The following is a 919,245-nucleotide window of genomic DNA, read 5'->3' on the forward strand; positions in this document are numbered from 1 at the left end:
AACCGCTACGCGCTCGATGTGCCGGGCGTCGTGGGCGAGTTGGTCGCCGGGGCCGTGCTCAAGCACAGCCGCGACTTCAATCTCGCCCGTGAGACCGTCCTCGGCTCGAAGCTCGACGCCCGCACCCCCGCCTACGACATCCAGCAGGCCTGCGGCACCGGCCTCCAGGCCGTGATCGCCGCCGCCAACAAGATCGCCCTCGGTCAGACCGAGTCCGCGATCGCGGGCGGCGCCGACACCGCGAGCGACGCCCCGCTCGGCGTCAACGACCGTCTGCGCCGGATCCTCCTCGAGGCCCGCCGGGCGAAGTCGACGGGTGACCGCCTCAAGGCCCTCGCGCAGATCCGCCCCTCCCACCTGATTCCCGAGATCCCGCGCAACGCCGAACCGCGCACCGGTCTGTCCATGGGCGAGCACGCGGCGGTCACCGCCCGCGCCTGGGGCGTGGAACGCGAGGCCCAGGACGAACTGGCGGCCACCAGCCACCAGCGGCTCGCGGCCGCCTATGAACGCGGTTTCTTCGGCGACCTGGTGGTCCCCTTCCACGACCTGGCCCGCGATCAGAACCTGCGCCCGGACTCCACGGTCGAGAAACTGGCCGCGCTGAAGCCGGTGTTCGGCACCGACGGGCCCGACCCGACCATGACGGCGGGCAATTCGACGCCGCTGACGGACGGCGCGGCGGTCGTGCTCCTCGCCTCCGAGGAGTGGGCCGAGGCGCGGGGTCTGGAGCCGCTCGCCTATCTGACGGCGTACGAGACGGCGGCCGTGGACTTCGTACGCGGCGATGTCGCGAACGGCGAGGACGGGTTGCTGATGGCGCCCGCGTACGCTGTCCCGCGCATGCTGGCGCGGACCGGTCTGGGCATCGAGGACTTCGACCTGTTCGAGATCCACGAGGCCTTCGCCTCCCAGGTGTTGGCGACGCTCGCGGCCTGGGAGAAGCAGGGGCTGGCGCCGGTCGACCGCGACCGGCTGAACGTCGCCGGCTCCTCCCTCGCCACCGGCCACCCGTTCGCGGCGACCGGCGCCCGCATCGTGGCGACCCTGGCCAAGCTGCTCGCCGAACGGGAGGGTCCCGCAAGGGGGTTGATCTCGATCTGTGCGGCGGGCGGACAGGGGGTCACCGCGATTCTGGAACGAACGTGAAGATTCCTCATATAACCCCCGAGATTGCACATCCCCAGCCCCGGAACATCCCGGAACACGCACAAGCCCCACACGTCAGCGCCGTACGATCCCCTACCTAACTGGCGGTAACCCCTTTCTTAGGGGGCATCCCGGTTGAACGCCTCGGTACGCGAGGCACGTACGTCATGCAGCAAGCAGTTTCGTCGCTGCACGCCCAGGGAGCCGCCCGTGTCCACGCCGTATCCAGCTGTCGGCTCGGCCTACGCCGACCACGACGCTCCCCCCACCCTGGTGGAACCCGAGACGCGACGACTGGACGGCGCCGTACGGGAGGCGTCCGTACCGGCGTTCGCGCGCCCGGTGACGTACGGTTCGCTGGCCGATCTGCCCTACGACAACGCGGCCGCCGCCCCCGAGGCGGTGGTCCTCAGCCGCAAGGGCCAGGACGGCGAGTGGACGGACATCACGGCCGAACGCTTCGCCGCCCAGGTCCACGCGGTGGCCAAAGGGCTGATCGCGGAGGGTCTCGTGCCCGGCGACCGGCTCGCCATCATGGCCCGCACGACCTACGAGTGGACGCTGCTCGACTTCGCGGCCTGGGCGGCCGGCCTGGTCACCGTCCCCATCTACCCGACCTCCTCCGTCTTCCAGACCCGCTGGATCCTCCACGACTCCGGCGCGGTCGCCCTGGTCACCGAGAGCACCGCACAGGCCGCCGCCCTCGGCCCCGAACTCGACCGGCTGCCCGACCTGCACCACCTGTGGGTGATGGAGAAGGGGCATGTGGACCGGCTGATCGAGGCGGGCGAGCACGTACCGGACGCCGAGGTCGAGATCCGCCGGGGCATGCTGGTCCCCGACACCCTCGCCACCCTCATCTACACCTCCGGCACCACGGGCCGCCCCAAAGGCTGCGCGCTCACCCACGGCAACTTCTTCGCCGAGGTCGACAACGCGATCGAGCTCCTCTACCCGGTCTTCAAGTCGAGCGGCGAGGACCTCTCCGTCCTCCTCTTCCTCCCCATGTCCCACGTCTTCGGCCGCATGGTCGCCATCGCCTGCGTCCGCGCCCGGGTCCGCCTCGGCCACGCCCCGAGTCTGAAGGCCGACGAACTCCTCCCGGACCTGGCGGCCTTCAGACCCACCTGTCTGCTGGCCATCCCGTACATGCTGGAGAAGATCTTCAACACCGCCCGCGCGAAGGCCGAGGCCGGCGGCAAGCTGTCCTCCTTCGACCGGGCGGTCAACGTGGCCCGCCGCTACGGCGAGGCGGTCGAGGCACAGAAGACCGGCACCGGATCCGGCCCCGCGGCCACCCTCCGCGCCGCCCGCACCATCTACGACCCGCTCGTCTACCGCCGCATCCGCAACGCCATGGGCGGCCGCGTCCGCCACGCCATCTGCGGCGGCTCACCCCTGGGGCAGCGCCTCTCCGCCTTCTACCTCGGCGCGGGCATCGAGATCTACGAGGGCTACGGCCTGACGGAGACGACCGGCGCGTCCACGGTCACTCCGCCGCTCAAACCCCGCCTGGGCACGGTCGGTTGGCCCCTGCCGGGGACGAAGATCCGCATAGCGGCGGACGGCGAGATCCTGATCGCCGGCGAACACGTCCTGCGGGGCTACTGGGACCCGGCGGCCGGGGGAGTGGTCCCCGCCGCCCCCGACGGCTGGCTGCCCACCGGCGACATCGGCGAACTGGACGACGAGGGCTATCTGACGATCACCGGCCGCAAGAAGGAAATGATCATCACGGCGGGCGGCAAGAGCGTGGCCCCCGCGCCCCTGGAGAACTGGCTGCGCTCCCACCCCCTGATCTCCCAGGCCATGGTCCTCGGCGACGGCCGCCCCTACGTCTCCGTCCTCCTCACCCTCGACCCGGACGGCCTCACCCACTGGCGCCAGATGAACGGCAAGCACCCGGTCCCGGTGGAGCTGCTGGTGGACGACCCGGACCTGCACGCCGTACTCCAGCGAGCGATCGACGAGGCCAACAAGCTGGTCTCCCGCCCCGAGTCGATCCGCCGCTTCGCCATCCTCCCGACCGACTTCTCGGAGCTCGCCGGCCACCTCACCCCCTCGATGAAACTCCGCCGCGAGGCAGTCCTGGCGGACTTCGCGGACCAGGTGGAGGGGCTGTACCAGCACTAGGCAGGGTGCGTGTTCCTACTTGCTCGGCAGCAGCTTGTGCCCTGAGGCGCGGACGAACCTGGTGCCGTCCTCACCGACGCGGCGGAGACTGCCGACGCCGTCGTACCTGCGGGCGTGGATGAGGTAACCCAGGCCGAAGATGGGGAGAAGGACGCAGGCTATGCCGGTGTACGCGAGCCAGGAAGCAACGTCCGTGTCCAGGTCGCTGTCCGGGCCGTCCGGCTGTACGGCGACATCGAAGGTCAGCCAGAGCGGCAAGCCGCCGAGGGCCCGGCTGGTCCATGACGATGCTGCTTCCGAACGCCATCTGACGACCCCCTCTTGACAGTTGCCCCCGAAACGGACGGCAATCATGCCCGCGGGACGTTCCACCGAACCGCCCGGACGAGCACCTGTGCGGCACGAGTCCCCTGGAGGTTCGCGAGAGGGGACCGGTCAAGGAGTGGCGAGAGACTGGGGGTCGCCGTCGTAGGTGGAGGGGTCGGCCGGGACGATGCCGGCGCCGACCGGGGCCGCCACGCCTCCCACGTACATGGCCCGATAGCCGGCGTAGGGGTGCGGTCCCTCGTAGTCCGCGGCGAGCGCGGTCAGCTGGAAGGGCTTTCCATTTTCACTCACCTCCTGCTTCACCGGCTTCTGTCCCGGAACGACCACGGTGAAGCGGAAAGTGAACCCGCAGGAACGCTCGTTGGCAGAGATGAACGCGACGATCGTCTCGCTCTCCCCGTGCTTCAGGGTGATGCTGTGGCGGGCGAAATAGGGTTCGTTGTCCAGCGTGGGCTCAGGAACACGCTCGTCGAGGTTGAAGAACAGGGTCCTCGTCTCGGTCTCGCCGCCGTTGGTGCCTCCGTTGAGGAAAAGCGTGCCCGAGAGCGGCGGTGCGCAGTCCTGTTTCTGGATGTCCATGTTGGTGATGCGGATCTCTTTCTTGCTGCGTCCGCTGACGGTGAGCGAGACCGTCCTGAAATGCGCCGGTACTCCTTTGTTCTGCGTGAACCAGTCGTCGAACGTCATGCCTTTCCCGTAGTCCTCGTTCTTCAGTTTCTCCACCTGAGGGGACGACAACTTGATGGTGGACGGAAAGACGTAGTCTCCCGTGCTCAGTCCGAGGAAGGACACGTCGTCCACGGACAGGGGCGGTTCCGGGTCCGGGTTCGGATCCCAGAGGAAGTACGTCGAGCTCACCGCCAGCACCACAACCGTGGCCGCCGCGCCCAGGGCGTACGGCACACGCTTTCGGCGCGCCGCCGGAGTCTCCACGGACGGGGGCGTGGTCGTGCGCCGGTACTTCGGCCGCGGTAGACCGCCGCAGACGGTGTAGCCGTCCGCCCAGCGGATGACCAAGTCGTCTCGCGTCTCCTCGCCCAGGACGTGGTGCTTGCAGTACGCCACGACCAGGAGCTCCACGTACTTCCAGTCGGGCAGCGCGGCCGCCTTCCGGCCCTTCGTCGTAAGGGCGTTGAGCCACGTGCCCTTGGACGGGCCGTTCTCGATGCCCTCGAAGCCGGGGAACTTCTTGTCCGCGACGATCCCGTCCTTGATGATTTCGTCGGCGATGTCGACCAGACGGTCGTACGAGAACCCGTCGGCGCGCAGACCGTTCAGTGCCGCGCGGAACGCCGGCGGCGTCGGTTTCTCGACGGCGGTGTCCAGGAGTTCCTGCCATGTCGGCGTCCGCTCGGTCATGTCGCGCCCCCTGTTCGTGGTGCAGCAGTATCCCGGAACCGCCGGTCCAGGGGAGGCGCTCGCGCATATCCGGTGCAATGCCGGCCACTTCGGCCCGTCTGCCTGCGTAAACACCGCTGTCCGCAATTGACATGATCTTGTTCTGGAGGTGTCCGGGCGTCCTGCCGCACGGTGTGGAGCACTCCGCACAACGACTACTGAGGACGGACATCATGCCTACGCCGAGCCCCGCTGTCCGGGTCATGGCCCTCGCCATCGCGGCACTGAGCGCCCTCGTCGCCGCCCTGGTCGCCTTCATCGTCCTGCCGTACCTGGGCGCGAACATCCTGACGGCGACGCTGAGTTCCTGCGGTGCCTTTGTGGCCGTCAGCGCGGGCACTCTGCACGTGCTGAGGGAATTCAACCTGTTCTGATGCGCGGCACCGATTCAGCGCGCGACGAGACGGCCCTTCCGGTGGACCCAGGTCTCCGTGGCCTGCCCGGAAGGGCAGCAGTTGGGGTCCTCCGCAAGATAGAAGCTGTCCTTGACCGTGATCCCGCCGGGATTCATCCGTTCGACCCTCAGGAGATTCGGCGGCTCACCGAGCCGTGGCTTACGGCTCGTCAAAGTGCCGAGGAGGGAGAGTTGTCGAGCTCCACCGTCGAAGACGAGAATTCCCATCGCTCTCTGTCCTGCCGCGGTGGAGTCGTGATTTCCGCACAGCACGGGCAGCGCGGCCTCGTCACGGTCGTCGCCCGTGATGTCCCCGTAGAAGATGTCGTCCGTGTGCGCCGACACGTCCTGCGGCATGTTCGGCTCCGGCCCGTCGAAATCCGACGGCACGTTGACGGCTGTTCCGTCATGCAGGCGGATCGCCTTCGGGGATCTGCACAACGTTCCCGGGATCTCGATGCTTCGCCAGTCCACGGCACGCAGGTCGATCGGATCGGAGTGCGTCTCACCGTGGGGAAGAAGCCGATAGGCCACAAGGCAGGCCGCGGCCAGCAGTACGCACACCAACAGGGTCAGCGCCCCCGTCCGCCACATCGAACGGCCCACGGTCCCGCCCCCCGTTCCGTCCCGCAAAAGGTGCTGACAGTGTGCCGTCGCGACCGGTGCCGTGGAAGCGATTCGCCCGATTTCCGTGGCACCTGCTGTGCAGCGGTAAAGGATTCGCGGGGTGCCGCTCGGCCGGGGAGTATGCGGATGGTGAACGGCATCGAGTTCTTCCACTGTCCCTGGGACGATCACCCCGCCGCCCTGGTCTGGGGTGCCCGCGTCGACGGTGTCGATCTGCGGGCGCTGACCGCCTGGGCGACGCGGGAGCTGTGGCGGCCGGAGCTGGCGGGGCAGTTCGAGGACCAGGAGCGGGAGTCGGCCGAGCTGATCTGGCGTCAGCACGGCGGGCTGGGCGTTCTCGACTTCACCGAGAACCCGTTTCTGAGGACGGCCGGCCGGACCCCGCTCCTCGGCTGCCCCTGTGGCATCTGGCAGTGCTGGCCCCTCATGGCCCGCGTCGCCGTGACGCCCACGACGGTCACCTGGTCCGGCTTGCACTACCCGGAGCGCGAGGAGTGGGGCGAGCTGCCGATCGGGCCGTTCGTCTTCGAACGGACGGCGTACGAGGCGTCGCTGAGCGCTCCGGCGGTGCTGGCGGAGGACCCGCTCGGCCCGGTTCCGGAGTCCTTGGGCTGTGTTCCCTGATCCTTCTCGGAGGCGACGGCGACGGCGGACAGGAGCGTCGCACCGGCGAGGCCGCCCCAGAGCGCGGCCGGGCCGTGGGGTGCGAGAGCGGTGATGGCCGCCGGGGAGACGGCGAGGCCGAAGCCCGTGGAGAGCTCGAAGCGGGCGAGGGTGCGTCCCAGGGCGTGGGCCGGGGCGAGGACGGTGACGAGCGCGGTGGCGCTGCCGGCATAGATGATCTCGCCGATGGTGCAGATCACGGACACCGCGGCGACGGCCGGGGCACCCCACCCGTGTCCCAGCGAGGTGGCCACGAGGAAGCCCAGGTAGGACGCGGTCAGGACCACGCCGGCGAGAGCCAGCACGCTCCGCCGCGAGAAGCGGGACATCAGGACCGTGACCGGAACCTGAAGGGTGACCACCAGCACCGTGTTGGCCACGAAGATGGCCGCCGACCACACCGGGGACGCGTGCAACTGGGTCACCAGGATCAGGGGGAGCGCGATCTCCGGCACGTTGAGGCAGAACACGTAGACCACGTTGGCGGCCAGCAGCGCGCGCATCCGAGGGGCGGGAGCGGGAGCTGCACCGGCGGCTCTGTCCTCGGCCGGGTCGGTATCCGGGCCGACGGCCGGATGCGCGCGCAGGTGGACCGACCAGGCCAAGGCCGCCGCCGCGAGATAGGCGAGCCCGGTGACGGCTGCCAGCGCCCGCAGCGCGGTGGTGCCGCCCGCCAGGCACGCGGTGGCGAGGAGCGCGCCCGTGCCCAGGCCGGCGTTGCGCAGGGCGCGGCCCGCCGCGAGAGCGGTGTCGCGTTCCCGGCCGTGGGCGACCGTGGCCACGAGAGCGGCGTGGGCGGCCGGCCAGGCCTGGTTGCCGATGCCGAGGAAGAGCGCCGCTGTCGCGAACGGCCAGGCGTGCCCCGCCGGGGTGGCAAGCAGCAGCGCCACACCCAGCACCCGCACCAGCATCGACGCTGCCACGACGGTGCTGCGTGCGCCCCGGTCCAGCCATCGGCCCACCCCGGGCATGCACACCAGGCCCACGACGACGCCGACCGTCATGGCGATACCGGTGGTCGGCGCGGACAGCCTCAGCACCGTCACCCCGTAGAGCAGCAGAAAGGGCCGCAGCAGGCCGGTGCCGAGCGCGTCCACGGCCAGGGCGACGGCATAGCGGGGTCCCCCGGAGGCCCGGACGAGGGCGCGGGGCCGGATCTTCGCGGTGCTGGTGATTGCCATGGCGGCAACGGTGAGTTCGACCGCCGGGCCGGGCACGTCGGTTGACGGACACCGTCAACCGACGCCGTCGGCGGCCGGCCGGTCGGTGATGATGAGGGATGACGTTGAGGATCGACATCGGCGGACTGCCGGCCGAGCGACTGCGGTTCGCCGCCTCCCCGCTGGCCGAGCTGACCGCGATGCTGCACGTGCTGGCCGAACCCGGGCACCATCCGCAGCTCGCCGACTGGGCCGGGGACGTCTGGACCGCTCTGCGGCCCGAGCTGGCCGAGCGGCTGCGGGAGGCGGAGTTCCTCTGGCGTTCCTCACAGGCCGACTTCCTGATCCCCGCCCGGCCCCGGCCGACCCTCGCCGAGGAACTGGACGACGTCGACCGGATCGACGACGAGAGGTATGTGACCGCCGCGCTCGTCACCACGTGCGGCAGCAACCGCGTCCACTTCGGCACCCGGTCGCCGCTCACCGACGCGACCGCGCGCGAACGGGCCCTGGACCTGGCCCAGTCTCGCGGCGCGCTCCAGGAGGCCTTCGCGGAACGGCTGCTCGCCGACCCGGCCGCCGTACGGGCACGGGTGCGCGACACCCTCGAACAGTGCGGCGAGGCGTTCTTCGACGCCGCCTGGGCGGGCGCCGCCGTGCGCCTCGCCACCGACCTGCGCGTCAAGAACGACCTGCTCAAGCGCCAGGGCATCGGAGCGGCGATCGCGTCGGTCTCCGACGCGGTCACCCTGGCACCGGACGGCGACTGCGTCATCGTGGACAAGCTCCAGGACAAGGCGACCTCCGCCCACGGCATCGGGGTCACCTTCATCCCCAGCGTCTTCGGCCGCCCGCACCTGGTGGCGGTCCACGCGCCCGGCTGGCGGCCGGTGGTGCAGTACCCGGTGGCCGAGCCGAGTTCGGCGGAGCCGGAGCCGGAGCAGGTGTCGCTGGAGACGGTCACCCTGCGACTGGAGGCCCTCGCCCATCCGGTACGGCTACGGCTGCTGCGCACCCTGGCCCGCAGCCCGCAGACCAACCGCGAGCTGGCGTACGCATGGGACCTCACACCCCCGGAGGTCTCCCGTCACCTCGCCGTCCTGCGCCGCGCGGGCCTGCTCACGGCCCGGCGGCACGGTCGCTACGTCCGCTACACGCTCGACCTGCCCGCGCTGACGGCACTGGGGTCCGACCTGCTGGGGGCCGTGCTGCGCTGAGGCGACTACTTCACTGCGTGCGCGAGGAACTCGGCCCAGGCACCGGTCGCGAGGGAGAGGCGGGGGCCGTCGGGGTTCTTGGAATCACGGACGTGGATGGTCCGAGGGCAGACGGCTACTTCCACGCAATCGCCGCCTTCGCCGTCGCTGTACGTCGACTTGCGCCAGGTGTAGGCGACTTCAATGCACTCGCCGCCCCCACCGTCGCTGTAGCTGGACTTGAACCAGTTGAGGTCTTGACTGCTCACAACTCCCCCAGCTTTTTGTCGATCAACGCCCGGGAATCCTTGGGCGAGAAGGCCATGGCCCGGATCATTCCATAGCGGTCCACGATCTTCCGGACCTCCTCGGGGTCGGTGATCAGGCGGGGAAATTCCTGGATCTCCGTGTACGCCACCTGCGGGTGCCGCTGTGGGGTCAGAAGGTTGAACGCACCCCCCATGTTGGGGTGGTCCTCAATGCCGGTTGGGATCACCTGGATTTCCACATTGCGCAAAACGCCGATGCGGAGCAGCTGCTTCAACTGTGCCTCACGCACTGCCCGGCCTCCGATCGGCCGATCCAGGACGACTTCCTCCAGCACGAAACTGCACATAGGGGCGGGCCACTTGTCGAAAACCTGCTGTCGGGAGAGTCGGTCGGCGATGCGCTTCTCGATGGTCTGCTCGTCGAGCAGCGGCCGCCGGTGGGAGAACACCGCCCGTGCGTAGTCCCCACTCTGTAGAAGGCCAGGCACGCCTTGGTTGGCATAGAAGTGCAGCTCAACGGCTTCCGCCTCCAGCGCCGCGTAACTCCGATACCACTCCGGATGCCGCGTCCGCACCCGGCTCATCGCCTCCCGGACCTCGGGAATCGCCTCCTTGAACAGGCCCCCGGCGTCCAGCAGCTCATCCGCCTTCTCCAGCACCTCGGGCCGAATCGTCCGCACCCCCCGCTCCATCGCGGAGATCGCGTCCGGCCCGTACCCGACCAGCTCCCCGAACTCCTTCTGCGTGAGTCCCTTGCGCTCGCGCAGCAGTTTCAGCATCTTGCCCAGGGCCGTGAACAGCCCTGTCGTCCCGTCGGCCTCCGCCGGTGTCTGCGGCCTGCGGTCCTCCGTCACGTACGCCACCACCCTCCCGCCTCCGTGGTCACGGCCGACGACCCGTACGTCTGCCCCACCGCATCCGTACAACTACACAGAGTCGCCATGCCGCTCCTGGTCAGGGTAGGGACAACCGACCACGCTCAGTCAGGTGAACTCCGAAATCTCCACCCAGATCTCCACCCGGGAATCGACCCTGGAATCCACCCGGGACACCCCGCTCGGTGAACTGACCCTGCGCCTCAGTGCGACGCCGCGCGGCGCCCGGCTGGCCCGGCGCCTCACGGGTCACCAGCTCACCGCCTGGGGGCATCCGCACGGCAGCGACGCCAACCACGCCGCGCAGCAGGTGGTCGCGGAGCTCGCCGCCAACGCCGTCACGCACGGACGCGTCCCGGGCCGGGACTTCGAGCTGCGGCTCCGGCTGCTCCCGGAGGACACGCTGCGTGTCGAGGTGAGTGACGCCCGCGGGGACCGGCAACTGCGGATCGTCACGGACCCGGAGGAGGAGGGCGGCCGGGGGCTGATCCTCGTGTGGGTGCTGGCCCGCACGTGGGGTGTCGCGGAGCGGGACATCGGCAAGACGGTCTGGGCGGAACTACCGCTCAGCCCTTGACTTCACAAGACCGTCGCGCGACATTCCGGGCTCCGCACCCGAATCCATCCATTCGTCCCCAACTGGCTGGAGTGGCCATGACCACGAGCGCGGACCCAGTGAGACATGTCGGCCTTCCCTCCCGGAGGGCCGTGCTCGGCGTCTCCGCCGGAGCCGGTGCCGGGCTGGCGCTGGCCGCCGTCGGCCGGGAGGCGGCCGCCGCCGACCTCCCCCTCCTCGGCACCTACGACGTCGTCGTCATCGGCTCCGGCGCGGCCGGGATGACCGCCGCCCTGACGGCCGCCAAGCGTGGGCTCAGCTGTGTGGTCGTCGAGAAGGCACCGACGTTCGGCGGGTCCGCCGCCCGCTCGGGCGCCGGGATCTGGATCCCCAACAACTCCGTCATCCTGTCCGCCGGGGTGCCGGACACGCCCGCGAAGGCGGCCGCCTATCTGGCCGCCGTGGTCGGGGCGGACGTCTCCGCCGACCGTCAGGCCGCCTTCCTCGCGCACGGGCCCGCCATGCTCTCCTTCGTCATGGCCAACAGTCCGCTGCGCTTCCGCTGGATGGAGGGGTACAGCGACTACTACCCGGGGTTGCCGGGCGGGCTGCCCGGCGGCCGCTCCGTCGAGCCCGACCAGCTGGACGGCAATCTCCTCGGAGCCGAACTCGCCCGCCTCAACCCGCCGTACATGGCCGTACCGGCGGGCATGGTCGTGTTCAGCGCGGACTACAAGTGGCTGGCGCTGTCCGCCGTCAGCGTCAAGGGGGCCGCCGTCGCCACCGAGTGTCTGGCGCGCGGGACCAAGGCCGCCCTGCTCGGGCAGAAGCCGCTCACCATGGGACAGTCGCTGGCCGCGGGCCTGCGCGCGGGTCTGCTCGCCGCCCAGGTGCCGGTGTGGCTGGACACCCCGCTCACCGACCTGTACGTCGAGGGGGGAGTGGTGACGGGGGCCGTCGTCACGCGCGACGGCGTGCCCGGGCTCGTACGGGCCCGGCGGGGTGTCGTCGTCGGCTCGGGCGGGTTCGAGCACAACGCGGCGATGCGGGCGCAGTACCAGCGGCAGCCGATCGGTACCGAGTGGACCGTCGGGGCGAAGGAGAACACCGGGGACGGCATACGCGCCGGTCAACGCGCGGGCGGGGCGCTGGCGCTGATGGACGACGCCTGGTGGGGACCCGCGATCCCGCTCCCCGGCGAGCCCTACTTCTGCCTCGCCGAACGCACCCTTCCCGGCGGCCTGTTGGTGAACCAGGCCGGTGTCCGCTTCGTCAACGAGGCCGGCCCCTACAGCGACGTGGTCCACACGATGTACGACCGGGACCCCACCGCCCCCGACATCCCGGCGTGGCTGGTCGTCGACCAGAACTACCGCAACCGGTACCTCTTCAAGGACGTCGCCCCGACCTTCGTGCTCCCCGACGACTGGTACACCTCGGGAGCCGCGCGCAAGGCCTGGAGCCTCGACGCCCTCGCCGCCTCGATCGGCGTCCCGGCCGCCGCGCTCCGCTCCACCGTCGACCGCTTCAACTCCCTCGCCCTCAAGGGCAAGGACACCGACTTCAAACGCGGCGACAGCGCCTACGACCACTACTACACGGACCCCTCCGTCCTCCCCAACTCCTGCCTCGCGCCCCTGTGGCTGCCCCCGTACTACGCCTTCCGGATCGTCCCCGGCGACCTCGGCACCAAGGGCGGCCTGCGCACGGACGCCCGGGCCCGCGTGCTGCGCGCCGACGGATCGACGATTCCCGGCCTGTACGCCGCCGGGAACGCCAGCGCCGCCGTCATGGGGCACAGCTACGCGGGCGCGGGTTCGACGATCGGGCCCGCGATGACCTTCGGATACATCGCGGCCCTCGACCTCGCCGGGGGACTCTAGGGGTGGGACGGGTGCCGATACGGGGTGAGTGCCTCGGCCAGCCGGTCCACGAACTGGGTGACGAGGTCGAGGCGCGGCCCCTCGCGAGCGACCCGGAACCCGTGGTGCCGTCCGTGGAACGCGGCCTGGACGAGGTGGAACTGCGCCCAGCGGCGGGTGCGTTCGCGATCCAGTCCGGCGGCCTCGGCGAAGTGGTCCAGGATGCGGTGGGCGACCCGGCGCAGGTCTCCTTCGCCGTGCCGCACGACGTGTCCGAAGATCAGCGGCTTGAGCAGGGTGCCGCCGTCGTACGCGGGATCCCCGGCCCACCCCTTGGGATCGACGGCGAGCCACGGCTCACGTTCGGCGCGCAGGATGTTACTGGCGTGCAGGTCCCCGTGGACAAGCAGATCGGGCTGGTCGCGCCCGAGTTCTCGTACGGTGTCCACGGCCACGTCGACCGTACGGGTGGGCAGGGCCTGGGCGAACTCCGCCTGGTCGAGGAGCAGTTGCCGCTTCCATCCGTCGGCCATGTCGCTCAGCCGGGGCAGGCCGTTTGGCGCGGGAACGGCGAGCCGCCGGCTGATCCGCCCGGCGACGACGGCGACCTCCTCGGTGTCCTCGACCTCGGCGAGGGACGATGCCCCTACCCGCTCCAGCAGCATCGCGAAGCGCGCGTCGTCCCGCTCGTACAGCCGTACGGCCCCCTGTCCGCTCCAGGCGGCGAAGGCGTCGGGTTCGTGGACGTTGCCCGGGTGCGGGAAGGACACCTTGATGACGGCGGGGATCCGGTCGGGCCGGCGCAGCACGGGTACGACGATCCCGACGCCGCCGTGCACGACGTCACCGTCGGGCACGCAGCCCCAGCGGTCGAGCAACTCGGCGACCAGCGCGGGGAGTCCCTCGACCCAGCCCGCCCCGCGCTGCCCCTCCCGCTGGACGGTGCTGCTCGCGAAGGCCTGCGGTACCTCGATCATGGCCCCATTGTGCCGGGCCCACCGCCTCTCGATCAGCGGCTCGGGCGGGTGCTTCGGGCGGCGGTCTCGCTGTCGGGGTGGAGGGGGAAGATCTGGTCGAGGCCGACGATGCGCAGGACGCGCAGGGTGTTGGCCGGAACGGCGGCCAGCGCGATGTCCGCGTGGGCGGCCTGGGCGTGGGCGTGGGCGGCGATCAGCGCGGTGATGCCGCTGGAGTCGCAGAAGTCCATGCCGGCCAGGTCCAGGACGAGACGCTGGCCCGGCCGGAGGGTGAGCGTGGGGAGCAGGTCACGCAGCCGGCCGGCGTGGACATAGTCGAGGTCGCCGAGGATCTCCAGGACGGGACCGGTCGCGGTGTCTCTGGTGATGATCTTCAGTGGGCTCATCGGGTGCTCTTCGTTGCCGGGTCGTGGTCGTGGTCGGGGTCGGCGTCGGCGTAGCGGGTGGGGGCGGGGACGCCGAGCGCGAGCAGGGCGGTGTCGTCGTCGAGGCCGTCGCCGAAATCGTCCAGCAGGCCGGTCAGGGCCTCGATGACGGCCTGCGGGGGCCGGCCGGCGTGCTCGGCGGCGAAGGCGCGCAGGGCCTCGTCGCCGTACAGGCTGTCCCGGTTTTCGCCGGTACGGGCCTCGGTGAGTCCGTCGGTGTAGAGCAGCAGGGTGTCGCCGGGGGCGAGGACCGTGGTGGCGGCGACGAAGCGCGCGCCGGGCAGAACGCCGACCAGGAGACCGCCCGGGGTGGGCAGGAAGTCGGCCGTGCCGTCGGCACGCAGGACGAGGACCGGCGGATGGCCGCCCGAGGCGATGCGGACGGCGACCTGCCCGGTCGCGGGGTCGGGTTCGAGAACCCCGAAGACGGCGGTGCAGTAGCGCGGATCACCGCCGGCGGAGTACCGCTCGTGCAGCACCTTGTTGAGGGTCGACAGGGCCGCGACCGGGTCGGAGTCGTGCAGCGCCGCCGCCCGCAGCGTGTAGCGGGTCAGCGAGGTGACGGCGGCGGCCTGGGGACCCTTGCCGCACACATCGCCGAGGAAGAACGCGAAGCGTTTGCCGTCGACCGGGAAGACGTCGTAGAAGTCGCCGCCGAGCCGGTCGGGGGAGGCCGTGTAGTAGTGGGCGGCCGTCTCCACCCCGGGCACCGGCGGCAGGGTGGCGGGCAGCAGCGACTGCTGGAGCACCGCGAGGGCCTCCTGCAATCTGGCGCGGTCGGCCTCCGCCTGTCTGCGCGCCTCCTCGGCCGCCTTCCGGCCGCGCAGGAGCTCCTCCTCGTAGGCGCGGCGGTCCCGGGCGTCGAAGACGGTGGTGCGGATCAGCAGCGGCTCGCCGCCACCGCCGTACTTGACCACCGAGGAGACCAGCACCGGTATTCGGGCGCCGTCGGCCTTCTTCATCTCGAGCGCGATGCCGCCGATCTCGCCCTGCATGCGCAGCAGCGGCGCGAAATGGGTCTCGTGGTACAGCTTGCCGCCCACGGTCAGCAGGTCGGTGAACCGCATCCGGCCCACCACCGCCTCCCGCTCCAGACCGAGCCAGCCCAGCAGCGTGGTGTTGATCTTCGCGATGGTGCCGTCCATCAGCATGGACAGGTATCCGCACGGCGCGCTCTCGTACAGGTCCTCGGCGCTGTCCTCCAGCAGCGCGGCGAACGCCGCGTCCGAGGTCTTCCCGTTGTCGGGATCGGCCGGGTCGGGTTGCCGGCCGGTCCGGCACATCACCGCAGCCCGGCCAGGAAGCCGGTGATCGCCTCGTTGGTGGCCTCGGGCGCGGACAGGTGCGGGCAGTGCCCGGTGGCGTCGAGAGTGATCAGCGTCGAGCCGGGGATCGCCCGGTGGACGAAGGCGCCGACCTCCCGGGGCGCGATGGCGTCCTGCGTGCACTCCAGCACCAGCGTCGGCACCCGCACGCTCTTCAGGTCGTCCCGCGAGTCCGACAGGAACGTGGTCCGGGCGAAGACGCGCGCCATGTCCGGGTCGGTGGCGCAGAAACTGTTCTTCAGCTCCTCGCCGAGCTCGGGCCGCTCCGCGTTCCCCATGATCACCGGTGCCATCGCCGCCGACCAGCCCAGATAGTTCGACTCCAGTGAGGTCAGCAGCTCGTCGATGTCCGGCGCGGTGAACCCGCCCCGGTAGTCCTCGTCGTCGATGTAACGCGGAGAGGGGGCGACCATCACCAGCGCGCCGATGCGCTCCGGAGCCAGGTCGGCGGCCAGCACGCCGATCATCGCGCTGACCGAGTGCCCCACGAACACCGCGTCGCGCAGGTCGAGCGCCTCGCACACCTCCACCACGTCGCGCGCGTAACCGTCGAGAGAGCTGTAGCGGGCCTCCGAGAACGCGGACAGATCCGAGCGGCCCGACCCCACGTAGTCGAACATCACCACCCGGTACTTCTCGGCCAGGGCGGGCACGGTGAGTCGCCACATGTTCTGATCACAGCCGAATCCATGCGCCAGCACCACCGTGGGCCCCTGCGGGTTGCCGGTGACCGTGACGTTGTTCCTGCGATCGATGTCCATACCCACCAGTTTCCCAAACTCCGCTCATTGCTGCGGGGCCCGCCCCCCCCCACGCCCGGTGCTGCGCCCGGTGCTCAGGCGTCCGGTGCGGTCGGCCTGCGGGCGATCAGGAAGGCCTGCGGGGTCGATTCGCCGAGGTCTGCGTCCCGCTCACGCACCGTGCGCGACAGCATCGCGAAACCGGCCGCCGTGAGCAGCTCGGCCATCCGTTCGGGGCGGCGGCGTTCGAAGTCGATGGCTACCGGGTGGCCCCACGGCCGGTCGTAGTGGCGCGGTTCGTCGCCGACCTGGAAGGCGAGAAGGAGATGCCCACCGGGGACGAGCACGCGATGGAACTCGGCGAAGAGGGCGGGCAGCTCGTCCACAGGGGTGTGGATGGAGGAGTAGAAGGAGACGACCCCCGCCAGACTCTCGTCGGCGAAGTCCAGCTCCAGCATCGAGCCCTGCTCGAACCGGATCTTCGGGTTCTCGCGCCGCGCGACCGCCAGCATCGACTCCGACAGGTCGAGTCCGGAGATGTCGAGCCCGCGCGAGGCCAGGAACCCCGTCGACCGGCCGGGCCCGCACCCGAGGTCCGCCACCCGGCCACCGGCGCCGACGAGCTCGGCGTACGCGGTGAGCACGGCCCGCTCCAGCGGCCTGGCCACCAGCTCGTCACGGTAGCGCTCGGCGTAGTCCTCGGCGATGGCGTCGTAGAAGGTCCGTGTGGCGGCGACGAAGCCGGGGGTGGCGGAGGCGGAGGCGGAGTCCGGGGCGAGGGCGACGGAGTCCGGCGTGGCGGAGGTGGGGTCCGTGGTGTCGGTCATGGGCGGTGAGCCTAGGAGCGGCCACTGACAACGGGGGCGGTTCTACGCCACCCCCGTCGCCAGGACCAAAGGCAGGAGCCCCGTGCCGCGGCACAGGGCTCCTTGGGTACTGCTCTCAGACTTGCGATCTCAGGGTTCTGAAGATCAGACGGGGGTGACGTTCTCCGCCTGGGGACCCTTCGGGCCCTGCGTCACGTCGAAGGAGACCTGCTGGTTCTCCTCGAGCGAGCGGAAACCCTGCGCGTTGATCGCGGAGTAGTGGACGAAGACGTCGGGGCCGCCGCCTTCTTGGGCGATGAAGCCAAAGCCCTTTTCGGCGTTGAACCACTTCACGGTTCCGGTAGCCATAAGCCCTCCTTGGGCCCAAAGGGTTGCCCTGCTCCAGAACCCTGCAAGCGTGAAAGCAAGTGCCGCACAACTGCATACGTCTGAAAACGACGAGAGCCCGCGGTTACATGCTCCGCAGGCTCTGTACTGCAAGGGAAACCAAACTGCAACTTGCGGCGAGCCTAGCATGCAGGCAGCCGAAAGCAATAGAGGTCAAGATCACGTCACCCGGATGTTTGAAGATCCCCGGAAGAGGTTGACCGAGGGGGTGGAGTGCCCACGGTATCCGATGGGGTCTAGCCTCGCGATGTGGACAATTCTCGCACCCGGCCGCGCGTCGGCCACATCCAGTTCCTCAACTGCCTGCCCCTCTACTGGGGGCTCGCGAGAACCGGCACGCTCCTCGACTTCGAGCTGACGAAGGACACCCCGGAGAAGCTCAGCGAGCGACTGGTGTCGGGGGACCTCGACATCGGGCCCATCACCCTCGTCGAGTTCCTCAAGAACGCCGACGACCTGGTCGCCTTCCCCGACATCGCCGTCGGCTGCGACGGCCCGGTGATGTCCTGCGTCATCGTCTCCCAGGTCCCGTTGGAGGAGCTGGACGGCGCCCGGGTCGCCCTCGGCTCGACCTCCCGCACCTCCGTGCGCCTCGCCCAGCTGCTGCTGGCGGACCGTTTCGGCGTCCGGCCGGACTACTACACCTGCCCGCCCGACCTCAGCCTGATGATGCAGGACGCCGAGGCGGCCGTACTCATCGGAGACGCGGCGCTGCGGGCCAACCTGCTGGACGGACCGAAGTTCGGCCTGGAGGTGCACGACCTCGGGACGCTCTGGAAGGAGTGGACCGGCCTGCCGTTCGTCTTCGCGGTGTGGGCGGCCCGCCGGGAGTACCTGGAGCGCGAGCCGGTCATCACCCGCCAGGTCCACGAGGCCTTCATCGAGTCCCGCAACCTCTCCCTCGACGAGGTCGGCAAGGTCGCCGAGCAGGCGGCCCGCTGGGAGGAGTTCGACGAGCGCGTGCTCGAGCAGTACTTCACCACCCTCGACTTCCGCTTCGGCGGGCCCCAGCTGGAGGCCGTGACCGAGTTCGCCCGCCGGGTCGGCCCGACGACGGGCTTCCCGGCGGACGTGAAGGTCGAGCTGCTCCGGCCGTAGCCACGGCACTACGCTGCTGCCGAGTCCAATGGGGCCCCGCGGGGGCGCCTTTCGGGGGAGAGGTGGACGTCCAATGCAGCCGCTCGGAGCCGACGAACCCACGACCGTGGGTCCCTACCGGCTGCTCGGCCGCCTCGGCTCCGGCGGGATGGGCCGCGTCTACCTGGGCCGCAGCGCCGGCGGCCGCACGGTCGCCGTGAAGATCGTGCACCCGCACCTCGCGCTCGACGAGGAGTTCCGCGCCCGCTTCCGGCGCGAGGTCGAGGCCGCGCGGCGGGTCGGCGGCGCGTGGACCTCGCCGGTCCTGGACGCCGATCCGGAGGCGACGGTGCCATGGGTCGCCACGGGCTACGCGGCCGGCCCGTCCCTCGCCGCGGCGGTCACCTCCGGCGGCGGACCGCTGCCCGAGCACTCCGTACGGGTGCTGGGCGCGGGCCTGGCCGAGGCACTGGCGACCGTGCACGAACTGGGCCTGGTGCACCGGGACGTGAAGCCGTCCAACGTCCTGCTGACGGTGGACGGTCCGCTGCTCATCGACTTCGGCATCGCCCGGGCGACCGACGGCACGGCGTCGCTCACCTCGACCGGCGTCTCGGTCGGCTCGCCCGGCTACATGGCCCCCGAGCAGATCCTCGGCAAGGTCGCGTCCGGCGCGGCCGACGTCTTCTCCCTCGGCGCGGTGTTGGCGTACGCGGCGACCGGGCGGCCCCCGTTCCCCGGGGACTCCTCGGCCGCCCTCCTCTACAAGGTCGTCCACGAGCAGCCCGAGCTGGGCGAGCCGGAGAGCGGGCTGCGGGGCGAACTCCGGGCGGTGGTCGAGGCCTGTCTGTCCAAGGACCCGACCGCCCGGCCGGCCCCCGCCGAGGTGGCCCGGCGGCTCGCCCCCGAGGGCGCCGCCCGGCTGGTGGCGGGCGGGTGGCTGCCGGGTGCGCTGGTGGAGCAGCTGGGGCGGAGCGCGGTACAGCTGCTGAACCTGGAGGGGACGGGGGCCGGGGTGGAACCGGTCGCGTCCGGGCCGGTGGGGTTCAGCAGTCCGGCGGTGACCTCGGGGAAGCCGGCGGTGTCGTTCGGGGAGCCGGCGGTGTCGTTGGGCGAGTTCGGGCCGCCACCGGTGATGGGCGGGGGTGCCGCCACCCCGGCCGACGAGTCGCGTCGCGTCCCCGAGCCGAGGGACGTCGAGCCGGCGGCCGTCGGCACGGACCGGCCGGGCAAGGTCTCCGTCACCGTGGCCGCCACCGCGGCTCCTGGGGAGGGCGGGCGCGGGCGGCGGCTGAGCTGCACCGTCGCGCTGGCGGTCGCGGGGGCGATGGCGGCGGTCACCGTCGGGTCGGTGTTCCTGTTCCGCATGCTGCCGGGCGACGACGACCGCAACGACGCCTCCGGCAGCGACGCCTACTCCTCGGCGCCGGCGGACGGTTCGAGCTCCGGCCCGGCCGCCTCGCAGGCGCCCACCGCGCTCCCGGCCCGCTATGTCGGCACCTGGGAGGGCGAGGGCAGTGGTCTCGGCGGCACGCTGCCGATGGGCACCTTCCGGGTGACGGTCCAACAGGCCGACGTGGGCGACAAGTTGGGGGAGCTGCGGCAGACCGATGTGCTCGGCGGCAGCTGTCTCGACGTCCTGACGCTGAAGCAGGTGACCGACAAGGACGTCGTCGCCACCTCGGTCGGGGCCAAGAGCAACCACAGCGGCTGCAATCCCGAGCCCCACACGATCCGGCTCACCCCGACCGGCGACGACCTGACGTACGCCTCGGACAGCACGGCGGAGGGCAATCCGGTGGCGCGCATGTCGAAGGTCGAGCAGTGAACCGGTCCCGGGCCCGGGCCGGCTGGGGTGTCGCCGCGGGCGTCCTCATTCTCGCGGCCCTCCTCGCCGTCCTGCTGTTCGCCATGGGCCTGTGGAGGTGGTTCGTGCGCGCGACGGCACCGGCCCTGGTGGACCTGCCCGGCGGCGGCTGGACGGCCGGCGCGGTGCTCGGGCTGCTGTCCGTGGCCGGCTGGGTCGGTGGCGCGTGGTTCTCCTCCCCGGAACGGAACCGGAACCCGGACCGGAACCCGGACCGGAACCGCGGTCGCGTCGGCCCGGCGCGGGTCGGGCTCGCGATCGGGGGAGCGGCCTGCTGGACGGTGGCGTTCGGCGCGCTGATGTACGTCCTCGGCGCCCTGCCCGGCCGCAACTGCCGCTCGGGCGCGACGATGTGCGCGTACATCCCGGGCACGGGCAGCGCGTTCCTCGCCTACGCGGCCACGGCCGCACTGCTCGGCGGGCTCTGGTACCGCCGGCGCGGCACGGTGACCGCGGCGCGCCGCGCGGAGGAGCGGGCCCGGATGAGGAGGCTGCGCAAGAAGGGCAAGGGCAGGAGCAGGGCGGCGAGGTCTTCATGAGGCCATGTCACGGTCCCCAGGATCTCTGCCGATGACCACACCTCCCGACGACCTGGCGCTGATCACCGTCGCAGCGCTCTGGGGCGCCATCGCGGGGGCGCTGCTGCCGCGGCCCGTCCACCGGTTCTCCGTGCCGTGGGAGGAGAGGGCCGACGGCTGGCGGACGACCTGCCCGGACGGCCATCCGATCCGGGGGTGGCTCGGACGAGCGAGGTGCGGCCGCTGCGCTGCTTCCTACGCGCCCGGTGCCGTCGGTCTTCCCCTGCTCACCGCTGTCGTCTGTGCCGCGCTCGCCGCCGCGACCGGTGTCCGGCCCGAGCTCGTCGTCTGGCTGCTGCTCGCGCCGGTCGGGGTGCTGCTGGCCGCCGTCGACCTGCGGGTGCGCCGACTGCCCGATCCGCTCACTCTCCCGCTCGCGGCCGCCGCCCTCGTCCTGCTGGGCCCGGCCGCGCTGCTGCCCGAGCACGCCGGCGACTGGACGACGGCCCTGCTGGGCGCGCTCGCCCTCGGCGCCGGATATCTCGCGCTGCATCTCGTCAACCCCGGCGGCATGGCCTACGGCGACGTGAAACTGGCGCTCTCGATGGGTGCCGTCCTCGGCTGGTACGGCTGGGCGACGGTCATGCTGGGCATGTTCGCCGCGTTCCTGCTCGGGGCGCTGTACGGCGGCGCCCTGGCCGTCGTGGGACGGGCCGGCCGCAAGACGACGATCGCCTTCGGGCCGTTCATGCTCGCCGGGACTTTCGCCGGGCTGCTGATCGGTGCGTACGCGGCCTGACGTCCGGCTGCCGGTACCGCTGGCGTAGGCTGGTTCGGTCCGCCCACAACCCTTGACGAAAGGGACGCTCCGGTGCCCGAGAAGGCCGACCTCCAGTCCGTGCTCGACCGTGCCGCGGACGGCGGGCGGATCACCCCGGAAGAGGCCCTCGACCTCTACCGCGACGCCCCCCTGCACGCGCTCGGCGCCGCCGCCGACGCCGTACGCCGCCGTATGTACGCGGGCACCGAGCACATCGCCACGTACATCATCGAGCGGAACATCAACTACACCAACGTGTGCGTCACGGCGTGCAAGTTCTGCGCCTTCTACGCGGCCCCCAAGGACAAGGCCAAGGGCTGGACGCGCGACCTCGACGACATCCTGCGCCGGTGCGCCGAGACCGTCGAGCTCGGCGGCACGCAGATCATGTTCCAGGGCGGGCACCACCCGGACTTCGGGGTGGAGTACTACGAGCAGCATTTCGCCGCCATCAAGGAGGCGTTCCCGCAGCTGGTGATCCACTCGCTGGGAGCGTCCGAGGTCGAGCACATGGCGCGGATCTCGAAGGTGTCCGTCGAGGAGGCCATCACCCGTATCCACGCCGCCGGCCTCGACTCCTTCGCCGGCGCCGGCGCCGAGCTGCTCCCCGCCCGTCCCCGCAAGGCCATCGCCCCGCTCAAGGAGTCCGGCGAGCGCTGGCTGGAGATCATGGAGACCGCGCACGGGCTGGGCGTCGAGTCGACGTCCACCATGCTGATGGGCACCGGCGAGACCAACGCCGAGCGTATCGAGCACCTGCGGATGATCCGTGACGTGCAGGACCGGACGGGCGGCTTCCGGGCCTTCATCCCGTACACGTACCAGCCCGAGAACAACCATCTGAAGGGCCGCACCCAGACGACGCTCTTCGAGTACCTGCGGATGATCGCGATCGCCCGGCTGTTCTTCGACAACGTCCGGCACATCCAGGGCTCGTGGCTGACGACGGGCAAGGAGGTCGGCCAACTCTCCCTGCACTACGGCGCGGACGACCTCGGCTCGATCATGCTGGAGGAGAACGTCGTCTCCTCGGCCGGCGCCAAGCACCGCTCCAACCGCCTCGAGATCATCGACCTGATCCGGAAGGCGGGCCGGGTCCCGGCCCAGCGCGCGACGACGTACGAGCACCTCCTCGTGCACGACGACCCGGCGAACGACCCGGTGGACGAGCGGGTCATGTCCCACATCTCGTCGACCGCGATCGCCGGCGGCACCGCCCACCCCGAACTGAAGCTCCTCGCCTCCAACTAGTCCAACTAGGGCTCCCTTGCTGACGATTCACGCCGACTCCAGGGGCCGGGCCCTCGCCGTCGAGGGCGCCCGGATCGCCGAGACCGGTCCGCTGGAGCAGCTCGTCGCCGCGTATCCGTCGGCGCGGGTGCGCCAGTGGCCCGGCATCCTGACGCCCGGTCTCGTCAACCCGCACGGCACGGAGTTGCTGGAGGGGGCCTACCACCCCGACCCGCGCGAGGCCGAAGAGCTGGGCGCCGAGCCGCTGACCGGGGACGCGCTCACGGCACTGGCCCCGGACGACGCCCGCTGGGGCGCGAGCGCCCGGCGCGGGGTGCAGCGCATGCTGGCCCACGGCACGGTCGCGGTGGCCTGCGGGGAACTGCGCCGACGCGCGGTGCGGGACGCCGTGGCCCGCTCCGGCCTGGCGGTCGTGGGCCGGCCCGCGACGCCGCACCTCGGCGGGGTGCCCTCGCTGGATCCGTACGCCTGCGGCCTGCCGGTGGAGTTCGCTCCGCCCAGGGAACGCGGCTCCGCCGCCCGCTTCGCCGTCTTCGACGTGCCCGACGAGGCGGCCCTGTCGACCCGGGGCGCGGGAACCTGCGTGGCCACGGTGATCGAGGGCCGCCTGGTGTACCGGAGGCGGTGAATCGTCTCCCCCGGGACGGAGCGGCGAGCCGCCCCCCAGGGGCGCGGGGAACTGCGCGACCGGCTACGACGGACCGGCAGCCGACACACGACCGGACCTTCCGGGTCCTGCCGCGGGCCCTACTCCGAGAACGCCTCGGCGAACGCCCCTGAACTCTGTTCGACGCCACTGCAATTGGTCAACGCGTCATCCGTGGCGGAGCCGTCCTCGCACTGCTGGTCGCGGAACGTCGACCACATCGACACCCAGGAGATGCCCTTCTCCTCGGCGAACGTCCGCACCTGTGCCGCGTCCGAGAGCGAGAACGTCTCGTTGTCGACGTCGTTGGTGCCGATCATCGAGGTGAGCGCCATCCCCTTCCACGCGGCGGCGTCCGTCGTCCCGAACACCTCCTTGAGCTGCGCCTGCGCGGCCGTGGCCGAGGTGATCGCGTACCCGCCCATGTCGCCGGCGTACGACTCGCCGTAGTTCATCGTCATGAGGTTGACGGTGGAGACCTGGACGTCGTACTTGTTCGCGGACGCCAGCAGCGCCAGGCTGTCGGCGTCCAGCCCGGAGGGCATCACCGGGAGGGTGAAGGACACCTCGAGGTCCGGGCGCTCCTCCTGGAGGGCCGCGATCGCCTGGGAACGCAGGGCGACCGAGTCGGAGTCGGTCAGCTCGTCGCCCTCGATGTCGAAGTCGGCCTGGGTGGAGCCGGCCGCGTCGAGCGCCTCGCCGTACGCCTCCGCGAGTTCGGACGCGCTGTCACAGGTGGCCGCCAACTCCTTGCCGGAGGCCCCGCCGAAGGAGACGCGTGCCGTGGCGCCCGACTCGGTCAGCGCCGAGATACGGGACTTCACGGCGGAGTCGCCGATGGCGTTCGTACCGTTCCACTTCGGCGTACAGCCGCTGCCGCTCGAGATGACGAACGCCAGGTTGTACGCCGTCGGCGAGCCCGCCGAGTCGTTGTCGTCGGCCTCCACCGCGCTCACGTAGGGCGCGTAGGAGGTGCCGGTACTCGACGATGTGGCGCTGGGCGATGGTGAGGGACTGTTCGCCTGTTCGCTCTCCGCGGGTGGTGTCGCGTCCGACGAGCTGTCGGACCCCGCGGAGCATCCTGTAACGGCCAGGGCAAACAGGCAGGTGACCCCGGCCATCGGCATCAGGAAACTCCTCATTGCGTATGCACCCGCTCTCGTGATTTCTGTCTCAGCACGGAAACAAAGCGTGTTTCCCAAATGGAAATGTCTCACAAGTGGGCGGATCACGCGGGAACAGTGGACACACAGACAGTTCATGGAGGTAACCGCGCAAAAGGTGATATCCACCCGCCCAAAAGGGATAATCAACCCTCCCATGATGAGCAGGTGCCGCGCAGGAGATTCGGGGATCTCTCAGGGAAGAGACAGGTTCACGTGTTTCTCATGGGTCTCTCACAAGCGGCACAGAGTTTGTGCCACATAAAGGCTCTCTAATATCCGTGGAATGCAATCCGAGCCTGCCATCGAAAGCCGTGCCGCCGCTCGCGGCAGCCGTCGCAGCCGCAAACGTGACGACGCCTCCGCCGAGGGGCCCGTGTTCGTTGACAACTCCGGGCGCAGGTCCAAGCTGCTGCGCCGGATCGGTCTCCTCATGGGGGTCGGCTGTCTTGTGTACGCCGTCGTCCTCGGAGCCGCCTTCATGGGCTGGGGCACCTCCCTGGCCCCGTCCTCCCTGCTGCCGTTCGGCAACGGAGGCCCGCGCGGTTCCCAGAACTCCGGCCCCGGCGGCGCCCAGCCGCAGGGCGGTATCGGCACCCCGCCCTCGAGGCCCACCGGCACTCCGCCCACGGGCGTCGCCACCGGCGAGCCGCCGAGCTCCGCCCCGACCGCGACCGCCTCCGCGGCCGCCAACTGACCGGAGTTCAGCCACTCCCATGACGACCACTTCCTCTCGCGGCCGCCGCCGTGCCCCGACCCGCATGTCGCGGGCGGCGGGCAAGGCCTCGGCGCTCCAGAAACCGCGTGTCATCCTCGCCCTGCTGCTTCTGCTCGCGCTGACCAGCGTGATGCTCCTCGACGGCTATCTGCGCGCCGAGGTCGGCGGGGACGAGCGGGTGCGCACCGGGGCCAGCGCCAACAAGGTGCCCGACAAGGTCCTCGACGGCGGCCCGATCCTGACCTTCCAGGGCGGCCAGGCAACCACCGTCTCGGTGCCGGACAAGACGATCGCGCTGACCTTCGACGACGGGCCGAACCCGACCTGGACGCCCCAGGTGCTGAAGATCCTCCAGGAGTACGACGTGCCCGGCACGTTCTTCCTGGTCGGCTCGATGGTCTCGCGCTACCCGAGCATCGTGAAGGACATGGTCGAGGAGGGCAACGAGGTGGGCATCCACACCTTCACCCACGTCGACCTCTCCTACCAGTCCGACGCCCGCGTCGACCGTGAGATGGAGCAGACCCAGCTCGCGCTCGCGGGTGCGGCCGGCATCACGACGACGCTCTTCCGCGCCCCGTACTCCTCCGAGACGGACGCCATCGACAACTACAGCTGGCCCATCTACGAGAAGCTGGGCGAGGACGGCTACACCAGCGTCTTCGTCGACACGGACAGTGACGACTGGAAGAAGCCGGGCGTCTCGAAGATCATCAAGTGGGCCACGCCGGAGGACGGCAAGGGCGCGTCGGTGCTCTTCCACGACGCGGGTGGCGAGCGCTCGCAGACGATCAAGGCGCTGCCGACGTACATCAAGAAGATGAAGGCCGCGGGCTACACCTTCACCACCATCAGCGGTGTGATGCAGGAGCAGAACGCCGCGGCCCGCGAGGCCTCCGGCACGGGTCAGCAGCAGGCCGCGGGTGCGGCCGGGGCCGGCGCGACGACGGCGCCCGAGGGGACGGCGGGAACCGAGGGCGCGACCGGCGAGCAGCCCGGCAACGTGCCCAACGGCGAAGGTGGCATCGGCGGGACCGGTGGCACCGGCGGGACGAGTGGCACCGGCGGGACGAGTGGCACCGGCCAGACCATCAACCGGCTCCAGGCGGCCCACCGCGAGGCCACCGGCGTGACGCTCTACGAGGGCAAGGCCCTCATCGCGGCGGTCACCCTCGCCGAGTGGACCGTCCCGACGCTGTCGGTGGGGCTGATGGTCGTCGGCGTGGCCGTCATGGGCCGGTTCGGGATGATGCTGATCCTGGCCCGCCGGCACTGGAGAAAGCGCAACAAGCGCCGCTTCAGCTGGGGGCCGACCGTCACCCGGCCGGTCAGCGTGATCGTCCCGGCGTACAACGAGAAGGAGTGCATCGCCAACACCCTGAAGTCGCTGGCGAAGAGCACCCATCCGATCGAGATCATCGTCGTGGACGACGGTTCGACGGACGGCACGTCCGAGATCTCGCGCGAGGCCGCGAGGGCCCTCGGCATGACGAACGTCCGCGTCATCCGGCAGGAGAACGCGGGCAAGCCGGCCGCCCTCAACAACGGTGTCCGCAGCGCCAGTTACGACATCGTCGTGATGATGGACGGCGACACGGTCTTCGAGCCGGACGCCGTGCACCAGCTCGTGCAGCCCTTCGCCGACCCCAAGGTCGGCGCGGTCGCCGGCAACGCCAAGGTCGGCAACCGCGACACGATCATCGGCGCCTGGCAGCACATCGAGTACGTGATGGGCTTCAACCTCGACCGCCGCATGTACGACCTGCTGCGCTGCATGCCGACCATCCCCGGCGCGATCGGCGCGTTCCGCCGCGAGGCCGTGCTCGAGGTCGGCGGCATGAGTGAGGACACCCTCGCCGAGGACACCGACATCACCATCGCCATGCACCGCGGGGGCTGGCAGGTCGTCTACCAGGAGCACGCCAAGGCCTGGACGGAGGCGCCCGGCTCCCTGAAGCAGCTGTGGTCCCAGCGCTACCGCTGGTCCTACGGCACCATGCAGGCGCTGTGGAAGCACCGCAAGTCCCTGACGGACAAGGGGCCTTCGGGTCGCTTCGGCCGGGTGGGCATGCCGCTCGTGGTCCTCTTCCAGATCATCACGCCGGTCTTCGCCCCGCTCATCGACGTGTTCACGATCTACTCGATGATCTTCGTCGACTTCCAGGCGGCCCTGCTGGCCTGGCTGGCGGTCCTCGGCGTCCAACTGGGCTGCGCGGCCTACGCGTTCCGCCTGGACCGCGAGAAGTACCGCTACCTGCTGATGATGCCTCTCCAGCAACTGGCCTACCGCCAGATGATGTACCTCGTCCTCATCCACTCCTGCATCACCGCCCTCACCGGCGGCCGCCTGCGCTGGCAGAAGCTGAAGCGCACCGGTGAGGTCGGCACCCCCGCCGGGGTGAGCTGATGAGCTGGGAGCAGCAGGGCTTCGGCCAGGGGCAGCAGTACAGCCACGAGTACGGGCAGCCGTCGTCGTACCCGTACGGGTACGACGGGTACGGGCAGCAGCCGTATCCACAGCAGCCGTATCCACAGCAGCCGTATCCGCAGCAGCCCTATCCACAGCAGTACGGGCAGCAGCCGTATCCGCAACAGCCGCATCCACAGGAGTACGCGGAGTACGCGGAGTACGCGGAGTACGCGGAGTACGCGCAGAACGTGGAGTACGGGCAGGGTGTCGCCGTCGACGAGACGGCGCCCCTGCCGGCGGTGGACGCGGACCCGGGCCTGGGCCTGGACCTGGACCGGGACCGGGACCGGGACCGGGATCCGGAACCCGTTCGGGAGCCCGAGGCTCCGGCGTCCGTTACCGACGAGGTGACGGAGGAGCCCCCGCCCCCGTCCAAGCCCGCCGCTCCCCAACGCGACCGCTACTTCGACACGCTCCGCGCCCTCGCGCTCATCCGTGTCGTCGCCTACCACACCTTCGGCTGGGCCTGGGCGGGCATGGTCTTCCCCTCCATGGGGATCATGTTCGGCCTGGCCGGCACCCTGATGGCGAAGTCCCTGGAGCGTCCGGCGCTGAAGGTGGTGAGGAGCCGCTTCCGCCGGCTCCTTCCCCCCTTCTGGTTCTGGGGCGTCTTCGTCGTTCTGGCGATGCTGATCCACGACTGGATGCCGGGCTGGGAGATCGTCTACTGGGTCGTGCCGCTGGGCGACCCGCCGGGCAACGCCTGGGGCGAGCAGGCCTGGGAGATCCTCTGGTACCTGCGGACGTACCTCTGGTTCGTCCTGCTCTCCCCGCTCCTGCTGCGGCTGTTCCGGCTGGCCCCGGTCCCCGTGCTGGCGCTCTCCCTCGCGCCGATCCTGGTGCTCACCTTCGTGTGGGCGGGCCCGGACAACCGTGTCGGCACCGCGATGTGGGACCTGTCGACGTACCTCTTCTGCTGGATGCTCGGCTTCGCGCACCGCGACGGCGTCCTCCAGCGGATGAAGCCGGCCCTGGTGGTCGTGGTGTCGCTCGCGGCGATCGGGTTCGGCGGCTGGTACGCCTTCACGCACCAGGCCGAGTTCGGCACCTACGACCTCGACGAGGACCCCCTCGCGCAGGCGTTCTGGTCGGCTGGCTTCGTCATGCTGCTGATGTGGGCGAAGGCGCACTTCGGGATCGACTTCGCCTGGCTCACCCGCTTCCGGCGCACGAACCGGATCGTCACCGTCTTCAACGCGCGCGCGGTGACGATCTACCTCTGGCACGAGATCGCCCTGATCCTGGCCGTGCCGCTGATCGACCGGTTCTGGGACATCCCCGCCTTCGAGAAGTACCTGCCGCTGGAGAGCCAGTGGTTCATGTTCGGCGTGGGCTGGCTGCTGATCGCCCTGTTCGTGCTGCTCTGCGGCTGGGTCGAGGACGTCGCGGCACGGAAGAAGCCGAGGCTCCTGCCGTGAGCCGGTGAGGAGGGGGCTGCCACAATGGGCGGGTGACCCGTGCTTCCCTGAACAAGCAGCCCCACGAAGTCGCCTCGATGTTCGACCGCGTGGCGGAACGGTACGACCTGACCAACGACGTCCTGTCGCTCGGCCAGGACCGGAGGTGGCGCAAGGAGGTCGCGAAGGCGGTCGACGCCCGCCCCGCCCAGAAGGTCCTGGACCTCGCCGCGGGTACGGCGACGTCCTCCCTCCCCTTCGCGCGGACCGGCGCCTATGTCGTCCCCTGCGACTTCTCCCTCGGCATGCTCCAGGTCGGCAAGAAGAACCACACCTGGCTGCCGTTCACCGCCGGGGACGCCACGCGACTGCCCTTCAAGGACGACGCCTTCGACGCCGTCACCATCTCCTTCGGCCTGCGCAACGTGCAGGACTTCGACGCGGCCCTGCGCGAGATGTACCGGGTGACCCGGCCCGGCGGACGCGTCGTGATCTGCGAGTTCTCGCACCCGACCTGGGCGCCTTTCCGGACCGTCTACACCGAGTACCTGATGCGCGCGCTGCCCCCGGTCGCCCGCGCGGTCTCCTCCAACCCGGACGCCTACGTCTACCTCGCCGAGTCCATCCGCGCCTGGCCGGACCAGCCCGCCCTCGCCGAGCACCTGCGCAAGGCCGGCTGGTCGAAGGTCGCCTGGCGCAACCTGACGGGCGGCGTGGTGACCCTGCACCGCGGCTTCAAGGAGGCCTGAGGCACGGCTCGGGCTGAGGTACGGCTCGGCCTCCGGTACGGCTCGGCCTCCGGCACGGCTCGGGCCGGTTGCCTCGCCGCTACCTGGTGATCGCCTCGAAGGGATGTCCGGGCCGGTCCAGCTCGCGCTCCAGCCCGCCCCCGCCCGGTCTGGGCACCCGGGGCTCGCGCACGCCCGCGCCTCCGCCGCCCTCTCCTTCGCCGAACTCGAACCACACGGTGACGACGGCGCCGCGCGGCACCCCGACACCGGGTGGCGGGTACTGCCGTACGACGTAGTCCACGACCGCGCGGTGGAACTCGGGCCGGTCCGGTGCGGCCAGCAGCACGCCGTGCGCCGCGGCCGCCTCGCGCGCGTCCACGGCCATCAGACCGACGAGTCTCGGCACGCGCACTTCGGGTGTCTTGGGTGGTATGAGCACAAATGTCACCCCCAGCGGTACTGGAAGAGTAACCGCCCGGGGGTGCCGTCCGGAAGTGCCGGGTGTCTTTCTGTAGCCAACAACTACGAAGGGTGACTTACCGGCGCTCGGTGTCCGAGGTCACCAGGCGAGGCGGTAGCAGCGCCCCTCCCGCTTCGACTCCGGCGTCGTGAAGACCTCCGCGAGCCGCATGCCCAGCCGCTCCGTGACGGCGATGGACCGCGCGTTGCGCGCGTCGACCATGGCCACCACCCCCGGCACCCCGGCCGCCCGCACCCGCTCCAGCGTCATCTGCGCGGCCGCCGTCACGTATCCCTGCCCCCAGTGCTCCCGCCCGAGCCGCCACCCGATCTCGATCTCGCCCTTGGGGCCCCACTCCTGCGGCCACGGCTGGGCGCCCGTGAACCCGATGACCCGGTCGTCCCGGTCCAGCATCGTCCACAGACAGAAGCCGTGCTCGGCGTCGTGCCGGCGCTGGCGGGCGGTGAGCTCCTCGTAGGCGGACAGCTCCGCGGACCTGCCGCCGTGGAACTCCATCACGTCCGGGTCGTCGAAGACCCGGTGCCAGGTGACCGCGTCCTCGTCCGTGGGGACACGCAGCCGTACTACGGGGAGAGCTCGGTTCACGGGGCAGCCCTTCAGCCGGGTGATCAATTCTGCTGAATAGACTGCCCATGTCCAGTGCCGGGCGGCACGAAGATTCCGAACTTGGGGAGATCCCGCCGTGACCGTCGTGAACGAGCCCCTCTCCGAAAACACCGCCGATGTGATCGTCGTCGGCGCGGGGCCGAGCGGCTCCACGACCGCGTACTACCTCGCCAAGGCCGGACTCGACGTACTCCTCCTGGAGAAGACCGAGTTCCCGCGCGAGAAAGTGTGCGGCGACGGCCTCACCCCGCGAGCCACCAAGCAGCTCGTGGCCATGGGCATCGACATCTCCGAGGAGGCCGGCTGGCTGCGCAACAAGGGCCTGCGCATCATCGGCGGGGGGGTCCGCCTCCAGTTGGACTGGCCGGATCTCGCCTCCTTCCCCGACTACGGACTCGTCCGCAAGCGTGACGACTTCGACGAACAGCTCGCCCGCCAGGCCCAGAAGGCGGGCGCCCGCCTCTACGAGCGCTGCAACGTCGGCGCCCCGATCGTCGACGACCGCACCGGCCGCATCACCGGTGTGCACGCCAAGCTGGGCGAGGAGAAACGCGAAGTCACCTTCCGTGCTCCGCTCGTGGTGGCCGCCGACGGCAACTCCAGCCGTATCTCGCTGGCGATGGGGCTGCACCGCCGCGAGGACCGCCCGATGGGTGTCGCGGTCCGCACCTACTTCACCTCTCCGCGCCACGAGGACGACTACCTGGAGTCGTGGCTGGAACTGTGGGACCGCCGGGGGCCGGGCGAGGACCGTCTGCTGCCCGGCTACGGCTGGATCTTCGGCATGGGCGACGGAACCTCGAACGTCGGCCTGGGTGTACTGAACACCTCCAACTCCTTCAAGGAGCTGGACTGGCGCGAGGTCCTGAAGGCCTGGTGCGCGTCCATGCCGGAGGACTGGGGTTACACCCCCGAAAACATGACCGGCCCGATCCGCGGCGCCGCCCTTCCCATGGCCTTCAACCGCAAGCCCCACTACACCAAGGGCCTGCTGCTGGTCGGCGACGCCGGCGGCCTGGTGAACCCCTTCAACGGCGAGGGCATCGCCTACGCCATGGAGTCCGGTCAGATCGTCGCCGACGTCATCGTGCAGGCTCACGCCCGCGCCACCCCTGCCCAGCGCGAACTGGCCCTTCAGCGCTACCCGCAGGTGCTCGCGGACACCTACGGCGGCTACTACACGCTGGGCCGCGCCTTCGTGAAGCTCATCGGCAACCCGAAGGTCATGAAGATCGCGACCCAGCGCGGCCTGACCCATCCCCTGTTGATGAAGTTCACCCTGAAGATGCTCGCCAACCTGACGGACCCCACGGGCGGCGACGCGATGGACCGCATCATCAACGGCCTGAGCAAGGTGGCCCCGAAGGCCTGACCACGGCTGGGCCCTCCGGAACCGGAGCACGGCGGTCCGGCGCGAAGACCTCTTCCCGCCGGACCGCCCACCTCGGGCCGCCCACCTCGGCGTGTCCTCCCGGCCCCTGCCGAGCCTCGATCCGGAGCCACTCCAGACCCGGTCCCGAGCTGCTCCGGACCCAGTCCCGAGTCGGTCCAGAACCGCTCGAGACTCACTCGAGAGTCGCTCGAGTTCCGCGCTCGTGTCGAACAGCCACAGCCACAGCCACTGCCGCAGCCAGCGCGCCAGGCGCAGCCAGCGCGCCAGGCGCAGCCACTGCCCCAGCCGGACCGGACCGGACCGAGCCGATCCGGCGCTGGATTGACGGTGTGTCCGACATGTCGGGACATCGCGCTCGATGCATCGCCGACCCGGCCCCGCCGGCGACGCGGAGAGCGACAGGCATGACCCACGAGCCCGACCGACGCACCAGTGAGCGTCCCGAAGCCGGCGGGTGCGCCCAGGCGCCCTGGAGCCGGCCCGGGGCCTCTACGCGCCCCTGGAGGCGACTGGGGGCCTCTACGCGCGTCCCGGCGGCGGATGGTGAGCCCGCGGGCGCGTCAGGAGAGCGGTGCGCGGAGCCGTGCGTTCGGGCCGCGCGCGTCGGCAGTGCCCGAAGGGCCGCTGCCCCCGAGCGGCTGCGGCCCTTGCGTGCGTGAGGTGCCCTGAGGGGCACCCGGGAGGTGTCAGAGCACCCGTACCGCGCCGGTCGGCGGGTCGTACGAGAGCGGCTTCTCGGCCACACCGGTGGACGGGTTCTGCGCGCCGACGAACATGCCGTCGCCGACGTACACCGCCACGTGGTACGCGCTGCCCGCGCTTCCCCAGTAGAGGATGTCGCCCGGCAGCAGGTTGTCCAGCGACACCTGGGTGCCGAAGGTCGACTGGTCCTGAGAGACGCGCGGAAGGTCGACGCCGACCTGCTTGAAGGCGGTCTGCATGAGACCCGAGCAGTCCCAGGAGTTCGGGCCGGTGCCGCCGGAGACGTAGGCGTCGCCGATCTGCGCCTTCACGAAGGCGATGACGGCCGCGGCCGAACCGGTCGCCGTGGAGCTGCTCGTGCTGCTGTCGGAGCTGCTGCTCGCCGTCGTGCTGAGCGTGGTCCGCTCGGCGGCGCGCGTGGCTCGCTCGGCGGCGGCCTTGCGGGCGGCCTCGGACTTCTTCTTCGCCTCGGCCTTGGCGTCGGCGAGGTCCTTCTTGGCCTCCTTGGCGGCTGCGGTGGCGGCCGCGTCGCGCTCGGCCTGAAGCTGGTAGTTCGCCGCGGCCTGCTGCGTGGCCTGAGCGGACTGCGCGACCTGGGCGGCCAGGTCTCCCGTGAGAACGGGCAGTTCGAGCGTCTGCGTCACCGGCTCGGCGGCGTTGGCCGAGCCAGCTGCTGTGGCGACGGCCAGCGTGCCGAGGACACCACTGGCGACTCCGGCCCGCATCGCGATCGTCGACGCGCTGCGGCGGGGTTTCCGGTGGCTGCGTATGTGAGCGGTGAGGGACATGGGTACAACCGGTATCAGGGGCTCCTCCATACCTTCAAGAAACGTGTGCTGCGCCACAGTTGTTCAATGGGCGCCCCAAATTCCCTGTCCTGGGTTCTTTATTGACGCCGTAACGGACATTGCGGACGCAGGTGATCAAGCCTGTGATCATGGACTTTCATCGTTACGTCCGGATTGCCCGCCACCTACCACCGGTTGAGACCGTTGGCCAAGCCCGGTTCTTAGGCGCCTCTCACGGATGTGGCGGAGGTCACGGAACGGTTACCGCAACGGCCGCGTCTCGCGCGTCCGGCACGTCCGCCTCCGCTTGTGAACGCGTGCACGCGTCCACACCCCGGCTCCGTCTCCCCCTGATGTGTGAATGCGCGCCTCTATCAGGGCACCGCGTCCATCACCAATTTGCATGCAAGGGAAGCCTCTTGATATGGAGACGACCCTCGATTCCTGCGGTGACGAGCGTAAATGTCACTTCTTGTGATCACTCTGACGCTTCACGTATGAAGATCACTGTCGATATGACTTCATGATCCTTCGTCAGGTGGTGGAGATCACAAAGCTTGTGTAATACCCCGTGTCGCAGATCACAGAGCGGCGGGCATAGGATGCGAGGCAGTTGGGCTTGTGACCTGCTTCACATGTTCGCGATCTTCGCCGGGACGGGCGGGGTTCACAGAACGTGCGGGGCTGGTCAGCCCCACGTCATCGCCAGCAGTCAGTGCCGACTGAGAGGAGCGAGGAGCGGTGAACGCGTATGCGCCCATCCTCGTACTGGGAGCCCTCGGGGCAGGCTTTGCGATCTTCTCCGTGGTCATGGCCACGCTGATCGGGCCGAAGCGGTACAACCGCGCCAAGCTCGAGGCCTACGAGTGCGGTATCGAGCCGACCCCCACGCCGGCCGGCGGCGGGCGCTTCCCCATCAAGTACTACCTGACGGCGATGCTCTTCATCGTCTTCGACATCGAGATCGTCTTCCTCTACCCCTGGGCCGTCACCTTCGACGCCCTGGGTGTTTTCGGGCTCGTGGAGATGTTGCTCTTCGTGCTCACCGTCTTCGTCGCGTACGCGTACGTATGGCGGCGCGGCGGCCTGGAATGGGACTGAGGGGCCTTTAGCCATGGGACTCGAAGAAAAGCTGCCGAGCGGATTCCTGCTGACCACCGTCGAGCAGGCCGCGGGCTGGGTGCGCAAGGCGTCCGTCTTCCCCGCCACGTTCGGCCTCGCCTGCTGTGCCATCGAGATGATGACCACCGGCGCCGGCCGCTACGACCTGGCGCGCTTCGGTATGGAGGTCTTCCGGGGTTCGCCCCGCCAGGCGGACCTCATGATCGTCGCCGGCCGGGTGAGCCAGAAGATGGCGCCGGTGCTCCGGCAGGTCTACGACCAGATGCCGAACCCCAAGTGGGTCATCTCCATGGGCGTGTGCGCCTCCTCCGGCGGCATGTTCAACAACTACGCGATCGTCCAGGGCGTCGACCACATCGTGCCCGTCGACATCTACCTCCCGGGCTGCCCGCCGCGCCCCGAGATGCTGATGGACGCGATCCTCAAGCTCCACCACAAGATCCAGAACACCAAGCTCGGTGTGAACGCCGAGGAGGCGGCCCGCGAGGCGGAAGAAGCGGCGCTCAAGGCCCTGCCCATGATCGAGATGAAGGGGCTGCTGCGGTGAGCGACGCGAACGGCACCCAAGGCGCGAACGGCCCCGCGGACGGGGTGAGCGGGTCGAACGGGGCGGACGGAGTGAACCCCGAGAAGGACCTCTCCGCCTCCAACCTCCCCGGTCAGCGCGGCCAGGGCGGCGAGGAGGTCCGCGTCCAGCGCGGCATGTTCGGAGCCAACAACGGCGGCGACACCTCCGGCTACGGCGGCCTGGTCCGCTCCGTCCGGCTCCCGGGAGCGGCCAGCCGGCCCTACGGCGGCTGGTTCGACGAGGTCGCCGACGAACTCGAGGGCGCACTCGAGGAGCAGGGGCTGCTCCCCGCCAACGCGATCGAGAAGACGATCGTCGACCGCGACGAGCTCACGTTCCACATCGAGCGCGAGCACCTGCTCCGTGTGGCCCGCACCCTGCGCGACGACCCGGCCCTGCGCTTCGAGCTCTGTACCGGCGTCAGCGCCGTGCACTACCCGAACGACAAGGGGCGTGAGCTGCACGCCGTCTACCACCTGCGCTCGATCACCCACAACCGGTTGATCCGCCTGGAGGTCAGCGCCCCGGACGCCGACCCGCACATCCCGTCCCTGGTCTCCGTGTATCCCACGAACGACTGGCACGAACGCGAGACCTACGACTTCTTCGGGATCGTCTTCGACGGTCACCCGGCCCTGACGCGGATCATGATGCCGGACGACTGGCAGGGCCATCCGCAGCGCAAGGACTACCCCCTCGGCGGCATCCCCGTCGAATACAAGGGCGCCCAGATCCCGGCTCCGGACCAGCGGAGGTCGTACTCATGAGCACGCAGTCAGCATCCGCCCGTGAGACCACCGAGGGCACTGTATATACGGTCACCGGTGGCGACTGGGACGAGGTCGTCCAGTCCGCGACCCGCGCCGACGACGAGCGCATCATCGTCAACATGGGTCCCCAGCACCCCTCGACCCACGGGGTGCTCCGCCTGATCCTGGAGATCGAGGGCGAGACGGTCACCGAGGCCCGCTGCGGCATCGGCTACCTCCACACCGGCATCGAGAAGAACCTCGAGTACCGCACGTGGACGCAGGGCACCACGTTCGTGACGCGCATGGACTACCTGACGTCCTTCTTCAACGAGACCGCCTACTGTCTCGCCGTCGAGAAGCTGCTCGGTATCGAGGACCAGATCACCGAGCGAGCCAAGATCATCCGGGTGCTCCTGATGGAGCTGAACCGGCTGTCCTCCCACCTGGTGTGCATCGCCACCGGCGGCATGGAACTCGGCGCCACCACGATCATGATCTACGGATTCCGTGATCGTGAAATGATTCTCGACATCTACGAGCTCATCACGGGCCTGCGGATGAACCACGCGTACATCCGCCCCGGCGGACTCGCCCAGGACCTGCCGCCCGGCGCGGTGGACCAGATCCGCGAGTTCGTGAAGAAGATGAAGAAGAACCTCCCCGAGTACGACAAGCTCGCCACCGGGAACCCCATCTTCAAGGCCCGTATGCAGGACGTCGGGTATCTCGACCTGGCCGGCTGCATGGCCCTCGGCGCCACCGGCCCGATCCTGCGGTCCACCGGCCTCCCGCACGACCTGCGCAAGGCACAGCCGTACTGCGACTACGAGACATACGACTTCGATGTCCCGACCGCCGACTCCTGCGACTCCTACGGCCGCTTCCTGGTCCGCCTGGAGGAGATGCGCCAGTCGCTCCGGATCGTCGAGCAGTGCCTGGACCGGCTACAGCCCGGCCCCGTCATGGTCGCCGACCGGAAGATCGCCTGGCCCGCCCAGCTCGCCCTGGGCCCCGACGGTCTCGGCAACTCCCTGGACCACATCAAGAAGATCATGGGCACCTCCATGGAGGCCCTGATCCACCACTTCAAGCTGGTGACCGAGGGCTTCCGCGTCCCGCCGGGACAGGCGTACGCGGCCGTCGAGTCACCCAAGGGCGAACTCGGGGTGCACGCCGTTTCCGACGGAGGCACCCGGCCCTACCGGGTCCACTTCCGGGACCCGTCCTTCACCAACCTTCAGGCCATGGCAGCGATGTGCGAGGGCGGCCAGGTCGCCGACGTCATCGTCGCCGTCGCCTCCATCGACCCCGTAATGGGAGGCGTCGACCGGTGACCACCTCTTCTTCCGAGCGGGGCGTCAGCCTGGGTATGCCCGAACTGCCCGCGCCCGCCTACCCGGACGACGTCCGGGCCCGGCTGGAAGCGGATGCGCGCGAGATCATCGCCCGCTATCCCGACTCCCGGTCCGCGCTCCTGCCGTTGCTGCATCTCGTGCAGTCGGAGGAGGGACACGTCACGCGCACCGGGATGCAGTTCTGCGCGGACGTGCTGAAACTGACCACGGCCGAGGTCACCGCGGTCGCCACCTTCTACACCATGTACCGGCGCCGCCCCAGCGGCGACTACCAGGTGGGCGTCTGCACCAACACGCTGTGCGCGGTGATGGGCGGCGACGCGATCTTCGAACAGCTCCAGGAGCACCTGGGCATCGGCAACGGCGAGACCACCGACGACGGCAAGATCACCCTGGAGCACATCGAGTGCAACGCGGCCTGTGACTTCGCGCCGGTCGTGATGGTCAACTGGGAGTTCTTCGACAACCAGACCGTGCAGAGCGCGAAGCGCCTGGTGGACGACCTGCGGATCGGTCACACCGTCTCGCCGACGCGCGGTGCGCCGCTGTGCACCTTCAAGGAGACCGCCCGGATCCTGGCGGGCTTCCCCGACGAGCGGGACGGGGCCGTCGAGGCGAGCGGCAGTGCGGGACCGGCGTCGCTGGTGGGTCTTCGCCTGGCAAGGGGAGAGACCGCACCCGCGCGCGTGGTCCACCCGCGGGACGGCGGGCCGCACGACGAGCCGCAGGACCGCGCGGTGCACGAGCCGTCGCCCGCGGAGCACCAGAGTTCGCACGACGCGCCGCAGGACACGTCGGCCTCCGACCCAGCTCACCCGGCAGGGCCTACCGCCGAGGAGGGGGAGTGATGACCTTGGCACCCGAGTTGAAAGGCAGTAGCCCGGAGAAGCTGCTCGCACCCGTGCTGTCGGCCTTCTGGGACGAGGACCGGTCCTGGAGTCTGGACGTCTACCGAAGGCACGAAGGGTACGAGGGACTCCGCAAGGCACTCGCCATGTCGCCGGACGACCTGATCGCGTATGTCAAGGACTCCGGTCTGCGAGGGCGGGGCGGCGCGGGATTCCCGACGGGAATGAAATGGCAGTTCATTCCCCAAGGTGATGGAAAGCCGCACTATCTAGTTGTCAACGCCGACGAATCGGAGCCCGGGACCTGCAAGGACATCCCGCTCCTCTTCGCGAACCCGCATAGCCTCATCGAGGGCATTGTGATCGCGTGTTATGCCATCAGGTCGTCTCATGCCTTCATCTATCTGCGTGGTGAAGTCGTCCCTGTTCTGCGGCGGTTGCACGAGGCCGTGCGCGAGGCCTACGCGGCGGGCTACCTCGGCGAGAACATCCTGGGCAGCGGACTCGACCTCGAACTCACCGTGCACGCCGGCGCCGGCGCGTACATCTGCGGTGAGGAGACCGCGCTGCTCGACTCGCTCGAAGGCCGCCGTGGTCAACCGCGGCTGCGCCCTCCTTTCCCTGCTGTCGCGGGCCTCTATGCGTGCCCGACTGTGGTGAATAACGTCGAATCGATCGCGTCAGTTCCCGCGATTCTGCAAAACGGCAAAGAATGGTTCAGGTCGATGGGAAGCGAGAAGTCCCCGGGCTTCACGCTCTACTCGCTCAGCGGCCATGTCGCCGGTCCCGGCCAGTACGAGGCCCCGCTCGGCATCACCCTCCGCCAGCTCCTCGAGATGAGCGGCGGCATGCGACCCGGGCACCGGCTCAAGTTCTGGACACCGGGCGGCTCCTCGACGCCGATGTTCACCGAGGAGCACCTCGACGTCCCTCTTGACTACGAAGGAGTGGGTGCCGCGGGTTCCATGCTCGGCACCAAAGCTCTCCAGTGCTTCGACGAGACGACCTGCGTCGTGCGGGCCGTCACCCGGTGGACCGAGTTCTACGCCCACGAGTCCTGCGGCAAGTGCACCCCGTGCCGTGAAGGAACGTACTGGCTCGTGCAGTTGCTGCGGGACATCGAGGCCGGCAAGGGAGTCCTCTCCGACCTCGACAAGCTCAACGACATCGCCGACAACATCAACGGCAAGTCCTTCTGCGCCCTCGGCGACGGCGCGGCCTCGCCGATCTTCTCCTCGCTCAAGTACTTCCGCGAGGAGTACGAGCAGCACATCACGGGCCGCGGCTGCCCCTTCGACCCGGCCAAGTCGACGGTCTGGGCGGACAAGCACACGGAGGTGAACGCATGACGGTGACCACCAGCGCTCCCTCCGGAGGCGGCGAGGCGGCGGTCCCGCCGGAAGATCTCGTGACGCTGACGATCGACGGCGCCGAGATCAGCGTGCCCAAGGGCACCCTGGTCATCCGGGCCGCCGAGCAACTCGGCATCGAGATCCCGCGCTTCTGCGACCATCCCCTCCTCGACCCGGTCGGCGCGTGCCGGCAGTGCATCGTCGAGGTCGAGGGCCAGCGCAAGCCGATGGCGTCCTGCACGATCACGTGTACGGACGGCATGGTGGTGAAGACCCAGCTCAGCTCACCGGTCGCCGAGAAGGCGCAGCACGGTGTGATGGAGCTGCTCCTCATCAACCACCCGCTGGACTGCCCGGTCTGCGACAAGGGCGGCGAGTGCCCCCTCCAGAACCAGGCCGTGTCGCACGGCCAGGCCGAGTCCCGCTTCGAGGGCAGGAAACGGACGTACGAGAAGCCCCTGCCGATCTCCACGCAGGTGCTGCTCGACCGTGAGCGGTGCGTGCTGTGCGCGCGCTGCACCCGGTTCTCCAACCAGGTGGCGGGCGACCCGATGATCGAGCTGATCGAGCGGGGCGCGCTCCAGCAGGTGGGGACCGGTGAGGGCGACCCCTTCGAGTCGTACTTCTCCGGCAACACCATCCAGATCTGCCCGGTCGGCGCGCTGACCTCGGCGGCGTACCGATTCCGCTCCCGGCCCTTCGACCTGGTCTCCTCGCCGTCGGTCTGCGAGCACTGCTCCGGCGGCTGCGCCACGCGCACCGACCACCGGCGCGGCAAGGTCATGCGGCGCCTGGCCGCCAACGACCCCGAGGTCAACGAGGAGTGGATCTGCGACAAGGGGCGGTTCGCGTTCCGGTACCCCCAGCAGCGGGACCGGCTCGAGACGCCTCTGGTGCGCGACGCCGAGGGGGACCTCGTACCGGCTTCCTGGCCGGAGGCGTTGCAGATCGCGGCTCAGGGCCTGCTGGCGTCGCGTGGCAGAACCGGTGTCCTGACCGGCGGCCGCCTCACGATCGAGGACGCCTACGCGTACAGCAAGTTCACGCGCGTGGCGCTCGGCACCAACGACATCGACTTCCGCGCGCGCGTGCACAGCAGCGAGGAGGCCGACTTCCTGGCCGCCCACATCGCCGGTCGCGGCCGTGACCTCGACGGTACGGGCGTCACGTACACCTTCCTGGAGAAGGCGCCCGCCGTCCTGCTGGTCGGGTTCGAGTCGGAGGAGGAGGCGCCCGGCGTCTTCCTGAGGCTGCGCAAGGCCTGGCGCAAGCACGGACAGCGGGTCTTCTCGCTGGCCACGCACGTCACCCGGGGCCTGGAGAAGGCGGGCGGCACGCTGCTGTCGGCCGCCCCGGGTACCGAGACCGAGTGGCTGGACGCGCTCGCCGGCGGCGTCGGCCTGGAGGACGCGGGCGGCAAGGCCGCCGAGGCGCTGCGGGCCGAAGGCGCGGTGATCGTCGTCGGCGAGCGGCTGGCCGGTGTGGCCGGCGGTCTCACCGCCGCCGTGCGGGCCGCCGCGGCGACCGGCGCCCGACTGGTGTGGATTCCACGCCGGGCGGGCGAGCGGGGCGCGATCGAGGCGGGCGCGCTGCCGTCGCTGCTGCCGGGCGGTCGTCCGGCCACCGACCCACGCGCGCGTGAGGAGGTCGCCGCGGCCTGGGGTCTGGCCGAACTTCCGCACCGCTACGGCCGGGACACCGGCCAGATCGTCGAGGCCGCCGCGTCCGGCGAACTTCAGGCGCTGCTCGTCGCGGGCGTCGAGGTCGCGGACCTGCCCGACCCGGCACGCGCGCGTGCGGCGCTTGCCGAGGCCGGCTTCGTCGTGTCGCTGGAGCTGCGGCCCGGTGAGGTCACCGAGCACGCCGATGTCGTCCTCCCGGTGGCCGCGGTCGCCGAGAAGGCCGGCGCCTTCCTCAACTGGGAGGGCCGGGTCCGTTCCTTCGAGGCGGCACTGAAGCCCGACCAGATGACACGCCGCCCGGCGCCCGCCGACGCGCGCGTGCTCCAGATGCTCGCCGACGCCATGGACGTCCACCTCGGCCTGCCGGACCTGCGCACCGCGCGCGCGGAGCTCGACCGGCTCGGCGCATGGGACGGGCCGCGGGCCTCCGAGTCCCTGGAGACCGCCGCCCAGCTGCCGCGTCCCGCCGCGGGGGAGGCCGTTCTCGCCGGGCACCGCCTGCTGCTCGACCAGGGTGTCCTCCAGCAGGGTGACGAGGCGCTCGCCGGGACACGGCACGCCGCACACGCGCGTGTGTCGCCCGCCACGGCCGCCGAGGTGGGCGTCAAGGACGGCGACGTCCTCGCCGTGACCGGGCCCGCCGGGGCGGTCGAACTCCCGCTGCTGATCACGCAGATGCCCGATCGGGTGGTCTGGCTCCCGCTGAACTCCACGGGCGGAGGCGTCGCCTCCGACTCCGGGGCGACGCCCGGCGCCCTTGTCCGCATCGGCCCGGCGACGCTCATCGCCGACGCCCCCAAGGAGGTGGAGGGATGAGCCCGTACTTCGCCGCTGAAGACCTCTCGATGTTCGGCCGCGACCCCTGGTGGCTGGTCGTCGTCAAGGCGGTCTTCTGCTTCGCCTTCCTGCTGCTGTCCGTGCTGTTCGCCATCGTCTGGGAGCGGAAAGTCGTCGCCTGGATGCAGCTGCGCGTCGGCCCCAACCGGCACGGCCCCTGGGGCATGCTCCAGTCGCTCGCCGACGGCATCAAGCTGATGCTGAAGGAAGACCTCATCGTCAAGCGCGCGGACAAGGTGGTGTACATCCTCGCGCCGATCATCGCGGCCATCCCGGCCTTCATGGCGATCGCGGTGATCCCCTTCGGCCCGGCCGGCAACGAGGTCTCGATCTTCGGCCAGCGCACCACGATGCAGCTGACCGACCTGCCGATCGCGATGCTCTACATCCTCGCGTGCGCCTCGATCGGCATCTACGGCATCGTGCTGGCGGGCTGGAGTTCCGGCTCCACCTATCCGCTGCTGGGCGGACTGCGGTCCTGCGCACAGATGATCTCCTACGAGATCGCCATGGGCGCCTCGTTCGCCTCGGTGTTCCTCTACTCGGGGTCGATGTCGACGTCGACGATCGTCGAGCAGCAGCAGGACCGCTGGTACATCCTCCTGTTGCCGGTCTCCTTCATCCTCTACATCGTCACGATGGTCGGCGAGACCAACCGCGCCCCCTTCGACATGCCGGAGTCCGAGGGCGACCTGGTCGGCGGCTTCAACACCGAGTACTCGTCGATCAAGTTCGCGATCTTCATGCTCGCCGAGTACGCGAACATGATCACGGTCTCCGCCGTGTCGACCACGCTCTTCCTCGGCGGCTGGCGGGCTCCCTGGCCGATCAGCACCTTCTGGGAGGGCGCGAACCACGGCTGGTGGCCGATGCTCTGGTTCATCGCCAAGGTGCAGCTGCTGCTGTTCCTCTTCATCTGGCTGCGCGGCACGCTGCCCCGCGTCCGCTACGACCAGTTGATGAAGCTCGGCTGGAAGGTCCTGATCCCGGTCTCGGTGACGTGGCTGATGCTCGTCGCGACCGTACGGACCCTGCGCAACGAGAACTACGACTTCGCCCAGATCGCTCTCTACGTCTGCGGCGGCGTCCTGGTCCTGTTGCTGCTGTCCTTCATCGCGGACATGTTCCGCAACGCAGGCAAGGAAGCACAGGCCCCCGCCGAGCCGGCCGACTTCGACCCGATGGCGGGCGGATTCCCCGTACCGCCACTGCCGGGACAGGAGTTGCCGCCGGTGCCTCGGCGCCGCCCGCACCAGGAGCGAGAGCTCATTGTCAGTGGCGGAGTGGACACTGTGAGTGACGGATCGCTGGATGGAAAGGAGGCGTCCGATGGCTGAGGAGCCCAAGGAGACCAAGCCCGGTTTCCAGAACCCCGTGGCCGGCTTCGCCGTGACCTTCAAGGCCATGTTCAAGAAGCGGCTGACCGAGCAGTACCCGGAGCAGCAGAAGACCACAGCTCCCCGGTTCCACGGACGGCACCAGCTCAACCGCCATCCGGACGGCCTGGAGAAGTGCGTCGGCTGCGAGCTGTGCGCCTGGGCCTGCCCCGCCGACGCCATCTACGTCGAGGGCGCGGACAACACCGACGAGGAGCGCTACTCCCCGGGCGAGCGGTACGGGCGGGTGTATCAGATCAACTACGCCCGCTGCATCCTGTGCGGCCTGTGCATCGAGGCATGCCCCACGCGCGCGTTGACGATGACCAACGAGTTCGAGCTCGCCGACTCCAGCCGCGCCAACCTGATCTACACCAAGGAACAACTGCTCGCCGGCCTCGAAGAGGGCATGGTCGACTCGCCCCACGCGATCTACCCGGGTACGGACGAGCAGGACTACTACCGGGGTCTGGTGACGGAGGCGGCGCCCGGCACGGAACAGCAGCCGGCCGTCTCCAAGGGCGAGGACCCGCAGGAGGCCGCCACCACGTCCGGCACGGACGAGCCGACGTCACGGAAGGTGGTCGGCCGATGAGCGCGCAACTCGCCGCCTACTCCACCTCGACCGGCGAGGCCTTCCAGTTCTGGGTGCTCGGCACCGTCGCGGTGATCGGCGCCCTGTGCACCGTCTTCATGAAGAGGGCCGTGCACAGCGCGCTCTGCCTCGCCGGCACCATGATCGTCCTGGCGGTGTTCTACCTCGCCAACGGCGCCTACTTCCTGGGCATCGTGCAGATCGTCGTCTACACCGGCGCGATCATGATGCTGTTCCTGTTCGTGGTGATGCTCGTCGGCGTCACCGCGGCGGACTCCCTGAAGGAGACCATCAAGGGCCAGCGCTGGCTGGCCCTCGTCAGCGGCCTCGGCTTCGGCATCCTGCTGATCGCCGGCATCGGCAACGCCTCCCTGACGGAGTTCAACGGTCTCGCCGAGGCGAACGCGAACGGCAACGTGGAGGGCCTCGCCACCCTCATCTTCACCAAGTACGTCTTCGCCTTCGAAATCACCGGCGCCCTGCTCATCACGGCCACCGTCGGCGCCATGGTGCTCACCCACCGCGAGCGCACCGAGCGGGCCAAGACCCAGCGGGAGCTGGCCGAACAGCGTGTCCGTGAGGGCAAGCACGTGCCGCCGCTGCCCGCGCCGGGCGTGTACGCGCGGCACAACGCCGTGGACATCCAGGGTCTGCTGCCCGACGGCACCCCGTCGGAGCTCACGGTCAGCAAGACGCTGCGTGAGCGCGGTCAGGTCCGGGACGTGTCCACCGAGGCGCTGAACGACCTCAAGGCTCTGGAGCAGCACGCCGAGGAGCGCCTGGGGCGGTCCGCGATCGAGCCGCCACACCTGAAGCGGACCGAGGAGGCATCGAAGTGAACCCGGTCAACTACCTCTACCTCGCGGCCCTGTTGTTCACGATCGGTGCGACGGGCGTGCTGATCAGGCGCAACGCGATCGTCGTCTTCATGTGCATCGAGCTCATGCTCAACGCCTGCAACCTCGCGTTCGTCACCTTCTCCCGGATGCACGGCAATCTCGACGGCCAGATCATCGCCTTCTTCACGATGGTCGTCGCCGCCGCGGAGGTCGTGGTCGGACTCGCGATCATCGTGTCGCTGTTCCGTTCCCGCCACTCGGCCTCGGTCGACGACGCCAGCCTGATGAAGCTGTAAGGGGTCGGAAGAATCGTGGAGAACCTGATTGCGCTGCTGATCGCGGCGCCCCTGCTCGGAGCGGCCGTCCTTCTGGTCGGCGGCCGCCGGCTCGACGCCGTCGGCCACTGGATCGGCACGCTCCTGTCGTCCGTCTCCTTCGTGTTCGGCGTCATCCTCTTCAGCGACCTGCTGAGCAAGGACGCCGAGGACCGGACGCTGACGCAGCACCTGTTCAGCTGGATCCCGGTCGAGGGCTTCCAGGCGGACGTCGCCTTCCGCCTCGACCAGCTGTCGATGACGTTCGTGCTGCTGATCACGGGCGTCGGTTCGCTGATCCACCTGTACTCGGTCGGGTACATGGAGCACGACGAGCGGCGCCGCCGCTTCTTCGGCTATCTGAACCTGTTCCTGGCGGCGATGCTGCTGCTCGTCCTCGCCGACAACTACCTGCTGCTGTACGTCGGCTGGGAGGGCGTCGGGCTCGCGTCCTACCTGCTCATCGGCTTCTGGCAGCACAAGCCCAGCGCCGCCACCGCCGCGAAGAAGGCCTTCCTGGTCAACCGCGTCGGAGACATCGGCCTGTCGATCGCCATCATGCTGATGTTCACCACCTTCGGGACCTTCGCCTTCGGCCCGCTGCTCGGGGCGGAGGGCGAGCCCGGCATCGCGGGTGACGCGAGCGAGGGCAAGCTGACCGCCATCGCCCTGATGCTGCTGCTCGCCGCCTGCGGCAAGTCCGCCCAGGTGCCGCTCCAGTCCTGGCTCGGGGACGCGATGGAGGGCCCGACCCCGGTCTCGGCCCTCATCCACGCGGCGACGATGGTGACGGCGGGCGTGTACCTGATCGTCCGCTCGGCGGCCATCTTCAACGGCGCACCCGACGCACAACTCGTCGTCACCGTCGTCGGTGCCGTCACGCTGCTGTTCGGTGCGATCGTCGGTTGCGCGAAGGACGACATCAAGAAGGCGTTGGCCGGCTCGACCATGTCGCAGATCGGCTACATGGTGCTGGCCGCGGGCCTCGGCCCCATCGGCTACGTCTTCGCGATCATGCACCTGGTGACGCACGGCTTCTTCAAGGCCGGGCTGTTCCTCGGCGCGGGCTCGGTCATGCACGGCATGAACGACGAGGTCGACATGCGCAAGTACGGCGGCCTGCGCTCCTACATGCCGATCACCTTCGTCACCTTCGGACTCGGCTACCTCGCCATCATCGGCTTCCCGGGTCTGTCCGGCTTCTTCTCCAAGGACAAGATCATCGAGGCGGCGTTCGCCAAGGGCGGCACCGAGGGCTGGATCCTCGGCGGGTGTGCCCTGCTCGGCGCGGCCATCACCGCGTACTACATGACGCGCGTGATGCTGATGACGTTCTTCGGCGAGAAGCGCTGGCAGCCCGACGCGGACGGCCACGAGCCGCACCCGCACGAGTCCCCGAAGTCCATGACGATCCCGATGATCGTGCTGGCGTTCGGATCGGTCTTCGCCGGTGGGTTCTTGAGCATCGGTGACCGCTTCCTGCACTGGCTGGAGCCTGTCACGGGCCACAGCCACGGCGACTCCCCGGTCAGCGCCCTGACGGTCACCCTCGCCACCATGGTGGTGCTCGTCATCGGTGTGGCGATCGCCTACGCCCAGTACGGCCGCCGCCCCGTCCCGGTCGTCGCCCCGCGCGGGTCGCTGCTCACCCGGGCCGCCCGGCGTGACCTCCTCCAGGACGACTTCAACCACGTCGTCCTGGTCCGCGGCGGCGAGCACCTCACGCGCTCCCTGGTCTACGTCGACCACACCCTGGTCGACGGCGTCGTCAACGGCACGGCGGCCTCGGTCGGCGGCCTCTCCGGGCGGCTGCGCCGGCTCCAGAACGGCTTCGCGCGGTCGTACGCGGTCTCGATGTTCGGCGGTGCGGCGGTCCTCATCGCCGCGACCCTGCTGATGAGGGCGGTCTGATACCGATGTCCTTTCCTCTGCTGACAGCGACGGCGGCGCTCCCGGCGATCGGGGCGGTCGTCACGGCCGCCGTACCGGCCGCCCGGCGCAACGCCGCCAAATCGCTGGCCCTGGTGTTCTCCCTCGCGACACTCGCCCTGGCGATCGTCGTCCTGGTCCGCTTCGACCCGGACGGCGGCCGCTACCAGCTCACCGAATCCCACTCCTGGATCCAGGACTTCGGGGTCAGGTACGAGCTGGGCGTGGACGGCATCGGCGTCGCGCTCGTCGCGCTGACCGCGCTGCTGATCCCGTTCATCATCCTCGCGGGCTGGCACGACGCCGACCCGCTGGAGACGGGCGACGCATCTCTCAGCAGCTTCGCTGCGGGGCGCTGGCGGCCGACGCAGGGCTTCTTCGCCCTGATCCTGGCCGTCGAGGCGATGGTGATCATCTCCTTCGAGGCGACCGACGTCTTCCTCTTCTACATCTTCTTCGAAGCCATGCTGATCCCGATGTACTTCCTCATCGGCGGCTTCGGGGACCGTGCCCACGAGCACGGTGAGGAGGCGGCGTCCACGCAACGGTCGTACGCGGCCGTGAAGTTCCTCCTGTACAACCTGGTCGGCGGTCTGATCATGCTGGCCGCGGTGATCGGCCTCTATGTGGTCGCCGGGAACTTCTCGCTCACGGAGATCGCCGAGGCCCGCGCCAACGGAACGCTCGACATGGCGACGAACACCGAACGCTGGCTGTTCCTGGGCTTCTTCTTCGCCTTCGCCGTGAAGGCGCCCCTGTGGCCGCTGCACACCTGGCTGCCCAACGCCATGGGTGAGGCGACCACCCCGGTCGCCGTGCTCATCACGGCGGTCGTCGACAAGGTGGGCACCTTCGCGATGCTCCGGTTCTGCCTCCAGCTGTTCCCGGAGGCGAGCAAGTGGGCGACGCCCGCCATCCTCGTCCTCGCGGTGATCAGCATCATCTACGGGGCACTGCTCGCCGTGGGCCAGCGGGACATCAAGCGGCTGGTGGCGTACGCGTCGATCTCGCACTTCGGCTTCATCATCCTGGGCATCTTCGCGATGACCAGCCAGGGCCAGTCCGGCGCGACGCTCTACATGGTCAACCACGGCATCTCGACGGCCGCCCTGATGCTGGTGGCGGGCTTCCTGATCTCCCGGCGCGGCTCGCGGCTCATCGCCGACTACGGCGGGGTGCAGAAGGTCGCCCCGGTGCTCGCCGGCACTTTCCTGATCGGCGGTCTGGCGACGCTCTCGCTGCCGGGACTCGCGCCCTTCGTGAGTGAGTTCCTGGTCCTGGTCGGCACGTTCGCGCGCTACCCGGCGATCGGCATCATCGCCACCTTCGGCATCGTTCTTGCCGCGCTCTACACCCTCGTCCTCTACCAGCGGACGATGACGGGTCCGGTGAAGCCCGAGGTCGCGGCGATGCCCGACCTGCGCGCGCGTGAGCTCGTGGTCGTCGCCCCGCTGATCGTGCTGTTGATCTTCCTGGGCGTCTACCCGAAGCCCGTCACGGACATCGTGAATCCGGCGGTCAAGCAGACCTTGTCCGACGTACACAAGAAGGACCCCCAGCCCGAGGTGGAGGCGGCCAAGTGAGCGCATCAGCCGTCCACAGCCTGTGGACAACGGCGGCAACCGCGGCCGAACCGATCTCGAAGATCGACTCGCCGAAGATCGAGTACGGGCAATTGTCGCCCACCTTGATCGTCGTGGGTGCGGCGATCATCGGAGTGCTGGTCGAGGCGTTCGTGCCGCGCAAGCACCGCTACTACGCACAGTTGTTCGTATCCGTCGTGGCGCTGGCCGCCGCCTTCGCCGCGGTGGTCGCGCTGGCGGAGGGCGGATACGGCACCACGAAGGCACGCATCGCGGCCATGGGCGCGATCGCGGTCGACGGACCGGCCCTCTTCCTCCAGGGCACGATCCTGCTGGCCTCCCTGGTCGGCCTGTTCACCTTCGCCGAACGGCGCCTCGACCCCGAGGTGCACGGCAACCGGGTCGACTCGTTCGCCGCCCAGGCGGCCTCCGTGCCCGGCAGTGACAGTGAACAGGCCGCGGTCAAGGCCGGGTTCACGACGACCGAGGTCTTCCCGCTGCTGCTGTTCGCGGTCGCCGGCATGCTGGTCTTCCCGTCGGCCAACGACCTGCTGACCCTGTTCATCGCCCTGGAAGTCTTCTCGCTGCCGCTGTACCTCCTGTGCGCACTGGCCCGCCGTAAGCGGCTCATGTCGCAGGAGGCCGCGGTCAAGTACTTCCTCCTCGGCGCGTTCGCCTCCGCGTTCACCCTCTTCGGCATCGCACTGCTGTACGGGTACGCGGGCTCGGTGTCGTACGGCACGATCGCGCAGGTCGTCGACGGCACCGTCCAGAACGTGAACCCGGCGCTCGCCGACACCATGGGCAACGACGCGCTGCTTCTCGTCGGCGCCGCGATGATCGTCATGGGGCTGCTGTTCAAGGTGGGCGCGGTGCCGTTCCACATGTGGACGCCCGACGTCTACCAGGGCGCGCCGACCCCGGTCACCGGTTTCATGGCCGCGGCGACCAAGGTGGCCGCCTTCGGCGCGCTGCTGCGCCTCCTCTATGTCGTCCTGCCCGGCCTGCGCTGGGACTGGCGGCCGGTCATGTGGGGCGTCGCGATCGTCACCATGCTGGGCGGCGCGATCGTCGCGATCACGCAGACGGACATCAAGCGGCTGCTGGCGTACTCGTCCATCGCGCACGCCGGATTCATCCTTGCGGGTGTCATCGCGACCACCCCGGACGGCGTCTCGTCGGTTCTCTTCTACCTGGCCGCGTACTCGTTCGTGACGATCGGCGCGTTCGCCGTGGTCACCCTCGTGCGCGACGCCGGTGGCGAGGCGACCCACCTGTCCAAGTGGGCCGGGCTCGGGCGCAGGTCCCCCCTGGTGGCGGCCGTGTTCGCGGTGTTCCTGCTGGCCTTCGCCGGTATCCCGCTGACCTCCGGGTTCGCCGGTAAGTTCGCCGTGTTCAAGGCGGCGGCGGAGGGCGGCGCGGCCCCACTGGTCGTGGTCGGTGTGATCTCGTCGGCGATCGCGGCGTTCTTCTACATCCGCGTGATCGTGCTGATGTTCTTCAGCGAGCCGCGGCCCGAGGGCCCGACCGTCGCCGTCCCGTCACCGCTGACGATGACGGCGATCGCGGTGGGCGTGGCGGTCACGCTGGTGCTCGGCGTGGCGCCGCAGTACTTCCTTGACCTGGCGAACCAGGCGGGAGTGTTCGTGCGCTGAGCGGCTCCGCCGAGCCGCGTTGACCTGCGTGTGCCTGCACGACGGGCCCGGTTCCCCAGGCGGGGGCCGGGCCCGTCGGCGTCGTACGGGTGATCGAGTCCGGGGGCTTTTCCACGCCCGTCACCCGGAGTCACCGGAACGAGCCTGTGGATAACTCCGGCGCTGTCAGTCCGGACCCCTATCGTGGAGGCAGTGGTCGAGGGACGACGTACGGGGGACCAGACGATGGGCGGGACGGGTGGGATCAGCGCGATGACAGCGATCACCGGGACACCGGAGCGGACCGAGAGCGAGGCGCTGGCCACGCTGCACCGGGTCTTCGGATACGACGCCTTCCGCGGCGAGCAGGAAGCGGTCATCGAGCACGTGGTGGCCGGCGGGGACGCGGTCGTCCTCATGCCGACCGGCGGCGGCAAGTCACTGTGCTACCAGATCCCTGCCCTGGTCAGGCCCGGTACGGGCATCGTCGTCTCGCCACTGATCGCGTTGATGCAGGACCAGGTGGACGCGCTGCGGGCACTCGGCGTGAACGCCGGGTTCATGAACTCCACGCAGGACTTCGACGAGCGGCGTGTGGTCGAGGCCGAGTTTCTCGCCGGCGAGCTGGACCTGCTGTATCTGGCGCCGGAGCGACTGCGCCTGGACTCCACCCTGAACCTCCTCTCCCGCGGCAAGATCGCGGTCTTCGCGATCGACGAGGCGCACTGTGTCTCCCAGTGGGGTCACGACTTCCGCCCCGACTACCTGTCCCTCTCGCTGCTCGGCGAGCGCTGGCCGGACGTCCCGCGGCTCGCGCTCACGGCGACGGCCACCCGCGCGACGCACGAGGAGATCACCCAGCGGCTGAACATGCCGTCGGCCCGGCACTTCGTGGCGAGCTTCGACCGGCCCAACATCCAGTACCGGATCGTGCCGAAGGCCGACCCCAAGAAGCAGCTGCTGAGCTTCCTGCGCGAGGAGCACGCGGGCGACGCCGGCATCGTGTATTGCCTCTCACGCAACTCCGTCGAGAAGACAGCCGAGTTCCTCTCCCGCAACGGCGTCGAGGCGGTGCCCTACCACGCGGGTCTGGACGCGGGCACGCGCGCGGCGCACCAGTCCCGGTTCCTGCGGGAGGACGGCCTGGTCGTGTGCGCGACCATCGCCTTCGGCATGGGCATCGACAAGCCGGACGTACGGTTCGTCGCCCACCTCGACCTGCCCAAGTCGATCGAGGGCTACTACCAGGAGACCGGGCGTGGCGGTCGCGACGGACTGCCCTCCACCGCATGGATGGCGTACGGCCTGAACGACGTCATACAGCAGCGCAAGCTGATCCAGTCCGGTGACGGTGACGAAGCCTTCCGTCGGCGGGCCGCCGCCCACCTGGACTCGATGCTGGGGCTGTGCGAGACCGCCCGGTGCCGCCGCGGCCAGCTCCTCGCCTACTTCGGCCAGGAACCCGAGCCGGCGGGCTGCGGCAACTGCGACACCTGCCTCACACCACCGGAGACCTGGGACGGCACCGTCGCGGCCCAGAAGGTGCTGTCGACGGTGGTGCGGCTCCAGCGGGAGCGCGGGCAGAAGTTCGGCGCGGTGCAGATCATCGACATCCTGACGGGCAAGCGCTCGGCCAAGGTGATCCAGTTCGACCATGACCAGCTGTCCGTTTTCGGCATCGGTGAGGACCTCTCCGAGGGCGAATGGCGCGGCGTCGTGCGGCAGTTGCTGGCGCAGGGGCTGCTCGCGGTCGAGGGCGAGTACGGCACGCTGGTACTGACGGAGGCCAGCGGGTCGGTGCTCCGCCGCGAACGGGACGTGCCGCTGCGCAAGGAGCCGAAGAAGCCGGCGACATCGAAGGCGTCGGGCTCTTCCTCCTCCGGCAGGAGCAAGCCCAAGGCCGCCGCGGCCGAGCTGCCCGAGGAACTGCTGCCGGCCTTTGAGGCCCTGCGTGCCTGGCGTGCCGAGCAGGCCCGTGAGCAGGGCGTCCCGGCGTACGTCATCTTCCACGACGCCACGCTCCGGGAGATCGCCACGGCCTGGCCGACCTCGGTGCAGCAGCTCGGCGGCATCAGCGGGGTCGGCGAGAAGAAGCTGGTGACGTACGGGGAGGGCGTGCTCGCGGTGCTGGCCTCACTGGGCGGGACACCGGGCACCGCAGCTCCGGGGCCTGCTGAGAGCCCGGCTCCTGGCACCGCTCGGGGCGCCGAAACGGATCCGGGTGCCTCGGACTACTGGCCCGAGATGGACGCGGAGCCGGAGCCCGAGGACTGGATGTAGGGGACGGGGAACCGGGGGACTGGGGATCGGGCGCGGGGGCCCGGAAGGCGGCGAGGGGCGGAAGCGGTGAATGAGCTGGTCATAGAGCGCGCGTCGCATACGCCCTGACGTCCGCGTCGGAGTCCGTCGTCGCCGTGGCGAGGGCCGCGCGGGCGGCTTCCGAGGCACGGTGCCGGGTCAGGGCGAGGACGGCGGCCTTGCGGACGTCGGCATTCGGGTCGGCCAGGGTCTTGGCGAGGACGGGGAGGGCCGTATCCGGGTGGGCCACCGACAGCGCGGTGGCGGCACCGGCGCGGACCTGCCAGGCGGGGTCGGCCAGGGCACTCACGGCCCGCGCGGCGAGTGGCACCGGGCAGCCGGTGGTGCCCAACGCCCCGTAGGCAGCGGCACGCACCAGGGCGTCGGGGTCGTCGACGAGCCCGACGAGGGCCGCGTGGACGGCGTCGCGCTCGACGGCGATACCCGCATCGGAGCCGGTGCTGACGCCGGAGCCGGGGCCGTCGCCGGGGCCGTCGCCGGAGTCGGCGTCGGCCGGTGAGGTGTCGCTCAGGCGTCCGGCCGCCACCGTGGCCAGGGACTTGGCGATCGTGACGCGGACCTCGCGGGACGGGTCGGCGGTCGCCGCGCGGGCCAGTTCCTCGGCGGCGTCGACGGAGACCAGGGCGCGGACGGCCTCGATACGGACGGCGATGTCGGCGTCGGTGAGAGAGTCCGCGAACAGGGCGGCGTCACCGAGGCGCAGGGCACGCAGCACATCCAGGGCCGCGGCGCGGACGACGGGGTCGGGCTCGGCCAGGGCGGCGGCGAGGCCGTCGCGCAGGGCCGGTTCCGCCGGCAGGGTCTCGACGAGTTCGCGCAGCGAGGCCGCCGCGGCGGCACGCACCTCCGCGGAGGGGTCGCGCAGCGCCTCGGCGAGGGCCGGACCGGTGCCCGACGGCACGGTCTCGGTGAGGACGGCGACGGCCTCGCGCCGGACAGCGGCCACCGGGTCGGCCAAGTAGGGCAGCAGGGAGTCGAGTTCGGGCTCGTCCTCGGCGAGGGCGACGAGTTCGAGGAGGCGAACGGACGACTGAGGGGAGGACTGATCGAGGGCGGGTTCGGGCGCCGGAAGCGCCGAGCCGTCCGTGACCTGCGGGGCTGCCGCCTCGGCCCCGGTGGCGAGGGGCGCCACGTCCCGTGAACCGGCCGTGGCCACGTCCTCGGGGTGGACTTCGCCGAGTGGCCGGGACGGGCCGCCGACGGGGGTGAACTCGTCGACCGGAACCAGATACGGAGCCACGGGCCGGGCCGTGAACTCCATCGCACCAGAGGGGGACTTGTGCAGATCAAGGTGATGGAACCAGGAGGCGTCGTCACGGCGAGGGTGGTCGAGGCGGTCGTGGTAGAGGCCCCAGCGGGACTCGGTACGAGCCAGGGAGGCGCGCGCGGCCATCTCCGCGCAGTCACGGATGAAGGAGACCTCGGCGCACCGCATCAGCTCGTGCGGGGTGCGGGCACCCATCTCGGCGATGTCGTCGCGCATCCGCTCGAAGGACTCCAGGGCCAGCGACAGCCGCGCGCCCGACTTCGGCGGGGCCACGTAGTCGTTCACGAAACGGCGCAGCTTGTACTCGACCTGGGGCTGCGGCGGGCCCTCCGGGTTGCGCAACGGGCGGTAGATCAGCTCGTGCGCCTCACGCAGCTGGTCGGCGGGAAGCTCACCGTCGTACGCCTTGTACCGGGCCGCGTCCGAGCCGGCCAGGTCGCCGAAGACGAACGCGCCGATCATGTAGTTGTGCGGGACGCAGGCCAGGTCGCCGGCGGCGTACAGGCGGGGGACGGTCGTGCGGGCGTGCTCGTCCACCCGTACGCCCGAGGCCGAATGACCGCCGCACAGGCCGATTTCCGAGATGTGCATCTCGATGTCGTGCGTGCGGTAGTCGTGACCGCGTCCGGAGTGGAAGGTGCCCCGGGTCGGACGCTCGGTGGAGTGCAGGATCGACTCCAGGGCCGAGATCGACTCCTCGGGGAGGTGGCTCAGCTTCAGGTACACCGGGCCCCGGTCGCTGGCGACCTCCGCCGCGAACTCGGCCATCATCTGGCCCGACCAGTAGTCGGAGTCGACGAAGCGTTCGCCGTGCCGGTTGACCTGGTAGCCACCGAAGGGGTTGGCGACATAGGCGCAGGCGGGACCGTTGTAGTCCTTGATCAGCGGGTTGATCTGGAAGCACTCGATGCCGGTCAGCTCCGCGCCCGCGTGGTAGGCCATGGCGTAGCCGTCGCCCGCGTTGGTCGGGTTCTCGTACGTGCCGTACAGGTAGCCGGAGGCGGGCAGGCCGAGGCGGCCGCAGGCGCCGGTCGCGAGGACGACCCCGCCCGCGCGGACGGTGACGAACTGTCCCGTGCGGGTGTTGAAGCCGACCGCCCCGATGGCGCGCCCGTCCTCGGGCGAGGTCAGCACACGCACCGGCATCACCCGGTTCTCGATGCGGATCCGCTCCCGCATCTCGCGCCGCCGCAGCTGCCGGTACAGCACCTTCTTGACGTCCTTGCCCTCCGGCATGGGCAGCACATAGGAGCCGGAACGGTGGACCTGGCGGACCGCGTAGTCGCCGTGCTCGTCCTTCTCGAACTTCACGCCGTACGACTCCAGGCGCTGCACCATGGCGAAGCCGCGGGTGGCGGTCTGGCGGACGGTGGACTGGTCGACGATGCCGTCGTTGGCGCGGGTGATCTCGGCGACGTAGTCGTCGGGCTCCGCGCGGCCGGGGATGACCGCGTTGTTGACGCCGTCCATGCCCATCGCGAGGGCCCCGGAGTGGCGGACATGGGCCTTCTCCAGGAGCAGGACGTCCGCGCCGCGCTCGGCGGCGGTCAGGGCCGCCATGGTGCCGGCGGTACCGCCACCGATGACGAGGACGTCGCAGGTCAGCTCCTCGGCGTCGCCGAGCGCGGGGATCTGGAGGAGGGTGTCCACCGGGGTGCCTTTCAGATGCTCAGGGAGGTCAGGACATCGCGCCGCAGGGCCACGCGCGCGGGGTCGTCATGGGCGGCCCGGTCGCGTGGACGCGGCACGTCCCGTACGGCGACGAGGCGGCCCGCGCCGAGGAGGGCCACGCGGTCGCCGAGGAACAGGGCCTCGTCCACGTCGTGGGTGACGAAGACGACGGTCGCGCCCGTGCCGTGCAGCACCTCCACCAGCAGGTCCTGCATCCCGGCGCGGGTCTGGGCGTCGAGGGCGCCGAAGGGTTCGTCCATGAGGACGGCGCGCGGGCCCGCGGCGAGGGCCCGGGCCAGTTGCGCCCGCTGGCGCTGGCCTCCGGAGACCCGGTGCGGCAACTGCCGGGCGCGGTCGGCGAGTCCGACCCGCTCGAGCCAGGCCACGGCCTGCTTCCTGCGCTCCGCGCGCGGTGAGCCCTGGATGGCGAGGGGCAGTTCGACGTTGGCCAGCAGGGTGCGCCACGGGAGCAGGGCGTCCTCCTGGAAGACCAGCGCGCGGTCCGCCGCCGGCCCGCCGATCGGCCGGCCGTCCTGCTCCACGGCCCCGGACAGCGCGGGCAGCAGCCCGGCCAGCGTGCGCAGCAGCGTCGACTTGCCGCAGCCCGAGGGGCCGACGACGGTGAGGATCCCGCCCGGCCGGACGTCCAGGTCGACATCGGCCAGAGCGGCGGCGTCGGGGCGGCCGAGGGTGGCCGCGCGGAGGGTGAGCCGGGTACCGCGTACGGCCGTACCGGTGGCCGTGGTGGTGCCCGCGTCGGCGGTGTCCGTACGGGTGGTCTCGCGGGTCTCAGACGAGGTGCTCATCGCGCGCCTCCTCGGGGTCGGGTCCGGTGCGGACGGCGGGGGAGGCCGCCGGTGCCGGAACGGCCGGCAGGGGGCTCTTCGGCCGGGTCCGGCCGGTGGGGACGTACGACGTGCGGGGCAGCCAGCGGGTGAGGCGGCGACCGAGGAGTTCCACGGCCGTGGACGTGGCCCAGCCGAGCACGCCGATCGTGACCATGCCGACGAACACCCCCGGGTAGTCGACGACCGTGTAGTCCTGCCAGGTGCGGTAGCCGACGCCGTACTGACCGGAGATCATCTCGGCGGAGATCACACAGATCCACGACACCCCGATGCCGACCGACAGGCCGCCGAAGATGCCCGGCAGCGCCCCGGGCAGGACGACCGAGCCGAGGATCCGCCACCGGCCACCGCCCATGGTGCGGACCGCCTCCTCCCACCCGGGGGGCAGCGCGCGGACCGCGTGCCGGGTGGAGACCAGGACCGGGAAGAAGGCGGCGGTGAAGGTGATGAAGACGATGCCCTGTTCGTTGGAGGGGAAGAGCAGGATCGCGACGGGCACCAGGGCGATCGCGGGGATCGGGCGGACGACTTCGAGGATCGGTCCGAGCAGGTCCTCGGCGAGCCGCGAGCGCGCCACGAGCACGCCCGTGGCCACGCCCAGGACGGCGGCCAGGAGGAATCCGGTGACGATGCGGGTGAGGCTGTCGGTGAGGTCGGTCCAGTAGTCGTCGCCGGTCAGGCGGTCGGCGAAGGCGCGGGCCACGTCGGCGACCGTGGGGAACTGCGAGAAACGCAACCACAGGTCGATGTTCAGGCTGGTCAGCAGCTGCCACAGGCCGAGGGCGGCCGCCACCGAGGCCACCCGCAGCGCATACCGGGTCACGACACCCGCCCCAGCGCGTCGGCGTACGTGACGACGCGGGCGCCGCCATGGGAGTCGACGTAGGCCTGCGCGGTCGCCGGGGCGACGAACGGCAGGAGCGTCGCGCCGTCGGCCACCCAGACGGCCTTGTCGGCGAACCACAGGGTGCCGGTGGTGGCGTCGGGGACGTAGGCGGCGCGGATGCCCTCCTTGTGCTGCGCGACGTAGGTCAGCAGCTCGGCGGGCGTCTCGAAGGTACGGGTCTCCGTGGCGTCCTTGGGCCAGACCTCGCTCGCGGCCGGTGCGGGCGTGGCGGCGAGCTGCTTCGCGTAGGACGGGCCGAGCGCCTTCTTCACGTACTGGTCGTCGACGAAGGAGTCCACGTCGATGTCTCCGGTCAGCTTGGCCGCCTTCAGGATCGAGACGTCCTCCTTGAGCGCGGCGACGAGCTGCGGCTTTACGGCCGGGTCGAAGGTGGAGATGCCGTGGGCGCCGTTGTAGAGGTAGACGACCTCGGCGGGCAGGCCGGTGGCCTTGGCGACCTTCTCGGCGGCGGCCACCGGGTGCGTGTCGAGGTAGTCGGTGGCTTCCGACTGCGCCTTCAGGAACGCCTCCAGCACGGCCGGGCGCTTCTTCGCGAAGTCCTCGCGGGCGGTGACCCCGTGGAAGGTGGGCAGGTCCAACTGGGCGCCGTCGTACAGGGCCTTCGCTTTGCCCTGGTAGGCGAGCAGGCCGGGCCAGGCGACGAACTGCGAGAGCGCGTCGGCGCTGCCCGCGGAGAGGGCCGACGCGCCGACGGCCGGCTGCTGGTTGAGCTTCTCGATGCCCTTGGCCGGGTCGATGCCGGCGCGCTGCAAGGCCCGTACGAGGGTGCCGTCGGCGGCGGAACCGATGCTGGTGGAGACCTTCTTGCCCTTGAGGTCCTCGATGGAGGCGAGCTTGGAGTCGGGCGCCGTGACGATGGTGTTGAGGCCGCCGCGGAGGTTGTAGCCGGTGACCGAGACCAGGTGGGTGGGCTTGCCGAGCTGTTTGCCCCGGGCCGCGTTGATGAGGAGCGGGAAGTCGCCCATCGAGCCGATGTCGATCTTCCCGGCGGTCATCTGCGCGGTGATGGGGGCGCCGGTGGCGTAGTCCTGCCAGTCCACCTTGTAGGTAGTGCCGTCGCCGAGGGCGTTCAGCTCCTTCTCGAAGTAGCCGAGTGAGCGCAGGAGGGTGCCGGCCGTGACGGTGTTGATGGTCTTGGACTGGTAGCCGACGGTGACGGTGACCGTGGAGCCGCTACCGGCCTCGGCGCTGCCGCATCCGGTGAGGGGGAGCAGGAGAAGGGCGGCGGACGCGGCTGTCGCTTTGGGTTTCATGGAGGTTCGGGCCTTTCACCGGAGCAGGTAGGGCATGTTGACCGTGACGGCACCGGTGGGACAGCGAGCCGCGCACGGGCCGCAGTACCAGCACTCGTCGACGTGCATGTAGGCCTTGCCGTTGCTCTCGTCGATGGCGAGGGAGTCCAGCGGGCACATGTCCACACAGAGCGTGCAGCCGTCGATGCACTTCGACTCGTCGATGGTCACGGGCACGTCGGCCCGCTGGGGTGCCAAGGTCATGGCTGTCTCCAGAAAAGTCCCGAGAAATTCTGAGAAATCCCGCCCGGCGGTGAACCGATGAGGCCGTGCCGAGCGATGAAGGGTTGAGGGCGGAGCGGAGGACGAGCAAGAGGGCGGAGAAGGGGGCGGAAGCGATGCCGGTGGGAGAGATCAGAGGGAGCGGTGCAGCAGGCCGCTCATCGAGATGCGGTCTCCGCGGAAGCGGATGAACTCCAGGTCCACCGGGCGGCCGTCGGCGAGGTGGGTGAGGCGTTCGAGCATCAGGACGGCCGCGCCACGCGGTGCCTCCAGTACGGCGGCGGAGTGGGCGTCCGCGGTCACCGCCTCCAGGGTGATCTCGGCGTGGCCGAGGCGCTGCCCGGTGACTGCCTCCAGGAGCCGGAAGACGTCGGTGTTCTCCAGGTCGGCGCCGAGCAGGGCGGTGCCGATGTCGAGCGGGATGTAGGTGAGATCGAGAGAGAGGGGGAGGCCACCCAGACGGCGCAGGCGCTCGATGTAGAGCACGTCGGTGCCGGGCGGGACATGGAGGCGGTCGGCCACCGGGGCGGGCGCGGCGACGGGGCCCATCGTGCGGACCTCGTTGGTGACGTGGCCGTGCTCGTGCAGGGTCTCCGCGAGGCCCATCAGACGGTCCAGGCCGTGCGGGTACTTCTGCGCCACGACGACCGTGCCGACGCCCGGCAGGCGCTCCACCAGCCCCTCCGCCCGGAGCAGGTCGAGAGCCTGGCGGACGGTGTTGCGCGAGGCGCGGTAGTCGCCGGCGAGGGTCGACTCGTGGGGGAGCGTGCCGTCCGGGAAGCCGTCGGTGAGCAGCTGGCGGCGCAGGAGGTCCGCGAGCTGTCGGGCCTGGTCCGCGCGCAGCCGACGACGCGCACGGTGGGCGGCGACGGTGGTCGCGCCTTGGCCGGCGTGCTCTCGGATGCGGTCGGTGGGTGGCATGTTTCGAACCATAGCGAGCCAGTAGGAAAAGCGGTGTTGCCGGAGTGTTGCGCCACCTGCGGGAGCGTCAGACAAGGCGTTGACCTGGGAAAACAGGACCGGCTTACACAAGATCTGCCAGGTCGGGACAACGCCGTCAGGACAACGCCGTCAGGACAACGCCGTCAGTCCCGGGGCGAAGGTGATCAGCAGGGGCAGCAGCGGCACCAGCGTGGCCACCGTCGTCGTCAGCGCCCGCTGTCTGAGGAGCAGGCGCGGGGGCGGCTGGAGCAGGCGGTCGACCCGCTCGCCCAGGAGACGGTGGCTGGAGGCGCAGGACAGGACGCCCCGGTGCTGGTTCAGCTCGATCAGGGCCAGCGCCGTGGTCAGGTGACCGCAGCGGCGCGACGCCGTGTCGTCGGCGGCGAGTTCGACCAGGCGGTGGGTCTGGTCGCAGAAGTGGGAGAAGAGCGGAATGCGGGGGAAGCCGGTGGCAAGGGCGGTCGAGAGGTGGAGCAGCCAGTCATGGTGGGCGCGGGCATGGCCACGCTCATGGGTGAGGACGGCGTCCAGCTGGTGGGAGGTGAGGCGGTGCAGGGCGCCGGTCGTCACGATCAACTGGGGCGGGTTGCCCGGCATCCACCAGGCGTCCGGGTACTCGTCCTCCAGCACCAGGAGCGGGCCCCGGGCGGACGGCAGGCCGGCGGGCAGGTCGGGCGCGCGTTCACGCAGGTGGGCCCTGGCCCGGTTGCGGCGCCGACGCGCCTCGACAAGCTCGCGGGCCAGCATCGCGGTGGTCCAGGCGGCCCCGCAGGCCAGCAGCAGGGTCAGGGCCGCGGCCCACAAGGGGGCGGCGGAGAGGTCGTACGCCTCGGAGACCCCAGGCGGCGCGGGAGCGAAGACCCGGGCGCGGACCGTGTGGAACACGGCGGCGGCGCCCAGGGTCAGGGCGGTCAGGCAGCACAGCAGGACCGTGGCGACCAGGCACTGCCACACCCACAGTCCGATCACCGGCTCCCGCTCGGGCCAGGCGGACCGGGTGAGCGCGCGCGGGGCCGGCACGGCGGCGGACAGGGCGACGACGCTCAGCAGGAGCAGGCAGAGGGCCATGCCATGGGCTCCGGATCCTGGTCGGGAAGGGTGCGTGGGCCACGTGCGCGCGGGGTCCGTAGGGCGTACCCGCGTGCGTGCGGCCTGCCACGGGCGGCGGGCTCGGCACGAGGACCGTGCCCGCCGCCAGTATGACGGCGGTTACCCCGGGAGTCAGCCCACGACGACACCCCGATTCAGCCCCGACCGCCCCGGCTCGCCGGCCTCGCCACTGTCAGCCACCCCACCACCGGCTCGGTCACCGACACCGCTACCGCCACCGGCACCGCTACCGCCACCGGCACCGCTACCGCTACCGCCACCAGCACCGCCACCAGCACCGGCACCGGCACCGGCACCGCCACCGCCACCAGCACCGGCACAGGCACCGACACCGGCACAGGCACCGATGTCGGCACCGGCACGAGCTGTGGCCCTGTCACCGGTGCCAGATCCGACCCCGGGCGCTTCACCCGGCGATCACCTGTCCGCTCACCTCTCCCAGGCCGACTCGCGTTCCGTCGGGGCCGGGAGCCCAGGCCGACAGGGTCACCACGTCGCCGTCCTCCAGGAACGTGCGCTTGCCGTCGGGGAGCTCCAGCGGGTCACGGCCGTTCCAGGTCAGTTCCAGCAGGGAGCCGCGCTCGTGCGGCTGGGGGCCGCTCACCGTGCCCGAGCCGTACAGGTCGCCCGTGCGCAGGGAGGCGCCGTTGACCGTGAGGTGGGCGAGTTGCTGGGCGGCCGTCCAGTACATGGTGGAGAAGGGCGGATCGGAGATCACCTGACCGTTGAGCGCGACGGAGATGCGCAGGTCGTAGCCGCCGGGTTCGGCCGCCGCGTCGTCCAGGTAGGGGAGGAGGGGGTGGGTCCGCTCCGGGGGCGTCACCCGCGCGTTCTCCAGGGCCTCCAGCGGGGTGATCCACGCCGACACCGATGTGGCGAACGACTTGGCGAGGAACGGGCCGAGAGGGACGTACTCCCAGGCCTGGAGGTCGCGGGCGGACCAGTCGTTGAGCAGGCACAGACCGAAGACGTGCTCGCGGAAGTCGGTCAGCGCGACCGGGCTGCCCTGCCGCGAGGGCACGCCGACCACGAAGCCGACCTCGGCCTCGATGTCGAGCCGCACGGAAGGGCCGAAGACGGGCGCCGGGGCGTCGGGCGCCTTGCGCTGGCCCGACGGGCGGACGACGTCCGTGCCGGAGACCACGACCGTGCCGGCCCGGCCGTGGTAGCCGATCGGCAGGTGCTTCCAGTTGGGCAGGAGGACGTCCCCGGCGTCCGGGCGGAAGATCGCTCCCGCGTTCCGGGCGTGGTGCTCGGACGAGTAGAAGTCCACGTAGTCGGCGACCTGGAAGGGAAGGTGCAGGGTCACGCCGGAAAGGGGATGGAAGAGCGGCTCGACGGTGGGCCGGTGGGCGGGGTCGGTCACCCACTCCGTCAGGGCGCGGCGCACCTGCGACCAGGTCGTGCGTCCCGCCGCCAGCAGCGGGTCGAGCGTCGGCGAGGCGAGCAGGCCGACGTGGGGCGAGCCGAGCGCGCGGGCTGCCGCGCCCGCGTCGAGGACATGGTCGCCGAGCCGGACGCCGACGGTCCGCTCCGTGGAGCCCGGGAGGGAGAAGACGCCGTACGGGAGGTTGTGCGGACCGAAGGGGTCGCCCTCGGGAAGATCGAAGGGGGGCATCGGGTACTGCCTCTCTTTCGTGCGCTCTTTGGTGCTCGCCATGTAGGGCTCGCCGGACCTCGAACGGGTGTCGCGCGGGTGCGCCGAGCCGCGCCACACGTTACGGCTGACGTCGCGGAAGTGACATGGGGGCCGGACCGGCGAGGCCCGTCGGCCGGAAGCTCTCCGCTTCCGGTCGCTCACCCCGAGTCGTCCACCGGCCGGTCCGCAATCTTGACGGAGCGGCGCGAAAGGGGAGACTCTGGGCGGGTGCTGGAAGGCCTCGGGGAGGGGGCCTTCCCCTGGCACAACTGGGGGGCGGATGGCCATAGGGGAGGCCGGCCTCGGGTCGGCGCGGCGTGGCTCACGGCCGAAACGGCTGGAAGCGACCATGCGCGACAGACTCGGCCGGGAATGCGTGTACGTACCGTCGTGCAGATTCGGGCTGTACGTGGCCTTGCGCCACTGGTGTCCGCCCGGCGGACGGGTACTGATGTCGCCGGTCAACGACGACGTGATCTTCTTCGTCCTGCTCGCGGCCGGACTGCGGCCCGTGCAGGCGCCGTTGAACCCGCTGGACGCGTCGATCGACGTCGATGCCGTGCCCGACGAGGTGTGGGGCTCGCTCTCCGGCGTCCTCACGACGAATCTGTACGGCAACCCGGACGACACACCGCGCCTGCGGAAGAAGTGCGACGCGCTGGGCATCCCGTTGTTCGAGGACGGGGCGCACGCCATCGGCAGCGAAGTGGGTGGCAGACCGGTAGGGGCCTGGGGGGACGCCTCCGTCTTCAGCCTTTCCAAGCATGTCGGTGTCAAGGCCGGCGGCTTCCTGGCCTGCGCCGACCCGGGACTGCGCGAGGCTCTGGAGAAGACCTGCGAGGACCTGCTGCTGCCGGGACGGTTCACGGCGGAACTCGCCTACACCGTCCGGCCGTACGCGGAGGCGACCGTGCGGGGGCTGCGGCTGCGGCGGGCCGCCTGGGCCACGATGCGGCTGCTCGGGCTGATGGAGCGGGAGGAGATCCGGATGCCGCTGCGGCCGGCCGAGTTGGCCCGCGCCGTCGACGCGGCGCCGGACCTCACCGCGCACGACTCCTGGGTCCGCGTCGACATGCACGACTACCGGCTGCGTTCAGGACCGCTGAGAGCGGGCCGTATCGGCCGCAGGCTCGACCACCTGGACGAGGTGCTGGCGGCCTGCCGGGCGGGCACGGAGCTGCTCCTGTCCACACCGTGGGCGCGGCCCGGCACAGCCCGCGCCGACCGGGTCCAACCCCTCTTCCGAGTGCCCCTGTTCGTCGCCGACCGGGACGCCGCGAGGGCGGCGCTCGCACGGCGGGGCATCGTCGTCGGGTACCTCTATGACCCGCCTCTGGACGACTACGCGGGTGCCGCCTTCACCGACCCGTCGCCCGATCCCGCCGGGGCCCGCTGGTTCGCCCGGCACGCGTTGCCCGTGGATCCGCTGCGGGCCCGGCAGGTCGTCGAGGTGCTCCAGGAGTCCGGCGTACGGCCGGCCGAGGCGCCGGGAGGGCTGGAGCCGACCCGTGGCTGAGACGCAGGCCGAGATCCAGGTACCCGAGCCCTCGGCGCCGCCCGCCGGAAAGGAAACGGCCGGCGCGCCGCCGGGCGACAGGACCAGCGGCTCCGAATCCCTGTTCAAGAACGCCTACTTCCTGATGCTCAGCACGGGCGTGTCCGCCGTGCTGGGCCTGGGCTTCTGGCTGGTGGCCGCGCGCTACTACTCGGAGGAGGCCGTCGGCCAGGGCTCGGCCGCGATCGCGGCGATGCGGCTGCTGGCCAGCATCACGGCGACGACGATGATCGGCGCCGTCGTCCGCTTCGTGCCGCGTGCGGGGCGGGCCACGGGCTCGCTGGTGTGGCGGGCGTACGCGGCCAGTTCGGTGGTCGTGGCCGTCGCCGCCTTCGTCTTCCTGCTCACCCTGGACCTGTGGGGGGCGACGTACGCGCCGCTCGGCACGGCCGCCGCGGGGACGGCGTTCGTCATCGCGTGCGTGGCGTGGGCGCTGCTCACGCTCCAGGACGGGGTGCTCACCGGCCTGCGCAGATCGGGCTGGGTGCCCATCGGCAACGCCGTGTTCTCCGTCGGCAAGCTGATCCTCCTGGCCGTGTGCGCGACCGCGCTGCCGGTGCTCGGGATCTTCGTGTCCTGGGCCGTCGCGATCGCGTTCTCGACGCTGCCGCTGGGCTGGTTGATCTTCCGTCGGCTGATCCCGCGCCAGGCCGCCGCCGACCGCGACCTGGAGCCTCCCCGACTGCGCGAGATGGGCCGCTTCCTGGCCGGGGACTCGCTGGGTGCGCTGTTCAGCCTGGCGATGATCAACCTGCTGCCGGTGATGGTCGCGGTCCGCTTCAGCGCGGCGGAGAACGGCTACTTCTACGTGGCGTACACCGTCGGCGGCACGATGGAGTTCATGGCCATCAACATGGCCTCCTCCCTCACCGCGCACGCCTCGCACGATCCGCGCCAGCTCGCCGAGGGCGTGCGCGGGGCGCTGCGCCGGATGACGCTGCTGCTGGTCCCGGTGGTACTGGTCCTGGTGGTGTTCGCCCCGCAGATCCTGCTGCCGTTCCACGAGGACTACGCCGAGCACGGCACCACCGTGCTGCGGCTGCTGGCCGCCGGGGCGCTGCCCCGGGTCGTGGTCGAGCTGTACATCGGGGTGCTGCGGGTGCAGGGCCGAACCGGGGTGCTCGCCGCGCTCCAGGGCGCCATGTGCACGCTGGTGCTGGGCAGTGCCGCCCTGCTGTTCGCCCCGGCCGGGATCGCGGGCGCGGGCTGGGCGGTGCTGATCAGCATGACGCTGATCGCCGCCGTCTCCGCGGTCGGTCTGCGGTCCGCGCTGCGCCGCAACGACCGTCCCCCCGTCGGCCGGTCCTCCGCCACCCCGGCCTACGGCACCCATTGGGCACGGCTGAACGCCACCGCCGGGTACGGCACGAACTGGGCGCGCCGGGCGGCCCACGAACGCGACGGCGTCGACGAGGACACGGTCACCCTGTTCATAGGACGCCCCGGGTACGAACGTGAGGCGCTGCAAGCGGACACGCTGGCGCTGATAAAGCGGCCCCCGCACGAGTCCGAGGCCGTCAAGGGAAGCAAGGAAAGCAAGGAAAGCAAGGGAAGCAAGGGGACCGAGGAGGCCGAGGGGCGGGACGAGTCGGCACGGGAGGCCGCGAGGGACCGGTCCGCCCCGGCCGGGAGCCGGGAGCGGTGGGTCACGGGCGGACTGTGGGGCCTGCTGGGCATGGCCACCGTGGCCTTCTGGACGGCGCTGCGCGATCTGCCGTGGCTCGACGGCCCGTCCGAGAACCTACTGACCGGACGTCAGCTGCTGGCGGCGCTGCCGCTCACGGCGCTCGTCGCGGGGGGCCTGCTGCTCGTGGTGTTCGTCGGCGCGGTGACGCTGCGCGCGGCACGTGGGGCGCTGCTGCCGGGGGCGGCGCTCGGTTCGGTGCTGCTCGCCCTGTACGCCGTACCCCCCGCCTTCGGCCGGGAGCCGTCACCGGTCGCTGGGGCCTGGTGCGCGAAGGCGGCGCGTTTCCTCGCGGAGGGGATGGGGCTCGACGGGCCCGAGCCGCTGCTGCGCTGGGCACCGCCGGCCGTGCAGCTGCTGTGTCTCGTACCGCTGTGGCTGCTGCTCGCCCGGACGGACCGGTGGTTGACGTGGCCGGGGCGCTGGGGCGTCCTGTATCTCGTCGCGGTGGGGGGCTGGGTGTGGCGGCAGGAACTCGCGCCGGCGGCCCTGCCCCTGTTCGTCGTCCTCGTCCTCGCCGCCGCGGTCCTGTCGCTCGCCACCCGTGGCCGTGCGCAGGCCGGACAGTCGCGGGGCGCGGTCAGCGGGACGGCACCTGCTGGTGGAAGTAGCCGTTCTTACCCGCCTCCCGGTAGCCCTCGAGGCCCGGGCCCTCGTTGACGGTCAGATCGCACACGGGTTCCTCGGAGGTCGGCCGGTTCCAGTGCACCAGCGCCTTCACCTCCGGGAGCTTCTTCACGGCGGCGGGGATCTGGGTGTACCAGTCGCGCTGACGCTGCGGGGCGTCGGCGTCCGGTGCCGTGGCGAACTCCGCGAGCATCACCGGCTTTTCGTCGCTGATGTTCTCGCGCAGCCACTCGTAGCTGGGCCGTTGGCTGCGCAGGAAGTCCTTCCAGTCCGTGGTGCCGTGGCACTGGTAGTAGTTGTACTGGTCCATGGCGATCCAGTCGACGTACTCGTCCCCGGGGTAGAGCGCCTTCATGTCGGCCGCGCTGCCGAGGTAGCCGGAGACGGTCCACACCCACACCACGTTGTCGGCGCCCAGTTCACGGAACCGGTCGCGAACATGGCGGTACGCGGCGACGAACTCCTCCGGGGTGCCCGCGCCTTCCTTGATGCGGGCGTCGGTTTCCTGGTCGAAGGAGAGGAAGACGCGTTTGCCGTAGGCCTTGATACGCCGGATCTGCGGATCGAGGATCTTCTTGTCGAGCTTGCCGGCGGCGATGTTCTTCCAGCCGAGCTGGGTCTCCGTCCAGTTCTCGTGGTGCGGCTCGGTCCAGACGGTGGACTCCCAGGCCAGCATGAGCAGCCTGTCCTTGCCGAGTTCCTGTTCGTCGGGGGTGAGCAGTTCCCCGTCGAGCTCGGTGCCCGACATGTCGTGGTAGTTGTAGACGAGGTCCAGCTTGCGGCCGATCCGCTTCTCGAAGCCGTGCACGGCGTCCTTGAGCGAGCCGTCCTCGGCGTACGGCACGGCGGCGCCCCACCAGGCGCCGCAGGGCGGGATCAGCGTGTCGGTGGGGGCGCAGGAGCCGGTGGGCAGCTCACCCGAGGCCGCGTTGTCGGGCAGGGCGTCCGCGGCGGAATCCGGGTCCTCGGAGCGGCTGGCCCAGATGCCGAGCCCGGCGAGCAGCGCAGCCACCGCCACCAGCGCGACAGCCGTGTAGGTACGCCTCGCGCTTCTCAGGTCGCTCCCCGGACCGCCGACCGGGTCGCCCCCCGAACCGTTCCGCAATCCGTCCCCCGAGCTGCGACCCGACCCGTCCCCCGAACCGTCCCCGGAGCCGTCCCCCGAGCTCTGGCCCAACCCGTCCCCCAAGTCGTCCCCCATGTGGTTCTCCACGTCCCTCACCTCGTGCGGTTCGGCCGGCTTGCGTGGCCCGCGCAGCCGATGCCGCCCCGTCATGTGTCACTGGCGCCGGAAGGCCTGCGCCTGACCTTGGCGCGCTCGACCGCGCCGCGCCGAGCGGCGGGCAGCGGCAGCCCCGGCAGGGCCGCGGTGACCGTGGTGAAGCAGGCGAGCGAGATCAGGAAGGCGGTCATCGAGAAGGTCTCCACCAGGAACAGCGAGGTGGCGGCGAGCACACCGAGCGAGAGGCTGATGGGCGCGGCGAGCGCGACCGCCTCCAGCCTGGCGCCGGAGGCCAGGCGACCCGGCTGCGGATACAGCGCCGCGCAGCCCGGACCGAACAGGACGAACAGCAGCACCGGGATCCAGCGCAGCGGAGAGGGGCCGGGCACGGCGGTGGCGGCCAGCGCCGACCAGCCCGAAGCCGCGACGAGGACTCTCAGATGCGTCGAGGTGAACCTGCCGCCCTTGGCCTCTTCGGCCTCGCCCATGACGCCGGTGCCCAAGTCCCCGGTGCCTGGTTCCCCGTGGCCGTGGCCCGGACCCCGATGGCCGAGGTCTGCGTGGCCGGGGTCTGCGTGGCCCGGTTCCCCGGGGCCGAGGTCCCCGAGGCCCCTGTCGGCGGTGTTCTCGTTGTCGATGTCCTCGGAGTCTGTGGTCGTCACTTCGATCACCTTGTGGTCATTCATCGGGTGGCCGGGCGGTACTCCAGGACAACGCCGTACGGATGGTTCTCGACGGTCCGGAAGAGGGGCGAGGCGGACAGCTTCGAACGCAGGGTCTCGAAGCCCCCGGGCGGCAGCAGGCCCTCGCCGGCGGTGTAGATGTCCTGGGTGCGGGTGAGGACGACGTACGCCTTCGCGCCCGGTGGGATCCCGTCCGCGAGGTATCCGGCCGGGTCCTTCAGCATCTTCTCGTTCTCGGGCAGCGCCTGTTCGGCGAAGAACCAGTGCTCGAGACGGTCGTAGCGGTGGAGTGCCTGCGGGAAGGAGCCGCTGGTGGCGAGGATCAGCGAGCCGTCGGGGGCGTTGTCGAGGGCCCTGGTGACCAGCGCGGTCTCCTCCGGCGGCGTGTAGAACATCTTCTCCTTGCCGTAGTACGACGGCAGGAAGCCGGCCAGCAGCACCAGCAGGACGGCCGGCAGGGCGAAGGCCGCCGTCCTGCGCCGCAGTGCCCTCGCCCTGCTGCGGTGGGTTCCCGCGACGGCCGGCACGAGCGCGGCGGCGGCGAAGAAGGCCGCGCCGGGCAGGGCGAACAGATAGACGCGGAAGAGCATTTCGCCGCCGTAGTCGTTGACGGCGAACAGCGGTACCGGGGCGACGGACACCAGCAGCAGGGGCAGCGCGCTGCGGGTCAGCCGGCGCCGCAGTACGACGGCGGTCCCGGCGAGGACGGCGACCGCGAGCACCATCACCACGTTGGCGGTGCCCGCGAGTTCCGGCCCGGGCCCGGTGAGCTGACCCGCGTAGCCCGCGCGGGAGTTCTCCGTCAGCTCGCCGATCGACTTCCTGATGGTGGAGAGCGTCTCGACGAACAGCGGCCGCCCCATGGTCAGGTCCCAGGTGAGCATCAGCAGCGCGGCGACGACCAGCAGCCCGTAGTTGCGGTAGCGGCGGGTGAGGCTGAGCGCGACCAGACAGATGGTGAGCATCACCGGGGTGAGCTGGTGCGTGGCGTTGACGGCGGCGATCAGCGGGGCCAGGATCACCACGCACACCGCGCGCTGCCTTCTCCCCGTCGGCGGCGGGACGGGCGCGGCCACCGGGTCGAGGAAGGTGCGGTCGCGCAGCCGTCCGGCGGACCCGGGCCGCACGAAGTGCCGCAGCACCACCGCGAGGACCGTCAGATGCAGCAGGTAGGCGAGCGCCTGCGGGGCGAAGTAGTCCTGGCCCACCCAGTTGGCGAGCTGGAAGATCCACACGGCGGTCCAGATCAGCCGCCAGTCCTCGCAGAAGGTGCGGTAGATCAGGACCAGCACCGGCATCATGAGCAGGCCGACGACGATCGGCGCCCAGTTGGCGTACACGGCGGCGCTCTCCACGCCGAAGGCGCGCACCAGGCCCGCGTTGAGGGTGAAGAAGCCCGGCCACTGGTCGTACGCGGACATGTTGCCCGACAGCGCCGCGCCCGGTCGCAGCTCACCGTTGGCGAGCAGCGTGTCGACGATGGCGTCGTGCTTGGAGGCCCACGGGTAGCGCACCGCGTCGTACAGCACGGCCGGTGGCGCCTTCAGCGCGAGGAGCAGTGCGGCACAGTGCGCGGCCGGCCACCAGGGCGCGGTGCCCGCGCGCCGCAGACTGAGGACGAAGCCCGCGGTGAGGACCAGCAACGAGAGGTAGTAGGCGACCGGCAGCCGGTCCAGCAGGCCGTAGTCGCCCATCTCGCGGAAGCCGATGCGGGGCAGCGCGTACACCCACAGCCCGGCGGCGAGCAGCAGCGTCAGCAGGGCGGCGTCCGGGGGACGGCGCGGGACCCGCCAGGGTCTGCGGTCACCGCCGGTGGTCGGGCTCGGACTGCCCGGACTACCCGGACCACCGGGTCCGGTGGAGAGCTCAGGGGTGGGCAGCTCGCTGCTCTCGGTGCTCGGTACGGGCACGTGTTGTTGCACGTCGAGGCTCCCCTCCCTCAAGCCAACTATAGGAATTTTCTCTTCTTTTCACACCAAAATCGTCGAACTCGGCTCAACCCGCGAACACCGGCCCCCGCACGGCGGCGCGGGCGCGGCGGTACCAGCGCCAGCCGACCGTCTTCGGTCCGTCGCGGTACGGGGCGACCCGGGCGCCGGATCCCGCCAGCCAGCCCCGGACGTCGGCGACGGTGTGACCGCGGCGCACGATGAGCCGGGCGATGCGGTAGTGCTCGTCGCGGTCCGAACTGAGCGCGTGCCGCACGGCGGTGGCCGTCTCGTAGCCCGTGGCCGCCGCCGTCCGCCGTACCCGCCCGCTGTTGTAGCCGTGCGGGTAGGCGAGATGCCGGACCTGGTGGCCGAGGGCGTCCTCCAACACCGAGCGGGACACCCGCAGTTCGTGCGCGAGTGCCCGGGGCGCGAGGGTGTCCAGCTGGGCGTGGGTGACCGTGTGGCTGCCGATCTCCATGCCGTACCGCTCGAGTTGCGCCGCCTGCTCCAGCGTCATCATCGGCGCGGGCGGCAGCAGGCTGCGTCCGCCGCGGGTGATCGCTCCGGTGGTGAGGTAGGCGGTCGCGGACAGTCCGCGCCCGGCCAGCGCCTCGGCGGTCGCACCGGGCAGATCGGCGAAGCCGTCGTCGAAGGTGAGCAGCACCGGCCGGGGCGGCAGCGGCGCCCGCCCCGCGAGATGGTCGGCGAGCGCGCTGATGGTGACGGGCGTACGGCCGCTGTCCACGACGGCGTCCAGATGCTCGCCGAACTGCTTCGGGCTGACCGTGAACTCGGCGATCCAGCCGGGCGGTTCCTCCATCACGGCGTGGTACAGGAACACCGGGATACTGCCGTCGCCGCCGCTGTCGCCGACGTTGTCGCCACCCTTGTCTCCGTCGGCTCTGTGCGCGGACGCCGTCATCGGGCAGCACCTCGCAGCGCGCGCCGGGCCCGCAGATAGCCCACCGGCCCGTAGAGCATGCCGCGCCGCTGGAGCCGGGAGAGCCGGGCGGGCCAGGCGTGGGTCCGGGCGTCGTGACCGCCGGGCGCGCCGTCCGCCGCGGGCTCCGCCTCCCGGCTCGCCGTCAGCGTCCGCGCGTGGGCGAGCCCCCTGGGCAGCCGGGCCAGGAACGCGGGCAGCAGGCCGGGCCGGTTGACGAGGATCGCCGTGAGGTAGGCGGTGAGGCCGGCGCCGTAGCCGTACGCCTGGGTCTCCAGGTCCCGCCAGGTCTCCCGGTGGTGGTGCCAGACCAGGGCCAGCGGCGTGTAGTGCAGCCGGTGGCCGCCGGCGAGGACCCGGACGAACCCGTAGAGGTCGTCGCCGCCTCGTGCGAGCGTCCCCGCCCCGGTCGCCGGGTCGAAGCCGCCGACCGCCCGCAGCACCTCCGTACGGAAGGCCATGTTGGCGCCGGAGCCGAAGCGGCCCGCGGTGAACGGGAACAGCGGTTCGTCGGCGGGCGGGTCCTGCGGGTCGTACGTGCGGGCCGTGAAGCCCTTGGCGAAGCCGCCGTGGCTCTCCAGGAGGACCTGGGCAGGGGTCCGCAGCCGGGCCGGCAGGATCAGGCCGGTGGCGCAGCCGAGGCCCGGGTCGGCGGTGAAGGGCGCGGTGAGTTCCGTGAGCCAGCGTGGGTCCGCCACGACGTCGTCGTCGGTGAAGGCGATCACCTCGCCGTGGGCGGTCTCGACGCCCTTGTTGTGTGCGACGGCGAGACCGGGCGCCGGTTCGGTGACGTACCGCACGCGCTCGGCGTACTTGCGTTCGACCAGGTCCCGGGTCGCGTCCGTCGCGGGCGCGTTGTCGACGACGACGATCTCGAAGTCCGGGTGATCCTGGGCGAGCAGCGAGTCGAGAGCGTGGGCGAGCTTCTCGGCGCGCTCACGGGTGGCGACGACGACGGTGGTGAACGGGACGGCGCGGGTCGGGACGGCGGCGGTCGGGACGGTGGCCGTCAGGGCCGTGGCGCTCGAGGCCGTGGCGCTCGGGGCGGCCCCGTGCGCGGGCCCCGCGGAAGACGGACCGGGTGGTGCCTGCTCGTGCGTGGCCAGGCCCATGAGGACGGTCTTCGGGTCCGTGCCCTCCGGCACCGACCCGAGCAGCGTCCCGATCGGCCGCCCACCCCTCCTGACCAGCACGAACACCTCGCCGTGCGTGACCGGCGGACTTCCCGGCCCCGGTCTGAGGACACCCCCGTCGTCCAGTTCCAGCTCGGCGACCTGCACCGGCTCGATGTCCAGGAACCTCTGTATCTCCTGCTGTGCACGTGCAGCGCGGTACATGAACCCCCCTTGTCTCACGCCCATCACGCCCATCACGCCCGTCACGCCGGACGGCCGTCACGCCCGGCGCCCGGCGTCGCTCGTCACGATCGGCGCAGTCGGCCCGCGCCCTTCAAGGTCCGTGCGGCCGCCGCGGCGAGCCTCGGCCGGTTGCGCACGAAGTGATGCGCCCGGCGGGACGGCTCACGGCTGAGCCAGTAGAGCGCGGCGCCCACCCCCGGACGCGACCACGCCCCCTCGTACACGGGGAGCTCCCCGGTCTTCAGTGAGTCCTTGTACTCGGCCGCGCCCCGCCCCAGGTCGAGCAGGCCGATGCCCTCGGCGGCGGCCGACTCGGCCATCCGCAGATGCAGCACCAGGCCGGGCGAGAACTTCGCGAACTCCGTTTCGTACGAAGGGAACCAGCAGGCCAGGACGGTCGACGAACGCAGTCCGAAGTGCGCGGCGATCGGTTGGTCACCGGCGTAGAGGACGGAGAGCGTGCCGGAGCACTCCGGCGCGCGGGTCTCGGAGAGCGCGTCCACGAGCCGGGTGATCCACTCCTGCGCGAACCGGTCCCGGCGGCCGGTCCTGCGGTACTGCGCGGACTTCCACGCCATGAGCGTGCGCAGCGCGGCCGGATCGCGTTCGTCGAACACGAACCGCAGCTCCCCGACCTGGCGGCCGAGCCTGCGCTCCTTGGCCAGGGTCGTCTTCAGGAACTTCGGCGACTGGGCGCGCAGCACGGACTCATAGGTGTCGTAACCCTTTTCGACGTCGATGACATAGGAGGCGTACTCCTCGGCCGCGTGCGGGGTGAACAGCCCCTGCTCCGCCTCCAGGTTGTCGAAGGCGAAGCTCGACAGGCCACACGCCCGCATCAGTTCGTCGGCGTTCAGCCCGAGACCCGGGGCCAGCACCGCGCCCTGCGCGTCCGAGACGCCGTACGCGAGTGCCCGGCCCTGTCCGAGCCGGCCCCGCTCGTGGGGCAGGAAGCCGACCGGCTCACGCCCCTCGTACACCACCGCCACCTGCGAGTGTGGCCTCACCAGGCCCACGGCATCGGTGAACTCCGGTTCCATGAAGGGGTTTCGCGGAAGCGTCGACGCGGCACGCAACGCGCGCCACCGCTCCCTCTCCCCCTCGCCGAGGTCCTGCGGCCTCAGCACACGAATGCGCCCACTGCTCAACCTGACCCCCCGATCAAGTCCCCCCTGGACACCTGGACGGTACCGCTCCACCTGGGCGTCGCGGTAGGTAGCGTCGCATGTTGTTGCCAACCGGTGCAGAGGCCTTTAACCGTCCGCTACCCGGCGATGTGCCAGAAAGCCGTTTCATTGAGTCAGTCGGCAGCCAGTCGTGAGCCAGGCGCACAAGGGGAGTTGGCAGAACAGGACAGGACATGGACGTCGTCCGGTTCGCGTCGAACCCGGGAGGCCTGGGATCCGTATTCTCTGATCATGGCCGCACCCATCGCATATGCCGAGCGCACCGCGTACTCCCTCATCGCCACCGACCTGGACGGGACGCTGCTCCGCGGCGACGACACCTTCTCCGACCGGTCGCTCGACGCGCTCGCGCGGGTGGCGGCCGCCGGCGCACGCCACCTGGTGGTGACGGGACGGCCCGCGCCCCGGGTGCGCCCGCTGCTCGACCGGCTGCACAGCAGGGGGCTCGCGGTGTGCGGGCAGGGCGCGCAGTTGTACGACGCCGACGCGGACCGTCTGCTGTGGTCGGTCACCCTGGACCGGGAGCTGGCCGAGACCGCGCTCGGCAAGATCGAGGCGGAGGTCGGGCAGCTGTACGCGGCCGTCGACCAGGACGGTGTCGACGGGCTGACGCTCATCGAGCCGGGCTACCGGATGCCGCACCCGACGCTGCCCGCCCTGCGCGTAGGCCGGCGCGACGACCTGTGGTGCGAGCCGATCAGCAAGGTGCTGCTGCGCCATCCCACGCTGTCCGACGACGAGTTGGCGTCGACGGCCCGCTCGGTGGTCGGCTCGCTGGCCACCGTCACCATGTCGGGGCCGGGCACGGTCGAACTCCAGCCCTGCGGGATCACGAAGGCGACGGGTCTGGCCCTGGCCGCCGAACACCTGGGGCTGCGGCCCGAGGACACCGTCGCCTTCGGGGACATGCCCAACGACATCCCGATGTTCGACTGGGCGGCTCGTGGTGTCGCGATGGCCAACGCCCATCCGGAGCTCAAGGCGGTGGCCGACGAGGTGACGACGTCGAACGAGGACGACGGCGTGGCCGTCGTCCTCGAACGACTGTTTCCGTAACCGGCTACCGGCTACCGGCTACCGGCTGTCGGCTACCGACACCGGCGACCGGCCGGCGGGACGGTCAGTACGCGCCGAACACGTTGTCGATCGAGCCGTAGCGTGCGGCCGCGTAGTTGCAGGCGGCGGTGATGTTCGCGACCGGGTCGTAGGAGTCCCACGACGTGCCGTTGACGTGGTAGGCGCGGAAGGTCGGGTCGATGACCTGGAGCAGTCCCTTGGACGGGATGCCCGCGGCCGCGTTGGAGTCCCAGAGGTTGATGGCGTTGGGGTTGCCGGAGGACTCGCGGATGACGTTGCGGTAGATGCCGTTGTACGTCCCCGGGATGCCGTGCTGGCCCATGACCTGGAGGGAGGCACGGATCCAGCCGTCGAGGTTGTTGGCGTAGCCGAGGCTGGTGGCCGTGGAGACGGTCGGGGTCGCCGCGGAGGCGGTGGTCGCCCCGAGGACGGGGAGAGCGAGCACGGCCGCGCCGGTGGCGGCGACGGCGATCGTGCGGATGAAACGGTTGCGGCGCGGCTGAGCGGCAGCGGGCATGTCGTATTTCCTCTCCGGCGCCTGCGAGGTGAGCTGTCGGGTTCGGGCGGGAGCTGCCCGGTCGCGTCCTGACGGTCGCGGCTTGACCCCAAGCCGTACCGGACTGTCCTGAACGTCTTGTGTGTCCAAGACATCTGGAAAGTCCGTTTCGGCGACTTACCTGGTTCCCCCGCTCCTGCCGAGCGGTATCGATGGGTGTTCGGGCGGCGGCAGGATTCGGCGTTCCGCCCGACAGGCCGGGAACGTATGCGAGAGCACATGTCCGAAACAAGTACCGGATTCACAGATCACCCCTATTGACCTTGGTCTGTGACCTATGGGGTGCTTGATCCTTTGTGGGTGCAAACCTTCAACTTGCTTAAGGGGTGCGGAGAATCGGTGAATGGTGAGGTCGGATCGGATCTCCGTGGGGAGTGAGCCAACTCACCGGCGTTCACAAGAGTGGCGAATCGGGCATTAGGCCCAACTCATTGTTAAAGCACCAGCGATGGACCGTGGAGGGGAATCGCCCGCCGTCGCGCCCGACACGTCGCGGGGGAGGGTGAGGAGATTGCGTGATCGTCGTCACGTGGAGAGGGGGCGGGCGAGCTCGTCGGTCCGACGGGAGCCCCGGTCCGGGACATGAATCCGCGCTTCCCGGAAACTCTCTCCATGTCCGCTCATATGAGCTGATCAAAAACATATCGGGCGTGATCCGATAGCGCCTGGCCTGCGGGGCGCCTCCCGGGCGAGTCCATTCGAGCCCGCGGGACGTGGGGGCTATCGGTGATCGAAACGTGACCGGATACGCTGACTTGAGTGATGGCAGAGACCTATCGACAAACCGCGTAATCGCCAGTAGACACCAGCAGACAGGAGACCCCTCGTGACCGTCGTCGGGCCGTTCGGGCTGAGCGTGCGGGACCAGGCTCTGGAAGCCGATGTCCAGGCCGGATTGGCGGCTGTCGAGGAAGGCTTGCTCGAGGCCACCAAGAGTGCGGTCCCGTTCATCACGGAGGCCGCCCAGCACCTCGTACGCGCGGGCGGGAAGCGGTTCCGTCCGCTGCTCGTGGTGCTCGCGTCGCAGTTCGGGGACCCGTACGCGCCGGGTGTCGTGCCCTCGGCCGTCGTGGTGGAGCTGACCCACCTGGCCACGCTGTACCACGACGACGTGATGGACGAGGCGGCCGTGCGGCGCGGGGTGTCCAGCGCGAACACCCGCTGGGGGAACTCCGTCGCCGTCCTCACGGGTGACTTCCTCTTCGCGCGTGCCTCCCACATCCTGGCCGACCTCGGGCCGGAGGCGGTGCGGGTGCAGGCGGAGGCGTTCGAGCGGCTGGTCACCGGTCAGATCCTGGAGACCGCGGGGCCGACGGACGGGCGGGACCCGGTCGACCACTACCTCGACGTGCTCGGCGGCAAGACGGGCTCGCTGGTGGCGGTGGCCTGCCGGTTCGGGGCGATGATGTCCGGCGCCGACGAGACGGTCGTCGACGTGCTCACGCAGTACGGCGAGCGGCTCGGTGTCGCCTTCCAGCTGGCGGACGACGTCCTGGACATCGCCTCCGACTCGCACGAGTCGGGCAAGACACCGGGGACCGACCTGCGCGAGGGCGTTCCCACGCTGCCCGTGCTGCGGCTGCGGGAGCGGGCGGCGCGGCTGTCGCTGCCCGAGGACATCGCCCTGTGCGAGCTGCTGGACTCCGACCTGACCGACGACGCCCGGCACACCGAGGCGCTGGAGGCGCTCCGGGCCCACCCGGCGCTGGAGCAGGCCCGCCGGGACACCGTGCGGTACGCGAAGGAAGCGCGGTCCGCGCTGGCGCCGCTGCGGGAGTGCGACGCGAAGGCGGCGCTGATGGAACTCTGCGACGCGGTGGTCCACCGGGCGGGCTGACCCCAGGGACCGGACCCCAGGGACCGGACCCCAGGGACCGGACCCCAGGGACCGGACCCCAGGGACCGGACCCCAGGGACCGGACCCCAGGGACCGGACCCCTACGGGTCGGATGCCGCCTCGTCATCTTGGTGTCATACCGCAGGCGTACGTGGAGTTGAGCCCTCGGGCTGACGCTTCCCCGTGGCTGATTTGGTCAGATGGGAACCACGGAAAACACCACTCCTCACCGATTCGGGTGAGAATGGCGGCTCGGGGTGGGGACGTTCAGGCGTGAGATGACCAGCCGCCGCCGACGACGGAGGTAAGGCACACATGGCACCGAAGGCATCCGACGACACCACGACCGGCGCGGAGTCGACCGGCGCGGAAGCCGACGACCTGCGCCTCGGACGGCGCAAGGCCGCACGGTACATCGTCCCGGTCACCGTGATCGGTGTCGCGGCGGCGACGATCGGGCTGGTCCCGGCGCTCGCCGACTCCGGCGACCCCGACCTGCCGAAGATCACCGCACAGCAGCTCCTCGACAAGATCGCCGCCTCGGACGTGCAGCAGCTGTCCGGGACGGTGAAGATCAGCACCGATCTCGGGTTGCCCGACCTCGGCGGACTGGAGAGCGGGCTCCTCTCGGGGGCCACCCAGGGCGGCGACGGTTCGTCCGCCGACCCGTCCACCAAGCTCACCGAGCTCGCCGCCGGCACGCACACCCTGCGCGTCGCCGCCGACGGCCCGGACCGGCAGAAGCTCTCGCTGCTGGAGAACGCCGCCGAGTACAGCGTCATCCACAACGGCAAGGACGTGTGGGGGTACGACAGCGCCTCCAACGAGGTCTACCACTCGACCGCCGACGAGAGCTCCGGCAAGGGCTCCGGCAAGGCGGAGACCCCCGTCCCCGCCACGCCCAAGGAGCTCACCGAGGACGCTCTGAAGGCGGTCGACGACACGACCTCCGTGACCGTCGACGGCACCGTCCAGGTCGCCGGCCGTGACGCCTACAAGCTGCTGGTCAAGCCGAAGCAGTCCGGTTCCACGGTCGGCGCGATCAGTGTGGCCGTGGACGCGAAGACGGGCCTGCCGCTGAAGTTCACGCTGACCCCGGCGAGCGGTGGCGCCGCCGTCGTGGACGCGGGCTTCACCCAGGTCAGCTTCGCCAAACCCGCCGCGTCCACCTTCGACTTCACCGCCCCCAAGGGTGCGAAGGTCACCGAGGGCGACGAGGCCGGGGAGACCGCCCCCGGGCACTCGGACAAGTCCGACCTCGCGAAGGACCTCGAAGGCATCGAAGGAGCCGCGGGCACGGACGGCCTCGACGGACTCGACGTCCTCGGCGAGGGCTGGACGTCCGTCGCCGTCTTCGACACCGGCGGCGAGGGCGTGCCCTCGGGCGCGGAGGCGGGCGGCGACCTCGGTGGCTTCCTCGACTCCTTCGGCGACAAGGTGACCGGCAAGTTCGGCTCCGGCACCGTCTTCTCCACCCGCCTGATCAACGCCCTGATGACGGACGACGGCAAGGTCTACGTCGGCGCGGTCACCAAGGACGCCCTGGTGAAGGCGGCGAACGCGGCGAAGTAGGCCAAGCGGTCGAAGCGTGCGGCGTGGTCGAAGCGTGCGGAGTGGTCGAGTGGTGAAGTGATGAAGTGGTGGCGCGGGTGACGTAGGGCAGAGACCGGCCGCCACGGACACCGGAGGCCGGGAAGCCGGAGGGGGAAAGCCGATGGGGGAGTCAGTACGGCAGCCCGTGCGGGAGCCCGTGCAGGTGCCCGTGCGAGTGCCTGTGGACGACGACGCAGTCATCCACACCCGCGGCCTCACCAAGCGCTATCGCGGCGGACAGCTCGCCGTGGACGGCCTCGACCTGACCGTCCCGGCGGGCAGCGTCTTCGGCTTCCTCGGCCCCAACGGCTCCGGCAAGACCACCACCATCCGCATGCTGATGGGGCTCATCGATCCCACGGCCGGCTCGGCCCGCGTCCTGGGGCAACCCATGCCGCGGGCCGCGCGCGCCGTACTGCCCCACGTCGGGACCCTCATCGAGGGTCCCGCCCTCTACGGCTTCCTCTCCGGCCGCGACAACCTGCTCCGCTACGACGCCGCCGACCCGACCGCCGATCCGCGCACCCGGCGTGCGCGGGTCTCGGCGACGCTGGAGCGGGTGGGCCTCACGGCCGCCGCCGGCAAGAAGGCGAAGGCGTACTCCCTCGGCATGAAGCAGCGGCTGGGCCTCGCCGCCGCCCTTCTCCAGCCCCGTCGGCTGCTCGTCCTCGACGAGCCGACCAACGGCCTGGATCCGCAGGGCATGCGGGAGATCCGCTCGCTGATCCGGGAGCTGGCCGCGGAGGGCACGACCGTCTTCCTCTCCTCGCACCTGCTCGACGAGATCGAGCAGGTGTGCACGCACGCGGCGGTGATGGCACAGGGCCGGCTGCTCGTCCAGGGCCCGGTGGCCGACCTCGCCGCGGGGACACGCGGCCGACTGGTCGTGACGACGCCGGACCCGGCGGACGCGGCCCGGGTGCTGAAGGAGCAGGGGGCGGACGACGTGGTCCTCGGCGAGGACCGGGTGAGCGCCGAGGCCCCGCCCCCGGACCGTGATCTCGCCGACCTGAACGTCGCGCTGGTGACGGCGGGCGTCCGCGTCCGCGGTTTCGCCGTCGAGCGGGCCTCCCTGGAGGACGCGTTCGTGGCTCTCACGGGGGAGGGATTCGATGTCGCGGGCTGACACGGTGGACGACCGGAACCGGACGCCGGCACCGGCACCCGCACCGACGCAGGCACCGGCGCGGACGGCGAACTGGACCTGGACCTGGACCTTCGGGCTGCTCCGCAGCGAACTGCTGACCACCTTCCGGCGCTGGCGCACCCTCGCGCTGCTGGGCGTGCTGGCGGCCGTGCCGGTCCTGGTCGGGATCGCCGTGAAGATCGAGACGAGCGACGGCTCGTCCGGCGGACCCGGCGGGGGAGGGGGCGGTGGTGAGGGTCCGGCGTTCATCTCGCAGGTGACCAACAACGGCCTGTTCCTGGTCTTCACCGCGCTGGCCGTGACCCTGCCGTTCTTCCTGCCGATGGCGATCGGGGTCATCGCGGGCGACTCGATCGCCGGAGAGTCGAACGCGGGCACGCTCCGCTATCTGCTGGTCGCCCCGGCCGGCCGCACCCGCCTGCTGCTGGCCAAGTACGCGACCGTCATGATCTTCTGCCTGGTGGCCACGCTGGTGGTCGCGGTCTCGGCGCTGACGGTCGGGGCGCTGCTCTTCCCGCTGGGCGAGCTGACGACGATCTCCGGCACCCGGATCGGCTTCGGCGACGGGTTGCTGCGGGCACTGCTGATCGCCCTGGTCGTTGCCGCCTCCCTGACCGGCTTGGCGGCGCTCGGGCTGTTCGTCTCCACCCTCACCAGCAGCGGCATCGCGGCGATGGCGACGACTGTGGGCCTGCTGATCACGGTCCAGATCCTCGACCAGATCCCCCAACTGCACGCCCTGCACCCGTACTTCTTCTCACACCACTGGCTGTCCTTCGCCGACCTGATGCGCGAGCCGGTCTACTGGGACGACCTGGAGAAGAACCTCGGTCTCCAGGCCCTGTACGCGGCCGTCTTCGGCTCGGCGGCCTGGGCGCGCTTCACGACGAAGGACATCACGGCGTAGGCCGTATCGCTCAGTGGGTTTCGTACAGGAAGCGCGCCGCCGGCGTCTCCCCCGCGAAGAACGTCTTCGCGCGGGTCAGCGCCTCCGTGTCCCTGAGGACGTCACCGGGCTTGCTGCCGTTGCCGAGCAGTACCCCGCCGAAGAACATCCCCATGTACGCGGCCGAGTTGTTGAGCGTCCCGACGAGCGGATCGGCGACCACGGGCTGGTCGTCCGCGAGCGCGGTGACGCCCCAGAGGGTGCGCCCGGCGAGCGTCGCCTTGAAGTCGAGGCCGGGGGTGCGCAGCCAGCCCGACCAGTGGTCCAGGTAGCGCTTGGTCTGGGCGGAGACCGAGTACCAGTACAGCGGGGACGCGATCACGATGTCCGTCGCGGCGAGCGTGGCGTCGAGCAGCAGTGCCGTGTTGCCCTCGGTGGGACGGACGTGGTCGCTGTCGTGCCGCTGGTCCTCGAAGTCGGGCAGCGGGTGCCGGGCCAGGCTGATCCACGTCTGCTCGACGTCGGAGGGCAACTGCTCGGCGGCCGCGCGGGCCAGCGACTCGGTGTTGCCGTCCGGACGGCTGCTGCCCAGCACGAACAGGAAACTGCGGCGGGTCATGATCCATCCCCCAGGTAGTCGGCGTACGACGATAGTCTGCACCTGCATTATATGTGTGCGCAAGTATCAGGTAGGGGGAGAACGCGGCCGAGGGGTCGAGGGGCGAGGGGGCGAGGGCTAGGGGTCGAGGGGCGAGGGCCGGGGAGGCGTCGAGGCTTGAGCGGCTCGGGCGGCTGCCAGGAGCGCCGTCTCCCCGCCGTGTGCCGCGACCATGTGCAGCCCCACGGGACAGCCGTCCGCGCCGAGCCCCGCCGGGATGCTGATCGCCGGGTGCCCGCTCAGGTTGAACGCCCAGGTGAGCGCGGTCGAGTACCGGTCGCCCGGGCCCTCGTGACCGTGCGCGGGGTTCGGGGTCGTCGGGGTCAGCAGCAGGTCGGCGTGGGAGAAGAGGTCGGCCAGCAGACGGTCGTTGACCTGCCGGACGCGTTCGGCGGCGCGGAGGTCCGAGCCCGGGGTGCGCAGCGCGAGCCAGGCCGGTGCGGGGTCCGCCAGCCGCAGAGGCGCGTCGGAGGGCGGCAGCAGCCGTACGACACCCGCCTCGCCCAGGCGTCCGGCGGCGGCGCGGGCCAGGGCGAGCGGCTCCGGGTCGGGATCGGCGAAACCGAGGTCGGCGGAGAAGACGGCGACAGGCTGGGCGGGACCGGGACCGGGGGCGGGACCGGGGGCGGGGACGAGATCCGCCCCCGATGCCATGACCTGCCAGTACGCCTCGGCGTCCGCCGCGTGGTGTACGAGTACGCCGGGCGCCGCCAGCCCCGTACGGTCCCGGGAGGCCGGTGCCGCTCCCTGCTCGGGCGGCGTTCGGTGGTTCGTGGTCTTCAGGCCGATCACGCCGCACCACGCGGCCGGGATCCGCACCGAGCCCGCGCCGTCGCTGCCGGTCGCCAGAGGGACCAGGCCGGCGGCCACCGCCGCCGCGGACCCGGCCGAGGAGCCGCCCGGCGTGCGGTCGGCGCGCCAGGGGTTGACGGTCCGGCCATGGGCGCCGAGGCCCCAGGTCTGCCAGGGAGTGCCGGGTCCCGGTACGGCCGTCGCCCCGACCGGCACGCATCCGGCGGCGACCAGCGGGCCCGCCGCACGCAGCCCGTGACGCCCCTTCACGCCGATCGGCACCCCCGCCAGCGGCAGCCGTTCGCCCGCGGCCACCCGGGCGTCGACCTCACGCGCCCCCGCCCGCGCCCTCTCCTCCCACACCTCGGCGAAGGCGCACAGCGAACGGTCGACCCGCGCGATCCGTGCGAGCGCCTCGCCGACCACGTCCACGGCCGAGACCCGCCCCGCCCGCACGGCCGCGGCGATCTCCCCGGCCGGCGGCCACGCCAGGGGCCCGGACCTCACCCCGTCCTCCCGCGCCTGCTCAGCGTGCCCCGGTGAGCCGGGAGAGTGATTCCGTCTCGCGTGGCGGGGTCCCGCCCAGTTCGCCGAGGCGCCAGTTCGTCACCCACGGGACGCGGTACACGTCGACGACCGATTCGATCACCTTCACCCGCTGGACGAGCGGCCGGGGCAGCCGGCCCGGCGCGTCCGCGACGAGCACCACCGCGTCCAGGTCGAGCCCTCGCGGAGCCTCGCCGCGCCGGAAGACCTCCAGGGTCCGCAGGACGGAGTCCAGCCCGGCAGCATGCGTGCGGGCGACCAGCAACACGGACGAGGGATCGCCGGCGCCGGGCCACGCGCGTCCGCAGTCGTGGCCGCCGTAGACCGCGGCGAGCGTGGAGCCGCCGGCCCCGCCGTGCGTGGCGACCCAGGAGAAGCGCCGGGGCGCGGCGGTGGAGGCGTACGGCATCGGTACCGGATCCGGTGCGGCCACCGGCCCGCGGATCCAGATCTCCGGCCCTCGCTGCCCGTCCGTCGTCCCCATGACCCGTGTTCCTCCCAGTCGTCGCCGGCCCTCCGGGGCGCCCTGATCATGGTGGTCCCGGAGCTGCCCCGGGAGTGGGGCGTGGGTTCCTGGAACGAGGCTGTGACGTCGCGGTGACGCGCGGACCGGGAGCGCTCGGAGAGACTCAACACTACGTGTCCACGTACACGTACCTGGACGACCGGATCGTGACGACGCATCCGAGTGAGGAACCGATGTCTCGACTCAGCCGCGAGAAGAAGCGGGAACAGAAGTACGCCGGCCCCACGGCCGTCGTGGTGGCCCCGCTCGATGTCCATGTCCGCGGGGGTGGGACGGCGACGATAGGCGGCGTCCCGGTCGTGGCGGCCGACGGCGAGGAGATCCAGCGCGCCGTCCTGAGCCACCTCCACCGCATCGCCCTCGCCACCGGACATCCGGTCCTCGCCACGGTCCACGACGAACGCATCGGTTACGTCGTCGCCCTGCGCGTGGACCCGGACGGTTCCAGCCACTTCACGGCGGATCCCCTGCGGACGGCCGCGGCCGCGGCCCCGTCGGCGACGGCACGGAAGGAGGCGGCACCGGACACCCGGAGCACCGAGCCCACCGGCCCGCCCGCGCCCGTCGCCGCCCCGGCCGACCCGCCCGCGCCCGTCGCCGCCCCGGCCGACCCGCCCGCGCCCATCGACCCGCCCGCGCCCGTCGCATTCCCCGCGCCGGCCGACGCGCCGGTGTGCGCCGCCGTCCCCGCGCCCGCCGACGCGCCCGTGTCCGTCGACGACGAACCGTCCGTTCAGCCGCGACGAGACAAGGCCACGCACTTCCTGCGCCCGGTGTCCGAGCCGGTGCGGGACGCGACCCCGACGTTCCCGTTGCGCGCGGTGCCCGAGCCGGAAGCGGAGCGGGAAGCCCGGTCCGCGCCGGAGTCGGCACCCACGTACGCGGCGGGGGAGACCCCGGCTCCCGGCACGGTCACCGCCCCGACGGGTGTGTTCGGCCCGCCCCCGACGATGGACGAGCAGCCGAACCCGGACGCGACCCCGATCTCGACCCCGACCGCAGCCCGCACCTCGACCCTGACCCCGGTCCCCACCTCGGCCCCGATCCCGCTGCCGCTGCCGACGCCCGCCTCCGCCCCCACGCCCACCACCAAGTCAGGTTCCACTCCCACCCCGTTCCTCCCCGACGACCTCATCTCCGACTCGGCCGTCGACCTGAACCCGGACCCCAAGCCCACCCCCGCCCGGGGCTTCGACGCCGTCGCGGAGGCGGTGCTCGGGGACGACCCCCGTACCCTCCACGGCGACGGTGGCACCCCGGCCCTCCTCGCGGAACCGCTCGCGCGGATCAACGAGGCTGTGCGGGCGGGCCGTACGGACACCGCGGCCGCACTCGCGGAGCGGACCGTGCTGGAGGCGTCCGGAACGCTGGGACCGGAGCACCCCGAGGTGCTCCGGCTGCGTGAACTCACCGCCTACATCGCCTACTTGGCAGGCGACCCGGTGCGCTCCTTCCACACCTCCCTCGACCTGGCCCGCATCCACCGCCGGACCCGGGACGCGGAGGCCGCGTACGGCAACGTCCAGAGCGCGAAGACGGCCTGGCGTGCCGTACGCGACCCCTTGCAGGGATTGAACCTGGGGACCGAACTCCTCGGTCTGTGGACGGAGCTCACCACCGAGGAGGGGCCGGCCGCGGACGACGTCGAGGAACTGGAGTCGGCCCGCGCGCGCATGCTCCGGCTGGCCGAACGCGCCCGGAAGTCGGGCGCGTAGCGGCCACCCGGCCGATCAGGAGGACAGGGTCCAGACCGCGTACGCCAGCGCGTCCGCGTTGCGGTCCAGGGCCGTGTCGTTGATGTTGGCGGTGGTGTCGCAGGAGGAGTGGTAGCAGCGGTCGAAGGCCCGCCCGGCCGTGCCGCCCCACTTGGCCGCCTGCGCCGCCGTCTTGAGGTAGTCGGCGCCGCTGAACAGGCCGCCCACCGGTACGCCCGCGCTCTTGAAGGGGGCGTGGTCGGAGCGGCCGTCGCCCTCGGTCTCGATCTCCGTCGGGACGCCGAGGCCGGTGAAGTAGTCCTTGAAGGTCTTCTCGATGGCCGGGTCGTCGTCGTAGACGAAGTAGCCGGGGTTCGGCGAGCCGATCATGTCGAAGTTCAGGTAGCCGCTGATGCGGGCCCGGTTCGTTGCGGAGAGGTTGTTGACGTAGTACCGGGACCCGACCATGCCCAGCTCCTCCGCGCCCCACCAGGCGAACCGCAGGTGCTTGGTGGGCTGGTAACCGGCTCTGGACACGGCCAGTGCCGTCTCCAGGACGGCCGCCGAGCCGGAGCCGTTGTCGTTGATGCCGGCCCCCGCGGTCACGGAGTCCAGATGGGACCCGGCCATCAGCACCTGGCCGGTGTCGCCGCCGGGCCAGTCGGCGACGAGGTTGTAGCCGGTACGGCCGGAGGAGGTGAACTGCTGGATGGTGGTGGTGTATCCGGCGGCGTCCAGCTTGGCCTTCACGTAGTCGAGCGACGCCTTGTAGCCGGTGCGGCCGTGCGCCCGGTTGCCGCCGTTGGCGGTGGCGATGGACTGGAGCTGGGTCAGGTGGGCCTTGACGTTGGCCACCGGGATGTCGGGCGCGGCGGCGATCGCCCCGGGCTCGGGGGCGGGCGCCGCCCCGGCTATGGATCCGGTGGCGAGCAGGGTGACGGCCGCGACGACGGCGGTGACCGTCGCCCGCCCGGAAACGGGGAGCTTCATGGTGGGGGGCTCCGAATTCCAGCGGGACACCCGTGAGCGACCGTCGAGCACCTGGACGCCCACAGGTAATCCACAGTGAATGGGGTGACTGGATGGTGAAGCCGAGGCCAACACTCCGTCAAGAGCGCTATCCGGACAGCGGGTTCACATAGCGAAGCCCCTGGTGTCCCTCAGTGCACGCAGAACTCGTTGCCCTCCGGATCCGCCATGACCACCCACTGCCCGGACGGCTCCTTCACCTCTCCCAGCACGCTCGCCCCCAGCGCCGTCAGCCGTTCGACCTCCCCGGCGCGCAGCCCCGCACCGGGATGCAGATCGAGGTGGAGCCGGTTCTTCACGGTCTTCGCCTCCGGGACCCGCTGGAACAACAGCCGCCGCCCGAGCCCGGTCCCGCTGTCGGGGTCGTACGGGTCGTCGGGGTGGCGTACGGCGATCAGGTCCCGGAAGGCCGGGCGGCCGTGGAACTCCAGCGTCGCCGCCCCCGGCAGCGCGCCGAGCTCCAGCAGCCGCTCGATGAGCGCGCTGTTGTCCTCGACCTCGTAGTGCAGTGCGCCGGCCCAGAAATCGGCCTGCGCGTGCGGGTCGGCTGAGTCGACTACGAGCTTCCAGTGCACGGGCGTGGGCCCTGCCTCGGGTACTCCAGATGTCTCGGTCATGCAGCCACTTCTAGCAGGCCCGCACCGGGTCGGCCTCCCACGCGCCGAACTCCGTCGGGACGGTGTCGGCGGTCTACGGTTTGGCGAGGGGAGAGACCCCCGCCTCCGGAGCGGGGGCGCCGGAGACGGCGGGGACGCCAGAGGCGGCCGCGCCATCGGAGACGCCGGACGCGGCGGTGACGCCGGAGACTGCCGCGCTGCCGGGGACGCCGGATGCCACGCTCTCCGCCTCCCGAACGGCGCCGGTCGCGCCCGTCGCCCCGGTTGCCCCCGTCGCGCCAGGCACCGTGGACTTGCTCTCGGTGATCGCGGGGCCGAGCGTGCGGGCCGCCCGGCGTGAGGTGCGCAGCGCGTCGCCGGTGAGCAGCACCAGCGCCAGCCACACCAGCGCGAACCCGGCCCAGCGCTCGAGGGGCATGGCCTCGCCGAAGTAGAGGACGCCGAGCAGGAACTGGAAGACCGGCGCCAGGTACTGGAGCAGCCCCAGCGTGGACAGCGGCACGCGGATCGCCGCCGCGCCGAAGCAGACGAGGGGGAGCGCGGTGACGAGGCCGGTGGAGGCGAGCAGGACCGCGTGTCCGGTGCCCTCGGTCGCGAAGGTGAGGCCGCCGTGCGCGGACAGCCACAGCAGGTAGCCCAGCGCGGGCAGGAACTGGATGGCGGTCTCGGCGGCCAGCGACTCGACCCCGCCGAGGTTGACCTTCTTCTTCACCAGCCCGTAGGTGGCGAAGGAGAAGGCGAGGGTGAGGGAGATCCACGGCGGGCGGCCGTAGCCGATGGTCAGGACCAGCACCGCCGAGAAGCCGACGCCGACCGCCGCCCACTGCACGGGCCGCAGCCGTTCCTTGAGGATCAGTACCCCCATGGCGATGGTGACCAGCGGGTTGATGAAGTACCCGAGGGACGCCTCGACGACGTGGCCGCTGTTCACGGCCCAGATGTAGACGCCCCAGTTCACGGTGATGACGGCCGCGGCGATCACGACGAGCCCGAGCCGGCGCGGCTGCCGCAGCAGCTCACCGGCCCACGCCCAACGCCGTACGACGAGCAGCGCGACGGCGACGAAGGCGAGGGACCACACCATGCGATGGGCGAGGATCTCGGTCGCCCCGGCCGGCTTGAGCAGGGGCCAGAAGAGGGGGACCAGCCCCCACATCCCGTACGCCGCGAGACCGTTCAGCAGGCCTGTCCGGCCTTCACTCTTCGACGTCCCGGCCACGGGGCCCCTCCTTCTCACGTCAGGCATGCGTGGACGAAGGTAACGCCGAGCACCCCTGTCTGTCATGTCCGTATCGCCATACGGTCATGACAGGCAGGGGTGGCGTGGTGCGGGGCGGCGCGAGGGCCCTCGGGGGAGTGTCAGCCCTTGAGCGCGGCCGTGATCGCCTCGGCGAGCGGAGTGGTCGGGCGGCCCGCCAGCCGGGACAGGTCGCCGCTGGAGACGACCAGCTCGCCCTTCTCGATCGACGCGTCCACGCCGACCAGGATCGTCGCGAACATCTCGGGCAGGCCGGCGCCGGTCAGGATGCCGGTGAGCACCTCGCCGGGCACGGAGTTGTAGGCGATCTCCTTGCCGGTCTGCCTGCTCAGCTCGGCCGCGTACTCGGCGAAGCTCCACGCCTCGTCGCCGCCCAGCTCGTACGTCTTGTTCTCGTGGCCCTCGCCGGTCAGCACGGCGACGGCGGCGGCCGCGTAGTCGGCGCGGGAGGCGGAGGAGACCCGGCCCTCACCGGCGGCGGCGACGACGGCGTTGTGCTCCAGCACCGGGGCGAGCTGCTCGGTGTAGTTCTCGTGGTACCAGCCGTTGCGCAGCAGCGTGTACGGCAGGCCGGACGCGAGCAGCGCCTTCTCGGTGGCGCGGTGGTCGTCCGCCAGCGCCGCGCTCAGGCTGCCCGGCGCGCTGGTGTACGCGAGGAGCGCGACCCCGGCCGCCTTCGCGGCGTCGATCACGACCTGGTGCTGTGCCGGGCGGCCCTTGTCGAACTCGTTGCCCGATATCAGCAGCACCTTGTCGCCGGAGGCGAACAGGCTGCCGAAGGTCTCGGGGGCGTTGTAGTCGGCGACGGCGAGCCGTACGCCGCGGGCCGCGAAGTCGGCGGCCTTGGCCTCGTCGCGCACGACGGCCGTGATCTGCTCCGCCGGAACCTTCTCCAGCAACTGCTCCACGACGTGACGGCCGAGGTGTCCGGTGGCTCCGGTGACGACGATGCTCATGGCTCAGAACTCCTAGTGGGGGCTGCGGGTCTGCCACCGACCCTAGGAGAAGCACTAACCAAGCGAAAGTACCCACTTTGAAGTAAGGTACTGGCATGGCAGTAAGCATGCAGGTGGGAACGGCCGAAGCAGAAGGCATGTGTCCTCACCGACTCGTCCTCGAACATGTCACCAGCCGCTGGGGTGTCCTGGTGCTGATCGAGCTGCTCGACCGCTCGCACCGGTTCAGCGAGCTGCGCCGGGCGATCGGCGGGGTGGGCCGGCCGGTCAGCGAGAAGATGCTCACCCAGACCCTCCAGACCCTCGAACGCGACGGCCTGGTGCACCGCGACGCCAAGCCGGTCATCCCGCCGCGCGTCGACTACTCCCTGACCGACCTCGGCAGGGAGGCGGCCGAGCAGGTGCGCGCGCTCGCCCTGTGGACGCACACCCGGATGCCGGACGTGGAGCAGGCCCGCCGGACATACGACGAGGCCCGGGAACTCCGCTCCCGGGCCTCGTGAACCACTCCGCGCCTCAGCCGACGACCGTCCAGGTGTCCCCGCCCGCCAGCAGCGCCCCCAGATCGCCCTTGCCGTGCTGCTCGATCGCCGCGTCCAGCTGATCCGCCAGCTGAGTGTCGTAGACCTGCCGTTCGACCGAGCGCAGTACGCCGATCGGCGTGTGGTGCAGGGTGTCCGGGTCGGCCAGCCGGGACAGCGCGAAGGCGGTGGTCGGGGACGCGGCGTGCGCGTCGTGGACCAGGACGTCCGCCTCGTTCTCCGGGGTCACCGTGACGACCCGGAGATCGCCGCTCGCCGGGTCGCGCACGACGCCCCGCGCGCGTTCCGCCCCGAACCGGATCGGCTGCCCGTGCTCGAGCCGGATCAGCGCCTCCTCGGCCGACTGCCGGTCCTTCAACGCCTCGAACGCGCCGTCGTTGAAGATGTTGCAGTTCTGGTAGATCTCGACCAGCGCCGTGCCGGGGTGGGCGGCGGCCTGGCGCAGCACCTCCGTCAGATGCTTGCGGTCGGAGTCGATGGTGCGCGCCACGAACGACGCCTCCGCGCCGAGCGCCAGCGACACCGGGTTGAAGGGCGCGTCCAGCGAGCCCATCGGCGTCGACTTGGTGATCTTGCCGATTTCCGAGGTGGGCGAGTACTGGCCCTTGGTGAGCCCGTAGATCCGGTTGTTGAACAGCAGGATCTTCAGGTTCACGTTCCGCCGCAGCGCGTGGATCAGATGGTTGCCGCCGATGGACAGCGCGTCGCCGTCGCCCGTGACCACCCACACGCTCAGGTCCCGCCGGGAGGCGGCGAGGCCGGTCGCGATGGCCGGCGCCCGACCGTGGATGGAGTGCATGCCGTACGTGTTCATGTAGTACGGGAAGCGCGACGAGCAGCCGATGCCCGACACGAAGACGATGTTCTCCTTGGCCAGCCCCAGCTCCGGCATGAAGCCCTGAACGGCCGCCAGGATCGCGTAGTCACCGCAGCCGGGGCACCAGCGCACTTCCTGATCGGACTTGAAGTCCTTCATGGACTGGCGGGCCACGGCCTTGGGGACGAGCGAGAGCGCCTCGATCGTGCCCGTGCCTTCCGTCGAGGTCTCAGCCATCGATGGCCTCCTTGAGCGTCGTGGCAAGCTGCTCCGCCTTGAACGGCATGCCGTTGACCTGGTTGTACGAGCGGGCGTCGACCAGGTACTTCGCCCGTACGAGGGTGGCGAGCTGGCCGAGGTTCATCTCGGGGATGACGACCTTGTCGTAGCGCTCCAGCACCGCGCCCAGGTTCCGCGGGAACGGGTTCAGATGCCGCAGATGGGCCTGCGCGACGGCCTCCCCGGCGGTGCGCAGCCGCCGTACCGCGGCGGTGATCGGCCCGTAGGTGGACCCCCAGCCCAGCACCAGGGTGTTCGCCTCGTGCGGGTCGTCGACCTCGAGGTCGGGGACCTCGATGCCGTCGATCTTGGCCTGCCGGACGCGGACCATGAGCTCGTGGTTGGCCGGGGCGTAGGAGATGTTCCCGGTCCCGTCCTCCTTCTCGATCCCGCCGATGCGGTGCTCGAGCCCCGGCGTGCCCGGGACGGCCCACGGCCGGGCCAGGGTCTGCGGGTCGCGCTTGTACGGCCAGAAGACCTCGCTGCCGTCGTCCAGGGTGTGGTTGGGCCCCTGGGCGAACTGCACGGTCAGGTCCGGGAGCTCGTCCAGCTCCGGGATCCGCCAGGGCTCGGAGCCGTTGGCCAGGTAGCCGTCGGACAGGAGCATCACCGGCGTGCGGTAGGTGAGCGCGATCCGGGCCGCCTCCAGGGCCGCGTCGAAACAGTCGGCGGGTGTGCGGGGCGCGACGATCGGCACCGGCGCCTCGCCGTTGCGCCCGAACATCGCCTGCAAGAGGTCGGCCTGCTCGGTCTTGGTCGGCAGGCCGGTCGACGGCCCGCCCCGCTGGATGTCCACGATCAGCAGCGGCAGCTCCATCGAGACCGCGAGCCCGATGGTCTCGCTCTTGAGCGCCACCCCGGGCCCGGAGGTGGTGGTGACGCCGAGGGACCCGCCGAAGGCCGCCCCCAGCGCCGCGCCGATCCCCGCGATCTCGTCCTCGGCCTGGAACGTACGCACACCGAAGTTCTTGTGCCTGCTGAGCTCGTGCAGGATGTCGGAGGCCGGCGTGATCGGGTACGACCCCAGGAACAGCGGCAGATCGGCCTGCCGGGACGCGCTGATCAGCCCGTACGCCAGAGCGAGATTCCCGGAGATGTTCCGGTAGGTACCGACGGGAAACGCTTTCGCGGCCGGGGCGACCTCATAACTGACGGCGAAGTCCTCGGTCGTCTCGCCGAAGTTCCACCCGGCACGGAAAGCGGTGAGGTTGGCGGCCGCGATGTCGGGCTTCTTCGCGAACTTCGACTTCAGGAACTTCTCGGTGCCCTCGGTGGGCCGGTGGTACATCCATGACAAGAGGCCGAGCGCGAACATGTTCTTGCTGCGCTCGGCCTCTTTACGGGTGAGGTCGAATTCCTTGAGTGCCTCGACGGTCAGGGTGGTCAGCGGGACCGGATGGAGCTGGTAACCGTCGAGGGATCCATCCTCCAGCGGCGAGGCCGCGTACCCCACCTTCTGCATCGCCCGTTTGGTGAACTCGTCCGTGTTGACGATGATCTCCGCGCCCCGCGGCACATCGCCGATGTTGGCCTTCAGCGCCGCCGGATTCATGGCGACCAGCACATTGGGCGCGTCACCCGGAGTGAGGATGTCGTGGTCGGCGAAGTGCAGCTGGAACGAGGAGACGCCGGGGAGGGTGCCCGCGGGCGCGCGGATCTCGGCGGGGAAGTTCGGCAGGGTGGAGAGGTCGTTGCCGAACGACGCGGTCTCCGAGGTGAAGCGGTCGCCGGTGAGCTGCATACCGTCACCCGAGTCGCCCGCGAACCTGATGATCACCCGGTCGAGACGACGGACGTCCTTCGTCCCACCCGGTTTGCGCTGTTCTCCCACGACGGTCCCGTCGGTTCCGTCGTCCTGTTCCGCTGGGCTGCTGACCTGACTGGTCACTGAACTGGACCTCCCTCGAGGTGGCTGTCCCGGAGGGCCTTCCCAAAGACCGTCCACGGATCAACCCTACGTCTGTAAGGGTCGCCTTACCTCGGCCATTCGTATGACGGTCGCTGTCCCGAGACGGCCCGGCACCCCCGCTTTTCATGATTTCCCGCCGCCCGGCGTGATTCCGGTAGACGCTCCGGATCACACCACGGTTCTCCACCACCTGTTCGCCGCCTCCACCGAGACTCGACGAAAGGCACAGTGCCAGCTCGCTACGAATTGAGATAGGTGAGGACCGCCAGTACCCGGCGGTGATCCCCGTCACTCGGCGACAGGCCCAGTTTCAGGAAGATGTTGCTGACGTGCTTCTCCACGGCCCCGTCGCTGACGACCAGCTGCCGGGCGATCGCGGAGTTCGTCCGCCCCTCGGCCATCAGCCCCAGGACCTCCCGCTCCCGCGGGGTGAGCCCGGCCAGCACATCCTGCTTCCGGCTCCGCCCGAGCAGCTGCGCGACGACCTCCGGATCGAGGGCGGTACCGCCCTGCGCGACCCGCACCACGGCGTCCACGAACTCCCGCACCTCTGCCACACGATCCTTGAGCAGATACCCGACCCCGCGACTGGAACCGGCCAACAGTTCGGTGGCGTACCTCTCCTCCACGTACTGCGACAACACCAGCACCCCGAGCCCGGGATACGCCTTGCGCAGCTGTACGGCGGCCCGCACCCCCTCGTCCGTGTGGGTCGGCGGCATACGCACGTCCGCCACGACGACATCGGGCAGCGCGCCCTCGTCGCCGAGCTCCGTAATGGTCTTGACCAGAGCGTCCGCATCCCCGACCCCGGCCACCACCTCATGCCCCCGGTCGGTCAGCAACCGGGTCAGCCCCTCCCTCAACAGCACCGAATCCTCGGCGATGACCACCCGCACCCTGTCCTCCACGATCCTCGGCCCCCCAGCCGTCCACCCGTTGGTAGAACCAGTCAAGCATTCCAGCAACAGGCCCGTCTGCACCCGCCAAGCAGCCCGACCACGACAAGGACGGCGCGAATGAGGCCTTGACCCACCCGGTTTCGGCCTCGGGAGGAATCACGGGCGGACACGGCGCGACGACAACCAGCCCGCCCGGGCCCAACCCCGGACGGGCGAGTGCGAAGACGAGACCCGTTCAGGGCCGGTATCGGAAGCCGGGGCTGGGGCCCGGGGGCCGGGAGGGGGGCTGGGAGGGGGGCTGGGGGCGGTAGCCCCCAGGTATGGGAAGGGTAGGGGCGGCGGGGGCGAGAACGCTCCCGCTCAGACCCCGCCCCCGCGCCAGGGCAACTCCGCGGTGACCCGGGTGGGCCCGCCCGGCGGCGAATCCACCACCAGAATCCCGTCCACCGCGTCCAACCGCCCCGCGAGCCCGGCCAACCCCGACCCCCCGCCGGAGGCACCCGCTCCGCCCACCCCGTCATCCACCACTTGCAGCATCAACCGATCGTCCACCCGCCACACATCGACCGAAGCCGACCGCGCCCCACTGTGCTTGCTGATGTTCTGAAGCAACTCCGAGACGGTGAAGTACGCGATCCCCTCGATCGCAGGCGCCGGCCGCTCCGCCAGATCCACATCCACCCGTACCGGCACCGTGCAGCGCGAGGCCACGGAGGACAGCGCCGCGTCCAGCCCCCGGTCGGTCAGGACGGCCGGATGGATCCCGCGCGCCAGGTCCCGCAGTTCCTGCAACGCCGTCTTCACCTCACCGTGCGCCGCGCCCACCATCCGCGCCGCCTCCCGCGGATCCTCCCGCAGCTTCTCCTTCGCCAGACCCAGATCCATCGCCAGCGCCACCAGCCGCGCCTGCGCCCCGTCGTGCAGATCACGCTCGATGCGCCGCAGATCGGCGGACGCCGTGTCCACCACGACCCCCCGGTCGGACTCCAGCTCCACCACCCGCGCCCCCAGCGACGACGGCCCGAGCAGCCCGTGCACCAGCAGCCGGTCCACCGTCGTCAGCGCCCGCACGATCCACGGCGTGGCCAGCGTGATCAACAGGCCCACCAGCGCCGTCACGGTGATCTCGAAGGGGTTGTCGAGGTAGACGCTGTGCTGCTCGTCGCCGTACAGCTGAAGCCCGCCCTGACCGCCGTACATCGGGAAGACCCAGAACCACAGCGGATACGTCAGCATGGTCCAGCCGAACGACCACACGGTCACGGCGACGCCGAAGGAGAACACCGCCCACGGAAACTGCACCACCGCGTACAGCGCCTGCCGCCACGACGTTCCGCTCTTGAGGACGGCGGCCATCCAGGCCATCGCGCCCTTGCCCCGCGGCCGCAGCGGCTCGGGATCGGCGACCTCCAGGCCGAGCAGCCCACGCGCCCGGGCCCGTTCCAGCGCCCCGAAGCCCCGGCCCGCGGCCAGTCCCGCCGCCAGCACCGGAATGCCGAGGAAGGTCACCAGCAGGCCGGCCCCCAGCGACAGCATCGTGATCATGAAGGTGAACAGCACGATGCCGATCGGCAGGCCGAGCAGGACATAGACGAGTTCCCGCCAGTGGCGCGCCGTGAGCGGCTCACGCAGCCCCGTCGGCAACAGATGGCGTCGCCCACCGTCCCGGTGCCCGTACTCAGGCCCGTACTGGTCATGCCGCCCGTACTGCCCGTACTGGTCATGCCGCCCGTACTGCCCGTACTGCGTGGCCATCGGCGTCGTCCGTTCTACTCGTCCTGCTCGTCGCGCAGCTGTCGATCCGTACCTCCAACCCTCCTCGGCGGCGAGCCCGTGGACCATGGAGTCCGTCGGTGTCTTGGAAGGGGGGTTTTCCCTACCTCCCACGCCCGCCACCCTCCACGCCCTCTATCCGCCCTTACCGCCCTGGCCGCCTGTCCGCTCTATCCGCGGTTTCGCCAGGGCAACTCCGCGGTCACCGTCGTAGGACCCCCCACCGGCGACTCCACGATGAACAGCCCGTCGACGGCGTCCAGCCGCTCCGCCAGCCCCCGCATCCCCGACCCGCCGTCGAGCCGCGCCCCGCCCCGGCCGTCGTCCCACACCTGGATGAGCAGCCGGTCGTCGGTCCGCCACACGTCGACCGAGGCCGACCGGGCCGCGCTGTGCTTGCTGACGTTCTGGAGCAGCTCGGAGACGGTGAAGTAGGCGATGCCCTCGATGGCCTGCGCCGGCCGGGACGTCAGGTCGGCGGTCACCTTCACCGGCACCGTGCAGCGCGAGGCCACGGAGGACAGTGCCGCGTCCAGCCCCCGGTCGGTCAGGACGGCCGGATGGATCCCGCGTGCCAGGTCCCGCAGCTCCTGGAGCGCGAGCTTCACCTCGCCGTGCGCCTCCTCCACCATCGCCGCCACGACGTCGTCGGCCTGCCCCTCCAGCAGCTTCTCCTTCGCCAGGCCCAGCCCCATCGCCAGGTTGACCAGCCGGGCCTGCGCCCCGTCGTGCAGATCGCGCTCGATGCGCCGCAGATCGGCGGCCGCCGTGTCGACCACGACCCCCCGGTCCGACTCCAGCTCCGCGATCCGCCGCTCCAACTCGTCGGAGGGGGACAGCAGGGCCCGCACCATCGCCCGGTCCGCGTTGGTCAGCCCGCGCGCCAGGAACGGCAGCACCGGCCACAGCACGAACAGCGAGGGAACGACCACGCTGAACGTCAGGACTCCCCAGGGCAGCCGGATGAGGTCGTACAGCACCGTGCGCCAGGCCACCGGGTCCTTCAACGCCAGCCACAGCCGCTGGAAGAGACCGCCCGCCCTGCGCAGCGGCAGCGGGCTCGGCTCGTCGATGCGCACCCCGAGCAGCAGACGCGCCCGCCCCCGCTCGAACCGGCCCATCAGCCGCGCCCCGGCCAGCCCGAGCGCGAGCAGCGGGAACCCGACCACGGTGACGGTCATCGCGGCGCCGGTGACGATCACCGTCATCACATAGGTGAACCCGATCAACGACATCGGCAGGTTCGTCAGAAGGTGCGTGATCTCCTTCCACGTCTGCGGGTCGTAGGCGAGACGGGCCGGAGGCAGCCGGTCGTCGTCCCGCCCGGCCGTGCCCGGCCCAGCGGTCGTGAGGGGGGCGGCTCTCGGGTGGGAGCCGCCCGGCTGAAAGCCGTCCGGGTGGGTACCCCCCTTGTCGGAGTTGTTCGGGTCGGAGGCGGATCGGCTGGCGGAAGCGGTCATATGGGCTAGCCTGCCGCGCCGCACGGCGCCGCGCCATGAGGTCTGCTGCCTTCCTCGACCGGGGGAAAACCCCCGCCCCGCAAGACGAGGCGTGACGGGCTGCTTACCGTCCCTTTATCAGGGCCTAGACTCCCGTGCGTACAGATCGTCGAACGGGCCTGTCGTCGAAGAGACTGAGGTCAGGGAGCGAGGGACGGGCGTGCGGGAACGGACCGTCGATGTCGCGGCGGATTTCGCGGCGGACTACTTCCAGTCCTACTCCGTCGTCGGGCTGCTCGCCGTCGTCGGCGTGCTGTTCGTCGCGGTGGCCTTCGGCGCCGGGCGCCTGCTGCGCCCGGTGGTCCCCACCCCGGAGAAGCTCCTGACGTACGAGTGCGGCGTCGACCCCGTGGGCGAGGGCTGGGCCCACACCCAGGTCCGCTACTACGTCTACGCCTTCCTCTACGTGATCTTCGCGGTCGACTCGATCTTCCTCTTCCCCTGGGCGACGGTCTTCGCGGCCCCCGGCTACGGCGCGACCACGCTCGTGGAGATGTTCATCTTCCTCGGCTTCCTGGCCGTGGGCCTGCTGTACGCCTATAAGAAGGGCGTCCTGACATGGATGTGACGCCGAAAGTGAATGCGCCGGAACAGCCGCAACAGCCGGACCAGGTGCCCTCGGTGCCTTCGGAACCCGTTCCGCTGCCGGAGCCGAAGCGCCTGGGCACCCTGGCTCGCCTTGCCCCGGAGCCGATGAAGGTGATCCTGAACTGGGGCCGCCGCTATTCGCTCTGGGTCTTCAACTTCGGCCTCGCCTGCTGCGCGATCGAGTTCATCGCCGCGTCGATGGCCCGCCACGACTTCATCCGCCTCGGTGTCATCCCCTTCGCGCCGGGCCCTCGCCAGGCCGACCTGATGGTCGTCTCCGGCACGGTCACGGACAAGATGGCGCCGGCCGTGAAGCGCCTCTACGAGCAGATGCCCGAGCCGAAGTACGTCATCTCCTTCGGCGCGTGCAGCAACTGCGGCGGCCCCTACTGGGACTCGTACTCGGTGACGAAGGGCGTCGACCAGATCATCCCGGTGGACGTGTACGTGCCGGGCTGCCCGCCGCGCCCGGAGGCGCTTCTCCAGGGCATCCTCAAGCTCCAGGAGAAGATCGCCCGGGAGTCCCTGCACGAGCGCTACGGCCCGACCCCGTCCCGCCCGGCCGTCTCCCGCCCCTCGCCGGCGGCCCTTCAGAGCGACCTGGTGCGGCCCCCGGCCGCCGAGTCCCCCACGGCGCCGGCGCCATCGGGGGAGGGCCGATGACCACGATCGGCTGGCTCCCCGCCCCCGCCGACGAGCTCTTCGGCCCGCAGGCCACGGCCGAGGAGTCGTACGACGTCCTGACGGTCGACGTTCCGCCGACGTCCTGGACCGACGCCCTGCGCGTAGCCCGCGACCGCCTGACCTGCACCTATTTCGACTGGCTGAGCGCGGTCGACGAACCGGGCACGGGTTTCCGCGTCTCGGCGCACGTGGTGGCCCTGTCCCCGGTGCGTCGCCTGCTGCTGCGCACGACGATCCCGCACGAGGCACCGACCCTCGCCTCCGCCGTCGGCGTCTACGCCGGCGCGGCCTGGCACGAACGCGAGACGCACGAGATGTTCGGCGTCACCTTCGAGGGCCACCCCGCTCTGAACCACCTCCTCCTCCCGGAGACCTTCGAAGGCCACCCCCTGCGCAAGGACTTCGTCCTCGCCGCCCGCGTCGCCAAGGCCTGGCCCGGCGCGAAGGAGCCCGGAGAGTCCGAGCACGGCGGCCCCAAGCGCCGTCAGATGCTCCCCCCAGGCGTGCCCGACCCCAACGAATGGGGCCCCCTGAAGGGCCAACTCCCTCCCGCCCCGGCCCGCCCGGCCCGAGCGGCGGCGGGACGCGCAGCAGGCGACCGCCCGGTCCGCCGCGCCCGCACGGCATCGGAGGGCTCAGCCGGCCAACCGACCCCCCCAACCACAGAGACCTCACCAACCCCACCAACCTCACCCGCTTCTCCGGTTTCCTCGGCCCCCTCGACCCCCTCCGCTCCGGCGGCGCCTGCCGGACCCCGCCGCGCGCGCAGCGCGAGCGCGGGCTCGGCGTCACAACGGGCGGGTGCCACGGAGTCCGTCAGTCCCGCAGGAACCGGGCCCGCCGCGCCGACGGAACCGACGGCCCCCGAGCCGACCCCGCAACCCCCGGCAGGACCGCGCCGCGCACGCAGCGCCTCCCAAGGCTCGGCCTCCCAGCGCACCCAGCCCCCGACGACACCCCCCGACACCCCCGCCCGCCCCTCCACGGCCCCGCGCAGCTCCGACGCCCCGTGGCACCACGCCCGCCCAGCGTTCGACGAGCCACAGCAGACCCCAGAGCCAAGCGAGCAAGGGGAACCGAAGAGGGAGCCGAGCCCGGCACCGGACCAGGCGCCGGCACCGGACCGGGCGCCGGCACCGGACCGGGATCAGGTACCGGACCGGGATCAGGCACCGGGCAGGGCGCCGGAACCGGAGCGGGAGCGGGAGTCGGACCAGAAGACGGAGCCGGACCCGGACCGGGAGCCGGAACCGGAGCCGGACCAAAAACCGGAGCCGGACCAGAAGCCGGAACCGCACCAGAAGCCGGAGTCGGACCAGGCGCCGGAGTCGGCCGGCCCTGAGCGGGTCACCCCTGGGCCGGCCACGCCCGAGCAGTCGGATCCCGTCGAGAAGCCCTCGCCCACCCGCGGCGCGCCCGCCCGTACCGACGGCACGGAACCCCCCGCCCCCGAGGACCCCACAGGAGGCCCGCAGTGAACGACGCTCTCGACGTCGCCCTGCGACTCCTGGTCGTCTTCGTCGTCTTCCTCACCTTCCCCCTGATCGTCGGTCAGACCGAGCACAAGGTGATGGCCCATATGCAGGGCCGCCTGGGGCCGATGTACGCGGGCGGCTTCCACGGCTGGGCCCAGCTCGTCGCGGACGGCGTCAAGTTCGTACAGAAGGAGGACATCGTCCCCGCGGGCGCGGACCGCCGTATCTTCCAGCTCGCGCCGGCCGTAGCCCTCCTCCCGTACCTCCTGGTCCTCCTCGCCATCCCCATCGGCCCGGGCGAAGGCGCCGTCGGCCAGGTCGTGGACGCGGGCATCTTCTTCGTGCTCGCGGTGATGGGCGTCGGCGTGCTCGGCTCCCTCATGGCCGGCTGGGCCAGTGCCAACAAGTTCTCCCTTCTCGGCGGCCTGCGCACCGCCGCCCAGCTCCTCGCCTACGAACTCCCGATGCTGCTCACCGCCGCCTCGGTGGCCATGGCGGCCGGCACGGTCTCCCTGCCCGGCATCGTCGACGCCTTCGAGTGGTGGTGGCTGCCTTGGCAGATCACGGGCGCGATCGTCTTCTTCGTCGCCGGTCTCGCCGAACTACAGCGGCCCCCCTTCGACATGCCCGTCGCCGACTCGGAGATCATCTTCGGGGCGTACACCGAGTACACCGGCCTGCGCTTCGCCCTCTTCCTCCTCGCCGAGTACGCCGGAATCGTCGTCCTGTGCGGCCTGACCACCGTCCTCTTCCTGGGTGGCTGGCACGGTCCCTGGGGCGCCGACGGCCTCGGCTGGGTCTGGACCCTGCTCAAGGCGGCCGTCCTCGCCTTCGTCGTGATCTGGCTCCGCGTCACCTACCCCCGCCTGCGCGAGGACCAGCTTCAGAAGCTCTCCTGGACCCTCCTCGTCCCCCTCTCCCTCGCCCAGATCGCCCTCACCGGCATCGTCAAGGTGGTGATCCGGTAATGGCCCCCATCCCCGGTAGTGGCCTCGCCAAGGGCCTGGCCGTCACCCTCCGCACGATGACGCGGAAGACCGTCACCGAGCAGTACCCGGACGCCCAGCCCGAACTCCCGCCCCGCACCCGTGGCGTCATCGGCCTGTTCGAGGAGAACTGCACGGTCTGCATGCTCTGCGCCCGTGAGTGCCCCGACTGGTGCATCTACATCGACTCGCACAAGGAGACGGTCCCGCCCTCCGCCCCGGGCGGACGCGAGCGCAGCCGCAACGTCCTCGACCGCTTCGCCATCGATTTCTCCCTGTGTATGTACTGCGGTATCTGCATCGAGGTCTGTCCTTTCGACGCCCTGTTCTGGTCCCCGGAGTTCGAGTACGCCGAGACCGACATCCACGAACTCACCCACGAACGCGACAAGCTCCGCGAGTGGATGTGGACCGTCCCGGCCCCACCCGCCCTCGACCCCGCCGCCGAGGAGCCGAAGGAGATCGCGGCCGCCCGCAAGACGGCCGAGAAGCTGGCGGCAGCCCAGGCCGAGTCGAACGCACCCCAGGCATCCGAGCCGAACGCACCCCAGGGAGGAGAATCGTGACCCTCGCTCAGGCACACCACGGCTTTCTCTCCCCGACCGGCGTCGAGATCGCCTTCCTGCTAGTCGGGCTGGTCACCTTCGGCGCCGCCCTGGTCACCGTGACCACCAAGCAGCTGGTGCACGCCGCCCTGTGGCTCGTGGTCGCCCTCGGAGGCCTCGCCGTCGAATACCTCCTGCTCACCGCCGAGTTCATCGCCTGGGTGCAGGTCCTCATCTATGTCGGTTCCGTCGTCGTGCTCCTCCTCTTCGGTCTGATGCTCACCAAGGCCCCCATCGGCCGCTCCCCGGACGCGGACTCCGGAAACCGCTGGGCCGCTCTCATGGTGGCCGTCGCCGCGGCCGCCGCGCTCGTCTGGGTGGTCGTCGACGCCTTCCGCGCCACCTGGATCGACCTGGACGGTCCGGCCGCCGGCTCCACCGAGGTCACCGGCGCGAGCCTCTTCCAGAACTGGGTCCTTCCCTTCGAGGCCCTCTCCGTCCTTCTCCTCGCGGCGCTGGTCGGCGCGATCGTCCTGTCCCGCAGGGCCAAGGCGGAGTCGAGCTCTCCCCCTGTGAACTCCCGAGTCGCCACCAAGAGTTCCCGATCCGTCACAGAGAGTTCCCTTTCTGTTCCGGACGCCCGCGAAAACCCGGCCGAGCAGGAAGGCACCCGCTGATGCACCTCGCCTATCCCGCCGTCCTGTCCGCCCTCCTCTTCTGCACCGGCCTGTACGGCGTCCTCGCCCGCCGCAACGCGATCCTCGTCCTGATGTCCGTCGAGCTGATGCTCAACGCCGTCAACCTCAACCTGGTCGCCTTCGACGTCTGGCTCAGCAGGACCGCCGAGGAGACCCTGCACTCCGGTCAGGCCCTGACCCTGTTCACCATCGCCATCGCCGCCGCCGAGATCGGCATCGGCCTGGCGATCGTCCTCGCCGTCCACCGCAACCGAGGCACCGCGGACATCGACCGTCTCCGCGACACCGCCGAAGGCCACGAGAGCCCCGCGGCCGGCGGCCCCGACAGCGACACCCCCGCGACCGGAACGGCCGCCGAGAAGGCTGAGGCCACCGCGTGACCACGACCACCCTCGCCGTCCTCGTCCCCCTCCTCCCGTTCCTGGGCGCGGCCGCCGGACTGCTCCTCGGCCGCACCGCCCCCGGCTTCGTGCGTCCGCTCGCCGTCCTGCCGACCCTCGCCGCGCTCGTACTGGCCGCGATCGTCGCCGTACGCCAGGGCGGAGACGCCTCCGTCACCGCGGCCACCGAACTGACGCCCACCGGCTCGATCCCGATCGAACTGGCGCTGTACATCGACGGCTTCGCCGCCCTCGTCGCCGTGGTGGTCGGCCTCGTCGCCACCTGTGTGCAGATCTATTCGACCGGCTACCTGCGCGAGGACCCGCGCTACCCCTCGTACGCCGCGCTCGTCTCCCTCTTCACCTCCGCGATGTTCCTGGTCGTCTACTCCGGCGACCTGATCGTGCTGCTGGTCGGCTGGGAAGTCATGGGCATCTGCTCCTACTTCCTGGTCGGCCACTACTGGGAGACCCCGGAGGCCCGGGCCGCCTCCATCAAGGCCTTCCTCGTCACCAAACTCGGCGACGTCCCCTTCCTCATCGGTCTGTTCGCCCTCGCCACCGACGCCGGGTCCTTCCGGATCACGAAGGTCCTCGCCACCGTCGCCCACGGCGGACTCGACCACCCGACGCCCATCGCCCTGCTGCTCCTCGCGGGCGTGGCCGGCAAGTCCGCGCAGTTCCCCCTGCACACCTGGCTCCCGGACGCCATGGCGGGCCCCACACCCGTCTCCGCGCTGATCCACGCCGCCACGATGGTCGCCGCCGGCGTCTACTTCATCGCCCGTCTCCTCCCGGTCTTCGAGGCGTCCTCGGCCGCGATGGTGACCCTCGCCGCGATGGCCGCCGTCACCATGGTCGGCTCGGGCCTGGCGGCCCTCGCCCAGGACGACATCAAGCGCGTCCTCGCCTACTCGACGATCGGCCAGCTCGGCTACATGACCGGCGCCCTCGCCGTCGGCGACCGCGGCGCCGCCGTCTTCCACCTCCTCTCGCACGGCGCGTTCAAGGCGCTGCTGTTCCTCGCGGCCGGCGTGATCATCCACGCCGCCGGCACCAACTCGCTGGCCGCCATGTCCCGCATGAGCCACCTGCGCGACCGCATCCCCGACGCCTACTGGACGATGACCGTGGCGCTCCTCGCGCTCGCCGCGATCCCGCCGTTCAGCGGCTTCTTCTCCAAGGAGTCGGTGCTCGGCGCCGCAGAGCACATCACCGCGGGCCACACCGAACACGCGCCCGGCGCCGCGGGCTGGCTCGTCCTCGTCGCCGGCCTGCTCACCGCCCTCCTCACGGCCGCCTACGCGACCCGCCTGTGGCTGCTGACCTTCTACGGCCGGGGCGCCGAGGCCCCCGACCACGGCCGCCAGCCCCTGACCATGACCGTGGTGCTGTGGGTCCTGGCCGTCCCGTCCCTGGCCCTCGGCGGGCTCGCCTACCGCACCCTCCCCGACTGGTTCGACGGCAACGACCTCGCCCCGACCCTCACCACGTCCGTCCTCGGCACGGGTGTGGCCCTGGCCGGCGGACTCGTCACGTACGCCGCCTGGCGCCATCTCGCCGGGCTCGCCGCCCGCGTACCCCTGGGCGCGGTCGCCGCCCACCCCGAGGGCGACGCGGGACTCGTCGAGGCCGAGGCGATCGCGACGCACGCGCCGGCCTACGGAGACGTGGCCTCCGCCCCCGACCCGGCTGACCCCGGACGGCTGCTGCTCGGCCCGCTGCACCGCCACGCGGCCGTCGGCTTCCACCTCGACGCCGTGTACCAGGCGCTTTTCGTCCGCCCGGTCCAGGCCGGCGCGAGTCTCGTCCGGTTCCTCGACCGCGAGGTCGTCGACACCTACGTACGCGGCGCGGGCGCCCTGCCCCGCTGGCTGGGGGCCGCCGTACGGCGCGCCCAGACCGGCAACGTCCAGACCTATGTGAGCGCGCTGCTCGCCGGCACCGTCGTCCTGGCGGTCGCCGCCCTTCTCGTCGCTTCGGGAGCGTGAGCGGGCGTGATCGATATCAACGAGTCCGTGATGCAGTTCCTTCTGGCATTCATCGTGGTCGGCCCGCTCCTCGGCGCCGCCGCCGCTCTGCTGCCGGCTCCGCCCGGGCTGAAGGGGAAGTCACCCGAGCAGGCCGTGCTGCGCCACGGCATGACCGTGACCGGCGCGATCCTCATCGCCGCGATCGTCCTCGCGCTCGGCTTCGACCACGACCATCCGTCGAAGATGCAGGCCACCACGGACATCAGCTGGATCCCCGCACTCGACGTGCGCATCCACCTCGGCATCGACGGCATCTCCCTCCCCCTGCTGGTCCTGACCGCGCTGCTGACCTTCCTCTGCGCGGTGTACTCCTACTTCAAGCGGCAACAGCAGCCGCCGACGACGCAGACCGCGGACCCGTCCCCGAAAGCGTTCGTCGCGCTCGTGCTCGTCCTGGAGTCCGGCACCCTCGCGGCCTTCGCCGTCCTCGACCTGCTGCTGTTCTTCCTCGCCTTCGAGATGGTCCTCGTCCCGATGTACTTCCTCATCGCCCGCTGGGGCGGCGCGGGCCGGACCCAGGCCGCCTGGAAGTTCATCCTGTTCACGCTGCTCGGATCCGTGGTCATGCTGCTCGGCCTGCTCCTGATCGGAATCAAGGCGGGCACATTCGACATGGTGGCACTCGCCACTGACAACGGCCGATCGCTGACCACATCCGTGCAGGTCATCGCCGTTCTCGCGATCGGGATCGGGCTCGCCGTCAAGACCCCGATGTGGCCGCTGCACAGCTGGCTGCCCGACGCCCACACCGCCGCCCCGACCGTCGGTTCGGTCCTGCTGGCCGGAGTGCTGCTGAAGATGGGCACGTACGGGTTCGTCCGGATCCTGCTGCCCGTCGCGCCGGACGGCTTCCGCACCTTCGCGCCCTACCTCGCGGCCTTCGCCGTCGTGGGGATCATCTACGGATCCCTGGCCTGTCTGGCCCTCGCCAAACGGGGCGCGAAGGGCGACCTCAAGCGCCTCATCGCCTACTCCTCCGTCGGTCACATGGGTTTCGTCCTGCTCGGCATCGCGACCATGACCCCGACCGGTGTGAACGGCGCCCTGTTCGCCAACATCGCCCACGGGCTCATCACCGGCCTCCTCTTCTTCCTGGTCGGAGCGCTGAAGGACCGCACCGGCACCACCGATCTGGACACCCTCGCCGAGCAGACCGGCGCCGCGCTGTACGGCAGGACGCCCCGCCTCGGCGGCCTCCTCGCCTTCGCAGCCGTCGCCTCGCTCGGTCTGCCGGGCCTCGCCGGCTTCTGGGGCGAAATGCTGGCCCTGTTCGGCGCGTTCAACCCCGCCGACGACCTCAGCCGCCCCGCCTTCCTCACCTTCACGGCGATCGCCGCGTTCGGCACCCTGCTGACGGCCGCATACCTGCTGGTCGTGGTCCGCCGCGTCTGCATGGGCGTCGTCCCGCAGGACGCCCCGCGCCTCGCCGACGTGCAGACCTACGAGTTCGCGGCCTGGGCCCCGCTCGTCGCCCTCACCGTCGTCGCCGGCCTGTGGCCGAAGGCCCTCCTCGGGCTGACCGACCCGGCCGTGCAACAGCTCCTCGCAGGAGGCACCCGATGAGCGCCCTGGCCCAGCCCGTGTTCCAGCCCCTGGCCGAGTCGGTGGTCCAGTCCGTCGACTGGCCGGCCATCGCACCGCCCACCCTCGCGGCGGTCGTCGCCCTCGTGGTCCTCGTCGCCGACCTCTTCGTCGGCGACGCCCGCAAGCCACTCCTCGGCTGGCTGTCGGTCGCGGGACTCGCCGCCGCCACGGCCCTCCTCCTGCCCCTCCTGGACGGCGACCGCTCCACCTTCTGCCTGACCGGCGACACACGCGTGTGCAGCTACACGGCAGACCGCTTCACCCTCGTCATCCAGTTCCTGGTGCTCGGGGGAGCGCTTCTGGCGGCCCTGCTGTCGGTCACCGCCCTGAAGGACGCGCGCGGGCGACTCCCCGAAGGCGAGTTCTGGTTCCTGCTGCTGTCCTCCGCCGCCGGTGCCGCCCTGCTGCCCGCCTCCCGCGACCTCGCCACCCTCGTCGTCGCCCTGGAGGTCGCCTCCCTGCCCGCCTTCGCTCTCGTCGGCATCCGGCACGGCGACCGCAGGTCCTCCGAGGCGGCCCTGAAGTTCTTCCTGTCGTCCGTCACCGCGACCACCGTCAGCCTCCTGGGCATCAGCTTCGTGTACGCGACGACCGGAACCCTCTACCTCACCCAGGTCGCCGACCGCATCCAGCACGTCGACGGCCGGCTGGACACCCTGGCCCAGACCGGCGTGGTCCTCACCCTCATCGGCTTCGCCTTCAAGACGGCCGCCGTCCCCTTCCACTTCTGGGTCCCCGACACCTACGTCGGCGCCCCCCTGCCCATCGCCGCCTACCTGTCGGTCGTCGGCAAGGCGGTCGGCTTCTCCGGCCTCATCCTCGTCACCGTCATCGCCTTCCCCTCGTACGCCGACGTCTGGGGCCCCGCACTGGCCGTGCTGGCCGCCCTCACCATGACCGTCGGAAACGTCGGCGCCCTCCGCCAGCAAGCCACCCGCGCGTACAGCGCCGTACGCCTGCTCGCATGGTCCTCCGTGGGCCAGGCCGGCTACCTCCTCGTACCGATCGCCGCCGCCGCGTACTCCGACGACGCCGAGCACGCCATCGGCTCCACCGTCGCCTACGCCCTCATGTACGCCGCCGTGAACCTGGGCGCCTTCGCGGTGGCCGCCCTGGTGGGCCGCACCAGCGCGACGAACCGGATCACGGACTACCGGGGCCTCTACGCGAAGCACCCGGCGGCAGCCCTCCTCCTGGCCTTCTTCCTGCTCTGCCTCGCCGGACTGCCCCCGGGCATCATCGGTCTCTTCGCGAAGGTCACCGTCTTCTCGGCAGCCGTCGACGCGGGCCTCGGCTGGCTAGCGGTCGTCATGGCCGTCAACGTGGTGATCGCCCTGTACTACTACCTCCAGTGGACGGCCCTGCTCTTCCGCGCCCCCGAAGGCGAGCCCGAGAAGCACCGCGTCCCCGCCCCGCTCACCGCCGCGATCGCCCTCACCGCGGCCCTCGGCATCGCCCTCTCCGGAGCACCCCAGCTGGTCCTGCGCTTCACCGACACCGGCCTCTTCTGAGGCCGCACGCGCGCGCATGTCCCCGTCCTCACCCGGACGGCCCACACCCATGCCCGCAGGCACAAGGGAACTAGTGCCTCCCGCCTGGCGTTGACCAGTACGGGAAGGTGCACTGGATGTGACACCACGGCACAGTGCCACCGGACAAGAACAAGATTCGCAAGCAAAGGGTTCCCCTGCTGCACGACTTGGAGGGCGTACCGTGCACCGCCGGCACAACGGGCTCAGGACCGCAGTACTCCTCGGGGGACTGTCCGCACTCATCATCGTCATCGGCAGCTTCTTCGGCCGCATGGGGCTGATCGTCGCGGTCCTGATCGCACTCGGCACCAACGCGTACGCGTACTGGAACAGCGACAAGCTGGCGCTACGCGCGATGCGTGCCCGCCCGGTGAGCGAGTTCGAGGCTCCCACCCTGTACCGGATGGTCCGCGAACTCTCCACCCAGGCCCGTCAGCCCATGCCCCGCCTGTACATCTCCCCGACCGAGGCGCCCAACGCCTTCGCCACCGGCCGCAACCCGCGCAACGCCGCCGTGTGCTGCACGGAAGGCATCCTGCGCCTCCTCGACGAGCGCGAACTGCGCGGCGTCATCGGCCACGAGCTCAGCCACGTCTACAACCGGGACATCCTCATCTCCTCGGTCGCGGGCGCGCTCGCCTCCGTGATCATGTTCCTGGTCAACTTCGCCTGGCTGATCCCGATCGGCCGCTCGGACGACGACGACGGTCCCGGCATCCTCGGCATGCTCCTGATCATGATTCTCGGCCCACTCGCCGCCAGCGTCATCCAACTCGCCATCAGCCGCTCCCGGGAGTACGAGGCGGACGCCTCGGGCGCGCAGCTCACCGGCGACCCGCTGGCCCTCGCGAGCGCGCTGCGCAAACTGGAGACGGGCACCAAGCAGCTCCCGCTGCCCCCGGAGCCCCGCATCGAGACCGCGAGCCACATGATGATCGCGAATCCCTTCCGCCCGGGCCAGGGACTCTCCAAAATGTTCTCGACGCACCCGCCGATGGCGGACCGTATCGCCCGGCTCGAGAAAATGGCAGGTCGCCACCAGTGAAGACCATCCTGAACGTCATCTGGCTGATCCTGAGCGGATTCTGGCTGTTCCTCGCCTACCTGGCCGCGGGAGCGCTGCTCTGCATCACGATTATCGGCATTCCCTTCGGCATTGCCGCTTTCCGAATCGGCGTCTACGCCCTCTGGCCCTTCGGCTACACGACGATCGAGCGTCGGGACGCGGGCGCGCCCTCCTGCCTCGGCAACGTGCTCTGGCTGGTCCTCGCCGGGTGGTGGCTGGCCATCGGGCACATCGTCACCGGCCTTCTTCTCTGCCTGACCATCATCGGCATCCCGTTCGGCATCGCGAACTTCAAGCTGATTCCGGTCTCGCTGTTCCCGCTGGGCCGCGAAATCGTGCCCACGGACCAGCCGTTCGCGTCGCGCTGACGGGCCGAGTCCGTTCCGCTCGTTGTCCACAGGCGGCGGGTTGTCCACAGGCCGCCCCGGTTGTCAGTGGCGGCTTGCATCATGAACGCATGACCGAGAACGAGCAGTTGCAGGCAAGGGTGGCGGCCAAGGCGGCCACCACCCGCCCCTGGGGTTGGCCTTCGCTCCCCGACCCCGTGGACGCGGCCACCGTGGCCCGCGCCGAGGCCGTCCTCGGCTTCCGCCTGCCGCCGCTGCTCGCCGACCTCTACCTGCGTATAGGGGACGGCGGATTCGGCCCGGAGTACGGCCTGCTGCCCCTGCTCGACAGCTCCCCGTCTAGTGAACCCGCCGCCGTCACCCAGTACCTCGCCAACCGCGAAAGCGGTCGCAAAGACCCCGACTGGCCCTGGCCCGAGGGCGTCCTGCCGATATCCCACTGGGGCTGCGCGATGTACGCGTGCGTGGACTGCCGCTCCCCGCAGGCGACGGTCCTGCTCTTCGAGCCGAACCCCGGCGACCCCGACCACGCCTGGTTCGTCGACGCCCCCAGTCTCACTGCCTGGCTGCACGCCTGGCTCGACGGCACGGGCTGGTACGACACCCTGGGCGATGACCTGGAACTGACCCCCTGGACCGAGTTCCGCATACGCACGGCGGCGACTGGGGCGACGAGGCCGTAGCGGCCTGCTGTCGCGCACCCGTTGCCAGGGCACCCGACCGCCGCCGTCGGTCGTCGCCGTCGTACGGCTACCGCGCGCCCGCCCAGCGCCGCCGTACCCCGTAAGCGAGCATGCCCACCGCCAGCACCCCCGCCCCCACGACCACCGAGGTCCTCGGCAGCGCGAACGCGAGCACCACGCAGCCCAGGAGCCCCACCGCGGGCAGCGCCCGCTTCGCCGGGGCCGGATCGAGCGTCCAGGCCGACGCGTTGGCCACCGCGTAGTACGTCAGTACACCGAAGGAGGAGAACCCGATCGCGCCCCGGACGTCCACCGTGGCGGCCAGGACGGCGACCACCGCGCCCACGGTGAGCTCGGCGCGGTGCGGTACCTGGAAGCGCGGGTGCACGGCGGCCAGGGCGCCAGGCAGATGCCGGTCGCGGGCCATGGCCAGCGTCGTGCGCGAGACGCCCAGGATGAGGGCGAGGAGCGAGCCCAGCGCCGCCACCGCTGCCCCGATCCGTACCACCGGCACCAGCCCGGGCACCCCCGCCGCCCGCACCGCGTCGGCCAACGGGGCTCCCGCCCGTCCGAGATCGCCCGACCCCAGCACGGAAAGGACAGCGACCGTCACGCACGCGTACACGACCAGAGTGATCCCCAGCGCCAGGGGGATCGCGCGGGGGATGGTGCGGGCCGGGTCACGCACCTCCTCGCCCAGGGTCGCGATGCGGGCGTACCCGGCGAAGGCGAAGAACAGCAGACCGGCGGACGTCAGGACCCCGCCGACACCCCCGGAGATCCCGACGTCCAGCCGCCCGGCGTCGGAGGCACCGGACCCCAGACACACGACCACCACGGAAGCGAGGACCGCCAGGACCACCGCCACGATCGCCCGCGTCAGCCAGGCCGACTTCTGGACGCCGCCGTAGTTCACCGCGGTCAGCGCCACCACGGCCGCGACCGCCACCGCGTGCGTCTGCGCCGGCCAGACGTACGCACCGACCGTCAGAGCCATCGCCGCACAGGAGGCCGTCTTCCCGACCACGAACGACCAGCCCGCCAGATACCCCCAGAACGCGGCGAGCCGCTCGCGCCCGTACACGTACGTGCCGCCCGAGGCCGGATACAGGGCGGCGAGTCGCGCCGACGACATGGCATTGCAGTAGGCGACCAGCGCGGCGAGCGCGAGTCCGAGCAGCAGCCCGGAGCCCGCGGCCTGCGCGGCGGGAGCGAGCGCCGCGAAGACGCCGGCACCGATCATCGAGCCGAGTCCGATGACCACGGCGTCGCCGAGGCCGAGCGTCCGCCGTAGCTCGGCGCGCGATCCGGGCTGTGTCATGGCCCGCACCCTACTGATCGACGGAACCACCGTGTGCCCTGGTGGCGTCGTCCTCATCGACATGACCCGAACCCGCGTGCGACGCAGGACGCGGGGCGCGACGGAAACGAGCACAGCCCGTCCGGAGCGAGCGACATCACAGTGTCCGGACAGCGCGGGCACAGCACGGAAGGGCAGGTTCAGGACATGAGCATCATCAGCTGGATCATCCTGGGGTTGTTGGCCGGAGTCATTGCCAAGGTCCTGCTGCCGGGCCGCGACCCGGGCGGCTTCATCGGCACGACCCTCATCGGCGTCGCGGGCGCGTTCATCGGCGGCTGGATATCGGCCCGCTGGCTGGACCACCCCATCACCAAGGACTTCTACGACGGCGCGACCTGGGCCGCGGCGATCGGCGGTTCGCTGGTGCTGCTGATCGTCTATCGCCTGCTGTTCGGCAACTCACGCGACTGAGCGCCTCGGCGGCGGGCCGGACGAAAAGGGTGGGTACCCGACGGGCGCCCACCCTTGCTCGTAGCTGTCCGGCTCATGTCTGACCGGCTCGTGTCTGTCCGGCTCGTGTCTGTCCGGCCGACTACCGGTAGTTCACGAACTGAAGAGCGAAGTCGAAGTCCTGGCCCTTGAGCAGGTTGATGACGGTCTGGAGGTCGTCGCGGCTCTTGGAGCTGACGCGCAGTTCCTCGCCCTGCACCTGGGCCTTCACGCCCTTGGGGCCCTCGTCGCGGATGAGCTTCGCGACCTTCTTCGCGTTCTCCTGGGAGATGCCTTCCTTGATCTCCGCGAAGAGCTTGTACTCCTTGCCGGACAGCTGGGGCTCGCCCGCGTCCAGCGCCTTGAGGGAGATCCCGCGCTTGATCAGCTTGGACTGGAAGACGTCGAGGACGGCGTTCACCCGGTCCTCGGAGTTCGCCTCCATCAGGATCTTGTCACCGGACCACGAGATCGAGGCGCCGACGCCCTTGAAGTCGTAGCGCTGCGAGATCTCCTTGCCGGCCTGGTTGAGGGCGTTGTCGACCTCCTGCCGCTCGACCTTCGAGACGATGTCGAAACTGGAGTCGGCCATGTCCTGTGGCTCCTTGTATCGGGGTGCGTGTCGGGTGCGTATCGGCGTACGTGGGGGCGACCGCCGAGCCCGGCGTGATGCCGGGCCGCATCCGCACAAGCCTAGTCACCCGGCTCCCTCCGGGCGGCGAGGAATCAGGTGGCGAAGCACCCCTGGGCATCGGGTATCGTTTACGTCGTTGCCAGGGAGCACCGCCGAAAAGCGGTTCGAACAGGTGGCAAACCCGGCGGTGTGCCCGAGCGGCCAAAGGGAGCAGACTGTAAATCTGCCGGCTCAGCCTTCCCAGGTTCGAATCCTGGCGCCGCCACGCTGAGAACGAAGGGCCCGTGACCTGCTTACACAGCAGGTCACGGGCCCTTCGTCATGCTCCCTGGCGAGCAGCGGACAGTCTCACGCTTTCCCGCGTTCGAACGCCCTGTCCCGACGTGAGTGGACGGTGCGTATCCGTCACTTGGGGCGGTCCCCGCACGGTGCGGATGTGCATCCGTGTCGACGTTGGCGCGGACTGACCGATCTGGTTGATGTTGATGGCATATTTAGCCGTCAACTATCAGCCGCCGTGTACGGGCGGTGATCACACATGATGTCCTGTGGGGGGATCATTTTGGGAGGATCGGCCAGATCGGCCAGATCGGCCAGGTCATCCGGTGACGAGGGACTTGGTTGCGCGGTCTTGCTTGGGCTCGCCCTGTTAGCACTACTCGCATGGCTGGTCTGGCTGGCCGTGCTGTGGTTCGTCGCCGACTGGCGATGGGCCTGGATCACGGGGACAGGTCTAGGTGTACCGCTCGCCGCCTACGGAGTAGTTGTTGCGTGGCGAGAACCTCAACCCTTCGCGCCAAGCCGTTTCCGAGAGGCGTGGTTCACCGCCACGGGCGTCGCTGTTTTCCTGCACGCTCCCGTGCTCGTCCTCGTGAAGGGGTGGGGCACCGCCATCGTCGCCCTGCTGGCTGGAGGCGTCGCAGCCGTCGTTCTGGGGCTCGTACCACGGGGCTCTTTCGCGCTGCCGCGGTTCTGGCCTCCGCCGATGCGGAACGAAGCGGAGCCTGTCGAGCCGTCCCCCGGTCTCCCGGACGGGACGGCATAGGTCCCTTCCGGCCCGGCCTCCCCCTCCTCGCCGGCCGAACATCCTCCGTCAGTTCCACGAAGTTTCGAGGCCTTAAGAGTGATGTACATCTCGCAATCGAGAAGTCGTGCACGCCGCGTGGTCACGTTGGTGGCAGCGGCGGTCGTGGGGGTCAGCGTGATCGCTCTGGGGCGCTCCGCAGGACACACCACAGCCGAGACCGCAACTCACGCCACTCCCGCTCCCGCGGTGACCGTCAAGGCAACTGTCGCTGCGACTGTTGAGGCGACTACGACTACGACTACGACCACGCAGGCCGGCGCCGCCGCTGAGCAGAGCGCGGCCGTCAACGCGAGCGCGGCGGCCGTTGCGCCGACGACGCGGCCGCCGTCAGGGCGGATGAGCTCCAGCCCGGCGGACACGCCTACGGATTCGCCGGGTCGCCACGATGGAAGCAATTACGACAACCTCTCCCCAGAGGGACAGCAGGCGCATGACACGCTGAACTGCGCCGATGTTCCCGGTCACAAGAAGGGGAGCTGTAACGAACCCAACCGGAAATGCAACCTGGCCGGCGCCGAAGTGGTCTCGTCCGGAGGCGTTCGGCTTACCTGCCGAACGGCAACTGATGGACGGTTGCGTTGGATTGCTTGATGGCGCGACGACGCGAACAACCCTTTGCAGCGAGAAGAGCCGAGCGTCCGCTTGACCTGAGGGGCAGTCACCCTGCGGAGTAGCCGACCTGCGGCGTTGTTTGAATCCGTCGTTCGAGTGGTTGGCCTGTGCCCGTGGGTGCCGTCGGCGCCCTTCCCGGCCGTCCCCGTGCGAGTTTGGGCTATCCCCAACTGAGCGGAAGCGGAGGTGCGGACGCCATGACGTCAGCGATTGCCCGGAGGCTTGCTGCGGCAGCGGCGCTGGCCGCGCTGATGGCGACTGCGGCCTGTGCGGGCGGCGAGACCACCGCGCAGTTGCCTTCCAGGGCTGCCGGGACCGCGAAGGCCGACGGGGGCGAATCGGCGCCCGCCGCGGAGGATGGGCACGGCGAGCTCTTCCCCGGCAGTGAGACTGAGGAGCCCTCCGCGTCGGCGATCAAGCTGCCGAGGACGGAGGTGGGCGAGACGACCACCGGGAGCCTGGAGATTTCGGGTGAGAAGCCAGGCCAACCGGTTCAGAACCTCGTCTTCAAGATCGAGGGGACGGAGGTCCCTTCCGGTGGTCAGTGTTTGGGCGAGGTAGGGCCGGAGGGTTGCAGCGAAACCTTCGACTACACGCCCACGCGGCCGGGGCCGTACACCGGAGAGGCGACCGCCACGATGGCCGACGGCTCCATGGTCACCGTCCCCATCTACGGGGAAGCGGTCGACTCGGCTGCTTCGACGCCGCCCACCCGGATCACGAGCGCCCCGCCGCAGACACCCGACGAGACCGAGACCGAGGAATGGTCACCGGAGGTGTCCTCGGATGTTCCCTCTCCCGAGGACTCCGACCTTCCTTGAAGACGGCCCCTCTCAGGCGCCGCGGATCTCCAGCCAGGCGATGCCGTTGTCGGGCAGCACCACCACGTGGCGGTCGAACCACTTCGAGTCGTACGAGACGAGATAGAAGCGGGTCGGCGACTTCGCGAGCAGGCGGAAGCCCCGGTACTCGTATCGGTACGGGGCGCCTTGGCCGCCGTAGTCCGTGAACTCGATACTCCTCGCGTGATGGCGGAGCGGCACGCGCGAATGGATCATCACCCACGGGGTGCCTCTGTAGCCTCCCATCGCATGGAGTTGTGCATCGCCACGGCCAAGACCGGTCACATACTGCGCGATGTCGTAGAACAGGCTCAGCGTCAGCAGTCCCATGAGCAGCGTGCCGACCGCCAGCCATGTTCGGTCGGAGGGGGAGGCCTGCCGGAGGCGGACTCCCGTGCTCTTGCTGAGGCGCAGGTGGACGGCGAAGACCGCGAGTGTGGCCCCCACCGCCACCATCAGGCCTGGCAGGAACCGGCGTGGCCAGCCTGCCGGAAAGAGGCTGAGCAGGTCTGAGAAGAACACCGGCAGGCCGAGGAGCATCAAGGTCACGCCGACGGCGAGCAGCCAGATGATCGCCGTACGGCGGCGGGCGGTGTTCGCCGGGTCGGCCAGCCTCCGTCCCAGCCCCCCGAGCGCCAGGAGCACGATCAGGCCACCGACCAGCAGTGCGCACAGGGGGAGGAAGACCGCGTTCGTGCTGTTGGCCACGGTGCCCTGGATGGAGAACCCGAGGTCCTCCGCCGGGACGCCGAGTGCGGAGTAGTAGGCCTTGATGTAGAGGCTGCCGAAGTAATAGAGCAGAGCGAAGGTGATGGTTCCGGGTGCCGCGATGATCGCCGCCTTTTCCGCGAAGGTGGACGCGGGCGAGCGCCGGGGCGCGGGATCGGCCTGCGGCGGTGGCGGCGGTTGCGACGTGGACATAGCCATCAGTCTGTTCGCCCGTGAACGGGCCCGCACCCGGGCCGTTCCGCTCGGTTGACCGGCTTCGGTGTCGTACCCGTATGGCAGACGTGGACCGAGCAGGACACCCGTCGTTACTCGCCTCCACCGATCGAGAGCCTGCGGTGGACGTTCTCCGGGCCGGGACTGTAAATCTGCCGGCTCAGCCTTCCCAGGTTCGAATCCTGGCGCCGCCACGCTGAGAGAGGGAACCCCTCCGAACTGCGGAAACGCAGAGCGGAGGGGTTTCTTCGTGGGCGGGGGAAGCCTGGGCGGCGGCGACCCGCTTCACTTCCCTTCGGCGGGGTCTTCCGGAGCCTCTGTTGCTTCCGGCGAGGGTGTCTTTGCCGCTCTTTTCACCTCTGCCTCGATGTCGTTGCGTGGTCTGTTCTCGTCCTTGGCGTGCTCGGTCACCGCGGCCTGTACGTCGCGGGCGAGGTCGCGCCAGGCGCGCCAGGCGGTTTCGTAGGTGTCGGTCTGGATCTCCGGCCAGGGGGTGGCCGTGGGTGCGCCGTATGTGTCCCGCAGCGCTTCGACCCTCGCGTGTGCCTCGTCGGCCGCGCGTTGCTTCTCCACGAGTTCCTCGAAGGTATGTGCCACGTGTACGGATGCTAAGGAGGTGATCGCACTTCCGCGCGGCGAGCGGGGCGCGTCCCGCCGTGGGGTACCCGCGTGGCCCACTGGGGCAGACTGACCACATGTCCAGCGCGTCCAGCCGTCGTAGAACCTGCCCCGTATGCCGTCGCGAGATCGCCGTCGTCGCCGGACGGTTCGCCCGGCACGACCCGCCGGGGGCGCGCGGGACCGGGGACCTCGTCTCCTGCCCCGGCTCGCGCAGTACGGCACAACTGGGCGCGGCCCAGCCGTCGTTGGACGGGTATGTGGTCCCGGAGTTCCCGGGACAGCTGCCCCTCTTCTAGCGCGTCTTCCGTCACGCGGCCTTTCTCAGTTCCCCGCCACCGCCTTGACCGCGACGGGCACCGGCGCCGAACCGCTGATGAGCTCCAGGGTGAGGCCGGACGTCGCCGGGGTGTCCAGGAGTTCCGCCAGCACGGTGGCCACGTCGTCGCGTGGGACGGGGCCGCGGCCCGTACGGGCCTCCAGGCGGACCAGGCCGGTGCCGGGGTCGTCCGTCAGCGCGCCGGGGCGCAGGATCGTCCAGTCGAGGGAGTCCAGGCCCTGTACGTGCGCGTCCGCTTCGCCCTTGGCGCGCAGGTAGACGTCGAAGACCTCGTTGCCCCGGTGGCCGGGGTCGGCGCCCATGGACGACACGACCACGAAGCGCCGTACGCCCGCCCGGACCGCCGCGTCCGCGAACAGGATCGCCGCGCCCTTGTCCACGGTGTCCTTGCGGCCCACCCCGCTGCCCGGGCCGGCGCCCGCCGCGAACACCGCCGCGTCCGCGCCCCGCAGCCGCTCGGCCACCGCCTCGACGGACGCCGACTCCAGGTCCAGGACGACCGGTTCGGCGCCGGCCGCCCGCAGGTCGTCGCCCTGTTCCGCCTTGCGGATGATCCCCGCGACCTCGTCCCCGCGCGCGGCGAGCAGGCGCTCCAGCCGCAGCGCGATCTGACCATGACCACCAGCGATGACAATGCGCATGCTTCCGACCGTACGCCCGGACAACCGCATCCGCCGCATGGCTTCACCCAGGACCCGGCCGGGCCTGCGTAAACCCTTCGGCAACCCGTCTCGGTCAGGAGACGATCCGCGGTTTCGAGCCGTACCGCACACGCGTGCAGTCCGTTGCCGTCCGGCCCAACTCCCCGTCCCGTCCCCGCTGTCCTACGACAGCTCTCCCCGTCCCTGCCTCGGCAGGCCCCACTCCGGGGCGGCCGTCGAGTTGCGGTACTCGCGGACCGCGCTCGTGCGGGCCACCACGCGGCCCTGGTGGATCACGATCCTGCTGTACGCCAGGGACAGGGCGCCCGCCAGTCGGTCGCCGCGGACGGCCAGGAGGTCGGCCGGGAAGCCCGCCTCCACGCGGACCTCGGGGAGGCCCAGCGCGGCCCGCGCGGACGTGCTCACGGCGTCGTAGGCGTCCTCGGCGCGCAGACCGTGGCGGGAGGCGAGCAGGTAGGCCGCCTCCAGGGGGTCGCCGCGGCCGACCGGGTTGGAGACGTCCCGCAACGCACCGCTGCCCGCCGCGACCCGGACGCCGGCCGCGCGCAACAGCCGTACGGGCGCCGCGTCCCGGTGTTCGACGGTGCCGCAGCCGCCCTGGGGGAGGCAGACCACCGTCACGCCGGCAGCGGCGAGTTGGTCGGCGGTGCGGCCGGCGGCTTCGGAGGGAAGGCCGTCGAGGCCGCCGCAGGGGCTCAGGGTGACACCGGGGCGCAGGCCGCCGGCCATCGCGGCGAGGCGGGCGAGGCGGGCCGGGTCGGCGGCGTCGGTGTGCAGGTCGACGGGGCAGCCGTGCTCGGAGGCGACCTCCAGGACGGTCTCCACGTAGCCCGTCGGATCGGGGTCCAGGTCCGGGCAGCCGCCCACCACCGAGGCGCCCATCTTCACCGCGTCCCGCAGTATCGCGAGCCCGTCCGCCCCGGCCGCCCCGGTCAGTACCCGGGGCATCGCCACCGCCGTCAGTTCGGCGAGCCCGCGCAGCGAACGCCGGGCCCGCAGTACGGCGGCCAGTGCGCCGAGGCCCTGGACGTCACCCACGTGCACATGCGCGCGCAGCGCCGTCGCGCCGTGGCCCAGCTGGAGCAGCGCGGCCTCCGTGGCACGGCGCTGGACGTCCTCGGGGGCGTACGAGACCGGGCCGCCGGCGTCGGCCGTGAGCGCGGTGTCGGCGTGCGCGTGCGGCTCGGCTGGGGCGGGGAGCAGGAGGTAGCCGCCGAGATCCACGCGCGTGCCGCCGCGGGCGGGGCCGGTCGTCAGGCTGCCCGCCGTGCCGACCGCCTCGATGCGCCCGCGGCCCAGCCGTACGTCCACGGTCCGGCCGTCCGTCAGGCGCGCCCCGCACAGCAGGAGGGCGGCCGGGTCCGGCGAACCTCCCGAGGCGCCGGACCAGGACGACGGCCAAGGGGGCGGCTGCGGCTGGCTGTCGGGCATCGCGCTCCAGGGGCTCGGCTCGGGACTGCGCGGGGACGCGGGTGACGCGCGGTCGCGGGGGACGCAAGATCACGCAGAGTGAGTCGAGCCTAGGACGGCGTTTCGGCGCGAGCGGGGAGGAGCGCAATAGTCGTACCGGTGTGGTCCGGCGGGCGGGAGGGGGTCGGGAGGCCGCCGGGACCTTGGGGAATCGGCCTCCGGGCGGTCCCGGAAGGCCTCGCGAAACGGATTTGGGTGAACGGCTGCGGACCGTGTAATGTCTTCATCGCTCGCCCCAATAGCTCAGTCGGTAGAGCGTCTCCATGGTAAGGAGAAGGTCTACGGTTCGATTCCGTATTGGGGCTCTGGTGGGTGAGGTTCCCGTCGCAAGGCGGGACCTGATCCCATCAAAGCGGTGTAGCTCAGTCGGTAGAGCAAGCGGCTCATAATCGCTGTGTCACCGGTTCAAGTCCGGTCACCGCTACTGATAGTAGCCGATTGCGGGGTCGGTCCTTCGATCGGCTACTCTTTCATGCGTTATATGTCCCATCCGTTCGTCAAGGAGCACTCCTGTGGCTGCCACCGACGTCCGCCCGAAGATCACGCTGGCCTGCGTGGAGTGCAAGGAGCGGAACTACATCACCAAGAAGAACCGGCGTAACAACCCGGACCGACTGGAGATGAAGAAGCACTGCCCGCGTTGCAATGCGCACACCGCGCACCGCGAAACGCGATAAATCAGGCTCGTATGCGAGGCCGTCCCCGAGTGATCGGGGGCGGCCTCGTGTCGTTGAGCGACCCGTACCGGTCGGTAGAGCAACGCTGACCAGGACGGCGACAGAGCAGCAGAGCAACCAGGAGGTGCCGAGGCCATGGCGCTCGACCAGTCCTTCGTCGGGCGGACCTACCCGCCCACCGATCCCTATGAGGTCGGTCGGGAGAAGATCCGCGAGTTCGCCGAGGCCGTGGGCGACGCCAATCCGGCATACACCGACCCGGACGCCGCCAAGGCGCTCGGGTACGCCGATGTGATCGCGCCGCCGACGTTCGTGTTCTCGATCACCTTCAAGGCGGCGGGACAGGTCGTCCAGGACCCTCAGCTGGGCCTCGACTACAGCCGGGTGGTGCACGGCGACCAGAAGTTCGCCTACCGGCGCCCGGTGCGCGCCGGGGACCGGCTCACGGTCACCTCGACCATCGAGGCGGTCAGGTCCATGGCCGGCAACGACATCCTGGACATCCGTGGCGAGGTCCACGACGAGAGCGGCGAGCACGTCGTGACCGCCTGGACCAAGCTCGTCGCCCGCGCGGCGGAGCCGGTGGAATCCGTGGAAGCCACGGACGGGAAGGCGTGAGGAACCGATGACGGCGAAGATCGCTTACGACGACGTCGAGGTCGGCACCGAACTGCCGGCCCGATCCTTCCCTGTGAACCGCGCCACGCTGGTGCAGTACGCGGGTGCCTCCGGGGACTTCAACCCCATCCACTGGAACGAGAAGTTCGCCAAGGAGGTGGGCCTGCCGGACGTCATCGCGCACGGCATGTTCACCATGGCCGAGGCGATCCGCGTCGTCACCGACTGGACCGGCGACCCGGGCGCGGTCGTCGACTACGGCGTCCGTTTCACGAAGCCCGTCGTCGTACCGAACGACGACCAGGGGGCCGTGATCGAGGTCACCGGCAAGGTGGGCGCCAAGCTCGACGACAACACCGTGCGGGTCGACCTGACGGTGACCAGTGGCGGGCTGAAGGTCCTCGGGATGTCCCGGGCGGTCGTACGACTGGCCTGATCTCGTGGCGTACGCGACGTAAGGGGTGCCCTCCATGGGGAGGCGCCCCTTACGCGTTGACGGGCCTTGACTTAGTTAGTGATTGAGCACTAACTTACTCGCATGGTCAGGATGAGCGCAGACGAGAGGCGCGAGAGCGTCATCCGCGCGGCGACGAGCGAGTTCGCCCGGGGTGGCTATCACGGCACCTCCACCGAGGCGATCGCCCGGCGGGTGGGTGTCTCGCAGCCGTATCTCTTCCGGCTCTTCGCGGGCAAGAAAGCGATCTTCCTCGCGGCCTCCGAGCGCTGCATGGACGACACCATCCGCACGTTCGCGGAGGCCGCCAGGGGGCTGGAGGGCGAAGAGGCCCTGCATGCCATGGCGAACGCATACACCAAGGTCCTCGCGGAGCAGCCCGAACGGCTGATGATGCAGATGCAGACGTATGTCGCGGTGGCCGCCGCGGAGGCAGAGGGCGACCACGGGTTCGGCGAGGCCGTGCGCGCCGGGTGGATGCGGCTCTGGGACACCGTCCATGTGCCGCTCGGTGCCGACGTGAACGAGACGACGACCTTCATGGCGTACGGCATGCTCGTCAACTGCCTGGTGGCCATGGGGTTCGCGCCCGGAGACCGGGTCTGGGAAGGGATGTATCCCTCGGCTCGGATCAAGGGGCGACTGGAGAAGTAGCGCGGGCGGCTGGGTTCGCTGCCGCCATCGAAGGGCGCCTTTTCATGGGCGTGAAAGTTAGTCATCAATTACTAACCGAAGTTCGACCACCCGCTGGGGGAGCGATGTCAGAACAGACCGCACGTCGCGGGGGAGCCGTCTGGGCCCTCGTCATCACCAGCGTCGCCGGGTTCATGGCGGCCCTCGACAATCTCGTCGTCACCACCGCCCTGCCGTCCATCCGCGAGGATCTCGGCGGCGGGCTGGGCGACCTCGAATGGACCGTGAGCGCCTACACGCTCACCTTCGCCGTGCTGCTCATGTTCGGCGCGGCGCTCGGCGACCGGTTCGGCCGCCGGCGGATGTTCCTCGCCGGGCTCGCCGTCTTCACCGCCGCCTCCGCCGCCGCGGCCATGGCTCCCGGCATCGGCTCCCTCATCGCCGCCCGCGCGGTCCAGGGTGTCGGCGCGGCCGTCATGATGCCGCTGACGCTCACCCTCCTCACGGCCGCCGTGCCCGCCGCCAAGCGCGGAATGGCCTACGGCATCTGGGGCGCGGTCAACGGACTCGCGGTCGCCTCAGGGCCGCTCATCGGCGGCAGCCTCACCGAACACGTGTCCTGGCACTGGATCTTCTGGCTGAACGTTCCGCTGGGCCTCGCCCTGCTGCCGCTCGCCCGGCTGCGCCTCGCCGAGTCCTACGGCACCGGCGCCCCGCTCGACTTCCCCGGCACCCTGCTCGCCAGCGGCGGCCTCTTCGGGCTCGTCTACGGCCTGGTGCGCGGGCCGGCCGACGGCTGGACCAGCTCGCTCGTGCTGACCGGACTGTTCGCGGGCGCCGTCCTGCTCGTCGGGTTCGTCCTGCACGGGCTGCGGGCCAAGAACCCCATGCTGCCGATGCGCCTCTTCCGGTCCCGCGCCTTCGCCGGGATCAACGCCGCGAGCCTGCTGATGTTCCTCGGGATGTTCGGCTCGATCTTCCTGCTCAGCCAGTACATGCAGGGCGTCCTCGGCTACTCGCCCACCGAGGCGGGCCTCAGGATGCTGCCGTGGACCGGTATGCCGATGCTCGTCGCGCCGATCGCCGGCATCCTCTCCGACCGCGTCGGAGGCCGGCCCGTCGTCGCCACCGGGCTCTTCCTCCAGGCCGTGGGTCTCGGCTGGATGGCCGCCGTGGCGACCGTCGACGCCTCGTACGCCGTCCAGCTGCCCGGTCTGATCGTCAGCGGCATCGGCATGGCGCTGTTCTTCGCCCCGGCCTCCAACCTGGTGATGTCCAGCGTCCGACCGCAGGAGCAGGGGGTCGCCTCCGGCGCCAACAACGCGCTGCGGGAGGTCGGCGGGGCCCTCGGCATCGCGGTCATGTCGTCGATCTTCGCGGCGCAGGGCGGCTACGAGTCCGGCCAGACCTTCGTCGACGGACTGCGGCCCGCGCTGGTCACGGGCGCGGCCGTGGTGGCCCTCGCCGGGTTCGCCACCCTGCTGATACCGGCCCGGCGGCGAGCGGACCTCGTGGCGACCGACTCCGAGGCGGGCCCTGAGGCGGACTCCGAGGCGGCGCCCGTGCCGGAGCCCGCCGCCCGCTGAGACACACGGCACATGAAGTGCCCGGATACGTCCGGCACGCGCGCGTACGGCCCCGTCCACATCGGCGGGGCCGTACGCGCGCGTGCCGTGACCGGGAGGGGCGGGTGGATCGGGCTGTCGAGGGCCGGGGAGGGCGGGGCTGTCGGTGGTGTCTCGTAGGCTTGGGCGCGTGCAGGAACTCCACGATGCCCCGCTCGCCCCGCTGACCACCTTCCGGCTGGGCGGTCCCGCCACCAGGCTGGTGACCGCGACGACCGACGCCGAGGTGATCGCCGCCGTGCGCGAGGCCGACGCCGACGGCACGCCACTGCTGATCGTCGGTGGTGGCTCGAACCTCGTCATCGGCGACAAGGGCTTCGAGGGCACCGCCCTGCGCATCGCCACGCGCGGCTGCGAACTCGTCGGGACACGACTGGAGCTGGCCGCGGGCGAGATCTGGACCGACGCCGTCGCCCGCACCGTGGAGGCCGGGCTGGCCGGCGTCGAGTGCCTGGCCGGCATCCCCGGCTCGGCGGGCGCGACCCCGATCCAGAACGTCGGGGCGTACGGCCAGGAGGTCTCCACGACGATCACCGAGGTGATCGCCTACGACCGCCGGGCGGGCGAGACGGTCACGCTCACCAACGAGGAGTGCGCCTTCTCCTACCGGCACAGCCGCTTCAAGGCCGACCCCGAGCGGTATGTCGTCCTGCGCGTCCGGTTCGAACTCGAGGACGCGGACGGGCTGTCGGCGCCCCTGAAGTACGCCGAGACGGCGCGCGCGCTGGGCGTCGAGCCCGGGGACCGGGTGCCGCTCGCCGAGGCCCGCGAGACCGTGCTGAAGCTGCGCGCCGGGAAGGGCATGGTCCTCGACCCCGAGGACCACGACACCTGGTCGGCCGGCTCCTTCTTCACCAACCCGATCCTCACCGACGCCGACTTCGCCGTGTTCCACGCGCGCGTGCGGGAGCGGCTGGGCGACGGCGCGGTGCCGCCCGCCTACCCGGCGGGGGAGGGACACACCAAGACCTCCGCGGCCTGGCTGATCGACAAGGCGGGCTTCACCAAGGGGTACGGCAGCGGGCCCGCCCGTATCTCCACCAAGCACACCCTCGCCCTCACCAACCGCGGCGCGGCCACCACGGAGGACCTGCTGGCGCTCGCCCGCGAGGTCGTGGCCGGGGTGCGCGAGGCCTTCGGGATCACGCTGGTCAACGAGCCGGTGATGGTGGGCGCCGGGCTCTAGCCGGCCGACGGCTCGCTACGCCAGCCAGTCGTCCACGCCCGCCAGCAGCTTCGCCCTGACGTCCTCCGGCGCCGCCGAGCCCCGTACCGACTGCCGGGCCAGTTCCGCCAACTCCTCGTCCGTGAAGTCGTGGTGGCGGCGGGCGATGTCGTACTGGGCCGCCAGGCGTGAGCCGAACAGCAGCGGGTCGTCGGCGCCCAGGGCCATCGGCACCCCGGCCTCGAAGAGCGTCCGCAGCGGAACGTCCTCCGGCTTCTCGTACACCCCCAGCGCAACGTTCGACGCCGGGCACACCTCGCAGGTCACGCCACGCTCGGCGAGCCTCTTCAGCAGCCGTGGATCCTCGGCGGCCCGCACCCCGTGCCCCAGCCGGTTCGCGTCCAGGTCGTCCAGGCAGTCGCGGACGGAGAAGGGGCCGGTCAACTCGCCGCCGTGCGGGGCGGACAGCAGCCCGCCCTCCCGCGCGATCGCGAAGGCCCGGTCGAAGTCCCTCGCCATGCCCCGGCGTTCGTCGTTCGACAGCCCGAAACCGACCACACCCCGGTCCGCGTACCGCACGGCCAGCCGGGCCAGCGTGCGGGCGTCCAGCGGGTGCTTCATCCGGTTCGCCGCGACCAGGACCCGCATGCCGAGCCCGGTGTCGCGCGAGGCGGTCTCCACCGCGTCCAGGATGATCTCCAGCGCCGGGATCAGCCCGCCCAGCCGGGGCGCGTACGACGTCGGGTCCACCTGGATCTCCAGCCAGCCCGAGCCGTCCTTCAGGTCCTCCTCGGCGGCCTCCCGCACCAGCCGCTGGATGTCCTCCGGCTCCCGCAGGCACGACCGCGCCGCGTCGTACAGGCGCTGGAAGCGGAACCAGCCCCGTTCGTCCGTGGCCCGTAGCTTCGGCGGTTCCCCGCTGGTCAGCGCCTCGGTCAGCGCCTCCGGCAGGCGCACGCCGTACTTGTCGGCCAGTTCCAGCACGGTGGTGGCCCGCATCGACCCGGTGAAGTGCAGGTGCAGATGGGCTTTCGGCAGCTCAGAGACATCACGTACACGCTCCATTCCAGGATCCTGCCGTACCTTCCGGTCGTCCCGGTAGCGCTTTCCCCGATCGTGGTCTTGCTCGCACAAAGCAACGGGCCGTCTCCCGAGGGAAGACGGCCCGCAGACTGCTCACGTGAGTGGTCCGAACTCAGTCCCTGGCCTCCGCCAGCAGCTTCTGGATGCGGCTCACGCCCTCGACGAGGTCCTCGTCGCCCAGCGCGTACGACAGCCGCAGGTAGCCCGGGGTGCCGAAGGCCTCACCCGGGACCACCGCGACCTCGGCCTCCTCCAGGATGAGCGCGGCCAGCTCTACCGAGTCCTGCGGACGCTTGCCGCGGATCTCCTTGCCGAGCAGCGCCTTCACGGAGGGGTACGCGTAGAACGCGCCCTCGGGCTCCGGGCAGAGCACGCCGTCGATCTCGTTCAGCATCCGCACGATCGTCTTGCGGCGCCGGTCGAAGGCCTCACGCATCTTCTCGACGGCCGACAGGTCGCCGGAGACGGCGGCCAGCGCGGCGATCTGCGCCACGTTGGAGACGTTCGAGGTGGCGTGCGACTGGAGGTTCGTGGCGGCCTTGACGACGTCCTTCGGGCCGATGATCCAGCCCACCCGCCAGCCGGTCATCGCGTACGTCTTCGCGACGCCGTTGACCACGATGCACTTGTCGCGCAGCTCGGGCAGGATCCCCGGCAGCGAGGTGAACTTGGCGTCGCCGTAGACGAGGTGCTCGTAGATCTCGTCCGTCATCACCCACAGGCCGTGCTCGACGGCCCAGCGGCCGATCGCCTCGGCGTCCTCGGCGTTGTAGACAGCGCCGGTCGGGTTGGAGGGGGAGACGAAGAGCACGACCTTCGTGTTCTCCGTGCGGGCCGCCTCCAGCTGCTCGACCGAGACCCGGTAGCCGGTCGTCTCGTCGGCCACGACCTCCACCGGGACACCGCCCGCCAGCCGGATGGACTCCGGGTAGGTCGTCCAGTACGGCGCCGGGACGATGACCTCGTCGCCCGGGTCGAGGATCGCGGCGAAGGCGTTGTAGATCGCCTGCTTGCCGCCGTTGGTGATCAGGATCTGCGAGGCGTCCACCTCGTAGCCCGAATCACGCAGCGTCTTCGCGGCGACCGCGGCCTTCAGCTCGGGGAGACCACCGGCCGGCGTGTAGCGGTGGTACTTGGGGTTCTTGCAGGCCTCGACGGCCGCCTCGACGACGTAGTCCGGGGTCGGGAAGTCGGGCTCGCCCGCGCCGAAGCCGATCACCGGACGCCCGGCGGCCTTCAGGGCCTTGGCCTTGGCGTCCACGGCAAGGGTGGCGGACTCGGAGATCGCGCCGACGCGGGCGGAGACCCGGCGCTCGGTGGGAGGGATTGCAGCGCTCATGGCACCCATGGTTTCAGACCGGAAACCGCCCCGGCACACGGGTTTCACGGACTGGTCAGCCGACTGAACATCAGAGTGATTCCGATCAAGGCCGCTTTCCGTTCGACGAGGCGCTCAAGACCACGTACACTCACACGTCGTTGGCCTTCGACAGCCGCGCCCCAACAGGTGCACACCGAGCACCCGGTCGGATGCGGTACGTTGGGGAACACACAAAGGGTCGTAGCTCAATTGGTAGAGCACTGGTCTCCAAAACCAGCGGTTGGGGGTTCAAGTCCCTCCGGCCCTGCTACACACTCCGTCACCAGGATGTGTGCGCAGCGCATGTACGTCCAGCAATGCATCGCCGTGCGGCTCAGACCGGGCGCGGCACGGCCACGACCCGGGAACAGGTGAGGACGAATGGCGGATGCCGTGGGCTCCATCGACACGCCTGATGCCCAGGACGAGGTGCCTGAGGCGCAGAAGAAGACCCGCAAGGGCGGCAAGCGCGCCAAGAAGGGCCCGCTGAAGCGTCTCGCGCTCTTCTATCGCCAGATCGTCGCAGAGCTCCGCAAGGTCGTATGGCCCACGCGGAGTCAGCTGACGACGTACACGACCGTGGTGATCGTCTTCGTGGTCATCATGATCGGCCTGGTGACCGTGATTGACTATGGACTCAGCCACGCCGCCAAGTACGTTTTTGGCTGAGCCTAGAGCGAAGGGCGCCGAGGTATCCGGCGCCCCTTTCGCATGTTCCACCCCTATGTATCCAGGAAGAAGCAGCCACCGTGTCTGACCAGAACCTGAACGACGCCATCGAGCCGGACGAGTCCGTGGACGACGAGCTCGACATCGTCGAGGGCGCGGACGAGGTGGACGAGTTCGAGGCTGCCGAGGCCGAAGCGGGCGAACCCGCGGAGGAAGCCGCACTCCACGTCGAGGACGAGGAAGCAGTCGCGGACGAGGGAGCCGACGAGGACGTCGAGGCCGAGGACGTCGTCGACGAGGCCGAGGAAGAAGAGCCGGCCGAGCCCGTCGACCCCGTGGTCGCCCTGCGCGAGGAGCTGCGCACCCTCCCCGGCGAGTGGTACGTCATCCACACGTACGCCGGCTACGAGAACCGCGTGAAGACCAACCTGGAGCAGCGCGCCGTCTCGCTGAACGTCGAGGACTACATCTTCGCGGCCGAGGTGCCGCAGGAAGAGGTCGTCCAGATCAAGAACGGCGACCGCAAGACCATCCGTCAGAACAAGCTCCCCGGCTACGTGCTGGTGCGCATGGACCTGACGAACGAGTCCTGGGGCGTCGTCCGCAACACCCCCGGCGTCACCGGCTTCGTGGGCAACGCGTACGACCCGTACCCGCTGACCCTGGACGAGATCGTCAAGATGCTCGCCCCGGAGGCCGAGGAGAAGGCCGCCCGTGAGGCCGCCGAGGCCGAGGGCAAGCCGGCTCCGGCCCGCAAGGTCGAGGTCCAGGTGCTGGACTTCGAGGTGGGCGACTCGGTCACCGTCACCGACGGCCCGTTCGCCACGCTCCAGGCCACGATCAACGAGATCAACGCCGACTCGAAGAAGGTCAAGGGCCTCGTCGAGATCTTCGGCCGCGAGACCCCGGTCGAGCTGAGCTTCGACCAGATCCAGAAGAACTAGCCTCCTCTGGAGCACAAGCCTCCGATCAGGTCAGACGGGCTCTCGTAGCCGGTCTGACCTGCTCGGTTTTTGGCCGCGCATGGATACCCGTTATCGTTGTGCGGTATGCCTCCATCCGGATCATCCGGACCGGACGGCTGAAAACTCTCACTAGGACCCGGAGAGAGCAATGCCTCCCAAGAAGAAGAAGGTCACGGGGCTCATCAAGCTCCAGATCAACGCTGGTGCGGCCAACCCGGCCCCGCCGGTCGGCCCCGCGCTCGGCCAGCACGGCGTCAACATCATGGAGTTCTGCAAGGCCTACAACGCCGCGACCGAGTCGCAGCGTGGCTGGGTGATCCCGGTGGAGATCACGGTCTACGAGGACCGCTCCTTCACCTTCATCACCAAGACGCCGCCGGCCGCGAAGATGATCCTCAAGGCCGCAGGTGTCGAGAAGGGCTCTGGCGAGCCGCACAAGACCAAGGTCGCCAAGATCACCGAGGCGCAGGTCCGCGAGATCGCCACGACCAAGCTTCCCGACCTGAACGCCAACGACCTGGACGCCGCGTCGAAGATCATCGCCGGCACCGCCCGCTCCATGGGCATCACGGTCGAGGGCTGATCCCCAGCCTCGTAGCACCTTCGTAGCACCGTGGCAGGGCCTGCTCGGCCCGTACCACGACTCCTCAGAACACATCAGGAGCAGTAGTGAGCAAGCGCAGCAAGTCCCTCCGCGCTGCGGACGCCAAGGTCGACCGGGAGAAGCTCTACGCCCCGCTCGAGGCCGTCCGTCTCGCCAAGGAGACCTCCACGAGCAAGTACGACGGCACCGTCGAGGTCGCCTTCCGCCTGGGTGTCGACCCGCGCAAGGCCGACCAGATGGTCCGTGGCACCGTGAACCTGCCGCACGGCACCGGCAAGACCGCCCGGGTCCTGGTCTTCGCGACCGGTGACCGTGCTGCGGCCGCGGAGGCCGCGGGCGCCGACATCGTCGGCTCCGACGAACTGATCGACGAGGTCGCGAAGGGCCGTCTGGACTTCGACGCCGTCGTCGCCACCCCGGACCTCATGGGCAAGGTCGGCCGCCTCGGCCGCGTGCTCGGTCCGCGTGGTCTGATGCCGAACCCGAAGACCGGCACGGTCACCCCCGACGTGGCCAAGGCCGTCACGGAGATCAAGGGCGGCAAGATCGAGTTCCGCGTCGACAAGCACTCGAACCTGCACTTCATCATCGGCAAGGTGTCCTTCGACGACACCAAGCTGGTGGAGAACTACGGCGCGGCCCTGGAGGAGATCCTCCGCCTGAAGCCGTCCGCCGCCAAGGGTCGCTACATCAAGAAGGCCGCGATCAGCTCCACGATCGGCCCCGGCATCCTGGTGGACCCGAACCGCACCCGCAACCTTCTCGTCGAGGAGGACCCGGCCGCGGTCTGAGCCCCACAGCTCACCCTCAGTCGGTGACGAGCCCCGCAACCTTTCGAGGTGCGGGGCTCGTCCCTTTTGCCGTACGTATCTTTTTTCGTACGACTGTCAGTGCTGTGCGTTAGCGTTCAGTGACAGGAATCCATGGGGGTGGGACGAATGAAGTGCACGACCCTGCGCCGCGCGGGCCTCTCGATCGTCGCGGCGGCTCTGCTGACGGGGGTGACGGCCTGCGGCGGCTCCGGCGGCTCTGACGATTCCGGCGGCTCCGGTGGCTCCGGGAAGGGCGGGGACGGCAGTCCCCCGCTCAGCCCCGTCGCGGCCCTGCTCACCGCCGAGAAGTCCACCGACGGCGCCGACTCCGCGAAGGTCGAGTCGACCACGACCATGGGCTCGGTGATGTCGATGACCGCCGACGGCGCTCTCGGCTGGGGGGACGGCCTCACCGGCACGCTCACCATCACGTACACCGGCGGCACCATGGCCGACACCATGCGTCAGATGGGCACCACGTCGATGGAGGCCCGCTACCTGCCCGACGCCTACTACGCCAGGATGGGCGACACCTTCGCCGAGCAGGCCGGAGGCAGGCACTGGATCAGATACGCGTACGACGACCTGGAGAGCCTCGGCGGCAGCTCCGGCGCGTATCTGAAGGACCAGATGCAGAACACCACCCCGAACCAGTCGGTGAAGCTGCTGCTGGCCTCCGGGGACGTGCGGGAGGTCGGCGAGGAGAAGGTGCGGGGACAGCGGACCACGCACTACTCGGGGACGGTCGAGGTGGCGGACCTCGCCGAGAAGAACTCCAACCTCAGCCAGAGCCAGCTCGACGACCTGAGGAAGACCCTGGAGCAGGCCGGCGTCACCACCGAGACGGTCGACATCTGGGTCGACGACCGGGATCTGCTGGTGAAGAAGGTCGAGAAGGGCGAGACCACGGCGGGCGCCTACGCCCAGACCGCGTACTACACCGACTACGGCACCGAGGTCTCCGCCGAGGTGCCTCCGGCGAGCGACACCGCGGACTTCGCGGAGCTGGTGAAGCAGCAGGGGGCCGGTACCGGCTCGTAAATCACGGGACCTCTCCCGATCCTCTGGGATACCTTCACGGTCTTGCTGTGAATCGGCCGTGTGTTCGCTGTATCGGGTTCTGGGGGAAGTTGGATGAGGTCTTCCGTGGGTGTCCTCGGGCTGTCCGCGCTGCTCGTCGCCGGGTGTGCGGCGGCGGGCGGCACGGAGAGCGAGGGTGACTCGGCCGCCGCGGCCGCCGTCACCCGCGCCGCGGAGAAGGCGGAGGAGGCCGTGTCCCTGCGTTACCGCATGACCGGCCGGACGCCGGAGGAGGGCCGTATCAAGGCCGAGGCGGCGATCGGCGTCAAGCCGCCGGCCATGAGCCTGAAGTCCACCGTGCTCAGCGGGCCCGACCGGGGCACGGGTGAGTTCCGGCTGGTCGGCGGGGTGCTGTACGTGGGCACCGACGAAGCCGACGAGGACGGCAGGCACTGGATCAAGTTCGGGGCGCCGGGCAGCTCCGACACCCCCAGCGGGATCAAGGTCGACACCGGCACGATGGTGGACCGGGTCCGGGACAACCCCTCCCACGAGGGCGGCTTCCTCGCCGCGGCCGACGACCTGAAGAAGGCCGGTTCCGAGACCGTCGACGGCGTCCGCACCACCCACTACACGGGCACGGCCACCGTCGACGACATCCGCGCCTCCTACAAGGACGAAGACAAGAGCGTCCGGCAGCGGACCGAGAAGAGCCTCGCCCAGTACGAGAAGCAGGGTGTGGACGAACTCACCATGGACCTGTGGGTCGACGCCGAGGACCGTACCCGGCAGCTGCGGGTGCAGGGCTTCGGGCGGCACGGCGAGCTCGACCTCACCCTCACGTTCCTCGACTTCGGCAAGCCCGTGACCGTGAAGGTGCCGCCCGCCTCGGACACCGTGGACATGGCCGAGGAGCTGAGGAAGGCCCGGGACTGAGGGCCGTACAGGCCCCGTACGGGCGGATTTGCTTGACGGCGCCCCGTTCACGTACGCTCCTCGAGAAGCCAAAGACCGCTGGTCGTTGCCGTGCTCTCGTAAGGGGGGGCGGTGGCCGAAGGATCCGCTGCAATGCGGACGACCCGCGCAGGTGTCAGTGGATACGCTCCCGGACCGAAATCCTTCCACGGAATTCGTTCGGTCGAGCAACGCCCCGTGCGCCTGCGCCGGGGCGTTTCGTTGTCCCAGCCCCTTCTGAGCGGTCCTCATCACCCGGAAGGAGGCCGACGCTCTATGGCAAGGCCCGACAAGGCTGCCGCGGTAGCCGAGCTCGCGGAGCAGTTCCGCAGCTCGAACGCCGCTGTGCTGACCGAGTACCGGGGTCTCACCGTGGCGCAGCTCAAGACGCTGCGTCGTTCGCTCGGTGAAGACGCCCAGTACGCCGTGGTGAAGAACACGCTGACCAAGATCGCGGCCAACGAGGCCGGGATCTCGACGCTCGACGACCTGTTCAACGGTCCGACGGCGGTTGCCTTCATCACCGGTGACCCGGTGACGTCGGCGAAGGGTCTTCGTGACTTCGCCAAGGACAACCCGAACCTCGTCATCAAGGGCGGTGTCCTTGACGGTAAGGCGCTGTCCGCCGATGAGATCAAGAAGCTTGCGGACCTCGAGTCCCGCGAGGTTCTGCTCGCCAAGCTGGCGGGCGCCATGAAGGGCAAGCAGTCTCAGGCTGCCTCGCTCTTCCAGGCGCTTCCGTCGAAGTTCGTCCGCACCGCGGAGGCGCTTCGCGTCAAGCTGGCCGAGCAGGGCGGTGCCGAGTAACTCGGCTCGCACTTTGACCGCTGCCTGACGTAGCGGTCGACGCGGGCCGAACGTACGCCCGCCGACATGTACATCCGGCACCTGCCGAATTGAATGGAAGGATCGCCCACCATGGCGACGAAGCTGTCCCAGGAAGAGCTGCTCGCGCAGTTCGAGACCCTCACCCTCATCGAGCTCTCCGAGTTCGTGAAGGCGTTCGAGGAGAAGTTCGACGTCACCGCCGCCGCCGCGGTTGCCGCTGCCCCCGTCGGCCCGACGGCCGCCGTCGAGGCCGCTGAGGAGCAGGACGAGTTCGACGTCATCCTCACCGGTGCCGGCGAGAAGAAGATCCAGGTCATCAAGGTCGTGCGTGAGCTGACCTCCCTGGGTCTGAAGGAGGCCAAGGACCTCGTCGACGGCGCTCCGAAGCCCGTCCTCGAGAAGGTCGCCAAGGAGGCCGCTGAGAAGGCCGCCGAGTCCCTCAAGGGCGCCGGCGCCTCCGTCGAGGTCAAGTAACACCTCCCGGTCGGCGACGACCGGACGCGAAGGCTGAATCAGTCCCTCCGGGGCTGTAACGCTCACGCACCGAAGAGCGATCATCCATCTGGGTGGTCGCTCTTCGGCGTTCCTGGGAGCGCGGCCACGGTTGCCTTGCACCTGCGTGACCGGGGGGTATGGTGATCTTCATCGTGTCTCCGAGCGCCCGAGTTCGCGCAGGGGGGCCTTGACGAACCGCACGCAGCGCGCAATTCTCAGGACGCGTCGTCACAAGGATCCGAATCCGAGGCATGGATCGACGGCAAAGAGGGCAGTATCACCGTGCGTTGAGGGCTAGCAGACCGAGGGCGTTGAGAACTACGAGGGTCTCCAGAAACCCGCACTGGACATCAGTGTGCCAAGTGGCTACACTGACCCTTTGCGCTGCCTGTTAGCTGTTCCCTGCCCGTCACCAGGGGCATGCCCTCGCTTGAGCCAGACGACCAGACAATCCCCCACCTGGGATTTCTGTCTCTGTGCGCAGGATGAGGAGCCGGTACGCGCGTAGTGAGTCCGAGCCCTCGGAAGGACCCCCTCTTGGCCGCCTCGCGCAACGCCTCGATCGCGAATACGAACAACGCCGCCAGCACCGCCCCGCTGCGCATCTCCTTTGCAAAGATCAGGGAGCCCCTCGAGGTTCCGAACCTTCTCGCGCTGCAAACCGAGAGCTTTGACTGGCTGCTCGGCAACGACGCCTGGAAGGGTCGCGTCGAGGCCGCCCTGGAGTCCGGTCAGGACGTCCCCACCAAGTCCGGTCTGGAGGAGATCTTCGAGGAGATCTCTCCGATCGAGGACTTCTCCGGGTCGATGTCGCTGACCTTCCGCGACCACCGTTTCGAGCCTCCGAAGAACAGCATCGACGAGTGCAAGGACCGCGACTTCACGTACGCGGCCCCGCTCTTCGTGACGGCCGAGTTCACCAACAACGAGACCGGCGAGATCAAGTCCCAGACGGTCTTCATGGGCGACTTCCCGCTCATGACCAACAAGGGCACCTTCGTCATCAACGGCACCGAGCGTGTCGTCGTGTCGCAGCTGGTCCGTTCGCCGGGTGTCTACTTCGACTCCTCCATCGACAAGACGTCCGACAAGGACATCTTCTCCGCCAAGGTCATCCCGTCCCGGGGTGCCTGGCTGGAGCTCGAGATCGACAAGCGCGACATGGTCGGTGTGCGTATCGACCGCAAGCGCAAGCAGTCCGTCACCGTCCTTCTGAAGGCTCTCGGCTGGACCACCGAGCAGATCCTCGAGGAGTTCGGCGAGTACGAGTCCATGCGCGCCACCCTGGAGAAGGACCACACCCAGGGCCAGGACGACGCGCTGCTGGACATCTACCGCAAGCTGCGTCCGGGCGAGCCGCCCACGCGTGAGGCCGCGCAGACGCTGCTCGAGAACCTCTACTTCAATCCCAAGCGCTATGACCTGGCCAAGGTCGGCCGCTACAAGGTCAACAAGAAGCTCGGTGGCGAGGCCCCGCTCAACGCGGGTGTCCTGACCGTCGAGGACGTCATCGCGACCATCAAGTACCTGGTGAAGCTGCACGCCGGGGAGACCGAGACGGTCGGCGAGTCCGGCCGCTCGATCATGGTCGAGACCGACGACATCGACCACTTCGGCAACCGTCGTATCCGCAGCGTCGGCGAGCTCATCCAGAACCAGGTCCGTACGGGTCTGGCTCGTATGGAGCGCGTCGTGCGCGAGCGCATGACGACCCAGGACGTCGAGGCGATCACGCCGCAGACCCTGATCAACATCCGGCCGGTCGTCGCCTCCATCAAGGAGTTCTTCGGCACCAGCCAGCTGTCCCAGTTCATGGACCAGAACAACCCGCTGTCGGGTCTGACGCACAAGCGTCGTCTCAACGCCCTCGGCCCGGGTGGTCTGTCCCGTGAGCGGGCCGGCTTCGAGGTCCGTGACGTGCACCCGTCCCACTACGGACGCATGTGCCCGATCGAGACCCCCGAAGGCCCGAACATCGGTCTGATCGGTTCGCTCGCCTCCTACGGCCGCGTCAACGCGTTCGGTTTCGTGGAGACGCCGTACCGCCGGGTCACCGACGGTGTCGTCACCGACGAGGTCGACTACCTGACGGCCGACGAAGAGGACCGGTTCGTCATCGCGCAGGCCAACGCCACGCTCGACGACGACCTGCGCTTCACCGAGAACCGCGTCCTGGTCCGCCGCCGTGGCGGTGAGGTCGACTACGTCCCCGGTGACGACGTGGACTACATGGACGTCTCGCCGCGCCAGATGGTGTCGGTCGCGACCGCCATGATCCCGTTCCTCGAGCACGACGACGCCAACCGTGCCCTCATGGGCGCGAACATGATGCGTCAGGCCGTGCCGCTCATCAAGAGCGAGGCCCCGCTCGTCGGCACCGGCATGGAGTACCGCTCCGCCGTCGACGCCGGCGACGTGGTCAAGGCCGAGAAGGACGGTGTGGTCCAGGAGGTCTCCGCGGACTACATCACCACGACCAACGACGACGGCACGTACATCACGTACCGCCTGGCCAAGTTCTCCCGCTCCAACCAGGGCACCTCGGTCAACCAGAAGGTCATCGTCAACGAGGGCGACCGGATCATCACCGGTCAGGTCCTCGCCGACGGCCCGGCCACCGAGAACGGCGAGATGGCCCTGGGCAAGAACCTGCTCGTGGCGTTCATGCCGTGGGAGGGTCACAACTACGAGGACGCGATCATCCTGTCGCAGCGCCTCGTGCAGGACGACGTCCTCTCCTCGATCCACATCGAGGAGCACGAGGTCGACGCCCGTGACACCAAGCTCGGCCCCGAGGAGATCACCCGGGACATCCCGAACGTCTCCGAGGAGGTCCTCGCCGACCTCGACGAGCGCGGCATCATCCGTATCGGTGCCGAGGTCGTCGCCGGTGACATCCTCGTCGGCAAGGTCACGCCCAAGGGTGAGACCGAGCTGACGCCGGAGGAGCGCCTGCTGCGCGCGATCTTCGGTGAGAAGGCCCGTGAGGTCCGTGACACCTCGCTGAAGGTGCCGCACGGCGAGATCGGCAAGGTCATCGGCGTCCGCGTCTTCGACCGTGAAGAGGGCGACGAGCTGCCGCCGGGCGTGAACCAGCTGGTTCGGGTCTACGTGGCGCAGAAGCGCAAGATCACGGACGGTGACAAGCTCGCCGGCCGTCACGGCAACAAGGGTGTCATCTCCAAGATCCTGCCCATCGAGGACATGCCGTTCCTCGAGGACGGGACCCCGGTCGACATCATCCTCAACCCGCTGGGTGTGCCGTCCCGAATGAACCCGGGACAGGTGCTGGAGATCCACCTCGGCTGGCTCGCCAGCCGCGGCTGGGACGTCTCCGGTCTCGGCGAGGACTGGGCGCAGCGGCTCCAGGGCATCGGCGCCGACCAGGTCGCCCCGGGTACCAACGTGGCCACCCCGGTCTTCGACGGTGCGCGTGAGGACGAGCTCGCGGGCCTGCTGAACCACACCATCCCGAACCGCGACGGCGAGCGCATGGTGCTCCCGACCGGTAAGGCGCGGATGTTCGACGGCCGTAGCGGTGAGCCGTTCCCGGACCCGATCTCGGTCGGCTACATGTACATCCTGAAGCTGCACCACCTGGTCGACGACAAGCTGCACGCCCGCTCGACCGGTCCGTACTCGATGATCACCCAGCAGCCGCTGGGTGGTAAGGCCCAGTTCGGCGGTCAGCGCTTCGGTGAGATGGAGGTGTGGGCGCTGGAGGCTTATGGCGCCGCTTACGCCCTCCAGGAGCTGCTGACGATCAAGTCCGACGACGTCACCGGCCGCGTGAAGGTCTACGAGGCCATCGTCAAGGGCGAGAACATCCCCGAGCCTGGCATCCCCGAGTCCTTCAAGGTGCTCATCAAGGAGATGCAGTCTCTCTGCCTGAACGTGGAGGTGCTGTCCAGTGACGGTATGTCCATCGAGATGCGCGACACCGACGAGGATGTCTTCCGCGCTGCGGAGGAGCTCGGTATCGACCTGTCCCGGCGTGAGCCGAGCAGCGTCGAAGAGGTCTGACGGGAGTTCGGCAGGGCTCACGACGTTGAGCCCTGCCGGCCCCGGGACCCCCGTATCAGACCCCAAGACTTACAACCCTGAGAGGGATTGACGCATAGTGCTCGACGTCAACTTCTTCGACGAGCTCCGGATCGGTCTGGCTACCGCTGACGACATCCGTCAGTGGAGCCACGGCGAGGTCAAGAAGCCCGAGACGATCAACTACCGCACGCTCAAGCCCGAAAAGGACGGACTCTTCTGCGAGAAGATCTTCGGTCCGACCCGGGACTGGGAGTGCTACTGCGGCAAGTACAAGCGTGTCCGCTTCAAGGGCATCATCTGTGAGCGCTGCGGCGTCGAGGTGACCCGCGCCAAGGTGCGTCGTGAGCGGATGGGCCACATCGAGCTCGCCGCTCCCGTCACGCACATCTGGTACTTCAAGGGTGTCCCGAGCCGTCTGGGCTACTTGCTCGACCTGGCTCCCAAGGACCTCGAGAAGGTCATCTACTTCGCGGCGTACATGATCACGTACGTCGACGACGAGCGCCGTACGCGTGACCTGCCCTCGCTGGAGGCGCATGTCTCCGTCGAGCGTCAGCAGATCGAGAACCGTCGCGACTCCGACCTCGAGGCCCGCGCCAAGAAGCTCGAGACCGACCTGGCCGAGCTCGAGGCCGAGGGTGCCAAGGCCGATGTGCGCCGCAAGGTGCGCGAAGGCGCCGAGCGTGAGATGAAGCAGCTGCGCGACCGTGCCCAGCGCGAGATCGACCGCCTCGACGAGGTGTGGGCCCGCTTCAAGAACCTCAAGGTCCAGGACCTCGAGGGCGACGAGCTGCTCTACCGCGAGCTGCGTGACCGCTTCGGCACGTACTTCGACGGTTCGATGGGTGCCGCGGCGCTTCAGAAGCGCCTGGAGTCCTTCGACCTCGACGAGGAGGCCGAGCGTCTCCGCGAGATCATCCGTACCGGCAAGGGCCAGAAGAAGACCCGTGCGCTCAAGCGCCTGAAGGTCGTCTCCGCGTTCCTCCAGACCAGCAACAGCCCCAAGGGCATGGTGCTGGACTGCGTGCCGGTCATCCCGCCGGACCTTCGCCCGATGGTGCAGCTGGACGGTGGCCGCTTCGCGACCTCCGACCTGAACGACCTGTACCGCCGTGTGATCAACCGGAACAACCGCCTGAAGCGCCTTCTCGACCTCGGTGCGCCCGAGATCATCGTGAACAACGAGAAGCGCATGCTCCAGGAGGCCGTCGACGCCCTCTTCGACAACGGTCGTCGTGGTCGCCCGGTCACCGGTCCCGGTAACCGCCCGCTGAAGTCCCTCAGCGACATGCTGAAGGGCAAGCAGGGTCGATTCCGTCAGAACCTGCTCGGCAAGCGTGTGGACTACTCCGCGCGTTCCGTGATCGTCGTCGGTCCGCAGCTGAAGCTGCACCAGTGCGGTCTGCCGAAGGCGATGGCGCTGGAGCTCTTCAAGCCGTTCGTGATGAAGCGCCTGGTCGACCTGAACCACGCGCAGAACATCAAGAGCGCGAAGCGCATGGTGGAGCGCGGCCGCACGGTCGTGTACGACGTCCTCGAAGAGGTCATCGCCGAGCACCCGGTTCTGCTGAACCGTGCGCCCACCCTGCACCGCCTCGGCATCCAGGCCTTCGAGCCGCAGCTGGTCGAGGGCAAGGCCATCCAGATCCACCCGCTCGTCTGCACCGCGTTCAACGCGGACTTCGACGGTGACCAGATGGCCGTCCACCTGCCGCTCTCCGCGGAGGCGCAGGCCGAGGCCCGCATCCTGATGCTGTCCTCGAACAACATCCTCAAGCCCGCCGACGGCCGTCCGGTGACGATGCCGACCCAGGACATGGTCCTCGGTCTGTTCTTCCTCACCACCGACGGCGAGCTGCGTGACACCAAGGGCGAGGGCCGCGCGTTCGGCTCCACGGCCGAGGCGATCATGGCGTTCGACGCCGGCGAGCTCGCGCTCCAGTCGGCGATCGACATCCGCTTCCCGGTGGGCACCATCCCGCCGCGCGGCTGGACCCCGCCGGCCCGCGAAGAGGGCGAGCCGGAGTGGCAGCAGGGTGACACCTTCCGCCTGCGGACGACCCTGGGCCGCGCGCTCTTCAACGAGCTGCTGCCCGAGGACTACCCGTTCGTCGACTACTCGGTGGGCAAGAAGCAGCTCGGCGAGATCGTCAACGACCTCGCGGAGCGCTACCCCAAGGTCATCGTGGCGGCGACGCTCGACAACCTGAAGGCGGCCGGCTTCTACTGGGGCACCCGCTCCGGTGTCACCGTGGCCATCTCCGACGTCGTCGTGCCCGAGGCCAAGAAGGCCATCGTCAAGGGCTACGAGGAGCTGGACGAGAAGGTCCAGAAGCAGTACGAGCGCGGTCTGATCACCAAGGAAGAGCGCACGCAGGAGCTCATCGCGATCTGGACCAAGGCGACCAACGAGGTCGCCGAGGCGATGAACGCGAACTTCCCCAAGACGAACCCCATCTTCATGATGGTTGACTCGGGTGCCCGAGGAAACATGATGCAGATGCGGCAGATCGCCGGTATGCGTGGTCTGGTGTCGAACGCGAAGAACGAGACCATCCCGCGTCCGATCAAGGCCTCGTTCCGTGAGGGCCTGTCCGTCCTCGAGTACTTCATCTCGACGCACGGTGCCCGTAAGGGTCTGGCCGACACCGCCCTGCGTACCGCCGACTCGGGTTACCTGACCCGTCGTCTGGTGGACGTCTCGCAGGACGTCATCATCCGCGAGGAGGACTGTGGCACCGAGCGCGGTCTGAAGCTGCGGATCGCCTCGCACGACGAGGCCGGCGTGCTGCGCAAGGCCGAGGACGTCGAGACCAGCGTCTACGCCCGCATGCTCGCCGAGGACGTCGTCATCGACGGCAAGGTGATCGCGCCGGCCAACGTGGACCTGGGCGACGTGCTCATCGACCAGCTGGTGCGCCACGGTGTCGAGGAGGTCAAGACCCGTTCGATCCTGACCTGTGAGTCCCAGGTCGGCACCTGCGCCATGTGCTACGGCCGCTCGCTGGCCACCGGCAAGCTGGTCGACATCGGTGAGGCGGTCGGCATCATCGCCGCCCAGTCCATCGGTGAGCCCGGTACCCAGCTGACGATGCGTACCTTCCACACCGGTGGTGTGGCCGGTGACGACATCACCCAGGGTCTGCCGCGTGTCGTCGAGCTCTTCGAGGCCCGTACCCCGAAGGGTGTCGCCCCGATCTCCGAGGCCCAGGGCCGCGTGCGGATCGAGGAGACCGAGAAGACCAAGAAGATCGTCATCACGCCGGACGACGGCAGCGACGAGACGGCGTTCCCGATCTCGAAGCGCGCCCGTCTCCTGGTCAGCGAGGGCGAGCACGTCGAGGTGGGCCAGAAGCTCACCGTGGGTGCCACCAACCCGCACGACGTGCTGCGCATTCTGGGTCAGCGTGCCGTCCAGGTCCACCTGGTCGGCGAGGTCCAGAAGGTCTACAACTCGCAGGGTGTGTCGATCCACGACAAGCACATCGAGATCATCATCCGGCAGATGCTGCGCCGGGTGACGATCATCGAGTCCGGCGACGCCGAGCTGCTGCCCGGCGAGCTCGTCGAGCGCTCGAAGTTCGAGGTCGAGAACCGTCGTGTGGTGCAGGAGGGCGGTCACCCGGCCTCCGGTCGTCCGCAGCTCATGGGTATCACCAAGGCCTCGCTGGCCACGGAGTCCTGGCTGTCGGCGGCGTCCTTCCAGGAGACGACCAGGGTTCTGACGGACGCGGCGATCAACGCCAAGTCCGACTCCCTGATCGGCCTCAAGGAGAACGTCATCATCGGTAAGCTCATCCCGGCCGGTACGGGTCTGTCCCGCTACCGCAACATCCGGGTCGAGCCGACCGAGGAGGCCAAGGCCGCGATGTACTCGGCCGTCGGCTACGACGACATCGACTACTCGCCGTTCGGCACGGGCTCCGGCCAGGCCGTTCCGCTGGAGGACTACGACTACGGTCCGTACAACCAGTAAGGCGTACGTCTGAAGTACCGAAGGGCGGTCACCCCGTTGCGTGCGGGGTGGCCGCCCTTCGGCGTGTCCTGGGGCAGGCACTGTCCGGGGGCAGGGCCTAGCGGCCGGTCAGTTCCCAGGCGGTGACGGCGACCGTCGCGAGGGCGGCCAGGGCGCCGATGCTGGCGAGCGGCCAGCGGGAGCGTTCCAGGGCGTCGAGGCGCTGTTCGTGGTCGGCGATCTGTTTGTCGGTCTGGTCGCTGCGCTGGACCAGCAGGGCGAGCGAGCCGTCGACGCGGGCGAAGCCGGCCTCGACGGTGCCGCGCAGCCGCTCCAGTTCCAGGGCCACGGCGGCCGGGTCGGAGAAGGGTTCGTTCACGCGGCGCTCTTTTCGCTGGGCTTTTCGCCGTCTCCTGCGTCGGCTGTGGTGTCCGTGCGCAGCCACGAGGGCAGCAGGGTCTGCACGGCGGGCAGGGCCATGACCCTGGTCACGCCGGCGGCGGCGGTGAGCGCCGCGGCGACCCAGGGCAGGGTGCCGGGGATGCCGGCGGCGTCGACGACCGTCGGCAGCAGGACGCACAGGCCGACAGCGGTCTGGAGAACGGTACGGAGGGTGCGCTTGGCGGCCTCTGACATCGGGAGCCTCGATTCTCAGGAGCTGTACGGGACCTTCAGCGCCGCCCAGGACTTGGCGCCCGGCCAGCCGTCGGCGGAGGAGCCGGTGTAGCCGAGCTTGCGCTGCCACTTGGCGTAGGAGAGCCGGTCGGCCTCGGTCCACTGCGGGCCGGGGCCGGAGGTGTAGGCGGAGCAGCCGACGGCGACCAGGCGCTTGCCCAGCGCGGTGACGATCGCCGACTTCGGGTTCTTGCGGAACCAGGCGGCGCCGGGGAAGGGCTGGTACTGCGGCTTGCCGGTGCCGGTGCCGGTGCCGGTGCCGGTGCCGGTGCTCGGAGTGGTCGGCTTGCCCAGCCGGGTCGCGACCCTGGCGCGGAAGTCGGCCATCGCGAAGCCACGCGGGTCGATCTTCGTGCTGGTCCACTCCTTGTGGCCGATCACGGAGGCGGCCGACCAGCCGTGCGCCCGGCACAGGGCGGCGGAGGCGCGGACCATGGCTTCCAGCTGGACGTCCGGCCAGGGGTCCTTGCCGTCGCCGAGGTTGACGCACTCGAAGCCGTAGAAGTGGACGTTGCCGTCCGTGTCGTTCTCGTTCGGCGCGGGCAGCGCCTTCTCGGCGACGACGGCCCTCAGGACGTCGCCGTCGCCGCTTCCCGCGTGGTTGGCGCGGCCGTTGCCGACGAGGTGGACCGTGCCGTCCTTGGCGATCACGCCGTGGCAGAGGGGGCCCGGCAGGGCGGAGTGGCCGTTGAAGCACAGGCTCACGCTGTTGCTGGTGCCCGAGGTGACGGTGTGGTGGACGATCACGCCGTTGACCGGGCCCCAACTGCCCTTCTGGTTTCGGTTGTTGGTGCGCCAGCCGGAGTGCTCGACGACGGTGACGCCCTCGGCCCGCAGTGCGGACACGAGGGCGTCGGCGGAGAGGGGGTTGGCCATGGTGATGCCTCCCTGGGGAGTGTTCGGGCATGAGAAAACCCCGGCCGGCGGGGGAGCGGCTCGGGGTGGCGGGGGTGGTTCTCGTGTCGGTGCGGTGGCCTCAGACCATGGTGGGGTCGCCGTCGGTGCTGGTGCTGGTGCTGGTGCTGGTGCTGGTGCCGGCGTCGGCTTCGGCTTCGGTGGGGGTGCCGGTGCCTGTCTCGGCGGCCGTGTCGACGGCGGTCTCGGGATCGGCCTCGGTGTCCGGGTCCGGCGCGGTCCCGGGGTCCGGGGTGGTGCCGTCGCCGTCCTCGGCGCCGTCGTCCGGCTGCCAGCGGGCGCACAGGGCGACGTAGGCCGCCGCGTTGGTCGCGAAGTCGGTCAGGGCCTCGGCGACCGCTCGCTGGACGGCCGTCGGGTCGGGGACGACCGGGTCCGTGCCGACGGGCATGATCGTGATGCGGCCGGTGCCGCGCAGGACCGCGCCGCCGTCGCCGGTCTCGGTGAACTGGGCGGTGACGTTGACCGCCGAGTAGGTCCCGCTGATCGAGTCGGGGCCGATGACCGAGCTGAGGCTGGTGTCGGAGACGTTGACGTGGATCGTGTGGCCGCTCTCGGTGAGGGTGGCCCGGCCCGCGTAGTCGATCGCGAGGCCCCAGGGCTGGGTGGGGTCGATGTCCATGGACGCGCTGCCTTCCTGTGGTGTCGGGGTCAGCTCTGGCGGCCGTGCATGAGGACCGGGGTGGCGTAGACGGTGCCGGAGGTGCTGGTGACGATGGCCTGGATCTCCACCTTGAGCGTGGTGGTGTACACGGAGGAGAAGGTGGTGCTGATCAGGTCCGTGTAGTCGAACTCGGTGCCCGCGGCGACCGCGGGGCCCCACTGGGCGCTGTTCACCAGCACCCGGACCTGGCCGGCCGCGCCGGAACTGGCCGCGGTGCTCAGCCGCAGCCGCATCTTCGGCTGCCAGACCGGGTTGTACGACATCGCGATCGTGGCCCAGGACGTCGAGGTGGTCTGCGGCCAGCGCGTCTGCGTCGAGTCCTGCGGGGGCAGCATGGCCAGCCAGGGCCGGGCCAGGCCGCCGCTGTTGACGTCGTCGGAGAAGATCTCCCGGTTGCCGTTGTCGTAGATCCGCAGCGGCTGGAGCGAGCCCGCGCTGCCGTCCCCGTTGAACAGGGTCATGGCGAGGCTGCCGGTCTGACGGTGGATCTCCAGGCCGTACTCGGCGTCCTTCCAGGAGCCGACCCGGAACATCGTGTCGGTGCTGCCGGGGCGCTGGACCAGGAGGGTGCCGCCGTCGGTGACCTTCAGGGTGCCGTCCTTGATCTCCACCTCGCCACCGGTGATCGTGTTGAGGGCGGGGCGGGTGTTGACGGCGGTGGACAGCTGCTGGATGCGGCGTTCCATCTGGGTGAGCCGGTCGATGATGTCTTCGGGGAGCTGGGGCATCAGGCCTCCTCCAGGTAGAGCTCGGCGGTGTCGGGGCGGCCGCGCTGGGCCGGGCTGACCTTGACGCCGATGATCCGGTAGCGGGCGTCCAGGCCCTCGGTCCACCACTCGTCGGTGATCCGGAGGCGGACGGAGCGGCCCAGCAGCGCGGACGGCACCAGGTCGTCGAGGCGGACGCTGATCTCGGGGATCACCACGGCGCCGGTGCCCTCGGCGAGTTCGGCGTTGGCCAGGGAACGCAGGATCGTCGTGCTCGCGATGTCGTTGTGGTCCGAGGCGAGGTCGATACGCGGGTAGCCGACCTTGATCAGGGCTTCACCGTCGGGGATGTCGGCGTCGGCGAACAGCGGTCGGGACTCGACGGCCTGGTTGGTGTTGTCCGTGGCGCCGCGGGCCCGGGCGGTGGTCCCGCCGCGGGTGGCGTCGCGCGGGAAGGTGTACGACAGGATCGTGCCGGGCCGGTCCATCACCAGGTCGGTGCTGCCGGTGGTGATCTTCGGGCTGCCCAGCCGCAGCCGGCGGACCCGGGTGCCGCTGACCGGGTCGCGGTAGACGGCGATGTAGTGCTCGAAGCCGTTCTCGAGGGCGGCCAGGGCGTCGATCGCCTCCAGGTAGACGGTCTCGTCGCCGTCGCGGTACGACACCGAGCGCGTCACCCCGGAGAGATCCTCCCCGAAGGTGACGCCGATGTCGCCGCCGGTCGGCGCGGGCGGCGTGCCGTCGTCGACGAGCTCGCCGGTCTGGAGGTGCCGCCACAGTCGCCGCGCCACCTCCAGTTGGTCGTCGCTCCCGGAGAACGTGAGGTCCTGGCGGATACGGCGACGGCCCGCGTACGACTCGAAGGTGGCCGCCTGGATGCCGAGGGTGAGCACGCCCCGGTCGTCGCTCTGAAGGGTGGACGTCCAGATGATGCCGCCCCACCACAGGTCGTTGCCGCGCTGGAGGTAGACCGAGGTGCGGCCCTCCTCGATGCGGCGGACGCGGGCGGCCATCTCCGCGTTCGGGACGGGGACGGTGCCGGAGAGGGATCCGGCCTTGCCGATGTAGTCGTCGACGGTGACGTCCCGCAGGGGCAGGATGTCGATGGTGTCGTCGGTGCGCAGATCGCAGAAGATCGCGCGGTAGGGGGTGGTGGTCGTGGTCATACGGCGGTCAGCTCCCAGGGCCGTGTCGGTCCGCGCTCACAGCACGAAGCAGGCGGAGAAGCGCAGGACGTTGCCGACCTGGATGACACCGCTGGTCGACCAGCTGATCAGCTGGACCGAGCCGTCGGCGGCGATCCGGACGGCGCCGTCGGCAAAGCCGTCGCTCGCGGACGCGTAGGTCTCGACGACCGGCCGCCAGCCGGCCGGGAGGGCACAGATCAGCTCGTCGCCGACGTTGCCCGGGTTGGTGGTGCCGGCGGCCGTCGCGGTGAGGGCGCTGGTGATGCGGGTGAGCCCGACGGTGAACGAGCACACGCCGCGCGTGCGGCGGGCGCCGAACCACGAAAGCGACCAGTTGCCCTGGGCGGTGATCCCGGTGTTGGTCGTCTCCACGACGAGCGGCGGCTGGTAGTCGGCCCAGGCGGTGCCGGACCAGCGCTGGATCACGCCGTTCAGGTCCCGGTACTGGCCGGGGTAGGCGCCGTTGGAGGTGTCCGTGGTCACCGGGAGGATGCCGCCGACGCCGACCGTGGCGGTGCGGCGGCCGACCAGCGCCGAGGCCCAGGCGATGCCGCCGGTGCCCGCGCTCGCGTTGGCCGGCACGGTGACCTCGTACAGCGGGAGCGACAGGCCGGGCGCCGCCGGTACCGTCGGGGCGGCGGCCGCGGTGCCCGGGACGATCTCGACGACGGCCTCGGTGCGGCCGGAGCCGTCGTAGGCGTCGTCGTAGATCCGCAGGACGAGCAGGTCGATGCGGTTGTACTGGGCGTTGCCGTCCGCGAACGTCACGGGCAGGTACTCGGTGAGGGCGATCGGGTAGGCGCCTCTGACGTCGGTGCTCTGGAGCACGGCACGGCCGGGGCTGACCGTGCCGGACATGCTGTTCGCCGTGCCGGTGAGCGTGAAGCCGGAGATGCGGGAGGCGCCGTCGGAGGAGCCCGGCAGGACACCGGAGCGGGTGGCGACGGGCGAGGTGGGGGTCAGGGCGCCGAGCGAGACGAGGCGGGTGTCCTCACGGGACTGGCCGTCGGGGGAGAGCCAGCCGGAACGCACGGGCATGGTCGACTCCTTTCGGGAGAGCGCGCGGGAGCGCGACGGTGGATCAGGCGATCGGGTCGACGCGCAGGAAGATGTTGTCGAACGCGCAGGTGTAGCTCGCGTTGCTCGACCGGTGCATCGCGGTGACGGTGTAGGTCGAGCCGGCGGTGAGGGAGTTCAGGCGCAGTTGGGTCGACGTCGACTTGGACACGGCGCCCGAACCGGAGGCGGCCCGCTCGTCGTCCGCCGCCCAGATCACCGTGGAGCCCAGCGTGACCTGCGGGGACATGTGCGCCTGTGCGGTCTCGCCGCCCGAGGACATCCGGGCGCCCAGGCCGATGATCACGGCGCCGGACGGCGGAGCGGTGAAGTTGAGTGTCAGCGCCGTGACGGTGGTGGAGGCCAGCGCGGCCGTGTACGTCGTCGAGGCGGTGGTGCCGGCGTCCAGCGACTGCACGAAGGCGGGCCCCGGCACGGCCGGCTGCCAGGCGCTGCCGTTCCAGCGCTGGAGCTGGCCGAGCGAGGAGTCGCGGTACTGGCCGACATAGCCGCCGGTGGCCAGCACCCCGGCCGGGACGACTCCGCCGACACCCTTGGGGTAGGGCACCCAGGCCGTGGAACTCCAGCGCTGGAGTGTGTCGTTGACGTCCCGGTAGTGGCCGGGGTAGCCGCCGGGAGCGGTGTCGTCGGAGCGGGTCGGCAGGATGCCGCCGAGCGGGACGGTGGTGGGGCGCAGATCGACGCGGGCGTTGTCCCAGTCGATGCCACCGCTGCCGGCGCCGGCGTTCTTGGCCACGGCGACGGTGAACAGGACGAGCGAGGCGTCCGGGGCGGCGGGGGCGACCGGGGTGGCGGCCGCGGTGCCCTTGACGATCTCGACGGCGGCCTCGGTGCGGTCGGAGCCGTCGTAGTCGTCGTCGTAGATCCGCAGGACGACGAGGTCGACGCGGCCGAACTGGGGGTCGCCGGCATCGAAGGTGAGCGGGACCGGTTCGGTGACGGCGACCGGGTAGGCGCCGCGGGCGACGGACGTCTGGATGACGGCCCGGCCCACCCCGACGGTGGCGGTCATGCCGCCGGTGGTGCCGTTCAGCCAGAGTCCGGTGACCCGGTACAGGCCGTTCTCGGAGCCGGGCAGGACACCGGAGCGCCCCTTGATGTCGGTGACCGGGGTGACCGCCCCGATCTGGGTGACCCGGGTGTCCTCCCGGCTCTGGCCGTCGGGCGACAGCCAGGCGGAACGTACGGTCATGGAGTGTCCCTTCGTCCGGAGACCGATTAGGAGGCCGACTCGTAGGTGCCGTGGATGGAGAGGATGTCGTTGACGGCCCAGGCGAACGGGGCCGACTTGTCCCACGGGCTGGTGCCGGTCTTGAGGGTGTCGCGCAGCGAGCGGACGACTCCGCCGTTGGCCACCGCGAGGAGCCCGCTGCCCTGGTACATCAGGACGGCGGAGTCGTCGAAGGCCTCCGCGTTCAGCACGCGTCCGTCCAGCTTCCAGGCGGTGGAGACCGGGGTGGCCGGCAGTGAGAAGGTCCAGTCGCCGTTGGTGTCCTGGGCGGACAGGTTGGTCGTCGAACCGATCTTGAGGTAGATCCGGAAGGTGACGACGGTGCCCGTCTTCACGTACGCCCCGGCCAGCGTGCCGTTGCCGAGGGTGGGCGCCGCGCCGGTCTCGCAGCGCCAGACCGGCGTGTAGTTCGTCCAGGTCGGGACCGGCTGGTACGTCACCCAGGCGGTGCCGTTCCAGCGCTGGAGCCCGGCGGGGCTGTCGCGGTACTGGCCCGTGTAACTGGCCGTGGTGACGGTGCCGGAGGGGGCGATGCCGCCCAGGGCGCTGGGGTAGGACACCCAGGCGGAGCCGTCCCAGCGCTGGAGGGCGCCGCCGGAGTCGCGGTACTGGCCCGGGTAGGCGCCGTTGCCGGTGTCGCCGTAGACGGGCAGGATGCCGCCGACCGCGACGGTGGGCGTGCGCAGGTCGGTCACGTCGGTGCTCCAGTTGATCCCGCCCTTGCCGGCGCTGATGCCGGCCCGGACGGCCACCTGGTAGACCGGCAGCGCGATCTCCGGGAGGGCGGGCACGACGGGGGTGGCCGCCGGGGTGCCCCGGACGATCTCCACGGCGGCCTTGGTGAAGCCGGAGTCGTCGTACAGGTCGTCGTAGACGCGCAGGACGACGACGTCGATCCGGCCGTAGGAGGCGTCGCCGTCGGCGAAGGTGAGGGAGATCGGCTCGGCCAGCGTGACCGGGTAGGCGCCCTGGTTGCTGTCGGCCTGGACGACGGCCCGGCCCTCGTGGACGGTGGCGGTCATGGTGCCCGCGCCGCCCTCCATCCAGAAGCCCGAGAGGCGGTACTGGCCGTCGTAGGAGCCGGGCAGGATGCCGGAGCGGACGTCCAGCGGGTTGGCGGGGGTGGTCGCGCCGAGCTGGGTCAGGCGGGTGTCCTCGCGGGTCTGGCCGGTCTCGGCCACCCATGAGCTGCGCAGGTTCATCTGCTGTCTCCAGTGGTCTCCGGAGGAGAACTCCGGGAGGAAGGCGGGTGAGGTGAGGGTCCGTCAGGACGCGTCAGGACTTGATCCATTCGGCCGTGAGGTTGGTGGAGTAGCCGGAGCCGCCGAGCGTGCTGACGGCGGAGCCGGAATTCTGGAACGCGTAGAGCGCGAGCTTGTCGCCCGCCGCGCACCTGAACAGGGCGGTGCCGCCGACCGAGGTGATGGCCGGGCCCGCGCCGACCAGCCAGGTGGCGCGCGGGACGCCGGTGCCGTTGAGATGGAGGCGCGCGCCGCGCGAACCCGAGGTGGACTCGGTGGACCAGCTGACGTTGGCCGCCACCCGCCACCAGCCGGCCCTCGGCACCGTGTACGTGTTGGACCCCGACCAGCCGGCCGCGTCGTCCACGTCGGTGCTCGGCATGCTCACCTGTGTCCACGTGCCGTGGGCCATGGACTGCATGCTGATCTGCGAGACGCTGAGCAGCAGGGTCGTGCGGCCCTCCGCGTAGCTCCAGGCCGAGCCGTTCCAGCGCTGGAGCAGACCGGCCGAGTCCTCGCGGTACTGGCCGGGGTAGCCGCCGGTGGCGACGGTGCCGGAGGGGGCGATGCCGCCGACGGACTTCGGGTACGCGACCCAGGCGCTGCCGTTCCAGCGCTGGAGCGGACCGGTGGGGTCCTCCTGGTACTGGCCGGCGTAGCTGCCCGCGGTCAGGGTGCCGGCCGGCGGGATCCCGCCGACGCCCTTGGGGTACGCGACCCAGGCGGTGCCGTCCCAGCGCTCCAGGACGCCGGCGTTGTCGCGGTACTGGCCGGCGTACGCGCCGCTGAAGCCGGCGGCGGGGACGATGCCGCCCAGGGCCACCGTGGCGTAGCGCAGGTTGGTGACGGCGGAGTCCCAGGCCAGTCCGCCGGAGCCGGCCGACGCCCCGGCGGGCACCAGGATCCGGTAGAGCGGCAGGGTGCTGCCGTCGGGGCCGACCGGCTGCTGGGGCGTGGCCGCGGGGGTGCCCTTGACCAGCCGGACGCGTGCCACGGTGTCCGCGGTGCCGTCGTAGGTGCTGTCCTGGACGACGAGTTCGACCAGGTCGATCCGCTGGTGCGTGGGGTCGCCGTCGTCGATCGTCAGGCTCTCGGGTTCGGTCACCGCCACGGGGTAGGTGCCCTGGTTGGTCCGGCCGCCCTGGACGAAGGCGCGGCCGGTGCCGATCGTGAGGGTCATGCCCCCGGTGGCGCCGCTGAGCGCGAAGCCGCCGGGGACGATACCGCCGCGGGCCTTGAGCGGGATGTTCTCCGCGACCAGGGCGTTCGGGGTGAGAAGTCCGGAGAGGGTGACCCGGGTGTCCTCCCGGGTCTGGCCGGTCTCCGTGAGCCAGGCGGCTCGCACGGTCATGGGGTCACCACTCCGCTTCTCGCCAGCGCACCGTCATCTGGGCGCCGGTGCCGTAGGTGTCGGGTCGGAAGGCCAGCTGGGCGCGGCCGGGGGCGAACGCGAAGAGTTCCTCGGGGCTGCTGTCCGCGGCCGCGGTGTGCCGGCGGGAGGCCGTGCTGTTGAGCGTGACCGTGCCGGCGGAGGTGTCGACGACGAGCTCGTCGCCCGAGGCCAGCGCGATCTCGTAGCGCAGCCGCTGCGCCGAAGTCCGGTCGGTCACCGTCGGGTTGGCACACGGGCCGGTGAAGGTGATCACCGGGTGGGTGGGCGCGGAGCCGCCGTTGTCGGCGTTGACGTCCCCGGTGGAGGCCGCCTGTCCCCAGTACAGCGGCCAGGTCAGCGGCCAGGTCAGACCGCTCTCCGGCTGCGGGGCGCCGGTGACGGCGGTCTGCTCGGTGACCGAGTAGCGGCGCGGGTCGGTGGCGTACCACTGCACGGACGCCCGGGAGACGCCCTGTGTGGTGTACGTCCGGTCGGCGGCCAGCACTCGCTGGCTGACCCGGGCCCGTACGGCCAGTGTCTCGCCGTGCAGCCGCACCGCGAGCCAGCGCTCCGCGTCGCCGAGCAGCAGGGCCTGGCGCAGGACGCGGGTGGCGGCGAGCGAGGAGGCGGTGTCGTCCTGCGCCGGGACGGTCCACACCGTGCCGCCGACCTTGCGCGGCTTGGCGTAGCGGGCGCCCGGCCAGGCGCCGTGCGCGGTGGGGTGGTCGGCGTCGGAGGAGTCGTACTCCGGCAGGTCCTCCCAGCCGCTCAGGCCGCCGCGGTCGATCTCGTAGGGGGTGCCGGGGCCCATCAGCAGTCCGGCCCACTGCATCTGCCCGTCGCGGGTGATGAGTGAGCCGGGGGCCACATCGTCGGTGTATGCGGTTGTCGTGATCTCGGCCATCGGGCCGTCACCTCACTCCTTGTGTGCGGGCTCGTTGCGGCTCAGGTGCGGGCGCGTGTGAGGGCTTGTGCGCGGGTTTGCGCGCGGGCACCTGAGCAGGCGCGGCTGCGGGCTCGCGTGCCGGCGCGGCTGCGCGGCTGCGCGGCTCCGCGGCTGCGGGCACCTGCGCAGGCGAACCTGCGGGGCACCTGCGCGGGCAGACCTGCGGGCTCGTGTGCGGGCAGGCCTGCGGGCTCGTGTGCCGGCGCGGCTGCGGGTTCCTGGGTGGGCGGGCCTGCGGGCGCCTGCGCGGGCGGGCCTGCGGGCTCGTGTGCCGGCGCGGCTGCGGGTTCCTGGGTGGGCGGGCCTGCGGGCTCGCGTGCTGGCGCGCGGCTGCGGGTTCCTGGGTGGGTGGGCCTGCGGGCGCCTGGGTGGGCGGGCCTGCGGGCGTGTGCCGGCGGGGCTGCGGGCTCGCGTGCTGGCGCGCGGCTGCGGGTTCCTGGGTGGGCGGGCCTGCGGGCGCCTGCGCGGGCAGACCTGCGGGCGTGTGCCGGCGGGGCTGCTGGTTCGTGTGCCGGCGGGGTTGAGGGCGCCTGGGTGGGCGGGCCTGCGGGCGTGTGCCGGCGGGGCTGCGGGTTCATCGGCGGGTCCGGCTGCCGGTCCGTGTGCGGGTTCAGGCGCATGCGTGGGCCGCGGCCAGGAAGAGCAGGTCCTCCGCGGTGCCCCGGGCGCCCGTGCCCGCGCTCTCGTGGAACTCCTTGACCCGGTAGGGCGATGGAGGCGTCGGTGTCCGGTGTCGCCGGGCGAGAGCCCGCTGCCGCTCCAGGGCGGTCAGCGGCAGCACCCGGCCCGCGCCCCGGGAGGCGCCGGGGACGGCGATGCCGCCCTCCGCGAGCATCGGGATCTTGTCCAGGTGGATGCCGAACTTCTTGCCGAGGATCGAGAAGCTCAGGGAGTTGAGCCCGTCGATGACCCAGTTGGCGAAGGCGATGAGTCCCTGGATCGGCCCCTTGACCACACCGGCGACGGTCTGGGTGCCGGTCGTCACGAACTTGCCCATCGCGTCCAGGGTGCGGGAGGTGGCCTCCTTGATCCGGGTGAACATCCGGGGGACGTCCCTGGTGATCCACTCCAGCGCCGGCCGCACCGCGTCCTTGAACCCCCGCCAGACCGACGACACCCTGCCGCTGAGCGCCCGGGTGTCCCCGGTGGTCAGCGCCTTCAGGACGGCGAAGCCGGTACCGACGATCGCGGTGAGCGCGGTGGTGATGACACCGAGGTAGCCGGTGACGTAGGTGTTCACGGCGCTCGCGATGCCCTTGAGCAGCGGCGTCATGACGGTCAGATAGCCCTCGACGTACTTCAGTACGAGGGTGGCGAGCTGTTCCATCAGCCGTTGCCCGGTCTCGGAGTTCAGCGCGAGATCGATCAGCCAGCCGGCGACGGGCAGGAGGAGACCGGTGACGAACCCGATGGGGTTGGCGCGGGTGAGGGCGTTGATGATCAGCATCACGCCGGAGCCGATGGTCATGGCGGTGCCGAAGGCTCCCATGAGGTCGCCGAGCACGCCGGAGGCCTCGATCAGCGCGCCGACGATGGCGAGGACACCGCCGAACGCGGAGTTCAGGGCGCCGAGGGGCTTGCCGGCGCCCTTGGCGCGGGTGCCGGCCGACTTGATGCCGGAGGCGGCTTCGGTGGCGGTCCGGCCGGTCTTCGCGACGGAGCGGCTCGCGGCGTCGGCGCCGGCCTTGACCTGACGTACGGCGGTGGCGCCCTGGGAAGCGGCGGAACGGACGGCGTCGACGCCGGTGGCGGCGCTCCTGATCCGGCCGACCAGAGAACGCGCCGTGGCGGTGTTCTGTCCGAGCCGGGACCGGAAGGCCTGGAGTGCCGGTGCCACCCCGGCGAACAGGTCGGCCACCCCGCCTCCCGCAGGCAGCGCGGCGGTACTCATCCGCGTGCCTTCGCCAGGAACATCAAGGCGTCGGCGGTCCGCTGCGGGCTGCTGCTCTCGGCCGCGTAGTAGTGCTCGATGTGCAGCGCGCCTCCCGAACCGCTCGTCCCGGCGTACGCCGAACCCTGTGCCGCCGCCCGCCGCAGCAGCCGGTCCAGCTTGCTCAGCGGCAGGACGGCCTCGGCCTCACCGGCCTCGGCGAGGATCGCGGGGACACCGCCGGAGCGGGGCATGACGACACCGCCGGTGGCCAGCATGGGGATCCTGGGCAGGCTGACGCCGAAGGTCTTGCCGCCGACGCCCGGGACCCAGCCCGGGATCGACACCTTGATGCCGTTGAGGGCTCCGATCGCGCGGTTGATGATGCCGATGACGGCGTTGATCGGGCCCTTCACCGCGCTCTTGATGCCGTCGAAGGCGCGGCCCGCGATGCCTTTGAGGCCGCCCCAGATGCTGGACAGCTTGTCCTTGACGGCCTTGAAGGCGTTCGGGATCGCGGACTTGACCCAGTTGACGACCGGCGAGATGACGGCCTTGATGCCCTTCCACACGCTGGAGACGACCGTCTTGATCGCGTTCAGCGCGGTGGTGATGACCTTCTTCCAGATGGCGACGTAGGTCTTGATCACCGTGGCGACGGCCTTGACGACGGCCGAGATCGCCTTCTTGATGCCGTCCCAGACCGACTTGATCAGCTTGGCGGCGTTCTTCATGATCGGCCCGATGGCCTTCATGACCGTGCTGATCACGGACTTGATGACGTCGAAGGCGGTCTTGAGGACCTTCTGCATGGTCTTCGACTTGGTCGCCATTTCGACGACCTTCTCGATGAGCGGTGCGAGCAGGTCCATGAGCATGCCGAAGAAGTTGCCCTTCATCGACTTGTTCATCTTGTCCTGGCCCTTGGCCGCCTTGCCCGCCCCGGTTTCGTACTTGCCGAGGTTCGTGCCGGCGCTGGACCCGGTCTTCCCGGCCTTGCCGAGCGACTTCTCGGCTTGGTCGGAGGCGGTCCTGAGGTCTTTCAGCTGCTTGGTCGTCTCCTGGGACGCGGAGCGGAGCTTGCCGATCTCGCCCTTTCCGCTCTGTGCCGCGCGACTCAGGTTCTGGGTCGCCGTCGCGACTCCGGTGGCCTGTGCCTTGAACTGTTGCAGTGAGTTGGCGGCCCGGCTCGCCGCTGAGGACAACGACATGGATGTCTCCTTAGAGTGCTGCGGTGAGTTCGCGGAGAGCCCTGCGTAGAACGGTCACCTCGCTGGCGACACCGCGGACCAGGGGAACCGGGTCGTCGATTCCCCGGTCGGTCCGCATCCTGGGATTTGCCTCCAGCCGTCGGCGTTCCGCGTCCGCGGCGTCTCGCACAACCAAGAGTCGCTGCTTCAGTTTCTCGACCGTCTGCTCGGTCTCTTTGAGTTTTTCGATGTGCTGGAAGTTGTCGTCTACGACCTTTTCGCGCCGTTCTTTCTTCTCGCGGCTCTCCTTCTGTGTCTGTGACTCCATCAACCTCCATTTCTGCAGCTCGTCGATGTGTTTCTTCCAGGGGAATTCCCGGGTTGCGCCGAGGAATGTGATCCCCTTCTCGTCGATCTTGAAGATCGAGAGTCCGACGGTCAGCAGGGTGAGGCTGGCGGCAAGGCCGGTGAGGCCGTTGGTGTGCGCGGCGATGGAGTTGCTCATCCACGAGAGGGACGTGGAGATTCCGCTGTGGGTGGTGCGGAGTCCTTTGTAGGACTGCTGGAGCTTGGTGATATCCGTCGAGTGAGTGCCGAGTTTGGTATTAATCCCGGCGATGTCCGTGGTGTGTACGCCGAGTCTGGTGTTTATCCCGGCGATACTGGTGGTGGTGTTGTCCTCAAGGTTTTTGAGATCCTCGTCGATTTTCTTGAGATCTCGTCCCATGATTGCCCTCCTGTGCTAGCGTTCCCGCATGCCTTCTGACGATGTGCGCGTTGTCCTCGCCGTCCCCACCAGTTGGAATTGGTATTTCGAGCCGAAAAGGAAAGGCTCGATCGCCTGGTTTGCGGAACGGGCCCTTCGGATCGCGGATGGATTCCATCCGGGGCGAGGTGTGGATGTCTTCCTCTACGGTGAGTCGAAAGATCCGGAGGAATCGACGGATTCGAATTACGGAGATGCCGGCACCGAGGTGATCCGTACGCGGCTGGAGCGGGGTTCCCTGTCCGAGTGGATCGGTGACTGGGCGGTCAGGCCGAACATGGATCGGGGGCTCTTCGAGGATTCAGGCCCGGCCAGCAAGGTGGAGGAACGCCTTGGCGTCGGCGACGCACCCTGGTACGGCCGGCCGTTGCCGGCGGTACGGGCGATCGGTGAATGGAATGCCGGGCACGAGGGCACGACCCTCGTGCTCTTCTGGCTCGACCGGATGACCCAGGCCGAGGAGATGGCGCAATTCATCGGCCGGTACGACGACGACGCCACGTTCTGGCAGCTCTTCGGGGATGCCGATGACATCCACTACTCGTTCTGGACCAGGCAGGGGATGCATCAGGGCAAGGTGCTGCCCCAGCTCAATTTCCACATCGGCCGGCGGTGGAGCAGGCGGGCCATCCTTCGGGGGTTCTCGCGCTGGACGAAGAACGGCTGACCGTGCGGCGGACGCCTGGTGCGGGACCGCGCGGGCGGGGGTGTCGCGGTCCATGGGCGGGGCGGGGCGGGGCGGCGCGAGCTTCGGGTGGGGCGGGCGACGGGCAGGGCCGCGCGGGCTACGGGCGGCGCCCGCCGCGCGCCCGCCGCGCCTCCGTCAGGGCGTCCGACCAGCCGGCCGCGTAGGCACGGGACTCCCGGGCGAGCAGTTCCTCGTACACCCGGTCGAGCAGGGCCTCGCGGTCGGGGGGTGTGGTGTGCAGGAGGTGGGCGAGGCGGGTGTAGGTGTCGATCGGCTGCTTCGGGGAGTTGCTCGTGCCAGTCACCATGTCGGCCTGCTTTCCTGTCTGTCCGCTGGGCTGTGGTACAGGTGGCGCCTCTGGGGCGTTCGAAACGCGTGTTCGAACTAGTGTACGAGTAATCCTGTGGTGTCGTTCTGTGTTTGGCGAGGAGTCCCCGTAGTCCAGCGGTCGGGACCTGCGGTGATGCCGGGTGCGGCCGAAGTGTCGCCCAGGTTCGTGGAGTAGGATCCGGCCGTTCTCCCGTCGGATACGAGAAGGTGAACAGCGGTGCTCCGCAAGGGAACTGAGTGAGCGCCAGACGACGGTGGACGGCGACGGGCAGCCGTCCTCGCGCGGGGGCGCGATGGGGCCAGGGGACGAGAGCAAGGCCTACGGGGTGGACGGGGACGCGAGCAACGTGCGGCGCGAGCATGTGATCGACTGGCTCGAACAGGCCCCCGATCTGCCGCATCTCATCGCCCGTGTCTCGGAGCTGGTCCTCCGGCTCGGCCATGAACCGGACGACCTGGTGGTCCTTCCCCGCAGCGAACTCGACCGGCGGGAACTGGCCGCGTACAGCGCGGGCTGGGCCGACGTGGTCGACGAACAGCTGCCCGCGATCCGCCGCGCGTACGAGGAGCGGATCACCGCCGCCTATCTCCAGGGCCAGGAGGACGCCCGCACCGGCCACCGTCCCCGCCGGGCCCGACGGGCCGAGGGGGAGCACGAGCACGAGCGCGGCGGCGAGGTCATTCCGCTTCCCTATGTCGAACTGCTGCGCCCTCCGTCCGCGTGGACGCGCGTGGAGGAGCGCGGCGAACGGGAACGGTCGGTGGCGGACGGAACCCCGGTGCCGACACCTCCCCCGGCAGGGGAGACGGACGGGGGCGAGGAGGCTCCGTACGGCGACCCGGGCACGGCCAACGTTGTCGGGACGACGAGCCCGACCGGCCCGACGGGCGCGAGCAGCCCGGCCAGGGGGTCGCACGAGGGGGACCGGGACGTCGATGACGAGGTCGGAGGTGCCGGTGGGGCCGAGGCCGGCTCCGGTGCAGAAGGGGACATCCTGCTCTCCGCCCGTGAGGTGCGGGGCAAGCGCGTCACGCCCTCCGACCGGCGGCCGGTGGTCATGCGCAACGGCCGGCCGAGCGTGCCCCCGCTGGCCCTGCCCGGCGAGATCGGAGCCACCGGACGGGAGAGGGCGCGCAGGCCGGACGGCTCCGGGACCGCGGAACGGCCACCGCAGGAGCAGCCGGAGCGGGCTGACGTCGAGCGGACTGACGACGTCGAGCAGCCGGAGCCGGTCGAGCCGGTCGAGCCGGCCGATCCGCAGGGCGCCCGCGACGAACCCCGGCGCCGGCTGCTTTCGGACAAGGCCCGGGCCCTCGCGGACGAACTGGAGGGCCGGGCCGGTGGCCGCCGCCGGGACGAGCAGAACGGCCCGCCGGGCTCCCGCTGAGCGGATCCGACGGGCACGACATGACCGGCCGTCCGACGGGCGCCCGGGCGACCGGGAGGATCAGCCGAAGAAGCGGGCCAGTTGGAACGCCGACGGCGCCCCGTCCGGCGCGGGTGCCGGTGAGCCGTCCGTCGCGGTGTCCGGCCCCGGGGCCGACCGCCCGATGTCCCCGGCCCGCTCACCGGACTTCGCTTGCTCCTCGTACTCCTCGTACTCCTCGTACGCGTCGGCGTCGCCGTAGGTGCCGTTCTCGGCCAGGTCCACCGGACGCGGCACCGGAGCCGGGGCGTCCGGCTGGTCCCCCTCCTCCGAGTTGACGCAGGCGAACATCCAGTTGGCGGCCGCCAGATGGTCCACGGCGGCGGCCAGCAGATGGTCGGTCACCGACCACTCGGCGGCCTCGCCGCGCAGTTCCCGGTTCAGCGCACTGTCGCGCGGCAACTGCTTGATGAGCACCGCGAGTCGCCGCGCGGAGAGGCGCTCGCGGTGCCAGTCGAGCAGATCGATCCCGTAATAGCGGAGCAGGTCCGCTTCGAGGGCCTCGGCGTGTTCGTCGACGAACCCGACGAGGCTCAGCCTTCCCCCAGGCCGAGCCCGGTCTCCTTGCCGTAGGCCTCCAGGATCGCTGCGATGTCCTGCATGGTGACCTCGTGCCGCTCGAAGCGGGCGAACTGCTGCTCGCCCATGAGCAGCCCGAGCAGCCCGTCCACGTCGTTGTCGTCGAGCTCGCGCAGCGCCTTCGCGGTGGCGCGGGTCAGCTCCGTGGGCAGGGTGAAGCTCTCGTCGTCGAGCTCGAACGACCAGGTACGGCCGAGGGCTTCGAGGCGCTGGGCGCGGGCGGCGTTGACGTCGAAACGGGCCATGGCGATGGGTGCTCCTTGGGTTGCGGAAGAGAGGTGTGGGCCCGGGGCGGGGCGTACGCGGCGTCCTTCATCACGAAGCTGGCCAGCGCCGAACCGTCGGCGGCGGCCATCGCCGTGTAGGTGATGCCGAGCTGGGCCGCCGACTTGCGGGCCAGCTTGATGTCGTCCGCCGCCGTGACCTGGCCGCGCGGAACACCGAAGCGGTAGGTCACCGTGGCGCCGTCGGAGGCGCGGACATCCGTGAACTCCAGGCCGAGGGCGCGCACGTCGGCGTACGGGCGGTCGGCGATCTCGTACTTGTAGACGCCGGTCGAGCCGGTGACCGCCTCGACCGCGCCGCCGCCCATGAAGAACGGCAGCGTGTCCTCGTTGAACTGCATCAGCGAGAACTTCAGGGTCAGGTCGCGGTCCGAGTACACGAAGTGCACCGGGCTCACGGCCTGCCACACGTCGACCGGCTCCAGCTTGTCCTTCTTGCTGAAGGTGACGCCCTCACCGGAGGTGAAGCCGAGGTTCTTCCAACCGGTGGCCCAGTCGGTGGACGGGTCGGTGGAGAAGGTCGTCGGAACCTTGGTGTCGGCGGCGGCGACGTAGAGCCGGCCGACGCCTGCGATGCGGATCTCGGAGGAGTTGGTTCCTGCCATGGGTGGGTCTCCTTATAGAGGGGTGTGCCGGGGTGGAGTGGTGCGGTGGTGCTGGGTGCCGTCGCCCGGTGGACAAGCGCTCCGGGTACGGCGAAGGCCCCGCCGTGCGGACGGCGGGGCCTTCGGTCGGTGGGGCGCGGAACGGGAACGCCCGCGCGGGGTGCGTCGGGGGATGTCTCGGCAGAGGTCTCGGCTGATGTCTCGGCGGAGGTCTCAGTAGACGTCCAGGAACACCTTGAGCACGCCGACGTAGCGGTTGGCCGCGGAGTAGAGGTAGTCGGGCAGCCAGCGCGGGCCGTCCTGCTCCTCCACCTCGGTGATGAGGTTCGTGCCGTACCGGTTGCCGGCCGCGGCCAGCAGCGCGCGGCGGGCGGAGTTGGCCAGGACGTGCGCGGCCTGCTTGGTCGGGCCGTACACCTCCAACTCGATCAGCGGCTGGTCGACGTGCAGCTCGCCGATCCACGCGCCGCCGCGCCGGTTGACGAGGACGGCGGCGGTCGTGCCGTCGAAGTTCGCGGGCGGTTCGACGGCGACGAGCGCCGTGGAGAGCGCCGAGTCGGCCTCCAGGATGTCGACGACCAGGGCCTCGACGTCCGGGAAGGCGCTCGGTGGGGTGGGTGTGGTCATGCCGGGTCACCTCGCCGGGAAGAAGGGGAAGTCGCCGGGCGGGCGCCGCGCGGGGGCGGGGAAGGGGAGGCGCGCGGCGCCTCGGCCCGGCGTACGGCGGCGGGTGCGGCCCGCTCGGGGCTCGCGGGCACAGCTCCGCCGCTGCACCAACTGTGACAGACGAGCGTGCGCGCACGCAACTAAAACGGCGAGAGAGATGTGCGCAGAGGTACGGGAGGGGCGGGAGCGCAGGTCAGGAAGGGGGAGGCGGTGGGGGAGTGGGAGGGGGAGCGGAGGTGCAGGGGAGGGGAGAGCTGAGGGGAGAGCTGAGGGGGGAGGGTGAGTGCAGGCGCAAGCCTTGGTGCGGGTCGTAGTCGTGGTGCGGGTCGTGGCCGTAGTGCCGTCGATCGGAGCCCCCGTCGGCCCACGGGCGCCCTTCGATCAGAACCGGCACGGCATCACAACCGGCACGGCATGCGACCGGTGGTTCGGCTCGGTCAGTCGGCGGTGGGTGCGGCCGCGGCCGTCTCCACCAGGACCCGCCGGTCCTCACGCACCTCACGCACGTGCGCCACCTCGGCCTCGGCCTCGCTCGGCAGGAACTGCTCCACCACCCTGACGAACATCTCCCGGCGCTCGGCGGGCACGCCCAGCAGGTCGGCGACCTCCTCCAGCGTGGGGCGGCGGCCGAAGTCCGCGCCGGGCGCGGGCGAGGCCAGGTAGTCGTGCGGGTCGGCCAGTTCCTCCGCGGTCAGCCGGCCGGAGCGGATGAGCATGTCGCGGACCGGCACACCGAGCACGCGGGCGAGCCTGCGGGTGGTCTCGAGGTCCGGCATGCTCTGCCGCTGGAGCAGACGGGTGACCGCGGCGCGATGAACACCGGCCTCGTCCGCGATTCTCGACTTGCCGCCGCCGCGTGGACTGTCGATGTCGTAGCCGCGTTCGCGCATGAGGTCTTCGACCCACGCGGCGAATGCGTCCAAGCCCTGGTTGGTCATGTCTTTCTCTCTTCCTTCGGGGGTGGGCAAGAGTTTAGCTTGCTTGCGCGCGCGGAATTACGTGCTCTCGAGCAAGCACTGAGGAAAGTTCGTGCCGTTCGTGGAGATTCGGGGGATGTCGCGAGCCCCTGCCCGTCTGAATTTCGTTGCGGGCGCGCACGCAATCTGTAAGTCTGGGGGCGTTCACCCAGCACGGCTCGTTCACGAACCCAGGGGGGTCCCATGTCCATGCCCGAAACGAGTTCCTGCCCATCAGCCCCCGGTTGGCAGTCCGCGGCCGCCTGTACCGGGCTCTCCCCGCGGGTCGTCTTCTCCAAGAAGGCCAAGGTCGCCGCCCCCGCGCTGCGGGCCTGCGCCGGCTGCCGCGTGCGGCGGGCCTGCGAGGAGGCGGTGGCACCGGCCGACAACTGGTTCGACGGCGTCTGCGGCGGCCGTCTCTGGCGCTCCGGCCGCCCGGTCCCCGTGCCCGCGCATCTCCTCCCGCCGGCCCCGGCCGTCGGCCTCGCCCACCTGCCGGCCCAGGGAGACACCCGTGGCTGAAGCCTGCGAGGACCGCCCCACCGCCCAGGCCGCCCTCTGGATCGGCACCCTTCTCCAGCAGTTCCCCGAGCTGTCCACGGAACTGGTCCCCGGCCGCACCACCCCCGCGCACCGCCCCGCCGCACCGCGGCCCCCCGCCGATCTCGGCACCCGCCTGCGCGAGGAGCGCGAGGAGCAGCTGCTGCTCCGGCAGCGGCACGGGCTGGTGGCGCCCGGCCACGGCGCGGCCCCGCTCCGCCTGCATGTCTCCGACGCCATCCGCGACATCACCGACGGCGTGCTCGAACTGGAGGAGGCGGTACGCGACCGGCTCGGCCTGCCCCGCCCGCGCCGCGCCTCCGTGCCCGAGCGGCTGCGCCGGATCGCCTCGCTCCTCGACCGCGTGGCCGCCGACACCGTCCTGGCCGCGCATGTGCGCGACGAGACCCGGCGGATGGCCCGCCGCTGCGCCCGCGCGCTGGGCGACACCGAGACCGTCGTACGGGTCGCCGGCCGCTGCCCCTGGTGCGACTCCGTCTCCCTGCGGGCCTTCCCCGACCGGGCGGCCGTCCTCTGCGTCAATCCGGCCTGCCGCTGCCCGGAACCGGACTGCGGCTGCCACGACGACCCGGCCTACCGGCACACCTGGGACGAGGGGGAGTGGACGCGCGCATGAGCACCCCCGACCGACGCACCCCCGACCGACGCGCCACCGGGCAACCGACCCTGATTCCCGGCCCTCTCGCGGCCCAGGAGGTCGGTGTGGCCCCCGCCACGATTCGCAAGTGGGTCCAGCTGGGGCATCTCGAGCCGGCCGGCAAGGCGGGACGGGCCCAGCTCTTCCGCCTGGAGGACGTGTTCGCCGCCGAACGCGCCACCCGCCGGGCCCGGTGACCTCCGGCCCCTGCGCCGAACCGGCTCACCGCACCGGATGAACGCACAGGGTCTACGGAATGCCCAACTCGAAGATCACGTAGTGCGCGTACCACCCCGACGCGATGGCCGCCGTCCCGAAGAACACCGCCAGACTCGGCCACTTCAGCCGGCTCAGCGCCGCAGCGGGGGCCAGCAGCAGCGGGAAGACCGGCAGCAGGTACCGCCCCGTGTTGCCGAACATCTGCTGGGTGCCCAGCACGGTGATCACGCTCGCCAGGGTGTACGCGACCAGCACCAGCGGCGGCTTCTTGCGGAGCATCAGCGCGATCAGGAAGGGCAGCGCCAGCACCAGCTGTACGCCGAGGAGGTCGGGGACCGAGAACGCGAACAGGTAGTTGTGGCGACCGACCGCCGTGTTGCCGAGCACGTCGAGGGTGTAGGAGCCGAAGTCGAAGTAGTGCGCCCACCCCTCGCGCTGGAGCGTGAAGTACGCGGTGAGGTCGCCCATGCTGAGGCCGACCCAGGTGATGTAGGTGAGCAGGCCGAGCGGCGCGGCGAACATGGCGTACAGGGGACCCGAGACCCCGTGCTCGCGCCTGCTCTCCCGCCGGGCCAGCGTGACGATCGCGGCCAGCCCGACCGCGCCGATCAGTGCGGCGGAGGTCGGCCGGTTGAGCCCGGCCACGAAGGCGAGCAGCCCCGCCGCGACCCACCGCCGCTTCATCACGCAGTAGCAGCACCAGGAGGCGATGGCGACGAAGACCGACTCCGAGTAGACCGCCCATTCGACGCCCGCGCCGGGTGCCACCGCCCACAGCCCGGCCGCGATCGTGCCCGCCCGCACCCCGGCGAGCGTCGAGACCACGGCGTAGATGCCGGCGGCCGCGACGAAGGAGGCGAGCACCGAGACCAGGATCCCGGAGCCGTACAGCCCCAGCCCGGTGATCTCGGAGACGCCCCGGATCAGGCCCGGGTAGAGCGGGAAGAAGGCGACCGAGTTCTGCTTGACGGTGAAAAGTCCGCCCGGGGCGAGCTGCTCCAGGGGGCGGGGGTCGTACCCCTTCTCGGCGACCTGGAGGTACCACCAGCCGTCCCAGGTGGACAGGACGTCCCACCAGTGGGCGCCGCCGCCGAAGCGCGGGTTCTTCTTCTGGTATTCGTCGGCCGACTCCAGGAGCCAGGCGAACACGATCAGGCCCACGAGCTTCGTGACGCCGTAGAGGAGCAGCGGGGCGAGGTACGGTCGTACACCGTCCGGCAGGGTGAGGCGGCGCAGTCTCCGCGAGCGCTCCTGTGGCCCGTCGGGCACGGCGGAGTCCGTCGCCGTGTCGCTGGAAGCCGTGCTCATGGCTGGGGTCCCCCCTCGGCCGATCGCCGGACACCCAGGGGCGGCACCGTTGTCCGGATGATCGTGAAGTGTGGTCATAAGAGTGTGGTCATAAGATCGCAACAGAGTCGCACATGTGCGCCACAGGTTGGGGGAGGACGGGTGACCGAAGCGCCGAACACCACGGCCGCGGCGACCGTCTTGTCGGTCGTCATACCCATGTACAACGAGGAAGAGGTACTTCCCGCGCTGGTCAGCCGGTTGCGCCCGGTCCTGGCGGACCTCGGCGTCGGCTACGAGGTCGTCGCCGTCGACGACGGAAGCACCGACCGCACGGCCGAGCTGCTGGCCGCCTTCCGGCTCGGCTGGCCTGAGCTGCGGATCATCGGCCTGCGCCGCAACTCCGGCCACCAGGCCGCCCTCACCGCGGGCCTGGACCGGGCGCACGGCGCTTACGTCGTCAGCATCGACGCCGACCTCCAGGACCCGCCCGAGAAGATTACCGAGATGCTCGCGCTGGCCCGCGCCAAGGACCTCGACATCGTCTACGGCATCCGCGCCGACCGGGCCAGCGACACCGGCTTCAAGCGGTGGACGGCGGGCCTGTACTACCGGCTCGTCCGCCGTCTCGCCGGACCGTCGGTGCCGGCCCAGGCCGGTGACTTCCGGCTGTTGAGCCGGGCCGCCGTGGACGCCCTGAAGGCCCTGCCGGACCAGCAGCGGGTCTACCGCCTTCTCGTGCCCTGGCTGGGCTTCCCCAGCGGCGAGGTCCGCTACGAGCGCGCCCCGCGGCCGGCGGGCCAGAGCAAGTACCCGCTCGGCCGGATGATCCGGCTGGCCGTCGACAGCGTCACGGGCTTCTCGGCGGCGCCCCTGCGCATCGCCACCTGGCTGGGCGGCTTCGCGTTCCTGGTCTGCCTGGCCCTGATGATCTACACCCTGAGCGCCCACGCCTTCCAGCACACCGTCCCAGGCTGGACGTCCCTCTTCATCGGCGTGCTGTTCATCGGCGCGGTCCAGCTGGTCTGCGTGGGCCTGCTCGGCGAGTACGTCGGTCGCATCTATACGGCCGTACAGAACCGTCCGACGTACTTCATCGGTCACGACACGGCGGCAGGCGCGGCGGCGGACGCCGCGAAGCGGCCGTCGCGGGCCGGCAACCCGGCCGTGCCGTCCCCGGCACCGCCCCCGGGAGGCTCCGCGGACGCTGCGGCGCCGGTATCACAGGGGCTGAGGCAGCGCTCGTAAACCTTCGGCGTGTCGTGAGCGGGGCTTCTGTTTTGACCGGAGTGAATGCGCTAGGTACGCTCAGACCTTGTGCCTGGGGTGTGCCCTGGCCCTCGTGCGTGTCTTCAACCGCACACGGGGCCTAGCTAGCGGCCACCGTGATCTGCGCCTCTTCCTGCCTCGCGGCGGAAGTCCGCCGGATTCGACACACCCGACCGCGTGGGTCGGCGAAGTTCCAGGTTAGCTTCACCATTCGGCACACAGAAACCGGAGAAGTAGTGCCTACGATCCAGCAGCTGGTCCGGAAGGGCCGGCAGGACAAGGTCGAGAAGAACAAGACGCCCGCACTCGAGGGTTCGCCCCAGCGTCGCGGCGTCTGCACGCGTGTGTTCACGACCACCCCGAAGAAGCCGAACTCGGCCCTGCGTAAGGTCGCGCGTGTGCGTCTGACCAGCGGTATCGAGGTCACTGCTTACATTCCGGGTGAGGGACACAACCTGCAGGAGCACTCGATCGTGCTCGTGCGTGGTGGCCGTGTGAAGGACCTGCCCGGTGTTCGCTACAAGATCATCCGCGGTTCGCTCGACACCCAGGGTGTCAAGAACCGCAAGCAGGCCCGCAGCCGCTACGGCGCCAAGAAGGAGAAGTAAACAATGCCTCGTAAGGGCCCTGCCCCGAAGCGCCCGGTCATCATCGACCCGGTCTACGGTTCTCCTCTTGTCACGTCGCTCATCAACAAGGTGCTGCTGAACGGCAAGCGCTCCACCGCCGAGCGCATCGTCTACGGCGCCATGGAGGGCCTGCGCGAGAAGACCGGCAACGACCCGGTCATCACGCTGAAGCGCGCTCTCGAGAACATCAAGCCGACCATCGAGGTCAAGTCCCGCCGTGTCGGTGGCGCGACCTACCAGGTCCCGATCGAGGTCAAGCCGGGTCGCGCGAGCACCCTGGCGCTGCGCTGGCTCGTCGGTTACTCCCGCGCCCGTCGCGAGAAGACCATGACCGAGCGCCTCCTCAACGAGCTTCTCGACGCGTCCAACGGCCTCGGCGCCGCTGTGAAGAAGCGCGAGGACACCCACAAGATGGCCGAGTCCAACAAGGCCTTCGCGCACTACCGCTGGTAGTCGCTACCCACATCGAGACCGAGAGAAGACGAAAGCCTTATGGCTACCACTTCACTTGACCTGGCCAAGGTCCGCAACATCGGGATCATGGCCCACATCGACGCGGGCAAGACGACCACCACCGAGCGGATCCTGTTCTACACCGGCGTCTCCTACAAGATCGGTGAGGTCCACGACGGCGCCGCCACGATGGACTGGATGGAGCAGGAGCAGGAGCGTGGCATCACGATCACCTCTGCTGCCACCACCTGTCACTGGCCGCTTGCCGATGTCGACCACACCATCAACATCATCGACACCCCGGGCCACGTCGACTTCACCGTCGAGGTGGAGCGTTCGCTGCGCGTGCTCGACGGTGCCGTGACGGTGTTCGACGGCGTCGCGGGTGTCGAGCCCCAGTCCGAGACCGTTTGGCGTCAGGCGGACCGCTACGGCGTTCCGCGTATCTGCTTCGTCAACAAGCTCGACCGGACCGGTGCGGAGTTCCACCGCTGCGTCGACATGATCAGCAGCCGCCTCGGCGCGCAGCCGATCGTCATGCAGCTGCCGATCGGTGCCGAGGCCGACTTCAAGGGCGTCGTCGACCTGGTCACGATGAAGGCCTTCGTGTGGTCCGCCGAGGCGGAGAAGGGCGAGATGTACGACGTCGTCGACATCCCGGCCACCCACACCGAGGCTGCCGAGGAGTACCGCGGCAAGCTCGTCGAGACCGTCGCCGAGAACGACGACGAGATCATGGAGCTGTACCTGGAGGGCCAGGAGCCTTCCGTGGAGCAGCTGTACGCCGCGATCCGTCGCATCACCATCGCGTCCGGCAAGTCCAACGACACCACGGTCACCCCGGTGTTCTGTGGCACCGCGTTCAAGAACAAGGGCGTCCAGCCCCTGCTCGACGCGGTCGTGCGCTACCTCCCCTCCCCCCTGGACGTCGAGGCCATCGAGGGCCACGACGTCAAGGACCCGGAGGAGATCGTCAAGCGCAAGCCGTCCGACGACGAGCCGCTGTCGGCGCTGGCGTTCAAGATCATGAGCGACCCGCACCTCGGCAAGCTCACCTTCGTCCGGGTCTACTCGGGCCGCCTGGAGTCCGGCACTGCGGTGCTGAACTCCGTCAAGGGCAAGAAGGAGCGCATCGGCAAGATCTACCGCATGCACGCGAACAAGCGTGAGGAGATCGCGTCGGTCGGCGCCGGCGACATCGTCGCCGTCATGGGTCTGAAGCAGACCACGACCGGCGAGACGCTGTGCGACGACAAGCAGCCCGTGATCCTGGAGTCCATGGACTTCCCGGCTCCGGTCATCCAGGTCGCCATCGAGCCCAAGTCGAAGGGCGACCAGGAGAAGCTGGGCATCGCGATCCAGCGCCTGGCCGAAGAGGACCCGTCGTTCCAGGTCCACTCGGACGAGGAGACCGGCCAGACCATCATCGGTGGCATGGGCGAGCTGCACCTCGAGGTGCTGGTCGACCGTATGCGCCGTGAGTTCAAGGTCGAGGCCAACGTCGGCAAGCCGCAGGTCGCCTACCGCGAGACCATCCGCAAGGCGGTCGACCGGGTCGACTACACGCACAAGAAGCAGACTGGTGGTACCGGCCAGTTCGCGAAGGTGCAGATCGCGATCGAGCCGATCGAGGGCGGCGACGCCTCGTACGAGTTCGTGAACAAGGTGACCGGTGGTCGTATCCCGAAGGAGTACATCCCTTCGGTCGACGCCGGTGCGCAGGAGGCCATGCAGTTCGGCATCCTCGCCGGTTACGAGATGACCGGCGTGCGCGTCATCCTGCTCGACGGTGGCTACCACGAGGTGGACTCCTCCGAGCTCGCGTTCAAGATCGCCGGTTCGCAGGCCTTCAAGGAGGCCGCGCGCAAGGCCAGCCCCGTGCTGCTCGAGCCGATGATGGCCGTCGAGGTCACCACGCCCGAGGACTACATGGGCGAGGTCATCGGCGACATCAACTCCCGCCGTGGTCAGATCCAGGCCATGGAGGAGCGGGCCGGTGCCCGCGTCGTCAAGGGCCTGGTGCCCCTGTCGGAGATGTTCGGCTACGTCGGCGACCTCCGCAGCAAGACGTCGGGTCGCGCAAGCTACTCGATGCAGTTCGACTCCTACGCCGAGGTTCCGCGGAACGTCGCCGAGGAGATCATCGCGAAGGCCAAGGGCGAGTAACACACTCGGTTTACACGCCGTAGGCTTGACTCCGGAGCCTCAAGGGGCAAACAACCGCATCCCCGGATGTTTGCCCCCTGGACCCGGGCTTTCCAGCAAAGATCACCTGGCGCCGATGAAGCAAGGCGTTCCAGAACCACTCCCAGGAGGACCCCCGTGGCGAAGGCGAAGTTCGAGCGGACTAAGCCGCACGTCAACATCGGCACCATCGGTCACATCGACCACGGTAAGACGACCCTCACGGCCGCCATTACCAAGGTGCTGCACGACGCGTACCCCGACCTGAACGAGGCCTCGGCCTTCGACCAGATCGACAAGGCTCCCGAGGAGCGTCAGCGCGGTATCACGATCTCGATCGCGCACGTCGAGTACCAGACGGAGACGCGTCACTACGCGCACGTCGACTGCCCGGGTCACGCGGACTACATCAAGAACATGATCACCGGTGCCGCGCAGATGGACGGCGCCATCCTCGTGGTCGCCGCCACCGACGGCCCGATGCCGCAGACCAAGGAGCACGTGCTCCTGGCCCGCCAGGTCGGCGTTCCGTACATCGTCGTCGCCCTGAACAAGGCCGACATGGTGGACGACGAGGAGATCCTGGAGCTCGTCGAGCTCGAGGTCCGTGAGCTCCTCTCCGAGTACGAGTTCCCGGGCGACGACCTGCCGGTCGTCAAGGTCTCGGCGCTCAAGGCGCTCGAGGGCGACGCCGAGTGGGGTCAGTCGGTTCTCGACCTCATGGCCGCCGTCGACGAGGCGATCCCGACCCCCGAGCGTGACGTCGACAAGCCGTTCCTCATGCCCGTCGAGGACGTCTTCACGATCACCGGTCGCGGTACGGTCGTCACCGGCCGTATCGAGCGTGGTGTCCTGAAGGTCAACGAGACCGTTGACATCATCGGCATCAAGCAGGAGAAGACCACCACCACGGTCACCGGCATCGAGATGTTCCGCAAGCTGCTCGACGAGGGCCAGGCGGGCGAGAACGTCGGTCTGCTCCTCCGTGGCATCAAGCGCGAGGACGTCGAGCGCGGCCAGGTCATCATCAAGCCGGGTTCGGTCACGCCGCACACCGACTTCGAGGCCCAGGCCTACATCCTGTCCAAGGACGAGGGTGGCCGCCACACGCCGTTCTTCAACAACTACCGTCCGCAGTTCTACTTCCGTACGACGGACGTGACGGGCGTTGTGACCCTCCCCGAGGGCACCGAGATGGTGATGCCGGGTGACAACACCGAGATGAAGGTGGAGCTCATCCAGCCCATCGCCATGGAAGAGGGCCTGAAGTTCGCCATCCGTGAGGGTGGTCGTACGGTGGGCGCCGGCCAGGTCACCAAGATCACCAAGTAGTTCTTGCTGATCGATCTGGTAGCTCCAGCCTGAGCTGAGCACCTGAGAGGGCCCGTACGACTTCGGTCGTACGGGCCCTTTCGCATGGTGTCACCGCCTGAGCAGGCTCAGTTCCGGTCGCCGGCCTTGTCGACGACGACCGTGGCGACACGGGTGGCCGTGGCGATGACCGTCCCCTTCGTCACGAGCGGGCCTCCGGAGGCCTTGCCGCCCACGTAGTAGTCCATTCCGGCCACCCAGCGGACACCTCGGTAGGCGAAGGTCTCCGGGTCGAGGAGCACCTGCATGCTGTTGCGCTCCCACGCATAGTCGCGGAAGTTGCCGTCGACGCCGATCGCCAGGACCTTCCGCCCCGCGCCGTCGGTCGCCCCGGCTGCCTCGGTGGCTTCGGCGAGGCTCATGATGACGCGGTGGATCACGCGGGCCTTGTCGGACGGGACGGCCGTGGCTCCGGAGAGGACCTCGACCACCTCGTCGAAGTCGCGCTGGGCCTGGGTGAGCCTGACCTTGTAGGTGGCGCGGTCGGGGACGGACCGCTCAAGGATCAGCCGCAGCGCCGCGTCGGGGTCGTCGGGGAGGTCCGCCACCAGCGCGTCGGTGGCTTGGGGCGAGAGGTAGTTCGCGTTGGTGCCGCCCCACTCGTGTACGGCGTCTGTGCCACTCGCGTTCCCGTCGGCCTGCCTCCCGCCGTCGTACCGGGTCCATCCCTCGTCGTCCGTGGACCTTGCCGGTTCCTCGGTGCACGGCTCCGGTCCGGGATCCATATAGAACGCGCCGACTTCGCCGTATCCCTGCGGGCCCAGGTTCGTCCGGCAGTGCCATGTGTCGTAACGGCTCTCCAGGTACACCCACTGGTGCGCCCCGGGCGGCGCGGCCGGTTTCGTCGGCGTCGCGTGGTGGTCCCCCCACAGCGTCAGCGTGGAGAGCAGCGCAGCGGCCAGCACCGCGGCGACCGCGCCGAGCGCCCTGAGCTGCCAGCCGCCGTACCCGCGCCGAGGGCGCCCCTCGATCTCGTCCAGCAGCCGCCTGCGGGCCGGGGTGAGCCGGGCGTGGTCGGGCACGGGGGCGTCGGCACGCAGCTGCCGGACCGCTGTCATCTCGTCCATCGCCGGTTCAGCCATGGCCGATCACCTCCGGGGAGTCGCGTACGAACGTGGGGTCCACGTCACCGAGTGCGAGGCGGACCTTCCTGCGGGCCCGGTTGAGGCGGGAGCGCACCGTGCCCACCGGGATGGACAGCGCCTCGGCGACCTCCTGGTAGCCGAGGTCCGCCCAGGCGACCAGCAGCAGGACGTCCCGGTCGCCGCGAGAGAGACCGGCGAGCGCGCCCGCCAGGCGGCCCTGAGCGGCCTGGGCGGTGACCCGGCTGTCGCTGCGGTCGGTCCAGGAGTCGGCCACGGGGTCGTGGCCCGTGCGGGCCAGGGCTCGGAGCGCCCGCACCTCGGCACGGCGCTGCTTGCCGATGAGGTTGGCGGCGATTCCGTACAGCCAGGGGCGGGCGGCGGCGCGTGAGAGGTCGTAGCGCCCGCGCATGCGGAACGCGGCCAGGAAGGTCTCGGCGGTGATGTCCTCGGCCGCGTCCTCACCCAGCCGGCGGGCCGCGTACCGGTGGATCACCGGCGCGTACCGGTGGTAGATCTCCCCGAACGACTCGGGTCGGGTCAGGGAGTCGGCGATGACGGAGGCGTCCTCGTCCCGTCTGCCAGGGGGGCTGTTCACGCGGTCTCCGTGTCTGCCGTCGGTCGGATGCACCCGTTGTCACCCGCAGCCCTCGAACGGGTTCACGGTGACCGACTTCACGCCCGGGCCCCGAAAGGCCCGTGCTCAACGGGATCGGCGTTTGACCTACGTCACGTCCGGGGTATTGTCTCCGGCTCGATTGGCCAGGGCTGTGCCCCATATGGCAGACTGTCGGAGTTGCTCGGTCGAGTGTTGATGTTGCGCGCCTCCCGCCGGGAGGACCGAAAGCGAGTCCCACAGTACTCGTCGCCCTAACTGCCTGTTGGCAGCGCTGGGGCGGACGTACGGGAATCTTTCGGGAAGTGTCAATAGAGCGCCGACCAGGCACCCGGTGGGCCTTTCGTCCCCGGCTTGCGGTTCCGGAAGGGCCGTGCTTTCCCAGCAGGGATGTTCGAACAAGGGGCATCTGTGTCGGCGAGAGCGCGACACACCCGACCGCGTGGGTCGGAGAAACGAAGTAAACGGACCATCTGGTTCCAGAGCGTTAGAAGAGACAGGACTACTGAGTAGCCATGGCGGGACAGAAGATCCGCATCCGGCTCAAGGCCTACGACCACGAGGTCATCGACTCCTCGGCGAAGAAGATCGTCGAGACGGTGACCCGCACTGGTGCGTCGGTCGCGGGCCCGGTGCCGCTGCCCACTGAGAAGAACGTGTACTGCGTCATCAAGTCGCCGCACAAGTACAAGGACTCGCGCGAGCACTTCGAGATGCGCACGCACAAGCGCCTGATCGACATTCTCGACCCGACTCCCAAGACCGTTGACTCTCTGATGCGACTCGACCTCCCGGCCGGTGTCGACATCGAGATCAAGCTTTAGGGGCCGGTGATCTGAAGAATGGCTAAGCAGATCAAGGGCATCCTGGGCGAGAAGCTCGGCATGACGCAGGTGTGGGACGAGAACAACCGTGTTGTTCCGGTCACCGTCGTCAAGGCCAGCCCCAACGTCGTGACCCAGGTCCGTACGAACGACAGTGACGGCTACGAGTCCGTCCAGATCGCCTTCGGCGAGATCGACCCGCGCAAGGTGAACAAGCCCCTCAAGGGCCACTTCGCCAAGGCCGACGTCACCCCCCGTCGCCACCTCGTCGAGATCCGCACCGCGGACGCCTCCGAGTACACGCTGGGCCAGGAGATCACCGCTGAGGTGTTCGAGGCCGGCGTGAAGGTCGACGTGACCGGCAAGAGCAAGGGCAAGGGCTTCGCCGGTGTCATGAAGCGTCACAACTTCAAGGGCCTCGGCGCCGGTCACGGCACCCAGCGCAAGCACCGCTCGCCCGGTTCCATCGGTGGCTGCGCCACCCCGGGCCGCGTGTTCAAGGGCCTCCGCATGGCGGGTCGCATGGGCAACGAGCGTGTCACCACCCAGAACCTGACCGTCCACGCCGTTGACGCGGAGAAGGGTCTGCTGCTCATCAAGGGCGCTGTCCCCGGTCCGAACGGCGGCCTCGTCCTGGTCCGCACTGCGGCCAAGGGGGCCTGAGGTACCGATGAGCACTGTTGACATCCTTTCGCCTGCCGGCGAGAAGACCGGAAGCGTCGACCTCCCCGCGGAGATCTTCGGCGTGGAGAAGGTCAGCATCCCGCTGATCCACCAGGTCGTCGTCGCGCAGAACGCGGCTGCCCGTCAGGGCACGCACAAGACCAAGCGCCGCGGTGAAGTCCGCGGTGGCGGTAAGAAGCCTTACCGTCAGAAGGGCACCGGCCGCGCGCGCCAGGGCTCGACCCGCGCGCCGCAGTTCGCCGGCGGTGGCGTCGTCCACGGCCCGCAGCCGCGTGACTACTCGCAGCGGACCCCGAAGAAGATGAAGGCTGCCGCTCTGCGTCACGCCCTCACCGACCGGGCCCGCCACAACCGCATTCACGTCGTCACCGGCGTGATCGAGGGCGAGGCTCCCTCCACGAAGGCCGCTCGCACGCTGTTCGGCAAGATCTCGGAGCGCAAGAACCTGCTCCTGGTCGTCGACCGCGCCGACGAGGCCGCGTGGCTGTCCGCCCGCAACCTGCCCCAGGTGCACATCCTGGAGCCGGGCCAGCTGAACACGTACGACGTGATCGTCTCGGACGACGTGGTCTTCACCCAGGCCGCTCTCGAGTCCTTCGTCGCCGGCCCGCAGGCCAACGACACCGAAGGGAGTGACGCCTGATGGCTACGCGTCACCCGAGCATCGCCTCCAAGGCGGCCAAGGTCGCCAAGGCCGCGCGCGTCGCCAAGGCGAAGCGCCACGCCACCGAAGGCAAGAACACCGTCGTCACCGCGCCCAGCAAGGCGTTCACGGACCTCCGTGACGTGCTGCTGAAGCCGGTCGTGTCGGAGAAGAGCTACGCGCTCCTCGACGAGAACAAGTACACGTTCATCGTCGCCCCGAACGCCAACAAGACCCAGATCAAGCAGGCCGTCCAGGCGGTCTTCTCGGTCAAGGTCACCGGGGTCAACACGATCAACCGCATCGGCAAGCGCAAGCGCACGAAGACCGGTTTCGGTCAGCGTGCCGGCACGAAGCGCGCGATCGTGACCCTTGCCGAGGGCGACCGTATCGACATCTTCGGCGGTCCGACCGCCTGAGGGCGGTCCGGATCGTCCGATATCGGACGAGGACTGAATAATGGGAATCCGCAAGTACAAGCCGACTACGCCGGGCCGTCGTGGCTCCAGCGTCGCCGACTTCGTCGAGGTCACGCGGTCCACGCCGGAGAAGTCGCTGGTCCGCCCGCTGCACAGCAAGGGCGGCCGTAACAACGCCGGTCGTGTGACCGTTCGCCACCAGGGTGGCGGACACAAGCGCGCCTACCGAGTGATCGACTTCCGTCGTCACGACAAGGACGGCGTGCCGGCGAAGGTCGCGCACATCGAGTACGACCCCAACCGCACCGCGCGCATCGCGCTGCTGCACTATGCCGACGGCGAGAAGCGCTACATCCTCGCCCCGCGCAACCTGTCGCAGGGTGACCGCGTCGAGAACGGTCCCGGGGCCGACATCAAGCCGGGCAACAACCTGGCGCTCCGCAACATCCCGGTCGGTACCACGATCCACGCGATCGAGATCCGTCCCGGTGGCGGCGCCAAGTTCGCCCGCTCCGCCGGTGCCTCGGTGCAGCTGCTCGCGAAGGAGGGCACGATGGCCCACCTTCGTATGCCGTCCGGTGAGATCCGTCTGGTCGACCAGCGCTGCCGCGCCACGGTCGGCGAGGTCGGCAACGCCGAGCAGAGCAACATCAACTGGGGCAAGGCCGGCCGTAAGCGCTGGCTGGGCGTCCGCCCGACCGTTCGCGGTGTGGCGATGAACCCGGTTGACCACCCCCACGGTGGTGGTGAGGGCAAGACCTCCGGTGGTCGCCACCCGGTCAGCCCCTGGGGTCAGAAGGAGGGTCGTACTCGTTCGCCGAAGAAGGCTTCGAACAAGTACATCGTCCGCCGCCGCAAGACGAACAAGAAGCGCTAGGAGCGGGTTTAGATGCCGCGCAGTCTCAAGAAGGGGCCCTTCGTCGACGGACACCTCGTAAAGAAGGTGGACGCCCAGAACGAAGCCGGTTCCAAGAACGTCATCAAGACCTGGTCCCGTCGCTCGATGATCATCCCGGCCATGCTGGGTCACACGATCGCGGTGCACAACGGCAAGACCCACATTCCGGTGTTTGTCACCGAGTCGATGGTCGGCCACAAGCTCGGCGAGTTCTCGCCGACGCGCACCTTCCGGGGTCACGTCAAGGACGACCGGAAGTCGAAGCGCCGCTAATCGCGGGGTGGAATGACCATGACAGACACTGGAAGGACAACCATGGAAGCCAGGGCCCAGGCGCGGTACATCCGCGTCACGCCCATGAAGGCCCGCCGGGTGGTGGACCTTATCCGTGGCATGGACGCCACGGAGGCTCAGGCGGTCCTGCGTTTCGCCCCGCAGGCCGCGAGCGTGCCGGTCGGCAAGGTGCTTGACAGCGCCATCGCCAACGCCGCGCACAACTACGACCACACTGACGCCGACAGCCTCTTCATCTCCGAGGCGTACGTCGACGAGGGTCCGACCCTGAAGCGGTTCCGTCCGCGTGCCCAGGGCCGCGCATACCGGATCCGCAAGCGGACCAGCCACATCACCGTGGTCCTCAGCAGCAAGGAAGGATCCCGGTAATGGGCCAGAAGGTTAACCCGCATGGGTTCCGGCTCGGCATCACCACGGACTTCAAGTCCCGTTGGTACGCCGACAAGTCGTACAAGGAATACGTCGGAGAAGACGTCGCCATCCGTCGGATGATGACGTCCGGCATGGAGCGCGCCGGCATCTCGAAGGTGGAGATCGAGCGCACCCGTGACCGCGTGCGTGTGGACATCCACACCGCTCGCCCGGGCATCGTCATCGGCCGCCGCGGCGCCGAGGCCGACCGTATCCGCGGCGACCTGGAGAAGCTGACCAAGAAGCAGGTCCAGCTGAACATCCTCGAGGTCAAGAACCCCGAGGTCGACGCTCAGCTGGTGGCTCAGGCCGTCGCCGAGCAGCTCTCCTCCCGCGTCTCCTTCCGTCGCGCCATGCGTAAGAGCATGCAGTCGGCGATGAAGGCCGGCGCCAAGGGCATCAAGATCCAGTGCGGTGGCCGCCTCGGTGGCGCCGAGATGTCCCGCTCGGAGTTCTACCGCGAGGGCCGTGTGCCCCTGCACACGCTCCGCGCGAACGTGGACTACGGCTTCTTCGAGGCCAAGACGACCTTCGGCCGCATCGGTGTGAAGGTCTGGATCTACAAGGGCGATGTCAAGAACATCGCCGAGGTCCGCGCCGAGAACGCTGCTGCCCGCGCCGGCAACCGCCCGGCCCGTGGTGGCGGCGGCGCCGACCGCCCGGCCCGTGGTGGTCGTGGTGGCGAGCGTGGCGGTCGCGGTCGCAAGCCGCAGCAGGCTCCCGCTGCCGAGGCCCCCAAGGCCGAGGCTCCGGCGGCCGCTCCGGCTGAGAGCACCGGAACGGAGGCCTGACCGACATGCTGATCCCCCGTAGGGTCAAGCACCGCAAGCAGCACCACCCGAAGCGCCGTGGTCAGGCCAAGGGCGGTACGACGGTCTCGTTCGGCGAGTACGGCATTCAGGCCCTCACGCCGGCATACGTGACCAACCGCCAGATCGAGGCGGCCCGTATCGCGATGACCCGCCACATCAAGCGTGGCGGCAAGGTCTGGATCAACATCTACCCGGACCGCCCGCTCACGAAGAAGCCTGCCGAGACCCGCATGGGTTCCGGTAAGGGTTCTCCGGAGTGGTGGATCGCGAACGTGCACCCGGGACGGGTCATGTTCGAGCTGTCCTACCCCAACGAGAAGATCGCCCGTGAGGCCCTCACTCGCGCAGCCCACAAGCTGCCGATGAAGTGCCGGATCGTCAAGCGCGAGGCAGGTGAAGCGTGATGTCGGCCGGTACCAAGGCGTCCGAGCTGCGCGAACTGGGTGACGAGGAGCTTCTCAACAAGCTCCGCGAAGCCAAGGAAGAGCTGTTCAACCTCCGCTTCCAGGCGGCGACGGGTCAGCTCGAGAACCACGGTCGGCTGAAGGCCGTCCGTAAGGACATCGCGCGGATCTACACCCTGATGCGTGAGCGCGAGCTGGGCATCGAGACGGTGGAGAGCGCCTGATGAGCGAGAGCAACGTGACTGAGAACACCCCCGAGGCGCGCGGTTTCCGCAAGACCCGCGAGGGTCTCGTCGTCAGCGACAAGATGGACAAGACCGTCGTCGTCGCCGTCGAGGACCGTGTGAAGCACGCGCTGTACGGCAAGGTCATCCGCCGTACGAACAAGCTCAAGGCTCACGACGAGCAGAACGCCGCGGGCGTCGGCGACCGTGTCCTCCTCGCGGAGACCCGGCCGCTGTCCGCGACGAAGCGCTGGCGCGTCGTCGAGATCCTCGAGAAGGCCAAGTAGGTAATTCCCGCAAGGGAATTCCAGTAAGTCGGCCTGCGGGGCATCCCTCGCAGGACAGTTCCGCCAGGCTCCGCAGGGGTCCTCGTAAGAGGCCCCTGCGGGGAACCGGCAGACACACAGGAGATAGACGTGATCCAGCAGGAGTCGCGACTGCGCGTCGCCGACAACACTGGTGCGAAGGAAATCCTTTGCATCCGTGTGCTCGGTGGCTCCGGTCGCCGCTACGCGGGCATCGGTGACGTCATCGTCGCCACCGTCAAGGACGCGATCCCCGGCGGCAACGTGAAGAAGGGTGACGTCATCAAGGCGGTCATCGTTCGCACCGTCAAGGAGCGCCGCCGTCCGGACGGCTCGTACATCCGCTTCGACGAGAACGCCGCTGTCATTCTGAAGAACGACGGCGACCCTCGTGGCACCCGTATCTTCGGCCCGGTCGGCCGGGAGCTGCGCGAGAAGAAGTTCATGAAGATCATCTCGCTGGCTCCGGAGGTGCTGTAAGCATGAAGATCAAGAAGGGCGACCTGGTTCAGGTCATCACCGGTAAGGACAAGGGCAAGCAGGGCAAGGTCATCGCGGCCTTCCCCCGTGAGGACCGCGTCCTGGTCGAGGGTGTCAACCGGGTCAAGAAGCACACCAAGGCCGGCCCGACCGCAAAGGGTTCGCAGGCCGGCGGCATCGTCACGACCGAGGCGCCTGTCCACGTCTCCAACGTCCAGCTGGTCGTTGAGAAGGACGGCAACAAGGTCGTCACGCGTGTCGGTTACCGCTTCGACGACGAGGGCAACAAGATCCGCGTTGCCAAGCGGACGGGTGAGGACATCTGATGGCTACCACCACCACTCCGCGTCTCAAGACGAAGTACCGCGAGGAGATCGCGGGCAAGCTGCGTGAGGAGTTCTCCTACGAGAACGTCATGCAGATCCCCGGCCTCGTCAAGATCGTGGTCAACATGGGTGTCGGTGACGCCGCCCGTGACTCGAAGCTCATGGACGGTGCCGTCCGTGACCTGACCACCATCACCGGTCAGAAGCCGGCCATCACCAAGGCCCGCAAGTCCATCGCGCAGTTCAAGCTGCGTGAGGGTCAGCCGATCGGTGCCCACGTCACGCTTCGTGGCGACCGCATGTGGGAGTTCCTGGACCGCACCCTGTCGCTCGCGCTTCCGCGCATCCGCGACTTCCGTGGTCTGTCCCCCAAGCAGTTCGACGGCCGTGGCAACTACACCTTCGGTCTCACGGAGCAGGTCATGTTCCACGAGATCGACCAGGACAAGATCGACCGTGTCCGGGGTATGGACATCACCGTGGTCACCACGGCGACCAACGACGCTGAGGGCCGTGCGCTCCTTCGTCACCTCGGCTTCCCCTTCAAGGAGGCGTGAGCGAGATGGCGAAGAAGGCTCTGATCGCAAAGGCTGCTCGTAAGCCCAAGTTCGCTGTGCGGGCGTACAACCGCTGCCAGCGTTGCGGTCGTCCCCACTCCGTGTACCGCAAGTTCGGCCTCTGCCGTGTGTGCCTTCGTGAGATGGCTCACCGTGGAGAGCTGCCGGGCGTGACCAAGAGCTCCTGGTAAACCCCCTTTTTAGGGGTTCCAGAGGCTCTCGGTAAGCAATGGGCGTGTCAGGTGCCCACCTCTTCATGGCTTAGGCTTGGAGGGTTGGGCACCTGATGGTCGCCCGTACGACTTACTACGCCGTAGGTCCACCGCGCCGCACCCGCCCCGTCTCGGATCGGGGAGAGGGATGGCGCACCAGGAAACCCCGGCGAGAGAGGCCACAGGCCAATTCATGACCATGACTGATCCGATCGCAGACATGCTGACGCGTCTGCGGAACGCGAACTCGGCGTACCACGATTCCGTGACGATGCCCGCGTCCAAGATCAAGTCCCACATCGCGGAGATCCTCCAGCAGGAGGGCTTCATCACGGGCTGGAAGGTCGAGGACGCCGAGGTCGGCAAGGACCTCACCCTCGAGCTCAAGTTCGGCCCGAACCGTGAGCGCTCCATCGCGGGCATCAAGCGGATCTCCAAGCCCGGTCTCCGGGTTTACGCGAAGTCCACCTCCCTGCCCAAGGTGCTGGGCGGCCTCGGCGTGGCGATCATCTCCACGTCGCACGGTCTCCTCACCGACAAGCAGGCCGGCAAGAAGGGCGTAGGCGGAGAAGTTCTCGCCTACGTCTGGTAGCGGAAGGGAACGGAGGAAACAGCTATGTCGCGTATTGGCAAGCTCCCTATCACGGTTCCCGCCGGTGTGGACGTCACCATCGACGGCCAGACGGTTGCGGTCAAGGGCCCCAAGGGCACGCTGACCCACACCGTCGTTGCGCCGATCGAGATCGCCAAGGGTGAGGACGGCGTTCTGAACGTCACCCGCCCCAACGACGAGCGTCAGAGCAAGGCCCTGCACGGCCTGTCCCGCACGCTGGTGGCGAACATGATCACCGGCGTGACCCAGGGTTACGTGAAGAAGCTCGAGATCAGTGGTGTCGGTTACCGCGTGACCGCGAAGGGCTCGAACCTCGAGTTCGCGCTCGGTTACAGCCACCCGATCACCGTCGAGGCCCCCGAGGGAATCTCCTTCAAGGTCGAGAACCCCACCCGGTTCTCGGTCGAGGGCATCGACAAGCAGAAGGTCGGCGAGGTTGCGGCCAACATCCGCAAGCTGCGCAAGCCCGACCCGTACAAGGCCAAGGGCGTCAAGTACGAGGGCGAAGTCATCCGCCGCAAGGTCGGAAAGGCGGGTAAGTAAGCCATGGCATACGGACAGAAGATCCTCAAGGGCGACGCTTACAAGCGTGCCGCGATCAAGCGTCGCCACATCCGGATCCGTAAGCACATCTCGGGTACGGCTGAGCGTCCGCGTCTCGTCGTGACGCGCTCCAACCGCCACATCGTGGCCCAGGTCATCGACGACATCAAGGGTCACACCCTGGCGTCGGCGTCGACCCTGGACACGACGATCCGCGGCGGCGAGGGCGACAAGTCCGCGCAGGCCAAGTCGGTCGGCGCCCTGGTCGCCGAGCGCGCCAAGGCCGCCGGAGTCGAGGCTGTCGTGTTCGACCGTGGTGGCAATCAGTACGCCGGGCGCATCGCCGCCCTGGCGGACGCCGCCCGCGAAGCCGGACTCAAGTTCTGAGTCGCCCGTCGCGCTAGCGACCTAGGTCGCTGCGTAGCTAGCGGAAAAAGAGAGAGGTAATCCAATGGCTGGACCCCAGCGCCGCGGGAGCGGTGCCGGTGGCGGCGAGCGGCGGGACCGGAAGGGCCGTGACGGTGGCGCCAGCGCTGCCGAGAAGACCGCGTACGTTGAGCGCGTCGTCGCGATCAACCGCGTCGCCAAGGTTGTGAAGGGTGGTCGTCGCTTCAGCTTCACCGCGCTGGTCGTGGTGGGCGATGGTGACGGCACCGTCGGTGTCGGTTACGGCAAGGCCAAGGAGGTGCCGGCCGCGATCGCCAAGGGTGTTGAAGAGGCCAAGAAGCACTTCTTCAAGGTCCCGCGTATCCAGGGCACCATCCCGCACCCGATCACGGGCGAGAAGGCCGCGGGCGTCGTCCTGCTCAAGCCTGCTTCCCCCGGTACCGGCGTTATCGCCGGTGGCCCGGTGCGTGCAGTGCTCGAGTGCGCCGGCGTTCACGACATCCTGTCGAAGTCGCTCGGTTCGTCGAACGCGATCAACATCGTGCACGCGACCGTGGAGGCCCTGAAGGGCTTGCAGCGTCCCGAGGAGATCGCGGCTCGCCGTGGTCTGCCCCTCGAGGACGTCGCTCCCGCGGCTCTGCTTCGTGCGCGTGCCGGGGCTGGTGCGTAATGGCCCGCCTCAAGATCACGCAGACGAAGTCGTACATCGGCAGCAAGCAGAACCACCGCGACACGCTGCGTTCGCTCGGGCTCAAGCGCCTGAACGACGTGGTCGTCAAGGAGGACCGCCCCGAGTTCCGCGGAATGGTGCACACCGTCCGCCACCTCGTGACGGTTGAGGAGGTCGACTGATCATGGCGGAGAACAACCCGCTCAAGATCCACAACCTCCGTCCCGCCCCGGGCGCCAAGACCGCGAAGACCCGTGTCGGTCGTGGTGAGGCGTCGAAGGGTAAGACGGCCGGTCGTGGTACCAAGGGCACGAAGGCCCGTTACCAGGTTCCGGAGCGCTTCGAGGGTGGGCAGATGCCCCTCCACATGCGTCTTCCGAAGCTCAAGGGCTTCAAGAACCCGTTCAAGACCGAGTTCCAGGTCGTGAACCTCGACAAGCTGGCGGCGCTGTACCCGGAGGGTGGCGAGGTCACCGTCGAGGGCCTCATCGCCAAGGGTGCCGTTCGCAAGAACAGCCTCGTCAAGGTCCTCGGCCAGGGCGAGATCTCCGTGGCGCTCCAGGTGACGGTCGACGCCGTCTCCGGCTCCGCCAAGGAGAAGATCACCGCCGCCGGCGGTACCGTCACCGAGCTCGTCTGAACACCACAGGCGTCTCGATGACTTGAGCGATCCCGACCGGGGATACCCCACATATGGGGTATCCCCGGTTGGTCGTTCCTAGGCGGTACTCTCGCCGGTAAGGTGACCTGCACTGCCCACTTTCACAAGATGCTTCCCATGGGGCACCTTGTGCGGCAGTCGACCGTTACACATGTCGTTGTCGTTGTCGTTGTTCTTATTGGACCCTCAAGACCGTCACCCTTGACGCAGATGCGCGGGGGTCGCAGGAGGCACCGTGCTCACCGCGTTCGCCCGGGCGTTCAGGACGCCCGACCTGCGCAAGAAGCTGCTCTTCACGCTCGCCATCATCGTGATCTACCGGCTCGGAACGCATATTCCGATCCCCGGTGTCGACTACACGTCCGTTCAGCGGTGCGTGGACGAGGCGTCCGGCAACCAGGGCCTCTTCGGTCTGGTGAACATGTTCAGCGGCGGCGCGCTGCTCCAGATCACCATCTTCGCGCTGGGCATCATGCCGTACATCACCGCGAGCATCATTCTTCAGCTGCTGACCGTGGTGATCCCGCGTCTGGAAGCCCTCAAGAAGGAGGGCCAGGCCGGCACCGCGAAGATCACGCAGTACACCCGCTACCTCACCGTGGCGCTCGCCATCCTTCAGGGCACCGGCCTGGTGGCCACCGCCCGCAGCGGCGCCCTGTTCTCCGGTTGCACGGTCGCCTCGAGCATCGTCCCGGACCGCGCGATCTTCACCACCATCGTCATGGTCATCTGCATGACCGCCGGTACGGCCATGGTCATGTGGCTCGGTGAGCTCATCACCGACCGCGGTATCGGCAACGGCATGTCGATCCTGATGTTCATCTCGATCGCCGCGACCTTCCCCTCGGCCCTGTGGGCCATCAAGAAGCAGGGCACGCTCGCGGGCGGCTGGATCGAGTTCGGCACCGTCATCCTGGTCGGCCTGGTCATGGTCGGTCTGGTGGTCTTCGTCGAGCAGGCCCAGCGCCGTATCCCCGTGCAGTACGCGAAGCGCATGATCGGCCGCCGGTCCTACGGCGGTACCTCGACGTACATCCCGCTGAAGGTGAACCAGGCCGGTGTGATCCCGGTCATCTTCGCCTCGTCGCTGCTCTACATCCCGGCTCTCGTCGCCCAGTTCTCCAGCGGAACCTCCAGCTGGAAGACCTGGATCGAGACCAACCTGACCAAGGGTGACCACCCGATCTACATCAGCATGTACTTCCTGCTGATCGTTTTCTTCGCGTTCTTCTACGTGGCTATCTCCTTCAACCCCGAGGAAGTAGCCGACAACATGAAGAAGTATGGTGGCTTCATCCCGGGCATCCGGGCTGGCCGACCGACCGCTGAGTACCTCTCCTACGTGCTCAACCGGATCACCTGGCCGGGTTCGCTGTATCTGGGTCTGATCGCTCTTGTACCGACGATGGCGTTGGTTGGCTTCGGGGCAAGCCAGAACTTCCCGTTCGGTGGTACCAGCATCCTGATCATCGTGGGTGTCGGTCTCGAGACGGTGAAGCAAATTGAGAGCCAGCTCCAGCAGCGCAATTACGAAGGGTTCCTCCGCTGATGCGTATCGTCCTCGTCGGGCCGCCGGGCGCCGGAAAGGGAACGCAGGCCACACGTCTGGCCGAGAAGCTGCGCGTTCCGCACATCTCCACGGGCGACCTGTTCCGCGCCAACATCAGCCAGCAGACGGAACTCGGGAAACTCGCGAAGTCCTACATGGACGCCGGCAACCTCGTCCCCGACGAGGTCACCATCGCCATGGCCAAGGACCGCATGGAGCAGCCGGACGCCGAGCGCGGCTTCCTGCTGGACGGTTTCCCGCGCAACGTCTCGCAGGCCGAGGCGCTGGACGAGCTCCTCACCATCGAGGGCATCAAGCTGGACGCGGTACTGGACCTGGAGGCCCCGGAGGAGGAGGTCGTCAAGCGGATCGCCGGTCGGCGCATCTGCCGTAACGACTCCTCGCACGTCTTCCACGTGACGTACAAGAAGGCCGCCAAGGAAGGCGTCTGTGACGTCTGCGGCGGCGAGCTGTACCAGCGGGACGACGACTCCGAGGAGACGGTCCGCACGCGGCTCGAGGTCTACCACACGCAGACCGAGCCGATCATCGACTACTACAAGTCGCAGGGCCTGGTCGTGACCATCGAGGCCATGGGCCCGGTGGAAGAGGTCACCGCCCGTGCGCTGGCCGCACTGAAGCGTGAGGGCGACGACCAGTAGTCGTCGCTCCCCGTACGGCCGTGGAGTCCTTCCGGACACCACGGCCGTACTGTTGTGTGCATACGTAACCCGACCGACCTGAGTGACGGAGAGCGCAGGCCCCCCATGGTGCAGATCAAGAGCCCCGAGCAGATCGCCAAGATGCGTGAGGCGGGACTGGTCGTCGCCGCCATCCACGCGGCCACGCGCGAAGCGGCGGTGCCGGGGGCGACGACGAAGGACCTGGACGACGTCGCCCGTAAGGTCCTGGCGGAGAACGGCGCGAAGTCGAACTTCCTCGGCTACGGCGGTTTCCCCGCGACGATCTGCACCTCGGTGAACGACGTGGTGGTGCACGGCATCCCCTCCGACGAGGTCGTCCTCAAGGACGGCGACGTCATCTCCATCGACTGCGGCGCGATCGTCGACGGCTGGCACGGCGACGCGGCGTACACGGCGTTCGTCGGCTCAGGTCACGCTCCGGAGCTGGTCGAGCTCTCCCGGGTCACCGAGGAGTCGATGTGGGCCGGCATCGCCGCCATGAAGGTGGGCAGCCGGCTGGTCGACGTCTCGCGCGCGATCGAGACGTACATCCGCCGTCAGCCCAAGCCGGGCGGCGGGCGCTACGGCATCATCGAGGACTACGGCGGCCATGGCATCGGCACCGAGATGCACATGGACCCGCACCTCCTGAACTACGTCGACCGCAGGCGGGGCAAGGGGCCGAAGCTGGTTCCCGGCTTCTGCCTGGCCATCGAGCCGATGGTGTCCCTGGGGACCCCGCGTACCGAGGTCCTCGAGGACGACTGGACGGTCATCACCACCGACGGCACGTGGTCCTCGCACTGGGAGCACTCGGTCGCGTTGACGGAGGCGGGTCCGCTGGTGCTGACGGCTGTCGACGGTGGTAAGGCGAAGCTCGCGGAGCACGGGATCGTGGCGGCACCGGACCCGCTGGCCTGAGGGTTTCCCTCCCGGGGCGTGCTGTGGGGTTTCTCGCCCCCGCCGCCCCTTCCCTTCCCGTCCCTGGGGGCTCTGCCCCCAGACCCCCCTTTCGGCCTGGACAGCCTCGTCCTCAAACGCCGGACGGGCTGAGATGCCGGACGGGCTGAGATGCCGGGTCGGGTGGGTGGTTCGCTTAAGGATCTCCTCTGTGGGGCAGACTTCCGGATTCGTGTTTCGGCGGGGCCTGACGTAGACTGACTCGTCGGCTCTCGTGCACCCGCATGTCTGCATGCGCCCTTCGGGGAAACGCAAGGGAGTCGATCAAGGTAGTCGATTCGAAGGGCGAAGCGTGGCCAAGAAGCAAGGTGCCATCGAGATCGAGGGCACTGTCGTCGAGTCTCTTCCGAACGCCATGTTCAAGGTCGAGCTCCAGAACGGCCACCAGGTCCTGGCACACATCAGCGGCAAGATGCGTATGCACTACATCCGCATCCTCCCTGACGACCGGGTCGTGGTGGAGTTGTCTCCGTACGACCTGACGCGTGGCCGGATCGTCTACCGCTACAAGTAGATCTTGCCCAGGTCTTCGTGCGCCCTTCGGGCGTTCGGGGCTGTCGGCAACTGACCCGGAGAACCTCACCCAATGAAGGTCAAGCCGAGCGTCAAGAAGATCTGCGACAAGTGCAGGGTGATCCGCCGTCACGGTCGGGTCATGGTCATTTGCGAGAACCCGCGCCACAAGCAGCGCCAGGGCTGATCGCTTACAGATCACACCCTCTGCATCGATATCGCAGAGACTTCGCGCGACGCGAGCTGAATTTGTTCATACGCAGATCCCAGGCGGGTTCTCCCTCCTGATACCCCCGGCTCGGAGGCCGGGGACCCATTCGTACCTAATCCTCGACTGTGCTCTTTGAGCGGCAGGAGGAGGCCGGCGGATGGGATTCGGTTCTGCGGAAGACCTCCGAAGATCAACTGGAGCCATTGAATGGCACGCGTTTCCGGTGTCGACATCCCGCGCGAAAAGCGTGTGGAGGTCGCCCTCACCTACGTGTTCGGCATCGGCCGGACCCTCTCCCAGGAGACGCTGGCAGCGACCGGCGTCGACCCGAACACCCGCGTTCGCGACCTCTCCGAGGAGCAGCTCGTCGCGATCCGCGAGTACGTGGACGCCAACATCAAGACCGAGGGTGACCTTCGTCGCGAGATCCAGGCCGACATCCGCCGCAAGGTCGAGATCGGTTGCTACCAGGGTCTCCGTCACCGTCGTGGTCTGCCTGTCCGCGGTCAGCGCACCAGCACGAACGCTCGTACCCGCAAGGGCCCGCGTCGCGCCATCGCCGGCAAGAAGAAGCCGGGCAAGAAGTAGTCCTCAGCGGGACAACGCTTCATCAGCGGTCTTCGCTGTAGGACCGACCACCTCCCCGTAGGAGTTTGTAGATGCCCCCCAAGGGTCGTCAGGGCGCTGCCAAGAAGGTGCGCCGCAAGGAAAAGAAGAACGTCGCGCACGGCCAGGCGCACATCAAGAGCACGTTCAACAACACGATCGTGTCCATCACGGACCCGGCCGGAAACGTGATCTCGTGGGCCTCCGCCGGCCACGTCGGTTTCAAGGGCTCGCGCAAGTCCACGCCGTTCGCCGCGCAGATGGCCGCCGAGTCGGCTGCCCGTCGCGCGCAGGAGCACGGCATGCGCAAGGTCGACGTCTTCGTCAAGGGCCCGGGCGCCGGTCGTGAGACCGCCATCCGCTCCCTCCAGGCGACGGGCCTCGAGGTCGGCTCCATCCAGGACGTCACCCCGACCCCGCACAACGGCTGCCGTCCGCCGAAGCGTCGTCGCGTCTGACGCACCGGCCTACGGTGTCTCGGCCTCCGGCTGGGGGTGTGGGGGTTACCCCCCACATGCCGCAGTACGGCTGCCGTCCGCCGAAGCGTCGTCGCGTCTGACGCACCGGCCTACGGTGTCTCGGCCTCCGGCTGGGGGTGTGGGGGTTACCCCCCACATGTCGCGGTACGGCTGCCGTCCGCCGAAGGGTCGTCGCGTCTGACGTACGGCCACGTGTCGGTCTGAAGGCTTTCGGGCGGTACGGCTCTGTAAAGGGCCGTATCGCCCGTACCCTTGCAGTACCCGTGCGGTGAAAACGCACGGTTCCGTCGGGCGTCAAATAGCGGGCGTCCACGAAAGAAGGATCTGATCGCCACATGCTGATCGCTCAGCGTCCCTCGTTGACCGAAGAGGTCGTCGACGAGTTCCGCTCCCGGTTCGTGATCGAGCCGCTGGAGCCGGGCTTCGGTTACACCCTCGGTAACTCCCTCCGCCGGACCCTCCTGTCCTCGATCCCGGGTGCGGCGGTCACGTCCATCCGTATCGACGGCGTGCTGCACGAGTTCACCACCGTGCCGGGCGTCAAGGAGGACGTCACCGACCTGATCCTCAACATCAAGCAGCTGGTCGTCTCCTCGGAGCACGACGAGCCGGTCGTGATGTACCTGCGCAAGCAGGGGCCGGGTCTGGTCACCGCCGCCGACATCGCGCCCCCGGCCGGTGTCGAGGTGCACAACCCCGACCTCGTCCTCGCCACGCTCAACGGCAAGGGCAAGCTGGAGATGGAGCTGACGGTCGAGCGTGGCCGCGGTTACGTCTCCGCCGTGCAGAACAAGCAGGTCGGTCAGGAGATCGGGCGCGTCCCGGTCGACTCGATCTACTCGCCGGTTCTCAAGGTCACGTACAAGGTCGAGGCCACGCGTGTCGAGCAGCGCACCGACTTCGACAAGCTGATCGTCGACGTCGAGACCAAGCAGGCGATGCGTCCCCGTGACGCCATGGCCTCCGCCGGTAAGACGCTGGTCGAGCTGTTCGGTCTCGCCCGCGAGCTGAACATCGACGCCGAGGGCATCGACATGGGCCCGTCCCCCACGGACGCCGCTCTTGCCGCTGATCTCGCCCTGCCGATCGAGGAGCTCGAGCTCACCGTTCGGTCGTACAACTGCCTCAAGCGTGAGGGCATCCACTCCGTGGGTGAGCTCGTCGCTCGTTCCGAGGCCGACCTGCTGGACATCCGCAACTTCGGTGCGAAGTCCATCGACGAGGTCAAGGCGAAGCTGGCCGGCATGGGCCTCGCGCTCAAGGACAGCCCGCCCGGATTCGACCCGACCGCCGCCGCCGACGCCTTTGGCGCCGACGACGACGCGGACGCGGGTTTTGTGGAGACCGAGCAGTACTAGTCGCTCCGCGAATCGGCCGGATTTCGGCTGCGGGACCGTCGTGGCTGGTCGCGCAGTTCCCCGCGCCCCTTCCAGACCCCTTCGGGGGTCTGGATCTCCGACGGGCAATCGCCCGCTCGGACACTGACCCCGGTACCTGATACGGCCGGGGCAGACACCTAGGAGAAACACCATGCCGAAGCCCACCAAGGGTGCCCGTCTGGGCGGCAGCGCCGCGCACGAGAAGCTGCTCCTCGCGAACCTCGCGAAGTCGCTGTTCGAGCACGGCCGCATCACCACCACCGAGGCGAAGGCGCGCAAGCTGCGTCCGTACGCCGAGCGTCTGGTCACCAAGGCGAAGAAGGGCGACCTTCACAACCGCCGTCAGGTGCTCCAGGTGATCACGGACAAGAGCATCGTGCACACGCTCTTCACCGAGATCGGCCCGCGCTACGAGAACCGCCCGGGTGGCTACACCCGCATCACCAAGATCGGTAACCGCCGTGGCGACAACGCGCCCATGGCTGTCATCGAGCTGGTCGAGGCGCTGACCGTCGCGCAGCAGGCCACTGGTGAGGCCGAGGCCGCCACCAAGCGTGCGGTCAAGGAAGACGACCTCAAGAAGGACGAGGTCGTCGAGGACGCCAAGCCCGAGGCTGCGGCCGACGAGGCTCCGGCCGAGGAGTCCAAGGACGCCTGAGGCACCGCCTCGCAGTGGACGGGTCCGCCCTTCGGGGCGGGCCCGTTCCGCGTTTCCGAAGGCGTTTGCGGAGGCGTTTTCCGAAGGTCGCAGGCTTGAGAGGATCCAGGAGTGAGTGACGAAGTACAGCCCGGTTTCGTACGGGTGCGGATGGATCTCTCGTACGACGGGAGCGGGTTCTCCGGGTGGGCCAAGCAGGCCGGCGGGCGGCGGACCGTGCAGGGGGAGATCGAGGACGCCCTGCGGACCGTGACCCGGTCGCGGGAGACCACGTACGAGCTGACCGTGGCCGGGCGGACGGACGCCGGTGTGCACGCGCGCGGACAGGTGGCGCACGTCGACCTGCCGGAGGACCTCTGGGCCGAGCACCGGGAGAAGCTGCTCAAGCGGCTCGCCGGGCGGCTCGCCAAGGATGTGCGGATCTGGTCCCTCGACGAGGCGCCCGCCGGGTTCAACGCGCGGTTCTCGGCGATCTGGCGGCGCTACGCGTACCGGGTCACCGACAACCCGGGGGGCGTCGACCCGCTGCTGCGCAGCCACGTCCTCTGGCACGACTGGCCGCTCGACGTCGACGCCATGAACGAGGCCGCCCGGCGGCTGCTCGGTGAGCACGACTTCGCGGCCTACTGCAAGCGGCGGGAGGGGGCGACGACCATTCGTACGCTCCAGGAGCTGAGCCTGGTGCGCGGCGAGGACGGGGTCGTCACCGCGACCGTCCGGGCCGACGCCTTCTGCCACAACATGGTGCGTTCGCTGATCGGGGCGCTGCTGTTCGTCGGCGACGGGCACCGGGGTGCGGAGTGGCCCGGGAAGGTGCTGGCCGCGGGTGTGCGGGACTCGGCCGTGCATGTCGTACGGCCGCACGGGCTGACGCTGGAGGAGGTCGGCTACCCGGCCGACGAGCTGCTCGCCGCACGCAACAAGGAGGCGCGCAACAGGCGGACGCTGCCCGGGGCCGGGTGCTGCTGACCTTCCGGCCCCGCGTCGGCGTCCGCGGTCAGTTCGCGGCCGCCGCCGACGCCTGGGCCTCGCCGCGCTGGCGGATCCGCTGGAAGGTGAACTCCGCGAGGTCGTCGCCCGCGGCGAAGACGGCCGTGTCCTTCGTGGTCACGTCCTTGCCGTCCGTGAAGCCCGTGATGGTGAAGTAGGCGTACCGGCCGTAGGAGTTGGTCGTGGAGCGGCAGATCGCGCCGTCGCAGAAGGCCTTGGCGTCCCCGCCGGTGAGGGCCTTGACGATGCTCTGCTTGTCGGCCTGGCTCTTGACCTTGAGGGCCTGTGCCTCGGTGTCGAAGACCGCCACACCGACCGTGACCGCGATAGTGCCCTTGGTGTAGGTGATGCGCATGAGGCGGGTGCAGCCATTGGCGGTGAGCACCTTGGGCAGGGTCCCCTGGACACCGGTGGTGCAGGTGGTGCTGTCGGCCTTGGGGCCCTTCTTGTACACGGCCGAGCCCATGGTCAGCTGCGTGCCGGGGAAGAGCAGGTCCGGCCCGTTGGGGGCGGTGTCCTTGGCCTTGCTGGCGACGAACTCCTTCGGGTCCAGCGGGGGCGGGGCGCTGGTCGGCGCGAAGGAGGGGGTGGTGGACGCGCTCGGCAGGTCGGCGGACGCGGGCAGTGAGGAGGTCGGCTTGTTCGCCTCGTCGCTGCCGTTCGCCGACACCACGGCCATGGCCACGGCGGTGCCGATGGCGAGCGTGGCGAGCGCGCCGCCGCCTATGAAGAACAGTCGACGGCGTTTGTTGCGCGTCTCGGACGCCTCCGCGAGCGCGGCCCAGTCCGGGGTCCGGCCGTCATCGCCGCTGGTCCACGGCTGCTGGGAGTTCGGTTTCCACGGATCCCACTGGGACTGAGGTCCCCCCTGCCCATAGCTCATGGGCCGCATCTTAGACGGGGAGCGGGGGATGCTGTTCCGCCCCGACCTGCGCTGAAGTCCCCGGCCTTCCCGGCGCGACTGCGGGCAAACGTGACATCTCCGGGTGGTTGGTGCGGCATATTCGCAGGCCGGCGCGCGCAGTGTGGCGCAGGCCACTCCGGAAGGGGGTTTCCGGCGACGGGTTCCGGTGAGGCTGACATGCTCACGTGTGATCGGGTGACAGGCCCCGTTTTGACCCGGCCCCCGAGACGCGGGTATCCTGCATCTTCGTTGTGTATTGGCTTGCTCTTCTCACGGGACGGGCCCTTACACCGGTCCACCGGGCCGATGACCAGCGACCTGCACGCGGCTTGCGTCACCGCAGTGCGGTCTGGGCTGTCGTGATCGTCTTCGGTGACCTTGTCAGGACCAATTCACTGAAGAAGCGAAGGCTACGAACCGTGCGTACGTACAGCCCCAAGCCCGGCGATGTGACGCGCCAGTGGCACGTCATCGACGCTCAGGACATCGTCCTGGGCCGTCTCGCCACCACTGCCGCGTCCCTCCTCCGGGGCAAGCACAAGCCGATCTACGCGCCTCACGTCGACACCGGTGACTTCGTCATCATCATCAACGCCGACAAGGTGCACCTCTCCGGCAACAAGCGGACCCAGAAGATGGCGTACCGCCACTCTGGCTACCCGGGTGGTCTGCGCTCCGTGCGCTACGACGACCTGCTGGCGAACAACCCCGAGAAGGCCGTCGAGAAGGCCGTCAAGGGCATGCTCCCCAAGAACACGCTGGGCCGTCAGATGCTCTCGAAGCTGAAGGTCTACAAGGGTGACGTGCACCCGCACGCGGCGCAGCAGCCCGTGCCGTTCGAGATCACCCAGGTCGCGCAGTAATTCCGGCCACACCCCTAGCTGAAAAGAACTGAGGAGAACCGTGGCCGAGACCACTGCCGAGCAGCCGCTCGAAGAGACCGAGCTCGTCGACATCGACAGCTACACCACCGAGTCCGAGGTCCCCGTCGAGGGTGAGTACACCTCGGAGTCCCTCGCGTCCCGCTTCGGCGAGCCCCAGCCGGCCGCCGGCCTGGGCCGTCGCAAGAACGCCATCGCCCGCGTCCGGATCGTTCCGGGCACCGGCAAGTGGAAGATCAACGGTCGCACCCTCGAGGACTACTTCCCGAACAAGGTGCACCAGCAGGAAGTCAACGAGCCCTTCAAGGTGCTCGAGCTCGAAGGCCGCTACGACGTCATCGCCCGTATCTCGGGTGGCGGTGTCTCCGGTCAGGCCGGTGCGCTCCGTCTCGGTGTCGCCCGTGCGCTGAACGAGGCCGACGTCGACAACAACCGTGGCGCCCTCAAGAAGGCCGGCTTCCTCACGCGTGACGACCGTGCGGTCGAGCGCAAGAAGGCCGGTCTCAAGAAGGCCCGCAAGGCCCCGCAGTACAGCAAGCGCTAAGCTTCGCTGCCTGCTCGTACGTATTCCGGGTCGAACCCGTGCGGTTCGCTCGTACGTACTCCGAACGCCCCGGCGGCACGCCACAGTGTCGCCGGGGCGTTCGTTTTCTCGCAGCCGTGGGCGTATAACGGCACAAGGTGCTCAAAGGCTTGTGTGATCGGATGTTCAGGGCATCCAATGCCTGGATGCGGAGCCGCCGCAGACCGACTGGCCGGTCGATCGTCCGACGCACCCGCACGGCTTTTGAAACTGACGCTTCCTCAGGAGGACAAGTGGGACGACTCTTCGGCACGGACGGCGTGCGCGGTGTCGCCAACGCGGATCTGACGGCGGAGATGGCGCTCGGCCTGTCCGTCGCGGCGGCGCATGTGCTGGCCGAGGCGGGCACGTTCGAGGGCCACCGGCCGGTGGCAGTCGTCGGACGGGACCCGCGCGCGTCCGGGGAGTTTCTGGAGGCCGCCGTGGTGGCCGGTCTGGCGAGCGCCGGCGTGGACGTGCTGAAGGTCGGCGTGCTGCCGACGCCCGCCGTCGCCTATCTCACCGGTGTGCTGGGCGCCGACCTCGGCGTGATGCTCTCCGCCAGCCACAACGCCATGCCCGACAACGGCGTCAAGTTCTTCGCCCGCGGCGGCCACAAGCTCGCCGACGAGCTCGAGGACAGGATCGAGTCCGTCTACGAGGAGCACCGCACCGGCGCGCCCTGGAGCCGGCCGACCGGCAGTGGCGTCGGACGCGTGCGGTCGTACGACGAGGGCTTCGACCGCTACGTCGCGCATCTCATCGCCGTGCTCCCCAACCGGCTGGACGGGCTGCGGATCGTCCTCGACGAGGCGCACGGCGCCGCCGCCCGGGTGTCGCCGGAGGCGTTCACGCGGGCCGGCGCGGAGATCGTGACCATCGGGGCCGAGCCGGACGGGCTCAACATCAACGACGGGTGCGGGTCCACGCACCTGGACAAGCTGAAGGCCGCGGTCATCGAGCACGGGGCCGCCTTCGGCATCGCGCACGACGGGGACGCCGACCGGTGCCTGGCCGTGGACCACATGGGTGACGAGATCGACGGGGACCAGATTCTCGCCGTGCTCGCGCTGGCCATGCGGGAGCACGGCGCGCTGCGGTCCGACACCGTTGTCGCCACCGTCATGTCCAACCTCGGCTTCAAGTTGGCCATGGAGCGGGAGGGGATCCAGCTCGTGCAGGCCGCCGTCGGCGACCGGTATGTGCTGGAGGAGATGAAGGAGCACGGGTACGCGCTCGGGGGCGAGCAGTCCGGGCACGTGATCATCCTCGACCATGCGACGACCGGTGACGGGACGCTGACGGGGCTGATGCTGGCGGCTCGCGTCGTCGAGAGCGGGCGTTCGCTGCGGGAGCTGGCCTCTGTGATGGAGCGGTTGCCGCAGGTGCTGATCAATGTGCCCGACGTCGACAGGTCGCGGGTCGCGGAATCGGCCGAGCTGGCGACTGCCGTCGGGGAGGCGGAGCGGGAACTCGGGGCCACCGGGCGGGTGTTGCTTCGGCCTTCCGGGACCGAGCCGCTCGTGCGCGTGATGGTCGAGGCCGCGGATATCGACCAGGCTCGGTCTGTTGCCGGGCGGCTGGCGGATGTCGTGAAGTCGGCGCTGGGTTAAGCGGCGGGGCCGGTTTTCGAGGCGGGTTCGGGGTGGGGGTTCTGTGTGTTGCGGGCTACGGCTGCGTCGTGGCTTGTCGCGCAGTTCCCCGCGCCCCTGAAGGCTCTGTGGCTGGGCGGGGTTGGCCCGTTCCGTCGTGGCCCTGAAGGCTCTGTGGGCCGGGCGGGGTTGGCTCGTTCCGTTGTGCCCCTGAAGGCTCTGTGGGCCGGGCGGGGTTGGCTCGTTCCGTCGTGCCCCTGAAGGCTCTGTGGGCCGGGCGGGGTTGGCTCGTTCCGTCGTGCCCCTGAAGGTCCTGTGGGCTGGGCGGGGTTGGTTCGTTCCGTTGTGCCCCTGAAAGCAGGGTTCTCGCGCTAGCCCGCGTTGGCTCGTTCGCGTTGCCTTGCCCAGAGTGCCTTCTGGGCCAGCAGGGTCAGGGTGCCCGCCAGGATGATGCCCAGGAGGTTCAGCAGGAGTTGTTCTGTTGAGCCCCGGGTTTGTGCCATGTCGCCGTAGCTGAGGGCCACGGCGGCGTTGGCGGCTGCCGGGACCGTCGTGACCGAGATGGCCACGCCCACCAGGGCGCCGGACTTCGCCGAGGTCAGGGAGAGGGTGCCGGCGGCGCCCGCCAGGACGGCCACGATGAAGGAGAAGGCGTCGGGGGCGTAGACGAAGCCGGTCTGGGGGCGGTCGGCCTCCAGTTGCTCCTTGCTGAACAGGTCGATCGCGTCCATGAAGAGGCTGAAGCCCACCGTCGCCGCCATCGCCACCGCGAAGCCGACCAGCAGGGCGATCAGCGAGCGCAGGGCCAGGCGGGGAGCGCGCTGCACGATCGACGTGCAGACGCCGGCCAGGGGGCCGAACTCCGGGCCCACGGCCATCGCGCCCACGATCAGGACCGCGTTGTCGAGCACCACACCGCAGGCCGCGATCACCGTGGCGAGCGTGATGAACGCGAGGTAGGTGACCGAGAGCGTCGACTCCTCGTGGGTGGCGTCCGTGAGGTGCTCCCACAGGACCGCGTCGGCACCCTCGCCCGGTGCCTCCGCCTCGGCCTTGTCGGCGCGCAGCGAGAGCGACAGGTCGATGTTCTCCACGGCGATCGAGCCGGTCTCGTCGAGGCCCAACTCCTGGAGTCCGGTGAGGAGTTCGTCGCCCGCCTCGCGTGCCACGTCGCACATCACGACATCGCCGGCGGGGTTGCGGGCCGCCCCCGGCACCACCACGAGGTGGGTGGTGCCGACGGTGTTCTCGATCAGGGCGACCACGTCGTCGGTGCTGCCCGACGGGGTGATCAGGCGCAGGTGCAGCATGGAGGCAGGGTAGCCGTCAGAGTTTGCGCAGGCTCAGCCGCTGCACCTTGTGGTCCTGGCCCTTGCGGACCACCAGGGTTGCCCGGCCCCGGGTGGGTGCGATGTTCTCCACCAGGTTGGGCTTGTTGATGGTGCGCCAGAGGGTGCGGGCGTAGTCGACGGCCTCGTCCTCGGAGACCTGGGTGTACTTCCTGAAGTACGAGTCCGGGTTCTGGAAGGCCGTATGACGGAGTTTCCGGAACCGGTTGAGGTACCAACGCTCGATGTCCTCGGCGCTCGCGTCGACGTACACGCTGAAGTCGAAGTAGTCGGCGAGGCCGACGCGGGTGCGGCCGTCCTTGCCGGGGAGGGCGGGCTGGAGGACGTTCAGGCCCTCGACGATGAGGATGTCGGGGCGCCGGACGGTGAGCTTGCGGTCCGGGACGATGTCGTAGATCAGGTGGGAGTAGACGGGCGCGGTGACCTCGCCCTTGCCCGCCTTGATGTCGGCCACGAAGCGGGTCAGCGCACGGCGGTCGTAGGACTCGGGGAAGCCCTTGCGGGACATCAGGCCGCGGGCCTCCAGTTCCCTGGTGGGGAGCAGGAAGCCGTCCGTGGTGACCAGCTCCACGCGGGGGTGTTCCGGCCAGCGGGACAGCAGGGCCTGGAGGAGCCGGGCGACCGTCGACTTGCCGACCGCCACCGAGCCCGCGACGCCTATCACGAACGGGGTGCCGGACTGGGAGCCCTGTTCGCCGAGGAAGGTGTTCAGGGCGCCGCGCAGGCCGTCGGTGGCGCCCACGTAGAGGTTGAGGAGGCGCGACAGCGGGAGGTAGATGTCACGTACCTCGTCGAGGTCGATGACGTCACCGAGGCCGCGCAGCTTCTCGACCTCCTCGGCGGTCAGCGGCAGCGGAGTCTTCTCGCGCAGCGCGCTCCACTCGGATCGGGTGAGGTCGACGTAGGGAGTCGCCTCCGGCCTGTGCCGGTGGGCGCTCCGGGGCATCGGGGAGACCGGAGAGATCACAGTCCATTGTTAACGGAGTTTGAACAGGATGGTGGGTGGGGTCCGTCACGCTCGCCCGAGGCGGCGTACAGCCGTGGGAATTTCCGAAATCGGGCACGCGGAGGCTCTTTCCGGGCGTGATTCGGTCGTAGGCTGCCGCGCATGTGCGGAATCGTGGGATACGTGGGGTCTCAGTCGGCGCTAGAGGTCGTCATGGCCGGGCTGAGGCGGCTGGAGTACCGGGGCTACGACTCGGCGGGGGTCGCCGTCCTGGCGGACGGAGGGCTCGCCGCCGCGAGAAAGGCGGGCAAGCTCGTCAATCTGGAGAAGGAGCTCGCGGCCCGACCACTGCCGACCGGGACGACGGGCATCGGGCACACCCGGTGGGCCACACACGGCGGGCCGACGGACGCCAACGCGCATCCGCATCTCGACAACGCCGGTCGGGTCGCCGTCGTGCACAACGGGATCATCGAGAACTTCGCCGCGCTGCGGGCCGAACTGGCCGAGCGGGGGCACGAGCTGCTCTCCGAGACCGACACCGAGGTCGTGGCCCATCTGCTCGCCGAGGAGTTCTCGGTGACGGCCGACCTCGCCGAGGCCATGCGGCTGGTGTGCCGGCGGCTGGAGGGGGCGTTCACGCTGGTCGCGGCGCATGCCGACGAGCCGGACGTGGTGGTCGGCGCGCGGCGGAACTCGCCGCTCGTGGTGGGTGTCGGGGAGGGCGAGGCCTTTCTCGCCTCGGACGTCGCCGCGTTCATCGCGCACACCCGGTCGGCGATCGAGCTGGGGCAGGACCAGGTCGTCGAGCTGCGGCGGGACGGTGTCACGGTGACGGGCTTCGACGGGCGCCCGGCGGACGTGCGGTCGTACCACGTCGACTGGGACGCGTCGGCCGCGGAGAAGGGGGGCTACGACTACTTCATGCTCAAGGAGATCGCCGAGCAGCCCAAGGCCGTCGCCGACACCCTGCTCGGCCGCATCGACGCCTCCGGTGCGCTGACGCTCGACGAGGTGCGGATCCCGGCCGCCGAGCTGCGGGAGGTCGACAAGGTCGTCATCGTCGCGTGCGGTACGGCCTTCCACGCGGGCCTCATCGCCAAGTACGCCATCGAGCACTGGACGCGGATCCCGTGCGAGGTGGAGCTGGCCAGCGAGTTCCGCTACCGGGACCCGATCCTCGACTCGCGGTCACTGGTCATCGCCATCTCCCAGTCCGGGGAGACGATGGACACGCTCATGGCGCTGCGGCACGCGCGGGAGCAGGGGTCCAAGGTGCTGGCGATCTGCAACACCAACGGGTCGACGATCCCCCGGGAGTCGGACGCGGTGCTGTACACGCATGCCGGGCCGGAGGTGGCCGTCGCCTCGACCAAGGCGTTCCTGACGCAGTTGGTGGCCTGCTATCTCGTCGCCCTGTATCTCGGCCAGGTGCGCGGCACCAAGTGGGGCGACGAGATCCGGGCTGTCATCCGGGACCTCGCGCAGATCTCCGGTGCGGTCGAGCGGGTGCTGGAGACCATGGGGCCGGTGCGGGAGCTGGCGCGGTCCCTCGCCGACAAGGACACCGTGCTGTTCCTCGGGCGGCACGTCGGGTATCCCGTCGCGCTGGAGGGCGCGCTGAAGCTGAAGGAGCTCGCCTACATGCACGCGGAGGGGTTCGCCGCGGGTGAGCTGAAGCATGGGCCGATCGCGCTCATCGAGGAGGATCTGCCGGTCGTCGTGGTGGTGCCCTCGCCTCGGGGGCGGTCCGTCCTGCACGACAAGATCGTGTCCAACATCCAGGAGATCCGGGCCCGGGGGGCGCGGACGATCGTGATCGCGGAGGAGGGGGACGAGACGGTGGTGCCGTACGCCGACCATCTCGTGCGGATCCCGGTCACGCCGGTGCTGCTGTCGCCGTTGGTCGCCACGGTTCCGTTGCAGGTGTTCGCGTGTGAGCTGGCGACGGCGCGGGGCAACGAGGTGGATCAGCCGCGGAATCTGGCGAAGTCGGTGACAGTGGAGTGAGAGGGGTTGTCGGCCAGGGCGCCTGAGGGGGAGTGGGTTCTGTGCGTGGGCGGGGTGCGGGTGCCTCGTGGCTGGTCGCGCAGTTCCCCGCGCCCCTGGGGGATGGCCGGGACCGCCACAGGCGGTCCCGGCCATCCCCCAGGGGCGACCCGTCAGATTCGTCGGCGTTGCCTTCTTGCCGCGAACACCTTCCAGGTCGCGAAGGCGAGGGGGAGTTCCAGGATCCAGATGCCTACCACCGCGTCCCACTCCGGGGCGGTGGCCGAGGCCTCGTCGGCGGTGATGATCCCGCACAGCAGGCCCCACACCGCCGCGAGCAGGCCGACGAGCCAGAGCGCGATCGTCCAGCCCACGGTGGAGCGGCCGTTGCCGGAGGACCGCGGGCCGGAGGTCCGCTTGCGCGGCTGCGGGATGCGATCGGGCTCGCGGGCCGGCATCCGTACCGCCGCCTGTGCGGGCACGGCCGCGTCCAGCGCGGCGATGCGTTCCGGCGTCACCCCTCGGTACAGGGTGGGCTCCACGGTGACCGAGAAGCCGTCGTGTCCGGTCAGGGTGCGGGCGCCGTCGGGGCGGGTGGTCATCGCCGCGCAGGCGTCGTAGCGGACGGTGACCGGGCCCCTCGGGGTCAGCAGGCTCACCCCCTCGGCGCCGATGACCAGGGTGACCTCGTCGTCCTCCAGGGACTGGTGGCGGGTGCCGGTCAGGGCGGCCTGCGAGTGCTGCGGGGCGAGGGTGAGGCCCGCCCAGTCGAGGCCCCGGCCCGGTACCTGGAGGAGCGCGTTGTCCCATGTCTCCCGGGCGACCTCGCGCAGGTCGTCCGTCGTCACCGCGTTCAGCTCGGCCCGGTGCTGCTCGGGGGTGAGGATCCGGTGCCCGAGCAGCAGGCTCAGCGCGTACGAGGGGAGCGCGGCCGCCGCGAGGTCGGGGGTGTCGTACACCTTGAGGAGCTTGGTGCGGACGGAGTCCAGCTCGGACTGCTCGATGCGGCCCGCGCGCAGCCGCGCGAGGGTGTCGACGAAGCCGCCGACGACCGCGTCCTGCTTCTGCGGGAGGGAGTCCGCGTACGCGGTGAGGGTGGCGAAGTCGGCGTCGCGCTGGGCGTAGTCGGCCTCCGCGGAGTAGGAGTAGCCGCCCTCCTGACGCAGGTCCTGGAAGAGGGCCCGGCCGAGGACGTCCGCGAAGACGCTGGCCGCGGTGGAGCGGCGGAGCACCGAGGTGAGGACGACATGGCCGTCGTCGCCGCTGATGAACGCGGGGGTGGTGGGCAGTGCGCTGGTCGCGGCCGGGGCGGGGAAGCGGGTGCCCTGGGGGAGAGTGAGGTCCAAGCCGTCGGGGACCTGGTCGCTGGTGATCCACAGCACCGCGTTGTCCCTGGTGAAGCGGGTCTCGGCCCAGTGGCGCACCTGGTCCGGGGTCAGGCTCCAGGTGCCGAGCTCGTTGTAGCTGGACAGGCCGTAGCCCTGGGCGCCGTACCGCCACAGCGGCATCTGGTGCTGGGGGCCGCCGGCGCGGCCGGCCGCCTCCGTGCGCAGGATCTCCTTCTCGGTCTCCAGCCGCTCCATCGGCAGGTCCCGCAGCCCCGCGCACACGCTGTTGAGGTACTTGACGACCTCGTCCTCGCTGCCGGTGACGTGGAAGAGGGTGTACGCGTTCGCCGTCGCGCCGTTGTAGTGCAGGTCGGACAGGCCGAGGCGGTGCAGGGCGAGGTGTTCGACGAGGTGGGTGAGGCCGGCGGTGGCCAGGGTCTCGTCGGCGCGGCCCACCCGGAAGAAGAGACCGGCGGTGATCTCGTTGCCGGAGGCGGGGGCGTACAGGGTGGGGATGTGCTGCGTGGTGGTGTGCGAGACGAGGCCGGCGAGCGCGGCGAGGTCGGCCCGGTCGTCGTGCTCGTGCAGGTCGGTGGTCATCGGTTGCCGCCTCCTCGGGATTCCAGCGCGGCCTTGCGGGACTTGAGGAACGAGGACTTCTTGTCGGGCACGTAGTGCCACGGGGACTCGGACGCGCGGTCGCCGAGGAAGGCGAAGTGCGGGGCCGCGTACTCCCAGTGGTTGCCGAGCGAGAAGGCGAACGCGAACGCGTTGTGCGCGCCGATCGAGTTCCAGTCGGGCCGGTGGGCCGGGTGCAGCACGGAGACCTGGGCGGCGTTGCGCAGGTCGTCGCGGACCGGCAGGCCCCGCATGTAGGCCGCGTCCTCGCCGCTGTCCAGGTCCAGCCAGCGCTCGATGTGCGCGAGGGCGACCAGGGCGCCGGAGTTCGAGCCGTCGGGGGCCGCGGTCGCGCATTCGCGGGCGAAGCCGTGCGCCGCCTCCCAGGAGCCGCTCCACTTCGGGCACAGCTGCTGGAGCAGCTGGACCTGCGCGCGGTAGTGGTGCGGATGGTGGGCGGAGAGACGGTCGTAGCGGCGGCGCGCCTCGGCCTGCCCCAGCTGGAGACCGCGCGCGGTCATCAGCCGGGCGGTCCAGGCGGGGGCGTACGAGGGGTGCTCGGCGCAGATCTCGATCAGCAGCTGCTCGGCCCTGCGCAGCCAGTCGTGGAACTGGGTGAACTGGTCCCGCGAGACGTCCTGGGCGCGGGCGCCGCTGCGGATGTCCCAGCCGATGTAGACGTACCGCTCGGCGAGCAGCGTGCGCGGCAGCGGGTCGCCGGGCGATTCCGCGGCCGCCCGCTCCAGGAAGTTCTCCACGCCGGGGATGTCGGCGAGGAGACTGGAGGCGGAGGAGAGCTTGTCGACCGAGTCGAGGCCCGCGAAGTAGGCCCGCACGGTCGGCCAGTGCCCGGCCTGCGCGGCGGTGCGCATCGGGATCAGCTCGGGTGTGTTGTCGTACGGGTCGAAGGTCGGTCCCCAGGTGTTCGTGGGTCCGCCGCCGGCCATGCCGTTGGTGGTGCTGGTCATTCCTCCGCCCCCTGGCGTAGCTGTCCGCGGCGCGCGGGCTGGCCCCCCAGGGCGCGCGGCGGGTTCCTCACCGAAGTGACCGGATGCCCGTCCGATGTGATGCGGCGTCATCCGGTGTGATCCGGCTTGATCAAGTCGCCGCAGGCTAGCAGCAGGCTGTGACAGTCCGGCCGTAGGGTGCTCGGCATGAGCATCATCGGGGTCGGTATCGACGTGGCCGAGATCGAGCGGTTCGCGGCGTCCATGGAACGGACGCCCGGGCTGGCCCAGCGGCTCTTCCTGGAGAGCGAGCTGTTGCTGCCGAGCGGGGAGCGGCGGGGTGCCGCCTCGCTGGCGGCCCGGTTCGCCGCGAAGGAGGCTCTCGCCAAGGCGCTGGGGGCGCCGCCCGGGCTGCTGTGGACGGACGCGGAGGTGTACGTCGAGGAGAGCGGGCGGCCTCGGCTGCGGGTGCAGGGGAGTGTCGCGGCGCGGGCGGCCGAACTGGGGGTGCAGAGCTGGCATGTGTCGTTGAGTCACGACGCGGGGGTCGCCTCGGCGGTGGTGGTGGCCGAAGGATGAGCGGCAGGGTGAGCCGCGGGGTGAGCCGCGGGGCGGGCTGACGGCGTGCGGTGGCGGGGGAGTCCGGGGGAGACTCGACCGTATGCGTACTGCCTACCGCGTTGAGACCGTCCGTCGTGCCGAGCGGGAGCTGATGGCCCGGGTTCCGGAAGGGGCCCTCATGCAGCGGGCCGCCGCCGGGCTCGCCGCCGCCTGCGCCGACCTGCTGGGGCGGGTGTACGGGCGGCGGGTCGTGCTGCTGGTCGGCAGCGGCGACAACGGGGGTGACGCCCTGTACGCCGGCGCCCGGCTCGCCCGGCGCGGGGCGGGGGTGACCGCGGTGCTGCTCGCGCCCGAGCGGACCCACGCCGGAGGGCTGGCGGCCCTGCGGCGGGCGGGCGGGCACACGGTCGCGCCGGCCGGCGCCGAAGCCGTCGTCCGGCGGGCCGACCTCGTGCTCGACGGCATCGTCGGGATCGGCGGGAAGGGCGGGCTGCGGCCGGACGCGGCCTCGCTGGCCGCGATCGTCGCCGAGGCCCGGGCCGCCGTCGTCGCCGTCGATCTGCCCAGCGGTGTCGACGCCGACACCGGTGAGGTGCACGGGAGCGCGATCCGCGCCGACCTCACCGTCACCTTCGGTACGCACAAGCCGGGGCTGCTCGTCGATCCGGCGCGGGAGTACGCCGGGTCGGTGCGGCTCGTCGACATCGGGCTCGGGGGCGAGCTGCCCGCCGAGCCCGAGCTGGCGGCCCTCCAGCACGCGGACGTGGCCGCCCTGCTGCCCGTGCCGGGCGGAGAGAGCGACAAGTACCGGAGGGGTGTCGTCGGGATCGCCGCCGGGTCCGCCCGGTATCCGGGGGCCGCCGTGCTGGCCGTCGCGGGGGCGCTGCGGGGCGGGGCGGGGGCCGTGCGGTACGTGGGGCCGGCCGGGGACGCGGTCGTCGCGCGGTTCCCCGAGACGCTCGTGTCCGACCAGGGGCCCCGGCAGGCCGGGCGGGTGCAGGCGTGGGTCGTCGGGCCGGGCGCCGGGGAAGACGCGCAGACGGTGGCGGAGGTGCTGGCCGCCGAGGTGCCGGTGCTGATCGACGCCGACGGGCTGCGGCTCGCGGACGCCGACGCGGTGCGGGGGCGGACCGCGCCGACGCTGATGACGCCGCACGCGGGGGAGGCGGCCGCGCTGTTGGGGGTGGCGCGGGAGGAGGTGGAGGGGGCCCGGCTGCGCTCCGCGCGGGAGCTGGCGGCCCGCTACCGGGCGACCGTGCTGCTGAAGGGGTCGACGACGTTGGTCGCGGACGCGGGTGGTGCGGGGGTGGTGCGGGTGAACGCGACGGGGACGGCGTGGCTGGCCACGGCCGGGAGCGGGGATGTGCTGTCCGGGCTTGCGGGGTCGTTGCTGGCGGCGGGGCTGAGTGCGTTGGACGCGGGGAGTGTGGGGGCTTATCTGCATGGGCTGGCAGGGCGGTTCGCCGCGGACGGGGCGCCGGTGGGGGCGCATGATGTGGCTGCGGCGGTTGCGGGGGCCTGGCGGGATGTGCGGCGGTAGGGGGCAGGGGTTTCTCGCCCCCGCCGCCCCTTCCCTTCCCCTCCCTGGGGGGCTGCGTCCCCACCCCCCTTTCGGCCCTGAACGGACCTCGTCCTCAAACGCCGGACGGGCTGGGAATCCCACCTCCGCTGAAAGGGTGAAGGCGCCGCGCGGCAGCGCTGCGTGCCATAGGTTGCGCGCTTGTCTGATCGGATGTTCAGCACACGAACCGTGGCCCTGCTGCTTGCCGGCGTCGCTCTGCTTCCCCTGGGGACCCCTGCTCGCGCCGCTCCTCCTCCGTCGCCCCCGTCCTGGGAGATCGACACGCCCGACCAGGTGCTCGCGCCGCGGGTGTACACGCCCACCGGCGCCGAGGACGCCGTCGAGCCGCGGGACGCGGTGGAGGGGACCTACGCGCTCGTCGAGTACGTGCCGCTGGACGAGGTGATGACCCGGGTGGGCTGCACCAAGCTGGCCGGGCCGTATCAGCGGGCGGTCGAGCGGTGGCTGAAGCTGACGGTGGACGGGAAGCAGTCCGCCGCCGACTGCAAGGCGATCCGGGCGTTCCAGCGGCAGCAGAAGATCGAGCCCGCGATCGGGTTCGCCGGGCCCGTCACCTGGGCGCGGATGCAGCTCATCGCCGCGAAGAAGAATCCCAACGCCCGGAAGAAGTGTCCGGTGCGGACCCACCGGGTCGCCTGCGTCGATCTCGACCGGCAGCTGACCTGGGTGCAGAAGGGGACGAAGGTCGTCTTCGGACCCGTGTCGATGCGCAGCGGGCGGGTCGTGCACCCGACCCGCAAGGGGTGGCACACCATTTACTGGCGGCACAAGAACCATGTCTCCACGCTCTACAACGCCCCCATGCCCTATGCGCAGTTCTTCGACGGCGGCCAGGCCTTCCACGCCGTCTACGGCAGCATCCACACCACCATCGGCTCCATGGGCTGCGTCAATCTCACGGTCGGTGACGCGCGTCGGCTGTGGGGTGTGCTGAAGAAGGGCGACCGGGTCTACGTGTGGGGGCACCGGCCCGGTACCTAGGGGGCTGTCCAGGCCCTCTGAGACACTGGGCGCGATGAGTGAGACTGCCAAGCCGCCCGCCACCCCGCCGCGCGCCCGTGCCGAGATCGACCTGGCCGCGCTGCGGGCCAACGTGCGTACGTTGCGCGCCAAGGCGCCGGGCGCGGAGTTCATGGCCGTGGTGAAGGCCGACGGGTACGGGCACGGGGCCGTCCCCTGCGCCCGCGCCGCGGTCGCGGCCGGCGCCGGCTGGGTGGGCACCGCCACGCCCGAGGAGGCGCTGGCGCTGCGCGCGGACGGCGGGCTGCCGGCGGACGTCAGGATCATGTGCTGGCTGTGGACGCCTGGCGGGCCCTGGCGGGAGGCGGTCGAGGCCGACATCGATGTGTCGGTGAGCGGGCTCTGGGCCCTGCGGGAGGTCGTCGAGGGGGCACGGGCCGCCGGGCGGGCCGCCCGCGTGCAGCTCAAGGCCGACACCGGGCTCGGGCGCAACGGCTGCCAGCCCGCCGACTGGCCCGAGCTGGTGGGCGAGGCCCTGCGGGCCGAGGGCGAGGGGCTGCTCCGGATCACCGGGCTGTGGTCGCACTTCGCCTGCGCCGACGAGCCCGGGCATCCCTCCATCGCGCCCCAGCTCGACCGCTTCCACGAGATGGTGGCGTACGCCGAGCGGCAGGGCGTGCGGCCCGAGGTGCGGCACATCGCCAACTCCCCGGCCACGCTCACGCTCCCGGAGACCCACTTCGACCTGGTCCGCCCGGGCATCGCGATGTACGGCCTCTCGCCCAGCCCCGAGCTGGGCTCCGCCGCCGACTTCGGGCTGCGCCCGGTGATGACCCTCGCAGCCTCGCTGGCCCTGGTGAAGCACGTCCCGGGCGGCCACGGGGTGAGCTACGGCCATCACTACGTCACCCCGGGCGAGACCACCCTGGGGCTGGTCCCCCTCGGCTATGCGGACGGCGTCCCCCGGCACGCCTCCGGGAGCGGACCGGTGCTGGTCGCCGGCAAGTGGCGGACGGCGGCCGGCCGGATCGCCATGGACCAGTTCGTCGTCGACCTCGGCGGCGACGAGCCCGGCCCCGGCGCGGAGGCGGTCCTCTTCGGACCCGGCGACCGAGGGGAGCCCACGGCGCAGGACTGGGCCCAGGCGGCCGGAACCATCGGGTACGAGATCGTCACGCGCATCGGATCGCGGGTTCCTCGCGTCTATGTGAATGAGTGACCAAGACGGGTAACCCGCAGTCAGTACACGGGCATCGGCCAAAGAGGAGCGGTACGTGAGCGAGAGCAGCGCGGAGGCGGTGGCGAGTGCCGCCTCGGCGGTCGTTGCCGCCTCCGCCACGGGGGCGGGCGGGGGGTGGCGCCGGGCGACCGGCATCGCCGGCGCCGCGATAGGCGTGATCGCCGCGGGCGCCGCGGCGGGTGTCGCCCTGGAGCGGATGACCGTCGGGCGCGGCATGCGGGCGAAGGCCCGGCTCGCCCTCGACTCGACGGGGCCGTACGGCGGGCTGCGCGGCACCCCCGGCAAGGCGTTCGCCGACGACGGCACCGAGCTGTACTACGAGGTCGACGACGTCGAGCCGCAGGGCGGGCCGCCGAACCGGCGGCGCAGGCTCTTCGGACGCAAGGCCCCGCTCCCCGTCACCGTGGTCTTCAGCCACGGCTACTGCCTCAACCAGGACTCCTGGCACTTCCAGCGGGCGGCCCTGCGGGGTGTCGTACGGACCGTGCACTGGGACCAGCGCAGTCATGGCCGGTCCGGGCGCGGCAACGCCCAGATACGGGACGGCGAGCCGGTCACCATCGATCAGCTGGGGCGCGACCTGAGGGCCGTGATCGACGCGGCCGTGCCGGAGGGGCCGATCGTGCTCGTCGGGCATTCCATGGGTGGGATGACGGTGATGGCCCTGGCCGCGCTGTACCCCGAGCTGATCGCCGAGCGGGTCGTCGCCACCGCCTTCGTCGGTACGTCGTCGGGGCGGCTCGGCGAGGTCAACTTCGGGCTGCCGGTCGCTGGCGTGAACGCGGTGCGGCGGGTGCTGCCGGGGGTGCTGAAGGCACTGGGACAGCAGGCGGCCCTGGTGGAGAAGGGGCGACGGGCCACCGCCGATCTCTTCGCCGGGATCATCAAGCGGTACTCGTTCGCGTCACGGGACGTGGATCCGGCGGTGGCGCGGTTCGCCGAGCGGATGATCGAGGGCACGCCGATCGACGTGGTCGCCGAGTTCTACCCGGCGTTCACGGATCACGACAAGACCGAGGCGCTGGCCTGTTTCACCGACATGCCGGTGCTGGTGCTCGCCGGGATCGGGGACCTGGTCACGCCGAGCGAGCACAGCGAGGCGATCGCCGACCTGCTGCCGGAAGCCGAGCTGGTCCTCGTGCCCGACGCCGGGCACCTCGTGATGCTGGAACACCCGGAAGTGGTCACCGACCGCCTCGCCGACCTGCTCACCCGCGCGGGTGCCGTGCCCGCAGGGGCTACCGTGAACGGCTATGGAAGCACCAGCAGCAGCGCACAGCCCGGCTGAGCCCGGACCTCTCGGAAACCGCGTCGAGATCGTCGTCAACTCCCCCGAGCAGATGGGTGAGCTGGGCCGCCGGCTCGCCAAGCTGTTGCGCGCGGGCGATCTCGTGATGCTCAGCGGGGAACTCGGCGCGGGCAAGACGACGCTCACCCGCGGGCTCGGCGCGGGGCTCGGGGTCCGGGGTGCCGTCACCTCCCCGACGTTCGTGATCGCCCGCGTGCACCCCTCCCTCGGGGACGGTCCGCCGCTCGTCCACGTCGACGCGTACCGCCTGGGCGGCGGGCTCGACGAGATGGAGGACCTCGACCTCGACGTGTCGCTGCCCGCGTCGGTGATCGTCGTGGAGTGGGGCGAGGGCAAGGTCGAGGAGCTGACCGACGACCGGCTCCAGGTCCTCATCCACCGCGCTGTCGGCGACACCACGGACGAGGTGCGGCATGTGACGGTGACGGGGCTCGGAGAGCGCTGGGCCTCGGTGGACCTCGGCGTGCTGTCGGCCTGATCGGCGTGCGGTCGGCCGGACGGGTGTTTGCGGCCGGTCACCGGTGGGGCCGTCAGGCCGCCTTGGGACGCTCCACCGGCTGCTCGGTGAGTGCCGGGTCGGGCAGCCGCGGAGGAGTCGAGACGGCTTCTGCGGCCGCGCACGAGGCCAGCAGATCGCGCATGGACACACCGGCGAGCGTGAACGGCCGCGACGGCTGCGCCTTGGGCTCGGTGACCGACATGGACGCCTCCTGAGTTTCGGGGGCGGGCGTAGTTAGGTAGACCTAACTACGAAGTTGATACCATGTGACCACGCACAAGACGCCCGACGCAACATTTTGCCGACGTCTCGTCGGAACGTTCACGAGATACTCAGGGGTGGCACCCCGGGCCCGAGCCACGCCTACGGGACCACGACGACGGCCTGTCCGATCGTCGCGAAGTCCCACATCGCGTCGCCGTCCGCGACGGTCTGCCGGATGCCGCCCGTCTTCACCGTCGGGTCGGGCTCGGGCAGCGAGCCGTCCAGCGCCGCGCTGAAGCCGATCGTCACGTCGTTCGCGGTGGTGAAGCGCACGACGTGCTCGATGGGGGTGCCGTCGGTGCCGGTGATGGCAGCCGCGCGGGAGGTGACGGCGTAGTTGCCCGGGAGTGGGTCCACACTGCCGGGGGCGACCTTGAACGTGCGCTTGACCCCGCCGTCCGCCCTGACCAGCCACACCCGGTCGTCGTCCAGCGAGTACACGACCCGCGCGCCGAAGCCGGAGCCGGCCGGCAGCGCGGCGGGGTGGTCCTTGTCCCGGGGCGCCTTCGCCACCTTCGCGGGGGCGCCGCTGCGCTGCGGCCGGGCCAGGTCGGCGGGCGCGCTCGCCGACGCCTGGAAGGTGAGGAACGCGACCGTCGCCAGGGCCGCCGAGGTGAGCCCGGCCACGAAAGTCGCGCTGTTGCTTGGCATCGACGACCACCCAGTCTGTCCCGTACGTCACGTTTCGTGGTGACGCTAGCAGTCCTCACGCCTCCGACCGGCGCGGCCATGTCCGGGGCACGGGAGCCGTAGGCTGTTTGCGTGCTCTTGCTCGCTCTGGATACCGCCACCCCCGCCGTCACCGTCGCGCTGCACGACGGCACGGACGTCATCGCCTCCTCGAGTCAGGTGGACGCGCGCCGGCACGGCGAGCTGCTGCTGCCGGCCGTCGACCGGCTGCTCGCCGGGGCCGGGCGCAGTCTCGACGCCGTCACCGGGATCGTCGTCGGCGTCGGCCCCGGCCCGTACACGGGGCTGAGAGTCGGCCTGATGACCGCCGACACCTTCGGGCTCGCGCTCGGCGTCCCGGTGCACGGTCTGTGCACGCTCGACGGCCTCGCCTACGCGTCCGACCTCGAAGGCCCCTTCGTCGTGGCGACCGACGCCCGCCGCAAGGAGGTCTACTGGGCGCGGTACACCGACTCCCGGACCCGGATCTCGGGTCCCGCGGTGGACCGGCCCGCCGACATCGCCGACGAGGTGGCCGGACTGCCTTCCGTCGGCGCGGGTGCGCTGCTGTACCCGGACACCTTCCCCGAAGCGCACGAGCCCGAGCACGTCTCCGCCGCCGCCCTCGCCTCGCTCGCCGCCGAGCGGCTCGCCCGGGGCGAGGAGCTGCCGGCCCCGCGCCCGCTGTACCTGCGCCGGCCGGACGCCCAGGTGCCGAAGAACTACAAGGTGGTCACCCCCAAGTGACCGAAGCCGCCAACCCGACCGGCCGGCCCGTGCTGCGTGAGATGCGCTGGTGGGACATCGAGCCCGTGCTGGAGCTCGAGAAGGACCTCTTCCCCGAGGACGCCTGGTCCCGGGGCATGTTCTGGTCAGACCTGGCCCATGCCCGTGGCCCCGACGCGACCCGGCGCTATCTCGTCGCGGTGGAGACCACGGCCGACGGCGAACGGATCGTCGGGTACGCGGGCCTGGCCGCGGCCGGCACGGGGTCCGACAGCGGCTTCGCCGCGGTCGCCGACGTCCAGACCATCGCCGTCGCCCGGGGCCACTGGGGCACCGGGCTCGGCGGCCGCCTGCTGACGGAGCTGCTGCGCGCGGCGACCGCCTTCGAGTGCGCCGAGGTCATGCTGGAGTGCCGGATCGACAACGTGCGCGCCCAGAAGCTCTACGAACGCTTCGGCTTCGAGGCCATCGGCTTCCGCCGCGGCTACTACCAGCCGGGGAACGTGGACGCCCTGGTGATGCGGCTGACCGATCCATCGACATCCGTACCGACACCGGTACAAGGGACACAGGAAACCGAGAACAATGGCTGACGAACCCCTGGTTCTGGGGATCGAGACCTCCTGCGACGAGACCGGCGTCGGCGTCGTGCGCGGCACGACCCTGCTGGCGGACGCGATCGCCTCCAGCGTCGACGAGCACGCCCGTTTCGGCGGGGTCGTGCCGGAGGTGGCGTCCCGGGCCCACCTCGAGGCGATGGTCCCGACCATCGAGCGGGCACTGAAGGAAGCGGGGGTGAGCCCGAAGGACCTCGACGGCATAGCGGTCACGGCCGGTCCCGGTCTCGCCGGTGCCCTGCTGGTCGGCGTCTCGGCGGCGAAGGCGTACGCCTACGCCCTCGGCAAGCCCCTCTACGGCGTGAACCACCTCGCCTCCCACATCTGCGTGGACCAGCTGGAGCACGGCGCGCTGCCCGAGCCGACGATGGCCCTGCTGGTGTCCGGCGGCCACTCGTCCCTGCTGCTGTCCAGCGACATCACCTCCGACGTCCGTCCGATGGGCGCGACCATCGACGACGCGGCGGGCGAGGCCTTCGACAAGATCGCCCGGGTGCTGAACCTGGGCTTCCCGGGCGGCCCGGTCATCGACCGTTACGCACGCGAGGGCGACCCCTCGGCGATCGCGTTCCCGCGCGGCCTGACCGGCCCGCGCGACCCGGTGTACGACTTCTCCTTCTCCGGGCTGAAGACGGCGGTCGCCCGCTGGATCGAGGCGAAGCGGGCGGCGGGCGAGGAGGTCCCGGTCCGTGACGTGGCGGCCTCCTTCCAGGAGGCGGTCGTGGACGTCCTGACCCGCAAGGCCGTACGGGCGTGCAGGGACGAGGGCGTCGACCACCTGATGATCGGCGGCGGCGTGGCCGCGAACACCCGGCTGCGGGCCCTCGCCAAGGAGCGCTGCGAGGCCGCCGGCATCCGGCTGCGCGTCCCGCGGCCCAAGCTCTGCACGGACAACGGCGCGATGGTGGCGGCCCTGGGCGCGGAGATGGTGGCCCGGGGACGCGCCGCGTCCGACTGGGACCTGTCGGCGGACTCCTCGCTGCCGGTGACCGACCCGCATGTGCCGGGCCACTCCCACGACCATGTCCACGAGGTCGCCAAGGGCAACCTCTACTCATGACGGTCGCGCTGATGTGGGAGGCCCGGGCGGTCACCGGCCGGGGCGAGGAACTGCTGGCCTGGGCGCGGGCGCAGGAGCTCACGCCCGGGCCCATGCGCCGGGAGACCTTCCGCGCCCCGCAGGACCGGGTATTGGTCATCACCTGGTGGGACGCCGACTACGACGCCGTCCTCCCCGAACTTCCCGATCCCGGCGGGGAGTTGGTGAGCCGGGCCGCGCACCGGTGGCGGTTCGAGCCGGTGCCGGACCCGACGTGAGCGGTCCAAGCCCGTCCGTAAGGCGCGGGTGCGCAGGCCCCACCCCGGGCGAACCGACCCACGAACTGACCGACGAACCGACCGACGAACCGTCCTGGTACGGCGTCCGGTGCGTCTTCCGGCACGGCCCCCTGGGCGTCTACGAGGAGCGCATCACCCTGTGGACGGCCCGGTCGGCGGACGAGGCGATCGAGCGGGCGGAGGCCGAGGCCGCCGAGTACTGCGAGGACCTTGACGGCGTCGAGTACGCGCGGCTCGCCCAGGCCTTCACGCTGTTCGGGACGCCCGGCGACGGCGCCGAGGTGTTCTCCCTCATGCGCGGGAGCACGCTGCCGCCGGCGGAGTACGTGGACCGGTACTTCGCGACGGGGGAGGAACGAACGGTGTGAGGCGAACGGGGTGGGACGAGCACCGTGAGGTGGGCTCGCCCTGCTCGTCGCCCGCTACGGCTGCGGAGCCGACAGTGCCCACGCCGACGTCGCCAGTGTTCCCGCGCACAGGGCGAAGGTCACCGTCCGGACCAGGCTCCCGTCGGTCAGGACGAAGCCCGCGACGACACCGAGGGCGGTGCTCGACGCGGCCGTCACGGCGCCTCGCCGCAAGGGCCCGGTGGGGCGTACGACGGTGTCGGCGGGGAGGACGAACGCGTCCCGCAGATCCGCGCGGACGGCCTCCTGGTCGGCGAAGAACATGCTCGGCGGACGGCGGTCGCGCAGCCTTCCGAGAGGGACCAGGCGGGTTCCGTCGGGGAGGGCGACCACCGTCGGGCGGCCGGGCGAGCCGTGGACGGTCACCGGGGCCCCGGCGGGTACGCCGTCCAGGGCCGGGTGCCACATGACCCGCTGCCAGTGGTCCGTGCCCTCGGGGGAGGTGAGCCGGAGCCAGCTCGCCGTCCGGCTCGGCCGGATCGCCGGGCGGCGGCTGCCCAAGCGGACCCGGGCCGTCATCGGGCGGCCCCGGCGGCGGGCCGTGAGGCGGAAGCGCAGGCCGCGCCAGAGCCAGATCCCGGCCAGGGGGAGGGCGACCGCCGCGCCCAGGAAGACGGGGGCGAGGAGGTCGTCCTCCCGCGCCGTCTCGTCCGGGTCGGCCGGGAAGCCCTCGGCGGTGGCGGGGTCGTAGGCGACGGGGAAGTCCTCGCCCTCGGTGTAGCGGTCGGTGTCGTGGACGGCGAACCGCTGGAGGTGCGACCGGCCCTGGTCGTCCGTCCAGCGCACGCGGATGTCCCGGTCGTCGCCGATGCCGTCCGCGACGACCACGCCGACCGTCCGCGCGGTGGCCCGGTCGCGGGCGTCCGCGTAGCGCTCGGCGTGCCGGCACACCCAGGCGGCGAGCAGGGCGTACCCGGTGAGGACGACGGCCAGGCCGAGGAGGCCGGTGCGCAGGGCGGGGCCGGGGCGGTTCATACGGTCCTCTCCCTCGGCCCCGCGGACGTCGGCAGCGCGCGCAGCGGCCCCGGGTCCCCGCTGTCCAGCGCCTCGCCCACCAACTGATGGACGTCGACGACGACATCGCCGTCGTCGGGCGAGGTGAGGACGGTGTCGAGCCAGGGGCCCGCGGGTGTCCAGTCGGCCGCGCGCAGCGGCCCGACGAGCGTCCGGCTCACGGCGGCCGTGAGGACGTTCCGCGCGAGCCGGTCGCGCAGGGCGGCGGGCGCCCGTCGCAGGGACGGTTCGAGCCGGCGGGCCAGCCGGGGCCAGGTACCGTCGGCGACCGCGTCCAGGGCGACCGACACCGCCTCCTCCGGGGCCTCCCGGCGGGTGGCGAGGCACAACAGGAGGGGGCCCGTGTCGTCCTCCAGCTGCCGGCGTCGGTTCGCTTCCATGCCGAGGAGGCGCACGGGGGTGCTGTCGGCGGCCGTCTCGTCGTCCTCGTGCCCGGTGACCTGGCGGAGGCACCACGCCTCCACCGTCGCCGCCGTACGCAGAACGAGCGGCGCGGCGCCGTAGGGCGTCCCGGGGTGGGTGGGCAGCGCGGCCAGCCGCTGCTCCAGGGGCGGGTGGTCGGCCGTGGCGTACGGGTCGAGGGCGTCGTCCTCGGCGACGGCGCGGGCCGCGCGGCGGGCCACGTGCGGGTCGGTGAGGGCGGCGTCGAGGGCGTCGTAGAAGTCCTTGGGACAGGACTCCTCCTCGGCCAGCTGGGACAGCCAGGTCTCGCCGAGGCCCTCGAACACCGATCCGACGAGGGCCGTCCGGCGCAGCGCCTCGGCCGTCGCCGCGGTGCCGGCGATCCTGGCCGCGTCGGCGTCGGCGGCCGTCTCCGCGCGCCACAGCACGGGCTGGGAGGCGCGCAGCAGGGCGCCCGCGAGGGGCGCCAGGGGGCGGAAGTGGCCGTCCAGACGCTCCGCCGCCTGGGCTCGGGAGTAGCGCAGCAGGGTGGCGCGCGGGCTGGACACCTGCTGCTCATGGGCGAGTTCGTGGGCGATCACCGACGCCAGCTGGGCCTCGGTCAGGGTGCGCAGCAGGGGCAGGCCCAGGAGAAGGACGTGGGTGCGCACCCCGGAGACCCGGGCGCGGCCCAGCGACGCCCGGACGCCCGGCACGATCCGCACGAGCAGTGGCCGGCGGAAGCCGAGCCGTTCGGCGACGTCCTGGACCAACGCGGCCAGCTCCGGTTCGTCCGCGGGGCGTACGGCGCGGCCGGGGAGGGGCCCCGGCGCCCCCGGCACGCCCCTCGTGACGATGCCGACGAAGAGGATCAGGAGCGTCAGGGCGGGCGAGTCCCTCCAGAGCACGAAGAGGACGAGCAGCCCCGCCCCGAAGCCGACCGGCGGGAGCCAGGAGAGGGCCAGCATCAGCCCGCCGAGCAGCCACTGACGGGCCTCGCGCTCCACGTACCCGGCGTGCTCGGGGGAGTTCACCGCGTCAGTGTCACAGACGGACACCGCCAGTGGACACGTCAATTTCGCAGGACGTCCGCCTCGCACCGCAGCCGCCGCTCCGCCCCCACCTCGCGCACCGGCCCGGCGAGCCGTACCCGGGCCACCTCCCGCGCCTGTCCGCTGGACGCCCCCAACCGCAGCTCCAGATCCCCGGGTTCGACCACCCGGCGCCCCGCGCGGTCGGTGAACGCCGACAGGTCGGCGTGGAAGCGGAAGGTCACCCGTGCCGACCCGCCCGCCGCCAGCTCCAGCCGCTGATAACCGATCAGCCGTACGTCGGGACGGGTCACGCTCGCCACCGGGTCGTGCAGATACAGCTGCACGACCTCCGCGCCGTCCCGCCCACCGGTGTTGCGGACCGTGACGGACAGGTCGTACGAGCCGTCCGTGCCGATCTCCGCGTCCGGGCCGGAGAAGTCCTCCCACGCGAACTCCGTGTACGAGCGCCCGTGGCCGAACGGGTACAACGGGGTCGGGTCCAGGTTGCTGACCTCGCCCGCCAGGCCCAGCGGCGGCTGGAGGTAGGTCCAGGGCTGGCCGCCCGGCACGCGCGGCACGCTCACCGGGAGGCGGCCCGAGGGGTTCACCCGGCCCGACAGCACGCCCGCCACCGCCGGGCCGCCCTCCTCGCCCGGGAAGAACGCCTGGACGACCGCCCCCAGCCGCCCGTGCCAGCGGCCGAGCGCGTACGGGCGGCCGGTGAGCAGGACGAGGACGACCGGGACGCCCGTCGCGACCAGCGCGTCCAGCAGTTCGCCCTGGACGCCGGGCAGGCTCAGATCGGCCACGTCGCAGCCCTCGCCCGAGGTGCCACGGCCGAACAGGCCCGCCCGGTCGCCCAGGACGGCCACGCAGACGTCCGCCTCCGAGGTGCGGGCGATGGCCTCGGTGAAGCCGGACGGGTCCGGGTCCGAGACCCCGCACCCTTCCGTGAACGTGACCTTCGCGTCGGGGAGTTCGCCCCGCAGGGACTCCAGCACGGTGGGGATCTCGATGCCCAGGTCCACCTCGGGGTGATGGGTGAGGACATGGGACGGGAAGGAGTAGCAGCCCAGCATCGCCAGCGCGTCGGCAGCCCGCGGGCCGACCACGGCGACGCGGGTGTCGGGGGCGAGGGGCAGCAGGCCGTCGGGGTTGTCCAGCAGGACCACCGACTCCTCCGCCAGCCGGCGGGCCAGGGCGCGGTTCGCCGCCGGGTCGAGGTCGACCGACTCGGGGCTCGGCGGCTGCCAGTCCTCGTCCAGCAGGCCCAGTTCGCACTTCTGGAGCAGGACGCGGTGGGCGGCCCGGTCGACCAGCTCCTCGGGGAGCTCGCCGGCGCGCACGGCCGCGATCAGTGCCTCGCCGTAGTACTTCACGGTGGGCAGCTCGACATCGATGCCGGCCGCCAGGGCGAGGTGGGCCGCCTCCGCGGGGGTACCGGCGACCCGGTGCAGGGTCTGGAGGAAGCCGATGCCGAAGTAGTCGGCGACGACCGTGCCGGTGAAGCCCCACTCCTCCCGCAGGAGGCGGGTCAGCAGCTCGGGGTCGGCGGAGGCCGGGACGCCGTCGCGTTCCGTGTAGGCGGCCATCACCGAGCGGGCGCCGCCCTCGCGCAGCGCCATCTCGAAGGGGGGCAGGGTCACATCGGCGAACTCCCGGGTGCCCGCCCGCACCGGGGCCAGGTTGCGGGCGCCCGCCGAGGAGGCGTACCCGGCGAAGTGCTTGAGCGTGGCGACGATCCCGGCGGACTCGAGCCCGCGGACATAGGCGGTGCCGACCGTGCCGACCAGGTACGGGTCCTCGCCGATCGTCTCCTCGACCCGTCCCCAGCGCGGGTCGCGGACGACGTCCAGGACGGGGGCCAGGCCCTGGTGGACGCCGACCGCGCGCAGGTCGCGGCCGATCGCCCGGCCCATCTCCTCCACCAGTGGCGGGTCGAAGGCGGCGCCCCAGGCCAGCGGGACCGGGTAGGCGGTGGCCCGCCAGGCGGTGAAGCCGGCCAGGCACTCCTCGTGGGCGACCGCCGGGATGCCGAAGCGGCCGGCCGCGGCGATCCGCCGCTGGGCCAGGGCCAGGGCGCGGGCGCCGAGCGCGGGGTCCACGGGTGCGGTGCCGAAGGACCGGGTCAGCTGGCCGAGCCCCCGGGTGATCAGCTCGTTCCAGTCGTAGTCGGCGGTCATGTCGTGCTGGTGCGGGGCGACTCCGTCGCCGTCCGTCGCGGCGCCGACCCACACGCCGTACAGCTGGGCGGTCTTCTCCTCCAGGGTCATCCGGGAGAGGAGGTCGTCGACACGGGCGGCGGCGGGCAGGGCGGGGTCACGCCAGGGGGCGGTGGTCATGAAACTCCTGTCAGAGGTCGGTGAGCCACCAGGTGGACAGTCGGTGCGGAGAGCAAGTGGTACGAATGTTTCGAGCTGTACTTCGAATGTTCCGGGAACCTATGGCGTCGCAATAGGTTCGTCAAGAGGTCGCGTGGCGATACGATCGCCGCCATGACACCCCCGGAGCCCGCGGAAACGCGGACAGAAGCGCGGCCGACGCAGACCGCGACGCTCGCGGAGATCGCCCGCGAGGCAGGCGTATCGGCACCGACTGTTTCGAAGGTCCTCAACGGCCGCGCCGATGTCGCCCCCGCGACCCGCACCCGCGTCGAGGAACTGCTGCGCGCCCACGGTTACCGCCGCCGCCGCGCCGAGGCGACCCGCTCCCCTCTGATCGACCTGGTCTTCCACGAGCTGGAGAGCGCCTGGGCGATGGAGGTCATCCGGGGCGTGGAGAACGTGGCGCGGGACGCCGGGCTGAGTGTGGTGCTGAGCGAGAGCGCCGGACGGCTCACGCCCGGCCGGACCTGGGCCGACCAGGTCGCGGCCCGCCGCCCGCATGGTGTCGTGCTGGTCCTGTCCGGGCTCGACGAGTCCCAGCGGGCGCTGCTGACCAGCCGGTCCATCCCGTTCGTGGTGATGGACCCGGCCGGCGACCCGGGCGCCGACGTGCCGTCCATCGGGGCCACCAACTGGCAGGGCGGCCTGGCCGCGACCCGGCACCTGGTCGAGCTGGGGCACCGGCGGATCGGGGCGATCAGCGGGCCGCCGCAGATGATGTGCAGCCGCGCCCGGATCGACGGCTACCGTGCCGCGCTGGAGACGGCCGGGCTGCCGGTCGACCACCAGCTGATCAAGACCGGCGACTTCCACCACGAGACCGGCTACCGGCTCGGCCGCGAGCTCCTCGACCGCCCGGACCGGCCCACCGCCGTCTTCGCGGGCAACGACCTCCAGGCGCTCGGCTTCTACGAGGCCGCCCGTGAGCTGGGACTGCGCATCCCGGAGGACGTGAGCGTGGTCGGCTTCGACGACCTGCCGGTGGCACGCTGGGTGGGCCCGCCGCTGACGACCGTACGGCAGCCGCTCACGGAGATGGCCGAGGCGGCGGCCCGACTGGTGCTGGAGCTGGGGCGCTCGACGTCCCAGGAGGCGCCGACGGCGACCCGGGTGGAGCTGGCGACGAGTCTGGTGGTGCGGACGAGCACCGGGGCGCCGCCCACCCGGTAGTGACGCGCGTGGCCGGAAGTTGACGTATTGACGGGTGTGGGGGACGCCTCCACACTCCTCCGAAGTCAATCGGTTGCACGACCGAAACTTTCGGAGGCACCCGCAATGAGATCCTCCAGTTCATCGATACGTGCACGTCTCGCCGCCCTGCTCGCCGGGGCGGCCACCGTCGGCGCCCTCCTGAGCGGAGTGGCGCACGCCGCCGACACCCCGCTGCGCGAGCTCGGCGCGGCCAAGGGCAAGGTCGTCGGCACGGCGGTCACCGGCTCCAAGCTCACCGGGACCTACGGCGACATCGCCGGGGCGCAGTTCGGCTCGCTGACCCCCGGCAACGCCATGAAGTGGGGCTCGGTGGAGCCGACCCAGGGCTCCTTCAACTGGGCGGAGGCCGACCAGATCGTGGCCTTCGCGCAGGCCCACAACCAGCAGGTGCGCGGCCACACCCTGGTCTGGCACAGCCAGAACCCGGGCTGGCTCACCAACGGCACCTGGACGTCGGCCCAGCTGAACACCCTGCTCCAGAACCACATCAACACCGAGGTCGGCCGCTACCAGGGGAAGATCGCCGCCTGGGACGTCGTCAACGAGCCCTTCAACGAGGACGGCACCTACCGCTCGACCCTCTGGTACAACGGCCTCGGCGCGGACTACATCGCCAATGCCCTCACCTGGGCGCGGGCCGCCGACCCGGCCGCCAAGCTGTACGTCAACGACTACAACGTGGAAGGCGTCAACGCGAAGTCGACCGCCCTCTACAACCTGGTCAAGTCGCTGAAGGAGCGGGGAGTCCCGATCGACGGGGTCGGCCTCCAGGCCCACCTGATCCTCGGTCAGGTCCCGTCCACCTTCCAGCAGAACATCCAGCGCTTCGCCGACCTCGGCGTCGACGTGGCCATCACCGAGCTGGACATCCGGATGACGCTCCCGTCCGACAGCGCCGAACTGGCCCAGCAGAAGGCCGACTACAAGGCGGTGACCGCGGCCTGTGTGGCGGTGGCGCGCTGCGTGAACCTCACCGTGTGGGGCTTCACCGACTCCGACTCCTGGGTGGAGAGCACCTTCCCGGGACAGGGGGCGGCGACGCCGTACGACGCGAACTACGCGCCGAAACCGGCGTACTACGGCATCGCGGAGGCGCTGGGCGGCACGACGACGCCTCCGCCGACCGGCGTGTGCACGGCGGCGTACAGCGTGGGCAGCCAGTGGAACACCGGGTTCACCGGGAACGTGACGATCTCCTGCTCGGGCGCCGCGCTGTCCTCCTGGAAGGTGACCTGGACGTACGGCGCCGGCCAGCAGATCACCCAGGCCTGGAACGCCGGCTGCACCCAGTCGGGGGCGGCCGTGACGTGTGTGAACGCCTCGTACAACGGGTCGGTTCCGGACGGGGGTTCGGTGAGCTTCGGGTTCAACGCGAACTGGAGCGGCAGCAATCCGGTGCCGACGGTGACACTGGGCTGACTTTGACGCCGGGCTGACGGTGACGCGGGGCTGGCTTTGACGCCGGGCTGACGGTGACGCGGGGCTGACGGTGACGCCGGGCTGAGGATCGTGAGATTTTCACAAGAAATCCGCGGTGGGGCAGCGGTCCTAACGGTCCGCTCATAATTCGGACTTACGTTCTTGTCCGTGACGCGACACGAGGAGCAGGGCGACGGGGGCAGACAGGCCGGCCGGCGGTCGAGAGTGCTGAAGGCCGCCGGTCTCACCCTGGCCGCCGCCCTGGTGGTGGGCATCGGGACGGCGGGCTGGGCCTACTGGCACCTCAACGACAACATCAAGAGCGTCGACATCGACAACGCGCTCGGCGACAACCGCCCCGCGAAGGCGGTCACGACCCCGTCCCCGTCCGGCTCGGCGTCCGCCTCCCCGCTGCCCACCGAGGCCGTGAACATCCTGGTGCTGGGCTCGGACTCGCGCAGCGGCGAGGAGAACCAGGCGCTCGGCGGCGGCGACAGCTCCGGCGCCCGTTCCGACACCGCGATGGTCGTGCACATCGACGCGGGCCGGACGACGGCCACCGTCGTCAGCATCCCGCGCGACACCCTCGTCACCCGCCCCTCCTGCCCGCTGTCCGACGGCGGCTCGACGGCGGTGGCGTACGGCGCGATGTTCAACACCGCCTACTCGGTCGGCGGTCCCGTCTGCGCCGTCAAGACGGTCGAGTCGATCACCGACGTCCGCATGGACCACTACATCGAGGTCGACTTCTCGGGCTTCGCGAAGCTCGTGGACGCGCTCGGCGGGGTCACCGTCACCACCGACGAGGACATCGACGACGACGACAGCCATCTGCACCTCGCGGCCGGCACCCACCATCTGGACGGCACCCATGCGCTCGCCCTGGCCCGCACCCGGCACGGCATAGGCGACGGCAGCGACCTCGGCCGCATAGGCCTCCAGCAGACGCTGGTGAAGGCCCTGCTGGAGCAGATCGCCTCGACCGACCTGCTGGCCGGCCCCACCAAGCTGTACAAGGTCGCCGACGCGGTCACCGGCAGCCTCACCACGGACACCGGCCTCGACTCCCTCGCCGAGCTGATGGAGCTCGGCCAGAGCCTGAAGGGCCTCTCGGCCGCCCATCTCAAGACGGTGACCATGCCCGTGGTGACGGCCCCCTCCGACCCCAACCGGGTGGTGGCACAGGAGCCGGCGGCGAGCGAGCTGTGGGCGTCGCTGAGGTGAACTAGCCCTGCTGGGCGCGGGTAGGGCCGAGCAGGCCGTCCACCACCGCCGCCAGCTGCGCGGCCACGTCGTAGTCGCCCGTCACTTCCTCCCATCGCCCCGCCAGCGCGGACAGCCGGGGGAGTTCACCGGCGTCGTCGGGGGTGATGAGGGCGGGGAAGAACGGCTTGCGGGCGGGGTCGGCGGCGCGGCGGGCGTCGGCGCGCCGGAAGACGAGGGCGCCGTGGACGACGTACCAGATCGTGCGGTAGGCGTGGATCGCCGCCTCGGGGGACAGCCCGCAGGCGATGGCCGAGTCGATGATCTCCTCGGGCATCCACAGCGCGCCCTTGTCGGTCAGATCGCCCAGGCTCAGTACGTCGACGACCCAGTCCACCTCGCTCAGGATCGCGTGCATGTGGACGGCGGTGGCGAGCACGCGGTCGCGCGGATGCTCGGGAAGCGGCGGCCGCTCGAACGTCTCCGCCATGCCCGACAGCGTGAGCATCAGCAGCTCGTCCTTGTCGCGCACGTGGTGGTAGAGCGCCATCGGGGTCGCGCCGACCTCCTTGGCGACCCGGCGCATGGAGAGCGCGCCGACCCCTTCCGCCTGGATGATCCGCCGGGCCACGTCCACGATCTGGCGCTTCTCGATGCGCGGGGGGCGGCCCACCGCACGCTTCTCCTCAGTCACCCGGGCATTGTCCCTCGCCGGTTTCCGTACGCGTACAGCGAGTTTCCGTACGCATTTTCCGTACGCGTATAGCTAGTTTGTGTACGCGTATATTAATCTCCGGTCATGGCCAACTACCCGATGCATACCTCTCGCTGGTTGCTGCCGGTGCTGCTCACCGTGCAGTTCCTGGTCTCCCTGGACGTGTCCGTCGTCAACGTCGCCCTGCCCGACATCGGCCGCGGCCTCGGCTTCCGCGCCGAGTCACTGGCCTGGGTCGTCAACGCCTACGCCCTGACCTTCGGCGGGCTGCTCATGCTCGGCGGCCGGCTCGCCGACGTCGTCGGCCGGCGCCGGATCCTGATGGCCGGCTTCGCCGTGTTCGGCGTCGCGAGCCTGGCCGGCGGGCTCGCCCAGACACCCGGGCAGCTGATCGCCGCCCGGGCCGTACAGGGCGTCGGAGCGGCCGCGCTCGCGCCGGTCGCGCTCGTCCTGATCACCGTCAACCACCCGGCGGGGGCGGCCCGTGCCCGCGCCCTGGGGCTGTGGGGCGCGGCCGGTGCGGCGGGCGGGGCGGTGGGCGTGCTGGCCGGCGGCCTGCTCACCGACTGGGCGGGCTGGCGCTCGGTGATGCTGGTCAACGTGCCCGTGGTGGCGGCGGCGCTGCTCCTCGCCCGGCCCGCCGTACCGGCCGACACCGGCGGGGGCTCGCGGGCCCGCCTCGACGTCGTCGGCGCCTTCCTCGTCACCGCCGGGACCGCGCTGCTGGTGCTCGGTCTGGTGCGTACCCAGACGTACGGCTGGACGGCCTGGCAGTCGGCGGGGCTGTTGGCCGCGGCGGTGGTCCTGCTGGCCGCGTTCGCCGTGACCGAGACACGGGTGCGGCAGCCGCTGCTGCGGCTCGGGCTGCTGGGCAACGGTCCGGTGCTCGCGGCGAACGTCTTCGCCCTGCTGATGTCGGCGGGCCAGTTCGCCGCGTTCTACTTCACCTCCCTCTACCTCCAGCAGGTGCTCGGCTACGGACCGACGGCCGCCGGAAGCGCGTTCCTGCCGTTCTGCGCGGGCGTCGTGGTGGGCACGGTGATCGCGACCCGCACGATCGCCCGGCTCGGCTCCGGACGGCTGCTGCTGGTCGGCGGGCTGATCGGCGCCGCCGGCATCGCACTGTTCGCGGCCACCGTGGCGGTGGACGGCGGCTTCCTCCTCTCCGTGCTGCTGCCGCAGGCGGTCGCGAGCGTCGGCATCGGCATGTGCTTCGTCCCGCTGGGCACGGCGGCCACCGAGGGGGTCGTGCCGGAGGAGACCGGCATGGCCTCGGGACTGCTCAACAGCTCGCGCCAGGTGGGCGGGGCGGTGGGGCTGGGCGTGCTGACGACGGTCGCGGCGGGGCAGGACGGCGCGGGCGGCCGACAGGGGCTGGTCGACGGCTACTCCGCCGCCTTCTGGGTGGCGGCGGCGCTGCTCGCGGTCGGCGCGATGACGGCCGGGCTGACGTACGGGAAGGGGGCGCGGAAAGAGGCGCGGAAGGGGCTGCGAGCTGCGGAAACGCCGGCCGGAAAAGTTTCCGCGAAAAAGTCCGGCGAGGGTGTCGATCCGGTCGTCCCCCGTTCGACGAAGGGATGAGAGGCCGGGAAGGACCCGGCTCACCGCACCCGAGGAGTCACCATGCCCCGCTACCTGTCGCTCGTGAAGATCGACGAGGCCACCGCCCCCGCCGAGGGCCCCAGCGACGAGCTGATGCAGCGGATGGGCGAGCTGATCGAGGAGGTCACCAAGGCCGGCGTCATGCTCGACACCGCCGGGCTCACGCCGTCCGCGCAGGGCGTCCGCGCGCACTGGGAGGGCGGGAAGATCTCCCTCACCGACGGACCCTTCACCGAGTCCAAGGAGGTCGTCGGCGGCTACGCGCTCATGCAGTGCAAGGACATGGCCGAGGCCATCGAGTGGACGAAGCGGTTCCTGAAGGTGCACGAGGAGTACTGGACGGTGACCTGTGAGGTGCGGGAGATCGCGGAGGGCTGAGCCTTCCTTGGACTGAACGACTGCCAGGGTGTTCGATGGTGGGCTGTGGAACAACAGCCCACCCCGGACCCCCGCACGGCCTCGGACCCTGGCACCGCCCCGGCCCCCGGCACGGCCTCGGGTCCTGGCACCGTCTCGGGTCCTGGCACGGCCTCGGATTCCGGCACGGCCTCGGGTCCTGGCACGGCCTCGGATTCCGGCACCGTCTCGGGTCCTGGCACCGTCTCGGGTCCTGGCACGGCCTCGGATTCCGGCACGGCCTCGGGTCCTGGCACGGCCTCGGGTCCCGGCACCGCCCCGGCCCCCGGCACCGTCTCGGATTCCGGCACCGTCTCGGGTCCTGGCACCGCCCCGGACCCCCGTGCCGCCATCGAGACCGTCTTCCGCCTCGAGTCCCCGCGCGTCATCGCCGCCGTCGCCCGTGTCGTCCGGGACGTCGGCATCGCGGAGGAGCTGGCGCAGGACGCGCTGGTCGCCGCACTGGAGCAGTGGCCGCGCGACGGGGTGCCGGACAACCCCGGCGCCTGGCTGACGGCCACCGCCCGGCACCGCGCCGTCGACCTGGTCCGTCGCCGGGAGAACTACGCCCGCAAGCTCCAGGAGATCGGCCGCAGCCTGGACCCGGCGACCCCGCCGGAGGAGCCCGCCGACCCCGACGCCATCGACGACGACCTGCTCCGGCTCGTCTTCACCGCCTGCCACCCGGTGCTGTCCGCCGAGGCCCGCATCGCCCTCACCCTGCGCCTGCTCGGCGGCCTGAGCACACCCGAGATCGCCCGCGCCTTCCTGGTCCCCGAACCGACCGTCGCCCAGCGCATCGTCCGCGCCAAGAGGACCCTGGCCACCAGGAACATCGCCTTCGAGGTGCCGTACGGACCCGACCGCGAGGCCCGGCTCGGCTCGGTCCTCGACGTCATCTACCTCATCTTCAACGAGGGGTACGCGGCCACCGCGGGCGACGACTGGCTGCGCCCGGCACTGTGCGAGGACGCGCTGCGGCTGGCCCGACAGCTGGCCGCGCTGATGCCGAAGGAGCCCGAGGTCCACGGCCTGGTCTCGCTGTTGGAGTTCCAGGCGTCCCGCACGGCCGCCCGTACCGCCCCCGACGGCAGGCCCGTCCTCCTCAAGGACCAGGACCGGCGCCGTTGGAACCGCATGCTCGTCGCCCGTGGCATCGCCGCCCTCGACCGGGCCGGCGCCGCAGCCGTGGGCGCTCCCGGCCCGTACGCCCTCCAGGCCGCCGTGGCCGCCTGCCACGCGCACGCCCGCTCCTACGAGGACACCGACTGGACGGCCATCGCCACCCTGTACGGACTGCTGGCCGCCCGGGCGCCCTCCCCGGTCGTGGAACTGAACCGTGCGGTCGCCGTGTCGATGGCGGACGGCCCGGGGCCTGCGCTGGAGATCGTCGATCGCCTCGTCGCCGAACCGACCCTGCGCGACTACCACCTCCTCCCCAGCGTCCGCGGCGACCTGCTGCTGCGGCTGGGCCGGACGGCGGAGGCGAGGGCCGAGTTCGAACGGGCGGCGGAGCTGACGGGCAACGAGCGGGAACGGGAGCTGCTGCGGGCACGGGCCGACGAGTGCCGACCGAGCTGAGGCACGCGAGACCCGGCTGACCGGCGCGGACCGCTACGCGACCTCGGTGATGGTGAAGAAGAGCATCACCTCCGCACCCAAGTACGTCTTCCTGGCCGGCGGCACACCGCCGTGCAGCGTCCCGGCCCGGTCGGTGCCCGGCCGAACCCGGCACCGCTCAAGACGCTCCACCGGCAGTGACGGACGGCCCGGCGGGGGCGCCGACGAGCATTGTCGGCGCCCCCGCCACCCGCGTCAGGAACACGGTCGCCGAGTTCGGCCCCTGACCCTTGGGAAGCACCTTCTTCCGCAGTTCCTCCGGCTCCACCGCCGACCCCCGCTTCTTCACGGTCAGGATCCCGACCCCCCGCTCCCGCAGCAGCGCCTTCAACTTCTTCACGTTGAAGGGGAGCCGGTCGGTGATCTCGTAGGCGGTGGCGTACGGGGTGGGGCGCAGGGCGTCGGCGGTGATGTAGGCGATGGTCTCGTCGATCAGCCCGCCGTCGAGCTCCCGGGCCACGTCGGCGACCAGATGGGCCCGGATGACGGCGCCGTCGGGTTCGTACAGATACCGCCCGACCGGCCGGACGTCCGGGTCGGGCAGCCCGGCGCCGAACAGGGTCCGCGGCCCCGGGAGCAGGGTGGCCCGCACGGCTCCCGGCTCGGTGCCGAACCACAGCACCGCCTCCTTCACGTCCCCGCCGTCCGAGATCCACTCGGCCTCGGCCTCGGCCGGGATCGCCTCGTGCGGGACGCCGGGTGCGATCTTCAGGGCGGCGCGCGGGGCGGCGAGGGCGGCGCCGACCGCCCACGACAGGGGAGGCGAGTACGCCTCGGGATCGAAGATGCGCCCGCGTCCTCCCCTGCGCGCCGGATCGACGAAGACGGCGTCGTAGCCGGCGGTGTCCACCTCGGTGACGTCCGCCTCCCGCACCTCGATCAGCCCGCTCAGTCCCAGCGCGTCGGCGTTCGCACGCGCCACCTCCGCCGTGACCGGGTCCCGGTCCACGGCCAGCACCCGGATCCCGGCCCGGGCGAGCGCGATCGCGTCGCCGCCGATCCCGCAGCACAGGTCGGCGACCGACGTCACGCCGAGCGCCTTCATCCGCTCGGCCCGGTGCCCGGCGACACTCGCCCGCGTCGACTGCTCGACCCCGTTCGGCGTGAAGAACATCCGCTCCGCGTCCTCGGCCCCGAACTTCGCCGCCGCCCGCTGCCGCAGCCGGGCCTGGCCGAGCGCCGCGGACACCAGCTCGGCGGGGTGCTCGCGGCGCAGCCGGGTGGCGACGGCGAGCTCGTCGGCGGGAGCGGTGCCACGCACCAGGTCGAGGAGGGCACGGCCCTCGGCGGTGAGGAGGGGAGCGAGGTCGTTCACCACCTCATTGTCGACCAGCCGCCCGCCGCACAGGTCACCGCCCACCGGCGGCGGTCCCTTTGGGCCAGTCGGTGGATGGTGTGTCTCCGGCGGCGGTGTCGGAGGGGGTTCCGGGGCGGTGACTGCGAGGATCCGGCGCCATGGGACCTGTCGTACAAAATGATGAGAAGCGCGGCTGTTCTCGAGTGCCGCGTCGGCGCGGGCCCGCGCGCGGGCGGGCGGGCGTCCGGAGCCTGATCGCCGTCCTCGCGCTGGCCACCATCGCCTCGGGCTGCGCGGGAGGCGGCGAGGGCGCCGGCCGCCCGGCCCGCCCCGCGCCGGGCCAGCAGCCCGAGAAGGCGGGGCCGCCCCCCGGGGCGGCGCCCGCCCGCGCCCTGCACTCGTACGCCGCGAGGCTCCGCGCCGCGCACCAGGCCCGGGTCGCCGCGGCGAAGCGCTGGGGCCTGAAGAAGGTCCCGTTGACACCCCCGGCGCCGCCCGTGAACAAGCCGGAGATCACCACCCGCAAGGGCTTCGAGGTCGGCGATCACAAGGAACTGGGCCTCCCGCCGGTCTTCACCGCGATCCCGACGAAGGACCGGGTCGTCTTCCTCACCATCGACGACGGCTCCGAGAAGGACCCGGCGTTCCTGCGCATGATGAGCGAGCTGAAGATCCCGTACACCGCCTTCCTCAGCGACTACCTGGTCAAGGACGACTACGGCTACTTCAAGAAGATGCAGGACCGGGGCGTGGGACTGAACAACCACACCCTGCACCACCCCTACCTGCCCGCCCTCTCCTACGCCCGCCAGCAGCGCGAGATCTGTGGCATGCAGGACGTGATCGAGAAGCGCTACGGCAGGCGCCCCACCCTCTTCCGGCCACCTTTCGGCAACTACGACCAGGACACCCTGCGCGCCGCGAAGACCTGCGGCGTGCGCTACGCCCCGCTCTGGGCCGAGGAGGTCTTCGTCGATCACTGGGAGTACCGCGAGTGGGACCAGGACCTCCACCCCGGCGACATCGTCCTGAGCCACTTCCGCGGCCGGGGCGACTGGAAGGGCACGATGCCCGACATGGTCCGCCGGTTCCTGAACAAGGTCACGGCGAAGGGGTACGCGGTGGCACGACTGGAGGACTACCTGTGAGGACACGGGGGCTGCCGGCCGTACTGCTGATCCTGACGACCCTCACGACACTGGCGACCCTGGCGGGCTGCGCCCAGTCCGTCGACCCGATCGAACGGCTCGGCAAGAAGGCCGCCGCCCGGGTCCGCCCGCACGGCCCGGCCGGGCAGGACGCGTACCGCCGCTGGGGCCTGACGGCCCCCCTTGCCCCCGCGCCGCGCCACCCCGCCCGCTCCCTGGCGGGCAGTCCGGGAGCGGCCTTCCCGCCGGTCGTCGACCACGTCCCGACCACCGACGGGGTCGTCTTCCTCACCTACGACGACGGCGCCGAACGCGACCCCCGTTTCGTCGACATGGTCCGCGAACTGCGCCTCCCGGTGAGCATGTTCCTCACGGACAGCGTGGTGGGCCCGGGCTACGCCCACTTCGCCCGTCTCCGGTCCGTCGGCGCGAACATCCAGAACCACACCCTGGACCATCCGGCCCTGCGCGGCCTGCCCTACGCCGGCCAGCGCGCCGAGATCTGCGGCCAGCAGGACAAGCTCCGCTCCCGCTTCGGCCTGCGCCCCCGCCTCTTCCGGCCGCCCTACGGCACCTACGACACCACCACCCGACGCGCCGCCGCCGACTGCGGCATCGCGGCCATCGTCCTCTGGCGCGCCTCGATGGGCCCCACCGACCTCACCTACACCCACGGCCCCCACCGTCTCCACCCCGGCGACATCATCGCCGTGGCCCCGGACGAGTCGACGGGCCCGGGCCTGCGGGAACGCACGACGCGACTGCTCCGGCGAGTACAGGAGCAGGGCCTGACGGTGGGCCGGTTGGAGGACTACGTCTGAGAGTTCTTCCCGGCCCCGGGCAGGTGGCCGCCTTTCGGCCCATCCGGCCGTGGTCTGTCTTTCGGTCCGGTCGGCCTGGCCTGCCTTTCGGTCCGGCCGGCGGGCGTCTGCCTTTCGGTCCGGTCGGCCTGGCCTGCCTTTCGGTCCGGCCGGCGGGCGTCTGCCTTTCGGTCCGGCCGGGGGGGCGGCCTCTCAGGGCCGACCGGGTGTCTGTCTTTCAGCCCGTCCGGCGATTGAGGACGAGGCCCGTCCAGGGCCGAAGCGGGGGCCCGGGGGGGCGGCAGCCCCCCGGTGACGTCCACACCGACACCGGGCGACCAAGGCCACTCACGCCCACTGAAAACCGGCCGACGCGCCGCAGGCATTGGCACTCCGCTTGACCGAGTGCTAATCACAGTCATAGTCTCGGTTCTGGCACTCCCCCCTGGAGAGTGCCAACACGCGACGGGCAGGTCCGGCACCCGCGACGACGGATCCACCTGGTCGCCACCTCAGACAGTTAGCCCCGTGAGATCTCCGAAGGGGGAGGTCGGATCGTGACGACCACCAGCTCCAAGGTTGCCATCAAGCCGCTCGAGGACCGCATTGTGGTCCAGCCGCTCGACGCCGAGCAGACCACCGCCTCTGGCCTGGTCATCCCGGACACCGCGAAGGAGAAGCCCCAGGAGGGCGCAGTCCTCGCGGTGGGCCCGGGTCGCTTCGAGAACGGCGAGCGCCTGCCGCTCGACGTCAAGGTCGGCGACGTAGTCCTGTACAGCAAGTACGGCGGCACCGAGGTGAAGTACAACGGCGAGGAGTACCTCGTCCTCTCGGCTCGCGACGTGCTCGCGATCATCGAGAAGTAATTCACCCAGTTTTGCAGTGAACTGCGCTCCTGGCCCCGCGACTTTGTGAAGCCGGGTGCTGGGGGCGCAGTTCGTTTCTCCCACGCTTTCCGAGAGGGCTGAACCGCTCCCATGGCGAAGATCCTGAAGTTCGACGAGGACGCCCGTCGCGCCCTCGAGCGCGGCGTCAACAAGCTTGCCGACACGGTCAAGGTGACGATCGGCCCCAAGGGCCGCAACGTCGTCATCGACAAGAAGTTCGGCGCCCCCACCATCACCAACGACGGTGTCACGATCGCCCGCGAGGTCGAGCTCGACGACCCGTACGAGAACCTCGGTGCGCAGCTGGTGAAGGAGGTGGCGACCAAGACCAACGACATCGCGGGTGACGGTACGACCACCGCCACCGTGCTCGCCCAGGCGCTGGTGCGCGAGGGTCTGAAGAACGTTGCCGCGGGTGCCTCCCCGGCCGCCCTGAAGAAGGGCATCGACGCCGCCGTCAAGGCCGTGTCCGAGGAGCTCCTCGCGACCGCCCGCCCGATCGACGACAAGGCCGACATCGCCGCCGTCGCCGCGCTGTCCGCCCAGGACCAGCAGGTCGGCGAGCTCATCGCCGAGGCGATGGACAAGGTCGGCAAGGACGGTGTCATCACCGTCGAGGAGTCCAACACCTTCGGTCTGGAGCTGGACTTCACCGAGGGCATGGCCTTCGACAAGGGCTACCTGTCGCCGTACTTCGTGACGGACCAGGAGCGCATGGAGGCCGTCCTCGAGGACCCCTACATCCTCATCAACCAGGGCAAGATCTCCTCGATCGCCGACCTGCTGCCGCTGCTGGAGAAGGTCATCCAGACCAACTCCTCCCGCCCGCTGCTGATCATCGCCGAGGACCTCGAGGGCGAGGCCCTGTCGACCCTGGTCGTGAACAAGATCCGCGGCACCTTCAACGCGGTGGCCGTGAAGGCCCCCGGCTTCGGTGACCGTCGCAAGGCGATGCTCCAGGACCTGGCGGTCCTCACCGGCGCCACCGTCATCTCCGAAGAGGTCGGCCTCAAGCTCGACCAGGTCGGCATCGACGTGCTCGGCTCCGCCCGCCGCGTCACCGTCACCAAGGACGACACCACGGTCGTCGACGGTGCCGGCGACTCCGCCGAGGTCCAGGGCCGGGTCGGCCAGATCAAGGCCGAGATCGAGAACACCGACTCCGACTGGGACCGCGAGAAGCTCCAGGAGCGCCTCGCGAAGCTGGCCGGCGGCGTGTGCGTGATCAAGGTCGGCGCCGCCACCGAGGTGGAGCTGAAGGAGAAGAAGCACCGTCTGGAGGACGCCATCTCCGCGACCCGCGCCGCGGTCGAGGAGGGCATCGTCTCCGGTGGTGGCTCCGCGCTCGTCCACGCCGCCAAGGTGCTGGAGGGTGGCCTCGGCAAGACCGGCGACGAGGCGACCGGTGTCGCCGTCGTCCGCCGCGCCGTAGTCGAGCCGCTGCGCTGGATCGCCGAGAACGCGGGCCTCGAGGGTTACGTCATCACCTCCAAGGTCGCCGAGCTCGACAAGGGCCAGGGCTTCAACGCCGCGACCGGCGAGTACGGCGACCTGGTCAAGGCCGGCGTCATCGACCCGGTCAAGGTCACCCGCTCCGCCCTGGAGAACGCCGCCTCCATCGCCTCCCTCCTCCTGACGACCGAGACCCTCGTCGTCGAGAAGAAGGAAGAGGAAGAGCCGGCCGCCGCGGGCCACGGCCACGGCCACTCCCACTGACGCAGCGCGTCGGTACACCGACCCGGGCCGGTAGGCACTGACCCAGGTCGCGAGCACGGCAGAGGCCCGGCACCCACGAACAAGGGGTGTCGGGCCTCGGCGTCTCTACCGCTCCAGCCCGTCCAGCGCCCCCAGCTGCTCCATCAGCCCCAGCCGGTCGTACTGCCACCAGGCCTCGGCGATCTTTCCGTCCTCCCGGCACCGGAAGACGGTCGTGCCGGTCATGGTGACCCGCTTCCCGGTGGCCGGGATCCCCATGAAGTCGCCCTTGTGGGTGCCGCTCCAGCTCCAGCGGTTGCACACGCGGTCACCCTGCTCGATCTGGTCGTCGAGGGAGAAGGCGAAGTCGAATCCGCCCCGCCACATCTCGACCTCCCGGCGCATGGCGTCCATCCCCATGGTGTCCTGCTCGTTGGCGGGATCGTGGTCGTGATAGTCCTCGGCCAGCAGACCGTCGAGCGGCGGCAGTTCGCCCCGCGTGCCGATCGTCTCGAAGAACCGCCGTGCCGTCCCGGCGTACAACTGCTCGTCCCGTACGACGTCGAGATCCGTGAAGGTCGGCATCTCGTCGCACAGGGCCACCAGCTCCCGGAAGACCTTGTCGGTCTCCGGAAGGTTCGAGTTCCGCATCGCCTCCTCGTACGAAGGGAACTCCACGATCTCGATGAAGTGCGAGGCGTCCGAGCGGTCCTTGCCGACCACCGCGTGCGACGCGGTCCGCTTGCCCCTGGTCTGTTCGACCCAGGTGTCCATCAGCCGGTCCATCTCGTCGAACCGGCTGGTCTTGCAGTCGATGAGCTGTACGAACGTCATGACGCCGCCTCCGGCCCCCCTGGGTCCGGTCCCTGTCACGCCCATTTTCCCACCGGAGCGCCGACGCCACCCGTCCACCGCCGGGCCCTCTACTGCGGCCCGTATTTCCGGCCCGTCCTCGAGCTGATCCCGCCCAGCAGCGAGCGGGGCGTCACCTTCACCAGGCCCATCAGCGCCTTGTAGCGCGGGTCGGGGATCGACAGCGACTTCCCGCGCGCCAGGTCGTGCAGCGCCGCCGCGACCAGCTTGTCCGCGTCCAGCCACATCCAGCCCGGGATGTTGTCCGTGCCCATTCCGGCCCGCTCGTGGAACTCCGTGCGCACGAAGCCCGGGCACAGCGCCATCAGCCGCACCCCGCTGCCCGCCAGGTCCTTGGCCGCGCCCTGGGTGAACTGCACGACCCACGCCTTGGACGCCCCGTACGTCCCGCGCGGCACGAAGGCCGCCACCGAGGCCACGTTGACGACACCCCCGCGCCCGCGCTCGCGCATCGCCGCCGTCGCCGCGGACGTCAGCCGCAGCACCGCCTCGCAGTGCACCTTGAGCATCTTCAGCTCGTCGGCCATGGACACGTCGAGGTAGCGGCCCTTGTTGCCGAAGCCGGCGTTGTTGATCAGCAGGTCGACGGGGTTCTTGCGGTCACCGAGCCGGGCGGCCACCGCCTCGATGCCCTTGTCCGTGGCTAGGTCGGCCGTCAGCACCTCCGCCTCGATGCCGTGCCGGTCGTGCAACTCGGTCGCCTGCTCGCGCAGCCGCTTGATGTCCCGTGCCACGAGGACGAGATCATGCCCGTCCGCCGCCAGTCTGCGCGCGAACGCGGCACCGATGCCCGCGGTCGAACCCGTAATCAGAGCCGTTGTCATGGCAGAAGATTAGTGACCCGGAGTACGGGCGTCCGTTCTCTGCACGTGGCCTCCCGAAGGTGAAGACCACGTGCGCACGCCCGCGTACGCCGTGCTGCGTCCCTCCCGTGACGTCGGCTCAGCCCCCGGACGTCTCCGTGTGCTTCGCCCCGGACCCGTCCCCGTACTTCGCCACGTACTCCCGGGCCGCCGCCAGCGACTCCGAGTGCAGCGCCTCGCCCGCCGCGAGCAGCCGGGGCAGCAGCTCGCGGTGCGTGGTGGCGGCCTGGAACTGCATCCTGGCCGTCACCTCGTGCTCCGGCAGGTGGACGATCCGCACCGGATCCCCCGCGCGGATCTCACCGGGCACGACGACCCGCAGATACGCGCCCGTGGCCGCCTTCTCGGTGAACCGCCGCACCCACCGCTTCTCGCCCACATGGCCCTGGAAGGTGCGGCACGGTATCCGCCCGGCGGTCACCTCCAGCACCAGGTCAGGACCGATCTGCCAGCGCTCGCCGATCCGCGCGCCGGAGACGTCGAGGCCCGTGGTGGTGAGGTTCTCGCCGAACGCGCCGTTGGCCAGCGTGCGCCCCAGCTCGCGCTCCCAGTCGTCGAGGTCCTCGCGCGCGACGGCGTACACCGCCTGGTCGTCGCCGCCGTGGTGGCGCAGGTGGCACACGGTGTCCCCGGCCAGCCCGCTCGCCCCGACCCCCTTGGGGCCGGGCGCCGCGACCCGCACGGGCCCCTCGACCGGCCGCTTGTCGATCCCCGTCAGGCCCTGCGGCTGGTCGGTGTACGGCACGGCCTTCGGGCGGCCCAGATTGACTGACAGAAGCCTCATGGCGGCACGATACGAGCCCGGGGGTCAAAGTGTCGACGCATTATTCGCGCAGCTGTCCAAGGCTCGCTTATGCTCGGTGGATGATCGAGGCCCGTCATCTCCGCGTCCTGCGTGCCGTGGCCGCCACCGGCTCCTTCTCGGCGGCCGGGCGCGAACTGGGCTGCACCCAGCCGGCCGTCAGCCAGCAGATGAAGGCCCTGGAGGCGTCCGTCGGCACGCCCCTGCTGATCCGCAGCGGACGCGAGATGCGCCTGACCCAGGCGGGCGAGGCCCTCGTCCGGCACGCGGCCGGCATCCTGTCCGGACTGACGGCCGCCGAGGAGGAGGTCGCCGCCATCGCCGGGCTGCGCGCCGGCCGGGTCCGTCTGGTGTCCTTCCCCAGCGGCAGCTCCACCCTCGTCCCCACCGCGCTCGCCGCCCTGCGCGCGGCCCACCCCGGCACCCGGGTCTCCCTGGAGGAGGCCGAGCCGCCGAAGTCGGTCGAGCTGCTCCGCGAAGGCGACTGCGACATCGCTCTCGCCTTCCGCTACGAACGAGCGACGGGCACCGGCGGTGCCGAACAGGCCGGCGAAGGCGAATGGGACGACCTGGTCGTACGGCCGCTGCTGACGGACCGGCTGGTCGCCCTCGTCCCCGAACGGCACCGCCTCGCACGCACGGGACCCTCGGGGTCCGTCGCCATCGGCGACCTCGCCGCCGAGCCCTGGATCGCCGGCTGTCCGCGCTGCCGCGGCCAGCTGATCCAGGTGTGCGAGAGCGCGGGCTTCACACCCCGCATCGACTTCGCGACCGACGACTATCCGGCGGTGGTCGGTCTGGTGGGCGCCGGCCTGGGCGTCGCCGTGCTGCCCCAGCTCGCGATCGAGTCCGTCCGGCCGCGTGGTGCTCGCGCGGTGACCCTGGAACCGGCGGTGCGGCGGGAGATCGTCGCGCTCACCCTGCCCGACCTGGCCCAGGTGCCGGCGGTGTCGGCCACGCTGGAGCAGCTGGGGCGGGCGGCGGCGCGCGTCGGCTGAGAACAGCGAAAACGGCGGGCACACAGGTGTGCCCGCCGTTTTCGGGACCGCGGCTTCAGAGCGCTTTTGCAGAAACGTTCCTTCATGTGTTCGAGGAAGCGTCTCTCGCGCCCGACGACGCCGACACCAGGCGATTGCGCGCCCGGCCCATCAGCTCCTCGCGCTCGTCCTCGGTCAACCCGCCCCACACGCCGTACGGCTCGCGTACCGCCAGCGCGTGCGCCGCACACTGCGCGCGGACCGGGCACCTCATGCAGACCTCCTTGGCCGAGTTCTCTCGAGCGCTCCGAGCCGCCCCGCGCTCACCCTCCGGATGGAAGAAGAGCGAACTGTCCACCCCGCGGCAGGCGGCCAGAAGCTGCCAGTCCCACAGGTCCGCGTTCGGTCCGGGAAGGCGGGAGAAATCTGCCATTGCGTGACCCCTTGTAGCCGTTCAGAGCGGATACGGTGCCCACGACCGTACAACTACGATCTAAGGAGATGAAAATATGACTCATTGCGAATCTAGCCTCAGACACCAGTAAAAGGGAAGAAATGGGGCCGAATGGGGCATGGCTTGTGATGAAAGCTTGAGGGTCCGTGTGGTTGCCTCCTCCGTATCCGCTCCCTCACGTAGAGTGCCGAAGAATGCATGCAGCCCCGTAACTCTTTCGAGTGACCGTCGTTGAGAGTGCGGTGGCGGTTGAAAACACAAACGCTCGGGCAGGCGTCCGAGACGGTCGACCGCACAGGTGACGATTCGTAACAGCCTGGAGGCACAAGGTGACGCGCATCAGCTGCGGAGGGCGGCCATGACTTCCGTCCTCGTCTGCGACGACTCCCCGCTTGCCCGAGAGGCGCTCCGCCGCGCGGTCGCGACCGTGCCCGGTGTCGAGCGCGTGACGACGGCGGCCAACGGCGAGGAAGTCCTCCGCCGCTGGGGTGCCGACCGCTCGGACCTGATTCTGATGGACGTACGCATGCCCGGACTGGGCGGCGTCGAGACCGTGCGGCGGCTGCTGTCCGCCGACCCCGGAGCCCGCATCATCATGCTGACCGTGGCCGAGGACCTCGACGGTGTCGCCCTCGCGGTGGCCGCCGGCGCCCGCGGCTATCTGCACAAGGACGCCTCGCGCGCGGAACTGCGGGCGACCGTCACGCAGGCGCTCGCCGACCCGACCTGGCGGCTCGCCCCGCGCCGGCTGCGGTCGGCCGAGATGGGTGCGGCGCCCACGCTCACCGCGCGTGAGATCCAGGTCCTCGAGGGCATGAGTCACGGCCGCTCCAACGCGGAGATCGGCCGTGAGCTGTTCCTCTCCGAGGACACCGTCAAGACGCACGCGCGTCGGCTCTTCAAGAAGCTCGGCGCCTCGGACCGCGCGCATGCGGTGGCGCTCGGCTTCCGGTGGGGACTGGTCCGTTAGGCCCCGTCCCCGCCTGCCCGTCCCCGCCGCCCGTCCGTGCGGGCCCGGAGCAGTCCGGAGCGGGACGGGTCCGGGCCGGTTCGTCCGCAGCGGGACGGGCCTCGTCCGTCCGGCGGATCCGACCGGGTTCGGGTGACATCCGTCATTCAGTGAGGAGAGCGGGGTCATGGGCGAACCTCCCTGCTCAGACGTGGTGCGGAGGTCGGGCGAGGACCCCTCCCACCACGCGGCGGACCGGAGCGTCACGGGCTCTCGCAGGGTGCCCGCTGCTCGTTTCGCCGCGGATGCCGCATCCTTGAGGTGTGGAGTTCCTCGGGGACGAGTCGGTCGAGCGGGAGGGGAGGGCGCAGGGGATGAGTTCCGGCGCACCTGCTCATAACGCTTCGGTGCACAACGACGGGCACGGTGCCGCGGCCGGTCCGGCCGCAGTGCACCATGGACCGATGCGCGATGACGAGGCGGTCACTGCCGTGGGGACGATCGGGTCACTCGTCCATCGCGCCGTGGACGGCGACGAGCAGGCCACCCACGACCTGCTGGCCCATGTCCACCCCTTGGCGCTGCGGTACTGCCGCACCCGGCTGTCCCGGCTGCCCGGCGACGCACGCCACTTCGTGGAGGACCTCGCCCAGGAGGTCTGTGTCGCGGTTCTCCTCGCCCTGCCCCGCTACCGGGACACCGGCAGGCCCTTCGAGGCCTTCGTCTTCGCCATCGCCGCGCACAAGGTCGCCGACCTCCAGCGCGCCGCGATGCGCCACCCGGGCTCGACGGCGGTTCCCTCCGACGAGATGCCCGAACGGCCGGACGACTCACTCGGCCCCGAGGAGCGCGCCCTGCTCAGCAGCGACGCCGAGTGGGCCAAGAAACTCATGGCCAACCTGCCCGAGAACCAGCGGGAACTGCTCCTGCTGCGGATTGCGGTGGGCCTCACCGCCGAGGAGACCGGCCAGATGTTGGGAATGTCACCCGGGGCGGTCCGTGTGGCCCAGCACCGGGCGCTGAGCAGGCTGCGGGCGCTCGCCGAGCAGTAGCGGCCCCTTCGGAACAGGCATCGCTGAACAGGGCGCCGACTGTTTCCGTACGAACATACGAAGCCCGGAGTCACGTCCTACCGTGGAATTCGGGAGGTGCGCTTCCCGTTAGCATGGACATCCGCACCGATCAAGGCCATTTGGGGAAGGTGTCATGACTGCCAACGTCGACGGAGTGCCCGGAAAATTCGCGACCCTCGGGCTGACCTACGACGACGTGCTGCTGCTGCCGGGCGCGTCGGACATGGCTCCTGACGAGATCGACACCGCCTCGTACGTCTCCAAGAACGTGCGGGTGAACATCCCGCTCCTGTCCGCCGCCATGGACAAGGTCACCGAATCGCGCATGGCGATCGCGATGGCCCGCCAGGGCGGCGTCGGTGTTCTGCACCGCAACCTCTCCATCGAGGACCAGGCCAACCAGGTCGACCTCGTCAAGCGCTCCGAGTCCGGCATGGTGACCGACCCGATCACCATCCACCCGGAGGCCACGCTCGCCGAGGCCGACGCGCTGTGCGGCAAGTTCCGCATCAGCGGCGTCCCGGTCACCGACGGCAACAAGCGGCTGCTCGGCATCGTCACCAACCGCGACATCGCCTTCGAGACCGACCGTACGCGCCGTGTGCACGAGGTCATGACGCCGATGCCGCTGGTCACCGGCAAGGTCGGCATCTCCGGCGTCGAGGCCATGGAGCTGCTGCGCAAGCACAAGATCGAGAAGCTTCCGCTGGTCGACGACGAGGGCGTCCTCAAGGGCCTCATCACGGTCAAGGACTTCGTCAAGGCGGAGAAGTACCCGCACGCCGCGAAGGACTCCGAAGGCCGTCTGCTGGTCGGCGCGGCCGTCGGCGTCGCCGGTGACTCCTTCGAGCGGGCCCAGGCCCTGATCGAGCGCGGTGTCGACTTCATCGTCGTGGACACCGCCCACGGCCACTCGCGGCTCGTCGGCGACATGATCGCCAAGATCAAGTCGAACCACACGCGGGTGGACGTCATCGGCGGCAACATCGCCACCCGCGACGGCGCCAAGTCCCTGGTGGACGCAGGCGCCGACGCCATCAAGGTCGGCGTCGGTCCGGGCTCCATCTGTACCACCCGCGTGGTCGCCGGCATCGGCGTCCCGCAGGTCACCGCCATCTACGAGGCCGCGCTCGCCGCCAAGGAGGCCGGTGTCCCGGTCATCGGCGACGGCGGCCTCCAGTACTCCGGCGACATCGCCAAGGCCCTGGTCGCGGGCGCCGACACGGTGATGCTGGGTTCGCTGCTCGCGGGCTGCGAGGAGTCGCCGGGCGAGCTGCTGTTCATCAACGGCAAGCAGTTCAAGTCGTACCGCGGCATGGGTTCCCTGGGCGCCATGCAGACCCGCGGCGAGCGCAAGTCGTTCTCCAAGGACCGCTACTTCCAGGAGGGCGTCGCCTCCGACGAGCAGCTGATCCCCGAGGGCATCGAGGGCCAGGTGCCCTACCGCGGCCCGCTGTCCTCCGTCGTCCACCAGCTGGTCGGCGGTCTGCGCCAGTCGATGTTCTACGTCGGCGGCCGGACCGTGCCGGAGCTCCAGGACAACGGCCGCTTCGTCCGGATCACGTCCGCGGGCCTCAAGGAGAGCCACCCGCACGACATCCAGATGACGGTCGAGGCGCCGAACTACAGCCGTAAGTGACCCCCACGCGCGCGTGAAGCGTTCGTAGGACGTACCAAGGGCGGCCCCGGAGACTCCGGGGCCGCCCTTGTCGTACCCGTCGGCGATACTGGAAGACGCTGCAACGCATCAGGGAAAGGCCACACACGTGACTGAGATCGAGATCGGGCGCGGCAAGCGCGGCCGCCGGGCGTACGCCTTCGACGACATCGCCGTCGTCCCCAGCCGCCGTACGCGGGACCCGAAGGAGGTCTCGATCGCCTGGCAGATCGACGCCTACCGGTTCGAGCTGCCCTTCCTGGCCGCCCCCATGGACTCGGTCGTCTCCCCGGCCACCGCCATCCGCATCGGCGAGCTGGGCGGCCTCGGCGTCCTCAACCTCGAGGGCCTGTGGACCCGGCACGAGGACCCGCAGCCGCTGCTCGACGAGATCGTCGAGCTGGACGCGGAGACCGCGACCCGCCGCCTCCAGGAGATCTACGCGGCCCCCATCAAGGAGGAGCTGATCGGGCAGCGCATCAAGGAGGTGCGCGACTCGGGCGTGGTCACCGCTGCCGCGCTCTCCCCGCAGCGCACGGCCCAGTTCTCCAAGGCCGTCGTGGACGCGGGCGTGGACATCTTCGTCATCCGCGGCACGACCGTCTCGGCGGAGCACGTCTCCGGCTCGCACGAGCCGCTGAACCTGAAGCAGTTCATCTACGAGCTCGACGTCCCGGTGATCGTCGGCGGCTGCGCCACCTACACGGCGGCCCTGCACCTGATGCGCACGGGCGCGGCGGGCGTCCTGGTCGGCTTCGGCGGCGGCGCGGCGCACACCACGCGCAACGTGCTGGGCATCCAGGTCCCGATGGCGACGGCGGTCGCCGACGTGGCGGCGGCCCGTCGTGACTACATGGACGAGTCCGGCGGCCGGTACGTGCACGTGATCGCGGACGGCGGCGTCGGCTGGTCCGGCGACCTGGCCAAGGCGATCGCCTGTGGCGCCGACTCGGTGATGATGGGCTCGCCGCTCGCGCGCGCGACCGACGCGCCGGGCCGTGGCCACCACTGGGGCATGGAGGCGGTCAACGAGGAGCTGCCGCGCGGGCAGAAGGTCGACCTCGGCACGGTCGGCACCATCGAGGAGGTCCTCACGGGCCCGTCGCACACGCCCGACGGCTCGATGAACCTCTTCGGCGCCCTGCGTCGCGCCATGGCCACGACCGGCTACAGCGAGCTCAAGGAGTTCCAGCGCGTCGAGGTGACGGTGGCGGACTCGGTGCACCGGCGGTAGTCCCGCAGGACGTCAGACGTCGGCAGGGGCCGGCCACCTCACTCGGGTGAGGTGGCCGGCCCCTTTCGCATGCCCGGGCGGGCCGGGGGGTGTGGCGCGGAGCGGGGGCGTGCGGTTGCGTTCGGGGCGGAAGTGGGCTGGTCAAGGGGGTCGCGGACGGTAGCGTCCGGGTCGGCGCCCCAGTTGTGTGGGGTGCCCCCTTCCAAGGACATGGTTCCGGACCCCGGCCCTCGGGGCCCGGCCCGAGTTCCTGAACGTGCCGTTCCCCGGGTCATGGGCGGTGTCGTGGAAGGGGGCGCCCATGGGGCGTCACCGCAAGCCCACCCGCTGGGACCGACTCCGTCTTCGGACGGTGCAGTGCCGGAGGAGGTGGATCTTGCGTCTTTTCGGATGGTGAGCGGCCGCCCCCACACACATTAGGGGCGGACACTCCGTGATCCATCCTGGAGCCTTCCGCAGTGGCCACTGTGGTGGGCTCCACCTGTTTCGGATGGTGAGCGGCCGCCCCCAACCACATTAGGGGCGGACATTCCGTGATCCATCCTGGAGCCTGCCGCAGTAGCCCCTGCGGTGGGCTCCACCTGTTTCGTACGCTACCGGCGGGCTGTGCCGTACGCCACCAGCTCCCGGAGCCCGGGGCAGCCGGGTGCGCCCCGTTTCACAACCGGTGCGCCGCCCCCGTAGGGGTGGCCCCCCGCGTGTCGAGCAGCAGCTGTGCCTTCACCGACAGGCCCTGGAGGTCGTACGTCCGGTGCTGCTGGAGGAGGATCGTCAGGTCGGCGTCGGCCGCGGCCTCGTAGAGGGAGTCGGCGCGCGGCACCGGGCGGTCCAGGACGCTCCAGGACGGGACGTGCGGGTCGTTGTAGCTGACGGCGGCGCCGAGCTCCATCAGGCGGATCGCGATCTCGCGCGCGGGCGTGTTCTGCTGGTCGGCGAGGTCGGGCTTGTAGGTGACGCCGAGCAGCAGCACGCGCGCGCCCCGTGCCGACTTGCCGTGCTCGTTGAGGAGGGCGGCGGCGCGCTGGACGACGTAGCGGGGCATGCGGCTGTTGACCTGCTGGGCCAGTTCGACCAGGCGCAGCGGGCTGCCGGGGTGGCCGGTGCGGTCCAGGGGGACGGAGTGGCCGCCGACCCCGGGGCCGGGGCGGAAGGCCTCGAAGCCGAAGGGCTTGGTCTCCGCGCAGCGGACGACGTCCCACAGATCGACGCCCAGGTCGTGGCAGAGGACGGCCATCTCGTTGACGAGGGCGATGTTGACGTGCCGGAAGTTCGTCTCCAGGAGCTGCACGGTCTCGGCTTCCCGCAGGCCACGCGCGCGTACCACCTTGTCGGTGAGACGGCCGTAGAAGGCGGCGGCGGACTCGGTGCAGGCGGGGGTGAGGCCGCCGATGACCTTCGGGGTGTTGGCCGGGTTGAAGGCGCGGCTGCCGGGGTCGACCCGGCTGGGGGAGTAGGCGAGGTGGAAGTCACGGCCCGCGCGGAGGCCGGAGGTCTCCTCCAGCAGCGGCCGCAGGAATTCCTCCGTGGCCCCGGGGTACACGGGCGACTCGAGGATCACGGTGGTGTGCGGGCGCAGGTGTCCGGCGAGGGTGCGGGCGGCCGTCTCCAGCTGGCTCAGGTCGAGTCCGCCGTCCGCGTCGCGCGGGGTGGGGGCGCAGATGACGGCGGTGCGCACCCGACCCAGCTCGGCGGGGTTGGTGGCGGCCCGGAAGCCCCCCGAGAGCATCCGGCGCAGTTCGGCGGGGCTGAGGGAGCCGGCCTCGGGGCCGGTGCGGTAGCCGATGGTGGGGATTCCGGCGGCCACGGCGGCCTGGGCCAGGGGCAGGCCGAACGGGCCGAGTCCGATGACGGCGAGATCTGCGGGCATGGCGTATGCCGTCCTTCCCAGTAACCGAGGTGGGACAGGTGCGCAAGCCCGGTGGACAGAGTGGGCGAGTGCAATGTCAGACTAGGAGTAAATATGACCGTTATGCGGGATTGATCGACTGTGTTGGCCGGTTGTGTCGACCGGTCGGCCCGGGCGGTGTGTCGACCGGCAGTGACCGGCCGTGTCTTCCGCTGCGTTTTCCGGAAGGACGGTTCAGGTTCCGTGAGAGTTGTCCACAGGCTGGGGGCGAGTGGTGGCTGAAGTCGGGCATCGCGGTCAGAATTTGGGCATGGGGGATACGAACCGGATCTCGCCCTGAGGGTGCGGCCGGCGCGACCTACAGCGGGAGGCAGTGGTGAGGACAGCGACACTGGGGCCGGCACAGCGAGCCGAGTCACTGGCAGCCATGGCCGAGCGAGAGCTGGACGTGCTGGTGGTGGGAGCCGGTGTGGTCGGCGCGGGCACCGCCCTGGACGCCGTGACGCGCGGCCTGTCCACCGGACTGGTCGAGGCGCGCGACTGGGCGTCGGGCACGTCGAGCCGGTCCAGCAAACTGATCCACGGTGGCTTGCGCTATCTGGAGATGCTCGACTTCGCGCTCGTACGGGAGGCGCTGAAGGAGCGCGGGCTGCTGCTGGAGCGACTCGCTCCGCACCTCGTGAAGCCCGTGCCCTTCCTGTACCCGCTCCAGCACAAGGGCTGGGAACGGCTGTACGCCGGTTCGGGCGTCGCGCTCTACGACGCGATGTCCATGGCCCGCGGGCACGGCCGGGGCCTGCCGACGCACCGCCATCTGACCCGCGGTCATGCCCTGCGGGTAGCCCCCGCCTTGAAGAAGGACGCGCTGGTCGGCGCGTTGCAGTACTACGACGCCCAGATGGACGACGCCCGTTTCGTCGCCACCCTCGTGCGCACGGCCGTGGCCTACGGGGCCAAGGCGGCCAACCGCGCGCGGGTGACGGGTTTCCTGCGCGAGGGCGAACGCGTCGTGGGCGCGCGGGTGCAGGACGCCGAGGGGGGCGGGGAGTACGAGATCCGCGCCCGGCAGGTCGTCAACGCCACGGGTGTGTGGACCGACGACACCCAGGCGATGGTGGGCGAGCGCGGGCAGTTCCACGTCCGCGCGTCCAAGGGCATCCACCTTGTCGTGCCGAGGGACCGGATCAGCTCCTCCTCCGGTCTGATCCTGCGCACCGAGAAGTCCGTGCTGTTCGTCATCCCGTGGGGCCGGCACTGGATCATCGGCACCACCGACACCGACTGGGACCTGGACAAGGCCCACCCGGCCGCCTCCAGCGCGGACATCGACTATCTGCTGGAGCATGTGAACTCGGTCCTGCGGGTGCCGCTGAGCCGCGACGACGTCGAGGGCGTGTACGCCGGGCTGCGACCGCTGCTGGCCGGCGAGTCCGACGCCACCAGCAAGCTGTCGCGGGAGCACACCGTCGCGCATCCGGTGCCGGGACTGGTGGTCGTGGCGGGCGGCAAGTACACGACGTACCGGGTGATGGCGAAGGACGCGGTCGACGAGGCGGTGCGCGGGCTCGACCAGCGGGTCGCCGACTGCGTCACGGAGGACGTGCCGCTGATGGGCGCGGAGGGCTACCGGGCGCTGTGGAACGCGCGGGCGCGGATCGCCGCGCGAACCGGCCTGCACGTGGTGCGGGTGGAGCATCTTCTGAACCGTTTCGGGGCGATGGCGGAGGAGGTGCTGGACCTCATCGCCACCGACCCGACGCTGGGCGAGCCGCTCCAGGCCGCCGACGACTACCTGCGCGCCGAGATCGTCTATGCCGCCTCTCACGAGGGAGCACGGCACCTGGACGACGTCCTGACGCGCCGCACCCGGATCTCCATCGAGACCTTCGACCGCGGCACGCGCAGCGCCCGCGAGGCCGCCGAGCTGATGGCGCCGGTCCTCGGCTGGGACAAGGACCAGATCGAGCGCGAGGTCCAGCACTACGAGAAGCGGGTGGAGGCCGAGCGGGAGTCCCAGCGCCAGCCCGACGACCTGACGGCGGACGCGGCACGCCTGGGAGCGCCGGACATCGTGCCCCTCTGACTTCCCCCTTCCCCTGCCCCTTTCCGGCTTCCCCTTCCCCTTCCCCTTCCCCTTCCTCTTCCTGTCCGGCCGGGTTCGGCTCTCGCGTGGCCGTTTCACTCGAACGGGTGTCGTGATCCGGGATCTCCGTTCGGCACCGGCTCGTTCTACGGATTGCGAGGGCAGAACTCGGCGGCGAGCAGGGCCGGTTCGAGGGCGGGGTCTGCGATCGCCGTCGTGTTCACCCGAAACGTGAGGACACGCCGACCGTCGACGGTGGCCGCGGTGCGCACGTAGCTTCCGGAGATCCGGCCGTTGTGCCCCCACACCGTGACGCCGCACGGGAGCTTCGCGGGGAACAGGCCCATGCCGTACGAGCCGTGTGCGGTACGGGTGTCGAGCATCTCGCGCAGCCGGCGCGGGGGCAGCAGTTCGCCGCCGAGCAGCGCCGCGTAGAAGCGGTCCAGGTCGGTGAGCGTGGTCACCAGCTCGCCCGCGGCCCCGGCCACCCGCGGGTCGAGTTCGGTGACGTCGGTCCCGTCCGGGTCGTAGGCACGGCCGTGCGGGGAGGGCAGAGAGGTCCGGGAGCCGGGGAAGGAGGTGCCCGTCAGACGCAGGGGAGAGATGATCCGCCGCTCCGCCTCCGTGGCGTACGAGCGGCCGGTGACCTGCTCGACCACCAGGCCGAGCAGGACGTAGTTGGTGTTGGAGTAGGCGAAGCGGCCGCGGTCGGCCGGAGGGTGGGTGACAGCGATACGGACGGCTTGAAGCGGGAGGACGGGGACGGTGCCCTCGGTGTCCCGGGTGAAGTCGTACAGGCCACTGGTGTGGGTGAGCAGGGAACGCAGGGTCAGCGCGCGCCCGTCGTTGCCCGCCCCGCGCACCAGGCCCGGCAGGTGCGACTCCACCGTGTCGGACAGCGACAGCCTGTGCTCGGCGGCCAGTTGGAGCACGACGGTCGCGAGGAAGGTCTTCGTGACACTTCCGGCCCGGAAGTGGTCGGACCGGGAGATGCCCGGGCCCGCCTCCGCGTAGCGGGTGCCGCTCTCCTCACGGGCCAGCAGGGCGGCGGCGGGCGCCTTGCCCCGGGTGAGGAGCAGCGGGAGGAGGGAGTCCGTGGGCGGTACGGGGGCCGCCTGTGATCCGGTCGCGAACAGGCCGAGGAGCGCGAGGGCCACGGGTATGGCCACCATGCTCCGAAGCGGTCGCATCACGGCTCCTCCTTTCTTCTCTCCTCCCCCGGCAGGCTCATCATCCAGGGCCCGTCGTGCCTCACTTCATCCGGTCCCGGCCCCACGAAAGGGGCTCGTGGGGCTCCGTGGCCGGAGCGTGCTGCACCTTCTGGCCGGAATGCACCGCTCCTGAGTGCGGTCGGGAGGGGGTGAGGGGCACCCTGGGCGTCGGGCACTTGTCGGGTGAGGGACAATGGAGGCTCTGTCAGGGCGGGTTGCATGAGGGGACGCATGTCGGAGGCGGAGCGGGCGGGAGCATCCCGTCAGGACAAGAGCGCACGTCTCCTCGCCGGGCGGTACCGGCTGGGAGACGTACTCGGCCGCGGCGGCATGGGGACGGTGTGGCGCGCCGAGGACGAGACCCTCGGACGCACGGTCGCCGTCAAGGAGCTGCGGTTCCCGGGGAACATCGACGAGGACGAGAAGCGCCGGCTGATCACGCGGACGCTGCGCGAGGCCAAGGCCATCGCGCGGATCCGCAACAACAGCGCGGTGACGGTCTTCGACGTGGTCGAGGAGGACGACCGGCCGTGGATCGTGATGGAACTCGTCGAGGGCAAGTCGCTCGCCGAGGTCATCCGTGAGGACGGCGTGCTGGAGCCCAAGCGTGCGGCGGAGGTCGGGCTGGCCATTCTCGACGTGCTGCGGTCGGCGCACCGCGAGGGCATCCTGCACCGTGACGTGAAGCCGTCGAACGTGCTGATCGCCGAGGACGGCCGGGTGGTGCTCACCGACTTCGGCATCGCGCAGGTCGAGGGCGATCCGTCGATCACCTCCACCGGCATGCTCGTCGGCGCGCCCTCGTACATCTCCCCGGAGCGGGCCCGCGGTCACAAGCCGGGGCCGGCGGCCGACCTGTGGTCGCTCGGCGGTCTGCTGTACGCGGCGGTCGAGGGCTCGCCCCCGTACGACAAGGGCTCGGCGATCGCCACGCTCACCGCGGTGATGACCGAGCAGTTGGAGGAGCCGAAGAACGCGGGTCCGCTGAGGGACGTCATCTACGGCCTGCTCACGAAGGATCCCGCACGGCGGCTCGACGACGCCGGTGCGCGGGCGATGTTCAACGCGGTGCTGCACGCGCCCGAGCCGCGGCACGCCGAGCCGGCGGACGCGACGAAGGTCGTGCCGTTGCCGGCGCTGCCGGACGCCGCCGGAGGCAGGGGTGGTTCGGCGGGCGCGGAGGCGGGCGAGAAGCTGCGCGGCGCGTTCCGGTCCGTGCGCAAGGCCGCCGTCGCGGCGGGCGCCGCGACCTCGGCGGCCGCGGCCCGCGCCAAGTCGGCGAACGGCACGAGCGCTTCCGGTTCCGTGGGCGCGCCCGAGGCGCAGAAGAGCGAGGCGTACAAGGGCGAGGCGCGGAAGGGTGGTGCGGCCCGGGGTACCGGGGCCGCCGCTTCCGCCGCCGCGCCGTCCGCCGCCCCGCCCGCGGCCCCGGCCTCCCGGGCTACGACGGGGTCGGCGTCGACCTCGGCGCCCGGGCCGACGTCCAGGCCGACGTCCAGGCCGGTGTCCGGTGCGGCGCGGCCGTCCGCGTCCGTACCGGCGGCTCGTTCCGGTTCCGGTTCCGGTTCGGGCACAGGTGCAGGCGTCGGCGCGGGTGCTGGTGCCGGTGCTGGTTCCGGGGGCAATGGCGGGGGTGCCGGGCGGAGTTCCGGGTGGCCCGTGATGACGCCGCCGGATCTGCCGCCGCGGTCCGTGCCCAGGGCTCCGCTGACCGATGTGGTGCCCAAGCGGACGCTGGTGATCATTGCCGTGGTCGTGGCGCTCGCGGTGCTCGGTACCGTGCTGGCCCTCACCCTCGGCGGCGGCGACGACACCGCCGGCGGTGCCAAGGGCGGCGCCGGTTCCGGGGCGGTGGCCGGCGGGAGCGCGAGCGCGAGCGCCGACACCAAGGAGGACGAGGACAGCGGGACCCGTACGGACGGGTCGTCGTCCTCACAGCCCGCCGCGTCCTCCGCTTCCGCGTCGGGCGACACCTCCGCGGCCGGGGGCGCCGGATCCGGCGTCACCGCGTCCGGGGACAGCAAGGCGGTGACGACGCACAAGGGCGGTCAGGGGTACTCGATCGGGCTGCCCACGGGGTGGAAGTACCAGTCCGCGGGCTCCGCGGGGGACCGTTTCACCGGGCCCGACGGACAGAAGCTGCTCGTCGCCTGGACGACCACGCCCAAGGACGACCCCGTCGCCGACTGGAACAACCAGGAGCGTGGCATGAAGCGCTCGCAGTACAAGAAGATCCGAATAGAGAAGGCGGACTACCGCGGTTGGAACACCGCCGACTGGGAGTTCACCTATACGGACGGCGGGACGGCGTACCGCACCATCGACCGCGGGTTCGTCGTGAACGACAGTCTCGGGTACGCGCTGATGTACACGGCCAAGTCCGCCGCATGGGGTACCGACCTGCGGCAGACCACCTGGACGACGCTGACGGACACGTTCACGCCCAAGAAGTAGCGGGCCGCCGAGTAGCCGTGTTCGGGCGTGAGATCTGGCATCCCCTCTTTGCGGGTTGCCTCCGGCACGTATCGTGAGTGCTTGCGGACCGTACGCATCCAGCTATACGGCCGGATACGGCTGTAACGGCACGCAACGCGAACGGAATTGACCGACCGGGCGGCCGGGGGAGGCAACGTGGACGACTACGCGGGTCGAGTACTCGTCGACCGCTACCGCCTGCCGTTGCCGCCCTCCGACGAGTACGAACTCACCGAGACGCGCGCCTTCGACACCTATAGCGGGCAGGAAGTCCTGGTCCGCCAGGTGCCGTTGCCGGAGGTGGTCGAGGCCGAGGTGCTCGACGCGGAGGGGTTGCCCGAGGGCTTCACGGCGCGCGAACGCGGGGCACGGCGACCGAGGCCCCGGGGCGTGGGCGTGGGTGAGGGGACGCGACGGCCCGCCGACCCCGTCGTCCGGCGTGCCCTGGAGGCGGCGCAGGCGACGGCGAGCATTCCCGACCATCCGCGGCTCGACCAGGTCTTCGACGTGTTCGCCGAGGGCGGCTCGCTGTGGATAGTGAGTGAACTGGTGGCCGCGCGGCCGCTGGCGGCACTGCTCGCCGAGAAGCCCCTGACGCCGTACCGGGCGGCCGAGGTCGCCTCCGACGTGCTCATGGCACTGCGGGTGCTGCACGGTCACGGCTGGGTGCACCGGAACATCACGGCGCGCACGGTCCTCGTCTGCGACGACGGGCGGGTCATGCTGACCGGCCTGGCGGTCGGCGCGGCGGAAGAGGCGCTGTGCGGGTACGACCCGGTGCCGGCCCCGGACGCGGCGGAGCGTGAGCAGGGCGCGGCGGGCCGGGAGAACGGAGGCGCGGGCCATGGCGGGAGCGTCGTCGGGCCCCGGGCTTCCGCGAGTCCGCCTCGACAGGACGGCCCGGGCGCTCTCGCCGGCCCCGCCGGTCCCGCCGGCCCCGGTGGTTCTGGTGGCTTCGCTGGTTCTGGGGGTTCCGTCGAGGCCGGCTCCGGCTCAAGTGGGGGTGGGCTCGGTGCCGGTGCGGTCGATCCCGAGGCCGCGCGGCGGGCCGCGATAGAGGCGCGGGCGTCCGGGGCGTTGCCGGTGCCGGCGGGTGAGCCGTCCGGTGGCGGCGGGGCGTCCGGGGCGGTGGCCCGCAGGGCGCCGATCGAGACCGGCGGAGACATCAGGGCCGCGCGCGCCGGGGCGATCGCCGCGTACCGCGCGGGAGCGCGGGCGGCGGCCCGGGTGCAGGAGGCCCAGGAGGCCCAGCAGAACGGACGCGCGGCCCTGCCCGGCGCGCGTACCCCGGCCGATGACGGCCACGGCATCCCGGGAGGCAATCCCCCCGGGCAGATCGCCGACCCCTACGGCGTCTCGGGCGCGCCCGTGCCCGGCCCTGCCGGGTACGGCCAGGGACAGCCCGCTCACGTCCACACCGCCGGTTCCGGTCCCGGCGGCGCACCGTATGCCGCCCCTCCGGCGTCGCACCCGCCGCTCATGCCCGTCCCCGGCACTCAGGTCCCCGTGCAGGGGCAGGGCCAGGGGCCGTCGGGTGAGGTGCGGGGCGGGGCCCGGTGGGACGAGCTGGTCGCCGGGGCGCCCGGGAGCGTCGCGCGGCGCGGGCCCGCCACCGCGTTGGCCGCCGAGCGGGCGCGTCAGGCGCGGATGGCCGTGGTCGGTCCGGTCACCGAGCGGTGGGCGCCCGAGCAGGCCGGGCCGGTGCACGAGAACTGGCAGCTGGCCGCGCCGATCGGTCCCGCGACCGACCTGTGGGCGCTGGGCGCGCTGCTTTTCCGGGCCGTACAGGGGCATGCGCCCTACCCGGAGGAGTCGACGGCCGAGCTGGTGCAGATGGTGTGCGCCGAGCCGCCGGCCTTCGCCGAGGAGTGCGGACCGCTCAGGCCGGTCGTGGAGTCGCTGCTGCGCCAGGACCCGACCGAGCGCCTCGGCTACGAGGAACTGCGGGGCTGGTTGCGCTCGCTGGTGCGGTCCGCGCCGGAGCCGGAGGCGGGCACGTATGTCGTCGCCGCGCCGCCGACCGATCCGCGTCGGCTGCCGATCGTCCGCCGCCGGGGCGAACTGGTGCGCAGACGGCGTGCCGGTCTGCCCGCCACCCACGGGCGGCACAAACGCGGCCGGCCGGAGACGAGCGGTTCGCCCCGCAGCCTGGGCCGCACCCTGCTGGTGCTGATATTGCTCCTGCTGGCCGGGGCGATCGCGTACGCCCTGCTGTTCATGCCCAAGGCGGACGAGGAGGGCGCGGCCGGTACGGACGGCTCCCAGCGGACCGGGGCCACCGGGACACCGGGCGGCCAGGCCCCCGAGGCGAGCAGCGAACCCCGGCCCGACCAGACCTCGCCGGGCACCGGCGCCTCCCCGTCCTCCGCGTCCTCGGGAGCGGAGGCCACCCAGACGCAGACCGGCGGGGCCGGGACGGACGTCGCCGACGGGTTCACCGTTCGCGCGGACGACGCCGGCTTCCGGGTCGCCGTGGCCAACGGCTGGGACCGCACCCCGAAGAACGGGCGCGGCCAGGTCGTGTACGCGCACGGCGACTTCGAGCTGATCGTCGTACCCGGCCGCGACAGCGCGTCGTCGAACGGCAGCGACCCGATGGTCTACCAGCGGGAGAAGGAGAGCGAGCTCCAGCCGTACCGTGACTCCAGCTGGGCGACGGCCTCCGGGCTGCGCACGACGACGGTGGGCACGCGGACCATGGCCGAGGGGCAGTTCACCTGGACCGACGGCGACGGGCGGGCGCTGTACGTCCGCAATGTCGCGATCCTCATCTCGGGGCGGTACCACATCGTGCAGGTCAGGGGGCCGGAGGCTGAGCGGGACGAGGTCACCCGGCTGTTCGAGCAGGCGTCGGCCACCTACCAGTACACCGGCTGAGCGCCCGTCCGGCCCCTCCCGGTCCCGCCCCGGTTCCGTTTGGTTCACTCCTGGCCGTGGAAGCGACAACCGTCACAGTGCTGTCACCTTGGCACCCCGCCGGTTCCCCGGGAGCTGCCCGGTCTTTAGGCTGGCGAGGTCAAGAGCATTGCGGGGCAACGTGAATCAGATGCAGGGCCTGCTCCTGGCGGGTCGCTACCGGCTCGCCGACGCCATCGGGAGCGGCGGTATGGGCCGGGTGTGGCGTGCGCACGACGAGCTGCTCCACCGGGCCGTCGCCATCAAGGAGTTGACGGCGGCGCTCTATGTCGCGGAGGGCGACCAGGCCGTTTTGCTGGCGCGGACCAGGGCGGAGGCCCGTGCGGCCGCGCGGATCAACCACTCCGCCGTGGTCACCGTGCACGACGTGCTCGAGCACGACGGCCGCCCGTGGATCGTGATGGAGCTCGTCGAGGGCCGCTCGCTGGCCGACGCCGTCAAGGAGGACGGGCGGGTCGAGCCCACCGAGGCGGCCCGGATCGGTCTGTGGGTGCTGCGTGCCCTGCGCGCCGCGCACTCCGCCGGAGTCCTGCACCGTGACGTCAAACCCGGCAACGTGCTGCTCTCGCACGACGGCCGGGTCCTCCTCACCGACTTCGGCATCGCCCAGATCGAGGGCGACAGCACCATCACCCGGACCGGGGAGGTCGTCGGCTCGGTCGACTACCTGGCCCCCGAGCGGGTGCGCGGCCAGGACCCCGGCCCGTCCTCCGACCTGTGGGCGCTGGGCGCGACGCTGTACACGGCGGTCGAGGGACGGTCGCCGTTCCGGCGCACCTCGCCGCTGACCACCCTTCAGGCCGTCGTCGAGGAGGAGGCCGCCGACCCCGGGTACGCCGGCCCGCTCGGCCCCGTCATCACCGCCCTGCTGCGCAAGGACCCGGCCACCCGTCCCGACACCGCCGAGACCGAGCAGCTCCTCGCGGAGGCGGCAGAGGGCCGGCGCCCCGACGGGGCGCAGGCGTACGTGCCGACGCAGTACGGAGGGCCCGACCGGGCCTCGGGCGATCGCCACCCCGCGGGGCACCCGCTGTCCCACCCGACGGCCGGCACCGCGTACGTTCCGGTGGCGCCGGAGGCGGCGACGCCCGTACCCGGTCACCCCGTGACCGCGGCGACCGCCGTGGGGCCGACGCACATCGGTGGGGGCCCGGACACGCGGCCGTCCCGGCAGTCCCAGCCGCCTCGGCGCCGTCGTCGGGTGCTGGCGCTCGTGGTCGTCCTCGCCGCGCTGGTCGGCGGGGGTACGGCGGTGGCGTGGCAGAAGTGGGACGAGGGGCGGCAGGACACCGGCGGGTCCGCGTCCACCTCGCCGAGCCCGAGCACCCCCGCAGGGACGAGCACCCCCGGCGAGCAGGGCGCCGACTCCTGGCAGGAGATCAACGACCCGCTGGGCTTCGGGCTCTCGCTCCCCAAGGGCTGGGAGCGGGAGGTGTACCAGGACGACGGCGACCTCAAGCAGATCGACTACACCCCCGACGGCGGCGAGCACTTCATCCGTATCGCCCTCGACAAGTCCCCCGACTTCAGCGACCCGTACGCGCACCAGGTCGACCTCGAGCAGCAGCTCAAGCGGCTGGTCGCCTACAACCGGGTCACCCTGGAGAGGAACGTCTACCGGGACCGGGACGGCTCCGAGTGGGAGTACACCTGGACCGCGCTGGCGAAGGACACGGACTTCCCCGGGCCGCGCCGCGCGATCGAGGAGACGTACGTGGCCCGTGACGGATCCGAGTACGTGATCTACATGTCCTCGCCCGCCGAGGACTGGACCGAGGCGGCCAAGCAGTTCAAGTCCGTACTACAGAGCTGGCGGGAGCCGACTTCGTAGAGTTCCGCCCGTCCCGGTAGTTGGCCGGACGGCGCCCCGGAGGCGTGACGTCCGGTGGGGCATGATGAGCCCATGGGGACCGAGGGGACCGAGGGGAGCGGGGACGGCGTACGGGTCATCGCGGGCCGTTACCGGCTGGACGCGAGGCTCGGGCGCGGGGGCATGGGGGTCGTGTGGGGCGCCACCGACCAGCTGCTGGGACGGCGTGTCGCCGTCAAGGAGCTGACCCGGGACGACACGCTCTCCGACGAGGAGGCGCGAGGCCGCCGTGACCGGACACTGCGCGAGGCCCGCGCGGTGGCCCAGTTGAGCCACCCGCACATCATCGTCGTGCACGACGTCGTCGAGGACGGCGAACGCCCGTACATCGTGATGGAGTTGATCGACGGCGGCTCGCTCGCCGACCGGATCGCCGCGCGGGGTCCGATCGAGCCGGCCGAGGCGGCCCGGATCGGCATCGCCCTGCTCGGGGCCCTGCGCGCCGCGCACGCGGCCGGGGTCCTGCACCGGGACATCAAGCCCGCCAACGTCCTGCTCGAAGGCGACAGCGACCGCGTCGTCCTCACCGACTTCGGCATCGCGCAGGTCGCGGGCGCCACCACGCTCACCGAGACCGGGTCGTTCGTCGGCTCGCCCGAGTACACCGCGCCGGAGCGGATGTCCGGGACGCGGACCGGCGCGGAGGCCGACCTGTGGTCGCTGGGCGCGCTGCTGTGCACGGCGCTGAGCGGCGAATCCCCCTTCCGGCGCGACTCGTTGGGCGGCATCCTGCACGCCGTCGTCTTCGCCGAGATCCGGACACCCGCGCAGGCCGAGCCGCTGCTGCCCGTCGTGCGGGGGCTGTTGGAGCGCGATCCGGACCGGCGGCTGGGCGCCGCGGAGGCGGAGCGGCTGCTGCGCGCCTACCTGGACACCGGGTGTACGCCCACGCCGGTGTCGTCGGGGTACACGCCGACCCAGGCGGACCTGCCCCGGCCGCGGTGGGAGCCACCGGCCCGGGAGCGCTCCACGCGGGGTGTGCTCGTGGCCGCGCTGCTGGTCGCCGCGATGGCGGGGGCGGGCGTGTCGGCGGCGGCGCTGCTGCTGAACGGTGACGGCGACGGCGGGCGCACACCCACGAGTTCGGCGCCGGGGTTCTCCGCGAGCGGCTCGACGAGCCCCACGCCCACCGGGACCCCCTCGGCCACCCGTTCCCCGTCCGGTTCCAGCACGTCACCCACGTCGTCCCGGCCCTCCCCGTCCGCTTCCCCCGCCTCGGACGACCGTCCCGGTACGCCCACCGCCCCCTCCGGCTACCGCGTGGCGGTGGATCCCGCCGGGTTCTCGCTCGCCGTGCCGGAGGACTTCACGCGCCTGCCGCAGGGCGAGCGGGTCTTCTACATGTCCCCGGGGCAGGTCTTCCGGCTCGGCATCAAGGTCGCCGCCGCACCACCCGGCGGCCCGCTCGCCGTGATGGAGTCCGCCGCCGCCAAGGGCCCGGACACCAACCCGGGTTACCACGACGGCCGGGTCACCGAGACCGGTCACGGCGGGCGCCCCGCCGCCCTCTGGGAGTTCACCTGGAACGGTTTCACCGCGGCGGAGGGGCCCCGGCACACGTATGACCTGTGCTGGGAGGAGGGCGGGCTGCTGTACGACGTGTGGGTGTCGGCGCCGGTCGGGAAGGTGCGGGAGGCGCGGGAGTACTTCGACGTCGCGGTCGACACGTTCGCCGTATCGACCTAAACGGGAGATAAGGAACGTTGCGCGTCACGGGTCTGTGACCGGTGGGCGGCGCCGGTGGATACCGGCCTGCCTGGCGCGATATGGATGGACCCATGAGTTTCGACGGGGGCGCCGGCCACGAGGCCGACGAGACGACGAGTTTTGTTCTCCAGCCGCCCAGGCCGGCGCCGCAGCAGGCCGCGGTGCCCGTCCAGGTCGCCCCGCCGCAGGAGCCGGGCGTCGGGCGGCTCATCGCGGGACGCTACCGGCTGCTCGCCAAGCTCGGGCACGGCGGCATGGGCACGGTGTGGCGCGCCAAGGACGAGACGGTGGACCGCGAGGTCGCCGTCAAGGAACCCCGCGTACCGGACCACCTTCCCGAACGTGAACGGGCCAACGCGTTCGAGCGGATGCGCCGCGAGGCGCGGGCCGCCGCCAGGCTGGACCACCCGGCCGTGGTGAACGTGCACGACGTGGCGGTCGTCGACGGCCGGCCGTGGATCGTGATGGAGCTGGTCCACGGACGCTCGCTCGGCGACGCCCTCCAGGAGGGCACGCTCAGCGCTCGCGAGGCGGCCAGGGTCGGCCTGGAGGTGCTCGGCGCGCTGGAGGCCGCGCACGCGGCGGGCATCCTGCACCGGGACGTGAAGCCGGACAACATCCTCCTCGGCCGCCACGACCGGATCGTCCTCACGGACTTCGGCATCGCCCAGATCGAGGGCGAGACGAACCTGACCGACACCGGCGGCATCGTCGGCTCGCCCGAGTACATCGCCCCCGAGCGGGTGCTGGGCCAGCGACCCGGCCCGGCCGCCGACCTGTGGTCCCTGGGCGTGGTGCTGTACGCGGCGACGGAGGGCGTCTCGCCGTTCCGCCGCAGCAACACCCCGGCCACGCTCCAGTCCGTACTCAACGCGGTGCCCGCGCCGCCCGCCGCCGCCCAGGGTCCGCTCGCCGAGGCCGTCAACGGACTGCTGGAGAAGGACCCGGCGCGCCGCCCGGCCGCCGCACGGGTACGGGCCCTGCTGGAGGCCGCCGCGAACCCGCCCGCGCCTCAGCCCACCCAGGTCGTGCGGCAGGTCGAAGTCCCGCGCGCCCGGCGCAGGTTCGGCCGCGCGGTGTGGACCGGGCTCGGCGCGGCGGTCGTCGCGGCGGCGGTGACGGCGTACCTGGTGGTCGCCGACCCGTTCGCCGGGCCGCTGCCCGACGACTGGAAGACGCCCCACGTGAAGGACGTCACCGCGAAGGTGGCGGTCCCCGACAGCTACAAGCAGGGCCTCCCCGACCGGGAGTCGGACGACAGCCACTGGGTCAGCTACACCGACCCGAGCGGCGCCATCTCGGTGGTGCTGTCGGTGGCCCGCAAGGCGGAGGACACCGGCAAGGAGATCAAGGCGTCCGCCGCAGCCGAGATGTACGCCGACGACGGCGACTTCAAGGAGAACGGCAGCTACAACCTCGACATGCCGAAGTCCCCGAAGACCCAGCCCGACGACAACACCACGTTCCACGAGCAGAAGGCCGCCGGGAACACCGTCAGCTACACCACCGACGACACCCAGGACCCCCGCCCGCGCGAGCTGCGGATCCTCTACTACAAGTCCGCCGCCGGCGACATGTACCGGCTCACCATCGCCTACCCGGGCGCGGGCGACTTCACGGCGCGGGGCCGCGAGGTGGCCCGCACCGCGATCGCCAACCTGGACCTCGACAAGCTCTAGGCCGGTACCTGAGGGCGTGCGAGACGGCGGCCCGAGTGCAGCAGCTGCTTCTGCCTCGACCCCGGACTCGCGACGACTCAGCGTGCCGGGATCCTTGAACGGGCAGTGGAAGGCAGGGAGTCGGTGATACCTGCGCGCTTCGCCGGGCAGGGCGCGGTGGAGGTGCGACGGCTGGAAACGGGACGGTTCGCCCTGGGCAGGTGAGGGCGCCGGAGATCGTGGTAGTCATGGAGGCATGAGCAACGACGGGGGCCCCGGCGGCGCCGAAAGCCGGACGGTGGGCGGGCGCTACCGGCTGCTGGAACGTATCGGCTCCGGCGGGATGGGCACCGTCTGGCGGGCCCGCGACGAACTCATGGAACGCGAGGTCGCCGTCAAGCAGCCCCGGTTGCCCGGTGATCCCGAGGACGACTTCCACCGCCGGGCCGCCCACCGCCTCCACCGCGAGGCCAGGGCCGCCGCCCGCGTCGACCACCCCTCCGCCGTCGCCATCCACGACGTCGTGGTGGAGGAGGGGACGGGCGCCGACGCCGAGGGCGGCCTCCCCTGGATCGTCATGGAGTTGGTCCGCGGCGAGTCCCTGCACGAGGTGCTGAAGCGCGGCCCCCTCGAGCCGGCCGAGGCCGCCCGGATCGGCCTCGCCGTCCTGGGCGCCCTGCGTGCCGCGCACGCCGTCGGCATCGTCCACCGGGACGTGAAGCCCGCCAACGTCCTGGTCGGCCCTCACGGCCGGGTCGTCCTCACCGACTTCGGCATCGCCCATATCCAGGGCGAGGAATCCCTCACCGTCAGCGGCGAGTTCGTCGGCTCGCTGGAGTTCGTCGCGCCCGAGCGGATGTCCGGACGGGGCGGCGGCCCCGCCTCCGACCTCTGGTCCCTGGGCGTCCTGCTGTACGCGGCCGTCGAGGGCTGGTCCCCGTTCCGCCGTACGACGGTGGAGTCCACGCTCGCCGCGATCATCGCCGCGGACCCCCCGGAGCCCAAACAGGCCGGCCCGCTCGGCCCGCTCGTCGTACGGCTCCTGGTACGCGACCCGGTACAGCGGCCCGACCCGGCGGAGGTCGCCGAGATCCTCGCGGCGGTCACAGAGGGCCGACCGGTCCCGGCCCCGGCCGGGGAGCGCGGGGAGGACACGGAGGCCGTGGAGCGCGGGGAGCGCGGGGAGCACGGGGAGTACAGGACAGGAGAAGCGGAGAAGGCGGAGAGGGCGGAAGAAGCGGCTAAGGCGCCAGAAGAGGAGAAGACGGAGGACGAGGAGAAGGCGGAGGAGGCCGAGCCTCAGGACGTTCGGGCCTTACAGGAGTTCGGCGAGGACGCGGGAACGGTGCGAGTGGGGGCGGCGCGGCGGGACCCGGCGCAACCGAGCGCACCGCCGACGGCGACCGACCGCCCCGGACCACAGCCCGACCCGGCCTCGGCCTCGGCCTCGGCTCCCGCCTCGGCCCCGGCCCCGGCCACCGAGCCCGGGTCGGTCGGCGCGGGCCGCGTCCGGCGGTCACTGAGGCGTCGCTCGCCGGTTCTGGCCGTGCTCGGCGGGCTGCTCGTCGGCGGTACCTGGTGGGGCAGCGCCTGGCTCGGCGGGGCCGACAGCGGAGCGGGGGAGCGGCCGGTGACCTACGCCGGCTCGGCGTCGACGGAACCGTCCGCCTCCGCCGTCACGGGGGCGCGGTGGGTCGCTCACCGCGAGGCCGGACTGGACGCCGTCCTCTCCCTCCCGAGCCGGTACCGGCAGTCGGCCCGGCAGGGTGGCGCGGACCAGCAGCCGCGCCTGGTGGTCTACTCGGCGGGCTCGGTCGACGTACGCCTCACCCTGTGGGACCAGGCGCCCGCCGCCCCGATGGCCAGGGCGGCCCAGGCGCACGAGACCTGGAACGGCTACGCCCTGGACGCGCGCACCCAGACCACCCGCAGCAGCTTCCACGGCGACGAGGCCGCCCTCGCCGACACCACCTACGGTCTGGACGCCACCCCGACCCGTGTCATGGAACTGTTCGTCCTCACCGCCGACGCCCGCATGTACGAGCTGCGCGTCGACATGCCCAAGGGGACGCCGGAGGAGAAGCAGGGCACGGCGGTGTTCAAGGAGGCGCGCGACCGCCTGGAGATCGGTAAATGACCGGGCACAACGTCCTGATCAGCAGGTTTGTTGCCAGTGAACGCTGGCGCCATGTGTGCGGTCGGTGAAACCGTATTACCGGCGGGTACCCAAAGTCTTCCCCACGTCATACCCTGCGCCTCATGACGGACTCGCAGGCCCCGGAAAAGACCGGCACCGAGATCAGTGGGAAGACCACGACCGGTACCAACCCCCTCGCCCCCGCCCCCACCGGCGTCCGTACCGCCGAAGACGTGGTCACGCCGGAGCTGGTCGCCCAGCTCACCAAGGGGGTGACCGGCTCCGGCCGTACCGCCAACCACACGCCCTTCACCGGCGGGAAGCTGGCCGACCTGCCCGAGTCCACGCCCGACGACGTACTGAAGGCCTTCGAGGCGGCTCGCAAGGCGCAGGCGGTCTGGGAGCGGACGCCCGTGCGGGAACGCGCCGCCGTCCTGCTCCGCTTCCACGACCTGGTGCTGGAGCGCCAGGCCGAGGTGCTCGACCTCATCCAGCTGGAGACCGGCAAGGCCCGGCTGCACGCCCACGAAGAGGTGCAGGCGGTGGCCGTCGCCGCCCGGCACTACGGCCGCAAGGCCCCCGCCTACCTCCGCCCCAAGCGGCACGCGGGCGCCATGCCGACGCTGACGAAGGTCACCGAACTGCGCCACCCGCGCGGTGTCGTGGGCCAGATCGCCCCCTGGAACTACCCGCTGGAGCTGTCGGTCGGCGACGCGCTGCCGGCGTTCGTCGCGGGCAACGCGGTCGTGATGAAGCCGGACACGGAGACCTGCCTGACCGCTCTCTGGGCCCGTGACCTGCTCGTCGAGGCGGGTCTGCCCGCCGAGGTCTTCCAGGTCGTCCTCGGCGAGGGTCCCGTCGTCGGCCCGGAGGTCGTCCGGCACGCCGACTACGTCTCCTTCACCGGCTCCACCCGCACCGGCCGCGAGGTCGCCCAGGGCGCCGCCGCCCGTCTCGTCGGTGTCTCCCTCGAACTCGGTGGCAAGAACGCCATGCTGGTCCTCGAGGACGCCGACATCGAGAAGGCCGCGGCCGGCGCCGTCCGCGCCTGCTTCTCCTCGGCGGGCCAGCTCTGCATCTCCATCGAGCGGCTGTACGTCCACGAGTCGATCGCGGACGCCTTCGTGGAGCGCTTCGCCGCCCGCACCAAGGCCATGCGGCTGGGCACCTCCCTGGCGTACGGCGCCGACATGGGCTCCCTGGTGGGCGAGCGCCAGCTGGAGACGGTGACCCGGCACGTGGAGGAAGCCGTCGCCAAGGGCGCCAAGGTCGTCGCCGGTGGGGTCGCCCGCCCGGACATCGGCCCGTACTTCTTCGAGCCGACGATCCTCGACGGAGTGACGGAACCCATGTCCGTCTGCACCGAGGAGACCTTCGGCCCGGTCGTCTCGATCTACCGCTTCAAGACCGACGACGAGGCCGTCGAGCAGGCCAACTCCACGCCGTACGGCCTGAACTCGTCGGTGTGGACGAAGGACGGCCGCCGCGGCCGGGAGGTCGCCTCCCGCCTGCGCACCGGCACGGTGAACGTCAACGAGGGCTACGCCCCGGCCTACGGCAGCGTCCAGTCCCCGATGGGTGGCATGAAGGACTCCGGTCTCGGCCGCCGCCACGGCTCCGAGGGCATCCTCAAGTACACCGAGGCCCAGACGGTGGCCCAGCAGCGCCTCCTCCCGATGGCTCCGGCCTTGGGCATGAACGACGAGAAGTACGCGGAGTTCATGAGCCGGAGTCTGAGGCTGATGAAGGCGTTCCGGTTCAGGTAAGGGCTTTTGGGCGCGCGGGGCTGTATCGCATACGGCTCCGCGCGCCTGAGCGCGAGCAACCACGTACCACCCGCACGGACACTCAAAGAGGAGCAAACGTGCCCCAGGACACCTACGACTACGACGTCCTCGTCGTCGGCTCCGGCTTCGGCGGCTCGGTGACCGCCCTGCGCCTGACGGAGAAGGGCTACCGAGTCGGTGTCCTGGAGGCGGGCCGCCGTTTCACCCGGGAGTCGCTGCCCAGGAACTCCTGGGATCTGAAGAACTACCTCTGGGCTCCCAGGCTCGGCATGTACGGCATCCAGCGCATCCATCTGCTGGGCAACGTCATGGTGCTGGCCGGCGCGGGCGTGGGCGGTGGCTCCCTCAACTACGCCAACACCCTCTACGTACCGCCGAAGCCCTTCTTCGACGACCCCCAGTGGCGTGACATCACCGACTGGCAGGAGGAGCTGAAGCCGTACTACGACCAGGCGCGCCGCATGCTGGGCGTACGGCTCAACCCGACGACGACCCCCTCCGACGTGCATCTGAAGGCGGCCGCGGAGCGGATGGGCGTCGGCGACACCTTCCACATGGCGCCGGTCGGGGTGTTCTTCGGCGACGGCGAGGACGCCGACGGGACGGCGAAGGCCGAGCCGGGGGAGCAGGTCGCCGACCCTTACTTCGGGGGCGTCGGCCCGGCCCGCAAGGCCTGTACCGAGTGCGGCGAGTGCATGACCGGCTGCCGGCACGGCGCGAAGAACACCCTGAACGAGAACTACCTCCACCTGGCCGAGAAGGCCGGCGCGGTCGTGCACCCGCTGACGACGGTCGTGTCGGTCACGGACGACTCGCAGGGCGGCTACGCGGTCGCCACGCTCCCCACCGACGGCCGCCGCAAGGCGAAGGGCAGGGTCTTCAAGGCCCGCCGCGTGGTGCTCGCCGCGGGCACCTACGGCACCCAGACGCTGCTGCACCGCATGAAGGCGAACGGTCAACTCCCCTACCTCTCCGACCGGTTGGGCGAGCTGACCCGCACCAACTCGGAGGCGCTGGTCGGCGCGCAGACCGACGACCGCCGCTATCGCAAGGTGACGGGCGCGGCGAAGGTGGACTTCACCCGCGGAGTCGCCATCACCTCCTCCGTCCACCCGGACGACAGCACCCACATCGAGCCGGTCCGCTACGGCAAGGGCTCCAACTCGATGGGCGGTCTGTCGATCTTGCAAGTGCCGTACGCGGAGGGTTCGTCGAGGGTCGCCGGCTGGCTGGCGAACGCGGCCCGCCACCCGCTCCTCGTCCTGCGCTCGCTCTCCAACCGCCGCTGGTCGGAGCGGACCATCATCGGCCTGGTGATGCAGTCCCTGGACAACTCGCTGACGACGTATCTGAAGCCGACGGGTGTGGGCCGGGGCCTGCTGACGGCACGCCAGGGTCATGGCGCCCCCAACCCCAAGCAGATCAGGGCCGCTTCCGAGGCCGCCTCCGCGATCGCCGCCGACATCAACGGCTTCGCCGGCTCCAACGTGGGCGAGCTGATGGGCACCCCGCTCACCGCGCACTTCCTCGGCGGCTGTCCGATCGGCGACTCGCGCGAGACGGGTGTCATCGACCCGTACCACCGCCTCTACGGCCACCCCGGCATCTCGGTCGTCGACGGTGCCGCGGTCTCGGCGAACCTGGGCGTGAACCCGTCGCTCACCATCACCGCCCAGGCCGAGCGCGCGATGTCGTACTGGCCGAACAAGGACGAGACGGACCCGCGTCCGACGCAGGGCGCGGCATACGAGCGGCTGAAGCCGGTGGAGCCGGTCAGCCCGGCGGTGCCGGCGGACGCGTTCGGCGCACTGCGCCTGCCGTTCCTGGGAATGCCGACCGTCCCGCCCAAGCAGTAGGCGATCCGCCCGGGCGGAAGCAGTAGGCCATCCGACCGGGCAATAGGCGAAGGGACCTGCGCCCCCCTCCGAGCGCAGGTCCCTTCGCTGGTCTCGATACGCGTTACGCGTGCGTGCCGACCTTGCGGCGACGGACCGCGAACACCGCACCGGCGCCGGCCACCACGGCGACCCCGCCGACGAGTCCGATCATCGGCAGCGCGGAGTTCGAACCGGTCGAGGCGAGGCTGCCGCTGATCGGCTTGGCGCTGCCCTGGGGCTTGGCGCCGTCGGTGGGCTTGTCGCCGTTCGGCTTGGCGTCGTCGACACCGTCCGCGGAGCTGCCGGCGGCGAGGATCTCGATGTCGTACAGGTCACCGTTGCCGTAGCAGGCGGAGTCCTTGCCCGCGTAGACGGCCTCGCTGAAGGCGAGCGAGGAGCCCGCGGGCGCGGAGGACTTGACCTTCAGTCGCAGGTCGAGGGTGGCGGAGGAACCCTTCTCCAGGGAGTCGAGCAGACCCACGAAGGAACTCGTGAGGTTGACCGGCTTGCCGTTCTCGTCCTCGTAGTAGTCCTGGAAGCTGTCGGTCCACTTGCCGTCCTCCTTGACCTGGATGACGGCGAGGCCCTCGGACAGCCACTCGTCCGTGTTGTCGCCGTACTCCATGAAGGAGTCGATGTACACGTTCTTCAGGTCCTTGTCGGAGTCGTTCTCGACGACGAACTTGAAGTCGTGCCAGCCGGAACCGGCGACGATCTTGCTCGGCAGACCCTTGATCTGGGCGGTGAGCTTCTCGTCCAGGTCGAAGGACTTGCAGTCCGTGTACGGGTCGAACCCGTCCTCGCTCTCGCTCGCCGACGGGCTCGCGGAGGCCTTGCCCGAGCCGGACGCCGAAGGCGACGAGCTGCCGGACGGGGAGCTGGAGGCGCTCCCGCTCTGCGACCCGGAGGCCGACGGGGACGAGGTGTCGGACTCGGAGGCCGACGCGCTCGCGTCGCTCGAACCGGACGGCGAGGCGGAGGTGTCGTCCGACGCGGACGCGCTCGCGGACGGCGAACCGCTCTCCTCCGCGAAGGCGGCGGGCGCGGACAGCAGGGCGAGCGGCGCGAGGACGGCCGTCGCGGCTGCGAGGACGAGTGTGCGGCGAAGCTTCATGGAGACCTCGGTGGATCTGGTGGGGAGGCCTTCCGCATGGGGGTGTGGGAGTGGGCCTTGGTTCGGTAGGTGTGACAGGCGACGGCTGTGAACAGTTGTATTCAGCTCACAGGATCTTTATATGGCGCGCGTCACACCTGCCGAAGCCGAGACCTCCGCTCAGCCCTCCGAGCCCCCGTCGGCGCCCGCGTCCCCCTCTGTGTCCGTCGCGAGAAGGTCTCCCACGTCGGTCCCGCACTCCTGCTCGATCCTGGTGACCGAGGCCTTGCGGGCGGTGTCGTCGACCGACGCGGAGGTGCCGGCACCGGCTTCGAGCGACGTCGCGTACGCGCGCAGCACCGAGGCGTCCTTCCCGGCCAGTCCGGCGAGGTCGGTGAGGACGGAGGCGAGCTCGTCCGGCGTGTGACGGCTGTCCTCGGACACCGCGAGCGGCGCGGCGACGGAGCAGAAGGTGTCGGCCGGCTCACCGACTCCAGCGACCTTCTGGTGAGGCGGCATTCCGCATCGGGCGGCGCAGTCTCGCGTGGGCATGACGAAGGGCCCCGCGGGACGGATCCGCGAGGCCCTTCTTTATCGTCAGCACCGGCGTCAGGGCAGCGCCGGTGCCTGGGAGCGGCGCCGGGGGGTCGCGCCGCTGGCCTGGACCTTTGGCAGTGCGGGCAACGCACGGAAGGTGGTTGCCGGAGGGGGACTTGGGGCTGTTCGGGGTCTTTCTACGCATCGTGCTGGATGAGCGCGGCGCCCGCAACCGTTTGACCCAGCCCTTGTGCATTTTTGCATTTTTCGCCGGTCGGCTCGGCCTCGGGCGTCCCCGAGGCCGGCCGTTCTCTTGGGTGACCGGGCTGCTGTCCCCTGCCGTCCGGTCACTTGTCCGGAGCGAGGTCCCACGGCGCACGGCGTGATCCGTACGCCTCATCGCTCCAGCGAGCCACGCGTGGTTATTCCGGGCCCGCCCCTGGCTGGAACGGACACCGGGACCAACGAAGGCGCCGGGGAGGCGGTCACGCGCCCGTACGGGTGAGAAGAGGGCCGAAGGGGGGCGAACTGACGCCCGACCTCAGACGCGACCCCGGCACAGTTCGAGCAGCGTCATCGCCAGGGACGTACCGGGCTTGCCGAGGGCGTCCCTGTAGTGGCCGAGGATCTCCATCTCACGGGAGAGATTCACGCGCCGGCCGCCGGAGGTGATCCGCGCTTCCTGGATGACGGCGGAGACGGCCATCCGTTCCTGGATCAGACCGATGATCCGGTCGTCGAGCGAGTCGATGCGCTCACGGGCGCCGGTGATCACGTCGGCGGCCTCGGGGGTGCGGGCGCCGGTCACGTCGATGGTGGTCATGGGGGCTCCTGTGGTGGATACGGGTGCCCCGGAGCGGCAGGACCCGGGAAAAACGACAGGCGCCCCGGGCCTTGTCGGCCCGGGGCGCCTGGGAAGTCGCTTGTCAGTTGCTCAAGCAGCACGACCATGGCAGCCGGTGGGCCGGTTGCCATAGGTAAAGACGAAGGTCGGGTGCGTGAGCATGGGGTCAGTATGCAGGGTCGTCGGGTGAGGTCCAAGGCGGTTCGCGAGGCGGTTCGCATCCTGAGACGCCGGGGGTGGGTCCGGTGCCGGGACCGGTCCCACGTCCACCTCGGTAGAATCGGGTTACACAGAGACCCCGCCCCACCGCCGGAAGGCCCCCGTGTCATCAGCGACTCCTACTGCCGCCGCCCCCGACACCGTCCTGGTCGTCGACTTCGGCGCGCAGTACGCCCAGCTCATCGCCCGTCGAGTCCGCGAGGCGCGGGTCTACAGCGAGATCGTGCCGAGCACCATGCCGGTCCAGGAGATGCTCGCCAAGAACCCGGCGGCCATCATCCTCTCCGGCGGCCCCTCGTCCGTGTACGAGGAGGGAGCCCCCCGCCTCGACCGCGAGCTCTTCGAGGCCGGCGTCCCCGTCTTCGGCATGTGCTACGGCTTCCAGCTGATGGCGCAGACCCTCGGCGGCACGGTCGACAACACCGGCGCCCGTGAGTACGGCCGCACCGAGCTGCACGTCTCCCGCTCGTCCTCCACCCTCTTCGAGGGCACCCCGGCCGAGCAGGCCGTGTGGATGTCGCACGGCGACGCCTGCTCCGCCGCCCCCGAGGGCTTCAGCGTCAGCGCCTCCACGGACGTCGTCCCGGTCGCCGCCTTCGAGAACGACGAGAAGAAGCTGTACGGCGTCCAGTACCACCCCGAGGTCATGCACTCCACGCACGGCCAGCAGGTGCTGGAGCACTTCCTGTACCGCGGCGCGGGCCTCACCCCGGACTGGACCACCGGCAACGTCATCGACGAGCAGGTCGCGGCCATCCGTGAGCAGGTCGGCGACAAGCGCGCCATCTGCGGCCTCTCCGGCGGCGTGGACTCGGCGGTCGCCGCGGCCCTCGTCCAGAAGGCCATCGGCTCCCAGCTGACCTGCGTGTACGTCGACCACGGTCTGATGCGCAAGGGCGAGACCGAGCAGGTCGAGAAGGACTTCGTGGCCGCGACCGGCGTTCAGCTGAAGGTCGTGGACGCGGAGGAGCGCTTCCTCACCGCCCTCAAGGGCGTCTCGGACCCCGAGGAGAAGCGGAAGATCATCGGCCGCGAGTTCATCCGGGTCTTCGAGCAGGCCCAGGCGGAGATCATCGCGGACGCGGGTCCGGCGGTGGAGTTCCTGGTCCAGGGCACGCTGTACCCGGACGTCGTCGAGTCCGGCGGCGGCACCGGCACCGCGAACATCAAGTCCCACCACAACGTGGGCGGTCTGCCGGAGGACCTCGAGTTCCAGCTGATCGAGCCGCTGCGCAAGCTGTTCAAGGACGAGGTCCGCATGGTCGGCCAGGAGCTCGGCCTGCCGGAGGAGATCGTCCAGCGCCAGCCGTTCCCGGGGCCCGGCCTCGGTATCCGGATCGTCGGCGAGGTCACCAAGGACCGTCTCGACCTGCTCCGCGACGCCGACGCGATCGCCCGCGAGGAGCTGACGGCCGCCGGTCTCGACCGTGAGATCTGGCAGTGCCCGGTGGTCCTCCTCGCGGACGTCCGCAGCGTCGGCGTGCAGGGCGACGGCCGCACCTACGGCCACCCGATCGTCCTGCGCCCGGTCTCCTCCGAGGACGCGATGACCGCCGACTGGTCGCGCCTCCCGTACGACGTCCTGGCGAAGATCTCCACCCGGATCACCAACGAGGTGCGCGACGTCAACCGTGTCGTCGTCGACGTGACCTCGAAGCCGCCGGGCACCATCGAGTGGGAGTAGTCCTTCCGGTTTCGACGGTCATGTCCGTTTGAGAGTGCGTACCGGCTCTCCGGGCTGCCAGACCTGGGCGACCAGATACGTGTCGTCCTCGACGTAGGTCCGTACGACCTCCGTCAGCTCGGTGCGGAAGAGGTGGAACGGCTGCGGCGGTTCCACCTCTTTCACATACGCCGCCCTCGCCTCCCCGTCCGCCACCTCGACGGCCCGGCCCGCGACCCGTACGTCGCCCCCGCCCATCCCGGTGCCCTCGCCGGGGTTGGCCTGGAGGCAGAAGCGTGCGTCACGGCGCAGATCGAGGGCCTTGAGCGAGCCCGGCATCATGCCGAGCCACAGCTCACCGCCGAGGAAACGCACCTCGATGCCGCTGGTGCGGGGGGAACCGTCCCTGCGGAGCGTCGCGAGAACGTGATGCGTGAAGGCTCCGAAGCGCGCCTCGGTGATCTTCGCGAGTGCGGGTTCGGCTGCGGCGAAGGCCGCCCAGTTCGCTGTCATACGGCGAGTGTGGCCCCGATACCCGACATCCGCTGTCCGGTATTGCCGGGCTGGGGGTCAGGAGCCCTGAGGCACCGGCCGTACGTACCGCTCCAGCCCCGCCGCGTCCCGTACCGGTGTGCACCCGGCCGCCATGAGCCTCTGGGCCAGCTTCGCGCGCCGGTTCGTGTTCACCTTGAGGGAGCCCAGCATGAACAGCGGCATCAGCACGGCGAGCGGGAGCAGCACGGCGTACTTGCCGGTCAGTACGGCCATCAGCAGGAACAGCACCGCCGAGCCCCAGCCGATGGCCAGCAGCTGCTTGCGGTTGGCGGCCGCGCCGAGGGCGTCGTGGCGGATGAGCGCCGTGATCACGTCGACTTCCGCCTGCACCTCGGGGACCGGGGTGAGCGAGCCCAGGTACATGCCCGGCACCGGGCGGCCGGGGCCCGGGTCGGGGAAGGCCGCCGAGTTCGCCGCGGCCCGCTGCCGCGCCCAGGTGCTGGGGTCGCGGACCAGCTGGACGTGCATGATGCGGTGCTTGCCGACGAGGCGCACGCTCTCGTACCGGAAGCCGTAGCACTCGGCTACGTAGACCAGCGCGCCGAACGTGTCCAGCTCCGCGAAGGGGTGGACGAGCTCGATGTCGTTGCGCGTCGTGATCTGACGCATGAGGGCGGTGACGTGCCGCTCGGCAAGGCTCAAGGTGTGCTCCGAAGGTGACGGAAATCGTCATCTTTACATAACGGCTCTGCCCTTTTGCACTGACCGACGGTAACTTCCGCGTCGTAAAGCAACCCAGTGCTGGAGGACCGATGCACGGGCCCACGCCGCCTGCCCCCCTGCCCACCGACCGGCTTCAGTTCGCGATGCCGCCGATGCACGACTCGGTGGAGGACGAGCGCCGACACCGTAAGGAACGGCTGGCGGGCGCGGTACGCATCTTCGGGCGGCTCGGCTTCGAGGACGGTGTCTCGGGGCACATCACCGCCCGCGACCCGGAGTTCGACGACTGCTTCTGGGTCAACCCGTTCGGGATGCCCTTCAAGCACGTCACCGTCGGCGACCTGGTGCTGGCCAACGCCGACGGACAGGTCGTCGAGGGCCGCTACCACGTCAACCAGGCCGCCTTCACCGTGCACGCCCAGGTGCACGCCGCCCGCCCGGACGTCGTCGCGGTCGCCCACTGCCATTCGGTGCACGGCCGTGCCCTCGCCGCGCTCGGCGAGCTGCTCGACCCCATCACCCAGGAGAGCTGCGCGTTCTACGAGGACCACGCGCTCTACGACGCCTACACCGGCGTGGCCGTCGACGCGGAGGAGGGACGGCGTATCGCGTCCGCGCTCGGCTCCCGCAAGGCGCTCGTGCTGCGCAACCACGGGCTGCTGACGGTCGGCGACTCGGTGGACGCGGCCGCCTGGTGGTTCCTGTCGATGGAACGCTCCAGCCAGGTCCAGCTGACCGCGCGGGCGGCGGGCCGGCCCGTCCTGATCGACCACCGGGCGGCGGTCGCCACCCGGGAACAGCTCGGCGGCGACCTCGTGGCGTGGATCAACTACCAGCCGCTGTGGCAGGACATCAGCCGCAGCGAGCCGGACCTGCTGAGCTGAGACCCCCGCCCTGGCGGTCGCGCCCCGGAGGCCGTGTCCCGGAGGCCGTGTCCCGGAGGCCGTGTCCTGGGGGCCGTGTCCTGGAGGCCGGGTGTGCAGGAGGCCGTGTGCCGGTGGTCGCGTCCTAGAAGCCGCGCAGGACGACGGCCTTCGTCCGCGCGAACTCCTCGTCGGTCAGCACCCCGTCCCGGTGCAGCTCGCCCAACTCGCGCAGTCGGCGCAGCAGTACGTCGTGGTGGTCGGCAGGGGGCGGGACGGACGCCGTGAGCCCGCGCCTGCGGGCCACGTCCCCGTACTCGCCTTCCCGCTCGCGCTCGTGCTCCCGCTGCGCACCAGCGTGTGCGGAGGGGTGCGGGAGACGCGCGGTGACCGCGGTCGCGACCAGGGCCGTCAACAGGTCACGGTTCACGTTCCCCCACAGGTCCAGGGCGTACGGGTCCTTCTCGGCCGGCAGTTTCGAGAACACCGTCTCGCGGGTCACGAAGCGCAGGAAGCCGTCCTCGTAGCCGGAGTTGGGCAGCCACTCGACCCGCACGACATCGCCGACGTTGATCACACGCGGGCCCGTCGCCCGCTTCACCCGGTCCGAGGTGTCCGCCCAGTCGACCCGCACCTGGGTGCCGTCGAAGGAGACCGTGCCGTCGGAGGAACGCACGGAGACCGGAACCGGCGGACCCGGCAGGAGGTAGGCCTTGGTCGGCTCGCCCGGGATCTGGTCGAGCAGCAGCGCGTGCCGGATCTCCTCGGCGAGGTACTCGGCGACCCCGGAACGGTCCACGTCCACGGTGAGCCGGTAGGGATCGGCCGGATCGGGCAGCCGCCCGCCGGTCGCGTGCAGCAGCGGATCCGCCCCCTCGCGCAGCCGCATCCGCAGCCGCCCGCGCTTGCGTTCGGGCTCGTAGACGATCCCGGCGACCGCCTCCAGGGGCACGGTGATCTCCCCGTACGTCTGCCGGAACAGCGGTACGGAGCGGTGGAGTCCCGGGGTGATCCTGACCGATGTGCCGTCGAAGGCCCAGGTCCCGTCACGCTGGATGATCTCGGCCATACGGAAATTCTCGCAGCCGGGTCAACACGGCCCTGCCCGCTTCACCCGCGCTGACCCGGCCTGCCGGGAACGAGGGGTGTGCCGTAGGGCACAATTCGCTGTCATTGCGGGGGAGTTGTTCACAGTGCGGCGGCCGGGATCCACAGAGGGTCCTTCGAGGGTCGCCATCCGATCGGGTCGTGGGGAAGGCGGGCGTCGGACATGGCGGTGCAGGAGGCGAGACAGAGCACGGAGTCGAGCAGGGGGCCGGGCACCCACGAGGGTGGCTGTACCTGCGGGGACTGCCCCCACGGGGCCCGCGCGGGACACCGGCGAGCGGTGGCCGAGTTCCTGGTGCAGCGGGACGGGTTCGCGGCCGGGCACGGCCTGCCGGCCGCCGTCGCCCACTCCGTCTCGGCCTCCCGCCAGTGGGTCTCCGAGGAGCTCACCCAGTCCGCGGAACTCGTCGCGGAACGCGGCCGCGCCGAGGGCGAGGCCTGGCTGTCCCGTCTGTGGCTCCGCACAGCGGTCACCGTGTGGGTGTCGGTCGTGGCGCTGTTGCTGGTGCAGTCCCTGACCGCCATCGGCGCGGGCTGGACCGACGCCCGCACCGCCGGACTCCTCGCCGCGCTGGTCGTCGCCGGCGCGCTGACCGCCGCCTCCTGGTTCCACCGGGCGCGCGGCGGGGCGCTCGCCCCGGTGATCGGCGAGGACAACCGCCTCTCCACCTCCCGCGCGGTCGCCGTCGGCTGGGTGCTGCTCGTGGCCTACGCGGTGCTGGTCCTGGTGGGCCGGCTCGCCGCCGCCTCCGGCCACGCCGAACGCGACGCGCTGCTCGCCGGGCTCGACCTCTCCCGCGGGGCCGGCGTGGTGACCGTCCTCGCCGTCGTCTGCGGGATCGCCGTGCTGGTGCGCCGGGTGGTCGGGCTGCGGGTCCTCGGCCAGCGGCTCCAGAAGGTCCGCGCCCACCGCCCCCGGGCCGCCGACCTGCTGACCGACGACGCCGGCCGCGGTACCTTCGCCGACATCCAGTACGTCGTGATCGGCGCCGTCGCCCTGGCCTTCGCCGCGGTCCGGCTGGCCCGCCGCCCCGACCAGTTGCCCGACCTCCCCTGGGGCCTGGCGGTCGTGGTCCTGGTCTCGGCCGCGACCTACCTCGCCGGCAAGTACGCGGAGGGCGGCCGCCCCGTCATCCTCTCCGTCGTCCGCTCCCGCGAGGCCGGCGACCTCGACGCCCCGATCCGCACCGGCGACGACATCGAGATCCGCGGCGCCGGATTCGTCCCGCCCGGCGCCCAGACCGCCGACTGGCTCTCCCGCATGGTCGTCCGTATCGGTCCGGTCCATGTCCACGTCCCCCTCGTGCCGGTCACCGGTGGCTTCAGCAACCCCACCGACGCCGTCCTCACCGTCCCCGTCCCGGCGGACGTGGAACCGGGCCGGGTGGACGTGCAGGTCGTCACGGCCGCGGGTGTGGAGACGAACCGGTACGCGATCGACGTCACGGACTGAACCGGCGGGCTGGAGCGGACCCCGGGTGGAGTGGACCCCTCGGGCCCAGGGGGGTCGACGGGCCGGAGTGAATCGATCGGGCGAAGTGAACCAGTGGTGCCGGGAGCTCGTGCAAACAGTTGAGCGCACCCCCCATTTCGTACGTATGGTCTGTTGAGGGGTGGTCCCACCACTCCGGGCGAGAGGCGGCTACGGGCGATGACTCATGGCATGCGGACGGATACCTACCCCCCCTATCTCGACGGCGGCGGCCGCGACTGGCGGGACACCGCCACCCGGTACGCCCTCCTTCCCCTGCGCATCTTCCTCGGCGTCACCTTCATCTACGCAGGCCTCGACAAACTCACCGACGGTGCCTTTCTGAAGGACAGCGGCGCCGGCTCGATCGGCGACACCATGCGCGCCGTCCGTGACTCCTCGGCCATCCCGGCTCTGGTCGACATGGCCCTGAAGAGCCCCGTCGGCTTCGGCTACGCGATGGCCTTCGGTGAACTCGCCGTCGGTATCGGCACCCTGCTGGGCGTCCTCACCCGGCTCGCCGCGCTAGGCGGCGCGCTGATCTCGCTCAGCCTGTGGCTGACCGTGAGCTGGGCCTCGGACCCTTACTACTACGGCAACGACCTCGCCTACCTCATGGCCTGGCTGCCCCTGGTTCTCGCCGGTGCCCCCGTCCTCTCCCTCGACGCCGCCTGGCGCTCCAGGCGGCGACAGCGGGCGGGGACCCGGGCCAGGTAGGCCCCACGACCGGCCGGCCCCTCCGACGCGTGGACCGCGCGGTCAGCCGGTCAGCCCATCTCGGTCGACTGGGCGATCAGGCGGCCGGGTTCGGGCCGGTCCCGGCCGGGGTGGTCCGGCGGGACGGGCCTCGTCGTCTGCGTATGCTCCTCGCCACGAGGCCCGTCGCGCCCGCCAGGCAGAGGCCGGCCGTGACGACAGGGATCACCACGAACCACGGCGTTTCCCAGAGGCCGCCCGCGTCACCTGCGTAGATGACGCCCGCGAGGGTGAAGAAGGCGCCGGCGACCAGCCTGCCGGGCCGGAACTCATGACGCAGCACGGGCCACCTCCGCCTGTCCCACTCCGACCTGGAGGTCGAGGTCGATGGTCCCGGCGTCCTTGCCGCCCGAGACCGGCGACAGGGTCACCTCCTTGTGCTTGCCCGGCTGCACGTCCACATCCTTCTCGTCGTCGCCCGGCAGCTGGATGTCTCCCAGCCCCACGTCGATCCTCACCTTCACGGTCACATCCGGCGGGACGATCACCCGCAGTCGGCCCGCCCCCACCTCGGCGTTGGTGCTCACCGTCTGTCCCTTCGCGAGTTCCAGCCGGGACAGGTCCAGGGTGCCGTCCCCGGTGCCCAGGTCGTAGGCCGTCCGTACGTCCGCCACCGCGGCGGGCTGCCACACCGTGTCGATCCAGTGCGTCCCGATGTCCTTGGGCAGGACGGTCGTACCGGCCAGCAGGCCCGCCGTGACGATCGCCAGGAACACCGACCCCGCTCCGGTCCGCCCCAGGAACGAGCTGACCGAGATTCCCACGCCGAGCACGATGAGCGCGGCCGCGAGCCCCGCCTGAAGGCTGGTGCCGAGCGGGTGGTCGTCCCAGGTGAGCCGGGTGACGAGGCCGCCCGCGAGCGCGGCGAGCAGGAAGAGCCAGCCGCCGATCCAGCGCGGGCCGCGCGGTCCGGCGTACGGCTTGTGCGGGGCCCGTATGTCCTCGGGGCGGCGCGTGTGGCCGACGAGGTCGACGTTGATGGTCGCTGTGATGTCCCGGGCGCGGGCGTCCCACGGGCCCCACAGATAGCCGGTGCCGCCGTCGTGCGTGCCGTCCTTGACTATGGGGTCGCGCCACCACGAGGGGTAGGCGGAGGGGACGGGAGGCGCCTGGGCCTCCGGCGGGGCGTCGGCCGCGGCCTGCGCGGCCAGCGGGTCGGGGTCCGAGGAGTCCCGGTGCCGTGACCAGTAGCCGGCGCCCGCCAGGAGAAAGGAGACGACGACGGCGAAGGTCAGCACGCTGCCGTTGTTCAGCATCGACAGAAACACCCCGCAGCCGACCAGCGCGAACAGCACGGCCGCCAGGGCCTGGCCGTCGACCCGTCCGGTCAGGAGCTTGCGCACCTCGTTCTGCTCGTCGTCGGCGTAGGGGACGAAGAGCCAGGCGAAGCCGTAGAAGATGAGGCCGATGCCGCCGGTCGCGGAGAGCACGGCGAGCGTGATCCGGAAGATCACCGGGTCCATGTCGCACTGCCGCCCGAGGCCCGCGCACACCCCGGCGAGCACCTTGTGCTCGCGGTCCCGCCGGAACCTGGGCGGAGGCCCGACCGCTTCGGCCCCGTGCGGTGCCCGGGGGCCTCCCGGACCCTGGCTTCCGCCCGGCCTCTGGCTTGCTCCCGGTCCTCGGATTCCCTCCGGCGAACCGTCGTCGGGTCCCGTGCCGCCGTTGCTTCCCGCGCCGGTGCGGGCCGCCGCGGCGGCGGCTGTCGCGGCCTCCGTGGCCGCCTCGACCACTGTCCTGTCGTCCGCATCCGCGTCCGGGCCGGCGCCCTCCGACGGGCCGCGTCCCGCGCCCTCTCCCTGTTTCTCGTGCGCGCCCGCCCGCTCGTGCGCGCGAGTTTCCTCACCCGCGGCACCCCGGGCGCCGGAGGACGGGGCGGCCGCGTCGGACGCGGTGCCCCCGTCGGGCACGGCGTCCGCGGCGTGCTGGTGATCTGTCATGAGTCCATGGTGGCGGGCGAGCCGCCCTCGCGGCAGTCGGAATGACCCTGGTCGGACCCTGATATCGGCCCTGATCCGGGGCGGGGGAGGCGTTCGACGGGCGAGGACCTCGGAGATCAGGGGCGTCTCGGGGGCGAACCCTGATGCCCGGGACCGGCGCCCGTGTGACCATCGTTGGCATGCCGGAAGCCGCAGCAGTCCCACTCGTCGAACCGCGGCCGCCGCGCAAGCTCTACCGCAGCAGTGACGGACGCTGGCTCGGTGGCGTGGCGCGGGGGCTCGCCGGGCATCTCGGGCTGCCCGTGGTGTGGGTGCGGCTCGTCTTCGCCGGCCTGTTCATGGCGGATGGCCTCGGCGCCCTGCTCTACGCGGCCTTCTGGTTCTTCGTGCCGCTCGGGGTCGGCGGGGTCGGCGGCCAGAAGCCCCCGGCGCTCGTCGGCACCGAGACCGCGCCCGACGGCCGTCGCAGGCTCGTCGCCCGCAAACCGGACAAGGGGCAGATCGTCGCGCTGCTCCTCATGGTCGTCGTCGCCATGGTCTTCGTGGGCAATGTGAATCTGGGCAGTGGCGCCAAGGCGTATCTGCTGCCCGCCGTTCTCGTCGGCGCGGGCGTCGCCCTCGTCTGGCGCCAGGCGGACAACGCGCGCCGGGCCCGCTGGGTCGAGGTCGGCCGCAGACGCCGTACGCTCACGCTCCTGCGCGCGGGCGCCGGCGTCCTGCTCGTCACGGCCGGTGTCTCCGGCATCTTCGTCCTCCAGGGCTCCGCCGCCCACCTCGGCTCCGTGCTCCAGGCGGCCCTCGCCGTCCTCGTCGGCATCACGCTCCTCGCCGGTCCCTACCTGGTCCGCATGACCCAGGACCTCTCCGAGGAGCGCCTGATGCGCATCCGGGCCCAGGAGCGCGCGGAGGTCGCCGCCCATGTCCACGACTCGGTGCTGCACACCCTGACCCTGATCCAGCGCAACGCCGAGAACGCCGGGGAGGTGCGTCGCCTCGCCCGCGCCCAGGAGCGTGACCTGCGCACCTGGCTGTACAAACCCGAGGGCACCGGCAAGGAGGAGGCCGACGAGCCGACCACGGTCGCCGACGCGGTGCGGCGCAACGCCGCCGAGGTCGAGGACAAGCACGGCGTCCCCATCGAGGTCGTGGTCGTCGGCGACTGCCCGCTCGACGAACGGGTCGGGGCACAGATGCAGGCCGCGCGTGAGGCGATGGTGAACGCGGCCAAGTACGGTGGCGAGGGCGGCGCCGTGCAGGTCTACGCCGAAGTCGAGGGCAGGACGGTCTTCGTGTCCGTCCGGGACCGCGGGCCCGGCTTCGACCTCGACTCGATACCCGCCGACCGCATGGGCGTCAGAGAATCGATCATCGGCCGTATGGAGCGCCACGGCGGAACGGCGCGGCTGCGGGCCGTCCCGGACGGCGGCACGGAGGTCGAACTGGAGATGGAGAGGGCGGAGAAGACGTCATGAGCGACCCGACCGACACGAACGGCACAGGCGGAGCGGCGGAGGCGGCCGAGCCGGCGAAGTCCTCCGGCGGCGGCACGGGCGGGCGCCATGTGCGCGTGGTCCTCGTCGACGACCACCGTATGTTCCGTACGGGAGTGCAGGCCGAGATCGGCCAGACCGAGCAGACCGGCGTCGAGGTCGTCGGTGAGGCGGCGGACGTCGACCAGGCGGTCACGGTCATCACCGCGACCCGGCCCGAGGTGGTCCTCCTCGACGTCCACCTGCCGGGCGGCGGCGGGGTCGAAGTGCTGCGCCGCTGCGCTCCGTTGATGGCCGACGCCGAGCAGCCGGTGCGCTTCCTCGCCCTGTCCGTGTCGGACGCGGCGGAGGATGTGATCGGGGTGATCAGGGGCGGCGCCCGCGGCTATGTCACCAAGACGATCACTGGCACCGACCTGGTGAACTCCATCTTCCGGGTGCAGGAGGGGGACGCCGTGTTCTCGCCGCGGCTCGCCGGGTTCGTCCTCGACGCCTTCGCCTCGACGGACGCCCCGCCGGTCGACGAGGACCTGGACCGGCTCACCCAGCGCGAGCGCGAGGTGCTGCGGCTCATCGCCCGGGGCTATGCCTACAAGGAGATCGCCAAGCAGCTCTTCATCTCCGTCAAGACGGTCGAGTCGCATGTCTCGGCGGTGCTGCGCAAGCTCCAGCTGTCCAACCGGCACGAGCTGACCCGTTGGGCCACGGCACGACGGCTGGTGTGAGGGACGGGCGGTCTCACACCACCCGCGTCGCGCCCGCGAACGGCATCTCGTCGATGGGCGCCACGCGCACCGGAGCCGACGGGTTCGGGGCGTGGATCATCTGGCCGTCGCCGATGTAGAGGCCGACGTGGGTGATGCCGGAGTAGAAGAACACCAGGTCGCCCGGGAGGAGTTCGGAGCGGGAGACGCGCTGTCCGGCGCCGATCTGGGCGTAGGTGGTGCGGGGCAGGGAGACGCCCGCGGAGCGGTACGACGCGAGGACGAGGCCTGAGCAGTCGAAGGCGTTCGGCCCGGTCGCGCCCCACACATAGGGGCTGCCGAGCTTGGAGTATGCGTAGGAAACAGCCTCCGCGGCACGGGAGTTGGGGGCTTGGCCGGTGGCGGAGCCGGGGGCCTGGAGGCCGTCGCGTCCGTCTGTCGAGGAGCGTGAGGCGCGGCCGCTCGCGGTGCCGGTGCCGCTGCTCGATCCTTCGCCGATCCGGGACCGCTCCGCCGTCGTCATCTGGTTCAGCAGGCGGCGCGCCGCGTCGAGTTTGCCGGTGATCGTCTTCTTGTGGGTCTTCAACTCGGCCTGGCGCGTCTTGAGCGAGGTCAGTTCGACACGCGCGGCGCCGCGCAGCTGCTCGATCTCCCGCAGCTGTCTGCGTACTTGGGTGACGGCGGCCGACTGGCGGTCCCCGGCCCGTTCGGCGAAGGCGGCGCCGTCGAGATACCGGTCGGGGTCGTCGGAGAGCGCCAGTTGTACGGCCGGGTCGAGCCCGGTGCTGCGGTACTGCGCCGCCGCCATCGAACCCAGCGTCTCCCGCGACGCGTTGAGCTTCTCCTCCTTGCGCGCCGCCTCGTCCCGCAGGCTCTCCAGCCGTTGCTCGGCCGCCGTCGCCTTCTCCCGGGCGCCGTTGTACTTCTCGGTGGCTTCTTCCGCTTCCTGGTAGAGCTTCGCCACCTTCGCCTTGACCTGGGCCGGAGTCAGGTTCGGTTCGGCCTGTCCGGTCCCGTCGAAGGCCGTCGCCGTCGCGGCGCCCGCGAGAGCGAGGGTGAACGCCGTGCGGGCCGTCTGGCCGCCGAGCGAGCGCTGTCGGGGCTTGCGGTGCGCTGCCACGTGGGACTGCACGTCCTTTCGTACGACCGCCTCGTCCGTCCGTACCGCTACCGGAGAGCCGTCGGGGGAGCGGACGGACGGCCCCGGAGGGCGGCTGACGCGTCCGGCGACGGCCCGCACAGGGGGAGCGGGACGCCGCCGGACCTTCTCGGCGGTGGTGGCCGACTGCCGCCCCTGGCCCGGGCGGCGGTGGGGAGCCGGTCACCTGGGGGAGGACGCTAGGCCCGGCTGTGACAGTCCGGTAACGCGAAGTGCGGAAGTGACACGAGCGGACCGCGTCATGATCACAAATGCTCGAAAACCCGGACCCGGGCCGTCGGATTCGCGCGGCGCGCTGACCGAAACGGCGATTTCGGGACACGTTGGAGGGGCGGGGTGCTATGGGACGCATATATGCATGTGCGGCCGAAGGGGAGGGCCGGTGGTGAGTGGCCCCGCACGGCTCGTTAGCATCCGGCTCCATGGACGTACTCATCCATCTTTTCGTCGGCCTGCACATCATCGGCATCGCCGCGCTCCTCGGCGGCTTCCTCACGCAGATGAAGGCGATGGGCCAGGGCACGGCCCGCTTCGTTCCCGCGATGCTCCACGGCGCGGCGACGATGCTGGTCACCGGCGTGATCCTGGTCGGCCTCAACCAGGCGGACGACCAGCACGTCAACAACATCAAGATCGGCGTGAAGCTGGCCCTGTTGATCGTGATCCTCGGCCTCGTCTATGTGAAGCGGGACGACGAGACGGTGGAGAAGCCCCTGTTCGGCCTGGTCGGGCTGCTGACCGTGGCGAACATCTTCATCGCGGTGCTCTGGACCTGACGGACGCCAGGGCCGTGGCCAGGGCCGCCGCGGCGACCGCCAGCCACGCCGCCACCGCGACCCACAGCAGCACCTGCCCGGGCCCCTTCAGCGACGGCACGTCGACGGCGGCGGCGACGGACAGGGTCGCCGCCGCCGTCATCCCCATCGGGAACACGGTCGCCCAGCGGCGCAGGTCGTAGCGCGGCCGCGGCCACCGCACCTCGGCGACGAGCAGGACGATGTACCAGGCCAGGGAGAGCACCAGCAGGGCCACGGTCACCGTGCGCAGGACGCCGGTGTCGTCGACGTTCCACAGATACAGGCCCCCGTCGTCGGCCGCGAGGAGACCCGCCCCCGCCAGCGCCGAGATGGCGAGCGCGCCGCCCGCCACCCACTGGTCCCCGGCGCCCTCGGCCACCTGCCGCAGGTCGAAGAGGGCCAGGGCGACGCCGTAAAACACGAGCCCGAGCCAGAACAGCACGAGCGCGGTGTGCGCGAGCCAGGCCACCGCCTCCGCCTCGGCGAGCACCGCTCCCTGCACGGCGAGCCCCTGGGTGGCCACACAGCACAGGAACACCACCCCCGGCATGCCCCGCTTCCACTGCCGTACGACGGTCACGAGCAGCACGGGCCACAGCACCGCCGCCGGCGCCAGCAGGGCCTCGGCGAGGGTGTGCCGGCCGAACGCGGTGACGCCCGTGCCGAGTACGGTCGTCGCCGCCACCGCGGTCAGCGCCCCGGGCGTGCCCGCCTCCGTCAGCCACCGCTCGCGCGTGCGCAACAGCCGTACGACGAAGTCCGCGGCCAGCGCCACCCATGCGGCGCCCGCCATCGCCAGGGTGACGCGGGACAGGACGTCGTACCCCGTCAGGCGCAGTCCGATCGACACGATGCCGGTCGCCATGACCGCGGCCCCCGCCGCCGGTGGCCGCTGCGCCCACCAGGCGCGGAGCGGGGAGCCGGGGGAGGGCGCCGGCGACGGGAGGGCGGGGGAGCCTGGCATGCGGCCGATGCTAAGGAGCACGGCGCGCTGCGGAAGCGGGGCACGCGCGCGGGCGCGCAGAAATACGCGCGGGTGCAGGGCGCGGGGTGGGGGCGCAGGCGGGGGTGGTGCAGACGTGGGTGGTGCAGGCGTGGGTGGTGCGGCTCGCGGTGGATCATGTCGCTCGAGAACGAAGCCCCACGCGCGCGTGCCCGGCGTGCCCCCACGCGCGCGTGCACCATGTGTCCCACGCGGGGGCCCGTGTGTCCCACGCGCGCGTGGGACAGCCGCGCGTGCCCTCGTCGTCAGGCCGGGCGTACCAGGCTGTGGATGCCCGACTCGCCGTCGTAGAAGACGGACTCCTCGCGGACGTACGCGCCCGGCTTCGGGGCGTGGATCATCATGCCGTTGCCGATGTAGACGCCGACATGGCTGACGTCGTCGTAGAAGAAGATCAGGTCGCCGGGCCGGGCGTCGGCGAGGGAGACCGTGGTGCCCGCGTTCACCTGGTCGTAGGTGGTGCGCGGGAGGGTGACGCCGGCGGCCTTCCAGGCGGCCTGGGTGAGGCCGGAGCAGTCGTAGGAGTCGGGGCCCGTAGCACCCCAGACGTACGGCTTGCCGATCTGCGCGCGGGCGAAGGCGAGCGCCTTCTCGGCCTTGGTGGCGTACGAGGGGTCCTCGGAGGCGGAGGCGGAGGTGGAGGGGGCGGTCGAGGACGAACCCGTGCCCGGCGACGTGCCGCCGCTCTCCTGCTGGGCCGCGGCCTGCTCCGCCGCCTGCTGCCGGGCGAGCTCCGCCGCCTTGCGCGCGGCCTCCTCCTGCCGCTGCTTCTCGATCGCCGCGAGGCGCGCCTTCTCCTGGGCCGTCAGTCGGGACAGCAGCTCGCGCGCGTCACCGAGCTTCTTCTGGACGGTGGCCTTGGCGGTCTTCAGGTCCTTCTGCGTGTCGGTGAGCGTCGCGAGGCTCTCGGTGGCCTCCTGGCGCTGCTTCATCGTCGCGGACTGCTCGGTGACGTAGTCGTCGACCGCACCCTTCTGGCGGTCGGTCAGCCGGCTCATCAGATGGTTCTGGTCGAAGTAGTCCTGCGGGGTGTCCGCGAGCAGGAAGGCGGCCGTGTCGGGCGCCGAGGCGCCGGTTCGGTACTGGGCCGCGGCGTAGGAACCCAGCTCCTCCCGCGCCTCGTTGAGCTTCTGGGTGCGCTGGGCGACGTCGTCCAGGAGGCCGTCGGCGCGCTTGCGCTGCTTGGTCGTCTTCTCCTTGGCGGCGTTGTACTTCTCGGTCGCCGACTCCGCCTGGCGGTAGAGGTCGTCGACCTTCTTCTCGACCTCCTCCAGACTCGGCTTGCCGTCGTCCGACGGAGCGGCGTTCGCCGTCTGGGAGAGCAGGGCCACGGAGGTGAGGGCGGCGGTGGCGAGGGCGGGGGTGCGTATACCCGCCACGCGCGTGCCCGCGGAGCGCGGCTTGCGGTGCTGCGACGCCAAGGGAGGCGACTCCTTCCAGTGCTCCGCCTACCGGGTCAGCGGTGGGGGTCCCTCCCAGGCTGGTCGGGCACTGGGGGAGGGTTCGGGCAGGTACGTCGGAAGGGTTGCCCTACGGCCCGCCCCCGGAGGGGCGTCGGGCCGATTCACCCAAGGTCTCGGTGGGTCCCCGGTTCCGTCGGCGTGAGCGGACGCGTCGGACTCGGCGGAGGCCGTGCGGTCCGACGGGGTTCGCCGGTGGGGGTCGTACGGCCTGTTCGGCACGGTAGCCAACTCGTGTGGTCCGTGTGAAGGTTGATGGGCGATATGCCCGATACATTTTCGTGACCTTCGGCCGGGAGTCCGCGCCGCGACCGTGCGGATCGCGGATCGTGACAACGGGGCCCCGGAGGGTGAGGGTGGGGGATGTTCCCGGGACGGCGGCCGGTTGTCAGTGGCGCCCCCTAGACTCGTAGAGCGATGAGCAGCCTCTTTGACGACAGCTTCCTGGCGAACCTCCAGGGCCCCCGTGCCCACGAGGAGGAACCCCCGCCACCGCCCGAGGACGATCACGGACCGGAGTCGGTTCCGGACGATCTGTTCGGCGGGAAGTTCGACGTGCCCCCGGACCGGGACACCCACTACCGCGACGGCGCCCCGCGCCCTGTGCTGGACGCGGCAGCGCTCCTGGAGGGGCTGAACGACAACCAGCGCGCGGCCGTCGCCCACGCGGGCTCCCCGCTGCTCATCGTGGCCGGCGCCGGCTCCGGCAAGACGCGCGTGCTCACCCACCGCATCGCCCACCTCCTCGCCGAGCGGCACGTGCACCCGGGGCAGATCCTCGCGATCACCTTCACCAACAAGGCCGCGGGCGAGATGAAGGAGCGCGTCGAAGCGCTCGTCGGCCCGCGCGCGCACGCGATGTGGGTGATGACCTTCCACAGCTCGTGCGTGCGCATCCTGCGCCGCGAGAGCAAGAGGCTCGGCTTCACGTCGTCGTTCTCGATCTACGATGCCGCCGACTCCAAGCGGCTGATGGCCCTGGTCTGCCGCGACCTGGACCTCGACCCCAAGCGCTACCCGCCCAAGTCCTTCAGTGCCAAGATCAGCAACCTGAAGAACGAGCTGATCGACGAGGAGGACTTCGCGGCTCAGGCCGCCGACGGTTTCGAGAAGACCCTCGCCCAGGCCTACGCCATGTACCAGTCCCGGCTGCGCGAGGCGAACGCCCTCGACTTCGACGACCTGATCATGACGACGGTCAATCTGCTGCGCGCCTTCCCGGACGTCGCCGAGCACTACCGCCGCCGGTTCCGTCATGTCCTGGTCGACGAGTACCAGGACACCAACCACGCCCAGTACGCCCTCGTACGCGAGCTGGTCGGCACCTCCGAGCACCCCGTCGACGTACCCCCGGGCGAGTACGACGTGCCGCCGGCCGAGCTCTGCGTCGTCGGTGACGCCGACCAGTCCATCTACGCCTTCCGCGGCGCGACGATCCGCAACATCCTCCAGTTCGAGGAGGACTACCCGGACGCGACGACGATCCTGCTGGAGCAGAACTACCGCTCCACGCAGACGATCCTGTCCGCCGCCAACGCCGTCATCGAGCGCAACGAGTCCCGCCGCCCCAAGAACCTGTGGACCAACGCGGGCGCGGGCGCGCGCATCACCGGCTACGTCGCCGACACCGAGCACGACGAGGCGCAGTTCGTCGCCGACGAGATAGACCGACTGACGGACGCGGGCGACGCGAAGGCGGGCGATGTCGCCGTCTTCTACCGAACCAACGCCCAGTCCCGTGTCTTCGAAGAGATCTTCATCCGAGTCGGCCTGCCCTACAAGGTCGTCGGCGGGGTCCGCTTCTACGAGCGCAAGGAGGTCCGGGACGTCCTGGCCTACCTGCGCGTGCTGGCCAACCCGGAGGACTCGGTGCCGCTGCGCCGGATCCTCAACGTGCCGAAGCGGGGCATCGGCGACCGCGCCGAGGCGATGATCGACGCCCTCTCCCAGCGGGAGAAGATCAGCTTCCCGCAGGCCCTGAAGCGCGTCGACGAGGCGTACGGCATGGCCTCGCGGTCGACCAATGCCGTGAAGCGGTTCAACGCGCTGATGGAGGAGCTGCGCACGATCGTCGAGTCGGGCGCCGGTCCGGCGACGGTCCTGGAGGCCGTGCTCGAACGCACCGGCTACCTAGCCGAGTTGCAGGCCTCCACCGACCCGCAGGACGAGACGCGGATCGAGAACCTCCAGGAACTCGCCGCCGTCGCCCTGGAGTTCGAGCAGGAGACCGGCGAGGCGGAGGGGGACGGTACGGCGCCGGTCGGGCTCTCCGCATTCCTGGAGCGGGTCGCCCTGGTCGCCGACTCCGACCAGATCCCCGACGAGGACGACGGCTCGGGCGTCATCACCCTGATGACCCTGCACACCGCCAAGGGCCTCGAGTTCCCGGTCGTCTTCCTCACCGGCATGGAGGACGGCGTCTTCCCGCACATGCGCGCCCTCGGCCAGACCAAGGAGCTCGAGGAGGAGCGCCGCCTGGCCTACGTCGGGATCACGCGCGCGCGGGAGCGGCTCTACCTGACGCGGTCCGCGCTGCGCAGCGCCTGGGGGCAGCCGTCGTACAACCCGCCCTCCCGGTTCCTGGAGGAGATCCCGCCGACGCATGTGGACTGGAAGCGGACGGGGGCGACCGCGCCCGTGTCCTCCGGTCCCGTCTCCGGTGTGGCGGCCTCGCTGTCCTCGTCCCGCTCACGCTCCTCGGCCGCGGGCGCGTCCGGCTTCGCGACCCGCCGGTCCGCCGACAAGCCGGTGGTCACGCTGGCCGTCGGCGACCGCGTCACCCACGACCAGTTCGGTCTCGGCACGGTCGTCGGCGTGAAGGGCACGGGCGCGAACGCGGAGGCGACGGTCGACTTCGGCGACATCAAGCCGAAGCGTCTGCTGCTGCGGTACGCGCCGGTGGAGAAGCTGTAGCGGCTGGGCCTGGGACTGGGCCTGGGCCTGGGCCTTGGCCTGTGTCTGTGCCTTCAGCTGTGTCTGTGCCTGCCAGCTGTGCGCATGAAGTGAGCCCCCGCTTCGACGGCGGGGGCTCACTTCATGCGGACACAGCGAGCGGAAGCGGTCGTGCTCGGGCTTACGTCGGGTCGAGCGCTTACGTCGGGCTGAGTCCGTGGCTGCGCAGCCACGGCAGCGGGTCGATCGCGGAGCCTCCCGCGGGCCGGACCTCGAAGTGCAGGTGCGGGCCGGTGGAGTTGCCGGAGTTGCCGGAGTACGCGACCGGGTCGCCGGCCTTGACCGTCGTACCGGAGGAGACGCGGTAGCTGGAGAGGTGGCAGTACCAGGTCTCCGTGCCGTCCTTCGCCGTCACGATCAGCATGTTGCCGTAGGCGCTGTTCCACTGCGTCCGTACGGTGCCGTCAGTCGCCGCCATCACGGTCGTGCCGTAGGAGACGGGGAAGTCGATACCGGTGTGCTGGGACATCCAGTTGATGCCGGCCTGGCCGAAGTAGGCGCTGAGGCCGTGCTGTGCGACCGGGAGGGCGTACTTGGGGCGCAGCCGCTCCTTGCGGGCCGCCTCGGCCGCCGCCTTCTTCTTCTCGGCTTCCTGCTGCGTCTTGAGGTCGATACGTTCCTGCGTCCGGCTGGCCCGGTCGGCGAAGTCGTCGGCCTCGGCGCTGAGGGTCTCGAGCTGGGCGTCCAGCTTGTTGTTGGCGGCGGACGGTTTCACCGGCTGCGCGTCCGAGGCGGAGGCCGTGGTGTCCTTGTCGTCGCCGCCGGTCAGCGTGCCGACCGAGGCCGCGGCGATCCCGGCGACCCCCATCACACAGACCGAGGGGACGGCCACGGTCAGCAGCGCGGAGCGCTTCGCGGGCATCCGGCGCCGGGAACGGTTCGCGTTGCGGGCGGCCGCCCGTCCGCCCGGCGCGGGGGCCGGGGCCGCCTCTTCCTGGTCGTCGAGGAGGGATAGCGGGGCACCGTCGGGCAACTCACCCTCGGCCGGGGCGTGTTCGTCGAGCCCGACCTGTTCGAAGGTGGCGGTGGCCTGCTGGTCGAACGGGACCTCGGCCTGCTGCTCGTGCTCGTCGGAGGCCTGCTGGGCGCCCTCGCCGCCGTCCGAGTTCCACTGCGTGGCGTCGTAGGCGCCGGTGTCGAAGGCCTGCGTGCCCCATTCCCACTGCTGGGTCTGGTCGGCGGGGCTCACGGACTGGTCGGGCTGGAGCCAGGCGCTCGCATCCCACTGTCCGCTGGCATCCGGTGCCGTGCCCTGCTGCGGAACGGCGTTCAGCTGCTGGTGGTGGTCGGTGGACCAAGCGGTGGCGTCGTACGCGCCCGTGTCGTAGGCGGCATGGTGCTGGGCCGCGTACCCGTCGTAATTCAGGGTCTGGTGACTGCCCGTGTCCGGGGCCTGGTGGCCGCCGGTGCCCCACTGGGTGTTGTCGTACGTGCCGGTGGCGGCGACCGTGGCGTCGCCCGGAAGCTCGCCGAAGAGCGGGTCGGCCTGCGGGAAGTGGCCGGTGGCGTGGGCGCCGGCGTCGAAGGCGCCGGTCTCGTAGCCGTGGTACGTGGTGAAGCCGTCGTGCTGGGCTTCCTGGGTGCCGTACGACGCGTAGTGCGCCGAAGCGGCGTCGGAAGCCGGGGTCGGGGTGGTCATGATCCCCGACGGGTGACGGTCGTTCACCAACTTCTCTTTCGCCGACAACAGGGGCTGCCAGAGCAGTGCGGCGACTGTACCCGGCAGTACGCGGGCACGACAATCTTCCGCAGGTTTCGTGCCTGCGGGAAAGGGGCATTCGGCCGTGTTTCGGGGGACGGCGGGCGCGGGTTTGGCCCTACGTTCGAATGACGTTCGATATCGGACGGCGGTCGGACCGCGGTCGGACCGCGGCCGGACGGCGGTCGGATGGTCGTGAAGGGTGTCGGCAGGGGCGTTGTCAGGCCACGGTGAGGCCGTCGGTCTGGGTGCCTGTGCGGGTGCCGGCTCGGCCGCCGGTCCGAGCGCCTGCGGACGCTCCCGTACGCGCCGTGTCGAGGGCCTGCCGTATGCCGGTGGCGACGGCCGGGTGGACAGGCAGGGCGAGGTGGCCGATCCCGGTCACCCGGACGTTCTGTACCAACAGGTCGGGATGGTCGACGCAGGCGGTCTCCAGTGGGTCCATGAGGTGGTCGAGGTCGCTCCAGAAGCTGACGAACTGCGTACGGCAGCCCGGCGCCGGCCGGGAGAGTTCCTCGATCAGCGCGGAGCCCGGGCGCATCTGGCGCACGATCGGGTGCGCGTTCGCCAGCGGCGCCACCCGGGTGCCGGAGTGCGGGGTGCCCAGCGTGACGAGTGTCCTGACCCGGCCGTCACCGCCCAGCCGCTGCACGTAGTAGCGGGCGATGAGGCCGCCCAGGCTGTGGCCGACCACGTCGACCTGCGAGCTGCCGGTGCGCTCGCAGATCTCCTCTATGTGCCGGCCGAGCAGCTCGGCGGCTGTCCGGATGTCGCAGGTCAGGGGGGAGTAGTTGAGCGACTCCACCCGGTGCCTGCCGTGCTGGGCGAGGCTGCGGCGCAGCAGGACGAACACGGAACGGTTGTCGATGAACCCGTGCAGCAGGACGACCGGGAGCGGGGCCTTGGTCGGCAGCAGTGCCGGGTCCTCGGCGCCGGCCACCCTGGGCAGCGCGGGGCGGGCCGTGGCGCGGCGCTCCTGGGCGATGCCGGAGGGGTAGAGGAGCAGGTGGCCCGCGAGGATCGCGAGATCCAGGGCGGTCGCCTTGAGGAGGGTCAAGGAGAGTCCGGCCAGTCTGCTCGGCAGGCCGGGGAGGCCGGGGAGTCCTGGGAGGTTCGGCAGGGTCGGGAAGCTTGAGAGGTTCAGGATGCCCGGAAGGGTCCGCATGTCCGGCAGCAGACGCTGGCACAGCGGAAGAAAGGGCTGAAGTGCCCGGGTGACCTTCATGGCCGACCTCCTGTCGGCACGCTGAGGACTTCTCTGTCCCCCGTGTGCCCTCGTGGAAGTCGCGGTGGAGGAGGTCGATCGGGCACGGCAGGGAGTGGGGCGGGTGCGGCCTGGCGTGCGGGGCGTGTACGGCTTGTGTGACACCCGTTGCACCGATGACGTGACAAGGAACCCTGCCGGTCTGGCGACGAGGCTCCCCGCTGTCGTGCCTTACCTGTCCTACGTGCCCATCGTGCCTTCCGATGCGCCGTACCGCCACGCCAGCGGCCTGTGGCGTGACGGTACGGCGACCTCTTTGCGGCTCCCGGTGCGACCGATCCCCCGTGGCGCGGGGGATCGGTGCGCGGTGAAAGTTTCCCTTCGTGTGATTTCCCCCTCGGTCCACACCGTGAAACTGCCGGTTGCGGGATGCTGGGGATAACGTTCGTTCACTTCCCCGGGCGGTCTGGCACGGGGTGTCCGTGCCGTTGAGGATGGACGTAGTCGCTTCATGGAGGCAGTGATGGGTGTGGCAGCCGGTCCGATCCGCGTGGTGGTCGCCAAGCCGGGGCTCGACGGCCACGATCGCGGGGCCAAGGTGATCGCGCGGGCGCTGCGCGACGCCGGCATGGAGGTCATCTACACCGGGCTCCACCAGACGCCCGAGCAGATCGTCGGCACGGCGATCCAGGAGGACGCCGACGCGATCGGTCTGTCCATCCTGTCCGGGGCCCACAACACGCTCTTCGCCGCGGTGATCGAGCTGCTGAAGGAGCGGGACGCGGCGGACATCCTGGTGTTCGGCGGGGGCATCATTCCGGAGGCGGACATCGCGCCGTTGAAGGAGAAGGGCGTCGCGGAGATCTTCACGCCGGGGGCGACCACCGCTTCGATCGTCGACTGGGTTCGGGCGAACGTGCGGCAGCCAGCCGGCGCCTGAGCGGGTTGTTGTGCGGGTGGCACGGGTGGGCGTTCTCCTGGGGGCTGCCGCCCCCTGACCCCCGCTTCGGCCCTGAAGGGGCCTCGTCCTCAAACGCCGGACGGGCTGGTGGATGCCGGCCGGTGCGGTGAAGGCGTCCCCAGTTCCTGCGTCATCACCGCCCGCAGTCGCAGCGTCCTGCCCAGTCGTTGGAATGCCTCCGCCCAGTAGCCGCCGGCGCCCGGGGAGGCGTCTTCCGGTTCGTCCGGTACTGCCAGGAGGGCGTCGAGGCGGGTGGCCTCCCCGGGGTCGAGGCAGCGTTCTGCCAGGCCCATGACGCCGCTGAAGCTCCAGGGGTAACTGCCCGCGTCCCGTGCGATGTTGAGCGCGTCGACGACGGAACGGCCGAGCGGCGTGGCCCACGGCACGGGGCATACGCCGAGCAGTTGGAAGGCCTCCGAGAGTCCGTGGGCGGCGATGAAACCGGCGACCCACTCGGCCCGTTCGGCCACCGGAAGCGTGCCCAGCAGCTTGGCCCGTTCGGCGAGCGAGACCGCGCCCGGCCCGCCCGCGCCGGGCGCCGACGGCACCCCGAGCAGCGCACGCGACCAGTCGGCGTCGCGCTGCCGGACGGCGGCCCGGCACCAGGCCGCGTGCAGTTCGCCCAGCCAGTCGTCGGCCACCGGCAACGCCACGATCTGCTCCGGCGTACGGCCGCCCAGGCGCGCCGGCCAGGTGGCGAGCGGGGCCGCCTCCACGAGTTGGCCGAACCACCAGGACCGCTCACCCCGGCCGGGCGGCGCCTTGGCCGACACGCCGTCGCGTTCCATGGCCGCGTCGCACTCGTGCGGGGCCTCCACGAGGAGCGTCGGTGTGTCCAGGGTGTGGTCGACGGCCACGCACGCGCCGGCCCTGACCGCCATCCGCGCGGCGAGCGCCGAACCCGGCAGCGCCGAGAGCAGCTCCGCGGCGGTGGCCCGCACGTTGCGGCTCCGGTCCGTCAGGGCCTGCTCCAGGAAGGGCTCGTCCCGCGGGCCGAGGCCGGTGCGCAGCGAGTCGAGGAACATCAGCCGGTCCTCGGCACGTTCTGTCGACCAGGACGCGGCCAGCAGTTCGCGGGCCGCGTCGGGGTCGCGGAAGCGGATCGACGCCAGGAGGGCGACCCGCTCGGCGAACAGGCCCTCCCGCCAGAGCGTTTCGGCGCGTTCGGTCTCCGCGGGACCCGGCAGCGAGGTGCCGCCGCCCGGGGTCGCGCGCAGGGCGAACCGCCAGTCGGGGTTCAGCCGGGCCAGCCACAGGGCGCGCGGTCCGGCGAACTCCAGCGCCGCCGGGCGCAGGTCCGTACGCCCGCGTGCCGCGTCGAGCAGCGCGGGGAGGGACTCGGCGGGCGCGGCGAACCCGCGGGCGTTCACCGCCGTCAGCCACTGGGGCAGCAGCTCCATGAGATCCGGTGCCGTGCCTCTGCGGCCGCCCGCGCCGGTGCCGGGGCGGTCGGCCAGCAGGAAGGCGAGCCGACGGGCCGCCGCGACGGGCAGTGCCGGACGGGGGTCCTCGGCGGTCGGCGCCGGCAGGGGGGCCGCCCGGCCCGGGCGCAGACCGGCCCGTCGGCGTACGGTCTCCGCGGCCGCCGCGTCCAACAGCGCGGCCGGCGCGGCCCGGCCGGGGGTCGCGCCCGGGGGCGTACGGCGATCCGTGCCGAGCAGGGCGGTGGTGACCAGGTCCTCCCAGGCGGGCAGCGGGGAGCGGGGTGGGGTCGGGGTGGCGTTCATGAGACTCCCTTCTGTTGCCGTCGTCGTTGTCGTGTCGGCTGTTGTGGCTGTTGTGGCTGACGTCGCTGTTGCGGGGGGTCGTTCAGCACAGGCGTACCGCCTCTCCCGGGCCCGTCGGCCAGGCCGTCAGCGGGGTGAAGCCACGGTGGCCGCACTCGCCGAAGACCCGGACGGGGGCGCCGCCCGAGAGGGCGACCAGGCGCCACAGGCCAGGGCGGGAGACCGCCGCGAGCGTGAGCGGCAGCGCCGTGTCGCCCTCGGCGTCCGCCAGTTGCCAGAAGTCGCCGTCCGGGGTCGGTATGACGTTGTCCAGCGTCACCGGGACGGAGTCCTGCCAGGGGTCGTGGCGCAGGGTTTCGCCGTAGCGGGCGGTCGCCTCGGTCGTCGTCATGCCCGGGGGACGGGTCCCGGTGAGGACGGGTGGGGCGAACTGCTCGCCGAGGGAGACCCGTTGTTGTCCCGCGCCCGGGTGGCCGGACAGCTCGGCGTCCAGGGCGAGGCCGACGGGCAGGGTGAGCTCCGGTGCGCGGCCCGCGGCGCCGTAGGAGAGGAGGAGCGCCGTGCGGCCCGAGGCGGTGCCGTACAGCCAGATGCGGCGGGTCGTCAGTTTCGGGTCCGGCGTGTCGTACTGGGCGAGCACCAGCCAGTGGTCGCGAACCGGCGGACCCGTCGGCGAGGTCGGCAGACCCACGCGGGCGCGGACCGTCGCCGCCAGGGCGTCCGGCAGTCGCTCACGGTGCAGCCAGCCCTGGTCGAGGAGGTGGAGCAGCGCGCACTCCTCCAGCAATCGCACCGGCCAGTCCGGCCCGGACCCCGGGACCGCCCCCAACTCCCGGACACGGGAGGCCAGTCCGGGTGCCTGCGCGTCGACCATGCGGGCCGCCGTCTCCTCCCACAGCGCATACCCCGACTGCTCGGCCGTGGCCAGGCCTGAGCGCAGGAGGTCGGCGAGCCGCTCCTCCAGTTCCGTCGCCCCCGCGGTGATCCGCTCGGCGCGCCGCTCGGCCCGGCGGCGCGCCCCCTCCGGATCGGCGGAGCCGGACCCGGAACCCGTGGCGCCCGCCTCCCGTTTCTCCTGTGCGCGCCTGCGTCCCGCGATCCACTGCTCGGCCCAGTCCGGCGCCCGCTCCGCCGGCGTGGCCCCCTCGCCGCCCGACCAGAGCAGCAGCAGCCCGAGCGCGTGCTTGCAGGGGAACTTACGGCTCGGACAGCTGCACGTGTACGCCGGGCCTGTCCCGTCCGCGGTGTCGACGACCGTCCGGTACGGCGTGCCGCCGCTGCCCTCGCACAAGCCCCATACCGCCCCCTCCCGCGAACTGCCCGTGCCCGACCACGGATCGGCCGTGCCGAGTTTGCTTCCCGCTTTGCGTGACGTGGAGTCAGGCGCCAGTGCCAGCACCTGGTCCGCCGTCCAGCGCACCCCCTGCTGAGTCATGCCATCGAAGGTAGATCCCCCCACTGACAATCGGTCCGGCGAGCGCCCGCCGGGCTGTCCGGCGGCCGCCCTGCGCGGGTGGCCGGAAGGACGTTTTCGCAGGTCGGATCGCATTGTCAGTGGCGTGGTGCACGGTGGACACCAGATGCCGAACCGGCCGAGCTGGAGGGGGCCTCAGCCATGTCCGTGTCCGTAGATCCGACGGCAGATCCAACGTCCGTGGAACCGAGTGGGAACGAGTCGGCGGAAGCATTGCGTCCGCACGCCGAGGACGCCTTCGCCGACGAACTCGCCGCGCTGGCCGCGCAGGACGACCGCCCGCGCCCGGCCCGCTGGAAGCTGTCGCCGTGGGCCGTTGCCACCTATCTCCTCGGCGGTGTCCTCGCCGACGGCACGGTGATCTCGCCGAAGTACGTGGGCCCGCGCCGCATCGTCGAGGTCGCCGTGTCCACCCTCGCCACCGACCGCGCCCTACTGCTGCTCGGCGTCCCGGGCACCGCCAAGACCTGGGTCTCCGAACACCTGGCCGCGGCGGTCAGCGGTGACTCGACGCTGCTGGTGCAGGGCACCGCGGGCACACCGGAGGAGGCGATCCGCTACGGCTGGAACTACGCGCAGCTGCTCGCGCACGGGCCGAGCCGGGACGCGCTGGTGCCCAGCCCCGTCATGCGGGCCATGGCGGAGGGGGCGACGGTGCGGGTGGAGGAGCTGACCCGGATGCCGGCCGACGTGCAGGACACCCTCATCACCATTCTGTCCGAGAAGACACTGCCGATACCGGAGTTGGGGCAGGAGGTGCTGGCGGTCCGCGGGTTCAGTCTCATCGCCACGGCCAACGACCGCGACCGCGGGGTCAACGAACTGTCCAGCGCCCTGCGCCGCCGCTTCAACACGGTCGTGCTGCCGTTGCCCGAGAGCGTCGAGGCCGAGGTGGACATCGTCGCCCGGCGCGTCGACCAGATCGGCCGCTCCCTCGACCTGCCGGCCGCTCCCGACGGTATCGACGAGATCCGCCGGGTGGTGACGGTCTTCCGCGAACTGCGCGCAGGCGTCACCTCCGACGGCCGTACGAAGGTGAAGTCGCCGAGCGGCACGCTGTCCACCGCCGAGGCCATCTCCGTCGTCACCGGAGGTCTCGCACTGGCCGCGCACTTCGGCGACGGCGTGCTGCGGGCGGGGGACGTGGCCGCGGGCATCCTCGGCGCCGTCGTCCGCGATCCGGCGGCCGACCGGGTCGTCTGGCAGGAGTACCTGGAGGCGGTCGTCCGGGAACGGGCCGGCTGGACGGACTTCTACCGGGCCTGCCGGGAGGTGAGCGCGTGAACGGGAGCGACGCAAGCAAGGGGAACGAGGAGATTCGGGCGTGGGCCCGCGGAGCGTGGAGGGTGGCTGTGGACGACGACACGAGGTGGCCCCGCAGGCGTGAGGCCAGGGGATGACGGGCGTCGCGGAGGGCGGCGGCCAGGGCGCGGGGGCGGGCCGGCCGTTGCTGCTCGGGGTGCGTCACCACGGGCCGGGGTCGGCGCGGGCGGTACGGGCGGCGCTGGACGCCGCCCGGCCCCGGACCGTACTGGTCGAGGGGCCGCCCGAGGCCGACGCGCTGATCCCGCTCGCCGCCGACGAGGACATGCGGCCGCCGGTCGCGCTGCTCGCCCACGCCGTCGACGAACCCGGCCGTTCGGCCTTCTGGCCGCTGGCCGAGTTCTCCCCGGAATGGGTCGCCCTCCGGTGGGCCCTGGAGCACGGCGTCCCCGCCCGCTTCATCGACCTCCCGGCCACGCACACACTGGCCTGGGAGAAGGAGGGCCAGAAGGAGGGGCCGCGACCCGAGGGACAGAACGAGGGCGAGAGCGGGGGCGGGAACGGGGGCGGGAACGGGGGCGGGAACGGGGGCACGAGCGGGGAGGACGCGCCCGGCTTCGGGGAGGGGGTGCGGGGAGACCCGCTCGGGCGGCTCGCCGCGGTCGCCGGGTACGACGATCCCGAGCGCTGGTGGGAGGACGTCGTCGAGCACCGGTCGACGGGGGCGAAGGACCCGTTCGCGCCGTTCGCCGCGCTCGAGGAGGCCATGGGGGCACTGCGGGAGGCGGGCGCAACCGAAGCGGGAGGGAACGGCGACGACCGGGAACTCGCGCGGGAGGCGTACATGCGCATCCAAGTGCGGGCGGCGCAAAGGGAGTTCGGATCGGACGGGGTGGCCGTGGTGTGCGGGGCGTGGCATGTGCCCGCGCTGCGCCGGAAGGTCGCCGTCGCCGCCGACCGCGCGTTGCTCAAGGGGCTGCCCAAGGTCAGGGTCGACCTGACCTGGGTGCCGTGGACCCACCGCAGACTGGCCCGCGCCGGGGGGTACGGCGCCGGTATCGACTCGCCGGGCTGGTACGCCCACCTGTTCGGTGCGCCGGACCGGCCGGTCGAGCGCTGGCTGACGAAGGTGGCGGTCCTGCTGCGCGCGGAGGACCGGGTCGTGTCCTCGGCGCATGTCATCGAGGCGGTCCGGCTGGCCGAGACGCTCGCCGCGCTGCGCGGGCGGCCGCTGCCCGGTCTGAGCGAGACGACCGACGCCGTGCGCGCGGTGCTGTGCGAGGGCTCGGACGTTCCGTTGGCGCTGGTCCGCGACCGGCTGGTGGTCGGGGACGTCCTGGGGGAGGTGCCGGCCGGCGCGCCCGCCGTGCCGCTGGAGCGGGACCTCGACCGAGTTCAGCGCCGACTGCGGCTCAAGCCGGAGGCGGACGCACGCGAGTTGGCGCTCGACCTGCGCAAGGAGAACGACGCCGAGCGCAGCAGGCTCCTGCACCGGCTGCGGCTGCTGCGTATCGAGTGGGGCGATCCGGTCGCCTCGCCCGGCAGCACGGGGACGTTCCGGGAGACGTGGCGGCTGCGGTGGGAGCCGGAGCTGTCGGTGCGGACCGCCGAGGCCGGGGTGTGGGGGACGACCGTGCTCGCCGCGGCCACCGCCAAGGCGGAAGCGGACGCCGTCGCCGCGCGGGGCCTCGCCGAGGTGACCGGGCTCGCCGAGCGCTGCCTCCTGGCCGGGTTGCCGGACGCGCTTCCGACGGTGATGCGGGTCCTCGCCGACCGGGCGGCCCTCGACGCGGATGTCGGCCACCTCGCCCAGGCCCTGCCCGCGCTGGTCCGTTCGCTCCGCTACGGCGACGTACGCGGCACCGACACCGGTGCGCTGGCGGAGGTGGCCGCGGGCCTCGCCGAACGGGTCTTCGTCGGCCTCCCCCCGGCCTGCGCCTCGCTGGACGCGGACGCGGCGGACGAGATGCGGCGCCATGTGGACGCGGTGCACGGAGCGGTGGGGATGCTGGAGGAGACGGCGACGGCCCCGGGGCGGACCGGCGCACCGGCCGGGCCGGCGGCGGGGCCGGCGGCCGGGGCAGGGGCCGGGCCGGCAGCCGGGCCGGCGGAGGGGACGCCGGCCGGGGCGGCGGGGGGCCGCGCCGGGGCCGTGGAGACGGGCGGGGGCGGGGAACCGGCGGGTGCCTCCACAGCGGACGGCCGGGGCCTCGGCGGTGAGCTCCGCTCGGGCCACGGCGGTCTGCGGGCGCGCTGGCGGAGGGTGCTGCGGGTGCTCTCCGGGCGGGACACCGTGCCGGGGGTGATCAGAGGGCGGGCCGTGCGGCTGCTCCTGGACGAGGGGGAGTTGGACCAGGACGAGGCGGCGCGGCTCATGGGGCTCGCCCTGTCACCGGGGACACCGCCGGCGGACGCGGCCGCCTGGATCGAGGGCTTCGTCGGGGGCGGCTCCGGGGGCGGACTGCTCCTCCTGCACGACGAACGGCTGCTCGGGCTGGTCGACGGATGGCTCACGGCGGTGCCGGCGGACGCGTTCACGGACGTACTGCCGTTGCTGCGGCGGACGTTCTCGGCGTACGAACCGGGCGTGCGCAGAACGCTCGGCGAGCTGGTCCGGCGCGGCCTGGGGAAACGGGCCGGCGGACCGGGCACGGACTTCGGGACACCCGGGTTCGCGGCAGCGCTCGACGAGGTGCGCGCGGACGCCGTCCTGCCGGTGGTGCGGTTGCTGCTGGGCCTGGGCCTGGGCCTGGGACCGGAACCGGGGCCGGGGCCGGATCCTGGCATGGCCGACGACAACGAGTTTGCGGGGGTGGGTACATGACGACGGCCGACGCGGCGACGACCGAGGCCGGGCAGGAGCGGCTGCGGCGCTGGCGGCTGGTGCTCGGGGGCGACACGGCCGACGGCACCGGCCACGGGCTCTCCGGGCGGGACGCCGAGATGGACGGGGCGCTCGCCGCGCTCTACGGGAAGGAGAGCGGGGCGCGGACGGGGCGGGACCGCTCGGCGGGGCTCGGGGCCTCGGCGCCGTCGGTGGCCCGCTGGCTCGGGGACATCCGCACGTACTTCCCCTCCTCCGTCGTACAGGTCATGCAGCGCGACGCGATCGACCGGCTGGGGCTGTCCGCGCTGCTGCTGGAACCGGAGATGCTGGAGGCGGTGGAGGCCGACGTGCATCTCGTCGGCACGCTGCTCTCGCTGAACAAGGCGATGCCGGAGACGACGAGGGAGACGGCACGGGGCGTGGTCCGCAAGGTCGTCGAGGACCTGGAGAAACGGCTCGCCACCCGCACCCGGGCCGCCCTCACCGGCGCCCTCGACCGCGGCACGCGCGTCCACCGTCCGCGCCATCACGACATCGACTGGAACCGCACGATCGCCGTCAACCTCAAGCACTACCTGCCCGAGTACGGGACGGTCGTGCCGGAGCGGCTCGTCGGGTACGGGCGGGCGTCGCGGTCCGTCAAGAAGGAGGTGATCCTCTGCATCGACCAGTCGGGATCGATGGCGTCGTCGGTGGTGTACGCGTCGGTCTTCGGGGCGGTACTGGCGTCGATGCGGTCGATCAGCACACGGCTCGTCGTCTTCGACACGGCGGTCGCCGATCTCACCGACCTGCTCGACGACCCGGTGGACGTCCTGTTCGGCACCCGGCTCGGCGGCGGCACGGACATCAACCGGGCGCTCGCGTACTGCCAGACGCAGATCACCCGGCCCGCCGAGACGGTGGTGGTGCTCATCAGCGACCTGTACGAGGGAGGTATACGGGACGAGATGCTCAAGCGCGTCGCGGCGATGAAGGCGTCCGGCGTGCAGTTCGTCGCGCTGCTCGCGCTGTCGGACGAGGGGGCGCCCGCCTACGACCGGGAGCACGCGGCGGCGCTCGCGGCGCTGGGCGCACCGGCGTTCGCCTGCACGCCCGATCTGTTCCCGGACGTCATGGCGGCGGCGATCGAGAAGCGTCCGCTGCCCGTGCCGGACACCGCCTGACGCGACGCGGGACGCACATGCAAGGATCGGGGCACGTCGTCGCCGCACGGAGGAACCTCCCCCCTTGACCTGGCCCACCGCCCTGCCTGGTGCCGCTCTGCGCGTCCTGCGCGTCCTGCGTGGCGCGGCCGGGCGGCGTGTGCTGCAACTGGCGCTCCTGGTGGGCGGGTTGTTCGCGCTCGGGTTTCTCTGCGGGGAACAGGCACACGCGGCGGAGGGCCTGTCTGCACCGGCCCTGTCTGCACCGGCCCTGTCTGCACCGGCCCTGTCTGCACCGGCCCTGTCTGCGCCGGCCCTGTCCGCACCGGCCCTGTCCGCACCGGCCGCGGTGACCGACCAGGTCGAGGGACTGACTTCGGTTCCGGCGGTCGGTGATGTCGTGGTGGCGGCCGTGGGCGAGCAGCGTGAGCGGCTCTCGGCGCAGGTGCCGCTGCCCGCCTCGTCGTCGCCGAGACTGCCCATCGTGCCGGCCCTCCCCGAACTGCCCGACCTTCCGGCGCTTCCCGAGCTTGCAGACCTTCCCAAGCTCCCCGACATCACCGGTCTGCCCGACCTCCCGAGTCTTCCCGCCCTCCCTGCCCTCCCTGCCCTCCCTGCCCTCCCTGCCCTCCCTGCCCTTTCCGACCTTCCGGCTCTCCCCAGCCTTCCGGCCCTTCCTGCGGCGGACATGACGGAGGCTGCGGATGCGGCGTCGTACGGCCCGGTGAGTACCGGCGTCGGCGGTTCGGTCGGCGTCATTCACCGCGTCGCGGCGGCCCGCACCGGTCAAGCTCCTGTCAACGCTCCTGCGCATGCTCCCGGGCCCGTGCGCCGTGGGCCCGCCGGTGACCGTGACGGCGTGCTGTGCGGCGGTGCGTCGGTGCTCGACGGCGGTGCGTCCCGGCACGGCGTCACACATGCCGTCACGCCGTGTCACCGGGTACCGCTGCGACTGGTGGCCCTCAGCGCCGTGCGCTCCGAGGCGGCCGGTACCCGGGACAGGCACCGGAACATCCCGGTCTTCCCCGGCTAGGGGCAGTCGCTCCTCCCATCGCTCCTCCCATCGCTCCTCTCCTCGCGCCTGCGCCTTCTCCCTGGCCGACGGCTCTTCCGGCATTCGGGGCTGCGCGTGGATCGCGCGGGAAAACCACGTACTACGGCAGCGCGTCACGCGTCTGACCGGTTGACTCCGTGAGGTGGCAGGCCCCCGGACGGCCGAAAGCCACCGGCTTGTCCGACCAAAACCTCACGGATGGGGTCGAGTGGTCCTCATTGGGGTGAGGACCGACCGCCCTGTGCCCTCAAGGGGCTGCTCAAGGGGCCTCACCGGGTCAACCCCAACCCGGTGAGGCCCTTCCCGTCTCCTCCTGATCTCCTCACATCCGGCACCGGGTGCCAGTGATCCCGGCATCATGTGACAGGTATCACCGCTCAGGTGTGACCCTCGATTTAGGGGCCTCCTGCAAGCAGGGATAACCTGCGAGACGGACATGCCGCGCGCTCGGACACCGTGTGCGCCTCCCTTGTGACTGACAGACGGCGGACGTCACGTTGCCCTCGCGGCACGCCCACGCAGACAACGAACCGCGAGATCACTGATAGGGACGGAAGCGCGTGGACCTGTTCGAGTACCAGGCGAGGGACCTCTTCGCCAAGCACGATGTACCGGTGCTGGCCGGTGAAGTCATCGACACGCCTGAGGCGGCCCGCGCAGCCACCGAGCGTCTCGGTGGCAAGTCCGTCGTCAAGGCCCAGGTGAAGGTCGGCGGGCGTGGCAAGGCCGGCGGCGTGAAGCTGGCCGCGACCGCCGACGAGGCGGTCGAGCACGCGACCAACATCCTCGGCATGGACATCAAGGGCCACACGGTCCACAAGGTGATGATCGCCGAGACGGCCCCGGAGATCCTGGAGGAGTACTACGTCTCCTTCCTCCTCGACCGTGCCAACCGCACCTTCCTCTCCATCGCGTCCGTCGAGGGCGGCATGGAGATCGAGGAGGTGGCGGAGACCCGCCCCGAGGCCGTCGCCAAGACGCCGATCGACGCCAACGTGGGTGTGACCCCCGAGGTCGCGCGCCAGATCGTCGAGGCCGCGAACTTCCCGGCCGAGGTCGCCGACAAGGTCGCCAATGTCCTCGTGACGCTGTGGAAGACCTTCATCGAGGAGGACGCCCTCCTCGTCGAGGTCAACCCGCTGGCGAAGGTCGCCTCCGGCGACGTCATCGCCCTCGACGGCAAGGTCTCGCTGGACGAGAACGCCGAGTTCCGTCAGCCGGGACACGAGGAGTTCGTCGACCACGCGTCGGCCAACCCGCTCGAGGCCGCCGCGAAGGCGAAGAACCTCAACTACGTCAAGCTCGACGGCGAGGTCGGCATCATCGGCAACGGCGCGGGTCTCGTCATGAGCACCCTGGACGTCGTCGCGTACGCCGGTGAGGCGCACGGTGGGGTCAAGCCCGCCAACTTCCTCGACATCGGTGGTGGCGCCTCCGCCGCCGTCATGGCGAACGGCCTGGAGATCATCCTCGGCGACCCGGACGTCAAGTCCGTCTTCGTCAACGTCTTCGGTGGCATCACCGCCTGTGACGAGGTCGCCAACGGCATCGTCCAGGCGCTCCAGCTGCTCGCGGACAAGGGTGAGGAAGTCACCAAGCCGCTGGTCGTCCGTCTCGACGGCAACAACGCCGAGCTGGGTCGCAAGATCCTCTCCGACGCCAACCACCCGCTGGTCCAGCGTGTGGACACCATGGACGGCGCGGCCGACAAGGCCGCCGAGCTCGCGGCTGCGAAGTAAGGGAAGAGGGACAGAACAGCCATGGCTATCTTCCTGAACAAGGACAGCAAGGTCATCGTCCAGGGCATGACCGGTGCCACGGGCATGAAGCACACCAAGCTCATGCTGGCGGACGGCACCAACATCGTCGGTGGCGTGAACCCCCGTAAGGCGGGCACGTCCGTCGACATCGACGGCACCGAGATCCCGGTCTTCGGCACGGTCGCCGAGGCGATCGAGAAGACGGGCGCCAACGTGTCCGTCCTCTTCGTGCCGCCGGCCTTCGCGAAGGCCGCCGTCGTCGAGGCGATCGACGCGGAGATCCCGCTGGCCGTCGTCATCACCGAGGGCATCGCCGTCCACGACTCGGCCGCGTTCTACGCGTACGCCGTGTCGCAGGGCAACAAGACCCGGATCATCGGCCCGAACTGCCCCGGTCTCATCACCCCGGGCCAGTCGAACGCCGGCATCATCCCGGGCGACATCACGAAGCCGGGCCGCATCGGTCTGGTCTCGAAGTCCGGCACGCTGACCTACCAGATGATGTACGAGCTGCGTGACATCGGCTTCTCGTCCGCCGTCGGCATCGGTGGCGACCCGATCATCGGTACGACGCACATCGACGCGCTCGCCGCGTTCGAGGCCGACCCCGACACCGACCTGATCGTCATGATCGGTGAGATCGGCGGCGACGCCGAGGAGCGGGCAGCGGCCTTCATCAAGGACAACGTGAAGAAGCCGGTCGTCGGCTACGTCGCGGGCTTCACGGCGCCCGAGGGCAAGACCATGGGCCACGCCGGCGCCATCGTCTCCGGCTCCTCCGGCACCGCCCAGGCGAAGCAGGAGGCCCTCGAGGCCGCCGGCGTCAAGGTCGGCAAGACGCCGACCGAGACGGCGAAGCTGGCCCGCGAGATCCTCGCGGCCGGCTGAGTTCCAGGCTGAGTGCCGGTGGGCCCGTTCCCCTTGGGGGAGCGGGCCCACCGGCGTTTCCCGGCCGCGCGGGGGCCGGTCCTGGCCGGGTTCACTCGGGCAGCGGGATCAGCCGTTGCGGGCCGTGCTGGATCTCGGACCTCAGCTTGGCGCGCAGGTCCAGTTCCGCGTCCGAGAGCGTGCCGGGGGCCGACCGCGGGGGGACGCCCTGCACCGTCTCGCCGGGGGGTACCGCGGGCTCGTACCGGGCGGGGGCCGTACGTACGGTCAGTGCGGTCGCGCTGATGATCGCGACCGTGAACGCGATCGCCGCCCTGGTCCAGAAGCGGGCTCGCTGTTCGCTGCCCGCCCGCACGGTGGTCGGCTCTGCCGCGCGCAGCCGTTCGGCGGACGCCACCTCCGCCAGCCGCCGGTGCAGTGCGGCGGGGCTCGCCAGCTCGGGCAGCCGCGCGGCCACCGCCTCACGGGCGTGCAGCAGCCGGTTCGCCGCCGCGGGGGTGCTCGCCTCCGTCTCCGCCGCCGTCTCCGGGAGGTCGAGGCCGACACCGTCGTAGAGGAGAAGCGTGCGGCGGTAGGGCGCGGGGAGGGTCAGCAGGACGTCCAGCAGCACGCCGTCGGCGGCGTCGGCCGGAGGCGGCTCCGGGTGGCGGTAGCGGGGGCGGAACCGGTGCCAGGGGGAGAGCGCGTGTTCGTACGCCGTCGCCCGCACCCAGCCCGCCGGGTCGCGGTCCACGGCCACCTCGGGCCAGCGCTGCCAAGCCAGTTGGAACGCCCGCTCCACCGATTCGCGAGCGAGTTCGCGGCGGCCGGAGAGCAGGTATGCCTGCCGTACGAGGGCGGGGGCGCAGAAGGCGTAGAGGGCGTCGAAGGCCTGAGCGGGCGTCAGGGGGGCGGGCTCGGTCTCGGGGGACGGGACGGAGACCGCGACCGGGGTGGGGGTGGGGGTGGGTGCCGATACCGCTCGGAGGGGGTCCGGCTTCCTGTTCAGGCACGCCGTCACCTGGGGTGGGGGCGCTGCTTCCTGGGTGTTCGTCACCATGTCCGCCTTGGTCAGCGATGCCAGCAGTGTCGCGTACGCCTCCCGCCTGCGGCCGCGCGGTGTCGTGCGCCCGGACTCCCACGCGCACACCGTCTCCCGGGCGACGCCCACCCGCTCGGCGACCTGAGCCTGCGTCAGCGAGGCCGCCTCACGCAGGTGTCGGCGCAGCTCGGGAGGGGGGAGTGGGGCAGGGCTCTGTGTCACAGGGGAACCCTTCGCACGGAAATGTACATAAACGTATATTGAGCGACACAACGGAACTTCGCCTGTTACGACGGGAAAGCGCGTGTCGTTGGGAGCATGACGGGCGTGACCCAGATGACCGCTCGCCGACTGTCGTTGTCGCCCCTGCTCAGCCGGATGCGTGACCGATCTTCCGGGCTGGCCGCCGGCCTCCTGAGTGGTGCGCTCGCGGCCGGGCTCGGACTCGGTTCGTTCGTCGTGCTCGTGATGGTGCTGTGGATCAGCTCGCCGTACCCCGACAGCGGGCCGGACGGCGCGCTGCATGTCGCCGCCGCGCTGTGGCTGCTGGCCCATGGCGCGGAACTGGTGCGCGTCGACACGCTGTCCGGGGTCCCGGCGCCGGTCGGTGTCACCCCGCTGCTGCTGCTCGTACTGCCGGTGTGGCTGGTGCGGCGCGCCGCGCGGGACGCGGTGGACGGGGGCGGCGGTGACGACGAGGGCGCGGTGCTCGTGAGTGCCCGGACGGCCTGGGCGGGCGTCGTGCTCGGCTACCTCGCCGTCGGGACGGGCGTCGCCTGCTACGCCGCCACCGGTGGCGCGCTGCGGCCCTCGTGGGCGTGGACGGTGGTGTGCGTGCCGGCGGTCGCCGTGCTGGCCGCCGGGGCGGGCGTGTGGTCGGCCTACGGCTGTCCCCGCGGGCCTGTCGACAGCGCGCTGCTGGTGCTGCCCCGCGGGGTGCGGCGGCTGCTGCTCGGGGCGGACGGGCGGGAGCGGCTCGGGGTCGCCGGGCGGGCGGCGGGGGCCGGGGCGGCGGTGCTCTTCGGGGGTGGGGCGGCGCTGGTGGCGGTGTCCTCGGTGTGGCACCTCGGCGCGGCCCGTGAGGCGTTTCTCCAGCTGACGGAGGGCTGGTCGGGGCGGTTCGCGGTGCTGTTGCTGTGTGTGGCGCTGGTTCCGAACGCGGCGGTGTGGGGAGCGGCGTACGCCCTCGGGCCGGGGTACGTCCTCGGCGCCGGACATGTGGTGGCGCCGTTGTCCTCCGACCCGGCGCCGATGATGCCGCCGTTTCCGCTGCTGGCGGCGGTGCCGGAGGCGGGGGGCGGGACGCCGTGGAACTGGGCGGCGGGGGTGGTGCCGGTGGTCGCCGGAGTGACGGTGGGGGTGTTCGTGGCGCGGGGGGCAGGGGCCGGGGGCGTGTCCGGGGGTGCCTGGTCGCGCGGGCGGACCGCGGGGGGTGTGGTGCTGGCGGGGGTGTTGTGCGGGGTGCTGATGGGAGGGCTTGCGGGGTTGTCCGGCGGCCCGCTGGGGGTGTCCGCGTTGGCTCGGTTCGGGCCGGTGTGGTGGCAGGTGGGGGGCGCGGTGGTGTTGTGGATCGTGGGGGTGGGGGTGCCGGTGGCTCTGGTGGTGCGGGCGTGGCGGTGCTGGGGGCCCAGGGCGGGGAAGGCGGGCGCTGCCGTCGGCTCGGTGGTGGGGTCCGAGCTGTATGACTTCTCGCCGGTGGGGCACGTCGACGCCGTGGCGCGGGCCGAATTCGTCGCGGCGGTACCGCCAGTACCGCCGGCGCCATCGGTACCGCCGGTGCCTTCTGTGCCGCCCCTGGCGCCGCCGGTGGAGCTGGTCGAGCCTTTCGACTCGGTGGGCCACCCGATGGAGCTCCTGGACTTCCTGGATCCCATCGACACCTTGGACCACGTGGAGCCGGTGTGGCATGCGGATGTGACTCTGGAGGATCGTTGGACGGTCTTGCGGGAGATGCGGGAGATGAGGGAGGACGAGGGGGCGGAAGGTTCGGAGGGGAGTGAGGGGGGCGGGGCGGGTCGGTGACCGTCGAAGGGATCACGCCCCGGCCGCCCCTACCCGAAAGCTCAGGCGTTGGCGCCCAGGATGTTTTTCAGTTCCTTGGGGAGCAGGTCGTCGCACGACTGTTTGGCCTCGTTGGTGAGGGCGTCGTTCGTGCAGGTGTAGTAGTCGCTGTAGACCAGCTGCGCGGTGAAGCTCGCGGCGACCAGGGCCAGGGCCAGGGATGCGGTGACCAGGCCGCTGACGGCGGCGGTCTTCTGGGGGCGGCCGGTGGGCTCCGGGGCGGGCGGGGCGTCGGGGTCGGGGGTGCGGGGCTTGGCGCGCAGGGCGCTGATTCCCCAGTTCAGGGCCAGCGCGCCGAGCAGCAGGGCCACGTACGGCCAGCCGAAGAGCGCGAAGAAGAAGGCCCACATGCCGCAGAGCAGCGCGTAGCGCGCGTGGCGCTGGGCGGGGTCGGTGGGATCCCAGCGCTTGGCGGGGTCGGTGCCGGGGCCGCCGCCCTCGGGGGTGCCGCCGGGGCGCTCGCCGAAGCCGCCGGGGGAGCGGCCGGGCTGCTGGTCGCTCCACTGGCCGCCCCACGGTGTGCGCCCGCCCTCGGGGGCGCCGCCCGCCGGGCGTCGGGGCTGCCAGGGCCGGTCCGGGGAGCCCTCGGGGGGCGGGGCGAAGGGATTGTCGTCCTCGGGGGGCGTGTTGTCGCCCGAGTTGTCGCCCGAGGGGGCGTCGGGGGGAGAGGTTGGGCGCTCTCGCAGCAGCACGGCGCCGCGCTCCCCTCCCTGCCGTGACTGCGGGGGGAGCGTGAGGAGTCGCAGACTGCGGTCCGGCATCAAGTGGGCGTCTTCCCCTAGTGATCGGCTAGTGATCGGCTTTGGCTGGTAATGAACGGTTTTGGGCTGGTACTGCCTAGCTGGGCCGTCACTTGCAGAACGCACCGCATGGCCACCGCGTTCCCGAGCCCGCTCGCCCCAGACGCTACCTTCCGGCCACGCCCCCGTCCCGTGGGGGCCGTCCGGTGTGCCGGTATCGTTGCTGACGGTCGGCCGCTTCGTAGACTTCCCCGTATCCCGGGGCGCGAAGCATTCGTACGAATGTATAAACCGGCCGTGCAAACGCTTCCCCGAGAAAGGGCCCCCACCGTGGCCGCCAAGCCCGTGGCCAAGCGCCTCGTCGTGCTGGTCTCCGGATCCGGTACGAACCTCCAGGCTCTCCTCGACGCCATCGCGGCCACCGGCGTCGATGCCTACGGCGCCGAGATCGTCGCCGTCGGAGCCGACCGGGAGGGCGTCGAGGGGCTCGCCCGGGCCGAGCGCGCCGGAATTCCCACCTTCGTGCGGAAGGTCAAGGACTTCGGGAGCCGCGAGGAGTGGGACGCCGCGCTCGCCGAGGCGGTGACCGCCCACGAGCCGGACCTCGTCGTCTCCGCCGGGTTCATGAAGATCGTGGGGAAGGAATTCCTGGCGCGGTTCGGGGGGCGGTTCGTCAATACGCACCCGGCCCTGCTGCCCAGCTTTCCCGGGGCCCACGGCGTGCGGGACGCGCTCGCGTACGGCGCCCGGGTCACCGGCTGCACCGTCCACTTCGTCGACGACGGCGTCGACACCGGACCGATCATCGCCCAGGGCGTGGTCGAGATCCGGGACGAGGACGACGAGAGCGCTCTGCACGAGCGCATCAAGGAAGTCGAGCGAAGGCTGCTCGTCGAGGTCGTGGGGCGGCTCGCCCGCAACGGCTATCGCATTGAGGGACGAAAGGTAGTTATCCAGTGACCGCCGACAGCACTGTCACGGCAGAGAGCAGCAAGCGGGGCATCCGTCGCGCGCTCGTCAGCGTCTACGACAAGACCGGGCTCGAGGAGCTGGCCCGCGGGCTGCACGAGGCCGGTGTCGAGCTCGTCTCCACCGGCTCCACCGCCTCCCGTATCGCCGCCGCCGGCGTCCCCGTCACCAAGGTCGAGGAGCTCACCGGCTTCCCCGAGTGCCTGGACGGCCGGGTCAAGACCCTGCACCCCAAGGTCCACGCCGGCATCCTCGCCGACCTGCGACTCGACAGCCACCGGCAGCAGCTGGACGAGCTGGGCGTCGCGCCGTTCGACCTCGTCGTCGTCAACCTCTACCCCTTCCGGGAGACCGTCGCCTCGGGCGCCTCCGAGGACGAGTGCGTCGAGCAGATCGACATCGGCGGGCCGTCCATGGTGCGCGCCGCCGCGAAGAACCACCCGTCGGTGGCCGTGGTCACCAGCCCGGCGCGGTACGCCGACGTCCTCGCGGCCGTGCAGGCCGGCGGCTTCGACCTGGCCGCCCGCAAGCGGCTCGCCGCCGAGGCCTTCCAGCACACCGCCGCCTACGACGTGGCCGTGGCCTCCTGGTTCGCGTCCAGCTACGCGCCCGTGGACGAGTCGCGGTTCCCCGACTTCCTCGGCGCCACCTGGGAGCGCAAGAGCACCCTGCGCTACGGCGAGAACCCGCACCAGCCCGCCGCGCTCTACGTGGACGGCAGCGGTGGCGGTCTCGCCGAGGCCGAGCAGCTGCACGGCAAGGAGATGTCGTACAACAACTACACGGACACGGACGCCGCGCACCGTGCCGCGTACGACCACACCGAGCCGGCCGTCGCGATCATCAAGCACGCCAACCCGTGCGGGATCGCCTTCGGCGCGGACGTGGCCGAGGCGCACCGCAAGGCGCACGCCTGTGACCCGCTGTCGGCGTTCGGCGGTGTGATCGCCGTGAACCGGCCGGTCAGCAAGGAGATGGCGGAGCAGGTCGCCGAGATCTTCACCGAGGTCATCGTCGCGCCCGACTACGAGGAGGGGGCGCTCGAGGCCCTCACCAAGAAGAAGAACATCCGGGTGCTCAGGGCGCCGCAGGGCCCCGCGGGCGTAGTCGAGCTCAAGCCCGTCGGCGGCGGCGCGCTGCTCCAGGTCACCGACCGGCTCCAGGCCGACGGCGACGACCCGGCGAACTGGACCCTGGCGACCGGCGAGGCGCTCGGCGCGTCCGAGCTCGCCGAGCTGGCGTTCGCCTGGCGGGCCTGTCGGGCCGTCAAGTCCAACGCCATCCTGCTCGCCAAGGACGGCGCCTCGGTCGGCGTCGGCATGGGGCAGGTCAACCGGGTCGACTCGGCGAAGCTGGCCGTCGAGCGGGCCGGTGAGGAGCGGGCGCGCGGTTCGTACGCCGCCTCCGACGCCTTCTTCCCCTTCCCGGACGGGCTGGAGGTTTTGGTCGAGGCGGGCGTCAAGGCCGTGGTGCAGCCCGGCGGTTCGGTCCGTGACGAGCTGGTCGTCGAGGCCGCGAAGAAGGCGGGCGTGACGATGTACTTCACGGGGACGCGTCACTTCTTCCACTGATCTTCCCTGATCAACGCCGCGGCCCCGGTCGCCTCTCCTGGAGCCAGGAGGGGGGACCGGGGCCGACGTGCGTTCATCCGCGGCGCAACGAGTGCGTCAGTGCGTGCGTCAGTGCGTGCGGATCACGATCGAGCTGCACACCTTGTCGGCGAACGTCTGCTTCTTGGCGTCCCAGGCCGGCCACAGCCAGCCCAGGTAGCACGCCAGGCTGTCCAGGAAGTGGGCCAGTCGGCGGACGAACGCCATGCCGACACCGAGCGGCTGCCCGTCGATCTCCCGCACCAGGCGGATGCCCAGCGCCTTCTTGCCGACCGTCTGGCCGGTGCGGCCCTCCTGGATCAGCTGCCAGATCGCGAGGCCGAGCAGGGCGGCGGCGCCGATGGCCATGAGCGCCGGAGTGTCCTTGCCGATGATGACGAGGGCGTAGGGCACCGCGAACACCAGCATGTCGACCAGGGTGCCCAGGAACCGCTGGCCCCAGTTCGCGTACGGCGGCTGACCGCCGTAGCCGGGCTGCTGCGGGTAGCCGTAACCCTGCTGCGGATAACCGGGCTGCTGCGGGTAGCCGGGCTGCTGGGGGTAGCCGGGCTGCTGCGGCTGGCCGTACCCCTGCGGGGGGACGCCCTGCGGCGCCTGCTGGCCGTAACCGGGCTGGCCCTGCTGGGGGTAGCCGTAACCGGGCTGCCCCTGCTGGGGGTTCTGCGGCTGACCGTAGGGGTCGTTGGGCGGGCCGAAGCTCATGGTGATTTTCCTCCGTTGCACAAGCGGGGACGACGCGGAGTGCGCGGAGGAACATCTTCAGATGAGCGGTTTGCCCCCCAACACCGACCGCATACTGCGGAGCCCCATCGTTCTTGGACAGGTGTGCTCCTGTCCAGCCGCATTCCGCAGGCTTTGTGCAAGTGCAACCTTCCCGATCATGGCCGAATCGGTACCGGGCGGAACCGCCGAGGGACGTGGCCGGAGCCGGGTTCGCCGGTGCCCGGGTTCATCCGGATTGGAACCGGGGGGCCGTCATCCGGGAGGATGGGTCCATGACCGCCCAGATTCTCGATGGCAAGGCCACCGCAGCCGCGATCAAGTCCGATCTGACCGCCCGGGTGGCGGCGCTGAGGGAGAAGGGCGTGACGCCCGGACTCGGCACGATCCTCGTCGGCACCGACCCCGGCAGCCAGAAATACGTCGCCGGCAAGCACCGTGACTGCGCCGAGGTCGGCATCGCCTCCATCCAGCGCGAGCTGCCCGGCACGGCCACCCAGGAGGAGATCGAGGCGGTCGTCCGTGAGCTGAACGACGACCCCGCGTGCACCGGCTACATCGTCCAGCTCCCGCTGCCCAAGGGCATCGACGAGAACCGGATCCTGGAACTCATGGACCCGGACAAGGACGCCGACGGCCTGCACCCGATGAACCTCGGCCGGCTGGTCCTGGGCGAGCCCGCCCCGCTGCCCTGCACCCCCAACGGCGTGCTCACGCTGCTGCGCCGGTACGGCGTCGAGATCAAGGGCGCCGAGGTCGTGGTCGTCGGCCGCGGGGTCACGATCGGCCGCTCGATGCCGCTGCTGCTGACGCGGCGCAGCGAGAACGCGACGGTGACCCAGTGCCACACCGGCACCCGGGATCTCTCGGCGCACCTGAAGCAGGCCGACATCATCGTCGCCGCGGCCGGTTCCGCGCACCTGATCCGGGCCGAGGACGTCAAGCCGGGCGCGGCCGTCCTGGACGTCGGCGTCTCCCGCAACGCGGAGGGGAAGATCGTGGGCGACGTCCACCCGGACGTCCGTGAGGTGGCCGGCTGGGTCTCCCCGAACCCCGGCGGCGTGGGCCCGATGACCCGTGCCCAGCTGCTGGTCAACGTGGTGGAGGCGGCGGAGCGCAGTGCCCACTGACGGAACCACCGGCAAGGCCGGGAACATCGACGAGACCGACAGCGCCGACAGCGCCGACAGCGCCGACACCATCGACGTCACCGACGCCGGCGGCACCGACGGCACCGGCGGCGCCGACGTCACCGACGGCATCGACGGCATAGAGGTGCGGGACCCGGTCAGCGCGCCCGACGCCGACGGCGTACCGCGCCGCACCACCCGCCGCTTCCCGCTGTTCACCCGGGACACCGCGCGCCCCGAGGGCGGCGGCCGGGCCGCGCCCGGCGACGCGCTGGCCGCCCGGCAGTGGCCGATCATCGTCGTCCTGGGCATCGTCGCGCTCGGTCTGCTGGTGACCGCGCTCGACGTGTTCCGGATCGGCACGATCCTGATCGGCGTCGGGCTGCTGGTCGGCGCGGTGCTGCGCTGGCTGCTGCCCGGGGTCGGCATGCTCGCCGTACGCTCCCGCTTCACCGACATCGTGACGTACACCGTGCTGGGCACCGCGATCGTCCTGCTGTCGCTGATGGCGCAGCCCGAGCCGTGGCTTCAGATCCCCTTCCTGAAGGACACCCTGCACTTCACGGTCAGCAGCTGAGCCGAACCGAACCGAACCGAGCTGAGCCAGGCCGAGTCGAGCCAGGCCGAGCTGAGCGCAGCGCAACGCGTCGACGGCCCGTCCTCATCCCCCGAGGAGGACGGGCCGCCGACGCGTTCCACGTTCCACCCTCCTGAACTGCCTGTTCAACAGTCGGCGGGGCGCTGTGGCACGGAGGTGACCGTTCCGCCACGGTGTGCGCGCCCCGCCACAGCCGTCCCCACCCCGGGAACCGTCCGGCCGTCCCGAGTCGTCCCCTCAACGGATCGAAGGAAAGGTGGGCGGGATGGGCGCCTGGCAGCCGCTGCCGGACGGGCTGCCGTCGGAGGTACGGCACTTCGTGGAGCAGTTGCGGCAGCTCAAGGACGGTACGGGCCTCAGCCTGGCCTCGCTCGGCGCGCGCACCGCGTACAGCAAGTCCTCCTGGCAGCGCTATCTCAACGCCGTCCAGCCGCCGCCCCGGCAGGCCGTCGCCGCGCTGTGCCGGGTGGCGGGCCTGGTCGGCGCGGACGCCGAACGGCATGTCGTGCGCTGGGAACTGGCCGTCGAGGCCTGGCCGCGGCCGGCGCCGGCGAACCCGGCCGAGGAGTACCGGGACGACCCGACGGTCCCCTGGTGGGACCGCCCGGAGGAGCCCGCTCCACCGGCCTCGCCACGGCCCGCCGGACGTCTGCTGCTGTATGCGGCCCTGCTTCTGCTGGCCCTGCTGTGCACCGCCGTCGGGGGAGCGGTCGTCTTCGGCTGATGTGCGTTCGTCGTGCGGATGTGCGCTCGTCGTGTCGATACGTTGACAGTTCGGGTATGTGTCCCGAATCGTCTGGGCATCGGGTCTAACGTGGCCAATGGGGGACTTGGTGGAGGGAGGGGGGTTCGATGCCTCGCTGGAGGGCTTTGCCCGATGAACTCGACCCGCAGGTAAGGGAGTTCGCCGAGCAGTTGCGCCGGGTCGTGGACCGCACGGGACTGAGTGTCGCGGCGGTGGCCGACCGTACGGGCTACAGCAAGACGTCCTGGGAGCGGTATCTCAACGGCCGGCTGCTCGCCCCCAAGGGCGCGATCGTCGCGCTGGCCGAGGTCACCGGCACGCCTCCCATCCATCTCACCACCATGTGGGAACTGGCCGAGCGGGCCTGGAGCCGCTCGGAGATGCGGCACGACCGGACCGTGGAGGCCGTCCGGATCTCCCAGGCGCGGGCCGCGCTGGGGGAGTTCGGGCCGCCGCCCGATGTGCGCGAGAGCGGTGCGGGCGAGAGCGATGTGGGCCGGATCGCGGTGACCCCGGGCATCGCGGGACCGGCGGGCGTGTCGCCGACGATGCCGGCGTCGCGGGACGCGCGCACCACGGCCGACGGCGCCCCGGGTGGTTCCGGCCCGCGGCGGACGACGCTGTTCCTCGCGGGGGTCGTGGGGGTGGTGACGATCGTCGTGGGCGCGTTCCTGCTGACCGACGGAGGGGACCCGCAGCAGGCGGTGGGCACCACCGGCCCGTCCTCGCCCGCCTCGGCCGGGCCGAGCACCGCCCTGCCCTCCGGGGTGCTGTGCGGTGGCGCCGACTGCACGGGCCGGGACGCGGAGGAGATGGGGTGCAGCGGCGACCTCGTGACGACGGCGAAGACCGCGACGGTCGGCGCGACCCTGGTCGAGGTCCGTTACAGCAGGACGTGCGGGGCGGCCTGGGGCCGGATCACCCAGGCCGCGCAGGGCGACGGGGTGCGGGTGACCGTGGGTTCGGTGCGGCAGACCGGCGCCATCACGGTGGCCGGCGACACGATCGCGTACACCCCGATGGTGGCGGTGAAGAACGCCGCGGACGCGACGGCGTGCGCGGTACTGGCGTCGGGACAGCAGGGGTGCACCCCCTGAGACGGCCGGACGCCGGGCCCGGCGCTGGGCCGAACGGGTGAGGTGAGCGGCGTCGGCGGAACCGCGACAGCCCTGGCGCAAAAAAGTCGGAGCGGACAGGAATACCCGCCTCCGCCCCGGGCACGCGAACCGTACCCCCACGGGAGTCCGGCGCGACCCGGTACCCCCACCACGGCGGCCGCTCGGTTCCACCTCTCCCGGACCGGCGGCCGCCGCTTCCTGTACGGCCGGGGGCGCTCCGTCCGTACGGCCGGGGGCGCTCCGTCCGTACAGTCGGGGCCACTCTGTGGGACGGGCCACACAACCCCGGCCGCCCGGGATCCCGCGGGCGCGATAGCCTGACCGCTGGTTGGATCTCTTGATACCAAGAGATCGATCATTTGTACGTCCCACCAGGGGCAGGGACGCCCCACCGACAGCTGTCATACGGAGAACGCCATGACCCGCACTCCCGTGAACGTCACCGTCACCGGCGCGGCCGGCCAGATCGGTTACGCCCTGCTCTTCCGCATCGCCTCCGGCCAGCTGCTCGGCGCGGACGTGCCGGTCAAGCTGCGCCTGCTGGAGATCACCCCCGCCCTGAAGGCCGCCGAGGGCACCGCCATGGAGCTCGACGACTGCGCGTTCCCGCTGCTCCAGGGCATCGACATCAGCGACGACCCGAACGTCGCCTTCGACGGCGCCAACGTCGCCCTCCTCGTCGGCGCCCGCCCGCGCACCAAGGGCATGGAGCGCGGTGACCTCCTCGAGGCCAACGGCGGCATCTTCAAGCCGCAGGGCAAGGCCATCAACGACCACGCCGCGGACGACATCAAGGTCCTGGTCGTCGGCAACCCGGCCAACACCAACGCCCTGATCGCCCAGGCCGCCGCCCCGGACGTACCGGCCGAGCGCTTCACCGCGATGACCCGCCTCGACCACAACCGCGCGCTGACCCAGCTCGCGAAGAAGACGGGCTCTACGGTCGCCGACATCAAGCGGCTGACCATCTGGGGCAACCACTCCGCGACCCAGTACCCGGACATCTTCCACGCCACGATCGCCGGCAAGAACGCGGCCGAGACCGTGAACGACGAGAAGTGGCTGGCCGAGGACTTCATCCCGACCGTCGCCAAGCGCGGCGCGGCCATCATCGAGGCGCGTGGCGCGTCCTCCGCCGCCTCCGCCGCCAACGCGGCCATCGACCACGTGTACACCTGGGTCAACGGCACGGCGGACGGCGACTGGGCCTCCATGGGCATCCCGTCGGACGGCTCCTACGGCGTCCCGGAGGGCCTGATCTCCTCCTTCCCGGTCACCACCAAGGACGGCTCGTACGAGATCGTCCAGGGCCTGGACATCAACGAGTTCTCCCGCGCCCGCATCGACGCGTCGGTGCAGGAGCTGGCGGAGGAGCGCGAGGCGGTCCGCGGCCTCGGCCTCATCTGAGCCTCGCTCACCGCTTCACCGGTCCCCGGACGGCTTCGGCCGCCCGGGGACCGGTGCGTTCAGCTCCGCTTGACGGCCCCTACGAACGCGGCCCAGGCACTCGCCCCGAACAAGAGGGCCCCCTGGGAGGGGGCCTTGCTGTCCCGCACGGGGACGAGAGCGGGGATGCCTTCGGCGACTTCGAGGCACTCACCGCCGGTGGTGTTGCTGTAGCTGCTCTTGCGCCAGTTGGCGGTGCTCAGGAAGTCGTCGGAGACTTCGAGGCATTCGCCGGCATCCGAGTTGCTGTAGCTGGACTTGCGCCAGGTCACGTTGCTCAGGTCGAGGGCTCGCACGGCAATTCCTCCAAGAGCTGCATGATGAACTTTCGTGACTCGGCAGGGGAAAGCGCCTGGTCACGCATTGCATCGTAGCGCTGCAGAAGCAGCTCAACTGAGGAGGATTCCTGGATGAGTTGGCCTCTGTGAGCGTTCTCCGCGTGGGCGACAGTGGTTCCGTCGGGCATCCGGAGGAACATCAAGCTGGTGCTGGCCAGTCCATGGAGCCCGGCGTCGAACGGAAGCACCTGCACGGTGATGTTGGGGCGGTCGGCAGCTTCCAGCAGGCACTCCAACTGCTCCTGCCACGCCTTCGTGCAGCGCAAAGGCGTCCGTAGCACTGCCTCGGAGACGATGGTGCGGAACGGGGGTGCGTCGTTCCCCTCCAACAGCTTCTGCCGTCCGAGCCGGGCATTCACATGGTGCTCGAGTTCCGAGCCGCTGGAGCCATGCAGCGAGATGACCTCGCTCGCGTAGGCCGACGTTTGCAGCAGGCCGGGCAGCAAGCTGACGCTGAAGTGCCAGAGGGCGCGCGCTTCCGCCTCCCGGGCCATGTACTGCCGGTACCGCTCTTTGAACTGGCTGTTGTCCGCCAACGCCAGTTCCCACAGCGTCAGCAGCAACCCCGGCGTCCCGTAGTGCTGGTCGAGCGCCTCGACGATCTCGGGGCTGCCCAGTGACTCCCCGCTCTCCATCTTGCCGAACGTGGACGGGTCCCAGCCCAGCCGCTCGCCGACCTGGCGCAGACTCTCCCCGCGCCCGCTGCGCAGCAGCCGCAGCTCCTCGGCGAACCGGCGGCGCGGTTCCTGGCTCCGTCCGGTGACCACTCGTCGCGATGGCATCGCACGCTCCTCGGTGTAACCCCTGGAACACGCAGAGTAATTCAACGCCGTTCCGGGATCAGGTGATTCGCCGGTACTGCCTGGTCGGCAGCCGCCGCCCCCCGGTCGCGCAGGCCGGTCACGACCACGGCGGTCGCGGCCAGGACGACCACGGCGACCGTGCGCAGGGCCGGGCCCATGCCGTCCATGAAGTCGGTGTGACCGGCCAGGACCGTGCCGGTGACCGCGACGCCCAGGGCCGCGCCGATCTCGCGGGCCGAGGTGCTGAGGCCGGAGCCGAGGCCCGCCTGGTGGTGGGGGAGCGAGGTGACGACGCCCAGGGTGAGGGCGGGCATCGACAGGCCCGTGCCCGCGGAGATGACCAGCAGCCAGCAGGCGTACACCGCGTAGGGCGTGCCGGCGTCCGCGGTGGACGCGCCGAGCAGGCCCAGGCCGATCAGGGCGAGTCCGGTGCCGATGACCGGGCGCGGGTGCGCCGACCAGCGGGCGGCGAGCTTCGGGACGAGGGCCATGCCGGTGATCAGGGGGACGATCGCGAGCCCGGTGACGGCGGGCCCGTAGCCCTTCACCTCCTGGAGGTACTGGGAGTTGACGAAGAACAGCGCGAACAGGCCGAAGAAGCCCGTCGTCAGGCCGAGGCCGGTCGCGCGCAGGGCGGGGGAGCGGAACACGCGGGGGTCGAAGAGGGGTGCGCGGGAGCGCAGGGACTGGAGGGCGAAGGCGGCGATCAGGACGGCCCCCGCGCCGAACGAGCCCAGGATGCGCGGCGAGGTCCAGCCGTGGTCCGGTCCCTCGATGATGCCGAAGAGGACGGCGACCAGCCCGGCGGTGAGCAGCAGGGTGCCCAGCGGGTCGAGGTTGCTGTGCGCGGAGCGGTCGGTGCGCGGGGTGGTCAGTGCCACGGCGAGCGCCAGCAGGGCCGCCAGCGGGACCATCGCGCCGAACAGGGCCCGCCAGGTCAGGAACTGGCCGACCAGGCCGCCGCCCAGGTTGCCCGCCAGGCCGCCGAGGCCGATGGCGAGGGTCCAGGACGCCATCGCCTGGGCCCTGCGCCGCGGTCCGGCGAGGTGGACGAGGATCGACATCGTCGCCGGGGTGATCAGTGCCGCGCCCGCTCCCGAGATGCCCCGGCCCGCGATCAGTACCGCCGGGTCGGGTGCGAACGCGCTGGTGGCGGCGCCCGCGGCGAACAGGCCGAGCCCGGCGAGCAGGGCGCCCTTGCGGCCGTAGCGGTCGCCGAGCGCACCGGCCGGGATGAGCAGACCGGCGAACGCGATGACGTAGGCGTCGACGGTCCACAGGATCTCGGTGTGCGAGGGGTGCAGGGTCGACGAACCCAGCTGCGGGATGAGGAGGTTGATCGCGGCGACCATGCTCTGCGCGACCAGCACACAGGCGCACAGCGCGAGAAGGGTGGACCGTTTCAGGGCGTGCGAGGGCACGGCTCCTCCCGGGGAGCTCGTTGGAGTGGGATGCCCTTTCAGGCCCTGTCACCGTAGGCTCGCTCCCGACCTGCTTTCCAGTGCAACCTTTGCAAGGGACGAATGCGTATGACGCAATCCGTGAAGGGGGCCGTGGGTGGCTCCTCGGCGCTGGACCTGAATCTGCTGGTCGCGCTGGATGTGCTGCTGGAGGAGCAGAGCGTGCAGGGCGCGGCCCGGCGCCTGCATCTGTCGGAACCGGCCATGAGCCGCACCCTCGGGCGGATCCGCAAGGCGCTCGGCGATCCGGTGCTGGTGCGGGCCGGGCGGCGGATGGTGCCGACGCCCCGCGCGCTCGCCGTACGGGCCGAGGTGAGCGCGGTCGTGGAGCGGGCACGGGCGCTGTTCGCGCCGGTCGAGGGCACCGACCTCAGGACGGTGACCCGCACCTTCACGATCCTCGGCCACGACGCCATCGCGGCCGCCCACGGCCCGGCCCTCTACGCCCGCGTCGCCGCCGAGGCCCCCGGTATCCGTCTCCGCTTCCTGAGCGAGAGCCACATCGACGCGCCGTTCCTGCGCGAGGGCACCGCCGACCTGGAGGTGGGCGTCCTCGACACGACCGCCCCCGAGGTGCACCGCGAACAGCTCCATGAGGAACGGATGTTGGGCGTCGCGCGGGTCGGACACCCGCTGCTGGAGGGCGAGTTGACGCCCGAACGGTATGCGCGGGAGGCCGACCACATCCTGGTGTCCCGGCGCGGCAAGCTGCACGGGCCGGTCGACGCCGCGCTCGCCGAACTCGGCCTGGAGCGGCGGGTGGTGGGAACCGTCGGTTCCCTGCCCTCCTCCCTGTTCGTCATCCGCGACACCGACCTGGTGGGCCTCAACACCGCCTGGGGACTGCCGCTGGCGGAGAGCCTCGGCCTGGTCTCCTTCGAGGTGCCGCTGCCCCTGCCCCCGCTCCGGCTGGGCATGGCCTGGCACCCGCGCCACGACGCCGACCCGGCGCACTCCTGGCTGCGCGGCGCGGTGCGGGACCTGGTCGCCCGGTGGTCAGTCGGCGGTCGTCGACGTGGAGAGCCGCTTCTCGAACCAGTGGTCGGCGTAGACGTGGTCGACGTAGGCCGGGATCTCCCGGTATCCGCACGCCCGGTACATCGCCCGCGCCTCGGTGAGTGACGCGTTCGTGTCCAGGCGCAGCAGGTACAGGCCGCGTTCGGCCGCCGCGCGCTCCAGATGCCCGAGGATCCGCCGGGCCAGGCCGAGGCGGCGGGCGTCCGGGTGCACCCAGACGTGCTTGAGCTCGCCGACGCCGGGTTCCAGCGTGCGCAGCCCTCCGCAGCCCACCGCCCGCCCCTCCTCGTACGCGACGAAGAAGGCGCCGGTCGCGCCGGAGACCTCCGCCGGGCCGACCAGGTCGGACGCCGTGAAGCTGCCGAAGCGGGCGGTGAGGTCGGCGGCGTAGGCCTCCAGGCAGGCGCGGGCGTCCGGCGCGGCGCCGTCGACCTGCTCGACGGTGATGGCCGCCAGGCGCAGCAGCCGGCGCGCCGTGGCCATCGCCTCGGTCAGTTCCGCGCGCTGCTGCGCGCCGAGTCCGGTCAGCAGGTCCGCCGTGCGCACGTCGGCGCGGCGGTTCTGTTCCTCGAGCTCGACGTGTCCGGCCGGGGTCAGTTCGACCATCCGTAGCCGGTTGTCGTCGGGGTGCACGCTGATGCGGACCATGCCCTGCGCCTCCAGGGCTTTCGCCATCCGGCTCAGATACCCGGCGTCGAGGCCGAGCCGGGTGCGCAGCGTGCGCAGGGACACGCCGGTCTCGGCGTCGGCGACCTCGAACAGCAGCCGGGCCTCGCCCAGCGGGCGGCCCTGGCCGAGGTAGTGGTCGTCCAGGGCGCCGATCCGGCGCGTGATGTAGCGGTTGAAGCGGCGGAAGGCCGCCACCTGCTCCGCCTGCACCTGCTCCGCCTGCATCTGCTCTGCCTGCACCTGCTCAGCCGGCACCGGCTCCGTCTGCACTGGCTCCATGGTTCTTTGACTTTAGTCAAAGGTTTCGGCCGCGTCCATGGTCCGTCCAGACCGGCCGGTCATGATCGGACGTACGGTTTGTCACTTTATGTCCAGAACTTCAGTGATGCAGCGCACTTTCGGCCAAACATTGCGCATGCAATGAGAGGTTGGGGGCATGTGGACGCCGTCGCCGAGACCGACCCATAGGTGACGCAGGGGGACTGAACAGGAACGGAAGGCGACACCGATCATGGCCGACAGGACGGAACAGCCGGAACAGCGAGACCACCGGACGATCCACGCGGGCGGAGAGTGGCTGGAAGCCGTCTCCGGCGCGACCCGCGAGATTCTCGACCCCGCGGACGGCCGCCCGTTCGCCGTGGTCGCGGAGGGCGACGAGAAGGACACCGACCTCGCGGTCGCGGCCGCCCGCACCGCTTTCGACGAGGGCGACTGGCCGCACACCCCCGTCGTCGAACGCGCCGCCCTGCTGTACCGCGTCGCCGATCTTCTCGTGCGCGATCGCGAACGGCTCGGCCTGCTGGAGAGCCGGGACGCGGGCAAGACGCTCGAGGAGGGGCGCGTCGACATCGACTGCGTCGCCGACGCCTTCCGCTACTTCGCCGGACTTGTCGCAGCCGAGGCCTCGGGCCGGGTGGTGGACGCGGGCTCGCCCGACATCCACAGCGTCGTCGTACACGAGCCGGTCGGCGTGTGCGCGCTCATCACCCCCTGGAACTACCCGCTGCTCCAGGCGAGTTGGAAGATCGCCCCGGCGCTCGCCGCGGGCAACACCTTTGTCGTCAAGCCGAGCGAGATCACCCCGATGACGACGATCGCGCTCATCGACCTGCTCCTCGAGGCCGGGCTGCCCGCCGGGGTCGCCGGCATCGTCACCGGCCCCGGGCACACGGTCGGCGCCCGGCTCGCCGAGCACCCCGACGTCGACCTCGTCTCCTTCACCGGCGGCCTGGTCAGCGGCACGAAGGTCGCCCAGGCGGCCGCCCCGACCGTCAAGAAGGTCGCCCTCGAACTCGGCGGCAAGAACCCCAACGTGGTCTTCGCCGACGCCTGCGCCACCGACGAGGGCTTCGACACCGCCGTCGACCAGGCCCTCAACGCCGCCTTCATCCACAGCGGCCAGGTCTGCTCGGCGGGCTCCCGGCTCATCGTCGAGGAGTCGGTCCGGGACCGTTTCGTCGGCGAACTCGCCCGCAGGGCCGAGCGGATCCGGCTCGGCCGCGGCACGGAGGACGGCGTCGAGTGCGGTCCGCTCGTCTCCGAGCAGCAGCGCGCCAAGACCGAGGCCTACGTCGCCTCCGCGCTCGCGGAGGGCGCGGTGCTGCGGTCCGGCGGCCGGCGCCCGGAACCCGCCCCGCAGCGACCGGAGTCCGGCTACTTCTACGAGCCCACCGTCCTCGACCGCTGCCACCGCGAGATGAAGGTCGTGCGGGAGGAGGTCTTCGGACCGGTCCTCACCGTCGAGACCTTCCGCACCGAGGACGAGGCCGTCGCCCTCGCCAACGACACCGAGTACGGCCTCGCGGGCGCCGTCTGGACCGCCGACGCGGGCCGGGCGCGCCGGGTCGCCGGCCGGCTGCGGCACGGCACCGTCTGGATCAACGACTTCCACCCCTATCTGCCGCAGGCGGAGTGGGGCGGCTTCGGAAAGAGCGGGGTGGGCCGCGAACTCGGCCCCGCCGGGCTCGCCGAGTACCGCGAGTCCAAGCACATCTACCAGAACCTCGCGCCGCGCCCCGTCCGCTGGTTCGCCGGCTGACACCCCGCCCCGAGCCTGCCCGGAAGACTTCGCACGCCCCTGGAGTACCCCCCATGCCAGAGAACGCACATGTCTACGACTATGTCGTCATCGGAGGCGGAACCGCCGGTTCCGTCATCGCCTCCCGGCTGACCGAGAACCCCGACACCACCGTCGCCGTCATCGAGGGCGGCCCCAGCGACGTCGGCCGCGACGACGTCCTCACCCTGCGCCGCTGGATGGGCCTGCTCGGTGGTGAGCTCGACTACGACTACCCGACCACCGAGCAGCCGCGCGGCAACTCCCACATCCGGCACAGCCGCGCCCGCGTCCTCGGCGGATGCTCCTCCCACAACACGCTCATCGCCTTCAAGCCGCTGCCGTCCGACTTCGACGAGTGGGAGGCGGCCGGGGCCCGGGGCTGGGGCGCGGTCCCGATGGAGGCGTACTACGCGCGCCTGCTGAACAACATCGTCCCGGTCGACGAGAAGGACCGGAACGCCATCGCCCGCGACTTCGTCGACGCCGCCCAGCAGGCGACCGGAGTGCCGCGGATCGAGGGCTTCAACCAGAAACCCTTCGACGACGGCGTCGGCTTCTTCGACCTCGCCTACCACCCGGAGACCAACAAGCGGTCGAGCGCCTCGGTGGCCTATCTGCACCCGGTGATGGACGAGCGGCCCAACCTGACGATCCTGCTGGAGAGCTGGGCCCACCGGCTGGAGCTCGACGGCACGCGCGCGGAAGGCGTGCACGTCCGCACCAAGGACGGCGAGGAGATCCTCGTACGGGCCCGCCGCGAGGTCGTGCTGTGCGCGGGCGCCGTCGACTCGCCCCGCCTCCTCCTGCACTCCGGCATCGGCCCGAAGGCCGACCTCGACGCGCTCGGCATACCCGTCGTGCTCGACCTGCCCGGCGTCGGCGAGAACCTCCTCGACCACCCCGAGTCGGTGATCGTCTGGGAGACCCACGGGCCGCTCCCGGAGAACTCCGCGATGGACTCCGACGCCGGTCTCTTCGTGCGCCGCGACCCCGGCCACCAGGGCCCCGACCTGATGTTCCACTTCTACCAGGTCCCCTTCACGGACAACCCGGAGCGCCTGGGCTACGAACGCCCGCCGTACGGCGTCTCGATGACCCCGAACATCCCCAAGCCGAAGTCCCGCGGCCGGCTCTACCTGGAGAGCGCGGACCCGTCCGTGAAGCCCGCTCTCGACTTCCGCTACTTCACCGACGAGGACGATCACGACGGCCGCACCCTCGTCGACGGGATCAAGATCGCCCGCGAGATCGCGAAGACCGAGCCGCTGGCCGGCTGGCTCAAGCGCGAGGTGGCGCCCGGCCCGGACATCACGGGCGACGAGGAACTGAGCGAGTACGCCCGCAAGGTCGCGCACACCGTCTACCACCCGGCGGGCACCTGCCGCATGGGCGCCGAGGACGACGAACTGGCCGTGGTGGACCCACGGTTGCGCATCCGAGGCCTGGAGGGCATCCGCATCGCGGACGCCTCCGTGTTCCCCACCATGACCGCCGTGAACCCCATGATCGGGGTGCTCATGGTCGGCGAGAAAGCCGTCGACCTGATCGGAGACGATGCGCGATGACGATCATGCCCGCCACCCGTAAGCCGCCCACCGCGGACACCGACGCCCCCGTCTTCTCGGTGGACGGCCTCTGGAAGGTCTTCGGACCCAAGTCCGAGAGCGTCCCCGCCGACCCGGAGCTCGCCGCGCTCCCGCCCGCCGAACTCCGCTCCCGCACCGGCTGTACCGCCGCCGTCCGCAACGTCTCCTTCGACGTGCGCAAGGGCGAGGTCTTCGTCGTCATGGGCCTGTCCGGCTCCGGCAAGTCCACCCTGGTGCGCTGTCTGACCCGGCTGATAGAGCCGACGGCCGGCACCATCGTCGTCGACGGCGAGGACGTCCGCGCGATGGACCGCACCCGGCTGCGCGAACTGCGCCGGCACCGCGCCGCGATGGTCTTCCAGCACTTCGGCCTCCTCCCGCACCGCACGGTCCTCGACAACGTGGCCTACGGCCTGGAGATCCAGGGCATGGGCCGCGCCGAGCGACGCACCCGCGCCAAGGAGGTCGTCGACAAGGTCGGCCTGGACGGCATGGAACAGCGCAGGCCCGCCCAGCTCTCCGGCGGCCAGCGGCAACGCGTCGGCCTGGCCCGCGCGTTGGCCGTCGACCCGGAGGTGCTCCTCTTCGACGAGCCGTTCAGCGCCCTAGACCCGCTCATCCGGCGCGACATGCAGGAGGAGGTCGTCCGGCTGCACCGCGAGGAGGGCCGCACGATGGTCTTCATCACCCACGACCTCAGCGAGGCGCTGAAGCTGGGCGACCGTATCGCCCTGATGCGCGACGGTGAGGTCGTGCAGCTGGGCACGCCCGAGGAGATCGTGGGCTCCCCCGCCGACGACTACGTCCGCGAGTTCGTCCGGGACGTGCCGCGCGAACAGGTCCTGACGGTGCGTACGGCCATGCGGCCCGCGTCCCTGGAGGAGGCGGGCGGCGGCCCGGCCGTGTCCCCGGGCGCCACGGTGTCCCAGGCGATCGAGGCGGTCGCCCGGGCGGGCGTCCCGGTACGGGTCATGGACTCGGGCCGGTGCCTGGGCGTCGTCGACCACGAGGGACTGCTCGGCGTGGTGGCCGGCACGGGTCCCACAGCCGTCCCGGCCGGACGGGAGCCCGGATCCGTCGCGGTCGGAACGGAGCCCCGTAAGGAGGCGGTCTGATGGCCACGCTGACCACACCCGCCCCCCGGGTCGCCCTCCCGGGCGTCCTCAAACACCAGGCCGTCCGCAAGCTCCTGATGCTCGCGCTCGCGGCCGCGATCCTCGTCCCCCTGGCCAACGCCCAGTGGGCCAGCGGCACCTGGCCGCACGCGCTCACCGTCGACCTGACCAAGCCGCTCACCAGTGCCAGCGACTGGATCATCGACAACCGCGACAGCCACCCCCTGTTCCTCTACTTCTTCGGCTACCTCAGCAACGGCGTGGTCCTCTCGGTGCGCGCCGTGTACCTGGTGCTCCTCGGCGCGGGCTGGGCCGGGGTCACCGCGGCGGGTGCGCTGGTCGCCTGGCGGGTGGCCGGGGTGCGGCTCGCGCTCGGTACGGCGGCCGCTTTCCTGGCCTGCGGCCTGCTCGGCATGTGGGTGCCGACGATGCAGACGCTGGCCCTGATGATCGTCGCCGTCCTGGTGTCGGTCGTCGTGGGCGTGCTGCTCGGCCTGGCCGGCGGACTCTCCGAGCGCCTGGACCGCGGCCTGCGCCCGGTCCTCGACACCATGCAGGTACTGCCCGCCTTCGCCTACCTGCTCCCGGTCGTGCTCGTCTTCGGCATCGGCGTCCCGGCGGCCGTCCTGGCCACCGTCGTCTACGCCGCCCCGCCCATGGCCCGGCTCACCGCGCTCGGACTGCGCGGCGCCGACAAGGAGGTCCTGGAGGCGGTCGATTCGCTGGGCGCGACCGCCCGGCAACGCCTGCTGACCGCCCGGATCCCGCTGGCCCGCAAGGAACTCCTCCTCGGCCTCAACCAGACGATCATGATGGCGCTGGGCATGGCGGTCATCGCGTCGGTGATCGGCGCGGGCGGCCTCGGTGACCGCGTCTACCAGGCACTGGCCTCGGTCGACGTGGGCGCGGCCCTCGCCGCCGGCATCCCGATCGTGCTCCTCGCGGTCGTCCTGGACCGGGTCACGGCCGCCGCCGGTCGCGCCGGCGACGGCGAACCGGGCAGCCACCGGGCCGCCTGGGCCTACGCCGCTGTCGCCGCCGTGGCCGTGGCGCTCGCCGGGCGCGCGGTCGGCCGGCTCGACTGGCCCGACGCCTGGACGGTGAACATCGCCGCCACGGTCAACGACGCCGTCGACTGGATGACCGACCACCTCTACTCCGGGGTGCCCGTGATCGGCGGCACCGCCGACTGGGCCGGCCACTTCACCACCTGGATCCTCGACCCCCTCCGGGCCGGCCTCCAGGGCCTGCCGTGGTGGGCCGTGCTGCTGCTGGTCGCCGCGATCGCCTGGCCGATCGGCACCTGGCGCACCGCGCTGACCGCGGTCCTCGCGCTGGCCGCGACCGGCGTGCTCGGCGTGTGGGAACCGTCCCTGGACACCCTCTCCCAGGTACTGGCCGCCGTCGCCGTCACCCTCGTCATCGGCTTCGCGACCGGCATCGCCGCCGCCCGCAGCGACCGCGTCGAACAGTTGCTGCGCCCGGTCCTGGACGTGTTCCAGACGATGCCGCAGTTCGTGTACCTGATCCCGGTCGTCGCCCTGTTCGGCGTCGGCCGCGCCCCCGCCGTCGCGGCGGCCGTCGTCTACGCACTGCCCGCCGTCGTCCGCATCACCACCCAGGGCCTGCGCCAGGTCGACCCGGCGGCGATGGAGTCCGCCCGGTCCCTCGGCGCGACCGGCGCGCAGCAACTGCGCCAGGTCCAGCTCCCGCTCGCCCGGCCCGCGCTGCTGCTGGCCGTGAACCAGGGCGTGGTGCTCGTCCTCGCCGTCGTCATCATCGGCGGCCTGGTCGGCGGTGGCGCGCTCGGCTACGACGCCGTGTTCGGGCTCGCCCAGGGCGACCTCGCGACCGGTCTGGTGGCCGGCGCCGCGATCGTCTGCCTCGGCCTGATGCTCGACCGGGTGACCCAGCCGGCCGACCGCCGCGTGAAGAAGGGAGCGTGACATGCGACTTCGTGACCTGCGGCTTCGTACGACTGCCATGACCGCCGGGGCGTCCGCGCTGCTGCTGCTCACCGGCTGCGGTGCCGCCGACATGACCAAGCAGGCGTCGCCCTTCGCCAACGCGCAGGGCGCCAGGACGGTGACCCTCTCGGTCCAGTCCTGGGTGGGCGCGCAGGCCAACGTGGCCGTCGCCCAGTACCTGCTCGAGCACAAGCTCGGCTACCGCGTCGACACCGTGCAGGTCGACGAGGTGCCCGCCTGGGACGCGCTCAGCCAGGGCCGGGTCGACGCGATCATGGAGGACTGGGGCCACCCCGACCAGGAGCAGCGCTACGTCGACGACAAGAAGACGATCGCGCGCGGCGGCGACCTCGGCGTCACCGGACACATCGGCTGGTACGTCCCGACGTACTTCGCCAAGCAGCACCCGGACGTCACCAACTGGAAGAACCTGAACAAGTACGTGTCCCGGTTCCGCACCGCGGAGAGCGGCGGCAAGGGCCAGCTCATGGACGGCTCCCCGTCCTACGTCACCAACGACAAGGCCCTGGTGCAGAACCTGAAGCTCGACTACCAGGTCGTCTTCGCCGGTTCCGAGGCCGCCCAGATCACCCAGATGCGGCAGTTCGCCAAGGAGAAGAAGCCCTTCCTCACCTACTGGTACGCCCCGCAGTGGCTCTTCAAGAAGGTCCCGATGACCGAGGTGAAGCTGCCCGCCTACAAGGAGGGCTGCGACGCGGAGCCGGACAAGGTGGCCTGCGGCTACCCGCACACCCCGCTCCAGAAGTACCTCAACGCGGACTTCTCGAAGGACGGCGGCAAGGCGGCCGCCTTCCTGAAGAAGTTCAAGTGGACGACGGAGGACCAGAACGAGGTGTCCCTGATGATCGCGGACCAGAAGCTCACTCCGGAGGCGGCCGCCAAGAAGTGGGTGGACAGCCACGCGTCGACCTGGAAGGCGTGGCTGTCCTGAGCGCCGCTACACCAGCTCCGCGCTGATCTCCCGCAGGGCGGCCGTCGCCCGCCGCTGGAGTCCCGGTCCGAACGTGACGCGGGTGGCCCCGAGTTCGCCGAGTCCGGCGGGCGAGGGGCCCTCGCCGTCCACCCGGCCGCCCGCGTTGAGCGGCCCCAGGATCCCCGACCGCAGCAACGGCAGGACGGCAGCCGGGGCGCCGATCGGATAGACGCAGTCGGCGCCCGCGGCGACGTACGCCGCCGCCCGCTCGATGGCCTGCCCGGGGTCGCCGTCGCCGTGCGCGAAGGTGTCGATGCGCGCGTTGACGAAGAGCCGGTCGCCCGCCGCCCGGCGCACCTCGGCGAGCCACTCGGCGTGCTCGCGCGGGTCCTTGAGGACGCCGTCGACCGAGTCCTCCAGATTGCAGCCGACGGCGCCCGTCTCCAGCAGCCGCTCCACCAGCTCCTGCGGCGCCAGCCCGTACCCGCCCTCGACGTCCGCCGACACCGGCACGTCCACCGCCCGGACGATCCGGGCGACCGCCGCGAACATCTCCCCGGCCGGGGTCCGCCCGTCCGCGTACCCGAGCGAGGCGGCGACGCCCGCGCTGGGCGTGGCGAGCGCCGGGAACCCGGCCTCGGCGAACACCCGGGCGCTGGCCGCGTCCCAGGGGCCGGGCAGCACGAGGGGGTCGCCCGGCAGCCGGCCGTGGTGCAGCCGGCGGAAGTCGTCCACCTTGCTCATGGTGTCCACCTCGCTCATGGCGTGTAACCCCCCGGCGGGATACGGCGGGCGACCATCACCCGGTTCCAGCTGTTGATGGCGGTGATCAGCGCGACGAGATGGGCGAGCCGCGGGGCGTCGAAGTGCCGGGCGGCCCGCTCGTACACCTCGTCGGGCACGAAGCCCCCGGTCAGCACGGTCACCGCCTCGGTGAGCGCGAGCGCGGCCCGCTCCCGCTCGTCGTAGACGTCCCCCGCCTCCTCCCACACGCTCAGCAGATCGAGCTGCCTCGCGCTCACCCCGTGCTCGCGGGCGATCGTGAGGTGCATGTCGAGGCAGAACGCGCAGTGGTTGAGCTGCGAGGCGCGGATCACCACGAGCTCGGCGAGCGCGGGGTCGCCGAGCCCCTGCTTCGCGGCCGCGCTGAGCGTGGACATGGCCCGGCCGACCTCGCGGTCGAGGAGATTCGTACGGCTCATGCGTGCTGCCCCGGCCGGTAGTGGCCCGGCACCAGCCGGCAGGTCACGCCGAACCGGTTCCACGCGTTGATCACCGTGATCGCGGCGATCAGCTGCGCCAGCTCGGCCTCCTCGAAGTGCGCGGCGGCCCGCTCGTACACCGCGTCTGGCACGAAACCTTCCGTCAGCACGGTCACCGCCTCCGTCAGGGCCAGCGCCGCGAGCTCCTTCTCGGTGTAGAAGTGCGCCGACTCCTCCCACGCGCTGAGCTGGATGATCCGCTCGACGCTCTCGCCCGCCGCGAGAGCGTCCTTGCTGTGCATGTCGACGCAGAGCGCGCAGTGGTTGATCTGCGAGGCGCGGACCTTCACCAGCTCGACCAGCTTGGGGTCGAGGCCCTTACGGGCGGCCGCGTCGAGCCGGAGCATCGCCTTGAGGACCTCGGGCGCGTGCGCGGACCAGTTCAGCCGGGGGGTGTGCTCGGGGGCGTAGAGAACCTGTTCGTCGGTGGTCGTGATGTCTGCGTGCGTCGTCATGCCCTCGACCCTAGGAGCGGGGCAGCCCAGGAGTATGGTCCATTTCCATGGCGAGATCCTGGGCCACTTTCGGCGTCGACCTGCATCTGGAGCCGACCGGGCCGCACCTGCGCCGGGGCCTGACCGACGCCCTGCGCGAGGCCGTCCGCAGCGGCCGTCTGCCCTCCGGCACCAGGCTCCCCTCCTCGCGCTCGCTCGCCGTCGACCTGGGCATCGCCCGCAACACGGTCGCCGACGCCTACGCCGACCTCGTCGCCGAGGGCTGGCTGACCGCCCGCCAGGGCTCCGGCACGCGGGTGGCCGAGCGGAGGGTCGTCCCGCCGTCGGGTGCGGCGCCCCCTCGCCCCGAGCGCCGCCGGCCCGCGTACGACCTGCGTCCCGGCACGCCCGACCTCGGGTCCTTCCCGCGCGCCGAGTGGCTCAGGGCGGCCCGCCGCGCCCTCACCGCCGCCCCCTCCGACGCCCTCGGCTACGGCGATCCCCGCGGCCGGGTCGAACTGCGCACCGCCCTCGCCGGCTACCTCTCCCGCGCCCGCGGCGTGCGCGCCGACCCCGAACGCATCGTGGTGTGCGCCGGGTTCGCGCACGGCCTGAGACTGCTCACCACCGTCCTGCGGGCCCGCGGGGTGCGCACGATCGCCGTCGACTCGTACGGCCTGGACGAGCACTGGAGGCTGCTGGCGGCGGCCGGGCTGGCCATGACCGCGCTGCCCGTCGACGAACGCGGCACGGAAACAGGGCTGTTGAAGGGCGCCGGCGCGGCCCTGCTCACCCCCGCCCACCAGTTCCCGATGGGCGTGCCCCTGCACCACGACCGGCGGGCGGCCGTCGTGGACTGGGCGCGGCACACCGGCGGGCTGGTCCTGGAGGACGACTACGACGGCGAGTTCCGCTACGACCGGCAACCCGTCGGCGCTCTCCAGGGCCTGGATCCCGAGCACGTGGTGTACCTGGGCACCGCGAGCAAGTCGCTGGCTCCCGGCCTGCGCCTGGGCTGGATGGCACTGCCGCCGGATGTCGCGGAGGAGGTGGTGGCGGCCAAGGGCGGGGTGGACACCTCCGGGGTCCTGGACCAGTTGACGCTGGCGGAGTTCATCACGTCGGGCGCGTACGACCGCCATGTCCGGGCGGCGCGCACCCGCTACCGCCGACGCCGTGACGCGCTGGTCGCGGCCCTCACCGCGCACGCCCCCGCGATCCGCGTCACCGGCATCGCGGCGGGCCTGCACGCCGTCCTGCGGCTCCCGCCCGGCACGGAGGAGGCGGTGGTACGGGCGGCGGCCTACCAGGGGCTGGCGGTCGACGGCCTCACTCCCCGCTACCGCCACCCCGACGCCGTCACCGAGTCCTTCGACGCCCTCGTCGTCGGCTACGGCACCCCGCCGGACCACGCCTGGTCCGGCGCGCTGGACGCGTTGTGCGCGGCACTTCCTTTCGGTGAGAACGGCTCCGGAATTCCTTTTCCCGGATAGATTTCCCGGATACAGTCTCCCCATGACGAACAACAATTCCGTGTCCCGCGTGGCCCTCAAGAAGATAACCCCCGATGTTTCCGCCGCGATGGGATCCCTGCACGGCGCCGCCGTTTCCGCCGCCCAGGACGCCAAGGTCGAACCCGAGATCCTGGAACTGATCAGGATCCGCGCCTCACAGCTCAACGGCTGCGCGTTCTGCCTCGACATGCACACCAAGGACGCCCGCGCCCAGGGCGAGGCCGAGCAGCGGATCTACGCGCTGAACGCCTGGCGGGAGACCCCCTTCTTCAGCGACCGGGAGCGCGCCGCACTGGCGTTGGCCGAGGCGGTGACCCTGGTGCACGACGGGCAGGTGCCGGACGCGGTGTACGCCGAGGCCGCGGAGGTCTTCGACGAGGCCCAGGTGGCGGCGCTGATCTGGGCGACCACGGTCATCAACGCGTACAACCGGATCGCCATTGCGACGCGGATGGTGCCGGGGGCTTATCAGCCGGCCAAGAAGTAATTCGGAACAACGCAGAATTCGGGCATCGGTCTTAATCGCCGGTGCCCGTTCTTCTGCTCTTTCCGTGCCGTGCTTTATCCGTGCTGTCTGCCTATTTCTCCGGCAGTGGCTCCATCAACGTTTCCAGCCACTGCCGCCATTCGGCCGCGCGCGCCGGGAGCCCGGGGGTGATCGACCCTCCCGTCCAGCCCGTCACCGGTCGGATCCCGTGCAGCGCGTTCACCAGCCACACCTCCCGGCCGTCCAGCTCGGCGACGGTCCGTTCGCGGTGGTCGGTCCGGATCCCGGCTCGCTCAGCGCGCTCCCGGACGAGCCCGACGGTCACTCCGGGCAGGACGGGCAGCCGGGGCGGCGGCAGGCACAGGGTGTCGTCCTCCCACCACAGCACGCTCGCGGTGGCCGACTCCAGCACCACCCCGGACGGAGCTACCAGCACCCCTTCCTGAGCCCCTTCGTCGACCGCCCGCCCCCGCACCCGGGCCAGGACGTCCAGGTCCGGGCCCTTGCGGCGGGGCGCGGTCCGCCGGTCCGGCTGGCCGACGGACCAGAGGCGCACCTCCGTGCCGAGCGGCGGGGCGTGCCGCAGCCGCAGCCGCAACTCCAGTGAACCGGCGGTCAGTTCCACCCGGGGAAACCAGTCGCCGGTGCGCGGCAGCGCCGCGGTCATGTCCTGCCAGAACTCGACGAGCCGACGCGGCCCCGGGCCGCCGCACTCCGCGCAGGCCCGCAGAAACCGCTCCCGGTGCCGGCCGTACCCGCGCACCCGGCCCTCGCGGACCAGCCACGAGTCCGCGACCAGCAGCGGTCCGTCCGCCACGGATGCCACGGCGACGGTCAGCCCACGGCCGGGCGTCCACGTCGACAACCCCTCACCGACGGTCAGTCGTACACCCACTCGGTCCTCCTCAGTACTTCCCGCCCGCCACCGCCGGTGCCCCGCCCCGGGGCCCGTACGGCGCGTGCTCCAGCCATGAGCCGCACGAGGGCAGCACGGGCGCGAGGGCCGCCGCCGCGCGCTGCCTGAGACGTACGGTCCGGCGCCGTGGCCGCAGATGCTCCAGGGCCAGTCCGGCCGCCTCGCTGTTGAACAGCCCCGCGGCCCGCCGTACGTCCGCGAACGCGGCCACCGCCTCCGGCGTTCCGGCGGCCACGGCCTGCGCGGCCGCCGCCGCGTCGGCGATCCCGCTGTTCATGCCGCGCGCCCCGAACGGCGGGAACAGATGCGCGGCCTCGCCGACGAGCAGCACCCGCCCGTGCGGGTCCGTGAAGGAGGCCGCGACCTTGCGCAGGAAGCGGTACGTCGACACCCACAGGATCCGGTCGGCGTACCCGTCGCCCACCACCCCGGGCAGCCACTCCCGCACGGCGTCCTCGGTGCCGAAGGCCTCCTCCGGGTCGTCGTCGCGGCACTGGAGGTCCACCTGGAAGCCGCCGGTGAACGGCACCCGCATCACACTGCGGCCCCCGACGCCCGGATGCTCGTAGTGGAAGACCCGCTCCAGCGGCAGCTCGGCGTCCGGCACGTCCGCCACGTCGACGACGACATGGAAGCCCTCGCCGCGCACGCCCTCCATGGGGATGCCCAGCTCGCCCCGGACGGTCGAGCGGGCGCCGTCGGCGGCGACGACGTACCCGGCGTCCCACTCCCGGCCGTCCTCGCCGACAAGCGTGACACCCGACCCGGACGTGCGGACGCCCCTGATCCGCGCGGCCCACACGAAGTCCACCCCCGCCCGCTCGCACGCGGCGCGCAGGAAGCGCTCGGTGTCCAGCTGGCGCAGGCTCGTGAACGGCGGCAGCCCGGACGGGGGCGGGAAGGTGCGCGCATACACCTCGCGGCCCCGGTAGAGGGTGCGCCGGGTGTGCCAGGTCCGGCCGTACGCCGTGATCTCGGCGGCCAGGCCCGGCGACATCCCGTCGAGCAGCCGCAGGGTCTCCCGGTGCACGAACAGGGCCCGGCTGCCCGGCCGTTCACGGCCGGCGGGGTCCGCCTCCAGGAGCACGACCGGCAGCCCGTGCGCGCGCAGGGCCAGCGCGGCCGACAGGCCGACCGGACCCGCGCCCACCACGATCACGGGGTTCACGCGCGCACGCTCGCTCGCGTCTCCGTCAGCATCCGGGTGATCTCCACCCGCTTCACCTTCCAGGTCGCCGTCATCGGCAGCTCCTCGAACCGCCACTGGCGCGGCTCGGCCATCGCGGGCAGATCGGCGGTCGCCTCCCGCCAGCGCTCCGGGTCGAGCGGCTGTTCGTCCCGTACGCACACCACCGGCACCGGCTCACGGTCCGCGCCGGCCACGATCACCACCTCGCGGAGCTCCTCCAGCCGCTCCATCAGCGCGTCCTCGACCGCCAGGTTGCTGTGCACGGCGTCGATCCGGTCGACCTCCCGGTCGATCAGATGCAGCGCGCCCAGGCGGCTCATGTATCCCATGTCGCCCATCTGCCACCAACCGCCGTCGAGTTGACGCTCGTACTGCGCCGGCGCGCCGAGGTAGGTGAGGATGCGCCCTCTGGTGCGGGCCTCGATCCGCCCGGGAGTGCCGGGCGCGACCGGCCTGCCGTCGGGGTCCGCGACCCGGACCCGGGTGAAGCCGGGGATCCCGATCCCCACCCGCCGCCCGTCCGCCCGCTCCACGCTGCGCCGGGTGAACCACTGGAACGCGACGGGCCCGGTCTCGCTCTGCCCGTACAGCTGGATCAGCCACGGCGCACGCCGACGCGAGGCGCCCAGCAGCCGCCGTACGGTGCGCGGATGGATCGCGTCGAAGGTGGAGCCGTACGACTTCACCCGGGACAGCGGAGCTCCGGGCGCGTCCGCCAACTCCTCCCACAGCACGAAGGTGTTGGGGTGGGTCTCGACGATGCCGGGGCGGTGCCGGGCCAGCAGCGGTCCCACACTCGCCGGCTCCGGGTCGGTGATCAGCACCAGCGGGCTGCCGAAGTGCAGCAGGACGCCGAGCAGATGGTAGAAGCGCGAGTGCACGAACGACATGTGCAGCGCGGCGGTCTCGCCCCGGGTGGGCCAGCCCATCGCCTTCTGCGGCACCAGCCGGTTCCACATGGTGTTCGGGCAGTGCACGGCCAGCTTGGGGACGCCGGTGGTGCCCGAGCTGTGGGTGATCAGGGCGGGCTCCCGGGGGTGCAGCCGTACGGGAGCGGGCGGCTCGGCGCCGGCGTACTCGGCCAGGGGTTCGGCGCCGGGCGCGTCGTCGACGGAGAGGGTCCGGCGCACCCGCGCGGCGATGCCGGCGTCCTTCAGCGGCCCGTCCAGCTTGGCCCGGTCGGTGATCAGCCAGGGCTGCCGCAGCCGTTCGAGCAGCTGCCCGACGACCGGGGCGGCCAGACCGGGGGAGAGCAGCACGGGGACCGCGCCGATCCGGGAGACCGCGCAGGTCAGCAGCACGATGTCGACGTTGTCCGTCTTGTGTACGACCACCTGCTCCGAGGGCCGTACCCCGGCCGCCCACAGCCGGCCCGACAACTCCTCGACCACGTCGGCCAGGACCCGGTAGTCGAGGTCGACCCCGAGGGAGGGGTGCGTGTCCAGCGGCCGGTCCAGCGTGACGAAGACGGCTCCGTGCCGGTCGGCCGCCCGCCGGAACAACGGACCCAGGTAGAACCCGCGGTCGGCGAGCAGGGGTTGCTGCGACATGTGGCTGTTCCTCTCAGACACGGACTTCGGACACGGACACGGACACGGTCACGGTCACGGACGCGGTCACGGACAGGGACGGGGACGGGGAGACGGCCACGGTCACCACGCCCCCTGGCGCACCAGATGCCGACGGAGCTTTCCGGTGGAAGTACGGGGCAGCGACGCGACGAAGCTGACACTCCGCGGCACCTTGAACGCGGCGAGCCGCTCCCGCGCGAGCGCGACGAGCTCGGCCTCCAGCCGGGCGAGCCCGGCGGAGGAGGCGGGGGTGGTCGGGACGACGAAGGCGCGCAGGCGGGTGCGGCCCTGCCCGTCCGGGACGGCGGCGACCGCGACCTCGCGGACCGCCGGGTGGGTGCGCAGAGCGGCCTCCACCTCCAGCGGGGAGACGGTGATCCCGCCGACCATCTCCATGTCGTCGGTGCGGCCCAGGTGCCGATAGGCGCCGTCCGGTTCGCGGCGCGCCCGGTCGTGGGTGGCCAGCCAGCCGCCGACCAGCGTGCGCCGCGTCTCCTCGGGACGGTTCAGGTAACCGGGCGTCACCGTCGGCCCGCGCACCCACAACTCACCTTCCGTACCGTCCGGAACGGGCCGCCCGGCACGGTCGCGCAGCTCCACCTCGAACCCCGGCACGGGACGCCCGACGGTGCCCGGATGGTCGTGGCCGAGGCTGTTGGCGCAGAAGGCGTGACCGGCCTCGGTCGAGCCGATCTGCTCCAGCACGGGCGCGCCGAGCAGCTCGGTGATCTGCCCGCCGAGCCCGTCCGGCAGGCCCTCGCCGGCCGACACCGCGGCGCGCACCGAGGCGAAACAGGCCGCGTGGCCGCTGCCCCGGTCGGCGACCAGCGCCGCGTACGCCGAGGGCACGGAGTAGAGCAGGCTCACCCGGTGCCGCGCGACGAGTTCGTCGACGGCTGCGGGCGTCGGACGCCGGTCCACCAGGACGGCGCTGGAGCCGGAGAAGAGCGGGAAGACGAACGCGTTGCCGAAGCCGTACGCGAAGTACAGCTTCGACACCGAGAGGGTGACGTCCTCCTCGGTGATCCCGAGCAGCCGCCGGCCGATGAGGTCGTGGTACGTCCCCGGGTCGCCGTGCGTGTGCACGACGCCCTTCGGGCGGCCCGTGGTGCCGGAGGTGTACTGCACGTACAGCGGCGTCCGCGCGTCCACCAGGTGGGCGGTGGCCGGCTCGGTGGCGGTGGCGAGCGCGAGGAACTGGTCGGCGCCGAGGCGCGCCCGGTCCGGGAAACGGTCCTCGAGACCCGGCCCGGTCACACACAGCGCGGCGTCGACGTCCTCGGCCATGAACGCGTGCTCGGACGCGGGCAGTTCGGGATTGACCAGAACGGCCACGGCCCCGAGCCGGGCGACGCCGAGGAAGGCCGCGACCCACGCGATCCCGTCGGGCAGCGCCAGCAGCACCCGGTCGCCGGCCCGCACCCCGCGCTCCGCGAGCACCCCGGCCGCGCGCGCCCCCAGCGCGTGCACCTCACCGTGGGTCCACACCTGGTGCCCCTGATGAAACGCGGCCCGCCCGCCCCACCCACTCCGCTCGGCGAGCGCGGCGAGATCCGCCGCGAGATTCCCGACACCGACGGCCACCCCCCGGCCACCGGAGCCACCGGAGCCACCGGAGCCACCGGAGCCACCGGAGCCACCGGACGACCATGTCGCGGGCTGCGAAGTCGTCGTCGACGGCGGGGGCGTCATCGGGTGGCCCCCTTCGCGGTGGCCGGGCCGGGGTCGGGGGTGGTGACCCGGGAGCGGCCCGCGCCCGCCCGCGCCTCGGCCGATTCCGGCTCCCGCTCCCCGGGCGCCCGGGTCAGCGCCGCGCCGTGCTCCCGCAGTGCCCGCATCTGCGCGGCCGTCTTCAGCAGCATCTCGTCGTACTCCGCGACCGGATCGGAGTCCAGGACGATCGCGCCCCCGGCCCCCATCCGCATCAGGCCGTCGGCCAGGACCGCCGTGCGGATGACGATGTTGAGGTCCGCGCCGCCGCTGCACCCCAGATAGCCGAGGGCGCCCGCGTACACGCCCCGCGCCTCGGTCTCGAGACCGTCGATGATCTCCAGCGTGCGCTGCTTCGGTGCCCCCGTCATCGAACCGCCGGGGAAGCAGGCGCGCACGCAGTCCACCGCGTCGGTGTCCTCGCGCAGCCGGCCCTCGACGGTGGAGACGAGCTGGTGCACGGTGGCGTACGTCTCGGTGGCCATGAGCCGGGAGACCCGCACGGTCCCGGTCCGGCAGACCCGCCCCAGGTCGTTGCGGAGCAGGTCGACGATCATCAGGTTCTCGGCGCGGGTCTTGGCGTCCGCCGCCAGCGCGTCCCTGAGCCGGGCGTCCTCCAGCGGACCGGCGCCGCGCGGCGCGGTCCCCTTGATGGGCTTGGCCTCGGCGACGCCGTCCCGGGTGATCCGCAGGAACCGTTCGGGCGAGGAGCCGACCACGTCGAGGTCGCCGAATCTCAGGAAGGCCGCGTACGGCGCGGGGTTGACCCGGCGCAGCGCCCGGTAGAAGCCGTACGCGTCGTCCGGAGCGGGTAACACGGCGGCGTCGGTCAGGCAGATCTCGTAACTGGTGCCCGCGGCGAGCTCGCGCCGGCAGGCCGCGATGTCCGCGAGGTACGTCGCCCGGTCCCGCACCAGCCAGGGCTCGACGTCACCGACACCCGGATCACCGCTCCCGAGCCCCGCGCCGCTCACCCCGACGGCACCGACCGCACCGTCCGCCGGGCCGTCCGTCTCGGCGGGCAGGGAGGTGAGCCGGGCCAGCGTGGTCTCGAGCCAGTCGCTGGCCTCGCGGGTGGCCTGAGGGGTGTCCTCCGCCAGACAGACCGCGTAGGTGAAGCCCTTCTCGTGGTCCACCGCGATCAGCCGGTCGGCGAACAGCCAGCAGGCGTCCGGGGTGGTGGAGCGATGCCGGTTCGGGGAGCCGCAGTCGGCCTTCGTCTCGTAGCCGAAGTAGCCGACATAGCCGCCGGTGAAGTCGAAGGGGAGCCCGGTGGCGTCCACCCGACGGTTCGCCAGCTGCCGCTTGAGATAGTCGAAGACGCTCGCCCGGACCTTGCGCGTCGGCCGCCCCGCCCGCTCGATCTCGCAGCGGCCGGCCTCGACGTCGTACCGGACGAACTCGGCGAGCGGACCGCTGTCGTCGCCGAAGAACGAGAAGCGGGAGAGTCCCCGCTCGACCCGGGAGCTGTCCAGCCAGAACGCCCGCGGCGACTCGGAGTACAGCCGAGTGAAGGCGGCCTCCGCGTCGATCGCCTCGGCGATACGGCGGGTGTGCAGCCGATGGGCGGGGCCGTCGGCCCGGCGCGGGCGGGGGACGGTCACCGCGGGGCGCGGCATCGCCGCCGCGGCCGGCGTGACCGCGGTGTTCTTCGTGCGCGGCTTGCGGGCCCGCTCGGCCGTCAGGTTCCGGAAGTTGACGAGCATCCGGTGGCCGTACTCGGTGAGCACCGACTCCGGGTGGAACTGCACGCCCCACAGGGGCCGTTGGCGGTGCCGCAGCCCCATCAGGACGCCGTCCTCCGCCCAGGCGGTCGGCTCCAGGGAGTCGGGCAGCGGCTCGCGTACGGACAGCGAGTGGTAGCGGACCGCGGTGAAGTTCTGCGGCAGTCCCTGGAACAGGTCCCGTCCGTCGTGGCGGACGGCCGACAGATGCCCGTGCCGCGGCTCCGGGGCGGGCGCCACCCGGCCGCCCTCCCCGTGCGCGATGCCCTGGTGGCCGAGGCAGACCCCGAGCACCGGCACCGGGGACTCGGCGAGCACCCTGGCGCTGATGCCGAAGTCCCGGGCCTTCGACGGATGCCCGGGTCCCGGCGACACCACCACGTTGTCGAAGGCGGAGATATCGGGAACGGCGTCCGCGGGGGCGTCATTGAGGATCACCACCGGCTCCTCGCCGTTGACCTCGGCGATCAGCTGGAACAGGTTGTACGTGTACGAGTCGTAATTGTCGATGAGCAGGGTCTTCACCCGCCCACCTCCTTGGGGTCGTTCTCGCGTGCTACGCGGTCCGTCTTTTATGCCGTCCGCGAAGCGCCTGGAGCGGTGGATACAGCCATTTCTTGAAGAAACGCTGAAGGCGAGGCATGAGAATCCAGGTGACAAGGGCCGTCACGCACAGGCAGAGCAGTAGCGTACGAATGAACGGATTGAGGTCACCGAGATAGGGAAGCACGATCAGATTGAAGAGGAGCACGGGCGGGAAAACCGCGCTCATATTCACGAACCATAACTTCCATTTCGACGGCGGGGCCGGCGCCTTGGGTGCGGCGGTCTGGGAGTCGAACCAGGCCTTGGAGCCCCGCACGCTTCTGCGGTCCGTCTGCCGGGCGATGCCCAGCGCCCGGTCGTCCCACTCCACCCGGGCGGCCGAGTCTTCCCAGGCCCGGGCCGTGCTTTCGGTCGCGAAGCGATAGACCACATGCCACTCCGCCTCTCCATCGACAAGTACACCGCCCCCCAGGAAGCCGGGTTGCCGTGCGCTCGCGCCCAGCATGGCCCACCCCCAGGAGTGGAAGTCGGCCTCGCGGCCCGGCACCACGCGATATGCGGCGGTGACGGTGACGGGATTACTGGTCACACCGTCGAGTACGCAGGGGAGAGCGCTTGCGTTCACAGGTTCTTCAAACATCTACAACTGTCTACCACTGTCCGGAACGCGGCTTTTAATCGCCTTTTCGGCGGTCTTGACTCCTTCTGTCGAGCGGTACTGCCGGTAACTTTTCCGGGATTCCTGGAAGCGCTTGCCGGTAAGTCGAGAGAAGTGCACGATCGATTTTCCGGAACGAAGGAGAACCATGTCCAGGTACGACTGGAATCTGACTCACGAGGGAATCGAGCGGGCCCGGTCCGCAATAGAGCCGGTCCGAAAAGAAGTGACCGCCCATCCGATCTACCAGCGGATAAGCAGCCGGGAACACATGGCGACGTTCATGGCGCACCACGTGTTCGCGGTATGGGATTTCATGTCCCTGCTCAAGTCGCTCCAGCGCGACCTCACCTGCGTCGACGTCCCCTGGGTGCCGCGCGGCTCGGAGGTGAGCCGACGGCTCATCAACGACATCGTGCTGGTCGAGGAGAGCGACGAGCTGAACGGCGGCTTCACCAGCCACTTCGAGCTGTACCGGGCCGGCATGGCCGAGGCGGACGCCGACACCAGCCGGATCGACACCTTCCTCGCGCTGGTCGGCGAGGGCCACGACGTGCCGTCGGCGCTGCGGGCCGCCCAGGTCCCCGCCCCCGCCGCCGAGTTCGTGCGCACGACCTTCCAGATCATCGCCGACCGGCCCCTGCACTGCCGGGCCGCCGCCTTCGCCTTCTCCCGGGAGGACCTCATCCCGGACATGTTCGACCAGGTGATCAAGAAGGAGGGCACCGACCGGTTCCCGCTCTTCTGCGACTACCTGGCCCGCCACATCGAGGTGGACGGCGAGGAGCACACCCCCATGGCCATGCAGATGGTCGCCGACCTGTGCGGCACGGACGACACGCGCTGGCAGGAGGCCGTCGAGACGGCCACCCTCGCGCTGGAGGCGAGGACCCGCCTGTGGGACGGCATCACGGAGGCGATGGCCTGACCGGCGGCTCCGGTGCCGGTTCCGCCGCGGGTACCGCTTCGGGCGCCTCGCCGAACCGGGCGAGTGCCAGCGCTCCCGCCACGGCGACGGCGAAGCCGAGCACGGCCAGCCAGCCGAGCCCCTCCCGGGTGCGGTCGCCCAGCCACACCACGCCCACCAGCGCCGGCCCGATCGTCTCCCCGATCACCATCCCGGCCGTGGCGGTCGTCACCGACCCCCGCTGGAGAGCCGACGTCAGCAGCAGGAACGCGGCACCGCCACCCAGCAGCAGGGCGTACACCGCCGGGTCGGTGAGCAGCTCCGACGGGGCGAGGGAGTCGATCAACCGCACCGCCACCTCCACCACCCCGAACCCGAAACCGGCCCCGAGGCCCAGCACCAGCGCCCGTCCGCGCCCGGTCAGCCGCGTTCCGGCCAGCCCCAGCAGCAGCACCCCGCCCGCCACGCCGAGCATCACCCACGGCAACGCCTGCGGCCCGCTCTCCTCGCCCTCCGTCCCCGCCGCCAGTCCCAGCATCGCCAGCCCCGCGCACACCACCCCCACCGCCGCCCACTCGGTCCGGCTCAGCCGTACCCGCAACAGCCGCGCCGCGACCACCGCCGTCACCGCCAGGCTCGACGCGAGGGCCGCCCCCACGGCGTAGATCGGCACCGACCGCAGCGCGGCGATCTGGAACAGGAACCCCAGCCCGTCCAGCGCGAGCCCCGCCAGATACCGCCACTCCCGTACCGCCCGCAGCAGCAGCGCCGCCTCCCCGCCGCTCCCGCCGGCGGCCGCCCGCGCCGCCATCGCCTGAAGCACCGTCGCCGTACCGAAGCAGACCGCCGCGCCGAGGGCGCACACCATTCCGAAGAGCACGAAAGGAGCGTAGGGGAGCGGCTCGTGGGCGGGCCGCCTTCGGCCGCGCTCGGCACGGTGTCTAGGCTGACGGCCGGAAATCGTCGTAGGGGCGATGCGACAACGGGGAGACGGAACATGGCGGACGCGCGTCGAAGGCTTCGTTCGGGCACGGTCGTACTCGGCGGCATGGGAGTGCTCGCGGCTGCCCTGTCCGCCTGCTCCTCCGACCCCGACAAGCGCTGTGTCGACCGCGACAGCTACAACCTCACCAAGGGCTACAAGGTCGTCGCCGACAAGAACTGCAAGTCCACCCAGTCCGCCAAGACCTCCAAGACCTCCAAGGTCTCCGTCGACAGCGCCTGGTACTACGGCGGCGACAAGAAGGGCTCCTGGGTCGACGGCGGCTCCTTCACCAAGCCGGGCAAGGGGTCCGGCGGCTCGACCGGCTCGAGCAGCACCAGCGGAGGCAGCAGCAGTGGCGGCAGCAGCGGCAGCAGTGGCGGCAGCGGAGTCGACCGGAACGGGTTCGGCAGCGGCAGCGACAGCGACAGCGGCGTCGGCAAGGGCAGCTCGGGAGGCTGAGCGCCCGAGCGGCTGAACAGGACACCGGCACCATGCGACGTCACAGCATCGAACCCCGCCCCGACTGGCAGCGGACCGTCGAGGACCAGGGCCTCGTCTACCCCCTCACCCGCCACCCCGACGGCCGCCTGCGCCCGTACTGGGACGAGAGCGCGTACTACGTCTTCACCCTCGACGAGGTCGAGGCGCTGGAGGAGACCGTCGAGGAACTGCACACCATGTGCCTGGCGGCGGCCGCCCACCTCGTCGAGTCCGACCGCCTCGCCGACCTCGGCATCACCGACCCGCGGATCGCGGCGGCGGTCGTCGAGGCCTGGCACCGGCGTGCCGAACTCCCGTCCGTCTACGGCCGTTTCGACCTCCGCTACGACGGCACCGGCCCGGCGAAACTCCTGGAGTACAACGCCGACACCCCCACCTCGCTGGTGGAGGCGGCCTCCCCCCAGTGGTTCTGGATGGAGGAACGATTCCCCGGCGCCGACCAGTGGAACTCCCTCCACGAACGCCTGATCGCCGCCTGGAAGAAGCAGGGCCCTCTCCTCCCGCCCGGCAGCCCGCTCTACTTCGCGCACTCCTCGGAGGACGAGCTGGGCGAGGACCTCATGACGGTCGCCTACCTCAAGGAGACCGCCGAGCAGGCCGGCCTGGACACCGACTGGATCTCCATGGAGGAGATCGGCTGGGACCCGCTGTCCGGCCGCTTCGTCGACCGGCAACTCCGCTTCATCCGCAGCTGCTTCAAGCTCTACCCCTGGGAGTGGCTGACGACCGACCGCTTCGCGGGCCATGTCCTCGACACCCTCGACAACGGCGGCGGCACCGGCACGACCCTGTGGATCGAACCGGCCTGGAAGATGCTCCTCAGCAACAAGGCCCTGCTGGCCGTCCTGTGGGAGCTGTACCCCGGACACCCCAACCTCCTCCCCGCCTACCTCGACGGCCCCCGCGAACTGGCGGCCACCACCGGCTATGTGGCCAAGCCGCTGCTGGGCCGCGAGGGCGCCGGCGTCACCCTGCACGAACCGGGCGGCGATCCCGCCCCGCGCACCGACGAAGCCTGCTGCTACCAGCAGTTGGCGCCCCTCCCCGCGTTCGACGGCAACCACGTCGTCCTCGGCGCGTGGATGGTGGAGGACGAGTCGGCCGGCCTCGGCATCCGCGAGTCCTCCGGCCTGATCACGGACGAGTACGCCCGCTTCCTGCCCCACGTGATCCTCTAGACCCCGGATCCTCCAGACCCCGGATCCGCAGGTCCGCGGGCCGCTCCGGATCCACTGGAGGCGTGGTCCTGCGCGGGTCCGACGTCGCTCGCATGGTGGACGCCGGACCTTGGGATTCGGGCGTGACCGGTAGGCTGGCGAGCGGGCCGTGACTGGCGCGCTGGGATGGGACGGACCATCGGGGAGCGGCCTGTGAGCGACAAGAGTGCCGTGCGCCTGGGCCAGACCGAGAACCGTGACCGCACGCCACGCCCCCGGAGGCCGACATGTCCGAGCAGCAGTCCCTCTCCACCGAGTCCACCGCCTTCCGTGCCGCACTCGACGTGATCCGCGCCGTCGAGCCGCGTGTCGCCGACGCCATCGGCCAGGAGGTCCACGACCAGCGCGAGATGCTCAAGCTGATCGCCTCCGAGAACTACGCCTCGCCGGCCACCCTCCTCGCGATGGGCAACTGGTTCAGCGACAAGTACGCCGAGGGAACCGTCGGCCGCCGCTTCTACGCCGGCTGCCGCAACGTGGACACCGTCGAGGCGCTGGCCGCCGAGCACGCCCGCGAGCTCTTCGGCGCCCGCCACGCGTACGTCCAGCCGCACTCCGGCATCGACGCCAACCTGGTCGCCTTCTGGTCGATCCTCGCCGACCGCGTCGAGGTCCCGGCCCTCGCCAAGGCGGGCGTCCGCCAGGTCAACGACCTCTCCGACGCCGACTGGGCCGAGCTGCGCCAGGCCTTCGGCAACCAGCGCATGCTCGGCATGTCCCTGGACGCCGGCGGCCACCTCACCCACGGCTTCAGGCCCAACATCAGCGGCAAAATGTTCAATCAGCGCTCCTACGGCACCGACCCGGCCACCGGCCTGATCGACTACGAGGCCCTGCGCGCCTCGGCCCGCGACTTCAAGCCGCTGATCATCGTCGCGGGCTACTCCGCGTACCCCCGTCTGGTGAACTTCCGGATCATGCGCGAGATCGCCGACGAGGTCGGCGCGACCCTCATGGTCGACATGGCGCACTTCGCAGGACTGGTCGCGGGCAAGGTCCTGACCGGCGACTTCGACCCGGTCCCGCACGCCCAGATCGTGACGACCACCACCCACAAGTCCCTGCGCGGCCCCCGCGGCGGCATGGTCCTGTGCGACGACTCGCTCAAGGACCAGGTGGACCGCGGCTGCCCGATGGTCCTCGGCGGCCCGCTCCCGCACGTCATGGCCGCCAAGGCCGTCGCCCTGGCGGAGGCCCGTCGGCCGTCCTTCCAGGACTACGCCCAGCGCATCGTCGACAACTCCCGCGCGCTCGCCGAGGGCCTGATGCGGCGCGGCGCGACCCTGGTCACCGGCGGCACGGACAACCACCTGAACCTGATCGACGTGGCCTCCTCCTACGGTCTCACCGGCCGCCAGGCCGAGGCGGCGCTGCTCGACTCGGGCATCGTCACCAACCGCAACGCCATCCCCGCCGACCCGAACGGCGCCTGGTACACCTCCGGCATCCGCATCGGAACGCCGGCGCTGACGACCCGGGGCCTGGGCACGGCCGAGATGGACGAGGTCGCCGCCCTGATCGACCGAGTCCTCACCACGACGGAGCCGGGCACGACCAAGTCGGGCGCCCCCTCGAAGGCCGCCCACGTCCTGGACGCGAAGGTCGCGGACGAGATCTCCCAGCGGGCGACCGACCTGGTGGCGGGCTTCCCGCTGTACCCGGAGATCGACCTCGGCTGACCCGGCGGCACCCCGGGCGGCCCCCGTGGCCGCCCGGGACCCGTTCCGGGCGGTCTCCGCGCTCTGAGACAATGATGAGTATGGCCTCAGACCGACCCCGCGTGCTCTCCGGAATCCAGCCCACCGCAGGCTCGTTCCACCTCGGCAACTACCTCGGCGCCGTCCGCCAGTGGGTGGCGCTCCAGGAGACCCACGACGCGTTCTACATGGTCGTCGACCTGCACGCGATCACGGTCCCGCAGGACCCGAAGGAGCTCAGCGCCAACACGCGGCTGGCCGCCGCCCAGCTCCTCGCGGCCGGTCTCGACCCGGACCGCTGCACGCTCTTCGTCCAGAGCCACGTCCCCGAGCACGCCCAGCTCGCCTGGGTCATGAACTGCCTCACCGGCATGGGCGAGGCCGGCCGGATGACCCAGTTCAAGGACAAGTCCGCCAGGCAGGGCGCCGACCGCGCCTCCGTGGGCCTGTTCACGTACCCGATCCTCCAGGTCGCGGACATCCTGCTGTACCAGGCCGACGAGGTCCCGGTCGGTGAGGACCAGCGCCAGCACATCGAGCTGACCCGCGACCTCGCGGAGCGCTTCAACGGCCGCTTCGGCGAGACCTTCACGATCCCGAAGCCGCACATCCTGAAGGAGACGGGCAAGATCTACGACCTCCAGGACCCGTCGATCAAGATGAGCAAGTCGGCGTCCACGCCGAAGGGCCTCATCAACCTGCTCGACGACCCGAAGGCGACCGCGAAGAAGGTCAAGAGCGCGGTCACGGACACCGACACGGTCGTCCGCTACGACACCGAGAACAAGCCCGGCATCAGCAACCTGCTCGGCATCTACTCGACGCTGACCGGCATCGGCATCCCCGAGCTGGAGCAGCGGTACGAGGGCAAGCTCTACGGCGCGCTCAAGACGGACCTCGCCGACGTCGTCGTCGACTTCGTGACGCCGTTCCGGGACCGCACCCAGCAGTACCTGGACGACCCCGAGACGCTCGACTCGATCCTGGCCAAGGGCGCGGAGAAGGCGCGCGCCGTCGCCGCGGAGACGCTTTCCCAGACGTACGGGCGAGTGGGCTTCCTGCCCGCGAAGCACTGAGCGGCGCTCGGAAGCACGCGGAAGCACTCGGGGCGCACCGCACACCTGTTCCTCTGGGCAGAGCGCTGCACATCACTTTCCCTGCGCCTGCCCAGAGCACAGCTGTGGCCGTACAGTCGATAGCCGTACGACTGAGTACGAACCCGGCAACACACCCCGCCAGGACGACATGACGACAGGAGAAGACGTGGGGACCGTAACGATCGGTGTGTCGATCGCGGTCCCGGAGCCCCACGGCAGCCTGCTCCAGGAGCGGCGCCTGGGCTTCGGCGACGTCGCGGCTCACGGCATCCCCACGCACGTCACGCTGCTGCCGCCGACCGAGGTCGGGGCGAGCGCGCTGGCGGCCGTCGAAGCGCACCTCACCGAGGTCGCCGCGGCCGGCCGCCCCTTCCCGATGAGGCTGTCCGGCACCGGCACCTTCCGGCCCATGTCGCCGGTGGTCTACGTGCGGGTCGTCCAGGGCGCCGACACCTGCGCCTGGCTCCAGCATCGGATCCGGGCCGCCTCCGGGCCGCTGACCCGCGAGCTCCAGTTCCCCTACCATCCGCATGTCACCGTCGCGCACGGCATCGACGACGCGGCGATGGACCGGGCCTTCGAGGAGCTCGCCCACTACGAGGCGGAGTGGTCCTGCACCGGCTTCGCCCTCGCCGAGCAGGGCGCCGACGGCGTCTGGCGCAAACTGCGCGACTACGCCTTCGGGGGCGCGGTCGTCCCCCCGCAGGCGGCCCACGTCGACCGGGGCTCACTGCCGACGCGCTAGCGACCCGCCCCGGCGCCTCCGCTAGATCGGCAGTCTGCGGAACAGTCCGCGGGGTGCGTGGCGCAGGGCCGACATCACCACGCGCAGCACGCCCGGTACCCACACCGTCTCCGAGCGGCGCCGCAGCCCCAGCTCGACGGCCGTGGCGACCGCCTCCGGCGTGGTCGCCAGCGGCGCCTCCGCCAGCCCGGCGGTCATCTTCGTGCGGACGAACCCGGGGCGGACGACCATGACGTGCACGCCCGTGCCGTGCAGCGCGTCGCCCAGCCCCTGGGCGAAGGCGTCGAGGCCCGCCTTGCTGGAGCCGTAGATGAAGTTCGAGCGGCGGGCCCGCTCGCCGGCGACGGAGGAGAGGACGACCAGGGAGCCGTGGCCCTGGGTCTGGAGGGCGCGCGCGGCGACCAGCCCCGCCGACACCGCCCCCGTGTAGTTGGTCTGCGCGACGCGCACCGCGGCCGCCGGGTCGCGCTCGTCGTTCGCCTGGTCGCCGAGGACGCCGAAGGCGAGCAGCACCGTGTCGACGTCGCCCTCGGTGAAGACCTTGCCGAGGACCGTCTCGTGGGACTCGGGGTCGAGCGCGTCGAAGGGGACGGTGTGGACGTCCGCCCCCAGGGTGCGCAGCTCGGCGGCGGCCGACTCCAGGGCGGGCGACGGGCGCCCGGCCAGCCACACCGTGCGGGTGCGGCGGGCGATCAGACGGCGCGCGGTGGCCAGCGCGATCCCGGAGGTGCCGCCGAGGACGAGAAGGGACTGGGGGAGGCCGAAGGCGTCCTTCATGGTGACTCCTGGAAGTTGAGCCGGCGGGCGAGGTCCGACACGAACACCCCACGCGGGTCCAGCTCCGCGCGCAGCGCGCGGAAGTCGTCGAGGCGTGGGTACATCGCGGTGAGCAGTTCGGGGCGCAGCCGGGAGTCCTTGGCGAGGTAGACGCGGCCGCCCGCGGTGGCCACCTGCTCGTCCAGCTCGTCGAGGAAGGCGCCGAGGCCGGGCAGCCCGGCCGGGATGTCCAGGGCGAGGGTCCAGCCCGGGCGCGGGAAGGACAGCCAGCCGGGGTCGGCGTCCCCGAACCGTTTGAGGACGGCCAGGAAGGACGGGCAGCGGCGGGCGGAGACGCGCCCCACGATCCGGCGCAGGGTGTCCTCCTGGCCGTGCCCGACGACGAACTGGTACTGCACGAAGCCGTCGCGGCCGTAGACGCGGTTCCAGTGCGGGACGCCGTCGAGGGGGTGGAAGAAGGCGGACAGGCTCTGGAGTTCGCCGGTACGCGCGCGTGGCGCGCTGCGGTACCAGAGATCGTTGAACAATGCGACGGTCGTGCGGGTGAGCAGGCCGCTCGGCAGGAACGCGGGAGCGGTCGGCAGCCGGGACGGGCGGAACGCGAGCGGGGCCCTGCGCGCGCGGGCGGGCAGCGCGTCCAGGGGTGCGTGCTCGCCGCGGGTCAGGACCGCGCGTCCGGTGGCCGCACCGCGCGCGAGGAGGTCGATCCACGCGACCGAGTAGCGGTAGCGGTGGTCGCCGGCCGTCAGCCGGGCCATCAGGTCGTCGAGGTCGGCGGCCCGCTCGGTGTCGACCGACATCAGCGACGTCCCGACCGGCTGGAGCCGGATCCTGGCCGTCAGGACGACGCCGGTCAGGCCCAGGCCGCCGGCGGTCGCGTCGAACAGGTCGGTGCCCTGCTCCACCGTGCGGATCGTGCCGTCCGCCGTGAGCAGTTCGAAGGACAGCACATGCCGGGCGAAGGACCCGGAAACATGGTGGTTCTTGCCGTGGATGTCGGCGCCGATCGCGCCGCCCACGGTCACGTACCGGGTGCCGGGGGTCACGGGCACGAACCAGCCGAGCGGCAGCAGGACTTCCATGAGCCGGTGCAGGGAGACTCCCGCGTCGCACAGGACGCTTCCGTCGGCGGCGTCGATGACGTGGATCCGGTCCAGGCCGGTCAGGTCGATCACCGCCCCGCCGGCGTTCTGCGCCGCGTCCCCGTAGGCCCGCCCCAGGCCCCGGGGGATGCCTCCGCGAGGCCCGCAGTCCCGGACCGCCGTCACGGCCTCCGCGTAGGTCCGGGGGCGGACCAGACGCCCGACGGAGGGAGCGGTGCGGCCCCATCCCGTGACGGAGACGTTCTCGGTGGTGGTCTCGGCAAGCATGATGTGGACCGTATCGCCTCTATATGGGCGATTAATTTTGAAACATGCATTACTCCCCGAAATGGGTGATTAATGGGATGTCGCTCAATATTGCCGGAGTTCCGAGGACGCAGGCGTGAACAGTGAGTCCACATGGACGAACTCGACGACCTGGACCACCGGATCCTCTCGGCGCTCCACGCCCGGGGCGCGGACCCACGCGTCGCCCGCGTCGCCCGCGCCCTCTCCTGGACGGGCGAGCACGGCGCCCTGTGGCTCGCGGCAGGCGTCGTGGGAGCCGCCGTCGACGGCTCCCGGCGCGGCGCCTGGCTGCGCGCCACCGCACTCACCGCGGGCGCGCACGCCGCCAGCGTGGGAGTGAAACGTATCGTCCGACGCCCGCGCCCCGCCCACGTCGAACCCCTCGTGCGCACCGCGGGACGGCACTCCTTCCCCAGCTCGCACGCGACCTCCGCCGCGGCCGCCGCCGTCGCCTACGGCGCGCTCGGGGCGTACGCCGCCGCACCGCTCGCCGCCGCGATGTGTCTCTCCCGCCTGGTCGCCGGCGTCCACCACCCCTCCGACGTGGCGGCGGGCGCGGCCCTGGGGGCGGTCACCGCGCGGTTGGGGGCACGCTGGATGAGAGAGGGCCACCATGGCTGAGGCACTGCTCCACCAACAGCGCACGCACCGCCCGCCGGCCCCCCGGCCCCCGAGCCACCGCCCCGGCACCCTCGTCGGCGGCCTCCTGCGGACCACCCGCCCCAAGCAGTGGGTCAAGAACATCCTGGTCGTCGCCGCCCCCGCCGCGGCCGGCCGGCTCTTCTCCCTGCACGCGGTCACCCGACTCGCCCTCGTCTTCGCCCTGTTCACCGCCTGCGCCGCCGCCGTCTACCTGATCAACGACGCCCGTGACGCCGAGGCCGACCGTGCCCACCCCACCAAGCGGCACCGCCCGATCGCCGCCGGACAGGTCCCGGTGCCCGTCGCGTACGGCGTCGCGGGCGCCCTCGCGGTCCTCGCGCCGACCGCCGCCGCCTGGCTGACGACACCCGCCGTCGCGGTGCTCCTCACCGCCTACCTGGGCATGCAACTGGCGTACTGCGTCAGCCTGAAGCACGTCCTGGTCGTCGACCTCGTCGTCGTCACGACCGGCTTTCTGATGCGGGCGATGGCGGGCGGACTCGCCCTGGGGATCCCGCTCTCCCGCTGGTTCCTGATCACCACCGGGTTCGGGGCGCTGTTCATGGTCGCGGCCAAGCGCTACTCCGAGGCCGTCCAGATGGCCGGCACGGCGGGCGCCACACGCGTGCTGCTCACCGAGTACACCACCGGCTACCTGCGCTTCGTCTGGCAGCTGGCGGCCGGGGTCGCCGTGCTCGGCTACTGCCTGTGGGCCCTGGAGGGGGGCGGCGTCCCGCACACGAGCGTGCTGCCCTGGCGCGAGCTGTCCGTGGTCGCGTTCATCCTGGCGGTCCTGCGGTACGCCGTCTTCGCCGACCGGGGCACCGCGGGCGAGCCCGAGGAGGTCGTCCTGGGCGACCGCGCCCTCGCCCTGATCGGCCTGGCCTGGCTGGCCGTGTACGCCCTCGCGGTGGCCGATCGGTGAGCCACGCGCGCGTGCCGCCACCAGGTGGCACGGCACCGGCCACCGTCCGGCCTTTCCGGGGTACCCGAACCGTGGTGTTCCGCGGTATTCGCCTCATTCGCCTCGGCGATATCCGCGTCTTTCCTCCGGACAGGGGCAGAGTCGGATCATGGACTGGCTGAAGAAGCTCCCCGGCATCGGGCCGTGGGTCGCGCGCCTCATGGCCACGCACGCGTGGCGGTCGTACGAGCGACTGGACCGGGTGAAGTGGACGCGGCTGGCCGCCGCCATGACCTTCGTCAGCTTCGTCGCGCTCTTCCCGCTGCTGACCGTGGCCGCCGCCGTCGCCGCCGCCACGCTGAGCGAGTCCCAGCAGCACGAGCTCCAGGACAAGATCGCCGACCAGGTCCCCGGCATCTCCGACCAACTGGACATCAACGGCCTGGTCCAGAACGCGGGCGCCATCGGCCTCATCGCCGGTGCGCTGCTGCTGCTCACCGGAATCGGCTGGGTCGGCCAGATGCGGGACTGTCTGCGCGCCGTCTGGGAGCGGCCCGACGACGACGAGAACCCCGTCCTGCGCAAGGCCAAGGACACCGGCGTCCTCGTCGGCTTCGGCGGCGCCGTCCTGCTCACCCTCGCCATCTCCACCGTCGCCTCGGCGCTGGTCGGCTGGATCACCGAGCAGTCCGGCATCGACAAGGAGGGCTGGGGCAGCGTCCTGCTGCGCGTCGCCGCGTTCTCCGTCGCCGTCCTCGCCGACTTCCTGCTCCTGCTGTACGTCCTCACGCTGCTGCCCGGCGTCGAACCCCCGCGCCGCCGCCTCGTCGTCGCCGCGCTCATCGGCGCCATCGGCTTCGAACTGCTGAAGCTGCTGCTGAGCGGCTATATGCAGGGTGTGGCCGCCAAGAGCATGTACGGCGCGTTCGGCGTGCCCATCGCCCTGCTGCTGTGGATCAACTTCACCTCGAAGCTGGTCCTGTACTGCGCCGCCTGGACGGCGACGGGCAGCGTCCCCGACAACCCGCGCGACATCGACGTCAGCGACGACGTCGTACCAGGTCCGGCAGCGGCCAGCGGCGGTTGACGAGGTACCCGCCGCCCGCGAGCAGCACCAGCAGGCCGCCGGTGATCGCCAGCGCGATCCACATGCCGCCCGAGCCGTTCTCGGTCACCGCGCCCGCCACCGGTTTCGCCGACACGTCACCGGCGCCGCCTGCCTGCCCGGCCTCCTCGGAGGAGGACGGGTTGGCGCCGGGCTGCGCACTGGCCTGCGCGGTGCCCTTCGGCGCGACCAGCTCACCGACCGGCGTCACCTTGCCGGCCGCCTGGAAGCCCCAGTCCAGCAGGGCGGCGGTCTCCTTGTAGACCTCGTTGTGGTCGGTCTTCTCCGGGTTCATGACCGTGACGAGCAGCACCTTGCCGTTGCGCTCGGCCACGCCGGTGAAGGTGGCGCCCGCGTTGGTGGTGTTGCCGTTCTTGACGCCCGCGATGCCCGGGTACTGGGAGATGTCGTAGTCGCCGCTGAGCAGCCGGTTGGTGTTCTGGATCTCGAAGGTCCCGCGGGTCGTCCTGCCCTTCTTCTTCGTCGTCTCGCCGGGGAACTTGGCCGTGACGGTCGAGCAGTACTCCCGGAAGTCCTGCTTCTGGAGTCCCGAGCGGGCGAACAGCGTCAGGTCGTACGCGGAGGAGACCTGACGTGGGGCGTCGTAGCCGTCCGGGGAGACGACGTTCGTGTCGAGGGCCTGGAGCTCCTCGGCGTGCTCGTTCATGTCCTTGACGGTCTCGGCGATGCCGCCGTTCATCTGCGACAGGACATGCACGGCGTCGTTGCCGGAGCGCAGGAAGACGCCGAGCCACAGATCGTGGACCGTATACGTCTCGCCCTCCTTTATGCCGACGAGGCTGGAACCGGCCCCCATGCCGGCCAGGTCCTTCGCCTCGACCTTGTGCACGGTGGTCTTGGGGAACCTCGGCAGCACGGTGTCGGCGAAGAGCATCTTCATCGTGCTCGCCGGGGGCAGCCGCCAGTGCGCGTTGTGCGCGGCGAGCACGTCCCCCGACTCGGCGTCGGCGACGATCCACGACCGCGCGGTGAGGTCCTTCGGCAGCACCGGCGCGCCCCCCGCGATCGCCACCTGCGTCCCGGCCCGGCCGAGCCGCGTGCCGCCCAGGGACGACATGTTCGCCGGGGGAGCGACCGACGGCGAGGCGGACGCGGACGGCGATCCGGACGCCGATCCGGACGGCGAGGCCGACGCGGACGGCGATCCGGACGCCGCCGGGGACGGTGACGGGCTCGGCGCCGCGAGCGAGGCGGGCGCGGTGAGCGCGAGGGACGCGAGGGTCGCGGAGGTGACCAGCAGGGATCGCCTGACGGTCTGCTTCATGGGTGCGGGCACGACGGAGAACGTACCTGGCACACGACGGGAAGTCCCGTCACCCTCCCCACCCCGGTCACGGAACCGGACAACCGCCGGTGATACTGAACCCATGAAGCTCAGCCGCCCCGTCTCCTGGTTCCTGCTCGCCTTCGGGGTGTGGAGCTGGGTCATCTGGGTCACTTTCGTCAAGAACCTGATCAAGGACAGCAGCGGACTCGCGTTCGACGACGGCGATCCCACGGCGTACTTCTGGGTGCACCTGACGCTCGCCGTCGTCTCCTTCGTATTGGGGACGGTCGTCGGGGCCATCGGGTTGCGCGGTCTGCGCGCACTGCGTCAGGCGTCATAGCCATGGTGATCGTCTTCGTGCTGCTCGCCCTGACCGTGCTGGTCACGGCCAACTGGTACCTGTGGCGGCGGCTGTTCCGCGACACCACCCGCGGCCCCGGCCGGGCGCGCCGCGGCGGCGCGGTGCTGGTCGCGGGCGGCTGGGTGCTGGCGATCGGCGCCCTGGTCGCCGAACGCACCGGCGCCCCCTTCTGGCTCCAGCGCGTACTGGCCTGGCCGGGCTTCCTGTGGCTGGCCCTGTCGGTCTACCTGCTGCTGGCCGTGCTCGTGGGCGAGGCCGTACGGCCGCTGCTGCGCCGCTTCCTGGAGAAGCGGGCCCCCGCCGAGACCCCCGCGGCACAGCCCGACCCGAAGCCGGTCCCGATCGGAGCGCCGACGGCCGAGACACCGGAGTCCGAGCGGCCGGAACGCGCCGAGCCGGCGCCCGAGGGTCCGGTGTCCGAACGGCCGGGGTCCGGGAAGCCGGCACCCGAGCGGCCGGAGTCCGGGAAGCCGGCACCCGAGGGTGCGGCGCCTGAGCGCCCGGAGTCCGAGAGTCCGGCGCAGTCTCCCTCGGCTCCCTCCCGTCGGCTCTTCGTGTCCCGGGTCGTGGCCGGTGCGGCGGCCGCGGCCGCCGTCGGGACGGTCGGCTACGGCACCTACGGCGTGCTGCGCGGCCCCAGGGTCAAGCGGGTGACGGTGCCCCTGGCCAAGCTCCCGCGCGGCGCCCACGGCTACCGGATCGCGGTCGTCAGCGACATCCATCTGGGCCCGGTCCTCGGCCGGGGCTTCGCGCAGCAGGTCGTCGACACGATCAACGCGACGCAGCCCGACCTGATCGCGGTCGTGGGCGACCTGGTCGACGGCAGCGTGAAGGACCTGGGCCCGGCGGCGGCCCCGCTCGCCCAGCTGAAGGCCCGGCAGGGCAGCTTCTTCGTCACCGGCAACCACGAATACTTCTCCGGCGCCGAACAGTGGGTCGAGGAGGTGCGCCGGCTCGGCCTGGACCCGCTGGAGAACGCCCGTACGGAACTGCCCTGGTTCGACCTGGCCGGCGTCAACGACATCGCGGGCGAGAGCGAGGGCCAGGGGCCCGACTTCGCCGGCGCGCTCGGCGACCGTGACACCACGCGCGCGTGCGTGCTCCTCGCCCACCAGCCCGTCCAGATCCACGACGCCGTACGCCACGGCGTCGACCTCCAGCTCTCCGGCCACACGCACGGCGGCCAGTTGTGGCCCGGCAACTTCCTCGCGTCCGCCGCGAACCCGACCGTGGCGGGGCTGGAACGCTACGGCGACACCCAGCTGTACGTGTCCCGGGGCGCGGGCGCCTGGGGCCCGCCCACCCGCGTCGGAGCCCCCTCCGACATCACCGTCGTCGAACTGGCCTCGACGCACGCCTGACGGCCGATCAGAAGCCTGTGGAGAGGCTGTGAAACCGGGCCGAAACAAGGCGTCGGTAAGTTCTTTCTCATCTCGCCAGAATCCTCTTCCCCCTGGCGAAACACGTGTGGTTAGGTGAGCCCGCCGCCAAGGGGAGCGGCACTTTTTTCTGTGGACTGGGCCCGTCTGGCGGCCTGGGGAGGCAGGACATCACCATGCGATCTGTTCGCATGCGGATACTCATGACGCTGCTGGTTCTCGCGGTCGTCGGAGTGGGCGGCTGGCAGTTGCTGCCGTCGCAGGACAGCGGTGGCGCGACCATCACGGTCGGCACCACGGACACCGTCACCTCGCTCGATCCGGCGGGCGCCTACGACGCCGGATCCTGGGCGCTGTTCAGCAGTGTCTTCCAGTCACTGCTGACCTACGAGCCGGGCGGCGTCTCGCCCGTGCCGGACGCGGCCAAGAGCTGTTCCTTCGTGAAGGACAGCCTCGTCACGTACACCTGCGAGCTACGTGCCGACCTCAGCTTCGTCAGTGGCTCCAAGGTGACCGCCGAGGACGTGAAGTACTCCTTCGACCGGGTCAAGAAGATCAACTCGGATGTCGGCCCGGCGTCCCTGTTCTCCACCCTGAAGTCGGTGGACGCCAAGGGCCTGAAGGTCACCTTCCACCTGTCGTCGCCGGACGCCACCTTCCCGTTCAAGGTGGCCACCGGAGCCGGCTCGATCGTCGACCCCACCAAGTACCCGGCCGACGGCCTGCGCGTCGGCAGCTCCGTCGACGGCACCGGCCCGTACCGGCTGACCGGGTACACGAAGGGCAAGAAGGTCCTGCTGTCGCCCAACTCGCACTACGAGGGCGCCGTGTCGACCGGCGCCCCGATCGAGTTGCGCTACTACGCGGACCCCGAGGCCCTGGAGAAGGCCTGGAAGGCCAAGGACGTCAAGGTCGCCACCCGTCAGCTGCCGCCCGCGGTGCTGGCCGCCCTCAACACCAGCGACCCCGACCAGCGCGTCTACGAGGCCGACGGTTCCGAGACCCGCAACCTGTACTTCAACACCCGCTCCGGCTCACCGCTGCACGAGACGGACGTCCGCAAGGCGATGGCCTGGCTGATCGACCGCGAGCAGCTGGCGGCGAGCGTGTACGACGGGACCGTCGAGCCGCTGTACTCGCTGATCCCGACCGGCATCACCGGCCACAGCACCTCCTTCTTCGACAGCTACCCGAACCAGAGCGCCGGGAAGGCCCGCAAGCTCCTGGAGTCGGCCGGCGTCAGCATCCCGGTGAAGTTCACCTACGGCTACGGCCTGGGCAGCGGCGCCGCGGCGGCCGAGGCCAAGGAGCTCAAGCGGCAGCTGGAGGCGAGCGGGCTGTTCAAGGTGGACGTCAAGGGTTACGAGTGGACCGACTTCCAGAAGCGGTGGGCCACCGGCAGACTCGACGCGTACGCGGTCGGCTGGGTCGCCGACTACCCCGACCCGGACACCTTCGCGGGCCCGCTCGTCGGCACCGACTCCACCATGAACACCGGCTACAGCGACAAGGCCGTCGACAAGTACATCGCCGGAAGCCGGCAGTTCGCCGACCGCAGCCGGGCCGCCGGCGACTTCCGTGACCTCCAGCAGGTCATCGCCGAGGAGGTGCCGGTCGTCCCGCTGTGGCAGCGCAAGGAGTACATCGTCGCCAGCGCGGACATCGGCGGCGGCCAGTTCCTGGCGGACGGCAACGGCGTGTTCCGCCTCTGGAAACTCGACTGGATCTGAGCCGAAGTCCCACCCGGCTCGCGGACTTGATCCCGTGAGCCGGGTATGCGCCCCCGTCACACCGGGCAGGCACCCGGAGCGGCACCATGTGACGGAGGTGTGTACGGGATGAGGAGCAGACGTGCTGAGACGCAACTCGTTCCGGCTGCCCCGGCATCCGGCGTCCGTCGGTCTCGCCCGGCGCCGGGTACGGGACCATCTCGCGGACTGGGGGCACGGCCCCGACGACCCGGCGCTGGCCGACGCGGTCCTCGTCGTGTCCGAGCTGGCCACCAACGTCGTACGCCACGGACCTTTGCTGGAGCGGGAGTTCGAGGTGGCCGTCACCGCCCTCGGTGACGGTTCCTGCCTCATAGAGGTCTCCGACGAGGGCCGGCTCGAACCCCGGCCGCGGCTGGTCGGGGAGTCGGAGGAACACGGCCGCGGGCTGCACCTGGTGGAACACCTCGCCGCCGCGTGGGGCGTGTGGAGCAGGGGTCGGCACGGCAAGACGGTATGGGCCCTCGTCACGGCCCCCACCTAGCCGAGCCCCACCTGGCCGAGCCCCACCTGGCCGAGCCCCACCTGGCCGAGCCCCATCTGGGCCGAGCCCCATCTGGGCCGAGCCCCACGTGGCAGCCCCTCGGTGGCACGCGCTCAGACGCAGGCCTTCGGCCGGGCCGGCAGCGTCACCGTGACGGCCAGACCCTCGCCCGGCGCCGTCCGCACGCTCACCTCGCCGCCGTGCGCCCGCACGACCCCCTGCACGATCGCCAGGCCGAGACCGCTGCCCGCGCCGCCCCCGGCCCGGAAGAAACGGTCGAAGACCCGCGCCGCGTCCTCCGGCCCCAGCCCCGGCCCCTTGTCCTCGACCGACAGCCGTACGACCCCGTCCACCCGCTCCACCCCGAGCCGCACCGGCACCTCGGCCGACGTGTGCGTGCGCACGTTGGCCACCAGGTTGCCCAGCACCTGACGCAGCCCCGACTCGTCGGCCCGCACCAGCACGGCACCGTCGGCCTCGACCGTGACCGGCCGCCCGGGCTGCTGCGCGCTCAGGTCCTGCGCCGAGTCCCGCACCAGACGGCTCACGTCGACGCCCCGCAGCCGCAGCTCGGGCCGCTGGTCGAGGCGGGCCAGCGTGAGCAGCTCGTCGACGAGCCGGCCCATCCGGTCCACCTCGCCGTTCATCCGGTCCCAGGCCCGCCGGCGCTCCTCCGGCTCGACCAGCATGCCCTGGTCGTACAGCTGGAGATAGCCGCGGATCGCGGAGAGCGGGGTGCGCAGTTCGTGCGAGGCGTCGGCCACGAAGCGGCGGAGCTGGGCCGCGCTGTGCTCGCGCGTGCGGTACGCCGTCTCCACCTGGTGGAGCATGGAGTTCAGGGCGAGCCGCAACTGTTCGACCTCCTGGGTGGGGTGGTGGCTGGAGGGCACGCGCCGGGTCAGGTCCCCCTCGGCGATCGCCGACGACGTCTCCACCATGTCCTCCAGCGGCCGCATCCGCTGCCGCACGCTGAACAGGGTCAGACAGGCGAGCAGGGCCAGCAGCAGTGTGCCGACGGCGAGATCGAGCTTCAGGGCCTTCGCTATGCCCTTGTGGAGGGCTTCGGTGGAGGTGGCCAGCAGGATGTAGGTGCCGTCGGTGAGCCGGGTCGCGGTCGCGCGGTACGTGTCGCCGTGCACGGTGACGTCGTGCGGGTCGGTGTCGGTGGTGAGGGCGAGCGGGTCGGGCACCGCTTCCGCGAGGCCGCGCTGGGCGTCGGTGGGCCGGACGTCGAAGATGGCGAGGGCCGTGCCCCGGCCGTCGACGGCGGTGAAGATCGAGTCCGGTGCCGGCCGGGTGTCCGTGCCATGCGTGTCCGTGTTCTGGGGCATGAGCCGGTCGCTGACGACGCTCAGCACGGACAGCGAGTCGATCTGGCGCAGGGTGAGCTGCGAACTGCCCAGCGAGTCACGCATCTTGGTCAGCTCGGCGTCCACCTGGTCGAGCAGGTAGTGCCGCATCCCCATCAGGCTGACGGCGGTCGCGACGACGATGCCGAGCGCGAGCAGCCCCACGTTCGCCGCCGTCAGCTTGGCACGCAGCGAGTGGATGCCGTGCCGGTGGATCCGCCTCACGCCAGCCCGTATCCGACGCCCCGCCGGGTGGTGATCACCGGCGGTCCCAGGACGTCCAGCTTGCGCCGCAGATAGCTGATGTAGGTCTCGACGACCGTCGACTCGGGCGGGGTGTGCTCGTACTGCCAGACATGGCGCAGGAGTTGCTCCTTGGGCACGATCCGGCCGCCGTTGCGCACCAGGAACCGCAGCAGCGCGTACTCGGTGGGGGTGAGCTCGACCGAGCGGCCCGCGCGGTGCACGCTGTACGTCGTCTCGTCGAGCTCCAGGTCGCCGTACCGCAGCGGCGGCCGCTGCGGAAGGACGTCGGCCGGCCGGGTACGGCGCAGCACGGCGGTGATGCGGGCGACGACCACATCGATGTCGAACGGCTTGGTGATGTAGTCGTCGCCGAAGCCGAGCGCGCCGACGATCTCGGTCGGCGCGTCCCGCGCGGTGAGGAACACCAGCGCCAGGTCCGGCCTGCGCGCCCGCAGTTCACGCCCCAGCGCCCGGCCGTCGCCGTCCGGCAGCATCACGTCCAGCAGTGCCACGTCCGGCCGGGTGCGGTCGGCGAGGGCGAGGGCCTCGCGGACGGTGCCCGCGGTCATGACCTCGAAGCGGTGGTAGCGCAGGGCGATGGCCAGGACGTCCGCGATGCTCGGTTCGTCCTCCACGACCAGCACGGTGCCGGAAGCCGTCGTCATGCCCCAAGTATCGGCGGACCCACCGACGATCGGGCCGGTTCACGCTTTGGAGTTCCTTGAGAGTCATGGTCGTCACATGTCCACGCACGCGTGGCGCCGCCGATCCTGTTGCCCAGGACCCGGGGGACCGACCGACGATCTGTTGAAGGAGACTGAGCGTGGCGGCATTGGCACGCTGGTGCTATCGGCACCGGCTGGTGGTCCTGTTGCTCTGGGTGGGGGCGCTGTTCGGCCTGGGATTCTCGGCCTCGACGGCGGGCACGGACTACGCGAACGTCTTCTCCCTCCCCGACACGGACTCCAAGAAGGCGTACGACCTGATGGAGAAGGCGTTCCCGGCAAGCGCCGGCGACACCGACACGGTCGTGTGGAAGGTCGACGAGGGTTCGGTGCGGGACCAGGACGTACGGTCCCGGATCCAGCCCGCGCTCGACGAGATCGCGGGCATGAAGGGCGTCGGCGGGGTCACCGGCCCCTACGCGGCGGACGCGGCGGACGCGGCGCAGATCAGCGGTGACGGGCGGATCGCCTACGCCCAGATCACCTTCACCGAGCAGGCGAACGCCGTACCGAAGGAACTCGTCCAGGACGTCGTCGACACCGCGCGGGGCGTCGAGCAGGACGGCCTGGAGGTCGAGGTGGGCGGCCAGGCCATCCAGCGGGTGCAGGAACCGCCCACCGGCCTCGCCGAGATGGTCGGCCTCGCGGCCGCGGCGGTGGTCCTGTTCCTGGCCTTCGGCTCGCTGTACGCGATGCTGCTGCCGCTCGCCGTGGCGGTCTTCGGCGTCGGCATGGGCCTGTTCTCGACCCAGTTGCTGAGCCATGTCACCGACATCCCGGACCTGGCCCCGCTGCTGTCCTCGCTGATCGGCCTCGGCGTCGGCATCGACTACGCCCTGTTCATCGTCACCCGGCACCGCAAGGGCGTTCTGCGCGGCCTGGACCCGGAGGAGTCGGCGGTCGTCGCCCTCAACACCTCCGGCCGGGCCGTGCTGTTCGCCGGCGGCACGGTGTGCATCGCCCTCGCCGGGATGCTGGTGACGAACCTGCGCTTCCTGGACGGCGTCGTCATCGGCACCTCCCTGACGGTGGTGCTGAGCGTCCTCGCCGCGACGACCCTGCTGCCCGCGCTGCTCGGCTTCCTCGGCGCACGCGTGCTGAGCCGCAAGCAGCGGCGCGTGCTGGCCGCGACCGGCCCCGAGCCGGAGAAGTCGAGTGGTCCCGCGGCCCGCTGGTCGACGGGCGTGCAGCGGCGGCCGCGGACGATCGCCGCGCTCGCGCTGGTCGTCATGGCCGTCCTGGCGCTCCCCGTGCTGTCGCTCCGCCTCGGCGCCACCGACCAGGGCAACGACGACGCCTCGACGACCACCCGGAAGGCCTACGACCTGCTCGCCGAGGGCTTCGGGCCGGGCTTCAACGGCCCCCTCCAGGTGGTCGTGGACGGCGGTGACGCCACCGCCCTGACCCAGGGCATCAAGGACACGCCCGGCGTCGCCCAGGTGGCCGCGCTGCCGCCCGCGAGCGGGGTCACGGTCATCCAGGTGGTGCCCACGACCTCGCCGCAGTCCGCGGAGACGGACACCCTGATCGACCGGCTGCGCGACGACGTCATCCCGGAGGCCGGGGCCCAGGCGCACGTGGGTGGCGTCACGGCGGTCTCCAAGGACTTCGCCACGGTCACCGGCGACCGTCTGCCGCTCTTCGTCGCCACCATCATCGGCCTGGGCTTCCTGCTGCTCCTGGTCGCCTTCCGCTCCCTGGTGGTGCCGCTGACGGCCGCCGTGATGAACCTGGTCGCGGCCGCGGCCTCCTTCGGTGTCCTCGTCGCGGTCTTCCAGTGGGGCTGGGGCCTGGACCTGCTCGGCCTCGGCAAGGAAGGGCCGATCAACGCCTTCCTGCCCGTCATCATGCTGTCCCTGCTCTTCGGCCTGTCGATGGACTACCAGGTCTTCCTGGTCAGCCGGATGCACGAGGAGTGGGTGCACACCAGGGACAACGCGCGAGCGGTCCGGGTGGGCCTCGCGGAGACCAGCCGGGTCATCAACTCCGCCGCGCTGATCATGGTCTGTGTCTTCCTCGCCTTCGTGCTCAGCGGCGACGCGGGCGCGGCGATGGCGGGCGTCGGCCTCGCGGCCGCGGTCGCGCTGGACGCGTTCATCCTGCGTACGGCACTGGTCCCGGCCGCGATGCATCTGCTCGGCGACTCCAACTGGTGGCTGCCCGGGTGGCTGGAGAAGCGGCTGCCGCATCTCGCGGTCGAGCCCAAGGAGGAGGCGGCGCCGGCGACGGTCGCGGCGGGCGAAGGACCGGCCTCGGTCGTGCACGGCTTCGTGCGGAACACGGCCGGTGAACCGGTCGAGGACGCGACGGTCACCCTGATGTCGCAGGGCGGACGGGAACTGGACCGCGTGACCTCCCTCGCCGACGGCTCGTACATCCTCTCCGTCCCGGCCCCGGGAACGTATCTGCTGGCGACGACGGCCGCGCCGCCCCTGCTGAAGCGCGCCCGGCAGCTGACGGTCGCGGGGGAGCCCCTGGTCCACGACGTGGAGCTGGAGGAGGGCGCGGAGGTGAGCTGACTCAACCCGAAGAAGAGCCCGTGGAGTCCGCCGGGCCGGGCGGGCTCTTCTTCGCGGGGTCCGGCAGGGCGTTGGTCATGCCGGGCAGGAAGTCCGTGAACAGGTCGTGGACCTCGAGGACGAGCGGCCGCAGCACCCGGAACCGGGCCAGCGCCACGCCCCGCGCGGTGAGGCGCGCGCCCCGGCCGGCCAGCCGGTAGCTGCGCTCGCGCCCCTCCGTACGGTCGTAGATCCAGTACATGACGAGGCCCATCTGGGAGAGCCACATCAACTCGGGCAGCACCTCCCGCAGCTCCTCCGGGACCTTCGCCTTCGACCCCGCGAGCACCTCCTTGTGGACGGCGATGGCCTCCACGCGCGCGTGCTCCGACTCGGCGGAGAAGGGGCTGAGCGGGCTGTCCGGGTCGGCGGCGTTCTTGAAGAACTGGACCGCGAACTCGTGGTACGGCTCGGCCACCTCCAGCCAGACCCGCAGCACCCCCGCCAGCCGGGCCTCCAGGCTGCTCTCCCGCGCCAGGATGTCCCGGACGGCCTCCCGGTGCTCGGCGGCGAGCCGGTCGTAGAAGCCCTGGATCAGGTGTTCCTTGCCGGCGAAGTAGTAGTACGCGTTGCCGACCGAGACGCCGGCCTCCTGGGCGATGGCCCGCATCGTCGTCTTGTCGTAGCCGCGCTCCTGGAACAGCCGCATCGCCGTCTCCAGGATCAGAGCGCGGGTCTGCTCGGACTTGGACGTGGGGGCGGCCTCATGACGTTCGGTCGCGGGAGCGGCCTCATGGGGCTCGGACGGGGAAGCGGCCTCGGCGGGACCGTCGTTGTTCGCGGGCACATGCACGAGCCTAGCCAGTGGAGCAGGTGCCGTCGGCACAGGTGGGCGGGTGGTAGCTCCAGCCCAGCTGCGGGTCGTACGACCAGCCGTCGCCACGGCGGTAGACGCCCCCGCCCCAGCCCGCGGTCTGCCCGCGCCCGTCACGCCACTTGGCGGCGGCGAGAACGGCGCCCCGCGCCAGTTTCGCCCCGGCGGGGGTGCTCAGCCGGTGGGACATCGGACGGTACTCGCGCAGTGCCCACAGGGTGACGATCCAGGCGGCGCTGCCCCGGTAGACCTGGCCGGAGTCGCCGACAACGGTGATCTCGTCGAGGGTCGCGCGGTGGTCGAGGCCGGGGAAGCGGGCGGCCGCCTGCGCGGACCCCGCCGGGACGAACTCCAGCGGCACCAGCTGCGGCTGCCGGCCCAGCCAGTCGCGCAGGAAGCCGCACAGGGAGCATCCGGCGTCGTGGAGCACGGTGAGCCGGCGGACCGGGACGCGCTGGGCGTCCCGGCCGGCGGCCATCGTGCTCACGCCCCGGCGGTGGGCGCCGAGGGGGCGGCCCAGGCCTGCGGGGCGACCGGCGGGACCTGCTCCCGCTCCATGACCCCGCGCCGCCGGATCCGGTTGAGGACGTACACGTTGGCCAGGTGCATCGCGCCGAGCACCAGCAGCACCACACCCACCTTGGTCGACAGGGCCTCGAAGATGCCGCGCGTGTCCTCGATGGTGTCGTCGCCGCTCAGGTAGAGGGCGACGAAGCCGAGGTTGACGAGGTAGAAGCCGACCACCAGGAGGTGGTTGACGGCGTCGGCGAGCTTCTCGTTCCCCTGGAGCACATCGGCGAGGAAGATCCGTCCGTTGCTGCTGAGGGTCCTGGCCACCCAGACGGTCAGGCCGATGCTGACGACCAGGTAGACGACGTAGGCGATGACCGTGCGATCCATGTTCCCCACCTATTCTTGAACGCGTTCAAAACGCTGTCGAGGATGACTCTAGCGCTTGTTTTGAACACGTTCAACTGAAGAGGTGCGGGCAGGGTCGCCGCCGCCTCGCCGCCCTAACGCCTCGCCAGCTCGGGCCGCTTGAGGTAGTCCGTGAACCCGAGGACGTTCCCCCAGGGGTCGGCGATCTCGACGGTCCAGCCGGTGGACGTGGAGAACGGCCGGTCCAGGGGGGTGATGCCGGCCTCGGCCAGCCGTCGCGCCGCTGCCCGCGCGTCCGGCACCTCCAGCCAGACGCGCGGGGACGGCCACGGCGGTGGCCGGTGCCCCAGGGCCTCCTCGTGCCGCAGAAGGACCCCCGGCGTCTCGACTCCGACCTTCAGCAGCGCGATCCCGGCCTCGTCGAACCGCAGCCCCACCGTGAACCCGGCCCGCTCGTAGAAGTCGACCGCCTCGTCGAGGTCCCCGACGGGCAGCAGGAGGTTGTCGAAACCGAGCAGCTCGCACGACTGGTCATCTGACATGCCGTCAGATTAGGTGTGGGGGGCCCGAAAACCGGTCAAGAGCACCCCGGTCTCCGCGTGGCGGGATTTCTGCTGCAAGATGTTCTGCACCCATCCGCACTCGTCTCATCTGCGGATGATCCGATCACCTGACCTCGGGGGAACTCGCCTTGTCCGAAACGCCACAACAGCCCCAAGAGCCCCAGCAGCCGCCGCAGCCGCCCCCGCCCGGCTACGGGTACCCCGGCGGCCCCGGCGGCCCCGGCGGCCCCGGCGGCCCCGGCGGCCCCGGCGGCCCGCAGGACGCGGGCCCGGGGCAGCCCGGCCCCGGCCCCTACGGCTATCCCCAGCCCGGCCAGCCGTACCCGGGCTACGCCCACCCCGGGTACCCGGGCCCCGGCTACCCCGCGCCGGGCTACATACCTCCCGGCACCTTCACCGGTGACCCCCAGGCCCCTTACGGGTACGACCTCATGGGCCGTCCCTACTCCGAGAAGTCGAAGATCATCGCGGGCGTGCTCCAGCTCACCCTGGGCAGCTTCGGCGTCGGCCGGTTCTACATGGGCGACGTCGGCATCGGCCTCGCCCAGCTGTTCACCTGCGGCGGCCTCGGCATCTGGGCGCTGATCGACGGCATCATCCTGCTGGTCAGCGACGACAAGACCGACTCCAACGGGCGAATCCTGCGTGGCTGACGCGGAGCGCCTCTCCGCGAGGTGTTCGGCCGCGCTGCGGCACCCGGCGGCGGCGCCTCTCACGGTGCTCGCCGCCGGCGCGGCCGGCTCCGCGTATCTCTACGTCACCGACCCTCACCAGCCCGGCCACTGGCTCCCGCGGTGCCCGTTCCGGCTCGTCACCGGCCTGCTCTGCCCCGCCTGCGGCGGCACCCGCATGGTGTACGACCTGATGCACGGTCACTTCGCCCAGGCCTGGCTCGACAACCGTGTCCTGCTGCTCGCCTCGCCGTACGCACTCGCGTTGTTGGTCCGCTGGATGTGGGCGGGCCTGCACGGCCGCACCTGGCATCCGCGGCTGAGCCCGAGGGCCTTGACGGTCGTCCTCGGGGTCGCGGTGGCGTGGACGGTGCTCCGGAACGTAGTTGACTGATTTTGATCACGGATCAGGAACGATGGATCATTTGTACTCCCTTTTTACCCTCTGTTTTCTCTAGGCTCACCAGTCACAGGGGGGACGTCCTGGCATGGCGGAGCCGTGCGGGGACGTGGGTCGAGATCGGTCGACGTCGGTCGACGCGTGTGTTCGTCGCGTCGCAACCCTCCTGAACTCCCCATTTCGGAGCAGGCCGCACCGGCCTCCCGCAGGCATTTCAGGAGCAGTTCTCATGACCGTCCCCACCCCGCAGGCCCCCTACGGGGTCGACCCGCTGGGTCGTCCGTACTCCGACAAGTCCAAGATCGTCGCCGGTATCCTCCAGCTCTTCCTGGGCACCCTCGGTATCGGACGCTTCTACGTCGGCTCCGTCGGCGTGGGCATCGCCCAGCTCTTCACCTGCGGCGGCCTCGGCATCTGGGCGCTGATCGACGGCATCCTGTTCCTCACCAGCAACGACCGCACCGACAAGCAGGGTCGCGTCCTGCGCGGCTGACACCGGCGCGGCAACACGGCGAGGGCCCCGCTCCTTCAAGGAGCGGGGCCCTCGCCGTGTGCGGAACTCAGCGAGCCGGGAGGCTCAGAAGCGGCGCGTGATCAGCGCTCGCTTCACCTCCTGGATCGCCTTCGTGACCTCGATACCACGCGGGCAGGCGTCCGTGCAGTTGAACGTCGTACGGCAGCGCCAGACGCCGTCCTTGTCGTTCAGGATCTCCAGACGCTGCTCACCCGCCTCGTCACGCGAGTCGAAGATGAAGCGGTGGGCGTTCACGATCGCGGCCGGACCGAAGTACTGGCCGTCGTTCCAGAACACCGGGCAGGACGACGTGCAGGCCGCGCAGAGGATGCACTTCGTCGTGTCGTCGAACCGCTCGCGGTCCTCGGCGGTCTGGAAGCGCTCGCGCGTGGGCTCGTTCGTGTCCTTCGTGATGAGGAAGGGCATGACGTCCCGGTACGCCTGGAAGAACGGCTCCATGTCGACGACCAGGTCCTTCAGGACCGTCAGGCCCTTTATGGGCTCGACCGTGATCGGCTTCTCGGGGTTGATGTCCTTGATCAGCGTCTTGCACGCGAGGCGGTTCTTGCCGTTGATCCGCATCGCGTCCGAGCCGCAGATGCCGTGGGCGCAGGAACGCCGGAAGGTCAGCGTGCCGTCGACGTCCCACTTGATCTTGTGGAGACCGTCGAGCACGCGCTCCTTCGGGTCGATCTCCAGCGTGAAGTCCTGCCAGACGGCCTCCGCAGAGACCTCCGGGTTGAACCGGCGGACCCGGAAGGTGACCGTGATGTACGGGGAGGCCGCGGACTCCGCCTCGACCTTGTCCAGAACGGGAGTTGCCATCAGTACTTACGCTCCATCGGCTGGTAGCGGGTCTGGACGACCGGCTTGTAGTCGAGACGGATGGACTCGGTGCCGTCGTCGCCGACCTCGCGGTACGCCATGGTGTGGCGCATGAAGTTGACGTCGTCGCGGTTCGGGTAGTCCTCGCGGTAGTGACCGCCGCGGGACTCCTTGCGGGCCAGCGCCGACACCGCCATGACCTCGGCCAGGTCGAGTAGGTTGCCCAGCTCGATGGCCTCCAGCAGGTCCGTGTTGAACCGTCGGCCCTTGTCCTGGATCGAGATGTTCCGGTAGCGCTCGCGCAGCTCGGCGAGCTTCTCGACCGCCGTCTTGATCGTCTGCTCGGTGCGGAACACCATGACGTTCGCGTCCATGGTCTCCTGGAGCTCGCGGCGCAGCTCCGCCACCCGCTCGGTGCCGGTGGACGAGCGCAGGTGCTCCACCTGGTCGATCACCTGCTGCGCGGGGTTCTCCGGCAGCTCGACGTACTCCGCCTTCTGCGAGTACTCGGCGGCGGCGATGCCGGCCCGCTTGCCGAACACGTTGATGTCCAGCAGCGAGTTGGTGCCCAGGCGGTTCGCGCCGTGCACCGACACACAGGCGACCTCGCCGGCCGCGTACAGGCCCGGGACGACCGTCGTGTTGTCGCTCAGGACCTCGCCCGCGACGTTCGTCGGGATGCCGCCCATCGCGTAGTGCGCGGTGGGCTGGATCGGGATCGGGTCCGTGTACGGCTCGATGCCGAGGTACGTGCGCGCGAACTCCGTGATGTCCGGGAGCTTCGCGTCCAGCTGCTCCGGCGGGAGGTGGGTGAGGTCCAGGTAGACGTGGTCGCCCTCGGGGCCGCAGCCGCGGCCTTCCCGGATCTCCGTGTAGATCGAGCGGGACACGACGTCACGCGACGCCAGGTCCTTCATGACCGGCGCGTACTTCTCCATGAAGCGCTCGCCGTCCTTGTTGCGGAGGATGCCGCCCTCACCGCGGGCGCCCTCCGTCAGCAGGATGCCCATGCGCCAGATGCCGGTCGGGTGGAACTGGAAGAACTCCATGTCCTCCAGCGGCAGCCCGCGCCGGTACACGGCGGCCTGGCCGTCGCCCGTCAGCGTGTGCGCGTTCGAGGTCACCTTGAAGAACTTGCCGGTGCCACCGGAGGCGTAGATGACGGCCTTCGCCTGGAAGACGTGGATCTCGCCGGTCGCCAGCTCGTACGCGACCACACCCGCGGACCGCTTCACACCGTCGACCTCGGTGATCAGCTGGTCGAGGACGTAGAACTCGTTGTAGAACTCCACGCCCTCCTTCACGCAGTTCTGGTACAGCGTCTGGAGGATCATGTGACCGGTGCGGTCGGCCGCGTAGCAGGACCGGCGGACCGGGGCCTCGCCGTGGTTGCGGCTGTGACCGCCGAAGCGCCGCTGGTCGATCGTGCCGTTGGGCGTCCGGTTGAACGGCAGGCCCATCTTCTCCAGGTCGAGGACGGAGTCGATGGCCTCCTTCGCCAGGATCTCGGCGGCGTCCTGGTCGACCAGGTAGTCACCGCCCTTGACCGTGTCGAAGGTGTGCCACTCCCAGTTGTCCTCCTCCACGTTGGCCAGCGCGGCGGCCATGCCGCCCTGCGCGGCGCCCGTGTGGGAGCGGGTGGGGTAGAGCTTGGTCAGCACGGCGGTGCGGCTGCGCTTCGTCGACTCGATCGCGGCGCGCATACCGGCGCCGCCGGCGCCGACGATGACTGTGTCGTACTTATGGATCTTCATGAGTGGTTCTCTCAGTCCCTCGGTCCCGTGCGCCTAGCGGATGTTCGGGTCGAAGGTGAAGATCACCAGCGTGCCCAGCAGGATGGTGAACACCGCGGCGGTGTAGAGCAGGCCCTTCAGCCACAGCCGGGTGTTCGCGCGCTCCGCGTAGTCGTTGATGACCGTGCGCAGGCCGTTCGTCCCGTGCAGCATGGCGAGCCACAGCATCAGCAGGTCCCAGACCTGCCAGAACGGGGAGGCCCAGCGGCCGGCCACGAAGGCGAAGCCGATCTTGGAGACACCGCCGTCCAGGACGAGCTGGATCAGCAGGTGGCCCAGGACCAGGACGACCAGCACGACGCCGGACAGGCGCATGAACAGCCAGGCGCCCATCTCGAAGTTGCCCCGGGTGGACCGGGGGGTCTTCTTGGTGCGCCGGCGCGGGGCCTCGATGAAGGGCGCGGGGTTGTCCACGTCGTAGACGGAGCCGCCCTCGACGGGGCCGATCCCGGCCGCGGTGGTTTCAGTGGTGGCCATCGGTCTCAGCTCCCGAACAGTTCACGAGCGGCGTGGCCGAGCACGGGGTAGATCGCCCCGAGCATCAGCAGCAGCCACAGGCCCACGACACTCCAGAGCATCTGCTTCTGGTAGCGCGGGCCCTTCGACCAGAAGTCGACGGCGATGACGCGCAGGCCGTTGAGCGCGTGGAAGAGGATGGCGGCGACGAGGCCGTACTCCAGCAGCGCCACGACCGGCGTCTTGTAGGTGGCTACGACCTTGTCGTAGTCCTCGGGGGAGACACGCACGAGCGCGGTGTCCAGCACGTGAACGAACAGGAAGAAGAAGATGAGGACGCCGGTGACTCGATGAGCCACCCAGGACCACATTCCTTCCCGGCCGCGGTACAGCGTTCCAGCCGGCACGGAAGAACCCTCCGGGAGCGGGGATTGGGGCCTGCCGGCTTGGGGTGTCGGACGGGCCCGGCCGGGTACGGTCCACCGGCCCCCAGCATCGTAGCGAGGCGCTGGCGCTGGGCTAACGTCGGGCCTACCTGTGTGATCAAAGTGGCACGCATATGGGTGAGCGTTGCGGCATCTGGGGCGTTGTGTCCTGTTCGGGTGCCGGGTGCGGCGCCGTCGTGGCTGGTTCACGCCCCGCGGCGGAGCCGCGTATGTCACCGTCCCGCGCCCCTCAGGCGAGCTGCGCCAGCCGTTGCCTCGCCAGTCTCCGGAGTTCCTCCGCCGCCACTACCCGCTCGTCCTCGGGATCGTTTGTCAATCGTGACCGGATGCCCTCCAGGACGTAGTCCAGGGACTCCTGCCGGGGGACACCGTCGAGGCAGATGACGAACGCGTGTCCGAATCGGGCCTCGTAGGCCGCGTGGGCCGCGTTCAACGCCATGTGCGCCGCTCCGTACGCGTCCTCCGGCAGGCCGGGCAGGGACTCCGTCGCCAGGGCCTCCGCCAGATCGCCCGGGCTGAGGTCGTACGCGGCCTCGTCGGAGGCGGCCAGCAGGGCGTCGAGCGTCGGATACGGGCGGTGGTCGGCGATCCGGTGGGCCCAGCGGAGGCTGCGGAGGCAGGCGAGGAGGGTGCGGTGCGCCTCGTCGGCGGGGGCGGTGTTGAAACCGTCCAGCACAGGTGCGGGTGAGGTCCGGGTCTGCGCCGGTATGGCGAGGTAGCCGGAGAGAGGGGGAAGACGGTGCGCAGGCAGCGTGGATCCTCGCGTCACGTGTGATGTGGCAGGGGATGCAGTGAAAGGTGTGTCGACACGTTATCGAGAGCGGTCAGGACGTGTCTGACCGATGCCTGAATTTCACCCGAACGAGAGAGTTTCGGAACGTGTCGTGGACTCCGTCACGCCGGGCTCGACGCGCTTCGGACGGCCGGGAGTCGTACGGTTGGCGGAGTGAGCAGGCACAGGCATCGGCGCCGGGCGCCGCAGAGGAAGCCGCACCAGCAGGTCGTGGCGCGGTCACTGCTGGCAGGTGGCCTGGTCGCCGCGCTCGGCGTCGGGCTCGGCGTGTGGGCCTCGACGGACGACGACGGCACGACACCGGCCGGATCGGCCGCCTCCCGGCAGGCCGCCGCGAGGACGCCCGGCGCCGGTGACACCGGTGCCGCCGCCGCGCAAGCCCCGACCCCGACGCCCAGCCGCTCCTACGCCCTCTCCACCACCCCCCGCACCATCCCCGCCGTCAGCGCCCACACCCCGGCGCGCGGCCCGGGGTGGAAGCCGCAGTCCACCCGCCGGGTGGTGGTGAGCGACGCGGGCCTCGCCGACGAGGGGCGGCTGGTCGCCGGTGAACTGGGGCTGACGTACGCCGGGGAGAAGGACGACGTACGCGCCGGGGACCTGCGGCTGGCGCTCAACGACGACGAGGGCGCGAACCCGGAGTCGTACACCATGACCGTGCGCGGCGGGCGGGTCACCATCAGCGCGCCCTCCGACGCGGGCGTCTTCTACGGCACCCGCACCCTCAAGCAGGAGGTGCACGCCGGCGGTACGGCGCCGGAGGGCGTCGTACGGGACCAGCCGGCCAAGCCGCAGCGCGGGTTCACGCTGGACATCGCGCGCAAGCACTTCACCGCCGCCTGGATCGAGGACCGGGTGCGCGAGCTCGGCGACCTGAAGTACAACCAGCTCGGCCTGCACTTCTCCGACGACCAGGCCTTCCGGATCGAGTCCGACACCCACCCGGAGATCGTCTCGAGCCAACACCTCACCAAGGCCGAGGTGAAGAAGATCGTCGACCTCGCGGCGAGCCGTCACATCACCGTGGTGCCCGAGATCGACTCACCCGGGCACCTGGGCGCCGTCCTCGCCGCCCACCCCGAGCTCCAGCTGCGCAACGCGAGCGGGGTGGCGACCCGCGGGGCGATCGACATCTCCAAGGACGAGTCCGCGAACCTCCTCGACGACCTGCTGGACGAGTACGCCGACGTCTTCCCAGGCGGCTACTGGCACCTCGGCGGCGACGAGTACCAGGCCCTGACGGTCTCCAGCCCGGCGGCCTCCTACCCCCAGCTCGCCGCCGCCGCGACGGCCCGGTACGGCTCCGGCGCGGGCGTCGCCGACCTCACCACCGGCTGGCTCAACGACCGCGCCGACACCGTCCGCGCCCACGACCGCACCATGCGGGTGTGGAACGACGGCTTCTTCCGCGGTACGTCGGTCAAGCCGGCCTCCGACCTCGTGGTCGCCTACTGGACGGGCAAGGAGATCGGGGCGCGGCCGCCGGTCGAGTATCTGAGCGCGGGGCGCAAGATGCTCAACTACAACGACGAGTACCTGTACTACGTCCTCGGCGAGCCGAACGACTTCGCCTACCCGACCGGGCAGCGGATATACGAGCAGTGGACCCCGCGGGTGCTGCGCGGCACGACCCCGGTCGCCGCGAAGTACGACGCCCAGATCCTCGGCGGCTCCTTCTCGGTGTGGTGCGACCTCGCGAACTCGCAGACCCAGGACCAGGTCGCGGCCGGGATCCGGATGCCGCTGCGGGCCACCTCGCAGAAGCTGTGGGACGCCGGGACACCACCGCTGACCTGGACGCAGTTCACGGCACTGGCGAACAAGCTCGGTTGATCCTCGTTGGACTCACGGCATCGGTGATGCCGCGTGTTCCGCGTGCTGCCGCGCGTGAGACTCAGGGAGAGCCGCGCGCGGCCCTCAACGGGACGCCGGCAGCCCCGGCACCCCCTGGAGTCGGTCCCGGTCGCACGGGCCGGTCAACGCCCGGTGACGATGTGGATCTCGCGGCCCCCCTCGCGATCGCCTTCGCCCTGCGGCTGACCGGGATGCAGAACGAGAGGGCGCTCCCGGGCCCGGGCGCGGTACCGCCGCCGGTCGGAGCCGTCGGCGGGATCGGGGGAGCCGACGGAGCGGGTGGAGTCGGTGGCCTCGGCGGAGTTGGCTGAAAACCCCTTCCTGTGACACTCCTGGCCCGTCGCACGCAGTAAGGGGAAGTGTGGGCTCCGTAAGGTAGGTGCCCTGGCGAGGGAGGCGTGGATGAGCCTGGTGGAACTGATCGCTCAGGCCGACGAACGCGGACTGGCTGCCAGCGGGCTGGCTTGTTTGGATCGGTGCATACCCCTGCTCGGCGGTGACGACGAGATCCTGCGACCGCTGTGGGGGAACCTCACGGAGGACTCCGACGCCGCCGACTGGGGCGAGCTGCTGGAACAGGCGCGCGGCAAGCTGGCGTCGGCTGCGGAGGAGGGCGACGAGGCGGAGCTCCTGGCCCGCCGGATGCTGGCCGCCGCCCCCGACGACCGCTCCGCCGCCGGGATACGGCTCTGGGCCGACGCCTGCTCCGTCGCCTCGCTCCAGATCCACCGCCTCCTCGACCCGGCCGAGGACGCCTCCTCGGTCGACTCCCGCCGAGCAGGCCGTACGGAGGGCATGCCGCCCCTCGCCGCCGCCGAGCTGCGCCGCCAGGTCGCCGTCCTGGAGGTGCTCGCCGGCCACGGCGCGGGCGGACTGCGCCGGGCCCTCGAGGTGTCGACGGAGGGCCGCCGGGTGCTGCGCGCGGTGGTGTCACGGCGGGCGCGTGGACGTAAGTGAGCGGAGTGCGGGGGAGGTGGGTCGGTCCTGCACCGGTCTCGGGAAGGCCCCGGATATGAGTGACGCAATCCGCGCCGACCTCGCTCTTCCTGATGTGACGCGTAGGACGACCGACCAGACCGACCAGCCGCCCCGCCCCTCCGCCGCCGCGAAACCCGTGCGATGGGCGGCGGAGGCGGTGGCCGCCGTGCCCGACGGCATCCGGCCCCATCTCGACCACTCCGCGCAGAGTCTGTGGCGCGTCGACCGCATGATCGAGGAGCTGCGGCGCGAGGGCTCGCCGTACACCGCCGTGGCCGATGTGCTGCGCGGGCTCGGCGCCTACGCCGGCGAGGTGATCGTCCGGCAGACCGGCGCCGAGTGGTGGGGCTCCGCCGGCGACCACTGGGTCCGCACCCCCGACGGGCGCCTCTGGGAACCCCTCGACGAGTCCCGCCGCTGCTTCGGCGGCCACGGTTCGCTGCGCCTGCTGTGCCGGGACGCGATGAGCGGGGGCGCAGCCGGCTCCCGGTTCCGATCACGCGGTTGACGGACGGGGCCCGGCCTTTCTCGGCGTCGGCCTGACCGCGCGCTGTGACACTTCCGTGTGGTCCGGCGCTGATGACCGTGGGGGGCGTGGCCGCGTTCGGACCCGGGGTCCGGCGGGGGAGTCGCGCGCCGGACCGAACTCCGTACGAACGAGGACAGTCTTGGGCCAGGGAGGGGAACCCCGGCGCGCACAGGCGAACGACGGGGAACTGGGCGCGGCCGTGACGCGGGCCCAGGACGGTGACGAGGCCGCGTTCGCCGTGGCGTACCGGATCGTGCAGCCCGGACTGCTCGGCTATCTGCGGGGGATCGTCGGCGACGACGCCGAGGACGTGGCCTCCGACGCCTGGCTGGAGATCGCCCGGGACCTGGGGCGGTTCAAGGGCGACGGCGCGGGATTCCGCGGCTGGACCGCGACCATCGCCCGGCACCGGGCCCTCGACCATCTGCGCCGGCTGCGGGTCCGGCCCCGGTCGGCGGTGCTGGACCAGGACGTCGTCCTCGACCTGGCCGGCCCGCACAGCACCCACGACGAGGCACTGGAGTCGCTCTCCACCGGGCACGCCCTGGAGCTGGTCCGCGGGCTGCCGCGCGACCAGGCCGAGGCGGTGCTGCTGCGGGTGGTCGTCGGGTTGGACGGCCCCGCCGCGGCCCGCGTCCTCGGCAAGCGCCCCGGCGCCGTCCGTACGGCCGCGCACCGGGGCCTGAAGCGGCTGGCCCGCCAACTCGGCGCCGCGGGCACGGGCGAAGGTGTGACGGATGGCGGCCCCCGAACGCTGGGGGAGTCGACATGAACGGCGAGGGCCGCGGACCGTATGGATCTGTGGCGGGCCCGGCCACCAGGTCGAACGGCCTGATCGGACGGACGGGACAGAGGCGGAAACGGACATGGGTGAACGGCTGAACGACGGCGCGGGCCACAGCCGTCGGCGCGCACACCCCGCGGACCCCGCCGCCGAGGACGAAGTCGCCGCCGACGCACCAGGCGCTGCGGCACCCCCGCTGGAGGCGCTGCTCGTCCAAGCCCTGCGCACTCGGGGCCTGCCCGGGCCCGGCGACGGCGAGCGGAGGGCCGTCGACGCCTTTCGGGCCGCCCGGGACGCGGGTGCGCACAAGGCCCGTACCCGGCGTCGGGACGACTGGCGGCCCAGGGCCCGGCGGTACCCGGCCCGCTCGCTGCGGGCCACGCTCTCCGTACTGGTCGCCGGCCTCGCGCTGGGCGGCGTCGCGTTCGCCGCCGTCGGCTCCTCCACGCACGGCGTCGCCGGCGGCGCGGGGCACCCCGAAACGTCCGTGACCGAGTCCGGGGCCCGGTCCACCGCGACCGCTTCCGCGAACCCGCGGCCGGCCGCCCCCGCCGACCGGGACGGTCCCGTGAGCGCCGAGGACACCGACGCGCACTGCCGTGCCTACGAGAAGGCCCGGGGACGGGGCAGGGCGATGGACTCCACCGCCTGGCAACGGCTCGTGACGGCGGCGGGCGGAGAGGAGAACGTCGTGGCGTACTGCCAGGCGGCGGCAGCCGCATCGGCCTCGGCAGCGGGCGGACCGAAGGCCGCCAAGAGCCCGAAGGCCGACAAGCGCCCGAAGGCCGACAAGAGCCCGAAGGCCGACAAGACTCCGAAGGCCGAGACGACCCCGAAGGCCGGGAAGACGCAGAAGGCCGATACGACCCCGAAGGTCGGGACGACACCCGAGGCCGGGAAGACACCCAAGGTCGGGAAGAGCGCCGAGGCCACCAAGAGCGCGCAAGCTGCCAAGAGCGGGGCCGAGGGCCAGTAACCGGTTGCCGCCAAAGCAACGGCCGAGGCCGCCACCCCCCACAGGAGAGGCCCCGGCCGTCGCGCGGCACGGGCCGCGCGGCGGCCCGTATTTTCTACAGCGCCATGAGTGCGTTTTCTGTCACACCTCGCGCACGCCCGCTCGCGTCACGAGTTAGTTGCATGTTCTACGGACATGGACGTGCGGCGGTTTCAGGTCGTAACGTGCCTTTCGCGCCGGACGGCCAATCGGCAGACCACCGCAACGACCTGCGGTCCAGAAAACCGCGAACCATCGACCGAGGAACCACGACGTGGGGGACGACGCGGAGCTGACAGCCGCGGTGCTCGCGGCACAGGACGGGGACGAGACCGCGTTCCGGACTGTGTACCGCACGGTGCACCCGCGGCTGCTCGGGTACGTACGCACGCTCGTCGGCGACCTCGACGCCGAGGACGTGTCCTCCGAGGCCTGGCTCCAGATAGCCCGGGACCTCGAGCGGTTCAGCGGCGACGCGGACCGCTTCCGCGGCTGGGCCGCCCGGATCGCCCGCAACCGCGCGCTTGACCACATACGCATGCGCGGCCGGCGCCCGGCGACGGTCGCCGACGAGACCGAACTGACCGGCCGGCCCGCCGAGTCCGACACCGCGGGCGAGGCCATGGAGGCGCTGGCCACCGGCCGCACCCTGGACCTCATAGCCCGGCTGCCGCAGGACCAGGCCGAGGCCGTCGTGCTGCGGGTCGTGATGGGCCTGGACGCCAAGACGGCCGCTGAGACGCTCGGCAAACGGCCCGGTGCGGTGCGTACGGCCGCGCACCGCGGTCTGAAGAAACTCGCCGAACTGCTCGGCGAGGATCCGGAGACGGCCGGCGCGCTCGACGCACTGCCGTCTCAGCGAGAACCGCGCTCGCGCGCGGTGACGTCCGCCGGTGTGACGCATACGTGCGCGCGGACGCAGAAGGACATGTGATGGCCGACAAGCAGGACAGGTGGCTCGACCGCGAAACGGCGGAGCGTCTGCTGCGCGGTGAGTCACCCGACAACGCTGTCGACGCCACGGCCCGGGAAGAGGCCGAGCGGCTCGCCCGGACCCTCGGCGCGCTCTCCGCGCTGGCCGCCGAGCCCCTGCCCGCCGACGAGGAACTCCCCGGTGAGGCCGCGGCCCTGGCCGCCTTCCGCAAGGCCCACGCGGACCGCGCCGACCTCGCGGGACGTGCCGGTCCCGCCGGTCTCGCCACGGGTCCCGCCGGGCTCGACGGTGGGACGACGGCCGCCGCCACCGGTCGGCTCCGTGTCGCGCACGCGGCCGACGCGGGACTGGTGCGCATCGGCGGTCGCGTCCCGGAGGCCGGGCGTCCGGCCCGGTGGAGCCGGCCCGGACGGCTGGGGCTGGCCGCCGCGCTCGCCGCCGGGATGGTGGGCGGGATCGCGGCCGGGACCGGTGTCCTGCCGACCCCGTTCGACGGCGCCGAACCCGCCCGTCCCGTGGCATCCGTCTCGGCCCCCGTGGCCCCGGACGAGCACCCGCTCGTCCCACCCACGCCGGAGGCCTCGGGCGGCGACGAGGACCCGGCGACCCCGGACGGCGGCACGGGCGCCACCGGCCGCGAGGACACCGGGAACGGGAAGACGGACGGCGCCCCCTCGGCCACCCCGGACCCCCGCGGCACCTGGCCGACCGGCGTGACCTCGTCCTGCCGCGACCTGAGCGCCGGCCGCACCCTGGACACCGAGCGCCGCCGGACCCTGGAGCACCTCGCGGGCGGCCCGACGCGCGTGCCGAAGTACTGCGCGGGCGTCCTCGACGGCACCGCCGCCGGAAACTCCCGGGGCGACGACCGCGCCCCGAACGCCACCACCGGCCGGGACACCGGAACGAACCAGAGCGACCGCGGAGGCCGCGGCGGCGCCACGGGCGACAAGTCGGGTTCGGGCGGTTCGGGCGACAAGGGCGGTTCCGACGACGACGACGGCGACGGTGGTCGTGATCGCGATCGCGACCATGACCGTGATCGAGGTCGTGGTCATGGTGGCCGAGGTGGGGGCCACGGCGGCGGCTCCGGCCACTCGGGCGGCTCCGGCCACTTGGGCGGCTCCAGCGGAAACTCGTCCTCGCACCATCACTGACCTGCTGTTTCTCTGATCGTCGGAGTTTTTTCGCGAGGGGTGTGACGTTTTCGGCGGCCGGAGCGCAGTAAGAAGTGAGCCGACTGGTCATCGGCCCTTGCACAGAGCCGGGGTTCCCCCCGTACTTCCGGCTCGTGCGCTCGGCGCGGGCGGGACACGTTCCCCCGGTCCCGCTCGCGCCCCAAACACCTCACTGCTCTCGCGCCACCGCGCTCACCAGGACACGACGACCTTGTCGCCGTTCCTCACCTGGGCGAAGAGACTCGCGATCGCCGTCTCGTCCCGGACGTTGACGCACCCGTGCGAGGCCCCCGCGTAGCCGCGGGCGGCGAAGTCGGCCGAGTAGTGCACCGCCTGCCCGCCGCTGAAGAACATCGCGTACGGCATCGGTGAGTGGTAGAGCGTGGACACATGGTCGCGGGACTTCCAGTAGACGTGGAACACGCCCTCCCGGGTGGGCGTGTACTGCGAGCCGAAGCGGACCGACACCGTCGTCAGGGTCCGGCCGTCGACCATCCAGCGCAGGGTCCTGGTCGTCTTGTCGATGCACAGCACCCGTCCGGACAGGCACCGGGGATCGGGCGCGGCGGCCGGTTGGCCGCCCATCGGATACAGCTCCCACTCCCCGGGTTCATGGGTCATCCCCAGCAGCCGCCGCCAGGTGACGGTGTCGGTCCTCCCGGTCGTCGGCAGCCCGCGCTTGCCCTGGAAGCCCTTCACGGCCTGCTCGGTGACCTCGCCGTACGTTCCCGTGGGCCCCACGAAGAGCCAGGCGATCTGGCGCAGCCGGGCCTGGAGCTCACGGACGTCACGCCCCTTGTCGCCGCGCGACCACAGGACCGCGGGAGGCGGGGCGCCGGTGGCCGGAGCACTCGGCCTGTCGTCGGTGGTGGTCCGCGCCGGGGCTGACGCCGACGCCGACGCCGACGCCGAGGCCGTCCGGCCGACGTCGGCGGGCACGGGCGAGCGCTCCGCTCCGTCCGCGTCGGGGGCCTGCACGCTACAGCCGCACACCGTCATCAGAGCCGCCGTGCCGGCCAGGACGGCGATCGATCTCCGCATCCGCATGCCTGAGATGTTCCCCCCGGATGACGCTTCGCGAACGGAGCGGCATTGTGGTGACCGGCACCGCGAACAGTCTGTGAGGAAGGTCCCAGCGTGGTCCTCTGCACCGGGTGCACGCGCGCCGATACAGTCCGTCGGACGGTCGGACCGTACTGACGGGTAACCGACCCGAGTGGTCGAAGCAGCGGGTATTGCTCAGCGGGAGGCATCACACCCATGGCGCGTGAGTCGGAGTCCGGACTGCCCATCGAGCCGGTGTACGGGCCGGAGGACCTGGCGGGCTGGGACCCGGCCGGGCAACTGGGCGAGCCGGGCAAGTACCCCTTCACCCGGGGCGTCTACCCGTCGATGTACACCGGCCGCCCCTGGACCATGCGCCAGTACGCGGGCTTCGGCACGGCGGTGGAGTCCAACGCCCGCTACCAGCAGCTGATCGCCAACGGCACGATGGGCCTGTCGGTCGCCTTCGACCTGCCCACCCAGATGGGCCACGACTCGGACGCCCCGATCGCGAGCGGCGAGGTCGGCAAGGTGGGCGTGGCCATCGACTCGGTCGAGGACATGCGGGTGCTGTTCGGCGGGATCCCGCTGGACAAGGTGTCGACGTCGATGACGATCAACGCCCCGGCGGCCCTGCTGCTGCTCATGTACCAGCTGGTCGGCGAGGAACAGGGCGTCCCGGCCGACCGGCTCACCGGCACGATCCAGAACGACGTGCTGAAGGAGTACATCGCGCGCGGCACGTACATCTTCCCGCCGAAGCCCTCGCTCCGGCTGATCGCCGACATCTTCAAGTACTGCAAGGCCGAGATCCCGAAGTGGAACACGATCTCGATCTCCGGCTACCACATGGCGGAGGCGGGCGCGTCCCCGGCGCAGGAGATCGCCTTCACCCTGGCGGACGGCATCGAGTACGTCCGTACGGCGGTGGCGGCGGGGATGGACGTGGACGACTTCGCGCCCCGGCTGTCCTTCTTCTTCGTGGCCCGTACGACGATCCTCGAAGAGGTCGCGAAGTTCCGCGCCGCGCGCCGGATCTGGGCACGGGTGATGCGGGAGGAGTTCGGCGCGAAGAACCCCAAGTCGCTGATGCTCCGCTTCCACACGCAGACGGCCGGCGTCCAGCTGACGGCCCAGCAGCCGGAGGTGAACCTGGTCCGGGTCGCCGTCCAGGGCCTGGCCGCGGTGCTCGGCGGCACCCAGTCCCTGCACACGAACTCCTTCGACGAGGCGATCGCGCTCCCCACGGACAAGAGCGCGCGCCTCGCCCTGCGCACCCAGCAGGTGCTGGCCTACGAGACGGACGTGACCGCCACCGTCGACCCCTTCGCGGGCTCCTACGTCGTCGAGAAGATGACCGACGACGTCGAGGCGGCGGCCGTCGAGCTCATGCGGAAGGTCGAGGACCTCGGTGGCGCGGTGTCGGCCATCGAGCACGGCTTCCAGAAGAGCGAGATCGAGCGCAGCGCGTACCGGATCGCCCAGGAGACCGACTCCGGCGAGCGGGTCGTCGTCGGCGTCAACCGCTACCAGCTCGACACGGAGGAGCCCTATGAGCCGCTCCGCGTCGACCCGGCCATCGAGGCCCAGCAGGCCGAACGCCTGGCGAAGCTGCGGGCCGGGCGCGACCAGGCGGCGGTGGACGCGGCCCTGGACGCCCTGAAGAAGGCGGCCGAGGGCGAGGACAACGTCCTCTACCCGATGAAGGACGCGCTGCGGGCCCGGGCGACGGTGGGCGAGGTGTGCAACGCCCTCCGGGGGGTTTGGGGGACGTACGTGCCGTCGGATGCGTTCTGAGCTGGGCGATTCCCTCGAATGGGTGATCGGGGGCGGAAACCGCCCGTTCCTGGTTAGGCTCGTGGAGGGTGGTCCCGATAAGGAGGGTGCCGTGGCTGTGATGCTGCACGAGTCGTCGCTCGCTGATGCTGCCGACCGGCTGTGGGAGGAGCTGCCCGGGCACCGGGTGGAGATCCTCAACGGGAGCATTGTCGTGACGCCGCCGCCGGATGGGCCGCACCAAGTGACACTGTCCTGGCTGATCGTGGCGTGCCACGAAGCCGGGGATCGGCAGGCCGGGCTGAAAACGGTCGGGGGAATCGGCTTGTGGTTGCCGACCGGGCCGGATGATTACGCCGTGCCGGACCTGTCCGTGGTGGATGCCGACTTCCACGACGCACTGGTCGAGAAGAACTGCTATGCCCCGCATGTCTTCCGCATGGTGTTGGAAGTGACGTCCTCCAACTGGACGAACGACACAGCCACCAAGGTCGACATCTACGCCAGGGCCAACATCCCGGTCTACGTCATCGCCGACCGCAGGCATGACGTGGTGCTCCTGTATCGAGACCCCGTCGACGGCAAGTACCCCGACCCCCTCCGCTACCAGCGAGGCCAGGCCGTCCCCGTTCCCGAGTCCGTCGGTGTCGCTCTCGAGCTCTGCGTCGACACCCTCCTCGACGGCGACGACTAGCCGAGGCCGACCCGTGCGCGGTAGGACGCGAGGCCTTCCTCCGTGGCGCCCGCCCAGCCCACATAGCCGTCCGGGCGGACCAGGAACACGCCGTCCGGCAGGGTCACCAGGGTCCAGTCCGGGCCCCTGAGCCGGTCGAAGAGGCGGACGCCGTCGACCGTCAGGTCCGGGACGCGGTCGCCGGCGGACAGCGGACCGGGGTTCTCCCGGGTCTCCTCGCTCAGTGACGAGTGCCGGTAGTTGAGGCCCAGTTGGCGGGTCGACGCACCCCGCTTCGCCTCCTCGCGGTGGATCGCGGTGGAGAGGCCGAGCACGTGCTCGGCGATGGGGCGGCGCTCCTCCTCGTAGGTGTCCAGCAGGGCTTCCGGTGCCCGCCCGCCCAGTACGGCGCCCAGTTTCCAGCCCAGGTTGTATGCGTCCTGGACGCTGGTGTTCAGGCCCTGGCCGCCGGCCGGGGAGTGGACGTGCGCCGCGTCGCCCGCCAGGAAGATCCGTCCCTCGCGGAAGCGGTCCGCCAGGGCTGCGCGCGGGCGGAAGTCGGACACCCAGAAGAGCTCCGTCACCGCCCCGGGGGCGAGGTGGGTGCGCTCCGAGACCAGCTTGCGGACGCCCTCCAGGGAGAGATCCGGATCCGTTCCGCCGGGGAGCCGTGCCACCAGCTGGAACCGGTCCGTCCCGGCCAGGGGGCACAGCGCCAGGAAGCCCGCGTCCGGCCCGCTCGGCGGGAACAGATGCCACCACGTGCGGTCCAGGTCGGGGATCCGTACGTCCGCCACCAGGGTCGGGTCCGGGTCGAGCGTCTCGCCCCGCATCTCGATGCCCAGCGCGCGGCGCACCGCCGAGCGGCCGCCGTCCGCGGCGACGGCGTACCGGGCGCGGACCGGCTCGCCGGAGGCGAAGTGCGCCGTCACACCCTCCGTGTCCTGCTCGAGCCGCGTCACCTCACGGCCGAAGGCCACGGTCCCGCCCAGCTCCGTCAGCCGTGCCAGCAGGATCTCCTGGTTGCGCCACTGCGGGATCATCCAGGGGCCGGTGAAGCGGGAGCCCTCCTCGCCGTCCTCCGCCGGGTCGAACATCGGGTGCTCGCCGGCCTGCTCGCCGTCCGCCCAGACCATGCCCACCGGGTACGCGCCACCGGCGGCGAGGACCTCGTCGAGGACGCCGAGATCCTCGTAGACCTCCATCGTGCGCGGCTGGAGGCCCTTGCCGCGTGAGCCGGGGGCGAGGGTCTCGCCGCGTTCCACCACCAGCGCGTCCACTCCGCGCCGGGCCAGGTCGATGCCGAGGGCGAGGCCGGTGGGGCCCGCGCCGACGATCAGGACGTCCACGTTCATATCCATGCAACTCTCCTTAACGCTGTTAAGTGCCGTCGTTCACGAGGATGGCCTTAACGGCGTTAAGCTGTCAAGTGTGAGTACCGAACGACGCGCCCCCCTCGACCGCAAGCGGGTGGCGGACACCGCGCTCAGGCTGCTCGACGAGGCTGGTCTCGACGGGCTGACCCTGCGTGCCATCGCCAGGGAACTGGACGTCAAGGCGCCCGCCCTGTACTGGCACTTCAAGGACAAACAGGCCCTGCTGGACGAGATGGCGACCGAGATGTACCGGCGGATGGTCGCGGGCATCGCGCTCGACCCCGCCGACACCTGGCAGGACCGGACGCGCAAGGCCAACCACGGGCTGCGCGCGGCGCTGCTCGCCTACCGCGACGGCGCGAAGGTCTTCAGCGGCTCCCGCTTCACCGGCACCGACCACGCCGTGCAGATGGAGGAGAACCTGCGCCTGTTCACCGCCGCCGGCTTCACCCTCGCCGACGCCGTACGCGCCTCGTCGACCGCGTACGCGTACACCATCGGGTTCGTCACCGAGGAGCAGGGCGTGCACCCGCGGCCGGACGAGCGGCGCGAGGGGTTCGACGTGGCGGAACGTGCCCGGCTGCTCGCCGAGTTCCCGCTGTCGGCGAAGGCGGGCGCGGAGATCTTCGAGGATTACGACCGGCAGTTCGGGGAAGGTCTGGAGATCATCGTGGCCGGAATCGCCGCGCGGTACGGGGTGCGGTAGACCCATACCTACGGCAGGCCGGCCGGGGCGCGATCCGGAGTCGTCTGTCGATTCACCGCATTCGATTCACCGCATTGCGCAACTCATCGCGCGTTCTTATCGCGTTCACATCGCGCCCCTAGTTTCGCCGAATGCCTGACATATCCAGCCGGGTGCAGGAGTCCCGCGTGCCCCGTCAGCGGGGTGGCGCCGCGCTCGTCTCTTATGTACTGCCCGTCTTCAACGAACAGGACGGGATCCGCCACTTCCACGAGGAGCTCGTGGCGGCACTGCGCGAACGCCCCGAGTACGCCTTCGAGTTGGTGTACGTCGACGACGGCTCCGCCGACGGCACGTCGCTCATCCTGGAAGACATCGCGAAGAACGACCGGCGCGTCCGGGTCGTCGACTTCGCGCGCAACTTCGGCCACCAGATGGCCATCACGGCCGGTATCGACGAGGCGCGCGGCGACGCCGTGATCGTCATGGACACCGACCTCCAGGATCCGCCGAAGGTCAGCCTCCAGCTGATCGACGCCTGGCGGGACGGCGCGGAGGTCGTGCACGCCCGTCGGCGCAGCCGTCAGGACACACTCTTCAAGCGGGCCACCGCGCACGCCTACTACCGTCTGCTGCGGTCCTCCACCGATGTGGACATCCCGCTGGACACCGGCGACTTCCGGCTCATGGACCGACGCGCCGCCGACGAGCTGCGGCGCTTCAGGGAGCGCAGCCGGTTCGTGCGCGGCATGGTCGCCTCGATGGGCTTCCGGCAGAGCGAGGTGCACTTCGACCGCGACGAGCGGTTCGCCGGCGAGACCAAGTACCCGCTGCGCAAGATGGCGCGCCTCGCCATCGACGGCCTGACCGGCTTCTCCACCGCACCCCTGCGGATGATCACCAAACTGGGTTTCGCGGTGCTCGCGTTCTCCCTCGTCGGCATCTGCTACGCGCTCGGCATGAAGGTGCTGCGGCCCGAGATCACGGTCTCCGGCTGGACGATGCTGATGGTCGTCGTCCTGTTCATGGGCGGTGTGCAGATGCTGTCGCTCGGCGTGCTGGGCAGCTACATCGGACGTACGTACAACGAGGTGCAGGGGCGGCCCCTGTACACCGTGCGGCAGGTCATCTCGCACGACTCGGAGGCCGGCGGTGACGGCACCGGCCATGGCCACTGAGGACATGGTGCGGGCCGGCACCCGTACGGGCACCGACGCCCCGGCAGGTGGCGACACCCCGCAGGGCACCGGCACCCGCACCCGCGACCTCCGGCAGCTGATCACCTACGCGCTGGTCGGCGGCAGTGGCGTCCTCCTCGACCTGGGCGCGTTCCTGCTGCTCTACAACGTGGCCGGTCTGCACGAGCAGGTGGCCAACGTGCTCTCCACCAGCCTCGGCATCACCAACAACTTCGTCCTGAACGCCCTGTTCACCTTCGGCAAGCGCGACCGTCTGCTGCGGCGCTATCTGCGCTTCTACGCCGTCGGCCTGACCGGTATCGCCCTGACGTTCGTCCTGCTCGCGGTGTTCTCCCGAGGGCTCGGCATCGATCCGAACCTGGTGAAGGCCGGCTCGCTGCCGTTGGTGCTGGTCTTCCAGTTCGCGCTCAACAGAAAGTGGAGTTTCGCATGAACCTCGGCGTCATCGGCGCGGGAGCGACCGGCCTCACCGCCGCGTACGACGCGGTCAAGCAGGGCCACGCGGTCACCGTCCTGGAGGCCGCCGACGAACTCGGCGGGCTCGCCGCGTCGATCCCCGTCGGGGGAGTGCCGCTGGAGCGCTACTACCACCACATCTTCCGCAGCGACCGTCAGATGATCGAGCTCATCGAGGAACTGGGCTTGGGCGGCGACCTGCGTTTCCACAAGACCACCACCGGTGTGTTCCGGGGCGGGCGGATGCACCCCTTCAGCACGCCGCTGGAGATGCTGACCTCCCCGCTGTACGGCCTGCCCGCCGGTGTCCGCTTCGGTCTGTCGTCGGCCTGGTTGAAGGTCGTGCGTGACGGGGAGCGGTTCACCGACCGCACCGCCCTGAGCTGGCTGCGCAAGTGGGCCGGGCGGCGCGCCACCGAGGCCGTCTGGGAGCCGCTGCTGCGCGGCAAGTTCGGCGACCGCGCCGACCAGGTGTCCATGGCCTGGCTGTGGGCGCGGGTCCACTGCCGCACCTTCGAACTCGGCTACATGGACGGCGGGTTCGAGCGGGTCTACGCGACGCTCGCCGACCGGATCGCCGAGCGCGGCGGCAAGGTCGAGTTCGGCAAGCGGATGGAGACGATACGTCAGGACGGTGGCGACGGGCAGGTCGCCGTGCGCACCGCCGACGGCGCCTCGTACACCTTCGACCATCTGATCGTCACCACTCCGCAGCCCGCCTTCGCCAAGGCCGCCGACGCGCCCGCCGACGACGCCGTCTGGCGCAACCAGTATCTGGGCGCGACCTGCTTCGTCCTGGAGCTGGACCGCAGCGCCATCCCGTACTACTGGCTCAACATCAACGAGCCCGACTTCCCCTTCCTGGCGGTCGTCGAGCACACGCAGATGATCGACCCGGCGCAGTACGGGGGCCGTCACATCCTCTACGTGGGCAACTACGTCGAGCGGGACGACCGGCGCTTCACCACCGAGCCGGCCGAGCTGCTGGAGCGGTTCCTGCCGTGGCTCCAGCGGGTGAACCCGGAGTTCGACCGCTCCTGGATCCAGGCCTGGCACTTCTCGCGGGCGCCCTTCGCCCAGCCCGTGGTCACGCCCGAGTACAAGGCGCTGATCCCCGGCCACGAGACCCATCTCAGCGGGGTGACGCTCGCGACGATGGCGCAGATCTACCCGCAGGACCGGGGGCAGAGCTACTCGGTGGAGCTGGGTCACAAGGCGGCGCGCATCGCGGGCGTCGCCTGACCTGCCCGCGTCGCCCGACCTGCCCGCGTCGCCTGACCTGCCTCAGAGCGCCTGCGTCACAGAAGAACGGCCCCGGCGGGGAGTTCACCGCCGGGGCCTTTCGTGTGAGCCGTATGTGTCTCAGCGGCGCGCGGTGCACACCACGAGCTGCCGCCCCTCGGGCTTGGGGCACTCGTACGCCCTGCGGATGTCGGCGGCGATCCGCGGGTCGATGATGCCCAGCGACAGCCAGCTGGGCTGGTAGACGGCGTAGGCGGCCGGGTGCTCCTGCGTGATGCAGCGCACGTTCTCCCGGGTCGACTCCAGCGAGGGCACCTCGGTGAGCTGCTTGGGCACGTTGAAGAAGGTGGGGAAGGGGTACCGGCAGGCGGTGGGGTGGGCGATGTAGTAGGCCTGCTGACCGAAGGTCAGATACAGCACGGGTGCGCCGTCCGGGAGTTCGGCGTCCACCTGCTGGGCCGCCGCCTCCGCCGACCGCGCCTGCGTTTTGAGCTCCGCGTTGGTCGTGACGATCCGCCCCTCGATCACGCGGACCCCGGACAGGGGCCACACGGTCGCGGCCAGGCACATGACGAGCGCGAGGACCGGCAGGGCCACCGGAACACGCAGGGCGCCCGCCCGCGGTGCCCGCACCCACAGCAGGTCCACCACCCCGGCGAGCAGGGCCGCGGCCGAGGCGAGCCACGCGACGACCGCGGTGTCGACGTCCGCACGGACGAGGGCGAGCAGCGGTGCCAGCGCCCCGTACAGGAGGGCGAGCACGGTGAGGCACAGCGGAGGCCGGCCGTGTGCGCCGTACCAGCGGCCGATCGCGAGAGCGGTCAGGGCCGCGGCCACCACCGGCAGGCTCTCGCCGTGGTAGGCGAACCAGTTGCCCTGGTAGACCACGACGGCCAGACCGACGACGAGGAGCAGCAGCGTGACGAGCACGGCCTCGACGCGCTGCCGGCGCGACGGGAGGGTGGCGGCGAACAGCAGCAGCGCGCCGGGCAGCAGCGCGAGCACCGGCGTCAGCGCGATCCGGTCGCCCAGGTAGTCGGCGGTCCGCAGCAGCAGGTCCGAGACGACGACCGGATCCTTGCCCAGCGCATGCGCGTTGATGTACGGCATGTCGCGCAGCCACTGGAGCTCGCGCGAGCCCGACCAGGCGCTGACCGCGAACAGCAGGCCGGTGCCGACGGCGGTCGCGGCGGCGAGCAGCAGGCCCCGTACCCGGTCCACGGCGAAGACCACGAGGAGCGCCATCGCGGCGGTGCCCGCGGTGGAGTACTTCATCAGTACGGCGAGACCGAGCGGCAGCGCGCCGAGCGCGGCGGCCTGCCAGCGGCCGCGGACGCCCAGCGCGGCGGCGACGCCGACCGTCGCGAAGACGATCGCGAACCACTCCGGCTGCAAGTAGTCGATGACGGGCGCGAAGGCCAGGGTGAGGGCGATCAGGCCCGAGACGAGCAGCGCGTCCCGCTCGGGCAGACGGCGGCGCAGAGCCCCGTACAGAAGGAGACCGGCGGCCGCGCACAGGGCGATGCCGATGAGCCGCAGGAGGGCCTCGCGCACCGCGTTCGAGCCGCCGGTGACGGAGTCCAGACCGTCGAGCAACCAGCGGTAGAAGAAAGGCCGGTGGGCGAATATCTCGGAGGGGGAGAGCCCGCCCGCCCCCGTCGTCCGCAGCGCGGCGAGTACATAGCGGATGTCGAGAAAGACACCGGCGGTGAGGGTCGTGTAGATCAGCAGCGCGGCGGTGGTGATGGCGGTGGTCCACCCCGCGGGAGAGGTGAGGCGCAGCCGACGCGATGCCGGTCCGTGCGGGCTCTGCCCGCGCTGCGCGGCGGGCGGAGGTGAGGTGGATATGTCGGTCACGTGCGCGAACGTAGCATCGAATTCCGCGAGAATACGGGGTGATGAAAAGGGGGAGGGGTCGGCTCACCCGTTCTTCATCTGCCATTTCCCGACCCGATCCGGATGTCACGCCGAATTCACCTGAGTGTCGGCGACGGGACATGCGGAAGCTGATCCTACTTTCTTAGGATCACTTGACTTTCCGCTGAGAATCCAGGTGCGCACACGTGGCCAACACACCGACCCTGTCCGTCGTCGTTCCCTGCTACAACATCGAGTCGTACCTACCCGAGACCGTGACCAGCCTGGTCAACAATGCACGGGACGACTTCGAGTTCATCTTCGTCGAGGACAGATCCACCAAGGACAGGACCTACGAAGCGCTCCTCGCCCTGACGGAGCGGCTCGGGCACAGCCGGGTGATCCGGCACGAGCGGAACGGCGGACTGGCAACCGCGCGCAACACCGGCATCGACGTCGCGGAAGGCCGTTACCTCACCTTCCTCGACGGCGACGACTGGCTGGCGCCGGGCTATCTGGCCCAACTGGTGGACGTCATCGAGCGGTTCGACGTCGACTTCGTCCGCACCGACCATGTACAGGTCACCGGTCTCGAGCGGGCCGTTCACCGGGCGCCCGAGGGCCGCCGCCACACCCCGCTCGACCCGCGCACCTCGATCCTCCCCGTCGACGACACCACGATGGTCGACTATCCGTACGCCTGGGCCGGCGTCTACCACCGCCGCCTCCTCGACCGGGGCATGCTCCGCTTCCACGACGGGCTGCGTACCGCCGAGGACCGGCCGTGGATCTGGGACCTGCACCGCAGGGCGGAGTCCTACGTCGTCGCCAGCCTGCACGGTGTCTTCTACCGCCGGGGCATCGCCAGTTCGCTCACCCAGATCGGGGACGTGCGCCAGCTGGACTTCTTCCGCTCCTTCGACCTCGTCCTCGCCGAGCTCGCCGACGATCCCGAGGCGGACCGGCTGCGCGGGAAGGCGCTGCGCAACTTCTGCGTCGTCATCGCCCACCAGCTGATCGACCGGCGCCGGTTCGAGCGCAGTGTGGCCGCGAAGCTGAAGCGGCTGGCCGCCGAGGCGCTGGGCGCGATGAGCGAGGAGGAACTGAGCGAGGCCGTGGTGGGGATGGGTGAGGAACGTGTCCATGTGCTGCGCCGGGTCCGCGGCGGTATGAAGGGTGTGGCGGCATGATCCAGATATTCTGCTCGGCCACCCAGTACGCGGCCGCGACCGTCACCGCCGCGATCCGCGCCGGCCGGTTCGGCCCGCGCGAGGGCGTCCGCCGCATCCTCGTCGTCAGCAACACCGCCGCCGCGCCGGAGGTCGGCACCCCGTTGGACCGGATGGCCGGCTTCGAGAAGCTGCGCCCCGAGTTCGACCAGGTGTACTCCTGGAACGAGTTCATCTCCCCGCACCACCCGGCCGGTTGGTCGCCGCGCGTCCAGGACACCCGGCTCTGGGAGAAGGCCGTACGCCTCGCCTGGGACCTGGGCGACGAACCGGTCGAGATCGCCTGCGAGTCCATCCAGGCCAACCCCTCCCGCGCGATCGCCGACATCTTCGCGGACAGTCCGATCCACGTGTACGCGGACGGTCTGATGAGCTACGGCCCGACCCGCAACCGCATCCCGCACGGCATGAGCAGCCGCATCACGCGCGTGCTCCACCTCGACCTGGTGCCCGGGCTGCAACCGATGCTCCTGTCCGAGTACGGCGTCCGGCCCGAGGCCGTGCCGGGCCAGGCGATGGTCGACGTCCTCGCGCAGATCGGCGAGTCCGGCGCCGGCCTCCTCGCCGAGCGGCTCCCGGCCGACCACCCCGCCACCGCCGTACTCCTCGGCCAGTACCTCTCCGCGATCGACCTGATCACCCAGGACGAGGAGGAGCGGCTGCATGTGCGCATGCTGCGCGCCGCCGCCCGCGCGGGTCACGAGAACGTGCTGTTCAAGCCGCACCCGAGCGCGCCCGCCGTCTACAGCGAGTCCCTGGAGGCGGCCGCCGGGGAACTCGGCGTGCGGCTCACCGTGCTGAACGAACCGATCCTCGCCGAGACGGTCTTCGCCTTCCTGAAGCCGAAGCTCGTCATCGGCTGCTTCTCCACGGCACTGATGACCGCCGCCGCCTTCTACGGCATTCCCGTCGCCCGGGTCGGCACGGAGCTGCTCCTGGAACGCATCACGCCGTACGAGAACAGCAACCGCGTCCCGCTCACCATCATCGACGTGGCGCTGCCCGACGCGGAGCACGCGGAGCTCGGCGCCCCTCTCGAACTCGCGGGGGCGGCCGAGGAGCTGACGCCCCTGATCCGGGCCGTGGGGTACTGCATGCAGTCCCGCAAGTACCACGGCCTGCGCGACGAGGCGGCCGCCTGGCTCACCGCGAATCTCGCCGAATCGTCCCCGTACCAGCGCTACTTCAAGCGCCGCCGCCTCACGAGCCTCCGCCTCCCCGGCGGCGGCCCGATCCGCGCCGAGGCACTCCGTCGCCACCCGGCGGTACGGCGGGCCGTACGCCGGATCCGCTCGACGGCACGTTAGCGGCTGAGCGGGTGAGCGGGGACGCGCAGCGCCCCGCTCACCCGCTCAGGGGCGCGGGGAACTGCGCGACCGGCCCCCACCGGCCCGCGGATTACTCCGGCGCCCTCCGCGGAGCGGCGAGCGCCCGCTTCAGCCGTGGCCCGATCGGCTTCTCCACGAACCGGTGCAGGAGCCAGGCGATACAGAGCATGGACACTATGGTCGTGCCGAACGTCAGCCACGCGTTCAGGCCGAACTCGCGGTACAGCACCCGGATGAAGAACCACCCCAGGTGCTCGTGGATCAGATAGAAGGGGTACGTCAGCGCCCCGGCCACCGTCAGCCAGCGCCAGTTCGCCCGGCTCGTCCAGCCCAGGGCCACCGCGGCGACGGCGACGAAGGCGACGAGGACGATCAGCTGGATGACGTACGGGCTGCGGTGGAACTGGCCCTGCGGGCCGGGGTGCCACAGGGCCGTGACCGAGTAGCGCTGGCCGAGCAGGAAGCTGAAGCCGACGATGCCCCACAACAGCAGGTCGTTGCCGAAGCGGTGGATCAGGTAGAAGGCCAGACCGCCGATGAAGTACGGGGCGTGGTCACGCATCACCAGCTCGTCGGTCAGCGGGTTGTCGGCGACCCGGGCGAAGACGCCGGCCAGCGTCCACAGGCAGCAGAACATCACCACCCTGCGGTAGGTGACGCCCCGCCAGACCACGAACAGCGCGAACAGGGCGTAGAAGCGCACCTCCACCCAGAGCGTCCAGTCCACCCCCAGCACCCGGGGCACGCCCATCGGCTGCTGGAGCATGGTGAGGTTGGTGAGGATCTCGTCCGAGCGCAGCGGCCCGGCCACCACCGGCAGGATCAGGCCCGCGGCGGTGACCAGGACGATCGCCGCCCAGTAGGCCGGGTACAGCCGGGCGACCCGGGAGCGGAAGAAGTCCCCCATGCTCCGGCCCCAGCTGCTCATGCAGATCACGAACCCGCTGATCAGGAAGAAGAACTGCACGCCAAGGCTGCCGTAGGTGGCGAACTGCGACAGTGTCGGGAACTTCTGGCCGGGGGACTGGTGCCAGGACTGCGCGACCTCGCCGTTCTTGCCGGCGTAGTGGTAGAAGCAGACCATCAGGGCCGCCAGCAGGCGCAGCCCGTCCAGGGCGCGCAGCCGGCTCTCCGCCCGGGGCCGGACCGGAGCCCGGTCGGGGATGAGAAGGTTCAGCCGGAGTGCCGGTGTCGGGGCCGGGGCCGCCGCCTGGTCAGCCGCGCTCATCCTGGGACCTTCCGTGGGAGTCGTGAGAGGTGTTCGGTCGTGTCCGACGGCCATGGCCGTTGTCTCGACGACGGAACGCTATGCATCTCCGACAAGTCGGGGATGAGTGACGGCTGACTCACCGGCGGCGCAAGAATGACGATCGGATGAACAGCTGTCCCGGTATGTCGTGTTTCCGGTCGTCGAGTGACCGCCACACCGGAGACCGGCTGCCGCTACCGCTTGCCGCTACCGCTTGCCGGTCACCCGCTTCAGAGCGCGGGCCCGGCGCGCCAGGCGGCGGACGGTCGCGTTGCGCGGGATGAAGGCGAGCTGGCCCGGGACGGCACCGGGGAGGGCCAGCGCCGCCAGGCGCCGGCGCTTGAAGTAGCGCCAGGTGTGCGGGTCGAGGTGCGTGGAGAGGTAGCGCTCCGCCTCACCCAGCAGCCCCGGGTAGATCTTGGGCTGCATCGCGAAGCCGACGGCCCTGAGCAGCGCGGCCAGTTCGTCCACCCGCTCCGCCGACGGCATGGCCCACGCCTCCACCGCCGGCCCGTCCGCCAGGTCCGGCAGCAGCACGTCGACGATGGTGAGCGGCACCCGGTTGCTGTTCTGGTACGGCGCGAGCCTGGCCAGCACGGTGCCGGTGCCGACCCGGGCGACCGGGAGGCCGTACAGACCGGCGGCGGTGAGCAGCGCGGTGGAGAAACAGCCGACGACGAGGGCGGGGCGCAGCCGCTGGTAGGCCACCTCCGCGAGGACGGGCCGGTCGAGAAGCGTGAGTTCGGCGCCCAGCTTCCTCGCCTCGTCCTCCAGCAGCCGGGACCAGCGGGCGGGTGCCACGGGGTGCGGCTTGAAGACGAGCTTGCGGTGCCCGAGAGCCACGGCGCCGCGCACCATGCCCAGATGCAGCTCCTCCTCCTCGGCGTCGTCGAGGATGCCGAGCGCCGAGAGGTACTGCCCGAGTAGCAGGGCCGGTTGCTCCTCGGGATCGGGCAACTCGGCCTCTTCCTCGGCGAGTTCGCCCAGCACCTTCAGGAACGCCTCGGACGGCACCAGTACCGGCGGCACGCCGAACTCGGTGAGCAGCAGGGGGGTGAGGCCCGGCACCAGATCGAGGTGCAGCAGCCGGTCGACCCGGGTGCCGACCAGCGGGTCGATCTTGTCGCGCGTGGGGCCGTAGCTCATCAGACCGTCGGCGTAGGCGTCGACGGGCGCGCCGGTGAACAACTGGCACAGCGCCAGTGCCGGATTCACCTGGATGGATTCCACGGCCAGGTGGACCTCGTCGTCACCGAGGTCCCACAGCAGCCGTACGTACCGCTCCCACATCGGGATGTCGTCCCCGCGCGGGCCCCAGCCGCCGGGGTGGAAGGGGGCGATGGTCTCGTTCCAGGACAGCACCTCGTCGAAGCGCTCACGGATCCGGGCGAAGCCCGGCATGGCGTCGACGGACGGCGTGATCTCCGGATTGACCGCGTTGTTGGTGACGAGCAGCAGCCGGCGGTCGGTCGGTTCGAAGAGCCCGGCGTCGAGGGCCGCGGCCAGCGTCGCGGCGCCGTACAGGGTCGAGACGCAGAAGATCCGGGTCGTGCGAGGCATCAGACGGCCACCGTCCGTGCCGCCACCGTCCGTGCCGCCACCGGCCTGCGCCTTACCCGCCGCAGCGCGCTCGCCCGCTGTACGTCCATTGAGTCCATGACCTCCGCGAGCACGTCCTGCGGCATTCGCCTCAGGGCGGCGGCGCACAGGGAGCGCAGTTTCCGTGCCACGGCGGGTTCGAACCTCTCGATCGAGCCGAGGTGATGCGTCATGATCGCGCAATAGGTGCGCACCGCCTTGGGCAGCAGCTTCTCGCCCTCGGCGTCCCGCGCCGTCTCCTCGATCACCTGGTCGAAGGCGCGGATGAAGTCCAGTTGCCGTACGTCGCCGATCTGGGTGAGGGAAGAGGCCACCCCGCGCCGGTAGTAGACGCCCAGCAGCCCCACCACGGCGAAGGTGTCCGCCTCGCGGTGGAGCTTCCAGATCCAGGGCCGGTCCTCGGCCGTCCGCAGTCCGTCGGTGAAGTGCAGCAGTCCTCGGTCGACGAGCCGGCGGTGGTAGACGCCGGCCCAGGCGTAGGCGTAGTCCACCGAAGTGGACCGGTCGGCGGGCAGGATCGCCTCCCGCGGGTTCATCACCGTCCCGCGCCGGCCGTGCGGCACGCGGTGAATGCTCCGGGCCCTCGCGGTGCACTGCACATGGTCGGTGCGGACGAAGTCGCAACCCAACTGCTCGATGGCGGCGAGGAGCCGGGGGAAGTATCCGGGCGCCAGCCAGTCGTCGCCGTCCAGGAAAGTCAGATAATCGCCCCGCGCCTTGTCGATGCCGGTATTTCTCGCGGTTGCCAGCCCTCCGTTCTTTTCGTGTCTGACCAACACCGCGCCCGGCAGTTCTCGCTCCGCACGCGTGAGGATGTCCGAGGTCGCATCGGTCGAGCAGTCGTCGACCAGAATGAACTCGAAGTCCTCGCGTGCGTTCGAACGCAGGCTCGTAAGGGTGTCGGGCGCGTATTGCTGAACGTTGTAGAACGGCACGATCACGGAAAGCTTGGGCACCTGCGAAACCCTAGAAGGGCCCCCGGCGGCAAAACTTGCCGGTGTGGATACGGGGGGTGAACTCGATGTGTCGGAATGGTGCACCCCCCGCGCTTTCGCGCAATTGGCGGGCCGGTTCGGCGTTCGGTGGTCCGCTGTTAACTTTTTGTTGAGGGGTGATTGGGCAAATCCTGGGTTTTGCTTTCTAGCGTCTTGGCTGTGCCAGCAAGTACTGCCAACCCCCCACGGATTGCCGTCCTCGCGGACTCCGACACCCGATGGAAATGGGGTGCGCTGACCGCGACGCGGATCGCGCCCTCCATGGAAGCCGGATCCGGGAGCGGGGCGCAAGTCGCCCCCGTCCTGGACGGATTCCTGCTGCGCGGCCGGGCCACCCCCACCCCCCGCCAGCTGGCCGAGGTCGGCGTGCACGCCGACTCGCTGAGCGAGGTCACCGCGCTCGAGTTCCTGCGCGCCATGAAGAGGACGTCGTACGACATCCTCGTCCTCGCCCTGGTCGGCGGCGGCGTCCAGGCGATCCTGCACGGACTGAAGCGGATCTGGGAGGGGCGGACCGAACGTCCCGTCGTCGTCACCGGCTATGTCGGCGTCGTCTACGAGAAGCTCGCCGACGGCCTGCTGCTGCGGCACGGCGCCGACCTCGTCCTCGCCAACTCCCGCCAGGACGCGGAGCGTTTCCGCGCCGTGTACGAGGGGGTGGGCGCCGACGCCTCGTCGGTGACCGAAGTGGCCCTGCCGTTCCTGGGCGGTGCCCCGTACACGGGTGAACACGACCCGTACACCGTCGTCTTCGCCGCGCAGCCCTCCGTGCCGGAGAACCGCAGGGACCGTACGTACCTGCTCGACCGGCTGGTGCGGCACGCGCGACTGCACCCGGAGCGGGAGGTGCTGCTGAAGCTCCGCTCCAAGCCGGGCGAGCACACCACCCACATCGAGGAGCTGCCCTACCAGAAGCTGGTGCAGAAGCTCGATCCGCCGCCCAACTTCCGTCTGGTGTACGGGAACATGGGCGAAGTCCTCGACCGCACCGACCTCATGGTCACGGTCAGTTCGACGGCCGCCCTGGAGTCCCTGCACCGTCGGGTGCCCACGGTCGTCCTCACCGACCTCGGGGTGCGCGAGGCGCTCGGCAACCACCACTTCGTCGGCTCCGGCTGCCTCGCCTCCTGGGACCAGCTCGACGCCGGGCACCGGCCCGCCCCCGACGAGGCGTGGGTGGCCCGCCAGGGCGTCGCCGTCGCGGGTCCCCCCTCCGGGGGCGGCTCGTACGCGACGGCCTTCGACGCGGCGCGTGAGCGGATCGGTAAAGCGCTCAACGGCCCCGGCGGCCTTCCGCCCCTCACCCCCTACTACACACCCGCCACCGCGCCCGGCTATCTGCCCGGCATCCTCGCCCGCCACCACCTCGGCCCCGACGGCAGCCCGCTGCCCGGCGCGCCCGCCGCCGACCGGGACCCGGGCCCGGTCCGGCAGATCGTGCGCCGGGCGGCGCGCGGCGCCTACCGGCACGGCGTGCAGCGGGTGGCCCCGGTCATCCGGCGGATGGGGGAGCTGTGACCCGTCAAGGAGAGAAACCCATGTCCGACTCACCAGCCGGGGTGCGCCGTGTGCTCGCGGTGATCCCCGCGCGCGGCGGCTCCAAGGGCGTGCCCGCGAAGAACCTCGCACCGGTGGGCGGCGTACCGCTCGTCACCCGCGCGGTCCGCGAGTGCCGGGCGACCCGCCTCGTGACGGACGTCGTCGTCTCCACCGACGACCACGCCATCGCGGCGGCGGCGCGCGAGGCGGGCGCGGAGGTCGTGCTCCGGCCGGCCGCCATCGCCGGCGACACCGCGACCTCCGAGGCGGCCGTCCTGCACGCCCTGGACGCCCACGAGGCACTGCATGGCTCCCCGGTCGACGCCGTCCTGCTCGTGCAGTGCACCAGCCCCTTCCTCGTCCGCGACGACATCGACGGGGTCGCCGCGGCCGTCGTCGAGCAGGGCGCCGACACCGCGGTGACGGTCGCCCCGTTCCACGGCTTCGTCTGGCGCGACGCGGACGCCGGAGAGGGCGCGGACGCCGACGGGGGCCCCGGCCCGGCCGGCGGCTTCGGCGTCAACCACGACAAGGCCTTCCGCCCCCGCCGCCAGGACCGCCCCCAGGACCTCCTGGAGACCGGCGCCGCCTACGCCATGGAGACCGACGGCTTCCGCGCGCACGGCCACCGCTTCTTCGGCCGCACGGAACTCGTCCGTACCGACCCCGCCCGGGTCCTGGAGATCGACGACCCGCACGACCTGGCCAGGGCAAGGTCGCTGGCGCCCCTCTTCGACACGGATCGCCCCGGCTCCCTCCCGACGGCCGCCGACATCGACGCGGTCGTCCTCGACTTCGACGGCACCCAGACCGACGACCGGGTGCTGATCGACTCCGACGGACGGGAGCTCGTCTCCGTGCACCGCGGCGACGGCCTCGGCATCGCCGCCCTGCGCAGGTCGGGCCTGCGGATGCTGATCCTCTCGACCGAACAGAACCCGGTCGTCGCCGCCCGGGCCCGGAAGCTGAGGCTCCCGGTCCTGCACGGCATCGACCGCAAGGACCTCGCGCTCAAGCAGTGGTGCGAGGAACAGGGCATCGCGCCGGAGCGCGTGCTCTACGTCGGCAACGACGTCAACGACCTCCCCTGCTTCGCCCTCGTGGGCTGGCCGGTGGCGGTCGCGAGCGCCCACGACGTCGTACGCGGCGCCGCACGCGCGGTCACCACCCTCCCCGGCGGCGACGGCGCGATCCGGGAGATCGCCGGCTGGATCCTCGGACCCTCTCTCGACACCCTCACCACGTAAGGACATCTCCCCCATGAGCACCAACTCCCGTCTGCGTACCTTCGGTTCCCGCGAGGTCGGTCCCGGCAGGCCCGTCTACATCTGCGGCGAGATCGGCATCAACCACAACGGCGAGCTGGACAACGCCTTCAAGCTGATCGACGTGGCCGCCGAGGCCGGCTGCGACGCCGTGAAGTTCCAGAAGCGCACCCCCGAGATCTGCACCCCGCGCGACCAGTGGGACATCGAGCGCGACACCCCCTGGGGCCGGATGACCTACATCGACTACCGCCACCGCGTCGAGTTCGGCGAGGACGAGTACCGGCAGATCGACGAGTACTGCAAGGAGAAGGGCATCGCCTGGTTCGCGTCCCCGTGGGACACCGAGGCGGTCGCCTTCCTGGAGAAGTTCGACGTCCCCGCGCACAAGGTGGCGTCCGCCTCGCTGACGGACGACGAGCTGCTGCGCGCCCTGCGCTCCACCAACCGCGCCGTCATCCTCTCCACCGGCATGTCGACGCCGCGGCAGATCCGCCACGCCGTCGAGGTCCTCGGCAGCGACAACATCCTCATGTGCCACGCCACCTCGACCTACCCGGCGAAGGCCGAGGAGCTCAACCTCCGCGTGATCAACACGCTGGAGAAGGAGTACCCGAACGTCCCGATCGGCTACTCCGGCCACGAGACCGGCCTCCAGACCACCCTCGCCGCGGTCGCCCTCGGCGCCGCCTTCGTCGAGCGCCACATCACCCTCGACCGCGCGATGTGGGGCTCCGACCAGGCCGCCTCCGTCGAGCCGGGCGGCCTCACCCGCCTCGTCCGCGACATCCGCACCATCGAGGCCTCCCTCGGCGACGGCGTCAAGAAGGTCTACGACTCCGAGCTCGGCCCCATGAAGAAGCTGCGCCGCGTGTCGGGCGTCGTCGCGGAGGCGGAGATCGCGGCGGCGGCGGGCGAACCGGTCGCTGTGTGACCTGAATACCCCTCCGAGTGCCTTACGGGATGGTCGTCCGACGATGAGTCCTCGCGCCGGGAAGAACACCGGCCACACCCCCCACACCCTCGCCTTCGTCGAGAGTCCGGTGCAGCTCCTGAACGTCCTGGAGTGGGCGCACGCCCGGGAACTCCACCCGCGAGAGGAGCCCGGCGCGGGGTTGACCCTCGTCGTCCTGTCCCCGACCGATCCGATGACCCGGGGCCAGCTGCGCCGCATGGCCGAGCTGGCCCGCCGGGAAGGGCACACGGTCCGCTGGGAGGAGGCCCGCGGCGGCACCACGGCGCCCTTCCGCACGATCGGCGGCCTCACCCCGCTGCTGCGGCGCGCGGAGCGGATGGTGATGGGCGACCCGTTCTCCCGTTACGTCCAGCTGCTGCTGACCATCACCAGGGCGAGCGAGCTGGTCGTGGTGGACGACGGGACGGCGACGATGGAGTTCGTGGGCCAGCTGGCCCGCGGCGAACGCCTCGTCCGCTGGCACCGCAAGGGCGGCCGCTCGGGCCCCCGCGACGTGCTCTTCGCCCCGGTGTCCGCCGCGGCCCGCCGCCGTCTGACCCCCGGCCCGGACCGCGGGGTCGAGGTCTTCTCCTCCATGCCCATGAAGGACGCCCCCGACGGCGTCACGATCACGTCCAACGTCTTCGCCTGGACCCGTGAGCGCTTCGGCCCGCCGCGCGTGACGAAGAGCGCGGACATGGTCGGCACCTCGCTGGTGGAGACCGGCGTGGTGGACGTCGACCGCTATCTGGAGGCGGTCCGGACGCTGGCCGAGGCGCACGGCGCGACCCGCTACTTCGCCCACCGCCGGGAGAGCACGGAGAAACTCCACCGGCTGGCCGTCGAGACGGGACTGGAGGTGGTCCGCCCGGACCTCCCGCTGGAACTGATCGCCCGCCGCGGCCCCATCGGCCGGACCGTCCTCAGCTTCCCTTCCACGGTCGTCCACACCCTGCCGCTGGCTCTGTCCGGCACCGACGTCCGCGTCGCGGTCTGCGACATCGACCCGGCCTGGCTGACGGAACACGCCTCGCCCAGAGCCCAGGGGTTCCTGTCCGGGGTGACGGGCACGGCGAAGGACGTACACCGGCTGGCAGCGGTGAGCGTGGTCTGAGGAGGGCCGGGACCAGGGCGACCACGAGCCGCCGCTGCCGGGTCGGCCCCGCGTCGTCGCCCAGCGTGGCACCACCGCTGCACGGAGGTGATGATTTCGGGATCGGTCCCGGTACGTGGACAAACCCAGCGTGGCTCGAGCGGTCCGTGGTATCCGTGAAAGGAAGGAAGAAGTGTGGGTGCCGACCGAGAAACCGGCGAGTTTACCCATCCATCACAGCAGCCATGCGCCGCGCGGCCAACTTTTCTTCGCCTAACGGGTTGAACTTTTGTTGATCGGGTCAGTTGACCGCCCCGGCGTCCTACCCTTCAGAGGGTGAAGCAACTGATGTCCCGAGAGTCCGAGGCCGATCCGTCAGGGGAAGACGTGCTCCCCGGTGCACTTCCGGGTGCGCTCCCCGGCGCCCTTCCCGGCACCTTGCCGGAGGCGCTGCGCGCAGAGCTCGTGGCCTTCCGCCGCGACATGCACATGCACCCCGAGCTCGGCAACCAGGAGTTCCGTACGACGGCCGCGATCAAGGCCCGCCTCGAGCAGGCGGGTCTCAAGCCGCGCGTACTCGCCGTAGGGACCGGCCTCATCTGTGACATCGGGACCGTGGGCGGAGGGGGAGCGGCGGGCGCCGGGGCCGACGGGGTTCCCGTCCTCGCGATGCGCGCCGACATCGACGCGCTGCCCATCCCGGACACGAAGACCGAGTGCGCGTACCGCTCGACGGTGCCGGACCGCGCGCACGCCTGCGGGCACGACGTGCACACCACCGTCGTCCTCGGCGCCGGACTCGTCCTCGCCGAGCTGCACCGGCAGGGCCGGCTCCCGCGGCCCGTGCGGCTGATCTTCCAGCCCGCCGAGGAGGTACTGCCCGGCGGTGCCGCCGACGCCATCGAGGGCGGGGCGCTGGACGGGGTCGGGCGGATCATCGCCGTGCACTGCGACCCGCGGGTCGACGCGGGCAGGGTCGGGCTGCGCGAGGGTGCCATCACCTCCGCCTGCGACCGGCTGGAGATCTCGCTGGACGGGCCCGGCGGCCACACCGCCCGCCCGCACCTCACCACCGACCTCGTGACCGCCGTCGCCCGGGTCGTCACCGACGTGCCCGCGCTGGTCGGCCGCCGCGTCGACACCCGGGCCGGGCTGGCCGTCACCTGGGGCCGGATCGAGAGCGGCCACGCACCGAACGTGATCCCGCAGCACGCCGAGCTCTCCGGGACCGTCCGCTGCCTGGACATCGAGGCGTGGCGGCAGGCGCCGGACATCGTCGTCGCGGCGATCGACGAGGTCGCCAACCTGCACCGGGCCAAGTCGGAGATCAACTACGTGCGGGGCGTCCCGCCCGTCGTCAACGACGGCGAGGTCGCCGGGCTGCTGCGGGACGCCATGGTCGCCCGACGCGGTGAGACGGCCGTGGAGAGCACCGAACAGAGCCTCGGCGGCGAGGACTTCTCCTGGTACCTCGAGCGGGTGCCCGGCGCGATGGCCCGGCTCGGGGTCCGCCCGCCCGGCGAGCGCACCGTGCGCGATCTGCACCAGGGCGACTTCGACGCGGACGAGTCGGCGATCACCGTCGGCGTGGAGCTCTTCACGGCTGCCGCGCTGCTGGACGCGGCGACTCGCGTCCACTGAGGGAACCCCTGGCGGAGGAACCCCGAGGAGCCCGGGCGAGGGGGTGCCGGAAAGGCGCCCCTTCGTCCCCTTGTGTCACCCACCCGTAACCCCGGGGACGCGCTTGTAACCCCGCGTCGGCACGAATCGATAACGGCCCGGAGAAACCCCGTTCCCCTCCGCTTCTACGCGCGTTACTGTGCGCCGGAATCGCCACCGGGAAAGGCTTGTTGGGGAGCCCCTCCTGAACGGCGCCACCAAGGGGAAAGCGGGCCGGTCACGGCGCCGTGGGGATGAAGGGGTGCTTGCTATGCGTCTGATATCTCGGAGGACGAGATTTTCCCGGGCCGCGGTGACCGTCGCGGTCGTCGCGCTCGCCGCCGCCGGCTGCGGCAAGTCCAGCACCGACTCCAAGTCGAGCGACTCGGAATCCAGCAGCGGCACGTACTCGGGCAAGGGCATCGGCCTCGCGTACGACATCGGTGGCAAGGGCGACCAGTCCTTCAACGACGCCGCCTACGCCGGTTTCCAGAAGGCCGAGAAGGAATTCAAGATCGGCGGCCAGGACATCGAGCCGCAGGACGGCGAGTCCGACGCGGACAAGGTGCAGCGCCTGACCCAGCTCGCCCAGGCCGGCTACAACCCGGTGATCGGCGTCGGCTTCGCCTACGCGCCGGCCGTCAAGGAGGTCGCCGCCAAGTTCCCGAAGATCACCTTCGGGATCATCGACGACGAGCAGATCCAGGCGAAGAACGTCGCCGACATGGTCTTCCACGAGGAGCAGGCCTCGTACCTGGCCGGTGTCGCCGCCGCCAAGGCCACCAAGAAGGCGCACATCGGCTTCATCGGCGGCGTGGACATCCCGCTGATCCACAAGTTCGAGGCCGGTTATGTCCAGGGCGCCAAGTCGGTCGACCCGAACATCAAGATCGAGTCGCAGTACCTGACCGAGACCGCCCAGGAAGGCGGCTTCTCCAGCCCCGACAAGGGCAAGGACGCGGCGAGCGGTCAGATCGAGGCGGGCGCCGACGTCATCTACCACGCGGCCGGCCTCTCCGGTCAGGGCGTCATCACCGAGGCCGCGGCCAAGAAGGTGTGGGCCATCGGCGTCGACTCCGACCAGTACAGCCAGAGCGCGCTGGCGGCGTACAAGGACTACATCCTCGGCTCGGCGCTGAAGAACGTCGGCGGCGCCGTCTACGACCTCGTGAAGTCCGTCCACGCGGGCAAGCCGCTGTCCGGTGTGGTCCGCGGCAGCCTCTCCAACGACGGGGTCGGATTCGCCGACACCAACCCGAAGTACAAGGCGATGACGGACGTCGTCGCGGCCGTCGACAAGGCCAAGCAGGACATCATCGACGGCAAGATCACGGTAAACACCAAGTAACGGCCCGAAACCCGTTCCGCCGGGCCCTTGCTACGCCCTTACGGGCGTCCTTGCAGCCCATGCGCCCCTTGCCTCCCGCAAGGGGCGCACTGCTGTCCGTAACCTGGACCGCAACTGTGGCCACAGCTCGGTAACGGACCGGACAGAAGGGTTTTTCCGTCTGGTCTACGCGCGTTACGCTGCGGCGGAACCAGCGCCTGGTTTGGGCGCTTGCACAAAGGAGTCAAGTTCCATGCGCCGGGTGTCCCGAATCGCGGTTGCGGGTGTTGCCACCGCAGCTCTCGCCGTGACCGTTTCCGCTTGCGGAAGCTCCTCCACGTCGTCGTCGTCCTCCTCCAACAGCAGTGACAAGAACCTGGGCCTCGCGCTCGCGTACGACGTCGGTGGCAAGGGCGACCAGTCCTTCAACGACGCCGCCACGGCCGGCCTGGACAAGGCCGACAAGGAGTTCGGCTACAAGTCCACCGCTGTCGAGCCGCAGGACGGCGAGTCCGACGCGGACAAGGTGCAGCGCCTGGAGAGCCTCGCCAAGCAGGGCTACAACCCGGTGATCGGCGTCGGCTTCGCCTACGCGCCGGCCGTCAAGGAGGTCGCGGCCAAGTACCCGAAGACCACCTTCGGCATCGTCGACGACGAGCAGATCAAGGCCGACAACGTCGCCGACCTCGTCTTCCACGAGGAGCAGGCCTCCTACCTCGCCGGTGTCGCCGCCGCCAAGGCCACCAAGACCAACACCGTCGGCTTCGTCGGTGGCGTGGACGTTCCGCTGATCCACAAGTTCGAGGCCGGCTTCAAGCAGGGCGTCGAGGACACCAAGAAGGGCGTCACGGTCAAGTCGCAGTACCTGACCGAGACCGCCGCCGAGGGTGGCTTCTCCAGCCCCGACAAGGGCGAGAGCGCCGCCGAGGGCCAGATCGACGCCGGTGCGGACGTCGTCTACGCCGCCGCCGGTCTGTCCGGTCAGGGTGTCATCAAGGCCGCCAACGCCCACAAGATCTGGGCCATCGGCGTCGACTCCGACCAGTACAAGCAGGACGCGCTGAAGGCGTACAAGGACTCGATCCTCACCTCGGCCATGAAGAACGTCGAGGGCGCGGTCTACACGCTGGCCAAGTCCGTCAAGGACGGCAAGCCCGCGACCGGCGTCGTCCGCGGCAGCCTCGAGAACGGCGGCGTGAGCGTGTCGGACTCGAACCCGTCCTTCGCGGGCAACACCGCGATCCAGGACGCGATCAAGAAGGCCGAAGAGGGCATCAAGAACGGCACCATCACGGTCAAGACCTCCTGACCTTCTGTCAGAGGCCTTGGCCAATGAAGCGCTGTAATGGCAGCGTTACGGCCACGGAACCGGGCGCGGGAAGGATGTCCTCCCCGCGCCCCGTTCGCGCGGCAGAATGCTCGGAACGGATCGAGACTTGATCGGGATCTCCCTCAAGATCATTCAAGATCGACCTGATCCGGGCACTATTTAAAGCAGGGGCGCTACGCGCGTAGAGCGACCCCTTTTCCAAGGAGAGTGCGCCATCGACGCGTCCAGCAGCCCTCCGCTCACCGCACAGTCGACGATCGCGGTAGAGCTGGCGGGGATCACCAAGCGCTTCCCCGGTGTCGTCGCCAACCACGACATCCACCTCGCCGTCCGCAAAGGCACCGTGCACGCCCTCGTCGGCGAGAACGGCGCCGGCAAGTCGACGCTGATGAAGATCCTCTACGGCATGCAGAAGCCGGACGAGGGCACCATCGCGATCGACGGCGAGCAGGTCGGCTTCTCCAGCCCCGCCGACGCCATCGCGCGCGGCATCGGCATGGTCCACCAGCACTTCATGCTGGCCGACAACCTGACCGTCCTGGAGAACGTGGTGCTGGGCAGCGAGAAGCTGTACGGCATCGGTGGCAACGCCCGTAAGAAGATCAGGGAGATCTCCGACCGCTACGGGCTCGGTGTGCGCCCCGACTCCCTGGTCGAGGACCTCGGTGTCGCCGACCGGCAGCGCGTGGAGATCCTCAAGGTCCTCTTCCGCGGCGCCAAGACCCTCATCCTCGACGAGCCGACCGCCGTGCTCGTCCCGCAGGAGGTCGACGCGCTCTTCGACAACCTGCGCGAGCTGAAGTCCGAGGGCCTGTCCGTCATCTTCATCTCCCACAAGCTGGGCGAGGTGCTGTCCGTCGCCGACGAGATCACGGTCATCCGGCGCGGTACCACCGTCGGCACGGCCGTCCCCGCCGAGACGACCCCGCGCCAGCTCGCCGAGATGATGGTCGGCAGCGAGCTGCCCACCCCGGAGACCGCCGAGTCCACGGTCACCGACAAGCCCGTCATCGAGGTCCGCAACCTCACCGTCTACGCCAGCGGCGGCGCCTCCCTGGGCATCGAGGCCGAGCCCACGGCCGGCGGGGTCAGCGGCATGATCTCGCCCGAGGTCGCTGTCGGCGGCGAGGTCAAGAAGGCCCTCGACGACGTCAGCTTCACCATCCACGCCGGTGAGGTCATGGGCATCGCCGGCGTCGAGGGCAACGGCCAGACCGAGCTCATCGACGCGTTGATCGGCACCAAGAACGCCGACTCCGGCAGCATCGCCTTCCTCGGCGAGGACATCACCCCCTGGACCACCCGCAAGCGGCGCGAGTCCGGCGTCGGCTACATCCCCGAGGACCGCCACCGCCAGGGCCTGCTCCTGGAGGCGCCCCTCTGGGAGAACCGCATCCTCGGCCATGTCACCGAGGCGCCCAACGCCAAGGGCTTCTGGCTGAACATCAAGGGCGCCCAGGCCGACACCCGCCGGATCGTCGAGGAGTTCGACGTCCGCACCCCGGGCATCGACGTCACCGCCGCCTCGCTCTCCGGCGGCAACCAGCAGAAGCTGATCGTCGGCCGCGAGATGAGCCACAACCCGAAGTTCCTGATCGCCGCCCACCCCACCCGGGGTGTGGACGTCGGCGCGCAGGCCCAGATCTGGGACCGCATCCGCGAGGCCCGCCGCGAGGGCCTGGCCGTGCTGCTGATCTCCGCCGACCTCGACGAGCTCATCGGCCTGTCGGACACCCTGCGCGTGATCTACAACGGCACGCTGGTCGCGGACGCCGACCCCGCCACCATCACCCCGGAGGAGCTCGGCTCCGCCATGACCGGCGCCGCGTCCGGTCACCTGGAACACGTGGACGACGCGGAAACCACCGAGGAAGCTGCCGGTCCGGAGGACGAGGCCCGATGAAGAAGTTCGACAAGGAGCGCGTGCTCCTCGCGGTGGCCGGCCCGGTCATCGCGCTCGTCGCGGCGATCCTGCTGACCTCGGTCGTGCTGATCGCCTCGGGCAAGAGCCCGATCGAGCCGTACACGCTCATGCTGGAGCAGGCCGGCTACTCCGACGTCCAGGTCCTGATCGTCAACCAGGCCTCGATGTACTACGTCGCCGCCCTCGCGGTCGCCATCGGCTTCCGCATGAACCTGTTCAACATCGGCGTCGACGGCCAGTACCGCCTCGCCGCGATGATGACCGCCGTGGTCGGCGCGAACATCGCCCTGCCGTCCTTCCTCCAGATCCCGCTGCTGCTCCTGGTCGGCGTCCTCACCGGCGCCTTCTGGGCCGGCATCGCGGGCGTCCTGAAGGTCACCCGCGGGGTCAGCGAGGTGGTGGCGACGATCATGCTGAACGCGATCGCCACCAGCGTCATCGGCTACCTCACCCTCGACAACATGTGGGGCGTGCAGGTCGGCAACAACAACACCACCGGCATCATGAAGGACTCCGGCTGGGTCCCCGGCATCGACCTCGGCGCCGACGTCGGCGAGATCTACGGCCTGGTCTTCCTCGCCATCGCCCTGGGCATCGTCTACTGGGTCGTCCTCAACCGCACCCGCTTCGGCTTCGACCTGCGCGCCACCGGCGAGTCCGAGACCGCCGCCGCGGCCTCCGGCGTCGACGCCAAGAAGATGGTCCTCACCGCGATGCTCATCTCCGGCGGCATCGCGGGCCTCTCCGGCCTGCCCCTGCTGCTCGGCGACGCCCACACCTACAGCCTGAGCTTCCCCACGGGTCTCGGCTTCACCGGCATCACCATCGCCCTGCTCGGCCGCAACAACCCGGTCGGCATCGCGTTCGCCGCGCTCCTGATCGCCTTCCTCGACAAGGCCTCTCCCGCCCTCGACTACGCGACCCCGGTGGCGTACGAGAAGGAGATCGCCACGATCATGCAGGGCCTCATCGTCTTCGCGGTCGTCATCTCGTACGAGGCCGTACGCCAGTGGGGTCTGCGCCGTCAGCAGAAGCGCGTCGGCGCCGAGCTCGCCGCCGCCGCCCAGAACACCAAGAAGGAGGTGACGGTCTGATGAGCACCACGACCATCGCCAAGCCGCAGGCGAAGCAGCCCGGCAAGGGCGGCCGCAAACTCTCGCTCCCGGTCCTCCTGCTGATCATCGCGGGCGTCCTGGTGCTGACCTCGATCGTCCGCCTCATCACCGGCGCGGACGGCATCACCTCCACCGGCCAGATGTCCACGGCCCTGCGCCTCGCCGTCCCGATCGGCCTCGCGGGCCTCGGCGGCCTGTGGGCCGAACGCGCGGGCGTCGTCAACATCGGCCTCGAGGGCATGATGATCCTCGGCACCTGGTTCGGCGCCTGGGCCGGTTACCAGTGGGGCCCGTGGACGGGCGTCGTCTTCGGCATCATCGGCGGCGCGCTCGGCGCCGTCCTGCACGCCGTCGCGACCGTCACCTTCAACGTGAACCACATCGTCTCCGGTGTGGCCGTCAACATCCTGGCCCTCGGCACCACCCGCTACCTGTCGAAGTTCGCCTTCGAGGGCGTCGAGCAGGGCTCCTCCAAGCAGTCCCCGCCGATCGACTCGCTGGGCACCTTCGACATCCCAGGGCTCTCCGGCTGGCTGGACACGCTCAACGAGAAGCACTGGTTCCTGATCTCGGACATCGCCGGCCTGGTCGGCGGTCTGATCACCGACCTGTCGCCCCTCACCGTCGTCGCCGTCGCCCTCGTCCCGGCCACCTGGTGGGTGCTGTGGCGGACGGCCTTCGGCCTGCGGCTGCGGTCCTGCGGCGAGAACCCGGTGGCCGCCGAGTCCCTCGGCGTCAACGTCTACAAGTACAAGTACATCGCCGTGATCATCAGCGGTGGCTTCGCGGGCCTCGGCGGCGCGTTCCTGTCCATCGTGGCCTCGAACGTCTACCTCGACGGCCAGACCGCGGGCCGCGGCTACATCGGCCTCGCGGCGATGATCTTCGGCAACTGGATGCCGGGCGGCCTCGCCCTCGGCGCGGGCCTGTTCGGCTACACCGACAGCCTCAACCTGCGCGGCGGCACCACCAACGTGCACGCGCTGATCCTGCTCCTTGCGATCGTGCTGGTCTTCGGCGCGGCCTACCTGGCGTGGAAGAAGAAGTACGTCCCCGCCGTCGTCACCGCGCTGATCTCGGCCCTGATGTTCGTCTGGTACCTCGGCACGGACGAGGTCCCGCGCCAGGTCGTGACGGCCGCGCCGTACGTCGTCACCCTGCTGGTGCTCTCGCTGTCCGCCCAGTCCCTCAGGATGCCCAAGGCGGACGGCATGCCGTACCGGAAGGGGCAGGGCAAGTGACCCCGCCCGCCGCCGCGGTCGACTGGGAGAAGCTGCGCACGGTGGCCCGGGACGCCATGTCCCGGGCGTACGCCCCGTACTCCGGCTTCCCGGTCGGCGTGGCGGCCCTCGTCGACGACGGCCGGATCGTGTCGGGCTGCAACGTCGAGAACGCCTCCTACGGCATCGGCCTGTGCGCCGAGTGCGGGCTGGTCTCCGAGCTCCAGAACACCGGAGGCGGCCGGCTCACGCACTTCACCTGCGTAGACGGCAGGGGCGAGATCCTCGTCCCGTGCGGCCGCTGCCGCCAGCTGCTCTACGAGTTCGGCGGCCCCGAGCTGCTGCTGGAGACGCCGGCGGGGATCCTGCCGCTGGCCGAGATGCTCCCGCAGGCCTTCGGCCCGGGCCACCTCACCAAGTAAGTCCCGCGCGGCCCCTCTGACTGGCGCAGAGGGGCCGCGCGGTTTCTGGAACGTCTTGCCGCACCACCTTGCACCCGCACTACGGTGCACCACCGGAAGGAAAGCCATGGCGCAGTTGTCGATGGATGCCGTCTCCGTCATCCGCACCAAGCGGGACCGCGGTGAGCTCAGCGACGAGCAGATCGACTGGGTCATCGACGCGTACACCGGCGGTCAGGTCGCCGACTACCAGATGGCCGCCCTCAACATGGCCATCCTGCTCAACGGCATGAACCGCCGCGAGATCGCCCGCTGGACGGCCGCGATGATCGCTTCCGGCGAGCGCATGGACTTCTCGGCGCTGTCCCTCCCGACGGCCGACAAGCACTCCACGGGCGGCGTCGGCGACAAGATCACGCTCCCGCTGGCCCCGCTGGTGGCGGCCTGCGGCGCGGCGGTCCCCCAGCTCTCCGGCCGGGGTCTCGGCCACACCGGCGGCACCCTGGACAAGCTGGAGTCGATCCCGGGCTGGCGCGCGCTGCTGTCGAACGAGGAGATGCTGCACGTCCTGGACACGACCGGCGCGGTGATCTGCGCGGCGGGCGACGGACTGGCCCCGGCCGACAAGAAGCTGTACGCGCTGCGGGACGTCACGGGCACGGTGGAGGCGATCCCGCTGATCGCCTCGTCGATCATGTCGAAGAAGATCGCGGAGGGCACCGGCTCGCTGGTCCTGGACGTGAAGGTCGGCACCGGCGCCTTCATGAAGACCATCGAGGACGCGCGTGAGCTGGCCTCGACGATGGTCGGCCTGGGCACCGACCACGGCGTGAAGACGGTCGCGCTGCTGACCGACATGTCCACCCCCCTCGGTCTCACGGCCGGCAACGCCCTCGAGGTCCGCGAGTCGGTCGAGGTGCTGGCCGGCGGCGGCCCGGCGGACGTGGTGGAACTGACGATCGCGCTCGCCCGCGAGATGCTCGACGCGGCCGGCGTGAAGGACGCCGACCCGGCGAAGGCGCTGGCCGACGGCTCGGCGATGGACGTCTGGCGCCGCATGATCGCGGCCCAGGGCGGCGACCCGGACGCCCCGCTGCCCACGGCGAAGGAGCAGCACGTGGTGAAGGCGGGCGCCTCGGGCGTCCTGACCCGCCTCGACGCCTACGACATCGGCATCGCCGCCTGGCGCCTCGGCGCGGGCCGTGCCCGCAAGGAGGACCCGGTGCAGGCGGGCGCGGGCGTCGAACTCCACGCCAAGCCCGGCGACACGGTCAAGGAGGGCCAGCCCCTGCTGACCCTGCACACGGACACCCCGGAGCGCTTCGAGTACGCGCTCCAGGCGGTGACGGGCTCGTACGACATCGGCGCGGCCGGCACCGAGTTCACCGCGTCCCCCGTGGTGCTGGAACGCATCGCCTGAACAGATCGCCCGAACGGTCGCCCGACGGCGGCTCTCCCGCTCCGATGAGTTGGGCGCCCCGCGCCGGTCTACCGATCGTGGAATCGACGACACCGCCTGTACTCACCCTGACCGGTCCTGTCACCCGCCCCCGGGTGACAGGGCTCGTCGACGCCGTACGGGCGCTGATGGAGACCACCGGCGCGGCGGTCGTCGTCTGTGACGTCGCCGGGATCGGGCCGCCGGGGCTCATCGCCGTCGACCTGCTGGCGCGGCTCCAGCTGGCCGCCCGGCGGGCCGGGGGACACATACGGCTGCGCGCCCCCGACCCGGCCCTACGCGCCCTGCTCGACCTCGTCGGTCTCCGCTTCGAGATGGAGGGGGAGGCCGAAGAGGGGGAACCAGCGCTGGGTGTCGAGATAGAAGTGGAACCCGGTGAGGCGGCCGTCTGAGATCTCCAGGACCTGGATCGCCCACGGGGTGAACCCGCCCTTGTCGGGGTCCGGCTTGTACTGGGCGAAGCCCGGCAGGCCGTTGACCTGGACCGGCAGCAGGCGCGAGCCCTCGCACGCGGAGCCGAGCGTGGTCATGAAGCCGGTGATGTCGTCGTGCCCGGTCAGCCACAGGTCGAACGGCGGCATCGTCATGATGGCGTCCTCGTGGAGGAGGGCCGTCAGCGCCGTCATGTCATAGCCCTCGAAGGCCGCCACATAGCGGTCGAGCAGTTTCTGCTGCTCCTCGTCCAACGGGTCGGACACCGCCGCGTCCGCGCCGGAGGCCTCCCGCTCGGACAGGGTCGCCCGCGCCCGCTGGAGCGCGCTGTTGACCGAGGCGACCGAGGTGTCGAGCAGCTCGGCGACCTCGCTCGCCTTCCACGCCAGCACCTCGCGCAGGATCAGCACCGCCCGCTGCTTCGGCGGGAGCTGCTGCAACGCGGCCATGAACGCGAGGCGCACCGATTCCTTGGCGACCGCCGCCTCGGCCGGGTCCTCCACCGTCGGCAGCACACGGGCGTCCGGCATCGGCTCCAGCCAGGTGTTGTCGGGGCGGGGGGAGAGGGCCGCGCGGGCGAGCGGGGTGGCCTCGGAGAGGTCCATCGGCCGGGCCCGCTTGTTGCCGGCCGTCAGCATGTCCAGACAGACGTTCGTCGCGATCCGGTACAGCCACGAGCGCAGACTGGAGCGGCCCTCGAACTTCTCGTAGCTCCGCCAGGCGCGGACCAGGGTGTCCTGCACCGCGTCCTCGGCCTCGAAGGAGGAGCCGAGCATGCGGTAGCAGTAGCCGGTCAGTTCCGTCCGGTGCTTCTCCAGTGCGACGTCGATGTCGGTCGTCGTCGCCGTGCTGTTGCCCATCGTCCACCCACCCCTGTGGCCGTTCTGTCACGCGCCTTTGCGCCCAGCACTTCGGAAGCTACCGCAGCCCACTGACAATGGCCCGCCGAGTCGACGAAAGCGCAGGTCAGAGTCGTTGCCCAGGCCATGATCAGCCCACCGGGCCCAAACCACAGCGCTCAGACCACAGCGCTCAGCCCACAGCGCTCAGCCCACCGTGCTCAGACCAGCTGCTTCACGGACATCAGCAGGTGCCGGTGGGCCTCGGGCGCGTCCGCCGCGCCCAGCAGCGCCCGCTGTCCCGTCCCCAGCAGCTCCACCCGCAGCCTCGGCGCCTCGAAGGAGGCCAGCGCGTCCAGCAGGTAGGCGGGGTTGAAGGCCACGGTGACCTCCTCGGCGCCGGTCAGTCCGGCGGGCAGCCGCTGCGTGGCCACGTCGTCGCCGTACCCGGCGCGCAGCAGGACGGACCCGGCCGAGAAGTCCAGCCGTACCGGGCTGTTCGCCTCCGCCACCACCGCGACTCTCCGCACGGCCTCCGTCAGCGCCCCGCTCTCCACCTCGGCGACCGCGGCCCCCGCCATGTCGAACAGCTTCCCGTAGGAGGGCAGCCGTCCGTCCAGCCGCCGGACCACCGTCCGCGTCCGCCCGCCCTCGAACCCGATCGGGCCGGTCCCCGAGGCTCCGTCGAGCCCGACCCGGACGGTCCCGCACCGGGCCAGCGACCGGGTCACGTCCAGCAGCCGCCGGGCCGGCACGAGCGCCTCCGCCACCCCTTCGGCGGCCGCCTCCGGCTTCCACTCCAGCCGCCGTACCGCGTACCGGTAGCGGTCCGACGCCGACAGTGTCATCTCCTCGCCGTCAAGGCGCAGTTGGACGCCCGTCAGCACCGGGAGCGTGTCGTCGCGGCCGGCGGCCACCGCGACCTGGGCGACGGCGGTCGCGAACGCGGCCGCGTCCACGGTGCCGTACGCCCGCGGCGGTTCGGGCGGGGTGGGGTACTCCTCGCGCGGGAGTGTCGACAGGCCGAAGCTGGTGCCGCCCGCCTCGACCGTGAACCGGGTGCCGGCCACGGCGCAGCTCACCGGCCCGTCCGGCAGCACCTTGCAGATGTCGAGGAGCCGGCGGCCGAGCACGAGCACCCGGCCCGCCGTGCCGACCTCGGCGTCGGTCTCGATCCGTGCCGCCGTCTCGAAGTCGAACCCCGACACGGTCAGCCGGCCCGCCGCCGCGTCCAGCAGCAGCCCGCCCAGCACGGGTACCGGCGTACGGGCGGGCAGCGCGCGGGCCGCCCAGGCCACCGCCTCGGCGAGGTCACCGCGGTCGATCCGGAACTCCATCAAAAACCCCCTGCTCGCACCGGTCGTCGCGCGGAGGCTATGCGCCACCACTGACAACCGGCCCCGAGCAGGGGGAGGACCGCGGGAAGCCGCGGGACGTTCAGTGCGCGGCGACCAGCGTCTCCCGGCGGGCCGCCCGCGTTCCGAACACCGTGATCGTCACGACGCCGAGCACCGCCAGGACGCCCACGCCGACCGTGCCGGCCCAGCCGCCCGAGTGGAAGGCCAGCGCGCCGACCGTGGAGCCGGTGCTGGAACCGATGTAGTACGCGGACTGGTAGAGGGCGGAGGCCTGGGCGCGGCCGGTCGTCGCCGTCTTGCTGACCGCCGAGGAGGCCACCGCGTGCCCCGCGAAGAAGCCCGCCGTGATCAGGACCAGGCCCAGCAGGACCAGGACCAGCGAGTCCGCCAGCGACAGCAGCAGTCCGGTGGCCGTGGTGCCGCCCGCCAGGTACAGCGCGCCGCGCCGGCCGAGACGGCCGACCAGCCGGCCCGCCGTCGACGCCGACACCGTGCCCACCAGGTACACCAGGAAGATCGAGCCGACGATGCCCTGGGGGAGGGAGAACGGCGCCTCCGTCAGCCGGTAGCCGATCACCGTGTACACGCCGCCGAAGACCGTCATGAACAGCGCGCCGATCGCGTACAGGCGGCACAGCAGCGGGTTGGCGAGGTGCTCGCGGACCGTGCCGATCAGCACGCGGGGCGCCAGTGAACCCGCCTTGAAGTGCCGGGGCGCCGGCAGCAGCAGGCGGAAGGCGATCGCGCAGGCCACCGCGAGGGCGCCGATCACCCCGACGGCCACCCGCCAGCCCCACTCCTGGGCGACCCAGCCGGTGATGACCCGGCCGCTCATCCCGCCGACGCTGTTGCCCGCCACGAACAGGCCGATCGCCGTGACGAGCGCCTTCGGCCGGACCTCCTCGGCGAGATACGCGGTCGCCGACGCCGGGAGACCGGCCAGCGCCGCGCCCTGCACCGCCCGCAGCACGACCAGCGTGCCCAGGGAGGGGGCGAACGGGACCAGCATGCCCACGCCGACCGCGACGCCCAGCGAGGCCGTCATGACCGTACGGCGGCCGTAGCGCTCCGACAGGGCGCTCATCGGGAGCACGAACAGCGCCAGTCCACCGGTCGCCGCCGCCACCGTCCAGCTCGCCTGACTCGCCGCCACCCCGAAGTCACCGGAGATCAGCGGCAGGAGCGCCTGCGTGGAGTACAGCAGGGCGAAGGTCGCCACACCGGCGAGGAAGAGCGCGAAGCTCATCCGGCGATAGCCGGGGCCGCCGGGGGCCAGACGGGAGTCGGAGGAGAAGGAAACGGAGGACGCGGCGCCCACGATCGTGGACGCCCCGGTACTGGCGGGAGACATGCTTCGAAGTTACGTACACCCCGGCTCATCCGTCCAATGCATGGAATCGTCATAATCGTTCCCATGGTGCATCAGCAGAGGTCAGAGGCTCGCCTGTCACCGTCCAGTGACACAGAAGACATGGCGGACGGGGCGGAGATGTCCAGGGTGCTGGCCCCTCGGCTCGCCTACTTCGCCGGAGTCGCCCGTACCGAGCACGTCACGCGCGCCGCGCAGGAGATGCAGGTCCCGCAGTCGACGCTCTCCCGGGCCATGGTCCGCCTCGAACAGGACCTGGGCGTCGACCTGTTCGCCCGGCACGGCCGCACGGTCTCCCTCACCCCCGCCGGGCGCACCTTCCTCGCCTCCGTCGAGCGCGCCCTCGGCGAGATCGAGCGGGCCGCCGACGAGGTCCGGGCGGACGCCGACGCGGCCACCGGCAAGGTCGCCTTCGGCTTCCTGCACACCATGGGCGCGGAGACCGTCCCCGGGCTGATCCACGCCTTCCGCGTCGATCACCCGCGCGTCCGCTTCAGCCTGGTCCAGAACTACGGCGAGGCGATGCTCGAGCGGCTGCGGGCGGGGGAGCTGGACCTCTGTCTGACCTCCCCGGTCCCGGACGCACCCGACCTGGTGGCCCGGCGCCTCGACGAGCAGAAGCTGCGCCTGGTCGTCCCCGCCGACCACCGTCTCGCCGCCCGCAGACGGGTCCGCCTCGCCGAGGCCGCCGACGAGACCTTCGTGACCCTGGAACCGGGCTACGGCCTGCGCCGCATCACCGACGACCTCTGCAAGGAGGCCGGTTTCCGGCCCCGGATCGCCTTCGAGGGCGAGGAGGCGGAGACCCTGCGCGGACTGGTGGCGGCGGGGCTGGGGGTGGCGCTGCTGCCGCCGCCCGCCGTGGCCCGCCCGGGGGTGGTGGAGCTGACGGTCACGGCCCCGAGAGCCGCCCGCGAGATCGGCGTGGCCTGGCTGGACGGCCACCCGGACACCCCGCCCGTGGCGGCCTTCAAGAAGTTCCTGCTGTCGAGGAGGGGCAACCTGCTGCCGAACTGAGGGCCGTGCCTCAGGGGCGGCCCGGGCGCCGTAACGAGGTGCCGAACCCCACGGCCAACGGCATCCGCAGCCCCAGCGGCGGCGGGGCGGCCAGCGCGTCCTCCACCGGCCGGGAGAGCGCCCGGCCGAACAGCGCGCCCATGACGAAGTCCTCGGCCAGCGCGAGGACTTCACCGCGGTACTGGTGCAGCCCGTGGCCGTCGGAGTGCACCTCGAACCGGCACACGTCCCGGTTCGCCTTCTTCGCCCGTGCCGCGAGCCGGAACGACAGCTCGGGGTCGCAGCGCTCGTCGTTCGTGCCGTGCACGATCAGCACCCGCCGCCCCGCCAGCTGCTTCACCGGTTCGGGTGGAGCGGCCATGTCCTCCTCCGGCAGCCAGGGAGCGATCGCCAGCACGGAGTTGACGGCCTCGTGACCGCCTGCCCGCAGTGCGGCCCGCGCGCCCATGTCGACGCCGGTCAGGCACACGGCGACGTCTCCGTATCGCCGTACCGCCTCGTCGGCCGCCCAGGCCGCGTCGGCCGCGAGATGCGCCTCGCTGCCGTTCCAGCCGCGGTAGCGGTAGTGCACGGCGTGCACGGCGAGGCCCTCCTCGCGTCCCGCCCGGGCCAGCCTGCGCCCCAACCCCCGCACGGAGGCGGCCGCCCACACGGCGGACGGTCTCCGGCTGGACACCTCCTCGCCGCCCGGGAGCAGCAGCACCACCCCGCTCACCGCCGTCGGCGCGGGGCCGAGCGCCTTCCCCAGCCGGACCGTCCGAACCGGCGTCACATCCTGTGCCATGACAGAACAGTGTCAGAAGCGCCGTTGTACTCCACCTGTCCGGGCGGTCACCGTTACGTATCGGCGGAGTTGTACAGCGCGCCGTCTACGCGCGTAGGAGTTAGAGTGCGGAAATGACGAGCCAGAGCACCCAGGCGGGCATCACCCCGAGCTCGGACCAGATCCGGCGGGCACCCAAGGTTCTGCTGCACGACCATCTCGACGGCGGGCTGCGTCCCGGCACGATCGTCGACCTCGCCCGGGACTCCGGGTACGCCCAACTCCCGGAAACCGACCCCGACAAGCTCGGCATCTGGTTCCGGGAGGCCGCCGACTCCGGTTCGCTGGAACGGTACCTGGAGACCTTCTCGCACACCGTCGGCGTGATGCAGACCCGCGACGCGCTCGTCCGGGTCGCCCGCGATTGCGCCGAGGACCTCGCCGAGGACGGTGTCGTCTACGCCGAGGTGCGCTACGCGCCCGAGCAGCACCTCGACGGCGGGCTGAGCCTCGAAGAGGTCGTCGAGGCCGTCAACGAGGGCTTCCGGGAGGGCGAGCGGACGGCCCGGCAGAACGGCCACCGCATCCGTGTCGGCGCCCTGCTCACCGCCATGCGGCACGCGGCCCGCTCCCTGGAGATCGCCGAACTCGCCAACCGCTACCGGGACCTGGGGGTCGTGGGCTTCGACATCGCGGGCGCGGAGGCGGGCTTCCCGCCCACCCGGCACCTCGACGCCTTCGAGTACCTGAAGCGCGAGAACAACCACTTCACCATCCACGCCGGCGAGGCCTTCGGGCTGCCGTCGATCTGGCAGGCCCTCCAGTGGTGCGGCGCCGACCGGCTCGGTCACGGGGTGCGCATCATCGACGACATCGAGATCGCCGCCGACGGCGGTGTGAAGCTCGGCCGGCTCGCCTCCTACGTCCGCGACAAGCGCATCCCGCTGGAGCTGTGCCCCAGCTCCAACCTCCAGACCGGAGCGGCCGCCTCCTACGCCGAGCACCCCATCGGCCTGCTGCGCCGGCTCCACTTCCGGGCCACCGTCAACACGGACAACCGTCTGATGTCCGGCACCAGCATGAGCCGGGAATTCGAGCACCTTGTCGACGCGTTCGGCTATACGCTCGACGATCTCCAGTGGTTCTCTGTCAATGCTATGAAGTCAGCATTCATTCCTTTCGATGAACGACTTGCCATGATCAGTGACGTGATCAAGCCCGGCTATTCCGAGCTGAAGTCCGAATGGCTGTTCCAGCAGACCGCCTCCACCAGCGGTTCTGCGGAAACGGAAGGCTGAGTAGCGTTTTTTCGGGGCACGGAATGCGGGCGGGTGTTCACCATCCGTCCGCATTTCGATGTTTGCCGCCGACCCCTCTCCGTGTTTACGGTCGAGAACCGCTCAGTTTCCCCGTATCCCATTCGAGGACGCACTCATCATGAAGCAGTCTGCTGCCAAGACCCTCGGTGTCGCCGCTCTCGGTGCCGCCTTCGCCGCCGTCGGTGCGGGCGCCGCGAACGCCGCCCCCGCCGTCCCGGACGCCACGCAGGCCCTGGACGGCGTCACCAGGACGCTGCCGGCGGAGAACCTGACCACGGCGCTGCCCGCGGCCGGTGAGGTGCTGTCGCAGGCCCAGCCGGCGCTCGGCGCGGGCCTGACCGCCACCCAGCCGGTCGCCGAGAAGCTGCTCGCCGAAAGCCCGACCGCGCCCGTCGCCGGTCTGCTCGGTGGTCTGCCGCTCAAGGGCCTGCCGACGCACGGCCTGCCGGTCAACGGCATCCCGCTGGGCTGAACGGCACCGCCCGGCACGCACGACACGCCGTCGGGGCGCACCCGGAAACACCGGGCGCGCCCCGACGGCGTTGCTGTGGACGGCCGTCACCAGGCCGTGCGCGCCGCCTTGTCCTCCGACGGCAGCAGGACCCACAGCGCTATGTAGAGCAGGAACTGCGGGCCGGGCAGCAGACAGGACACCAGGAAGATCACGCGCATCGTGGTCGCGGAGGTGCCGAAGCGCCGGGCCAGCGCGGCGCACACTCCGCCGATCATGCGGCCGTGGGTGGGGCGAGCGAGGCTGGACATCTGCGGCTCCTTCGCGAGCGTCTGTCGGAGGCGGCCCGTGCGGCTGCTCCATCTGACGTCAACGCTACGGTGACGAAGGGGACGAAGCGTCGCTCTACGGTGCGACCCCGACCCTGGTAATCCTCGGGGTCAGACCCTGAGCGGCCTCCTCCTGACGGACCGCGGCCCGCCCCCGGCGCTCGTCCCTGCGGCGCAGCCACCCGCGCACCGCCGGCACCACCGCGACATGCGCCAGCGCCACGCCCAGGGTGTTCAGCAGCATCGAGTCGACGTCCACGACCTGACCGGGCACCCCGGTCTGCAACAGCTCGATGCCCAGCGACAGCAGGGCGCCCGCCGTGACCGTACGGATCAGGGAGGCGAGCGGCGAGACCCGGAGCCTGCCGTGCACCAGCGGCAGCAGAAAGCCCAGCGGGGCCAGCAGCCCCAGCCCCTCGCCGATCCGCCGGGCCGCCTCGGGCCAGCCCAGTCTCAGGTCGGCCCGGATCCCGTCGAACGGATGGAGGTTGGCCGGCACCACCCAGGGGACGTTCAGCGGGCGCAGCGCGACCCAGGCGACGAACACGAGATGGGCGGCCAGGAGGAGAATCCCGGTCGCGCGGATGCGGATCGCGGCGCTGCCGCCGATGGAGCCTTGACGCTGCACGCCCCCCAAGACGCGACCCCCGGCACGATCGGTTCCGGCCCGACCCCCGATACCGGCACGAGTCACCCGCCCCGCCCGGCCGCCCCGGCCCTTCCGACCGACGGTGACCTGCGACGACCACGGCCACCGGGCCCGACGTGAGGCGTCCGCCACACGTCGGGCCCGGTGGCCGGAGGCCCGGTCAGGGTCAGCCGCTGTCGGTGACCGCCGAGGACGGGGGCTCCGCGCTGCCGGGGCGGGAGCGGACCTCGTCGGTGCACCCGTAGCGGCGCAGCGGGTCGGAGCCGGGGCCGCCCAGGATCACCGAGCCGTCGCCCTCGGCCGCCGCCGAGTCGGAGAACGTACAGACGAGCTGGGCGAGCGCGTACGAGGTCAGGTTCCCGGGCGGGGTGCTCAGCCGCAGCGCGTCGTCGGGGTCCTTCGCACCGGGCCCGCCGACCGTCATGCCGCCGCGCACGTCCGTCGTGTACCCGGCCTCCTTCTCGGCCGCCGACGGCGACTCGGCGAGCTGGTCGAGCAGGCCCTGCGCCACCAGCACCCGCCGCTCGAAGTCCGCCGCGCCGTTCGGCACCCGCACGGACCGGTCGACGGTCACCAGCGACGAACCGCACAGCAGGAACACCTGCACCGGCACGCCCGCGCGGGCGGACTGCGAGGTCACGTCCGGCTCGGTGAGCGAGCAGCGCGCCCGGGAGGGCGCGGGCCCGAAGTCGGTCGGCACCTCGGTCGCCCGGATCCCGCAGCCGGCGAGCAGACCGGCCAGCACGGGCACGGCGAGCAGCCGTCGTACCGTCGCACGGCGCATGGTCACTACGCGTCCCCCTTGTCCTGCACGGACTTCCCGGACTGCACGGGCATGGACTGGACGGAGTGCGCCGGCCGCACGGCCCGCTCGTCCTCCTCGCCGCCCTGGTCCGCCGCCTCCAGGACGCCCCGGGGCAGTCGCAGCGTGAACACCGCACCGCCCTCCGGGGAGTTGGCGGCGGTGATCTCGCCGCCGTGGATGTGGGCGTTCTCCAGGGCGATGGACAGGCCGAGCCCGCTGCCCTCGGAGCGCGGCCGGGAGGCGCTCGCCTTGTAGAACCGGTCGAAGACGTGCGGCAGCACCTCCTCCGGGATGCCGGGCCCGTGGTCGCGCACGGAGATGACGACCGCGTCGTCCGCCGCCGACACCGACACCCGCACCGGCGAACCGCCGTGCTTGAGCGCGTTGCCGATGAGGTTGGCGAGGATCACGTCCAGACGGCGCGGGTCGAGCAGGGCGTGGATGCCGCGCTCGGCGTCCAGGTCGACCGCGTCCAGCCAGGCGCGGGCGTCGATGCAGTGGGTGATCTGGTCGGCGACGTCGACGTCGTCCAGGACCAGCCGCGCCGTACCGGCGTCGAAGCGGGTGACCTCCATCAGGTTCTCGACGAGGTTGTTCAGCCGCCGCGTCTCGCTGACCACCAGCCGCACCGCGGGCTCGATCATCGGGTCGATGCTGCCCGACTCGGCGTCCAGCTCCTCCTCCAGCACCTCCGCGACGGTGGTGATGGCGGTCAGCGGAGTCCGCAGCTCGTGCGACATGTCGGCGACGAACCGCCGCGAGGCGTTGTCCCGCGCGGCCATGTCGGCGACCCGCTTCTCCAGCGACTCCGCGGCCCGGTTGAACGTCCGTGACAGATCGGCGAGTTCGTCCGTCCCGGACACCCGCAGCCGGGTGTCGAACCGGCCCTCGCCGAGCCGCCGCGCCGCGACGCCCAGCCGGTGCACCGGCTTCAGCACGGTGGTCCCGGCGGCCTGCGCGAGCAGCGCGGCCCCGATCAGCGCGAGGCCGGTGGCGATCCCCAGCGACCAGGCGAGCGAATTGAGGTCCTTGGCCTCCGGCTCCAGCGACTTGCGCATGTACCCGGTCGGCCCGCCCCCGTTCACCTGCGTCCCGGCCACCAGATACGGCGTCCCGTGGTCGACGACGCGCTGCCAGTACAGGTGGTACGGCGACTTGTTGCCGCCCGTGACGTCCTGCCGCTTGTTCACCGCCGTACGCAGCGCCCCGGGCACGTCCTCCAGCGAGAACCCGTTCAGGCCGCCCGAGTTGCCGTAGACGGTCTTGCCGCTGGAGTCCTCGCCCACCAGCAGCACGCTGAAGCGCTGGCTGCTGTTGGCCATCTGCCCGGCGGTGTGCTGGAGCTCGTCCTGCGAGGGATGCTCGGGCAGCGAACCCGCCCGGTTCTCCATCTCCTGCTCGAAGTCCCGCAGCACCGCACCCTGGGTACGGGTCAGCACGGCCTCGCGGTTGAGCCAGTACGCGATGCCGGACGCGGACACTGCGGCGGTCAGTGCCACCGCCCCGAAGACGACGACGAGCCGCAGCCGCAGGCTGGTGAAACGCAGCCGCGAAAGTCTTCCCTTACGCGCCGCGGACCAGCCGCGGAGCCCCCCTTGCCGTTGTGTCACTGAGGGGCGTCCAGGCGGTAGCCGACGCCGCGCACGGTACGGATCAGGACCGGGGACGACGGCACGTCCTCCACCTTGGCCCGCAGCCGCTGGACACAGGCGTCCACCAGCCGTGAGTCGCCCAGGTAGTCGTGCTCCCACACCAGCCGCAGCAGCTGCTGCCGGGACAGCGCCTGCCCCGGCCGCCGGCTCAGTTCGAGCAGCAGCCGCAGTTCGGTCGGCGTGAGCTGGAGGTCCTCGCCGTTCTTCGTCACCGTCATCGCCGCGCGGTCGATGACGAGACTGCCGAACGTCGCCGAATCGCTCGACTCGCGCTCTCCGCGCCGCAGCACGGCCCGGATCCGGGCGTCCAGCACCCGGCCCTGCACGGGTTTGACGACGTAGTCGTCGGCGCCGGACTCCAGCCCGACGACCACGTCGATGTCGTCGCTGCGCGCGGTCAGCAAGATGATAGGCAGTTGGTCGGTGCGCCGGATGCGCCGGCACACCTCGAAACCGTCGATGCCGGGCAGCATCACGTCCAGCACGATGAGATCCGGCCGCTGCTCGCGCAGCAGCTTCAGACCGTCCTCACCGCTGGCAGCGGTGGCCACCCGGTGTCCCTGGCGCGTCAGTGAGAGCTCCAGGGCCGTACGGATGGCGTCGTCGTCCTCGATCAGCAACAGGGAAGGCACGGGCTCATTCTGGCCCATGAGGGGGCTGTCGTTCGACCTGTGGGTCGGTGGTGAGGCGCCAGAGGGAGATGGTTCCGGCGGCGCGGGCCGCGGACAGGGGGTAGGACGTCTCCCGCGAACGCCTGTGCCGGGGTCGTACATCAGTGCGGTCCACAATCCGCAGACCTGCGGTTTTGACGAGTCGGGGCAGTTCCTCACGGGTGCGTGGACCGAGGTGTCCGGACGGATCGGACAGGATCAGCCGGCCCTCGCCGTCGGATGCAGGTGCGGCCCGAGACCTGCCAGGAACCCGCACGGCATCCTGCCGTCCTCGTCGTGGACCCCCGGTTCCGGAGCGACGGCCGGCCGGCCGGGCAGCCACGGCGGATCGCGGACGACGGGATCGACACGGCCGGGGCGCCCGGCCGGGAGGGTCCCGCGGTGACCTGCGCGGACCGGGTCAACTGCCGTACCGGGGACGCCTGTGGACGGTCTGTGGTGTTGCCGTGACAGGCCCCTGTGACAGGTCTGTGACAGTCGGCGGACACGGCGATGAAGTGGCCCGGGCAATCTTTTGGTCACGGACAAGGCGACGCGGAACGACAGCGGAGCCGGACCGGCGCAGGAGACCGAACACCGGAAGTCCACGACGGGGGGCGCGAGATGAACACGCTGCACGGTATGAGCGCCAACGCAGTCGCAGTCGTCACGCGTCTGCACGACGTACACCGGGGTTCCGAGAAGTCCGGTGCCGTGAGCGGGCGGGGGTGCGCTCGCGGCACCGGGCGCCAGCACACCACCTTCATGACGGTGGTCGACACGGGGGAACAGGCGGCTCACGGGGGAGCCACGTACAGGGAGGACACGGGGGAGCGTCGTTCGCTGACCGAGGCGGAGTTCACCGCCTACGTCCAGGAGCGCCGCGCCTCCCTGTACGCAACCGCCTACCACCTCACCGGCGACCGCTTCGAGGCCGAGGACCTGCTCCAGAGCGCGCTGTTCTCGACGTACCGGGCGTGGGACCGGATCAGTGACAAGGCCGCGGTCGGCGGATACCTCCGCCGGACGATGACCAACCTGCACATCAGCGCGTGGCGCCGCCGCAAGCTGAACGAGTACCCGACCGAGGAGCTGCCGGAGACGGCCGGCGACACGGACGCGATGCGCGGCACCGAGCTGCGCGCGGTCCTGTGGCAGGCGCTGGCCCGGCTCCCCGAACTCCAGCGGACGATGCTGGTCCTGCGCTACTACGAGGGCCGCACCGACCCGGAGATCGCGGAGATCCTCGACATCAGTGTCGGCACGGTGAAGTCCAGCATCTGGCGGTCGCTCCGCCGGCTGCGTGAGGACGAGGTCCTCAGCTTCGGCCGTGACGAGGAGGACGCCTTCGGGGAGCTTGTCGCCTGAGGGTGAACGGGGGAAAGGCCCGGCTCCGCTCAGGGGAGCCGGTGAACGGGGGAAACACGGGGGAAGCGGTACCGGGGGGCCCGACGGGGGACGTTGGGGGAGCGGTACCGCGCAAGCACGGGGGAAGCACCACCCCGGGGGGACACGGGGGAGCACCGAGGAAGCGGGGCTGGAGGGCCGGGGGGTCCGTCCAGTCCCGCTTCTGCGTGTCGTCCGCTCCGGTGTGAGCGCCCTACGGCGCTACTTTGCGGACACGCGCTAGGCGGCCGTACGCGCCGTCGGGGCGCGGCGGCCCGCCGCCGCTGACGCCAGGCGGCCCATCGCCTCGTCGCGGTCGCAGGCGTGCGCCCCGAGCGCGGTCTGCCGGGCGACGATGGAGCGCTCGGCGCGCATCAGGCGCCAGCCGCGGCGCAGCAGGAAGGGCACCGACTTGCGGCCCTCCTTCAGATCGCGCAGGAAGCGGCGGCGGAAGGTCTTCACCGGGCCGCGGCTCAGGCACAGCGCGTCGGCCAGGACGCCCAGTTCGCGGCACCGGTTCACGATCTCGGCGGCGAAGATGCCCTCCGCGATGAACAGCGGGGTCCGCCCGATCTCGATCGCGTCCGCGCCGGTGCGCGCGCTGAGCGAGATGTCGTAGACGGGAACATTCGTACGACCCGTGCCGCACAGTTCCACGATCGAGGCGACGGCCGTGTCCGCGTCCCACGATCCGGGGTCGTCCCAGTCGATGTCGGAGCTCCCGGCGACCAGCGGCAGCGTCGGGTCGTCGCCCTCCTTGTAGAAGTCGTCGAGCCGCAGCACCGGGAGGCCGGAGCGGGCGGCGAGCAGGGACTTGCCGGAGCCGGAAGGGCCGCAGAGCAGCACGACTCGCGTCGGTATGGGCGGAGGGGAGGTCACGGGACACCAGTGTGAGGCATCCCCCCGGCCGTCAACGACCCCGCGGGTCGGCTTTGATGCGCGCGTCACACCTCAACTACCCTTCGTGTCGACCTGATCACCTTGCGCATCAGAAGGCGGCATCGATGGCCCGACACGCTTCCCCCCAGACCTCCACCGGCCGGCGCGCCCTCGCCGCCCTCGCGACCGCCGGGGTGGCGCTGGGCGCCGGCGCCGGGACCGCAGCCGCGGCGACCGGCGAGCCCGCTGTCGACGTGGTGCGGACGAGGCCCACCTCGGTCGGTCAGCTCGACCCGCAGGCGGGCGTGCAGGGGGTGCTCGGCTCCCTGACGTACGTCACCGGCTCCGTCGCCGGCCTCAAGCCCAACCCCCTCGCGGGCACCGGCGTCGACCCCCTCGACAACGGCGTCGGCACCCAGCTCGCCGACTTCAAGCCGCTGACCTCCCAGATGCTCACCGGGCCGGTGGCGCAGGCGCAGTCCATCGGCTCGGTCCCGGTGCTGGGGGACGTGACGAAGGCGCTGGGAGGCGTCACGAAGGTGCTCGGCGGCTGAGGCCGGCCCGCACGGACGGAAGCCGCGCCGCCCCCGGACGGAGGGGTGGCGCGGCTTCCGCGTCTCGGGGCCCGGTGATCTGCCCTAGTACGACGAACCCGAGGCGCCCAGTGAACCCGTGGGGTGCCAGACCGTCTTCGTCTCCAGGAAGGCCGTCATGCGGTCCGTTCCGGGGGCGGCGCTCCAGTCGTCCACAGGCTGTGGACGAAGGACGCGCTTCAGGTTGTCGGCCGCCGCGATCTCCAGCTCCTTCGCCAGCACGTCGTCGGCGCCCGCGAGGTCGATCGCGTTGACGTCCTGGTGGGCGGCGAGGGGTGCCGCGATCTCCGCCGTACGGCCGGAGAGGACGTTGACGACCCCGCCCGGCACGTCGGAGGTGGCCAGCACCTCGCCGAGCGACAGCGCCGGGAGCGGGGAGCGCTCGCTCGCGATCACGATCGCCGTGTTGCCGGTCGCGATCACCGGGGCGAGCACCGACACCAGGCCCAGGAAGGACGACTCCTGCGGGGCCAGGACCGCGACCACGCCCGTCGGTTCGGGCGAGGAGAGGTTGAAGTACGGGCCCGCGACCGGGTTTCCGCCGCCCACGACCTGGGCGATCTTGTCGGTCCAGCCCGCGTACCAGACCCAGCGGTCGATCGTCGCCTCGACCTGGTCGGCGGCCTTGGACTTCGACAGGCCCTCGGCCTCGGCGACCTCGGTGACGAACTGGCCCTTGCGGCCCTCCAGCATCTCCGCGACGCGGTAGAGGATCTGGCCCCGGTTGTACGCCGTCGCCCCGGACCAGCCGCCGAACGCCTTGCGCGCGGCAACGACCGCGTCACGGGCGTCCTTGCGGGAGGACTGCGGTGCGTTGGCGAGCCACTTGCCCTTTGCGTCGGTCACCTCGTACACCCGGCCGCTCTCGGAACGCGGGAACTTCCCGCCGACGTACAGCTTGTAGGTCTTGAAGACGCTGAGCCGCTGCTGCTGTTCGGTCTTGTCGGTCTTATCGGACATCGAGGTACGCCTCCAGGCCGTGGCGGCCGCCCTCGCGGCCGAAGCCCGACTCCTTGTAGCCGCCGAACGGCGACGTCGGGTCGAACTTGTTGAACGTGTTGGACCAGATCACGCCCGCGCGGAGCTTGCTCGCCACCGCGAGGATGCGGGAGCCCTTCTCCGTCCAGATGCCGGCCGACAGGCCGTACGGCGTGTTGTTGGCCTTGGCGACGGCCTCCTCCGGCGTGCGGAAGCTGAGGACCGACAGGACCGGGCCGAAGATCTCGTCGCGGGCGACGGTGTGCGCCTGGGTGACGTTCGTGAAGAGCGTCGGGGCGAACCAGTAACCGGACGTGGGCAGTTCGCAGGCCGGGGACCAGCGTTCGGCACCCTCCGCCTCGCCCTGCTCGACGAGCGAGGTGATGCGCGAGAGCTGCTCGGCGGAGTTGATCGCGCCGATGTCGGTGTTCTTGTCGAGCGGATCGCCGAGCCGGAGGGTGGCGAGGCGGCGCTTCAGCGACTCCAGCAGCTCGTCCTGGATCGACTCCTGGACGAGGAGCCGGCTGCCCGCGCAGCAGACCTGGCCCTGGTTGAAGAAGATGCCGCTGACGATGCCCTCGACGGCCTGGTCGATCGGCGCGTCGTCGAAGACGATGTTGGCGCCCTTGCCGCCCAGTTCGAGCGTGACCTTCTTGTGCGAGCCCGCGACCTGCCGGGCGATCGCCTTGCCGACGGCGGTGGAGCCGGTGAAGGCGACCTTGTTCACGTCCGGGTGCGCGACCAGCGCGGCGCCCGCGTCGCCGTAGCCGGGGAGGATGTTGACGACGCCCTTGGGCAGGCCCGCCTGGCGGCAGATGTCCGCGAAGAACAGGGCGGACAGAGGGGTGGTCTCGGCCGGCTTCAGGACGACCGTGTTGCCGGTGGCGAGCGCCGGGGCGATCTTCCACGCCAGCATCAGGAGGGGGAAGTTCCAGGGAATGACCTGGCCGGCGACGCCCAGCGGCCTGGGGGACGCTCCGAAACCGGCGTGGTCGAGCTTGTCCGCCCAGCCCGCGTAGTAGAAGAAGTGCGCGGCGACCAGGGGCAGGTCGGCGTCGCGCGTCTCCTTGATCGGCTTGCCGTTGTCCAGCGTCTCCAGGACGGCCAGTTCGCGGCTGCGCTCCTGGATGATCCGGGCGATGCGGAACAGGTACTTGGCGCGCTCGGAGCCCGGCAGCGCGGACCACTTCCCGAAGGCCTTGCGGGCGGCCCGCACGGCACGGTCGACGTCTGCCTCGCCCGCCTGGGCGATCTCGGAGAGGACCTCCTCGGTGGACGGCGAGACGGTCTTGAAGACCTTGCCCTCGGCCGCCTCGGTGAACTCACCGTCGATGAACAGGCCGTAGGAGGGGGCGATGTCGACGACCGAGCGGGACTCGGGGGCCGGAGCGTACTCGAATGCGGATGCAGTCGTGGATGCCATGGTGATCAGTCCACCGTCACGTAGTCGGGGCCGGAGTAGCGGCCGGTGGCCAGCTTCTGACGCTGCATCAGCAGGTCGTTCAGGAGCGAGGAGGCGCCGAAGCGGAACCAGTGGTTGTCCAGCCAGTCCTCGCCCGCGGTCTCGTTGACCAGGACGAGGAACTTGATCGCGTCCTTGGTGGTGCGGATGCCGCCGGCGGGCTTCACGCCGACCTGGACGCCGGTCTGGGCGCGGAAGTCGCGCACGGCCTCCAGCATCAGGAGGGTGTTCGGGGGAGTGGCGTTGACGGCGACCTTGCCGGTCGAGGTCTTGATGAAGTCGGCGCCCGCGAGCATGCCGAGCCAGCTCGCCCGGCGGATGTTGTCGTACGTCGACAGCTCGCCCGTCTCGAAGATGACCTTCAGCCGGGCGGACGTCCCGCACGCCTCGCGCACGGCGGTGATCTCGTCGTACACCTTCAGGTACTTGCCCGCGAGGAACGCTCCGCGGTCGATGACCATGTCGATCTCGTCGGCGCCCGCGGCGATGGCGTCGCGGACGTCCGCGAGCTTCACCTCGAGGGCGGCGCGGCCGGCCGGGAAGGCGGTGGCGACCGAGGCGACCTTGACGCCGGAGCCGGCGACGGCGGCCTTGGCGGTGGCGACCATGTCCGGATACACGCAGACCGCGGCCGTGGTCGGGGTCGTACGGTCGGTCGGGTCGGGGTGGACCGCCTTCGCGCCGAGCGCCCGGACCTTGCCCGGGGTGTCCGCGCCTTCCAGCGTCGTCAGGTCGACCATCGAGATGGCGAGGTCGATGGCGTACGCCTTCGCGGTCGTCTTGATGGAACGGGTGCCGAGCGCGGCGGCGCGCGCCTCCAGGCCGACCGTGTCGACGCCGGGCAGCCCGTGGAGGAAGCGGCGCAGCGAGCTGTCGGACGCCGTGACGTCCGTGAGTGCGTCGGCTGCGGTAGGTGTATTGGTGGGCATGGTCACCAGACGAGCATATCTACGCGCGTAGCGGCTGTACACCCCGGCGGTTGCATCCGTGCTCGTCGTGAACGGCGGGGCTGCGGATGAGCGGGCCGGTGGGCGTCGGGCAGAATCGGGGCCATGACGACCCCGGAACACCAGTCACCCGCGCCGCAGCCTTCGGCACCCGAGACCAAGGACCGCGTCTACCGGTCGCCCGCGGGCATGGCCGGGGGCGTGCTGCTGCTGGGCCTGGTGGGCTGGCTCGGCCTCGACGCGATCATCGTGGGCGACGGGCGCACGCCGTGGCTGGCGCTCGCCTCGCTGATCCTGCTGGTGCCGCTGATCGTCGCCTTCACGCTGCGGCCCGCCGTGTTCGCGGGCCAGGACCGGCTCCGGGTGCGCAATCCGTTCCGGGTGATCGTGCTGCCCTGGGGGCAGGTGGCCTCCCTGCGGTCCGGCTACTCCAACGAGGTCGTCGCCGAGTCGGGGAAGAAGTTCCAGCTGTGGTCCATCCCCGTCTCGCTGCGGGCGCGGAAGAAGGCGACCCGCCGGGAGTCCCGGGCGGCGGCCGGGCGGACCGGCGGCCAGGACGCCCGGGGCGCCCGGGGCGGCAGTGGGTTCGGCGGCCTCGGCGGCCTCGGCGGCGGCCTGTCGCGTGGCGGCGGCGCCGCCGTACCGGACGGGCCCGCGCGCGCCGAGACCGACCGGGTCATGGACGAGCTGCGGGAGCTGTGGGGGGCACGCGAGAAGAAGGAGACCGCACAGGGCGAGGTGACCGCGCGCTGGGCCTGGGAGATCCTGGGCCCGGCGGTGGCGGGGGCCGTGGTGCTGGGGATTCTGCTGGCTGTGGGGTGAGGGCGGGGTGCGGGGTGCCTAGTGCCGGTGGGGTGCGGGGTGCGGGGTGCCTAGTGCCGGTGGGGTGCTGGGCGCTGAGGGTCAGGTGCCGGGCGCTGAGTGCGGGGTGCCGAGGTGCGGGGCGCGGGGTGCTAGTGCCGGTGGGGTGCGGGGTGCGGGGTGCGGGGTGCTGGGCGCTGAGGGTCGGGTGCCGGGCGCTGAGTGCGGGGTGCCGAGGTGCGGGGTGCGGGGTGCAGGGTGCCGAGGATCGGGTGCCGGGCGCGGGGCGCCTACCGCGTGCCGGGCGCTAAGTGCCCGATGCGGGGTGCCGAGGTGCGGGGCGCGGGGTGCTAGTGCCGGTGGGGTGCGGGGTGCTGGGCGCTGAGGGTCGGGTGCCGGGCGCGGGGCCGCCTACCTAATGCCGGGCGCTGAGTGCCGGGTGCGGGGTGCCGAGGGCCGGGCGCGGGGTGCCTAGTGCGGGGTGCCGAGGGGCGGGCGTGGGGGTGAGGGCTCGGAGGCCCGGGGTGGGTTGTCGGGTGCGGTCGGGCGGGGTGGATTGTGATCTGGGCGTTGCCGTGGATCACAGGGTCTTTCGTCATGATCGGCACATGGCCCGGTCGTGACGGCCGTGGCAGGTGCCCCGGTCATGGCGGCCGTGGCAGGTGCCCCGGTCGTGGCGGCCGTCGTGGGCCGGAGATCTGGTGGGCCGGTAGGTCGGGGGAGCGATGAGTACGCATTCTGCTGAGGTTCTGCGGCTGCCGGAGGCGGCCGTACCCGAGGGCTGTCGGTCCTGGGACGCCGAACAGGCGGGGCGCTGGACGCGCGGGCTGCCGCCGCGCTGGGTGCCCGTGCGGGCGCGGACGTCCGTGTTCGTGGCGCTGCCGGTGGTGGCCCTGGCCGGTGCCGGTCTGCTGCACCTGTCCGCCGGACTGCCCGCCTGGGCTGCCGCGCTGGTCGCCCTGAACGTCGTATGGCTGGTGCTGCGGCCCGAGGCGGCCCTGGTCCTGGTGCCCTTCGCCGCTGCCGTCGTTCTGACGCCGGGGGACTTCGCCTGGCCCGTGCGGCTGGGGCTGCTGACCGCGCTCGTGGGCGTCTGGGCGGCCGTGGGCCTGCGGCTTGCCGCACGGAAGCGGCAGCGGGCGGCGGGGCTGGATGCCGCCGGCGGGGTGACCGCCGAGGTGCCCCGGGCGCCCGGGGCCGCGGGCGGACGGGCCGAGCGGGGCACGTTCCTGCTGTGGTCCGGGCTCGTCACGGTCGTCGCCGGAGGCTCCCTGTACGCCACCGCGGGCCTGTGGGACCTGGCCGAGGACCGGCAGGCGGTCCCGGCGGCCGGCTGGTGCCTCGCCGGGCTCGGGCTCACCGTGCTGCTCTCATCGGCGTTGGCCCGCCGCCGGGCCGTCGGCCTGCGCTGGGCGCCCGTCCCGGTGCTGCGCGTGCTCGTGCGGGAGAACGGCGACGTCGAGACCGAGGTCTTCGCCGCCGACGACCTCGCCGCGCTGCGCCCCCTGTTCACGGTCTCCACCGTCGAGCTCGCCGGGCGCGCGGAGGGCGATGACGATGACGATGACGATGACGAGAATGAGGACAACGCTGACGACGAGAGCCTTCGGGAGCTGATCTCGCGGATCGACGACGAGCGCGCCGGGCCGCTGCGCGAGGCCGTTCTGTACGGGGCCCCCTACGACGGCGCCGAGGTCGTGTTCCTCGCCGCCGCCGACAAGGCCGGTGAGCCGCCGGTGGTGGAGGCGTCCGTGGGGCCCGTGCGGCCGGTGACGGGCGTGGCGTTCCGGTGGAGGGCCAGGACCGAGAAGGGGAAGGCCCTCCGGGAGGCCCGGCAGGAGGCACTGCGCGGGGCCGCCGCCGCGGTCGTCGCCGAGCGGATCGGCCAGGAGGCCGCCGCCGTGGGGGTACGGAGGTGGCGTGCCGGGTGGGCCGACTGGTTCGCTGTCGGGCTGGTGCTGCTGTTCGTCTCGCTCTACTGGGAGGACTCCGGGTGGTGGAGGTACGGCTACGCCCTGGTCGCCACCCTGCTCGCCGCCCTGCTGCTGCCGCGCCGGATCGCCTGGCGGGTCACCGCCGACCGTGAGGGCCTGTGGTTCAACGGTCTGGGCGGGACCCGGCACCTCGCCTGGGATCACGTCCGTGCCGTGGAGTGCGAGGGCGTGCGGCTGCGGATCCACGGCAGACAGGCCTCGTTCGAGGAGTGGCGGGTGGCCTCGCCCCGCTGGCCGTGGCTGGAGAGCAGGTTCGGCCTGGTGCACCCGTACGAGCGGACGGCCGCCGAGATCACCGCGATGTGGCGCGACCCGGCGGCCCGCCCGGCCGATCTGGCCGACGAGAGGCAGCGAGGGCGTGCGTTGTGGCCGCTCGGCCTCGTCATCGGCATCGTGGGCACGGCGACAGTGGCCCTTCTGCCCTGACGCCAACGGGCCGGCCCGGCCCGCAGGGCCCGGGGCACCCGTAAGGGCCGCCCGCCCGCCCTCTGTGCAGCCCTTACGGGCGCCCCGGGCTCGTGTGGCTCACAGGGGCTCGAGCGATATGCGCGGCCCGCATCCCGGCAGGCGGCCTCCCCCGGCACGCCCACAGGGTCGGCAGGGGGAGGCAGAGGCATCAACTGATGCGGGTGCGGTTCGCAGGGCTCGTGGCGCGTATGACGCGCGCGGCCCCTGCGGGGTTCGCCGGCCTCGTAGGGCTCGAGCGGTGTGTGCGGTCCGCAGGCCGGCAGGCGGCCTCCCCCGGCACGCCCACAGGGTCGGCAGGGGGAGGCAGAGGCATCAACTGATGCGGGTGCGGTTCGCAGGGCTCGTGGCGCGTATGACGCGCGCGGCCCCTGCGGGGTTCGCCGGCCTCGTAGGGCTCGAGCGGTGTGTGCGGTCCGCAGGCCCTGCAAGCCGGTCTTCCCTGGCACGCCCGCGCCGGAAGGGCCGGCAGGAGCGCACGGCTCACCGGCTGCGCGCGGCGTACGGCCGCGCGGTTCCTGTCGGTCGGGTGGTGTGCGGGGTCAGATGCCGGCTGCTGCCGACAGGTCGTGCTTGATGGCGGTGAGCAGGGCGTTCGCCGTGCTGTGGGCCGTCGGGAGGTCGGCGTGGGCGGGGACCGGGACCACGACCTCCAGGTAGCACTTCAGCTTCGGTTCGGTGCCGCTGGGGCGGACGATGACCCGGGCGCCGTCCAGCGTGTAGCGCAGGCCGTCGGTGGGGGGCAGCTTGTCCGTGCCCAGGGTGAGGTCCTCGGCCCGGGTGATGGCCAGGCCCGCGAGGGAGGTCGGGGGCTGCTCGCGGAGCCGCTCCATCGCGCGGGCGATGAGCGAGAGGTCCTGTACGCGCACCGAGAGCTGGTCGGTGGCGTGCAGGCCGTGCTCCACGGCGAGGTCGTCGAGCAGGTCGAGGAGGGTGCGGCCCTCGGACTTGAGGGTGGAGGCGAGTTCCGTGATGAGCAGGGCGGCGGTGATGCCGTCCTTGTCGCGTACGCCCTCGGGGTCCACGCAGTAGCCGAGGGCCTCCTCGTAGCCGTAGCGCAGGCCGTCGACGCGGGCGATCCACTTGAAGCCGGTAAGGGTCTCCTCGTAGGGCAGGCCCGCCTTCTCGGCGATACGGCCGAGGAGGGAGGAGGACACGATCGACTCGGCGAACGTGCCCCGCGCCCCGCGCCGGACGAGGTGCGCGGCGAGGAGCGAGCCGACCTCGTCGCCCCGCAGCATGCGCCAGTCGCCCTCGTGGGGCACGGCCACGGCGCAGCGGTCGGCGTCCGGGTCGTTGGCGATGATCAGGTCGGGGCCGGTCTCGCGGGCCCTGGCGAAGGCCAGATCCATCGCGCCGGGCTCTTCCGGGTTGGGGAAGGCGACGGTCGGGAAGTCCGGGTCGGGGTCGGCCTGCTCGGCGACGAGGACGGGCTCGGGGAAGCCCGCGCGGGCGAAGGCGGCCAGCAGGACGTCCTTGCCCACGCCGTGCATCGCCGTGTACACCGTGCGCGCCGTGCGGGGGGAGTCCGCGGCGAGGACGGCGTCCGTACGGGCCAGATAGGCGTCGAGGACGGCGTCGTCGAGGGTCTGCCAGCCGGCCTCCGGACGCGGAACGTCCTTCAGGGCGGCGATCGCGTCGATCTCGGCCGCGATCTCGGCGTCGGCGGGCGGCACGATCTGCGAGCCGTCCCCCAGGTACACCTTGTAGCCGTTGTCGCGCGGCGGGTTGTGGCTGGCGGTGACCTCCACACCGGCCACCGCGCCCAGGTGCCTTATGGCGAAGGCGAGGACGGGGGTGGGCAGGGGCCGGGGGAGCACGGCCGCCCGGAAGCCCGCGCCCGTCATCACGGCCGCGGTGTCGCGGGCGAAGTCCTCCGACTTGTGGCGGGCGTCGTAGCCGATGACGACGACGCCGCCGGTCCCGCCGTTCTCGGTGAGGTACGCGGCCAGGCCGGCCGCGGCCCGGATCACGACGGAGCGGTTCATCCGCATGGGCCCGGCCCCGAGCTCACCGCGGAGCCCGGCGGTACCGAACTGGAGGGTGCCGCCGAAGCGCTCGGCGAGCTCGGTGACGTCTCCGGCGTCCAGGAGCTCGGCGAGTTCCGCGCGGGTCTCCGGGTCGGGATCCTCGGCGAGCCAGGTCTGGGCGCGGGCGATGAGATCGTCGTGCACGGTGGATGAACCTCTCGTGTGTCGTCGTGAGTTTCCGCGCCCCCGGTGGGGCCCCTAGAGCCGACCCAGCACCTGTGCCAGCAGGGAGCCCATGCGGGTCGCCGAGTCGCGTCCCGCCTGGAGAACCTCCTCGTGGTTCAGCGGCTCGCCGGTCATGCCGGCGGCGAGGTTGGTCACGAGGGAGATGCCGAGCACCTCGGCCCCGGCCTCACGGGCCGCGATGGCCTCGAGCACGGTCGACATGCCCACCAGGTCCGCGCCGATGGTGCGGGCCATCCGGATCTCGGCCGGCGTCTCGTAGTGCGGGCCGGGGAACTGGGCGTAGACGCCCTCCTCCAGCGTGGCGTCGATCTCCTTGCACAGCGTGCGCAGCCGCGGGGAGTACAGGTCCGTGAGGTCCACGAAGTTCGCGCCGACGATGGGGGACGTCGCCGTGAGGTTGATGTGGTCGCTGATCAGCACCGGCTGCCCGGGGCGCATGCCCTCGCGCAGGCCGCCGCAGCCGTTCGTCAGCACGATCGTCTTGCAGCCGGCCGCCACCGCCGTGCGGACACCGTGGGCGACGGCGGCGACACCGCGGCCCTCGTAGTAGTGGGTGCGGCCCAGGAAGACCAGCGCACGCTTCGCGCCGATCTGGTACGAGCGGATCTTGCCGCCGTGGCCCTCGACCGCCGGCGGCGGGAATCCGGGCAGCTCGGTGACCTGGAACTCGGCGTCGGGAGCCCCCAGGGCGTCCACGGCCGGTGCCCAGCCGGAGCCCATCACGAGGGCGACGTCGTGGGTCTCGGCGCCGGTCAGTTCGCGCAGCCGCGCGGCGGCGGCGTCGGCGGCGGCGTGGGGGTCGCCCTGGATGTCGTCCGGGAGAAGAGATGCGTTCACGCGATGAGGGTAGCCGGTTCCGGCCTACGCGCGTAGATGACAGAGCCCATGGGATGGCGATCGTTGTCTTGTCGTTTCCAACGAGAGAGCCGGAGTGATCACTCGCCCGTGACGAAGATGTCCTTGTCGTTGAAGACCTCGACGATGAAGATCAGCAGCCTGCCGATGCTGACCGTGTACTCGATGAGGATGTTCTGGGTCAGCCGGATCGTCCGGTCGTCCCCGGTGGAGCTTATGGGCCGGGACAGGTCGGGAAACGGATCCGCGGCGAGCATCATGATGCCCTTCTCGAACGCGGCCCGCTGCTGTTCATCCAGCCGGTCGCGCGCCGCTGCCGCCTGTTCCGTGTAGAAGACGGTGTACGCAGTCCTGCCGGTCATCGCGCTCTCCCGTTCGTGTGCTGATGCCCACCGAGTCTAGAGTCGGTGGGCATCAGCAAGGCCTCTTGCGGAGCTCCATCACGTAATCGTGTGGTGCCCCCGCCGACTCCGCCGCGTCGGCGATCTCGCCCAGGTAGCGGGCCGCGGGCAGGCCGCCCTCGTAGCCGTTCAGCACGAACATCCAGGCGGACTCCTCCCGATCCAGCGTCTGCACCCGCACCCGGGCGCGCCGGTAGATGCCGAGACTCACGCCCTCCCAGCGGTCCAGGGAGTCCTCGTCCATGGGGGCGACGTCGTACAGCGCGACGAAGACCTGCGCGCCGGGGTCCTCTGCGACCGTCGCCAGCGCGCCCTCCCAGCCCAGCTGCTCACCGCCGAACGTCAGCCGCCACCCGTTCAGCCAACCGGTGGCGCGCAGTGGCGAGTGGGGAGCGCGGCGGGTCATCAGCCGCGCGTCGAGGTTGCCGGCGTACGCGGCGTAGAGCGACATGCAAGGAGAGTACGGCAGCCCGCACACGCGTCACTCTCGTAACGGTGGCGGCCCCCGCGGCCCCCCGGGGCAGTACCACCGGCCCCCGTGCGGGACAATGGAGTACGTGACTCGGATCGTGATCATCGGTGGCGGACCCGGCGGCTATGAGGCAGCGCTGGTTGCCGCGCAGCTCGGCGCGGAGGTGACCGTCGTCGACTGCGACGGTCTGGGCGGAGCGTCGGTGCTGACCGACTGCGTGCCGTCGAAGACCCTGATCGCCACGGCCGAGGTGATGACCACCTTCGACTCCTCGTACGAGGAGCTGGGGATCATCGTCGCCGACGACACCCCGCCGCTGGAGCAGGCCGCCCGGGTCGTCGGGGTGGACCTCGGCAAGGTCAACCGGCGGGTGAAGCGGCTCGCGCTCGCCCAGTCGCACGACATCACCGCCTCCGTCACCCGGGCCGGGGCGCGCGTGCTGCGCGGGCGCGGCCGGCTGGCGGGCATGCAGGCCCTCGACGGCTCGCGCAAGGTCGTGGTCAGCGCCGCCGACGGCACCGAGGAGACCCTCACCGCCGACGCCGTCCTGCTCGCCACCGGCGCCCACCCGCGCGAGCTGCCGGACGCCCAGCCCGACGGCGAGCGCATCCTGAACTGGACCCAGGTCTACGACCTCGGCGAGCTCCCCGAGGAGCTCATCGTGGTCGGCTCGGGTGTGACCGGTGCCGAGTTCGCCGGCGCCTACCAGGCCCTCGGCTCCAAGGTCACCCTCGTGTCCTCGCGCGACCGCGTGCTGCCCGGCGAGGACCCGGACGCCGCCGCCGTCCTCGAGGACGTCTTCCGGCGCCGTGGCATGAACGTCATGGCCCGCTCGCGCGCCGAGTCCGCCAAGCGGGTCGGTGACCGGGTCGAGGTCACCCTGTCCGACGGCCGGGTCATCACCGGCTCGCACTGCCTCATGGCGGTCGGCGCCATTCCCAACAGCGAGGGGATGGGGCTGGAGGAGGCGGGCGTCAAGGTCCGGGAGTCCGGTCACATCTGGACCGACAAGGTGTCCAGGACCACCGCCCCGGGCGTGTACGCGGCCGGCGACGTGACCGGGATCTTCGCCCTGGCCTCCGTCGCCGCCATGCAGGGCCGTATCGCCATGTACCACTTCCTCGGCGACGCGGTGGCCCCGCTCAACCTGAAGACCGTCTCCTCGAACGTCTTCACCGACCCCGAGATCGCCACCGTCGGCTACAGCCAGGCCGACGTGGACGGCGGCAAGATCGACGCGCGGGTCGTCAAGCTGCCGCTGCTGCGCAACCCGCGCGCCAAGATGCAGGGCATTCGCGACGGCTTCGTCAAGATCTTCTGCCGGCCCGGCACCGGGATCGTCGTCGGCGGTGTGGTCGTGTCGCCGCGCGCCTCGGAACTCATCCACCCGATCTCGATCGCCGTCGACAACAATCTGACGGTCGAACAGATCGCGAACGCGTTCACCGTGTACCCGTCCCTTTCCGGGTCGATCGCGGAGGTGGCGCGACAGCTGCACACCCGGAAGACGACGGGCGAGGTCTGACGGCCGGTTTCGACTCCCCGCTGGTCACGGGGAGTTGACGGCGCGTCGTCGTCGGGTTGCCGGGCATGCGGGAGGCATAGGCGCCGGAACTGGGCCCTATACCACTCCCCGTCCCCCTGTGCGAACAACTTCTACTATTCGGCGCAAAGAGCTGAAAGCAGACGGTCGTCCGCGTTACTGTCAGTTTCGTGTTCGCTGCAGAACGTCGTCAATTGATCCTCGAAATGGTGCGAGCGAACGGGGCCGTGTCGCTCCGTGAACTCGCCCGCGTCGTCCAGACCTCCGAAGTGACCGTACGGCGGGACGTGCGCGCGCTGGAGGCAGAAGGACTCCTCGACCGCCGGCATGGCGGTGCGGTATTGCCGGGCGGGTTCACGCGAGAATCCGGCTTTCCGCAGAAATCCCATCTCGCGACCGCCGAAAAGACCGCCATCGCGGACCTCGCCGCCAACTTCGTGGAAGAGGGCGAGGCCATTGTGGTCGGGGCGGGCACCACGACACAGGAGCTGGCCCGCCGGCTCGCCCGGGTGCCCGGACTGACCGTCGTCACCAACTCCCTGCTCGTCGCCCAGGCGTTGGCCCATGCCAACCGGGTCGAGGTCGTGATGACCGGCGGCACCCTGCGCGGCTCCAACTACGCCCTCGTGGGGAGCGGCGCCGAGCAGTCCCTCCAGGGACTCAGGGTGTCGCGGGCCTTCATCTCCGGGAGCGGACTGACCGCGGAGCGCGGGCTGTCCACGTCCAACATGCTGTCGGCGTCCGTGGACCGGGCGCTGGTGCAGGCGGCCGCCGAGGTCGTCGTCCTCGCCGACCACACCAAGCTCGGCACGGACACGATGTTCCAGACCGTGCCGACGGATGTCATCACCCGGCTGGTGACCGACGAGCCGCCCGCGCACGACGACCGTGCGGCCACGGAGCTTCAGGCTCTGGCGGACCAGGGGGTGCAGATCGCCGTGGCCGGGGCGTCCGGGAGCCCGGGGGGTGATGCGGTCCCGGCGCGCCATCAGCAGCAGCGTCGGGACGTGCCGTTGCCGGCTCCGCGGCGGGGGCAGGTGCCGGGTGCTGCCGCGGGCTTGCGGGCGGCCTCGATGCTGGGTGAGCAGGCCCCTGGCGGGGAGCGGGCGAGGGTCGCGGACCTGCGTCGTCGTTGACCTCGCGGGGCCGCCCCTGGGGGCTCCGCCCCCAGACCCCCGTTCGGCCCTGAACGGGCCTCGTCCTCAATCGCCGGACGGGCTGGATGGTCCGGCCCCGTTGGATGGTCCCGGCGGGCCGCATGGTCCCAGCGGGCCGGAGGGTCCGGTAAGCCGGAGGGTCCGGCAGGGCGAAGGGCCCGGCAAGCCGGAGGTCCCGGCAGGGTGGAGGGTTCGGTAAGCCCCGAGGTCCCGGCAGGGTGGAGGGTTCGGTAAGCCCGGCGGTCCCGGCAGGGTGGAGGGTTCGGTAAGCCCGGAGGTCCCGGCGGGGTGGAGGGTCCGGCAGGGTTGAGGGTCCGGTAAGCCGGAGGGCCCGGCAGGCTGGAGGTCTGGCTGGCCGGAGGTCCCGGTGAGCCCGGAGGTCGCAGCAGCCCGGAGGTCCCGGTAAGTCGGAGGGTTCGGCAGGCCGGAGGTCCCGGCAGGGTGGAGGGCCCGGTAAGCCGGAGGTCCCGGCAGGCTGGAGGGCCCGGCAGGCCGGAGTCCCGGTCGCCCGGAGGTCGCAGCAGCCCGGAGGTCCCGGTAAGTCGGAGGGTTCGGCAGGCCGGAGGTCCCGGCAGGGTGGAGGGGTCGGTAAGCCGAGGGCTGGATGGTTCGGTAAGTCGGAGGGCCTGGGTGGGGCGGTTGGGCTCTGGAAGGCGGGCTGAGGGCCGGATGGGGCGTTGGGGTTGTGAAACGCGGCGAGGCGCCCGGGGAGTGGGCGCCTCGACACGGGTGATCCCTGGGGTCAGTCCTTGATCTCGCAGATCGCCGCGCCCGAGGTGATGGACGCGCCGACCTCCGCGGCCAGGCCCTTGATGGTGCCGGAGCGGTGCGCGTTCAGCGGCTGCTCCATCTTCATCGCTTCGAGGACGACGATCAGGTCGCCCTCCTTGACCTCCTGGCCCTCCTCGACCGCGATCTTGACGATCGTGCCCTGCATGGGCGAGGCGAGGGTGTCGCCGGAGGCCATGGGGCCGGACTTCTTGGCCGCGCGGCGCTTGGGCTTGGCGCCCGCCGCGAGGCCCGTGCGGGCCAGGCTCATGCCGAGCGAGGACGGGAGGGAGACCTCCAGACGCTTGCCGCCGACCTCGACGACGATCGTCTCGCGGTCCGTGTCGTCCTCGGCCTCGCTGTCGGCCGGGGCCGAGAACGCGGGGATCTCGTTGACGAACTCGGTCTCGATCCAGCGCGTGTGGACCGTGAACGGGTCCTGGCTGCCGGTGAGCTCCGGCGCGAACGCCGGGTCCCTGACCACCGCGCGGTGGAACGGGATGGCCGTGGCCATGCCCTCGACCTGGAACTCCGCCAGGGCGCGGGCCGCCCGCTGGAGCGCCTGCTCACGGGTGGCGCCGGTGACGATCAGCTTGGCGAGGAGCGAGTCCCACGCCGGGCCGATCACACTGCCGGACTCGACACCCGCGTCCAGCCGCACACCCGGACCGGACGGCGCGGCGAACGTGGTGACCGTGCCGGGGGCCGGCAGGAAGCCCCGGCCCGGGTCCTCGCCGTTGATACGGAACTCGAACGAGTGACCGCGCAGCTCCGGGTCGCCGTAGCCGAGCTCCTCGCCGTCGGCGATCCGGAACATCTCGCGCACCAGGTCGATGCCCGCGACCTCCTCGGTCACCGGGTGCTCGACCTGGAGACGGGTGTTGACCTCCAGGAAGGAGATCGTGCCGTCGACACCGACGAGGAACTCGACGGTGCCCGCGCCGACGTAGCCGGCCTCCTTCAGGATGGCCTTCGAGGACGCGTACAGCTCGGCGACCTGCGCCTCGGAGAGGAACGGCGCAGGGGCCTCCTCGACCAGCTTCTGGTGGCGGCGCTGGAGGGAGCAGTCACGGGTCGAGACGACGACCACGTTGCCGTGGCTGTCGGCCAGGCACTGCGTCTCCACGTGCCGCGGCTTGTCCAGGTACCGCTCGACGAAGCACTCGCCCCGGCCGAAGGCGGCGACCGCCTCGCGGACGGCCGAGTCGTAGAGCTCCGGCACTTCTTCCAGCGTCCGGGCGACCTTCAGGCCGCGACCGCCGCCGCCGAAGGCGGCCTTGATCGCGATCGGCAGGCCGTGCTCCTCGGCGAAGGCGACGACCTCGTCGGCGCCGGAGACCGGGTCGGGTGTACCGGCGACCAGGGGCGCGCCGGCCCGCTGGGCGATGTGCCGGGCGGCGACCTTGTCGCCGAGGTCACGGATGGCCTGCGGGGGCGGGCCGATCCAGATCAGGCCCGCGTCCAGGACCGCCTGCGCGAAGTCGGCGTTCTCCGAGAGGAAGCCGTAGCCGGGATGAACGGCGTCGGCCTCGGACTCCCGTGCCGCGTTCAGCACCTTCTCGATGTCGAGATAGCTGGTCGCAGGAGAGTCACCGCCCAGGGCGAACGCCTCATCCGCTGCGCGGACATGCAGAGCGTCCCGGTCCGGGTCGGCGTACACGGCCACGCTCGCGATACCGGCATCCCGGCACGCCCGGGCCACGCGGACTGCGATTTCGCCACGGTTGGCGATGAGCACCTTGCGCACGATTGAGGCTCCCTCCTTGAAACAAGCCGAGTTTAGGGACTGCCGACACGCCTCATCGACCCGTCCCCAAAGGTGAGCTTGCCCACACGGAGCGTGATGCCAGGCTCACTCGACCGCGAAATCCCTTGTAGTACCGCCGTACGCAGCACTCCTCCGACAAACCCTAGCCCTCTGATGTGGCCAAGGTCTCTGTGAGCACGTGCTGCGGCACACTCCGTTTCTTTGTGGAGTCCCTACGAATGGCCCAACGATTCTTTGCCGCGCGCAGAACCCTTGTCCCGCGGTTTACCCGTTAGTAGCGTTCAGGGTGTCTCGAACGTACGTCAGGTAACAGCACCCTTGCTCGGGTCGGGGTCGAAAGTGGGTGGGACCGGTGGTGCGCAGACCGGTGGCGTGGATCGTGGCGGTCGTGCTCTTCGCGGAGGCGCTCGGCGTCGCCGCGCTGAACTGGTTCATGGGCGTCGTGGTGGACCGGCAGGACATGTCCCTGGCCGGAATGGACCCGGACGTCATGTCGACGTCCTCGAAGGTCGGCGGGATCCTCTTCGGCCTCTACTTCGGCCTGTGCGCCGTGGTGGCCCTGCTGGTGGCGCTGCGCGACCGCGCGCCCGCCGGACTCGGCCGGGTGCTGCTGATCAGCGCCGCGGTCGTACACGCCCTGCTGGGCGCCTTCGCGTGGGGTCTGCTGGGCTGGACGCAGTTCCTGTTCATGGTGGTCGTCCTCGCCCTGATCGTGCTGCTCCTGATGACCTACGACGCCCAGCAGCGGCCCGTGGCCCCGCAGCCGGAGGACAGCAAGGGTGACGGCGGCGGCCCGCCGGTCGCGCCGGCGCCGGTCACGCCTCCGACGGCGCCCACAACTCCGTGATCCCGACGCCCAGTTGCGCCAGCAGTCGGCGCACGAGGGGCAGGCTGATGCCGATGACGTTGCCGTGGTCGCCCTCGATGCCCTCGATGAACGGGGCCGAGCGGCCGTCGAGGGTGAACGCCCCGGCGACGTAGAGGGGTTCGCCCGAGGCGACGTACGCCGCGATCTCCTCGTCGGTCGGCTCGCCGAAGCGGACGACGGTGGAGGCGGTCGCGGAGGTGTAGCGCCCGCTGACGGTGTCGTAGACGCAGTGGCCGGTCTGGAGTGTCCCGGCCCGGCCGCGCATCGCCTTCCAGCGGGCGGTGGCCTCCGCGGCGTCCGCGGGCTTGCCCAGCGCCTCGCCGTCCAGGTCGAGCACCGAGTCGCAGCCGATCACCAGGGCGCCCTTGACCTCGGGCTTCGCGGCCACGACGGAGGCCTTCGCCTCGGCGAGCGCGAGCGCCAGATCGGCCGGGGTGGGGGCGGTGACGGCGTCCTCGTCGACCCCGCTCACGATCACCTCGGGGGCGAGACCGGCCTGTCGCAGCAGGTTCAGCCGGGCGGGGGACTGGGAGGCGAGGACGAGTCGGCGCATGCGGTCAGCCTAGCGGCGTGGCGCGCTTTACCTGAGCCCCAGCACGATCATCGCTATCACCATGGCCAGGGCGAGGAAGAGGCCGAGTCTCCGCAGGCTCTCCTGCATCTCGCGGAGTTCCTCGGGGGGCTCGTTCTCGGGGTCGGACCACAGCATGCCACCAGCGTGGGGCTTGGCGGGGGCCTGTGCCTGAGTAGGCGTACTCAAATGTGGGCCCGCAGCCGTACACCCGATGTTCGGGTGTTCGTCGGCTGCGGGCCGGTGGGGGCTTGTCGCGCCCGCGCGGCGGAGCCGCATATCGATACGGCCCCGCGCCCCTGAAAAGCGGGTGGTCGGCTGTCCTCAGCTCGGCCAGTAGGTGCGGGTCCAGGACGCCTGGCCGGGGTGTGGGACTCGGTGTGTCGCGATGCGGGACGGGTCGGACCATGCGTCCCTCGGGGGCTCCGCGCCGGACGGTGTGGCCGTTGCCGCCGCGGCGCGGGCCCGGACCACCGCCAGGGCGGCGGCGAGCTCCTCGGGGGTCGGGTTGCCCCGTACGACCTTGATCGTCACAGCGGCTCCTTAGAGGGGGATGTTGCCGTGCTTCTTCGGAGGGAGGGATTCCCGCTTGGTGCGCAGTTGACGCAGGCCGCGCACGATGTGCCGGCGCGTTTCGGACGGCATGATCACCGAGTCGACGTAGCCGCGCTCGGCCGCGACGTAGGGGTTGAGGAGGGTGTCCTCGTACTCCCGGATCAGCCGGGCGCGCACCGCCTCCAGATCCTCACCGCTCGCCGCCGCCTCCGCGATCGTGCGGCGGTGCAGGATGTTGACCGCGCCCTGGGCGCCCATCACGGCGATCTGGGCGGTCGGCCAGGCCAGGTTGATGTCCGCGCCCAGGTGCTTGGAGCCCATGACGTCGTAGGCGCCGCCGAAGGCCTTGCGGGTGATCACCGTGATGAGCGGGACCGTCGCCTCCGCGTACGCGTAGATCAGCTTGGCGCCGCGGCGGATGATGCCGTCGTGCTCCTGGTCGACGCCGGGCAGGAAGCCGGGGACGTCCACGAAGGTGATGACCGGGATGTTGAAGGCGTCGCAGGTGCGGACGAAGCGGGCCGCCTTCTCCGAGGCCGTGATGTCCAGACACCCGGCGAACTGCATCGGCTGGTTGGCGACGATGCCGACCGGGTGGCCCTCGACCCGGCCGTAGCCGGTGAGGATGTTCGGCGCGAACAGTGCCTGGGTCTCGAAGAACTCGGCGTCGTCCAGCACGTGTTCGATCACCGTGTGCATGTCGTACGGCTGGTTGGCGCTGTCCGGGACGATGGAGTCCAGCTCCAGGTCCTCGTCGGTGACGGACAGGTCCGCCTCCTCCGGGAACACCGGGGCCTCGGAGAGGTTGTTGGACGGCAGGTACGACAGCAGCTGCTTGACGTACTCGATGGCGTCCTTCTCGTCGCCGGCCATGTGGTGCGCCACACCCGACACCGCGTTGTGGGTGCGCGCGCCGCCCAGTTCCTCGAAGCCGACGTCCTCGCCGGTGACCGTCTTGATGACGTCGGGTCCGGTGATGAACATGTGCGAGGTCTGGTCCACCATCACCGTGAAGTCGGTGATCGCGGGCGAGTACACCGCGCCGCCCGCGCACGGGCCGACGACCAGGCTGATCTGCGGGATCACCCCGGACGCGTGTGTGTTGCGACGGAAGATCTCACCGTACGCGCCCAGGGACGCGACACCCTCCTGGATCCGGGCGCCGCCGGAGTCGTTGATGCCGATGACCGGGCAGCCGGTCTTCAGCGCGAAGTCCATGACCTTGACGATCTTCTGGCCGTAGACCTCGCCGAGGGCGCCGCCGAAGACCGTGAAGTCCTGGGAGAAGACGGCGACCGGGCGGCCGTCGACCGTGCCGTAACCGGTGACGACGCCGTCTCCGTACGGGCGGTTGTTCTCCAGGCCGAAGTTGGTGGAGCGGTGCCGGGCGAACTCGTCCAACTCGACGAAGGAGCCCTCGTCGAGGAGCAGCTCGATCCGCTCACGGGCCGTCAACTTGCCCTTGGCGTGCTGCTTCTCGACGGCACGCTCCGAACCGGCGTGCGTCGCTTCCTGGATGCGGCGCTGGAGATCCGCGAGCTTGCCCGCGGTCGTGTGGATGTCGATCCCTGGGATCTCGTGGCGCTCTTCCGGCTCGGACATCGGGATGTGGCTCCCTGCCTGCTCAAAAGGGGGGACGGTTACTCATCCGTAGAGTAGTGCTGGCCCTGGGGATCGGCAGTGCGGCATTCAACACACCTAGGGTGGCTTGCATGACACCGCGAGATGCAGCAGACGACGGCGGCAGCCGGTGGTCCGATCTGGACCGTCCGCCCCTCAACGCCATGGCGCTGCGCCGGGCGCTGGTACGGGAGGGCGGGCTGTGGTCACAGGTGGAGGTGGTGCAGAGCACCGGTTCCACCAACTCCGACCTGGTCGACGCGGCGAGCGCGGGCAGGGCGTCCGAGGGCGCGGTCCTCGTCGCCGAGGAACAGACCTCGGGGCGCGGCCGGCTGGACCGCCGCTGGACCGCGCCCCCGCGTTCCGGGCTGTTCTTCTCCGTGCTGCTCACCCCGAGCGAGGTGCCGGTGGCCCGCTGGGGCTGGCTGCCGCTGCTCACCGGGGTCGCCGTGGCGACGGGGCTGTCCCGGGCGGCGGGTGTCGACACGGCACTCAAGTGGCCCAACGACCTCCTGGTGACCGTCGGGGGAGAGGAACGCAAGGCGGGCGGCATCCTCGCGGAGCGGGCCGGCCAGGAGTCGGTCGTGGTCGGCGTCGGGCTCAACGTCACCCTGCGGGCGGACGAGCTCCCGGTGCCGCTGGCGGGTTCGCTGGCCCTGGCAGGTGCGCAGAACACGGACCGGGACCCGCTGCTGCGGGGCGTCCTGCGCTCGCTGGAGGAGTGGTACGGGCGCTGGCGGGCGGCCGGCGGCGACCCGGCGGCGAGCGGTCTCCAGGAGACGTACGCGGCCGGGTGCGCGACGCTGGGACGAACGGTACGGGCCGAGCTGCCGGGGGACCGGTCGATCGTCGGCGAGGCGGTCGCGGTCGACGGGGACGGACGGCTTGTGATCGCCACGAAGGAAGGGGTACAGGAGCCGGTGGGCGCGGGAGACATCGTGCATCTGAGGCCGGCGTGACCCGAACGCCGGGCTGCGTGACCCGGCCGAACCGGACGGAGTGAGCTGGCGCACACCTGCCGTAGAGTTGAGGCCGGTCGATACCTGACCGCGGAAGATCGGAAGGGCAGCAGGCGTGACCGTCGACGACACGGGCTCCGGCGCGGGCGCGGACGGCCGGGGAAACCTGCCGGCCGAACCCGGTGAGCCGGGCGACCCCGGTGAGGACCCGCATCCTCTCGCCCTGCGCCTCGAACAGCTCATCCTCGGCGCAGAGCGGCGCTACACGCCGTTCCAGGCCGCCCGCAGCGCCGGTGTCTCCATGGAGCTGGCGTCGCGTTTCTGGCGGGCCATGGGCTTTGCCGACATCGGGCAGGCCAAGGCGCTCACCGAGGCCGATGTCCTCGCCCTGCGGCGGCTGGCCGGTCTTGTGGAGGCGGGGCTGCTGAGCGAGGCGATGGCCGTGCAGGTGGCGCGGTCCACCGGGCAGACCACCGCCCGTCTGGCGGAATGGCAGATCGACTCCTTCCTGGAGGGGCTGACCGAGCCGCCCGAGCCGGGGATGACCCGCACCGAGGTCACGTATCCCATCGTCGAGCTGCTGCTGCCCGAACTGGAGGAGTTCCTCGTCTACGTCTGGCGCCGGCAGCTCGCCGCCTCGGCGGGCCGGGTCGTCCAGGCCGCCGACGACGAGGAGATGGTCGACCGGCGGCTGGCCGTCGCCTTCGCGGACCTCGTCGGCTTCACGCGGCTGACCCGGCGGATGGAGGAGGAGGAACTCGGCGAACTCGTCGAGGCCTTCGAGACGACCGCCGCCGACCTGGTCGCCGCCCGCGGCGGGCGGCTGATCAAGACGCTCGGCGACGAGGTGCTGTACGCGGCCGACGACGCGGGCATCGCCGCCGACATCGCCCTGCTGCTCGTCGAGACGATGAGCAACGACGAGACGATGCCCGAACTGCGGGTCGGCATGGCGTTCGGCACGGTCACCACCCGGATGGGCGATGTCTTCGGCACGACGGTCAACCTGGCCTCCCGGCTGACGTCGATAGCTCCCCGGGACGCCGTCCTCGTCGACAGCGCCTTCGCCGAGGAGCTCATCCGCTCCGGCGACGCCCCGGCCTCGGAGGCGGAGGCCGCCGAGGAGGCGGCCGCCGCCGAGAAGGAGGGCGAGGAGCCGCCGAAGTACCGCTTCGCGCTCCAGCCGATGTGGCAGCGGCCGGTGCGCGGTCTCGGCGTGGTCGAGCCCTGGCTGCTGACGCGACGCAACGACGTCGACGGCTAGAGCCTTGGTACGGCGCCACCCAGCGGGTCCACGCAGAGGCCGATGACGGGAACGCAGACGCCCGGCTGACGTGGAGCGTCGGGCTGCTCCGGCCGGGGCGCGGGTGCGGCCGTGGTGGGTGCGGGTGCGGGTGCGGGTGTTCTCGCGGGTGAGGTGGGCCGCGGGGCGGCGGTCGTTCCGGGCGCCGGGGTGCGGGGCGCGGGCGCGGCCGGGGTGTAGGTGGCGCCCGGGGTGAGGGCGACGGACGTCGGTGCGCCGGGGACGCCCGGGACCAGGCCGGCAGCCCCGGGTGCCGGGGAGGCGCTCTCTCCGCCCATCGCGCTGGCCGCGGTCGGCGTGGGCACGACGGCGGCGGACGGGCCGCCCGAGCGGTCGGCGCCGGCGTCGGTGTCCGTGTAGGCGCCGTCTGTGGAGGCGCCGGTGTCAGCCGCGGTGTCGGTGCCCGCGACGGGTTCGGGCCGGGGTTCGGCCTCCGCGGTGCCGAGACCACCGGCGCCGCCCGGGTCGGGGGTCAGCCGGACGAGGCTCAGCACCCCTGCGGCCAGCGCGAGGCTGCCGGCGGCGAACAGCACCTTGCGGGGGCGGGGACGGCGGTGCCGGCCCCGGGGGCGCGGGGCCCACGGCGCACCCGTCTCCCCGGACGCCGTCCCGTCGTCCTGCGCAGCCGTCTGGTACGGCCCGGTCCACGTGCTCACCGGCGTGCTCGTCATCGCGTTCTCTCCCCGGTGCGGTCGCGCCCCCGATGCGCCGGGGCGGACGCACGTTATGCGCTCCCGTGGGCGTTGCGGGGGGAGTTGGGTGGCATGTCACCCGAACGGGTAGCCGGAGCCCGGATACGGGGGTTCAGGGGGTCGGCCCGCTCTTTCGTCTCCCGGTCCCGGCTGCGATGATCGGACGAACGTTGTTAACCCGCGTTAACCGGAGGGTGTCGTGAGCGGTGTCGGGAACGGTGTCTTGAGCGAGGAGCGGTTCGGGGAGTTCGTCCTGGTGCGGCGGCACGGGGACGGCGGGCATGTCGCCGAGCTGGTCCTCGACCGGCCGAAGGCCATGAACGCCGTCTCCACCGACATGGCCCGGTCGATCGCCGGGGCGTGCGCGGCGCTGGGCGGTGACCGGGACGTGCGGGTGGTGGTGCTGACCTCGACGCACGAGCGGGCGTTCTGCGTCGGCGCCGATCTGAAGGAGCGGAACTCCTTCAGCGACGCCGAACTGCTGCGGCAGCGGCCGCTCACCCGCGCCGCGTACACCGGGGTGCTGGAACTGCCGGTGCCCTCGGTCGCGGCGGTGCACGGCTTCGCACTGGGCGGCGGCTTCGAACTGGCGCTTGCGTGCGACGTGATCGTGGCCGACGGTACGGCCGTGGTCGGGCTGCCGGAGGTGTCGGTGGGCGTGATTCCCGGCGGCGGCGGGACCCAGTTGCTGCCGCGCCGGGTGGGGGCGGCCCGGGCGGCCGAGCTGGTGTTCACGGCGCGCCGGGTGGCGGCGGCCGAGGCGCGGGACCTGGGTCTGGTGGACGTCCTGGTGGACGAGGGGCGGGACCGGGAGGAGGCGCTGGCGCTGGCCGCGCGGATCGGCGGCAACTCGCCGGTGGGCCTGCGGGCGGCGAAGCGGGCGCTACGCCTGGGGCAGGGGCTGGACCTGCGGGCCGGACTCGAGATCGAGGACGCGGCGTGGCGGTCGGTGGCCTTCTCCGGGGACCGGGCGGAGGGAGTGGCGGCCTTCAACGAGAAGCGGAAGCCGCAGTGGCCGGGGGAGTGAGGGCGGCGGCGGGAGGGTGACACGCGACCGGAGGTGCGCTCATCACTCTCAGTGGCCCTTCGGTGTCCCCTTTCGGGGTGAATGTCCCTAGCCTGGGGAGATGGGTGACGACAGACGCCTGGTGGCCGTGGTGGCGCTCGCGCAGGGAATGGCGGCCGCGCACACCCCCCGCGACTCGTGGCGCGCGGCCGCGCTCGGGGCCTGCCGGGCGCTCTCCGGAGGCTTCGCCGCACTCTCGGTGTGGGAGCGGGACCTCGGGCGGCTGCGCGTCCTGGTGAACGTGGGGGACCGGGCCGCCGACGAGGACGAGTTCCCGGACGGCGAGGCCTATCCGGTGCACCAGTTCCCCGAGATCACCGAGTTCCTGCACGAGCGCTGGGTGGCCGGCGGGGAGCCCAACGCCTGGGTGGAGACGGCCCAGGGCCCCGCCGCCGGGCGCCCCGGCTACTGCCATCAGCGGGTCGCCGCCCTGCGCCGCCGGGGCCGTGGCTCCTGTGTGGTCGCGCCGATCGTGCTGCACGGCCGCGCCTGGGGCGAGCTGTACGTCGCCCGTTCCGTGGGCACCCCCGTCTTCGACCGGGCCGACGCCGACTTCGCCACCGTCCTCGCCGCCGTCGTCGCCGCCGGGCTCGCCCAGACCGAGCGGCTGGAGGAGGCCCGCCGGCTCGCCTTCACCGACGCCCTCACCGGTCTGGCCAACCGCCGCGCCGTCGACGTACGGCTGGAGGAGGCGGTCGAGCGGCATCGCGTGGAGGGGGTCGTCGTGAGCCTCGTGGTGTGTGACCTCAACGGGCTGAAGCGGGTCAACGACACCCTCGGGCATGCCGTCGGGGACCGGCTGCTGGAGCGGTTCGGGTCGGTGCTGTCGCTGTGCGGGGCCATGCTGCCCGGCGCGCTGGCCGCCCGGCTCGGCGGCGACGAGTTCTGTCTGCTGGCCGTCGGGCCGCCCGCCGACGAGGTCGTCAAGGTCGCCGACGACCTCTGCCGGCGGGCCGGTGAACTGGAGCTCGGCGAGGGGGTGGCCTGCGGGGTCGCCTCCACCGAGGACCCCATCGGGCCGGTGTCCTCCGCCCGCAGGCTGTTCCGGCTGGCCGACGCCGCCCAGTACCGGGCCAAGGCCGTGCGGGCCGCCCGGCCGGTGGTCGCCGGGCGGGAGGGCCCCGACGATCCCGTCGTACGCCTCGCCGACGAGCCCTCCCGCGAGCGGACCGCCGAGCGGCGGCGGTTCAGGGGACGGCGTTGAGGATGTGACCTATTCGGTAAGGGGTGAACCCGGTACCCACTGGTGACATCCCGGTCTTCACTGCGTACGCTCCTGAATATGGATATGCACACTGTGGTGGTGGGGACGTCCGGCGTGACCGCGTCCGACGTGCTCGCCGTGGCGCGCGACGGCGCCCGGATCGAGCTCTCCGGTGAGGCGATGGCGGCCCTCGCCGCGGCCCGCGAGATCGTGGACGCGCTGGCGGCCAAGCCCGAGCCCGTCTACGGCGTCTCCACCGGGTTCGGCGCCCTCGCCACCCGGCACATCAGCCCGGAGCTGCGCGCCCAGCTCCAGCGCAACATCGTCCGCTCGCACGCCGCCGGCATGGGCCCGCGGGTCGAGCGCGAGGTCGTCCGGGCGCTGATGTTCCTGCGGCTGAAGACCGTCTGCTCCGGGCACACCGGCGTCCGGCCCGAGGTCGCGCAGACCATGGCCGACATCCTCAACGCCGGCATCACCCCGGTCGTGCACGAGTACGGCTCCCTCGGCTGCTCCGGCGACCTGGCCCCGCTCTCGCACTGCGCCCTCACCCTCATGGGCGAGGGCGACGCTGAGGGCCCCGACGGCGCCGTACGGCCCGCCGGAGAGCTGCTCGCCGAGCACGGCATCGCCCCCGTCGAGCTGCGTGAGAAGGAGGGCCTGGCGCTCCTCAACGGCACCGACGGCATGCTCGGCATGCTGGTCATGGCCCTCGCCGACCTCGACATGCTCTACAAGTCCGCGGACGTCACGGCGGCGCTCAGCCTGGAGGCGCTGCTCGGCACCGACAAGGTGCTCGCCCCCGAGCTGCACGCCATCCGCCCGCATCCGGGGCAGGGCGCCTCGGCCGCCAACATGCTGGCCGTGCTGGCGGGTTCGGAACTCACAGGTCACCACCAGGACGACGCGCCCCGGGTCCAGGACGCCTACTCGGTGCGCTGTGCCCCGCAGGTCGCCGGCGCCGGCCGCGACACCATGGCGCACGCCCGGCTCGTCGCCGAGCGGGAGCTGGCCTCGGCCGTCGACAACCCGGTGGTGCTGCCCGACGGCCGGGTCGAGTCCAACGGCAACTTCCACGGCGCGCCGGTCGCCTACGTCCTGGACTTCCTCGCCATCGCCGTCGCCGACCTCGCCTCCATCGCCGAGCGGCGCACCGACCGGCTGCTGGACAAGAACCGCAGCCACGGCCTCCCGCCGTTCCTCGCGGACGACGCCGGTGTCGACTCCGGGCTGATGATCGCCCAGTACACACAGGCCGCGCTGGTCAGCGAGCTGAAGCGGCTGGCCGTACCGGCGTCCGCCGACTCCATCCCGTCCTCCGCGATGCAGGAGGACCATGTGTCGATGGGCTGGTCCGCGGCCCGCAAGCTGCGCACCGCCGTCGACAACCTCACGCGCGTGATCGCCGTCGAGCTGTACGCCGCCACGCGCGGTGTGGAGCTGCGCGAGGGGCTCACCCCGGCGCCGGCGTCGCGTGCGGTCATCGAGGCGGTACGCAAGGCGGGCGTGCGGGGCCCCGGCCCGGACCGGTTCCTCGCGCCCGACCTCGCGGCGGCGGACGCCTTCGTGCGCGGCGGACGGCTCGTCGCCGCGGTGGAGACGGTCACCGGACCGTTGCGGTAGCGCGCTCCGGTAGTGCGAAAGGGCCCCGCCGCACGGATGCGGCGGGGCCCTTTCGGCGTGCGTGGGTCGGCGGGCTACTTCAGCTTGGCGACCTGCGCGTCGACCACGGCCGCCGGGATGGCGCCCATGTCGCCGCCCTTCGTCATCGCGGCGAAGTTCACCGTGTAGAACGTGGCGACGGTGTTGCCCTTGCGCACCACCTCGGTGTGGAAGGTGGCCGTGCCCGCGCCGTCCATGTCGACGTCCGCGGCGAACGTCACCGCCTCGTCACCCTTCGCGGCGCCCTTCTCCGCGACGACCTTGGTGACCTTGGTGGTCTCACCCTCGGCCGTCAGGCCGTACCCGCCGGCACAGGCCGTCACGCCGTCGGAGACGGCCTTCATGGCCTTCTCGGCGCCGTCGCCCTCGTACGAGGAGAGACCCACGAACGTCATGTCGACGTCGAAGGCGTCCGCGAAGTCCTCCGGCTGCACGGTGGCGCCCGACGCCTTGTCCTCCGAGACCGTGTTGCTGGCGTTCGCGTCCGTGTCGCCCGGGGCGAGAGCGGCCGTGGCCCAGGCGAGCGGGTCGCAGGCCGGCTTGTCGGTCTTCACCGCGGTCTTGGAGGCCGGGAGGGTGTCGTCGCCCGACTCGGACTTGTAGCCCTTGAGTTCGCCCTGCGCGAGCAGCAGCTTCTCCAGCTCGGCGGTGGTGAGCGCCTTCGCGGCCGGAGCCGACGAGGAGGAGGCGGCGGACGAGGAGGAGGAGGACGCCTTGGAGTCCGCGGAGTCCTTCGCCCCCTCGTCCGAACATGCGGTGAGGAGGGAGAGCGACAGTGCGCCTATAGCGGCGGTGGCGCACAGTCGTGCCCCCGGTGATCTCTTCATGGGCGAACTATGAAGAGCCTGTCAAAGAACAGTCAAGTTGTTTCAAAAACCCAGACGTTCCCGGCGAACGGAATAAACCACGAAGCCCGCGCCCAACGCGAGAAGCGTGGTTCCGCCGACGACGTACGGGGTCGTGTCGAAGCTGCCGGTGTCGGCGAGCCGGACGCCGTCGTCGGTCGTGGTGTCGGCCGCCGTCTCGGCGGTCGTTCTGGCCGTAGTGCCGGTCGTGCCGTCGGCGGTGGTGCCGACGGTGGTGTCGGTCGTGGTCGTCGACGCGGCCCGTGCCTGGGTCGTGATCTGCGTCGTCGTGCCCGTTCTGGCCGGGGTGTCCTGGGACGCGTTCGCGGACGGGACGAACCACAGGGCACCCAAGAGGGTCCCCGCGGCGGTGGCGGTCAGCAACGGACGTCGAGCGGATGACACGGAATATCGATCCCCTTGTGGCGCTGGCGAATTGGCCGTGTGGTCCGATGCTAATGAAAGTCGCGGGTCGCGGGAAAGTTGCGGGAGCTGTGAGCCGTACGCTCCGGCCATGAGCACTGAAGAGACATCACGTTTTGTACGTATTAGAGTAGAAATTCTCCTCGAGGTGCACGACGAGGACGCCGTGACGACGGCGGCGCTGCGGCGGGTCGCCGACGACGCGGAGCTCCCGGACGTCGAGCGCGCGCACGCCGAGGGCGCTGTGACGGAGGACACCGCGGAGGCCCTCGCCTATCTCGTCGACCCGTTCGACCTGGTCGGCGAGGTACCCGGGGTGGAGCTCCAGCAGGCCTCCTGGTCCAGCGAACGGGTCGACTACGACCCGGATTCGCCGGAGTGGGACCTCGACGAGGATGATGTCGACGAGGATGACGAGGCGGACGGCGAAGAGGGCCGCATCGACTGAGCGTTCCGGGAAACTCGTCACCCCGGACGGCAACCGCCGACCGGGGTTTCGTCGTCTCAGCAGGCGCACGAACCGACACCCGCACCATCCGCGTCACGAACGTGGCGTGCCCCACACCTTCGGGAATGTGGAACGGGGGGAACCGGTCGTAGCGTTGATGTTCTTGACGGGGACTCTCTGGGTTCTGGTATTCGGCAACGATGGAGAAGCGTGTGATGACGGACAGTAGGCGGCGCCGAGGTCTGATGACCGCGTCCGCACTGCTCGGCGGTGTGCTGGTGCTCTCTGCGTGCTCCGGCGGCGAGAGTGACGCCTCCGACGGCGGAGGCAGCTCCTCGCAGGCCAAGGCCGACGAGGCGGCGGCCAAGAAGTCCTCCGAGGCCCAGATCAAGATCACGCCCGCGGACGGCTCGGACAACGCCTCCATCAACAACTCCGCGGCCGTCACGGTGAGCAAGGGCACGCTCACCACGGTGACGATGACCACCTCCGACGGCACGGCCGTCGAGGGCGCGCTCTCCGCCGACAAGACCAGCTGGAAGCCGAACGCGCAGCTCGAGCGCTCCACCACCTACAAGGTGGCGGCCGAGGCGAAGGACTCGGGCGGCCTCGTGGCGCACGAGAACGCCTCCTTCACCACGGTCTCCCCGGACAACAGCTTCATAGGCAACTTCACGCCGGAGGACGGTTCGACCGTCGGCGTGGGCATGCCCGTGTCGATCAACTTCAACAAGGAGATCACCAACAAGGCGGCCGTGCAGAAGGGCGTCACGGTCACCTCCACCAGCGGTCAGGAAGTCGTCTGCCACTGGTTCTCCACCCAGCGCATGGACTGCCGTCCCGAGGACTACTGGAAGGAGAACTCCACCGTCACGCTGAAGCTCGCGCTCGACGGAGTGGAGGGCGCCGACGGTGTCATCGGGGTCCAGCAGAAGACGGTCACCTTCAAGGTCGGCCGCAACCAGGTCTCCTACGTGGACGCCAAGACCAAGCAGATGAAGATCACGCACAACGGCGCGGTCATCAAGACCATCCCCATCTCGGCCGGCTCGCCCGACAACAAGACGTACGAGGGCCAGATGGTGATGTCGGAGAAGTTCAAGGAGACGCGCATGAACGGCGCGACCGTGGGCTTCACCGATGACGACGGCAAGGGCGAGTACGACATCAAGGACGTGCCGCACGCCATCCGCCTCACCAACTCCGGCACCTTCGTGCACGGCAACTACTGGGGCGCGAAGTCCATCTTCGGCTCGGTGAACACCAGCCACGGCTGCGTGGGTCTGTCCGACACCAAGGGTGCCAACGACTCGGGCACGGCGGGCTACTGGTTCTACACCAACTCCATCGTCGGCGACGTCGTGGTGGTCAAGAACACCGGCGACAAGACCGTGTCCCCGGACAACGGTCTCAACGGCTGGAACATGGACTGGGCGCAGTGGAAGGCGGGTTCGGCCGTCTGAGGTAGTTCCTGACGGTCGGTTCGACAGTCCACCCACAGCTTTCCGGTGCCGCCCCCAGGGGCGGCACCGGTGTTTCCGGGGTCGATCACAGCCTTCTCATCGTTCTCTTATTTCGGCCTTATCCCTTCATCACGCGCGGTACCTACCGTGCGGCCATGTTCTTCACCTACCTGAGGCGCGAACTGCGCCGCCGTAGAAAAGCGGCCCTCGTCGTCGCCTCCGGGCTCGCGCTGGGTATCGCGCTCGTCATCGTGGTCACCTCCGTGTCCTCCGGCATGGGGAAGGCCCAGGACAAGGTCCTCCAGTCCCTGTACGGACTGGGTACGGACATGACGGTCACCAAGGCCGCCTCGCCCACCGCGAGCGCCTCGGACCGGCCGCGCTTCCAGTTCGACGCGCAGGACAACGACTCCGACGCGGAGCAGAGCACCGACCGCGTCATGGTGCAGGGCTTCCAGACCCTGTCGACCGCGACCGTCACCAAGGTCGGCAAGCAGGGCGGTGTCTCCGACGCGGTCGGCGGACTCAGCCTCCAGGTCCTCAAGGTCGACGGCCAGTTCACCCGCGGCCAGTTCCAGCAGAACGGCAACGGCAACGGCGGCCAGCAGGGCGGCGGCGCCGGTGGCAACGGCGGCGGCAACGGCCAGCCGCAGGGTGAAGTGCAGGGCGGCGGCGCCAACTTCGACGTCAACAGCTACTCCGTCTACGGCACCGACGTCACCGAGCCCGAGCTCGGCCCGCTGACCTCCTCGACGATCACCAGCGGCCGCACCTTCAAGGCCACGGAGAACAACGGCAAGGTCGCGGTCCTCGACTCGGCGTACGCCAAGGAGAAGTCGCTCAAGGTCGGTTCCACGCTGACCATCAGCAAGGTCAAGTTCTCGGTGATCGGCATCGCCACGGCCGACAGCGGCGACGCCGCCGCCAACGTCTACCTTCCGCTGACCCAGGCTCAGACCCTCAGCGACTCGAAGGACAAGGTCACCACGATCTACGTCAAGGCGACCGACTCCCAGAAGATCGACAGCGTCAAGTCGACGATCCAGAAGAACGTCTCGGGCACCACGGTGACGACCTCCGCCGACCTCGCGGACACCGTCTCCGGCTCCCTCTCCACGGCCTCCTCGCTCGCCACCAACGTCGGCAAGTGGCTGTCCATCGCGGTCCTGATCGCCGCCTTCCTGGTCGCCGGTCTGCTCACCTCCTCGGCGGTCTCCCGCCGCGTCCGTGAGTTCGGCACGCTGAAGGCGCTGGGCTGGAAGTCCGGCCGGGTCACCCGGCAGGTCGTCGGCGAGGCCATGGTCAACGGTCTGCTGGGCGGTGCCCTGGGCATCGCCCTGGGCCTGGCGGGCGCGTACGTCGTGACCGCGATCAGCCCCACGCTCCAGGCCCAGTTGGGCGGCGGCGGTGGCGGCGGGGGCCAGGGCGGTCCCGGCGGTGGCGGCGGCGGCTTCGGCGGTGGCGGTCGCCAGGCGGCGGCCAAGACCCTCGACGTGGCGCTGACGGCGCCGGTGAGCGTCACGACGGTGGCCGTCGCGGTGGGTCTCGCCGTGGCCGGCGGTCTGATCGCCGGGGCGTTCGGCGGCTGGCGCGCCTCGCGGCTGCGCCCGGCCGACGCGCTGCGCCGCGTCGAGTAGCCGAACCGCCCCACCCCTCATACGCACACCAGGAGTTGTTGTCCCCATGTACGAACTCAGAGGCGTCACCAAGCGCTACAGCCGGGGCAAGGAAACGGTCCACGCCCTCGCCGGCGTCGACCTGACCATCCCGGACGGCGACCGGCTCGTCATCCAGGGCCCCACCGGCGGCGGCAAGTCCACGCTGCTCCAGATGATCGGCGCGCTCGACCGGCCGTCCGAGGGCGAGATCGTCCTCGACGGCGTCGACCTGGCCAAGCTCTCCGAGGCCAGGCTGACGAAGGTGCGCAGCGAGAACATCGGCTTCGTCTTCCAGTCCTTCAACCTCATCCCGACGCTCAACGCGCAGGAGAACGTCGAGACCGCGCTCGTCCCGCTCGGCGTGAAGGTCAAGGAGCGGCGCGAGCGGGCCGCCGAGGCGCTGCGGTCCGTGGGCCTGGGCGAGCGCCTCGGACACCTGCCCTCCGAGATGTCCGGCGGCCAGCAGCAGCGCGTCGCGATCGCCCGCGCGCTGGTGAAGCAGCCGAAGGTGCTGCTCGCCGACGAGCCCACCGGCAACCTCGACGAGAGCATGCGCGACGAGATCATGGACGTGCTGCACACCATGTGGAAGGAGCACGGGCTGACCTTCATCATGGTCACCCACGACTCCTCGATCGCGAAGAAGGCCCCGCGCGTGGCGACGATCCGCAAGGGCAAGATCACGGTGAAGGAGAACGCGGCGTCGGCCTGACGTGGGCGCAGGACGCCGGTTCGCTGAGCGCTGAGCGAACGCCCGCCGGAAGACAAGCCTCCGGCGGGCCGTTCGTGCTTGCGTGGCCCCATGACGGCACCCGAGACAAGCACGCCCCGCACCACGGTCGAGTACATCCGGTACAGGATCCCCGAGGAGCGGTCCGCGGAGTTCCTGGCCGCGTACACCCGAGCCGCGCATGAGCTCGCGGCCTCCCCGCACTGCGTCGACTACGAACTCGCCCGCTGCGAGGAGGACTTCGGGCACTACATCCTGCGGATCACCTGGACGTCGACCGAAGACCACCTCGAGGGCTTCCGCACCTCGGACCTGTTCCCCGCCTTCCTCGCGGAGATCCGCCCGTACGTCGGGCACATCGACGAGATGCGGCACTACAAGGTCACCTCGGTGCGCGGGACGGGCTCCGCCGTGCCCACGCTGTACGCGTGGGCGGGCGGCGCGGAGGCCTTCGCCCGGCTCACCGAGGCCTTCTACGCCAAGGTGCTCCAGGACGACCTGCTCGCGCCGGTCTTCGCGGGCCTCGCCCCCGAGCACGCCGAGCACGTCGCCCTCTGGCTCGCGGAGGTCTTCGGCGGGCCGGAGAACTACTCGGCGACCCAGGGCGGCCACAGCCACATGGTGGCCAAGCACTTCGGGCGGGACATCACCGAGCCCCAGCGCCGCCGCTGGGTCAACCTCATCCAGGACGCCGCCGACGAGGCGGGTCTGCCGACCGACGCCGAGTTCCGTTCGGCGTTCCTCGCCTACGTGGAGTGGGGCACGCGGCTCGCCGTCCACTTCTCCGGCCCGGACGCCAAGCCGCCGGCCGAGCAGCCGGTGCCGACGTGGGGATGGGGCGCGGCTCCGCCGTACCAGGGCTGACGGGCCCCGAGGGGGGAGGGGCGGCTCTCAAGCGGACGGAGTCTGCGAGCCGGCCCCCGCCCGCGTCGCGTCCGCTCCCCAGCTCGCCAGCAGCCGCAGCGCCTCCGCCGAGGCCGACCCCGGATCCGCGTGGTACGTCACCATCGTCTGTTCGCCGTCGCCCATCAGCCTGAACCCCTCGAAGTTCAGGGAGAGTTCGCCGACCAGCGGATGCCTCAGCAGCTTCACGCCGTAGCTCTTCTCCTTGACGTCGTGGGTCGCCCACAGCCGCCGGAAGTCCTCGCTCTTCACCGACAGCTGGCCCACCAGCGCGGAGAGCCGCGGGTCGTCCGGATAGCAGCCCGCGTCCATGCGCAGGGCGCAGACGATGTCGATCGCCTTCTGCTCCCAGTCCACGAAGAGGTCCCGGTAGTCGGGGCGCAGGAAGACCAGCCGGGCCCAGTTGCGCTCCGCCACCGGCAGCTCCGCCCAGTCGCCGAAGACCGCCGCCGCCATCCGGTTCCAGCCCAGGATCTCGGTGCGCCGCCCGATGAGGTACGCCGGCACCGAGTCCATCGCGTCCAGCAGCTGCCGCAGCGGGCCCCGCACCTGCTGCTGCGGCGCGCTCTGCTTCTTCTTGTGCTTCGGCTTCGCCAGGTGGGTGAGATGCGCGTGCTCGGCGTCGGAGAGCCGCAGCGCCCTGGCGATGGAGTCCAGCACCTCCGCCGACACGTTCCGCCCGTTGCCCTGCTCCAGGCGCGTGTAGTACGCCACCGACACCCCGGCCAGCTGCGCCAGCTCCTCGCGCCGCAGCCCCGGCACCCTGCGGTGCCGCCCGAAGTCCGGCAGCCCCACGTCCTCCGGCTTCAGCCTGGCCCGCCGGGTGCGCAGGAACTCGCTGAGCTCGGCACGCCGGTCCAGGGAGGCGCCGGGGGGTTCGGGGCGTTCGTCCATGCCGTCCAGTATTCCCGGTCGTACGCACACCATCCTGTCCCCGCCAGTGGTAGGCACAGCAGACGTACGCAGAGGCGTGACCTGGGTGATTCTTGCGAGATGGGGCAGGCTGACCGTCGTACCCGGCCCAAAGGCAGGCCGGAACACGACCCCCCCGCTAGGAGATCCCCGGCATGACCACCGTTGCCGCGTACGCCGCACCCTCCGCCAAGGCTCCGCTGGAGCGCACGACGATCGAACGCCGCCCGGTGCGCGAGTTCGACGTCCTGATCGACATCGAGTTCGCCGGAATCTGTCACTCGGACATCCACCAGGCCAGGGAGGGCTGGGGCGAGGCGATCTTCCCCATGGTGCCCGGCCACGAGATCGCGGGCGTCGTCTCCGAGGTAGGCCCCGGTGTCACCCGGTTCGCCGTCGGCGACCGCGTGGGCGTCGGCTGCCTCGTCGACTCCTGCCGTGAGTGCGACAACTGCAAGGCCGGCCTGGAGCAGTACTGCACCGGCGGCAGCGTCGGCACGTACAACGCCGTCGGCAAGGACGGCGAGCCCACCTACGGCGGCTACGCGCAGAAGATCGTCGTGGACGAGAACTACGTCGTCGGCATCCCCGACGGCCTCGCGCTCGACGTCGCCGCGCCGCTGCTCTGCGCCGGAATCACCACGTACTCCCCGCTGAAGCACTGGAACGCCGGCCCCGGCAAGAAGGTCGCGATCCTCGGCATGGGCGGCCTCGGCCACATGGGCGTCAAGATCGCGCACGCCCTCGGCGCCGAGGTGACCGTCCTGTCCCAGTCGCTGCGCAAGAAGGACGACGGCCTGAAGCTGGGCGCCGACCACTACTACGCCACCAGCGACGAGGCAACCTTCAAGGAGCTGGCGGGCACCTTCGACCTCATCCTCTCGACGGTCTCGGCCCCGCTGAACCTGGACGCCTACCTGGCCCTGCTGAAGACCGACGGCGCCTTCGTGAACGTCGGCGCGCCCGAGGAGCCCGTCGCCCTCAACCTGTTCTCGGTGATCGGCGGTCGCAAGACCCTCGCCGGCTCCGGCATCGGCGGCATCCAGGAGACCCAGGAAATGCTGGACTTCTGCGCCGAGCACGGATTCGGCGCCGAGATCGAGCTGATCAGCGCCGACCAGATCAACGAGGCGTACGAGCGGGTGCTCGCCAGCGACGTCCGCTACCGGTTCGTGATCGACACGTCGACGATCTGACGGTCCTCGTGACAGACCTCGTGACGGACCTTTCGGACCTTGTGACGGTCCTAGCGGCTTCCCGACCGTGAGTGGGGCCCCCGGCGCATCGCGCCGGGGGCCCTTCTCGTCGCCGGACGGGCGCCGGACGGGCGCCGGACGTCTCAGGGGTCCCGTCGGTCCCTCCCCAGCAGCCACAGCAGATACGGCCCGCCCACCAGCGCGGTCAGCGCGCCGACCGGGATCTCCAGCGGCGGCAGCAGGGTGCGGGCGGCCAGGTCCGCGCCGACCAGGACCACCGCCCCCGTCAACGCGCTCGCCGCCAGAGGCAGTTGGGGTGTCCGTGTGAGACGGCGGGCCAGTTGGGGCGCGGTGAGGGCGACGAAGCCGATCGGTCCCGCCGCGCCCGTCGCGGTCGCCGCGAGCACCACCCCGAGCACGGTCAGACCGAGCCGCGTCCGGCCCACCCGTACGCCGAGCGCGGCCGCGGTGTCCGTGTCGAGGCCGAGCGGACGGACGGCCCTGCTCGCCCACACCAGCGCGGGCAGCGCGAGCAGGAGCACGGCGGCCAGCGGCCCCGCCTGCTCCCAGCCACGGCCGTTGAGGCTGCCGGTCAGCCACAGCTTGACCTGCTCGGCGGCCTCCAGCTCGCTGTCGGTGAGGTACAGCTGGACGATCGCGGACAGCGCGACACCGATGCCGACGCCGGTGAGCACGAAGCGGTTCGGATGCATCCCGCGGCGCCAGGCGAGCAGATAGACGAGGGCCGCGGCCGCGAGACCGCCCGCGACGGACACCGCGGGCATCGCGCCGGGCGAGGTGACGGCGCCGGTGGCGAGGGCGAGGACGGTCGCGGCGGCGGCGCCGTGTCCCACTCCGATCACGTCCGGACTGGCCAGCGGGTTGCGGGTGACCGTCTGCACGAGCGCACCGGAGAGCCCCAGGGCGGCGCCGACGAGGGCGCCGAGGGCGATACGCGGCACACGGAGCTCGCCCACGACCAGATCGTAGGGACCGGCGTCACCGCGCAGGGTGCGCCACACCTCGGCCGGCGGGACGTAGGTCTGGCCGAGACAGGCGGAGACGAGCATGACGGCCGCGAGGAGCAGCACGAGGGCCACGGCGACGCAGACGGAGCGGCGGTGCAGGAGGAGCGAGACCCGGGGGTGGGGGCGCAGAACCATGGAGCCCGCTGGACGCGCGGGCGACGCCCCGGTCTTCGCGGGCGGCACTCCGGTCTTCGCGGGCGGCATCCCGGTCTTGGTGGGCGGCACTCCGGTCTTCGCGGGCGGCACCGCGGTCTTCGCGGGCGGCATCCCGGTCTTGGTGGGCGGCACTCCGGTCTTCGCGGGCGGCACCGCGGTCTTCGCGGGCGGCATCCCGGTCTTGGTGGGCGGCACTCCGGTCTTGGTGGGCGGCATCCCGGTCTTCGTGGGCGCCGACCCGGGGTGTCCGTCCGTCGCCTCGGGGGTCATGTCGCCGCCCCCTTCCGCCGCACCAGCACCACCAGCACCGGCACCCCCACCAACGCCGTCATCACCCCGGCCGGCACCTCCGCGGGAGCCCGGACCACCCGTCCCGCCACATCCGCGAGCAGCAGCAACGCCGCGCCCAGCAGCGCGGACAACGGCAGCACGAGCCGATGCGCGGCACCGCGCGTGACCCGGCGGGCGAGGTGCGGAACGGCCAGACCCACGAAGGCGATCGGCCCTGCCGCGGCCACCGCGGACGCGGTCAGCAGGGTCGCCCCGAGCGCCGCGCACACCCGAACCGTGTGCACCCGGTGCCCCAGGGCCCGAGCCGTCTCGTCGCCGAGGGCCAGCGCGTCGAGGCCCCGCGCACACGCCAGCACCAGTGCCGCGCCCACCGCCAGGAACGGCAGCATCCGTACGACGGTGTCGGCCTCGCGCCCGCTCAACGCGCCGACCTGCCAGAACCGGAACTGGTCGAGAGTCGCCGAACTCGATGTCAGGACGACGTTCGTGGCGCCGGCGGTCATGGCGGACAGGGCGGTACCGGCCAACGCCAGCTTCACCGGCGAGGCCCCGCCCCGGCCCCGGGCGGCGATGGCGTACACCAGGCACGCGGCGGCGACGGCGCCGACGAAGGCGTACCGGACGTACCCGGAGAAGCCGTCGGCGAGGCCGAGCGAGACGGCGAGGACGACCCCGGCCGCGGCGCCCTGGCTGAGGCCGAGGATGCCGGGGTCGGCGAGCGGATTGCGGGTGACCGCCTGGAGGGCCGCCCCGGCGAGACCGAGCGCTGCTCCCGCCGTCAGTCCGATCTCCGTCCGCGGCAGCCGCAGCGACCGTACGACGAGGGCGTCCGGTGAGCTTCCGCCGTGCAGCAGGGCGTCGAGCACGGCGGACGGCGGCACGGCGCGGGTGCCGACGGCGAGGCTGAGCACGGCCGCGGCGGCCACCAGCAGGGCGGCCGCCGGCCAGGCGAGGTGTTTCACGGGACGGTTACCGTCCGAGGTTGTCGGCGAGCTCGGTGACGACCAGGCGGGCGGCGGTCGGACCGGCGTTGAGGTACCACGGATCGTCGTCGACCTTCACGGCGTGCCCGGCCTCGACGGCGCCCATCCCCTTCCACAGTGGCCCGGCCACCGTGCTCGCGGCGTCCGTCCTGCTCGCGTCCCCCTGGACCGAGTAGAAGATCCAGTCACCGTCCGCGGTGTCGATCTTCTCGGCGCTGAGGTCCTCCGAGATGGCGGCGAACCGCTGCGACTCGGGCCGGGAGAGCCCCATGTCGACGGCGATCGACCCGGTGAAGGACGACACGCCGAACATGCGGGTGCGGTCGGGGGTGAAGCGCACCATGGAGACGGTCGGGTCGCCCGTGACCGCGTCCCCCTCGGTCCGCGCGTCGCCGACGATCCCGTCGAGCAGCTTCTGCGCGGCCTGCCCCTTGCCGATCGCCTCGCCGACGAGCAGCAGATCGCGCTTCCAGTTGATGCCCTGTCCGGCCGTGACCACGGTCGGCGCGATCTTGGACAGCTTGGGGTAGAGGTCGCCCAGGGAGTCGTTGACCAGGATCAGGTCGGGCTTCGCGGCCGCGAGGGACTCCAGGTTGGGCGCCTGACGGGTGCCCGCGTCGGTCATCGCCGCGAGCTTCGCCTTGTACTGCGGGAAGGCGTCCGTCAGGTAGTCCGGGACCAGACCGGCGTTGTCGGCACGGGTGGAGGCGGTCGGGACGACACCGAGGCTGAGCAGGTCGTCGAGCTGCCCCGTGCTGATCACGGCGATCTTCTTCGGCTCCGCCTCGACGGTGGTGGTGCCCTGGAAGTGCTTGACCGTGCGGGGGAACGTTCCGTCGGTGTCGGTGTCCGCGCCCATGCCGTCGGCGAGGGTGCTGGGGGCGGCTGAGGGGCCCGCCGACGCCCCGGCGACGAGGTTGCGCTCACCCTCGGTCCTCGAGGAGGACTTGGCATCGTTGTCAGCGGCGGTCGAGCAGCCGACCAGCAGCCCTCCGACGACGACGGACACGCCCAGGGCGGACTTCCACTTCAACGTACGCACAGCACTGCTCCGATCACCACTACTAAGGCGAGCCTTACCTTAGCCGGTCCCGGAGTGCGGTGGGATTTCGGGGTCAGGCCACGGGGAACGACTCGCCGTCGCCGTAGGACCGTACGAGGACTCCGCCGCCCGGAGCGGGACGCACGGAATGGGCCCGGCCGCGCCCGGCCACCCGCGCGCGGCCGTCGCCACCCTCGCCCCCGATCTCCACCAGCGTGTTCTCGTCGATGGCCACCCCGTGCGCCAGCCGGCCGCCCGCCACGACCGCGGCCAGCCGTCCCAACGTCCCCCACTGCGCGGCATGGTTCTCCACCCCGAACGGCACGAGCCCCAGCCCGGGCCGGACCTCGATCTCCTCGAGATCCTCGGCGGTGTCCGGCGGACACACGGCGACCCCGTCCACCAGCCACCCCCCGACCACCGCGTCCCGCGCCGCCATCGCGGCTCCCGCGGAGAAACCGGCGTAGGGAAGTCCGCGCTCGAGAAGCAACGCGGACAGCGGACCGGAGGCCTCGGCGAACGCCTCCTGATACGCGGGCGTCAGCCCACCGCAGACGAACACCCCCGCCACGTCCTCGGTGACCGCGCCGACCTCGAACCGCTCCCCGATCGGCACCGGCAACGGCACGGGCGTACAGTCCCCGGCCTTGCGCAACGCGGCGTCGTACCGGGCGAACTGCTCGGCTCCGTCACCCTCGTCGACGACCACACAGAGGACGCGGGGCGCCGGCCCGGAACCGGATCCCGACGCCTCCGACACGGCGCGGGCGGCGCGCAGAAACGGCCCGTGGACGACGTCGACGACCGTCTCCTCCCACCCGCCGCCGATCAGGAACACGCCACCGCTGCTCTTCGTACCGTTGCTCACGCGCACTTCCCCCCTGGGCCCATGGACGACTCCGGCAAGTAACTCACGACGGGGGGCGGCCGGGTTCGGCCGGTTCGCGCTTCAGCCATCGGCCTGGAGCCCCTTGAGACCGTCGTAGGCGGCCATCACGATGTCCAGTCCCCGGGTGTCCTCCGCCGGTTCGCGCATCTGATTGGTCACGTAGGCCACCACCATGCGGGCCTCCGGCTCGATCATGACCGTCGAGCCGCCCCAACCGCCCCACCCGTAGGTGCCGCCGAACCGCCCGTAGCCCAGACCCCAGCTGATCGGCATGCCCAGGACGCGGTCCTCGCCGCTGAACTGCTCCTCCCAGGCCCGGTCGCAGCCCGCCCGCGACAGCAGCCGCACCCCGCGCACGGAGCCCCCGCACGCCATCGCCGACTGGACGAGGGCGACCGAGCGGGCGTTGCCGAAGCCGCTCGCCGCCGGGATCTGCGCCCGGCGCCAGGCCACGCTGTTGCCGTCACGGAGCCGGATCGCGGTCGGGGTGGTCGAGGAGGCCGGGTCCGCGGCGGTCGGGGGCGTCACGGTCCGCGCCGCGCCCGCCGTGTAGTCCTCGTCGCGGCCCGGCGGCGGCACCGTCGGCGCCACCCGGTGATCGTGTTCGGCCGGCAGCCCCATACGGAAGTCAGCGCCCAGCGGTCCGGCGATCTCGTCGGCGAAGAACTCGCCCGGGCTCCGGCCGGTGATCCGGCGCACGACCTCGCCCACGAGGAACCCCTGGGTGAGCGAGTGGTAGCCGGCCGCGCTGCCCGGCTCCCACTGCGGAGCCTGCGCGGCCAGTCGTGCCGTCGCGGCCGACCAGTCGTAGATCTCCGCCACCGTGCCGTCCCAGTCGGGCAGGCCGGCGGTGTGCGAGAGCAGGTGCCGTACCAGCACCGCCTCCTTGCCCGCCGCCGCGAACTCCGGCCAGTACCGGGCCACCGGCGCGTCCGGATCGAGCTCGCCCCGGTCGGCCAGAACCAGCGTGCACAGCGCCGTCATCGTCTTCGTGACGGACCAGACGTTGACGATCGTGTCCCGCTGCCAGGGGACACCGCGCGCCGCGTCGGCGAATCCGCCCCAGACGTCCACCACCGGCTCACCGTCCACGAAGACGGCCACCGAGCCGCCGACGTCCCCGCCGTCCAGCAGCGCGGCCAGCGCGGTGGGCACCGCGGTGAACAGATCGTCGTACGAGCCCTGGATGTCAGCCATGCCCGCCATTGAGCCCCCACGGGACGACCGGAGGCAACCGAATTCCGACGCCGACAGGCGCTACCGTCCGGGACCGCCCACCGGGGCCTGCCGGGTCTCCGCGGGCGGTGAGGCCTGTGCGCCCATGTCCAGACGGAACGGCGGGTACGCATCGGTCATCAGCGCCGCGTAGGCGGCCACCCGTGCGACCCAGCGGGCCAGGCCGAGCAGGAAGTCGAAAAGGTGCACCGGGTATCGGCCGGTGAACGCCAGGATGATCACGGCGACGAAGGAGAGGAAGAAGACGAGCCCACCGCCGTGCCAACGGTCCATTCCGCCCCAGCCCCAGTCGCCGACGAACATCCCCACGACGATGTACTGCGGGATGGCCAGCAGCCACCACTTCACCAGCACCAGACCGCGCGACAGACGCTCGGGATAGACGACGTCGAAATGCGCCGGGTAGTCGGGCACCTCGGCGAGGGTGAACGGCGGATACCGGTCGGTACCGAGCGCGGCGTGGGCGTAGTAGGCGACACGCCAGTTCCAGCGCATCACACCGACGTTGAAGTCGAAGAGCGACCGGGGGTATCGGGCCGTGAACAGGATCGCGAAGAACGCGACGACGGTCACGAAGGAGAACGCGATCCACAGGAAGAACAGCACGATGTAGTGCGGGATGGCGAGGAACCACTTCACCAGCCACATCCATCTGGACAACCGAGGATCGAGAAACGCCTCGATTCGCACAGGAGACACGGCGACCGGAATCATGGGGACCAGCTCCGTTCCCTGATCATGATCCCAGGCTCGCACACCGCAGGAAGAGCCGCGACCGGGGCTATTTCGTGTGCTCGATCGTCAAGGAGGCCATGGCGGCGTAGGCGAGGAGATTCGCGAAGCGCAGCCATGCGAGCAGGGGCCGAGTGCCGGTCTGCCACGGAGGCGATCAACCCAGTCGGGAAGGCGCTGTCGCACTCGGCCGGCGAAGGCCGTGCAGAGCGGCCGTGTCGCGGGCCCGCGGAGTACGCCGGCCGTCTGCCTTCTCCAGCCGGCGGCGCACAGCGAAGTCGTCCACCGCCTTCAGATGAACCGCTCGGCTCTCCTCCAACGTGTCCAGCGCGCGCAGCAAGGCCGCGGAATCTCTGCGCAGATCGGGAGCGGGGCATGCGGTGGCCGCCAGATAGGCCCACGTGGCGTTGAAGCCGAGCGGGCAGTAGCTTCCGACGGCACACCTCAGCGCCGTGTGCCGCCGAGGAAGCGGCAACCGCTCGTCACGTACTCCGCGCGCGTGCGTTCCGAAGCCCATCCGCGACCTCAGCCTTCGGCCTTGTGCAGGCCAGAGGGCAGGCGGGTGTCCTTGAGGTCTGTGAACGCAGCTTGATGATCCACGTCTGCGGATTGCCGGTTCCACCGTTCTTCAGTACCTAAGACCTATTTGTCCGTGGCTTCCGGCGCCGGAGCGATACCCGTCGGGCAGGAAGCCCCAGTGGGTTTTGGACGGGTCAATTGGCTGACGGTCGTCCCACCAGGCTTGTCGTGGAATGTTCCCCACGTCCGGCCGGCCTGTGCGGCAGATTGTACGGCGAACTTCTATGGCCGTCGTCCCGTCTTTGGATTTCGCTTTTCCTGTGAAGAGAAGTCGATTAAACGAGTATGCTCCGAGCGGGTGGCGCTACAGCGTGCCCAAAGCTTCGGTTGCGGCGCGAAGGAACCTTTGCCGTACAGGTGGAACGTCGATCGCCCCGTCCCAAGATCCTCGGTAGAGCATCTCTTCGGCTATCTTTGTCATCTGATCCCTCAGTTGCGGATCGTTTGTTTCGCGCATTCGGGTATTGAGTGCGTAGAACTCGGCTCGGAGTTCATCCGGGAAAGCCATGGCGGTCAGCTCGATAAAGGCCTGGCTGGTGACTTCTTGCACACTTTCCGGACCTGTGATCTGGATAGCGAAAGCGGCTGTACCAAGGCGTCCGTGAAGTTCCTGTACGTTACGCCAATTTTCGTATTTCGGTGGCCGTTCAATATGGAATCTTCCGCGAGCCAAAGTGTATTCGTCCCAGGTTCTGAGGAACTCTTCGTATGCTGTGGCGCGCTGGTTTCGCACCCATTGTGCACGCTCTGCTTGCGCTTGGTGATTTACTTGCTGTAGTAGGGCGACGGTGTTCTTCTCTGCTGCGATCTTCGCTCCGATGATCGCAGCGATTCCACCAAGTGCGGCACCCACCGCGCCCGCTGCTACAGCTGCCACGCCTGCGTCCATGGGGTCATGCTCTCCATTCAAGATGCCCGGCAAGCCTGGGATCTTGAACGGCGCCCGTGCCACCTTTTTGCTGTATCCGCGGCGTGGGGAGCCCGGCGTTCGGGACAGCTCCATGGGCGGTCCGTTGCTCTGGTCGGCCGCGCCCCGTGAGGATGAGCGCGAAGACGACTTCTACGGCCCGCCTCGAAGCCGGCTTGGACTCAGCGCCCGGACTGGCCGCATTGCGGCCAGGGCCACCGCATGGAGCACCTGTTCAGCATCACAGCGGAGCCAGCCTGTGGACATTGGCTCCCGCTGGACGAGCACGAATCCGGAACGACACAAACCGAAGGGGGACGCTCCAGTGGTCCAGGACGTCTTGGACACCATTGGGCTCGGGGACGCAGGGGGCTTCCATGTTCACCTACTGAGGTGACCCCCGTCCCGGCGAACCTGCGGTGCCATGTGACCCGTTGAACGCGGCGATGGCGTACGGGGACGGCCGCAGTGGTCCTTCTGCGAGCGGTCTACCTCTCGATCGGGAAGCGGTAGACCGTTGAGTCCCGGGCCTGGAAGCCTAGGCGTTCGTAGAGCCGGTTCGCTGCTGTTCTGTCCGGCCGAGAGGTGAGGTCAACTGTCCGGGTACCTGCCTGCCGGGCAATTCCAAGGGCCTCTTCGATGAGGAGGCCTGCGAGTCCCTGGCCCCGGGCGTCGTTGTCCACGACGACGTCTTCGACACGCGCCCGCAGGCCGGACGGCAGTGGCAACAGCACCAGAGTCAGGGTGCCGACGATCCGCTCGGATGTCCGGGCGATCAGCACGGTGTTCGCGTCGCAGGACACCATCCGGTCGACCGCTTGGTAGTCGAGGGGCTTCGCCGTCGAAGACAGTTGCGGCAGCAGCCGGCTGAAGGCATCGACTAGTTCCTGACTTGCTTCCCGGGCGATCTCCACGCGGACGTCCATGGCGTGAGGCTGTCCATCGCCCGGCACTGAGAGCACCTTGCGCGGACTACCCTTCCGGGGCTTCCGGGGCGGGCGCGATGCCCGTCGGGCAAGACGCCCCCAGTTCGCCTCGAACGGGTCACTTGGCTTGACCCCCGTCCGGCGAGCCTGTGCGGCTGCGTGCCCCACAGGGAGTTGCTCAACGGACGGCGGCGCCCGCGTCCGACGCGTCGGGCCCCGGAGGTGACGGTTCTCGTAGCTGCTCGCGCACGTAGTTCCAGACCACCGCGATCAGCGCGGCGATCGGTACTGCGAGCAGACTGCCCACGATGCCGGCCAGACTGCCGCCCAACGTCACCGCCAGCAGGATCACTGCCGCGTGGAGGCCGAGCCCACGACTTTGGATCATGGGCTGGAACACGTTGCCCTCGAGCTGCTGCACCACGACGATGATGGCCAGCACGATCAGCGCGTCCGTCAGGCCGTTGGAGACCAGCGCGATGAGAACCGCGACGAGGCCGGCGAACAGGGCACCGATGATCGGCACGAACGCGGAGACGAAGGTCAGCACCGCCAGCGGGAGCACCAGCGGTACCCCCACGATCCACAGGCCCAGGCCGATCAGGACGGCGTCGAGCAGGCCGACAGCCGCCTGGGAACGCACGAAAGCTCCCAGGGTGTCCCAGCTGCGCGCGGCCACGGCCGGGATGTCGGTGGCGAGCCGACCGGGCAGCTGACGGGCGAGCCACGGCAGGAACCGCGGGCCGTCCTTGAGGAAGAAGAACATCAGGAAGAGGGCCAGGACGGCGGTGACCAAGCCGTTCACCACGGTGCTCACTCCCGTGACGACAGCGCCGACCATGCTGCCGAGGCCGTCCTGTGCGCGGGAGACCGCGGTGTCGAAGGCCTTGTTGATCTGGGCGTCACCGATGTTCAACGGCGGCCCGGCGGCCCACTCGCGCAACTTCTGGATGCCTTCGACCACGCCGTCGGTCAGCTCGCCGGACTGGGATGCCACCGGTACCGCGATCAGCGCCACGACGCCGATGGCGACCAGGAGGAACAGCACCGTCACGGTCGATGCGGCGAGGGCGGGTTTCCACCCGCGACGAAGCAGGAAACGGGTCGGCGGCCAGGTCAGTGTGGTCAGAAGCAGGCCGACCACGAGCGGCCAGACGACCGACCACATCCGGCCCAGGATCCACAAAGTCACCGCGAGCATCAGGAATATGAGCAGCAACTCGGCGGAGGCACGCGCCGATGTGCGGAGCGCGGCGCGTGCTCTTGTGGAACTCAACGTGGCAGTCACGGATGCACCCTATTGGTACTCAAGTCACACCGGCATCGCTGTTCACGGTGTGCACGCCGCGGGCGCACGAGAGACGCCGGGTCGAGACAGAGCCCCCGGCGTCGGGCGGGCTACTTGTCCACGGCTTCCGGGGCTGGGACCACGCCCGTCGGACAGGACGCCCCCCAGTTCGTCTCGAACGGGGTACTCAGCTCGACCCCCGTCCCGCCCACCCCGCAGTAGCCTGCCGGGTTTTTGGCGAGGTACTGCTGGTGGTAGGTCTCGGCTGTGTAGAACGGGCGGTTCGGAGCCGGGAGGATCTCTGTGGTGATCGGGCCGTAGCCCGAGGTGGTGAGGACCTGCTGGTAGGACGCGCGGGAGGACTCCGCTGTTGTCGCCTGGGCCGGGGAGTGGGTGTAGATCGCGGAGCGGTACTGGGTGCCGACGTCGTTGCCCTGGCGGAAGCCCTGGGTGGGGTCATGGGATTCCCAGAACGTCTTCAGGAGGCGCTCGTAGGAGACCGCCGCCGGGTCGAAGACCACGCGGACGACCTCCGTGTGGGCGGTCAGGCCCGAGCAGACCTCCTCGTAGGTGGGGTACTCGGTGTGGCCGCCCTGGTAGCCGACCAGGGTCGTCCACACACCTGCCGGGAGCTGCCAGAACCTGCGCTCCGCGCCCCAGAAACAGCCCAGGCCGAAGTCGGCGACCTCCAGGCCCTCGGGGTAGGGGCCGAGGAGCGGATTGCCGAGGACGGTGTGGCGGTCGAGGACGGAGTACACCGGCGCCGGACGGCCTTGCAGAGCCTGCTCGGGCGTCGGGAGCTGGGGCGTGTGGCTGTGCGGGAACATGCGGTCTCCAGGGGGCGCTGAGGGTCCGTGCGGATCAACGTGCGCACGGCCCATCGGATTCCGGTCCGCCCCGGCTCCCTGCGGAACGGCCAGGGGTCAGTGCGGCAGTGTTGCCGGGTTGCCGCCGTTCGCCTCGTAGCCCGCCACCGCCAGTGCCCGGTAGACCGCGAACTCACCGGCCGGGTCGGGGGAGAGGGTCCACGGGAGGGCGCCCACATGGCCGTCCACGTGTATGAGCTGGTTCATCGCCTCCGACCAGCGCTCGGCGCGCACCAGGAAGAAGATCAGCAGGTGACGGACGTGCGCCAGCATCGGGTCGTCGGGACGGGCCGCGTGCACCGCGAACAGCGCGCCGTGCATCGCCTTCGTCACGACCTCGCTCTGGTAGAAGCCGCTGACCAGGTTCACCTCGGGGAGGTGCTCGAAGACCGCGAACAGCGGCATGGCCGCGAGGAGGGAGCCCTGGGGGGCTCGCGCGGCCGCCGCCTCCGCGAACGCGTTCGCCAGTTCGCGCGAGCCGTGCCACTTCTCGCACCAGTAGTGCAGGGCCGCCAGATGCGCCCCCATGTGCGCCGGGGCACGGTCCAGGATCTTCAGCCAGAGCTGCTCGAACTCCTTCTGGTCGTACTGGAGACCGCGGGCCACCGACAACTCGACGATGTACGGGATCGGATCACCGGGGGAGAGCAGCGCCGCCTGACCGCAGGCCTCCTTCGCCTCCTCCATGATGATCCGGAAGTCGTCCGTGCCCCGCGTCGACGTCCGCCACGCCTGCTGCACCAGGAACTCGGCGTGCACCGCCGCCCCGCCCGCGTCCTTCGGCGCCTCCGTGCGCCACACCCGCAGCCACTGCCCGCCCGGCGTCTCGCTGACCCCGCCCGGCCGCTGCTGGAGCTCCAGCGCCGCCGCGCCCGCAAACGCCTGCACACGCTGCCAGCGCAGCTCGCCCGCCGTCTCCGTGCCGGCCAGCAGCTGCTGTGCGGCCCGGTAGTCCTGCGTGTGCTGCACCACGTCCAGGACGTCCAGCAGGTCCTGGTCGGGGCCCGGCATGCGGATGTCCAGTTCCTCCGTGCGCACGAACCCGTAGGTCTCGGGGTCCGCGGCGTCCGGGTGGCCCGCCGGGACCTGCTCGATCATGCCGCGCCTGCGCCGCAGGAACGGCAGCAGCACGAAGCTGACCATGAGCAGCGCCATCAGGACGAACAGAATCTCCATGTCTCAAGCGAACCAGACCGCGCCGACAATTGGCCAACCCACCCCCGCGCCTGTGGAAAAAGGTCCCGGGGAGGGCCGTCCGCCGCCGTCCGTCCACGCCTGTGTACTGCCGCCGTCCCGCAGCAGGCCCGCGAGCGGACTACGCTCGGTGCTCATGAGCGACAGGCACATCAGTCAGCACTTCGAGACCCTCGCGATCCACGCGGGCAACACCGCCGATCCCCTCACCGGCGCGGTGGTCCCGCCGATCTACCAGGTCTCGACCTACAAGCAGGACGGCGTCGGCGGTCTGCGCGGCGGCTACGAGTACAGCCGCAGCGCCAACCCGACCAGGACCGCCCTGGAGGAGAACCTCGCCGCCCTCGAGGGCGGCCGCCGAGGTCTCGCGTTCGCTTCCGGACTGGCGGCCGAGGACTGCCTGTTGCGTACGCTGCTCAGCCCCGGTGACCACGTGGTGATCCCGAACGACGCCTACGGCGGCACGTTCCGGCTCTTCGCGAAGGTCGTCGCCCGCTGGGGTGTGGAGTGGTCGGTAGCCGACACGAGCGACGCCGCCGCCGTGCGGGCCGCGATCACCCCGAAGACCAAGGCCGTGTGGGTGGAGACCCCGTCCAACCCGCTCCTCGGCATCACCGACATCGCCGCCGTCGCCCAGGTCGCCCGGGAGGCGGGCGCCCGGCTCGTCGTCGACAACACCTTCGCCACGCCGTACCTTCAGCAGCCCCTGTCGCTCGGCGCGGACGTCGTGGTGCACTCCCTGACCAAGTACATGGGCGGTCACTCGGACGTCGTCGGCGGCGCGCTGATCACCGGCGACGCGGAGCTGGGCGAGGAGCTGGCGTACCACCAGAACGCGATGGGCGCGGTCGCCGGGCCCTTCGACTCCTGGCTGGTGCTGCGCGGCGCCAAGACGCTGTCGGTGCGCATGGACCGGCACAGCGAGAACGCCACCAAGGTCGCCGACATGCTGACACGGCACGCGCGCGTGACGAACGTGCTGTACCCGGGTCTGCCGGACCACCCCGGTCACGAGGTCGCGGCCAAGCAGATGCGGGCGTTCGGCGGCATGGTCTCCTTCCAGGTCGCCGGTGGCGAGGAGGCGGCCGTCGAGGTGTGCAACCGCGCCAAGGTGTTCACCCTCGGCGAGTCGCTGGGCGGCGTCGAGTCCCTCATCGAGCACCCGGGGCGCATGACGCACGCGTCCGTGGTCGGTTCGGCGCTGGAGGTCCCCGGTGACCTCGTCCGGCTCTCCGTCGGCATCGAGAACATCGACGATCTTCTCGCCGACCTTCAGCAGGCTCTCGGCTAGACAGCCGTCAGCCGGCCTTCGGGGTCACCAGCCGGTCAGCGGTGGAGTCGTCTGCGACGGCGGCTCCACCCACGGCTGGGCCACCACCGCCCAGACCGTGAACGCCACCGTGGCCGCGAACAGCAGCAGCCACAGCAGCCGCCGGGCGATCGTCCGGCGGCGCAGTATTCGGCCGCCCCGGCGTACGACGTCCGCGTGGAGTTCCCTCGGCACGTGCGGCGCGGTCCGCTCCATGATCTGCCGTACGGCGGCCTCCCGCTCGGGCCGGTTCACGACGCCGCCGCCTTCGCCCGGTGCACCGCGGGCGCCGGGCCCCGGGGCGGATGCAGAAGCGTCGCCGTCGCCCGGTCGCAGACCGTGCGGATCCGTTCCGTCGGCAGGCCGAGCAGGGCCGCCACCTGTTCCTCGGCGACACCTTCGTAGAGCCTGAGGACCAGGACGAGGCGCTCCTGGGGGCTGAGCCGTGCCAGCGGGCCCACGGCGGGGAGCGGCCGACCGCGGCCGAGGGGCAGCGCCGCGTACCGGTGCCAGGCGCCGAGGGCGAAGCGGGTGGCCAGGTACTCGCGGGCCCGGTTGTAGGGGTCCTCGCCGTGCAGCCGGTCCCAGGACGCGTACGTGTGCGCGAGGGCGAACGTCAGCAGGCGCCGCGCGCGCGGGTTGTCGGCCGGGGCCTCCGCCGTGAGCAGCGTGGCGGCGTGCAGCAACCGCCCGCCCGCTCCGGCGACGAACGCCTCGAACTCCCGTGCCCGGCGGGCTTCCTGGGCCGCACGCCTCTCTCGCACACCGAGCCTCCCGCCTGACGGCGTCCCCCTGGAGGGCCATACGCCCCGGTCTCATATGAGGCCAGGGGTGGGCTTTCGGTCAAGAGCCGCGCACGGCCGCCGGAAAGTCGCCGCACGCGCGCGTGCGACCGGTTCAGGAAGCGGCCGACGACGGCTCCGCGCCCGGTACGCCCTGGGCCGCCATCCGGGAGGACAGCGCGGTGTTGAAGCGGGTGAGGAGATCGCAGAACGTCTCGCGCTCCTCCGGCGCCCAGTCGTCCGTCAACTCGGCCATCAACTGACGCCGGGACGACCGTACTTCCTCCAGCCGGGACTGCCCGCGCGGGGACAGCTGGAGCACCACGGCCCGTCCGTCCTCGGGGTGCGAGGTCCGCTTGACCAGGCCGGTGTCGACGAGCGGAGCCACCTGCCGGGTGACGGTGGACGAGTCGATGCCCATGCTCGCGGCGAGCGCCTTGACGCCCATCGGGCCTTCCTTGTCGAGGCGGTTGAGCAGCAGGTACGCGGCGCGGTCCATGGAGTTGCGCACCTGCCCGACGCCGCCGAGCCGGGTCTGTTCGGCACGGCGGGCGAACACCGCGACCTCGTGCTGCAAGGTGTCGAGAAGACCGGTGTCACCGACGGTCGTCATGTCCATCGACATTTCAGGTGTTGTGGGCATGGCCGGGGGCTCACTTCATGAAGGGGCTGCTGGAATGGGGGACAGAGTACGCGGCTGGAAGGCGGGTCGTACCGACGCTGCGGAAACCGGTCTCGGAGGTTGGTCACAGCGGTCGTGGCCGCCTGTGAACTGCGATGCTGGAGTCATGAGCTACCGCACGGCTGACTCCTTGCGTCCCGTCACCCTCGACGATGTGCGCGGGGCCCAGAAGATGCTGTCGGGCGTGGCGCGGGTGACCGCGATGGAGGGCAGCAGGCACCTGTCCCAGCTGGTCGGGGCGCCGGTGCACTTCAAGTGCGAGAACCTCCAGCGGACGGGGTCGTTCAAGCTGCGCGGCGCGTACGTCCGGATCGCCGGGCTGCTGCCGGAGGAGCGGGCCGCCGGGGTCGTCGCGGCCAGCGCGGGCAACCACGCGCAGGGCGTGGCGCTGGCCTCGTCGGTGCTGGGCGTGCGCTCCACGGTGTTCATGCCCCAGGGCGCTCCGCTGCCGAAGATCAGCGCCACCCGTGAGTACGGCGCGGAGGTGCGCCTGCACGGTCAGGTGGTCGACGAGACGCTGGCCGCGGCGCAGGAGTACGCGGCCGAGACGGGTGCGGTGTTCATCCACCCCTTCGACCACCCGGACATCATCGCGGGACAGGGCACGGTCGGCCTGGAGATCCTGGAGCAGTGCCCGGAGGTGCGCACGATCGTCGTCGGGATCGGCGGCGGCGGGCTGGCGGCGGGCATCGCGGTCGCGGTGAAGGCGCTGCGGCCGGACGTGCGGATCGTCGGGGTGCAGGCGGCGGGGGCCGCGGCGTACCCGCCCTCGCTGGCGGCCGGGCGGCCGATGTCGATCCGCACCCCGGCGACGATGGCCGACGGCATCAAGGTCGGCCGGCCCGGCGACGTACCGTTCTCCATCGTCGGCGATCTCGTGGACGAGGTGCGCACGGTGACGGAGGACGAGCTGGCCGCGGCGCTGCTGCTGTGCCTGGAGCGGGCCAAGCTGGTCGTCGAGCCGGCCGGGGCGAGCCCGGTGGCCGCGCTGCTCAGCGCGCCCGGCGCCTTCGAGGGCCCGGTCGTCGCGGTCCTGTCCGGCGGCAACGTCGACCCGGTGCTGATGGAGCGCGTCCTGCGGCACGGCATGGCGGCGCAGGGCCGCTACCTGGCCGTACGCCTGCGGCTGACGGACCGGCCGGGCGCCCTTGCCACACTTCTGGGGGCGTTGTCGGTGGTCGACGCCAACGTCTTGGACGTGAGCCATCTGCGGACCGACCCCCGGCTCGGGCTGACCGAGGCGGAGGTCGAGCTGCACCTGGAGACGAAGGGGCCGGAGCACTGCGCCGAGGTCCGCCGAGCCCTGCGCGACGCCGGCTACACCGTCATCGACTGAAGCCGACAGGGGCTTCGAGCCGTTCGTCACTCGTTCGAGAAAGAGCATTGTGAGACGCGATACATCGCGTTACGGTGTGTCTCGCGCCGCTCCCCCCACCCCTCATCGGGCGGAACGAAAAGCACAAACCTAGGCTTTCCGAAGAATCCTCAATGACGTGGAGACTGATATGCCAGGTGCCATCTACGCCGAAGGCCTGGTGAAGACCTTCGGCGACGTAAAGGCTCTGGACGGCGTGGACCTGGACGTCCCGGAGGGCACGGTCCTGGGCCTGCTCGGGCCGAACGGAGCGGGCAAGACCACCACGGTCCGCTGCTTGACCACGCTCCTGCGCCCCGACCGCGGCCGGGCCATGGTCGCCGGCCTCGACGTGCTCAAGCACCCCAACGAGGTCCGCCGCTCCATCGGCCTGTCCGGCCAGTTCGCGGCGGTCGACGAATACCTCACCGGCCGCGAGAACCTCCAGATGGTCGGCCGGCTCTACCAGATGAAGGCGGGCCCGGCGAAGGCCCGGGCCGCCGAGCTGCTCGACCAGTTCGGCCTCACGGAAGCCGCCGACCGCACCGCCAAGACCTACTCCGGAGGCATGCGCCGCCGCCTCGACCTGGCCGCGGCACTGGTCGTCTCACCGCCCGTGATGTTCATGGACGAGCCGACGACCGGCCTCGACCCGCGCAACCGCCAGATGCTGTGGGAGGTGATCAAGCGCCTCGTCTCCGGCGGCACGACGCTGCTGCTCACCACGCAGTACCTCGAAGAGGCCGACCATCTCGCGCACGACATCGCGGTCGTCGACCACGGCCGGGTGATCGCCCGCGGCACATCCGACCAGCTCAAGGCCCGCACCGGCGGAGAGCGGGTGGAGGTTGTCGTGCACGACCGCGGGCACATCGCGACGGCCGCGGAGGTACTCGCCGGCTTCGGCAAGGGCGAGACCACCGTCGAGCAGCACACCCGCAAGCTCACCGTGCCCGTCACCGGCGGTGCCAAGCTCCTCGCCGAGGTCATCCGTGAGCTCGACACCCGTGGCATCGAGATCGACGACATCGGCCTGCGCCGCCCCACCCTCGACGACGTCTTCCTGTCCCTGACGGGACACGTCGCCGAGACGAAGGCCGAGGAGGACGAAGAGAACCGACAGAACGACCGGCGCGGCCAGAGTGGTCAGAGCGGACAGAGCGAGAGGGAGACCGTCAAATGAGTGCCGTCACCGACGCCGTACGCGGCGCGGCGCCCAAGCCCGCCCATCCGCTGGGACAGTCCGTCCGCGACTCCCTGGTCATCGCGAAGCGCAACCTGATCCGGATGTCCCGCATCCCGGAGATGGTTATTTTCGGGCTCATCCAGCCGATCATGTTCGTGGTGCTGTTCACCTACGTGTTCGGCGGGTCCATGCAGATCGGCGGCAGCACGAGCGCCACCGACTACACGAACTTCCTGATGGCGGGCATCTTCGCGCAGACCGTCACCTTCGCCACCGCAGGAGCAGGCGCGGGCATCGCAGACGACATGCACAAGGGCCTCATCGACCGCTTCCGGTCCCTGCCCATGGCGCGCGGCGCGGTGCTCACCGGCCGCACCCTCGCCGACCTCGTGCAGACGGCGCTCACCCTGCTCGTCCTGGCGGTGGTCGCCCTCCTGGTCGGCTGGCGCGTCGGCTCCGACGGCAGCACCAACGCCGCCCGGGTCCTGGCCGCCTTCGGGCTGCTGCTCCTGCTCGGCTACGCCTTCACCTGGATCGGGGCCCTGATCGGCCTGAGCGTGCGCACCCCCGAGGCGGCCACCTCCGGCGGGCTGATCTGGCTCTTCCCGGTGACCTTCATCTCCAACGCGTTCGTGGACACCAGCAACATGACGCCCTGGCTGCGTCACATCGCCGAGTGGAACCCGTTCAGTGCCACCGTCCAGGCCTGCCGGGTGCTCTTCGCCAACCCGGGCCAGTCGACGTCCGACGCCTGGCCCATGCAGCACCCGGTCTGGGCCTCGCTGATCTACTCGGTGCTGATCGTCGTGATCTTCCGGACGCTGGCGGTTCGCAAGTATCGCTCGGCGACGGCCTGAGTACTGCCGGGCATGACGAAGCCCCCGGCGGCGCGGGCGCCGGGGGCCGGTCACAGCGGGGGCGACGGACAGGGACCGGTCAGCCGCTGTAGGCCTCGGCCTTGAGAATGCGCACGGAGGCCTTCTTGCCGTTGGGCAGCTCGTACTCGGCGTTCTCGCCGACCTTGTGGCCGATCACGCCGGTGCCGAGCGGGGACTGCGGCGAGTAGGTCTCGATGTCCGAGCTCGCGTACTCGCGCGAGGCGAGCAGGAACGTCATGGTGTCGTCCTCGTCACCGTCGAAGGCGATCGTCACGACCATGCCGGGCGCCACCGCGCCGTCGGCGGAGGCCGGGGTCTCGCCGACCTTGGCGTTGTCGAGAAGCTGGGTCAGCTGGCGCACACGGAGCTCCTGCTTGCCCTGCTCCTCCTTGGCCGCGTGGTACCCACCGTTCTCACGCAGGTCCCCCTCCTCGCGCGCGGCCGCGATCTTGGCGGCGATCTCCGTGCGCGCAGGACCAGTAAGGTACTCAAGCTCGACCTTGAGCTTGTTGTACGCCTCCTGGGTCAGCCAGGTGACGGACTCGCTGGTCTGGGTCACAGGTGCTCCTCGTCGGTACTGGGAATACAAAGCGTCGCCCTACCAAAAGCATGTTCCTCAGGTGATGGGCGAAACCACGAGCCTAACAATTCAGTGGCCGAAGGGGGAGGACATAAGCCATCAGAATTACGTCGACGCAGGTCAGCGCGTACGTATTGCGGAGGATGCCTCTCGCCCGGCGGACCCGGCGGCAGTCTGCGTCAGTCGGCGGTCCGCGTCAGTCGGCGTGACAGCCGAGCAGCTCCGCCGTCGTGCCCTTCGCCGTCGTACGCAGCGTGACCGTCTTGTCGATGCGCGTGTCCGAACCGGCGAAGCGGAAGTCCGCCCGGCCCACCTCGGCGCCGTTGGCCGCCTGTGAGCGCACCGTGCAGTAGCCGCTCGCGCCCGAGTCCTTGCGGACCTCCAGGTGGAGCTGTACCGCCTCGTCCGAGGTCGCCTTGAAGGTGATCACCTCGGCGCTGATCTTGTTCTGGCCGACATAGTGGTAGGCGAAGTAGCCGACCAGGGCGAGCAGGAACGCGCCCAGCACGGCGCCGGTGATCCTGAGCTTGTGGTCGGCCCGCTCGTCCGAGGAACGGCCGTAGCGGCCCTCGGGGAGTCGCGTGCTCGCCGTACTCATGATCGTCCTCCCGGCACGGAATTATTCGCCTCCCGATTCGGTCACTATAGAAGCCTGCGATCGCGCCGGTTCACACCGGGCGCCGACTTACCGAGGATTGAGTCTTGACTGACCAGCTGCGACTGATGGCCGTTCACGCGCACCCCGACGACGAGTCGAGCAAGGGCGCGGCCACCATGGCGAAGTACGTGTCCGAGGGGGTGGACGTGCTGGTGGTGACCTGCACGGGCGGGGAGCGCGGCTCCATCCTCAATCCCAAGCTTCAGGGCGACAAGTACATCGAGGAGCACATCCACGAGGTACGCAAGAAGGAGATGGACGAGGCCCGCGAGATCCTCGGCGTCAAGCAGGAGTGGCTCGGCTTCATCGACTCGGGCCTGCCCGAGGGCGACCCGCTGCCGCCGCTGCCCGACGGCTGCTTCGCCCTGGAGGACGTCGACAAGGCGGCCGGTGAACTGGTGAAGCAGATCCGCTCCTTCCGTCCCCAGGTGATCACCACCTACGACGAGAACGGCGGCTACCCGCACCCCGACCACATCATGACCCACAAGATCTCGATGGTGGCGTTCGAGGGCGCGGACGACGCCGCGAAGTACCCCGAGGCCGAGTTCGGTCCCGTGTACCGGCCGTCGAAGCTGTACTACAACCAGGGCTTCAACCGTCCCCGCACCGAGGCGCTGCACCACGCGATGCTCGACCGCGGCCTGGAGTCGCCCTACGGGGAGTGGCTCAAGCGCTGGGACGAGTTCGGCCAGAAGGAGCGCACGCTCACCACGCACGTTCCGTGCGCCGACTTCTACGAGATCCGCGACAAGGCGCTGATCGCGCACGCCACGCAGATCGACCCCGACGGCGGCTGGTTCCGGGTGCCGATGGAGATCCAGAAGGAGGTCTGGCCCACGGAGGAGTACGAGCTGGCGAAGTCCCGCGTCGATACCTCCCTCCCCGAGGACGACCTCTTTGCGGGCATCCGCGACAATGCCTGACATGAGCGCAAGCGTGAGCCTGGCAATGACGCACCTCGCCCCCCTGGCCAAGGAGGTCGACGAGAACAAGGTCACCCCCGGCGTCCTCGGCTTCATCGTCTTCGCGGCGATGGCCGTGGCGGTGTGGGGCCTGATGAAGTCCATGAGCAAGCACATGGGCAAGGTCGACTTCAAGGAGCCGGCCGACCCGGAGCAGACCTCCGCCGCCGGCCCGACGAAGGCGACCGCGACGGGGAAGCCCTCCTCGACCTCGTGAGGCGAGTGCGCGACAGGAGTGCGTGACGAGCCGACGAGCGAGCGGCTCGGCAAGGACGCGCGCGGGGGTGCGGGCCAACCACCCCACCCCGGCGCCCGCCCCGGCGTGCGTCGCCTACTCGTCGCCCACTGCCACCCCCATGACCTCCCGCCCGTGCCTGCCGGGTACCAGGCCCAGGCGCCAGGCCTGCCAGCCCGACTCCAGGCGGATGCCTCGTTCCAGCAGCAGGCCGTAGGCCTCCAGGCACTCGTTCAGTCCGGTGTCGCGCAGTGGGTGGTGGGTGCGGACCAGCTGGGCCAGTTCCTCCTGGGCCACCGCCGTGCCGACCTCGACCCCGCCCGGGGCCGCGTACGGCAGCAGGGTGCAGCGCAGGAAGCGTGCCCAGTCCTCGCCGCGCCGGTCGCCGTACGACGCGAACAGGCCGGCCGCCTCGTCGCACAGGGCCAGCGCCGCCTGCGTACGGGCGTTCCCCGCGTCGACGATCGCGAGCTCCAGGCAGGTCCAGGCCTCGCCGTGGGCGACGCCGATCCGCTGGAAGTCGGCGCGCGCGTCGACCAGGAGCTGCCGGGCGAAGCCCGAGTTGCGCAGCGAACCGGTCTGGGCGGCGCGCTGGTCGCGGGTCACCCGGGCCGAGTGGTGACGGGCACAGGCCAGGCCGTAGACGTCACGCATGCGGGAGAAGAGGGAGCGGGAGCGTTCCAGCTCGCGGACGGCGTGGTCCAGGTCGCCCGTCTCCTCCAGGGCCAGGCCCAGGTAGTAGATCGTCCAGGCCTCACCCCGCGCGTCCTCGTTGTCCCGGTGCCGCGCCGCCGCCCGGCGCAGGTCCTCCGCCGCCGGGCCCGGGTCCCCGGCGATGAGCCGGGCGCGGGCCAGCTGGGTGAGGGCCCAGGCCTCCCCGCGGGCGTCGCGGGTGCGGCCGTACAGATCGAGGGCCTCGCGCAGATCGGCCTCGGCCCGCGGGACGTCGCCGCGACGCAGGTTGAGCTGGCCCAGCTGGAAGTGCGCCCATGCCTCGCCGTGCACGGAGCCGCCCTCGCGGTGCAGGACAAGCGAGCGGGTGAGCAGGTCGAGTGCCTCGGCGAGGTGCGCCCTGTCCCGTTCCACCGCCGCCAGCGCGTGCATCGTCCAGGCCCGGTCGGTGGCCAGCTCGGGCGCGGCCTGGAGGTCCATCGCCTCCCGCAGCTTCGCCGCCGCCTCCGTCAGCTGGCCCTGGTGGTGCAGGGTGATGCCCAGCGAGCACAGGGCGCGTGCCGCGCCGGAGTCGTGGTGGGCCTGGAGATAGAGGTCGACGACCGAGCTGAGCGTCGTACGGGCCTTGTCCAGCTCGCCCAGTTGACGGGCCGCGATACCCGTACGCCACTGCACGGACCGCACCAGCAGGTCCTGGCCGACCGACTGCGCCAGCTCGCTGATCTCGCCGAGCCGGTAGAGGTCGCCGCGCAGCAGGCAGTAGTCGCACAGCGCGCCCAGCAGGCTCAGTACGGCGTTCTGGTCCACGCCCTCCGCGTGCCGCAGCGTCGCCGTGATGAAGCTCGACTCGTCGTCCAGCCAGCGCAGCGCCTCGTCCAGGGAGGTGAAGCCGTGCGGGGTGAAGCGGTCCGAGCGGGTCGACATGTTGCCGTCGACCAGCCGCAGCACGGAGTCGGCGAGCTCGGCGTAGCTGACGATCAGGCGTTCCTGGGCCGCCGAGCGCTCGGTCTGCTCCTCCTCGTCGAGGAGCCGGGCCAGGGCGAAGGCGCGGACCAGGTCGTGCAGGCGGTAGCGGTCGCCGCGGACGTGGTCGACCAGGCCGGCGTCGGCGAGGGCCGTGAGATGGCGGGTCGCCTCCGCACGGTCCGTGGCGAGGAGCGCGGCCGCCGCGGCCGTCCCGAGCGAGGCCCGTCCGGCCAGGGCCAGCCGGCGCAGCAGTCTGCGGGTCACGTCCGGCTGGTCGGTGTAGCGCAGCCACAGGGCGCGCTCGACCGGCTCCACCGGGCCGTACACCCCCAGGTCCGCCGCCAGCGCGCGCGGTGAGCGCGGGCCCAGCGAGGAGCCCACGACGCGCAGCGCCAGCGGCAGCCCGCCGCACAACTCCCGTATGAGGTCGGCGGATTCGGCGTCGTAGGGGCCCGAGGCGTCCTGGGCGGCCGCGCCCAGCAGTTCCTCCGCGCCCGCCGCGTCCAGGGGCCGTACCGCCAGCTCGTGCACCCACGCGGACAGTTCGGCCGGGAGCCCCAGCGGGGTCCGGGCGGTGACCAGGACCAGGCTGTCGGAACGTTCCGGCACGAGTGCGAGGACCTGTTCGGGGTCCGAGGCGTCGTCCAGGATCACCGTGACCGGCAGGCCGGTCAGATGCTGCTGATACAGCTCGGTGAGCCGTTTGACCTGCTGGTCCGCGGAGGAGCGCTCACGGAAGAGGAGCTGCTCGCGGGGTGCGCCGAGCCGGTTCAGCAGGTGCAGCAGGGCGTCCCGGGTGGGCAGCGGCGCCTCCTCCGCGCTGGCGCCGCGCAGGTCCACCACGCAGGCGCCGCGGAACTGGTCGCGCAGATCGTGCGCGGCCCGCACCGCGAGGGCGGTGCGGCCGCTGCCGGGGGGTCCGTGCAGCACGACGACCGTCGGCCGGGTCTGGGTGCTGGCGCGCGCCGTCTGTACCCACTGCCGGAGTTGCCCGAGTTCCGTCCGGCGCCCGGCGAACGGGCCCGCCGGTTCCGGGAGTTGGGCGAACGACTGGGCCAGCACGGTCCGTCCGCGTGCCGCCGCGCTCTTGTCGGCGCCGCGCAGCTGCGGTCCCGGCGCCTTCTTCGGGCCGGTCGTCGCGCTCAGCATCCGCTGCTGATCCAGGAACGGCCGGATGCCCCGCACCTCCAGTGCGGTGAGCCATTGCAGCCGCAGCTGCTCGGCGCCGCCGGGCTGCCCCGCCTCGCCGGCCCGGTGATGCGCGGCCGGCAGATGGGAGCCCGCCACCTTCACGACGGTCGCCGCGGCGCCGACGACCCCGACGGCCACCCCGGCGCCGAGCGCCGTGCCCGGCCCGGTGCCCAGCGCGAGATCGGCGACCGCCGTCGTGACGGCGGCAACACCCGCCACCAGCAGGGGAGTCCGCCCGCCCTCACGCGCGTACCGCTGTCCGAAACTGACCTGCCGGGCTTCCGTCTCCTCCAGGGCGCGCGCGTACGCCTCGTACTCCTCGGCGGCCGTCTGCGCCATGGTGTCCAGCGCGCCGCGCGCCCGCGTCATCAGCACCTGCCGGTCGCTGCGCCCGCCGGACCGCCGTACTTCCTCCTCCACGGCCCGCGCCAACAACCGCTCGGCTTCCGCCCTATGGCCGTCCCGCATGTCCCGTCCCCCTCCGGAGGTCACAGCTTTCCTTGGTCAAGTGTGCGGCGGGCGGCTCCGCGACGCGAGGGGGCGAAGGGCCTCGGGTCGCCGGAGCGGTGACCGGCCGGGGGCGCCTGACGTCTGACGGGCGGGGTACTGCGGCAGGATGGACCCCATGCCGAACCGACTGGCCCATGAGACGTCCCCGTACCTCCTCCAGCACGCCGACAACCCCGTCGACTGGTGGCCCTGGTCGGCGGAGGCCTTCGAGGAGGCGCGCAGGCGGGGCGTGCCGGTGCTGCTGAGTGTCGGATATTCGAGCTGCCACTGGTGCCATGTGATGGCGCACGAGTCGTTCGAGGACCAGGAGACCGCCGACCACCTCAACGAGCACTTCGTCAGCGTGAAGGTCGACCGGGAAGAGCGTCCCGACGTGGACGCCGTCTACATGGAGGCCGTGCAGGCGGCCACCGGCCAGGGCGGCTGGCCCATGACCGTGTTCCTGACGCCCGACGCCGAGCCCTTCTACTTCGGGACGTACTTCCCGCCCGCGCCCCGGCAGGGCATGCCCTCTTTCCGGCAGGTGCTGGAGGGGGTGCGGCAGGCCTGGACCGAGCGGCGGGACGAGGTGGCGGAGGTCGCCGGGAAGATCGTCCGGGATCTGGCGGGGCGGGAGATCTCCTACGGGGACGGCATGGCCCCCCAAGAGCAGGAGCTGTCGCAGGCGCTGCTGGGGCTGACCCGGGAGTACGACCCGCAGCGGGGCGGGTTCGCCGGCGCGCCGAAGTTCCCGCCGTCGATGGTGATCGAGTTCCTGCTGCGCCACCACGCGCGGACCGGCGCCGAGGGCGCCCTCCAGATGGCCCGGGACACCTGCGAACGGATGGCCAGGGGCGGGATCTACGACCAGCTCGGCGGCGGGTTCGCCCGGTACTCCGTCGACCGTGACTGGATCGTGCCGCACTTCGAGAAGATGCTGTACGACAACGCCCTGCTGTGCCGGGTCTACGCCCACCTCTGGCGGGCCACCGGCTCGGAGCTGGCCCGGCGGGTCGCCCTCGACACGGCCGACTTCATGGTGCGCGAACTCCGCACCGAGCAGGGCGGGTTCGCCTCCGCGCTCGACGCCGACAGCGACGACGGGAGCGGGAAGCACGTCGAGGGCGTGTACTACGTCTGGACGCCCGAGCAGCTCACCGAGGTGCTCGGGCCGCAGGACGCCGAGCTCGCCGCCCGCTACTTCGGCGTCACCGAAGAGGGCACCTTCGAGCACGGCTCCTCCGTCCTCCAACTCCCGCAGCAGGACGAGGTCTTCGACGCCGAGAGGATCGCCGGCATCAAGGAGCGGCTGCTGCGCGAGCGCGGCGGACGGCCCGCCCCGGGCCGGGACGACAAGGTCGTCGCCGCCTGGAACGGGCTCGCCATCGCCGCGCTCGCCGAGACCGGCGCCTACTTCGACCGGCCGGATCTCGTCGAGGCCGCGGTCGGGGCCGCCGATCTCCTCGTCCGGCTGCATCTCGACGAGCAGGCCCGCATCGCCCGTACCAGCAAGGACGGACAGGCCGGGGCCAACGCGGGGGTCCTCGAGGACTACGCCGACGTGGCCGAGGGGTTCCTTGCCCTCGCCTCCGTCACCGGGGAGGGCGTCTGGCTGGAGTTCGCCGGATTCCTGCTCGATCACGTCCTCGTCCGGTTCGTCGACCCCGAGTCGGGTGCGCTGTACGACACCGCGGCCGACGCCGAGCGGCTCATCCGGCGTCCGCAGGATCCGACCGACAACGCGGTGCCCTCCGGCTGGACCGCCGCCGCCGGCGCGCTGCTGAGCTACGCCGCCCATACCGGTTCGGAGCCCCACCGCACCGCCGCGGAGCGGGCGTTGGGCGTCGTGAAGGCGCTCGGGCCGCGGGTGCCCCGGTTCATCGGATGGGGGCTCGCCGCCGCCGAGGCGCTGCTCGACGGGCCGCGCGAGGTCGCCGTGGTCGTGCCCGGCACGGCTGACCCGGCCTCAGCGGCGTTGCACCGTACGGCACTTCTGGGCACCGCCCCGGGGGCCGTCGTCGCGTTCGGTACCACGGGGAGTGACGAGTTCCCGTTGCTCGCCGACCGGCCGCTGAGCAACGGTGAACCGACGGCGTACGTCTGCCGTAACTTCACGTGTGACGCGCCGACCACCGACCCGGAGCGACTGCGCACGGCGTTGACCACCGTGGTGAGCGGCTGAGACACCAAGAATCAACATCAAAACACCGTCGATCCGCAGGGAAAAGCTGAGCACCTGTTCGGATAAGTCGGGTTACGAGCGACAGAGTTCCGAAACAATCTATTTATCGGAAGAGTTCCCGGACTTCACAGAGTCCCCCTAGTCTCTCCACAGTGACGCGACGGATGTGACACGCCGTCGCGACAGGGGGCTCTGGGATCTGGGGGGATCTGCTTGCTCACGTCTGTCTTCATCGCTGCCGTCTCACTGGCCTTGTTCTGGATGGCGGCGTTCACCCTGTGGTGGCAGATGCACGCGTGGCGTACGCCCGAAGTGCTTGCTTCCACCCGGTTCAGCAGTCCGGACGGCGACGAACACGTCTCCTTCTCGCTGCTGCTTCCGGCACGGCACGAACAAGCCGTGCTGGACCACACCATCCAGCGGCTGCTGGAGTCCAGCCACACCGACTTCGAGATCATCGTCATCGTGGGTCACGACGACCCCGAGACCACGGCGGTGGCCGAGAGTGCCGCCGAACGCGACCCGCGCGTCCGTGTCGTCGTCGACACCCACGAGAAGAAGAACAAGCCGAAGGCCATGAACACGGCGCTGCCGCACTGCCGCGGCGATGTCGTCGGAGTCTTCGACGCCGAGGACCAGGTCCATCCCGAGCTGCTCGCCCATGTCGACCACGCCTTCCGCACCACGGGGGCCGACGTCGTGCAGGGCGGGGTGCAGCTCATCAACTTCCACTCCAGCTGGTACAGCCTGCGCAACTGCCTGGAGTACTTCTTCTGGTTCCGCTCCCGGCTCCATCTGCATGCGCAGAAAGGATTCATCCCGCTGGGTGGCAACACCGTCTTCGTGCGGACGCACACCCTCAGGGAAGCCGGCGGCTGGGACCCCGACTGCCTGGCCGAGGACTGCGATCTCGGTGTCCGCCTCTCCAGCGTCGGCAAGAAGGTCGTCGTCGCCTACGACTCCGACATGGTGACCCGGGAGGAGACCCCGGGCTCGCTCATGTCCCTGCTCAAGCAGCGCACCCGCTGGAACCAGGGCTTCCTCCAGGTCTACCGGAAGAAGGACTGGAAGCAACTCCCCGGGTTCGGGCAGCGGTTGCTGGCCCGCTACACCCTCATGACGCCCTTCCTTCAGGCGTTCTCCGGGGTGATCATCCCGCTCAACGTGGCGATCGCGCTCTTCCTCGACGTGCCCGTCGGGATCGCCTTCGTCACCTTCCTGCCGGCCGTGACGGCACTCGTCACCTTCGTCTTCGAGCTCGTCGGCCTGCACGACTTCGGCAAGCAGTACGGCCTGCGCGTCCGCCTCGTCCACTACCTCAAACTCGTCGTGGGCGGCCCCTTCTACCAGGTCCTCCTCGCGGGAGCCGCGATGCGCGCCGTCTGGCGTGAACAACGCGGCCGCAACGACTGGGAGTTGACCTCACATGTCGGCGCGCATCTGACCGCGGCCACCCCTGGACCCGCGAGCGGACCTGCGACCGGGCCCGCTTCCGATCCCGTGGCCGGACCCGCTTCCGATCCCGCAGCGATCCGAGAGGACGTTCCTGCGTGACCTCCACCCTTCCCGCGGTGACCACCGGCACGGTCCCCGCGCAGCGCCGGCCTGTGCCTGATCCACGTTCGACCGGCCGAACGGCCTTGCCGAAGCGGCTGCGCCGGTCCCGTCCCGACCTGATCCTGTGCGGCGCGCTCCTGGTGGCGATCCTCGTCGTGCAGGGCTGGAACATCGCCGACTACCCGACCCTCAGCGACGACGAGGGCACCTACCTCGCCCAGGCCTGGGCCGTCCAGGAGGGCAAGGGCCTCGCCCACTACACCTACTGGTACGACCACCCGCCCCTCGGCTGGATCCAGCTCGCCCTGCTGACCTGGATCCCCAAGCTGATCAGCCCCGACTCGATGACCGTCGGCGCGATGCGGGCCACGATGCTCGTCATCAGCGCGGCCGGCGCCGTCCTCGTCTACGTCCTCGGGCGGCGGCTGTCGCTGCCCCGATGGGCGGCCGGGCTCGGCATGGTCCTGTTCGGGCTCTCCCCGCTCTCGGTCGTCCTCCAGCGGGAGATCTTCCTCGACAACCTGGCGGTGATGTGGACCCTGCTCGCGTTCACCCTGGCCGCCTCGCCGAGCCGCCACCTCTGGCACCACTTCGGGGCGGGCATCGCCGCCGCGACGGCCGTGCTCACCAAGGAGACGATGCTCTTCGTCCTCCCGGCGGTCTTCGTCACCATGTGGCGGCACAGCCACCGCGACACCCGTAAGTTCGCCCTCACCGGCGCGGTCACCGCCTGTGTGCTGATCGGTCTCGCGTATCCCCTCTTCGCCCTGCTCAAGGGCGAGTTGCTGCCGGGCAGCGGCCATGTCTCCCTCTGGGACGGCATCGCCTACCAGATGACCAGACCGGGGTCGGGCTTCATCCTCGACCAGGGCTCGGGGTCCTACGGCGTGCTCCGGTCGTGGCTCTACTACGACCGCGTGCTGATCCTCGGCGGCCTCGCGGGCGCGCTGCTGCTCCTGCTCACCTGGCGCTGGTCGGTCACCGCCCGCGCCCTCGCCGGACCGTCGCTTGCGGTGGCGATCCTCGCGGTGGTCGCGATGCGGCCCAGCGGCTACCTGCCCGCGATGTACGTCATCCAGGCGCTGCCGTTCCTCGCGCTCGTCCTCGCCGGCGGCACGGCGAGCGTCGCCCACGCCGTCCTGCGCAGACGACGTGGACCGGACGAGGCGCGGTGGCGGACCGGCGGCCGCTACGCCCTCGCGGCCGTCCTGGCCCTGGCGGCGGGGGCGTACGTCGTCCCGCGCTGGTACGACGGCGACCGCACCGCCGTCACCGCCGACGCCAACGCCCCCTACCGGGCCGCCTCCGCATGGCTGGCCACGGAGGTCGAGAACCCGGCCGACACCCGTGTCCTGGTCGACGACGCGCTCTGGCTGGACCTGGTGCACGCCGGCTACCGGCCGGGACTCGGGGCCATCTGGTTCTACAAGGCCGACCTCGACCCGGCCGTCACCAAGACCCTGCCGAACGGCTGGCGGGACATCGACTACGTCGTCGCCTCGCCGACCGTCCGGCGGGACGCGAGCGACCTGCCGCAGGTCGGGGCGGCCCTCGAACACTCGACGCCGGTGGCCACCTTCGGCTCCGGTGAGGACCGGATCGAGATCCGGCGGATCCAGACCGACTCCGGAGGCGTCCGATGAGCCACGACTACACCGAGTACAGCGCCCCCGTCCCCGATCTGAGCGCCGCCGAACTCGCCGAGCCCGGCGCGGTCACCATCGTCGTGCCGACCTTCAACGAGTCGGCGAACATCCGTCAGCTGCTGCACCGGATCACCGAGTCGGTGCCGTCCCGGCTGCCCTGCGAGGTCGTCTTCGTGGACGACTCCACCGACGACACCCCCGAGGTCATCCGGGACGCGGCACGCGACTGCCCGTTCCCGGTGACCGTGCTGCACCGGGAGGAACCGGTCGGCGGACTCGGGGGCGCGGTCGTCGAGGGGATGAAGACGGCCGGGTCGGACTGGATCGTCGTCATGGACGGCGATTGCCAGCATCCCCCGTCCCTGGTACCGGAGTTGGTGGCCACCGGGGAGCGGTCGAACGCCGGGCTCGTCGTCGCCTCCCGGTACATCAAGGGCGGCAGCCGCGCCGGGCTCGCGGGCAACTACCGGGTGGCCGTCTCCCGCGGGGCCACCTGGCTCACGAAGTCCCTGTTCCCGCGCAGACTGCACGGCATCAGCGACCCGATGAGCGGGTTCTTCGCGATCCGGCGCAGCGCGGTCACCGCCGACGTCCTCAAGCCGCTCGGCTACAAGATCCTCCTCGAACTCGCCGTCCGCAGCCGCCCGCGCGCGGTCAGCGAGGTCCCGTTCGTCTTCGAGGAGCGGTTCGCCGGCGAGTCCAAGTCGAGCGCGCGGGAGGGCTTCCGCTTCCTGCGCCACCTGGTCGGACTGCGCACCGCGTCGCCGGTCGCCCGCATGGTCGGCTTCGGGCTGATCGGGGCGACCGGGTTCCTGCCCAACCTGCTGGGGCTGTGGGCCCTCACCGTCGCCGGACTGCACTACGTGCCGGCCGAGATCCTCGCCAACCAGCTCGGCGTCGCCTGGAACTTCGTCCTCATCGAGCATCTGCTGTTCCGCGACCGCCGGGCCCATCGCCGCTGGTGGGACCGGGCCGGCCGGTTCGCGCTGCTCGCCAACGCCGACCTGGTGCTGCGCATCCCGCTGATCGCGCTGTTCGTGCACCGGTTCGGGATGGGCGCGCTGTCCGCGACCGCGCTGGCGCTGGTGACGACGTTCGTCGTGCGCTTCGCCGGTACCGAAGCGCTGGTCTACCTCCCCCGCAGGAGGCCGCGGGAGAGCCGCACCGCAAGGAGAGCCGTGTGAACAGACGCCGCAGACGGATCGCGATGCTGGCGGTGACGGGCCTCACCGGAGGCCTGTTGCTGGCAGGCCCGCAGCCCGCGTCCGCCGCCAACCTCATCAAGAACGCCGGCTTCGAGACGGCGGGTACGGACGGCATGCCGTACTGCTGGGAGAAGTCGGGGTGGGGCGACAACGACTTCGCCTTCGCGCACACCTCGGACGCGCACACCGGCGCCAAGGCCATGAAGGTGACGCTGACCCGCCGGGTCGACGGCGACCGCAAGGCGCTGATCACCGAGTCGGCGGAGTGCGCGCCCGCGGTGGCGCCGGGCAAGCAGTACGACCTGTCGCTCTGGTACAAGTCGACGACCCCCGACACCTCCGTCACCCTCTTCCGGCACGACACGACGGCGGGCTGGCAGTACTGGACGGACCTCAAGACGCTGGACATGGCGTCCGCCTACACCGAGGCCACCGTCCGCACCCCCGCGGTGCCGGCCGGCACCGACCGCATCACCTGGGGTGTCTCCGTCTACGGGACCGGCTCGGTGACCACCGACGACTACACGATGGAGCAGGTGCCGGACGTCCTCCCGCCCGCGACCTGCACCGGCACCGCCGACAGTTGCGCCAACGGCAGATGGGACGTGCTGCCCACCCAGAACCCGGTCCGCTCCATGCACTCCGTCGTCCTCAACAACGGCAAGGTGCTGCTGATCGCCGGCTCCGGCAACAGCGAGGAGCAGTTCAACGCGGGCACGTTCACGTCGGCGGTGTACGACCCGGCGAACGGCAGCTACAAGGTCGTCCCCACGCCGAAGGACATGTTCTGCTCCGGGCACGTGCAGCTCCAGGACGGGCGCGTCCTCGTGATGAGCGGCAACAAGGCCTACCCGGTGGTCGGCGGGCACGGCTACGAGGGCTTCAAGGACTCGTACATCTTCGATCCCGTCACCGAGACGTACAGCAGGACCAACGACATGAACGACGGCCACTGGTACCCGTCGGCCACGGTCATGGGCAACGGTGACGTGCTGTCCTTCGGCGGGCTGCGCGAGGACTCGACCGGATCGGTGACGGCCGAGCTGTTCTCGCAGGCCGAACAGCAGTGGCAGCCGCTGTGGAAGGTCAACCAGACCTGGTCGTACTGGGGTCTGTACCCGTCGATGATCCTGATGCAGGACGGCCGCCTCTTCTACTCGGGCAGCCATGTCTTCGGCAACAACATCCCGGGCACGGGCTCGGCGATCTACGACTACGACGCCAACACGGTCACCCAGATCCCCGGCCTTCAGAACAAGGACCAGCGCGACCAGTCGGCGAGCGTCCTGCTGCCCCCGGCGCAGGACCAGCGGGTCCTCACCCTCGGCGGCGGCAACATCGACTCCAACCCGGACGGCAACCGGCTCACCGACATCATCGACCTGAAGGCCGCGAACCCGTCGTACGTCGCCGGACCGCCGCTCCCGCAGGGCACCGTCGACCTCGGCAACGGGCCGGTCGCCGAGACCGGCAACCAGGGGAAGATGTACGTCTCCGCGGTGCTGCTCCCCGACGGCAAGGTGCTGGAGACGGGCGGCGCGCTGCACAACCGGGCCGACCCGGTCTTCGAGTCGTCGCTCTACGACCCCGGCACGAACACCTTCGATCCCGTCGCCGCCGACCCGCAGGCCCGCGGCTACCACTCGTCCTCGTTCCTGCTGCCCGACGGCCGGGTGATGTCGACCGGCGACAACCCGGGCAACGGCACCTGGAACCACAACGTGTCGATCTACACCCCGCCCTATCTGCTCAAGGGCACCCGGCCGGCGATCACGTCGGTCATCGACACGGAGTGGACGTACGGCGACACCCAGCGCATCACGGTGGACCGGCCCATCGCCAAGGCGGAGCTGATCCGCCCGGCGGCGGTGACCCACTCCTCCGACCCGAACCAGCGCTTCGTGGACCTCCCGCTGTCGGTAGACGGCAACAACGTCGACCTCAACGTGACGAGCAACCCGAACCTGGCGCCGCCCGGCTGGTACATGCTCTTCGCGGTGGACGCGAACGGGGTGCCGTCGGTGGCGAAGTGGGTGCACCTCCAGGGCCCGGCCGGACTGAGCGCGGACTCCGCGTCGACGTTCTCGGTGTCCTCGGGCACCGAGGCCGCACCGCACGTGCACTCCTTCGCCGACGACCTGACCGGCAAGGTCACCGGCCCCGGCAGGAAGAGGACCTCGCAAGCGGTCGGCCCGACCGTCTCCGGCTGCGACCGGCACTACGGCTCGATCAACGTGTGCGTGCCGACGGCGTTCCCGGCGACGGTGAAGAAGACGACGGCCGCCCGCTGCTCCTGGCTCAAGGCCAACGACTACGGCCGACTGAAGGTCAACGGCAAGGACGACCCACTGGGGCTCGACCCCGACCGGGACGGCCTCGCCTGCGGAAAGGGTGATCTGCGCAAGGGCTAGCCGGCGAACTCCGCCAGGGCGCGCTCCACGATGGCCACCAGCTGCTCGTGGTGCGCGCCCTTCCAGTACGCGCGCCCGCAGGACAGGCACTGCGCGAACACGTCGTACGACTGCCGCGTGCCGTGGCGCAGCTGGTCGGCGACCTCCTCCTTGGTGGCCTTGCGCAGCAGGCCGTTGCAGGCGGTGCACCGCGTCCAGGGAAGCAGTTCGGGCGCGAACCGGTCGAGGACGTCGCGGAGCTGCTCCTCGGGGTCGGTGCTGTAGACGTACGCGCCCGCCCACAGCTCGCGCCGCCGCAGCAGGCCCCGGTCCCGGCTGAGCATGACGCGCTGTTCGGCCGCCGAGCGGGCGGCGAGCGCCGGGTCGCCGATGTCGGTCGACTCGTACGCCGTGTCCACGCCGAGCAGACGCATCCGGCGGGCCAGGGTGCCGAGGTGGACGTCGAGCAGGAAGCGCAGCGGCGCTCCCGGGATCCGCTGGGGGCGGGCCACCGGGCGGACGGTCACCGACTCGCCGGCGGCCGGGATGTGCGAGACCGGTACCGCACGGCCGTCGACGAGCAGGGTGCCGACCTCCGTGAGGGGCACCCCGAGCGACTCGACGACATGGCCGAGGGTGGAGACGCCGTCGACGCCGAGCGCGGTGGCTCCAGCGCGCCGCGCCTGCGGGACGAACAGGGCAAGCTCCGGGGCGACTTCGACGCGGATCTCGAATGCGTTCACCTGGTCAGGATGGCACGGGGGAGGGGCGGGGGCTCAGCGGTTTTCCATGCTCAGGCCGTTTTCCAGGACGTCCAGGGTGCGGTCGAGGAGGGCGGCGAAGTCGTCCTCGTGGTCGCGCTCGCCCCAGTACAGGGCCGTCTCCATCAGGCCGCCGAGCAGGGACATCGTGTAGACGCGGACCTCCAGGCTGTCGGGGTCGCGGCCGGAGCGCTCGCCGATCGCGACGCAGAGCATGCGGCCGAGGACCGACATGCTCTCCATCATCCGCGAGCGCACCGCCGGGACCTGGACCATCAGCTGGGTGCGCAGCCGGGCCGCTTCCGGGTCCTCGTCGAAGCCCATGCGGGCACCTTCCCGCATCACGTACCGCATGGTGTCCGCCACCGCCTCGCGGGCGGGCCGGGAGCGCAGCAGCGCCAGCAGGATCGGGTCCTGCTCATCGGTGAGGACGATGTCCTCCTTGGTCGGGAAGTAGCGGAAAACGGTCGACGGCGACACCTCGGCGCGCTCGGCGATCTGGTCGATCGTCGTGGCGTCGTACCCCTGTTCCTTGACCAGTGCGTAGGTGGCGGTGCGGATCGCCTCGCGGGTCTTGATCTTCTTGCGCTCCCGGAGACCCGGCTGGGGGTGGTCGGCGGGAGAACTGATGCGTGCGGCCGTCATGCGCTCATTGTCGGGCATCGGCCGTGGGGGCGACGAAGTCGGGACCGGCCTCCTCGGCTGCGGACTCCACGACGTCGATCTCCTCGACCTGTGCGGTTCCCGGCAGGAACGCGGCCGCCAGCAGCGCGGAGGCCAGGGCGGCGATGCCGCACACCAGCAGCACCAGGCTCATGCCGTGGACGTAGGCGGAGTTCGCGGAGGCGGCGAGATCGGTCAGGTTCGCCTTCTCGGCGATCACATGGGCCGCGACCACCGAGTCCCCGGCGGTGTCGGCGGCCCCGGCGGGCAGACCGGTGACGTCGAGGCGGTCGCGGAAGGTGCTCGCGAGCAGGCTGCCGAGCAGGGCGATGCCGATGGCGGCGCCGACCTGGCGCAGGGTCATCAGCAGGCCGGAGCCGCTGCCGGCGCGGTCGGTGGGCAGGGTGCCCAGGGCGCCGGCCATCGCGGGCACGATCGAGAAGCCGAAGCCGAACCCGACGATCGACAGCCAGAGCGCGGTGAAGCCGTACCCGGAGTCGACCGTCGTCCGGCTGCCCAGCAGCATGGCGAAGGCCAGCACCACCAGGCCCGCGCTCACCACCGCCCGCGCCCCGAACCGGACCACGACGGGCTGCGCGGCCCGCGAGGCGACGATCAGACCGCCCATCATCGGCAGCAGCCGCACACCGGTGCCGAGGGCGTCGTTGCCGAGGACGGCCTGGAGGTACTGCGGCAGGACGAACAGCAGGCCGGACAGCACGAACATGAGGAGGGTCGCCGCGAGCGTGTTGAACAGGAACCCGCGGTGGGCCAGCAGCCCCATGTCGAGCATGGGCCGCACGACCCGGCGCTCGCGCAGTACCAGCGCGGTGATCAGTACGACGGCCGTGGCGTCCATCGCGAGGACCAGCGGGTCGCCCCAGCCCCGGGTGGGCGCCTCGATGATCGCGTAGATGAGCGCGCCGAGCCCGGCCGCGGTGAGCGCGGTGGAGACGGTGTCGACCTTGGGGGAGGCCGGGTCGCGGGTCTCGGGCAGCAGGAAGACGCAGGCGGCGATGCCGATCGCGGCCATCGGGATGTTGATCAGGAAGACCGAGCCCCACCAGAAGTGGTTGAGCAGCCAGCCGCCGATGATCGGCCCGAGCGGCAGGCCCAGCGTCGAGCCCGCCGAGACGATGCCGACGGCCTTGGTGCGCTCTTCGGGCGCGAACAGCGAGGGCAGCACCGACAACGCGAGCGGCGTGACCAGCGCGGCCCCGACGCCCATCACGGCGCGGGCGGCGATCACCGCGTTCACGTCCCCGGCCAGGGTGCCGACCAGTGAGCCGAGAAGGAAGATCCCCAGCCCGGTGATCAGCATGTTCCGCCGGCCGAAGCGGTCGCCCAACAGGCCGGCCGGGAGCATCAGGGCCGCGAAGACGACGACGTACGCGTCCGCCATCCACTGCTGCTGCCCGGTGCCGGCACCGAGCTGCTCCGCCATCGTCGGGAGCGCCACATTGAGGATCGTCATGTCGAAGCCGAGGGTGAGCATGCTCGCGACCAGGGCCCCCAGGGCCCACCAGCGGCGTGGGTCGGGCCCCACCGCAGCAGAGTCAGTGACAGTAGCCATGAAATGAGAGTAGCTCTCAAAAGATGGTGTGTGTCAATCGCTGTAGCCTCCCGGCGCACGAAAAGGGGCCACGGCTGGGAAGCCGTGGCCCGAAGAAGGCGGAAAAGTGACGTTATCCGTGCTGGTATGCCACCAGGGAGATGCCGACGTAGTGCACGACGAACGCGGCGAGGGTCAGCGAGTGGAAGACCTCGTGGAAGCCGAACCAGCGCGGTGACGGGTTGGGGCGCTTGATGCCGTAGATGACGCCGCCGGCGCTGTAGAGGAGCCCGCCGACGATCACCAGGACCATGACGGCGATGCCGCCCGCCCGCATGAAGTCCGGCAGGAAGAAGACGGCAGCCCAGCCCATCGCGATGTAGCAGGGGGTGTAGAGCCAGCGCGGGGCGCCGACCCAGAAGACCCGGAAGGCGATGCCGGCGACCGCCGCGGCCCAGATGCTCCACAGCAGCCACTGCCCCTTCGACTCCGGCAGGAGCAGCAGGGTGAGCGGTGTGTAGGTGCCCGCGATGATCAGGAAGATGTTCGCGTGGTCGAGCCTGCGCAGGATGCCGTCCATGCGCGCGTTCCATTCGCCCCGGTGGTAGAGCGCGCTCACGCCGAACAGCAGGCACGCGGTGAGGGCGTAGATGCCGCAGGCGATGCGGCCGCGGGTGGAGTCGGCGAGGGCGGTGAGCACGAGGCCCGAGATGAGGGCGGCCGGAAACATGCCGAGATGCAGCCAGCCGCGGAGCTTGGGCTTGACCGGATGCGGCAGGGAGAGCGCTACGGGACCACGGCCGGCGGCCGGCGTGTCCGTTGGAGCGTCGGGGACGGGCGCAGTCATGCGCCGAATCGTACCTACGGAACCGTAGGTTGCGGATCAGGCCGGCGCGCCGAAGGGCGAAGAGTGGCCATCATCTCACGGGGGTCAAGTCAAAAGGCTGTCGGCTGAACGCCATGTGGACGCAAAACATCGCCTCTACACGTGGCCATCCTCACTCCGCTCACCTGTGAGGCCCTCTGGACATATGGGCGGTAGCATCGGATGATCAAATGAGTGCGGTCGACACCGGATGAGCGCCAAGGTCACCATCCGAAGCATCCGGGTCGCAGCCCCCACGGGGCCTCCAAACAAAAAATCCCTCATTTAGGAGCAATCGTGGCGCGCGACATCGCGGCTCCCCCCGTCATCCCCACCGACCACCAGGAACTCGTCTCCTGGGTGAACGAGATCGCCGAACTGACGCAGCCGGACAACGTGGTCTGGTGTGACGGATCCGAGGCCGAGTACGAGCGACTGTGCGACGAGCTCGTCGAGAAGGGCACCTTCAAGAGGCTCGACCCGGTTCAGCGCCCGAACTCCTACTACGCAGCCTCCGACCCCACCGACGTCGCCCGCGTCGAGGACCGCACCTTCATCTGTTCCGAGCAGGAGAAGGACGCCGGCCCGACCAACCACTGGAAGGCGCCCGCCGAGATGCGGGAGATCTTCTCGGGGGAGAACGGGCTGTTCCGCGGCTCCATGCGCGGCCGCACGATGTACGTCGTCCCCTTCTGCATGGGCCCGCTGGGCTCCGACCTCTCCGCGATAGGCGTCGAGATCACCGACTCCGCCTACGTCGCCGTGTCCATGCGCACCATGACCCGCATGGGACAGCCGGTGCTGGACGAACTCGGCACCGACGGCTTCTTCGTACGTGCCGTGCACACGCTCGGAGCACCGCTGGCCGAGGGCGAGGCGGACGTCCCGTGGCCCTGCAACCAGACCAAGTACATCTCGCACTTCCCCGAGAGCCGCGAGATCTGGTCCTACGGCTCCGGCTACGGCGGCAACGCCCTGCTCGGCAAGAAGTGCTACGCCCTGCGCATCGCGTCCGTCATGGCCCGCGACGAGGGCTGGCTCGCCGAGCACATGCTGATCCTCAAACTGACCCCGCCGCAGGGCGAGTCCAAGTACGTCGCCGCCGCTTTCCCGAGCGCCTGCGGCAAGACCAACCTCGCCATGCTGGAACCCACCGTCTCCGGCTGGACCGTCGAGACCATCGGCGACGACATCGCCTGGATGCGGTTCGGCGAGGACGGCCGCCTGTACGCCATCAACCCCGAGGCCGGCTTCTTCGGCGTGGCGCCCGGCACCGGTGAGCACACCAACGCCAACGCGATGAAGACGCTCTGGGGCAACTCGGTCTTCACCAACGTCGCCCTCACCGACGACAACGACATCTGGTGGGAGGGCATGACGGAGGAGACTCCCGCCCACCTCACCGACTGGAAGGGCAACGACTGGACGCCGGACTCCGGCGTCCCCGCCGCCCACCCCAACGCCCGCTTCACCGTCCCCGCCGCGCAGTGCCCGATCATCGCGCCCGAGTGGGAGGACCCCAGGGGCGTGCCGATCTCGGCGATCCTCTTCGGCGGCCGGCGCGCCTCCGCGGTCCCGCTGGTGACGGAGTCCTTCGACTGGAACCACGGCGTCTTCCTCGGCGCCAACGTGGCCTCCGAGAAGACCGCCGCCGCCGAGGGCAAGGTCGGCGAGCTGCGCCGCGACCCCTTCGCCATGCTGCCGTTCTGCGGCTACAACATGGGCGACTACATGGGCCACTGGGTCGACGTCGCCAAGGGCAAGGACCAGGCGAAGCTCCCGAAGATCTACTACGTCAACTGGTTCCGCAAGAACGAGGCGGGCAAGTTCGTCTGGCCCGGCTTCGGCGAGAACAGCCGCGTGCTGAAGTGGATCGTGGAGCGCCTCGACGGCAAGGCCGAGGGCGTCGAGACCCCGATCGGCATCCTGCCGACCAAGGACGCCCTCGACACCAAGGGCCTCGAACTGGCCGACTCCGACCTGGAGTTCCTCCTCACCGTGGACAAGGAGGTCTGGCGCGAGGAGGCCGCCCTGGTCCCCGAGCACCTCAACACCTTCGGCGACCACACCCCGAAGGAACTGTGGGACGAGTACCGCGCGCTGGTGCAGCGCCTGGGCTGAGGCCCACCCCGAAAGACTCCGCGGCCGGCACGGGATTGCCCTGACCAGTGATCGTCACGGCCGGCCGCGGTGCGATGCGGCGAGCCGCGTACAACGGCGTACGCGGCCATGGGCCTGTCGTCGTCTCCCCGTCCGCCCCGACGAGGAGACGGCGGCAGGCCTTCGCCTACTGGCCCCGGTCCTCCAGATACCGCGTGTGCGTCTCCTGCCGCCGCGCCTCGGTCTCCCGCAGCCCCGCCGCCAGCCGCTCCGCCTCGTCCTGGAGAAGGGACAGCTGGCGTTCCAGGTGCCGTTCCGGTGGTTCCTGTCCGGGGGTCATCCGCGTCCACCAGCGCGTCCGTACGAAGCTGTCGACGGCCTCGGGCAGATCCTGCCGCACGGTCCGGGAGAGCGTGTGGACGCCCTCCGGGTCCTGCGCGAGGACCTCGGCGACCCAGCCGGGATCCAGCAGCGCGGCCAGCAGGCCGGTGAGTTCGGTGAGGCGTCCGGCGGCGGCCGGGGGCAGCTCGATCTCCGCGAGATACCCGCCGAGCCGCTCGAAGTCGTCGCGCAACGCGTCCAGCTGGGCCGACGGGTCCGGGAAGGCGGGCAGCGGCGGCCGCTCCGGCGGGGCGATCAGCGCGCCCGCGCCGTAAAGACCGACCACCACGACGGGCCAGTACGCGCCCGCCGCCCCCGTGAAGGTCAGCACCAGTCCGGCCAGTCCGGCCGCGCTGCCCGCGATGTTCTTGCGGGACTCCAGGTACCCGACGAACCTACTGGTAGCCACGGATCTCCTCGAAGGCGCCGTCCAGCGAGCCCTGCTGCGCGTCGAAGAGCCGGCCGCCGGTCAGCTCGGCGATGTGCTCCAGTTCCGAGCGGTCGGAGTCGCCGAAGAGAACGGTGAAGACGGGGATCTGCTTTCCGGCCGGGGTGAGGTCGTCCCGGTAGAAGGCGTCGAAGTCGTCGGCGTCGTCGCCCTTGGTGTTCTCGCCGTCCGTCATCAGCACGATGGAGGTGAAGGCGTCCCGGTCGGTGCCCAGGTGATCGTAGGCCTTCTCCAGCGAGGTGTAGATCGCGGTCTCGCCGTCGGCCGTGAGCTCCTCGGTGTCCTCGCGGATCGCGGCCAGTCCGGTCTGCGGGTCGGCAGGGCTGACGACATGCGTGGCGACGCTCTTCACGTCCGACCCGAACGGCATCAGCGTCACCTCCTCGCGGTCGCGGAAGTCACCGGTGAGGTCGGCGAGGGCGTCCTTCAGACGGCTCAGCCGATCGCCCTCCATCGAGCCGGAGGTGTCGAGGACGTACACGGTCCGCGACGGGCGCCGCAGCTCGTTCTCGTAGGCGTCGAGCAGCCCGTCGGCGACGGAGCGGCTGCCCGGGAAGGGCAGTTCGCGCCGGCGGGTGGTGTCCAGGCCGGCCGCGGGCGGTACGGAGGCGACGACCGGGCGGCGGTGCGTCCGGGTGGTGATGAGCCGCTGGACGGCCTCCGTGCGCAGGGCGTCGGTGACCCGCTTGACGTTCGCGCGGGTCGTCGCGTCGGTCGCGGCGAGGGAAGAGAGCGGGTAGTCGGCGGTGACGACACCGTCCGTGGGGCGGATCACGGTCAGCCCCGGGATGCCCTTCAGCACGGACTCGTAGTTGAGCAGCGCGTCGACGTCACCGCGCCGGGTGTACGCGCTCGCCAGCCAGCCCGACGATCCCGAGGTCAACCGCTGCCCCTCGAAGAACTCCTTCAGCCTCGGGGTCGCCTTGGTCACGTCCGCGTCGGTGAGCGCCGACTGGGCTCCCGAGAGCGCCGAGGCGACCGAGATCAGCGTGGCGAAGCCGGAGTTGGAGCGGGCCGGGTCGGTCATGCCGTAGGTGAGTTTCCCGTCCTGGACCGCCTGCTCGATCTGCGTCCAGGTGACCTCGTCGGCCTGCCAGCCGAGGGTGGCGAGCGTGCCGGCCCGCACGCCGAGGGCCACCGGGCTCGACATGATCGGCGTCTCCGAGACGACCTTCTTCGCCGCGTCGGGGCGCAGCCGCAGATAGTCGTCGGAGGACAGCCACAGGGCGTCGTACTTCCCGTCGGTGCCGCCCTTCGCGAGCAGGTTCACGGCGTCCAGGGTGCCCATGTAGGTCGGCCGGACCTTGACGCCGGTGTCCTTGCGGACCTGCTCGAGCACCGGTGCCATGTCGCTCAGCTCGCTGGAGGCGAGGATCCGCAGGGTGCCCGGCTCGGGCGCGTCGGGGTCCTTGGCGTCGCTCTGTGCCGAGCAGGCGGTCAGCAGGAGGGCGAGAGCCGTCCACGCGAGGAGGGAACGTCTCATGCGAGCCCGCCTTCCAGGGCGCCCCGCGAGCGGCTGCGGTCGAGATAGGTGCTCGCCTGCTGGAGTTCGGCCGTCAGGTTCTCCACGGTCACCGCCATCGCCTCGGTCGCCTGGACCTTGTAGGTGTCGATGGCGTCGAGGGTGCGGTAGATCTGCTGGAAGGCGGAGCGCAGGGTCTCGGCGCCGACCGCCGGGTCGGCGGCGATGCGCTGGATCTCCCCGCTCTGGGTCGCCAGCATCTCCGCGTTGCCCCGGATGAGGTCCTCGGTGGTGCCGCGCAGCGCGTTGACCTGGTCGATGACCTTCTTCTGGTGGTCCAGCGCGGAGGCCAGCATCACGGAGATGCGCAGGGCCGAGACCGTGGTCGTGGCGGCTCGGTCGACGCCCTTGATCAGCTCGTCGTTGTTGCGGCGTACGACGTCCATGGCGAGGTAGCCCTGCGCGCAGACCGCGAGCTGGGTGAGCAGGTCCTGGTGCTTCTGCCGGACCGGGAAGAGTACGTCGGCGCGCAGACTGTCGGCCCGCTCGGGGTCGGTGGCCTCGGCGCCGGCGATCCGCTGCCCGACCGCCGTGTCGAGGGCGTCGGTCAGGACCACGTACTCCTGGAGCTTGCCCATCGTCTCCCAGAGCCGGACCCGCTCGGTCTGAAGCGCGGCGTTGTCGCGCCGCAGTTCGTCCTGGCCGCCGCGCAGCGAGCCCACGATCCGGTTGAGCGTCCCCTGCGCGGAGGCGTACTTGGCGACGTGGTCGCGCAGCTTGTTCCCGCCGGGCAGCCGGGACAGGAACTTGCGCCCCTTGGAGGCCGGCAGATCACGCGGGTCCAGATCCTCGACCACCCGCCGGAGTTCGACGAGCGAGCCCGCGACCTGCGACTGGGCGTCCCCGCCCTTGTCCGGCAGGCTCCTGATGGTCCGCTCCAGCATGCGGTTGGACTGCGCGGCGGCCGTGCGCATCTCACCGGCGCCCAGCGCGGTGATCTCGCCGACCTTGCCGGCGAACTCGGGCGAGCGGGCGTCGAGCGCGGCGAGCCCCTCGACGTACGCGGCGGCCTTGGTCGCCATGTCCGTACGGACGGAGTCGTCGACGGGCACGAGCCCGCCGGCCTTCTCGCGCGGCACGGCGGCGACGGCCTCGGGCGGCGTGAGGGTGAAGGTGTTGTCGTCGGTCATGTGCCGTTCCCCCTATCCGCGCGCCCGTCGCGCCAGCTCGTGCAGCACCGTGGAGGTGGGCACGGGCGCCTGGCGGACGCCGGTCAGTTCCTGCTTGAGGTAGGTGGTGGCCGAGGCGAACTCGGCGGTGACGCCCTGCGGACGGAACCCGTGCCGGATCTCCAGCTTGCGCAACTCCGGGTCGCTCGACAGGAGTCGGGCGAGAGCGCCGCCGTTCTCGGTGAGCGGCACGGCGGTGTGGTCGCTGTTGACGGTGGTGTCCGGGTAGAGCACCACCAGATCGTCCGGTTGCTGCCGGTCCGCCAGGAGTGAGGCGACCTGCGACTCGTAGACCAGGACGAGCGGATTGCCGGCGCCGCTGACGAAGTCCCGGAACGCCGCGTCCGTGCTGGACTGCTGGGCTCCCTGGACGCTGACCAGTTGGTGCAGCAGGGGCGCCGTGCGCTCGACCTCCGCGTCGCTCGCGACCACCTTGCCGCCGTTGGCCACGTAGGACGCGGCGGCCAGGTAGAGGGCGCCCGAGCTGGAGGTCTCCGGGTCGGTGCTGGACAGGTAGAGGGTGCCGGTCAACTCCCCGTACTTCTCGGAGCCCTTGAGCTGCTGCCAGGTCCGGTCGGCACGGGCCGCGTCGAGGTAGCCGGCCATCTTCAGCGTGCCGCGGTGTTCGGCGTCCAGCGTGGCCAGGCCGTTGCCCGCGAGCACCCCGGCGGCGTTCTTGTGCGCCACGACGACGAGGGGCGAGTAGAAGGGGCGCGGGAGGGTCCCCCGCACCTTGTACTTCGCGGCCAGCTCGGTGGCGGGCGCCTGGCTGGAGGGGAAGGCGAGGTCGTACCCCTTGAGGTCCAGCCCCTCCATGGCCCAGGACCCGGAGGTCTCGGCCTCGACGGTGTAGCCCTCGGCGGTGAGGGCCTTCACCACGTCCGGATCGGCGAAGAACTCCGCCTTCTCCGACCCGATCACGATCCGCACGGTCTTCGTTGCCGTGCCCTTGTCCTCATCACTGCGGCCCGCGACGACGGCGACCACCACACCCGCCATCAGCAGTACCGCGAGGACGATTCCTGCGATTCGTCTCACAGGGGGAGCGTGCTCGCGGAACCCCACGTTCCCGGGTGGTCCGGGTGAACGGGGGGTGAAGGGGGTGCCCCGGAACGCAACAGGAAGGGGAGGTTCCGATCAGGGCGAAAAAAGATGGCGCCCGGTCCGCGCGTCGCTGCGGGTGCACGCGGACCGGGGCCGTTCACGGTCCCCGGAGGGAGTCCCCGGAGGGGCTCCGGGGAGGGCGGTCCCCGGGAGGGGGGTCAGCCGGCGGTGCTCAGTTCCTGCTTCTCCACCAGGGCGGCGGCGTGCGCGTCCATGCGCTGGGCCGCCAGGATCGCCGACGCGGTGTCCGCGCGGGACGCGGCGACGAGCAGGGCGCGGCCCGCGAGGGCGTGCGCCCGCTCGTGCAGGGTGTCGAGGTGCGGGCCCGCCGGGCCGGCGGCGAGGGTCGAACGGACCGGCGTCCGTCCTCCCCGCAACCGGGTCACCTGCTGCGCGAGCCGTGCGGCCGCGGAGTCCAGGTCGGCGGACGCCGCCGCCGCACGCAGCTCGTCGGTGACGGCGAGCAGCGCCGCGAGATGAGCTGCGAGCTGGATGTCCAGCTCCTCCTCGCGGGAGCGGTGGGGGAAGTCCGAGGGCGTGCCGGCCATCGTGGTGTGGGCGGACCCACGGGAAGAAGAGGTGCGGATCGGCTCGTACATGAGGATGGCCTCCTGTGCTGTCAGGAAACCATCCTAGCTTAGATTTCGTCTAAAGTTGAGTCGCCCATACAACCGCCGCTACGGCTGGCTGTAGCCGTCCAGGAAGCGGGCGATCCGGCCCACCGCGTCCCGCAGGTCCGTCGCCGTCGGCAGCGTGACGACCCGGAAGTGGTCCGGCTCCGGCCAGTTGAAGCCGGTGCCCTGGACGACCATGATCTTCTCCTGGCGCAGCAGGTCCAGGACCATCTGCCGGTCGTCCTTGATCTTGAAGACGGTGGGGTCCAGACGAGGGAAGAGGTACAGCGCCCCCTTAGGGCGGACGCACGTCACGCCCGGGATCTGCGTCAGCAGCTCGTACGCCGTGTCCACCTGCTCCTTGAGCCGCCCGCCCGGCAGTACCAGGTCCTTGATCGTCTGGCGCCCGCTGAGCGCGGCCACGACACCGTGCTGCCCCGGCATGTTCGCGCACAGGCGCATGTTCGCCAGGATCGTCAGACCCTCGATGTAGGAGTCGGCGTGCGCGCGCGGACCGGAGATCGCCATCCAGCCGACCCGGTAGCCGGCCACCCGGTACGCCTTCGACATGCCGTTGAAGGTGAGGGTGAGCAGGTCCGGGGCGACCTTGGCGGTCGGGGTGTGGGTGGCGTCGTCGTAGAGGATCTTGTCGTAGATCTCGTCCGAGCAGACCAGGAGGTTGTGGCGGCGCGCGATGTCCGTCAGCCCCCGGATCATCGCCTCGTCGTACACCGCGCCCGTCGGGTTGTTCGGGTTGATGATGACGATCGCCTTGGTGCGGTCGGTGACCTTGCGCTCGACGTCGGCGAGGTCGGGCATCCAGTCCGACTGCTCGTCGCACCGGTAGTGCACGGCGGTGCCGCCGGAGAGGGAGACGGCGGCGGTCCACAGCGGGTAGTCGGGGGCCGGTACGAGGACCTCGTCCCCGTCGTCCAGCAGCCCCTGCATCGCCATGACGATCAGCTCGGACACGCCGTTGCCGATGAAGACGTGCTCGACGTCCGTCTCGATGCCGAGTGTCTGGTTGTGCATCACGACGGCCCTGCGCGCGGCCAGCAGACCCTTCGCGTCGCCGTAGCCGTGGGCCGTCGAGACGTTGCGGAGGATGTCCTCCAGGATCTCCGGCGGGCAGTCGAAGCCGAAGGCGGCCGGGTTGCCGGTGTTCAGCTTGAGGATGCGGTGACCAGCCGCTTCCAGGCGCATCGCCTCCTCGAGAACCGGGCCCCGGATCTCGTAACAGACGTTGGCGAGCTTGGTCGACTGGATCACCTGCATGTCTGGGAGCTTACGGCCCGGTAACGCCTCCGGGGGCGTGTTTCCCGCCACGTGAGACGGGTGGTTTGGGTCGTTATCGCCGGTAGCTGTCCCAGGAGTCACTCCTGTCCCTACAATCCGCGCCATGTTCAGGCCAGGTGAGAGTGGCGCACCTCCGGTGCGGCCGATCGTGTACCACCCGTCCGCCGAGACCGATCCGGCGTACGAGCGGTACGTCGATCCGGCGGCCGCCCATGGGTGGGAGAACGCCTACGACGAGACCGCCGAGCTGCCTCGGGTCCGCCCTGCGGAGGGGGAGCCGGGCGGCCGCGCGGACCGTCGGCGCGCCGCGCACCGGACGGCCGGCCGGCCTTCGCGCCGCGTGCTGGCCGCCGCCGGGGCGGTCGGGGCGGTGGCGCTGGCCGCGGTGGTGGCGGGGATGTCCTTCTCCGGGGATCAGGGCGGGGACCAGCGGGGCAGGCAGGGGGGCACGCGCTCGGCGCCGGACGACGCGGTGAGCCCGTCGGGTGGGCCGGCTTCGGCCGCGAGCGGCTCCGCCGGGTCCGTGGAGTCGACCCCGTCCGCTTCGGTCGCGCCGGTGCCGTCCTCGGGGGGTACGGCGTCCGAGGCGCCCTCGGCCGAGGCGTCGACCGAAGCCGCCACGAGCGGGGCGGTGAGCGTCTCGCCCTCCGCCTCGGTGTCCGGGTCCGGGTCCGGGAAGGGCAATCCCGGGAAGGGTCGGGGCCGGGACAAGGGGGGCAGGTAGGCGGGGACGCTCACCGGGGCCCGCGACGGACCGCCCGCTCCGCCGGCACACCCGTGATCGCTCAGGGCAGCGTCCAGATCTGGGCCGTGACGAGGTAGAAGACAGCGACCCAGAACGCCATCAGCGCGGCGACGATCCCGAGGCCGACGAGGTTGGTCCGCGCCGCCGGTTCGTCCGGAGGCGGCCGCAGCCACCGCCCGAGGAGCCGGTTCACGTAGTGCGGCATGGTGAGGAAGCTCATCAGGAAGCTCGACAGCAGGTTGCCGACGAGCAGCCCGAGCCAGAACGGCATGCCCAGCGGCGACAGGGCGAGCGTCAGCAGCACCACGGTCGGATACAGACCCACCCAGACGGCGAGGGACGTCTTGGTCTCCGAGGGCGGCGGCGCCTCCTTGCCGTTCTCGTCGAAGGCGAACCAGCTGCCGAACGAGTTGTCGATGGTGCGCAGCCTGAAGTCGTCGAACTTCTTCCCTTCGGCGAGCACCTGCCTGCGCTTGTCCGACGTCAGCCAGGCGTCGAGGTGCTCGGCGCTGTCGAACCGGTACAGGGTGGTCCAGTCGTCCTGGACCCCTTCGATCGGCCGGAAGATCTCGGTTCCGCGGAACCCCTCGAACCTCCCCTCCGCCTGGTTCATACGGCGCTGCCACGCGAGGAACTCGTCGACGTGGGCCGGGTCGACCCGGTGGGTGACCACGACAGTCACCAGCGGATCCGTCGGGCGGGTGCCGCCGCTGACCACCTGCTGGGTGCCGGGACCGTCCAGGTACTTGTCGCCGACGTCCAGGAGGCGCTGCCTCGTCGCACTGTTGATCCACGCCTGGAGATGGGCCACCGAGTCGAACCGGTAGACGACGACCCATTCGGGTTGCAGGTCCGTCGGACGGGACACCTCGACGCCGAGATATCCGGCGTAGTCGGCGGCAGCTGCGTTGACGTCCTCCTGCCACGATTCGTATGCCTGTTCGAGTCCGGGCAGGACCTTCTGGCCGATGATCGCCGTCGCCCCCGCGCTCCGGTGCTGTTCGGTGGTCATGAGCCCGGGCCCGTCGGCACCGACTGCTTCTCGATCAGCCGGCTGTAGATCCGCTCCGGAGTCAGCGGCAGCGAGCGGAAGCGGACGCCCGTGGCGTCATGCAGGGCGTTCGCCAGCGCCGGGGCCACCGGGTTGATGCAGCACTCCGCCATGCCCTTCGCCCGCAGGGGGCCGACGGAGTCCGTCGAGGCCACCAGGAGCAGTTCGGTGCGCGGGACATCGGAGAAGGTGGGAATGCGGTAGTTGCGGAAGTTCGGGTTCGTCATGACGCCGTTGTCGTCGACGTGATGGTTCTCGGTCAGCGCGAATCCGATTCCCTGGGCGACACCGCCCTCGACCTGTCCGCGGACCTGGGCGGGGTTGATGACCACGGCGGCGTCCGCCGCGTGGACGCTGTGCAGGACGCGGATCTCACCCGTCACCCGGTGGACGGCGATCCGGAACCCCTGCGTGTTGGAGGTGACGCTGCGGGGCGAGCCGTAGGCCTTGCGGGCGGCGGTGAACCGGATGCCGCGCGCCCGGGCCGACGCGACGAGCTCGGCCAGCGGCACCCGCCGGTCCCCGCAGACCACCTCCTCGTCGTCCATCGAGCACAGCACGAGATGGACGCCGGTGTACGTGGCGGCGTATTCGAGGATGCGGTCGCGTACCGCGTCGGCCGCCCGCAGGACCGCGTTGCCCGACACGAACAGCCCCGCACTCGCGAAGGCGCCGGTGTCGAATCCCGTGCGGTCGGTGTCGGACTGCACCAGGTGGATCCGCGCCGGTGTCGTACCCAGCTGCCCGGCCGCGATCTGGACATGCGCGGTCGAGGTGCCCTCGCCGAACTCGACCGTCCCGACGGCCAGTTCGTACACGAGGTCGTCCCGCAGCGTGACCCAGGCCTCGGAGACGTGCTCGGTCGGGGGCGCGGTCTCGTGCAGCGAACTCGCGACGCCGGTACCCACCAGCCACTCCGGGCCGGGGGACGGCTGGTCGGCGGTCCGGACCAGCGCGCCCTCCACCAGGTCGATGCACTTCGCGAGGGAGTCCTCGCTGAACGCCACGTCGTCGGGGCCGTCGTGCAGGGCGACGAGCGGATCACCCGGCCGCACGATGTTCCGGCGTCGCAGTTCGAGCGGATCGATGTGCAACGCGCGCGCCAGTTCGTCCATCGCCGACTCCACGGCGAACGCCGGCTGCGTCATCCCGTAGCCGCGCAGCGCCCCGCTAGGCACGGTGTTGGTGTAGACCGAGAAGGCGTCGTACCTCTTGTTGGGGCAGCGGTAGATCATGACGGCGGAGCCGCCCGCGTACAGCGTCTCGCCACCGTGGTTGCCGTAGGCGCCCGTGTTCGACACATTGCGGACCTGGAACGCCGTGAGGGTGCCGTCCGCCTTCGCGCCGAGCTTGACCGTCAACGTCATCGGGTGCCGTGGCGAGGCCGTGGTGAACTCCTCCTCACGGGTGTACTCGAAGCAGACGGGCCGTCCGGTGTCGAGGGTGGCGAGCGCCGCCAGATCCTCCGAGATCACCTCCTGTTTGCCGCCGAAGCCGCCGCCGACGCGCTTGCAGAACACCCGGAGCTGGTCGGGGCGCAGCGCGAACAGATAGGCGAGCTTGACCTTCGCGATCGACGGCGACTGCGAGCTGGTGCGGACGTTCAGCCGGCCGTTCTCCATCCAGGCGATCGAGCCATGGGTCTCCAGATGCGCGTGCTGCACGCGGGGCGAGAAGTATGTGCCCTCGTGGATCACGTCGGCTTCGGCGAACCCCGCGTCCACGTCACCGATGCGCGTGTGCAGTTCGAGCAGGATGTTGTGGACGGGGTCGCGGACGAACGGGTCGTCCGAGCCGTGCAGTTGCGGAGCCCCCTCCGTCATCGCCTCAAGCGGGTCGAACACGGCCGGCAGCACCTCGTACTCCACGACGGTCTTCCGGCAGCCCTCCTCCGCCGCCCCGACGGTGTCGGCCAGCACCGCGACGACGCGTTGGCCGACGAAGCGGACCGTGTCGTCGAGGATGCGGGTGTCGTCCGGATCGACGAGATGGTCGGTGTGGATCGCCGTGGTGAAGCGTCTGCGCGGGACGTCCTGCCAGGTGTAGACCCGGCGCACCCCGGGAACTGCGAGGGCGGCGCTCTTGTCGATCGAGACGATCCGGGCGTGCGCGTGGGGCGAGTGCAGGACCTTCAGGTGCAGCATGCCGTCGAGGCGGGTGTCCATCGTGAACTCGGCGCGGCCGGTCACCACGTCCTCGGCGGCAGGCGCCCCGACGCTTCTCCCGACGGCCTTGCCCGGCGCGGCGTTCTCCACGCCGACCACGCCGTTCACCGCGTCCTCGATCGCCCGATAGCCGGTGCAGCGGCAGAGGTTGCCCTTCAGTGCCCGGGGCAGGTCGGCCTTCTGGGCGTCGGTGAACGTCGCCGAGGTCATGATCATCCCCGCGGTGCAGAAGCCGCACTGGAACCCCGGGGCGTCACGGAAGCGCCGTTGCATCGGATGCAGGTCGCCGGGTGACCCCAGGCCCTCGATCGTGGTCACCTCGCGGCCGTCCGCGCGGAAGGCGGGGGTGATGCAGCTGTGCACCGGATCGCCGTCCAGCCACACCGTGCAGGCGCCGCAATCGCCCGCGTCGCAGCCCTTCTTGACGCCGTGGTGGCCCAGCGAGCGCAGGAAGGTGCGCAGGCACTGGCCGGGTTCGGGTTCTTCCTGGAAGCTCCTGCCGTTCACGAGGTAGGTCATGTCAGGTCCCAGCCATGAGTTCGCGACGAATCTCTTCGGCGAAGTGCCTTGTCAGATGGCGACGATGGCCGGGGGTCCCGTTGGGATCGGCGAACCAGACGTCGGCGGGGACGGCGTCGATGCTCTGCCGCAGGGTCCGGGCATCGGGCAGGCCGTCGAACGCCATGCGCACCGGCCGTGTGGTGCCCGCCGTGACGGTGAGCAGCAGTTCGCCCGTACCGGGGGTCCCGGTGCCGACGAGGAACACCGTCGAACGGCCGAGGCGGGTCAGGGTGAAGCGGCGGTGGACGGCGCGCTTCCGCAGGGCGCGCGCCGGAATGGCCACCCGCCTCAGGATCTCGCCGGGAGCGAGCACGTTCTGGTGGTCCCCGGTCACGAACTCCAGGGCGTCGACGATGCGCGTGGACCCGTCGGGAGCCCACAGTTCGTACCGCGCCTCGAGCGCGACCGTCAGTGTGATCATCGGCCCGGCGGGAAGCGACAGGCAGATGTTCCCGCCGACCGTCGCCGAGTTCCAGACCTTGAACGAGGACAGCAGCGCCTCGCAGCTGCGCGCGAGGAGTGGGCCCGCGATCCAGTCACCCGGCGGCGCGAAGGCGTACAGGTCACGGATGGTGCATGTGGCGCCGATCTCGAGGCCCGCGTCGCTCGGGACCAGGGGGTCCCAGTGCAGCGCCGTCAGGTCGACCAGGCGGCGCAGATCCGGCTGTTCCGCGGAGAACAGCCAGGTTCCGCCCGCGAGCCAGGCGTCACCTTCGCGCCACTCTGCGCCGGGCCGGCTGGACGGTCGCCGGACGATTTCGGTGATGGTGTTGAGGTCCATGGGAGTCGATCTCCCTCGCGGCGACGGGCGTGCTACGGGCACTGTCGACGGGGCGCGATGGGCGCGGAGAGTCCATTCAAGGGTATCCCCGGGCGGGTCGGCCCCGCGATGGCAGGGCTTCGGCGTGCAGGCGCGACCCCCTGCCGCCTGGCCGTTGCCCGGCTGCTGCCTGGCCGAAAGCGGACCCTTGCTCTCCCTTCTTCCGGCACTAACAATGCGCATGACAAAACAGCGGGCGGCCGGAAGATCTCCGGCCGCCTTGTCGTAAGAGGGGACCCCCACATGAGAAAGCCTCTCGTTGCCGCGTTCTTCGCCCTGGCCATCGCCGGGGCGGGTGCGGCACCCGCGGTCGCCGCGCCGGTGAGCGCGAAGCCCGCGACGGCTTCCGCGGCCTCGACTTCCGCGATCGCGGTCAGGGCCGACACCAAGGCGGCCGCGCCGACGCTCCAGGCCGTCAACCTCGCCGGGACCGTCGCGCTCAGCAACTGTTCCGGCTCGGTCGTCCGCTTCCCGAACTCCCTGGACACCGACCCGGCGCTGGTGCTCTCCAACGGCCACTGCCTGTCGACCGGCTTCCCGGAGCCCGGCGAGGTGCTCGTCAACCAGGCCTCCACCCGTACCTTCGGCCTGCTCAACTCCGCCGGCACCAGGGTCGCGACCCTGCGCGCCAGCAAGCTGGCCTACGGGACGATGACCGACACGGACGTCTCGATCTACCAGCTCACCAGCACGTACGCCACGATCAAGAACTCGTACGGGATCTCCGCACTGACCGTGCAGGACACCCACCCGACCGCCGGCACCGCCATCACCGTGGCGTCCGGCTACTGGAAGACGCTCTACAACTGCAACATCGACGGGTTCGTGTACCGCCTGAAGGAAGGTGACTGGACCTGGAAGGACTCGGTCCGTTACACCTCCGCCTGCCAGACCATCGGCGGCACCTCCGGTTCGCCGGTGATCGACCAGTCCACCGGCAAGGTCGTCGCCGTCAACAACACCGGCAACGAGGACGGCGCGCGCTGCACGGAGAACAACCCCTGTGAGGTCGACGCGAGCGGCAACGTCACCGTCCGCGAGGGCATCAACTACGCCCAGGAGACCTACCTGATCCCGGCCTGCTTCACGACCGGCAACCAGCTCAACCTGAGCGCTAGCGCCTGCACCCTGCCCAAGCCGTAGGGCTCGGACCGCCGGGCGCGGCGTTCCGTCACACGGGACTGCGACGGACCGCCCGCCCCGCCAGTACGTCCGTGCGCCGGCCGTCCTCGATGACGAAGCGGCCGTCGATCAGGACGTGGGGGATGCCGGTGGGCAGGGTGCGCGGGGCGTCGTAGGTGGAGCCCGCCGCCACCGTGCGCGGGTCGAAGAGCACCAGGTCGGCGCGGTGGCCCTCGCGGACCAGGCCCCGGTCCGGCAGGCGCAGGCGGGCCGCCGGACGGCCGGTCAGGTGGGCCACGCACTCCTCCAGGGGCAGGATCCCCGACTCCCGTACGTAGTGGCCGAGGTAGCGCGGGAACGTGCCGTACGCCCGCGGATGCGGCTTGGCGCCCGTCAGGACGCCGTCCGAGCCGCCCGTGTGGACGCGGTGGCGCATGATCGTGCGGACGTTCTCCTCGTGGCCGACGTGCTGGAGGATGGTCGGGGCCAGCCGGTCCTCGAGGAGCAGACGGCGGGCCGTCGTCCAGGGCTCCTCGCCGCGCAGGAGCGCCGACGCGTGGACCGTGCGGCCCACGTGGTCCGCCAGCCGCTCGTCGCCCACGCCCGAGATCTCGATCGTGTCCCAGTCCACCGGCACCCCGTGGCAGCCGTCCGCGCCGGTCACCTCCAGGTCGTGGCGGATACGGGCGGCCGTGTCGTCGTCCGCGAGGCGGCGCAGGATCTCCGGCGGGCCGCCCTCGCTCGCCCAACTGGGCAGCAGGGCCGCGAGAGTCGTGCAGCCGGGGGTGTAGGGGTAGGTGTCGAGGGTGATGTCGGCGCCCGAGTCGAGGGCTTCGTCCAGGAGGGTCAGGAGCTCCGGGGCGCGGCCCTCGTTCACGCCGAAGTTCATGGTGGCGTGGGCGAGGTGCAGCGGGCAGCCCGCCTCGCGGGTCAGCTCGACCATCTCCGCGTACGCCTCGAGCGCGCCGGCCCCGTAACTGCGGTGGTGGGGGCAGTAGTAGCCGCCGTAGCCCGCCACCACCCGGCACAGTTCGGTCAGTTCGGCGCCTCGCGCGTACATGCCGGGCGTGTACGTCAGCCCGGAGGACAGGCCGACGGCGCCCTGTTCCAGCCCCTCCGCGACCAGCCGGCGCATCCGGTCCAGCTCCCGGTCGGTGGCCGGGCGGTCCTCCCAGCCGACGACCAGGGCGCGGACCGTGCCCTGGGGGATGAGGTAGGCCGCGTTGACGGCGATGCCCCGGCCGTCGAAACCGTGGTCCAGGCGGTCCAGGTACTCGCCGACCGAGCGCCAGTCGAAGTCGAGGTCGTCGCCGTACCCGTTCCAGCCGGTGATGGCCCGGCGGACCCCTTCGAGGGTGCGGTCGTCGACCGGGGCGTACGACAGCCCGTCCTGGCCGAGGACTTCGAGGGTGACGCCCTGCGCGGCCTTCGCGCTGTGGTCGGGGTCGCGCAGCAGGGCGAGGTCGCTGTGGGCGTGCATGTCGATGAAGCCGGGGGAGAGGACCAGCCCCTCCGCGTCCAGCTCCCGTACCGCCTTCGGGCGCTGGCAGCCGGCGGCCGCCGCCTCCTTCACGATCGAGACGATCCTGCCGTCGTCGATCAGCACGTCCGCGCGGTAGGAGTCCGCGCCGGTGCCGTCGACGACGTCCGCGTCCCGGATGACGAGGTCTTCCATGTCCCCACTCCCTAGAAGAACGTGCGGATGTAGTCGACGACCGTGCCGTCCGCCTCGGCCAGCGGGATCAGCGGCCACTTGTCGAAGGACGTGCAGGGGTGCGAGAGGCCCAGGCCGACCCAGTCGCCGACCTCGACGTCCGCCTCGGCGTCGGTGCGCAGCCAGGCGTGCTGGTCGGAGAGCGCGGTCACCGAGACGCCGGTGGCGGGGCGTTCCGTGCCGTCGCGGCGGATCACCTGGGCGAAGGGCAGGTCCAGGTCGTAGGCCGCGTCCCGCTTGCCCGCGTTGACGAACGCCTGGTCGGGGGCGGGGCGGGAGACGACCTGGGTCCACAGGCGGAACGCGGGCTCCAGCGCGCCCTCCTCGGGGACCCGGTTGAACGGGGTCAGCTTGCGGTAGTGACCGTCGTCGTGCGAGACGTACGCGCCGGAGCGCAGCAGCTTCAGCACCGGCAGGGAGAGTCCGGGGATCCCGGCGAAGACCTCGGCGACCGTGTCGAACCAGGCGCTGCCGCCCGCGCTGACCACGATCTCCTCGGCGCCCGCGAACCGTCCCGCCTCGTCGAAGTCGACGGCGAGGGCGACCAGGCGGTGCAGCCAGGCCCGCACCCGCTCCGGGTCGGCCCGCGGGACCTCGCCCTCGTAGCCCGCGACCCCGACCAGCCGCAGGGCCGGCGCGGCGGCCACCGCGTCCGCGACCGCCGCGCACTCCGTCTCCGTACGGACCCCGGTGCGGGCGCCCTCGCCCGCGGCCAGTTCGACGACGACGTCCAGGGGGCGCCGGGCGCCGCGCAGGGCGGTGTCCATCAGCTCGACCCCGCGCACCGAGTCGACGTAGCAGACGAGGCGGAAGGCGGGGTCGGCGTCGAGCTGTGCGGAGATCCAGCGCAGGGCGGCCGGGTCCACCAGTTCGTTGGCGAGGAAGACACGCTGGACGCCGTAGGCCCGGGCCACCCGCACCTGGTGCGGGACCGCGAGGGTGATGCCCCAGGCGCCGCGGTCGAGCTGGCGCTGGAAGAGCTGCGGGGCCATGGAGGTCTTGCCGTGCGGGGCGAAGGCGAGCCCGTGGCGGGTCGCGTAGGTCTCCATGAGGGCGAGGTTGTGTTCGAGGCGCTCGGCGGAGAGGGCCAGCACGGGGGTCGCGAAGCCGCCGGTGAAGAGGTTGCGGCGCTGGGCGGCCAGCTCGCCGACGGTGAGGCCGTCGGCGTCCGGCGGGAGGCCCTTGAAGCGGTGGTCGACGCGTTCCCCGGCCAGTCGGGCGAGCGCCTCGAGTGCCTCGGTACTCATGGAACCTCCTGATCAGGAGCGTTGCACAAGCTGCAACGTCCATTGCGTATATCGCTTACTGCTGTCTAACATCTCGGCCAACGCGGGGTCAACGGAGCCTCCCCCAGCCTTCGGCAGGGGGGACCCCATCTCGCTTCGCTCGCCCGCACCAGCACAGGAGCCAAGACGATCGTGACCGCCACCGGACCCTGCAACGCCCCCGACGCCGTGGACGTCGTCGCGCTCGGCGAGTCCATGGTCACCTTCCTGCCCTCCCGGCCCGGCCGCCTCGCCGACGTACCCTCCTTCGACCGGGGCATCGGCGGCGCCGAGTCCAACGTGGCCTGCGCGCTGGCCGCGGCCGGACACGCGGTGCGCTGGGTCAGCCGGGTGGGGGCGGACGGGTTCGGCGACCATCTCGTCGAGACCATCGGCTCCTACGGGGTCGACGTGACCTCCGTACGGCGCGATCCCCACCGCCCGACCGGCGTCTACTTCCGCACCGCCGGCGACCGGGCCACCGACGCGCACGAGGTCGCCTACTACCGGGCCGGGTCGGCGGCCTCCGCGATGTCCGTCGACACCGTCGGCCTCGACGCCGTACGGGCCGGCCGGGTACTGCACCTCACCGGGATCACCGCGGCCCTCTCCGCGGACTGCCTCGGCCTGCTGCGGGAACTGACGAGCCCCCGGCCCGGCCGGCCCCTCGTCTCCTTCGACGTCAACCACCGGCCCCGGCTGTGGACGGACGGCAACAGCCCCCGGGTCCTCCTCGAACTGGCCCGCGGCGCCGACCTGGTGTTCGTGGGCGAGGACGAGGCGGCCGAGGTGTGGGGCCTGGACGGCGTCGACGCCGTACGGACCGCGTTCCCCGACCCCGAGGTGCTCGTCGTCAAACAGGGGGCGCTCGGGGCGACCGTCTTCGACCGGGGCCGTGCCCTGCACGTCCCCGCCCCGCGCGTCGACGTCGTCGCCGCCGTCGGCGCCGGGGACGCCTTCGCCGCCGGATTCCTCTCCGCCACCCTGCGCGGACTGCCCGTGCGCGACCGCCTCCGGCACGGGCACCTGATGGCCGCCGCCGCCCTGACCGTCCCCGGCGACCTGGCCGTGCCGCCTTCCCGCGACCACGCCGACCGGCTCGCGGCCCTCGACGACGCCGCGTGGGGGAGACTTCGACTCGGCCCCGGCTGGACGCACGCCGAAGAGCGGGCCGACGAGGAGGTACCCACCCCATGAGCCAGACCGTCGACCGAGCGCTGAGCATCCTGCCGCTGCTCGCCGAGGGCCCCGCCGACCTCGGGCAGGTCGCCGACCGCCTCGGCGTGCACAAATCGACGGCCCTGCGGCTGTTGCGCACCCTGCACGAGCACGGCCTCGTCTACCGCCAGTCCGACCAGCGCTACCGCCTGGGCGCCCGGCTCTTCGCCCTCGCCCAGGAGGCGATGGAGAACCTCGACATCCGCGAGATCGCGCATCCGCACCTCGCCCGTCTGAACGAGACCTGCGGGCACACCGTGCACCTCGCCGTGTACGAGGAGGGCGAGGTCCTCTACATCGACAAGGTGGAGAGCCGCTACCCGGTGCGCATGTACTCGCGGATCGGCAAGCCCGTCGCCATCACGGTCGCCGCCGTCGCCAAGCTGCTCCTCGCCGACCTGCCCGAGCCCGAGCGACGGGTGATCGCCGAGAAGCTCGACTACCCCCTCTACACGTCCCGTTCGACCCCCAACGCCCCCGCATTCCTGCGCGAGTTGGAAAAGGTGCGCGAACAGGGCTGGGCCACCGACCTCGGTGGCCACGAGGAGTCCATCAACTGTGCCGCCGCGCCGATCCGGGGCGCCGACGGCCGGGTGGTCGCCGCGATGTCGGTCTCCGCGCCGAACGTCGTCGTCACCGCCGACGAACTCCTCACCCTGCTCCCGCTGGTCCGCCGTACGGCGGACGCCATCAGCGGCGAGTACTCCGGCAGAACCCCGATCAAGGAAGCCCCGAAGGAATGAGCCCGGCATGACCGAGAAGACCGCCCTCACCCCCAAGACCCACACCACCCCGCCCGCGAAGTTCTCGCACGGGGTGAAGAAGGGCAACATCCTCCAGGTCGCGGGCCAGGTCGGCTTCCTGCCCGCCGAGGAGGGCAAGCCCCCGACGCCCGCGGGCCCCACCCTGCGCGAGCAGACCCTCCAGACCCTCGCCAACGTCAAGGCGATCCTCGAGGAGGGCGGCGCGAGCTGGGACGACGTGATGATGATCCGCGTCTACCTGACGGACACGGCGCACTTCGCCGAGTTCAACGAGCTCTACAACACGTACTTCGGGGAGCAGCCCCTCACCGCCCCGCCCGCGGCCCGCACGACGGTCTACGTCGGCCTTCCGGCCGGGCTCCTGGTCGAGATCGACGCACTCGCCGTCCTCGGCTGACGCGCCCAGCGCCGAGGGCCCGACCGACCGGCCCGAGGGCCTGACTGACCGGCCTGACTGACCGGCCTGACCGACCGGTCGGGCCGGACCGGCCGACACACCGTCAACTCCCGCACGCCGTAACGCCTCACGGCACGGCGCCCCCGTTCGCAGGGGGCGCCGTGCCGCGATACCCCCTGCCCGAAAGCACAGTGAACCCCAGCAGAGGACCCCCGAATGCCCCTTCCGCTCGCGGCATCCACCCCCGCCGAGGCGCCACCCCACACCGGCGGACTGCTCCTCCTGATCGACGGCACGGCAGGCCTGCTGACGGTCGCCGCCCTCGGTATCGCCCTGCTCCTCTTCCTGATCATCAAGGTCAGGATCCAGCCCTTCGTGGCCCTTCTCGCGGTCTCCATAGCCGTCGGTCTGCTGGCCGGGCTGTCCGTGACCGAACTCTTCGGCACCGTGCAGCGTTCGGACGCCGTCTCCACCATCGAGTCCGGGATGGGCGGCATCCTCGGTCATGTCGCGATCATCATCGGGCTGGGCACGATGCTCGGCGCGGTCCTCGAAGTCAGCGGCGGCGCCGAGGTGTTGGCGTCCCGGCTGCTCGGCGTGTTCGGCGAGCGGCGAGCGCCCCTCGCGATGGGCCTGACCGGCCTGATCTTCGGCATCCCGGTCTTCTTCGACGTCGGCATCTTCGTGCTGGCCCCGATCGTCTACGCGGCCGCCAAGCGGGGCGGCAAGTCGATCCTGCTGTACTGCCTTCCGCTGCTCGCGGGTCTGTCGATGACCCACGCGTTCCTGCCCCCGCACCCCGGCCCGGTCGCGGCCGCCGGCCTGCTCCACGTCGACCTCGGCTGGGTCATCCTCATGGGGGTCGTCTGCGGCATCCCGGCGGTGCTGGCGGCCTGGGTGTTCTCGGCGTGGATCGGCCGCCGCATCTTCGTCGCCGTGCCGCAGGACATGGTCGAGGCGGCGGCGGAGGCCAAGCGGGCGGTCGTCGAGGAGCAGCGGACACAGGGCGTCCTGCCGCGCGAGGACCCGGTGCCGCTGGGCACGGTCCTCGGGATCATCGGTACGCCGCTGGTGCTGATCCTCGCCGCCACGTTCTCGTCGATCGCCCTGGACCCGTCCACCGGCCGCTCGGTGATCGAGTTCTTCGGCCACCCCTTCGTGGCGCTGACCATCGCGCTGCTGCTCGCCTACTACCTGCTCGGCATCCGGCGCGGCTGGTCCCGCAAGTCGCTGGAGACGGTCTCGACGGCCTCGCTGAAGCCGGTCGGCAACATCCTGCTGGTCGTTGGCGCAGGCGGGATCTTCGGTGCCGTCCTGAAGGCGAGCGGGGTGGCCCAGGCCCTGTCGGACACCTTCAACGACGTGGGCCTGCCGGTGATCGTCCTCTCCTACCTGATCTCGGTGGTGCTGCGGGTCGCCCAGGGCTCGGCGACGGTGGCGATCGTGACGACGGCGGGCATCGTGGCGCCGCTGCTCGCCGAGGGCGACCACTCGCAGGCCTTCGTGGCCCTCGTCATCATGGCGATCTCGGCGGGCTCGATCTTCGCCTCGCACGTCAACGACGGCGGATTCTGGATGGTGGCCAAGTACTTCGGCATCAGCGAGCGCGACACCCTCAAGACGTGGACCGTGCTGGAGACGGTGCTGTCGGTGGCCGGGTTCGTGATGGCGGCCGGAATGAGCCTCTTCGTGTAGGACTCCGGTAACGAAGTCAGGGGCTGACTGTGTCCGGCACAGGATCTTCGACCATACTGCCCGCTGTGGAGCAGCGCATAGGTTCGAGCAGCCAGCCCCTGGAGGGCGCCGGGTTCGACCCGGCATTCATCCCCGGGCTCACGTCGCCCGTGACCGCGGAGCCGGAGGACACGAGGCCGGCCGAGGACGACGGCGTCGACGCCGTCGAGCCCGAGGCGGGGAAGGGGGAGTCAGCGGCGCCGGAACGCCCGGACGCGTCGGCGGAGCCGGACCCGGCCGACAGGTCCGACGGGTCCGACGGGTCCGAAGAACCGGACGAGTCCGCCGAGTCCGTCGAGGGCCCCGTCTTCGAGGCCTCCGACCGCCGTGCGCGGATCGCCGCCGACGCCAAGGGCGTCCGGCTCCGCCTCGACGAGGAGTCGTGCGAGTTCCGCTGGGACGAGATCGGCGCGGTCGAGACGGAGACACCGCGCTTCGGCAAGCGGTTCACCATCACGGTGCACACCCCTGACCGCCGCTGGTACCCGATCGAGATCGAGGCGACGGCCAGGTCCCGCTTCAAGGAGTGGGAAGAGCAGTTGGACGCGGTCCTCGACGCCTACTTCGAGGACGGAGAAGCCGAAGCGGAAGCGGGCGCCGACGAGGAGGCCGTCGAGGTCGACGCCGCCACCGGGGCCGACGCAGCCAACGGCGACGCCGACGCCGAGGACACCGGGACCAAGGCCGCCGAGGCCGAGGACGACGAGGTCAAGGACGCCGGCGCCAAGGCCGCCGACTAGACGCAGTACCAGTACCAGTACCTAGACGCAGTACTGGGACTGTTTCCCGATGGACCGGTACATGCAGTCCGCGTTCTCGAGAAGCTGGAGCACCGCGTCCCGGTTACGGGAGGTCTCCCGCTCGATGACCTCGTCGGGCGGGTAGAACCCCCCTCCGGAAGCGGAGGACGGGTACATCTCGAAGGTGTACGAGAAGATCTTCTGCGTACCCCAGAGATAGTCGTCGATCGACCCGTCGGTGATGTACAGGTCGCTGGACTGCTCGGGGGTGTACCCGTTGCTCGCCGCCATCTTCTGCCCGACGGCCTTGAACGCGGCGTTGTCGTCCGCGGTCATCCCGGTCGCCGTGTCCGCGGTGGTGTAGCCGAACGGCCACAGCACCAGCTGGCTGTACGTGTGGAAGTCGATCCCGGCGGTGATCTGCTGCTTCCCGCCCACGATCCGGCTGCGCACGAAGTCGGCGACGACCTTCACCTCGGGCGCGGACTCGGCGGCCGTGCCTCGGTAGGTCTCGGAGGACGTGGAACCCGAAGAGCCGCCACAGCAGCCGAACTTGTAGTTCCAGTTCCGGTTGAGGTCCGTACCGACGTACGAGGAGCCGGAGTTGGGCTGCCGGTTCTTGCGCCACGAGCGGTAGGAGCCGGAGGCGATGTCGTACTCGCCGCCGTCCGGGTTGAGGTCGGGGACGATCCAGATCTCGCGGCCGTTGACCATGCCGGTGACGCGGGAGTCGGAGCCGTAGCCGGCGCCCAGCTCGCGGATCAGGTACAGCGCCATCTCGACGGTGAGGTGTTCGCGGGCGTGCTGGTGGTGGGTGAACAGCACCTCCGGCTCGGCCTCGTCGGTGGCGACGTTGTCGCTGATCTTGATGGCCACGATGTCCCGGCCCTGGTACGACTTGCCGATGACCCGCTTGCTCATGATGCCCGGGTAGGCGGCGATGCGCTGGTCGATCTCCGTCGTCATCTCGGCGTAGTTGTGGTATTTCGAGTCGGCGGTCGGGAAGTCGAAGAGCCGTACCTCGTCCTCGGCGACCCGGTCCGGTGCCGAGCCCAGCAGGGACACCTCGTACCCCTGCGCGCGCAGCTTCCTCACCTGGTCCGCGCGGCCGGAGACCACGACGGTCTCCTCGTCGGCCTCGTCGACGCTCACTCCGGAGGCGGCGATCGCGGTGCGCATCTGGGGGGTGCTGTGGTGGATCTGGATCTCGTACTGGCGGATGTCGTCGGCGGAGGGTGCCGCCTTCGGTGCGCTGCCCGCCGCCGCGTCGGTGACCGTCGCCGAGACCGGTGCGGCGAGAGCGAGGGCGAGCAGTGCGGCGAGGACGGCGGTCCGCCTGCCGCTGCGGGCGCTTGTGGCGCCGGCGCCTGAGCCGCGAATGCGAAGTCGCATGAACTCTCCTTGTGGGGAGCCGGGTTGTGGGGGGCTGTGCGCTTGCTGTGTGCGGCGGTGCGGTGCCGCTCATCGTCGGGGCATGGCATGAGCAGGTCAAGGGACGACAAAGGGCCGCTGGCCGAAATCATGCGGAATGCCACGAGCGACCGGCCGCGCAGTGTATCCGCGCTCGCGCCGGTCAGCCGGTATCCGAGGTTTGACCGGAGTGTGAGCACATCGGGTGGAGATCCCGCACGCACTCTTGCCGGAGCGGCCTCTTTGGGTTTTCTTGACCTGCATGGCGGACACCACGGGACCCCCCACGGGAAACTCCACACACACCGAGGCACCATCCGGCATCGACAACACCTCTCCCCGCAGATCCAGTTGGAAGTACATCGGCCCCGGCATCGTCGTCGCCGCCACCGGCGTCGGCGCCGGCGACCTGGTGGCCACGCTCATCGCCGGCAGCAACTTCGGCTACACCCTGCTCTGGGCGGCGGTCGTCGGCTGCCTGGTCAAGATCTCCCTGGCCGAGGCGGCCGGCCGCTGGCACCTCTCCACCGGCCGCACCCTCTTCGACGGCTGGGCGAGCCTCGGCCGCTGGACGACGTGGTTCTTCGTCGTCTACGTGGTCGTCTGGGGCTTCGTCTACGGCGCGGCGGCGATGTCGTCGAGCGCGCTGCCGCTCCAGGCGCTGTTCCCGGACGTGATGGACCTCGAGTCGTGGGCCATCGCCTGCGGTCTGGTGGGCCTGGTGTTCGTCTGGTTCAACAAGTACGCCGTCTTCGAGAAGGTCATGACGGTCCTGGTGGGCGTCATGTTCGTGGTGACGGTGTATCTGGCGATCCGGGTCACCCCCAACCTCGGCGACGCCTTCGCGGGCCTCCTCCCGGTCCTGCCGGACGAGAAGGACTCCGTCCTCAACACCCTCGGCCTGATCGGCGGCGTCGGCGGCACCATCACCCTCGCCGCGTACGGCTACTGGGTCAACGCCAAGGGCTGGACGAACACGGGCTGGATGAAGGTCATGCGGCTCGACAACCGGGTCGCGTACATCACCACCGGCATCTTCGTCGTCGCGATGCTCTTCGTCGGCGCGGAGCTGCTGCACTCCGCGAACGTGGCGATCGCGAGCGGCGACAAGGGGCTCATCCAGCTGAGCGACATCCTGGAGGCGGAGTACGGCGCGGCGACCGCCAAGTTCTTCCTGATCGGCTTCTTCGCCACCTCCTTCACCTCCCTGATCGGCGTGTGGCACGGCGTGAGCCTGATGTTCGCCGACTTCGTGGCCCGCTACCGCGGCCGCGGCGACGCGAGCGGGGCGGAGGTCGCCTCCGGTGAGCGGGAACGCTCCTGGCCCTTCCGCGCGTATCTGCTGTGGCTGACCTTCCCGCCGATCGTGCTGCTCTTCCAGGGCGAGCCGTTCCGTCTGATCATCCTGTACGGCGTGCTGGGCGCGGCCTTCCTGCCGTTCCTGGCCGGGACGCTGCTGTGGCTGCTCAACTCCTCCCGCACACCCGGGGAGTGGCGCAACGGACCGCTGAGCAACGCGATGCTGGTGCTGGCGGGCCTGCTGTTCCTGGTGCTGTGCGTCAAACAGGTCTGGGACCAGCCGTGGTCGGAGTTCTTCTGATGATCAGCACGGCTCGAGCTTGCGTAACTCAAGCTTGAGTTTCGCAAGCACCTCTCCTAGGCTGCTGACCCCCTAGGAGAGGTGCCGTCGCCGTGGCTGTGACCGTGCTGGACGACAAGACCGCGCTCGTGCTGATCGACCTCCAGGCGGGCACGCTCGCCGCCCCCACCGTGCCGTACCCGGCGGCGGACGTGGTCGCCCGGGCCGCCGAACTCGCCGACGCCTTCCGCGCCGCGGGCGCCCCTGTCGTCCTGATCCGCATGTCCACCTCGCCCGACGGCGCCGACGCGGTGCCCGGCCGCAGCGAGGCGGCACGGCTGGCCGGCGGCCGCTCCCGCCCGTACGACCTCGGCCCGATCGCCGAACCGCTGACCGGTCACGAGGGCGACATCCTGATCACCAAGCGGGCCTGGGGCGCCTTCCACGCCACCGACCTCGACCTTCAGCTGCGTCGCCGGGGAGTCACCCAGATCGTCCTCGCCGGCATCGCGACCAGCCTCGGTGTCGAGTCGACCGCCCGCGCCGCCCACGAGCACGGCTACCACGTCACGTTCGCGGTCGACGCGATGACCGACATCAACGAGGACGCGCACCAGCACCGGGTGTCGTACCTGTTCCCGCTGATCGGCGAGCCGGGCACGACGCGGGAGATCCTCGACCTGCTGGCAGGCGTCCGAGCCTGAACCCGAGGGCCAGTCCATTCGTGGTCTCCGTCCGTCAGTCCTCGGTGGCCGTCCACCGGGGACTGAGCGCGACGGCCCGCAACTGCTCGATCGTCAGGGCGGGCTTCGCACGGGTCGCGGCCTGGTCCTGCTCGGCGGTGTTGAAGGCACTGACGACCACCCGCAGACCGTCCTTGCGCAGGGTGTCCACGGTCCACATCACGACGCCCGCACCGCCCTTCTCGCCGGGCCCCTGCTTCACCGAGACACGGGTGCCGTCGGCGAGGGTCTCGGCGCCGGAGCCGTACAGCGAGCCGGCCACGTCGGACATGTTCGGCTGCACGTTGACCTGGACCAGGCTCGCGCCCTTGCCGTCGTCGACGACGAAGTAGCCGTAACCGGTCTCCTGGCTGCCGTTCTTGACGCGGTCCAGGTCCTTGGGCAGCAGGAGAGCGAGCTTGCGCAGGATGAGCCAGCCGGCCATCTCCGTGGGCCGGGCGGACGAGCCCGACGGGGAGACCGGCTTCTTCTCCTCCCCGGGGATGGCGTCGGCGATCCGGCGCCACTCCGAGGCCGCGGCCAGCGTCTTCAACTCACCTGCCGTCAGCGGGGGTTCGGGGCGAGTGGTGGGCTTGCCCTTCTCCGCCGCGGCGTTCCACTCGATGACGCTCACATGGTGCCCGGCCGGGGTGACCAGGTCCGCGCCCCACGACTTGAGGTTGTCGCGGTGGTCGGGATACTCGTAGCCCTGGTAGACGGTGATCGCGGACCTGTCGGGCAGAAGCTCGGTCTTGCAGCTGTCGAGGTGAGTCTCCTCTTCGTCCGGGCAGGGCATCACGGCGGTGGACGGATTGATCTCACCCGCGTCCGCCGGGATCCGGGCCAGGCCCACGGAGATGGACCCCTTGCCCTTGCCGTCGTCGAACACGCCCACCGCCAGCGGTGGCAGCTCCCCGCCCGTGCCACGCGCGTCCGTCCTGCTGAACTTCCCCTCGGGAAGCAGCTGTTGGAGGGTGCGGATCATGTCGTCGGGGGAGTAGACGGGCTTGGCGCTGCTGCTGCCGGACGCGGCGACGGAGGAGGGCAGGGGCGCCGGCTTGCCGCCCCACGGCACGAGCAGCGCCCCGCCCACCCCCACCAGGGCGAGGCTCGCCGCTCCGCCCGCGACCGCGGTCCTGCGCCGCAGCCGCATGCGGTCGCCGCGGGCCCGCCCGGCGGCGGCGAGCGCGGCGGGGCTGTCGAAATTGCCGCCGGCCTCACGCAGGGCGGCGGAGAGCTGCTCCTCGAAGGGGTCGCTGTACTGGTCGACGGGCATGGTGAACCACCGCTTTCGGCGAGACGAGTCGAAAAGAGTTCGAAGTTTCGAAGTAAGGGGGCGGGGGGAGGTGCGCGGGGCGCGGCCCCGGGGGGCGGGTGCCGGACGGCTCAGGGGCGGGCGTACTCGCCGATGTCCTCGCCCAGCAGCTCCCGCAGCCGCCCCAGCGCCCGCGAGCAGCGTGTCCGCACGGCCGCCGAGCTGGTGTTCATCGCGCCCGCGGTCTCCTCGATCGAGCGGTCCTCCCAGTACCGCAGGACCACGACCGCCCGGTCCTTGGCGGGCAGCCGTCCGAGGGCCTGCATCAGGGTCAGCCGCAACGGTGTGTCGCCACCGCTGCCGTCGGCCACGTCCGGGAACGCCTCCACGGCCCGCTCGCGACTGCTGCGCCGCCGCTGGTGGGCGAGGAAGGCGCGGGTCAGGACGGTCTGCGCGTAACCGGCCGGGTTGTCGACCCGGGACACCCGCCCCCAGCGGACGTACAGCCTGCCCAGGGTCTCCTGAACCAGATCCTCGGCGAGGTGCGTGTCCCCGGCGGTGAGCAGACACGCAGACCGGTACAGATGCCCGGTGCGCGCCGCCGCGAACTCGGCGTACTCGTCCGCGCGGGCGGCCTGCCTCATGAGTGTTCCCCCTGTGTCGGTTGCCTTGCGGCCCTCATCTCACTAATGCGGTGGGGCGCGGGAAATGTTTCAGGGGAGACCGAAAGTGGCCGCACAGGATCGCGGGGGTACTTTCTCGTTGTGACAGACCAGCCGCCGTCCCCTCCGCCGCCGCCGGGCTTCGGCCCGCCCCCGCCGCAGTACGCCGCCCCGCAGTACCCGCCGCAGTACGCTCCGCGGGCGGAGCCGCCGCCCGGTCCGGAGTTCCTCGCGGTCGACAAGCACAACTCGGTCGTCGTCGACGCGGCGGGCGTCGCCTTCGAGATGTACGACATCACGGTCGAGTTCCCCTGGCCCGAGGTCCGCAGCGTCCACTACAAGGCGAGCCCCAACGGCAAGGCCCTCATGGTCGCCGTGGTCCACGTGGACGGCAGGGTCTACGAGTGCGTGGTGACGGCGAAGCCGAGGGAACGGATGCAGGGCTGGTTCGCGCAACTGGCGTGGGTGCTGGGCCACTACCGGCCGACGGGATACTAGACGGCGGACGCGCGGACGTACGGACGCGAGGACGTACGGGAGGGTGCCGCCCACGGTCGTCCCGTGGAGCGACACCCTCCGTCATCCGCTGCCTGTCACCCGCTCAGCCGTTGCCCGTGACTCCGCACGGCCCCGCCGCTACGGCAGCCCGTGCACATGCGGGCCCACGGCCGCCGACCACGCGTTGCCCGCCGACGCGTCCCAGTTCGTCGACCACGTCATCGCGCCCCGCAGCGCGGGATAGGTCTTCGACGGCTTGAAGGAGCCGCAGCCCGTGCCCTTGGTGAGGCAGTCCAGGGCGTTGTTGACCACCGTCGGCGACACGTATCCGCTGCCCGCGCCGCTCGTCGAGGCCGGCAGGCCCAGGCCCACCTGGGACGGGTCCAGGCCGCCCTCCAGCTGGATGCAGGCCAGCGCCGTCAGGAAGTCCACCGAGCCCTGGCTGTAGACCTTGCCGTCACAGCCCAGCATCGAACCGCTGTTGTAGTACTGCATGTTGACGACCGTGAGGATGTCCTTGACGTTCAGCGCCGTCTGGAAGTAGCCGTTCGACGTCGACTGCATGTCGATCGTCTGCGGGGCCATCGTCAGGACCAGCCCGGAGCCGGCCTTCGACGACAGCGAGCGCAGCGCCTGCGACATGTACGTCGCGTTCAGGCCGTTCTCCAGGTCGATGTCGACACCGTCGAAGCCGTACGTCTGCATCAGCGAGTACACCGAGTTCGCGAAGTTCGTCGCGGACGTCGGGTCGCTCACCGACACGGTGCCGTTCTGGCCGCCCACCGAGACGATGACCTTCCTTCCGGCCGCCTGCTTCGCCTTGATGTCCGCCTTGAACTGGTCCACCGTGTAGCCGCCCAGGCCCGCGGAGTCCAGGTTGAAGGTCACGGCGCCCGGCGTCGTCGTCGCGTCCGCGAAGGCCACGGCGATGATGTCGTACTGGGAGGAGACGTCGGAGATCCGCTGGACGGTCGCGCCGTTGTTGAAGTTCTGCCAGTAGCCGGTCACGGCGTGCTTGGGCACGGTCCCGCCCCCGGTGCTGCCCGTGGTCGTCGTTCCCGTGACCGCCGTCGACTTCACCGACTCGCCCGCCGCGTTGGTCGCCGTGACCTGGAAGCTGTACGACGTCGAGGCCGCGAGGCCGGTCACGGTCGCCGAAGTCCCCGTCACGGCCGTCACCTTCGTACCGCCGCGGTAGACGGAGTAGCCGGTCGCGCCGGAGACCGCGTTCCACGAGAGGGACACGGACGACGAGGTGGTACCCGACACGGCCAGGCCGGCCGGCGCGCCGGGCACCGTCGGGGCCGGGTCGCCGCCTCCGCCGCCGTCGGGGCCGTACACCGACACGTCGTCCGCGTAGTACGCCGCCTGGCCGTACCAGCCGTGCGTGTACACCGATACCGAAGTGGTCGACGCGCCGGTGGTGAAGGTCGTCGACAGCTGCTTCCACGCCGCCGAGTCGGGCGTCCAGGTCGAGACGTCCGTCGTGCCGGTGCCGGTCACGCCCAGGTAGGTGTAGCCGCCCTGGACCCACGCGCCGAGCGTGTACGTCGAGTTGGGCTTCACGGCCACCGTCTGGGCGCACCGGGCGTTGTCCTGTCCGGCCGGTGTCGCCTTCAGCGCGGCCGCGCCGGCGTGCACCGGCGAGGAGACGGTCGTACCGCTGCCCGCCGAACAGGTCCAGTTGGTCAGGCCGGACTCGAAGCCGGCGTTCCTCGCGTTGTTCAGGTCCGCGGCGGACGCCTGAGCCGCGCCCGTCATGGACAGGGTGAGGGCGGCGGCGAGGACGCCCGCGGCTCCCGACCCGAGTCGTGTCGTTCGTTTCAGTGGGGACATGACAGTAAGTTGGTCCAGACCAATTCTCTTGTCAAGAGGTCCGGTCGTGGAGGGTCGGTGGAGGACGCGCGTGCGTAACCTGCCCCGATTTGGCGGGACTTGCGCGAAGAAGAGTTGCTTGGCAGCCAGGGAAAGCTGTTCTCCGGCCACAGAGGCGTGGATACAGTGCTGAGGTAGTCACGCAATGAAGTCACCCCGGTGCACCGGAGTAACGCCGGTGGGCCGGACCGCGGGAATCGGGGAGCTGCGCGTGCCAACAGCCATTGCCGTGACCGGAGCCGACCTGGCGCTGCCGCCCCAGGACGAGCGCACGCTGCCCGCCACCGTTCTCGCCGACCTCGACCAACAGCCGCTGGACCGTGCCCTCGCCGCCGTCCAGGCCCTCGTCGATCAGTACGGACACGTGATCGTCGTGTACTCGCGGTCCGTCCCCGCCGCCGTCGAGCAGCGACTGCACACCATCCGCTCCCTCCTGGAGAGCGACCGCATCGCGCTCTTCCGCCCCGACCTTCCGCCGCTCGCGGTGGCCGTCCTCGCCCGCCAGCTGCGTCAGCTGGCCTCCTGCGACCTCGGCCCCGGCGTGCTCGCCTCCGCGGGCCGGCTGCTCACCCACTACATCCACGCCGGCGCGCTGCTCGGCTCGGTCGCCCGTCTCGACCGGGTGCCCGTGGTCGGCCTGAAGTCGCATGCCAGGTCATGGGTTCCGGGTAGTCAGTTCGGTGTGCTCGCCCACCCGCAGCCGGAACTGGTCAAGGCCACCCCCGAAACGGTGCTGCCCGGACCGGAGTTCGGCACCTGGCTGCTCGTCGCCCGCGGGCAGCTCCAGTCCGACTGGGTCACCGAGGTCCTCGCCCCCGCCTGGAAGGTCCAGGGGCTGCGCGAGACGCACCTGCCCGCCGAGTCCGCCGACTGGTGGGGCACCGGCAAGGTGATCGAGTTCTGCGCCTACCTGCCCGACCTGTCGGTCCTCTACCAACTGGTCACGTCGGTGCGGCAGAACGTCTGCCACTGGTGCGGCATCGACGTCATCGGCGACCGCTGCGTCTTCTGCTCCGCGACCCCGCCGCCCCCATCCGACCTCACCGCCCGTCCCGCCGCCCGCGCGCTCACCGCGGGCGACTGAACCGCCTTGAGCACCCCGTCCCAGGCCCCTGTTCCGTCCGCTCGACCGACCCCCACAAAGCAAAGCGAGGTTGCACGGCTCTTGACTTCCTCCCCCTCCTGACAGAGGGGAATTCCTACGGCTCGCGCCGTGGGGTTTTCTGCTTCGTCGCCGACCGCCCCGTCCGGGAGGACTCCCGTTGAGGTCTTACACCGGCTCCACAGACAGATGCCGTCAGCCCGACGGCCAGAAGGTTCTTCGCCGCATTCACGTCCCGGTCATGGGTCGTGCCGCAGCCGTCGCACGTCCAGGCACGGACGTTGAGCGGCATCCTCTCGGCGAGGGCGCCGCAGTGCGAGCACAGCTTGGAGGAGGGGAAGAAGCGGTCGACCGCGATCACTTCCCGTCCGTACCAGGCGGCCTTGTACTCCAACATGCTCCGGAAGTCGGCCCATGCCGCGTCGCTGATGGCGCGGGCGAGGCTCCGGTTTCTGACCATTCCGCGGACGGTCAGGTCCTCGATCACGAGCGTTTGGTTCTCACGCACGAGCCGAGTGGTCAGTTTGTGCAGCATGTCGCGGCGGCGGTCGGCGATCCGCGCGTGGACGCGGGCGGCCTTGACACGGGCCTTGGCCCGGTTCGCGGAACCCGTGGCCTTGCGGGACACCTGCCGCTGGGCCCTCGCCAGGCGGGCCCGGTCGCGGCGCTCATGCCGTGGGTTGGCGACCTTCTCCCCGGTGGACAGGGTCACCAGGTGACTGAGGCCGACGTCGATGCCGATGGCCGTGCCGTTGGCGGGGAGCGGCTGGACGGCGGGGTCCTCTACGAGGAGGGACACGAACCAACGTCCGGCCGCATCGTGGGACACGGTCACCGTCGAGGGCTTCGCGCCCTCGGGCATGGGGCGCGACCAGCGGATGTCCAGTGGCTCGCTCATCTTCGCGAGAGTCAGCCGCCCGTCGCGGAAGCGGAACGCGCTGGTGGTGTACTCCGCGCTCCTGCGGGACTTCTTCCGGGACTTGAACCGCGGGTACTTCGCCCGCTTCGCGAAGAAGTTCGAGAAGGCGATCTGCAGATGCCGCAGGGCCTGCTGGAGCGGGACCGACGACACCTCGCCCAGGTAGGCCAGCTCCTCGGTCTTCTTCCATGCGGTCAGCAACGCCGACGTCTGGTTGTAGTTGACCCGCTCCTGTCGAGCCCAGGCCTCCGTGCGCGCCGCGAGCGCCATGTTGTAGACCTTCCGCACGCACCCGAACGTGCGCGACAGCTCAGCCGCCTGTGCATCGCTCGGGTAGAAGCGGTATTTGAACGCCCGCTTCACGTGAATGGCCATGCATCACAAATTACCACGCTAGTTTGTGAGGCACGGCTCGGATGGGTGAGCGCGCTTCCGCTCTGGCGGCCGACCGGCTCTCCCCGCCCCGCTCCGCAGGAGTCCATTTCCTCCCCGGCCTGAAAGCCGGGGTATCCACGGAGGAACCCCGATGAACTCCCGTCAGCGCCGCGGCGTGATTCTCCTGCTCCTGTCGGTCCTGTGCGCCCTCGGCGCGTTCGCCGGCGTCCTCTCCGTCATCGACGACGTGAAGTCCAAGGTCGGCCCCGAGGTCACGGCGTACGAGCTGCGCTCCGACGTGGCGCCCTACACCACCCTGAGCGCGGGCCAGTTCAAGAAGATCGAGATGCCGGAGCGCTGGCTCTCGGAGAACGCCGTCACCGACCTCGCCGCCATCCGCGGCAAGATCGCCGTGACGACGCTGAAGAAGGGCTCCCTGCTCCAGAGCGACATGATCGTCGACCAGCCGGCCCTCCAGCCGGGCCAGCAGGAGGTCGCCATCATGGTCGACGCGGCCACCGGCGTCGCCGGCAAGATCACCCCGGGGTCCTCCGTCAACGTCTACGCCACCTTCGAGGGCGCCCGGGAGAGCGACCCCGACCAATCGAAGATCATCGTCACCAACGCCCAAGTCCTCGACGTCGGCGAGATCAAGGCCCTCGAACCGGACCAGGACAACCGCAGCCAGTCGCCCACCGACGCGGTTCCCATCACCTTCGCGCTGTCCACGCTCGACGCCCAGCGCATCACCTACGCCGAGTCCTTCGCCAAGCGCGTCCGCCTCGCCCTCGTCGCACCCGGCGGCGACACCACGGTCCCCGACCAGGACCGCACCTACGAACTCGTCACGGACAAGTGAGAGGCCGCCGCCCATGCCCACGAGGATCCTCCCGGCCGTCGGCGACGCGGACGCGGTCCGTTCCCTCACCACCCTGCTCAGCCAGCTCCCGGACGCCGAACCGGTCGCCCCGGTCTCCGACTCCACCCAGCTCGTGGACACCCTCGCCCGGCTCGCCGCCGAGTCGGTCGACGAACTGCCCGAGGTCGTCGTCGTCCACGAACGCATCGGCCCCGTACCGGCGCTTGAGCTGGTCCGGGAGGTCGCCCTGCGCTTCCCGGCGGTCGGCGTCATTCTCGTCACCACCGACGTGGGACCCGGCCTCTTCGCCGCCGCCATGGACTCCGGCGCCCGCGGCCTGGTCACCCTCCCGCTGAGCTACGAGGACCTCGCCAACCGCGTGCAGGCCGTCGCCCAGTGGTCGGTCGGCGTACGGCGCCATCTCGGCCACGGCGCCGACGTGTTCACCGGTGTCGGCGGCACCGTCGTCACGGTCAGCGGCGCCAAGGGAGGCGTGGGCGCCACCCTCACGGCCGTGCAGCTCGCCCTCGCCGCCCAGGCGTCCGGCCGCTCCACCGCCCTCGTCGACCTCGACCTCCAGTCCGGTGACGTTGCCTCCTATCTGGACGTCCAGTTCCGCCGCTCGATCGTCGACCTGGCCGCCATCACCGACATCTCGCCCCGCATCCTCGCCGAGGCCGTCTTCCGGCACGACACCGGCGTGGCCCTCCTCCTCGCCCCCGCCGAGGGCGAACGCGGCGAGGAGGTCACCGACCGCGCCGCCCGCCAGATCCTCGGCGCCCTGCGCTCCCGCTACGAGGTCGTCGTCGTCGACTGCGGCGCCCAGCTGAGCGGCGCGGGCGCGGCCGCCGTCGAACTGGCCGAGCGGGCCCTGCTCGTCACCACCCCCGACGTCGTCGCCGTGCGCGGCGCCAAACGCACCGTCCGCATGTGGGACCGGCTCCAGATCCGCAAGGCCGAGGAGACGACCGTCGTCGTCAACCGCCACACCCGGAGTACGGAGATCCAGCCCCCGCTCATCCAGAAGATCACCGGCACGGCGATCGCCGCGACCACGGTCCCCGCCAACTTCAGGGAACTCCAGGCCGCGGTCGACGCCGGCCGGGTGCACGCCCTCGACGGCAAGGGCACCGTCCGGCAGGCCCTGTGGGCGCTCGCGGCGGAACTGGGACTGGTCAAGGCGCCGGAGACCGCCCTCGTGCGCAGGGCGGGCGGCCGGGCGCGCGGCGGGGACCGGGGCGCGGCCGGGTTCCGGCGGCGGAGGGAGTGAACGGCATGTGGGGACACAGGGCGCGCGACCGGGGCCAGGTCACCATCGAGTTCCTCGGCATGACACCGCTGATCATCGTGACCTTGGTGGTGGTGTGGCAGTTCGTCCTCGTGGGGTACACGTTCACGCTCGCGGGGAATGCTGCCGACGAGGCGGTGCGGGCGGGGACGGCGGCCCCTCCGGGGGAGCGGCTCGAGGCGTGCCGACAGGCGGGCCTGGACAAGCTCGGGGACGCGTGGAAGGGGAACGCCGTGGTCGATTGCGGCGGCAGCGGCTATGTGACGGCGGACGTGTCCCTCAAGGTCCCGGTCCTCTTCCCCGGCACCATCGACTTCCCGTTCACGGTGCACGGTCACGCGGGCGCCGTCGAGGAAGAGGACGGCGACTGAGATGGCGTACGGACGCCGCGCACACGCGGGAACCCGCTCCCGCGACCGGGGCCAAGTGGCCCTGGAGTACCTCGGGTTCCTGCCGCTCCTGCTGCTGGTCGCACTGGGTGCCGTTCAGCTCGGCCTGATCGCGTACGCGGCACAGCAGGCGGGTACGGCGGCCCGGACCGGGGCCCGCAGCGCGTCCCTCGACGAGGACTACGGCGCCGACTGCCAGCAGGCGGTGAGCAGTTGGCTGGACGTGAGCTGTAGCGCGGCCGGCCTGGGCGACGAGGTCCGGGTCACCTCCACCGTCACCATCCCGTCCGTCATTCCCGGCATCGGGGACTTCGGCCAGGCCCACAAGACGGCCACGATGCCGGTCGACCACTGAGGGAAGGGCATCCGACATGAGCCTGCGGGCACGCATCACCTCCCCCGAGGAGAACGGCGGCCGGGGCGAGGACGGCCACCTGGTGACCTCCTACCGCGCCAAGCTGCTGGAGGAGATCGACCTCGCCGAGATGAGCTCGCTGGCGGCGGCCGAGCGCCGGGCACGCCTCGAGCGGGTGCTGGGACACATCATCAGCCGCGAGGGCCCGGTCCTGTCGACGGTGGAACGCTCACAGCTGATCCGCCGGGTGGTCGACGAGGCACTGGGCCTGGGCATCCTGGAACCCCTCCTCGAAGACGCGTCGATCACCGAGATCATGGTGAACGGACCCGACGCGATCTTCGTCGAACGGGGCGGCAGGGTGGAACAACTCCCCATCCGCTTCGCGTCGAACGAGCAGCTGATGCAGACGATCGAACGCATCGTCTCCACCGTCAACCGTCGCGTCGACGAGACGAATCCGATGGTCGACGCGCGGCTGCCGTCGGGCGAGCGGGTAAACGTCATCATCCCCCCGCTGTCGCTGACCGGCCCGACCCTCACCATCCGCCGCTTCCCGCGGTCCTTCACCCTCCACGAACTGATCGGCTTCGGCTCGCTGGACGAGCAGATGCTGTACCTGCTGGCGGGCCTCGTGCAGGCCAAGTTCAACGTGATCGTCTCGGGCGCGACGGGCACCGGCAAGACGACGTTGCTGAACGCGCTCTCGGGCCTGATCCCGGACGGCGAACGCATCATCACCATCGAGGACTCGGCGGAACTCCAGCTCCAGCAGTCGCATGTGATCCGCCTGGAGTCCCGGCCCCCGAACGTCGAGGGCAACGGCCGCATCACCATCCGCGACCTGGTCCGCAACTCCCTGCGGATGCGCCCCGACCGGATCGTGGTCGGCGAGGTCCGGGGCGGCGAGTCGCTCGACATGCTCCAGGCGATGTCGACCGGCCACGACGGCTCCCTGGCCACGGTCCACGCCAACAGCGCGGAGGACGCCCTGATGCGCCTCCAGACCCTCGCGTCGATGTCGGACGTCGAGATCCCCTTCGTCGCGCTGCACGACCAGATCAACAGCGCGGTGGACGTCGTCGTCCAGCTCACCCGATTCGCCGACGGCGCCCGCCGCATCACCGAGATAGCCGTGCTCGACAGCCACGGCGGAGAGCCGTACCGGCTGGCGACGATCGCCCGCTTCAACGCCCGGCCGATGACCGCCGACGGTCGCGTCCACGGCGCCTTCGAGTACTTCCCCCTCCCACGCCGCACCGCGGACCGCCTGTACATGGCGAGCCAGCCGATCCCGCAGGCGTTCGGGGTGGCGCGCGCGGCACACGAACTGACGACAAGGGAAGCCCGGTAACGCTGATGGAGCTCGAGACCCTGATCACCCTCACCACCGGCGGAACCCTCCTGACCTGCGCCCTGGCCGTCGCGGGCCTGCACGCGTACGCGCGGGGCCGGGACCGGCGGGCGGAGCTGGTGGAACGCCTCTCCTACACCGGCCAACTCCCCGGCACCGGCCGCCGACGCCGTTTCCGCACCCTGGACCGACGACTGCGCCGTACGACGACGGGCCGCAGGCTGGAGCTGAAACTGGCGGCGACCGGCCTGGACGTGACCCCCGGCGAGTTCTTCGTCCACATGCTGGCGGCGGTGGCCGGCCTGTGGCTGATCGGCCAGGCCACCCTGGCCCCCTTCTTCGGCCCGATCGCCGGCCTCCTGGGCGTCTGGGCGGCCTGGCAGTTCCTCAACTGGCAACGCCAGAAACGCATCGAGAGGTTCATCAACCAACTCCCCGAACTGGCCCGCATCCTGGCCAACGCCACCCACGCGGGCCTGGCGCTGCGCACCGCGATCGGCATGGCGGCGGAGGAGCTGGAGGCCCCGGCGGGCGAGGAACTGGCCAAGGTGGCCAACCAGTTGGCGGTGGGCCACTCCATGGACGACGCGCTGGGCGAACTCGCCGACCGGCTCCCCTCCCGCGAACTGGTCGTCCTCGTCACCACCCTGGTCCTCTCCAACCGGGCCGGCGGCCAGGTCGTCGGCGCCCTGCGCAACCTCACGGAGACACTGGAGGAACGCAAGGAGACCCGGCGCGAGGTCCGGACCCAGCTGTCGCAGGTGAACATGACGTCCTACGCGGTGCCCGCGCTGGGGGTCGGGGCGTTGTTCCTCATGAACAGCGTCGAGGACGGGACGCTGGACCGCATGACGGGCTCGGCCGTCGGCCAGGCCTGCGTGATCATCGCGTTCGGCCTCTACGCGGTCGGCTTCGTCCTCATCCGCCGCATGTCCCGAATCGACGTCTGAGCAGGAGGTGGCACAGGGGATGGAACTTCTGCTCGCACTCGCCATGGGCCTCAGCGTCTGGGGCATGTTCGCCGGCATCCGCATGTACCGGGCCGACGTGAAGCTGCCCAGCGACCTCGCGCTGGCCCTGGAGATCGGCTCGACCCGCACCGGCGCCGTCGGCTCGCTCGTCGACCGCATGGGCATGCGGTACGCCCCCGCCGTCCTGCGCCTGATGGGCCCCAAGCAGGTCACCAGGTACCGGCGCAGGATAGACCTCGCGGGCAACCCGGGCGGCCTGACGATCGACCGCTACGCGGCCCGGCGCGCGGTCTACGGCGGGATCGGCGCCCTCGGCGCGTTCGCCGCGCTGCTCCAGGGCAGCTTCTTCGTCGCGCTGCTCATGCTGGCCTTCGGCGTGTTCTGGTCCGAGGTCGGCATCTGGTCCGCGATCCGGGTCCGCAAGGACGCCATCGAACGGACCCTGCCGGACTTCCTCGACGTCCTCGCCGTGGTGGTGAGCGCGGGTCTCGGCTTCCGGCAGGCCCTCGACCGGGTGGCGTCCAGGTACGAGGGCCCCTGGGCGGACGAGATCCGCATCACGCTGCGCCAGATGGACCTCGGCGTGAGCCGCCGCGAGGCCTTCCAGGAGCTGCGCCGCCGCAACGACTCCGAGCAGGTCGCCATGTTCGTCACGGCGCTCCAGCAGGGCGAGGAGCTCGGCGCGCCGATCGTCGACACGCTCGTCTCGATCGCCAAGGACATGCGCCGGACGGACGCGCAGAACGCCCGCCGCAAGGCGGCCCGCGCGGTCCCCAAGGCCACCTTGATGATCACCACGTTCATGGTCCCGGCGACGATGCTCCTCCTCGGCGCGGGGATGCTGCTCGGCTCCGGTACGGACTTCAGCTCGATCACGGGCGAGTAGGCGGACGGGATGACGGCCATGACGACGACCGAGGTGTCGATACAGGAGGACGTCCCTCTCCAGGTCAACGCGCTCCAGGCGATGTGCCGACAGGTGTTCGGGTTCCGGCTGGCCATGATCGCGGTCGCCGCCCCGGCGGCCCTCCTCAACGCCGCCCCGGGCCTGGGCACCCGCCTGGTGGGCGCGGCCGTGGTCGTCACCTTCATGGGGTCCTACGTCCTCTTCCGCGACTGGGAGCGCTTCGGCCCCCTCCTCCTGCGCCACCCCTCCCTGCTGGCCGTGGACACCCTGTTCGGCACCCTGCTGCTGATCTCGGCGGGGCCGGACACCACGCTCGCCTACGTCAGCGTCTGCACCCCGCTGCTGGCCGGCATCGTCTACGGCTGGCGGGGCGCCGCCTGTTTCGCGTCCCTCCAGTCGCTGATCCTGCTGCTGGTCCACGCGACCCTCGTGCGGGAGGCCGGCGTGAGCCTCGCCGAGAGACTGCTGCTGCCGGGCCTCTGCGTCATCACCGGTGCGATGGGCTCGTCGCTGCGCCATCTGATGCTCCGCTTCGGCGCGGCCACCCTGGCCCTGACCGCCGTGAAGGCCCGGCTGGCCGGCACCGAGGCGGTCGCCGCCGAACGCGCCCGACTGGCCCGCGAGATGCACGACTCCGTGGCCAAGACGCTGCACGGGGTGGCTCTCGCCGCGGACGCCCTGGCCCGTTCGGCGGGCTCGCCGGGCATGGACCCGGTCATCGTGCGGCAACACGCCGAACTGGTCGCCCGCGCCGCGCGCCGCGCCGCCGCCGAGTCCCGCGAGCTCCTCACCGACCTCCGCCGGCAGTCGGACCCGGCGCAGGACGTCGACATCCTGCCCGAACTGGCCGCCCACGCGGATGTGTTCGGGGACCGGACGGGTCTGCCGGTCAGCTACCACACCTCCGGCGACCGTGCGACGCTCCCTGTCCCCTCCGCGGTGGCCCGACAGCTCCTGACGATCACCTCGGAGGCCATGGAGAACGCCCACCGCCACGCGGCCCCGACCCATGTGGAGGTGCGAGCGGCCGTGAACGGCGAGCTCCTCACCCTGAGCGTCCGCGACGACGGCCGTGGCATCCCGCCCGGCGCCACCCTCGAACAGCTGCGCCGCACCGGCCACTTCGGCCTGGTCGGCATGACCGAGCGGGCCGCCTCCGTCGGCGCCCGCATCCGCATCGGCCACGGCCTCGACTCCCGGGGCACCGAGGTGCGCCTGGAACTCCCGCTGGCCGCGCTCACAGAGGAGGTCGTCTGATGCCGGACCGACCGCCCCACCACCCCGGCGCCGAGCAGCCGCTCTTCCCGCCACCACCCAGGCCCTGCCCCGTGCGCGTGGTCGTGGCCGACGACAACCCGGTGGTCCGAGCGGGCCTGACCGCCCTGCTCTCCGGCCGGGAGGACATCACGGTCGTCGCACAGGCGGCGGACGGCCGCGAGGCCTACGAGGCGGCCTGTCTGCACCGCCCCGACGTCGTCCTCCTGGACGTCCGCATGCCCGGCGTGGACGGACTCTCCGCCCTTCCGCACCTGGCGCGGATCGCCCGGGTCGTGATGCTGACGTACAGCCACGAGGCCGAGATCGTCCAGGAGGCCCTGCGCGGTGGGGCCGGGGGCTATCTCGTCCACGGGGAGTTCACCGTGGAGGAGTTGGTGTCGGCGGTGCGGGACGTCACCCGGGGCCGTGCCCACTTCACCCCGACGGCGGCGACAGCGGTGCTGGCACATCTGCGAAGCGATGCGACTGCACACGTAAAAGCGGACCCATCTCCCCTATTTTCCACGACTTCCACGGAAGCGCTTTCGCAGTTGCAACCAATCGTGAGACAGTCGTCCTCGGTGTTCAGGGCGGGGTTCCAACTCAGCGCGAGGGAGGCGGAGATCATGGACCTCATCGCGTCGGGCATGAACAACCAGCAGATCGCCGCCACCTGCTTCATCAGCGAGAAGACGGTCAAGAACCACATCAACCGCATCTTCGCCAAGCTGCACAGCAGCAGCCGCTCCGAGGCCGCGGCCAAGTGGCTGGGCACGGCGGTGACCTCATGAGACTCCGCCGGACACTGTGCCGGACCTCCGACTGGGCCCGGGATTGGGCCCAGGGACCCTTCTCCGAGGTGGACACACGGTCATACGTTGCCGGTCACGCCACCGATGGAGAGGAACGCCATGAGCGACCTGCTGCTGAAGACCGCCGTCGCGGCCAAGGTCCGGGTGAGCGGCTGGACGAACACGACGGTGCGGGCCGTACGCCGCCGCGCCGACAACGACAGGGGACAGACCGCCGTCGAGTACCTGGGCATCATCGCGGTGGTGGTGGCGATCGTGGTCCTGATCGCCAACACGAACCTGGGCCAGACGATCGTCGACAAGCTGAGGACACAGATCGAAAGGGTGGCCCCCTGATCCGACCTCGCGGGTACGGCGACGCAGGGCAGGTCTTCCCCATCTACATCGTGGTGGTGGCGGGCCTGCTCTTTCTGGCGTTCGCGTACTTCGCGGTCGGCCAGGCGGCGGTGAACCGCAACGGCGCGCAGACGGCCGCCGACGCGGCGGCGCTGGCGGCGGCTCAGGAGACGAGGGACCAGCTCGCGGACAAGTGGGTCGGCGCCGTCCTCGATCCCACGCAGTGGCAGAACATCTTCGAGGGGGACGTGGAATTGGCTCCCGCATGCTGGCGCGCCTATGAGCTTGCGGCGCAGAACGACGCCAGTGTGGACGCCTGTCAGGACGGCCTCCGGACCACAGTCGAGGTTCGGGCGAACAAGTCGGCGGGTGACTCCGTAATTCCCGTTACGAGCACCACGAGGGCACACGCCTTCGCCACCGCCGTGATCGACTCCTTGTGCACGTTCGAGCCACCGGTTCAGCCGTCGGGCGAGCCCTCCGGTGAGCCGTCGGGTGAGCCGCCGGGCGAGGATGCCGAGAACGACGTACTGCCGACACTCACCTGCAAGGACGGGGAGGAGTGGGAACTGGACCCGGACGATCTCACCGATCTGCCCGGACCCGAGGACCTCTTCGAAGTCCACCTGGCCACCGACTGACGTGCGATCGACGAGTGCAGAAAGAAGCGGAGTGATGAGCATGCGGTTCACTGCGAAAGCCCGCAGGGGGATGGTCGCGCTCACGGTCGTGACCGGGCTGGCAGTCGGCTCGGCCGCCTGCGGCAGCGGAGGCGACGACGACAAGAAGCCGCAGAGTTCGTCGTCCGCCTCGCGAACCGGTGGATCGCAGCCGAACCCGCAGGAGGGGCAGTCGGAGGAACCGATCGCCGAGCTGAAGGGCCCGAGCGGGCTCCTGCTCCAGATCACCTCGGCCGTGCGCGACTCCGGCGGCTTCGTCACCGTGAACGGAGCTCTGAAGAACGACAGCGGGACGAAAGTTGTGATCCCGTCCGCGTTGAGTGGCAACGAGACCGAAATCATCAACAATGGTCTCTCGCTGGGTGGCGCGACCCTCGTCGACTCCAAGAGCAAGAAGCGGTACTACGTCCTGCGCGACACCGAAGGCCGTCCCCTCACCACCACAGGCTTTTCGGCACTCAAGGCCGGGGAGTCCATCGACGTCTTTCTCCAGTTCCCCGCGCCCCCCGCGAGCTCGACGGACGTCTCCTTCCAACTCCCGCTGTTCCCCAGCGGGGTCATCAAGATCTCCGGGTGAGGCCGAACATGACCCCACGTCTCACTCTGGCGGTGGCCGCGGCCACCCTCGTGATGGTCGCCATGGCCCCTGCCGCCGAAGCCGACACCACCCCCAGCGTTCCCCCCGGCACCGAGCCCACCGCCACCGCGCCCGTGGAGGTCGACCCCAACGACCCCGACCTCAAGCTCCCCGAGGGCGGCACCCTCGCCGAGCCCAAGGTGCTCGACATCAAGCAGGTCGTCGAGGACGAGGCGGGTGAGGAACGCCGGGAGGACACCAACGCGGACGTGACGTTCGCGCTCCAGGCCGAGGTCCTCTTCGGCAAGGACAGCGCGAAGCTCGGCGCGGAGGCGAAGTCCCGTATCGCCACGATCGCCGCGGAGATCAAGAAGCAGAACAACACCACCGTGGTCCGGGTCTTCGGGTTCACGGACAACCTGGGCTCCTCCGCTCACGGCGACGTCCTGTCGAAGCAGCGGGCGGACGCCGTCCAGGCGGAACTCGCGGGCGACCTGAACGACCCGGACATCACCTTCGAGGTCCGCGGCTACGGCGAGCAGTACCCCATCTCCGACAACTCCACCGAGGCCGGCCGCAAGAAGAACCGCCGGGTGGAGGTCACGTTCCCGCGGACGGCGAGCTGATCCGCACCTTCACCCGCACCCCCACCCGCAACCCCCACGCCTCCATCGCCCCGGCCGCCGCCTCCAGCACATGCCGGGACCGCAGCCGGGGCAGGCCCAGCCGCCCCGGCCGCATGGTGCGTACGGCGATGACGCGGAGCCGCCGGTCGAGATACGCGACGTCGATCGGCATGCGCATACGGAAGGTGTGCACGCTGCCGGCGGGCGACAGCAGCAGCGCCCCGTCCACCGAGTCCCGCCCGAGCAACCCCCGGGTACGGGCCCGGTAGGAGGCGGCGATCTCCAGGGGCACCCGAAGACCGCCCCCGCCCCCGTCGTCCTCGTCGCCCACCACGAGTTCTCCCCACCCGTCCCGCCAGCGCGCCATCCCCGTCTCCCTTCGGTCGTGTCGCTACTCTCTGGTCCCTCCGGAGCCTTCGCACCGTAGCGAGCCGGGACACGAAGAGGGGACCGTCGTATGCGGAAGATCGTCCTGATGATGTCGATGTCCCTCGACGGGTACATCGAGGGCCCGGACCGTGACATCTCCTGGCACCAGGTCGACGAGGAACTGCACCAGCACTTCAACGACAAGGTCCGAGAGCTGGGCGGCCTGCTCAGCGGCCGGACCACCCACGAGCTCATGGCCGCCTACTGGCCGACCGCGGACGCCGACCCGGACATCCCCGCCACGATGGCCGAGTTCGCCGCCATCTGGCGCGAGATCCCGAAGATCGTGTACTCGCGGACGCTGGAACACGCCGACTGGAACACCACGATCGTCCGGGACGTCGTCCCCGAGGAGGTCGCGCTGCTCAAGGAGCAGCCGGGCGGCGACCTGGGGCTCAGCGGCGCCGACCTCGTCGCCGAGTTCCTGCGCCACGGCCTCGTCGACGAGTTCCGTGTCTACGTCCACCCGGTCCTCGTCGGCCGGGGCAAACCCCTGTTCCCGCACACCGACGCGAGCATCCCGACCACACTCCGCCTGACCGAGACCCACGCCTTCGGCAACGGGGTCGTGCTGCTGCGCTACGCGTGACGGACCGCCGTAAATCGGCGGCACCCCCGCGACCCCTCTGCCACCATCCCCGTATGGATGACAAGGACCGGGCCACCGGTGACGCCGGCGACCACGCGGACTCCGCCTTCGAGGCCCTCCTCGCGGAAGGGGCCGCAGTCCCCACCGAGGGGTGGGACTTCTCCTGGTTCGAGGGACGGGCCACCGAGGAGCGGCCCTCCTGGGGGTACGCGATGTCGCTGGCCGGACGGCTGGCGGGCGCGAGCGCCGCGCTCGACGTGCAGACCGGGGGAGGGGAGGTCCTGGACTTCGCGCTCGGCCGGGCAGCCCCCAAGGCCCCCGTGCTCACCGTCGCGACCGAGGGCTGGCCGGCGAACGTCGCCAAGGCCACCGCCCTGCTGAGCCCGCGTGGCATCGCGGTCGTCGCGTCCCCGGAGGACGCCCCGCTGCCCTTCGCGGACGCCGCCTTCGACCTGGTCGTCAGCAGGCATCCGGTGCGGCCCCTGTGGGACGAGATCGCCCGCGTGCTCCGGCCCGGCGGTACCTACTTCGCCCAGCACGTCGGCCCGCGCAGCGTCTTCGAGCTCGTCGAGTACTTCCTCGGGCCGCAGCCGGAGGGGGTGAGCAGCGCCCGGCATCCCGAGCGCGAGCGCGCGGGGGCGGAGGCGGCGGGGCTGGAGGTCGTCGGCCTGCGGACGGAGCGGCTGCGTGTCGAGTTCCACGACATCGCCGCCGTGGTCCACTTCCTGCGCAAGGTGGTGTGGATGGTCCCGGGCTTCACGGTGGAGGCCTACCGGCCCCAACTCCGCGCCCTGCACGAGCAGATCGAGGCCGACGGCCCGTTCGTCGCGCACAGCACCCGCCACCTCTTCGAGGCCCGTCGGCCGTAGTGCGGGATTGGCCAGGAACCGCCCTCCGCCGCCCCGCGTTCCGGCTCCCGCCTCCACAGAGTTTCCACATCGTTATCGCGGTCGGTTCATATCCCCTGTCGACCTCGCGTAAGTTCTCATTCAGGCAATTCGCGTGCGCAAAGCTGCGTGGACGTCACCGCGCAGTGGAGGGGGCTGCGCGGTGACGCCCGCGTCAAGCGGACGTTCACGGCCGGGGTAGCCCGTCGGGGGGACGGGCGGACAAGTGGCCAACGGAGCCTCAAGCCGCTCCAAAACCTCAGCTTCCCTCGGCAATCGTGCCCATTCTCCTGGGAATCCGTTGCGTTCCGGCCATGAACCACCCATGAATGACGCCTTCCGCGACCACCGGCGCGTCGCCGGACGACTCCGGAGAGTAGTTGTGGCGCGCCGATGCACGCAGCATCACTTACGAAGGGTTATGGTGGAAACCCCCCCTCGGGCCGGTCCGTCTCCCCCCCACGGACCGGCCCGTTTTTTTGCCCCGGCACAGTCGCTTGTGCAGGGGCCGCGCCTCCCACCCCCGTCAGCGGCCCAGGCCCCACAGGGGTAGGCTGCGCCCCGCGGGGACCGCACCGTACGGAGGGGCTGACAATCACGTGAACCTGCGCGACAAGCTGCGCGGCCTTCTGGTCAGGCTGTACGCACGCCGGGTGGAAGGTCACCTGGACCACGCTCAGGTGCCGAAGCACATCGGCGTCATCATGGACGGCAACCGACGCTGGGCGAAGGCCGCGGGTTCCACCACCGAGCACGGCCACCGCGCCGGTGCGGAGAAGATCGAGGAGTTCCTCGGCTGGTGCACCGAGACGGACGTCGAGGTCGTCACCCTCTGGCTGCTGTCGACGGACAACCTCGACCGCCCCGACGACGAACTCGTCCCGCTCCTAGGCATCATCGAGGACGTCGTCCGCACCCTCGCCGCCGACGGCCGCTGGCGCGTCCACCACGTCGGCACCCCCGACATCCTCCCCTCCCATGTGCAGACCGCCCTGAAGGTCGCCGAGGAGTCCACCTCCCACGTCGACGGGATACTGGTCAACGTCGCCATCGGCTACGGCGGCCGCCAGGAGATCGCCGACGCCGTGCGCTCGATGATCGTGGACGCGGCGGACCGGGGCACCTCGATGGAGGACCTCGCCGACTCCGTCAGCGTCGACCTGATCGGGCGCCACCTCTACACCGGGGCCCAGCCCGACCCCGATCTGGTGATCCGTACCAGCGGCGAGCAGCGGTTGTCCGGATTCATGCTGTGGCAGACGGCCCATGCGGAGTACTACTTCTGCGAGGTCTTCTGGCCGGCCTTCCGCAAGGTCGACTTCCTGCGGGCCTTGCGCGACTACGCGGCCCGTCACCGCCGTTACGGCGGCTGACGCACAAGGCGGCGGACGCCTTCGAGGGCGTCCCATGTACCCCGTTCGGGGCGGAAGTAACGAGGAGTTCACCGGCGCGCCGTCATATGCCGTGGCATGGCGGCGCATGTTCGAGGGCATAAGCCAAGCAGGTCGATGCCCGAACCACGGGTGTCGGATCTCAGCGGGCGGCACGGGGCCGTCCGCCCGGGAGGCCCTTTTGCACCAGCCCGACCGTGCGGTCACGGCACGGAAGAAGCAGCGGGGGGCCGGTTCTCGGCCCGTGCGAAGCGGCCGACGACCGGTCCAGCTCCACTCCGTCGCTCCCCGACCTCATCCGAGGGGGTACGTCCTTCCGTGGTGACCAGCACAAAGCGCCGTATGCCAGACCGGCGCACCTATGTTCTCGACACCAGCGTCCTGCTGGCCGACCCGAACGCCCTGACCCGCTTCGACGAGCACGAGGTAGTGCTCCCCATCGTCGTGGTCACGGAGCTGGAGGCCAAGCGGCACCATCCGGAACTCGGCTACTTCGCCCGGCAGGCGCTGCGCCTGCTGGACGACTACCGGGTGAAGTTCGGTCGCCTCGACGCCCCCATTCCGATCGGGGAACTCGGCGGCACCGTCCGTGTCGAGCTCAACCACTCGGACCCCAGCGTGCTGCCTTCCGGCTACCGCCTGGGTGACAACGACTCTCGCATCCTCGCGGTCGCCCGCAATCTCCAGGCCGAGGGTTTCGACGTCACGGTCGTGTCGAAGGACCTCCCGCTCAGGATCAAGGCGTCGTCGGTCGGCCTCCTCGCGGAGGAGTACCGCGCCGAGCTCGCCATCACGGGCTCCTCCGGCTGGACCGGAATGTCCGAACTGACCCTGTCCGGCGAGCAGGTGGACATCCTCTTCGAGGAGGGGCACATCCATGTGCCCGAGGTCGCCGACCTTCCCGTGCACACCGGTCTGACCATCCAGTCGGAGCGGGGCAAGGCCCTGGGCCGGGTCACCGCCGACGGCAACGTCCGCCTCGTGCGCGGCGACCGGGAGGCCTTCGGCATCAAGGGCCGCAGCGCCGAGCAGCGCATCGCGCTCGATCTGCTGCTCGACCCGGACGTCGGGATCCTGTCGATGGGCGGCCGGGCCGGCACCGGCAAGTCCGCGCTCGCGCTCTGCGCGGGTCTGGAGGCGGTCCTGGAGCGCCGCCAGCACCAGAAGGTGATGGTCTTCCGGCCGCTGTACGCGGTGGGCGGACAGGAGCTGGGCTATCTGCCCGGTTCCGAGGCCGACAAGATGGGCCCCTGGGCGCAGGCGGTCTTCGACACGCTGTCCGCGGTCACCAGCCGCGAGGTCATCGAGGAGGTCACCGCGCGAGGGATGCTGGAGGTCCTGCCCCTGACCCACATCCGGGGCCGTTCCCTCCACGACGCCTTCGTGATCGTCGACGAGGCGCAGTCACTCGAACGGAATGTGCTTCTCACCGTTCTGTCCCGAATCGGCGCGAATTCCCGGGTGGTTCTGACCCATGATGTGGCGCAAAGGGACAATCTGCGGGTCGGGCGTTATGACGGCGTGGTCGCCGTCGTCGAGAAGCTGAAGGGTCATCCGCTCTTCGCGCACGTCACGCTGAATCGGTCCGAGAGGTCCCAGATCGCAGCACTTGTGACCGAAATGCTGGAGGATGGGCAGATCTGAATGACCCGCCCCAATTGACTGGGGACAAGCGGTGGTTGGCGCCGTCCGACAAAGGCTGTGAGCCTAGTCGGGCGGCGTCGGCGTATGTGGGGGTTTCGCGAAATCCCGAGGGTCACCACAGGTGTGAGCTTTCACACGCAACTCGGAATTGCCTTGCGCAGTCTGGTTACGGCAAAGTCTCAGTCCTGTCAGGCCCCGCATGCGACACACCTGTGCCCCCAGCAGTACGGCACCGCTTGAGCATCACCTTCAACTCCATACCGACCGTCGTATGCCGCCCGTGCACCATGTGGCGCTTCCTCATCGGGAGTTGCCCACCGGGCCCGTGTCTCCTGTGACCCCGCAGTTCGGAGACCAGCGTCAAGGGCACGATTGCGTCCGCCAGGGTCACCGAAGCGGGCGATGCTGGAAGGAAAACCGTGTGAGCCGGATCTCGGTCCGGGGATTCGCAGTGGCCTCGGCCACGGCGGTCACCGCTGTCGGAAGCGTCGTCGGCGTTGCCTCGGGCAGCGTCGCGCAGCCCAACGACGCAGAAGCGACGGCCAGCGACGCGACGCTCCTCGCCGACATACCTGTGGGCCAGCAGGCCCAGGTGCAGACGGCATCCCTCACGCAGCAGGCCAACGTACAGGCCATCGCCGCGGACGAGGGTGCGAAGAAGGACGCCGAGGAGTCGGCCCGCAAGGCCGCCGCCAAGTCGGCGATCGCGAAGAAGGAGGCCGCCGAGAAGGCGGCCAAGGACCGCGCGGAGGCCAAGGCCAAGGCCAGCCGCAGCTCGGGCGACTTCCCGATCCAGAGCTCCTACTCCATCGCGCAGATCCAGGCGATGGCGGCCCAGATGGTGCCCAGCGGCCAGTTCCAGTGCTTCAGCAACATCGTGGACCACGAGTCCAGCTGGAACTACCACGCCGTGAACGCCTCCTCCGGCGCCTACGGACTCTTCCAGGCCCTGCCCGCCGGCAAGTACGCGTCCGCCGGCTCCGACTGGCAGACCAACCCGGCCACCCAGATCAAGTGGGGCCTCAACTACATGGACAGCCGGTACGGCAGCCCGTGTGAGGCGTGGTCGTTCTGGCAGGCCAACCACTGGTACTGAGCCCACGCGGCCCTGGTCGTGCAGTTCTCCACCCGACGGCACAACAGAAGGAAACCGCATGAGCCGGATATCGGCCCGGGGATTCGCCGTGGCCTCGGCCACCGCGGTCACCACTGTCGGCGCTGTCATGGGAGTCGCCCAGGGCAGCGTGGCCCAGCCCAACGACGACGCCGAGGCGACGGCGGGCGAATCGACCCTCCTCTCGGACTTACCCGTAGGGCAGCAGGCCCAGGTACAGACGGCCTCGCTGACGCAGCAGGCCGGCGTCCAGGCCATCGCCGCGGACACCACCGCCAAGAAGGCCGCGGAGGAATCCGCCCGTAAGCAGGCGGCCAAGGACGCGGTGTCCAAGCAGAAGGCCGCCGTGGCCAAGGCGAAGGCCGTCCAGGACGCCAAGGACAAGGCGGCCGCGGAGACCAAGGCCACCACCGAGGTCGCCTCGACCTCGTCGGCCGGCAGCTTCCCGCAGCAGGCGTCGTACACCGTCGCCGAGGTCCAGGCCATCGCCCGCCAGATGGTGCCCAGCGGCCAGTTCCAGTGCTTCAGCAACATCGTGGACCACGAGTCCACCTGGAACTACCAGGCGGTCAACCCCTCGTCGGGCGCCTACGGTCTCGTCCAGGCCTATCCCGGCTCGAAGATGTCGTCCGCCGGCGCCGACTGGCGGACCAACCCGGCCACCCAGATCAAATGGGGCCTGAACTACATGAACGACCGCTACGGCAGTCCCTGCGACGCCTGGAACTACTGGCTGGCCAACGGCTCGTACTGAGCCGGATCCGCCGTCGGCCGCTCAACCCCGCGCAGCCCCTCCCCGTCCTAGGGGGAGGGGCTTTCGCCCTGTACGGTCGGTACGGCCGGGAGCGACGACTCCAGGGGGAGTGGTGGGGGAAGACGGGGGAAGAGGACGGATCATGTCGCGAGTTCCAGGGTGGCTCGGCCGGCTCGGTGCCGGACTGAGCGAGATGGGTGAGCGGCTCGACGAACGGCGTGCCGAGGTCGAGCGGGAGAGGCGGGAGGGCGCCGCCGAGCCGGAGCCGACGCCGTCCGACACCGCCGTGCCGTCCGCCGAGGCCTACCCGGAGGAGCTCGTGCCCTCCGCCCCGCGTCCCGACCCCGCCCAGGCCGTGCCGTGGGGGGTCCGGGTCGCCGCCGAGGCGGGCTGGCGGCTGCTGGTACTCGCCGGGACCGTCTGGGTGCTGATGAAGGCCATCAGCGCGATCCAACTGGTCGTCATGTCCTTCGTGGTCGCGCTGCTCCTGACCGCGCTCCTCCAGCCCACCGTGGCCCGGCTGAAGCGGGCCGGAGTGCCCGGCGGAGCGGCCACCGCGCTGACGGCGATCCTCGGGTTCGTCGTCATCGGGCTGATGGGCTGGTTCGTGACCTGGCAGGTCATGGCGAACATCGACAACCTCTCCGACCAGGTCCAGGACGGTATCGACGACCTGCGCCGCTGGCTGCTCAACAGTCCCTTCCACGTCACCGACAAGCAGATCAACGGCATCGCCAAGAACCTGCGGGACGCCATCGGCGACAACACGGACTCGATCACCTCGGCGGGCCTGGAGGGTGTCACCGTCGTCGTGGAGGCGCTGACCGGCATCCTCCTGGCGTTCTTCTCGACACTCTTCCTGCTGTACGACGGCAAGCGCATCTGGGAGTGGACGCTCAAGCTGGTCCCGGCCGCGGCCCGGCCGGGCGTGGCGGGCGCGGGCCCGCGGGCCTGGGCGACGCTCACGGCGTATGTGCGCGGCACGGTGATAGTCGCGTTGATCGACGCGATCTTCATCGGACTCGGCATCTACTTCCTCGATGTGCCGATGGCCGTCCCGCTCGCCGTCTTCATCTTCCTGTTCTCCTTCATCCCGCTCGTCGGTGCGGTCGCCTCCGGCGCGCTGGCGGTCGTGGTCGCGCTGGTCACGCAGGGCGTGTTCACCGCGGTGATGACCCTGGCGGTCGTGCTGGCCGTGCAGCAGATCGAGGGCCACATCCTCCAGCCGTTCATCCTCGGCCGCGCGGTACGCGTCCACCCGCTGGCGGTGGTCCTGTCGGTCGCCGCGGGCGGCATGGTGGCGGGCATCGGCGGCGCGATCGTGGCGGTGCCCCTGGTGGCCGTGACCAACACGGTGGTGGGCTACCTGCACACCTACTCCCGCGAACAGGCCCTGCGGCACGCGCCGCGGCCGAGGGGCGCGACAGCGGTGGGCGTGGCACCGGTGGCGGCCCCGACGGCTTCTCCGACGCCTCCCCCGGCGGCTCCTCCGGCGGGCTCCGCGGCGCCCGAGACGCCCGCGGACAAGGCTCCCTGAGGGAACGACCGAGGTCTTTCAATCGGTCAAATGGGCGCCGAACAAAGCGAATTGAGTCCATCGGCGGAGCAACTTCCGTCAGCTGAGGGCAGGTCGGAAATCCCTCGCTGGAATATGCGCACGGACTGATACACATTCCCTCCTCAGCGCTACGCGTCAGGCGTATGTGCGAGAGGTCCAAGGGGAGTGATGTCGGGCTACGAGCTGCTGGCACGCGACCTTGCCGCGTGCGGCCGGGAGGGCTTCACCGGGGAACTGCGCGTCCTCGGCTCGCCCGGCGGCACCTTCCATCTGCACGGCGGGCTGGTCGTCGCCGTCGAGTCACCGGGCGCGCCCGCGCCCGAGGCGCTGCTGCTGCGCTCCGGGCGGATCGGCGGCGAGGAGTGGGCAGGACTGGTGCGTGAGTCGGGCGGCGCGCGCTGGCCGGCCGCCGGGCTGATCGCCCACGGCTACGCGGGGGCCGCCCAGCTCCGGGTGGTCTGCGCGATGGCCCTCCAGGACGCCGTGTTCGCGGTCGTCGCGGGCAGCGTCGAGGGCTGCGAACGCGGTCCGGCGACCGGGCCGCCGCCCGCCCCGGTCGCCGTGGGCGAACCGCCCACCCGGCTGCTCCAGGTGGCGTCCCGCAAGCTCGGCGCGCTCCTGGAGCAGCCGTACCCCGTGCGCCCGGACCGGGAGCGGCCCGTGCCCGCCTCCCTGTCCTACGCGGCGGGCCGGCTCGGTGTGCTCCAGCGCGAGCTGCTCGCCCACGCCGACGGCCGGTGCACCGCCCGGGACCTCGCCTTCCGTACCGGGCGCGGGGTCTACACGGTCACCGTCGAGGTGGCCCGGATGCTGGGGGAGGGGCTCCTGGAGTGCGTGGACGCGCCCCGGCCGATCCCGGTCCGGCTGCCGCCCGACGGGCACGGCATACGCCCCCGCGAACCGGCCCCGCCCCGGCAGCCGCCGGTGCCGGAAGCGACGACCCTGCCGCGCCGTCGTCCCGGCGCCAGCGGCATCAACGAAGCCCTCACGACGGAACGGAACGGCACCGGCTGGAAGGAGTTCTTCCGCCTGCGGAACCCCACGGCGAGATAACAGCCCCACGCAGGGAACAAGCAGAAACCCCACGCAGAAACCCCACGCAGAAACTCCGGCAGAAAACAGCAGCAGAAAAATGCACGTAAACCCCCACAGAAAAAAGACGGTCATATGCGATCAGAATTAGGGGAGTTGCACTCATGGACCACACAGCCCTCGCGCGGGAGATGCGCGGCCTGCGGGAGCAGGTGACCGGTATCACCGACACGGCGCTGGCGGCGGCGGACGGACTGCTCATCGCCGCCGACACCGCCGACTCCATCGACCCGGAGGGCCTCGCCGCCCTCGCCGCGGCCGGCCTCGGCCTCGCCCGCCGCACCGCGGAGGCGACCGCCCGCGGCGCCCTGCACCGCACGGTGGCCTACGGCAGCCACGGCTGCGCCGCGTTCTACGCGGTCGGCGACACCGCGCTGATGGTCGTACTCGGCGACGAGGGTATGGACGTGGAGCGCCTGCACCGGGCGACCCAACCCGCCCTGCGCCGTATCGATCTGATCCTCACCGACCGGACCGAGACGACCGTGAAGACCGCCGAAGGAGTCTGAAGGGATGGCGACGAAACGTATGACCCCAGGTTTCTCCGATCAGGTCATGGGCCTGGTCAAGTCACTGCGCACGGATGCCCCCGACTGCGTCGCCTCCGGCGTCGTCGACATGTCCACCGGCATGCTGCTCTCCTACGAGACCGTCGACAACCATCCGCCCGAGGTCCTGGACCTGCTGGCGGGCGCGACGCTCGACCTGTTCCAGGGCCGTACGGTCGTGATGATCGAGGACGTCTTCAAGGAGCGGCGCGGGGTCCAGAGCGAGAACCACTTCTTCCAGGAGATCCTCGTCAACAGTGAGAACCTCACTCACCTGTTCGTGAGGATGACCGAGCAGCAGGACGTCGTCGCGGTGGTCGTCTGCCGCAAGTCCGTCAACGTCGGGATGCTGTTCGCCCAGGTGCGCAGGGTGGTGCGGGAGTACCAGCTCTGAACGCGGAACGGTCCCTCCCCGGGTGGGGAGGGACCGTCTGTTCAGCGCGTGCTCACCGCGCTCACCGTGCTCATTCGGTGCGCAGGCCGTCCGGCCGCAGCAGTTTGAGCAGCGGGGGCAGACTCAGCAGCGTCACCAGCAGGACGACGGCCGCCCCGCAGCCGGTCATCGACAGCACACTCGCCCAGTCCACACCCACCGGCGTGTCCGTCATCTTCAGCAGGATGGCGCCCAGCGTGATCCCCACCCCCATCGCCAGCAGCAGGCCCAGCCCGATCGGGATCGCCGTCTGCCACAGCACCGACAGGCCCAGCGTCCGCCGCCGGGTGCCGAAGGCGACCAGCGACGACAGCAGCTTGCGGCGCTCGCGCAGCTGCTCCAGCTGGGAGACCAGCAGGCTCGCCCCGATCAGCAGCAGCACACAGGCCGAGCCGACGAGCAGACCGGTGCGGATGGTGGTGAACTTCGTGTCCTGCCGGGTGGACGACCACATCATCGGGTCGGCCAGCGGAGCCACGTGGAACGCCGTGTTGCGGGCGTACTCGTAGGCGTCGGGCACGGACTCGTCGATCGACAGGTAGATCTCACCGGTGGCCAGCTTCTCGGCGGCCGCGGGCAGCGCGCTCGGCGTCATCAGGAAGCCGCCGCGCTTGAAGTCGGTGAGGCCCTTGACCGAGTGGGCCTCGGTGATGCCCGCGGGGACGGTCCAGACGATGTCCTGGCTCTCCCCTGAGCTGGACGGTTCGATGTACAGCTTCTTGCCGGGCTTGTTCATCTGCGGCCCGTCGGCGGAGTACTCGTCGCCGTCGAGGACGAACATGTCGCCGTCCTTGCACGAGGGCAGCTTCGCCACCTCGCGCAGCGCCGGACAGGCACCCACGGTCAGCTCGGTGGAGAGGTTCGGGCCGTTCTCGCTGTTCCAGGAGGAGTCGCCCAGGTAGCCCTCCCACAGGGCCGTGACCTTGCTGACGGCCTTGGTGTCGGCGAACTTCTGGGCGGTCGCGGCCAGCGGAGCGCCGTCCGGCACCCGGACCTGCATCTGTGCCCGGGTGAGGTCCTGGCCGGTGGCCTCGGTGTAGTCGCCGTCCACGCCGGCGAACAGCATCTGGAGCGCGATCGCACCGGCCACCGCCACCGCGATGCCGTTGACCATCCGGGCCGCCGTACCGCTGCTCAACTGGAGCCTTCGTACGGCCAGTTGCCAGGCGACACCACCGGAGCCGAGCCGGCTGACGACCGTCTCCACGAGCCACGGCAGCAGTGCGGTGATGCCGACGAGGATCAGGATGACACCGCCGCTCACCATGTACTGGTTGAAGTCGCCGTTGGTCTGGCCCTGCCCGACCATCGGGTAGAGCATCGCGAAGCCGCCCAGGGGCAGCAGCAGCCGCCACCACAGCCGACGCCGTGCGGGCTTCGCCGTGCGCACCACGCCGAGCGGCTCGATCACCACACCGCGCAGGGCGAACAGGGTGACAAGGACCGCCGCCGCCGGCACCGCCAGCGCGACCAGCGCGGCCAGCGCGGGGGAGGGGTCGAGATAGCTGGGCCACACGCTGATGCCCATCACCTCGACCGACCCCGCCACCTGGCGGCCGATCAGGAAGAAGACCGTGCCGAGGACCAGGCCCAGCAGCGCCCCGGCCATCGCCTCGCCCGCCGCGATGCGCCGGGTCATCCGGCCGTCCGAACCGATCAGCCGGAGGGCCGCGAGCCTGCGGTCGCGCCGCTCACCGCCGAACCGCACGGCCGCGGCGATGAACACCGCCACCGGCATCAGCAGCACCACGATGACGACGAGGATCAGCAGGAGCAGCACCGGGTCGGTGTCCTCCTTCGAGGGGTTCGGGTTCCCGAACTCCTTCAACCGGGTCGCCCCGTAGCCCTCCATGTGGGAGGCGAGCTCGGTGGTGCCCGAGTAGTAGGCGAGTTCCTGGGAGCCGATCAGTCCGCTCTCCCCGATGGTCCCGACGATGCGGTACGGGAGCCGTTCCCGCAGCAGCGCCGAACCGTCGGCGGCAAGCAGCTTCTTCAGCGCGGGCGAGACCACCATGTCGCCCTCGGCCGGGAACCGGCTCAGGCCGGGCGGCAGCGGCGCGCGCGATCCTTCGGGTTCCACCAGCCGACCGCGTACGTCCTTGTCACGGAACGTCGTGTCGGCCTGCGCGATCAGCAGGGTGTCGTCGCCCTTGGCCGGCTGCTCGCTGCCGAACGGCCAGTCCAGCCGCGCCTGTTCACGGTCGTGGCGTACCCCCATGGCGCTCGGCACCGCTGTCGTCAGCAGCAGGACCGCTACGCCGAGCCCGACGCCGACCGCGGTCAGTACGGCCCGTATCCAGCCTTCCCGGCCGCCGGCGAAGGCGAACCGGACCCCCAGGCCCAGATCCCTGGACCACTGGCGCAAGTTCATATGGCCCGCTCCATGTCCCGCGACTTCCCGTCCCGTACGACGATCTCGCGGTCGGAGTAGGCGGCCACCCGAGCCTCGTGCGTGACGAGGACGACGGCCGTGCTGGCCGACCGGGCGGCCTCGGTGAGCAGTTCCATCACGCGCTCGCCGTTGAGCGAGTCCAGCGCGCCGGTCGGCTCGTCGGCGAACACCACGCGCGGGCTGGTGACGAGCGAGCGCGCCACGGCCACCCGCTGCCCCTGTCCGCCGGACACCTCACCGGGCCGCTTCTTGGCCAGGTCGTCGACCTCCAGCCGTTCCATCCAGCCCAGGGCGGTGCGCTCGGCCTGCTTGCGCGGGGCGCCGTTCAGCCGCAGCGGCAGCGCCACGTTCTCCACGCAGGTCAGTTCCGGCACGAGCTGCCCGAACTGGAACACGAAGCCGAACTCGGAGCGCCGCAGCTCGCTGCGCCGGGCGTCGCTCATCGTCGCCAGCTCGCGGCCGCCGTACATGATCGAACCCGAGTCCGGCGTCACGATCCCGGCGAGGCAGTGCAGCAGCGTCGACTTGCCGGACCCGGACGGGCCCATCACCGCGACGACCTCGCCGGGGTGGATGGAGAACTCGGCGCCGGCCAGCGCCATCGTCGGCCCGTACGCCTTGTGCAGGTTCTCGGCGGCGAGCAGGGATCCCCCGGGGGCGTTCACGCGATCACCGCGGCCTTCAGCTTGTCGAGCCGGGCGGCGGCGAGCTCCAGCCAGCGCAGGTCGGCCTCGAGATGGAACAGGGCATGGTCACAGATCAGCTGGTCGGCGAAGTCGCCGGAGCGCTTGCGGTCCGTGAGGATGCGCATGCTGCGCAGGTGCTCGGCACGCTGGGTGTCGAGGATGTCGGCCGCGTCGCGCTGGGTCAGCAGGGCGAGGACGACCTTGGTGTACAGCGTCGACTGGAGATACGGCTCGGGCTTCTCGGGCGTCGCGAGCCACTGCTCGACGTCGGTGATCCCGGCGTCGGTGATCGCGTACCGCTTGCGCTCGGGACCGCCGCCGGCCTCGATGCCGTCGACCTCGACGAGCCCGTTCTTCAGCAGACGCGACATCGTCGAGTAGACCTGGCCGTAGTGCAGCGGCCGGTCGTGACCGAACTTCTCGTCGAAGGCCCGCTTGAGGTCGTAACCGTGGCGGGGCCCGGACTCAAGGAGTCCCAGGAGGGTGTGACCGATGGACATGAGGAGGACTGTACATGCAGTGTATACCCGGTGTGTATAGGTCCTGTGCGCAAGAGGCGGCGAGGAGTGCGAGTGCGCAGGTGAGGGCCGATTGTCACTGTTCTGCCACAGGCTCGGCGCCCGTCTCGGGACCGGCGTGCGACAGCCGGACCGTCCGGGGGCTTGTCGGTGCTCCCTCTGTCTTTGTGCAGGCGAGGGCGAAGCCGTTCAGGCCGGCGGGGGCCCGGGGGGTGAGCCGCCGGGGGGCCGGCCGCGACGGGGCAGGGGCCCGGTGTCGCCGGGCAGCCGCCCGGCCTCCTTCAGCGCCTTGCGCAGCAGGAACTCGATCTGCGCGTTCGCCGACCGCAGTTCGTCCGAGGCCCAGCGGGCCAGCGCGTCGTGGACCAGCGGATCCAGCCGCAGCAGCACCTGTTTGCGCTGCTGCGGCCGACGCTGAGGGGTCGAACCCTCGGCTGCGTCACTCACTGGTAGAGGGTCCCGGTGTTCAGCACCGGCTGGGGCGCCCGGTCCCCGCACAGCACCACCATCAGGTTGGACACCATCGCCGCCTTCCGCTCGTCGTCCAGTTCCACGATGCCCTGCTCGGCGATGCGCTGGAGCGCGGCCTCGACCATGCCGACGGCCCCGTCCACGATCTCCCGGCGCGCCGCGACCACGGCGCCCGCCTGCTGTCGCTGGAGCATCGCCGAGGCGATCTCGGGAGCGTACGCGAGGTGCGTGAAGCGGGACTCGATGATCCGGACGCCGGCCGCCTCCACGCGCGCGTGCAGCTCTATGGCCAGCTTCTCGGTGATCTCCTCCGCGTTGCCGCGCAGCGAGAGACCGCCCTCGTCGTGCGAGTCGTAGGGGTACTCGATGGCGATGTGCCGGACGGCCGCCTCGGTCTGGGTGGCGACGAACTCCAGGAAGTCGTCCACCTCGAAGCTGGCCTGCGCGGTGTCCCGCACGTTCCACACCACGACCGCGGCGAGCTCGATCGGGTTGCCGTAGGCGTCGTTGACCTTCAGCACGGCCGTCTCGTGATTGCGGACCCGGGTGGAGATCTTCTCGCGGGAGGTGAAGGGGTTCACCCAGCGCAGTCCGTCCTCGCGGATGGTGCCCCGGTAGCGGCCGAACAGCTGCACCACGCGGGCCTCGCCCGGCGACACCGTGTTCAGCCCGCACATCGCGAGGAACGCGGCGACCCCGACCAGGATGCCGACGGTGATCAGCGCCGCCTTCAGGCCGGCCGCGTCCACCTGGGCGCCGAAGGCGATCATCCCGGCGCCGGCCAGCAGTCCGACCAGGCCGAGCAGCAGCGCGAGTCCGCCGGCCACGCTGTGCGCGGGGAACTCGTGCACGCGCGGGGCGGGCATCTCGGGTGTGTCGACGGTGTCGGTGGCGACTTCGGTGGTGGCCGAGGGGTCGTGAGTGGACATGGTGGGTCCCCGTTTCTCGTCGCCGACTGATTCAGTAATCAGCGGCCTATCTAAGTGATATCACTTTAGCGCCTCATGGCAACCCTGTGCCACTCTCGTACGTCGGACTCGGTGGGGACGTCCGGGCGGTTCCCTCGCGCGGGGTGCTGATTCTCACGCCCTGTGCGGACCGGACCGAGGCCCTTTCGTCATAGACAGCGGTGTTAGCTTTCTGAGCTGACCTGCCCCTGCCCCCGGGCACTGGTGTGACTGCCGAGTAGGAAGCGGAGCGAGCGGACTCATGGGACGAGCGGAAGAGAGACGAGCTCGACAGCGCGGTGGGCGCCGCGCTGCGCCCAGGGGCCGCTCGACGGAGACGGAATCGACGACCCCCACGAGGGCGGAGTCCGTGACGACCGCCGAGAACGAGCCCGAGACCGCTCCCGCGACCGGAGGCCGCGCGGCGGCCCGCCGGGGTGCGAAGAAGAGCGGCAAGGGCGCCAAGACCAAGGCCGGCAAGAAGGACAAGAGCTTCATACGCCGGCTCTTCACCTGGAAGAAGATCCTCGGCACCTTCCTCGGCCTGGTCGTGGCCGTCATCGGCGCCTTCCTCTGGCTGTACATGAGCACGCCGATCCCCAAGGGCAACCCCGACGCCGCCCTCCAGAGCAACGTCTACGAGTACGGCAACGGCGCGATCCTCGCCCGCGACGGTGAGGTCAACCGGGAGAACGTCGAACTCTCGAAGATCCCCAAGGAAGTCCAGCACACCTTCGTCGCCGCCGAGAACAAGTCCTTCTACACCGACGCCGGCGTCGACCTGAAGGGCACCGCCCGCGGTGTCCTCAACACCCTCATGGGCAAGGGCGCGCAGGGCGGTTCGACGATCACCCAGCAGTACGTCAAGAACTACTACCTGACCCAGGAACAGACCGTCACGCGCAAGCTGAAGGAACTGGTCATCTCCCTGAAGCTGGACCGGGAGAAGGACAAGGACTACATCCTGGCCGGTTACATCAACACCAGCTACTACGGCCGCGGCGCCTACGGCATCCAGGCGGCGGCCCAGGCCTACTACCGCGTCGACGCCGAGAAGCTCACCGTCCCGCAGGGCGCCTACCTCGCCGCGCTGCTCCAGGCACCCAGCCAGTACGACTGGGCCGCCGCCTCCGACACCGGCAAGCGCCTGGTCACGGCCCGCTGGAACTACGTCCTCGACAACATGGTCGAGCAGGACTGGCTGGACAAGAGCAAGCGCGACGCCATGACGTTCCCGGAACCCAAGGAGCCCAAGGCCGCGCCCGGCAAGGAGGGCCAGGTCGGCTACCTCGTCGACGCGGCCAACACCGAACTGGCCAAGCAGCTGGTGGCCCAGGGTGTCGCCGACAACTACGAGTCGGGCATGGCTCTGGTCAGGCGCGGCGGCTGGAACATCGAGCTCAACATCGACAAGAAGAAGCAGAAGGCGCTGGAGACAGCCGTCAAGGAACAGCTGACCAGCAAGCTGGACAAGAAGAAGCGCTCGGTCGACGGCGACGTCCAGGCCGGCGCGGTGTCGGTGAACCCGAAGACGGGCGCCGTCGAGGCGATGTACGGCGGTACCAGCTACACCGACCACTACCTCAACAACGCCACCCGCACCGACTACCAGCCCGCCTCCACCTTCAAGCCGGTCATCCTCGCCGCCGCCTTCGACGAGGCCGCCAAGACGCAGGACGGCGACCAGATCACCGCCAACACGATCTACGACGGCACCAGCAAGCGCCCGGTCGTCGGCAGCGACATCGGCTTCGCCCCGGAGAACGAGGACGACCAGGACTACGGCGACGTCACCGTCCAGACGGCCCTGAACAAGTCCATCAACTCCGTCTTCGCACAGATGGGCGTCGACGTGGGCATGCCCGAGGTGCTGAAGGTCGCGGCCAACCTCGGCATGGACACCGCGGACCTCAAGGCCGTGCCCGCCCAGACCCTCGGCACCATGGGCGCGAGCCCCCTCCAGATGGCCGGCGTCTACGCCACCCTCGACAACCACGGCAAGCAGGTCACCCCGGCGCTCATCAAGTCGGCGGAGAACAGCGCCCACCCGACGTTCAAGCACACCGACCCCATCGGGGAGCAGGTCATCAGCCGCGAGGCCGCCGACTCGGTCACCTCGGTGCTCACCGGCGTGGTCGACGACGGTACGGCGAAGAAGTCCGTGCGGGACAACCCGCTGCGCAAGGGCCAGAAGGTCGCGGGCAAGACGGGCACCTCCGACAACAACAAGTCGGCCTGGTTCACCGGCTACACACCCGACCTGGTCACCTCGGTCGGCCTCTTCGGCGAGTCCGCGAAGGCTCCGCACCCCCAGGTTCCGCTGACCGGCGCTACGAACGGCCTGTCCTCGGACGCGGGCCGGGTCAACGGTGGTGGCTTCCCGGCGCAGATCTGGGCGGCGTACACCTTCGGCGTCTCCACCAAGGTCACCAAGTTCGACCTGGACACCGACCAGGGCGCGGCGGTCCAGACCGCGTCGCCGTCCGCGAGCACCTCGCCGTCCGCGAGCTCGTCGCCGTCCTCGTCCCCGTCGACGAGTTCGTCCCCCTCCTCGTCCCCGTCGACGAGTTCGTCCCCGTCCTCGTCGTCGAAGCCGAGCTCGTCCCCGTCCAGCTCACCGACGGGTGGCCCGTCGACGGAACCGAGCACGGACGACCCGTCGACCGAGTCGGGGGATCCGGAGGATCCGCTCTTCGGCCAGTAGCGGCCACCGGCGGCAGAGACAGCAGAGAGGGCGCCCGGAGATCTCCGGGCGCCCTCTCTGCTCGCTTCCTTCGCTTCTCTCAGCTCCGGTTCAACTCGAACCACACCACCTTGCCGGTGCTGAGCCGGGTGGCCCCCCACCGCCGGGCCAGCCGATTCACCAGATACAGGCCGCGGCCGCCCTCGTCGGTCGCGCGGGCCTGCCGCAGTCGAGGCAGCTGCGGCACGTCGTCGCCGACCTCGCAGCGCAGCACATCGGTCCGCAGCAACCGCAGGGTCACCGGCCGCGAGGCATACCGCACCGCGTTCGTGACGACCTCACTGACCAGCAGTTCGACGGAGTCGGTCATGTCCTCCATGCCCCAGCGGGACAGCGCCCGCCGGGCCAGCCGACGGGCCCGGCCGGGAGCCGCGTCCTCCGGCTCGAGGAACCAGTACGCCACGTCGCTCGGCGCGATCCCGTCGAACCGGGCGGCGAGCAGCGCGATGTCGTCGTCCCGGTCGCCCGGGCCGAGCATGTCGAGCACCTCGTCGCACAGGGCCTCGAGGGGCGGCGGATGATCGGGGCCGGTCAGCTGGGCGGTCGCGGCGAGCTTCTCCCGCAGCTGCTCTATGCCGGTCGCCACGTCCCGCAGCCGGGACTCGACCAGGCCGTCGGTGTACAGCAGCAGCGTCGCCCCGGCCGGGGCGTCGAGCTCCACCGCCTCGAAATCGACCCCGCCCACGCCGATCGGCGCGCCCGGCGGCACCCGCAGCACCTCGGCCCGGCCGCCCAGGTGCAGCAGGATGGGCGGGGGATGACCCGCGTTGGCGATGGTGATCCGGTGCGATACCGGGTCGTAGACCGCGTAGAGGCAGGTCGCCATGCGGTCGGTGCCCAGCCGTTGGGCCTGCTCGTCGAGATGGTGCAGGACCTCCTGCGGCGGCAGGTCGAGGCCGGCGAGGGTCTGGGCCGTCGTCCGCAGCTGCCCCATGATGGCCGCCGACGTCATGGAGTGCCCCATGACGTCGCCCACCACCAGTGCCACCCGGCTGCCCGGCAGCGGGATGGCGTCGTACCAGTCGCCGCCGACCCGCGCGGTCTCGGCCGCGGGCAGGTACCGGGAGGCGAGCCGCACGCCCGTGGGACGCGGCAGGGTCTCCGGCAGCATCGTGCGCTGAAGCTCGTCGGCGATGTACGCCTCACGGTCGTACAGCACCGCCTTGTCGATGCCCAGGGCGCTGTGCGTGGCGAGCTGGGCGGCCACCAGCAGATCGTCGTTCTCGAACGGGATGCGTTCCGGGCGGCGCAGGAACACCGCGGCGCCGATCACCCGGCGGCGGCCGCGCAGCGGGGCCAGGACGGCCCGCTGACCGCTCGGGATGGCCAGGGTGCTGTCCTCGCCCAGCAGTTCGGGCAGCGCGGCGCGTGCGGCCGGATGGTCGGCGAACACCGGACGCACCCCGCGCAGCACCTCAGCGAGCGCCCCGCCGGGCCGCACCTCGCACAGCTCGCCGACCGCGGCCGACAGCTCGGCGGTCAGCTCGCCCGGCTCCGGGGGCGGCAGGGCGAGCGCCGCGAAGCCGGTCTCGGTGTCCCGTTCCTCCGGGATGCGGTCGGTGCGCCGCAGCCGCAGCATGATGCGGTCCGCCGCGGGCCGCTCGTCGCCCACGGGCAGCGGATCGCGCAGATAGACGAGGATCGCGTCGGAGAAGGTCGGCACGGTGGCCCGGCACAGCCCCATCACGATCTCGTCGAGGTCCAGACCGCGGGCGATCCGCCGGGTCGCGGCGCCCACGAAGCGCAGCCGGTCCCCGTCCCGCCGCATCGGCGTGGGCCGACCGGGCGTCAGTGCCCCTCCGGCGCGCCGGTCCTGCCCGTCCGGACCCCGCTCCGGGCGCGCGTCGGTGCCCGGCTGGGCCGGGATGGACTCGGGAGCGGGACGCGGCCGGTGGTCACCCACGCTCGGCTTGGCCCGCGCGGGAGGCGCCCCCATCGCCTCGTCGGACGCCGACGGCTGGGAGTGCTCGGTGCCGGAACCGGCCTCCGAGCCGGCCGCATCCATTCCCGTGGCTCCCTGGCCGCCCATGCCACCCTTTCCGCCCTTGCCGCGTGGCGTCGTCGTACCCGAGGTGTCGGGCGGTAAGGCGGACTGACCCGGCGCCGGCGCCTGGGTATGCAGCAGTGCCCCACGGGGGTCCGTGGGGTCGACGCCCTGGGGGCGTTCGTAGGAGGTGGGCTGCTCCGTCACGCGTGTCGAATCCGTCCGTCCGGGGCTGCGCGCCGCGCGCGCAGTTGGTCCCGCAGGAAACCCGATACCCGGAATACGTGCCCCCGGAACGGAATTCCCGCGTGGTCAGAGGTTGTTCCTGTGCCACCGGTGGACGGCGCGCGGCCCTGGGGGCCGACGTCGAACGTCCCGCCGGTGTTGCCCTCGTACCCCTCGCTCACGTGCTGCCGCCCCTCGGTGACGTTCGGTCAGGCCCGGCGTCTGCTCCGGGAGTTACTGCCAGCGTGCCTTGCGGAGGACGATCCTACGTTTGTTGCCCGGGGGCGCATCAAGGGTCTCATGTGGACATGTGCGCGGGCGTACGGTCCCAGTCCTCAGGCAGCAACGGTACGGCCCAGGACGGATCCGGGCGCCAGTGCTGCCAGCCCTCGCTGAACGGAGGCCCCCACGCGCGGATCACCTCCACCGCCCTGCTGCCCGCCTCCCTCACCTGTTCGGCGACCGCCCGGTCCATCAGTCCGTCCTGCTGGGCCTGCGCGAACTCGTCCTCGTCACGCAGACCCCAACTGCGGTCCGGGTAGACGCAGATGTCCAGGAAGTGGTCCTCGGAGTCCACCCCGCCGTCCCAACGGGCCAGCGGCGTCTCCAGGTTGACGTACCAGTTCTTGAACTGCCAGCCCTGGTCCCAGAACAGCCACACCGACCACGGCTCGCCGGGCCGGGCCACCTTCAGCACCCCGGTGCCGAGCCAGCGTCCCCGCGCAACGGTACGCGGCTTGGTGTACCGGGTGCGCAGCGGCTCCTGGTGCGGCGGGGTGCCGTCCGCGAGCACCGGCTTGACGCACTGCGTGCCCGGGGCCAGCCACACGGCCAGCAGCTCCTCGTCGTCCCGCACCACGGTGACCGGGCGGGCGATGTGGAAGTTCGCCCCGCCGTTCTCCCGGTAGCGCCACAGAATCCGGCTCCCGGGCTCCCAGAAGGCCGCCGCACCACCAGTTCCCACGCGTCTCACCGCTTCACCGTCTGCCATGCACAGATATTAGGTGCCATGGGCATACGACGCTGCGGCGCGCGTCACGGTTCTCGCGCCGGGGGCGCGAAAGCACACGAGGGTTTACGGGTGTGTCATCCGCAGGACATCCAGGGCCTCGTCGAGCTGCTCGACCGTCAGATCCCCGCGCTCCACGTACCCGCCGTCCAGCACCACCTGCCGGATCGTCCGCCGCTCCGCCAGCGCCTTCTTGGCCACCTTCGCGGCCTCCTCGTACCCGATGTACTTGTTCAGCGGCGTGACCACGGACGGCGAGGACTCGGCGTACTCCCGGGCCCGCTCGCGGTGCGCGACGATCCCGTCGACGGTCCGGTCCGCGAGCAGCCGGGACACGTTGGCGAGCAGCCGGATCGACTCCAGCACGTTCTTGGCGATCACCGGCAGCATGACGTTGAGCTCGAAGTTGCCCGCCGCGCCCGCCGTGGCCACGGTCGCGTCGTTCCCGACGACCTGGGCGGCGACCATCAGCACGGCCTCGGGGATCACCGGGTTGACCTTGCCGGGCATGATCGAGGAGCCGGGCTGGAGGTCGGGCAGGCTGATCTCGGCGAGGCCCGTGCGCGGACCCGAGGCCATCCACCGCAGATCGTTGGCGATCTTCGTGAGGCCCACGGCGATGGTCCGCAGCTGCCCGCTGGTCTCGACGACCCCGTCCCGCGCGCCCTGCGCCTCGAAGTGGTCGCGCGCCTCGGTCAGCGGCAGCCCGGTGGCACGGGCCACCTCCTCGATGACGGCGGCGGAGAAGCCGGGGGGCGTGTTGATGCCGGTGCCGACCGCGGTACCGCCCAGCGGCAGCTCGGCGAGCCGGGGGAGCGAGGCGTTGAGCCGCTCCACGCCGTACCGCACCTGGGCGGCGTACCCGCCGAACTCCTGGCCCAGCGTCACGGGCGTGGCGTCCATCAGATGCGTCCGCCCCGCCTTCACCACGTCGGCGAACTCCGCGGACTTGCGCTCCAGGGCTGCCGCCAGATGGTCCAGGGCGGGGATCAGATCGCGCGTGACGGCGGCGGTGGCCGCGATGTGGAGGGACGAGGGGAAGACGTCGTTGGAGGACTGGGAGGCGTTGACGTGGTCGTTGGGGTGCACGGCCCGGCCCAGACGCTCGGTGGCGAGGGTGGCGACCACCTCGTTGGTGTTCATGTTGGACGAGGTCCCGGACCCGGTCTGGAACACGTCCACCGGGAAGTGCTCGTCCCACCGGCCCTCGGCGACCTCCGCGGCCGCCTCCTGGATGGCGTCGGCGATGTCCTTGTCGACCACCCCGAGCCGCGCGTTCACCTTCGCCGCGGCTCCCTTGATCCGCGCCAGCGCCTCGATGTGCGCACGCTCGATGCGCTGTCCCGAGACGGGGAAGTTCTCGACGGCGCGCTGTGTCTGGGCCCGCCACTTGGCTTCCGCCGGGACGCGTACCTCACCCATGGAGTCGTGCTCGATCCGGTATTCGCTCATGTCCCGTACAGCGAACGGGGCGGCCGGGATGTTCCGCGCGCTGGGCCGTCCGGATGGTGTCCGGCATGTGACCCAGGTCTCGTCGGGGCCGTGCAGCAGACGGGGGCGCGCTCGCGTCGAGGAGGGGTGACAGGAAGGGAGGAGCGTGTGGAGACGGACTTCCAGGAATTCGTGGCCGCCCGGTCGACCGCGTTGTTCCGGGGCGCCCTCGTCCTCACGGGAAACCGTGAGGCGGCGGAGGACCTGGTCCAGGAGACCCTGGAGAAGGCCTGCCGCAAGTGGCGGGTCATCGCGGCGAAGGACGCTCCGGACGCCTACGTCCGGCGGATCATGGTGAACCTGGCCAACGACCGCTGGCGGAGGTTCCGCCGCCTGACCACGACTTCTCACCCGGAAGGCTCCGACAGGGCCGCCCCGGGGGACGAGTACGGGCAGGTCGACAGCAGGGACCAGTTGGTGCGCGCGTTGCAGCAACTGCCCATGCGGATGCGGACGGTGGTGGTGCTGCGATACTTCGACGATCTCTCGGACACTGAGATCGCGGCCGACCTCGGCATCACGCCGAGTACGGTCCGCTCCCAGCTGGCCCGGGGCATCGAGAAGCTCAGAAGTCAGTTCCCCGCACTCTCCGGCCCTTCAGCGCTGCGGCACTCGGAAGGAATCCGATGACCTCGTACAGCGATGCACGGCCCTCCGGCCGCACACCTTTCGAAGAGGAACTGATGAACGCCATGAACCAATTCGCGAACTCCGCCGAGAGCCCCGACTTCGACGCGCCGCAGATCGTGCGCCGCACCCGTCGCCGTCGGACCGTCGGCATCGCCGCCGTCGCCGCCGCCCTCATCGCGGCGGGCGGGGGCACGGCCCTGGCCACCTCGGTCGCGAGCAACAACTCGACCCCGGCGGCGGCCAGCACGCAGGCCGAGCACGACGACGCCACCACCCTGCTCTACCTCTTCAGCGACGGTGAGACCATGCGGATCCCCCTCGCGGGCCTCAGCCTGGACATGGCCAAGCCGCTGCTCGACAAGACGCAGACGAAGCTCGGCACCGTCACGAAGAAGGCCGTCAAGGGCTGCAAGCCGACCTCGGTGCTCGAGGTGACCCCGCACGCCCCGAAGACCATCAAGCCGGGCGACACGGTCGACTTCACCATCTGCGCCGGCTGACCGCACCCTGACCCGACAACGACGCCCGCCCCTGCGTCAATCAGGGGCGGGCGTCCGTCACAGCATCACACGCGTCACACCAGACCCGGGCCCCGCACCGGAATCGACGTGAACGTCGGTGCGGGCGCCGGGTCCTGGAAGAAGTCGTTCGACTTGTTCAGTTGGCGGCACCACCCGTAGCATCCGCGCATGATCTCTAACCCGAGGGTCCTGGGGAACGTTCGCCTCTCCGTCATGAAGGACGACACGACCAGCCCGGAGAAGCAGCGCGCGGCCGTCGAGCACTGGGCGCACGGCCCCTCTATAGAGGGACGCATCGTGGGGTGGGCCGAGGACGTGGACGTGTCCGGCGCTATGCATCCCTTCAAGCGACCGGGCCTCGGTCCCTGGTTCACCGAGCGGGCCGACGAGTGGGACGCGTTGGCTGTCTGGAAGCTCGACCGCCTTAGCAGGAAGGCGGGTCACTTCGCCGAGATCTTCGAGTGGTGCCAGAAGCACGGCAAAACCATCGTGTCCGTGACCGAGGGCATCGACATGTCCACCCCCATGGGCAAGATGTTCGCTCAGATCATCGCCGCGTTCGCGGAAGGCGAGTTGGACACCATCCGTGCGCGTGCCCTGTCCGGCTCGATGGCCCGGAAGGCCAAGGGCGTTTGGATCGGCGGTGTACTCCCGTTCGGATACCGATTTGAGCGCCAAGAGGACGGGGGTAAGAAGCTCATTCAGGATGACGAATACGCGAACCTTCTCCGTGACATTGTGGAGAAGCTGAAGAGTGATTGGTCCTCGTACAAGATTGCCGTTGATCTGAACAAGCGTGGTGTTCCGACGTGGCGGGATTACCTGCGCATTGATCGCGGCGACGAACCGAAGGGTGTCGCTTGGACCGCTAACGCTATCCGAGCGATCGTGACCAACCCCACGGTCGGCGGTATCTACACCTATAAGGGTGAGACTGTCGCGGATGACGATGGTGAGCCGGTACGGATCACGGATGACCCGCTCATGGAATACGGGGAGTGGGCGGAACTGGTGGCCAGCATCACGGCTAACCGTCCGGTATCGCGCGCTACGCCCTCGCGTTCCATGTTGGGAGGCGTGGCCGTGTGCGATGCGTGCGGAGCCCGTATGTCTTCGTCCAAGAAGACCAAGGAGAACGGCAGAGTTTTCCATTACTACGCGTGCAATAACATCAACACGGGCACTTGTTTCGACCCCGGGCGTATCCGGAGGGAAGATCTCGATACGGTCGTCGGCCAGTTCGTGAATGTCACCCTTGGGCCCCTCCCTGTAATGGAGAGGGTTGGCAATTCGATCAGTCAAGCGAAGACGGAACTGGTGGAAGCTGAAGCCATGCTTGACAGGCTAGAGGCTGACTATCTGGCCGGTCGTATCAAGACTGAAGTTCAGATCGAGCGCTACTGGAAGCAGCACGAATCCCAGTCGGCCAAGGTCGAGCGACTGCGTAAGGAAATCAAGGAGGCCGAGGATGCTCCCGCCTGGAAGGAAACGGGGCGCAGCTATGCGGAGGAATGGGCCGCGAAAGATGATGAACAGCGTCGGGTGTTCCTTCAGCGACATGGGGTAACGATCACGGTCGGGAAGAACGAAGAAGGAAATCGCCGAGTGGTTTGCAAAATGCTTGAGCTTGCGGAGATCGCTAAGGAGACTGGGCTTCACGTCCCCGAAGGGTATTGGATGACCGAGCCTGAAGCGGAGTTCGTCTTGCCCGCGCGTCGGCCGTACAGCGCCGGATAGCCACCCGACATTGTGATCCCCGGGCCCCCGTCGCGTGTAAACGCTTCGGGGGCCTTTCCATGCCCGCACTCTCCAAGGGAGACCGTTTACACGTTCTCACGCCGCCCGTTTAAACGCCCTTCCTTGAAACCGCCACCCTGGGCGGGTTAGAAACTGCATGTCTTGTTCTTGTCAGTCCCGGCGATAGCTGGGGCTTTCTTATGCCCGCGACCAACCGCCCGAGGGAATAGTGACCATTGGATTCGGCCCCGGTGCTCCGTGGGGTGCCATTTCTCAGCTCGACTGCCGAGCCAAAGCACGCAACCCCCTAATCAAGCCGCTCGCTTTCCGGGTGTACTTCGCCGCCCTCGGCTGGGGGAACCAAGTCGGGCATGCCGAGTTCGCCGAGGGAGCCCTAGCTTCTATCCTGGCCGGGGAGAACGGCCAGGCGCTCACCAGACAGGCTGTACAAAAGGGCATGACTGCGGCTAAGGCCATGGCCTTGATCGCCCCTGAGTCGGGCGCACGGTGCCTCGTACTGCCTGGGCACCACTTCCAGAAGAACGGCCTTGGGTCGGCATCCTGCCGGGTGCACTCCCTTCGGACTGCCGCGTAACCCTGTCACGGTTACCGCGTAACCCTCCGAGGGCTACGCATTCTCCTGTGACCAGCGGAAACCTCCGCTCCCTCTCTATCTCTTTAAGCCGATTCGCACGTTCGGGAGATAAGTCAGCGAAGCAAGCCGGTCCATCTGCTCGGCCAAGGCTAGCGGGGCGACCACGGGCCATCTAACGGCCTGCTCGGTAAGGATGAATGTGAACCGCTTCGTCGTGTCGTACAGGACGGCTTGACGTTCCAGCTTTCCCGCCACGGCCTTACTTGTGTCTGCCGTGGAGTGCGCAAGGCTTGCCCGCATATATTCCGGAGTGGCAAGAAGCCCGGTGACCATTGACAGCAGGAAGAAGCGAATATGCTCCGAGGAAGCTTCAAGCGCCTTCAGCTCGGCTTGCCTCGTTCCTAGTCCCTTACGGCGCATCTCCCGCAGGTTCCGCCATTCGGTGTTCGCAAGCCTGGCAAGTGCGGAAACTTCTTCAATCATGCCCGGCGGTGCATCGAGAGCTCTCAAGATTTGCTCAACGTCGACCAGCGACGGCCGCACTTTCCCATTCTCAATCCGGGACACCTTGGATTGAGACATGTTGCAGCGCGCAGCAAGCCGGACCCCTGAGAGTCCGGCTTGCTTGCGTAGTTCTCTGAGCTTCGTGGCCAGTTCCTGGCTGGACTGGCCGAGTTGCTCGGGTTCGAACGTCACCCCTTCACGTACTCCAGGAACGGGGCCGCTTCTGCCTCGGCGATTCGCTGATACTCGACAAACGGGGCGGGGTCACCCTCGTACAGTTCACGGCTGATCTGCTTCCCGTCTTCCTCGTAATGCATGAGGACGACTGTCGACCGATCGAAAAGCCAGAAGTCTTGAACCCCTTGAAGGGGGTTCTCACGGGCTGTCACGTCGAGAATGCGGATATCTTCGCCGGCTACCGCGTGAGGGGCGTAATACCGCGAGAACTCGAAGCGTAGGTACTCGGAAAGAGGCTGGGTCAGAACGTGCACCCGCCCCTTACGTTTTCCCTCGTTCCGAAGCCGCTTCAAGTCTTCCGTGTAGGGAGATGAGTAGGTGTGCGGGTCGATTCGCTTACCTTCGCGGAACGCCTCGATCTCTGCGGCTTCCTGCGGTACGAGGTATTGAGGCAGCGTCTCCAGTCGCCACGCTTCCGACTGAATCCCTCGGAACATTGCCCGCCACTCGTCACCATCCAAGAGCACGAAACACCTCCCGAAGAACGCTCTCGGGAATCTCGACCAGCCCCTCACCCGTGGGCGGCTGGAAGGCTTCGGACACGTCGCCCTGCACGACGAACGTTCCCCGCTTCGTGGCGTACACGTTGGGGCAGTCGTCTTCGCCGCACTCGCCGTTCCCGTTGCCGGTAAGCCGAGTCAGTTCTTCGCGCGCCATAGCGAAACCCCCTGATACATGGCCCCGGTTGGGCCGTCAGGCACGACGGTACGAGGGCGCATGTCGGGGCGTCTATGCGTTCACGCGACTATGCGCGTTGTCGCATAAACAGGCGTCACGGCTGGCCCGCTACGACGCCCGCCAGCCCCCTACGTACTGCCGTCTCCCTGCATCAGCGTGCAAGCAGACCCCCCGGCGATGCCGAGGGGTCTGGAGGACTCAGGGGACGGCTCAGGCCAGGCCAGGGCCCCGCACCGGGATGCTGGTGAACGTCGGCTGCTCAGGTTCCCGCGAAGTGAAGAAGTCGTTGCCCTTGTCGTCGACGACGACGAAGGCCGGGAAGTCCTCGACCTCGATCTTCCAGACGGCCTCCATGCCGAGCTCCTCGTACTCGACGACCTCGACCTTCTTGATGCAGTCCTGGGCGAGCCGGGCGGCCGGGCCGCCGATGGAGCCGAGGTAGAAGCCGCCGTGCGTGCCGCACGCGTCGGTGACCTGCTTGCTGCGGTTGCCCTTGGCGAGCATGACCTTGGAGCCGCCGGCTGCCTGGAACTGCTCGACGTAGGAGTCCATGCGGCCGGCCGTCGTCGGGCCGAAGGAGCCGGACGCGTAGCCCTCGGGGGTCTTGGCCGGGCCCGCGTAGTACACCGGGTGGTCCTTCAGGTACTGCGGCATCTCCTCGCCGGCGTCGAGACGCTCCTTGATCTTGGCGTGCGCGATGTCGCGGGCCACGACCAGCGGGCCGGTGAGGGACAGCCGGGTCTTGACCGGGTACTTGGTCAGCTCGGCGAGGATGTCGTCCATCGGCTGGTTGAGGTCGATGCGGACCACGTCCGACTCGTCGAGGTGCTCGTCCGTGGTCTCCGGCAGGAAGCGCGCCGGGTCGGTCTCGAGCTGCTCCAGGAAGACGCCCTCGGCGGTGATCTTCGCGACGGCCTGCCGGTCGGCGGAGCAGGAGACGGCGATGGCGACGGGGCAGGAGGCGCCGTGCCGGGGGAGGCGGACGACCCGTACGTCGTGGCAGAAGTACTTGCCGCCGAACTGCGCGCCGATGCCGATCCTCTGGGTCAGCTCGAAGACCTTCTCCTCGAGCTCCTTGTCCCGGAAGCCGTGCCCGAGCGGCGAACCCTCGGCCGGGATCTCGTCCAGGTAGTGCGCGGAGGCGTACTTCGCGGTCTTCAGCGCGTACTCGGCCGACGTGCCGCCGACGACGATGGCCAGGTGGTACGGCGGGCAGGCGGCCGTACCGAGCGAACGGATCTTCTCCTCCAGGAACTTCATCATGGAGGCCTCGTTCAGGACCGCCTTCGTCTCCTGGTAGAGGAAGCTCTTGTTGGCCGAGCCGCCGCCCTTGGCCATGAACAGGAACTTGTACGCGCCGCCGTCGGCCGCGTACAGCTCGATCTGGGCCGGGAGGTTGGAGCCGGTGTTCTTCTCGTCCCACATGGTCAGCGGGGCCATCTGCGAGTAGCGCAGATTGAGGTTCAGGTAGGCGTCGTAGATGCCGCGGCTCAGGGCCGCCTCGTCGCCGCCCTCGGTGAGCACGTTCTGCCCGCGCTTGCCCATGACGATCGCCGTGCCGGTGTCCTGGCACATGGGGAGCACGCCCGCGGCCGCGATGTTCGCGTTCTTCAGCAGGTCCAGCGCGACGAACTTGTCGTTGCCGGAGGCCTCCGGGTCGTCGATGATGCGGCGCAGCTGCGCGAGGTGGGCGGGGCGCAGGTAGTGCTGGATGTCGTGGATGGCCTCCTCGGCGAGCTTGCGCAGCGCCTCCGGCTCCACCTTGAGGAACGTCCGCCCGTCGGCCTCGATGGTGGAGACACCCTCGGCGGTCACCAGCCGGTAGGGGGTGGTGTCCTCTCCCATGGGAAGCAGATCGGTGTATGCGAACTCAGGCATCTCGCCCATTCCTCACTCGACAGACAGCGGGCCCGCCTCCATCGGCGGGCGCTCACCAGCGTAGGACCTGCCGTCGGCGACGAGCTTGTGAGGTAAGGCTCAGTTCGCCGGCCGCCCGTTCCGGAGTGGGGCTATCGCGATCTATCGTGTTTCGGTACGCTGCTCTCGTGGACCTTCACAAAGAGACCGCCGCCCCCGCGCCGGCCGCGGAGTTGCGCGCCTCGGACGCCGACCGTGACCGTATCGCCGACATGCTCCGCGACGCTCTGGCGGAGGGCAGGCTGACCGCCGACGAGCACGCGGAGCGTGTCGAGGGCGTGCTGGCCGCCAAGACGGTCGGCGAGCTGGAGGTCTTCGTCCGGGACCTGCCCGCCGCGCACGAGCGGCGTGCGGCCCCCTCCGCCGCCCCCAGCCGGCCCACCGCGGGCGCGATCCCCGCCGACCCGGACGACAACGTGGTCGCGATCTTCAGCAGCGCCGTCCGCAGGGGCCGCTGGCGCGCGGGCCGCCGTATCCACGCCTACGCGGTCTTCGGCACCGTCGAGATCGACCTCACCGAGGCGCTCTTCGAGTACCAGCAGGTCGTGATCAAGGCGATCTCGGTCTTCGGCAACGTCGAGGTCCGCGTCCCGGAGAACGTCTCGCTGCGCGGCACCGGCGGCGCCGTGCTGGGCAACTTCGAGGTGTACGCGCTCGATTCGCCCCAGCCCGACGCGCCGGTGGTCTACGTCGACGGCTGGGCGGTGCTGGGCAATATCGAGGGCCGGCCGAAGCGGGGCAAGCTCGTCGCGGACATTCTCGATCGGGTGCAGCACAAGGTCGACCGGGGTTTGCGCAAACACCTGGACCGTTGACGGTCGTGAAGTTCGCCGGGAGGTCGTGGCGGGGCCGTCACGAGGTCACCCCGGGCACGGCGGTCGGGAACTCAGTGCATAGGCGCGCGCACAGCGGGTAGGCCTTGCTGCATCGTCTCTCGCTCGCGAAGCCGTCGTCAGGAGTAGACCCGTGCTGCAACCGCCGCATTCGCCCGTGCAGGTCGCCGCTGTTCCGGCCCAGCGGGTACCAGCGCGCGACAGGGACCAAGACGCCCCCTGGCATACCGAGGCGGTGTGCCGGCGCGACGAGGCAGGCCTGTTCTTCGCCCCCTCCAAGGAGCCCACGGCCGCCCGGCTCTCCCGCGAGGAAGCCGCGAAGCGGGTCTGCGCGCGCTGTCCCGTGATGGTGGAGTGCCGCGAACACGCGCTCCTCCAACCCGAGCCCTACGGCGTCTGGGGCGGCCTCACCGCCGCCGAACGCCGGGTGGCCCTCGCCCGGCGCCGCCGCCGCGACGTGGAACTGAAGAAGGCGGCACAGTCCGCGGGCCGTATAGCGGCGGCGGGCTGAGAAGCCCTCGGGGCACGCGAAAGGGGCACCCCCACCGCACCGGGGGTGCCCCTCTCACGCACTAGGGGGCTACTTGGCCCGATCGAAGTCGACCGCGCTGTAGGCCCGCAGCTTGCTCAGCCGGTGCTCGGAGTCGATCCGCCGGACCGTCCCGGACTTCGACCGCATCACGATCGAGTCGGTGGTCGCGGTCTCCGACCGGTACCTGACCCCCCGCAGCAGCTCACCGTCGGTGATACCGGTGGCGACGAAGAACACGTTCTCGCCGGTCACCAGGTCCTCGGTGGTCAGGACGCGGTCGAGGTCGTGCCCGGCGTCGAGTGCCCGCTGCCGCTCTTCGGCGTCCTTGGGCCACAGCTTGCCCTGGATGGTGCCGCCCAGGCACTTCACGGCGCAGGCCGAGATGATGCCCTCGGGGGTGCCGCCGATGCCGAGCAGCAGGTCGACGCCGGTGCCCTCGCGCAGGGCCAGGATCGAGCCGGCGACATCGCCGTCGGAGATCAGCTTGATGCGCGCCCCGGTCGCCCGGATCTCCTCGATGATGCCCTCGTGCCGCGGGCGGTCCAGGATGACGACGGTGACGTCCTCGGGCGTGGCCCGCTTGGCCTTGGCGACCCGCCGGATGTTCACGGCCACGGGCGCGTCGATGTCGACGAAGTCGGCGGCCTCGGGGCCGGTGACCAGTTTGTCCATGTAGAAGACGGCGGACGGGTCGAACATCGCGCCCCGCTCGGTGGCCGCGAGGACGGCGATCGCGTTCGGCATGCCCTTGGCCGTCAGCGTGGTGCCGTCGATGGGGTCGACCGCGATGTCGACCTCGGGCCCGGTGCCGTCACCGACGCGCTCGCCGTTGAAGAGCATCGGGGCTTCGTCCTTCTCGCCCTCGCCGATGACGACCACGCCGTTCATCGACACGGTGGAGACGAGGGTCCGCATGGCGCGCACCGCGGCACCGTCGGCGCCGTTCTTGTCACCGCGTCCCACCCAGCGGCCCGCGGCCATGGCGGCGGCTTCGGTCACCCGGACGAGTTCCAGGGCGAGGTTGCGGTCGGGGGCCTCGGAGGGGACATCGAGTTCGGACGGCAAATGATGATTCTCGGTCATCGGAGCGCACCTTTCTGATACGACGACGGCCGGATGAGGGTTCGATCCCGACTCTATCGTCAGTCCGACAAAATGAGCAGGGGACCCCACGGATGAGCGCATCGGGCACCTGCGACGATAGGGGGCGTGGCAGGTTCGAACGGCAAGCAGAAGACGGCCCGCGACATGATCCTCTCCCTCGGGGTGATCGTGATCGCGGCATGGGTCATATATCTCTTCGTCCCGCACGACGATCGCCCTCGCGAGGTCCAGCAGGTCGACTACCGCGTCGAGCTCCTCACGGCGCGCCGCGCGGCGTCGTACCCGGTGGCCGCGCCCGAGGGCCTGCCCGACACCTGGAAGGCGACCTCGGTGCGGTTCCAGGGCGACGACTTCGACGCCTGGCACCTCGGTTTCCACGCTCCCGACGGGGAGTACGTGACGGTCGAGCAGTCGACTCAGCAGCGCTCGGAGTTCGTCGAGGAGGCCAGCCAGGGCTCGAAGGCGACCAAGGTCACCGAGCAGATCGGCGGCCGCACCTGGACCCGCTACACCGGCGGCCGCTACGACGCGCTCGTTCTCCAGGGCGCGGCGGGCTCGACGACCGTGGTGGCGGGCACGGGGTCCTTCGAGCAGCTGTCGACGATGGCCGGGGCGCTGAAGCTCGCGTGAACGCCCTCCGGTCCGCGAAATGTCCCGCGAAATGTCCCGCGCAGTGACATGTGAAAGTGACATGTGAAGAGGCCCCCGGCGAGCACGCCGGGGGCCTCTTCACATGTCCTCACCGGTCTCAGACGGTGGTGACGACCTCGTCGTACGCCAGACGCGGGGAGCGCGGGTAGGAGGCGCCCTCGCCCGGCTTGCCGATGTTGACGACCATCAGCGGGGTGTGGTCGTCGTCCAGGAACTCCTTGCGGACGCCCTCGAAGTCCACACCGGTCATCGGGCCGGCGGCCAGGCCGGCGGCGCGGATGCCGATGATGAAGTACGCGGCCTGGAGGGCGGCGTTCAGCGCGGCGGCACCCTCGCGGGCCGGACGCTCGCTGAAGAACAGGTCCTTGGCCTGCGGGAAGGCCGGGAACAGGGTCGGCAGCTCCTGGTGGAACTCGTTGTCCGCGGAGAGGATCGCGACCAGCGGGGCGATGGCGGTCTTGGGCTGGTTGCCCTCGGCCATGTGCTGCACCAGGCGCTCGCGGGCCTCGGCGGAGCGGACCAGGGTGATGCGCAGCGGGGTCTGGTTGAACGCAGTCGGTCCGTACTTGACCAGGTCGTAGATCGCCTGGACCTGCTCGTCGGTCACCGGCTCGTCGGTGAAGGTGTTCGCGGTGCGGGCCTCGCGGAACAGCAGGTCCTGGGCGGTGGCGTCAAGAACGAGAGACATGCGGGAACTTCCTCGGGGGTGGCGTCCGGATCCAGTACCGGACCGTGGTCCGGATAGGCTGACGGCACCGACAGTACGCGGGGAAGGTTCAAAGTTCAACAAAGGTCGGAGTGGGGTGATCCGCTTCACAGATCTGCCGCACAGCACCCGGGCCGCAGGTCATCGACCCCGGCCGGGGGCATCGGCTCACTCCCCCTCTTCCGTTTCCTCCTCATCGGCCAGCGCCGCGTCCAGCCGCGCCCGGGCACCCTCCAGCCAGCGCCGGCACACCTTGGCCAGCTCCTCACCGCGCTCCCAGAGGGCGAGGGACTCCTCCAGCGTCGTACCCCCCGCCTCCAGACGCCGTACGACCTCGATCAGCTCGTCGCGGGCCTGCTCGTACCCGAGCGCCTCGTCCGTCTTGCTCGTCATGCACCCATTCCCAGTGGTCGTTTGCGGTCGTTGCTGCCTAGTTGCCGATGTTGCCGATGTTGCCGACGTTGTCGATGTTGCCGACCCGCACCGTGAACTCGCCCTCGGCGACCCGCGCGCGCAGTGTCTCGGCGGCCGTCACCTCGGCCGGATCCCGGACCACGTGCCCGTCGGCCTTCTGGAGCACCGCGTACCCCCGCTTCAGCGTCGCGGCCGGCGAGAGTGCCACCACGCGCGCGTGCGTGTGGGTCAGCTCGGAGTCGGCGCGGTCCAGGAGGTGCCCGAGCGTGCGCCGCGAACGGTCGACGAGCGAGGAGACGTGATCGGCCCGCTCGTCGATCATCCGGTGCGGATCCTGTATCGCGGGCCGCGCGAGGGCGTGGGCGAGCCCGCGCTCCTCCCGCTCCAGGAACGCCTGCGCACACCGCCGCGCCCGCCCGCGCAGCATCCGCACCCGCTCCAGTTCCTCGCCGACGTCCGGTACGACCTTCTTCGCGGCGTCGGTCGGCGTCGAGGCGCGCAGGTCGGCCACGTGGTCGAGCAGTGGATTGTCCGGCTCGTGCCCGATCGCCGAGACGACCGGCGTACGGCAGGCCGCGACCGCCCTGACCAACTGCTCGTCGGAGAACGGCAGCAGATCCTCCACGCTTCCACCGCCGCGCGCGACGATGATCACGTCCACGTCGTCCAGGCCGTCCAGCTCCTTCACCGCCTGGACGACCTGGGTCACCGCGTGCACGCCCTGGACGGCGACGTTGCGCACCTCGAAGCGGACGGCGGGCCAGCGGTGCCGGGCGTTCTCGAGGACGTCCCGCTCGGCGGCGGAGGCCCGTCCGCACACCAGCCCGATGAGCTGCGGCAGGAAGGGCAGCGGCTTCTTCCGGGCGGGGGCGAAGAGCCCCTCCGCGGCCAGGGACTTCTTCAGCTGCTCCAGCCGCGCCAGCAGCTCACCGACCCCCACCGGCCTTATCTCGACGGCCCGCAGCGACAACTGGCCGCGCGGCGCGTACCACTCCGGCTTCGCGTGGACGACGACCCGCGCACCCTCGCCGACGACGTCCGCGACCGCGTCGAAGACCTGCCGGTAGCAGGTCACGCTCACCGAGATGTCGTGCGACGGGTCCCGCAGCGTCAGAAACACCACGCCCGCACCCGGGCGCCGCGACAACTGGGTGATCTGCCCCTCGACCCACACCGCGCCGAGCCGGTCGATCCAGCTTCCGATGAGCCGCGAGACCTCGCCGACGGGCAGCGGGGCGTCCGCGGACGTGTTCACAGCCATGCGCCCGAGCGTATCGGCCACTACCGACAATCCGGGGGTCCTCGCCCCCGGGACAGGAAGGGCGGGGGCCGGGGAAAGGGGAGGCAGGGCGGTGGCGGACTCCCTGGGCGGCGGACTCCCTGTCCCGGGGGCCCCGACCGTCCACGCTGCGCGACCGGTCTCCCCCGAGCGGTGATCTCCGACCCCTCGGGCGCGGCCTTACGATGGGACGCATGACTGCTTCGCCTGGCCGCCGCCGTGTCCTGCTCGCCGCCCCCCGGGGCTACTGCGCGGGCGTCGACCGTGCCGTGATCGCCGTCGAGAAGGCCCTGGAGCAGTACGGGGCGCCGGTCTACGTCCGGCACGAGATCGTCCACAACAAGTACGTCGTGCAGACCCTGGAGCGGAAGGGCGCCGTCTTCGTCGAGCGGACCGACGAGGTCCCGCCGGGCAACATCGTCATGTTCTCCGCGCACGGTGTCGCCCCCGTCGTCCACGAGGAGGCCGCGCGCGGCCGACTGGCCACGATCGACGCGACCTGCCCCCTGGTCACCAAGGTCCACAAGGAAGCCGTCCGCTTCGCCAGCGAGGACTACGACATCCTCCTGATCGGGCACGAGGGCCACGAAGAGGTCATCGGCACCTCCGGCGAGGCCCCCGAGCACATCCAGCTCGTCGACGGTCCCGAGGACGTCGCCAAGGTGGAGGTCCGCGACCCCTCGAAGATCGTGTGGCTCTCCCAGACCACCCTCTCGGTCGACGAGACCATGGAGACGGTCGACGCCCTCAAGGAGAAGTTCCCGCAGCTCATCTCCCCGCCCAGCGACGACATCTGCTACGCCACGCAGAACCGTCAGCTCGCGGTGAAGCAGATGGGCGCGGAGGCGGAGCTGGTGATCGTGGTCGGCTCCCGCAACTCCTCCAACTCCAAGCGGCTCGTCGAGGTCGCCAAGCTCGCCGGGTCCCGCGAGGCCTACCTGGTCGACTTCGCGAGCGAGATCGACGAGGCGTGGCTGGAGGGCGTGACCACGGTGGGCGTCACCTCCGGCGCCTCCGTCCCGGAGGTCCTCGTCGAAGAGGTCCTGGCCTGGCTCACCGAGCGCGGCTACGGGGACGTCGAGCTCGTCAAGGCGGCCGAGGAGCACATCACCTTCTCGCTGCCCAAGGAGCTCCGCCGTGACCTGCGCGAGGAGGCGGCGGCACTGGCGGCCGAGCGGGGCGGCAGCGGTACGGCGGCCGAGGCGGCGTCCGACGCGGTGGCCGGTCCTGCGGACAGCTGACCGGCACCTCGGCCGCGTGACTGTCCGTCGACCGTCGTAACGTAGGGCCATGCAGATCTTCGGCGTGGACATCGGCGGCTCCGGGATCAAGGGCGCCCCGGTGGATTTGGACAGGGGCGACCTGGCTCAGGAGCGTCACAAAGTGCTCACCCCGCACCCGGCCACGCCCGAGAGCGTGGCCGACGGTGTGCGGCAGGTCGTCGAGCACTTCGAGTGGACGGGACCGGTGGGCCTGACCTTCCCGGGCGTGGTCACCGGCGGCTCCACGATCCGTACGGCGGCCAACGTCGACAAGAGCTGGATCGACACGGACGCGCGTGCCCTCTTCAGCGAGCGGCTGGGCGGCCTGCCGGTGACGGTGGTCAACGACGCGGACGCGGCGGGCGTCGCGGAGGTGTCCTTCGGCGCCGGCCGCGACCGCAGCGGCACGGTGATCCTGCTGACGTTCGGTACGGGCATCGGCAGCGCCCTCTTCGTCGACGGCGTCCTCGTCCCCAACACCGAGCTCGGCCACCTGGAGCTGCACGGGCACGACGCCGAGAAGCGCGCCTCCAGCAAGGCCAAGGAGGACGGCGAGCTTACCTGGGAGCACTGGGCCCGCAGGGTCACGAAGTACCTCGCCCACGTCGAGATGCTCTTCTCGCCCGAGCTGTTCGTCATCGGCGGCGGCGTCAGCCGCAAGGCCGACAAGTTCCTGCACCTCATCGAGGGCATCCGGGCGGAGATCGTGCCGGCCCAGTTGCTGAACAACGCGGGCATCGTGGGAGCGGCGATGCGGGCGGCGAAGGGGGACTAGCCCCGAGCCTGCCCGGGAGCCCGGCGGCCCGGTAGGCCGGCCCGGGAGCCCGGCGGCCCGGTAGGAGCCCGGGAGCCCGGTAGCCCGGTAGCCAGGCCTGGCCCGGTGGCCCGGTGGCTCGGCCCTGCCCGGTGACCCGGTAGCCCGGTTCGGTAGCCGGGTGGCTCGGTGGCCCGGTGGCGGTGGTCCGGCGACCTGCCGTCGGCGACGGCAGACGGCGGCTAGCGGCTAGCGGCGGTTCGCGGTCTGTCGGCGGGCCGCCGCCCGGCGCAGTCCGCGTGCCAGGATGACCGCTCCCGCCACGAGCGTCCCGGCGTACAGCCAGCCGACCTGGGTGGCCAGCGCCGTCACCAGCCCCATCAGCCGCGCCCCGATGCCGTTCCCGCCCTCGGACAGGGGCAGCAGCCCCACGGCGAAGGCGATCGGCGCGACCACCGGCGCGGACAGCAGGTCGCCCCCGCGCACCCACAGGGCGGTCAGCAGGCACACGGGCAGGAACAGCACGCTGTACACCGTCAGCGAGGCACCGAACAGCAGCTCGTCCAGGCAGCCGATCACGAACATCAGCACCCCGCTGAACAGCCCGCCGCCGAGCCCGGTGAGCCGGGGGTTCGGCATCCGGCGCACCGTCCGCACCGTCCGCTCCAGGGGCGGCGCGGGCCGTCGCCCGGTGGAGGCGGGACGGGGACCGCCGGAGCGCGGGGCGCCGGCCCGGGCGGGGCCGCCCGCCGGGCGAGGCTGCTTGCGGTCTGACTCCCGGCCCGGCTCCCGGCTTGCTTCCCGGCCTCCCTGGGGCGGCAGGGGCGGCAGGGGTGGTGTGTCGCGGCGGGTGCCTTGGGCCGGGGGGCGCGTCCTGTGTTGCTCCACTGGACCAACTTAGGTCGGTTTATGTGCCGAATCGGGTGTCGGACACGCCGTGGGGCGGAGCTTGGCCATGCGTTCGACAGGTCCGCCGGGGCGGCGCCGGGCACGCCGTAAACTGGGGGACCGGTCAGCTCTCTGGCCCCTGGCCCTCTCACTTCGGGAACTGGCCCTCCGGCCCTCTCACCACGGGAAGTCGCAACGTGTCGCTCACGATCGGAATCGTCGGTCTGCCGAATGTCGGCAAGTCGACCCTGTTCAACGCCCTGACCAAGAACGACGTGCTGGCGGCCAACTACCCGTTCGCCACGATCGAGCCGAACGTCGGCGTGGTCGGCGTCCCGGACGCCCGCCTCACGAAGCTGGCCGAGATCTTCTCCTCGCAGCGGATCCTCCCGGCGACGGTGGACTTCGTCGACATCGCCGGCATCGTGAAGGGCGCTTCGGAGGGCGAGGGCCTCGGCAACAAGTTCCTCGCGAACATCCGCGAGTCCGACGCGATCTGCCAGGTCATCCGCGCCTTCAAGGACGAGAACGTCGTCCATGTCGACGGCAAGGTCTCGCCCAAGGACGACATCGAGACGATCAACACGGAGCTGATCCTCGCGGACCTCCAGACGATCGAGAAGGTCCTGCCGCGTCTCCAGAAGGAGTCGCGGATCAAGAAGGAGGTCGCGGCGAAGGTCGCGGCGGTCGAGGCGGCGAAGGAGATCCTGGAGAAGGGCGACACCCTCTTCTCCGCGGGCATCGTCCAGGGCTCCGGGCGCGAGGAGCTCCTGCACGACCTGCACCTGCTCACCACCAAGCCCTTCCTGTACGTCTTCAACGTCGACGAGGACGAGCTGGTCGACGAGGACTTCAAGGCCGAGCAGAGCGCGCTGGTCGCCCCCGCCGAGGCGATCTTCCTCAACGCCAAGCTGGAGCAGGACCTCGCCGAGCTGGACGAGGAGGACGCGATGGAGCTGCTGGAGTCGGTCGGCGCCGAGGAGCCCGGCCTCGCCACCCTCGCCCGCGTCGGCTTCAACACCCTCGGCCTCCAGACGTACCTCACGGCCGGCCCCAAGGAGTCCCGCGCCTGGACCATCAAGAAGGGCGCCACCGCACCCGAGGCCGCCGGTGTCATCCACACCGACTTCCAGAAGGGCTTCATCAAGGCGGAGGTCATCTCCTTCGCCGACCTGGTGGAGACCGGCTCGGTCGCCGAGGCCCGAGCCAAGGGCAAGGCCCGTATGGAAGGCAAGGACTACGTCATGCAGGACGGCGACGTGGTGGAGTTCCGCTTCAACGTCTAATACGTTCGGCGAAAGGCCGTCTGACCTGCGACGGAGCGGGTTGGGCGGCCTTTGCGGTCCGCGCAGAGTCCGCAGCGCGCTGACTTCGGTCAGTGCGCGGGGGAGCGGCTACGCCGCTTCGTCGACCTGTGGCTGGGCATTGGCGGACTGGTCCGCGTACGCCTTGTCGACGGCGGCCCGGGTCCGCTCCTCGGAGTCGGGCCACAGGTGGGTGTAGATGTTCAGCGTCATGGCCGCGTTGGTGTGGCCGAGGCGCTCGGAGACGTCTTCACGGACTCGCCGTGCTTGATCAGCAGGCTGGCGTAGTGGTGCCGGAGGGCGTGGGGTCCGGTGCCCTTCGCTATGCTGGCCTTCGCGTAGGCGGGCCGCCAGGAGGCGTCCATGAAGTGCGTGTAGACCACGGGTCCGCCTTGCGGCGCCGTGAAGATCCAGCCTTCGGGCCCATCGGCGGGGAAGTCCCGCAGGTGGGCCTTCATCGCATCCACCGCCATGCGAGGGAGCGGGACCGTGCGGTGCGAGCGAGCGGTCTTGGGCGGGCAGACGTACACGCCGTGCTTGGCGGTCTGCTGGATCTGCTACTCGACCGAGACAGTCGCGTGCAGCAGGTCCACGTGCCGGAGCTGGAGACCGAAGAGCTCGCCGGGGCGGAGCCCGGTGGCCGCGCCGAGCAGCACGAGGCACTTTGCGGGTATCTCCTCGGACAGCGTCCGCACCTGCTCGACGGCCAAAGGCACGATCTTCTTCCGGGGCACCGAGGGCAGTTTCGCCTCGGCGCACGGGTTGTGGGGGATCATCCGGTCACGGACGGCCGCCCGGAAGACGGCGTTGACCGTGTTGAAGACCGTCCGTGAGGTGCTGGCGGCCAGCCCGTGCGTGGTAGTCAGGCTGGTGACCCAGCTCTGTACATCGCCGGGCTTGATGGCGCCGAGTGCCCGCTTCTCCCAGGCCGGGTAGACGTAGCAGCGCAGGTGCTGGGCCACCGCCTTGGCCGTGGAAGGTCGGTGCGGCTGGATGGCCCGCCATTCCTCCGCGTACTCCTTGAAGGGCCTTTTCGCCGATCGCGGGTCGATGTACTGACCGGTGACCAGGCTGGTCGTAACCTCGTCGATCCACCGTTGGGCGTCGATCTTGCGGTCGAAGTGGCGGGCGTGCTCCTTGCCGTCGAGGTCGCGGTAGCGGGCTCGCCATTTGCCGTTGGGGCGCTTCTGGATGTTGGCCAAGTGGCTTCTCCTTCGTGTCGGTTGTCAGTAGTGGCCACCGTCCTCGATGTCGCTGCTGAGCGTGCGAGCGTCCCGCTCGTCGCCCGAAGATGCCCGTCGAGGACCGCGCCGCCGATACGTGGGAGCCGCTGGTCATCGTCGCCGACCTCGCCGGTGGGAAGTGGCCCGCGCGGGCACGTGCCGCCTGTCTGACGATGACGCGCAGCGAGGTGGTCCAGGATGAGCAGACGACGCTGAAGACGCGGTTGCTGCGTGACATCCGCCGCGTCTTCGACCAGGAGGACGGCAGGGAGGCTCTGCGCAGTCAGGACCTGCTCGCCGTGCCCATCCAGGACGCCGAGGCTCCGTGGGCGGAGTCCGGCACGAAGGGCCTGAACGCTTACCACCCGGCGAATCTGCTGCGTGACTTCGGTATCAGCCCAGCCAACTACCGGTTCGAGAACGGCAGGCAGGCTAAGGCGTACGCCCGCAACCAGTTCGTGGACGCCTGGGCCCGCTACTGCCCTGACCCCGTGCCATCGGTACCCACCGCCGAGTTCCTGGCACGTCCGACCCGAAGTAGGCCGCCCGTTCCTCCGTCCGGGACGCTGCCCACTGGCCCGCCGGGAGGGCCCGCAGGCCCCAGGCCCACTCGCTGACACCAGGTCCGCAGCAATCCGTCGCATCCGTCCCCGCGCAGGTCAGCGCGGGGACGGATCTCCTCGCCGTTACGGATCACTCCGTACCTGCGGCCGTCTGCGTACCTGCGCTGACCAGCCACGGGACGGATGCGACGGATGCGACGAGGCCCCACCTCACACGACCGACGGAGCACCACCATGCCCGAATCGAACGCCGACGACACCACCTCCCGCCGCCGCAGGAAGCTGTTCAGGCTCACCCGACAACCGGCAGCAAGCTGGAGCGAACGAGCCTCTAACGAGGCTTCGTCCGCGCTTGCCCCCGCCCCAGGGATGGCGGAGGACAAGACCGAGCGCCAGGGGGAGCCCGAGCCGGAGGAGGAGGTGGCCGAGGGCTCCTGCCAGCCCGCAGCCGACTCCGTAGGTCCCAGCAATTCGCCGACCGATGTCGCATTGCTCGTCGAGCAGCCCCCTGGCGGGATCTCGACGCCCCCGTCCTGCCCGCGCAGATGAACCGCAAGCGCACTGTGGAGAAGCGCGCCCAGGAGAAGACCATCCGCTTCACGCGCACCGCGGTCCAGGTGATCAGCGCCGCCGCTCACCAGCGCGGTCAGAGGTTCGCCGGGTTCGTCGGGGACGCGGCCCTGGCTGTTGCGCAGGGCAAAGCGGGGATGGTCGGCAGTCCGGAGGACGATCCTCTGCGCCCGCTGATCGAGGCCGTCGAGGCACATACGGTCGCGCTGAACCGCATCGGCGGCAACCTCAACAAGATCACCACAGCCATCAACCGAGGAACCGTGTCCGAGCGCGCCGAGGCGGTTCTCGACCGCGTCGAGCGAGCAGCACAGAACCGCTTCCACCTCATCGACCAGCTCCTGTCGGAAGGCACGGCTCATGGTTCCTGACGTCTCCACGGGTTCCGACAGCCACGGACTGATCGCCTACCTCTTCGGCCCCGGCCGCCGCGACGAGCACACCAACCGGCCGGCGCTCCCGACCCTGGCCGCGACCCGGCAGCCACCTACTCCCAGCTCGCCAGGCGACTCGACCACCACGTCGACCTGCGCGCCCGCGAGCTGGGCGGCAGGAAGCCAGCGCAGCACGTCTGGCACTGCCCGGTCCGCACCGCGCCCGGCGACCGCTACCTCACCGACGCCGAGTGGAGTGGGCCGAGGTCGCCCACCGCGTCGTGCACGCCACGGGCATCGCCCCCGACGGCGACGAGAAGGCATGCCGATGGATCGCGGTCCGTCACGCCGACGTCCACATCCACATCATGGCCACCACCGTCCGCGCCGACGGACGCCGCCCACGCACCCACCAGGACGGCCGACGGGCCCAGGCCGAGTGCCGCAGGATCGAGACCGAGTTCGGCCTGCGCCGCCTGAAGTCCGGTGACCTCACCGCGCCCCGCACCCCCACCGGCGCCGAACGCGCCAAAGCCGAGCGCCAGGGGCAGTCGGTGACGGCACGGCACTGGCTGCGCGAGCGGGCGTACGCGGTCGCCGCCGCCGCGCACACGGAGGCCGACTACTTCACCGTGCTTCAGTCGCTAGGCGTCATGGTCAAGACACGCCTCGGCCCCGAGAGCGGCGACGTGATCGGCTACAGCCTCGCCGCACCCGGCGACACCAACAGCGCTGGCGAGCCCGTCTGGTACGGCGGATCGAAGCTCGCCCCCGACCTCTCCATCAACCGCCTCCGCGAGCGCCTCCCCAACCAGGAGAAGGTCGACTGCCTCTGCTTCGCGGCGGACCTCGCCGAGCCGTGGCAGCACACCATCGCCGCGATACAGACGGCGCGCATCGCCCTCGACTCCGACGACGATGCCGCAGCCCAGGCCCACCTCGCCGCCTTCGGCGACGCCCTCTACAACATCGCCAGCGCCACACTCGGCCCGCACCGTGCAGAGCTACGCGCAGCCGCCACAGCGTTCAACCGCGCCCGCCGATCCGCCACCCGCGCGGACCACCAAGCAGCCCACGCCCTATGCCAAGCCGCCAAGGAACTCACCTACGCCTCCACCGGACCGGGCGGACTCGCCATCGCCCTGTTCTTCGCCACTGTGCACCTGACCCGTGCCGCCGCGAAGTGGCACGAGCAGCGAGGTCACGAACAGCAGGCCGCAGCAGCAGACGAAGCCTTCCGCCACCTCCAGGCCGGCTACCAGCAGGCCGCCAGTCCCGTCCTAGCAGACCTGACCCGCCGCGCCCCACGAGCCGAAACCGCCCGCCGCTTCGAGCAGGACCTTCGCGCAGCCCTCCCCGCCCACGCCGACCGCATCATGGCCGACCCCTCCTGGCCTGCGCTGACCACCACCCTCGCCCGCGCCGACTCGGAGGGCCACAACACTCGCCGTCTCCTGGCCGAGGTGGGCACCCAGCGCGAGCTCTCCAGCGCCGAGTGCCCTGCCGAGGTCCTCAACTGGCGCATCATCGCCCAGCCGAACCGACGCACCCAAGCGGCTCGGAGCCGAAGCAGCATTAGCAAAACGTCGTCCGTGTCCGTCGCACCACGTGCCTCGGCCTCGCCAGTTACTAGGAAGTCATCTCGTTTGGCGTGATCTTGCGGGAGCATTAGCTGCCAACGATCGTTGACCGTCTCGTAACGACGTCGGGCTGCACACGGACCCAACGGCCCCCGGCTTTGGGTCGCCAACGCCGACATAAGGAGGATTCCATGCGGCTCACCGTAGCGGTGGTCCAGCAACTGTTGGAGATGAATGAGGGCTTCACCGCTCGTACGGAGACCAGCCAGAAGAACTACAGCGAATCCCGCACTTACCGGATCGCCGGAGGCCAACTGCTCTACGACTCATCGGGAAAGACGTCGTGGGCGGACAGCCGCTTCAGTCATAAGGACCAAATCGCCAACATCGACACGACCCGGTACTTCTTGCGGAAATACCTACACCGCCTCAACACTGACGGGTTGCAATAGCGCGGGCAGCTAGTCTGCGAACGCACTTACAACGGCTAACAGAAAGAGGTGGATTGGTCCTGGCTGCCGTGACTGGCGCGGGAGTTGAGCGTTTGGTCTGGTGTGGGGACGTCGCCGTGGATTGTGTCGGATGAGCTGTGGGACCGCCTGGAGCCGCTGTTACCGCAGCGTGAGCGGCGCTTTCGGTATCCCGGCCGCAAGCCGTTGCCGGACCGGGACGTGCTGTGCGGGATCTTGTATGTGCTGCATACCGGGATCCAGTGGGAGTACCTGCCGCAGGAGCTCGGTTTCGGCTCGGGCATGACGTGCTGGCGGCGGCTGCGGGACTGGAACGAGGCCGGCGTGTGGCAGCGGTTGCACGAGGTCCTGCTGGCCGAGCTGAATGCGGCTTCCCGGTTGGACTGGTCGAGGTGCGTGGTCGACTCCTCCCACGTCAGGGCGTTAAAAGGGGGATCCACACGGGCCCCTCGCCGGTCGACCGGGGCCGGGCCGACTCGAAACACCATCTGATCACCGACGGGCACGGCACCCCGCTTGCGGTCCTGCTGACCGGGGGCAACCGCAACGACTTCACGCAGTTGCTGCCGCTGCTCGACGCGATCCCGCCGGTCCGCGGCCGGGTCGGACGTCCCCGCCGCAGGCCGGATTCTCTGTTCGCCGACCGAGGCTACGACCACGACATCTACCGCGACCAGGTCCGCGCCCGCGGCATCGTGCCCGCGATCGCCCGCCGCGGCACCCTGCACGGCACAGGACTGGGCACCTACCGCTGGGTCCTGGAGAGGAGCTTTGCGTGGCTCACGGCTTCCGACGTCTGCGGATCCGATGGGAACGGCGAGCCGACATCCACGAAGCATTCCTCAAACTCGCCTGCTGCCTCATCACCCACCGACAACTCAGCTCATTGTGTTAGCCGTTGTTAGTCCGCGAGCTGACCGTCAAGGACGCCGCCATCAAGTCGGCGTCCTTGCGGATCAGCGGCACCAGGGGACTCCCAGCACCCTAACCTCAAGCTGGCGAGTTCTCGGTTTTCGGACCACTGCCAACGCCGTGCGGATCGGTGGACTGCTCCGGCCGTCCCCGGAAGGCGGCTCCCTTCGCGGTCCGTGATTCGACACGCTCCACGATGCGGTCGCTGACGCGCTGTATATCTTTCCACTTCATCGCTAGGCGGTCATGGTCCATCCCATGTTCCGCGATGATGTCCCGGAGTTGTTCGAGGGTTAGTTCGCCCAGACGTGAGCGAAGTCCCACATCGCCGGCTGCGGCGAAAACTGCGAATGGATCGATTACCCCAGGGGCCCGTCGGCTGCTGCGCCGCGGGCGTTCAGCCGAGCGGGATGCGATGTGCGGCTCGGGAGAGGTGAGGGCCCTGCTCAGCGCTCGGGAGAAACGAGTCGTACGCGCGGCTTCGGCGGCCACCACGCCAAGAACACGCGCGAGGGTTCCCGCCAGGTCCGGGTCGGACGCCCCCAGCTTCAGGAGAGCTTCTGCGGCCTCCGCGGCCTGAGCCTGCAAGAGGGTTCCGTCTTCCTGCCGACCAGGCCCCCCTTCGTCCGAGACGTCACCAGCCACGACCGCGGCCTCGTTGTCGCTCTGCTCGCTCACGCCTTCTCCTCGACCAGCTCGATGAACTCCTCCGTCATCGAACGGAAGGCCTTGTACTCCCCTTGGTAGCCGTACTTCTGCCGCAGAGTACTGCGGTCGACGAACTCCGCCGAGCCGGCGATGGCGTCTCGCTCGGGAATATATGTCTGCAGCACCTCAGGGAGTTCCTCGTCGGCTTCGAGCCTGAGCACCGTGTTCCTGTGCACAGTTGAAGCTGCCCTGTACTTCGTCACAACGATACCGATCTCCGTGATCGGTTGCGCATTGTCGTCAGCGAACGCTTTGACATGCCGCTGGATCTGAGGAATTCCGTACGTCGAGAGAACGTCCGGAATCGTCGGGATGATGTACCCGTCAGAAATGCGCAAACCATTCAAAGTGACGATGCCGAGGTTCGGCGGACAGTCGACGAGGACGTAGTCGTAGTCATTGATGATCTTCCAAACTGCCTTACGCAGAAGATCGGTCGGATTATTGCTGTAGAAGCGCCCGGACGACATGGAAGCCAAGCGGTCCTGGACGTCGATGAGGTCCAGCGAGGAGGGAAGAAGATCCACTTTGGTTACCTCGTTCACTGGAGACACGTTGCACTGGAGCGTCTTCTCCAGATCGAACTCCGGAGGTTCCCCCTCGGGCCGGAGGGCGTCCTTGAAAAGGGTCGCCAGGGTGTACCCGTCGTCGTTGAGCTCCTCCCACTTCTTCTCCCCGATCAGGACCGTCGTCAAGTTAGTCTGCGGGTCGAGGTCAATGACCAGGACTCGCTTGTTGAACTCCCCCGAGAGGAATTCCGCGAGTCCGGCCGTGGTGGTGGTTTTGCCGACGCCGCCCTTTAGGTTGATGGTCGCGATGACATGAGCTTTGGCCACGTGCTTCTTCCTCTGCTTGAGGTAGCGCCGAATTTGACTCGCCCGGAAGACCGGACCGCTACGCAGGTCTGCGACAGGAACAGGAAAGCGCTTGTCGCGAGTCCGCCAGTTCGCGACAGCCGACCGGCCGACCCCCGCCATCTCCGCCACCTCGAACAGTCCAACGAGCTGGTCCTCCGCCTCGGGTGTGCCCTCCATGACACCTCCCCGTGAACGGCATTCACAATTGCACGCCAAGCGTGAAGGTTGCCCACACCAACCGTCAAGCCTCAACCTCGTTACATAGATGCACAGTTGAAAATGCGCGCCCCCTGAGCGCCAAGTTGTGCTGGGTCAATTCACCTATCGCGACGATCACCCTCGCATGGTTGTTCGGTTGCGCAGGCGGCTCGGGTTCGGGGCGCAGCTACGAGCAACTGCGCCGCCCATCTCCGGACCTCCGAGAGGTGCTCGGGCTGCAAACCGAGGTGAGGGTCCGTTGCAAGAGGAGGGTTGCGTGTCCTTGAGCGGTACGCTCCACTGCCCAGGTGTGGTCGACGGTGGTGAAGTCATCGTCAATCTAGACGGCTGGGGCGTCGTCAAGCCAGGAGTCGACATGGTCGCGCTTCCACAGGTAGCCGTTGGGGTGGCTGGTGGTGATCTGCGGACGCGGGAGATCGACGTACGACAGGGTTGGAAGGCCGAGGAGCGGGCCGATGAGGGTGAGGGCGTCCAGGCGCCAGCTGGTGCACCAGACCGGGGTGACCAGGCCGGTGCGGATCACGTCCATGAGCATGGGGCCGTGGGCAGGGTCGAGCCAGACGGTGACCGGCTTGTCGGTGCTCCGGCCGGTGGGGACGACGTCGTGGCGGGCGTGGGTGGCCGGGGTCGAGCCGTCCGCATGGGGAAGGGTATGAGGACGCCGTCGATGTCGAGGAGCAGGTAGGGCGGGCGCATCGGTTTCTCCGGGGGAGCCGGGGCGAATGGCTGGTCAGAGCTTGCGGGCGCGGATCAGTAAGGTGGTGGGCCAGTGGCCCATGCGGGGGTCGTTGAACTCCTGGGCCGAAGTGAGCCAGAAGCCCGCCCGGCTGAGGTGCCTCTCCCAACGGTCGGTATCGAACTCCCATCGGGCGATGGGGAGCCGAGTGCGGTCGGTCAGGGTGACGAAGTCGCGGCGGGGCCGGTCGTCGCCGGAGGGGCTTCGACCGCCGCGCTGCGGGTGGGGGACAGAGAAGGCCAGCACTCGCCCGGGCGTGAGGCGTTGGGCGACGGCCGGGAGCAGGAGCTCGGGGGCGACGAGACCGGTGGCTCCGAAGACGGAGTAGATCGCGTCGAACTGCTCGTCGGACGCGTGCAGGTAGTGCAGGGCGTGGCCGGCGACGAAGGTGAGGTTGTTCAGCCGGCCGTAGTGGGAGCGTGCGCGGCGGACCTGGAGCCGACCAGGTCGGCGCCGGTGACGTGTGCGCCGTGGCGGGTGGCGAGGTGGGCGGCGTTGTGGCCGGGGCCGCAGCCGAGTTCCAGGAGTCGCTTGCCGGACAGGTCGGGGCCGAAGATCTCGGCGCCGGGTCCTTGGCCGGGTCTCGTGGTCCATTCCATCCGGGCGGGTACGGCGAGGGATTCGGCGAGTCCGGCTGCGGTGCGTTGGGAGGCGTGGGCGTGACATGGGGGATGCCTGGGCGAGCACGTCAGATCTCCAGGAGGTGGAGGACGTCGGTGAGGTGGCGGCGGACGGCCTTGAGGTAGGCGGGGTCGGTGGCTGGGTCGTCGATCCAGCGAATGGACTGCTCCATGAACCACTCGACAGCCCACATGCGGTGCCAGCCCAGGGCCCAGTTCTCGGCGGTGAGCCCGCCACGTGAGGCGAGGGCGTCGGCGGTGCCGCTGGCGGTGACGTACTGCTCCAGGAAGACGCGCAGGCGCACGGGGTGCGGGGGCTCGATGGTGCCGTGCCAGTTGGCGAGGTCGAGCAGGCCAGGGCCGGTGAAGGCGCGGGCGAAGTCGAGCAGCCGCCAGCCGCGCTCACCGATGTGGAGGCTGGTTGGGTGGAACTCGGAGTGCACCCAGCCGAACGGTTCCAGCGTCGCTCCGGCCGAGCGGGCCTCGGCGGCCTGGGCGATTCGGTCGAGCGCGTCCTCGATGTCGTCGGCGTCCTGCCACCGGTCGGCCTTGCGCAGCCGTTCGAGGTGCTCCAGCGCCCTGGCCGGCAGTGTCCGCAGCCGGTCCTGGTCGAGGACGGGCAAGGGCGGTGCCGTACGGGTTCCGTGCAGGATCACGGCCGCGGCGAGGCCGTCGAGGTCGTCGGCCTCGCGGACGGACGGTCCGAGGTCCTCCATGAGCATGCCGAGCCAGCCGTCCAGGACGGCGGAGGCGTGGACCTGGGGGACGGGTACACCGAGGGTGCGGGCCAGGCGGAGGCTGGTCCTCGCTGTCGAAGGGCGTCTTGGCGTACTTGAAGATGGCCGTGGAGCCGTCGGGAAAGTCACGCGCTCGACGCCGGACATGGACCACACGCGTACCTCCTCCCGTACGGCGGTGGTCTGGCCGGCCACGGTGAGCAGGTTGTCGAGGAGTTCGGCGCTGGGGTTCGTGGTCACGTGGGTGCTCCGGGGAGGGGTGGTGGCGTCCGGGGCGGGCGAGGGATGCTGGCCCGCCCCGGAGCCTGATCGGGTGGTGGGTTACGCGGCGGGGTTCACGCGGTGGGCGTAGACCTGCTCGATCCAGCCCGCCTTGAACGCGGCGAGGTCGTCGCGAAAGTTCGCCATCGAGGCACCGTAGGGCGCGACCACGCCGCCGGACTGATCCGGCACGGACTGGCAGCCGTGCACGAGCCGACCGCCCAGCGCGGCGTGGGCCTTGATGGACTCGATCCGGCGGTGCTCGTTGAACCAGCCGCCGTGGTAGACCTCGTCGAGCATCCCGCCCGTCTCGTCGTCCAGGTTGAAGACGACGGAGGTGGCGGCGGGGAAGAACCAGCACGGGCCGACGTTGGAGATGTGCCCGTCGAGCTCGACCTTGTTGAGCGCCATGAGCCTCGCGGAGCATCCGCAGGTGGTTGGCGGTGATCTGCGGCAGGCCGAGGCCGGCCAGGTGCGGGCTGGCCCGCCGTTCGTGGACAGACTGCCACAAAGATTTGCGAACTCAAGAGCAGACTCAATCCCCGGGCACCAGGCACAGGTTGGCGTCGCCTCATCAAGGGAGCCAGATGCTTGCTCCCCATTCGTCCAGCTTCTGGCGCCGGGCCTCGAAGTCGGGCAGCACCCGGCTGACGGTCAGCCAGAACTCGGGGGAGTGATTGGCGTGGTGCAGGTGGGCCAGCTCGTGGACAAGTACGTAGTCGATCAGGGATGCGGGGACTTGCATCACCGCCCAGTGGATGTTGATAGCACCGCTGGTCGAGCAGGATCCCCACCGGTAGCCGAGGGTACGCACGACTAGATCTGTCATGGGCGCCTTCATCCGCTCGGCCCATGGCTTCACCCGTGCCGGTAGCCAACGCTGACCGCGCTCTGCGTACCAGGTGATCAACTCATCTGCCGCACAGGCAAGTCGGTCTTCACGCAGCCTCAGCCTGCCCTCCACCAGCGCGACAGGGCGGGAGGCTTCCGTGACCGTCTTGAGGCGGTAGCTTCTGCCCAGATAATAGAATCCTTCACCATCGAGGAAGCGTCGGTCGGGGCGTTCGGCAGCCTCGTGTCGCCGCTCTTCGACTTTGGTGTAGAGCCAGGTCAAGCGGGAACGCAGCAGTTTCTCCAGGGCGGTTCGGTCTGTGTCCGGCGGAACGGCCGCGACGACGGTGGCGTCGCGTTCCACCGTGACCCTGACGCTTTGTCGTCCGGGTACGGACACCACATCGATGGCCAAGCCGCCGATGTTCAGCGGCTCAGCCGGGGCTTCATGCATGGGGGCGATTCAGGTCCTTCTGGTTGTGGTCCACGATGTCGCGCAGGGCGCTGGCTAGGTTGTCAGCCTCAGGTCCGGTGTGGTTGTTCAGGACGAGCAGCATCCAGATCTCCCGCTGAAAGTCGTGCTGGGCTGCGGGGTTGGTCCAGAAGGCGTGCTTCACGCTGTGGCGTAGGGCGAGTTCCACGGTTTGGTGGGCGAGTGACACGAAGTCGGCTCGCAACCCATCGCCGATGACCCCGTCGGTGATGACCGTGGTCAGTTGCTGGTAGAGGGCCTGCTCCAGGCGGGTGAGGTTACGGACGTCGTCGGGCAGGTCGGAATTCGCGCCTTCCGATGCGCCGGTCATCTCCTGGGCAAGCGCATCGAATGCCTTCAGCTGCTCGTCCCAGTCGGTCGCATACTTCTTGAGGATGTTCTCCAGCCGTTCGCGCAACTTCTTGAAGGCGACGGGGTTTTCCCCGAAGTGCAGCTCGATGTGGTTGCGGATGGCGTGCTTCATCATCGACGCCTTGGCCCGGGCGCCGGGCAGCTGTTCCACCTTCGTACGGAAGTCGTCGGAGGTGAGACGGGTCGGCTCTATCATGCGTTCTACGCCGAGGGCCTTGACGTGTTCATCGATCAGCTCGGCGACCTTGTGTCCGTACGCGGCGGGGTCGAAGGCGTCCGTGTCCTCACCGAAACGCTGCTTGGCGAGCTTCGCAACGAAGAGGAACAGGCGGGCAGCAGGCTGGTAAGGACGGGCGGCGTCGCGCGGCATGATCAGGTTCAGGGTGGCGAGAAACTCCCTGAGCAGACGACGGTATTCGATGCGCCGCGGCTCGTCGTCCAGCGAGCTGACGAGGCCATGCACGGCAGCCGTGTCGTCCGGGTCGACAAGGTCGTTGGTCAGCTGGAAGTGGTGGCGCAGCGCAGCACACTGTCGTTCCAGCTTGTTCTCCTCCTCCTTGAAGTCGATCCTGGGCATGCCCTCCTGCTCGTCGGCTGCGTAGGCGGCCATCGCCTCAAGGAGTGCCTTGGATACGCCGGCGTAGTCCACGATGTATCCGGCTGTCTTGGCCTCGGCCGTCCGGTTCACCCGGGCCACCGCCTGCAGCAGTTCTGCCTCCCGCATCCTGCGGTCCAGATACATGACCTGCTCGCGTGGCGCGTCGAACCCGGTGAGCAGCATGGTCCGTACGATCAGAAACGCCACGGGCCGGGAGGTCGGCGTCAGATCCGACGGCCTGGGAAACGGGCTGCGGAAAGACTTGATGGCCTTCTTCTGTGCGCTCTCGTCGGTCCACGCGCGCCAGGACTTGTCATCCACCTCTGCGTCTGCGGAGATGACGGGCACGAAGTCGATGGCCTTGAGCAGGGCCAGCTGCGCGTGGGCCGCGACCAAGAGCCGCTGGCGTGCGGTCCGGTCTTCCTCCGGTTTCTGCAGCCACCTGTCCAGGACCTGTGGAGAGGTCTTCTCGACTTCGGCGACCAGCTCTGTTCTGGCGTTGAGTAGCGCCTCGCGGTAGCGCACCGCGATCCCCCGGGAGTAGGCAACCACCTGGGCCTTGAAACCCTCCTTCATAGCACCCACGACGTAATGCCGGAGCATGTGCCTGGCCTTACGCTGAATCATGTCGTGCGCGCTGAGAACCGCTGCCGACGTCGCGTACCTCTGCTGGAGTTCGTCGTACTGCTCGTCAGTCAGCTCGGGGAACTCGTCCTCAAGCTTCTCGTCCAGACTCTCAGCTTCGGTCACCGCACCTTTGGCGATGTGTCCTTCGTAGAAGATCGGGACGATCGCCCCGTCGTTCTCGGCGTCCTCGATGCGGTACTTGTCGATGAACTCGCCAAAAGTTGTGCTGGTCAGCTTCTTGCGGTTCATGATGATTGGTGTGCCGGTGAAGCCGATGCGGGCCGAGTTGGGCAGTGACTCCATGAGGTTTTGATGCAGCCCTGAACCGTGCGAGCGGTGCGCCTCGTCGACCAGGATGAGGATGCCCTCGTCGCTGTTGACGAGGCCCCAGCCCGGCATTCGGTCATGAGCAAGAGAGTCGGTCTTCTTCTGGCGGGCCTTGTCGGTGTCGAGTTGCTTCTGGATCATCACGAAGACCAGCCCAGCCCCATGCCGCCCGAGCACCGTCGGTACATCGGAGGCGCGCGTGACGACGTCGGGCTTCTCCCCCGTGAGAGCCGCAGTCTCCGCGAGCTGCTCCTGCAGCTGCTTGCGGTCGGTGACCACGACCACCTTGAAGTGTTCCAGGCCCGGGGTCGAACGTAGCTTGCGCACCAGGAACACCATTGTCAGGGACTTACCCGAGCCCTGGGTGTGCCAGACGATGCCGCCGCGCTTGTCCTCCCGGCCGTGTGCGGCCTTCGTCTCACCACGCACCAGCCGGGCAACCGCCTTATGGACAGCCCGGTACTGCTGATAGCGGGGAGCGATCTTCACCCGGGCGGTACGCCCCTCTGCGATCTCCACGTCCTGGAAGACGACGAAGTTCTTTACAATGTCGAGGAGGCGAACGGGATGCAGGACACCGGCCGCGAGAACCTTCTGTGCATCGAAGAGGACGTCGTCCGGGTTATAGCTGCGGGAGGTGATCTCGTCCACCTCAAGGGGGTACGGGTCACGCCACACTACATAGTCCTGCAAACGAGCGGTGAAGGTGCCCAGCAGCGCCTTATCCCCCGTGCTGGCCACCGTCAACTGGACCGTCCGGAAGAGCAGTTCACTGCCTCGCGGCGCAACGCCGTTGCTCGTCTGATTCGCGTAGCGGCGCAGCTGCTGGACGGCTCGCTTTATCTCACCGCCGACGGCGGCGAGCTTCTTGCACTCGATTACTACCAGTGGGATGCCGTTCACGAACAACACCAAGTCGGCGATCATCACCTCGCCCTGGCTGCCGGGAATGGTCATGCGGAACTGGGAGACCGCAAGGAAGTCGTTGTTCTCCGGCCTCTCCCAGTCGATGAACCTGACGGTCTGGCGTCGGCCGCCGTCCCAGTCCGCGAACCCGGGCACGTCGACGCCGTTCAACAGGGCATGCGTTGCGGCTTCGTTGGCCGCCACGAGACCGCCGCCGGCGCTGGCCGCACCCCGAGTCAGCGCGGAGATAGCGTGAGCGGCCCGCATGTCGTCCACCCACGGGGTCCCATCCGGCCGCCGGTTCACCTTGCGCAAGCGGCGCCGAAGAATCTCCTCCAGCACCGCGTTGTCGAAGGTCCGCCTACGAACGACAGGCTCCCCCTCCAACTGCAACTCTGCGTCCGCCGCACCCCGAACATGACGCCAGCCCATATTGGGGTGCGTGAGCTGGTCGATCAGAGGCTTCTCGACGTAGCGGTATTCGGGGCCGGATTCGGACATACTGAGCACTCCTTGACATGAAAGAACTCGGGGCGCCTTTCCGCCCACCCCAACTACACGACACGGCCGCCGATTAGGCACGACAAATGCGTGTGCATCTTCGCGCCACCAATGGAGGGTCGACAGGGTGTCGGCTACGCACTCCGGCCTGCACTCACTCCACCGCCAAACAGGTCAGCCATCAGGGCCCGTCTAAATACCTTCAGCTTTGCCACCTCGCTTGTGACGTGCCCCCTTACCTCGCCAACCCGCTCTACTGAGCGAATCACCTCCTCTTGGATTTCCGGCACAGCTAGAGGAAATCGCATGGCTTCGAAGCGCTCTGCGCTGAGGTGCGCCATATTTGTAGCCTGCTTAGAAGCGTCAGCGAACACACCTGTATTGAGCCAGTATTTGAAGACCGCCTGCGCATAGCGCGGCATCACTTTGGCCGTACGGAATCGAATTAGAGTCTTCTGGAAGTACATCCCAGGAGGCCCATCGTAAAGCGCAGACCTCCCGACTAGCTCCAGGCTCTGCCCCTCATTCAAAAGGATGTCACCCGCGCGAAGTTCATACTTCTCCTGCTCCGCTGGAGTGAAGTTCATGCTCAAAACATCGGAATAGTCGATATATCCATCGAGCACGTTGGCCACTCTAAGATAGGGTCGCATGAAATCGCCCTCGGAATGTTCCGGTGAGCGTTGCCGACCCAATGTGACCTCGCCGGCCTCTTCCACGGCTGTCCACACAGTCCGAGGGTCGCCGCTAACCCTTTCCATGGCCCACCCCAGCGTTCCACGGAAAACCTTGACCAGTTTACGCAGCTCCGTCTGTGCGATAGAGATCTGACGGTCGACCTCGTCAAGGATCTCAGCGATCTGCTGCTGCTTCTTCAGCGGTGGGAGCAAGACCTCGATCTTCTTGAAATCGCCGTATCGAACCGCGCCGCGACGATCGACTGAGGCCTGGTCGTGCACTCCGTACTGGATGATCAACTCATCGCTCTTGAGAACCCGAAAGAGAAAGTTCTCATCGACTTCCGGGGAACAAGAGAAGACCGTATAGATCGGGCTAACGCACGCCGTCTCAACTAGATCCTGAAGCCCAATCGATCCCTCGGTCAAGTGATTTGTCGCGTACGCAAACCATCCACGACGCACCAACTTGTAGCCCGAAATGTCATCACTGTAGATTTGGCGGTTCTTAAAGTACTCGTCGGAACGCACTAGGCCATGGTGCTTAGTTGACGAGAGGACCACTGCCTCGTCTGCGAGACGACCGACACGGAGCCCCTCCTCTCGAGTTACGTCTCCGAGCGGAACCTTCTTCCAACCCTCACGCATACCCCAGCTCCTCCAGGTACCCCCGCAGCCGCTTGGCAGACGCTTCCCGCTCCCGCTCCAGGTCCTCAAGCGTCACCGCGTACTTGTCGCCCCAGTTCCGGAACGCCGCGGTCAGGCCGCGCCGGTCGGACGCGACGAAGCGGTCCATCCGCGCTCGCAGGTCTGCCTTCAGGAAGCCGAGCACGATGGTCTGTGCCTGTGCATCGGTCAGCTTGGCCGCCGCCTCTTTCAACTCCGCGACGAATGCAGCCTTCAGTTCGGCCAGGTCCCTCTTCGCTTCTGTCTGCCGTTTCTTGAGAGCCCGCAGCTCCTTGAGCGGCAGGACGATCGAGAGGTCTAGCTCCTCTTCGTCGTCCTCGTCCTTGGTCTTTTTGGGCGGGGAGCCTGCCTTGACTTTGGCGTCCAGTTCCGCGGCGAGAGCTTCGGCTGTCTCCAGTCGCTCGACGTAGGCGGGGATGAGTTCGGGTACAAGGCGGTGCTCGCGAGCCTTGCGCTGGGCCGCCCGTACCCGTGCCTTCGTCCTGGCATCCGCATCGGTCGGCGGTTCGGCGAAGGCGGAGTCGATGCTGGCGACCCAGCGGTCCACTACTCCCTTGAAGCCGGTGAGTGCCAGGCTGCGCAGGTCGTTGCGGGTGTCGAACCACCAGGCAGCGATGGTGCCCGCCAGCTGGTAGTGGTCCAGCAGCTTCACCGGTTCCAAGGCCTCGGTGAACGTGGTGAGGAGTTCCTGGCGCGTGGACCACAACTGCTGGTGTTCAGGGAGCTCGTCCAACCGGCCTCGGTGTGCCTCCCACCACCTGTTGAACGCTTCCGCGAGATCGGTTTCCCGACCTGCTGTGAGGTCAGGGATGCGGGCGATTGTCGCCTCGTAGCCCTCATCGAGGAAGTTGTAATACTCCTCATCCCGCTCTTGGAATAGCTGCTTTCCGGCATCGATACCGAACGCGTCAAACTGGGTTTCCCGTGCGGTGACTTCTGCCTTCGGGATGCCGCCGTGGAGGTGGGCGCGTACGTCCTGCGGTTCGGGGGCAGGAGTGTTGTCGACGTAGCGGCGGATGTTGAGGTTGTAATCGTTGTCCGCGAGTTCCTGGTAGGGGACGACGCGGGCGAAGCCGTCGATCTGCTTCCAGCCCTTGTACGCGGAGACGATCTTTTCCGCATGCTGGGCTTCCAGGAGATTCTGTGTGCGGCCTGCGGTGATCTCGCGGTCGGCGTTGACGAACAGGACTCCGTCGCGGCGCCCGGCGGGGGCTCCGTCGCGACCGCGCAGGATGAGGATGCAGGCCGGGATACCGGTGCCGTAGAAGACGTTGGGGCCAATGCCGATGACAGCTTCCAGCCGACCTTCCTCAATCATCCGCTGGCGGATGTCCTTCTCCACTCCACCGCGGAACAACACGCCGTGAGGCATGACAGAAGCCGCGATGCCGTCCGGCTCCAGCACAGCGAGGCAGTGCTGAATGAACATGAGGTCGGCCTTCTTGCCGGACTCCGGGCACCAGCCGTACGTCATGCGCTCGGGGTACTCCATCCCTTCCTTGCGGTAGTTCTGCGCGAAGGGTGGGTTGGTGAGGATCCGGTCGAAGCGCTGGAGTTCGCCGTCCTGCGTATGCAGCGGCTTGGCGAGGGTGTCGCCGTGGTGGATCACGCCGTCAGCCACGCCGTGTAGCAGCAGGTTCATGCGGGCCATGGCCCAGGCGCTGCCGTTGTCCTCCTGCCCGTAGACCGAGAGGTGGGCGGCATCGCCTCCGTGTTCTTGTACATACTCCTTGCTGAGGATCAACATGCCCCCGGATCCGCAGCACGGGTCGTACACCGAGTGCCCCTCCTGGGGCTTGACCAGGCGGGCCATCATGCGGATCACGGAGCGCGGGGTGTAGAACTGGCCGCCCTTCTTGCCGCCCTCGTCGGCGAACTCGCCGATGATGTACTCGTACGCGTGCCCGAGCAGGTCGGGGAACTCGAAGTCGTCGTTGCTGAGCCGGTACTGGTTGAAGTGGTCGATCAGTGCCTGGAGTACGGGCTTGCTCAGCTTGGTGTTGCCGCTGGCGGGTCGCTTGAAGTCGATGTACTCCAACACGCCATCGAGAGCCTGGTGATTGTGGCTTTCCAGCTGCGCGAGCGCGACGTTCAGGGCCTCGGCCGGATCCTTGCGCGAGTCACGCATGACCGTCGACCAGCGGGCGGCGTCCGGGACGAAGAACTCGTGTGACGCGTACGCGTTGCGGGTCTCGGCCAGCTGCTTCGCGCGCTGCTCGTCCATGCCGGCTGCGCGGAACTTTTCAATGGCCTTGGTGCGTGCCACATCAAACTGGTCGGAGGCACGCTTAAGGAACAGCAGCCCGAAGATGTAGTCCTGGTACTGGGCGGCGTCCATCTTGCCGCGCAGGATGTCCGCCGCGGCATACAGATGCCGTTCAAGCTGCGGCAAAGTCAGCTGGGCCACTCGCGCCTCTCCTCATGTGGTGATCCATAGGGTGTACGTCGCACGTACGCCGCCGCCCCAGGGTAGGGGCGACCTACGACATTCGACTTGTTCGTCGCGTTCTGCCCGGCCTGCGCCCAGCAACGGTGTCTGCCAGGCTTATCGCACGCTCGCCCGGAACTTCACCGCCCAACATCTGGCCGAGCAGAGCAGGCCTCAGCGCCTCGAGTCGGTTCAGCAGTTGACGCTGGATCCTCAACTGCACGTCCACCTCCCCGAGCGCCTGGGCGATGAGGCGCTGTTCCTCAGGTGCGGGAAGGGCCACGGGGAGGTCCGCGAGCACATCGACCGTGATCGTAGCCACCGTGCCCTGGTGGGTGCGGGCAAGCATCTGATCCACTACCGGCGGGTGGGCAAGATAGGCCGCCAAGTACGCGGGGTAAACGGCATGTGCATCGGGCCGCAACCTCATGCACGAGGAGTGGTAGATCCAACCGCGCTCCGGTTCACCTGCCAGAGCGACCCGGCCCACCGCCCCCTGGCGCACCACCACCAGATCGCCCGGAAGCAGCTGGTACCGCGACAGTCCCTCCTCTATGCGCGGCAACGACCGAACGCGCGAAGCGTCCACCTGCTGCCCTACCGTTATATCGGCGGGCGACAGTACAGGGGTCCCCTCCACACCTTCAGCTAGGTCGACGAACAGATCGCTCGACGGGCTGGCAGTGATCTGGCACAGATCACCCAGCCGGTAGTCCGCCCTCATGCCGGACCACCGCCGATCCGCGGGCAGCGCCCGGGCATCCCCGTCAGCAACTCGGGAATGGCCGCATCCGTCAGCGCCACCCATCTCGCCGCGGACTCCGACACATACCCGAGCGCGGTGATCACCGAAGCCCGGTCCGCGGCCAGGTGCCGCCCGGAAACGGGCTCCTGATGCGCCACCTTGTTCCGCAGCTCCCGAAGGTAGTTGAGACGCTCGTGCAAGGGCTGCCGCCTGCCCCTGTAACCGGGGAAGCCCGAGGCCATCGGACGCCACAACTGCGTCTCGTAGTCCCGACCACGGCCGAGCAGTGCGACCCAGAAGCCAAGGGTCAGTTCCCGCTGCACCCCGGCCGCCGTCCAGGGCACCCCGGCATCGAGCATCCGATCCTCGGCCTGCTCAATCTTCTGCCGGGTCCCGTACGTGAGCCGCAGCCGAGGGGCCCGCCACCAGTCCTCTCGACCATAATGAGCGGTCAGGCGTCCCGCCATCGCCCGTCGCAGCGCATTCTCCAGGTGCCGCAGAATCTCGTACAGCGCCTTCGACATCTGCGTCTCCCAGTCGAACCAGACCAGCGCATGCCGACACTCGGACGAGCACAGCGCCCCTGCAGGGGCGTACCGCTCAGCGTCAAGCGTCTTAATCAGATGCATTTCGTCAGAGGTAGCGCAGGTCATTGACGGATCCCCCCGATGGGCCGGCATTGCACAGCAGCAAACAGGACGTTATGGTGGCTGACGTAAGCCCCGGTGCGTGCCTCTGCTAGCAAGCGCCCCGGGGCATAGCTCTGCCCTCCTGCGACAGGAGGCTCGGGCGCCACTCCGCCCTCACCCACCGAAGGCAACCGTACCACGCTCGAGTACATGACAGGACCTAGTCGGGTATTCAGATACACGACAGCATTCGCCTCGCGCAGTACAGATAACCCCACGGCGGGTCGCGCGGCGGCAAAGGTGTGGTGGCACCGCGCGTTCCCTTATCGCCCGCGCCCCAAGGGATCATGGCGACGCCCTTAGGGGGCTGCGGTGATCCACCTTCGAGCCGTGTACTGGTCGCTCACCCGCGACAACGCCTCGGTGAGACCGCTTTGATCGCGGCGAGTCCGCGGTGCGGATCAGCCGACTTGTAGAGAATCCGGCGGTCACGCTCGGAGGTCTGGAGATCGTTCCAGAGCCGGTCGGGGTCGCGAACCGGGCCGAGGCGCCCCTGCCGATCGACGAGCACGCGGATATCGAGAACCGGCTGGGCTGGCGGTTCCTTGCCATGCAGCGCAGGCCGGCGGCTTAGCTGCTGTTCGCGGTGCAGACCACGTTGGAGCAGGGCAAGCGCGAATACGCGTGCGCCGCCGAGTGTACCGAGATACACACGCCGAGCTGATGGGCACGGCCTCAGAGTCCGGGGCCAAGGTGTTCGAGCTCAGCTGCTACGGTCGGGCAGCGTATCTGGCTCAATCGCCGCAGTTCTCCGCGGAGATGGCGATCGCCGCCGGGGTGGACCTGGTCTTCGAGATCGGGCCGCTGTTCCGTGCGGAGCCGTCGTTCACCTCGCGACATGCGACGGAGTCCGCTAGCAGGGCAGATCTCGTACGAGCCGGGCATCGCGTCCGGCGCGCGGTGCCCGCAGCACGGGCAGGGGTAGGAGTCGCTCACCTGCGCAGTCTCGTTGCAGGCTCCGCGGACGTGCCATGGATTTCTCTGCCTCGAGGTACTCAGCCAGTCCGCAGGACACCCGTAAGCAGCCGTCGGGAGCCAACGCATGCCAACGAGGAAACCCCAGGTCAGAGCCCTGGGGGGGGGGGGGGGGGGGGGGCCGCCGGTCAGGATCAGCTCTCAGGCATTCCGCTTCAACGTCTGAGCGGATGGAATGAACACCACGTTGGCGGCCTGGCGAACATGCAGGTCACATGGGGTCGGCTTCTCCGGGAGTCGACCCTTTGGTGTTTCCCGTGCGGGGTTCGGGCAATGGTCACTCTCCCTCGATCCGTCAGGGCGACCGGGGCGAAGTAGCGTGGTCGGGGTGACTTGGCACTGGAACGCATCGAGCGGTCGTGGGCCACTTGGCGCGGTCGAGCCGTCGAGCCACTGATGCTCGTACTCGTGATGTCGGTCGGAGCCGTCCGGGACCAAGAGCGTGGCTGGAGCCAGTGACGCGCGGTGGCCAGTGTCACCTCTATTTCGTCGCTCCATGAACAGACTTCCAACCACGACAGGTAGCCGCCCTGCGTGAAGGCCAGGACTCGCCCGGGCACTCACCGGCCTCGGTGACGAGCTGCGCTTCGGCCGCCACGACAGTGCCGGGGCCGGTGGGCGCGGGTTCGACCTCGTTGGTGTCGAGTTCGAAGTAGGCGGTACCGCACCCGCACCCGCATGTGCAGCGAGCTCGCACGCTGAGGTGCGGAACCTGCCTTCGGAGCGCGGCGTGAACCGGATTGTCCGTGTTCAGGACTGCCGTAAGCATGTCGGCTACGTCGGCAGACAGGCTCTCGGTCATCCTGTCACCGTATCTGACCAGGGGATTTCGGCTCCGACCGTGCCTGTCTGTCGCCGTTCGGCCGGTCGGCGTATTCACGCGTCCAGGCGAGGAGGGGTCGGGCTCCATGGAGTCCGACCCCTCCTGCATACCCGTACTGCGTCGGTGCCGGCTTTTCAGCCACGCCGGGGCGGAGTGAGCTTGTCGAGGTCGAGGCTGATCTCGAAGGGCACGGGGCGCTCCAGGACGCCCCGGAAGATACCGGCGGGTGCGTAGGCGCCGGTCGGTTCGTCGAGTTCGTAGACGTGGACCACGGGGGCGCCGTCCTCGTCCTCGATGCACCAGTAGTGCGGGATGCCGGCCTCCGCGTACTTGCGGAGCTTCACGGTGCGATCGCGGTGGGCGGATTCGGGGGAGACGACCTCGATGACGAGCCGTACCTCGTCCGGTGCGAACCAGGTGCGGTCTGCGTCGTAGTCGGCCGTCGTCAACAGCAGATCCGGTTCGGGCCGGTTTCGTGCGTCCAGCTTTATGGTCATCTCGCGGCCGACCCTGACATCGGCGGGCGCCTGCTCCATAAGAGCGACGGTGAGCATGGTGACGAGGTGGCCATGCCACCAGCGCTGGGGCGACATCACGAAGACGAGGGCTCCGTCGATGAGCTCGGTGTGGCGGGGTGCCTCGGGGAGGCGGTCCAGGTCCTCCGCGAGCCAGCCTTCCTCGCGCGGCGGGCGCATCCAGTCGGGCAGTGCGGTCATGCGTCAACCCTAGCGATCGCGGCCGTCGCGAGGGGTGCCGTCCGGGCTGATCTCGTGCAACGGCATCCGGCCACCCTTCCGGGTTCAGGTCGGTGCCGGCAGAGACCACTCGCGGGGCTTTGTCGGCCAGATGTTCCCAGGGCATGGTCCGGTCGAGTCCCCAGTCCAAGCCGGTGCCGGAGCTTCCGTACGGGCGGGCGTCGTCCACTCGCCGGCGGGCTCTGTCGGCCCCCTCGGCACGTCGGTCCGGGGCTCGATAGGGCAGGGATAGCCGGTTCGGTTCGGGCGGATAGCGGGGCGCGCAAGAGTGTTTCTCGTCAAGCCACCCCCCACCGGATCGTGAGGACCTGAAGATGACCGAAACCCAACTCCGCCCGGCGTCGGGGGAGGTGACGTCACCGGATGCCGCCGTGCTCAGCGCGGTCGTGAAGCGGTTCGCCAACGCCAAGGGCGAGGAGTTCACCGCTGTCGACGGGCTGGACCTGCGGATTCGGCGCGGCGAGGTCGTGGCGTTTCTCGGACCGAACGGCGCGGGCAAGACGACCACGATCGACATGCTCCTGGGCCTCACCCGGCCCGACTCGGGGCAGGTGGAGCTGTTCGGCGAGGCGGCGCAGCAGGCGGTGCGCGCCGGCCGCGTGGCCGCGGTCCTCCAGAGCGGCGGACTGCTGCCCGACCTGACCGTCGAGGCCACCGTACGGATGCTCGGCTCGCTGCACCCCGGCGCCGACCCGGAGACGGTGATGAGCAGGGCCGGCGTCACCAGGCTGCGGGACCGCCGGGTCTCCGAGTGCTCCGGTGGTGAGCAGCAGCGGCTGCGGTTCGCGATCGCGCTGCTGTCGGACCCGGAGTTCCTGGTGCTGGACGAGCCGACCGCCGGGATGGACGTGGCGGCCCGCCGCGAGTTCTGGGCGACCGTCCGCGAGGACGCCCGGCGCGGCATGACGGTCCTGTTCGCCACGCACTACATGGAGGAGGCCGACCAGTTCGCCGACCGGGTGGTGATGGTCGACCAGGGGCGGGTCGTCGCCGACGGGTCCGCCTCCTCGATCCGCGCCCGGATCAGCGGCCGTACCGTCTCCGCGCTGATCAGCCCGCAGGACGCCGCCTCGGTGGCCGGCTCGCCGTCCGTCCGGTCGGTCGCGGTCCGCGGTGAGCGCCACTACTTCGACTCCACCGACTCCGACGCCCTGCTGCGGCTGCTCGTCACCCGGACCTCCGCCACCGAGATCGAAGTCGCGCCCCGAAGCCTCGAAGAGGCCTTCATGGCCATCACGCACGCCGGCCGCACCGGCCAGGAGGGCCCGCGATGACCACCTTGACCGCGCCGCCCGCCCGCCCCCGCGCCTCGTCGTTCAGCGGAGTCAACCCCACCTTCGTCCGCTACGAGCTGGCCCGTCGCTTCAACCGTCAGACCACGATCTTCACCCTGCTCCTGCCGGCCGTCCTCTATCTCGCCCTGTTCCGTACCGCGCCGGCCCACGGCACGCTGCCGCACGGCAACTTCGCCGCCTGGATGATGATCGGCCTCGCCGTGTACGGGGCCGCGATGGCCGCCACCAGTTCCGCGGCCACCATCTCGGTCGAGAAGTCGGCGGGCTGGATGCGCACGATCGCGCTGAGCCCGCTCGCCCCGCCCGGATACCTGCTCGTCAAGGTCCTGTGCTCGGTGGTGATGGCCGCCGTGCCGGTGGCCATCGTCGGAGTGCTGGGCTTCGTCACCGGCGCGCACGCCGATGCCGAGGTGTGGGTGACGTCCCTGGTCGTCGCCTGGCTCGGGGCCGCGGTCTTCGCCGCGCTCGGCATTTCGCTGGGCCTGGCCCTCAAGCCCGACGTCGTGATGCACATGCCGGGGCTGACGATGACCGCGCTGGCCTTCCTCGGCAACCTGTTCATCCCGCTCAGCGGCACCATGCTCGAGATCTCGCGGTACACGCCGATGTACGGCGTCTCCACCCTCGCCCGCTACGCCCTCACCGACGGCTACAGCTTCAGCGGCGAGCACTCCAGCCTGGCGGGCGCCGTCTTCAACATCGTCGCCTGGTTCGCCGGGTTCGGTTTCATGGCCGTCCGCCGGTTCGCGAAGAGCACCGGGCGCCAGTAGCACCGGGCGCCAGTAGCACCGGCCGCCAGCAGCACCGGGCGGTCAGTAGCACCGGGCGGTCAGTAGCGCACTGCGCCTCACCCCGACTCGCCCCACCTCACCGAATCCATCCGAATCCCATCGGCATCCCATCCGCATCCCACCGCCCGCCGGCCCGAGCGCCGTGCGACGGGCTCAACACGAAAGGGGGATAGAACACATGTTCGCAATCATGGCGCCGGGTCAGGGCTCCCAGACCCCTGGCATGATGGCCGGCTGGCTGCGTGACCCGGTGCACGCCGAGCGCGTACGGGCCTGGTCCGAGGCCGCGGACTGCGACCTCGTCCACTTGGGCACCCGGGCCTCGGCCGCGGAGATCGCCCGCACCGAGAACACCCAGCCGCTGCTGGTCGCCCAGGGCCTGCTGGCCCACGAGGCGCTGGCGGCGGCGGGCACCGCGGTCGCGGCCGGGCACTCGGTCGGCGAGCTCACCGCCGCCGCCTACGCCGGAGTCCTCACGCCCGTCGACGCGGTACGGCTGGCCGCGGTCCGTGGTCGGGCGATGGCCGCGGCCTGCGCCGAGGCACCCACCTCGATGGCGGCCGTGGTCGGCGGCGACGAGGCCAGGGTGCTGGAGCGGATCGCCGAACTCGGCCTGTACGCGGCCACGTTCAACGGTCCCGGCCAGATCGTGGCCGCCGGGCTCGCCGAGGACCTCCAGCGTCTGGCGGCGGCGCCCCCGCACGGGTCGACCGTCAAACCCCTGCGGGTCGCGGGCGCCTTCCACACCCCGTACATGGAGTCCGCGCGGCAGGCCTTCGCCGCCGCGGCCGCCGCGACCGACTTCGCGGCCCCCCGCGGGTCCCTGCTCTCCAACGCCGACGGCGAGGTGGTCGCGGACCCCGGGACGGTCCGCCGGCGGCTCGTCGACCAGGTGGTCCGGCCGGTGCGCTGGGACCTGTGCCTGCACACCCTCGCCCGCCTGGAACCCGGGCTGACGGTGTCCCTGCCGCCCGCCCGCACCCTCGCCAACATCCTCAAGCGCCGCCACCCCGAACTCGACGTCCTCCCGGTCAACACGGCCCGCGACATCGGCAAGGCCCTCGTGCGCATCGGCGAGAGCACCCGTAAGGAGGAACCCGCCCATGCTGGTGTCTGACCTCTTCGAGCGCGCCCGCGCCGAGCGCCCCGACCACCCCGCGGTCGTCGACGGCGACGGCAGCCTCACCTACGCCGAGCTGGGCACGGACGTCGACCGCGCGGCCGGCTGGCTGCGGGCCCAGGGCATCGCCCCCGGGCAGCGGGTCGTCCACGCCGGCGGCAACGACCGCACCTTCCTCGCCCTCTTCCACGCCACCCTCCGTATCGGCGGCGTCTTCGTCCCCGTCCATCCCGACCTGACCGACCTCCAGATCGGCGGCATCGTCGAGGACTGCTCGGCCGCCCTGGCGATCTGCTCGCCCGGCGCGGGGGAGCGGGCCGGCCGGACCGTCCCGGTCGAGCAGGCCCGGCAGGAGATCCGGGACGCCCCCGCCGACGGCTTCGCCGCCCGGGTGCCGGACGACGGCGTGGCGATGCTGATCTACACCTCGGGCACCACCGGCCGCCCGAAGGGCGTCGTCTGCCCGCACCGGCAGATGATCGCGGCCGTCGACGCCGTGGGCGCCTGTCTCGGCTACACCGCGGACGACGTGGTGCTGTGCCGGCTCCCGCTCTCCTTCGACTACGGCCTCTACCAGGCCCTGCTGTGCGCCCGTACCGGCGGCACCCTCGTCCTCGCCGAACGCGGCGGCGACCGGGGCCTGTTGGGGACGATCGAGCAGCACGGCGTGACCGTCGTCCCGCTCGTGCCCTCGCTGGCCCAGATCCTGGCCCTGCTCCAGGGCAAGCTCCGGCGGCCCACCGGGGTGCGGCTGTTCACCAACACCGGTGCCCGACCGGGCCGGGCCGTCATGGCCGAACTCCTCGAGGTCTTCCCGGGGTCGGCGTTCGCCTCGATGTACGGCATGACCGAGTGCAAGCGCATCTCGATCCTCGACCCCGCCGAGTACGCCGCCCACCCCGACTCGGTCGGCCCGCCCATCCCCGGCGACCGGGTCCGGATCGTCGACGGCGACAAGCGGGAGCTCGGCCCCCGCGAGGTCGGCGAGATCGTCGTCCACGGCGCCACCGTGATGGCCGGCTACTGGGGCGTCCCGCTGGAGGCGCAGAACCGATACGTCCGGCGGGCCGACGGCTCGCTGGAACTCCACACCGGCGACCAGGGCTACCTCGACGAGGACGGCCGGCTCTACTTCGTCGGCCGCGACGACGACATGATCAAGCGGCGCGGGATCCGCCTCGGACTGACCGAGATCGAGGACGCCGCCGAGCGGATCCCCGGCGTGATCGCGGCGGTGGCGCTCCGGCCCGAGACCGAGGACGCCCCCCTGCGACTGGCCGTGCAGACCTCCCTCACGCCCGAAGAGGTCCGCGACCGGCTGCGGCTGAGCCTCGACCGGGCCCGGCTGCCCGACCGGATCGTCCCCATCGACGCCGTACCGCTGACCGCGAACGGCAAACCGGACCGCAAGGCCGCCGAGCTGCTGGTCCGCGCCGACGACCCCCGCCCCATCGGACAGACGACACGACAGCCCACACAGACGAGGACCACCCATGAACCAGTCGCAGTTTGACCAGCTCGTCGAGGAGATCTGCGCCGTCACGGTCACCGACCCGCAGACCCCGCTCGTGGACCTCGGCGTGGACTCGCTCCAGACCATCGCCCTGGTGATGGCCGTCGAGGAGCAGTACGGCATCGAGATCGACCCCGAGGCGCTCGCCGACCCGGCGCTCACCTCCTCGGCCGGCCTGCTGGCTTCCGTGCAGGACCAGTTGGCGGCCGCACTGCCGGCCAGAGCCGGGAGCTGACCGCCATGTGGACCGACACACGACCCGCGGTGGAGATGCCGCGACTGTTCGAGCGGGGCGGCGACCTGATCTCCTTCGCCGGGGGTCTGCCCGACCTGGACGTCCTGCCGCTGGACGTCATCTCCGCCCAGCTCTCCCGGCTCCTGCGGCTCGGCGGGAAGCTCGCCCTCCAGTACACGACCCCGCATGTCGCGGGGGCCCTGGTGCCGGCGATCACCGACCTGATGGCCCGTGAGGGCGGGCGCACCACGGCCGAGAACCTGGTCCCGACCGGCGGCTCCCAGATGGGGCTGATGGCGGTGGCCCTGGGCCTCGCCGCCCCGGGTGAGACGGTCCTGTGCCAGACCCCCGCCTACCCGGGCGCCGCGGCCGCCTTCCGCACCGCAGGACTGCACCCGCACGCCGTGCCCGAGGACGCCGAAGGACTCGACCCCGAGGGACTGCGCGAGACGGTGCGGCGACTGCGTGCCGACGGCCGCACCACCCGCCTTCTGTACTGCAACCCGACCTTCCAGAACCCGACCGGCGCGACCCTCTCCGTCGCGCGCCGGGGGGAACTGCTCACCGTGGCCCGGGAGCTGGACCTGCTGGTCGTCGAGGACAACCCCTACGGCCTGCTCGGCTTCGACGGGCGGACCACCGACACCCTCCAGGGCCTCGATCCCGACCGGGTGATCTATCTCGGCACCTTCTCCAAGGTGTTCGCGCCGGGGCTGCGCTCCGGCTGGATCGCGGCGCCGGCGGAACTGGCGAGCACCCTGCGCCGTACGACCGAGATCATGGCGCTGTCCCCGTCGGCGCTCGCCCAGGCCACGCTCGCCGCGTTCCACACGCGGTCCGGCTGGACGGATCTGATCGACGCCTACCGGGCGAGTTACCGGGAGCGGTCGGCGCTGATGGCCGACGCGCTGGACGCCGAACTCGGCGCCGACGGGCCCTGGTCGTGGCAGCGGCCGGACGGCGGCTTCTACATCTGGCTGCGGCACCGCGACGGCGTCGACACGAACACCTTCGCCGACGCGGCGGCCGAGCACGGGGTCTCCTTCGTGCCCGGCTCCCACTTCGGCATCGGCGGGGAGAACGCCGACGCGCTCCGGCTGTGCTTCAGCCACGTGCCGAAGAAGCGGATCGCCGAGGGGATCTCCCGGCTGGCGGCCGCGCTCGGTCAACGGGCGGCGGAAGGGGTGGCGGCATGACCGGCACGCTCGAGGCGACCCGCACGCTCGACTGGACGGCCTTCGGACCGTCGTACCGGCTGGGCGACAGCGCGTGGCAGGTGTGGGGCGTCGGACTGCTCCGCAGCGCGGGCTTCCCGGTCTCCGGCCTCGGCCTGCTCGGCGGACCGAGCGCCGCCCGGGCGGCGGAGCTGCTGGAGACCGGCGGCGGGACGGACGGCCAGGAGGCCTTCAGCGCCGCCTACCGCGCCGACACCGACGCCGAGGCCGGGCGGCTGGCCCGGCTGGCCACCGACGACAAGGTGCGCACCGCCATCGCCTGGCAGAACCGCACCGTCTACCAGATCCTCGACTCCCTCGCCGCGCGGAAGGGCAAGGAGTCCAAGCGCCGGCAGCGTGAACGCACCCTGGCCATGTACTGGCTGCGGTACTGCGCCAAGGCCGACACCATCGGCTTCTTCGGCCCGGGGGCGTGGATCTCCGTCGGACAGGGGCAGCGCGCCGTCGATCTCGATCTCGGCCCGTCGCTCACCTCCCGGAGCCGTACCTTCCTCGAACGCTGGACGGTGGCTGCGCTGGCCGACTGGATGGCCGGGCAGCCGGGCGCCCGCTGGTGGTTCCCGCCGATGCTGCGGCCCGACGTGCACCTCGACGGCGACCGGCTCGTCATGCAGGGCGGCCGTACGGTACGGCTGCGCGAGGACGACGTCCGGGTGCTGCGCCTGGTGGACGGCGACCGCGGCGGCGAGGCCATCGCCGAGGCGACCGGCTGGGATCCGGCGACGGCGCGCGAGCGGGTGGAGAAGGTCCTGACCCGGCTGCTGCGGCAGCGGGTGCTGACCTGGGACGCCAACATCCCCGTCGACGTCCGTGCCGAGGAGGTGCTGCGCCGGCGGGTGGCCGGCATCGGCGACCCGGAGCTGTTCGTCCGCTTCGACGCGGTCCTCACCGGAGTCGACCGGCTGCGCGACGACATCGACCGGGCGTCGAGCGCCGAGGAGCTCGTCGCGGCGCTCGACCGGCTCGACGACTTCTTCGTCCGGACGACGGGACAGTCGGCCTCCCGCGAGGAGGGCAAGGCGTACGCCGGCCGCACGCTCTGCTACCAGGACTCCCTCCGGGACTGCCGGATGGACCTGGGGCGGGACTTCCTGGACGGGATCGCCCGTCCGCTGGCCCTGGTCGCGGACGCAGCGGACTGGTTCGGCAACCGTCTCGCCGAACTCGTCGAGGCGGAGGTCGCCGGGTTCGTACGGAAGGCCGCGGCCCGCCGCCGCGGGGACGTCACCCTCGCCGACGTGTGGACGCAGGTGCTCGGGCTGTTCTGGGGCGACAACGCCACCCCGGTGGAGACCGCGACCCGTGAACTCGCCGAGAAGTGGCGCGAGGTGCTGAACCTCGCCGAGGAACAGCGGGACCCGGTACGCCTGGCGGTGTCCGACATCGAGGAGCGGGCCCGCGAGGTCTTCGCGACCGGCCCGGTGCGCTCACCCCATCTCGCCGTGCACAGCCCCGACCTCCAGGTGGTGGCCCCGTCCGTCGACGCCTTCAACGCCGGCGACTACACCACCGTCCTCGGTGAACTGCACGCCTGCCTGGCCACGTTGGACCTGCCGTTCCTCGACTGGACCACCGACGCCGGATCGCTGCGGGACAAGGTGAACACGGCGATCGGCGCCCGGCGGCTGGTGCCGCTGCTGCCGGTCGAGTGGAAGCGCAACAGCGGCCGCATGGTGCCCGCCCCGATCGGCGCCGGCGACCGGCTGATCGGCTTCACCCGGGCCCCGTACGACGACCGCGCCCGCGTCGACCCGGCGGTGTCCGTCGGCCTGACGGAGACCGAAGGCACGGTCACCGCGACCACCCCCGACGGGGGCGTCTGGAGCATCGCCGAGCTGCTCGCGGTGCCCGTCGCCATCATCGCCGCGGACGCCTTCAAGATCGGCCTGGACCGGCCGCACGCCCCGCGCGTGACCCTCGACGACCTGGTCCTGTTCCGGGAGACCTGGCGGCTGCCGGCCGCCGGGACGGAACTGCCCGACAAGGCCGAGCGGGAGCGCGACTATCTCGCCGTCCGCCGGTGGGTGGCCGAACACGCCCTGCCCGACCTGCTCTTCGTCAAGTTCCCCGAGGAGACCAAGCCGTCCCTCGTCGACTTCACCAGTCCGACGCTGGTGCTGTCCTTCGCCAACCTCGTCCGGGCCGCGCGCCGGCTCGATCCCGACGCCGTCATCACCCTCAGCGAGCCGCTGCCGGCTCCGGAGGACTCCTGGCTGCCGGACGCCGACGGCGAGCGCTTCGTCAGCGAACTGCGGCTCCAGATCAGCAGAAAGGTGCCGGAATGACCGTCCTCGCCTCCGACGGCGCTGCCCTCGCGGTCCGTGCCACCCGCTCCCGGGACCCCGACATCGTCGCGACGATCGGCGGCACCCCGCTGGTCGCCCTCGACCGCCTGTTCCCGCCCGCGCGGTTCCAGGTGTACGCCAAGTGCGAGCGCTTCAACCCGGGCGGCTCCATCAAGGACCGCGCCGCCAAGTCGATGATCGAGCACGCCATCAAGGCGGGGAAGCTCGTCCCCGGCGTCTCCACGGTCGTGGAGTCCTCCTCCGGCAACCTGGGCATCGCCCTCGCCCAGCTGTGCAACTTCTACCGGCTGAACCTGATCTGTGTGATCGACCCGCGCACCACCACGCAGAACGCCGCCATCATGCGGGCGTACGGCGCCAAGGTCGAGGTCGTCGACCGCGACCCGGCCACCGGCGAGTACCTGCCGGCCCGGATCGAGCGGGTGCGGTCGCTCCTGGCGAGCGTCCCGGACGCGTACTGGCCCAACCAGTACGCCAACGAGCACAACTCCCGGGCCCACCACCACACCATGCGGGAGATCCACGAGGCTCTCCCGGGCGGCCCGGACCACCTGTTCCTCGCGGCCGGCACGACCGGGACGCTGCGCGGCTGCGCCGAGTACATCCGCGACCACGGCCTGGCCACGAACGTGGTGGCGGTGGACGCGGTCGGCAGCGTGATCTTCGGACCGCCGGAGCCGTGGGAGCTCACCCACCGGCGCACGATCCCCGGTCACGGGGCGGCGGTCGTGCCCCCGCTGCTGCGGCCGGGCCTCGCGGACCGGATCGTCAAGGTCACCGACTTCGACTGCGTACGCGGCTGCCGGCAGCTGCTCGCCCAGGAGTCCGTCCTGGCCGGCGGCTCCTCGGGCGCCGTCGTGGCCGCGCTCCAGGCCGCCGCGTCCTGGATCGAACCGGGCGCGACCTGCGTCGCCGTCCTTCCCGACGGCGGCGACCGCTACCTCGACACCGTCTACTCCGACTCCTGGGTCGAGGACCGCTTCAAGGAATTCCCGCTCACCGACAGCAACCCCGTTCCCGACACCACCGATCACGAAAGGAGTCAGTCATGAGGATCCTCGGTCGCGACGACGTCGAAGTGGCCCTGAAAGGCCTCGGACCCGCCGTCCTCGACGCGGTCCGCAGCGCCTACGTGCTGCACGGCCAGGGCCACTCGCAGGTGCCGTTCTCCAGCTTCCTGCGCCCGCCGCGGCCCGCCGGCTCGCGCATCATCTCCCTGCCCGCCTACCTGGGCGGCCCGGAGCCCGTGATGGGCCTGAAGTGGATCTCGTCCTTCCCGGCCAACGTCGAGCAGGGCCTCCAGCGGGCCTCCTCCGTCCAGGTGCTCAACGACCTCGACACCGGCTATCCGCAGGCCCTGCTGGAGGGCAGCCAGATCTCGTCCTCCCGGACCGCGGCGAGCGCCGCCCTCGCCAGCGGCGCGCTGCACGGCTCCCGCCCGGTGCGCACGGCCGGTCTCATCGGCTGCGGCACGATCAACCAGCGGGTCCTCGCCTTCCTCACCCTGACCCACCCCGAGCTCGAGACCGTGGTGCTCCAGGACGTGGTCCCGGGCCGTGCCGAGGTGTTCGCAGCCGAACTGGAGTGCGAGTACCCGGGGATCACCTTCCGCACCGGTGACGTCGCCGCGGCGCTCGGCGCCGAGACGGTGAGCATCGCGACCACCGACTCGACGTACTGGCTCGACCTGGCCGCCCACCCGGGCCGCCCGTCCCGCCAGGTGATCCTGCACCTGTCGCTGCGCGACCTGAGCACGGCCTCGGTGCTCGGCGCGTACAACGTGGTCGACGACATCGAGCACGCCGTCCGTGAGCGGACCTCCCTGCACCAGGCCGAACAGGAGGTCGGGCACCGGGAGTTCGTGCACGCCGAGATCGCCGGCGTGCTGGGCTGCTCCGAGCCGCCGGCCACGGAAGGCACGATCGTCTTCTCGCCCTTCGGGCTCGGCATCCTCGACCTCGCGGTCGCCCAGGCCGTCCTCAAGGCCGCCACCGCGGCCGGCCTCGGCACCGAGGTCGCGGGGTTCGACCCGGGCAGCCACCGGGTCACCGCGGCGATGGCGGGGAGGGCCGCATGAGCACCTTCTTCGCCGAGGGCACCAAGGCCCTCGTCACCGGCGCCTCGCGCGGCATCGGCGCGGCGATCGCGCTGACCCTGGCCGAGCACGGCTGCGACGTGGCCCTCAACTACCGCTCCAACGCGGGGAAGGCCGAGGAGGTCGCCGAGCGGATCCGCGAACTCGGCCGGGAGGCCCTGCCGGTCCGGGCGGACGTTTCCGACGAGGCCCAGGTCGCGGCGATGTACAAGCAGCTGAAGGCGGCCTGGGGGCGTCTCGACGTCGCCGTCCTCAACTCGGGTGTCACCGCCGACGGTCACCTGGCCGCCATGAGCTCCGCCAAGTGGCAGGAGGTCATCGGCACCAATCTGACCGGCACCTTCTACACCGCTCGCGAGGCGACCAAGCAGATGTACGCGAGCGGCGGCGCCATCGTCTTCATCGCCTCCACCAGCGGCATCGCCGGCCGGGCCGGGCAGGCCAACTACGCCGCCAGCAAGGGCGGGGTGATCGCCATGGCCAAGACGCTGTCGTACGAGGTCGCCCCGCGCGGCATCCGGGTCAACGTCGTCGCGCCCGGGTTCATCGACACCGACATGGTCAAGAAGGTGCCGCCCGCCCATATGAAGGAGGCCCTCCAGGTCATCCCGATGGGCCGCATGGGCACCGCGGCCGAGGTGGCCCAGGCGGCCGCCTTCCTGGCCGCCCCCGCCGCCTCCTACATCACCGGCAAGGTGCTCACCGTCGACGGCGGAATGATCCCCAACTAGCCATCAAATCCCAGCAGTTGCACAGCATTTATCCCTCTGTGAAAGGAACGCACCGTGTCCGTCGCCACCTTCGAGGACATCCGTACCCAGGCCGAGGCCCGCCTGGAGAAGAACATGAAGGTCAAGTCGATGATCATCGACCGCCTCGGCCTGGACGTCGAGCCGGCCGTCGTCTCCGACAACCAGCCGCTGTTCGGCCGCGGTCTGGAGATGGACTCGCTGGACACCCTGGAGATCGTCGTCATGGTCAACAACGAGTACGACGTGCTGATCAGCGACGACGACTTCGAGGCCTTCGGCTCCATCAACGCCCTGGTCGACTTCATCGAAGCCCGCGAGGTCTGAGCATGACGATCGCCTCCGAGGCCCCCGCCAGGCCGAAGCAGAAGCACAGTTACTCCTCCGACGACATCAAGCGGATGCTGCCGCACCGCTGGCCGATGCTGATGATCGACCGTGCCTACGACGTCGTCCCCGGCGTCTCGGGCCGCGGCGTGAAGAGCGTGTCGGTGAACGAGCCCTTCTTCGCCGGGCACTACCCCGACCACTCGATCATGCCGGGCGTGATGATCGTCGAGGCGATGGCCCAGCTCGTGGCCGTCGTGTACGTCGCCGAGATCATCGAAACAGCCGCGGCGGCAGAGGCCACCGGTGCGCCCGAGGGCGGCGGCGACCCCTCCGCGAGCGTCGGCTACCTCGGGTCCATCAGCTCGATGAAGTTCTCCCGGCTCGTCGTCCCCGGCGACCAGCTGACCCTGGACGCCAAGCTCGGCCAGCGGCTGGGCGGCCTCCGGCAGGTGTCGGTGCGGGCGAGCGTCGGCTCGGAACTGGCCGCCGCCGGCTCCCTGATCGTCACCACCGGCCGCAAGGCCTGACGCCCTCTGTACGAGGCCCACCGAAGAACCCTCGAAGAAAAGGAGGTGAGGCATGTCCATCACGATCCGCCCGTACCAGGAGGGCGACGCGCATGACATCGCGGCGCTCTACAACCGCCACCGCGACAACCCCAACCCGGTAGCGGGCGGCATCACCGGTGACGAGCTGGAGCGCGAGCTGGCCGAACGGGACACGGGAACGTTTCTCGTGGCCGTGGACGGCGGGCGCGTGGTGGGCACCTTCGGCCTGTTCCACAACACCGGCCGGCGCTCCGCCCGCGCCGGTGAGCTCATCGCCGACATGTTCTTCGTCGCCCCCGCCTACCGCAACGGCGTCATCACCGGCCGGCTGTTCACGGAGGCCGTCGAGTGGATGGTGCAGTCCGGCTGCCTGGTGCTCCGGCTCACCGTCAACCCGGCCAACAGCGTCGCGTTCAAGCTCTACCGGCGCGTCGGCTGCGTCTCCGTGGGCCAGACCGTGCCCGGCGAGGACGGCAACGTCGAACTGCACAACTACATCCCGCTGGTCCTGCGCAGCGTCTTCGCGGACCTGGGGCCGGAGGTCAGGTCGGCCCTCGGGGGACTGAACAGCTTCGGCACGGTCACCGAGGCCCGGGACGACGAACTGCGCTCCGACGTCCGGCTGGTGGACGGCGTCCGCACGGTCGACTACCACCTGGCGCTGGGCGAGTTCCGGATCACCGCGAGCGTCGATGTCGACCGCGGCGTCGTACGCGAGGCGGAGGTCACCGGACCCGACGGCACCGCCCGCGCGCTGCGGCTCACCGAGCCGCCGTACCACGTGCGCGCACCGCGGCGGCCGGAGCCGCACCGGTTCGGCTTCGGCGGGCTGGTCTGCGAGGTGGACGGCGACGACGGCACGCTGTCGGTGCTGGCCGAAGGACACCACGGCCCGCTGTTCGTCTCCACCTGGCCCAGCTGCCGGGCCGACCGCCCGGCGGGCTGGCGCGAGGGCGAGCCCCGCGACCTGGACATCGTCGCCGTCGAGAACGGGGTCCGGGTCACCGAGCGGTGCGGCGAGGACGAGGTCGTCGGCACGGTCACCCTCACCGAGGGGACCCTGCGGCAGGACTTCGCCTTCACCAGCCACCCCGGCCGGATCTTCCAGACGGTCGGCCTGCGGCAGGGCACCTTCGTCCACCCGGACGGCGAGCACCACCCGATCGGCCTCGGCCTCGGCGTCCGCGACGCCTCGGAAGCGGTCGCCGCCTCCCAGGTCGTCCCGGCCGGCACCGAGCTCGCCTGGCACGGAACGTCGTGGGGCATCGGGCTGCCGGTCCACGAGCCGGTCCGGCTGATCCACAGCGCCCTGCTGGAGCGCGGCCTGGCAGCCGGCCCGGACGGAGTGGCCCGACTACGGACCGACTTCCGCCCCGCGGACCCAAGGACGGATGCAAAGACCGACGCGCCGACCGCCGACGCGAAAACCGACGCACAGACCGCCGACGCAAGGACCGACGCGCGGACCGCCGACGCGAAAACCGACGCACGGACCGCCGACGCAAGGACCGACGCGCGGACCGCCGACGCAAAGACCGGCGCGGACAGCGACGCAAGGGTCGGCGCGGGGGCCGGCGTCGTACGACCCGCCCGCAACGCCTCGAACCCGTCCGCCGTTCGCCGGCTGGAGCTGACCGCCTCGGCCGCCGGAGTCACCTCGTGGAAGGAGGGCACCACCAAGGTCCTGCGCAGCCCGTATCCGCGCACCCGGGCCTTCGGCTACCACCCCCGCTGGTCGGCGGGCATGTGGGTCACCGCCGAGAACAGCCGGTTCGGCCGCGCGAGCGGTCTCGGCTGGGGCGTGCGGCCGACCGTCTGGGAGGAGAAGCACCCGCTCGGCCTGTTCGCCCCGCGCGAGCGGATCGGCTGGGAGCTGACCGTCCCCGAGGACACCGCGGAGCCGGTCCGGGCCGACATCCAGGCCCCGGACAGCGAGGAGGAGATCGTCCTCTGGCTCACCCCGAACACCCCGCGCGAGACCACCGTGGTGCTCGACTCGGCCGGCGCCCGCTGGGAGCTCGGCTCGGCCGGCTTCCGCCAGATCTGGGCCGGCGCGGCCACCGTACGCCTCGCCGACGGCAGCTGGCTCGACTGCCGGCCCGCCGACGGCGCGTGCGCGCAGGCCGAACTCGTCCTCCGTACGACCCCTTCCGGCCTGCTGATCGGCTGCGTGTCCCCGGCCCGCCGGCCGAGCGCCTGGCAGCTGGCCGTGCACAGCGAACCCACCCGGTCCTGAACCACCGTCAACCACGTCTTTCTTCGAGAGGAAATCCCACACCATGACGACCACCACCGTCTCCGCCCTCCGTACCGCCTCGGACGACTACGCCACCGTGCGCACCACCATCGGCGCCTACCGGATCGACGCCCCGCTGGTCCGCGTCTCCGGCGACGAGCGGCTGTCGCTGCTCGACCAGTTCCTGGCCAAGTCGGGCGACTTCGTCGAGCCGGACTCCGTCCGCGAGGTGCTGGCCCTGAACGCCGACGGCACCCCGTTCGCGATCCTGCTGCACTTCGAGATCGGCGAGGACGCCTGGCTGCTGCCCCGCACCCGGGTGACCGCGGACGAGCTGCGCGGCTACCTCGACGGGCTGGACGTGCCCGAGGGCGTCGAGGTCGACATCGAGCCGGAGGGCTGGGCCGCCACGGCGTTCGAGGGCCCGACGGCCTGGTCGGTCGCGGCGCGCTTCGTCGACTTCGACATCTCGGGCCTGACCCTGCACGCCGTGACCGAGTCCGCGCTGCCCGACGACCCGGCCGCCCTCGCCCACCTGGCCCGCGTCGGTACCACCGGCGAGTACGGCTACCTGCTCCTCAGCAACGCCCCCGAGGCCGCCCACCGGGCGGTGCTCGCCGCGGTCCAGGAGGAGGGCGGCGCGCCGGTCGGCGCCGAGGGTCTCGCCCGGGTCCAGGCCGAGGCCGGCATGGCCGTCTACGCCGCCGGCTTCGCCGGGCTGGCGGTCGACGAGGCCGACCTGTCCTGGATGATCGACTGGAACCGGGTCGGCGAGTTCCGCGGCTCCGACGACCTGGTCCGGCCGACCGCCGAGACCGCCAGGCTGACCGCCCTGGCCGCTCCCGCCGACAGCCGGTTCACGGCCGGCACGCAGGTGACGGCGGCCGGCCGGGAGATCGGCACGGTCCTGTGGCAGGCGCCCTCCGCCAACCCGGAGGAGGAGCTCGTCTTCGCCCTCCTGGACACCCCCTTCTGGGTCTCCGGCCTCGAACTGGCCGCCCAGGACGAGCAGGCCGCCGAGCGCCCGCTGCGCACCGTGACCCTGCCCCGTGTCATCGCCCGCTCCCTCACCACCCGGATCGCCTGATGTCCACACCGAGAATCGCCCTGACGGGCCTGGGACTGATCACCGGTGCCGGTGACGACGTCGAGAAGGGCTGGTCGTCCATCGCGGCCGGCACCTCCGGCATCCGCACCAACACCCTCATGGACACCTCCGAGCTGCTGACCGAGTGGGCCGGCATGGTCACCGGCGAGCAGCCGGCCGACGTCGACCGCTGCTACGGCCTCGCCGCCACCGCGATCCGGGAGGCCCTGGAGAGCAGCGGGCTCGACCTGGACACCGTCGACCGGGACCGGGTCGCGGTCGTGGTCGGCTCCAGCCTCGGCGCCATGCCGACGCTGGAGAGCGTCCACGCGGACCTCGTCCACGAGGGGAAGCTGGACGCGGAGCGGGCGGCCGCCGTCCAACTGCCCTGCGTGGGTGACTACATCGCCGCGGAGTTCGACCTGCGCGGCCCGCGCGTGGTCCTGTCCAACGCCTGCGCGGCCAGCGCCGTGGCCCTCGGCTACGCGGCCGAGCTGCTGTGGAAGGGGGACGTCGACCACGTCATCTGCGGCGGCGTCGACCCCCTCGCCTCGCTCTCGGCGTACGGGTTCAGCGCCCTGGGCGCGCTCGACCCGGAGCCGTGCTCGCCGATGTCGGCGTCCACGGGCCTGACCCTCGGGGAGGGGGCCGGGTTCATGGTCCTGGAGTCGGCGGACCGCGCCGCCTCCCGGGGCGCCCGCGTCCTCGCCGAGCTGGGCGGCTACGGCCTCTCCTGCGACGGCTACCACCAGACCGCCCCCGACCCGAGCGGCAAGGGCGCCTGCGCCGCCATGGCCCAGGCCCTGGACACGGCGGGACTGACCCCGAGCGACGTCGACTACCTCAACCTGCACGGCACCGGCACGCCCGCGAACGACGCCTCCGAACCGAAGGCCGTGAAGCTGCTGTTCGGCTCCTCGGTGCCGCCGGCCAGCTCCACCAAGTCGATCCTCGGCCACACCCTCGGTGCGGCCGGGGCGGTCGAGGCGGTCGTCAGCACGCTGGCCATCGACCGCGGCACCCTGCCGCCGACGATCAACACCCGGGGCGTGGCCCAGCCGTTCGGCCTGGACGTCATCCCGGACACCGGCCGCGCCGGGGCCAGTCCCGAGGTGGTCATCTCCAACTCCTTCGCCTTCGGCGGCAACAACGCCTCCGTGGTCCTCAACCGGCCGGGCCTCCCGAACTCGGCCCCGCGCCGCACCGAGCAGGTCCACGAGGTCGTCGTCACCGGAGTGGCGGGGCTGGCGGGCGGCGCGGGCAACACCGCCGACCTGGTGGCCGCCCTCGGTGACGAACGCGCCTGCTTCACCGCCACCGAACACGTCCAGGGCGTGGGCGAGGTGCTGGTCGGCCGGGTGGACGTCAAGTCGGCCTCCCGGGGCATCAATCCGAGCCGGGCCCGCCGCATGGACCCGCTCAGCCTGCTGGCCGCCGCCGCGGTCGCCGACCTCTACGGCCGGCACGGCAAGCCCTCGCGGGCCGAGGCCGAGGGCACGGGCATCGTCTTCGCCACCGGCTACGGGCCGGTCACCTCGGTCCTCCAGTTCCACAAGGGCGTCCTCCAGAAGGGGATCAGCGGCGCCAACCCGGCGCTGTTCGCCAACACGGTCGTCAACGCGGCGGCCGGTCATGTGGCGATGCTGCACCGCTACCGCGGCTACACCGCGACGATCGCCAACGGCGGCACGAGCTCCGTCCTGGCCCTCCAGCTCGCCGCCCGGGTCATCGCACGCGGCATGGCGGACCGGATCATGGTCGTGATCGCCGACGAGTTCCCCGAGCAGGCCCTGGCCACCCAGGCCGGCCTCCCCGGCTACGCGCGCTCCGGGCCGGTGGTCCCCGGCGGCCGCAGCGGCATGGTGCTCAGCGAAGGCGCGGCGGCCATCCTCCTGGAGAGCGAGCGGTCGGCCTCGTCGCGGGGCGCGGACGTCCTGGCGAGGGTGCGCGGCTACGGCGCCTCCGGCGAGTCGGCCGGGATCGGCCGCATCGGCCGCGACGGCGGGGCCTGGGCACGGGCGCTGCGCGGTGCGATGGCCGAGGCCCGGGTCACGCCCGACGGGATCGACACCGTCGTCTCGGCGGCCTCCGGCTACAGCCTGGTGGACACCGCCCAGTCCCGGGCCCTGCGCCTTGCGGGCCTTCTCGACCGCCCGACGATCACCCCCAAGGCCCTGCTGGGGGAGACCTACGGCAGCGCGGGCGCCCTGGGCCTGGTGGCGGCGCTGACCGCCCCGACCCGGCAGGGCAGGCTCCTGCTCTCCAGCTTCGCCTACGGCGGCAGCTACGCGGCGGCCGTGTTCGACACGGAGGCGTGATGGGGGCGCTGCTGGGGCTGGTGATGGATCCGGTCGTGCGCGGCGCGGCGCGACCTGCCCCGATCGACTGCCTGGTCACCCACCACCCCCACCTTCCCCGCGACCACATGGGCCACCGCCTCAACGCCTCCGGACGCTCGCTGATCATCGAGGCCGTCGCCCGGGTGTACGGCCTCGACATCGGGGCGCGGGACCTCACGAGGGACGTCCACAAGCGCTGGCACGTCCCGGCCCACCACCTCACCGCCTCGGTCGCGCACTGCGACGGCTGGAGCGTCGTGGCCCTGTCGGCCGGTCCGGTGCACATCGGGGTGGACCTCCAGGACGAACGGGACCGCCCGGCCGCCATGCGGTGGCTCGGCACCCTGCTCGGCCGCCGACAGCCCGCCGAGATCCGGGACTTCGCCGAGTGCGAGGCGCTCATCAAGGCCTCGCACGTCACCAAGGAGACCTTCGCCGGAGTCCGGCTGCCCGCGTGGCGGCCGGGCTGGCGGCCCACCAACGTGGGGTCGTACCGGGTGCGTTCGACGACCGTGGCCCCGGCGATGCACCTGGCCCTCGCGGCCGACGTCCCCGCCCCCGTCCGTATGCACACCCCGACCCCGGAGCCGGCATGACAGCCACAGCGACCGCTGTACGGCCCTACACCCGCCGTATCTCGCAGATCGAGCGCGGCTACCTGAACGCCGCGGCCACGGGCACCCCGCAGCTGATCCAGATGATCGTCGAGGGCGAGGGCCGTATCGACCCCGACGCGCTGCGCGACGCGGTACGGTCCGCCACCCTCGCGAGCCCCGGCCTCGCGGTGCGGCGCCGGGGCGCCGGCTGGCGCGCCGACGGCCCGCTCCCGCCGGTCGTCGAACTCCCCGGCGGCGACGGCTTCGACGCACCCTTCCTCCACCGCGACCTGGACGTCGTCACCGGCCCGGTCTGCGAGGTCGGGCTCGCCGACGGGCCGTCGACCCGGCTGGTCGTCCGGGCCAGCCACATCGTCACCGACGGCCGCGGGCTCCGGCAGTGGATCGCCGACGTGTTCCGGGTGCTGCGCGGCGAGGAGCCGGTCGGCGCCGCGTCCGTCGTCGACGACACCCACTTCCGGACGGCCGCAGGGAAGGTGCCGCCCGCCGAGCCGCCCGCCCGGCTGGAGGGCCTGCCCGCGATCCTCGGCGACGGACCGGCCGACGGCACCCCGCTCTGGGTACGGCGCCGGGTGCGGGCGGCCCCGTCGGCGGTCACCGCCCGGGTGGCCGCCGCCCTCTCCCGTCATCTGGCCGGTGAGACGGGCCGGCTGATCGTGCCGGTGGACCTGCGCCGCCACGACCGCACGGTCCGCTCCACCGCCAACCTCACCTCCCGGCTGGTGCTGGACCTGCACCGGGACGACAGCTGGAAGCGGCTGCACGGCCAGGTCGTCCGGGCCCTGCTCGGCAAGCGCGAGGTGGCCGCGCTGGAGGGGGACTTCCTGCGCAGCAACCCCTTCGCCAACTCGCTGCGCGAGGCCCAGGAACTGGACGGCACCCGGTTCCCGTGCACGGCGATCATCTCCGACCACGGCCGGATCGACACCGCCGAACTGCGCACCGACCGGTTCCGGCCCACCGGCTTCTCCACGCTGCCGATGCTCGTGCCCTACGCCGAGATGTTCCTGAGTACCTGCCAGGTCGGCGACGAGACCGAACTGACCCTGTCGTGCCGCAGGCGCCCCGGCGCACGCGAGGCGGCCGCGGCGGTCCTCGACGACATCGAGCAGGCGCTGACCGACCCGAACTGATTCGGCCCACCTCCCTGTTGACTCCACCGCCCTGTGAAGGACGCCCACCCATGGCACTGACCGAACAGACCAAAGAGGACGCGCCGAGCCCTCCGCGGGCCTCCGGCCCCGCTCTCGTCACGATGGCCGCCGCCATCACCGGCGGCTTCCTCGCCCTGCTCGACACCACCATCGTCAACGTGTCCCTGCACGAGACCACGGCCAGGTTCGGCTCCATCGGCCAGGTCCAGTGGGTGGTGACCACCTATCTGATGGCGCTGGCCGCCACCATGCCGGCCACCGGCTGGCTGGCCACCCGGTTCGGCGTACGGCGCGTCTTCGCCGCCGCGATCCTTCTGTTCGCGCTCGGCTCGGCGGCCTGCGCGGCCAGCCAGAGCCTGCCCGAGCTGATCGCCGCCCGCGGGGTCGCCGGCGCCGCCGCCGGTGTGCTCACCCCTGTGTCGACGATCCTGCTCACCAGCGGTGTGCCCCGCGAACAGCTGGGCCGGGTGCAGTCGTTGAACGGCAGCGTCATGCTGATCAGCCCGCTGCTGGGCCCGACGATCGGCGGCCTCCTGGTCGGGGCCGGGGGATGGTCCGCGGTGTATCTCGTCAACGTCCCGCTCTGCGCCGGCCTGCTCTACGTCACCCTGCGCCGGGTCCCCGCGGACCCCCCGAGGGAGGGTGCCGCCAAGCCGCTGGACGTGATCGGCCTGGTGTCCTCCGCCGCCTGCACCGTGTGCACCGTACTGGCCGTGCACGAGTTCTCCGACCACGCCCTCGACGGGGGTGCGGCCTTCCTGGTCCCGCTGGCCCTCGCCGTGGCGAGCGGTGCCGTGTTCGTCGTACGGGAGCTGCGCGCGGCCCACCCGCTGCTCGACGTGCGGCTGTTCGCCCACCGCGTCTACCGGACGGCCGCGATCAACATCTTCTGCCTGGGCTTCGTCCTCTACTCGCCGATGATGCTCATCCCGCTCTACTTCGAGACCGCCCGCGGCGAGACGGCCGTGACGACCGGTCTGCTGATGTCCACGGGCGGCCTCGGCGTGGTCACCGCGGCCTGGCTGTGCCGGGTGCTGATGAAGCGGCTGGGCGGTGGCGGCACCGTCGTCGTCGGCATCACCCTGACGATGGTGGCGACCGTGCCGCTGACCACGCTGTCCTCGGACACGTCGTACGTGCTGCTGTGCACGAGCCTCGTGGTGCGGGGCCTGGGCACGGGACTGACGATCGTGCCGGCGATGACCCGGGCCTTCCAGTCGATCCGCCCGCAGTCCATCCCGGACGCCTCCTCCCAGCTGAACCTGATCCAGCGGATCGGCGGCACGGTGGCCCTCGCCGTGGTCACGGTGGTCCTGGAGCAGGCGGCCCGGCAGCGCCACGGGCTGGTGCCCGGCGCCTTCGCCCACTCCTTCACCTGGGTCCTCGGGATCTACACCGTCACCCTGCTGCCCGCCCTGGCCCTGCTGCTCGCCGACCGCAAGGAGGCACGCGCCGGCGCGGTGCACGCGTGACCGTACGGGCCCTGTCACCGCACCTCCGCCGTCCGCGCCCAGGGCGCGGCGGGCGGGAATGCGACGACAGGGCCCGAGGCGACCGCCCGGTACGGCGCGCCCGTACCCGTGGTCGGTGGCCGGCGCTCAGCGCGAGGAGGGCAGCCAGCCGTCCTGGACGGCGTGCACCCCCGCCTCGAAGCGGCTGCGCGCGTCCAGGCGTTCCATCAGGGTGGCTGCGGTGCGCCGGGCCGTGCGCGGGGAGACCCCGAGGCGCTTGGCGATGGCCTCGTCGGTGTAGCCCTGGGCGAGCATCTTGAGCACGGCACGCTCCTGCGGCGGCATGCCCCTCGCCTCGCACTTCGGCGTGCTCCCCAGCGCCGTCGCGGTGTTCCACACGCCCTCGAAGAGCGCGCACAGGGCCGCGACCGTTCCCGCCCCGCTCAGCACCACCCCGCCGACCCGGGCGTCGCTCGTGTCGACCGGCAGCACCGCCTTGCACCGGTCGAAGATGATCATCCGGACCGGCAGTTCGGGCACGGTACGGACCTGTCCGCCGCGGGAGTGCAGCCAGCCGACGTGGTCCAGGGTGGGCTGATGGTTGCGCACGCTGTCGAGATAGACCGTCCGCATCCGCACCCCGCGGTCGAGCAGGGCGGAGTTGGGGGCGCGACTGGCCTGGAGGTCCTCGGCCCGGTGCGCGCCGCCCGGCGCGAACGTGGCGACCTCGACCTGGGCCGACTGGGCCAGCTCCGCGAGCCGTTCCCGGATCGCCTCCAGGCCGTCCAGCTGTTCTGAATCGCTGTCGATGCCCCGTGGTCGTAGCGAGGAGCATTCGGCGATCAGTTGGGCCGCCGCCGCTCTGGATTTCTCCACGCGCATCTGCTGCGCCGCCAACTCCGCCTGCTGGCGCGCCAGCAGCACCTCCATGGCGGTCTCCGGGCCGACGGCCCGGAACCCTATGCCCTTGCGGGCCGATGGCTGGATCAAGGCGAGTTCGCTGAGCCGGTCCAGCCCCGCGCGAACCCGTTCCTCCGGCAGCCCGAGCCGGGACACGAGGACGATGATGCCCTCCAGTGGATTGGCCAGCATCCACCGGTAGATGGCTTCTGCCTCGGCATCCAGTCCCAGAACCTCCAACATGATGCAGTCCCCCTGTTGCTGTCACACACTGCACACACTGTGTTCGAAACTTAGTGCCCCTGAGCTTACTGACCTTGAACTGCGGATGGCGGCCCGGCGGCACGGAGGACGGTTCCGGCCAATCGCTCGGCTTTCAACCATCCGTGGTGCCAGAGTGAGGACCGCGGCGCGTCCCGTCCGGCCCGAGGCGCTTCCCCGCCCATTCGAGGACGGCTTCCGGGACGGCTTTCGGGCCCCTTCCGCATGACGCTTTATGCCATGGCACAAAGCGTCCATCGCGAGCCGGTCCACCGCCGCTGAACAGCGCCGAAGATGAAGTCATGTATCTCATCCACGTGCGCCTGCGCGCCCCTGCCGAGGCGCCCGCCCGGCCCGATCTGGCGGCGATCATTTCCTCGTACGCCGAGGAAAGCGACGGCCTGGAACACGTCTCCGTGCACGCGCACGCCGGCGAGGGCCTCACGCTGGGTCTTTTCCTCCTCGCCGGCTCTCTGGCCGCGGCCGAGGACAGTGCCGCGCGACTGTCGCGGCGCGCCGTGGAACACCATCCGGACCTGCTCGGCTACGGCGTCGTGACCTCCGGGGCCGTCCTGGTGCCCGGCCCCTGGTGGGACACGTGAGCCCCGCGTTTCCCCAGGTCGGGGTGGACGGGTTAGGACGCTGCACATTCCGTCCAGCCGTCTGCTGTTCCCTCCGGCCCGCCCGCCGAGCAGAGTTGAGCCATCGACGGAACGAAAGCCGCCGAAGAGTTCACCGAAGAGTCCGCTGAATAGTCCGGAAGCATTCACTCCGGAAATCCACTCACTCAATCGAGGAGAAAATCCATGCAGGGCACCCGTGTCTCCAAAATCGTCGCCGCCGCGCTGATCGTTCTCGGTGGAATGGCGATGACGGTGACCGTCACGGATTCTCCGAAGAACATCACGCACGCCGTCGAGAGCGACCTGCGCACCACCGCGGGCGACCACACCGACGGCGATGTCACCTGGGGCCCCTGAACATTCACGGGGGCATGTGCTGAACCGAGTTGAAAGACATCGGGGGACAGAAGAAATGGAATTCCTGGTCCTGGGATCTCTGGAACTGCGTGAGTCGGGCACCCCGATCCGCGTCCGGGGCATGCGGCAACAGCGGCTCCTCGCCCTGCTGCTCCTCAACGCCAACCGGGTCGTTCCGATGGACGCGCTGGTGGACGAGCTGTGGGAGGACCCGCCGTCGTCGGCCCGTCCGCAGGTGCACAACGCGATCCGCGACCTGCGCCGCATCCTTTCCGCGTCGGACGGGACCAGCCTGGTCACCGTGGACGTCGGCTACCGCCTGGTCGTACCCGAGGACGCCGTGGACGCGCACCGGTTCGTCAGCCGGGTGCGCGCGGCCAAGGCGGCGGAGCGCGAGAACCGGTACGCCGAGGCCGTCCGGCTGCTCCAGTCGGCGGTGGACCTCTGGCGCGGGGAGGCCTTCGCCGGTATCCAGTGCCCGGCGGTCTCCGGTGCCGCGGTCAAGCTCGCCGAGCAGCGGCTGACCGCCGTGGAGGACCTCGTCGCGCTGCGCCTGAAGCTCGGCGAGACCGGCTCCCTCGTCGGGGAACTGCACGCGCTGATCGCGGAGTACCCGCTGCGCGACGCCCTGCGCGGCAGCCTGATGATCGCCCTGTGCCGCAGCGGCCGGCAGGCCGACGCCCTCGCCGTCTACGACGAGGGCCGGCGGTTCCTGGTGGACGAGCTCGGCCTGGAGCCGAGCCCCCGGCTGCGCGCCCTGCACGCGGAGATCCTCGCCGACTCCCCGGACCTGCACGGCTCGGGCGGACCCGCCCTCGCGGCGGCCGGCGCCGAGCCGCCCGACGACCGCAGGACGGGCCCGTCCGCACCGCCCGGGAACGGCAGGCACTACCTGCCCCACGACCTCACGGACTTCACCGGGCGCACCGCGGAGCTGGCCACCCTCTCGGCCGTCGCCGCGCAGGAGCCGGGCGGCTCGCCCGTGATGGTGGCCATCGACGGCATGGGCGGGGTCGGCAAGACGACGCTCGCGGTGCGCCTCGCCCACCGGGTCACCGAGCTCTACCCGGACGGGCAGTACTTCATCAACCTGCACGGCTTCAGCGCGACCCGGTCGCCGGTGCCGACCGAGCACGCGCTCGCCGTCCTCCTCCAGGCGAGCGGCCTCACCGCGGCGGAGATCCCGCCCAGCCTGGAGGAGCGCAGCGCCCTGTGGCGCTCGCGCCTGGCGGGCCGCCGCTGCCTGGTCGTCCTCGACGACGCGGCGGACAGCGCCCACGTCACCCCGCTGCTGCCGGGCACCGGGGGCACGTTGGTGCTGGTGACCAGTCGGCGCAAGCTCACCGCTCTGGACGGCGCCCGGCCGCTCTGCCTCGACGTGCTGCCGCCCACCGACGCCGTGACGCTGTTCCGGCGGATCGTCGGAGAGCCCCGCGCGCGGCGCGAGCCGACGCAGGTCGCGCAGGCCGTCGAGCTGTGCGGCCGGCTGCCGCTGGCCCTGCGCATCGCCGCGACCCGGCTGCGCGACCGTCCGGCGTGGGCTGTCGCCGACCTCGTCGAGCGCCTCGCGCAACCGGCGCAGCGGGCCCGCTGTCTCCAGACCGCCGACCGCGATCTCATGGCCGTGCTGCGGGTGTCCTACGACCATCTGAGCGCGCCCGAACGGCAGTTCAGCCGACTCATCAGCCTCCAGCCGTCCGCCTCCTACGACATCGCGCACGCGGCCCTCGTCACGGGCCTGCCGGCCGGGGACGTGGAACACCACTTCGACGCGCTGATCGAGAACAACCTCATCCGGGAGGACACCCCGGCCCGGTTCTCCTTCCACAGCCTGATCCGGGACTGCACCCGGGAGCTGCTCGCCGAGGAGGCGGGGGCGGCCGCCTGAACCGAATCTCCGTTCCGCCCCTGGTGGTGCCGCGCTTACGATGCGCGCAGTCGTACAACTGCCTGAACCGTCTGAACCAGGAGCACGGTACTCGTGTCCATACCCCCGCCTCCCGGGCCGCACCAGCCCCAGGACCCGTACCAGCCTCCGCAGCCGCAGAGCCCGTACCCGCAGGACCCGTTCGCCCCGCCCCCGCAGGCTCCGTACGCCCAGGCCCCGTACGGCCCGCAGGGTCCGATGGGTCCGGGGCCGATGGGTCCGGGGCCGATGGGTCCGGGTCCGGGTCCGGGTCCGATGGGGCCGTACCCGCAGGCCCCGTACCCGCAGGCCCCGTACGGCGCGGTGCCCTATCCCGTCTGGGGGCAGGGCTACAGCCCCTACGGCCGGCCCTCGCCGGTCAACGGCGTGGCCATCGCCTCCCTCGTCCTCGGCCTCCTCTGCTTCCTGCCGGGCGTCGGGCTGCTGCTCGGGATCATCGCGCTGGTGCAGATCAAGAAGCGGGGGGAGCGCGGCAAGGCGATGGCGATCGTGGGCACGGTCCTGTCCTCGATCGGACTCGCGGTGTGGGTCCTCGCGCTGTCCACCGGCGGCGCCTCCGACTTCTGGGACGGCTTCAAGGAGGGCGCGAGCGGCAACTCCAGCTTCGCGCTCGCCAAGGGCGACTGCTTCGACGTGCCGGGCGAGACCTTCGACGAGGACGTCTACGACGTCGACGAGGTGGACTGCTCCGGTGAGCACGACGCCGAGGTGTTCGCCACGGTCCCGCTGCCCGGCGACAGCTTCCCGGGCGACGACCACGTCACGGACGTGGCCGACGACAAGTGCTACACGCTCCAGGACGCCTACGCGATGGACCCCTGGGCGCTGACCGACGAGGTCGACATCTACTACCTCACGCCCACCGCCGACAGCTGGAGCTGGGGCGACCGCGAGATCACCTGCGTCTTCGCCAACGTGGACGAGAAAGGCACCCTGACCGGTTCGCTGCGCGCCGACGCGTCGACGCTCGACGCCGACCAGTTCGCCTTCCTCAAGGCGATGGCCGCCGTCGACAAGGTGCTCTTCGAGGAGCCCGAGGAGTACGCCGAGGAGGACCTCGCGAGCAACCGCACCTGGGCCGGTGACACCGGCGAAGTGACCGGCAACCAGGCGGACCAGCTGAGCTCACACCTCTGGATGACGCCGGACCGGGAAAAGCCCCTGGCCGCCCTGGCGAAGGACATGGAGGACGCGGCCGAGGAGTGGGCGGCGGCGAAGAAGGCCACCGACGCCGACGGCTTCTACGTGCACTACGACAAGGCCTACAAGTACGTCGACGGCGCCACCACGGTCACCGCCCGCGAGGCTCTGGGCCTGGCCACCACCCCGCCCACCTACGACGAGGACTCCGACAGCGGGAGCGGCGGCACGGGCGGGGGCGACAGCGACAGCGGTCTGGATGTGTGATCGCGTCCCCAGCGGGGAGAAAGTGCCTGGGTAACAGGTTTCCCGGGCACATGTCATCACATCGAGTGATTCTCTGGCCTTTGCTTGCACGGTACAACCCACGGTTGCCAGGCTGTAGCTGTCTGTACAACCTGATGGGAGTGGCCAGTGACATTCGGTGAGCAGCCGGCGTATCTGCGTGTCGCGGGTGATCTGCGCAAGAAGATCTCCGACGGGTCGCTGCCACCGCACACCCGGCTCCCCTCCCAGGCGAGAATCCGCGAGGAGTACGGGGTCTCCGACACCGTCGCCCTCGAGGCGCGCAAGGTGCTGATGGCCGAGGGGCTGGTCGAGGGCCGCTCCGGGTCGGGCACGTATGTGCGCGAGCGGCCCGTGCCGCGCCGGATCGCCCGCTCCGGCTACCGCCCCGTGAGCGGCGCCACGCCGTTCCGGCAGGAGCAGGCCGAGGCGCACACCCGGGGGACGTGGGAGTCCAGCAGCGAGCAGGCCGAGGCGGGCGTCTCCGTCGCCGAGCGGCTCGGCATCGCGTCCGGCGACCGCGTGATGTGCACCAGATACGTCTTCCGGGAGGCCGGTGAGGCGATGATGCTCTCCACCTCCTGGGAGCCCCTCGCCGTCACCGGCCGCACCCCCGTCATGCTGCCCGAGGAGGGCCCGCTCGGCGGCATGGGCGTCGTCGAGCGGATGCGCGCCATCGACGTGATCGTCGACAACGTCACGGAGGAGGTCGGCGCCCGGCCCGGGCTGGCCGAGGAACTTCTCGCCCTCGGCGGCGTCCCGGGGCATGTCGTCCTGGTCGTCCAGCGCACGTACTACGCCTCGGGCCGCCCGGTCGAGACGGCCGACGTGGTGATCCCGGCCGACCGTTACCGGGTCGCCTACCACCTGCCGGTGAAGTAGCCGCCGGAGTACGCCGGGAACGTCTCCCGGCGTGCGGGGCGAGGGGCGCCCGCCGGTGGCGTGGGTGAAGCGGTGGAGGCGGGGGCGCCGTCCGGGGCGGTAGCGCATTCGCCCGGGCGGCGCACACCCTTCCGGCAGTTGCCCCCGGTATCCGCCCGCTGCGGGCCCGTCCGCGCGCCGTCGGAATCCGGTCGTTTCCGGTTGTTCCCGCAGGTCGTCCCGTAGGTGCCCGGAACCCCGCCGACCGGACGCATCGCGGCGCGCGCACGGCGCGTTCGGTCCCGTGCGCCCCCTGCGTCTTGGCTGGTTGCGTACCTCTTTGTGCAAAGTCGTGTTCGGTGCGTAAAGGTAAGGCGTACGCTCGGGCATATGCGGATTGCGGTTTCCTTAGAGGGTGGGGCGCGAGGCATGCCGCGGACGGGATTCGGGCGGGCCGGGACGAGAAGGGGGCGTGGGGCTCGATGAACGACAGCACCATCTCCCTGCCCTGGCTCGTCATACGGCAGGACGACAACGGCAATCGCTACCGCGTGGGCAGGTACGCGACCCGGGCCGAGGCCCAGAAGATCGCGGACAGCCTCGACAGTCGCGGCCACAAACAGCTCTACTGGGTCGAGCGCATCGGCCAGGGCCAGACGCAGGCCCAGGGCCAGGCGCAGGCCCAGGCGCAGAACGGGGACAGCACCCGGAACTGACGTTCCGTGCGGTCCCGTAGGCTCCGGCGCATGACGGAACGGATCGTGGTGGTGGGAGCCGCCCTGCTCGACGCCGGCCGCCTGCTCGCCGCGCGCCGCAGCGCACCCCCGGAACTCGCCGGGCGCTGGGAGCTGCCCGGCGGCAAGGTCGAGGAGGGGGAGGCGCCCGAGGCGGCCCTGATGCGCGAGCTGCGCGAGGAACTCGGCGTCGAGGCCGAGACCGTGGAGCGCGTCCCCGGGGAGTGGCCGCTCAGGCCGCCCTATGTCCTCCAGGTGTGGACCGCCCGACTGTGCCCCGGCTCGGCCGCTCCCGAACCCCTCCAGGACCACGACGCGCTGCGCTGGCTCACCCCGACCGAGATCTGGGACGTCGACTGGCTGGACCAGGACGTGCCCGCGGTACGCAAGACCCTCCCGAAGCTCACCACCGGGGCCCACTGAACCGCAGGCGCGGATCGGCGGGCCCGCTGGCCCGCTGAGCCGGAGCTTGCTGGCCGGGCCCTCCGGTCCGGGGGCCGCTGAACCAGGGCCGGCCGGGTCGCAGCCCGCTGATCCGAGGTCCGCTGAGCCGGAGCTTGCTGAGCCGGAGTTTGCCGAGCCGCGGCTCGCTGATCCGCGGGTCCGCCGAACCGGGGGCGCGTCGAGTGTCGGCAGGGCGATACGGGGGGCGCTTCGGCAGGGGGGCGGGCCGCCGCGTACGCCGTTCGTGCCACAGTGCGCCCTGCTGTGCGGTACTGCCTCCCAAATATCGGGTATGTGGCCATTAACCCCACGAAACCGGACATGGGTGTACTCGCTGGCCCGGGAAGTGATCGGCGTGATCGACACCGACGGAGAATGTGCCGAGTGGACGTTCCCCGCGGACCCCGGTGCGGTGCGCACCGCCCGCAGTGCTGTCCGTGGCCAGCTGCACGGCTGGGGCCTCGACAGCCTGAGCGACATCGCGGCGCTGCTGGTCAGCGAGCTGGTCACCAATGCCCTGCGGCACGCGACCGGCCCCATCGGCCTCCGTCTGGTCCGCCCCGCCGGACTGGCGGACGTCCTCCTGGTCGAGGTCTCCGACCCGCTGCCCGACCCGCCCCGCGAGCGGGTCGCCCGGCCCGAGGACGAGAGCGGGCGCGGACTACAGCTGGTGGCCTCCTCCTCGCGCCGTTGGGGTACCCGGCCCGGGAACACCGGTAAGACGGTCTGGTTCGAACTGGCGGTGCCGGGTTGACGGGGCGTCTCGCGGGGATGAGCCGGTGTACAGCGGGGCTTGCGGTGTCGCCCGTTCGGTTCCGGTCTGCGACCGGTCCCGGAAGAGGTGGTTCGACGGCGTGTCCGCTGGTTAGAAGACTGGAAGTGTTGTCGCGGGACGGTCCAAAAAACGCCTGGACCGTGCTGTGATCGTGAACACCGTGTCGTGCGGACCCGTAGTGCTGGATACTGCGGGCAGCCGCCGCCGGTGACCGGTGCCGGACGCGGTGAGCTGGAGGGGACGGTTCGCGTGAGCGAGATACCAGCGAAGGCCACGGAGTCCGAGGACCCGTCGGGCGGCGCGAGGGTGAAGGCCGCGGGTGCGCTCGCCGCCGACGCCGCGCACGGCCTCGCCGACGGCCCGGGCGAGGCGGCGACGCCAGGTGACGCCATGTGGCAGAGCAGTCCGCCCGGCTCGATCTACGACTACATCAAGGTCGCCTCGTTCTCGATCGGCCCCGACGGCCTCGTCGACCAGTGGAGCCTGCGCGCCGAGCAGATCTTCGGCATCCCCGCCGACCGGGCCGTCGGCATGGACCCCATCGACGCGTTCATCGACCCCGACCTGCGCGAACGCGGCCAGCGCAAGATGGCCGAGATCCTCGACGGGCGGGAGTGGACCGGGGTGGTGCCGTTCCGGATGCCGGACCCGGTGCCCGGCGGCGGCCGCGGTGAGAAGGGGCTCGCCGAGGTCTACGTCATGCCGACGCGCAGCCTGGACGGTGAGAAGGCCGCCGTGTGCATCGTCGTCGACGTCCGCACACTCCGCAGCATCGAGACCGACCTCGCCGCCTCGCAGGCCATTTTCGGCCAATCCCCGTTCGGCTTCCTGCTGATCGACCCCGACCTGCGGGTCCGGCGCGCCAACCATCGGTTCGCCTCGATCTTCGGCGGCACCCCCGACGACCACCGCGGCAAGGGCGTCCACGACTACCTGCCCCGGCCCGAGGCCGACCGGGTCAGCGCGACCCTGCGCAGGGTCCTCGAGACCGGCGACTCCATCACGGACATGCACGTCACCGGTTTCGTGCCGGGCTCCGACGAGCGCCGGCACTGGTCGATCAACCTCTACCGCGTGCACAGCGGCACCGGCCGCCCCATCGGCGTCGCCTGGCTCGGCACCGACATCACCGCCCGCCGCGCCGCCGCCCGTGAGGCCGCCGCGGCCCGGCGCAATCTCGCCCTGCTGAACGAGGCGGGCGCCCGCATAGGGAACTCCCTCGACCTGGAGACGACCGCGCGCGAACTCCTCGACGTCGTCGTGCCCGGCTTCTGCGATCTCGCCACCGTGGACCTCTATCAGGGCCTCCTGGCCGGCGACGAGACCCCGCCCGGCCTCGCCGACGGCAGCGCCGAACTGCGCCGGGTCGCCTTCTCCTCCGCCGTCTCCGACGCCCCCTTCCCCGGCGCCGGCGCGCCCGTCGCGGTCGGCGCGGTCCACCACTTCCCGTTCAACTCGCCCTGCGCGGACGCCCTGCGCACCGCCCGCCCGCAGGCCATCCCCGGCGAGGAGGGCGGCCTCGTGCAGTCCACCCTCGCCGTCCCGATGGTCGCCCACGACACCGTCGTCGGCCTCGCGCAGTTCTCCCGGACGAAGGGCAGCGAGCCGTTCGGTGACCGGGACCGCGATCTGGCCGTGGAGCTGGCGGCGCGGGCGGCGGTCTGTATCGACAACGCGCGCCTGTACCGGCGGGAGCACGAACGGGCGCTGATACTCCAGCGGTCGCTGCTGCCGCCCGGGGACCCGGTGGCCTCGGGCCTGGACATCGCCTGCCGCTATCTTCCGGGCAACGCCTCCACCGGCCGTCCGAGCGAGGTCGGCGGCGACTGGTTCGACGTCATCGAACTGCCCGGCCACCGCACGGCGCTGGTGGTGGGCGACGTCATGGGCCGCGGTCTGCGGGCGGCGGTCGCGATGGGCGAACTGCGCACGGCCGTCAGAACGCTGGCGCTGCTGGACCTGGAACCGGCCGAGGTCCTCTCCGCGCTGGACGAGATCGCGCGCGGCCTCGGCACCCCGGGAGGCGTCCAGCAGGCCACCCGGGCCGCCCGCCGCCCCCGTGAGGCCGACCTGTCCGAGGTGTACCTCGCGACCTGCGTGTACGCGGTCTACGACTCGGTGACCCGGCGCTGCACGTTCGCCAACGCGGGCCATCTGCCCCCGGTGCTCGTCGAACCCGGTGAGCCGGCGCTGATGCTCGACGTGCCACCCGGCCTCCCGCTCGGCGTGGGCGGCGAGCCCTTCGAGGAGGTGGAGGTCGACCTCCCCGAAGGCGCCCTGCTGGCGCTCTACACGGATGGACTGGTCGAATCGCGCGACCATCCGCTGGACGAGGGCCTCAACGCGTTCGTAGGAGCCCTCACCGACCCCTCCAGCCCGCTGGAGGACGTCTGCGACCACGTCCTCAACACCCTCGACTCGCACCACGGCGAGGACGACATCGCGTTGCTGATGGCACGCGTGCAGGGCCTGCCCGTCGACTCGGTCGGCGACTGGACCCTGCCGCGTGAACCGCGCAGTGTGGGCCGGGCCCGGGAGCACGCCCGCGGCCAGTTGCTGGCCTGGGACCTCGAACCCCTCGTCGACACCACGGAACTGCTGGTCAGTGAGCTGGTCACCAACGCCCTGCGGTACGGCGAGGGCGAGATCAGGCTCCGGCTGCTCCTCGATCGCACGCTGGTCTGCGAGGTCTGGGACGCGGGCCTCGTCCAGCCGCGCCGCCGCCGCGCCCGGGACACCGACGAGGGCGGCCGGGGCCTCCAGCTCGTGGGCCTGCTGTCGGCGGCCTGGGGCTCGCGCCGCACCCCGCGCGGCAAGACGGTGTGGTTCGAACTTCCGCTTCCGGACGGCGAGACGGGTCTTGCGGACCCGGCGGAGGCGTTGCTGAGCCTGTTCTGAACCGGTTCCGAACAGGTTCCGAGCCTGTTCTGACCTTTCCGGCGAACGGTCGTCGGTCACTCGGGGCTGTGCCGCGCCTCGGCGGGCCGTGCCGGGCCGGCGAAGCCCGCGGGCGTCCCGTCCTCGGGATCCTCGGCCGGGACGATGCCGCCGAGCACGGCCCCGCCGGTGCCGGCCGTCTCTTCGGCGCCGACGGCACCCACGTACGGGTTCCCGTGCGCGCGTACGTCGCGCTCGGCCAGCTCCCGGGCCTCCAGGGCGAGGATGTCGGCGGGCGGACGGTCCGCCGGGTCCCCCGTGGCGAGGAGCCGTTCCGCCTCCGCCAGCCGGGTGCGCGCGGTGGCGCCGACCGCGCCCCGGTGCGTCGCGACGAAGTCGGCCGCCGCGGCGGTGGCGGTGCGGGCGGTGATCAGAGCGGCGGCCGGCAGCACCCCGGCCCGACCCGAGGCGACCGGCGCGGTCGCCCGCACCACCCGACGCAGCACCCCGACCGGATCCGGGGGCTGTCCCCCGGTCAACTCCTGCCGCACGGAGCCGAGCACGGCGTCGACGTGCGCCAGCCGGACATGGAACCCGCCGGGGGTCGCCCCGGCGGCACCGAGGGGCGCGCTCGGGTCGGGGCGGGGGTCGGCCGGGGGCGGGGTCGCCGGTCCGGGGGCCGGCCGCTGCCGTGCCGACGGGTCCGTCTGTCGTCTGGCCCACGCCAGCTCCGCCTCCGCGCCCGTGAGGGCGGCCGGCACGGTCTGCTCGGCCGATCGCAGCTCCGCGGCCAGCCGGCCGACGCCCTCGACGAAGACGGCCGCCTGGGCGACGGCTCCCTCGGCCGCGCGCAGTTGCCGGGCCGCCCGCTCCGCTTGCCCCGAATCGGCGGACTGACGGGCCTGGTTCAGCCGGACGGTGGCGAACAGGAGGCGGTCCTTGGCCTGTTCGACGCTTCCGGTGATGGAGGCGGTGGCGGTGGGCGCATATCGGTCCCGGAGCCCGGCGAGCACCGCTTCCGAGGCCCCCGCACGCCCCGCCAGCTCCCGGAACCGGCCCTCGGCGACCCCCAACGCCTCACCCAGCCCCTGTTCCAGTCCGCGCAGCCGCCCGAACTCTTGGGCCACGGAGTCCAGCCGCCGGCCGGCCTCCGCACACCGTCCGACGATCCCGGCGAGCGTGTGCTCGCGGGCCGCCTCCTGCGTCGGCACCCCCTCGTCGTACCGCTGCCGCATCCGGAACGCGGCGGCGAGTTCGGTCTCCGCCTCGCGGACGGCCCGGCGGACGGTCTCCAGGTCCTCCGCCGTGCGCAGCGCCCCGGCGAAGCCGAGCTCGGTGCGTGCCGCCCGGACCCGGTTGTCGGCCTCGACCAGCGCCGCGCAGGCCTGCTCGTCGAGGGCGGCGAGGGGCGGCGACGACCTCGGCGGCGGTGGGCTGCCGGTCCCGCCGGGAGTCGTCCGGACGCGGGTGCGCCGGACGCGTCGTATGTACCCGTACCCGGCGATCGCCCCGGCCGCGCCGACCGCCACGAGCGGCAGCACCAGGTCGACGGTGGACCTCTCGTCGGCCTCGGCCGCGGCGGCGCTCGCGCCGGGCGCCGGGTTCTTGATCGCAACCGGAGCGTCGCCACCCGACGTCATCCCTGGCAACACCAGCCACACGACCCCGACCGCACCGCCCAGCACGGCATGCGCCACCCGCACGGATATGTGCGACTTGGCACGCCGCGGCCGGCCCCGGAGCAAGGAAGAGGTCACATTTGGGAGCGTATGGCCGCGATTACGGCCACGCGACCGGGATGCACCCGACACGGGGGTGGTGGGGCGGAACAACACGCGAGGGGGAACCGCGATGGAACGGCCACCGGGTCGGACGAAGACGGAGACGGACGTGAACGGGGTGCCGGAGGCGGAGCCGCGGTCGGGGACGGACACGAAGGGGGAGCCGGTGGCGGCGCCGCGGTCGGGGACGGACACGAACGGGGTGCCGGAGGCAGAGCCGCAGTCGGGGACGGGCAGGAACGGGGAATCGGAGACCGAACCGCAGCCGGAGAAGGGCGCGCGGGGGGAGTCGGAGACCGACCCGAAGCCGGGGACGGACGTCAACGGGGTGCCGGAGGCAGAGCCGCAGCCGGGGACGGGCAGGAACGGGGAATCGGAGACCGAACCGCAGCCGGAGAAGGGCGCGCGGGGGGAGTCGGAGACCGACCCGAAGCCGGGGACGGACGTCAATGGGGTGCCGGAGGCAGAGCCGCAGTCGGGGGCGGCCGAGGCGCCGGTGGGGCCCATCGCGGCGGACGGCGAGAGCGCTGCGGGTGGTGCCGGAGGAACGGGTGGCGTCGATGGTGCCGAGGGGAACGGGACCGGCGACGATCCCGGAGCCGGGACGGTCCGTCGGCGCGGGCGTCGCGGACGGCTGGTGCGGCGCACCGCCCTCGCCCTGGTCCTGTTCTTCCTCGTCCCGGTCCTCGCCGCCGAGACGGCCCTTCGCGTGAACTACCTGGGCGACCCGGCCGACGGCACGTACACCCGCGGCAAGGACGCCATCTGGCTGGGCCACGCCTGGGTCGACGGCCGCAAGACCGATGCCGACGTCAAGGCCCTGGCCGACCGTCTCGGGGCGACCGGCATCCGCGACCTGTACGTCCACGCCGGCCCCCTGGAGCACAACGGCACCCTCCCCGCGTCCGCGTACGCGGGTGCGCGTCGGTTCATCGCCGCCGTCCACCGAGAAGCACCGAAGCTCCGCGTCCAGGCCTGGCTCGGCGACGTCCTCGCCAGCGAGAGCCCGAACGGCATGCGGCTGGAGCGGGCCGAGACCCGCGCCGCGGTCGTGCGGTCCACCCGCGAGATCCTCGCCGCCGGCTTCCAGGGCGCCCACTTCGACCTCGAGCCGCTCCACTCCGACGACGGCGACTACCTCGGCCTCCTGGACGACCTGCGCGCCGTCACCAGGGCGCAGAACGCCCAACTCTCCGTCGCCGCCCACCAGATCGACCCGGTCCCCGGCTTCCACTCCTTCTGGGGCACGACCACCGGCCACCCCAAGTGGTGGTCGCAGAAGTTCTTCGGCCAGGTCGCCCGCCGCGTCGACCAGATCGCCGTGATGTCGTACGACACCATGCAGCCGCTGGAGAGCACGTACGGCGGTTACGTGGCCCAGCAGACCTCGCTCGCCCTGGAGGTCACCCCGGCCTCCACCGACCTCCTGATGGGCCTGCCCTTCTACCACGAGAACCGGTTCGGCCACTGGAACCACGCCGAGACCGTCGCCGCCGCCGTTCGAGGCGTCCGGCTGGGACTGTCCCGCACCGACGCCGACCGGAAGAACTTCGGCGTCGCGGCGTACGTGGACTTCGCGGCCACCGAGCAGGACTGGACGTCGTACGAGAAGGGCTGGGTCCGGTAGGCGTTGCCGGGACGACGCGAGTCATCGCCGAGTCAAATCTCTTGCGGGTGCCGGAGATCCTGGGAGCATGGCCGGCATGAACTGGACAGCGGTAGGCATCGCCGCGGCCGTCGTCACGGCCGTGGCGGCGGCGGGCGTCGCGGCCGTCACGACGGGCTGGCTGCCGCCCACCCGGCGGAAGAGGATCCTGCGGCCGAAGCTGTGGGGCGCGAGCCTGCTGCTGATCGCCTTCGGTCTGGCCTTCTTCCTGTTCCTCGGTCCGCTCGGCGGCACGCCGTCCCGGCATCCCTACCTCCCGTTCCTCGGCATCGGCGTGAACTTCGCGGGGCTCGCCCTCCAACTGCTCGCCCAGCGCCCCGGCCGCCCGCCCCTGCCGCCTACGACGATCGCCTCCTGATCTTCGACCCCAGCCACACCAGCGGGTCGTACTTGCGGTCGACCGCGCGTTCCTTCAGGGGGATCAGCGCGTTGTCCGTGATCTTGATGCCCTCGGGGCAGACGTCCGTGCAGCACTTGGTGATGTTGCAGTAGCCGAGGCCGTGTTCGTCCTGGGCGGTGCGTCCGCGGTCCAGGCCGCTCTCCTCGGCCGCGTCCAGTGGGTGCATGTCCAGTTCGGCGACCCGCATGAGGAAGCGGGGCCCCGCGAACGCCGTCTTGTTCTCCTCGTGGTCGCGGACGACATGGCAGGTGTCCTGGCACAGGAAGCACTCGATGCACTTGCGGAACTCCTGCGAACGGTCCACGTCCTCCTGGAACATCCGGTACTCGCCGGGGCCGACCCCCTCGGGCGGCACGAACGCCGGGACCTCCCTCGCCTTCTGGTAGTTGAAGCCGACGTCGGTGACGAGATCGCGGATCACCGGGAAGGCGCGCAGCGGCGTGACGGTGATCGTCTCCGCGCGGTCGAACACCGACATGCGCGTCATGCACAGCAGCCGGGGCCGCCCGTTGATCTCCGCGGAACACGAACCGCACTTGCCCGCCTTGCAGTTCCAGCGGACGGCGAGATCGGGCGCCTGGGTGGACTGGAGGCGGTGGATGATGTCAAGGACCACCTCACCGTCGTTGACCTCGACCTCGAAGTCCTTCAGGCCGCCGCCCTCGATGTCGCCCCGCCACACCCGGAAGCGGGCCTCGTAGCTGCTCACTCGTACAGCTCCTCTTCGGTGAGGTACTTGACCAGCTCCTCTTTCTCGAAGAGGGCGAGCAGGTCGGGGCGGATGGGTTCGGTGGTCTCGCGGGTGAGGGCGATCCGGCCGCGGACGGGGTCCGTCGCCGCCGGCCCGTCGGTGGGTTCGACGGGTGCGCAGAGCAGGTTGACGTTGCGCCACGCGCGGTCCATCGTCGGGTGGTCCTCGCGGGTGTGCCCGCCGCGCGACTCGGTGCGTTCCAGCGCCGCCCGGGCCACGCACTCGCTGACCAGCAGCATGTTCCGCAGGTCGAGCGCCAGGTGCCAGCCGGGGTTGAACTGCCGGTGCCCCTCGACCCCGGCCCGCCACGCCCGTACCCGCAGCTCGGCCAGCTTCTCCAGGGCGTGTTCCATCTCGCCCTCGCGGCGGATGATGCCGACCAGGTCGTTCATGGTCTGCTGGAGCTCCTGGTGAAGGGTGTACGGGTTCTCCGGCGCGTGGTCCGCCTGGTCCCCGGGGCCCTCCGCGGAGAACGGTCGCAGCGCCTCCGCGGCCGCCGCGTCGACCTGCTCGTCGTCCACTTCCGGGCGTCCCGCACCCGCCCCGGCGGTGTACTGCGCCGCGTGCAGTCCGGCCCGGCGGCCGAACACCAGCAGGTCGGAGAGGGAGTTGCCGCCGAGCCGGTTGGAGCCGTGCATACCGCCGGCCACCTCGCCGGCCGCGAACAGTCCCGGCACCCCGCGGGCCGCCGCCGACTCGGAGTCGACCGCGATACCGCCCATCACGTAGTGACAGGTCGGTCCGACCTCCATGGCCTCCGCCGTGATGTCGACGTCGGCCAGCTCCTTGAACTGGTGGTACATGGAGGGCAGCCGGCGCTTGATGACCTCGGCGGGCATCCGCGTCGACACGTCCAGGAAGACCCCGCCGTGCGGGGAGCCGCGGCCGGCCTTCACCTCCGAATTGATCGCGCGGGCCACCTCGTCACGCGGGAGCAGCTCCGGCGGGCGCCGGTTGTGGTCCGGGTCCTCGTACCAGCGGTCGCCCTCCTCCTCCGACTCGGCGTACTTCTCCTTGAAGACGTCCGGGACGTAGTCGAACATGAACCGCTTGCCCTCGGAGTTCCTGAGCACCCCGCCGTCGCCGCGCACCGACTCGGTGACGAGGATGCCCTTCACCGACGGCGGCCAGACCATGCCCGTCGGGTGGAACTGCACGAACTCCATGTTGAGCAACGGCGCACCGGCGAGCAGGGCCAGCGCGTGGCCGTCGCCCGTGTACTCCCACGAGTTCGACGTGACCTTGAAGGACTTGCCGATGCCGCCCGTCGCGATCACCACGGCGGGCGCCTGGAGGACGAAGAACCGGCCGGTCTCGCGCTCGTAGGCGAAGACCCCGCTCACGCGTGAACCGTCCTTGAGGACGCGGGTGACCGTGCACTCCTGGAAGACCTTCAGCCGGGACTCGTAGTCGCCGGTCTCGCGGTGGTCCTCCTGCTGGAGCGAGACGATCTTCTGCTGGAGCGTGCGGATCAGTTCCAGGCCCGTACGGTCGCCGACGTGCGCGAGGCGCGGGTACTCGTGGCCGCCGAAGTTGCGCTGGGAGATCCGGCCGTCCTTGGTGCGGTCGAAGAGGGCGCCCCAGGTCTCCAGCTCCCACACCCGGTCCGGGGCCTCCTGGGCGTGCAGCTCGGCCATCCGCCACTGGTTGAGGAACTTGCCGCCGCGCAGGGTGTCGCGGAAGTGGACCTGCCAGTTGTCGTGCTCGTTGGCGTTGGCCATCGCCGCCGCGATGCCGCCCTCGGCCATCACCGTGTGCGCCTTGCCGAACAGCGACTTGCAGATGACGGCGGTGCGGGCGCCGCGTTCGCGCGCCTCGATGGCGGCTCGCAGTCCGGCGCCTCCCGCGCCGACCACGACGACGTCCCACTCCTGGCGGTCGACCACGGACATCAGCAGGCCCCACTCATCTAGAAAAACCTCGGATCGTCGAAGGCACCGGACGCGACGAGATACACGTAGAGGTCGGCGAGCGACACGCTCACCAGCGACACCCATGCCAGCAGCATGTGATGGGCGTTGAGCTTCCCCACGAACCGCCAGGCCCGGTAGCGCACGGGGTGTCGGGAGAAGTGCTTCAGCTGCCCGCCGACGATGTGCCGGCAGGAGTGGCAGGAGATCGTGTACGCCCAGATCAGCACGATGTTGACCAGGAAGACCAGGGTTCCGAGGCCCATGTGACCCCACGCGTAGTGCTCGTCGCGGAAGGCGAGCGCGGTGTCGTACGTCAGGATCCCGGCGACGACGATCGCGGCGTAGAAGAAGTACCGGTGGACGTTCTGGAGGATCAGCGGGAAGCGGGTCTCGCCGGTGTACTTCTTGTGGGGCTCGGCCACCGCGCAGGCGGGCGGCGACGCCCAGAAGCCGCGGTAGTAGGCCTTGCGGTAGTAGTAGCAGGTCAGGCGGAAGCCGAGCGGGAAGATCAGGATGATGATCGCGGGGGACAGGCTCCACCAGCTGCCGAACAGGTCCCAGTTGGGGCCGGACCGCATGGTCTGGCAGTTCTCCGCCAGACACGGGGAGAAGAGCGGGGAGACGTACGGCGCCGCGTAGTAGTCCGCGTTCGCGAAGGCCCGCCAGGTCGAGTAGACGACGAACGCCAGCAGGCCGGCGGCGGTCGCCGCGGGGGCCAGCCACCAGCGGTCGGTCCGCAGATGGGGAGCGGCGATCGCGGCGCGTCCGGCGCCGCGTACGCCGCTCGGGGGACGGTGGTCTGTGGGTGAGGGTTCCGTACCAGTGGCCAACTCAGGACTCCGGTCGGGTCAGGGGGCGTGCCGGTCAGGGGGCGTGCCGGCCCCGGGCGCCGAGTCCCTCGTCGTCCGTGTCGATCCACAGGGAGTCGTCGTACGGGGTGTCGGGGATGGTGACGAGCTCGGGCCTGCGCGACGAGCCGGGCTGGGAGGCGGCCTCGCGCAGCAGCGCGACGCTCTCCCTCAGATGGTCGGCGTCGGCACGGACCCGGCGCATCTCCAGGCCGGTGCTGCCGAGCTGCTGCTCCAGGCGTCCGACGGACCGGGAGAGGTCGTCGAGGCAGCGCTGGGCCGTTGTCAGGTCGTCGTGCACGGACATGAGCAGTCCTCGCTTCCGTATGGGCTGGGCCCTGGACGGCAACGTTCATGCGCCTGCGAGTGTTGCGCGTCACACCGGTCGATGTGAAGGCGTGTGCAGCGATTGGCGGGTGCGTTGCTCCGCACGAGTGGCCTTGGAAGGCCCTGCCGCCGTGTCGCCCACGGCAGGCGAACCCTTTCCTCTTCAGTGAGCAATAGATCTGATCAACTCCAAAATACCGCCAAACGTGATCAAAACGCACCCGCGTCGATGGATTCGCGTCCAGGTTTCCGGGGTGTTCGGGTCACCGGCGGCAGCGGCTCACCGGAGGTACCAGAGATGTCCCACGACGGCGTCGGCCCGCGCGCGGTCATGCGCTCGGTCGCCTTCCTCACCGCGGGCGCGCTCGCGGTGCCCCTGCTGTCCGGCTGCGGGTCCGCGGACGAGGCAGGCAAGCCCCTGGCCCGCCAGGACATCGCCCCGGCCGGCCGTGCCCAGGTCGCCGAGGGCGGCACACTGCGCTGGGCCGTGGACGCGGTGCCGGACACCTTCAACACCTTCCAGTCGGATGCCGACGCCACGACCACCCGGGTCGCCCAGGCCGTCCTGCCCTCGATGTACCGGCTCGACGCGACCGGGCGCCCGCAGCGCGACTCCGACTACCTGGAGTCCGCGAAGGTCGTCGACACCGAGCCCAAACAGGTCGTCCTGTACAAGCTGAACCAGCAGGCCGTCTGGAGCGACGGCCGGGAGATCGGCGCCGCCGACTTCGCCGCCCAGTGGCGGGCCCTGGCGGGCAAGGACAGCGCCTACTGGACCGCCCGCAACGCCGGCTACGAGCGCATCGAGAAGATCGAGCGCGGGGCCAACGACCTGGAGGTCCGGGTCACCTTCAAGCGGACCTACGCCGACTGGCGGTCGCTGTTCTCCCCGCTGTACCCGAAGGACGTCATGGGCACGCCCGACGCGTTCAACGACGCGGCGCGCCGCAAGCTGAAGGTGACCGCCGGGCCGTTCGTGGTGAAGAAGGTCGACCGCAAGAAGGACCAGGTGCGCCTCACCCGCAACACCCGCTGGTGGGGCCGGCCGGCCAAGCTCTCCGAGATCGTGCTGACGGCCGTCCCGAGGGACGAGCGGGCGTCCGCGCTGGCCGAAGGGAAGATCGATCTGGCCGAGATCGACCCGGCCACGGTGCAGCGCATCGACGGCGCCGCGAACGGCACGGCCGGACCGCTCGCCGGTCCCGGCTCCGGGCGCACCGCCGCGAAGGCGCTGCGGTCCTGGGCGCTCGCCCACGGTTCGGACGAGGACACGGCCGAGGACGAGGTCGAGGCCCGCACCGAGCTGAGCAAGGCGATCGCGAAGTGGGAACAGCAGCAGGAGGCGCTGCGCGACTTCGAGGTGCGCAGATCGCTGGAGCCGGCGTACACGCAGCTGGCGCTGAACGGCGCGGACGGACTGCTGGCGGACGAGCGGGTGCGGCGGGCCGTCGCCCGCGCGCTGGACCGCAGGGAACTGGCCGAGGTCGTGCTGAAGCCGCTGGGTCTGCCCGCGGAGCCGGTCGGCAGCCATCTGGCCCTGGCCGGGCAGGACGCGTACGCCGACAACAGCGGGGCGCTGGGCGGCCAGGACACCACCGAGGCGCAGGCGCTGCTCGCGGATGCCGGGTGGGTGCCCGGAGGCCCGGTCAAGAAGCAGGAGAAGGGCGAGAAGGCGGCCGGGTCGGAGGGGAAGAAGGCGGGCAGCAAGGAGAGCGACTCCGACGACGACTCCGCGGACGGCGACGGCACGTACATCGTCGGTGCGGACGACAAGGCTCGGGCCGGGACGGACCACGAGGAGAAGCGGGACGTCACGAAGGGGGAGAGCGCGGGGAGGGACGACGACGGCCCCCGGCAGCTCGCCCAGGACGGCAAGCAGTTCAAGCAGGTGCACCAGGGCGGCGCCCCCGGCGCCTACGCCCCGAAGGGCACCGCCGCGCCGGCCGGCGCCCCGGCCAAGGCGCTGGCCAAGGACGGCAAGGCGCTCAGCCTGCGGTTCGTGCTGCCGTCCGGCCCGGGGTCGGAGCCGCTGGCGGCGGTCGCCGCGCGGATCACGAGGATGCTGGCGAAGGTCGGCATCGGCACGGACATCACCAAGGTCTCGGACGAGAGCTACTTCAAGGACCACATCGCCTCCGGTCAGTACGACCTCGCGCTGTACTCCTGGCCCGCGTCCGCCTTCCCCGCCACCGACGCCCGGCCGATCTACGCCAAGCCGGTGCCGGCCGCCGACGGCTCGCTGAGCGTCGAGCAGAACTACACCCGGATCGGCACCGACCAGGTCGATCAGTTGTTCGAACGAGCGGTCTCGACCCTGGACGACGGAGAGAAGCGGTCCCTGATCCGCAAGGCCGACTCCCGTATCTGGGCGGCTGCCGGATCGATTCCTCTCTATCAGCGCCCCCAGCTCACCGCGGTACGGAAGAACGTGGTCAACGCGGGTGCCTTCGGCTTCCAGACCCCCGTCTACGAGGACATGGGCTTCCTGAAGAAGGGTGCCAAGAAGGGGGCGAAGGCCTCCGCGAGCCCCTCCGAGAAGTGAGCGCGCGGTGAGCTCGAAGTGAGCCGAGTGGCCCTGCGGGGGCCGTCCCCCGCCGGGCCACGTACCATGGGGTGAGGCCGTGGCGTGTCAAGCCCGGCAGGGCCCGCGTAACACGTACGCAGCAGGGTCGCCCTCACACTCCGGGAGAACGCCGCTTTATGGCCACGCGCCACGACATTCGCAACGTAGCCATCGTCGCCCACGTCGACCACGGCAAGACGACTCTGGTCGACGCCATGCTCAAGCAGGCCGGCGCCTTCGCCGCGCACGCCGCCGAGTCGCTCGACGACCGCATGATGGACTCGAACGACCTGGAGCGTGAGAAGGGCATCACGATCCTCGCCAAGAACACGGCGGTGAAGTACCACCCCAAGGACGGGGGGGACGTCATCACCATCAACATCATCGACACCCCCGGTCACGCCGACTTCGGCGGCGAGGTGGAGCGCGGCCTGTCGATGGTCGATGCCGTCGTGCTGCTGGTGGACGCCTCCGAGGGTCCGCTGCCGCAGACCCGCTTCGTGCTGCGCAAGGCGCTCCAGCAGCGTCTGCCCGTCATCCTGTGCATCAACAAGACCGACCGGGCGGACTCCCGGATCGACGAGGTCGTCAACGAGACGTACGACCTCTTCCTGGACCTGGACGCCGACGAGGACCAGATCGAGTTCCCGATCGTCTACGCGTGTGCGCGTGACGGCGTCGCCTCGCTGACCAAGCCGGAGGACGGCACGGTCCCGCAGGACAGCGACAGCCTGGAGCCGTTCTTCTCCACGATCCTGTCCCACGTCCCGGCTCCGGAGTACGACGAGGAGGCTCCGCTCCAGGCGCACGTCACCAACCTGGACGCCGACAACTTCCTCGGCCGTATCGCGCTGCTACGCGTCGAGCAGGGCGAGCTGCGCAAGGGCCAGACGGTCACCTGGATCAAGCGCGACGGCACCCTGTCCAACGTGCGCATCACCGAGCTGCTGATGACCGAGGCGCTCACCCGCAAGCCGGCCGAGATGGCGGGCCCCGGTGACATCTGTGCCGTGGCCGGTATCCCGGACATCATGATCGGTGAGACCCTCGCCGACCCCGAGAACCCGATCGCGCTCCCGCTGATCACGGTCGACGAGCCGGCGATCTCCATGACCATCGGTACGAACACCTCGCCGCTGGTCGGCCGCGGCGGCACCGGCAAGGGTGCCTCGGCCAAGGCCGCGGTCAAGGACCGCAAGGTCACCGCCCGTCAGGTCAAGGACCGCCTGGACCGCGAGCTGGTCGGCAACGTCTCGCTCCGCGTCCTGGACACCGAGCGTCCCGACGCCTGGGAGGTGCAGGGCCGCGGCGAGCTGGCGCTGGCCATCCTGGTCGAGCAGATGCGCCGTGAGGGCTTCGAGCTGACCATCGGCAAGCCCCAGGTGGTCACCCAGGAGATCGACGGCAAGGTCCACGAGCCGGTCGAGCGCATGACGATCGACGTTCCCGAGGAGCACATGGGCGCGGTCACGCAGCTCATGGGCGTCCGCAAGGGCCGGATGGACAACATGTCCAACCACGGCTCGGGCTGGGTCCGCCTGGAGTTCGTCGTCCCCTCCCGCGGCCTCATCGGCTTCCGGACCGAGTTCCTGACCGGCACGCGCGGCACGGGCATCGCCCACTCCATCCACGAGGGCCACGAGCCGTGGTTCGGCGTCCTGACGACCCGTAACAACGGTTCGCTGGTCGCCGACCGCGCGGGCGCCGTCACCGCCTTTGCGATGACGAACCTCCAGGAGCGCGGCGTGCTGTTCACCGACCCCGGCACCGAGGTGTACGAGGGCATGATCGTCGGCGAGAACTCCCGCGCCGACGACATGGACGTGAACATCACCAAGGAGAAGAAGCTCACCAACATGCGCTCCGCCGCGGCCGACTCGTTCGAGGCGATCGTGCCGCCGCGCAAGCTGTCGCTCGAGCAGTCGCTGGAGTTCTGCCGTGACGACGAGTGCGTCGAGGTGACCCCGGAGGCGGTTCGCATCCGCAAGGTCGTGCTCGACCAGCGCGATCGCGCCCGCACCGCGAGCCGCGCCAAGCACGGCTGATCCGCGGGTAGTTCACCGCCGCAGCACACTCCGGAGCCCGGGTGTCCCCATCATGGGGATGCCCGGGCTTTTCGCAACCCGTTTTTCGGAGCCCGCACGGTGACCTCTGTCCGAAATGCGGAGATCCTCGCCCGATACCCATGTAACAAGTCCGTTTCGCGGCCTTCTCGCGCCAGAGACTTTGTCCGGATTTTGGAAGATCTAGGCGTCAGCTGTGACTGAATTGAGATTTAAAGACAGTGGTCGGCACATGGCGCATGCCAGATAGTTAGCCGCGTAACGCTCGGGTCAATGGGTCTCGCGCTGTGGGGACAGCGCCGACTCGCGAGCACCAGGGGGTGTCTGACCCTCCGTCAGGGGTGTCGGAGGTCGGACGAGCGCCCCCTCCTGTCGGTGAACACGTGGAGTCACAAGGAGGATCCCCATGCCAGTCAACCGGCCCATGCGGTCCATCACCGGTCTGTCCGCCCCAGCCCGCGGCGACTGTCACTGACCTGACGTCCGGCCGCCGACTGCGGCCGTTCGACTACGCGCGTCCGGCTGCGGCTTCTTCCGTGCCGTCCGTCCGGCGCGCTCCGGCGTCCCTTCATGCACCGATCGGCGATCACGCGGCAGCCCGCGTCCGTCGCCGGCTCGGCATACCCACACCCGTGAAGTGAAATGGGCGAACTGTGACAAGTCCTACCGACATCGAGGGCGGCGGTACGTCGGTCGTGGTCGACGGCGACCAGGAGCCGAGGCCGGCGCCCGAGGCCAAGGTGCCCGTGGGCCGGTCTCCCGGTCAGCTCATGTGGCTCCGCTTCAAGCGGGACCGCACGGGCGTGATCTCCGCCTACGTCGTGCTGCTCTTCTTCCTGGTCGGCCTGCTCGCCCCGCTGATCTCCAAGCTCTACGGCAACAACCCGTACACCGTGTACGCGGACGAACGGCCGGAGTTGTTCGACAGCGCGGGTGTGCCGGTGCAGCCCAACGGCGGGATCAGCGGCGAGTTCTGGTTCGGCCTGGAACCGGGCAACGGCTACGACGTCTTCACCAAGCTGCTCTACGGCATCCGCAACTCCCTGGGCATCTCCCTCGCGGTCACCCTCGCCACCGTGCTGACCGGCATCGTCCTCGGGGTCGCGGCCGGCTATCTCGGCGGCAGGACGGACTTCCTGATCAGCCGGGTGATCGACTTCCTGCTCGCCATCCCGGCCCAGCTGTTCTTCATCGCGAGCATGCCGGTCGTGGTCTCCCTGTTCGTCAGCCCGCGCGACGAGACGCCCGTCTACGTCCGGGTCGTCGCCCTGATCTCGGTGCAGTGGGTCCTCGGCTGGATGAGCCTCGGCCGCATCCTGCGCGGCACCAGCCTCGCCCTGCGGGAACGGGAGTTCATCGAGGCCGCCAAGGTGAGCGGGGCGCCACCGGGGCGGATCATCCGCAAGGAGATCCTGCCCAACGTGGTCACACCGATCCTGGTGCAGGCCACCTACATGCTGCCGAACTTCGTGACCGCCGAGGCCGGTCTGTCCTTCCTCGGCGTGGGACTGGTCGAACCGACGCCGGACTGGGGGCAGATGTTCTCCAAGGCGGCGACCGAACTCGTGATGCAGAACGACATCACCTACATGTTCTTCCCCGGTGTCTCGATGATCATCTTCATCGTGGCGTTCAACCTGCTCGGGGACTCGGTCAGGGACGCCTTCGACCCCAAGACGGCGCGCTGATCCGCACATCACGCTTTTTGGACTCACAGACTGCTGGACTCAAAGAGATGGGTGGGAAACGAGTGATGGGTAAGGGTGGACGCCGCGCGTACGCCGCGCTCTCGCTGGTCGCTGCCGGAGCGCTCGTGCTCTCCGGTTGCAGCGAGGGCGGCAGCAAGGAAGGCAGTAACAAGGACGACAAGGAGAACGCCCAACGGCAGCAGTCCTCCATCGACTTCGGCGACGTGAAGGCCTCGACCGGCCCGGCCGCCGAGGTCCCCGGCGCCAAGCCCGGAGGCGCGGTCACCGTTCTCCAGAGAGACAGCTACGCGCACATCGACCCCGCACAGATCTACGTCTCCGACGAGATGGCGCTGTCGCAGCTCATCCACCGAGGTCTGACCGGCTACAAGGCGACCAGTGAGGACGGCAAGAAGCACGAGGTCGTCGGCGACCTGGCCACCGACAGCGGGACCAGCACCGACGGCGGCAAGACCTGGAAGTACACGCTGAAGGACGGGATCAAGTGGGCCGACGGCTCCGCGATCACCGCCACCGACGTGCGCCACACCTTCGAGCGGCTGTTCGCGCCGTTCGTCGCCAACGGCCCCACCTACATCCAGCAGTGGCTCGCCGACACGCCGGGCACCGAGTACCGCAACCTGCTGAAGGACGGCCCGTACGGCGGCAAGCACCTGCCGGACACCATCCTGGAGACGCCGGACGCGAAGACGGTCGTCTTCAAGTTCAAGAAGCCCAAGCCGGACCTGCCGTACGCGCTGGCCATGGCGGGCTACTCCCTCGTCTCGAAGGCGAAGGACACCAAGGAGAAGTACGACAAGGCCCCGATGACCTCGGGCCCGTACAAGATCCAGGACTTCAAGTCCGGCAAGTCGATGGTCCTGGTGAAGAACACCAACTGGGACCCGAAGACCGACCCGATCCGGCACCAGTACATCGACCAATTCACGTTCGCGTTCAACAAGCAGTTCGAGGACTCCACCAAGGCCATCCTCGACGACTCCGGCGCCAACGCCACCGCGGTCAGCTTCAACAACGAGGTCGACGCGGGCAACCTGTCCAAGATCCTCGCCGACGCGACGCTGAAGTCCCGCACCGTCTCCGGCTACCAGCCGTACGTGGGTCAGATCGACATCAACATGTCGCAGAAGGAGATGCAGGACAAGACGGTCCGCGAGGCCATCGCCTACGCCCTGCCGATCACCCCGTTCGTGCGCGCCTTCGGTGGCACCGCGGCCCGCGAGGTCGCCGGCGGTCTGATCAGCCCGACCGTGTCCGGCTACAACCCGAACTTCGACCCCTTCGGCAAGAAGAAGAAGCCGGCCGGTGACCCGGCCAAGGCCAAGGAACTCCTGGAGAAGGCCGGCAAGACGGGTCTGAAGCTGACCTTCGGCTACATCAACACCCCCGAGGGCCAGCAGTACTCCACCGCCATGGCCGCGGGTCTGGAGAAGGCCGGCTTCGACGTCCAGCGCCAGGAGATCCCGGCCGAGACGTACTACGACCAGGTCGGCAAGGTCAGCAACAACTTCGACATCTACCACACCGCGTGGGGCGCCGACTGGCCGAGCTCCTCGACCGTCATCCCGCCGCTCTACGACGGACGCCAGATCCAGGACGGCGCCGCGAACTACTCGCACATCAACGACCCGAAGGTCAACGCCGACATCGACAAGGCGAGCACCATCACCGACCCGATCAAGGCCGCGGAGGCCTGGAACAAGATCAACGAGTACATCGTGAAGGACGTCGTCTCCAACATCCCGACGGCGTACTACAAGCAGACCCAGATCGCCGGTTCGAAGATCGGCGGCCTCGTGTACGACGACGTCATCGGCGGCATCGACCCGCGCAGGCTGTTTGTGAAGTAACCCCTTCCCGAGCGCGGCGCCCGGTGCGCCCCGTCCCGCCTCCGCGACGGGGCGCACCGGCCCGCACGGCCCTTTGAGCCGGCTCCGCGAGCCGGCCTCACGAGCCCGAAAGCTGCCACTGAGATGCTGCGCTTCCTTCTTCGCCGGGCCCTCGGCTCGCTGGTGATCCTGGTCCTGCTGACCGTCGTCGCCTTCCTGCTGTTCTTCGGCATGCCCCGTGACCCGGCGCTGCTGATGTGCGGCAAGACGTGCACGCCCGACGCACTGGCGAACATCCACCGCACGCTCGGCATCGACAAGTCGGTCCCCGAGCAGTTCTGGATCTTCCTTCAGGGGCTGGTCGCGGGCCGGGACGACTTCGCCCAAGGGCCCTGCCCCGCCCCCTGTTTCGGCTACTCGTACCACACCAACGAGCAGGTCTGGTCGACCCTGATGGACCGGCTGCCGCTCACCGTCTCGCTCGCGCTCGGCGCCACCGTCGTCTTCCTGTTCGTCGGACTCGGCACCGGAATGCTGGCCGCCTGGCGGCGCGGCACGCTCATCGACAAGTCGTTCACCGCGGGCTCCATGGTGCTCAGCTCGATGCAGATCTACTTCCTGGGCCCGCTCGCCCTCGCCGTGCTGGTGTACCAGACCCATATCTTCGACGAGCCCCGGTACACCGAGCTCACCCAGGATCCCGTCGCCTGGTTCACCGGACTGATGATCCCCTGGGTCGTGCTGTCCACGATCTTCGCCGCGCAGTACACCCGTATGGCGCGCTCGTCGATGATCGAGCAGCTCCAGGAGGAACACATCCGGACCGCCCGCGCCAAGGGGATGAGCCGGCGGTACGTCTTCTTCCGGTACGCCTGGCGCGGCTCCCTCATCCCGATCGTCACCATCCTCGGCATCGACCTCTCCTCGATGCTCGGCGGCGCGATCATCACCGAGTACACCTTCGGACTGCCCGGCCTCGGGCATCTCGCGGTGGAGTCCGTGCAGTTCAGCGACCTTCCGCTGCTGCTGGGCGTGATGCTCTTCGCCGCCGCCGTGATCCTGCTGTGCAACATCGTCGTCGACGCCGCCTACGCCTTCATCGACCCGCGCGTACGGCTGTCCTAGCCGTTTCCCGGACTGTCGTCAGGAGCTTTGTCGTGACCACTGTGACCAAGGAGGCCGGGGCGCCCGTCCCGGCCGGCGCGGGCGCGTTCCTCTCGGTGCGGGACCTGCACGTCAGTTTCACCACGGAGGACGGTGCCGTCCGGGCCGTCGACGGGCTCTCCTTCGACCTCGAACGAGGCCGCACCCTCGGTATCGTCGGCGAGTCCGGATCCGGGAAGTCCGTCACCAACCTGACCGTCCTCGGGCTGCACAACCCGATGTTCACCACCGTCGAGGGCGAGATCCTGCTGGAGGGTCAGGAGCTGACCACGGCCCGGGAGTCGGAACTGGAGAAACTGCGCGGCAACAAGGTCGCGATGATCTTCCAGGACCCGCTCACCGCGCTCTCCCCGTACTACACCGTCGGCCGGCAGATCGCCGAGCCGTACATGAAGCACCGGGGCGCCTCGAAGAAGGCCGCCTGGGAGCGCACGGTGGAGATGCTCGGCAAGGTCGGCATCCCCAACCCGCGGGAACGGGCGAAGGACTACCCCCACCAGTTCTCCGGCGGTATGCGGCAGCGCGCGATGATCGCGATGGCGCTGGTCTGCGACCCCGACCTGCTGATCGCCGACGAGCCGACCACCGCGCTCGACGTCACCGTCCAGGCGCAGATCCTCGACCTGCTCAAGGACCTTCAGCGGGAGTTCGGCACCGCGATCATCTTCATCACGCACGACCTCGGGGTCATCGCCGACATGGCCGACGACATCATGGTGATGTACGCGGGCGGCGCGGTCGAGCGCGGGACGACCGAGCAGGTGCTGCGTTCACCGCAACACCCGTACACCTGGGGCCTGTTGAACTCCATGCCCCGGCTGGACTCGGACCTGGGCACTCCGCTCGCCCCCATCCCCGGCGCCCCGCCGTCGCTGCTGAACCCGCCCTCCGGCTGCCGATTCCACCCCCGCTGCACCTTCCGGGACCGGGTCGGCGGCAACCGCTGTGTCACCGAACGTCCCCTGCTGGCCCCGGACCGCGCCTCCGCCTGTCACCTCACGGCGGAACAGAAGCGGACCATCTTCATGGACGAGATCAAGCCCCGACTGGGGTAGGGGCAGGACCTGAGGAGCAAGCACGTGAAGAAGGCCAGGAGGAGCACGTGAAGAAAGAGGAACTCGTTCTCCCCGCCCCGCGCGAGGCGGGCGCCGACGGCGAGGGGGAGCAACTGCTCGTCGTGCAGGGGCTCACCAAGCACTTCCCGGTCAAGGGCGGCTTCCCGATCCGGCGTACGGTCGGTCAGGTGCAGGCCGTGGACGGCATCGACCTGAGCGTGCGGGCCGGCGAGAGCTTCGGCCTGGTGGGGGAGTCGGGGTGCGGCAAGTCCACGACCGGCCGGCTGATCACCCGGCTCCTGGAGCCCACGGCCGGGACGATCACGTACCGCGGGCAGGACATCTCGCACGCCTCGCGCCGGCAGCTGGCGCCGATCCGGTCCGAGATCCAGATGATCTTCCAGGACCCCTACTCCTCGCTCAACCCCCGGCAGACCGTCGGCAAGATCATCTCCGGGCCGATGGAGGTCAACGGGATCGAGCCCGCGGGCGGCCGGGAGAAGCGGGTGCGTGAGCTGCTGGAGATCGTGGGTCTCAACCCCGAGCACTACAACCGCTTCCCGCACGAGTTCTCCGGCGGCCAGCGGCAACGGATCGGTGTCGCCCGGGCGTTGGCACTCGAGCCGAAGCTGATCGTGGCCGACGAGCCGGTCTCGGCGCTCGACGTGTCGATCCAGGCGCAGGTGGTCAACCTGCTCCAGCAGGTCCGGCAGGAACTCGGCATCGCGTTCCTGTTCATCGCCCACGACCTGGCCGTCGTACGGCACTTCTCGCAGCGGGTGGCCGTCATGTACCTCGGGAAGATCATCGAGGTCGGCGACCGCGACTCCATCTACACCCGGCCCCGGCACCCGTACACCCATGCGCTGCTCTCCGCGGTCCCCGAGGTGAACGTGGCCGGCGGGGAGGCGGCCTCACGGGAGCGGATCCGGCTGGCCGGGGACGTGCCGTCGCCCATCGCTCCGCCCTCGGGCTGCCGGTTCCGGACCCGGTGCTGGAAGGCGCAGGACAAGTGCGCGGCCGAGGAGCCGCCGTTGGTCCAGATCTCCGGGAACCACGAAGGTCATCTGACGGCCTGTCACTTTCCGGAGGAGCCGACGATCGAGGGGCGCGAGGAGGACATCGTGCTGGACCCGGCGCTGGCGGCGCTGGAGGAGGGCAACGGGTGATTTCGGCAGGCCGGGCGCCGGGCGCCTGTTTTCCGGTGCCGGCCCGGCGGGTGTCTGATTCCGGTGTCGTTCGGCGGGTGCGGGTGCGGGTCTGTTGTGGCTGGTCGCGCAGTTCCCCGCGCCCCTGGGGGTGGTTCCGGCTGTCGTGTCGGGTGCGGGGCCGTCGTGGCTGGTCGCGCAGTTCCCCGCGCCCCCTGGGGGTGGTTCCGGCGTGTTGTGTCGGGTGCCGGTTCGTGGGGGCTGGTCGCGCAGTTCCCCGCGCCCCTGGGGCCCTGCGGGCCCGCAGGAGCCCAGGAGCCCAGGGGCCCAGAGGCCGCAGGGACCGCGAGGACCGTGAGGGCCGCAGGGGTGGCAGGGAACGTGAGGGCCGCAGGGACCGTGAGGGGCGGCAGGGGCGGCAGGGAACGTGAGGGCCGCAGGGGCCGTGAGGGCCGCAGGGGTCGCAGGGAACGTGAGTTGCAGGGGTTGTGAGGGTCGCTCGGGGTCACTCGGACGGTGTCGCCACTGTGATGATCTCGGGGCTGGTTCGGGTCAGCGGTCTCCGGTCCCAGTTGCCGTACTGCTCCTCCACCCGCAGCCCCGCCTCCGCCAGGAAACCGGTCAGGCTCCCCGGGGTGAGGAAGCGGAGGGTGGCGCGGCCGGTGTGGCGCCGGGGCCAGCCGGGGGAGTCGAAGGTCTCCGTGAACGTGACCCGGTCACCGGACGGTTCGTCCGCCACCTCGTGCCAGACCCGTACGACCCGGCCGTCCGCGTCGGTGACCTCGCGGACGCGGTCCGGGGTCCAGGTCTCCCAGGCCCGCGCGCCCGGGTTGCGGGTCTCGAACACGAACCGGCCGCCGTCGCCCAGGGCCGACCGTACGGCCCGCAGCGCGCCACGCAGTTCCTCGTCGCCGAGAAGCACCTGGAAGGCATGGCCCGTCATGACCACGAGGTCGAAGTCGCCCTGCCACAGACGGGTGGTGAGGTCCCCCAGCAGCCACTCCACGCCGGGCGCCCGGCGCCGGGCCTGTACGAGCATCGCGGCCGCCGGGTCGAGGCCCGTGAGCCGTCCCGGGTGGCCGTCCGACGCGGCCCGCGCGAGGAGCCGGCCCGTACCGCAGCCGACGTCGAGCACCGAGTCGGCGGATCTCACCAGGTTCAGGTAGAAGTCGTCGTCCGGCCCCCACGGATTGATGCTGTCGTACAGCGCGGCGAGTGTCAGATCCGCGAACGAATGATCGACCACCGCGGCAGTGTGCCACACCTCGGAGCGGCACAGGACAAGATCCAGAACATCCGAATTCCCTCGACAAGCGGGCCGGGGGCCGGACATGCTCTGCGCGATGACGAGAACAGACGACATGCCTTCCGCGTGGGACGAGCGCACCCAGCTCACCACCTTCCTCGACTACGCCCGGGACACCGCCCGCGCCAAGTGCGAGGACCTCTCCGACACGGACGCCGCCAGGGCGCCCCTGCCGGGTTCGCCGCTGATGACCCCGAGCGGCCTGGTCAACCATCTGCGCTGGGTCGAGTACTACTGGTTCCGGGTCGTGTTCCTCGGCGAGGAGGACGAGGGGCCGTGGACCGACGAGGACCCCGACCGCGAGATGCGCATCGCCGTCGACCTCCCGCTCGCGCAGGTGCTCGACGAGTACGCCGAACACGCCGAGCGGCACCGCAAGCTGGTCGCCGAGCACGACCTCGACACCACGGCGCAACGGGCGACGCGCGACGGCCGTCATGTGGACCTGCGCTGGATCCTCCTGCACCTGATCGAGGAGACGGCCCGGCACAACGGCCACCTCGACATCCTGCGCGAACTGATCGACGGCCGCACCGGCGTCTAGCCGCGCGTCACCCCCGTGTTGAGAGTGTTTCCGCTGGTCGGGCCGGGGTGAAAGACGGTTGAAAGATTCCCGAAGGGGTTCGGAAAGAGGGCTCGGCGAGACTCTTCTACGGGGCGGGCGACCGACGGGGGACACGCGGCGCCCGCCCCGCCCCGGCCCCGGCCGCCCCGCCTCGTACGGCACCCGGCCGCCGCCCCGGCCCCGGCCCCGGGGATTGGCCGGATCCCGACGCCCGGGGGCCCGTCGGTTCCCGATCGTGAAGGTCGGCGTTGCCCGGCAGTCGCCCCTGGACTACGTTCTGTGAATGCTCACCCCACGGCCCCGGTTCCGCCTGCTCGGACCGCTGGACGTCGAGATCGACGGACGGGTCGTCGTACTCACCGGCCGGCAACGCGCGCTGTGCGCCGTGCTCCTGCTGCACGCCAACCATGTCGTCTCCGTCGACCGGCTGATTCAGTGCCTGTGGGACGACCGGCCGCCCGGCGCGGGCGCGGCCCGGGTACGAGCCCTCGTCGCGGAGGTGCGGCGCGCCCTCGGCCCGGCGGGGACGGAGCTACTGACCACCCGTCGGCCCGGCTACGTCATGCACGCGGGCCCGGACGAACTCGACCTGCTGGCCTTCGAGAACCTCATCAGGGACGCCTCGCGGGCCGCGGCCGACGGCGACTGGCGAACGGCCCGGCGCAGCGGTGAACAGGCCCTCGCGCTGTGGCGGGACGAGCCGCTGTCCGACCTGTCGGAGGTCGCGGTGCGCGAGGCCGAGCGCCAACGCCTGGCCGAACTGCACCTCGTGGCCCGCGAGGGCGTGGCCGAGGCGGGGATCGAGACCGGCCGGCACCGCGAGGCCATCGCCGAACTCCTCCGGCTGACCGCCGCCCACCCGCTGCGCGAACGCCCGCACGGCCTGCTGATGCGCGCCCTGCACCAGGACGGCCGCAGCGCCGAGGCCCTGGAGCTGTACACCGCGCTGCGCCGGCGCATGGTGGACGAACTCGGCATGGAGCCCTCGGCCGACCTCAGGGACCTGCACCAGCGGCTGCTGCGCGGCGGCGGCGTCTCCGCGGGCGCCCCGCCCGAGCGGCCCGCCCCGGCGTCCGAGCGCCCCGTCCCGCGCCAACTCCCACCCACCCCACGCCGTTTCGTCGGCCGCGACCGTGAACTCGACCGCCTCGAGTCCTGTCTGCGCACCTCGGAACCGCTCGCCCTGATCGTGGGACCGGCGGGCGTCGGCAAGAGCGCGCTGGCGCTGAACTGGGCCCACCGGGTCGCCGACCGCTTCCCCGACGGCCAGCTCTTCCTCGACATGCGGGGCTTCGACAACGCCGAGCCGATGACCCCCGGAGAGGCCCTGCCGCTGCTCCTCCAGGGCCTGGGCTGCGCCCCGCGCGACATCCCGCTGGGCGCCGAGGCACAGACCGCGCTGTACCGGACGCTGCTCGCGGACCGCAGGGTGCTGGTCGTCCTCGACGACGTGGCCGACGCGTCGTACGTACGGCGGCTGCTGCCCGCCTCGGCGGGCTCGCTGACGCTGGTGACGAGCCGCGACAAGCTCAGCGGCCTGGTCACCCTGGACGGCGCCTACCGGGTGTCCTGCGACGTCCTCGACAGCGCCGCCGCACTGGAGCTGATCAGCGGCGCGGTCGGCGTGGAGGCCGTCGCCGCCGATCCGGAGGCCGCGGCACAACTCGTCGAACTCTGCGACCACCTGCCGCTCGCCCTGTGCGTCGCGGGCTCCTGGATCGGCGACCGGCCAGGCAGTATCCGGGCTTACGTCCGTGACCTCGCGGACCGGGGGCGACTGGCCCGGCTGCATGTCGAGGGCGAGGAGTCCGTCGCCGTCCGGGCCGCGCTCGACCTGTCGTACGGAGTGCTGCCGGAGGAGGCCCGGCGGGCCTTCCGCTCGCTGGGCGCGCTGCCGGGCACCGGCCGGTCGGTCCCGGCGGCCGCCGCGGCCGCCGGGACCGACGAACATCGCCTGGCCGACCTGCTGCGGCTGGCCCAGCGGGTCCATCTGCTGCGCGACGTCGAGCACGGCCGCCCGGCCTGGCACGACCTCGTGCACGAGTACGCCCGTGACCGGACGGCCGCCGAGGACTCCCCCGAGGAGCGGGCCGCCGCCGTCACGCGCGTCCTCGACCACTACCTCCAGAGCGTCGTCAACGCGGCCGCCACGGCCGGCCTGTACGTCATGCGCACCCGCCCGCCCGCCGTCGAGGGCTCCCTGCCGCGGGAGTTCGCCGGCCCCGAGGAGGCGTACGCCTGGTTCGACGGCGAGTGGGACGACATCGCGGCCGCGATCGGACACGCCGCCGAGCACGGCCCCGCGCCGTACGTGTGGTGGCTGGTGGACGCGCTCCAGGACCTCTTCCACCACCGCAGGCCGCTCTCCGACTGGATGCGGCTGGCCACCCTCGCCCGGGAGGTGGCCGCGCGCGGCGGGGACGAGGTCGGCCAGGCCTCCATGTGCCTGTCCCTGGGCAGCGCCCGCTGGCGCAACGGGGACCTGCGGGGCGCCCTGACGGAGTACGAGGAGGCGGAGGAGCTGGCCCGCCGGGCCGGCTGGACGTACGGCGAGGCCGGCAGCCTCCAGGGCAAGGGCGTCACCCTCAAACTGCTGGGCGAGCTGCGCCGCGCGCTGCCCTGCTACGACCGTGCCCTCGCGCTCTACCGAACCCTGGACAACGTCAAGAACGTGGAGATCATGCTGATCAACACGGCGTCCCTGAACCTCGCCCTGGGCCGCCTGGACGCGGCCGAGGAAGCGGCGTGCGCGGCCCTCGACCTGATCGGCGACACGGTCCACCACAACCGCGCGATGGCCCTCGTCAACCTCGCCCTGGTCCGGCAGAAGCAGGCCCGGTTCGACGAGGCGACGGCGGCGCTGCGCACCTGTTTCCTGGTCTCCCGCGACTCCGGGTCCACCTACACGGAGGCCGTGGCCCTGGAGGCGCTGGGCCGGGTCCGCGCCGACTCCGGCCGGGACGACCGCGCGCTGCTCGCCTACGAGGACGCCCTCGCCGTCTCCCGGCGGGTGGAGAACCGCAACTGCCAGGTCGACAGCCTGGTCGGGGTCGCCTCGGTGAAGCTGCGCGCGGGCCGTGCCGAGGAGACTGCCGAACACCTCGACGCCGCCTTCGAGATCGCCGAGCACACCGGCCACCGGGCGGGCCTCGTCGAGGTCCTGCTGGCCCGCGCCGACCTGGCCCGCGCGCAGGGCCGCCCGGCCGACGCCCTGGACCATCTGGAGCGCGCCGAACGCCTCGCGGCCGACGGCAACCCCCTCACCCTCCCGCGCGTCCACCTCACCACCGCCCTGACGCTCCTCGACACCGACACCGACACCGACACCGACACCGACGACACCGCCATCACCCGGGCCCGCGACGCGGCGACCCTGGCGGCCGCCCTCGCCCGGAGCTCCGGCCAGCGTCTCCTGCACGCCCGTGCCACGGCGGCCCTCGCCTCCGCCCACGAGGCCCACGGCGACACCGGGCCGGCCCACGAGGCCAGGACGGAGGCGACCGCCCTGTACGCGACGCTGGGCGTCCGGCACCCTCCCGGGGCGCCCGCCCCGCACCGCCCGCTGCCCCACCACCGTCACCGTGAGCTCCCTCCGGACGCCGAGTCCCGCCTCACCCTGTACCTGACCGAGCACTTCGACGGCTGAGCCGGTTCAGACGGACGTGGCGTAGGCGCTGCCGAGTCGCAGCCGCGGGTCGCGGGCGAGGATCCGTTCGTGCAGGGACCGCAGCTCCGGGCCCGGTTCGCAGCCCAGCAGGTCGATCATCCGCAGGCGCAGCAGCTGGAAGCAGTCCAGCGCGTCCGCCTGGCGCCCCCCGCGGTGCAGGGCGAGCATCAGCAGCCCCGTGACCTTCTCGTCGAAGGGGTGCATCTCGGCCAGCCAGTGCAGCTGCGGCAGGCACTCCTCGTGCCGCCCCACGCGCAGGTACAGCTCGGAGCTGCCGACCAGTGCCTCCCGGTGCTCGCGCCGCAGCGTCACCCGCGTCGACTCCGCCCAGGCCGTGCGCACGTCGGACAGCGGCTCGCCCCGCCACAGCTCCAGGGCCCGCGTGTACAGGCCGAGGGCCGTCTCGGTGTCGCCGGCGCGGGCCTCCTGCTGCGCCTGCCGGACCAGGGCGCGGAACCGCGCGGTGTCGACGCGGCGCTCGTCGATCGCCAGGACATATCCGCCCCGCTTGCGGATCAGTTCGAAGCCCTCGGTCAGCTGCCCGTCGGCCCGCAGCGCCTTTCGCAGCCGGGTGGCCTGGATGTACAGGGCGTCGCGCGGGTGCTGGGGCCGGCGCTCCTGCCACACCCGCTCGATCAGCGTCTCGTCGGCGACGAACGTGCCGGGGGTCCAGGCCAGTGCCGCCAGCAGCAGTTTGGTGCCGTGCGGAAGCGGCAGCTTGTCGCCGGAGCGGGCCCGTGCCTCGACGCAGCCCAGCAGCTGAATTTCCATGTACCCCCCGTACCTCGAACCACTCGAGTCACCACTGTGCGCGCGAGGTGTTCGGCTGGCGCATGGATGCTGCACGGCTGCCGGAACAGGCCTCGGTGTCTGAGTCCCGCCGTAGCGAAGGAGACCAGTGGGCTCCCGCGTCGAAGGCTCAAAAGCGCTGCCTTTCCGAGAACGCACGGGTCCCTGCGGATGCGGCGGACCGTTCCCGCATGGTGCTTCCAAGTGTCAGGGCTCACCGGCAGCCGGCAGGCACGAGTGAACGCGGGCCTGGGCGAGTGGCCTGGACGAGCCATGAGTCGAGACAGGCGAGGTGGCTGGCGGCGCCAGTGCTCAGTGACAAAGCTGGACTGTGCGCCGGGGCAGATGGCCTGGCCCTGGTCCCAGGCAAGGTGAGTGGGGATGTCGAAGACGACTCTGGCGCGTGTCTCTCTGCCGTGACGGCCTTAACCGGTCAGATCATCTTTGGCGTGATTACGCATGGCGTGGTGGATCTTTTTGTTCGGCACCCGCCTATCCGGCGTACGCCAACTGCGCCTACGGCAGCAGAATCCCGAGTAGGCACGACCAGGTCCGTGGCTGAGACGCAGGGCTTGGTGAGGACGTGGCGCAGCGTAGATGTCGGAAAGTAGGGCTATTTGAATCGATTGGGTCTCAGTATCTGCGACGACGATCGTCGTCGATCCGGATGCAGTGCCTTTGAGTCGATTTGGATCGGATCATTCTAGGTGCATTGATGCCCGGTGGGCCAGGATGTGCCGTTATAGGCAAGCCGTCAGTTCGAACAAAAAGGTTCGCAAAGAATGATCAAAGCGCACTCTGTGCGATTGCGGAAGTACCGTCTGCTTGCTTAGCGTCCCAAGGGCCTGTGAGGCCGAGGGAATGCAGAAGGGGGATTCGTGTCGCTGCAATACCTTCAAAGCGTGCTCTTCAAGATCTACCTCAACCCGGGGTATCGACTGGCCCATCGAATGGATCCGGGGTCTTTCGCCGACCTAATGGGGCTCAGTGGGGCGAACGCCGATTTGGTGCGGAATCTTTCACCCAGTGAAGCAGAGCAGTTCGCAGACGGACTCAAGTGGAAACAGTTGGACTCCCTGAACGTGCATATGCCCACCACGTACAGGTGGCTGCAAACCGCACGTCCGGAGATCCTGCGGGAGTTCCAGGAGAACAGTACGTTCAGTCGCCTCGCCCAGTGGGGCGGGCCGGCCAAGCAGCTCGTTGATTTTGTACGCGAGTGCCATGATTTCTATGACGGCGTGCCCGCAGCGCTGTCTGACGTCGCGCAGCTCGAATTTCTGCTCATGTCTGCGAGGAGAGAGCAGGAGATGCGAAGCGGGCGAACTGACGGCTCGGCACCGGCTCCTTCCGTATTCTCCTGGGCATCGCTCTACTGGAAGCCCTCTTACACGTCCTTGGCGCACTTCTCTGTCGATGCTTTCGCCATCCTTCTGGGGAAGAAAGAAATGGTGGACGAGGGTGATCCGATCTGGGTTGTGATCGCTCCGTCCCATTCCGGCCGTATGCCCACCATTCTTCGTGTCGCAGAGCCGGCCTACAGGCTGCTGGGCGAGATGGGAGAGCCCGTCACAGCCGGGAAGTTGCTTGAATATGCCCGAGAGCAAGGTCTCAATGTGTCAGCTCAAGCTCTTCAGGCGCTGTTGAGCCGACTCGCACAGTCCCGCGCCATCGGCTCGTACCACTTGAGGGATGAAAATGTCGGAGTCTGACGAGAAGATTCTCTCTCACCTCATCGTGGCGGATCATTCCGAAGAACTAAACAGGGTTAAACCGCGAATTAAAGAAGGCTGTTCCGCCTGCCGGGCTTGCGCCTTGTGGAGCCTCAAGGTCACGCCGACGACGAGCTTGATCAAAGGATGACGCAATGGCCTCGAACCATTCTACGGACTCTCCAATCTCGGTCTCCGGAGCAGGTCTGGGTTACCGCAAGGAGCTGAGCAATGAATTCTCGCTGCACAGCGCGGAAATCGACGTCGTCGAGATTCTTGCGGATCAGTGGTTCGGCTACGACAACCCGAGACGCCTGCGTGAAGTTGCTGATGAATTTTCTACCGTGCTGCACGGAGTCGGAATGTCGTTGGCCGGTGCAGGGCGCATTCCGGATGACTATCTGGAAGAAATTCGCAAGGTCACGGATGCCTGTGGTGCCTCCTACTACAGTGAACATCTCGCGATGACTCATGTCCCGGGGGCAGACGCCGGACATCTGTGCCCGCCCGTCATCAGTGAGGAAGGGCTGCGCGCATGCATCAGAAATGTGGATCGAGCGCAGACCGCCCTCGGTGTTCCGCTCGCTCTGGAGAACATCACCTACTCTTTCTCCCTCGGCGCCGATCATGTCGACGCGGCCACCTTCTTTACGCAACTCGTGGCCGCTACCGGGTGCTACATGCTGCTTGACGTGGCGAATCTCTACATCAACTCGAAGAACCATTCTTTTGACCCTCTGAGCTATTTGGACAAGCTGCCGACAGATCGAATTGTCCAAGTCCATCTGGCCGGTGGTGTGGTGACGTCGACGGGGCAGCACATCGACAGCCATTCCGAGACGATCGGGGATGAGATCTGGCGATTGGCGGCCGACACCGCCGAGCGTTGCAGCCCGAGCGCAGTCATCGTGGAGCGCGACGATAACTTCCCTGATTTCGAGGCACTCATCAAGGAAGTTGCCATGGCCCGTGACATCTTCTTTCCCAAGGCTGAGAGAAGGTGATCGAGGTGGCGGTCCGTGGTCACCCGTACGTCGTAGCCGTGGTCGGGGTGGGCCTCTACGGTCTGTCAACGCTCGAGCGTCTCGTAGCCAACATCCCTGAGTATGTGCCGAAAAAAGATCGGGAAATCCACATACATCTCATCGATCCCTGCCTCGACCGAGGCAGTCGCACCTGGGCAGTCGATCAACCGAGCGAACTCTGGATGAATTCGCATGCCGGCATGATGACGCTTTTCACGGATGATTCCTCAAGCTGTGAGGGACCTGTTCGGAAAGGTCCCACGCTTCAGGAGTGGGCGGCTTCGGCGGGCGAGGTCCTGAGTTCAGACGAGACGCTGAACGGTCTTGTGGATGCCTTCTCTCCCTATCGCTGGGCATCCCGTTCGGTGATGGGCAAGTACATGGGATGGTTCCTGGATCACGTGGTACAGAACGCGCCCAGTAACGTGCGTATACATCGACACGGGAAGCTGGCGGTGGAAGTTTCGTCGGCATCCGACTCACTTCAGGAGGGCGAGTCCGTCAAACTGGCGGATGACCCGGTTCCGCTCGTCTGTCATCGCGTTATTCTCGCGCAAGGCAGACCCGCGACGGAACCGACTCCCGAACAGCAGGAGTTGCGGCGGACCATGTCCTCATACGGGGGAAGCCACGAGCCGCCCGGCCAAGCCTCGCTATCGAAGACCGCGCACATCAAGCCGGGAGATCGCGTGCTCCTGCGCGGACTGGGTCTCACATTCTTCGACTACCTACAGCTCCTCACGACAGTTCGTGGCGGAACTTTTCACCGGGCAGCCAACGGGTCTCTGACATACGAACCGTCCGGTAACGAGCCCCGAATTTTTGCGATCTCGAGGACGGGAGTGCTGGCGCATCCCGTCCGGTGGTGGCCGATGACCGGCAGTCTGGTGATGTGTCCCGTGCCTCGATTCACCTCCCCCCAAATATTCTCCGAGCTGGCCCTGAGATGTGACACGGCAGTCGCTCTGAAAGAGGCGACTGCGCGCATGTCGTCGGAACTCCTGTATTTCTACTACTCCGATACCCTTTCCGCAGACCCAGAGCGCTCCTCAAGCGCCTGGCATCGATTCCAGCAGACGTATCCGTCCCTTGAACCGGGTTCGCCGGCTCAGGAGGAACTGATCGCGTCGCTCTTCCCAATGGAGGAGCGAATCGACCTCGACCGCATGATGGACCCGCTCCAGGGTGAGACATTCAGCACCCTGGAGTCCCTGCAAACGTGGATGCGGCGGCATATCGCACAGATTACCAATCGCACCCTGACCAAGGAACACAGCCGCGATCTGGCCTTGCGCACCGCTCTCGCGTACATCACGGCCTCCCTTCAGGAAGCTTCGCGCTCGCGTGGATTCGAGGCGAACCCAGATTTTTACAAAGGTATATGGGATTGGGCATGGGCCAAGATGGCCATCCTGACGGGGGGTGCACCGTGGCCGAGGCAGTTGGAGTTGCAGGCCCTCTCCCGGTGTGGAGTGGTGACATTCCTGGGCAAGGAGTCCGGCGTCGCCCATGCCCCCGAAGCGGGGACGGTGAAATGTGTGAGCGAAACCGTTCCAGTCACCGTGGGCATCGATCACCTGATAGAGGCGCGTCATTCGATGCCCACCGTGACACAGACGAGCGACGCGCTACTGAGGAATCTGGTCCAGCGTGGAGAAATCTCCTGGAGGGGATTCGACCGCACTTCCTCGCCTCGTGCCCCCGGGCCTCAGAGGGTCACCGTCACGCGGTACGGAAGTTTGGTGACCACTGACAACCGGGTGAGTCGGACCATTTACGCAGTCGGTGCCGACACATCGAATCCCATTCTGACGCCAGGTTTGCCGCGCGTGGGAACCGACAGCGATGTTTTCCACCTGACCGACCGAGTAGCACGACACCTCCTGGAATCCCTCATTCGAGGCTACCCGGACACGTCTACGGAGGAATGAATGACACCGAGCTTCAAAACAGAAACCTACGCGGTGTTCGATGATTTCCTCAGCATCGATATCCTACGATCTGTTCGGGATCGCATGGCAGACGAGCGTTTTGTCTATCTGAAGAACGTCTGGCAGCCGAAAAATTTTTACCGTCTTGTCGAAGGGGACCCGCTGGTCGGTCAGACGGTTTACTACAATCATCCGAAGGTGCCCAAGGGCTTCGCCTCCCACCCCTCGGGAAAATCGGCGGATGCCGTGGTCGAGGCTCTCCTCGGAGCCGAGGAGAGCCTCGCCACATGGATTGGCCTGAGAGGGAGTGCATGGGACTTCTTCACCTGCACGCCCTACCTCTACCCCGCGGGTTCAGGCCTTTCCTGGCACGATGATGCGAAGGACAGAGTCGGCTCCTACGTTTTGTACGTGCACGACGACTGGAAGTCGTCCTGGGGTGCCGAACTGCTGATAGCCACAGATGTGGGCGACCGCAGGGCATCGGTCGAGCGCTATCAGGGCGTCAACACCGACCTCGGGCATTACGTCACGGCTGTCCCCAACCGACTGGTGGTCATCAAGGCGGGCACTCCCCACGCGGTCAGGAGCGTGAGCACCCGTGCCGGTGAGAATCTGAGGATGTCTATGACGGGTTTCTTCCAGCCCCTGCCGCAGAGTTTGCGGGAAGCGTGATGGCTCGTCAGAGCGGCCGCGTTCTGTGGCTACGTGTGCTGAAATTGTTGGCCCTTCACCGGGGGAGGCTCATCGCCTCGTTCTCCGTTGTCCTTTCCTCCGTGGCGCTCACCATGACCAGCACGGTTCTGCTCAAGCGCGTTGTGGACGTGGCGCTTCCCCGGCACGACGTCCGCCTGCTGAGCATCCTCTGCTCCGTCATGCTGCTGGCTGTGGTGCTGACATCGCTCTGCATGGTGGTGACGGCACGGCTCAATCACACGATCGGTCAGGGACTTGTGCACAGGCTGCGCGGGGACATCTTCCGGGCCACGCAACGTATGCCTTTGGAGCACTTCTCGACCCACTCGGTCTCCGGAGTCCAGACCCGCATTGCCAACGATGTCGAGGGCATCAGCAATGTGGTCACCTTTGCCGCGCAGGGAATGGTGGCTTCGGCGGCGGCGCTGGTCACATCCGCTGCCATCATGTTCATCCTGAGCTGGCCCATTGCCCTGGTGTCACTCTCGGTGGCCGTGGCCCTGAACATCCTGAACAACCGGTATGCCAAGAAGCGCCGCAGCCTCACCCACGCCCAACAGGGCAAGGCCTCGGACATGGTCCACTTCATCGGCGAGCATCTGTCTCTCTCGGGTGTGCTTCTGGGGAGGACATTGGGCCGTGAACACTGGCAGCTCGAGCGTTTCGAGGGCATGTCGAGGGAAGCTGCTGACACCGCCATCCAAGAACGTCTGGCAGGTCGGACAGCGCTCGCGACGATCTCTATGACCCTGGCCGTGCTGCCGATCCTGGCCTACTGGGCCGCCGGCACCGTCTTGCACGGCATATCGCTGGGCGCGGTGATCGTTATCACTGCCCTTCAGGCTCAAATCTCCATGCCGATCCAGCAGTTGATGCAGCTGTCGGCGGATGTGCAGAGTTCCAGAGCACTGTTCGAGCGTATCTTCCACTTGATCGACCTGCCGGACTCATCGCCGAGGCAGCAGGCGAGCATTGCCGAAGCCAAGCAGCGGGCACCGGTGGCCGACATCCGGGTCATCGACGCAGAGTTCAGCTACGCAGGACGCACCGGGAAGGCCCTGGACTCGATCAACCTCACCCTGCCGGCCGGTAGTCGTGTCTTCGTCACCGGAGAGTCCGGGTCGGGCAAGAGCACCCTGGCTCTTCTGCTGGCCGGACTGATCACTCCTCAGGCGGGCTCGGTGTCCGCCTACTGGGCGAGCGGACACGCGGCTGAGAGTGTGAGAGCCGTGGCAACTCTCGTTCCCCAGGAGTCGACCCTCTTCAATCTGTCCATCCGGGAGAACCTGGCCTTCGGTGACCCATCCTGCACCCTCGAACGTATGACCGCCGCGCTCCGCACAGTGGAACTCGATCGTCTGCTTGCACGTCTCCCGGACGGATTGGACACGATCGTGGGTGATCGTGGCGCCAAGGTCTCGGGTGGCGAGCGGCAGAGAATTGCGGTTGCCCGCGCCTTGCTCGCGGACTATCCCATTCTTGTTTTCGACGAATTCTCGAGCGGGCTCGATGGAGCCACGTCGGAGGCCGTATTCGAGGGTCTGCTGCAAAGAATCCAAGACAAGACGCTCATTGTGGTCGCGCACAGATTGCCTACTCTGCGCGAGGGCGACACGATCCTGACGATGCATGCGGGTCGGGTTACTGAGGTGAGCACGTGGCAAGGTGCCCGCCGCTGAGAAAATAAGTAAAAAAATAGCGGGTGTCTCTGAGGAGCGTCAGCTCCTCAGAGACACCCGCACGCGCGGCGATATCAATCACTCGCTACCGAACGAGACACGCTCAGGTCGGGCCCGGACGCCCTCGGCACGCGCTGCTGCATATCACCGACGTACCGCCGCCGCCGCTGCAACAGGGCGTGGGGACCTCGGTCATCCACGCCTCCAGGTCCTCCTCGTCGAAGTCCACAGGAATGATCAGCTCTTGGTGATCGAGTTCCACGAGAGCCTCGACAGGCTCTGTGAGAACAGCAGATCCGGTTGCCCGCATTGCTTTCCTTCCGTTTGTTCGCGCACGGATGGTTCGATTCCCCACGTTAATTTCCCCGCCTGCATCCGCGCAATAACCAAGGGGGATCTTTGGCAATGGTTTGCGTGCTCTTTGCTCGGGTGGGCCTATATTCCACAAGAGGAGGATTCTGACAATGGAGGAGTTCACTCGCCATGCTCGACTTCCGGTTCCTCGAGTTCTGTCGGCCCGACAAAATTTTCTATGATGTGCCTGACACGGAGAAGGCGGAGGACGACTTCGAAGTCTCCCTGCCCCAAGGGTGGGGCATCGAGCGCGGTCGGGACTGGACCGTATGTCGTCCGTCCGATCCCACCGGGCGTCCGGAGCAGGGCTGGAAGATCCATGTCGCAGGCACTCTTGACACGGCCCACGAGCTGCTTGGAGCGGTCGTTCCGTATCTGGTCGAACGCGGAGTGATGTTCAAGTTCATACGCAGCGCCGCTGTGCTCAGGCGCCGCAACTCGAAGAACGGCGAGCGTACCGCCAGCGGCAAGTTCATCACCGTCTACCCGCACGGCGACCGGCACACCGAGCAACTCCTGCACGGTATGGAGGAGTTGGTCGGAGGAACCCCCGGCCCTTACATCCTCACCGATCTGCGCTGGAAGCAAGGGCCGCTCTACGTCCGCTACGGGGCCTATGTGTGGAAGTCGACACGCGACGTGCGCGGAGTGATGGTTCCGGCGATGACCGGCCCCGACGGCAGCCTTGTACCCGACGAGCGCCGACCGGTGTTCCGGCCACCCTCCTGGTTGGAGATCCCGGCGTTCCTGCACGAGGCGCTGGAGGCCCGCAAGCAGGGCACCCTGGCAGACTTCCCGTTCCGGATCCGTGCAGCCCTGCACTTTTCCAATGGCGGTGGTATCTACCGGGCGACTGAGATCGGTACCGGACGAGACGTACTGCTGCGCGAGGCACGCCCGTGGGCCGGCGTCGATGCGGAGTGGGGGGACGCGGTCACCCGCATGAAACGCGAGCACTGGGCATTGGAGCGGCTGCGTGGCCTCCCGTGCATCCCCGAGGTCATTGCCTATGTGACCGGGCACGAGCACGACTATCTGGCCCGTGAGTACGTCGAAGGTGCCTCGCTGACCCCATTGATGGCGACTCGCCATCCATACGCCACCGGCGACCGCAGCGCCGAAGCTTGCCGCGCGTACCGTACCTGGGCACTGAACGTCCTGCGGAGAGTCGAGGACGGGCTGAACGCCATGCACGAACGTGGTGTCGTGTTCGGCGATTTGAGCCTCGCCAATGTGCTCGTCACGGACAGCGATCAGGTCCGGTTCATCGACCTGGAGACGGCGACCCCCGCGGACGAGGCCAAACCGCAGACCCTGGGCAGCCTCGGCTTCAGGGCACCCGAGCACCTGACCGGATGTGACATTGATCGGTACGCGCTCGCCGTTCTCAAGCTCGCCCTGTTCATCCCGGTCCCGCAAGCGGTGCCCTGGGGCGCCCGCAAGGTACGTCAGCTGGTGGACCAGATGGTGCGCGACTTCGAGGTACCTGCCGAGTTCGTCGACTCGATCCTCGCCTGGCTCAGCCCCGAGAACCTGCCGACACGGAACGAGTGCGCCGTCACCTGGCCCGAGCGAGCGGAACACTCCGACCTGGAGGCGCGCATCGCCGGTTCGGTCGTTGCGGCCGCCACGACAGACCGCATGGACCGGCTGTACCCGGGTGATCCAATGCAGTTCATGAATCCTGGTGGTGGCATCGCCTTCGCCTTCGGCGCCGCGGGCACCCTGTGGGCCCTTTCCCGCACTGGTCACACGGTGCCCGCCGACCACGTCCAGTGGCTGGTCGACCGAGTCAAGACAGGCGAGGACGGTGACGGGCCCGGCTTCACCGGCGGTCTCGCCGGCCTGAGTCACGCTCTCGATGCCCTCGGCGAACATGAGCTGGCCACGGATGTGCTGGAGCGGGCCCTGGCTCGGGCTGACGAGCAGGGTGTCACCGACTCCTTCGCCACGGGCCGCTCAGGCCTGGCGCTGGCCGCTCTTTTCCATCATCAGGTAACCCGTGACGCAAAATGGCTAGACGCCGCCGTCGACCTCGCCGCTCGAATGGAGCAAGGTCCGCACCACGCTCGCCGCGTAGGACTCCTGCACGGTCGTACCGGGCCTGCCCTGCTTCATATGCATCTGCACCGTGCCACTGGTGACCCGGCGTCTCTGGCCTGGGCGGCCGCTGAGCTGAGCCGTGACCTGCAGATACTGAACCGGGCGAGGCGGATCGGGCCCGGACTCGACGGAACGGGCGGAATGGCCGTCGTCGCCAGGGCTGCTGTGCGGTTCGGGGCCGACGAACTGCGAGATGCGCACGAGAAGTTGGTGCGGTCGCTGGACCAGATAGCCACCGGATTCGGTCTCTGGGGAGGCAGGGCGGGGACTGTCCTCGCCCGTGCAGACCACGGACTGCCCACCGATGCCCATGTGCACTCGCTCGGCTGGGATGCGGTCTTCTTGCGGGACGATTCCGTCGACTTCATCGGCGACCGCCGCTTTCGGCTGTCCACCGACCTCTCCACCGGCTCTGTCGCGGCGCTGCTCGCCCTGGCCAGCACCCGTGAACAGACAACGGTATTCCCCTTCCTGGGGCGAGACCTTGAGTGATCGACCGGTGGAAGGCGACGACTCGCGCCCGCCAGGAAGACCGCCTGCGCGTTCCGCTCACGTCTGGCCTGGAAATACGTCCATGGCTGGAGTTGGCCAACGTCGGATGCATCTACTCGATGCTCGGCGAGGCCCGTGCCCAGACGCAGATCCCGCTGCCATGCCTCGCCACAGGCGTCAGCAGCCACGCTTCACCGGTACCGCCATCAACCTCGTCCGCCTCGACGCCTGGCTGACGGGCAGGCCACTCGCCAAGACCCGCGTTTCGCCCTTCGCAGCACTCCGCCCCGCTGGATCAGATCCAGCGGGGCGGAGTCGATCGACAGCGCCCGGGTGGACGCTGCCTTGATCCCCTGGATCGGACGTTCATGGGCTCGGGTCAATGGGCCGAGAAAGTCCGCTCCGAAAGGGGGCGGCTGACGAAAAGGGGTGTGTCAGGCCGCCGCCTCGGGGTCCTTGGTGAGACGGGGAGCCGGCACGGTGGCCGGGACGTCCGTCGTCTCGGGATAGTGGCACGCCGTCAGGTGGCCGGGCTTATTGCCCTCGACCTGCACCAGCGGCGGCGCCTCGGTCGCGCACTTCTCCGTCGCCTTCCAGCAGCGGGTGCGGAAGCGGCAGCCGGAGGGCGGGTTGATGGGCGAGGGCACGTCACCGACGAGGCGGATGCGCTCACGGCCCGGGACCCCCTCGTCCTGCACGGTGGCCTCGGGCACGGCGGACAGCAGCGCCCGGGTGTAGGGGTGGCGCGGGTTGCCGTACAGGTCGTCGCGGTCGGCGATCTCGACGATCCGGCCGAGGTACATGACCGCCACGCGCTGCGAGAAGTGCCGTACGACGGCCAGGTCGTGGGCGATGAAGACGAACGCGATGCCCAGGTCCCGCTGGACCTTCTGGAGCAGGTTGACGACCTGCGCCTGGATGGACACGTCGAGCGCGGAGACCGGCTCGTCGGCCACGATCAGCTTCGGCTCGAGCGCCAGCGCCCGGGCGACACCGATGCGCTGGCGCTGACCGCCGGAGAACTCGTGCGGGAAGCGGTTGTAGTGCTCGGGGTTGAGACCGACGATCTCCAGCAGCTCGCGCACGCGCCCCTCGCGCCCGCCGGCCGGGTGGATGTCGTTGATCTCCATCGGCCCGGAGATGATCTTGCCGACCGTCTGGCGCGGGTTGAGCGACGCGTAGGGGTCCTGGAAGATCATCTGGATCTCGGAGCGGATCGGGGCCAGCTGCTTACGGCCCGCGTGCGTGATGTCCTCGCCACGGTAGGAGATCCGGCCGCCGGTCGGCTCCAGCAGCCGGGTGATCAGCCGGCCCGTCGTCGACTTGCCGCAGCCGGACTCGCCGACCAGGCCCAGGCTCTCGCCCTCGGCGACCTGGAAGTCCAGCCCGTCGACGGCCTGCACGGCACCGACCGTACGCCGGATCGGGAAGCCGCCCTTGATCGGGAAGTGCTTGGTCAGGCCGCTGACGTCCAGGAGGGGGGTGGTGCTGCTCATGGTGGTGAAGTCCCGTCTCTTGTACGTCAGTTGGTCCGCGCCGTGGCGAAGTCGGCGAAGAACTCGCGCTTCTGCTCCGGGGTCAGGTGGCACGCCGATCCCCGTCCGTCCACGATCTCCAGCGTCGGCTGGTCGGTGGCGCAGAGTCCGCCCTCCACCTTCCCCGCGAAGGCGCAGCGGGGGTGGAAGCGGCAGCCGGTCGGCGGGTTGAGCAGCGAGGGCGGCGAGCCGGGGATCGGAGTGAGCGGGACGTCGACCGGACCGTCCAGGCTCGGCATCGAGCCCAGCAGACCCAGCGTGTACGGGTGCTGCGGGCTGCGCAGCACCTCTTCCTTGGTGCCTCGCTCCACACACCGGCCGCCGTACATCACGAGAACATCGTCCGCGATGTCCGCGATGACGCCCAGGTCGTGCGTGATGAAGATGATGGCCGTGCCGAACTCCTGCTGGAGATCCTTCAGCAGGTCCATGATCTGCGCCTGGACGGTCACGTCGAGGGCCGTGGTCGGCTCGTCGGCGATCAGCAGTTCCGGGTCGCAGACCAGCGCCATGGCGATCATCGCGCGCTGGCGCATACCGCCGGAGAACTGGTGCGGGTAGTCATTGATGCGCACGTCCGGCTGGGGGATGCCCACCCGGCGCAGCATCTCGACGGATCGCGCCCGAGCCTCCTTCTTGGAGGCGCCCGTGTGCTTCCGGTACGTCTCACTGATCTGCGCACCGATGGTGTGGTACGGCGACAGTGAGGCGAGCGCGTCCTGGAAGATCATGGACATCTTGTTGCCGCGCAGCTGCTCCAGCTCGCGCTCGGTGGCGGTGATCAGTTCCTTGCCGTCGAGCGTGATCTCGCCGTCGAGGGCGGTGTTGCGCGGGTCGTGCAGGCCCAGGATCGCCATGTTGGTGACGGACTTGCCGGAGCCCGACTCGCCCACGATGCCGAGGGTCTTGCCCTTCTCCAGGTCGAAGGAGAGCCCGTCGACGGCCTTCACGACGCCGTCTTCGGTGGAGAAGTGCACACGCAGGTCGCGCATGGAGAGGAAGGGGGTGCTCATGGTTCTCTCTCTCCTCTAGGCGAGGCGCACGCGCGGGTCGATGAGGGCGTACAGAGCGTCGACGATGATGTTGAAGACGACGATCGCGCCTGCGGCGACAAGGACGACGCCGAGCAGGATGGGCAGGTCGTTGGTGCTCACCGCCTTGACGGAGAGCATGCCGAGGCCCTGGAGGCTGAAGGTGGACTCGGTGATGATCGCACCGCCGAGCAGGACGCCGAGGTCCAGGCCGAAGATGGTGACGATCGGGCCCATCGCGCCGCGCCAGGCGAAGCGGAAGAACACCGTCCGGCGAGAGAGGCCCTTCGCACGGGCGGTACGGACGTAGTCCTCGCTCAGCGCCTCCACCATCTGGGAGCGCGTCATACGCGTGTAGTTGGCCGTCCAGATCAGCGAGAGGACGATCCATGGAACCAGCAGACCCTTGGCCCAGGCGGCCGGGTCGTCCGTGAACGGTGTGTAGCTGGCGCGGTCCAGGAGCTTCCACTGGTCGACCAGCAGGTAGGTGGCGAGCACGCCCACGACGTAGATCTGCATCGAGGACGCGATCAGCGAGGCCGAGCTGGCGATCTTGTCCACGGCCTTGCCCTGCTTCACGGCCGCCAGCATGCCCGCGCCGATGCCGAAGATCAGGTAGATGACCGAGCTGCCGAGGGAGAGCGACAGGGTGGTCGGGAAGCGGTCCATGATCGTGCCGAGGACCGGCTCACGGTTCTGGAAGGAGAAGCCCAGGCACGGCGCGGGGCAGTTGCCGAAGGACGTGTACTCACGGCCGACGAAGATGCCCTTGAGCCAGTCCCAGTACTGCACGGGCAACGGATCGGCGATCCCCAGGTTCTTCCGCACCAGCTCCAGGGTCTCGGGGGTGCACGCCTTGCCGCAGGCGATGCGGGCGGGGTCGCGCGGGGCGGCGTAGAACAGGACGAACACGATCGCGCTGATGATCAGCAAGATCACCGCGGCGCCGAGGATTCGTCGGACAAGGAAGCGGAGCATGGCAGTTGGGTTTTCCTGACGGATGCCGAAGGGGGGAAGGAGGCGGGGCGGCCACAGGCCGCCCCGCCACGAGGGCCGGTCGTCAGGCCTTCACGAACGTCTTGTAGAGCAGGGTGGCGGAGAAGTTCGGGTCGAACTGGGCCCCGCCGACCTTGTTGCCGTAGACGTAGTAACGGCGCTGGTACATCTCGGGGATGATCGGCGCGACCTCCGTCATGATCTTCTTGTCGAGCGCGGCCCAGGCGGCGCCCGCCTTCTTCTGGTCGGTGATGACCATGTTCGTCTGGATCGCCTGGTCGATGAAGGGGACCTTCGTCTGCGAGACGTTGTACAGACCGTCGCCGACGCTGGCGCTGTCGAACAGCGGCTGCATCATCGTGTAGGCGGTCGGCCAGTCCGGGGACCAGCCGTACCACATCACGTCGAAGCTGTTGTCGACCTTCGCGATCTGGTCGTAGTACGTCGTCGAGTCGACCGGCTTGATGACGGGGGTGAAGCCCGCCGCCTTCAGCGCGTTCTCGATGACGACCTTGGTCTTGTTGTACGTCGGGTCCTGGGGGAAGGCGTAGACGATCTTCATGCCCTCCTTGCCGGCTTCCTTCAGCAGCTTCTTCGCGGCGGCCGGGTCGCCCTGCGGCGTCTTCAGCTTGCCGTAGACGTCGAACTTCTCGCGGCCGAGGATGTCGGGGCTGAGGATCGTGGTCGCGAAGTCGCCGGAGGACGGGCCGCCGTAGATCTGACGGATCTGCTGGAGCGGCCAGGCGTGGTTGAGAGCCTGACGGACCTTGAGGTCGGTGACGCGCTTGGTGTTGATCGCGTAGTAGTACGTGCCGGTGAGCAGACCGTTGAAGGTGCGCTTCTTGATCTCCGGGTCGGTGAGGACCTTCTGGATGCGCTCGGCGGGTACTCCCTTGTAGATGGAGACCGCGTAGGCGTCGTTGCCCTGGGAGGCGATCAGGCGGTCCACGCCGTCCAGGGTCTCGATGCCGAAGGTGAACTCGAAGCCGTCCGGGTAGTTGTTGCGGATCGAGTCGGTCTTCGGGTCCCAGAACTTGTTGCGGGTCAGCGTCATCGACTTGTCGGTGACGTGGCTCTTGACCATGTACGGGCCGCAGGCGGCCGGCATCTTGTCGTACTTCTCCTTGGTGTCCAGCTTCGGGGACACCGCGGCGTACGAGTGCATGGCCAGCGTGAAGTTGAAGTCGGGGCGGGCCTCGGCCAGGTTGAAAGTGACGGTCCGCTTGGCCTTGTCGGTCACGATCTCGGTGAGGTGCTTGCCCTTGTACGGGCCCTCGTACGCGTCACGCCACTTGCCGCCCTTGCCGGTGATGGCGATTTGGACGTAGCTGGCGGACTCGATGATGAACGTGGCCCACAGGCGCTCGATGCCGTGACGCACGTCGTCGACGGTCAGCTCAGTGCCGTCCTGCCACTTCAGACCCTCCTTCAGCGTGAAGGTCCAGGTCTTGCCGCCGTTGGACATCGTGCCGGTGTCCTCGGCCAGGTCGCCGACCAGCTTCTGGTGGCCGCTGGAGTCGATCTTGTAACCGGTGAGGCAGCGATGCAGCAGCAGGGCGGCGGTCGAGTTGTACGCGTAGTAAATGCGCTGCGGGTCGAGGTGCGAGAAGTCGTCCGGGGCGATGCCGTAGATCGTCCCGCCCTTCTTGGCGCCCGCGATCTCGGGAGCGGGACCGGTCGAGTCGGCCTTGGTGCCCACGGTGACCGTGGCGCCGGTGTACTCGGTGGCGCCGCCGCTCGGGGTGGAGCTGCCGCCTCCCGCATCGCCGCTGCTGCACGCCGAGAGGAGCGTCGACCCCGCGGCGGCGACAGTCGTTGCTATGACGAAGTTTCTGCGGGAAAGAGACATGGCTGACCCGATTTCTAGTGGAGTGACGAAGGTACGTGATGCGCTCCGCCCGGGCCCCGTCGCCCAGGTGGAGTGGGGTGGTTCAGCGCTTGGTCTTCGGGTCCAGAGCGTCGCGGACCGAGTCGCCGAGCAGGTTGAAGGCCACGACGAAGATCACCATCGACAGGCCCGGGAAGAGCATGAAGGTGATGTCGTCCTGGTAGTACTTGGCACCGAACTGGAGCATCACACCCCAGTCCGGAGTGGGGTCCGAGAGGCCGACACCGAGGAACGCGAGACCCGCTTCCGCCGTGACGTAGGCGGGCAGCAGGAGCGTCGACTGGATGAGGATCGGCGTCCACAGGTTGGGCAGCAGTTCCTTGAAGATGATCCGGGCCGGCGAGGCACCGGTGACCTTGGCCGCCTCTACGAACTCCCGCTCGCGCAGAGCGAGCACCTCGCCGCGCAGCAGTCGGGCGATGGAGGCCCAGCCGAAGGCCGTCATCACGAGGATGAGACTGGTGACCGTCAGCCAGATCGGGGTGTTCTCGTCCGGGGCGACGAAGATGGCCAGGACGACCGGCCAGAACGCGATGAAGAACAGCGTCTGCGGGAAGGCCAGCAGGATGTCGATGACCCGGCCGACCAGGTAGTCCGTCTTGCCGCCGAGATAACCGGCCGTGATGCCGATGACGACGCCGAGCAGGGTCGTCATGAGGGTGGCGGCCGTGGCGATGAGCAGCGAGTTGCGCATGCCGTACAGCAGGAAGGTCAGGACGTCGCGGCCGAGCTGCGGCTCGACCCCGAACCAGAATTCGCTGCTGATGCCGCCGTTCGGCTTGATCGGGAAGTTGAACTCGTTGAGCAGGCCCGGGATGTTCATGCCATAGGTGGTGTACGGGTCCTTTCCGTACAGCTTGGCGATGAGGGGCGCGCCGATCGAAACGGCGAAGAAGAAGATCACCACATAGGCGGATATGACGCCCGCACGGTCGCGCTTGAATCGGCTCCAGGCGAGCCGCCCCGGTGAGCGGCTCTCGTTGCCCTTGGGGGCGGAGGACTTCGCCGGTGTCGCGTTGTCTCCGTCGGTCACCTCGAGGGTGGTGGCCGGGGAAGGGGTTGGGGGGGTCATGACGCTCCGTGCCCTGTGGGTCAAGGACCCCGCAGGGCTCTCCCTACGGGCTACGCCGGACTTTTTCAACGCAATTCGTTCAAGGTCAATAAATTCTGGGCTCCCTTGACTTTGTCTTTACATTCTTTACTCAGGCTTGACCACATCGTAGCTACGCGTGTAGCGCGCCGTGATCGTTCCGTGTCTGAATTCGGGCCAACTACGCGAAACGGGCAAGGGGTTCGATATTCGGACGCCAGGGTGTCGGAATGCGTACATCTCGGGGTCACAATCCAACGGTTCGGCATCGGATGGTGAAGATCCGTTGCGTACCGCACCGAAGATCCATTGTGACCTGCGAAGAAGATCCTTTTCGACCCCCCGCCAGGATCCTGCTGTCGGCCTGCGGCGCACTTGTGACGTCCCCCGAACAGCCCCCCGATGGCCTCCCGTCGGGCGCGGCCCCTGTGCGTAATGCACCTTTTAAGTTGATATTTACTGGTACTGGATCAGTGCTTCGGCGCTGACGGCACAGCGCTCAGGTAAAAGCGCGGTCAATGAGGAGGCATCCATGCGTGGAGCCACGCACGCCAAGTGGGCCGCATGCGCGGCGGCGGCAGCACTCGCGGCGACGGCGTGCGGGGGCGGGGGGAGCGACAGCGGCGGCGACGGAGGCGCGGTGCTCAGCTCCTCCTGGGGAGACCCGCAGAACCCGCTGGAGCCCGCCAATACCAACGAGGTGCAGGGCGGCAAGGTCCTGGACATGATCTTCCGCAGCCTGAAGAAGTACAACCCGGAGACCGGCGCGGCCGAGGACATGCTGGCCGAGAAGATCGAGACCACGGACTCCCAGAACTTCACCATCACCGTCAAGGACGGCTGGACGTTCAGCAATGGCGAAAAAGTGACGTCGAAATCCTTCGTCACCGCTTGGAACTACGCCGCGAGTCTGAAGAACAACCAGAAGAACGCCTACTTCTTCGAGTACATCGAGGGCTACGCCGCGGCCCACCCCGCCAGTGGCTCGCAGACCACCGACGTCCTCTCCGGACTCAAGGTCGTCAACGACAGGACCTTCACCGTCAAGCTCAAGCAGAAGTTCTCCACCTTCCCCGACACCCTGGGCTACCCCGCCTACGCCCCGCTGCCGCAGGCCTTCTTCACCGACCACGCGAACTGGCTGAAGAAACCGATCGGAAACGGGCCGTACACGATCGACTCCTACACCAAGGGCTCCCAGATGGCCCTGAAGAAGTGGGACGGCTACCCCGGCGACGACAAGGCGGAGAACGGCGGCGTGACCCTGAAGGTCTACACCGACAACAACACCGCCTACACCGATCTGCTGGCCGGCAACCTCGACCTCGTCGACGACGTGCCCGCGGCCCAGCTCAAGAACGTCAAGAACGACCTCGGCGACCGCTACCTGAACACCCCCGCCGGCATCATCCAGACCCTGGCCTTCCCCTTCTACGACAAGAAGTGGAACACCACCGGCTCGGACAAGGTCCGTACCGGCCTCTCCCGCGCGATCGACCGCAAACAGATCACCGAGACGATCTTCCAGAACACCCGCACCCCCGCCACCGACTGGACCTCCCCGGTGCTCGGCGAGGAGGGCGGCTTCAAGGAAGGCCTGTGCGGGGACGCCTGCGAGTACGACCCCGCCGCGGCGAAGAAGCTCATCCAGGAGGGCGGCGGCCTCCCCGGCGGCCAGGTCAAGATCACATACAACGCGGACACCGGATCCCACAAACAGTGGGTCGACGCGGTCTGCAACTCGATCAACAACGCCCTCGACAACGACAAGGCCTGCGTCGGCAACCCGGTCGGCACCTTCGCGGACTTCCGCACCCAGATCGGCGACCGGAAGATGGCCGGACCCTTCCGGGCGGGGTGGCAGATGGACTACCCCCTCATCCAGAACTTCCTCCAGCCGCTCTACTACACGAACGCCTCCTCCAACGACGGCAAGTGGTCCAACAAGGACTTCGACAAGCTCGTCGACCAGGCCAACGCCGAGACCGACACCGCCAAGGCCGTGGAGACCTTCCAGCAGGCCGAAGAGGTCGTCCGCGACAACATGGCCGCCATCCCGCTCTGGTACCAGAACGGCAGCGCCGGCTACTCGGAGCGGCTCTCGAACGTCAAGCTCAACCCGTTCTCCGTCCCGGTCTACAACGAGATCAAGGTCAGCTGACCCGCCATGGGCCGGTATGTGATCCGGCGTCTGCTCCAGATGATCCCGGTGTTCATCGGCGCCACGCTGTTGATCTTTTTGATGGTGAACGTGATGGGCGACCCCATCGCGGGCCTGTGCGGTGACCGGGAGTGCGACCCGGCCACCGCCGCCCAGCTGAAGAAGGAGTTCGGTCTCGACAAGCCGGTCTGGCAGCAGTACCTGACCTACATGGGGAACGTCTTCACCGGAGACTTCGGTACGGCGTTCAACGGCCAGCCGGTCACCGAGCTGATGGCGACGGCCTTCCCGGTCACCATCCGGCTGACGATCGTCGCGATCATCTTCGAGATCGTCATCGGCATCACCCTGGGTGTCATCACGGGCCTGCACCGGGGCCGCCCCGTCGACAGCGGGGTCCTGCTCCTCACCCTCGTCGTGATCTCCGTCCCCACCTTCGTCACCGGCCTGCTGCTCCAACTGCTGCTCGGCGTCGAATGGGGCTGGATCAAACCGTCGGTCTCCTCGGAGGCCACCTTCGGTGAGCTGATCGTGCCGGGCCTGGTGCTCGCCTCCGTCTCCCTGGCGTACGTCACCCGACTGACCCGCACCTCCATCGCGGAGAACAGACGGTCCGACTACGTCCGGACGGCCGTCGCCAAGGGGCTGCCCCGCCGCCGGGTCGTCACCCGGCACCTGCTGCGCAACTCCCTCATCCCGGTGGTCACCTTCATCGGCACCGACATCGGCGCCCTGATGGGCGGCGCGATCGTCACCGAGCGCATCTTCAACATCCACGGCGTCGGCTTCCAGCTCTACCAGGGGATCCTCCGCCAGAACACCCAGACCGTCGTCGGCTTCGTGACCGTCCTCGTGCTGGTCTTCCTGGTGGCCAACCTGCTCGTCGACCTCCTGTACGCCGTACTCGACCCGAGGATCCGCTATGCCTGAGCCGACGCCGCCGGAGCAGCACCTGCCGGGCGCGGGCCGTACTCCGGAGGAGGGCGCCATCGCCGACACCGGCATGGGCGGCGCGATGGACCTGGCCACCGCGGAGGGGGAGACCCTCGAGAAGACACCCGGCGGGCCGCAGGCCACCGAGCCGTCCGAGAAGGCCCGTTCCCTCTGGTCCGACGCCTGGCGGGACCTGCGTCGCAACCCGGTCTTCATCATCTCCGGCCTGGTCATCGTCTTCCTGGTCTTCATCTCCCTGTGGCCCGGGGCCATCACCTGGATGAGCCCCCTCAAGTGCACCCTCTCCAAGGCCCAGGAGGGCTCCCAGCCCGGCCATCCCTTCGGCTTCGACGGCCAGGGCTGCGACGTCTACACGCGCGTGGTCTACGGCGCCCGTACGTCCGTCACGGTCGGTGTCCTGGCCACGCTCGGCGTCGCGCTGTTCGGCAGCGTGCTGGGCGGGCTTGCCGGGTTCTTCGGCGGGGCGGGGGACTCGATCCTGTCCCGGATCACCGACATCTTCTTCGCCATCCCGGTCGTCCTCGGCGGCCTGGTCCTCCTCTCCGTGGTGACCAGCAATACGGTCTGGCCGGTCATCGGGTTCATGGTGCTGCTCGGCTGGCCCCAGATCTCCCGGATCGCCCGCGGCTCGGTGATCACCGCCAAACAGAACGACTATGTCCAGGCCGCCCGAGCCCTGGGCGCCTCCCACTCCCGGCTTCTGCTGCGGCACATCGCGCCGAACGCGGTCGCCCCGGTGATCGTCGTGGCGACCATCGCGCTCGGCACCTTCATCGCGCTCGAGGCGACCCTGTCCTACCTCGGCGTCGGACTGAAGCCGCCGACCGTCTCCTGGGGCATCGACATCTCCGCCGCCTCGCCCTACATCCGCAACGCCCCGCACGCCCTGCTGTGGCCCTCGGGCGCCCTGGCCCTCACGGTCCTGGCGTTCATCATGCTCGGCGACGCGGTGCGCGACGCCCTCGACCCGAAGCTGAGGTGACGGCCGGATGCTGCTCGAAGTACGCGACCTGCACGTGGAGTTCCGCACCCGGGACGGGATCGCCAGGGCCGTCAACGGCGTCAGCTACGGCGTGGACGCGGGCGAGACGCTCGCCGTGCTCGGCGAGTCCGGCTCCGGCAAGTCCGTCACCGCCCAGGCGATCATGGGCATCCTCGACATGCCGCCCGGCCGGATCACCGGCGGCGAGATCCTCTTCCGCGGCAAGGACCTGCTGCACCTCAAGGAGGAGGAGCGCCGGAAGGTCCGCGGCGCCGAGATGGCGATGATCTTCCAGGACGCCCTGTCGTCCCTGAACCCCGTGCTCTCGGTGGGCGACCAGCTCGGCGAGATGTTCGTCGTGCACCGGGGGATGTCCAGGAAGGACGCGCGGGCCAAGGCCGTGGAGCTGATGGACCGCGTCCGCATCCCGGGCGCCCGGGAACGGGTCAGGGACTACCCGCACCAGTTCTCCGGCGGTATGCGCCAGCGCATCATGATCGCGATGGCGATGGCCCTGGAACCGGCGCTCATCATCGCCGACGAGCCCACCACCGCCCTCGACGTCACCGTCCAGGCCCAGGTCATGGACCTGCTCGCGGAGCTCCAGCGCGAGTTCCACATGGGCCTGATCCTCATCACCCACGACCTGGGCGTGGTCGCGGACGTGGCCGACCGGATCGCGGTGATGTACGCGGGCCGGATCGTCGAGTCGGCCCCGGTCCACGACATCTACAAGGCCCCGGCCCACCCCTACACCCGCGGCCTGCTCGACTCCATCCCGCGCCTGGACCAGAAGGGCCAGGAGCTCTACGCCATCAAGGGCCTGCCGCCCAACCTCATGCACATCCCGCCCGGCTGCGCCTTCAACCCGCGCTGCCCGATGGCCCAGGACGTGTGCCGTACGGACGTACCCCCGCTGTACGCGGTCGACGAGGTCGACGAGGCGGGCGGGTCCGACGCGGACCGCACGAGCGCGTGCCACTTCTGGAGGGAGTGCCTGCATGGCTAGTTCCGCATCGGCCGAGCCGATCCTCGAAGTGAGCGGGCTGGTCAAGCACTATCCGCTCACCCGGGGCATCCTGTTCAGGAAGCAGATCGGCGCGGTCAAGGCCGTCGACGGCGTCGACTTCACCCTCCACCGCGGCGAGACCCTGGGCATCGTCGGGGAGTCCGGCTGCGGCAAGTCCACGGTCGCCAAGATGCTGGTCAACCTGGAGAAGCCGACGGCGGGGGAGATCCGCTACAAGGGCGAGGACGTCACCGGCCTGTCGGGCAAGGCGCTGCGGGCGGTCCGGCGCAACATCCAGATGGTCTTCCAGGACCCGTACACCTCGCTCAACCCGCGCATGACCGTCGGCGACATCATCGGGGAGCCGTACGAGATCCACCCCGAGGTGGCGCCCAAGGGCGACCGGCGGAAGAAGGTCCAGGATCTGCTGGACGTAGTCGGGCTCAACCCCGAGTACATCAACCGCTACCCGCACCAGTTCTCCGGCGGCCAGCGGCAGCGCATCGGCATCGCGCGGGGGCTGGCCCTGCGCCCGGAGGTGATCGTCGCCGACGAGCCGGTGTCCGCGCTGGACGTGTCGGTCCAGGCGCAGGTGATCAACCTGCTGGACCGGCTCCAGAGCGAGTTCGACCTCTCCTACCTCTTCATCGCCCACGACCTCTCGATCGTCCGCCACATCTCGGACCGGGTCGGGGTGATGTACCTCGGCCGGATCGTGGAGATCGGTCGCGACGCCGAGATCTACGACCACCCGACGCACCCCTACACCCAGGCCCTGCTCTCCGCGGTCCCCGTACCGGACCCGGAGGCGCGGGAGCACCGGGAGCGGATCATCCTGGCGGGCGACGTCCCGTCCCCGACGAACATCCCCTCCGGCTGCCGCTTCCGCACCCGCTGCTGGAAGGCGCAACAGCGGTGCGAGCTGGAGGTGCCGGCGCTGGCGGTCCCGGCGGAGTTCCGGCTCGCGACCGGCCCGGCGGCACACGCCTCGGCGTGTCACTTCGCGGAGGAGAAGCAGGTGGTCCCGCCGGAGGAGCCACCGGGAAAGTCGCAGGACGATCACGGTGACGGGGCGCCATAGATACCCAAACACGCATCAACCGCGTTAACACACAGGCAACTTGACCGACCCGATTCCGATATACGGACGGGCCACTCTGAACAGCGTACGGCCGTGCGGGTGCCGTAAACGGGCCGGGAGCGCCATGTCTCCCGGCCCGTTTTTTGCCCCTACGGCACTACGCCGGCCCCAGCGAACGCTTCAGGAAGTCCACCTGGAGCAGCAGCAGGTTCTCCGCGACCTGTTCCTGGGGGGTCATGTGGGTCACGCCCGACAGGGGCAGCACCTCGTGCGGGCGCCCGGCGGCCAGCAGGGCCGAGGAGAGCCGCAGGGCGTGGGCGACGACCACGTTGTCGTCGGCCAGGCCATGGACGATCATCAGCGGGCGGTGGGGTTCGGCGGGCGAGGAGAGCCCCTCGTCGGTGACGAGCGAGCTCTTCGCGTACGCCTCCGGGGTCGTGGCCGGGTCGCCGAGGTACCGCTCGGTGTAGTGGGTGTCGTAGAGCCGCCAGTCGGTCACCGGGGCGCCCGCGATGCCGGCGTGGAAGACGTCGGGGCGGCGCAGCACCGCGAGGGCCGCGAGCCAACCGCCGTAGGACCAGCCGCGGATCGCCACCCGGGAGAGGTCGAGGGGATGGCTCTTCGCCAGCTCCTCCAGCGCCTCGACCTGGTCGTCGAGGCTGACCGTGAGGTCGTGGTGGATCGCCTTCTCCCAGCCGGGGGAGCGGCCCGGGGTGCCCCGCCCGTCGGCGACGACCACCGCGAAACCCTGGTCGGCGAACCACTGCGAGGTCAGATGCGCGTTGTGCGCGGCGAGGACCCGGGGCCCGTGCGGGCCGCCGTAGGGATCCATGAGTACGGGCAGGGGGGTGTCACCGGGGTAGTCCGTAGGCATAAGCACGGCGCACGGGATTCGTCGTGCGCCCCCTTCGGTGAGGAGTACGCGGGGGGACAGACCGGGATCTTCGGCGTACGACCGGACAGTCGCCACGAGCTTCCCGTCCCGCAGTACCCGCGCCACGCTGCCCGGCCGGTCGAGCACCGCCGACACCAGGACGGTCACGTCCCCCGAGCGCACCGCCGAGTGCACCCCGGGCTCCTGGGAGAGGCGCTCGACGCCGAGTTCGTTGACGCGGTAGACGTGCACCTCACCGGTTTCCGGTGCGGCCGCGTCCGCCCCGGCCGAGGCGGCGACCAGCACGTCGTCGGACGTGACGTCCAGTACCGCACGTACGTGCAACTGGGCGCCCGTCAGCGGGCGTTCCCCGACGGCCAGGACCCGGGCGCCGCCCTCGTCGGCGATCCTGACCAACTGTCCCGACGGGCTCCAGCACGGCACGCCGGGGAAAAGATCAAGCCAAATCGGATCTTCGTCGGCGTGCACCATCCGGGTCGTGCCGGAGTCGGTGTCCACCGCGAGGAACAGCTGACTGCGCTGGTCGCGCGCCTGTACGAGCAGCAGCGGCGCTCCCGCCCCTGACCAGTGCACTCGCGCCAGATACGGGTAGCGCGCCCGGTCCCAGACGACCTCCGTGCGCACTCCGTCGAGCCCGAACACGAACAGCCGGACCTCCGCGTTGGGCGTCCCGGCAGCCGGATACGGCACGTGTTGTGGGTCACGTTTCGGCTGGGCCGGATCGGAGATCCACCACCGCTCCACCGGCGTGTCGTCCACCCGTGTGACCAGCAGTCGGTCCGACTCGGGAGACCACCAGAACCCCCGCGAGCGACCCATCTCCTCGGCCGCGATGAACTCGGCCAATCCATAGGAAACCGTGTCCGATTCCGGCTCCGCCAGTGCCCGGTCGTCGTCGCCCTCGGCTCCCACCACCCGCAGGGTGCCCCCGACGACGTACGCGACGAGCCGCCCGTCGGGGGACGGACGGGGGTCGATCACCGGCCCGGGGACCGCGAGTTCGGTCGCCGTACCGGCCCGCAGCTCCGCCGTGAAAAGCCGCCCTGACAAGGCGAAAGACGCCAGCTCGACGGCGTCGTCGGTGGCGTAGCCGACGATCCCGGCGCCGCCCTCACGGCTGCGCTCGCGGCGGGCGCGCTCCGCCGGCGAGAGGTCCTCCGAGGTGCCGCCGAGGAGGGTGCGCGGGTCGGCTGCCGGGCGCTCCGTGCCGTCCGCCGGGTCGAGGACCCACAGCGCACCCGCGCGGTCCGTGCCGGAGCCGGAGCGCAGGAACACGACCCGGGAACTGTCGGGGGCCACCGTGAACGAACGCGGCGCGCCGAGGGTGAAACGCTGGGTGCGGGCGTGCCTGCGGGGGAAGGAGTCGGACTCGGTCGTCATCCTCCGACCATATTGGCCATGCGACCCCCTTGTGCGGCTGTGCGCCGCGAGATGCGCACCCACACATAGTTATGATCACTAGCGCTGTGTGGGTATGAACCTGCTGGCTGATGTATGGATTTACAAGTTCCCTTGTTCTGCTTTTGCCCCCACGTTCCCGGGTCCTTGGAGGTGAACCGCCGTGGCACTCTCGATTTCGGCGGTGGTGCTGCTGGCGATCATCGTCTTCTTGCTGGTCAAGAAGTCGGGGCTGAAAGGCGGTCACGCGGTCGTCTGCATCCTGCTCGGCTTCTATCTGGCCTCCTCGACGATCGCGCCCACGATCAGCGACCTGACGACGAGCGTGGCGAGCATGATCGGCAGCATCAAGTTCTGACGCGTGCCGACACAGGGCTCCGGCGGGCGGCCGTCCGGAGCCGGCTACCGGCTGCCTTCTCCGGACTCTGGCGCGATGTGGTGGAGTACTTCGACGCCCATCAGGTCGGCCTCACGGCCACGCCCACGCCCGCTCCCTGGGCGGAGAGGTCGACGTACCGGAGGCCGGGGTCGAGTAGACCGTCAGCCTTCGGACGCGTACGGCACGAAGTCGGCCCAAGCTTCCGGTGAGAGCCGGAGGCGGGGGCCGGCGGTGTGCTTGGAGTCGCGGACGTGGATGGTGGCGGTGGTGATGGCGATCTCCACGCAGGACTCACCGTCGGGCCCGCTGCTGTAGCTGCTCTTGAACCACGCCGGTTCGGATAGGCCCCCGGCGGCGTGCTTGCGGATCATGTCTCTCCCAGCAGTTTCTCGATGAGGGTCAGCGACTCCCCTGGGCGGAGAGCCTGCGCCCGGATGGTGCCGTACCGCAGCTCAAGGATGCGGAGCTGCCTCAGGTCGGTTGTCGGACGGCCACTGAACGCCCCGTCGGAACGGCCTACTCCTGTGCCGTCCTCGAACTTCAGCAGCTCGATCCTGCCGCTGAGGCCAGGGTGTGCCCCGCTGTCCATCGGCATCACCTGAAGCGTCACGTTGTTCAACCGCCCCACCTGTAGCAGGCGTTCGAACTGCTGTCGCCTCACCATTGTGCCCCCAACGTTGCGGCGCAGCGTCGACTCTTCCAGGACGAAGCCCAGTGCGGGCGCAGGTGACCGCTCGAAGACGGATTGCCGTGCCATGCGAGCCGCAACCAGCCGTTCCACATCTTCCGGCGTGTAGGCGGGCTGCCAAGATTCCAGCAAGGCGCGCGCATGCTCGGGAGTCTGCAACAGCCCATGAATGTTGTTGCACTCGTACACCCCGATCTCGACCGCCCTTGCTTCCATCGCCGCCAGATCCCGCACCTTCTTCGGATACCGGACCTTCTTCACGTCCTCCTTCATCGCCGAGAGCAACCCGCCCGCCCCCAACACCTTGTCGGCCTTGTCCAGGTACTCGGGGCGGGGGATCCGCTTGCCGCTCTCGATCTTGTAGACGAGGTCCTCGCCGTACCCGACCGCCAATCCGAAGTCGGCCGCGCGCATCCCCACGGCCTCTCGCCGCAGCTTCAGCTGTCGCCCCACCGTCTCCACGACGGCGATGCCCCAGTCGTCGTCCGGGTCCACCTCCCAACCCGGCTCGTCCGCCTCCTCCTTGAGCTGGACCGGCTTGCCGTTCACCTGCGTCATTCCGCACCCCTCCGTCACCCGGACCGACAGTCCGGACACGACCGGACAACGCCCGGACAGTCACCGTACGCAACGGCTCCATCACTGTTCACGGTAAGCGGGAGTGGCCACTCTGAGTGACGTGATCCAGGAATCCGTCTCCGCCGGGACCCGTCCCGGCCAGCACTTCCGCAACTTCAGCGTGCGGTTGTCCCCCACGCCTCGCGGAGCACGCCTCGCCCGTCTGCTGACCGCCGAGCAACTGCGCTCCTGGGGAAAGCCGGTGGACCCGGCCGGCCAGATCGTCGCCGAACTCGCGGCGAACGCGGTGACCCACGGGCGCGTACCGGGCCGGGACTTCAGACTCACGCTCTACGTCATCGCGAACACGCTGCGGATCGAAGTGACCGACACAGCGGGGGACCGGCCTCCCCGTCCAGGGCGTCCGGGCCCGGACGCCGAATCCGAGTCCGGCCGTGGACTGCTCCTGGTCGAGGCGCTCGCCGACCGCTGGGGCTGGGCCCCGGAGCTGCGCCCGCGCAAGACGGTCTGGGCCGAGGTCGTACTTCCGCCGGATGACGTTCAGGGCCGCCACGGCTCCTGACCGGCGGGCGGAAGACCCGGAGGAGACGACGCGCGTCCGTCACCGGAACCCGGATTCTCAGGCTTCGGGGCAAGTGGCGCTCATTCCAAAGGACCACGACGGCGGAGAAAGAACCCGACCAAGCCCCACCCCTCCCGCCCGTCGAGCAAACTCACTCCCGCGAGTGAATATGCCCAACTCGGCTGGATTCGTGACGGGTTGCCTGCCTTACGGTCAGCGCAACGCAGGGACCCCGACGCGGGACCCGACGCAACACCACAACCCCAGACATGCGACGGCCCCCGCCGGGACGGCAATCCCAGTGCGAGGGCCTGACCACCGAGGAAGAAGAGAGCTTCCCGATGGACACCCAAAACCCTAGCGCGCCCCCATGCGCCGAGTCCCGTAACGCGGGCAAAAACCACCCCCGCGCGGGCGGACTCACCCACGACAACGCCCGTCACATCACCCGCTTCACGGTGATCGGCAACCACCTCGCCCAGCACCGGGAGCTGTCGCTCCTGGCGATCGGGCTGGGCGTGCACATCCAGTCGCTGCCCAAGGGTGCGCGCGTCGACATCAAGTCCCTCACCGCCCGCTTCCCCGAGGGCGCCACCCGGATCGCCGCCGCCCTGCGCGAACTGGAGTCCCACGGCTACCTGCGCCGCGAACGCTCCCGTATCCCCGGCGGCCGGATCGTCACCCGCACGGTCTCCTGCAACCAGCCCGGCCGCCACGACCGCCACCCGGCAGCAGCAACCGCCGATCACGCTCACGTCCCCGCGACTCCCGCCAAGCCGAAGAAGCGCACGCCCCGCAAGCCACTCCCGGCCGTCCCGCACCCCGGCTACCCCGCCCCCGCTCTCCTCCAGGCCGCCACCGACCTCCTCGCCGGCCTGCGCCGTCACGACCCCCGCCTCCTCCTCTCCGCCTGCGACATGGCCCATCTCGCTCCCGGCGTCGCCGCCTGGCTGGAGCGGGACGTCTCCCCCGACGCCGTCCGCCAGGCCCTCGCGGCCGACCTTCCGCCCGAAGGCGTCCGCCGTCCCGCCGCCCTTCTGGCCCACCGGCTCACAGCCCTGCTGCCACCGCCGCCACCGTTCCGTGCGCCCGCGGCCCCACCGTCGCCCGCCCCGCACCGGATGCGGAACTGCGACGGCTGCGACCGCGGCATCCGCTCACCCGAGCCGGGCACACGCTGCCGCGACTGCCGGGAGCGGTCGGCGGCGGCTCTCTAAGACCCCACAAGCAAGGAAAACGCATGGTCAACTCGTCCCACGAGGCGATGCACCGCATCTTCCAGGAGTACCCCGGCCTGTTCACCGGCGTCTCCAAGGTGCTCGGCCTCCCGTTCGTCCCACCCAAGCGCGTGACGGTTCTGCCGACCGATCTCACCGAGATCCAGCCTGTGGAACGTCGTGTCGACACGCTGCTGCGTTTCGACGGTGAGGAGTCGTTCTTGCTGGCTGTCGAGGCACAGAGCGCGAAGGACCCGGACAAGCCCGCCAGCTGGGCCTACTACCTGTCCTTCTTGTACACGAAGTACAAGATCCCGCCTTTGCTGCTGGTCGTCTGCCAGGACCGGACGACGGCAGAGTGGGCCGCGCGGCCGATGGTCCTCGGACCAGAGCAGTGGCCTTCCCTCACCCTGCGTCCGCTCGTGGTCGGTCCGCACAACATGCCCTTGATCACCGACCCGGACGAAGCTCGCGCCGACCTGGCGTTGGCCGCGCTCTCAGCCATCACTCACGCGAAAGCACCGGCCGTCGGTGGGATACTGAAAACGCTGTCCACCGCACTGCGCGATGCTCCTGCGACGGTCGTCGTCCCCATCATCGAATTCATCGCTCAAGGCCTCGGTAGCAACCGTCGGGCCGCGGAACTCTGGAGGAACCTGGTGGCTGTGGACCTTTCCCCGTACAAGTCGTACATCTTCGAAGAGTTTCGTGATGAGGGCCGGGCCCAGCGAGGCGCCGAGGACATCGTGCTCGTCCTCGAGGCACGCGGCTTCGACATCTCCGACGAGATCCGCGAACGCATCACCGGCTGTGACGACCCCGATGTCCTGCGGGACTGGCTCACCCGAGCCGTCACCGCGTCGTCCGCCGAAGCGATCTTCACCCACGGACCCGACGACGAGGGGTGACGGGCGGGTGGATGACCGGGGGACGGGCGTCGCCTCGTAGGGTTGGCCCATGACGGAACTCCCCTCCCCCAACCTCCGGCCGGGAGAACCCCCAGCTCGCGCCGCCCGGCGTCTGCTGCTGGTGCACGCGCACCCGGACGACGAGTCGATCAACAACGGCGCGACCATGGCCAGGTACACGGCCGAGGGTGCCCGCGTGACCCTGGTCACCTGCACCCTCGGTGAACTCGGCGAGGTCATCCCGCCCGAGCTGCGGCATCTGACCGGTGCCGCCCTGGGGGAGCACCGGCGTCGTGAACTCGCCGCCGCCATGGCCGAACTCGGTGTCGACGACTTCCGCCTGCTCGGCGGCGCCGGCCGCTACGGCGACTCCGGGATGATGGGCCTTCCCGACAACGACGACCCCGCCTGTTTCTGGCGGGCCGACGTCGACGAGGCCGCCGCGTCCCTCGTCGAGGTCATCCTCGAGGTACGCCCCCAGGTCCTCGTCACCTACGACGACGACGGCGGCTACGGCCACCCCGACCACATCCAGGCCCACCGCGTCGCCATGCGGGCCGCGGAGCTGGCCGAGGACGCCGGGTGGCGCATCCCCAAGGTGTACTGGAACCGCGTCCCGCGCTCCGTCGCCGAGGCCGCCTTCGCCCGGCTCCGGGAGGAGCTTCCGGGGCTGCCCTTCGCCAAGAGCGCCGTCGTGCCCGACGTACCGGGTGTGGTGGACGACGACCGGGTCACCGCCGAGATCGACGGCGGCCCCGCGTACACCGCCGCCAAGGCCGCCGCGATGCGCGCGCACGCCACCCAGGTCGAAGTCGCGCCCGGCGAGCGGTACTTCGCCCTCTCCAACGAGCTCGCGCAGCCCCTGTTCCCGACCGAGTACTACGAACTCGTACGCGGGGAGCCCGCCGGGAAGAGGGAGACCGACCTGTTCGCGGGTACGGGCGACGCGGCGGAGGTGGCGTGATGTCCGATCGTGGTTCGATGCTCGCCCAGCCGCTGCGGATGCCGCCCGCCGGACGGATCGCCGCCTGTACAGCGCTCCTGCTGCTCGGTGCCGTCGCCGGTCTCGCCGGGGCGCTCGTCCAGGCCGGCTGGTTCCCGGGCGGGCTGCTCCTCGCGCTCGTGGGCGCGGCCGGGCTGTTCCTCGGCGGGGCGCGGGCGCTTCGCAGCCGTGCCGGGGCCGTCGCGCCCGCCGCCGGCTGGATGATCTCCGTCATCCTGTGCACGGCGGGCCGTCCCGAGGGCGACTTCCTGTTCGGCGCGGGAGGCGGTTCCTACCTTTTCCTGCTCGGCGGCATGGCACTTGCTGTGATCTGCGCCACCATTGGTTTGGGGCGGCAACCGGTCGGCGGCGACGTCCGACTTGGCAAGTGACGTACCACTTCACCGTGGCGCGCCGGTGGGAGTCCCGTGTGGGTTTCCCTGGCGGTCGTGGGATACGGGCCAGAAGTGGCCAGTATGGTGGTGCGCGCCGCCGAGCTGCCCGTGAGGCCGTGCGGGCGGCGGAGCCAACCTGGAGAACCTGCCTTGAGTCGTGAAACTGACAGTCCGTCCTCCGGGCCCAACGGGCGCGGCGGAGCCGCATACCCCTCGGGCACGCCGCCGTACGGCACCCCCGTGGTGTCCGACGGCGGTGCGGACGCGGGCCGTTCGTCCGCGCAGCCGGAGGAACGCAAGACCGAGACCACGCTGACGACCCGGATCCGCATCAACATCCCGGGTTCGCGGCCGATTCCGCCGGTCGTGATGCGCACGCCCGTCGCGGACGCGGAGAGCAAGGGCGGTGACAGCCCCGAGGGCAACGCCCAGGCCGGTGCCGACGCGCAGTCGGCGCCGTCCGCGCCCGCCGTCGGCCACTCCTCGTCCGACACGGGCTCGTTCGAGCTGCCCGCCGAACCGGCACCCGCAGCGGAGACGAGCAACTGGTTCGCTCCCCGCAAGTCCGGGCCGGGCAAGGGCGGGCAGGGCGGCGGCTCCACCAACGGTGCCGGTCTGCCGGGCGGTTCCGCCGCCGGTACGGGCGCGCCCACCGGTGCCCCCGCGGGCGCGGCGGGACCGGGCGCGGGCACCGGCGCCGGTGCGCCCGGCGGCGCGCGGCCGGGCAACGGACGTCCCGGTGGTGTGGTCGGCTCCATGAGCGTGCCGGGCGGTTCGCGTCCCGGCGGCACCAACGGCGCCGGGGTCCCCGGTGGCGCCACCGGTGGTCCCGTGGCTCCGGGGCACGGCGGCGGCACGGGCTCCTTCGACGTCACCGAGGCACTCGGCGCGGGCCCGCTCGGCAACGGCCCGCGACCGGGCCAGCCGGGTCAGCCGGGCCGACCGCCGGTGCAGGGCCAGGGGCCGGGGCAGGGTGCCGGCGGTGCCGAGCCGCGGCGCGACAACCTGCCGTACTTCTCCGACAACGGTCAGAGCGGTCAGAGCGGCCAGAACGGTCAGAACGGCTTCGGCGCGCCGAACGGCACGCACGGTCAGGGCCCCCAGGGCGGTCTCCCGGCCGGTCCCGGCGGCTCCTACGACTTCAACGGCCCGGACGGCCCCGGCGGTCCCGGTGGCCGTGGCGGCCCGCAGGGCGGCCCCGCGGGCCCGACCGGCGGCCCGGTCACCGGCGACGGCCCGATGGTGCCCCCGATGGGCGGCGCCCCGTACGGCGCGGCCGGCGCACCCGGCGCTCCGGGCGTGACCCGCCCGCCCGGCGCCCCCGGTGGGCCCGGTATGCCTTCCGGTCCCGGCGGCCCGGGTGGCCCCGGCGGCCCGAACGGCCGTGGCGGTCCGGCAGGTCCCGGCGGTCCGCGTGCCGTCGGTGCCGGCCCCGGTGCGGGCCCCGGCACCGGTCGTCTCCCCGGCGGTGGCCTGAGCGACGACACCGCGATCCTCACCCCGCAGAAGCCCGCCCCCGAACCGGGCGCGGCCGGCTACGGCGGCCGTCCCGTCGACAACGTCTCCGGGCACACCGTCACCAGCGGCATCCCCGTGGTGCCCGGCGGCCAGGGCGGAACGCGCACCGACGGGCCGCTGCCGCACACCCCGCCGAAGGGGCCGGACCCGGCCCCGCAGAGCGCGCCCGCGGGCGAATCCAGGAACGCCAAGAAGAAAAAGAAGAAGGGCCGCAGCAAGCTGCCCCTGCTGGGTGGTCTGGTGGTCGTCGCGGGGGTCGGCCTCTACGGCGCCGGCCTGCTGATGAACCACTCCGACGTGCCCAAGGGCACCACCGTGCTCGGCGTCGACATCGGCGGCGGCACCAGCGACGACGCCGTCAAGAAGCTCGACGACGCCTTCAGCAAGCGGGTCACCCAGGCACTGAAGCTGTCCGTCGACGGCGACACCGTCACCCTGAAGCCGGATCAGGCGGGCCTCCAGTTCGACATGCAGGCCACGGTCGACGACGCCGCCAAGAGCGACTACAACCCGGTCTCCGTGATCGGCTCGCTGTTCGGGCAGCACCGCGAGGTCGAGCCCGCGATGCCGGTCGACGAGGAGAAGCTCCAGGCGGCCCTCGAGTCCGCCGCGGGCGGCTCCGGCTCGGCCACCGACGGCACGATCAAGTTCGAGTCCGGCAAGGCCGTCGCCGTCTACGGCAAGGCGGGCAAGGGCATCGACGCGACGCAGGCCCAGGAGGCCGTCGTCGCGGCCTATCGCACCCAGGTGGAGACCGGCACGACCACCGCGGTGAAGGTCCCGACGACCGACAAGAAGCCGACGATCTCCGACGCCGAGGTCGACCGGATGATGAAGGAGTTCGCCGAACCGGCGATGTCCGGCAAGGTCACCGTCATGACCGACGCGGCGCACACGGTCTCCTTCAGCCCGAAGAACTCCCTCTGGAAGTTCCTCCAGGTCAAGGCGGTCAACGGCAAGCTCGTCGAGAGCTACGACCAGGCCGCGCTGACGGAGCTCTACGGCGGCACCTTCAACGGTGTGCTGATCACCCGCGGCACCGGCCAGAAGACGGCCGTCACGGTCCAGGACGTCATCAGCGCCCTGCGCCCGGCCCTGAAGAGCGAGACGGAGCGGACCGGGGTCATCGACACCGACCCGAGCTGACCCGACGGCAGTGCCGCATGACATCTGTCATGCGGCACTGAGGACGGCAGACACTGCCGCCCACCCGGCCCCGGGGCGACGATTGCTGTCATGACGACGACAGCACCGGTGGTCGGGTTCGACCAGGTGAGCAAGAGTTTCGGGGACGTGCGGGCCGTGGACGGCCTGACGCTCGCGCTGCGCCCGGGGGAGACCGTGGCGCTGTTGGGTCCCAACGGGGCGGGCAAGTCGACCACCCTCGATCTGCTCCTGGGCCTCAAGCAGCCCGACAGCGGCACGGTCCGCATCTTCGGCACCGGCCCGCGCGAGGCGATCGTCGCCGGCCGGGTCGGCGCGATGCTCCAGAGCGGCGGGCTGATGGACGAGGTCACGGTCGCCGAACTGGTCGCACTGGCCTGTGGCCTGCACCCCAAGCCGTACCGGGTCGCCGATGTGCTGGCCCGCGCGGGCGTCACCCAGATCGCCGACCGCAAGGTCGACAAGCTCTCCGGCGGCCAGGCCCAGCGGGTCCGGTTCGCCCTCGCCACCGCCGGCGACAGCGACCTGATCGTCCTGGACGAGCCCACCACCGGCATGGACGTCACCACCCGGCAGGCGTTCTGGGCCACCATGCGCGAGCAGGCCGACCAGGGCCGCACGGTCCTGTTCGCCACCCACTACCTCGAAGAGGCCGACGCGATCGCGGACCGGGTGCTGGTCCTGCACCGGGGCCGGCTGCTGGCCGACGGCACGGCGGCCGAGATCAAGGCCAAGGCGGGGGCGCGCAGGATCGCCTTCGACCTGGAGGACGGGATCGACGAGGCAGCCCTGCGCGCCCTGCCGTTCCTCACCACCCTGACGCTGTCCCACAGCGGCTCCGCCGCGGGCTCCGGCCGGACCGTCCGCATCCAGTCCACCGACGCCGACGCCACCGTCCACGCGGTCTACGGCCTCGGGCTCTACCCCCGCAACCTCGAGGTCGCCGGGCTCGGTCTGGAGCAGGCCTTCGTCGCCCTCACCACCGCCGAGGAGGCGAAGTCCAAGTGAACGGCCTGATCAAGCTGGAACTCACCCGCGCCCTGCGCAACCGCAAGTTCCTGTTCTTCTCGGTGATCTACCCGTCGGTCCTGTTCCTGCTCATCGCGGGCAGCGCCGACGGCACGGAGAAGGTCGACGGCACGGGCCTGACCCTGCCGACCTACATGATGGTCTCGATGGCCTCCTTCGGCGCCCTCACGGCCGTCCTGATGGGCAACAGCGAACGCATCGCCAAGGAGCGCCAGAGCGGCTGGGTACGGCAGTTGCGCCTGACCACGCTCCCGGGCCGCGGCTACGTCCTCGCGAAGACGGCGAGCGCGGCCGTCGTCAGCCTGCCCTCCATCGTCGTTGTCTTCGCCGTCGCCGCGACCGTGAAGGACGTACGGCTGGACGCCTGGCAGTGGTGCGCCCTCACCGGCGCGATCTGGGCCGGCAGCCTGGTCTTCGCCGCCCTGGGCGTGGCGATCGGCTACCTCGCGAACGGGGACGCGGTCCGCCCGATCACGATGATCACCTACTTCGGCCTGTCGATCCTCGGCGGCCTGTGGATGCCGACGACGACCTTCCCGACCTGGCTCCAGGACATAGCCAAGTGGGTGCCGACGCACGCGTACGCTGCCCTGGGGCAGTCCATCGAGCAGAGCCAGGCCCCGCATGCCAAGGACATCGTCATCCTGGCCGTCTTCTTCGCCCTGTTCACGGGCGGCGCGGCCTGGCTGTACCGGAAGGACACGCTGAAGGCGTGAGCGTCATGACGGACGACCAGCTGTCGGTGAAGGCCCGGGGCGGATCGCCGATCGCGCTGGGCCAGACGGCCCGCACGACGCGTGAGCTGTGGCGGCGCAAGGCGCTGTGGATCGGCGTCTGGCTGGTGTTCCTCAGCTCGCCGGTCCACGACCTGGTCTCGGGCAACCACACCACCGGCGGCACGGTGGCCGGCTGGCTGGGCCTGGCGGTGTTCGTCACCGTCTACCTGTCACTGCTCTTCCGGGACATGGGGGCCGCGCCCTACCCCGACAGGCTCATCGCCGCCCTGATCGGCTCCATGGCGGTGCTCGCCACCGTCCTGTGCCTCACCCTCGGCTCCGCCTGGCTCGGCCTGTACTGCTACGTCTCCGTGGCCTGCGGGATGGTGCTCCCGCTGCGGGTGGCGTTCTGGACGATCCCGGGTACGGCCGCGGTGATGCTCCTCGTCGGCCTGCGCACCGACGAGGAGGAGGCGCTGAACCTCCTCCTGCTGGTCCTGCTCATCGGCTTCGCGATGACCGGGGTGAGCCAACTGGTCCGCACGACGGTGGAGTTGCGCAAGGCCCGCGCGACGGTCGCCCAGCTCGCCGCCAACGAGGAACGGCTGCGCCTGGCCAGGGACCTGCACGACCTGCTGGGCCACTCGCTCTCCCTGATCACCCTCAAGAGCGAGCTGGCCGGCCGGATGCTCCCCGCCCACCCCGACAAGGCCGCCCAGCAGGTCGCCGACATCGAACAGGTCAGCCGCCAGGCGCTGGTGGACGTCCGGGAGGCCGTCACCGGCTATCGGCGGCCCCGCCTCGCCGCCGAACTCGCGGGCTCGCAGGTCGCGTTGACGGCGGCCGGCATCACCGCCGTGATCCCCGCCGAGCCGGACCTCGACGGCGTCCCCGAGGAGAGCGAGGCCGCCCTCGCCTGGACCCTGCGCGAGGCGATCACCAACGTCGTACGGCACAGCGGCGGCGCCCGCTGCACGGTGGACCTGGTGCGGCGCCAGACCCTGGACGGCCCCGTCCTCGAACTCTCCGTCGAGGACGACGGATCCGGCGGCTCCGGCAAGGGCCCCGGCAACGGCCTCACCGGCCTCACCGAACGCCTGGAGAAGGCCGGCGGCACTCTGGAGGCGGGCCGCGTCAAGCGCGGCTTCCGGCTGACCGCCCGGGTCCCGGCCGGTCCGGTGCCGGACGTAGGATCCCGCTCATGAGTGGTGCCATGATCAAGGTCCTGCTGGCCGAGGACCAGTCGATGGTCCGCGAGGCCCTGGCGGCCCTGCTCGGCCTCGAGGACGACATCGAGGTGGTCGCCCAGGTGGCGCGCGGCGACGAGGTCCTCGCGGCCGCCCGCGCCCACGACGTCGATGTGGCCCTCCTCGACATCGAGATGCCGGGCGCGACGGGCATCGAGGCGGCCGCGCAACTCCACAAGGAACTACCGGGGTTGAAACTGGTCGTGCTCACGACCTTCGGCCGCCCCGGCTATCTGCGCAGTGCCATGGAGGCCGGCGCCGACGCCTTCCTCGTCAAGGACGCGCCCGCGGCGCAACTCGCGGAGGCGGTCCGCAAGGTCCTGGCGGGCGAGCGGGTCATCGACCCCACGCTCGCGGCAGCGGCCCTGGCGGGCGGCGCCAACCCCCTCACCGACCGTGAACGAGAGGTGCTGCGCGCGGCGGCCGACGGTTCGACGAACGCGGAACTGGCGGCGGCCCTGCACCTGTCCCAGGGCACGGTCCGCAACTACCTGTCGACGGCGATACAGAAACTGGCGGTACGCAACAGGGCCGAGGCGGTGCGGACCGCGAGGGAGAAGGGCTGGCTGTGAGGGGCAGTGCCCCCCCACCAGCCCCCGACGGCTCTTCGACGGGCCTCTGGCGGTCCTCGGACGGGCCTCTGGCGGTCCTCGGACGGGCCTCCGACGGCCGCCGACGGGCTTCCCACGGGCCTCAGTTCAGCATCGCCCGCGCGGCGAACGCCTCCTTGCGCACCCGCTCCGCGGTCCCCTCGTCCACGACCTCCACCAGCCCCGCGTACTCCTCCAGCTCCGTGGCCCCGCCGATGAAGTCCCCCCGCTGAACCAGCAACTGCCCCTTCTCGTACCGCAACCGGGCCGGATGGGAGGGCACCGCCAACGCCAGCTCCACGGCCCACAGCGCGACATCCGACCGCTCCGGCCGGGCCACGGCCCACGACCGGATGTTGTTCAGGATCCGCGTCACGACGTCCAACGGCTCCGCCGGGACCAGCATCGACGGGTCCAGCCGCGCCCCCGTCGCCCCGGTGACCAGCGACTCCGCGTCATCGCCCGACAGGATCCGGCCCCCGTCGAAGGGATCGACGAGCACCTGCCGCTCGAGGTCTGCGGGCGGCCCGAACCCCACCACGAAGTGTCCCGGCAGCGCGACCCCGTACACCGGCGCCCCGGCCCGTCGCGCCACCTCCACCCACACCACGGACAGCAGGATCGGCAGGCCCCGCCGCCGTACCAGCACCCGATGCAGCAGCGACGACTCCAGCCGCTCGTAGTCCGCGGCCGAGCCACGGAACCCGTACCGCTCACCGAGCAGCTCCCGCAGCGCCACCGCCCACTCCCGCGGCCCGCCGGGCCGGTACGGCAGCTCTCCCGCCAGCCGGTCCAGCTCGATCTGCGCGGCGTCCAGTGCGGCCTCGTCCAGCTCCGGGTCCGGTTGCGCGCCGATCAGCAGACAGAGCAGGGCCAGATCGGGCCGCTCGGCCCGCGCCTCCTCGGCGAACCGCCGCCGCACCTCACCGGCGTCGACCCCGCTCACGAACGCTCCCGATAGTGGTGGTACGCGTGATGCGCCGTGAAGCCCATCCCGGCGTACAGTGCCCGCGCCCCCGCGTTCCTCTCCTCCACCTGGAGCCAGGCCGCCGACGCCCCCTCCTCCAGCGCCCGCCGGGCGAGCGCGGCCATCACGACGGTGGCCAGCCCCCGCCGCCGCTGCGCCGGATCGACCTCGACCGCCGCGAACCCGGCCCACCGCCCGTCCACGACACACCGCCCGATCGCGGCGGGAGCCCCGCCGGAATCCCCGGGCACGGACGCGAACCACACCGAGGGTCCGCTCCCCAGCACCTTCAGGGCCACCTCGCTCACCCCCTTGCGCTGATACCGGGCCAGCCACGCCTCGTCGGCCTCCCGGGCCAGGACCACCCCCTCAGCCTCCGCCCGGTCGGCGAGGGGCGCCAGTGCCCCGATCCACAGCTCGGCGGTCACCTCACGCTCCCACCCGCGCCGCTCCAGCTCCGCGCACAGCAGCTCCTGGGTGCCCTCGGCCCCTGTCGTGGTCTGCACATAGGCGGGCAGCCCGCGCTCGCCGTACCAATGCCGTACGACGTCCAGGGCCTCGTCGAGAGGGATACCCGGCGCGCCGAGCGGCAGTACCGAGTTGGCGCGGCGCGTGAACCCGGCGGCGGCCCGCAGCTCCCACTCGCCGAGCCGCGCGCTCTCCAGGGGACGCCAGGCCCGGGAGGCGACCTGCGCGAGCTCCTCGTAGCCGGCGGCCGGACCCCGGCGGCGGGCCGGGGCGGCCGGTACGACCTTCCCGGCGACCAGCGAGGATGCGTCAATACGGACGCTCTCGCCGCTCTTCCGTGTGATCACCAGCACACCGGCGTCCCATGATGTGAGAACACCGACCGTGTCGGTGAATTTCCCCCCGGTCGTACCCGCCTCGGTCAAGCATCGTACGGAGACACGTTTACCCACGTCAGCAGTGGTGACGCGGACCTCGAAGCGTCCGGCGGCCGAGATTTCCACAGGTCAGTTCACCCCTCCTGTTCGGATCATGCCCAAGAACGGAGATACTAGAGGCGGGCATCGACGACGCCGCGCTCCCGCGCGCCAGGCGGCGGAGCCTGAGGAGGCCCGCCAGCGCCCTATCGAGGAGGAACGACAGCGTGACCTACGTCATCGCGCAGCCTTGTGTCGACGTCAAGGACAAGGCGTGCATCGAAGAGTGCCCGGTCGACTGCATCTACGAGGGCCAGCGGTCCTTGTACATCCACCCGGACGAATGCGTCGACTGCGGCGCCTGTGAGCCGGTCTGCCCGGTCGAGGCGATCTTCTACGAGGACGACACTCCGGAGGAGTGGAAGGACTACTACAAGGCGAACGTCGAGTTCTTCGACGAGCTCGGTTCGCCCGGCGGAGCAAGCAAGCTGGGTCTGATCGAGCGCGACCACCCCTTCGTCGCCGCGCTGCCGCCGCAGAACCAGTAGCAGCGGCCCGCACTCTCCCCCAGTTCTCGGCTGTGCTCGGACCGGGGGGACCCTCATCGCCCCGGTCCCGTACGGCCTGATCACCTCAGATCGCCGTGCGGGGCCGAGGCGTTTGCCGTATGGGGCAGCCGTACCAGAAAGTGAGCCAGAAGCCGTGTCCGCAGTCTCCGACCGTCTCCCCACCTTCCCCTGGGACAAGCTGGCGCCGTACAAGGCGACGGCCGCGGCCCACCCGGACGGCATCGTCGACCTCTCCGTCGGCACCCCCGTCGACCCGGTCCCCGAGCTGATCCAGAAGGCCCTGATCGACGCGGCCGACTCACCCGGCTACCCGACGGTCTGGGGCACCCCCGAGCTGCGCGACGCGATCACCGGCTGGGTGGAGCGGCGGCTCGGCGCCCGCGGTGTGACCCACCGGCACGTGCTGCCGATCGTCGGCTCCAAGGAACTGGTCGCCTGGCTCCCCACCCAGCTGGGCCTCGGCCCCGGCGACCGGGTCGCCTACCCGCGCCTGGCCTACCCGACCTACGAGGTCGGCGCCCGCCTGGCCCGCGCCGGGTACGAGGTCTACGACGACCCCACGGAGCTGGACCCGGAGGGGCTGAAGCTGCTCTGGCTCAACTCGCCGTCCAACCCCACGGGCAAGGTGCTCTCCAAGGACGAGCTGACCCGGATCGTGGCCTGGGCCCGTGAGCACGGCGTGCTGATCTTCTCCGACGAGTGCTACCTGGAGCTGGGCTGGGAGGCCGACCCGGTCTCGGTCCTGCACCCGGACGTCAACGGCGGCTCGTACGAGGGCATCGTCTCGGTCCACTCGCTGTCCAAGCGCTCCAACCTGGCGGGCTACCGGGCGGCCTTCCTGGCGGGCGACCCGGCCGTCCTGGCCCCGCTCCTGGAGATCCGCAAGCACGGCGGCATGATGACGTCGGCGACCACGCAGGCGGCAGCCGTGGCGGCCCTCGGTGACGACGCCCACGTCCGTGAGCAGCGCGAACGCTACGCGGCCCGCCGCACCGCGCTGCGCGAGGCACTGCTCTCCCACGGCTTCCGCATCGAACACAGCGAGGCCAGCCTCTACCTCTGGGCCACCCGGGAGGAGTCCTGCTGGACCACCGTCGCCCACCTGGCGGACCTGGGCATCCTGGTGGCCCCCGGCGACTTCTACGGCGAGGCGGGCGAGAACTTCGTACGCGTGGCCCTGACGGCGACGGACGAGCGGATCGCCGCGGCGGTCGCGAGGCTCGCCCGCTAGACCAGTTCCTGCCCGTCCCGCCCGTCCTGCTCGCCGTAACGACGAGACGGGGTCCAGGGAACACCCTGGACCCCGTCACCGGCTCGAGGGCCGCAGGCGTCAGCCGAGCGGCAGACTCTTCACCGGCAGGGTCTCGGCGCCGGGCAGCCCGCCCTTGGCGAGCGAGTCCGTCGGCAGTCCGCCCTTGGTGGCGGTCGACGCGGTGTCCCCGAGGAGGCCCCCGGCGGAGCCCGCCGCCTCACCGGCCGTCTTCTGCGCCGCGGGCGCCGCCTTCTTCACGGCCTTGCCACCGGTCTTGCCCGCGGCCGGCACCGTCTGCTTGACGGCCTTGCCACCGGTCTCACCCGCGAGTCCGGTGACGTTCTGCGCCGCGCCGTCGACCGTGTTGCCGACGCTCGCCGCGTCCAGGGCGGTCAGTCCGCCGAGGTTCGGAGCGGCGGGAAGGCTGGGGGCCGCACTGGCGGAGCCGGCCGCACCGACCCCGGCGGCCGCTCCCGCAGCGACAAGCAGCGCGGCACGGGCGATCCGGCGGGTCAGGGGGAGGGACATGATGCTCCTTCGACGGGAGAGAACAAGGACTGTCTGTGACTGCTGTGACTGTCTGTCTGTCCGGGCCCGGACGCAGTGACTACCGCTCGAAGCCCACGAAGGTTGCGCACGGCCAACGTAAAGAGTTGGCAATGCGTCGCATTATCGCCTGCGGATAAAGACGGGCAAAAACCGCCCGATGTGAAAGTCCGGCAAACCCCTGAAGCCCTTTGTCCGCAAGGGATTCGTCGCATACGGGGGTGACGGCACGAAAACCTGAGCACCCGGCCGCCCGAGCGGTCCGTACGTGACCCGACCGAGTGAAGACCCGTACTACTGCGCGGTGACGATCCGTACGCTGCCGGTACCGCCGCCCGCCCCCGTGGACCCGGCGGCCTCCGTGCTGGTCGAGCCGGTCGTCCGCCACCGGCTGTCGGTGTTCCCGGAGACCCACTCCCGGCCCGCGTACGAGACCCGCTCGATGCGCAGCGCCGAGGCGTTGGCCACCGCCCAGTGCGCCAGCTGCCAGCCGCGCTCGCCGACACTGCGCCCACCGGCGGTGGTGTCCTCGGTCACGGGCAGCGTCACGGTCCGCCCACCGCTCTCGGCGGCCGGCGCGTCCGGGTCCGCCGAGGGAGTGGACGAGGCGTCCTGCGCCCCGACCTCCGCGCCCGCCTGCTGGAGCGCGTCCCGCCCGAAGTCCCGGACCAGCGCCGCCCGCACCGCGTCCGGGCCCGTGGTCGTCGTCGTGGCGGCCGAGCGGCCGCTGCACGTCAGCGTGGCCGCCGCCGTCCCGGTCAGCGCGGCGGCGAGCACCGTGGCGTCCGGCTCGTGTTTGGCGTACGCCTCCGGATAGCCGCTGCGCTGCACGCGCTGCGCTGCGACGGTGAGCGGGAGTTCGGTGTAGTCGCGGACCTTGGCGAGGTGCTCGTAGAAGATGTTCGCCGCGTACGCCGGGTCCGTGACCTGCTTCTCGGTGCCCCAGCCCTGCGAGGGCCGCTGCTGGAACAGGCCGAGCGAATCCCGGTCGCCGTGGGTGAGGTTGCGCAGCCCCGACTCCTGGAGGGCGGTCGCGAGCGCGATCGCCACGGCCCGCTCGGGCATGGCCCGGTTGGTGCCGACGGCGGTGATCGTGGCCGCGTTCACCGCCTGCTCCGGCGTGAACTCGTACGTCGCCCCGTTCGCGCCGCCGGAGGCGACCCGGCAGCCCGGATCGTCCGTGCCGCCGGTGACGTACTGCACCACGACATAACCCGCGACGGCGGACAGGACCACGCAGGCCGCCCCGAAACGGAGGAGGCGGCCGCGGCGCTTGGGGGAGGGGGACGGCTCTGGCACGCGTACAAGGTACTGGACAGTACTGAGGAGCAGGAGGCCCGTGCGCTCAGCGCGGAAAACCAGGACGCCCAGCTGGCGCGTTAGGGTCGACGGCATGGCCGACACCCCGCTTGACCTCACTCTGGACGCCGCCGCACTCACCGCGCGGCTCGTCGACTTCCGTTCGGAGAGCGGCACCGAGAAGCCGCTCGCGGACGCGATCGAGGCCGTCCTGCGCGCGCTGCCCCACCTGACGGTGGACCGCTACGGCAACAACGTGATCGCCCGCACGAACCTGGGCCGCGCGGAGCGCGTGGTCCTCGCCGGCCACATCGACACGGTCCCGATCGCCGACAACGTCCCCTCGCGGCTCGACGAGGACGGGGTCCTGTGGGGCTGCGGCACCTGTGACATGAAGTCCGGGGTGGCGGTCCAGCTGCGCATCGCGGCGACGGTCCCGGCCCCCAACCGCGACCTGACCTTCGTCTTCTACGACAACGAGGAGGTCGCCGCCGACCTCAACGGCCTCAGGCACGTCGCCGAGCACCGTCCGGAGTGGCTGGCGGGCGACTTCGCGGTGCTGCTGGAGCCCTCCGACGGCCAGGTGGAGGGCGGCTGCCAGGGCACCCTGCGGGTCCTGCTGAAGACGAAGGGCGAGCGGTCCCACTCGGCGCGCAGCTGGATGGGCTCCAACGCCATCCACGCGGCGGCCCCGATCCTGGCCCGCCTGGCCTCCTACGAGCCGCGCTACCCGGTCATCGACGGCCTGGAGTACCGCGAGGGACTCAACGCGGTCGGCATCACGGGCGGGGTGGCCGGCAACGTCATCCCCGACGAGTGCGTCGTCACCGTCAACTTCCGCTACGCGCCGGACCGGAGCGAGGCGGAGGCCGTCGCCCACGTCCGCGAGGTCTTCGCCGACTGCGGGGTGGCGGAGTTCGTGGTCGACGACCACAGCCCGGCCGCCCTCCCCGGCCTCTCCCACCCGGCCGCGGCGGCCTTCATCAAGGCGGTCGGCGGCACCCCGATGCCCAAGTACGGCTGGACGGACGTGAGTCGCTTCTCCTCGCTGGGCGTCCCCGCGGTCAACTACGGCCCCGGCAACCCGCACTTGGCGCACAAGCGGGACGAACGCGTGGAGACGGCCAAGATCCTGGCGGGCGAGGAGCGGCTGAGGGCCTGGCTCACCGCCTGAGGGACGTTCGGCGCGTGGGCGCTCCAGGGCGGACACGCCGACGTCCCCCGTCCGTAACCCGCGTAGATCTACGCTGAGGTGGAACAAAGGCAAGCGGAGGGAGCTCACCATGGCTACAGGGAACCCCGAGGGCAAGAAGCAGCCACCGGACGAACAGCGCCTGGGACCGGTCCTCCGGAGGCGGGATCAGGTGCAGTCGAGCACCACGGACCAGCGGCTGCTGGACGAACGGGCCCCCTCCGACTGGGTGCACACGGACCCCTGGCGGGTCCTGCGGATCCAGTCGGAGTTCATCGAGGGCTTCGGCACCCTCGCCGAACTCCCTCCGGCGATCAGCGTGTTCGGTTCCGCCCGCACCCCCGTGGGCTCCCCGGAGTACGAGGCGGGCGTACGGCTCGGCAGCGCCCTCGTCGACGCCGGGTGGGCCGTGATCACCGGCGGTGGCCCGGGCGCGATGGAGGCGGCCAACAAGGGGGCGTCCGAAGCGGGCGGCATCTCGGTGGGCCTGGGCATCGAGCTGCCCTTCGAGCAGGGCCTCAACCCGTACGTCGACATCGGCCTGAACTTCCGTTACTTCTTCGTGCGGAAGATGATGTTCGTGAAGTACGCGCAGGGCTTCGTGGTCCTGCCCGGCGGCCTCGGCACCCTGGACGAACTCTTCGAGGCCCTCACCCTCGTCCAGACCCAGAAGGTCACCCGCTTCCCGATCGTCCTCTTCGGCACGGAGTACTGGGGCGGCCTGATCGACTGGCTGCGGAACACCCTGATCGCCCAGGGCAAGGCCGCCGAGAAGGACCTCCTCCTCTTCCACGTCACGGACGACGTGGAAGAGGCGGTGGCATTGGTGTCGAAGGAGGCGGGCCGCTAGCCGCGGATGAGTGAAGGGGGCTCGTTCTCCAGCGCCGGGAGCGTGTATTTCAGCCCGTCCGGCGTTTGAGGACGAGGCCCCTTCAGGGCCGATCGGGTGTCCAGGGGGCGGAGCCCCCTGGTACGGCACATGCGGCCTACGCGAGCCCTCGGCGGGCCACCGCCGGCGCCCGGTACCCGGCGATCGACGCCACCATGTCCAGCACCTGCCGGGTCTCCGCCACCTCGTGCACCCGATACACCTGCGCCCCCAGCCACGCCGACACGGCGGTCGTCGCCAGCGTCCCCACCACCCGCTCCTTCACCGGCCGGTCCAGCGTCTCCCCCACGAAGTCCTTGTTGGACAGAGACACCAGCACCGGCCACCCCGTCTCCACCATCTCCCCGAGCCGCCGGGTCGCCTCCAGGCTGTGCCGGGTGTTCTTCCCGAAGTCGTGCCCCGGATCGATCATGATCGACTCCCTCGGCACGCCCAGTTCCGCCGCCCGCTCCGCCAGCCCCACGGTCACCCGCAGAATGTCGGCCATGACGTCGTCGTACGTCACCCGGTGCGGACGGGTCCGCGGCTCGGCGCCCCCCGCGTGCGTGCACACCAGCCCCGCCCCGTACCGCGCTGCGACCTCCGCCAGCCGCGGATCGACGCCGCCCCAGGCGTCGTTGAGGACATCGGCCCCCGCCTCGCAGACCGCCTCGCCGACCTCCGCCCGCCAGGTGTCCACGCTGATGATCACGTCCGGGAAGCGTCGCCGCACCTCGGCCACGAAGCCGACGGTCCGCCGGGCCTCCTCCTGCGCGGTGACCTCTTCGCCGGGCCCGGCCTTGACGCCACCGATGTCGATGATGGCCGCGCCCTCTGCCACCGCCTGCTCCACGCGCGCGAGGGCAGGCTCGTCGCGAAAGGTCGCCCCCTGGTCGTAGAAGGAGTCGGGGGTCCGGTTCACGATCGCCATGATCACCGGCTCGTGCGCGCCGAATTCACGCCTGCCCAGCCTGAGCATCCCCTGTGACCTCTCCTAGTACGTCCTGCACATCCACCGCCTGCGACCCTAACCGTCGGACCCGCATGGCACGATCGGACCCAAGCACATCCACTCCGAGCACTCCGAGCGTGGGGACCCACCGATGGTTATGTTCTTGTTCCTGGTCATCGCGCTCGCCGTCGTGGTCGCCGCGGTGACACTCGCCGTGGTGGGCGGCGGCGAGGGCACCGGCCCGCTGCCGGAGGTCGCCCCCGAGCGACTGCACGACCCGCTGCCCCCGGACCGCCCGGTCGACCGCTCCGACATCGACCACCTCCGCTTCCCGCTGGCCGTCCGCGGCTACCGCATGGCCGACGTGGACGACGCCCTCAACCGCGTCGCCGCCGAACTCGCCGAGCGCGACGCCCGCATCGCCGACCTGGAGTCCGCGCTGGCCGGCGCCAGGACCCCGGCCGACGGCGGTCACGTCTCCATGGAGAAGCCGGCCCCGGAGGACCAGCAGTGAGCGACGGGAGTGTCCTCGCGGGCTTGGACGGCGCGCTGCGCTGCCCCTGGGCCCTGTCCACGCCGGACTACGTGACCTACCACGACGAGGAGTGGGGCCGCCCGGTCCACGGCGACGACGCGCTGTTCGAACGCCTCAGCCTGGAGGCCTTCCAGTCCGGCCTGTCCTGGATCACGATCCTGCGCCGCCGCCCCGGCTTCCGCACCGCCTTCTCCGACTTCAAGATCGCCTCGGTCGCCGTCTTCACCGACGAGGACCGCGCACGCCTGCTCGCCGACCCGGGCATCATCCGCAACCGCGCCAAGGTCGACGCCACCCTCGCCAACGCGCGCGTGCTGGCCGACTGGGCGCCGGGTGACCTGGACGAGCTGATCTGGTCGCACGCTCCCGACCCGGCCGGTCGGCCGGTCCCGAAGACCCTGGCCGACGTGCCGGCGGTGACGGAGGAGTCGACGGCCCTGTCGAAGGCCCTGAAGAAGCGGGGCCTGCGCTTCGTGGGCCCGACGACGGCATACGCGCTGATGCAGGCGTGCGGCCTGGTGGACGACCACCTGGAAGCCTGCGTGAGCCGTCTCGGCACGTCCGGGGACGCCTGAGGGCGAGGCTCATCGGGGGGCGAAGCCGGGGTCCCGGGGCGGCGGCCCCGGCCCCGACCGGCGGTCACTTGCCGAGGTACCTCGGCTCCTCCTTGTTGACGAAGGCCCGCACCGCGATCGCGTGGTCCTCGGAGGCCCCGGCCCGCGTCTGTAGCTCGTCCTCCCGGTTCAGCGTCTCGGCCAGCGAGTGGGAGGAGCCGTAGGCCACCGCCTCCTTGATCGCCGCGTACGCCACCGTCGGCCCCTCGGCCAGCATCCGCGCCAGCTGCTCGGCCGCCGTGCGCAGCGAGGCCGCCGGTACGACCCGGTTGGCGATGCCCAGCTCGTGCGCCTCCTGGGCCGTGATGCTGCGCGGGAAGAGCAGCAGGTCGGCGGCCCGGCCCGGACCGATCACCCGGGGCAGGGTCCACGAGACACCGGAGTCGGCGGTGAGCGCGACCCCCGCGAACGAGGTGTTGAAGGACGCCGTGTCGGCCACGACGCGGTAGTCCGCGGCCAGCGCGAAACCGAAGCCGGCTCCCGCGGCGACCCCGTTCACGGCGGCGACCACCGGCTTCGGCGCCTCGGTCAGCGCCCGCACGATCGGGTTGTAGTGCTCGGCGACCGTGCTCATGACCTGCTTCGAGCCTTCGGCCAGCAGCCCGATGTGCTCCTTCAGGTCCTGTCCCACGCAGAACGCCCGCTCGCCGGCGGCGGTCAGCAGGACGGCCCGCACGGCGTCGTCGGCAGCCGCGGACTGGACCGCGTCCCGGAGGGCGACCTTGGTCGCGATGTTCAGCGCGTTCATCGCCTCGGGGCGGTTCAGCGTGATCGTCGCGAGCCCGTCGCTCACCTCGTAGAGCACGGTGTCGGCCATGGCGTTTCCCCTCCGTGTCGCGGCTCCGGCGTACTACTGGTCAGTACATCCGGTGTACGAGGACAGCATGGCGGAGATCGTCGTCCATGGACCGGACCCGACATGTGACCTGCGTCAAAGAATTCGGGAGGGTTTCCGGTGCGCGGAAGTCCATGCGGCGGTGCAGTATCGCAGTCACATCGCCGAATTGAGTGGTTTTGCTCGCGCGCGTTGCCCAAGCGATGCCGACTGATGTTGGTCATCGGGTCCTGAGATGCGGGATAATGGCCTGGAAGCAATGTGTTCGATGCCGGTGTCGTGTGTCCCACGCTGGACCGCGGCTGCCCTCCACGGGCCGTCGGCTTTGGCGATGAGCTGGTTTCAGGAAGGGGAACGAGCATGGCGGCCATGAAGCCGCGAACGGGTGACGGCCCGCTCGAGGTGACCAAGGAGGGGCGGGGCATCGTCATGCGCGTTCCGCTCGAAGGCGGCGGTCGACTCGTCGTCGAGCTGACCCCCGATGAGGCCGACGCGCTCGGCGACGCCCTCAAGAAGGTCGTCGGCTGACGCGCAAGCGACCCTACTCTTTCGACCGCTCCGGCATCCCTCAGGGTGCCGGAGCGGTTGTTTTGTCAGCCTTCCCGCGGTCTGCCGCGGTCTGCCGCGGCCGCACGGTCCGAAAGGCCCAGAGGCCGTCCACGGCCCTGCCGTGCGCGAGCCGCGTAGCTCGGACTCAGCGCTTGACCGCGCACAGCAGTCCGTCGCCCACCGGCAGCAGCGAAGGCACCAGTTCCTGGCTCTCGCGCACCGCCCGCAGCAGCTCCCGGATCCTTATGACCTCCGTGGGCTGCGGTCCGGAGTCGACCGTGCGGCCGTTGGCGAAGACGCCCTCGAAGACGACGAGTCCTCCCGGCCGCAGCAGGCGCAACGATTCAGCGAGGTACTCCATGAGTTCCAGGCGGTCGCCGTCGCAGAAGACGAGGTCGTAGCCGGCGTCCGCGAGGCGGGGCAGGACGTCGAGCGCGCGGCCGGGGATGAACCGGGCCCGGTTGCTGGCGAAGCCGCAGGCGCGAAAGGCCTGACGGGCGAACTGCTGGTGCTCCGGCTCGGGGTCGACGGTCGTCAGGACGCCGTCCGGGCGCATTCCGTGCAGCAGGTGGATCCCGGAGACGCCGGTGCCGGTACCGATCTCCGCGACCGCCTTCGCGTCCACGGTGGCGGCGAGCATCCGCAGCGCGGCGCCCGTGCTGGGCGACACCGAGCGCAGCCCTGCCTCACGTGCCCGGTCACGGGCCCAGTGCAGCGCTTCGTCCTCGGCGGCATAGGCGTCGGCGAACGCCCAGCTTGCCTGCCGGTTGCCGCTAATGACCCTCTCCTGTCCCCGTGGTTGCCTGGGCGTGACTGTATCCGTTGCCGCCGGGAACCCGCAGATGGGACCGCGCGTTTGAAGGGGTGGGAACGACAACGGGGGGGACACAGTTGGATCACGACGAGGGACCGGGTGTCGAGCAAGTGCTGACGCAGCCGTATGAGCCCTATCAGCACAGATCAATTTCTCGTAAAACCGCTTATCCGGAGCTAACGGGCGAGGTGGCTATGGTAGGGGCTCCACTGGACATCACCACCAGAGCCGACAGGGGAGGTGCGGCCGCGCCCGTGGATCGGGGAGGAGTGCTGCGGCGCTTTCTCGGTTCGGCAGGCAGGCCGAAATCCGTGAACGACACCGCTGCTGACCACAGCCAGGCCGCAGGCACCGCCGCCGGCCCCGCCCAGACCGCGACCTTCTCCACCGACGCGGACGGGCAGGCGTGGACTCCGCCCACGTGGGAGGAGATCGTCAGCATGCACAGCGGCCGGGTCTACCGGCTCGCCTACCGTCTGACCGGTAACCAGCACGACGCCGAGGACCTCACCCAGGAGGTCTTCGTCCGCGTCTTCCGCTCCCTGTCGACGTACACCCCGGGCACCTTCGAGGGCTGGCTGCACCGCATCACCACCAACCTCTTCCTGGACATGGTCCGCCGCAAGCAGCGCATCCGCTTCGACGCGCTGGGCGACGACGCGGCCGAGCGGCTGCCCAGCAAGGAGCCCACCCCTCAGCAGATCTTCAACGACGCCCACTTCGACGCGGACGTCCAGCAGGCCCTCGACACCCTCGCGCCGGAGTTCCGTGCCGCGGTCGTCCTCTGCGACATCGAAGGCCTGTCCTACGAGGAGATCGCCGCGACCCTGGGCGTCAAGCTGGGCACGGTCCGCTCGCGCATCCACCGCGGCCGTTCGCAGCTGCGCAAGGCGCTTGCGCACCGCTCGCCCGAAGCACGTGCCGAGCGCCGCTCCTTCGTGCCCCGCGTTCCCGCTCTGGGAGGAGGAAGGGGCGCGACCGCGTGAGTGGATCCCGACACAACGCTGCCGAGAGGCTCCTCGCGGAGCAGCATCTCGGAGACCGGCTCTCCGCCCTGGTGGACGGCGAACTCGGTCACGACACCCGCGAGCGCGTGCTGGCGCATCTGGCGACCTGCCCGAAGTGCAAGTCGGAGGTCGACGCGCAGCGCCGACTGAAGAACGTCTTCGCGGAAGTCGCCCCGCCGGCCCCCTCCGAAAGCTTCCTGGCCCGCCTCCAGGGGCTTCCCGGGGGAGGTGACCCGGACGGCGGCGGCACGCCGCTGGGCGGGGGCGGGTTCGCCGACGGAGTCTTCGGAGTGAGTGGAACAAGACGGGACGAGCCGTTCGAGTTCGGCTACGTACCCGCCCATGGCCACGGCTCCTTCCTGTCACCGGCCTCGGACCGGGGCTTCCGTATCCACCCCGTCGGCCGTGGCGACCGCCATGACGCCGAGCGTTCGCGCGGTATGCGGTTCGCGTTCGTCGCCGCCGGCGCGGTGTCGCTGGCCGCGATCGCGCTGGGCGGCATGACGACCGTCGCTCCGATCGACACCACCGCGGACGGCCGCGGGGGCTCGGGCTCCGGGAGCAATGTGACACCGGCCCGCACCCCAGGCACGGGCTCGGCGGCGTCACCGGAGAACCAGCGTCGACGTGCCGCCGGCCCGCTGCTCTCCCAGGGCGGCCAGCTCGGCGACACCCCGGTCGCCCCGACCGAGGTGTCCGCACCGCTGCTGCCCGGCGTGCCCTCCCCGGCCGCCGGTCCGGTCGAACAGGCCCTGCACCGGCTCACCTCGCCCATGGTGGCCGGCGCCGCGGTGATGTCCCCGCTGATACGTCCGCTCGGCACCACCCCGCCGATCGCCCTGACCTCCCTGACCACCGCTCCGGAGGTCACCGGGCCCGGTCTGCTCGCCGCACCCGTCCCCACCACCACCACCTCGCCTTCCTCGCAGAACACCCGCTGACCCGGGCCCTGCGCCGCTCCGCCACGAACCTGGTTGAATCCAGGGAGGATCCGGGGAGGACCGCGCCCTGCCAGGCAGCCGGGCGCGAAGGCGGGTGGGGGAGAACATGGACGACGGCAAGCCCACGAGGGCGAAATGGTGGAGCCGGCCTCGACCGCAGGCGTCCCCGGGGCGACAGAGCCCCGCGGACCCGGTCGACGCCACGACGGCGGAGCCGGCCCCCGAGGAGGCCGGCAGCCGCGAGCCGTCGACCAGCACCGAGAACGAAGGCGACTTCGAACTCGCCCGACCCGCCCGGCCGACACCCACCACCGACGACGGCGACTATGAACTGAGCCGCCCCACAGGAGAACCCACTCCTCCGATACCCACGCCGGCCACGCCGGTAGCCCCGGCCACCCCGGCAGCTCCGACACCCCCGGCCCCGTCGCCGAGGCCAGAGGCTCCGACACCCACGGCCCCGTCGACCGCCTCGGTCGTCCCGGACGCTCCGAGTACCCCGGTGGCCCCGGTGGAGCAGGCCGGGTCGGAGGCTTCGGCCGGTCAAGCCGACGCCGTCGTCTCCGCAGAGGTGGCTCCCGCAGAGCCGCCGCCGGTCGCCGACGAGCGGCCGATACCCCCGGCCTCGTCGGCCGTCCCGGCGGCCCCAACCGTCCCGGTGGCCCCGGTGGAGCAGGCCGGGTCGGAGGCTTCGACCGGTCAAGCCGACGCCGTCGTCTCCGCAGAGGCGGCTCCCGCAGAGCCGCCGCCGGTCGCCGACGAGCGGCCGATACCCCCGGCCTCGTCGGCCGTCCCGGCGGCCCCGGCGGCCCCAACCGTCCCGGTGGCCCCGGTGGAGCAGGCCGGGTCGGAGGCTTCGGCCGGTCAAGCCGACGCCGTCGTCTCCGCAGAGGTGGCTCCCGCAGAGCCGCCGCCGGTCGCCGACGAGCGGCCGATACCCCCGGCCTCGTCGGCCGTCCCGGCGGCCCCGGCGGCCCCAACCGTCCCGGTGGCCCCGGTGGAGCAGGCCGGGTCGGAGGCTTCGGCCGGTCAAGCCGACGCCGTCGTCTCCGCAGAGGTGGCTCCCGCAGAGCCGCCGCCGGTCGCCGACGAGCGGCCCAAGCCCCTGCACGACCCCGACCCCTACAGCACCCCGCCATACGGCGAACCGGGCCCCTGGGCGCCCGCGCCGCCCGTCCAGCACCCGGCGGCGACCGCCACGCCCGCACCGGCCGCACACGGCGCTGTGCCGGCCACACCCTCGCCCGCCACGGGGCCGGCCACGGTGGAGTCCGCGGGCCCCGGAACAGCCGCAGTGCCTGCCGCGCCCGTCGCGCCCGTGGCGTCTGTCGCGCCCATCGCGCAAGCGGCGCCCGTCGCGCCTGCCGCGTCTGTTGCGCAAGCGGCGCCTGCTGCTCCTGCCGCGCACGCTGCTCCTGCCGCGCACGCTGCGCCTGTCGCGCCCGGCGGGCAGGCATCCCCGGTGGACCCCGCGCCTGCGCTCCCCGCCGACCCCTGGCGGCGTTACGACCCCTGGTCCGCTGCCCCCGTTGCCGGGGCCACGGCTGCCGAGGGTTCGCGTCGCGGAGCGCTCGGCGGCGGCGCCCTCCAGTACACGGGTGCGGGCGGGCTTGCGCCGTACCCCGGGGCGGGCATCCTCACCGAGGCCCAGCAGCGCAGGCAGGCGCGGCGGTGGCTGGTCGGCGGAGCCCTGCTCGTCGCGCTGGTCGCCGGCGGGCTCGGCGGAGCCGTGGGCGTCTATCTGGAGCGCAACGGCGGGCTCAACCCCGTAGAGCTGCCGCAGGCCGCCGCGGAGCCCATCGGGCGGTCCGCGGACAGCGTGGCCGGGATCGCCGCGCGCGCCCTGCCCGGCGTCGTCACACTGCATGTCAGCGGCAGCGAGGAGTCGGCCACCGGTACCGGCTTCGTGCTCGACTCGCTCGGCTACATCCTCACCAACAACCACGTCGTCGAGCCCGCCGGAGACGACGGTGGGATAACCGTCGTCTTCAACGGGGGCCAGACCGCCGAGGCCGAGGTCGTCGGCCGGGACAGCGGCTACGACCTCGCCGTGGTGAGGGTGACCGGAGTGAAGGGGCTGAAGCCCCTCTACCTCGGCAACTCCGACAACGTCCGGGTCGGGGATCCGGTCGTCGCCATCGGTGCCCCCTTCGATCTCGAGGGCACCGTCACCTCCGGCATCATCAGCGCCAAGGAACGGCCCATCACCGCCGGCGGCGAGAGCGGGGACGGGAGCGACGTGTCGTACGTCGACGCCCTCCAGACCGACGCGCCGATCAACCCGGGGAACTCCGGCGGGCCCCTCCTCGACGCGCAGGGCCATGTCATCGGCATCAACTCCGCCATCCGTTCCGCCGCAGACGGCACCGACACCGGCAGCGCCCGGGCCGGTTCGATCGGCCTGGGTTTCGCCATCCCGGTCAACCAGGGCAAGCGCGTCGCCGAGGAGCTGATCAACACCGGCAGGGCGACCCACCCGGTCATCGGCGTCACGCTCGACATGGACTACGCGGGTGACGGCGCCCGGGTCGGTACGGCGGACAGTGCCGCGGGCTCCCCGGTCACCGCGGGCGGGCCCGCCGACCGGGCCGGCGTCCGGGCGGGGGACGTCATCACGGAGATCGACGGCCGGCGCGTCCACTCCGGCGAGGAGCTGATCGTCAAGACCCGCGCCCACCGTCCCGGCGACCGGCTGGCGCTGACGATCCAGCGGGACGGCCGAGAACGCACCCTCACGCTGGTCCTCGGCTCGTCCGGCGGCGGCTGACGCGGCCCGCCCGCCCCGCTCCCGGCCCGTTCCCGACATTGACAGAAACGTCACAGGTCGGGCCCCGAAACCCGGTCCCACAAGGCAAACAACGCGGAAAACCGGCCGCGTACACGTACTCGGACGCTCCCGGACGGTACCGGTCGGACAGGTGCGACAGGTACCGTGGACCCGGCCCGGACCACGGAAGACCCGAACTTGACCACTGAGGGCCGAGGGCCGAGGGCCGCGGACATCGCAAGGAGCTTCAGGTGTTCAATGACATAGGACCGCTCGAGCTGGTGACGATCGTCGTCCTGGCCGTGCTCGTCTTCGGTCCGGACAAGCTCCCGAAGGTCATCCAGGACGTGATGCGTACCGTCCGGAAGATCCGTGAGTTCTCGGAGAGCGCCAAGGCGGACATCCGCAGCGAACTGGGGCCGGAGTTCAAGGACTTCGAGTTCGAGGACCTCAACCCCAAGACGTTCATCCGCAAGCAGCTGGACAACGACGAGCTGGGGCTGAAGGAGATCCGCAACGGCTTCGACCTGAAGAAGGAGATGGCCGAGGTCACGGACGCCGTCCACAGCCGCGACACGGACGCCGCCGCCTCGGGTTCGTCCGCCTCGGCGATTTCGTCGGGTTCGGCGGCGTCTTCGGGGGACGGTCGTATCGACATGACGAAGAAGCCCGAAGAGCCCGGCAAGGACGACCGTCCGCCCTACGACGCGGACGCCACCTGAGCCACTCGCGCCCCCCGATGTGAGGGGGCGCACGCCGCACGCGCCGGGCGGCTTCCCGGCAGCCCGGAGCGGGGTGGCTATGCTGCCTGGTTGTTGTGCGGAGCGGACGAGTACGCCCGAAGGGGGGCGGGCCGGTCGTTCCGTCGAGAACGAGGAGGCGTCCGGGCACATGGAGACGACGAGTCGGGCAGTCGAGCAGACGCCGGCCGCGGAGGGCGGACAACAGGTCCCCTCCGCCCGGCGGACGGTCGACGGCTACTTGGAGGCGCCCTTCCCCTGGTACGGCCTCGACGAGGCCTTCACGGGGCGGCGCTGGCTGATGCAGGTGGGTACGGCGGCTGACGGGGCCGTCGAGCACGGTTCCATCGGACACGGCGACGAACCCTCCGTACGGCACGAGACGGCCGGTGAGGACCGCGGGAAGTTCGCGGTCGTGGTGACCGTCGCCGCGAACCCCGTACGGCGCAGCCCGGACGGCACGGGCCTGCTGGAGGCCACCTCGGTCTCCTCGGCGGCCTGGCTCGCGGGGGTGGGCCTGCTGACCTTCACCTGGCCGGGCCAGATGGACCACAGCCTGCGCGACGACTGGCTGGACCAGCAGACCGAGACGGCGTGGGTCCTCGCCGACGACCTCGAGGGGTCGGACTGGTCGACGCTGTCCCTGCCGGTCGACGGCGTCCCGACGTCCTTCCACTACCGCGAGTCGGAGTTCGGCTGGGTGCTGGCCGGCTCGACCTCGCAAGGGGTGCACGTGGGGGCGTACGGGAGGGGCATGAGCGCGTACGGCCTCGGCTTCGCCATGATCAAGGACATCGAGACGTACGCCTGATCAGCCGTACGAGAGCGGGGGCGCCGTCCGTGTTGGACGGCGCCCCCGCTCTCGTAGGAGGACGATGTACGGGCCCCGCGGTCGCGTCGGGACGCCGGGACGTCGGGCTAGAACTTGTTCCTGGGCGTGATGCCGAGCGACAGTCCCGAGAGACCGCGCGCCCTGCCGCCCAGCTTGCCCGCGATGGCCCGCAGGGCGGAGCCCGCCGGGGACTCCGGGTCGGTCAGGACGACCGGCTTGCCCTCGTCGCCGCCCTCGCGCAGCCGGACGTCGATCGGGATGGAGCCGAGCACCGGGACGTTCGCGCCGGTCGTGCGGGTCAGTCCCTCGGCCACCGACTGTCCGCCGCCGGTGCCGAAGACGTCGACCATCTCCCCGCAGTGCGGGCAGGGCAGACCGGACATGTTCTCGACCACGCCGACGATCTTCTGGTGGGTCTGGACGGCGATGGATCCCGCCCGCTCGGCCACCTCGGCGGCCGCCTGCTGCGGGGTCGTCACGACGAGGATCTCGGCGTTCGGGACCAGCTGCGCCACGGAGATCGCGATGTCGCCGGTGCCCGGCGGGAGGTCGAGCAGCAGCACGTCCAGGTCGCCCCAGTACACGTCCGACAGGAACTGCTGGAGCGCGCGGTGGAGCATCGGGCCGCGCCAGACGACCGGGGCGTTGCCCGGGGTGAACATGCCGATGGAGATGACCTTCACGCCGTGCGCGGACGGCGGCATGATCATGTTCTCGACCTGGGTGGGACTGCCGTCCGCGCCCAGCATGCGCGGCACGCTGTGGCCGTAGATGTCGGCGTCGACGACGCCCACCTTCAGACCGTCGGCCGCCATCGCCGCCGCCAGGTTCACCGTCACCGACGACTTGCCGACGCCGCCCTTGCCGGACGCGACCGCGTACACCCGGGTCAGCGAGCCCGGCTTGGCGAACGGGACCTCGCGCTCGGTCTGGCCGCCGCGCAGGGCGTTCGCCAGCTCCTTGCGCTGCTCGTCGCTCATGACGTCGAGAGTGACGTCGACGCGGGTGACGCCGTCGACCCGGGAGACCGCGTCGGTCACCCGCTGTGTGATCGTTTCGCGCATCGGGCAGCCGGAGACCGTCAGGTACACGGTGACCGCGACCGTCCCGTCCGCGCCGATCTCTACCGACTTCACCATCCCGAGTTCGGTGATGGGCCGGTTGATCTCGGGGTCGTTCACCGTCGCCAGTGCCTCGCGCACCGCGTCTTCGCTAGCCATAAGGACGATGGTACGGCGACCGGCGGGGGCGCAGGTAAGCCCGTCACCGGTCTTCTACGTCACGTCCCCGCGACCGTTCTGCCGGGAATACGGCATGTTCGCGATGCCCGTCCCGCCGTTCCTCCAGTTCCTTGACCATGTCCTGGAGCTCCGAGCGGATCCAGTCCCGGGTGGCGACCTCGCCGAGACCGATCCGCAGGGCGGCGATCTCCCGGGTCAGATACTCGGTGTCGGCGATGGACCGCTCGTTCTGCTTGCGGTCCTGCTCCAGGTTGACCCGGTCACGGTCGTCCTGCCGGTTCTGCGCGAGCAGGATCAGCGGGGCCGCGTAGGAGGCCTGGAGCGACAGCATCAGGGTCAGGAAGATGAAGGGGTAGTTGTCGAAGCGCAGGTCGCGCGGGGCGAAGATGTTCCACAGGACCCAGACGATGATGACGATCGTCATCCAGACGATGAACCGCCCGGTGCCCAGGAACCGCGCGATGCGCTCCGACAGCCGCCCGAAGGCCTCCGGGTCCCACTCGGGCAGGATCCGGTGCCGGGGCGGCCGCGGCTGGTCCAGCCGGGCCCGGGGACGGCTGGTCGCGGTGGCGCCCGCCGGGGTGCGCTCGACGCGCCCGCTCTCGCGGTCAGGAACCATGCGGGCCCACCTCCTCGGTCGTCTCCTCGTCGAGGTGGAACTCCGTCTCCCGCCAGTCCTCCGGCAGCATGTGGTCCAGGACGTCGTCCACGGTCACCGCGCCCAGCAGCGAGCCCGCCTCGTCGACGACGGGCGCCGCGACCATGTCGTACGTCGCGAAGAACCCGGCGACGACCGGCAGCGCCGCGTCCGGTGCCAGGGCCTGGAGATCGTCGTCGAGCATCGAACTGACCAGCGTGTACGGGGGGTCGCGCAGCAGCCGCTGGAAGTGGACCGTGCCGAGGTACTTGCCGGTCGGGGTCTCGTCGGGCGGGCGGCAGACGTAGACCTGCGCGGCGAGGGCGGGGGAGAGGTCGCGGTTGCGCACCCGCGCGAGGGCGTCGGCGACGGTGGCGTCGGGGCGCAGGATGATCGGCTCGGTGGTCATCAGCCCGCCCGCGGTGTGCTCCTCGTACGACAACAGGCGCCGCATGTCGGCCGCGTCGTCGGGCTGCATCAGGCTCAGCAGCCGCTCCTGGTCCTGCTCCGGGAGTTCGGAGAGCAGGTCGGCCGCGTCGTCGGGGTCCATGGCCTCCAGGACGTCCGCCGCGCGCTCCTCCTTCAGCTTGCCGAGGATCTCGATCTGGTCGTCCTCCGGGAGCTCTTCGAGGACGTCGGCGAGACGGTCGTCGTCGAGCGCGGCGGCGACCTCGGCGCGCCGCTTCGGCGACAGATGGTGCAGGACGTTGGCGAGGTCGGCGGGGCGCAGCTGCTCGAAGGTGGCGAGGAGGCTCTCCGCGCCCTGTCCGTGCTCCTCCAGCGAGAACCCGGTGACCGCCGACCACTCCACGGTCAGCGTCTCGCCCTTCGCCCGCCGGAAGGCGCTCGCCCTCTTCCCCTTGCGCACGAAGACCCGGTCGAGCTCCCAGTCCCGGCGGGCCGGCAGGTGGTGCACCGACACGTCGAGGACGGTGACCTCCTCGCCGGTCTCGCCGAGCGTGACGCGGCGGTCGAGCAGCTCCCCGAAGACGAGGCGCTCGGTGGGCCGCTGCTCGAAGCGGCGGACGTTGAGCACGCCGGTGGTGATGACCTGGCCGGACTCGATGCCGGTCACCCGGGTCATGGGCAGGAAGATGCGGCGCCGGGTGGACAGTTCGACGACCAGCCCGAGCACCCTCGGCGGCCGCCGCCGTACCCGCAGCACGACGACCAGATCGCGTACCCGTCCCACCTGGTCGCCGCTCGGGTCGAAGACCGGAACGCCGGAGAGGTGCGACACGAAGATCCGCGGGGCGCCCGCCGCCATACCGCACCTCCTTCTTCTGTTGCCGGTGATGTTCTTTTCCCAATTGCCCGCTCGTGCGGGCTTCAGGCTAGCCCGTCCCGATCGGATCCGCCCTGGTGGGCGGTCCGGACGGACTGGCTCCGCTCGCGCTCCGCGACCCCGGTACGCTGCCGTACGCCGCTCAGCACACCCCCGCAGAAAGGCGGCCTTCTCTGTGACTGCGATTCCCCAGGGCCGAACTCGCCGCGCCTCGCTGGTGAGCGCGATGTGCGCACTGGTCGTGGGCATGGGACTGACGGGATGCAGCGAGGATCCGGACGCGGGCACGAACGGGGTGGGCAAGCTGCCCGCCGCGCAGATCCAGGCGAAGACGAAGGCGGCGGCCGGCGCCGTGGACGCGGTGCGGCTGTCCGGGAGCGTGGTCACCAGCGGGCACACGTACAAGCTGGACATGAGCCTGAAGGCGGACGGCGGCACCGGGTCGGTCACCGCGGAGGGCGCCACCTTCCACCTGCTGCGGGTCGGCGAGCAGCTGTACCTGAAAGCCGACGCGGCGTTCTGGAACAAGGAGGACGGCAAGTCCGGCGAGGACGGTTCGGACACGGCGGCCGCCGACAAACTCGACGGCAAGTACGTGAAGGTGCCGACGGGCGACCCCTCGTACAAGAAGTTCAGCGGCTTCACGGACAAGGACCTCCTCCTCGACGGTCTGCTGACACTGCACGGCTCGCTGGCCACCGACGGCCACCACGAGCAGTCCGGCGTCCGGACGATCCGCATCACCGGCGACGGCGGCTCCGGCGGCAAGCTGGACGTGTCGCTGGAGGGCAAGCCCTACCCGCTGCGCCTGGAGCGCGCCGGAGGAGCCGGAACGCTGAGTTTCTCCTCCTGGGGCAAGGACTTCGCCCTGGAGGAACCGGCGAAGGACGAGACGGTGGACTACGGGAAGCAGCTCCCGACCTCGTGAGCCGCCGCTCGCGGTAGCGGGGTTCGCGGTACCGGGGGTTCGCGGTACCGGCTACGCGCGTCTGCGCTTCCGCAGCAGCAGCTTCGGCAGCCCGGCCGGCGCCGGCTCTCGCGTGGTGGCGGGCGAGGGCACGGGCCGTGCCGCCAGATCCCCGTCGGGCAGGGGCAGCGTGGCCCCCGTCGGCTCCAGGCGGAGCACCCGGCACTCGCGCGCCCAGCGCTCGGTCATCGCCTCGCCGTCGGGCGCGTTCAGCCGCTTGCCCTTGAGCTCGGCGACGGCCGCCTGCCACGCCTGCGAGCCGGGCGCGAGCGAGACGACCTTCGCCGTCCAGGAGACCAGCCGACCGCCCTTGTCCTTGCTGCGGACGGTGACCTCGGCCGAACCGCCCTCGGTCAGCCCGGCCAGTGGCTGCTCCCCGGGCCCGTCGCCGACCAGACAGACCGCGCCCTCGTGCCACACGTGCCACAGCGCACGCGCGGCCGGTTCACCGGCGCCCTGGACCCAGACGAGGCCGGACTTCTTGGTGGCCTCCTCGACGAGGGCCTGGTCGAGCAGCAGCTCTCTTGTCATGGGTCTCACCCTAGTCAGCCGGTGCCGGGACCCTCACAGCCAGCCGTTGCGCTTCAGCGTGCGGTGGATGCCGATACAGAGCGCCACCATGGCCGACATGACCACGGGATAGCCGAACTTCGAGTGTAGTTCCGGCATGTAGTCGAAGTTCATTCCGTACACCCCGCACACCATCGTCGGTACGGCGATGATGGCGGCCCAGGACGTGATCTTCCGCATGTCCTCGTTCTGTGCGACGGACGCCTGCGCGAGGTTGGCCTGGAGGATCGAGTTGAGCAGTTCGTCGAAGCCGATGACCTGCTCCTGGACCCGGGCGAGGTGGTCGGCGACGTCCCGGAAGTACTTCTGGATGTCGGGGTCGACCAGCCGCATCGGCCGCTCGCTCAGCAGCTGCATCGGCCGCAGCAGCGGCGACACCGCGCGCTTGAACTCCAGTACCTCACGCTTGAGTTGATAGATCCGGCCGGCGTCCGTGCCGCGCGGGGTGCCCTTGCGTCCCGGCGAGAACACCTCCGTCTCGACCTCGTCGATGTCGTCCTGGACGGCGTCCGCGACCGCGATGTAGCCGTCGACGACGTGGTCGGCGATGGCGTGCAGCACCGCCGAGGGGCCCTTGGCGAGCAGCTCGGGGTCGTCCTGGAGGCGGTGGCGCAGTGCGCGCAGCGAGCCCTGGCCGCCGTGCCGGACGGTGATGAAGAAGTCCTTGCCGGTGAAGCACATGACCTCACCGGTCTCGACGACCTCGCTGTTGGCCGTGAGCCGGTCGTGCTCGATGTAGTGGATGGTCTTGAAGACCGTGAAGAGGGAGTCGTCGTAGCGCTCCAGCTTGGGCCGCTGGTGTGCCTGTACGGCGTCCTCCACGGCCAGCGGGTGCAGCCCGAACTCGCTCGCGATACCGGCGAATTCGGCCTCGGTCGGCTCGTGCAGCCCGATCCACACGAAGCCTCCGTCGCGCCGCACCTGGCGCATGGCCTCCTGCGGGGTCGGGGGCTGCGGGTAGGCGACACGTGAGCCGTCGCGGTAGACCGCGCAGTCGACGACGGCCGACGGCGTCGCGGGGTCGCGGGTGGTGTCGTAGGCGCCGGTGTCCATACGCCCGCCCCCCTTGCGCAGAGAGGGACGGGCCGGGCGGACAACGGCACGGAGGTCGCGGATCATCGACATGGCAGGCTCCTTCGCGACTAGCAAAGAAAGACCGCCACGACGGGTGGAACTGCCCGGAATGAGGACGTCCTGAGTGCGGAGGTTTGGCACGTCCACAAAGCGGGGAGCACCGCTCCGTCGCGGTGGCGAGCTTCGCTACTGAATCAGACCGGAGAGATCTGGCAGATCAGACAGATCGAGCAGATCAGGTGAAAAAGGAAACGAAGTGCTCTTCCGCATGAAGATGAGCGCGAGAGGTGGCGACCAGCCGGGGGCCAAGAAGCCGGAGCAGCTGCGTCAGCGGCAGGAAGAGCGAGTGGTACTGCACGGGTGACTTCGATCCATGACAGCCCCACCTCCTCCAGCCGGTCCCTCGTAAGGGAGTCTCGTCTGCGTCGGGGCAAGATCGCGACGCTTCTGCGTGCTGCCCCGAACCACCGGGCCAGAATAGCAGTCGACTGAAGTGTCAAGGTGCTGCTTTGCCCAGCACCGACGAGTTCTATGCTCGCCGCATGGTTGATGTTCTTCCTCTGGTCGAGGCTCGTTTGCGCAGCGCGTTGGGCGAGCCGGACGCCCGCGCCGCGGTCACCTTCCTCGGTACGGACCGCCTCGAGGTGCTGCGTTTCCACGAGGGCGACGTCGTCCGCTACGCCACGCTCGGCATGTCCGCGCAGCCGATGAGCGACCCGACGGCGATGCTCGCCGACCCGGTCGAGGGGCCGCGTGCCGAGCTGGTGCTGTCCGTACGGCCCGGCGCGTCCGACACCGACAAGGTGCTCCGCCCGCTGGCCGTGCTCGCCGCGTCCCCGCAGGTCGAGGGCGTGGTCGTGGCCCCCGGCAGCTCCCTCGACGTGGGTGAACCCCTGTGGCCCGGCGCCCCGTTCACCTCGGTCCTGGTCGCCGAGCCGGGCGGTCTGGTCGAGGATCTCGACCTTGACGAGCCTCTCGATCCGGTCCGCTTCCTGCCCCTGCTCCCCATGACCCCCAACGAGGCGGCCTGGAAGCGCGTGCACGGCGCCCAGGCGCTCCAGGAGCGCTGGCTGACGAGCGGGACGGACCTCCGGGATCCGTCCCGGAAGTCCGTCCCGCTTGATTGAGGCCCGGGTGACCGATGTCACCAACGCTCGGGCGTCGATCGTCAGTTGACGCCCGAGCGGCTCAGTCGGCGAAGACCGTGACCCCGTCCTCCGTCGCGTGCTGCGGTTCCAGTTCCTCGGCTTCGTGGGTGAGCGCCTTGCGTCGGACGACGACCACGACCGCGCCGAGCAGCGCGGTGACCGCCGCGACGACGAACGGGACATGGATGTCGGTCCACTCCTCGATCTTCGGCGCGAAGTAGGGCGCGGCCGCGGCCGCGAACCACCGCACGAAGTTGTAGCCGGCGCTCGCCACCGGGCGCGGGGCGTCCGAGACGCCGAGCGCCAACTCGGTGTAGACGGTGTTGTTCACGCCGATGAACGCGCCCGACAGGATCGTGCAGACGATCGCCGTGGTGTGGTCGCCGTACCCGAGGACGAACACGTCGACGGCGAGCAGTACCAGCGAGCCGCCGAGCACCTTCAGCGAGCCGAACCGCTCCTGGAGTCGCGGCGCCACGAGGACCGAGAAGACGGCGAGCAGCACGCCCCAGGCGAAGAACACCGCCCCCGACTTGTAGGGGGTCATGTTCAGCACGAACGGGGTGAAGGCCAGCACGGTGAAGAACGTGTAGTTGTAGAAGAACGCCGAGGCGGCGGCGGAGGCGAGACCGCCGTGCCCGAGGGCCTTGATCGGGTCCAGGACGGAGATCTTCCGGGCCGGCTTCGGCTGGTCCTTCAGGAACACCGTGATGCACAGGAAGCCGATCGCCATCAGGAACGCGGTGCCGAAGAAGGGGTAGCGCCAGCTGGCGTCGCCGAGCAGCGCGCCGAGCAGCGGTCCGCAGGCCATGCCGAGGCCGAGGGCGGACTCGTACAGCAGGATGGCGGCCGCGCTGCCGCCGGCCGCCGCGCCGACGATCACCGCGAGGGCGGTCGACACGAACAGCGCGTTGCCGAGCCCCCAGCCGGCCCGGAAGCCGACGAGTTCGCCGACCGAGCCCGAGGTGCCCGCGAGAGCCGCGAAGACGACGACGAGGGCGAGGCCGACCAGCAGCGTCCTGCGGCCGCCGATCCGGCTGGAGACGAAGCCGGTGACCAGCATCGCGAACGCGGTGATCAGGAAGTACGAGGTGAAGAGCAGGGAGACCTGGCCGGCCGTGGCGTCCAGCCCCTGGGCGATGGACGGCAGGATCGGGTCGACGAGGCCGATGCCCATGAAGGCGACGACGGACGCGCCGGCCGTCGCCCACACCGCCTTCGGCTGCCGCAGGATGCTTCCGGCTCCCGCATCGAATGGGTCCATGGTTCCTCTCACCCCTCGGAAGGTAGTTGGTATATACACACAGTAAGTTAGATCGCCTAATTAATGCAAGTTACATGTAAGTCTTCGGGGGCGGTCACGGAGGCGGTCACTTCCGTCCGGACGGGTGATCGTCCTTGACGTGGGCGTGCTCGGGTAGGACCGTGGGGCTCTATGAGGGGCGAACCCAGTTGCCCGAAGTGTGGTGGCCGGGTCAGGGCTCCCGGACTCTTCGCCGATTCCTGGCAGTGCGATGTGCACGGGACGGTGCATCCGCTTCAGCCCGTGATCCCGCCCAGCGTCGAGGCGCTCAGTGTCGTCGTGCACCGTACGCAGGTGCCGGTGTGGATGCCGTGGCCGCTGCCGGTCGGCTGGCTCTTCACGGGCGTGACGTACGCGGGGGACGACCGCAGCGGGGGCCGTGCCACCGCGGTGGCCTGCTCCGGGCCGGGCCCGCTCGGCGGTATGGGTGAGCTGATCCTGGTCGCCGAGGAGCTGGGCGTCGGACTCGGTGCGCGTTACGCCGGTGTCGACGGGCCGGACCCGGGCCCGTACATGAGCGTCGAGAAACCCCCGCAGGCCAAGGTCCTGGCCGCCGGCCGTCCGACCCCGCTCTGGCATGTCTCCGCCACCCCGGACGACCGGGCCGTCTTCGCGGGGGAGGCGTGCGGGCTGTGGCTGTGGGCGGTGGTGTGGCCCGAGCAGTCCGGGCTGCTGATGTACGACGAGCTGGTGCTCACGGATCTGCGGGACGCGGGGGCCGAGCTGGAACTGGTGCCGTGCGGGGCGCTGTCGCCGCGCCTGCTCAAGCCTTAGCGTTCCACGGGGCCGGGCTGGGCCGGGCTGTGGGCTGGGCTGGGGTGGGGTGCGTTGCGCTTCCGGTCCTGGTTGTCTGCCGCGCCGTCGTGGCTGGTCGCGCAGTTCCCCGCGCCCCTGAGCGCCTATGGCGACCGGCGCGTCCCGGTGTTTCCGTGCCCCTGGAGGTTTCGGTGCCGCCTGTGTAGGGGGTGCTCGGTGCTTTTGGGTGTGACAGGGGTGGTCTGATTACCGGCTATGCTGAAGCGTCCCCTTCCGTCCCGTCACCGCCTGGAGCCCGCGTCGTGCGCATCGATCTGCACTGCCACTCCACGGCCTCCGACGGTACGGACACCCCGGCCGAGCTGGTCCGCAACGCGGGTGCCGCCGGTCTGGACGTCGTCGCGCTGACCGATCACGACACCACCCGGGGGTACGCAGAGGCCGTCGCCGCGCTGCCGCGGGGGCTCACGCTGGTGACCGGCGCCGAGCTGTCCTGCCGTATCGACGGCATCAGCATGCACATGCTGGCCTATCTGTTCGACCCCGAGGAGCCCGCCCTGCTCGCCGAGCGTGAGCTGGTGCGCGACGACCGGGTGCCGCGGGCGCGGTCGATGGTCGCCAGGCTCAACGAGCTGGGCGTCCCCGTCACCTGGGAGCAGGTCGCGCGGATCGCGGGAGAGGGGTCGGTCGGGCGGCCGCATGTCGCCACCGCCCTCGTGGAGCTCGGCGTCGTGCCGACCGTGAACGACGCCTTCACCGGGCACTGGCTGGCCGACGGCGGCCGGGCTCACGTCGAGAAGCACGAGACCGATCCCTTCGAGGCGATCCGGCTGGTCAAGGGCGCGGGCGGGGTCACCGTCTTCGCGCACCCGAGTGCCGGCAAGCGCGGTCGTACGGTGCCGGAGTCCGTGATCGCCGAGCTGGCGGCCGCCGGTCTCGACGGCATCGAGGTCGACCACATGGACCACGACGCGGACACGCGTGCGCGGCTGCGCGGGCTCGCCGCCGATCTGGGGCTGCTGGTCACCGGCTCGTCGGACTATCACGGCAGCCGCAAGACCTGCGTGCTCGGCGAATACACGACCGACCCCGAGGTGTACGGGGAGATCACCCGGCGCGCCACCGGGGCGTTCCCGGTGCCGGGCACCGGCGGGGCCTGAGGCTCACCTCCGCGCGCCCCGGTCCACCCCCTTTCCCGCAAGGCTTCTGTTCTGATGTTCGACGTCGCCGTCTTCGGCTCCCTCTTCCTCACCCTTTTTGTCATCATGGATCCCCCCGGGATCACCCCGATCTTCCTCGCGCTGACCGCCGGACGCCCCGGCAAGGTGCAGAAGCGGATGGCCTTCCAGGCGGTCTGTGTGGCCGGTGGTGTGATCACCGTCTTCGGGCTCCTCGGGCACCAGATCCTCGACTATCTGCATGTCTCCGTCCCCGCGCTGATGATCGCGGGCGGGCTGCTGCTCCTGCTGATCGCGCTCGACCTGCTCACCGGTAAGACCGACGAGCCGAAGCAGACCAAGGACGTCAACGTCGCGCTCGTCCCGCTGGGTATGCCGCTGCTGGCCGGTCCCGGTGCGATCGTGTCCGTCATCCTCGCCGTGCAGAAGGCCGACAGCGCCGCGATGCAGGTGTCGGTCTGGGTGGCCATCCTCGCCATCCATGTCGTGCTGTGGCTGGTGATGCGCTACTCGCTGCTGATCATCCGGGTCATCAAGGACGGCGGCGTGGTCCTGGTGACACGGCTCGCGGGCATGATGCTCTCCGCGATCGCCGTGCAGCAGATCATCAACGGGATCACGCAGGTGATCCGGGCCGGCTGACCGGCACTCCGCGGTACGCGCAGAGCCCCCGGTACGCGCAGAGCCCCCTACGGCATCGCCGTAGGGGGCTCTGAAACTGTAGGGGGACCCGCGTTACGAGGCCGAGGTGTCGGCCGGACGGATCCACAGTCGCTGCCCGATGGCGGCGGCCTGCTGAACGATCCGATTGACGGAGGCGGCGTCTACGACGGTGCAGTCCACGGGCGTGCCGTCGACGTCGTCGAGTCGCATGATTTCGAAGCGCATTGGCTTCTCCCTTCGTCTGGTCATCCTCCTGAGGAGAACTACTTGGTTACACAGGGAGTCAACGGGATGCGTGTTACAAACATTCCCTACGCTAAAGAAATTTTTCGAACGACTAATTACTGACGAGTAAGAGGGTTTGCGGAGACTGAACGGGACCGGTTGTGTTCGCAGCGTGACCACCGGAACAATGGAGGCGATGAACGACGACCTCCCGGCCCTCGCCGCCCGTATCGACCGCACGAACGAGCTGCTGACACGCATGCTCGCCGAGGTGGCCAAGACACCCTCGACCCACGCGATCTTCGTCGACGCGGGGTATCTGTACGCGGCCGCGGGGCGCCTGGTGGCCGGGACCGAGGACCGCCGGGCCTTCGACCTCGACGCCGAGGGCCTGATCGAGGCGCTCATCGACCGCGCCCGCTCGATCTTCGCGGACAGCCGGCTGCTGCGCGTCTACTGGTACGACGGCGCCCGGCGTCGCATCCACACCTCCGAGCAGCAGTCCATCGCCGAACTGCCGGACGTGAAGGTGCGGTTGGGCAACCTGAACGCCAACAACCAGCAGAAGGGCGTCGATTCGCTGATCCGGACCGACCTTGAGTCCCTGGCCCGGCACCGGGCCATCAGCGACGCGGCGCTGCTGGGCGGCGACGAGGACCTGGTCTCGGCGGTGGAGGCCGCGCAGGGGTACGGCGCCCGGGTGCACCTCTGGGGCATCGAGGCGCCGGAAGGCCGCAACCAGGCCGAGCCGCTGCTCTGGGAGGTCGACAGTCAGCGCACCCTCGACCTCGACTTCTTCAAGCCGTACGTCTCACGGCGCATCGCCCCGGCCTACGAGGGCCCCGGCGCGAACCGGCCCACCCGTGAGGCCGTCCGCTTCGTCGGCGCGCAGGTGGCGGCGAAGTGGCTGGCGGCGCGGGGCAGGGAGTCGCTGGCCGAGCTGCTGCCGGGCCACCCCTACCTCCCCGGCTCCGTCGACCAGGACCTTCTCGTGGAGGCTGAAGGCATCCTCCAGTACTCCCTGCGCGGCCAGGCCGACCTGAGACGCGCCCTGCGGGACGGCTTCTGGGAGCACGTGCAGACGCAGTACTAGGGCAGCACCGGCCGGACAGGACCTAAAGTGCGGGGTGACGGTCCCAGAAGTCGGCGAGCGCGTGCGCCGTCGGCAGCGGCTGGTCCTGGTTCGGCGAGTGCTCGGCGCCCGGCACGACCGTCCGGTGCGCCCCCAGCTCCCTGGCCATCTCGTCGAGGAGAGGCACCGGCCAGGTGTCGTCCCGCGCACCCGACAGGACATGGAACGGCAGCGGAACGGCGGCGAGTTCACCGACCCGGTTCGGCTCCACGCACAACTGGCGCCCGGTCACCAGGAGTTGAGCGGGCTTGTGGTTCAGCCAGCGCCGCCGCAACAGCTCCCGCTCGCCGTAGCCGCTGGCCGGACCGCCGACCTCCTCCGGTGGACCCATCGCCAGGATCGCCTCCCACACCTCCGGCATCGTCATCACCGCGAGCGCGTCGTGCAGCAGCTTCACGCGCTGCTTCTGGGAGTCCGAGATCTCGGCCGGGCCCGAGGCGACGAGGGTGAACGACGCGAAGGGGGAGTGGTCGAGAAGCACGGCGGCACGGGCGATCTGACCGCCGAGGGAGTGTCCCACCAGGTGCGCAGGGGCGTCGAGGGCCGCCGCCTGCGCCAGCACATCCTGCGCCAACTCCTCGCGCGCGTAAGCGGATTCGTCGACGGCCGGCCCGTCGGACTCGTTCTGCCCCCGCCCGTCCACGGCGATGGTCCGGTAGCCGCGGGCCGCGAGCGGCTCGTGCATCCGGTGGAAGTCCTCCTTGCTCCCGGTGAAGCCGGGCATCAGCAGCGCGACACCCCGCTGCTCGACACCGGCGGGCACGGGCGCGTCGACGACGGCGAACTCACCGCGCTCGGTCCGCAGCGGATACGAAAGCGCGCCGGAGGGCGGCGGGAAGGGGCTGCTGGTGCTGGGCCTGGTCACGCCCCGAGGCTACCGGGAGGGGCCACCGCGCGCCGTCGGTGGTACCTCTCCCGGGAACGCCGACGGCCCGGCCCCTCGCCGAGGAGGGACCGGGCCGTCGGGCCGTCATGCCATGTCGGTCGATCAGCCGTCCGCGGGCTCCGCGGCTGTCGTCGCCTTGCGGGTGCGACGCACCCTCGGCTTCGCCTCCGCCGGGTCGACCGCGGTCTCGGCCTCGGCCTGGGCCGGGGCGGTGGCGGCGGTCTTGCGGGTGCGGCGCGGCTTGGTGGCTTCCGCTTCCTGGGTGGCCTGGGCCGGGATGTCGGCCGTGGTGGCCGTCGTCTCGGGCGCGGTGGCCTTGCGGGTGGTGCGGCGGCGGGGCTTGGCCTCGGTCGCTTCGGCCGTGTCGACGGCGGCTTCGGCCGGGGCCGCGGCTGCCGTCTTGCGGGTGCGACGCGGCTTGACCGCAGCCGCGGCGGCCGCGGCGGCCTCCGCGATCGGCTCCGAAGCCGTGGCCGCGGCGGTCTTGCGGGTGCGGCGCGGCTTGGCCTCCGTGGCCTCGGCCGTGTCGACCGCGACCTCGGCCGGAGCCGCTGCCTTACGGGTGCGACGCGGCTTGGCCTCGGGCTCGACGGCCGCGGGGGCCTCGACGGTCGCCGGGGCCGCGGGGGCCGTGGCAGCCGTCTTGCGCGTGCGGCGCGGCTTGGCCTCGGTGGCCTCGGCCGGGTCCGTGGCGGCTTCGGCCGGGACCGTCGCCTTGCGCGTGGCGCGGCGGCGCGGCTTGGCCTCCGTGCCCTCCGCCGTGTCGACCGCGGTCTCGGCCTCGGCCTGGGCCGGGGCGGTGGCTGTGGCGGCGGTCTTGCGGGTGCGGCGCGGCTTGGTGGCTTCCGCTTCCTGGGTGGCCTGGGCCGGGATGTCGGCCGTGGTGGCCGTCGTCTCGGGCGCGGTGGCCTTGCGGGTGGTGCGGCGGGGCTTGGCCTCGGTCGCTTCGGCCGTGTCGACGGCGGCTTCGGCCGGGGCCGCGGCTGCCGTCTTGCGGGTGCGACGCGGCTTGACCACGGTCTCGGTGACCGCGGCGGCCTCCGGGGCCACGACGGTCTCGACCACGGCTTCGGCCGGAGCCGTCGCCTTGCGGGTGCGGCGGCGCGGCTTGGTCTCCGTCGCCTCCGCCGTGTCGACGGCGGCCTCGGCGGCCGGCGCCTCCGTCACCGTGGCCGGTGCGGTCGCCTCGGTCTGCACGGTCTGCACGGTCTCTGCGGTCTTGCGGGTACGGCGGCGGCGCGGCGCGGCCACGGTCTCCGGAGCGGTCTGCTGGGCGGTGCCCTCCGCGGTCGCCACGGCCGCTTCCGCGGCCTCGGCGACGGGTTCGACAGCTGCCGCGCCGGCCGGCACGGCCGTCACGACGGCGGCCTCCTGCGCGGGCCCGTTGCGGGTGCGGCGCCGACGGCGCGGGGTACGCGGGCCGGCGGTCTCCTCCGTCACGGGCGTCGGCTCGGCCACGGGGGCCTGCTCGGCCGCCGTGGTCCCGGCGGGCGTCGCGTCGAGCGGGGAGCCGTTGCGCGTACGACGACGGCGACGGGGCGTACGGGCCGAACGCTCGCGCTCTTCGACCTGCTCTCCGGTCCGCTCGCCGGAACGGGACTCGCTCCGGCCGCCGCGCTCACCGCGACCGCCTCGGTCACCGCGGTCACCGCGGTCACCGCGGTCACCACGGCCACCGCGGTCACCACGGCCACCGCGGTCGTTGCGACCGCGCGCTCCGCGGCCGCCCGGCTCGCCGAGGTCCTCGAGCTCCTCCGCGTCGAGCCCGGCGCGGGTGCGCTCCGAGCGCGGCAGAACACCCTTGGTGCCCGCGGGGATACCGAGTTCCTCGAAGAAGTGCGGAGAGGTGGAGTACGTCTCCGGCGGGTCGCTGAACTCGAGCTCCAGCGCCTTGTTGATGAGCTGCCAGCGCGGGATGTCGTCCCAGTCGACCAGCGTGACCGCGATGCCCTTGGCGCCCGCGCGGCCGGTACGGCCGATGCGGTGCAGGTACGTCTTCTCGTCTTCGGGGGACTGGTAGTTGATGACGTGCGTGACGCCTTCGACGTCGATGCCGCGGGCGGCCACGTCGGTGCAGACGAGGACGTCGACCTTGCCGTTGCGGAAGGCGCGCAGCGCCTGCTCACGGGCGCCCTGGCCGAGGTCGCCGTGGACCGCGCCGGAAGCGAAACCGCGCTGCTGGAGCTGGTCGGCCAGGTCGGCGGCGGTGCGCTTGGTACGGCAGAACACCATGACCAGGCCGCGGCCCTCGGCCTGGAGGATGCGCGCCACCATCTCGGGCTTGTCCATGTTGTGCGCGCGGTACACGTGCTGCTTGGTGTTCGCCACGGTCCTGCCCGCGTCGTCCGGCGACGTGGCGTTGATGTGCGTGGGCTGCGACATGTAGCGGCGGGCGAGGCCGATGACCGCGCCCGGCATGGTCGCCGAGAACAGCATGGTCTGGCGCTTCGCCGGAAGCATGTTGATGATCTTCTCGACGTCGGGCAGGAAGCCCAGGTCGAGCATCTCGTCGGCCTCGTCGAGGACGAGCGACTTGATGTGCTTGAGGTCGAGCTTCTTCTGGCCCGCGAGGTCCAGCAGTCGGCCCGGGGTGCCGACGACCACGTCGACGCCCTTCTTGAGGGCCTCGACCTGGGGCTCGTAGGCCCGGCCGCCGTAGATGGCGAGGACGCGTACGTTGCGCACCTTGCCCGCGGTCAGCAGGTCGTTGGTGACCTGCGTGCACAGCTCACGCGTGGGGACGACGATGAGCGCCTGCGGGGCGTCGGTGAGGTCCTCGGGCCGGGCGCGGCCGGCCTCGACGTCGGCGGGGACGGTCACGCGCTCGAGGAGCGGGAGTCCGAAGCCGAGCGTCTTGCCGGTGCCGGTCTTGGCCTGGCCGATGACGTCCGTGCCCGTGAGGGCCACCGGGAGCGTCATCTCCTGGATCGGGAAGGGACTGATGATGCCGACGGCCTCAAGGGCCTCAGCGGTCTCGGAAAGAATGCCGAGCTCTCGGAACGTGGTAGTCAGGGTGCTGCCTCTTCTGTGTGCGCGGTGCGAGGCGAGCGCGGGGGTCGTGTCAGGACCGTGCCGGGGGACGTCGACTGCCTCACGGGCCAGCCGTCAGGACACGGGACCTCTGCCGACGCTCTAGCGCTCGTACCGCTGAGGGGGTCCCCTCCGGGTTTCCGTACGCACAGTGCCGTACGGGCGAGGAGGGCTGTCGGGTCGGAGCCGATCGGGCCACCGACCGGGCATCCTCATACGTGCGGCCCGTCGAATATTCGGCAGGCGCATTACCACCATACCCCGGAATCGCGCACACGCGATGGCCGATTCGGTCACGTTGTGGTTGTCACAGTGCCGGAGGTGGTCCCGTACGTCTTCGTTGTCACACTGATTGACCAGGGACTTCCCCCGTGCGACGAGCGGGCTATTGTGCGCTTCATGACGACCTCTGACAAGCCTGAGAACACCGCCACCGGTATCGCCGCCCAGGACTGGGCGACGGCCTCGGCCGACCCGCAGTACCGGGCCGCGGTCGTGGATCTGCTGGGTGCGCTGGCGTACGGCGAGCTGGCGGCGTTCGAGCGGCTCGCGGAGGACGCCAAGCTGGCGCCCACGCTGGAGGACAAGGCGGAGTTGGCGAAGATGGCGTCGGCCGAGTTCCACCACTTCGAGCGGCTGCGCAACCGGCTCACCGAGATCGGTGAGGAGCCGACGCTGGCGATGGAGCCGTTCGTCGCCGCGCTCGACGGTTTCCACCGCCAGACCGCCCCGTCGGACTGGCTGGAGGGCCTCGTCAAGGCGTACGTCGGCGACTCGATCGCCAGTGACTTCTACCGCGAGGTCGCGGTGCGCCTGGACACCGACAGCCGCGCCCTGGTGCTGGCCGTGCTCGACGACACCGGCCACGCCGGCTTCGCCGTGGACCGGGTGCGTGGCGCGATCGACGCCGACCCGCGCGTGGGCGGACGGCTCGCGCTGTGGGCGCGGCGGCTGATGGGTGAGGCCCTGTCGCAGTCCCAGCGGGTGGTCGCGGACCGCGACGCGCTGTCGACGATGCTCGTGGGCGGTGTCGCGGACGGCTTCGACCTCGCCGAGGTCGGCCGGATGTTCTCCCGGATCACCGAGGCGCACACCAAGCGGATGGCGGCTCTGGGTCTGGCGGCCTAGTCCCGCCGGCCGTTGCCGGTCGGCACCGGGCTCAGGCCGGGGCCGACCGCCGGCGGAGTCGGCCGGCCGGGCGCAGCAGCAGGGAGAGCGAGGCGGCGGAGACGATCGCCGCGCCGAGGAGACTCGCCAGGGCGGTGCCGGGGCCCAGCGCGCTGTGGGTGACGAAGTCACCGAACAGGGCTCCGGCGACGCCGGTCGCGAAGACGAGGGTGCGCAGGGGCAGACGGTGCGAGAAGCGGTGGATCGCCGCCCAGGCGAGCACGAGACCGAGCACTGCCGAGCCGAGCGCTTCCAAGATCATGTGGGTCCCTCCCGGACGGTTGGGGCTGTGCATCAAGGTCGTAGCCCGTCATACCCGTGACCTGCGGAATGCAATCCTCCTCTGTGGTCGGGTTGTGCTCCATCTGTGGAGAAGACGCTGACAGCGAAAACCGGCCGGGAATCCGGCGGTGAGAACGTCCGACGGCGCAACGGAAGTGGGGCCCGGCGACCAGATGGTCGCCGGGCCCCACTTCCGTTGCTTCGCCTACAGAGCGCCGAAGCCCACCTTGCGCGGGGCGGGCTCGCCCAGCTCGACGTAGGCCAGGCGGTCGGCCGGAACCAGGACCTTGCGGCCGTGCTGGTCCACGAGGCTGAGCAGCTGCGACTTTCCGGCCAGGGCCTCGGCCACCACGCGCTCGACTTCCTCGGGAGTCTGACCGCTCTCCAGAACGATCTCGCGGGGTGCGTGCAGCACGCCGATCTTGACCTCCACGGCTATGTCCCTCCGACGGTCATGAGGTGCGCGGGCGTCCGCGCCGTACGCAGCACACATTAGCCCGGTGAGGGGACGTTCACGGCGCGGCCGTCCACGCCAGGAGCGAACAGCGGGCGGGAACAAACGGCCGGGCGTCCCCGCGGTCAGTGCTGATCGGTGCCGTGCAGCGGGAAACCGGCGATGCCCCGCCAGGCCAGCGAGGCCAGCAGCTGCACCGCCTGGTCGCGCGGCACGCTGCGGTCGCTGTGCAGCCAGGACCGCGCCACGACCTGGGCGAGGCCGCCCAGACCCGAGGCGAGCAGCATCGACTCCGCGCGCGAGAGGCCGGTGTCCTCCGCGATGACCTCGCAGATCGCCTCGGCGCACTCGGTGGTCACCTTGTCGACGCGCTCGCGCACCGCGGGCTCGTTCGTCAGGTCCGACTCGAAGACCAGGCGGAAGGCGCCGCCGTCGTCCTCGACGTACGCGAAGTACGCGTCCATCGTGGCCCGGACCCGCTGCTTGTTGTCGGTCGTCGAGGCGAGCGCGCCGCGCACGGCCTGGATGAGCGACTCGCAGTGCTGGTCCAGCAGGGCCAGGTAGAGGTCGAGCTTGCCGGGGAAGTGCTGGTAGAGCACCGGCTTGCTGACGCCCGCCCGCTCGGCGATGTCGTCCATGGCGGCGGAGTGGTAGCCCTGCGCCACGAAGACTTCCTGGGCAGCGCCCAGCAGCTGGTTCCGTCGGGCACGGCGCGGCAGGCGGGTGCCTCGCGGGCGCGCCGCCTCTGTCTGCTCGATGGCTGTCACGCCGCCTCCCAAAGTGGTCCTCATGCGGTGAGCGCCGCGCCGCCATCGTACTTTTCGGTAACCGTGGTGTGCGCGGTGCGCGTGCAGAATTTCACGGACTGGACGGCGACAAAAGCGGTGTAAACAGGTTTGGACCGGGATGTTACGGGCATACTCCGCCCCGCTCCAGCTCGGCGCATGTCAGCGATAGTCGTCCTCGTCGAGGGAGACGACGCGGGCCTGTTCGACGAGGTCGGCTTCGTTGGCCCGGGTGGGATCCACGTCCTCCAGGGAGTCGTCGCGCTCCGGGGTGACGTCCTTGTACTGCTCGGCGGCGTCGTTCTCCGGCGCCTCGACGTCGATCTCCCCGAAGTCGTCGTCCTCTTCGAACGTCTCCGGGTCGGTGGGGTCAACAGCCATGGTGGGCTCCCTTCCTACGAACGTCCCTGCGAGTTGCAGGGGCCACAAGCGGGTGCCCTCGGTACGAGCCTAGGAGACACCCGTTTCGGACGCCATGCGATCGCTGTGCGGAGTGCCCCCGATTCGCGTGGGTATGGCTCCGGCGCGGCGCCGGGGTGGTGGCCCGCACGCGCGCGTGCGACCCGCGCGTGTGACGGCGAACACACAAAAGCGTGCGTGATCGTCTCGTAACATTGCCCGCATGTCTTCGACCGAGCTGCCCTCCGTGCCGCCCACCAGTGTGCTGCCGAAGGCGATCGCGGTCCGGGTGGCCGAGGGTGAGCGGCTCCGGTCGGTCGGGCTGCCGGGCGTCACGCTCACGGTCCGCTCCAGGCCGCCCGCGCGCGAGGGGCTCGAGCCCGCGCTGTACGTGCACGGCCTGGGCGGTTCCTCGCAGAACTGGTCCGCGCTGATGGCGCTGCTCGACGGGGTGGTGGCGAGCGAGGCCGTGGATCTGCCGGGCTTCGGCGACTCCCCGCCGCCGGACGACGGCAACTACTCCATCACGGCACACGCGCGTGCCGTCATCCGCTATCTCGACGCCGTCGACCGCGGACCCGTGCACCTCTTCGGCAACTCGCTCGGCGGCGCGGTGTCCACGCGCGTCGCCGCGGTCCGGCCCGACCTCGTGCGGACGCTGACGCTGGTGTCACCCGCGCTGCCCGAGCTGCGGGTGCAGCGGACGGCGGTGCCCACGGGACTGGTCGGGCTGCCCGGCGTGGCCGCGCTCTTCACCAGATTCACCCGGGAGTGGACCGCCGAGCAGCGCGTCCGCGGCGTCACGGCGCTCTGTTACGGCGATCCCGGGCGGGTCAGCCCGGACGCGTTCCGCCATGCGGTGGAGGAGCTGGAGCGGCGCCTTCAGCTGCCGTACTTCTGGGACGCGCTGACGCGTTCCACGCGCGGCCTGCTCAGCGCGTACACGCTGGGCGGTCAACACGGGCTGTGGCGCCAGGCCGAGCGCGTCCTCGCCCCGACCCTCCTGGTCTACGGTGGTCGCGACCAGCTCGTCGGTTTCCGCATGGCGCAGCGGGCAGCCCGCACCTTCCGCGACTCCCGCCTGCTCACGCTGCCCGACGCCGGTCACGTGGCGATGATGGAGTATCCCGAGACGGTGGCGACGGCGTTCCGGGAGCTGCTCGCCGACACCGCCACCGCGACCGAGACCTCGGGAGGCTGAGACCTACGTGGGACGCCACAGCCGGCGTGGACCCGCGCCCAAGAGTGCCGCCAAAGGCGGCTCCAAGGGCGCGTCGCAGAGGGCTTCCGCGGAGCCGCCTCCCCAGGGGGACCCGCGCGGCGCCCGCGTCCAGGTGCCGCCCCCGGGGTACGACGGAACCCCCTCGCACGGAGTGCCCCGTTTTCCGTTTCCCGACGGAACTCCGGCCCATGGGTTCCCGCAGGTGCGGGGTGGCCACCCCGAGCAGCGTGAGGGCGGGGGCGGCTGGGGTGACTTGAGAGGGCGATCGGCGGGTACCGGACAGCCCGTGATACCGCGTCAGCGACCCATGCCCCAGGACGGCCCGCGCCAGGGCCCCCGTCAAGGTTCCCGTCAAGGCCCGCGTCAGGAGTACCTCGATGCCTTCGGAGAGGACGACGAGGACGTCTTCACGCGCGCGAGAACGCCGTCCGCCGCCATACGCGTGCGGGAGCAGGATCCTTACTCCGCCGCCACCGACCGGGAGACCGCCTTCCGTACGACCACTCCGGCCGTCGTCGACGGTGACGACGACGCGCCGCCCGCCAGCGAGCCCGTGACCGCCCAAGGGGCCAAGGGGCGGGCCTTCACCGGTATCGCGGCCGCCGCGGTCACCACGGTGCTGGCCGTCGTGGTGGCCGGTCAGGTCGCCACCGGCCGGGACGACGACTCCGTCCGGTCGCAGTCCGCCTCCGGGCAGACCCGTGAGGCCGTCGACGACGCCGCGCGCGGGGGCGACCGGCCGAGCCCGTCCGTGTCCGGCGCGCCCGGCGGCGCGGCCACGCTGACGTACGCGCAGCGGATGGACACGAAGTACGCGCTCAGCGCCACGCTGAAGGGGTCGGGGAAGTTCGACGCCGTCGCGGGCGTCGACAAGGCGCCCGGCAAGGGGCAGAAGTACACCTACCGCGTGGACGTGGAACAGGGCCTCGGGCTCGACGGCGAACTCTTCGCGCAGGCCGTGCAGAACACGCTCAACGACGCCCGCAGTTGGGCCCACGACGGCGCCCGCACCTTCGAGCGGATCCAGTCGGGCGAGGCCGACTTCGTCATCACGCTCGCCAGTCCGGGCACCACCGCCGTGTGGTGCGCCAAGTCCGGTCTGGACACCACGGAGGACAACGTCTCCTGCGACTCGGCCTCCACCGAGCGCGTGATGATCAACGCCTACCGGTGGGCCCAGGGGTCGGAGACCTTCGGAGACAAGATGTACGCCTACCGGCAGATGCTGATCAACCACGAGGTCGGCCACCGCCTCGGCTACAGCCATGTCACCTGCGACAAGGACGGCGAGCTGGCGCCGGTCATGCAGCAGCAGACGAAGTTCCTCGACCACGACGGCATCCACTGCCTGCCCAACGCCTGGCCCTATCCCGGCAGTTGAGCCCCAGGAGTGGCCAGGCGTCTCATGGGGCGCGTTGACATGCCCAAAAAGTTCCTCCATATTGCTGCGTATGTGGTCTAGTCATTCCGTCGACAGCAGCGCCGCCATCGAGCTGGCGCTCTTCGGCGTGACCGCGCTCTGCGTGGCCGACATCCACTGTCGCTGACGCCGCCCTCAGGCGCGTGCGTCGCGAATTCCCTTTTTTCCGGCTGTGACGTGGTCACGGCTCTTCGACGACCTGGCGCCGGGGCAGACGTCTGTTCACTTTCGTCTCACCCCTCGTCCATATGTCTCGGATACCGAGATGCCCCGGCAGGGGCGGCGAGACCGCCAACCGAGAGGTCGTCATTCCGATGCGTCAACCGTCCCTCATAGCGCGCCGCGTCGCCGCGGCATCCGTCAGCCTGGTGGTGGCCGCGGGCGCTGCCGCCTGCGGGCCTGAGGACAACGATGCCAAGGCCTCCGGCGGCGACTCCGCCCCGCACCAGGGCGGGACGCTCACCATCCTGAACCGCAACCCCCAGCAGGACTTCGACCCGGCCCGTCTCTACACCTCCGGCGGTGGCAAGGTCCCCACCCTGGTCTTCAGAACCCTCACCACGCGCAACCGCGAGAACGGCGCCCCCGGCACCGACGTGGTCCCCGACCTCGCCACCGACACCGGACGTCCCAACAAGGACGCCACCGAGTGGACGTACACCCTCAAGGAGGGCCTGAAGTACGAGGACGGGACCGCGATCACCTCGGCCGACATCAAGTACGGCATCGAGCGGTCCTTCGCGCCCGAGCTCTCGGGCGGCGCGCCCTACCTGCGGGACTGGCTGGTCGGCGCGGCCGACTACCAGGGGCCGTACAAGGACTCCAAGGGCCTCGCCGCCATCGAGACGCCGGACAGCCGGACGATCGTCTTCCATCTGAACAAGCCCGAGGGCGAGTTCCCGTACCTGGCCACCCAGACGCAGTTCGCGCCCGTCCCCAAGGCCAAGGACACCGGTACGAAGTACGAGGAGCACCCGGTCTCGTCCGGCCCCTACAAGGTCGTCAAGAACGAGAACGACGGCGAGCGGCTCACCCTGGAGCGCAACACCTACTGGTCGGCGAAGACGGACGCCGAGCGCAAGGCGTACCCCGACAAGATCGACGTACGGTCCGGGCTCGACTCCTCGGTGATCAACCAGCGGCTGTCCGCGTCCCAGGGGGCGGACGCCACCGCCATCACCACGGACACCAACCTCGGGCCGGCCGAACTCGCCAAGGTCAGCGGCGACAAGGAACTCGCCGCGCGGGTCGGCACCGGCCACTTCGGCTACACCAACTACATCGCGTTCAACCCGAACGTGAAGCCGTTCGACGACATCAGGGTGCGGCAGGCGATCTCGTACGCCATCGACCGGTCCTCGGTCGTCAACGCGGCGGGTGGCTCCTCGCTCGCCGAGGCCGCCACCACCTACCTGCCGAACCAGAAGTCCTTCGGCTACGAGCCCTACGACCTCTTCCCGGCGGGCAAGACCGGTGACGCGGCGAAGGCCAAGGAGCTGCTGAAGGAGGCCGGCCACCCGAACGGGCTGACCATCACCCTCACCCACTCCAACAGCCAGGACTTCGAGACCAGCCCGGAGATCGCCACCGCGATCCAGGACGCGCTCAAGAAGGCCGGCATCACCGTGAAGCTCCAGGGCCTCGAGGACAACGACTACTCGGACACGATCCACGACGTGAAGACCGAACCCGGCTTCTTCCTGGCCCACTGGGGTGCCGACTGGCCGTCCGGCGGTCCGTTCCTCGCCCCGATCTTCGACGGCCGGCAGATCGTCAAGGACGGCGCCAACTTCAACACGGGCTTCCTGAACGACAAGTCGGTCAACGCCGAGATCGACGCGATCAACAAGTTGACCGACCTTGACGCCGCCGCCAAGAGGTGGGGCGCACTGGACAAGAAGATCGGCGAGCAGGCGCTGACCGTGCCGCTGTTCCACCCCGTCTACAAGCGGCTGTACGGCGAGGACATCCGCAACATCGTCATCAGCGACTGGGACGGCGTCCTGGATCCCTCGCAGGTCGCGGTGAAGTAGCACCGTGAGCGAGGCAGTCACCAAGGCGGCCGCCGAGGCCGTCATCGCCGCCCAGGCCCCCGGTACGGACCCCGCGTCCGTCCCGGGGGCCTCGGGGGCCCGTCAGTTCTGGCGGCGGCTGCGAGCGCAGCGCGCCGCCCTCGTCGCGGCGGTCGTCGTCGCACTGCTCGTCCTGGTCGCGCTCGCCGCGCCGCTGCTCACCGCCATCGAGGGCCAGGACCCGACCAGCTATCACCCCTCCCTCATCGACTCCGCGCGCGGCGGCGTGCCGGTCGGCCAGCTCGGCGGCATCGGCGGCGACCACTGGCTCGGCGTCGAACCGCAGACCGGCCGCGACCTGTTCGCCCGTCTCGTCCACGGCGCCCGGGTGTCCTTGGGCGTCGCGCTGGCCGCGACCGTGATCCAGGTCGCCATCGGCGTCACCCTCGGCATCGCCGCCGCGCTCGGCAACCGATGGGTTGATCAACTGTTGAGCCGGATCACCGACATCTTCGTCGCCCTGCCGCTGATGATCATGTCGCTGGCGCTGCTCGCGATCGTCCCGGCGAGCTTTCCCCGGCCCATCCTGGTCACCCTGGTCATCGGCCTGCTCTCCTGGGGCAACGTCGCCAAGGTGGTGCGCGCCCAGACGCTCACCCTCAAGGGGCTCGACTACGTGTCGGCGGCCCGGCTCAGCGGGTGGGGCACCTGGCGGATCGCCCGCCGGGAACTGTTGCCCGGGCTCGCCGCGCCCGTCATCACGTACGCGGCGCTGCTCGTGCCGCAGAACATCTCCGTCGAGGCCGCGCTGTCCTTCCTCGGCGTCGGCGTGAAGCCGCCGACCCCTTCCTGGGGACAGATGCTCACCGCCGCCGACGTCTGGTACCAGGCGGCCCCTCAGTACCTGCTGCTGCCCGCCGGCGCCCTCTTCGTGACCGTCCTCGCGCTGACCGTCCTCGGTGACGGCGTGCGCACGGCGCTCGACCCGCGCGCGGCGTCCCGGCTGCGGGTGGGGACGGGACGCAGGCGGGAACACCGAGCGGACACCGCTGTCGAGAAGGAGACGTCCTCATGAGCGGCTTCGGCGGCTTCGGCGGCTTTGTGCTGCGCCGGGGCATCGGCACGATCCTCACCCTGTTCGCCATCTCGGTGATCGTCTATGTCGTCTTCTACGTCACCCCCGGCGACGTCGCCCAGATCACCTGCGGGCCGCGCTGCTCGCCGGCACAGGTGCACCAGGTCGCCGAGCAACTGCGCCTCGACGAACCCCTCTACGTGCGCTACTGGCACTTCCTCGAGGGCCTCGTCGTCGGCCAGGACTACTCGACCGGCACCTCCGTGGAGCACTGCTCGGCGCCCTGCCTGGGGCTGTCGTACCAGAGCGATCAGCAGGTCACTCAGCTGATCCTGACCAAACTGCCGGTGAGCCTGTCGCTCGTCTTCGGCGCGATGGTGGTGTGGCTGATCCTCGGCGTCGGCACCGGCGTGCTCTCGGCCTGGCGGCGCGGGCGGCTCACCGAGCGCGTCCTGACCGCCGTCACCCTGGCCGGAACGGCCACGCCCGTGTTCGTGATCGGCCTCATCCTGATGATCGTCGTCTGCGGCGAGCTCCAGCTGCTGCCCTTCCCGCAGTACGTGAACCTCACCGACGACCCCGAGCAGTGGGCGTGGAACCTGCTGCTGCCCTGGCTCTCGCTCGCCCTCATCGAGGCCGCCTCGTTCGCCCGGCTGACCCGGTCGTCGATGCTGGAGACCCTTGCCGAGGACCACATCCGCACCTTCCGCGCGTACGGCGTCGGTGAGCGGTCGATCATCGGGAGGCACGCGCTGCGCGGGGCGTTCGCGCCGGTCATCGCGCTGAACGCCAACAACTTCGGCTCCGCGGTCGGCGGCGCGGTGCTCACCGAGACCCTCTTCGGGCTCCCCGGCATCGGACAGGAACTGGTGCACGCGGTCAACGTCGTGGACCTTCCGGTGGTCGTCGGGATGGTCCTGGTCATCGGTTTCTTCGTGGTCCTCGCCAACGCCGTCGCGGACGTCCTGTACGCGGTGGCCGACCGACGGGTGGTGCTCGCATGAGCCTGGTGGAAGTCACGGACCTGACAGTCGAGTTCGGCGCTCTGCGCGCCGTCGACGGCCTCTCCTTCCGGCTGGCCGAGGGCGCCGCCCTCGGCCTCGTCGGCGAGTCCGGCTCCGGCAAGTCCACGGTCGCCTCGGCCCTCCTGGGGCTGCACCGGGGCACGGGGGCCGCCGTCGGCGGCTCGGTACGGGTCGCCGGGACCGACGTACAGGCCGCGTCCGACGAGGAACTGCGGCGGCTGCGCGGCGGCCGGGCGGCGATGGTCTTCCAGGACCCGCTGTCCTCCCTCGACCCGTACTACGCGATCGGCGACCAGATCGCCGAGGTGTACCGCGTGCACACGCGTGTGTCGCGCCGTACGGCACGCGCGCGTGCGGTGCAGGTCCTGGAGAGGGTGGGAATTTCGGATCCGGTCCGGCGCTCCCGGTCACGGCCCCACGAGTTCAGCGGTGGTATGCGCCAGCGCGCCCTCATCGCCATGGCGCTGGCCTGCGAACCCGACCTGCTGATCGCCGACGAGCCGACGACCGCGCTCGACGTGACCGTCCAGGCCCAGATCCTCGACCTGCTGCACACTCTGCGCGAAGAGACCGGCATGGGGCTGCTGCTGGTCACGCACGACGTGGGCGTCGCGGCGGAGAGCGTCGACGAGGTGCTGGTCATGCGGCACGGCCGGCTCGTCGAGCACGGGCCCGTCGGAGCAGTTCTGGCGGCTCCCGCGCAGCCGTACACGCGCGAGCTGCTCGGAGCCGTGCCCCGGGTGGAGGCACGCCGTGCGGTCGGGGACGGGCCGCGGAAGTCGGACGTGCGTCCTGACGTACAGCGTCCTGACGTACAGCGTCCTGACGTGCAGCGTCCTGACGTGCAGCGTCCTGACGTACGGCAGCCGGACGCGGACGGGCCGCAGGCGGACGGGCGGCGTACGGCCACCGGGCCGCCGGGCGAGGTCGTGCTGGAGGCGCACGGGCTGCGCCGCGAGTTCGGGCGCGGCAAGGGGGCCTTCGCGGCCGTGGACGGCGTGTCGCTGACCGTCCACCGGGGCGAGACCCTCGGCGTCGTCGGGGAGAGCGGCAGCGGCAAGACGACGCTCGGCCGGATGCTGGTCGGGCTGCTGGAGCCGACGGCCGGCGAGGTCCGGTACGAGGGCCGGGTGTCGTCGGGGGTGCACCCGACGGTGCAGATGGTCTTCCAGGACCCCGTCTCCTCCCTCAACCCCCGCCGCAGCGTCGGCGAGTCCATCGCCGATCCGCTCCGCGCACGCGGCGTGCGGGGGAGGGACGAGGCACGCGTCAGGGGGCGCGTGACGGAACTGCTGGAGAGGGTGGGGCTCGAAGCGGCGCACTACGACCGCTACCCGCACGAGTTCAGCGGCGGTCAGCGGCAGCGCGTGGGCATCGCGCGGGCGCTCGCGGCCGATCCGCGCGTCATCGTGTGCGACGAGCCGGTCTCCGCGCTCGACGTGACCACCCAGGCCCAGGTCGTCGCGCTGCTCGGCGAACTCCAGCGCGAACTCGGCCTCGCGCTGGTCTTCGTCGCGCATGACCTGGCCGTGGTGCGCCAGGTGAGCGACCGGGTCGCGGTGATGCGGCACGGCCGTGTCGTCGAGGAGGGGCCCGCCGACGAGGTGTACGAGTCGCCGCGGGACCCGTACACCCGGCAGCTGCTGGCCGCCGTACCGGCGCTCGACCCCGCGGTCGCCGCCCGACGACGCGCCGAACGACGGGAGCCGGCCCTGACATGAGAACCCTGTGGCGCGTGTGACTGACGTTTCGCAGCGTGTGATGTGACGTTTCGCAGTCGGATGATCTCCTAGCGCGATCGAACGCGACCCGCACGGGAAAGTTACGACCGTTCACCCCTTTTGGTGGTGCGACGGACAACCGTCCGCCGCACCACCACCTTGTCCGCATACGTTCGTCCCGCTGCGAGCCGCCGGGTCAACGGCGGCTCCCCAAACGGGAGATCGGGAGTGCGCGTGCGCATCGGACTGCTGACGGAGGGCGGCTATCCGTATCTGAGCGGTGACGCCGGGCTCTGGTGCGACCGGCTCGTGCGCGGGCTCGGACAGCACGAGTTCGACGTCTACGCGCTCAGCCGTGCCCAACACCAGGAGGAAGCGGGCTGGGTCGAGCTTCCGCCGCAGGTCAGCCGGATGCGTACGGCACCGCTGTGGACGGCCGAGGACGACGGGGTCGCCTACGGCAGGCGCGCGCGCCGGCGCTTCACGGAGTCCTACGGCGAGTTGGTGACCGCGCTGTGCGAGGGGGACCCCCCGGACCCGGCAAGTCCCCCGGGGGCCGCTGCGGCCGCTCAGGCGGACCGTTTCGCCAACGCGCTGTACGGCCTCGCCGAACTCGCCCGGGACGAGGGCGGCCTGGTGGGGGCACTCCGCTCGGAGAGTGCCGTGCGCGCCCTGGAACGTGCCTGTCGCGCGCCCGGCGCGCTGCGTACGGCGCGCGAGGCGCGCGTGCCCGAGCTGCTCGCCGTCGCCGCGCACCTCGAACGCGCTCTGCGCCCCCTCTCGCTCGACTGGTACGGGGACGAAGCGGGAGGTGACGGGGGCGAGGGCCTCGGCGCGGTCGACCTGTGCCATGCCACGTCCGGCGGTGCGGCGGCCCTGCCCGGGCTGCTGGCACGGCACTTCTTCGACGTGCCGCTGCTGGTGACCGAGTACGGGGTCCGGCTGCGGACGCACTATCTGAGCTCGGGGACGGGTCCTTCGCCCGCGGGGTCCGCGACCGCGCCGTCCGCGACCGCGCCGTCCGCCGAGGCGGCTCCCGCCGTACGCGCCCTGGTCGCCGCCTTCCACGGCCGGCTCGCCGCCGAGGTGTACCGGCAGGCCGCGTGCGTCACCCCCGGCAACACACACGCCCGCCGCTGGCAGGAGCGATGCGGTGCCGACCGCGCCAAACTGCGCACCGTCTACCCGGGCATGGAGGCGTCCCGCTTCGCCGAGGTGGGCGACTCCCTCGACACCGCCGATCCGCACACCCTGGTCTGGGTCGGCCGGGTGGAACCGGCGAAGGACCTGGTCTCCCTGCTGCACGCCTTCGCGGAACTGCGCCAGGAGGAACCGCGCACCCGCCTGCGGATCATCGGCGCTCCGGCCGGGGCGGAGGGGCAGGCCTACCTCGGCCACTGCAAGGTGCTGGCCGCACAGCTCTTCCCCGACGAGGCGGACGGACCGCACGCCGTCGGCGACAACCCCGTGTCCTTCGAGGAGATCGGCGGTCCGGAGGCGCCCACCCTCGCCGAGGCGTACGCGGCCGGTGCGGTGGTCGTCCTGTCCAGCGTCGTCGAGGGGTTCCCGGTCGGTCTGGTCGAGGCGATGTTCTGCGGCCGCGCGACCGTGTCGACCGATGTCGGCGCGGTGGTCGAGGTCATCGGCGGCACGGGACTGGTCGTTCCGCCGCGCAATCCGCGGGCGCTCGCGGAGGCGTGCGTGGCGCTGCTGCGCGACCCCGAACGCCGTGCGCGCCTGGGTGCGGCCGCCCGCGCCCGAGCCCTCGAACTCTTCACGGTCGAGCAGAACATCACGGCATTTCACGGCATTTACCTGGAGCTCGTCGCCCGGGCCCCGGTGCGGCGATTCCTACTCGACGACGGCGATCCCCGTCCGTTCGCCGTCCCGGCGGAGGCGTGTCTGCCGGGTCACTGGACCGGTCCGGACGCGCGTGCCACCGCCGGGCGCGGTCCGGGCCGGGCGGCGGGACCACCGGCACGGGACACCTCGCCGATCGCTGCGACGGAGGGTGCACGATGAGCGGGCTCGACGAACTGGACCGGCCGGGAACGCCGGGAGCGCCGGGTACGCCGGAAGCGCTGGGTACGCCGGGTACGCCGGGAGTGACGGGGGCGGCGGAGGCGCCGGGGAGTTTCGGGGCGCGCGTCGACACCGGCGCCGAGGGGCGCAAACCGGCCGCTCCCCGCCGTGGTGCCGCGGACCCGGTGAAAGCCCTGATGCACCGTCATCGTGAGCTGTGCGAACGTGCCGTCGACCCGCTGGAGATCGCGGCGGGCCTGGAGGCCCACGGGGTCACCGACCGCACCGCGGCACGCTTCCGGCACCGGGACGTCTTCTCCCTCGCGGAGGAGATGTACGCCCGCGTCCCCCGCGACGGCGACGCGCCCCCGCCCACGACGGTGACGGCGGCCCCGCCGCCCCGCCTGGACCGGGCACTGCTCACCCTGCTGCCGGGCGTCCTGTGCGCCGCCGCCGTGACCGGTGTGCGCCTCACCCACGGGCGCACGTGTCTGCTCGTCGCCGCGGCGGGCGTCCTCGCCGTCGCTCTCGCCCTGCGTGCGGTACTGCGCCGGGGGCCGCTGAGCCCACACCGTGGCGCCCACCCGGGCCCGCACCGGACGGGTGCCTGGACCTGCTGGCTCCTCGGCTACGCGGCCCTCGGCGACAGCCTCCTGCGCGCCGCCGTCGCCGGGGGCCCCGACGGCCTGCCCGACGGGACACCAGGCGGCCCCTGGCCCTTCGCCGCCGCCCCGCTGCTGACCCTCATCCTGGCCTGCGCGCCCGCCGCCTGGAGCGCCCACCTTCTCGCCGTACGCGCCCGGCGCCGACTGGACACCAGCCGTGGCCTGGAGGAGTTCGCCGCCTCCGTGCAGCCGCTGCTGCTCGGCACCTTCGCCCTGTTCCTGTGCGCGCTGGCCGCGCTGACCCCGCTGTGCGCCGCGGTCCTGGGCGAGCCGGCCGACTACGGCCACACCCTCACCCTGGGCGCGCTCCTCTTCCTCGCCCGTCTCCTCACCGTGCACGGCTTCACCCACGCCCCGGCGGTCGTCCTCGGAGCCGTCGGCACGGCGGAGGCACTCGCCCCGGCCACGGTCTTCGCGGGCCGGCTTCCCGGCTGCGGCTTCCTGGGCACCCCCGTGGAGGGCCTGGTGGCCGCCTGGGGCCCGGCCGGTGTCCCGTCCCTCGTCTGCGGAGCCGCCGCGCTGACTCTGCTGTTCCACGCGACCCGCACGCTGACCAGGGCATCGGCCCACGCCCGAACGGACCAGCCGTGCTGAACGGACCAGTGGTGCCGACCCGAGCCCGCCCCCGCACCCGCCCGCCCCTCCGACGCCTGCCGTCGGCGTCTCGGCCCACGCGCGCGGCGCCGTCCCCACCGCGCCCGGACCACGCGACGCACGCGTTCCTCCACCCAGCCGCAGCCCACCGCAACACGCTTGGCAACACGCTTGAAGGAGAGACCAGATGACCACCTCCCGATCCGGAGCGACCGGAGATACCGGGGCCCCCGCGGTCACAGGCGCCCCCGCGGTCGCAGGAGCAGCCGGAGGGCACGCCGCGACCGGAGCCCCCGCGACCCCGGCCACAGCCACGGCGCACACCCCGGGAGCCGCACGATGAGGGTCCTGCTGATCGGAGCCAACGGCTACCTCGGTCGTTTCGTCGCCGACCGTCTGCTCGCCGACCCGGCCGTCCAGCTCACCGCGCTCGGCCGCGGCGACGACGCCGATGTCCGCTTCGACCTCGCGTCCGGCAGCCCCGGCGCGCTCACCCGCTTCCTCGACGCGGTCCACCCCCAGGTCGTCGTCAACTGCGCGGGCACCACCCGGGGCGGCGCCCGCGAACTCACCCGGCACAACACCGTCGCCGTCGCCACCGTCTGTGAGGCACTGCGGCGCAGCGGCTGCGGCGCCCGTCTGGTGCAGATCGGCTGCGGCGCCGAGTACGGTCCGAGCCAGCCCGGCTCCTCGACGGCCGAGGACGCCGTGCCGCGCCCCGGCGGCCCGTACGGCGTCAGCAAGCTCGCCGCCACCGAACTCGTCCTCGGCTCCGGTCTGGACGCCGTCGTGCTCCGGGTCTTCTCGCCCGCCGGTCCGGGCACGCCCGCCGGCTCACCGCTGGGCCGGCTCGCGGAGGCCATGCGCCGCGCCATGCAGTCCGGCGACGGCGAGCTCAAGCTCGGCGGTCTCGGCGTGCAACGCGACTTCATCGACGTCCGGGACGTCGCTCGCGCCGTGCACGCGGCCTCGCTCTCCGCCGCGCAGGGCGTCATCAACATCGGCTCGGGCCGCGCCGTCCGCCTGCGCGACGCCGCCGCGGTCCTCGCGCGCGTGGCCGGGTACGGCGGCGCTCTGCACGAACTCGACGGACCGCCCGGCGGCCACCTCAGGCCCGCCATCGGCCACCCCCGCCCCGAGTCCGACCATGCGGGCCCCGTCGCGTACCCGTATCCGGACGGCTGCGGCAGTTGGCAGCAGGCCGATGTGCGCACCGCCCGCGACCGGCTCGGCTGGCGGCCCCGCATCAACCTCGAGGAGTCCCTCGCCGACATCTGGATGGAGGCGGCATGTCGTATCTGACCGGAACCCCGGCGGGTACCGCGAGCGCCGGCACCACCGACGTCCGCACCGGATTCGGCGTCCCCGGTATCGCGCACCCCCTTCTCGCGCCGACCGAGTGGCGCGAACTCGCCCGTCCCGGAAGACCCCTGCACTGGGTCGTCCTCGACGTCGCCGACGGCCCCGGCGTCCGCCCCGACCCGCGCTGTCTGGAAGCCGCGGGCCGGCTGCGCAACGCCGGCGTCCGGGTCCTCGGGCGCCTCGACACCCGCTACGGCGCCCGTCCCTTCGCCGAGGTGATCTCCGACGCACAGCGCCACCTCGACTGGTACCAGGTCGACGGCTTCCTCCTGGACCGGTGCCCGGCCGGGCGCGCCGACCTCCCCGCGCTGCGCCGCACGGTCGGGACACTCCGCACCCTCGGCGACGCGCCCCACATCGTCCTCGGTCACGGCACCCACCCGTACCCCGGCTACGCCGAGCACGCCGACCAGGTGGTCACCTTCTCGGGCCCCTGGAGCGACTACCGCTGGTCGCAGGTGGCCGAGTGGACCGCAGAGCACCCGCCCGAGCGCTTCTGCCACCTCGTGCACGGCGTGCCGCGCGGTCACCTCGACGAGGCGCTGCGCATCGCCCGCTGGCAGGGCGCCGCGACGATCTGGTTCACCGACGGCACCGACCGCGGCGGCCTCGGCGACCCCTGGGAGACCATGCCCGGCTACTGGGACGAACTCGTCTCGCGGATCGGAACGGGTGTCTCGGAATGAAGAAGGCCATGACAGTGTTACGGGGAGAACAACTGTAGTGATCGACCGACCAACGGAGTCCCCGTGTCGCTGCCACCCCTGGTCGAGCCAGCCTCTGAGCTCACCGTAGACGAGGTTCGCAGGTACTCCCGCCACCTGATCATCCCCGATGTCGGGATGGACGGGCAGAAGCGGCTGAAGAACGCCAAGGTGCTCTGTGTGGGCGCCGGCGGCCTGGGCTCGCCGGCGCTGATGTACCTGGCCGCGGCGGGCGTGGGAACGCTCGGCATCGTGGAGTTCGACGAGGTCGACGAGTCGAACCTCCAGCGGCAGATCATCCACAGCCAGGCCGACATCGGCCGCTCCAAGGCCGAGTCCGCCCGCGACTCCGTCCTCGGCATCAACCCGTACGTGAACGTGGTCCTGCACGAAGAGCGGCTCGAGGCCGACAACGTGATGGACATCTTCAGCCAGTACGACCTGATCGTCGACGGCACGGACAACTTCGCGACCCGCTACCTGGTCAACGACGCGTGCGTGCTGCTGAACAAGCCGTACGTATGGGGCTCGATCTACCGTTTCGACGGCCAGGCGTCCGTCTTCTGGTCCGAGCACGGTCCCTGCTACCGCTGCCTCTACCCGGAGCCCCCGCCGCCGGGCATGGTCCCCTCCTGCGCCGAGGGCGGCGTGCTGGGCGTGCTGTGCGCGTCGATCGGCTCCATCCAGGTCAACGAGGCGATCAAGCTCCTCGCGGGCATCGGCGAGCCGCTGGTCGGCCGTCTGATGATCTACGACGCCCTGGAGATGCAGTACCGCCAGGTCAAGGTCCGCAAGGACCCCGACTGCGCGGTCTGCGGCGAGAACCCGACCGTCACCGAGCTCATCGACTACGAGGCCTTCTGCGGCGTCGTCTCCGAGGAGGCTCAGGCGGCGGCGGCCGGCTCGACGATCACTCCCAAGCAGCTCAAGGAGTGGATCGACGACGGCGAGAACATCGAGATCATCGATGTCCGCGAGCAGAACGAGTACGAGATCGTCTCCATCCCGGGCGCCAAGCTGATCCCGAAGAACGAGTTCCTGCTGGGCACCGCCCTGGAGGGCCTGCCGCAGGACAAGAAGATCGTTCTGCACTGCAAGACGGGTGTCCGCAGTGCGGAAGTCCTCGCGGTGCTGAAGTCCGCGGGCTTCTCGGACGCCGTGCACGTCGGCGGCGGCGTGATCGGCTGGGTCAACCAGATCGAGCCGAGCAAGCCGATCTACTGACCACCCGGCTGCTCCCTTCGCGCACCGGGGTACCCGGTTCGGTCGGCGGGGGCTTCGCGTACCACGAGTGCGCGAAGCCCCCGCCGTCGTCATGAGCAGACCTTGCCGTCCTTCGGCACCGTCCCCTTCAACAGGTACGCGTTCACCGCCGAGTCGACGCAGTCGCTCCCGCTGCCGTACGCACCGTGTCCCTCGCCCTTCCAGGTGAGCAGTACACCGACGCCCTTGCCGAGCTCGTCCGCCATCTTCCGCGCGCCCTCGTACGGTGTCGCCGGGTCCCCGGTGTTGCCGACCAGCAGGATCGGCGCCGCACCCGCCGCGCTCACCTCCGGGGTGTCGTACTGCCCGGCCACCGGCCAGTCGTGGCACCAGCCGGCCGTGTCCCAGCCCAGGAAGTCCCCGAACACGGGGGAGATCTTCTCGAACTCCGGCAGCAGCTTCTTCGTCTCCTCGGCGGTCGGCCGCTGCTTGTCGTCCAGGCACGATATGACCCGTTGCGAGTGGGTCGTCGTGCCGTAGTGCCCCGAGGTGTCCCGCTCGTTGTAGCCGTCGGCGAGCGTCAGCAGTTCGGAACCGTCCCCGGCCTGCGCCGACTCCAGGGCGCTGGTCAGGCTCGGCCAGCCCTGCTTGCTGTACAGCGGCAGGACGATGCCGGTGACCGCGAGCGTCTGCGTCAGCTTCCGTCCGTCCGACGTGGGCAGCGGGTCGGTGTCCATCCGGTCCAGCAGATCCGCGATCTTCTTGCTGCCCTTCGCGGGGTCCTGGCCCGTCGACTCGAGGTAGTCGTCGAGTGCCCGCTGGAAGCCGCGTGCCTGGTTCTGCGCGTGGCCCACCGAGTCGGCGCTCGGGTCGACGACCGCGTCGAGGATCAGCCGCCCCACGTTCTTCGGGAACAGGTGGGCGTACACACCGCCCAGTTCGGTGCCGTAGGAGATGCCGAAGTAGTGCATCTTCGAGTCGCCGAGGACCTGGCGCATCAGGTCCATGTCGCGGGCGGTGTCGGTCGTCGACACATGCGCCAGCAGCTTGCCGGCGGCCTTCTCGCAGCCCTTGCCGAATGCGGTGGCGTCCTCGAAGTACGCCTGTTCCTCGGCCGAGGTGTCCGGGGTGGAGTCGAGGGACTCGGCGGCCTGGATGTCCTTGTCGGCGCGGCAGCGGACGCCTTCGCTGGCGCCGACCCCGCGCGGGTCCCAACTCACCAGGTCGTAGCGCTCGCGGAGCGAGGAGAACGCGGAACCGTAGGAGGGGAGCGTCGACACTCCCGAGCCGCCGGGGCCGCCGAAGTTGAACAGCAGCGAGCCGGTCCGCTTGCTCCCCTCGGCGCGGGACTTGGTGCGCACCAGGGCGAGGCCGATCGTGTTGCCGTCCGGCTTCGACCAGTCCAGTGGCACCTTCAGCGTCGCGCACTGCCAATCGCTGCCCGGCGCGGCGGAGTCCGCGGTGGCCTTGCAGCGTCCCCAGTCGAGCTTCTGCCCGGTCAGCGAGGCGGGCAGCGCGGCCGTCGTGGCGGTCGCGCCGGAGGAGGCGGCCGTGGGTCGCGCGTCGGCCGTACCGCCCTTGTCGTCCCCGTCCCCGTCCGACGCACCGCTGCTACAACCCGCCACCAGCAGCGCGGCGGCGGCCCCCAGCGCCGTCCACCGTACGAATCGCGCCATGTGCACTTCCCCCCTGGCAGGCCGTCCGCGCTCGGCGGCGAACGGCTGTCAGGCCATATTAGGCGGCGCACAGCCCACCCGTCGGGGCCTGTGGATAACCTTTTGACCTGCGAGTTTCTCGGGAATCCGTGGCGGCGTCAGGAACAGACGGTCCCTGCGGCCGGTACCTTGCCGTCCAGCAGGTAGCCGTTCACCGCCGTCTGTACGCACTTGTTCTTGCTGCCGTACGCACCGTGCCCCTGCCCCTTGTACGTCAGCTCGACCCCGACCCCGCGGCCCAGCGCGTCCACCATCTTCCGGGCCCCCTCGTACGGGGTCGCCGGGTCGCCGGTGTTGCCCACGACGAGGATCGGCGCCGATCCGGGCGCGCTCACGTCGGGGTGGTCGTCGGCGCCGGGGACGGGCCAGTCGGTGCAACTGACCATGCCCCAGGCGAGGAAGTCCCCGAACAGGCTGGAGGCCGCCCGGAACGCCGGCAGTCGCCGCTGCACATAGGCGGTGGAGTAGCGGGGCTTGTCGTCGGCGCAGTTGATGGAGATGTTGGCGGCCGTGATGTTGCTGTACTCGCCGTTCTCGTTGCGGCCGTTCATCAGATCGGACAGCAGCATCAGGATCTTGCCGTCCCCGGCGTAGGCCTGCTCCAGGCCCTCGGTGAGGTACTCCCAGAAGTCCTTCGAGTACAGCGCCTGCGCGATGCCGTTGGTCGCGGCGCTCTGGGTCAGTTCGCGCGGGAAGATGCCCGGGATCGGCTTGCCGTCCAGGCTTTCGAGGAGCCCCGCGATCCGGTCCTTCACATCCTGTGCGGTGTCCCCGACCGGGCAGTCCTCCGTCTTGGACGTGCAGTCCTCGGCGAAGTTGTCGAGTGCGAGCTGGAAGCCCTTGGCCTGCCCGAGCGAGCCCTGTTCGGACGTCTGCGTCGGGTCGACGACCGCGTCGAAGACGGCGCGTCCCACGTTCCTGGGGAACAAGTGGGCGTACACGCCGCCCAGTTCGGTGCCGTAGGAGATGCCGAAGTAGTACAGCCTGTCGTCGCCGAGGACCTGGCGCATCAGGTCCATGTCGCGGGCCGCGTCCGTGGTCCGCACGTTCGGCAGCATCTTCTTCGCGTGCTTCTCGCAGGCCGAGTTGAAGTCCTTGGTGCTGTCCAGCAGCGCGGTGCGCTCGACGGCGTCGTCGGGTGTGCCGTCCTGCTGGAAGTACGCGTCCAGCTGCTGGTCGTTCTCGCATCGCACCCCGGCGCTGCGGCCGACCCCGCGCGGGTCGAAGCTGACCAGGTCGTAGCGGGTGCGCAAGGCCGCGTACTCCTCGCCGAAGGCGGGCAGGGTGGAGACGCCCGAGCCGCCGGGGCCGCCGAAGTTGAAGACCAGGGAGCCGATCCTGCGGCTCTCGTCGCCGCTGGCCCGGGCCCGGATCAGCGCGATGTCGATCGTGTCGCCCTTGGGGTCGTCCCAGTCGAGGGGCGCCTTCATGGTGGCGCACTGCCACTGGTCGCCGTCCGGCAGCGGTGACGGGGCGCTGCCGCCGCCCTCAGCTTGGGAGGGGGCCGGGCAGTCCTTCCAGCTCAGCTTCTGCGCCGTCAGGTCCTCGTTCTGCGCGTCGTCGCCGCAGCCCGCCACCATGGAGGACAGCAGCAGGGCGGTGGCGGTCACGGCGGCGGCGCGCAGGCGGGAGGGGGTCGGCATGATCCCATCCTGCGGTCGTGCCCGGGCACGCGCGCGGGGCGCGGGCCGTACGAGGTACGGGCGCCGGCGCCCTCCTAGAGGGCGCCCTTGCGGGTCAGGTGGTTGAAGGCCAGCCAGCCGGGCAGCACCGGCAGCCACAGCGTCAGCAGGCGGAAGAGCAGCACCGCGGGAGCGGCGACCTCCTTGGGCAGGCCCACGGCGATCAGACCGACCGTCAGGGTCGCCTCGACGGCGCCGACTCCGCCCGGTGTCGGGGCGGCGGAGCCGAGCGCGTTGCCGGCGAGGAAGACGACGGCGACGCTGGCGATGCTGAGCGAGGTCGACTCGTCGCCGAACGCGCGGATCGACGCGTCCAGGCACATCACGAAGCAGGCGGTGAGGAGGAGCATGCCGCCGATACCGGTGACCAGCTTCTGCGGCCGCTGAAGCACGTCCAGCATGCGCGGCACGACACCGGCGAACAGGGACCGCACGCGCGTGACGACGAACTTGCGCAGGAACGGTACCGAGGTGACCACCAGCACGAGCACCGCCACCGTGAGCAGACCCGCGATGACGGTGCGGGACGGCGACAGCGACGGCGTCTTCTCGGTGCCGGTCAGATAGCCGAACGACAGCAGCATCAGGATGTGGCAGCCGAGCCCGAACAGCTGCGAGGCGCCGACGCTGGCCACCGCGAGGCCGGGCCGCACCCCCGCGCGCTGGAGGAAGCGGGTGTTGAGGGCGACCCCGCCGACCGCGGCCGGGGCCACGATCTTCACGAACGATCCGGCGACCTGCGCGGCCACGGTCCGTGGGAACGGCACCCGCTCCGGCACGAACCCCAGCAGGCTCATCGCCGCGGCGACGTAGCTCACCGCGGAGAACAGCACGGCCGCGGCCACCCAGCCCCACTCGGCGTTGGCCATGAGCGGACCGAACTCGATGTGGGTGAGCTGCGTCAGCAGGAAGTAGGCGCCGATGGCACCGGCGATGAAACTCATCAGGGTGCGTGGCCGCACCCGCTCCAGCCGGGCCGGCTCGACCGGTGCCTGGGGCCGGATCAGAAGCACCTCGTGCCGGATCTGCGTCAGCAGATCCTCCTCGCGGGCCTCCTCCAGCGCGTCGTCGATGGCCCGCTTCTCGGCCCGGGCCTCCGCGCGGACGGCCTTCTTGTCCGGCTTCTCGAGGACGACGGGCGCGGTGCCGTGCTCTGCCGCCTCCAGGCGGGCCTGTTTGGCCTGCTGCGAGGCCTCCAGGACCGCCTCGCGCTCCCGCTGCGCACGCTCGCGTGCCAGTCGGCGCAGCGTCGCGCGCGTGGAGCGGGTCAGCGCGATGGGCTGGAGCATCGGCAGACAGTCCGCCACCGCGTCGGGTCCGAGTACGCCCACCGCGGAGGCCACCGCCCGTTCGGCGCCCACCAGCAGGCCGAGCGTCGTCACCAGCTGGGCGACGTCCATGCGCAGCAGCAGGTCGCCGGCCGCGATCTCGCCGCCGCGCAGATCGGTGAGGATCACCGTGCCGGAACGATCCACCACAATCGCGTCACCCGCGAGCCGGCGGTGCGCGATGCGCCGCGACTGGAGTGCCTGCACCTGGTGCCAGGTGTTGCGCAGCAGGTCGTCGGTGATCTCGTCGTCGGCCAGCGAGTCGAGGGTGCGGCCGCCGGTGTGCTCGTACACGAGCATGACCGCGTCGGGACCGAGCTCGGAGGTCGCGATCAGCTTCGGCGCGTTGGCGCCGGCCGCGATGGCCGCGTAGGCGAGCAGCGCCTCCTGCTCGAGCGCCTGGCGCAGCGACTGGAGGCTGCTGCGGGTGGCGAAGCCGCGCAGCGTCAGATTGCGCCACGCGCGGTAGAAGAACCCCTGGGCCTGCTGTTCCCGGTCGACGACCGTGACGTCGAGCGGTGGACCGTCCTCCAGGGTGACGAAGTAGCGTCTGCCCCGGTCGCTCTCCGCCGCGTCCGGCCCTTCCTCGCGGGCGGCGCTCACCGGGCGGAAGCCGACGTGCCGCAGGCCCGCCATCAGCGTCCGTCCCGTGGGACGCACGTTCGGGGAGCCGACCGCGTACAGCGTCCCGTACGCCACCGTCCAGCCGATCAGCACCGTGAGGATGATCGAGAACGGTGTCGTGTAGCCGGTGACGAGCATCGAGAAGGCGTCGAGGAGCAGCACGATCCACAGCACCGAGCGCCAGCGCGGCCGACGGGACATGCCGACGGCCGTCATATAGGCGATGACGGGCGCGAGGTAGCCGTGCACGGGGTCGGTGAGGGCGTGGATGTCACCGGGGGAGGGCTGGGTGAGCGCCTCCTGGATCGAGCTCGGGGCGGCCTTGGCGACCCACAGGTCGGTGGCGAGGGTCACACCGTGCGCGAGGACCGCGGCGAGGACGCCGTCGGCGATGCGCAGCCCGTCGCGCTTGATCAGCCGCTCGATCGCGAACGCGACCGGCACCAGCAGGATCGCGATGCTGGACGCCAGCCCCGCGATCTTGATGAGGAGATCGGGGGCCTGGCCGGTGCCCTTGTTGATGTCCTGTTCGAGACCTGAGGTCGTCCCGTGTGCGAAGGCGGCGATGCCGAGGAGCAGGGCCACGGCGAGCACGCCCACCAGCAGCCGCATCAGGTCGGAAGGGCGGTGCACGCGCGCGGGGAGCAGCGGTTCGTCCCCCTCGACCTCGTCGATGTGCACCTCTTCCCGTGCCTCGTCGGTGGTGTCCGGGCGCGGCGCAGCGTCAGAGGTGCTTTCCGCGCCCTCAGGATGCACGCCCTGCTGCTTCATCGTCTCTTCTTGATCTCGTATCACCGGTGTCACCGCCCGCACGATGGTGGCATGCCCCACCGACACACGGGGGCATCAGGGTGCAAACGCGGGGGCGCACAGTCTGCCTGAAGCGCCGCCCGGGGGCGAGGGTCACACAGGGTCGCGGTCCCGTCGCATTGTCGGTGCCGTGGGGCAGGATGGGGCGGATGAGCGAGCAGAGCCTTCCGGACGACCCCCGCCCGGAGTACACGGACGCGCTGCCGGAGTACGCCGAGCGGGTCCTCGAGGTCGCGGAGCTGATCCCGCCCGGGCGGGTCATGACGTACGGGGACGTCGCGGAGTGGCTGGAGGAGGGCGGGCCGAGACAGGTGGGCCGGGTGATGGCCCTCTACGGCGGCGCCGTCCCGTGGTGGCGCGTGGTCCGCGCGGACGGGGCGCTGCTCCCGGGCCACGAGCTGCGGGCGCTGGACCACTACCGCGCCGAGGGCACGCCTCTGAAGCAGGCGAGCAGGGCCGCCCAGGGTCATCTGCCGCGCCTCGACATGAAGCGGGCGCGGTGGGACGGCGGCGAGCGCGCGGAAGGTCACACCTGACAGCTTCCGCCATCGGACGGCGCGGAGGGGACCTTGTGCCCCGTACGGGGGAAACGGCGCAAAGGGGGCACGTCTGCCGCATGGCGTACGTTCGAGGGACGAGGGACGTGCGGGGCAGGCAGGCCGGGAGGGGCGTGAGGGCCGTGAGGGTTGCGAGGGCCTTGAGAGAAGAATCGGAAGCCGTCCTTCCGGACCGCTCGTCGGCGTAGCGTCGGCTGCACGCGTCCCCCTCATCCCGTGATCACCGCTCCCCCCGATCGGTGCTCCGTCAACCAGTACACCCACCAGGACCGGCGAACCACGTGAGCTCCTCTTCCTCCACCAGGCGCCTGTCGCACCCCCAGGGGCGACAGGGGGACCGTGGCGCTTACCGACTGGTGCGTACCCCGCCGGCCCGGGTGGGTCCCCCTCGTCTGGACGCCACACAGCGCTCCGTGGTTGACCACGGCGCCGGTCCACTGCTCGTCCTCGCAGGTCCGGGCACCGGGAAAACCACCACCCTCGTCGAGTCCGTGGCGGCCCGGATCGCCCGCGGGGGCGACCCCGAGCGCATCCTGGTGCTCACGTTCAGCCGCAAGGCGGCCGTGGAGCTGCGGGACCGGATGGCGCATCGCATGGGCGCCGCCCGCGCGCCCCAGGCGACCACCTTCCACTCGTACTGCTACGCCCTGATCCGCGCCCACCAGGACGCCGACCTGTTCGTGGAACCCCTGCGGCTGCTGTCAGGACCCGAGCAGGACGTGGCCGTCCGTGAACTGCTCGCGGGCCAGCTCGACCTCCAGCGGCTCGGTCTCGCGCATGTGCGCTGGCCGGACGAACTGCGCGCCTGCCTCACCACGCGCGGCTTCGCCGACGAGGTCCGCGCGGTGCTCGCCCGCAGCCGCGAACTGGGCCTCGACCCCGCTGCCCTGGACGCCTTCGCACACCGCATCGGCCGCCCCGACTGGCGCGCCGCCGCCGCCTTCCTCGCCGAGTACCTCGACGTGCTCGATCTGCACGGCGTGATCGACTACGCGGAACTCGTCCACCGTGCGGTCCTCCTCGCCCACCGCCCCGAGGTGGCCGAGCGGCTCGCCGCGCGGTACGACGCCGTGTTCGTCGACGAGTACCAGGACACCGACCCGGCCCAGGTGCGGCTGCTGCACGCCCTCGCCGGCGGCGGCCGCAGCCTGGTCGCCTTCGGCGACCCCGACCAGTCGATCTACACCTTCCGGGGTGCCGACGTGAACGGCATCCTGGACTTCCCCGACGACTTCCCCCGCCCCGACGGCCGTCCGGCCCCCGTCGAGGTCCTGCGCACCTCCCGCCGCTCCGGTGCCGCCCTCCTGGCCGCCACCCGGCTGCTCACCCAGCGGATGCCCCTGACCCGCCTCCCGGCCGAGAAGGTCCGCGCCCACCGCGAGCTGACCGCCGCACGCGACGGCGGCCGCGTCGAGGTCTACACGTACCCGACCCCCGGCACCGAACTGGACAACGTCGCCGACATCCTGCGCCGCGCGCACCTGGAGGACGGCGTGCCCTGGAGCGAGATGGCCGTACTGGTACGCGCCGGCTCCCGCACGATCCCGACGGTCCGCCGCGCCCTCACCGCCGCCGGCGTCCCCCTCGACATCGACGGCGACGATCTCCCCCTGCGCCACGAACCCGCCGTGGCACCCCTGCTGACGGCCCTGCGGGCGGTGGCGACGGCGGAGGCCTCCGCAGCACCGGCGGGGGAAGAGGACCCCGAGGCCGGCGCGGACGCCTGCTGGCTCGACACCGAGACCGCCCTCACCCTCCTCGCCTCCCCGCTCGCCGGCATGGACGCCGCCGATCTGCGCCGCCTAGGCCGGGCACTGCGCGAGGAGGAGCGCGCCGCGGGCAACGCGCTGCCGCCACCCTCCGACGAGCTGCTCGCCCGGGCCCTGGCCGAGCCGGAGCGGCTGGTCGCCCATGACCCGACGTACGCGCGCGGTGCCCAGCGCCTCGGCGCGCTGCTGGCGACGGCCAGGGCGGGCCTCGCGCGGGGCGGTACGGCCGAGGAGGCGCTGTGGGGCCTGTGGGACGGCACGCCCTGGCCCACACGTCTGGAGCGGGCCGCCCGGCGCGGCGGCGCGGCCGGCCGTAACGCCGACCGGGACCTGGACGCCGTGTGCGCGCTCTTCGCCACCGCCGCGCGCGCGGAGGAGCGCACCGGCGGCCGGGGCGCCCTGAACTTCCTGGCCGAGATCGAGGCCGAGGACATCGCCGCCGACACCCTCACCCGGCGTGCCGTGCGCCCCGACGCCGTACGTCTGATGACCGCCCACCGCGCCAAGGGCCTGGAATGGCGCCTGGTCGTCGTGGCCGGCGTCCAGGAAGGCCTGTGGCCGGACCTGCGCCGCCGGGGCTCCCTCCTGGAGGCGGACCGCATCGGCCGCGACGGACTCGCCGAGCCGCTCACCCCGGGAGCGCTGCTCGCCGAGGAGCGCCGCCTGTTCTACGTCGCCGCCACGCGCGCGCGGGAGCGGCTCGTCGTCACCGCCGTGAAGGCGCCCGCCGACGACGGCGACCAGCCCTCCCGCTTCCTGACCGAACTCGGCGTCGAGCCCAAGGACGTCACCGGCCGCCCGCGCCGCCCCCTGGCGGTCGCCGCGCTGGTCGCCGAACTGCGCGCCACGACGGTCGACCCGCGCGCCTCCGCCACCCTCCGGGAGGCCGCCGCCCGCCGTCTGGCCCGGCTGGCCGCGCTCGCCGACGAGGACGGCAGGCCCCTGGTGCCGTCCGCCCACCCGTACCGCTGGTGGGGCATGTTCGAGCCGACCGAGAGCAAGGTGCCGTTGCGCGACCGCGACCAGCCCGTCGTGCTCTCCGGCAGCGCCCTCGACCAGCTCGCCAACACCTGTGCCCTCCAGTGGTTCCTGGGCCGCGAGGTGAAGGCCGACGCCCCCGCCACCGTCGCCCAGGGGTTCGGCAACGTGGTGCACGTCCTCGCCGACGAGGTCGCCTCCGGGCACACCCCGGCCGACCTCGACGTCCTCATGGAGCGACTCGACTCCGTGTGGAACGCCCTCGCGTTCGACGCCCCGTGGAAGTCCGCGCAGGAGAAGACACACGCGCGTGTGGCGCTCGAACGCTTCCTGAAGTGGCATGTGATGGACCGCAGGGGCCGCACACCGGTCGCCAGCGAGCACGACTTCGACGTCACCCTCGAAGCGGGCGAGTACGAGGTGCGCATCCGCGGCCAGATGGACCGTGTCGAGGCCGACGCCGAAGGCCGTGCGTACGTCGTCGACTTCAAGACCGGCAAACACGCGCCGACCGCCCGCGAGGTGGAGCGCCACCCCCAGCTCGCCGTGTACCAGCTCGCCGTCCGCGAGGGCGCCGTCGACGAGGCCTTCGACGGCGTACGGCCCACACCGGGCGGCGCCGAACTCGTCCAGCTGCGGCAGAGCGCCGCCAAGCGGGACGGCGGCGAGAGCCTGCCCAAGGTGCAGGCGCAGGAAGCCCTCGAGGGCGCGGCGGGGGAGTGGGTCGGTGACCTGCTCGCCACGGCGGCCGGCAAGGTCCTCGACGAGCGCTTCACGCCGACCGCCGGCCAGCAGTGCACCCACTGCGCGTTCCGCGCCGCGTGCAGCGCCCGGCCCGAGGGACGGCACGTGGTCGAGTGACAGACCCGTGTGACGGACCGCACCACTGGTGCTGACCTGCGCTTCTCTCGTTCTCTGCGGGCGATTTGTCATCGACTGTCAGTGCCCGCCGCTAGCCTCTCCACATGCCCGCCCGTATCAGCGATCCCGAGCAGCTCAAGGAGCTCCTCGGGATCCCCTTCACCCCGGAGCAGACGGCCTGCATCACCGCGCCGCCCGCCCCGCAGGTGATCGTGGCCGGAGCCGGGTCGGGCAAGACGACGGTGATGGCCGCGCGCGTGGTGTGGCTGGTCGGCACCGGCCAGGTCGCCTCCGACCAGGTCCTCGGCCTGACCTTCACCAACAAGGCCGCCGGAGAACTCGCCGAGCGCGTCCGCAAGGCACTGGTAAAGGCGGGCGTCACCGACCCCGACGTCATCGACCCGGACAACCCGCCGGGCGAGCCGGTGATCTCCACCTACCACTCCTTCGCGGGTCGCCTGCTGACCGACCACGGCCTGCGCATCGGCCTGGAGCCGACGTCCCGCCTGCTCGCCGACGCCACCCGCTACCAGCTCGCCGCGCGTGTGCTGCGCGAGGCCCCCGGCCCCTACCCGTCGCTCACCCGCTCCTTCGCCGACCTGATCAGCGACCTCCTCGCGCTCGACGCCGAACTCGCCGAACACCTCGTCCGGTCCGAGGACCTGCGTGCGTGGGACGCCGGACTGCTGAACGGCCTGGAGGGCGCCAGACTCACCAACGCCGACCTGCGCAAGGTGCCCGAGGCGGCCGCCGCCCGGCGCGAACTGGCCGAGCTGGTGCTGCGCTACCGGACCGCCAAGCGTGAGCGCGACCTGCTCGACTTCGGCGACCAGATCGCCCTGGCGGCCCGGCTCGCCCAGGTTCCCGAAGTGGGCCCGATCCTGCGCGAGGAGTTCCGTGTGGTCCTCCTCGACGAGTACCAGGACACGTCGGTGGCCCAGCGCATCCTCCTGGCCGGCCTGTTCGGCGGCGGCACCGGGCACCCCGTGACCGCCGTCGGCGACCCCTGCCAGGCCATCTACGGCTGGCGCGGCGCCTCCGTGGCGAACCTCGACGACTTCCCCGAGCACTTCGCGCACACCGACGGAAGCAGGGCGCGCCGCCAGTCGCTCAGCGAGAACCGCCGCAGCGGCGGCCGCCTCCTGGACCTCGCCAACGGCCTCGCCGAGCCGCTGCGCGCCATGCACGCGGGCGTGGAGGCCCTGCGCCCGGCCCCCGGTGCCGAGCGCGACGGAGCGGTCCGCTGCGCCCTCCTGAACACGCACGCCGAGGAGATGGACTGGATCGCCGACTCCATCGCCCACCTCGTGCGCACCGGCAAGGCACCCGGTGAGATCGCCGTCCTGTGCCGCACGGCCACCGACTTCGCGGAGATCCAGGGCGCGCTGGTCGCCCGGGACATCCCCGTCGAGGTGGTGGGTCTCTCCGGTCTCCTGCACCTGCCCGAGGTCGCCGACCTGGTCGCCGTCTGCGAGGTCCTCCAGGACCCCGGCGCCAACGCCTCCCTGGTCCGCCTGCTCACCGGCCCGCGCTGGCGCATCGGCCCCCGCGACCTCGCGCTCCTGGGCCGAAGGGCACGACTGCTCGTCACCCACGCGCGCGGGGACGGCGACGACGACCCGGACCGCCGCCTCGCCGAGGCCGTCGAGGGGATCGACCCGTCCGAGGTGATATCGCTCGCGGACGCCCTCGACACCTTCCTGGAGACGCCCCTGTACGGCGGCGGTGCCGGGTACGACGACGGGCTGCCCTTCTCGCCGGACGCGCGCGTGCGGTTCGCGCGACTCGCCACCGAACTGCGCGACCTGCGCCGTTCCCTGTCCGACCCCTTGATGGACGTATTGCACCGCGTCCTCGCCGTCACCGGCCTCGAGGTCGAACTGTCGGCGTCCCCGCAGGCCCTGGCCGCCCGGCGCCGCGAGACCCTGTCCAACTTCCTCGACATCGCCGCCTCCTTCGCCGCGAGCGAGAGCCAGGCGAGCCTGCTGGCCTTCCTCGCTTTCCTGCGCACCGCCGCCCAGTACGAGAAGGGCCTCGACAACGCCCTCCCCGGCGGCGAGAACACCGTCAAGGTGCTCACCGCGCACAAGTCCAAGGGCCTGGAGTGGGACGTCGTCGCCGTCCCCGGCCTGGTCACCGGAACCTTCCCCAGCGGCCAGGGCCGCGAGAAGTGGACCGCCCAGGCCAAGGTGCTGCCGCACGCACTGCGCGGCGACGCCGACACCCTCCCCGACCTCGACTCCTGGGACGCGCGGGGCATGAAGGCCTTCCACGAGGCCATGAAGGACCACCAGCACACCGAGGAACTCCGCCTCGGCTACGTCACCTTCACCCGCCCCCGCTCCCTGCTCCTCGGGTCCGGCCACTGGTGGGGGCCCACTCAGAAGAAGCCCCGCGGCCCGTCCGACTTCCTCCAGGAGCTGTACCGGCACTGCGCGGCCGGGCACGGCGAGATCGAGGCCTGGGCGGACGAACCGGAGGAGGGCGCGGAGAACCCCGTCCTGCACCGGGCGACGGCCGACCAGGTCTGGCCGCTTCCCCTGGACGACGACTCCCTCGCCCGCCGCCGCGCCGCCGCCGAGACCGTCCTCGCCCACCTGGAGGACCTCGCCTCGCACCAGGACGGCCACCCCGGCGCCACCCACGACCCGGACACCTACGACGACCCGGACTGGCCCCCGCCACCGGACGAGGACGAGCTCTCCTACGAGCCCGAGTACGACGAGCCGCAGTACGACGACGCCGAATACGGCAATCCCGAGTACGACGAGCCGTCCCATGACGAGCCGTCCTATGGCGAGCCGTCCTACGACGAGTCCGACCCGTTCGGGGACGCGCCCTTCGCGGACACCCCCCTCGCCGTGCCCCACCAGGCGACGGCCCCCGAGCTTCCCGCGACCCGCCCGCGCAGGCACTCCCTCACCCCTGAGGAAGCCCGCGCCGTCGCCTCCTGGGACCGTGACCTCGACGCGCTCGCCGGCGAGCTGCTCCGCGCCCGCCGGAGCGTCACGGACGTGACCCTGCCCACGACCCTGACCGCCTCGCAGGTGCTGCGGCTGGCCGCCGACCCGGACGGTCTCGCGCAGGAACTCGCACGCCCCATGCCACGCCCCCCGCAACCGGCCGCGCGCCGGGGCACCAGGTTCCACGCATGGGTGGAGGCCCGCTTCGAGGAGTTGACGCTCCCCCTGCTGGAACCGCACGAGCTGCCCGGCGACGACGCCGAGATCGCCGACGAACGCGACCTGGAAGCCCTCAAGGAAGCCTTCGAGAGCACCGAGTACGCCCACCGCACGCCGTACCGCGTCGAGGCCCCCTTCCAGCTCGCCCTCGCCGGCCGCGTCGTTCGGGGCCGTATCGACGCGGTCTACAAGGAGGGCGACGGAGACACGGCCACCTACGACATCGTCGACTGGAAGACCCACCGGGCCCGCACCGCCGACCCCCTTCAGCTCGCCCTCTACCGGCTCGCGTGGGCCGAGCAGCAGGGTGTGCCCGTGGAATCCGTCACAGCGGCGTTCCTCTACGTACGCGGCGGCGACGTCGTACGGCCGGAGGGTCTGCCCGATCGTGCGGCCCTGGAGCGCCTGTTGACGGGGGAAGACGGCGCCGAGGACGACGGTGGCGGACCGGCCGCGCAAGTAAACCCTGCGCAAGGGCCCGGCGAGGATGTCGGTGCGGGCCGTTAGGCTCGTGACCATGAGCCATACCGTTGACAGTGCCGTCAGCGCCGTCCGCACGTACATCGAGCAGCACCGCGCCGCCTTCCTCGACGACCTCGCCGAATGGCTGCGCATCCCGTCGGTGTCGGCGCAGCCCGACCACGCCCCCGACGTACGGCGCAGCGCGGACTGGCTCGCGGCCAAGCTCAAGGAGACCGGCTTCCCGACCGTCGAGGTCTGGCAGACGCCGGGCGCGCCGGCCGTCTACGCGGAGTGGCCGTCCGGCGATCCGCAGGCTCCCACCGTCCTGGTCTACGGCCATCACGACGTGCAGCCCGCCGCCCGCGAGGACGGCTGGGACACCGACCCCTTCGAGCCCGTCGTCCGCGGAAACCGCCTGCACGCGCGGGGAGCGGCCGACGACAAGGGCCAGGTCTTCTTCCACACCCTCGGTGTCCGCGCCCATCTCGCCGCCACCGGCCGCCGGGCCCCGGCCGTCGGCCTCAAGCTGCTGATCGAGGGCGAGGAGGAGTCCAGCTCCCCGAACTTCCGCGCCCTGGTCGAGGAGCAGGCGGAACGGCTCGCCGCGGATGCCGTGATCGTCTCCGACACCGGTATGTGGTCCGAGGACACCCCCACGGTGTGCACCGGCATGCGCGGCCTCGCCGAGTGCGAGATCCGGCTGTTCGGCCCCGACCAGGACATCCACTCGGGCTCCTTCGGCGGTGCCGTGCCCAACCCGGCCACCGCGGCCGCCCGCCTTGTCGCGGCCCTGCACGACGAGCACGCACGCGTGGCCGTTCCCGGCTTCTACGACGGCATCGTCGAGCTCACCGACCGCGAGCGCGAGCTCTTCGCGGAGCTGCCGTTCGACGAGGACCGGTGGCTGCGCACAGCCAGGTCGCGCGCCACCCACGGCGAGGCCGGACACACCACCCTGGAGCGCGTCTGGGCCCGCCCCACCGCCGAGGTCAACGGCATCGGCGGCGGCTACCAGGGCCCGGGCAGCAAAACGATCATCCCGTCCTCGGCCTTTGTGAAGCTGTCGTTCCGGCTGGTCGCCGGCCAGGACCCCGAGCACGTGGAGAAGGCCGTTCGCGACTGGGCCGCCGAGCAGCTGCCCGCCGGGATCCGGCACGAGATCACGTTCAGCCCGGCCACGCGCCCTTGTCTGACCCCGCTGGACCATCCGGCCCTCCGGTCCGTGGTCCGCGCCATGGGCCGCGCCTTCGAAGGGCCCGTCCGCTTCACCCGGGAAGGCGGCTCGGGACCGGCCGCCGACCTTCAGGAGGTCCTCGGCGCCCCCGTGCTCTTCCTGGGCATCTCCGTCCCCTCGGACGGCTGGCACGCGCCGAACGAGAAGGTCGAGCTGGATCTCCTCCTCAAGGGCGTCGAGACCACCGCGTACCTCTGGGGCGACCTGGCCGAGAACTGGCGTCATGCGCCCTGACGCCCCCGCACGGTCCGGAGGGGAGACGCGCGCGGGGCACACTGGAAAGACCGCCCCGCACCGCGACACCGCACCGGAACCGGTCGTCCGCTGCCGTACGTCCCGCTGAACCGCCCGCCGAAACAACCGTTCCACCGGGGGAGTTGGAAGTACCCGTGACCACCTGGACCGACCAGAACGCCGATCGACCCATCTCGCTCACCGCGCCGAGCGGTGTCGACCGGGCCGCCCACCACCGGCTCGACGAGGCCTGGCTCGCCGCGGCGTGGAGCCACCCCACGACGCGTTGCTTCGTCGTCTCCGGCGGTCAGGTCCTCATCGACGAGACGTCCGAAGGCCACACCGAGCTCCTCATGACCCCGTCGTTCGAGGCGCCCCTCACCGAGGCGCACCGCTACTTCCTGGGGACCGACGAGGACGGCGTCAGCTACTTCGCCCTCCAGAAGGACGCGCTGCCCGGCCGTATCGACCAGTCCGCGCGCCCGGCCGGTCTGCGGGAGGCCGGCCTGCTGCTGTCGCCGCGCGAGACGGGACTGATGGTCCACGCGGTGGCCCTGGAGAACTGGCAGCGCCTGCACCGCTTCTGCTCCCGCTGCGGCGAGCGCACGGTGATCGCCGCGGCCGGCCATATCCGCCGCTGCCCGGCCTGTGGTGCCGAGCACTACCCGCGCACCGACCCCGCGGTGATCATGGCCGTCACGGACGAGGAGGACCGCATCCTGCTCGGTCGCCAGGTCCACTGGCCCGAGGGCCGCTTCTCGACCCTCGCCGGCTTCGTCGAGCCGGGCGAGTCCATCGAGCAGTCCGTGCGCCGCGAGGTCTTCGAGGAGGCAGGCGTCACCGTCGGCCAGGTCGACTACATCGCCAGCCAGCCCTGGCCCTTCCCGTCCAGCCTCATGCTGGGCTTCATGGCCCGCGCCACGTCCACCGAGATCAACGTCGACGGCGACGAGATCCACGAGGCCCGCTGGTTCTCCCGCGACGAACTCGGCGCCGCCTTCGAGTCCGGCGAGGTGCTGCCCCCCTACGGCATCTCCATCGCGGCCCGTCTGATCGAGCTCTGGTACGGCAAGCCGCTGCCGACCCGCAGCTTCATCTGACCCACGACGCGAGAAGGGCGGCCCCCCGAGGTATCGGGGGGCCGCCCTTCTCGCGTACGGCTACGCGCCGAACGCGGTCACGCGCCGATCTTCTGCTTCACCTGCGCCAGCGACGGGTTCGTCAGCGTGGAGCCGTCGGGGAACAGCACGGTCGGAACCGTCTGGTTTCCGCCATTGGCCTTCTCCACGAACGCCGCGGAATCCGGGTCCTGCTCGATGTTGATCTCGGTGTATCCGATGCCCTCGCGGTCGAGCTGCTTCTTCAGCCGCTGGCAGTAGCCGCACCACGTGGTGCTGTACATCGTCACAGTGCCCAGCATGTCTCTTGTGCTCCTTCGGCGGGTCGGGGCAGGCGGTTGCAGAGGGAGAACGTACTTGAAAGGGCCACCATTCCCGCCGGGTGGCATTCCCTCGAGGCATGGACCTCCGAGGGTGACACTCGCCGCATTCATACGACTGCGAGGGCCCACCTGTGGACAACCGGCTCGCCCGTCTCCGCCGACCTGGCAGCATGGCCATGTGACAGCAGCAACGCACTCCCCCCTCTTCCCGCAGGTACCGGACTCGGCCGACGCGGTGCTCGAAGGGCTCGACCCCGAGCAGCGCGAGGTGGCCACCGCCCTGCACGGTCCGGTGTGCGTGCTGGCAGGAGCGGGCACGGGCAAGACCCGGGCGATCACCCACCGCATCGCCTACGGGGTACGCGCAGGCATCCTGAACCCCTCCAGTGTGCTGGCCGTCACCTTCACCAACCGTGCCGCCGGGGAGATGCGGGGCCGGCTGCGCCTGCTCGGCGCCCAGGGCGTCCAGGCCCGCACCTTCCACTCCGCGGCCCTGCGTCAGCTTCAGTACTTCTGGCCGAAAGCGATCGGTGGCTCCCTGCCCCGGCTCGCCGACCGCAAGATCCAGCTCGTCGCCGACGCGGCGGCCGCCTGCCGCATCCGTCTCGACCGGGGCGAGCTGCGGGACGCCACCGCGGAGATCGAGTGGTCCAAGGTCACCCAGACCGTCCCCGCCGACTACGCCCTGGCCGCCGCCAAGGCGGGCCGCGAGATCCCCCGCGACCCCGCCGAGATCGCCCAGCTCTACGCGGCCTACGAGGACCTCAAGCGGCAGCGCGGTGTCATCGACTTCGAGGACGTCCTGCTGCTGACCGTCGCCGTCCTCCAGGACCGGCACGACATCGCCGAGCAGGTCCGCGCCCAGTACCAGCACTTCGTGGTCGACGAGTACCAGGACGTCAGCCCGCTCCAGCAGCGCCTGCTGGAACTGTGGCTCGGCGAGCGGGACGACCTGTGCGTGGTCGGGGACGCCAGCCAGACGATCTACTCCTTCACCGGAGCCACCCCCGACCACCTCCTCGACTTCCGCACCCGCCACCCCGGCGCCACCGTCGTCAAGCTGGTCCGCGACTACCGCTCCACCCCCCAGGTCGTCCACCTCGCCAACGGTCTGCTCTCCCAGGCCCGGGGCCGCGCCGCGGACCACCGTCTGGAGCTCGTCTCCCAGCGCGGCCCGGGACCCGAGCCCGGCTACGGCGACTACCCCGACGAGCCCGCCGAGGCCGAGGGCGCGGCCCGCCGGATCCGCGAGCTTCTCGACGCCGGCGTCCCGGCCGCGGAGATCGCCGTCCTGTTCCGCACCAACGCACAGTCGGAGACGTACGAGCAGGCACTCGCCGACCGCGGCATCCCGTACCAGCTGCGCGGCGCGGAGCGCTTCTTCGACCGCCCCGAGGTCCGCAAGGCGGGCGTCGCCCTGCGCGGCGCGGCCCGTTTCGGCGGCAACGACACCCTCCTCGAGGACGCCGTCGACCTGCCCTCCCAGGTACGTGCCGTCCTCTCGGGGGAGGGCTGGACACCGCAGCCGCCGGCCGGCTCCGGAGCCGTCAGAGAACGCTGGGAGTCACTGGCGGCGCTGGTCAGCCTCGCGCAGGACTTCGCCGCCGCGCAGTCCGGCGCCACCCTCGCCGACCTGGTCGCCGAGCTCGACGAACGGGCGAACGCCCAGCACGCCCCGACCGTCCAGGGCGTCACCCTGGCCTCCCTGCACTCGGCCAAGGGCCTGGAGTGGGACGTCGTCTTCCTGGTCGGTGTCGCCGAGGGCATGATGCCGATCAGCTACGCCAAGACCGACGAGCAGATCGAGGAGGAGCGCCGTCTCCTCTACGTCGGAGTCACCCGGGCCCGGGAGCGCCTGTATGTCTCCTGGGCGCTCTCCCGCTCACCCGGCGGCCGTCCGAGCCGCCGTCCCAGCCGCTTCCTCGACGGCCTGCGTCCCGGGTCGGGCGCCGCCGCCGGCCGCGGTGGCAACGGTGCCAACGGAGGCACCGGAGGCATCGAGCGCGGCTTCACCGGTGCCGCGGCGGGTGCCCCCGTCGAGCGGCGCCGGACCCAGCGGACCCCGGCCCGCTGCCGGGTCTGCGGGCGCACCCTGACCGACGCCGGCGAGATGAAGCTGATGCGCTGCGAGGAGTGCCCCTCCGACATGGACGAGGGGCTGTACGAACGGCTGCGCGACTGGCGGGCGGTCCAGGCACAGCGGGCGGGACAGCCCGCGTTCTGTGTCTTCACCGACAAGACCCTGATGGCGATCGCCGAGACCGTCCCCGAGCAGGAGGGCGAGCTCGCGCGGATCCCGGGGGTCGGCGTACGCAAGCTCAACCGCTACGGAGCCGATGTCCTGGCCATCTGCGCAGGCCAAGACGTCGAAGGGGGCGACGAGGGGGACTGAGGGCGGACGACTGGGCAACTGATCCGAACTCGTCGAAAAAATAGTTTGCGCATGCCCCGGCAATCCCCATAGGTTCTTAGACACGGGAACGGCGGCCTTCTCGAAGGCCCTGATTCCGTGCTGTACTTGCATACCCGCCGGACCGGATTCACCCCCGGTCCCCCGAGACGCCGAGAGGAGGCGATTCCAGTGATCATCATCAACCGCAGCTCCACCGCGAAACTGACCGATCCCTCGGTCGTCTCCACGTGCATCCTCGACGCCTCGATCCTGGGCACCGGTCTGTCCGGCATTCGTGCCGACCGGTCGGCGTGCTCCTCCGTTGCCTCCGCGGGTCTTCCCAGCCGCGAGCGCAATGAGCGACCGACCGAGGCACTGGAAGCAGTAGGGGCACAGGCGCAGGCCTATGCCTTTACGGCAGCCGGTGCCGGAGCCCGGAAGCAGACGACGCAGCACCACCTGATGTGGGCCTTCCGTGGGCCAGAACCCTGGAGTGATCCAGCCTGATCTTCGATCAGGCCGGCGCCTTCAGGGCCGCGGAACCCACCCGGGATCCGCGGCCCTTCTGTTTGCCCCGAACCACGGGGACGGCGGAGCGAAGGGGCCTCGGGACAAGAAAAGAACCCGGTACCCAGCCGACACCCGGTCCTACAGGACCGGACCGACAGACGAGGAAAGACGAACCGTGCAACTCGAAGCGCACGCCCCGTCAGTACCGCCTTCCGAAACGATCCCCCCGCCCGGCCTCACGGAGGACTCCACCTTGACCCCGCTCACGGCGCTCACCGCGCTCGACGACGCCATCGAGAACCTCGGCGTACCCGTCCCCTGCCGTTCCTACGACCCGGAGGTCTTCTTCGCCGAGTCGCCGGCCGACGTCGAGTACGCCAAGTCCCTCTGCCGCACCTGCCCGCTGATGGAGGCCTGCCTCGCCGGCGCCAAGGAGCGGCGCGAGCCCTGGGGCGTCTGGGGTGGCGAGCTGTTCGTCCAGGGCGTCGTCGTCGCCCGGAAGCGGCCGCGTGGCCGCCCGCGCAAGAACCCGGTCACAGCATGAACACCGCAGGAACGATCGACCGCCCCCTCACGCAAGACCCCAAGAAGCAGGCCCCGATGAAGCCGTTCCCCAGCGAGCCCGCAGGCTCCGCGACCGAAGACATCACCACCACCGGCGCGTACGACTCGCGTCAGAACAGGACACGCGAGATGCAACTCATCCCAGAAGCCCTGGCTCGTGCGCATATGCACGACCGACTGCACGAGGCCGAGCGGGAACGCCGGGCGCTGCGCCTGGCGACCGCTCGCCGGATGCAGCGCCGGGCCGAGCGCGCCTCGCTGCGCGCCCGGCGGGCGCTCGCCATGGCCGTGATGCAGTAACCACACACACCTGAAGCGGTGGCCTCCCGACAGGGGAGACGAAGCTCTCCCCGCGGGGGCCGGTCCGTCCGAACGGACCGGCCCCCGCGGTGCGTTGTGCGGGCGATCCACCGCCGCGGCGTTATCGTCCCGAAGATGACGAGTCCTCCCGGAGACGGTGACCGAGGCGGTTCCCCGACGGAGCCCCGCCCCCTCGTGTGTGCCCGCTGCGGCGCCCGGGCCGAGGAGCCCCCGCCCGTCACCTGGACCTGCTCCGTGGAGAACGGCGTCCGGCGCTACTTCTGCGAGGCCTGTGCCCGCGAGAACCTCAGGGCGATCGAAGGTCGACTGGACTCGGAGTGGTGGTGAATCGCGTCACAGACCGGTGAGGAGGTCCAGGAGCTCACGCCTCCGCGACCGAATCCTCCGCCTCGAAGGCCTCCAGGACGTCCGCCGCGAGGAACCCGGGCAGCCACTCCTCCAACTCCTCGCGCAGCCGCACCGTCGCGCCGAGCTGGCACAGCACGCCGATCGTGCTGAGCGTCACCCGATGTATCAGCAGATAGGCCGGCGGCAGGTTGAGCTGCTTGCCCAGCTGATGCGCGGGGGAGCGGGGGTCGGCGATCCGGGCCGCCTGGCTGCGCATCCAGCCGCGGCTGAACGTGAATTCGTCCACCTGGGCCGGCTCGATGATCGGCAGGAGGTAGTCGAGGACCGCGTCGGGATCCAGCTCGATGGAGTCCTTGACGAAGCCCTCCGTGCGGAGGAGTTCGTAGACCGCCTCCGCCTCACCGTCGAGAGTCATGCGCAGGGACTCGCCGATCGGGTCCGGCAGACCGCCCGGTAGCCGGTCCACCGTGCCGAAGTCCAGGACGCCCAGGCGCCAGTCGTCCTCGCCGTCCGGTCCGCCCGGCAGAAGGCGGAAGTTGCCGGGGTGCGGGTCGGCGTGGAGCAGGCCGGTGCGGGCCGGGCCGGAGAACAGGAACCGGGACAGCAGCTGGCCGGCCCGGTCGCGCTGCTCCTGGGTGCCGTCGGTGATCACCTCGGACAGGGGTACACCGTCGATCCACTCGGTGACCAGCACCTGGTCGCGCTGGTGGACCACCGCCGGGATCACCACGTCGGGATCGCCGGCGAACTCTTCCGCGTGGGCCTGCTGGGCCTGTGCCTCCAGGCTGTAGTCGAGCTCCTCGGAGACCCGGTCCTTGAGCTCGGCGATCAGTGGCTTGACGTCCATGCCCGGGATGAGGGGGCCCAACAGGCGTGCGAAGCGGCTGAGTTGGTTCAGGTCGGACAGCAAGGCCTCACCGGCCCCGGGGTATTGGACCTTGACCGCGACCTCCCGGCCGTCGTGCCACACCGCTCGGTGCACCTGCCCGATCGAGGCCGCCGCGGCCGGCTTGTCGTCGAACTCCAGGAACAGCTCGGGCCAGTCCTCACCGAGCCGTTCCGCGAGCACGGAGTGCATCGTGCGGGTAGGCATCGGCGGCGCCGCGTCCTGGAGCTTGGTGAGGGCGGCGCGGTAGGGACCGGCGACCTCCTCGGGCAGGGCGGACTCGAAGACGGACATGGCCTGCCCGAACTTCATCGCACCGCCCTTCAGCTCGCCCAGCACCTTGAACAGCTGCTCGGCGGTGCGCTGCTGTAGTTCGCGGCCGACGATCTCCGCGGACTCGCCCACGATCCGCTTGCCCAGACCCCAGGTCGCCCGCCCGGCGAAGCCGAGCGGGAGCGCGGCGAGTTTGGCGGTCCGGGTGACCGCCTTCCGGGGAAGATCAGACATGCGCCCTCCAAGTACCGGCCAGCCGCGCGGCGTCCGTCGTACGGCAGAACTCCTGCGAATGCTGCACTGCCATTGTCGCGTGCGTTCCCCGGTCCTCGGAGATGTGTTCCTGCTTACCTTTCTCCGCGGCCCCGCACGGGCAGGCGGAATGGGGCCATACCGGGCGGGCGTGCCACTGGAGGGTGGGAACGGAAACCTCCCAGCGGGCTCCGGCGCTCGACGGGGTCCGGCCGTCGAGGAAGATGAGCGCGTGGGCGGCCGCCAGCCCGGCGACGGTCGTGGCCAGCGTCACATCGCAGGCGCGCGCCGCGCGCCTTCTCCCGGAGTGCCACTGGGCGACCAGCCGCGGCCAGGCCGGGTCCCGGTCGGTGCGCTCCTGATGCAGACAGCCCGCGCAGCCCGTCTCACCCGGCAGGACGAGCGGGCCGACGACGCCCGTCCCCTCAACGACCCCGGCATAGAGGTGCGGTGTGCCCGAGACGATCAGAGGCTCCGCCGCCGAGGGGTCGGGCGCGTGCACGGACACGTCGTCCCGCGGGGCGATGATCACCAGGGAGAAGCCGGGTGTGTCCGCCTCGGCCGGTGGCCCCGGGCCTCTGCGAGGTGCGGGGCCCGGGGCGGCCCGGCGTACGGCGCGGCGGGCCGACTCGTCCCGACGCTCGCCGACCGCCTCGGCGGGCAGGCCGCCCGGTGCGATGTCCCCGGGCTCCACCCGGCCGCCGTCCCGCACGTCCACCTCGCCGACCCCCGCACCCGAGAGCAGCGCCGCCAGCACCGCGCCGACCCGCCCTGCGCCCCGCACCTGGACCCGCAGCCGGCGTCGGACGGTCAGGTGCTCGATCGCGTCGCCCGGCTCCGAGGTGAGGAGGGACAGTGCGGCGAGGTCGGGGCGCAGCCGGTCCAGGACCTCTTTCCGCTCCCGCAGATCGGCGGCCTCCGGCCCGCCGCCGCGCGCGTCGTCGAGCAGCCCCGCCCGCGCCAGCCGCTCCACCAGCCGGTCGACATGGCCGTCGGGCAGGTCCATACGGCGGCCCTCCTCGCGCAGCAGCGCCAGCCCGCGGGTGCCGTCCAGCAGGTCGAGGAAACTGCCCGTCGCCGTGTCCACCGGGCCGAGTGTCAGCGCGTGCGCCGGTGTCATCCCGAACTGCACCGTGTTGAGGTCGCGCCAGCCGCGCCGCAGCGCGGGCTTCACCATCGGATGCATCAAAGGCCCCCGTATGCCTTATGCCTGGAAACTCCCCGTCACATCGGCGGAGCGGGGGCGTGGGGGTGTCCTCGCTCCGCCGACGAGTGCCAGCATGCCCGGAGCCGCTCGAGCGTGCCGAAAGTTGTCCACAGGCAGGGGCATTCATCGTACAAATCCGTCGTACGAGGCAAACACGGCACGCCGGATCGGAACCTGACCGTCCCGGAGTCGGGACTTCCCCCGTGTGCAGCGGGTAACGTCGGGGCGTGTCCGCCGACCCATTGCACCGCGCCGGAACACCACAGCGCAGCACGACGAGCCAGCCGCCGAGCGGCCCACGGGCGAGCGCGATCGAGGTCCGCAGGAGCGCCCGTCGACGTCGGACGGTCTCCGCGTACCGCGAGGGCGATCGCACCATCGTGCTCATCCCTGCCCGGATGTCCGAGGCCGAGGAGCAACGCTGGGTGAGCGTCATGCTCGACAAGCTCGCCGCCCAGGAGAGCCGGCGTGTCCCGGGCGACGCGGAGTTGGCCGAGCGTGCCGAGCGGCTGTCGGCCCAGTGCTTCGGCGGCCGGGCCCGGCCCGCCTCGGTCCGCTGGGTGACCAACCAGAACACCCGCTGGGGCTCGTGCACACCGGCCGAGGGCAGCATCCGCCTGTCGCACCGTCTGAAGGGCATGCCCGAGTACGTCATCGACTACGTCCTCGCCCACGAGCTCGCGCATCTGCTCGTGCCCGGGCACGGCCCCGACTTCTGGCGGTTGCTGGAGGCGTACCCGCGCACCGAGCGCGCCCGTGGCTACCTCGAGGGCGTCGTCGCGGCCGAAAGGCTGCCCCACCTGCCCGCCGCGGGCGAGGAGTGACCTGCGGCGTACGCGGTGAGCCCGTCCCCCGTCGCGTGACGTTGGTTGTGTACCGGGTCTGTACCGACATCGTGCGTTGTCCGACTTTGCCGTTAGCCTGACGCGACGCATTCACAATCGGGATGGGGGACGGTCGTTACGCATGCCCAGGGAATTCCAGCGCGGCCACAAGGCCAGGATCAGTGACCTCACCGCGGGCACCGATCTGTACGTAGGCGTGCAGATCACCGCTCCCGGCCTGACCTTCGACATCAGCTGCTTCGGCCTCGACGCCGACGAGCGGCTCTCGGACGACCGGTACTTCATCTTCTTCAACCAGCCGAAGTCGCCCGAGGAGTCCATCCAGCTCCTGGGCGCCCAGGCGGGCGACACGGAGTCCTTCCGCATCACCCTCGACCGGATTCCGCCGCAGATCCAGAAGCTGTCCTTCACGGCGACCCTCGACGGCGCCGGGCAGATGTCGCAGATCAACCCCGGCTATCTCCGCATCGTCGCGGGCGGCGAGGAAGTGGCCCGCTACGCGTTCAACGGCTCCGAGTTCTCCAGCGAGCGGGCCGTGATGCTGGGTGACTTCTACCTGAAGGACGTGTGGCGGTTCGCGGCCGTCGGACAGGGCTTCGACGGCGGTCTGGACGCGCTGCTGAAGAACTTCGGCGGCGAGGTCGCCGAGGAGGAGGCGCCCGCCGCGCCGCAGCAGCCGCAGGCCGGTGCCGCCACTCCCGGCTTCGCCCCGCCCGCGTTCGGCGCACCGTCCGCGCCCGCACCGGCGCCCGCTCCGGCGCAGCCGCAGCCCGCCGCGCAGGGCTTCGCGCCCCCGCCCGGCGCGACCCCGCCGCCCCCCGCCCCGGCGCCCGCGCCCTCGGTGCACGCCGCACCGACCATCGTCGCGCCCCTGACCCCGCCCGGCGGCGGCCACGTACCGCCTCCCGCCCCGGCCCCGGCGCCCTACGGTCAGCCGCCCCAGCAGCAGCCGTACGGTCAGGGACCCGCGCCGACCGCGCCCATGCCCCCCGGCTACGGCCAGCAGCCTCAGGCACCCCAGAGCCCGCAGGCCCCGCCCGGCTACGGTCAGCCTCCGCAGCCGCCCGGCTACGGCCAGCAGCAGCCCCCGTTCGGCCAGGTCCCGGGCCAGCAGGCCTACGGCGTACCGCAGGGCGCGCCCCAGGGCGGTGCCGGGGTGGCCGCGGCGCTCCAGCAGTTCAAGGAGACGCCCACCGGACAGCGCTGGACGCAGCAGAACAAGAAGCTGATCCGTGTCGACCTCGGCATGGGCGGCCAGCCCGTGCTCGCCCGCCAGGGCAGCATGGTGCTCTACCAGGGCAAGGTCGACTTCAGCTACAAGGGCGCGGGCTTCGCCGGCCGGATCGTGGGCAACGCGACCGGCCAGGAGATGCAGCTGATGCGCTGCACCGGCCAGGGACAGGTGTTCCTCGCCGAGAACTCCACGATGCTGCACCCCATCGAACTCCAGGGTGACGGCATCTGCGTCTCCGCGGAGAACGTCCTCGCCTTCGACGAGAGCCTCCAGTACGAGGTCCGCCGCATCGAAGGGCACGGCATCCCCGGCGGCGCCCTGTTCACCATGCAGTTCACGGGCACCGGCACGATCGTCGTCAAGACGCACGGCACGCCCGTCGTCCTGCCGGTCACCCCCACCACGTTCGCCGACTGCAACGCTGTCGTCGCCTGGTCGTCCGCCGCCCAGGTGGTCGTCTCCAGCCAGGTCCGCATGCGCCGCAACGCCTACCCCGGCGACACCGGGGAGAGCGTCAACCTCCAGTTCCGGGGCGCTCCCGGCAACTTCATCGTCGTCCAGCCGTACGAGGTCTGAGGGAGCCCGTCATGAACCAGCCACTCGCGGGCTATGCCCCCGCACCCGTCACCGCCCGTATGGAGAACCACGGCAACCACATGCTGAAGGTCGCCCTCCAGACGGGGAACGACCTCCTCGCGCGCGTGGGTTCGATGGTCGCCTACGAGGGCTTCGTGCAGTACGAGCCCAACCCGCCGGCCGTGCGCCAGATCGCGCGCGACTGGATGACCGGCGAGGGCGCGCCCCTGATGAAGTGCTCGGGCGACGGTCTGCTCTACCTCGCCGACTACGGCGCCAACGTCGTCGTGATCAACCTCAACGGCGACGGCATCTCCGTCAACGCCACCAATCTGCTCGCCTTCGACGCCCACCTCACCTGGGGTGTCGAGCGCGTCAAGGGGCTCGCGAAGTTCGCCGGTCAGGGCCTGTGGAACACCAAGATCTCCGGGCAGGGCTGGGTCGCGCTGACCTCCCGGGGCAAGCCGATCGTCGTCGACTGCGGCGGCGGCGAGGACGAGACGTACGTCGACCCCGACGCGCTCGTCGCCTGGTCGCCGAACCTCAAGGTGAAGGGCAAGCGCAGCTTCAAGGCGCAGTCGCTCATCGGCCGGGGCAGCGGCGAGGCCTACCAGATGGCCTTCTCCGGCCAGGGCATCGTCGTCGTCCAGCCCAGTGAGGACAGCACCGACCGCCTCCGGGTCCGGGGCTGAGGGGGAGCCAGAAACGCCATGCAGAGCTCACTTTTCGCGCACAACGACTCGCAGACCCAGGAGCGCTGGAGTCTCCAGAACAAGCAGATGCTCCGGGTCAGCCTGGAGGGCCACGACGACATCCTCGCCCGCAAGGGCACGATGGTCGCCTACCAGGGTCTGATGGAGTTCGACGCCGAGTACCAGAACAACCAGCAGGGACGCGCGCGTGCGCACACGGGCGAGGGCCTGGACCTGATGCGCTGCCACGGGCAGGGCACGGTCTATCTCGCCAACCTCGCCCAGCACGTCCACGTCATGGACGTGGAGCAGGACGGCCTGACCGTGGACAGCAGCTATGTCCTGGCCATGGACTCCTCGCTGCACCACGAGGCCATCGCCGTCGACAGCCTCTACGGCATCTCCGGCTCCGGGAAGTACCAGCTCAACATCACCGGCCGCGGCAAGGTCGCCCTGATGACCTCGGGCGCGCCGCTGATGATGCAGGTCACGCCCGACAAGTACGTCAACTGCGACGCCGACGCCATCGTCGCCTGGTCCACCGGGCTGCGGGTGCAGATGCAGGCCCAGACGCACTCCTCCGGGGTGTGGCGCCGACGCGGCAGCACCGGTGAGGGCTGGGAGCTCAGCTTCATGGGCACCGGCTACGCGCTCGTCCAGCCCAGCGAGCTGCTGCCGCCGCAGAACGCCCAGATCGGCTCCGGCCTGGCCGCCCAGTACGGCATGGGACAGCAGGGCGTACGGCAACAGAACCAGGGCAACGTCTGGAGCTGACCGTCCGGAAAGCAGACGTAAGGGGCGGCCGCCAGGAGGTCGCCCCTTACCTGTTCCGGATCACAGCCGCCCGTCCACCCACCTTCCGGCTCACAGCCGCGCGCGAGTCGCCTCCAGTAGCCGTACGACCGACTCGTCGGCCACGCTTCCGACCTCGTCATAGGCGAACCAGCGCAGGTCGAGGGACTCGTCGCTGATGGCCTCCACGGCCCCGGCCGGAGCGAGCGCCGCGTACTGGACGTCGTAGTGCCACGCGCACGGCGTGTGATGCCGGTCCAGGCGCACGGGGCCGCCGGGCAGCAGGGCCAGCCCCTCGATGCCGGACTCCTCGGTCGCCTCGCGCAGGGCGGCGGCCGGCAGGGTCTCGTCGGCCGGCTCGCAGTGGCCTCCCATCTGGAGCCACATCCGCATCTTCTTGTGCAGGGTCAGCAGCACCCGGCCGCGCTCCGGGTCGATCACCAGCGCGCTCGCCGTGATGTGGCCGTCCCCGCAGGCCTTCCACATGCCGTCCGGGTGCGCCCCGAGATGGTCCAGATAGGCCTGGCGCAGCTCTTGCTGGCCCTCGTACCCCTTCAGGACGAGGACCGCGTCGTCGTACAGGCTCACTCGGTGTCGTCGTCCTTGGAGTCGGTGCCGTGGTCGTCCTTCTTCAGGTTCGGCTTGTCGCCGGAGCCGCCGCTCGCCGCCTCGCCGAGCATCTTGTCCAGCTCGGAGAAGTCCAGCTGCTCGCGGTGCACGAAGCCGTCCGGGTCGTCCAGGTCGGACGCCGTGGGCAGCATGTCCGGGTGGGCCCACAGGGCGTCACGGCCGTCGACCCCGCGCGCGTCCGTGAGGGACGCCCACAGGCGGGAGGCGTCACGCAGGCGGCGCGGACGCAGCTCCAGGCCGATCAGCGTCGCGAACGTCTGCTCCGCCGGACCGCCCGAGGCGCGACGGCGGCGCAGCGTCTCGCGCAGGGCGTCCGCGGACGACAGACGCGGTTTCGCGGCCGCGTGCACCACGGCGTCCACCCAGCCCTCCACGAGCGCCAGGGCCGTCTCCAGACGGGCCAGGGCGGCCTTCTGTGCCGGGGTGTCCTCCGGCTGGAACATGCCCTGCTGGAGCGCGTCCTGCAACTGCTCCGGGTTCTGCGGGTCGAACTGACCGACCACGTCCTCCAGCTTGGCCGTGTCGACCTTGATCCCGCGCGCGTAGCCCTCGACGGCGCCGAACAGGTGCGAGCGCAGCCACGGCACATGAGCGAACAGACGCTGGTGAGCGGCCTCGCGCAGCGCGAGGTACAGCCGCACCTCGTCCTTCGTCACGCCCAGGTCCTTGCCGAACGCCTCGATGTTCACCGGCAGCAGCGCGGCACGCCCGGCCGGGCCGAGGGGCAGGCCGATGTCGGTCGAGCCGACGACCTCGCCCGCGAGCACGCCCACGGCCTGGCCGATCTGCGAGCCGAACATCGCGCCGCCCATCGAGCGCATCATGCCGATCAGCGGGCCGGCCATGGCCTGCATCTCCTCCGGCAGGACGTCGCCCATGGCCGCGCCGACGCGCTCGGCGACCGGGTCGACGAGCTCCTTCCACGCGGGCAGGGTCGCCTCGACCCACTCCGCGCGGGACCACGCCACCGCCGTGCCGGCGCCGGACGGCAGGGACGTCGCGTCGTCCAGCCAGAGATCGGCCAGCCGGACGGCCTCCTGGACCGCGGTGCGCTCGGAGGGGCCGACGCTGGCATCCTTCACGCCGTCGGCGGTGCCCTGGGCGACCGTCTGGCGGGCGATCTGCTTGGCCATGTCCCAGTTCACCGGGCCGCCCTCGTAGGAGAGCATCTGGCCCAGCTGCTGGAAGGCGGCTCCCAGGTCGTTGGGGTTCAGTGAACCGAACATCGCGGCGAGCGGGTTGTCCGCACCGGGGGCGCCAAAGCCTCCGGCGCCGGGCAGCCCGCCGAAACCGAACGGGTTGGCCGGTCCCTGACCACCGCCGCTCTGCGAGTCCTTCTTCTTGCCCTCGTCGCCGTCTTCCGGCTCCTCCGGCGGAAGGCCGAATCCGAATGGGGTGTCACTCACGGGGTTCCTCGGCTGGTAAGGCCACCGGCTATCGGCCGGCGGCGACTGCCCTGCAACACCACCCAGCGTAGACACCCCGGCTCGATCGGGCCTCGGTGCTTCGCCGACTCCTGGCCTGCGGCAGGATGGATGCCACTGGTACGTACGCGTCACTCGCGCCCGTATGCCAAGACAACCGCTGGAGACACCTGGTGAGTTCCCCAGATCCGCAGGTTCGCGCAGCGCGAAACCACTCAACCCCGGCCGGCGCGCGCGGGCCCGTAGTCGCCGTGACCGGTGCCGCCACCGGGGTCGGCGCGCTGCTCACCGAGCGGCTCGCCGCGTCCGAGGAGGTCAAGCAGGTCGTCGCCATCGACGAGCGGCGTGGCGAGTGCGACGCGGCGACGTGGCACATCCTCGACGTCCGCGACCCGGCGATCGCCGAGAAGCTGCGCGGCGCGGACGTCGTCGTCCACCTCGCGCTCGACCTCGACCTGGGGAGTGACGCCGCCGCCCGGACGGCCTACAACGTGCGCGGCACGCAGACCGTGCTGACGGCCGCCGCGGCGGCCGGGGTGCACCGCGTGGTGCTGTGCACCTCCGCGATGGTCTACGGCGCGCTCGAGGACAACGAGCTGCCGCTCTCGGAGGACGCGGAGCTGCGGGCCACCGCGGAGGCGACCGGTGTCGGGGACCTCCTGGAAATCGAACGGCTGGCCCGGCGCGCGCCCCGGGCGCATCCGGGGCTCAACGTCACCGTGGTGCGGCCCGCGGTGCTGGTCGGCGGTACGGACACCGCGCTGACGCGGTACTTCGAGTCGCCGCGGCTACTGGTCGTCGCCGGGTCGCGGCCGACCTGGCAGTTCTGCCATGTCGAGGACCTGGTGAGCGCTCTGGAGTACGCCGTCCAGGAGAAGGTCGACGGCGAGCTGGCCGTCGGCTGCGACGGATGGCTGGAGCAGGAGGAGGTCGAGGAGCTCAGCGGGATCCGGCGCATGGAGCTGCCGTCGGCGGTCGCGCTGGGCGCCGCCGCTCGACTGCACCGGATCGGGCTGACGCCGTCGCCGGCCGGGGACCTGGCCTACACGATGTACCCCTGGGTGGTGAGCGGGAGCCGGCTGCACGACGCGGGGTGGCGGCCGCGGTGGACCAATGAGGAGGTCCTCGCGGAACTGCTGGAGGAGGTGGCCGGGCGGCACACGGTCGTCGGGCGGCGACTGGGGCGCAAGGACGCGACCGCGGCGGGCGCGGCCGGAGCGACGGTCGCTCTGTTGGGTGCGGCGGCTGTGGTGCGGCGGGCCCGAAAGGCTCGGCGGCGGTGAGCATGGGGGCGCGGGCGGCGGTGAGCGTGGGCGCGCGGCCTGCGCTTGTCGCCCCCGCCGCCCCTTCCCGTTCCCATCCCTGGCGGCTGCGCCCTCAGACCCCAAGCTCTCCCCGGACCCTCCTGTCGGCCCTGAAAGGGCCTCGTCCTCAAACGCCGGACGGGCTGTTTCTGTAGGTCGCTCCAAAGGTGCACGCGTGTGTGCCGGGTGATTACGCTATTTCGCCTGTTCCCCGGGGTGCGGCACGATGGGGGTATGGCAGCCATCGACGACCATCCCGGCGAGCGGGCAGCGCAGGATCCCATCAAGCTGATCGCCGTTCGTGACACCGCGCTCTCCCTGGACGAGGTCTTCAAGGCCGTCGGGGACGACGCGGCGGGCGGGACCGCGCTGTTCGTGGGCACGGTGCGCAATCACGACGGCGGCGCCGACGTCGACGCCCTCGGGTACTCCTGCCATCCCGGCGCGGAGGCGGAGATGCGGCGGATCGCGGAGAAGGTCGTCGCCGAGTACCCGGTGCGGGCGCTGGCCGCGGTGCACCGGGTCGGCGACCTCGGGGTCGGTGATCTCGCCGTCGTGGTCGCCGTCTCGTGTCCGCACCGCGGCGAGGCCTTCGAGGCCTGCCGGAAGCTGATCGACGATCTCAAGCACGAAGTGCCCATCTGGAAGCACCAGAAGTTCTCGGACGGCACCGACGAATGGGTCGGCGCCTGCTGAATTCCTTCCGGTTGCGTAACCGCACCCCTGCCGTGAGCGTTGTCGGTGCAGATGGTTAATCTGCTGATCAGTCAGTTGCTGTGGCTCATCGGGGTTGGGAGGTCGGCATGGCGGCGCTCGCCTGGTTGCTGATTCCGCTTGTCGCCGCTATCGGCGCCGGTCTGTGGGGTACTTGGGCCAACCGGACCCGGAAGGCCCGCAGCGACGGCCCTGAGCTGGACGGATACGCCCGCTTCCGGGCGGCCATGGAGAAGCCCCACTCGCATACGTGACCCGGGTGGCAGCCCTGACGGTGCGCTGACAGAAGCGTCCCGTACTGTCGAGACATGCCACGCCGCACCGCGACGATGCTCGCCTCCACCCTGATGCTGATCGCTCTCCTGTGTGCGGGCGTACTCATCCCCGTGCCGTACGCGGAGATGTCCCCGGGGCCGACGGTGAACACCCTCGGCGATCACGGCGGCGAGCCGGTGCTTCAGATCTCCGGGCGCAAGACCTACACGACCAGCGGTCACCTGAACATGACCACCGTGCGGGTCACCAGCGCCGACTACCGGATGAACCTGGTCGAGGCCGTCTACGGATGGCTCGCGCACGACAACAAGGTCGTGCCGCACGACACGCTGTATCCGGACGGCAAGACCGAGGAGCAGTCCACCCAGGAGAACGCCGAGGAGTTCAGCCAGTCCCAGGAGAGCGCCAAGGTCGCCGCCCTGAAGGAGCTGGACATCCCGGTGACGTCCTGGGTGATCGTCTCGACGGTGGTGAAGGGCTCCCCGGCGGAGGGCCGGCTGCACGCCGGTGACGTGATCAAGGCCGTGGACGGCACCGCGGTGAAGGAACCGGGCGACGTCGCGAAGCTGGTGACCAAGCACAAGCCGGGGGAGAAGGTCGTGTTCCGCATCGTCCCGGCGAAGGACCAGGCGGCCGCCGAGAAGGCGAACAAGACGGCGACCAAGACCCAGGACGTCACCATCACGACCGCGACCTCCGACGACAGCGGCGAGAAGCGGGCCATCGTCGGGATCTCGGCCGGGACCGACCACACCTTCCCGTTCACCATCGACATCAAGCTCGCCGACGTCGGTGGGCCGAGCGCCGGTCTGATGTTCGCGCTCGGCATCTACGACAAGCTCACCCCGGGCAGCCTGACCGGCGGCGAGTTCGTCGCCGGCACCGGGACCATCGACGACGCCGGCAAGGTCGGGCCGATCGGCGGCATCGAGATGAAGACGGTCGGCGCGCGCAGTCAGGGCGCCCAGTACTTCCTGACCCCCGCGGAGAACTGCGCGGCCGCCGCCAAGGACACCCCCTCGGGGCTCAGGCTCGTCAAGGTGAACACCATCGACGACGCCCTCGACGCCCTCAAGGACATCCGCGGCGGCGACACCGCGGACCTGCCGAAGTGCACGAAGTAGCCGGAAGGGCTACTCCGCGAACGTCGCCGACAACGCCTCGGCGAGGCCCGGCACCAGGCCCGCCCCGGTGAGGACCTCCGTCGGGGCGTCCTTCTCGCGCAGCCGGAGGGCCGAGTCGCGGGTGCCGTCACGCAGGACGGCGACCGTCATCCGTACCTCCTGGCGGTCGGGGTGCTCCGCGACCCACTTCGCGAGCTTCTTGTCGCTCAGGCCCTGCGGGACCTGAGCCTCGGCGGACGGGGGCAGCATCAGACGCTCCACGGTGAGGGCGCAGCCGACCACCGCGTCGGGCCAGGCGATCGTGGCGAGGAACTCGTCGAGCGGCTTGTCCGTTGGCACTTCGTCCTGCTCGATCGGGGTGAGACCGGTGGTCTCGGACTCGTCCTGAAGGCCGAGCTGGGCGGCGAGCGACGGTTCCTGGGTTCGCAGCCGAGCGGTGTCTACGAGGGCGAAAAGGCGGGCGGGCTGGTCCCAGCCGAGGCCGGAGGCGTACTCGTCGATCTCGAGTACGGCCCGGGTGAGCGGGCTCGCCGCCATGGGAGTGTTGGACATGGTCACAATCCTGCCTCGTTCAGGGGTGGAATCGGGAACCGAGTAAACGGTGAGTAAGTTGCATAGGTGTGGGCCCACGATCACGGGGGGCCACGAACGGTCCACGAACACGCGGGCCTGACGGAATCAATCGCGACTTTCGAGGTGCGCACCTTGGCTTTCCAGATGCCGGACCGCGGCGGAGGCCCCACGGGGCCGCGGATCAGAGTGGGCCGCCCGTCCCGGCGCGTCCGGACCCTGCTCATGACACTGGGCGTCCTAGCCGTACTCGGCATGGCGTTCACGATGTTCGCGGGGTTCTGGACGGACTGGCTCTGGTACCGCTCGGTGAACTACTCGTCGGTCTTCACGACCACGCTGTGGACCAAGATCGGGCTGTTCTTCGTCTTCGGCCTGCTGATGGCCCTCGCGGTCGGCTTCAACATCTGGCTGGCGCACCGGCTGCGGCCGCCGCTCAGCGCGATGTCGGTGGAGCAACAGAGCCTCGACCGCTACCGCATGGGCATCGCGCCGTACAAGACATGGCTGCTGCTCGGCATCACCTCCCTGGTCGGCCTGATCGCGGGCGCCTCGGCGGCGGGTCAGTGGCGGACCTGGCTGATGTGGGTCAACGGCGTGCCCTTCCACCAGAAGGACCCGCAGTTCCACCTCGACGTGTCCTTCTTCGCGTTCGACCTGCCCTGGTACCGGTTCCTGCTCGGCTTCGGCTTCGCCGCCACGATCCTCTCGCTGATCGCCGCCGCGCTCACCCACTACCTGTACGGCGGGCTGCGCGTCACCAGCCCCGGCGCCCGCGCCACCGCCGCGGCCACCGGCCATCTGTCGGTGCTGCTGGGCATCTTCGTCACGCTGAAGGCGGTCGCCTACTGGCTGGACCGTTACGGCCTGGCCGTGAAGTCCAGCGACTTCAAGGCGACGGACAACTGGACGGGCCTGCGATACGTCGACGCCAACGCCTATCTGCCGGCCAAGACGATCCTGTTCTGCATTGCCGTCATCTGCGCCCTGCTGTTCTTCGCCACCCTGTGGCGGCGCACCTGGCAGCTGCCGGTGATCGGCTTCGGCCTGATGGTGCTCTCGGCGATCCTCATCGGCGGGCTGTACCCGGCGATCGTCCAGAAGTTCCAGGTCCAGCCGAACGAGCAGGCCAAGGAAGCCCCGTACGTCGAGAAGAACCTCAAGGCGACACGTGAGGCCTACGGCATCGACGGCGCGCAGGTCACCGAGTACTCGGGTACCAGCACCACCAAGGACAAGACGACGCTGCGCGACGACGTCGACGCCACGGCGAGCATCCGCGTCCTGGACCCGAACATCGTCTCCCCGACGTACCAGCAGCTCCAGCAGATGCGGAAGTACTACGCGTTCCCGACCAACCTGGACGTGGACCGCTACAACGTGAACGGGGCCGACCAGGACACCGTCATCGGTCTGCGCGAGCTGAACCTCGCGGGCGTCGACAAGCAGAACTGGATCAACAACCACTTCCGCTACACCCATGGCTACGGCGTGGTCGCGGCCAAGGGCACCACCTCCGACGCGGAGGGCCGCCCGCTCTTCACCGAGTCCAACCTGCCCTCCGAGGGCGACCTGGGCACGTACCAGCAGCGGATCTACTACGGCGAGAAGACGACCGCGTACTCGATCGTCGGCGGTCCCCAGAAGGAGATCGACTACTCCGACGACGCCGGTGAGAAGACCACCAGCTACACCGGCAAGAGCGGGGTCAACCTCTCCAACCCGGTCAACCGGGCCGCGTACGCGGTGGCGTTCGGCGAACCGCAGATCCTGTACTCCGGCGCCATCGGCGAGGGTTCGCGGATCCTGTACAACCGCACGCCCAAGGAACGCGTCGAGGCGGTCGCCCCATGGCTGACCATCGACGGCGACGCCTATCCGGCCGTGGTCAACCACAAGATCCAGTGGATCGTCGACGCGTACACGACGACGAACGGCTACCCGTACGCCTCCCGTACGACCCTCGGCGACACCACGGCCGACTCGCTGACCGCGACCAACGACAACCGCGCGGTGGTGGCCCAGCAGAACCAGGTCAACTACATCCGCAACTCGGTGAAGGCGACCGTCGACGCGTACACCGGCGAGGTCAAGCTCTACCAGTGGGACACCGAGGACCCGGTCCTGAAGACCTGGATGAAGGCGTTCCCCGGCACGGTGAAGTCCAAGTCGTCCATCTCGGCCGACCTGATGGCCCATCTCCGGTACCCGCAGGACCTGTTCAAGGTCCAGCGCGAGCTGCTCACCCGCTACCACGTGAAGGACGCGACGACGTTCCTCAGCGGCAGCGAGGTGTGGCAGGTGCCGGACGACCCGTCCAACAAGTCGGGTGACGCGGTCCCGCCGTACTACCTGAGCATGAGGATGCCCGACCAGAAGGCACAGGCGTTCTCGCTGACGACGACGTTCACGCCCAACGGCCGGGACAACCTCAGCGCGTTCATGGCGGTCGACTCCGAGGCGGGAACTCCCGACTACGGCAAGATCAGAGTGCTGAAACTGCCGACCAGTACGACCGTCGACGGACCCAAACAGGTGCAGAGCCAGTTCAACTCCGAACAGGACATCGCCGAGTCCATCAGGCTTCTGAAGGGCGGCGACTCCGACATCGAGTACGGCAACCTGCTGACGGTGCCACTCGACGGCGGTCTGCTGTACGTGGAGCCCGTCTATGTGCGCGGTGGCGGACTCAAGTACCCGCTCCTGAAGAAGGTGTTGGTGACCTACGGAGGCAACACCGCCTTCGAGGACACCCTGGGCGAGGCACTCAACAAGGTCTTCGGCGCGGAGGGTGCGACCCCGCCACCGGCGGACGAGGGCGGCGGCACTACACCACCACCGACGTCCACCAACCCGACGGTCCGGGAGGCGTTGACCGACGCCCAGGAGGCCTTCGCGGCCGGCCAGGAGGCTCTGAAGAAGCCCGACTGGGACGCGTACGCCAAGGCGCAGAAGGATCTCGAGGCCGCGCTGAAGCGGGCCGAGGACGCGCAGGCCGAGGCCGACAAGGGCGCCAAGGCGAGCAGCAGTCCGAGCCCGACGAGTTCGGCGAGTCCGAGCGGTGGCTCCGGCAGTAGCTCCGGAGGCAGTGCCGGCGGCAGTCCGAGCCCCAGTCCCAGTCCCAGCAGCGGCTGATCTTGCCCGCCCCGCGTCGTGATACGGTTGTGGAACACGACGCGGGGTGGAGCAGCTCGGTAGCTCGCTGGGCTCATAACCCAGAGGTCGCAGGTTCAAATCCTGTCCCCGCTACTGAAGACGAAGGCCCGGATCCTGAAAAGGATCCGGGCCTTCGTGGTGTGCGAACGCATGTGCCGAGGGGGACTGGCGGCCGCGCCGCTGTGGGGAGTTGGGCGATCTGTGTTTGACTTGTCTCTCTGTGGGCATGTCGACAAAACGCTGAAGTGACCTTACGGGCCGCGGTATACCAGGTGTACCCGGGTTGCGGGTGGTGCGACGATGGACGTTATGGGGGACAAGGCAACTCTGTTCGAGACAGGGCGGTTTGTGCAGCCTTCCGGTGAGGAAGCGACCCCGGACGAGAGCCGGGACGAGACGGCGGACGCCGTCGAGACGGGGGAGGCCGTCGAGGAGATGAGCCTGCGGCTCGCGGCGGAAGCCGGCGATGTCGAGGCCGTGAGCGTCCTCGGGGCCATGTTGCTGCGCCGCGGTGACCTCGACGGAGCCGAGCCCCATCTGCGTGCCGCCACCGCGGAGGGCGACCGGGCCGCCGCCAACAACCTGGGCGTCCTCCTCCATCAGCGCGGCTACCCCGACGAGGCCGCCGGATGGTGGCGGGTCGCCGCCGTCGCCGGCTCCGCCGCCGCCGCGCACGCCCTGGGCCGCCACCGCCGCGAGTGCGGCGACGAGCCGGCCGCCGAGTACTGGCTGCGCCAGTCCGCGGAGCAGGGGCACGCGCTGGGCGCGTACGCCCTCGCCGACCTGCTGGAACACCGTGGGGACCCCGGGGCCGAGCAGTGGATGCGGGCTGCCGCCGAGCGGGGGCACCGGGAAGCGGCGTACCGGCTGGCCCGCGCCCTCGACCACCAGGAGTGCAAAGACGCCCGCACGGACGGCGACGCGGACTGGTGCGAGCATGACAACGGTGTCATCGTGCGGGCGGAGGCCGAGCAGTGGTACCGCCAGGCCGCCGCGCGCGGACACCGGCGGGCCGCCCTGCACCTCGGGACGATCCTGGAGCGGCGTGGCGCCCTGAAGGAGGCCGGACGCTGGTACCTGACGTCCGCCAAGGACGGCGAGGCGCGGGCCGCCTGCGCGCTCGGGTTCCTGCTGCGCGACGCCGGCGACACCGAGAACGCGGCCATCTGGTGGCTGCGGGCCGCACAGGAGGGCGACGGCAACGCGGCGAACGCGCTGGGCGCGCTGCACGCCGAGCGGGGACAGACCCAGACCGCCGAGCGCTGGTACCGGGCCGCGATGGACGCCGGCGACGACAACGGCGCCTACAACCTCGCCCTGCTCTGCGCCGAGCAGGGCCGCACCGTGCAGGCCGAGCAGTGGTACCGGCGCGCCGCCTACGCCGGACACCGGGAGGCGGCCAACGCGCTGGCCATCCTGCTGCTCCAGGGCGGCGACACCGCCGGGGCCGAGCCCTGGTTCTCCAAGGCGGCGGAGGCGGGCAGCGTCGACGCCGCGTTCAACCTCGGGATCCTGTTCGCGGGGCGGGGCGAGGAGGCCGTCGCGCTGCGCTGGTACGAGCGGGCGGCGGCCGCCGGGCACACCGAGGCGGCCCTCCAGGTCGGTATCGCGCGCCTGCGGGACGGGGACGAGCGGGAGGCCGAGCGGCATCTGCGGTGCGCGGCCGGCGGCGGGAGCGCGGAGGCTGCGTACCGGCTGGCGGCCGTGCTGGACGCGCGGCGGCCGCCGCAGCCCGCGCACGAGCTCGGGGAGACCGTGCACGAGAAGACCGAGTGCGAGGAGTGGTACGAGCGGGCCGCGACCCAGGGACACCGGCGGGCGCAGGTCCGCGTCGGGATGCTGGCCGCCGCGCGCGGGGACGTGGTGGAGGCGGCGCGGTGGTACCGGACGGCCGCGGAGGCCGGGTCGCGCAACGGTGCCTTCAACCTCGGGCTGCTGCTCGCGCGGGAGGGGAGCGAGCCCGAGGCGGCTGTGTGGTGGACGCGGGCGGCCGACGCCGGGCACGGGCGGGCGGCGTTGCGGCTCGCCCTTGTCTACGCGCGTCGCGGTGAGCTGGCGGAGGGGCAGCGGTGGGCCGACCGGGCGGTGTCGCTGGGGCCGGGGGAGGTGGCTGAGCGGGCGGCTCGGTTGCGGGACGCGTTGCGGGAAGAGCTTTCCGCCTGACGGCGTCCCTGTTCTGGGGCGGGGTCGTGGAGCCGGGCTGGGGCCCGTGCGGCTGGATTTCGCCCCCGCCGCCCCTTCCCGTCCCGTCCCCGGGGCTGCCGCCCCGGACCCCCGCTGTCGGCCCTGAACGGGCCTCGTCCTCAAACGCCGGACGGGCTGGAGGGGGAGGGCTCTGACCTGTGTCAACAGGTGCCGTACAGGTGCCCGTCCATGGATTTGCCTTTGTCCTTCCCTTTCACGTAACGTTGCATTCAACGGCGCGGGGTGGAGCAGCTCGGTAGCTCGCTGGGCTCATAACCCAGAGGTCGCAGGTTCAAATCCTGTCCCCGCTACTAAAGACTGAGGGCCGGAATCCGAAAGGGTTCCGGCCCTCAGTCGTTTGCGGGCATGCCCCGCCGCGATCCGCAACAGGGTTGCGCGTACGGGGAAGGGTGTTACGCGGCCGCGCAGTTCGGGCAGATCCCGCGGTACGTCACCTCGACGTCCGAGACCGTGAAGCCGAAGCGCTCCGAGTCGGGGAGGTCGGCCAGCGGGTTGCCGCTCGGGTGGACGTCCTTGATCGCACCGCACCGGGCGCACACCAGGTGGTGGTGCGGGCGGTGTGCGTTGGGGTCGTACCGCTTGGCGCGCTTGTCGGTGGCGACCTCGAGCACCTCGCCGAGGGAGACCAGCTCACCGAGCGTGTTGTAGACGGTCGCCCGGGAGATCTCCGGCAGCCGGACGACGGCCCTGGAGTGCACCTCGTCGGCGGTCAGGTGGACATGGTCGCCGTCGAGCACCTCGGCCACGACGCGCCGTTGAGCGGTCATCCGCCATCCGCGTCCGCGCAGTCGTTCCAGGAGATCGCTCATGGAATCAGCCTAGCAGCTACAGGGACCAGGTCCCGAACAGGTGTGACTTTAGATCCTGAATTGAATTGGATGAAGTCCACTGTAGGATCACGTCGACAGAATCCACGGCGAGCGGCTGGAGGTCGCGGTCCAGGCCCTGCGCGGCTGACAGCACTGGACCGCTTGTCGTGGGTGAACGGGCCGGGTCTCCCTTCGGGAGGTCGGCCCGTTCGTGCGCTCAGGCCGGTACCTGCTGCCGCGTCGGCGCCCAGCAGCGGATGATGTCGCGGACCGAGACGATGCCGGCCGGTTCGTCGCGGTCGAGGACGATCAGATGCCGGAAGCCGCCGTGGGCCATCGCCCGGGCCGCCTCCTCCAGGGTCCAGCTCGGGGCGGCGAAGACGACGTCGTTGGTGGTGTGGGCGTGGGTGTGTTCCGTGTCCGGATCCTGCCCCAGGCCCACGGAGTTGAGGATGTCCCGCTCGGTGAGGATGCCGATGCCGCCGGCGTCCGGATCGAGGACGATGGCCGCGCCGACGCGGCGGGCGGCCATCAGGGCGGCGGCCTGACGGAGGGTGTGTGCGGGGCCGATGGTGAGGACCACCGTGCTCATGGCGTCGCGGACGAGCATGGCTGGAGCCACCTCCTAAGAACCCACGGTTGTTCATGGATTCACAAGTTCACAAGTGGGGGGTGCTGTCAGCGTGGCAGGTAAAGCGGGGGTCAACAAGAGGGCGCGCGCAGCCAATTGAGGGCGCGCGCGCTCATCTGTGAGTTTCGGGCGGGCCTTTCAGTGGCGCTCGTTGAGGTAACCCAGCAGCTCCTCGTGGAGCAGCCCGTTCGAGGCGGCCGCGTTGCCGCTGTGCGGACCCGGGCGGCCGTCGAGGCCGGTGAAGGTGCCGCCGGCCTCCGTCACGACGATCGCCGTGGCCGCCATGTCCCAGAGGGAGAGCTCGGGTTCGGCGCACAAGTCGACCGAGCCCTCGGCGACCATCATGTACGGCCAGAAGTCGCCGTACGCGCGCGTGCGCCACACCTCGCGGGTCAGGTCGAGGAAGCCGTTCAGGTGCCCGCGCTCCTCCCAGCCGGTCAGCGAGGAGTACGCGAAGGAGGCGTCCGAGAGCTCCGAGACCCGGGAGACGCGCAGGCGTGAGGCGGAGGTCAGGCTGCGGCCGGTGAAGGCGCCGTGCCCCTTCGCGGCCCACCAGCGACGGCCCAGCGCCGGGGCGGAGACGACGCCGACCACGGGCTGGTAGCCCCCCTCGCCCGCCTCCGTCAGCGAGATGAGGGTGGCCCAGACGGGAACGCCCCGTACGTAGTTCTTCGTGCCGTCGATCGGGTCGACCACCCAGCGGCGGGGGCCGGTGCCCTGGACGCCGTACTCCTCGCCGAGGATCGCGTCGCGTGGACGGGCCCGCTGGAGCTGACCGCGGATGAGTTCCTCGGCGGCCTTGTCGGCCTCACTCACCGGGGTCATGTCCGGTTTGGTCTCGACCTTGAGGTCGAGGGCCTTGAAACGGTCCATGGTCACGGCGTCGGCGGCGTCCGCGAGGACGTGCGCGAGTCGGAGGTCGTCGTGGTAGTCCGGCATGGGACGAACCGTATCCGCCGAAGGTGAGAACGGGCCACAGGGGACCGCGGGATGGACGTGGAGGAGCCGTGGACGCGGCCGGTGAACCATTGGTCGCGCCCGCGAACCCTTGACAGTGCTCCCGTCCGCGTCAAACCTGGGCGCAGAGCCGCTCGCCCCAGGGAGGCGATGATGCCTGCAGCGCGGGAATCCCTACTGGACGCCGCCTTCAAGGCGCTCGCACTACGGCCGTGGGCCGCGGTGCGGATGGTGGACGTCGCCGCGGCGGCCGGGGTGTCCCGGCAGACGCTGTACAACGAGTTCGGCAGCAAGGAGGGTCTGGCCCGGGCGCTCGTGAGGCGCGAGGCCGACGGTTACCTCGCCGGGGTCGAGCGGGCGCTGGCCGTGCACGGTGACGCCCGGGAGAGGCTCACCGCCACCGCCGAGTGGACCGCCTCCGCCGCCCGCGACAACGTCCTCGTACGGGCCGTCCTCACCGGCTTCTGGAGCGAGCGGCTGCCCTCGCCGACGCTCTCGGCGGTGCCGTCCTCCTCCGCCGTGCCGGCCCAGCGGCGGGCGGACGGGCCGCTGCCCTCGCCCGGTGACCTGGTGGGCGCCGTCCGTGACCGGGCCGTGGCCGTGCTCTCCGGTCCCGGCGCCGTCCGGGCCGACGCCGCCGACCTGGCCCGCTCCTGCGAACTCGCCGTCCGGCTCGCCCTGTCCTGCGCGGCTGCGCCGCCGACGGGGGAGGGCGGCGTCGCGGAGCTGGTGCGGGGTGCGCTCCAGCGACAGCCGGCCGACCGGTCGGGTCAGTGAGCCGACCCCGACAGCTGGAGCCCGATCACTCCTATGATCACCAGGCTGATCGAGACGAGCTTCAGGACCGACACCAGGTCGCCGAGGAAGACCATGCCGTAGATCGCGGTGCCCGCCGCGCCGATGCCCGTCCACACGGCGTAGGCGGGGCCCACGTCGAGCTTCTTCAGGGAGAGGGTCAGCAGCCCGAAGCTCCCCAGCGCGAAGGCGCAGAAGGCGATGGTGGGCCAGAGCCTCGTGAAGCCGTGGGACAGCTTGAGGCACACGGCGAAACCGGTCTCGAGCAACCCGGCCACGACGACCAGCAGCCACGCCATGTGCTGTCCCTCCGTCCGCCCGGCCCGGTCCGGCTCCGGCTCGGTGCGATTATGCACTTACCGGGGCCGGGGGGACGCAAACAACGCGGTGGTCAGCCGGTGGATCAGCCGGGGTCAGTCGGTGGTCAGCCGGTGGATCAGTCGCCCTCGGTGCGCTCCCGGGTGGCCAGCAGCCGGCGCAGCGAGTACAGCCGCGCCGGATCGGCATGACCCTCGGCCACCCACGCGTCCAGCGCGCAGTCCTTCTCGTCGTGGCTGCACGCGCGCGGGCAGCCCTCCGTGCCCGGCACCAGGTCGGGGAAGGCGAGGATCACCCGGGACGGGTCGACGTGGTGCAGGCCGAAGGACCGTACGCCCGGGGTGTCGATCACCCAGTCGTCCGTGCCCGCCAGGGGCAGGGCCAGCGCCGAGGTCGTGGTGTGGCGGCCGCGGCCGGTCACCGCGTTCACATGGCCGGTCACCCGCCGCCGCTCCTCCGGGACCAGCGCGTTGACCAGGGTCGTCTTCCCGACGCCCGAATGACCGACGAACGCTGTGATCCGCCCGGTCAGATGCTCGCGCACCCGGTCCGCCGCATCGCCGTTCTCCAGCTCGTCGCGGCTGGTGACGACGTACGGGATGTCGAGATGGCCGTACAGCTCCAGCAGCTTGTCCGGCGAGGCCAGGTCCGACTTCGTCATGACGATGAGGGGCGTGAGGCCGGCGTCGAAGGCCGCCACCAGGCAGCGGTCGATCAGACGCGGGCGGGGCTCGGGGTCGGCGAGGGCGGTGACCACGGCGAGCTGGTCGGCGTTGGCCACGACGACGCGCTCGTAGGGGTCGTCGTCGTCCGCGGTGCGGCGCAGTGCCGAGGTGCGCTTCTCGATGCGGACGATCCGGGCGAGGGTGTCCTTCTTGCCGGACAGGTCACCGACGATCGCGACCCGGTCGCCGACGATCGCGGCCTTGCGGCCCAGTTCGCGGGCCTTCATCGCCATCACGATCCGGTCGCCGACCAGACAGGTCAGCCGGCCCCGGTCGACGGTGAGGACCATGCCCTCGACGGAGTCCTCGTGCTTGGGGCGGATGTGCGTACGCGGTCGGTTGCCCTTGCGGTTCGGGCGGCTGCGGATGTCGTCCTGGTCGGTGTGCTTGTCGTAGCGGCGCATGGCGAAAGTCCCTATACCCCGAGCATCCCGGTCCACAGTTCCGGGAAGTCCGGCAGCGTCTTCGCCGTCGTCGCCACGTTCTCGATCTGCACGCCCTCCACCGCCAGGCCGATGATCGCGCCGGCCGTCGCCATGCGGTGGTCGTCGTAGGTGTGGAAGATCCCGCCGTGCAGCCGGCGCGGGCGGATGTGCAGACCGTCGGCGGTCTCCGTCACATCGCCGCCGAGCTCGTTGATCTCCTTCGTCAGCGCGGCCAGCCGGTCCGTCTCGTGCAGACGCAGGTGGGACACGCCCCGCAGGGTGGACGGGGAGTCCGCGAGGGCGGCGACCGCCGCGATGCCCGGGGTCAGCTCGCCGACATCGCCCAGGTCGACGTCGATGCCGTGGATCGAGCCCGAGCCGGTGAAGACCAGGCCGTAGTCGGCCAGTTCGCAGGAGCCGCCCATCTCGGTGAAGATCTCGCGCAGCCGGTCACCCGGCTGGGTGGTGCGGGCCGGCCAGTCCGGGATCAGCACCCGGCCGCCCGTCACCAGCGCCGCCGCCAGGAACGGCTGGGCGTTGGACAGATCCGGCTCGATCGTCAGGTCCCGGCCCAGCAGGGCGCCCGGGGTGACCCGCCAGACGTTCGGCTCGCCGCCCGACTCCGGGGTGTCCACCTGCGCGCCGACCGCGCGCAGCATGTCGACCGTCATCCGGATGTGCGGCATCGAGGGCAGCGTGGAGCCGGTGTGGCGGACTTCCACGCCCTGGTTGAAGCGGGGGGCCGAGAGGAGCAGGGCCGACACGAACTGGGACGAGGACGAGGCGTCGATCTCCACCGTCCCGCCGTCCAGCGCGCCCCCGCCGTGCACGGTCAGCGGCAGCGCGCCGCGGCCGTCGTCGTCGATCCGGGCGCCGAGGACCCGCAGCGCGTCGACGACGCCGTTCAGGGGACGCTCGTACGAACGCGGGTCGCCGTCGAAGCGGACGGGGCCGTCGGCGAGGGCGGCGACCGGCGGCAGGAAGCGCATCACCGTGCCCGCGTTGCCGACGTCGACCGTGGCCGGCCCGCGCAGCCCCGCGGGGAGGATCCGCCAGGCCTCGCCGGTGCCGTCGGGGCTGCCCGCGCCGGAGGAGCTGGACGACACGGTCTCCTCGATGCCGACGCCCATCTCGCGCAGGGCGCCCGCCATCAGCAGGGTGTCGCGGGAGCGGAGGGGGCGGCGCAGCCAGCCGGGCTCGGAGGCGAGGGAGGCGAGGACGAGGGCACGGTTGGTGACGGACTTCGACCCCGGCACGTGGACCGTCGCGGCGACGGCCTCGCTCGCGTGCGGGGCGGGCCAGAGGACGGTGTGTGCGGGGTTCGGAGCCATGGGCCCCACTTTAGTGGTCGGCCGTCCTTCGGGTGCGGCGCCGTCGGGGCCGGCCGCGCCCCGCGGCGGAGCCGCGGATGTCACATCCCGCACCCCTGTGACGCGCCGTTCCGGGGCTGCCTCACAGCCCCAGCAGCCACCTGCCCCCGCCCAGCAGGGCGCACAGGCTCACCGCGTGGAACAGGAACAGCCACAGGCCCGCCGGTACGTGGGTCAGACGGGACAGCTGGTCCGCGTCCGAGTCGCCGGCGCCTCCGCGTGAGCGCTTCGTCTGGAGCTCGAAGGCGGGCCGTACGCCGCCCAGCAGCAGGAACCACACCACCGCGTACGCGAAGGCCGCCTGCACCTGCGGTCCCGCCAGCCAGGACACCAGCAGGAAGGTGCCGCCGGTGAGGACCACCGTGAGCGCGCCGTACGCGTTGCGGATCATCACCAGCATCACGACCAGCAGGGCCGTGGCCACCCACAGCAGCAGGGTGATGCGGCCGGCGCCGAGGAGGGCGGCGCCGCCCAGGCCGAGCAGCGGGGGAGCGGTGTAGCCGGCCGCCGCGGTGAGGATCATGCCGAGGCCGTGCGGCTTGCCCCGGCTGAGGGTCAGGCCACTGGTGTCGGAGTGCAACCGGATCCCGGTCAGTTGGCGGCCGGTCAGCAGCGCGACCAGGCCGTGACCACCCTCGTGGGCGATGGTGATCGCGTTGCGCGATATCCGCCACAGGGTGTGCGGCACGACGACCGCGAGGGCGGCGACGGCGGTGGCCACCACCACCCAGAGGTCGGGGTCGGGCTGGGTGCCGACGAGGCGGTCCCACAGGTCGGGCAGCGCGAGGGCGGCGGTGCTCTCCATGTTGTGTGGTGGCTCCCTTTCGGCTCACGGAGTCTGGCAGTGTGGCACGTATGTGCGGACGGTATGCAGCGAGTCGCAGGCCCGAGGATCTCGCAGGAATCTTTGAAGTCGAGAAGTGGGAGCCCGAGGAGGTCCTGGAGCCCGACTACAACGTGGCGCCGACCAAGGAGGTCTACGCCGTCCTCGACCGTCCGTTGAAAGACGCCGACGACAAGCGCCCGGTTCGGCAGCTGCGGAAGCTGAAGTGGGGACTGGTCCCCTCCTGGGCGAAGACCCCCGAGGGCGGCGCGCGGATGATCAACGCGCGCGCCGAGACCGTCCACGAGAAGCCCTCCTACCGCCGCGCCTTCGCCACCCGGCGCTGCGTCCTGCCCGCCGACGGCTACTACGAGTGGGTCACCGGCGTCCAGGAGCGGGACCTGGAGGTCGAGGGGAAGAAGAAGCGGCCGCGCAAGCAGCCCTACTTCGTGCTCCCGGCAGACGGCACGGTCTTCGCGATGGCCGGGCTGTACGAGTTCTGGCGGGACGGGACCCTGCCCGACGACCATCCGCAGGCCTGGTGGGTGACGTGCTCGGTGATCACGACCGAGGCGGAGACCTCCCCGCTCGCCGTGGCCCCCGCGGACGGCCCGCACGCCCTCGCCGACATCCACCCCCGGATGCCGCTGATGCTCACCCCGGACCGCTGGGACGCCTGGCTCGACCCGGCGCGGACGGACGTCGACGACCTCCGTTCCCTCCTCGAACCCCCGCCGGCCGGACTGATGCGCGCCTACCCGGTGTCCACGGCCGTCAGCAACGTCCGCAACAACGGCCCGGAGCTGCTGAAGGAGCTGGAGGGGCCCGAGGAGGGCACACTCTTCTGACGTGAGCAGCGAAACAGTCGTGAGCACCGAAACGGTGGAGACCGAGGCGGGTACCGCCCGCATCACCTGGCACCACGCCGAGAAGCCGCGGCTCGTCCTCGCCGTCAGCCATGGCGCCGGGGGCGGTGTCGAGGCCCGTGACCTCCAGGCCCTCGCCGCCGTGCTGCCCGGACGCGGGGTGAGCGTCGCGCTGGTCGAGCAGCCCTGGCGGGTGGCCGGCAAGAAGGTCGCGCCCGCGCCGAAGACCCTCGACGTCGGCTGGCGCGGGATCTGGCCGGCCGTCGTCGCGCCCGGGCTGCCGGTGATCTCGGGCGGGCGGTCGGCCGGCGCGCGGGTGGCCTGCCGTACGGCCACCGAGCTCGGGGCGCACGCCGTGCTCGCGCTCAGCTTCCCGCTCCATCCGCCGGGCAGACCGGAGAAGTCGCGCGCCGACGAGCTGCTCGGGGCGGGGGTGCCGACCCTCGTCGTCCAGGGCGGCAACGACCCCTTCGGCAGGCCGGACGAGTTCCCCGCGGGCGGGTACGCCCTCGTGGAGGTGGCGTACGGCGATCACGGGTTCGCCGTGCCCAAGCGGGCCGGGGTCACCCAGGAGGAGACGCTGGAGGTCGTCACCGCCGAAGTCGTCGGGTGGGTCGCGTCACTCGGGTGAGGTGACGGGTGGGGAATGTGGAGGGGCCGTGCGCTGTTGAGGCGGACAGAAGTGCTGAACAACCGGCACCGACGTCAGTGGGAGAGGAAGTCCGCCGCATGGGTTCGACCATCTGCCCGAGCCGCAGCAGCCGCACCGATCTGGACTGGACGGTGCTGCACGCGGCGAGGACCGCTCCTATTGGAGCGGCGGCAGGCGCGGGTAGTCGTCTATCCTCCGATTCGAGTGGGATCGGTTTCGTTCCCACCCGCGATCTTGAGGAGGTGGGTCCGGTCACCGGTACCGACGCAGGGACCGACAACGGCCAGGCGGAGCTGCCCGAGGGCCAGGGCGTGAGCGGGGAGACGGGCACGGAATCCACCGCCGAGCGCAGCGCGCGCTTCGAGCGGGACGCGCTCGAGTTCCTCGACCAGATGTACTCGGCCGCCCTGCGCATGACGCGCAATCCGGCGGACGCCGAGGACCTGGTGCAGGAGACGTACGCCAAGGCGTACGCGTCCTTCCACCAGTTCCGTGAGGGCACCAACCTCAAGGCCTGGCTGTACCGGATCCTCACCAACACCTTCATCAACTCGTACCGCAAGAAGCAGCGCGAACCCCAGCGCAGCGCGGCCGAGGAGATCGAGGACTGGCAGCTGGCGCGCGCCGAGTCGCACATGTCCACCGGTCTGCGCTCCGCCGAGTCGCAGGCGCTGGACCACCTGCCCGACTCGGACGTGAAGTCGGCGCTCCAGGCCATCCCCGAGGAGTTCCGGATCGCCGTGTATCTCGCGGACGTGGAGGGCTTTGCGTACAAGGAGATCGCGGACATCATGGGGACACCCATCGGTACGGTGATGTCCCGGCTGCACCGGGGCCGCCGTCAACTGCGCGGCATGCTCGAGGACTACGCCCGTGAGCGCGGGCTGGTCCCGGCCGGTGCCGGAGAGTCGAACGAAGCGAAAGGTTCGGGCTCATGAGCTGCGGAGATCCGCACGAGACGGACTGCGGTGAGGTCCTCGACCACCTGTACGAGTACCTCGACAGCGAGATGCCTCCGCTGGACCGGGACAAGTTCCAGCACCACTTCGAGGAGTGCTCCCCCTGCCTGGAGAAGTACGGGCTGGAGGAGGCCGTGAAGAAGCTGGTCAAGCGGTGCTGCGGGCGGGACGACGTGCCGACCGACCTGCGCGCCAAGGTCATGGGCCGGATCGACCTGATCCGCTCCGGCCAGGCCGTCCCCGAGCACGACGTGACGGCGACGACGTCCCAGGAGACCTGAGCCGCTTCCAGGAAGCCCGCTTCCAGGAGCCCGTTCCAGGGAAGCCGCTTCCGGAAAGCGCTGCCGTCACTCGAATGTGCTAATCCGCGGGTGATACGCCCGCGGACCCGCCCCCGGCCGTCCTAGGCTCCTGAGCCCGGACAGGTACGGCTGGGGGAGGCGTCATGGAGGGGATTCCGCCGCGGGCGCGCGGATACGCCGCCTGTGTCGCCCTCGGCGCCCTGCTCTGCACGCTCCCCCCGCTGCCCGGCGCGCGTACCCCCTGGTGGGCCGTCGCCCTGCTGGCCGCCCTGTACGCCGGTGGCGAGCGGATCGCCCGGCGCAGGTTCGGCGGCACCCTGCACCCCGTGCTGCTGGCCGGGGCGTTCCTGCTAGCGCCGGCCGCGGCCGCTCTCGTCCCGCTGCCCGGGGCGCTGTTCTCGCACGTCGAGCGGCGCCCCTTTCTGCTGCGCCGGGTCTGGCGGGCCGCGCACGCGTCGCTCGCCGTGTGGGCGGCCGCCCAGGTGCACGCCGTGCTCGGCGGGCGGGAAGCCGTGGCCGGCTCCGACCTGCCGTACGCGCTGGTGCCGGCGGGTGCGGCCGTGCTGGTGTTCTGCGCCGCGCTCGCCCTGCTGGACGGCGGGATGCTGGCGCTCGCCGAGGGGCTGCCGCTGCGGCGGGCCTGCCGGGGGCTGTTCCTGCGCTCCCTGGCGCCGCTGGCGGTGCACGGGCTCGGCGGACTGATGATGGCCGTGCTGTGGCTCAGCCCGTACGGGCCGGTGGCCGCCTTGCTCGTGCTGTTCCCGATGGCCGTGTCGTGGTGGGTGTTCGCGCAGTACCACCGGGAACGCGCCGCCCACCAGGCGACCATCCGCGCCCTGGTGCAGGCCGTCGACATCAAGGACGGCTACACGCGTGGGCACAGCGAGCGCGTCGGCCAGGCCTCGGTGCTGATCGGGCGCGAACTGGGGATGGACGAGGGCCGGATCGACATGCTCCGCTTCGCCGGGATCCTGCACGACGTCGGCAAACTCGGCGTCCCCACCCGGCTGTTGCGCAAGGACGGGCCGCTGACACCGCAGGAGCGGCGCGTGATCGAGCTGCACCCCGAATACGGGCACGAGATCACCCGCGGCATCTCCTTCCTCGGCGAGGCCCGCTCGGCGATCCTCCACCACCACGAACGCATCGACGGCAAGGGCTACCCGTACGGGCTGGTGGGCAGCCAGATCCCGGAGCCGGCCCGGGTGGTCGCCGTCGCGGACGCCTTCGACGCCATGACGTCCACCAGGTCCTACAGCAGGGCCCGGCCGGTGCACGTCGCCCTGGAGGAACTGCGGCGGTGCGCGGGCGCCCAGTTCGACCCCCGGATGGTCGCGGCGCTGACGCACGTCATCGCCCGGGACGGCTGGCATCCGGTCGTGACCGCCGAGGAGGACCGGCCGGCCCTGCCCGCGCAGGCCTCCGACGACCGGTCCGAGGCGCGCCGATGACCGTCCGCCGCTCGCACGTCGCCCTCCACTCCGCCGCCGCGCTCCTCGTCGCCGTCTCCCTCCTCGTCACGTTCATGACGGGCGTCGAGGACCGCCCCGTCGCGCTCGCCTTCGGGATCCTCGTCGCCGTCGGGGAGCTGACCCGGCCCCAGAGCGGACCCCGGCTGCGGGAGGCCGCGCCGCTCGGTGTCGCCGGGTCGCTGTCGTACGCGCTGGTCGGAGGGCACGCCGGGCACCCCACGCACCACGGGGTCACCCAGGTCGTGGCGGTCGTGGTGGCCGCCTCCCTGCTCGGCAGCGTGCCGCAGCTGGCCCGTGGACAGGCCGTCCTCGACCACCTGGTCCGGCGGGTACTGGCCGTCGGGTTCGCCGCCGTCTGCTTCCAGCCCCTCCACAACCGCGGGGTGTTCGACGGCTGGAGCGGGCCCGCCTACGCGCTGCTGCTGCTCGCGCTGCTCGTCCTGACCGTCCTGTGCGACGCCGTGGTCGCCGCCGCGCTCGCCCACTCCCGTACCGGCTGGCCGTTCACCCCACTGCTGCGGGACGAGTTGCGGGCGGTGCCAGGGATCGGCTCGGCGGTCTGCGCGACGGGGGCGGTGATGGCGCTCGCGGTGGCCGTCGTCGGGCTGTGGGCGCTGCCGGTGTTCTCGGTGCCGCTGCTGCTCACCCAGCTGTCCCTGCGCCGGTACGCGGCGGTGCGGGCCACCTACCGGCAGACCATCGCCTCGCTGGCCCGCGCCACCGAGATCGCCGGGTACACCCCGGCCGGGCACGCCCGCCGGGTCGCCGCCCTCAGCCAGGCAGTGGGCCGGGACCTGGGGCTGCCGGAGCCCGAGCTGACCGTCCTGGAGTACGCGGCCCTCATGCACGACATCGGCCAGCTCAGCCTCGTCGACCCGGTCCCGGCCGGTGCGACTGCCGGGCTGCCGGCGGCCCAGCAGCGGCGGATCGCGCTGCTCGGCGGGGCCGTCGTCCGCCAGACCGGGGCGGGCGCCCAGGTCGCGGCGGTCGTCGAGCGGCAGGCCGACCCCTACCTTGAGCAGCCGGTGGCCGCGCGCATAGTCCGGGTGGTGAACGCATACGAGGAGAAGGTGCTGGGCAGCGGTCCCGGTGGGCCCTTCACCGCCCTGGAGGAGCTGCGCCTCGGCACCGGCGGGGAGTACGCGCCCGAGGTGGTGGAGGCCCTGGCCAGGGTGCTTTGGAATATAGGGGTGGCGCGCCGCGCCTCGGGCAGGGTGGTGGCGGGCGACGGGTGGGCTGTCTGACCTCGCCCGTGGGTGGGTAACCCATGGGTAATGAGCGGCCCTCCGGCCACACGTGGTTGGATGCGAGGGAGAGAGTGTCCGGGGGCACTGGCCAGCCCACAGAACGGAACTGGCAGGCGGGAATCGTGAGGATCTTCGGCAAGGGACGGCACCGGCCCTCCGCCTCCTGGCGGCAGGCCACCGACCGCGCGTTCACGCTGATCGGCGACGGGCGGTACGAGGACGCGGGCGCGCTGCTGACACGTGCCGCCGACCTGGAACCCTGGCTGTCCGAGTCCTGGTTCAACCTCGCCCTGCTGCACAAGTTCCGGCACGACTGGGAGCAGGCCCGCACGGCGGGACTCCGGGCCGTCGCCCTTCTCGACCGCGAGGCCGGGGCCCCCGACTGGTGGAACGTGGGCATCGCGGCCACCGCCCTCCAGGACTGGCCGCTGGCCCGCCGCGCCTGGCAGGCGTACGGGCTGCGGGTGCCGGGCAACGCCATAGGCGCGGGCGAGCCGGTCGGCATGGAGCTGGGCAGCGCGGCCGTACGGCTGTCGCCCGAGGGCGAGGCCGAGGTGGTGTGGGGGCGGCGGCTGGACCCGGCCCGGATGGAGGTGCTGTCCATCCCGCTGCCCTCGTCCGGGCGGCGCTGGGGCGAGGTCGTGCTGCACGACGGGGTGCCGCACGGCGAGCGGACCACCGCCACGGGCCACTCCTACCCGGTCTTCGACGAGATCGAGCTGTGGGCGCCGTCGCCCGTGCCGACCTGGGTCGTCCTGCTGGAGGCGGCCTCCGAGTCGGACCGGGACGCGCTGGAGCAGCTGGCGGCCGACGCGGGCTTCGCGGCGGAGGACTGGTCGTCGTCGGTGCGGCTGCTCTGTCGGATGTGCTCGGAGTCGCGGATGCCGTCCGACGAGGGTGACGGCGAGCACCTCGACCCGCACGACCACAGCGAGCCGGGGCATCCGGGTCCGCTCGGGCACCGGACGGACGGGCAGCTGTGGGTGCCGGAGCGGGAGTGTGGCGTGGCCGCCCCGGCTTCCCTGGTCCGGGGGCTGCTGGACGGGTGGGTCGCCGACAGCCCCGACTCCAGGGACTGGCGGGATCTTGAAGAGGTCTGCTGACCGTCTTCGGCCCGCATAGCGATACGGCCCCGCGCCCCTGGAGGGGCGCTGCCCCGTACCCTGTATCGAGCATTTACCCCCTGTCTGTTTGAGGAAGGCATCGTCGGTCATGGCGCAGCAGGACACCGATCAGCAGCACGCGGGCGTGCTCCCCGTGGACGACGAGGGCTTCGTCATCGACACCGAGGAGGCGGAGGCGCGCGAGCTGGCATGGCGTGAGTCCGGCACCTCGCGGCCGATCACCGTGGTCGGGAACCCGGTGCTGCACAAGGAGTGCAAGGACGTCACCGAGTTCGGCGAGGAGCTGCGGCAGCTGGTCGCGGACATGTTCGCCTCGCAGCACACCGCCGAGGGAGTGGGTCTGGCCGCCAACCAGATCGGCGTCGACCTGAAGGTCTTCGTCTACGACTGCCCCGACGACGAGGGCGCCCGGCACACCGGCGTCGTCTGCAACCCCAAGCTCGTCGAACTGCCCGCCGACCGGCGCCGGCTGGACGACAGCAACGAGGGCTGTCTGTCGGTGCCCACCGCCTACGCGCCGTTGGCCCGTCCCGACTACGCCGAGGTGACCGGGCAGGACGAGCAGGGCAACCCGATCAAGGTGCGCGGCACCGGATACTTCGCTCGGTGTTTGCAGCACGAGACCGACCACCTGTACGGCTACCTCTACATCGACCGTCTGTCCAAGCGTGAACGCAAGGACGCCCTGCGGCAGATGGCCGAGAACGAGCCCCGTTACCCCGTGGTCGCCAACGACTGAGCCCACCCGCACGACCACGACGCCCGGCCGGGATCCCTCCGGCCGGGCGTCGTTCGTGTGTCCGACGGACGTTCGATCGCTTACGCACATCTACTGCACATCTGCTGATCCGTAACCAGTCACGTGGGGGCGGATTCTCGGCATGTTGGGGTGGTGAATGAAGCAAATCCGTTCCCAGAACGGTCAGTTGTAGTGCTGAATGGGAAGTGCGGGGATACGCAACGGCGCACGCCCGGCACGGGGGGAGGGGTGTGTGCCCACTGGCGGCTGAGAGGGGTTGTCCGTGCCAGCTTTCCCATACAGCACCACATACAGCACCACAGCGACGGTGACCGCGCCCGCGGTCCCTCCCTCGCTCTCTCTTCCGGTCATCGAGGCGGCGTTTCCCCGGCAACTGCATCCGTATTGGCCTCAGTTGCAGGAGAAGACGCGTGCCTGGCTGCTGGAAATGCGGTTGATGCCGGCGGACAAGGTCGCAGAATATGCCGACGGACTTTGCTACACCGACCTGATGGCGGGCTTCTACCTCGGCGCACCCGACGAGGTCATGCAGGCCATCGCCGACTACAGCGCGTGGTTCTTCGTCTGGGACGACCGGCACGACCGTGACGTCGTGCACGGCCGGACGTCCTCCTGGCGGCGGCTCAGGTTCCGCTTGCACGCGGCCCTGGACTCCCCTGCGGAGCATCTGCGCCACCCGGATCCGCTGGTCGCCGGGCTCGCGGACAGTGTGCGCCGGCTGCACTCCTTCCTTCCCGGTACCTGGAACGCCCGGTTCACCCGACACTTCCACGCCGTGATCGACGCGTACGACCGTGAATTCCACAACCGAATCGAAGGGCGCATTCCCGGAGTCGAGGAATACCTGGCGCTGCGTCGGCTCACCTTTGCGCACTGGATCTGGACCGACCTGCTGGAGCCGAGTGCGGGACGTGAACTCCCGGACCCGGTGAGGAAACATCCCGCATTTCGCCGCGCGGCGCTGCTCAGTCAGGAATTCGCCGCCTGGTACAACGACCTCTGCTCGCTTCCCAAGGAAATCGCGGGCGATGAGGTGCACAATCTCGGAATCAGTCTCATCACCCATGAGGGGCTGACCCTGGAAGAGGCGGTCGAGGAAGTCAGGCGACGCGTCGACGGATGCATTTCGGATTTCCTCGTCATCGAGAAGGACGTCTTACGGCTCGCCGACCGGCTCGCCGACGGGACGGTCCGCGGAAATCAACTCGGCGCCGCCGTGCGGTCCTGCCTCGGCAATATGCGGAACTGGTTCAGTTCCGTCTACTGGTTCCACCACGAGTCCGGCCGATACATGGTCGACAGCTGGGACGACCGGTCCACGCCCCCGTACGTCAACAACGAAGCGGCAGGTGAGAAATGACCGTCGAGTCGGTGAAACCCGCGACCCCCGCGGCGCCCGAACTGCGTGAGCCACCGTTGGCCGGTGGCAGGGTTCCGCTCCTCGGGCACGGCTGGAGGCTGGCCCGTGACCCGCTGGCCTTCCTGGCCCAGCTCCGCGACCACGGCGACGTCGTCCGCCTCAGGCTCGGCCCCAAGACGGTGTACGCCGTCACCGCGCCGGACCTCACCGGCGCCCTGGCGCTCAGCCCGGACTACATCATCTCGGGGCCCCTGTGGGAGTCCCTGGAGAGCCTGCTCGGCAAGGAGGGCGTGGCGACGGCCAACGGTCCGCTGCACCGCCGCCAGCGGCGCACGATCCAGCCCGCGTTCCGGCTCGACGCCATCCCCGCCTACGGGCCGATCATGGAGGAGGAGGCGTACGCGCTCGTCGAGCGCTGGCGGAAGGGCGAGGTCCTCGACGTCACCGCGGAGTCCTTCCGGGTGTCCGTGCGCATCTCCGCCCGCTGTCTGATGCGCGGCAGCTATATGGACGCCCGGTCCGAGCGCATCACCTCCGCGCTCGCCACACTGTTCGCCGGTATGTACCAGCGCATGGTGGTGCCCCTCGGACCGCTTTATCGGGTACCGATTCCGGCCAACCGCGAATTCAACCGGGCGCTGGCCGATCTGCATCGGCTGGTGGACGAGATCATTGCCGACCGCCGTGCATCCGGTCAAAAACCGAACGATTTGCTGACGGCTTTGCTGGAGGCGAAGGACGAGAATGGCGACCCGATCGGGGAACAGGAGATCCACGACCAGGTCATCGCGATACTCACCCCGGGCAGCGAAACAGCCGGCTCGATGGTCATGTCGCTGCTCCACGTCCTCACCGAGCACCCCGACCAGGTGGACAAGATCCGCGAAGAGGTGAAAAGCGTCGTCGGTGACCGGCCGGTCGCATTCGGCGACGTCCGAAAGCTCCAGCACACCGCCAATGTCATCGTCGAGACCATGCGGCTGTATCCCGCCGTATGGATATTGACCCGGCGCGCGGTGACCGAGACCGCGCTCGGCGGCTACCGCATTCCCGCCGGCGCCGACATCGTCTACAGCCCGTACGCCGTACAGCGCGATCCGCGGTCGTACGAGCGGCACACGGAGTTCGATCCCGACCGCTGGCTGCCCGGCCGCTCCTCGAAGGTGCCGAAGTACGCCATGACGCCGTTCGGCGTCGGCAACCGGAAGTGCCCGAGCGACCACTTCTCGATGGCGGAGCTGACACTGATCGCCGCGGTGGTGGCGTCCGCGTTCCGCTTCGAGCCGGTGCCGGGCTCCGACAACCGGACGCACATCGGCATCACGCTCCGGCCGCGCAAGCTGCTGCTGCGGGCGGTGTCCGGGTGAGAGCCGCGGCTCAGGCGACGGCCTGCGGGCCGCGGAACGTGCGCCGATAGGCGTTGGGGGACGTCCCCAGCGCCTGCACGAACTGGTGACGCAGGGCGCCGGCCGTACCGAAGCCGGCGCGCCAGGCGATCGCGTCCACCGTCTCGTCCGTCGCCTCCAGCAGGTGCTGGGCCAGCAGCACCCGCTGGCGCAGCAGCCACCGGTAGGGCGTGGTGCCCGTCTCCTGCTGGAACCGGCGGGCGAAGGTGCGCGGTGACATGTGGGCGCGTTCCGCGAGCTGCTCCACCGTGACCTCCTCGTCGAGGTGCTGCTCCATCCACACGAGCACCTCGCCGACGGTGTCGCACCGCGACCGGGGCAGCGGCCGCTCGATGTACTGGGCCTGGCCGCCGTCCCGGTGCGGCGGCACCACCATCCGCCGGGCGATCCGGTTGGCGACCTCGGGCCCCTGCTCCTTGCGGACCAGGTGCAGACAGGCGTCGATCCCGGCGGCCGTGCCGGCCGAGGTGATCACCGGGTCCTCGTCGACGTACAGCACGTCCGGCTCGACGGAGGTCCGGGGGTAGCGCCGGGCCAGCACGTCCGCGTGCCGCCAGTGCGCGGCGCAGCGCCGGCCGTCGAGCAGCCCCGCGGCGCCCAGCACGAACACCCCGGAGCAGACGCTGAGGACCCGGGCACCCCGGTCCGCGGCCCGGCGCAGCGCGGCGAGCAGCTCGGGCGGATACGCGCGGTCGATGTTCGCGTCGGCGGCCGGTACGGCGATCAGGTCGGCCTCCTCCAGCCGGTCGAGGCCGTACGGCGTGGACACGGTGAGCCCGCCGACATGGGTGCCCAGGACCGGGCCCTCCGCCGACACCACGGCGAAGTCGTACACCGGGAGCCCTTCGTCGCTGCGGTCGAGGCCGAAGACCTCGCAGACGACGCCGAGTTCGAAGGGATGCACGCCGTCGACCAGGACGGCGGCCACGTTTTTCAGCATGCTGCCAGTGTGCACCCGAAGTGGCAGGAATTTGAAGGTGTGCGGCAGTCCTGCCACTCACGGTCAGGAGTGTCCGGCAGCAGACTGATGTCCATGAACACGAACCAGATCGAAGGCCTCATCGGAATGCTCATGGTCCTCGGGATCCTCGTCCTCCTGGTCCTCCCGTCCGTGCTCGGCATCGTGCGCGACCGGCGCGCCGACCGGCAGATCAGGGAGGCCCAGGAGGCCCGGGGGGAGAGGGAGGGTCAGAAGTCCTCGTCCAGGTCGACGGTGCCCTCCACCGCCACCTGGTACGCCGACGGACGGCGCTCGAAGAAGTTGGTCAGCTCCTGAACGCCCTGGAGCTCCATGAAGGAGAAGGGGTTCTCCGAGCCGTACACCGGGGCGAACCCGAGCCGCGACAGACGCTGGTCGGCGACGCACTCGAGGTACTGCCGCATCGAGTCGGTGTTCATGCCCGGCAGCCCCTCACCGCACAGGTCCCGCCCGAACTGGAGCTCGGCCTCGACGGCCTCCCGCAGCATGGCCGTCACCTCCTCCTGGAGCTGGTCGTCGAAGAGATCCGGCTCCTCCTTGCGGACGGTGTCGACCACCTCGAAGGCGAAGCTCATGTGCATGGTCTCGTCACGGAACACCCAGTTGGTGCCCGTGGCGAGGCCGTGCAGCAGACCCCGGCTGCGGAACCAGTAGACGTACGCGAAGGCGCCGTAGAAGAACAGGCCCTCGATGCACGCGGCGAAGCAGATCAGGTTGAGCAGGAAGCGGCGGCGGTCGGCCTTGCTCTCCAGCCGGTCCAGCTTCTCGACCTCGTTGATCCACTTGAAGCAGAACTCGGCCTTCTCGCGGATGGACGGGATGTTCTCCACCGCGTCGAAGGCGGCCGCCCGGTCCTCCGGATCGGGGAGGTAGGTGTCCAGGAGCGTCAGATAGAACTGGACGTGGACGGCCTCCTCGAAGAGCTGTCGGCTCAGATAGAGCCGCGCCTCGGGGGAGTTGATGTGCTTGTACAGGGTCAGCACGAGGTTGTTCGCCACGATCGAGTCGCCCGTCGCGAAGAACGCGACCAGCCGGCCGATCATGTGCTGCTCGCCCGCGGAGAGCTTCGCCAGGTCGGTGACGTCCGAGTGGAGGTCGACCTCCTCGACGGTCCAGGTGTTCTTGATGGCGTCCCGATAGCGCTCGTAGAAGTCCGGGTAGCGCATCGGGCGGAGGGTCAGCTCGAAGCCCGGGTCGAGCAGGTTCTTGGCTTCGCTGGTCATTACTGGCAGGCCTCGCAGGACTCGGGGTTCTCAAGGGAGCAGGCGACGGCCTCTTCCGAGGTCACCTGCTGCACGGGGATGGTGGCGGGGGTCTGCGCCTGGGCCGCGCGGGCGATACGGGTCGCCGGGCGGGAGCGCAGGTAGTACGTCGTCTTCAGGCCCGACTTCCAGGCGTACGCGTACATCGAGGAGAGCTTGCCGATGGTCGGCGTCTCCAGGAACAGGTTCAGGGACTGGGCCTGGTCCAGGTACGGGGTGCGGGCGGCGGCCATGTCGATCAGGCCGCGCTGCGGGATCTCCCACGCCGTGCGGTACAGGGCGCGCACCTCCGCCGGGATCCAGGCGAACTCCTGCACCGAGCCGCTGGAGTCGCGCAGCGCCTCACGGGTGCGGGCGTCCCAGACGCCGAGGTCCTTGAGGTCCTGCACCAGGTAGGAGTTGACCTGGAGGAACTCGCCGGACAGCGTCTCGCGCTTGAACAGGTTGGACACCTGCGGCTCGATGCACTCGTACACGCCCGCGATGGACGCGATGGTGGCGGTGGGGGCGATGGCGAGCAGCAGGGAGTTGCGCATGCCGGTCCGCGCGATCCGTGCGCGCAGGGCCGCCCAGCGCTCGGGCCAGCTGAACTCCACGCCGTAGTGGTCCGGGTGCAGCACGCCCCTGGCCGTACGGGTCTTCTCCCAGGCCGGCAGCGGGCCGTTGCGCTCGGCCAGCTCGGCGGAGGCCTCGTAGGCGGCGAGCATGATGCGCTCGGCGATCCGGGTGGACAGCGCCTTCGCCTCGGGCGAGTCGAAGGGCAGTCGCAGCTTGAAGAAGACGTCCTGGAGGCCCATCGCGCCCAGGCCGACCGGGCGCCAGCGGGCGTTGGAGCGGCCCGCCTGCTCGGTCGGGTAGAAGTTGATGTCGACGACCCGGTCGAGGAAGGTGACGGCCGTGCGGACGGCCTCGTCCAGACGCTCCCAGTCGATCGCCCCGGCCGTCGTGTCGACGAACGCGCCGAGGTTCACCGAACCCAGGTTGCAGACCGCCGTCTCGCCGTCGTCCGTGACCTCCAGGATCTCCGTGCAGAGGTTGGAGGAGTGCACGACGTGGCCCGGCTCGGCCGTCTGGTTGGCGGTGCGGTTGGCCGCGTCCTTGAAGGTCATCCAGCCGTTGCCGGTCTGCGCGAGAGTGCGCATCATGCGGCCGTAGAGGTCACGGGCGGGGATGGTCTTCTTGGCGAGGCCGGCCGCCTCCGCCTTGCGGTAGGCCGCGTCGAACTCGTCGCCCCACAGGTCGACGAGCTCGGGCACGTCGGCGGGGGAGAACAGCGACCACTGCTCGTCGGCGTTGACCCGGCGCATGAACTCGTCCGGGATCCAGTGCGCGAGGTTCAGGTTGTGCGTCCGGCGGGCGTCCTCACCGGTGTTGTCCCGCAGCTCCAGGAACTCCTCGATGTCGGAGTGCCAGGTCTCCAGGTAGACCGCGGCCGCGCCCTTGCGCCGGCCGCCCTGGTTCACCGCGGCGACCGAGGCGTCGAGCGTCTTCAGGAACGGCACGATGCCGTTGGAGTGCCCGTTGGTGCCCCGGATCAGCGAACCGCGGCTGCGGATACGGGAGTACGACAGTCCGATGCCGCCCGCGTGCTTCGACAGCCGGGCCACCTGGTGGTAGCGGTCGTAGATGGAGTCCAGCTCGTCCAGCGGGGAGTCGAGCAGGTAGCAGGACGACATCTGGGGGTGCCGGGTACCGGAGTTGAAGAGCGTGGGGGAGGACGGGAGGTAGTCCAGACGGCTCATCAGCCCGTAGAGCGCGGCGACCTCGTCCACGGAACGGGGCGTGTCGTCCTCGGCGAGGCCGGAGGCGACGCGCAGCAGGAAGTGCTGCGGTGTCTCGACGACCTTGCGGGTGATCGGGTGCCGCAGGAGGTAGCGGCTGTGCAGGGTACGGAGCCCGAAGTAGCCGAAGCGGTCGTCGGCCCGCTCGTCGATCAGGGCGTCGAGGCGGACCGCGTGGAGGCGCACGAACTCGGCGGTGCGGTCGGCGATCAGGCCCTCGCGGTGGCCGACGGCGACCGATCCGGTGAACGACGTGACGCCCTGGGAGGCGGCCTCCGCGGCGATGCTGATCGTCAGCAGCCGGGCGGCCAGTTTCGAGTAGGCGGGGTCCTCGGAGATCAGGCCCGCGGCCCCCTCCGTGGCCAGCTCGCGCAGCTCCGCCTCGTCGGCCCGGGCGGACCGGCCGCGCAGGGCGGCGGCGGCGACCCGGCCGGGGTCGGCGTCGGGCAGATCGGCGGTCAGCTCGGTCAGGGTACGCAGCAACGCGGTACCGGGACCGTCGGTCTCCAGTTCGGTGACTGAAACCGGGTCGGCTGGCGCGATGGTCACGTGGGGCTCTCCCTCGCTCGGCGGTGGGCCTTGCGGAGGGCAGGGGGCAGCACACGAGCGCGCGGGGGCGTCGCGTCCACCGGCCCACTCCACGAGACCCGGACGTCAGGGCACCCGGACCGGACGGCCGGGCACGCTGTCGGCAGGACCTCGGACTGAACAGGCGTGCGCATACGGGTATGGATGCACGCAAGTACACCGTTGCGGGACAGTTCCGGATTCGCACCGGATTCCCCTGCGGCGACAGCGAGCATGAGCATACATCTTGTGCTCGCCTGTCACGCCACCCCCAGATGTTGTGTCGAGGCGGTTTCAGAGCGTCAGCTGATAGGCGATCAGGGTGAGATCGTTCCGGTGTCGCACGGGATGCCGGTCCCGCTCGGGTGTGCGGACGAAACCCGGACGTTCGCAGACCCGGTCGACCGCGAGCACCCGAGTGTGCCGGGCGCCCGGGTTGCGGAGCGTGCCGGGAGTGATTCCATGGAAGTAGGCGTCGGCGCCGTGCGAATCCTCTGTCCCGCGAGTCCTCCGTCCCGGGAACCACCCTCTCGGAACTCGCAAGGAGAACGCCATGACGAGGGTCGTCGGCCATCCGCCCGGCAAGGAGCGACCGCGCGACGCGCCGATGGCCACACTGGTCTTCCGACGGGCGGGACACCGGGTCGGACACGGGTTCGTCGGCCGCTGGCACTCCCTGACGATCCGTCTGGAAGCCCGTCGCGGCGCCACCCGCCCCAAGCAGTGGCGCTGATGGGTCTCCTACGCCAACGTCACCAGGATGATCTGGCTGGTCGCCGTGTTGGCGCTGCTCGCCTGGGTCGGGGAGGGCCTGTTCATCCTCATCACGCACGACACGACCGGCTTCGAGCAGTGGCGGCAGGGCAACGAGGGGTTCGAAACCCTCTTCAAGTTCGTCGGTCCGGTCCTCGCCGCCTCGATGGCCGCCGCGCTCTTCCTGTTCTGGTGGTACCGCTGGACCAAGCGGCGCTATCTCGTCAAGGCACTGCGGGATCCGCGTCGGCTGGTGCCCACCGCCGGATACGACACCGCCCAGATCGTGGGCTGCGAAGACATCGCCCAGGTCATTGCCGAGCGGCTGCGGGAGCGCGACACCCGGCGGCCGTATCTGCTCGTCGGCGGCGTCGGAACGGGGAAGACCGCCGTCCTCGTACGGCTCACCGAACACCCGGCCGCCGTGCATCTGCACGGACCGGGAGCCGCTGCGGCCCGGACTGCGCATCGGCACGTCCACCCCGCCGGCACCGGGCACGACCTGTCTGCCCGACTGCAAGTTCCAGCTCTGCCCGTACCCTCCCCGGGGCGGTGTGCCCCGGGAGAGATCCGCGAGTCGTTCTGCCGCCAGCAACAGGCTCTGCTGCCCGGCAGCGTCCGGCGCTGGCTGCCCCGGGGGCTGCGCCGGAAGACCCCGCACTGGGTCGGCATGCGAGTCCGCGAACTGGACCGCTTCTGGGACGCGATGGCCGGCCGGACACGGGACTAGGCCTCGGCCGGCCGATCCTGCGCCCCTGGGCCCGTCCGGCCGATCGTGCGCCCCTAGTGACCGGCGCCCGCCGTCGCCGGGGGCAGCTCGACCGCCACGCCCGGGTCGCCCGCGTCCGCCGTGTAGTCCTCCGGCTTCGTCTCGTCGATGCCGTCGGGGGCCTTGGCCGCCTTCAGGACGAAGGTCAGCACCACCGTGACGACGACGTTGATCAGGAACGCCGTGAGACCGATGTAGCCGATCTCGCCGATGCCCGGGATCTCCTTCGACGAGCCGCCGAAGTGCTTCTGGGTCGGGGAGGCGACACCGTAAGCGGCGAAGGTGCCGTAGACCATGCCGACCGCCCAGCCGGCGAGCAGGGCCCAGCGGTGGAACCAGCGGGTGAAGAGGCCGCCGACCAGGGCCGGGAACGTCTGGAGGATCCAGATCCCGCCCAGCAGCTGGAAGTTGATGGCGACCGTCTTGTCCATGGTGAGGACGAAGACCAGGGCGCCCACCTTCACCAGCAGCGAGACCAGCTTGGAGACCTTCGTCTCCTGCGCGGGCGTCGCGTCCGGCTTGATGAAGTCCTTGTAGATGTTGCGGGTGAAGAGGTTCGCGGCCGCGATCGACATGATGGCCGCGGGCACGAGCGCGCCGATGCCGATCGCCGCGAACGCCACCCCCGCGAACCAGGACGGGAACATGTCCTCGAACAGCTGCGGGATCGCCAACTGTCCGTTGGTGACCTTGACCCCGGCCGCGATCGCCATGAAGCCCAGCAGCGCCAGCAGGCCCAGCATCAGGGAGTACAGCGGCAGGATCGTGGTGTTGCGGCGGATCACCTCACGGCTGCGGGACGACAGCGTCGCCGTGATCGAGTGCGGGTACATGAACAGCGCCAGCGCCGAGCCCAACGCCAGCGTGGCGTACGTCCACTGGCCGGGTTCCGCCGGTGCCAGCGCGCCGCGCGGCTTGCCCGTCGCCGGGTTGGTCTGGCTGAACGCCTCGCCCGCCTTGGCGAAGATGTCGTCGAACCCGCCCAGCTTGATCGGGATGTAGATGATCGCCACCGCGATGACGATGTAGATCAGCGTGTCCTTCACGAACGCGATCAGTGCGGGGGCCCGCAGACCCGAGGAGTAGGTGTAGGCCGCCAGCACGCCGAACGCGATCAGCAGCGGCAGGTCCTTCACGAACCAGTTGGTGTCCTCGCCGCCGCCGACGCCCATCACGTCGAGCACGGCCTGGATGCCGACCAGCTGGAGCGCGATGTACGGCATCGTCGCCAGGATGCCGGTGACGGCGACCGCCAGCGACAGGCCCTTCGAGCCGAACCGGCCGCGCACGAAGTCCGAGGTCGTCACATAGCCGTGCTTGTGGGACACCGACCACAGTCGGGGCAGGAAGGTGAAGATCAGCGGGTAGACGAGGATCGTGTACGGCACCGCGAAGAAGCCGGCCGCGCCCGCCGCGTAGATCGCCGCGGGTACGGCGACGAAGGTGTACGCGGTGTACAGGTCGCCGCCGAGCAGGAACCAGGTGACCCAGGTGCCGAACGACCGGCCGCCGAGGCCCCATTCGTCGAGGCTGTCGTTCTCGGCCTTGCGCCAGCGCGCGGCCAGGAAGCCCATGACCGTGACGGCCAGGAAGAAGAAGATGAAGACGGCGAGCGCGACGCCGTTCACGCCGTCCTTCACTCCGACGCACCACCCTTCGCGGAAGAAGAGCCCGCGCGGCCGCGCTGGTCACGCTGCCACAGCTTGTACGCGGTCACGGTGAGCGCGGCGGAGAGGGGCACCCACAGCATCTGGTACCAGTAGAAGAAGGGGATCCCTATGAACGCCGGATCCACCTTCGCGTACGAACCCACCCACAGCATTGCCACGAAGGGTGCGATCAGACAGAGGGCGATGGCGACGCGCGCAGGCGTCACCACCGGTTCCCTCGTTTTCTCGTCGGACATCGGCGGCTCCGTCCCCTCACTCTGATCGCCTTGATCACAGATGTAATGCGCAGGCAATGTAAGTGACGGATAAGCCCAGCGGAAGACCCTCCACAGACCCTCTACGCGGTGGGCTACTCGGTGGGCCGCTTCAGCCGTGCCACGAACTTGTACCGGTCGCCCCGGTACACCGACCGCACCCACTCCACCGGCCGGCCCTCCTGGTCCAGCGAGTGGCGGGAGAGCATCAGCATCGGCAGGCCCACGTCGGTGCCCAGCAGGCCCGCCTCGCGCGGAGTGGCCAGCGAGGTCTCGATGGTCTCCTCGGCCTCGGCGAGACGGACGTCGTAGACCTCGGCGAGGGCGGTGTACAGCGAGGTGTACTTGACCAGTGACCTGCGCAGGGCCGGGAAGCGCTTCGCCGACAGATGGGTCGTCTCGATGGCCATCGGTTCGCCGTTGGCCATGCGCAGACGCTCGATGCGCAGCACCCGTACGCCGGCCGTTATGTCGAGGAGGTCGGCGAGGCGGTCGTCGGCGGTGATGTAGCCGATGTCCAGGAGCTGCGAGGTCGGCTCGAGGCCCTGGGCCCGCATGTCCTCGGTGTACGAGGTGAGTTGGAGCGCCTGGGACACCTTCGGCTTGGCGACGAAGGTGCCCTTGCCCTGGATGCGCTCGAGGCGGCCCTCGACGACGAGTTCCTGGAGGGCCTGGCGGACGGTCGTGCGCGAGGTGTCGAACTCGGCCGCCAGGGTGCGCTCCGGCGGGACCGGGGTGCCCGGAGACTGTGTCTCCGTGATGTCGAGCAGGTGTTTTTTCAGGCGGTAGTACTTGGGCACACGCGCGGTACGGACGGTCGCCCCACCCTCGTTCTCCGCACTGCTGACGTCGGTGCTCATGGCCTGCCTTCCCGGCTGCGGGTGCCGAAATGGCCGACACGCCGTCGGCCGCGGGTCACATCGTGGCACGGACGCGGGGATGCTGCCCCACCGTTCCGTGATCCCTCTGTATACCGTCGCAACCTTTGCTGGTCTAGTCCACCAGGGCAAATGGTCTACCGGAGTGGAACCCTCCGTAGTCGAGGTTTTCGACGGCTTCTTACTTAAAGGTTCCTGCATATGTAGGTCCCATAACGGCTGTTCGGAGGGGGTTCGGCCACCCTTGACAGGCTTATTGGTCTGAGCCAAGCTCTGCGCACTGGTCTACACCATTGGTCCAGAGATCGAGGTCCCGGCCCGTGGGCGGGGGGTGTGGCATCCCTGAGGAGGATGGCGTGAAGCGCAAGCTGATAGCCGCGATCGGTATCGCGGGCATGATGGTCTCCATCGCGGCGTGCGGGGACGACAGTGGCAGCGGGGACTCGAAGGGCACCGACGCCAAGGAGCTGACGGTCTGGCTGACCGTCGACGCGCAGAACAACTGGCCCGAGCTGGTGAAGGCGGCCGACGCGGCGGTGCAGAAGGCGCACCCCGGCGTCAAGATCAACCACGAGTACTACGGCTGGCCGGACAAGAACGCCAAGCTGGACGCGGTTCTCGCCACCGACAAGGCCCCCGACGTCGTCGAGATGGGCAACACCGAGATGCTCGGCTACATGGTCAAGGGCGCCTTCGCCCCCCTCGACGCCGCCAAGTTCGACAACTCCTCCGCCTGGCTCGACGGCCTCAAGGCCTCGGTGACCTACGACGGCAAGACCTACGGCGTCCCGTACTACGCGGGCGGCCGGGTCGCCAACTGGCGCAAGGACCTCTTCGCCTCGGCGGGCGTCAAGACCACGCCGAAGACGTACACCGAGCTGACCGCCGCCCTGGACAAGGTCCAGAAGAAGGAGGGCGACAAGTTCTCCGCCTGGTACCAGCCCACCCGTGACTGGTACGCGGCCATGTCCTTCGTCTACGACGCCGGCGGCTCGATCGCCAAGGAGGAGGGCGGCGAGTGGAAGGCCAACCTCTCCTCGCCCGAGTCCGTCAAGGGCCTCACCGAGTTCAAGAACGTCCTCGACAAGTACATGCACGGCGACAAGACCAAGGACGAGTCCGACCGTTACATCGTCTACGGCCAGGGCAAGTCCGGCATGATCTTCGCCCCCGCCTGGGAGGGCGCGACCGCCGCGGCGAAGGAGAACGACAAGACCGGCAAGCTCGCGAACAACGTCGAGAACTTCGTGATGCCCGGCCCGTCCGGCAAGAACCTCCCCGTCTTCCTGGGCGGCTCCGACCTCGCCGTCCCGGTGAAGTCGGACGCGCAGGCCCTCGCCGCCGAGTGGATCAACGCGTTCACCGGCCCGTCCGGCCAGAAGGGCCTGATCGCCAAGGGCAACCTGCCCAACAACAAGACCGACCTCGCGACCCTCAAGAGCGATCCGGCCACCGCGGTCCCGGCCACCGCCGCCGAGTCCAACTGGTTCGTCCCGATGGCTCCCGGCTGGGGCCAGGTCGAGAAGGCCCAGGTGCTCCAGACCATGCTCCAGAGCATCGGCACCGGCAAGAAGACGGTCGAGGCCGCCGCGAAGGACGCGGACGCCGCGATCGACAAGGTCATCAACACCAAGTGACCTGAGAGCAGGGCCCCGTCGCCCCCGGAGGGCTTCATCGGGGCGGGGCCCTGCCTCCCGTACGACCCGTACGGGGCTTCGCCTTCGTACGACCCGAGGGACCGCTGAGGAGCGCGCGGATGAGTGCCGCAGACACGACCACTGCCAAAGTGCCGCCGACGCGGCAGTCGCCGCCACCACCACCCGTGGTGCCAAGACCACGCGGCCGCCGGAGTTCCGGCGGGGCCGCGACCCCCTGGCTGCTCCTCGCCCCCTGCCTGCTGGTCCTCGCCCTGGTGATGGGCTATCCGCTGGTCCGGCTGGTCACCCTCTCCTTCCAGAAGTTCGGGCAGTCCCAGCTGTGGGGCTTCCAGCCGGCCGAGTCGGTCGGCTTCGACAACTTCACGGGCGTGCTGGGCGACGGCGAGTTCTGGCAGGTCGTCATCCGCACGATCGTCTTCGCGGCCGGCTGCGTGATCTTCACGATGGTCATCGGGATGCTGATCGCGCTGCTCCTCCAGCGGGTCTCCGGCTGGGTGAAGACCCTGGTGAACATCGCGCTCGTGGCCGGCTGGGGCATGCCGGTCATCGTCGCCACCACCGTCTTCAAGTGGCTGTTCGACGCCGACTACGGCATCCTCAACGCGGTCCTGAGCAGGCTGCCGGGCGTCGAGCTGATCGGCCACAACTGGTTCGCCAGCGGCCCGCAGGGGCTGGCGGTCATCATGCTCCTGGTCGTCTGGGGCGCCGTGCCCTTCGTGGTCATCACCCTCAGCGCCGGCCTCACCCAGGTCCCGGCCGAACTGGAGGAGGCCGCCCGCCTCGACGGCGCGGGCGCCTGGGGCGTCTTCCGGTACGTCACCCTGCCCATCCTCAAGCCGATCATCGTGATGCTCACGACCCTGTCGGTCATCTGGGACATGGGCGTCTTCCCCCAGGTCTTCGTCATGCGCAACGGACACCCGGAAGCCGAGTTCCAGATCCTGACGACGTACTCCTACGACCGCGCCTTCGTCGTCAACGACTACGGACAGGGCTCGGCGATCGCCCTGATCACCGTGTTGCTGCTGCTCGGGGTGGTCGCCGTCTACATGCGCCAGATGCTGAAGATCGGAGAGGTCGAATGAGCGCCGTTGCCTCCGAGGCGAGCCGGGCGGGAAGCCGGTCCGGGCGCCGCAGGTCGAAGTCCGGCTGGAACCTCCTGGGCCTGCTCGTCTTCGCCGTCGCGGGCTTCCCCGTCTACTGGATGCTGAACACCGCGTTCAAGCCGGCGAAGGACGCCATCGATCCGGACCCGAGCCTGCTGCCGACGGGAATCACCCTCGACAACTTCAGCCGCGCGCTGCACATCGCCGACTTCTGGGGCCCGGTGGGCCGCAGCCTGCTCGTCTCCCTGGCGGTCGTCGCGATCGGCGTCGTCGTCGGCATGCTGGCCGCCCTGGCCATCTCCCGGTTCGCCTTCCGCGGCCGCAAGATCGTGATCGTGGGCATCCTGGCCGTCCAGATGGTCCCGCTGGTCGCCATGATCATCCCGGTCTTCCTGCTCCTGAACGACCTGGGCCAGTACGACAAGCTCTCCGGCCTGATCCTCACGTACCTGACCTTCATCCTCCCCTTCACGGTGTGGACGCTGCGCGGCTTCATCGTCAACATCCCGAAGGAGCTGGAGGAGGCCGCGATGGTCGACGGCTGCTCCCGCACCGGGGCCTTCGTCCGGGTGGTCTTCCCCCTGCTGGCCCCGGGCATGGTCGCCACCTCGGTCTACGGCTTCATCCAGGCCTGGAACGAGTACCTCTACGCCCTGATGCTGCTCAGCCAGAAGAACCAGACGGCCACCGTCTGGCTCAGCAACTTCTCCACCAAGCACGGCACCGAGTACGCCCCGATGATGGCCGGCGCCACGATGATGGCCCTACCGATCGTCGCCCTGTTCCTCCTCGTCCAGCGCAAGATGGCCGCGGGGCTGACCGCGGGCGCCGTGAAGGGATAACGCCCCCGATGACGACAATCGCCAGCGGCACCGACACTCTCACCCGTGACGCCCTGACGGTCCTCCAACCCGGCTTCCCCGGCACCACCGCCCCCGACTGGCTGCTGCGCCGCCTGGGCGAGGGCCTGGCGTCGGTGGGCCTGTTCGGCCGGAACATCGCCTCGCCGGAACAACTCGCCTCGCTGACAGCGCAGTTGCGCGCGGAGCGGGACGACGTCCTGGTCGCGATCGACGAGGAGGGCGGAGACGTCACGCGCCTGGAGGTGCGCACCGGCTCCAGCTTCCCCGGCAACCACGCGCTGGGCGCGGTGGACGACGTCTCGCTCACGCTGGAGGTGGCCGCGGAGCTGGGCCGCCGCCTCGCGGAGTGCGGCGTCAACCTCAACTGGGCGCCCTCCGCCGACGTGAACTCCAACCCCGCGAACCCGGTCATCGGGGTCCGCTCCTTCGGCGCCGACCCCGGACTGGTCGCCCGGCACACCGCCGCCTACGTCACCGGCCTTCAGTCGGCGGGCGTGGCGGCCTGCACCAAGCACTTCCCGGGGCACGGCGACACGGCCGTCGACTCCCACCACGCGCTCCCGCGCATAGACGCCGACCCCGCGGTCCTGACGGAACGCGAACTGACCCCGTTCCGCGCCGCCATCGCCGCCGGCACCCGCGCCGTGATGAGCGCGCACATCCTGGTCCCCGCCCTGGACCCGGCCCGACCGGCGACACTGTCCCCGCGCATCCTCACCACCCTGCTCCGCGAGGAACTCGGCTACGACGGCCTGATCGTCACCGACGGCATGGAGATGCAGGCCGTCGCCGCGACCTACGGCATCGAGCGCGGCAGCGTCCTGGCCGTCGCGGCCGGCGCCGACGCCATCTGCGTGGGCGGCGGCCTGGCGGACGACGAGACGGTACGCCGCCTGCGCGACGCCCTGGTCACCGCCGTCCGCACGGGCGAACTCCCCGAGCAACGCCTCGCGGACGCGGCGGAACGGGTGCGGACACTGGCCCGCTGGACGGCTCCGGGGCGCGCGGCCGCGGCCGGCACCGGCGAGGGGACGCGCGCGGGCCGGAGCGCCGGGCGAGCCGATGTCGGGCTGATCGCCGCCCGCCGGGCGCTGCGCCTCACTGGCGACGACGTCTTCACCCCGCTCACCGACCCGCCGTTCGTCGCCGCGCTCACCCCGGTCGCGAACATCGCCGTCGGTGACGAGACCCCGTGGGGCGTGGCCGCTGAGCTGGGCCGGCTGCTGCCGGGGACGGAGACCGGCAGCTTCGCGGGCACGGACGCGGGACACGCGGCGCTGGTCGCGGCGGGGGAGCGGCGGATCGTCGCCGTGGTCCGTGACGAGCACCGGCATCCCTGGATGGCGGCGGCCCTCGACACCCTCCTCACGGCGCGCCCGGACACGGTCGTCGTCGAGATGGGCGTCCCCCAGGCCCCGCCCCGCGGCGCCCTGCACATCGCCACCCACGGCGCGGCCCGGGTGTGCGGCCGCGCGGCGGCGGAGGTCATCGCGGCCGGCACGCACGCCTGAGCACCACCACGACGAAGGCGCCGGGCTCCTGGAGAGGAGCCCGGCGCCTTCGTCGTCGTCAGTCGTGGCGACGCCCTCAGATGCCCTGCCACGCGGGCTTGTTGGCGTACGTGTGCCGGAAGTACTCCGCGAGCTTCAGCTTGGACGCGGCGGCCTCGTCGACGACGACCGTCGCGTGCGGGTGCAGCTGGAGCGCGGAGGCCGGGCACACCGCGGCGACCGGCCCCTCGACGGTGGCCGCGACGGCGTCCGCCTTGCCCTCCCCGGTGGCGAGCAGCACCAGGTGCCGCGCCTCCAGGATCGTGCCGATGCCCTGCGTGATGACGTGGTGCGGGACCTGCTCGATGTCGCCGTCGAAGAAGCGCGCGTTGTCGACGCGGGTCTGCTCGGTGAGCGTCTTGATCCGGGTGCGCGAGGCCAGCGAGGAGCACGGCTCGTTGAACCCGATGTGCCCGTCGGTGCCGATCCCGAGCAGCTGGAGGTCCACTCCGCCGGCCGCGGCCAGCGCGCGGTCGTACGCCTCGCACGCGGCCTGCACGTCCGTGGCCGTGCCGTCCGGCCCGAGGAAGGCCTCCATGCCGATGCCCAGCGGCTCCAGCACCTCACGCCGCAGCACCGAACGGTAGGACTCGGGGTGCTCGGCGGGCAGGCCCACGTACTCGTCGAGCTGGGCGATCCGCGCCCGCGCGGTGTCCACCGATCCGGTGCGCGCCTCGGCCGCCAGCGCCTGGTAGATGGGCAGCGGGGTGGAGCCGGTGGCCACGCCGAGCAGGGCGTCCGGCTTGCGCCGCAGGAGCTGCGCCATGGCCTCGGCGATGAGCTCGCCGCCCGACCGGGCGTCCGCAACGATGACAACTTCCACGCTGGCCTGCCGTTCTGAGAGGGGCACGGGGGGCCCGGAAGGGCGATGTGGTTTAGACCAATCTAGGAGGCCAATCTAACAGAGTCGACAGTGTCCGTCTTGGGGCGCTGGAGGGGGGAGGCGGTCGGCTCCGGAGCAGATCGCGGAAAATGCCCCGCGCAACTGGCCCCGCGCGGGAACCCGCACAGGCTAGGCTGCGTTGTGGATGTCAGAGCGTCCGAATACCCACAACAACGAACGACCTTCCACACATGGACACCCCTAGTGGTCTAGTCCACAATGGAGGGGAGCGAGACACAGAACTTCCGTCTTCCCCGCACAGGAGGGCGGACCGAGGACCCGGAGCTCTCTGCCCTGACTGCCCCGGCTCCTCACCGTCGGTCGACGGGACCGCACACCCCGCGGCCGATATTGCTCCGGGCTGCGGTGCCGGGAGGGTTGAGGGTCCCTCTCAGGCGCCGCGGCCCGCGGGTGTTTCCGGGCCCGGGCCTCATACGGCCGACCGCGCGCCGCCGCCAGGTTTAGGCCCCGCACAAACCCACGGGTACGCTCGCAGACGTGCCCTCCATGAACGAACTCGTACGCCAGCACACCGCACTCGACGACTCCGACCTCGAGTGGCTCCACCTGCTGGTCTCGGAGTGGCAGCTGCTCTCCGACCTCTCCTTCGCCGACCTGGTCCTGTGGGTCCCCACCCGGGACGGCACCCGCTATGTCTCCGTCGCCCAGATGCGGCCCAACACCGGCCCGACCTCGTACCAGGACGACATGGTCGGCCACCTCGTCCCGCGCGGCCGCCGCCCGCTTCTCGACGCCGCCCTGGACGAGGGCCGGATCGTGCGCGAGGGCGACCCGGAGTGGCGCGAGGAGGTCCCCGTCCGGGTCGAGTCGATCCCCGTACGGCGTGAGGGCCGGGTCCTCGGGGTCATCGCCCGCAACACCAACCTGCTCACCGTGCGCACCCCCAGCCGCTTGGAGCTCACCTACCTCCAGAGCGCCTCCGACCTCGCACAGATGATCGCGGCCGGGTCCTTCCCGTTCCCCAACCAGCAGATGGACATGGACGCCGCCCCGCGCGTCGGCGACGGCCTGATCCGCGTCGACGGCGACGGAATCGTCCAGTACGCCTCCCCGAACGCGCTGTCGGCCTACCACCGCATGGGCCTCGCCTCCGACCTGGTCGGCCAGCACCTCGGTCTGACCACCGCCGAACTCGCCCCGACCCGGGGTCCGGTCGACGAGGCGCTCGCCAAGGTCGCCAGCGGCTGGGCGCCCCGCGAGTTCGAGATCGAGGCCAAGGACGGGGTCATCCAGTTCCGGGCCATTCCGCTCAAGCCGAAGGGCACCCGCATCGGCGCGCTCGTGCTGCTCCGTGACGTCACCGAACTGCGCCGTCGCGAGCGTGAGTTGATCACCAAGGACGCGACCATCCGGGAGATCCACCACCGGGTGAAGAACAACCTCCAGACGGTGGCGGCCCTGTTGCGCCTCCAGGCCCGGCGTATCGAGTCCGAGCGCGGCCGGGAGGCGCTGGAGGAGGCGGTCCGCCGGGTCGGCTCGATCGCCATCGTGCATGAGACGCTGTCTCAGAACCTGGACGAGCGGGTGGAGTTCGACGAGATCGCCGACCGGGTGCTGGCGATGGTCGCCGAGATCTCGCCGGGCAAGGTCGCCGGCCGGCGTAGCGGACGCTTCGGCATCCTGGACGCCGAGGTCGCCACCCCGCTGTCCATGGTCCTCACCGAGATCCTCCAGAACGCCCTGGAGCACGGCTTCGTCGAGGGCGACACCGGCACGGTCGAGGTCTCCGCGGTCCGCGGCGGCACCACGAAGGAGACCCGCCTCCTGGTCACCGTCCAGGACGACGGCGTGGGGCTGCCCGAGGGCTTCGACCCGCACACCTCCGGCAACCTCGGCCTCCAGATCGTACGGACGCTGGTGGAGGGTGAGTTGGGCGGAACCTTCGACATGGTCCCGGGGCCGGAGCGCGGCACTCAGGTGATCCTGGACATCCCGGTGCGCGCACAGAAGTAGCGGGCACGGGAGTAGCGGGCACGGGAGTGGCGGGCACGGGACGGCGCGGACAGGTGACGGCGCGGGCAGGTGACGGCGTGTGCAGATGGTGTGTGGGTGCACAGCAAGAAGCCCCGGACCGTTCAGGGGTCCGGGGCTCGAATGCTCGTTGCCAGCTTGTGCTGCGCATCGGGGGTACTGCGCGCTGCGGCTCGGGGGCGGGAGATGCGTACTCGCTGTACGCGCCGCCAAGCTCAGGCTTGCGGGGCGGGTGTTGTCAGGCGGAGGCCTGACGGGCCCGGTTGCGGGCGGCGCGGCGCTTCATGGCGCGACGCTCGTCCTCGCTGAGGCCACCCCAGACGCCGGAGTCCTGGCCGGACTCGAGCGCCCACTGCAGACACTGCTCCATAACCGGGCAGCGACGGCAGACGGCCTTGGCTTCCTCGATCTGCAGCAGCGCAGGACCGGTGTTGCCGATGGGGAAGAAGAGCTCGGGGTCTTCCTCGCGGCAAACGGCGTTGTGACGCCAGTCCATGGCTGCTACCTCTCCTTGGTATTACGTGCAGGTTGCTTGTGAATGTGAACGCTTTCACGAATCCCTCAACAAGTGAAGGGCCACCAGCCAGGTTCCCTGGCGCGGTCCTGTTGTTTGAAGAGGGGTTCCGGTGATCAGTGGATGCCGGTGTTGCGGGCTGTCCCGATCGCCACGTAGAGACTCGCAAACCTCAGCGGCGGATACAACCCCTTCCGGAAAGTTTTTTTTGATTCCTCGGTGTCGACTAGGTCACAGCCGTACTTCCATGGGGTGGACCCTGGCCTAAACGTTCGAGTGAAAGGACTTCAGCCCTTTCTGCTCACACAATCACACGCAGTGCACGGCGTACGCCTGTGAACGTCACGCTTGTTCGCAGCCCGAGGTGGTCACCGTCCATCTGAAGGGGCAAAGGGACCTTCGAATGCAAGGTGAACTGGTCCAGGTCGTGCAGTGCGACGGCATGCTTGCCGTGCGGTCCCCGTTCGGGGGACGAAGTGAGCAACTGGGTGCCATATCGGGCAACCGAGGCCGTGGACAGACGGCTGAGACCCAGTACGTCGAGCCCCGTATCGAACGAGGCCTTAGGCGACGCGTACACCGGGCGATTGCCCAGATAGGTCCACGGAGCCGTGTTGCAGACTATGGACAGCACCAAATCGGTCACCGGTTCGACGCCCGGCCGCTCCAGGGTGATCGACCCGTGCCGGCGCTGTGACTCACCCAACAACTGGCGCACGGCCTGACGGATGTAAAGAGCGTGGGTGGATTTTCTGCCGCGCTCGCGCTGCTGCTCCACCCGACCCACCACCCCGGCGTCGAAGCCCAGCCCGGCGTTGAACGTGAACCAGCGCGAGGGCACCGCCTCGTCCTCCGTGCCCGGCGTACCCGCGGCGAGGCCCAGCCCGACCGTACGCTCACTGCTCTCACGCAGGGCGTCCAGCAGCGCGCCGGTGGCTTCCACCGGATCGTTGGGCAGCCCCAGGGCGCGGGCGAAGACGTTGGTGGAGCCGCCGGGGACCACCGCGAGACCGGGCAGGTTCGCCGGATCGGGGCCGGCGTGCAGGAGGCCGTTGACCACCTCGTTGACCGTGCCGTCGCCGCCGAGGGCCACCACCAGATCGACGTTTCCGCTGTCCGCGGCCTGCCGGCCCAGGTCACGCGCGTGCCCGCGGTATTCGGTGGTGACCGCCTCGAGCTTCATCTCGCTCGCGAGCGCGTGGATGAGGACGTCGCGCGTCCGTGCACTCGTAGTGGTTGCCGCCGGATTGACCACGAGAAGAGCACGCATGAGCTGAAGCGTACCTACTGGGTGGTACCGGGCACAGGCCGAGGTGGGGATCGGGTAAGAGATCGCGGGGTGAGCCTCGACACGAGCGCCGCGCGTCCCCGCGCGGGCGGCCCGGGGCCCGGTCAGGGGTGCGGGCTACCCTTCTGGGGTGAGCAGTGACCAGACTCCCGCCGCCCCGGAAACCGCAGAACCCCGCCCGCGCCGGCTGACGTACGCCGCCGCGCTCGTCGCCCTGGAGGGGCTGACGCTGGTCGTCGGCGGGGTGTGGATGCTCGCCCTGGGGATCGGCGGCGATCCGGACGACCGTCAGCAGGCCGTCACCGGCGGAGTCACGCTGCTCGTGCTCGCGCTGCTGCCGCTGCTCGCCGCCCGAGGGCTGCTGGGTCTGCGCGGCTGGAGCCGGGGACCCGCCGTCATCACCCAGATCATGGCGCTGCCGGTGGCCTACAACCTGCTGCGGGCCGACAGCATGGCGATCCCGGCGGGCATCGCGCTCGCGGCCGTCGCCGTCGCGTCGCTCGTCCTGCTCGTCAACGGCGAGACGACCCGGGCCCTCGGGATCCGGGGGCCGGGCCGCGCATCGGAGTAGCTGCCGCTCCGCTGCCGCTCCGCTGCCGCTCCGCTGTACCGCTATTCCTCGACGAGCAGTTTCTCCCGCAGCTGGGCCAGTGTGCGGGCCAGCAGGCGCGAGACGTGCATCTGCGAGATGCCGACCTCCTGCGCGATCTGCGACTGGGTCATGTTGCCGAAGAAGCGCAGCAGCAGGATCCGCTTCTCGCGTGGCGGGAGGTCCTCCAGGAGCGGCTTGAGGGACTCCCGGTACTCGACCCCCTCCAGAGCCTCGTCCTCCGCGCCGAGGGTGTCCGCGACCGCCGGTGACTCGTCGTCGGTGTCGGGCACGTCCAGCGAGAGGGTGGAGTACGCGTTGGCGGACTCCAGGCCCTCCAGGACCTCCTCCTCCGAGATCGCCAGCTTCTCGGCGAGCTCGTGGACCGTGGGGGAGCGGCCGTGCTGCTGCGACAGCTCGGCCGTCGCCGTGGTCAGCGCCAGGCGCAGCTCCTGGAGCCGGCGCGGCACCCGTACCGCCCAGCCCTTGTCACGGAAGTGCCGCTTGATCTCGCCGACGACCGTCGGGGTCGCGTACGTGGAGAACTCCACACCGCGCTCCGGGTCGAAGCGGTCGACCGACTTGATCAGGCCGATGGTGGCGACCTGGGTGAGGTCGTCCAGCGGCTCGCCTCGGTTGCGGAAGCGCCGCGCGAGGTGCTCGACGAGCGGCAGATGCATGCGGACCAGCTGGTTGCGCATCTCCGCGTACTCGGCACTGCTGTTCTCGAGCTTGCGCAGCTCGATGAACATCGCCCGTGCGCCGCTGCGGTCCCCCGGCGCGGGGGGTACCGGCACGGGGGTGGCCGGCACAGGGGCGGCCGGTGGTTCGTGCTGCGTGCCCGGCACGCTCTGTTCGCCGTCTCGCTGGTGCTCGCTCATTGTCCCGCCCGTCGCCCTCTGTCGAGCCCTCGCCTCTGCTCGGCCCGGGGGCGAGCCCCCGATCCGCCTCTCCCGAGGCGAGCCCTGCACGGCACCTTCCGGCAGACCCGCCTGCGCGGAGACCGAGTCGTCCTCCGGATGCGGCCGGGCCTGCTCGGGAATGCCGTCGATGCCGTCCGCCATGCGTCGGGAACCGTCCGGAGAGACTGGAATGTCGGCGTTCTCGGCCGGCAGCTCCCGTGTGCCGCGCTCTTCGTCCCGCACCGGCCCGTCCCCGTTCCTCACGCCGGCCCGGGTCCCGCGCCGCGTTGTTTGTAGAGACTGATCGTCACGGTCTTGTCCTCGTCGACGGCGGAGGACACCTTGCCCGCGAGGGCGGACAGGACGGTCCAGGCGAAGGTGTCCCGTGAGGGGGCGTGCCCGTCCGTGGTCGGCGCGGAGACGGTGACTTCCAGCGAGTCGTCGACGAGTCGGAACACGCAACTGAGTACCGAGCCGGGCACGGCCTGCTGGAGCAGGATCGCGCAAGCCTCGTCCACCGCGATGCGCAGGTCCTCGATCTCGTCCAGGGTGAAGTCCAAACGGGCCGCGAGGCCGGCCGTGGCCGTCCGCAGCACCGACAGGTAGGCACCCGCAGCCGGCAGCCGGACTTCCACGAAGTCCTGGGTCGCGGGCTCGCCTGCGATCTGGGACACCCTCACCTCCAAGGTGGTACAAGCTTTTCGGGGCCGAGGGTCGCCCCCCGGGGTAACGCGTGTGTGGTGCAGCGGTGACGCTATCGCGCTCTCAAGTTTCTGTCCCCGGGACCCCAACCCCCTGGCGTCACTCACAGTAAAGCTGTGAACACGCTCCGTGTCTAGGGGTCGGTCGGCCCAAATGGGAACAGGGCGCGCCGGGTTGACGTACCCAGGCGTCAGATGGTCGAACCGTACCCGCCGGACGGCCGGGGCGTCATGGTCTCCTCATACGGGGCTCCTCATACGAGGACATGGTCGACGAAGCACCAGCGCCAGTTCTCGCCGGGTTCGAAGGTCCGCATCACCGGGTGACCCGAATCCTTGTGGTGCTCCGTCGCGTGGCGGCTCGGCGAGGAGTCGCAGCAGCCGACGTGGCCGCAGGTCAGGCACAGCCGAAGTTGCACCGGGTGGGTGCCGTCCCGCAGGCACTCCGGACACGTCTCGCCGAGTGGGACGGGTTCGGGGTGGGGCAGCGCGTCGGCGTGCGTGCACTGTTTCATGATTGCCAGATTACGACGGGCGTGCGGACGACCGCGCGCAAAATCGAGGGCGGGCTGTACATGGACGTGATGCCACTGCTGTTGCTGGTGGCCGGCAGTGCGGCGTTCGCGGCGGCGGCGCGGCGCACCCCGGTGCCCGCGCCGCTGCTGCTGGTGGCGGTCGGCCTGATCGTGTCCTACGTGCCGGGGGTGCCCGACTACACCCTGGACCCGGACGTCGTGCTGCCGCTTCTGCTGCCTCCGCTGCTGTACACGTCGGCCACCGACAGCTCCTATCTCGACCTGCGCGCCCAGCTGCGGCCGGTGGCCCTGCTGTCGGTCGGGTACGTGCTCTTCGCGACCTTCGCCGTCGGCTGGGCCGCCTATCTGATCGTCCCGGGGCTGCCGCTGACGGCGGCGCTGGTGCTGGGCGCGGTGGTGGCGCCGCCGGACGCGGTCGCGGCCACGGCGGTGGCCCGCCGGGTCGGCCTGCCCTCACGGATCACCACCATCCTCCAGGGCGAGTCGCTGCTGAACGACGCCACCGCGATCACCGCCTACAAGGTGGCCCTCGCGGTCGTGGTCGGCGAGGGCGCGTCCTGGGCCGGCGGTATCGAGGAGTTCCTGGTGGCGGCAGTCGGCGGGACCGCCGTCGGCCTGATCCTGATGGCCCCGCTGCACTGGCTGCGCACCCACCTCAAGGAGCCCCTGCTCCAGAACACGCTCTCCCTGCTGATCCCCTTCGTCGCCTACTCGGCGGCCGAGCAGTTCCACGCCTCCGGCGTCATCGCGGTGGTCGTCGTCGCGCTCTACCTGGGCCACCGCGCGTGGGAGGTCGACTTCGCGACCCGCCTCCAGGAGGATGCCGTGTGGAAGATGGTCGCCTTCGTCCTGGAGTCGGCGGTCTTCGCGCTGATCGGCCTCCAGCTCCCGGTCGTCCTGAAGGGTCTCGGCGCCTACGAGGGTGTGGACGCCGCCTGGTACGCCGTCGCGCTGTTCCTCGTGGTCGTGGCGGCGCGCTTCCTGTGGGTGTACCCGGCGACCTTCCTGCCCCGGCTGCTGTCGGCGCGTATCCGCGCGCGGGAGGAGAATCCGACCTGGCGGGGGCCGATCGTCATTGCCTGGGCCGGCATGCGAGGCGTGGTCTCGCTCGCCATCGCCTTCTCCATCCCGCTCACCGTGGACCACGGCGACGCGCCCTTCCCGCACCGCAATCTGATCCTCTTCCTCACCTTCACGACGGTCATCGGCACCCTGGTGGTGCAGGGGCTGAGCCTGCCGCCGCTGATCCGCCTGCTGAAGTTCCCCGAGCCCGACCCGCAGGCCGCGACGCTCGCCGAGGCCAATGCCCAGGCGCAGGCCTCCCGGGTCGCCGAGGAGCGCCTGGACGCGCTGCTGGCCGACGAGCGCAACGCGCTGCCGCCGCCGCTCGCCGACCGGTTGCGCAGCGTCCTGGAGCGGCGCCGCAACGCCGTCTGGGAGCGTCTCGGGCAGGTCAACCCGGTCACCGGCGAGACCGTCGACGACACCTACCGGCGCCTCTCGCGCGAGATGATCAGCGCCGAGCGCGAGATGTTCGTCCGGCTGCGGGACGGCCGCTACATCGACGACGAGATGCTGCGCACGCTGCTGCGCCGACTGGACCTGGAGGAGGCGGCGGCGTTCCGGGAGGCGGAGTAGGCCTGTCGCACGACCTCCCTCGCCGTCACGGGAACGGGCGGCCCGTGATCACGGCCGTCACGGTCGTCCCGCGCGCGAAGGCGCCCTCCTCGGCCAGGACGACAAGGCCGTAGAGCGACTTGGCGACATAGAGATGTTCCACCGGCACTCCGTGACGTCGCTCGAAGTCCGCCGCGAAGGTCTCCAGCTCGGGGGTGACACGGGCGTAGCCGCCGAAGTGGAAGCGCTCGTCGAGCCGCCACTCGCCCCGCCGACCGCCGAAGGCATCCTCCTGGAGCGCCTGTATCCCGTCGTCCAGGAAGCCGCCTCTGAGGACCGGTATGCCCAGGGCCCGCTGGCCGGGGGCGAGGCCCGCGGCCAGGCCGGCGAGGGTGCCGCCGGTGCCACAGGCGAGGGCGACGACGTCGGTACGGCCGCGCAGCTCCTCGCCGAGCGCCCGGCAGCCGCGGACCGCCGCCGCGTTGCTGCCGCCCTCGGGCACGACGTACGCGTCCGTTGCGCCGACCGTGTCCCGAAGCTTCCCGAGCACGTCCGGCTCGGTCTTGCGACGGTATGTCGAGCGGTCCACGAAGTGCAGACGCATGCCGTCGGCCGCGCACCGGGCCAGGGAGGGGTTCAGCGGCCGGCCGGCCAGTTCGTCGCCGCGCACCACGCCCACCGTGGGCAGCCCGAGAAGCCGGCCGGCGGCGGCCGTGGCCCGCAGGTGGTTGGAGTAGGCGCCCCCGAAGGTGAGGAGTGTCCGTCCCGCCGCCCGCTCCAGGTTGGGCGCGAGCTTGCGCCACTTGTTGCCGATCAGCTCGGGGTGGATCAGGTCGTCCCGCTTCAGCAGCAGCCGGACGCCGTATCGCCCGAACCGGTCGTCGGACACTTCCTGGAGGGGGGACGGCAGGCGGGGGCGGAGGTCGGTCACCCGCTCATTGTCGAACACCGTTCGGTGAAACGTACCTCTTCCCTGCCCACGTTGATCCATTCCCGCTCTTTCGGGTAATAGCACGAGCACACACCGTGATGGAAGGCTTGCCGCGTGAACGAAGTGCACCGGCGCAGTTCGGCGCCCGTGCATGAATCGGGAGGGCATTTCTCATGTCGGTAGGCGAAGAGGTCCGCGCGGATTCGGACAAGCCGCAGCAGAGTCTCGGCACCGCGGCCGCGCGGAACCTGGCCACCACGACCAAGTCCGCACCGCAGATGCAGGAGATCAGCTCCCGCTGGCTGCTGCGAAATCTTCCCTGGGTGGATGTGCAGGGCGGTACGTACCGGGTCAACAGGCGTCTGACGTACGCGGTGGGCGACGGCCGCATCACGTTCGTGAAGACCGGTGACCGTGTGGAGGTCATCCCGGCCGAGCTGGGCGAACTGCCCGCGCTCCGCTCCTACGAGGACGAGGAGGTACTCGGGGAACTCGCCTCCCGATGCCGGCAGCGGGAGTTCGGCCCGGGCGAGGTCATCGCCTCCTTCGGCAGCCCGAGCGACGAGGTCCATCTGCTGGCGCACGGCCGCGTCGAGAAGGTCGGCACCGGCCCCTACGGCGACGACCAGGTGCTCGGCGTCCTCGCGGACGGCGCGTACTTCGGCGACCAGGCGCTGCTCGACGCGGACGCCATCTGGGAGTACACGGCCCGTGCGGACACGGCCTGCACGGTGCTGATCCTGGCCCGGCAGGACGTCGAGCAGGTCGCGGAGCGTGCCGACTCCCTGCGCGAGCACCTCCAGCAGCTGCGCGCGATCCCCGAGCAGCGCACCAACAAGTACGGCGAGAAGGAGGTCGACCTCGCCGCCGGTCACGCCGGTGAGCCGGACATCCCGCACACGTTCGTGGACTACGACGCCCGGCCGCGCGAGTACGAACTGAGCATCGCCCAGACCGTCCTGCGCATCCACTCGCGCGTGGCCGACCTGTACAACCAGCCGATGAACCAGACCGAGCAGCAGTTGCGGCTCACGGTCGAGGCGCTCAAGGAGCGCCAGGAGCACGAACTCGTCAACAACCGCGAGTTCGGGCTGCTGCACAACTGCGAGTACGACCAGCGGCTCCAGCCGCACGACGGCGTGCCCAGCCCGGACGACCTGGACGAACTGCTCAGCAGGCGGCGCGGAACCAAGATGCTGCTCGCCCACCCGCGCGCGATCTCCGCGATCGGCCGTGAGCTCAACAAGCGCGGTCTCGTCCCCGAGACGATCGACGTCGGCGGCAACCGGATCCCGACCTGGCGCGGGGTGCCGATCTACCCGTGCAACAAGATCCCGGTCACCGCGGCCCGCACCAGCTCCATCATCGCGCTGCGTCTGGGCCAGGAGGACCAGGGCGTCATCGGACTGCGCCAGTCCGGCATCCCGGACGAAATCGAGCCGAGCCTGTCCGTGCGGTTCATGGGAATCAACGAACAGGCCATCATCAAGTACCTGGTCACGGCCTACTACTCGGCCGCGGTCCTCGTGCCGGACGCGCTGGGCGTCCTGGAGAACGTCGAGATCGGCCGCTGGCGGTGACTTCCGCCACCAGGCGGTACCGGGGTGAGGCGCGCGAAAGGAGGAGGCCCATCGGCAGCCAGGGCGACAGCGGTCCGGGGCCGGCCGACGGGCACGACGCGGCGGTGATCCTGGAGCGCTCCCGGGCGTCGGTCGACCCCGAACTGCGCGCGGTCATCGACTCGTTGCCCGGCTCCATGCGCCGGGTCGCGCTCTACCACTTCGGCTGGGAGCACGCGGACGGCACCCCGACGGCGGGCAACGCGGGCAAGGCGATCCGCCCGGCCCTCGTGCTCGCCGCGGCCACGGCACTCGGTGGCCCGGCGGCCCGCGCGGCGGCCCTGGGGGCGGCCGCGGCGGTCGAACTGGTCCACAACTTCACGCTGTTGCACGACGATGTGATGGACCGGGACGCCACCCGTCGGCACCGCCCCACCGCCTGGACCGTGTTCGGCGACGCCGACGCGATCCTCGCCGGGGACGCCCTCCAGGCCCTCGCCCTCGGGCTGCTGGCCGCGGATCCGCATCCCGCGTCCTCGGCGGCCGCCCGCCGGGTCGCGGCCTGTGTGGTCGAACTCTGCGCCGGCCAGCAGGCGGACACGGCCATGGAGAAACGCGGCCCCGCCGAGATCACCCTCGACGAGGTGCTCGTCATGGCCGAGGCCAAGACGGGAGCGCTGCTCGGCTGCGCCTGTGCCGTGGGCGCGCTGTACGCGGGGGCGGCCGAGGAGGACGTGGACGCGCTGGACGCGTTCGGCAGGGAGGCCGGGCTCGCCTTCCAGCTCATCGACGACGTCATCGGCATATGGGGAGATCCGCGGCACACCGGCAAGCCGGCCGGCGCGGATCTCGCCGCCCGCAAGAAGTCCCTGCCGGTGGTCGCCGCGCTGACCTCCGGCACCCCGGCGGCGGGCGAACTGGCCGAGCTGTACGCGGCGCCCTACGACCCGGCCGACCTGGACCGCACGACGCTGGCCGTCGAACGGGCCGGCGGCCGCGAGTGGGCGCAGGAGCAGGCGGCCGACCGGATGGCCCGCGCGATGCACGAACTGACCCGGGCGATCCCGGACCCGGAGTCGGCGGGCGGCCTGCTGTCCCTGGCGGAGTTCGTGACCCGGCGCAGCAGCTAGGACCGACCTGACCGGTCCGGGTACGAGGGGTGGCGGAGGACGCCGGACTGTCTTCGGAGAGGTTCCGGCCCGGCGGGTCCCGCACATCCCCACGGTGTGCGGGGCCCGCCGCCGTGGGGCCTACGCGGGTTCCTCGGCGCTGTCCGGGACCACCGTCGCCACGATCCGCTCGACCAGCCCCTCCGGCACCCCCACCCCCGGCAGGACGCCGTCCAGGACGTCCGGCAGGGTCAGGTGCTCCAGGATCAGCCCGAGCATCGCGAGGTACAGGACGACGACGGTCTCGTCGCCGCCGGGCAGGCCGGTCTCGCGGTGGAAGTCCATGCCCTGGTCGAGGTCGCCGCGCACCGACGTGGTGAAGGAGGCGCGGAGCTCGGGGCGCCGGGTGGCCTCGAGGCGCATCTCCAGCAGGGCGAGGTAGCCGCTCCGGTCACGGGTCGCGCGGGCCATCAGGTCGTGCATGAACGCCGTGACCAGGGAGCGGTCACGCGGCCGCGCCAGCAGCGCGCCGAGCACCTCGGGGTCGGGCGCCAGCCGGACGTGCAGCCGGGCGTCGATCTGCCTCAGCAGGTCGTCGCGCCCGGTGAAGTAGTTGGAGGCGGTGCCCACCGGCACCGAGGCCGCCGAGTCCACCGCGCGGAACGTGAGCCCTCGCGCGCCCTCACGCGCGAGCACCTCCACCCCGGCGTCCACCAGGGCCGCCCGGCGCTCCGGATTTCCGGCCATGCGGAACCTTCTCTCTCACTTGGCTCCGTTTCCCGAAACACCGGGAAACCCACTTGCAACCACTACAACTGAAGTACTACAACTGGAGTGGTTCGAGAGTCAGCCTACGGAAAGAGCCCCCACTTGCGAAAGCTCACGTACTTCATCGCCTGTTCCGTCGACGGCTTCATCGGAGACGTGAACGGTGACGCCGCGGCGATGTTCCCCTACGTCGACGAGGAGTTCCTCGACTTCCTCAAGACGGACCACCCGGAGACCATGTCGACCCCCGGCCGTCGCGCGCTCGGCTTCGACGACCTGGAGAACAAGAGGTTCGACACGATCATCCAGGGCCGGGCCAGCTACGACGTGGCGCTGAAGGAGGACATCACCAGCCCGTACGCGCACCTGCGCCAGTACGTCGCCTCTCGCACCCTCGGCGAGTCGCCCTCCCCGGACGTCGAGATCATCGCGGACGGCCTGCTCGACAGGGTCCGCGAGCTGAAGGCGGAGGACGGCGGCCTCGACATCTACCTGTGCGGCGGCTCCCGTCTCGCTGGCGAGCTGTTCGACGAGATCGACGAGCTCGTGATCAAGACGTACCCGGTCGTCTACGGCGCCGGTATGCCGATGTTCGGCGCCGGCTTCGACGTCGCCCGCTTCACCCTCGGCGGGGTGCGCTCCTTCGGCAACGGCGCGGTCGTACGGACGTACGACAGGGAACGCTGACCAACACTGACGTACAGCGGGGAGCGCTCGGGTCCGTGCCGCCCTACTCTGGAGGCATGGACCGGGAACAACGTGTCTGTCCCACCTGTGGGCAGCCAGTGCAGTCCGTCATCCGGCGACACAAGACGCTGGGCGCGTGGGTCCCGCGCTGGGTACCGGGCCCGTGTCACAACGCGCGCTGCGAGGCGTACGTGGAACCGGGCACCCGGCACAAGGTCGCCGAGAGCGAGGCCGCCGAGACCGAAGCGGAACCCGAACCCGAACCCGAAGCCCCCGCAGCCCCGACCTCCTGACCTCACCGAGCGGAGACCGATGACCAGCCGAGTGACCTTGATCTCACCGGCGATCACTTCGGCACTGCGCGAGGCGCGATTCGACGACGGCAGCTGCGAGGTGGACGCCGCCGGGGTGCGCCGGGCCCGGTCGGTCGCGGCGCTGTTGCCCGGCGCGGACCGCTCGGCGGCCTCGCCCTCCACGCGGTGCAGGCAGACCGCCGAGGCGCTGGGCCTGCCCGCGCCCCAGGTACCCGCGCTCGCCGCTCTCGACGTGGGCCGCTGGCGCGGCCGGACCCTCACCGAGGTGTCGGCCGCCGAGCCGGACGCGGTGGCGTCCTGGCTGGCGGATCCGGCCCATGCCCCGCACGGCGGGGAGACGGTGCGGGGGCTGTGCGACCGCGCCGGGGCCTGGCTGGAGGACATCGCCCGCACTCCGGGGCGGGTGACCGCCGTGGTGGAACCCGACGTCGTGCGAGCCCTGCTCGTCCGCGCGTTGGGCCTGCCGGAACCGGCCTTCTGGCGCCTCGACGTGCGTCCGCTGACCGCCGTGGAGCTGAGCGGCCGGGCGGGGCGGTGGAACCTGCGGGTGGGCGCGCCGCTGGGAGAGGGGCCGTAGGCGGCTCACCGGTCGGCGGCGGGCGGTCAGTGGTCGCCGGTCAGTGGTCGGCCGTCGGCCCGGTGGCCCGGGAACCGGCTCGGGGCAACCCGCCCGTCTCCGCGTCGCGCGCGGTCAGGCAGTACAGGCCGCCGGTCGGGTCGCGCATCACCGTCCAGTGGGGATGGCGGGCGACGAGGACCGCGCCGAGCCCCTCGTGCCGGGCGCGTACGGCGCCGATGTCCGGGCCGCAGGCCAGGTCGAGATGGGCGCGGACAGCGCTCTCCGCGTCGAGCCGCTGGAGCAGGATACGGACCGGCAGCCCCGGCGGCGGCTCGACCACGTGGAACTCGGGCCGGGAGCCCGGCCGGGCCGACCAGTCGGGCAACAGGCCGCTCCAGAAGGCGACTTCGCTCTCGTACGCCGACGGCGGGAGGTCCATGCACACCTGGTCCAGGCGGCTGCCGGCCACCACGGGCGGCCGCACCGACTCCCCGTGCCACGGCACCGCGCAGAACAACTGCCCTGCGGGGGAGCGCAGTACGGTCCAGCCGTCGTGCGCGGCGGCCGTCTCGGCGCCCAGTTCCCGCGCCGCCGCGACGAAACCGGGCACATCCCGCACGGCGAGGTCGAGATGCGCGCCGCCGTCGCCGTCCGTGACCGCCTGGACCTTCACACAGGCGTCGGCGTCCTTCGGGAGCAGGGTGACGAACTCCCCGTCCTCACCCCTGGCTTCGGAGAGGGACGTATCCGTGACGGCGGTCCAGAAGTCGCACGCCCGCGCGAAGCTCCGGGTGGGCCGGTCGACGAAGACGTGGGCCCAGCGGACCGGTCGGCTCATCCGGTCCGCTCCATGAACCGCAGCATGTTCCCCGCCGGGTCCCGGAACGCGCAGTCGCGCACCCCGTAGGGCTGGTCCGTCGGCTCCTGGAGCACCTCGACGCCGGCCTCCCGCACCCGCGCGTGCAGCGCGTCGCAGTCGGCGGTGGTGAAGATGACCCCGCGCAGCACGCCCTTGGCGAGCAGCCGGGCCATCGCCTCCCGGTCGGCGGGGGAGAAGTCCGGGTTCGCGCCCGGCGGCTCCAGCACGAGGTTCACGTCCGGCTGGAGCGGCGACCCGACGGTCACCCATCGCATCCCCTCGAAGGAGACGTCGTTGCGGACTTCGAGGCCGAGCACCTCGACGTAGAAGTGCAGGGCCTTGTCGTGGTCGTCGACGGCGACGAAACACTGGTGGAGTTTGAGGTCCATGGTGTCCAGCCTAGGTGCGCCGGCCGCGCAGCGGTCGGGTGTACGTCCGGGCCACACAGGACGGGATCACCGCGCCGGCCTCGTGCGACCGCGCCCGGTACGCGCTCGGGGTCTCGCCGACCAGTTCGGTGAAGCGGGAGCTGAAGGAGCCGAGCGAGGTGCAGCCGACCGCCATGCAGACCTCCGTCACGGTCAGGTCGCCGCGGCGCAGGAGGGTCTTGGCGCGCTCGACCCGCCGGGTCATGAGATAGCCGTAGGGCGTCTCGCCGTAGGCCTCGCGGAAGCTGCGCTGGAAGTGGCCAGGGGACATCAGCGCGGTGCTCGCGAGCGCGGCGACGTCGAGCGGCTCCGCGTACTCACGGTCCATCCGGTCGCGTGCCTGCCGCAGCCGTTTCAGGTCCTCGAGGGTCACGCGGCCAGCATCGCACGAAGGGCGACGTCCGGGAGGGGGAGAAAAGGAGACCGCACCCGGACCGTCGGGGACGCCGTGTTCGGCGGCCCGCGGACCGGGTGCGGACAGGTGGGCGTTGCGACCGGTGCAAGGGCAGGTCGGACGGCCCGGGGTGAAGATCAGGCCTTGATCAGGCCTTCTTGGTCTCCCAGAAGATCTTGTCGATCTCGGCGATGAGCTCCAGGGCCTTCTCGCCGGTCTTCGGGTCCGTCGAGGCCTTGGCGGCCGACAGGGCCTTCAGGGTGTCGTTGACCAGCTGGTGCAGCTGGGGGTACTTCTCGAAGTGCGGGGGCTTGAAGTAGTCGCTCCACAGCACGGAGACGTGGTGCTTCGCGAGCTCGGCACGCTGCTCCTTGATGACGGTGGCGCGCGCCTGGAAGTGCGGGTCGTCGTTGGCGGCCATCTTTTCCTGGACGGCCTTCACCGACTCCGCCTCGATGCGGGCCTGGGCCGGGTCGTACACACCGCAGGGCAGGTCGCAGTGTGCGCTGACCTTGACCTTGGGGGCAAACAGGCGGGAAAGCATGGAGCGTTCCTTCCTCGTGATCGTCTTCTCAGGTGGGACATTACTCCCTGCAAGACGTGTTTTCGCGAGTGCCCCCTTGGGCTTAGGACAAAAGTCCGGGGTCAGACTGAGACTGGTGGAGGAACAGACCGGGGAGGTGCCGGCGATGCCGGAGCTGTCGCAGGAGACCGAGCGCGCGAGGGCGGCCGCGCTCTTCGGACTGGCCGAGGTGACCGGCCCGTCCATGGTGCCCACGCTGTACCAGGGGGACCGGCTGGTGGTGCAGTACGGCGCCCGGGTCCGGGCCGGTGACGTGATCGTGCTGCGGCATCCGTTCCAGCAGGACCTGCTCGTCGTCAAGCGGGCCACGGAGCGCCGCGAGGGCGGCTGGTGGGTCCGCGGGGACAACACCTACGCCGGCGGCGACAGCACCGACTACGGGACCGTGCCCGACGAGCTGATCCTGGGCAAGGTGCGGCTGCGCTACCGCCCGCTGAAGCCCGGTCAGCGCTCGCCGCTTGCGGTGGTGCGCTGGGCGCTGTCGGCGGCCAGGCCGGTGCTGGCCGTCCGGTCCGCCTCCAGGCGCTTGCGGGCGCGGTAGGCGGCCACGTTGGCGCGGGTGGCGCAGCGGTCGGAGCAGTAGCGCCGGGAGCGGTTGGTCGAGGTGTCGAGGTAGGCGTTGCGGCAGGGGACCGCCTCGCACAGGCCCAGGCGGTCGACGCCGTACTCGGTGAGGTGGAACGCCAGACCCATGGCCGCGATGGCCGCGTAGCCCGCCGTCGCGTTCGACGGGTGGTCGGCCAGGTGCATGTGCCACAGCGGGCGGCCGTCGTCGTCGCGGAAGTCGTGGCCGGAGATCTGCGGGCTCACCGGGAACTCCAGGAGGAGCGAGTTCAGCAGGTCCACCGCGAGGGTCTCGTCGCCGCCGTCGGCCGCCTCGAAGACCGCGCGCAGGCGGGCCCGGACCGAGCGGAACCGGGTGACGTCCGCGTCGGTGGCCCGACGGCCCGCCGACTGGTTGCCGCCGAAGAGGGCGCGGACTGCCTCGACCGAGGTCAGCGCGTCCTTGCCCCGGGCCGGTTCCTCGCTGTTGACGAGGCGCACGGCGTAATCCGAGTAATAGGCCAGTTCCACTTGTAGTCCTTACGGTGGCGCTCTATGGTCGGGATGCGGGCGGGGTAACGGCCGTTCGTGCTTCCAGGGTATTACGCGACGAATGCGGCGGAGGGGTTCGATGACGGACGCGCAGACGACCACGAACGGTGTCACGGCCGGTGCCGACTGGGCTGCCTGGCAGCGGAGCTGGGACCGCCAGCAGGAGTGGTACATGCCCGACCGCGAGGAACGTTTCCGGATCATGCTCGACATGGTCGAGGGGCTCGTCGGGCCCGCCCCGCGCGTCCTCGACCTCGCCTGCGGCACCGGCACGATCACCGCCCGACTGCTCGCCCGTCTCCCCGGCGCGACCAGCACCGGCGTCGACCTCGACCCGGCGCTCCTCGCCATCGCCGAGGGCACCTTCGACGGCGACGACCGCGTCACCTTCGTGACGGCGGACCTCAAGGACCCGGACTGGCCGGCCCGGCTGCCGTACGACGCGTACGACGCCGTCCTGACCGCCACGGCCCTGCACTGGCTGCACAGCGAACCCCTCGCTGCCCTCTACGGTCAGGTCGCGGAACTCGTCCGCGACGGTGGTGTCTTCATGAACGCGGACCACATGATCGACGACACGACGCCCCGGATCAACGCGGCGGAGCGCGCACAGCGCCACGCCCGCATGGATCAGGCCAGGGCCGACGGGGTGCTCGACTGGGCCGAGTGGTGGCAGTTCGCCGCCAAGGACCCCGTCCTCGCCGGGCCGACCGCCCGCCGCTTCGAGATCTACGGCGAGCACGCCGACGGCGACATGCCCGCCGCCTCCTGGCATGCTCGCGTGCTGCTCGAACAGGGCTTCAGCGAGGCCCGGCCCGTGTGGGCGTCACCCTCCGACACCCTGTTGCTGGCGTTGAAGTGACCGCGCCTTCGTACCGGCCGAAACCAGGCGGTCGGCGCTGACACGTCCCGAACGGCGGAAAGGGGCGGTACGGGATTCCCGTACCGCCCCTTCTCGTTCACCGTGTCGCTACAGCACCTTGGACAGGAACGCCTGCGTCCGCTCGTGCTGCGGGTTGGTCAGGACGTCGCGCGGGTTGCCCGACTCCACGACCACTCCGCCGTCCATGAAGACCAGGCTGTCGCCGACCTCGCGGGCGAAGCCCATCTCGTGGGTGACGACGACCATCGTCATGCCGGACTCGGCCAGGTCGCGCATGACGTCGAGGACGTCACCGACCAGCTCCGGGTCGAGCGCCGAGGTCGGCTCGTCGAACAGCATCAGCTTCGGGTCCATCGCCAGGGCCCGGGCGATGGCGACGCGCTGCTGCTGGCCGCCGGAGAGCTGCGAGGGGTAGGTCCCGGCCTTGTCGGCGAGGCCGACGCGGTCCAGAAGCTCCTTCGCACGCTCTTTCGCCTTGGCCTTGCTGATGCCCTTGACCTGCACCGGGGCCTCGATGACGTTGTCCGCGGCCGTCATGTGCGGGAACAGGTTGAACCGCTGGAACACCATGCCGATGTCCCGGCGCTTCAGCGCGACCTCGCTGTCCTTGAGCTCGTACAGCTTGTCGCCCTTCTGGCGGTAGCCGACCAGCTCGCCGTCGACGTACAGCCGCCCGGCGTTGATCTTCTCCAGGTGGTTGATGCACCTGAGGAAGGTCGACTTGCCGGAGCCGGAGGGGCCGATGAGGCAGAACACCTCGCCGTTCTTGACCTCCAGGTCGATGCCCTTGAGGACCTCGACCGCGCCGAAGGACTTGTGAACGCCCTCGGCCTTCACCATCGCGGTCATGACGCACTCCTTTCGCGGCCGATCGAGAGCAGGTTCGCCCGGATCTTCTGGAAGACCGTGGGCGGGAGGCTGCGGCTCGAACCGCGGGCGTAGTACCGCTCCAGGTAGTACTGGAAGACGCTGAAGATGCTGGTCATGACCAGGTACCAGATGGAGGCGACGAACAGCAGCTCCATCACGGCGAACGACGAGGAGCCGATCACCGAGGTCGAGCGGAGCAGTTCGTTGTACGTCACCACGTACACCAGCGACGAGGTCTTCAGCATGTTGATGAACTCGTTGCCGGTCGGCGGCACGATCACCCGCATCGCCTGCGGGATGACGATCCGGCGCAGCGTCTTGGCGTGGCTCATGCCGAGCGCGTGCGAGGCCTCGGTCTGTCCCTCGTCCACGGCCAGCAGGCCGGCCCGGCAGATCTCCGCCATGTACGCGGCCTCGTTCAGACCGAGTCCGAGCAGGGCGCACATGAACGGCGTCATGACGTCCGTCATCTCGTCCTTGTAGATCGGACCGAGGTTCAGGACGGGGAAGATCAGCGCGAGGTTGAACCACATCAGCAGCTGTACATACACCGGGGTGCCGCGGAAGAACCAGATGTACAGCCAGGCGACCGTGCTGGTCACCGGGTTCTTCGACAGCCGCATCACGGCCAGCAGAACGCCCAGGACCACGCCCAGCACCATGGACAGGACGCTGATCAGCAGGGTGCGTCCGGCGCCGGCGATGACGGTCGAGTTGAACAGCTGGTCGCCGACGGTGTCCCACTGGATGTCGCCGTTCGCGAAGGCGTTGACCAGCAGCGCCAGGAGCGCGATGACGATCACGGCGCTGACCCAGCGGCCGTAGTGGCGCACCGGGATGGCCTTGATGGCCTCCGGCGGGCCGGAGAACGCCGACTCCTTGGCCACCGGCGGGGTGTCCTCGGGTGGTGCGCCGCCCGCGGAGGACTTGTCGAGCTTGTCAGTCATGGGGACTGCCCTTCGAAGACTTCAAGAGGTGCGGGTGGATCACTTGCCGCCGTTGATCGCGGAGGCCTTGATCGCGCCGCTCTCGGCGCCCCACTTCTCCAGCACCTTCTGGTAGGAGCCGTCCTTGATGATCGCGTCGACGGCCTCCTTCAGGGCGTCACGCAGCTGGGTGTTCTTCTTGTTGACGACGATGCCGAACGGAGCGGCCTCGTACTGCTTGTCGAGGACCTCGAAGGTGTTGCCGTTGCCCGCCTTGCGGGCCATGTCCACGGCCACCGGGTAGTCGTTGACGCCGGCCACGGCGCCGCCGGACTTCACGCGGGTCTGGGCCTCGGTGTCGTTCTCGAAGGACTCGATCTTGAGGGCCTTCTTGCCGCCCTCCGTGCACGTCTTGGACTGCGCCTGGAGGGCCTCTTCGTAGGTGGTGCCCCGCTGCACGGCGACCGTCTGACCACAGAGGTCGTCGATGGTCTTGATGCCCTTGGGGTTGCCCTTCTGGACGTAGATGGCCGTGCCGGCGGTGAAGTAGTCGACGAAGTCGACACCCGTGCCGAGCTTCTTGCCGCTGTCGTCCAGGCCTTCCTGGCGCTGCTTGTTGTCCGTGATCGACGACATGGCGACGTCGTAGCGGCCGGTGTTGACCGCGGTGATCAGGGTGTCGAAGCCGCCCGAGGTGAACTGGAAGTCGACGCCGAGCTGCTTGCCGAGCGCGGCGGCGATGTCGGGGTCGACACCCACGATCTTGCCGCCCTCGACGGACTCCATCGGGGCGTACTCGGCGTTGGTGCCGACCTTGATGACACCGGCCTTCTGGATGTCGGCCGGGAGCTTCGAGAAGAGGGGAGCCTTGTCGGAGCCGCTCGACGACTCGGAGGAGCTGCTGCCGCCCTCGGTCTGGTCGCCGCAGGCGGTGAGCAGCAAGGCGCCCGCGACCGCGAGGGATCCGACCGCTGCCAGGCGGGTGCGCGCGGCGGTCGTGCGTCGGGTGGAGCTTGCGGTCATGGTGGATTCCTCCGGCGGATGGATGGAGATGCCGATGGGTCGACAAATGCCGATGGGTCGACGAGAACACACACCTTCGGGTGTCGCGACCTCGTGTGATTACGGCATCTTGCCATTCGGACTACGCCATTCAGGGGGCCAGCCATGTCAAAATCGGATAACGGGCGACCCCCGAACCGCATCAGTCCGGTACATCACGACCGGGCGGAGCCGGACCATCTGCGGGAATCCCCCGTTCCGGCCGAAAGATCTTCGGTTGATCTCATGGTGTGGTCGCTCGGCGTGCGCCCTGTTCGTCGACTTGAGTCCGTGTCAAGGGTTCTCGGGAGCTTGGCGAGACTTCGCGCATGAGTCATGTCACTCAAGGTGACCTCTGTCCAAGGTCCACAGAGTGAGCCATGTGACCTTGCACGGAATGGACTCGTCGGCTGTGGTCTCCGTCCGGTAAGAAGGATTTTTACACCCCTCATCCGGGGCTCAGGGCGCGTGTGCGGCGCGCCCGACGCGCAGGCGCCCGTACGCATCACCTCTGGGGCCAGCGCGATGCCCGCCCACTTCTCAATCAGGAGTGGCCACCCTCAAACCATGCAGACCTAAGGGGTAAGACACAGTGGCAGCGGAGATCGTCAATCCTCGCAGCGAGAGCGCCGACCGAACGGGCCAGGAGGGCGGTGCGGAGCCCCTCGACTCGTTCGACCCGGTGTTCGCGCTGCACCGCGGCGGAAAGATGGCCGTGCAGGCCACCGTCCCGGTTCGCGACAAGGACGACCTGTCCCTCGCCTACACGCCCGGCGTCGCGCGGGTGTGCACCGCGATCGCGGAGCGTCCGGAGCTGGTGAACGACTACACCTGGAAGTCGTCCGTCGTCGCCGTCGTGACCGACGGCACGGCCGTGCTCGGGCTCGGGGACATCGGCCCGGAGGCCTCCCTTCCGGTCATGGAAGGCAAGGCGATTCTGTTCAAGCAGTTCGGCGGTGTGGACGCGGTTCCGATCGCGCTCGCCTGCACGGACGTGGACGAGATCATCGAGACGGTGGTGCGCCTCGCGCCCTCGTTCGGCGGTGTGAACCTGGAGGACATCTCGGCGCCGCGCTGCTTCGAGATCGAGCGCAGGCTCCAGGACGCGCTCGACATCCCGGTCTTCCACGACGACCAGCACGGCACGGCGATCGTGACGCTGGCGGCGCTGCGTAACGCCGCGCGGCTGAGCGGCCGGGGCATCGGTGAGCTGCGCGCGGTCATCTCGGGCGCCGGCGCGGCCGGTGTCGCCATCGCCAAGATGCTGGTGGAGGCCGGCATCGGGGACGTCGCGGTCGCCGACCGCAAGGGCATCGTCTCGGCGGACCGCGAGGACCTCACCGACGTCAAGCGCGAGCTGGCCGGGTTCACCAACAAGGCCGGGCTGAGCGGGTCGCTGGAGCAGGCGCTGGCCGGCGCCGACGTCTTCATCGGCGTCTCCGGCGGTACGGTCGCGGAGGAGGCGGTGGCCTCGATGGCGAAGGGCGCGTTCGTCTTCGCCATGGCCAACCCGACGCCCGAGGTGCATCCGGACGTCGCCCACAAGTACGCGGCCGTCGTCGCGACCGGGCGGTCGGACTTCCCGAACCAGATCAACAACGTGCTGGCGTTCCCGGGGATCTTCGCGGGGGCGCTCCAGGTGCGGGCGTCGCGGATCACCGAGGGTATGAAGATCGCGGCGGCCGAGGCGTTGGCGGGGGTCGTCGGTGAGGATCTCGCGGCGGACTACGTGATTCCGTCGCCGTTCGACGAGCGGGTTGCTCCTGCGGTGACTGCGGCGGTCGCCGCGGCTGCTCGGGCCGAAGGGGTTGCGCGTCGCTGACATGTGCGTGGGTGGCCCCGTCGGTTTCGGCGGGGCCATCTTTTTTTGCCCACCCACCCGCCCGATCGGGTGATGACGAGGGCGCCGTCCCCGGGGGCTGCCGCCCCGCACCCCCGCTTCGGCCCTGAACGGGCCTCGTCCTCAAACGCCGGACGGGCTGGAAGTACCTGACCGGTGCTTGAGCGGCGCCGTCCGGGCGGGCCGGAAGTCCCTGACCGTGCCCGATCTGGGCCGTGGGGCGGGATGCGCAAGAGGGTATGTCTCACAGTGTCGTCCGGTTTCGCTTGGCGCCGGCGGACCCTATCGTCGGCTGCATGTTCGCCGTCTACGCCGCCCGAATCGACCGCGACCAGCCGCTTTCCGGCCTGGAGTTGGGGGAGCGCCCCGCCCCCGAGGCCCGGCAGGGCTGGAGCACCGTCCATGTCAGGGCCGCCTCCCTCAACCATCACGATCTCTGGTCGCTCCGGGGCGTCGGACTCCCCGAGGGCCGGCTGCCGATGATCCTCGGCTGCGACGCCGCCGGGGTCGACGAGGACGGCAACGAGGTCGTCCTGCACTCCGTCATCGGCCAGACCGGGCACGGCGTCGGGCCCGACGAGCCTCGTTCCATCCTCACCGAGAGGTACCAGGGCACCTTCGCCGAGCAGGTCTCCGTGCCGACCTGGAACATCCTGCCGAAGCCCAAGGAGCTCTCCTTCGAGGAGGCCGCCTGTCTGCCCACGGCCTGGCTGACGGCGTACCGCATGCTCTTCACCAACGCGGGTGTACGGCCCGGTGACTCCGTCCTCGTCCAGGGCGCCGGCGGCGGTGTCGCCACGGCGGCCATCGTGCTGGGCCGGGCGGCCGGACTGCGGGTCTTCGCCACCAGCAGGGACGAGGCCAAGCGGAAGCGGGCCCTGGAGCTCGGTGCCGTCGAGGCGGTGGAGCCCGGTGCGCGGCTGCCGCAGCGGGTGGACGCCGTCATCGAGACCGTCGGCGCGGCCACCTGGTCGCACTCGGTGAAGTCCCTGCGGCCCGGCGGCACGCTCGTCATTTCCGGCGCCACCAGCGGTGACGCGCCCTCGCACGCCGAGCTGACCCGGATCTTCTTCCTGGAGCTGAAGGTCGTCGGCTCCACCATGGGCACCAAGGACGAACTGGAGGACCTGCTCTCCTTCTGTGCCGCCACCGGCGTCCGCCCCGTCATCGACGAGGTGCTGCCGCTCGACCGGGCCCGCGAGGGCTTCGAACGGCTCGCGTCCGGCGACCAGTTCGGCAAGATCGTGCTCACCAACGGCTGAGTCCTCGCCGCGGCCGAGTCTCGCGCTACGGCTGTCGGGCGGGCGCTACCGCTGTCAGGCGGGTCCGGGGTTCCGGGCCCGCCTTCCGCGTGTCGTTCATGTCAACCATGGTTGACATGACTTACGTGTCAACGTAAGTTGACGTCATGACCGAAGCAACGGATCTCGCCGAGCGCGCAGGAGACCGCGATCCACGGGTCGGGCTGCGCGCCGTCGCCGCACTGCGCCGGCTGCTGGAGCAGTTGGAGGCGGTGCAGGTGCGCAGTGCGCGCAACCAGGGCTGGTCGTGGCAGGAGATCGCCGCGGAGCTCGGAGTCAGCAGGCAGGCCGTGCACAAGAAGTACGGGAGGCATTGATGTTCGAGCGGTTCACGAAGGACGCCCGTGCCGTGGTCGAGGGCGCGGTGGGACACGCCGAGCGGGAGGGGGCGTCGCGGGTCGAGGAGACACACGTACTGCTGTCCCTGCTCGACCGTGAGGGCAGCCGTGGTTCCTTCGCGCTGGCCTCGCTCGGTCTGCCGCCCGGTGGGCGGGTGGGGCTGGTGCGGGACCTGGACGAGACGCGTCGCCGCGGCGGACTCTCCCGGGCCGACGCGGACGCCCTGTCCGGGCTGGGCATCGACCTGTCGGAGATCGTGTCCCGGGTCGAGGAGACACACGGCGAAGGAGCACTGGCCGCCGCCGGCCGGGGCAGCCTCTTCGGCGGGCGGTCCGGGCGGCGGATGTTCAGCCGCGGCGCCAAGGACCTGCTCACCGGCACCCTGCGCGTCGCCGTCGCCCGGGGCGAACGGCACATCGGCGACGAGCATCTGCTGCTCGCCCTCACCACCCGCCGTGGCGTCCCCTCGGAGATCCTCGCCGACCACGGCGTCACCCACGCGTCCCTCGCCCGGGTGCTGTACGGCGACAGCCGAGGAGGCGAGCCCGGGACCGCGACCGAGGCCAAGGCAGGCTGAGCGGGCCTGCCGGTCGGCCGATCCGCCGGTCCGTCTGCCGGTCCGTCTGACTGACTGTCTGCCAGCTCGGCCGGGGCGTCAGGGTTTCGGCGCTCGCAGGATCACCCCGATGTGTGCCGCCGCCGTGGACAGGTGGCGGCGCGCCTCGCGGAGTTGGTCGCCGGTGACGCCGTGGTCGCGGGCCGCGTCACGGATGTCGTCCCGGAAGCGGTCGAGCAGGCGGTCCAGATCGCGGGCCGGGTCGCCACCGGTGTCCTCGTGGGCCCAGGCCGGTTCGTACTCGGCGGGGAAGTCCTCCGGGGTGCGGGAGTATTCGGCGGTGCGGGATTCCTCCGAGGTGGGGGGCTCCTCCGCGGTGGGGGGCTCCTCGGTGCGGCCTTTCTCCGCGGTGCGCGAGTCCTCCGGACGCGTGGTCGTCGTCGAGCCCGTCGTCGTCGAGCCCGTCGTGCCGGCGCGGCCGAAGCCGAAGTCCCTGCCGTACTCCCTGCCGAAGTCCCCGAACTCCTTGGCGAGTTCCGTCAGGCCCTCGCGGACGCCGGTCGGCCAGTCGCCCCGGGTGAAGTGGTCCTGGACCTGTTCCTGGACCCGGCGGGCGATGCGCTGCACCTCTTCCTGGGCCTGGGTACGGGCCCGCTCCTGCGCCTCCTTGGCCTGGCGGCGGGCCCGCTGGGCCTCCTCGCGGGCGCGGCGGCTCTCGTCCTTGGCCCGGCGCGCCTGCTCCTTCCACTCCTGCTTGACGCGGCGCATCTCCTCCTTGGCGGCGTGCCACGACTCCTTGTCGCCGTACTCCCCGTACCCACCCTGTTCGCCGTGCTCCGTGGAGCCCGCCCCGGCGCCCTGCCGGGCCTCGGTGGCCGCCGCCCGCATCTCGCGCCGCAGATCGCCGGCCGCGCCGCGTACGTCGGCCCGGATCTCGGCGGCCAGCTCGGCGACCGACTCGCGGATCTCCAGCTCCAGGTCGACCAGTTCGCCGCTGCGGTCCGCCAGTTCGGCCCGGCCCGCGTCGGTGATGGCGTAGACCTTGCGGCCGCCCTCGGTGGTGTGGGTGACCAGCCCCTCGGCCTCCAGCTTGGCCAGCCGGGGGTAGACCGTGCCCGCCGACGGCGCGTAGAGCCCCTGGAAGCGTTCTTCGAGGAGGCGGATCACCTCGTAGCCGTGGCGCGGCGCTTCGTCCAGCAGCTTCAGCAGATAGAGACGGAGACGGCCGTGGGCGAAGACGGGAGGCATGTCAGAGCACCTTCTTGTCGGTCGTGCTGTCGGCCGGGTCGCCGGAGGAGCTCTCGCCGCCCGGGCCGGAAACGGCATTGTCCCCCGAGTCGACGGGCCGGCCTGAGCGCGCTTCACCCTCCGGACCGGCCGCCGGTTTCGCCTCTCGCTCGTCGTGCCACGCGTCGTCCGGTATGTCATCCGGCGCGTCTTCCGTCGGGGGCCTCCGCAGCAGGGCGATCGAGCCGGAGATCGTCGTCGCCTTCAAGCTGCCGTTGCCCGCGCCCAGGCGGCCGGTGATGCGCTTGGCGCCCCACTGGCCGCTGACCCGGAGATCCTCGAAGGCGTTGGAGACCGAGCCGCTCGCGGTGTTCGCCTCCACCCGCGCGTCCGCCGGATGGGGCAGCCGGATGGCGATCTCGCCCGAGACGCTGGTCAGGTCGATGGTCGTGGGGCGGCTGGTCGGATCGAGGTCGACGATCATCGACCCGCTCACGGAGTCGGCCTTCACGGAGGAGCCCGCCTCGACCACGGTCAGGTCGCCGGACACGGAGTTGAAGTGCAGGTCGCCGGTGAGGGCCTGGGCCTCCACGCTCCCGGAGACGGTGTCGGTGCGCACCGGGCCCGCGAGCCCCACCAGGGTCGTGTCCCCGTTGACCCCCTTCACCTCGGCTCGGCCTTCGATGCCGGAGACCACTGCCCCGGCGCTGACCACCCCCACCTCCACGCGGGTGCCGGCCGGCACGGCCAGCGAGACCACGGCGCTGCGCCGCCAGCCCTTGCGGTCGAGCCACTTGAGGAAGCCCTTCCAGGGCAGGTCCTCGTACGCCACCGTCAGGTTCCCGTCGCGATGGCTCACCACCAGGGGTGGTCCCTCGATCCGTGAGATCTCCAGGCGGGCGGGACCCTCGTCGGTGCCCACGATGTTCACGGTGCCGTCGACGATGCGCACGCGCAGTTCGCTCACGGGCTCGTCGAAAGAGAGCTTCCTCGGCTCGGCGACGGACCACTCGGACATGGTGCGGACCTCCTCCACGCGGCGACACGACACGCCATATCGCGTCTCACGTAAAACACGATATATCGCGGACGATGAAAGTCAAGACACCCGTTCCGGTGACCACTTCGGCGCACGCAAAAGGGGCGCCCCCAGGGCGCCCCTCCACGTGAACCGCTGCGAACCGCCGCGAACGGCCTACTCGTCGTCCTCGTCGTCCAGCCGTGCCAGCCAGGTCGCCAGCCGCTCCACCGGCACCTCGAAGTCCGGATTCAGGTCGACGAACGTCCGCAGCTGCTCGGCGAGCCACTCGAAGGTGACCTCCTCCTCGCCGCGCCGCTTCTCGAGTTCCTCGATTCCGCGATCGGTGAAGTACATGGATCGTGCTCCGTGGGTCGGTAGCAGGGATAGGGATCCCCCCTCGGGGGAAGGACCCTTGTTCCTGCGAGGGGAGGCAGAGATCCGCTCTCCGGTGGGGAGGGGACAGGAAAAGGATAGGCGCAGGGGGACGGCGTCCCGCGGGCCGCCGGAGCCCGCGCGCGGTCGGAACCCCGCGGCCGGCCTGCGCACCGACGGGCGGGGCCGGGGGGACTGGGGAAAGCGGGGGAGTGCCATGAGTGGTGAGGACGTGACGCGGGTGGCCCGCATCGCGCTGCCGGACGGGACGCCCGTCTGGGCCCGGATCTCGGGGGCGGGGGAGCTGTCCGCGCCGTCCGGGCGGCTGTCGTACAGCGACACCGGGTTCGCCGAGCGGGTGGAGGCGAGCGTGGAGAGTCTGCACGCGCTCGTCACGGGGGTCGCGCGGTCGCTGGCGGAACCGCTGCGCGCGGTGCGGCCCGACGAGGTGAGTGTCGAGTTCGGCATCGAGCTGACCGCCAAGGCCGGGAAGGTCGTGGGCTTGCTCGCCGACGGAGAGGCCAAGGCCGGCATCACGGTCACCCTCACCTGGAACAGCGGGCCACCGGACCTCGACACATCACCTCCCGCGCCCCCCGGCGCGGGCTCCCGCGCGCGTGACGGCTCATCGTCCGACGAGGACGGGGTCCGGCGCGCGGGCGCGTCCCCCGGCGCGCCGATGCACGGGGGCGCCGACGGCACCGTGGGCGGGGGCGCGGAATGACGGGCGGGCACGCCCCGGGCGCATCGAACGCGTTCGATGCGGCCCGTCGTGCACTGCGTGGACTCGTCGTGGCGGCGACCGTGCGCATTCATCGCCCGGTCGTCGGGTATGCCCTGGAGGAGCCCGACACGTTCCTCGGGAGTGGCTTCTTCGTCGCCCCGAACTGGGTTCTGACCTGCGCACATGTGGCTTGCGGCGGGGAGGGGGGCGAGGTCACGGTGGTGTATGAGACGGCACCGGGGCGGGGCACGTCCGCCGCCCCCGGCCGGGTGGTGGCCACCCTTCCCGACCGGGCCGACCGCGCCGGGCGGGCCCTCGCCGGCAACTGGCCCGCCCCGGACCTCGCCCTGGTCCAGCTGACCGAACCCGTCGACGACCACGAGTGCGTGTATGTCTCCGAGCGTCCGGCGGCCTACTACGGCGAGGGCCGGGTGCTGTACGCCGGCTGGACCGAGAACGAGGGCCGCTTACAGGTCCTGGACGGCACGCTCACCGTGCAGGGCACCATCGGCGGCTGGTCCTCGGACGTGCAGATGCGGCTGGGCGACAACGACCTGCCGTACGGCGTCTCGGGCGGCCCGGTGATCGACCCCGAGCGCGGCGAGGTGATCGGCGTGCTGAAGGCGCGCTCGGACCACCGGCCCGGCGGCACGTCCACCGGGATCGAGCAGCTGCGCACCCTGCGGGTCCCCGCGGCGGCGGAGGCCGAGCACAGCGACCTCTACCAGGCGGTCTTCCACGCCCACGACCGCTACCACCGCGACCGCCAGCGCCACCCGGCCTCCCGGCGGCAGACCTGGACCGACGTCCAGGGCAGGCTCGGCGCGCGCCCGGGCCGCACCCTCAGCCCGGACGAGCGGATCCAGCTGCTGGGCCGGCTCGCCGAACTCCCGCCGCCCGAGAGCACCCGAAGCCTGCTGGACATCCTCGACTCCCTCCCCGACTTCCAGGCCCCCACCCCGCTGCCCGCGCCACGCGGCTGGCGCGACGGCCTCGGAGCGCTGTACGAGAGCGCGAGTGACGACGGGGCACTGGAACTCGTCCTCGACTACGCGATGCGCGCGATGTCCGCTCCGCGCCCGTTCGTCGTGCCCAGCACCCCGGACGCCGAGAAGGCCCTGTGGGTCTGGGTGTGGCAGGCCGCGCAGCGGCTGAGCGCCCGTTACCGGTCCGGTCTCGCCGAGCAGCGGATCGAGCGGCTGCGCCGACGCGACGAGGCGGAGCGCGACGCCCCCGACACGGTCTCCGGCGGCCTCCACCCGACGGACGGTCCCGGCAGGCGCAAACCTCACCGGCGGGGTGGGCCCGACGCACGCGCGCGTGCCCGTTCCGTCGGCAGCGTGGCCCGGCCCTCCGCCCTGCTCGAACTGGTGCGGCGGGGCTGGGAGCCGGACCGCTGCGACTGGTCGGTCTCCGTGGCCGCGCCCGGCGGTGAGGTGGTCCGGCTGCACGAGGCCGAGCGCACTCCGCTGGCCGACCTGCCCGCGCAGCTCGCCGGCCCGCTCGGGGAGGCCTTCCGGCACTGCGACGAGCCCGGCAGGCCCGCGCTCCTCCAGGTGGCGCTGCCCCACGCGCTGCTCGGCCTGGAGGTCGACAACTGGCAACTCGCGCCCGGACAGGAGCCGTTGGGGGCGCTGCGGCCGGTCGTCGTGCGCTGCTCCGACCGCGACCGGCTGCCCGACGAGGCGTTCGGCGCGTACGGGGGCGGGGGAGAACCGGACGATACGGCTGAAGCCGACGGTGCCGGCGGCGCTGACGACCTGGACGACGTGGACGACCTGGACGACCTGGACGCGGAGCGCCGGGCCCGCTGGCGCTGGCTGCACGCGCACCGCGCCAAGGCCGAAGTCCTGGACTGCGACGAGGGGTTGCGTAAACCCGTACCGACCGTGGAGCAGCTGCGCGCCCTGTCGCACGGCACCGTCCCGGTGCTCTGCCGTTACGGCGACCTCCGTTACGAGGACGACGCGGAGGCGCTGGCCCGGATCGTGCTCGGCGGCTACGGCGTGGCGCTGTGGCGTCGGCGGCGCGGCCGGGCCGACGCCGTCTGCGGGGAGTTCCACCGCGGCACGATCGACGGGATCGCCGAACCGCCGAGTGCGCAGCATCTGCCCGAGGCCGTGCACGATCTCCGGATGCGGCTGCGCGCGGGCCGCACGGAGTCGTTCTGGGCCGACGGCGTCGCCCTGCTGTACGACGATCCCCACCAGCCGCTGCCCGGAACAGGTGACCTGTTGGAGGCCCCTTGAGCCCCCCTTGAACACACCCGCGCGCGGGCCGGTCGGCCCCTTACCAGGCACCTCCAGGATGGATAACGTGATGCACGTTCGGACGGCCGCGGCGGTGGACGAGTGACGAGGACCGGATCATGACCGAATCCAGTGAGTGGCTCATCTACCGAGGCGCCGGCGAACCGCACGACGGGATCGAGCGGTTGCCCGATCCGCCCCCCTGGCGGGACTTCACCAGCCGTGACGCGGCGGGCTCCGGCGACGGGTCCCAGGACCGCAGGCTCGGCGCGCACCGGCACCTGGCGGAACTGCACCGGCCGGGAGCCGAGGAGCTGGAGATGATCAACGCGGCGCTCTATCTGCGCCGCCCCCTGCTCGTCACGGGCAGTCCCGGCGCGGGCAAGAGCACGCTCGCCCACTCGGTGGCGTACGAACTCGGTCTCGGCAACGTGCTGCGCTGGTCGATCGTCAGCCGTTCCGCACTCCAGGACGGGCTGTACCACTACGACGCGATCGCCCGGCTCCAGGACGTGCAGATCGCCGCGCAGGGCGGGTTCGGGTCGGCGGCGGGCTCGCCCGGCGCGGTCGAGGGCATCGGCAGCTACATCCGGCTGGGACCGCTCGGCACCGCGCTGCTGCCCTCCGACACTCCGCGCGTGCTGCTCATCGACGAGCTGGACAAGAGCGACATCGACCTGCCCAACGACCTGCTGAACGTGCTCGAGGAGGGCGAGTTCGCCATTCCCGAGCTGGAGCGCATCGCCGACCGGCTGCCGGACGGCGAGGCGGAGGTGCTGACCGCCGACGGGGTGAAGGTCCGGGTGCGGGACGGCCGCGTGCGCTGCCGCGCCTTCCCGTTCGTCGTGCTCACCAGCAACGGCGAGCGCGATTTCCCGGCCCCGCTGATGCGCCGGTGCATCCACCTGGAGCTGGGGCGCCCCGACCACAACCGGCTCGCCACCTTCGTACGCGCGCATCTCGGTGACGAGGCGGCGCGCGCGGGGGACGATCTGATCACGCGGTTCCTGGAGCGGTCGCGCAGTGAACTCCTCGCGGCGGACCAGTTGCTGAACGCGATCTACCTCACCGACGCGGCCGCGCCGCCCAGTCGTGACCGCCTGGCCGACCTGCTCATCCAGCGACTCGACCGCCCGAGGTGAGGGCCTGATGCCCGACGCAGCGGCCCGCCACGGCCCCGTCCCGCCCGACGGCCGCCGTCCCGGCACCCCGGGTGCCGTCCCGGCCGGAGGCGGCTCCGTCGAGCCCGCCGGTGCCTCGGCGCCCGTACCGCGCGGCGGTGATCCGCTCGCCGAACTCGTCGTGCGGTTGCGTGACGTCGGACTCGACCCCGATGTGCCGCAGCTGTGCGACGCGCTCTGGCTGGCGCGCTGGACCCGGCCGGCCGAGGCCTCCGACCAGGACGACCCGCCGGCCGGAACCGGCGGCCGGCCCACGCCCCTGCCCGACGGCGGACGGGGACGGGACCGGGACGGACGGCCGCGGGGGGACCGCCCCGAACGGCCGGAGCGGCCACCGCAGGGCGTGGGGGCCGACGGGCGGGTGAGTCTGTACCCGGTCCCGCAGGACGGGGTGGAGCGGACCCGTGGCGCGGGGCGGGCCGCCGCGCTGCCGGTGGGCGTACCCGCTGCCCCCGTGCTGCCCGCCCCGCTCGAACTCCAGCGCGCATTACGGCGGCTTCAGCGCTACCGGAGCCCCGCGCCGCCGCTGCGCATGCGGCTCGACGAGACGGCGACGGCGGAGCGCAGCGCGCAGGCGGGCGGCCTGATCCTGCCCGTGTACCGGGCCGTCACCCGGGGCGACGCCCGGCTCCAGCTGGTCCTGGACGCCTCGTCCTCGATGCGGGTGTGGGACCGGCTGTTCATCGAACTTCAGCAGGTTTTCGGCCAGTTGGGCGCCTTCTCCGACATCCAGGTCAGCCATCTGCACCAGGGGCCGGACGGTGAGCCGGCCGTCAGCCGCAGCCCCGACGCCTACGCGGCGCCGCTGCACTCCGCGGACCGGCTCAGCGACCCCACCGGCCGCCGGATCGTCCTGTTCGTCAGCGACTGCGCGGGCCCCCTGTGGCACAGCGGCCACGCGCACCGGCTGCTGCACCACCTCTCCCGGCAGGGCCCGGTCGCCGTGCTCCAGCCGCTGCCGCAGCGCCTGTGGAACCGCACCCGACTTCCCGTGCTGTTCTGCGAGTTGAGCCGCGGCGAGACGCTGGGCGGAGCGGCCGCACTGCGCGTACGCACCCCCGCGGGGGTCCCGGCGGAGGCGCGCCGGGGAGCGCTGCCGGTGCCGGTGCTGCCGCCCGAGCCGGTGGCCCTGGGCGCCTGGGCCAGGCTGCTGTCCGGGGCCGGCGCCGGGCCCGTCCCGGGGGCCGTGGGCTGGGTGCGCGCGGACCAGCCGGCCGCCCCGGCGGCACGCGCCGACCGACGGCGCACGCCGTTCGAACGGGTCAGCAGGTTCAGCTCCAGCGCCTCCCCGGCCGCCGGACGGCTCGCCGTCTATCTGGCCGCCGCACCCCTGTGCCTGCCCGTGATGCAGCTCGTCCAGCGCACGATGCTGCCCGACTCCGGGCCGGCCGAACTCGCCGAGGTGCTGGTCGGCGGCCTGGTCACGCGCGCGTCGGAGGAGTACGCCGACGGCGGCGCCCAGTGGTACCGCATCGAGCCCGACGTGCGGGACGCCCTGTTGTCCCGGCTGGGCCGCGACGAGGCCATGCTGGTGCTCAAGCACTGCTCGGAGTACATCGAGCAGCGCTTCGGCAAGGGCGGCCCCAACTTCCCGGCCCTCGCCCTGGCCCAGCTCGGCGACGGCGGCGCGGGCCGCCCGTACGCGCCCGCCGCCCAGCGCACGGATCACGGCGACCACGGCGACAACGGGGATCACGGGGACAACGGCGGCAACGGCGAGGAGGCCCCCGTGCCCCAGCCCTTCGCGGAGGTCGCGGCCCGCGTGCTGCGGCGGTTCATGCCGCTGCCCGAGCAGTTCGAGAGCCTCGGAAGCCGGACCGGACCGGGACAGCCCGTGGACCGGCCGACACACCAGGCGGTCCGCAGGGCCCGAGCGCTGATCGAGCGCTTCGACAGCGAGGGCATGATCCAGGACGTCATCGACGCGGTGCAGTTGCTGCGCGGCGCCACCGAGCGCGAGCGGGCGGGCGCGGACCCCGAACTGTGGGCCGAGTACGCGCACTGCACTCTGCGGCTGTGGGAGGTGCAGGGCGGCGACGACCTCCTCCAGGAGGCCGAGGCGGCTGCGGAACGGGCGACCGCGCACCCGGGTCGGCTGCACGAACGGGCCGTGCTGGCCCGGGTGTTGCACGCGGCCGCGACCGACCGCAGGCGACGCGGCGACCGCCCCGGCGCCCTGGACCTGCTGCGCCGCGCCGACCGCGAGTACGCCGTCGCCTGCGCGGCGCCCGGGCTCGACGAGAACCAGGCGCTGAAACTCACCCTGGAACGGGTGCGCGCCCTGGAGGCCCAGTGGCGGCTCGGCGGGGACAGCGCGCTGCTCCAGGGCGCCGTCGGCATGCTGGAGGCCTTCGCCGACGTCTGGCCCGACCGGCGTCAGCGCCCGCCCGAACTCCCCCTGGAGCACGGCCGGATCCTGCTGCGACTCTCCGGCGCCACCGCCGATCCCGTCCAGGCACGGCTCTACGCCGAGCAGGGCGCGCAGTCGCTGCGCAACGCCCTGGACACCGGCGCGGAGCCGTACACCGCCGAGTCGGCACGCGCGCGGGTGCGCATCCTGCTCGACCTGGTCGACGCGCTGCTCCAGGCGGGCGGCCCGCTGGACGACGCCCAGGCCCGGGTCGACGAGGCCCTCGCCCTGGTGCGCGAACAGGGCCGGCGCGCCTCTTTGCTGGCGCGGGCCGGCCGGATCGCCGTGGCCCGCTACGCCGAGTCGGGCGAACCGGCGGAGCTGGAGGCGGCCGCGGACCGCTTCGCGCAGGCCGCCCAGCGGATGTCCCGCGACGCGCCCGCGCACGCCGACGTCCTCGCCGAGTGGGGCGAGGCGCTGCTGCGGCTGGCCGGGCTCCAGTCCGGGGCACGGGCGCAGGACGTGCTGTCCCGGGCGATCCGCGTGCTGCGGGACTGCCGGATGGAGACCCCGGCGGGCAGCCGTCAGGTCGCCCACCGGCTGCTGCTGCTCGGCCGCGCGCTGATGCTGCGCTACCGGGCCCGCGGGGACCGGGTCGACCTGCGCGAGGCCGAGCACCTCTTCGGCCTCGCGGCGGCGGAGGCGGGGGATCCGCTGCTGGCCGCCCGCTGCCGGCTGGACCTCGGCCAGGTCCAGTTCGAGGCCTATCGCAGCCTGCGCCGCCCGGCCCGGCTCGACCTCGCGGTCGACGCCTTCCGCGACGCGGCGGAGGCGGCCCGGGAGGCGGAGGGGATGGCCGAAACCGGTCGTCGGCGCCATGAGGCCGTCGAGTTGTGTGCGCAGGCGCATCACTGGCGGGGTATGTCCTATGAGGCGGCCGCCCGGCCGCGTGCCGCCCGCGAGGCATACCGCCTGGCCCGCGCGGAGTGGTCGAGGCTGCCGGACGACCACCTGGGCACGGGCGAGCCGACGGCGGAGCAGACGGCGCGGCGGCTGGCCGCACTGGAACGTGTGACATGAGCGGAGAGAGTCGGGAGGGGTGGGCATGGACGAACAGGACGGGTTCGCGGGGGTGACGGTGGCGCCGGAGGCCCCCGGCGCGGGGGAGCCGCTGCCGGATCTGCTGTCGCTGGGTCTCACGGAGCTGGGGACGATCGAGCATCCCGTGCTGCTGGAGCTGCTGGAAGAGCTGCGGGACCGCGCGGGACAGACGAGCGAGCCGCTGTGGGGGTTCGCCTCGGCGCTCTGAGGCAACCGCCGTCGGCTCCACCGACCACCCGATTCGAGCCACTCGATCGTTCGGAGTCGATTCCGGTTTCTTCTGTGCGCGACTCGGACAACTTCGGTCGGGTGGGGTTTGTGACCCGTGCCCGCCCGGGAATGCGCCCCCATGCGGCTCAAGGGCCTAGGCATGGGGGTGCTGGAGTGTCTCGACAGGCCTTCCGCCAGTTCATCGTGAAGACGCACGGCCGCTGCAACCTCGCCTGCACCTACTGCTACCTCTACGAGGGCCCCGACTCCACCTGGCGCACCCGCCCCGCGGCCGCCGCCGACGAGGTCCTCGACCGCACCGCGACCCGTATCGCCGAACACGCCGCCACCCACGGCCTCGCGGACATCTCCCTCGTCCTGCACGGCGGCGAGCCCCTGCTGGCCGGCGCCGGGAAGCTGGCCCGCTTCACCGCCCTGGTGCGCGACCGCGTCCCGGCCGGCTGCACGGTCCACGCCACCGTCCAGACCAACGCCACCCTCCTCACCGCGCGGCGCCTCGCCGTCCTGGCCGACGCCGGCATCCGGATCGGCGTCAGCCTCGACGGCGGCCTCGCCGCGCACAACGCCCGCCGCGTCGACCACGCGGGGCGCCCGTCCTGGCCCGCCGCCGCGCGCGGGGCGCTGCTGGTCGCCGAGCAGGCCCCGCAGGCCTACGCCGGCATCCTCACCGTCGTCGACGTCACGCTGGACCCGGTGGAGACGTACGAGTCCCTCCTCACCCTGCGACCGCCCGGCCTGGACTTCCTGCTGCCGCACGGCAACTGGTCCGCCCCACCGCCCCACTGGGCGGACGCCCGCCACGGGGAGTGGCTGTGCGCCGTCTTCGACCGCTGGTGGCGGGCCGGCCGGCGGGAGACCCGGGTCCGCCTCTTCGAGGAGTGCGTCGCGCTCCTGCTGGGGCTGCCCTCGGTCACCGAGGCCCTCGGCCTCGCGCCGTTCGACGCCGTCGTCGTGGAGACCGACGGATCGATCGAACAGGTGGACGCCCTGAAGTCCGCCTACGACGGCGCCGCGCGCACCGGCCTGGACGTCTTCCGGCACGCCTTCGACGAGGCGCTGCTGCACCCCGCGGTGGCGGCCCGGCAGGCGGGCGCCGCGGCCCTCGCGGACCAGTGCCGGGCCTGCCCCCTGCTGACCGTCTGCGGAGGCGGCCACTACGCCCACCGCTACCGGGCGGGGCACGGCTTCCGCAACCCGTCCGTGTACTGCGCGGACCTCCAGCGCTTCATCCGCCACGTCGCCGGCCGGCTCGCCGAGGACACGGCCGCCGCGGCCGCCGCCGTCCCCGCGGCCCGGGAAGGAGGCGCACCGTGACAAGGCCGACGGTCCCCGACCGGGCCCTCGTGGAACTCGGCCGCACCGAGGGGACCCCCGACACCCTGGCCCTCCTCGTGCGGGACCAGGACACCCGACGGCTGCTCCTGCTGCGCGCCGTCCTCGACGCGGCCGAGGCGGCTGACCCCGCGCTCTGCTCCCCCGGCCGAAAGTCCCGGCTGCGCGACGACTGGTCCCTGCTCGCCGAGGCCGACCACCCAAAGCCACCGGGCGCCGCCCATCCCCCGGGCGGCGAGTCCTGGAACCCGCGCGGGATGCCGCCCCCCGGGCCCGGCGTGCCCCACCCGTCGTCAGGCGCCGCCCATCCCCCGGGCGGCGAGTCCTGGAGCCCGCGCGGGATGCCGCCCCCCGGGCCCGGCGTGCCCCACCCGTTGTCAGGCGCTGCCCACCCCCCGGGCGGCGAGTCCTGGAGCCCGCGCGGGATGCCGTACCCGTCGTCGGGCACCGCTCACTCACCGGGCGGCGCCCCACAGGACCCGCGCGGGATGTCGTACTCCTCGCTCGGTGCGCCGCATTCCTTACCGGGTACCGTCCAGCCTCCCCCGCCCCCGCCGGGTGTCGGACTCTCGCCCGCTCGGGACCGGCTCTTCCATCCGTTGACCGGGCCATGGGCCCTGAGCTGTCTGCACGGGCTCGACGGCCGCGCGGGTCCCCCGGACGAGCCCCGGTCCCGTCGGCTCCGGCAGGACCTCGCGCACTTCAGCGCGATCGCCGCCGTGGCGGCCGCACGCGCCGGGATCCCGTTCACCGTCCGGCTGACCGCGTACGCCGGAGTGCTCACCCTGCCGTCCCTCGGCTCGCTGCGCACGGCCACCACAGGTGACGTCCCCGTCGACGTCACCCACCGCGAAGGGTGCCTGACGGTGCGCCAGCCCGACGCGCCGGACGTCCTCGTGTGTCTGGAGAGCGGGATCGGGGCCTGGTCCGGCGCCCTCGCCTGGACTCCCGTGCACGCCCTGCCCGGGCTGGCGTCCACCGGCGGCCCCATGCCCCTGGACGACGTGGATCCCTACCGTGTCGCACCCGGCCCCCGCCACCGCACGCTCGGCGGAGCCGCGACCCTCGACGACGGCGACGGCAAACGCTGGCTCCAGGCCTGGTCGGGCACCGAGGCCGCACTGCGCACCGGCGGCGCGCACCGGGTGACCGAGGCGGTGGCGCTGCTGCGCTGCCTGGTGCCGCTGGAGCGGCCGCCGGGCGCCGAGGGACGGGACAGTTGCAGCGCGACCCGGCACGAGGCGTTCGGCGCCCTGCTCTCCAGCACCCCGCAGGACGCCCTGGCATTGGCCGAGACCCTCGTCCACGAACTGCACCACGCCAAACTGGCCGCCCTGGGCGACCTCGTGACGCTCCATCACGCCGACGCGGAAGCCCGCTACTTCGCCCCCTGGAAGACCGACCCCCGACCGTACGACGGTCTGCTCCAGGGGGTCTACTCGCACCTGGCCCTCGCGGACTACTTCCAGCGCCGCGCGCTGCGCACCACACCGCCCGACAGCGAGTACGCCTGGTCGCGGCACGCCCGCTACCGCGCCCAGGTCGGAGCGGCCCTGCCGGGACTCGTCGGCTCGCCCGACCTCACCCGCCGGGGACGCCGGTTCGTCGACGAGATGACAGCCACGTACGAGCGTATGGCCGACCATCCGGCGCCCCGCAACCACACGGCGCGGGCCCAGGCGTATGTGAAGGCCGCACGCGCTCTGTGGACACAACGTCATGCTCCCGCCGTGCCACGCCCGAAAGAATGAGGATGGCCTGCAAGGGGCCGCCCGGTGCGCGAAGATCGTCGAATCGAGGCACGCGTGGATGAAGTCGGCGGACTTACGCACGACGCGCCGAGGTTCTAGGATTTTGGTACTACGCGCTGGAGGCCGCTGCATGTCTGGAGCTCGTACGCCGGTGGGGGCAACCGGGAGAGGGGCCGCGAGGCAGACGGTCACGATCCATTTCGCGGGTTTCAACCGGGCCTGGGCGGCCTGGGTCGGGGACCGGCTCGAACGTCGTGGCCTGCGGGTGGTGTACCTGCGCTGGGACTCCCCGGCGGACGTCCCCCTGGTGGACCTGTTGCGCGACCTGGAACTCGCCGAGGGCCGCATCCTCATCGTCGTCAGCGAGTGGTACTTCCAGCTCGGTCCCCGGACGCAGGAGGAGTGGAACGCGGCGCTGCGCGAGGTCGTCGCCCCCGACGCGTCCCGGTTCGCCGCCGTCTCCGTCACCTCGGCGTCCGTGCCCTCCGCGACCGCCGTCCTCGCCCCGGTCAACCTGACCAACATGGGCGCCGAAGAGGCCGAGCGCCGGCTGCTCGACCGGCTGGACCTGCCGACCGATCCGCTGCCCGAGCCCGTCGACGCGGCGCGCCGCGGTCCCCGGTTCCCGGCGTCGATGCCCGAGGTCTGGGGCGGGGTGCCCCGCCGCAACACCCGGTTCACCGGCCGCGAGTCGCTGCTCAACGAGGCCTACCACGTGCTGCGGAACGCGGAGCCCGGCGCGGGTGTGGTCACGTTCCACGGCATGTCGGGCGTCGGCAAGACCCAGCTGTCCGCCGAGTACGTCTACCGCTTCGGCTCCGAGTACGACGTCGTCTGGTGGGTCAACGCCGAGAAACGCGTGACCTACCGTCGGCTGCTCGCCGAACTCGCCCCGAAACTCGGCCTCCAGACCGGCCAGGAGTACGGAGAGCGGCTGCGCGCGGTCCGCGACTCGCTGCGCCGCGGCGAACCGTACGGGCGCTGGCTGCTGATCCTCGACGGCGCGGACGAACCCGACCAGATCTGGGACCTGGTGCCGACCGGCCCCGGCCACGTCATCATCACCTCCCGCAACCCGGAATGGACCGAGCACAACAGCAAGCTGCTGGAGGTGCCCGTCTACGCCCGCGACGAGTCGGTGGCGTTCATCCGGCGCCGAGCCCCGCGGCTGACGGAGGTGGAGGCCGACCAGCTCGCGGACGCGCTGGAGGACCTGCCGCTGCTGCTGGACCAGACGGCGGGCTGGCTGAACGACTCCGACCTCTCGGTGCGCCAGTACATCGCCCTGCTCGACGGCGGCATCGACAGCGACGTGGTGAAGGTGTCGGCGGACTTCCCGCTCGCCTTCCAGACCGCGTGGTCGATACTGCTGAACAAACTCCGCGACACCGTCCCCGAGTCGGTCGACCTGCTGCGGCTGTGCACGTTCTTCGCACCGGGCTTCATCCCCGTCCGCCTGCTGCGCGAGATGTCCAGCGAGGCACTGCCCGAACAGCTCGCCGGACTGCTCAACGACCCGCTGCTGTGGAACAAGGCGATCAACCAGCTCCGCCAGTACTCGGTGGTCCGCCTGGAGTCCCACGAAGCGCTCGGCGACGAGGCGGCCGCCTCCGGCGAGTCGCTGTACCTGCACCGCATGGTCCACCAGATCGTGCACAAGGACATGCCGGACACGGACCGCAAGGAGTTCATCGACGTCGTACGCCAGGCCCTCGCAGCGGCCGACCCGCGCCGGCCCACCGACCCCGACCTGTGGCCGGGATACGCCCAGATCGTGCCGCATCTGAAGTACGCGGACGTGCTCCAGACCCAGGACCCGGCCGTCCAGCGACTGGTCTTCAACTGCCTGCGCTACATGTACTTCTCCGGTGAGTACAACGCCGGCATCAAGCTCGGCGAGCGCGCGATGGTGGCCTGGCGCGAGCTGCTCGGCCCGACCCACCCCAGGATCTGGGAGCTGAGCTACCACTACACCAACCTGCTGCGCGCCGTCGGCGACTACGCCGGGACCGAGGCCCTCAGCCGCGCCGCCTCCGAGCACCTGAAGGCGGAGCGCGGACCCCAGGACCTGGAGCATCTGCGGGCCGCCGCCGGTCTCGCCGCCGACCTGCGCGGCCTCGGCCGCTACGACGAGGCACTGGAACTCTCGCAGTGGGTCCTGGTCGGATACCGCGACCTGCTGGGCGAGCAGGACTCGCGAAGCCTCAACTCGCTGAACAACCTCGCCGTCTCCCTGCGGCTGCTCGGGCGCTACCAGGAAGCCCTGGACATCGACCGGCAGACCCTGGAGTCCCGGCGGGTGCTGCTGCGGGCCCGTCATCCGTGGACCCTCGGCTCCGAGATCTACTACGCCATCGACCTGCGGCTCCTCGGCCGCTACGCCGAGGCCGAGTCCATCCAGGCGAAGAACGTGCGCGAGAGCCGTCTGGTGATGGGCCGCGACAACCCGCAGACCCTCAGCGCCGAGCACAACCTGGCGCTGTGTCGCTACCGCCTGGGCGACCGTGACCGCGGCCGGGACCGCGGCATGGACTGGGAGGAGCCCGGGGAGATGCTCTCCAGCGTGCTGGAGCGCGGCGAGCGGGTGCTGGGCGAGACGCACCCGCTGACCCTGATCTTCGCGACGGCCCAGAGCTGCTACGCCCGCGAGCACGGCGACATCGACCGGGCCCACGAGCTCAGCGAGGCCGTCGTCGCACGCTACGAGGTGATGCTCGGCGACGGGCACCCCTTCGTCGCGGGCGCCCGCGCCAACCAGGCGCTGATCCTGCGCAACGTCGGCGAGCGGGAGGCCGGCCATGTCCTCCTGGAGCAGGCGCTGGCGTCGATGACCGAGGCGGTGGGCGAGAACCACGCCTGGACACTGGGCTGCGCCCTGAACGCCTCGGCCCTGCGCAACATCGTGGGCGACACCGAGAGCGCCGCCGACCTCAGCCGGGACACGGTGACCCGGGCCATCGAGTCGCTCGGCCGGACCCACCCGCTGACCCTGTCGGCGCGGATCGCGTACGCGGCGGACCTGCGCGGTCTGCGGGACCGGCGGCAGGCCGAGAAGGTCGAGCAGGAGGCCCTCTCGGACCTCGACGCGACGCTCGGCAGCAAGCACCCGCACACCGTCTCGGCCCGCTCCCGCAACCGCCCCTACTGGGACTTCGAACCCCAGGTCATCTGACGCCCGGCCGGCCCGAGCACGCCGAAGGGCCCGGCCCCCGGAAACCTCCGGGGGCCGGGCCCTTCGCCCGTGACGGGCGTGGTGGGTGAGGACTACGCCTCGAACACCTCACGCACCAGCTGCTCCTGCTCCGCCTGGTGTCGCTTGGCGGAGCCGACCGCCGGGGACGAGCCGTGCGGGCGCGAGATGCGGCGCAGGCGCTCGCCGTGCGGCACGTCCGCGCCGACCGCGAGGTCCAGGTGGTCGATCAGGTTCAGGGCGATGAACGGCCAGGCGCCCTGGTTGGCCGGCTCCTCCTGGGTCCAGAGGTACTTCTCGGCGTTGGGGTACTTGTTGACCTCCGCCTGGACCTCGGCACCCGGGAGCGGGTACAGCCGCTCGAGGCGGATGATCGCCGTGTCCGTGACGCCGCGCTTCTGACGCTCGGCCTCCAGGTCGTAGTAGACCTTGCCGGCGCAGAAGACGACCTTCTTCACGGCCGCCGGGTCGGTGATCGTCGTGTCGCCGATGACCGGGCGGAACTGGCCGCTCGTGAACTCCTCCGCCTTCGACGCGGCGGCCTTGAGGCGCAGCATCGACTTCGGGGTGAAGACGACCAGCGGCTTGTGGTGCGGGTTGTGCACCTGCCACCGCAGGAGGTGGAAGTAGTTCGACGGGAGCGTGGGCATCGCGACCGTCATGTTGTTCTGGGCGCAGAGCTGGAGGAAGCGCTCGACACGGGCCGAGGAGTGGTCCGGGCCCTGGCCCTCGTAGCCGTGGGGGAGGAGGAGCGTGACACCGCTCGTCTGACCCCACTTCTGCTCGGCCGCCGAGATGTACTCGTCGACCACGGTCTGCGCGCCGTTGACGAAGTCGCCGAACTGCGCCTCCCACATCACGAGCGCGTCGGGGCGGGCCAGCGAGTAGCCGTACTCGAAGCCCATCACCGCGTACTCGGAGAGGAGGGAGTTGTAGACGTTGTAGCGCGCCTGCTCGTCGTTGAGGTACTGGAGCGGGGTGTGCTCCTCACCCGTCTCGCGGTCGATGAGCACCGCGTGGCGCTGGCCGAAGGTGCCGCGCTGCGAGTCCTGGCCGGACAGCCGGACCGGGGTGCCCTCCAGGAGGAGGGAGCCGACGGCCAGCGTCTCGCCCATGCCCCAGTCGATCGTGCCGTCCTCGACCATCGACGCTCGGCGCTGGAGCTGCGGCAGCAGACGCGGGTGGACGTGGAAGTAGTCGGGGATGTTGACCTGGGACTCGGCGATGCGCTTGACGACCTCCGCGGAGACGGCCGTGTTCACCGCGACCGGGAAGTTGTCCTGCGGCTCGTGGGCGTCGCCGGCGGCGGGCTGCGCGGTGGCCTCGCGGACCTCCGTGAAGACCTTCTCCAGCTGGCCCTGGTAGTCCTGGAGCGCCTGCTCGGCCTCTTCCAGGGTGATGTCGCCGCGACCGATGAGGGACTCGGTGTACAGCTTGCGCACCGAGCGCTTCTTGTCGATCAGGTCGTACATCAGCGGCTGGGTGAAGGCCGGGTTGTCCGACTCGTTGTGACCGCGGCGGCGGTAGCAGATGAGGTCGATCACCACGTCCTTGTTGAACGCCTGGCGGAACTCGAAGGCCAGCCGCGCGACGCGGACCACGGCCTCCGGGTCGTCGCCGTTCACGTGGAAGATCGGGGCCTCGATCATGCGCGCCACGTCCGTGGCGTACATCGACGAGCGCGAGGACTCCGGGGCGGCGGTGAAGCCGACCTGGTTGTTGATGACGATGTGGACCGTGCCGCCCGTGCGGTAACCGCGCAGCTGCGACATGTTCAGGGTCTCGGCCACCACGCCCTGGCCCGCGAAGGCCGCGTCGCCGTGCAGGGCGACCGGCAGGACGGTGAAGTCCGTGCCGCCCTTGTTGATGATGTCCTGCTTGGCGCGGCTGATGCCCTCGATGATCGGGTCGACCGTCTCCAGGTGGGACGGGTTCGCGGCCAGCGAGACCTTGATCTGCTCGCCGTCCAGGCCCGTGAAGGTCCCCTCGGCGCCCAGGTGGTACTTCACGTCGCCGGAGCCGTGCATCGACTTCGGGTCGAGGTTGCCCTCGAACTCACGGAAGATCTGCGCGTACGACTTGCCGACGATGTTCGCGAGGACGTTCAGGCGGCCGCGGTGGGCCATGCCGATGACGACCTCGTCCAGCCGCGACTCGGCCGCGCTGTCCAGCACCGCGTCGAGCAGCGGGATGACGGACTCGCCGCCCTCCAGGGAGAAGCGCTTCTGGCCGACGTACTTCGTCTGGAGGAAGGTCTCGAAGGCCTCCGCCGCGTTCAGCCGGCGCAGGATGCGCAGTTGCTCCTCGCGCTCCGGCTTGCTGTGCGCGCGCTCGATGCGGTCCTGGATCCAGCGGCGCTGCTTCGGGTCCTGGATGTGCATGAACTCGACGCCGGTGGTGCGGCAGTACGAGTCGCGCAGCACGCCCAGGATGTCGCGCAGCTTCATCAGGGACTTGCCCGCGAAGCCGCCGACCGCGAACTCGCGCTCCAGGTCCCACAGGGTGAGGCCGTGCTCGGTGATGTCCAGGTCGGGGTGCTTGCGCTGGCGGTACTCCAGCGGGTCGGTGTCGGCCATGACATGGCCGCGGACCCGGTAGGAGTGGATCAGCTCGAAGACCCGGGCGGCCTTGGTGACGTCGTCGTCGTGGCTGGCGTCGATGTCCTTGAGCCAGCGGACCGGCTCGTAGGGGATGCGCAGCGCCTCGAAGATCTCGTCGTAGAAGCCGTTCTCCCCGAGGAGGAAGTTGGCGACGACGCGGAGGAACTCGCCGGAGGCGGCGCCCTGGATGACCCGGTGGTCGTAGGTCGACGTGAGCGTCATGACCTTCGAGATGCCGAGCTTGTTCAGGGTGTCCTGGCTGGTGCCCTGGAACTCCGCCGGGTAGTCCATCGAGCCGACGCCCATGATGACCGACTGGCCGGGCATCAGACGCGGCACCGAGTGGACGGTGCCGAGGCCGCCGGGGTTGGTCAGGGAGACCGTCACGCCGGTGAAGTCGTCCATCGTCAGCTTGCCGTCGCGGGCGCGGCGGACGATGTCCTCGTAGGCCTGCCAGAACTCGAAGAAGTTCAGCGTCTCGGCCTTCTTGATGCCGGCGACGACGAGCTGGCGGTCGCCGTTGGGCTTCACCAGGTCGATGGCCAGGCCGAAGTTGACGTGCGGCGGCTTGACGAGGGTGGGCTTCCCGTCCTTCTCCGCGTAGTGCCAGTTCATCGACGGCATGGCCTTGATGGCCTGCACCATCGCGAAGCCGATCAGGTGCGTGAAGGAGATCTTCCCGCCCCGGGCGCGCTTGAGGTGGTTGTTGATGACGATGCGGTTGTCGAACAGCAGCTTCACCGGGACCGCGCGCACGGACGTGGCCGTGGGCAGCTCCAGCGAGGCGTTCATGTTCTTGGCGACCGCGGCGGCGGGGCCGCGCAGCGTCACGAACTCCGGACCCGGCGCGGCCGAGGCGGCGGCGGGCGCGGGCTGCGCGGCGGCCGGCTTGGCGGCCGGGGCCGCCTTCACCGGAGCCGGAGCAGCGGCAGCGGCAGGTGCGGCGGCCGCTGGCTTCGGGGCGGCGGCCGGCGCGGGAGTCGGCGCGGCGGGTGCCGGAGCAGCGGGCGCCGCCTGGGCCGGTGCGGCCGGTGCGGCGGGTGCTGGGGGCGTGGTGGTCGCTGCGGCCCCCGCGGCCGCAGTACCCGCCGGAGCCGAGGGAGTGGCGGCCCCCGGCTTGTAGTCGGCGAAGAAGTCCCACCAGGCACGGTCTACCGAGTTCGGGTCCTGGAGGTACTGCTGATAGATCTCATCGACGAGCCACTCGTTCGGCCCGAACGCGGCAGCGGGATTCTTGCCCGCTTGGTCTGCGTCGGTCGAGATGCTCGATGCGTTACTGGGGGACTGTGGCGACACGGCGGCAACCGCCCTCTTCCGCTTCACAAGGTGATGGACAGCGGGAATAAAGGCTACGCCCCCTGGAGGGGGAAGGTCAGGCCGGGCCGGTGCATCGTCGCGTAAGTCACATCGGAAAGCGCGTTTCGCGGCTGTAAATGGCGGGAAACAAGCGCGGTTGCGCGTCAAAAGGGGTGCGTTGATGCAGGTCGCGCACGCTGAGCGTGCGGACCCGTGCCGACCTGGGACGGTCCGCTGCCTGATCACACGTGTCCGGCTGCGCGAACGTCGGTGGATCTTGTGGCTCCGGTTCGAACTTTACGTCAACTTGGGACGGAAGACTCTCCCGGAAGAGTGACAAGAATCCGGCAGCCCCGCTCGGATTCAGCCACTCCGATCCGGCCGCCGTGAAGATCGACCGCCCAGCGGGCGATCGCCAGCCCCAGCCCCGTACCGCCGTCGCTGCCCGGTCCGTGCGGCCGGCGGACGGCTCCCCGGTTGAACCGCTCGAACACACGGCGCCACTCCGAGCGCGGAATGCCGGGCCCCTCGTCCAGGACCTCGAGCTCCAGCGACTCCGGCAGCGGCCCGCGCCGCGCCTTCACCGTCACCCGTCCGTGCGCGGGGCTGTGCTTGACCGCGTTGTCGATCAGGTTCGCGACGACCTGGTGGATCCGCTCCGGGTCCGCGTGTGCGGTCAGCTCCGGCGGGGACACGTCGAGGTGCAGATGGACGTCGGTGCGCGTGTGGTTGCCGCCCGAGCCCATCGTGGCGCGCGCCGAGGCGACCATGTTGGCCTCCTTCAGCACGCCGGACAGGTACGGCCACACCTCGAAGCGCCGCTTGCGCAGCGGGACGACGCCGTTGTCGAGGCGGGACAGGTCCAGCAGCGTCTCCACCAGCCGCCCGAGCCGCTCCGTCTGCTTCAGGGCGGTGCGCATCGTCTCGGTGTCCGCCTCGGCGATGCCGTCGACGACGTTCTCCAGGACGGCGCGCAGGCCGGCGATGGGCGTGCGCAGCTCGTGCGAGACGTTGGCCACCAGCTCCTTGCGCTGCCGGTCCTGCGCCTCCAGCTCGTCCGCCATGACGTTGATCGTCTGGGCCAGGTCGCCCAGCTCGTCGCGGCGGTTCTCGCTCACCCGGCGGGTGTAGTCGCCGTGCGAGATGGACCGGGCCACCGTGTTCATCTCGTCCAGCGGCGCGGTGAGCGAATGCGCCACGAACTGCGTGATCAGCAGTGTGGCGATCATCGAGAAGACCGTGATGAAGCGCAGCTCCGTCTTGGTGTGCACCGCGATCACCGACAGGCCGGTGGTGATCAGTACCGAGACGACGACCAGCGCACCCAGCTTGGTCTTGATCGAGAACGGCCGTACCCGGCCCCAGGGTTCCCCGGGGCTTCTCGGCCCGTCCGGCCCGGAGCTCATGGCGTCGGGGTCTCCAGCGCGTAGCCCACGCCGTGCACCGTGCGGATCCGCTCGGCGCCGATCTTCCGGCGCAGCGCCTTGATGTGGCTGTCGACGGTGCGGGTGCCGGAGGCGTCCGCCCAGTCCCAGACCTCCGCGAGGAGCTGCTCACGGGAGAGCACCGCGCGCGGGGTGTTCGCCAGGCAGACCAGCAGGTCGAACTCGGTGGGCGTGAGGTGCACGTCCTCCGAGCGCACCCGCACCCGGCGCTGCGCGTGGTCGATCTCCAGCTCGCCGAGCCGCAGGATCCCGCTGCGCGGAGTCGTCGCCGCGATCGCGGCCCGCTCCACCCGGCGCAGCAGCACATGCACGCGTGCCGCCAGCTCCCGCATCGAGAACGGCTTGGTCATGTAGTCGTCGGCGCCCACGCCGAGCCCGACCAGCATGTCGGTCTCGTCGTCGCGCGCGGTGAGCATCATGACCGGCACCGGGCGGGAGGCCTGCACACGACGGCAGACCTCCAGACCGTCGAAGCCGGGCAGCATGATGTCGAGGATCAGCAGGTCGGGCTGCCAGGCCTCGGCGGTGTCGACGGCCGCCGGGCCGTCGCCCGCCGTTTGCACGAGGAATCCCTCGGCGCGCAGGCGGGCCGCGATGGCGTCGACGATCGTCGGGTCGTCCTCGACCACCAGGACGCGCCGCTGCGCGCCCGGCGTCGCCGTCGCCGTGCTGTTGTGTGCGGTGTGTGTCTGCTCCATCGCCCGCCCCTGAGTGTGCTTTCCGGAACCAGTGGGGTGATCCCTTGTCTGCGCATGACTGCGGTTGACGCGTAAATGATCGGCGTCAGGGGTGCAGCGTACGGGGAGTCACCACGGCTTTGCTATCCAGGTCGGACGGCGAGGTGCACGACGTCCGGCACGCCTCGGGCAACCGGGATCTCTTCGGTACGCACCTGTTGGAACCCGGCATTCCTCATGGTTCCCTCGAATTCCGGTGAGGGCTGGGCCGACCATACGGCCAGTACCCCACCGGGTCTCAACACCCGTGCGCAGCTTGCGAGTCCGGCCGTGGAATAGAGGCTGTCGTTGCCCTCGGTGACGGTCCAGTCGGGCCCGTTGTCGATGTCGAGACATACCGCGTCGAACGTGTCGCATGTCTCATTGACGTAGTCGAGCAGGTCCGCTTCGACGATCTTCGACCGGGGGTCGGCGAGCGCGGCCCCGGAGAGCGCGGCCAGCGGGCCGTCGAGATGCCAGTCGATGACGGCGTGCTCGCGCTCCACGACCGTGACGGCGCCCCAGTGGGGATCGGCGGCGGCGTGCGCGAGGGAGAAGCCGACGCCGAGGCCGCCGATCAGCAGGCCGGGCGAGGGACGGCTGTCCAGCGTGGCCAGTGCGGCGTCGACCAGGAGCCGCTCCGAGCGGCCGTCCGAGGTGTCCATCAGGAAGCAGCCGTTGGCGATGATCTGGAGCAACTCCCCGTGTCGGCGCAGGACGACCTCACCGTAGGGGCCCTCGCGACGGTCCAGCACTTCGGGCGCGTCGGGGATGTCGTACGGGATGGGCATCGGCCCATCCTGGCACTTCCCTGACGGTTTGTTGAGGGATTTCCGTGGGCGGCGGATGAGGTTGACGTACATCTGTTCGGAACGGGTTCGGAGCGACTTCGGGGCGCGTGGGAATCAGCAGGGAGAAGTCTCAGAGCTTTCTGTGAATCGGTCCAGGCGTGGCGTCGGTCACAGACAGCGGACCGGCGCGGCGCGAAAGGTGGGGTGAAACGGAAGGAGCGCCTCACGGTGGAACGCACGGCCGCACCCACGAGCCCGCCTCTGCCCGACGTCCGCGGGCTGCTGGACGGCATCCCGGGCCAGCGCACCCCGCCCCGCGCCGAGCCCCCTGCCGAGCCGCCCGCCGAGTCCGCCCCCCGCCGTCGGTACCGGATCCCCGCCCCTTTCACCCTCTCGTACGCCGCCGTCCTCGCCGTCACCTCCTCTGTCACCGCGCACGCCGGCCCCACCCTCGTGCACGCCCTGCACCAGGGCTCCAGCACCGACGTCGCGCATCTGGTGCGGACACCCGTGCTGGTGCTGGTGGCCAGCGCGCTCTGGGTGGCGGGCGGCTTCGCCTCCCCCTTCACGCTCGGCTTCCTGGCCGTCCTGACGACGCTGGAGCGGCGCATAGGCGGCGTCCGTACGGCCGTCGTCTTCCTGCTCGGGCATGTCCTGGCCACCCTGGCGACCGAGGTGCCGGTGGGCCTGGCCGTGCTCGTGGGCCGACTGCCCGACAGTTCGCTGCACCGCCTCGACTACGGCATCAGCTTCGGCGTCGCCGCGAGTGTCGGCGCCCTGGCGGGCCTGCTCGGGCCGTGGCTGCGCTGGCCGCTGCTCGCCGCCTTCGGCGGGATGCTGCTCCAGGACCTGATCGCCTTCACCGACCCGATGACGAACTGGGGGCACCTGATCGCGCTGGCGATAGGCGTCGGCACCTGGCCGTGGCTCCGGCGCCTGCCGCGGACCCGACCGCTTCCCGGCTGCTGAACGTCACCCCGTCCGCCGGTCGGTGCCCGTCCTTCCCGGTCAGTCGTCGTACTGGACCGTGCCGTCCGTGTGCAGGGTCGGGTGGAGCTTCATGGGGCCGTACTCGTCGAGGTCCGACGGGCGGGGCGGCTCGGGGCCGTCGGGGCCCAGGCGGACCATCCGTTCGACGCGGCAGATCCGGAACAGGCGGTCCTCCACGCTCGCCTCGTCGGCCCGGCCGGCCGCCCGGAACGCCTCCGCGGCCCGCGCGTACAGGGCCTTCTTGCGCTCGTCGAAGCGGTAGAGCATCGCCCAGACGCGGGCCATCCCCTCGTAGAGCGAGCGGCGGGCCTCGTGCGGGGTCGCCGCCAGGGACCCGCACGGGGTCCAGCCGGTCCCGTCGCGTTCGGCCACCGAGAAACCGACGGGCAGCCGCACCACGTCCGGGTGCGTCCGGGCCGCCCACTCGGAGTCCGCGCGCACGTCGGCGGGGAAGCGGGAGCCCGTGTACGTGAAGTCGCGCAGGCCCAGCCGGAGGGCGCCCGCCATCGGGCCCTCGTCCCGGTCGGGGTCCAGGACGTACCCCACGTCCGGCGACGGGACGGCGCCCGGGTCCTCCCACGACGGGTTCACGGGCTCGAGGTCGGTGGGCCGGGGCGGCTCCAGACCGTCGTCGCCGGTCCGGGCGAACTCGTCGCCGCGCACCACCCGGTAGCGCACGCCCTGCGCCTCCACCTCGTCGGCCGGGGCCCGCTCCAGCACGGCCACGGCCGCCAGCAGCTCGCGCCGCACGGCCGGGTCGTCGGTGCCGTCCTTCGCCTTGAACCACAGGTGCGAGTTGAGCCCGTCCCGGGCCTGCTGGGGCATGCCGTCCACCACCGGCTTCAGCAGCCGCCAGCCCGGCTCGGCGGTCGCCCGGTCCCGTGCGGCGACACCGAAGACGGGTCCGCGCAGCGCGATGTGCGGATAGCGGCGCGAGGCCTCGACGGCGTCCGCCTCCGTCACCCAGGCGACGGGGTCGTCACGGCGGACCAGGTCGGCGTGGAGGGCGTCGAGACGTCGCTTCCAGTCATCGGTCATACGCGCATTGTGGTCGTGGTGGCGGGCGACTTCGGGGTGAATGCCGGAAGTGGGCGGGGTACGGGGAGGGGGCGCGAGGGGCGTGCCCCGTCGTGCGGCGCCGAAGGGTGCGCCCTCTCGGCCGCCGGACGTCACCCCCGCGCGTCTCCCGTGAACTTCGCGCTGGTCAGCGCTGACTCGACGCGCCAGCCCAGGAACTCGTACAGTGCCCGCCCCTCCGGAGTCGCCCCCAGAACGCCGGTCCGGGCGCCCTGGTCGACCGCCGCGCGGTGCAGGGTCCGCATGACGAGGGCGCCGAGTCCGCGGCGGCGGTGGCCGGGGGAGGTCTCGATCTGGTCGACGACCGCCGTCGCGCCGGTCGGGGCGATCTGTCCGCGCGCGGCCAGGGAGCCGTCCGGGGCGGCGACCATGGTGCGGGTCACGCCGCCGCGCGACCAGGTGCGGGTCCGGTAGCCGTCGGGGGCGGCGCCGGGCGGGACGTCGGGGAGCGGAGCCGTCATCAGGAAACCGGGCTCGGGGTCGATCCACCAGTCGGGCCCCAGCCAGGGCCCGACCACCGCCGGGTCGGCGAACACCTTCAGCCACACGCCGGCCCCGGTCACCGCACCCGCCACCTTCCGGACGGCCGGCTCCGACACCGCGCCGTTCGTCGCGCCGAACACGTGCCGGGTGACGTGATGGGTTCCCGTTCCCACGTCGACGGTCCAGCCCCACGGCTCGGCCACGGGCGGAGCCGCCCCACGCGACACGACCCACCCGTCCACCCATGCCTGGACGAAACGATCCACATCAACCCCCGGTAATGACTGCACGGCTGGTTTGTCTGTTACTTCTGACTGTAGGTCCCGTGTCACCGGTCGTGACAGTCGTGATCGCCCACAGCGAACGGGCCGCCCCGTGGGGAACATTCGCAGACTCACGTGCATTGAGTCGGCATAGCTCAACTTGACTGCCGAAGGGGAGATCATGGCTTCGCCGTCCACACCGCTCACCCTGCCCGTGTTGCCTCTCGATGACGAGGTGGTGCTCCCCGGCATGGTGGTTCCACTGGACCTCAACGACACCGATGTACGAGCGGCCGTGGAGGCCGCTCAGGCCGCCGCCCGCTCGGAGCCCGGAAAGCCCCGTGTGCTGCTGGTCCCGCGCGTCGACGGGACCTACGCGAGCACCGGTGTGCTCGGCACCGTCGAGCAGGTCGGCCGGCTGGCCGACGGCGACCCGGGCGCGCTGATCCGCGGCCGCGGCCGCGTGAAGATCGGCGCCGGCACCACCGGGCCCGGCGCGGCCCTGTGGGTCGAGGGGACGAGGGTCGACCAGGCCGTCCCCGAGCCGCTGCCCGGTCATGTCGCCGAACTCGTCAAGGAGTACAAGGCGCTCGCCACCGCCTGGCTGCGCAAGCGCGGCGCCTGGCAGGTCGTCGACCGCGTCCAGGCCATCGACGACGTCTCCGCGCTCGCCGACAACTCCGGCTACTCGCCGTTCCTGACCACCGAACAGAAGGTGGAGCTCCTGGAGACCGCCGACCCGGTGGTCCGCCTGAAGCTCGCCACCCAGCAACTGCGCGACCACCTCGCCGAGCAGGACGTGGCCGAGACCATCGCCAAGGACGTCCAGGAGGGCGTCGACAAGCAGCAGCGCGAGTTCCTGCTGCGGCGCCAGCTCGAGGCCGTGCGCAAGGAACTGCGCGAACTCAACGGCGAACAGGAGGGCGAGGAGTCCGACGACTACCGCGCCCGTGTCGAGGCCGCCGACCTGCCCGAGAAGGTCCGCGAGGCCGCCCTCAAGGAGGTCGACAAGCTGGAGCGGTCCAGCGACCAGTCGCCCGAGGGATCGTGGATCCGGACGTGGCTGGACACGGTGCTCGAACTGCCGTGGAACGAGCGGACCGAGGACGCGTACGACATCCAGGGCGCGAAGGCGATCCTGGACGCCGAGCACGCGGGCCTGGAGGACGTGAAGGAGCGGATCACCGAGTACCTGGCGGTGCGCAAGCGACGCAACGACAGGGGGCTGGGAGTGGTCGGGGGCCGGCGCGGCGGTGCCGTACTGGCACTGGTCGGCCCGCCCGGCGTCGGCAAGACGTCCCTGGGCGAGTCCGTCGCGCACGCCATGGGCCGCAAGTTCGTCCGCGTCGCCCTCGGCGGTGTGCGGGACGAGGCCGAGATCCGCGGTCACCGGCGTACGTACGTCGGCGCGCTGCCCGGCCGGATCGTGCGGGCGATCAAGGAGGCCGGGTCGCTGAACCCGGTGGTGCTCCTCGACGAGATCGACAAGGTGGGATCCGACTTCCGGGGCGACCCGGCAGCCGCCCTGCTGGAGGTCCTGGACCCGGCGCAGAACCACACGTTCCGCGACCACTACCTGGAGGTCGAGCTCGACCTGTCGGACGTGGTCTTCCTCGCCACCGCCAACGTGCTCGAAGCCATCCCGGAGGCCCTGCTCGACCGTATGGAGCTGGTCCGCCTCGACGGCTACACCGAGGACGAGAAGGTCGTCATCGCCCGTGACCACCTGCTCCCGCGCCAGCTGGAGCGGGCCGGCCTCGACAAGGGCGAGGTGACCCTGGACGAGAGCGCCCTGCGCAAGCTCGCCGGCGAGTACACGCGGGAGGCGGGCGTCCGCACGCTGGAGCGGTCGATCGCCAGGCTCTTGAGGAAGGTCGCCGCCCAGCACGAACTGGGCGAACGGGAGCTGCCGTTCACGATCACGGACGCCGATCTGCGCGCCCTGATCGGCCGGCCGCACCACGTGCCCGAGTCGGCGCAGGACCCGGCTGAGCGCCGTACCGCCGTCCCCGGTGTCGCCACCGGTCTGGCGGTGACGGGAGCGGGCGGTGACGTGCTCTTCGTGGAGGCGTCCCTGGCAGACCCGGAGACGGGTGCGGCGGGCCTGACGCTGACGGGCCAGCTGGGTGACGTGATGAAGGAGAGCGCGCAGATCGCGCTGAGCTTCCTCCGCTCGCACGGTGCCGAACTGGAGCTGCCGGTGGGCGACCTGAAGGACCGGGGCGCGCACATCCACTTCCCGGCGGGCGCGGTGCCGAAGGACGGCCCGAGCGCGGGCGTCACGATGACGACGGCACTGGCGTCGCTGCTGAGCGGGCGGTTGGTGCGGACCGACGTCGCCATGACGGGCGAGGTCTCGCTGACGGGTCGCGTGCTGCCCATCGGCGGGGTGAAGCAGAAGCTGCTGGCCGCGCACCGGGCGGGCGTCACGACCGTCATCATCCCCAAGCGCAACGAGGCCGACCTGGACGACGTCCCCGCCGAGGTGCTGGACAAGCTCGAGGTCCACGCCGTGACGGACGTCCGTCAGGTTCTGGAACTGGCGCTCGCGCCCGCCACGAACGGCGCGACGTCGGAGGTCCCGGTCGCGGCGTGACGGACGCGACCGGAAAGGGGAAGGCCCGGGTCCCGTGAGGGAGGCCCGGGCCTTCCCTGTTCCGCCGCGGACCCGCGTCGGGGTCCTGGGAAGCGCCGCCGGTCCGTGCCTGCGAAATACTTAAGAGCTGCGCCGATGGCGGCGACCGGCGAGATCAGGGGTGCTGACGTGCACGAGGACACAAACGGCGACGGACGCGACAGCGGGTCCGGCACGTCGTCGCGCGGTGTGGAGCAGGGCGACCGGGAGTTCCTGTCCCTGGAGCGGGAACTCACGGTGCTGCTGCGCCGCGCCCGCGCCAACCAGGGGGAGATGGCCCGTGAGGTCCACCCGGACCTGGAGTCCGCCGCCTACGGGCTCCTCGTCCGGCTGGAGGAGTGCGGCCGCCAGCGCGCCACGGAACTCGCCGGCTACATCGGCGTCGGCAAGGCCACCATGTCCCGCCAGCTGCGCGCCCTGGAGCAACTCGGCCTGGTCGCCCGCGAGCCGGACCCGGCGGACGGCCGCGCCTGGCTCGTCGACCTCACCGAGGAGGGCCGCACCCGGGTGAGCCGGGTCCGCGAGGCCCGCCGCGAGCGGTACGTCACCCACTTCTCCGACTGGGACCGCCAGGAGGTCGCGGAGCTGGCCCGGCTGCTGCACCAGCTGAACCGGGGGATGGAGAAGTAACCCGAGGGGCACGCACGACGACGCCGTCACAGCTCCACGCACACCACCGTCGCGTCGTCGTGCGTCTTCGCCCGGCCCAGCAGCGCCCGGCCGGCGTCGTCGTCCGCCCGCTCCAGCGCCCGGACGCGCTCCACCAGCGCCCGCGCACCCTCCTCGCGGACGAGGGTGAACAGGTCCGTCCAGTCGCCCTCCCGGAAGAGCTCCGCCCAGCGGGTGGCGCCGTCCGACAGCGCGGCCAGCGAGCGGACCTCCGCGCGCGGCACGCTCGCGGTGAGCGCGCGAGCGGCCACCGCGGGGTCGGCCGCCGCCGTGAAGAACCCGCCCTCCTTGTTGCGGAGCGTGCCGTCGACGACCTCGGCGCTCCGCAGCAGGGCGGGCGGCAGCCGGGCCAGCCGGTCGTCGCGGACGGGGGTGACCGTGCCGTCCGGGGCGGCCAGCAGCAGCGTCGCGTCGCACAGGACCAGGTACTCGACGGATCGCGGCGACCAACGCGCGAGGACCACGGTGGCCTGCGGAGTTCGCGGGTGAGAAAGGTCACAGGTTTCCGCATGGGCCCCGGCGGTGCGCGCGATGGCAAGGGCGAGCGCCTCGGCCAGGGGAACATCCGGGAGTGAAACGGTCAGTTCGGTCAGGGCGCCGCCGAGTCGCGCGGTGAACCAGGGGACCGAATGAAGACAGCCGGCGCCGCCCGGCGGCGGTGTCACCCCGTCCAGCAGGACGAGCGAACCGCCCTGTCCGGAGGCGGGAAGTCCGACACTCGCGAAGTCCTCGTTGGGGCGGGCCCGATCGCCGGCCTCCGACACAAGTTCCGTACGCATTCGGCCAGTCTGCACGACCCCTTCACAGCCTTCGCGAAAGGCTGGCATCGCTCCCCGAACTTACGTACCTCCGCAGGTCAGACGCCTGGTTTGGGTGGGAATGAAGCACTCCGGGAAGGCGTGGCGGCGAATACTGTCAAAGCCCGCCGCCCACGTCCAACCGGCCTGCCGCACAAGGCCGCTGCGCACGCCAGAGGAACTTGCCCGCCAACTCTCCTCCGATGTTCACTCCTTCGGGTGGCGGGGCAAGCGATGCGAGGCCCCTGCCCACCGGCACTGGGAGGGTCGGAAACCGTACCGGACGTACGCGTCAGTTGACGGAGCGTCACATCCGGCCCATGGCACACGAGTCAGGAATGCGAGCACCGGTGCAGAAGACGCGGCCTCGGCGTACAGGCAGGCAGACGGCCTCCGAGGGGGGCGCGGAGCGCACCCCTGTCGGCAAGGGCCGTCCGACCCATGTACGCAACCGGCTGATCGTCGCGGTGGCCGTCGTGGCCGCCGCCGTCGCCGGTGCGGGCGCCCCCTCGATCCTCGCCGCCTCCGGGCAGCTGAAGGACTCCCAGGACCTGGTCACCCTGGCCGAACAGACCCAGGACGCCCTCGCCCTCGCCCAGTCCCTGGCGGACGAGCGCGACGAGGTCACCACCTACGTGGCGGCCGGCCGGGTGAAGTCCAAGGCGCCCTCCGCCCAGGGCAGCGCCCGGGTGGACCGGCAGGCGCGCGAGCTGACCGCCGGGACGGACGTCTCCGCGGCGCTGCGCGAGGCCCTCGACTCCGTGCCGTCCGTGCGCCAGTCGGCCCTCACCGGCAAGAGCACGGCGCTCCAGGCGCACGAGGCGTACTCCCGGGCCATCGCCGCGCTCCATGTGCTCGTCGACCGGCTGGCGGAGGAGATGCCGCCCCGCGCGGGCTCCGGCGCGTACGCCCTCGCCGAGCTCGACACCGTCGTCCAGCAGTCCTCCGCGACCCGCGGACTGCTGCTCGCGGCGCTGAACGTGCCGACGAGCACCCAGACCGAATACGACCCCATCACCGGCCGGTCGGTCACCGAGAAGGTCTCCTCGGGCGCCGACACCAAGCAGCGCGACGCGCTCACCGCCGCCGCGCAGCAGGCCCGGCTGCGCTCCGACGCGGCCCTCGCGGACTTCCGGGAGGGCGCGCCGCAGGAGGCGGTGGCCTCGTACGACTCCACGGTCACCGGCGGTGACGTCGACACCGCCGAGGCCTATCTCGCCGCACTCACCGACCAGCCGAAGCTGAGCGACGGCGAACTCGACACCAGCGTCAAGAAGCTCGACGCCGCGCTCTCCGCCCGGGTCGACCTGATGCGCGGGGTCGAGTCCTCGCTGTACGGCCACCGCGCCGAGGACCTCGCCCAGTTGCGGGACGACGACGTCACCGACCTGGAACTGCGCGTCACCCTCCTCGGGGCCCTGATGCTGCTGACGGTCGTCGTCGCCACGGGCATGGCACGCAGCCTCACCCGCCCGCTGTCCGTGCTGCGCCGGGGATCGGCGCGACTGGCGGAGGCCGAGCACCCGGCGGCGGAGGAACCGGTCCGGTTCACCGGCCGCAACGACGAGTTCGCCCAGGTCGTCCGCTCCGTCAACGCCCTGCACGAGCACGCCGTGGCTCTCCACGAGCGCGTCGGCACCCTGGAGTCCGATCGCAAGCACCTCGTCGGGCAGCGCCAGCGGATGGCCGACGCCCGCGAGGAACTGCGCACCGAACTCGCCGACTCCGCCGCCCAGTTGGACGGCCTGCGGGACAGCATCGGCGGCACCTTCGTCAACCTCGCCCTGCGCACCCTCGGCCTCGTCGAACGCCAACTGGCCGTCATCGAGGGTCTGGAGGAGCGCGAGCAGGACCCCGACCGGCTGGCCACGCTCTTCAAGCTCGACCACTTCGCCACGGTCATGCGCCGCCACAGCGAGAACCTGCTGGTCCTGGCCGGCACGGAACACGTTCAGCAGCACGCGGGCCCGATCCCGCTGGTGGACGTGGTCCGCGCGGCGGTCAGCGAGATCGAGCGGTACGAGCGGGTACGCATCTCCGCGCTCCCGCCGCACGCGCACGTGGCGGGATTCGCCGCGGACGACCTCTCCCACCTGCTCGCCGAACTCATGGAGAACGCCACCTCGTTCTCCCCGCCGGACCTGCCCGTCGAGGTCTCCGGCTGGCTCCTGGAGAACGGCGAGGTCATGCTCTCCGTCCAGGACGAGGGCATCGGCATGGCCGAGGACCGGATGAGCCGCCTCAACGCCCGCCTCGCCGAGTTCGACCCCGGGACGCCGTACGACCAGGAGGGCGAGGAGGGTCTCGGCCTCGGCCTGTACGTGGTGGCCCGGCTCGCCCACCGCCACGGGGCGCGGGTGCGACTGCGCGAGCAGAAGCAGGGCGGGGTGGCGGCGGTCGTCGTCCTGCCGACCGCGCTGCTCGCCGCGGCCCCGGCCGCCGCGATCCCGATGACGAACCCGGCGGCCACCCCCCAGTCCTTCTCGCTGCCGGGCGCGGACGCGGAAGCCAACTCCAATGTCCTGCCGGGCCGTACGAAGCCCGCGGACCCGATGGTCGCGCTGGCGGAGAGGGCGGTACGACAGGCGGAGCCCCCGGCCGAGACGCCCACGCCGGCTCCGACCCACCTTCCGGCCGAGGCGCCGGCCCCGCCGCACACCGCGGCCGAGGCCCCGACGCCGGTCCCGGCCGAGACACCGGCCGAGACGACGATGGAACTCCTGCTGCCGAGCCCGCAGGGCGAGGACGCGCGGGACGCCGACAAGGCGGGGGAGCAGAGCACCGCCGTCCTCGGCCTCGACCCGGCGGCCACCCACGGCGAGGACATCCCACCGGGCCCACCCGCACCCGACGAAGGACACGCCGCGGGCGAGGCCGAGGCGGAACACACCCGCACACCGGACGCCCCGGAAGAGCTCGTCACGGACAAGGGCCTCCCGAAGCGCACCCCCAAGATCACCGCACCCACCCAAGCCCCGCGCCAGCGGACCGGTTCCGTCGACGCGGACGCCCTCCGCCGCCGTCTGGGCGGTTTCCGCCGGGGGGCGGAGGCCGGCTACCGCGACGTGGAAGCCGAGATCGCCGAACGGACGGGCCAGAACCAGGTCCCGTCCCCCGAAGCAGCTCGAAAAGCAGCTCAAGAAGCACACGCACACGCCGAAGAAGACACGGGGGGCACAGTCGAGGAGGCAAGCAGTTGACCGCGCCCAGTACCTTCGGACTGAGCAGTGAAGCCCGTAACCTGCACTGGCTGTTGACCAACCTCGTGGAGGAAGTCCCCGGCATCCAGTCCGTCGCCGTCGTCTCCTCGGACGGCCTGCTCCTGCTGTCCTCGGACCCGGGCCGCAACCTCGAGGCACGCCAGGCCCGCGAGGCGAAACCCTCCGGTCCACGCGGCTCCTCCGCCGACCTCGCCACCATCGTCTCCGGCATCGGCAGCCTCACCATCGGCGCCGCCAAGCTCATGGCGTTCGGCGGGGTCAGGCACACCATGGTCGCCATGGACGAGGGCAGCCTCTTCGTCATGTCGATCAGCGACGGCTCGCTCCTCGGAGTGCACGGCTCCGCCGACTGCGACATGAGCGTGGTGGCGTACCACATGGCCCTCTTCGTGGGCCGCGCCGGACACGTCCTGACCCCGGAACTCCGCAGCGAGCTACGGCAGTCACTGGAGTCCAAGGAGACGGGGGGCGTCCGATGAGCGCCATCCCGAAGCAGCCCCAGGGCGACCGGCAGCAGCTCCCCGTGCGGGGCGGCGACCGCAAGCCGGCCCGGGTGCGCCCCTACTCGCTCACCGGCGGTCGTACCCGCTTCGGGCACGTCCTGCTGGTGGAGACCTTCGTGGCGGCCCTCGAAGCCCCCGAAGAACGCAAGGAACTGACGAACGGGTCCCTCAAGTCCACGGTCATGCCGGAACTGCGGGCCATCGTCGAACTGTGCCGCCGGATGCGCACGGTGGCCGAGATCGCCGCGCTGCTGAAGATGCCGCTCGGTGTGGTCCGGGTGCTCCTCAGCGATCTCGCGGACCAGGGAAAGATCCGTGTGTACGGCACCGGTACCGCTCACGGTACGGGCCGTCCCGACCGCGCTCTGCTGGAAAGGGTGCTGAGTGGACTCCGTCGTCTCTGACGCCGCTCGTGGCGTCTCCCCCTCCGTCGAGCCCGAGCCCGACGAGCCCCTGCACCCCTGGCAGACGGACCGCACCCGCGCCCCCATCGCCACGAAGATCGTGGTGGCGGGCGGTTTCGGCGTCGGCAAGACCACCCTCGTGGGCACCGTCTCGGAGATCGAGCCCCTCCAGACGGAGGCGCTGATGACCGAGGCCAGCGAGGGGACCGACGACCTCACCGGCACCCCGGAGAAGGTCACCACCACGGTCGCCATGGACTACGGCCGGCTCACCCTCGACGACGACCTGGTGCTCTACCTGTTCGGTACGCCGGGTCAGCAGCGGTTCTGGTTCATGTGGGACGACCTGGTGCGCGGCGCGATCGGCGCGGTCGTGCTGGCCGACACCCGCCGCCTGAAGGACTGCTTCCCCGCGCTGGACTACTTCGAGAGCTGCGGGCTGCCGTACGTCGTCGCCGTCAACCACTTCGACGGCAGCGAGGTGTTCGAGCCGGCGGACGTGCGGGAGGCGCTGACGATCCCCGCGCACATACCTGTCATGATCATGGATGCGCGGCGCCGGATCTCGGTGATCGAGACCCTTCTGGCCCTGGTGGGCCACGCGCTCGACGAAACCCCCGAGTAAGGCCCTTCAAGGAGAGTTCCCCGCATGCGGAAGATACTCGTCGTCGGAGCCGGCCAGTCCGGTCTCCAGCTCGCCCTCGGCCTCCAGTCGCACGGGTACGAGGTCACCCTGATGTCGAACCGGACGGCGGACGAGATCCGCTCCGGCCGGGTCATGTCGACGCAGTGCATGTTCGACACCGCCCTCCAGCACGAGCGCGACCTCCAGCTGAACTTCTGGGAGCAGCAGGCCCCGAAGATCGGCGGGCTCGGCGTCTCGGTGGCGGCCCCCGGTTCGCACGACCCGGGCCCGACACAGCGCGCGATCGACTGGCTGGGCAGGCTCGACGGGTACGCGCAGTCCGTCGACCAGCGGGTGAAGATGGCCGGCTGGATGGAGACGTTCGCCCAGCGCGGCGGCCAGCTGGTGATCCACGGCGCGGCGGTCTCCGACCTGGACTACTTCTCCCGCGCCTACGACCTGGTCATGGTCTCGGCCGGCAAGGGCGAGCTCGTCCAGATGTTCGGCCGCGACCCGGAGCGCTCCCCCTACGGCGAGCCGCAGCGCGCCCTCGCCGTCGCCTACGTGCACGGACTGGGCCCGCGCCCGGAGCACCCGGACCTGGACGCGGTCCGCTGCAACCTCGTCCCCGGCGTCGGCGAACTGTTCGTCATGCCGACGCTCACCACCTCCGGCCGCGCGGACATCCTGTTCTGGGAGGGCATACCCGGCGGCCCGCTGGACGTCTTCAACGGCGTCAAGGACCCGGCGGAGCACCTCTCCCTGACCCTGGAGCTCATGGAGAAGTTCACGCCCTGGGAGTACGCGCGGGCCACCAAGGTCGAACTGACCGACGCCGGCGGCACCCTGGCCGGCCGCTACGCGCCGACCGTCCGCAACCCCGTCGGCCGCCTCCCCGGCGGCGGTCTGGTGCTGGGCGTCGCGGACGTCGTCGTCGCCAACGACCCGATCACCGGGCAGGGCTCCAACTCGGCGTCCAAGTGCGCGGCCGCGTACCTCTCCTCGATCCTCGAGCGCGGGGAGAAGGAGTTCGACGAGGAGTGGATGCGCGCCACCTTCGACCGGTACTGGGACACCGCCCAGCACGTCACCAAGTGGACCAACGCGATGCTGGCCCCGCCGCCGGAGCACATCATCAACCTGCTGGGCGCGGCAGGCCAGCTGCCGCCCGTGGCTGATCGTTTCGCCAACGCGTTCAACGACCCGGCCGACTTCGAGAACTTCTTCTACGAGCCGGAGAAGACGGCGGCCTACCTGGGTTCGGTCGCGGGGGCCTGAGCGGGCGGCGCGTCCGGGCGTACGGCTCCGAGGATCGGTTGGGCCGCGATCTCGGTGATCTTGACCTGCTCGCCGGTTCTCGGCGCCTGGACCACCTTGCCCTTGCCCAGATACATCGCCACATGGGTGGCATCGGGGAAGTAGATCACCAGGTCACCGGGGCGCAGCCGGGTCAGCGGGATTCTCGGCAGGTGTGCCCACTGCTCCTCGCTGGTCCGCGGGATGGGTGTCCCGGCGTGCCCCCAGGCCTCGGACGTCAGGCCCGAGCAGTCGTACGACCTCGGGCCCTCCGCGCCCCACTCGTACGGCTTCCCGACCTGCCGTACGGCGTACCGCACGGCCTTCTCGCCCGCCTTCGACGGCTTGCGGTCCTCGTCGAGCGCACCGGACGCCATGAGCTTCTCCTGCGCCCGCGCGACGCTGCTCCGCTCCAGTTCGGCGAGGGCGGTGAGCTGCTCGGCGGTGAGGGAGGCGAGGAGTTTCTCGACGTCGTCCAGGCGCCGGGTCACGTCGTCACGCTCCTTCTTCCGGCGTTCCGTGAGGGTGAGCTGTTCGTCGAGAGCGGCGCGGGCCTTGCGCGCCAGGTCGTCGGCCCGGCGTTCGCCGCTCGCCAGCCGCCCGACCGTCCCGGCCCGCTCGCGCGCCAACTGGCCGATCAGATGCCCCTGGTCGAGGGCGTGCTGCGGATCGCGGGCGAGCAGCAGCCGTACGTACGGGGAGATGTCGGTGCTGCCCTGGTACTGCTGGCGGGCCAGCCGTCCGGCCGCGCCCCGGCTCCGGTGCAGGGAGAGCCGGGCCTTCACCAGGTCGGCGTCCAGCCGTCCGGTCTCGGCCCGCCGCCGCTTCAGCTGCTCCTCGGTGGCGTTGAAGGCCTCGGTGGCCTTCTCGGCCTCCTGGTACAGCCGCTGAAGCTCCGTCAGCATTTCGGCCACGGTCCGCTCTTCGCCGTCCGGGCCCTCCGCCTCGGCCGCCGGCGGTTCCTCCGGGTCCGGCGTCTCCGGTGCCGTCACCGCCTGTTCGGCCGGCTCCGGGGGCTCCGGTGCCGCCACGGCGAGCCCGGGGCCCAGTACGGCCTGTACGGCGAGCGCCGCCGTGGCGACCGTACAGGCCAGACGCAGCAGTCTTCCTGACACGCCATCACCTCCGCTGCGGGGTGGCCCCTCCATCCCGTAGGGCGAGCATCAGGCGCGCGTGCGCGGCCCGCGCGCTGGAGGCGCGGTTCGGCGCAATCGGGTCACTCGTCGGCGTCATCCCGCCGTCCGCCCGGCGTGGCGTCGGGCGGGGTGCCGGGCGGGGTGTCGTGCTCGGTGTCGGGCGTGGTGTCGGGTTTCGACCACGGCCACTTCAGTCCGCTCAGTCCGCCGCTCCACTTCCCCGCGCCCTTGTCGCCCTCGGCGGCGAACTCGTACTTCCAGCCCTGGGGCAGGCCGAGTTTCCTGCTGTGGCCGCGCGGCACACGCCGGTAGACCAGGACGGTGGGCGGGCCGCCGGCCGAATCGGGGACGGGGATGCGGTACGTCTTCGGCGGGTGTCCGGTCGGGCCCAGCAGCACGGGCAGCACCCGGCCGTCCATGGGGCCGCCCTCGAAGGGGGTGTCTTCGCTCTTCACCGCACCAGTGTCGATCAGGTCTCCGCCGCCAGCGCACCCCGGACCAGCTCGGCGGTCTGCGCGTCCCGCGCCGCGGTCACCGTGAGGACGGCGACGAACTGGTCGACCAGCCAGTCCCGCAGCTCGTCGGCGGGCGGCTGCTCGTCCTCGTCGAGCCAGATGAGGGAGGCCGCCTCGACCGCGGTGATCCACATCCGTACGGTCATCCGGAGCCGCGGCCCGGGATCGGGGACCCCCAGGTGGCTGTAGATGTGCTCGGCTGCGGCCCGCCGTACGCCGTCGACGATGGCGGTCGTCCGGGAGGTCTCGACGACGCTGCCGCCCTGGAGAAGGGCGCTGAAGCCGGCGTCGTGACGGCCGACGAACGTCAGATAGCGGTCGAGGGCGCGGGCGAGGCGGGGGAGCAGCGGGCCGTCGTGGGGCTCGTCGAAGCAGTGGTGCAGCTCCTCGGCGGCGGAGCGCAGGGCAGCCTCGTAGAGCTGCTGCTTGCCGCCGGGGAAGTACCGGTAGACGAGCGGCCGGGACACCCCGGCGGCCTCCGCCACGTCGTCCAGCGAGACGTCCTCGGGGACGCGGTGCGCGAAGAGCGAGAGCGCGGCCTCGAGCAGCTGGCTGCGGCGCTCCTCGACGCTGAGACGACGGTAGGCGGGGGCGGCGGGGGTCATGACGTGCAGCGTAATCGCCCACCCCCGCCCCGTGCCCGCCGCCGGGTCACGCCAGCAGTCCGGACGACCTCCACAGCCGCCGCCCGACGCCCCGCAGCACCCCTATGTCGTCCAGGAAGTCCGTGAGCCGCTTCGATCCCGTCTGCATGACCTCCCGCCGGTGTCCGCTCGCCCGCACCTGCGCCACGGCCTCCCGCTTGTCCAGGCCCACGTTCGTGTAGACGTCCGGGTTCACGAACGCCACGGAGAACACCCGCGCGAACTCGCCCGACGTGACCCTGGTGAACTCCTGGGACCACTTCGGCGCCGTCACCATCTGGCGGCGCAGCTCCTCACGGGCGTAGCGCACATGCCGGGCCTCCTCCACGACGTGGATCCGGGTGACGCCCCGGACCAGCGGCTGGACCCGCTCGTCCGGGAAGGTCAGCCGCTGCATCCAGTCGAGGACCTCCTCGCCGAGCAGGGTCGCGGTGAACGAGCCGGGGGTCGTGGAGATCGTCTTGAACAGCCGGCCCAGGTTCTGGTGGGCGCGGCTCACCGGGTAGTAGGGCGTCCCGCCCTGGGTGATCAGCCGGGCGAACATCTTCGAGTGCCGGCACTCGTCCTCGATCTCGGTCAGCGCGTACCGCACATGCGCGCTCGTCGCCGCCTTGTCGTAGATGTGCCGGACGAGCAGCTGCATGAGGATGAGCTCGAACCAGATCCCGAGCGAGGCGAGCGCGGCGGCCTCGTGCCGCGACAGCAGGATCCGCTGCTCCTCGCTCATCCGCCGCCACATCGGCGTGTCGTACAGCGACACCAGCTCCGGCGGCCAGAACCACTTGCCCTCCTCGAAGGGGGCGTCCCAGTCCAGTTCCTTGTCGGGGTCGAAGGAGTGCTTGGCGGAGGACGCGAGCAGCCGCTCGGCCACCTGCTCCCGGTCCTTGAGCAGGCCCAGCGCGTCCCGCAGCCCTTCCAGCGCGTCGGCATCGGTGAGGGTCGTCATGGCTCTTATGAGACTGCTTGTCAGCAAGGCCGTCAATCCCTCACGCACCATTTGTTGATCCGGTTCTCGATCCCTTTATTGATCCGGGTCCCGAACGGGTGTCTGCGAGAATCGGCCTCCACAAGCCGTAGGGGGAACCGACTTGAGCTCCGCGCACGGAAACGACGCCGACCGCGCCGCCGCCCGCCGCAGCCTGGAGGGCCTGGCCCTCGGGGACGCGTTCGGGGAGCGCTGGTTCCCGCTCTTCCGGGATCCCCGGCAGGCGTACGAGGAGGTCCGCGCCCGCCGGATGCCCGAGGAACGGGACTGGCACTGGACCGACGACACGGCGATGGCCCTCGGCCTCATCCGGGTGCTCGACCAGTACGGGGAGGTGCGGCAGCGGGAGCTCGCCCTCGCCTTCGCGCTCGGCTTCGACGCCGACCCGGCCCGCGGCTACGGCCACGGCATGCACCAGCTGCTGCCCCGACTGCTCCAGGAACCCGACCGATGGCCCGAGTTCAGCCGCGAGCTCTTCGGCGGCGAGGGCAGCCTCGGCAACGGGTCCGCGATGCGGGTGGCGCCGTTGGGCGCCTGGTTCCGCTCCAGCCTTCGCCGGGTCGTCGAACAGGCCACCCGCTCCGCCGAGGTCACCCACGCCCACCCGGAGGGCATCGCCGGCGCGGTCGCCGTGGCGGTGGCGGCGGCGCTCTCCGCGCGTGGGCAGTTGAGCATCGCCGCGGTGGCCGAGCTGACCCCGGACAGCGCCACCCGCGACGGCCTCGCCCGCGCCGCCGAACTCCCCTTCACCACCGAGCCGTGGAAGGCATCCGACGTCCTCGGCAACGGTCAGCGCATCCGCGCCGACGACACCGTGCCCTTCGCCGTCTGGTGCGCCGCCCGCCATCCCGACGATCTCGTCGCCGCGCTGTGGGCCACCGCCGAGGGCTTCGGCGACGTCGACACCACCTGCGCCATCACCGGCGGCATCGTGGCCGCCCGCACCGGCGTCGACGCCGTCCCCGCACCGTGGCTGGAGCGCCGGGAACCCCTGCCCGGGAAGGCGGGGCACCGATGACCGCAGACGTGCAGCCCATTGCCGCCCTCCGGGTGCGCAACTCCGGCAGTGAGCTGCTCGAACTCATCCTCGAGCCGTACGGCAGCGATCACTGGATGCGACCCGGCGAGACCTTCGTGATCTGGACGCTCGGGTGGCCGGGCGACGGGGTGTCCGAGGCGGCCGGGACGTCCGAGGCGTTCGAAGTGGACCACAGGCCGGGGACGGTGACCGTGCACGCCGAGGTGCTGCCCGCCTACGTCGGGGACGTCGACGGCAACGAGATCGACTGCGGCCACCGCAGGCCGCCGCCCGCCGGCCCGTTCCGGCTGAACCTTCCCTAGGGCGTGTCCGCAAAGTCGCTTGCTCGTTGGTCGGTTCATGGTGCGTCGTCATGAGCTGAGCGATGAGTCGTGGGCGGTGATCGAACCGTTGCTGGCCCCTCCCCGGATGGGCCGGCCGGTGCGGGACCGCCGCCAAGTGGTGAACGGGATCTGGTGGAAGCTGTCCACCGGCGCGGCCTGGCGGGATCTGCCCGAGCGCTATGGGCCGTGGAAGACCGTCTACGAACGCTTTCGCCGCTGGTCGGCGGACGGCACCTGGGACCGCCTGCTCGCCCACGTCCAACAGCACTCCGACGCCGTGGGAGCCGTCGACTGGTCGATCGTATGCATCGACTCCACGACCGTGCGGGCCCACCAGCATGCCGCCGGGGCCCGAAAAGGGGGCCCTGGCCGGGCGAGGCGATCGGCCGGTCCCGCGGCGGACTGACCACGAAGATCCACCTCGCCTGCGACGGCCGGGGACGACCCCTGGCCTTCACCCTCACCGCTGGCAACGTCAACGACTGCACCCAGTTCGAGCAGGTCATGGCCCGCATCCGCATCGAGCGGTGCGGGCCGGGCCGTCCTCGCACCCGGCCGGAACTGGTGGCCGCCGACAAGGGCTACTCGTCCACGAAGATCCGCACCTATCTCCGCCGACGAGGCATCAAGGCCGCCATCCCCGAGCGGATCGACCAGATCAACGGCCGTATCCGGCGAGGCGAGAGCCGGTGCCGGCTCAACCGCGCGGCCTACCGCCGGCGCAACGTCGTCGAACGCTGCTTCAACAGGCTCAAGCACAACAAAGCCCTGGCCACCCGCTACGACAAACGCGCCCGCCACTACCAGGCCCTGGTCACCCTCGCCTGCCTACGACTCTGGCTCCCCTGACTTTGCGGACACGACCTAGGTCGTGTCCGCCGCAAGTCCCGCCTGGCTCGCGGCGGAGATACGACCTGGCCCCTCGCGGACGGACGGGACCTACGGGACGCAGAGGCCCGGCCGGACCGGCTAGACCGAGCAGCCCAGGTTCTCCGGTACCGAGAGCGTGATCGGCTCCGCGCCCTGCGCCGGGAAGGACGTGCGCAGGCCGAAGGCGTACGGGGTCGGGCCGTTCGCGCGCAGATGGAGGAGGCGGGACTCGGCCTCCGCGACCGTCGGGTGGTGGCCCGCCGGTACCCACCACAGGGCCGTCATCGCCTCCGCCACCCGCTCGAACCACTCCCGGCGGCGCGAGAGAAGCTCGCGGTGCCGGCCCTGGTACATGAACGCGGTCAGGGCGTCGATGTCCCGCCACACCGTCATGTTGATGATCAGCCAGGAGTCCCCGAAGACCTGGATGTCGGTCGCGTCGCCGCCCTCGGACTGGAGGCGCCACACATAGCCGTCCGCCGCCTCCGCGGTGGCGTTGACCGGGTCGAGAGCGTCGACGAAGTCCTTCAACTCCGGGGAATCCAGCGGGAACTTGAGGCGGGAGATGTTGACCTGGGCGAGTTCGAAAGCGGCGGGCTCGGTGACGTTCTCAGCTCTCGTGTCAGTCATGAGCGAACCGTAGGACGCCCCTGTGCGGTCCGGCACCCCCCGTCTCACGACGTGAGCACCGCCTCCATCACCGCCCGGGCGATCGGAGCCGCCATCCCGCCCCCGGTGATGTCCCCGCGGCGCTCCGACCCGTCCTCGACCACCACCGCGACCGCCACGCTCGGCTCCATGTCCCGCTCGGCCCGCGCCCAGGAGACGAACCAGGCGTACGGGATCCCGGCGTTGCCCAGACCGTGCTGGGCGGTGCCGGTCTTGCCGCCGACGACCGCGCCGGGGATCGCGGCGTTCGTGCCGGTGCCCTCCCGCACCACGTCCACCATCAGCTCCCGCATCAGCCGCGCCGTCGAGGGGAGCATCGCCTGGCGGGACGGGCGGGAACCGGCCGTGGCCACCGTGGCCCCGCCCTGCCGTGTCGTCCGCTCCACCAGGTACGGCGTGCGCACCTGCCCCCCGTCGGCCACGGCCGCCGACACCATCGCCATCTGGAGCGGGGTCGCCCGGGTGTTGAACTGGCCGATGGAGGACAGCGCCAACTGCGCCTGGTCGAGCGAGGTGTCGAAGGTGCTCGGCGCGACGGCGAACGGGATCCGCACGGCCACGTCGTTGAAGCCGAACGCCTGCGCCGTCCGGGTCATCCGGGCCAGGCCGGTGTCCACGCCGAGCTTCGCGAACACCGTGTTGCACGACCACGCGAAGGCGTCCCGCAGCGGAGCGTCCTCGCAACCGGGGCCCTCGTTCGTCAGGCCCGTCGTCGTCCCGGGCAGCTGGTAGGGGGCGGGGGAGTCGGTGGCCGCGTCGAGGTCGGTGATCACCCCCGCGTCCAGGGCCGCCGCCGCGGTGACCACCTTGAACGTCGACCCCGGCGGATACGTCTGGCGCGCCGCCCGGTTCAGCATCGGTTTGTCCGGGTCGCCGTTCAGCCGCACCCAGGCCCGTTCGGCCGCGGCGTCGTTCCCGGACAGCACGGCGGGGTCGTACGAGGGGCTCGACACCAGCGCCAGCACCCGCCCCGTCGACGGCTCCACCGCCGCCACCGCGCCCTTGCGCCCGCCCAGCCCCTCGTACGCGGCCTGCTGGGCCCGGCGGTTCAGGGTCGTCACCACGTTGCCGCCGGCCGGCCGGCCGTGCGTGACGTCGTTCCACAGCGGGAACGGCGAGAGCATCGGATCGGCCCCGGAGAGCACGTCGTCCCCGGTGTGCTCCAGGAACGTCGTCCCGTACACCTGCGAGGCGAAGCCGGTCACCGGCGCGTACAGCGGCCCGTCGCGGTACGTGCGCTCGTAGCGCAGCTGCTCACCGGTGTCCCGGGAGCCGGTCACGGGGGCGCCGTCGACCAGGATGTCGCCGCGCGGCTGGGCGTAACGGGCGATGGAGTCGCGCCGGTTGGCCGGATTGCCGTCGTACGTTCCGGACTGGACGACCTGGATGCGCAGGGCGTTGACCAGGAGCGCCACCAGCAGCAGGGCGCAGAAGGCGGCGGCGTGCCGGATGTGCCGGGTCAACCGGGCCTCCGTGGGTCCTCGTCGTGGAGTGGGAGTGGGAGTGGGTCGTGGGATGTGTGGCGCGGTGTGCTGTTCGGCGTGCCGTTCGGTGTGTCGCGCGGTGCGTCGTGGGGTGTGTCGCGCGGTGCGTCGTGGGGTGTGTGGCGCGGCCGTCTCGCGGAGTCGCTCACCTGGATCAGCAGCGCCACGATCGCCCAGTTGGTGACGACCGAGGAGCCGCCCTGCGCCAGGAACGGCATCGCCATACCGGTCAGCGGGATCAGCCCGGTCACCCCGCCCGCGATCACGAACACCTGGAGCGCCACGATCGAGGCGAGGCCGGTCGCCAGCAGCCGGCCGAAGGGGTCGCGCAGGGACAGGCCCGCCCGGTAGCCGCGTTCCACCAGCAGGCCGTAGAGGAGGAAGAGCGCCGAGAGACCCACCAGGCCCAGTTCCTCGCCCGCCGTCGCCAGGATGAAGTCCGACTTCGCGGCGAAGCCGATGAGGACGGAGTGGCCGAGGCCGAGCCCGGTGCCGGACATCCCGCCGGCCGCGAAGGAGAACAGCGACTGCGCGAGCTGGTTGGCGCCCTCACCGGCCTCGATCGTCGCGAACGGGTGCAGCCAGTCCTCGACCCTGCTGTGCACATGCGGCTCCAGGCGGCCGACGGCGACCGCGCCGAGCGAGGCGAGCAGCAGTCCGACGGCGATCCAGCCGGTGCGGCCGGTGGCGACGTAGAGCATGACCACGAACAGCCCGAAGAAGAGCAGCGACGTGCCGAGGTCCCGCTCCAGCACCAGCACCCCGACGCTGAGCAGCCAGATCGTCACGATCGGACCGAGGACGCGCCCGGTGGGCAGTTGGAGCCGTTCGAAGCGCCAGATCTTCCGGCCCGCGTACGCCAGCGCCGTGCGGTTGGCCGCCAGGTACGCGGCGAAGAACACCGCAAGCAGCACCTTCGCGAACTCGCCCGGCTGGATGGAGAACCCGGCGATCCGGATCCAGATACGGGCGCCGTTCACGGCAGGGAAGAGGATCGGCAGCGCGAGGAGGGCGAGCGCGGCGACCACACAGACGTACGCGTACCGCTGGAGCACCCGGTGGTCGCGCAGCGCGGCCACGACCAGGATGAACAGGGCCACCCCGAGCGTGGACCACACCAGTTGGGTGGGCGCCGCCCGGTCGCCCGGCGTCTCCAGGTCGAGCCGGTAGATCAGCACCAGGCCCATCCCGTTGAGCAGTACCGCGATGGGGAGGAGCAGCGGGTCGGCGCACGGGGCGCGCAGCCGCACCGCGAGGTGCGCCAGCAGTGCGAGCACGCCGAGCCCGGCGCCGTAACCGGCGGCGCCGGGCGGGACGGTGCCGTCCTTCGCGAGGCCGACAGCGCAGTAGCCGTACACGGAGAGCAGCACGGCCAGGACGATGAGGGAGAGTTCGACACCGCGACGCCGGGGGAGGAGCGCCGCGGGGGCGGGCGCGTCGGCCGCCGCCACGGTGGTTCCGGCACCGGTGGCGCCGGTACCGGCTCCTGACCCTGCTTCCGTCCCCGCTCCTGTTCCCGCTCCCGTCCCTGCTCCGACTCCGGCTTTCGTCATGTCCGGAACCTACCCAAATATGGTTCCTTGTGAGCCTTGGATGCTTTTCGTGTCAGGGCCGGATCAGCACCAGCGAGGTGTCGTCCCGATGGTGTCGATGTAGCGCGCCGCGCCCCAGGCCCAGGTGCCGTCCGTGAGGAGGTACCAGAGGGAGTCGCCCTGGACGTTCTGACCCGGGGTCTTGCAGAAGATCGAGACGATCTCGCCGCGATGGGCCACACGGATCACCTGGCTGGCCCGGGTGGGCGCGCTGCGCAGGAGCAGTTCGCTCGCGGTGACGCGGCCACGGTAGAGGCGGGAGTCGTTCTGGTTGCCGTTGCCGGACTGCCAGTCACCCCCGTCGGACTGCCAGCTGTTGTCACCCCCGTCGGACTGCCAGTCACCTCCGCCGGACTGCCAGTCGCCCCCACCGGACTGCCAGCTTCCGTTCTGGTTGCCCTGGCCGTTCTGACCGGCTTGGTCGCCCTGGCCGTTCTGGTTGCCTTGACCGCCACCTTGGTTGTGGTTGCCCTGGCCGTTCTGGTTGCCTTGGCCGCCGCCTTGGTTCTGGTTGCCTTGACCGCCACCTTGGTTCTGGTTGCCTTGGCCCCCGCCTTGGTTCTGGTTGCCCTGGCCCCCGCCTTGGTTCTGGTTGCCTTGACCCCCGCCCTGGTTCTGGTTGCCTTGACCGCCACCTTGGTTCTGGTTGCCCTGGCCCCCACCCTGGTTCTGGTTGCCTTGACCCCCACCCTGGTTCTGGTTGCCTTGACCCCCGCCCTGGTTCTGGTTGCCCTGGCCCCCGCCTTGGTTCTGGTTGCCCTGGCCGTTCTGATTGCCTTGGCCGCCGCCTTGGCTCTGGTTCTGGTTGCCTTGGCCGCCTCCGCCGCCCTGGTTCTGATTCCCCTGGAAGCCGTCGCCGCCCTGGTTCTCCCAGTCGGACGAGCCGTCGTCCTGAGTGGTGAGACCGTTGCCGTCCCAGTCGTCGGCGAGGGCCGGGGCGACGGCCGCGGTGGCGGCGAGGGTGCCGGCCGCGGTGAGTATGGCGAGGCGGGTGAGAGCGGTACGCAGGGGCATGGCGATACCTCCATGAAGAGGGTGAAGCTGACTAATCGCCACATTAGGAGCGGTTCGCGCGTGTCGCCCGTCACGCTGCGCCATCGGGGAGGCCACTCCTGGCCGGAGGCGTCTGAGGGAGCGTCAGCGTCGCCACCGCACCGCCGTCCGGGGCGTTGGTGAACGTCAGCCGAGCGCCCAGCACCTCCGCCTGTCCGACCGCGATCGTCAGCCCGAGCCCGTGCCCCTTCGCCCCGCCCTCGGTGCGGAACCGCTGCGGCCCGTGTGTGACGAGGTACTCCGGATAGCCGTCCCCGTGATCCCGCACGGTGACCACGGGCCCGTCCACCGTCAGCACGACGGGCGACCGCCCGTGCCGGTGCGCGTTGGCGAGCAGGTTCCCCAGTACCCGCTCGAGGCGTCGCCGGTCGGTCTCCACGCGCGCGTCCCGGACGACCGTCACCTCGGTGCCGGTCGCCGAGGCCCCGGAGGTGTCCGAAGCCTCCGCCGTCCGCACCGCCCGGACCGCCAGCGCGCCCAGCTCCTCGGCGTCCAGCTCCAGCCGCTCCCGCCCGGTGTCCAGGCGGGAGATCTCCAGCAGGTCCTCCGTCAGCGTGCGCAGTGCAGCCACCCGGTCGCGGACCAGCTCCGTCGGCCGCCCCGGCGGCAGCAGTTCGGCCGCCGCGTGCAGCCCGGTCAGCGGCGTGCGCAGCTCGTGCGCCACGTCGGCGGTGAACCGCTGCTCGCTCAGCAGCTTGCCCTGGAGCGAGGACGCCATGGAGTCCAGCGCGACGGCGACGGCCCCCACCTCGTCCTGCGGCCGGCCCGGTTCCTTCGTACGGGGGTCGTCCACGCGCGCGTCCAGGTCGCCGGCGGTGATCCGCCTGGCCACCTGCGCGGTGGTGTGCAGCCGCCGGGTCACCCGGGTGACCGCGACGGCGCCGACCAGCAGCGTCGCGCCGATGGCCAGGACCGACGACCACAGGATCGCGGTGTCGAGGGCCTCGATGGTGCGGGCGCTCTGCGAGTAGTCGACCGGGACCGCGAGGGCCCGCGCACCGTCGACGGGGCCGGCCGCCCACATCGTCGGGCGCCCCTGGTGGTCGGCGACGATCGTGCCGCGCTCGCCGGCCACCGCCAGCGCCCGCAGCGACGCGGGCAGCCCCGGCGGATCGAGGCTCGCGCCCCACCCGAGGGTGTCCCCGGCCTCGAACGCCGCCGTCGCGTCCTTCAGTCGGGAGAGTGCGAGGTCACGGGCCTGTCCGACGGTCTGGTTCGTCACCGAGACGTGCACCAGTACGCCGAGCAGGGCGGCCAGCGCACAGCACATCACCGTGATGAAGACGGCGGCCTTCACGGCGAGCGTGCCGGCCCACGAGGGAAACGCGAGCCTCATCGGCCGCTCGCCGACGTGGAGGAGGAGGCGGAGGCGGAAGAGGAAGAGGAAGAGGAGGCAGCAGGGGTCGGGGATGCGGAGGGCCGGGGCGAGTAGGACCTGCCCCCGGTGCGCAGCATCTCGTCGTGGGTGAGCAGCATCGCCCGCTGCTGCTGGTCCCATGTCCACTGGAGGCGGTACTCGTAGCCGGCGACCTCCGACGGGGCCCGGATGATCACGGAACGTCCGGCCAGTTCGACCCCGCTCACGGCGTCCTCGTAGGCCATGACCTGTACGAGTCTGTCCTTGCGCACGGTGTACACGCGGACGGCCGTCAGGTTGCCGGGCAGTTGCCGGAAGCCCAGGGTCAGGTCGTCGTGGCCGTCGCCGGTGAGGTCCCGGTAGTACGCCTTGAGCACGGGGCACCGGCTCCCCGCCGTCCCGCTCCTGCCGCAGTAGGCCATCCGGCCGGCCGTCTCGTCGTAGGCCCCCGCGCCGTAGTCGCCCGGATGCGCGGCGATCTCCTCGCGGACGACCGCCACCGGGTCCACCTTGCGGATGTCACCGCCGGGCACCTTGATGCCCTTCACCACCTCGGTGTCCACCTCGCCGATGTCGAAGGCGGGGCGGGAGGCGGGGGTCAGATCCGGCCAGAGCTTGTCCGGGCTGATCGCGGTCGGTGTCGCCCCGGCGCCCTGAAGCTCACCCGCGTCACCGCAGCCCACGGCGACCGAGGCCAGCAGGGCGACGGTGACGGCGACGAGCCCACGCCGGGCGCGACGAGAGGGGCGGGTGGGACGGGAGGGGCGACGGCGGGGCACGGGACTCCTGTGACTCCTCTGGGGGATACGACGGTGCCAGGCCCGTACACCTTATTCGTAAGGAAGTCCGTTTTGCGTACTGGTGGGCCGGAGATGGGGAAGTGCTGGAGGTGTCAGGGGCCTGACCATGGCGAAACGATTATTCGGCCAGTTCCTCCAAAAGCCTGGCCGTCGGCAGCCCCGCCCGCAGGTACTCCACGAACAACTCGTTGTGCAGGGCCCACGGCGAGCGCCGCGACCGTATCAGCCGGATCGCTTCCTCGGCCGAGTGCCCCCGGCGTACCAGCGTGTGGGCGACGACCAGGCCGGAGCGGTTGTAGCCGCTGTAGCAGCGGACGAGGACCGTCCGGCCGTCGTCCATCGCCTCTCCCGCGGCCCGCGCCAGCCGGATCACCCCGGCGAGCTGGGTCCCGTCCAGCGGACCGTCCGGAATCGGCCACACGTGATGCAGCACTCCGGGATCGGGCCCATGTCCCTGCCGGGCCCGTGTCAACGTCTGGACGAGATCGAACTCGCCCCGCACCACGGCGAGTTCCAGTTCCCCGGAGCGTCCCCGGAACTCGTGCCCGCCCATCCACAGGCCGGGCACGATCTCGCTCCACGGACGGTCCGGAGGCGGTACGTCGAGTTGCTTCCTGCGGGTCCGCAACGGCGCCTCCCCAAACGCGCTGCCCAGTGCCTGCCCAACTCCCCTCGAAGGTAACCGCCTTCTTGCCCCCGGAGCACCCCTCCTGTTCCCATGGTCGTGGGGTGATGGTGCATGAACGGACTGCGCGTCATACCGACCTGGCGGCATGGCCAGGAGCGGCTCTACGTCTGTCTCACGGACGGCAGGAACATCGCCTGGTACGACCGTGAGGCGGCCAGGATCAACCTGATCGGGGAGAACCGCAGAGAGGACGTCCTGGAGGCGCTCGGCCCCTTCATCTCCGGCCCGGTCACGGTCGGCCCGCCCCCGGTCCCCACGCCCGCCGAGATGGCCCGGCTCTCCCTCCACCCGGACGACGACCTGGCCCCCAACCGCCCCGGCGAGGCCCTCCTGATCGACCTGGACCGCGACCCGGGCCCCGCCCACCGCCTCCGAGCCGACCCGCGCCGCCGCGCCCTGGCGGCCGAGCAGACCGTCGGCGTGGCCCTGGACCGCCTCGACGGCGTCGGCTGGCACACCCTGCACTCCCTGCCCCTCCCCGGCGGAGACCGCGTCCACCACCTGGCCATCGGCCCGGCCGGCCTGTTCGCGGTCCACACGCTGTACGCCCACAAGCAGCGGGTCCGGATCTCCGACCCCCTGGTCGGACTGGGCCGCCGGGACCCGCAGCCACTTCTGCGCCGGGTACGCGCCGACGCCGACCGCGCGTCCTACGCCCTGACGGCCGAGGTCCGCCCCGTACTGGCCCTGGTCGGCCCGATGGGCGTCTCGGTCTCCGTCCCCCCGCGCGAGGTCCGCGTCCTGACCGACACCGACCTCACCGACCTGGCCCGTCTGGGGGGCGTACTGAAGCCGGCGGACGTGGAAGCCCTGCACGCGATGGCCCGCGACCGGGGGACGTGGGCGAGGGTGTGATCTTCAGCCCGTCCGGCGTTTGAGGACGAGGGCCCGTTCAGGGCCGAAGCGGGGGTCTGGGGGCGCAGCCCCCAGGGACGGGACGGGTAGGGGCGGCGGGGGCGGGAACGAAGCCCGTGCCGGCCGGGCGGGAACGAAGCCCGTGCCGGCCGGGCGGGAACGAAGCCCGTGCCGGCCGGGCGGGAAGAGAACGGGCCGGTGGGCCCGATCACGGCACCGCCCCCGCCCGCCCGGCATCGAGCAGCGGCGCCAGCAGATCCCCGAAGTCCTGAAGCCGCGGAGCGATGTCGGAGGCCGAGAACGTGAGCGTCCCGACGGACCGGCACTCCTCGACCTCCTCCCAGGTGACCGCCGCCGACACGGTCGGCTCGGCCCGCGCCCGCAAGGTGTACGGCGTCGCGGTCGTCTTCCGCGCCGCGTTCTGACTCCAGTCCACGAACACCTTCCCCGGCCGCAGACTCCGCGTCATGCGGTGCAGAACCAGCCGGGGCATCGCCCGCTCCGCCTCCACGGCCAGCGCTTTCGCGTACTCCGTGACCCGTTCGGAGGAGGCCCCCCGCACCGCCGCCAGCAGATGCAGCCCCTTCGCCCCGGACGTCTTCGGCCACGCCTCGATCCCGTCCGCCGCGAGCCGCTCCCGCAGCCACACCGCGACCTCGCAGCACTCGACGACGGTCGCGGGCGTGCCGGGATCGAGGTCGAGGACGAGCCGGTCGGCGATCTCGGGATCCTGGATCACCCACTGGGGCGTATGGAACTCCGTGACGAGGTTCGCCGCCCAGACCAGGCTCGCCAGATCCTGCACGACCACCATCCGGGCGGGCCCCTCCGACCGGGGCACCTCGGCGGTGGTAACCCATTCGGGCGTCCCCGGCGGCACGTTCTTGGCGAAGAAGATCTGCCCGTCGGGCCCGTCCGGGTAGCGCAGGAAGGACAGCGGCCGGTCGCGCAGATGGGGGAGCAGGGCGTCGGCGACGGTCGCGTAGTAGTGCAGTACCTCGCCCTTGGTGAAGCCGGTCGCCGGATACAGCACCTTCTCCAGATTGCTGAGCGCGAGCCGTCTCCCCTCCACCTCAGTGATCGGCGTCATACGATGAGAATCACATGAAACCGTCACATAAGGCTCATTCAGGAGGGCGCTGCACGTGAGATCCATTTGGAACGGCGCCATCTCCTTCGGCCTCGTCAGCATCCCGATCAAGCTGGTGAACGCCACCGAGAGCCACTCGATCTCCTTCCGCCAGATCCACACGGAGGACGGCGGCCGCATCCGCTATCGCAAGGTCTGCGAGCTGGAGGACCGCGAGGTGAGCTCGGCGGAGATCGGCAAGGGGTACGAGGACGCGGACGGCACGATCATCCCGATCACCGACGAGGACCTGTCCCATCTGCCGCTCCCGACCGCCAAGACCATCGAGATCGTGGCCTTCGTCCCCGCCGACCGGATCGACCCGCTCCAGATGGACGCCGCCTACTACCTCCAGGCGGGCGGTGCACCGGCGGCGAAGCCGTACACGCTGCTCAGGGAGGCACTGAAACGCAGTCACAAGGTGGCGATCGCGAAGTACGCCCTGCGCGGCCGCGAGCGGCTCGGGATGCTCCGCGTGGTCGGCGAGGCGATCGCCATGCACGGTCTGCTCTGGCCGGACGAGGTCCGGGCACCGGAAGGCGTGGCCCCGGACACCTCGGTCACCGTCCGCGACAAGGAACTCGACCTCGCGGACGCCCTGATGGACACCCTCGGCGAGGTCGACCTGGAGGACCTGCACGACGAGTACCGCGAGGCGGTGGAGGAGGTCGTGGCGGCGAAGGCGGCCGGCGAGACACCCCCCGAGGCCCCGACCCCGCCGTCCAGCGGCAAGGTGCTGGACCTGATGGCGGCCCTGGAGAAGAGCGTCCGGGCGGCGAAGGAGTCGCGCGGCGAGGGACCGGAGAAGGCCTCTTCGGAGACGGAGGAGGAGACGGACCAGGAGACGGGGTCGGGGGCCGAGGTCAGACACCTTTCGCAGCGCAGGTCGGCCCGTACGGCACCCAAGGGGACGGGCGGCAAGAAATCGACGTCGACGGCGACGGCGAAGAAGACCGCGGCGGCACCGAGGAAGTCGACGGCGAAGACGGCGAAGTCGACACAGCCGGCGAAGAAGACCACGGCGTCGAAGAGCACGGCGGCAACGAAGAGCACAGCCAAGAAGGCCGCCGCGAAGAAGACGACGGCCAAGGGGGCGACGGCGAAGGGAACTTCGGAGAAGGGGACCACGGCGAAGAAGTCGGCCGCGAAGAAGACGACGGCGGCCCGCAAGCGCACGGCCTGACGCCGCCCCTGACCCACCCCCACCTCTCCCGACATCTCTCCCCCCACACCCGCCTCACCGACCTCACTCCCTCACCTGCGTGCCTCCCCGCCCAGGCGAGGGATCACCCAAGTCAGGCAGCCTCTTCCAGCGCCCCACGACCCCGGCGTGCCCGCCCTGCCCGCCGGGCCCGCCCCGACCCCCGGTCCTCAGTGCCGCCGCCGTTGTCGCCCCCGTCGCTTCCCTCGCTCCTGTCGCCCCGGCGAGGGAAGGCCACGCACAGCGTGCCCACCCCCAGCCCCACGGCCGGCCACACCGGGAACTCACCGCCGTACGCGAACCCGTGCCCCGCGAAATACGTCAGCGCCCAGACGCTCACGCCGAGCCCGGCCCATATCCGCCAGGCCGCCGCCCCCCGGATCCGCGCGCCGGGCCGCACACGTACGTCCACGGAGACCAACGCCCGCTCCAGTGGCCGCAACGCCCACACCACCCCCACCAGGAAACTCCCCAGCACCAGCAGCCACGGCACCCGTAGTGCCCACCAGCCGGCCGAGCCGTAGCGGGGTTCGGGGGCGAGCCCCGTCAGGTAGAAGGCGGCGGCGACGATCAGCACCGGCAGCATGTGCCAGAGGTAGAGCGCCATGCTGCCGGCCCCCAGCACCCGCACCGCCCGCCGCACCCGGGCCCGCTCCAGCACCCGTCGCACGACCGGTGCGACCAGCAGCGCCACCCCGACCTGACCCAGACTCCACGCCAGCATGGCCGCCGACGGGGGATCGGTGTTGCTCAGTTCCTCCCCGCTCACCAGGATCAGACTGACGGGAAACGGCCCGGGCCCGACGAGCAGCGCGAACCCCGACACGCCTCCCACCGCCATGGCCACCGCCCGGCCGTGCGCTCGCGGCGCAGTCCCTCCGTCACCGCCCAGCAGTCCGTCCCGCCAGCAGAATCCGAGCTGGTAGACGACACCCCATACGAGCAGGTAGTTGAGCGCCCCGATCGCCTCGACGGCCGAGCCGCGCGAGGACGCGTCGCCCGCCGCCACGAGCGCGCCGACACCGAGCCCCACCACGCCCATGCCCACAGGGATGCGCACGCCCCACCGTTCATGAAGGGAGTACAGCACCGGCGTCAGGGCGCTGAGCAGCAGATACACCGGCAGGAACCAGAACTGCATGGCCATCGCCCACCCCACCAGCGCGAGGGTGGCGCGGTCCACGCCGAGCGCGGAGCACACTCCGACGGCCAGCAGCACGAGGCCGCTGTACACGGCCGTGGGCAGCAGCAGCCGCACGGCGCGCTGCCCCACCCATCCCGCGGCGCTCCCGCCGGCGGCCCGAGCCCGCGCCCAGGAGCCTCCGGCGGCATGCCCACCGGCGAGGAAGAACAACGGCATGATCTGGAAGCCCAGGGTCAGCCACTGCGTCCAGGGCACGGTCGCCAGCAGTTCCGGGGCGGTGATCTCGCCGTCCGGATGCCGGATCAGCCCGGTGATCAGCCAGTGCCCCAGCACGACGAGCAGAATCGCCCACGCCCGCAGGAAATCGACGTACCGGTCTCGGCTCATACGTCGCATGCTGCCCGTCCCCTCAACTCCCCTGAGGCGACTAGGCCTTGTCGCAACCAAGCCGTACCCGAGACGACACCCGTCGGCGTGGTGCGGTGCGGTGCGGCAGGGTGCGGCACAGTCCGTCCCCGTTCCCGTCCGTACGGCACCGGCATCTTGACGCTCTGGATGTTACCGGTAACATCGTTGTCCGTCGGAGCATCACCCGCACGCCCACGAAGAGGTGGGCGCCGTCCGCCTTCTGGAGTCCGCGTGACCGACCACCCCACGGCGCAGCGCACCCCGGCCGGCGCACCCACGCCGGACACCGACGTCGGCACGACTAACGGCACGACTGTCGGCGCCAGTACCAGCACCAGTACCAGCACCGCCCCCGTCCCCGTCTTCACCACGTCCGCCGTGGTCGCCTCCTGCGTCGGCTTCATGCTCATCGGCGCTCTCCAGGCGTTCTACGGCCCCGCGATCCCGGCCCTGCGCGAGGAGTTCGGGCTCTCGCCCTCCGTCGCGGGGCTGGGGCTCAGCGCGCACTTCGTCGGAGGGGTCGCCGGGGTCCTCCTCTTCGACCGGCTGTACGGCCGTACCGGCAACCGGCGGATCCTGGCCGCCTCGTATCTGCTGATGGCCGTCGGCTCGGCGGGCTTCGCGGTCGCGCCGAACTGGCCTCTCGCCCTCACCGCGGCGCTCCTCGCCGGGTTCGGCTTCGGCGGTATCGACTACGGCCTCAACCAACTCTTCGCGGTCGGCTTCGGCCACCGTTCCACCGCGATGCTCAACATCCTCAACGCCCACTTCGGCATCGGCGCGATCCTCGGCCCGGTCCTGATCGGGGTGGTGGGCGCCGAGCACTACCCCGTCGTCTTCCTGGTCTTCGCGCTCGCCAACCTGCCCCTGCTGTTCTGTCTGCGCGGCGTACGCGACAGCCCTCCGCGGCTGCCGCAGCCCGCACAGCACCCCGCGTCCACCGAGGCGTCCACGCCGGCCGACCGCGCCCTGCGGTCCGTCCTCGCCGTGTTCGTCACCCTCTACGTCCTGCACGTCGGCATCGAGGCGGGTGTCGGCGGCTGGGAACCCACGCACCTGGAGACCGTCGGGCACGGCGCCGGCGTCGCGGCCACCGCGACCTCCGTGTACTGGCTGATGATGACCGTCGGCCGTTTCCTGGTGGCCCCGATCGCGTTGCGTTTCTCCGCCCAGACCATCATCACGGTCTCCTGCGCGGGCATGACCGTCTGTCTCCTGCTGGCGGCCGTACCGGACCTGGCGCCCTTCGCCTACGCGGGCGTGGGCCTCTTCATCGCGCCGATCTTCCCCACCGGGCTGCCCTGGCTGCACCGGGCCGCCCCGCACGCACGCCGGGCCGGCGCGGTCGTCATCGCCGCGTCCATGATGGGCGGCGTCGCGGCGGGCCCGGCACTCGGCAAGGTCATCGAGTGGTCCGGCGTCCGAGCGGTCCCGCTCCTCCTCGCCGCGGTCTCCGCCGTCTGCCTCGCGGCCACCCTCTGGCTGACCCGAGCGACCCACCCGAAGCCCGCGCGGTGACCGCCCCGCCGCCCCCGGCCGCCTCGCAGCACCGGTGGCCCCGGATGGTGCGGCCGAGCCCATCGCCGACCGGCAGGCATCCCGAGGCACAAGCACGCACCCGCACGTCCGCCCCGACGAGAAGGCCCCCCGAAGCACGAGTACGGGCACCAGCACCAGCACCAGCACCAGCACGAAGACGAGCACGAGAACGCACCCGCACGTCCGCCCCGACGAAGGGACCCGCATGCCAGCCCTGACCACGACCTCCGACGGTTTCCTCCTCCACGGCGAGCCGTTCCGCATCCTCTCCGGCGCTCTGCACTACTTCCGCGTCCACCCCGACCAGTGGGCCGACCGGCTGCGCAAGGCTCGCCTCATGGGCCTGAACACCGTCGAGACGTACATCCCGTGGAACCTCCACCAGCCCGAACCGGGCACCCTCGTCCTCGACGGACTCCTCGACCTGCCCCGCTTCCTGCGGCTGGCCGCCGCGGAGGGACTGCACGTCCTCCTCCGTCCCGGCCCCTTCATCTGCGCCGAGTGGGACGGCGGCGGTCTGCCGCACTGGCTCACCACCGACCCCGACATCCGCCTGCGCACCAGCGACCCCCGCTTCACGGACATCGTGGACCGCTACCTGGACCTCCTCCTCCCGCCGCTCCTGCCGCACATGGCGGCGTCGGGCGGCCCGGTCATCGCCGTACAGGTGGAGAACGAGTACGGGGCCTACGGCGACGACATCGCCTACCTCGAGCACCTCGAGCTCTCCCTCCGCTCACGCGGCGTCGAGGAGCTCCTCTTCACCTGCGACCAGACCGACGGCGATCACCTCAAGAACGGCGTTCTGCCCGGTGTCCTCGCCACCGGCACGTTCGGCAGCCGCGTGGACCAGTCCCTCCAGCGGCTCCGTGAGGCACAGCCCGAAGGCCCCCTGATGTGCGGGGAGTTCTGGATCGGCTGGTTCGACCACTGGGGCGGTCCGCACCACGGAAGGGACGCCGAGGACGCCGCCGCCGACCTCGACCGGCTCCTCTCGGCGGGCGCCTCCGTCAACATCTACATGTTCCACGGCGGCACCAACTTCGGTTACACCAACGGCGCCAACCACCACCACGCCTACGTGCCGACCATCACCTCCTACGACTACGACGCCCCGCTCACCGAGAGCGGCGACCCGGGCCCGAAGTACCACGCCTTCCGCGAGGTCATCGCCCGCCACGCCCCGGTCCCGGACGAGCCGGTGCCCGCCCCGTCGCCCAAACTCCCCCCGACCACCGTCCGGTTGACGGACCGCGCCCCGCTCCTCCCCCTCGCCGACCGCCCCGTGCACGCCACGGACCCCCGCTCCGCCGACGAGCTGAACCAACGCTCCGGGTACACCCTGTACCGGACCACCGTCCCCACCCCCGGGGCCGGCCTCCTGCACTTCGCCGGCGGAGTGGGGGACCGCGCCCAGGTCTTCCTGGACGGCGCCCCCGCGGGCGTCCTCGAACGCGAGCGCTACGACGAGACCCTGCCCGTCCACGTCCCCCGCCCCGACGCCGTACTCGAGGTGCTCGTGGAGAACATGGGCCGGGTCAACTACGGCCCCCGCATCGGCGTCCCCAAGGGCCTGCTGGGCCCGGTCACGCTCGACGGCACACCCCTGCACGGCTGGGACTCCCACGCACTGCCCCTGGACGACGTACCGGTCACCGCCGCCTTCGCCCCGGCCGAGACCCCCACCTGCGCCGAACCCGCGCTGCACCGCGGCACGTTCGAGGTGCGGACCCCCGCCGACACCTTCCTCGCCCTCCCCGGCTGGACGAAGGGCCAGGCCTGGGTCAACGGGTTCCACCTGGGCCGCTACTGGAGCCGCGGCCCGCAGCGCACCCTCTACGTCCCGGCCCCCGCCCTGCGCCCGGGCGTCAACGAGCTGGTCGTCCTCGAACTGCACGGCACCACCACCCTCGACGCCCAGCTCACCGACACCCCCGACCTCGGCCCGGAGCAGTCCTGATGCGGCACCGGGTGAGCATTCAGCCTCCCTCCGCACCCTCGCTCCGAGGCCACCTCCCCTTCGCCGACGCCCCCACCGCCCCCGACCCCATCGAGGTGACCAGCCGCTGGCTGACCCGGGGCGGCCGCCCCTGGTTCCCGGTCTCGGGGGAGTTCCACTACTCCCGGTACCCGGCCCGGGAGTGGGAGGAGGAGCTGCTGAAGATGAAGGCGGGCGGGGTCACGGTCGTCGCCTCGTACGTCATCTGGATCCACCACGAGGAGACCGAGGGCCGCGTCCGCTTCGACGGCGACCGCGATCTGCGCCGCTTCGCCCGGCTCTGCGCCCGCCACGGCCTGGACTTCATCCCGCGCATCGGCCCCTGGTCGCACGCGGAGGTCCGGGGCGGCGGCCTCCCCGACTGGGTACTCGCCCGCACCACGGCCCCCCGCACCGACGACCCGGCGTACCTCGCCGCCGTCCGTCCCTGGTGGGAGGCGATCGCGGCGCAACTGGACGGCCTGGACCGCGCGCACGGCGGCCCGATCGTCGCGATCCAGATCGAGAACGAGCTCTACGACCAGCCCGGCCACCTCCGCACCCTGAAGCGCATGGCCCAGGAGGCCGGCCTCAGCGCCCCCCTGTGGACCTCGACGGCATGGGGCGGAGTCCACCTCCCCGACGACGAACTGCTCCCCCTCTACGGCGGCTACCCCGAGGCCTTCTGGACCGAGGCCGACGGCGGCTGGCCCGACACCTGCCGCAAGCACTTCTTCTTCACCCACCAGCGCGACGACGAGGGCATCGGCGCCGACCTGCGCCCGACGACCGTACGCGGCACGGATCCCGACACCTACGCGGACAGGTTCCCCTGGGCCACCTGCGAGTTGGGCGGCGGCATGGCCGTCGCCTACCACCGCCGCCCGCGCGTCGACGCCGCCGACATCGGCGCCCTCGGCCTGACGAAGATCGGCTGCGGCTCGGTCTGGCAGGGCTACTACATGTTCCACGGCGGCACCAACCCGACGGGGGAGCGGACGACCCTCCAGGAGTCCCACGCCACCGCCTATCCCAACGACCTCCCGGTCCTCACGTACGACTTCCAGGCCCCCCTCGGCGAGTACGGCCAGTACCGCCCCTCCTACGACGAACTCCGGCTCCAGCACCTGCTGTTGGCGGACTTCGGCGAGGTGATCGCCCCCATGCGGTCGGTGCTGCCGGACGGCCGTCCGCGAGGCCAGCACGACCGCGACACCCTGCGCTGGGCGGTCCGCGGCGACGGGCGCGCCGCGGGCTTCCTCTTCGTCACCAACCACCAGCCGCACGAGCCACTCCCGGACCACCCGGACACGAGCTTCACGATCGGCTTCCCCGAGGCCCCGCCCCTCACCCTCCCCAGCGTCCCCGTCACCGTCCCCGCGGGCGCCTACTTCTGCTGGCCGCTGCGGCTGGACGTGGCGGGCCTGCGCCTGGACTGGGCCACTGCCCAGCCGGTCTGCACGATCGTGGACGACGACGGCCGTACGGTCCTGGTCCTCGCGGCGACGGACGGCATCGAGCCCGAACTGGCCCTGGACGCACGGACGGTGGCGTCCCTCGCCACCCCGCCCGGCGTGGACGTCTCGGCCGTGACCGACGACGACCGCATCCTGATCACCGGCCTGCGCCCCGGCACGGACGCCCTGGTCGAGACGGAGACCCCGGCCGGCGACCGGGTCGCCCTCCTCGTCCTGGACGCCACCACCGCCCGCACCGCCTACCGGGGCGAGGCCTGGGGCGCGCGGCGGCTCGTCCTGTGCGCCGAGGGCGTGGTCTTCGACGCGACGACCGGCGAGGTACGCATCCACCCCCGCACCTCGGACGACGAGGACGACGAGGACGACGAGGACGACGAGGTCGACGAGAACGGCGCGGACATCGCGGACATCGCGGACATCGCGGTCGGCGTGGTCGGCGCGCGACCCCGTCCCCCCGTCCCGACGGTCTCCCTCTCCGTCCTCCCGGCCCCGCACCGCCCGCCGACGACACCCGGTGCCACCGTGAAGGAGAGCCAGGACGGCGCCCTGACCCGCTACACACTCGTCCCCGACGAGGACGCGCCCACCGCCCTCGCCCCCACCCTCACCGCGCTCCGCCCGGCGGGCCCGGCACCGACCCCGGAGACGGGCGTACTGGGCCGGGCGAGCGCCCCCGCCGACGAGCACTACGACACGAAGGCGGCGGTCTACCGCGTCGACGTACCGGCGACCCGCGCCGACACCCCCACCCCGCCCGGCTCCGACCTGCTGCGCCTGCACTGGACCGGCGACGTGGCCCGCGCCTACGTGGGGGACACACTCGTCGCCGACCAGTTCTTCACGGGCCGCCCGTGGGACATCGCGCTCGACCGACTCCCGCCCGGTGAGCCGCTCACCCTGAGAATCCTGCCGCTCGCCGCCGACGCGGCGGTCCACCTCCCCGTCACCCCGCCGGCCGGCATCGCCGAGGTACGGCACGCCGAACGGATCACGACCCGCACCTGGACGCTCGGCACGACCTGACCCCCGCTTCCTCGTCCGCCCGGCCTATCCTGTGGGTCCGCCGGGCGGCCCAGCGCGACCGGCCCCGGACCAGTCCCGAGGAAGAAGCCCCCACCATGACCCGAAGCGCCGCCGACGGCCCGGCGGGCCCGGCGTCCAGGGGACGCAGCAGACGCAACTTCGCGGGCTCACGTCCGGTCATGGACGACGTCGCCAAACTGGCCGGAGTCTCCAAGCAGACGGTCTCCCGGGTCCTCAACGACCACCCGGCCGTCCGCGCCGAGACCCGGGAGGCGGTCCGGGCGGCCATGCGCACGCTCGGCTACCGCCCCAGCAGCAGCGCCCGCTCGCTGGCCAGCGGCCGCACCCGGATGCTCGGCGTGATCTCCTTCGACGCGGCCCGCTACGGCCCCGCCTCGACCCTGACCGCGATCAACACGGCGGCGCAGGAGGCCGGTTACCTGGTGAGCTCGATCGCGCTGGACACCGCGGACCGGGACACGGTGGTGCGGGCCGCGGACCGGCTGTCGGCGGAGGGCGCGGACGGAGTGATCGCGATCGCGCCCCAGGTGCGGGTGGCCCGGGCCCTGGCCGAGGCCCACCTGGACACCCCGCTGGTCGTCATGGACAACGAGCTGGGCGACGGCACCCCCATGGTCACCTCGGACGCCACCACCGGCGCCCGCAAGGCCACGCGGCATCTGCTCTCCCTCGGCCACCCCACGGTCCACCACCTCGCGGGCCCGACGGGCTGGACCTCGGCGGACCGCCGGGCCGAGAGCTGGCGCGCCACCCTCGAGGCGGCCGGAGCCGAGGTGCACACCCCCCTCATCGGCGACTGGAGCGCCGACTCCGGCTACGACCTCGGCCGCGAACTGGCGATGGATCCGTCCGTCACCGCGATCTTCGTGTCGAACGACCAGATGGCCCTCGGCGTCCTGCGCGCCCTGTACGAGGCGGGCCGCCGGGTCCCGGAGGACGTCAGCGTCGTCGGCTACGACGACATCCCCGAGGCCGCCCATTTCCTCCCGCCGCTGACCACGATCCGTACGGACTTCACGGACATCGGCACGATCTCCCTGCGCATCCTGCTGAACCGCATCGACAGCCCGTCGACCCCCGGAAGCCCGCTCACGGTCGTCCCCGTCGATCTGTGCGTCCGCCACAGCACCACCGGCCCACGCCGAACGGGCCGACAGGGCTGACCGGGCGGGCCGGGTTCACTCGTGCGGGCCCCGCAAGGCCGCGGCATGGAGATGTTCCAGGGCGTCCAGCACGACGGTGTTCCAGTGCCAGGCCAGCCACCGGCCGACGTCGTTGCCGGTCTGCCGGAGCGCGGCCAGCTCGGCCTGGGTGAAACCGGTCAGCGGCCGCTCGTGATGGGAGGACACCATGCCCAGCGGCACGCCCTGCCGGTTCATCAGCGGAACGCTGTGCGCGGCCCGACTGCCCGTCTGGAGGATGGCGTGGCGGGAGGCCTCGTCGAACACCGGCGCCGACTCCACGTCCTGCACGGTGACCTGCCGACGCTGGCCGGCCGCCTGCGCGCAGGAGGTGGTCGACGAGTCGACGAAGGCGAAGAAGTCGCTGAAGTACCTGTTCAGGCCGGTGTGCCGAGCCAGGCGGAGCCGGCCTCGCTCGCTCAGCTGGACATTGCCCATCGGCGTCTGGGTGATCGACAGCACCCGCTGGAGGGTCGCCGTGATCACAGCGCCCTGGCTGGTGGCGTTGCCGCGCTCCACCGGGAGCCCGGGAAGCGCGGGCGGGCCGCGCCGCGCCCGGCCGGGGAACCACAGCTCGGCGTCGGCATCGGGCGCCGGTGTGCGTACGACGGCGTCGGCGAGTGTGGAGAGCTTGATGTTGAACTGCTGGGAGGCGCCCTTCATCAGCGCGAACGCCTCGTCGGTGGAGCCGAGGCCGTAGCGGTCGAGCAACACCCCTTCCGCACGGGCGACTCCGGCGCGGCCGTACAGACGGTTACGCAGATCAAGATCTTCCTGCCGCCACAGCAGTCCGCTTCCCTCTCCCTGTCCGGACCCGGAGCCGGACACATCGGCCGCCGAGCCTCCTTCGGCAGGGTGCCGGGACAGCTGGCTCATACCAAGGGCTCCAATCCGGGGTGAGTCCGAGCAACGGACGACAGTGAACCCGGCGGGCGCTCCCCGGCCGGCCGGGGGCGTACCTCCTTACCAAGCACTGCCAACAACTAACCGGAAGCCGGACGAGTAAACCCGCCGGCTTCCGCATCACAGAGGGTGCGCGGCGGTGTGCGGGGCGGGGCGCGGGGCGGGGCGCGGGGCGGTGTGTGGGTCAGGAGGCGCCGCGAGCGCAGAGGCGGCGACCAGCCCGGCCACCTCGAGTACGCAGGCCAGGCAGATCGACGTGGATTCCGAGATCCCGTTCCCTGCGGTGATCAGGGCGACTCCGATCAAGAGAGTGCGCGAGCGTGCGGCGCATCCCCCGGGCACCTACGGGACCAGGCACCAACACCCCACAAGGGAGGCTGAGTTCCGGGTGTTCTGGCCATGAAGTCCCAAGGCCGAACCCCAAGGCCGAACCCCAAGGCCGAACCCCAAGGCCGACGGGGACCCGCCCGCCCGACGTGCTACGGACGCCTGAGCCGGTCGCTTGAGCCGGTCGCCTGAGTCGGACGTCAGGTCGCCGCTCGCGTCTCGCGCACGCGGTACTCGCTCGGGCTGATGCCGTGTTCCCGCTTGAACGCGGCGCTGAAGGCGAACGCGTTGGCGAATCCGACGCGGTCCGCCACCACGGCGAGCGTGGCATCGGGCTCGCGCAGCAGGTCGGCGGCCAGGGCGAGGCGTCGTTCCCGTAGGTAGGTCATCGGCGGCTGTCCGACGAGGGCGGAGAAGCGCCGGGCCAGGTTCGCCCGGGACACGCCGGTCTTCGCCGCCAGGGCCGGCAGGGTCCACGGGTGGGCGGGGTCGGCTTGCAGCATGCGCAGGGCGGGGCCGACCACGGGATCACTGTAGGCCCGGTACCAGGCGGGGACCTGGGCGCCGGGGCGGGTGAACCAGGCGCGCAGGGCGGTGATGAGCATCAGGTCCAGAGCCCGGTCGAGCAGGATCTGCTGACCGGGCTCCTCGCGGGTGATCTCCTCGAAGATCGCCGCACTGACCGGACAGACACCCACGTCAGCCTCGATGACAGCCAGGGGTGGCAGCGCGGCGAGCAGTCGGCCCGGGGTGCCGCTGTCCACGGTGTACAGGCCGTTCAGGAGGAGTGTGCCGTCCGGACCTTCCGTGTCCCGGACGCCGGCATCCGGAACTCGGGGGCCGACCAGTTCCTCGCCCTCCGGGGTCGTGCAGCGGCCACCGGGAAGGATCACCACGTCCGGTTCGGTGTCCGGGTCGTCCGCGATCACATACGGTGCGCCGCCGCACAGCACCGCGACGTCCCCGGAGCCGATCCGCACCGGGTCGCCGCCCTGGGGAGTGATCCAGGCGGAACCGCGAACGAGGACCGCGAGGGCCAGCGTCGAGCCGTCCTCGAAGCGTGCTGCCCAGGAGCCGGTCAGGGAGGACTGGTTGAAGACCGCGCCACTGGTCCGTACCCCGTTCAGGAGGTCCGTCAGCGGATCCGTGCTGGTCAGCCCCCTGGGACCCATGCCGGTCAGCGTAGAGGAACGCATGCGTGGACGAACGCATATGGAGGTGAGTCCACACGGCATGGATCGGACCGATGGCGACTGATTCAGTCGAGGCCATGAACGACGATGTCATGAGCGACGAGACGATCCTGGTGACAGGGGCCACGGGCAAGACCGGCCGCCGGGTGGCGCGGCTGCTCCAGGAGCGGGGCGTGACGGTCCGCGCGGTGTCCCGGTCCGGTACGCAGTCCTTCGACTGGGCGGACCGCTCCACCTGGGAGCCCGCGCTGGAGGGCGTGACGGGGGTGTACCTGGTGGTGCCCGACCTCGGCAGCCCGCGGGCCGCCGAGGACATCGCCGCCTTCGCCGGGCAGGCGGCGGCGACCGGCGCCCGTCGAGCGGTGCTGCTGTCCGTGCCCGAGGGCGGGCTGGACGAGGAGCACGTCCTCGCCGCGGAGCGGGCGCTCGAGCACGCGGGCCTGGACTGGACCGTGCTACGGCCGCGGTGGTTCTTCCAGAACTTCAGCGAGGACTTCCTCCACGACCCCGTCCTGAGCGGCGAGGTACGGCTGCCGGCCGGGGACGGCAAGGAGGCGTTCGTCGACGCCGAGGACATCGCCGAAGTGGCGGTCGCCGCCCTCACGGAAGCCGGGCACGCCGGGTGGCACTACGAGCTCAGCGGGCCCCGGCTGATGACCTTCGGGGAGGCGGTCGCGGAGATCGCCCGAGCCACCGGCCGCGAGATCCGTTACGTGTCGCTGACGCCGGAGACCTACGGGGACGAGCAGCGTGCGCAGGGTGTGCCCGAGGAGTGGGTGCAGTTGTCGGTCAACCTGTACGAGTACGTCCGCTCCGGCGGCCTCGCCTCGCTCAGCGACGGCGTCCAGCGGGCGCTGGGCCGTGCTCCCCGGGACTTCTCCGAGTACGCCGACACCGCCACCCGCCAGGGCGCCTGGAACACCTGACCTTCCACCCGATCAGTCCCACGGGCACCCTCCCCGCACGGCGGGGAACGAGGACTTACCGTCAACGGATCAGGCGCGCGTGCGCCTCGCTGCACCCCCACCGGCCTCGGCCACGCTATCCGGAGTGCGTCGGCCAGAGCGACCCGTGACGGCCGGCTCGTGCCGATGCCACAAAGCACCCAGTTGTGGTGATTCGCGTCAGGCCGCAGAGCGGGGGAGGTCAATGGAACGGCTTTCTTCTACGACTTGGTAGCCAGCGCTCGTGTAAAGGTTCATCGCCACCTCATTGCCGCCCCACACGGTGAACATCAGTGCCGAGTCACCGGCGGCGAGCGTTGCCCGTTCGCCGGCCGCCATCGCGGCCCGCCCGTACCCTTTGCCGCGGTGCTGTTCCTGGATGTGCAGTGAGTAGCCGTAGGTGACCCCTGGTAGGTTCCCGTGCTTCAGCCAGCCGGTGCCGATCTGCTCGCCAGCCGTTTCGAGCACCAAGAACGTGTTGTCGGGCGTCGCCAGGCCCTCGGGAATCAGTTTCGCGAAGTCGCGATCGGACTTGCGGACGGCCGCCTCGGGGCTCAGAGCTCCCGCCCGGACGATGTCGCCGACGTAGGCGGCCTTCTCGGAGGCGAGCCACTCGGGATATTCAGTCGGTGTCATCGGCCGTGCGGTGACGCCGCCGAGTGGTTCCGGCGGAGAACTGACGCGCCGCATCCTGAGCTGACCACGGACGCCGTAACCGTTGAACAACTCGCCGGCGGGCTCGGTGAGGAGTATGCCCAGCCGACGTGCGCCGTGCTCCGCACACCATCCCTCAGCCCAGTCTCGGGCGGCTTGCTCGTGCCCCTGGCCAGCGTGGAGCGCGTCTAACCGGAGGTCGCCGATACGGCCCGCGAGCGCGCCGTCGTCGTCAGCCACGACCACGGCGACGTATCCCACTCGGGTCCCGGCGTCCGTGATCTCGGCGATGGTCCAGGTGCCGACATCGGCGCGTACATTTTCGAGCTTGCGTTCCGCCGCGGCGTCGCTGAGTCCGGCCGCTGTATAACGAGCGCGTAGCCGCTGCTCGAAGTCTTTCTGCCATTCCTTGTTGTCACCGAGGATCCTGAATTCTGTCACCTGGTCACACTAGCCACGTTGTCGTGGGCCTGGGTCGGTAATTTGGTGTCGACAGGCCTCCGGGACTCGTGTACTTCCCGAGGATTGGCGTGCGGTCCGTGGAGCCGACCGCCCCAGCCACGACGTACCCCTGCTCTGGCATCAGGCGGCTGACTGCCGTGCCGCGCGCGGGGAGCGGACGAGCCGCCTTGAACCAGTGGAGGAAGTTCGAATCATGGTTTGGCTGTTGGCGTCTCTCGATCGAGACGAGGCTCGGTGCAGCGCAGGGACGGAGCGAAGACAGTTGCGTAATGAACTGGCCTGGTGTTCAAACTTGTTCATCGGTCGCGAGGGTGACAGCCTGAGCCCGGCTTCCCTCAAAAACTGTGTGTCGTGGACGCCGACGCGAAGCCCCTACAGCGTTGCCATCCGCATCCGGCAGCCCGACACACGTGTCAGCGATCTGCTGAACCGAGGAGCCCCAACGATCGGCTTTGGCCTTTTGCGCATTCGGGCGGCCTGACTGGCGGTCTTCTCCGGCACGGCCCGGGGTTCGGCAACACGGTGCTCGGCGACGCACAACACGCGCTTGACGCACCCAACCTCGCCAGCCGCACCGCCTCGGATGCGTTCCCGGCCCGGGTGGAGCATGGCCCAGGACTGCACCGCTTTATCGGCGGCGCGCGATGTCGCACCGCGAGCAACGCGCCGAGGTCCACCTGGCCAACTCCTGGCACGGGTCCACCGCCCCCCAACTTCCCGGTCGGCATCCCCTTCCGTGTTCCGCGCGCCACGGCTTACAACGGCTAACACAATGAGCTGAGTTGTCGGTGGGTGATGAGGCAGCAGGCGAGTTTGAGGAATGCTTCGTGGATGTCGGCTCGCCGTTCCCATCGGATCCGCAGACGTCGGAAGCCGTGCAGCCACGCAAAGCTCCTCTCCACGACCCAGCGGTAGGTGCCCAGTCCTGTGCCGTGCAGGGTGCCGCGGCGGGCGATCGCGGGCACGATGCCGCGGGCGCGGACCTGGTCGCGGTAGATGTCGTGGTCGTAGCCTCGGTCGGCGAACAGCGAGTCCGGCCTGCGGCGGGGACGTCCGACCCGGCCGCGGACCGGCGGGATCGCGTCGAGCAGCGGCAGCAACTGCGTGACGTCGTTGCGGTTGCCCCCGGTCAGCAGGACCGCAAGCGGGGTGCCGTGCCCGTCGGTGATCAGATGGTGTTTCGAGCCGGCCCGGCCCCGGTCGACCGGCGAGGGGCCCGTGTGGATCCCCCTTTTAACGCCCTGACGTGGGAGGAGTCGACCACGCACCTCGACCAGTCCAACCGGGAAGCCGCATTCAGCTCGGCCAGCAGGACCTCGTGCAGCCGCTGCCACACGCCGGCCTCGTTCCAGTCCCGCAGCCGCCGCCAGCACGTCATGCCCGAGCCGAAACCGAGCTCCTGCGGCAAGTACTCCCACTGGATCCCGGTATGCAGCACATACAAGATCCCGCACAGCACGTCCCGGTCCGGCAACGGCTTGCGGCCGGGATACCGAAAGCGCCGCTCACGCTGCGGTAACAGCGGCTCCAGGCGATCCCACAGCTCATCCGACACAATCCACGGCGACGTCCCCACACCAGACCGAACGCTCAACTCCCGCGCCAGTCACGGCAGCCAGGACCGATCCACCTCTTTGTGTTAGCCGTTGTTAGTACGCGGTGTCGGTATCGGATTGCCCACGTCCGGACGCACACGACCGCCGCAGTCACCACGATGAAGGGGGCGGCTCCGCCTCAAATCCCTGGCGGCGGAGTGGGAGTGGCTGAGGACCACTTTTACTTGACGACCACGAAGACCATATGCCCTCCGTAAGGCTCAATTGCGGTACGTAACGAGGACCTGTAACTAAGTCTTCCCCGAGCTCCTCGGCTCGTAGCACGGTAGGTTTGCACGCGGCTGGTATCACGGCGCCTTACAGGCCGACGGAGACCGCAACTTACAGTCGGGCGGTTGAAACTCGAAATATTCCGCTCCTGCTGCCGTCAAGTTGCCCAGTTGTCAGCTTCGTGATCCAATTGAACTTGCGGAATACTTCCAGTGAAGCGTCACGCGAGAAGCTACTCCTTGTTGATGCTCCTGTACCACGGTCCGCGAGTAATTGCGCGATGCTAGTTTTCGAGACCCTCGCGCGGTGGCAGAGATCGAGGAAATATCGATGAAGAAGCGGATATTTGTCACGTGCTCCTTCGCCATTCTTCTTGCTGTCTCGACCACGGAGAGCGGCGCTCGTCCCTTGGGTGCCGATCATGCGGAGTCAATCGTAAAGGTGGATCCCGGCCTACCCAAAGCTCGGCAGGGGGACCTAAAGGGCATCTCGCTCGTGCTATTGAACGTAGACAGGGCTAAATCCAGACGCGGCTGGGACACCCTTACGGTGGAACTGGGGATCCGCAATAATTCGGATTCCGCAAAAGGGTTGGCGCAGATGGCCAACCTCGCGGGAAAGGTGCATGTCGCGGAAGGCTCTCCCACATATGACGTGCGTTTGTCTAACGCGATCTTTCCGAAGCAAACGGGCATACATGACACTCTTCTTCCCCCAGGGATGGCTGTATGCGGATTGCTGAATGGGTCTGCAGAGGTTGTTGTGCCGACAGCCGTCGGAGAGGTTCCAGCAACGTTGCATCCGACACAGCTTGAATTTACAGACCTACCTAAGGTGAATCTACAGAGCAAGCCTGGCCAAGCACATTGCGCACCCGCCCTCCCCTCGAATACGTCAGCTGCACCTGCCGCAATAGAGCTGCGCCGTCCTGATGATTCTCAGGCCGTGAAACTTTCCATGGCCGGCTTCCGCCCTCTCCCAAGTGATTCCATCACGCGCCTAGAGGGCAAGATAGCAAATTCTGACCGTTTCGGTGACCTAGCGGTTGGTCCTGTCGACATGTGGATGATCGACAGGGATGGAGTTGCTCGTTTCTCTACCCCCGAAGAGCCCTACTGGGATTCTGCCGAATGTAATCTCGGGATTGAGAATGAGCAGGTCATTGTGCCTCCTGCGCTTGATTCGAAGGTGTGGGCATGCTATCCCTACCGTCCACCGCCTGATGGACACCCCGCCGTCGCCGTCATCCAATACGCCGACAATAACAATCCTTCAATCATGCGCCTGACGGATCCCCTGTAGCCCCCTGGTGGCTATGCGCACCTGTGTCCCAGGCTCTTGACCCGACTCTTTCCAGATTAGGGCCTCATAGGAGGAGGCATGACAACTTCTGCTAGCTGGTCACACTATTCGCTGAACTGGAAGGCGTCGCGTGATTGGCCGCTGGCTGCGGCCGCGATTTGCGCGTTTCTGAGCTTCATCATGCTTTTCCCTCCTTGGCTCACGAGCGGGAGTGGCAGCGAGAATGCCTTCGGGGATTCCCTGCAGTCTGCCGGTCCGGCTCTGATCGTTGTCACGACTTTCGCCTCCATTGTCCTACTGGGAGTAGCCATGGTGACGACTGATCGGCGCTACGTAAAGGCTGCATTTGTAGCTTCCTTGGCGCTTCTGGTTATTTACGTCATGAAGGTGGCAGACGTATCCGACTTGGCAGACCTATACAGTCGGCTCGCAACATCCTTCACGGGCGGGACCACAGTGAGTACTGGAGCTGGGCTGTGGCTGGGTTTCGCCTTTTCTCTCATGTCGGCAGTATTCGCCCTGTTGGCCTTGGTGCTCCAATGGGGAAAAGGAGAAGCGCTTGTGTATCCTCGCTCAAACGGGCCAGGGGAGTCCCCTGATGGCTCGCCGCTGAACACTCATGGGTCAGATTACGGAACACATCACGACCCCCCGCCCTCTCCGTCTTACGAACCTCCTCATAAGTGAGCATGATATGGGCTGAACTTACCGGAGGAATTGATGAGGAAACTGTGCGAGCTGGGATGTTCATCAACCAGGCCGATCAGTGCCGTAGCAGCGTGGGTAGCGATATCTCTAGCGCTAGCCACCGTCGCTGCGTGCGGAGCTGGGAAAAGCAGTCCGGACCAAGCCACGCGCACGATTACCACGATAGCACCAACTGTTACTGTGACTGAAAGTGAACCCTCGGCGTCAACCGAGTCGGAGTTCACTGACCCGGCCGCACAGGGGCAATACCTCACAGATCTGGATACGTTGACTTCTTCAGGCGGAGTGGATGCCGGCGCAGCAGATATAAACGGAAGAGGGTTCGCCCGAAGTGTTACGCTCAGCGCCAATGCTGCTGGTCCTGTGAGCTTTGCCGAATACAACCTTGGTCGCCAGTGGCGGACTTTCTCGGCCACAGTGGGGCTACGGGACGATTCCCCGACGGGAGGAAGTCTGACTTTCGAGGTAGTGGTGGACGGATCAAAAAAATATGGGAAGGGGATTCCCCTCGGAGAATCGCAGGAGGTCAAAGTTGACGTCACTCACGCATTGCGGATGAAGCTCATCATCACCTACGCAGGTCAGGAAGCCGGAAGTTACTATTATGGCTCGTGGGGGGACGCCAAGCTGAAGTAGCCCGTGCGGTGCCTCTGGGGCTCCGCCGCTGGGCGCACATGCTCGGGTACGGCGGTCACTTCTCCACCAAGCCCCGGCGCTACTCGACCACGCTGACCGCCCTTCGGCAGGCCCGCACCGACCACCGGGCGGAGCAGCAACAGACCTCACTCGGCCTGGCCGGCCATCCGACGGTCACGGTTGGCCGGTGGCGCTACGCGGGGCGTAACTCCCATGGCGCGTGAGACCCGTACGAAGGCGGCCGAGCTGCTCAAGGTGCGGCAGGTCCTCGACGAACTGGGCGGCATCTCCCGGCGCACCTTCTACCGCTGGCGGGAACTGCGTCTCGCGCCGGCCTGCATCCGGTTGCCGAACGGTGAGCTGCGGGTCCGGCGGGACGTGTTCAACGACTGGTTGGAGGAGCGGGCGGAGGGGGCGGCGTCGTGAAGTCGTAAAAGGTCGTCATCTGGAAGCTCAGCATCAATCGCTCCGCGAAGAAGCCGACGTATCTCGTCCGGTGGTCCGTGGATGGTGAGCCGTTCCACGAGTCGCACAAGACGAAGGCGCTGGCGGACCGGTTCCGCGCAAAGCTTCTGCGTGCCGCTGACAAGGGCGAACCGTTCGACACCGTGACCGGTCTGCCGGACTCACTGCGGGGCGGAAGGGCGGCGCTGTCGTTCCTCGACCTGGCGCTCAAGTACGTGGATGCGCGCGGTGGATGGAGGCGTCAGCCAAGCAGCGGGACAGCATGACCGACGCACTGGCGACAGTCGTTCCCGTCCTGGTCAAGCCTGGACGGGGGCGGCCGGCTCCGGAGGTGCTGCAGCGGGCGCTGCGCTCGTACGTTCTGCCGATACCGCGCAGGGAGCGGGAGCGGGAGCGGCCGGAGGAGATCTCTGCGGCGGTGCGGTGGATCGAAAAGGCGTCGCTTCCGGTGGGGAAGCTGCAAGAGATCGTGCGTGTATATGAGCTCATCGATGCGCACGGCCGGAGGTTGGACGGCAAGCCTTCGGCAACGCAGACCTACCGGCGACGTCGAGCAGTGGTCTTCAACGCCCAGGGGAGACCACCACCATCGCGGACGGCTGTTACAGGGGAACCGGCCTGGTCATCCCACACCGCTGTAAGCCCTTCCAGGCCCAACTGCCGGCCTGGAAGGAAGAGCACAACGCCTCCCACCGCAAGGTCCGCGCCCGCGGCGAGCACGTATTCGCCCACATGAAGGGCTGGAAGATCCTGCGCGACTGCCGTCTCAAGGGAGATGGCGTCCACCACGCCGTGCTCGGCATTGCCCGGCTGCATAACCTCACCCTCGCCGGATAGACGACCGATCCTCAAGGAGGCCGACCGCCCCTCCGACAACTCGGAGATCATTTACGGGACAACCCTGTGCATCGAGCCTCAGTGTGTCGCCTGGGGCTCGATGGCCTCGTCCTTTGTGACAGCGGACCTGCACGGAAGGCCACCAAGATCATTACGTGGCCATTGCGTGATCACTGGCAAACGGCTGCTTCCGGCGGCATCTTCCTGCACATACGCCAAGACCCCGTCCTCAGCGAAAGCGCTGGTGGCGGGGTCTTTGGGCACCTAATCCAAGGTGCCCCCGGCAGGATTCGAACCTGCGCACACGGCTCCGGAGGCCCCTTGAGAGTCGGGCAACGCAGCAGGTCATAGCACTGCGCGAGGCAGATCAGACGGGACGAGTCCACGGATGGTCCACGACTGAATGGGCACCTCTCTGGAGTTCGATCAAGGCTAAGTCTCCACCCTGGGAGGCTAGGGGGTTCCGGGGTCCGGCGTGCGCCGTGCAACCGGCTACCGGCTTCTGGGTGCCCGCTGGCAGCCTAGGGGCGCTGTCGGTGGGTTCGTGGATGATCAGCGCATGACATATCACTCCCGGGGCGCCCTGGGCTCTCTCGCCCTTCAGTACCTGCCTCCCGACGTTGCCACGGGCGGCGGATTTAGCATTTATCTCCACTAATGACTTCACGTGGGTGCCCCGTGAGAGGATCGCGGACGTGAAACTGATCGAGAACACTGAGGCACGACGGGTGGAAGCGCTCAGTGTCCTTGACCCCCGGACTCAGGCCGCCCTGGGGCAGTTTTTTACCCCTGCACCAGCCGCCGACCTGATCGCCTCGATGCCTCGCCTAGAGACGCTGAGCCATACTGTGCGCGTTCTGGATCCCGGTGCCGGGGTCGGCTCGCTGACCGCCGCACTGGTGACCCGACTGCACGAAGATCGCCCTGAGCTGGACGTTCACGTCGTTGCTGTGGAGACTGACCCGCAGGTCATGCCGTACCTTCGGGCCACGCTCGAGGAATGCAGGGCAACCTACGGCACCACGTTCGACCTCGTGCAAGGCGACTACCTCACCGACGACGACGCATTCATCGACGGGCCGTTCGACCTCGTCGTCGCTAACCCGCCCTATGGAAAGCTCGCCGCAGGCAGCCTGCACCGTACGGTCATTGCGCAGCACCTGGTCGATGCCAGCAACATCTACACGGCCTTCTGGGCCAGGGCCACAGCCACCCTCGCGCCTGGGGGCCAGATCTCGATCATCGTGCCCCGCTCCTGGGCCAATGGCACCTACCACCGCGCCTTTCGTCAGTGGATGCTCGACCGCACCAGCCTCGACGTCCTCCACGTTTTCGAGAGCCGCAACACGGTCTTCGCCGACACCGGCGTCCTCCAGGAAAACGTCATCGTGGTTGGCACACGGGGCGACCAGCAACCACAGGTCGTCCTGTCGGCGTCGATTGCGCACGACGACGCCCCGCTGCGCCGCACCGTCCCGTTCGATGCCGTGGTCCTGCCCGGGGACCGCGAGCGGTTCGTCCGCTTCGATGACTCCGCGGTCGTGCCGCCGGCCGTCTCATTCACCTTGGCCGACCTGGGCTTGGGCGTCAGCACGGGCAAGGTCGTCGACTTCCGCAATCGCGAATACTTGACCGAAGACCTCAGTGCCGACAGTGTCGTGCCGATGGTCTACCAGGCGAATGTGCGCGGCGGAGAGATCGAGTGGCCACAGCGCCCCGCGAAGAAGCCGCAAGGCTTCTCCCCCACCACCGAGGCCGCCAGCAAACTACTCCTGCCCGAGGGGCACTACGTTGTCATCAAACGCTTCTCCGCGAAGGAGGAGAAGCGGCGCGTGGTCGCGGGCGTCTGGAAGCACGATGGCCCGGTTGCCCTGGATAATAAGACCAACTACCTGCACGAGAAGAAGGGGCCTATCGACCCTCAGCTCGCGCACGGGCTGATGCTCTGGCTGAACTCCTCGATGCTCGACGCGATCTTCCGCACCTTCTCCGGGCACACCCAGGTCAACGCCGGGGACGTCAAGACGCTCCCCTTCCCCTCCCGTGACGACCTGGTGCGCTTGGCGCAGAACGCGCCGGAATGGCTCCCGGAGCAGGCGAAGCTCGACGCTCTCGTAGCTGACTTGTTCCCAGCTGTCGTAGGCTCAGCAGAGTGATCAGCCCTTTACGAGCATCCGTCGACAACGCTAGCGCCCTCCTGCAAGCCTTCGGCTTCGACAAGGTTCGCTCCAATGACAGGTCCGCCCTGACAGTCCTTGTGCTGCTCGGCCTGGAGCCCGGCGAGCCGTGGGACGTGGCAACCAATCCGCGCCTCGGCGTCACGGAAGTCATGGGCATCATTGCGGACAAGTGGGGCAAGGGGTACGCCCCGAACTCGCGCGAGACGTTCCGCAAGCAGACGCTCCACCAGTTCGTCGACGCGGGGTTCGCTGAGCACAACTCCGATGCTCCCGAAGGGCGCGCGGTCAACTCCTCAAAGAACAATTACCGGATCGCTCCGGCTGCTCTGTCCGTAGTGCGTCTCTTCGGCACCCCGGGGTTCCAGGACGCCCTCGACGCCTGGATAGCCGAAGCTCCTACCCAGCAGGCCGCTTACAAGGCCACTCGCGAGATGCAGATGCTCCCGGTCACGCTGCCCGATGGTTCTCCGTTCCGCCTCTCTCCTGGTGGCCAGAACCCCCTGATCCGGGACATGGTCGAGGAGTTTTGCCCTCGCTTCGCTCCCGGCGGGCAGGTGCTTTACCTGGGGGATGCCAAGGATCACCGCTACGACATCCGTAAAGACGACGTTCTCGCACGCCTCGGACTGACCTTCGACGAACACGGCAAGAACCCGGACCTCGTGGTCTACGACGAGCGGCGCGGTTGGCTTTTCCTGATGGAAGCCGTCACTTCTCACGGACCCATCGACTTCGGACGGCGTGAGCACCTGAAGACCCTCTTCGCAACGGACAAGGCAGGGCTGGTGTTCGTGAACTGCTTCCCGGACCGCGCCACGATGCGCAAGTGGCTGGCCGACCTCGCATGGGAGACCGAAGCCTGGGTGGCTGACGCGCCTGACCACCTGATCCACCTGAACGGCTCACGGTTCCTCGGCCCCTATGAGTAGTTACTGATGGGGCAGGGATCTTCATGATCTTCCCCCACTGAAGCCGGCGGCGCGCTGGTGGCCTGCCTTGGCGTACGGCGGGTGGTCGAGGAATCACAGTTTTATGAGACAGGCTCGGTGGTCTCGGGCATGAGCTGCGACTTCGCCGACCGGGGAAGCGGGCGGCTCGTTGACCGCAGGGCACCGGTGTTGACCGTGCTGACCTCTGCATCTGGCACGGTTGTGGCACGAACCTCAGCCGACGACAGTCAGCCACGATGGCGGGTGAGCCGATCGCCTCGGCGCGCGTATGCCTCGCTGCACCCCACCGACCCCAGCCACGCTGCCAAGCTGTCGACCAGAGCGAGCTGTGCTGGCGGAAGCATGGCGGTGGGGACCTTGGGGGAGGACCTCTTCGTCCCGAAGCAACTTGGGCGAGGGCTCTACCTTGGGCCGGTGTGCTGTTCACCTGCGCTGATGGTCCGCAGACGTCCGTACTCGTCCGCGGTTGGTTGTCGGCGTTGTCACGCAGTTAGACACTCATGGCTGCTGTACAGATCGTTTCGCTGCCGCGTTCCGGGCGTGAGCTTCGCGTCGTAGTCGGCGTTCGTAGTCAGCGATTTGACGGGCCACGGGACGGCTGGTGGCAGTTCGGATCAACCGCTCGTTGTCACGATCCACCAGGAAGGGGCCGTTGCCTCCAAGCCGAGGGCGCCGGCCACTCTGGTCATCCCCGGCTGCCCCCCCAGTAGAAGATCCACCCGAATGACATGGCTTCTACGCGCAGGATCTGGAGGGAGTACTCGACGTGGCCTCGTACGTTGTCGATCTCGGCAAGCACCAGTTGGCGCGCGTCCTCCTCAGTCAGCATCGCCCGATGATGACATGGCGCCTCCACATGCCGGGATGCCTTACGCGCTCGCGTACACCCGCTTTAGGAGTTCGGTTCAATCCCGCTTCGGACGTCGTAGTCGACTGGCGCGACGGCCGGACAGGATTGTCGGTGTACGCCCCCGTCCGGCGTCGTTGATGTCAGCGGTGGATGTCAGAACCTTCTGATCCGTAGCTCTAGCGGGATCGGTCAGCAGAGTCATACCGGCCGCTGGGCGGGCCCGGTGGGACGCTACCGTGCGGGGGCGGCTACCAGGGTTGCGGCACCTGGCTGCTGTCCCGCACGATCCAAACGGGGTGACCATGGAACGGCATGTGTTGGAATCGCTGTTGATCGGTGATGATGAGGCGTCCGTGGTAGCTCTGGCCGCCCTCCGCAGCGGCGCCCCCTACTCGGTGGAGGAGCGGGTGCAACCCACTGGTGCGCATGCCGGAGTCTTCGGTCGTCGACTTCAGCGCATGCGGATGCACGGATTCGAACCCCTTGGGCTGGAGCGAGCAGTGCAGCTCATCAGGGAATACGGCCTGCCTGTGCGCTCAGCGCTGATCGATCCTGGCAATCGGACACGGTTCACCCTGCTCTTCCTCACGGAGGACGGCAGCGCACTCGTGGCCTGCGCTAGCTGGCCGCTGCCGCTGGTTGCCAGGAAGCCACCGCTCTAGGAGCGAGGGCGGGAAACCGCTGGTCAGGGATCATTCTCGTCCTGGCCGTGGACTACTCTAACTAGAACTGGTTTCAATGGGTGCCCAAGTCGACTGCTGACGTGGGGCGTTGGGCTGACCTGCGCTGATGTGCGCGCTAGCTGTCGTCGGTTGTCGACGTTGGCCGGTGTCGGACGGCCCAGAGACGGCCCAGCGTTGGTCACTGCCCGGCCGGCCAGCCGACGGCGGAGGCTTCGGTGGCACGAGCTTCAGCCGCCTGCGAACCACGAGTAACTGTCTGGGGTGGCCGCGCACTGTCCGAGCCTCGTTGCGAGGTTGCCCAAGCGGCGAGCTGGCCGCGAGTTGTTGCGCGCCGGCCGTGATGAGTACGACTCCAAATCAATTCCCGCGCTTCATTACGCACTTGTCTTCTGACCCACAGTGGCGCGCTCCGAGGCCCCTCCCTTGCCCCTCCAACTTTGATACATGTTTGACGGCGGCAGCCAGATATGCGCGCTTCACTATCGTCTGGTCCTCGTGAGAGCCTCGGCCGCTGCAGGCGGCTCGGACTGGGTACTTACTGAGATGCGATCAAGGTGCTGTGGCGTGAAGCTGGATAGGTAGAGGACACTTAGTCAAACCCCCAGGGATGTGCCATGGGCTATCGGTTTGAACTGCGCGATGCGAACATCGTGGCGTACCTATCGCGGTGGCTGACAGAGGAGCCTCCCCGTCTAACGGGCGAGGATGTTCAGCGATTCCTCGGCAGCCTTCAGAATGCAGAGAGTAACCTTATATCCGCAGACCCGAGTTGGATTTATCGGGTTTCGCAAACTGCAATGGAGTCTCGCGAAAGGTACGGCTTGGAACTCCAGGCCGGACCTTATCAGCCCCTTGATGGAGCGACTGTCGAGCATGCCCTCTCAGGGTTGCGTGATATCTTCAGTGAATTCGATCTCTGCATACTGCCTGTGGGGTTGGATGAGCGAAATGTGCGAATGTATTCATGGCTCCGAGATGCTGCATACTCTTCCGGGAGTAACGCGATAGTCCTCATGCCGAGCCCGATCGGCGACTCCGAGAGTCTGCAGATATTTGACCCATTGCCGCCTATTAAGGCTATCGCCGACAATCCAGAGATCTGGCCCGGCGTTCTATTTTGGGCGAAAGGAAAGGGAGAGGCATTTGTCCCGGCAGCCCACGCCGAGGAACTTTTCATTCAGCTATCGCGCGAGTTTGATCACGGAGTAGAGGCCTTGTCAGCCGTAATGGATAAGTACAATTCCACCCTGGATGGGGTGCGCTCTAATCAAATCCTCCACCTGAGCGATCTTCACTTTGGCACAGATGAGGCTCAACACCATGAAGCATATTTCGAGACGTGGCTCGGTCATATTCTCCCCGCGATGGATCGCGTAGTGATCACAGGTGACGTATTTGACTCGACCAGAGAGGTTGATTTTTGGGCATTTGATCGCTTCTATAGGGCGCTTAGTAACGCGTGCCCTAAGGATCCAATCCTCGTGCCAGGCAATCACGACCAGCGTGTTTATGGCCTGAAGTTCGGCAAGTTGGGGGAGGACACGCGGTTCCTGTCGAGGATCGCCTTCCATCCAGGCGTGCTGGCAGATGACGATCTGCGCTGTGTGTTCCTGTTGTTTAACTCCTCTGAAGGGCAGGATTTCGCTAGAGGGGAAGTCTCAATTGATCAACGCCGCAGAGTGGCTACGCAGCTTTTGACCGAATATAAGAGAAGTCCGCAAATTGCGGAGTATTCAAGAATAGCGCTTGTCCACCACCATCCAATCCCGTACTCGCCGCAGGAGGCGCGCCCGATACAAAAGGGCTTGAAAGGGTTGTTTATGGGCAATGAGAAGTATATAGAAATGCGCGATTCTGAGGAATTTCTCAAATGGTGCGCGAAGCGAGATGTGCCTCTAATTCTTCATGGTCATAAGCACCTTCCGAGGCATCGACTAGAGGGTATATTCGAGAATGGGAGATTTCTACGAGAAATAACCGCAGTGGGCTGTGGCGCTTCCCTTGGAAAGGGTACTGGCCGCCTGGCTTACAATGTCGTTAAATGGCATCCGGAGGCTGAGCGATGGTCGGCCAAATTCTTCAGTGGGCCGATTGATGGTAGCGAATTCAGCGAGGACTTTGTAACGCTCTACCGGGGTACTCTCGAGAATCGTCCTGGTTGAGGTTTTAGTCGAGTGAAATCTTGAGGTTCAACGATAAGGTCGGCGGAGCGGCTTTGGGCTGGAGCTGCTTTGGGGCGAGTGATCATGGCCCCGTAAGCTCATGGCGAGTCGGGCAGTCAGTGGACCTGCCCGTAAAGCACGACGTTGGGGCCATGATCTTCGAGGCTCGCCCCAAAGTGGCTGCCTAAAGCCGTGGAGCCGACCGCCCCAGCCAGAGAGGGTGTCTCCCACTTCATGCCCGCAGCCGCCGGGCGCGGCCAGCCGGGGCGCAGACAGGAGGCAGGCCGCGCCGCAGAGGCGGCGCGCGCCCGCGCCGTGCGCGGGCCTTGAACCAGTAGAGAAAGTTTGAATCATGGTCTAGCTGCTGGCGTCTTCCTGGGCGATCAAGACAAGCAGCGTTGCAACGCTGGGCCTGGAGGGAAGATGGTCGCGTGCTCCCATCTCGACTGTTGTGGCGTGATCCCAGACCCATCCCCAGCTTCAACCGGCAGGAGCCCGTGACACAGATTGTGTGTGATCCGGACTTCTACGAACCGGTGGATGAGGACGACTGCTCAGTGTTCTCGTACTTCTGCCAACCGCATGACCGCTTCTACCGGTATGACGGCTGTGGCGAAGGGGCGCACCTCATCGCCCTGCACTGCGAACGGCACGGGGCCGAGAACATGTGGCCTCAGCCCCTCATGATGGCGTTCCCCGACTGGTTCTCCCCGCCGCTCAGTGACGTGCAACTGGCCTGGGTGCGATCGGAAGAGGCCGCTTCCTGAGGACTGCGGGACGGATGGACCTCGGCGCATCGGGAGACCGTTGCCCCGTGGTGTAGAACCCTGGGTATGGGGAGTGAACGGCGGGAGCTGATGAAGGCGCTCGGGATGCGTCTTCGAGGGCTTCGTGCAGAGGCTGGTCTGACGGGTGCCGTGTTGGCGCAGCGGGCCGGCGTGGGGCAACCGACCGTGTCCAAGGTGGAGAACGGGCGCATGGTTCCCAGCCTCGACGTACTGGGTCGGTTGTCGCTGGCTCTCGATCTCGACGAGTCGACCTCTCGTGAAGTGCGCGACCTCCTGGGCGCCGTGGAAGCTGCACCGGACACGATCGAGTTGTCCGATGAGGAGGTTCCTGCTGGCGCAGTCCTCGATCAGGCGGTGCGGTTTGCTCGGCTGGTTCGCTCGTTCCAGTGCGTTGTCCTGCCGGCCATGCTTCAGAGTGCTGAGTACGCCCGGCACGTTTTCGCGAGTGCGCCGAACTCGACTCCTGAGGCGGTCGGTCGGGCTGTCGCTGCCCGTGTCGAGCGGCAGAGTCTTCTGTACGAGCCGGGGCGGGAATCGGTGTTCGTGCTGACGGAAGCCGTGTTGCGGACGTGGCCGGGGAATCCTTCGCTGATGCTTGCCCAGTTCGACCGGCTGCTGGCCGTCGAGAGTCTGAGCACTGTGCGCCTCGGAGTGATCCCCTGGCGTCGGGCGGTGCCGGTCATGCCTCGTCACGGGTTCACCTTGTGCGACCAGCGGGCGGTCGTCGTCGAGTCCTTCCGTGGTGAGCGGGTCGCGGACGACCTCGACGAGGTCGCCCTGTACGAGGAGACCTTCCGGCGCTTCGAAGAGGCTGCGATCTTCGGCCGTGAGGTGCGTGAGCTCCTGCTCCGGGTGATGCAGGAGTTCCGGGAGATGGAAGACTTCGCCACCCGCTAGAGGAATAATTCCTCAAGATGCCTGGCTCATGGGTCGCGCATGGGAATACTCTGCTCGCTGTGTCGTCTAGCCCCCTAGACGAGGAGGAGTGTTCCCATGTCCCAAAGTTGGTGCCGCATGTTTCCCGGCTTGGCCTGGCAGGTGGCGCAGGCCCGTCACTTCGTCGCCGCCCTGCTCGAGGATGAGGCTTCAGACCTCGTCGATGACGCCGTCCTGGTCGTCGGGGAGCTGGCGGCCAATGCCGTCCGGCATACGCGGAGCGGCTGGTACCGCGGATGGTTCCTCGTAGTCGTCCACTTCCGCGACGACCTGGTCCGAGTCGAAGTCGTCGACCAGGGTGGCGACGAGGAACCCCAGGTTCGAAGTGTGGCCAGAGGCGTGGAAGAGGATGGCCGCGGGCTGATGATGATTGCGGCCTGCGCCGAAGACTGGGGAGTGAAGGACCGACCCTCCGGCGCGCGCTGCGTCTGGGCCGAGCTGGCGCGGAACGGCTCGTGAAGGGCTCATGCGCGGCGGTGATCGGTAGCCGCCTCGTGGGCAGTGGCGGGTGAGCCCTCGGGGGGGGTGCCTCGGCGGCGGGCCGGCTTCTATGTGATCGGTGTTCATTCGGGCAGGCGACTCCCGCCCATTCCGTCTAGGGCCCTAGACTCCTGGGTACTTCTAGGAGGTGTGGTCATGTCGGACGAGTTGCAGCGGATCATGGCGATCGATGATCCGTACCTGCTCCTGCGTGAGGTCACGACGCGGTTGGCCGACGCGCAGCAGGAGGTGACCGAACTCGCCCGGCTCCGCCGTCGTGTGGTTCAGGACCTCCACTCGCAAGGGCTGTCGTACGCGCAGATCGCCGAAAAGGCCGGCCTGAGCCGCGGGCGGATCCATCAGATCCGGCATACCGGCCCGGCGCCGGAGGGTGCGTTCCTTGGTGCGGGTGCTGTCACGGTCGTGACTCCGCTTCGGTGGGACGACGACAAGAAGCGCACCGTCGTCGCTATGGCTGACGTGAACTCCGGGAAGCGCTTGGAGGAGCTGGCCAAGTCGTACGGGCTCGATGTCAGCTCGGGCAATGTGTTGGTGAGTGGTGAGGTCGACCTCAACCGTGACGGCCTGGTCGTCGTCTGCGGGCCGGGCATGTCCCAGGACATGAGCGACCTCTACGCCCAGGACCCAGTACTCAGCTGGGAACACCCCGATGGTGAGCCGTGGACGCTGGTGGACCGTCGTACCGGCACGGCGCACCGCGCGGGACAGGACACCGACTCGAACCGTCCGTACGACGTCGGATACCTCGGCCGGCTGCCCCGCCCGGACGGCAACGGCTCGGTGCTCGCCATCGCCAGCATCCACAACGAAGGATCCCTCGGCGTCGTCCAGCTGCTCGCCTCCGACCTGAGCACGCTGTGGGGCCAGGTGGGAGAGCATTGCTTCTCCACGCTGGTCGGCGTCCAATACGACCCCGAGACCGGCGAACCGCAGTCCGTCGAACTGCTCACT

Annotated in this window: 826 protein-coding genes, 6 tRNA genes, 13 pseudogenes and 3 riboswitches (2 of these 848 cut by a window edge); of the genes and pseudogenes, 498 read left to right on the forward strand and 347 right to left on the reverse strand. The window is 70.7% G+C overall.

What is annotated here, in order from left to right; genetic code table 11:
• Together G9272_RS26120 and G9272_RS26125 are read left to right on the forward strand one after the other, a co-directional pair.
• Positions 1-1,149, forward strand: partial view of an acetyl-CoA C-acetyltransferase gene (locus tag G9272_RS26120; protein WP_367398558.1) — the 3' portion only. The gene continues 210 nt to the left of window position 1, outside the view; the window shows 1,149 of its 1,359 coding nt (coding positions 211-1,359); the start codon falls outside the window, past its left edge; the stop codon is at positions 1,147-1,149.
• A gap of 210 nt (positions 1,150-1,359) precedes the next feature.
• On the forward strand, positions 1,360-3,282 hold the full coding sequence (locus tag G9272_RS26125) for an AMP-dependent synthetase/ligase (RefSeq protein ID WP_171398808.1): 1,923 nt from the start codon (positions 1,360-1,362) through the stop codon (positions 3,280-3,282).
• A gap of 15 nt (positions 3,283-3,297) precedes the next feature.
• Here G9272_RS26125 and G9272_RS26130 read toward each other — a convergent pair whose 3' ends face one another.
• Both G9272_RS26130 and G9272_RS26135 read right to left on the reverse strand, forming a co-directional pair.
• The gene (locus G9272_RS26130; RefSeq protein WP_171398809.1) at positions 3,298-3,540 is read right to left on the reverse strand and encodes a hypothetical protein; all 243 of its coding nucleotides are present in this window, start codon (positions 3,538-3,540) and stop codon (positions 3,298-3,300) included.
• A gap of 177 nt (positions 3,541-3,717) precedes the next feature.
• Positions 3,718-4,968 (reverse strand): hypothetical protein, encoded by a 1,251-nt coding sequence (locus G9272_RS26135; RefSeq protein WP_171398810.1) that lies wholly within the window; start codon positions 4,966-4,968, stop codon positions 3,718-3,720.
• A 212-nt stretch (positions 4,969-5,180) separates the two neighbouring features.
• Between G9272_RS26135 and G9272_RS26140 the strand changes: the two genes are divergently transcribed.
• Positions 5,181-5,381 carry a hypothetical protein gene (locus G9272_RS26140; RefSeq protein WP_171398811.1) on the forward strand — a complete coding sequence of 67 codons (201 nt, stop codon included), beginning with the start codon at positions 5,181-5,183 and terminating at the stop codon, positions 5,379-5,381.
• A gap of 14 nt (positions 5,382-5,395) precedes the next feature.
• On the opposite strand, the gene G9272_RS26145 is transcribed toward G9272_RS26140, so the two are convergent.
• The gene (locus G9272_RS26145) at positions 5,396-5,965 is read right to left on the reverse strand and encodes an LppP/LprE family lipoprotein (protein WP_253267946.1); all 570 of its coding nucleotides are present in this window, start codon (positions 5,963-5,965) and stop codon (positions 5,396-5,398) included.
• Positions 5,966-6,504: 539 nt separating this feature from the next.
• Complete coding sequence (locus tag G9272_RS26155) at positions 6,505-7,872, reverse strand: MFS transporter (protein ID WP_253267947.1); 1,368 nt, start codon at positions 7,870-7,872, stop codon at positions 6,505-6,507.
• Positions 7,873-7,970: 98 nt separating this feature from the next.
• Between G9272_RS26155 and G9272_RS26160 the strand changes: the two genes are divergently transcribed.
• Positions 7,971-9,068 carry a helix-turn-helix domain-containing protein gene (locus G9272_RS26160; RefSeq protein ID WP_171398813.1) on the forward strand — a complete coding sequence of 366 codons (1,098 nt, stop codon included), beginning with the start codon at positions 7,971-7,973 and terminating at the stop codon, positions 9,066-9,068.
• A gap of 5 nt (positions 9,069-9,073) precedes the next feature.
• Here G9272_RS26160 and G9272_RS26165 read toward each other — a convergent pair whose 3' ends face one another.
• On the reverse strand, positions 9,074-9,316 hold the full coding sequence (locus G9272_RS26165; protein ID WP_171398814.1) for a DUF397 domain-containing protein: 243 nt from the start codon (positions 9,314-9,316) through the stop codon (positions 9,074-9,076).
• On the reverse strand, positions 9,313-10,182 hold the full coding sequence (locus G9272_RS26170; RefSeq protein WP_171398815.1) for a helix-turn-helix domain-containing protein: 870 nt from the start codon (positions 10,180-10,182) through the stop codon (positions 9,313-9,315). Before G9272_RS26170 ends, G9272_RS26165 begins: the two co-directional genes overlap by 4 nt.
• A gap of 166 nt (positions 10,183-10,348) precedes the next feature.
• Between G9272_RS26170 and G9272_RS26175 the strand changes: the two genes are divergently transcribed.
• On the forward strand, positions 10,349-10,768 hold the full coding sequence (locus G9272_RS26175; RefSeq protein WP_171402180.1) for an ATP-binding protein: 420 nt from the start codon (positions 10,349-10,351) through the stop codon (positions 10,766-10,768).
• A gap of 77 nt (positions 10,769-10,845) precedes the next feature.
• On the forward strand, positions 10,846-12,630 hold the full coding sequence (gene kstD, locus G9272_RS26180; RefSeq protein WP_171398816.1) for a 3-oxosteroid 1-dehydrogenase: 1,785 nt from the start codon (positions 10,846-10,848) through the stop codon (positions 12,628-12,630).
• Here the strand turns inward: kstD and G9272_RS26185 are convergent.
• The 6 genes from G9272_RS26185 to G9272_RS26210 all read right to left on the reverse strand — a co-directional run bounded on the left by G9272_RS26185 (position 12,627) and on the right by G9272_RS26210 (position 17,251).
• Complete coding sequence (locus tag G9272_RS26185) at positions 12,627-13,586, reverse strand: aminoglycoside phosphotransferase family protein (protein WP_171398817.1); 960 nt, start codon at positions 13,584-13,586, stop codon at positions 12,627-12,629. The two genes, kstD and G9272_RS26185, sit on opposite strands and share 4 nt — an antisense overlap.
• 32 nt (positions 13,587-13,618) lie before the next feature.
• Positions 13,619-13,972, reverse strand: a complete 354-nt coding sequence (locus tag G9272_RS26190) for an STAS domain-containing protein (RefSeq protein ID WP_171398818.1) — start codon at positions 13,970-13,972, stop codon at positions 13,619-13,621.
• The gene (locus G9272_RS26195; protein ID WP_171398819.1) at positions 13,969-15,294 is read right to left on the reverse strand and encodes a PP2C family protein-serine/threonine phosphatase; all 1,326 of its coding nucleotides are present in this window, start codon (positions 15,292-15,294) and stop codon (positions 13,969-13,971) included. Before G9272_RS26195 ends, G9272_RS26190 begins: the two co-directional genes overlap by 4 nt.
• A complete protein-coding gene (locus G9272_RS26200) occupies positions 15,294-16,097 on the reverse strand; it encodes an alpha/beta fold hydrolase (RefSeq protein WP_171398820.1) in 804 nt (267 codons plus the stop codon). Before G9272_RS26200 ends, G9272_RS26195 begins: the two co-directional genes overlap by 1 nt.
• Positions 16,098-16,171: 74 nt before the next feature.
• Positions 16,172-16,903, reverse strand: a complete 732-nt coding sequence (locus tag G9272_RS26205; protein WP_171398821.1) for a class I SAM-dependent methyltransferase — start codon at positions 16,901-16,903, stop codon at positions 16,172-16,174.
• 144 nt (positions 16,904-17,047) lie between these two features.
• On the reverse strand, positions 17,048-17,251 hold the full coding sequence (locus G9272_RS26210; protein WP_003974443.1) for a cold-shock protein: 204 nt from the start codon (positions 17,249-17,251) through the stop codon (positions 17,048-17,050).
• Between the two features lie 288 nt (positions 17,252-17,539).
• Here G9272_RS26210 and G9272_RS26215 point away from each other — a divergent pair, with 288 nt between their 5' ends.
• From G9272_RS26215 to G9272_RS26240, 6 genes are all read left to right on the forward strand, one after another.
• Positions 17,540-18,388, forward strand: coding sequence for a menaquinone biosynthetic enzyme MqnA/MqnD family protein (locus G9272_RS26215; RefSeq protein WP_171398822.1), 849 nt, complete (start codon positions 17,540-17,542; stop codon positions 18,386-18,388).
• Positions 18,389-18,461: 73 nt separating this feature from the next.
• Positions 18,462-20,195 (forward strand): serine/threonine-protein kinase, encoded by a 1,734-nt coding sequence (locus G9272_RS26220; RefSeq protein ID WP_171398823.1) that lies wholly within the window; start codon positions 18,462-18,464, stop codon positions 20,193-20,195.
• A complete protein-coding gene (locus G9272_RS26225) occupies positions 20,192-20,773 on the forward strand; it encodes a hypothetical protein (protein ID WP_171398824.1) in 582 nt (193 codons plus the stop codon). Before G9272_RS26220 ends, G9272_RS26225 begins: the two co-directional genes overlap by 4 nt.
• A 31-nt stretch (positions 20,774-20,804) precedes the next feature.
• Positions 20,805-21,551: a prepilin peptidase gene (locus tag G9272_RS26230; RefSeq protein ID WP_171398825.1), complete on the forward strand. Its 747-nt coding sequence runs from the start codon at positions 20,805-20,807 to the stop codon at positions 21,549-21,551.
• A gap of 72 nt (positions 21,552-21,623) precedes the next feature.
• Positions 21,624-22,823: a cyclic dehypoxanthinyl futalosine synthase gene (gene mqnC / locus G9272_RS26235; RefSeq protein ID WP_171398826.1), complete on the forward strand. Its 1,200-nt coding sequence runs from the start codon at positions 21,624-21,626 to the stop codon at positions 22,821-22,823.
• A 16-nt stretch (positions 22,824-22,839) separates the two neighbouring features.
• Entirely contained in the window at positions 22,840-23,451 is a 612-nt protein-coding gene (locus G9272_RS26240) for an imidazolonepropionase-like domain-containing protein (protein WP_171398827.1), read from the forward strand.
• A gap of 119 nt (positions 23,452-23,570) precedes the next feature.
• Here the strand turns inward: G9272_RS26240 and G9272_RS26245 are convergent, their stop codons facing one another.
• Positions 23,571-24,611, reverse strand: coding sequence for a chitinase (locus tag G9272_RS26245; protein ID WP_171398828.1), 1,041 nt, complete (start codon positions 24,609-24,611; stop codon positions 23,571-23,573).
• A gap of 307 nt (positions 24,612-24,918) precedes the next feature.
• On the opposite strand from G9272_RS26245, the gene G9272_RS26250 reads away from it, so the two are divergent.
• Genes G9272_RS26250 through G9272_RS26265 form a run of 4 tightly spaced genes read left to right on the forward strand, consistent with a single transcriptional unit; the run spans position 24,919 to position 29,966 of the window.
• The gene (locus G9272_RS26250; RefSeq protein WP_171398829.1) at positions 24,919-25,329 is read left to right on the forward strand and encodes a hypothetical protein; all 411 of its coding nucleotides are present in this window, start codon (positions 24,919-24,921) and stop codon (positions 25,327-25,329) included.
• 19 nt (positions 25,330-25,348) lie between these two features.
• The gene (locus tag G9272_RS26255) at positions 25,349-27,757 is read left to right on the forward strand and encodes a bifunctional polysaccharide deacetylase/glycosyltransferase family 2 protein (protein ID WP_171398830.1); all 2,409 of its coding nucleotides are present in this window, start codon (positions 25,349-25,351) and stop codon (positions 27,755-27,757) included.
• Positions 27,757-29,238, forward strand: coding sequence for an acyltransferase family protein (locus G9272_RS26260; protein WP_171398831.1), 1,482 nt, complete (start codon positions 27,757-27,759; stop codon positions 29,236-29,238). Before G9272_RS26255 ends, G9272_RS26260 begins: the two co-directional genes overlap by 1 nt.
• 32 nt (positions 29,239-29,270) lie before the next feature.
• Positions 29,271-29,966 carry a demethylmenaquinone methyltransferase gene (locus tag G9272_RS26265; protein WP_171398832.1) on the forward strand — a complete coding sequence of 232 codons (696 nt, stop codon included), beginning with the start codon at positions 29,271-29,273 and terminating at the stop codon, positions 29,964-29,966.
• A 79-nt stretch (positions 29,967-30,045) separates the two neighbouring features.
• Here G9272_RS26265 and G9272_RS26270 read toward each other — a convergent pair whose 3' ends face one another.
• Together G9272_RS26270 and G9272_RS26275 are read right to left on the reverse strand one after the other, a co-directional pair.
• Positions 30,046-30,360 carry a PASTA domain-containing protein gene (locus G9272_RS26270; RefSeq protein WP_301272148.1) on the reverse strand — a complete coding sequence of 105 codons (315 nt, stop codon included), beginning with the start codon at positions 30,358-30,360 and terminating at the stop codon, positions 30,046-30,048.
• 147 nt (positions 30,361-30,507) lie between these two features.
• On the reverse strand, positions 30,508-31,014 hold the full coding sequence (locus G9272_RS26275; protein WP_171398834.1) for a GNAT family N-acetyltransferase: 507 nt from the start codon (positions 31,012-31,014) through the stop codon (positions 30,508-30,510).
• A gap of 97 nt (positions 31,015-31,111) precedes the next feature.
• Here G9272_RS26275 and G9272_RS26280 point away from each other — a divergent pair, with 97 nt between their 5' ends.
• The gene (locus tag G9272_RS26280; RefSeq protein ID WP_171398835.1) at positions 31,112-32,407 is read left to right on the forward strand and encodes a geranylgeranyl reductase family protein; all 1,296 of its coding nucleotides are present in this window, start codon (positions 31,112-31,114) and stop codon (positions 32,405-32,407) included.
• Positions 32,408-33,114: 707 nt separating this feature from the next.
• On the opposite strand, the gene G9272_RS26285 is transcribed toward G9272_RS26280, so the two are convergent.
• The gene (locus G9272_RS26285; RefSeq protein WP_171398836.1) at positions 33,115-33,918 is read right to left on the reverse strand and encodes a C40 family peptidase; all 804 of its coding nucleotides are present in this window, start codon (positions 33,916-33,918) and stop codon (positions 33,115-33,117) included.
• A gap of 741 nt (positions 33,919-34,659) precedes the next feature.
• Here G9272_RS26285 and G9272_RS26290 point away from each other — a divergent pair.
• The 15 genes from G9272_RS26290 (at position 34,660) to recQ (ending at position 52,984) form a co-directional block, all read left to right on the forward strand.
• A complete protein-coding gene (locus G9272_RS26290; protein ID WP_007383963.1) occupies positions 34,660-35,019 on the forward strand; it encodes an NADH-quinone oxidoreductase subunit A in 360 nt (119 codons plus the stop codon).
• Between the two features lie 13 nt (positions 35,020-35,032).
• Positions 35,033-35,587, forward strand: coding sequence for a NuoB/complex I 20 kDa subunit family protein (locus tag G9272_RS26295; protein ID WP_062640096.1), 555 nt, complete (start codon positions 35,033-35,035; stop codon positions 35,585-35,587).
• Positions 35,584-36,375, forward strand: a complete 792-nt coding sequence (locus G9272_RS26300) for an NADH-quinone oxidoreductase subunit C (protein WP_253267948.1) — start codon at positions 35,584-35,586, stop codon at positions 36,373-36,375. The genes G9272_RS26295 and G9272_RS26300 overlap by 4 nt, the downstream gene beginning before the upstream one ends.
• The gene (locus G9272_RS26305) at positions 36,372-37,694 is read left to right on the forward strand and encodes an NADH-quinone oxidoreductase subunit D (RefSeq protein ID WP_171398837.1); all 1,323 of its coding nucleotides are present in this window, start codon (positions 36,372-36,374) and stop codon (positions 37,692-37,694) included. The genes G9272_RS26300 and G9272_RS26305 overlap by 4 nt, the downstream gene beginning before the upstream one ends.
• Entirely contained in the window at positions 37,691-38,563 is an 873-nt protein-coding gene (nuoE, locus tag G9272_RS26310; protein ID WP_171398838.1) for an NADH-quinone oxidoreductase subunit NuoE, read from the forward strand. The genes G9272_RS26305 and nuoE overlap by 4 nt, the downstream gene beginning before the upstream one ends.
• Positions 38,560-39,912, forward strand: coding sequence for an NADH-quinone oxidoreductase subunit NuoF (gene nuoF / locus G9272_RS26315; protein ID WP_171398839.1), 1,353 nt, complete (start codon positions 38,560-38,562; stop codon positions 39,910-39,912). Before nuoE ends, nuoF begins: the two co-directional genes overlap by 4 nt.
• On the forward strand, positions 39,909-42,413 hold the full coding sequence (locus G9272_RS26320) for an NADH-quinone oxidoreductase subunit G (protein ID WP_171398840.1): 2,505 nt from the start codon (positions 39,909-39,911) through the stop codon (positions 42,411-42,413). Before nuoF ends, G9272_RS26320 begins: the two co-directional genes overlap by 4 nt.
• Entirely contained in the window at positions 42,410-43,771 is a 1,362-nt protein-coding gene (gene nuoH / locus G9272_RS26325; protein ID WP_171398841.1) for an NADH-quinone oxidoreductase subunit NuoH, read from the forward strand. Before G9272_RS26320 ends, nuoH begins: the two co-directional genes overlap by 4 nt.
• Positions 43,764-44,405, forward strand: coding sequence for an NADH-quinone oxidoreductase subunit NuoI (gene nuoI / locus G9272_RS26330; RefSeq protein WP_171398842.1), 642 nt, complete (start codon positions 43,764-43,766; stop codon positions 44,403-44,405). The genes nuoH and nuoI overlap by 8 nt, the downstream gene beginning before the upstream one ends.
• Entirely contained in the window at positions 44,402-45,244 is an 843-nt protein-coding gene (locus G9272_RS26335) for an NADH-quinone oxidoreductase subunit J (protein ID WP_171398843.1), read from the forward strand. Before nuoI ends, G9272_RS26335 begins: the two co-directional genes overlap by 4 nt.
• The gene (nuoK, locus tag G9272_RS26340; RefSeq protein ID WP_020130147.1) at positions 45,241-45,540 is read left to right on the forward strand and encodes an NADH-quinone oxidoreductase subunit NuoK; all 300 of its coding nucleotides are present in this window, start codon (positions 45,241-45,243) and stop codon (positions 45,538-45,540) included. Before G9272_RS26335 ends, nuoK (G9272_RS26340) begins: the two co-directional genes overlap by 4 nt.
• 15 nt (positions 45,541-45,555) lie before the next feature.
• Positions 45,556-47,469, forward strand: coding sequence for an NADH-quinone oxidoreductase subunit L (gene nuoL, locus G9272_RS26345; RefSeq protein WP_171398844.1), 1,914 nt, complete (start codon positions 45,556-45,558; stop codon positions 47,467-47,469).
• Between the two features lie 5 nt (positions 47,470-47,474).
• Positions 47,475-49,070 (forward strand): NADH-quinone oxidoreductase subunit M, encoded by a 1,596-nt coding sequence (locus tag G9272_RS26350; protein WP_171398845.1) that lies wholly within the window; start codon positions 47,475-47,477, stop codon positions 49,068-49,070.
• The gene (nuoN, locus tag G9272_RS26355; protein WP_171398846.1) at positions 49,067-50,725 is read left to right on the forward strand and encodes an NADH-quinone oxidoreductase subunit NuoN; all 1,659 of its coding nucleotides are present in this window, start codon (positions 49,067-49,069) and stop codon (positions 50,723-50,725) included. Before G9272_RS26350 ends, nuoN begins: the two co-directional genes overlap by 4 nt.
• A 225-nt stretch (positions 50,726-50,950) precedes the next feature.
• The gene (recQ, locus tag G9272_RS26360; RefSeq protein ID WP_171402182.1) at positions 50,951-52,984 is read left to right on the forward strand and encodes a DNA helicase RecQ; all 2,034 of its coding nucleotides are present in this window, start codon (positions 50,951-50,953) and stop codon (positions 52,982-52,984) included.
• Positions 52,985-53,063: 79 nt separating this feature from the next.
• Here the strand turns inward: recQ and G9272_RS26365 are convergent, their stop codons facing one another.
• The 9 genes from G9272_RS26365 to fahA form a co-directional block, all read right to left on the reverse strand.
• Entirely contained in the window at positions 53,064-55,940 is a 2,877-nt protein-coding gene (locus tag G9272_RS26365; protein ID WP_216377830.1) for a fumarate reductase/succinate dehydrogenase flavoprotein subunit, read from the reverse strand.
• An 11-nt stretch (positions 55,941-55,951) separates the two neighbouring features.
• On the reverse strand, positions 55,952-56,767 hold the full coding sequence (locus G9272_RS26370; RefSeq protein ID WP_171398847.1) for an ABC transporter ATP-binding protein: 816 nt from the start codon (positions 56,765-56,767) through the stop codon (positions 55,952-55,954).
• A complete protein-coding gene (locus tag G9272_RS26375) occupies positions 56,751-57,632 on the reverse strand; it encodes an ABC transporter permease (RefSeq protein WP_171398848.1) in 882 nt (293 codons plus the stop codon). Before G9272_RS26375 ends, G9272_RS26370 begins: the two co-directional genes overlap by 17 nt.
• Entirely contained in the window at positions 57,629-58,969 is a 1,341-nt protein-coding gene (locus G9272_RS26380) for an ABC transporter substrate-binding protein (protein ID WP_171398849.1), read from the reverse strand. Before G9272_RS26380 ends, G9272_RS26375 begins: the two co-directional genes overlap by 4 nt.
• Positions 58,970-58,984: 15 nt before the next feature.
• The gene (locus G9272_RS26385) at positions 58,985-59,212 is read right to left on the reverse strand and encodes a 4Fe-4S dicluster domain-containing protein (RefSeq protein ID WP_020130156.1); all 228 of its coding nucleotides are present in this window, start codon (positions 59,210-59,212) and stop codon (positions 58,985-58,987) included.
• Positions 59,213-59,362: 150 nt separating this feature from the next.
• Entirely contained in the window at positions 59,363-60,151 is a 789-nt protein-coding gene (locus tag G9272_RS26390) for a GntR family transcriptional regulator (RefSeq protein ID WP_171398850.1), read from the reverse strand.
• 150 nt (positions 60,152-60,301) lie between these two features.
• Positions 60,302-61,240 (reverse strand): M56 family metallopeptidase, encoded by a 939-nt coding sequence (locus G9272_RS26395; protein WP_171398851.1) that lies wholly within the window; start codon positions 61,238-61,240, stop codon positions 60,302-60,304.
• 176 nt (positions 61,241-61,416) lie between these two features.
• Positions 61,417-61,692 carry a hypothetical protein gene (locus G9272_RS44785; RefSeq protein ID WP_216377831.1) on the reverse strand — a complete coding sequence of 92 codons (276 nt, stop codon included), beginning with the start codon at positions 61,690-61,692 and terminating at the stop codon, positions 61,417-61,419.
• Positions 61,689-62,900 carry a fumarylacetoacetase gene (gene fahA, locus G9272_RS26405; RefSeq protein ID WP_171402184.1) on the reverse strand — a complete coding sequence of 404 codons (1,212 nt, stop codon included), beginning with the start codon at positions 62,898-62,900 and terminating at the stop codon, positions 61,689-61,691. The genes G9272_RS44785 and fahA overlap by 4 nt, the downstream gene beginning before the upstream one ends.
• Positions 62,901-63,201: 301 nt before the next feature.
• Here fahA and G9272_RS26410 point away from each other — a divergent pair, with 301 nt between their 5' ends.
• Together G9272_RS26410 and G9272_RS26415 are read left to right on the forward strand one after the other, a co-directional pair.
• Positions 63,202-64,437: a DegT/DnrJ/EryC1/StrS family aminotransferase gene (locus G9272_RS26410; protein ID WP_171398852.1), complete on the forward strand. Its 1,236-nt coding sequence runs from the start codon at positions 63,202-63,204 to the stop codon at positions 64,435-64,437.
• A gap of 124 nt (positions 64,438-64,561) precedes the next feature.
• Entirely contained in the window at positions 64,562-66,820 is a 2,259-nt protein-coding gene (locus tag G9272_RS26415) for a lipopolysaccharide biosynthesis protein (protein ID WP_437184380.1), read from the forward strand.
• On the opposite strand, the gene G9272_RS26420 is transcribed toward G9272_RS26415, so the two are convergent.
• The 6 genes from G9272_RS26420 to G9272_RS26445 all read right to left on the reverse strand — a co-directional run bounded on the left by G9272_RS26420 (position 66,741) and on the right by G9272_RS26445 (position 74,048).
• Positions 66,741-67,988 (reverse strand): glycoside hydrolase family 26 protein, encoded by a 1,248-nt coding sequence (locus G9272_RS26420; RefSeq protein ID WP_253267951.1) that lies wholly within the window; start codon positions 67,986-67,988, stop codon positions 66,741-66,743. The two genes, G9272_RS26415 and G9272_RS26420, sit on opposite strands and share 80 nt — an antisense overlap.
• A gap of 71 nt (positions 67,989-68,059) precedes the next feature.
• The gene (locus G9272_RS26425) at positions 68,060-68,671 is read right to left on the reverse strand and encodes a DUF1616 domain-containing protein (protein ID WP_253267952.1); all 612 of its coding nucleotides are present in this window, start codon (positions 68,669-68,671) and stop codon (positions 68,060-68,062) included.
• Positions 68,672-68,691: 20 nt separating this feature from the next.
• The gene (locus G9272_RS26430) at positions 68,692-70,614 is read right to left on the reverse strand and encodes a hypothetical protein (RefSeq protein WP_253267953.1); all 1,923 of its coding nucleotides are present in this window, start codon (positions 70,612-70,614) and stop codon (positions 68,692-68,694) included.
• A gap of 73 nt (positions 70,615-70,687) precedes the next feature.
• Positions 70,688-71,443 carry a polysaccharide deacetylase family protein gene (locus tag G9272_RS26435; RefSeq protein WP_253268243.1) on the reverse strand — a complete coding sequence of 252 codons (756 nt, stop codon included), beginning with the start codon at positions 71,441-71,443 and terminating at the stop codon, positions 70,688-70,690.
• Positions 71,444-71,541: 98 nt separating this feature from the next.
• Positions 71,542-72,900: a glycosyltransferase gene (locus G9272_RS26440; RefSeq protein ID WP_171398854.1), complete on the reverse strand. Its 1,359-nt coding sequence runs from the start codon at positions 72,898-72,900 to the stop codon at positions 71,542-71,544.
• An 83-nt stretch (positions 72,901-72,983) separates the two neighbouring features.
• Positions 72,984-74,048 (reverse strand): GNAT family N-acetyltransferase, encoded by a 1,065-nt coding sequence (locus G9272_RS26445; RefSeq protein ID WP_171398855.1) that lies wholly within the window; start codon positions 74,046-74,048, stop codon positions 72,984-72,986.
• Positions 74,049-74,339: 291 nt separating this feature from the next.
• Here G9272_RS26445 and G9272_RS26450 point away from each other — a divergent pair, with 291 nt between their 5' ends.
• On the forward strand, positions 74,340-75,164 hold the full coding sequence (locus G9272_RS26450) for an HAD family hydrolase (RefSeq protein WP_171398856.1): 825 nt from the start codon (positions 74,340-74,342) through the stop codon (positions 75,162-75,164).
• A 64-nt stretch (positions 75,165-75,228) separates the two neighbouring features.
• On the opposite strand, the gene G9272_RS26455 is transcribed toward G9272_RS26450, so the two are convergent.
• Positions 75,229-75,702, reverse strand: a complete 474-nt coding sequence (locus tag G9272_RS26455; RefSeq protein ID WP_171398857.1) for a transglycosylase SLT domain-containing protein — start codon at positions 75,700-75,702, stop codon at positions 75,229-75,231.
• Between the two features lie 3 nt (positions 75,703-75,705).
• A riboswitch (cyclic di-AMP (ydaO/yuaA leader) is annotated at positions 75,706-75,934 on the reverse strand.
• 633 nt (positions 75,935-76,567) lie between these two features.
• On the opposite strand from G9272_RS26455, the gene G9272_RS26460 reads away from it, so the two are divergent.
• From G9272_RS26460 to G9272_RS26475, 4 genes are all read left to right on the forward strand, one after another.
• A complete protein-coding gene (locus G9272_RS26460) occupies positions 76,568-77,578 on the forward strand; it encodes a polyprenyl synthetase family protein (protein ID WP_171398858.1) in 1,011 nt (336 codons plus the stop codon).
• A gap of 315 nt (positions 77,579-77,893) precedes the next feature.
• Entirely contained in the window at positions 77,894-79,150 is a 1,257-nt protein-coding gene (locus G9272_RS26465) for a LolA family protein (protein WP_171398859.1), read from the forward strand.
• A 142-nt stretch (positions 79,151-79,292) separates the two neighbouring features.
• Positions 79,293-80,297 carry an ABC transporter ATP-binding protein gene (locus G9272_RS26470; protein ID WP_253267954.1) on the forward strand — a complete coding sequence of 335 codons (1,005 nt, stop codon included), beginning with the start codon at positions 79,293-79,295 and terminating at the stop codon, positions 80,295-80,297.
• Positions 80,284-81,225, forward strand: a complete 942-nt coding sequence (locus G9272_RS26475; protein WP_171398860.1) for an ABC transporter permease — start codon at positions 80,284-80,286, stop codon at positions 81,223-81,225. Before G9272_RS26470 ends, G9272_RS26475 begins: the two co-directional genes overlap by 14 nt.
• 10 nt (positions 81,226-81,235) lie before the next feature.
• Here the strand turns inward: G9272_RS26475 and G9272_RS26480 are convergent, their stop codons facing one another.
• From G9272_RS26480 to G9272_RS26490, 3 genes are all read right to left on the reverse strand, one after another.
• Positions 81,236-81,823, reverse strand: coding sequence for a flavodoxin family protein (locus G9272_RS26480; protein ID WP_171398861.1), 588 nt, complete (start codon positions 81,821-81,823; stop codon positions 81,236-81,238).
• A 117-nt stretch (positions 81,824-81,940) separates the two neighbouring features.
• Positions 81,941-83,161 carry an amidase family protein gene (locus G9272_RS26485; RefSeq protein WP_253267955.1) on the reverse strand — a complete coding sequence of 407 codons (1,221 nt, stop codon included), beginning with the start codon at positions 83,159-83,161 and terminating at the stop codon, positions 81,941-81,943.
• Between the two features lie 19 nt (positions 83,162-83,180).
• Positions 83,181-83,684 (reverse strand): DUF6668 family protein, encoded by a 504-nt coding sequence (locus G9272_RS26490; RefSeq protein WP_171398862.1) that lies wholly within the window; start codon positions 83,682-83,684, stop codon positions 83,181-83,183.
• A gap of 215 nt (positions 83,685-83,899) precedes the next feature.
• Between G9272_RS26490 and G9272_RS26495 the strand changes: the two genes are divergently transcribed.
• Positions 83,900-85,441 carry a tetratricopeptide repeat protein gene (locus G9272_RS26495; protein WP_171398863.1) on the forward strand — a complete coding sequence of 514 codons (1,542 nt, stop codon included), beginning with the start codon at positions 83,900-83,902 and terminating at the stop codon, positions 85,439-85,441.
• 15 nt (positions 85,442-85,456) lie between these two features.
• Here the strand turns inward: G9272_RS26495 and G9272_RS26500 are convergent, their stop codons facing one another.
• The 4 genes from G9272_RS26500 to G9272_RS26515 form a co-directional block, all read right to left on the reverse strand.
• Positions 85,457-86,410 (reverse strand): M28 family metallopeptidase, encoded by a 954-nt coding sequence (locus G9272_RS26500; protein ID WP_171398864.1) that lies wholly within the window; start codon positions 86,408-86,410, stop codon positions 85,457-85,459.
• 170 nt (positions 86,411-86,580) lie between these two features.
• On the reverse strand, positions 86,581-87,066 hold the full coding sequence (locus tag G9272_RS26505) for a VOC family protein (RefSeq protein ID WP_171398865.1): 486 nt from the start codon (positions 87,064-87,066) through the stop codon (positions 86,581-86,583).
• A gap of 73 nt (positions 87,067-87,139) precedes the next feature.
• Positions 87,140-88,285, reverse strand: a complete 1,146-nt coding sequence (gene rarD / locus G9272_RS26510) for an EamA family transporter RarD (RefSeq protein ID WP_171398866.1) — start codon at positions 88,283-88,285, stop codon at positions 87,140-87,142.
• Positions 88,286-88,425: 140 nt separating this feature from the next.
• Positions 88,426-89,280 carry an SDR family oxidoreductase gene (locus G9272_RS26515; RefSeq protein WP_171398867.1) on the reverse strand — a complete coding sequence of 285 codons (855 nt, stop codon included), beginning with the start codon at positions 89,278-89,280 and terminating at the stop codon, positions 88,426-88,428.
• A 107-nt stretch (positions 89,281-89,387) separates the two neighbouring features.
• Here G9272_RS26515 and G9272_RS26520 point away from each other — a divergent pair, with 107 nt between their 5' ends.
• Entirely contained in the window at positions 89,388-89,783 is a 396-nt protein-coding gene (locus G9272_RS26520; protein ID WP_171402191.1) for a winged helix-turn-helix transcriptional regulator, read from the forward strand.
• 13 nt (positions 89,784-89,796) lie between these two features.
• Here the strand turns inward: G9272_RS26520 and G9272_RS26525 are convergent, their stop codons facing one another.
• From G9272_RS26525 to G9272_RS26545, 5 genes are all read right to left on the reverse strand, one after another.
• Positions 89,797-90,876, reverse strand: coding sequence for a 2-oxoacid:ferredoxin oxidoreductase subunit beta (locus G9272_RS26525; RefSeq protein WP_171398868.1), 1,080 nt, complete (start codon positions 90,874-90,876; stop codon positions 89,797-89,799).
• Complete coding sequence (locus G9272_RS26530) at positions 90,869-92,806, reverse strand: 2-oxoacid:acceptor oxidoreductase subunit alpha (RefSeq protein WP_171398869.1); 1,938 nt, start codon at positions 92,804-92,806, stop codon at positions 90,869-90,871. The genes G9272_RS26525 and G9272_RS26530 overlap by 8 nt, the downstream gene beginning before the upstream one ends.
• Positions 92,807-93,066: 260 nt before the next feature.
• Positions 93,067-93,726, reverse strand: a complete 660-nt coding sequence (locus G9272_RS26535; RefSeq protein ID WP_301272176.1) for a response regulator transcription factor — start codon at positions 93,724-93,726, stop codon at positions 93,067-93,069.
• A 363-nt stretch (positions 93,727-94,089) separates the two neighbouring features.
• Positions 94,090-95,484, reverse strand: coding sequence for a sensor histidine kinase (locus G9272_RS26540; protein ID WP_171398871.1), 1,395 nt, complete (start codon positions 95,482-95,484; stop codon positions 94,090-94,092).
• A 188-nt stretch (positions 95,485-95,672) separates the two neighbouring features.
• On the reverse strand, positions 95,673-96,962 hold the full coding sequence (locus G9272_RS26545; RefSeq protein WP_253267956.1) for a sensor histidine kinase: 1,290 nt from the start codon (positions 96,960-96,962) through the stop codon (positions 95,673-95,675).
• A gap of 199 nt (positions 96,963-97,161) precedes the next feature.
• Between G9272_RS26545 and G9272_RS26550 the strand changes: the two genes are divergently transcribed.
• From G9272_RS26550 to G9272_RS26610, 13 genes are all read left to right on the forward strand, one after another.
• The gene (locus tag G9272_RS26550) at positions 97,162-97,569 is read left to right on the forward strand and encodes an NADH-quinone oxidoreductase subunit A (protein ID WP_171398872.1); all 408 of its coding nucleotides are present in this window, start codon (positions 97,162-97,164) and stop codon (positions 97,567-97,569) included.
• Positions 97,560-98,252, forward strand: coding sequence for an NADH-quinone oxidoreductase subunit B (locus G9272_RS26555; protein WP_253267957.1), 693 nt, complete (start codon positions 97,560-97,562; stop codon positions 98,250-98,252). The genes G9272_RS26550 and G9272_RS26555 overlap by 10 nt, the downstream gene beginning before the upstream one ends.
• The gene (locus tag G9272_RS26560; RefSeq protein ID WP_171398874.1) at positions 98,249-99,751 is read left to right on the forward strand and encodes an NADH-quinone oxidoreductase subunit C; all 1,503 of its coding nucleotides are present in this window, start codon (positions 98,249-98,251) and stop codon (positions 99,749-99,751) included. Before G9272_RS26555 ends, G9272_RS26560 begins: the two co-directional genes overlap by 4 nt.
• Positions 99,748-100,716: a complex I subunit 1/NuoH family protein gene (locus tag G9272_RS26565; RefSeq protein ID WP_057602837.1), complete on the forward strand. Its 969-nt coding sequence runs from the start codon at positions 99,748-99,750 to the stop codon at positions 100,714-100,716. The genes G9272_RS26560 and G9272_RS26565 overlap by 4 nt, the downstream gene beginning before the upstream one ends.
• Entirely contained in the window at positions 100,716-101,300 is a 585-nt protein-coding gene (locus G9272_RS26570) for a NuoI/complex I 23 kDa subunit family protein (protein ID WP_171398875.1), read from the forward strand. Before G9272_RS26565 ends, G9272_RS26570 begins: the two co-directional genes overlap by 1 nt.
• Positions 101,297-101,956, forward strand: a complete 660-nt coding sequence (locus tag G9272_RS26575; protein WP_171398876.1) for an NADH-quinone oxidoreductase subunit J family protein — start codon at positions 101,297-101,299, stop codon at positions 101,954-101,956. The genes G9272_RS26570 and G9272_RS26575 overlap by 4 nt, the downstream gene beginning before the upstream one ends.
• Positions 101,956-102,357, forward strand: a complete 402-nt coding sequence (gene nuoK / locus G9272_RS26580) for an NADH-quinone oxidoreductase subunit NuoK (RefSeq protein WP_171398877.1) — start codon at positions 101,956-101,958, stop codon at positions 102,355-102,357. Before G9272_RS26575 ends, nuoK (G9272_RS26580) begins: the two co-directional genes overlap by 1 nt.
• The gene (locus tag G9272_RS26585; protein ID WP_171398878.1) at positions 102,354-104,348 is read left to right on the forward strand and encodes an NADH-quinone oxidoreductase subunit 5 family protein; all 1,995 of its coding nucleotides are present in this window, start codon (positions 102,354-102,356) and stop codon (positions 104,346-104,348) included. The genes nuoK (G9272_RS26580) and G9272_RS26585 overlap by 4 nt, the downstream gene beginning before the upstream one ends.
• A 6-nt stretch (positions 104,349-104,354) precedes the next feature.
• Positions 104,355-105,953, forward strand: coding sequence for an NADH-quinone oxidoreductase subunit M (locus G9272_RS26590; protein WP_171398879.1), 1,599 nt, complete (start codon positions 104,355-104,357; stop codon positions 105,951-105,953).
• Entirely contained in the window at positions 105,950-107,485 is a 1,536-nt protein-coding gene (locus tag G9272_RS26595) for an NADH-quinone oxidoreductase subunit N (RefSeq protein ID WP_171398880.1), read from the forward strand. The genes G9272_RS26590 and G9272_RS26595 overlap by 4 nt, the downstream gene beginning before the upstream one ends.
• A gap of 202 nt (positions 107,486-107,687) precedes the next feature.
• Complete coding sequence (htpX, locus tag G9272_RS26600; protein WP_171398881.1) at positions 107,688-108,551, forward strand: zinc metalloprotease HtpX; 864 nt, start codon at positions 107,688-107,690, stop codon at positions 108,549-108,551.
• Positions 108,548-108,940, forward strand: coding sequence for a YccF domain-containing protein (locus tag G9272_RS26605; protein WP_171398882.1), 393 nt, complete (start codon positions 108,548-108,550; stop codon positions 108,938-108,940). The genes htpX and G9272_RS26605 overlap by 4 nt, the downstream gene beginning before the upstream one ends.
• Before the next feature lie 89 nt (positions 108,941-109,029).
• Positions 109,030-109,602, forward strand: coding sequence for an SMI1/KNR4 family protein (locus G9272_RS26610; protein ID WP_171398883.1), 573 nt, complete (start codon positions 109,030-109,032; stop codon positions 109,600-109,602).
• A gap of 67 nt (positions 109,603-109,669) precedes the next feature.
• Here the strand turns inward: G9272_RS26610 and G9272_RS26615 are convergent, their stop codons facing one another.
• On the reverse strand, positions 109,670-110,923 hold the full coding sequence (locus G9272_RS26615) for an APC family permease (protein ID WP_171398884.1): 1,254 nt from the start codon (positions 110,921-110,923) through the stop codon (positions 109,670-109,672).
• Positions 110,924-111,109: 186 nt separating this feature from the next.
• Between G9272_RS26615 and G9272_RS26620 the strand changes: the two genes are divergently transcribed.
• Entirely contained in the window at positions 111,110-111,376 is a 267-nt protein-coding gene (locus tag G9272_RS26620) for a GlsB/YeaQ/YmgE family stress response membrane protein (protein WP_020132690.1), read from the forward strand.
• 121 nt (positions 111,377-111,497) lie between these two features.
• On the opposite strand, the gene G9272_RS26625 is transcribed toward G9272_RS26620, so the two are convergent.
• On the reverse strand, positions 111,498-111,986 hold the full coding sequence (locus G9272_RS26625; protein ID WP_171398885.1) for a YajQ family cyclic di-GMP-binding protein: 489 nt from the start codon (positions 111,984-111,986) through the stop codon (positions 111,498-111,500).
• 225 nt (positions 111,987-112,211) lie between these two features.
• Here G9272_RS26625 and G9272_RS26630 point away from each other — a divergent pair.
• A tRNA-Tyr gene (locus G9272_RS26630) sits at positions 112,212-112,293 on the forward strand.
• A 1,685-nt stretch (positions 112,294-113,978) separates the two neighbouring features.
• On the forward strand, positions 113,979-114,548 hold the full coding sequence (locus G9272_RS26635) for a hypothetical protein (protein ID WP_171398886.1): 570 nt from the start codon (positions 113,979-113,981) through the stop codon (positions 114,546-114,548).
• 12 nt (positions 114,549-114,560) lie between these two features.
• Here G9272_RS26635 and G9272_RS26640 read toward each other — a convergent pair whose 3' ends face one another.
• Positions 114,561-115,490, reverse strand: coding sequence for a hypothetical protein (locus tag G9272_RS26640; RefSeq protein ID WP_253267958.1), 930 nt, complete (start codon positions 115,488-115,490; stop codon positions 114,561-114,563).
• A gap of 306 nt (positions 115,491-115,796) precedes the next feature.
• Complete coding sequence (locus G9272_RS26645; RefSeq protein ID WP_171398888.1) at positions 115,797-116,108, reverse strand: hypothetical protein; 312 nt, start codon at positions 116,106-116,108, stop codon at positions 115,797-115,799.
• A 98-nt stretch (positions 116,109-116,206) separates the two neighbouring features.
• Here G9272_RS26645 and G9272_RS45465 point away from each other — a divergent pair, with 98 nt between their 5' ends.
• A complete protein-coding gene (locus tag G9272_RS45465; protein ID WP_078616067.1) occupies positions 116,207-116,428 on the forward strand; it encodes a hypothetical protein in 222 nt (73 codons plus the stop codon).
• Between the two features lie 25 nt (positions 116,429-116,453).
• Here G9272_RS45465 and G9272_RS26650 read toward each other — a convergent pair whose 3' ends face one another.
• Both G9272_RS26650 and G9272_RS26655 read right to left on the reverse strand, forming a co-directional pair.
• Positions 116,454-117,110 carry an SDR family oxidoreductase gene (locus G9272_RS26650; protein ID WP_171398889.1) on the reverse strand — a complete coding sequence of 219 codons (657 nt, stop codon included), beginning with the start codon at positions 117,108-117,110 and terminating at the stop codon, positions 116,454-116,456.
• Between the two features lie 183 nt (positions 117,111-117,293).
• Complete coding sequence (locus G9272_RS26655) at positions 117,294-118,562, reverse strand: hydrolase (protein ID WP_171398890.1); 1,269 nt, start codon at positions 118,560-118,562, stop codon at positions 117,294-117,296.
• Between the two features lie 271 nt (positions 118,563-118,833).
• Between G9272_RS26655 and G9272_RS26660 the strand changes: the two genes are divergently transcribed.
• From G9272_RS26660 to G9272_RS26695, 8 genes are all read left to right on the forward strand, one after another.
• Positions 118,834-118,906 (forward strand) — tRNA-Thr (locus G9272_RS26660).
• Between the two features lie 46 nt (positions 118,907-118,952).
• Positions 118,953-119,025 (forward strand) — tRNA-Met (locus G9272_RS26665).
• Positions 119,026-119,113: 88 nt separating this feature from the next.
• A complete protein-coding gene (rpmG, locus tag G9272_RS26670; protein ID WP_003948671.1) occupies positions 119,114-119,278 on the forward strand; it encodes a 50S ribosomal protein L33 in 165 nt (54 codons plus the stop codon).
• A 135-nt stretch (positions 119,279-119,413) separates the two neighbouring features.
• Entirely contained in the window at positions 119,414-119,896 is a 483-nt protein-coding gene (locus G9272_RS26675) for a MaoC family dehydratase N-terminal domain-containing protein (RefSeq protein WP_171398891.1), read from the forward strand.
• Positions 119,897-119,903: 7 nt separating this feature from the next.
• Entirely contained in the window at positions 119,904-120,332 is a 429-nt protein-coding gene (locus G9272_RS26680; protein ID WP_171398892.1) for a MaoC family dehydratase, read from the forward strand.
• A gap of 102 nt (positions 120,333-120,434) precedes the next feature.
• Complete coding sequence (locus G9272_RS26685) at positions 120,435-121,004, forward strand: TetR/AcrR family transcriptional regulator (RefSeq protein ID WP_171398893.1); 570 nt, start codon at positions 120,435-120,437, stop codon at positions 121,002-121,004.
• A 104-nt stretch (positions 121,005-121,108) separates the two neighbouring features.
• The gene (locus G9272_RS26690) at positions 121,109-122,569 is read left to right on the forward strand and encodes a DHA2 family efflux MFS transporter permease subunit (protein WP_171398894.1); all 1,461 of its coding nucleotides are present in this window, start codon (positions 121,109-121,111) and stop codon (positions 122,567-122,569) included.
• A 169-nt stretch (positions 122,570-122,738) separates the two neighbouring features.
• Positions 122,739-123,794, forward strand: coding sequence for a UDP-N-acetylmuramate dehydrogenase (locus G9272_RS26695; RefSeq protein ID WP_171398895.1), 1,056 nt, complete (start codon positions 122,739-122,741; stop codon positions 123,792-123,794).
• A gap of 15 nt (positions 123,795-123,809) precedes the next feature.
• On the opposite strand, the gene G9272_RS26700 is transcribed toward G9272_RS26695, so the two are convergent.
• Positions 123,810-124,838 carry an adenosine deaminase gene (locus G9272_RS26700; protein ID WP_171398896.1) on the reverse strand — a complete coding sequence of 343 codons (1,029 nt, stop codon included), beginning with the start codon at positions 124,836-124,838 and terminating at the stop codon, positions 123,810-123,812.
• A 130-nt stretch (positions 124,839-124,968) separates the two neighbouring features.
• Positions 124,969-126,195: a pyridoxal phosphate-dependent aminotransferase gene (locus G9272_RS26705; RefSeq protein ID WP_171398897.1), complete on the reverse strand. Its 1,227-nt coding sequence runs from the start codon at positions 126,193-126,195 to the stop codon at positions 124,969-124,971.
• 216 nt (positions 126,196-126,411) lie between these two features.
• On the opposite strand from G9272_RS26705, the gene G9272_RS26710 reads away from it, so the two are divergent.
• The 11 genes from G9272_RS26710 (at position 126,412) to G9272_RS26760 (ending at position 140,583) form a co-directional block, all read left to right on the forward strand.
• Positions 126,412-126,484 (forward strand) — tRNA-Trp (locus G9272_RS26710).
• A gap of 113 nt (positions 126,485-126,597) precedes the next feature.
• On the forward strand, positions 126,598-126,885 hold the full coding sequence (gene secE, locus G9272_RS26715) for a preprotein translocase subunit SecE (RefSeq protein WP_062640252.1): 288 nt from the start codon (positions 126,598-126,600) through the stop codon (positions 126,883-126,885).
• Positions 126,886-126,965: 80 nt separating this feature from the next.
• Entirely contained in the window at positions 126,966-127,829 is an 864-nt protein-coding gene (nusG, locus tag G9272_RS26720; RefSeq protein WP_171398898.1) for a transcription termination/antitermination protein NusG, read from the forward strand.
• Positions 127,830-127,998: 169 nt separating this feature from the next.
• Positions 127,999-128,433, forward strand: coding sequence for a 50S ribosomal protein L11 (gene rplK, locus G9272_RS26725; RefSeq protein ID WP_020132675.1), 435 nt, complete (start codon positions 127,999-128,001; stop codon positions 128,431-128,433).
• Between the two features lie 86 nt (positions 128,434-128,519).
• On the forward strand, positions 128,520-129,245 hold the full coding sequence (gene rplA / locus G9272_RS26730; RefSeq protein ID WP_171398899.1) for a 50S ribosomal protein L1: 726 nt from the start codon (positions 128,520-128,522) through the stop codon (positions 129,243-129,245).
• A 147-nt stretch (positions 129,246-129,392) separates the two neighbouring features.
• Entirely contained in the window at positions 129,393-130,307 is a 915-nt protein-coding gene (locus G9272_RS26735; protein WP_171398900.1) for a hypothetical protein, read from the forward strand.
• A 93-nt stretch (positions 130,308-130,400) separates the two neighbouring features.
• Positions 130,401-131,222 carry an LppX_LprAFG lipoprotein gene (locus tag G9272_RS26740; protein WP_171398901.1) on the forward strand — a complete coding sequence of 274 codons (822 nt, stop codon included), beginning with the start codon at positions 130,401-130,403 and terminating at the stop codon, positions 131,220-131,222.
• A 294-nt stretch (positions 131,223-131,516) separates the two neighbouring features.
• Positions 131,517-132,047: a 50S ribosomal protein L10 gene (gene rplJ / locus G9272_RS26745; protein ID WP_062640262.1), complete on the forward strand. Its 531-nt coding sequence runs from the start codon at positions 131,517-131,519 to the stop codon at positions 132,045-132,047.
• A gap of 111 nt (positions 132,048-132,158) precedes the next feature.
• Positions 132,159-132,542 (forward strand): 50S ribosomal protein L7/L12, encoded by a 384-nt coding sequence (rplL, locus tag G9272_RS26750; protein ID WP_171398902.1) that lies wholly within the window; start codon positions 132,159-132,161, stop codon positions 132,540-132,542.
• Between the two features lie 558 nt (positions 132,543-133,100).
• Entirely contained in the window at positions 133,101-136,586 is a 3,486-nt protein-coding gene (gene rpoB / locus G9272_RS26755; RefSeq protein ID WP_020132669.1) for a DNA-directed RNA polymerase subunit beta, read from the forward strand.
• A gap of 97 nt (positions 136,587-136,683) precedes the next feature.
• Entirely contained in the window at positions 136,684-140,583 is a 3,900-nt protein-coding gene (locus G9272_RS26760) for a DNA-directed RNA polymerase subunit beta' (protein ID WP_171398903.1), read from the forward strand.
• A 97-nt stretch (positions 140,584-140,680) separates the two neighbouring features.
• Here G9272_RS26760 and G9272_RS26765 read toward each other — a convergent pair whose 3' ends face one another.
• From G9272_RS26765 to G9272_RS26830, 14 genes are all read right to left on the reverse strand, one after another.
• Positions 140,681-140,941, reverse strand: coding sequence for a hypothetical protein (locus tag G9272_RS26765; protein WP_054238759.1), 261 nt, complete (start codon positions 140,939-140,941; stop codon positions 140,681-140,683).
• Positions 140,938-141,198: a hypothetical protein gene (locus G9272_RS26770; protein WP_171398904.1), complete on the reverse strand. Its 261-nt coding sequence runs from the start codon at positions 141,196-141,198 to the stop codon at positions 140,938-140,940. Before G9272_RS26770 ends, G9272_RS26765 begins: the two co-directional genes overlap by 4 nt.
• A 15-nt stretch (positions 141,199-141,213) precedes the next feature.
• The gene (locus G9272_RS26775) at positions 141,214-142,113 is read right to left on the reverse strand and encodes a peptidoglycan-binding protein (RefSeq protein ID WP_171398905.1); all 900 of its coding nucleotides are present in this window, start codon (positions 142,111-142,113) and stop codon (positions 141,214-141,216) included.
• 100 nt (positions 142,114-142,213) lie between these two features.
• Entirely contained in the window at positions 142,214-142,774 is a 561-nt protein-coding gene (locus G9272_RS44790) for an ATP-binding protein (RefSeq protein ID WP_216377832.1), read from the reverse strand.
• Between the two features lie 29 nt (positions 142,775-142,803).
• Positions 142,804-143,544 carry a hypothetical protein gene (locus tag G9272_RS26785; protein ID WP_171398906.1) on the reverse strand — a complete coding sequence of 247 codons (741 nt, stop codon included), beginning with the start codon at positions 143,542-143,544 and terminating at the stop codon, positions 142,804-142,806.
• Positions 143,544-144,689, reverse strand: coding sequence for a hypothetical protein (locus G9272_RS26790; protein ID WP_171398907.1), 1,146 nt, complete (start codon positions 144,687-144,689; stop codon positions 143,544-143,546). The genes G9272_RS26785 and G9272_RS26790 overlap by 1 nt, the downstream gene beginning before the upstream one ends.
• A 36-nt stretch (positions 144,690-144,725) precedes the next feature.
• Positions 144,726-145,748: a hypothetical protein gene (locus tag G9272_RS26795; protein ID WP_171398908.1), complete on the reverse strand. Its 1,023-nt coding sequence runs from the start codon at positions 145,746-145,748 to the stop codon at positions 144,726-144,728.
• Positions 145,749-145,791: 43 nt separating this feature from the next.
• Entirely contained in the window at positions 145,792-146,979 is a 1,188-nt protein-coding gene (locus G9272_RS26800; protein WP_171398909.1) for a hypothetical protein, read from the reverse strand.
• Between the two features lie 26 nt (positions 146,980-147,005).
• Positions 147,006-148,220, reverse strand: coding sequence for a hypothetical protein (locus G9272_RS26805; protein ID WP_171398910.1), 1,215 nt, complete (start codon positions 148,218-148,220; stop codon positions 147,006-147,008).
• 73 nt (positions 148,221-148,293) lie between these two features.
• Positions 148,294-149,610, reverse strand: a complete 1,317-nt coding sequence (locus G9272_RS26810) for a hypothetical protein (RefSeq protein ID WP_171398911.1) — start codon at positions 149,608-149,610, stop codon at positions 148,294-148,296.
• A gap of 4 nt (positions 149,611-149,614) precedes the next feature.
• Entirely contained in the window at positions 149,615-150,535 is a 921-nt protein-coding gene (locus G9272_RS26815; protein ID WP_171398912.1) for a phage distal tail protein, read from the reverse strand.
• 652 nt (positions 150,536-151,187) lie between these two features.
• Entirely contained in the window at positions 151,188-152,468 is a 1,281-nt protein-coding gene (locus tag G9272_RS26820) for a tape-measure protein (protein WP_171398913.1), read from the reverse strand.
• A complete protein-coding gene (locus tag G9272_RS26825) occupies positions 152,465-153,658 on the reverse strand; it encodes a phage tail protein (protein ID WP_171398914.1) in 1,194 nt (397 codons plus the stop codon). Before G9272_RS26825 ends, G9272_RS26820 begins: the two co-directional genes overlap by 4 nt.
• 10 nt (positions 153,659-153,668) lie before the next feature.
• Positions 153,669-154,364, reverse strand: coding sequence for a hypothetical protein (locus G9272_RS26830; RefSeq protein WP_171398915.1), 696 nt, complete (start codon positions 154,362-154,364; stop codon positions 153,669-153,671).
• A gap of 28 nt (positions 154,365-154,392) precedes the next feature.
• On the opposite strand from G9272_RS26830, the gene G9272_RS26835 reads away from it, so the two are divergent.
• Positions 154,393-155,070: a hypothetical protein gene (locus tag G9272_RS26835; protein WP_171398916.1), complete on the forward strand. Its 678-nt coding sequence runs from the start codon at positions 154,393-154,395 to the stop codon at positions 155,068-155,070.
• Positions 155,071-155,188: 118 nt separating this feature from the next.
• Here G9272_RS26835 and G9272_RS26840 read toward each other — a convergent pair whose 3' ends face one another.
• A complete protein-coding gene (locus tag G9272_RS26840; RefSeq protein ID WP_171398917.1) occupies positions 155,189-155,398 on the reverse strand; it encodes a hypothetical protein in 210 nt (69 codons plus the stop codon).
• 316 nt (positions 155,399-155,714) lie between these two features.
• Here G9272_RS26840 and G9272_RS26845 point away from each other — a divergent pair, with 316 nt between their 5' ends.
• Positions 155,715-156,809: a hypothetical protein gene (locus G9272_RS26845; protein ID WP_171398918.1), complete on the forward strand. Its 1,095-nt coding sequence runs from the start codon at positions 155,715-155,717 to the stop codon at positions 156,807-156,809.
• Positions 156,810-156,869: 60 nt separating this feature from the next.
• Here G9272_RS26845 and G9272_RS46425 read toward each other — a convergent pair whose 3' ends face one another.
• The 5 genes and pseudogenes from G9272_RS46425 to G9272_RS26870 form a co-directional block, all read right to left on the reverse strand.
• Positions 156,870-157,265: a hypothetical protein gene (locus tag G9272_RS46425; protein ID WP_437184307.1), complete on the reverse strand. Its 396-nt coding sequence runs from the start codon at positions 157,263-157,265 to the stop codon at positions 156,870-156,872.
• 116 nt (positions 157,266-157,381) lie between these two features.
• Positions 157,382-157,672 (reverse strand): hypothetical protein, encoded by a 291-nt coding sequence (locus tag G9272_RS26855; protein ID WP_054238774.1) that lies wholly within the window; start codon positions 157,670-157,672, stop codon positions 157,382-157,384.
• 50 nt (positions 157,673-157,722) lie between these two features.
• Positions 157,723-158,316: pseudogene (locus tag G9272_RS26860) on the reverse strand (phage tail protein); the annotation flags it as partial.
• Positions 158,317-158,529: 213 nt separating this feature from the next.
• Entirely contained in the window at positions 158,530-158,943 is a 414-nt protein-coding gene (locus tag G9272_RS26865; protein WP_171398919.1) for a hypothetical protein, read from the reverse strand.
• Between the two features lie 476 nt (positions 158,944-159,419).
• Positions 159,420-159,920, reverse strand: a complete 501-nt coding sequence (locus G9272_RS26870; protein WP_171398920.1) for a helix-turn-helix domain-containing protein — start codon at positions 159,918-159,920, stop codon at positions 159,420-159,422.
• A gap of 222 nt (positions 159,921-160,142) precedes the next feature.
• On the opposite strand from G9272_RS26870, the gene G9272_RS26875 reads away from it, so the two are divergent.
• From G9272_RS26875 to G9272_RS26885, 3 genes are read left to right on the forward strand one after another with little or no spacing between them, the layout of a single operon-like run.
• Positions 160,143-160,460 (forward strand): WhiB family transcriptional regulator, encoded by a 318-nt coding sequence (locus G9272_RS26875; RefSeq protein WP_253267959.1) that lies wholly within the window; start codon positions 160,143-160,145, stop codon positions 160,458-160,460.
• A complete protein-coding gene (locus G9272_RS26880) occupies positions 160,453-161,115 on the forward strand; it encodes a hypothetical protein (RefSeq protein WP_171398921.1) in 663 nt (220 codons plus the stop codon). The genes G9272_RS26875 and G9272_RS26880 overlap by 8 nt, the downstream gene beginning before the upstream one ends.
• Positions 161,112-161,333, forward strand: coding sequence for a hypothetical protein (locus G9272_RS26885; protein ID WP_171398922.1), 222 nt, complete (start codon positions 161,112-161,114; stop codon positions 161,331-161,333). Before G9272_RS26880 ends, G9272_RS26885 begins: the two co-directional genes overlap by 4 nt.
• Before the next feature lie 52 nt (positions 161,334-161,385).
• Here the strand turns inward: G9272_RS26885 and G9272_RS26890 are convergent, their stop codons facing one another.
• Positions 161,386-162,663, reverse strand: coding sequence for a glycosyltransferase family 39 protein (locus G9272_RS26890; RefSeq protein WP_171398923.1), 1,278 nt, complete (start codon positions 162,661-162,663; stop codon positions 161,386-161,388).
• 141 nt (positions 162,664-162,804) lie between these two features.
• On the opposite strand from G9272_RS26890, the gene G9272_RS26895 reads away from it, so the two are divergent.
• From G9272_RS26895 to tuf, 5 genes are all read left to right on the forward strand, one after another.
• Complete coding sequence (locus G9272_RS26895; RefSeq protein WP_171398924.1) at positions 162,805-163,890, forward strand: glycosyltransferase family 2 protein; 1,086 nt, start codon at positions 162,805-162,807, stop codon at positions 163,888-163,890.
• Positions 163,891-164,147: 257 nt separating this feature from the next.
• Positions 164,148-164,519, forward strand: a complete 372-nt coding sequence (gene rpsL / locus G9272_RS26900; RefSeq protein ID WP_003948652.1) for a 30S ribosomal protein S12 — start codon at positions 164,148-164,150, stop codon at positions 164,517-164,519.
• 3 nt (positions 164,520-164,522) lie between these two features.
• On the forward strand, positions 164,523-164,993 hold the full coding sequence (gene rpsG, locus G9272_RS26905) for a 30S ribosomal protein S7 (RefSeq protein ID WP_020132641.1): 471 nt from the start codon (positions 164,523-164,525) through the stop codon (positions 164,991-164,993).
• A 39-nt stretch (positions 164,994-165,032) separates the two neighbouring features.
• Positions 165,033-167,159: an elongation factor G gene (gene fusA, locus G9272_RS26910; protein WP_020132640.1), complete on the forward strand. Its 2,127-nt coding sequence runs from the start codon at positions 165,033-165,035 to the stop codon at positions 167,157-167,159.
• Positions 167,160-167,315: 156 nt separating this feature from the next.
• Complete coding sequence (gene tuf, locus G9272_RS26915) at positions 167,316-168,509, forward strand: elongation factor Tu (protein WP_020132639.1); 1,194 nt, start codon at positions 167,316-167,318, stop codon at positions 168,507-168,509.
• A 107-nt stretch (positions 168,510-168,616) separates the two neighbouring features.
• Here the strand turns inward: tuf and G9272_RS26920 are convergent, their stop codons facing one another.
• Positions 168,617-169,630, reverse strand: a complete 1,014-nt coding sequence (locus G9272_RS26920) for a hypothetical protein (protein WP_171398925.1) — start codon at positions 169,628-169,630, stop codon at positions 168,617-168,619.
• A complete protein-coding gene (locus tag G9272_RS26925) occupies positions 169,623-170,228 on the reverse strand; it encodes an RNA polymerase sigma factor (protein WP_171398926.1) in 606 nt (201 codons plus the stop codon). The genes G9272_RS26920 and G9272_RS26925 overlap by 8 nt, the downstream gene beginning before the upstream one ends.
• 533 nt (positions 170,229-170,761) lie before the next feature.
• On the opposite strand from G9272_RS26925, the gene rpsJ reads away from it, so the two are divergent.
• The 31 genes from rpsJ to truA all read left to right on the forward strand — a co-directional run bounded on the left by rpsJ (position 170,762) and on the right by truA (position 188,620).
• Positions 170,762-171,070, forward strand: a complete 309-nt coding sequence (gene rpsJ, locus G9272_RS26930; protein ID WP_003948644.1) for a 30S ribosomal protein S10 — start codon at positions 170,762-170,764, stop codon at positions 171,068-171,070.
• An 18-nt stretch (positions 171,071-171,088) separates the two neighbouring features.
• Positions 171,089-171,733 carry a 50S ribosomal protein L3 gene (gene rplC / locus G9272_RS26935; RefSeq protein WP_020132636.1) on the forward strand — a complete coding sequence of 215 codons (645 nt, stop codon included), beginning with the start codon at positions 171,089-171,091 and terminating at the stop codon, positions 171,731-171,733.
• 7 nt (positions 171,734-171,740) lie between these two features.
• Positions 171,741-172,397: a 50S ribosomal protein L4 gene (gene rplD / locus G9272_RS26940; RefSeq protein ID WP_171398927.1), complete on the forward strand. Its 657-nt coding sequence runs from the start codon at positions 171,741-171,743 to the stop codon at positions 172,395-172,397.
• Positions 172,397-172,816 (forward strand): 50S ribosomal protein L23, encoded by a 420-nt coding sequence (gene rplW, locus G9272_RS26945; protein WP_020132634.1) that lies wholly within the window; start codon positions 172,397-172,399, stop codon positions 172,814-172,816. The genes rplD and rplW overlap by 1 nt, the downstream gene beginning before the upstream one ends.
• A gap of 40 nt (positions 172,817-172,856) precedes the next feature.
• On the forward strand, positions 172,857-173,693 hold the full coding sequence (gene rplB / locus G9272_RS26950) for a 50S ribosomal protein L2 (protein ID WP_020132633.1): 837 nt from the start codon (positions 172,857-172,859) through the stop codon (positions 173,691-173,693).
• Between the two features lie 12 nt (positions 173,694-173,705).
• The gene (gene rpsS / locus G9272_RS26955; RefSeq protein WP_020132632.1) at positions 173,706-173,987 is read left to right on the forward strand and encodes a 30S ribosomal protein S19; all 282 of its coding nucleotides are present in this window, start codon (positions 173,706-173,708) and stop codon (positions 173,985-173,987) included.
• Between the two features lie 42 nt (positions 173,988-174,029).
• Entirely contained in the window at positions 174,030-174,377 is a 348-nt protein-coding gene (gene rplV / locus G9272_RS26960; protein ID WP_054238783.1) for a 50S ribosomal protein L22, read from the forward strand.
• The gene (gene rpsC, locus G9272_RS26965) at positions 174,377-175,210 is read left to right on the forward strand and encodes a 30S ribosomal protein S3 (RefSeq protein WP_054238784.1); all 834 of its coding nucleotides are present in this window, start codon (positions 174,377-174,379) and stop codon (positions 175,208-175,210) included. The genes rplV and rpsC overlap by 1 nt, the downstream gene beginning before the upstream one ends.
• 5 nt (positions 175,211-175,215) lie before the next feature.
• Entirely contained in the window at positions 175,216-175,635 is a 420-nt protein-coding gene (rplP, locus tag G9272_RS26970) for a 50S ribosomal protein L16 (RefSeq protein ID WP_006140905.1), read from the forward strand.
• Complete coding sequence (gene rpmC, locus G9272_RS26975) at positions 175,635-175,859, forward strand: 50S ribosomal protein L29 (RefSeq protein ID WP_005481220.1); 225 nt, start codon at positions 175,635-175,637, stop codon at positions 175,857-175,859. The genes rplP and rpmC overlap by 1 nt, the downstream gene beginning before the upstream one ends.
• Positions 175,859-176,146 carry a 30S ribosomal protein S17 gene (gene rpsQ, locus G9272_RS26980; protein WP_020132629.1) on the forward strand — a complete coding sequence of 96 codons (288 nt, stop codon included), beginning with the start codon at positions 175,859-175,861 and terminating at the stop codon, positions 176,144-176,146. The genes rpmC and rpsQ overlap by 1 nt, the downstream gene beginning before the upstream one ends.
• Before the next feature lie 129 nt (positions 176,147-176,275).
• Positions 176,276-176,644 carry a 50S ribosomal protein L14 gene (gene rplN, locus G9272_RS26985; RefSeq protein WP_003992364.1) on the forward strand — a complete coding sequence of 123 codons (369 nt, stop codon included), beginning with the start codon at positions 176,276-176,278 and terminating at the stop codon, positions 176,642-176,644.
• Between the two features lie 2 nt (positions 176,645-176,646).
• Positions 176,647-176,970: a 50S ribosomal protein L24 gene (rplX, locus tag G9272_RS26990; protein ID WP_006376030.1), complete on the forward strand. Its 324-nt coding sequence runs from the start codon at positions 176,647-176,649 to the stop codon at positions 176,968-176,970.
• A complete protein-coding gene (gene rplE, locus G9272_RS26995; protein WP_020132628.1) occupies positions 176,970-177,527 on the forward strand; it encodes a 50S ribosomal protein L5 in 558 nt (185 codons plus the stop codon). Before rplX ends, rplE begins: the two co-directional genes overlap by 1 nt.
• 5 nt (positions 177,528-177,532) lie before the next feature.
• Complete coding sequence (locus G9272_RS27000; RefSeq protein ID WP_030890724.1) at positions 177,533-177,718, forward strand: type Z 30S ribosomal protein S14; 186 nt, start codon at positions 177,533-177,535, stop codon at positions 177,716-177,718.
• Between the two features lie 214 nt (positions 177,719-177,932).
• On the forward strand, positions 177,933-178,331 hold the full coding sequence (gene rpsH, locus G9272_RS27005) for a 30S ribosomal protein S8 (RefSeq protein WP_028807312.1): 399 nt from the start codon (positions 177,933-177,935) through the stop codon (positions 178,329-178,331).
• Positions 178,332-178,355: 24 nt separating this feature from the next.
• Entirely contained in the window at positions 178,356-178,895 is a 540-nt protein-coding gene (gene rplF, locus G9272_RS27010; RefSeq protein WP_171398928.1) for a 50S ribosomal protein L6, read from the forward strand.
• A gap of 3 nt (positions 178,896-178,898) precedes the next feature.
• Positions 178,899-179,282, forward strand: coding sequence for a 50S ribosomal protein L18 (rplR, locus tag G9272_RS27015; protein WP_020132625.1), 384 nt, complete (start codon positions 178,899-178,901; stop codon positions 179,280-179,282).
• A gap of 64 nt (positions 179,283-179,346) precedes the next feature.
• A complete protein-coding gene (gene rpsE / locus G9272_RS27020; RefSeq protein WP_171398929.1) occupies positions 179,347-179,952 on the forward strand; it encodes a 30S ribosomal protein S5 in 606 nt (201 codons plus the stop codon).
• On the forward strand, positions 179,952-180,134 hold the full coding sequence (gene rpmD, locus G9272_RS27025; RefSeq protein ID WP_005313525.1) for a 50S ribosomal protein L30: 183 nt from the start codon (positions 179,952-179,954) through the stop codon (positions 180,132-180,134). The genes rpsE and rpmD overlap by 1 nt, the downstream gene beginning before the upstream one ends.
• 2 nt (positions 180,135-180,136) lie before the next feature.
• Entirely contained in the window at positions 180,137-180,592 is a 456-nt protein-coding gene (gene rplO, locus G9272_RS27030; RefSeq protein WP_171398930.1) for a 50S ribosomal protein L15, read from the forward strand.
• Positions 180,593-180,848: 256 nt separating this feature from the next.
• Complete coding sequence (gene secY, locus G9272_RS27035; protein ID WP_057602882.1) at positions 180,849-182,162, forward strand: preprotein translocase subunit SecY; 1,314 nt, start codon at positions 180,849-180,851, stop codon at positions 182,160-182,162.
• Positions 182,162-182,824: an adenylate kinase gene (locus G9272_RS27040; RefSeq protein ID WP_171398931.1), complete on the forward strand. Its 663-nt coding sequence runs from the start codon at positions 182,162-182,164 to the stop codon at positions 182,822-182,824. Before secY ends, G9272_RS27040 begins: the two co-directional genes overlap by 1 nt.
• A gap of 105 nt (positions 182,825-182,929) precedes the next feature.
• Positions 182,930-183,766, forward strand: coding sequence for a type I methionyl aminopeptidase (gene map / locus G9272_RS27045; RefSeq protein ID WP_171398932.1), 837 nt, complete (start codon positions 182,930-182,932; stop codon positions 183,764-183,766).
• A gap of 331 nt (positions 183,767-184,097) precedes the next feature.
• Positions 184,098-184,319 carry a translation initiation factor IF-1 gene (gene infA, locus G9272_RS27050; RefSeq protein ID WP_003948620.1) on the forward strand — a complete coding sequence of 74 codons (222 nt, stop codon included), beginning with the start codon at positions 184,098-184,100 and terminating at the stop codon, positions 184,317-184,319.
• Between the two features lie 72 nt (positions 184,320-184,391).
• Positions 184,392-184,505: a 50S ribosomal protein L36 gene (gene rpmJ, locus G9272_RS27055; protein WP_003998809.1), complete on the forward strand. Its 114-nt coding sequence runs from the start codon at positions 184,392-184,394 to the stop codon at positions 184,503-184,505.
• Between the two features lie 231 nt (positions 184,506-184,736).
• Positions 184,737-185,117: a 30S ribosomal protein S13 gene (rpsM, locus tag G9272_RS27060; RefSeq protein WP_020132619.1), complete on the forward strand. Its 381-nt coding sequence runs from the start codon at positions 184,737-184,739 to the stop codon at positions 185,115-185,117.
• A gap of 71 nt (positions 185,118-185,188) precedes the next feature.
• Positions 185,189-185,593 (forward strand): 30S ribosomal protein S11, encoded by a 405-nt coding sequence (gene rpsK, locus G9272_RS27065; RefSeq protein ID WP_010354218.1) that lies wholly within the window; start codon positions 185,189-185,191, stop codon positions 185,591-185,593.
• Positions 185,594-185,949: 356 nt separating this feature from the next.
• Entirely contained in the window at positions 185,950-186,972 is a 1,023-nt protein-coding gene (locus G9272_RS27070; protein ID WP_062640332.1) for a DNA-directed RNA polymerase subunit alpha, read from the forward strand.
• Positions 186,973-187,144: 172 nt separating this feature from the next.
• Positions 187,145-187,651 (forward strand): 50S ribosomal protein L17, encoded by a 507-nt coding sequence (gene rplQ / locus G9272_RS27075; protein ID WP_171398933.1) that lies wholly within the window; start codon positions 187,145-187,147, stop codon positions 187,649-187,651.
• Positions 187,652-187,762: 111 nt separating this feature from the next.
• Positions 187,763-188,620 carry a tRNA pseudouridine(38-40) synthase TruA gene (truA, locus tag G9272_RS27080; protein WP_171398934.1) on the forward strand — a complete coding sequence of 286 codons (858 nt, stop codon included), beginning with the start codon at positions 187,763-187,765 and terminating at the stop codon, positions 188,618-188,620.
• A 28-nt stretch (positions 188,621-188,648) separates the two neighbouring features.
• Here truA and G9272_RS27085 read toward each other — a convergent pair whose 3' ends face one another.
• The gene (locus G9272_RS27085) at positions 188,649-189,524 is read right to left on the reverse strand and encodes a hypothetical protein (protein ID WP_171398935.1); all 876 of its coding nucleotides are present in this window, start codon (positions 189,522-189,524) and stop codon (positions 188,649-188,651) included.
• Positions 189,525-189,964: 440 nt separating this feature from the next.
• Here G9272_RS27085 and rplM point away from each other — a divergent pair, with 440 nt between their 5' ends.
• The 3 genes from rplM (at position 189,965) to glmM (ending at position 192,601) form a co-directional block, all read left to right on the forward strand.
• On the forward strand, positions 189,965-190,408 hold the full coding sequence (rplM, locus tag G9272_RS27090) for a 50S ribosomal protein L13 (RefSeq protein ID WP_020132189.1): 444 nt from the start codon (positions 189,965-189,967) through the stop codon (positions 190,406-190,408).
• A 40-nt stretch (positions 190,409-190,448) separates the two neighbouring features.
• Positions 190,449-190,970 (forward strand): 30S ribosomal protein S9, encoded by a 522-nt coding sequence (rpsI, locus tag G9272_RS27095; protein ID WP_020132188.1) that lies wholly within the window; start codon positions 190,449-190,451, stop codon positions 190,968-190,970.
• A 272-nt stretch (positions 190,971-191,242) separates the two neighbouring features.
• Complete coding sequence (gene glmM / locus G9272_RS27100; protein ID WP_171398936.1) at positions 191,243-192,601, forward strand: phosphoglucosamine mutase; 1,359 nt, start codon at positions 191,243-191,245, stop codon at positions 192,599-192,601.
• Positions 192,602-192,951: 350 nt separating this feature from the next.
• Here the strand turns inward: glmM and G9272_RS27105 are convergent, their stop codons facing one another.
• Both G9272_RS27105 and coaA read right to left on the reverse strand, forming a co-directional pair.
• Positions 192,952-193,890 carry a DUF389 domain-containing protein gene (locus G9272_RS27105; protein ID WP_171398937.1) on the reverse strand — a complete coding sequence of 313 codons (939 nt, stop codon included), beginning with the start codon at positions 193,888-193,890 and terminating at the stop codon, positions 192,952-192,954.
• Positions 193,891-193,906: 16 nt separating this feature from the next.
• Positions 193,907-194,875, reverse strand: coding sequence for a type I pantothenate kinase (coaA, locus tag G9272_RS27110; RefSeq protein ID WP_171398938.1), 969 nt, complete (start codon positions 194,873-194,875; stop codon positions 193,907-193,909).
• 162 nt (positions 194,876-195,037) lie between these two features.
• Here coaA and glmS point away from each other — a divergent pair, with 162 nt between their 5' ends.
• Positions 195,038-196,885, forward strand: coding sequence for a glutamine--fructose-6-phosphate transaminase (isomerizing) (glmS, locus tag G9272_RS27115; protein ID WP_171398939.1), 1,848 nt, complete (start codon positions 195,038-195,040; stop codon positions 196,883-196,885).
• Positions 196,886-197,037: 152 nt separating this feature from the next.
• Here the strand turns inward: glmS and G9272_RS27120 are convergent, their stop codons facing one another.
• Together G9272_RS27120 and G9272_RS27125 are read right to left on the reverse strand one after the other, a co-directional pair.
• Positions 197,038-198,792, reverse strand: a complete 1,755-nt coding sequence (locus G9272_RS27120; RefSeq protein WP_171398940.1) for a M16 family metallopeptidase — start codon at positions 198,790-198,792, stop codon at positions 197,038-197,040.
• Entirely contained in the window at positions 198,789-199,778 is a 990-nt protein-coding gene (locus G9272_RS27125) for a hypothetical protein (protein WP_171398941.1), read from the reverse strand. Before G9272_RS27125 ends, G9272_RS27120 begins: the two co-directional genes overlap by 4 nt.
• Positions 199,779-199,964: 186 nt before the next feature.
• On the opposite strand from G9272_RS27125, the gene G9272_RS27130 reads away from it, so the two are divergent.
• From G9272_RS27130 to tsaE, 6 genes are all read left to right on the forward strand, one after another.
• Positions 199,965-200,336: a holo-ACP synthase gene (locus G9272_RS27130; protein WP_171398942.1), complete on the forward strand. Its 372-nt coding sequence runs from the start codon at positions 199,965-199,967 to the stop codon at positions 200,334-200,336.
• Positions 200,337-200,418: 82 nt separating this feature from the next.
• Positions 200,419-201,858 (forward strand): NAD(P)H-hydrate dehydratase, encoded by a 1,440-nt coding sequence (locus tag G9272_RS27135; RefSeq protein ID WP_171398943.1) that lies wholly within the window; start codon positions 200,419-200,421, stop codon positions 201,856-201,858.
• Positions 201,859-202,050: 192 nt separating this feature from the next.
• Positions 202,051-202,881 carry a L,D-transpeptidase family protein gene (locus G9272_RS27140; RefSeq protein ID WP_171398944.1) on the forward strand — a complete coding sequence of 277 codons (831 nt, stop codon included), beginning with the start codon at positions 202,051-202,053 and terminating at the stop codon, positions 202,879-202,881.
• 34 nt (positions 202,882-202,915) lie between these two features.
• The gene (gene alr / locus G9272_RS27145) at positions 202,916-204,079 is read left to right on the forward strand and encodes an alanine racemase (RefSeq protein WP_171398945.1); all 1,164 of its coding nucleotides are present in this window, start codon (positions 202,916-202,918) and stop codon (positions 204,077-204,079) included.
• 55 nt (positions 204,080-204,134) lie between these two features.
• The gene (locus G9272_RS27150) at positions 204,135-205,388 is read left to right on the forward strand and encodes an alpha/beta fold hydrolase (RefSeq protein WP_171398946.1); all 1,254 of its coding nucleotides are present in this window, start codon (positions 204,135-204,137) and stop codon (positions 205,386-205,388) included.
• Positions 205,354-205,887, forward strand: a complete 534-nt coding sequence (gene tsaE, locus G9272_RS27155; RefSeq protein ID WP_171398947.1) for a tRNA (adenosine(37)-N6)-threonylcarbamoyltransferase complex ATPase subunit type 1 TsaE — start codon at positions 205,354-205,356, stop codon at positions 205,885-205,887. The genes G9272_RS27150 and tsaE overlap by 35 nt, the downstream gene beginning before the upstream one ends.
• A gap of 52 nt (positions 205,888-205,939) precedes the next feature.
• Here tsaE and G9272_RS27160 read toward each other — a convergent pair whose 3' ends face one another.
• On the reverse strand, positions 205,940-206,110 hold the full coding sequence (locus G9272_RS27160) for a hypothetical protein (RefSeq protein ID WP_171398948.1): 171 nt from the start codon (positions 206,108-206,110) through the stop codon (positions 205,940-205,942).
• A gap of 161 nt (positions 206,111-206,271) precedes the next feature.
• Positions 206,272-206,823: a hypothetical protein gene (locus tag G9272_RS27165; RefSeq protein WP_171398949.1), complete on the reverse strand. Its 552-nt coding sequence runs from the start codon at positions 206,821-206,823 to the stop codon at positions 206,272-206,274.
• 111 nt (positions 206,824-206,934) lie between these two features.
• Here G9272_RS27165 and tsaB point away from each other — a divergent pair, with 111 nt between their 5' ends.
• The 5 genes from tsaB to G9272_RS27190 are packed head-to-tail and all read left to right on the forward strand — an operon-like array spanning position 206,935 to position 209,890.
• Positions 206,935-207,588 (forward strand): tRNA (adenosine(37)-N6)-threonylcarbamoyltransferase complex dimerization subunit type 1 TsaB, encoded by a 654-nt coding sequence (gene tsaB, locus G9272_RS27170; protein WP_171398950.1) that lies wholly within the window; start codon positions 206,935-206,937, stop codon positions 207,586-207,588.
• A gap of 41 nt (positions 207,589-207,629) precedes the next feature.
• Positions 207,630-208,160 carry a GNAT family N-acetyltransferase gene (locus G9272_RS27175; RefSeq protein ID WP_171402194.1) on the forward strand — a complete coding sequence of 177 codons (531 nt, stop codon included), beginning with the start codon at positions 207,630-207,632 and terminating at the stop codon, positions 208,158-208,160.
• Positions 208,153-209,244, forward strand: coding sequence for a tRNA (adenosine(37)-N6)-threonylcarbamoyltransferase complex transferase subunit TsaD (gene tsaD, locus G9272_RS27180; protein WP_171398951.1), 1,092 nt, complete (start codon positions 208,153-208,155; stop codon positions 209,242-209,244). The genes G9272_RS27175 and tsaD overlap by 8 nt, the downstream gene beginning before the upstream one ends.
• The gene (locus tag G9272_RS27185; protein WP_171398952.1) at positions 209,241-209,501 is read left to right on the forward strand and encodes a hypothetical protein; all 261 of its coding nucleotides are present in this window, start codon (positions 209,241-209,243) and stop codon (positions 209,499-209,501) included. Before tsaD ends, G9272_RS27185 begins: the two co-directional genes overlap by 4 nt.
• Positions 209,498-209,890, forward strand: a complete 393-nt coding sequence (locus G9272_RS27190; protein ID WP_171398953.1) for a hypothetical protein — start codon at positions 209,498-209,500, stop codon at positions 209,888-209,890. Before G9272_RS27185 ends, G9272_RS27190 begins: the two co-directional genes overlap by 4 nt.
• A 54-nt stretch (positions 209,891-209,944) precedes the next feature.
• Here the strand turns inward: G9272_RS27190 and G9272_RS27195 are convergent, their stop codons facing one another.
• From G9272_RS27195 to G9272_RS27205, 3 genes are read right to left on the reverse strand one after another with little or no spacing between them, the layout of a single operon-like run.
• Positions 209,945-210,904, reverse strand: coding sequence for a hypothetical protein (locus G9272_RS27195; protein ID WP_171398954.1), 960 nt, complete (start codon positions 210,902-210,904; stop codon positions 209,945-209,947).
• The gene (locus tag G9272_RS27200) at positions 210,901-212,358 is read right to left on the reverse strand and encodes a M48 family metalloprotease (RefSeq protein ID WP_171398955.1); all 1,458 of its coding nucleotides are present in this window, start codon (positions 212,356-212,358) and stop codon (positions 210,901-210,903) included. The genes G9272_RS27195 and G9272_RS27200 overlap by 4 nt, the downstream gene beginning before the upstream one ends.
• A gap of 38 nt (positions 212,359-212,396) precedes the next feature.
• Positions 212,397-214,700 carry a glycoside hydrolase family 3 N-terminal domain-containing protein gene (locus G9272_RS27205; RefSeq protein WP_171398956.1) on the reverse strand — a complete coding sequence of 768 codons (2,304 nt, stop codon included), beginning with the start codon at positions 214,698-214,700 and terminating at the stop codon, positions 212,397-212,399.
• A 153-nt stretch (positions 214,701-214,853) separates the two neighbouring features.
• Between G9272_RS27205 and G9272_RS27210 the strand changes: the two genes are divergently transcribed.
• From G9272_RS27210 to G9272_RS27220, 3 genes are all read left to right on the forward strand, one after another.
• Positions 214,854-215,912 (forward strand): LacI family DNA-binding transcriptional regulator, encoded by a 1,059-nt coding sequence (locus G9272_RS27210; protein WP_171398957.1) that lies wholly within the window; start codon positions 214,854-214,856, stop codon positions 215,910-215,912.
• A gap of 105 nt (positions 215,913-216,017) precedes the next feature.
• Complete coding sequence (locus G9272_RS27215; protein ID WP_171398958.1) at positions 216,018-217,373, forward strand: endo-1,4-beta-xylanase; 1,356 nt, start codon at positions 216,018-216,020, stop codon at positions 217,371-217,373.
• A gap of 168 nt (positions 217,374-217,541) precedes the next feature.
• On the forward strand, positions 217,542-218,597 hold the full coding sequence (locus G9272_RS27220; RefSeq protein ID WP_171398959.1) for an LCP family protein: 1,056 nt from the start codon (positions 217,542-217,544) through the stop codon (positions 218,595-218,597).
• A 1-nt stretch (position 218,598) separates the two neighbouring features.
• Here G9272_RS27220 and G9272_RS27225 read toward each other — a convergent pair whose 3' ends face one another.
• A complete protein-coding gene (locus G9272_RS27225) occupies positions 218,599-219,270 on the reverse strand; it encodes a TetR/AcrR family transcriptional regulator (protein WP_171398960.1) in 672 nt (223 codons plus the stop codon).
• A gap of 105 nt (positions 219,271-219,375) precedes the next feature.
• Here G9272_RS27225 and G9272_RS27230 point away from each other — a divergent pair, with 105 nt between their 5' ends.
• The 3 genes from G9272_RS27230 to G9272_RS27240 all read left to right on the forward strand — a co-directional run bounded on the left by G9272_RS27230 (position 219,376) and on the right by G9272_RS27240 (position 222,870).
• Positions 219,376-220,872 (forward strand): MFS transporter, encoded by a 1,497-nt coding sequence (locus G9272_RS27230; RefSeq protein WP_171398961.1) that lies wholly within the window; start codon positions 219,376-219,378, stop codon positions 220,870-220,872.
• Between the two features lie 42 nt (positions 220,873-220,914).
• Positions 220,915-221,271, forward strand: coding sequence for a YciI family protein (locus G9272_RS27235; RefSeq protein ID WP_171398962.1), 357 nt, complete (start codon positions 220,915-220,917; stop codon positions 221,269-221,271).
• A gap of 369 nt (positions 221,272-221,640) precedes the next feature.
• Positions 221,641-222,870, forward strand: coding sequence for an RNA polymerase sigma factor (locus G9272_RS27240; protein ID WP_171402195.1), 1,230 nt, complete (start codon positions 221,641-221,643; stop codon positions 222,868-222,870).
• 33 nt (positions 222,871-222,903) lie between these two features.
• Here the strand turns inward: G9272_RS27240 and G9272_RS27245 are convergent, their stop codons facing one another.
• Positions 222,904-223,041, reverse strand: coding sequence for a hypothetical protein (locus tag G9272_RS27245; protein ID WP_171398963.1), 138 nt, complete (start codon positions 223,039-223,041; stop codon positions 222,904-222,906).
• Entirely contained in the window at positions 223,028-224,224 is a 1,197-nt protein-coding gene (locus G9272_RS27250) for a THUMP-like domain-containing protein (RefSeq protein WP_171398964.1), read from the reverse strand. Before G9272_RS27250 ends, G9272_RS27245 begins: the two co-directional genes overlap by 14 nt.
• 140 nt (positions 224,225-224,364) lie before the next feature.
• Here G9272_RS27250 and G9272_RS27255 point away from each other — a divergent pair, with 140 nt between their 5' ends.
• From G9272_RS27255 to groL, 4 genes are all read left to right on the forward strand, one after another.
• Positions 224,365-225,354 (forward strand): polysaccharide deacetylase family protein, encoded by a 990-nt coding sequence (locus G9272_RS27255; protein ID WP_253267960.1) that lies wholly within the window; start codon positions 224,365-224,367, stop codon positions 225,352-225,354.
• Positions 225,351-226,175 carry a polysaccharide deacetylase family protein gene (locus G9272_RS27260; protein WP_437184308.1) on the forward strand — a complete coding sequence of 275 codons (825 nt, stop codon included), beginning with the start codon at positions 225,351-225,353 and terminating at the stop codon, positions 226,173-226,175. The genes G9272_RS27255 and G9272_RS27260 overlap by 4 nt, the downstream gene beginning before the upstream one ends.
• A gap of 536 nt (positions 226,176-226,711) precedes the next feature.
• Complete coding sequence (gene groES / locus G9272_RS27265) at positions 226,712-227,020, forward strand: co-chaperone GroES (protein WP_020132158.1); 309 nt, start codon at positions 226,712-226,714, stop codon at positions 227,018-227,020.
• Between the two features lie 111 nt (positions 227,021-227,131).
• Complete coding sequence (gene groL, locus G9272_RS27270; protein ID WP_171398965.1) at positions 227,132-228,757, forward strand: chaperonin GroEL; 1,626 nt, start codon at positions 227,132-227,134, stop codon at positions 228,755-228,757.
• A 105-nt stretch (positions 228,758-228,862) separates the two neighbouring features.
• Here the strand turns inward: groL and G9272_RS27275 are convergent, their stop codons facing one another.
• From G9272_RS27275 to G9272_RS27285, 3 genes are all read right to left on the reverse strand, one after another.
• The gene (locus G9272_RS27275) at positions 228,863-229,570 is read right to left on the reverse strand and encodes an ester cyclase (RefSeq protein WP_171398966.1); all 708 of its coding nucleotides are present in this window, start codon (positions 229,568-229,570) and stop codon (positions 228,863-228,865) included.
• 89 nt (positions 229,571-229,659) lie between these two features.
• Positions 229,660-230,433: an SDR family NAD(P)-dependent oxidoreductase gene (locus G9272_RS27280; RefSeq protein ID WP_171398967.1), complete on the reverse strand. Its 774-nt coding sequence runs from the start codon at positions 230,431-230,433 to the stop codon at positions 229,660-229,662.
• Positions 230,434-230,551: 118 nt separating this feature from the next.
• Entirely contained in the window at positions 230,552-231,256 is a 705-nt protein-coding gene (locus G9272_RS27285) for an MOSC domain-containing protein (protein WP_171398968.1), read from the reverse strand.
• Positions 231,257-231,336: 80 nt separating this feature from the next.
• Between G9272_RS27285 and G9272_RS27290 the strand changes: the two genes are divergently transcribed.
• On the forward strand, positions 231,337-232,272 hold the full coding sequence (locus G9272_RS27290) for a LysR family transcriptional regulator (RefSeq protein ID WP_171398969.1): 936 nt from the start codon (positions 231,337-231,339) through the stop codon (positions 232,270-232,272).
• Between the two features lie 82 nt (positions 232,273-232,354).
• Here the strand turns inward: G9272_RS27290 and G9272_RS27295 are convergent, their stop codons facing one another.
• Positions 232,355-232,684: a WhiB family transcriptional regulator gene (locus G9272_RS27295; protein ID WP_020132152.1), complete on the reverse strand. Its 330-nt coding sequence runs from the start codon at positions 232,682-232,684 to the stop codon at positions 232,355-232,357.
• A 379-nt stretch (positions 232,685-233,063) separates the two neighbouring features.
• Between G9272_RS27295 and G9272_RS27300 the strand changes: the two genes are divergently transcribed.
• The 4 genes from G9272_RS27300 (at position 233,064) to G9272_RS27315 (ending at position 237,618) form a co-directional block, all read left to right on the forward strand.
• The gene (locus G9272_RS27300) at positions 233,064-233,675 is read left to right on the forward strand and encodes a response regulator transcription factor (protein WP_003948568.1); all 612 of its coding nucleotides are present in this window, start codon (positions 233,064-233,066) and stop codon (positions 233,673-233,675) included.
• Between the two features lie 443 nt (positions 233,676-234,118).
• Positions 234,119-234,706, forward strand: a complete 588-nt coding sequence (locus G9272_RS27305) for a sigma-70 family RNA polymerase sigma factor (RefSeq protein ID WP_028807228.1) — start codon at positions 234,119-234,121, stop codon at positions 234,704-234,706.
• A gap of 154 nt (positions 234,707-234,860) precedes the next feature.
• A complete protein-coding gene (gene guaB / locus G9272_RS27310) occupies positions 234,861-236,366 on the forward strand; it encodes an IMP dehydrogenase (protein ID WP_171398970.1) in 1,506 nt (501 codons plus the stop codon).
• A gap of 127 nt (positions 236,367-236,493) precedes the next feature.
• Positions 236,494-237,618 (forward strand): GuaB3 family IMP dehydrogenase-related protein, encoded by a 1,125-nt coding sequence (locus G9272_RS27315; RefSeq protein ID WP_020132149.1) that lies wholly within the window; start codon positions 236,494-236,496, stop codon positions 237,616-237,618.
• A gap of 658 nt (positions 237,619-238,276) precedes the next feature.
• Here the strand turns inward: G9272_RS27315 and G9272_RS27320 are convergent.
• Positions 238,277-239,485: a nucleotide sugar dehydrogenase gene (locus G9272_RS27320; RefSeq protein WP_171398971.1), complete on the reverse strand. Its 1,209-nt coding sequence runs from the start codon at positions 239,483-239,485 to the stop codon at positions 238,277-238,279.
• Between the two features lie 355 nt (positions 239,486-239,840).
• Between G9272_RS27320 and G9272_RS27325 the strand changes: the two genes are divergently transcribed.
• Positions 239,841-241,547 (forward strand): glycerol-3-phosphate dehydrogenase/oxidase, encoded by a 1,707-nt coding sequence (locus G9272_RS27325; RefSeq protein WP_171398972.1) that lies wholly within the window; start codon positions 239,841-239,843, stop codon positions 241,545-241,547.
• A gap of 146 nt (positions 241,548-241,693) precedes the next feature.
• On the opposite strand, the gene G9272_RS27330 is transcribed toward G9272_RS27325, so the two are convergent.
• Positions 241,694-242,737: a serine hydrolase domain-containing protein gene (locus G9272_RS27330; protein WP_171398973.1), complete on the reverse strand. Its 1,044-nt coding sequence runs from the start codon at positions 242,735-242,737 to the stop codon at positions 241,694-241,696.
• Between the two features lie 252 nt (positions 242,738-242,989).
• On the opposite strand from G9272_RS27330, the gene G9272_RS46430 reads away from it, so the two are divergent.
• The 8 genes from G9272_RS46430 (at position 242,990) to G9272_RS27370 (ending at position 259,164) form a co-directional block, all read left to right on the forward strand.
• Positions 242,990-245,212: a serine/threonine-protein kinase gene (locus G9272_RS46430; RefSeq protein WP_171398974.1), complete on the forward strand. Its 2,223-nt coding sequence runs from the start codon at positions 242,990-242,992 to the stop codon at positions 245,210-245,212.
• Positions 245,213-245,389: 177 nt separating this feature from the next.
• Positions 245,390-248,110, forward strand: coding sequence for a protein kinase (locus G9272_RS27340; protein ID WP_216377833.1), 2,721 nt, complete (start codon positions 245,390-245,392; stop codon positions 248,108-248,110).
• Between the two features lie 169 nt (positions 248,111-248,279).
• Positions 248,280-249,980: a serine/threonine protein kinase gene (locus G9272_RS27345; RefSeq protein WP_171398976.1), complete on the forward strand. Its 1,701-nt coding sequence runs from the start codon at positions 248,280-248,282 to the stop codon at positions 249,978-249,980.
• 72 nt (positions 249,981-250,052) lie between these two features.
• On the forward strand, positions 250,053-251,705 hold the full coding sequence (locus G9272_RS27350) for a serine/threonine-protein kinase (RefSeq protein ID WP_171398977.1): 1,653 nt from the start codon (positions 250,053-250,055) through the stop codon (positions 251,703-251,705).
• A 92-nt stretch (positions 251,706-251,797) separates the two neighbouring features.
• Positions 251,798-253,405, forward strand: a complete 1,608-nt coding sequence (locus tag G9272_RS27355) for a serine/threonine-protein kinase (protein ID WP_171398978.1) — start codon at positions 251,798-251,800, stop codon at positions 253,403-253,405.
• Between the two features lie 235 nt (positions 253,406-253,640).
• Complete coding sequence (locus G9272_RS27360; protein WP_171398979.1) at positions 253,641-255,521, forward strand: serine/threonine-protein kinase; 1,881 nt, start codon at positions 253,641-253,643, stop codon at positions 255,519-255,521.
• Between the two features lie 122 nt (positions 255,522-255,643).
• Entirely contained in the window at positions 255,644-257,287 is a 1,644-nt protein-coding gene (locus tag G9272_RS27365) for a succinic semialdehyde dehydrogenase (protein WP_171398980.1), read from the forward strand.
• A 98-nt stretch (positions 257,288-257,385) separates the two neighbouring features.
• Entirely contained in the window at positions 257,386-259,164 is a 1,779-nt protein-coding gene (locus G9272_RS27370; protein ID WP_171398981.1) for a GMC family oxidoreductase N-terminal domain-containing protein, read from the forward strand.
• Between the two features lie 103 nt (positions 259,165-259,267).
• Here G9272_RS27370 and G9272_RS27375 read toward each other — a convergent pair whose 3' ends face one another.
• The 3 genes from G9272_RS27375 to G9272_RS27385 form a co-directional block, all read right to left on the reverse strand.
• Positions 259,268-260,299 (reverse strand): LPXTG cell wall anchor domain-containing protein, encoded by a 1,032-nt coding sequence (locus tag G9272_RS27375; protein WP_171398982.1) that lies wholly within the window; start codon positions 260,297-260,299, stop codon positions 259,268-259,270.
• 159 nt (positions 260,300-260,458) lie between these two features.
• Positions 260,459-260,797, reverse strand: coding sequence for a hypothetical protein (locus tag G9272_RS27380; RefSeq protein WP_216377834.1), 339 nt, complete (start codon positions 260,795-260,797; stop codon positions 260,459-260,461).
• A 559-nt stretch (positions 260,798-261,356) separates the two neighbouring features.
• The gene (locus tag G9272_RS27385) at positions 261,357-261,638 is read right to left on the reverse strand and encodes a chorismate mutase (RefSeq protein WP_171398983.1); all 282 of its coding nucleotides are present in this window, start codon (positions 261,636-261,638) and stop codon (positions 261,357-261,359) included.
• A gap of 343 nt (positions 261,639-261,981) precedes the next feature.
• On the opposite strand from G9272_RS27385, the gene guaA reads away from it, so the two are divergent.
• Complete coding sequence (gene guaA, locus G9272_RS27390; protein WP_171398984.1) at positions 261,982-263,562, forward strand: glutamine-hydrolyzing GMP synthase; 1,581 nt, start codon at positions 261,982-261,984, stop codon at positions 263,560-263,562.
• Between the two features lie 18 nt (positions 263,563-263,580).
• Here the strand turns inward: guaA and G9272_RS27395 are convergent, their stop codons facing one another.
• A complete protein-coding gene (locus G9272_RS27395) occupies positions 263,581-264,054 on the reverse strand; it encodes a pyridoxamine 5'-phosphate oxidase family protein (RefSeq protein ID WP_171398985.1) in 474 nt (157 codons plus the stop codon).
• 57 nt (positions 264,055-264,111) lie between these two features.
• A complete protein-coding gene (locus G9272_RS27400) occupies positions 264,112-264,738 on the reverse strand; it encodes a hypothetical protein (RefSeq protein WP_171398986.1) in 627 nt (208 codons plus the stop codon).
• Positions 264,739-264,848: 110 nt separating this feature from the next.
• Between G9272_RS27400 and G9272_RS27405 the strand changes: the two genes are divergently transcribed.
• Positions 264,849-265,643, forward strand: a complete 795-nt coding sequence (locus tag G9272_RS27405; RefSeq protein ID WP_171398987.1) for a class II aldolase/adducin family protein — start codon at positions 264,849-264,851, stop codon at positions 265,641-265,643.
• Positions 265,644-265,767: 124 nt separating this feature from the next.
• On the opposite strand, the gene G9272_RS27410 is transcribed toward G9272_RS27405, so the two are convergent.
• Complete coding sequence (locus G9272_RS27410; protein ID WP_171398988.1) at positions 265,768-266,691, reverse strand: DUF4429 domain-containing protein; 924 nt, start codon at positions 266,689-266,691, stop codon at positions 265,768-265,770.
• Between the two features lie 201 nt (positions 266,692-266,892).
• On the opposite strand from G9272_RS27410, the gene G9272_RS27415 reads away from it, so the two are divergent.
• A complete protein-coding gene (locus G9272_RS27415; RefSeq protein WP_171398989.1) occupies positions 266,893-268,182 on the forward strand; it encodes a hypothetical protein in 1,290 nt (429 codons plus the stop codon).
• A 198-nt stretch (positions 268,183-268,380) separates the two neighbouring features.
• On the forward strand, positions 268,381-268,917 hold the full coding sequence (locus G9272_RS27420; protein ID WP_079073857.1) for a DoxX family protein: 537 nt from the start codon (positions 268,381-268,383) through the stop codon (positions 268,915-268,917).
• Between the two features lie 76 nt (positions 268,918-268,993).
• Here G9272_RS27420 and G9272_RS27425 read toward each other — a convergent pair whose 3' ends face one another.
• Together G9272_RS27425 and G9272_RS27430 are read right to left on the reverse strand one after the other, a co-directional pair.
• Positions 268,994-269,239, reverse strand: a complete 246-nt coding sequence (locus G9272_RS27425) for a hypothetical protein (protein ID WP_171398990.1) — start codon at positions 269,237-269,239, stop codon at positions 268,994-268,996.
• On the reverse strand, positions 269,226-270,896 hold the full coding sequence (locus tag G9272_RS27430; RefSeq protein ID WP_171398991.1) for a PspC domain-containing protein: 1,671 nt from the start codon (positions 270,894-270,896) through the stop codon (positions 269,226-269,228). The genes G9272_RS27425 and G9272_RS27430 overlap by 14 nt, the downstream gene beginning before the upstream one ends.
• Positions 270,897-271,039: 143 nt before the next feature.
• On the opposite strand from G9272_RS27430, the gene G9272_RS27435 reads away from it, so the two are divergent.
• Both G9272_RS27435 and G9272_RS27440 read left to right on the forward strand, forming a co-directional pair.
• Positions 271,040-272,368 carry an ATP-binding protein gene (locus G9272_RS27435; protein WP_437184309.1) on the forward strand — a complete coding sequence of 443 codons (1,329 nt, stop codon included), beginning with the start codon at positions 271,040-271,042 and terminating at the stop codon, positions 272,366-272,368.
• On the forward strand, positions 272,365-273,111 hold the full coding sequence (locus G9272_RS27440; RefSeq protein ID WP_171398993.1) for a LuxR C-terminal-related transcriptional regulator: 747 nt from the start codon (positions 272,365-272,367) through the stop codon (positions 273,109-273,111). The genes G9272_RS27435 and G9272_RS27440 overlap by 4 nt, the downstream gene beginning before the upstream one ends.
• Before the next feature lie 13 nt (positions 273,112-273,124).
• Here G9272_RS27440 and G9272_RS27445 read toward each other — a convergent pair whose 3' ends face one another.
• On the reverse strand, positions 273,125-274,210 hold the full coding sequence (locus tag G9272_RS27445; RefSeq protein ID WP_171398994.1) for a C40 family peptidase: 1,086 nt from the start codon (positions 274,208-274,210) through the stop codon (positions 273,125-273,127).
• Positions 274,211-274,671: 461 nt separating this feature from the next.
• Between G9272_RS27445 and G9272_RS27450 the strand changes: the two genes are divergently transcribed.
• Positions 274,672-275,025, forward strand: a complete 354-nt coding sequence (locus G9272_RS27450) for a hypothetical protein (protein WP_171398995.1) — start codon at positions 274,672-274,674, stop codon at positions 275,023-275,025.
• Here G9272_RS27450 and G9272_RS27455 read toward each other — a convergent pair.
• Both G9272_RS27455 and G9272_RS27460 read right to left on the reverse strand, forming a co-directional pair.
• Complete coding sequence (locus tag G9272_RS27455) at positions 275,003-276,010, reverse strand: tellurite resistance/C4-dicarboxylate transporter family protein (protein ID WP_171398996.1); 1,008 nt, start codon at positions 276,008-276,010, stop codon at positions 275,003-275,005. The genes G9272_RS27450 and G9272_RS27455 overlap by 23 nt on opposite strands.
• 284 nt (positions 276,011-276,294) lie before the next feature.
• The gene (locus G9272_RS27460; protein WP_171398997.1) at positions 276,295-277,470 is read right to left on the reverse strand and encodes a C40 family peptidase; all 1,176 of its coding nucleotides are present in this window, start codon (positions 277,468-277,470) and stop codon (positions 276,295-276,297) included.
• Between the two features lie 456 nt (positions 277,471-277,926).
• Between G9272_RS27460 and pcrA the strand changes: the two genes are divergently transcribed.
• Positions 277,927-280,422 (forward strand): DNA helicase PcrA, encoded by a 2,496-nt coding sequence (pcrA, locus tag G9272_RS27465; protein WP_171398998.1) that lies wholly within the window; start codon positions 277,927-277,929, stop codon positions 280,420-280,422.
• Positions 280,423-280,600: 178 nt separating this feature from the next.
• On the opposite strand, the gene G9272_RS27470 is transcribed toward pcrA, so the two are convergent.
• Together G9272_RS27470 and G9272_RS27475 are read right to left on the reverse strand one after the other, a co-directional pair.
• Positions 280,601-282,100, reverse strand: coding sequence for a M23 family metallopeptidase (locus G9272_RS27470; RefSeq protein WP_437184381.1), 1,500 nt, complete (start codon positions 282,098-282,100; stop codon positions 280,601-280,603).
• Between the two features lie 280 nt (positions 282,101-282,380).
• Positions 282,381-283,385: an esterase/lipase family protein gene (locus tag G9272_RS27475; protein ID WP_171399000.1), complete on the reverse strand. Its 1,005-nt coding sequence runs from the start codon at positions 283,383-283,385 to the stop codon at positions 282,381-282,383.
• Positions 283,386-283,887: 502 nt separating this feature from the next.
• Here G9272_RS27475 and G9272_RS27480 point away from each other — a divergent pair.
• Positions 283,888-284,304, forward strand: a complete 417-nt coding sequence (locus G9272_RS27480; RefSeq protein ID WP_020132112.1) for a cobalamin B12-binding domain-containing protein — start codon at positions 283,888-283,890, stop codon at positions 284,302-284,304.
• A gap of 89 nt (positions 284,305-284,393) precedes the next feature.
• On the opposite strand, the gene G9272_RS27485 is transcribed toward G9272_RS27480, so the two are convergent.
• Together G9272_RS27485 and G9272_RS27490 are read right to left on the reverse strand one after the other, a co-directional pair.
• Complete coding sequence (locus tag G9272_RS27485) at positions 284,394-286,052, reverse strand: DUF5691 domain-containing protein (protein ID WP_171399001.1); 1,659 nt, start codon at positions 286,050-286,052, stop codon at positions 284,394-284,396.
• An 82-nt stretch (positions 286,053-286,134) separates the two neighbouring features.
• Positions 286,135-287,487 carry an SWIM zinc finger family protein gene (locus G9272_RS27490; RefSeq protein WP_171399002.1) on the reverse strand — a complete coding sequence of 451 codons (1,353 nt, stop codon included), beginning with the start codon at positions 287,485-287,487 and terminating at the stop codon, positions 286,135-286,137.
• 180 nt (positions 287,488-287,667) lie between these two features.
• Here G9272_RS27490 and G9272_RS27495 point away from each other — a divergent pair, with 180 nt between their 5' ends.
• From G9272_RS27495 to sucD, 6 genes are all read left to right on the forward strand, one after another.
• Positions 287,668-288,810 carry an ATP-binding protein gene (locus tag G9272_RS27495; RefSeq protein ID WP_171399003.1) on the forward strand — a complete coding sequence of 381 codons (1,143 nt, stop codon included), beginning with the start codon at positions 287,668-287,670 and terminating at the stop codon, positions 288,808-288,810.
• Between the two features lie 112 nt (positions 288,811-288,922).
• Entirely contained in the window at positions 288,923-291,613 is a 2,691-nt protein-coding gene (locus tag G9272_RS27500; RefSeq protein WP_171399004.1) for a DUF5682 family protein, read from the forward strand.
• Positions 291,610-292,782 carry a VWA domain-containing protein gene (locus G9272_RS27505; RefSeq protein ID WP_171399005.1) on the forward strand — a complete coding sequence of 391 codons (1,173 nt, stop codon included), beginning with the start codon at positions 291,610-291,612 and terminating at the stop codon, positions 292,780-292,782. Before G9272_RS27500 ends, G9272_RS27505 begins: the two co-directional genes overlap by 4 nt.
• Positions 292,783-292,846: 64 nt before the next feature.
• On the forward strand, positions 292,847-293,794 hold the full coding sequence (locus G9272_RS27510; protein ID WP_171399006.1) for a hypothetical protein: 948 nt from the start codon (positions 292,847-292,849) through the stop codon (positions 293,792-293,794).
• A 581-nt stretch (positions 293,795-294,375) separates the two neighbouring features.
• Complete coding sequence (sucC, locus tag G9272_RS27515) at positions 294,376-295,554, forward strand: ADP-forming succinate--CoA ligase subunit beta (protein WP_054242417.1); 1,179 nt, start codon at positions 294,376-294,378, stop codon at positions 295,552-295,554.
• Positions 295,555-295,575: 21 nt separating this feature from the next.
• Positions 295,576-296,463: a succinate--CoA ligase subunit alpha gene (gene sucD, locus G9272_RS27520; RefSeq protein WP_020131111.1), complete on the forward strand. Its 888-nt coding sequence runs from the start codon at positions 295,576-295,578 to the stop codon at positions 296,461-296,463.
• A gap of 91 nt (positions 296,464-296,554) precedes the next feature.
• Here the strand turns inward: sucD and G9272_RS27525 are convergent, their stop codons facing one another.
• A complete protein-coding gene (locus G9272_RS27525; protein WP_171399007.1) occupies positions 296,555-297,706 on the reverse strand; it encodes a helix-turn-helix domain-containing protein in 1,152 nt (383 codons plus the stop codon).
• A gap of 96 nt (positions 297,707-297,802) precedes the next feature.
• Here G9272_RS27525 and G9272_RS27530 point away from each other — a divergent pair, with 96 nt between their 5' ends.
• The gene (locus G9272_RS27530) at positions 297,803-299,506 is read left to right on the forward strand and encodes a cell division protein PerM (protein ID WP_253267961.1); all 1,704 of its coding nucleotides are present in this window, start codon (positions 297,803-297,805) and stop codon (positions 299,504-299,506) included.
• A 41-nt stretch (positions 299,507-299,547) separates the two neighbouring features.
• On the opposite strand, the gene G9272_RS27535 is transcribed toward G9272_RS27530, so the two are convergent.
• The gene (locus G9272_RS27535; protein WP_171399008.1) at positions 299,548-300,306 is read right to left on the reverse strand and encodes a hypothetical protein; all 759 of its coding nucleotides are present in this window, start codon (positions 300,304-300,306) and stop codon (positions 299,548-299,550) included.
• A gap of 309 nt (positions 300,307-300,615) precedes the next feature.
• On the opposite strand from G9272_RS27535, the gene purN reads away from it, so the two are divergent.
• Together purN and purH are read left to right on the forward strand one after the other, a co-directional pair.
• Positions 300,616-301,245, forward strand: a complete 630-nt coding sequence (gene purN, locus G9272_RS27540; protein ID WP_171399009.1) for a phosphoribosylglycinamide formyltransferase — start codon at positions 300,616-300,618, stop codon at positions 301,243-301,245.
• Positions 301,242-302,825: a bifunctional phosphoribosylaminoimidazolecarboxamide formyltransferase/IMP cyclohydrolase gene (purH, locus tag G9272_RS27545; RefSeq protein WP_171399010.1), complete on the forward strand. Its 1,584-nt coding sequence runs from the start codon at positions 301,242-301,244 to the stop codon at positions 302,823-302,825. Before purN ends, purH begins: the two co-directional genes overlap by 4 nt.
• Before the next feature lie 108 nt (positions 302,826-302,933).
• Here purH and G9272_RS27550 read toward each other — a convergent pair whose 3' ends face one another.
• On the reverse strand, positions 302,934-303,566 hold the full coding sequence (locus G9272_RS27550; protein WP_171399011.1) for an RDD family protein: 633 nt from the start codon (positions 303,564-303,566) through the stop codon (positions 302,934-302,936).
• Between the two features lie 293 nt (positions 303,567-303,859).
• Between G9272_RS27550 and G9272_RS27555 the strand changes: the two genes are divergently transcribed.
• From G9272_RS27555 to G9272_RS27575, 5 genes are all read left to right on the forward strand, one after another.
• Positions 303,860-304,714 carry a bifunctional methylenetetrahydrofolate dehydrogenase/methenyltetrahydrofolate cyclohydrolase gene (locus tag G9272_RS27555; RefSeq protein WP_171399012.1) on the forward strand — a complete coding sequence of 285 codons (855 nt, stop codon included), beginning with the start codon at positions 303,860-303,862 and terminating at the stop codon, positions 304,712-304,714.
• The gene (locus tag G9272_RS27560; protein ID WP_437184310.1) at positions 304,704-305,291 is read left to right on the forward strand and encodes a DUF3017 domain-containing protein; all 588 of its coding nucleotides are present in this window, start codon (positions 304,704-304,706) and stop codon (positions 305,289-305,291) included. The genes G9272_RS27555 and G9272_RS27560 overlap by 11 nt, the downstream gene beginning before the upstream one ends.
• A 286-nt stretch (positions 305,292-305,577) precedes the next feature.
• Positions 305,578-306,036 carry a helix-turn-helix domain-containing protein gene (locus G9272_RS27565; RefSeq protein WP_171399013.1) on the forward strand — a complete coding sequence of 153 codons (459 nt, stop codon included), beginning with the start codon at positions 305,578-305,580 and terminating at the stop codon, positions 306,034-306,036.
• A 128-nt stretch (positions 306,037-306,164) separates the two neighbouring features.
• The gene (locus tag G9272_RS27570) at positions 306,165-307,154 is read left to right on the forward strand and encodes a helix-turn-helix domain-containing protein (RefSeq protein WP_171399014.1); all 990 of its coding nucleotides are present in this window, start codon (positions 306,165-306,167) and stop codon (positions 307,152-307,154) included.
• Between the two features lie 438 nt (positions 307,155-307,592).
• Positions 307,593-308,582, forward strand: coding sequence for a malate dehydrogenase (locus tag G9272_RS27575; protein ID WP_171399015.1), 990 nt, complete (start codon positions 307,593-307,595; stop codon positions 308,580-308,582).
• 59 nt (positions 308,583-308,641) lie between these two features.
• Here the strand turns inward: G9272_RS27575 and G9272_RS27580 are convergent, their stop codons facing one another.
• Genes G9272_RS27580 through G9272_RS27590 form a run of 3 tightly spaced genes read right to left on the reverse strand, consistent with a single transcriptional unit; the run spans position 308,642 to position 311,183 of the window.
• On the reverse strand, positions 308,642-308,917 hold the full coding sequence (locus G9272_RS27580) for a DUF397 domain-containing protein (RefSeq protein WP_171399016.1): 276 nt from the start codon (positions 308,915-308,917) through the stop codon (positions 308,642-308,644).
• Positions 308,899-309,741, reverse strand: a complete 843-nt coding sequence (locus G9272_RS27585) for a helix-turn-helix domain-containing protein (RefSeq protein WP_171399017.1) — start codon at positions 309,739-309,741, stop codon at positions 308,899-308,901. The genes G9272_RS27580 and G9272_RS27585 overlap by 19 nt, the downstream gene beginning before the upstream one ends.
• A 41-nt stretch (positions 309,742-309,782) precedes the next feature.
• Positions 309,783-311,183: an MFS transporter gene (locus tag G9272_RS27590; protein ID WP_171399018.1), complete on the reverse strand. Its 1,401-nt coding sequence runs from the start codon at positions 311,181-311,183 to the stop codon at positions 309,783-309,785.
• A gap of 102 nt (positions 311,184-311,285) precedes the next feature.
• Between G9272_RS27590 and G9272_RS27595 the strand changes: the two are divergent.
• Positions 311,286-312,212: pseudogene (locus G9272_RS27595) on the forward strand (LysR family transcriptional regulator); the annotation flags it as partial.
• Positions 312,213-312,218: 6 nt separating this feature from the next.
• Here the strand turns inward: G9272_RS27595 and G9272_RS27600 are convergent.
• Positions 312,219-313,133 (reverse strand): helix-turn-helix domain-containing GNAT family N-acetyltransferase, encoded by a 915-nt coding sequence (locus G9272_RS27600; RefSeq protein WP_171402199.1) that lies wholly within the window; start codon positions 313,131-313,133, stop codon positions 312,219-312,221.
• 286 nt (positions 313,134-313,419) lie between these two features.
• Between G9272_RS27600 and G9272_RS27605 the strand changes: the two genes are divergently transcribed.
• The 5 genes from G9272_RS27605 to G9272_RS27625 are packed head-to-tail and all read left to right on the forward strand — an operon-like array spanning position 313,420 to position 320,590.
• Complete coding sequence (locus tag G9272_RS27605; protein ID WP_171399019.1) at positions 313,420-314,949, forward strand: aldehyde dehydrogenase family protein; 1,530 nt, start codon at positions 313,420-313,422, stop codon at positions 314,947-314,949.
• Between the two features lie 53 nt (positions 314,950-315,002).
• Positions 315,003-316,535, forward strand: coding sequence for a GMC family oxidoreductase (locus G9272_RS27610; protein ID WP_171399020.1), 1,533 nt, complete (start codon positions 315,003-315,005; stop codon positions 316,533-316,535).
• 5 nt (positions 316,536-316,540) lie between these two features.
• Positions 316,541-317,671, forward strand: a complete 1,131-nt coding sequence (locus tag G9272_RS27615; protein WP_437184382.1) for a quaternary amine ABC transporter ATP-binding protein — start codon at positions 316,541-316,543, stop codon at positions 317,669-317,671.
• A complete protein-coding gene (locus G9272_RS27620) occupies positions 317,671-319,617 on the forward strand; it encodes an ABC transporter permease (protein ID WP_171399022.1) in 1,947 nt (648 codons plus the stop codon). Before G9272_RS27615 ends, G9272_RS27620 begins: the two co-directional genes overlap by 1 nt.
• A gap of 1 nt (position 319,618) precedes the next feature.
• On the forward strand, positions 319,619-320,590 hold the full coding sequence (locus tag G9272_RS27625; protein WP_171399023.1) for an ABC transporter substrate-binding protein: 972 nt from the start codon (positions 319,619-319,621) through the stop codon (positions 320,588-320,590).
• A gap of 6 nt (positions 320,591-320,596) precedes the next feature.
• Here the strand turns inward: G9272_RS27625 and G9272_RS27630 are convergent, their stop codons facing one another.
• From G9272_RS27630 to G9272_RS27640, 3 genes are read right to left on the reverse strand one after another with little or no spacing between them, the layout of a single operon-like run.
• Positions 320,597-321,316: an isocitrate lyase/PEP mutase family protein gene (locus tag G9272_RS27630; protein WP_171402200.1), complete on the reverse strand. Its 720-nt coding sequence runs from the start codon at positions 321,314-321,316 to the stop codon at positions 320,597-320,599.
• A 14-nt stretch (positions 321,317-321,330) separates the two neighbouring features.
• Positions 321,331-321,774: a carboxymuconolactone decarboxylase family protein gene (locus G9272_RS27635; RefSeq protein WP_171399024.1), complete on the reverse strand. Its 444-nt coding sequence runs from the start codon at positions 321,772-321,774 to the stop codon at positions 321,331-321,333.
• Positions 321,771-322,289, reverse strand: a complete 519-nt coding sequence (locus G9272_RS27640; RefSeq protein WP_171399025.1) for a carboxymuconolactone decarboxylase family protein — start codon at positions 322,287-322,289, stop codon at positions 321,771-321,773. The genes G9272_RS27635 and G9272_RS27640 overlap by 4 nt, the downstream gene beginning before the upstream one ends.
• 47 nt (positions 322,290-322,336) lie before the next feature.
• Between G9272_RS27640 and G9272_RS27645 the strand changes: the two genes are divergently transcribed.
• Together G9272_RS27645 and G9272_RS27650 are read left to right on the forward strand one after the other, a co-directional pair.
• Entirely contained in the window at positions 322,337-323,761 is a 1,425-nt protein-coding gene (locus tag G9272_RS27645; RefSeq protein WP_171399026.1) for a PLP-dependent aminotransferase family protein, read from the forward strand.
• Positions 323,762-323,783: 22 nt separating this feature from the next.
• Complete coding sequence (locus G9272_RS27650) at positions 323,784-324,269, forward strand: carboxymuconolactone decarboxylase family protein (RefSeq protein WP_171399027.1); 486 nt, start codon at positions 323,784-323,786, stop codon at positions 324,267-324,269.
• Between the two features lie 91 nt (positions 324,270-324,360).
• Here G9272_RS27650 and G9272_RS27655 read toward each other — a convergent pair whose 3' ends face one another.
• The 6 genes from G9272_RS27655 to G9272_RS27680 form a co-directional block, all read right to left on the reverse strand.
• On the reverse strand, positions 324,361-325,164 hold the full coding sequence (locus G9272_RS27655; protein WP_171399028.1) for an aminotransferase class IV: 804 nt from the start codon (positions 325,162-325,164) through the stop codon (positions 324,361-324,363).
• A 10-nt stretch (positions 325,165-325,174) separates the two neighbouring features.
• Positions 325,175-326,353, reverse strand: coding sequence for an FAD-dependent oxidoreductase (locus tag G9272_RS27660; RefSeq protein WP_171399029.1), 1,179 nt, complete (start codon positions 326,351-326,353; stop codon positions 325,175-325,177).
• Entirely contained in the window at positions 326,350-327,924 is a 1,575-nt protein-coding gene (locus G9272_RS27665; protein ID WP_171399030.1) for a class I adenylate-forming enzyme family protein, read from the reverse strand. Before G9272_RS27665 ends, G9272_RS27660 begins: the two co-directional genes overlap by 4 nt.
• A gap of 102 nt (positions 327,925-328,026) precedes the next feature.
• Complete coding sequence (locus tag G9272_RS27670; RefSeq protein WP_253267962.1) at positions 328,027-329,637, reverse strand: benzoate-CoA ligase family protein; 1,611 nt, start codon at positions 329,635-329,637, stop codon at positions 328,027-328,029.
• Positions 329,634-331,904 carry an aminodeoxychorismate synthase component I gene (pabB, locus tag G9272_RS27675; RefSeq protein WP_171399031.1) on the reverse strand — a complete coding sequence of 757 codons (2,271 nt, stop codon included), beginning with the start codon at positions 331,902-331,904 and terminating at the stop codon, positions 329,634-329,636. The genes G9272_RS27670 and pabB overlap by 4 nt, the downstream gene beginning before the upstream one ends.
• Positions 331,905-331,935: 31 nt before the next feature.
• The gene (locus G9272_RS27680; RefSeq protein WP_171399032.1) at positions 331,936-332,565 is read right to left on the reverse strand and encodes an antibiotic biosynthesis monooxygenase; all 630 of its coding nucleotides are present in this window, start codon (positions 332,563-332,565) and stop codon (positions 331,936-331,938) included.
• A gap of 166 nt (positions 332,566-332,731) precedes the next feature.
• On the opposite strand from G9272_RS27680, the gene G9272_RS27685 reads away from it, so the two are divergent.
• The gene (locus G9272_RS27685) at positions 332,732-333,511 is read left to right on the forward strand and encodes a DUF3050 domain-containing protein (protein WP_171399033.1); all 780 of its coding nucleotides are present in this window, start codon (positions 332,732-332,734) and stop codon (positions 333,509-333,511) included.
• Here G9272_RS27685 and G9272_RS27690 read toward each other — a convergent pair.
• Complete coding sequence (locus G9272_RS27690) at positions 333,492-334,358, reverse strand: DMT family transporter (protein WP_171402202.1); 867 nt, start codon at positions 334,356-334,358, stop codon at positions 333,492-333,494. The two genes, G9272_RS27685 and G9272_RS27690, sit on opposite strands and share 20 nt — an antisense overlap.
• A gap of 129 nt (positions 334,359-334,487) precedes the next feature.
• Here G9272_RS27690 and G9272_RS27695 point away from each other — a divergent pair, with 129 nt between their 5' ends.
• From G9272_RS27695 to G9272_RS27715, 5 genes are all read left to right on the forward strand, one after another.
• On the forward strand, positions 334,488-334,934 hold the full coding sequence (locus G9272_RS27695) for a hypothetical protein (RefSeq protein ID WP_171399034.1): 447 nt from the start codon (positions 334,488-334,490) through the stop codon (positions 334,932-334,934).
• 32 nt (positions 334,935-334,966) lie between these two features.
• A complete protein-coding gene (locus G9272_RS27700) occupies positions 334,967-336,154 on the forward strand; it encodes a glutathionylspermidine synthase family protein (RefSeq protein WP_171399035.1) in 1,188 nt (395 codons plus the stop codon).
• Positions 336,155-336,292: 138 nt separating this feature from the next.
• A riboswitch (ZMP/ZTP riboswitch) is annotated at positions 336,293-336,383 on the forward strand.
• A 37-nt stretch (positions 336,384-336,420) separates the two neighbouring features.
• Positions 336,421-337,872 (forward strand): glycine hydroxymethyltransferase, encoded by a 1,452-nt coding sequence (locus G9272_RS27705; protein WP_171399036.1) that lies wholly within the window; start codon positions 336,421-336,423, stop codon positions 337,870-337,872.
• An 80-nt stretch (positions 337,873-337,952) separates the two neighbouring features.
• On the forward strand, positions 337,953-338,966 hold the full coding sequence (gene trpS / locus G9272_RS27710) for a tryptophan--tRNA ligase (protein WP_171399037.1): 1,014 nt from the start codon (positions 337,953-337,955) through the stop codon (positions 338,964-338,966).
• 187 nt (positions 338,967-339,153) lie between these two features.
• A complete protein-coding gene (locus G9272_RS27715; RefSeq protein WP_171399038.1) occupies positions 339,154-339,732 on the forward strand; it encodes a 2'-5' RNA ligase family protein in 579 nt (192 codons plus the stop codon).
• 21 nt (positions 339,733-339,753) lie between these two features.
• Here G9272_RS27715 and G9272_RS27720 read toward each other — a convergent pair whose 3' ends face one another.
• Both G9272_RS27720 and G9272_RS27725 read right to left on the reverse strand, forming a co-directional pair.
• The gene (locus G9272_RS27720; protein WP_171399039.1) at positions 339,754-340,509 is read right to left on the reverse strand and encodes a decaprenylphospho-beta-D-erythro-pentofuranosid-2-ulose 2-reductase; all 756 of its coding nucleotides are present in this window, start codon (positions 340,507-340,509) and stop codon (positions 339,754-339,756) included.
• Complete coding sequence (locus tag G9272_RS27725; protein WP_171399040.1) at positions 340,506-341,879, reverse strand: FAD-binding oxidoreductase; 1,374 nt, start codon at positions 341,877-341,879, stop codon at positions 340,506-340,508. The genes G9272_RS27720 and G9272_RS27725 overlap by 4 nt, the downstream gene beginning before the upstream one ends.
• A gap of 132 nt (positions 341,880-342,011) precedes the next feature.
• On the opposite strand from G9272_RS27725, the gene G9272_RS27730 reads away from it, so the two are divergent.
• From G9272_RS27730 to G9272_RS27740, 3 genes are all read left to right on the forward strand, one after another.
• A complete protein-coding gene (locus G9272_RS27730) occupies positions 342,012-342,521 on the forward strand; it encodes a phosphatase PAP2 family protein (RefSeq protein ID WP_171399041.1) in 510 nt (169 codons plus the stop codon).
• The gene (locus G9272_RS27735; protein WP_171399042.1) at positions 342,514-343,467 is read left to right on the forward strand and encodes a decaprenyl-phosphate phosphoribosyltransferase; all 954 of its coding nucleotides are present in this window, start codon (positions 342,514-342,516) and stop codon (positions 343,465-343,467) included. The genes G9272_RS27730 and G9272_RS27735 overlap by 8 nt, the downstream gene beginning before the upstream one ends.
• 148 nt (positions 343,468-343,615) lie before the next feature.
• Positions 343,616-344,533 (forward strand): YihY/virulence factor BrkB family protein, encoded by a 918-nt coding sequence (locus tag G9272_RS27740; protein WP_171399043.1) that lies wholly within the window; start codon positions 343,616-343,618, stop codon positions 344,531-344,533.
• Here the strand turns inward: G9272_RS27740 and G9272_RS27745 are convergent.
• Positions 344,487-345,848 (reverse strand): D-alanyl-D-alanine carboxypeptidase family protein, encoded by a 1,362-nt coding sequence (locus tag G9272_RS27745; protein WP_367398559.1) that lies wholly within the window; start codon positions 345,846-345,848, stop codon positions 344,487-344,489. The two genes, G9272_RS27740 and G9272_RS27745, sit on opposite strands and share 47 nt — an antisense overlap.
• Before the next feature lie 91 nt (positions 345,849-345,939).
• On the opposite strand from G9272_RS27745, the gene G9272_RS27750 reads away from it, so the two are divergent.
• The 4 genes from G9272_RS27750 to G9272_RS27765 all read left to right on the forward strand — a co-directional run bounded on the left by G9272_RS27750 (position 345,940) and on the right by G9272_RS27765 (position 349,832).
• Positions 345,940-346,179: an SCO4848 family membrane protein gene (locus G9272_RS27750; protein WP_142265844.1), complete on the forward strand. Its 240-nt coding sequence runs from the start codon at positions 345,940-345,942 to the stop codon at positions 346,177-346,179.
• Positions 346,180-346,181: 2 nt separating this feature from the next.
• A complete protein-coding gene (locus tag G9272_RS27755) occupies positions 346,182-347,561 on the forward strand; it encodes a metallophosphoesterase (protein ID WP_171399045.1) in 1,380 nt (459 codons plus the stop codon).
• Between the two features lie 194 nt (positions 347,562-347,755).
• Positions 347,756-349,309 carry an ABC transporter substrate-binding protein gene (locus G9272_RS27760; protein ID WP_171399046.1) on the forward strand — a complete coding sequence of 518 codons (1,554 nt, stop codon included), beginning with the start codon at positions 347,756-347,758 and terminating at the stop codon, positions 349,307-349,309.
• Between the two features lie 121 nt (positions 349,310-349,430).
• The gene (locus G9272_RS27765; RefSeq protein ID WP_171399047.1) at positions 349,431-349,832 is read left to right on the forward strand and encodes an ATP-binding protein; all 402 of its coding nucleotides are present in this window, start codon (positions 349,431-349,433) and stop codon (positions 349,830-349,832) included.
• 113 nt (positions 349,833-349,945) lie between these two features.
• On the opposite strand, the gene G9272_RS27770 is transcribed toward G9272_RS27765, so the two are convergent.
• On the reverse strand, positions 349,946-351,406 hold the full coding sequence (locus G9272_RS27770; protein ID WP_171399048.1) for a sensor histidine kinase: 1,461 nt from the start codon (positions 351,404-351,406) through the stop codon (positions 349,946-349,948).
• The gene (locus G9272_RS27775) at positions 351,403-352,092 is read right to left on the reverse strand and encodes a response regulator transcription factor (protein WP_171399049.1); all 690 of its coding nucleotides are present in this window, start codon (positions 352,090-352,092) and stop codon (positions 351,403-351,405) included. Before G9272_RS27775 ends, G9272_RS27770 begins: the two co-directional genes overlap by 4 nt.
• A gap of 167 nt (positions 352,093-352,259) precedes the next feature.
• Between G9272_RS27775 and G9272_RS27780 the strand changes: the two genes are divergently transcribed.
• The gene (locus G9272_RS27780) at positions 352,260-354,671 is read left to right on the forward strand and encodes an MMPL family transporter (protein WP_171402203.1); all 2,412 of its coding nucleotides are present in this window, start codon (positions 352,260-352,262) and stop codon (positions 354,669-354,671) included.
• Position 354,672: 1 nt separating this feature from the next.
• Here the strand turns inward: G9272_RS27780 and G9272_RS27785 are convergent, their stop codons facing one another.
• From G9272_RS27785 to G9272_RS27800, 4 genes are all read right to left on the reverse strand, one after another.
• Entirely contained in the window at positions 354,673-355,497 is an 825-nt protein-coding gene (locus G9272_RS27785) for a TetR/AcrR family transcriptional regulator (RefSeq protein WP_171399050.1), read from the reverse strand.
• Between the two features lie 10 nt (positions 355,498-355,507).
• Entirely contained in the window at positions 355,508-356,002 is a 495-nt protein-coding gene (locus tag G9272_RS27790; protein WP_171402204.1) for a thiol-disulfide oxidoreductase DCC family protein, read from the reverse strand.
• A 5-nt stretch (positions 356,003-356,007) separates the two neighbouring features.
• On the reverse strand, positions 356,008-356,424 hold the full coding sequence (locus G9272_RS27795) for a hypothetical protein (RefSeq protein WP_020131054.1): 417 nt from the start codon (positions 356,422-356,424) through the stop codon (positions 356,008-356,010).
• Between the two features lie 113 nt (positions 356,425-356,537).
• Positions 356,538-356,945: a VOC family protein gene (locus G9272_RS27800; protein WP_171399051.1), complete on the reverse strand. Its 408-nt coding sequence runs from the start codon at positions 356,943-356,945 to the stop codon at positions 356,538-356,540.
• A gap of 149 nt (positions 356,946-357,094) precedes the next feature.
• On the opposite strand from G9272_RS27800, the gene G9272_RS27805 reads away from it, so the two are divergent.
• The 3 genes from G9272_RS27805 to G9272_RS27815 all read left to right on the forward strand — a co-directional run bounded on the left by G9272_RS27805 (position 357,095) and on the right by G9272_RS27815 (position 358,530).
• Positions 357,095-357,619, forward strand: coding sequence for a TM2 domain-containing protein (locus tag G9272_RS27805; protein WP_171399052.1), 525 nt, complete (start codon positions 357,095-357,097; stop codon positions 357,617-357,619).
• On the forward strand, positions 357,612-358,031 hold the full coding sequence (locus tag G9272_RS27810) for a DUF2752 domain-containing protein (RefSeq protein ID WP_171399053.1): 420 nt from the start codon (positions 357,612-357,614) through the stop codon (positions 358,029-358,031). The genes G9272_RS27805 and G9272_RS27810 overlap by 8 nt, the downstream gene beginning before the upstream one ends.
• A gap of 235 nt (positions 358,032-358,266) precedes the next feature.
• The gene (locus tag G9272_RS27815; protein WP_171399054.1) at positions 358,267-358,530 is read left to right on the forward strand and encodes a TM2 domain-containing protein; all 264 of its coding nucleotides are present in this window, start codon (positions 358,267-358,269) and stop codon (positions 358,528-358,530) included.
• 84 nt (positions 358,531-358,614) lie between these two features.
• Here G9272_RS27815 and G9272_RS27820 read toward each other — a convergent pair whose 3' ends face one another.
• From G9272_RS27820 to G9272_RS27840, 5 genes are all read right to left on the reverse strand, one after another.
• Positions 358,615-359,376 (reverse strand): succinate dehydrogenase iron-sulfur subunit, encoded by a 762-nt coding sequence (locus G9272_RS27820; RefSeq protein ID WP_020131049.1) that lies wholly within the window; start codon positions 359,374-359,376, stop codon positions 358,615-358,617.
• Positions 359,376-361,130, reverse strand: coding sequence for a succinate dehydrogenase flavoprotein subunit (sdhA, locus tag G9272_RS27825; RefSeq protein WP_171399055.1), 1,755 nt, complete (start codon positions 361,128-361,130; stop codon positions 359,376-359,378). Before sdhA ends, G9272_RS27820 begins: the two co-directional genes overlap by 1 nt.
• 33 nt (positions 361,131-361,163) lie before the next feature.
• A complete protein-coding gene (locus G9272_RS27830; RefSeq protein ID WP_171399056.1) occupies positions 361,164-361,646 on the reverse strand; it encodes a succinate dehydrogenase hydrophobic membrane anchor subunit in 483 nt (160 codons plus the stop codon).
• A gap of 5 nt (positions 361,647-361,651) precedes the next feature.
• The gene (sdhC, locus tag G9272_RS27835; protein ID WP_078615861.1) at positions 361,652-362,032 is read right to left on the reverse strand and encodes a succinate dehydrogenase, cytochrome b556 subunit; all 381 of its coding nucleotides are present in this window, start codon (positions 362,030-362,032) and stop codon (positions 361,652-361,654) included.
• 268 nt (positions 362,033-362,300) lie between these two features.
• Positions 362,301-362,840, reverse strand: coding sequence for a 2-oxo-4-hydroxy-4-carboxy-5-ureidoimidazoline decarboxylase (locus G9272_RS27840; protein ID WP_171399057.1), 540 nt, complete (start codon positions 362,838-362,840; stop codon positions 362,301-362,303).
• 249 nt (positions 362,841-363,089) lie between these two features.
• Between G9272_RS27840 and G9272_RS27845 the strand changes: the two genes are divergently transcribed.
• From G9272_RS27845 to G9272_RS27875, 7 genes are all read left to right on the forward strand, one after another.
• The gene (locus tag G9272_RS27845) at positions 363,090-364,697 is read left to right on the forward strand and encodes a beta-N-acetylhexosaminidase (protein WP_253268245.1); all 1,608 of its coding nucleotides are present in this window, start codon (positions 363,090-363,092) and stop codon (positions 364,695-364,697) included.
• 423 nt (positions 364,698-365,120) lie between these two features.
• Complete coding sequence (locus G9272_RS27850; protein WP_171399058.1) at positions 365,121-365,675, forward strand: hypothetical protein; 555 nt, start codon at positions 365,121-365,123, stop codon at positions 365,673-365,675.
• Positions 365,676-365,730: 55 nt separating this feature from the next.
• Positions 365,731-366,204 (forward strand): hypothetical protein, encoded by a 474-nt coding sequence (locus tag G9272_RS27855; protein WP_253267964.1) that lies wholly within the window; start codon positions 365,731-365,733, stop codon positions 366,202-366,204.
• 160 nt (positions 366,205-366,364) lie between these two features.
• Entirely contained in the window at positions 366,365-366,997 is a 633-nt protein-coding gene (locus G9272_RS27860; protein WP_171399059.1) for an RNA polymerase sigma factor, read from the forward strand.
• Between the two features lie 94 nt (positions 366,998-367,091).
• Positions 367,092-367,985 carry a hypothetical protein gene (locus G9272_RS27865; protein WP_171399060.1) on the forward strand — a complete coding sequence of 298 codons (894 nt, stop codon included), beginning with the start codon at positions 367,092-367,094 and terminating at the stop codon, positions 367,983-367,985.
• A 292-nt stretch (positions 367,986-368,277) separates the two neighbouring features.
• Complete coding sequence (locus tag G9272_RS27870) at positions 368,278-368,937, forward strand: RNA polymerase sigma factor (protein WP_171399061.1); 660 nt, start codon at positions 368,278-368,280, stop codon at positions 368,935-368,937.
• Positions 368,937-370,094: a hypothetical protein gene (locus G9272_RS27875; protein WP_253267965.1), complete on the forward strand. Its 1,158-nt coding sequence runs from the start codon at positions 368,937-368,939 to the stop codon at positions 370,092-370,094. The genes G9272_RS27870 and G9272_RS27875 overlap by 1 nt, the downstream gene beginning before the upstream one ends.
• A gap of 213 nt (positions 370,095-370,307) precedes the next feature.
• On the opposite strand, the gene G9272_RS27880 is transcribed toward G9272_RS27875, so the two are convergent.
• Positions 370,308-371,162 (reverse strand): L,D-transpeptidase family protein, encoded by an 855-nt coding sequence (locus G9272_RS27880; RefSeq protein WP_437184311.1) that lies wholly within the window; start codon positions 371,160-371,162, stop codon positions 370,308-370,310.
• A gap of 213 nt (positions 371,163-371,375) precedes the next feature.
• Between G9272_RS27880 and G9272_RS27885 the strand changes: the two genes are divergently transcribed.
• Together G9272_RS27885 and G9272_RS27890 are read left to right on the forward strand one after the other, a co-directional pair.
• Positions 371,376-372,956, forward strand: coding sequence for an acyl-CoA mutase large subunit family protein (locus tag G9272_RS27885; protein ID WP_171399062.1), 1,581 nt, complete (start codon positions 371,376-371,378; stop codon positions 372,954-372,956).
• Between the two features lie 100 nt (positions 372,957-373,056).
• Positions 373,057-373,629, forward strand: a complete 573-nt coding sequence (locus G9272_RS27890; RefSeq protein WP_171402208.1) for a Uma2 family endonuclease — start codon at positions 373,057-373,059, stop codon at positions 373,627-373,629.
• On the opposite strand, the gene G9272_RS27895 is transcribed toward G9272_RS27890, so the two are convergent.
• Positions 373,626-374,963 carry an FAD-dependent monooxygenase gene (locus tag G9272_RS27895; RefSeq protein WP_171402209.1) on the reverse strand — a complete coding sequence of 446 codons (1,338 nt, stop codon included), beginning with the start codon at positions 374,961-374,963 and terminating at the stop codon, positions 373,626-373,628. The two genes, G9272_RS27890 and G9272_RS27895, sit on opposite strands and share 4 nt — an antisense overlap.
• Positions 374,964-375,039: 76 nt before the next feature.
• Here G9272_RS27895 and G9272_RS27900 point away from each other — a divergent pair, with 76 nt between their 5' ends.
• The 4 genes from G9272_RS27900 (at position 375,040) to G9272_RS27915 (ending at position 378,566) form a co-directional block, all read left to right on the forward strand.
• Positions 375,040-375,690 carry a TetR/AcrR family transcriptional regulator C-terminal domain-containing protein gene (locus G9272_RS27900; RefSeq protein WP_171399063.1) on the forward strand — a complete coding sequence of 217 codons (651 nt, stop codon included), beginning with the start codon at positions 375,040-375,042 and terminating at the stop codon, positions 375,688-375,690.
• Between the two features lie 131 nt (positions 375,691-375,821).
• A complete protein-coding gene (locus tag G9272_RS27905) occupies positions 375,822-376,847 on the forward strand; it encodes a glycosyltransferase family 2 protein (RefSeq protein ID WP_171399064.1) in 1,026 nt (341 codons plus the stop codon).
• Positions 376,837-377,301, forward strand: a complete 465-nt coding sequence (locus G9272_RS27910; RefSeq protein ID WP_253267966.1) for a GtrA family protein — start codon at positions 376,837-376,839, stop codon at positions 377,299-377,301. The genes G9272_RS27905 and G9272_RS27910 overlap by 11 nt, the downstream gene beginning before the upstream one ends.
• Complete coding sequence (locus G9272_RS27915; RefSeq protein WP_171399066.1) at positions 377,298-378,566, forward strand: NAD(P)/FAD-dependent oxidoreductase; 1,269 nt, start codon at positions 377,298-377,300, stop codon at positions 378,564-378,566. Before G9272_RS27910 ends, G9272_RS27915 begins: the two co-directional genes overlap by 4 nt.
• Positions 378,567-378,686: 120 nt before the next feature.
• Here G9272_RS27915 and G9272_RS27920 read toward each other — a convergent pair whose 3' ends face one another.
• On the reverse strand, positions 378,687-380,423 hold the full coding sequence (locus G9272_RS27920; protein WP_171399067.1) for a hypothetical protein: 1,737 nt from the start codon (positions 380,421-380,423) through the stop codon (positions 378,687-378,689).
• 206 nt (positions 380,424-380,629) lie between these two features.
• Here G9272_RS27920 and G9272_RS27925 point away from each other — a divergent pair, with 206 nt between their 5' ends.
• Positions 380,630-381,613: a glycosyltransferase family 2 protein gene (locus G9272_RS27925; protein WP_171399068.1), complete on the forward strand. Its 984-nt coding sequence runs from the start codon at positions 380,630-380,632 to the stop codon at positions 381,611-381,613.
• Positions 381,610-382,959 carry a polysialyltransferase family glycosyltransferase gene (locus tag G9272_RS27930; RefSeq protein ID WP_171399069.1) on the forward strand — a complete coding sequence of 450 codons (1,350 nt, stop codon included), beginning with the start codon at positions 381,610-381,612 and terminating at the stop codon, positions 382,957-382,959. Before G9272_RS27925 ends, G9272_RS27930 begins: the two co-directional genes overlap by 4 nt.
• Before the next feature lie 91 nt (positions 382,960-383,050).
• On the opposite strand, the gene G9272_RS27935 is transcribed toward G9272_RS27930, so the two are convergent.
• The 3 genes from G9272_RS27935 to G9272_RS27945 all read right to left on the reverse strand — a co-directional run bounded on the left by G9272_RS27935 (position 383,051) and on the right by G9272_RS27945 (position 386,784).
• The gene (locus tag G9272_RS27935) at positions 383,051-384,208 is read right to left on the reverse strand and encodes an acyltransferase family protein (RefSeq protein WP_171399070.1); all 1,158 of its coding nucleotides are present in this window, start codon (positions 384,206-384,208) and stop codon (positions 383,051-383,053) included.
• Between the two features lie 228 nt (positions 384,209-384,436).
• Positions 384,437-385,789, reverse strand: coding sequence for a polysialyltransferase family glycosyltransferase (locus G9272_RS27940; RefSeq protein WP_171399071.1), 1,353 nt, complete (start codon positions 385,787-385,789; stop codon positions 384,437-384,439).
• Positions 385,789-386,784, reverse strand: coding sequence for a glycosyltransferase family 2 protein (locus G9272_RS27945; RefSeq protein WP_171399072.1), 996 nt, complete (start codon positions 386,782-386,784; stop codon positions 385,789-385,791). The genes G9272_RS27940 and G9272_RS27945 overlap by 1 nt, the downstream gene beginning before the upstream one ends.
• A 198-nt stretch (positions 386,785-386,982) precedes the next feature.
• On the opposite strand from G9272_RS27945, the gene G9272_RS27950 reads away from it, so the two are divergent.
• The 13 genes from G9272_RS27950 to G9272_RS28010 all read left to right on the forward strand — a co-directional run bounded on the left by G9272_RS27950 (position 386,983) and on the right by G9272_RS28010 (position 402,502).
• Positions 386,983-388,341 carry a DUF6716 putative glycosyltransferase gene (locus tag G9272_RS27950; protein ID WP_171399073.1) on the forward strand — a complete coding sequence of 453 codons (1,359 nt, stop codon included), beginning with the start codon at positions 386,983-386,985 and terminating at the stop codon, positions 388,339-388,341.
• A 20-nt stretch (positions 388,342-388,361) separates the two neighbouring features.
• Complete coding sequence (locus G9272_RS27955; RefSeq protein ID WP_171399074.1) at positions 388,362-389,609, forward strand: N-acylneuraminate cytidylyltransferase; 1,248 nt, start codon at positions 388,362-388,364, stop codon at positions 389,607-389,609.
• Positions 389,610-389,622: 13 nt separating this feature from the next.
• Entirely contained in the window at positions 389,623-390,561 is a 939-nt protein-coding gene (locus G9272_RS27960; RefSeq protein ID WP_171399075.1) for an N-acetylneuraminate synthase family protein, read from the forward strand.
• A gap of 43 nt (positions 390,562-390,604) precedes the next feature.
• Positions 390,605-391,696 carry a hypothetical protein gene (locus G9272_RS27965; RefSeq protein WP_171399076.1) on the forward strand — a complete coding sequence of 364 codons (1,092 nt, stop codon included), beginning with the start codon at positions 390,605-390,607 and terminating at the stop codon, positions 391,694-391,696.
• 327 nt (positions 391,697-392,023) lie between these two features.
• A complete protein-coding gene (locus tag G9272_RS27970; RefSeq protein WP_171402210.1) occupies positions 392,024-393,316 on the forward strand; it encodes an amidohydrolase in 1,293 nt (430 codons plus the stop codon).
• Positions 393,317-393,605: 289 nt separating this feature from the next.
• Positions 393,606-394,682 (forward strand): BMP family lipoprotein, encoded by a 1,077-nt coding sequence (locus G9272_RS27975; RefSeq protein ID WP_171399077.1) that lies wholly within the window; start codon positions 393,606-393,608, stop codon positions 394,680-394,682.
• Positions 394,683-394,914: 232 nt separating this feature from the next.
• Positions 394,915-395,970, forward strand: a complete 1,056-nt coding sequence (locus G9272_RS27980; RefSeq protein ID WP_171399078.1) for a BMP family lipoprotein — start codon at positions 394,915-394,917, stop codon at positions 395,968-395,970.
• 235 nt (positions 395,971-396,205) lie between these two features.
• Positions 396,206-397,894 carry an ABC transporter ATP-binding protein gene (locus G9272_RS27985; protein ID WP_171402211.1) on the forward strand — a complete coding sequence of 563 codons (1,689 nt, stop codon included), beginning with the start codon at positions 396,206-396,208 and terminating at the stop codon, positions 397,892-397,894.
• Complete coding sequence (locus tag G9272_RS27990; RefSeq protein ID WP_171399079.1) at positions 397,891-399,009, forward strand: ABC transporter permease; 1,119 nt, start codon at positions 397,891-397,893, stop codon at positions 399,007-399,009. Before G9272_RS27985 ends, G9272_RS27990 begins: the two co-directional genes overlap by 4 nt.
• A complete protein-coding gene (locus G9272_RS27995) occupies positions 399,009-400,271 on the forward strand; it encodes an ABC transporter permease (protein WP_171399080.1) in 1,263 nt (420 codons plus the stop codon). Before G9272_RS27990 ends, G9272_RS27995 begins: the two co-directional genes overlap by 1 nt.
• Positions 400,268-400,672: a cytidine deaminase gene (locus G9272_RS28000; protein ID WP_171399081.1), complete on the forward strand. Its 405-nt coding sequence runs from the start codon at positions 400,268-400,270 to the stop codon at positions 400,670-400,672. Before G9272_RS27995 ends, G9272_RS28000 begins: the two co-directional genes overlap by 4 nt.
• Positions 400,673-400,787: 115 nt before the next feature.
• Positions 400,788-402,071: a thymidine phosphorylase gene (locus G9272_RS28005; protein ID WP_171402212.1), complete on the forward strand. Its 1,284-nt coding sequence runs from the start codon at positions 400,788-400,790 to the stop codon at positions 402,069-402,071.
• A 44-nt stretch (positions 402,072-402,115) separates the two neighbouring features.
• The gene (locus G9272_RS28010; RefSeq protein WP_171399082.1) at positions 402,116-402,502 is read left to right on the forward strand and encodes an STAS domain-containing protein; all 387 of its coding nucleotides are present in this window, start codon (positions 402,116-402,118) and stop codon (positions 402,500-402,502) included.
• On the opposite strand, the gene G9272_RS28015 is transcribed toward G9272_RS28010, so the two are convergent.
• The 3 genes from G9272_RS28015 to G9272_RS28025 all read right to left on the reverse strand — a co-directional run bounded on the left by G9272_RS28015 (position 402,386) and on the right by G9272_RS28025 (position 406,090).
• Positions 402,386-403,402: a sigma-70 family RNA polymerase sigma factor gene (locus G9272_RS28015; protein ID WP_171399083.1), complete on the reverse strand. Its 1,017-nt coding sequence runs from the start codon at positions 403,400-403,402 to the stop codon at positions 402,386-402,388. The two genes, G9272_RS28010 and G9272_RS28015, sit on opposite strands and share 117 nt — an antisense overlap.
• Positions 403,403-403,602: 200 nt before the next feature.
• Complete coding sequence (gene dnaN / locus G9272_RS28020; RefSeq protein WP_171399084.1) at positions 403,603-404,718, reverse strand: DNA polymerase III subunit beta; 1,116 nt, start codon at positions 404,716-404,718, stop codon at positions 403,603-403,605.
• A 100-nt stretch (positions 404,719-404,818) separates the two neighbouring features.
• Positions 404,819-406,090, reverse strand: a complete 1,272-nt coding sequence (locus G9272_RS28025) for an MFS transporter (protein WP_171399085.1) — start codon at positions 406,088-406,090, stop codon at positions 404,819-404,821.
• A 63-nt stretch (positions 406,091-406,153) separates the two neighbouring features.
• Between G9272_RS28025 and G9272_RS28030 the strand changes: the two genes are divergently transcribed.
• Positions 406,154-407,125: a LysR family transcriptional regulator gene (locus G9272_RS28030; protein ID WP_171399086.1), complete on the forward strand. Its 972-nt coding sequence runs from the start codon at positions 406,154-406,156 to the stop codon at positions 407,123-407,125.
• A 10-nt stretch (positions 407,126-407,135) separates the two neighbouring features.
• Here G9272_RS28030 and G9272_RS28035 read toward each other — a convergent pair whose 3' ends face one another.
• Positions 407,136-407,909, reverse strand: a complete 774-nt coding sequence (locus tag G9272_RS28035) for a prolyl oligopeptidase family serine peptidase (protein WP_171399087.1) — start codon at positions 407,907-407,909, stop codon at positions 407,136-407,138.
• A gap of 113 nt (positions 407,910-408,022) precedes the next feature.
• On the opposite strand from G9272_RS28035, the gene G9272_RS28040 reads away from it, so the two are divergent.
• Both G9272_RS28040 and G9272_RS28045 read left to right on the forward strand, forming a co-directional pair.
• Entirely contained in the window at positions 408,023-409,186 is a 1,164-nt protein-coding gene (locus G9272_RS28040; protein WP_171399088.1) for an adenosine deaminase, read from the forward strand.
• Between the two features lie 139 nt (positions 409,187-409,325).
• Positions 409,326-409,679 carry an ATP-binding protein gene (locus G9272_RS28045; RefSeq protein WP_171399089.1) on the forward strand — a complete coding sequence of 118 codons (354 nt, stop codon included), beginning with the start codon at positions 409,326-409,328 and terminating at the stop codon, positions 409,677-409,679.
• Positions 409,680-409,765: 86 nt separating this feature from the next.
• Here G9272_RS28045 and G9272_RS28050 read toward each other — a convergent pair whose 3' ends face one another.
• The 5 genes from G9272_RS28050 to afsQ1 all read right to left on the reverse strand — a co-directional run bounded on the left by G9272_RS28050 (position 409,766) and on the right by afsQ1 (position 413,725).
• Positions 409,766-409,969, reverse strand: coding sequence for a PspC domain-containing protein (locus tag G9272_RS28050; protein ID WP_171399090.1), 204 nt, complete (start codon positions 409,967-409,969; stop codon positions 409,766-409,768).
• Between the two features lie 94 nt (positions 409,970-410,063).
• A complete protein-coding gene (locus G9272_RS28055) occupies positions 410,064-410,615 on the reverse strand; it encodes a VanZ family protein (protein ID WP_171399091.1) in 552 nt (183 codons plus the stop codon).
• Positions 410,616-410,802: 187 nt separating this feature from the next.
• Positions 410,803-411,420: a hypothetical protein gene (locus tag G9272_RS28060; RefSeq protein ID WP_171402213.1), complete on the reverse strand. Its 618-nt coding sequence runs from the start codon at positions 411,418-411,420 to the stop codon at positions 410,803-410,805.
• A gap of 5 nt (positions 411,421-411,425) precedes the next feature.
• Positions 411,426-413,051: a sensor histidine kinase gene (locus tag G9272_RS28065; RefSeq protein WP_171399092.1), complete on the reverse strand. Its 1,626-nt coding sequence runs from the start codon at positions 413,049-413,051 to the stop codon at positions 411,426-411,428.
• Positions 413,048-413,725: a two-component system response regulator AfsQ1 gene (gene afsQ1, locus G9272_RS28070; RefSeq protein ID WP_028807033.1), complete on the reverse strand. Its 678-nt coding sequence runs from the start codon at positions 413,723-413,725 to the stop codon at positions 413,048-413,050. Before afsQ1 ends, G9272_RS28065 begins: the two co-directional genes overlap by 4 nt.
• A gap of 642 nt (positions 413,726-414,367) precedes the next feature.
• Between afsQ1 and G9272_RS28075 the strand changes: the two genes are divergently transcribed.
• Positions 414,368-415,111, forward strand: coding sequence for a SigE family RNA polymerase sigma factor (locus G9272_RS28075; protein WP_171399093.1), 744 nt, complete (start codon positions 414,368-414,370; stop codon positions 415,109-415,111).
• Positions 415,112-415,369: 258 nt separating this feature from the next.
• Here the strand turns inward: G9272_RS28075 and G9272_RS28080 are convergent, their stop codons facing one another.
• A complete protein-coding gene (locus tag G9272_RS28080) occupies positions 415,370-416,077 on the reverse strand; it encodes a uridine kinase (RefSeq protein ID WP_171399094.1) in 708 nt (235 codons plus the stop codon).
• A gap of 56 nt (positions 416,078-416,133) precedes the next feature.
• Between G9272_RS28080 and G9272_RS28085 the strand changes: the two genes are divergently transcribed.
• On the forward strand, positions 416,134-416,562 hold the full coding sequence (locus G9272_RS28085; RefSeq protein ID WP_171399095.1) for a hypothetical protein: 429 nt from the start codon (positions 416,134-416,136) through the stop codon (positions 416,560-416,562).
• 84 nt (positions 416,563-416,646) lie between these two features.
• Here the strand turns inward: G9272_RS28085 and G9272_RS28090 are convergent, their stop codons facing one another.
• The 3 genes from G9272_RS28090 to deoC are packed head-to-tail and all read right to left on the reverse strand — an operon-like array spanning position 416,647 to position 419,970.
• Positions 416,647-417,561 carry an aldehyde dehydrogenase family protein gene (locus G9272_RS28090; protein ID WP_171399096.1) on the reverse strand — a complete coding sequence of 305 codons (915 nt, stop codon included), beginning with the start codon at positions 417,559-417,561 and terminating at the stop codon, positions 416,647-416,649.
• Complete coding sequence (locus G9272_RS28095) at positions 417,551-419,002, reverse strand: aldehyde dehydrogenase family protein (protein ID WP_171399097.1); 1,452 nt, start codon at positions 419,000-419,002, stop codon at positions 417,551-417,553. Before G9272_RS28095 ends, G9272_RS28090 begins: the two co-directional genes overlap by 11 nt.
• Positions 419,003-419,007: 5 nt before the next feature.
• Complete coding sequence (gene deoC, locus G9272_RS28100; protein ID WP_171399098.1) at positions 419,008-419,970, reverse strand: deoxyribose-phosphate aldolase; 963 nt, start codon at positions 419,968-419,970, stop codon at positions 419,008-419,010.
• Positions 419,971-420,093: 123 nt separating this feature from the next.
• Here deoC and G9272_RS28105 point away from each other — a divergent pair, with 123 nt between their 5' ends.
• Entirely contained in the window at positions 420,094-420,810 is a 717-nt protein-coding gene (locus G9272_RS28105; RefSeq protein ID WP_171399099.1) for a PH domain-containing protein, read from the forward strand.
• Between the two features lie 704 nt (positions 420,811-421,514).
• Positions 421,515-423,209: a hypothetical protein gene (locus G9272_RS28110; protein WP_171399100.1), complete on the forward strand. Its 1,695-nt coding sequence runs from the start codon at positions 421,515-421,517 to the stop codon at positions 423,207-423,209.
• 581 nt (positions 423,210-423,790) lie between these two features.
• On the opposite strand, the gene G9272_RS28115 is transcribed toward G9272_RS28110, so the two are convergent.
• The 4 genes from G9272_RS28115 to G9272_RS28130 form a co-directional block, all read right to left on the reverse strand.
• A complete protein-coding gene (locus G9272_RS28115) occupies positions 423,791-425,422 on the reverse strand; it encodes a phospho-sugar mutase (RefSeq protein WP_171399101.1) in 1,632 nt (543 codons plus the stop codon).
• A 54-nt stretch (positions 425,423-425,476) separates the two neighbouring features.
• Positions 425,477-426,301 carry a purine-nucleoside phosphorylase gene (locus G9272_RS28120; protein ID WP_171399102.1) on the reverse strand — a complete coding sequence of 275 codons (825 nt, stop codon included), beginning with the start codon at positions 426,299-426,301 and terminating at the stop codon, positions 425,477-425,479.
• Positions 426,302-426,399: 98 nt separating this feature from the next.
• The gene (locus tag G9272_RS28125) at positions 426,400-426,681 is read right to left on the reverse strand and encodes a type II toxin-antitoxin system RelE family toxin (protein ID WP_171399103.1); all 282 of its coding nucleotides are present in this window, start codon (positions 426,679-426,681) and stop codon (positions 426,400-426,402) included.
• Between the two features lie 52 nt (positions 426,682-426,733).
• Entirely contained in the window at positions 426,734-427,171 is a 438-nt protein-coding gene (locus tag G9272_RS28130; RefSeq protein ID WP_171399104.1) for a gamma-glutamylcyclotransferase, read from the reverse strand.
• 97 nt (positions 427,172-427,268) lie between these two features.
• On the opposite strand from G9272_RS28130, the gene G9272_RS28135 reads away from it, so the two are divergent.
• Both G9272_RS28135 and G9272_RS28140 read left to right on the forward strand, forming a co-directional pair.
• The gene (locus tag G9272_RS28135; protein WP_171399105.1) at positions 427,269-428,717 is read left to right on the forward strand and encodes an NAD(P)H-quinone dehydrogenase; all 1,449 of its coding nucleotides are present in this window, start codon (positions 427,269-427,271) and stop codon (positions 428,715-428,717) included.
• Positions 428,718-428,905: 188 nt separating this feature from the next.
• A complete protein-coding gene (locus G9272_RS28140) occupies positions 428,906-429,871 on the forward strand; it encodes a DeoR/GlpR family DNA-binding transcription regulator (RefSeq protein ID WP_078889947.1) in 966 nt (321 codons plus the stop codon).
• Positions 429,872-430,634: 763 nt separating this feature from the next.
• Here the strand turns inward: G9272_RS28140 and G9272_RS28145 are convergent.
• Positions 430,635-432,407 carry an acetyl/propionyl/methylcrotonyl-CoA carboxylase subunit alpha gene (locus G9272_RS28145; protein ID WP_171399106.1) on the reverse strand — a complete coding sequence of 591 codons (1,773 nt, stop codon included), beginning with the start codon at positions 432,405-432,407 and terminating at the stop codon, positions 430,635-430,637.
• Between the two features lie 373 nt (positions 432,408-432,780).
• On the opposite strand from G9272_RS28145, the gene G9272_RS28150 reads away from it, so the two are divergent.
• The gene (locus G9272_RS28150; protein WP_171399107.1) at positions 432,781-433,275 is read left to right on the forward strand and encodes a hypothetical protein; all 495 of its coding nucleotides are present in this window, start codon (positions 432,781-432,783) and stop codon (positions 433,273-433,275) included.
• Here the strand turns inward: G9272_RS28150 and G9272_RS28155 are convergent.
• From G9272_RS28155 to G9272_RS28165, 4 genes are all read right to left on the reverse strand, one after another.
• On the reverse strand, positions 433,244-433,849 hold the full coding sequence (locus G9272_RS28155) for a Maf family protein (protein ID WP_171399108.1): 606 nt from the start codon (positions 433,847-433,849) through the stop codon (positions 433,244-433,246). The two genes, G9272_RS28150 and G9272_RS28155, sit on opposite strands and share 32 nt — an antisense overlap.
• Before the next feature lie 27 nt (positions 433,850-433,876).
• On the reverse strand, positions 433,877-434,005 hold the full coding sequence (gene mmpB / locus G9272_RS45975; RefSeq protein ID WP_020128130.1) for a morphogenic membrane protein MmpB: 129 nt from the start codon (positions 434,003-434,005) through the stop codon (positions 433,877-433,879).
• 186 nt (positions 434,006-434,191) lie between these two features.
• On the reverse strand, positions 434,192-434,401 hold the full coding sequence (locus tag G9272_RS28160) for an acyl-CoA carboxylase epsilon subunit (protein ID WP_171399109.1): 210 nt from the start codon (positions 434,399-434,401) through the stop codon (positions 434,192-434,194).
• A gap of 9 nt (positions 434,402-434,410) precedes the next feature.
• Positions 434,411-436,024 carry an acyl-CoA carboxylase subunit beta gene (locus G9272_RS28165; protein ID WP_171399110.1) on the reverse strand — a complete coding sequence of 538 codons (1,614 nt, stop codon included), beginning with the start codon at positions 436,022-436,024 and terminating at the stop codon, positions 434,411-434,413.
• 110 nt (positions 436,025-436,134) lie between these two features.
• On the opposite strand from G9272_RS28165, the gene G9272_RS28170 reads away from it, so the two are divergent.
• Entirely contained in the window at positions 436,135-437,001 is an 867-nt protein-coding gene (locus G9272_RS28170; protein ID WP_171399111.1) for a biotin--[acetyl-CoA-carboxylase] ligase, read from the forward strand.
• A 115-nt stretch (positions 437,002-437,116) separates the two neighbouring features.
• On the forward strand, positions 437,117-438,265 hold the full coding sequence (locus tag G9272_RS28175; protein WP_171399112.1) for an adenylate/guanylate cyclase domain-containing protein: 1,149 nt from the start codon (positions 437,117-437,119) through the stop codon (positions 438,263-438,265).
• Here G9272_RS28175 and G9272_RS28180 read toward each other — a convergent pair.
• Positions 438,262-438,975 carry a hypothetical protein gene (locus G9272_RS28180; RefSeq protein ID WP_253267967.1) on the reverse strand — a complete coding sequence of 238 codons (714 nt, stop codon included), beginning with the start codon at positions 438,973-438,975 and terminating at the stop codon, positions 438,262-438,264. The genes G9272_RS28175 and G9272_RS28180 overlap by 4 nt on opposite strands.
• A gap of 244 nt (positions 438,976-439,219) precedes the next feature.
• Here G9272_RS28180 and G9272_RS28185 point away from each other — a divergent pair, with 244 nt between their 5' ends.
• The 3 genes from G9272_RS28185 to hutH all read left to right on the forward strand — a co-directional run bounded on the left by G9272_RS28185 (position 439,220) and on the right by hutH (position 442,889).
• The gene (locus G9272_RS28185; RefSeq protein WP_171399113.1) at positions 439,220-440,023 is read left to right on the forward strand and encodes an enoyl-CoA hydratase/isomerase family protein; all 804 of its coding nucleotides are present in this window, start codon (positions 439,220-439,222) and stop codon (positions 440,021-440,023) included.
• 100 nt (positions 440,024-440,123) lie between these two features.
• Positions 440,124-441,266, forward strand: a complete 1,143-nt coding sequence (locus tag G9272_RS28190) for a GGDEF domain-containing protein (RefSeq protein WP_171399114.1) — start codon at positions 440,124-440,126, stop codon at positions 441,264-441,266.
• An 84-nt stretch (positions 441,267-441,350) separates the two neighbouring features.
• Positions 441,351-442,889, forward strand: a complete 1,539-nt coding sequence (gene hutH, locus G9272_RS28195) for a histidine ammonia-lyase (protein ID WP_171402215.1) — start codon at positions 441,351-441,353, stop codon at positions 442,887-442,889.
• A gap of 74 nt (positions 442,890-442,963) precedes the next feature.
• Here hutH and G9272_RS28200 read toward each other — a convergent pair whose 3' ends face one another.
• Together G9272_RS28200 and G9272_RS28205 are read right to left on the reverse strand one after the other, a co-directional pair.
• Complete coding sequence (locus G9272_RS28200; RefSeq protein WP_171399115.1) at positions 442,964-443,755, reverse strand: hypothetical protein; 792 nt, start codon at positions 443,753-443,755, stop codon at positions 442,964-442,966.
• A 42-nt stretch (positions 443,756-443,797) separates the two neighbouring features.
• Entirely contained in the window at positions 443,798-444,178 is a 381-nt protein-coding gene (locus G9272_RS28205) for an LPXTG cell wall anchor domain-containing protein (protein ID WP_171399116.1), read from the reverse strand.
• 109 nt (positions 444,179-444,287) lie between these two features.
• On the opposite strand from G9272_RS28205, the gene G9272_RS28210 reads away from it, so the two are divergent.
• From G9272_RS28210 to G9272_RS28230, 5 genes are all read left to right on the forward strand, one after another.
• Positions 444,288-444,644 carry a hypothetical protein gene (locus tag G9272_RS28210; RefSeq protein ID WP_171399117.1) on the forward strand — a complete coding sequence of 119 codons (357 nt, stop codon included), beginning with the start codon at positions 444,288-444,290 and terminating at the stop codon, positions 444,642-444,644.
• Positions 444,645-444,844: 200 nt separating this feature from the next.
• A complete protein-coding gene (locus tag G9272_RS28215) occupies positions 444,845-446,107 on the forward strand; it encodes a L,D-transpeptidase (RefSeq protein ID WP_171399118.1) in 1,263 nt (420 codons plus the stop codon).
• A 155-nt stretch (positions 446,108-446,262) separates the two neighbouring features.
• Complete coding sequence (locus G9272_RS28220) at positions 446,263-447,744, forward strand: ABC transporter permease (RefSeq protein WP_171399119.1); 1,482 nt, start codon at positions 446,263-446,265, stop codon at positions 447,742-447,744.
• A 46-nt stretch (positions 447,745-447,790) separates the two neighbouring features.
• Positions 447,791-448,477, forward strand: coding sequence for an ABC transporter ATP-binding protein (locus G9272_RS28225; protein WP_054242539.1), 687 nt, complete (start codon positions 447,791-447,793; stop codon positions 448,475-448,477).
• Between the two features lie 90 nt (positions 448,478-448,567).
• A complete protein-coding gene (locus tag G9272_RS28230) occupies positions 448,568-449,359 on the forward strand; it encodes a group II truncated hemoglobin (RefSeq protein ID WP_171399120.1) in 792 nt (263 codons plus the stop codon).
• Positions 449,360-449,386: 27 nt separating this feature from the next.
• Here the strand turns inward: G9272_RS28230 and G9272_RS28235 are convergent, their stop codons facing one another.
• A complete protein-coding gene (locus G9272_RS28235) occupies positions 449,387-450,292 on the reverse strand; it encodes a helix-turn-helix domain-containing protein (protein ID WP_171399121.1) in 906 nt (301 codons plus the stop codon).
• Between the two features lie 173 nt (positions 450,293-450,465).
• Here G9272_RS28235 and G9272_RS28240 point away from each other — a divergent pair, with 173 nt between their 5' ends.
• Positions 450,466-451,506, forward strand: a complete 1,041-nt coding sequence (locus G9272_RS28240) for an NAD(P)-dependent alcohol dehydrogenase (RefSeq protein ID WP_171399122.1) — start codon at positions 450,466-450,468, stop codon at positions 451,504-451,506.
• 143 nt (positions 451,507-451,649) lie between these two features.
• Here G9272_RS28240 and G9272_RS28245 read toward each other — a convergent pair whose 3' ends face one another.
• From G9272_RS28245 to G9272_RS28295, 11 genes are all read right to left on the reverse strand, one after another.
• Positions 451,650-452,669, reverse strand: coding sequence for a FecCD family ABC transporter permease (locus tag G9272_RS28245; RefSeq protein WP_253268248.1), 1,020 nt, complete (start codon positions 452,667-452,669; stop codon positions 451,650-451,652).
• Positions 452,670-452,956: 287 nt separating this feature from the next.
• Entirely contained in the window at positions 452,957-453,943 is a 987-nt protein-coding gene (locus tag G9272_RS28250; RefSeq protein ID WP_171399123.1) for a FecCD family ABC transporter permease, read from the reverse strand.
• Between the two features lie 7 nt (positions 453,944-453,950).
• Complete coding sequence (locus G9272_RS28255; protein ID WP_171399124.1) at positions 453,951-455,006, reverse strand: iron-siderophore ABC transporter substrate-binding protein; 1,056 nt, start codon at positions 455,004-455,006, stop codon at positions 453,951-453,953.
• Between the two features lie 73 nt (positions 455,007-455,079).
• Entirely contained in the window at positions 455,080-455,874 is a 795-nt protein-coding gene (locus tag G9272_RS28260; RefSeq protein WP_253267968.1) for a hypothetical protein, read from the reverse strand.
• A gap of 81 nt (positions 455,875-455,955) precedes the next feature.
• A complete protein-coding gene (locus tag G9272_RS28265; protein ID WP_171399125.1) occupies positions 455,956-457,092 on the reverse strand; it encodes a serine hydrolase domain-containing protein in 1,137 nt (378 codons plus the stop codon).
• A 60-nt stretch (positions 457,093-457,152) separates the two neighbouring features.
• Positions 457,153-457,845, reverse strand: coding sequence for a DUF4389 domain-containing protein (locus G9272_RS28270; protein WP_171399126.1), 693 nt, complete (start codon positions 457,843-457,845; stop codon positions 457,153-457,155).
• A gap of 901 nt (positions 457,846-458,746) precedes the next feature.
• A complete protein-coding gene (locus G9272_RS28275) occupies positions 458,747-459,331 on the reverse strand; it encodes a hypothetical protein (protein ID WP_171399127.1) in 585 nt (194 codons plus the stop codon).
• Positions 459,332-459,837: 506 nt separating this feature from the next.
• Positions 459,838-460,275 carry a GNAT family N-acetyltransferase gene (locus tag G9272_RS28280; protein ID WP_171399128.1) on the reverse strand — a complete coding sequence of 146 codons (438 nt, stop codon included), beginning with the start codon at positions 460,273-460,275 and terminating at the stop codon, positions 459,838-459,840.
• Between the two features lie 178 nt (positions 460,276-460,453).
• Positions 460,454-461,563 carry an AI-2E family transporter gene (locus G9272_RS28285; RefSeq protein WP_171399129.1) on the reverse strand — a complete coding sequence of 370 codons (1,110 nt, stop codon included), beginning with the start codon at positions 461,561-461,563 and terminating at the stop codon, positions 460,454-460,456.
• 110 nt (positions 461,564-461,673) lie between these two features.
• Positions 461,674-462,390 carry a peptide-methionine (S)-S-oxide reductase MsrA gene (gene msrA / locus G9272_RS28290; RefSeq protein WP_171399130.1) on the reverse strand — a complete coding sequence of 239 codons (717 nt, stop codon included), beginning with the start codon at positions 462,388-462,390 and terminating at the stop codon, positions 461,674-461,676.
• A 96-nt stretch (positions 462,391-462,486) separates the two neighbouring features.
• Positions 462,487-463,605, reverse strand: a complete 1,119-nt coding sequence (locus G9272_RS28295; RefSeq protein WP_171399131.1) for a hypothetical protein — start codon at positions 463,603-463,605, stop codon at positions 462,487-462,489.
• 154 nt (positions 463,606-463,759) lie between these two features.
• On the opposite strand from G9272_RS28295, the gene G9272_RS28300 reads away from it, so the two are divergent.
• The gene (locus G9272_RS28300; protein WP_171399132.1) at positions 463,760-464,914 is read left to right on the forward strand and encodes a cystathionine gamma-synthase; all 1,155 of its coding nucleotides are present in this window, start codon (positions 463,760-463,762) and stop codon (positions 464,912-464,914) included.
• Positions 464,915-464,938: 24 nt separating this feature from the next.
• Here the strand turns inward: G9272_RS28300 and G9272_RS28305 are convergent, their stop codons facing one another.
• From G9272_RS28305 to G9272_RS28315, 3 genes are all read right to left on the reverse strand, one after another.
• Positions 464,939-465,187: a hypothetical protein gene (locus tag G9272_RS28305; protein WP_171399133.1), complete on the reverse strand. Its 249-nt coding sequence runs from the start codon at positions 465,185-465,187 to the stop codon at positions 464,939-464,941.
• The gene (locus tag G9272_RS28310) at positions 465,184-465,696 is read right to left on the reverse strand and encodes a sigma factor-like helix-turn-helix DNA-binding protein (protein WP_171399134.1); all 513 of its coding nucleotides are present in this window, start codon (positions 465,694-465,696) and stop codon (positions 465,184-465,186) included. Before G9272_RS28310 ends, G9272_RS28305 begins: the two co-directional genes overlap by 4 nt.
• A 133-nt stretch (positions 465,697-465,829) precedes the next feature.
• A complete protein-coding gene (locus G9272_RS28315; protein WP_171399135.1) occupies positions 465,830-466,339 on the reverse strand; it encodes a MarR family winged helix-turn-helix transcriptional regulator in 510 nt (169 codons plus the stop codon).
• A 163-nt stretch (positions 466,340-466,502) separates the two neighbouring features.
• On the opposite strand from G9272_RS28315, the gene ilvA reads away from it, so the two are divergent.
• The 3 genes from ilvA (at position 466,503) to G9272_RS28330 (ending at position 469,793) form a co-directional block, all read left to right on the forward strand.
• Positions 466,503-467,732, forward strand: coding sequence for a threonine ammonia-lyase (gene ilvA / locus G9272_RS28320; protein WP_171399136.1), 1,230 nt, complete (start codon positions 466,503-466,505; stop codon positions 467,730-467,732).
• A gap of 169 nt (positions 467,733-467,901) precedes the next feature.
• Complete coding sequence (locus G9272_RS28325) at positions 467,902-468,933, forward strand: ATP-binding cassette domain-containing protein (RefSeq protein ID WP_171399137.1); 1,032 nt, start codon at positions 467,902-467,904, stop codon at positions 468,931-468,933.
• The gene (locus tag G9272_RS28330; protein WP_171399138.1) at positions 468,930-469,793 is read left to right on the forward strand and encodes an ABC transporter permease; all 864 of its coding nucleotides are present in this window, start codon (positions 468,930-468,932) and stop codon (positions 469,791-469,793) included. Before G9272_RS28325 ends, G9272_RS28330 begins: the two co-directional genes overlap by 4 nt.
• 79 nt (positions 469,794-469,872) lie before the next feature.
• On the opposite strand, the gene greA is transcribed toward G9272_RS28330, so the two are convergent.
• Positions 469,873-470,373 carry a transcription elongation factor GreA gene (greA, locus tag G9272_RS28335; protein ID WP_171399139.1) on the reverse strand — a complete coding sequence of 167 codons (501 nt, stop codon included), beginning with the start codon at positions 470,371-470,373 and terminating at the stop codon, positions 469,873-469,875.
• 217 nt (positions 470,374-470,590) lie between these two features.
• Positions 470,591-470,992: a DUF4307 domain-containing protein gene (locus G9272_RS28340; RefSeq protein WP_171399140.1), complete on the reverse strand. Its 402-nt coding sequence runs from the start codon at positions 470,990-470,992 to the stop codon at positions 470,591-470,593.
• 125 nt (positions 470,993-471,117) lie between these two features.
• Between G9272_RS28340 and mca the strand changes: the two genes are divergently transcribed.
• Both mca and G9272_RS28350 read left to right on the forward strand, forming a co-directional pair.
• On the forward strand, positions 471,118-471,978 hold the full coding sequence (gene mca / locus G9272_RS28345; protein WP_054242565.1) for a mycothiol conjugate amidase Mca: 861 nt from the start codon (positions 471,118-471,120) through the stop codon (positions 471,976-471,978).
• The gene (locus tag G9272_RS28350; protein ID WP_171399141.1) at positions 471,971-472,234 is read left to right on the forward strand and encodes a hypothetical protein; all 264 of its coding nucleotides are present in this window, start codon (positions 471,971-471,973) and stop codon (positions 472,232-472,234) included. Before mca ends, G9272_RS28350 begins: the two co-directional genes overlap by 8 nt.
• 114 nt (positions 472,235-472,348) lie before the next feature.
• On the opposite strand, the gene G9272_RS28355 is transcribed toward G9272_RS28350, so the two are convergent.
• Positions 472,349-475,549, reverse strand: a complete 3,201-nt coding sequence (locus G9272_RS28355) for a tetratricopeptide repeat protein (protein ID WP_171399142.1) — start codon at positions 475,547-475,549, stop codon at positions 472,349-472,351.
• A 157-nt stretch (positions 475,550-475,706) separates the two neighbouring features.
• Here G9272_RS28355 and G9272_RS28360 point away from each other — a divergent pair, with 157 nt between their 5' ends.
• The 5 genes from G9272_RS28360 (at position 475,707) to G9272_RS28380 (ending at position 484,571) form a co-directional block, all read left to right on the forward strand.
• Entirely contained in the window at positions 475,707-477,752 is a 2,046-nt protein-coding gene (locus G9272_RS28360) for a thioredoxin domain-containing protein (protein WP_171399143.1), read from the forward strand.
• A gap of 213 nt (positions 477,753-477,965) precedes the next feature.
• Positions 477,966-479,306, forward strand: a complete 1,341-nt coding sequence (locus G9272_RS28365) for a glycosyltransferase (protein WP_171399144.1) — start codon at positions 477,966-477,968, stop codon at positions 479,304-479,306.
• The gene (locus G9272_RS28370) at positions 479,303-480,952 is read left to right on the forward strand and encodes a phospholipid carrier-dependent glycosyltransferase (RefSeq protein ID WP_171399145.1); all 1,650 of its coding nucleotides are present in this window, start codon (positions 479,303-479,305) and stop codon (positions 480,950-480,952) included. The genes G9272_RS28365 and G9272_RS28370 overlap by 4 nt, the downstream gene beginning before the upstream one ends.
• A complete protein-coding gene (locus G9272_RS28375; RefSeq protein WP_171399146.1) occupies positions 480,949-482,139 on the forward strand; it encodes a glycosyltransferase in 1,191 nt (396 codons plus the stop codon). Before G9272_RS28370 ends, G9272_RS28375 begins: the two co-directional genes overlap by 4 nt.
• Positions 482,140-482,162: 23 nt before the next feature.
• Complete coding sequence (locus G9272_RS28380; protein WP_253268249.1) at positions 482,163-484,571, forward strand: galactose oxidase-like domain-containing protein; 2,409 nt, start codon at positions 482,163-482,165, stop codon at positions 484,569-484,571.
• Here the strand turns inward: G9272_RS28380 and G9272_RS28385 are convergent.
• The 4 genes from G9272_RS28385 to trhA form a co-directional block, all read right to left on the reverse strand.
• On the reverse strand, positions 484,568-485,293 hold the full coding sequence (locus G9272_RS28385; protein ID WP_171399148.1) for a Mut7-C RNAse domain-containing protein: 726 nt from the start codon (positions 485,291-485,293) through the stop codon (positions 484,568-484,570). The genes G9272_RS28380 and G9272_RS28385 overlap by 4 nt on opposite strands.
• 33 nt (positions 485,294-485,326) lie before the next feature.
• Positions 485,327-485,956 (reverse strand): TetR/AcrR family transcriptional regulator, encoded by a 630-nt coding sequence (locus G9272_RS28390; RefSeq protein ID WP_171399149.1) that lies wholly within the window; start codon positions 485,954-485,956, stop codon positions 485,327-485,329.
• A 4-nt stretch (positions 485,957-485,960) separates the two neighbouring features.
• On the reverse strand, positions 485,961-487,547 hold the full coding sequence (locus G9272_RS28395; protein ID WP_171399150.1) for a DHA2 family efflux MFS transporter permease subunit: 1,587 nt from the start codon (positions 487,545-487,547) through the stop codon (positions 485,961-485,963).
• 112 nt (positions 487,548-487,659) lie between these two features.
• Positions 487,660-488,373, reverse strand: a complete 714-nt coding sequence (gene trhA / locus G9272_RS28400; protein WP_171399151.1) for a PAQR family membrane homeostasis protein TrhA — start codon at positions 488,371-488,373, stop codon at positions 487,660-487,662.
• A gap of 315 nt (positions 488,374-488,688) precedes the next feature.
• On the opposite strand from trhA, the gene G9272_RS28405 reads away from it, so the two are divergent.
• Entirely contained in the window at positions 488,689-490,512 is a 1,824-nt protein-coding gene (locus G9272_RS28405) for a phosphoenolpyruvate carboxykinase (GTP) (protein WP_171399152.1), read from the forward strand.
• A 166-nt stretch (positions 490,513-490,678) separates the two neighbouring features.
• On the opposite strand, the gene G9272_RS28410 is transcribed toward G9272_RS28405, so the two are convergent.
• The 10 genes from G9272_RS28410 to G9272_RS28455 form a co-directional block, all read right to left on the reverse strand.
• The gene (locus tag G9272_RS28410) at positions 490,679-491,281 is read right to left on the reverse strand and encodes a hypothetical protein (RefSeq protein ID WP_171399153.1); all 603 of its coding nucleotides are present in this window, start codon (positions 491,279-491,281) and stop codon (positions 490,679-490,681) included.
• On the reverse strand, positions 491,268-492,803 hold the full coding sequence (locus tag G9272_RS28415; RefSeq protein WP_171399154.1) for a substrate-binding and vWA domain-containing protein: 1,536 nt from the start codon (positions 492,801-492,803) through the stop codon (positions 491,268-491,270). Before G9272_RS28415 ends, G9272_RS28410 begins: the two co-directional genes overlap by 14 nt.
• On the reverse strand, positions 492,800-493,972 hold the full coding sequence (locus tag G9272_RS28420; RefSeq protein WP_171399155.1) for a toxic anion resistance protein: 1,173 nt from the start codon (positions 493,970-493,972) through the stop codon (positions 492,800-492,802). Before G9272_RS28420 ends, G9272_RS28415 begins: the two co-directional genes overlap by 4 nt.
• 12 nt (positions 493,973-493,984) lie before the next feature.
• Positions 493,985-495,049, reverse strand: coding sequence for a substrate-binding domain-containing protein (locus G9272_RS28425; protein WP_171399156.1), 1,065 nt, complete (start codon positions 495,047-495,049; stop codon positions 493,985-493,987).
• A 224-nt stretch (positions 495,050-495,273) separates the two neighbouring features.
• Positions 495,274-495,714 (reverse strand): hypothetical protein, encoded by a 441-nt coding sequence (locus tag G9272_RS28430; protein WP_171399157.1) that lies wholly within the window; start codon positions 495,712-495,714, stop codon positions 495,274-495,276.
• A 78-nt stretch (positions 495,715-495,792) separates the two neighbouring features.
• Complete coding sequence (locus G9272_RS28435) at positions 495,793-497,004, reverse strand: pyridoxal phosphate-dependent aminotransferase (protein WP_171399158.1); 1,212 nt, start codon at positions 497,002-497,004, stop codon at positions 495,793-495,795.
• 435 nt (positions 497,005-497,439) lie between these two features.
• Positions 497,440-497,709 (reverse strand): hypothetical protein, encoded by a 270-nt coding sequence (locus tag G9272_RS28440; protein ID WP_171399159.1) that lies wholly within the window; start codon positions 497,707-497,709, stop codon positions 497,440-497,442.
• Between the two features lie 101 nt (positions 497,710-497,810).
• On the reverse strand, positions 497,811-498,782 hold the full coding sequence (locus G9272_RS28445; RefSeq protein ID WP_171399160.1) for an antibiotic biosynthesis monooxygenase: 972 nt from the start codon (positions 498,780-498,782) through the stop codon (positions 497,811-497,813).
• Positions 498,779-501,505 (reverse strand): molybdopterin-dependent oxidoreductase, encoded by a 2,727-nt coding sequence (locus G9272_RS28450; protein WP_171399161.1) that lies wholly within the window; start codon positions 501,503-501,505, stop codon positions 498,779-498,781. The genes G9272_RS28445 and G9272_RS28450 overlap by 4 nt, the downstream gene beginning before the upstream one ends.
• A 1-nt stretch (position 501,506) precedes the next feature.
• Positions 501,507-502,328: an FAD binding domain-containing protein gene (locus tag G9272_RS28455; RefSeq protein ID WP_171399162.1), complete on the reverse strand. Its 822-nt coding sequence runs from the start codon at positions 502,326-502,328 to the stop codon at positions 501,507-501,509.
• Between the two features lie 282 nt (positions 502,329-502,610).
• On the opposite strand from G9272_RS28455, the gene G9272_RS28460 reads away from it, so the two are divergent.
• The gene (locus G9272_RS28460; RefSeq protein WP_171399163.1) at positions 502,611-503,510 is read left to right on the forward strand and encodes a S1 family peptidase; all 900 of its coding nucleotides are present in this window, start codon (positions 502,611-502,613) and stop codon (positions 503,508-503,510) included.
• A 28-nt stretch (positions 503,511-503,538) separates the two neighbouring features.
• Here the strand turns inward: G9272_RS28460 and G9272_RS28465 are convergent, their stop codons facing one another.
• Together G9272_RS28465 and G9272_RS28470 are read right to left on the reverse strand one after the other, a co-directional pair.
• On the reverse strand, positions 503,539-505,164 hold the full coding sequence (locus G9272_RS28465; RefSeq protein WP_171399164.1) for an N-acyl-D-amino-acid deacylase family protein: 1,626 nt from the start codon (positions 505,162-505,164) through the stop codon (positions 503,539-503,541).
• 11 nt (positions 505,165-505,175) lie between these two features.
• A complete protein-coding gene (locus G9272_RS28470; protein WP_171399165.1) occupies positions 505,176-506,450 on the reverse strand; it encodes an amino acid deaminase in 1,275 nt (424 codons plus the stop codon).
• A gap of 171 nt (positions 506,451-506,621) precedes the next feature.
• Between G9272_RS28470 and G9272_RS28475 the strand changes: the two genes are divergently transcribed.
• The 5 genes from G9272_RS28475 to G9272_RS28495 all read left to right on the forward strand — a co-directional run bounded on the left by G9272_RS28475 (position 506,622) and on the right by G9272_RS28495 (position 511,321).
• Entirely contained in the window at positions 506,622-507,665 is a 1,044-nt protein-coding gene (locus tag G9272_RS28475; protein ID WP_171399166.1) for a sugar kinase, read from the forward strand.
• Entirely contained in the window at positions 507,662-508,429 is a 768-nt protein-coding gene (locus tag G9272_RS28480; protein ID WP_171399167.1) for an IclR family transcriptional regulator, read from the forward strand. The genes G9272_RS28475 and G9272_RS28480 overlap by 4 nt, the downstream gene beginning before the upstream one ends.
• Positions 508,430-508,436: 7 nt before the next feature.
• On the forward strand, positions 508,437-508,847 hold the full coding sequence (locus G9272_RS28485) for a RidA family protein (RefSeq protein ID WP_171399168.1): 411 nt from the start codon (positions 508,437-508,439) through the stop codon (positions 508,845-508,847).
• A 216-nt stretch (positions 508,848-509,063) separates the two neighbouring features.
• Positions 509,064-510,542 carry a GntP family permease gene (locus tag G9272_RS28490; protein ID WP_171399169.1) on the forward strand — a complete coding sequence of 493 codons (1,479 nt, stop codon included), beginning with the start codon at positions 509,064-509,066 and terminating at the stop codon, positions 510,540-510,542.
• 65 nt (positions 510,543-510,607) lie between these two features.
• Positions 510,608-511,321: a hypothetical protein gene (locus G9272_RS28495; protein WP_171399170.1), complete on the forward strand. Its 714-nt coding sequence runs from the start codon at positions 510,608-510,610 to the stop codon at positions 511,319-511,321.
• Between the two features lie 21 nt (positions 511,322-511,342).
• On the opposite strand, the gene G9272_RS28500 is transcribed toward G9272_RS28495, so the two are convergent.
• Positions 511,343-512,713, reverse strand: coding sequence for a M14 family metallopeptidase (locus G9272_RS28500; protein WP_171399171.1), 1,371 nt, complete (start codon positions 512,711-512,713; stop codon positions 511,343-511,345).
• 280 nt (positions 512,714-512,993) lie between these two features.
• Here G9272_RS28500 and G9272_RS28505 point away from each other — a divergent pair, with 280 nt between their 5' ends.
• Both G9272_RS28505 and G9272_RS28510 read left to right on the forward strand, forming a co-directional pair.
• A complete protein-coding gene (locus tag G9272_RS28505) occupies positions 512,994-514,331 on the forward strand; it encodes an Nramp family divalent metal transporter (protein WP_171399172.1) in 1,338 nt (445 codons plus the stop codon).
• Between the two features lie 92 nt (positions 514,332-514,423).
• A complete protein-coding gene (locus tag G9272_RS28510) occupies positions 514,424-515,014 on the forward strand; it encodes an isochorismatase family protein (protein ID WP_171399173.1) in 591 nt (196 codons plus the stop codon).
• A 34-nt stretch (positions 515,015-515,048) separates the two neighbouring features.
• Here G9272_RS28510 and G9272_RS28515 read toward each other — a convergent pair whose 3' ends face one another.
• Positions 515,049-516,308: a hypothetical protein gene (locus tag G9272_RS28515; protein ID WP_171399174.1), complete on the reverse strand. Its 1,260-nt coding sequence runs from the start codon at positions 516,306-516,308 to the stop codon at positions 515,049-515,051.
• Positions 516,309-516,418: 110 nt separating this feature from the next.
• Positions 516,419-516,931, reverse strand: coding sequence for a SigE family RNA polymerase sigma factor (locus G9272_RS28520; protein WP_171399175.1), 513 nt, complete (start codon positions 516,929-516,931; stop codon positions 516,419-516,421).
• A 120-nt stretch (positions 516,932-517,051) separates the two neighbouring features.
• Between G9272_RS28520 and G9272_RS28525 the strand changes: the two genes are divergently transcribed.
• On the forward strand, positions 517,052-517,447 hold the full coding sequence (locus G9272_RS28525) for a hypothetical protein (protein ID WP_171399176.1): 396 nt from the start codon (positions 517,052-517,054) through the stop codon (positions 517,445-517,447).
• Positions 517,448-517,585: 138 nt separating this feature from the next.
• Here G9272_RS28525 and G9272_RS28530 read toward each other — a convergent pair whose 3' ends face one another.
• Positions 517,586-519,283 carry a chitinase gene (locus G9272_RS28530; protein WP_171399177.1) on the reverse strand — a complete coding sequence of 566 codons (1,698 nt, stop codon included), beginning with the start codon at positions 519,281-519,283 and terminating at the stop codon, positions 517,586-517,588.
• A 250-nt stretch (positions 519,284-519,533) separates the two neighbouring features.
• Here G9272_RS28530 and G9272_RS28535 point away from each other — a divergent pair, with 250 nt between their 5' ends.
• Positions 519,534-520,406, forward strand: a complete 873-nt coding sequence (locus G9272_RS28535) for a hypothetical protein (protein WP_171399178.1) — start codon at positions 519,534-519,536, stop codon at positions 520,404-520,406.
• A 115-nt stretch (positions 520,407-520,521) separates the two neighbouring features.
• Here G9272_RS28535 and G9272_RS28540 read toward each other — a convergent pair whose 3' ends face one another.
• Positions 520,522-521,718 (reverse strand): RNA-guided endonuclease InsQ/TnpB family protein, encoded by a 1,197-nt coding sequence (locus G9272_RS28540; protein WP_171399179.1) that lies wholly within the window; start codon positions 521,716-521,718, stop codon positions 520,522-520,524.
• Between the two features lie 151 nt (positions 521,719-521,869).
• Between G9272_RS28540 and cpaB the strand changes: the two genes are divergently transcribed.
• The 13 genes from cpaB (at position 521,870) to G9272_RS28605 (ending at position 532,129) form a co-directional block, all read left to right on the forward strand.
• The gene (gene cpaB, locus G9272_RS28545; protein ID WP_171399180.1) at positions 521,870-522,577 is read left to right on the forward strand and encodes a Flp pilus assembly protein CpaB; all 708 of its coding nucleotides are present in this window, start codon (positions 521,870-521,872) and stop codon (positions 522,575-522,577) included.
• Positions 522,578-522,590: 13 nt separating this feature from the next.
• Positions 522,591-523,847: an AAA family ATPase gene (locus G9272_RS28550; protein ID WP_171399181.1), complete on the forward strand. Its 1,257-nt coding sequence runs from the start codon at positions 522,591-522,593 to the stop codon at positions 523,845-523,847.
• Positions 523,848-523,852: 5 nt separating this feature from the next.
• Positions 523,853-524,236 carry a TadE/TadG family type IV pilus assembly protein gene (locus G9272_RS28555; protein ID WP_171399182.1) on the forward strand — a complete coding sequence of 128 codons (384 nt, stop codon included), beginning with the start codon at positions 523,853-523,855 and terminating at the stop codon, positions 524,234-524,236.
• Between the two features lies 1 nt (position 524,237).
• Positions 524,238-524,609, forward strand: coding sequence for a TadE/TadG family type IV pilus assembly protein (locus G9272_RS28560; RefSeq protein ID WP_171399183.1), 372 nt, complete (start codon positions 524,238-524,240; stop codon positions 524,607-524,609).
• Positions 524,610-524,625: 16 nt separating this feature from the next.
• Positions 524,626-525,963, forward strand: coding sequence for a CpaF family protein (locus G9272_RS28565; RefSeq protein ID WP_171399184.1), 1,338 nt, complete (start codon positions 524,626-524,628; stop codon positions 525,961-525,963).
• A 5-nt stretch (positions 525,964-525,968) separates the two neighbouring features.
• Complete coding sequence (locus tag G9272_RS28570) at positions 525,969-526,913, forward strand: type II secretion system F family protein (protein ID WP_171399185.1); 945 nt, start codon at positions 525,969-525,971, stop codon at positions 526,911-526,913.
• Positions 526,914-526,932: 19 nt separating this feature from the next.
• The gene (locus G9272_RS28575; protein WP_171399186.1) at positions 526,933-527,820 is read left to right on the forward strand and encodes a DUF5936 domain-containing protein; all 888 of its coding nucleotides are present in this window, start codon (positions 526,933-526,935) and stop codon (positions 527,818-527,820) included.
• 18 nt (positions 527,821-527,838) lie between these two features.
• Positions 527,839-529,098 carry a sensor histidine kinase gene (locus G9272_RS28580; RefSeq protein ID WP_253267969.1) on the forward strand — a complete coding sequence of 420 codons (1,260 nt, stop codon included), beginning with the start codon at positions 527,839-527,841 and terminating at the stop codon, positions 529,096-529,098.
• Positions 529,098-529,889 carry a response regulator gene (locus tag G9272_RS28585; protein ID WP_171399187.1) on the forward strand — a complete coding sequence of 264 codons (792 nt, stop codon included), beginning with the start codon at positions 529,098-529,100 and terminating at the stop codon, positions 529,887-529,889. The genes G9272_RS28580 and G9272_RS28585 overlap by 1 nt, the downstream gene beginning before the upstream one ends.
• A 120-nt stretch (positions 529,890-530,009) precedes the next feature.
• The gene (locus tag G9272_RS28590) at positions 530,010-530,246 is read left to right on the forward strand and encodes a Flp family type IVb pilin (RefSeq protein WP_171399188.1); all 237 of its coding nucleotides are present in this window, start codon (positions 530,010-530,012) and stop codon (positions 530,244-530,246) included.
• The gene (locus G9272_RS28595; RefSeq protein ID WP_171402219.1) at positions 530,246-530,887 is read left to right on the forward strand and encodes a pilus assembly protein TadG-related protein; all 642 of its coding nucleotides are present in this window, start codon (positions 530,246-530,248) and stop codon (positions 530,885-530,887) included. Before G9272_RS28590 ends, G9272_RS28595 begins: the two co-directional genes overlap by 1 nt.
• 34 nt (positions 530,888-530,921) lie before the next feature.
• Entirely contained in the window at positions 530,922-531,503 is a 582-nt protein-coding gene (locus G9272_RS28600) for a hypothetical protein (protein WP_171399189.1), read from the forward strand.
• Between the two features lie 8 nt (positions 531,504-531,511).
• A complete protein-coding gene (locus G9272_RS28605; RefSeq protein ID WP_171399190.1) occupies positions 531,512-532,129 on the forward strand; it encodes an OmpA family protein in 618 nt (205 codons plus the stop codon).
• Here the strand turns inward: G9272_RS28605 and G9272_RS28610 are convergent.
• Positions 532,104-532,496 carry a DUF192 domain-containing protein gene (locus G9272_RS28610; RefSeq protein ID WP_171399191.1) on the reverse strand — a complete coding sequence of 131 codons (393 nt, stop codon included), beginning with the start codon at positions 532,494-532,496 and terminating at the stop codon, positions 532,104-532,106. The genes G9272_RS28605 and G9272_RS28610 overlap by 26 nt on opposite strands.
• 90 nt (positions 532,497-532,586) lie before the next feature.
• On the opposite strand from G9272_RS28610, the gene G9272_RS28615 reads away from it, so the two are divergent.
• The 10 genes from G9272_RS28615 to G9272_RS28660 all read left to right on the forward strand — a co-directional run bounded on the left by G9272_RS28615 (position 532,587) and on the right by G9272_RS28660 (position 542,529).
• A complete protein-coding gene (locus G9272_RS28615) occupies positions 532,587-533,147 on the forward strand; it encodes a dihydrofolate reductase family protein (RefSeq protein WP_171399192.1) in 561 nt (186 codons plus the stop codon).
• 53 nt (positions 533,148-533,200) lie between these two features.
• Complete coding sequence (locus G9272_RS28620) at positions 533,201-534,016, forward strand: class I SAM-dependent methyltransferase (protein WP_171399193.1); 816 nt, start codon at positions 533,201-533,203, stop codon at positions 534,014-534,016.
• A 617-nt stretch (positions 534,017-534,633) separates the two neighbouring features.
• Complete coding sequence (locus G9272_RS28625) at positions 534,634-535,407, forward strand: isoprenyl transferase (protein WP_171399194.1); 774 nt, start codon at positions 534,634-534,636, stop codon at positions 535,405-535,407.
• 336 nt (positions 535,408-535,743) lie between these two features.
• Complete coding sequence (locus G9272_RS28630; protein ID WP_028806556.1) at positions 535,744-537,069, forward strand: PhoH family protein; 1,326 nt, start codon at positions 535,744-535,746, stop codon at positions 537,067-537,069.
• Between the two features lie 421 nt (positions 537,070-537,490).
• Complete coding sequence (locus tag G9272_RS28635) at positions 537,491-538,165, forward strand: transglycosylase SLT domain-containing protein (protein ID WP_171399195.1); 675 nt, start codon at positions 537,491-537,493, stop codon at positions 538,163-538,165.
• A gap of 58 nt (positions 538,166-538,223) precedes the next feature.
• Complete coding sequence (locus tag G9272_RS28640) at positions 538,224-538,937, forward strand: transglycosylase SLT domain-containing protein (RefSeq protein ID WP_171399196.1); 714 nt, start codon at positions 538,224-538,226, stop codon at positions 538,935-538,937.
• 142 nt (positions 538,938-539,079) lie between these two features.
• Entirely contained in the window at positions 539,080-540,474 is a 1,395-nt protein-coding gene (locus G9272_RS28645; RefSeq protein WP_171399197.1) for an AI-2E family transporter, read from the forward strand.
• A gap of 189 nt (positions 540,475-540,663) precedes the next feature.
• Positions 540,664-541,548: a MarR family transcriptional regulator gene (locus G9272_RS28650; protein WP_171399198.1), complete on the forward strand. Its 885-nt coding sequence runs from the start codon at positions 540,664-540,666 to the stop codon at positions 541,546-541,548.
• 143 nt (positions 541,549-541,691) lie between these two features.
• A complete protein-coding gene (locus G9272_RS28655; protein ID WP_171399199.1) occupies positions 541,692-542,096 on the forward strand; it encodes a roadblock/LC7 domain-containing protein in 405 nt (134 codons plus the stop codon).
• 4 nt (positions 542,097-542,100) lie between these two features.
• Positions 542,101-542,529, forward strand: a complete 429-nt coding sequence (locus tag G9272_RS28660; RefSeq protein ID WP_028806553.1) for a hypothetical protein — start codon at positions 542,101-542,103, stop codon at positions 542,527-542,529.
• Between the two features lie 70 nt (positions 542,530-542,599).
• Here G9272_RS28660 and G9272_RS28665 read toward each other — a convergent pair whose 3' ends face one another.
• From G9272_RS28665 to G9272_RS28685, 5 genes are all read right to left on the reverse strand, one after another.
• Positions 542,600-544,939 (reverse strand): ABC transporter permease, encoded by a 2,340-nt coding sequence (locus G9272_RS28665; RefSeq protein WP_171399200.1) that lies wholly within the window; start codon positions 544,937-544,939, stop codon positions 542,600-542,602.
• Positions 544,936-545,625 carry an ABC transporter ATP-binding protein gene (locus tag G9272_RS28670; RefSeq protein ID WP_171399201.1) on the reverse strand — a complete coding sequence of 230 codons (690 nt, stop codon included), beginning with the start codon at positions 545,623-545,625 and terminating at the stop codon, positions 544,936-544,938. Before G9272_RS28670 ends, G9272_RS28665 begins: the two co-directional genes overlap by 4 nt.
• The gene (locus G9272_RS28675) at positions 545,622-546,146 is read right to left on the reverse strand and encodes a PadR family transcriptional regulator (protein ID WP_171399202.1); all 525 of its coding nucleotides are present in this window, start codon (positions 546,144-546,146) and stop codon (positions 545,622-545,624) included. Before G9272_RS28675 ends, G9272_RS28670 begins: the two co-directional genes overlap by 4 nt.
• Positions 546,147-546,353: 207 nt before the next feature.
• Positions 546,354-546,611: a hypothetical protein gene (locus G9272_RS28680; protein WP_171399203.1), complete on the reverse strand. Its 258-nt coding sequence runs from the start codon at positions 546,609-546,611 to the stop codon at positions 546,354-546,356.
• A complete protein-coding gene (locus tag G9272_RS28685; protein ID WP_171399204.1) occupies positions 546,608-547,564 on the reverse strand; it encodes an SPFH domain-containing protein in 957 nt (318 codons plus the stop codon). The genes G9272_RS28680 and G9272_RS28685 overlap by 4 nt, the downstream gene beginning before the upstream one ends.
• Positions 547,565-547,844: 280 nt before the next feature.
• Here G9272_RS28685 and G9272_RS28690 point away from each other — a divergent pair, with 280 nt between their 5' ends.
• On the forward strand, positions 547,845-550,286 hold the full coding sequence (locus G9272_RS28690) for a transglycosylase domain-containing protein (protein WP_171399205.1): 2,442 nt from the start codon (positions 547,845-547,847) through the stop codon (positions 550,284-550,286).
• A 79-nt stretch (positions 550,287-550,365) separates the two neighbouring features.
• On the opposite strand, the gene G9272_RS28695 is transcribed toward G9272_RS28690, so the two are convergent.
• The 3 genes from G9272_RS28695 to G9272_RS28705 all read right to left on the reverse strand — a co-directional run bounded on the left by G9272_RS28695 (position 550,366) and on the right by G9272_RS28705 (position 554,995).
• Entirely contained in the window at positions 550,366-552,516 is a 2,151-nt protein-coding gene (locus tag G9272_RS28695; protein ID WP_171399206.1) for a SpoIIE family protein phosphatase, read from the reverse strand.
• 316 nt (positions 552,517-552,832) lie between these two features.
• A complete protein-coding gene (fomD, locus tag G9272_RS28700) occupies positions 552,833-553,525 on the reverse strand; it encodes a cytidylyl-2-hydroxypropylphosphonate hydrolase (RefSeq protein ID WP_171399207.1) in 693 nt (230 codons plus the stop codon).
• Positions 553,526-553,609: 84 nt separating this feature from the next.
• Positions 553,610-554,995 (reverse strand): class II fumarate hydratase, encoded by a 1,386-nt coding sequence (locus G9272_RS28705; protein WP_171399208.1) that lies wholly within the window; start codon positions 554,993-554,995, stop codon positions 553,610-553,612.
• Between the two features lie 147 nt (positions 554,996-555,142).
• Between G9272_RS28705 and G9272_RS28710 the strand changes: the two genes are divergently transcribed.
• From G9272_RS28710 to G9272_RS28720, 3 genes are all read left to right on the forward strand, one after another.
• A complete protein-coding gene (locus G9272_RS28710) occupies positions 555,143-555,664 on the forward strand; it encodes a SigE family RNA polymerase sigma factor (RefSeq protein ID WP_171399209.1) in 522 nt (173 codons plus the stop codon).
• A gap of 62 nt (positions 555,665-555,726) precedes the next feature.
• Entirely contained in the window at positions 555,727-556,164 is a 438-nt protein-coding gene (locus G9272_RS28715; protein ID WP_253267970.1) for a hypothetical protein, read from the forward strand.
• A 189-nt stretch (positions 556,165-556,353) separates the two neighbouring features.
• Positions 556,354-557,922, forward strand: a complete 1,569-nt coding sequence (locus G9272_RS28720; protein WP_301272149.1) for a recombinase family protein — start codon at positions 556,354-556,356, stop codon at positions 557,920-557,922.
• 670 nt (positions 557,923-558,592) lie between these two features.
• On the opposite strand, the gene G9272_RS28725 is transcribed toward G9272_RS28720, so the two are convergent.
• The 4 genes from G9272_RS28725 to G9272_RS28740 all read right to left on the reverse strand — a co-directional run bounded on the left by G9272_RS28725 (position 558,593) and on the right by G9272_RS28740 (position 561,814).
• Positions 558,593-559,213 (reverse strand): Scr1 family TA system antitoxin-like transcriptional regulator, encoded by a 621-nt coding sequence (locus G9272_RS28725; protein WP_171399212.1) that lies wholly within the window; start codon positions 559,211-559,213, stop codon positions 558,593-558,595.
• Positions 559,210-559,725: a DUF6879 family protein gene (locus G9272_RS28730; protein WP_171399213.1), complete on the reverse strand. Its 516-nt coding sequence runs from the start codon at positions 559,723-559,725 to the stop codon at positions 559,210-559,212. Before G9272_RS28730 ends, G9272_RS28725 begins: the two co-directional genes overlap by 4 nt.
• Positions 559,709-559,915 (reverse strand): hypothetical protein, encoded by a 207-nt coding sequence (locus G9272_RS28735; protein WP_171399214.1) that lies wholly within the window; start codon positions 559,913-559,915, stop codon positions 559,709-559,711. The genes G9272_RS28730 and G9272_RS28735 overlap by 17 nt, the downstream gene beginning before the upstream one ends.
• A gap of 231 nt (positions 559,916-560,146) precedes the next feature.
• Complete coding sequence (locus G9272_RS28740; RefSeq protein ID WP_171399215.1) at positions 560,147-561,814, reverse strand: fumarate hydratase; 1,668 nt, start codon at positions 561,812-561,814, stop codon at positions 560,147-560,149.
• Between the two features lie 167 nt (positions 561,815-561,981).
• Between G9272_RS28740 and G9272_RS28745 the strand changes: the two genes are divergently transcribed.
• Both G9272_RS28745 and G9272_RS28750 read left to right on the forward strand, forming a co-directional pair.
• Positions 561,982-562,668: a DUF1707 SHOCT-like domain-containing protein gene (locus G9272_RS28745; RefSeq protein ID WP_171399216.1), complete on the forward strand. Its 687-nt coding sequence runs from the start codon at positions 561,982-561,984 to the stop codon at positions 562,666-562,668.
• Between the two features lie 151 nt (positions 562,669-562,819).
• On the forward strand, positions 562,820-563,197 hold the full coding sequence (locus G9272_RS28750; RefSeq protein WP_028806547.1) for a WhiB family transcriptional regulator: 378 nt from the start codon (positions 562,820-562,822) through the stop codon (positions 563,195-563,197).
• A 69-nt stretch (positions 563,198-563,266) separates the two neighbouring features.
• On the opposite strand, the gene glpX is transcribed toward G9272_RS28750, so the two are convergent.
• A complete protein-coding gene (gene glpX / locus G9272_RS28755) occupies positions 563,267-564,301 on the reverse strand; it encodes a class II fructose-bisphosphatase (RefSeq protein WP_171399217.1) in 1,035 nt (344 codons plus the stop codon).
• A 126-nt stretch (positions 564,302-564,427) separates the two neighbouring features.
• On the opposite strand from glpX, the gene G9272_RS28760 reads away from it, so the two are divergent.
• On the forward strand, positions 564,428-564,952 hold the full coding sequence (locus tag G9272_RS28760; protein ID WP_171399218.1) for a DUF4245 domain-containing protein: 525 nt from the start codon (positions 564,428-564,430) through the stop codon (positions 564,950-564,952).
• Positions 564,953-565,070: 118 nt separating this feature from the next.
• On the opposite strand, the gene G9272_RS28765 is transcribed toward G9272_RS28760, so the two are convergent.
• The 3 genes from G9272_RS28765 to xseA form a co-directional block, all read right to left on the reverse strand.
• Positions 565,071-565,661: a malonic semialdehyde reductase gene (locus G9272_RS28765; protein ID WP_171399219.1), complete on the reverse strand. Its 591-nt coding sequence runs from the start codon at positions 565,659-565,661 to the stop codon at positions 565,071-565,073.
• A 186-nt stretch (positions 565,662-565,847) separates the two neighbouring features.
• The gene (locus tag G9272_RS28770) at positions 565,848-566,072 is read right to left on the reverse strand and encodes an exodeoxyribonuclease VII small subunit (protein WP_171399220.1); all 225 of its coding nucleotides are present in this window, start codon (positions 566,070-566,072) and stop codon (positions 565,848-565,850) included.
• Positions 566,073-566,109: 37 nt separating this feature from the next.
• Entirely contained in the window at positions 566,110-567,354 is a 1,245-nt protein-coding gene (gene xseA, locus G9272_RS28775; protein ID WP_171399221.1) for an exodeoxyribonuclease VII large subunit, read from the reverse strand.
• A 203-nt stretch (positions 567,355-567,557) separates the two neighbouring features.
• On the opposite strand from xseA, the gene G9272_RS28780 reads away from it, so the two are divergent.
• Complete coding sequence (locus G9272_RS28780) at positions 567,558-568,613, forward strand: 4-hydroxy-3-methylbut-2-enyl diphosphate reductase (protein ID WP_171399222.1); 1,056 nt, start codon at positions 567,558-567,560, stop codon at positions 568,611-568,613.
• A 49-nt stretch (positions 568,614-568,662) separates the two neighbouring features.
• Positions 568,663-569,409 (forward strand): polyphosphate--glucose phosphotransferase, encoded by a 747-nt coding sequence (gene ppgK, locus G9272_RS28785; protein ID WP_171399223.1) that lies wholly within the window; start codon positions 568,663-568,665, stop codon positions 569,407-569,409.
• Positions 569,410-569,637: 228 nt separating this feature from the next.
• On the opposite strand, the gene G9272_RS46215 is transcribed toward ppgK, so the two are convergent.
• Positions 569,638-570,027 (reverse strand): DUF6542 domain-containing protein, encoded by a 390-nt coding sequence (locus G9272_RS46215; protein ID WP_367398560.1) that lies wholly within the window; start codon positions 570,025-570,027, stop codon positions 569,638-569,640.
• Between the two features lie 446 nt (positions 570,028-570,473).
• Here G9272_RS46215 and ychF point away from each other — a divergent pair, with 446 nt between their 5' ends.
• Positions 570,474-571,562, forward strand: a complete 1,089-nt coding sequence (gene ychF, locus G9272_RS28795) for a redox-regulated ATPase YchF (RefSeq protein WP_171399225.1) — start codon at positions 570,474-570,476, stop codon at positions 571,560-571,562.
• A gap of 108 nt (positions 571,563-571,670) precedes the next feature.
• On the opposite strand, the gene G9272_RS45980 is transcribed toward ychF, so the two are convergent.
• From G9272_RS45980 to G9272_RS45480, 3 genes are read right to left on the reverse strand one after another with little or no spacing between them, the layout of a single operon-like run.
• Positions 571,671-571,793, reverse strand: a complete 123-nt coding sequence (locus G9272_RS45980; RefSeq protein WP_301272150.1) for a hypothetical protein — start codon at positions 571,791-571,793, stop codon at positions 571,671-571,673.
• Positions 571,790-572,110 carry a tyrosine-type recombinase/integrase gene (locus G9272_RS45475; protein WP_437184312.1) on the reverse strand — a complete coding sequence of 107 codons (321 nt, stop codon included), beginning with the start codon at positions 572,108-572,110 and terminating at the stop codon, positions 571,790-571,792. Before G9272_RS45475 ends, G9272_RS45980 begins: the two co-directional genes overlap by 4 nt.
• 27 nt (positions 572,111-572,137) lie before the next feature.
• Complete coding sequence (locus G9272_RS45480; RefSeq protein ID WP_253267972.1) at positions 572,138-572,782, reverse strand: phage integrase central domain-containing protein; 645 nt, start codon at positions 572,780-572,782, stop codon at positions 572,138-572,140.
• 83 nt (positions 572,783-572,865) lie between these two features.
• On the opposite strand from G9272_RS45480, the pseudogene G9272_RS28805 reads away from it, so the two are divergent.
• The 5 genes and pseudogenes from G9272_RS28805 to G9272_RS28825 form a co-directional block, all read left to right on the forward strand.
• Positions 572,866-573,420: pseudogene (locus G9272_RS28805) on the forward strand (DUF3631 domain-containing protein); the annotation flags it as partial.
• Positions 573,421-573,735: 315 nt separating this feature from the next.
• Positions 573,736-574,307 (forward strand): annotated as a pseudogene (locus G9272_RS28810) (hypothetical protein).
• A pseudogene (locus tag G9272_RS28815) lies at positions 574,297-575,965 on the forward strand (relaxase/mobilization nuclease domain-containing protein). The pseudogenes G9272_RS28810 and G9272_RS28815 overlap by 11 nt, the downstream one beginning before the upstream one ends.
• Positions 575,966-576,081: 116 nt before the next feature.
• Complete coding sequence (locus G9272_RS28820; protein WP_171399226.1) at positions 576,082-576,342, forward strand: hypothetical protein; 261 nt, start codon at positions 576,082-576,084, stop codon at positions 576,340-576,342.
• A 102-nt stretch (positions 576,343-576,444) separates the two neighbouring features.
• Positions 576,445-577,255, forward strand: a pseudogene (locus tag G9272_RS28825) (IS5 family transposase).
• Positions 577,256-577,350: 95 nt separating this feature from the next.
• Here G9272_RS28825 and G9272_RS28830 read toward each other — a convergent pair.
• From G9272_RS28830 to G9272_RS46435, 13 genes and pseudogenes are all read right to left on the reverse strand, one after another.
• Entirely contained in the window at positions 577,351-577,950 is a 600-nt protein-coding gene (locus tag G9272_RS28830) for a hypothetical protein (RefSeq protein WP_253267974.1), read from the reverse strand.
• Positions 577,947-579,014: a ParA family protein gene (locus tag G9272_RS28835; RefSeq protein WP_216377835.1), complete on the reverse strand. Its 1,068-nt coding sequence runs from the start codon at positions 579,012-579,014 to the stop codon at positions 577,947-577,949. Before G9272_RS28835 ends, G9272_RS28830 begins: the two co-directional genes overlap by 4 nt.
• Positions 579,015-579,154: 140 nt before the next feature.
• A pseudogene (locus tag G9272_RS28840) lies at positions 579,155-579,752 on the reverse strand (hypothetical protein).
• 34 nt (positions 579,753-579,786) lie between these two features.
• Positions 579,787-580,479: pseudogene (locus tag G9272_RS28845) on the reverse strand (class I SAM-dependent methyltransferase).
• Position 580,480: 1 nt separating this feature from the next.
• Positions 580,481-581,389 (reverse strand): annotated as a pseudogene (locus G9272_RS28850) (phosphotransferase family protein).
• An 81-nt stretch (positions 581,390-581,470) separates the two neighbouring features.
• Positions 581,471-581,885 (reverse strand): annotated as a pseudogene (locus G9272_RS28855) (hypothetical protein); the annotation flags it as partial.
• A 99-nt stretch (positions 581,886-581,984) separates the two neighbouring features.
• Positions 581,985-582,695, reverse strand: a complete 711-nt coding sequence (locus tag G9272_RS28860) for a M48 family metallopeptidase (protein ID WP_171399227.1) — start codon at positions 582,693-582,695, stop codon at positions 581,985-581,987.
• A complete protein-coding gene (locus G9272_RS28865; RefSeq protein WP_171399228.1) occupies positions 582,688-586,044 on the reverse strand; it encodes a type I restriction endonuclease subunit R in 3,357 nt (1,118 codons plus the stop codon). Before G9272_RS28865 ends, G9272_RS28860 begins: the two co-directional genes overlap by 8 nt.
• Positions 586,045-586,178: 134 nt before the next feature.
• Entirely contained in the window at positions 586,179-587,252 is a 1,074-nt protein-coding gene (locus G9272_RS28870) for a restriction endonuclease subunit S (RefSeq protein WP_171399229.1), read from the reverse strand.
• A 109-nt stretch (positions 587,253-587,361) separates the two neighbouring features.
• A complete protein-coding gene (locus G9272_RS28875) occupies positions 587,362-589,815 on the reverse strand; it encodes a type I restriction-modification system subunit M (protein ID WP_171399230.1) in 2,454 nt (817 codons plus the stop codon).
• Positions 589,816-589,888: 73 nt separating this feature from the next.
• Positions 589,889-590,560 carry a restriction endonuclease subunit S gene (locus G9272_RS28880; protein ID WP_171399231.1) on the reverse strand — a complete coding sequence of 224 codons (672 nt, stop codon included), beginning with the start codon at positions 590,558-590,560 and terminating at the stop codon, positions 589,889-589,891.
• A complete protein-coding gene (locus tag G9272_RS28885; protein ID WP_171399232.1) occupies positions 590,557-591,210 on the reverse strand; it encodes a hypothetical protein in 654 nt (217 codons plus the stop codon). The genes G9272_RS28880 and G9272_RS28885 overlap by 4 nt, the downstream gene beginning before the upstream one ends.
• A gap of 403 nt (positions 591,211-591,613) precedes the next feature.
• Positions 591,614-591,922, reverse strand: a complete 309-nt coding sequence (locus G9272_RS46435; protein WP_437184313.1) for a hypothetical protein — start codon at positions 591,920-591,922, stop codon at positions 591,614-591,616.
• A gap of 11 nt (positions 591,923-591,933) precedes the next feature.
• Between G9272_RS46435 and G9272_RS46440 the strand changes: the two genes are divergently transcribed.
• Positions 591,934-592,563 (forward strand): amino acid--tRNA ligase-related protein, encoded by a 630-nt coding sequence (locus G9272_RS46440; RefSeq protein ID WP_437184314.1) that lies wholly within the window; start codon positions 591,934-591,936, stop codon positions 592,561-592,563.
• A gap of 639 nt (positions 592,564-593,202) precedes the next feature.
• Here the strand turns inward: G9272_RS46440 and G9272_RS28895 are convergent.
• Positions 593,203-593,784, reverse strand: a complete 582-nt coding sequence (locus G9272_RS28895; protein WP_171399233.1) for a Uma2 family endonuclease — start codon at positions 593,782-593,784, stop codon at positions 593,203-593,205.
• Positions 593,785-594,137: 353 nt separating this feature from the next.
• Here G9272_RS28895 and G9272_RS28900 point away from each other — a divergent pair, with 353 nt between their 5' ends.
• The 18 genes from G9272_RS28900 to G9272_RS28990 all read left to right on the forward strand — a co-directional run bounded on the left by G9272_RS28900 (position 594,138) and on the right by G9272_RS28990 (position 614,945).
• Complete coding sequence (locus tag G9272_RS28900) at positions 594,138-595,097, forward strand: ABC transporter ATP-binding protein (protein WP_171399234.1); 960 nt, start codon at positions 594,138-594,140, stop codon at positions 595,095-595,097.
• Positions 595,094-595,888, forward strand: a complete 795-nt coding sequence (locus G9272_RS28905; protein WP_057603207.1) for an ABC transporter permease — start codon at positions 595,094-595,096, stop codon at positions 595,886-595,888. Before G9272_RS28900 ends, G9272_RS28905 begins: the two co-directional genes overlap by 4 nt.
• Positions 595,889-596,087: 199 nt before the next feature.
• Positions 596,088-597,026: an ACP S-malonyltransferase gene (locus tag G9272_RS28910; RefSeq protein WP_171399235.1), complete on the forward strand. Its 939-nt coding sequence runs from the start codon at positions 596,088-596,090 to the stop codon at positions 597,024-597,026.
• Positions 597,013-598,542: a class I adenylate-forming enzyme family protein gene (locus G9272_RS28915; RefSeq protein ID WP_171399236.1), complete on the forward strand. Its 1,530-nt coding sequence runs from the start codon at positions 597,013-597,015 to the stop codon at positions 598,540-598,542. Before G9272_RS28910 ends, G9272_RS28915 begins: the two co-directional genes overlap by 14 nt.
• Positions 598,523-598,777: an acyl carrier protein gene (locus tag G9272_RS28920; RefSeq protein WP_171399237.1), complete on the forward strand. Its 255-nt coding sequence runs from the start codon at positions 598,523-598,525 to the stop codon at positions 598,775-598,777. The genes G9272_RS28915 and G9272_RS28920 overlap by 20 nt, the downstream gene beginning before the upstream one ends.
• 5 nt (positions 598,778-598,782) lie before the next feature.
• On the forward strand, positions 598,783-599,973 hold the full coding sequence (locus G9272_RS28925) for a PLP-dependent aminotransferase family protein (RefSeq protein WP_171399238.1): 1,191 nt from the start codon (positions 598,783-598,785) through the stop codon (positions 599,971-599,973).
• Positions 599,970-602,297 (forward strand): lantibiotic dehydratase, encoded by a 2,328-nt coding sequence (locus G9272_RS28930; RefSeq protein WP_171399239.1) that lies wholly within the window; start codon positions 599,970-599,972, stop codon positions 602,295-602,297. Before G9272_RS28925 ends, G9272_RS28930 begins: the two co-directional genes overlap by 4 nt.
• Positions 602,294-603,370: a 2,3-diaminopropionate biosynthesis protein SbnA gene (gene sbnA, locus G9272_RS28935; RefSeq protein WP_171399240.1), complete on the forward strand. Its 1,077-nt coding sequence runs from the start codon at positions 602,294-602,296 to the stop codon at positions 603,368-603,370. The genes G9272_RS28930 and sbnA overlap by 4 nt, the downstream gene beginning before the upstream one ends.
• Entirely contained in the window at positions 603,367-604,395 is a 1,029-nt protein-coding gene (sbnB, locus tag G9272_RS28940; protein ID WP_171399241.1) for a 2,3-diaminopropionate biosynthesis protein SbnB, read from the forward strand. The genes sbnA and sbnB overlap by 4 nt, the downstream gene beginning before the upstream one ends.
• On the forward strand, positions 604,392-605,144 hold the full coding sequence (gene fabG / locus G9272_RS28945; protein ID WP_171399242.1) for a 3-oxoacyl-ACP reductase FabG: 753 nt from the start codon (positions 604,392-604,394) through the stop codon (positions 605,142-605,144). The genes sbnB and fabG overlap by 4 nt, the downstream gene beginning before the upstream one ends.
• 54 nt (positions 605,145-605,198) lie before the next feature.
• Complete coding sequence (locus G9272_RS28950; RefSeq protein ID WP_171399243.1) at positions 605,199-605,489, forward strand: acyl carrier protein; 291 nt, start codon at positions 605,199-605,201, stop codon at positions 605,487-605,489.
• A 2-nt stretch (positions 605,490-605,491) separates the two neighbouring features.
• Positions 605,492-606,019, forward strand: a complete 528-nt coding sequence (gene fabZ / locus G9272_RS28955) for a 3-hydroxyacyl-ACP dehydratase FabZ (protein ID WP_171399244.1) — start codon at positions 605,492-605,494, stop codon at positions 606,017-606,019.
• 52 nt (positions 606,020-606,071) lie between these two features.
• A complete protein-coding gene (locus G9272_RS45490; protein ID WP_253267975.1) occupies positions 606,072-608,276 on the forward strand; it encodes a GNAT family N-acetyltransferase in 2,205 nt (734 codons plus the stop codon).
• A gap of 43 nt (positions 608,277-608,319) precedes the next feature.
• Positions 608,320-609,363: an aminomethyl transferase family protein gene (locus G9272_RS28970; RefSeq protein WP_171399245.1), complete on the forward strand. Its 1,044-nt coding sequence runs from the start codon at positions 608,320-608,322 to the stop codon at positions 609,361-609,363.
• Positions 609,363-611,681, forward strand: coding sequence for a beta-ketoacyl-[acyl-carrier-protein] synthase family protein (locus G9272_RS28975; RefSeq protein ID WP_171399246.1), 2,319 nt, complete (start codon positions 609,363-609,365; stop codon positions 611,679-611,681). Before G9272_RS28970 ends, G9272_RS28975 begins: the two co-directional genes overlap by 1 nt.
• Positions 611,681-612,298, forward strand: coding sequence for a hypothetical protein (locus tag G9272_RS28980; protein WP_171399247.1), 618 nt, complete (start codon positions 611,681-611,683; stop codon positions 612,296-612,298). Before G9272_RS28975 ends, G9272_RS28980 begins: the two co-directional genes overlap by 1 nt.
• Positions 612,295-613,452 carry a hypothetical protein gene (locus G9272_RS28985; protein WP_171399248.1) on the forward strand — a complete coding sequence of 386 codons (1,158 nt, stop codon included), beginning with the start codon at positions 612,295-612,297 and terminating at the stop codon, positions 613,450-613,452. Before G9272_RS28980 ends, G9272_RS28985 begins: the two co-directional genes overlap by 4 nt.
• Positions 613,453-613,502: 50 nt before the next feature.
• Positions 613,503-614,945 carry a DHA2 family efflux MFS transporter permease subunit gene (locus G9272_RS28990; RefSeq protein WP_171399249.1) on the forward strand — a complete coding sequence of 481 codons (1,443 nt, stop codon included), beginning with the start codon at positions 613,503-613,505 and terminating at the stop codon, positions 614,943-614,945.
• 126 nt (positions 614,946-615,071) lie between these two features.
• Here the strand turns inward: G9272_RS28990 and G9272_RS28995 are convergent, their stop codons facing one another.
• The gene (locus G9272_RS28995) at positions 615,072-616,067 is read right to left on the reverse strand and encodes a helix-turn-helix domain-containing protein (RefSeq protein WP_171399250.1); all 996 of its coding nucleotides are present in this window, start codon (positions 616,065-616,067) and stop codon (positions 615,072-615,074) included.
• 320 nt (positions 616,068-616,387) lie between these two features.
• Between G9272_RS28995 and G9272_RS29000 the strand changes: the two genes are divergently transcribed.
• The 9 genes from G9272_RS29000 (at position 616,388) to G9272_RS29040 (ending at position 626,129) form a co-directional block, all read left to right on the forward strand.
• Positions 616,388-616,687, forward strand: a complete 300-nt coding sequence (locus G9272_RS29000; protein WP_171399251.1) for a hypothetical protein — start codon at positions 616,388-616,390, stop codon at positions 616,685-616,687.
• A 204-nt stretch (positions 616,688-616,891) separates the two neighbouring features.
• Positions 616,892-617,065, forward strand: a complete 174-nt coding sequence (locus tag G9272_RS29005; RefSeq protein WP_020127978.1) for a hypothetical protein — start codon at positions 616,892-616,894, stop codon at positions 617,063-617,065.
• Positions 617,066-617,120: 55 nt separating this feature from the next.
• A complete protein-coding gene (locus G9272_RS29010; RefSeq protein ID WP_171399252.1) occupies positions 617,121-618,953 on the forward strand; it encodes an AfsR/SARP family transcriptional regulator in 1,833 nt (610 codons plus the stop codon).
• 93 nt (positions 618,954-619,046) lie between these two features.
• The gene (locus G9272_RS29015) at positions 619,047-620,399 is read left to right on the forward strand and encodes a DUF4190 domain-containing protein (protein WP_171399253.1); all 1,353 of its coding nucleotides are present in this window, start codon (positions 619,047-619,049) and stop codon (positions 620,397-620,399) included.
• 147 nt (positions 620,400-620,546) lie between these two features.
• Positions 620,547-621,299 (forward strand): GntR family transcriptional regulator, encoded by a 753-nt coding sequence (locus G9272_RS29020; RefSeq protein ID WP_171399254.1) that lies wholly within the window; start codon positions 620,547-620,549, stop codon positions 621,297-621,299.
• Positions 621,300-621,760: 461 nt separating this feature from the next.
• Positions 621,761-621,994, forward strand: a complete 234-nt coding sequence (locus G9272_RS29025) for an SPOR domain-containing protein (RefSeq protein ID WP_171399255.1) — start codon at positions 621,761-621,763, stop codon at positions 621,992-621,994.
• A gap of 30 nt (positions 621,995-622,024) precedes the next feature.
• On the forward strand, positions 622,025-622,435 hold the full coding sequence (locus tag G9272_RS29030; protein WP_171399256.1) for a (deoxy)nucleoside triphosphate pyrophosphohydrolase: 411 nt from the start codon (positions 622,025-622,027) through the stop codon (positions 622,433-622,435).
• 346 nt (positions 622,436-622,781) lie between these two features.
• Positions 622,782-623,210 (forward strand): ATP-binding protein, encoded by a 429-nt coding sequence (locus G9272_RS29035; RefSeq protein WP_171399257.1) that lies wholly within the window; start codon positions 622,782-622,784, stop codon positions 623,208-623,210.
• 270 nt (positions 623,211-623,480) lie between these two features.
• Positions 623,481-626,129, forward strand: coding sequence for a SpoIIE family protein phosphatase (locus tag G9272_RS29040; RefSeq protein ID WP_171399258.1), 2,649 nt, complete (start codon positions 623,481-623,483; stop codon positions 626,127-626,129).
• A 56-nt stretch (positions 626,130-626,185) separates the two neighbouring features.
• Here the strand turns inward: G9272_RS29040 and G9272_RS29045 are convergent, their stop codons facing one another.
• A complete protein-coding gene (locus tag G9272_RS29045; RefSeq protein WP_367398561.1) occupies positions 626,186-627,865 on the reverse strand; it encodes a hypothetical protein in 1,680 nt (559 codons plus the stop codon).
• 529 nt (positions 627,866-628,394) lie between these two features.
• Here G9272_RS29045 and G9272_RS29050 point away from each other — a divergent pair.
• Together G9272_RS29050 and G9272_RS29055 are read left to right on the forward strand one after the other, a co-directional pair.
• Positions 628,395-629,516: a hypothetical protein gene (locus tag G9272_RS29050; RefSeq protein WP_437184383.1), complete on the forward strand. Its 1,122-nt coding sequence runs from the start codon at positions 628,395-628,397 to the stop codon at positions 629,514-629,516.
• Positions 629,517-629,592: 76 nt separating this feature from the next.
• Entirely contained in the window at positions 629,593-629,913 is a 321-nt protein-coding gene (locus G9272_RS29055) for a hypothetical protein (RefSeq protein ID WP_171399259.1), read from the forward strand.
• Here G9272_RS29055 and G9272_RS29060 read toward each other — a convergent pair.
• From G9272_RS29060 to G9272_RS29075, 4 genes are read right to left on the reverse strand one after another with little or no spacing between them, the layout of a single operon-like run.
• Complete coding sequence (locus G9272_RS29060) at positions 629,894-630,664, reverse strand: succinate dehydrogenase/fumarate reductase iron-sulfur subunit (protein WP_171399260.1); 771 nt, start codon at positions 630,662-630,664, stop codon at positions 629,894-629,896. The two genes, G9272_RS29055 and G9272_RS29060, sit on opposite strands and share 20 nt — an antisense overlap.
• Positions 630,661-632,598: a fumarate reductase/succinate dehydrogenase flavoprotein subunit gene (locus G9272_RS29065; protein WP_171399261.1), complete on the reverse strand. Its 1,938-nt coding sequence runs from the start codon at positions 632,596-632,598 to the stop codon at positions 630,661-630,663. The genes G9272_RS29060 and G9272_RS29065 overlap by 4 nt, the downstream gene beginning before the upstream one ends.
• A gap of 17 nt (positions 632,599-632,615) precedes the next feature.
• Positions 632,616-633,449 (reverse strand): hypothetical protein, encoded by an 834-nt coding sequence (locus tag G9272_RS29070; protein ID WP_171399262.1) that lies wholly within the window; start codon positions 633,447-633,449, stop codon positions 632,616-632,618.
• A 34-nt stretch (positions 633,450-633,483) separates the two neighbouring features.
• Positions 633,484-633,774 carry a hypothetical protein gene (locus G9272_RS29075; RefSeq protein ID WP_054242666.1) on the reverse strand — a complete coding sequence of 97 codons (291 nt, stop codon included), beginning with the start codon at positions 633,772-633,774 and terminating at the stop codon, positions 633,484-633,486.
• Between the two features lie 318 nt (positions 633,775-634,092).
• Here G9272_RS29075 and G9272_RS29080 point away from each other — a divergent pair, with 318 nt between their 5' ends.
• From G9272_RS29080 to G9272_RS29110, 7 genes are all read left to right on the forward strand, one after another.
• Positions 634,093-636,336: an ABC transporter family substrate-binding protein gene (locus G9272_RS29080; RefSeq protein WP_171399263.1), complete on the forward strand. Its 2,244-nt coding sequence runs from the start codon at positions 634,093-634,095 to the stop codon at positions 636,334-636,336.
• 158 nt (positions 636,337-636,494) lie between these two features.
• Positions 636,495-638,402, forward strand: a complete 1,908-nt coding sequence (gene typA, locus G9272_RS29085; protein WP_171399264.1) for a translational GTPase TypA — start codon at positions 636,495-636,497, stop codon at positions 638,400-638,402.
• A gap of 671 nt (positions 638,403-639,073) precedes the next feature.
• A complete protein-coding gene (locus G9272_RS29090) occupies positions 639,074-640,108 on the forward strand; it encodes an ABC transporter permease (protein WP_171399265.1) in 1,035 nt (344 codons plus the stop codon).
• A 65-nt stretch (positions 640,109-640,173) separates the two neighbouring features.
• Complete coding sequence (locus G9272_RS29095) at positions 640,174-641,979, forward strand: ABC transporter substrate-binding protein (protein WP_171399266.1); 1,806 nt, start codon at positions 640,174-640,176, stop codon at positions 641,977-641,979.
• Between the two features lie 123 nt (positions 641,980-642,102).
• A complete protein-coding gene (locus G9272_RS29100) occupies positions 642,103-643,083 on the forward strand; it encodes an ABC transporter permease (RefSeq protein WP_171399267.1) in 981 nt (326 codons plus the stop codon).
• Positions 643,084-643,115: 32 nt separating this feature from the next.
• Positions 643,116-644,177 (forward strand): ABC transporter ATP-binding protein, encoded by a 1,062-nt coding sequence (locus tag G9272_RS29105; RefSeq protein WP_171399268.1) that lies wholly within the window; start codon positions 643,116-643,118, stop codon positions 644,175-644,177.
• 47 nt (positions 644,178-644,224) lie between these two features.
• Entirely contained in the window at positions 644,225-645,346 is a 1,122-nt protein-coding gene (locus G9272_RS29110; RefSeq protein WP_171399269.1) for an ABC transporter ATP-binding protein, read from the forward strand.
• Between the two features lie 484 nt (positions 645,347-645,830).
• Here G9272_RS29110 and G9272_RS29115 read toward each other — a convergent pair whose 3' ends face one another.
• Positions 645,831-646,571 carry a class I SAM-dependent methyltransferase gene (locus G9272_RS29115; RefSeq protein WP_171399270.1) on the reverse strand — a complete coding sequence of 247 codons (741 nt, stop codon included), beginning with the start codon at positions 646,569-646,571 and terminating at the stop codon, positions 645,831-645,833.
• A 97-nt stretch (positions 646,572-646,668) separates the two neighbouring features.
• On the opposite strand from G9272_RS29115, the gene G9272_RS29120 reads away from it, so the two are divergent.
• Complete coding sequence (locus G9272_RS29120; RefSeq protein ID WP_171399271.1) at positions 646,669-647,175, forward strand: DinB family protein; 507 nt, start codon at positions 646,669-646,671, stop codon at positions 647,173-647,175.
• A gap of 304 nt (positions 647,176-647,479) precedes the next feature.
• Positions 647,480-650,842, forward strand: a complete 3,363-nt coding sequence (locus G9272_RS29125; protein ID WP_171399272.1) for an AfsR/SARP family transcriptional regulator — start codon at positions 647,480-647,482, stop codon at positions 650,840-650,842.
• Between the two features lie 6 nt (positions 650,843-650,848).
• Here the strand turns inward: G9272_RS29125 and G9272_RS29130 are convergent, their stop codons facing one another.
• Positions 650,849-651,634, reverse strand: coding sequence for an AfsR/SARP family transcriptional regulator (locus G9272_RS29130; RefSeq protein ID WP_171399273.1), 786 nt, complete (start codon positions 651,632-651,634; stop codon positions 650,849-650,851).
• Positions 651,635-652,554: 920 nt separating this feature from the next.
• Here G9272_RS29130 and G9272_RS29135 point away from each other — a divergent pair.
• The 6 genes from G9272_RS29135 (at position 652,555) to lanKC (ending at position 661,644) form a co-directional block, all read left to right on the forward strand.
• Entirely contained in the window at positions 652,555-653,364 is an 810-nt protein-coding gene (locus G9272_RS29135; protein WP_171399274.1) for a hypothetical protein, read from the forward strand.
• A gap of 155 nt (positions 653,365-653,519) precedes the next feature.
• On the forward strand, positions 653,520-654,368 hold the full coding sequence (locus G9272_RS29140) for a DUF692 domain-containing protein (protein WP_171399275.1): 849 nt from the start codon (positions 653,520-653,522) through the stop codon (positions 654,366-654,368).
• Positions 654,365-656,320, forward strand: coding sequence for an FAD/NAD(P)-binding protein (locus G9272_RS29145; protein ID WP_171399276.1), 1,956 nt, complete (start codon positions 654,365-654,367; stop codon positions 656,318-656,320). The genes G9272_RS29140 and G9272_RS29145 overlap by 4 nt, the downstream gene beginning before the upstream one ends.
• Positions 656,321-656,995 carry a 2OG-Fe(II) oxygenase gene (locus tag G9272_RS29150; protein ID WP_171399277.1) on the forward strand — a complete coding sequence of 225 codons (675 nt, stop codon included), beginning with the start codon at positions 656,321-656,323 and terminating at the stop codon, positions 656,993-656,995.
• On the forward strand, positions 656,995-658,695 hold the full coding sequence (locus tag G9272_RS29155; protein ID WP_301272151.1) for an ABC transporter ATP-binding protein: 1,701 nt from the start codon (positions 656,995-656,997) through the stop codon (positions 658,693-658,695). Before G9272_RS29150 ends, G9272_RS29155 begins: the two co-directional genes overlap by 1 nt.
• Before the next feature lie 483 nt (positions 658,696-659,178).
• The gene (lanKC, locus tag G9272_RS29160) at positions 659,179-661,644 is read left to right on the forward strand and encodes a class III lanthionine synthetase LanKC (protein WP_171399279.1); all 2,466 of its coding nucleotides are present in this window, start codon (positions 659,179-659,181) and stop codon (positions 661,642-661,644) included.
• Between the two features lie 434 nt (positions 661,645-662,078).
• Here lanKC and G9272_RS29165 read toward each other — a convergent pair whose 3' ends face one another.
• From G9272_RS29165 to G9272_RS29185, 5 genes are all read right to left on the reverse strand, one after another.
• On the reverse strand, positions 662,079-663,140 hold the full coding sequence (locus G9272_RS29165) for an ABC transporter ATP-binding protein (protein WP_171399280.1): 1,062 nt from the start codon (positions 663,138-663,140) through the stop codon (positions 662,079-662,081).
• Between the two features lie 26 nt (positions 663,141-663,166).
• Positions 663,167-664,192, reverse strand: coding sequence for an ABC transporter ATP-binding protein (locus G9272_RS29170; protein ID WP_171399281.1), 1,026 nt, complete (start codon positions 664,190-664,192; stop codon positions 663,167-663,169).
• A gap of 15 nt (positions 664,193-664,207) precedes the next feature.
• Positions 664,208-665,188, reverse strand: coding sequence for an ABC transporter permease (locus tag G9272_RS29175; protein WP_171399282.1), 981 nt, complete (start codon positions 665,186-665,188; stop codon positions 664,208-664,210).
• A gap of 82 nt (positions 665,189-665,270) precedes the next feature.
• Positions 665,271-667,055: an ABC transporter substrate-binding protein gene (locus G9272_RS29180; protein WP_171399283.1), complete on the reverse strand. Its 1,785-nt coding sequence runs from the start codon at positions 667,053-667,055 to the stop codon at positions 665,271-665,273.
• A gap of 82 nt (positions 667,056-667,137) precedes the next feature.
• The gene (locus G9272_RS29185) at positions 667,138-668,166 is read right to left on the reverse strand and encodes an ABC transporter permease (RefSeq protein ID WP_171399284.1); all 1,029 of its coding nucleotides are present in this window, start codon (positions 668,164-668,166) and stop codon (positions 667,138-667,140) included.
• A gap of 550 nt (positions 668,167-668,716) precedes the next feature.
• Here G9272_RS29185 and G9272_RS29190 point away from each other — a divergent pair.
• From G9272_RS29190 to G9272_RS29210, 5 genes are read left to right on the forward strand one after another with little or no spacing between them, the layout of a single operon-like run.
• Positions 668,717-670,345: a peptide ABC transporter substrate-binding protein gene (locus tag G9272_RS29190; RefSeq protein WP_171399285.1), complete on the forward strand. Its 1,629-nt coding sequence runs from the start codon at positions 668,717-668,719 to the stop codon at positions 670,343-670,345.
• A 6-nt stretch (positions 670,346-670,351) separates the two neighbouring features.
• Positions 670,352-671,275, forward strand: coding sequence for an ABC transporter permease (locus tag G9272_RS29195; RefSeq protein ID WP_171399286.1), 924 nt, complete (start codon positions 670,352-670,354; stop codon positions 671,273-671,275).
• Complete coding sequence (locus G9272_RS29200; protein ID WP_171399287.1) at positions 671,268-672,281, forward strand: ABC transporter permease; 1,014 nt, start codon at positions 671,268-671,270, stop codon at positions 672,279-672,281. Before G9272_RS29195 ends, G9272_RS29200 begins: the two co-directional genes overlap by 8 nt.
• A gap of 7 nt (positions 672,282-672,288) precedes the next feature.
• Positions 672,289-673,290, forward strand: a complete 1,002-nt coding sequence (locus G9272_RS29205) for an ABC transporter ATP-binding protein (protein ID WP_171399288.1) — start codon at positions 672,289-672,291, stop codon at positions 673,288-673,290.
• Positions 673,283-674,371: an ABC transporter ATP-binding protein gene (locus tag G9272_RS29210; RefSeq protein ID WP_171399289.1), complete on the forward strand. Its 1,089-nt coding sequence runs from the start codon at positions 673,283-673,285 to the stop codon at positions 674,369-674,371. The genes G9272_RS29205 and G9272_RS29210 overlap by 8 nt, the downstream gene beginning before the upstream one ends.
• A gap of 157 nt (positions 674,372-674,528) precedes the next feature.
• Here G9272_RS29210 and G9272_RS29215 read toward each other — a convergent pair whose 3' ends face one another.
• Complete coding sequence (locus G9272_RS29215) at positions 674,529-676,646, reverse strand: S9 family peptidase (protein WP_171399290.1); 2,118 nt, start codon at positions 676,644-676,646, stop codon at positions 674,529-674,531.
• Between the two features lie 181 nt (positions 676,647-676,827).
• Between G9272_RS29215 and G9272_RS29220 the strand changes: the two genes are divergently transcribed.
• Entirely contained in the window at positions 676,828-677,022 is a 195-nt protein-coding gene (locus G9272_RS29220) for a hypothetical protein (RefSeq protein ID WP_020127941.1), read from the forward strand.
• Positions 677,023-677,204: 182 nt separating this feature from the next.
• Here G9272_RS29220 and G9272_RS29225 read toward each other — a convergent pair whose 3' ends face one another.
• On the reverse strand, positions 677,205-677,414 hold the full coding sequence (locus G9272_RS29225) for a DUF397 domain-containing protein (RefSeq protein WP_171399291.1): 210 nt from the start codon (positions 677,412-677,414) through the stop codon (positions 677,205-677,207).
• On the reverse strand, positions 677,411-678,289 hold the full coding sequence (locus G9272_RS29230) for a helix-turn-helix domain-containing protein (RefSeq protein ID WP_171399292.1): 879 nt from the start codon (positions 678,287-678,289) through the stop codon (positions 677,411-677,413). The genes G9272_RS29225 and G9272_RS29230 overlap by 4 nt, the downstream gene beginning before the upstream one ends.
• A 112-nt stretch (positions 678,290-678,401) precedes the next feature.
• Here G9272_RS29230 and G9272_RS29235 point away from each other — a divergent pair, with 112 nt between their 5' ends.
• From G9272_RS29235 to G9272_RS29280, 10 genes are all read left to right on the forward strand, one after another.
• Positions 678,402-678,872 carry an ATP-binding protein gene (locus G9272_RS29235; RefSeq protein ID WP_253268250.1) on the forward strand — a complete coding sequence of 157 codons (471 nt, stop codon included), beginning with the start codon at positions 678,402-678,404 and terminating at the stop codon, positions 678,870-678,872.
• A 341-nt stretch (positions 678,873-679,213) separates the two neighbouring features.
• Positions 679,214-680,089 (forward strand): helix-turn-helix domain-containing protein, encoded by an 876-nt coding sequence (locus tag G9272_RS29240; RefSeq protein WP_171399293.1) that lies wholly within the window; start codon positions 679,214-679,216, stop codon positions 680,087-680,089.
• 23 nt (positions 680,090-680,112) lie between these two features.
• Complete coding sequence (locus G9272_RS29245) at positions 680,113-680,997, forward strand: hypothetical protein (protein WP_171399294.1); 885 nt, start codon at positions 680,113-680,115, stop codon at positions 680,995-680,997.
• A 49-nt stretch (positions 680,998-681,046) separates the two neighbouring features.
• Positions 681,047-681,961, forward strand: a complete 915-nt coding sequence (gene mshB, locus G9272_RS29250; RefSeq protein ID WP_171399295.1) for an N-acetyl-1-D-myo-inositol-2-amino-2-deoxy-alpha-D-glucopyranoside deacetylase — start codon at positions 681,047-681,049, stop codon at positions 681,959-681,961.
• Positions 681,961-682,371, forward strand: a complete 411-nt coding sequence (locus G9272_RS29255; RefSeq protein ID WP_171399296.1) for a DUF6113 family protein — start codon at positions 681,961-681,963, stop codon at positions 682,369-682,371. Before mshB ends, G9272_RS29255 begins: the two co-directional genes overlap by 1 nt.
• 153 nt (positions 682,372-682,524) lie before the next feature.
• Positions 682,525-685,038, forward strand: coding sequence for a hypothetical protein (locus G9272_RS29260; protein ID WP_171399297.1), 2,514 nt, complete (start codon positions 682,525-682,527; stop codon positions 685,036-685,038).
• Between the two features lie 90 nt (positions 685,039-685,128).
• Positions 685,129-686,064 carry an ABC transporter ATP-binding protein gene (locus G9272_RS29265; RefSeq protein WP_171399298.1) on the forward strand — a complete coding sequence of 312 codons (936 nt, stop codon included), beginning with the start codon at positions 685,129-685,131 and terminating at the stop codon, positions 686,062-686,064.
• The gene (locus G9272_RS29270; RefSeq protein ID WP_171399299.1) at positions 686,061-686,801 is read left to right on the forward strand and encodes an ABC transporter permease; all 741 of its coding nucleotides are present in this window, start codon (positions 686,061-686,063) and stop codon (positions 686,799-686,801) included. Before G9272_RS29265 ends, G9272_RS29270 begins: the two co-directional genes overlap by 4 nt.
• A gap of 5 nt (positions 686,802-686,806) precedes the next feature.
• On the forward strand, positions 686,807-688,006 hold the full coding sequence (locus G9272_RS29275; protein WP_171402225.1) for a sensor histidine kinase: 1,200 nt from the start codon (positions 686,807-686,809) through the stop codon (positions 688,004-688,006).
• Positions 688,003-688,620 carry a response regulator transcription factor gene (locus G9272_RS29280; protein WP_171399300.1) on the forward strand — a complete coding sequence of 206 codons (618 nt, stop codon included), beginning with the start codon at positions 688,003-688,005 and terminating at the stop codon, positions 688,618-688,620. The genes G9272_RS29275 and G9272_RS29280 overlap by 4 nt, the downstream gene beginning before the upstream one ends.
• A 121-nt stretch (positions 688,621-688,741) precedes the next feature.
• On the opposite strand, the gene G9272_RS29285 is transcribed toward G9272_RS29280, so the two are convergent.
• Both G9272_RS29285 and G9272_RS29290 read right to left on the reverse strand, forming a co-directional pair.
• Complete coding sequence (locus G9272_RS29285) at positions 688,742-689,584, reverse strand: transglutaminase-like domain-containing protein (RefSeq protein WP_171399301.1); 843 nt, start codon at positions 689,582-689,584, stop codon at positions 688,742-688,744.
• A complete protein-coding gene (locus tag G9272_RS29290) occupies positions 689,581-690,576 on the reverse strand; it encodes a GNAT family N-acetyltransferase (protein ID WP_171399302.1) in 996 nt (331 codons plus the stop codon). The genes G9272_RS29285 and G9272_RS29290 overlap by 4 nt, the downstream gene beginning before the upstream one ends.
• Before the next feature lie 140 nt (positions 690,577-690,716).
• On the opposite strand from G9272_RS29290, the gene fdxA reads away from it, so the two are divergent.
• A complete protein-coding gene (gene fdxA, locus G9272_RS29295) occupies positions 690,717-691,037 on the forward strand; it encodes a ferredoxin (RefSeq protein ID WP_003973842.1) in 321 nt (106 codons plus the stop codon).
• A 154-nt stretch (positions 691,038-691,191) separates the two neighbouring features.
• Positions 691,192-692,289: a bifunctional succinyldiaminopimelate transaminase/glutamate-prephenate aminotransferase gene (locus tag G9272_RS29300; RefSeq protein ID WP_171399303.1), complete on the forward strand. Its 1,098-nt coding sequence runs from the start codon at positions 691,192-691,194 to the stop codon at positions 692,287-692,289.
• A gap of 99 nt (positions 692,290-692,388) precedes the next feature.
• Here the strand turns inward: G9272_RS29300 and G9272_RS29305 are convergent, their stop codons facing one another.
• A complete protein-coding gene (locus tag G9272_RS29305; protein ID WP_171399304.1) occupies positions 692,389-692,838 on the reverse strand; it encodes an ATP-binding protein in 450 nt (149 codons plus the stop codon).
• Positions 692,839-693,150: 312 nt separating this feature from the next.
• A complete protein-coding gene (locus tag G9272_RS29310) occupies positions 693,151-694,155 on the reverse strand; it encodes a heavy metal transporter (RefSeq protein WP_171399305.1) in 1,005 nt (334 codons plus the stop codon).
• A 94-nt stretch (positions 694,156-694,249) separates the two neighbouring features.
• Between G9272_RS29310 and dapE the strand changes: the two genes are divergently transcribed.
• Both dapE and G9272_RS29320 read left to right on the forward strand, forming a co-directional pair.
• Positions 694,250-695,329, forward strand: a complete 1,080-nt coding sequence (gene dapE, locus G9272_RS29315) for a succinyl-diaminopimelate desuccinylase (RefSeq protein ID WP_171399306.1) — start codon at positions 694,250-694,252, stop codon at positions 695,327-695,329.
• Positions 695,330-695,438: 109 nt separating this feature from the next.
• A complete protein-coding gene (locus G9272_RS29320; protein WP_171399307.1) occupies positions 695,439-696,197 on the forward strand; it encodes a TIGR00730 family Rossman fold protein in 759 nt (252 codons plus the stop codon).
• A gap of 136 nt (positions 696,198-696,333) precedes the next feature.
• Here G9272_RS29320 and folP read toward each other — a convergent pair whose 3' ends face one another.
• Positions 696,334-697,194 carry a dihydropteroate synthase gene (folP, locus tag G9272_RS29325; protein ID WP_171399308.1) on the reverse strand — a complete coding sequence of 287 codons (861 nt, stop codon included), beginning with the start codon at positions 697,192-697,194 and terminating at the stop codon, positions 696,334-696,336.
• A 124-nt stretch (positions 697,195-697,318) separates the two neighbouring features.
• Here folP and G9272_RS29330 point away from each other — a divergent pair, with 124 nt between their 5' ends.
• Positions 697,319-697,681 (forward strand): DivIVA domain-containing protein, encoded by a 363-nt coding sequence (locus G9272_RS29330; protein WP_171399309.1) that lies wholly within the window; start codon positions 697,319-697,321, stop codon positions 697,679-697,681.
• Positions 697,678-698,277 carry a DNA-3-methyladenine glycosylase I gene (locus G9272_RS29335; RefSeq protein WP_171399310.1) on the forward strand — a complete coding sequence of 200 codons (600 nt, stop codon included), beginning with the start codon at positions 697,678-697,680 and terminating at the stop codon, positions 698,275-698,277. Before G9272_RS29330 ends, G9272_RS29335 begins: the two co-directional genes overlap by 4 nt.
• Before the next feature lie 64 nt (positions 698,278-698,341).
• Here the strand turns inward: G9272_RS29335 and G9272_RS29340 are convergent, their stop codons facing one another.
• Positions 698,342-699,133 carry an enoyl-CoA hydratase/isomerase family protein gene (locus tag G9272_RS29340; protein ID WP_171399311.1) on the reverse strand — a complete coding sequence of 264 codons (792 nt, stop codon included), beginning with the start codon at positions 699,131-699,133 and terminating at the stop codon, positions 698,342-698,344.
• A 378-nt stretch (positions 699,134-699,511) separates the two neighbouring features.
• On the opposite strand from G9272_RS29340, the gene G9272_RS29345 reads away from it, so the two are divergent.
• Positions 699,512-699,679 carry a DUF3117 domain-containing protein gene (locus G9272_RS29345; RefSeq protein WP_003966491.1) on the forward strand — a complete coding sequence of 56 codons (168 nt, stop codon included), beginning with the start codon at positions 699,512-699,514 and terminating at the stop codon, positions 699,677-699,679.
• A 166-nt stretch (positions 699,680-699,845) separates the two neighbouring features.
• Here G9272_RS29345 and G9272_RS29350 read toward each other — a convergent pair whose 3' ends face one another.
• Positions 699,846-700,544, reverse strand: coding sequence for an O-methyltransferase (locus G9272_RS29350; protein ID WP_078615599.1), 699 nt, complete (start codon positions 700,542-700,544; stop codon positions 699,846-699,848).
• Between the two features lie 239 nt (positions 700,545-700,783).
• On the opposite strand from G9272_RS29350, the gene sigE reads away from it, so the two are divergent.
• From sigE to G9272_RS29375, 5 genes are all read left to right on the forward strand, one after another.
• Entirely contained in the window at positions 700,784-701,500 is a 717-nt protein-coding gene (sigE, locus tag G9272_RS29355; RefSeq protein ID WP_078890046.1) for an RNA polymerase sigma factor SigE, read from the forward strand.
• The gene (locus G9272_RS29360) at positions 701,497-702,462 is read left to right on the forward strand and encodes an anti-sigma factor family protein (RefSeq protein ID WP_171399312.1); all 966 of its coding nucleotides are present in this window, start codon (positions 701,497-701,499) and stop codon (positions 702,460-702,462) included. Before sigE ends, G9272_RS29360 begins: the two co-directional genes overlap by 4 nt.
• Before the next feature lie 1,105 nt (positions 702,463-703,567).
• Entirely contained in the window at positions 703,568-705,229 is a 1,662-nt protein-coding gene (locus tag G9272_RS46445; protein WP_437184384.1) for a S1C family serine protease, read from the forward strand.
• Positions 705,230-705,480: 251 nt separating this feature from the next.
• Positions 705,481-705,951, forward strand: coding sequence for a sec-independent translocase (locus G9272_RS29370; RefSeq protein WP_171399314.1), 471 nt, complete (start codon positions 705,481-705,483; stop codon positions 705,949-705,951).
• 169 nt (positions 705,952-706,120) lie between these two features.
• Positions 706,121-706,780, forward strand: a complete 660-nt coding sequence (locus tag G9272_RS29375; protein ID WP_171399315.1) for a hypothetical protein — start codon at positions 706,121-706,123, stop codon at positions 706,778-706,780.
• Positions 706,781-706,887: 107 nt separating this feature from the next.
• Here G9272_RS29375 and G9272_RS29380 read toward each other — a convergent pair whose 3' ends face one another.
• Genes G9272_RS29380 through G9272_RS29390 form a run of 3 tightly spaced genes read right to left on the reverse strand, consistent with a single transcriptional unit; the run spans position 706,888 to position 709,946 of the window.
• On the reverse strand, positions 706,888-708,021 hold the full coding sequence (locus G9272_RS29380) for an Mrp/NBP35 family ATP-binding protein (protein ID WP_171399316.1): 1,134 nt from the start codon (positions 708,019-708,021) through the stop codon (positions 706,888-706,890).
• Between the two features lie 43 nt (positions 708,022-708,064).
• Positions 708,065-708,661: a DUF1003 domain-containing protein gene (locus tag G9272_RS29385; RefSeq protein ID WP_171399317.1), complete on the reverse strand. Its 597-nt coding sequence runs from the start codon at positions 708,659-708,661 to the stop codon at positions 708,065-708,067.
• A complete protein-coding gene (locus tag G9272_RS29390; protein ID WP_171399318.1) occupies positions 708,651-709,946 on the reverse strand; it encodes a magnesium transporter MgtE N-terminal domain-containing protein in 1,296 nt (431 codons plus the stop codon). The genes G9272_RS29385 and G9272_RS29390 overlap by 11 nt, the downstream gene beginning before the upstream one ends.
• 193 nt (positions 709,947-710,139) lie before the next feature.
• On the opposite strand from G9272_RS29390, the gene G9272_RS29395 reads away from it, so the two are divergent.
• Entirely contained in the window at positions 710,140-710,892 is a 753-nt protein-coding gene (locus G9272_RS29395) for a hypothetical protein (protein WP_171399319.1), read from the forward strand.
• Positions 710,893-710,943: 51 nt separating this feature from the next.
• On the opposite strand, the gene G9272_RS29400 is transcribed toward G9272_RS29395, so the two are convergent.
• Positions 710,944-711,462: a hypothetical protein gene (locus G9272_RS29400; protein ID WP_171399320.1), complete on the reverse strand. Its 519-nt coding sequence runs from the start codon at positions 711,460-711,462 to the stop codon at positions 710,944-710,946.
• A 33-nt stretch (positions 711,463-711,495) separates the two neighbouring features.
• The gene (locus G9272_RS29405; RefSeq protein WP_171399321.1) at positions 711,496-712,626 is read right to left on the reverse strand and encodes a magnesium and cobalt transport protein CorA; all 1,131 of its coding nucleotides are present in this window, start codon (positions 712,624-712,626) and stop codon (positions 711,496-711,498) included.
• Between the two features lie 491 nt (positions 712,627-713,117).
• On the opposite strand from G9272_RS29405, the gene G9272_RS29410 reads away from it, so the two are divergent.
• Positions 713,118-713,702: a suppressor of fused domain protein gene (locus tag G9272_RS29410; RefSeq protein WP_171399322.1), complete on the forward strand. Its 585-nt coding sequence runs from the start codon at positions 713,118-713,120 to the stop codon at positions 713,700-713,702.
• A 61-nt stretch (positions 713,703-713,763) separates the two neighbouring features.
• Here G9272_RS29410 and G9272_RS29415 read toward each other — a convergent pair whose 3' ends face one another.
• The gene (locus G9272_RS29415) at positions 713,764-714,987 is read right to left on the reverse strand and encodes an MFS transporter (RefSeq protein WP_171399323.1); all 1,224 of its coding nucleotides are present in this window, start codon (positions 714,985-714,987) and stop codon (positions 713,764-713,766) included.
• A 171-nt stretch (positions 714,988-715,158) separates the two neighbouring features.
• Here G9272_RS29415 and G9272_RS29420 point away from each other — a divergent pair, with 171 nt between their 5' ends.
• From G9272_RS29420 to G9272_RS29430, 3 genes are all read left to right on the forward strand, one after another.
• Positions 715,159-715,800: a DUF6758 family protein gene (locus tag G9272_RS29420; protein WP_171399324.1), complete on the forward strand. Its 642-nt coding sequence runs from the start codon at positions 715,159-715,161 to the stop codon at positions 715,798-715,800.
• A gap of 284 nt (positions 715,801-716,084) precedes the next feature.
• Positions 716,085-716,942, forward strand: coding sequence for a PHP domain-containing protein (locus tag G9272_RS29425; RefSeq protein WP_171399325.1), 858 nt, complete (start codon positions 716,085-716,087; stop codon positions 716,940-716,942).
• 54 nt (positions 716,943-716,996) lie between these two features.
• Positions 716,997-717,602 (forward strand): MarC family protein, encoded by a 606-nt coding sequence (locus tag G9272_RS29430; protein ID WP_020127905.1) that lies wholly within the window; start codon positions 716,997-716,999, stop codon positions 717,600-717,602.
• A 93-nt stretch (positions 717,603-717,695) separates the two neighbouring features.
• Here G9272_RS29430 and G9272_RS29435 read toward each other — a convergent pair whose 3' ends face one another.
• Entirely contained in the window at positions 717,696-717,848 is a 153-nt protein-coding gene (locus tag G9272_RS29435; protein WP_171399326.1) for a hypothetical protein, read from the reverse strand.
• A gap of 196 nt (positions 717,849-718,044) precedes the next feature.
• On the opposite strand from G9272_RS29435, the gene G9272_RS29440 reads away from it, so the two are divergent.
• Positions 718,045-718,941 (forward strand): NYN domain-containing protein, encoded by an 897-nt coding sequence (locus G9272_RS29440; protein ID WP_171402227.1) that lies wholly within the window; start codon positions 718,045-718,047, stop codon positions 718,939-718,941.
• 22 nt (positions 718,942-718,963) lie between these two features.
• Here G9272_RS29440 and G9272_RS29445 read toward each other — a convergent pair whose 3' ends face one another.
• A complete protein-coding gene (locus G9272_RS29445) occupies positions 718,964-719,845 on the reverse strand; it encodes an alpha/beta fold hydrolase (RefSeq protein WP_171399327.1) in 882 nt (293 codons plus the stop codon).
• A 123-nt stretch (positions 719,846-719,968) separates the two neighbouring features.
• Positions 719,969-722,785, reverse strand: a complete 2,817-nt coding sequence (locus tag G9272_RS29450; protein ID WP_171399328.1) for a DEAD/DEAH box helicase — start codon at positions 722,783-722,785, stop codon at positions 719,969-719,971.
• A gap of 501 nt (positions 722,786-723,286) precedes the next feature.
• Between G9272_RS29450 and G9272_RS29455 the strand changes: the two genes are divergently transcribed.
• Entirely contained in the window at positions 723,287-724,024 is a 738-nt protein-coding gene (locus G9272_RS29455; protein ID WP_171399329.1) for a ferritin-like fold-containing protein, read from the forward strand.
• A gap of 31 nt (positions 724,025-724,055) precedes the next feature.
• On the opposite strand, the gene G9272_RS29460 is transcribed toward G9272_RS29455, so the two are convergent.
• The 4 genes from G9272_RS29460 to G9272_RS29475 form a co-directional block, all read right to left on the reverse strand.
• Complete coding sequence (locus G9272_RS29460) at positions 724,056-724,325, reverse strand: hypothetical protein (RefSeq protein WP_171399330.1); 270 nt, start codon at positions 724,323-724,325, stop codon at positions 724,056-724,058.
• A gap of 225 nt (positions 724,326-724,550) precedes the next feature.
• Positions 724,551-724,778: a DUF3107 domain-containing protein gene (locus G9272_RS29465; RefSeq protein WP_020130831.1), complete on the reverse strand. Its 228-nt coding sequence runs from the start codon at positions 724,776-724,778 to the stop codon at positions 724,551-724,553.
• A 146-nt stretch (positions 724,779-724,924) separates the two neighbouring features.
• Positions 724,925-725,566 (reverse strand): TetR/AcrR family transcriptional regulator, encoded by a 642-nt coding sequence (locus tag G9272_RS29470; RefSeq protein ID WP_020130830.1) that lies wholly within the window; start codon positions 725,564-725,566, stop codon positions 724,925-724,927.
• A gap of 180 nt (positions 725,567-725,746) precedes the next feature.
• A complete protein-coding gene (locus G9272_RS29475; RefSeq protein ID WP_171399331.1) occupies positions 725,747-725,965 on the reverse strand; it encodes a hypothetical protein in 219 nt (72 codons plus the stop codon).
• 241 nt (positions 725,966-726,206) lie between these two features.
• Between G9272_RS29475 and G9272_RS29480 the strand changes: the two genes are divergently transcribed.
• The 12 genes from G9272_RS29480 (at position 726,207) to moeZ (ending at position 741,029) form a co-directional block, all read left to right on the forward strand.
• Positions 726,207-727,184, forward strand: coding sequence for an alpha/beta fold hydrolase (locus G9272_RS29480; RefSeq protein ID WP_171399332.1), 978 nt, complete (start codon positions 726,207-726,209; stop codon positions 727,182-727,184).
• A 328-nt stretch (positions 727,185-727,512) separates the two neighbouring features.
• Complete coding sequence (locus G9272_RS29485; protein WP_437184315.1) at positions 727,513-728,586, forward strand: DUF3152 domain-containing protein; 1,074 nt, start codon at positions 727,513-727,515, stop codon at positions 728,584-728,586.
• Positions 728,587-728,656: 70 nt separating this feature from the next.
• Positions 728,657-728,752 (forward strand): Ms4533A family Cys-rich leader peptide, encoded by a 96-nt coding sequence (locus G9272_RS46220; protein ID WP_361816068.1) that lies wholly within the window; start codon positions 728,657-728,659, stop codon positions 728,750-728,752.
• 187 nt (positions 728,753-728,939) lie between these two features.
• Positions 728,940-730,658: an ABC transporter substrate-binding protein gene (locus tag G9272_RS29490; protein WP_171399334.1), complete on the forward strand. Its 1,719-nt coding sequence runs from the start codon at positions 728,940-728,942 to the stop codon at positions 730,656-730,658.
• Positions 730,659-730,662: 4 nt separating this feature from the next.
• Positions 730,663-731,712 carry an ABC transporter permease gene (locus G9272_RS29495; RefSeq protein ID WP_253267976.1) on the forward strand — a complete coding sequence of 350 codons (1,050 nt, stop codon included), beginning with the start codon at positions 730,663-730,665 and terminating at the stop codon, positions 731,710-731,712.
• Positions 731,709-732,716 (forward strand): ABC transporter permease, encoded by a 1,008-nt coding sequence (locus G9272_RS29500; RefSeq protein WP_171399335.1) that lies wholly within the window; start codon positions 731,709-731,711, stop codon positions 732,714-732,716. Before G9272_RS29495 ends, G9272_RS29500 begins: the two co-directional genes overlap by 4 nt.
• Positions 732,713-734,458: a dipeptide ABC transporter ATP-binding protein gene (locus G9272_RS29505; RefSeq protein ID WP_171399336.1), complete on the forward strand. Its 1,746-nt coding sequence runs from the start codon at positions 732,713-732,715 to the stop codon at positions 734,456-734,458. Before G9272_RS29500 ends, G9272_RS29505 begins: the two co-directional genes overlap by 4 nt.
• Before the next feature lie 234 nt (positions 734,459-734,692).
• Complete coding sequence (locus G9272_RS29510; RefSeq protein ID WP_171399337.1) at positions 734,693-736,480, forward strand: DUF3492 domain-containing protein; 1,788 nt, start codon at positions 734,693-734,695, stop codon at positions 736,478-736,480.
• Positions 736,477-737,739, forward strand: a complete 1,263-nt coding sequence (locus tag G9272_RS29515; RefSeq protein ID WP_171399338.1) for a hypothetical protein — start codon at positions 736,477-736,479, stop codon at positions 737,737-737,739. The genes G9272_RS29510 and G9272_RS29515 overlap by 4 nt, the downstream gene beginning before the upstream one ends.
• A gap of 339 nt (positions 737,740-738,078) precedes the next feature.
• On the forward strand, positions 738,079-739,041 hold the full coding sequence (locus G9272_RS29520; RefSeq protein WP_062642362.1) for an NAD-dependent epimerase/dehydratase family protein: 963 nt from the start codon (positions 738,079-738,081) through the stop codon (positions 739,039-739,041).
• On the forward strand, positions 739,029-739,787 hold the full coding sequence (locus G9272_RS29525) for a spherulation-specific family 4 protein (protein ID WP_171399339.1): 759 nt from the start codon (positions 739,029-739,031) through the stop codon (positions 739,785-739,787). The genes G9272_RS29520 and G9272_RS29525 overlap by 13 nt, the downstream gene beginning before the upstream one ends.
• Positions 739,788-739,850: 63 nt before the next feature.
• Positions 739,851-741,029: an adenylyltransferase/sulfurtransferase MoeZ gene (gene moeZ, locus G9272_RS29530; protein WP_171399340.1), complete on the forward strand. Its 1,179-nt coding sequence runs from the start codon at positions 739,851-739,853 to the stop codon at positions 741,027-741,029.
• Positions 741,030-741,118: 89 nt separating this feature from the next.
• On the opposite strand, the gene G9272_RS29535 is transcribed toward moeZ, so the two are convergent.
• The 3 genes from G9272_RS29535 to G9272_RS29545 all read right to left on the reverse strand — a co-directional run bounded on the left by G9272_RS29535 (position 741,119) and on the right by G9272_RS29545 (position 747,128).
• Positions 741,119-742,684, reverse strand: coding sequence for an alpha/beta hydrolase (locus G9272_RS29535; protein WP_171399341.1), 1,566 nt, complete (start codon positions 742,682-742,684; stop codon positions 741,119-741,121).
• Positions 742,685-742,821: 137 nt separating this feature from the next.
• Positions 742,822-744,366: an alpha/beta hydrolase gene (locus G9272_RS29540; protein ID WP_171399342.1), complete on the reverse strand. Its 1,545-nt coding sequence runs from the start codon at positions 744,364-744,366 to the stop codon at positions 742,822-742,824.
• Between the two features lie 74 nt (positions 744,367-744,440).
• Positions 744,441-747,128 carry a lysylphosphatidylglycerol synthase domain-containing protein gene (locus G9272_RS29545; RefSeq protein WP_171399343.1) on the reverse strand — a complete coding sequence of 896 codons (2,688 nt, stop codon included), beginning with the start codon at positions 747,126-747,128 and terminating at the stop codon, positions 744,441-744,443.
• A 188-nt stretch (positions 747,129-747,316) separates the two neighbouring features.
• Between G9272_RS29545 and G9272_RS29550 the strand changes: the two genes are divergently transcribed.
• The 5 genes from G9272_RS29550 (at position 747,317) to nudC (ending at position 757,544) form a co-directional block, all read left to right on the forward strand.
• Positions 747,317-747,703, forward strand: coding sequence for an MGMT family protein (locus G9272_RS29550; RefSeq protein WP_171399344.1), 387 nt, complete (start codon positions 747,317-747,319; stop codon positions 747,701-747,703).
• A 302-nt stretch (positions 747,704-748,005) separates the two neighbouring features.
• Positions 748,006-751,332, forward strand: coding sequence for an ATP-dependent helicase (locus G9272_RS29555; RefSeq protein ID WP_171399345.1), 3,327 nt, complete (start codon positions 748,006-748,008; stop codon positions 751,330-751,332).
• A gap of 104 nt (positions 751,333-751,436) precedes the next feature.
• On the forward strand, positions 751,437-755,021 hold the full coding sequence (locus G9272_RS29560) for an ATP-dependent DNA helicase (protein ID WP_171399346.1): 3,585 nt from the start codon (positions 751,437-751,439) through the stop codon (positions 755,019-755,021).
• Positions 755,022-755,031: 10 nt separating this feature from the next.
• Positions 755,032-756,444 carry a dipeptidase gene (locus G9272_RS29565; RefSeq protein ID WP_171399347.1) on the forward strand — a complete coding sequence of 471 codons (1,413 nt, stop codon included), beginning with the start codon at positions 755,032-755,034 and terminating at the stop codon, positions 756,442-756,444.
• Between the two features lie 155 nt (positions 756,445-756,599).
• Entirely contained in the window at positions 756,600-757,544 is a 945-nt protein-coding gene (gene nudC, locus G9272_RS29570; protein WP_171399348.1) for an NAD(+) diphosphatase, read from the forward strand.
• Between the two features lie 77 nt (positions 757,545-757,621).
• Here the strand turns inward: nudC and G9272_RS29575 are convergent, their stop codons facing one another.
• Positions 757,622-757,864, reverse strand: a complete 243-nt coding sequence (locus G9272_RS29575) for a mycoredoxin (RefSeq protein ID WP_171399349.1) — start codon at positions 757,862-757,864, stop codon at positions 757,622-757,624.
• Positions 757,865-758,063: 199 nt separating this feature from the next.
• Here G9272_RS29575 and G9272_RS29580 point away from each other — a divergent pair, with 199 nt between their 5' ends.
• The 5 genes from G9272_RS29580 (at position 758,064) to G9272_RS29600 (ending at position 761,999) form a co-directional block, all read left to right on the forward strand.
• On the forward strand, positions 758,064-760,277 hold the full coding sequence (locus G9272_RS29580; protein ID WP_171399350.1) for an ATP-dependent DNA helicase UvrD2: 2,214 nt from the start codon (positions 758,064-758,066) through the stop codon (positions 760,275-760,277).
• A 189-nt stretch (positions 760,278-760,466) separates the two neighbouring features.
• The gene (locus tag G9272_RS29585) at positions 760,467-760,784 is read left to right on the forward strand and encodes a hypothetical protein (protein ID WP_171399351.1); all 318 of its coding nucleotides are present in this window, start codon (positions 760,467-760,469) and stop codon (positions 760,782-760,784) included.
• 178 nt (positions 760,785-760,962) lie between these two features.
• Positions 760,963-761,331 (forward strand): WhiB family transcriptional regulator, encoded by a 369-nt coding sequence (locus tag G9272_RS29590; protein WP_005480495.1) that lies wholly within the window; start codon positions 760,963-760,965, stop codon positions 761,329-761,331.
• Positions 761,328-761,651, forward strand: a complete 324-nt coding sequence (locus G9272_RS29595) for a hypothetical protein (protein WP_062642339.1) — start codon at positions 761,328-761,330, stop codon at positions 761,649-761,651. Before G9272_RS29590 ends, G9272_RS29595 begins: the two co-directional genes overlap by 4 nt.
• Before the next feature lie 135 nt (positions 761,652-761,786).
• On the forward strand, positions 761,787-761,999 hold the full coding sequence (locus G9272_RS29600) for a hypothetical protein (RefSeq protein ID WP_171399352.1): 213 nt from the start codon (positions 761,787-761,789) through the stop codon (positions 761,997-761,999).
• 34 nt (positions 762,000-762,033) lie between these two features.
• Here the strand turns inward: G9272_RS29600 and G9272_RS29605 are convergent, their stop codons facing one another.
• Complete coding sequence (locus G9272_RS29605; RefSeq protein WP_171399353.1) at positions 762,034-763,413, reverse strand: ABC1 kinase family protein; 1,380 nt, start codon at positions 763,411-763,413, stop codon at positions 762,034-762,036.
• Positions 763,406-764,617 carry a TOMM precursor leader peptide-binding protein gene (locus tag G9272_RS29610; protein WP_171399354.1) on the reverse strand — a complete coding sequence of 404 codons (1,212 nt, stop codon included), beginning with the start codon at positions 764,615-764,617 and terminating at the stop codon, positions 763,406-763,408. The genes G9272_RS29605 and G9272_RS29610 overlap by 8 nt, the downstream gene beginning before the upstream one ends.
• Positions 764,618-764,865: 248 nt before the next feature.
• On the opposite strand from G9272_RS29610, the gene G9272_RS29615 reads away from it, so the two are divergent.
• From G9272_RS29615 to G9272_RS29630, 4 genes are all read left to right on the forward strand, one after another.
• Positions 764,866-765,462 (forward strand): M48 metallopeptidase family protein, encoded by a 597-nt coding sequence (locus tag G9272_RS29615; protein WP_171399355.1) that lies wholly within the window; start codon positions 764,866-764,868, stop codon positions 765,460-765,462.
• Between the two features lie 142 nt (positions 765,463-765,604).
• Entirely contained in the window at positions 765,605-767,293 is a 1,689-nt protein-coding gene (locus G9272_RS29620) for a TerD family protein (RefSeq protein WP_171399356.1), read from the forward strand.
• An 11-nt stretch (positions 767,294-767,304) separates the two neighbouring features.
• Positions 767,305-767,985, forward strand: a complete 681-nt coding sequence (locus G9272_RS29625) for an AIM24 family protein (protein ID WP_020130800.1) — start codon at positions 767,305-767,307, stop codon at positions 767,983-767,985.
• A gap of 18 nt (positions 767,986-768,003) precedes the next feature.
• Positions 768,004-768,759, forward strand: a complete 756-nt coding sequence (locus G9272_RS29630) for an AIM24 family protein (protein WP_171399357.1) — start codon at positions 768,004-768,006, stop codon at positions 768,757-768,759.
• A 90-nt stretch (positions 768,760-768,849) separates the two neighbouring features.
• Here the strand turns inward: G9272_RS29630 and G9272_RS29635 are convergent, their stop codons facing one another.
• The gene (locus tag G9272_RS29635) at positions 768,850-769,365 is read right to left on the reverse strand and encodes an NUDIX hydrolase (protein WP_171399358.1); all 516 of its coding nucleotides are present in this window, start codon (positions 769,363-769,365) and stop codon (positions 768,850-768,852) included.
• Positions 769,362-770,813, reverse strand: a complete 1,452-nt coding sequence (locus G9272_RS29640) for a zinc-dependent metalloprotease (protein ID WP_171399359.1) — start codon at positions 770,811-770,813, stop codon at positions 769,362-769,364. The genes G9272_RS29635 and G9272_RS29640 overlap by 4 nt, the downstream gene beginning before the upstream one ends.
• 191 nt (positions 770,814-771,004) lie before the next feature.
• On the opposite strand from G9272_RS29640, the gene G9272_RS29645 reads away from it, so the two are divergent.
• The 3 genes from G9272_RS29645 to G9272_RS29655 all read left to right on the forward strand — a co-directional run bounded on the left by G9272_RS29645 (position 771,005) and on the right by G9272_RS29655 (position 774,249).
• A complete protein-coding gene (locus G9272_RS29645) occupies positions 771,005-772,114 on the forward strand; it encodes an SDR family oxidoreductase (protein WP_171399360.1) in 1,110 nt (369 codons plus the stop codon).
• 255 nt (positions 772,115-772,369) lie between these two features.
• On the forward strand, positions 772,370-772,831 hold the full coding sequence (locus G9272_RS29650) for a molybdenum cofactor biosynthesis protein MoaE (protein ID WP_171399361.1): 462 nt from the start codon (positions 772,370-772,372) through the stop codon (positions 772,829-772,831).
• A gap of 326 nt (positions 772,832-773,157) precedes the next feature.
• Positions 773,158-774,249: a YlbL family protein gene (locus G9272_RS29655; RefSeq protein ID WP_171399362.1), complete on the forward strand. Its 1,092-nt coding sequence runs from the start codon at positions 773,158-773,160 to the stop codon at positions 774,247-774,249.
• Between the two features lie 9 nt (positions 774,250-774,258).
• Here the strand turns inward: G9272_RS29655 and G9272_RS29660 are convergent, their stop codons facing one another.
• The gene (locus tag G9272_RS29660; protein WP_253267977.1) at positions 774,259-774,801 is read right to left on the reverse strand and encodes a PPA1309 family protein; all 543 of its coding nucleotides are present in this window, start codon (positions 774,799-774,801) and stop codon (positions 774,259-774,261) included.
• Between the two features lie 165 nt (positions 774,802-774,966).
• Between G9272_RS29660 and G9272_RS29665 the strand changes: the two genes are divergently transcribed.
• The 4 genes from G9272_RS29665 to G9272_RS29680 all read left to right on the forward strand — a co-directional run bounded on the left by G9272_RS29665 (position 774,967) and on the right by G9272_RS29680 (position 780,470).
• Positions 774,967-777,954: a UPF0182 family membrane protein gene (locus G9272_RS29665; protein WP_171402229.1), complete on the forward strand. Its 2,988-nt coding sequence runs from the start codon at positions 774,967-774,969 to the stop codon at positions 777,952-777,954.
• A 40-nt stretch (positions 777,955-777,994) separates the two neighbouring features.
• Positions 777,995-778,068, forward strand: a tRNA-Met gene (locus tag G9272_RS29670).
• Between the two features lie 207 nt (positions 778,069-778,275).
• The gene (locus G9272_RS29675; RefSeq protein ID WP_171399364.1) at positions 778,276-780,138 is read left to right on the forward strand and encodes a tetratricopeptide repeat protein; all 1,863 of its coding nucleotides are present in this window, start codon (positions 778,276-778,278) and stop codon (positions 780,136-780,138) included.
• Positions 780,139-780,396: 258 nt separating this feature from the next.
• Positions 780,397-780,470, forward strand: a tRNA-Met gene (locus tag G9272_RS29680).
• Positions 780,471-780,572: 102 nt separating this feature from the next.
• On the opposite strand, the gene G9272_RS29685 is transcribed toward G9272_RS29680, so the two are convergent.
• The 3 genes from G9272_RS29685 to hisN form a co-directional block, all read right to left on the reverse strand.
• Entirely contained in the window at positions 780,573-780,989 is a 417-nt protein-coding gene (locus tag G9272_RS29685; RefSeq protein WP_171399365.1) for a Fur family transcriptional regulator, read from the reverse strand.
• A 217-nt stretch (positions 780,990-781,206) separates the two neighbouring features.
• Positions 781,207-781,599, reverse strand: coding sequence for a CBS domain-containing protein (locus G9272_RS29690; protein WP_171399366.1), 393 nt, complete (start codon positions 781,597-781,599; stop codon positions 781,207-781,209).
• A 159-nt stretch (positions 781,600-781,758) separates the two neighbouring features.
• Positions 781,759-782,559 carry a histidinol-phosphatase gene (gene hisN, locus G9272_RS29695; RefSeq protein WP_171399367.1) on the reverse strand — a complete coding sequence of 267 codons (801 nt, stop codon included), beginning with the start codon at positions 782,557-782,559 and terminating at the stop codon, positions 781,759-781,761.
• Positions 782,560-782,727: 168 nt separating this feature from the next.
• On the opposite strand from hisN, the gene G9272_RS29700 reads away from it, so the two are divergent.
• The gene (locus G9272_RS29700; RefSeq protein ID WP_171399368.1) at positions 782,728-783,354 is read left to right on the forward strand and encodes a TetR/AcrR family transcriptional regulator; all 627 of its coding nucleotides are present in this window, start codon (positions 782,728-782,730) and stop codon (positions 783,352-783,354) included.
• Here G9272_RS29700 and G9272_RS29705 read toward each other — a convergent pair.
• The 4 genes from G9272_RS29705 to G9272_RS29720 all read right to left on the reverse strand — a co-directional run bounded on the left by G9272_RS29705 (position 783,348) and on the right by G9272_RS29720 (position 787,015).
• The gene (locus G9272_RS29705) at positions 783,348-783,671 is read right to left on the reverse strand and encodes a DMT family transporter (protein ID WP_057603330.1); all 324 of its coding nucleotides are present in this window, start codon (positions 783,669-783,671) and stop codon (positions 783,348-783,350) included. The genes G9272_RS29700 and G9272_RS29705 overlap by 7 nt on opposite strands.
• 137 nt (positions 783,672-783,808) lie before the next feature.
• Positions 783,809-784,819: a ribosome small subunit-dependent GTPase A gene (rsgA, locus tag G9272_RS29710; protein WP_171399369.1), complete on the reverse strand. Its 1,011-nt coding sequence runs from the start codon at positions 784,817-784,819 to the stop codon at positions 783,809-783,811.
• 11 nt (positions 784,820-784,830) lie between these two features.
• Positions 784,831-786,171 carry a 3-phosphoshikimate 1-carboxyvinyltransferase gene (gene aroA, locus G9272_RS29715; protein WP_171399370.1) on the reverse strand — a complete coding sequence of 447 codons (1,341 nt, stop codon included), beginning with the start codon at positions 786,169-786,171 and terminating at the stop codon, positions 784,831-784,833.
• A 121-nt stretch (positions 786,172-786,292) separates the two neighbouring features.
• Positions 786,293-787,015, reverse strand: coding sequence for a M50 family metallopeptidase (locus G9272_RS29720; protein WP_171399371.1), 723 nt, complete (start codon positions 787,013-787,015; stop codon positions 786,293-786,295).
• Between the two features lie 50 nt (positions 787,016-787,065).
• Here G9272_RS29720 and G9272_RS29725 point away from each other — a divergent pair, with 50 nt between their 5' ends.
• The 10 genes from G9272_RS29725 to G9272_RS29770 all read left to right on the forward strand — a co-directional run bounded on the left by G9272_RS29725 (position 787,066) and on the right by G9272_RS29770 (position 797,142).
• Positions 787,066-787,881, forward strand: coding sequence for an SOS response-associated peptidase (locus G9272_RS29725; RefSeq protein ID WP_171399372.1), 816 nt, complete (start codon positions 787,066-787,068; stop codon positions 787,879-787,881).
• Position 787,882: 1 nt separating this feature from the next.
• The gene (locus G9272_RS29730; protein ID WP_253267978.1) at positions 787,883-788,530 is read left to right on the forward strand and encodes an alpha/beta hydrolase family protein; all 648 of its coding nucleotides are present in this window, start codon (positions 787,883-787,885) and stop codon (positions 788,528-788,530) included.
• 98 nt (positions 788,531-788,628) lie between these two features.
• Positions 788,629-789,489, forward strand: coding sequence for a sigma-70 family RNA polymerase sigma factor (locus G9272_RS29735; RefSeq protein ID WP_437184316.1), 861 nt, complete (start codon positions 788,629-788,631; stop codon positions 789,487-789,489).
• Positions 789,486-789,791 (forward strand): mycothiol system anti-sigma-R factor, encoded by a 306-nt coding sequence (rsrA, locus tag G9272_RS29740; RefSeq protein ID WP_171399373.1) that lies wholly within the window; start codon positions 789,486-789,488, stop codon positions 789,789-789,791. The genes G9272_RS29735 and rsrA overlap by 4 nt, the downstream gene beginning before the upstream one ends.
• Positions 789,792-789,955: 164 nt before the next feature.
• Positions 789,956-791,263, forward strand: coding sequence for an HD-GYP domain-containing protein (locus G9272_RS29745; protein WP_171399374.1), 1,308 nt, complete (start codon positions 789,956-789,958; stop codon positions 791,261-791,263).
• Positions 791,260-792,528 (forward strand): HD-GYP domain-containing protein, encoded by a 1,269-nt coding sequence (locus tag G9272_RS29750; protein WP_253267979.1) that lies wholly within the window; start codon positions 791,260-791,262, stop codon positions 792,526-792,528. Before G9272_RS29745 ends, G9272_RS29750 begins: the two co-directional genes overlap by 4 nt.
• A gap of 125 nt (positions 792,529-792,653) precedes the next feature.
• Complete coding sequence (locus tag G9272_RS29755; RefSeq protein ID WP_171399375.1) at positions 792,654-793,634, forward strand: tetratricopeptide repeat protein; 981 nt, start codon at positions 792,654-792,656, stop codon at positions 793,632-793,634.
• Positions 793,635-793,743: 109 nt separating this feature from the next.
• Entirely contained in the window at positions 793,744-794,394 is a 651-nt protein-coding gene (def, locus tag G9272_RS29760; protein WP_171399376.1) for a peptide deformylase, read from the forward strand.
• 283 nt (positions 794,395-794,677) lie between these two features.
• Complete coding sequence (gene cyc1, locus G9272_RS29765; protein ID WP_171399377.1) at positions 794,678-795,775, forward strand: epi-isozizaene synthase; 1,098 nt, start codon at positions 794,678-794,680, stop codon at positions 795,773-795,775.
• The gene (locus G9272_RS29770) at positions 795,772-797,142 is read left to right on the forward strand and encodes a bifunctional albaflavenone monooxygenase/terpene synthase (RefSeq protein ID WP_171399378.1); all 1,371 of its coding nucleotides are present in this window, start codon (positions 795,772-795,774) and stop codon (positions 797,140-797,142) included. Before cyc1 ends, G9272_RS29770 begins: the two co-directional genes overlap by 4 nt.
• Positions 797,143-797,152: 10 nt before the next feature.
• On the opposite strand, the gene G9272_RS29775 is transcribed toward G9272_RS29770, so the two are convergent.
• Positions 797,153-798,121 carry a helix-turn-helix domain-containing protein gene (locus G9272_RS29775; RefSeq protein WP_171399379.1) on the reverse strand — a complete coding sequence of 323 codons (969 nt, stop codon included), beginning with the start codon at positions 798,119-798,121 and terminating at the stop codon, positions 797,153-797,155.
• Positions 798,122-798,214: 93 nt separating this feature from the next.
• On the opposite strand from G9272_RS29775, the gene G9272_RS29780 reads away from it, so the two are divergent.
• Complete coding sequence (locus tag G9272_RS29780) at positions 798,215-798,457, forward strand: hypothetical protein (RefSeq protein WP_082412921.1); 243 nt, start codon at positions 798,215-798,217, stop codon at positions 798,455-798,457.
• Here the strand turns inward: G9272_RS29780 and G9272_RS29785 are convergent.
• Positions 798,370-799,383: a ribonucleotide-diphosphate reductase subunit beta gene (locus tag G9272_RS29785; protein WP_171399380.1), complete on the reverse strand. Its 1,014-nt coding sequence runs from the start codon at positions 799,381-799,383 to the stop codon at positions 798,370-798,372. The two genes, G9272_RS29780 and G9272_RS29785, sit on opposite strands and share 88 nt — an antisense overlap.
• Positions 799,383-801,752: a ribonucleoside-diphosphate reductase subunit alpha gene (locus G9272_RS29790; RefSeq protein ID WP_171399381.1), complete on the reverse strand. Its 2,370-nt coding sequence runs from the start codon at positions 801,750-801,752 to the stop codon at positions 799,383-799,385. Before G9272_RS29790 ends, G9272_RS29785 begins: the two co-directional genes overlap by 1 nt.
• A 124-nt stretch (positions 801,753-801,876) precedes the next feature.
• A riboswitch (cobalamin riboswitch) is annotated at positions 801,877-802,012 on the reverse strand.
• A gap of 311 nt (positions 802,013-802,323) precedes the next feature.
• On the opposite strand from G9272_RS29790, the gene G9272_RS45495 reads away from it, so the two are divergent.
• Together G9272_RS45495 and G9272_RS45500 are read left to right on the forward strand one after the other, a co-directional pair.
• Positions 802,324-802,503, forward strand: a complete 180-nt coding sequence (locus G9272_RS45495; RefSeq protein WP_253267980.1) for a hypothetical protein — start codon at positions 802,324-802,326, stop codon at positions 802,501-802,503.
• Between the two features lie 27 nt (positions 802,504-802,530).
• The gene (locus G9272_RS45500) at positions 802,531-803,253 is read left to right on the forward strand and encodes a hypothetical protein (RefSeq protein ID WP_253267981.1); all 723 of its coding nucleotides are present in this window, start codon (positions 802,531-802,533) and stop codon (positions 803,251-803,253) included.
• A 53-nt stretch (positions 803,254-803,306) separates the two neighbouring features.
• Here the strand turns inward: G9272_RS45500 and mctP are convergent, their stop codons facing one another.
• The 3 genes from mctP to G9272_RS29810 all read right to left on the reverse strand — a co-directional run bounded on the left by mctP (position 803,307) and on the right by G9272_RS29810 (position 806,076).
• Positions 803,307-804,932 (reverse strand): monocarboxylate uptake permease MctP, encoded by a 1,626-nt coding sequence (gene mctP / locus G9272_RS29800; protein WP_171399382.1) that lies wholly within the window; start codon positions 804,930-804,932, stop codon positions 803,307-803,309.
• Positions 804,929-805,198: a DUF3311 domain-containing protein gene (locus tag G9272_RS29805; protein WP_171399383.1), complete on the reverse strand. Its 270-nt coding sequence runs from the start codon at positions 805,196-805,198 to the stop codon at positions 804,929-804,931. Before G9272_RS29805 ends, mctP begins: the two co-directional genes overlap by 4 nt.
• A gap of 113 nt (positions 805,199-805,311) precedes the next feature.
• Positions 805,312-806,076, reverse strand: a complete 765-nt coding sequence (locus G9272_RS29810; protein WP_020130765.1) for a GntR family transcriptional regulator — start codon at positions 806,074-806,076, stop codon at positions 805,312-805,314.
• A gap of 374 nt (positions 806,077-806,450) precedes the next feature.
• Between G9272_RS29810 and G9272_RS29815 the strand changes: the two genes are divergently transcribed.
• The 4 genes from G9272_RS29815 (at position 806,451) to G9272_RS29830 (ending at position 811,232) form a co-directional block, all read left to right on the forward strand.
• Entirely contained in the window at positions 806,451-807,731 is a 1,281-nt protein-coding gene (locus tag G9272_RS29815; RefSeq protein ID WP_171399384.1) for an extracellular solute-binding protein, read from the forward strand.
• A gap of 119 nt (positions 807,732-807,850) precedes the next feature.
• Positions 807,851-808,837, forward strand: coding sequence for a carbohydrate ABC transporter permease (locus G9272_RS29820; protein ID WP_171399385.1), 987 nt, complete (start codon positions 807,851-807,853; stop codon positions 808,835-808,837).
• Positions 808,834-809,700 (forward strand): carbohydrate ABC transporter permease, encoded by an 867-nt coding sequence (locus G9272_RS29825; RefSeq protein WP_171399386.1) that lies wholly within the window; start codon positions 808,834-808,836, stop codon positions 809,698-809,700. Before G9272_RS29820 ends, G9272_RS29825 begins: the two co-directional genes overlap by 4 nt.
• A gap of 8 nt (positions 809,701-809,708) precedes the next feature.
• Positions 809,709-811,232, forward strand: coding sequence for a glycoside hydrolase family 3 protein (locus G9272_RS29830; protein ID WP_171399387.1), 1,524 nt, complete (start codon positions 809,709-809,711; stop codon positions 811,230-811,232).
• A gap of 76 nt (positions 811,233-811,308) precedes the next feature.
• Here G9272_RS29830 and nagB read toward each other — a convergent pair whose 3' ends face one another.
• Positions 811,309-812,094, reverse strand: a complete 786-nt coding sequence (nagB, locus tag G9272_RS29835) for a glucosamine-6-phosphate deaminase (protein ID WP_171399388.1) — start codon at positions 812,092-812,094, stop codon at positions 811,309-811,311.
• Positions 812,095-812,661: 567 nt separating this feature from the next.
• Between nagB and G9272_RS29840 the strand changes: the two genes are divergently transcribed.
• Entirely contained in the window at positions 812,662-814,128 is a 1,467-nt protein-coding gene (locus G9272_RS29840) for a sensor histidine kinase (protein WP_200839949.1), read from the forward strand.
• 256 nt (positions 814,129-814,384) lie between these two features.
• On the opposite strand, the gene G9272_RS29845 is transcribed toward G9272_RS29840, so the two are convergent.
• Both G9272_RS29845 and G9272_RS29850 read right to left on the reverse strand, forming a co-directional pair.
• Positions 814,385-814,642, reverse strand: coding sequence for a WhiB family transcriptional regulator (locus tag G9272_RS29845; RefSeq protein WP_016639615.1), 258 nt, complete (start codon positions 814,640-814,642; stop codon positions 814,385-814,387).
• A 319-nt stretch (positions 814,643-814,961) separates the two neighbouring features.
• Positions 814,962-815,930 (reverse strand): diacylglycerol/lipid kinase family protein, encoded by a 969-nt coding sequence (locus G9272_RS29850; RefSeq protein ID WP_171399389.1) that lies wholly within the window; start codon positions 815,928-815,930, stop codon positions 814,962-814,964.
• A gap of 148 nt (positions 815,931-816,078) precedes the next feature.
• Between G9272_RS29850 and G9272_RS29855 the strand changes: the two genes are divergently transcribed.
• The gene (locus tag G9272_RS29855; protein WP_171399390.1) at positions 816,079-816,519 is read left to right on the forward strand and encodes a hypothetical protein; all 441 of its coding nucleotides are present in this window, start codon (positions 816,079-816,081) and stop codon (positions 816,517-816,519) included.
• Between the two features lie 41 nt (positions 816,520-816,560).
• Here the strand turns inward: G9272_RS29855 and G9272_RS29860 are convergent, their stop codons facing one another.
• The 3 genes from G9272_RS29860 to G9272_RS29870 all read right to left on the reverse strand — a co-directional run bounded on the left by G9272_RS29860 (position 816,561) and on the right by G9272_RS29870 (position 818,655).
• Positions 816,561-817,682, reverse strand: coding sequence for an RNA polymerase sigma factor SigF (locus G9272_RS29860; protein ID WP_171399391.1), 1,122 nt, complete (start codon positions 817,680-817,682; stop codon positions 816,561-816,563).
• Positions 817,683-817,699: 17 nt separating this feature from the next.
• On the reverse strand, positions 817,700-818,113 hold the full coding sequence (locus G9272_RS29865) for an anti-sigma regulatory factor (protein ID WP_020130755.1): 414 nt from the start codon (positions 818,111-818,113) through the stop codon (positions 817,700-817,702).
• 281 nt (positions 818,114-818,394) lie between these two features.
• A complete protein-coding gene (locus G9272_RS29870; RefSeq protein ID WP_171399392.1) occupies positions 818,395-818,655 on the reverse strand; it encodes a UBP-type zinc finger domain-containing protein in 261 nt (86 codons plus the stop codon).
• A gap of 60 nt (positions 818,656-818,715) precedes the next feature.
• Here G9272_RS29870 and G9272_RS29875 point away from each other — a divergent pair, with 60 nt between their 5' ends.
• Positions 818,716-820,314 carry a Na+/H+ antiporter gene (locus G9272_RS29875; protein ID WP_171402232.1) on the forward strand — a complete coding sequence of 533 codons (1,599 nt, stop codon included), beginning with the start codon at positions 818,716-818,718 and terminating at the stop codon, positions 820,312-820,314.
• Between the two features lie 25 nt (positions 820,315-820,339).
• Here the strand turns inward: G9272_RS29875 and G9272_RS29880 are convergent, their stop codons facing one another.
• Positions 820,340-821,224: a 1-aminocyclopropane-1-carboxylate deaminase/D-cysteine desulfhydrase gene (locus tag G9272_RS29880; protein WP_171399393.1), complete on the reverse strand. Its 885-nt coding sequence runs from the start codon at positions 821,222-821,224 to the stop codon at positions 820,340-820,342.
• Between the two features lie 173 nt (positions 821,225-821,397).
• On the opposite strand from G9272_RS29880, the gene G9272_RS29885 reads away from it, so the two are divergent.
• Both G9272_RS29885 and G9272_RS29890 read left to right on the forward strand, forming a co-directional pair.
• A complete protein-coding gene (locus G9272_RS29885) occupies positions 821,398-822,804 on the forward strand; it encodes a family 2B encapsulin nanocompartment shell protein (RefSeq protein ID WP_171399394.1) in 1,407 nt (468 codons plus the stop codon).
• Between the two features lie 50 nt (positions 822,805-822,854).
• Entirely contained in the window at positions 822,855-823,913 is a 1,059-nt protein-coding gene (locus tag G9272_RS29890) for a family 2 encapsulin nanocompartment cargo protein polyprenyl transferase (protein WP_253268253.1), read from the forward strand.
• A 120-nt stretch (positions 823,914-824,033) separates the two neighbouring features.
• On the opposite strand, the gene G9272_RS29895 is transcribed toward G9272_RS29890, so the two are convergent.
• Positions 824,034-824,639: a TetR/AcrR family transcriptional regulator gene (locus tag G9272_RS29895; RefSeq protein ID WP_171399396.1), complete on the reverse strand. Its 606-nt coding sequence runs from the start codon at positions 824,637-824,639 to the stop codon at positions 824,034-824,036.
• 123 nt (positions 824,640-824,762) lie between these two features.
• On the opposite strand from G9272_RS29895, the gene G9272_RS29900 reads away from it, so the two are divergent.
• Positions 824,763-825,347 carry a dihydrofolate reductase family protein gene (locus G9272_RS29900; protein WP_171399397.1) on the forward strand — a complete coding sequence of 195 codons (585 nt, stop codon included), beginning with the start codon at positions 824,763-824,765 and terminating at the stop codon, positions 825,345-825,347.
• A 312-nt stretch (positions 825,348-825,659) separates the two neighbouring features.
• Complete coding sequence (locus G9272_RS29905; protein WP_171399398.1) at positions 825,660-826,238, forward strand: histidine phosphatase family protein; 579 nt, start codon at positions 825,660-825,662, stop codon at positions 826,236-826,238.
• Positions 826,239-826,278: 40 nt separating this feature from the next.
• Here G9272_RS29905 and G9272_RS29910 read toward each other — a convergent pair whose 3' ends face one another.
• The 4 genes from G9272_RS29910 to sodN form a co-directional block, all read right to left on the reverse strand.
• Entirely contained in the window at positions 826,279-827,058 is a 780-nt protein-coding gene (locus tag G9272_RS29910; protein WP_171399399.1) for a VOC family protein, read from the reverse strand.
• Positions 827,055-827,468 carry a VOC family protein gene (locus G9272_RS29915; RefSeq protein WP_054242786.1) on the reverse strand — a complete coding sequence of 138 codons (414 nt, stop codon included), beginning with the start codon at positions 827,466-827,468 and terminating at the stop codon, positions 827,055-827,057. The genes G9272_RS29910 and G9272_RS29915 overlap by 4 nt, the downstream gene beginning before the upstream one ends.
• Before the next feature lie 10 nt (positions 827,469-827,478).
• Positions 827,479-827,880, reverse strand: a complete 402-nt coding sequence (locus tag G9272_RS29920; protein ID WP_171399400.1) for a helix-turn-helix transcriptional regulator — start codon at positions 827,878-827,880, stop codon at positions 827,479-827,481.
• A gap of 169 nt (positions 827,881-828,049) precedes the next feature.
• Positions 828,050-828,445, reverse strand: a complete 396-nt coding sequence (sodN, locus tag G9272_RS29925) for a superoxide dismutase, Ni (RefSeq protein ID WP_020130742.1) — start codon at positions 828,443-828,445, stop codon at positions 828,050-828,052.
• A gap of 145 nt (positions 828,446-828,590) precedes the next feature.
• Between sodN and sodX the strand changes: the two genes are divergently transcribed.
• Positions 828,591-829,025 (forward strand): nickel-type superoxide dismutase maturation protease, encoded by a 435-nt coding sequence (sodX, locus tag G9272_RS29930; protein ID WP_171402233.1) that lies wholly within the window; start codon positions 828,591-828,593, stop codon positions 829,023-829,025.
• Here the strand turns inward: sodX and G9272_RS29935 are convergent.
• Positions 828,929-829,558: a CGNR zinc finger domain-containing protein gene (locus tag G9272_RS29935; RefSeq protein ID WP_171399401.1), complete on the reverse strand. Its 630-nt coding sequence runs from the start codon at positions 829,556-829,558 to the stop codon at positions 828,929-828,931. The genes sodX and G9272_RS29935 overlap by 97 nt on opposite strands.
• Before the next feature lie 100 nt (positions 829,559-829,658).
• Between G9272_RS29935 and G9272_RS29940 the strand changes: the two genes are divergently transcribed.
• Positions 829,659-830,441, forward strand: a complete 783-nt coding sequence (locus G9272_RS29940; RefSeq protein WP_171399402.1) for a class I SAM-dependent methyltransferase — start codon at positions 829,659-829,661, stop codon at positions 830,439-830,441.
• A 108-nt stretch (positions 830,442-830,549) separates the two neighbouring features.
• On the opposite strand, the gene G9272_RS29945 is transcribed toward G9272_RS29940, so the two are convergent.
• The 3 genes from G9272_RS29945 to G9272_RS29955 are packed head-to-tail and all read right to left on the reverse strand — an operon-like array spanning position 830,550 to position 833,281.
• The gene (locus G9272_RS29945; protein ID WP_301272153.1) at positions 830,550-831,311 is read right to left on the reverse strand and encodes an amino acid ABC transporter ATP-binding protein; all 762 of its coding nucleotides are present in this window, start codon (positions 831,309-831,311) and stop codon (positions 830,550-830,552) included.
• The gene (locus G9272_RS29950) at positions 831,308-832,279 is read right to left on the reverse strand and encodes an amino acid ABC transporter permease (RefSeq protein ID WP_171399403.1); all 972 of its coding nucleotides are present in this window, start codon (positions 832,277-832,279) and stop codon (positions 831,308-831,310) included. Before G9272_RS29950 ends, G9272_RS29945 begins: the two co-directional genes overlap by 4 nt.
• Positions 832,280-832,318: 39 nt before the next feature.
• A complete protein-coding gene (locus G9272_RS29955) occupies positions 832,319-833,281 on the reverse strand; it encodes an ABC transporter substrate-binding protein (RefSeq protein WP_020130736.1) in 963 nt (320 codons plus the stop codon).
• A gap of 610 nt (positions 833,282-833,891) precedes the next feature.
• Between G9272_RS29955 and G9272_RS29960 the strand changes: the two genes are divergently transcribed.
• From G9272_RS29960 to G9272_RS29975, 4 genes are all read left to right on the forward strand, one after another.
• Positions 833,892-835,121: an NAD(P)-dependent malic enzyme gene (locus G9272_RS29960; RefSeq protein WP_171399404.1), complete on the forward strand. Its 1,230-nt coding sequence runs from the start codon at positions 833,892-833,894 to the stop codon at positions 835,119-835,121.
• A 314-nt stretch (positions 835,122-835,435) separates the two neighbouring features.
• The gene (locus tag G9272_RS29965) at positions 835,436-836,401 is read left to right on the forward strand and encodes a zinc-binding dehydrogenase (RefSeq protein ID WP_171399405.1); all 966 of its coding nucleotides are present in this window, start codon (positions 835,436-835,438) and stop codon (positions 836,399-836,401) included.
• 146 nt (positions 836,402-836,547) lie between these two features.
• Complete coding sequence (locus tag G9272_RS29970; protein WP_016437953.1) at positions 836,548-836,757, forward strand: helix-turn-helix domain-containing protein; 210 nt, start codon at positions 836,548-836,550, stop codon at positions 836,755-836,757.
• Complete coding sequence (locus G9272_RS29975) at positions 836,757-837,356, forward strand: Clp protease N-terminal domain-containing protein (protein ID WP_171399406.1); 600 nt, start codon at positions 836,757-836,759, stop codon at positions 837,354-837,356. The genes G9272_RS29970 and G9272_RS29975 overlap by 1 nt, the downstream gene beginning before the upstream one ends.
• 78 nt (positions 837,357-837,434) lie before the next feature.
• Here the strand turns inward: G9272_RS29975 and G9272_RS29980 are convergent, their stop codons facing one another.
• From G9272_RS29980 to G9272_RS29990, 3 genes are all read right to left on the reverse strand, one after another.
• The gene (locus G9272_RS29980; RefSeq protein WP_171399407.1) at positions 837,435-838,583 is read right to left on the reverse strand and encodes a PadR family transcriptional regulator; all 1,149 of its coding nucleotides are present in this window, start codon (positions 838,581-838,583) and stop codon (positions 837,435-837,437) included.
• A gap of 1 nt (position 838,584) precedes the next feature.
• Complete coding sequence (locus tag G9272_RS29985; RefSeq protein ID WP_171399408.1) at positions 838,585-839,580, reverse strand: DUF4097 family beta strand repeat-containing protein; 996 nt, start codon at positions 839,578-839,580, stop codon at positions 838,585-838,587.
• Positions 839,581-839,757: 177 nt separating this feature from the next.
• The gene (locus tag G9272_RS29990; RefSeq protein WP_003992906.1) at positions 839,758-839,937 is read right to left on the reverse strand and encodes a DUF6104 family protein; all 180 of its coding nucleotides are present in this window, start codon (positions 839,935-839,937) and stop codon (positions 839,758-839,760) included.
• Between the two features lie 235 nt (positions 839,938-840,172).
• Here G9272_RS29990 and G9272_RS29995 point away from each other — a divergent pair, with 235 nt between their 5' ends.
• The 8 genes from G9272_RS29995 (at position 840,173) to fxsT (ending at position 854,046) form a co-directional block, all read left to right on the forward strand.
• Positions 840,173-840,679: a CU044_2847 family protein gene (locus tag G9272_RS29995; protein ID WP_171399409.1), complete on the forward strand. Its 507-nt coding sequence runs from the start codon at positions 840,173-840,175 to the stop codon at positions 840,677-840,679.
• On the forward strand, positions 840,676-842,928 hold the full coding sequence (locus G9272_RS30000; RefSeq protein WP_253267983.1) for a trypsin-like peptidase domain-containing protein: 2,253 nt from the start codon (positions 840,676-840,678) through the stop codon (positions 842,926-842,928). The genes G9272_RS29995 and G9272_RS30000 overlap by 4 nt, the downstream gene beginning before the upstream one ends.
• Positions 842,929-843,047: 119 nt before the next feature.
• Positions 843,048-844,070 (forward strand): AAA family ATPase, encoded by a 1,023-nt coding sequence (locus tag G9272_RS30005; RefSeq protein ID WP_020130728.1) that lies wholly within the window; start codon positions 843,048-843,050, stop codon positions 844,068-844,070.
• A gap of 7 nt (positions 844,071-844,077) precedes the next feature.
• Positions 844,078-847,539, forward strand: a complete 3,462-nt coding sequence (locus G9272_RS30010; RefSeq protein WP_171399411.1) for an SAV_2336 N-terminal domain-related protein — start codon at positions 844,078-844,080, stop codon at positions 847,537-847,539.
• 25 nt (positions 847,540-847,564) lie between these two features.
• The gene (fxsA, locus tag G9272_RS30015) at positions 847,565-847,768 is read left to right on the forward strand and encodes an FxSxx-COOH cyclophane-containing RiPP peptide (RefSeq protein WP_171399412.1); all 204 of its coding nucleotides are present in this window, start codon (positions 847,565-847,567) and stop codon (positions 847,766-847,768) included.
• 131 nt (positions 847,769-847,899) lie between these two features.
• Positions 847,900-849,105 carry an FxsB family cyclophane-forming radical SAM/SPASM peptide maturase gene (locus G9272_RS30020; RefSeq protein WP_171402235.1) on the forward strand — a complete coding sequence of 402 codons (1,206 nt, stop codon included), beginning with the start codon at positions 847,900-847,902 and terminating at the stop codon, positions 849,103-849,105.
• Positions 849,102-850,874 carry an aKG-HExxH-type peptide beta-hydroxylase gene (locus G9272_RS30030; RefSeq protein ID WP_253267984.1) on the forward strand — a complete coding sequence of 591 codons (1,773 nt, stop codon included), beginning with the start codon at positions 849,102-849,104 and terminating at the stop codon, positions 850,872-850,874. Before G9272_RS30020 ends, G9272_RS30030 begins: the two co-directional genes overlap by 4 nt.
• A gap of 130 nt (positions 850,875-851,004) precedes the next feature.
• Entirely contained in the window at positions 851,005-854,046 is a 3,042-nt protein-coding gene (gene fxsT / locus G9272_RS30035) for an FxSxx-COOH system tetratricopeptide repeat protein (protein WP_171399413.1), read from the forward strand.
• A gap of 92 nt (positions 854,047-854,138) precedes the next feature.
• Here fxsT and G9272_RS30040 read toward each other — a convergent pair whose 3' ends face one another.
• The 4 genes from G9272_RS30040 to G9272_RS30055 form a co-directional block, all read right to left on the reverse strand.
• Positions 854,139-857,960: a multifunctional oxoglutarate decarboxylase/oxoglutarate dehydrogenase thiamine pyrophosphate-binding subunit/dihydrolipoyllysine-residue succinyltransferase subunit gene (locus tag G9272_RS30040; protein WP_171399414.1), complete on the reverse strand. Its 3,822-nt coding sequence runs from the start codon at positions 857,958-857,960 to the stop codon at positions 854,139-854,141.
• A gap of 302 nt (positions 857,961-858,262) precedes the next feature.
• Positions 858,263-859,366 carry a HAMP domain-containing sensor histidine kinase gene (locus tag G9272_RS30045; RefSeq protein ID WP_171399415.1) on the reverse strand — a complete coding sequence of 368 codons (1,104 nt, stop codon included), beginning with the start codon at positions 859,364-859,366 and terminating at the stop codon, positions 858,263-858,265.
• On the reverse strand, positions 859,363-860,103 hold the full coding sequence (locus G9272_RS30050) for a response regulator transcription factor (protein ID WP_020130720.1): 741 nt from the start codon (positions 860,101-860,103) through the stop codon (positions 859,363-859,365). Before G9272_RS30050 ends, G9272_RS30045 begins: the two co-directional genes overlap by 4 nt.
• A gap of 122 nt (positions 860,104-860,225) precedes the next feature.
• Positions 860,226-860,912 carry a spermidine synthase gene (locus tag G9272_RS30055; protein WP_171399416.1) on the reverse strand — a complete coding sequence of 229 codons (687 nt, stop codon included), beginning with the start codon at positions 860,910-860,912 and terminating at the stop codon, positions 860,226-860,228.
• A gap of 228 nt (positions 860,913-861,140) precedes the next feature.
• Between G9272_RS30055 and G9272_RS30060 the strand changes: the two genes are divergently transcribed.
• Positions 861,141-861,881, forward strand: a complete 741-nt coding sequence (locus G9272_RS30060) for a rhomboid-like protein (protein WP_367398564.1) — start codon at positions 861,141-861,143, stop codon at positions 861,879-861,881.
• Positions 861,882-861,920: 39 nt separating this feature from the next.
• Here G9272_RS30060 and G9272_RS30065 read toward each other — a convergent pair whose 3' ends face one another.
• Together G9272_RS30065 and G9272_RS30070 are read right to left on the reverse strand one after the other, a co-directional pair.
• The gene (locus G9272_RS30065; RefSeq protein ID WP_171399418.1) at positions 861,921-862,940 is read right to left on the reverse strand and encodes a DUF5954 family protein; all 1,020 of its coding nucleotides are present in this window, start codon (positions 862,938-862,940) and stop codon (positions 861,921-861,923) included.
• A 131-nt stretch (positions 862,941-863,071) separates the two neighbouring features.
• Positions 863,072-863,728: a GNAT family N-acetyltransferase gene (locus G9272_RS30070; RefSeq protein ID WP_171399419.1), complete on the reverse strand. Its 657-nt coding sequence runs from the start codon at positions 863,726-863,728 to the stop codon at positions 863,072-863,074.
• Between the two features lie 178 nt (positions 863,729-863,906).
• Here G9272_RS30070 and lon point away from each other — a divergent pair, with 178 nt between their 5' ends.
• Together lon and G9272_RS30080 are read left to right on the forward strand one after the other, a co-directional pair.
• On the forward strand, positions 863,907-866,321 hold the full coding sequence (gene lon / locus G9272_RS30075) for an endopeptidase La (protein WP_171399420.1): 2,415 nt from the start codon (positions 863,907-863,909) through the stop codon (positions 866,319-866,321).
• Positions 866,322-866,489: 168 nt separating this feature from the next.
• Complete coding sequence (locus tag G9272_RS30080; RefSeq protein WP_171399421.1) at positions 866,490-866,990, forward strand: MarR family winged helix-turn-helix transcriptional regulator; 501 nt, start codon at positions 866,490-866,492, stop codon at positions 866,988-866,990.
• A gap of 26 nt (positions 866,991-867,016) precedes the next feature.
• Here the strand turns inward: G9272_RS30080 and G9272_RS30085 are convergent, their stop codons facing one another.
• Positions 867,017-867,808 (reverse strand): hypothetical protein, encoded by a 792-nt coding sequence (locus G9272_RS30085; protein WP_171399422.1) that lies wholly within the window; start codon positions 867,806-867,808, stop codon positions 867,017-867,019.
• A gap of 368 nt (positions 867,809-868,176) precedes the next feature.
• On the opposite strand from G9272_RS30085, the gene G9272_RS30090 reads away from it, so the two are divergent.
• The 5 genes from G9272_RS30090 to G9272_RS30110 are packed head-to-tail and all read left to right on the forward strand — an operon-like array spanning position 868,177 to position 873,857.
• Positions 868,177-871,026, forward strand: coding sequence for a sensor histidine kinase (locus G9272_RS30090; protein WP_171399423.1), 2,850 nt, complete (start codon positions 868,177-868,179; stop codon positions 871,024-871,026).
• Complete coding sequence (locus G9272_RS30095) at positions 871,023-871,526, forward strand: roadblock/LC7 domain-containing protein (RefSeq protein ID WP_171399424.1); 504 nt, start codon at positions 871,023-871,025, stop codon at positions 871,524-871,526. Before G9272_RS30090 ends, G9272_RS30095 begins: the two co-directional genes overlap by 4 nt.
• The gene (locus tag G9272_RS30100; protein WP_171399425.1) at positions 871,523-871,954 is read left to right on the forward strand and encodes a DUF742 domain-containing protein; all 432 of its coding nucleotides are present in this window, start codon (positions 871,523-871,525) and stop codon (positions 871,952-871,954) included. Before G9272_RS30095 ends, G9272_RS30100 begins: the two co-directional genes overlap by 4 nt.
• Complete coding sequence (locus G9272_RS30105) at positions 871,935-872,579, forward strand: GTP-binding protein (RefSeq protein ID WP_171399426.1); 645 nt, start codon at positions 871,935-871,937, stop codon at positions 872,577-872,579. Before G9272_RS30100 ends, G9272_RS30105 begins: the two co-directional genes overlap by 20 nt.
• Positions 872,580-872,603: 24 nt before the next feature.
• Positions 872,604-873,857, forward strand: a complete 1,254-nt coding sequence (locus G9272_RS30110) for a styrene monooxygenase/indole monooxygenase family protein (protein ID WP_171399427.1) — start codon at positions 872,604-872,606, stop codon at positions 873,855-873,857.
• On the opposite strand, the gene G9272_RS30115 is transcribed toward G9272_RS30110, so the two are convergent.
• The 4 genes from G9272_RS30115 to G9272_RS30130 all read right to left on the reverse strand — a co-directional run bounded on the left by G9272_RS30115 (position 873,830) and on the right by G9272_RS30130 (position 877,116).
• A complete protein-coding gene (locus G9272_RS30115; protein ID WP_253267985.1) occupies positions 873,830-874,990 on the reverse strand; it encodes a C40 family peptidase in 1,161 nt (386 codons plus the stop codon). The genes G9272_RS30110 and G9272_RS30115 overlap by 28 nt on opposite strands.
• 101 nt (positions 874,991-875,091) lie before the next feature.
• Positions 875,092-875,466 carry a hypothetical protein gene (locus G9272_RS30120; RefSeq protein WP_171399428.1) on the reverse strand — a complete coding sequence of 125 codons (375 nt, stop codon included), beginning with the start codon at positions 875,464-875,466 and terminating at the stop codon, positions 875,092-875,094.
• Positions 875,467-875,480: 14 nt separating this feature from the next.
• Positions 875,481-876,131, reverse strand: a complete 651-nt coding sequence (locus G9272_RS30125) for a TetR/AcrR family transcriptional regulator (protein ID WP_171399429.1) — start codon at positions 876,129-876,131, stop codon at positions 875,481-875,483.
• 46 nt (positions 876,132-876,177) lie between these two features.
• The gene (locus G9272_RS30130; RefSeq protein ID WP_171399430.1) at positions 876,178-877,116 is read right to left on the reverse strand and encodes an AurF N-oxygenase family protein; all 939 of its coding nucleotides are present in this window, start codon (positions 877,114-877,116) and stop codon (positions 876,178-876,180) included.
• 142 nt (positions 877,117-877,258) lie between these two features.
• Here G9272_RS30130 and G9272_RS30135 point away from each other — a divergent pair, with 142 nt between their 5' ends.
• From G9272_RS30135 to G9272_RS30145, 3 genes and pseudogenes are all read left to right on the forward strand, one after another.
• Positions 877,259-878,173, forward strand: coding sequence for an ADP-ribosylglycohydrolase family protein (locus tag G9272_RS30135; RefSeq protein WP_171399431.1), 915 nt, complete (start codon positions 877,259-877,261; stop codon positions 878,171-878,173).
• Positions 878,170-878,496, forward strand: coding sequence for a hypothetical protein (locus tag G9272_RS30140; protein WP_171399432.1), 327 nt, complete (start codon positions 878,170-878,172; stop codon positions 878,494-878,496). The genes G9272_RS30135 and G9272_RS30140 overlap by 4 nt, the downstream gene beginning before the upstream one ends.
• Before the next feature lie 37 nt (positions 878,497-878,533).
• A pseudogene (locus G9272_RS30145) lies at positions 878,534-879,366 on the forward strand (IS5 family transposase).
• A 120-nt stretch (positions 879,367-879,486) separates the two neighbouring features.
• Here the strand turns inward: G9272_RS30145 and G9272_RS30150 are convergent.
• The 7 genes from G9272_RS30150 to G9272_RS30180 form a co-directional block, all read right to left on the reverse strand.
• Positions 879,487-880,017, reverse strand: a complete 531-nt coding sequence (locus tag G9272_RS30150) for a DUF3291 domain-containing protein (protein WP_171399433.1) — start codon at positions 880,015-880,017, stop codon at positions 879,487-879,489.
• Positions 880,018-880,061: 44 nt separating this feature from the next.
• Positions 880,062-881,519 carry a peptidoglycan D,D-transpeptidase FtsI family protein gene (locus G9272_RS30155; protein WP_171399434.1) on the reverse strand — a complete coding sequence of 486 codons (1,458 nt, stop codon included), beginning with the start codon at positions 881,517-881,519 and terminating at the stop codon, positions 880,062-880,064.
• Positions 881,516-883,093 carry an FtsW/RodA/SpoVE family cell cycle protein gene (locus tag G9272_RS30160; RefSeq protein WP_253267986.1) on the reverse strand — a complete coding sequence of 526 codons (1,578 nt, stop codon included), beginning with the start codon at positions 883,091-883,093 and terminating at the stop codon, positions 881,516-881,518. The genes G9272_RS30155 and G9272_RS30160 overlap by 4 nt, the downstream gene beginning before the upstream one ends.
• 63 nt (positions 883,094-883,156) lie before the next feature.
• Positions 883,157-884,146 (reverse strand): SH3 domain-containing protein, encoded by a 990-nt coding sequence (locus G9272_RS30165; RefSeq protein WP_171399435.1) that lies wholly within the window; start codon positions 884,144-884,146, stop codon positions 883,157-883,159.
• A 70-nt stretch (positions 884,147-884,216) separates the two neighbouring features.
• On the reverse strand, positions 884,217-885,521 hold the full coding sequence (locus G9272_RS30170) for an ATP-binding protein (RefSeq protein WP_171399436.1): 1,305 nt from the start codon (positions 885,519-885,521) through the stop codon (positions 884,217-884,219).
• Positions 885,518-886,321: a hypothetical protein gene (locus G9272_RS30175; RefSeq protein WP_253267987.1), complete on the reverse strand. Its 804-nt coding sequence runs from the start codon at positions 886,319-886,321 to the stop codon at positions 885,518-885,520. The genes G9272_RS30170 and G9272_RS30175 overlap by 4 nt, the downstream gene beginning before the upstream one ends.
• A 139-nt stretch (positions 886,322-886,460) precedes the next feature.
• Positions 886,461-886,970: a protein-tyrosine phosphatase family protein gene (locus tag G9272_RS30180; protein WP_171399437.1), complete on the reverse strand. Its 510-nt coding sequence runs from the start codon at positions 886,968-886,970 to the stop codon at positions 886,461-886,463.
• 111 nt (positions 886,971-887,081) lie between these two features.
• Here G9272_RS30180 and G9272_RS30185 point away from each other — a divergent pair, with 111 nt between their 5' ends.
• Positions 887,082-887,885: a nuclease-related domain-containing protein gene (locus tag G9272_RS30185; RefSeq protein WP_171399438.1), complete on the forward strand. Its 804-nt coding sequence runs from the start codon at positions 887,082-887,084 to the stop codon at positions 887,883-887,885.
• A gap of 208 nt (positions 887,886-888,093) precedes the next feature.
• Here the strand turns inward: G9272_RS30185 and ligD are convergent, their stop codons facing one another.
• Positions 888,094-888,975, reverse strand: coding sequence for a non-homologous end-joining DNA ligase (ligD, locus tag G9272_RS30190; protein WP_171399439.1), 882 nt, complete (start codon positions 888,973-888,975; stop codon positions 888,094-888,096).
• Between the two features lie 55 nt (positions 888,976-889,030).
• On the opposite strand from ligD, the gene G9272_RS30195 reads away from it, so the two are divergent.
• A complete protein-coding gene (locus G9272_RS30195; RefSeq protein ID WP_171399440.1) occupies positions 889,031-890,197 on the forward strand; it encodes a Ku protein in 1,167 nt (388 codons plus the stop codon).
• Positions 890,198-890,309: 112 nt separating this feature from the next.
• Here G9272_RS30195 and G9272_RS30200 read toward each other — a convergent pair whose 3' ends face one another.
• Positions 890,310-891,746, reverse strand: a complete 1,437-nt coding sequence (locus tag G9272_RS30200; RefSeq protein ID WP_171399441.1) for an acyltransferase family protein — start codon at positions 891,744-891,746, stop codon at positions 890,310-890,312.
• A 423-nt stretch (positions 891,747-892,169) separates the two neighbouring features.
• On the opposite strand from G9272_RS30200, the gene G9272_RS30205 reads away from it, so the two are divergent.
• The 4 genes from G9272_RS30205 to G9272_RS30220 all read left to right on the forward strand — a co-directional run bounded on the left by G9272_RS30205 (position 892,170) and on the right by G9272_RS30220 (position 898,969).
• Complete coding sequence (locus G9272_RS30205) at positions 892,170-893,285, forward strand: MFS transporter (RefSeq protein ID WP_253268254.1); 1,116 nt, start codon at positions 892,170-892,172, stop codon at positions 893,283-893,285.
• Between the two features lie 226 nt (positions 893,286-893,511).
• Positions 893,512-895,266, forward strand: coding sequence for a glycoside hydrolase family 35 protein (locus tag G9272_RS30210; RefSeq protein ID WP_171399442.1), 1,755 nt, complete (start codon positions 893,512-893,514; stop codon positions 895,264-895,266).
• Complete coding sequence (locus G9272_RS30215) at positions 895,266-897,785, forward strand: beta-galactosidase (protein ID WP_171399443.1); 2,520 nt, start codon at positions 895,266-895,268, stop codon at positions 897,783-897,785. The genes G9272_RS30210 and G9272_RS30215 overlap by 1 nt, the downstream gene beginning before the upstream one ends.
• A gap of 95 nt (positions 897,786-897,880) precedes the next feature.
• Entirely contained in the window at positions 897,881-898,969 is a 1,089-nt protein-coding gene (locus tag G9272_RS30220) for a LacI family DNA-binding transcriptional regulator (RefSeq protein ID WP_171399444.1), read from the forward strand.
• A gap of 15 nt (positions 898,970-898,984) precedes the next feature.
• Here G9272_RS30220 and G9272_RS30225 read toward each other — a convergent pair whose 3' ends face one another.
• On the reverse strand, positions 898,985-899,863 hold the full coding sequence (locus G9272_RS30225; protein WP_171399445.1) for an ANTAR domain-containing protein: 879 nt from the start codon (positions 899,861-899,863) through the stop codon (positions 898,985-898,987).
• Between the two features lie 554 nt (positions 899,864-900,417).
• On the reverse strand, positions 900,418-901,389 hold the full coding sequence (locus G9272_RS30230) for an AraC family transcriptional regulator (protein ID WP_171399446.1): 972 nt from the start codon (positions 901,387-901,389) through the stop codon (positions 900,418-900,420).
• A gap of 74 nt (positions 901,390-901,463) precedes the next feature.
• On the opposite strand from G9272_RS30230, the gene G9272_RS30235 reads away from it, so the two are divergent.
• Entirely contained in the window at positions 901,464-902,336 is an 873-nt protein-coding gene (locus G9272_RS30235) for an NAD(P)H-binding protein (protein WP_253267988.1), read from the forward strand.
• Between the two features lie 198 nt (positions 902,337-902,534).
• Here the strand turns inward: G9272_RS30235 and G9272_RS30240 are convergent, their stop codons facing one another.
• Entirely contained in the window at positions 902,535-903,449 is a 915-nt protein-coding gene (locus G9272_RS30240; protein ID WP_171399447.1) for a GNAT family N-acetyltransferase, read from the reverse strand.
• A gap of 785 nt (positions 903,450-904,234) precedes the next feature.
• A protein-coding gene (locus G9272_RS30245) for an IS5 family transposase (RefSeq protein WP_437184317.1) occupies positions 904,235-905,046 on the reverse strand; the annotation gives its coding sequence in 2 pieces (ribosomal slippage) (positions 904,235-904,692 and positions 904,692-905,046; 813 coding nt in all).
• A gap of 556 nt (positions 905,047-905,602) precedes the next feature.
• Here G9272_RS30245 and G9272_RS30250 point away from each other — a divergent pair.
• The 8 genes and pseudogenes from G9272_RS30250 (at position 905,603) to G9272_RS30285 (ending at position 912,353) form a co-directional block, all read left to right on the forward strand.
• Positions 905,603-906,598: a hypothetical protein gene (locus G9272_RS30250; protein ID WP_171399448.1), complete on the forward strand. Its 996-nt coding sequence runs from the start codon at positions 905,603-905,605 to the stop codon at positions 906,596-906,598.
• A gap of 888 nt (positions 906,599-907,486) precedes the next feature.
• Positions 907,487-907,942, forward strand: coding sequence for an NPCBM/NEW2 domain-containing protein (locus G9272_RS30255; protein ID WP_171399449.1), 456 nt, complete (start codon positions 907,487-907,489; stop codon positions 907,940-907,942).
• A 14-nt stretch (positions 907,943-907,956) separates the two neighbouring features.
• Positions 907,957-908,166: pseudogene (locus tag G9272_RS30260) on the forward strand (replication initiator); the annotation flags it as partial.
• Positions 908,156-908,368 (forward strand): helix-turn-helix transcriptional regulator, encoded by a 213-nt coding sequence (locus G9272_RS30265; RefSeq protein ID WP_171399450.1) that lies wholly within the window; start codon positions 908,156-908,158, stop codon positions 908,366-908,368. The pseudogene G9272_RS30260 and the gene G9272_RS30265, both read left to right, overlap by 11 nt.
• A 77-nt stretch (positions 908,369-908,445) precedes the next feature.
• Positions 908,446-908,673 carry a hypothetical protein gene (locus G9272_RS45515; RefSeq protein WP_253267989.1) on the forward strand — a complete coding sequence of 76 codons (228 nt, stop codon included), beginning with the start codon at positions 908,446-908,448 and terminating at the stop codon, positions 908,671-908,673.
• A gap of 241 nt (positions 908,674-908,914) precedes the next feature.
• A pseudogene (locus G9272_RS30275) lies at positions 908,915-909,244 on the forward strand (transposase family protein); the annotation flags it as partial.
• A 695-nt stretch (positions 909,245-909,939) separates the two neighbouring features.
• A complete protein-coding gene (locus G9272_RS30280; RefSeq protein WP_171399451.1) occupies positions 909,940-911,400 on the forward strand; it encodes an HsdM family class I SAM-dependent methyltransferase in 1,461 nt (486 codons plus the stop codon).
• Positions 911,397-912,353, forward strand: coding sequence for a BsuBI/PstI family type II restriction endonuclease (locus tag G9272_RS30285; protein WP_216377838.1), 957 nt, complete (start codon positions 911,397-911,399; stop codon positions 912,351-912,353). The genes G9272_RS30280 and G9272_RS30285 overlap by 4 nt, the downstream gene beginning before the upstream one ends.
• 706 nt (positions 912,354-913,059) lie before the next feature.
• Here the strand turns inward: G9272_RS30285 and G9272_RS30290 are convergent.
• On the reverse strand, positions 913,060-913,203 hold the full coding sequence (locus tag G9272_RS30290; protein ID WP_171399452.1) for a hypothetical protein: 144 nt from the start codon (positions 913,201-913,203) through the stop codon (positions 913,060-913,062).
• 323 nt (positions 913,204-913,526) lie between these two features.
• On the opposite strand from G9272_RS30290, the gene G9272_RS30295 reads away from it, so the two are divergent.
• The 6 genes from G9272_RS30295 to G9272_RS30320 all read left to right on the forward strand — a co-directional run.
• On the forward strand, positions 913,527-913,886 hold the full coding sequence (locus tag G9272_RS30295) for a hypothetical protein (protein ID WP_171402242.1): 360 nt from the start codon (positions 913,527-913,529) through the stop codon (positions 913,884-913,886).
• A 635-nt stretch (positions 913,887-914,521) separates the two neighbouring features.
• Positions 914,522-916,069: a metallophosphoesterase family protein gene (locus G9272_RS30300; protein ID WP_216377839.1), complete on the forward strand. Its 1,548-nt coding sequence runs from the start codon at positions 914,522-914,524 to the stop codon at positions 916,067-916,069.
• A 497-nt stretch (positions 916,070-916,566) separates the two neighbouring features.
• A complete protein-coding gene (locus G9272_RS30305) occupies positions 916,567-916,836 on the forward strand; it encodes a hypothetical protein (RefSeq protein WP_171399454.1) in 270 nt (89 codons plus the stop codon).
• A gap of 66 nt (positions 916,837-916,902) precedes the next feature.
• Complete coding sequence (locus G9272_RS30310) at positions 916,903-917,754, forward strand: helix-turn-helix domain-containing protein (RefSeq protein WP_171399455.1); 852 nt, start codon at positions 916,903-916,905, stop codon at positions 917,752-917,754.
• Positions 917,755-917,850: 96 nt separating this feature from the next.
• Positions 917,851-918,252, forward strand: a complete 402-nt coding sequence (locus G9272_RS30315) for an ATP-binding protein (RefSeq protein ID WP_171399456.1) — start codon at positions 917,851-917,853, stop codon at positions 918,250-918,252.
• 177 nt (positions 918,253-918,429) lie between these two features.
• Positions 918,430-919,245: the 5' portion of a sigma factor-like helix-turn-helix DNA-binding protein gene (locus G9272_RS30320; protein ID WP_171399457.1), read on the forward strand. The gene runs 36 nt beyond the window's last position; only the first 816 of its 852 coding nucleotides appear in the window; it begins with the start codon at positions 918,430-918,432; its stop codon lies off the right edge, out of view.

This window comes from Streptomyces asoensis (assembly GCF_013085465.1).
GTDB classification, from domain to species: Bacteria; Actinomycetota; Actinomycetes; order Streptomycetales; family Streptomycetaceae; genus Streptomyces; species Streptomyces cacaoi_A.

Bases quoted from the DNA above. Each gene is read 5' to 3' on its own strand.
- G9272_RS26135 (WP_171398810.1), bottom strand. From the start codon at position 4,968: ATGACCGAGCGGACGCCGACATGGCAGGAACTCCTGGACACCGCCGTC.
- G9272_RS26140 (WP_171398811.1), top strand. From the start codon at position 5,181: ATGCCTACGCCGAGCCCCGCTGTCCGGGTCATGGCCCTCGCCATCGCG.
- G9272_RS26155 (WP_253267947.1), bottom strand. From the start codon at position 7,872: ATGGCAATCACCAGCACCGCGAAGATCCGGCCCCGCGCCCTCGTCCGG.
- G9272_RS26160 (WP_171398813.1), top strand. From the start codon at position 7,971: ATGACGTTGAGGATCGACATCGGCGGACTGCCGGCCGAGCGACTGCGG.
- kstD (WP_171398816.1), top strand. From the start codon at position 10,846: ATGACCACGAGCGCGGACCCAGTGAGACATGTCGGCCTTCCCTCCCGG.
- G9272_RS26185 (WP_171398817.1), bottom strand. From the start codon at position 13,586: ATGATCGAGGTACCGCAGGCCTTCGCGAGCAGCACCGTCCAGCGGGAG.
- G9272_RS26190 (WP_171398818.1), bottom strand. From the start codon at position 13,972: ATGAGCCCACTGAAGATCATCACCAGAGACACCGCGACCGGTCCCGTC.
- G9272_RS26195 (WP_171398819.1), bottom strand. From the start codon at position 15,294: ATGTGCCGGACCGGCCGGCAACCCGACCCGGCCGATCCCGACAACGGG.
- G9272_RS26200 (WP_171398820.1), bottom strand. From the start codon at position 16,097: ATGGACATCGATCGCAGGAACAACGTCACGGTCACCGGCAACCCGCAG.
- G9272_RS26205 (WP_171398821.1), bottom strand. From the start codon at position 16,903: ATGACCGACACCACGGACCCCACCTCCGCCACGCCGGACTCCGTCGCC.
- G9272_RS26210 (WP_003974443.1), bottom strand. From the start codon at position 17,251: ATGGCTACCGGAACCGTGAAGTGGTTCAACGCCGAAAAGGGCTTTGGC.
- G9272_RS26220 (WP_171398823.1), top strand. From the start codon at position 18,462: ATGCAGCCGCTCGGAGCCGACGAACCCACGACCGTGGGTCCCTACCGG.
- G9272_RS26230 (WP_171398825.1), top strand. From the start codon at position 20,805: ATGACCACACCTCCCGACGACCTGGCGCTGATCACCGTCGCAGCGCTC.
- G9272_RS26245 (WP_171398828.1), bottom strand. From the start codon at position 24,611: ATGAGGAGTTTCCTGATGCCGATGGCCGGGGTCACCTGCCTGTTTGCC.
- G9272_RS26250 (WP_171398829.1), top strand. From the start codon at position 24,919: ATGCAATCCGAGCCTGCCATCGAAAGCCGTGCCGCCGCTCGCGGCAGC.
- G9272_RS26255 (WP_171398830.1), top strand. From the start codon at position 25,349: ATGACGACCACTTCCTCTCGCGGCCGCCGCCGTGCCCCGACCCGCATG.
- G9272_RS26260 (WP_171398831.1), top strand. From the start codon at position 27,757: ATGAGCTGGGAGCAGCAGGGCTTCGGCCAGGGGCAGCAGTACAGCCAC.
- G9272_RS26285 (WP_171398836.1), bottom strand. From the start codon at position 33,918: ATGTCCCTCACCGCTCACATACGCAGCCACCGGAAACCCCGCCGCAGC.
- G9272_RS26295 (WP_062640096.1), top strand. From the start codon at position 35,033: ATGGGACTCGAAGAAAAGCTGCCGAGCGGATTCCTGCTGACCACCGTC.
- G9272_RS26305 (WP_171398837.1), top strand. From the start codon at position 36,372: ATGAGCACGCAGTCAGCATCCGCCCGTGAGACCACCGAGGGCACTGTA.
- G9272_RS26320 (WP_171398840.1), top strand. From the start codon at position 39,909: ATGACGGTGACCACCAGCGCTCCCTCCGGAGGCGGCGAGGCGGCGGTC.
- nuoH (WP_171398841.1), top strand. From the start codon at position 42,410: ATGAGCCCGTACTTCGCCGCTGAAGACCTCTCGATGTTCGGCCGCGAC.
- nuoI (WP_171398842.1), top strand. From the start codon at position 43,764: ATGGCTGAGGAGCCCAAGGAGACCAAGCCCGGTTTCCAGAACCCCGTG.
- G9272_RS26335 (WP_171398843.1), top strand. From the start codon at position 44,402: ATGAGCGCGCAACTCGCCGCCTACTCCACCTCGACCGGCGAGGCCTTC.
- G9272_RS26350 (WP_171398845.1), top strand. From the start codon at position 47,475: ATGTCCTTTCCTCTGCTGACAGCGACGGCGGCGCTCCCGGCGATCGGG.
- recQ (WP_171402182.1), top strand. From the start codon at position 50,951: ATGGGCGGGACGGGTGGGATCAGCGCGATGACAGCGATCACCGGGACA.
- G9272_RS26370 (WP_171398847.1), bottom strand. From the start codon at position 56,767: ATGAGCACCTCGTCTGAGACCCGCGAGACCACCCGTACGGACACCGCC.
- G9272_RS26380 (WP_171398849.1), bottom strand. From the start codon at position 58,969: ATGAAACCCAAAGCGACAGCCGCGTCCGCCGCCCTTCTCCTGCTCCCC.
- G9272_RS26385 (WP_020130156.1), bottom strand. From the start codon at position 59,212: ATGACCTTGGCACCCCAGCGGGCCGACGTGCCCGTGACCATCGACGAG.
- G9272_RS26390 (WP_171398850.1), bottom strand. From the start codon at position 60,151: ATGCCACCCACCGACCGCATCCGAGAGCACGCCGGCCAAGGCGCGACC.
- G9272_RS26395 (WP_171398851.1), bottom strand. From the start codon at position 61,240: ATGGCCCTCTGCCTGCTCCTGCTGAGCGTCGTCGCCCTGTCCGCCGCC.
- fahA (WP_171402184.1), bottom strand. From the start codon at position 62,900: ATGCCCCCCTTCGATCTTCCCGAGGGCGACCCCTTCGGTCCGCACAAC.
- G9272_RS26410 (WP_171398852.1), top strand. From the start codon at position 63,202: ATGGCCATAGGGGAGGCCGGCCTCGGGTCGGCGCGGCGTGGCTCACGG.
- G9272_RS26415 (WP_437184380.1), top strand. From the start codon at position 64,562: ATGCTCAGCACGGGCGTGTCCGCCGTGCTGGGCCTGGGCTTCTGGCTG.
- G9272_RS26420 (WP_253267951.1), bottom strand. From the start codon at position 67,988: ATGGGGGACGACTTGGGGGACGGGTTGGGCCAGAGCTCGGGGGACGGC.
- G9272_RS26435 (WP_253268243.1), bottom strand. From the start codon at position 71,443: ATGGAGGAACCGCCCGGCTGGATCGCCGAGTTCACGGTCAGCCCGAAG.
- G9272_RS26440 (WP_171398854.1), bottom strand. From the start codon at position 72,900: ATGTACCGCGCTGCACGTGCACAGCAGGAGATACAGAGGTTCCTGGAC.
- G9272_RS26450 (WP_171398856.1), top strand. From the start codon at position 74,340: ATGGCCGCACCCATCGCATATGCCGAGCGCACCGCGTACTCCCTCATC.
- G9272_RS26455 (WP_171398857.1), bottom strand. From the start codon at position 75,702: ATGCCCGCTGCCGCTCAGCCGCGCCGCAACCGTTTCATCCGCACGATC.
- G9272_RS26465 (WP_171398859.1), top strand. From the start codon at position 77,894: ATGGCACCGAAGGCATCCGACGACACCACGACCGGCGCGGAGTCGACC.
- G9272_RS26470 (WP_253267954.1), top strand. From the start codon at position 79,293: ATGGGGGAGTCAGTACGGCAGCCCGTGCGGGAGCCCGTGCAGGTGCCC.
- G9272_RS26475 (WP_171398860.1), top strand. From the start codon at position 80,284: ATGTCGCGGGCTGACACGGTGGACGACCGGAACCGGACGCCGGCACCG.
- G9272_RS26480 (WP_171398861.1), bottom strand. From the start codon at position 81,823: ATGACCCGCCGCAGTTTCCTGTTCGTGCTGGGCAGCAGCCGTCCGGAC.
- G9272_RS26490 (WP_171398862.1), bottom strand. From the start codon at position 83,684: ATGGGGACGACGGACGGGCAGCGAGGGCCGGAGATCTGGATCCGCGGG.
- G9272_RS26495 (WP_171398863.1), top strand. From the start codon at position 83,900: ATGTCTCGACTCAGCCGCGAGAAGAAGCGGGAACAGAAGTACGCCGGC.
- G9272_RS26500 (WP_171398864.1), bottom strand. From the start codon at position 86,410: ATGAAGCTCCCCGTTTCCGGGCGGGCGACGGTCACCGCCGTCGTCGCG.
- G9272_RS26505 (WP_171398865.1), bottom strand. From the start codon at position 87,066: ATGACCGAGACATCTGGAGTACCCGAGGCAGGGCCCACGCCCGTGCAC.
- G9272_RS26515 (WP_171398867.1), bottom strand. From the start codon at position 89,280: ATGAGCATCGTCGTCACCGGAGCCACCGGACACCTCGGCCGTCACGTC.
- G9272_RS26520 (WP_171402191.1), top strand. From the start codon at position 89,388: ATGCAGGTGGGAACGGCCGAAGCAGAAGGCATGTGTCCTCACCGACTC.
- G9272_RS26525 (WP_171398868.1), bottom strand. From the start codon at position 90,876: ATGGCTGAGACCTCGACGGAAGGCACGGGCACGATCGAGGCGCTCTCG.
- G9272_RS26540 (WP_171398871.1), bottom strand. From the start codon at position 95,484: ATGGCCACGCAGTACGGGCAGTACGGGCGGCATGACCAGTACGGGCAG.
- G9272_RS26545 (WP_253267956.1), bottom strand. From the start codon at position 96,962: ATGACCGCTTCCGCCAGCCGATCCGCCTCCGACCCGAACAACTCCGAC.
- G9272_RS26555 (WP_253267957.1), top strand. From the start codon at position 97,560: ATGGATGTGACGCCGAAAGTGAATGCGCCGGAACAGCCGCAACAGCCG.
- G9272_RS26560 (WP_171398874.1), top strand. From the start codon at position 98,249: ATGACCACGATCGGCTGGCTCCCCGCCCCCGCCGACGAGCTCTTCGGC.
- G9272_RS26570 (WP_171398875.1), top strand. From the start codon at position 100,716: ATGGCCCCCATCCCCGGTAGTGGCCTCGCCAAGGGCCTGGCCGTCACC.
- nuoK (WP_171398877.1), top strand. From the start codon at position 101,956: ATGCACCTCGCCTATCCCGCCGTCCTGTCCGCCCTCCTCTTCTGCACC.
- G9272_RS26595 (WP_171398880.1), top strand. From the start codon at position 105,950: ATGAGCGCCCTGGCCCAGCCCGTGTTCCAGCCCCTGGCCGAGTCGGTG.
- G9272_RS26610 (WP_171398883.1), top strand. From the start codon at position 109,030: ATGACCGAGAACGAGCAGTTGCAGGCAAGGGTGGCGGCCAAGGCGGCC.
- G9272_RS26615 (WP_171398884.1), bottom strand. From the start codon at position 110,923: ATGACACAGCCCGGATCGCGCGCCGAGCTACGGCGGACGCTCGGCCTC.
- G9272_RS26620 (WP_020132690.1), top strand. From the start codon at position 111,110: ATGAGCATCATCAGCTGGATCATCCTGGGGTTGTTGGCCGGAGTCATT.
- G9272_RS26625 (WP_171398885.1), bottom strand. From the start codon at position 111,986: ATGGCCGACTCCAGTTTCGACATCGTCTCGAAGGTCGAGCGGCAGGAG.
- G9272_RS26635 (WP_171398886.1), top strand. From the start codon at position 113,979: ATGGCGACTGCGGCCTGTGCGGGCGGCGAGACCACCGCGCAGTTGCCT.
- G9272_RS26640 (WP_253267958.1), bottom strand. From the start codon at position 115,490: ATGTCCACGTCGCAACCGCCGCCACCGCCGCAGGCCGATCCCGCGCCC.
- G9272_RS45465 (WP_078616067.1), top strand. From the start codon at position 116,207: ATGTCCAGCGCGTCCAGCCGTCGTAGAACCTGCCCCGTATGCCGTCGC.
- G9272_RS26650 (WP_171398889.1), bottom strand. From the start codon at position 117,110: ATGCGCATTGTCATCGCTGGTGGTCATGGTCAGATCGCGCTGCGGCTG.
- G9272_RS26655 (WP_171398890.1), bottom strand. From the start codon at position 118,562: ATGCCCGACAGCCAGCCGCAGCCGCCCCCTTGGCCGTCGTCCTGGTCC.
- G9272_RS26675 (WP_171398891.1), top strand. From the start codon at position 119,414: ATGGCGCTCGACCAGTCCTTCGTCGGGCGGACCTACCCGCCCACCGAT.
- G9272_RS26680 (WP_171398892.1), top strand. From the start codon at position 119,904: ATGACGGCGAAGATCGCTTACGACGACGTCGAGGTCGGCACCGAACTG.
- G9272_RS26685 (WP_171398893.1), top strand. From the start codon at position 120,435: ATGGTCAGGATGAGCGCAGACGAGAGGCGCGAGAGCGTCATCCGCGCG.
- G9272_RS26690 (WP_171398894.1), top strand. From the start codon at position 121,109: ATGTCAGAACAGACCGCACGTCGCGGGGGAGCCGTCTGGGCCCTCGTC.
- G9272_RS26700 (WP_171398896.1), bottom strand. From the start codon at position 124,838: ATGGAGCGTGTACGTGATGTCTCTGAGCTGCCGAAAGCCCATCTGCAC.
- G9272_RS26705 (WP_171398897.1), bottom strand. From the start codon at position 126,195: ATGAGCGCTGCAATCCCTCCCACCGAGCGCCGGGTCTCCGCCCGCGTC.
- secE (WP_062640252.1), top strand. From the start codon at position 126,598: ATGGCGGATGCCGTGGGCTCCATCGACACGCCTGATGCCCAGGACGAG.
- rplK (WP_020132675.1), top strand. From the start codon at position 127,999: ATGCCTCCCAAGAAGAAGAAGGTCACGGGGCTCATCAAGCTCCAGATC.
- G9272_RS26735 (WP_171398900.1), top strand. From the start codon at position 129,393: ATGAAGTGCACGACCCTGCGCCGCGCGGGCCTCTCGATCGTCGCGGCG.
- G9272_RS26740 (WP_171398901.1), top strand. From the start codon at position 130,401: ATGAGGTCTTCCGTGGGTGTCCTCGGGCTGTCCGCGCTGCTCGTCGCC.
- rplJ (WP_062640262.1), top strand. From the start codon at position 131,517: ATGGCAAGGCCCGACAAGGCTGCCGCGGTAGCCGAGCTCGCGGAGCAG.
- rplL (WP_171398902.1), top strand. From the start codon at position 132,159: ATGGCGACGAAGCTGTCCCAGGAAGAGCTGCTCGCGCAGTTCGAGACC.
- G9272_RS26770 (WP_171398904.1), bottom strand. From the start codon at position 141,198: ATGTCAGAGGCCGCCAAGCGCACCCTCCGTACCGTTCTCCAGACCGCT.
- G9272_RS26775 (WP_171398905.1), bottom strand. From the start codon at position 142,113: ATGGCCAACCCCCTCTCCGCCGACGCCCTCGTGTCCGCACTGCGGGCC.
- G9272_RS44790 (WP_216377832.1), bottom strand. From the start codon at position 142,774: ATGGACATCGACCCCACCCAGCCCTGGGGCCTCGCGATCGACTACGCG.
- G9272_RS26785 (WP_171398906.1), bottom strand. From the start codon at position 143,544: ATGCCCCAGCTCCCCGAAGACATCATCGACCGGCTCACCCAGATGGAA.
- G9272_RS26790 (WP_171398907.1), bottom strand. From the start codon at position 144,689: ATGACCACGACCACCACCCCCTACCGCGCGATCTTCTGCGATCTGCGC.
- G9272_RS26795 (WP_171398908.1), bottom strand. From the start codon at position 145,748: ATGCCCGTGCGTTCCGGCTGGCTCTCCCCCGACGGCCAGTCCCGTGAG.
- G9272_RS26800 (WP_171398909.1), bottom strand. From the start codon at position 146,979: ATGACCGTACGTTCCGCCTGGCTGTCGCCCGACGGCCAGAGCCGGGAG.
- G9272_RS26805 (WP_171398910.1), bottom strand. From the start codon at position 148,220: ATGAACCTGCGCAGCTCATGGGTGGCCGAGACCGGCCAGACCCGCGAG.
- G9272_RS26810 (WP_171398911.1), bottom strand. From the start codon at position 149,610: ATGACCGTGCGAGCCGCCTGGCTCACGGAGACCGGCCAGACCCGGGAG.
- G9272_RS26815 (WP_171398912.1), bottom strand. From the start codon at position 150,535: ATGGCCGAGATCACGACAACCGCATACACCGACGATGTGGCCCCCGGC.
- G9272_RS26820 (WP_171398913.1), bottom strand. From the start codon at position 152,468: ATGAGTACCGCCGCGCTGCCTGCGGGAGGCGGGGTGGCCGACCTGTTC.
- G9272_RS26825 (WP_171398914.1), bottom strand. From the start codon at position 153,658: ATGTCGTTGTCCTCAGCGGCGAGCCGGGCCGCCAACTCACTGCAACAG.
- G9272_RS26830 (WP_171398915.1), bottom strand. From the start codon at position 154,364: ATGGGACGAGATCTCAAGAAAATCGACGAGGATCTCAAAAACCTTGAG.
- G9272_RS26835 (WP_171398916.1), top strand. From the start codon at position 154,393: ATGCCTTCTGACGATGTGCGCGTTGTCCTCGCCGTCCCCACCAGTTGG.
- G9272_RS26840 (WP_171398917.1), bottom strand. From the start codon at position 155,398: ATGGTGACTGGCACGAGCAACTCCCCGAAGCAGCCGATCGACACCTAC.
- G9272_RS26845 (WP_171398918.1), top strand. From the start codon at position 155,715: ATGGGGCCAGGGGACGAGAGCAAGGCCTACGGGGTGGACGGGGACGCG.
- G9272_RS26855 (WP_054238774.1), bottom strand. From the start codon at position 157,672: ATGGCCCGTTTCGACGTCAACGCCGCCCGCGCCCAGCGCCTCGAAGCC.
- G9272_RS26865 (WP_171398919.1), bottom strand. From the start codon at position 158,943: ATGACCACACCCACCCCACCGAGCGCCTTCCCGGACGTCGAGGCCCTG.
- G9272_RS26870 (WP_171398920.1), bottom strand. From the start codon at position 159,920: ATGACCAACCAGGGCTTGGACGCATTCGCCGCGTGGGTCGAAGACCTC.
- G9272_RS26875 (WP_253267959.1), top strand. From the start codon at position 160,143: ATGTCCATGCCCGAAACGAGTTCCTGCCCATCAGCCCCCGGTTGGCAG.
- G9272_RS26885 (WP_171398922.1), top strand. From the start codon at position 161,112: ATGAGCACCCCCGACCGACGCACCCCCGACCGACGCGCCACCGGGCAA.
- G9272_RS26890 (WP_171398923.1), bottom strand. From the start codon at position 162,663: ATGAGCACGGCTTCCAGCGACACGGCGACGGACTCCGCCGTGCCCGAC.
- rpsG (WP_020132641.1), top strand. From the start codon at position 164,523: ATGCCTCGTAAGGGCCCTGCCCCGAAGCGCCCGGTCATCATCGACCCG.
- fusA (WP_020132640.1), top strand. From the start codon at position 165,033: ATGGCTACCACTTCACTTGACCTGGCCAAGGTCCGCAACATCGGGATC.
- G9272_RS26920 (WP_171398925.1), bottom strand. From the start codon at position 169,630: ATGGCTGAACCGGCGATGGACGAGATGACAGCGGTCCGGCAGCTGCGT.
- rpsJ (WP_003948644.1), top strand. From the start codon at position 170,762: ATGGCGGGACAGAAGATCCGCATCCGGCTCAAGGCCTACGACCACGAG.
- rplC (WP_020132636.1), top strand. From the start codon at position 171,089: ATGGCTAAGCAGATCAAGGGCATCCTGGGCGAGAAGCTCGGCATGACG.
- rplD (WP_171398927.1), top strand. From the start codon at position 171,741: ATGAGCACTGTTGACATCCTTTCGCCTGCCGGCGAGAAGACCGGAAGC.
- rplW (WP_020132634.1), top strand. From the start codon at position 172,397: ATGGCTACGCGTCACCCGAGCATCGCCTCCAAGGCGGCCAAGGTCGCC.
- rplB (WP_020132633.1), top strand. From the start codon at position 172,857: ATGGGAATCCGCAAGTACAAGCCGACTACGCCGGGCCGTCGTGGCTCC.
- rpsS (WP_020132632.1), top strand. From the start codon at position 173,706: ATGCCGCGCAGTCTCAAGAAGGGGCCCTTCGTCGACGGACACCTCGTA.
- rplV (WP_054238783.1), top strand. From the start codon at position 174,030: ATGGAAGCCAGGGCCCAGGCGCGGTACATCCGCGTCACGCCCATGAAG.
- rpsC (WP_054238784.1), top strand. From the start codon at position 174,377: ATGGGCCAGAAGGTTAACCCGCATGGGTTCCGGCTCGGCATCACCACG.
- rplP (WP_006140905.1), top strand. From the start codon at position 175,216: ATGCTGATCCCCCGTAGGGTCAAGCACCGCAAGCAGCACCACCCGAAG.
- rpmC (WP_005481220.1), top strand. From the start codon at position 175,635: ATGTCGGCCGGTACCAAGGCGTCCGAGCTGCGCGAACTGGGTGACGAG.
- rpsQ (WP_020132629.1), top strand. From the start codon at position 175,859: ATGAGCGAGAGCAACGTGACTGAGAACACCCCCGAGGCGCGCGGTTTC.
- rplX (WP_006376030.1), top strand. From the start codon at position 176,647: ATGAAGATCAAGAAGGGCGACCTGGTTCAGGTCATCACCGGTAAGGAC.
- rplE (WP_020132628.1), top strand. From the start codon at position 176,970: ATGGCTACCACCACCACTCCGCGTCTCAAGACGAAGTACCGCGAGGAG.
- G9272_RS27000 (WP_030890724.1), top strand. From the start codon at position 177,533: ATGGCGAAGAAGGCTCTGATCGCAAAGGCTGCTCGTAAGCCCAAGTTC.
- rpsH (WP_028807312.1), top strand. From the start codon at position 177,933: ATGACCATGACTGATCCGATCGCAGACATGCTGACGCGTCTGCGGAAC.
- rplF (WP_171398928.1), top strand. From the start codon at position 178,356: ATGTCGCGTATTGGCAAGCTCCCTATCACGGTTCCCGCCGGTGTGGAC.
- rplR (WP_020132625.1), top strand. From the start codon at position 178,899: ATGGCATACGGACAGAAGATCCTCAAGGGCGACGCTTACAAGCGTGCC.
- rpsE (WP_171398929.1), top strand. From the start codon at position 179,347: ATGGCTGGACCCCAGCGCCGCGGGAGCGGTGCCGGTGGCGGCGAGCGG.
- rpmD (WP_005313525.1), top strand. From the start codon at position 179,952: ATGGCCCGCCTCAAGATCACGCAGACGAAGTCGTACATCGGCAGCAAG.
- rplO (WP_171398930.1), top strand. From the start codon at position 180,137: ATGGCGGAGAACAACCCGCTCAAGATCCACAACCTCCGTCCCGCCCCG.
- G9272_RS27040 (WP_171398931.1), top strand. From the start codon at position 182,162: ATGCGTATCGTCCTCGTCGGGCCGCCGGGCGCCGGAAAGGGAACGCAG.
- map (WP_171398932.1), top strand. From the start codon at position 182,930: ATGGTGCAGATCAAGAGCCCCGAGCAGATCGCCAAGATGCGTGAGGCG.
- rpmJ (WP_003998809.1), top strand. From the start codon at position 184,392: ATGAAGGTCAAGCCGAGCGTCAAGAAGATCTGCGACAAGTGCAGGGTG.
- rpsM (WP_020132619.1), top strand. From the start codon at position 184,737: ATGGCACGCGTTTCCGGTGTCGACATCCCGCGCGAAAAGCGTGTGGAG.
- rpsK (WP_010354218.1), top strand. From the start codon at position 185,189: ATGCCCCCCAAGGGTCGTCAGGGCGCTGCCAAGAAGGTGCGCCGCAAG.
- G9272_RS27070 (WP_062640332.1), top strand. From the start codon at position 185,950: ATGCTGATCGCTCAGCGTCCCTCGTTGACCGAAGAGGTCGTCGACGAG.
- rplQ (WP_171398933.1), top strand. From the start codon at position 187,145: ATGCCGAAGCCCACCAAGGGTGCCCGTCTGGGCGGCAGCGCCGCGCAC.
- G9272_RS27085 (WP_171398935.1), bottom strand. From the start codon at position 189,524: ATGAGCTATGGGCAGGGGGGACCTCAGTCCCAGTGGGATCCGTGGAAA.
- G9272_RS27105 (WP_171398937.1), bottom strand. From the start codon at position 193,890: ATGCTGCACCTGCGCCTGATCACCCCGTCGGGCAGCACCGACGACGTG.
- coaA (WP_171398938.1), bottom strand. From the start codon at position 194,875: ATGCCCCGGAGCGCCCACCGGCACAGGCCGGAGGCGACTCCCTACGTC.
- glmS (WP_171398939.1), top strand. From the start codon at position 195,038: ATGTGCGGAATCGTGGGATACGTGGGGTCTCAGTCGGCGCTAGAGGTC.
- G9272_RS27120 (WP_171398940.1), bottom strand. From the start codon at position 198,792: ATGACCACCGACCTGCACGAGCACGACGACCGGGCCGACCTCGCCGCG.
- G9272_RS27125 (WP_171398941.1), bottom strand. From the start codon at position 199,778: ATGACCAGCACCACCAACGGCATGGCCGGCGGCGGACCCACGAACACC.
- G9272_RS27130 (WP_171398942.1), top strand. From the start codon at position 199,965: ATGAGCATCATCGGGGTCGGTATCGACGTGGCCGAGATCGAGCGGTTC.
- G9272_RS27135 (WP_171398943.1), top strand. From the start codon at position 200,419: ATGCGTACTGCCTACCGCGTTGAGACCGTCCGTCGTGCCGAGCGGGAG.
- G9272_RS27140 (WP_171398944.1), top strand. From the start codon at position 202,051: ATGTTCAGCACACGAACCGTGGCCCTGCTGCTTGCCGGCGTCGCTCTG.
- alr (WP_171398945.1), top strand. From the start codon at position 202,916: ATGAGTGAGACTGCCAAGCCGCCCGCCACCCCGCCGCGCGCCCGTGCC.
- tsaE (WP_171398947.1), top strand. From the start codon at position 205,354: ATGGAAGCACCAGCAGCAGCGCACAGCCCGGCTGAGCCCGGACCTCTC.
- G9272_RS27160 (WP_171398948.1), bottom strand. From the start codon at position 206,110: ATGTCGGTCACCGAGCCCAAGGCGCAGCCGTCGCGGCCGTTCACGCTC.
- G9272_RS27165 (WP_171398949.1), bottom strand. From the start codon at position 206,823: ATGCCAAGCAACAGCGCGACTTTCGTGGCCGGGCTCACCTCGGCGGCC.
- G9272_RS27175 (WP_171402194.1), top strand. From the start codon at position 207,630: ATGCGCTGGTGGGACATCGAGCCCGTGCTGGAGCTCGAGAAGGACCTC.
- tsaD (WP_171398951.1), top strand. From the start codon at position 208,153: ATGGCTGACGAACCCCTGGTTCTGGGGATCGAGACCTCCTGCGACGAG.
- G9272_RS27185 (WP_171398952.1), top strand. From the start codon at position 209,241: ATGACGGTCGCGCTGATGTGGGAGGCCCGGGCGGTCACCGGCCGGGGC.
- G9272_RS27195 (WP_171398954.1), bottom strand. From the start codon at position 210,904: ATGAACCGCCCCGGCCCCGCCCTGCGCACCGGCCTCCTCGGCCTGGCC.
- G9272_RS27205 (WP_171398956.1), bottom strand. From the start codon at position 214,700: ATGACCACCGCCCCCTGGCGTGACCCCGCCCTGCCCGCCGCCGCCCGT.
- G9272_RS27210 (WP_171398957.1), top strand. From the start codon at position 214,854: ATGACACCCCCGGAGCCCGCGGAAACGCGGACAGAAGCGCGGCCGACG.
- G9272_RS27215 (WP_171398958.1), top strand. From the start codon at position 216,018: ATGAGATCCTCCAGTTCATCGATACGTGCACGTCTCGCCGCCCTGCTC.
- G9272_RS27230 (WP_171398961.1), top strand. From the start codon at position 219,376: ATGGCCAACTACCCGATGCATACCTCTCGCTGGTTGCTGCCGGTGCTG.
- G9272_RS27235 (WP_171398962.1), top strand. From the start codon at position 220,915: ATGCCCCGCTACCTGTCGCTCGTGAAGATCGACGAGGCCACCGCCCCC.
- G9272_RS27255 (WP_253267960.1), top strand. From the start codon at position 224,365: ATGGGACCTGTCGTACAAAATGATGAGAAGCGCGGCTGTTCTCGAGTG.
- groL (WP_171398965.1), top strand. From the start codon at position 227,132: ATGGCGAAGATCCTGAAGTTCGACGAGGACGCCCGTCGCGCCCTCGAG.
- G9272_RS27275 (WP_171398966.1), bottom strand. From the start codon at position 229,570: ATGACGTTCGTACAGCTCATCGACTGCAAGACCAGCCGGTTCGACGAG.
- G9272_RS27280 (WP_171398967.1), bottom strand. From the start codon at position 230,433: ATGACAACGGCTCTGATTACGGGTTCGACCGCGGGCATCGGTGCCGCG.
- G9272_RS27285 (WP_171398968.1), bottom strand. From the start codon at position 231,256: ATGAGGCTTCTGTCAGTCAATCTGGGCCGCCCGAAGGCCGTGCCGTAC.
- G9272_RS27290 (WP_171398969.1), top strand. From the start codon at position 231,337: ATGATCGAGGCCCGTCATCTCCGCGTCCTGCGTGCCGTGGCCGCCACC.
- G9272_RS27295 (WP_020132152.1), bottom strand. From the start codon at position 232,684: ATGGCAGATTTCTCCCGCCTTCCCGGACCGAACGCGGACCTGTGGGAC.
- G9272_RS27300 (WP_003948568.1), top strand. From the start codon at position 233,064: ATGACTTCCGTCCTCGTCTGCGACGACTCCCCGCTTGCCCGAGAGGCG.
- G9272_RS27305 (WP_028807228.1), top strand. From the start codon at position 234,119: ATGCGCGATGACGAGGCGGTCACTGCCGTGGGGACGATCGGGTCACTC.
- guaB (WP_171398970.1), top strand. From the start codon at position 234,861: ATGACTGCCAACGTCGACGGAGTGCCCGGAAAATTCGCGACCCTCGGG.
- G9272_RS27320 (WP_171398971.1), bottom strand. From the start codon at position 239,485: ATGCCCGCAGATCTCGCCGTCATCGGACTCGGCCCGTTCGGCCTGCCC.
- G9272_RS27330 (WP_171398973.1), bottom strand. From the start codon at position 242,737: ATGCGACCGCTTCGGAGCATGGTGGCCATACCCGTGGCCCTCGCGCTC.
- G9272_RS46430 (WP_171398974.1), top strand. From the start codon at position 242,990: ATGTCGGAGGCGGAGCGGGCGGGAGCATCCCGTCAGGACAAGAGCGCA.
- G9272_RS27345 (WP_171398976.1), top strand. From the start codon at position 248,280: ATGCAGGGCCTGCTCCTGGCGGGTCGCTACCGGCTCGCCGACGCCATC.
- G9272_RS27350 (WP_171398977.1), top strand. From the start codon at position 250,053: ATGGGGACCGAGGGGACCGAGGGGAGCGGGGACGGCGTACGGGTCATC.
- G9272_RS27355 (WP_171398978.1), top strand. From the start codon at position 251,798: ATGAGTTTCGACGGGGGCGCCGGCCACGAGGCCGACGAGACGACGAGT.
- G9272_RS27360 (WP_171398979.1), top strand. From the start codon at position 253,641: ATGAGCAACGACGGGGGCCCCGGCGGCGCCGAAAGCCGGACGGTGGGC.
- G9272_RS27365 (WP_171398980.1), top strand. From the start codon at position 255,644: ATGACGGACTCGCAGGCCCCGGAAAAGACCGGCACCGAGATCAGTGGG.
- G9272_RS27375 (WP_171398982.1), bottom strand. From the start codon at position 260,299: ATGAAGCTTCGCCGCACACTCGTCCTCGCAGCCGCGACGGCCGTCCTC.
- G9272_RS27380 (WP_216377834.1), bottom strand. From the start codon at position 260,797: ATGCCGCCTCACCAGAAGGTCGCTGGAGTCGGTGAGCCGGCCGACACC.
- G9272_RS27385 (WP_171398983.1), bottom strand. From the start codon at position 261,638: ATGACCACCATCGACGTGACCGGCGCCCGCACCCCCGAGGCCGCCGAC.
- G9272_RS27395 (WP_171398985.1), bottom strand. From the start codon at position 264,054: ATGACAGCGAACTGGGCGGCCTTCGCCGCAGCCGAACCCGCACTCGCG.
- G9272_RS27405 (WP_171398987.1), top strand. From the start codon at position 264,849: ATGCACGGGCCCACGCCGCCTGCCCCCCTGCCCACCGACCGGCTTCAG.
- G9272_RS27410 (WP_171398988.1), bottom strand. From the start codon at position 266,691: ATGGCCGAGATCATCCAGCGTGACGGGACCTGGGCCTTCGACGGCACA.
- G9272_RS27415 (WP_171398989.1), top strand. From the start codon at position 266,893: ATGGCGGTGCAGGAGGCGAGACAGAGCACGGAGTCGAGCAGGGGGCCG.
- G9272_RS27420 (WP_079073857.1), top strand. From the start codon at position 268,381: ATGACTCATGGCATGCGGACGGATACCTACCCCCCCTATCTCGACGGC.
- G9272_RS27430 (WP_171398991.1), bottom strand. From the start codon at position 270,896: ATGACAGATCACCAGCACGCCGCGGACGCCGTGCCCGACGGGGGCACC.
- G9272_RS27435 (WP_437184309.1), top strand. From the start codon at position 271,040: ATGCCCGGGACCGGCGCCCGTGTGACCATCGTTGGCATGCCGGAAGCC.
- G9272_RS27440 (WP_171398993.1), top strand. From the start codon at position 272,365: ATGAGCGACCCGACCGACACGAACGGCACAGGCGGAGCGGCGGAGGCG.
- G9272_RS27450 (WP_171398995.1), top strand. From the start codon at position 274,672: ATGGACGTACTCATCCATCTTTTCGTCGGCCTGCACATCATCGGCATC.
- G9272_RS27455 (WP_171398996.1), bottom strand. From the start codon at position 276,010: ATGCCAGGCTCCCCCGCCCTCCCGTCGCCGGCGCCCTCCCCCGGCTCC.
- pcrA (WP_171398998.1), top strand. From the start codon at position 277,927: ATGAGCAGCCTCTTTGACGACAGCTTCCTGGCGAACCTCCAGGGCCCC.
- G9272_RS27470 (WP_437184381.1), bottom strand. From the start codon at position 282,100: ATGACCACCCCGACCCCGGCTTCCGACGCCGCTTCGGCGCACTACGCG.
- G9272_RS27475 (WP_171399000.1), bottom strand. From the start codon at position 283,385: ATGAAGGTCACCCGGGCACTTCAGCCCTTTCTTCCGCTGTGCCAGCGT.
- G9272_RS27480 (WP_020132112.1), top strand. From the start codon at position 283,888: ATGGGTGTGGCAGCCGGTCCGATCCGCGTGGTGGTCGCCAAGCCGGGG.
- G9272_RS27485 (WP_171399001.1), bottom strand. From the start codon at position 286,052: ATGAACGCCACCCCGACCCCACCCCGCTCCCCGCTGCCCGCCTGGGAG.
- G9272_RS27490 (WP_171399002.1), bottom strand. From the start codon at position 287,487: ATGACTCAGCAGGGGGTGCGCTGGACGGCGGACCAGGTGCTGGCACTG.
- G9272_RS27495 (WP_171399003.1), top strand. From the start codon at position 287,668: ATGTCCGTGTCCGTAGATCCGACGGCAGATCCAACGTCCGTGGAACCG.
- G9272_RS27500 (WP_171399004.1), top strand. From the start codon at position 288,923: ATGACGGGCGTCGCGGAGGGCGGCGGCCAGGGCGCGGGGGCGGGCCGG.
- G9272_RS27505 (WP_171399005.1), top strand. From the start codon at position 291,610: ATGACGACGGCCGACGCGGCGACGACCGAGGCCGGGCAGGAGCGGCTG.
- sucD (WP_020131111.1), top strand. From the start codon at position 295,576: ATGGCTATCTTCCTGAACAAGGACAGCAAGGTCATCGTCCAGGGCATG.
- G9272_RS27530 (WP_253267961.1), top strand. From the start codon at position 297,803: ATGACGGGCGTGACCCAGATGACCGCTCGCCGACTGTCGTTGTCGCCC.
- G9272_RS27535 (WP_171399008.1), bottom strand. From the start codon at position 300,306: ATGCCGGACCGCAGTCTGCGACTCCTCACGCTCCCCCCGCAGTCACGG.
- G9272_RS27550 (WP_171399011.1), bottom strand. From the start codon at position 303,566: ATGAGCTTCGGCCCGCCCAACGACCCCTACGGTCAGCCGCAGAACCCC.
- G9272_RS27555 (WP_171399012.1), top strand. From the start codon at position 303,860: ATGACCGCCCAGATTCTCGATGGCAAGGCCACCGCAGCCGCGATCAAG.
- G9272_RS27565 (WP_171399013.1), top strand. From the start codon at position 305,578: ATGGGCGCCTGGCAGCCGCTGCCGGACGGGCTGCCGTCGGAGGTACGG.
- G9272_RS27570 (WP_171399014.1), top strand. From the start codon at position 306,165: ATGCCTCGCTGGAGGGCTTTGCCCGATGAACTCGACCCGCAGGTAAGG.
- G9272_RS27575 (WP_171399015.1), top strand. From the start codon at position 307,593: ATGACCCGCACTCCCGTGAACGTCACCGTCACCGGCGCGGCCGGCCAG.
- G9272_RS27585 (WP_171399017.1), bottom strand. From the start codon at position 309,741: ATGCCATCGCGACGAGTGGTCACCGGACGGAGCCAGGAACCGCGCCGC.
- G9272_RS27600 (WP_171402199.1), bottom strand. From the start codon at position 313,133: ATGCAGGCGGAGCAGGTGCAGGCGGAGCAGGTGGCGGCCTTCCGCCGC.
- G9272_RS27605 (WP_171399019.1), top strand. From the start codon at position 313,420: ATGGCCGACAGGACGGAACAGCCGGAACAGCGAGACCACCGGACGATC.
- G9272_RS27610 (WP_171399020.1), top strand. From the start codon at position 315,003: ATGCCAGAGAACGCACATGTCTACGACTATGTCGTCATCGGAGGCGGA.
- G9272_RS27615 (WP_437184382.1), top strand. From the start codon at position 316,541: ATGCCCGCCACCCGTAAGCCGCCCACCGCGGACACCGACGCCCCCGTC.
- G9272_RS27620 (WP_171399022.1), top strand. From the start codon at position 317,671: ATGGCCACGCTGACCACACCCGCCCCCCGGGTCGCCCTCCCGGGCGTC.
- G9272_RS27625 (WP_171399023.1), top strand. From the start codon at position 319,619: ATGCGACTTCGTGACCTGCGGCTTCGTACGACTGCCATGACCGCCGGG.
- G9272_RS27630 (WP_171402200.1), bottom strand. From the start codon at position 321,316: ATGAGCAAGGTGGACGACTTCCGCCGGCTGCACCACGGCCGGCTGCCG.
- G9272_RS27635 (WP_171399024.1), bottom strand. From the start codon at position 321,774: ATGAGCCGTACGAATCTCCTCGACCGCGAGGTCGGCCGGGCCATGTCC.
- G9272_RS27640 (WP_171399025.1), bottom strand. From the start codon at position 322,289: ATGACGACGCACGCAGACATCACGACCACCGACGAACAGGTTCTCTAC.
- G9272_RS27645 (WP_171399026.1), top strand. From the start codon at position 322,337: ATGGCGAGATCCTGGGCCACTTTCGGCGTCGACCTGCATCTGGAGCCG.
- G9272_RS27650 (WP_171399027.1), top strand. From the start codon at position 323,784: ATGACGAACAACAATTCCGTGTCCCGCGTGGCCCTCAAGAAGATAACC.
- G9272_RS27665 (WP_171399030.1), bottom strand. From the start codon at position 327,924: ATGTCGCAGCAACCCCTGCTCGCCGACCGCGGGTTCTACCTGGGTCCG.
- G9272_RS27670 (WP_253267962.1), bottom strand. From the start codon at position 329,637: ATGACGCCCCCGCCGTCGACGACGACTTCGCAGCCCGCGACATGGTCG.
- G9272_RS27680 (WP_171399032.1), bottom strand. From the start codon at position 332,565: ATGTTTGAAGAACCTGTGAACGCAAGCGCTCTCCCCTGCGTACTCGAC.
- G9272_RS27685 (WP_171399033.1), top strand. From the start codon at position 332,732: ATGTCCAGGTACGACTGGAATCTGACTCACGAGGGAATCGAGCGGGCC.
- G9272_RS27690 (WP_171402202.1), bottom strand. From the start codon at position 334,358: ATGGTGTGCGCCCTCGGCGCGGCGGTCTGCTTCGGTACGGCGACGGTG.
- G9272_RS27695 (WP_171399034.1), top strand. From the start codon at position 334,488: ATGGCGGACGCGCGTCGAAGGCTTCGTTCGGGCACGGTCGTACTCGGC.
- G9272_RS27700 (WP_171399035.1), top strand. From the start codon at position 334,967: ATGCGACGTCACAGCATCGAACCCCGCCCCGACTGGCAGCGGACCGTC.
- G9272_RS27705 (WP_171399036.1), top strand. From the start codon at position 336,421: ATGTCCGAGCAGCAGTCCCTCTCCACCGAGTCCACCGCCTTCCGTGCC.
- trpS (WP_171399037.1), top strand. From the start codon at position 337,953: ATGGCCTCAGACCGACCCCGCGTGCTCTCCGGAATCCAGCCCACCGCA.
- G9272_RS27720 (WP_171399039.1), bottom strand. From the start codon at position 340,509: ATGAAGGACGCCTTCGGCCTCCCCCAGTCCCTTCTCGTCCTCGGCGGC.
- G9272_RS27725 (WP_171399040.1), bottom strand. From the start codon at position 341,879: ATGCTTGCCGAGACCACCACCGAGAACGTCTCCGTCACGGGATGGGGC.
- G9272_RS27730 (WP_171399041.1), top strand. From the start codon at position 342,012: ATGGACGAACTCGACGACCTGGACCACCGGATCCTCTCGGCGCTCCAC.
- G9272_RS27735 (WP_171399042.1), top strand. From the start codon at position 342,514: ATGGCTGAGGCACTGCTCCACCAACAGCGCACGCACCGCCCGCCGGCC.
- G9272_RS27740 (WP_171399043.1), top strand. From the start codon at position 343,616: ATGGACTGGCTGAAGAAGCTCCCCGGCATCGGGCCGTGGGTCGCGCGC.
- G9272_RS27750 (WP_142265844.1), top strand. From the start codon at position 345,940: ATGAAGCTCAGCCGCCCCGTCTCCTGGTTCCTGCTCGCCTTCGGGGTG.
- G9272_RS27755 (WP_171399045.1), top strand. From the start codon at position 346,182: ATGGTGATCGTCTTCGTGCTGCTCGCCCTGACCGTGCTGGTCACGGCC.
- G9272_RS27760 (WP_171399046.1), top strand. From the start codon at position 347,756: ATGCGATCTGTTCGCATGCGGATACTCATGACGCTGCTGGTTCTCGCG.
- G9272_RS27775 (WP_171399049.1), bottom strand. From the start codon at position 352,092: ATGACGACGGCTTCCGGCACCGTGCTGGTCGTGGAGGACGAACCGAGC.
- G9272_RS27790 (WP_171402204.1), bottom strand. From the start codon at position 356,002: ATGGCCGCCGGCCGGGACGCCCAGCGCGTCCCGGTCCGCCGGCTCACC.
- G9272_RS27795 (WP_020131054.1), bottom strand. From the start codon at position 356,424: ATGGATCGCACGGTCATCGCCTACGTCGTCTACCTGGTCGTCAGCATC.
- G9272_RS27800 (WP_171399051.1), bottom strand. From the start codon at position 356,945: ATGTCAGATGACCAGTCGTGCGAGCTGCTCGGTTTCGACAACCTCCTG.
- G9272_RS27815 (WP_171399054.1), top strand. From the start codon at position 358,267: ATGACCGTCCCCACCCCGCAGGCCCCCTACGGGGTCGACCCGCTGGGT.
- G9272_RS27820 (WP_020131049.1), bottom strand. From the start codon at position 359,376: ATGGCAACTCCCGTTCTGGACAAGGTCGAGGCGGAGTCCGCGGCCTCC.
- sdhA (WP_171399055.1), bottom strand. From the start codon at position 361,130: ATGAAGATCCATAAGTACGACACAGTCATCGTCGGCGCCGGCGGCGCC.
- G9272_RS27830 (WP_171399056.1), bottom strand. From the start codon at position 361,646: ATGGCCACCACTGAAACCACCGCGGCCGGGATCGGCCCCGTCGAGGGC.
- G9272_RS27850 (WP_171399058.1), top strand. From the start codon at position 365,121: ATGAGCCTGGTGGAACTGATCGCTCAGGCCGACGAACGCGGACTGGCT.
- G9272_RS27855 (WP_253267964.1), top strand. From the start codon at position 365,731: ATGAGTGACGCAATCCGCGCCGACCTCGCTCTTCCTGATGTGACGCGT.
- G9272_RS27865 (WP_171399060.1), top strand. From the start codon at position 367,092: ATGGGTGAACGGCTGAACGACGGCGCGGGCCACAGCCGTCGGCGCGCA.
- G9272_RS27875 (WP_253267965.1), top strand. From the start codon at position 368,937: ATGGCCGACAAGCAGGACAGGTGGCTCGACCGCGAAACGGCGGAGCGT.
- G9272_RS27880 (WP_437184311.1), bottom strand. From the start codon at position 371,162: ATGCGGATGCGGAGATCGATCGCCGTCCTGGCCGGCACGGCGGCTCTG.
- G9272_RS27885 (WP_171399062.1), top strand. From the start codon at position 371,376: ATGGCGCGTGAGTCGGAGTCCGGACTGCCCATCGAGCCGGTGTACGGG.
- G9272_RS27890 (WP_171402208.1), top strand. From the start codon at position 373,057: ATGCTGCACGAGTCGTCGCTCGCTGATGCTGCCGACCGGCTGTGGGAG.
- G9272_RS27895 (WP_171402209.1), bottom strand. From the start codon at position 374,963: ATGAACGTGGACGTCCTGATCGTCGGCGCGGGCCCCACCGGCCTCGCC.
- G9272_RS27905 (WP_171399064.1), top strand. From the start codon at position 375,822: ATGCCTGACATATCCAGCCGGGTGCAGGAGTCCCGCGTGCCCCGTCAG.
- G9272_RS27910 (WP_253267966.1), top strand. From the start codon at position 376,837: ATGGCCACTGAGGACATGGTGCGGGCCGGCACCCGTACGGGCACCGAC.
- G9272_RS27915 (WP_171399066.1), top strand. From the start codon at position 377,298: ATGAACCTCGGCGTCATCGGCGCGGGAGCGACCGGCCTCACCGCCGCG.
- G9272_RS27930 (WP_171399069.1), top strand. From the start codon at position 381,610: ATGATCCAGATATTCTGCTCGGCCACCCAGTACGCGGCCGCGACCGTC.
- G9272_RS27935 (WP_171399070.1), bottom strand. From the start codon at position 384,208: ATGAGCGCGGCTGACCAGGCGGCGGCCCCGGCCCCGACACCGGCACTC.
- G9272_RS27940 (WP_171399071.1), bottom strand. From the start codon at position 385,789: ATGCCTCGCACGACCCGGATCTTCTGCGTCTCGACCCTGTACGGCGCC.
- G9272_RS27955 (WP_171399074.1), top strand. From the start codon at position 388,362: ATGTCCGACTCACCAGCCGGGGTGCGCCGTGTGCTCGCGGTGATCCCC.
- G9272_RS27960 (WP_171399075.1), top strand. From the start codon at position 389,623: ATGAGCACCAACTCCCGTCTGCGTACCTTCGGTTCCCGCGAGGTCGGT.
- G9272_RS27965 (WP_171399076.1), top strand. From the start codon at position 390,605: ATGAGTCCTCGCGCCGGGAAGAACACCGGCCACACCCCCCACACCCTC.
- G9272_RS27970 (WP_171402210.1), top strand. From the start codon at position 392,024: ATGTCCCGAGAGTCCGAGGCCGATCCGTCAGGGGAAGACGTGCTCCCC.
- G9272_RS27975 (WP_171399077.1), top strand. From the start codon at position 393,606: ATGCGTCTGATATCTCGGAGGACGAGATTTTCCCGGGCCGCGGTGACC.
- G9272_RS27980 (WP_171399078.1), top strand. From the start codon at position 394,915: ATGCGCCGGGTGTCCCGAATCGCGGTTGCGGGTGTTGCCACCGCAGCT.
- G9272_RS27990 (WP_171399079.1), top strand. From the start codon at position 397,891: ATGAAGAAGTTCGACAAGGAGCGCGTGCTCCTCGCGGTGGCCGGCCCG.
- G9272_RS27995 (WP_171399080.1), top strand. From the start codon at position 399,009: ATGAGCACCACGACCATCGCCAAGCCGCAGGCGAAGCAGCCCGGCAAG.
- G9272_RS28010 (WP_171399082.1), top strand. From the start codon at position 402,116: ATGAGTTGGGCGCCCCGCGCCGGTCTACCGATCGTGGAATCGACGACA.
- G9272_RS28015 (WP_171399083.1), bottom strand. From the start codon at position 403,402: ATGGGCAACAGCACGGCGACGACGACCGACATCGACGTCGCACTGGAG.
- dnaN (WP_171399084.1), bottom strand. From the start codon at position 404,718: ATGGAGTTCCGGATCGACCGCGGTGACCTCGCCGAGGCGGTGGCCTGG.
- G9272_RS28025 (WP_171399085.1), bottom strand. From the start codon at position 406,090: ATGTCTCCCGCCAGTACCGGGGCGTCCACGATCGTGGGCGCCGCGTCC.
- G9272_RS28030 (WP_171399086.1), top strand. From the start codon at position 406,154: ATGGTGCATCAGCAGAGGTCAGAGGCTCGCCTGTCACCGTCCAGTGAC.
- G9272_RS28035 (WP_171399087.1), bottom strand. From the start codon at position 407,909: ATGGCACAGGATGTGACGCCGGTTCGGACGGTCCGGCTGGGGAAGGCG.
- G9272_RS28040 (WP_171399088.1), top strand. From the start codon at position 408,023: ATGACGAGCCAGAGCACCCAGGCGGGCATCACCCCGAGCTCGGACCAG.
- G9272_RS28045 (WP_171399089.1), top strand. From the start codon at position 409,326: ATGAAGCAGTCTGCTGCCAAGACCCTCGGTGTCGCCGCTCTCGGTGCC.
- G9272_RS28050 (WP_171399090.1), bottom strand. From the start codon at position 409,969: ATGTCCAGCCTCGCTCGCCCCACCCACGGCCGCATGATCGGCGGAGTG.
- G9272_RS28060 (WP_171402213.1), bottom strand. From the start codon at position 411,420: ATGCGCCGTGCGACGGTACGACGGCTGCTCGCCGTGCCCGTGCTGGCC.
- G9272_RS28075 (WP_171399093.1), top strand. From the start codon at position 414,368: ATGAACACGCTGCACGGTATGAGCGCCAACGCAGTCGCAGTCGTCACG.
- G9272_RS28085 (WP_171399095.1), top strand. From the start codon at position 416,134: ATGGCCCGACACGCTTCCCCCCAGACCTCCACCGGCCGGCGCGCCCTC.
- G9272_RS28090 (WP_171399096.1), bottom strand. From the start codon at position 417,561: ATGTCCGATAAGACCGACAAGACCGAACAGCAGCAGCGGCTCAGCGTC.
- G9272_RS28095 (WP_171399097.1), bottom strand. From the start codon at position 419,002: ATGGCATCCACGACTGCATCCGCATTCGAGTACGCTCCGGCCCCCGAG.
- deoC (WP_171399098.1), bottom strand. From the start codon at position 419,970: ATGCCCACCAATACACCTACCGCAGCCGACGCACTCACGGACGTCACG.
- G9272_RS28105 (WP_171399099.1), top strand. From the start codon at position 420,094: ATGACGACCCCGGAACACCAGTCACCCGCGCCGCAGCCTTCGGCACCC.
- G9272_RS28110 (WP_171399100.1), top strand. From the start codon at position 421,515: ATGAGTACGCATTCTGCTGAGGTTCTGCGGCTGCCGGAGGCGGCCGTA.
- G9272_RS28125 (WP_171399103.1), bottom strand. From the start codon at position 426,681: ATGACCGGCAGGACTGCGTACACCGTCTTCTACACGGAACAGGCGGCA.
- G9272_RS28130 (WP_171399104.1), bottom strand. From the start codon at position 427,171: ATGTCGCTCTACGCCGCGTACGCCGGCAACCTCGACGCGCGGCTGATG.
- G9272_RS28135 (WP_171399105.1), top strand. From the start codon at position 427,269: ATGGAGTACGTGACTCGGATCGTGATCATCGGTGGCGGACCCGGCGGC.
- G9272_RS28155 (WP_171399108.1), bottom strand. From the start codon at position 433,849: ATGCGCCGACTCGTCCTCGCCTCCCAGTCCCCCGCCCGGCTGAACCTG.
- mmpB (WP_020128130.1), bottom strand. From the start codon at position 434,005: ATGCTGTGGTCCGACCCCGAGAACGAGCCCCCCGAGGAACTCCGCGAG.
- G9272_RS28165 (WP_171399110.1), bottom strand. From the start codon at position 436,024: ATGTCCGAGCCGGAAGAGCGCCACGAGATCCCAGGGATCGACATCCAC.
- G9272_RS28170 (WP_171399111.1), top strand. From the start codon at position 436,135: ATGACACCGCGAGATGCAGCAGACGACGGCGGCAGCCGGTGGTCCGAT.
- G9272_RS28180 (WP_253267967.1), bottom strand. From the start codon at position 438,975: ATGACGAGCACGCCGGTGAGCACGTGGACCGGGCCGTACCAGACGGCT.
- G9272_RS28190 (WP_171399114.1), top strand. From the start codon at position 440,124: ATGGGTGACGACAGACGCCTGGTGGCCGTGGTGGCGCTCGCGCAGGGA.
- hutH (WP_171402215.1), top strand. From the start codon at position 441,351: ATGCACACTGTGGTGGTGGGGACGTCCGGCGTGACCGCGTCCGACGTG.
- G9272_RS28200 (WP_171399115.1), bottom strand. From the start codon at position 443,755: ATGAAGAGATCACCGGGGGCACGACTGTGCGCCACCGCCGCTATAGGC.
- G9272_RS28210 (WP_171399117.1), top strand. From the start codon at position 444,288: ATGAGCACTGAAGAGACATCACGTTTTGTACGTATTAGAGTAGAAATT.
- G9272_RS28215 (WP_171399118.1), top strand. From the start codon at position 444,845: ATGGAGAAGCGTGTGATGACGGACAGTAGGCGGCGCCGAGGTCTGATG.
- G9272_RS28220 (WP_171399119.1), top strand. From the start codon at position 446,263: ATGTTCTTCACCTACCTGAGGCGCGAACTGCGCCGCCGTAGAAAAGCG.
- G9272_RS28225 (WP_054242539.1), top strand. From the start codon at position 447,791: ATGTACGAACTCAGAGGCGTCACCAAGCGCTACAGCCGGGGCAAGGAA.
- G9272_RS28230 (WP_171399120.1), top strand. From the start codon at position 448,568: ATGACGGCACCCGAGACAAGCACGCCCCGCACCACGGTCGAGTACATC.
- G9272_RS28235 (WP_171399121.1), bottom strand. From the start codon at position 450,292: ATGGACGAACGCCCCGAACCCCCCGGCGCCTCCCTGGACCGGCGTGCC.
- G9272_RS28240 (WP_171399122.1), top strand. From the start codon at position 450,466: ATGACCACCGTTGCCGCGTACGCCGCACCCTCCGCCAAGGCTCCGCTG.
- G9272_RS28245 (WP_253268248.1), bottom strand. From the start codon at position 452,669: ATGGTTCTGCGCCCCCACCCCCGGGTCTCGCTCCTCCTGCACCGCCGC.
- G9272_RS28265 (WP_171399125.1), bottom strand. From the start codon at position 457,092: ATGGCTGACATCCAGGGCTCGTACGACGATCTGTTCACCGCGGTGCCC.
- G9272_RS28270 (WP_171399126.1), bottom strand. From the start codon at position 457,845: ATGATTCCGGTCGCCGTGTCTCCTGTGCGAATCGAGGCGTTTCTCGAT.
- G9272_RS28275 (WP_171399127.1), bottom strand. From the start codon at position 459,331: ATGGACGCAGGCGTGGCAGCTGTAGCAGCGGGCGCGGTGGGTGCCGCA.
- G9272_RS28280 (WP_171399128.1), bottom strand. From the start codon at position 460,275: ATGGACGTCCGCGTGGAGATCGCCCGGGAAGCAAGTCAGGAACTAGTC.
- msrA (WP_171399130.1), bottom strand. From the start codon at position 462,390: ATGTTCCCGCACAGCCACACGCCCCAGCTCCCGACGCCCGAGCAGGCT.
- G9272_RS28295 (WP_171399131.1), bottom strand. From the start codon at position 463,605: ATGGAGATTCTGTTCGTCCTGATGGCGCTGCTCATGGTCAGCTTCGTG.
- G9272_RS28300 (WP_171399132.1), top strand. From the start codon at position 463,760: ATGAGCGACAGGCACATCAGTCAGCACTTCGAGACCCTCGCGATCCAC.
- G9272_RS28315 (WP_171399135.1), bottom strand. From the start codon at position 466,339: ATGTCGATGGACATGACGACCGTCGGTGACACCGGTCTTCTCGACACC.
- ilvA (WP_171399136.1), top strand. From the start codon at position 466,503: ATGAGCTACCGCACGGCTGACTCCTTGCGTCCCGTCACCCTCGACGAT.
- G9272_RS28325 (WP_171399137.1), top strand. From the start codon at position 467,902: ATGCCAGGTGCCATCTACGCCGAAGGCCTGGTGAAGACCTTCGGCGAC.
- G9272_RS28330 (WP_171399138.1), top strand. From the start codon at position 468,930: ATGAGTGCCGTCACCGACGCCGTACGCGGCGCGGCGCCCAAGCCCGCC.
- G9272_RS28340 (WP_171399140.1), bottom strand. From the start codon at position 470,992: ATGAGTACGGCGAGCACGCGACTCCCCGAGGGCCGCTACGGCCGTTCC.
- mca (WP_054242565.1), top strand. From the start codon at position 471,118: ATGGCCGTTCACGCGCACCCCGACGACGAGTCGAGCAAGGGCGCGGCC.
- G9272_RS28350 (WP_171399141.1), top strand. From the start codon at position 471,971: ATGCCTGACATGAGCGCAAGCGTGAGCCTGGCAATGACGCACCTCGCC.
- G9272_RS28355 (WP_171399142.1), bottom strand. From the start codon at position 475,549: ATGCGGGACGGCCATAGGGCGGAAGCCGAGCGGTTGTTGGCGCGGGCC.
- G9272_RS28360 (WP_171399143.1), top strand. From the start codon at position 475,707: ATGCCGAACCGACTGGCCCATGAGACGTCCCCGTACCTCCTCCAGCAC.
- G9272_RS28375 (WP_171399146.1), top strand. From the start codon at position 480,949: ATGAGCCACGACTACACCGAGTACAGCGCCCCCGTCCCCGATCTGAGC.
- G9272_RS28380 (WP_253268249.1), top strand. From the start codon at position 482,163: ATGCTGGCGGTGACGGGCCTCACCGGAGGCCTGTTGCTGGCAGGCCCG.
- G9272_RS28390 (WP_171399149.1), bottom strand. From the start codon at position 485,956: ATGACGGCCGCACGCATCAGTTCTCCCGCCGACCACCCCCAGCCGGGT.
- G9272_RS28395 (WP_171399150.1), bottom strand. From the start codon at position 487,547: ATGGCTACTGTCACTGACTCTGCTGCGGTGGGGCCCGACCCACGCCGC.
- trhA (WP_171399151.1), bottom strand. From the start codon at position 488,373: ATGACTGCGCCCGTCCCCGACGCTCCAACGGACACGCCGGCCGCCGGC.
- G9272_RS28415 (WP_171399154.1), bottom strand. From the start codon at position 492,803: ATGAGACGTTCCCTCCTCGCGTGGACGGCTCTCGCCCTCCTGCTGACC.
- G9272_RS28420 (WP_171399155.1), bottom strand. From the start codon at position 493,972: ATGACCGACGACAACACCTTCACCCTCACGCCGCCCGAGGCCGTCGCC.
- G9272_RS28430 (WP_171399157.1), bottom strand. From the start codon at position 495,714: ATGTACGAGCCGATCCGCACCTCTTCTTCCCGTGGGTCCGCCCACACC.
- G9272_RS28435 (WP_171399158.1), bottom strand. From the start codon at position 497,004: ATGCAGGTGATCCAGTCGACCAAGCTCGCCAACGTCTGTTACGAGATC.
- G9272_RS28445 (WP_171399160.1), bottom strand. From the start codon at position 498,782: ATGACCACCGAACAGCACCGGAGCGCGGGGGCGACGGCGATCATCGGC.
- G9272_RS28450 (WP_171399161.1), bottom strand. From the start codon at position 501,505: ATGACCTACCTCGTGAACGGCAGGAGCTTCCAGGAAGAACCCGAACCC.
- G9272_RS28455 (WP_171399162.1), bottom strand. From the start codon at position 502,328: ATGGACCTCAACACCATCACCGAAATCGTCCGGCGACCGTCCAGCCGG.
- G9272_RS28460 (WP_171399163.1), top strand. From the start codon at position 502,611: ATGAGAAAGCCTCTCGTTGCCGCGTTCTTCGCCCTGGCCATCGCCGGG.
- G9272_RS28465 (WP_171399164.1), bottom strand. From the start codon at position 505,164: ATGGAAGACCTCGTCATCCGGGACGCGGACGTCGTCGACGGCACCGGC.
- G9272_RS28470 (WP_171399165.1), bottom strand. From the start codon at position 506,450: ATGAGTACCGAGGCACTCGAGGCGCTCGCCCGACTGGCCGGGGAACGC.
- G9272_RS28480 (WP_171399167.1), top strand. From the start codon at position 507,662: ATGAGCCAGACCGTCGACCGAGCGCTGAGCATCCTGCCGCTGCTCGCC.
- G9272_RS28485 (WP_171399168.1), top strand. From the start codon at position 508,437: ATGACCGAGAAGACCGCCCTCACCCCCAAGACCCACACCACCCCGCCC.
- G9272_RS28490 (WP_171399169.1), top strand. From the start codon at position 509,064: ATGCCCCTTCCGCTCGCGGCATCCACCCCCGCCGAGGCGCCACCCCAC.
- G9272_RS28500 (WP_171399171.1), bottom strand. From the start codon at position 512,713: ATGCGACTTCGCATTCGCGGCTCAGGCGCCGGCGCCACAAGCGCCCGC.
- G9272_RS28505 (WP_171399172.1), top strand. From the start codon at position 512,994: ATGGCGGACACCACGGGACCCCCCACGGGAAACTCCACACACACCGAG.
- G9272_RS28515 (WP_171399174.1), bottom strand. From the start codon at position 516,308: ATGCCCGTCGACCAGTACAGCGACCCCTTCGAGGAGCAGCTCTCCGCC.
- G9272_RS28520 (WP_171399175.1), bottom strand. From the start codon at position 516,931: ATGAGGCAGGCCGCCCGCGCGGACGAGTACGCCGAGTTCGCGGCGGCG.
- G9272_RS28530 (WP_171399177.1), bottom strand. From the start codon at position 519,283: ATGTCCCCACTGAAACGAACGACACGACTCGGGTCGGGAGCCGCGGGC.
- G9272_RS28540 (WP_171399179.1), bottom strand. From the start codon at position 521,718: ATGGCCATTCACGTGAAGCGGGCGTTCAAATACCGCTTCTACCCGAGC.
- cpaB (WP_171399180.1), top strand. From the start codon at position 521,870: ATGAACTCCCGTCAGCGCCGCGGCGTGATTCTCCTGCTCCTGTCGGTC.
- G9272_RS28550 (WP_171399181.1), top strand. From the start codon at position 522,591: ATGCCCACGAGGATCCTCCCGGCCGTCGGCGACGCGGACGCGGTCCGT.
- G9272_RS28555 (WP_171399182.1), top strand. From the start codon at position 523,853: ATGTGGGGACACAGGGCGCGCGACCGGGGCCAGGTCACCATCGAGTTC.
- G9272_RS28560 (WP_171399183.1), top strand. From the start codon at position 524,238: ATGGCGTACGGACGCCGCGCACACGCGGGAACCCGCTCCCGCGACCGG.
- G9272_RS28565 (WP_171399184.1), top strand. From the start codon at position 524,626: ATGAGCCTGCGGGCACGCATCACCTCCCCCGAGGAGAACGGCGGCCGG.
- G9272_RS28570 (WP_171399185.1), top strand. From the start codon at position 525,969: ATGGAGCTCGAGACCCTGATCACCCTCACCACCGGCGGAACCCTCCTG.
- G9272_RS28575 (WP_171399186.1), top strand. From the start codon at position 526,933: ATGGAACTTCTGCTCGCACTCGCCATGGGCCTCAGCGTCTGGGGCATG.
- G9272_RS28580 (WP_253267969.1), top strand. From the start codon at position 527,839: ATGACGACGACCGAGGTGTCGATACAGGAGGACGTCCCTCTCCAGGTC.
- G9272_RS28585 (WP_171399187.1), top strand. From the start codon at position 529,098: ATGCCGGACCGACCGCCCCACCACCCCGGCGCCGAGCAGCCGCTCTTC.
- G9272_RS28590 (WP_171399188.1), top strand. From the start codon at position 530,010: ATGAGCGACCTGCTGCTGAAGACCGCCGTCGCGGCCAAGGTCCGGGTG.
- G9272_RS28600 (WP_171399189.1), top strand. From the start codon at position 530,922: ATGAGCATGCGGTTCACTGCGAAAGCCCGCAGGGGGATGGTCGCGCTC.
- G9272_RS28605 (WP_171399190.1), top strand. From the start codon at position 531,512: ATGACCCCACGTCTCACTCTGGCGGTGGCCGCGGCCACCCTCGTGATG.
- G9272_RS28610 (WP_171399191.1), bottom strand. From the start codon at position 532,496: ATGGCGCGCTGGCGGGACGGGTGGGGAGAACTCGTGGTGGGCGACGAG.
- G9272_RS28615 (WP_171399192.1), top strand. From the start codon at position 532,587: ATGCGGAAGATCGTCCTGATGATGTCGATGTCCCTCGACGGGTACATC.
- G9272_RS28620 (WP_171399193.1), top strand. From the start codon at position 533,201: ATGGATGACAAGGACCGGGCCACCGGTGACGCCGGCGACCACGCGGAC.
- G9272_RS28640 (WP_171399196.1), top strand. From the start codon at position 538,224: ATGAGCCGGATATCGGCCCGGGGATTCGCCGTGGCCTCGGCCACCGCG.
- G9272_RS28645 (WP_171399197.1), top strand. From the start codon at position 539,080: ATGTCGCGAGTTCCAGGGTGGCTCGGCCGGCTCGGTGCCGGACTGAGC.
- G9272_RS28650 (WP_171399198.1), top strand. From the start codon at position 540,664: ATGTCGGGCTACGAGCTGCTGGCACGCGACCTTGCCGCGTGCGGCCGG.
- G9272_RS28655 (WP_171399199.1), top strand. From the start codon at position 541,692: ATGGACCACACAGCCCTCGCGCGGGAGATGCGCGGCCTGCGGGAGCAG.
- G9272_RS28660 (WP_028806553.1), top strand. From the start codon at position 542,101: ATGGCGACGAAACGTATGACCCCAGGTTTCTCCGATCAGGTCATGGGC.
- G9272_RS28665 (WP_171399200.1), bottom strand. From the start codon at position 544,939: ATGAACTTGCGCCAGTGGTCCAGGGATCTGGGCCTGGGGGTCCGGTTC.
- G9272_RS28675 (WP_171399202.1), bottom strand. From the start codon at position 546,146: ATGTCCATCGGTCACACCCTCCTGGGACTCCTTGAGTCCGGGCCCCGC.
- G9272_RS28685 (WP_171399204.1), bottom strand. From the start codon at position 547,564: ATGTCCACTCACGACCCCTCGGCCACCACCGAAGTCGCCACCGACACC.
- G9272_RS28690 (WP_171399205.1), top strand. From the start codon at position 547,845: ATGGGACGAGCGGAAGAGAGACGAGCTCGACAGCGCGGTGGGCGCCGC.
- fomD (WP_171399207.1), bottom strand. From the start codon at position 553,525: ATGGCAGACGGTGAAGCGGTGAGACGCGTGGGAACTGGTGGTGCGGCG.
- G9272_RS28705 (WP_171399208.1), bottom strand. From the start codon at position 554,995: ATGAGCGAATACCGGATCGAGCACGACTCCATGGGTGAGGTACGCGTC.
- G9272_RS28715 (WP_253267970.1), top strand. From the start codon at position 555,727: ATGAACCAATTCGCGAACTCCGCCGAGAGCCCCGACTTCGACGCGCCG.
- G9272_RS28720 (WP_301272149.1), top strand. From the start codon at position 556,354: ATGATCTCTAACCCGAGGGTCCTGGGGAACGTTCGCCTCTCCGTCATG.
- G9272_RS28735 (WP_171399214.1), bottom strand. From the start codon at position 559,915: ATGGCGCGCGAAGAACTGACTCGGCTTACCGGCAACGGGAACGGCGAG.
- G9272_RS28740 (WP_171399215.1), bottom strand. From the start codon at position 561,814: ATGCCTGAGTTCGCATACACCGATCTGCTTCCCATGGGAGAGGACACC.
- glpX (WP_171399217.1), bottom strand. From the start codon at position 564,301: ATGACCGAGAATCATCATTTGCCGTCCGAACTCGATGTCCCCTCCGAG.
- G9272_RS28765 (WP_171399219.1), bottom strand. From the start codon at position 565,661: ATGTCTCTCGTTCTTGACGCCACCGCCCAGGACCTGCTGTTCCGCGAG.
- G9272_RS28770 (WP_171399220.1), bottom strand. From the start codon at position 566,072: ATGACGAGCAAGACGGACGAGGCGCTCGGGTACGAGCAGGCCCGCGAC.
- xseA (WP_171399221.1), bottom strand. From the start codon at position 567,354: ATGGCTGTGAACACGTCCGCGGACGCCCCGCTGCCCGTCGGCGAGGTC.
- G9272_RS28780 (WP_171399222.1), top strand. From the start codon at position 567,558: ATGGGACGCATGACTGCTTCGCCTGGCCGCCGCCGTGTCCTGCTCGCC.
- ppgK (WP_171399223.1), top strand. From the start codon at position 568,663: ATGCAGATCTTCGGCGTGGACATCGGCGGCTCCGGGATCAAGGGCGCC.
- G9272_RS46215 (WP_367398560.1), bottom strand. From the start codon at position 570,027: ATGCCGAACCCCCGGCTCACCGGGCTCGGCGGCGGGCTGTTCAGCGGG.
- G9272_RS45980 (WP_301272150.1), bottom strand. From the start codon at position 571,793: ATGACGCTGAACATCTACACCCACCTGTGGCCCGACTCCGAGGAGCGG.
- G9272_RS28820 (WP_171399226.1), top strand. From the start codon at position 576,082: ATGCGGCTCACCGTAGCGGTGGTCCAGCAACTGTTGGAGATGAATGAG.
- G9272_RS28835 (WP_216377835.1), bottom strand. From the start codon at position 579,014: ATGGAGGGCACACCCGAGGCGGAGGACCAGCTCGTTGGACTGTTCGAG.
- G9272_RS28860 (WP_171399227.1), bottom strand. From the start codon at position 582,695: ATGCATGAAGCCCCGGCTGAGCCGCTGAACATCGGCGGCTTGGCCATC.
- G9272_RS28865 (WP_171399228.1), bottom strand. From the start codon at position 586,044: ATGTCCGAATCCGGCCCCGAATACCGCTACGTCGAGAAGCCTCTGATC.
- G9272_RS28880 (WP_171399231.1), bottom strand. From the start codon at position 590,560: ATGAGGGCGGACTACCGGCTGGGTGATCTGTGCCAGATCACTGCCAGC.
- G9272_RS28885 (WP_171399232.1), bottom strand. From the start codon at position 591,210: ATGCATCTGATTAAGACGCTTGACGCTGAGCGGTACGCCCCTGCAGGG.
- G9272_RS46440 (WP_437184314.1), top strand. From the start codon at position 591,934: ATGGGCACGGCCTCAGAGTCCGGGGCCAAGGTGTTCGAGCTCAGCTGC.
- G9272_RS28895 (WP_171399233.1), bottom strand. From the start codon at position 593,784: ATGACCGCACTGCCCGACTGGATGCGCCCGCCGCGCGAGGAAGGCTGG.
- G9272_RS28900 (WP_171399234.1), top strand. From the start codon at position 594,138: ATGACCGAAACCCAACTCCGCCCGGCGTCGGGGGAGGTGACGTCACCG.
- G9272_RS28905 (WP_057603207.1), top strand. From the start codon at position 595,094: ATGACCACCTTGACCGCGCCGCCCGCCCGCCCCCGCGCCTCGTCGTTC.
- G9272_RS28910 (WP_171399235.1), top strand. From the start codon at position 596,088: ATGTTCGCAATCATGGCGCCGGGTCAGGGCTCCCAGACCCCTGGCATG.
- G9272_RS28915 (WP_171399236.1), top strand. From the start codon at position 597,013: ATGCTGGTGTCTGACCTCTTCGAGCGCGCCCGCGCCGAGCGCCCCGAC.
- G9272_RS28920 (WP_171399237.1), top strand. From the start codon at position 598,523: ATGAACCAGTCGCAGTTTGACCAGCTCGTCGAGGAGATCTGCGCCGTC.
- G9272_RS28925 (WP_171399238.1), top strand. From the start codon at position 598,783: ATGTGGACCGACACACGACCCGCGGTGGAGATGCCGCGACTGTTCGAG.
- G9272_RS28930 (WP_171399239.1), top strand. From the start codon at position 599,970: ATGACCGGCACGCTCGAGGCGACCCGCACGCTCGACTGGACGGCCTTC.
- sbnA (WP_171399240.1), top strand. From the start codon at position 602,294: ATGACCGTCCTCGCCTCCGACGGCGCTGCCCTCGCGGTCCGTGCCACC.
- sbnB (WP_171399241.1), top strand. From the start codon at position 603,367: ATGAGGATCCTCGGTCGCGACGACGTCGAAGTGGCCCTGAAAGGCCTC.
- fabG (WP_171399242.1), top strand. From the start codon at position 604,392: ATGAGCACCTTCTTCGCCGAGGGCACCAAGGCCCTCGTCACCGGCGCC.
- fabZ (WP_171399244.1), top strand. From the start codon at position 605,492: ATGACGATCGCCTCCGAGGCCCCCGCCAGGCCGAAGCAGAAGCACAGT.
- G9272_RS45490 (WP_253267975.1), top strand. From the start codon at position 606,072: ATGTCCATCACGATCCGCCCGTACCAGGAGGGCGACGCGCATGACATC.
- G9272_RS28970 (WP_171399245.1), top strand. From the start codon at position 608,320: ATGACGACCACCACCGTCTCCGCCCTCCGTACCGCCTCGGACGACTAC.
- G9272_RS28975 (WP_171399246.1), top strand. From the start codon at position 609,363: ATGTCCACACCGAGAATCGCCCTGACGGGCCTGGGACTGATCACCGGT.
- G9272_RS28980 (WP_171399247.1), top strand. From the start codon at position 611,681: ATGGGGGCGCTGCTGGGGCTGGTGATGGATCCGGTCGTGCGCGGCGCG.
- G9272_RS28985 (WP_171399248.1), top strand. From the start codon at position 612,295: ATGACAGCCACAGCGACCGCTGTACGGCCCTACACCCGCCGTATCTCG.
- G9272_RS28990 (WP_171399249.1), top strand. From the start codon at position 613,503: ATGGCACTGACCGAACAGACCAAAGAGGACGCGCCGAGCCCTCCGCGG.
- G9272_RS28995 (WP_171399250.1), bottom strand. From the start codon at position 616,067: ATGTTGGAGGTTCTGGGACTGGATGCCGAGGCAGAAGCCATCTACCGG.
- G9272_RS29000 (WP_171399251.1), top strand. From the start codon at position 616,388: ATGTATCTCATCCACGTGCGCCTGCGCGCCCCTGCCGAGGCGCCCGCC.
- G9272_RS29005 (WP_020127978.1), top strand. From the start codon at position 616,892: ATGCAGGGCACCCGTGTCTCCAAAATCGTCGCCGCCGCGCTGATCGTT.
- G9272_RS29010 (WP_171399252.1), top strand. From the start codon at position 617,121: ATGGAATTCCTGGTCCTGGGATCTCTGGAACTGCGTGAGTCGGGCACC.
- G9272_RS29025 (WP_171399255.1), top strand. From the start codon at position 621,761: ATGAACGACAGCACCATCTCCCTGCCCTGGCTCGTCATACGGCAGGAC.
- G9272_RS29030 (WP_171399256.1), top strand. From the start codon at position 622,025: ATGACGGAACGGATCGTGGTGGTGGGAGCCGCCCTGCTCGACGCCGGC.
- G9272_RS29055 (WP_171399259.1), top strand. From the start codon at position 629,593: ATGAACTGGACAGCGGTAGGCATCGCCGCGGCCGTCGTCACGGCCGTG.
- G9272_RS29065 (WP_171399261.1), bottom strand. From the start codon at position 632,598: ATGTCCGTGGTCGACCGCCAGGAGTGGGACGTCGTCGTGGTCGGCGCG.
- G9272_RS29075 (WP_054242666.1), bottom strand. From the start codon at position 633,774: ATGTCCGTGCACGACGACCTGACAACGGCCCAGCGCTGCCTCGACGAC.
- G9272_RS29080 (WP_171399263.1), top strand. From the start codon at position 634,093: ATGTCCCACGACGGCGTCGGCCCGCGCGCGGTCATGCGCTCGGTCGCC.
- typA (WP_171399264.1), top strand. From the start codon at position 636,495: ATGGCCACGCGCCACGACATTCGCAACGTAGCCATCGTCGCCCACGTC.
- G9272_RS29095 (WP_171399266.1), top strand. From the start codon at position 640,174: ATGGGTAAGGGTGGACGCCGCGCGTACGCCGCGCTCTCGCTGGTCGCT.
- G9272_RS29100 (WP_171399267.1), top strand. From the start codon at position 642,103: ATGCTGCGCTTCCTTCTTCGCCGGGCCCTCGGCTCGCTGGTGATCCTG.
- G9272_RS29120 (WP_171399271.1), top strand. From the start codon at position 646,669: ATGACGAGAACAGACGACATGCCTTCCGCGTGGGACGAGCGCACCCAG.
- G9272_RS29125 (WP_171399272.1), top strand. From the start codon at position 647,480: ATGCTCACCCCACGGCCCCGGTTCCGCCTGCTCGGACCGCTGGACGTC.
- G9272_RS29130 (WP_171399273.1), bottom strand. From the start codon at position 651,634: ATGGAAATTCAGCTGCTGGGCTGCGTCGAGGCACGGGCCCGCTCCGGC.
- G9272_RS29140 (WP_171399275.1), top strand. From the start codon at position 653,520: ATGGCCTCGAACCATTCTACGGACTCTCCAATCTCGGTCTCCGGAGCA.
- G9272_RS29150 (WP_171399277.1), top strand. From the start codon at position 656,321: ATGACACCGAGCTTCAAAACAGAAACCTACGCGGTGTTCGATGATTTC.
- G9272_RS29155 (WP_301272151.1), top strand. From the start codon at position 656,995: ATGGCTCGTCAGAGCGGCCGCGTTCTGTGGCTACGTGTGCTGAAATTG.
- lanKC (WP_171399279.1), top strand. From the start codon at position 659,179: ATGCTCGACTTCCGGTTCCTCGAGTTCTGTCGGCCCGACAAAATTTTC.
- G9272_RS29165 (WP_171399280.1), bottom strand. From the start codon at position 663,140: ATGAGCAGCACCACCCCCCTCCTGGACGTCAGCGGCCTGACCAAGCAC.
- G9272_RS29170 (WP_171399281.1), bottom strand. From the start codon at position 664,192: ATGAGCACCCCCTTCCTCTCCATGCGCGACCTGCGTGTGCACTTCTCC.
- G9272_RS29175 (WP_171399282.1), bottom strand. From the start codon at position 665,188: ATGCTCCGCTTCCTTGTCCGACGAATCCTCGGCGCCGCGGTGATCTTG.
- G9272_RS29180 (WP_171399283.1), bottom strand. From the start codon at position 667,055: ATGTCTCTTTCCCGCAGAAACTTCGTCATAGCAACGACTGTCGCCGCC.
- G9272_RS29185 (WP_171399284.1), bottom strand. From the start codon at position 668,166: ATGACCCCCCCAACCCCTTCCCCGGCCACCACCCTCGAGGTGACCGAC.
- G9272_RS29190 (WP_171399285.1), top strand. From the start codon at position 668,717: ATGCGTGGAGCCACGCACGCCAAGTGGGCCGCATGCGCGGCGGCGGCA.
- G9272_RS29195 (WP_171399286.1), top strand. From the start codon at position 670,352: ATGGGCCGGTATGTGATCCGGCGTCTGCTCCAGATGATCCCGGTGTTC.
- G9272_RS29200 (WP_171399287.1), top strand. From the start codon at position 671,268: ATGCCTGAGCCGACGCCGCCGGAGCAGCACCTGCCGGGCGCGGGCCGT.
- G9272_RS29205 (WP_171399288.1), top strand. From the start codon at position 672,289: ATGCTGCTCGAAGTACGCGACCTGCACGTGGAGTTCCGCACCCGGGAC.
- G9272_RS29210 (WP_171399289.1), top strand. From the start codon at position 673,283: ATGGCTAGTTCCGCATCGGCCGAGCCGATCCTCGAAGTGAGCGGGCTG.
- G9272_RS29215 (WP_171399290.1), bottom strand. From the start codon at position 676,646: ATGACGACCGAGTCCGACTCCTTCCCCCGCAGGCACGCCCGCACCCAG.
- G9272_RS29225 (WP_171399291.1), bottom strand. From the start codon at position 677,414: ATGATCCGCAAGCACGCCGCCGGGGGCCTATCCGAACCGGCGTGGTTC.
- G9272_RS29230 (WP_171399292.1), bottom strand. From the start codon at position 678,289: ATGACGCAGGTGAACGGCAAGCCGGTCCAGCTCAAGGAGGAGGCGGAC.
- G9272_RS29240 (WP_171399293.1), top strand. From the start codon at position 679,214: ATGGACACCCAAAACCCTAGCGCGCCCCCATGCGCCGAGTCCCGTAAC.
- G9272_RS29245 (WP_171399294.1), top strand. From the start codon at position 680,113: ATGGTCAACTCGTCCCACGAGGCGATGCACCGCATCTTCCAGGAGTAC.
- mshB (WP_171399295.1), top strand. From the start codon at position 681,047: ATGACGGAACTCCCCTCCCCCAACCTCCGGCCGGGAGAACCCCCAGCT.
- G9272_RS29255 (WP_171399296.1), top strand. From the start codon at position 681,961: ATGTCCGATCGTGGTTCGATGCTCGCCCAGCCGCTGCGGATGCCGCCC.
- G9272_RS29265 (WP_171399298.1), top strand. From the start codon at position 685,129: ATGACGACGACAGCACCGGTGGTCGGGTTCGACCAGGTGAGCAAGAGT.
- G9272_RS29275 (WP_171402225.1), top strand. From the start codon at position 686,807: ATGACGGACGACCAGCTGTCGGTGAAGGCCCGGGGCGGATCGCCGATC.
- G9272_RS29280 (WP_171399300.1), top strand. From the start codon at position 688,003: ATGAGTGGTGCCATGATCAAGGTCCTGCTGGCCGAGGACCAGTCGATG.
- G9272_RS29305 (WP_171399304.1), bottom strand. From the start codon at position 692,838: ATGTCCCTCCCCCTGACCCGCCGGATCGCCCGTGCCGCGCTGCTTGTC.
- dapE (WP_171399306.1), top strand. From the start codon at position 694,250: ATGGCCGACACCCCGCTTGACCTCACTCTGGACGCCGCCGCACTCACC.
- G9272_RS29320 (WP_171399307.1), top strand. From the start codon at position 695,439: ATGGCTACAGGGAACCCCGAGGGCAAGAAGCAGCCACCGGACGAACAG.
- folP (WP_171399308.1), bottom strand. From the start codon at position 697,194: ATGCTCAGGCTGGGCAGGCGTGAATTCGGCGCGCACGAGCCGGTGATC.
- G9272_RS29330 (WP_171399309.1), top strand. From the start codon at position 697,319: ATGGTTATGTTCTTGTTCCTGGTCATCGCGCTCGCCGTCGTGGTCGCC.
- G9272_RS29340 (WP_171399311.1), bottom strand. From the start codon at position 699,133: ATGGCCGACACCGTGCTCTACGAGGTGAGCGACGGGCTCGCGACGATC.
- G9272_RS29345 (WP_003966491.1), top strand. From the start codon at position 699,512: ATGGCGGCCATGAAGCCGCGAACGGGTGACGGCCCGCTCGAGGTGACC.
- G9272_RS29375 (WP_171399315.1), top strand. From the start codon at position 706,121: ATGGAGACGACGAGTCGGGCAGTCGAGCAGACGCCGGCCGCGGAGGGC.
- G9272_RS29380 (WP_171399316.1), bottom strand. From the start codon at position 708,021: ATGGCTAGCGAAGACGCGGTGCGCGAGGCACTGGCGACGGTGAACGAC.
- G9272_RS29385 (WP_171399317.1), bottom strand. From the start codon at position 708,661: ATGGTTCCTGACCGCGAGAGCGGGCGCGTCGAGCGCACCCCGGCGGGC.
- G9272_RS29390 (WP_171399318.1), bottom strand. From the start codon at position 709,946: ATGGCGGCGGGCGCCCCGCGGATCTTCGTGTCGCACCTCTCCGGCGTT.
- G9272_RS29400 (WP_171399320.1), bottom strand. From the start codon at position 711,462: ATGACAAGAGAGCTGCTGCTCGACCAGGCCCTCGTCGAGGAGGCCACC.
- G9272_RS29405 (WP_171399321.1), bottom strand. From the start codon at position 712,626: ATGTCGATGATCCGCGACCTCCGTGCCGTTGTCCGCCCGGCCCGTCCC.
- G9272_RS29410 (WP_171399322.1), top strand. From the start codon at position 713,118: ATGGTTGATGTTCTTCCTCTGGTCGAGGCTCGTTTGCGCAGCGCGTTG.
- G9272_RS29415 (WP_171399323.1), bottom strand. From the start codon at position 714,987: ATGGACCCATTCGATGCGGGAGCCGGAAGCATCCTGCGGCAGCCGAAG.
- G9272_RS29420 (WP_171399324.1), top strand. From the start codon at position 715,159: ATGAGGGGCGAACCCAGTTGCCCGAAGTGTGGTGGCCGGGTCAGGGCT.
- G9272_RS29430 (WP_020127905.1), top strand. From the start codon at position 716,997: ATGTTCGACGTCGCCGTCTTCGGCTCCCTCTTCCTCACCCTTTTTGTC.
- G9272_RS29435 (WP_171399326.1), bottom strand. From the start codon at position 717,848: ATGCGCTTCGAAATCATGCGACTCGACGACGTCGACGGCACGCCCGTG.
- G9272_RS29440 (WP_171402227.1), top strand. From the start codon at position 718,045: ATGAACGACGACCTCCCGGCCCTCGCCGCCCGTATCGACCGCACGAAC.
- G9272_RS29450 (WP_171399328.1), bottom strand. From the start codon at position 722,785: ATGACGCTCCCGGTGGCCCTCACGGGCACGGACGTCATCGGCCAGGCC.
- G9272_RS29460 (WP_171399330.1), bottom strand. From the start codon at position 724,325: ATGATCTTGGAAGCGCTCGGCTCGGCAGTGCTCGGTCTCGTGCTCGCC.
- G9272_RS29475 (WP_171399331.1), bottom strand. From the start codon at position 725,965: ATGGCTGTTGACCCCACCGACCCGGAGACGTTCGAAGAGGACGACGAC.
- G9272_RS29480 (WP_171399332.1), top strand. From the start codon at position 726,207: ATGTCTTCGACCGAGCTGCCCTCCGTGCCGCCCACCAGTGTGCTGCCG.
- G9272_RS29485 (WP_437184315.1), top strand. From the start codon at position 727,513: ATGCCCCAGGACGGCCCGCGCCAGGGCCCCCGTCAAGGTTCCCGTCAA.
- G9272_RS46220 (WP_361816068.1), top strand. From the start codon at position 728,657: ATGTGGTCTAGTCATTCCGTCGACAGCAGCGCCGCCATCGAGCTGGCG.
- G9272_RS29490 (WP_171399334.1), top strand. From the start codon at position 728,940: ATGCGTCAACCGTCCCTCATAGCGCGCCGCGTCGCCGCGGCATCCGTC.
- G9272_RS29500 (WP_171399335.1), top strand. From the start codon at position 731,709: ATGAGCGGCTTCGGCGGCTTCGGCGGCTTTGTGCTGCGCCGGGGCATC.
- G9272_RS29505 (WP_171399336.1), top strand. From the start codon at position 732,713: ATGAGCCTGGTGGAAGTCACGGACCTGACAGTCGAGTTCGGCGCTCTG.
- G9272_RS29515 (WP_171399338.1), top strand. From the start codon at position 736,477: ATGAGCGGGCTCGACGAACTGGACCGGCCGGGAACGCCGGGAGCGCCG.
- G9272_RS29520 (WP_062642362.1), top strand. From the start codon at position 738,079: ATGAGGGTCCTGCTGATCGGAGCCAACGGCTACCTCGGTCGTTTCGTC.
- G9272_RS29525 (WP_171399339.1), top strand. From the start codon at position 739,029: ATGTCGTATCTGACCGGAACCCCGGCGGGTACCGCGAGCGCCGGCACC.
- G9272_RS29535 (WP_171399341.1), bottom strand. From the start codon at position 742,684: ATGGCGCGATTCGTACGGTGGACGGCGCTGGGGGCCGCCGCCGCGCTG.
- G9272_RS29540 (WP_171399342.1), bottom strand. From the start codon at position 744,366: ATGCCGACCCCCTCCCGCCTGCGCGCCGCCGCCGTGACCGCCACCGCC.
- G9272_RS29545 (WP_171399343.1), bottom strand. From the start codon at position 747,128: ATGAAGCAGCAGGGCGTGCATCCTGAGGGCGCGGAAAGCACCTCTGAC.
- G9272_RS29550 (WP_171399344.1), top strand. From the start codon at position 747,317: ATGAGCGAGCAGAGCCTTCCGGACGACCCCCGCCCGGAGTACACGGAC.
- G9272_RS29560 (WP_171399346.1), top strand. From the start codon at position 751,437: ATGCCCGCCCGTATCAGCGATCCCGAGCAGCTCAAGGAGCTCCTCGGG.
- G9272_RS29565 (WP_171399347.1), top strand. From the start codon at position 755,032: ATGAGCCATACCGTTGACAGTGCCGTCAGCGCCGTCCGCACGTACATC.
- G9272_RS29575 (WP_171399349.1), bottom strand. From the start codon at position 757,864: ATGCTGGGCACTGTGACGATGTACAGCACCACGTGGTGCGGCTACTGC.
- G9272_RS29595 (WP_062642339.1), top strand. From the start codon at position 761,328: ATGAACACCGCAGGAACGATCGACCGCCCCCTCACGCAAGACCCCAAG.
- G9272_RS29600 (WP_171399352.1), top strand. From the start codon at position 761,787: ATGACGAGTCCTCCCGGAGACGGTGACCGAGGCGGTTCCCCGACGGAG.
- G9272_RS29605 (WP_171399353.1), bottom strand. From the start codon at position 763,413: ATGTCTGATCTTCCCCGGAAGGCGGTCACCCGGACCGCCAAACTCGCC.
- G9272_RS29610 (WP_171399354.1), bottom strand. From the start codon at position 764,617: ATGCATCCGATGGTGAAGCCCGCGCTGCGGCGCGGCTGGCGCGACCTC.
- G9272_RS29620 (WP_171399356.1), top strand. From the start codon at position 765,605: ATGCCCAGGGAATTCCAGCGCGGCCACAAGGCCAGGATCAGTGACCTC.
- G9272_RS29625 (WP_020130800.1), top strand. From the start codon at position 767,305: ATGAACCAGCCACTCGCGGGCTATGCCCCCGCACCCGTCACCGCCCGT.
- G9272_RS29630 (WP_171399357.1), top strand. From the start codon at position 768,004: ATGCAGAGCTCACTTTTCGCGCACAACGACTCGCAGACCCAGGAGCGC.
- G9272_RS29650 (WP_171399361.1), top strand. From the start codon at position 772,370: ATGGCAGCCATCGACGACCATCCCGGCGAGCGGGCAGCGCAGGATCCC.
- G9272_RS29655 (WP_171399362.1), top strand. From the start codon at position 773,158: ATGCCACGCCGCACCGCGACGATGCTCGCCTCCACCCTGATGCTGATC.
- G9272_RS29660 (WP_253267977.1), bottom strand. From the start codon at position 774,801: ATGTCCAACACTCCCATGGCGGCGAGCCCGCTCACCCGGGCCGTACTC.
- G9272_RS29665 (WP_171402229.1), top strand. From the start codon at position 774,967: ATGCCGGACCGCGGCGGAGGCCCCACGGGGCCGCGGATCAGAGTGGGC.
- G9272_RS29675 (WP_171399364.1), top strand. From the start codon at position 778,276: ATGGACGTTATGGGGGACAAGGCAACTCTGTTCGAGACAGGGCGGTTT.
- G9272_RS29685 (WP_171399365.1), bottom strand. From the start codon at position 780,989: ATGAGCGATCTCCTGGAACGACTGCGCGGACGCGGATGGCGGATGACC.
- G9272_RS29690 (WP_171399366.1), bottom strand. From the start codon at position 781,599: ATGCTCGTCCGCGACGCCATGAGCACGGTGGTCCTCACCATCGGCCCC.
- hisN (WP_171399367.1), bottom strand. From the start codon at position 782,559: ATGCCGGACTACCACGACGACCTCCGACTCGCGCACGTCCTCGCGGAC.
- G9272_RS29700 (WP_171399368.1), top strand. From the start codon at position 782,728: ATGATGCCTGCAGCGCGGGAATCCCTACTGGACGCCGCCTTCAAGGCG.
- G9272_RS29705 (WP_057603330.1), bottom strand. From the start codon at position 783,671: ATGGCGTGGCTGCTGGTCGTCGTGGCCGGGTTGCTCGAGACCGGTTTC.
- rsgA (WP_171399369.1), bottom strand. From the start codon at position 784,819: ATGCGCCGCTACGACAAGCACACCGACCAGGACGACATCCGCAGCCGC.
- aroA (WP_171399370.1), bottom strand. From the start codon at position 786,171: ATGGCTCCGAACCCCGCACACACCGTCCTCTGGCCCGCCCCGCACGCG.
- G9272_RS29720 (WP_171399371.1), bottom strand. From the start codon at position 787,015: ATGGAGAGCACCGCCGCCCTCGCGCTGCCCGACCTGTGGGACCGCCTC.
- G9272_RS29725 (WP_171399372.1), top strand. From the start codon at position 787,066: ATGTGCGGACGGTATGCAGCGAGTCGCAGGCCCGAGGATCTCGCAGGA.
- G9272_RS29735 (WP_437184316.1), top strand. From the start codon at position 788,629: ATGGGTTCGACCATCTGCCCGAGCCGCAGCAGCCGCACCGATCTGGAC.
- rsrA (WP_171399373.1), top strand. From the start codon at position 789,486: ATGAGCTGCGGAGATCCGCACGAGACGGACTGCGGTGAGGTCCTCGAC.
- G9272_RS29745 (WP_171399374.1), top strand. From the start codon at position 789,956: ATGGAGGGGATTCCGCCGCGGGCGCGCGGATACGCCGCCTGTGTCGCC.
- G9272_RS29750 (WP_253267979.1), top strand. From the start codon at position 791,260: ATGACCGTCCGCCGCTCGCACGTCGCCCTCCACTCCGCCGCCGCGCTC.
- def (WP_171399376.1), top strand. From the start codon at position 793,744: ATGGCGCAGCAGGACACCGATCAGCAGCACGCGGGCGTGCTCCCCGTG.
- G9272_RS29770 (WP_171399378.1), top strand. From the start codon at position 795,772: ATGACCGTCGAGTCGGTGAAACCCGCGACCCCCGCGGCGCCCGAACTG.
- G9272_RS29775 (WP_171399379.1), bottom strand. From the start codon at position 798,121: ATGCTGAAAAACGTGGCCGCCGTCCTGGTCGACGGCGTGCATCCCTTC.
- G9272_RS29780 (WP_082412921.1), top strand. From the start codon at position 798,215: ATGAACACGAACCAGATCGAAGGCCTCATCGGAATGCTCATGGTCCTC.
- G9272_RS29785 (WP_171399380.1), bottom strand. From the start codon at position 799,383: ATGACCAGCGAAGCCAAGAACCTGCTCGACCCGGGCTTCGAGCTGACC.
- G9272_RS45495 (WP_253267980.1), top strand. From the start codon at position 802,324: ATGACGAGGGTCGTCGGCCATCCGCCCGGCAAGGAGCGACCGCGCGAC.
- G9272_RS45500 (WP_253267981.1), top strand. From the start codon at position 802,531: ATGATCTGGCTGGTCGCCGTGTTGGCGCTGCTCGCCTGGGTCGGGGAG.
- G9272_RS29805 (WP_171399383.1), bottom strand. From the start codon at position 805,198: ATGTCCGACGAGAAAACGAGGGAACCGGTGGTGACGCCTGCGCGCGTC.
- G9272_RS29810 (WP_020130765.1), bottom strand. From the start codon at position 806,076: ATGAGCACCGACGTCAGCAGTGCGGAGAACGAGGGTGGGGCGACCGTC.
- G9272_RS29820 (WP_171399385.1), top strand. From the start codon at position 807,851: ATGAGTGCCGCAGACACGACCACTGCCAAAGTGCCGCCGACGCGGCAG.
- G9272_RS29825 (WP_171399386.1), top strand. From the start codon at position 808,834: ATGAGCGCCGTTGCCTCCGAGGCGAGCCGGGCGGGAAGCCGGTCCGGG.
- G9272_RS29830 (WP_171399387.1), top strand. From the start codon at position 809,709: ATGACGACAATCGCCAGCGGCACCGACACTCTCACCCGTGACGCCCTG.
- G9272_RS29840 (WP_200839949.1), top strand. From the start codon at position 812,662: ATGAACGAACTCGTACGCCAGCACACCGCACTCGACGACTCCGACCTC.
- G9272_RS29845 (WP_016639615.1), bottom strand. From the start codon at position 814,642: ATGGACTGGCGTCACAACGCCGTTTGCCGCGAGGAAGACCCCGAGCTC.
- G9272_RS29850 (WP_171399389.1), bottom strand. From the start codon at position 815,930: ATGCGTGCTCTTCTCGTGGTCAATCCGGCGGCAACCACTACGAGTGCA.
- G9272_RS29870 (WP_171399392.1), bottom strand. From the start codon at position 818,655: ATGAAACAGTGCACGCACGCCGACGCGCTGCCCCACCCCGAACCCGTC.
- G9272_RS29875 (WP_171402232.1), top strand. From the start codon at position 818,716: ATGGACGTGATGCCACTGCTGTTGCTGGTGGCCGGCAGTGCGGCGTTC.
- G9272_RS29885 (WP_171399394.1), top strand. From the start codon at position 821,398: ATGTCGGTAGGCGAAGAGGTCCGCGCGGATTCGGACAAGCCGCAGCAG.
- G9272_RS29895 (WP_171399396.1), bottom strand. From the start codon at position 824,639: ATGGCCGGAAATCCGGAGCGCCGGGCGGCCCTGGTGGACGCCGGGGTG.
- G9272_RS29905 (WP_171399398.1), top strand. From the start codon at position 825,660: ATGACCAGCCGAGTGACCTTGATCTCACCGGCGATCACTTCGGCACTG.
- G9272_RS29910 (WP_171399399.1), bottom strand. From the start codon at position 827,058: ATGAGCCGACCGGTCCGCTGGGCCCACGTCTTCGTCGACCGGCCCACC.
- G9272_RS29915 (WP_054242786.1), bottom strand. From the start codon at position 827,468: ATGGACCTCAAACTCCACCAGTGTTTCGTCGCCGTCGACGACCACGAC.
- sodN (WP_020130742.1), bottom strand. From the start codon at position 828,445: ATGCTTTCCCGCCTGTTTGCCCCCAAGGTCAAGGTCAGCGCACACTGC.
- sodX (WP_171402233.1), top strand. From the start codon at position 828,591: ATGCCGGAGCTGTCGCAGGAGACCGAGCGCGCGAGGGCGGCCGCGCTC.
- G9272_RS29940 (WP_171399402.1), top strand. From the start codon at position 829,659: ATGACGGACGCGCAGACGACCACGAACGGTGTCACGGCCGGTGCCGAC.
- G9272_RS29945 (WP_301272153.1), bottom strand. From the start codon at position 831,311: ATGACCGCGATGGTGAAGGCCGAGGGCGTTCACAAGTCCTTCGGCGCG.
- G9272_RS29950 (WP_171399403.1), bottom strand. From the start codon at position 832,279: ATGACTGACAAGCTCGACAAGTCCTCCGCGGGCGGCGCACCACCCGAG.
- G9272_RS29955 (WP_020130736.1), bottom strand. From the start codon at position 833,281: ATGACCGCAAGCTCCACCCGACGCACGACCGCCGCGCGCACCCGCCTG.
- G9272_RS29965 (WP_171399405.1), top strand. From the start codon at position 835,436: ATGTTCGCCGTCTACGCCGCCCGAATCGACCGCGACCAGCCGCTTTCC.
- G9272_RS29970 (WP_016437953.1), top strand. From the start codon at position 836,548: ATGACCGAAGCAACGGATCTCGCCGAGCGCGCAGGAGACCGCGATCCA.
- G9272_RS29975 (WP_171399406.1), top strand. From the start codon at position 836,757: ATGTTCGAGCGGTTCACGAAGGACGCCCGTGCCGTGGTCGAGGGCGCG.
- G9272_RS29980 (WP_171399407.1), bottom strand. From the start codon at position 838,583: ATGCCTCCCGTCTTCGCCCACGGCCGTCTCCGTCTCTATCTGCTGAAG.
- G9272_RS29985 (WP_171399408.1), bottom strand. From the start codon at position 839,580: ATGTCCGAGTGGTCCGTCGCCGAGCCGAGGAAGCTCTCTTTCGACGAG.
- G9272_RS29990 (WP_003992906.1), bottom strand. From the start codon at position 839,937: ATGTACTTCACCGATCGCGGAATCGAGGAACTCGAGAAGCGGCGCGGC.
- G9272_RS29995 (WP_171399409.1), top strand. From the start codon at position 840,173: ATGAGTGGTGAGGACGTGACGCGGGTGGCCCGCATCGCGCTGCCGGAC.
- G9272_RS30000 (WP_253267983.1), top strand. From the start codon at position 840,676: ATGACGGGCGGGCACGCCCCGGGCGCATCGAACGCGTTCGATGCGGCC.
- G9272_RS30005 (WP_020130728.1), top strand. From the start codon at position 843,048: ATGACCGAATCCAGTGAGTGGCTCATCTACCGAGGCGCCGGCGAACCG.
- G9272_RS30010 (WP_171399411.1), top strand. From the start codon at position 844,078: ATGCCCGACGCAGCGGCCCGCCACGGCCCCGTCCCGCCCGACGGCCGC.
- fxsA (WP_171399412.1), top strand. From the start codon at position 847,565: ATGGACGAACAGGACGGGTTCGCGGGGGTGACGGTGGCGCCGGAGGCC.
- G9272_RS30020 (WP_171402235.1), top strand. From the start codon at position 847,900: ATGCGCCCCCATGCGGCTCAAGGGCCTAGGCATGGGGGTGCTGGAGTG.
- fxsT (WP_171399413.1), top strand. From the start codon at position 851,005: ATGTCTGGAGCTCGTACGCCGGTGGGGGCAACCGGGAGAGGGGCCGCG.
- G9272_RS30045 (WP_171399415.1), bottom strand. From the start codon at position 859,366: ATGAGCTCCGGGCCGGACGGGCCGAGAAGCCCCGGGGAACCCTGGGGC.
- G9272_RS30050 (WP_020130720.1), bottom strand. From the start codon at position 860,103: ATGGAGCAGACACACACCGCACACAACAGCACGGCGACGGCGACGCCG.
- G9272_RS30055 (WP_171399416.1), bottom strand. From the start codon at position 860,912: ATGCCCATCCCGTACGACATCCCCGACGCGCCCGAAGTGCTGGACCGT.
- G9272_RS30065 (WP_171399418.1), bottom strand. From the start codon at position 862,940: ATGACCGATGACTGGAAGCGACGTCTCGACGCCCTCCACGCCGACCTG.
- lon (WP_171399420.1), top strand. From the start codon at position 863,907: ATGGCTTCGCCGTCCACACCGCTCACCCTGCCCGTGTTGCCTCTCGAT.
- G9272_RS30085 (WP_171399422.1), bottom strand. From the start codon at position 867,808: ATGCGTACGGAACTTGTGTCGGAGGCCGGCGATCGGGCCCGCCCCAAC.
- G9272_RS30100 (WP_171399425.1), top strand. From the start codon at position 871,523: ATGAGCGCCATCCCGAAGCAGCCCCAGGGCGACCGGCAGCAGCTCCCC.
- G9272_RS30110 (WP_171399427.1), top strand. From the start codon at position 872,604: ATGCGGAAGATACTCGTCGTCGGAGCCGGCCAGTCCGGTCTCCAGCTC.
- G9272_RS30125 (WP_171399429.1), bottom strand. From the start codon at position 876,131: ATGACCCCCGCCGCCCCCGCCTACCGTCGTCTCAGCGTCGAGGAGCGC.
- G9272_RS30130 (WP_171399430.1), bottom strand. From the start codon at position 877,116: ATGACGACCCTCACCGATGCCGACGCGCTGGAAGGGCTGCGGGACGCG.
- G9272_RS30140 (WP_171399432.1), top strand. From the start codon at position 878,170: ATGACCGCAGACGTGCAGCCCATTGCCGCCCTCCGGGTGCGCAACTCC.
- G9272_RS30150 (WP_171399433.1), bottom strand. From the start codon at position 880,017: ATGACTGACACGAGAGCTGAGAACGTCACCGAGCCCGCCGCTTTCGAA.
- G9272_RS30160 (WP_253267986.1), bottom strand. From the start codon at position 883,093: ATGACGAAAGCCGGAGTCGGAGCAGGGACGGGAGCGGGAACAGGAGCG.
- G9272_RS30165 (WP_171399435.1), bottom strand. From the start codon at position 884,146: ATGCCCCTGCGTACCGCTCTCACCCGCCTCGCCATACTCACCGCGGCC.
- G9272_RS30170 (WP_171399436.1), bottom strand. From the start codon at position 885,521: ATGAGGCTCGCGTTTCCCTCGTGGGCCGGCACGCTCGCCGTGAAGGCC.
- G9272_RS30185 (WP_171399438.1), top strand. From the start codon at position 887,082: ATGAACGGACTGCGCGTCATACCGACCTGGCGGCATGGCCAGGAGCGG.
- ligD (WP_171399439.1), bottom strand. From the start codon at position 888,975: ATGACGCCGATCACTGAGGTGGAGGGGAGACGGCTCGCGCTCAGCAAT.
- G9272_RS30200 (WP_171399441.1), bottom strand. From the start codon at position 891,746: ATGAGCCGAGACCGGTACGTCGATTTCCTGCGGGCGTGGGCGATTCTG.
- G9272_RS30205 (WP_253268254.1), top strand. From the start codon at position 892,170: ATGCTCATCGGCGCTCTCCAGGCGTTCTACGGCCCCGCGATCCCGGCC.
- G9272_RS30210 (WP_171399442.1), top strand. From the start codon at position 893,512: ATGCCAGCCCTGACCACGACCTCCGACGGTTTCCTCCTCCACGGCGAG.
- G9272_RS30215 (WP_171399443.1), top strand. From the start codon at position 895,266: ATGCGGCACCGGGTGAGCATTCAGCCTCCCTCCGCACCCTCGCTCCGA.
- G9272_RS30220 (WP_171399444.1), top strand. From the start codon at position 897,881: ATGACCCGAAGCGCCGCCGACGGCCCGGCGGGCCCGGCGTCCAGGGGA.
- G9272_RS30225 (WP_171399445.1), bottom strand. From the start codon at position 899,863: ATGAGCCAGCTGTCCCGGCACCCTGCCGAAGGAGGCTCGGCGGCCGAT.
- G9272_RS30230 (WP_171399446.1), bottom strand. From the start codon at position 901,389: ATGGGTCCCAGGGGGCTGACCAGCACGGATCCGCTGACGGACCTCCTG.
- G9272_RS30235 (WP_253267988.1), top strand. From the start codon at position 901,464: ATGGCGACTGATTCAGTCGAGGCCATGAACGACGATGTCATGAGCGAC.
- G9272_RS30265 (WP_171399450.1), top strand. From the start codon at position 908,156: ATGGCGCGTGAGACCCGTACGAAGGCGGCCGAGCTGCTCAAGGTGCGG.
- G9272_RS30290 (WP_171399452.1), bottom strand. From the start codon at position 913,203: ATGCTGACTGAGGAGGACGCGCGCCAACTGGTGCTTGCCGAGATCGAC.
- G9272_RS30295 (WP_171402242.1), top strand. From the start codon at position 913,527: ATGGAACGGCATGTGTTGGAATCGCTGTTGATCGGTGATGATGAGGCG.
- G9272_RS30300 (WP_216377839.1), top strand. From the start codon at position 914,522: ATGGGCTATCGGTTTGAACTGCGCGATGCGAACATCGTGGCGTACCTA.
- G9272_RS30310 (WP_171399455.1), top strand. From the start codon at position 916,903: ATGGGGAGTGAACGGCGGGAGCTGATGAAGGCGCTCGGGATGCGTCTT.
- G9272_RS30315 (WP_171399456.1), top strand. From the start codon at position 917,851: ATGTCCCAAAGTTGGTGCCGCATGTTTCCCGGCTTGGCCTGGCAGGTG.